The sequence below is a fragment of the Segatella baroniae B14 genome (assembly GCF_022024235.1).
Lineage (GTDB): Bacteria > Bacteroidota > Bacteroidia > Bacteroidales > Bacteroidaceae > Prevotella > Prevotella bryantii.
This window is the reverse complement of sequence record NZ_CP091799.1, coordinates 775344-1680000: the sequence shown is the minus strand read 5'-3', so window position 1 is coordinate 1680000 and position 904657 is coordinate 775344. Positions and strand designations below refer to the sequence as shown.

General features: G+C 38.9%; 736 protein-coding genes, 9 tRNA genes, 1 other RNA gene, 12 pseudogenes and 2 riboswitches (2 of these 760 only partly in view). Of the genes and pseudogenes, 363 read left to right on the top strand and 395 right to left on the bottom strand.

Going from position 1 to position 904657, the window contains the following annotated elements; all coding sequences use genetic code 11:
- The 5 genes from rpmF to L6469_RS07005 form a co-directional block, all read left to right on the top strand.
- Nucleotides 1-15: the 3' end of a 50S ribosomal protein L32 gene (gene rpmF, locus L6469_RS07025; protein ID WP_006282030.1), read on the top strand. Its footprint begins 171 nt before the window's first position; only the last 15 of its 186 coding nucleotides appear in the window; the start codon falls outside the window, past its left edge; it ends in the stop codon at nucleotides 13-15.
- Entirely contained in the window at nucleotides 15-1037 is a 1023-nt protein-coding gene (locus L6469_RS07020) for a beta-ketoacyl-ACP synthase III (protein WP_006282029.1), read from the top strand. Before rpmF ends, L6469_RS07020 begins: the two co-directional genes overlap by 1 nt.
- Nucleotides 1038-1127: 90 nt before the next feature.
- Nucleotides 1128-2009, top strand: coding sequence for a GTPase Era (gene era, locus L6469_RS07015; RefSeq protein ID WP_006282028.1), 882 nt, complete (start codon nucleotides 1128-1130; stop codon nucleotides 2007-2009).
- Nucleotides 2010-2226: 217 nt separating this feature from the next.
- Entirely contained in the window at nucleotides 2227-3540 is a 1314-nt protein-coding gene (gene der, locus L6469_RS07010) for a ribosome biogenesis GTPase Der (RefSeq protein WP_006282027.1), read from the top strand.
- Nucleotides 3540-3941 (top strand): hypothetical protein, encoded by a 402-nt coding sequence (locus L6469_RS07005; RefSeq protein ID WP_027453624.1) that lies wholly within the window; start codon nucleotides 3540-3542, stop codon nucleotides 3939-3941. Before der ends, L6469_RS07005 begins: the two co-directional genes overlap by 1 nt.
- A gap of 55 nt (nucleotides 3942-3996) precedes the next feature.
- Here the strand turns inward: L6469_RS07005 and L6469_RS07000 are convergent, their stop codons facing one another.
- Together L6469_RS07000 and L6469_RS06995 are read right to left on the bottom strand one after the other, a co-directional pair.
- A complete protein-coding gene (locus tag L6469_RS07000; protein WP_074550274.1) occupies nucleotides 3997-4767 on the bottom strand; it encodes an ABC transporter ATP-binding protein in 771 nt (256 codons plus the stop codon).
- 2 nt (nucleotides 4768-4769) lie between these two features.
- On the bottom strand, nucleotides 4770-5528 hold the full coding sequence (locus tag L6469_RS06995) for an MlaE family ABC transporter permease (protein ID WP_006283557.1): 759 nt from the start codon (nucleotides 5526-5528) through the stop codon (nucleotides 4770-4772).
- A 134-nt stretch (nucleotides 5529-5662) separates the two neighbouring features.
- Between L6469_RS06995 and lptB the strand changes: the two genes are divergently transcribed.
- The 15 genes from lptB (at nucleotide 5663) to asnS (ending at nucleotide 25522) form a co-directional block, all read left to right on the top strand.
- Entirely contained in the window at nucleotides 5663-6451 is a 789-nt protein-coding gene (gene lptB, locus L6469_RS06990; protein WP_006283556.1) for an LPS export ABC transporter ATP-binding protein, read from the top strand.
- Nucleotides 6452-6586: 135 nt separating this feature from the next.
- Nucleotides 6587-7942, top strand: coding sequence for a trigger factor (gene tig, locus L6469_RS06985; protein ID WP_006283555.1), 1356 nt, complete (start codon nucleotides 6587-6589; stop codon nucleotides 7940-7942).
- Between the two features lie 137 nt (nucleotides 7943-8079).
- Nucleotides 8080-8748 (top strand): ATP-dependent Clp endopeptidase proteolytic subunit ClpP, encoded by a 669-nt coding sequence (gene clpP, locus L6469_RS06980; protein ID WP_006283554.1) that lies wholly within the window; start codon nucleotides 8080-8082, stop codon nucleotides 8746-8748.
- Between the two features lie 8 nt (nucleotides 8749-8756).
- Nucleotides 8757-9995, top strand: a complete 1239-nt coding sequence (gene clpX / locus L6469_RS06975; protein ID WP_027453620.1) for an ATP-dependent Clp protease ATP-binding subunit ClpX — start codon at nucleotides 8757-8759, stop codon at nucleotides 9993-9995.
- A gap of 85 nt (nucleotides 9996-10080) precedes the next feature.
- Nucleotides 10081-12261 (top strand): DNA helicase RecQ, encoded by a 2181-nt coding sequence (gene recQ / locus L6469_RS06970; protein WP_027453619.1) that lies wholly within the window; start codon nucleotides 10081-10083, stop codon nucleotides 12259-12261.
- 167 nt (nucleotides 12262-12428) lie between these two features.
- Complete coding sequence (gene guaB, locus L6469_RS06965; RefSeq protein ID WP_027453618.1) at nucleotides 12429-13913, top strand: IMP dehydrogenase; 1485 nt, start codon at nucleotides 12429-12431, stop codon at nucleotides 13911-13913.
- A gap of 24 nt (nucleotides 13914-13937) precedes the next feature.
- Nucleotides 13938-15368 (top strand): peptidylprolyl isomerase, encoded by a 1431-nt coding sequence (locus L6469_RS06960; RefSeq protein WP_006283551.1) that lies wholly within the window; start codon nucleotides 13938-13940, stop codon nucleotides 15366-15368.
- An 11-nt stretch (nucleotides 15369-15379) separates the two neighbouring features.
- A complete protein-coding gene (locus tag L6469_RS06955) occupies nucleotides 15380-16840 on the top strand; it encodes a peptidylprolyl isomerase (protein WP_006283550.1) in 1461 nt (486 codons plus the stop codon).
- A 47-nt stretch (nucleotides 16841-16887) separates the two neighbouring features.
- On the top strand, nucleotides 16888-18522 hold the full coding sequence (locus L6469_RS06950; RefSeq protein ID WP_006283549.1) for an OstA-like protein: 1635 nt from the start codon (nucleotides 16888-16890) through the stop codon (nucleotides 18520-18522).
- Nucleotides 18522-20444: a DNA mismatch repair endonuclease MutL gene (gene mutL / locus L6469_RS06945; RefSeq protein WP_006283548.1), complete on the top strand. Its 1923-nt coding sequence runs from the start codon at nucleotides 18522-18524 to the stop codon at nucleotides 20442-20444. Before L6469_RS06950 ends, mutL begins: the two co-directional genes overlap by 1 nt.
- Nucleotides 20445-20571: 127 nt before the next feature.
- Nucleotides 20572-20646 (top strand) — tRNA-Val (locus tag L6469_RS06940).
- Between the two features lie 402 nt (nucleotides 20647-21048).
- Nucleotides 21049-21123, top strand: a tRNA-Val gene (locus tag L6469_RS06935).
- A gap of 172 nt (nucleotides 21124-21295) precedes the next feature.
- Entirely contained in the window at nucleotides 21296-22642 is a 1347-nt protein-coding gene (purB, locus tag L6469_RS06930) for an adenylosuccinate lyase (RefSeq protein ID WP_006283547.1), read from the top strand.
- A 71-nt stretch (nucleotides 22643-22713) separates the two neighbouring features.
- Complete coding sequence (locus L6469_RS06925; RefSeq protein ID WP_027453614.1) at nucleotides 22714-24114, top strand: pseudouridine synthase; 1401 nt, start codon at nucleotides 22714-22716, stop codon at nucleotides 24112-24114.
- Nucleotides 24115-24130: 16 nt separating this feature from the next.
- Nucleotides 24131-25522 carry an asparagine--tRNA ligase gene (gene asnS, locus L6469_RS06920; protein WP_027453613.1) on the top strand — a complete coding sequence of 464 codons (1392 nt, stop codon included), beginning with the start codon at nucleotides 24131-24133 and terminating at the stop codon, nucleotides 25520-25522.
- 53 nt (nucleotides 25523-25575) lie between these two features.
- Here the strand turns inward: asnS and L6469_RS06915 are convergent, their stop codons facing one another.
- The gene (locus L6469_RS06915; RefSeq protein ID WP_083350946.1) at nucleotides 25576-26619 is read right to left on the bottom strand and encodes an esterase-like activity of phytase family protein; all 1044 of its coding nucleotides are present in this window, start codon (nucleotides 26617-26619) and stop codon (nucleotides 25576-25578) included.
- A 155-nt stretch (nucleotides 26620-26774) separates the two neighbouring features.
- On the opposite strand from L6469_RS06915, the gene trpS reads away from it, so the two are divergent.
- Both trpS and L6469_RS06905 read left to right on the top strand, forming a co-directional pair.
- Entirely contained in the window at nucleotides 26775-27863 is a 1089-nt protein-coding gene (gene trpS, locus L6469_RS06910) for a tryptophan--tRNA ligase (protein ID WP_006283427.1), read from the top strand.
- 141 nt (nucleotides 27864-28004) lie between these two features.
- Nucleotides 28005-29300, top strand: coding sequence for an MATE family efflux transporter (locus L6469_RS06905; protein WP_006283426.1), 1296 nt, complete (start codon nucleotides 28005-28007; stop codon nucleotides 29298-29300).
- Here the strand turns inward: L6469_RS06905 and L6469_RS06900 are convergent.
- From L6469_RS06900 to L6469_RS06890, 3 genes are read right to left on the bottom strand one after another with little or no spacing between them, the layout of a single operon-like run.
- Nucleotides 29281-30153: a S1 RNA-binding domain-containing protein gene (locus L6469_RS06900; RefSeq protein ID WP_027453610.1), complete on the bottom strand. Its 873-nt coding sequence runs from the start codon at nucleotides 30151-30153 to the stop codon at nucleotides 29281-29283. The two genes, L6469_RS06905 and L6469_RS06900, sit on opposite strands and share 20 nt — an antisense overlap.
- A 10-nt stretch (nucleotides 30154-30163) precedes the next feature.
- Nucleotides 30164-30892 carry an ABC transporter ATP-binding protein gene (locus L6469_RS06895; RefSeq protein ID WP_006283424.1) on the bottom strand — a complete coding sequence of 243 codons (729 nt, stop codon included), beginning with the start codon at nucleotides 30890-30892 and terminating at the stop codon, nucleotides 30164-30166.
- A gap of 7 nt (nucleotides 30893-30899) precedes the next feature.
- Nucleotides 30900-33029 (bottom strand): cation:proton antiporter, encoded by a 2130-nt coding sequence (locus tag L6469_RS06890; protein ID WP_006283423.1) that lies wholly within the window; start codon nucleotides 33027-33029, stop codon nucleotides 30900-30902.
- A gap of 212 nt (nucleotides 33030-33241) precedes the next feature.
- On the opposite strand from L6469_RS06890, the gene L6469_RS06885 reads away from it, so the two are divergent.
- From L6469_RS06885 to L6469_RS06870, 4 genes are all read left to right on the top strand, one after another.
- Entirely contained in the window at nucleotides 33242-34255 is a 1014-nt protein-coding gene (locus tag L6469_RS06885) for an aspartate-semialdehyde dehydrogenase (protein WP_006283422.1), read from the top strand.
- Between the two features lie 126 nt (nucleotides 34256-34381).
- Nucleotides 34382-35179: a polyphosphate polymerase domain-containing protein gene (locus tag L6469_RS06880; protein ID WP_006283421.1), complete on the top strand. Its 798-nt coding sequence runs from the start codon at nucleotides 34382-34384 to the stop codon at nucleotides 35177-35179.
- 30 nt (nucleotides 35180-35209) lie between these two features.
- A complete protein-coding gene (locus tag L6469_RS06875; protein WP_036858144.1) occupies nucleotides 35210-35884 on the top strand; it encodes a DUF4956 domain-containing protein in 675 nt (224 codons plus the stop codon).
- A gap of 7 nt (nucleotides 35885-35891) precedes the next feature.
- On the top strand, nucleotides 35892-36629 hold the full coding sequence (locus L6469_RS06870) for a DUF2490 domain-containing protein (RefSeq protein ID WP_039871130.1): 738 nt from the start codon (nucleotides 35892-35894) through the stop codon (nucleotides 36627-36629).
- A 104-nt stretch (nucleotides 36630-36733) separates the two neighbouring features.
- Here the strand turns inward: L6469_RS06870 and L6469_RS06865 are convergent, their stop codons facing one another.
- Both L6469_RS06865 and ilvA read right to left on the bottom strand, forming a co-directional pair.
- Nucleotides 36734-37108, bottom strand: a complete 375-nt coding sequence (locus L6469_RS06865; RefSeq protein WP_006283417.1) for a RidA family protein — start codon at nucleotides 37106-37108, stop codon at nucleotides 36734-36736.
- A gap of 29 nt (nucleotides 37109-37137) precedes the next feature.
- Complete coding sequence (gene ilvA, locus L6469_RS06860; RefSeq protein ID WP_006283416.1) at nucleotides 37138-38349, bottom strand: threonine ammonia-lyase; 1212 nt, start codon at nucleotides 38347-38349, stop codon at nucleotides 37138-37140.
- 231 nt (nucleotides 38350-38580) lie between these two features.
- On the opposite strand from ilvA, the gene fucO reads away from it, so the two are divergent.
- A complete protein-coding gene (gene fucO, locus L6469_RS06855; RefSeq protein ID WP_006283415.1) occupies nucleotides 38581-39735 on the top strand; it encodes a lactaldehyde reductase in 1155 nt (384 codons plus the stop codon).
- Nucleotides 39736-39804: 69 nt separating this feature from the next.
- Here fucO and L6469_RS06850 read toward each other — a convergent pair whose 3' ends face one another.
- The 3 genes from L6469_RS06850 to L6469_RS06840 all read right to left on the bottom strand — a co-directional run bounded on the left by L6469_RS06850 (nucleotide 39805) and on the right by L6469_RS06840 (nucleotide 43712).
- Nucleotides 39805-40548, bottom strand: coding sequence for a LytR/AlgR family response regulator transcription factor (locus L6469_RS06850; protein WP_006283414.1), 744 nt, complete (start codon nucleotides 40546-40548; stop codon nucleotides 39805-39807).
- Nucleotides 40549-40575: 27 nt separating this feature from the next.
- Entirely contained in the window at nucleotides 40576-41850 is a 1275-nt protein-coding gene (locus L6469_RS06845) for a sensor histidine kinase (protein ID WP_006283413.1), read from the bottom strand.
- 83 nt (nucleotides 41851-41933) lie between these two features.
- The gene (locus L6469_RS06840) at nucleotides 41934-43712 is read right to left on the bottom strand and encodes a carbohydrate-binding domain-containing protein (protein ID WP_006283412.1); all 1779 of its coding nucleotides are present in this window, start codon (nucleotides 43710-43712) and stop codon (nucleotides 41934-41936) included.
- Nucleotides 43713-43842: 130 nt separating this feature from the next.
- On the opposite strand from L6469_RS06840, the gene L6469_RS06835 reads away from it, so the two are divergent.
- The gene (locus L6469_RS06835) at nucleotides 43843-44412 is read left to right on the top strand and encodes a GNAT family N-acetyltransferase (RefSeq protein ID WP_006283411.1); all 570 of its coding nucleotides are present in this window, start codon (nucleotides 43843-43845) and stop codon (nucleotides 44410-44412) included.
- Between the two features lie 77 nt (nucleotides 44413-44489).
- On the opposite strand, the gene L6469_RS06830 is transcribed toward L6469_RS06835, so the two are convergent.
- Complete coding sequence (locus L6469_RS06830) at nucleotides 44490-44753, bottom strand: hypothetical protein (protein WP_039870048.1); 264 nt, start codon at nucleotides 44751-44753, stop codon at nucleotides 44490-44492.
- A 94-nt stretch (nucleotides 44754-44847) separates the two neighbouring features.
- On the opposite strand from L6469_RS06830, the gene L6469_RS06825 reads away from it, so the two are divergent.
- Nucleotides 44848-44929 (top strand) — tRNA-Leu (locus tag L6469_RS06825).
- A 331-nt stretch (nucleotides 44930-45260) separates the two neighbouring features.
- On the opposite strand, the gene L6469_RS06820 is transcribed toward L6469_RS06825, so the two are convergent.
- Nucleotides 45261-48308: a sensor histidine kinase gene (locus L6469_RS06820; RefSeq protein WP_074802846.1), complete on the bottom strand. Its 3048-nt coding sequence runs from the start codon at nucleotides 48306-48308 to the stop codon at nucleotides 45261-45263.
- Nucleotides 48309-48679: 371 nt separating this feature from the next.
- On the opposite strand from L6469_RS06820, the gene L6469_RS06815 reads away from it, so the two are divergent.
- Entirely contained in the window at nucleotides 48680-49345 is a 666-nt protein-coding gene (locus tag L6469_RS06815; protein WP_006281931.1) for a B3/4 domain-containing protein, read from the top strand.
- 75 nt (nucleotides 49346-49420) lie between these two features.
- Here L6469_RS06815 and L6469_RS06810 read toward each other — a convergent pair whose 3' ends face one another.
- Complete coding sequence (locus tag L6469_RS06810) at nucleotides 49421-52159, bottom strand: DNA gyrase/topoisomerase IV subunit A (RefSeq protein ID WP_006281930.1); 2739 nt, start codon at nucleotides 52157-52159, stop codon at nucleotides 49421-49423.
- A gap of 205 nt (nucleotides 52160-52364) precedes the next feature.
- Here L6469_RS06810 and L6469_RS06805 point away from each other — a divergent pair, with 205 nt between their 5' ends.
- The 14 genes from L6469_RS06805 (at nucleotide 52365) to bcp (ending at nucleotide 69270) form a co-directional block, all read left to right on the top strand.
- Entirely contained in the window at nucleotides 52365-53924 is a 1560-nt protein-coding gene (locus tag L6469_RS06805; RefSeq protein WP_006283348.1) for a glycine--tRNA ligase, read from the top strand.
- On the top strand, nucleotides 53905-54567 hold the full coding sequence (locus tag L6469_RS06800; protein ID WP_006283347.1) for an FKBP-type peptidyl-prolyl cis-trans isomerase: 663 nt from the start codon (nucleotides 53905-53907) through the stop codon (nucleotides 54565-54567). The genes L6469_RS06805 and L6469_RS06800 overlap by 20 nt, the downstream gene beginning before the upstream one ends.
- Nucleotides 54568-54716: 149 nt before the next feature.
- The gene (locus L6469_RS06795) at nucleotides 54717-56108 is read left to right on the top strand and encodes an MATE family efflux transporter (RefSeq protein ID WP_006283346.1); all 1392 of its coding nucleotides are present in this window, start codon (nucleotides 54717-54719) and stop codon (nucleotides 56106-56108) included.
- Nucleotides 56109-56511: 403 nt separating this feature from the next.
- A complete protein-coding gene (locus L6469_RS06790) occupies nucleotides 56512-56994 on the top strand; it encodes a DUF3836 domain-containing protein (RefSeq protein WP_006283345.1) in 483 nt (160 codons plus the stop codon).
- Between the two features lie 21 nt (nucleotides 56995-57015).
- Complete coding sequence (locus L6469_RS06785; protein ID WP_006283344.1) at nucleotides 57016-57381, top strand: GntR family transcriptional regulator; 366 nt, start codon at nucleotides 57016-57018, stop codon at nucleotides 57379-57381.
- Between the two features lie 24 nt (nucleotides 57382-57405).
- Nucleotides 57406-58224, top strand: coding sequence for an ATP-binding cassette domain-containing protein (locus L6469_RS06780; RefSeq protein WP_006283343.1), 819 nt, complete (start codon nucleotides 57406-57408; stop codon nucleotides 58222-58224).
- 140 nt (nucleotides 58225-58364) lie between these two features.
- On the top strand, nucleotides 58365-59195 hold the full coding sequence (locus tag L6469_RS06775) for a hypothetical protein (protein WP_006283342.1): 831 nt from the start codon (nucleotides 58365-58367) through the stop codon (nucleotides 59193-59195).
- Between the two features lie 101 nt (nucleotides 59196-59296).
- Nucleotides 59297-62125 carry a M16 family metallopeptidase gene (locus L6469_RS06770; protein ID WP_006283341.1) on the top strand — a complete coding sequence of 943 codons (2829 nt, stop codon included), beginning with the start codon at nucleotides 59297-59299 and terminating at the stop codon, nucleotides 62123-62125.
- A gap of 135 nt (nucleotides 62126-62260) precedes the next feature.
- Nucleotides 62261-62445: riboswitch (cobalamin riboswitch) on the top strand.
- Between the two features lie 17 nt (nucleotides 62446-62462).
- Nucleotides 62463-64454, top strand: coding sequence for a TonB-dependent receptor (locus L6469_RS06765; protein ID WP_006283340.1), 1992 nt, complete (start codon nucleotides 62463-62465; stop codon nucleotides 64452-64454).
- Nucleotides 64455-64475: 21 nt separating this feature from the next.
- A complete protein-coding gene (locus L6469_RS06760; protein WP_006283339.1) occupies nucleotides 64476-65555 on the top strand; it encodes a hypothetical protein in 1080 nt (359 codons plus the stop codon).
- 80 nt (nucleotides 65556-65635) lie between these two features.
- Nucleotides 65636-66766 carry an ABC transporter substrate-binding protein gene (locus tag L6469_RS06755; protein WP_006283338.1) on the top strand — a complete coding sequence of 377 codons (1131 nt, stop codon included), beginning with the start codon at nucleotides 65636-65638 and terminating at the stop codon, nucleotides 66764-66766.
- Nucleotides 66767-66779: 13 nt separating this feature from the next.
- Nucleotides 66780-67796, top strand: coding sequence for an iron ABC transporter permease (locus L6469_RS06750; RefSeq protein WP_006283337.1), 1017 nt, complete (start codon nucleotides 66780-66782; stop codon nucleotides 67794-67796).
- Between the two features lie 101 nt (nucleotides 67797-67897).
- On the top strand, nucleotides 67898-68806 hold the full coding sequence (locus L6469_RS06745; RefSeq protein WP_006283336.1) for a patatin-like phospholipase family protein: 909 nt from the start codon (nucleotides 67898-67900) through the stop codon (nucleotides 68804-68806).
- A 14-nt stretch (nucleotides 68807-68820) separates the two neighbouring features.
- Nucleotides 68821-69270 carry a thioredoxin-dependent thiol peroxidase gene (gene bcp / locus L6469_RS06740; RefSeq protein WP_006283335.1) on the top strand — a complete coding sequence of 150 codons (450 nt, stop codon included), beginning with the start codon at nucleotides 68821-68823 and terminating at the stop codon, nucleotides 69268-69270.
- Between the two features lie 35 nt (nucleotides 69271-69305).
- On the opposite strand, the gene L6469_RS06735 is transcribed toward bcp, so the two are convergent.
- The 3 genes from L6469_RS06735 to L6469_RS06725 are packed head-to-tail and all read right to left on the bottom strand — an operon-like array spanning nucleotide 69306 to nucleotide 71959.
- Entirely contained in the window at nucleotides 69306-69974 is a 669-nt protein-coding gene (locus tag L6469_RS06735; protein ID WP_006283334.1) for a hypothetical protein, read from the bottom strand.
- 30 nt (nucleotides 69975-70004) lie between these two features.
- Nucleotides 70005-70811 (bottom strand): DNA alkylation repair protein, encoded by an 807-nt coding sequence (locus L6469_RS06730; RefSeq protein WP_006283333.1) that lies wholly within the window; start codon nucleotides 70809-70811, stop codon nucleotides 70005-70007.
- A gap of 44 nt (nucleotides 70812-70855) precedes the next feature.
- The gene (locus tag L6469_RS06725; RefSeq protein WP_006283332.1) at nucleotides 70856-71959 is read right to left on the bottom strand and encodes a cation diffusion facilitator family transporter; all 1104 of its coding nucleotides are present in this window, start codon (nucleotides 71957-71959) and stop codon (nucleotides 70856-70858) included.
- A 313-nt stretch (nucleotides 71960-72272) separates the two neighbouring features.
- Between L6469_RS06725 and L6469_RS06720 the strand changes: the two genes are divergently transcribed.
- Complete coding sequence (locus L6469_RS06720; RefSeq protein WP_006283331.1) at nucleotides 72273-72749, top strand: glutathione peroxidase; 477 nt, start codon at nucleotides 72273-72275, stop codon at nucleotides 72747-72749.
- A 118-nt stretch (nucleotides 72750-72867) separates the two neighbouring features.
- Here L6469_RS06720 and rbr read toward each other — a convergent pair whose 3' ends face one another.
- From rbr to L6469_RS06705, 3 genes and pseudogenes are all read right to left on the bottom strand, one after another.
- Nucleotides 72868-73410 (bottom strand): rubrerythrin, encoded by a 543-nt coding sequence (gene rbr, locus L6469_RS06715; protein WP_006283330.1) that lies wholly within the window; start codon nucleotides 73408-73410, stop codon nucleotides 72868-72870.
- A gap of 751 nt (nucleotides 73411-74161) precedes the next feature.
- A pseudogene (locus tag L6469_RS06710) lies at nucleotides 74162-74290 on the bottom strand (helix-turn-helix domain-containing protein); the annotation flags it as partial.
- Nucleotides 74291-74592: 302 nt separating this feature from the next.
- Nucleotides 74593-74787 carry a hypothetical protein gene (locus L6469_RS06705; protein WP_143067109.1) on the bottom strand — a complete coding sequence of 65 codons (195 nt, stop codon included), beginning with the start codon at nucleotides 74785-74787 and terminating at the stop codon, nucleotides 74593-74595.
- Nucleotides 74788-74939: 152 nt separating this feature from the next.
- Here L6469_RS06705 and L6469_RS06700 point away from each other — a divergent pair, with 152 nt between their 5' ends.
- The 12 genes and pseudogenes from L6469_RS06700 to L6469_RS06645 all read left to right on the top strand — a co-directional run bounded on the left by L6469_RS06700 (nucleotide 74940) and on the right by L6469_RS06645 (nucleotide 88844).
- Nucleotides 74940-75197, top strand: a complete 258-nt coding sequence (locus tag L6469_RS06700; RefSeq protein WP_006283329.1) for a helix-turn-helix domain-containing protein — start codon at nucleotides 74940-74942, stop codon at nucleotides 75195-75197.
- A gap of 26 nt (nucleotides 75198-75223) precedes the next feature.
- A complete protein-coding gene (locus L6469_RS06695) occupies nucleotides 75224-76363 on the top strand; it encodes a DNA cytosine methyltransferase (protein WP_039871078.1) in 1140 nt (379 codons plus the stop codon).
- On the top strand, nucleotides 76356-77504 hold the full coding sequence (locus tag L6469_RS06690; protein ID WP_006283327.1) for a DNA cytosine methyltransferase: 1149 nt from the start codon (nucleotides 76356-76358) through the stop codon (nucleotides 77502-77504). The genes L6469_RS06695 and L6469_RS06690 overlap by 8 nt, the downstream gene beginning before the upstream one ends.
- Before the next feature lies 1 nt (nucleotide 77505).
- On the top strand, nucleotides 77506-79611 hold the full coding sequence (locus tag L6469_RS06685) for an McrB family protein (RefSeq protein ID WP_006283326.1): 2106 nt from the start codon (nucleotides 77506-77508) through the stop codon (nucleotides 79609-79611).
- An 18-nt stretch (nucleotides 79612-79629) separates the two neighbouring features.
- Complete coding sequence (locus L6469_RS06680; protein ID WP_006283325.1) at nucleotides 79630-82071, top strand: DUF2357 domain-containing protein; 2442 nt, start codon at nucleotides 79630-79632, stop codon at nucleotides 82069-82071.
- 17 nt (nucleotides 82072-82088) lie between these two features.
- A complete protein-coding gene (locus tag L6469_RS06675) occupies nucleotides 82089-85628 on the top strand; it encodes a hypothetical protein (RefSeq protein ID WP_006283324.1) in 3540 nt (1179 codons plus the stop codon).
- Nucleotides 85629-85768: 140 nt separating this feature from the next.
- Nucleotides 85769-86896 (top strand): Fic family protein, encoded by a 1128-nt coding sequence (locus tag L6469_RS06670; RefSeq protein ID WP_074802848.1) that lies wholly within the window; start codon nucleotides 85769-85771, stop codon nucleotides 86894-86896.
- Nucleotides 86897-86909: 13 nt separating this feature from the next.
- Nucleotides 86910-87167: pseudogene (locus L6469_RS06665) on the top strand (cell filamentation protein Fic); the annotation flags it as partial.
- Nucleotides 87168-87760: 593 nt separating this feature from the next.
- Nucleotides 87761-87868, top strand: a pseudogene (locus tag L6469_RS06660) (transcriptional regulator); the annotation flags it as partial.
- A 57-nt stretch (nucleotides 87869-87925) separates the two neighbouring features.
- Nucleotides 87926-88144: a DUF3791 domain-containing protein gene (locus tag L6469_RS06655; RefSeq protein ID WP_039870867.1), complete on the top strand. Its 219-nt coding sequence runs from the start codon at nucleotides 87926-87928 to the stop codon at nucleotides 88142-88144.
- Nucleotides 88141-88611, top strand: coding sequence for a DUF3990 domain-containing protein (locus L6469_RS06650; RefSeq protein ID WP_006283044.1), 471 nt, complete (start codon nucleotides 88141-88143; stop codon nucleotides 88609-88611). Before L6469_RS06655 ends, L6469_RS06650 begins: the two co-directional genes overlap by 4 nt.
- Entirely contained in the window at nucleotides 88608-88844 is a 237-nt protein-coding gene (locus L6469_RS06645; RefSeq protein WP_039870870.1) for a hypothetical protein, read from the top strand. Before L6469_RS06650 ends, L6469_RS06645 begins: the two co-directional genes overlap by 4 nt.
- 440 nt (nucleotides 88845-89284) lie before the next feature.
- Here the strand turns inward: L6469_RS06645 and L6469_RS06640 are convergent, their stop codons facing one another.
- The 15 genes from L6469_RS06640 to rhaB all read right to left on the bottom strand — a co-directional run bounded on the left by L6469_RS06640 (nucleotide 89285) and on the right by rhaB (nucleotide 109354).
- Nucleotides 89285-89578: a helix-turn-helix domain-containing protein gene (locus L6469_RS06640; RefSeq protein ID WP_006283045.1), complete on the bottom strand. Its 294-nt coding sequence runs from the start codon at nucleotides 89576-89578 to the stop codon at nucleotides 89285-89287.
- A gap of 75 nt (nucleotides 89579-89653) precedes the next feature.
- Entirely contained in the window at nucleotides 89654-90601 is a 948-nt protein-coding gene (locus L6469_RS06635; RefSeq protein ID WP_006283046.1) for a hypothetical protein, read from the bottom strand.
- A 5-nt stretch (nucleotides 90602-90606) separates the two neighbouring features.
- The gene (locus tag L6469_RS06630; protein ID WP_006283047.1) at nucleotides 90607-94401 is read right to left on the bottom strand and encodes a sacsin N-terminal ATP-binding-like domain-containing protein; all 3795 of its coding nucleotides are present in this window, start codon (nucleotides 94399-94401) and stop codon (nucleotides 90607-90609) included.
- Between the two features lie 6 nt (nucleotides 94402-94407).
- Entirely contained in the window at nucleotides 94408-96081 is a 1674-nt protein-coding gene (locus L6469_RS06625) for an RNA-directed DNA polymerase (protein WP_006283048.1), read from the bottom strand.
- A gap of 117 nt (nucleotides 96082-96198) precedes the next feature.
- A complete protein-coding gene (locus L6469_RS06620; protein WP_006283049.1) occupies nucleotides 96199-96531 on the bottom strand; it encodes a phage integrase SAM-like domain-containing protein in 333 nt (110 codons plus the stop codon).
- Nucleotides 96532-96760: 229 nt separating this feature from the next.
- On the bottom strand, nucleotides 96761-97324 hold the full coding sequence (locus L6469_RS06615; RefSeq protein ID WP_006283050.1) for a helix-turn-helix domain-containing protein: 564 nt from the start codon (nucleotides 97322-97324) through the stop codon (nucleotides 96761-96763).
- Nucleotides 97325-97523: 199 nt separating this feature from the next.
- Nucleotides 97524-99425: a molecular chaperone DnaK gene (gene dnaK / locus L6469_RS06610; RefSeq protein WP_006283051.1), complete on the bottom strand. Its 1902-nt coding sequence runs from the start codon at nucleotides 99423-99425 to the stop codon at nucleotides 97524-97526.
- A 189-nt stretch (nucleotides 99426-99614) separates the two neighbouring features.
- The gene (recA, locus tag L6469_RS06605; RefSeq protein ID WP_006283052.1) at nucleotides 99615-100634 is read right to left on the bottom strand and encodes a recombinase RecA; all 1020 of its coding nucleotides are present in this window, start codon (nucleotides 100632-100634) and stop codon (nucleotides 99615-99617) included.
- Nucleotides 100635-100697: 63 nt separating this feature from the next.
- Nucleotides 100698-101936: a saccharopine dehydrogenase family protein gene (locus L6469_RS06600; RefSeq protein WP_006283053.1), complete on the bottom strand. Its 1239-nt coding sequence runs from the start codon at nucleotides 101934-101936 to the stop codon at nucleotides 100698-100700.
- A 53-nt stretch (nucleotides 101937-101989) separates the two neighbouring features.
- The gene (locus tag L6469_RS06595) at nucleotides 101990-102610 is read right to left on the bottom strand and encodes a DUF6621 family protein (RefSeq protein ID WP_006283055.1); all 621 of its coding nucleotides are present in this window, start codon (nucleotides 102608-102610) and stop codon (nucleotides 101990-101992) included.
- 253 nt (nucleotides 102611-102863) lie between these two features.
- Nucleotides 102864-104294 (bottom strand): arabinose isomerase, encoded by a 1431-nt coding sequence (locus L6469_RS06590; RefSeq protein ID WP_006283056.1) that lies wholly within the window; start codon nucleotides 104292-104294, stop codon nucleotides 102864-102866.
- 35 nt (nucleotides 104295-104329) lie between these two features.
- Nucleotides 104330-105151, bottom strand: a complete 822-nt coding sequence (rhaD, locus tag L6469_RS06585) for a rhamnulose-1-phosphate aldolase (protein WP_006283057.1) — start codon at nucleotides 105149-105151, stop codon at nucleotides 104330-104332.
- Between the two features lie 58 nt (nucleotides 105152-105209).
- Nucleotides 105210-106556 carry an MFS transporter gene (locus L6469_RS06580; RefSeq protein WP_006283058.1) on the bottom strand — a complete coding sequence of 449 codons (1347 nt, stop codon included), beginning with the start codon at nucleotides 106554-106556 and terminating at the stop codon, nucleotides 105210-105212.
- Between the two features lie 2 nt (nucleotides 106557-106558).
- Nucleotides 106559-107815: an L-rhamnose isomerase gene (locus tag L6469_RS06575; protein ID WP_006283059.1), complete on the bottom strand. Its 1257-nt coding sequence runs from the start codon at nucleotides 107813-107815 to the stop codon at nucleotides 106559-106561.
- Nucleotides 107816-107878: 63 nt separating this feature from the next.
- Nucleotides 107879-109354, bottom strand: coding sequence for a rhamnulokinase (gene rhaB, locus L6469_RS06570; protein ID WP_006283060.1), 1476 nt, complete (start codon nucleotides 109352-109354; stop codon nucleotides 107879-107881).
- A gap of 147 nt (nucleotides 109355-109501) precedes the next feature.
- Between rhaB and nhaD the strand changes: the two genes are divergently transcribed.
- On the top strand, nucleotides 109502-110857 hold the full coding sequence (nhaD, locus tag L6469_RS06565; protein ID WP_006283061.1) for a sodium:proton antiporter NhaD: 1356 nt from the start codon (nucleotides 109502-109504) through the stop codon (nucleotides 110855-110857).
- Nucleotides 110858-110960: 103 nt separating this feature from the next.
- On the opposite strand, the gene L6469_RS06560 is transcribed toward nhaD, so the two are convergent.
- The 4 genes from L6469_RS06560 to L6469_RS06545 all read right to left on the bottom strand — a co-directional run bounded on the left by L6469_RS06560 (nucleotide 110961) and on the right by L6469_RS06545 (nucleotide 115318).
- The gene (locus tag L6469_RS06560) at nucleotides 110961-111833 is read right to left on the bottom strand and encodes a helix-turn-helix domain-containing protein (RefSeq protein ID WP_006281922.1); all 873 of its coding nucleotides are present in this window, start codon (nucleotides 111831-111833) and stop codon (nucleotides 110961-110963) included.
- A 125-nt stretch (nucleotides 111834-111958) separates the two neighbouring features.
- Complete coding sequence (gene cysK / locus L6469_RS06555; protein WP_006281921.1) at nucleotides 111959-112906, bottom strand: cysteine synthase A; 948 nt, start codon at nucleotides 112904-112906, stop codon at nucleotides 111959-111961.
- Nucleotides 112907-112948: 42 nt separating this feature from the next.
- On the bottom strand, nucleotides 112949-114235 hold the full coding sequence (locus L6469_RS06550) for an O-acetylhomoserine aminocarboxypropyltransferase/cysteine synthase family protein (protein ID WP_006281920.1): 1287 nt from the start codon (nucleotides 114233-114235) through the stop codon (nucleotides 112949-112951).
- 168 nt (nucleotides 114236-114403) lie between these two features.
- Entirely contained in the window at nucleotides 114404-115318 is a 915-nt protein-coding gene (locus tag L6469_RS06545; protein ID WP_074802853.1) for a DMT family transporter, read from the bottom strand.
- 153 nt (nucleotides 115319-115471) lie between these two features.
- On the opposite strand from L6469_RS06545, the gene L6469_RS06540 reads away from it, so the two are divergent.
- Both L6469_RS06540 and L6469_RS06535 read left to right on the top strand, forming a co-directional pair.
- Nucleotides 115472-116290, top strand: coding sequence for an AAA family ATPase (locus L6469_RS06540; RefSeq protein ID WP_074802854.1), 819 nt, complete (start codon nucleotides 115472-115474; stop codon nucleotides 116288-116290).
- A 15-nt stretch (nucleotides 116291-116305) separates the two neighbouring features.
- Nucleotides 116306-117304, top strand: a complete 999-nt coding sequence (locus L6469_RS06535; protein WP_006283041.1) for a DUF4435 domain-containing protein — start codon at nucleotides 116306-116308, stop codon at nucleotides 117302-117304.
- A gap of 59 nt (nucleotides 117305-117363) precedes the next feature.
- Here the strand turns inward: L6469_RS06535 and L6469_RS06530 are convergent, their stop codons facing one another.
- From L6469_RS06530 to L6469_RS06510, 5 genes are all read right to left on the bottom strand, one after another.
- Complete coding sequence (locus L6469_RS06530; protein ID WP_006283040.1) at nucleotides 117364-118326, bottom strand: type I phosphomannose isomerase catalytic subunit; 963 nt, start codon at nucleotides 118324-118326, stop codon at nucleotides 117364-117366.
- 25 nt (nucleotides 118327-118351) lie between these two features.
- Complete coding sequence (locus L6469_RS06525; protein ID WP_006283039.1) at nucleotides 118352-119812, bottom strand: TrkH family potassium uptake protein; 1461 nt, start codon at nucleotides 119810-119812, stop codon at nucleotides 118352-118354.
- Nucleotides 119809-121152 carry a Trk system potassium transporter TrkA gene (trkA, locus tag L6469_RS06520; protein WP_006283038.1) on the bottom strand — a complete coding sequence of 448 codons (1344 nt, stop codon included), beginning with the start codon at nucleotides 121150-121152 and terminating at the stop codon, nucleotides 119809-119811. Before trkA ends, L6469_RS06525 begins: the two co-directional genes overlap by 4 nt.
- Nucleotides 121149-123053, bottom strand: coding sequence for a 1-deoxy-D-xylulose-5-phosphate synthase (gene dxs / locus L6469_RS06515; protein WP_006283037.1), 1905 nt, complete (start codon nucleotides 123051-123053; stop codon nucleotides 121149-121151). Before dxs ends, trkA begins: the two co-directional genes overlap by 4 nt.
- Nucleotides 123054-123201: 148 nt before the next feature.
- Nucleotides 123202-123597 (bottom strand): FMN-binding protein, encoded by a 396-nt coding sequence (locus L6469_RS06510; RefSeq protein WP_006283036.1) that lies wholly within the window; start codon nucleotides 123595-123597, stop codon nucleotides 123202-123204.
- Nucleotides 123598-123869: 272 nt separating this feature from the next.
- On the opposite strand from L6469_RS06510, the gene L6469_RS06505 reads away from it, so the two are divergent.
- Nucleotides 123870-124727 (top strand): metallophosphoesterase, encoded by an 858-nt coding sequence (locus tag L6469_RS06505; RefSeq protein ID WP_223918682.1) that lies wholly within the window; start codon nucleotides 123870-123872, stop codon nucleotides 124725-124727.
- 51 nt (nucleotides 124728-124778) lie between these two features.
- Nucleotides 124779-125720 (top strand): YitT family protein, encoded by a 942-nt coding sequence (locus tag L6469_RS06500; protein WP_006283034.1) that lies wholly within the window; start codon nucleotides 124779-124781, stop codon nucleotides 125718-125720.
- 37 nt (nucleotides 125721-125757) lie between these two features.
- On the opposite strand, the gene L6469_RS06495 is transcribed toward L6469_RS06500, so the two are convergent.
- Nucleotides 125758-126657 (bottom strand): diaminopimelate dehydrogenase, encoded by a 900-nt coding sequence (locus tag L6469_RS06495; protein WP_006283033.1) that lies wholly within the window; start codon nucleotides 126655-126657, stop codon nucleotides 125758-125760.
- Between the two features lie 220 nt (nucleotides 126658-126877).
- On the opposite strand from L6469_RS06495, the gene ruvA reads away from it, so the two are divergent.
- Together ruvA and sprA are read left to right on the top strand one after the other, a co-directional pair.
- A complete protein-coding gene (gene ruvA / locus L6469_RS06490) occupies nucleotides 126878-127495 on the top strand; it encodes a Holliday junction branch migration protein RuvA (protein ID WP_006283032.1) in 618 nt (205 codons plus the stop codon).
- Between the two features lie 18 nt (nucleotides 127496-127513).
- Nucleotides 127514-135157, top strand: coding sequence for a cell surface protein SprA (gene sprA / locus L6469_RS06485; RefSeq protein ID WP_074802857.1), 7644 nt, complete (start codon nucleotides 127514-127516; stop codon nucleotides 135155-135157).
- Between the two features lie 59 nt (nucleotides 135158-135216).
- Here sprA and L6469_RS06480 read toward each other — a convergent pair whose 3' ends face one another.
- Nucleotides 135217-136875, bottom strand: a complete 1659-nt coding sequence (locus tag L6469_RS06480; protein ID WP_006283030.1) for a hypothetical protein — start codon at nucleotides 136873-136875, stop codon at nucleotides 135217-135219.
- A gap of 147 nt (nucleotides 136876-137022) precedes the next feature.
- Here L6469_RS06480 and L6469_RS06475 point away from each other — a divergent pair, with 147 nt between their 5' ends.
- Nucleotides 137023-137517 (top strand): S-ribosylhomocysteine lyase, encoded by a 495-nt coding sequence (locus L6469_RS06475; RefSeq protein WP_006283029.1) that lies wholly within the window; start codon nucleotides 137023-137025, stop codon nucleotides 137515-137517.
- A 95-nt stretch (nucleotides 137518-137612) separates the two neighbouring features.
- Here the strand turns inward: L6469_RS06475 and nadB are convergent, their stop codons facing one another.
- Nucleotides 137613-139202 carry an L-aspartate oxidase gene (gene nadB / locus L6469_RS06470; protein ID WP_006283028.1) on the bottom strand — a complete coding sequence of 530 codons (1590 nt, stop codon included), beginning with the start codon at nucleotides 139200-139202 and terminating at the stop codon, nucleotides 137613-137615.
- Between the two features lie 154 nt (nucleotides 139203-139356).
- On the opposite strand from nadB, the gene L6469_RS06465 reads away from it, so the two are divergent.
- From L6469_RS06465 to L6469_RS06455, 3 genes are read left to right on the top strand one after another with little or no spacing between them, the layout of a single operon-like run.
- A complete protein-coding gene (locus L6469_RS06465; RefSeq protein ID WP_006283027.1) occupies nucleotides 139357-139767 on the top strand; it encodes a hypothetical protein in 411 nt (136 codons plus the stop codon).
- A complete protein-coding gene (dacB, locus tag L6469_RS06460; protein ID WP_006283026.1) occupies nucleotides 139764-141044 on the top strand; it encodes a D-alanyl-D-alanine carboxypeptidase/D-alanyl-D-alanine-endopeptidase in 1281 nt (426 codons plus the stop codon). Before L6469_RS06465 ends, dacB begins: the two co-directional genes overlap by 4 nt.
- Nucleotides 141045-141070: 26 nt before the next feature.
- Nucleotides 141071-142186, top strand: coding sequence for a mechanosensitive ion channel family protein (locus L6469_RS06455; protein WP_006283025.1), 1116 nt, complete (start codon nucleotides 141071-141073; stop codon nucleotides 142184-142186).
- 21 nt (nucleotides 142187-142207) lie between these two features.
- On the opposite strand, the gene L6469_RS06450 is transcribed toward L6469_RS06455, so the two are convergent.
- From L6469_RS06450 to L6469_RS06430, 5 genes are all read right to left on the bottom strand, one after another.
- Nucleotides 142208-142711, bottom strand: a complete 504-nt coding sequence (locus tag L6469_RS06450; protein ID WP_006283024.1) for a hypothetical protein — start codon at nucleotides 142709-142711, stop codon at nucleotides 142208-142210.
- A gap of 53 nt (nucleotides 142712-142764) precedes the next feature.
- Nucleotides 142765-143169 carry a hypothetical protein gene (locus tag L6469_RS06445; protein ID WP_006283023.1) on the bottom strand — a complete coding sequence of 135 codons (405 nt, stop codon included), beginning with the start codon at nucleotides 143167-143169 and terminating at the stop codon, nucleotides 142765-142767.
- 211 nt (nucleotides 143170-143380) lie between these two features.
- Nucleotides 143381-145105 carry an acyl-CoA dehydrogenase family protein gene (locus L6469_RS06440; RefSeq protein ID WP_074549670.1) on the bottom strand — a complete coding sequence of 575 codons (1725 nt, stop codon included), beginning with the start codon at nucleotides 145103-145105 and terminating at the stop codon, nucleotides 143381-143383.
- 3 nt (nucleotides 145106-145108) lie between these two features.
- Entirely contained in the window at nucleotides 145109-146131 is a 1023-nt protein-coding gene (locus L6469_RS06435; protein WP_006283021.1) for an electron transfer flavoprotein subunit alpha/FixB family protein, read from the bottom strand.
- 3 nt (nucleotides 146132-146134) lie between these two features.
- Nucleotides 146135-147004 carry an electron transfer flavoprotein subunit beta/FixA family protein gene (locus L6469_RS06430; protein WP_006283020.1) on the bottom strand — a complete coding sequence of 290 codons (870 nt, stop codon included), beginning with the start codon at nucleotides 147002-147004 and terminating at the stop codon, nucleotides 146135-146137.
- A 258-nt stretch (nucleotides 147005-147262) separates the two neighbouring features.
- Here L6469_RS06430 and L6469_RS06425 point away from each other — a divergent pair, with 258 nt between their 5' ends.
- Genes L6469_RS06425 through cls form a run of 5 tightly spaced genes read left to right on the top strand, consistent with a single transcriptional unit; the run spans nucleotide 147263 to nucleotide 153244 of the window.
- Nucleotides 147263-148870, top strand: coding sequence for a GDSL-type esterase/lipase family protein (locus L6469_RS06425; protein ID WP_006283019.1), 1608 nt, complete (start codon nucleotides 147263-147265; stop codon nucleotides 148868-148870).
- A 27-nt stretch (nucleotides 148871-148897) separates the two neighbouring features.
- Nucleotides 148898-150874: a DNA primase gene (gene dnaG / locus L6469_RS06420; RefSeq protein WP_006283018.1), complete on the top strand. Its 1977-nt coding sequence runs from the start codon at nucleotides 148898-148900 to the stop codon at nucleotides 150872-150874.
- 10 nt (nucleotides 150875-150884) lie between these two features.
- On the top strand, nucleotides 150885-151217 hold the full coding sequence (locus L6469_RS06415) for a 6-pyruvoyl trahydropterin synthase family protein (protein WP_006283017.1): 333 nt from the start codon (nucleotides 150885-150887) through the stop codon (nucleotides 151215-151217).
- Nucleotides 151204-151794 (top strand): 7-carboxy-7-deazaguanine synthase QueE, encoded by a 591-nt coding sequence (locus tag L6469_RS06410; RefSeq protein WP_006283016.1) that lies wholly within the window; start codon nucleotides 151204-151206, stop codon nucleotides 151792-151794. Before L6469_RS06415 ends, L6469_RS06410 begins: the two co-directional genes overlap by 14 nt.
- Before the next feature lie 25 nt (nucleotides 151795-151819).
- On the top strand, nucleotides 151820-153244 hold the full coding sequence (gene cls / locus L6469_RS06405) for a cardiolipin synthase (protein ID WP_006283015.1): 1425 nt from the start codon (nucleotides 151820-151822) through the stop codon (nucleotides 153242-153244).
- Here cls and rsmD read toward each other — a convergent pair.
- The 3 genes from rsmD to L6469_RS06390 all read right to left on the bottom strand — a co-directional run bounded on the left by rsmD (nucleotide 153228) and on the right by L6469_RS06390 (nucleotide 155177).
- Nucleotides 153228-153824, bottom strand: a complete 597-nt coding sequence (gene rsmD / locus L6469_RS06400; protein ID WP_006283014.1) for a 16S rRNA (guanine(966)-N(2))-methyltransferase RsmD — start codon at nucleotides 153822-153824, stop codon at nucleotides 153228-153230. The genes cls and rsmD overlap by 17 nt on opposite strands.
- A gap of 71 nt (nucleotides 153825-153895) precedes the next feature.
- On the bottom strand, nucleotides 153896-154714 hold the full coding sequence (locus L6469_RS06395; protein WP_006283013.1) for a DUF3822 family protein: 819 nt from the start codon (nucleotides 154712-154714) through the stop codon (nucleotides 153896-153898).
- On the bottom strand, nucleotides 154695-155177 hold the full coding sequence (locus tag L6469_RS06390; protein WP_006283012.1) for a hypothetical protein: 483 nt from the start codon (nucleotides 155175-155177) through the stop codon (nucleotides 154695-154697). The genes L6469_RS06395 and L6469_RS06390 overlap by 20 nt, the downstream gene beginning before the upstream one ends.
- 38 nt (nucleotides 155178-155215) lie before the next feature.
- Here L6469_RS06390 and L6469_RS06385 point away from each other — a divergent pair, with 38 nt between their 5' ends.
- The 3 genes from L6469_RS06385 to L6469_RS06375 all read left to right on the top strand — a co-directional run bounded on the left by L6469_RS06385 (nucleotide 155216) and on the right by L6469_RS06375 (nucleotide 158492).
- On the top strand, nucleotides 155216-156667 hold the full coding sequence (locus tag L6469_RS06385; protein WP_006283011.1) for an ATP-dependent DNA helicase: 1452 nt from the start codon (nucleotides 155216-155218) through the stop codon (nucleotides 156665-156667).
- Nucleotides 156668-156732: 65 nt separating this feature from the next.
- The gene (locus tag L6469_RS06380) at nucleotides 156733-157830 is read left to right on the top strand and encodes a metallophosphoesterase (RefSeq protein ID WP_006283010.1); all 1098 of its coding nucleotides are present in this window, start codon (nucleotides 156733-156735) and stop codon (nucleotides 157828-157830) included.
- Complete coding sequence (locus L6469_RS06375) at nucleotides 157827-158492, top strand: SprT-like domain-containing protein (RefSeq protein ID WP_027453042.1); 666 nt, start codon at nucleotides 157827-157829, stop codon at nucleotides 158490-158492. The genes L6469_RS06380 and L6469_RS06375 overlap by 4 nt, the downstream gene beginning before the upstream one ends.
- 102 nt (nucleotides 158493-158594) lie before the next feature.
- Here the strand turns inward: L6469_RS06375 and alaS are convergent, their stop codons facing one another.
- On the bottom strand, nucleotides 158595-161261 hold the full coding sequence (alaS, locus tag L6469_RS06370) for an alanine--tRNA ligase (protein WP_006281199.1): 2667 nt from the start codon (nucleotides 161259-161261) through the stop codon (nucleotides 158595-158597).
- A gap of 130 nt (nucleotides 161262-161391) precedes the next feature.
- On the opposite strand from alaS, the gene L6469_RS06365 reads away from it, so the two are divergent.
- Nucleotides 161392-161739, top strand: a complete 348-nt coding sequence (locus L6469_RS06365) for a MerR family transcriptional regulator (RefSeq protein ID WP_027453040.1) — start codon at nucleotides 161392-161394, stop codon at nucleotides 161737-161739.
- A gap of 75 nt (nucleotides 161740-161814) precedes the next feature.
- Here the strand turns inward: L6469_RS06365 and L6469_RS06360 are convergent, their stop codons facing one another.
- The 10 genes from L6469_RS06360 to L6469_RS06315 all read right to left on the bottom strand — a co-directional run bounded on the left by L6469_RS06360 (nucleotide 161815) and on the right by L6469_RS06315 (nucleotide 176905).
- Nucleotides 161815-163026, bottom strand: a complete 1212-nt coding sequence (locus tag L6469_RS06360) for a polysaccharide lyase family 1 protein (protein WP_006281201.1) — start codon at nucleotides 163024-163026, stop codon at nucleotides 161815-161817.
- Between the two features lie 237 nt (nucleotides 163027-163263).
- Nucleotides 163264-164184: a hypothetical protein gene (locus L6469_RS06355; RefSeq protein WP_006281202.1), complete on the bottom strand. Its 921-nt coding sequence runs from the start codon at nucleotides 164182-164184 to the stop codon at nucleotides 163264-163266.
- A 77-nt stretch (nucleotides 164185-164261) separates the two neighbouring features.
- Nucleotides 164262-166109: a RagB/SusD family nutrient uptake outer membrane protein gene (locus tag L6469_RS06350; protein ID WP_006281203.1), complete on the bottom strand. Its 1848-nt coding sequence runs from the start codon at nucleotides 166107-166109 to the stop codon at nucleotides 164262-164264.
- A gap of 20 nt (nucleotides 166110-166129) precedes the next feature.
- Entirely contained in the window at nucleotides 166130-169423 is a 3294-nt protein-coding gene (locus L6469_RS06345; RefSeq protein WP_050787887.1) for a SusC/RagA family TonB-linked outer membrane protein, read from the bottom strand.
- Between the two features lie 345 nt (nucleotides 169424-169768).
- Nucleotides 169769-170746, bottom strand: a complete 978-nt coding sequence (locus tag L6469_RS06340) for a pectinesterase family protein (protein WP_006281205.1) — start codon at nucleotides 170744-170746, stop codon at nucleotides 169769-169771.
- 29 nt (nucleotides 170747-170775) lie between these two features.
- Entirely contained in the window at nucleotides 170776-173052 is a 2277-nt protein-coding gene (locus L6469_RS06335) for a RelA/SpoT family protein (RefSeq protein WP_237851062.1), read from the bottom strand.
- Nucleotides 173053-173092: 40 nt separating this feature from the next.
- Nucleotides 173093-174442, bottom strand: a complete 1350-nt coding sequence (locus tag L6469_RS06330; RefSeq protein ID WP_006281207.1) for a lytic transglycosylase domain-containing protein — start codon at nucleotides 174440-174442, stop codon at nucleotides 173093-173095.
- Between the two features lie 36 nt (nucleotides 174443-174478).
- Nucleotides 174479-175189 (bottom strand): DUF5683 domain-containing protein, encoded by a 711-nt coding sequence (locus tag L6469_RS06325; protein WP_006281208.1) that lies wholly within the window; start codon nucleotides 175187-175189, stop codon nucleotides 174479-174481.
- A gap of 4 nt (nucleotides 175190-175193) precedes the next feature.
- The gene (locus tag L6469_RS06320; RefSeq protein ID WP_006281209.1) at nucleotides 175194-176105 is read right to left on the bottom strand and encodes a ParB/RepB/Spo0J family partition protein; all 912 of its coding nucleotides are present in this window, start codon (nucleotides 176103-176105) and stop codon (nucleotides 175194-175196) included.
- A 26-nt stretch (nucleotides 176106-176131) separates the two neighbouring features.
- A complete protein-coding gene (locus L6469_RS06315) occupies nucleotides 176132-176905 on the bottom strand; it encodes a ParA family protein (protein WP_006281210.1) in 774 nt (257 codons plus the stop codon).
- Between the two features lie 122 nt (nucleotides 176906-177027).
- On the opposite strand from L6469_RS06315, the gene surE reads away from it, so the two are divergent.
- Nucleotides 177028-177795 (top strand): 5'/3'-nucleotidase SurE, encoded by a 768-nt coding sequence (gene surE, locus L6469_RS06310; RefSeq protein ID WP_006281211.1) that lies wholly within the window; start codon nucleotides 177028-177030, stop codon nucleotides 177793-177795.
- Between the two features lies 1 nt (nucleotide 177796).
- The gene (gene lpxB / locus L6469_RS06305; RefSeq protein WP_006281212.1) at nucleotides 177797-178960 is read left to right on the top strand and encodes a lipid-A-disaccharide synthase; all 1164 of its coding nucleotides are present in this window, start codon (nucleotides 177797-177799) and stop codon (nucleotides 178958-178960) included.
- Between the two features lie 56 nt (nucleotides 178961-179016).
- Here the strand turns inward: lpxB and L6469_RS06300 are convergent, their stop codons facing one another.
- Genes L6469_RS06300 through rsfS form a run of 3 tightly spaced genes read right to left on the bottom strand, consistent with a single transcriptional unit; the run spans nucleotide 179017 to nucleotide 182367 of the window.
- Nucleotides 179017-179880, bottom strand: a complete 864-nt coding sequence (locus L6469_RS06300) for a phosphatidate cytidylyltransferase (RefSeq protein ID WP_006281213.1) — start codon at nucleotides 179878-179880, stop codon at nucleotides 179017-179019.
- A gap of 15 nt (nucleotides 179881-179895) precedes the next feature.
- Nucleotides 179896-181983: an ATP-dependent zinc metalloprotease FtsH gene (gene ftsH / locus L6469_RS06295; protein WP_006281214.1), complete on the bottom strand. Its 2088-nt coding sequence runs from the start codon at nucleotides 181981-181983 to the stop codon at nucleotides 179896-179898.
- Nucleotides 181984-181995: 12 nt separating this feature from the next.
- Nucleotides 181996-182367 (bottom strand): ribosome silencing factor, encoded by a 372-nt coding sequence (rsfS, locus tag L6469_RS06290; RefSeq protein WP_006281215.1) that lies wholly within the window; start codon nucleotides 182365-182367, stop codon nucleotides 181996-181998.
- Nucleotides 182368-182586: 219 nt separating this feature from the next.
- Between rsfS and L6469_RS06285 the strand changes: the two genes are divergently transcribed.
- The 3 genes from L6469_RS06285 (at nucleotide 182587) to L6469_RS06275 (ending at nucleotide 183801) form a co-directional block, all read left to right on the top strand.
- A tRNA-Gln gene (locus L6469_RS06285) sits at nucleotides 182587-182657 on the top strand.
- 94 nt (nucleotides 182658-182751) lie between these two features.
- Nucleotides 182752-182822, top strand: a tRNA-Gln gene (locus L6469_RS06280).
- A gap of 124 nt (nucleotides 182823-182946) precedes the next feature.
- Complete coding sequence (locus L6469_RS06275) at nucleotides 182947-183801, top strand: DnaJ domain-containing protein (protein WP_006281216.1); 855 nt, start codon at nucleotides 182947-182949, stop codon at nucleotides 183799-183801.
- 87 nt (nucleotides 183802-183888) lie between these two features.
- Here L6469_RS06275 and L6469_RS06270 read toward each other — a convergent pair whose 3' ends face one another.
- The 4 genes from L6469_RS06270 to L6469_RS06255 all read right to left on the bottom strand — a co-directional run bounded on the left by L6469_RS06270 (nucleotide 183889) and on the right by L6469_RS06255 (nucleotide 189587).
- Nucleotides 183889-185742, bottom strand: a complete 1854-nt coding sequence (locus L6469_RS06270) for a DUF349 domain-containing protein (RefSeq protein WP_006281217.1) — start codon at nucleotides 185740-185742, stop codon at nucleotides 183889-183891.
- 167 nt (nucleotides 185743-185909) lie between these two features.
- Entirely contained in the window at nucleotides 185910-186836 is a 927-nt protein-coding gene (locus tag L6469_RS06265; protein WP_006281218.1) for a magnesium transporter CorA family protein, read from the bottom strand.
- Between the two features lie 290 nt (nucleotides 186837-187126).
- Nucleotides 187127-188584, bottom strand: a complete 1458-nt coding sequence (locus L6469_RS06260) for an aminoacyl-histidine dipeptidase (RefSeq protein WP_006281219.1) — start codon at nucleotides 188582-188584, stop codon at nucleotides 187127-187129.
- Between the two features lie 13 nt (nucleotides 188585-188597).
- Entirely contained in the window at nucleotides 188598-189587 is a 990-nt protein-coding gene (locus L6469_RS06255; protein ID WP_006281220.1) for a lysylphosphatidylglycerol synthase transmembrane domain-containing protein, read from the bottom strand.
- Nucleotides 189588-189773: 186 nt separating this feature from the next.
- Here L6469_RS06255 and L6469_RS06250 point away from each other — a divergent pair, with 186 nt between their 5' ends.
- On the top strand, nucleotides 189774-190646 hold the full coding sequence (locus tag L6469_RS06250; RefSeq protein WP_006281221.1) for an RNA polymerase sigma factor RpoD/SigA: 873 nt from the start codon (nucleotides 189774-189776) through the stop codon (nucleotides 190644-190646).
- A 77-nt stretch (nucleotides 190647-190723) separates the two neighbouring features.
- Here the strand turns inward: L6469_RS06250 and feoB are convergent, their stop codons facing one another.
- The 5 genes from feoB to L6469_RS06225 form a co-directional block, all read right to left on the bottom strand.
- Nucleotides 190724-193198, bottom strand: a complete 2475-nt coding sequence (feoB, locus tag L6469_RS06245) for a ferrous iron transport protein B (RefSeq protein WP_006281222.1) — start codon at nucleotides 193196-193198, stop codon at nucleotides 190724-190726.
- A gap of 176 nt (nucleotides 193199-193374) precedes the next feature.
- Complete coding sequence (locus tag L6469_RS06240; protein ID WP_006281223.1) at nucleotides 193375-194097, bottom strand: ABC transporter ATP-binding protein; 723 nt, start codon at nucleotides 194095-194097, stop codon at nucleotides 193375-193377.
- 11 nt (nucleotides 194098-194108) lie between these two features.
- A complete protein-coding gene (secA, locus tag L6469_RS06235; protein ID WP_006281224.1) occupies nucleotides 194109-197468 on the bottom strand; it encodes a preprotein translocase subunit SecA in 3360 nt (1119 codons plus the stop codon).
- 120 nt (nucleotides 197469-197588) lie between these two features.
- Nucleotides 197589-197939, bottom strand: coding sequence for a hypothetical protein (locus tag L6469_RS06230; protein ID WP_223918683.1), 351 nt, complete (start codon nucleotides 197937-197939; stop codon nucleotides 197589-197591).
- Complete coding sequence (locus L6469_RS06225) at nucleotides 197936-199150, bottom strand: DUF4105 domain-containing protein (protein ID WP_074802860.1); 1215 nt, start codon at nucleotides 199148-199150, stop codon at nucleotides 197936-197938. The genes L6469_RS06230 and L6469_RS06225 overlap by 4 nt, the downstream gene beginning before the upstream one ends.
- 93 nt (nucleotides 199151-199243) lie before the next feature.
- On the opposite strand from L6469_RS06225, the gene L6469_RS06220 reads away from it, so the two are divergent.
- The 19 genes from L6469_RS06220 (at nucleotide 199244) to L6469_RS06130 (ending at nucleotide 231188) form a co-directional block, all read left to right on the top strand.
- Nucleotides 199244-200554, top strand: a complete 1311-nt coding sequence (locus L6469_RS06220; protein ID WP_006283560.1) for a hypothetical protein — start codon at nucleotides 199244-199246, stop codon at nucleotides 200552-200554.
- 26 nt (nucleotides 200555-200580) lie between these two features.
- The gene (locus L6469_RS06215) at nucleotides 200581-201237 is read left to right on the top strand and encodes an LPS export ABC transporter periplasmic protein LptC (RefSeq protein ID WP_006283561.1); all 657 of its coding nucleotides are present in this window, start codon (nucleotides 200581-200583) and stop codon (nucleotides 201235-201237) included.
- A gap of 48 nt (nucleotides 201238-201285) precedes the next feature.
- Nucleotides 201286-202515 (top strand): hemolysin family protein, encoded by a 1230-nt coding sequence (locus tag L6469_RS06210; protein ID WP_398360235.1) that lies wholly within the window; start codon nucleotides 201286-201288, stop codon nucleotides 202513-202515.
- Between the two features lie 97 nt (nucleotides 202516-202612).
- Nucleotides 202613-204757, top strand: a complete 2145-nt coding sequence (locus L6469_RS06205) for a peptidylprolyl isomerase (protein ID WP_006283563.1) — start codon at nucleotides 202613-202615, stop codon at nucleotides 204755-204757.
- A 95-nt stretch (nucleotides 204758-204852) separates the two neighbouring features.
- Nucleotides 204853-205665 (top strand): 16S rRNA (adenine(1518)-N(6)/adenine(1519)-N(6))-dimethyltransferase RsmA, encoded by an 813-nt coding sequence (rsmA, locus tag L6469_RS06200; RefSeq protein WP_006283564.1) that lies wholly within the window; start codon nucleotides 204853-204855, stop codon nucleotides 205663-205665.
- Nucleotides 205665-206159 carry a GAF domain-containing protein gene (locus tag L6469_RS06195; protein ID WP_006283565.1) on the top strand — a complete coding sequence of 165 codons (495 nt, stop codon included), beginning with the start codon at nucleotides 205665-205667 and terminating at the stop codon, nucleotides 206157-206159. The genes rsmA and L6469_RS06195 overlap by 1 nt, the downstream gene beginning before the upstream one ends.
- A gap of 36 nt (nucleotides 206160-206195) precedes the next feature.
- Entirely contained in the window at nucleotides 206196-206756 is a 561-nt protein-coding gene (frr, locus tag L6469_RS06190; RefSeq protein ID WP_006283566.1) for a ribosome recycling factor, read from the top strand.
- Between the two features lie 12 nt (nucleotides 206757-206768).
- Nucleotides 206769-207701: a ribosome small subunit-dependent GTPase A gene (gene rsgA, locus L6469_RS06185; protein WP_006283567.1), complete on the top strand. Its 933-nt coding sequence runs from the start codon at nucleotides 206769-206771 to the stop codon at nucleotides 207699-207701.
- Between the two features lie 737 nt (nucleotides 207702-208438).
- Complete coding sequence (locus tag L6469_RS06180; RefSeq protein ID WP_027453022.1) at nucleotides 208439-211597, top strand: SusC/RagA family TonB-linked outer membrane protein; 3159 nt, start codon at nucleotides 208439-208441, stop codon at nucleotides 211595-211597.
- Between the two features lie 19 nt (nucleotides 211598-211616).
- On the top strand, nucleotides 211617-213311 hold the full coding sequence (locus L6469_RS06175; RefSeq protein ID WP_006283569.1) for a RagB/SusD family nutrient uptake outer membrane protein: 1695 nt from the start codon (nucleotides 211617-211619) through the stop codon (nucleotides 213309-213311).
- 46 nt (nucleotides 213312-213357) lie between these two features.
- On the top strand, nucleotides 213358-215220 hold the full coding sequence (locus L6469_RS06170) for a hypothetical protein (protein WP_039871202.1): 1863 nt from the start codon (nucleotides 213358-213360) through the stop codon (nucleotides 215218-215220).
- Between the two features lie 21 nt (nucleotides 215221-215241).
- The gene (locus L6469_RS06165) at nucleotides 215242-217389 is read left to right on the top strand and encodes a hypothetical protein (protein ID WP_223918684.1); all 2148 of its coding nucleotides are present in this window, start codon (nucleotides 215242-215244) and stop codon (nucleotides 217387-217389) included.
- Between the two features lie 19 nt (nucleotides 217390-217408).
- Nucleotides 217409-219151, top strand: a complete 1743-nt coding sequence (locus L6469_RS06160; RefSeq protein WP_223918685.1) for a cellulase family glycosylhydrolase — start codon at nucleotides 217409-217411, stop codon at nucleotides 219149-219151.
- 138 nt (nucleotides 219152-219289) lie between these two features.
- Nucleotides 219290-219946 carry a GIN domain-containing protein gene (locus tag L6469_RS06155; protein ID WP_039870311.1) on the top strand — a complete coding sequence of 219 codons (657 nt, stop codon included), beginning with the start codon at nucleotides 219290-219292 and terminating at the stop codon, nucleotides 219944-219946.
- A 110-nt stretch (nucleotides 219947-220056) separates the two neighbouring features.
- Complete coding sequence (locus tag L6469_RS06150) at nucleotides 220057-224157, top strand: two-component regulator propeller domain-containing protein (protein ID WP_006282249.1); 4101 nt, start codon at nucleotides 220057-220059, stop codon at nucleotides 224155-224157.
- A gap of 87 nt (nucleotides 224158-224244) precedes the next feature.
- A complete protein-coding gene (locus L6469_RS06145; RefSeq protein WP_039870313.1) occupies nucleotides 224245-227148 on the top strand; it encodes a TIM-barrel domain-containing protein in 2904 nt (967 codons plus the stop codon).
- 169 nt (nucleotides 227149-227317) lie between these two features.
- Entirely contained in the window at nucleotides 227318-229756 is a 2439-nt protein-coding gene (locus tag L6469_RS06140) for a glycoside hydrolase family 2 TIM barrel-domain containing protein (protein WP_006282251.1), read from the top strand.
- Between the two features lie 126 nt (nucleotides 229757-229882).
- A complete protein-coding gene (locus tag L6469_RS06135) occupies nucleotides 229883-230512 on the top strand; it encodes a deoxynucleoside kinase (RefSeq protein WP_006282252.1) in 630 nt (209 codons plus the stop codon).
- Nucleotides 230513-230555: 43 nt separating this feature from the next.
- Complete coding sequence (locus L6469_RS06130; RefSeq protein WP_006282253.1) at nucleotides 230556-231188, top strand: deoxynucleoside kinase; 633 nt, start codon at nucleotides 230556-230558, stop codon at nucleotides 231186-231188.
- Nucleotides 231189-231265: 77 nt separating this feature from the next.
- Here L6469_RS06130 and L6469_RS06125 read toward each other — a convergent pair whose 3' ends face one another.
- The gene (locus L6469_RS06125) at nucleotides 231266-232135 is read right to left on the bottom strand and encodes an aldose 1-epimerase family protein (protein WP_006282254.1); all 870 of its coding nucleotides are present in this window, start codon (nucleotides 232133-232135) and stop codon (nucleotides 231266-231268) included.
- A 251-nt stretch (nucleotides 232136-232386) separates the two neighbouring features.
- On the opposite strand from L6469_RS06125, the gene L6469_RS06120 reads away from it, so the two are divergent.
- The gene (locus tag L6469_RS06120) at nucleotides 232387-233256 is read left to right on the top strand and encodes a DMT family transporter (RefSeq protein WP_006282255.1); all 870 of its coding nucleotides are present in this window, start codon (nucleotides 232387-232389) and stop codon (nucleotides 233254-233256) included.
- Between the two features lie 9 nt (nucleotides 233257-233265).
- Here the strand turns inward: L6469_RS06120 and mnmA are convergent, their stop codons facing one another.
- On the bottom strand, nucleotides 233266-234348 hold the full coding sequence (gene mnmA / locus L6469_RS06115; RefSeq protein WP_039870326.1) for a tRNA 2-thiouridine(34) synthase MnmA: 1083 nt from the start codon (nucleotides 234346-234348) through the stop codon (nucleotides 233266-233268).
- 511 nt (nucleotides 234349-234859) lie between these two features.
- On the opposite strand from mnmA, the gene L6469_RS06110 reads away from it, so the two are divergent.
- Nucleotides 234860-235219 (top strand): hypothetical protein, encoded by a 360-nt coding sequence (locus L6469_RS06110; RefSeq protein ID WP_143067110.1) that lies wholly within the window; start codon nucleotides 234860-234862, stop codon nucleotides 235217-235219.
- Here L6469_RS06110 and L6469_RS06105 read toward each other — a convergent pair.
- Nucleotides 235197-236483, bottom strand: a complete 1287-nt coding sequence (locus tag L6469_RS06105) for a M18 family aminopeptidase (protein ID WP_006282258.1) — start codon at nucleotides 236481-236483, stop codon at nucleotides 235197-235199. The two genes, L6469_RS06110 and L6469_RS06105, sit on opposite strands and share 23 nt — an antisense overlap.
- A gap of 323 nt (nucleotides 236484-236806) precedes the next feature.
- Here L6469_RS06105 and L6469_RS06100 point away from each other — a divergent pair, with 323 nt between their 5' ends.
- Nucleotides 236807-238129, top strand: coding sequence for a hypothetical protein (locus L6469_RS06100; RefSeq protein ID WP_143067111.1), 1323 nt, complete (start codon nucleotides 236807-236809; stop codon nucleotides 238127-238129).
- Between the two features lie 271 nt (nucleotides 238130-238400).
- On the opposite strand, the gene L6469_RS06095 is transcribed toward L6469_RS06100, so the two are convergent.
- The gene (locus L6469_RS06095) at nucleotides 238401-238601 is read right to left on the bottom strand and encodes a hypothetical protein (protein WP_143067112.1); all 201 of its coding nucleotides are present in this window, start codon (nucleotides 238599-238601) and stop codon (nucleotides 238401-238403) included.
- Nucleotides 238602-238631: 30 nt separating this feature from the next.
- On the opposite strand from L6469_RS06095, the gene L6469_RS06090 reads away from it, so the two are divergent.
- The 4 genes from L6469_RS06090 to L6469_RS06075 all read left to right on the top strand — a co-directional run bounded on the left by L6469_RS06090 (nucleotide 238632) and on the right by L6469_RS06075 (nucleotide 242705).
- The gene (locus tag L6469_RS06090) at nucleotides 238632-239264 is read left to right on the top strand and encodes a BT4734/BF3469 family protein (RefSeq protein WP_050787923.1); all 633 of its coding nucleotides are present in this window, start codon (nucleotides 238632-238634) and stop codon (nucleotides 239262-239264) included.
- A gap of 29 nt (nucleotides 239265-239293) precedes the next feature.
- Entirely contained in the window at nucleotides 239294-241726 is a 2433-nt protein-coding gene (locus L6469_RS06085) for a DUF3987 domain-containing protein (protein WP_006282261.1), read from the top strand.
- Nucleotides 241727-241728: 2 nt separating this feature from the next.
- Complete coding sequence (locus L6469_RS06080) at nucleotides 241729-241974, top strand: DUF4248 domain-containing protein (protein ID WP_006282262.1); 246 nt, start codon at nucleotides 241729-241731, stop codon at nucleotides 241972-241974.
- A gap of 182 nt (nucleotides 241975-242156) precedes the next feature.
- Complete coding sequence (locus L6469_RS06075) at nucleotides 242157-242705, top strand: hypothetical protein (protein ID WP_006282263.1); 549 nt, start codon at nucleotides 242157-242159, stop codon at nucleotides 242703-242705.
- A gap of 1113 nt (nucleotides 242706-243818) precedes the next feature.
- On the opposite strand, the gene L6469_RS06070 is transcribed toward L6469_RS06075, so the two are convergent.
- The gene (locus tag L6469_RS06070) at nucleotides 243819-245930 is read right to left on the bottom strand and encodes a Tex family protein (protein ID WP_006282264.1); all 2112 of its coding nucleotides are present in this window, start codon (nucleotides 245928-245930) and stop codon (nucleotides 243819-243821) included.
- 1004 nt (nucleotides 245931-246934) lie between these two features.
- Between L6469_RS06070 and L6469_RS06065 the strand changes: the two genes are divergently transcribed.
- Both L6469_RS06065 and L6469_RS06060 read left to right on the top strand, forming a co-directional pair.
- Entirely contained in the window at nucleotides 246935-251626 is a 4692-nt protein-coding gene (locus L6469_RS06065; RefSeq protein WP_006282265.1) for a RecQ family ATP-dependent DNA helicase, read from the top strand.
- Between the two features lie 291 nt (nucleotides 251627-251917).
- The gene (locus L6469_RS06060) at nucleotides 251918-252118 is read left to right on the top strand and encodes a hypothetical protein (RefSeq protein ID WP_006282266.1); all 201 of its coding nucleotides are present in this window, start codon (nucleotides 251918-251920) and stop codon (nucleotides 252116-252118) included.
- A gap of 76 nt (nucleotides 252119-252194) precedes the next feature.
- Here L6469_RS06060 and L6469_RS06055 read toward each other — a convergent pair whose 3' ends face one another.
- The 4 genes from L6469_RS06055 to lysS are packed head-to-tail and all read right to left on the bottom strand — an operon-like array spanning nucleotide 252195 to nucleotide 257057.
- On the bottom strand, nucleotides 252195-252929 hold the full coding sequence (locus tag L6469_RS06055; protein ID WP_006282267.1) for an HAD family hydrolase: 735 nt from the start codon (nucleotides 252927-252929) through the stop codon (nucleotides 252195-252197).
- Entirely contained in the window at nucleotides 252929-254287 is a 1359-nt protein-coding gene (locus tag L6469_RS06050; RefSeq protein WP_006282268.1) for a glucose-6-phosphate isomerase, read from the bottom strand. Before L6469_RS06050 ends, L6469_RS06055 begins: the two co-directional genes overlap by 1 nt.
- Before the next feature lie 16 nt (nucleotides 254288-254303).
- Nucleotides 254304-255302 (bottom strand): NAD(P)H-dependent glycerol-3-phosphate dehydrogenase, encoded by a 999-nt coding sequence (locus L6469_RS06045; protein WP_006282269.1) that lies wholly within the window; start codon nucleotides 255300-255302, stop codon nucleotides 254304-254306.
- Nucleotides 255303-255326: 24 nt separating this feature from the next.
- The gene (gene lysS / locus L6469_RS06040; RefSeq protein ID WP_006282270.1) at nucleotides 255327-257057 is read right to left on the bottom strand and encodes a lysine--tRNA ligase; all 1731 of its coding nucleotides are present in this window, start codon (nucleotides 257055-257057) and stop codon (nucleotides 255327-255329) included.
- A 218-nt stretch (nucleotides 257058-257275) separates the two neighbouring features.
- Between lysS and L6469_RS06035 the strand changes: the two genes are divergently transcribed.
- From L6469_RS06035 to L6469_RS05995, 9 genes are all read left to right on the top strand, one after another.
- Nucleotides 257276-259306 carry a M13 family metallopeptidase gene (locus L6469_RS06035; protein WP_006282271.1) on the top strand — a complete coding sequence of 677 codons (2031 nt, stop codon included), beginning with the start codon at nucleotides 257276-257278 and terminating at the stop codon, nucleotides 259304-259306.
- Between the two features lie 149 nt (nucleotides 259307-259455).
- A complete protein-coding gene (locus L6469_RS06030) occupies nucleotides 259456-259944 on the top strand; it encodes a low molecular weight protein-tyrosine-phosphatase (protein ID WP_006282272.1) in 489 nt (162 codons plus the stop codon).
- A gap of 115 nt (nucleotides 259945-260059) precedes the next feature.
- On the top strand, nucleotides 260060-260743 hold the full coding sequence (locus L6469_RS06025; protein ID WP_039870338.1) for a hypothetical protein: 684 nt from the start codon (nucleotides 260060-260062) through the stop codon (nucleotides 260741-260743).
- Nucleotides 260744-260795: 52 nt separating this feature from the next.
- Complete coding sequence (locus tag L6469_RS06020) at nucleotides 260796-261215, top strand: PaaI family thioesterase (RefSeq protein WP_006282274.1); 420 nt, start codon at nucleotides 260796-260798, stop codon at nucleotides 261213-261215.
- 10 nt (nucleotides 261216-261225) lie between these two features.
- Complete coding sequence (locus L6469_RS06015; protein WP_006282275.1) at nucleotides 261226-262311, top strand: isochorismate synthase; 1086 nt, start codon at nucleotides 261226-261228, stop codon at nucleotides 262309-262311.
- 17 nt (nucleotides 262312-262328) lie between these two features.
- Nucleotides 262329-264017 (top strand): 2-succinyl-5-enolpyruvyl-6-hydroxy-3-cyclohexene-1-carboxylic-acid synthase, encoded by a 1689-nt coding sequence (gene menD, locus L6469_RS06010; RefSeq protein WP_006282276.1) that lies wholly within the window; start codon nucleotides 262329-262331, stop codon nucleotides 264015-264017.
- Between the two features lie 64 nt (nucleotides 264018-264081).
- A complete protein-coding gene (gene menB / locus L6469_RS06005; protein ID WP_006282277.1) occupies nucleotides 264082-264903 on the top strand; it encodes a 1,4-dihydroxy-2-naphthoyl-CoA synthase in 822 nt (273 codons plus the stop codon).
- 25 nt (nucleotides 264904-264928) lie between these two features.
- Nucleotides 264929-265975, top strand: coding sequence for an o-succinylbenzoate synthase (locus L6469_RS06000; protein ID WP_006282278.1), 1047 nt, complete (start codon nucleotides 264929-264931; stop codon nucleotides 265973-265975).
- Nucleotides 265976-266005: 30 nt separating this feature from the next.
- Nucleotides 266006-266998 (top strand): AMP-binding protein, encoded by a 993-nt coding sequence (locus L6469_RS05995; RefSeq protein ID WP_039870323.1) that lies wholly within the window; start codon nucleotides 266006-266008, stop codon nucleotides 266996-266998.
- A 924-nt stretch (nucleotides 266999-267922) separates the two neighbouring features.
- On the opposite strand, the gene aroB is transcribed toward L6469_RS05995, so the two are convergent.
- The gene (gene aroB / locus L6469_RS05990) at nucleotides 267923-268969 is read right to left on the bottom strand and encodes a 3-dehydroquinate synthase (RefSeq protein WP_006282280.1); all 1047 of its coding nucleotides are present in this window, start codon (nucleotides 268967-268969) and stop codon (nucleotides 267923-267925) included.
- Between the two features lie 225 nt (nucleotides 268970-269194).
- Between aroB and L6469_RS05985 the strand changes: the two genes are divergently transcribed.
- On the top strand, nucleotides 269195-272164 hold the full coding sequence (locus L6469_RS05985; RefSeq protein WP_074802877.1) for a TonB-dependent receptor: 2970 nt from the start codon (nucleotides 269195-269197) through the stop codon (nucleotides 272162-272164).
- Between the two features lie 116 nt (nucleotides 272165-272280).
- Here L6469_RS05985 and L6469_RS05980 read toward each other — a convergent pair whose 3' ends face one another.
- From L6469_RS05980 to L6469_RS05970, 3 genes are read right to left on the bottom strand one after another with little or no spacing between them, the layout of a single operon-like run.
- The gene (locus L6469_RS05980; protein ID WP_006281751.1) at nucleotides 272281-272700 is read right to left on the bottom strand and encodes an RNA-binding S4 domain-containing protein; all 420 of its coding nucleotides are present in this window, start codon (nucleotides 272698-272700) and stop codon (nucleotides 272281-272283) included.
- A 15-nt stretch (nucleotides 272701-272715) separates the two neighbouring features.
- The gene (gene pth / locus L6469_RS05975) at nucleotides 272716-273288 is read right to left on the bottom strand and encodes an aminoacyl-tRNA hydrolase (RefSeq protein WP_006281752.1); all 573 of its coding nucleotides are present in this window, start codon (nucleotides 273286-273288) and stop codon (nucleotides 272716-272718) included.
- Between the two features lie 15 nt (nucleotides 273289-273303).
- Nucleotides 273304-273897 carry a 50S ribosomal protein L25/general stress protein Ctc gene (locus tag L6469_RS05970; RefSeq protein WP_006281753.1) on the bottom strand — a complete coding sequence of 198 codons (594 nt, stop codon included), beginning with the start codon at nucleotides 273895-273897 and terminating at the stop codon, nucleotides 273304-273306.
- 228 nt (nucleotides 273898-274125) lie between these two features.
- On the opposite strand from L6469_RS05970, the gene nusB reads away from it, so the two are divergent.
- The 7 genes from nusB to L6469_RS05935 are packed head-to-tail and all read left to right on the top strand — an operon-like array spanning nucleotide 274126 to nucleotide 279426.
- Nucleotides 274126-275163: a transcription antitermination factor NusB gene (nusB, locus tag L6469_RS05965; RefSeq protein ID WP_074802880.1), complete on the top strand. Its 1038-nt coding sequence runs from the start codon at nucleotides 274126-274128 to the stop codon at nucleotides 275161-275163.
- 42 nt (nucleotides 275164-275205) lie between these two features.
- Entirely contained in the window at nucleotides 275206-275526 is a 321-nt protein-coding gene (gene yajC / locus L6469_RS05960; protein WP_027452993.1) for a preprotein translocase subunit YajC, read from the top strand.
- Complete coding sequence (locus tag L6469_RS05955; RefSeq protein ID WP_006281756.1) at nucleotides 275519-276496, top strand: CdaR family protein; 978 nt, start codon at nucleotides 275519-275521, stop codon at nucleotides 276494-276496. The genes yajC and L6469_RS05955 overlap by 8 nt, the downstream gene beginning before the upstream one ends.
- Nucleotides 276493-277095: a dephospho-CoA kinase gene (gene coaE / locus L6469_RS05950; protein ID WP_006281757.1), complete on the top strand. Its 603-nt coding sequence runs from the start codon at nucleotides 276493-276495 to the stop codon at nucleotides 277093-277095. The genes L6469_RS05955 and coaE overlap by 4 nt, the downstream gene beginning before the upstream one ends.
- 22 nt (nucleotides 277096-277117) lie before the next feature.
- A complete protein-coding gene (locus tag L6469_RS05945; protein ID WP_006281758.1) occupies nucleotides 277118-277567 on the top strand; it encodes a DUF5606 domain-containing protein in 450 nt (149 codons plus the stop codon).
- A 3-nt stretch (nucleotides 277568-277570) separates the two neighbouring features.
- Entirely contained in the window at nucleotides 277571-278437 is an 867-nt protein-coding gene (locus tag L6469_RS05940) for a DMT family transporter (RefSeq protein WP_006281759.1), read from the top strand.
- A gap of 20 nt (nucleotides 278438-278457) precedes the next feature.
- Nucleotides 278458-279426, top strand: a complete 969-nt coding sequence (locus tag L6469_RS05935) for a calcium/sodium antiporter (RefSeq protein ID WP_006281760.1) — start codon at nucleotides 278458-278460, stop codon at nucleotides 279424-279426.
- Nucleotides 279427-279570: 144 nt separating this feature from the next.
- Here the strand turns inward: L6469_RS05935 and L6469_RS05930 are convergent, their stop codons facing one another.
- Nucleotides 279571-280620 (bottom strand): TlpA disulfide reductase family protein, encoded by a 1050-nt coding sequence (locus L6469_RS05930; RefSeq protein ID WP_006281761.1) that lies wholly within the window; start codon nucleotides 280618-280620, stop codon nucleotides 279571-279573.
- A 220-nt stretch (nucleotides 280621-280840) separates the two neighbouring features.
- Here L6469_RS05930 and L6469_RS05925 point away from each other — a divergent pair, with 220 nt between their 5' ends.
- The gene (locus L6469_RS05925; RefSeq protein WP_027452989.1) at nucleotides 280841-281530 is read left to right on the top strand and encodes a queuosine precursor transporter; all 690 of its coding nucleotides are present in this window, start codon (nucleotides 280841-280843) and stop codon (nucleotides 281528-281530) included.
- A gap of 5 nt (nucleotides 281531-281535) precedes the next feature.
- The gene (gene queF, locus L6469_RS05920) at nucleotides 281536-282015 is read left to right on the top strand and encodes a preQ(1) synthase (RefSeq protein WP_006281763.1); all 480 of its coding nucleotides are present in this window, start codon (nucleotides 281536-281538) and stop codon (nucleotides 282013-282015) included.
- Between the two features lie 70 nt (nucleotides 282016-282085).
- Here queF and L6469_RS05915 read toward each other — a convergent pair whose 3' ends face one another.
- Complete coding sequence (locus tag L6469_RS05915; RefSeq protein ID WP_006281764.1) at nucleotides 282086-282919, bottom strand: hypothetical protein; 834 nt, start codon at nucleotides 282917-282919, stop codon at nucleotides 282086-282088.
- Between the two features lie 166 nt (nucleotides 282920-283085).
- Here L6469_RS05915 and L6469_RS05910 point away from each other — a divergent pair, with 166 nt between their 5' ends.
- From L6469_RS05910 to L6469_RS05900, 3 genes are all read left to right on the top strand, one after another.
- Nucleotides 283086-284864, top strand: a complete 1779-nt coding sequence (locus L6469_RS05910; protein WP_006281765.1) for an oxaloacetate decarboxylase — start codon at nucleotides 283086-283088, stop codon at nucleotides 284862-284864.
- Nucleotides 284864-285403, top strand: coding sequence for an HD domain-containing protein (locus L6469_RS05905; RefSeq protein WP_006281766.1), 540 nt, complete (start codon nucleotides 284864-284866; stop codon nucleotides 285401-285403). Before L6469_RS05910 ends, L6469_RS05905 begins: the two co-directional genes overlap by 1 nt.
- An 85-nt stretch (nucleotides 285404-285488) precedes the next feature.
- Nucleotides 285489-288260 (top strand): putative LPS assembly protein LptD, encoded by a 2772-nt coding sequence (locus L6469_RS05900; protein ID WP_006281767.1) that lies wholly within the window; start codon nucleotides 285489-285491, stop codon nucleotides 288258-288260.
- A gap of 44 nt (nucleotides 288261-288304) precedes the next feature.
- On the opposite strand, the gene L6469_RS05895 is transcribed toward L6469_RS05900, so the two are convergent.
- The gene (locus tag L6469_RS05895) at nucleotides 288305-290554 is read right to left on the bottom strand and encodes a cation:proton antiporter (protein WP_006281768.1); all 2250 of its coding nucleotides are present in this window, start codon (nucleotides 290552-290554) and stop codon (nucleotides 288305-288307) included.
- Nucleotides 290555-290690: 136 nt separating this feature from the next.
- Entirely contained in the window at nucleotides 290691-291914 is a 1224-nt protein-coding gene (gene pepT, locus L6469_RS05890) for a peptidase T (protein WP_006281769.1), read from the bottom strand.
- Nucleotides 291915-292062: 148 nt separating this feature from the next.
- Here pepT and L6469_RS05885 point away from each other — a divergent pair, with 148 nt between their 5' ends.
- From L6469_RS05885 to L6469_RS05860, 6 genes are all read left to right on the top strand, one after another.
- Nucleotides 292063-292884 (top strand): ion transporter, encoded by an 822-nt coding sequence (locus L6469_RS05885; RefSeq protein WP_006281770.1) that lies wholly within the window; start codon nucleotides 292063-292065, stop codon nucleotides 292882-292884.
- Nucleotides 292885-293047: 163 nt separating this feature from the next.
- Nucleotides 293048-293212, top strand: coding sequence for a hypothetical protein (locus L6469_RS05880; RefSeq protein WP_155815416.1), 165 nt, complete (start codon nucleotides 293048-293050; stop codon nucleotides 293210-293212).
- A 178-nt stretch (nucleotides 293213-293390) separates the two neighbouring features.
- The gene (locus L6469_RS05875) at nucleotides 293391-294977 is read left to right on the top strand and encodes a tetratricopeptide repeat protein (protein ID WP_006281771.1); all 1587 of its coding nucleotides are present in this window, start codon (nucleotides 293391-293393) and stop codon (nucleotides 294975-294977) included.
- Between the two features lie 130 nt (nucleotides 294978-295107).
- Nucleotides 295108-298392 (top strand): hypothetical protein, encoded by a 3285-nt coding sequence (locus L6469_RS05870; RefSeq protein WP_074802887.1) that lies wholly within the window; start codon nucleotides 295108-295110, stop codon nucleotides 298390-298392.
- Nucleotides 298393-298652: 260 nt separating this feature from the next.
- Nucleotides 298653-298916 carry a hypothetical protein gene (locus tag L6469_RS05865; RefSeq protein WP_143067113.1) on the top strand — a complete coding sequence of 88 codons (264 nt, stop codon included), beginning with the start codon at nucleotides 298653-298655 and terminating at the stop codon, nucleotides 298914-298916.
- An 11-nt stretch (nucleotides 298917-298927) separates the two neighbouring features.
- Entirely contained in the window at nucleotides 298928-301165 is a 2238-nt protein-coding gene (locus tag L6469_RS05860; RefSeq protein WP_006281774.1) for a TonB-dependent receptor domain-containing protein, read from the top strand.
- Between the two features lie 302 nt (nucleotides 301166-301467).
- Here L6469_RS05860 and L6469_RS05855 read toward each other — a convergent pair.
- From L6469_RS05855 to L6469_RS05845, 3 genes are all read right to left on the bottom strand, one after another.
- Nucleotides 301468-301542: transfer RNA gene (locus L6469_RS05855), tRNA-Val, on the bottom strand.
- Nucleotides 301543-301685: 143 nt separating this feature from the next.
- Nucleotides 301686-302168 (bottom strand): DUF4251 domain-containing protein, encoded by a 483-nt coding sequence (locus L6469_RS05850; RefSeq protein ID WP_006281775.1) that lies wholly within the window; start codon nucleotides 302166-302168, stop codon nucleotides 301686-301688.
- 527 nt (nucleotides 302169-302695) lie between these two features.
- Nucleotides 302696-302769, bottom strand: a tRNA-Arg gene (locus tag L6469_RS05845).
- A 239-nt stretch (nucleotides 302770-303008) separates the two neighbouring features.
- On the opposite strand from L6469_RS05845, the gene asnA reads away from it, so the two are divergent.
- Nucleotides 303009-304046: an aspartate--ammonia ligase gene (asnA, locus tag L6469_RS05840; RefSeq protein ID WP_006281776.1), complete on the top strand. Its 1038-nt coding sequence runs from the start codon at nucleotides 303009-303011 to the stop codon at nucleotides 304044-304046.
- Between the two features lie 74 nt (nucleotides 304047-304120).
- Here the strand turns inward: asnA and L6469_RS05835 are convergent, their stop codons facing one another.
- The gene (locus tag L6469_RS05835; RefSeq protein ID WP_006281777.1) at nucleotides 304121-305965 is read right to left on the bottom strand and encodes a DNA polymerase III subunit gamma/tau; all 1845 of its coding nucleotides are present in this window, start codon (nucleotides 305963-305965) and stop codon (nucleotides 304121-304123) included.
- A 67-nt stretch (nucleotides 305966-306032) separates the two neighbouring features.
- On the opposite strand from L6469_RS05835, the gene L6469_RS05830 reads away from it, so the two are divergent.
- The 9 genes from L6469_RS05830 to mfd all read left to right on the top strand — a co-directional run bounded on the left by L6469_RS05830 (nucleotide 306033) and on the right by mfd (nucleotide 316202).
- Nucleotides 306033-306392 carry an FtsB family cell division protein gene (locus tag L6469_RS05830; RefSeq protein ID WP_006281778.1) on the top strand — a complete coding sequence of 120 codons (360 nt, stop codon included), beginning with the start codon at nucleotides 306033-306035 and terminating at the stop codon, nucleotides 306390-306392.
- On the top strand, nucleotides 306376-306786 hold the full coding sequence (locus L6469_RS05825; RefSeq protein WP_027452975.1) for a hypothetical protein: 411 nt from the start codon (nucleotides 306376-306378) through the stop codon (nucleotides 306784-306786). Before L6469_RS05830 ends, L6469_RS05825 begins: the two co-directional genes overlap by 17 nt.
- 109 nt (nucleotides 306787-306895) lie before the next feature.
- Entirely contained in the window at nucleotides 306896-307714 is an 819-nt protein-coding gene (locus L6469_RS05820) for a DUF4369 domain-containing protein (RefSeq protein WP_006281780.1), read from the top strand.
- A 19-nt stretch (nucleotides 307715-307733) separates the two neighbouring features.
- Nucleotides 307734-309065, top strand: a complete 1332-nt coding sequence (locus tag L6469_RS05815) for a dihydroorotase (protein ID WP_006281781.1) — start codon at nucleotides 307734-307736, stop codon at nucleotides 309063-309065.
- Nucleotides 309066-309086: 21 nt separating this feature from the next.
- Nucleotides 309087-309899 carry a vitamin B12 dependent-methionine synthase activation domain-containing protein gene (locus L6469_RS05810; RefSeq protein ID WP_006281782.1) on the top strand — a complete coding sequence of 271 codons (813 nt, stop codon included), beginning with the start codon at nucleotides 309087-309089 and terminating at the stop codon, nucleotides 309897-309899.
- A gap of 45 nt (nucleotides 309900-309944) precedes the next feature.
- The gene (locus L6469_RS05805; protein WP_039869854.1) at nucleotides 309945-311138 is read left to right on the top strand and encodes a metallophosphoesterase; all 1194 of its coding nucleotides are present in this window, start codon (nucleotides 309945-309947) and stop codon (nucleotides 311136-311138) included.
- A gap of 36 nt (nucleotides 311139-311174) precedes the next feature.
- A complete protein-coding gene (locus L6469_RS05800) occupies nucleotides 311175-311933 on the top strand; it encodes a lysophospholipid acyltransferase family protein (RefSeq protein WP_027452971.1) in 759 nt (252 codons plus the stop codon).
- Between the two features lie 67 nt (nucleotides 311934-312000).
- A complete protein-coding gene (locus L6469_RS05795; protein WP_006281785.1) occupies nucleotides 312001-312747 on the top strand; it encodes a polyprenol monophosphomannose synthase in 747 nt (248 codons plus the stop codon).
- A gap of 2 nt (nucleotides 312748-312749) precedes the next feature.
- Nucleotides 312750-316202, top strand: coding sequence for a transcription-repair coupling factor (gene mfd / locus L6469_RS05790; protein ID WP_006281786.1), 3453 nt, complete (start codon nucleotides 312750-312752; stop codon nucleotides 316200-316202).
- Between the two features lie 85 nt (nucleotides 316203-316287).
- Here mfd and L6469_RS05785 read toward each other — a convergent pair whose 3' ends face one another.
- Nucleotides 316288-316842, bottom strand: a complete 555-nt coding sequence (locus L6469_RS05785; protein WP_006281787.1) for a glutathione peroxidase — start codon at nucleotides 316840-316842, stop codon at nucleotides 316288-316290.
- 235 nt (nucleotides 316843-317077) lie between these two features.
- Here L6469_RS05785 and L6469_RS05780 point away from each other — a divergent pair, with 235 nt between their 5' ends.
- Together L6469_RS05780 and L6469_RS05775 are read left to right on the top strand one after the other, a co-directional pair.
- Nucleotides 317078-317662: a hypothetical protein gene (locus L6469_RS05780; protein WP_006281788.1), complete on the top strand. Its 585-nt coding sequence runs from the start codon at nucleotides 317078-317080 to the stop codon at nucleotides 317660-317662.
- 136 nt (nucleotides 317663-317798) lie between these two features.
- Nucleotides 317799-318398 carry a hypothetical protein gene (locus tag L6469_RS05775; RefSeq protein WP_006281789.1) on the top strand — a complete coding sequence of 200 codons (600 nt, stop codon included), beginning with the start codon at nucleotides 317799-317801 and terminating at the stop codon, nucleotides 318396-318398.
- Nucleotides 318399-318671: 273 nt separating this feature from the next.
- Here L6469_RS05775 and L6469_RS05770 read toward each other — a convergent pair whose 3' ends face one another.
- The 5 genes from L6469_RS05770 to L6469_RS05750 form a co-directional block, all read right to left on the bottom strand.
- A complete protein-coding gene (locus tag L6469_RS05770) occupies nucleotides 318672-319574 on the bottom strand; it encodes a DNA/RNA non-specific endonuclease (protein ID WP_039869858.1) in 903 nt (300 codons plus the stop codon).
- 130 nt (nucleotides 319575-319704) lie between these two features.
- Complete coding sequence (locus L6469_RS05765) at nucleotides 319705-319956, bottom strand: type B 50S ribosomal protein L31 (protein ID WP_006281791.1); 252 nt, start codon at nucleotides 319954-319956, stop codon at nucleotides 319705-319707.
- A gap of 109 nt (nucleotides 319957-320065) precedes the next feature.
- Nucleotides 320066-321382 (bottom strand): hypothetical protein, encoded by a 1317-nt coding sequence (locus tag L6469_RS05760; protein ID WP_006281792.1) that lies wholly within the window; start codon nucleotides 321380-321382, stop codon nucleotides 320066-320068.
- 26 nt (nucleotides 321383-321408) lie between these two features.
- Nucleotides 321409-322263 carry a DUF5689 domain-containing protein gene (locus tag L6469_RS05755; protein WP_006281793.1) on the bottom strand — a complete coding sequence of 285 codons (855 nt, stop codon included), beginning with the start codon at nucleotides 322261-322263 and terminating at the stop codon, nucleotides 321409-321411.
- Between the two features lie 11 nt (nucleotides 322264-322274).
- A complete protein-coding gene (locus L6469_RS05750; RefSeq protein WP_006281794.1) occupies nucleotides 322275-324824 on the bottom strand; it encodes a TonB-dependent receptor in 2550 nt (849 codons plus the stop codon).
- Nucleotides 324825-325024: 200 nt separating this feature from the next.
- Between L6469_RS05750 and L6469_RS05745 the strand changes: the two genes are divergently transcribed.
- From L6469_RS05745 to udk, 3 genes are read left to right on the top strand one after another with little or no spacing between them, the layout of a single operon-like run.
- Nucleotides 325025-326059 (top strand): endonuclease/exonuclease/phosphatase family protein, encoded by a 1035-nt coding sequence (locus L6469_RS05745; protein ID WP_006281795.1) that lies wholly within the window; start codon nucleotides 325025-325027, stop codon nucleotides 326057-326059.
- A gap of 11 nt (nucleotides 326060-326070) precedes the next feature.
- Nucleotides 326071-326652 (top strand): uracil-DNA glycosylase family protein, encoded by a 582-nt coding sequence (locus tag L6469_RS05740; RefSeq protein ID WP_027452961.1) that lies wholly within the window; start codon nucleotides 326071-326073, stop codon nucleotides 326650-326652.
- Between the two features lie 27 nt (nucleotides 326653-326679).
- Nucleotides 326680-327306, top strand: a complete 627-nt coding sequence (gene udk, locus L6469_RS05735; RefSeq protein ID WP_006281797.1) for a uridine kinase — start codon at nucleotides 326680-326682, stop codon at nucleotides 327304-327306.
- 71 nt (nucleotides 327307-327377) lie between these two features.
- Here udk and L6469_RS05730 read toward each other — a convergent pair whose 3' ends face one another.
- A complete protein-coding gene (locus L6469_RS05730) occupies nucleotides 327378-328058 on the bottom strand; it encodes an HdeD family acid-resistance protein (protein ID WP_006281798.1) in 681 nt (226 codons plus the stop codon).
- Between the two features lie 54 nt (nucleotides 328059-328112).
- Here L6469_RS05730 and L6469_RS05725 point away from each other — a divergent pair, with 54 nt between their 5' ends.
- Nucleotides 328113-328628, top strand: a complete 516-nt coding sequence (locus L6469_RS05725; RefSeq protein ID WP_006281799.1) for a histidine phosphatase family protein — start codon at nucleotides 328113-328115, stop codon at nucleotides 328626-328628.
- A 92-nt stretch (nucleotides 328629-328720) separates the two neighbouring features.
- On the opposite strand, the gene L6469_RS05720 is transcribed toward L6469_RS05725, so the two are convergent.
- Nucleotides 328721-329641, bottom strand: a complete 921-nt coding sequence (locus L6469_RS05720; protein WP_006281800.1) for a hypothetical protein — start codon at nucleotides 329639-329641, stop codon at nucleotides 328721-328723.
- A gap of 175 nt (nucleotides 329642-329816) precedes the next feature.
- On the opposite strand from L6469_RS05720, the gene L6469_RS05715 reads away from it, so the two are divergent.
- A complete protein-coding gene (locus tag L6469_RS05715; protein WP_006281801.1) occupies nucleotides 329817-331397 on the top strand; it encodes a capsule assembly Wzi family protein in 1581 nt (526 codons plus the stop codon).
- Nucleotides 331398-331399: 2 nt separating this feature from the next.
- Nucleotides 331400-331858 carry a lipocalin-like domain-containing protein gene (locus L6469_RS05710; protein WP_306432713.1) on the top strand — a complete coding sequence of 153 codons (459 nt, stop codon included), beginning with the start codon at nucleotides 331400-331402 and terminating at the stop codon, nucleotides 331856-331858.
- Between the two features lie 6 nt (nucleotides 331859-331864).
- Here the strand turns inward: L6469_RS05710 and L6469_RS05705 are convergent, their stop codons facing one another.
- From L6469_RS05705 to L6469_RS05685, 5 genes are all read right to left on the bottom strand, one after another.
- Nucleotides 331865-332440: a sugar transferase gene (locus tag L6469_RS05705; RefSeq protein ID WP_039869888.1), complete on the bottom strand. Its 576-nt coding sequence runs from the start codon at nucleotides 332438-332440 to the stop codon at nucleotides 331865-331867.
- Complete coding sequence (locus L6469_RS05700; RefSeq protein WP_006281804.1) at nucleotides 332437-333543, bottom strand: MraY family glycosyltransferase; 1107 nt, start codon at nucleotides 333541-333543, stop codon at nucleotides 332437-332439. The genes L6469_RS05705 and L6469_RS05700 overlap by 4 nt, the downstream gene beginning before the upstream one ends.
- Before the next feature lie 195 nt (nucleotides 333544-333738).
- Entirely contained in the window at nucleotides 333739-334521 is a 783-nt protein-coding gene (locus tag L6469_RS05695) for a glycosyltransferase family 2 protein (protein WP_006281805.1), read from the bottom strand.
- A gap of 12 nt (nucleotides 334522-334533) precedes the next feature.
- Entirely contained in the window at nucleotides 334534-335430 is an 897-nt protein-coding gene (locus L6469_RS05690) for a glycosyltransferase family 2 protein (protein ID WP_162091547.1), read from the bottom strand.
- Nucleotides 335431-335440: 10 nt separating this feature from the next.
- Nucleotides 335441-336562, bottom strand: coding sequence for a glycosyltransferase (locus L6469_RS05685; protein ID WP_006281807.1), 1122 nt, complete (start codon nucleotides 336560-336562; stop codon nucleotides 335441-335443).
- Nucleotides 336563-336876: 314 nt separating this feature from the next.
- On the opposite strand from L6469_RS05685, the gene L6469_RS05680 reads away from it, so the two are divergent.
- Together L6469_RS05680 and L6469_RS05675 are read left to right on the top strand one after the other, a co-directional pair.
- Nucleotides 336877-337938 carry a chain-length determining protein gene (locus L6469_RS05680; RefSeq protein ID WP_006281808.1) on the top strand — a complete coding sequence of 354 codons (1062 nt, stop codon included), beginning with the start codon at nucleotides 336877-336879 and terminating at the stop codon, nucleotides 337936-337938.
- A gap of 2 nt (nucleotides 337939-337940) precedes the next feature.
- The gene (locus tag L6469_RS05675; protein ID WP_006281809.1) at nucleotides 337941-339086 is read left to right on the top strand and encodes an EpsG family protein; all 1146 of its coding nucleotides are present in this window, start codon (nucleotides 337941-337943) and stop codon (nucleotides 339084-339086) included.
- A 9-nt stretch (nucleotides 339087-339095) separates the two neighbouring features.
- Here the strand turns inward: L6469_RS05675 and L6469_RS05670 are convergent, their stop codons facing one another.
- The 6 genes from L6469_RS05670 to L6469_RS05645 form a co-directional block, all read right to left on the bottom strand.
- Nucleotides 339096-340160 (bottom strand): glycosyltransferase family 4 protein, encoded by a 1065-nt coding sequence (locus L6469_RS05670; RefSeq protein WP_006281810.1) that lies wholly within the window; start codon nucleotides 340158-340160, stop codon nucleotides 339096-339098.
- 10 nt (nucleotides 340161-340170) lie between these two features.
- Entirely contained in the window at nucleotides 340171-341448 is a 1278-nt protein-coding gene (locus tag L6469_RS05665; protein WP_006281811.1) for a glycosyltransferase, read from the bottom strand.
- Entirely contained in the window at nucleotides 341448-342767 is a 1320-nt protein-coding gene (locus L6469_RS05660; RefSeq protein ID WP_223918686.1) for a lipopolysaccharide biosynthesis protein, read from the bottom strand. The genes L6469_RS05665 and L6469_RS05660 overlap by 1 nt, the downstream gene beginning before the upstream one ends.
- Nucleotides 342768-342794: 27 nt before the next feature.
- A complete protein-coding gene (locus tag L6469_RS05655; RefSeq protein WP_006281813.1) occupies nucleotides 342795-345398 on the bottom strand; it encodes a polysaccharide biosynthesis/export family protein in 2604 nt (867 codons plus the stop codon).
- A 195-nt stretch (nucleotides 345399-345593) separates the two neighbouring features.
- Nucleotides 345594-345812 carry a hypothetical protein gene (locus L6469_RS05650; protein ID WP_039869863.1) on the bottom strand — a complete coding sequence of 73 codons (219 nt, stop codon included), beginning with the start codon at nucleotides 345810-345812 and terminating at the stop codon, nucleotides 345594-345596.
- A gap of 706 nt (nucleotides 345813-346518) precedes the next feature.
- Nucleotides 346519-347925, bottom strand: a complete 1407-nt coding sequence (locus L6469_RS05645) for an aminopeptidase C (RefSeq protein WP_006281814.1) — start codon at nucleotides 347923-347925, stop codon at nucleotides 346519-346521.
- 424 nt (nucleotides 347926-348349) lie between these two features.
- Between L6469_RS05645 and L6469_RS05640 the strand changes: the two genes are divergently transcribed.
- The 3 genes from L6469_RS05640 (at nucleotide 348350) to ssrA (ending at nucleotide 350321) form a co-directional block, all read left to right on the top strand.
- Nucleotides 348350-349120: a ParA family protein gene (locus tag L6469_RS05640; protein WP_006281815.1), complete on the top strand. Its 771-nt coding sequence runs from the start codon at nucleotides 348350-348352 to the stop codon at nucleotides 349118-349120.
- Nucleotides 349121-349146: 26 nt separating this feature from the next.
- Nucleotides 349147-349608: a hypothetical protein gene (locus L6469_RS05635; protein WP_006281816.1), complete on the top strand. Its 462-nt coding sequence runs from the start codon at nucleotides 349147-349149 to the stop codon at nucleotides 349606-349608.
- 314 nt (nucleotides 349609-349922) lie between these two features.
- Nucleotides 349923-350321, top strand: a transfer-messenger RNA (tmRNA) gene (gene ssrA, locus L6469_RS05630).
- Between the two features lie 85 nt (nucleotides 350322-350406).
- Here the strand turns inward: ssrA and glf are convergent.
- Nucleotides 350407-351588, bottom strand: a complete 1182-nt coding sequence (gene glf / locus L6469_RS05625) for a UDP-galactopyranose mutase (protein WP_006281817.1) — start codon at nucleotides 351586-351588, stop codon at nucleotides 350407-350409.
- A 90-nt stretch (nucleotides 351589-351678) separates the two neighbouring features.
- On the opposite strand from glf, the gene L6469_RS05620 reads away from it, so the two are divergent.
- On the top strand, nucleotides 351679-352260 hold the full coding sequence (locus L6469_RS05620) for a manganese efflux pump MntP family protein (protein ID WP_027452942.1): 582 nt from the start codon (nucleotides 351679-351681) through the stop codon (nucleotides 352258-352260).
- A gap of 125 nt (nucleotides 352261-352385) precedes the next feature.
- A complete protein-coding gene (locus L6469_RS05615; protein ID WP_006281819.1) occupies nucleotides 352386-353759 on the top strand; it encodes a TrpB-like pyridoxal phosphate-dependent enzyme in 1374 nt (457 codons plus the stop codon).
- Between the two features lie 80 nt (nucleotides 353760-353839).
- Here L6469_RS05615 and L6469_RS05610 read toward each other — a convergent pair whose 3' ends face one another.
- Nucleotides 353840-355552, bottom strand: a complete 1713-nt coding sequence (locus L6469_RS05610; protein ID WP_074802892.1) for a pectate lyase — start codon at nucleotides 355550-355552, stop codon at nucleotides 353840-353842.
- Nucleotides 355553-355588: 36 nt separating this feature from the next.
- Entirely contained in the window at nucleotides 355589-358942 is a 3354-nt protein-coding gene (locus tag L6469_RS05605) for a pectinesterase family protein (RefSeq protein WP_006281821.1), read from the bottom strand.
- A gap of 1250 nt (nucleotides 358943-360192) precedes the next feature.
- Between L6469_RS05605 and L6469_RS05600 the strand changes: the two genes are divergently transcribed.
- The 3 genes from L6469_RS05600 (at nucleotide 360193) to L6469_RS05595 (ending at nucleotide 361387) form a co-directional block, all read left to right on the top strand.
- Nucleotides 360193-360474 (top strand): hypothetical protein, encoded by a 282-nt coding sequence (locus L6469_RS05600; protein WP_050787907.1) that lies wholly within the window; start codon nucleotides 360193-360195, stop codon nucleotides 360472-360474.
- A gap of 143 nt (nucleotides 360475-360617) precedes the next feature.
- On the top strand, nucleotides 360618-360746 hold the full coding sequence (locus L6469_RS14705; protein WP_256207981.1) for a hypothetical protein: 129 nt from the start codon (nucleotides 360618-360620) through the stop codon (nucleotides 360744-360746).
- A 17-nt stretch (nucleotides 360747-360763) separates the two neighbouring features.
- A complete protein-coding gene (locus tag L6469_RS05595; protein WP_006281823.1) occupies nucleotides 360764-361387 on the top strand; it encodes a hypothetical protein in 624 nt (207 codons plus the stop codon).
- Nucleotides 361388-361795: 408 nt separating this feature from the next.
- Here the strand turns inward: L6469_RS05595 and L6469_RS05590 are convergent, their stop codons facing one another.
- Nucleotides 361796-363229 (bottom strand): Na+/H+ antiporter NhaC family protein, encoded by a 1434-nt coding sequence (locus tag L6469_RS05590; protein WP_006281824.1) that lies wholly within the window; start codon nucleotides 363227-363229, stop codon nucleotides 361796-361798.
- Between the two features lie 226 nt (nucleotides 363230-363455).
- Between L6469_RS05590 and L6469_RS05585 the strand changes: the two genes are divergently transcribed.
- Nucleotides 363456-364898: a sodium:solute symporter gene (locus tag L6469_RS05585; protein ID WP_039869866.1), complete on the top strand. Its 1443-nt coding sequence runs from the start codon at nucleotides 363456-363458 to the stop codon at nucleotides 364896-364898.
- Nucleotides 364899-364957: 59 nt separating this feature from the next.
- On the opposite strand, the gene L6469_RS05580 is transcribed toward L6469_RS05585, so the two are convergent.
- The 9 genes from L6469_RS05580 to rlmN all read right to left on the bottom strand — a co-directional run bounded on the left by L6469_RS05580 (nucleotide 364958) and on the right by rlmN (nucleotide 371584).
- Nucleotides 364958-365033 (bottom strand) — tRNA-His (locus L6469_RS05580).
- A 61-nt stretch (nucleotides 365034-365094) separates the two neighbouring features.
- Nucleotides 365095-365170 (bottom strand) — tRNA-His (locus L6469_RS05575).
- 97 nt (nucleotides 365171-365267) lie between these two features.
- A complete protein-coding gene (secG, locus tag L6469_RS05570) occupies nucleotides 365268-365663 on the bottom strand; it encodes a preprotein translocase subunit SecG (RefSeq protein ID WP_027452937.1) in 396 nt (131 codons plus the stop codon).
- A 2-nt stretch (nucleotides 365664-365665) separates the two neighbouring features.
- Nucleotides 365666-366529, bottom strand: a complete 864-nt coding sequence (locus L6469_RS05565) for a hypothetical protein (RefSeq protein WP_006281828.1) — start codon at nucleotides 366527-366529, stop codon at nucleotides 365666-365668.
- Nucleotides 366529-367062, bottom strand: coding sequence for an LptE family protein (locus tag L6469_RS05560; RefSeq protein WP_027452935.1), 534 nt, complete (start codon nucleotides 367060-367062; stop codon nucleotides 366529-366531). Before L6469_RS05560 ends, L6469_RS05565 begins: the two co-directional genes overlap by 1 nt.
- Nucleotides 367040-368326 (bottom strand): sigma-54 interaction domain-containing protein, encoded by a 1287-nt coding sequence (locus L6469_RS05555; protein WP_006281830.1) that lies wholly within the window; start codon nucleotides 368324-368326, stop codon nucleotides 367040-367042. The genes L6469_RS05560 and L6469_RS05555 overlap by 23 nt, the downstream gene beginning before the upstream one ends.
- 72 nt (nucleotides 368327-368398) lie before the next feature.
- Nucleotides 368399-369727, bottom strand: coding sequence for a PdxA family protein (locus L6469_RS05550; RefSeq protein WP_006281831.1), 1329 nt, complete (start codon nucleotides 369725-369727; stop codon nucleotides 368399-368401).
- Nucleotides 369714-370535: a DUF4837 family protein gene (locus tag L6469_RS05545; RefSeq protein WP_039869869.1), complete on the bottom strand. Its 822-nt coding sequence runs from the start codon at nucleotides 370533-370535 to the stop codon at nucleotides 369714-369716. Before L6469_RS05545 ends, L6469_RS05550 begins: the two co-directional genes overlap by 14 nt.
- Nucleotides 370535-371584 carry a 23S rRNA (adenine(2503)-C(2))-methyltransferase RlmN gene (gene rlmN / locus L6469_RS05540; protein WP_006281833.1) on the bottom strand — a complete coding sequence of 350 codons (1050 nt, stop codon included), beginning with the start codon at nucleotides 371582-371584 and terminating at the stop codon, nucleotides 370535-370537. Before rlmN ends, L6469_RS05545 begins: the two co-directional genes overlap by 1 nt.
- A gap of 69 nt (nucleotides 371585-371653) precedes the next feature.
- Here rlmN and L6469_RS05535 point away from each other — a divergent pair.
- The 4 genes and pseudogenes from L6469_RS05535 to L6469_RS05520 form a co-directional block, all read left to right on the top strand.
- A pseudogene (locus L6469_RS05535) lies at nucleotides 371654-373015 on the top strand (glycosyltransferase family 2 protein); the annotation flags it as partial.
- Between the two features lie 137 nt (nucleotides 373016-373152).
- Nucleotides 373153-374142, top strand: a complete 990-nt coding sequence (locus tag L6469_RS05530; RefSeq protein WP_006282587.1) for an IS30 family transposase — start codon at nucleotides 373153-373155, stop codon at nucleotides 374140-374142.
- Between the two features lies 1 nt (nucleotide 374143).
- Nucleotides 374144-376528: a DUF4922 domain-containing protein gene (locus tag L6469_RS05525; RefSeq protein ID WP_237851059.1), complete on the top strand. Its 2385-nt coding sequence runs from the start codon at nucleotides 374144-374146 to the stop codon at nucleotides 376526-376528.
- Nucleotides 376529-376548: 20 nt separating this feature from the next.
- Nucleotides 376549-377865 (top strand): MFS transporter, encoded by a 1317-nt coding sequence (locus L6469_RS05520; RefSeq protein ID WP_006281835.1) that lies wholly within the window; start codon nucleotides 376549-376551, stop codon nucleotides 377863-377865.
- A 93-nt stretch (nucleotides 377866-377958) separates the two neighbouring features.
- Here L6469_RS05520 and L6469_RS05515 read toward each other — a convergent pair whose 3' ends face one another.
- The 3 genes from L6469_RS05515 to L6469_RS05505 form a co-directional block, all read right to left on the bottom strand.
- The gene (locus L6469_RS05515; RefSeq protein ID WP_027452932.1) at nucleotides 377959-378843 is read right to left on the bottom strand and encodes a carbon-nitrogen hydrolase; all 885 of its coding nucleotides are present in this window, start codon (nucleotides 378841-378843) and stop codon (nucleotides 377959-377961) included.
- A 17-nt stretch (nucleotides 378844-378860) separates the two neighbouring features.
- A complete protein-coding gene (locus L6469_RS05510; RefSeq protein ID WP_006281837.1) occupies nucleotides 378861-379955 on the bottom strand; it encodes an agmatine deiminase family protein in 1095 nt (364 codons plus the stop codon).
- Nucleotides 379956-380445: 490 nt separating this feature from the next.
- Complete coding sequence (locus L6469_RS05505; protein ID WP_039869872.1) at nucleotides 380446-380973, bottom strand: DKNYY domain-containing protein; 528 nt, start codon at nucleotides 380971-380973, stop codon at nucleotides 380446-380448.
- Between the two features lie 299 nt (nucleotides 380974-381272).
- Between L6469_RS05505 and L6469_RS05500 the strand changes: the two genes are divergently transcribed.
- From L6469_RS05500 to L6469_RS05485, 4 genes are all read left to right on the top strand, one after another.
- Complete coding sequence (locus L6469_RS05500) at nucleotides 381273-382214, top strand: DNA/RNA non-specific endonuclease (RefSeq protein WP_006281839.1); 942 nt, start codon at nucleotides 381273-381275, stop codon at nucleotides 382212-382214.
- 69 nt (nucleotides 382215-382283) lie between these two features.
- A complete protein-coding gene (locus L6469_RS05495) occupies nucleotides 382284-383096 on the top strand; it encodes a Nif3-like dinuclear metal center hexameric protein (RefSeq protein ID WP_006281840.1) in 813 nt (270 codons plus the stop codon).
- Nucleotides 383097-383152: 56 nt separating this feature from the next.
- On the top strand, nucleotides 383153-383986 hold the full coding sequence (locus L6469_RS05490; protein ID WP_006281841.1) for a zinc ribbon domain-containing protein: 834 nt from the start codon (nucleotides 383153-383155) through the stop codon (nucleotides 383984-383986).
- 15 nt (nucleotides 383987-384001) lie between these two features.
- On the top strand, nucleotides 384002-384466 hold the full coding sequence (locus L6469_RS05485; protein ID WP_027452927.1) for a MaoC family dehydratase: 465 nt from the start codon (nucleotides 384002-384004) through the stop codon (nucleotides 384464-384466).
- 371 nt (nucleotides 384467-384837) lie between these two features.
- On the opposite strand, the gene L6469_RS05480 is transcribed toward L6469_RS05485, so the two are convergent.
- Nucleotides 384838-386181 (bottom strand): MATE family efflux transporter, encoded by a 1344-nt coding sequence (locus L6469_RS05480; RefSeq protein WP_051214612.1) that lies wholly within the window; start codon nucleotides 386179-386181, stop codon nucleotides 384838-384840.
- Between the two features lie 281 nt (nucleotides 386182-386462).
- Here L6469_RS05480 and L6469_RS05475 point away from each other — a divergent pair, with 281 nt between their 5' ends.
- Nucleotides 386463-387308, top strand: a complete 846-nt coding sequence (locus tag L6469_RS05475; protein ID WP_027452926.1) for a patatin family protein — start codon at nucleotides 386463-386465, stop codon at nucleotides 387306-387308.
- A gap of 1155 nt (nucleotides 387309-388463) precedes the next feature.
- On the opposite strand, the gene L6469_RS05470 is transcribed toward L6469_RS05475, so the two are convergent.
- Nucleotides 388464-388913 carry a type I restriction enzyme HsdR N-terminal domain-containing protein gene (locus L6469_RS05470; RefSeq protein ID WP_039871099.1) on the bottom strand — a complete coding sequence of 150 codons (450 nt, stop codon included), beginning with the start codon at nucleotides 388911-388913 and terminating at the stop codon, nucleotides 388464-388466.
- Nucleotides 388914-388974: 61 nt separating this feature from the next.
- On the opposite strand from L6469_RS05470, the gene holA reads away from it, so the two are divergent.
- The 4 genes from holA to L6469_RS05450 all read left to right on the top strand — a co-directional run bounded on the left by holA (nucleotide 388975) and on the right by L6469_RS05450 (nucleotide 393137).
- Nucleotides 388975-390006 carry a DNA polymerase III subunit delta gene (holA, locus tag L6469_RS05465; protein WP_006283352.1) on the top strand — a complete coding sequence of 344 codons (1032 nt, stop codon included), beginning with the start codon at nucleotides 388975-388977 and terminating at the stop codon, nucleotides 390004-390006.
- A gap of 960 nt (nucleotides 390007-390966) precedes the next feature.
- Nucleotides 390967-391425 (top strand): helix-turn-helix domain-containing protein, encoded by a 459-nt coding sequence (locus L6469_RS05460; protein WP_006283353.1) that lies wholly within the window; start codon nucleotides 390967-390969, stop codon nucleotides 391423-391425.
- A 39-nt stretch (nucleotides 391426-391464) separates the two neighbouring features.
- The gene (locus L6469_RS05455; protein WP_006283354.1) at nucleotides 391465-392241 is read left to right on the top strand and encodes a dihydroorotate dehydrogenase electron transfer subunit; all 777 of its coding nucleotides are present in this window, start codon (nucleotides 391465-391467) and stop codon (nucleotides 392239-392241) included.
- Entirely contained in the window at nucleotides 392229-393137 is a 909-nt protein-coding gene (locus tag L6469_RS05450) for a dihydroorotate dehydrogenase (protein ID WP_006283355.1), read from the top strand. The genes L6469_RS05455 and L6469_RS05450 overlap by 13 nt, the downstream gene beginning before the upstream one ends.
- 755 nt (nucleotides 393138-393892) lie before the next feature.
- Here L6469_RS05450 and aroC read toward each other — a convergent pair.
- Entirely contained in the window at nucleotides 393893-394993 is a 1101-nt protein-coding gene (gene aroC / locus L6469_RS05445; RefSeq protein WP_006283356.1) for a chorismate synthase, read from the bottom strand.
- 70 nt (nucleotides 394994-395063) lie between these two features.
- The gene (locus L6469_RS05440) at nucleotides 395064-395654 is read right to left on the bottom strand and encodes an FKBP-type peptidyl-prolyl cis-trans isomerase (protein ID WP_006283357.1); all 591 of its coding nucleotides are present in this window, start codon (nucleotides 395652-395654) and stop codon (nucleotides 395064-395066) included.
- 389 nt (nucleotides 395655-396043) lie between these two features.
- Here L6469_RS05440 and L6469_RS05435 point away from each other — a divergent pair, with 389 nt between their 5' ends.
- The 3 genes from L6469_RS05435 to L6469_RS05425 all read left to right on the top strand — a co-directional run bounded on the left by L6469_RS05435 (nucleotide 396044) and on the right by L6469_RS05425 (nucleotide 397626).
- Nucleotides 396044-396412 carry a hypothetical protein gene (locus L6469_RS05435; RefSeq protein WP_039871114.1) on the top strand — a complete coding sequence of 123 codons (369 nt, stop codon included), beginning with the start codon at nucleotides 396044-396046 and terminating at the stop codon, nucleotides 396410-396412.
- 250 nt (nucleotides 396413-396662) lie between these two features.
- Nucleotides 396663-397157, top strand: coding sequence for a flavodoxin FldA (fldA, locus tag L6469_RS05430; RefSeq protein WP_006283359.1), 495 nt, complete (start codon nucleotides 396663-396665; stop codon nucleotides 397155-397157).
- A 97-nt stretch (nucleotides 397158-397254) separates the two neighbouring features.
- On the top strand, nucleotides 397255-397626 hold the full coding sequence (locus tag L6469_RS05425; protein WP_006283360.1) for a DUF2023 family protein: 372 nt from the start codon (nucleotides 397255-397257) through the stop codon (nucleotides 397624-397626).
- A gap of 265 nt (nucleotides 397627-397891) precedes the next feature.
- On the opposite strand, the gene L6469_RS05420 is transcribed toward L6469_RS05425, so the two are convergent.
- The 3 genes from L6469_RS05420 to L6469_RS05410 all read right to left on the bottom strand — a co-directional run bounded on the left by L6469_RS05420 (nucleotide 397892) and on the right by L6469_RS05410 (nucleotide 400582).
- Nucleotides 397892-398701, bottom strand: a complete 810-nt coding sequence (locus L6469_RS05420) for a nitroreductase family protein (protein ID WP_006283361.1) — start codon at nucleotides 398699-398701, stop codon at nucleotides 397892-397894.
- 148 nt (nucleotides 398702-398849) lie between these two features.
- Nucleotides 398850-399866, bottom strand: coding sequence for a GGGtGRT protein (locus L6469_RS05415; protein WP_006283362.1), 1017 nt, complete (start codon nucleotides 399864-399866; stop codon nucleotides 398850-398852).
- A gap of 14 nt (nucleotides 399867-399880) precedes the next feature.
- The gene (locus tag L6469_RS05410; protein WP_027452918.1) at nucleotides 399881-400582 is read right to left on the bottom strand and encodes an iron-sulfur cluster assembly scaffold protein; all 702 of its coding nucleotides are present in this window, start codon (nucleotides 400580-400582) and stop codon (nucleotides 399881-399883) included.
- Between the two features lie 894 nt (nucleotides 400583-401476).
- Between L6469_RS05410 and L6469_RS05405 the strand changes: the two genes are divergently transcribed.
- The gene (locus tag L6469_RS05405) at nucleotides 401477-402346 is read left to right on the top strand and encodes a M48 family metallopeptidase (protein WP_006283364.1); all 870 of its coding nucleotides are present in this window, start codon (nucleotides 401477-401479) and stop codon (nucleotides 402344-402346) included.
- 100 nt (nucleotides 402347-402446) lie between these two features.
- On the opposite strand, the gene L6469_RS05400 is transcribed toward L6469_RS05405, so the two are convergent.
- Complete coding sequence (locus L6469_RS05400; RefSeq protein ID WP_006283365.1) at nucleotides 402447-403400, bottom strand: SPFH domain-containing protein; 954 nt, start codon at nucleotides 403398-403400, stop codon at nucleotides 402447-402449.
- Nucleotides 403401-403435: 35 nt separating this feature from the next.
- Nucleotides 403436-403894, bottom strand: a complete 459-nt coding sequence (locus L6469_RS05395) for an NfeD family protein (protein ID WP_006283366.1) — start codon at nucleotides 403892-403894, stop codon at nucleotides 403436-403438.
- A gap of 135 nt (nucleotides 403895-404029) precedes the next feature.
- On the opposite strand from L6469_RS05395, the gene L6469_RS05390 reads away from it, so the two are divergent.
- The 3 genes from L6469_RS05390 (at nucleotide 404030) to L6469_RS05380 (ending at nucleotide 407301) form a co-directional block, all read left to right on the top strand.
- On the top strand, nucleotides 404030-405121 hold the full coding sequence (locus tag L6469_RS05390; RefSeq protein ID WP_027452916.1) for a UDP-N-acetyl glucosamine 2-epimerase: 1092 nt from the start codon (nucleotides 404030-404032) through the stop codon (nucleotides 405119-405121).
- A 92-nt stretch (nucleotides 405122-405213) separates the two neighbouring features.
- A complete protein-coding gene (locus L6469_RS05385) occupies nucleotides 405214-406599 on the top strand; it encodes an MATE family efflux transporter (RefSeq protein WP_050787960.1) in 1386 nt (461 codons plus the stop codon).
- Nucleotides 406600-406728: 129 nt separating this feature from the next.
- Nucleotides 406729-407301 carry a helix-turn-helix transcriptional regulator gene (locus tag L6469_RS05380; RefSeq protein ID WP_006283369.1) on the top strand — a complete coding sequence of 191 codons (573 nt, stop codon included), beginning with the start codon at nucleotides 406729-406731 and terminating at the stop codon, nucleotides 407299-407301.
- A 98-nt stretch (nucleotides 407302-407399) separates the two neighbouring features.
- Here the strand turns inward: L6469_RS05380 and L6469_RS05375 are convergent, their stop codons facing one another.
- Entirely contained in the window at nucleotides 407400-409067 is a 1668-nt protein-coding gene (locus tag L6469_RS05375; RefSeq protein ID WP_006283370.1) for a formate--tetrahydrofolate ligase, read from the bottom strand.
- 351 nt (nucleotides 409068-409418) lie between these two features.
- Here L6469_RS05375 and L6469_RS05370 point away from each other — a divergent pair, with 351 nt between their 5' ends.
- On the top strand, nucleotides 409419-411926 hold the full coding sequence (locus L6469_RS05370) for a zinc-dependent metalloprotease (RefSeq protein WP_006283371.1): 2508 nt from the start codon (nucleotides 409419-409421) through the stop codon (nucleotides 411924-411926).
- A gap of 161 nt (nucleotides 411927-412087) precedes the next feature.
- Nucleotides 412088-412297: a heavy-metal-associated domain-containing protein gene (locus L6469_RS05365; RefSeq protein WP_006283372.1), complete on the top strand. Its 210-nt coding sequence runs from the start codon at nucleotides 412088-412090 to the stop codon at nucleotides 412295-412297.
- 78 nt (nucleotides 412298-412375) lie between these two features.
- Here the strand turns inward: L6469_RS05365 and L6469_RS05360 are convergent, their stop codons facing one another.
- On the bottom strand, nucleotides 412376-413161 hold the full coding sequence (locus tag L6469_RS05360; protein ID WP_039871103.1) for a hypothetical protein: 786 nt from the start codon (nucleotides 413159-413161) through the stop codon (nucleotides 412376-412378).
- A gap of 208 nt (nucleotides 413162-413369) precedes the next feature.
- On the opposite strand from L6469_RS05360, the gene L6469_RS05355 reads away from it, so the two are divergent.
- The 10 genes and pseudogenes from L6469_RS05355 (at nucleotide 413370) to cobC (ending at nucleotide 424942) form a co-directional block, all read left to right on the top strand.
- Nucleotides 413370-413963 carry a hypothetical protein gene (locus tag L6469_RS05355; protein WP_027452910.1) on the top strand — a complete coding sequence of 198 codons (594 nt, stop codon included), beginning with the start codon at nucleotides 413370-413372 and terminating at the stop codon, nucleotides 413961-413963.
- A gap of 417 nt (nucleotides 413964-414380) precedes the next feature.
- Nucleotides 414381-415211, top strand: a complete 831-nt coding sequence (locus L6469_RS05350) for a prephenate dehydratase (RefSeq protein WP_027452909.1) — start codon at nucleotides 414381-414383, stop codon at nucleotides 415209-415211.
- Nucleotides 415212-415222: 11 nt separating this feature from the next.
- On the top strand, nucleotides 415223-416392 hold the full coding sequence (locus L6469_RS05345; protein ID WP_006283375.1) for a pyridoxal phosphate-dependent aminotransferase: 1170 nt from the start codon (nucleotides 415223-415225) through the stop codon (nucleotides 416390-416392).
- Between the two features lie 56 nt (nucleotides 416393-416448).
- Nucleotides 416449-417516, top strand: coding sequence for a bifunctional 3-deoxy-7-phosphoheptulonate synthase/chorismate mutase type II (locus L6469_RS05340; protein WP_006283376.1), 1068 nt, complete (start codon nucleotides 416449-416451; stop codon nucleotides 417514-417516).
- Between the two features lie 4 nt (nucleotides 417517-417520).
- A complete protein-coding gene (locus L6469_RS05335; protein WP_006283377.1) occupies nucleotides 417521-418309 on the top strand; it encodes a prephenate dehydrogenase in 789 nt (262 codons plus the stop codon).
- Nucleotides 418310-418516: 207 nt separating this feature from the next.
- The gene (locus L6469_RS05330; RefSeq protein ID WP_006283378.1) at nucleotides 418517-419110 is read left to right on the top strand and encodes a hypothetical protein; all 594 of its coding nucleotides are present in this window, start codon (nucleotides 418517-418519) and stop codon (nucleotides 419108-419110) included.
- Nucleotides 419111-419359: 249 nt separating this feature from the next.
- Complete coding sequence (gene ffh, locus L6469_RS05325; protein ID WP_006283379.1) at nucleotides 419360-420709, top strand: signal recognition particle protein; 1350 nt, start codon at nucleotides 419360-419362, stop codon at nucleotides 420707-420709.
- Between the two features lie 59 nt (nucleotides 420710-420768).
- Nucleotides 420769-421646, top strand: a pseudogene (gene folD / locus L6469_RS05320) (bifunctional methylenetetrahydrofolate dehydrogenase/methenyltetrahydrofolate cyclohydrolase FolD).
- Between the two features lie 221 nt (nucleotides 421647-421867).
- Entirely contained in the window at nucleotides 421868-424363 is a 2496-nt protein-coding gene (locus L6469_RS05315; RefSeq protein ID WP_039871105.1) for an alpha-L-arabinofuranosidase C-terminal domain-containing protein, read from the top strand.
- Nucleotides 424364-424942, top strand: a complete 579-nt coding sequence (gene cobC / locus L6469_RS05310; RefSeq protein WP_006283382.1) for an alpha-ribazole phosphatase family protein — start codon at nucleotides 424364-424366, stop codon at nucleotides 424940-424942. It begins immediately after the preceding gene.
- Nucleotides 424943-424963: 21 nt separating this feature from the next.
- Here cobC and cobS read toward each other — a convergent pair whose 3' ends face one another.
- Genes cobS through cobU form a run of 3 tightly spaced genes read right to left on the bottom strand, consistent with a single transcriptional unit; the run spans nucleotide 424964 to nucleotide 427467 of the window.
- The gene (cobS, locus tag L6469_RS05305) at nucleotides 424964-425782 is read right to left on the bottom strand and encodes an adenosylcobinamide-GDP ribazoletransferase (RefSeq protein WP_006283383.1); all 819 of its coding nucleotides are present in this window, start codon (nucleotides 425780-425782) and stop codon (nucleotides 424964-424966) included.
- A gap of 44 nt (nucleotides 425783-425826) precedes the next feature.
- Nucleotides 425827-426927 (bottom strand): nicotinate-nucleotide--dimethylbenzimidazole phosphoribosyltransferase, encoded by a 1101-nt coding sequence (locus L6469_RS05300; RefSeq protein ID WP_006283384.1) that lies wholly within the window; start codon nucleotides 426925-426927, stop codon nucleotides 425827-425829.
- Nucleotides 426928-426936: 9 nt separating this feature from the next.
- A complete protein-coding gene (gene cobU / locus L6469_RS05295) occupies nucleotides 426937-427467 on the bottom strand; it encodes a bifunctional adenosylcobinamide kinase/adenosylcobinamide-phosphate guanylyltransferase (protein WP_027452904.1) in 531 nt (176 codons plus the stop codon).
- 205 nt (nucleotides 427468-427672) lie between these two features.
- On the opposite strand from cobU, the gene L6469_RS05290 reads away from it, so the two are divergent.
- The 6 genes from L6469_RS05290 (at nucleotide 427673) to ilvC (ending at nucleotide 435275) form a co-directional block, all read left to right on the top strand.
- Nucleotides 427673-428809 carry an OmpA family protein gene (locus L6469_RS05290; protein ID WP_006283386.1) on the top strand — a complete coding sequence of 379 codons (1137 nt, stop codon included), beginning with the start codon at nucleotides 427673-427675 and terminating at the stop codon, nucleotides 428807-428809.
- Between the two features lie 324 nt (nucleotides 428810-429133).
- Nucleotides 429134-430936, top strand: a complete 1803-nt coding sequence (gene ilvD / locus L6469_RS05285) for a dihydroxy-acid dehydratase (RefSeq protein WP_006283387.1) — start codon at nucleotides 429134-429136, stop codon at nucleotides 430934-430936.
- 89 nt (nucleotides 430937-431025) lie between these two features.
- Nucleotides 431026-432741: a biosynthetic-type acetolactate synthase large subunit gene (gene ilvB / locus L6469_RS05280; RefSeq protein WP_006283388.1), complete on the top strand. Its 1716-nt coding sequence runs from the start codon at nucleotides 431026-431028 to the stop codon at nucleotides 432739-432741.
- A 23-nt stretch (nucleotides 432742-432764) separates the two neighbouring features.
- Nucleotides 432765-433316 (top strand): acetolactate synthase small subunit, encoded by a 552-nt coding sequence (gene ilvN / locus L6469_RS05275; RefSeq protein ID WP_027452901.1) that lies wholly within the window; start codon nucleotides 432765-432767, stop codon nucleotides 433314-433316.
- Between the two features lie 36 nt (nucleotides 433317-433352).
- The gene (locus L6469_RS05270; RefSeq protein ID WP_006283390.1) at nucleotides 433353-434126 is read left to right on the top strand and encodes an acyl-[acyl-carrier-protein] thioesterase; all 774 of its coding nucleotides are present in this window, start codon (nucleotides 433353-433355) and stop codon (nucleotides 434124-434126) included.
- 108 nt (nucleotides 434127-434234) lie between these two features.
- The gene (gene ilvC / locus L6469_RS05265; protein ID WP_006283391.1) at nucleotides 434235-435275 is read left to right on the top strand and encodes a ketol-acid reductoisomerase; all 1041 of its coding nucleotides are present in this window, start codon (nucleotides 434235-434237) and stop codon (nucleotides 435273-435275) included.
- Between the two features lie 102 nt (nucleotides 435276-435377).
- On the opposite strand, the gene L6469_RS05260 is transcribed toward ilvC, so the two are convergent.
- From L6469_RS05260 to L6469_RS05245, 4 genes are all read right to left on the bottom strand, one after another.
- Nucleotides 435378-437270, bottom strand: coding sequence for an ATP-dependent DNA helicase RecQ (locus tag L6469_RS05260; protein WP_006283392.1), 1893 nt, complete (start codon nucleotides 437268-437270; stop codon nucleotides 435378-435380).
- A gap of 8 nt (nucleotides 437271-437278) precedes the next feature.
- Entirely contained in the window at nucleotides 437279-439000 is a 1722-nt protein-coding gene (recJ, locus tag L6469_RS05255; protein WP_006283393.1) for a single-stranded-DNA-specific exonuclease RecJ, read from the bottom strand.
- A gap of 122 nt (nucleotides 439001-439122) precedes the next feature.
- A complete protein-coding gene (locus L6469_RS05250) occupies nucleotides 439123-440331 on the bottom strand; it encodes an aminopeptidase C (protein ID WP_027452899.1) in 1209 nt (402 codons plus the stop codon).
- Nucleotides 440332-440423: 92 nt separating this feature from the next.
- Nucleotides 440424-441824, bottom strand: a complete 1401-nt coding sequence (locus L6469_RS05245; protein ID WP_039871108.1) for an aminopeptidase P family protein — start codon at nucleotides 441822-441824, stop codon at nucleotides 440424-440426.
- A gap of 118 nt (nucleotides 441825-441942) precedes the next feature.
- Here L6469_RS05245 and L6469_RS05240 point away from each other — a divergent pair, with 118 nt between their 5' ends.
- Nucleotides 441943-442788 (top strand): patatin family protein, encoded by an 846-nt coding sequence (locus L6469_RS05240; protein WP_006283396.1) that lies wholly within the window; start codon nucleotides 441943-441945, stop codon nucleotides 442786-442788.
- 151 nt (nucleotides 442789-442939) lie between these two features.
- Here L6469_RS05240 and msrA read toward each other — a convergent pair whose 3' ends face one another.
- From msrA to L6469_RS05220, 4 genes are all read right to left on the bottom strand, one after another.
- The gene (gene msrA / locus L6469_RS05235) at nucleotides 442940-443446 is read right to left on the bottom strand and encodes a peptide-methionine (S)-S-oxide reductase MsrA (protein WP_006283397.1); all 507 of its coding nucleotides are present in this window, start codon (nucleotides 443444-443446) and stop codon (nucleotides 442940-442942) included.
- A 174-nt stretch (nucleotides 443447-443620) separates the two neighbouring features.
- Nucleotides 443621-444304: a tRNA (guanosine(37)-N1)-methyltransferase TrmD gene (trmD, locus tag L6469_RS05230; protein ID WP_006283398.1), complete on the bottom strand. Its 684-nt coding sequence runs from the start codon at nucleotides 444302-444304 to the stop codon at nucleotides 443621-443623.
- Nucleotides 444305-444402: 98 nt separating this feature from the next.
- Nucleotides 444403-446520, bottom strand: a complete 2118-nt coding sequence (ligA, locus tag L6469_RS05225) for an NAD-dependent DNA ligase LigA (protein ID WP_006283399.1) — start codon at nucleotides 446518-446520, stop codon at nucleotides 444403-444405.
- 107 nt (nucleotides 446521-446627) lie between these two features.
- Nucleotides 446628-446990 (bottom strand): hypothetical protein, encoded by a 363-nt coding sequence (locus L6469_RS05220; RefSeq protein WP_006283400.1) that lies wholly within the window; start codon nucleotides 446988-446990, stop codon nucleotides 446628-446630.
- A gap of 210 nt (nucleotides 446991-447200) precedes the next feature.
- On the opposite strand from L6469_RS05220, the gene coaW reads away from it, so the two are divergent.
- Complete coding sequence (coaW, locus tag L6469_RS05215) at nucleotides 447201-448046, top strand: type II pantothenate kinase (protein WP_006283401.1); 846 nt, start codon at nucleotides 447201-447203, stop codon at nucleotides 448044-448046.
- A 703-nt stretch (nucleotides 448047-448749) separates the two neighbouring features.
- Here coaW and L6469_RS05210 read toward each other — a convergent pair.
- Nucleotides 448750-450210, bottom strand: a complete 1461-nt coding sequence (locus L6469_RS05210; protein ID WP_006283402.1) for an SLC13 family permease — start codon at nucleotides 450208-450210, stop codon at nucleotides 448750-448752.
- A gap of 180 nt (nucleotides 450211-450390) precedes the next feature.
- Here L6469_RS05210 and L6469_RS05205 point away from each other — a divergent pair, with 180 nt between their 5' ends.
- Nucleotides 450391-450888 (top strand): cob(I)yrinic acid a,c-diamide adenosyltransferase, encoded by a 498-nt coding sequence (locus L6469_RS05205; protein ID WP_006283403.1) that lies wholly within the window; start codon nucleotides 450391-450393, stop codon nucleotides 450886-450888.
- 93 nt (nucleotides 450889-450981) lie between these two features.
- Here L6469_RS05205 and pheS read toward each other — a convergent pair whose 3' ends face one another.
- Complete coding sequence (gene pheS, locus L6469_RS05200; RefSeq protein ID WP_006283404.1) at nucleotides 450982-452022, bottom strand: phenylalanine--tRNA ligase subunit alpha; 1041 nt, start codon at nucleotides 452020-452022, stop codon at nucleotides 450982-450984.
- 147 nt (nucleotides 452023-452169) lie between these two features.
- Between pheS and L6469_RS05195 the strand changes: the two genes are divergently transcribed.
- The 3 genes from L6469_RS05195 to L6469_RS05185 are packed head-to-tail and all read left to right on the top strand — an operon-like array spanning nucleotide 452170 to nucleotide 454869.
- Nucleotides 452170-453024, top strand: a complete 855-nt coding sequence (locus L6469_RS05195) for a DUF4348 domain-containing protein (RefSeq protein WP_006283405.1) — start codon at nucleotides 452170-452172, stop codon at nucleotides 453022-453024.
- Nucleotides 453025-453055: 31 nt separating this feature from the next.
- The gene (gene murB, locus L6469_RS05190) at nucleotides 453056-454084 is read left to right on the top strand and encodes a UDP-N-acetylmuramate dehydrogenase (RefSeq protein WP_006283406.1); all 1029 of its coding nucleotides are present in this window, start codon (nucleotides 453056-453058) and stop codon (nucleotides 454082-454084) included.
- Nucleotides 454084-454869 carry an MBL fold metallo-hydrolase gene (locus L6469_RS05185; RefSeq protein WP_006283407.1) on the top strand — a complete coding sequence of 262 codons (786 nt, stop codon included), beginning with the start codon at nucleotides 454084-454086 and terminating at the stop codon, nucleotides 454867-454869. Before murB ends, L6469_RS05185 begins: the two co-directional genes overlap by 1 nt.
- 260 nt (nucleotides 454870-455129) lie before the next feature.
- Here the strand turns inward: L6469_RS05185 and L6469_RS05180 are convergent, their stop codons facing one another.
- Genes L6469_RS05180 through L6469_RS05170 form a run of 3 tightly spaced genes read right to left on the bottom strand, consistent with a single transcriptional unit; the run spans nucleotide 455130 to nucleotide 455964 of the window.
- Nucleotides 455130-455378 (bottom strand): hypothetical protein, encoded by a 249-nt coding sequence (locus L6469_RS05180; RefSeq protein WP_027452892.1) that lies wholly within the window; start codon nucleotides 455376-455378, stop codon nucleotides 455130-455132.
- Complete coding sequence (locus L6469_RS05175) at nucleotides 455368-455733, bottom strand: hypothetical protein (protein WP_027452891.1); 366 nt, start codon at nucleotides 455731-455733, stop codon at nucleotides 455368-455370. Before L6469_RS05175 ends, L6469_RS05180 begins: the two co-directional genes overlap by 11 nt.
- Before the next feature lie 18 nt (nucleotides 455734-455751).
- The gene (locus tag L6469_RS05170) at nucleotides 455752-455964 is read right to left on the bottom strand and encodes a YtxH domain-containing protein (RefSeq protein WP_006281743.1); all 213 of its coding nucleotides are present in this window, start codon (nucleotides 455962-455964) and stop codon (nucleotides 455752-455754) included.
- Nucleotides 455965-456191: 227 nt separating this feature from the next.
- On the opposite strand from L6469_RS05170, the gene L6469_RS05165 reads away from it, so the two are divergent.
- The 16 genes and pseudogenes from L6469_RS05165 (at nucleotide 456192) to L6469_RS05090 (ending at nucleotide 477054) form a co-directional block, all read left to right on the top strand.
- On the top strand, nucleotides 456192-456680 hold the full coding sequence (locus L6469_RS05165; protein ID WP_006281742.1) for an SPOR domain-containing protein: 489 nt from the start codon (nucleotides 456192-456194) through the stop codon (nucleotides 456678-456680).
- Nucleotides 456681-456709: 29 nt separating this feature from the next.
- A complete protein-coding gene (gene ruvX / locus L6469_RS05160; protein WP_006281741.1) occupies nucleotides 456710-457129 on the top strand; it encodes a Holliday junction resolvase RuvX in 420 nt (139 codons plus the stop codon).
- A gap of 51 nt (nucleotides 457130-457180) precedes the next feature.
- Nucleotides 457181-457738, top strand: a complete 558-nt coding sequence (gene def / locus L6469_RS05155; RefSeq protein ID WP_006281740.1) for a peptide deformylase — start codon at nucleotides 457181-457183, stop codon at nucleotides 457736-457738.
- Between the two features lie 62 nt (nucleotides 457739-457800).
- Nucleotides 457801-459801, top strand: coding sequence for a tetratricopeptide repeat protein (locus tag L6469_RS05150; RefSeq protein WP_006281739.1), 2001 nt, complete (start codon nucleotides 457801-457803; stop codon nucleotides 459799-459801).
- Between the two features lie 237 nt (nucleotides 459802-460038).
- Entirely contained in the window at nucleotides 460039-462003 is a 1965-nt protein-coding gene (gene thrS, locus L6469_RS05145) for a threonine--tRNA ligase (protein WP_006281738.1), read from the top strand.
- Nucleotides 462004-462137: 134 nt separating this feature from the next.
- Entirely contained in the window at nucleotides 462138-462764 is a 627-nt protein-coding gene (gene infC, locus L6469_RS05140; protein ID WP_006281737.1) for a translation initiation factor IF-3, read from the top strand.
- Between the two features lie 135 nt (nucleotides 462765-462899).
- The gene (rpmI, locus tag L6469_RS05135; RefSeq protein ID WP_039869836.1) at nucleotides 462900-463097 is read left to right on the top strand and encodes a 50S ribosomal protein L35; all 198 of its coding nucleotides are present in this window, start codon (nucleotides 462900-462902) and stop codon (nucleotides 463095-463097) included.
- Between the two features lie 38 nt (nucleotides 463098-463135).
- Nucleotides 463136-463480 carry a 50S ribosomal protein L20 gene (gene rplT / locus L6469_RS05130; RefSeq protein WP_006281736.1) on the top strand — a complete coding sequence of 115 codons (345 nt, stop codon included), beginning with the start codon at nucleotides 463136-463138 and terminating at the stop codon, nucleotides 463478-463480.
- 113 nt (nucleotides 463481-463593) lie between these two features.
- Complete coding sequence (locus L6469_RS05125) at nucleotides 463594-465573, top strand: ABC-F family ATP-binding cassette domain-containing protein (RefSeq protein WP_074803073.1); 1980 nt, start codon at nucleotides 463594-463596, stop codon at nucleotides 465571-465573.
- Between the two features lie 26 nt (nucleotides 465574-465599).
- Nucleotides 465600-467633, top strand: coding sequence for a M13 family metallopeptidase (locus L6469_RS05120; protein WP_039870934.1), 2034 nt, complete (start codon nucleotides 465600-465602; stop codon nucleotides 467631-467633).
- A gap of 121 nt (nucleotides 467634-467754) precedes the next feature.
- Nucleotides 467755-468672, top strand: coding sequence for a homoserine O-acetyltransferase MetA (metA, locus tag L6469_RS05115; protein WP_006283126.1), 918 nt, complete (start codon nucleotides 467755-467757; stop codon nucleotides 468670-468672).
- 21 nt (nucleotides 468673-468693) lie between these two features.
- A pseudogene (locus tag L6469_RS05110) lies at nucleotides 468694-470540 on the top strand (peptidase U32 family protein).
- The gene (locus tag L6469_RS05105; protein WP_039870963.1) at nucleotides 470527-471444 is read left to right on the top strand and encodes a hypothetical protein; all 918 of its coding nucleotides are present in this window, start codon (nucleotides 470527-470529) and stop codon (nucleotides 471442-471444) included. The pseudogene L6469_RS05110 and the gene L6469_RS05105 overlap by 14 nt, the downstream one beginning before the upstream one ends.
- 398 nt (nucleotides 471445-471842) lie before the next feature.
- Nucleotides 471843-474146 carry an aconitate hydratase gene (locus L6469_RS05100; RefSeq protein ID WP_006283130.1) on the top strand — a complete coding sequence of 768 codons (2304 nt, stop codon included), beginning with the start codon at nucleotides 471843-471845 and terminating at the stop codon, nucleotides 474144-474146.
- Between the two features lie 3 nt (nucleotides 474147-474149).
- Nucleotides 474150-475496 (top strand): citrate/2-methylcitrate synthase, encoded by a 1347-nt coding sequence (locus L6469_RS05095; RefSeq protein ID WP_006283131.1) that lies wholly within the window; start codon nucleotides 474150-474152, stop codon nucleotides 475494-475496.
- A gap of 124 nt (nucleotides 475497-475620) precedes the next feature.
- Nucleotides 475621-477054, top strand: coding sequence for a sulfatase-like hydrolase/transferase (locus L6469_RS05090; protein WP_006283132.1), 1434 nt, complete (start codon nucleotides 475621-475623; stop codon nucleotides 477052-477054).
- 271 nt (nucleotides 477055-477325) lie between these two features.
- Here the strand turns inward: L6469_RS05090 and hemW are convergent, their stop codons facing one another.
- Entirely contained in the window at nucleotides 477326-478486 is a 1161-nt protein-coding gene (hemW, locus tag L6469_RS05085) for a radical SAM family heme chaperone HemW (protein WP_006283134.1), read from the bottom strand.
- Between the two features lie 172 nt (nucleotides 478487-478658).
- Between hemW and L6469_RS05080 the strand changes: the two genes are divergently transcribed.
- The 8 genes from L6469_RS05080 (at nucleotide 478659) to L6469_RS05045 (ending at nucleotide 487866) form a co-directional block, all read left to right on the top strand.
- A complete protein-coding gene (locus L6469_RS05080; RefSeq protein ID WP_006283135.1) occupies nucleotides 478659-480818 on the top strand; it encodes an elongation factor G in 2160 nt (719 codons plus the stop codon).
- Nucleotides 480819-480974: 156 nt separating this feature from the next.
- Entirely contained in the window at nucleotides 480975-482498 is a 1524-nt protein-coding gene (locus tag L6469_RS05075) for a sensor histidine kinase (RefSeq protein WP_006283136.1), read from the top strand.
- A 28-nt stretch (nucleotides 482499-482526) separates the two neighbouring features.
- Nucleotides 482527-483225 (top strand): response regulator transcription factor, encoded by a 699-nt coding sequence (locus L6469_RS05070; protein WP_006283137.1) that lies wholly within the window; start codon nucleotides 482527-482529, stop codon nucleotides 483223-483225.
- A 346-nt stretch (nucleotides 483226-483571) separates the two neighbouring features.
- On the top strand, nucleotides 483572-483913 hold the full coding sequence (gene rpsF / locus L6469_RS05065; protein ID WP_006283138.1) for a 30S ribosomal protein S6: 342 nt from the start codon (nucleotides 483572-483574) through the stop codon (nucleotides 483911-483913).
- A gap of 2 nt (nucleotides 483914-483915) precedes the next feature.
- On the top strand, nucleotides 483916-484188 hold the full coding sequence (gene rpsR / locus L6469_RS05060; protein ID WP_006283139.1) for a 30S ribosomal protein S18: 273 nt from the start codon (nucleotides 483916-483918) through the stop codon (nucleotides 484186-484188).
- Nucleotides 484189-484208: 20 nt separating this feature from the next.
- The gene (rplI, locus tag L6469_RS05055) at nucleotides 484209-484700 is read left to right on the top strand and encodes a 50S ribosomal protein L9 (protein ID WP_006283140.1); all 492 of its coding nucleotides are present in this window, start codon (nucleotides 484209-484211) and stop codon (nucleotides 484698-484700) included.
- Between the two features lie 138 nt (nucleotides 484701-484838).
- A complete protein-coding gene (gene fabD / locus L6469_RS05050; RefSeq protein WP_006283141.1) occupies nucleotides 484839-485726 on the top strand; it encodes an ACP S-malonyltransferase in 888 nt (295 codons plus the stop codon).
- Nucleotides 485719-487866 carry an alpha-amylase family glycosyl hydrolase gene (locus L6469_RS05045; RefSeq protein WP_143031295.1) on the top strand — a complete coding sequence of 716 codons (2148 nt, stop codon included), beginning with the start codon at nucleotides 485719-485721 and terminating at the stop codon, nucleotides 487864-487866. Before fabD ends, L6469_RS05045 begins: the two co-directional genes overlap by 8 nt.
- Nucleotides 487867-487923: 57 nt before the next feature.
- Here the strand turns inward: L6469_RS05045 and L6469_RS05040 are convergent, their stop codons facing one another.
- Both L6469_RS05040 and L6469_RS05035 read right to left on the bottom strand, forming a co-directional pair.
- On the bottom strand, nucleotides 487924-489495 hold the full coding sequence (locus tag L6469_RS05040) for an Rne/Rng family ribonuclease (protein ID WP_006283143.1): 1572 nt from the start codon (nucleotides 489493-489495) through the stop codon (nucleotides 487924-487926).
- Nucleotides 489496-489739: 244 nt separating this feature from the next.
- A complete protein-coding gene (locus tag L6469_RS05035; RefSeq protein ID WP_006283144.1) occupies nucleotides 489740-490024 on the bottom strand; it encodes an HU family DNA-binding protein in 285 nt (94 codons plus the stop codon).
- Nucleotides 490025-490258: 234 nt separating this feature from the next.
- On the opposite strand from L6469_RS05035, the gene pyk reads away from it, so the two are divergent.
- Both pyk and L6469_RS05025 read left to right on the top strand, forming a co-directional pair.
- Nucleotides 490259-491707 carry a pyruvate kinase gene (gene pyk / locus L6469_RS05030; RefSeq protein WP_006283145.1) on the top strand — a complete coding sequence of 483 codons (1449 nt, stop codon included), beginning with the start codon at nucleotides 490259-490261 and terminating at the stop codon, nucleotides 491705-491707.
- A 167-nt stretch (nucleotides 491708-491874) separates the two neighbouring features.
- Nucleotides 491875-492462 carry a hypothetical protein gene (locus L6469_RS05025; protein WP_039870940.1) on the top strand — a complete coding sequence of 196 codons (588 nt, stop codon included), beginning with the start codon at nucleotides 491875-491877 and terminating at the stop codon, nucleotides 492460-492462.
- A gap of 180 nt (nucleotides 492463-492642) precedes the next feature.
- Here L6469_RS05025 and rpiB read toward each other — a convergent pair whose 3' ends face one another.
- From rpiB to L6469_RS04945, 16 genes are all read right to left on the bottom strand, one after another.
- Nucleotides 492643-493083, bottom strand: a complete 441-nt coding sequence (rpiB, locus tag L6469_RS05020) for a ribose 5-phosphate isomerase B (protein WP_006283147.1) — start codon at nucleotides 493081-493083, stop codon at nucleotides 492643-492645.
- 60 nt (nucleotides 493084-493143) lie between these two features.
- Nucleotides 493144-495165 carry a transketolase family protein gene (locus tag L6469_RS05015; protein WP_027452877.1) on the bottom strand — a complete coding sequence of 674 codons (2022 nt, stop codon included), beginning with the start codon at nucleotides 495163-495165 and terminating at the stop codon, nucleotides 493144-493146.
- Between the two features lie 52 nt (nucleotides 495166-495217).
- On the bottom strand, nucleotides 495218-496789 hold the full coding sequence (locus L6469_RS05010) for an alpha-N-arabinofuranosidase (RefSeq protein WP_006283149.1): 1572 nt from the start codon (nucleotides 496787-496789) through the stop codon (nucleotides 495218-495220).
- Between the two features lie 59 nt (nucleotides 496790-496848).
- Nucleotides 496849-498447, bottom strand: a complete 1599-nt coding sequence (locus tag L6469_RS05005) for a xylulokinase (protein WP_006283150.1) — start codon at nucleotides 498445-498447, stop codon at nucleotides 496849-496851.
- Between the two features lie 77 nt (nucleotides 498448-498524).
- Nucleotides 498525-500069 (bottom strand): L-arabinose isomerase, encoded by a 1545-nt coding sequence (gene araA / locus L6469_RS05000; protein WP_006283151.1) that lies wholly within the window; start codon nucleotides 500067-500069, stop codon nucleotides 498525-498527.
- 32 nt (nucleotides 500070-500101) lie between these two features.
- Entirely contained in the window at nucleotides 500102-500806 is a 705-nt protein-coding gene (locus L6469_RS04995) for an L-ribulose-5-phosphate 4-epimerase (protein ID WP_006283152.1), read from the bottom strand.
- A 6-nt stretch (nucleotides 500807-500812) separates the two neighbouring features.
- The gene (locus tag L6469_RS04990; protein WP_006283153.1) at nucleotides 500813-501490 is read right to left on the bottom strand and encodes an NUDIX hydrolase; all 678 of its coding nucleotides are present in this window, start codon (nucleotides 501488-501490) and stop codon (nucleotides 500813-500815) included.
- A gap of 81 nt (nucleotides 501491-501571) precedes the next feature.
- Entirely contained in the window at nucleotides 501572-503536 is a 1965-nt protein-coding gene (locus L6469_RS04985) for a sodium:solute symporter family transporter (protein WP_006283154.1), read from the bottom strand.
- A gap of 17 nt (nucleotides 503537-503553) precedes the next feature.
- Nucleotides 503554-504711 carry an aldose epimerase family protein gene (locus L6469_RS04980; protein WP_371262730.1) on the bottom strand — a complete coding sequence of 386 codons (1158 nt, stop codon included), beginning with the start codon at nucleotides 504709-504711 and terminating at the stop codon, nucleotides 503554-503556.
- 214 nt (nucleotides 504712-504925) lie between these two features.
- Complete coding sequence (gene galK / locus L6469_RS04975) at nucleotides 504926-506086, bottom strand: galactokinase (protein WP_006283156.1); 1161 nt, start codon at nucleotides 506084-506086, stop codon at nucleotides 504926-504928.
- Between the two features lie 45 nt (nucleotides 506087-506131).
- Nucleotides 506132-507457 (bottom strand): MFS transporter, encoded by a 1326-nt coding sequence (locus L6469_RS04970; protein ID WP_006283157.1) that lies wholly within the window; start codon nucleotides 507455-507457, stop codon nucleotides 506132-506134.
- 109 nt (nucleotides 507458-507566) lie between these two features.
- Nucleotides 507567-508655, bottom strand: a complete 1089-nt coding sequence (locus L6469_RS04965) for an aldose epimerase family protein (RefSeq protein WP_006283158.1) — start codon at nucleotides 508653-508655, stop codon at nucleotides 507567-507569.
- Between the two features lie 164 nt (nucleotides 508656-508819).
- Nucleotides 508820-510115 carry a bifunctional folylpolyglutamate synthase/dihydrofolate synthase gene (locus L6469_RS04960; protein WP_006283159.1) on the bottom strand — a complete coding sequence of 432 codons (1296 nt, stop codon included), beginning with the start codon at nucleotides 510113-510115 and terminating at the stop codon, nucleotides 508820-508822.
- A 57-nt stretch (nucleotides 510116-510172) separates the two neighbouring features.
- On the bottom strand, nucleotides 510173-511321 hold the full coding sequence (dnaJ, locus tag L6469_RS04955; RefSeq protein ID WP_006283160.1) for a molecular chaperone DnaJ: 1149 nt from the start codon (nucleotides 511319-511321) through the stop codon (nucleotides 510173-510175).
- Between the two features lie 30 nt (nucleotides 511322-511351).
- Nucleotides 511352-511969 (bottom strand): nucleotide exchange factor GrpE, encoded by a 618-nt coding sequence (locus L6469_RS04950; protein WP_371262731.1) that lies wholly within the window; start codon nucleotides 511967-511969, stop codon nucleotides 511352-511354.
- 43 nt (nucleotides 511970-512012) lie between these two features.
- Nucleotides 512013-513629: an ABC-F family ATP-binding cassette domain-containing protein gene (locus tag L6469_RS04945; RefSeq protein ID WP_006283162.1), complete on the bottom strand. Its 1617-nt coding sequence runs from the start codon at nucleotides 513627-513629 to the stop codon at nucleotides 512013-512015.
- A 72-nt stretch (nucleotides 513630-513701) separates the two neighbouring features.
- Here L6469_RS04945 and L6469_RS04940 point away from each other — a divergent pair, with 72 nt between their 5' ends.
- Nucleotides 513702-514598, top strand: coding sequence for an RluA family pseudouridine synthase (locus L6469_RS04940; RefSeq protein ID WP_006283163.1), 897 nt, complete (start codon nucleotides 513702-513704; stop codon nucleotides 514596-514598).
- 1023 nt (nucleotides 514599-515621) lie between these two features.
- Here the strand turns inward: L6469_RS04940 and L6469_RS04935 are convergent.
- The 4 genes from L6469_RS04935 to thrA all read right to left on the bottom strand — a co-directional run bounded on the left by L6469_RS04935 (nucleotide 515622) and on the right by thrA (nucleotide 523756).
- The gene (locus L6469_RS04935) at nucleotides 515622-518570 is read right to left on the bottom strand and encodes a two-component regulator propeller domain-containing protein (protein WP_039870948.1); all 2949 of its coding nucleotides are present in this window, start codon (nucleotides 518568-518570) and stop codon (nucleotides 515622-515624) included.
- 142 nt (nucleotides 518571-518712) lie between these two features.
- Nucleotides 518713-520029, bottom strand: a complete 1317-nt coding sequence (thrC, locus tag L6469_RS04930) for a threonine synthase (protein WP_006283166.1) — start codon at nucleotides 520027-520029, stop codon at nucleotides 518713-518715.
- A gap of 4 nt (nucleotides 520030-520033) precedes the next feature.
- A complete protein-coding gene (locus L6469_RS04925; RefSeq protein ID WP_006283167.1) occupies nucleotides 520034-521308 on the bottom strand; it encodes a cofactor-independent phosphoglycerate mutase in 1275 nt (424 codons plus the stop codon).
- Nucleotides 521309-521320: 12 nt separating this feature from the next.
- Nucleotides 521321-523756: a bifunctional aspartate kinase/homoserine dehydrogenase I gene (gene thrA, locus L6469_RS04920; RefSeq protein WP_027452871.1), complete on the bottom strand. Its 2436-nt coding sequence runs from the start codon at nucleotides 523754-523756 to the stop codon at nucleotides 521321-521323.
- Nucleotides 523757-524257: 501 nt separating this feature from the next.
- Between thrA and L6469_RS04915 the strand changes: the two genes are divergently transcribed.
- The 4 genes from L6469_RS04915 (at nucleotide 524258) to L6469_RS04900 (ending at nucleotide 530018) form a co-directional block, all read left to right on the top strand.
- Entirely contained in the window at nucleotides 524258-525838 is a 1581-nt protein-coding gene (locus L6469_RS04915) for an NAD(P)/FAD-dependent oxidoreductase (RefSeq protein ID WP_006283169.1), read from the top strand.
- 171 nt (nucleotides 525839-526009) lie between these two features.
- Nucleotides 526010-526630 (top strand): AAA family ATPase, encoded by a 621-nt coding sequence (locus L6469_RS04910; protein WP_027452870.1) that lies wholly within the window; start codon nucleotides 526010-526012, stop codon nucleotides 526628-526630.
- Nucleotides 526631-526774: 144 nt separating this feature from the next.
- On the top strand, nucleotides 526775-529243 hold the full coding sequence (gene pheT / locus L6469_RS04905) for a phenylalanine--tRNA ligase subunit beta (protein WP_027452869.1): 2469 nt from the start codon (nucleotides 526775-526777) through the stop codon (nucleotides 529241-529243).
- 37 nt (nucleotides 529244-529280) lie between these two features.
- Nucleotides 529281-530018, top strand: a complete 738-nt coding sequence (locus L6469_RS04900; RefSeq protein ID WP_027452868.1) for a YebC/PmpR family DNA-binding transcriptional regulator — start codon at nucleotides 529281-529283, stop codon at nucleotides 530016-530018.
- A 91-nt stretch (nucleotides 530019-530109) separates the two neighbouring features.
- Here L6469_RS04900 and L6469_RS04895 read toward each other — a convergent pair whose 3' ends face one another.
- Nucleotides 530110-530712, bottom strand: coding sequence for a Crp/Fnr family transcriptional regulator (locus tag L6469_RS04895; protein ID WP_006283175.1), 603 nt, complete (start codon nucleotides 530710-530712; stop codon nucleotides 530110-530112).
- A 55-nt stretch (nucleotides 530713-530767) separates the two neighbouring features.
- A complete protein-coding gene (lepA, locus tag L6469_RS04890) occupies nucleotides 530768-532564 on the bottom strand; it encodes a translation elongation factor 4 (RefSeq protein ID WP_006283176.1) in 1797 nt (598 codons plus the stop codon).
- A gap of 100 nt (nucleotides 532565-532664) precedes the next feature.
- Here lepA and L6469_RS04885 point away from each other — a divergent pair, with 100 nt between their 5' ends.
- Nucleotides 532665-533084, top strand: a complete 420-nt coding sequence (locus L6469_RS04885) for a hypothetical protein (RefSeq protein ID WP_050787950.1) — start codon at nucleotides 532665-532667, stop codon at nucleotides 533082-533084.
- Nucleotides 533085-533143: 59 nt separating this feature from the next.
- Here the strand turns inward: L6469_RS04885 and L6469_RS04880 are convergent, their stop codons facing one another.
- The 10 genes from L6469_RS04880 to L6469_RS04835 form a co-directional block, all read right to left on the bottom strand.
- Nucleotides 533144-534814 carry an AMP-binding protein gene (locus L6469_RS04880; protein WP_006283178.1) on the bottom strand — a complete coding sequence of 557 codons (1671 nt, stop codon included), beginning with the start codon at nucleotides 534812-534814 and terminating at the stop codon, nucleotides 533144-533146.
- Nucleotides 534815-534860: 46 nt separating this feature from the next.
- Nucleotides 534861-536528 (bottom strand): AMP-binding protein, encoded by a 1668-nt coding sequence (locus L6469_RS04875; protein ID WP_039870953.1) that lies wholly within the window; start codon nucleotides 536526-536528, stop codon nucleotides 534861-534863.
- A 156-nt stretch (nucleotides 536529-536684) separates the two neighbouring features.
- Nucleotides 536685-537938, bottom strand: a complete 1254-nt coding sequence (locus L6469_RS04870; RefSeq protein ID WP_006283180.1) for an ABC transporter permease — start codon at nucleotides 537936-537938, stop codon at nucleotides 536685-536687.
- Between the two features lie 22 nt (nucleotides 537939-537960).
- On the bottom strand, nucleotides 537961-539163 hold the full coding sequence (locus L6469_RS04865; protein WP_006283181.1) for a pyridoxal phosphate-dependent aminotransferase: 1203 nt from the start codon (nucleotides 539161-539163) through the stop codon (nucleotides 537961-537963).
- A 140-nt stretch (nucleotides 539164-539303) separates the two neighbouring features.
- Nucleotides 539304-539978, bottom strand: a complete 675-nt coding sequence (locus L6469_RS04860; RefSeq protein WP_006283182.1) for a YggS family pyridoxal phosphate-dependent enzyme — start codon at nucleotides 539976-539978, stop codon at nucleotides 539304-539306.
- An 8-nt stretch (nucleotides 539979-539986) separates the two neighbouring features.
- Complete coding sequence (locus L6469_RS04855) at nucleotides 539987-540505, bottom strand: DUF4494 domain-containing protein (protein ID WP_006283183.1); 519 nt, start codon at nucleotides 540503-540505, stop codon at nucleotides 539987-539989.
- 14 nt (nucleotides 540506-540519) lie between these two features.
- Complete coding sequence (locus L6469_RS04850; RefSeq protein WP_006283184.1) at nucleotides 540520-542250, bottom strand: M6 family metalloprotease domain-containing protein; 1731 nt, start codon at nucleotides 542248-542250, stop codon at nucleotides 540520-540522.
- Nucleotides 542251-542266: 16 nt separating this feature from the next.
- Entirely contained in the window at nucleotides 542267-543079 is an 813-nt protein-coding gene (locus L6469_RS04845) for an EFR1 family ferrodoxin (RefSeq protein WP_006283185.1), read from the bottom strand.
- Between the two features lie 442 nt (nucleotides 543080-543521).
- Nucleotides 543522-543905, bottom strand: coding sequence for a DUF1573 domain-containing protein (locus tag L6469_RS04840; protein WP_006283186.1), 384 nt, complete (start codon nucleotides 543903-543905; stop codon nucleotides 543522-543524).
- A gap of 147 nt (nucleotides 543906-544052) precedes the next feature.
- Nucleotides 544053-545180 (bottom strand): glycoside hydrolase family 88 protein, encoded by a 1128-nt coding sequence (locus L6469_RS04835; RefSeq protein ID WP_006283187.1) that lies wholly within the window; start codon nucleotides 545178-545180, stop codon nucleotides 544053-544055.
- Nucleotides 545181-545418: 238 nt separating this feature from the next.
- Here L6469_RS04835 and aspS point away from each other — a divergent pair, with 238 nt between their 5' ends.
- From aspS to L6469_RS04800, 7 genes are all read left to right on the top strand, one after another.
- Nucleotides 545419-547179, top strand: coding sequence for an aspartate--tRNA ligase (gene aspS, locus L6469_RS04830; protein WP_006283188.1), 1761 nt, complete (start codon nucleotides 545419-545421; stop codon nucleotides 547177-547179).
- A gap of 158 nt (nucleotides 547180-547337) precedes the next feature.
- Nucleotides 547338-547607, top strand: coding sequence for a winged helix-turn-helix domain-containing protein (locus tag L6469_RS04825; protein ID WP_006283189.1), 270 nt, complete (start codon nucleotides 547338-547340; stop codon nucleotides 547605-547607).
- Nucleotides 547608-547672: 65 nt separating this feature from the next.
- The gene (locus L6469_RS04820) at nucleotides 547673-548014 is read left to right on the top strand and encodes a hypothetical protein (protein WP_006283190.1); all 342 of its coding nucleotides are present in this window, start codon (nucleotides 547673-547675) and stop codon (nucleotides 548012-548014) included.
- 131 nt (nucleotides 548015-548145) lie between these two features.
- Entirely contained in the window at nucleotides 548146-549360 is a 1215-nt protein-coding gene (locus tag L6469_RS04815; RefSeq protein ID WP_223918687.1) for an ISL3 family transposase, read from the top strand.
- A 696-nt stretch (nucleotides 549361-550056) separates the two neighbouring features.
- Nucleotides 550057-550974: a DMT family transporter gene (locus L6469_RS04810; RefSeq protein ID WP_006283191.1), complete on the top strand. Its 918-nt coding sequence runs from the start codon at nucleotides 550057-550059 to the stop codon at nucleotides 550972-550974.
- Between the two features lie 19 nt (nucleotides 550975-550993).
- A complete protein-coding gene (locus L6469_RS04805; RefSeq protein WP_006283192.1) occupies nucleotides 550994-552484 on the top strand; it encodes an ABC transporter substrate-binding protein/permease in 1491 nt (496 codons plus the stop codon).
- Nucleotides 552485-552491: 7 nt separating this feature from the next.
- Complete coding sequence (locus tag L6469_RS04800; protein WP_173651918.1) at nucleotides 552492-553217, top strand: amino acid ABC transporter ATP-binding protein; 726 nt, start codon at nucleotides 552492-552494, stop codon at nucleotides 553215-553217.
- Nucleotides 553218-553401: 184 nt separating this feature from the next.
- On the opposite strand, the gene rpsA is transcribed toward L6469_RS04800, so the two are convergent.
- The gene (rpsA, locus tag L6469_RS04795) at nucleotides 553402-555183 is read right to left on the bottom strand and encodes a 30S ribosomal protein S1 (RefSeq protein WP_006283194.1); all 1782 of its coding nucleotides are present in this window, start codon (nucleotides 555181-555183) and stop codon (nucleotides 553402-553404) included.
- A gap of 155 nt (nucleotides 555184-555338) precedes the next feature.
- On the opposite strand from rpsA, the gene L6469_RS04790 reads away from it, so the two are divergent.
- Nucleotides 555339-555710, top strand: a complete 372-nt coding sequence (locus L6469_RS04790; RefSeq protein ID WP_143067163.1) for a cupin domain-containing protein — start codon at nucleotides 555339-555341, stop codon at nucleotides 555708-555710.
- Between the two features lie 46 nt (nucleotides 555711-555756).
- Here L6469_RS04790 and L6469_RS04785 read toward each other — a convergent pair whose 3' ends face one another.
- From L6469_RS04785 to dnaN, 6 genes are read right to left on the bottom strand one after another with little or no spacing between them, the layout of a single operon-like run.
- Entirely contained in the window at nucleotides 555757-557430 is a 1674-nt protein-coding gene (locus L6469_RS04785) for a tetratricopeptide repeat protein (protein ID WP_006283196.1), read from the bottom strand.
- A 15-nt stretch (nucleotides 557431-557445) separates the two neighbouring features.
- On the bottom strand, nucleotides 557446-559119 hold the full coding sequence (recN, locus tag L6469_RS04780; RefSeq protein WP_006283197.1) for a DNA repair protein RecN: 1674 nt from the start codon (nucleotides 559117-559119) through the stop codon (nucleotides 557446-557448).
- 1 nt (nucleotide 559120) lies between these two features.
- Nucleotides 559121-560026 (bottom strand): DUF4835 family protein, encoded by a 906-nt coding sequence (locus tag L6469_RS04775; protein ID WP_027452850.1) that lies wholly within the window; start codon nucleotides 560024-560026, stop codon nucleotides 559121-559123.
- 4 nt (nucleotides 560027-560030) lie between these two features.
- Nucleotides 560031-561230, bottom strand: coding sequence for a bifunctional phosphopantothenoylcysteine decarboxylase/phosphopantothenate--cysteine ligase CoaBC (gene coaBC / locus L6469_RS04770; RefSeq protein ID WP_006283199.1), 1200 nt, complete (start codon nucleotides 561228-561230; stop codon nucleotides 560031-560033).
- A gap of 5 nt (nucleotides 561231-561235) precedes the next feature.
- Nucleotides 561236-562075: a 3'-5' exonuclease gene (locus L6469_RS04765; protein ID WP_006283200.1), complete on the bottom strand. Its 840-nt coding sequence runs from the start codon at nucleotides 562073-562075 to the stop codon at nucleotides 561236-561238.
- Nucleotides 562076-562095: 20 nt separating this feature from the next.
- Entirely contained in the window at nucleotides 562096-563220 is a 1125-nt protein-coding gene (gene dnaN, locus L6469_RS04760; protein ID WP_006283201.1) for a DNA polymerase III subunit beta, read from the bottom strand.
- 158 nt (nucleotides 563221-563378) lie between these two features.
- Between dnaN and L6469_RS04755 the strand changes: the two genes are divergently transcribed.
- Nucleotides 563379-563774 (top strand): DUF3127 domain-containing protein, encoded by a 396-nt coding sequence (locus L6469_RS04755; RefSeq protein WP_006283202.1) that lies wholly within the window; start codon nucleotides 563379-563381, stop codon nucleotides 563772-563774.
- Nucleotides 563775-563853: 79 nt separating this feature from the next.
- On the opposite strand, the gene hisC is transcribed toward L6469_RS04755, so the two are convergent.
- Genes hisC through hisG form a run of 3 tightly spaced genes read right to left on the bottom strand, consistent with a single transcriptional unit; the run spans nucleotide 563854 to nucleotide 567058 of the window.
- Entirely contained in the window at nucleotides 563854-564891 is a 1038-nt protein-coding gene (gene hisC, locus L6469_RS04750; RefSeq protein WP_006283203.1) for a histidinol-phosphate transaminase, read from the bottom strand.
- A 4-nt stretch (nucleotides 564892-564895) separates the two neighbouring features.
- Nucleotides 564896-566182 carry a histidinol dehydrogenase gene (hisD, locus tag L6469_RS04745; RefSeq protein ID WP_027452846.1) on the bottom strand — a complete coding sequence of 429 codons (1287 nt, stop codon included), beginning with the start codon at nucleotides 566180-566182 and terminating at the stop codon, nucleotides 564896-564898.
- A 24-nt stretch (nucleotides 566183-566206) separates the two neighbouring features.
- Complete coding sequence (gene hisG, locus L6469_RS04740; RefSeq protein WP_006283205.1) at nucleotides 566207-567058, bottom strand: ATP phosphoribosyltransferase; 852 nt, start codon at nucleotides 567056-567058, stop codon at nucleotides 566207-566209.
- Between the two features lie 162 nt (nucleotides 567059-567220).
- On the opposite strand from hisG, the gene L6469_RS04735 reads away from it, so the two are divergent.
- Nucleotides 567221-568387, top strand: a complete 1167-nt coding sequence (locus tag L6469_RS04735) for a transglycosylase SLT domain-containing protein (RefSeq protein WP_006283206.1) — start codon at nucleotides 567221-567223, stop codon at nucleotides 568385-568387.
- A gap of 22 nt (nucleotides 568388-568409) precedes the next feature.
- On the opposite strand, the gene L6469_RS04730 is transcribed toward L6469_RS04735, so the two are convergent.
- From L6469_RS04730 to L6469_RS04710, 5 genes are all read right to left on the bottom strand, one after another.
- Nucleotides 568410-569036: a hypothetical protein gene (locus L6469_RS04730; protein ID WP_223918688.1), complete on the bottom strand. Its 627-nt coding sequence runs from the start codon at nucleotides 569034-569036 to the stop codon at nucleotides 568410-568412.
- A gap of 79 nt (nucleotides 569037-569115) precedes the next feature.
- Nucleotides 569116-571269, bottom strand: coding sequence for a YgiQ family radical SAM protein (locus L6469_RS04725; RefSeq protein WP_006283208.1), 2154 nt, complete (start codon nucleotides 571267-571269; stop codon nucleotides 569116-569118).
- A gap of 96 nt (nucleotides 571270-571365) precedes the next feature.
- On the bottom strand, nucleotides 571366-571704 hold the full coding sequence (locus tag L6469_RS04720; protein ID WP_006283209.1) for a hypothetical protein: 339 nt from the start codon (nucleotides 571702-571704) through the stop codon (nucleotides 571366-571368).
- 22 nt (nucleotides 571705-571726) lie between these two features.
- Nucleotides 571727-574855, bottom strand: a complete 3129-nt coding sequence (locus L6469_RS04715) for a 1-acyl-sn-glycerol-3-phosphate acyltransferase (protein ID WP_006283210.1) — start codon at nucleotides 574853-574855, stop codon at nucleotides 571727-571729.
- Nucleotides 574855-575130 carry a hypothetical protein gene (locus L6469_RS04710; RefSeq protein WP_006283211.1) on the bottom strand — a complete coding sequence of 92 codons (276 nt, stop codon included), beginning with the start codon at nucleotides 575128-575130 and terminating at the stop codon, nucleotides 574855-574857. Before L6469_RS04710 ends, L6469_RS04715 begins: the two co-directional genes overlap by 1 nt.
- A 355-nt stretch (nucleotides 575131-575485) precedes the next feature.
- On the opposite strand from L6469_RS04710, the gene L6469_RS04705 reads away from it, so the two are divergent.
- Complete coding sequence (locus L6469_RS04705) at nucleotides 575486-576385, top strand: glycoside hydrolase family 25 protein (RefSeq protein ID WP_006283212.1); 900 nt, start codon at nucleotides 575486-575488, stop codon at nucleotides 576383-576385.
- On the opposite strand, the gene L6469_RS04700 is transcribed toward L6469_RS04705, so the two are convergent.
- From L6469_RS04700 to L6469_RS04685, 4 genes are read right to left on the bottom strand one after another with little or no spacing between them, the layout of a single operon-like run.
- On the bottom strand, nucleotides 576382-576945 hold the full coding sequence (locus L6469_RS04700) for a Maf-like protein (RefSeq protein ID WP_006283213.1): 564 nt from the start codon (nucleotides 576943-576945) through the stop codon (nucleotides 576382-576384). The genes L6469_RS04705 and L6469_RS04700 overlap by 4 nt on opposite strands.
- 5 nt (nucleotides 576946-576950) lie before the next feature.
- A complete protein-coding gene (locus tag L6469_RS04695; protein WP_006283214.1) occupies nucleotides 576951-578465 on the bottom strand; it encodes a DUF5687 family protein in 1515 nt (504 codons plus the stop codon).
- Nucleotides 578466-578474: 9 nt separating this feature from the next.
- Nucleotides 578475-579083, bottom strand: coding sequence for a LolA-like putative outer membrane lipoprotein chaperone (locus L6469_RS04690; protein ID WP_027452841.1), 609 nt, complete (start codon nucleotides 579081-579083; stop codon nucleotides 578475-578477).
- A gap of 33 nt (nucleotides 579084-579116) precedes the next feature.
- Nucleotides 579117-581672, bottom strand: coding sequence for an FtsK/SpoIIIE family DNA translocase (locus L6469_RS04685; RefSeq protein WP_039870960.1), 2556 nt, complete (start codon nucleotides 581670-581672; stop codon nucleotides 579117-579119).
- Between the two features lie 170 nt (nucleotides 581673-581842).
- Between L6469_RS04685 and L6469_RS04680 the strand changes: the two genes are divergently transcribed.
- Genes L6469_RS04680 through L6469_RS04670 form a run of 3 tightly spaced genes read left to right on the top strand, consistent with a single transcriptional unit; the run spans nucleotide 581843 to nucleotide 584465 of the window.
- Nucleotides 581843-582532 (top strand): 3'-5' exonuclease, encoded by a 690-nt coding sequence (locus tag L6469_RS04680; RefSeq protein ID WP_006283218.1) that lies wholly within the window; start codon nucleotides 581843-581845, stop codon nucleotides 582530-582532.
- Nucleotides 582519-583706: a class I SAM-dependent rRNA methyltransferase gene (locus L6469_RS04675; protein ID WP_006283219.1), complete on the top strand. Its 1188-nt coding sequence runs from the start codon at nucleotides 582519-582521 to the stop codon at nucleotides 583704-583706. Before L6469_RS04680 ends, L6469_RS04675 begins: the two co-directional genes overlap by 14 nt.
- 15 nt (nucleotides 583707-583721) lie before the next feature.
- Entirely contained in the window at nucleotides 583722-584465 is a 744-nt protein-coding gene (locus tag L6469_RS04670; RefSeq protein ID WP_006283220.1) for a peptidylprolyl isomerase, read from the top strand.
- Between the two features lie 156 nt (nucleotides 584466-584621).
- On the opposite strand, the gene tilS is transcribed toward L6469_RS04670, so the two are convergent.
- Together tilS and kdsB are read right to left on the bottom strand one after the other, a co-directional pair.
- The gene (tilS, locus tag L6469_RS04665) at nucleotides 584622-585980 is read right to left on the bottom strand and encodes a tRNA lysidine(34) synthetase TilS (RefSeq protein ID WP_006283221.1); all 1359 of its coding nucleotides are present in this window, start codon (nucleotides 585978-585980) and stop codon (nucleotides 584622-584624) included.
- Nucleotides 585977-586720 (bottom strand): 3-deoxy-manno-octulosonate cytidylyltransferase, encoded by a 744-nt coding sequence (kdsB, locus tag L6469_RS04660; RefSeq protein ID WP_006283222.1) that lies wholly within the window; start codon nucleotides 586718-586720, stop codon nucleotides 585977-585979. Before kdsB ends, tilS begins: the two co-directional genes overlap by 4 nt.
- Before the next feature lie 133 nt (nucleotides 586721-586853).
- Between kdsB and L6469_RS04655 the strand changes: the two genes are divergently transcribed.
- From L6469_RS04655 to L6469_RS04635, 5 genes are all read left to right on the top strand, one after another.
- Complete coding sequence (locus L6469_RS04655; protein ID WP_027452836.1) at nucleotides 586854-587978, top strand: phosphatidylinositol-4-phosphate 5-kinase; 1125 nt, start codon at nucleotides 586854-586856, stop codon at nucleotides 587976-587978.
- Nucleotides 587979-588020: 42 nt separating this feature from the next.
- Complete coding sequence (locus L6469_RS04650) at nucleotides 588021-588464, top strand: YhcH/YjgK/YiaL family protein (RefSeq protein ID WP_006283224.1); 444 nt, start codon at nucleotides 588021-588023, stop codon at nucleotides 588462-588464.
- A gap of 56 nt (nucleotides 588465-588520) precedes the next feature.
- On the top strand, nucleotides 588521-590572 hold the full coding sequence (locus L6469_RS04645; protein WP_006283225.1) for an alpha amylase C-terminal domain-containing protein: 2052 nt from the start codon (nucleotides 588521-588523) through the stop codon (nucleotides 590570-590572).
- A 9-nt stretch (nucleotides 590573-590581) separates the two neighbouring features.
- A complete protein-coding gene (locus tag L6469_RS04640; RefSeq protein ID WP_006283226.1) occupies nucleotides 590582-591724 on the top strand; it encodes a DUF6057 family protein in 1143 nt (380 codons plus the stop codon).
- 282 nt (nucleotides 591725-592006) lie between these two features.
- Nucleotides 592007-592555: a porin family protein gene (locus L6469_RS04635; RefSeq protein WP_006283227.1), complete on the top strand. Its 549-nt coding sequence runs from the start codon at nucleotides 592007-592009 to the stop codon at nucleotides 592553-592555.
- Nucleotides 592556-593041: 486 nt separating this feature from the next.
- On the opposite strand, the gene L6469_RS04630 is transcribed toward L6469_RS04635, so the two are convergent.
- From L6469_RS04630 to L6469_RS04610, 5 genes and pseudogenes are all read right to left on the bottom strand, one after another.
- A complete protein-coding gene (locus tag L6469_RS04630; RefSeq protein ID WP_006283228.1) occupies nucleotides 593042-594526 on the bottom strand; it encodes an ATP-binding cassette domain-containing protein in 1485 nt (494 codons plus the stop codon).
- A gap of 169 nt (nucleotides 594527-594695) precedes the next feature.
- Nucleotides 594696-595273: pseudogene (gene ruvC / locus L6469_RS04625) on the bottom strand (crossover junction endodeoxyribonuclease RuvC); the annotation flags it as partial.
- A gap of 5 nt (nucleotides 595274-595278) precedes the next feature.
- Complete coding sequence (locus L6469_RS04620; protein WP_006283230.1) at nucleotides 595279-595923, bottom strand: MBL fold metallo-hydrolase; 645 nt, start codon at nucleotides 595921-595923, stop codon at nucleotides 595279-595281.
- Nucleotides 595924-595935: 12 nt separating this feature from the next.
- Nucleotides 595936-596562: a 16S rRNA (guanine(527)-N(7))-methyltransferase RsmG gene (rsmG, locus tag L6469_RS04615; RefSeq protein WP_027452832.1), complete on the bottom strand. Its 627-nt coding sequence runs from the start codon at nucleotides 596560-596562 to the stop codon at nucleotides 595936-595938.
- 33 nt (nucleotides 596563-596595) lie between these two features.
- Nucleotides 596596-597414 (bottom strand): RsiV family protein, encoded by an 819-nt coding sequence (locus tag L6469_RS04610; protein WP_074803110.1) that lies wholly within the window; start codon nucleotides 597412-597414, stop codon nucleotides 596596-596598.
- A gap of 90 nt (nucleotides 597415-597504) precedes the next feature.
- On the opposite strand from L6469_RS04610, the gene L6469_RS04605 reads away from it, so the two are divergent.
- The 3 genes from L6469_RS04605 (at nucleotide 597505) to L6469_RS04595 (ending at nucleotide 600217) form a co-directional block, all read left to right on the top strand.
- A complete protein-coding gene (locus tag L6469_RS04605) occupies nucleotides 597505-598158 on the top strand; it encodes an HAD family hydrolase (RefSeq protein WP_006281115.1) in 654 nt (217 codons plus the stop codon).
- A 64-nt stretch (nucleotides 598159-598222) separates the two neighbouring features.
- A complete protein-coding gene (panB, locus tag L6469_RS04600; protein ID WP_006281114.1) occupies nucleotides 598223-599041 on the top strand; it encodes a 3-methyl-2-oxobutanoate hydroxymethyltransferase in 819 nt (272 codons plus the stop codon).
- 3 nt (nucleotides 599042-599044) lie between these two features.
- Entirely contained in the window at nucleotides 599045-600217 is a 1173-nt protein-coding gene (locus tag L6469_RS04595) for an MFS transporter (protein ID WP_006281112.1), read from the top strand.
- 43 nt (nucleotides 600218-600260) lie between these two features.
- Here the strand turns inward: L6469_RS04595 and L6469_RS04590 are convergent, their stop codons facing one another.
- From L6469_RS04590 to uxuA, 4 genes are all read right to left on the bottom strand, one after another.
- Entirely contained in the window at nucleotides 600261-600839 is a 579-nt protein-coding gene (locus L6469_RS04590) for a YhcH/YjgK/YiaL family protein (RefSeq protein ID WP_223918741.1), read from the bottom strand.
- Between the two features lie 241 nt (nucleotides 600840-601080).
- Nucleotides 601081-602562 (bottom strand): tagaturonate reductase, encoded by a 1482-nt coding sequence (locus L6469_RS04585; protein ID WP_006281110.1) that lies wholly within the window; start codon nucleotides 602560-602562, stop codon nucleotides 601081-601083.
- 215 nt (nucleotides 602563-602777) lie between these two features.
- Nucleotides 602778-603590 carry an SDR family oxidoreductase gene (locus tag L6469_RS04580; protein ID WP_006281109.1) on the bottom strand — a complete coding sequence of 271 codons (813 nt, stop codon included), beginning with the start codon at nucleotides 603588-603590 and terminating at the stop codon, nucleotides 602778-602780.
- Between the two features lie 49 nt (nucleotides 603591-603639).
- Nucleotides 603640-604905: a mannonate dehydratase gene (gene uxuA / locus L6469_RS04575; protein WP_027452825.1), complete on the bottom strand. Its 1266-nt coding sequence runs from the start codon at nucleotides 604903-604905 to the stop codon at nucleotides 603640-603642.
- A 186-nt stretch (nucleotides 604906-605091) separates the two neighbouring features.
- Here uxuA and L6469_RS04570 point away from each other — a divergent pair, with 186 nt between their 5' ends.
- Nucleotides 605092-605568: a hypothetical protein gene (locus L6469_RS04570; RefSeq protein ID WP_006281106.1), complete on the top strand. Its 477-nt coding sequence runs from the start codon at nucleotides 605092-605094 to the stop codon at nucleotides 605566-605568.
- A 124-nt stretch (nucleotides 605569-605692) separates the two neighbouring features.
- On the opposite strand, the gene L6469_RS04565 is transcribed toward L6469_RS04570, so the two are convergent.
- The 8 genes and pseudogenes from L6469_RS04565 to L6469_RS04530 form a co-directional block, all read right to left on the bottom strand.
- Nucleotides 605693-606199, bottom strand: coding sequence for an NUDIX hydrolase (locus L6469_RS04565; RefSeq protein ID WP_006281105.1), 507 nt, complete (start codon nucleotides 606197-606199; stop codon nucleotides 605693-605695).
- A gap of 34 nt (nucleotides 606200-606233) precedes the next feature.
- Nucleotides 606234-607079: a 4-(cytidine 5'-diphospho)-2-C-methyl-D-erythritol kinase gene (ispE, locus tag L6469_RS04560; RefSeq protein WP_006281104.1), complete on the bottom strand. Its 846-nt coding sequence runs from the start codon at nucleotides 607077-607079 to the stop codon at nucleotides 606234-606236.
- A 213-nt stretch (nucleotides 607080-607292) separates the two neighbouring features.
- Entirely contained in the window at nucleotides 607293-608468 is a 1176-nt protein-coding gene (locus L6469_RS04555; RefSeq protein WP_006281103.1) for an FprA family A-type flavoprotein, read from the bottom strand.
- A 137-nt stretch (nucleotides 608469-608605) separates the two neighbouring features.
- Nucleotides 608606-609298 carry a DUF554 domain-containing protein gene (locus tag L6469_RS04550; RefSeq protein ID WP_006281102.1) on the bottom strand — a complete coding sequence of 231 codons (693 nt, stop codon included), beginning with the start codon at nucleotides 609296-609298 and terminating at the stop codon, nucleotides 608606-608608.
- 127 nt (nucleotides 609299-609425) lie between these two features.
- Nucleotides 609426-610889, bottom strand: a complete 1464-nt coding sequence (locus L6469_RS04545; RefSeq protein ID WP_039869209.1) for a DUF3843 family protein — start codon at nucleotides 610887-610889, stop codon at nucleotides 609426-609428.
- A gap of 232 nt (nucleotides 610890-611121) precedes the next feature.
- Nucleotides 611122-613144: pseudogene (gene htpG, locus L6469_RS04540) on the bottom strand (molecular chaperone HtpG).
- 267 nt (nucleotides 613145-613411) lie between these two features.
- The gene (locus tag L6469_RS04535; protein WP_006281099.1) at nucleotides 613412-613789 is read right to left on the bottom strand and encodes a hypothetical protein; all 378 of its coding nucleotides are present in this window, start codon (nucleotides 613787-613789) and stop codon (nucleotides 613412-613414) included.
- An 87-nt stretch (nucleotides 613790-613876) separates the two neighbouring features.
- The gene (locus tag L6469_RS04530; RefSeq protein WP_006281097.1) at nucleotides 613877-615334 is read right to left on the bottom strand and encodes an aminoacyl-histidine dipeptidase; all 1458 of its coding nucleotides are present in this window, start codon (nucleotides 615332-615334) and stop codon (nucleotides 613877-613879) included.
- A gap of 89 nt (nucleotides 615335-615423) precedes the next feature.
- Here L6469_RS04530 and L6469_RS04525 point away from each other — a divergent pair, with 89 nt between their 5' ends.
- The 4 genes from L6469_RS04525 (at nucleotide 615424) to L6469_RS04510 (ending at nucleotide 617744) form a co-directional block, all read left to right on the top strand.
- Nucleotides 615424-615642, top strand: coding sequence for a hypothetical protein (locus tag L6469_RS04525; RefSeq protein WP_027452820.1), 219 nt, complete (start codon nucleotides 615424-615426; stop codon nucleotides 615640-615642).
- A gap of 18 nt (nucleotides 615643-615660) precedes the next feature.
- The gene (locus L6469_RS04520) at nucleotides 615661-616251 is read left to right on the top strand and encodes an OmpH family outer membrane protein (RefSeq protein ID WP_006281096.1); all 591 of its coding nucleotides are present in this window, start codon (nucleotides 615661-615663) and stop codon (nucleotides 616249-616251) included.
- Between the two features lie 82 nt (nucleotides 616252-616333).
- On the top strand, nucleotides 616334-616990 hold the full coding sequence (gene nth / locus L6469_RS04515) for an endonuclease III (RefSeq protein ID WP_039869204.1): 657 nt from the start codon (nucleotides 616334-616336) through the stop codon (nucleotides 616988-616990).
- A gap of 40 nt (nucleotides 616991-617030) precedes the next feature.
- On the top strand, nucleotides 617031-617744 hold the full coding sequence (locus L6469_RS04510) for a DUF2461 domain-containing protein (RefSeq protein ID WP_006281094.1): 714 nt from the start codon (nucleotides 617031-617033) through the stop codon (nucleotides 617742-617744).
- Between the two features lie 119 nt (nucleotides 617745-617863).
- Here the strand turns inward: L6469_RS04510 and L6469_RS04505 are convergent, their stop codons facing one another.
- Nucleotides 617864-618919 carry a glycoside hydrolase family 43 protein gene (locus tag L6469_RS04505; protein WP_143067162.1) on the bottom strand — a complete coding sequence of 352 codons (1056 nt, stop codon included), beginning with the start codon at nucleotides 618917-618919 and terminating at the stop codon, nucleotides 617864-617866.
- Nucleotides 618920-619940: 1021 nt separating this feature from the next.
- Here L6469_RS04505 and L6469_RS04500 point away from each other — a divergent pair.
- The 3 genes from L6469_RS04500 to L6469_RS04490 all read left to right on the top strand — a co-directional run bounded on the left by L6469_RS04500 (nucleotide 619941) and on the right by L6469_RS04490 (nucleotide 625239).
- The gene (locus L6469_RS04500) at nucleotides 619941-620981 is read left to right on the top strand and encodes a hypothetical protein (RefSeq protein WP_006281092.1); all 1041 of its coding nucleotides are present in this window, start codon (nucleotides 619941-619943) and stop codon (nucleotides 620979-620981) included.
- A complete protein-coding gene (locus tag L6469_RS04495) occupies nucleotides 620956-623079 on the top strand; it encodes a hypothetical protein (protein WP_039869201.1) in 2124 nt (707 codons plus the stop codon). The genes L6469_RS04500 and L6469_RS04495 overlap by 26 nt, the downstream gene beginning before the upstream one ends.
- A gap of 69 nt (nucleotides 623080-623148) precedes the next feature.
- Nucleotides 623149-625239 (top strand): beta-galactosidase, encoded by a 2091-nt coding sequence (locus tag L6469_RS04490; RefSeq protein ID WP_006281089.1) that lies wholly within the window; start codon nucleotides 623149-623151, stop codon nucleotides 625237-625239.
- 38 nt (nucleotides 625240-625277) lie between these two features.
- Here L6469_RS04490 and L6469_RS04485 read toward each other — a convergent pair whose 3' ends face one another.
- Complete coding sequence (locus tag L6469_RS04485; protein WP_006281088.1) at nucleotides 625278-626360, bottom strand: hydroxymethylpyrimidine/phosphomethylpyrimidine kinase; 1083 nt, start codon at nucleotides 626358-626360, stop codon at nucleotides 625278-625280.
- Nucleotides 626361-626553: 193 nt separating this feature from the next.
- Here L6469_RS04485 and pdxS point away from each other — a divergent pair, with 193 nt between their 5' ends.
- From pdxS to L6469_RS04470, 3 genes are all read left to right on the top strand, one after another.
- On the top strand, nucleotides 626554-627426 hold the full coding sequence (gene pdxS, locus L6469_RS04480; RefSeq protein WP_006281087.1) for a pyridoxal 5'-phosphate synthase lyase subunit PdxS: 873 nt from the start codon (nucleotides 626554-626556) through the stop codon (nucleotides 627424-627426).
- A 40-nt stretch (nucleotides 627427-627466) separates the two neighbouring features.
- Entirely contained in the window at nucleotides 627467-628045 is a 579-nt protein-coding gene (gene pdxT, locus L6469_RS04475) for a pyridoxal 5'-phosphate synthase glutaminase subunit PdxT (protein ID WP_006281086.1), read from the top strand.
- Between the two features lie 74 nt (nucleotides 628046-628119).
- A complete protein-coding gene (locus L6469_RS04470; RefSeq protein WP_006281085.1) occupies nucleotides 628120-629889 on the top strand; it encodes a beta-ketoacyl synthase N-terminal-like domain-containing protein in 1770 nt (589 codons plus the stop codon).
- Here the strand turns inward: L6469_RS04470 and L6469_RS04465 are convergent.
- Both L6469_RS04465 and L6469_RS04460 read right to left on the bottom strand, forming a co-directional pair.
- Nucleotides 629867-631204: a class I adenylate-forming enzyme family protein gene (locus L6469_RS04465; protein ID WP_006281084.1), complete on the bottom strand. Its 1338-nt coding sequence runs from the start codon at nucleotides 631202-631204 to the stop codon at nucleotides 629867-629869. The genes L6469_RS04470 and L6469_RS04465 overlap by 23 nt on opposite strands.
- A gap of 94 nt (nucleotides 631205-631298) precedes the next feature.
- Nucleotides 631299-631526, bottom strand: a complete 228-nt coding sequence (locus tag L6469_RS04460; RefSeq protein WP_006281083.1) for a phosphopantetheine-binding protein — start codon at nucleotides 631524-631526, stop codon at nucleotides 631299-631301.
- Nucleotides 631527-631657: 131 nt separating this feature from the next.
- Here L6469_RS04460 and L6469_RS04455 point away from each other — a divergent pair, with 131 nt between their 5' ends.
- Nucleotides 631658-631912, top strand: a complete 255-nt coding sequence (locus L6469_RS04455; protein ID WP_027452809.1) for a hypothetical protein — start codon at nucleotides 631658-631660, stop codon at nucleotides 631910-631912.
- Nucleotides 631913-632462: 550 nt separating this feature from the next.
- On the opposite strand, the gene L6469_RS04450 is transcribed toward L6469_RS04455, so the two are convergent.
- From L6469_RS04450 to L6469_RS04435, 4 genes are all read right to left on the bottom strand, one after another.
- Nucleotides 632463-634583, bottom strand: coding sequence for a M3 family metallopeptidase (locus L6469_RS04450; protein WP_027452808.1), 2121 nt, complete (start codon nucleotides 634581-634583; stop codon nucleotides 632463-632465).
- A gap of 188 nt (nucleotides 634584-634771) precedes the next feature.
- Nucleotides 634772-635515, bottom strand: coding sequence for a tRNA1(Val) (adenine(37)-N6)-methyltransferase (locus L6469_RS04445; protein WP_006281080.1), 744 nt, complete (start codon nucleotides 635513-635515; stop codon nucleotides 634772-634774).
- Between the two features lie 45 nt (nucleotides 635516-635560).
- Nucleotides 635561-636136: a TlpA family protein disulfide reductase gene (locus L6469_RS04440; RefSeq protein ID WP_006281079.1), complete on the bottom strand. Its 576-nt coding sequence runs from the start codon at nucleotides 636134-636136 to the stop codon at nucleotides 635561-635563.
- A 62-nt stretch (nucleotides 636137-636198) separates the two neighbouring features.
- Nucleotides 636199-637002 carry an AraC family transcriptional regulator gene (locus L6469_RS04435; protein WP_006281078.1) on the bottom strand — a complete coding sequence of 268 codons (804 nt, stop codon included), beginning with the start codon at nucleotides 637000-637002 and terminating at the stop codon, nucleotides 636199-636201.
- A 91-nt stretch (nucleotides 637003-637093) separates the two neighbouring features.
- On the opposite strand from L6469_RS04435, the gene L6469_RS04430 reads away from it, so the two are divergent.
- The 4 genes from L6469_RS04430 to L6469_RS04415 all read left to right on the top strand — a co-directional run bounded on the left by L6469_RS04430 (nucleotide 637094) and on the right by L6469_RS04415 (nucleotide 641945).
- A complete protein-coding gene (locus L6469_RS04430) occupies nucleotides 637094-637924 on the top strand; it encodes an alpha/beta hydrolase family protein (protein ID WP_206535957.1) in 831 nt (276 codons plus the stop codon).
- A 73-nt stretch (nucleotides 637925-637997) separates the two neighbouring features.
- Nucleotides 637998-638489 carry a phenolic acid decarboxylase gene (locus tag L6469_RS04425; protein WP_006281076.1) on the top strand — a complete coding sequence of 164 codons (492 nt, stop codon included), beginning with the start codon at nucleotides 637998-638000 and terminating at the stop codon, nucleotides 638487-638489.
- 201 nt (nucleotides 638490-638690) lie between these two features.
- Complete coding sequence (locus L6469_RS04420) at nucleotides 638691-640496, top strand: hypothetical protein (protein ID WP_006281075.1); 1806 nt, start codon at nucleotides 638691-638693, stop codon at nucleotides 640494-640496.
- A gap of 153 nt (nucleotides 640497-640649) precedes the next feature.
- Nucleotides 640650-641945 (top strand): NCS2 family permease, encoded by a 1296-nt coding sequence (locus tag L6469_RS04415; RefSeq protein ID WP_074803122.1) that lies wholly within the window; start codon nucleotides 640650-640652, stop codon nucleotides 641943-641945.
- A 115-nt stretch (nucleotides 641946-642060) separates the two neighbouring features.
- Here the strand turns inward: L6469_RS04415 and L6469_RS04410 are convergent, their stop codons facing one another.
- From L6469_RS04410 to L6469_RS04295, 24 genes are all read right to left on the bottom strand, one after another.
- Nucleotides 642061-642747, bottom strand: coding sequence for a nitroreductase family protein (locus L6469_RS04410; RefSeq protein ID WP_006282651.1), 687 nt, complete (start codon nucleotides 642745-642747; stop codon nucleotides 642061-642063).
- A 145-nt stretch (nucleotides 642748-642892) separates the two neighbouring features.
- Complete coding sequence (locus L6469_RS04405) at nucleotides 642893-643036, bottom strand: hypothetical protein (protein WP_155815428.1); 144 nt, start codon at nucleotides 643034-643036, stop codon at nucleotides 642893-642895.
- 518 nt (nucleotides 643037-643554) lie between these two features.
- Nucleotides 643555-644070 (bottom strand): hypothetical protein, encoded by a 516-nt coding sequence (locus L6469_RS04400; RefSeq protein ID WP_006282650.1) that lies wholly within the window; start codon nucleotides 644068-644070, stop codon nucleotides 643555-643557.
- Nucleotides 644071-644088: 18 nt separating this feature from the next.
- Complete coding sequence (locus L6469_RS04395; RefSeq protein ID WP_006282649.1) at nucleotides 644089-644658, bottom strand: DapH/DapD/GlmU-related protein; 570 nt, start codon at nucleotides 644656-644658, stop codon at nucleotides 644089-644091.
- A 1-nt stretch (nucleotide 644659) separates the two neighbouring features.
- The gene (locus L6469_RS04390) at nucleotides 644660-645202 is read right to left on the bottom strand and encodes a beta-class carbonic anhydrase (RefSeq protein WP_006282648.1); all 543 of its coding nucleotides are present in this window, start codon (nucleotides 645200-645202) and stop codon (nucleotides 644660-644662) included.
- A 27-nt stretch (nucleotides 645203-645229) separates the two neighbouring features.
- Nucleotides 645230-645859, bottom strand: a complete 630-nt coding sequence (locus L6469_RS04385) for a YqiA/YcfP family alpha/beta fold hydrolase (protein ID WP_006282647.1) — start codon at nucleotides 645857-645859, stop codon at nucleotides 645230-645232.
- Nucleotides 645856-646059, bottom strand: a complete 204-nt coding sequence (locus L6469_RS04380) for a hypothetical protein (protein ID WP_006282646.1) — start codon at nucleotides 646057-646059, stop codon at nucleotides 645856-645858. The genes L6469_RS04385 and L6469_RS04380 overlap by 4 nt, the downstream gene beginning before the upstream one ends.
- A 17-nt stretch (nucleotides 646060-646076) precedes the next feature.
- A complete protein-coding gene (locus L6469_RS04375; protein ID WP_006282645.1) occupies nucleotides 646077-646394 on the bottom strand; it encodes a thioredoxin family protein in 318 nt (105 codons plus the stop codon).
- Complete coding sequence (locus L6469_RS04370) at nucleotides 646391-646843, bottom strand: hypothetical protein (RefSeq protein ID WP_050787932.1); 453 nt, start codon at nucleotides 646841-646843, stop codon at nucleotides 646391-646393. The genes L6469_RS04375 and L6469_RS04370 overlap by 4 nt, the downstream gene beginning before the upstream one ends.
- 373 nt (nucleotides 646844-647216) lie before the next feature.
- Nucleotides 647217-647885, bottom strand: coding sequence for a GNA1162 family protein (locus L6469_RS04365; protein ID WP_006282644.1), 669 nt, complete (start codon nucleotides 647883-647885; stop codon nucleotides 647217-647219).
- Nucleotides 647882-648235: a DUF4810 domain-containing protein gene (locus L6469_RS04360; protein ID WP_006282643.1), complete on the bottom strand. Its 354-nt coding sequence runs from the start codon at nucleotides 648233-648235 to the stop codon at nucleotides 647882-647884. The genes L6469_RS04365 and L6469_RS04360 overlap by 4 nt, the downstream gene beginning before the upstream one ends.
- 2 nt (nucleotides 648236-648237) lie before the next feature.
- Nucleotides 648238-648576, bottom strand: a complete 339-nt coding sequence (locus L6469_RS04355; RefSeq protein ID WP_006282642.1) for a hypothetical protein — start codon at nucleotides 648574-648576, stop codon at nucleotides 648238-648240.
- Nucleotides 648573-649502, bottom strand: coding sequence for a CsgG/HfaB family protein (locus L6469_RS04350; RefSeq protein WP_006282641.1), 930 nt, complete (start codon nucleotides 649500-649502; stop codon nucleotides 648573-648575). The genes L6469_RS04355 and L6469_RS04350 overlap by 4 nt, the downstream gene beginning before the upstream one ends.
- 2 nt (nucleotides 649503-649504) lie before the next feature.
- A complete protein-coding gene (locus tag L6469_RS04345) occupies nucleotides 649505-649843 on the bottom strand; it encodes a hypothetical protein (RefSeq protein ID WP_006282640.1) in 339 nt (112 codons plus the stop codon).
- 194 nt (nucleotides 649844-650037) lie between these two features.
- Nucleotides 650038-650850, bottom strand: a complete 813-nt coding sequence (locus L6469_RS04340) for a hypothetical protein (protein WP_039870570.1) — start codon at nucleotides 650848-650850, stop codon at nucleotides 650038-650040.
- Between the two features lie 29 nt (nucleotides 650851-650879).
- Nucleotides 650880-651230, bottom strand: coding sequence for a DUF4177 domain-containing protein (locus L6469_RS04335; RefSeq protein WP_039870568.1), 351 nt, complete (start codon nucleotides 651228-651230; stop codon nucleotides 650880-650882).
- Between the two features lie 52 nt (nucleotides 651231-651282).
- Entirely contained in the window at nucleotides 651283-651666 is a 384-nt protein-coding gene (locus L6469_RS04330; RefSeq protein WP_006282638.1) for a hypothetical protein, read from the bottom strand.
- 237 nt (nucleotides 651667-651903) lie between these two features.
- The gene (locus L6469_RS04325; protein ID WP_006282637.1) at nucleotides 651904-658299 is read right to left on the bottom strand and encodes a DEAD/DEAH box helicase; all 6396 of its coding nucleotides are present in this window, start codon (nucleotides 658297-658299) and stop codon (nucleotides 651904-651906) included.
- 15 nt (nucleotides 658300-658314) lie between these two features.
- A complete protein-coding gene (locus L6469_RS04320) occupies nucleotides 658315-661296 on the bottom strand; it encodes a hypothetical protein (protein ID WP_039870566.1) in 2982 nt (993 codons plus the stop codon).
- The gene (locus tag L6469_RS04315) at nucleotides 661293-662069 is read right to left on the bottom strand and encodes an HNH endonuclease (RefSeq protein WP_006282635.1); all 777 of its coding nucleotides are present in this window, start codon (nucleotides 662067-662069) and stop codon (nucleotides 661293-661295) included. The genes L6469_RS04320 and L6469_RS04315 overlap by 4 nt, the downstream gene beginning before the upstream one ends.
- A gap of 63 nt (nucleotides 662070-662132) precedes the next feature.
- Nucleotides 662133-666773 (bottom strand): Eco57I restriction-modification methylase domain-containing protein, encoded by a 4641-nt coding sequence (locus L6469_RS04310; protein WP_006282634.1) that lies wholly within the window; start codon nucleotides 666771-666773, stop codon nucleotides 662133-662135.
- Between the two features lie 35 nt (nucleotides 666774-666808).
- A complete protein-coding gene (locus tag L6469_RS04305) occupies nucleotides 666809-667969 on the bottom strand; it encodes a hypothetical protein (protein WP_006282633.1) in 1161 nt (386 codons plus the stop codon).
- 30 nt (nucleotides 667970-667999) lie between these two features.
- Nucleotides 668000-669031, bottom strand: coding sequence for a helix-turn-helix transcriptional regulator (locus L6469_RS04300; protein WP_006282632.1), 1032 nt, complete (start codon nucleotides 669029-669031; stop codon nucleotides 668000-668002).
- Between the two features lie 20 nt (nucleotides 669032-669051).
- Entirely contained in the window at nucleotides 669052-669285 is a 234-nt protein-coding gene (locus L6469_RS04295) for a helix-turn-helix transcriptional regulator (protein WP_039870610.1), read from the bottom strand.
- Nucleotides 669286-669579: 294 nt separating this feature from the next.
- On the opposite strand from L6469_RS04295, the gene L6469_RS04290 reads away from it, so the two are divergent.
- Nucleotides 669580-669816, top strand: a complete 237-nt coding sequence (locus L6469_RS04290; RefSeq protein ID WP_143067161.1) for a hypothetical protein — start codon at nucleotides 669580-669582, stop codon at nucleotides 669814-669816.
- Between the two features lie 34 nt (nucleotides 669817-669850).
- A complete protein-coding gene (locus tag L6469_RS04285) occupies nucleotides 669851-670432 on the top strand; it encodes a hypothetical protein (RefSeq protein ID WP_039870559.1) in 582 nt (193 codons plus the stop codon).
- Between the two features lie 161 nt (nucleotides 670433-670593).
- Here L6469_RS04285 and L6469_RS04280 read toward each other — a convergent pair whose 3' ends face one another.
- The 9 genes from L6469_RS04280 to L6469_RS04245 all read right to left on the bottom strand — a co-directional run bounded on the left by L6469_RS04280 (nucleotide 670594) and on the right by L6469_RS04245 (nucleotide 676204).
- On the bottom strand, nucleotides 670594-670929 hold the full coding sequence (locus L6469_RS04280; RefSeq protein ID WP_006282630.1) for a helix-turn-helix domain-containing protein: 336 nt from the start codon (nucleotides 670927-670929) through the stop codon (nucleotides 670594-670596).
- A 111-nt stretch (nucleotides 670930-671040) separates the two neighbouring features.
- The gene (locus tag L6469_RS04275) at nucleotides 671041-671274 is read right to left on the bottom strand and encodes a hypothetical protein (protein WP_039870557.1); all 234 of its coding nucleotides are present in this window, start codon (nucleotides 671272-671274) and stop codon (nucleotides 671041-671043) included.
- A 127-nt stretch (nucleotides 671275-671401) separates the two neighbouring features.
- Complete coding sequence (locus L6469_RS04270) at nucleotides 671402-671959, bottom strand: flavodoxin (protein ID WP_006282629.1); 558 nt, start codon at nucleotides 671957-671959, stop codon at nucleotides 671402-671404.
- A 12-nt stretch (nucleotides 671960-671971) separates the two neighbouring features.
- Complete coding sequence (locus L6469_RS04265; protein WP_006282628.1) at nucleotides 671972-672535, bottom strand: flavin reductase family protein; 564 nt, start codon at nucleotides 672533-672535, stop codon at nucleotides 671972-671974.
- A 74-nt stretch (nucleotides 672536-672609) separates the two neighbouring features.
- Complete coding sequence (locus L6469_RS04260; RefSeq protein WP_039870555.1) at nucleotides 672610-673728, bottom strand: cupin domain-containing carboxymuconolactone decarboxylase family protein; 1119 nt, start codon at nucleotides 673726-673728, stop codon at nucleotides 672610-672612.
- A 69-nt stretch (nucleotides 673729-673797) separates the two neighbouring features.
- Nucleotides 673798-674166: a putative quinol monooxygenase gene (locus L6469_RS04255; protein ID WP_006282626.1), complete on the bottom strand. Its 369-nt coding sequence runs from the start codon at nucleotides 674164-674166 to the stop codon at nucleotides 673798-673800.
- 23 nt (nucleotides 674167-674189) lie between these two features.
- Complete coding sequence (locus L6469_RS14795; protein WP_039870553.1) at nucleotides 674190-674399, bottom strand: amidohydrolase family protein; 210 nt, start codon at nucleotides 674397-674399, stop codon at nucleotides 674190-674192.
- Between the two features lie 342 nt (nucleotides 674400-674741).
- The gene (locus L6469_RS04250; RefSeq protein WP_006282625.1) at nucleotides 674742-675587 is read right to left on the bottom strand and encodes an aldo/keto reductase; all 846 of its coding nucleotides are present in this window, start codon (nucleotides 675585-675587) and stop codon (nucleotides 674742-674744) included.
- A gap of 11 nt (nucleotides 675588-675598) precedes the next feature.
- Complete coding sequence (locus L6469_RS04245; RefSeq protein ID WP_006282624.1) at nucleotides 675599-676204, bottom strand: flavodoxin; 606 nt, start codon at nucleotides 676202-676204, stop codon at nucleotides 675599-675601.
- 497 nt (nucleotides 676205-676701) lie between these two features.
- Here L6469_RS04245 and L6469_RS04240 point away from each other — a divergent pair, with 497 nt between their 5' ends.
- A complete protein-coding gene (locus tag L6469_RS04240; protein WP_223918690.1) occupies nucleotides 676702-677157 on the top strand; it encodes a helix-turn-helix domain-containing protein in 456 nt (151 codons plus the stop codon).
- A 58-nt stretch (nucleotides 677158-677215) separates the two neighbouring features.
- On the opposite strand, the pseudogene L6469_RS14790 reads toward L6469_RS04240, so the two are convergent.
- From L6469_RS14790 to L6469_RS04225, 4 genes and pseudogenes are all read right to left on the bottom strand, one after another.
- Nucleotides 677216-677296, bottom strand: a pseudogene (locus L6469_RS14790) (AraC family transcriptional regulator); the annotation flags it as partial.
- Nucleotides 677297-677556: 260 nt separating this feature from the next.
- A complete protein-coding gene (locus L6469_RS04235) occupies nucleotides 677557-677964 on the bottom strand; it encodes a hypothetical protein (RefSeq protein WP_006282622.1) in 408 nt (135 codons plus the stop codon).
- Nucleotides 677965-677999: 35 nt separating this feature from the next.
- On the bottom strand, nucleotides 678000-679250 hold the full coding sequence (locus tag L6469_RS04230; RefSeq protein ID WP_006282621.1) for a type II toxin-antitoxin system HipA family toxin: 1251 nt from the start codon (nucleotides 679248-679250) through the stop codon (nucleotides 678000-678002).
- Nucleotides 679247-679546, bottom strand: a complete 300-nt coding sequence (locus tag L6469_RS04225) for a helix-turn-helix domain-containing protein (RefSeq protein ID WP_006282620.1) — start codon at nucleotides 679544-679546, stop codon at nucleotides 679247-679249. Before L6469_RS04225 ends, L6469_RS04230 begins: the two co-directional genes overlap by 4 nt.
- Nucleotides 679547-679817: 271 nt before the next feature.
- Here L6469_RS04225 and L6469_RS04220 point away from each other — a divergent pair, with 271 nt between their 5' ends.
- Complete coding sequence (locus L6469_RS04220; RefSeq protein WP_006282618.1) at nucleotides 679818-680018, top strand: helix-turn-helix transcriptional regulator; 201 nt, start codon at nucleotides 679818-679820, stop codon at nucleotides 680016-680018.
- 483 nt (nucleotides 680019-680501) lie between these two features.
- Nucleotides 680502-681383, top strand: a complete 882-nt coding sequence (locus L6469_RS04215; RefSeq protein WP_006282617.1) for a hypothetical protein — start codon at nucleotides 680502-680504, stop codon at nucleotides 681381-681383.
- 146 nt (nucleotides 681384-681529) lie between these two features.
- Here L6469_RS04215 and L6469_RS04210 read toward each other — a convergent pair whose 3' ends face one another.
- The 9 genes and pseudogenes from L6469_RS04210 to L6469_RS04175 all read right to left on the bottom strand — a co-directional run bounded on the left by L6469_RS04210 (nucleotide 681530) and on the right by L6469_RS04175 (nucleotide 688319).
- Nucleotides 681530-682807, bottom strand: coding sequence for an ATP-binding protein (locus tag L6469_RS04210; protein ID WP_006282616.1), 1278 nt, complete (start codon nucleotides 682805-682807; stop codon nucleotides 681530-681532).
- Between the two features lie 110 nt (nucleotides 682808-682917).
- Nucleotides 682918-683181: an EamA family transporter gene (locus L6469_RS04205; protein ID WP_006282615.1), complete on the bottom strand. Its 264-nt coding sequence runs from the start codon at nucleotides 683179-683181 to the stop codon at nucleotides 682918-682920.
- A gap of 108 nt (nucleotides 683182-683289) precedes the next feature.
- Nucleotides 683290-684171: a sialate O-acetylesterase gene (locus tag L6469_RS04200; protein ID WP_039870550.1), complete on the bottom strand. Its 882-nt coding sequence runs from the start codon at nucleotides 684169-684171 to the stop codon at nucleotides 683290-683292.
- 12 nt (nucleotides 684172-684183) lie between these two features.
- Nucleotides 684184-685533, bottom strand: a complete 1350-nt coding sequence (locus L6469_RS04195) for a hypothetical protein (RefSeq protein ID WP_074803105.1) — start codon at nucleotides 685531-685533, stop codon at nucleotides 684184-684186.
- 24 nt (nucleotides 685534-685557) lie between these two features.
- Nucleotides 685558-686499 (bottom strand): alpha/beta hydrolase-fold protein, encoded by a 942-nt coding sequence (locus tag L6469_RS04190; protein ID WP_074803119.1) that lies wholly within the window; start codon nucleotides 686497-686499, stop codon nucleotides 685558-685560.
- A 117-nt stretch (nucleotides 686500-686616) separates the two neighbouring features.
- A pseudogene (locus L6469_RS14785) lies at nucleotides 686617-686712 on the bottom strand (IS30 family transposase); the annotation flags it as partial.
- Nucleotides 686687-686881: a helix-turn-helix domain-containing protein gene (locus tag L6469_RS04185; protein ID WP_223918742.1), complete on the bottom strand. Its 195-nt coding sequence runs from the start codon at nucleotides 686879-686881 to the stop codon at nucleotides 686687-686689. The pseudogene L6469_RS14785 and the gene L6469_RS04185, both read right to left, overlap by 26 nt.
- 190 nt (nucleotides 686882-687071) lie before the next feature.
- Complete coding sequence (locus L6469_RS04180) at nucleotides 687072-687326, bottom strand: hypothetical protein (protein WP_039870545.1); 255 nt, start codon at nucleotides 687324-687326, stop codon at nucleotides 687072-687074.
- Nucleotides 687327-687380: 54 nt separating this feature from the next.
- Nucleotides 687381-688319 carry a helix-turn-helix domain-containing protein gene (locus L6469_RS04175; protein WP_039870543.1) on the bottom strand — a complete coding sequence of 313 codons (939 nt, stop codon included), beginning with the start codon at nucleotides 688317-688319 and terminating at the stop codon, nucleotides 687381-687383.
- A gap of 128 nt (nucleotides 688320-688447) precedes the next feature.
- Between L6469_RS04175 and L6469_RS04170 the strand changes: the two genes are divergently transcribed.
- Genes L6469_RS04170 through L6469_RS04150 form a run of 5 tightly spaced genes read left to right on the top strand, consistent with a single transcriptional unit; the run spans nucleotide 688448 to nucleotide 694273 of the window.
- On the top strand, nucleotides 688448-689722 hold the full coding sequence (locus L6469_RS04170) for a TolC family protein (RefSeq protein ID WP_039870600.1): 1275 nt from the start codon (nucleotides 688448-688450) through the stop codon (nucleotides 689720-689722).
- Between the two features lie 4 nt (nucleotides 689723-689726).
- Nucleotides 689727-690626 carry an HlyD family secretion protein gene (locus tag L6469_RS04165; protein WP_006282609.1) on the top strand — a complete coding sequence of 300 codons (900 nt, stop codon included), beginning with the start codon at nucleotides 689727-689729 and terminating at the stop codon, nucleotides 690624-690626.
- Between the two features lie 16 nt (nucleotides 690627-690642).
- A complete protein-coding gene (locus L6469_RS04160; RefSeq protein WP_006282608.1) occupies nucleotides 690643-692103 on the top strand; it encodes an ATP-binding cassette domain-containing protein in 1461 nt (486 codons plus the stop codon).
- Between the two features lie 26 nt (nucleotides 692104-692129).
- Nucleotides 692130-693230, top strand: a complete 1101-nt coding sequence (locus L6469_RS04155) for an ABC transporter permease (RefSeq protein ID WP_006282607.1) — start codon at nucleotides 692130-692132, stop codon at nucleotides 693228-693230.
- Between the two features lie 5 nt (nucleotides 693231-693235).
- Entirely contained in the window at nucleotides 693236-694273 is a 1038-nt protein-coding gene (locus tag L6469_RS04150; RefSeq protein WP_006282606.1) for an ABC transporter permease, read from the top strand.
- Between the two features lie 242 nt (nucleotides 694274-694515).
- On the opposite strand, the gene L6469_RS04145 is transcribed toward L6469_RS04150, so the two are convergent.
- From L6469_RS04145 to L6469_RS04135, 3 genes are all read right to left on the bottom strand, one after another.
- A complete protein-coding gene (locus L6469_RS04145; protein WP_006282605.1) occupies nucleotides 694516-695382 on the bottom strand; it encodes an MBL fold metallo-hydrolase in 867 nt (288 codons plus the stop codon).
- A 24-nt stretch (nucleotides 695383-695406) separates the two neighbouring features.
- On the bottom strand, nucleotides 695407-695994 hold the full coding sequence (locus L6469_RS04140; protein WP_006282604.1) for a sugar O-acetyltransferase: 588 nt from the start codon (nucleotides 695992-695994) through the stop codon (nucleotides 695407-695409).
- A gap of 142 nt (nucleotides 695995-696136) precedes the next feature.
- A complete protein-coding gene (locus L6469_RS04135; protein ID WP_039870540.1) occupies nucleotides 696137-696439 on the bottom strand; it encodes an acyl-ACP thioesterase domain-containing protein in 303 nt (100 codons plus the stop codon).
- Nucleotides 696440-697021: 582 nt separating this feature from the next.
- Here L6469_RS04135 and L6469_RS04130 point away from each other — a divergent pair.
- From L6469_RS04130 to L6469_RS04120, 4 genes are all read left to right on the top strand, one after another.
- Nucleotides 697022-697558 carry a helix-turn-helix domain-containing protein gene (locus L6469_RS04130; protein ID WP_039870536.1) on the top strand — a complete coding sequence of 179 codons (537 nt, stop codon included), beginning with the start codon at nucleotides 697022-697024 and terminating at the stop codon, nucleotides 697556-697558.
- Between the two features lie 143 nt (nucleotides 697559-697701).
- Nucleotides 697702-697794, top strand: coding sequence for an IS3 family transposase (locus L6469_RS14780; protein ID WP_074803116.1), 93 nt, complete (start codon nucleotides 697702-697704; stop codon nucleotides 697792-697794).
- Between the two features lie 60 nt (nucleotides 697795-697854).
- Complete coding sequence (locus tag L6469_RS04125; protein ID WP_143067158.1) at nucleotides 697855-699168, top strand: hypothetical protein; 1314 nt, start codon at nucleotides 697855-697857, stop codon at nucleotides 699166-699168.
- A gap of 26 nt (nucleotides 699169-699194) precedes the next feature.
- Nucleotides 699195-700010 carry a hypothetical protein gene (locus L6469_RS04120; protein WP_006282601.1) on the top strand — a complete coding sequence of 272 codons (816 nt, stop codon included), beginning with the start codon at nucleotides 699195-699197 and terminating at the stop codon, nucleotides 700008-700010.
- 360 nt (nucleotides 700011-700370) lie between these two features.
- On the opposite strand, the gene L6469_RS04115 is transcribed toward L6469_RS04120, so the two are convergent.
- The 4 genes and pseudogenes from L6469_RS04115 to L6469_RS04100 form a co-directional block, all read right to left on the bottom strand.
- Nucleotides 700371-700709 carry a hypothetical protein gene (locus L6469_RS04115; RefSeq protein WP_039870530.1) on the bottom strand — a complete coding sequence of 113 codons (339 nt, stop codon included), beginning with the start codon at nucleotides 700707-700709 and terminating at the stop codon, nucleotides 700371-700373.
- 76 nt (nucleotides 700710-700785) lie between these two features.
- Nucleotides 700786-701348: pseudogene (locus L6469_RS04110) on the bottom strand (recombinase family protein).
- Between the two features lie 140 nt (nucleotides 701349-701488).
- Nucleotides 701489-702817, bottom strand: coding sequence for an McrC family protein (locus L6469_RS04105; protein WP_006282600.1), 1329 nt, complete (start codon nucleotides 702815-702817; stop codon nucleotides 701489-701491).
- The gene (locus L6469_RS04100; protein WP_006282599.1) at nucleotides 702807-704801 is read right to left on the bottom strand and encodes an McrB family protein; all 1995 of its coding nucleotides are present in this window, start codon (nucleotides 704799-704801) and stop codon (nucleotides 702807-702809) included. The genes L6469_RS04105 and L6469_RS04100 overlap by 11 nt, the downstream gene beginning before the upstream one ends.
- Nucleotides 704802-705795: 994 nt before the next feature.
- Between L6469_RS04100 and L6469_RS04095 the strand changes: the two genes are divergently transcribed.
- The 3 genes from L6469_RS04095 (at nucleotide 705796) to L6469_RS04085 (ending at nucleotide 709467) form a co-directional block, all read left to right on the top strand.
- On the top strand, nucleotides 705796-706383 hold the full coding sequence (locus tag L6469_RS04095; protein WP_039870528.1) for a hypothetical protein: 588 nt from the start codon (nucleotides 705796-705798) through the stop codon (nucleotides 706381-706383).
- Nucleotides 706384-706440: 57 nt separating this feature from the next.
- Nucleotides 706441-706821 (top strand): hypothetical protein, encoded by a 381-nt coding sequence (locus L6469_RS04090; protein WP_006282598.1) that lies wholly within the window; start codon nucleotides 706441-706443, stop codon nucleotides 706819-706821.
- Between the two features lie 1383 nt (nucleotides 706822-708204).
- A complete protein-coding gene (locus L6469_RS04085) occupies nucleotides 708205-709467 on the top strand; it encodes an ATP-binding protein (protein WP_006282597.1) in 1263 nt (420 codons plus the stop codon).
- Between the two features lie 88 nt (nucleotides 709468-709555).
- Here the strand turns inward: L6469_RS04085 and L6469_RS04080 are convergent, their stop codons facing one another.
- Entirely contained in the window at nucleotides 709556-710770 is a 1215-nt protein-coding gene (locus L6469_RS04080; RefSeq protein ID WP_237851129.1) for an ISL3 family transposase, read from the bottom strand.
- Between the two features lie 180 nt (nucleotides 710771-710950).
- On the opposite strand from L6469_RS04080, the gene L6469_RS04075 reads away from it, so the two are divergent.
- From L6469_RS04075 to L6469_RS04045, 7 genes are all read left to right on the top strand, one after another.
- The gene (locus L6469_RS04075) at nucleotides 710951-711205 is read left to right on the top strand and encodes a helix-turn-helix transcriptional regulator (RefSeq protein WP_006282595.1); all 255 of its coding nucleotides are present in this window, start codon (nucleotides 710951-710953) and stop codon (nucleotides 711203-711205) included.
- A 120-nt stretch (nucleotides 711206-711325) separates the two neighbouring features.
- The gene (locus L6469_RS04070; protein ID WP_223918691.1) at nucleotides 711326-713689 is read left to right on the top strand and encodes an Hsp70 family protein; all 2364 of its coding nucleotides are present in this window, start codon (nucleotides 711326-711328) and stop codon (nucleotides 713687-713689) included.
- Nucleotides 713637-714866 carry a 3'-5' exonuclease gene (locus tag L6469_RS04065; protein ID WP_039870521.1) on the top strand — a complete coding sequence of 410 codons (1230 nt, stop codon included), beginning with the start codon at nucleotides 713637-713639 and terminating at the stop codon, nucleotides 714864-714866. Before L6469_RS04070 ends, L6469_RS04065 begins: the two co-directional genes overlap by 53 nt.
- An 11-nt stretch (nucleotides 714867-714877) precedes the next feature.
- Nucleotides 714878-716044, top strand: coding sequence for a 3'-5' exonuclease (locus L6469_RS04060; protein ID WP_039870519.1), 1167 nt, complete (start codon nucleotides 714878-714880; stop codon nucleotides 716042-716044).
- 2 nt (nucleotides 716045-716046) lie between these two features.
- A complete protein-coding gene (locus L6469_RS04055) occupies nucleotides 716047-717564 on the top strand; it encodes a hypothetical protein (protein ID WP_074803416.1) in 1518 nt (505 codons plus the stop codon).
- 5 nt (nucleotides 717565-717569) lie between these two features.
- Nucleotides 717570-717947 carry a hypothetical protein gene (locus L6469_RS04050; RefSeq protein ID WP_223918692.1) on the top strand — a complete coding sequence of 126 codons (378 nt, stop codon included), beginning with the start codon at nucleotides 717570-717572 and terminating at the stop codon, nucleotides 717945-717947.
- A gap of 28 nt (nucleotides 717948-717975) precedes the next feature.
- Nucleotides 717976-718269 (top strand): hypothetical protein, encoded by a 294-nt coding sequence (locus L6469_RS04045; RefSeq protein WP_006282589.1) that lies wholly within the window; start codon nucleotides 717976-717978, stop codon nucleotides 718267-718269.
- Here L6469_RS04045 and L6469_RS04040 read toward each other — a convergent pair.
- The gene (locus tag L6469_RS04040; protein ID WP_006282588.1) at nucleotides 718266-719312 is read right to left on the bottom strand and encodes a transposase; all 1047 of its coding nucleotides are present in this window, start codon (nucleotides 719310-719312) and stop codon (nucleotides 718266-718268) included. The two genes, L6469_RS04045 and L6469_RS04040, sit on opposite strands and share 4 nt — an antisense overlap.
- Complete coding sequence (locus tag L6469_RS04035) at nucleotides 719278-719694, bottom strand: hypothetical protein (protein WP_039870514.1); 417 nt, start codon at nucleotides 719692-719694, stop codon at nucleotides 719278-719280. The genes L6469_RS04040 and L6469_RS04035 overlap by 35 nt, the downstream gene beginning before the upstream one ends.
- Before the next feature lie 581 nt (nucleotides 719695-720275).
- Between L6469_RS04035 and L6469_RS04030 the strand changes: the two genes are divergently transcribed.
- From L6469_RS04030 to L6469_RS04010, 5 genes and pseudogenes are all read left to right on the top strand, one after another.
- Nucleotides 720276-721265 carry an IS30 family transposase gene (locus L6469_RS04030; RefSeq protein ID WP_006282587.1) on the top strand — a complete coding sequence of 330 codons (990 nt, stop codon included), beginning with the start codon at nucleotides 720276-720278 and terminating at the stop codon, nucleotides 721263-721265.
- A 339-nt stretch (nucleotides 721266-721604) separates the two neighbouring features.
- Nucleotides 721605-722201 (top strand): type IV toxin-antitoxin system AbiEi family antitoxin domain-containing protein, encoded by a 597-nt coding sequence (locus tag L6469_RS04025; RefSeq protein ID WP_223918744.1) that lies wholly within the window; start codon nucleotides 721605-721607, stop codon nucleotides 722199-722201.
- Nucleotides 722198-722401 (top strand): annotated as a pseudogene (locus tag L6469_RS04020) (nucleotidyl transferase AbiEii/AbiGii toxin family protein); the annotation flags it as partial. The gene L6469_RS04025 and the pseudogene L6469_RS04020, both read left to right, overlap by 4 nt.
- A 56-nt stretch (nucleotides 722402-722457) precedes the next feature.
- Nucleotides 722458-723243: a hypothetical protein gene (locus tag L6469_RS04015; protein WP_039870508.1), complete on the top strand. Its 786-nt coding sequence runs from the start codon at nucleotides 722458-722460 to the stop codon at nucleotides 723241-723243.
- A 17-nt stretch (nucleotides 723244-723260) separates the two neighbouring features.
- The gene (locus tag L6469_RS04010; protein WP_024989259.1) at nucleotides 723261-723926 is read left to right on the top strand and encodes a hypothetical protein; all 666 of its coding nucleotides are present in this window, start codon (nucleotides 723261-723263) and stop codon (nucleotides 723924-723926) included.
- A 25-nt stretch (nucleotides 723927-723951) separates the two neighbouring features.
- On the opposite strand, the gene L6469_RS04005 is transcribed toward L6469_RS04010, so the two are convergent.
- The 8 genes from L6469_RS04005 to L6469_RS03970 all read right to left on the bottom strand — a co-directional run bounded on the left by L6469_RS04005 (nucleotide 723952) and on the right by L6469_RS03970 (nucleotide 734526).
- Nucleotides 723952-724719 carry an LEM-3-like GIY-YIG domain-containing protein gene (locus L6469_RS04005; protein WP_006282582.1) on the bottom strand — a complete coding sequence of 256 codons (768 nt, stop codon included), beginning with the start codon at nucleotides 724717-724719 and terminating at the stop codon, nucleotides 723952-723954.
- Between the two features lie 694 nt (nucleotides 724720-725413).
- Entirely contained in the window at nucleotides 725414-727975 is a 2562-nt protein-coding gene (locus tag L6469_RS04000) for a DUF262 domain-containing protein (protein ID WP_006282581.1), read from the bottom strand.
- Between the two features lie 5 nt (nucleotides 727976-727980).
- Nucleotides 727981-729900, bottom strand: coding sequence for a DUF262 domain-containing protein (locus L6469_RS03995; protein WP_006282580.1), 1920 nt, complete (start codon nucleotides 729898-729900; stop codon nucleotides 727981-727983).
- A 137-nt stretch (nucleotides 729901-730037) separates the two neighbouring features.
- Nucleotides 730038-730901: a putative phage abortive infection protein gene (locus L6469_RS03990; protein WP_006282579.1), complete on the bottom strand. Its 864-nt coding sequence runs from the start codon at nucleotides 730899-730901 to the stop codon at nucleotides 730038-730040.
- Between the two features lie 22 nt (nucleotides 730902-730923).
- A complete protein-coding gene (locus L6469_RS03985; protein ID WP_006282578.1) occupies nucleotides 730924-731844 on the bottom strand; it encodes a nucleotidyl transferase AbiEii/AbiGii toxin family protein in 921 nt (306 codons plus the stop codon).
- On the bottom strand, nucleotides 731837-732601 hold the full coding sequence (locus L6469_RS03980) for a type IV toxin-antitoxin system AbiEi family antitoxin (protein WP_006282577.1): 765 nt from the start codon (nucleotides 732599-732601) through the stop codon (nucleotides 731837-731839). The genes L6469_RS03985 and L6469_RS03980 overlap by 8 nt, the downstream gene beginning before the upstream one ends.
- A gap of 234 nt (nucleotides 732602-732835) precedes the next feature.
- On the bottom strand, nucleotides 732836-733888 hold the full coding sequence (locus tag L6469_RS03975; RefSeq protein ID WP_223918693.1) for a tyrosine-type recombinase/integrase: 1053 nt from the start codon (nucleotides 733886-733888) through the stop codon (nucleotides 732836-732838).
- A gap of 32 nt (nucleotides 733889-733920) precedes the next feature.
- Nucleotides 733921-734526, bottom strand: coding sequence for a hypothetical protein (locus L6469_RS03970; RefSeq protein WP_006282575.1), 606 nt, complete (start codon nucleotides 734524-734526; stop codon nucleotides 733921-733923).
- A 1455-nt stretch (nucleotides 734527-735981) separates the two neighbouring features.
- Between L6469_RS03970 and L6469_RS03965 the strand changes: the two genes are divergently transcribed.
- From L6469_RS03965 to L6469_RS03940, 6 genes are all read left to right on the top strand, one after another.
- On the top strand, nucleotides 735982-736332 hold the full coding sequence (locus L6469_RS03965; protein ID WP_039870501.1) for a hypothetical protein: 351 nt from the start codon (nucleotides 735982-735984) through the stop codon (nucleotides 736330-736332).
- A 19-nt stretch (nucleotides 736333-736351) separates the two neighbouring features.
- Nucleotides 736352-736939 carry a hypothetical protein gene (locus L6469_RS03960; protein ID WP_039870498.1) on the top strand — a complete coding sequence of 196 codons (588 nt, stop codon included), beginning with the start codon at nucleotides 736352-736354 and terminating at the stop codon, nucleotides 736937-736939.
- 60 nt (nucleotides 736940-736999) lie between these two features.
- Nucleotides 737000-737407, top strand: a complete 408-nt coding sequence (locus tag L6469_RS03955) for a hypothetical protein (protein WP_006282573.1) — start codon at nucleotides 737000-737002, stop codon at nucleotides 737405-737407.
- A 165-nt stretch (nucleotides 737408-737572) separates the two neighbouring features.
- Nucleotides 737573-738331: a ParA family protein gene (locus L6469_RS03950; RefSeq protein ID WP_006282572.1), complete on the top strand. Its 759-nt coding sequence runs from the start codon at nucleotides 737573-737575 to the stop codon at nucleotides 738329-738331.
- A 2-nt stretch (nucleotides 738332-738333) separates the two neighbouring features.
- Nucleotides 738334-738672, top strand: coding sequence for a hypothetical protein (locus L6469_RS03945; RefSeq protein WP_006282571.1), 339 nt, complete (start codon nucleotides 738334-738336; stop codon nucleotides 738670-738672).
- A 93-nt stretch (nucleotides 738673-738765) separates the two neighbouring features.
- Nucleotides 738766-739269, top strand: a complete 504-nt coding sequence (locus L6469_RS03940) for a hypothetical protein (RefSeq protein WP_006282570.1) — start codon at nucleotides 738766-738768, stop codon at nucleotides 739267-739269.
- 1243 nt (nucleotides 739270-740512) lie between these two features.
- Here L6469_RS03940 and L6469_RS03935 read toward each other — a convergent pair.
- The 9 genes from L6469_RS03935 to L6469_RS03895 all read right to left on the bottom strand — a co-directional run bounded on the left by L6469_RS03935 (nucleotide 740513) and on the right by L6469_RS03895 (nucleotide 747869).
- Nucleotides 740513-741526 carry a nucleotidyl transferase AbiEii/AbiGii toxin family protein gene (locus L6469_RS03935; protein WP_006282569.1) on the bottom strand — a complete coding sequence of 338 codons (1014 nt, stop codon included), beginning with the start codon at nucleotides 741524-741526 and terminating at the stop codon, nucleotides 740513-740515.
- Entirely contained in the window at nucleotides 741523-742113 is a 591-nt protein-coding gene (locus L6469_RS03930; protein ID WP_006282568.1) for a DUF6088 family protein, read from the bottom strand. Before L6469_RS03930 ends, L6469_RS03935 begins: the two co-directional genes overlap by 4 nt.
- Before the next feature lie 257 nt (nucleotides 742114-742370).
- Nucleotides 742371-743666, bottom strand: a complete 1296-nt coding sequence (locus tag L6469_RS03925; RefSeq protein WP_006282567.1) for a Y-family DNA polymerase — start codon at nucleotides 743664-743666, stop codon at nucleotides 742371-742373.
- A gap of 12 nt (nucleotides 743667-743678) precedes the next feature.
- Nucleotides 743679-744113 (bottom strand): LexA family protein, encoded by a 435-nt coding sequence (locus L6469_RS03920; protein WP_006282566.1) that lies wholly within the window; start codon nucleotides 744111-744113, stop codon nucleotides 743679-743681.
- Nucleotides 744114-744159: 46 nt separating this feature from the next.
- Nucleotides 744160-744591 (bottom strand): hypothetical protein, encoded by a 432-nt coding sequence (locus L6469_RS03915; protein WP_039870492.1) that lies wholly within the window; start codon nucleotides 744589-744591, stop codon nucleotides 744160-744162.
- A gap of 65 nt (nucleotides 744592-744656) precedes the next feature.
- Complete coding sequence (locus L6469_RS03910; protein ID WP_143067208.1) at nucleotides 744657-745181, bottom strand: hypothetical protein; 525 nt, start codon at nucleotides 745179-745181, stop codon at nucleotides 744657-744659.
- A 67-nt stretch (nucleotides 745182-745248) separates the two neighbouring features.
- The gene (locus tag L6469_RS03905; RefSeq protein ID WP_177181314.1) at nucleotides 745249-746427 is read right to left on the bottom strand and encodes a leucine-rich repeat domain-containing protein; all 1179 of its coding nucleotides are present in this window, start codon (nucleotides 746425-746427) and stop codon (nucleotides 745249-745251) included.
- A gap of 118 nt (nucleotides 746428-746545) precedes the next feature.
- Nucleotides 746546-747232, bottom strand: coding sequence for a nitroreductase family protein (locus tag L6469_RS03900; RefSeq protein ID WP_006282563.1), 687 nt, complete (start codon nucleotides 747230-747232; stop codon nucleotides 746546-746548).
- A 16-nt stretch (nucleotides 747233-747248) separates the two neighbouring features.
- A complete protein-coding gene (locus L6469_RS03895; RefSeq protein WP_006282562.1) occupies nucleotides 747249-747869 on the bottom strand; it encodes a recombinase family protein in 621 nt (206 codons plus the stop codon).
- Nucleotides 747870-748168: 299 nt separating this feature from the next.
- On the opposite strand from L6469_RS03895, the gene L6469_RS03890 reads away from it, so the two are divergent.
- The 7 genes from L6469_RS03890 to L6469_RS03860 all read left to right on the top strand — a co-directional run bounded on the left by L6469_RS03890 (nucleotide 748169) and on the right by L6469_RS03860 (nucleotide 754997).
- Nucleotides 748169-749251, top strand: a complete 1083-nt coding sequence (locus tag L6469_RS03890) for a hypothetical protein (RefSeq protein ID WP_039870489.1) — start codon at nucleotides 748169-748171, stop codon at nucleotides 749249-749251.
- 44 nt (nucleotides 749252-749295) lie between these two features.
- On the top strand, nucleotides 749296-749742 hold the full coding sequence (locus tag L6469_RS03885) for a hypothetical protein (protein WP_006282560.1): 447 nt from the start codon (nucleotides 749296-749298) through the stop codon (nucleotides 749740-749742).
- 26 nt (nucleotides 749743-749768) lie between these two features.
- Nucleotides 749769-750131 (top strand): hypothetical protein, encoded by a 363-nt coding sequence (locus tag L6469_RS03880; protein ID WP_039870487.1) that lies wholly within the window; start codon nucleotides 749769-749771, stop codon nucleotides 750129-750131.
- 69 nt (nucleotides 750132-750200) lie between these two features.
- Nucleotides 750201-750698, top strand: coding sequence for a hypothetical protein (locus L6469_RS03875; RefSeq protein ID WP_143067206.1), 498 nt, complete (start codon nucleotides 750201-750203; stop codon nucleotides 750696-750698).
- A gap of 144 nt (nucleotides 750699-750842) precedes the next feature.
- Complete coding sequence (locus L6469_RS03870) at nucleotides 750843-751655, top strand: hypothetical protein (RefSeq protein WP_237851124.1); 813 nt, start codon at nucleotides 750843-750845, stop codon at nucleotides 751653-751655.
- Nucleotides 751656-751900: 245 nt separating this feature from the next.
- Entirely contained in the window at nucleotides 751901-753361 is a 1461-nt protein-coding gene (gene mobV, locus L6469_RS03865) for a MobV family relaxase (protein WP_006282557.1), read from the top strand.
- A gap of 130 nt (nucleotides 753362-753491) precedes the next feature.
- On the top strand, nucleotides 753492-754997 hold the full coding sequence (locus tag L6469_RS03860; protein ID WP_006282556.1) for an OmpA family protein: 1506 nt from the start codon (nucleotides 753492-753494) through the stop codon (nucleotides 754995-754997).
- 126 nt (nucleotides 754998-755123) lie between these two features.
- On the opposite strand, the gene L6469_RS03855 is transcribed toward L6469_RS03860, so the two are convergent.
- From L6469_RS03855 to L6469_RS03785, 15 genes are all read right to left on the bottom strand, one after another.
- The gene (locus L6469_RS03855; protein ID WP_006282555.1) at nucleotides 755124-756671 is read right to left on the bottom strand and encodes a zincin-like metallopeptidase domain-containing protein; all 1548 of its coding nucleotides are present in this window, start codon (nucleotides 756669-756671) and stop codon (nucleotides 755124-755126) included.
- Complete coding sequence (locus L6469_RS03850; RefSeq protein ID WP_006282554.1) at nucleotides 756668-757300, bottom strand: hypothetical protein; 633 nt, start codon at nucleotides 757298-757300, stop codon at nucleotides 756668-756670. Before L6469_RS03850 ends, L6469_RS03855 begins: the two co-directional genes overlap by 4 nt.
- Nucleotides 757301-757348: 48 nt before the next feature.
- Nucleotides 757349-758917: a glucosaminidase domain-containing protein gene (locus L6469_RS03845; RefSeq protein ID WP_050787933.1), complete on the bottom strand. Its 1569-nt coding sequence runs from the start codon at nucleotides 758915-758917 to the stop codon at nucleotides 757349-757351.
- Nucleotides 758918-758987: 70 nt separating this feature from the next.
- Nucleotides 758988-761462: an ArdC-like ssDNA-binding domain-containing protein gene (locus tag L6469_RS03840; protein ID WP_074803316.1), complete on the bottom strand. Its 2475-nt coding sequence runs from the start codon at nucleotides 761460-761462 to the stop codon at nucleotides 758988-758990.
- Nucleotides 761463-761489: 27 nt separating this feature from the next.
- Entirely contained in the window at nucleotides 761490-762923 is a 1434-nt protein-coding gene (locus L6469_RS03835; RefSeq protein ID WP_074803314.1) for a hypothetical protein, read from the bottom strand.
- Between the two features lie 13 nt (nucleotides 762924-762936).
- Nucleotides 762937-763218, bottom strand: coding sequence for a hypothetical protein (locus tag L6469_RS03830; RefSeq protein WP_039870140.1), 282 nt, complete (start codon nucleotides 763216-763218; stop codon nucleotides 762937-762939).
- A 23-nt stretch (nucleotides 763219-763241) separates the two neighbouring features.
- Complete coding sequence (locus L6469_RS03825; protein ID WP_006281999.1) at nucleotides 763242-764069, bottom strand: M23 family metallopeptidase; 828 nt, start codon at nucleotides 764067-764069, stop codon at nucleotides 763242-763244.
- Between the two features lie 29 nt (nucleotides 764070-764098).
- Entirely contained in the window at nucleotides 764099-764806 is a 708-nt protein-coding gene (locus L6469_RS03820; RefSeq protein WP_006281998.1) for a hypothetical protein, read from the bottom strand.
- 25 nt (nucleotides 764807-764831) lie between these two features.
- The gene (locus L6469_RS03815) at nucleotides 764832-765419 is read right to left on the bottom strand and encodes a hypothetical protein (protein WP_223918768.1); all 588 of its coding nucleotides are present in this window, start codon (nucleotides 765417-765419) and stop codon (nucleotides 764832-764834) included.
- A 120-nt stretch (nucleotides 765420-765539) separates the two neighbouring features.
- Nucleotides 765540-766250 (bottom strand): hypothetical protein, encoded by a 711-nt coding sequence (locus L6469_RS03810; RefSeq protein WP_006281996.1) that lies wholly within the window; start codon nucleotides 766248-766250, stop codon nucleotides 765540-765542.
- Nucleotides 766231-766719, bottom strand: coding sequence for a PH domain-containing protein (locus tag L6469_RS03805; RefSeq protein WP_006281995.1), 489 nt, complete (start codon nucleotides 766717-766719; stop codon nucleotides 766231-766233). The genes L6469_RS03810 and L6469_RS03805 overlap by 20 nt, the downstream gene beginning before the upstream one ends.
- Nucleotides 766720-766722: 3 nt before the next feature.
- Nucleotides 766723-768330 carry a toprim domain-containing protein gene (locus tag L6469_RS03800; RefSeq protein ID WP_006281994.1) on the bottom strand — a complete coding sequence of 536 codons (1608 nt, stop codon included), beginning with the start codon at nucleotides 768328-768330 and terminating at the stop codon, nucleotides 766723-766725.
- Nucleotides 768331-768350: 20 nt separating this feature from the next.
- Nucleotides 768351-769982: a hypothetical protein gene (locus tag L6469_RS03795; protein ID WP_039870128.1), complete on the bottom strand. Its 1632-nt coding sequence runs from the start codon at nucleotides 769980-769982 to the stop codon at nucleotides 768351-768353.
- Nucleotides 769983-770016: 34 nt separating this feature from the next.
- On the bottom strand, nucleotides 770017-770289 hold the full coding sequence (locus L6469_RS03790) for a hypothetical protein (protein WP_143067204.1): 273 nt from the start codon (nucleotides 770287-770289) through the stop codon (nucleotides 770017-770019).
- Nucleotides 770261-771016 (bottom strand): DUF4099 domain-containing protein, encoded by a 756-nt coding sequence (locus L6469_RS03785; RefSeq protein ID WP_039870124.1) that lies wholly within the window; start codon nucleotides 771014-771016, stop codon nucleotides 770261-770263. Before L6469_RS03785 ends, L6469_RS03790 begins: the two co-directional genes overlap by 29 nt.
- Nucleotides 771017-771233: 217 nt before the next feature.
- On the opposite strand from L6469_RS03785, the gene L6469_RS03780 reads away from it, so the two are divergent.
- The 3 genes from L6469_RS03780 to L6469_RS03770 all read left to right on the top strand — a co-directional run bounded on the left by L6469_RS03780 (nucleotide 771234) and on the right by L6469_RS03770 (nucleotide 773292).
- On the top strand, nucleotides 771234-771839 hold the full coding sequence (locus L6469_RS03780) for a M23 family metallopeptidase (protein ID WP_006281991.1): 606 nt from the start codon (nucleotides 771234-771236) through the stop codon (nucleotides 771837-771839).
- A 237-nt stretch (nucleotides 771840-772076) separates the two neighbouring features.
- Nucleotides 772077-772799 (top strand): hypothetical protein, encoded by a 723-nt coding sequence (locus L6469_RS03775; RefSeq protein WP_006281990.1) that lies wholly within the window; start codon nucleotides 772077-772079, stop codon nucleotides 772797-772799.
- Nucleotides 772800-772896: 97 nt separating this feature from the next.
- Entirely contained in the window at nucleotides 772897-773292 is a 396-nt protein-coding gene (locus tag L6469_RS03770; protein ID WP_039870121.1) for a hypothetical protein, read from the top strand.
- Nucleotides 773293-773341: 49 nt separating this feature from the next.
- Here the strand turns inward: L6469_RS03770 and L6469_RS03765 are convergent, their stop codons facing one another.
- Nucleotides 773342-773701, bottom strand: a complete 360-nt coding sequence (locus tag L6469_RS03765; RefSeq protein ID WP_006281989.1) for a hypothetical protein — start codon at nucleotides 773699-773701, stop codon at nucleotides 773342-773344.
- 317 nt (nucleotides 773702-774018) lie between these two features.
- Between L6469_RS03765 and L6469_RS03760 the strand changes: the two genes are divergently transcribed.
- Nucleotides 774019-774291, top strand: coding sequence for a hypothetical protein (locus tag L6469_RS03760; protein WP_039870116.1), 273 nt, complete (start codon nucleotides 774019-774021; stop codon nucleotides 774289-774291).
- A gap of 46 nt (nucleotides 774292-774337) precedes the next feature.
- On the opposite strand, the gene L6469_RS03755 is transcribed toward L6469_RS03760, so the two are convergent.
- Nucleotides 774338-776761, bottom strand: a complete 2424-nt coding sequence (locus tag L6469_RS03755) for an MBG domain-containing protein (protein ID WP_039870114.1) — start codon at nucleotides 776759-776761, stop codon at nucleotides 774338-774340.
- A gap of 663 nt (nucleotides 776762-777424) precedes the next feature.
- Nucleotides 777425-777772, bottom strand: coding sequence for a DEAD/DEAH box helicase family protein (locus L6469_RS03750; RefSeq protein WP_223918766.1), 348 nt, complete (start codon nucleotides 777770-777772; stop codon nucleotides 777425-777427).
- 267 nt (nucleotides 777773-778039) lie between these two features.
- Between L6469_RS03750 and L6469_RS03745 the strand changes: the two genes are divergently transcribed.
- The 9 genes from L6469_RS03745 (at nucleotide 778040) to L6469_RS03705 (ending at nucleotide 805315) form a co-directional block, all read left to right on the top strand.
- Entirely contained in the window at nucleotides 778040-778267 is a 228-nt protein-coding gene (locus tag L6469_RS03745; protein WP_006281986.1) for a helix-turn-helix transcriptional regulator, read from the top strand.
- 109 nt (nucleotides 778268-778376) lie between these two features.
- Nucleotides 778377-781175, top strand: coding sequence for a helicase-related protein (locus L6469_RS03740; RefSeq protein WP_039870109.1), 2799 nt, complete (start codon nucleotides 778377-778379; stop codon nucleotides 781173-781175).
- Between the two features lie 5 nt (nucleotides 781176-781180).
- A complete protein-coding gene (locus L6469_RS03735; protein WP_006281983.1) occupies nucleotides 781181-786133 on the top strand; it encodes an Eco57I restriction-modification methylase domain-containing protein in 4953 nt (1650 codons plus the stop codon).
- A gap of 11 nt (nucleotides 786134-786144) precedes the next feature.
- The gene (locus L6469_RS03730; RefSeq protein ID WP_074803307.1) at nucleotides 786145-793317 is read left to right on the top strand and encodes a sacsin N-terminal ATP-binding-like domain-containing protein; all 7173 of its coding nucleotides are present in this window, start codon (nucleotides 786145-786147) and stop codon (nucleotides 793315-793317) included.
- A complete protein-coding gene (locus L6469_RS03725) occupies nucleotides 793271-795385 on the top strand; it encodes an AAA domain-containing protein (protein ID WP_223918765.1) in 2115 nt (704 codons plus the stop codon). Before L6469_RS03730 ends, L6469_RS03725 begins: the two co-directional genes overlap by 47 nt.
- 3 nt (nucleotides 795386-795388) lie before the next feature.
- Nucleotides 795389-801520, top strand: a complete 6132-nt coding sequence (locus tag L6469_RS03720; protein WP_074803304.1) for a DEAD/DEAH box helicase — start codon at nucleotides 795389-795391, stop codon at nucleotides 801518-801520.
- A gap of 3 nt (nucleotides 801521-801523) precedes the next feature.
- Nucleotides 801524-803620 (top strand): 3'-5' exonuclease, encoded by a 2097-nt coding sequence (locus L6469_RS03715; protein WP_074803301.1) that lies wholly within the window; start codon nucleotides 801524-801526, stop codon nucleotides 803618-803620.
- Nucleotides 803621-803675: 55 nt separating this feature from the next.
- The gene (locus L6469_RS03710; RefSeq protein ID WP_074803298.1) at nucleotides 803676-804623 is read left to right on the top strand and encodes a helix-turn-helix transcriptional regulator; all 948 of its coding nucleotides are present in this window, start codon (nucleotides 803676-803678) and stop codon (nucleotides 804621-804623) included.
- Between the two features lie 89 nt (nucleotides 804624-804712).
- Nucleotides 804713-805315 (top strand): hypothetical protein, encoded by a 603-nt coding sequence (locus tag L6469_RS03705; RefSeq protein ID WP_039869177.1) that lies wholly within the window; start codon nucleotides 804713-804715, stop codon nucleotides 805313-805315.
- Between the two features lie 5 nt (nucleotides 805316-805320).
- Here L6469_RS03705 and L6469_RS03700 read toward each other — a convergent pair whose 3' ends face one another.
- From L6469_RS03700 to L6469_RS03540, 33 genes are all read right to left on the bottom strand, one after another.
- Entirely contained in the window at nucleotides 805321-805857 is a 537-nt protein-coding gene (locus L6469_RS03700; protein WP_039869174.1) for a hypothetical protein, read from the bottom strand.
- Nucleotides 805847-806377, bottom strand: coding sequence for a glycoside hydrolase family protein (locus tag L6469_RS03695; protein WP_006281071.1), 531 nt, complete (start codon nucleotides 806375-806377; stop codon nucleotides 805847-805849). Before L6469_RS03695 ends, L6469_RS03700 begins: the two co-directional genes overlap by 11 nt.
- Nucleotides 806378-806399: 22 nt before the next feature.
- Nucleotides 806400-807029 (bottom strand): DUF4134 family protein, encoded by a 630-nt coding sequence (locus L6469_RS03690; RefSeq protein WP_074803295.1) that lies wholly within the window; start codon nucleotides 807027-807029, stop codon nucleotides 806400-806402.
- A gap of 26 nt (nucleotides 807030-807055) precedes the next feature.
- Nucleotides 807056-809248 carry a type IV secretory system conjugative DNA transfer family protein gene (locus tag L6469_RS03685; protein WP_006283063.1) on the bottom strand — a complete coding sequence of 731 codons (2193 nt, stop codon included), beginning with the start codon at nucleotides 809246-809248 and terminating at the stop codon, nucleotides 807056-807058.
- Nucleotide 809249: 1 nt separating this feature from the next.
- Entirely contained in the window at nucleotides 809250-809897 is a 648-nt protein-coding gene (locus L6469_RS03680; protein WP_039870880.1) for a hypothetical protein, read from the bottom strand.
- Nucleotides 809898-809903: 6 nt separating this feature from the next.
- Entirely contained in the window at nucleotides 809904-810416 is a 513-nt protein-coding gene (locus L6469_RS03675) for a hypothetical protein (RefSeq protein WP_006283065.1), read from the bottom strand.
- A gap of 3 nt (nucleotides 810417-810419) precedes the next feature.
- Nucleotides 810420-811271, bottom strand: a complete 852-nt coding sequence (gene traN, locus L6469_RS03670; RefSeq protein WP_006283066.1) for a conjugative transposon protein TraN — start codon at nucleotides 811269-811271, stop codon at nucleotides 810420-810422.
- A 12-nt stretch (nucleotides 811272-811283) separates the two neighbouring features.
- Nucleotides 811284-812498, bottom strand: coding sequence for a conjugative transposon protein TraM (gene traM / locus L6469_RS03665; protein ID WP_006283067.1), 1215 nt, complete (start codon nucleotides 812496-812498; stop codon nucleotides 811284-811286).
- Complete coding sequence (locus L6469_RS03660; protein ID WP_006283068.1) at nucleotides 812491-812874, bottom strand: hypothetical protein; 384 nt, start codon at nucleotides 812872-812874, stop codon at nucleotides 812491-812493. Before L6469_RS03660 ends, traM begins: the two co-directional genes overlap by 8 nt.
- A gap of 11 nt (nucleotides 812875-812885) precedes the next feature.
- Nucleotides 812886-813500 carry a conjugative transposon protein TraK gene (traK, locus tag L6469_RS03655; protein WP_006283069.1) on the bottom strand — a complete coding sequence of 205 codons (615 nt, stop codon included), beginning with the start codon at nucleotides 813498-813500 and terminating at the stop codon, nucleotides 812886-812888.
- Between the two features lie 17 nt (nucleotides 813501-813517).
- Nucleotides 813518-814648, bottom strand: a complete 1131-nt coding sequence (locus L6469_RS03650) for a hypothetical protein (RefSeq protein ID WP_006283070.1) — start codon at nucleotides 814646-814648, stop codon at nucleotides 813518-813520.
- A 16-nt stretch (nucleotides 814649-814664) separates the two neighbouring features.
- On the bottom strand, nucleotides 814665-815414 hold the full coding sequence (locus L6469_RS03645) for a DUF5045 domain-containing protein (protein WP_006283071.1): 750 nt from the start codon (nucleotides 815412-815414) through the stop codon (nucleotides 814665-814667).
- 41 nt (nucleotides 815415-815455) lie between these two features.
- On the bottom strand, nucleotides 815456-816190 hold the full coding sequence (locus L6469_RS03640) for a hypothetical protein (protein ID WP_006283072.1): 735 nt from the start codon (nucleotides 816188-816190) through the stop codon (nucleotides 815456-815458).
- The gene (locus L6469_RS03635; protein ID WP_006283073.1) at nucleotides 816180-818735 is read right to left on the bottom strand and encodes a hypothetical protein; all 2556 of its coding nucleotides are present in this window, start codon (nucleotides 818733-818735) and stop codon (nucleotides 816180-816182) included. Before L6469_RS03635 ends, L6469_RS03640 begins: the two co-directional genes overlap by 11 nt.
- A 43-nt stretch (nucleotides 818736-818778) precedes the next feature.
- Nucleotides 818779-821337 carry a TraG family conjugative transposon ATPase gene (locus L6469_RS03630; protein ID WP_006283074.1) on the bottom strand — a complete coding sequence of 853 codons (2559 nt, stop codon included), beginning with the start codon at nucleotides 821335-821337 and terminating at the stop codon, nucleotides 818779-818781.
- Between the two features lie 106 nt (nucleotides 821338-821443).
- Nucleotides 821444-821746 (bottom strand): DUF4133 domain-containing protein, encoded by a 303-nt coding sequence (locus L6469_RS03625; protein WP_006283075.1) that lies wholly within the window; start codon nucleotides 821744-821746, stop codon nucleotides 821444-821446.
- 27 nt (nucleotides 821747-821773) lie between these two features.
- A complete protein-coding gene (locus L6469_RS03620) occupies nucleotides 821774-822133 on the bottom strand; it encodes a DUF4134 domain-containing protein (protein ID WP_074803292.1) in 360 nt (119 codons plus the stop codon).
- Nucleotides 822134-822201: 68 nt separating this feature from the next.
- Nucleotides 822202-822537 carry a DUF4134 domain-containing protein gene (locus L6469_RS03615; protein ID WP_006283077.1) on the bottom strand — a complete coding sequence of 112 codons (336 nt, stop codon included), beginning with the start codon at nucleotides 822535-822537 and terminating at the stop codon, nucleotides 822202-822204.
- Between the two features lie 29 nt (nucleotides 822538-822566).
- Nucleotides 822567-823046, bottom strand: coding sequence for a hypothetical protein (locus L6469_RS03610; RefSeq protein WP_143067202.1), 480 nt, complete (start codon nucleotides 823044-823046; stop codon nucleotides 822567-822569).
- A 252-nt stretch (nucleotides 823047-823298) separates the two neighbouring features.
- On the bottom strand, nucleotides 823299-824192 hold the full coding sequence (locus tag L6469_RS03605; RefSeq protein WP_006283078.1) for a toprim domain-containing protein: 894 nt from the start codon (nucleotides 824190-824192) through the stop codon (nucleotides 823299-823301).
- Between the two features lie 114 nt (nucleotides 824193-824306).
- Nucleotides 824307-825374, bottom strand: coding sequence for an AAA family ATPase (locus L6469_RS03600; protein ID WP_006283079.1), 1068 nt, complete (start codon nucleotides 825372-825374; stop codon nucleotides 824307-824309).
- Nucleotides 825371-825820 carry a helix-turn-helix domain-containing protein gene (locus L6469_RS03595; RefSeq protein ID WP_006283080.1) on the bottom strand — a complete coding sequence of 150 codons (450 nt, stop codon included), beginning with the start codon at nucleotides 825818-825820 and terminating at the stop codon, nucleotides 825371-825373. Before L6469_RS03595 ends, L6469_RS03600 begins: the two co-directional genes overlap by 4 nt.
- A gap of 372 nt (nucleotides 825821-826192) precedes the next feature.
- On the bottom strand, nucleotides 826193-826960 hold the full coding sequence (locus tag L6469_RS03590) for a hypothetical protein (RefSeq protein ID WP_006283081.1): 768 nt from the start codon (nucleotides 826958-826960) through the stop codon (nucleotides 826193-826195).
- 279 nt (nucleotides 826961-827239) lie between these two features.
- Nucleotides 827240-828295, bottom strand: coding sequence for a hypothetical protein (locus tag L6469_RS03585; protein ID WP_006283082.1), 1056 nt, complete (start codon nucleotides 828293-828295; stop codon nucleotides 827240-827242).
- Nucleotides 828296-828298: 3 nt separating this feature from the next.
- Nucleotides 828299-829516, bottom strand: coding sequence for a site-specific integrase (locus tag L6469_RS03580; protein ID WP_006283083.1), 1218 nt, complete (start codon nucleotides 829514-829516; stop codon nucleotides 828299-828301).
- Nucleotides 829517-829749: 233 nt separating this feature from the next.
- Nucleotides 829750-831114 (bottom strand): tRNA uridine-5-carboxymethylaminomethyl(34) synthesis GTPase MnmE, encoded by a 1365-nt coding sequence (gene mnmE, locus L6469_RS03575; protein ID WP_006283084.1) that lies wholly within the window; start codon nucleotides 831112-831114, stop codon nucleotides 829750-829752.
- 21 nt (nucleotides 831115-831135) lie between these two features.
- Nucleotides 831136-832008 (bottom strand): nucleoside phosphorylase, encoded by an 873-nt coding sequence (locus tag L6469_RS03570; protein ID WP_006283085.1) that lies wholly within the window; start codon nucleotides 832006-832008, stop codon nucleotides 831136-831138.
- A 135-nt stretch (nucleotides 832009-832143) separates the two neighbouring features.
- Nucleotides 832144-832512 carry a DMT family protein gene (locus tag L6469_RS03565; RefSeq protein ID WP_006283086.1) on the bottom strand — a complete coding sequence of 123 codons (369 nt, stop codon included), beginning with the start codon at nucleotides 832510-832512 and terminating at the stop codon, nucleotides 832144-832146.
- A gap of 12 nt (nucleotides 832513-832524) precedes the next feature.
- Complete coding sequence (locus L6469_RS03560) at nucleotides 832525-834873, bottom strand: bifunctional dihydroorotate dehydrogenase B NAD binding subunit/NADPH-dependent glutamate synthase (protein ID WP_006283087.1); 2349 nt, start codon at nucleotides 834871-834873, stop codon at nucleotides 832525-832527.
- A gap of 152 nt (nucleotides 834874-835025) precedes the next feature.
- Nucleotides 835026-836318: a serine--tRNA ligase gene (gene serS / locus L6469_RS03555; protein WP_006283088.1), complete on the bottom strand. Its 1293-nt coding sequence runs from the start codon at nucleotides 836316-836318 to the stop codon at nucleotides 835026-835028.
- A 249-nt stretch (nucleotides 836319-836567) separates the two neighbouring features.
- On the bottom strand, nucleotides 836568-836855 hold the full coding sequence (rpmA, locus tag L6469_RS03550) for a 50S ribosomal protein L27 (RefSeq protein ID WP_006283089.1): 288 nt from the start codon (nucleotides 836853-836855) through the stop codon (nucleotides 836568-836570).
- A gap of 17 nt (nucleotides 836856-836872) precedes the next feature.
- Nucleotides 836873-837190, bottom strand: a complete 318-nt coding sequence (gene rplU, locus L6469_RS03545) for a 50S ribosomal protein L21 (RefSeq protein ID WP_006283090.1) — start codon at nucleotides 837188-837190, stop codon at nucleotides 836873-836875.
- Nucleotides 837191-837778: 588 nt separating this feature from the next.
- The gene (locus L6469_RS03540) at nucleotides 837779-840073 is read right to left on the bottom strand and encodes an NADP-dependent malic enzyme (RefSeq protein ID WP_006283091.1); all 2295 of its coding nucleotides are present in this window, start codon (nucleotides 840071-840073) and stop codon (nucleotides 837779-837781) included.
- A gap of 159 nt (nucleotides 840074-840232) precedes the next feature.
- Between L6469_RS03540 and L6469_RS03535 the strand changes: the two genes are divergently transcribed.
- The 3 genes from L6469_RS03535 to L6469_RS03525 all read left to right on the top strand — a co-directional run bounded on the left by L6469_RS03535 (nucleotide 840233) and on the right by L6469_RS03525 (nucleotide 844764).
- On the top strand, nucleotides 840233-840892 hold the full coding sequence (locus tag L6469_RS03535) for a TetR/AcrR family transcriptional regulator (RefSeq protein ID WP_083382196.1): 660 nt from the start codon (nucleotides 840233-840235) through the stop codon (nucleotides 840890-840892).
- A gap of 574 nt (nucleotides 840893-841466) precedes the next feature.
- The gene (xpt, locus tag L6469_RS03530; RefSeq protein ID WP_027452739.1) at nucleotides 841467-842033 is read left to right on the top strand and encodes a xanthine phosphoribosyltransferase; all 567 of its coding nucleotides are present in this window, start codon (nucleotides 841467-841469) and stop codon (nucleotides 842031-842033) included.
- A gap of 205 nt (nucleotides 842034-842238) precedes the next feature.
- The gene (locus tag L6469_RS03525; protein ID WP_074803387.1) at nucleotides 842239-844764 is read left to right on the top strand and encodes a glycosyl hydrolase 115 family protein; all 2526 of its coding nucleotides are present in this window, start codon (nucleotides 842239-842241) and stop codon (nucleotides 844762-844764) included.
- 364 nt (nucleotides 844765-845128) lie between these two features.
- Here the strand turns inward: L6469_RS03525 and tnpC (L6469_RS03520) are convergent, their stop codons facing one another.
- From tnpC (L6469_RS03520) to L6469_RS03495, 6 genes are all read right to left on the bottom strand, one after another.
- Nucleotides 845129-846937 carry an IS66 family transposase gene (tnpC, locus tag L6469_RS03520; protein WP_006282801.1) on the bottom strand — a complete coding sequence of 603 codons (1809 nt, stop codon included), beginning with the start codon at nucleotides 846935-846937 and terminating at the stop codon, nucleotides 845129-845131.
- Nucleotides 846938-847066: 129 nt separating this feature from the next.
- Nucleotides 847067-847402, bottom strand: coding sequence for an IS66 family insertion sequence element accessory protein TnpB (gene tnpB, locus L6469_RS03515; protein ID WP_039869440.1), 336 nt, complete (start codon nucleotides 847400-847402; stop codon nucleotides 847067-847069).
- Entirely contained in the window at nucleotides 847396-847791 is a 396-nt protein-coding gene (locus tag L6469_RS03510) for a hypothetical protein (protein WP_006281293.1), read from the bottom strand. The genes tnpB (L6469_RS03515) and L6469_RS03510 overlap by 7 nt, the downstream gene beginning before the upstream one ends.
- Nucleotides 847792-847974: 183 nt before the next feature.
- Entirely contained in the window at nucleotides 847975-849783 is a 1809-nt protein-coding gene (gene tnpC, locus L6469_RS03505) for an IS66 family transposase (protein ID WP_006282801.1), read from the bottom strand.
- A 129-nt stretch (nucleotides 849784-849912) separates the two neighbouring features.
- Entirely contained in the window at nucleotides 849913-850248 is a 336-nt protein-coding gene (tnpB, locus tag L6469_RS03500; RefSeq protein ID WP_039869440.1) for an IS66 family insertion sequence element accessory protein TnpB, read from the bottom strand.
- A complete protein-coding gene (locus L6469_RS03495) occupies nucleotides 850242-850637 on the bottom strand; it encodes a hypothetical protein (RefSeq protein WP_006281293.1) in 396 nt (131 codons plus the stop codon). The genes tnpB (L6469_RS03500) and L6469_RS03495 overlap by 7 nt, the downstream gene beginning before the upstream one ends.
- A gap of 399 nt (nucleotides 850638-851036) precedes the next feature.
- On the opposite strand from L6469_RS03495, the gene L6469_RS03490 reads away from it, so the two are divergent.
- Nucleotides 851037-851474: an Hsp20/alpha crystallin family protein gene (locus L6469_RS03490; protein ID WP_006281345.1), complete on the top strand. Its 438-nt coding sequence runs from the start codon at nucleotides 851037-851039 to the stop codon at nucleotides 851472-851474.
- Between the two features lie 91 nt (nucleotides 851475-851565).
- Here L6469_RS03490 and metE read toward each other — a convergent pair whose 3' ends face one another.
- On the bottom strand, nucleotides 851566-853869 hold the full coding sequence (gene metE / locus L6469_RS03485) for a 5-methyltetrahydropteroyltriglutamate--homocysteine S-methyltransferase (RefSeq protein WP_177181306.1): 2304 nt from the start codon (nucleotides 853867-853869) through the stop codon (nucleotides 851566-851568).
- Between the two features lie 230 nt (nucleotides 853870-854099).
- On the opposite strand from metE, the gene L6469_RS03480 reads away from it, so the two are divergent.
- From L6469_RS03480 to L6469_RS03465, 4 genes are all read left to right on the top strand, one after another.
- Entirely contained in the window at nucleotides 854100-854576 is a 477-nt protein-coding gene (locus L6469_RS03480; RefSeq protein ID WP_027453468.1) for an Lrp/AsnC family transcriptional regulator, read from the top strand.
- A 143-nt stretch (nucleotides 854577-854719) separates the two neighbouring features.
- Nucleotides 854720-855754, top strand: coding sequence for a threonine aldolase family protein (locus L6469_RS03475; protein WP_006281348.1), 1035 nt, complete (start codon nucleotides 854720-854722; stop codon nucleotides 855752-855754).
- A 21-nt stretch (nucleotides 855755-855775) separates the two neighbouring features.
- Nucleotides 855776-856288, top strand: a complete 513-nt coding sequence (locus L6469_RS03470) for a DUF255 domain-containing protein (RefSeq protein WP_006281349.1) — start codon at nucleotides 855776-855778, stop codon at nucleotides 856286-856288.
- Between the two features lie 457 nt (nucleotides 856289-856745).
- Nucleotides 856746-857705, top strand: a complete 960-nt coding sequence (locus L6469_RS03465) for a transporter (protein ID WP_039869443.1) — start codon at nucleotides 856746-856748, stop codon at nucleotides 857703-857705.
- A gap of 90 nt (nucleotides 857706-857795) precedes the next feature.
- Here the strand turns inward: L6469_RS03465 and L6469_RS03460 are convergent, their stop codons facing one another.
- The 3 genes from L6469_RS03460 to L6469_RS03450 all read right to left on the bottom strand — a co-directional run bounded on the left by L6469_RS03460 (nucleotide 857796) and on the right by L6469_RS03450 (nucleotide 863172).
- Nucleotides 857796-859028 (bottom strand): DUF4374 domain-containing protein, encoded by a 1233-nt coding sequence (locus L6469_RS03460; RefSeq protein WP_006281351.1) that lies wholly within the window; start codon nucleotides 859026-859028, stop codon nucleotides 857796-857798.
- Between the two features lie 40 nt (nucleotides 859029-859068).
- Complete coding sequence (locus tag L6469_RS03455) at nucleotides 859069-861291, bottom strand: TonB-dependent receptor plug domain-containing protein (RefSeq protein ID WP_143067154.1); 2223 nt, start codon at nucleotides 861289-861291, stop codon at nucleotides 859069-859071.
- Nucleotides 861292-861489: 198 nt separating this feature from the next.
- Complete coding sequence (locus tag L6469_RS03450; protein ID WP_006281353.1) at nucleotides 861490-863172, bottom strand: glycoside hydrolase family 9 protein; 1683 nt, start codon at nucleotides 863170-863172, stop codon at nucleotides 861490-861492.
- Nucleotides 863173-863601: 429 nt separating this feature from the next.
- Here L6469_RS03450 and L6469_RS03445 point away from each other — a divergent pair, with 429 nt between their 5' ends.
- A complete protein-coding gene (locus L6469_RS03445) occupies nucleotides 863602-864939 on the top strand; it encodes an OmpP1/FadL family transporter (protein ID WP_039869467.1) in 1338 nt (445 codons plus the stop codon).
- 160 nt (nucleotides 864940-865099) lie between these two features.
- Here L6469_RS03445 and L6469_RS03440 read toward each other — a convergent pair whose 3' ends face one another.
- From L6469_RS03440 to L6469_RS03430, 3 genes are read right to left on the bottom strand one after another with little or no spacing between them, the layout of a single operon-like run.
- Nucleotides 865100-866008, bottom strand: a complete 909-nt coding sequence (locus tag L6469_RS03440) for an AraC family transcriptional regulator (protein ID WP_006281355.1) — start codon at nucleotides 866006-866008, stop codon at nucleotides 865100-865102.
- A 38-nt stretch (nucleotides 866009-866046) separates the two neighbouring features.
- On the bottom strand, nucleotides 866047-867312 hold the full coding sequence (locus L6469_RS03435) for a DUF2264 domain-containing protein (RefSeq protein WP_039869445.1): 1266 nt from the start codon (nucleotides 867310-867312) through the stop codon (nucleotides 866047-866049).
- 37 nt (nucleotides 867313-867349) lie between these two features.
- The gene (locus L6469_RS03430) at nucleotides 867350-867982 is read right to left on the bottom strand and encodes a hypothetical protein (RefSeq protein WP_039869447.1); all 633 of its coding nucleotides are present in this window, start codon (nucleotides 867980-867982) and stop codon (nucleotides 867350-867352) included.
- Between the two features lie 282 nt (nucleotides 867983-868264).
- On the opposite strand from L6469_RS03430, the gene L6469_RS03425 reads away from it, so the two are divergent.
- The 4 genes from L6469_RS03425 to L6469_RS03410 all read left to right on the top strand — a co-directional run bounded on the left by L6469_RS03425 (nucleotide 868265) and on the right by L6469_RS03410 (nucleotide 877863).
- Complete coding sequence (locus tag L6469_RS03425; RefSeq protein ID WP_006281357.1) at nucleotides 868265-869137, top strand: RNA polymerase sigma factor RpoD/SigA; 873 nt, start codon at nucleotides 868265-868267, stop codon at nucleotides 869135-869137.
- A 127-nt stretch (nucleotides 869138-869264) separates the two neighbouring features.
- On the top strand, nucleotides 869265-871517 hold the full coding sequence (locus L6469_RS03420; RefSeq protein WP_006281358.1) for a DUF5686 family protein: 2253 nt from the start codon (nucleotides 869265-869267) through the stop codon (nucleotides 871515-871517).
- A 106-nt stretch (nucleotides 871518-871623) separates the two neighbouring features.
- Nucleotides 871624-874971: a UvrD-helicase domain-containing protein gene (locus L6469_RS03415; RefSeq protein WP_006281359.1), complete on the top strand. Its 3348-nt coding sequence runs from the start codon at nucleotides 871624-871626 to the stop codon at nucleotides 874969-874971.
- A 24-nt stretch (nucleotides 874972-874995) separates the two neighbouring features.
- Entirely contained in the window at nucleotides 874996-877863 is a 2868-nt protein-coding gene (locus L6469_RS03410) for a PD-(D/E)XK nuclease family protein (protein WP_006281360.1), read from the top strand.
- Nucleotides 877864-878229: 366 nt separating this feature from the next.
- Here the strand turns inward: L6469_RS03410 and L6469_RS03405 are convergent, their stop codons facing one another.
- The 3 genes from L6469_RS03405 to L6469_RS03390 form a co-directional block, all read right to left on the bottom strand.
- Nucleotides 878230-879237, bottom strand: coding sequence for a patatin-like phospholipase family protein (locus L6469_RS03405; protein WP_006281361.1), 1008 nt, complete (start codon nucleotides 879235-879237; stop codon nucleotides 878230-878232).
- A 258-nt stretch (nucleotides 879238-879495) separates the two neighbouring features.
- Nucleotides 879496-880440 carry an MBL fold metallo-hydrolase gene (locus L6469_RS14775; RefSeq protein WP_006281362.1) on the bottom strand — a complete coding sequence of 315 codons (945 nt, stop codon included), beginning with the start codon at nucleotides 880438-880440 and terminating at the stop codon, nucleotides 879496-879498.
- Between the two features lie 170 nt (nucleotides 880441-880610).
- On the bottom strand, nucleotides 880611-880874 hold the full coding sequence (locus L6469_RS03390; protein ID WP_006281363.1) for a GlsB/YeaQ/YmgE family stress response membrane protein: 264 nt from the start codon (nucleotides 880872-880874) through the stop codon (nucleotides 880611-880613).
- A 244-nt stretch (nucleotides 880875-881118) separates the two neighbouring features.
- Here L6469_RS03390 and L6469_RS03385 point away from each other — a divergent pair, with 244 nt between their 5' ends.
- The 3 genes from L6469_RS03385 (at nucleotide 881119) to L6469_RS03375 (ending at nucleotide 884408) form a co-directional block, all read left to right on the top strand.
- Nucleotides 881119-881484 carry a translation initiation factor gene (locus L6469_RS03385; RefSeq protein WP_039869471.1) on the top strand — a complete coding sequence of 122 codons (366 nt, stop codon included), beginning with the start codon at nucleotides 881119-881121 and terminating at the stop codon, nucleotides 881482-881484.
- Nucleotides 881485-881528: 44 nt separating this feature from the next.
- Nucleotides 881529-881789 (top strand): hypothetical protein, encoded by a 261-nt coding sequence (locus tag L6469_RS03380; protein WP_006281365.1) that lies wholly within the window; start codon nucleotides 881529-881531, stop codon nucleotides 881787-881789.
- 177 nt (nucleotides 881790-881966) lie between these two features.
- Entirely contained in the window at nucleotides 881967-884408 is a 2442-nt protein-coding gene (locus tag L6469_RS03375; RefSeq protein ID WP_006281366.1) for a GH36-type glycosyl hydrolase domain-containing protein, read from the top strand.
- Between the two features lie 51 nt (nucleotides 884409-884459).
- On the opposite strand, the gene L6469_RS03370 is transcribed toward L6469_RS03375, so the two are convergent.
- Both L6469_RS03370 and L6469_RS03365 read right to left on the bottom strand, forming a co-directional pair.
- Entirely contained in the window at nucleotides 884460-884978 is a 519-nt protein-coding gene (locus tag L6469_RS03370) for a KdsC family phosphatase (RefSeq protein WP_006281367.1), read from the bottom strand.
- Between the two features lies 1 nt (nucleotide 884979).
- Nucleotides 884980-885765 (bottom strand): Rossmann-like and DUF2520 domain-containing protein, encoded by a 786-nt coding sequence (locus L6469_RS03365; protein WP_006281368.1) that lies wholly within the window; start codon nucleotides 885763-885765, stop codon nucleotides 884980-884982.
- 90 nt (nucleotides 885766-885855) lie between these two features.
- Between L6469_RS03365 and L6469_RS03360 the strand changes: the two genes are divergently transcribed.
- Nucleotides 885856-886833, top strand: a complete 978-nt coding sequence (locus L6469_RS03360) for a GNAT family N-acetyltransferase (RefSeq protein ID WP_006281369.1) — start codon at nucleotides 885856-885858, stop codon at nucleotides 886831-886833.
- Between the two features lie 93 nt (nucleotides 886834-886926).
- On the opposite strand, the gene ndk is transcribed toward L6469_RS03360, so the two are convergent.
- The 3 genes from ndk to L6469_RS03345 form a co-directional block, all read right to left on the bottom strand.
- Nucleotides 886927-887391, bottom strand: coding sequence for a nucleoside-diphosphate kinase (ndk, locus tag L6469_RS03355; protein WP_027453489.1), 465 nt, complete (start codon nucleotides 887389-887391; stop codon nucleotides 886927-886929).
- A gap of 78 nt (nucleotides 887392-887469) precedes the next feature.
- Entirely contained in the window at nucleotides 887470-888513 is a 1044-nt protein-coding gene (locus tag L6469_RS03350; protein ID WP_006281371.1) for a lysylphosphatidylglycerol synthase transmembrane domain-containing protein, read from the bottom strand.
- Nucleotides 888514-888524: 11 nt separating this feature from the next.
- On the bottom strand, nucleotides 888525-889505 hold the full coding sequence (locus L6469_RS03345) for a CDP-alcohol phosphatidyltransferase family protein (protein ID WP_006281372.1): 981 nt from the start codon (nucleotides 889503-889505) through the stop codon (nucleotides 888525-888527).
- 357 nt (nucleotides 889506-889862) lie between these two features.
- Here L6469_RS03345 and L6469_RS03340 point away from each other — a divergent pair, with 357 nt between their 5' ends.
- From L6469_RS03340 to L6469_RS03330, 3 genes are all read left to right on the top strand, one after another.
- Nucleotides 889863-890900: a pyridoxal phosphate-dependent aminotransferase gene (locus L6469_RS03340; RefSeq protein WP_006281373.1), complete on the top strand. Its 1038-nt coding sequence runs from the start codon at nucleotides 889863-889865 to the stop codon at nucleotides 890898-890900.
- Nucleotides 890901-890941: 41 nt separating this feature from the next.
- On the top strand, nucleotides 890942-891676 hold the full coding sequence (locus tag L6469_RS03335) for a sugar phosphate nucleotidyltransferase (protein WP_006281374.1): 735 nt from the start codon (nucleotides 890942-890944) through the stop codon (nucleotides 891674-891676).
- 434 nt (nucleotides 891677-892110) lie between these two features.
- Nucleotides 892111-893859 carry a glycoside hydrolase 43 family protein gene (locus L6469_RS03330; protein WP_039869453.1) on the top strand — a complete coding sequence of 583 codons (1749 nt, stop codon included), beginning with the start codon at nucleotides 892111-892113 and terminating at the stop codon, nucleotides 893857-893859.
- Between the two features lie 81 nt (nucleotides 893860-893940).
- Here the strand turns inward: L6469_RS03330 and L6469_RS03325 are convergent, their stop codons facing one another.
- Nucleotides 893941-894492 carry a hypothetical protein gene (locus tag L6469_RS03325; protein WP_006281376.1) on the bottom strand — a complete coding sequence of 184 codons (552 nt, stop codon included), beginning with the start codon at nucleotides 894490-894492 and terminating at the stop codon, nucleotides 893941-893943.
- Nucleotides 894491-894597, bottom strand: a riboswitch (SAM-I-IV-variant riboswitch). It overlaps the preceding gene by 2 nt.
- A gap of 427 nt (nucleotides 894598-895024) precedes the next feature.
- Here L6469_RS03325 and L6469_RS14740 point away from each other — a divergent pair.
- From L6469_RS14740 to L6469_RS03310, 3 genes are read left to right on the top strand one after another with little or no spacing between them, the layout of a single operon-like run.
- The gene (locus L6469_RS14740; protein ID WP_306432714.1) at nucleotides 895025-895933 is read left to right on the top strand and encodes an NUDIX hydrolase; all 909 of its coding nucleotides are present in this window, start codon (nucleotides 895025-895027) and stop codon (nucleotides 895931-895933) included.
- Nucleotides 895934-895977: 44 nt separating this feature from the next.
- Complete coding sequence (locus tag L6469_RS03315) at nucleotides 895978-896541, top strand: flavin reductase family protein (RefSeq protein ID WP_039869476.1); 564 nt, start codon at nucleotides 895978-895980, stop codon at nucleotides 896539-896541.
- A complete protein-coding gene (locus L6469_RS03310; protein WP_006281379.1) occupies nucleotides 896542-897084 on the top strand; it encodes a hypothetical protein in 543 nt (180 codons plus the stop codon).
- Nucleotides 897085-897138: 54 nt separating this feature from the next.
- Here L6469_RS03310 and cbiB read toward each other — a convergent pair whose 3' ends face one another.
- Nucleotides 897139-898104, bottom strand: coding sequence for an adenosylcobinamide-phosphate synthase CbiB (gene cbiB, locus L6469_RS03305; protein ID WP_039869480.1), 966 nt, complete (start codon nucleotides 898102-898104; stop codon nucleotides 897139-897141).
- 11 nt (nucleotides 898105-898115) lie between these two features.
- Nucleotides 898116-899135: an aminotransferase class I/II-fold pyridoxal phosphate-dependent enzyme gene (locus L6469_RS03300; protein ID WP_006281381.1), complete on the bottom strand. Its 1020-nt coding sequence runs from the start codon at nucleotides 899133-899135 to the stop codon at nucleotides 898116-898118.
- A gap of 156 nt (nucleotides 899136-899291) precedes the next feature.
- On the opposite strand from L6469_RS03300, the gene L6469_RS03295 reads away from it, so the two are divergent.
- Complete coding sequence (locus L6469_RS03295) at nucleotides 899292-900542, top strand: dicarboxylate/amino acid:cation symporter (protein WP_006281382.1); 1251 nt, start codon at nucleotides 899292-899294, stop codon at nucleotides 900540-900542.
- Nucleotides 900543-900553: 11 nt separating this feature from the next.
- Nucleotides 900554-901060, top strand: coding sequence for a DUF4186 domain-containing protein (locus tag L6469_RS03290; RefSeq protein ID WP_006281383.1), 507 nt, complete (start codon nucleotides 900554-900556; stop codon nucleotides 901058-901060).
- Here the strand turns inward: L6469_RS03290 and L6469_RS03285 are convergent.
- The 5 genes from L6469_RS03285 to L6469_RS03265 form a co-directional block, all read right to left on the bottom strand.
- Nucleotides 900997-901374 carry a MarR family winged helix-turn-helix transcriptional regulator gene (locus L6469_RS03285; RefSeq protein ID WP_074803095.1) on the bottom strand — a complete coding sequence of 126 codons (378 nt, stop codon included), beginning with the start codon at nucleotides 901372-901374 and terminating at the stop codon, nucleotides 900997-900999. The two genes, L6469_RS03290 and L6469_RS03285, sit on opposite strands and share 64 nt — an antisense overlap.
- Nucleotides 901367-901753: a C-GCAxxG-C-C family protein gene (locus L6469_RS03280; RefSeq protein ID WP_006281384.1), complete on the bottom strand. Its 387-nt coding sequence runs from the start codon at nucleotides 901751-901753 to the stop codon at nucleotides 901367-901369. Before L6469_RS03280 ends, L6469_RS03285 begins: the two co-directional genes overlap by 8 nt.
- Before the next feature lie 62 nt (nucleotides 901754-901815).
- The gene (locus L6469_RS03275) at nucleotides 901816-902397 is read right to left on the bottom strand and encodes a 4Fe-4S binding protein (RefSeq protein WP_223918694.1); all 582 of its coding nucleotides are present in this window, start codon (nucleotides 902395-902397) and stop codon (nucleotides 901816-901818) included.
- Nucleotides 902394-902594, bottom strand: coding sequence for a 4Fe-4S binding protein (locus L6469_RS03270; protein ID WP_074549238.1), 201 nt, complete (start codon nucleotides 902592-902594; stop codon nucleotides 902394-902396). Before L6469_RS03270 ends, L6469_RS03275 begins: the two co-directional genes overlap by 4 nt.
- A gap of 144 nt (nucleotides 902595-902738) precedes the next feature.
- Complete coding sequence (locus L6469_RS03265; RefSeq protein WP_006281386.1) at nucleotides 902739-903545, bottom strand: helix-turn-helix domain-containing protein; 807 nt, start codon at nucleotides 903543-903545, stop codon at nucleotides 902739-902741.
- A gap of 176 nt (nucleotides 903546-903721) precedes the next feature.
- On the opposite strand from L6469_RS03265, the gene L6469_RS03260 reads away from it, so the two are divergent.
- Nucleotides 903722-904657 carry the 5' portion of a TolC family protein gene (locus L6469_RS03260; protein WP_006281387.1) on the top strand. It continues 372 nt past the right edge of the window, so only the first 936 of its 1308 coding nucleotides appear in the window; its start codon is at nucleotides 903722-903724; its stop codon lies beyond the right edge, outside the window.

Genomic DNA, 904657 nt, shown 5'->3' with positions numbered 1-904657 from the left:
GAAGCTGCTGAATAATGCCGCAGAAAATTAACGCTATCATCACTGGTGTAGCTGGTTATGTTCCAGACTATGTTCTCAATAATGAGGAATTGTCTAGAATGGTTGACACCAATGATGAGTGGATTACAACACGTACAGGTATTAAGGAGCGCCGTATCCTCACAGAAGAGGGACTCGGCACTTCTTATATGGCACGTAAGGCAGCTAAGCTTCTGATGAAGAAGACTGCCTCTGATCCCGATAGCATTGATGCGGTCATGGTAGCTACCACTACTCCTGATTATGTACATCCGTCTACAGCTTCAATTGTATTAGGAAAGTTAGGACTAAAGAATGCTTTTGCATTTGATTTCTCTGCCGCTTGCTGTGGTTTCCTTTATGCTTTGGATGTAGCTTGTAGCATGATTCAGAGTGGTCGTTACAAAAAGATAATCGTTATAGGTGCTGATAAAATGTCATCTATTACGGATTATCAAGATCGCGCAACTTGTCCACTTTTCGGTGACGGTGCTGGTGCTGTAATGGTTGAAGGAACAGAAGAAGAGAACATTGGTCTCATCGATTCTGAACTTCGAACAGATGGTAAAGGTCTTCCTTTCTTGCATATAAAGGCAGGTGGGTCGGTTTGTCCTCCATCAAGATTTACTGTAGATCATCGTCTGCATTATACATATCAGGAAGGTCGTATGGTTTTCCGTTATGCTGTAACTGCTATGGGTGATGATTGCGCAAAGGTTATGGAGCGTAATAACCTTACTGTTGACGATATAGCTCATGTTGTCCCTCATCAGGCTAACTTACGTATTATCGAAGCTCTTGCTAAGCGTTTAAATATGCCGATGGAGAAAGTCATGGTTAATATCCAAAATTATGGTAATACCAGTGCGGCTTGTATGCCTTTGGTTCTTTGGGATAAAGAAAAGGAACTTAAGAAAGGTGATAATATGATATTCACTGCATTTGGTGCTGGTTTCGTTAATGGTGCTGCTTATATCAAGTGGGCTTACGATGGTGCTGATGTAGCTGGTTCGAAATAAACAAAGAAAGATATCAACAAGAAAACGCATTCTTCTTATTTTTCGATAAGGGATGCGTTTTTTTGTTCATTACTAATAATCCAATAGAATATGCATAAGGCAGGTTTTGTTAATATAGTAGGTAATCCGAATGTTGGTAAAAGTACATTAATGAACCAACTTGTCGGTGAGCGTATTAGTATTGCTACATTTAAGGCTCAAACTACGCGTCATCGCATTATGGGTATTGTCAATGATGATGATTGTCAGATCGTTTTTTCTGATACTCCAGGTGTTTTGAAACCAAACTACAAAATGCAGGAGATGATGTTGGCTTTTTCAGAGTCGGCTCTTGCTGATGCTGATGTTTTACTCTATGTTACTGATGTTATAGAAAGTCCAGAGAAGAATCAGGATTTTCTTGACAAGGTGAAGAAAATGACAATTCCTGTATTGCTTGTTATCAATAAAATAGATGAAAGTAATCAGAAGCTATTGGGCGATATTGTAGAAAAATGGCATGGTTTGCTTCCAAATGCAGAGATTCTACCTATTTCAGCAAAAAATAAATTCGGTGTTGATATGCTGATGAAGCGTATCAAAGAACTTCTTCCTGATTCTCCTCCTTATTTTGATAAGGATCAATTGACCGACAAGCCTGCTAAGTTCTTTGTTAGCGAGATTATACGAGAAAAGATACTTCTTTACTATGATAAAGAAATTCCTTATTCTGTAGAAGTTGTTGTCGAGAGATTTAAGGAAGACGAAAAGCGTATTCATATCAATGCGGTAATTTATGTGGAGCGTGATTCGCAAAAAGGTATCATTATAGGTCATCAGGGTGTTGCTCTTAAGAAAGTAAGTAGTGAAGCTCGTAAGACACTTGAGAAATTTTTCGATAAAAGAGTATTCTTGGAAACTTTTGTAAAGGTTGATAAGGATTGGCGTAATTCACAACGTGAACTTGATAGTTTCGGTTATAATCCGGAATAATAATCATATAGTTTTCTCTTTTGCTTAGTTGGAGAGTGAAAGAGAATATATTTGTTTATCCAGCATTCTGTCCTGAATGGTATTGAGGACAAACCCTCTCGCAAGAGAGAGCCGGGAAAGAAGGTCACATCTCGGCAAACAGAGTATTAACTAGGGTGCGGTGACCTCTCCCTAACTCTCCAATCTTTATGGAGAGATAAGCTCTTTGTAAATAGCAATGGCAAATTTAGTTGCAATTGTTGGTCGTCCTAATGTAGGAAAATCAACGCTTTTCAATCGTTTTACTCAGTCTCGTCGTGCTATCGTAAGTGATACTGCAGGTACCACACGCGACCGCCAGTATGGCAAGGTTTCATGGAATGGTAAAGACTTTTCGGTTGTAGATACCGGAGGTTGGGTTGTAAAATCTGATGATATTTTTGAAGATGCTATTCGTAGACAGGTGTTAGTAGCTACAGAAGAGGCAGATTTGGTTCTTTTCTTAGTAGATACAGAAACAGGTGTAACCGATTGGGATGTTGATGTAGCCAAGATTCTTCGTCGTGCAAAACTTCCTATTATTCTTGTTGCCAACAAGGTAGACAATAGTGGTGAATACTATGAGGCAGCAGAATTTTATAAGTTGGGTTTGGGAGACCCTGTTTGTATCAGTGCTGCTACTGGTGGTGGTACAGGTGATCTTCTGGATATGATTTTGGAGAAAATGCCTAATAGTCCAGAAGAAACCATAGAGGAGGATATACCTCGTTTTGCAGTAGTTGGTCGTCCTAATGCAGGAAAAAGCAGTATTATCAATGCGTTTATCGGTGAAGATCGTAATATCGTTACTGAAATCGCAGGTACTACCCGTGATAGTATATACACGAAATATGATAAGTTTGGTTTTGACTTTTATTTAGTTGATACAGCAGGTATACGTCGTAAGAACAAAGTAACAGAGGATTTGGAATTCTACTCTGTAATGCGTTCTATTCGTGCTATTGAAAACAGTGATGTATGTATCTTGATGCTTGATGCAACTCGTGGTATTGAAGCACAGGATATGAATATCTTCCAGTTAATTCAAAGAAACAATAAGTCTCTTGTCGTTGTAGTTAATAAGTGGGATTTGGTAGAGGAAAAATCGCAGAAGGTAATAGATACCTTTGAAAATGCTATCCGTAAGCGTATGGCACCATTTGTGGATTTCCCAATAATCTTTGCTTCTGCTCTGACTAAGCAACGTATCTTCAGAGTCTTAGAAACTGCAAAGGATGTGTATCAGAATCGTAAGATTCATATCGGTACATCTAAATTAAATGAGGTGATGCTGCCTATTATCGAGGCTACTCCTCCTCAGAGTATCAAGGGTAAGTACATTAAGATTAAATATTGTACTCAGTTGCCTAATACACAGATTCCTTCTTTCGTATTCTATGCTAACTTACCTCAGTATGTGAAGGAGAATTATCGTAGATTCCTGGAGAATAAGATACGTGAAAACTGGAATCTTCATGGATGTCCTATCAATATTTTCATTCGTCAGAAATAATGAAAAAACTGTTGATGTTTATTATTTTGCTTCTGTCCTTATGCGCTGTTTCCTGTTCTCATGAAAAGGAAGAGGACATGGGACAGTTAGCAGCAATTGCGGCCAAAGGTTATTATGATGAACTTCTTCAAGGAAAGTATGAAGAGTTTGTAGATGCTACTTATCGTCGAGATAGTATTCCTGCGGTGTATCGTGAGCAGTTAATAGCAAATGCTAAAATGTACATAGGACAGCAGAATGTTGAGCATCAGGGTATCAAAGAGGTAACAATAGCTAATGCTAAGGCAGATACTGCTAGACGCACAGCTCAAGTTTTTTTGGTTTTGAATTATGGTGATAAATCAAATGAACAAATAGTTGTTCCAATGATACAATACCAAGGAATTTGGAAAATGAGATAAAAAAAATCGTCTTGGGATTAATCCTAAGACGATTTTTTTTGTATCAGTTGATAGCTTATAATTTTTCACCTTTCATCTCTGCTTGTTTTACTTTTCGGAATAAGTCTGAAGCAAAAACAAGTGCATTCAGTTTCTCATTTGTAGATTCCATGACTTCATCTTTTGTTCCTTGCCATTCTTTATGACCTTTGTAAATGAAGTTGATATTATCTCCAATTCCCATAACTGAATTCATATCATGGGTATTAATAATCGTGGTAATATTAAATTCTTTTGTGATGCTTGACAGAAGTTCGTCTATAACTAGTGATGTTTTTGGGTCTAATCCAGAGTTTGGTTCATCACAGAATAAATATTTAGGATTGAGTACGATAGCGCGAGCGATAGCAACACGTTTCTGCATACCACCAGAAATTTCTCCAGGGAATTTTTTCTGAGCATCAATCAGATTAACACGATCTAAGCAGTCTTGCGCTCTTTTAACCCGTTCGTTATAATTCATGGATGAAAACATGTCAAGAGGAAAGCGTACGTTTTCGAGTACAGTCATAGAGTCGAAAAGAGCAGCACTCTGAAAGATCATTCCCATTTCTCGTCTCATGGCTACCTTTTCTTTTTTACTCATTTGAACAAAGTCTCTTCCGTCATATAATATTTCACCCTGAGTAGGTGTAAGAAGGCCTACCAAATTTTTCATCAGAACCGTTTTTCCGGAACCACTCTGACCAATGATTAAATTTGTTTTACCGGTTTCAAAAACGGTATTGATATCCTCGAGAACTGTTTTTTCGCCAAAGGATTTGGTTAAATGTTTTACTTCTATCATTGTTAAGAGAGCATTTGGGTTAAAAATACATCAGAAAATAGGATCAATACGCTGGAATTAACCACAGCAGTAGTACTCGCTTTACCAACCTCGACAGATCCTCCTTCTACAGTATATCCGAAATAAGAAGAAACGCTGGAAATGATGAATGCAAAGAACAGACTCTTGATAATGCTCATCCAAATGAACCATTGATTAAAAGAGTGCTGGATACCTAACGTTAAATCTTCTGGGGAAAGAATTTGTCCGATATATGCAGTACCATATGCACCAACGATACCCATGGCAGAACTGAAAATAACCAAAAAAGGCATAATGGTAACCAATGCTGCAATTTTCGGTAGAATAAGATAACTTGCAGAATTGACTCCCATAATGTCTAATGCGTCAATTTGCTGAGTTACTCGCATAGTTCCCAATTCAGAGGCAATATTAGAACCTACTTTACCAGAAAGAATCAGGCACATGATAGAAGAACTAAATTCCAATAGCATGATTTCTCGTGTGGTATAGCCGGCTACCCATCGTGGCATCCATGGACTCTGAATATTCAGTTTCATCTGGATGCAGATAACAGCACCAATAAAAAACGAAATTAGTAAAACGATACCAATGGAATCAACTCCAAGTTGAGTCATTTCCTTGATATATTGTTTGCTATACATTCGTAAACGTTCGGGGCGAGAAAATACTTTACCCATTAATTGGATATAGGTACCTAATACGGTAAGGTATTTATGTAATAACTTTGTGATGAACATACTTTTTTGCTGTTAATTGTAATTGCAAAAGTAACCAAATTCCACAAAAAAACTGCAATATTCCAAATAGTTTTAGAATTTATCAGTGATATTAGACTGATTTTTAGTATTTTTGCACCTAAATTATTCTAAATATGGACAATCAAGAACAGATGGTGCTTCGCACAGAGGGCCTGGTTAAGACTTATGGAAAACGTACTGTAGCTAATGGCGTATCTATTGAGGTGAAGCAAGGTGAAATTGTAGGCTTGCTTGGCCCTAATGGAGCAGGCAAGACGACTTCTTTCTATATGACAACAGGACTTGTGGTTCCTAATGATGGCCATGTCTATCTTAACAATCAGGAGATAACTGACTATCCGGTTTATAAGCGTGCAAGAGCTGGTATAGGTTATTTGCCACAGGAAGCTAGTGTGTTCCGTAAAATGAGCGTTGAAGACAATATCATGTCTGTATTGGAAATGACAAAATTGTCGCATGCTCAGCAGTTGGATAAATTAGAGAGTTTGCTTCAAGAGTTTCGCCTTAATAAAGTTAGGAAAAATAAGGGAGACCAATTGTCTGGAGGTGAACGTCGTCGTACGGAAATAGCTCGTTGTTTGGCTATAGATCCAAAATTTATCATGCTTGATGAACCTTTTGCAGGTGTGGACCCGATTGCTGTGGAGGATATTCAACATATAGTGTGGCGCTTGAAATATCGTAATATCGGTATTTTGATAACTGACCATAATGTGCAGGAAACGCTATCTATAACGGATAGAGCATATCTTCTTTTTGAAGGTAGAATCCTTTTTCACGGAACACCTGAAGAACTAGCAGAAAATCCGATTGTACGTAAAAATTATCTTAGTGATAACTTTGTATATCGTAAGTTTAAGCCGAATGAGGAAGATGAACTAGCTGAAGAAGCTGAAGGATAACGTAAAGAAGATATACTTTTATGGTTAAAAAATCCAATTTTTCTCCATTATATTAGGTATTTACGTTAATTATGAGTAATTTTGCAAGTCGTTTCTGAGAATAAAAATAATATTAAATAAATAAAATTTATCAAGATGAAAATTTCATTCGAGAATCCTGACAAAGTAAATGGTCTTTTGACTCTTACAGTAGAAGAGGCTGATTACAAGGAAAACGTCGAGAAGACATTAAAGAGCTATCGCAAAAAAGCTAACATTCCTGGTTTCCGTCCTGGTCAGGTACCAATGAGCTTGGTTAAACGTCAGTTTGGTGCATCTGTTAAAATGGATGAGATCAACAAGTTTGTTGGTGAGCAAATCTATAAGTATGTACAGGATAATAAGATTCAGATGTTGGGTGAACCTCTTCCTTCAGAGAAGCAGGAACGTCAGGATCTTGAAAACGAAAGTACATTCACTTTTGTATTTGATATCGCAGTAGCTCCAGAATTTAAGGTTTCTCTTACAGGTCGCGATAAGGTTGATTATTATACAATCACAGTTGATGATAAATTGATCGATCAGCAGGTAGAGATGTTTACTTCACGTATGGGTAGCTATGAAAAGGCTGAGTCTTACGAGGATAATGACATCTTGAAGGGTGATCTCCGTGAGTTGGATGAGAATGGCAATACAAAGGAAGAAGGTATCACAGTAGAAGCAGCTTCTGTAATGCCAAGCTATATCAAAGTAGAGGAGCAGAAGAACCTTTTCAATGGTGCTAAGGTAGGTGATATTATTACATTCAACCCAAAGAAGGCTTATCCTGAAAACGATGCAGAGATCGCTTCATTGTTGAAGATTGATCGTGAGGCTGCAAAGGAAGCAAATGCTGATTTCAGCTTCCAGGTAACCGAAATCTCTCGTTTCAAGAAGCATGCAGTAGACCAGGAACTTTTCGACCAGACTTTTGGCGAGGGTGAGGTTAAAGATGAAAAGGCATTCCGTGAGAAGATTGCTGAAGGCTTGAAGGAGCAGTTGCAGGCAGATCAGGACTTCAAGTTCATCCAGGATGTTCGCGCTCATTGTGAAAAGAAGGTTGGTAAACTTGAATTCCCAGATGCTCTATTGAAGAGAATCATGTTGAATTCTAACCAGGATAAGGGTGAGAAGTTCGTAGAGGATAACTACGAGAACAGTATTAAGGAGTTGAAATGGCATTTGATTAAGGAGCAGTTGGTTGCAGCTCAGAACATCAAGATTGATGATGCTGATATTAAGGAAACTGCAATGGAAGCAGCTCGTGCTCAATTCGCTCAGTATGGTATGACTAATATTCCAGAGGAGTATTTGGAGAACTACGCTAACGAAATCTTGAAGCAGAAGAACAGTGCTGATGCACTCGTTGATCGTTCAATTGATCGTAAGCTCTCAGCTGTTCTTAAAACTGTTGTTAAGTTGAATCAGAAGGAAGTTTCTGTTGAAGACTTCAACAAGATGATGAGTGAATAATAATCAAGTTTTTTAGAAAAAACTTCTTTTATATAAAGAGGTTATCGATTTTTTTTATTATCTTTGTTTCTACGAAAAAGATATAAGAAGGTCGATAGCCTCTTTTTCTTGTTTATTACGAAAGGATAATTAAACATATGAACAAAGATTTTAGAAATTATGCTACTAAGCATTTGGGAATGAACGGTATGGTTCTCGATGATGTAGTGAGAGCTCAGGCTCAATATTTAAATCCATACATTTTGGAAGAACGTCAGCTGAATGTTACTCAGATGGATGTGTTCTCTCGTCTGATGATGGATAGAATTATCTTCTTAGGTACTGAAATCGATGATTATACAGCCAATACTCTGCAGGCACAGTTGCTTTATCTAGATTCGGTAGATAGTGGTAAGGATATCTCTATTTATATCAATAGTCCTGGTGGTAGTGTTACTGCTGGTCTTGGTATTTATGATACCATGCAGTTTATATCTAGTGATGTAGCAACGATTTGTACAGGTATGGCTGCTTCAATGGCTGCAGTTTTGTTGGTGTCTGGCCAAGAAGGAAAACGTTCAGCTTTGACTCATAGCCGTGTTATGATTCATCAGCCTTTAGGTGGTGTGCAGGGCCAGGCTTCAGATATTGAAATCGAAGCAAAAGAAATTCAGAAATTTAAGAAGGAACTTTATACGATTATTTCTAACCACTCTCATACTCCTTATGAAAAAGTATGGCAAGATAGTGACCGTAACTATTGGATGAATGCAGAGGAGGCTAAGGAATATGGTATGATTGATACAGTTCTCACGCGCAAGAAGTAATAATAAAAATGCCAAAAAAAGTTTGTAGCTTCTGTGGAAGAAGTGAAAATGAAGTAAAATTATTGATAACCGGTTTGAACGGATATATCTGTGAAAATTGTGCAGAGCAGGCTTATGATATCGTTCAAACAAGTGGCTTGTCTCCCAAAAAAGAACAGCATGCTTCAGATAATCCTCTTAAATTGAAAAAGGTACCAAAGCCTAAAGAAATTAAGAAATATCTTGATCAGTATGTTATTGGGCAGGATGAGGCAAAGCGAACCTTGGCCGTGGCTGTTTATAATCATTATAAGCGTTTACAACAGCCTGTTGCTGATGATGGAGTAGAAATCGAGAAGAGTAATATCATTATGGTTGGTAGTACTGGTACTGGTAAAACATTACTAGCCCGTACAATTGCTAAGTTGCTCGATGTTCCTTTCACAATTGTAGATGCTACTGTATTTACAGAAGCAGGATATGTAGGAGAGGATGTAGAAAGTATCCTTAGCCGTTTACTTCAGGTTTCTAATTATGATGTAGCCGCAGCAGAAAGAGGTATCGTCTTTATTGATGAAATTGATAAGATTGCACGCAAGAGTGACAATCCATCGATTACTCGTGATGTAAGTGGTGAAGGTGTTCAGCAAGGATTGTTAAAACTCTTGGAAGGTACTATGGTTAACGTGCCACCTCAGGGAGGTCGTAAACATCCAGATCAAGAGTATATCCATGTAGATACGCGTAATATCCTCTTTGTTTGTGGTGGCGCATTTGATGGTATCGAACAAAAAATAGCACAGCGTATGAATACGCATGTCGTGGGTTACAATTCCGTTCAAAATGTACGAAAGATTGATAAGAGTGACTTGATGAAATATGTACTCCCTCAAGACTTGAAGCATTTTGGATTGATTCCTGAAATTATCGGACGTCTTCCAGTTCTGACATACCTTAATCCTTTGGATCGTGAAGCTTTGCGCAGAATCTTGGTTGAACCTAAAAATTCAATCATTAAGCAATATGAAAAGTTGTTTGAAATGGATGGTATCAAGTTGACATTCGATGAAGACGTTTTTGATTATATCGTTGATAAGGCTGTAGAATACAAGCTTGGTGCACGAGGACTCCGTTCTATCGTTGAGTCTATTATGATTGATGCCATGTTTGAAATTCCGTCTAAGCGATTGAAAGCATTTGCAGTTACTCTTGATTACGCTAAAGAGCAACTTGAAAAGTCTCACTTGGAATTACAACAAGGAGCATAACTATCAGTTGGACCTTCGGGTCCAATTGATTCAACAATGAAAAACAACTCAGTTTAAAAGTGAATAAAGGAGCTACTTTATAATTATGACGAAAGAAGTTAATCTTATAGATGCACTAAAGCGCTACTTTGGCTTTGATAAATTTAAAGGCGATCAGGAGGCTATTATCCGTAATGTTCTTGATGGCAACGATACGTTTGTATTGATGCCGACAGGAGGCGGTAAGAGTTTGTGCTATCAGCTACCTTCTTTAATTATGCCTGGTACGGCAATAGTTATTTCTCCATTAATAGCTTTGATGAAAAATCAGGTTGATGTTATTAATGGTATGAGTGAAGGTGATGGCGTGGCTCATTATTTGAACTCTTCATTAAATAAGTCGGCTGTAGAACAGGTGAAATCGGATATTCGTGCTGGTAAGACTAAATTGTTGTATGTAGCTCCAGAATCTTTAACGAAGGAGGATAATGTAGAATTCCTTAAAACGGTAAAGATTTCTTTCTATGCTGTAGATGAGGCTCATTGTATATCGGAATGGGGACATGATTTCCGTCCTGAATATAGAAGAATTCGCCCGATAATCAGTCAGATAGGTAATGCGCCTGTTATAGCTTTGACCGCCACTGCAACGGATAAAGTTCGTACGGATATCAAGCGAAGCTTGGGGATAGCAGATGCTCATGAGTTTAAAAGCTCGTTTAATCGTCCTAACTTGTACTATGAAGTACGTCCTAAAACTAAGGATGTAGATAAGCAGATTATTATGTTTATTAAACAGCATCCTGGTAAAAGTGGTATTATTTATTGTTTAGCCAGAAAAAAAGTTGAAGAGCTTGCAGAAATTTTAAAGGCTAATGATATTAAAGCAGCTGCTTATCATGCAGGATTAGATTCTTCAACGCGTTCGAAGACCCAAGATGATTTCCTTATGGAAAATATCGATGTCATCGTTGCGACTATAGCCTTTGGTATGGGTATAGACAAGCCTGACGTGCGTTTTGTTATCCATTATGATATACCTAAGAGTCTGGAAGGGTACTATCAGGAAACAGGTAGAGCAGGTCGTGATGGTGGAGAAGGTAAATGTATAGCCTTCTATGCGAAAAAAGATCTGAAGAAACTAGAAAAATTCATGGAGGGTAAGCCTGTCGCTGAACAGGATATCGGTAGACAATTACTTCAAGAAACTGCAGCTTATGCAGAATCTTCAGTATGTCGTCGAAAAATGCTCCTTCATTATTTTGGTGAGGAATACGAGCAGGATAATTGTGGCAATTGTGATAATTGTAAGCATCCAAAGACAAAAATAGATGGCAAGGATGCTTTGTTGATTATTTTAAAAGCTGTAGCTGCTGTAAAAGAAAATTTCCGTCAAGAATATATTGTTGACTTTGTTAAGGGTAGAGGAACTGACGATATTGTATCGCATAAGCATGATCAGCTAGATGAGTTTGGTGCAGGTGCAGATATGGATAATAAATTGTGGAATCCAGTAATTCGTCAGGCGCTTTTGGCAGGTTATCTCCGTAAGGATGTTGAGAATTATGGCTTGTTAAAATTAACTGCTTCCGGTAAACGGTATATCAAGAGTCAAGAGCCTTTCATGATCGTTATGGATAATGAGTTTACAGATGATTATGTAGATGATTCAAATGAGGCGGGTGGAACAAGTGCTCTTGATCCAGAGTTGTTCTCTATTTTGAAGGATTTACGAAAGAAAACAGCTCATAAACACCAATTGCCACCATATGTGATCTTCCAAGATGTTTCTTTGGAACAGATGGCAACTATGTATCCTGTTACTCAGGAAGAGCTGACGAACGTACAAGGTGTTGGTATAGGAAAAGCAAAGCGATACGGAAAAGAGTTTTTGAAAGTCATAAAGGAATATTGCGAAGAAAAACAAATCGTTCCACCTGAAGAACTTCGTGTTCGAACAGTAGCGAAAAAATCGATGCTGAAAGTTAGTATCATCCAGTCTATAGACCGTAAAATGGCATTGGATGATCTGGCAGATGCCAAAGGACTCGATTTTAGTGATCTGCTAGATGAAATAGAAGCCATTGTATATAGTGGCACTAAACTTAACATAGATTATTTTATTGAGGATGTTGTCGATGATGATAAAGTAGATGACATTTATGATTATTTCATGGAAAGTGAAACGGATGATCTCAATGAAGCCTTAGATGAATTAGGAGATGATTACAGTGAAGACGAAATTCGGTTGGTAAGAATTAAATTTCTGTCGGAAAATGCGAATTAAAGTTGCAGTGATAACGTTATATAAAGAAGCCCTGTTTGCAAAAACGCAAACAGGGCTTCTCTATATGGACGTTAAATAGCATTAATTCAAAACGAAAATCATAAAATAGCCCTTTATATATGGAAAATTATTACTATATTTGCACGCAATAAATTTCTAAGTTATATATGTCATCATTTGTTGCAGATAAAATTGTAATGGACGGACTTACTTACGATGACGTCCTTTTGATCCCTGCTTATTCAGAGGTTTTGCCTAAAGAGGTACAGTTAAAAACCAAGTTTACACGTCACATTGATTTGAATATTCCGTTCGTGACAGCAGCTATGGATACGGTCACAGAAGCATCTATGGCTATTGCTATTGCGCGTGAAGGAGGTATTGGTGTAATACACAAAAATATGACAATCGAGGAACAGGCTCGACAGGTCGCAATTGTGAAACGTGCAGAAAATGGTATGATTTACGATCCTGTTACAATTCAGCGTGGACGTACCGTTAAAGATGCTTTGGATATGATGGCCGAGTACCATATCGGTGGAATCCCAGTTGTAGATGAGGATAATCATTTAGTAGGAATTGTTACGAATCGTGACCTCCGCTTTGAACGTCGTATGGATCGTAAGATTGATGACGTCATGACGAAAGAAAATTTGGTTACAACGCATCAGCAGACAGACTTGCTGGCAGCAGCTCAGATTCTTCAGGAGAATAAAATCGAAAAACTTCCTGTTGTTGATGCAGAAAACCATTTGGTAGGTTTGATTACTTATAAAGATATCACTAAGGCTAAAAATAAGCCAATGGCTTGCAAGGACGAGAAGGGTCGTTTGCGTGTAGCAGCTGGTGTAGGTGTAACAGCAGATACTCTTGATCGTGCTAAGGCCTTGGTAGAAGCTGGTGTTGATGCAATCGTAATCGATACTGCTCATGGCCATTCTAAGGGTGTCGTAGAAAAGCTTAAGCAAGTTAAGGCTACTTTCCCTAATGTAGATGTTATTGTTGGTAATGTTGCTACAGGTGCAGCTGCGAAATATTTGGTAGATAATGGTGCTGATGCTGTGAAGGTAGGTATTGGTCCTGGTTCAATCTGTACAACTCGTGTTGTAGCAGGTGTTGGTGTTCCACAGTTGAGTGCTATTTATGATGTGTATTCTGCGTTGAAAGATACAGATGTACCTTTGATAGCTGATGGTGGCCTTCGTTACTCAGGTGATGTTGTTAAGGCGCTTGCTGCTGGTGGTAGTAGTGTTATGATAGGTTCTTTGGTTGCAGGTACAGAAGAAAGTCCAGGTGAAACCATTATTTTCAATGGTCGTAAATTCAAGAGCTATCGTGGTATGGGTTCTTTGGAAGCTATGGAACAAAAGAATGGTTCTCGTGACCGCTATTTCCAGAATGATATCAGTGATGCCAAGAAGCTAGTTCCAGAGGGTATTGCCGGTCGTGTGCCTTACAAAGGAACCGTTCAGGAAGTTATTTATCAGTTAGTAGGTGGACTTCGTTCAGGTATGGGTTATTGTGGTGCTGGCGATATTGCTAACTTGCACAATGCACAGTTTACTCGCATTACCAATGCTGGTGTTTTGGAAAGTCATCCACATGATATTTCAATAACAAGCGAGGCACCAAACTACAGCCGCCCTGAATAAGGAAATGTAATTTAAAAAATACTAATGAAAATATATGCGTTGTTAACAGCCATGCTCCTCAACGGGGGCATGGTTTTTGGTCAAACTGACCCTGTTATAATGAAAATAGCAGGTAGACCTGTGAGCAGGTCTGAGTTTGAGTATTCTTATAACAAAAATAATTCTGCCAGTGTTATTGATAAAAAAAGTATCGTAGATTATGTAGATCTTTTTATCAATTACAAACTAAAGGTGAAGGCAGCTGAAGATGCGCATCTGGATACGTTAACTTCTTTTCAAAAGGAATTTGAAAGTTATCGTGATCAACAAGTGCGTCCGTCTTTTATTACAGAAGCTGAAGTTGAGGCTGAAGCGCATAAGATATACGAAAGTGAAAGACAACGTATAGATAATAATGGCGGTATGATTCGTCCGTCTCACATTTTATTGCTGTTAAAGCAAAATGCACCAGCTAAAGCAGCGGAAATTGTGAAAAATCGAATCGATTCCATTTATAATGCTCTTAAAAAGGGAGCTAATTTCCAAGAGTTAGCAAAAAAATATTCTGATGACAAAGGGTCTGCTGTGCAAGGCGGTTTGCTACCTTGGATCGTAAAAGGTCAAACATACAAGGAATTTGAAGATGTTGCTTATTCAATGAAGAAAGGTGAAATGAGCAAACCTTTTTCTTCACCAGCAGGATATCATATTATCTTGATGACAGATAAGGGAAAATTCTTTTCATATGATTCTCTCAAGAATAACATCTATCGATTTATAGAGCAGCGAGGTATACGAGAGCAAATTATAGATCGTAATCTCGATTCAATAGTCAAGACTTTACCAGAAGGAGCTACGAGAGAAACTGTTCTTGATGAAAGAGCTTCTGATATGTCTGAAAAGGACTCTAATTTGAAATATCTTATTCAAGAATACCATGATGGTCTTCTTCTTTATGAAATTAGTAATCGTAAAATTTGGGAAAAGGCTGCAAAAGATGAGGTAGGCTTAGAAAATTATTTCAAAAGGCATAAAAAATCCTATGCTTGGGATGAACCTCGATTTAAAGGTATTGCCTATCATGTAAAAGATGCTGCAGATGTAAGTGCAGTGAAAAAAAGTGTCAAGGGAAAACCATTTCAAGAGTGGGCTTCTATTTTACGCAAGACATTCAATAATGATTCCACTATACGTATCCGTGTAGAAAAAGGAATATTCAAGAAAGGTGATAATGCCGTAGTTGATAAAATGGTGTTTCATGTAGACACTGCACAGATTAAGCAAATAAAAGACTATCCTATAGATGCAATATTTGGTAAGAAGTTGAAAAAAGGACCAGAGACATATGAAGATGTAAAATCTAAGGTCATTTCAGATTACCAAGATGAGTTAGAAAAGGTATGGATAGAGGCTTTGCGGAAGAAATATCCAGTAGAAGTGTATCAAGATATATTGGCTACTGTCAATAAACACTAATTTATTATAGTATGAAGACTGTAAACAAATTATTTTGTGGGTTCAGTGGACTGCTTTTGATGGCTGTAATTACAGTAAATGCAGGAAGACCGTATTTTCGAGTTGCTCAAACCGTGAATGATTCGTTGGAGCATAAGAACTTTAATGCTGATTCTGCGAAAAATAGTCCTGAAATAAAGGAAAATAGTATCATTGATGAAGTGATTTGGGTAGTAGGTGATGAGCCTATATTAAAATCGGATGTTGAAATGATGCGAATGCAGGGCGAAGCTGAGGGTGTAAAGTTTCAGGGTGATCCTGATTGTTCTATTCCTGAACAACTTGCGATTCAGAAATTGTTTCTTCATCAGGCAGCAATTGATAGTATTGAGGTTACTGAGTCAGAAGTATCACAAGGTATAGATGATCAGATTAATTATTGGATACAATTGATTGGTTCTCGCGAAAAATTGGAAGAGTATCGTAAAATGACGATTACTCAAATCCGTCAGCAAATGCATGATGATTTCAAAAATCAGCAGTTGATTAGAAAGGAGCGTGAAGAACTTGTTAAGGATATAAAGGTGACTCCAGCTCAGGTCAGGGCTTATTTTAAAAATTTGCCAGAGGATAGTATTCCTTTTGTTCCGACAGAGGTTGAAGTTCAGGTTATAACGAGGCAACCAAAAATATCTAAGGATGAAACCGAGCGTATCAAAGAACAGTTACGTGACTTTACAAAGCGTGTAAACGATGGAGAAACTTCGTTCTCAACACTAGCTCGATTATATTCAGAAGATCCGGGATCTGCTCGTCAGGGAGGTGAATTAGGCTATATTGGTAGAGGTATGCTTGATCCAGCTTTTGCGAATGTAGCATTTAATTTAACAGATCCGAAGAAAATTTCTAAGATAGTTGAAACAGAGTTTGGTTTTCATATTATTCAATTGATAGACAAACGTGGTGACAAGATTAATTGTCGTCATATTTTGCTCAAGCCTACCGTATCAGAAGAAGCACTTCAGTCAGCGTCGCTTCGTCTTGATTCTATCGCAGATGATATTCGTGCGAATAAGTTCTCATTTGAGTCTGCAGCTTCATATCTATCAGACGATAAAGATACTAAAAGCAATTTTGGCTTGATGGCCAATAGTTCAGAAACAGGACGTACATCACGTTTTCAAATGAAGGATTTGCCTTCTGAGATTGCTAGAGTTGTAGATACTTTGAAAGTCGGACAGATTTCATCAGCATTTACTATGGTTAATGCTAAAGGTAAGAAGCAGGCTTGTATAGTTAAATTGAAATCTAGAATTGATGGTCATAGAGCAACAATAACTGAAGATTTTCAGGTTATGCAGAATCTAGTTACAAAGAAAGAGAAAGAAAATGCAATTCATGACTGGGTGGTCAATAAAATAAAAAAGACATATGTTAAGATGAATGATCGCTACAAGGATTGTAAATTTGAATATGAAGGTTGGGTTAAATGATAAATAATCATTTGAAAAAGCAAAATATTAGCGGGCATGGAATCAGTATGTTACTGATTTTATGCCTGTTTGGGCTCTGTGTGTCATCGGCATTTGGAGCACGTAAAAAGCGTAAGATAGTAGGTGATAATCGTATTTATCTGATCCATGCGGATAATTTAAGATTTGATCAGTATAGTGTAAATCCTGATGCTCAAATCCTGACAGGACACGTGTCATTTCGACATCAGAATTCTCATCTTACCTGTGATAGCGCCTATTTTTATCAGGCAACAAATTCTGTAAAGGCTTTTGGGCATGTGCATTTCAGACAAGGAGATACGTTGTCTTTGAAATGTGATTATGCCGATTATGATGGACAAGTTCAGTTTATGCGTGCACGTCATAATGTAGTATTACATCATCGTAAGCAAGTCTTAAATACGGATAGCCTTGATTACGATCGTCTTTATAATTATGTCAATTTCTCAGAAGGTGGAACTTTATCTGATGGAAAAAACAAACTTGTTGCAGATTGGGGACGCTATTATGTTGATACGAGAGAGGCTGAATTCTATTATAATGTCCATCTAAAAAATGGTCGGGATTACATTACAACAGATACGATGTTTTATGATACACGTAATTCTGTTGCTCATGTTGTTGGCCCTTCGAAAATTACGTCTAAAGGTAGTGTGGTAAATACAAGTAATGGTTATTATAATACCAAAACTGATCGTGCCAGATTATATGGGCGTTCTACTATGGTAGATAAGGATAAATCTATTACAGGTGATAGCTTGTTCTATGTTAAAGATAAAGACAGTGAAGGCTTTGGTAACGTTATCTATGTGGATAAACGCAATAAGAACTCTCTTCATTGCGGTTATTTGCGTTATAATGAAAAAACAGGATATGGATTTGCTACACGTAGACCGGTTGCTATAGATTACTCTCAAAAAGATACATTGTGGATGCATTCTGATACGATGAAAATCTATACATTTAATATAAATACAGATTCTGTTTATCGAAAGGTTCATTGTTTTCCAAAAGTTCGCGCCTTCCGTCAGGATGTTCAGGCGGTATGCGATTCTATGGTCTTTAATTCTCAGGATTCATGTATGACTATGTATAAGGATCCGATTGTATGGAATGCAGGAAGACAGTTGCTTGGAGAAAAAATACAATTGTTTATGAATGATTCCACGTTACGCTATGCGCATGTCATCGGACAAGCGTTGTCCGTAGAATCATTAGGGGATAGCATACATTATAATCAGGTAGCTTCACGAGAGATGGAGGCTTTTTTTGTTAATGGTAAAGCTCAGAAAGGAGTTTCCTTCGGAAATGTGCAAATTGTATATTATCCAATAAATGATAAAGATAGTTCTATGATTGGCTTGAACTATACAGAAACCGATACAGCGAAGATGTTTATGGATGAACATCAGCAGCTTGTAAGAATATGGATGCCGAAAGCCACAGGAACACTTTATCCAATGAGTCAAATACCTCCAGTTAAATATAAGTTGCCATCATTTGCATGGTTTGATAATATTCGTCCAAAAGATAAAAATGATATTTTTGAGTGGCGAGGTAAACGTGAAGATCAAAAATTAAAGAATGTAAGTCGTCATACTGCACCATTACAACGTATAGGTAAAAAAGACGAGAAAAAAGGTGAAGAAGTAAAAATATAATGAGCGATATCATACAGTTATTACCCGATTCTGTTGCTAATCAGATAGCGGCGGGTGAGGTTATTCAAAGACCTGCTTCTGTAATCAAGGAGTTGGTGGAGAATTCTGTCGACGCTGGAGCCAAATCGATTCAGGTTCTTGTAGTTGATGCTGGTCGTACATCTATTCAAGTGATAGATGATGGAAAGGGTATGTCTGATACAGATGCACGTCTTTCATTTGAGCGACATGCAACATCCAAAATCAAAAAGGCTGATGACCTTTTTGCACTTCATACTATGGGATTTCGTGGAGAGGCATTAGCTTCCATAGCTGCTGTTGCGCAGATAGAGCTTAAAACGCGTCAGGCTTCTGAAGATATAGGTACTCAACTTTCTATTTCTGGATCAAAGTTTATAGGACAGGAGCCTTGCTCTTGCCCTATAGGTAGTAATTTTAAAATAGAAAACTTATTTTTTAATGTACCAGCTAGAAGAAAATTTCTAAAGTCGAATACTACCGAACTGAACAATATACTTACGGCTTTTGAGCGTATAGTATTAGTTAATCCTAATATACATTTCAGTTTATATAGCAATGGGACAGAAATGTTCAATTTACAACCTGGAAGTATTAGACATCGTATTTTAGATATATTCGGAAAGCGTTTAAACCAGGATTTGCTCCCTGTAAATGTAGAGACAAGCTTAGGTAAAATATCAGGATTCGTTGGTAAACCAGAATCTGCTCGTAAAAAGGGTGCACACCAATATTTTTTTGTTAATGGTCGCTATATGAAACATCCTTATTTTAATAAGGCAGTTATGAGCGCTTTTGATCGGTTAGTACCATTAGGAGAACAGGTTCCTTATTTTATATATTTTGATGTAGATCCACATAATATAGATGTTAATATCCATCCGACCAAGACTGAAATAAAATTTGAAAATGAACAGGCTATATGGCAGATTTTGTCAGCAGCCGTAAAGGAGGCAGTTGGACTTTTTAACAATGTTCCTACTATAGATTTTGATACTGAAGGAAAGCCAGAAATACCTGTTTTTGGAGAGAGTGGCAATCAATTGTCAGCTCCAAGGGTAAACTATAATCCGTCTTATAATCCATTTGAATCTTCTAGCGAAGATTTGGTGAGTCAGGATGGAGAACAACAGATAGGACAAACGTTTGCGTCAAAAATAGATTCAAATTATGCAGCTATAACTCAAGGAGAAATTTTTGAATCAAAGCAGGCTCGTGTACCGGAAGAGTGGGGGAAACTGTATGAAGGATTAAAATCCAAAACAGTTTCACAAGAAGGAGATATCTTTGAGAGTAGACAAAATACTGTTGTGGAAAGTAAGGAGCATTTAGTAGAAGATAAATCCCCTTTACATTATCAATACAAAGCAAAGTACATCATGACAGCAGTAAAGTCAGGTTTGATGATAATTGACCAGCATCGTGCGCATGTACGTATTTTGTATGAACAGTATCAAAAACAGTTGATTGAGCACACATTTCAGTCACAGAAAGTCTTATTTCCTGAAACAGTACGCTTTACACCATCTCAACAAGTAGTATTACAAGACATCTTTTCTGATATGGTAGATATGGGCTTTGAACTCACAGATTTAGGAGGTGGAAGCTATGCTGTTAATGCAATACCTATGGGACTTGATGGAATAAATCCTATAACGTTGGTAGAAGATATTGTACATTCGGCAATCGATATGGGTAAATCGATGAAAGAAGAAATGCGACAGTCTTTATCATTAAGTTTAGCCAGAAATGCTGCAATTCCTCAAGGTCAAATTTTGTCTAATGAAGAAATGGAAGCAATCGTGAACGGTCTTTTTGCTTGTTCAAATCCAAATTATGCTCCGGATGGTAAGAGTATCCTCTGTATACTAACACAACAGGAAATAGATCATCTTTTCGGGTAAAAGGTTCTTCTTGGAAGCGATTACAGTGGGCTTTATGACCAATTTTAAGAAAAATCAAAAATATTCAGTAAAAAATTTGGTGGTTTAATTTTTTTGCCTTACCTTTGCACTCGCTTTTAAGAAGTACGGGCGTTTAGCTCAGTTGGTTTAGAGCATCTGCCTTACAAGCAGAGGGTCGGCGGTTCGAATCCGTCAACGCCCACTAGGGGTGTTCCCTGTAGTCTTTCGGGACTGCAGGGATTTTTTTTGTTTGTATTTTTGAAAAAATATTATTTATTATTGGTGTCTGCTAAAACTTTGTTATCACGATAATACTATTCTGTTGCTGATTATATTTATAAAGGTAAGGTCTATAACACGTTTAGTCTATGGAGTAAAATGCTTCCATTATATGGTTTATCTCGTTATTAGGTACAATGGTTCGTCAACTCAAGTGTGAGAAGTCTAGAGAAGACTTACTTTATCAATTTTTGTCTTTTTTGGGATACTAATACATATTTAGATTGTTGACATATTGTTTAATCTTAAAATATGTAAAAAATACCGAGAAGATTTGGTGGTTTAATATTTTTGTCTTACCTTTGCACTCGCTTTTAAGAAGTACGGGCGTTTAGCTCAGTTGGTTTAGAGCATCTGCCTTACAAGCAGAGGGTCGGCGGTTCGAATCCGTCAACGCCCACAAAAGGTCTTGATATTTTCAGGACCTTTTTTTGTTTTGAATAGAAGTCAAGATTGAAAACATTAATTTAAAGTCCTATAAAGTTCGCGCTTTTATGATATTTTATCTTATAAAAGTGTGGTTTTCCAATAATAATTATTATTTTTGCCTTCGAATTTAATACGAGTAAGTCATGACATTAGATGCATTAACCGCAGTTTCTCCAATAGATGGACGTTATAGGGGTAAAACAGAAACACTAGCAAATTATTTTTCCGAGTATGCACTCATACGTTATCGTGTGCGTGTAGAAATTGAGTATTTTATAACTTTATGTGAATTGCCATTACCTCAATTGGCAAGTTTTGATCATTCTCTTTTTGATAAGCTCCGTGCTATATATAAATCTTTCGATGAGAAAGATGCTCAGCGAGTAAAAGATATAGAGAAGACAACAAATCATGATGTAAAAGCTGTTGAGTATTTTATCAAAGAAGAATTTGATAAAATTGGTAATCTTGATCAGTATAAAGAGTTTATCCATTTCGGTCTTACTTCACAGGATATTAATAATACAAGTGTTCCTCTCTCAATAAAGGAGGCCTTGGAAGACGTATTCTATCCACAAGTACAAGAGTTGATCGATCTTTTGGCTTCTTACGCAGAGGAATGGAAAGACGTACCAATGTTGGCTAAAACACATGGTCAGCCAGCTTCACCAACCCGCTTAGGCAAAGAAATCGAAGTCTTTGTATATCGTCTTACACAACAGTTAAAATCTTTAAAGGCTTGTCCTTTTACAGCCAAGTTTGGTGGTGCAACAGGTAATTTCAATGCGCATCACGTAGCCTATCCTTCATATGACTGGAAAGCCTTTGGTAATAAGTTTGTAAGTGAGAAATTAGGATTGGAGCGTGAACAGTGGACTACTCAAATTAGCAATTATGATGCTTTAGGAGCAATATTTGATGCCATTCGTAGAATTAATACTATCATTATCGACTTGGATCGTGATTTTTGGATGTATATTTCTATGGAATATTTCAAGCAGAAAATTAAAGCGGGAGAAGTAGGATCAAGTGCGATGCCACATAAGGTGAATCCAATTGATTATGAGAATAGTGAAGGAAACATGGGTATTGCTAATGCTATTCTTCAGTTCTTAGCGCAGAAATTACCAGTAAGTCGTTTACAGCGCGACTTAACAGATTCTACAGTACTTCGTAATGTAGGTGTGCCTATTGGACATAGTGTTATTGCTATTCAAAGTACATTGAAAGGACTTCGTAAATTAATTTTGAACAAAGAAAAATTAGAAGAAGACCTAGATAATACATGGGCAGTCGTAGCAGAAGCTATTCAGACAATACTTCGTAGAGAGGCTTATCCTCATCCTTATGAAGCGTTAAAAGCGCTTACCCGTACCAATGCAACAATGACAGAAGAAACTATTCATAAGTTTATTCAGGAACTTCAGGTAAGTGATGCTGTTAAGGCAGAGTTAATGGCTATTACTCCACATAACTACACAGGAATGTAATTTATAATTATTATATAAGAGTTATTTAATCAATTTTTTAGAACACGCCGTGAGGCCTAAAAAGAAAGAAAATGGATTTAGATTTAGACAAAACACAGGATCAGTCTGCAGAGCAGAACGAGTCTAGCCGTGAGGGTTACAAGCAAGCAGGCTCTTATAGGAGCACAGGTCGTCCTATGCGTCCTCGTATTCATAGTCAGCGTGCCTATAGCACTGATAATAATGGATACAGTAGCAATAATGTAAATAGCGCGAGTGATGGTGGTTTCCGTCCGGAAGGCTTTGGAGCAAATCTTCAGGGCGCAGGAGAAGGTACATCTCAGCGTGGTGGATACCAGAGCCGTGGAGGCTATGGTAATAACCGTGGAGGCTATAGTAATAATCGCGGTGGTGGCTATAATAACAACCGTGGCGGTGGTTACAACAATCGTGGTGGCAATAGCTATCGTCCTCGTTACAATAATGAGGAAGAGGGTGGCTACCAAAGTCGTGTCGGTTACAATAATGACCGTGGAGGATACAATAATCGTGGAGGATATAACAACCGTGGTGGTGGCTATAACAACAACCGTGGCGGAGGCTATAACAACAATCGCGGCGGTGGTTATAACAACAATCGTGGTGGTTTCGGAAATAACCGTGGTGGCTATGGCAATCAAGGCGGATTTCGTCAGCATACTCCAGGATTTGATCCAAATGCAAAGTATAGCTTGAAAAAGCGTATTGAATATAAGGAGGAAAATTTCGATCCAAACGAGCCAATTCGTTTGAACAAGTATCTTGCCAATGCTGGTGTATGTTCTCGTCGTGAGGCTGATGAATTTATCCAGGCTGGTGTGATTACTGTAAATGGTGAAGTTGTAACCGAATTGGGTACAAAAGTTATGCGTACTGATGAGGTTAAATTCCATGATCAGAATGTTTCTTTGGAGAAGAAAGTTTATGTTCTTCTTAACAAACCAAAGGACTATGTTACAACAAGTGATGATCCACAGCAGCGTAAAACAGTTATGGATCTTGTAAAGGATGCATGTCCTGAACGTATTTATCCTGTAGGTCGTCTTGACCGTAATACAACAGGTGTTCTTCTTCTTACAAATGATGGTGATTTGGCAAGTAAATTGACTCATCCAAAATTCTTGAAGAAGAAAGTTTATCATGTATACTTGGACAAGCCAGTAGCAGCTCATGATTTACAGCAGATAGCTGATGGTATTACGCTTGAAGATGGTGAAATCCATGCAGATGCTATTGAATATGCAGATGAGCATGATAAGAAGCAGGTTGGCATCGAGATTCACAGCGGTAAGAATCGTATCGTTCGTCGTATCTTTGAAGCTTTAGGCTATCGTGTAACAAAACTTGATCGTGTTCAGTTTGCTGGATTGACCAAGAAGAATCTTCGTCGTGGCGATTGGCGCTTCCTTTCTGAGAAGGAAGTAGACATGCTTCGTATGGGTGCATTCGAGTAAAAAACACAAACGAGATATGAAAAGAACAAAAGTCGTCGATGCTCTGCAAAGCACCGATTTTGGAAATGAAATTTTAGTAAAAGGATGGGTTCGTTCCCATCGTAGTAGTAAAGCCGTTGATTTCATTGCGTTGAATGACGGCTCTACCATAAAGAATATTCAGATCGTTGTAGACCCTTCTACCATCGAAGCTGATAAGCTTAAAAGTATTACTACAGGAGCTTGTATTGGAGTCGTAGGAACCCTCGTTGAAAGTCAGGGTGCCGGTCAGACTTCAGAGGTTCAGTCTAAGGAAATTGAGATTTATGGTCTCTGTCCTAATGACTATCCAATGCAGAAAAAGGGTCAGAGCTTTGAGTATATGCGTCAGTATGCACATATGCGTTTACGTACCAACACATTTGGTGCAGTGATGCGTATTCGCCATAACATGGCAATAGCTGTGCATAAGTATTTTCATGAACATGGTTTTTACTATTTCCATACTCCTCTAATCACAGCTTCAGATGCAGAGGGTGCAGGTGAGATGTTTCAGGTAACAACACTTGATCTCGACCGCGTAGCTAAGGAGGGTAAGGTAGAATATAGTAAGGACTTCTTTGGTAAGAAAACTAACCTTACTGTATCTGGTCAGTTGGAAGGTGAACTTGGTGCAACTGCTCTTGGTGCAATCTACACCTTCGGTCCAACATTCCGTGCAGAGAATAGCAATACTCCTCGTCACTTAGCAGAGTTTTGGATGATAGAGCCAGAAGTTGCCTTTATGGATAAGGATGAATTGATGGATCTTGAAGAAGATTTCATCAAGTATTGTGTTCGATGGGCACTTGACAATTGTAAGGATGATCTTGAGTTCTTGAATAAGATGATTGATAAGAATCTTCTTAATACTCTTGAGAATGTCATTAAGGAAGATTTTGTCCGTTTGCCTTACACTGAGGGTATTGAGATCCTCAAGAAAGCAGCAGAAGATGGTCATAAGTTCGAATTCCCAATCACAGGCTGGGGAATGGATCTTGCTTCAGAGCATGAGCGTTTCCTCGTTGAAGAGCATTTCAAGAAGCCTGTTATTATGACAGATTATCCTACAGAGATTAAAGCTTTCTATATGAAAAAGAATCCTGACGGTAAGACCATGCAGGGTACTGATGTTCTCTTCCCACGTATTGGTGAGATAATTGGTGGTTCTGTTCGTGAGGAAAGTTTGGATAAGTTGATGGAGGAGATTGATCGTCGTGGTATGGGTGAGCAACTTTACGAATGGTATCTTGATACTCGTAAATATGGTTCATGTCCTCATGCTGGATTCGGACTTGGTTTCGAACGTCTTATTCTATTTGTGACAGGTATGCAGAATATCCGTGATGTAATACCTTTCCCACGTACACCAAAGAATGCAGAATTCTAATTTGTAAATATAAAAAAATCCGTTGTAATCTTGCAACGGATTTTTTTTATGTTTTAGAAGACTATGGTTCTAAAATAATCTTTCAAAACTCCTTTATATTGATTTTGGCTATCTGCACATAAAATGATAACATGTCTTCCATCTTTTGTTTTTGGGCCTTCGCACATTCCTTCGTAGTTAGCAAGATTGAAGTTGCCTAAACTAAGACTTGTTTTCCAGGAAGTAATAAACTGTTTGCCATGAAATCCTGGTTTTATGCGATAAATCTTATTATTAACCCAACTACCAAGTTTGAGTTTAGTTACATAGAATTCCCTTTCTAGCACAAGCAATGTACCATCACCTAAAGAAAGTAATTCAGATACGCCATAAGCATGTTCGTTGACAGGTCGAGAATCTTTTTTTAAAGGTTCATCCATAAGATACTCATATTCGGCAACTTCTTGTAAGCTATCATTTAATTCTTTAAGTCTAAGAGAAGTAAACGGGTCGCCTTTCAATGAAGCCTCATTGATGGTAAAGAGATGTTGTCTAAATGGGTCATAGCATAGACTTTCGATAATACGATTATGCTCACCACGTTTTTGATAATCAGCTATAGGTTTAGTCAAAACAGTTTTGTTATTCAACGTTATTTCCTGAATGGTTGATCCCTCTTCATTACCAATGTATAAATGATTGTTATGAGGATTATATGCTATGGCCTCTTCGTCCATATTGATTCCACCTAAATCTTGCCAACCTTTATTCTTAATATCGAGGATATCACCATCTTTGCCAAATTTAATCTTAAAGATGTAATATCCTTCAGAATCCGTTTTATCTGAAACGACAGCATATTCATCCCCTTTTATGTGAGTTATACCACTATAATTACCTGCAGGTACATCTTCGAAAGTCTTTTGTTCATGAATAATTACAGTCTGAGAAATATCTGCATCGACAGAATCAGTACCCCATTTCAAAATGTTGAGCGTATTCTTATTTTCGTAAACATTGATTTGTGGAAGAGAAACTGATATAGTCTTTTCTTTGTGCGATTGAGCTATAGCTACTTCAGAACATAATACTAAAATACAAATGCTAAAAAATCTCATAATACCTATTGTTTATTAGATTGCAAAGGTAGTAAAAATACAGAGAAAAAAGATAAGCCTGAGATAATTTTAAAAAAAGTTCTATTTCTTTTGTAATCCGCTTAAATTGTCGTAATTTTGCACATAAGTAAAAAAGATAGATTCAAAATATACAAATGGGAAAAATTATATTGACAGGTGATCGTCCTACAGGCAAATTACACTTAGGACATTATGTAGGGTCACTTCGCCGTCGTGTACAGTTGCAGAATGAGGGTGATTATGATAAGATGTTTGTCTTCATGGCCGATGTGCAGGCTTTAACAGATAATGCTGATAATCCAGAGAAAATTCGTCAGAACATTATCGAAGTAGCTCTTGATTACCTTTCTGCGGGTTTAGATCCTGCTAAATGTACCCTTTACATTCAGAGTCAGATACCAGAGTTGGCTGAATTAACAACATACTTGATGAACTTGATAACAGTATCTCGTGTACAGAGAAATCCAACTGTTAAGACAGAAATCAAGATGCGTAATTTTGAAGCTAATATTCCATTAGGATTCTTTTGTTATCCTGTTAGTCAGGCAGCTGATATTGCCGCGTTCAAAGCAACAACAGTTCCTGCTGGTGAGGATCAAGAGCCAATGTTGGAGGTAACACGTGAACTGGTACGTCGTTTCAATCAAACTTATGCAGATGTATTAGTAGAGCCTAATATTCTCCTTCCAGAGAACGCAACAGCGCGTAGATTGCCTGGTACAGATGGTAAGGAGAAAATGAGTAAGAGTTTGGGTAATTGTATCTATCTTAGTGATGATAAGGATACTGTATGGAGTAAAGTAAAGAGTATGTATACAGATCCTACCCATGTTAATGTTTCCGATCCTGGTCATGTAGAGGGTAATGCAGTGTTTACATACCTTGATGCTTTTTCTACAGACGAAGATTTTGCCGAGTTCTGGCCAGAGTTCCAAAATCTTGATGAGTTAAAAGCAGCTTATACAGCAGGTGGTATTGGTGATATGAAATGTAAGAAATTACTGAATAATGTTATCAATAAGATGCTCGATCCAATTCGTGCTCGTCGCCGTGAATATGAGCAGGATATACCTGAAATCTATAATATTTTGAAGAAGGGTAGCATTGCAGCTCGTGAAGTAGCAGCTCAGACTATGGATGAGGTGAAGAAAGCTATGCAGATTGATTATTTCAATGATGAAGAGCTAATTCGTCAGCAAGCGGAGAAATTTAAAGCAAAATAATTTTTAATGTAATAATATAGAAATGAAATAAAAGCGGATTTTTAATAGTCCGCTTTTATTATGTTGTTAAGTGACTTTCCGCTTTCCGCATGATGTTATCATCAAGGAGAGTATATATTTGGTAAAGTGAATGTTTAATATATGAATGCAAGAATTTCGCAGATATTGCGTTTGGCCATTCCTTCCATTATTTCTAATATAACAGTACCTTTATTAGGGCTTGTTGATGTCGGCATTGTCGGACATATAGGAGATGCCAAATACATTGGAGCTATAGCTGTGGGTACGATGTTGTTTAATGTAATTTATTGGATATTTGGTTTCTTGAGAATGGGAACGGGAGGTATGACTTCTCAAGCCTATGGTCATAGAGACTTTAAAGAAGTAATTCGTCTTTTGATTCGTACTCTTACAATTGGTTTGGTCATAGGGTTCTTGTTTATTATTCTTCAGATTCCTCTCATACAATTTGGTCTATGGGTAATGAAGCCAGATATAGGCATGTTGTCTCTATGCTGGAAATACTGTTTGATATGTATCTGGGGAGCTCCCGCTGTTTTAGCGATGTATGGGTTGACAGGCTGGTATGTCGGTATGCAAAATACTCGCGTACCCATGATGGCTTCTATAGGCCAAAATATATTGAATATTATTTCTAGTCTTATATTTGTCTTTGTTTTTCATATGGACATTTCCGGAGTAGCTATAGGTACGATAATAGCTCAGTGGGGTGGGTTATTGTTTTCCTTACTTCTTTTACACCATTCTTACAAGCGGCTGTATAAGTATTTTAGCTGGTCAGGTCTCTTTGATTATCATGCTTTATATCATTTTTTTATAGTAAACAGAGATATATTTATACGTACACTATTTTTAGTCTCAGTATTTCTGTCTTTTACTTCGATAGGATCTCGTCAGGGAGCGATAATATTGGCTATAAATACATTACTGATGGAGTTTTTTACCATTTTTTCATATTTTACCGACGGTTTAGCTTATGCCGGCGAAGCATTATGTGGAAAGTATTATGGGGCACGAAACAGAGAAGCTTTTCGCGAGGTTGTTCACCATTTATTTTATCTAGGTTTTATCGTAGCAATATTCTTTACAGTCATCTATAGTTTTGCCGGTGAATCCTTTTTATCGTTTTTAACCACAGACACTCATGTTATTTGTGTTTCAAAGTCATATATAGGTTGGACCTGTCTTATCCCAATAGTAGGTGTTTCCGCTTTTCTTTTAGATGGAATATTTGTGGGTATTACTAACACAAAAGGATTGCTACTATCATCAGTAATAGCAGCAATCCTTTTCTTTATCGTTTATTTACTTTTACGAAGCCAATTGCACAACCATGCCTTATGGCTTGCATTCCTCCTTTATCTAGCAGCTAGAGGAATAGTAGAGTTTATACTCTTTATTCGACAACCAGTTTGATACTCCTTGGATTAACGGTAATGAGTCTTTTCTTGTACAGATCTCCTACGGCCCTTTTATAAACCTTTTTGCTCACATGGAAGCGTTCATAGATGTCATCAGCTTCACTCTTGTCGCCTAAGTCGCATTCTCCGTCGTGTTCCTTGAGATATTGTAGTAATTCTTCTGAGAAATTTTGAGTACCTCTTACGCCAGTTTGTTGTAGAGTAACATCAATTTTTCCATCAGGTCTAACTTGGTCGATATAACCTACAAGTTTATCACCAGTATGAACATACTGGAATATCTGATCTTGATAGATAAGTCCCTGGTAGCGATTGTCGATAATCACTTTAAAACCGAGGTCTGTTTTTTGCCAAACAATAAGATCAACTTTTTGTCCATGTTTATAGTGGGCAGGTTTGGTATCGAAATATTTCTCTATTTTGGCAGAGGCAACAATACGATAACTTTCTTCGTCGATATGAATATGTACGATATAGCTTTCACCGATTTCCATTTTCTTTTTCATTTCTCTAAAAGGACAGAAAACATCTTTCATTAGTCCCCAGTTGAGAAAGGCTCCAAATTTGTTAATCCAGCTAACTTCAAGGAAGGCGAATTCATCAATTTTAGCGATAGGCTCTTCTGTTGTTGCAATCAGACGTTCATCCTGATCTAGATAGATAAAAGCTGTAACATCATCTCCAATCTTTACATTAGCAGGAACATATTTCTGCGGCATGAGGATTTCTCCTTCTTCACCACCGTCAAGAAAGATTCCAAAAGTTTCTATTGTACCATCTTTTTCTGTACGTTGAGCAAGTTTTACCATCTTCAACGTATTATAGTCACCTAATTTTATTTTCTCCATAATGTTTATTTTAAATGGTTTCATCTGTTATTTTGCCAGAAAAGATATTTTCAGATCCGTCTCTGGTTACAGTGGTGGCAGTATCTGTTGCTATAATCTGTCCATCTTTCAAGTGGATCGTACGGTCAGTTAACTTAGCTAACCCTTCGTCGTGTGTAACGATTACAAAAGTCTGACCGAACTTATCTCTCAGATCAAAAAAAAGTTGATGGAGTTCCTCTTTATTTTTGGTATCCAAACTTCCTGATGGTTCGTCAGCCAAGATAACAGCTGGCTGGTTAACGAGAGCTCGTGCTACAGCAATACGTTGTTTTTCTCCACCAGAAAGTTCTGCAGGTTTATGGCTAGAACGATCAGCCAATCCCATAAAGTCGAGTAATTCTTCAGCTCTTTTTTTAGCATCCTTTTTGCTGGCACCTGCGATATAAGCGGGAATCATAATATTTTCCAAGGCCGTAAATTCAGGCAGGAGCTGATGAAATTGGAATACAAAACCGAGATGTTTGTTACGGAAATCACTCAATTTATTGGTTGAAAGAGTTCCTACATTGATATCATCAATGATAATCTCCCCACTATCGGGTTTATCTAGTGTACCAATAATCTGCAGCAAAGTAGTTTTACCTGCTCCAGAAGGACCAACAATACTGACAACCTCACCTTTATTAATGTGAAGGTCAATACCTTTTAGTACTTGTAGGGAACCAAACTTTTTGGTAACTCCTTTTATATCTATCATATTAATTTTAATGTTTTAAAATGTTTTTTTTATAAAGCCACTTACGCAGTATTTCGTAAGCACTGTTTTCTTCTTGGTGTTGTGGTGTAGCAAAAGTCATTTCCTCTGCTCCTACTTCGTACTGATCTGGGAATATAATCATCAAGTTAGTACCGGAGAAGAATTTTGTAATTTCTTCAGGAAGTCTATCTTGTGCTTTCTTATAAGAGATAGTACCTTTTCTAGCTGTAATAACAACAAATAGATGATCTTCATGAATTGTTCCAGCTAGTTTGGGCAATTCGTTCCAATGTTCCATTTGTGTATAGTCAGCTCGGATATTTGTGTGCTTATTTTGCACATACTCATTGATAAGCGACAGTGTGTCGGGTCTTCCATGAAATTGTATTCTGCAATCCAAGCTACTAGACATTCTAACCAGTCTTTCTATCCATCGGTAGAAACCATGTTCATATTGTGCTCTCGATGGTACGGCCACCTGAATTCGTCTTATCGTATTCAGAGGCTGTAGAATTCTTGCCATGATAATTTGTCGGTTTAAGCCATTGAAGAGACTCTGGTGAAATTCTCCCCAAAATCTAGGAGAAGTATTCATATGACTGTGCATGCCAATAATAATTTCACTGGCCTGATATTCATTGAAAGCATGTTTTATACCATTAGCGATATTAGCAGCTATACGTACTTGTGTTTGCATTTTAACATCTGCAGCAGCTGCAAGCCGTGTAATTTGTTCCAGCAAATGCTGTCCTTGTTCTTGGTTGCGTCTCATGTTGGCATCGTCATAGACCACAGTCATACCGATTAAGCCGCGGTTCAGTTTAGTATTTCTCATGAGCATACCTAGATGAATCAGATTGTTAGCATATTCTGGATATTTAACGGGTATAAGTATCTTTTCATCATCTGCATTCTTATTCTCATCTGGCAGTTCTTTATCGCGAAGAACGATTTGTTGTGCAGCTCGGTCTGTTATGATAGAAGATATGATACAGGTTATCAGAATCATGATGACAACACCGTTCAGCATATTTTCGTTTACGAGGTATATTCCTGGTGCGAGCTGTAGTTTCATACCAACCATAACCATAGCAATAGCACCAGCAGCGTGTGCAGACGTAAGACCAAACATCATATGTCCAGAACTTAGTGGAAGTTTGCAGATGAAAGCTGCAATATATGAAGCTAGAGCTTTACCGAGTGTTCCAAAGAATGTGATGCAGAAGATCACCCAAAGAATATATCCACCTTGGAAAAGCAACCGTGCATTGATAAGCATGCCCACACCGATGAGGAAATAAGGAATAAACAATGCATTACCAATAAATTCTATACGGTTCATCAGGGGTGATACGTGTGGAATATATCGGTTGAGGATTAAACCAGCCAAAAAGGCACCAAAAATGCCTTCCACTCCAACAACTTCAGATAAAGCTGCGCACATAAACAATATAGCCATAACAAAGGCAAACTGCATGACAGCATCGCTATATCTTCTCAGAAACCATCGTGTCAATCTTGGTACAATATACACCATAGACACACAATATAAAACAAACTTCAATGTGAACAGAGTCCAAAAGGCAGGACCAGAATCATTACTGAAAGAAGCAACGATAGCCGCTAAAATAATCAGGGAGAGCATCAGAGAAATCATACTCGATGCTACACTCAGTGTTACGCTTGGTTTGCGTTGAAGCCCATATCTTAGAACGATGGGATAACTCACCAGAGTATTAGAGGACATGATGCATCCCAGCAAAACAGCTCCAGCAGTAGTATATCCAAGTAAATCAGCACCTACTATATACGATAATCCGAATGGAATACAGAAAGTAAGAGCAGCAAAAGCTAATGCCCTTTTCTTATTTCTTCTGAGCGATTCTATATCCATTTCTAGAGAAGCAAGAAACATGATATAGTAGAGACCAACTTTACCGAAAAGCTCAAAAGATTGGTCTCTAACCAAAATATCAAATCCATATTCACCAAGGAGAACACCAGCCAATACCATTCCGATAAGGTGAGGTATTCTCAACTTACCCATAATAATAGGAGAGAAGAGAATGATACTCATCACTGCAAAGAAAATCAGTGTAGGATTCGTAATCGGAAAGAGATGGGTAAAATCCAACATATTATAGTCTTGTTTTGTTTGCAAAGATACGAAAAAGATAAGATACGCAACTTGGGTATTGTCTTTTTTTTGAATTATAATACAAATTGTAAACTATAATTAGAAAAAAGTGTGAATTTATTGTTTTTATTGCTATAAATATTGTACTTTTGCACACGAAAAAATATGTTTTAGCAAACAAATTATTAGTTAACAACTTAATAAAGACGATTATGAAAGTAGCAATTGTTGGAGCAAGTGGTGCTGTAGGACAGGAATTCCTGCGTATTCTAGCTGAAAGAAATTTCCCATTGGATGATTTGGTGTTGTTTGGTTCAGAGCGTAGTGCTGGCCGAAAATACACATTCAAAGGTAAAGAATATGAGGTTAAACTTTTGCAGCATAACGATGACTTCAAAGATGTCGACATTGCGTTCACATCTGCTGGTGGTGGCACTTCAGAAGAATTTGCTGAGACCATTACCAAGTATGGTGCTGTCATGATCGACAATTCAAGTCAGTTCCGTATGGATAAGGATGTACCTTTGGTTGTGCCAGAGATTAATCCAGAGGATGCACTTGTTCGTCCACGTGGTATTATTGCTAATCCTAACTGTACTACCATCATGATGGTAGTTGTGCTCAATCCTATCGAGAAACTGAGTCATATTAAGAAAATCCACGTATCTTCTTATCAGAGTGCTTCTGGTGCTGGTGCCGTTGCTATGGCAGAATTGCAGCAGCAGTACAAGGAAATTATTGAGACAGGTGAGGCTAAGACCATCAAGAAGTTCCCTCATCAGTTGGCATACAATGTTATTCCTCAGATTGATAAGATGACTGAAACCGACTATACCAAGGAAGAGATGAAGATGTTTAACGAAACTCGAAAGATTATGCACAGTGATGTTCGTACTTCTGCCACTTGTGTTCGTGTATCTTCACTTCGTTCTCACTCTGAGAGTGTTTGGTTCGAAACGGAAAAGCCTGTGTCTGTAGCTGATATTCGTAAGGCTCTCGAAGCTGCTCCTGGTGTAACTCTTGTTGACGATCCTCAGAACTATGTTTACCCTATGCCTCTTGAAAGTGCTGGTAAGGATGATGTATATGTAGGTCGTGTACGTAAGGATTTGGCAGATGACAATGGCAACACACTTTGGTTGACTGGTGACCAGATTCGTAAGGGTGCAGCTTTGAATGCTGTTCAGATTGCAGAGTACCTTATCAAAGTGGGTAATGTAAAATAAAGATAAACTTTTTTTTCTCTAAAGTCAGTGATATGTTGATAATTTTCAGCGTTTCACTGACTTTTTTTTGTATGTAGTCCCCATATATATATTTTTGCAATATCGTAAAAGGACTGTTTTAACTCTATGAAAAGTATATTGCAAAATTTCCAATCAATTAGCCTTGATGAAATGAGTGGTGTAAAGCTGCTCAATAGGACGGATACAAAATTTGTTACATCGTTGAATCAGCTTCGTAAACTGCTATCGATGGCAGAACATGATTATCGTGTTCAGGAAATAAATGGTCAGCGTATTGCCCACTATTATTCCACGTATTTTGATACTCCTACTAATGATATGTATATGCGCCATCAGAACGGTCATCAGAATCGTCAGAAATTGCGTATACGTAGTTATGTGGATTCTCATTTAAATTTTCTAGAAGTAAAGACCAAAAACAATCATGGCAGAACGAAAAAAAAGCGTATCCCTATTGTTCAGTTCGATCCTTTACATCCTAATTATCAACTTCGTTTTGGTACAAAGAATAATCCTAATGCTGTTGCTGAAAATGACTTTTTAGAACATACGCTTTTATATGATTTGGATAGTTTAACCGAGAAATTGGAAAATCGGTTTGAACGTGTTACCCTTGTCAATCGGAATATGACAGAGCGCTTAACCATAGATACTAATTTATATCTTCATAATTTGGAAACAGATGAGGAGAAGTCATTAGATCAGTTAGTTATCATCGAATTAAAACGTGATGGCCTGATACCGTCTCCTATTATACCTTTGCTTCGCGAATTACGTATTATGCCGATAGGATTTAGTAAATATACCATGGGACAGGCATTGACCAATTCTAACTTGAAGCATAATCGACTGAAGCCCCGTATTCATCAAATAGAAAAACTCATTGGTGCGCAGTTACTTTAAATCTTTAATATTAATCTAAAACTATATAATATGAATTTCTTAGAAAATACATTTTCAGGACAATTTCCTGCCATGCTGATACGCTTTATTATATTATTATTTGTAACTTGTTTTATAGTTGATCGTCTCTATTATAAGAAGAGTCAGCGGCGAGATTATTATTTCTCATTTGTGCTGATGAGTGTTGCTATATTCTTTTTGGTTTTTTTCATGATCTTCGTACTTGAAGATTTGAAAGCCAAAACAAGTATTGGTATAGGAATAGGGCTCTTTGGTATTTTTAGTATTATGCGATATCGAACAGATGCAATGCCAGTACGCGAAATGACGTATATGTTTGTTATTATCGCACTATCAGTAGTGAATGCTATTGCTAATTCTGTTTCGATAGTAGAACTGCTTGTTACCAATGTCATCGTTATCTTATGCATTTGGGTTTGTGAGAAGCGACTAAAGCAGGTGCCTACCAAACTGATACAGTATGATCGTATCGAATTGATTCAGCCAGAACATCGTCAGGAGTTAAAGGATGATCTTCAGAAACGATTGGGTTTGGATATTGTCCGTATCGATGTTGGTAGTGTAGATTTTCTCCGAGATATGGTAATGCTTAAGGTATATTATCAGGGTGACAGAAGTGATGAAACGCTCAATAATACATTGAAGCTAAAAAATAATGATTTAACCAATTTCAGTAATAACTGATTTACATATGAAAAAGAAATTGTGTCTATTGATGGTCTTATTGCCGGTCGTTAGTTTTGCTCAAAAGCAGAGCAGTGATTTTGGTATCTGGACGTCTATTGGTGCTGAGAAAAAACTCAATAAGAAGTGGAGTGTAGGTGTAGAGACAGAGATGAGAACTCGTGACAATACCAGTACCATAGACCGCTGGAGTTTCGGTGTAAATGGAGAATATAAAGCTACCAAGCGACTGAAATTTGGAGCAGGATACGAATTGCTCTATGATCATAACGAAAAATACACTTATAAGACTAATGGTGATCTCAATAAATATGCCAATTATTGGGGACTCCGTCATCGTCTTCACTTTGATGTTACAGGTAATCTCAATTTTGGCAAGTGGAATTTAGCTCTTCGTGAGCGTTGGCAGTACACTTATCGTCCAGAGAAGACGATAGCACAACGCTACGATTTTGATGATGAAGATTACGATGGTAAGGCCAAAACTTATAGTGGAAAAGGTAAAAATCAGTTACGAAGCCGTTTACAACTCAAATATAAGACGAATATCAATCTTTATCCTTATGTTAGTGCAGAGATGTATAATGCATGGAATATAGAGAAAATGAGATATACGTTAGGTGTAGATTGGGATATAACCAAGCATCATGAAGTTGGAACGTACTATCGTTTTCAGCGCACCTATGGTTCCGATGAAGAATCAGATAATAATGTATTTGGTGTAAGCTATTATTACAAATTTTAGTATGTGGGCAAACTCCGTTTGTCCTACTAATATAACTTAGAAAAAGGAATCACTCTACCAAAGAGCGATTCCATTTCTTTTTTATGTAAGATTTTTGACCTTTTTTATTTGGCGGCCAAAACCTCAACTTCTACGAGTGCACCTTTTGGTAATTCTTTTACAGCTACAGCACTTCTTGCAGGATAAGGCTCTGTAAAAAACTTGGCATAAACCTCATTCATAGCAGCAAAATCGCTCATATCAGCCAAATAAACAGTCGTCTTGATAACATGACTTAGGTCTGTGCCTGCTTCTTTCAGAATATTTTGTGCATTAGTGATAGCCTGCGTGGTCTGTTCCGTAATACCTCCTTCTACGAAGTTTCCCGTAGCAGGATTGATTGGAATTTGACCAGAAGCAAAAACAAATCCGTTAACTTCAATAGCCTGGCTATATGGGCCGATAGCAGCAGGAGCATTGTTGGTGTGAATAGCTTTCATAATTTTTGATTTTTAATTCTATATTTTTTTTATCCATTTAGATTGGTATCTAGAATTGTGAATTTCTTATCGATTAAGGCCTGTCGAATAGCAGCTATGTGTTCTTCGTTTTTAGTTTCCATAGAAATTCTCAGAATACAAGCATTGACATTCTTTCGATTGGAAGAGCGATCGTGATGTACGCCGATAACATTAGCTCCTAGATTTGCTATAACCCGACATACTTCCAAAAGTTCTCCTGGTTTATCATCCAATTCCAAGTCTAACGTGTAGAGTCGTCCTGTTTTAGCCAAACCACGATCAATGACTCGATTCAGAATAGTTACATCGATATTTCCACCACTGACTATGCAGACCGTCTTCTTGCCCTTTACAGGCAGTTTATTAAACATCACTGCTGCAACACTTGTAGCACCAGCACCTTCAGCTACCATTTTCTCGCTTTCGATAAGTTGTAGAATAGCTGCACAGATTTCATCTTCTGTAACGGTTACAATATCATCTACATATTGTGAACATGTTTCAAAAGTCAGTTTACCGGGCTCTTTTACAGCTATGCCGTCAGCGATAGTTGATACAGAAGGCAGACTTTCTATCTTATGGTCACGAATACTGTTCACCATGCTTGGAGCACCGGCAGCCTGTACGCCATACACTTTGATATTAGGATTCAGATTCTTGATGGCAAAAGCCACGCCACTGATGAGACCACCGCCTCCAACTGGCACTACCACCGCCTCGACATCTGGAAGCTGGTCCAACAGTTCCAGTCCAATGGTGCCTTGTCCAGCTATGACATTTTCATCGTCAAATGGATGTACAAAGGTATATCCTTTTTCATCTTTCAATTGTAATGCACGTGCATAAGCGTCATCATACACGCCAGGAACGAGGCATACTTCAGCTCCCAGCTTTTTGGTAGCTTCAACTTTACTAATAGGAGCACCTTCTGGCAAGCAAATTAAACTCTTAACTCCCATAGCTGTGGCACCAAGAGCTACTCCTTGCGCATGATTACCAGCAGAGCAGGCGATAACCCCTTTTGCTTTTTCCTCTTCAGAGAGTTGTGAAATCTTATAATAAGCCCCTCTCAATTTGAAAGAACCTGTTTTTTGCAAGCATTCAGGTTTGAGGTAGACATCCACGTTAGGATTAATTTTCCTAGCGTGTACCAATTCCGTTTTTCTTAATACCTTACTGAGCACATATCGTGCTTTGTAGAAATTATCTAATTGTAACATGTATATATGATATTTTCAGGTGCAAAATCTAGTTTTGCAAATGTAGTGATTTTATCCTATATCCATCCTTAAATAGGAAGAGATTTTGATTTTTAACTTTAAATTTTGATATGGTTGTTGTATTTGTCCTAAAGTTGTTCTATATTTGTTGTCACGAATCTAATAACATGTCTTTTTAAGACATTATAAACTTGACAATATTTTTTCTAACTTAAAAACTCATTAATAATTATGGTGAACAGATTTATTCTGAACGAAGTTTCTTATTTTGGTCCTGGTGCGCGCAAGGAGATTCCTGGTGTTGTAGCTCGTTTGGGTTATAAAAAGGCCTTGGTAGTTACCGATAAGGGACTTATGAAATTTGGTGTAGCAAAGATGGTTCTTGACGTCCTCGATGATGCTAAGATACCTTATGAAATATATGATGAAGTAAAGCCTAATCCAACAGTTACCAATGTCAAAAATGGTGTTGAGGCTTTAAAGAATGCACAGGCTGATTTTATTGTAGCTATTGGTGGTGGTTCTTCTATGGATACAGCCAAGGGTATTGGTATCGTATGCACAAACCCAGAGTTTTCTGATATTGTATCTCTCGAAGGTGTAGCAGATACTAAGAAGAAGAGTGTGCCTATCATCGCACTTCCTACAACAGCGGGAACTGCTGCAGAGACCACAATAAACTATGTTATCATTGATGAAGAGAAGCAGAAGAAGATGGTCTGTGTAGACCCTAATGATATTCCAGCAGTTGCTATTGTCGATGCAGAGTTGATGTACTCTTTACCTGCCAGTCTTACTGCAGCTACTGGTATGGATGCTATGACACATGCTATCGAAGGTCTTATTACTAAGGCCGCTTGGGAAATGAGTGATATGTTTGAGCTTAAGGCTATTAATATGATTCATCGTTATCTGCCTGTAGCTGTTGAAGATCCAAAGAATGCCGAAGCACGTGATGGTATGGCCGTTGCTCAATATATAGCAGGTATGGCTTTCTCTAATGTCGGTTTGGGTGTAGATCATGGTATGGCTCATCCTATGAGTGCTTTGCATGATGTACCTCATGGAGTAGCATGTGCTATTTTGTTACCTACAGTTATGCGTTTCAATGCTCCAGCAGCACTCGACAAGTATGTTGATATCGCTAAAGCGCTTGATGTATACAAAGAAGGCATGACTAAAGAGGAAGCAGCAGAAGCAGCTTGCAATGAAATCCGCGATATGAGTATTCGCGTCGGTATTCCTCAGCATCTGTCTGAGTTGGGTATTACTGAAAATGATATTGATGCATTAGCAGATCAGGCTATTGCAGATGTCTGCACACCAGGTAATCCACGTGAAGTAACTCGTGATGATATTGTTGCTCTCTATCATAAGATTTTGTAATATAGATAGTATATATAATTTAAGGAAAAATGAAAGGGAACTGCTCGTGAGAGTTGTTCCCTTTTTCAATCATTTACCTAAGAATTTCGTATTGAGATATTTGTTAAAGCTTTCTCTATATAAGTCGCCTATAGGAATGTAAAGATCTTCTCCCATGATAACGCGGCTCTTATTTACTTCTTGTATTTTTTTGAGATTGATGATATATGAGCGATGTATTCGCATAAAGAATTTTGGCAGATGCTCTTCCAGGCGCTTCATGCTTAACAGTACGATAATAGGTTTAGATTGTGAGTCGAGATGTATTTTCAGATATTCGCTCATGCCTTCAATATATCGGATATTATCTATCTCGATACGAATAACTTTATGTTCAGTTTTTAGGAAGAGTGCATTGTCATCGTCTGTCTGTGATACTTCACTTTCCTCCTGGGTCAATGCTTCTGCTTGATGTTCCAAATCGTATTGCTTTTTAATCTTATTGGCAGCCCGTTTAAGGTCGTCCAGTCCGAACGGTTTAAGCAGATAGTCAGTTGCGTTTACTTTATAGCTTTCTATAGCATATTCGCTATAAGCAGTAGTGAAAACAATGATAGGAGGAGCTGATAGGCTCTTGACAAAATCCATACCGTTAAGATCGGGCATGTTGATATCGCAGAATATAGCATCAACGTTTTCTTCGTCGATAATTACTTTAGCCTCATGGGCACTTTGGCATTCTCCGATTAATTCAAAGAATGGAATTTTTTGGATATATGTAGCCAGTTGCTTCAGTGCCAGAGGCTCGTCATCTATTGCTAAAACCTTAATCATATTGCTTAAGAATTAGATAATTACTTGTTAAACTTTATCCTTAATGAAAGGATCTTTACTTAGCGGAATCTCCAAATATACTTCGTAAGATTCTTCCTTATCATGAATTGTCATGATATAGTCTTGTCCATATATTAAGTCAAGTCGCTTTCTTACATTTACCAGTCCTACGCCACCATGCTCTTCTGTGCTCTCTTTATGCTTGCTGTTTTTGCAGTTAAAGATAAATCGGTCAGTATTGGTGTATAATTGTACATCGATAAACGAATCCTTTTGATAACTTACTCCATGCTTAAAAGCATTCTCTACAAATGTTATCAGCATTAATGGAGGAACACCATAATCAGGTATGTTCTTCTCAATATTCAGCGTTATTTTCACTTTGTTCGTATAGCGTAGTTTCATGAGCGTAATATAGTTCTCAAGAAACTGTATTTCCCGTTGCAGCGGAATGATAGGTTTATTTCCTTCATAAAGGATATAACGCATCATCTTAGAGAGTTCCACAATGGTAGTCTTGGCCTCTTCTGGGTCTATATCAACCAGTGCATGAATATTATTGAGAGTATTCATGAAGAAGTGGGGATTAATTTGATATTTCAGATATTCCAACTGTTGCTGCAGATTCTGCTTTTCGAGCAATTGAAGTTCTGCTTCATCCTTGTTTGATTTAAAGAACAACATTACACCTAAATTCATGCCCAAAAGCAGAAATAGAATGAGGACCGCGAAGAAATCATGCTGGGCAAGAAAAAAAGGCGGTTTTATCTTTCGTCTTGGTCTATGAAAGTCTTTTCTGTCATGCTTTCTATGATTTTCATCTCTTGGTTCGAAATCCTTATCATGGTCTAGAAAACCATCTCTTCCAAATTTTTCAAAACGTCTTTCATCTTCTAGTAACCTATCAGGAATCTCTTTACCTTCTCTTTTTATGTATTGTATCATTTCTTTATGTTCTCTGAGATGGTGGCGAGCAAAGTTATCCATACCAGGCTTAGCTATATATTGGAAAGCTAAAAATGCTCCAATAAGGCAGAATGTGGAACAAAGATAAATCCAGATTTTATGTTTATATACCAGTAAAGGGGCGAGAATGAAATTATGTATCAAGAAAGCAACCAAATATACCGTATATATTTTCCATACTCCTAAAATATCATCCCAGTCAAAGCTGATATAAGGATTATTTTGTGTCCTGCTATACATATTAAGAATAGGGGCACTGTAAAGTATAAGCCACAATACCAAGTATATGATATGTTCCTTACCATTAAAATTTTTGATGCGTATAATTTTATTCATAGGCTTTCGATTAAAGTTATAACGTATTTTTTTTCAAATAATTGTGGAGGAGGATGGCTATTATTTCCATCCTCCTAATACTTTTACCATCCTCCAAAACGTCCGCTCATACCCCCTCCTATGCTGGAGCTACTGGTGTAAGAGGCAGTTAATGTAGATATCAGACTAGTGCCATTGTAGAGTGAGTAGCTGCTGCCTGAGGTCATGCCTGGAGCAGATAACATAAATGTAGCTGATGAATAATCGCGAGCCATTTCAAAATTCAACAGAGTAGAGTCTCCACTTTTCAGACTAACGGAGCTTCCACTACTGATTTTTCCACTATAGGTAACGATAGGTTGACTATTGCTTGTGCTACTTGGTGAGTTGATGGTACCTCCAATGCCAACAACGATGCCACCTGTAATATGGAGAACTTTATTTGATTCTGAATTCACGTCGATTCCTGTTTCTGGGCTGGAGGTACCATAGGCTATTGTCGTACCACCACTGATATACATATTACCATTACTATCCAGGCCATCATTGTTCAGTCCAAAAGAGAAGATCTCTCCGCCACTGATATACATATCGCTCGAAGAGTTGATACCGTCATCGTAAGCGTAAACCTTTGTTGTGCCACCAGAAATATAGAGTTTACTCTTTGTTTCGATACCTTCAGAGCCACTTCCACCATTGGCGCGTACATATACAGTTCCTCCACTGATGGTTAGGTTGCCATCAGCCTTGATACCTTTAGCCTTACTGTCGTCACTACCATATTTATAAGTACTGCCAGTAGTTATCACTTTGATGGTACCTCCGCTCACATTCACTTCCTGATCTGCACTGAGTCCTTTGCCACCAGAGCCAGTACTCTTCAAATTCAGTTCACCGCCGGTCATAGTAAAGAGAGAGTCTGACTTCAAAGCGGCACATCCACTTACTTCGTTGTCTTCGTATGCTCCAGTACCAGTAGTAATGGCCGTGGTACGTCCACCTTCAATTAGTGTGTAGCCATCTGATGATAGAGCTTTACTGGCAGCAGCACTTGTTTCTACATTAATGACACCACCTTTTATTATCAAGCCATCATTACCCTTGATACCGTTTCCGGCAGTTGACTTAACATAGATATTCGTGTTTGGACGGAAGAATACATAATCGTCAGAAACAATACCTGCTTTACTATTGGCATACACAGATATAGTACCAGAACCACTAAAAAGTAATTCTCCTTCACTGAAAATAGTAGCTTTCTGGTCTTCTGTACTGCTCGTATAGCTAGTACCATCAGTAAAAGTATTGGTTGTTCCATCTTTAGCAACGATATAGCATCGTTTGCCCACTTGGATATTCAGAGCGGGTCCTTCGTTGTTGGTAATGTTGACACCATCAAGCTCAAGTTCAAATTTCTTGTTATCATCGCCCGATGCCATTTTGAACGAACCATCAGTAGTTGTTCCGCTTAATACGTATTTTATATTTTTGGCAGTAGATGTTACAGTTACATCAGCGCCATTGATAGCCACACTGACTCCATCAACGCTCCCCGAACAGCTAGCAGAAGTTCCATTGTAGGTAATCGTGATCGTATTGGTAGGAGTATAGTTTTCTACATAATCTTCATAATAAGTATCTGATTCAGATGCAGGAATGTTTTCCTCTTCTTCCAAAGCAGTCTTGTTGATCTCTATGGTATAGGTAGAGAGATCATCCATACCGGTTAGTGAAGTTCCTGCAGAGCTGGAACTTCCATTACTAGTGCTTCCCGTAGAGTTTGATGAAGAATAATCGCTATAATTCCAATCCAAACCTGACGTACATGAACAAAGTGTGATGAATCCAATAAGAATAGATGCCTTGTAGTGTCTCTTTTTCATAAGCGTTATATCTTTTTAAATAATTCTTTCGGCAAAAGTAGTCTTTAATATAGTAGGAGACAAATTCATTCAGTTAACCGGCATTTTTCTTCAGTAAACTTTTTATCTTTGCATTTAAAATAAAGAGTTTATGAATATACAACAAGCTTGCAAAGAACAGGCGCCTGAGATAGCGTCGCTTATCATGGAGGCCATGAATTATGAGTGCTGTCAGAATTTTGCAGGTCCCCACCATTCTTTACGTGATTTTTATCTATGTATGGTAAATCTAGTAGGTAGAGAAGACAGTCAGTATAGTTATCTGAATACAGAAGTTGCTACTGATGATAATGGTATGGTTGTCGGTATCTGTGTTACGTATGATGGAGGAGACTTATACAGTCTTCGACAAGCATTTATTGATGAGGCAAAGTTGCGCTTTGGTATGGATTATTCCGATATGGATCCTGAAACTCAAAGTGGCGAACTCTATGTTGATAGTTTGTGTGTTCATGCAGAATATCGAGGGCAGGGTATAGCAACAGCATTATTACGTTCTGCTATTCATAAGGCTGCTGAATACCATATTCAAGCTGTTGGTCTTCTTGTTGATCAAGGAAATCCTAAAGCTGAACAATTATATAAAAAGGTGGGATTTCGATATGTTAATGATACCGAGTGGGGTGGGCACCCCATGAAGCATTTAGTGTATACGTTATAAAATTACAGCCATAAAGTGACGAAGCAGAACGATATAATTCGTTCTGCTTCGTCACTTTATGGCTGAATAATAGTAGCTTATTTCTTTTTCTTTTTGACATCTTTTACCATTTCCAGTTTTTCCAGATAAATAGGACGCCATTTATCTATCATATCTTGAAGGGCCTTGGAACGTATGCTGAGGCTAGTATATTCCTCTGTATCTGTCTGATGATCCTTCTTAAGTTCAAGAAGTCGAGAGATCATAAATTTCTGCTGATTTTGAGCAGCTTCCAGCTGTTCTCCTAGTTTTTGGAGTTGTTCCATGAACTCGATAACTTTCTCTGTATAGTCTTTTTCCATATATTCTTTTTGATAAGATTTTGCAAAGATAAGAAAAAAAATGGCAAAATAGTTGGTTATTTATTTTTTTATTATTATCTTTGCACTCGCAAAAGCGCTTGTGGCGGAATTGGTAGACGCGCTAGACTTAGGATCTAGTGGTTAGTGCCGTGTAGGTTCGAGTCCTATCAGGCGCACATTGTAGAATCGACAACTATCTCAAGTTTAGATGGTTGTCGATTTTTTGTTTAGAATATGAAAATACAAAGTGAGATTTTATGGAATCAGAGCGCATGAAGCGTGAAGATGATAATTCTTTTTTCCCTTTTAAAAATACGAACATTTTTTCTTTGTATTTATCGTATTTGCAATAGATTTATTTTATTATCAATTTTTTAGAGCATTGGTCTATTTCGCAAAGTATTAGCTATTCTGTTTAATTATCAATAGCTATGCTTTTGTTAAGAGCAAAACTAAATATCAACAATTTAAAACGATAATATAGTCTCTAAAGTGAATTTTCTTAGCTTAATGCCAAATAGGCAAGCTAAAAGTAAAAGTAGAGCCGTGCCCTTCTACACTCGTTACGCTGATAGTGCCACCGTGTTGATTAATGTATCTCTTTGCCGTATAAAGCCCTATTCCGATACCACCAACGATTTCCTTATCGTGACTTTCTGCTTGATAATACGGATTAAATAGGTGGGGTATAGCTTCTTCCTTAATACCATATCCGGTATCTTGTACAGAAGTAATTAGTTGATCCACCTCTCGATGTACACTAACCGTTATTGTACCTTTAGGAGTATACTTGATAGCATTGCTTAACAAATTGTCCATTACAGATGTGATAGCACTACGATTCAGGTTTACATTTGGTAAATTATCTTCATATTTCGAAATAATGCGTAATTCAGGGTTGTTATTTTTCAGTCGATATTTGTTGGTAATAATCTCGGTAATGGCAATAAGACTTTGTGGACTCATATTCATGGGTTCATCGCTACGCATATATTGTCGTATCTGTTTAATGAGATTCATTAAACGCTCCACGTTATCAGAAATCATCTTGAGTTGCTTTTGTTCCTTTACAGACATATTCCTTGCAGATTTAAGTTCTTCCAGAGGCGCATTGATTAGTGTTAATGGAGTATAGAGTTCATGTGTAATGCCTGTAAAGAATCTCACACGATCTTTGTTGGTGTTGATTTCTGCCAATTGAGCGATTTTATTCTTGTTATATTTATTATATTCCCTGACTGCATATGCCAATAGCCCGAAAGCTAAGAGCATATATATTGTTTTTGACCACCAACTCCAATACCAGTGGGCTTTCATGTGTACATTTACAGATGTTACTACGGCCATGTCCCATGACTGACTCTTGGCCTTGGCTCTTACCTTGATAACATAGTCGCCTGGGGGTAAGTTCTCTATTGTAATATCCGCATGTCCAGGTGTATCTTCCCATTTGTTGGTCATACCTTCTATATAATATTGGTATACCACATTGTTAATTTGCGCGATGTTTTCGAGCATGAATCGTACGGTAATCGTATTATGGCCTGCATCGATAGTATATTTACCGTTTTCGTCAGGCACAAATTCATCAATGGACATGATATGTAGAGGAGAAAGTTTTTGTGGGGTAAGGGCTTCGCTGGCATTAAAATATACAGCGCCTTTTGATGATCCGAAGTAAACCAAACCATTGGCTGTAGCTTCAGCTACACCCGTGTGGAAAACCCCAAAAGAAGAACCATTACGGTAGTCGTACTCTTCTAATTTTCCCCCATATCGATTCATGAAGAGGATAGAGCTTGGTGTCGTAAGCCAAATGTGCCCCGTCTTGTCCATGGTCACAGATTTATAATTGAGTTCTCTTTCTTTATCTTCTGAAGTATAGTGCTTCATCTTCTTCAAATTGCGTATGTTATCGAAGCAGAAGAGGCCGTTTGAGGTTGCTATCCACAGGTATCCATCTCGGTCATAGTAGAACTGGTTGACATCACTGGCCAAACCTGTAGCCAAGTCTTTCTTGAATATGAGTTTGTGCTGTTTGTCGAATATAAGCAGCCCATATCCCCATGTTCCTACCCATAGCTTATCATCTTTGTCTATGAAGACTGTTTTCATGGCTATAGGTGGACAATGTTTATAGATAAAATTGAGATTTTTACTTTTGTTATCTTTCACGTAATAAAGTCCTGTTGAGGTAGAAACATACATACCTCCGTATTTATCAGGTTGAAAGTCGCGTATCTGCCCTTGTTCTAATCCCTCTGGCTGTGATAACCATGTTTTATTGTTGGTATTATATCTTAATACACCATTCTGAAGAGTACCTAGCCACATGATTCCATCTTTACTGCGTTTTATGGCAATAATACGTTCTTGTGGCGATTTTACATGTGGTAATATGCTGATGGTTTCTACTAGATGGTTATCTTGGTCGATTCGGCCGAATAAATCTTGCATACCTGCCCAGACATCATATTTACCAGCCCACAGGCTGTAGACTCCAGCTAGATTTATGTTGGCGAATGGTTGTAGTAAATGGAATGGTGTACTGTTGTACATGATAATATCGATACCATATTCACGTCCTGCCATCCAGAGGTTTCCGTATTTATCTTGTAATGCCAATTTCGGTATAGGAAGTTGGCCACCAAACAGGCTGCTTATCTTATAAAAATACAGGTCATCTTTTGTTGGAATACTATTCCTCTTGAGGTCTACATAGCCAAGTCCATCATTTGTACAAGCTACAAGAGATTTGTCGGTAGTTTCTGATATATAGCGTATGTAGTTATCTTCTGAATTTTGATGATTTGCATTAACCGTATACGTTTTGGCATCGCCGGTTTTTAAATTGAGCAGAGTTAGTCCTTTAGAAGTAACCAACCAACATCGACCTTTGTGATCGAAGAATATTTGAGAAATACTGATATTGTCCAGATAATGTCTTTCCTTTTTAGTCCTAGGATTGTAGACATTAAGTCCTGTTTGGTGATGACCGATGTAGATACATCCGCGAGAATCTACGTTTATACATGAAACTAGATTAATCGGGTGCTGGGGCTTGTTTTTGTTAAGAATACCAAATTTTTTTGTGGAATAGTCGAACCAACTGATCAGACCGTTTTTGCTTAAGATCCATGTTTTGCCATTTCTGTCGCATTTTACATCCATAATATGCTTATCTGGCAAACCGTCCTTTTCTGTATATGATTCGAAATCTCTTGTCTTAAAATTGTAATATGTTAAACCATTGGCTTGTGTACCCATCATCATGAGATTATACTTTTTGTTATAGCATAATTTCATAATCTGATTGTTGGCGATATTACTATTTTGTTGTCTATAATTTATGATGTGTCCACCTGCAATACGGTTTACGCCCGTATAGGTGGCAACCCATGCAAGGCCTTCTCCATCGAATGTAATATCCATAACAATATCGCTTGTCAATCCATTCTCTGAACCTATATGGAAATTAAATTTTTCGGTGTCATCATCTGCGAAAATGGTAAGTGAGGATAATAAAACGAAAAGTGTAGTTATTATTCTATTCATTGTGTTGTATAAAATTCAAAGTTAACTAAGCAAAGATATATTTTTTTTATTGATCTTGGGCAGTCTTTTCTTTTTTTTATTCTTACGACGTTATTTTGACGGATAATCGTCTTATATATGACAGAAATTTGTTTTTGTTGTTAGGAATATAGCTGTCGTAAGTATGTTGTCAGATGTATAAAGGACAAATTGAGAATATGAGAATAAATGTAACAATCGTGTGTAGCATTAAGAATAAAACGCTTTTGAGAGGTATGTGTTCATTAGTCGGCCCATGTTTTAATTTTTTTACTCAGATGACGGAAAAATATTCTCTTGTGACAATTTTCTGAGCCTATTTTTATATATTTGTGCCTAAAAGAACGAATTTTATGAATATTATAGTTAGTGAAGAAATCAAATCGGTATGTCCGAACTTTGTGGGAGCGTGTGTAGAAGCTCAAGTAGTGAATAGTCCGTTTTGTCAAGATTTGTGGAGTGATATTCGTCAGCAGGCTAATATTTTTAAGGCATCTCTAACTACGGAGAGTCTTAAAGAAATTCCAAGCATTGCAGCTACACGAAAGGTATACAAAGCTTGTGGTAAAGATCCCTCGCGTTATCGTCCGGCAGCAGAAGCGCTTGTCCGAAGAATGATTCAAGGAAAAGACTTATATCAGATCGATACTTTGGTAGATATGTTAAATCTGGCAAGTATTGTTTTTGGTAATAGTATAGGTGGTTTTGATGCTGATTATTTTGTGGGCGATACACTTACGCTTGGTATAGGCAGGGCTGGTGAACCTTATGAAGGTATCGGACGAGGTATGATTAATATCGAGGGTTTGCCAGTGTATCGTGATGCTGAGGGAGGCGTAGGTACGCCAACTTCTGATCATGAGCGTACACGTATCAGACTTTCTACCACACATCTTGTCGTTCTAGTCAATGGCTATGATGGGGATACGGAGCATGTACGACAGAATGCTGAGTATATTCTTCAACTCATCAATATGTATGCGTATGGTAAGGGAGGAAAATATTTTCTTTATAAATAATGTAGATACTTTAAAGAATAAATCCTCACGAATCAGGAAGATTGTGAGGATTTATTCTTTAAAGTATCTACGATTTTATTGTTCGTCATCTTCAGGGAAAAGACTAAGCTGACCGGTTATCTCGTCTATTACCTGTTGCTGGCTTTTTCCTGCATCCGGATCAAGGTTTTCTACTACCTCTTCTTTCTCGTTATCAGTGTCTTCTTCTGTTTCTGGTTCCGGGAATCGGGTAGGCTCCAATTCTTCAATCTTGTCGATTTTATAAATAGAGATACGTTTACCTTTAGCTTTGAAGCTCTTTTGGCCTATATACTGCTCTGCGTCTATTATCTCAGCAGGACGAATAGCATCTACACCACCATAGGTAATCTGGATTCTCGGAAATGCAACATCAGTAAGAAGGACAAGTTTACTATTGATGTTATCACCCATCAAGTTTTGATGTTTTTTGCTGGCATCCATGGTGAATCGTTTCACATAAGGATAGCCCTCATTGTCGGCATCATAAAGAACTGCTGTCCATATCTTGTGTTCATCCCATTTCTCGAGTTTCAAGATATTATCCTCGTAATGGTTATTGACATCAAAGTTGGTAACGTAGAATTCACCATTATCAAGAACTACTAAGATTTGGTCCTTATCATTAAACTCACCCAGGAATCGTCCATGCTCATCATAGTTAAGGCGTTTCACGTCTGGGTCGAACCAAACTTTTCGTCCTCCTAATGTGCTGTGTCCGTGACTCTTTAGGCCTATACGATGAATAGAGCCCTTAGTAAGAAGGTTACCTTTGGCAGCACGTCCCTTGATAATTATCTCTGCAAAATCTTTTTCGATAAAGATATTTTGTTTTTTCTTCTTAGGATCCGGGTCGAGGGTAATCTTAATCACTTCAGCTTCACCATTAGGATTAGCAGTAAAGTAATTTACTCTACTGCCAGGTTTTCCTTGAGTTATATCATATAATTTGTCGCGGGTCATGCTAGTTACATTGAAGCGTTTGATATAGTACCAACCTAGCTTGCCATCGCGATATACACAGTTGTAAATGGTGCGCTTGTCGTTCTTCTTGAATACCTGCACATGCAGAATGTTCTTGCCTACAAATATTTTGTCGGCTACTTTAATCACTTTAAATTTACCGTCCTTGTAGAAAATAATGATATCATCAAGATCAGAACAGTTACAAACGAATTCGTCTTTCTTGAGTCCTGTACCGACAAATCCCTCTTGGCGATTGATATACAACTTTTGGTTAGCTTCTACCACTTTGGTAACCTCGATATTCTCGAAGTTTCGTATTTCGGTAAGACGTTCGTGGCCCTCTCCATATTTGTTTCTGAGATATTCAAACCAGTTGATAGTAACCCCAACCATATTGGCGAGGTCTTTCTCTATTTCAGCGATTTCGGCCTTAATCTTAGCAATCAGCTCGTCTGCTTTATCCTTATTATATTTTAGGATACGTTGCATCTTAATTTCGAGGAGACGTACGATATCCTCACGAGTAACCTCGCGGATGAAAGAAGGTTTGAAAGGCTCCAATTTGCTATCGATGAAAGCAACAACTTCGTCTTGATTTTTTGCCTGCTCAAATTTACGCTCTTTGTAAATACGTTCCTCGATGAAAATACGTTCTAGGCTATTGAAGAACAACTGTTCTTCGAGTTCATGCTTACGGATAAGTAATTCCTGACGCAGAAGTCCCATTGTGCGGTCGGCAGAATGGCGAAGAACATCGCTTACAGTCAAAAAGCAAGGTTTCTGGTCTTCGATGACACAACAGTTAGGAGAAATATTAATTTCGCAGTCTGTAAATGCATAGAGAGCATCCATGGTCTTGTCAGAAGAAACACCAGGAGCAAGATGAATCAGAATTTCTGCTTGTGCAGAGGTATTGTCCTCAATTTTGCGCGCTTTGATTTTTCCCTTTTCTACAGCCTTGGTAATCGATTCGATCAATGTCGATGTGTTCTTACTGAATGGTATTTCGCGAACAGCAAGTGTTTTATTGTCCACTTTCTCAATCTTGGCACGTACCTTAAGTACGCCACCACGCTGTCCGTCATTATATTTGCTGACATCAATAGAACCACCAGTAGGGAAATCAGGGTAGAGATGGAAGTCTTCACCTTTGAGATAAGCGATAGCTGCATTACAGATTTCTATGAAATTGTGAGGTAGAACCTTGGAAGATAGACCTACAGCAATACCCTCTGCACCTTGAGCTAAGAGCAATGGGAATTTTACAGGGAGCGTGATAGGCTCCTTGTTACGTCCATCGTATGAGAACTGCCATTCGGTAGTTTTCGGATTAAAAACGGTTTCAAGTGCAAATTTAGACAATCTGGCTTCGATATATCGTGGAGCGGCAGCACGGTCGCCCGTTAAGATGTTACCCCAGTTACCTTGAGTATCAATCAATAGATTTTTTTGTCCTAACTGTACGAGTGCATCGCCAATACTAGCATCACCATGAGGGTGAAACTGCATGGTATGTCCGACAACATTAGCTACTTTGTTATAGCGTCCGTCGTCCATACGTTTCATAGAGTGTAATATTCGTCGTTGTACTGGCTTGAGACCATCTTCAATATGGGGAACGGCACGTTCCAAAATAACATACGAAGCATAGTCGAGGAACCAGTTCTTGTACATACCTGACAAGTGGTGTACAGCGGATGCGTCAAAACGATCAGCTGGTTTATAATCAGAATGGCTGTCTTCTGACCATGTTTCATCCTGATCGCCTTCTTCTATGACATCGTCGTCTTTTACCTCGTCGTCGTTGTTTATAATGTTATCGTCGTCCATAGGATTTTTAATTACGTAATTTTCATGCAAAGATAAAAAAAAAAAACGAAATGTGCAAAAAACGGTTTGTTCTGATTCTTATGGTTTTACTAGATATTCGTTAATGTTAGCTAAAGAACGTGTTTCTTGCCGTTTTTATAAAAAAAGTTGTATCTTTGCAGCTAAATTTAGAAAAAATAGGAAACAATCAAAATTTAAGATAAAAATGGCAGAAGATGTTTTCAAGAAGATTGTAAGTCATTGTAAGGAATATGGCTTTGTCTTTCCAAGTTCAGAAATTTATGATGGCCTTGCAGCCGTTTATGATTACGGTCAGAATGGTGTAGAGCTCAAAAATAATATTAAACAGTACTGGTGGCAGAGTATGGTGTTGCTCCACGAGAATATCGTTGGTCTTGACGCTAGTATCTTTATGCACCCTACAACATGGAAGGCATCTGGTCATGTTGATGCATTTAACGATCCATTGATTGATAACCGTGATTCAAAAAAACGTTATCGTGCAGATAATCTGATAGAGGACCAGATTGGCAAGTATGAAGAGAAAATTGCTAAAGAGGTAGCTAAGGCTGCTAAGCGTTTCGGCGATAAGTTTGATGAGGCTCAGTTCCGTGCTACTAATCCTCGTGTGCTTGAGAATCAAAAGAAGCGTGACGAGTTGCATGCTCGTTATACTGAGGCTATGCAAGGACCAGATCTCGCTGCTTTAAAGCAGATTATCCTCGACGAGGGTATTGTTGATCCAATTTCTGGTACCAAGAACTGGACCGATGTCCGTCAGTTCAATTTGATGTTCTCTACAGAGATGGGTTCTTTAAGCGATGCAACAAACAAGATTTACTTGCGTCCTGAAACAGCACAGGGTATCTTTGTTAACTACCTGAACGTACAGAAAACAGGTCGTATGAAGTTGCCATTTGGTATCTGTCAGATAGGTAAAGCTTTCCGTAATGAGATTGTTGCTCGTCAATTTGTATTCCGTATGCGTGAATTCGAGCAGATGGAAATGCAGTTCTTCTGTCAGCCAGGAACAGAGATGAAATGGTTTGAATACTGGAAGAAGGCTCGTTTGGCATGGCATAAGGCTCTAGGTATGGGTGATGAGAATTATCGTTATCACGATCATGAAAAATTGGCCCACTACGCAAATGCTGCTACCGATATCGAATTCCACTTGCCATTCGGTTTCAAGGAGGTTGAGGGTATTCACTCTCGTACAGACTTCGATTTGAGTCAGCATGAGAAATTCTCAGGTCGTGGTATCAAGTACTTTGATCCTGAACGTAACGAAAGCTATGTACCTTATGATGTAGAAACATCTATTGGTGTAGACCGTATGTTCTTGAGCGTAATGTGTCATTCATATACAGAAGAAACTCTTGAAAATGGTGAGACTCGTGTTGTTTTGAAGTTGCCTGAGGCATTAGCACCAGTGAAGTGTGCTGTCTTCCCATTGGATAAGAAAGATGGTCTGCCAGAGTTGGCTCATGAAATCGTAGACAATTTGAAGTTCCACTTTAATACACATTATGGTGATCCTAAAGATTCTATCGGTAAGCGTTACCGTCGTCAGGATGCAGTTGGTACACCATTCTGTGTAACTGTAGACCACGAAACTCCAAAGGATCATAAGGTTACATTGCGCTTCCGTGATACTATGGAACAGGAGCGTGTAGATATTGACCAGCTTCGTTCTATCATAGAGGATCGCGTAAGTATCACCTCTTTACTTAAGAAGGTTGCCAATGAAATTAAAAACTATTAAATTATTCGTCATGCTGATGGTGTCGGTACTTGTACTGGCATCATGTAGCGAGGCTGATGGTACTGTAGAGGAGTTCCAGAACTGGAAGGCCACTAACGATAGCTATTTTGCTAGCAAATATGCTGCAGTAAAAGATAGCATCGATAAAGGTGATACAAGTTGGAAGATTATCCATACATATGCATTTGCTGAATCTGTGCGAAATGATGTAACGGATAATATTCTTGTTAAGGTGCTTCAAGAAGGTACAGGTAGTGGATGTCCTATGTCTACAGATTCTGTATTGGTAGACTATAGAGGTTATCTGTTGAAATCAACCAGTTATACTTCGCCATACGATGCTGAGTTAGGTTACATTTTTGATCAGAGTTGGTCTGGTGCTTATGATAAAAGTACTATGCGACCTTCTTCTTTTACGGTCAATGGTGTTATAGAAGGCTTTTCTACAGCTTTGCAATATATGCATATCGGTGATCGATGGAAAGTATATATACCTTACAATTTAGGCTACGGTAGTACTGCAACAGACGAAATTCCAGCTTATTCGGTTTTGGTATTTGATATTACCTTGGATGGCTATTCTCGTCCAGGTACAGCTCTTCCTATAGTTTATGTCAAGCAAAACCGATTGCTAAACGAATGATTTTTGGAATAAACTATTGTTACTGAGGGGATTCTCTATAAGGGGAATCCTCTTTTTTTTTATGATTTCTGTAAAATGGGTACATAAAACTGCAATTGATATTTTGTTATCCTGCATATTTGCTGTAACTTTGCAGCACTTTTTAGGGTATGAGCAAAATCAGTAATACAGAGCACTTAATGGCAGCTATCCGTAATGGTCTGCCTATGACGAATGGCGAGAAACTTAATTTGATAGTAGGATTAAGTATCCCTTCTATGTTGGCACAGGTAACTACGGTTATGATGTTTTTTATCGACGCTTCAATGGTAGGTCATTTGGGTGCCGAAGCTTCAGCTAGTATCGGTTTGATAGAATCTACAACTTGGCTGATGGGAGGTATTTTAGGAGCGGTTTCATCTGGATTTTCTGTGCAAGTGGCCCATTTTATTGGAGCCAATGACTTTGTTCGTGCTCGTCAAGTATTTCGTCATGCTCTGATTTGTGGCTTGTCTTTTAGTCTACTCATGAGTTTGGTGGGTATAGCCGTTCACAATCCTCTTCCGTATTGGCTAGGAGGTGGTGCAGACATAGCTACATTATCATCGAGTTATTTTTTGATTTATGCGTTTACACTTCCTTTTGTACTCTTGTTTCATTTAACCAGTGCAATATTGAAAGCTTCGGGCAACATGAAAACACCAAGTTTTCTGAGTGGCCTGATGTGTGTTTTTGATGTTTGCTTTAATTACCTCTTTATTTACATGCTCAATATGGGTGTTATAGGGGCTGCATTAGGTACGATGTCGGCATATATCGTTACGTCGCTTCCTATGTTATACATGGCAGCATGGAAAAATAAGATGTTAGCCTTGCATCAAGATCATGAACCTTTCCGATGGATAACTAGTTATTTACAGATAGCTGCCAAGATTAGTGTACCAATGGCAGCCCAGAATATACTGATGAGTGGTGCTCAGATTGTAAGTACACTCATTGTAGCTCCTTTGGGTAATGTTGCTATAGCTGCCAATTCTTTTGCTATTACGGCAGAAAGTCTTTGTTATATGCCGGGGTATGGTATCGGTGAAGCAGCCTCTACACTGGTAGGGCAGACACGCGGTGCTAATAGAATGGATTTGTGCATGAATTTTGCCCATATGACCGTAGGTTTGGGTATGATAGTAATGGCTTTTATGGGAGTTGTGATGTATATCTTTGCGCCCGAAATGATGGCACTCCTTACGCCAGTTGAGCAGATTCAAAATTTGGGCGTTTCTGTTTTACGAATAGAGGCTTTTGCTGAACCATTCTTTGCTGCTAGCATAGTGGTATATAGTATTAGCGTAGGAGCAGGAGATGCTATCAAGCCTGCTTTGATTAATCTTTGCAGTATGTGGATGGTAAGACTTACGTTGGCCTATACCCTTGCACAGAGCATGGGGTTAAAGGGGGTATGGATTGCTATGGCAATAGAATTAACTTGCCGCGGATTAGCCTTTTTAGCATTGCTTTATCGGGGAAGTTGGCTCAAAAGTTTTAAAGTACCTGCCACTGCTTAAACAGGCTTGTTACTATATTGTTGAGGGCACGATATGTTTTCATTACTGATATGAATGCATGTCGTGCCCTCATTATTTTTAGGTGAATCGTATTCGTTTTCATAAGCTGTTATGGTAGATGATAGTGTACTACTGTAATAGTACAAATCAGTTAATTTATAGTTAAATTTGTTTGGATTTATGCCATGAAAGGTTTCTAAATGTTAAAATATAACGAAAAATTATCGTTTTTTGCTCTAAACTATTGCAGCTTATTGAAATCTATTCTATATTTGCAGTGTTCTACAATGGTAGTACACTACTACTGGAGAGCAAAAGAGTTAGTAATCAATAATAAAAATTTAATTCAAACTAATAACACCCCTGACTCATAAAACGGTCAGCCACTTAAAAATCAAAAGTTATGGAAGCAATTATTACAGCAGCAACAGTAGCAACAATGTTTTTCAATTTGGTAAACAGTTCAGAGCCTAATGGCTTTTGTTATAATGTAGCAATGGATCAAGACCATGTTACCATGGTAAATGTTTTTGATGTATCAGAAAATATCCTTGAGCATAAGTTGCAGTATGAATATGCTTATGATGATCAAGATAGATTAGTTAAAAAGACAGCTAAGATTTACAAGGCAGGTAAGTGGGAAACTTCTTATGTACTTGATTTTAGCTACGATATAGCAGGTTACAGTGTAACTCGTCGCCGTTGGGATGCTAAGCACAATAGCTTGGCGCAGGCTGATGAATTAATGACCTACGAAACACTTGCTAACGGTATGATGGCAGTGGATACCTATAAATGGGACGAAAAAAATAATGATTTTGCGAGAGTAGATGGTTTCCTCATGATGAATCCAGGTAGCGATGTACTCTATGCTTTGTTAAAATAGACATGATAATAAAATAAAAATATGATTTTCAACAATGGCAAACCTATATATGTTCAGATGGCAGAAAGGCTTTGTGATGAGATAGTATCGGGAATCTATGGACCTAATTCGCGTATTCCCAGTGTAAGGGAATACGCCGTGACATTAGAGGTGAATACCAATACGGCGGTCAAAGCATACGATTTGCTGGCACGAGAAAATATTATATATAACAAGCGTGGACTCGGCTATTTTGTTAGTGAGCAAGCCAAGGAAGCTATTATTACCGCTCGTAAAAAGAATTTCCTTGAAGGAACACTGCCTGAACTTTTTAGACAGATGAAACTTCTGAACATCGATATTCGAGATATCGAAGATGAGTGGATCAAAAGAAAAAATGATTTCTAAAAAAAATTAATTCGGAATAAAACTATGATTGAAGTTAAAAATATCAATTTCACTTACCCAGGATCTCGTCATCAGGTATATGGTAATTTAAGTGTAAATTTTGACGAAAATAAGATTTATGGCCTTCTAGGCAAGAATGGTATGGGAAAAAGTACTTTGCTTTACTTGATAGCCGGTTTGCTTCGTCCGAAGTCTGGAGAAGTGCTTGTTGATGGAATTAAATCATCAGATCGCAATCCCGTTACTCTTCAGGACATATTTATTGTACCAGAAGAATATGATATGCCTAAAATCAGTTTGAAGCAGTTTATCAAGATGAATGAAGCTTTCTATCCTAACTTTAGTCGGGAGCTCTTGAAGAAATGTCTCATTGATTTTGAGTTGCCTGAAGAGCCTAATTTGAAAGAACTATCTATGGGTCAGAAGAAAAAAGTATATATGAGTTTTGCCCTTGCGGCAGGAACACGTTATTTGCTTATGGATGAGCCTACCAACGGGTTGGATATACCATCAAAGAGTCTTTTCCGCAAAGTAGTTGCCCAAAATATGACGGAAGACAGCACTCTTATTATCTCAACTCATCAGGTACATGATATCGAGAGTTTGCTTGATCATATTGTTATACTTGATAATTCCCAGATTCTGGTAGACTCATCCGTAGCAGATATAACAGACAAGTACTGTTTTCGTTATCGCAACCCACAGGATATGGAGGGAGTGCTCTATGCCGAACCTTCGTTACAAGGCAATGCTGCTATTACTTTGCGAGAAGCTGATGAAGATGAAACTACGATTAATCTGGAACTCTTCTTCAATGCTGCAACGAAAGGTATGTTGAAATAGTCAATAAAAAAGAAGACCATGCAATCATTTAATTTCAAACCTTTGGTTTGTCCTATCGTATTTTCACCCGTTTGCAAATCGTCAACAATCGCTGGGTGAACTGGTAATAACTAAAATGTTTAATTTACGCTATACTTATTATGAAAACATTTGATTTCAATCGATTTGTTAAACTCCTGAAATGGACGTTCTATTATAATTTACCCGTTTTGACTAAGATAGCTTCTTTCTTTTTTGTTATCTTTCTTGTAGACTTCTTTTTAGAAGTTATACCTTTTCTACCATTTCAATCTGATAGTCTTCAAAACGAGTTGAGCAATAAAGCAGATTTTGTAATCGGTTGCTTTTTTACTTTTATGATATTTATGCAATCATCAATTTTGAATAATGTGCGCAACAAGCAGCAGACTATTGATTTTTTGACCTTGCCAGCTAGTAATTTCGAGAAGTTTATCTCTCGAATTATGTTTGTGACGCTCTATTATACGGGAGCTTTTGTCGTAGGTCTAATTGCGGCTGACGTGTTACAATGGCTCTTTTCACTTCTGTTTTTCCCATTCGATCAAACAGGTTTTGTGATAACACATATACAGTTCTTTTCGAATACTACGATAGGAAATAGTTTTATTGAGAGTACAGATCTGTTATCATGGTTATTAGGCTTCACGTTGTTCTTGGGCGTCATTTATATTCATTCCGTCTATATCCTTGGTGGAACCTTCTTTCGCAAGCAGGCTTGGGTGTTAACCTCCATTACCATGTTTTTCCTCACAATCTTTATAGCTAGTGTTTTGGATAAATCTGATTTCAATATAAATTTGGCAGATATGAGTTCGTCAGGTTTAGAGATAATCGTTTCTATTTTTGATGTTATTATTGTAGGGTTGATAGCCTTTAATTATTGGTTAGCCTATCGCTTTTTTACCCATATACAGGTCATCAATAATAAATGGTTTAATTTAGTGTGGTAATTTATTTTTTACATATTTGTTAAATTTTGACAAGATATCACTTTTTGGATTATAAAAAGTGATATCTTTGTATATTATTCTATATCAATTAATATAATTCGATGAAATTAAGAAGTTTTTTTGTAGTTGTAGCTTTATTATCTTCCACAACTATTGTTAAGGCTCAGCAACTTTCACCAATTCCTGCAGACAAAGATGTACGAGTTGGTAAGTTGAGTAATGGACTAACTTATTATATTCGTCATAATGAGTATCCTAAAAACGTAGCTAATTTTTATATCGCTCAGCGAGTAGGATCTATTCAAGAAAATGATGATCAGCGAGGTTTGGCTCATTTCTTGGAGCACATGGCCTTCAATGGTAGTAAGCATTTTCCAGGGAATGGTATTATCGACTTTACCCGTAGTTTAGGAGTCGAATTTGGTAGTAATCTGAATGCTTATACCTCTATTGATCAAACCGTATACCGTATCTGCGATGTTCCAACCAATCGTCAGTCAGCTCTCGATTCATGTCTGTTGGTTTTGAGAGATTGGAGTGGTAACCTTACACTGGATGCCAAGGAAATAGATAAGGAGCGTGGAGTGGTTCATCAGGAATGGCAGATGGGTGCCAGTGCAGGACAGCGATTTTATGAGAATTATCTTCCTCAGTTATATCCAGGCAGTAAGTATGGCAATCGTCTGCCAATTGGCTTGATGAGTATTGTCGATAACTTTAAGCCAAAGGTACTCCGTCAGTATTATAGAAAGTGGTATCGTCCAGATAACCAAGCTATTATAGTTGTCGGTAATATTGATGTTGATCATGTTGAGGCCGAAATCAAGGCTCTTTGGGCCGATGCTAAAGTTCCTACTCATGCAGCACAGGTAGTAGACGAGCAGGTACCTGATAACAACAAGCCGATTTATGTTACCTTTAAGGATAAAGAGCAGGCTTATACCGTTATTCAGATGATGCATAAGCATGACGTTTATCCTGATTCACTGAAGAGCAATATGATGTATATGATAAATGGTTATATCAAATCGATTATGACCAATATGCTTAATGCTCGTTATCAGGAAATGGCTCAAGACTCTTTATGTCCATTCGTAGGAGCATCAGTATCTGATGGTAATTATATCATTAGCAAGACCAAGGATGCTTTTTCAGGTGGTGTTGTTCCTAAAGATGGCCAGGTTAAAGAAGCGATAAAGGCTCTTGTCCGTGAGATGGAGCGTGCCCGTCAGTTTGGTTTCACAGAGACAGAGTTGGCCCGTGTTAAGAGCAGCATTATCAGTGCAGCAGAGAGTATGTATGCTAATCGTGAGATGACTCCAAATACTACTTTTTATAATCAATATGTAAGTAACTATCTGGAGAATGAGCCAATGCCTTCTATTGAAGACCAGTATCGACTCACCAGTAGCATTATTCCACAGCTTACTGTAGAGATGATTAATGATATGGCAAAACAGCTTATCGTAGATACGGATACTAATCTTGTCGTTATAGCACAGGAGCAGGAAAAGGAAGGCAAAACAGATTATATTACTGTAGATCTGCTGAAGAATGCCATCAAGGAGGCTCGTTCAGAGAAGCTTACAGCATGGGTAGACCATGTAAAGCAAGAACCATTGATTGCAGAACTTCCAGCCAAAGGTGAAATAGTAAAGGAGACAGAAAACAAGAAATTAGGCTTTAAGAAGTGGACTCTCTCTAATGGTGTAACGGTTATCCTGAAGAAGACCGATTTCCAAAATGAACAGGTTAAAATGAATGCTATTGCCAAGGGCGGTACCAATCGCTACGGTGAGAAAGATTTCATAAATAATCGTCTTTTTAATCAGGTTATCGGCTATTCTGGTATCGGTAATTTTACCAGCACAGAGTTGAGCAAAGTACTCGCTGGTAAGCGTGCCAATGCAGACCTTGGTATGTCGCTCTATAATACTACAGTTTCGGGTAGCTCTACGCCTAAAGATATGGAAACCATGATGCAGATGGCTTACCTTTATTTTACTAAGATTAAGAAAGACGAAAAGTCATTCAAGATGATGATGAATGCTGTGGAGATGGAGTTGAAGAATAAGAATCTGAAGCCAGAAGAAGTATATGACGATTCTGTTTCTGTAACTCGTTTTGTTCACAACCCTCGATTTGCTCCATTGGAGTTGAAAGATTTGACAAAGGTTGATTACGATCGTATCCTTGAAATGGCTAAAGAGATAACAGCAGATGCTAGTAAGTTTACGTTCTACTTTACCGGTAATTTTGATGAAGAAAAACTTCGTGAGTATGTGAAACAGTATGTAGCATCTCTGCCAGCAAATAAGAATACTAAAGCTAATTCTGATACAGACCCACGTACTCTTGCTGTAGGTTTGGTAAAGAATCATTTTGAGCGTAAGATGGATACTCCTAAAGCACAATTGACAGCTTTTTGGACTTCAAAGCCGTTGGCATATACTCTTGAGAATGATATTCTTGTCGATGCGCTTGGTAAAGTGCTTGATATGGCGTTACTTCGTTCGATCCGTGAGGAGAGTAGTGCGGCATACTCTGTTGGTGCTCAGGGCTTTGTAGATAGCGATATCAATAATAAAGCTACTTATACACTCTATGCTGGATGTCCGATGGATCCTGCTAAGGCCCAGTTGGCTTACGATTTAATGATGAAGGGCGTGAACGAAGCAACAGTAAAGATAGATGCTGCAGATGTTCAGAAGGCTAAAGAGTTTATGCTTAAGCAGTTTGATGAGAATGCACGTAACAATAATTATTGGTTAGATGTACTTTACAACTACAATCGTTGGGGAGTAGACAGCTATACCAATTATAAGGATATTGTGAAGTCACTTACCCCAGAGAAACTGTCAGCATTCCTTAAGAATGTTATTCTTTCATCTGGTAACAAGATAGAAGTGATGATGACTCCAGCTCAATAAGCAAATATTATTACTGAACTGAAGTTCATTTTTACAAAAAAAATATAAGCCTTCAGGCAGCCTGTGTATACAGGTTCCTGAGGGCTTTCTTTATGTTTTTTTGTATAGGTTAACTGATTTTCAAAAAAAATGAGTACATTTGCATCCGCAATAGGTTCATCCGCCATTGATTAAAAAGGGAATCAGGTGAAACTCCTGAACAGTCCCGCTGCTGTAAGCGGTTGTTGTCTAAAATGCATCATGCCACTGAACTTTGTTTGGGAAGGCGCATTTTGGAAAGCCGTAAAGTCAGAAGACCTGCCATTGCGTAAATATTATTTTCAGTTCTCGAGGAAGAATGAGAAAACAAATAGGTATTATCATAGGGGTGTTGGCTTTTGCCCAAACGACCCTGGCACAGAAAGACTCTATATTATTGGATAATGTAGAGGTAGTAGCTTCTATGCTTCATCGTAACATATCTTCAGCTACAAATATCCAGACTATTCAGAAAGCTGATCTTATCGATTTAGGTATCGATAATGTGGCTGATGCCGTTAAGCGATTTGCTGGTGTCAGTGTACGCGATTATGGTGGTATTGGTGGTATGAAGACGGTTTCTATTCATAATTTAGGCACCCATCATGTTGCCATAAGTTATGACGGCGTAACCTTGAGTAATACACAGGCTGGACAAATTGATATCGGTCGGTATGATACTGATAATCTATCGAGTATTTCCCTGTCGTTAGGTGATGAAGATCAACTTATGTTGGCAGCTCGCCAATATGTATCAGCTGGAGTTTTAGCCCTAAAATCAGAACGCCCACATTTTGAAGCTAATCGTACTAATCATCTCAAAGTTAATCTTACGGCAGGATCATTTGGATATTTATCGCCATCCTTCCGATATAGTCATCGGGTGGGAGAGCGTACCAGTGTATCTTTTCAGGGAAAGATGATGCGTGCCGATGGACAGTATCCGTATACCTTAACTAATGGCAGACTGAAGACGCGTGAGCATCGCTATAATAGTGATATTCAGAGTTGGCAGGGAGAAGTAAATCTGTATCATACTTTTGCCAATGCCAGCGAACTTGATGTAAAAGCATATTGGTATTATTCGCAAAGAGGATTACCAGGAGCTGTTATTCTGTATGCCAATCCTTCAGAAGAACGAATGTGGGATGAAGATTTCTTCGTACAGTCTGTTTATCGTGCGCATCTTAATCAACGATTACAGTTGGAAGCTCGGTTGAAATACACCCATTCCTGGAATAAATATCGTGATGTAGGGTCTGAATACCCTTCAGGAGAACAGGTTGATATAGACCGACAGGATGAATATTATGGTTCGGCCACCTTAGGCTGGAATATTGCCAAAGGGCTGGATATGAGCATAGCCGAAGATCTCAGCTATAATAAGTTGAAGAATAATGTGTATGTCAATACAAATTATGATGTACCTCTTCCAACCCGCCTTACTTCGATTTCGGCTTTAGCCATGAAGTGGCGTATTAATCGTCTTAAAATAAATGGCAGTTTGGGGTATACTTATGCTCACGAAATGGTGGAAGCAGGCAATAAACCGGCAGACAAAACACGTTTCACGCCAAGTATCGCTCTGAATTATCGTTTGTTAGCCCATATACCGCTATTCTTCAGAGCCATGTGGAAGAATACGTTCCGTGTGCCGACCTTCAACGATCTTTATTATCGAAGGCTGGGTAATGTAAACCTACGTCCGGAGATAGCTCATCAGTACAGTACCGGATTAACCTGGGAAACCCATTATCGGGCGTTGCGCTATTTATCGTTTACCGTAGATGGTTATTATCATGATGTACGCGATAAGATAGTAGCTTTCCCAAGTACCTATGTATGGCGAATGGCCAATTATGGGAAGGTAGATATCTGGGGGGTTGATATGACGATGGGAGCACAGGTGGATATAGCCAGTCGATGGAATGCGAAGTTCTCAGCAGCAGCCACTTGGCAGCAGGCTTTGGATAAGACGAATACCACTTCTCAGACTTATAATAGTATGTTGCCTTATACCCCTAAGTGGAGTGGTAATGGTTCCATAGTACTCTCTACGCCGTGGCTCAATATCGGCTATAGTGTTATTATGCAAGGCAGTCGCTATTCTTCCGCCCAAAATAAGTTAGAGTATCGTATGAATGCTTTTTGGGAGCATAGCCTTACACTCAATCGTGAGTTTCAACTGAAGTCTTTCCGACTGAATCTTCAGGCCAAGGTAACCAATCTTACCGACCAGCAGTATGAAATTATACAGTATTATCCGATGCCTGGAAGACAGTTTACTTTTTCAGGAACATTCTATTTTTAAAAAATAATATTAACAATGAAAATGAAGAAAATCTATGCAGCTCTTTTCTTGATGCCTGCAGTTTTAGGCCTTGTATCTTGTAGTGATGATGAGTGGAATTCCTTAGGAGAAGGTAAAGTAGAACTGACTACAAGTCATCGTGCATTCATCCTCAATGAAGGTTCAATGAACCAAAACAATTCTAGTATCACTTATTTTGACTGGTCTGCAACTGGTGATTCTGCCGCAGTAGACTTGTATGCTACTCAGAATGGTCAGAAGTTGGGTGATACTGGTAATGATATAGAGGTAGTCGACAATAATCGAGTTGTAGTAGCTATTAATGTGAGCAACTATGTCGCTTTGCTCGATGGTTATGGTATAGAAAAGTCTCGTATCAGCTTTGAAAAGTATAAGAATTTGGGTCAAGTACGTAATGTCGCTGTAGAAGGCGATACCGTATATGCCGTTTCTTATGGTGGTTATATCAGCCGAATTAGTATGAAGGGTAACAAACTGGAGTATGTAGATTCTTTGAAGGTTGGCGACCGTCCTGAAGATGTTGTTAAGAATAATGGCAAACTCTATGTAACCCTACAAGGAGCAGATTATAAAGATAATCGTGTAGCTATAGTTAGTAACTTCAAGACCATCAACTATGCTGAGGTGATGCAAGATCCTGCTCGTTTGTATGCTGATGGTGACAAGATTTATGTTACAGGTTTTGGAGCTTATTATGATAACCCATGGGGTGTACTTGATACCAAGACTAATACATACACACAGATTGGTAATGCTTCGTCTATTACTTTGGGCAATGGTGTAATTTATGCTGCTAATAGTGCAACAGATTGGAAAACGTATGCTGTCTCAACCACACTCTTCACCTATACTATAGCAGACGGCAAGGAAAATACTTCTTATTTCCAAAATGTACCAGCAGCCATCAACTCAAATACCGTATATAGTGTAAGCTATAATAAGTATAATCAGCATGTATACTTCATCACATCAGACTACGTGAATGATGGAATCGTTTATGAATTTGATGAGAAAGGTGCATTTGTTCGTCAGTTCTCTGCCGGTGGTGTCAATTCACATGGCATCTGTTTCTTGAATTAATCTATTCTGTCGAAAGAATTTATTCAATATATTGTCATTTGACAAACTAACAAGTTAACATTTTAACAAGATATTCCTCGATGAAACAGATTTGGAATATACTATTGTTAGCTGTCGTATTGCTTTGTTCTTGTGGTGGTAAGAATACTGCCCCCCAAGAACAGGGCGATACGATTTCGCTTCAATATGCCCGTCATCTTACACTTGTTAAGTATGACGGATATACATTAGCTAATTTAACTGATCCATGGCGTCAAGGCAAGTTGCTTCATCAGTATGCGTTGGTGCCCCAAGGCAAAAAGGGAGATGCACTGGTATCCACTCTAGAAGCTAAGAAATATACAGTAGTGCGAACACCGGTAAAACGAAGCATTGTCTTTACGACCACCCATTGTTCGCTTCTTACCGATCTTGGCGCTCAGCAGGCTATTACGGGGGTGTGTGATTTGAAATACATCAATATACCTTGGATACAAAAAGCAGTAAAAGCAAGAAGGTTGGCAGATTGTGGTGATGGAATGAACGCTGATGTTGAGAAGATTATCGATGCCAAGCCACAAGTCTTACTCTTATCGCCTTTCGAAAATAGTGGTGGATATGGCAAGTTAGAGGAAATTCATATCCCCCTTATAGAGTGTGCTGAATATATGGAAACCTCGTCATTGGGTAGAGCCGAATGGATGAAATTTTATGGTTTACTTTATGGTAAGGAGAAAGAAGCAAATGCTTTATTTACAGCTATAGTACATGAATATCAACGGCTAAAGGCCTTGGCTATGTCTACCAAAAAACGTCCGGTAGTTATTACAGAGCGCAAGACTGGATCTGTATGGTATGTACCAGGTGGTGGTAGTACTACAGCAGCTACTATTAAGGATGCCGGTGGACAGTATGCCTTTGCCGACAATAAAAGTCAAGGATCATTGAGTTTGTCATTTGAGAAAGTACTTGATAAGGCAGGTCAGGCTGATATCTGGTTTTTCAAGTATAATGACCATCCAGCCAATATGCAGGAGCTATTGGCAGAATACCATGGCTATAGTCAGTTGAAAGCTTTTCAGAACAGACAAGTTTTTGGTGCCAATTGTACGGTAGTACCATTTTTTGAGGAATCAGGTTTTCATCCAGAGTATGTATTACGTGATATGATTATTATTCTCCATCCGGAATTAAAAATTGGTACTTTGAAATACTATCATCGTCTGAAATAAGTTATTTACATATATGAGCAGACGAAGTATCATCGCATTAAGTTTATTAGTAGCAGGCATTATAGTTCTGTTTTGGGTCAATTTGTTAGTGGGCAGTGTAGATATCCCTGTTCGCGATATGTTCGCCATTCTTACAGGCAATGGTGGAGTGAAAGATTCATGGCGTTTCATCGTCATGGAGTCCCGTTTGCCCCAAGCGATGACAGCTCTTCTTAGTGGAGCAGCATTGGCCGTTAGCGGTTTGCTGCTTCAGACAGCTTTTCACAATCCTCTAGCAGGTCCTGATGTCTTTGGCATTAACAGTGGAGCCGGTTTGGGTGTAGCTTTGGTGATGCTTGCTTTTGGTGGAAGTATTGCTGTAGCTACCGTTTCTATTTCTGGTTTTATGGCTGTTATACTGGCAGCCTTAGCCGGTGCGATGGTAGTTACAGCTATCATCTTTGTTTGTTCTTCTATCGTCAAAGATCATGTACTGCTTCTCATCATCGGTATTATGATAGGCTATTTGGCCAGTTCGGTTGTATCCCTTCTTAATTTTTTTGCTACAGAAGAAGGAGTTAAATCGTATATGGTATGGGGTATGGGTAATTTTGGAGGTGTATCTATGTCTCAGATGCCATACTTTGCCCTGACGGTTATATTAGGTTTAGCTTTGAGTATTGTGCTTGTAAAGCCCCTTAATATTCTCTTGTTAGGTGAGAACTACGCACGTAACCTAGGCATCAACATCCGTTTTGTTCGTAATCTACTCCTACTCGATACAGGTTTACTTACAGCTGTAGTAACCGCTTTTTGTGGACCAATCGCCTTTATAGGTCTGGCTGTTCCTAATATAGCCCGAATGCTTTTGGTAACCGACAATCATCGTATACTCATTCCTGGGACCATGCTGGCAGGATCAGCCATCGCTTTGCTCTGCAATGCCCTCTGCTGTCTTCCTGGTGAAATGAGTATTATTCCGCTCAATGCTGTTACTCCAATCATGGGTGCCCCTGTTATCGTGTATGTCATTTTTAAGGCTAGACGATAATTTTTACTTGTCTTTTATTTTTGTGTTAAGAAAATGCAGTATATTTGTACGGTAATATGTATTCGGAGTAGCGAATAATAAGATATTAATAACTGCGACAAATGGGAGTATTGCATAATTTTCTCAAGCATATTTTTCTTACTCCACCACGTAGCAAGAATGTAGCTTTGGTTCTTGGTGGAGGAGGAGCACGAGGTTTCGCTCATATCGGTGCTATAGAGGCCCTTTTAGAGCGAGGATATACGATACATGCCGTATCGGGAACATCCATGGGTGCGCTAGTAGGAGGTTTTTTCGCGGCTGGTAAACTGCAAGAACTTAAATCTATCATTTTGGATATGAGCAAGACTGAAATGATGTCACTCATGGACGTATCGTTGGGACTTGACCATGTCTTTTCAGGTGAAAAACTGATGAATCTCTTTGATGAAATAATAGGCGTAGCGCGCATTGAATATCTTCCCATCAAGTTTTGTTGTTCGGCATCCGATCTGGTAACAGGTAAAGAATATGTATTTCGTGAAGGTATGCTTAAGACAGCTATTCGAGCCAGCATCTCTATCCCCTGCATTTTCAAGCCTGTTACTTTAGGCGACAAGATACTAGTAGATGGTAGTGTGCATAATACCCTGCCTCTTAATCGGGTGGAGCGAACTAAAGATGATATTCTAGTGGCTGTTAATGTGTCAGCCTCTGAAGAAGAACCATTTTCGCTTTATGCGCATAAAGATCCGAAATCGCAAGGAGATATTAAGAAGATTGTGAAACGTATCTTTCCATTTCTTAAGATTAACTATTCTGACAATACGTTTAATATAGCTTGGAGAGTCTCTCGCATGTCAATAGCTAATAATACTCAGATGGCTATGCAACTTACACCTCCTGATATTTGCGTAGAGATGGCGATGGATAAATATAGCATGTTTGATTACGATAAAACTCATCAGATTATAGAGTATGGTTATCAGGAAATGAACCGTATGCTTGATCAGTATGAAATGCATATATAAAAGAATATAAGACTATGGAAATTGGACAGAAATTACCTGAATTCCTGGGAATAGATCAGGATGGAAAAGAGTGGAAAACCAGTGATTTGGCTGGAAAGAAAATCGTACTTTACTTCTATCCCAAAGACTCAACCCCGGGATGTACCAATGAGGCTTGTAACTTACGTGATAACTATGAGCGATTTCTAGCTTTAGGTTATGTCGTACTTGGTGTAAGCATTCAAGATGCTAAGTCGCATAAGAAATTTATTGAAAAATATAACCTGCCATTCTCATTGCTTTGCGATACCGAAAAGAAATTGGTAGAAGAGATGGGGGTATGGGGCGAAAAGAAAATGGCTGGTCGTACTTATATGGGAACCTTCCGTACCACTTTTATTGCTGATGAAGAAGGTACTATCATTCAGATATTCGGCCCTAAGCAGATTAAGGTAAAGGAGCATGCTGAGCAAATCTTGAAGTAAACAGAAAATCTTCCTGTGAGGTGTTTTCTGTCATTTTACCCCATGAGTTTCTCAAGCTGCTTCTCGCTAGCATCGGGTAACAACTGATGTAGATGCTCCTTGATTCGTTCATACGATTCTTCTGGCGAACAGTCGCATTCACAGGCACTCTTGCCAAAGAGATCTTCGGGTGTATTGAGTAATGCCCATCCCCATCCATATTCGCGATTGTGTTTGTCAAGAGGATATACAAAGTCTTCGGTAACAATATAAGTAGCCATCTGCAAACGGGTAATGTAACTGTCAAATCGAGATCGCATCTTAGGCCCAGTAAACCCACAAGCAGCACGTAATTCTCGAGTTATCATACTACCCGAATTCTTGAGTACATCAAGTATAGCGCTTTCTATGGACTCGTAATCAGGCCTAGGGTTCTTACTTCTTCGATAATTACAGAAATCTGGCCACCATTCACGGCTGATAAAACCAGCTTTCTTATTGAAGAATTTACCATATACGCATGGGCTATCTGTAACAATCTGTCCTTTCCACTTCCACAGCGGCCAATCCCATCCACCTTCAGGAAAGGTGATGTATCGACAGTCTTCGTCAACGATGTCTTCGGCAGAAAAACCATCGATACCACTATCGAGCAATGGCAGAAATCCGATTTGCTGTATCAGTTCCATCATCTGTGGAGCGTTATGTATTTTAGGAAAATTCATATCTTATTCCTTTCTTATCTTAGTGTAAAGTTACTTTTTCATCCATTTTTGACGTTCCGATTCATCCATTTTCTCGATGGCATAGCGAAGAGTCGTGCGAGGCATGGTGTGGGCATGCAATTCTAGAAAAGAACGAAGCAAGTCTATGCTTACGCGCTTGCCCATTTCACGAAGCATCCAGCCTACTGCCTTGTGCATCAAATCGTGTGGATGATGCAGGTGTATTTCGGCATAGCGTAGACACCATGAAGGATCGCCCTTAGCGCTTGTCTTCCAACTACAGACGATGCTCATACGCTGGCGCCAAAGATTATCGCTATATGCTAGATGGTCTACGATGGCTTGTTTGCCGGCTAAGGTTGTAAGTTTGTCAGAAGAACAGGATTTGCCATCAATCTCTTCTTGTGTAAGATGGGTCGGCAGTAACAGCCAGGAACCCAGTATTTTTGGTGCAGATAGGTCTACCAAATCCCAGTTGTTAGCTTGATGGGCATACTGTAGATATGTCTTTACGATGGCATCACGCTTAGCCATGGCTACTTCATCATAGACAAGTCGTTTGGTAGAGAGCCGTTCAAATTGAGCTACCATGATGAGTAGTCCACAAAGCCGTACTTCGTGCCAGGGTGAAAGTAGCAGTTTGTGGATTTCCTGAAGCTGAAAATCAGGATCAGCTTGTTTTACTATAGCGCGTGTCTGTGGTACTTTCAGCCCAAGAAATCGGTCACCTTCACCATATTCTCCCGGACCGGTTTTGAAGAAACGCATGAGCAGTTCTCGCTGACTGTCATTCTGCTGAAGCGTTAAGACATGTATAATTTCCTTGGCTGTATGCATCGTTTTTGTAACTTAATTTTAAATTGCGATGTTTCTCGTATTGCTTAATCACTGAAATTTTGATCGAGAATAATATGGAAATGATAGTCTCGATAGTCGTTCTGAAGTGAGGCTATAAACTGATCACGAAGCGCCTCGGCATCTTTAACCTTGTATTCGGGCATTATATCGAAGGTAATAGTCTTGGTATCAAAGTCGACGAAGAAACCATGAGCAGAGTAGATACCATCAGTATTAAATGCACGTTTCATAATATCGTTCTGCATGCGGGCAACTTTAGTTTCTCCAGTGTTTACTGCATAGATACCCACGGTAGCGATGATGCCAAATTTCTCGTGTAAGCGTTCTGCGATGCTTCGTTCTAAAAAGTGAATTTCAGAGGCTGTAGTTGTATCGAGTACATTTACGTGGAGCGATCCGATGGTAGTATCGGGCCCATAAGTGTGTAGTATTAAGTCAAACACCCCATGTACACCTTTGAAAGTCATGACTTCGTCTTTTATCTCTTGGATATATTCGTTAGAGATACGACTACCGAGGAGCTCGTTGATAGGTGATTTGAGCATATCTATGCCACTCTTGATAATAATGATAGAGATAAGTGTGCCTAAGTAACCATCGATAGAAACATTCCAGAGCAACATAATAATAGCAGAAATAAGAGTAGAGAGTGTGATAATGGCATCGAATAGGGCATCGCTTCCACTTGCAATAAGAGAATCACTCTTTAGCATCTTGCCTTTACTCTTAACATATCGGCCTAATATAAGTTTCACCACAATAGATACAATAATGATAATGAGCGTAAAGTTGGTATAGTTGGGTACTGTGGGATGAAAAATCTTTTTAGTTGACTCTACGAGTGAACTGAAACCGGCAACAAGCACAATTATCGAAATGATGATAGCAGAAAAATATTCCACTCGACCATGTCCGAAGGGGTGCATACGATCAGCTGGGCGCTCCGAGAGTTTTGTGCCGATAATTGTGATAGCAGAAGAGAGGGCATCGCTAAAATTGTTGACAGCATCCATGATGATGGCAATGGAGCTGGCAAAGATACCAACTACAGCTTTAAAGGCTGCAAGAAACATATTGGCAATAATGCCAACAATACTGGTGCGAATAATTTCCTGGTTTCTGTCCATGATTTGAATATATTTTTATCGTATATGGTTTGTTTTATCTGCAAAGATAAGTAAAATTAAGTATCTGTAGTTGAAAAGCTGTGTTTTATTATTCTTCATGCGATATTTATAGCTATAATTACACAAGTGCATGATTTAACTTATCGTTGACGATGTATTGTTAATAAATCTTTCGAATTTCTATCATCGTTTACGATATTAGTTAATGAATTATAAACTGTATTTGTTATCGCTTGCGATATTAATAATAGTTTTTATATTTGCAACGTAAATACGAACAAATATTGAAAAAACAAGAAAAAAAATATATCTTATGGGTTCAATTTATGATTATAAGGCATTGACCAGCAATGGTAAGGAATACGATTTCAAGGAGTTAGAAGGTAAGGTTATTCTTATCGTTAATACAGCCAGCAAGTGTGGATTCACACCACAGTTTGAGGGATTGGAAGCTCTTAACCAAAAATATAAGGATAGAGGTTTGGTGATTATCGGTTTTCCATGCAATCAGTTTGGTCATCAGGATCCAGGAAGTGATGCCGAAATCAGTGGCTTTTGCAAGTTGAATTATGGAGTGTCTTTCCAGATGATGAAGAAAGTGGATGTAAATGGCGAAAATGCCCATCCTATTTTCAAGTATTTGAAAAAGCAAGCAGGTGGATTTATAACAAGTGCAATCAAATGGAACTTTACCAAATTCTTGATTTCGCGTGATGGTAAGAAAATAGAGCGTTATTCACCTATTACCAAGCCGGAAAAATTAGAAAAGGATATCGAGGCATTGTTATAACTATTTACTGTATTATTATATGAAATGATGGGGGAACAGTCATTTAGGCTGTTCCCCCTTTTTAATTTTTAACGTATCCTCTTTTTGTTCCTATTATCAGACCGTGTAATAGGATAGATTAATAATTTTCTGCAGAAATTTCAAAATAGCTTTTAGGATGGTTACATGTAGGACAAACTTCTGGAGCCTTTTTTCCAATAACGATATGTCCACAGTTGCGACATTTCCAGATACGGTCATCATCACGTGAGAAGACGATGCCCTCTTCGATATTCTGGAGTAGTTTTTTGTAGCGTTCCTCGTGATGCTTTTCAATGGCAGCAACTAAACGGAATTTGGAAGCAATTTCAGTGAAACCTTCCTCTTCAGCTTCTTTTGCCATGCGATCATACATATCAGTCCACTCATAGTTTTCCCCTTCAGCAGCAGCTTTCAGGTTACTCATAGTGTCTCGAATAGCACCACCCTCTAGATATTTAAACCACAACTTAGCATGTTCTTTTTCATTCGTAGCGGTTTCTTCGAAAATGGCAGCAATCTGCTCATAGCCATCTTTCTTAGCCTTGCTGGCAAAGTAAGTGTACTTATTTCGTGCTTGGCTCTCTCCTGCAAAAGCTTCTAGCAGGTTTTTTTCTGTTTTTGTACCTTTTAGTTCTTTCATCTTGTTTCTAAATTAATGTGTTGTGATATAAAATGGATTAATTAGCAGGTTCCCAGCGATTTTACCTGCATTCAGAGGAGTTCCTGCTTTTTTCATAGTTTCTAAAACGATGTCTTTTGATGCCATTGATAATTATTTTTAGGTGTTAGACTTAATTATTATACTTTCTGGTAGAAGATATACCTCTTATGAATAGATAGAGTATATTTCAGTTTTGTATATTGCAAATATAAGATTAATTGTTATTTTTTGCAAGGAAAAAAGAAGAATTTGTACCTATGTGTATGGTTTTCGTGTATTTAATTAGAATTTTATTGACAAGAACCCTCTTGAGGTTTGCGTATTTGAAATAGTCAGAATAGAAGGCCTCAAATACACGAATTATGAAGTGTTTTTGTATCTGTCTGAATACCAGTGTGTTACGATTTTCTCGCTTCGTTGGTTTAATAAATGGGCGCCAAAACCCCAGGTCCTAAGGGTCGAAAGCTAAGACTTTATCCGCTAAACTCTATGACCTTATCGCATCAACCCTAAGGTTTCGACCCCTAGGACCTGTGGTTTTGGCGGGAGAGAGAATCGAGGGGAAGAAAAAAGACCAAACAGGCAGATCAAAAGTTGAATATTTTGAGCTAGATGACGATTTTAGATGGTACTGTTTTTTTGATATATTATTTGACATTATAATGCATACATGATAGCCATGATTTTTGTTATTTACTTATCAGACTTATTTCACTTCCTCGAAAACGACTTTAACTGACCTGTCACCACGTTCAATCTTACTGAACATCGGGGTATCTATTTCCAATAGTGCAGCCAAATGGCATTGCATTATGCCATTCTCATCTCTTAGTTCCTTAATCTTATTTCCGAATAACATATTCATATCTATTTTAAGTCCTTCAGCAAGTTACCGGCAAATTACCAGCAAATTAAAATATAATTCGTAATGTGTTATATAACAGCGGTTTAGCGAAAATGATAATGCCTTTTCCATTGCTTCTAGCAAATTACCAGCAAGTTACCGGCAAGTTAAATCTATGCCCAACTCGCTATATCCCCCGAACACCGCCTTTCCACTATATTTCACATTGCTTTCACAAGTCGCTTTACTTGCGTAGCTTGTACCATGGCTTGGTCACTAGCTTGTACCCTAGCTTGTTCCTTTGCTTGTTCCCAACCTCAATATGTAATGGTAGAACATACCAAATCACTAGTGAACTCCACTTTTCCTCTCGTCAGTTTCTCCCATATAAGCATCTTGTCTATGCCATAGCCAGCATTTTCACCCAGTTTGGCATAGCGGAAGAACTTGATTAGGTTTAGCTTTCGAGGAATGGAATGTATCTGTGTACGCAACTCTGACAGTGGGAACATGAATCTGTCAGGATTCTGCAACTCAATACTGTCTAAACTTAATTGCTGCTTAGTTGTTAATTGCAGAGACGGAAAAATGCCATGTGAGAAGTACAAATGGTGATGATTCGGCTACAAATTCGTTATAAAAGCGTAAAAAGAAAGCCTCAATTATGATCATTAAAAAAAATGTTAATACCTTTGCATTGAACTTAAATAAAATTACAATGGACGATTTGAACCGATTAAAGGTTGTGCTGGTAGAACAAAAGAAAACTGGTAAATGGCTTGCAGAGCAACTTGACGTTAGCGTTACAACCATAAGCCGATGGTGCTCAAATGCATCACAGCCAGACCTTCAAACATTAAACAAGATAGCAAAAGTTCTTAATGTTAATGTTAAGGACTTGCTGACAGATAATGAAAAGTGATTATAACAGAATGATTTTTGTTTGAAATGAGAATAGTTTCTTTGTTTGCAAACATAGGTGTAGCTGAAGCATGCTTTCAAGAACTCGATGACGTCAATGTCGTCGTGGCAAATGAATGGTTGACAAAGCGTGCGAAATTATATCAATCCATATATCCCGAATCAACAATGATTTGTGGAGATATAACTGATGAGAATATATACCAACAAATCTTACAGGCTTGCAGGAGGGAAAGAGTTGATACTATCATGGCAACTCCACCATGTCAAGGAATGAGTACAGCAGGACAAAAGATAAAGTTTGACGAGCGTAATACTCTTGTCATGCATGCTATCAGATTGATTCATGATCTCAACCCAAGATATGTGGTTATTGAAAATGTAACTGATTTTATCATTACTCCAATAATGTATCATGGGGTTGAAACCATGCTTCCTGATGTAGTTCATCAAGAACTTGATGCGGATTACGACATTGACATTCATACTATTGACACTGATGACTATGGTGTTCCGCAAACTCGTGATCGAATGATAATACTTATGACAAGACATGGACAAAGACGCAAATGGACTTTACCTCCTGTAGAACAGCATAAAGTAACGATGGAAGAAGCCATTGGTGATTTGCCGTCTATAGATCCCTTTGTAAAAGACATACCTTATGAGGAATTCATTCAACGATTTCCACTGTATGAGGAGCGCAGACAACAAGCCTTGGCAATATCACCATGGAATATTCCTCCTGTCCATGTGTGGAGACAAGTTCGCGCTATGATGTACACACCAACAGGTCAAACAGCGTTTGACAATGAACCTGAATATAGGCCAGTGAAGTTGGATGGTACTTTTGTTCGTGGTTATAAAAACACATATAAACGACAAAACTGGAAAACTCCAGCATACACCGTCACAATGGATAATCGTAAAATTTCATCCCAAAACAATGTTCATCCAGGGCGACTAATTGGACAAGACGAAAATGGACGAGATATTTACTCTGATCCAAGAACATTAACTCTTTATGAATTGATGAGAGTTATGAGTTTGCCTGAAGATTGGAATGTGCCAGCAAATACTGACGAAGCATTCTTAAGAAGAATCATTGGTGAAGGTATTCCACCATTGTTTATGAAAAAATTATTTCAGAATTTAGTAAATGGATAATACAAATAAACTCATAGGATTGTCATTGTTTTCAAATGTCGGTGTTGCTGAAGCTGGCATAGAAAAGAATAATCAGGTTTCCATAGTGTTAGCAAATGAACTTGATCATAAACGTTGCGAATTCTACAAATGTGTTCATCCAAACACAAAAGTGATAGAAGGCGATATTACAAAGGACGAAATTAGAGATACAATAGTGGAAGAAGCTAAATCACTAAATGTCAATTTCGTTCTTGCAACACCTCCTTGTCAAGGTATGAGTGAGGCGGGAAATCGTATAGAGTTTGATGAACGTAATGAGTTGATTTTTTACGCAGTTGATGTTATTAAACGATTAGAGCCAAGGTTCGCGATCATCGAGAATGTGCCTACAATCTTGAAAACCAAGATTAAGTACAAGGGAGAGGTCGTTATGATTCCTGAGTACCTTCATCGTGAATTGGATGATAAGTACAATTTTAATCATCAATCATTGATTAAGGCCATGGATTGCGGTGTCCCACAAATGAGGGAAAGAAACATTTTTCTTCTTGTTAGAAATGATCAAAATGTGTCATGGGAATTTCCCAAGCAGCTGCCTGTCGTAAATCTTGAAGAAGCAATTGGCCATTTACCAAGTCTTGACCCACAATTGCGTGAAGGAATGGAGGTTACTTTGGAGAAATTCCCTGATTTTGAAAAGAAAAAAGCGGAAGGTCTAAAGATTTCAAAGTGGCACCGACCTCCAGTACATTCGTGGAAACAAGTGGAATGGATGATGCATACCCCAACTGGCAAATCTGCTATATATAATGAGGTATATTATCCTCAAAAAGAGGATGGAACACCAGTCGTAGCTCATCACAATCACTATAGACGTATGTATTGGGATAAACCTGCAAGAACAATGACAATGAACAATGGAGTCATATCATCGCTTGCATGCGTTCATCCTGGACGCCCCTATATTTCTAATGGAGAAGAATTATACTCTGATCCTCGAGTTCTATCAATCTATGAATTATTGATAGTTTCTTCTTTACCATTAGACTGGAACATACCAGATTGGGCAAGCGAGTCATTCATTAGAAAAGTTATTGGTGAAGGTATCCCTTCTGCGATGATTACAGTTATTATCAAAGAATTATTGAAACAATTATAATATGGCACTTATTATCCCAAAGTGTAATGCAGAATCTGAGACTCTAGACCTTACACTAAAAGTATATTATGATGCCCAAGACTGGGTGACAAACGCAGAATTAATAGACAGATTATCTATGTCTTTAATTAATGCAGGTATAGAAACACAAAAGAAGGAACCTCAGAGTTACACAAAAAAAACTCAGGTTCTCTCTTACTATGGTTTCATTGAATGGGAAGATCCTGACAACACTCAATCCAGACGAAGAATTACTGCTACAGGTCGAAAATTCTATGAACTTAGAAAAAACAATGACATACATGCGGTACAAGCATTATTAGTAGACGTTCTAAAGAACAATACATTTGGGAGAAATGTATTGGGATGTGATTCTGATTCTGATTTGGAGGCTCCCAATATCTTTGTTAAAAGTACCATGATACTTGGTCACTTGACAAACAAAGAATTTGCCTATATTGTAGGAAACATGGAACTTGAGCATAAAGAATTTGCTGATGTTTTGTTTGAAGTTTTGATTAAGAGAAAACGTGACATTCAGGTCGTACCTTCAGATGCTGCAAACAAATGGGCAGACCCTAAACCAATTTTAGCATTGGCAGATTGGGGGATGTTTACAATTAAGAAGCAGGGGGCTTCAAAATATTACTATTTGCATAGAGATGTTATTGAGACCCTTGGTGATGAGTTAGTATTGCTAAGGACAATGAATACAGAGCCTAAAAGACAAAGTAAAAAACATATTTTTTCTTCATCACAGAAGGAAGCATCTGAGAGAATTTCAAATTTCTCAAACTATATAACTGCAATAAAATCTAAACCATTCTTGCTTCTTGCAGGTATTTCGGGTACAGGTAAGAGCCGCATAGTTCGTGAATTTGCCTTTAAATCGTGCCCAAAGTATTTGCAAGATAAGGACGGTACAACTCCAGGTAATTACTGCATGATAGAGGTGAAACCGAATTGGCATGACTCAACAGAATTGTTGGGATATTACAGCCGATTAGGAAAAGCAGCTTATCAGTTCACTAAGTTCGTCAAGTTCTTGGTGAAGGCAAAGATGTTCCCAACTGTTCCATTCTTTGTTTGTCTTGATGAAATGAATCTTGCACCAGTGGAACAGTACTTTGCAGAGATTCTGAGCATATTGGAAACTCGCAAGCATCCAAAGAATGACAAAACTGGCGAGGTCGATATGACTACGGTTAAAACAGAGCCAATAATCGATGCACAGTATTTCCGTGAATTATCAGAAATGCCCCACACAAAGAATGCCCAAACGGGAGAGCCATTCAGCAGTAATCTGACAGATAGGGACATCTACCTTAAACTCTTTGATATTGAAACTGAAAGTGATATTGACGAAGAGGTAGGTAAACGTACAGACCTGACAACCGAAGGACTAACCCTTCCAGACAATGTCGTAATCATTGGTACAGTCAATATGGATGATACTACACATCAGTTCTCACGTAAAGTGATTGACCGCGCTATGACTATAGAAATGAATGGAGGCAATCTGCGCAATATGTTCGGTGGTAGCAAGAACTTAGAGTACCTGTCTGACGAGGAACAACAAAAATGGCAGAATGCGTTCACTCGTCGATATGTAACGGCTGACGAGGTTCTGGATGCACATTCAGATTTCGCAGAAGAATTAGAAGAAAAACTTCCTGCAAAGTTAGAGGAAATCAACAAGACCTTGAAAGGAACTCCTTTTGAGGTAAGTTATCGCGTGCTAAACGAGCTGACAATTATGGTTGGTGTGATGCTCGATGAAGGTATGGATTTAGATGATGCCATCGCTCAATCTGTAAATAACATCCTGTTGATGAAGATTTTGCCACGCATTGAGGGCGATGCAGAAATGTTTGCATTGTCAAGAGAATATAAAAATAAAGTTGGGATTTCTTATGATAACCGTTTGGAATGGCTGAAAGAATTGGCTCCAGACATCAAGGAAACAGCAATTGACCCAACATCAGATAATGGTGATGTAGAAGAAACTGCAGATAAGGACAAAGAACATCATCAGACAGCCGAAGAGAAGATACAAGAAATGATTGACCGACTGAATAATCAGGAGTTCACTCGTTTCTGGCCATAATCGTATAGATAAGGATATATGCAGACAGAGGTTTTAAGATTCATTCATCCCGACTATGAGGTGATTGTCCGCACGCAAGACATTAGCTATTCGTGGGAACGATTCAAGGGACGCATCAGATATTCAAGGAATATTAATCCTGATATTGATGCGCCAGAGGCATATTGTCGTTACACCTCAAAAGATGAATGTGAACTTTGCCTATACAGTCCCATAACAGGGAAGAAAACTGATGAGGAAGAGGAAACAAGACTTGATGCAGGCAAGGTGTGGGATAAACTGTGGCCTGTCATCTTTGAAACCTGCAAATATCAAGTCCGTTTACTATTCCATGGTGTAGACAAAGACTCCGTACCAGAAATCAGACATGTACGAAAAGACGTAGAGGAAAGTTTCTTTGTTGATGAAGAGTTGAATGGAAGAGAAGAAAAATCCCTCACGGGAGAGTTAGACTTCTTGAATGAACCAGGAGTGTTCAAACTAGATTTCTCCTATCAGAAGAATGGCGTCCGTAAAGACAGTTATGTAACGTTTGATGTGGTATCACCCAAACTCGATACAAAAAACGATTACAAGTCGCTGTTGCGGGAGGTTAACGAGGAGTACGAAAACGTCATCTATCGCTATCTGAGCATCACTCTTCAGCAATTCAGTCGAGGACGGATCAATACCGTTGCTACATGGATGGCTGCATTCCAAAGCGTTGTGGATAATTATGTGAAGAACGTAAAACGTGTGATTCAGAATCCACATTCACAGATTGTGAACTTCCACACATCACGAAAAGCAGAACAGATTAAGTTCTGGACTCCTGCCATGGAAGAACGCTATGGCGAAGTGGAGAGGGAAGGGAAACTGGAAGAGTATTACTTTGGCTATAATGAAGTGCGTTCTACTCACGACACGATGGAGAACCGTTTCGTGAAATATACTCTTCAAAGCATTGGACGACGACTTTCTTCTGTAATAACCACTGTACTCAACTCCTCACAAGAAGAACTTTCAGAACGTCATCGCAAGATGTGGACAGACTATCAAGATTCTTTGAGAAGACTGTCAAAACACCCATTCTTCAAGACTGTAGGCCGTTTCGATGGAATGAAACAAGAAAGCCTTGTTCTGCAAAGCCGATTGGGTTATCAACAGATATATAAAGATTGGCTCAAACTGAAACGAGGAATTGACTTGTATAATGGAGCTGCGAACATTGGCACCCTACAGATATGGGAGATCTACGAGCTTTGGTGTTTTATCAAAATGAAGAAGCTTGTGGCTGATGCTATGGGCATTGATCATAATAAGCCTTCGCATGAACAACTGATAACAGAGCCAAAAGGAACGCTACTCAATCCATTTACAAATTCTTCGTTGGAACATATTGTAGAATATCGTTATCCAGAAGCAGAGCATGATGATACGGAAGAACGCAAGGCACAACTTGCTGCACATGAGGGTGACGTGGTTACTCTTCATTACCAGCATACGTTTAACCGCACAAGTGGTAAAGATGAGTATGGCATGGGCATCAATACTGCAACAACAGAGCAACGTCCAGACATTGTACTTAATATTCGCAAGGCATCTGGCGAAGTTGTCTTGACCTATCTGTATGATGCGAAGTATCGTGTCATCAACGACAAGAAGCTTGACAAAGACTTTGAGGAACAAGATATAGTCGAAATGGCAGATTTGCCAGGAGGAGATTATCCGCCAACTGATGCAATCAATCAGATGCACCGTTACCGTGATGCTATTTATTATAGTAAAGAGCATGAACCATATCGCTCTAAGGAAATAATTGGTGGCTACATTCTTTTCCCTGGTCGTGGTAGCGACGAATACGTCAAAAAACGTTACTATAGTGCGAGTGTAGAGAGTGTGAATATCGGAGCATTCCCTTTGCTGCCAAATAGTGACTCCTTACTGAGAGCGCATTTGGATGATATTTTGATGAAATATACGGCTGCAGATACTCATGTAGCTAAAGCTAAGCCACAACGCACATTGGCATACGTCACTGAAGAAGAAAAGGCAGGAATGTTGCCGGATGATTTGGTGATGGTCGCTGTTGCTGGCAGTGAAGAGAAGCGTCAGTGGACATTTGACAATCTTTGGTACAATATACCTTTGGATAAGATTGCGGATTCTCCATGGAATCAAGCGAAGTACCTGCTCTTGTTTGTTAAGGGTGAGAAATTCGTGGGCAATCTCTGTAAGATTGTCCGCACGAAACATGATGTATGGACAAAGGAAAAGTTAGTAGAAGAAAACTATCCTGATGCTCCCAATCATTCAGCCTACTTCATGATTCGAATAAGAAAGCCAAGTGATACAGATGCTGACTTGCAAAAGTTGCAATTTAACATCAAAGATATCCCTAATACGTATTGGGGCAGTAAACGCATGGCATTCATGCTGGTCAAGTTGAATAGTCTGGAGAATGTTGTTGATAGAGTTTGATTTTTTAGAAAAGTAATATGTTACAGCCATTATTACCAGTTAAACTAAATAAGGACGATGCGCCATATCAGACAGTGGAAGAACTGGCTGAAGTATTAAGACATGCTATTGATAATGGGGACATAAGAAATGTTGCCTTAACTGGTCCTTATGGCTCAGGAAAAAGTTCTATTATACTAACCTTGAAGGATGAATATGGTGAGTCAGAAGGATTTCATTATCTTCCTATCTCCTTGGCAACACTACAAGCAGACGAGGAAGAAGGCGATAATGACAATGATAATAAAAAAGACAAACAAGATGAGAAGTGGACAGAAACACTAAATAGAAAAATTGAGTACAGCATTCTCCAGCAGTTAATATATAGAGAAAAGGCTGAAACTGTTCCTAATTCAAGATTTAAAAGAATTGTTCATATAGAAAAAGATGATTTACAATATTACTCTATATGTGGAGTTCTTTTCATTCTATCATTTCTTGTTGTCTTTTTACCTAATAGCATCAATGTTTTTTATGACATTTTTCACTTAGTGTACCATAAAACATTGATTACTTTTTTCGCATCTCTTTATTTATTATGGGCTATATATCAGATTATAAAATATACCATAAAATCATATGCGAATTCTAAACTTAACAAGCTAAATCTTAAGGATGGTGATATTGAAATGAAAGAGGAAAACTCTATATTCAATAAGCACCTAGATGAAATTTTATACTTCTTTCAAGTAACACAATATAATGTTGTTGTTATAGAAGATTTGGATCGATTTGAAACAGAAAAAATCTATTTGAAATTGAGGGAATTGAGCCAACTGGTAAACGAATCAAAAATCGTTGGCCGTCATATTGTATTCCTTTATGCGATAAAAGATGATGTTTTTGTAGATGAAGCCAGAACGAAATTCTTCGATTATATCTCGACTGTTATTCCTGTTATTAATCCATCCAACTCAAAAGCCAAACTAAAGGAGGCTTTAAAAGACAGAGGATTCGATGATAACGAAATACCGGATGAGGATTTGTCTGAGATGGCATTCTTCATCCAAGATATGCGTATTTTGAAAAACATTGCTAATGAGTATAGCCAATACCGTTGTAAGTTGTATAATCCGGATAAAAACAATCTAAGTAGGACAAAACTACTTGCCATGATTGTTTACAAGAACTATTTTCCAAAAGACTTTGCCCAGCTGCATAAACGAGATGGGTTGGTGTACTCTTGCCTTGTTTCTAAAAACAAATTTATTGATGAAGCTCAAAAAACGCTTGATGTCAAGAAAGTAAAGTTGGAGGAGAAGAAGAAACTTGTTGACGAGAACAATCATCTAAAAGAGACTGATTTGCGCTATCTATTTTTGCTAGAATTACGTGAAAGCGTACATGGATTAATGCAAACAATAACGATAAACAATCAAGATTACACTCTGAAGCAAATAGCACAAAATAGAAACTTATTTAATGGTTTATATAATCTGACATCTATAAATTACCAGTATAATGCCCCTTTTTATGGGCGACAAAATCAATCTGCACAAATTAATGTAAATGCTATCAATAACAAAATGAAATTTGAAAGCAGATTGAGAGCAATTAAAACGACAGAAAAGACTATTATAAAAGAAGAAAAAGAACTTAAAAAAGAAGAACTCCAAATACAATCTCTGAAACTGAATGTACTTATAAAAAAGTATAATTTAGGGAACACCGAACTATACAGGAATCTGCATCTTTCACCATTGATGGATGTTTTTATTCGTCGTGGATATATTGATGAAGATTATTATGACTACATTTCATATTTTTATCCTGGAATGGTTTCTTTAGCTGATAGGGATCTCTTATTATCCATGAAGCGAGAAATTAAGCAAGCATATACCTATCATATTGACAAGATTGATAATTTCGTAAAGGAATTAAAAGACTATATGTTTGAAAGTGATGCCATTCTGAACAATGACCTACTTGACTATGCTGCAAGAAAAAAGGGTAGTTCATTATTTTTGCAAATGATGAGAAGAATAGAAAAGGAGGATGCACCATTGGATTTCTTGGCGCAGTATTATCTATTAGGTAAAAGACAGAAGGAAGTATTCACAGAGTTCGTAAATTGGAACAATGAATTATCATGGCATATGATAATGAGCCATGTTAACGATAAAGAACAATCATTACTTCAAGAGGCATGGCTAAAGTATAGTGATGAAACTACTTTGGAACAAGAAACATGGTTGAATAATAATTATGCTTTCTTGGCAAGTCGAGTTGACGTTATTGGCATGGACCAATGTAGAAAACTTGTTGATAATAGTATGTTCACAGAGCTGAATGACGAGAACAGCAATCTTTTGGATTATGTAGTAGAACAATGGCATTATGATATTAATGTGGACAACTTGTGTCTAATAATAAATCACCTAAAGAACGAATCTACAGTATCATCTGAGAACTTGAATTTAACAAAAGTCACAGAAACGAATAATGAAGAATTTGAAAACTGTGTAAAAGATAATTTCGTTAAAGTCTTTGGTTGCTTATCTTCAACATCAAAGGACGAATCAAATGAAAGTATTATTTACATTCTGAATTCAGAAGGTGTCGATGCTGACAAAAAATTACCATATTTAAATGGTCAAAAAGAAGTCCTTTCTTCTTTTGAAGGGGTTAATGAGACATCTTGGGAAATCGCCATCAAATCATTCGTTATACAACCAACTTGGAGTAATGTTGATGCATATTATAGCAAGAAAGGTTCACTGACTGATGATTTGATAAAATTCGTGGAACATTATCATCAAGAATTGGAAGAAAAATGTCAAGATGAAGTTGCTTCAAAACAAATTCTATTTGAAGGACTTCTATGCTCTAATGTCTTGAGCATAGAGTCTTTCCGCTCTGTTTGTATAGCTTTTGATTTGCAGTTCAATAATCATAAGGCATTGGCTAAGCTTGAACGAGAAAGACTAGAGATACTTCTTGAAAATGATAAAATCACTTTTTCAAAAGCAAACACTTCAATTTTGAAGAATACCGATATCTATTCTGAATACTTGATACATTATTCTCAAGAATTCATAGATACTTTGGATGCTTCATATCAATTAGATGAAGATACTGTATTCACGCTGATCAATAGTGATAGATTTACGACACAAGAAAAACGACGAATCATAGATGTGACGAATGAAGACATTCTATTATCGTCTTCTCTTGCTGATAAGGTTATTGAACTTTTGTTGGATTCAAATGATATAAGTCTTGACGAGCACATCTTAATAGGATTGCTTGAATCTTCATCAATTCATCGCAATAAATTATTACTTGTTTGTCAAATGCTAAAAGAAAATCAATATTCTATGAAAGATATTTCATCGTTACTAGCAACCTTGGGAGGCAAGTATGTCGAGATAGCTGAGCGTAGGAAACATCCTGTGATAGATAATAATGAAGATAATGTTGCATTGTTAAATCAATTGAAAAATCTTCATTTTATCTCTACAACATCTCCAGAAGATGATGGCATACGAATATATCCACCAACTAAACAAAATCAATAAAGATGAAGAATTTGCAAGATACAGACAACATCCCGATGCTTCAATCTCCGTTCGGGCAGCTAAGGGAGCTTGATGTTGATGGCAAGAAATTACGAAAATCATATAATAGGTGCTAACAATGATTTAATAATAAACAACATATGAGCGACGAACAGAAATATTCGATTCTTGGCTTGAATGAATACATACGCCAAGGTGAACCACAGAAGCGTGAGCGTAGCGAAGCTTGGAGGGTTGCTATTGGGCTTCAACAGGTTGATAGACTTCAGACTTCTGAATATCTGCTTGATACTGCCAAACGGCATATCGAGGGTGATATCAGTATCAATGAAGCAAAGCAACTTATCGACTCATACTACAAGTCTGCATCTGGACGAAAGGTTGTTGAGAATGACCGAACGGAAGAGGCAGACAAGGTGGCTGCACGTATCACGGAGTTGATAGAGGAAAAAACGTTCTCATTTACTCCTGCTCAGTTGATTTCTATACATCGCCGTTTGTTTGATGGTATTTACAAGTTGGCAGGGCGCATTCGTGACTATAATATTACGAAGAACGAGTGGGTACTTGGTGGCAAGACTGTGTATTATGCAAGTGCAGATACTATCAGCGACACTTTGAATTATGATATGGGGCAGGAACGCGAGTTCAGTTATGCTAACATGAATATTGACGATGCTATTCGTCATCTTACCCGTTTCTGTGCTAATCTATGGCAAGTTCATGCGTTTTGCGAAGGCAACACACGAACGACTGCCGTATTTATGATCAAGTACTTACGTACATTGGGCTTCAATGTGGTCAATGATGTCTTTGCTGAAAACTCGTGGTATTTCCGAAATGCGCTCGTTCGTGCCAACTATAGTGATTTGACAAATGGCATCACAGAAACAACAGAGTACTTGGAGAGGTTCTTTCGTAATATGTTACTTGGAGAGGAACATGACCTTAGGAATAGGATTATGCACGTTGATTGGAACAAAGTTGAGAACGAAACCATATCCCAAAGTGCAAATCATGAAGTTCAAAGTGCAAAAGCTGGCGAAGAACTACCTCCAAAGTGCAAAAATTGCACTTTGGAAGAAGTCGCTCTACTTCGCATAGTGCAAAAGAATCCATCTGTTACCCAAAAAGAGATTGCTGCTGAAATTGGAAAATCTGAGCGAACTGTCAAATCAATTACCATCGCGCTACAAGAGAAGAACATTCTACGTAGAGTGAATGGTAAAAGAAATGGCTATTGGGAAATCGTTGAAGATTCAATTTAATAAAAGTCATATAATGGAAGAACATAACAATCCAATTATAATATACCAAAGCGAGGATGGTAATACTCGCATTGAGGTAAAACTTGAAAATGAAACTGTTTGGCTTACTCAACAGCAATTGTGCGATTTGTATCAGACATCTTGCACAAACGTAGTGGAGCATATACAACATATTTATGAAGATGGGGAACTGGAAGAATCAGCAACCTGTCGGAAATTCCGACAGGTTCGTCAGGAAGGTTCCAGGATGGTCGAAAGAGAGTTGTCATACTCGTTATGTAGGTAGTGGTTATAGTGGTCATTGGGAAGTACTTGACAAAGAATAAAACCACCGTCGCGATTTGCGATAATAAAAAAGAGGTGCAGATTTGAAGTGAACCCAGAAAGTTTTTTGTCTAACTTTCGGGGTTCACTTCATTTTACGCCATCCTTTTCTGAAGTCTTTCCCGAAATCTTTTCCAAAACGACCTTTGTGAATAAAAAAGGATCAGCAATAATCAATTCTGGGATAATTCTCTGACGTTCTTATTTTTCTTTTACGCCATCTTTTACGCCACCTTTTGGATCATTTGCCTTTTAAGGAGCGTATTACTCATGTTACTGCTATTACTCATATTGATAAAATCTGAGCTATAAGTCTATAAAACATGAATTATAGCCCAACATATTACTCGTATTGACAAGTAATCCCTCTCTCTCATCAAATATCTGTCAATGTTGATGTTTTATCTCGCGCTTTTCTCTCATATATGTTCAATCTTAATGTAAAATCAACCGTTTTATATTGAAAAAGGTTAAATCTTTCTTTTATCTCATTTTTTCTTGTAAATTTGCCATCAATAATTGAACAATTTATGGCAAATCATTTCTCGGTGGTGTCACAACAAGTCCCAGCCTTCGGTGGCACAGTTGAATGAGATTGCTAACGTCCTAAATGTGGACGTCCGTACTTTGATGAATTCTAATTTGTAGTTAAATATGGCTATAACATACAAATTCTCAGGGCACAGCAAGTTAAATAAATGATATATGGATAAAAAGACATTGGAATTTGTGACATATTGCATCGGAAAACTTTCCGTACTGCTTCAACTGCCACAGAAAGAAATATACAAACGGCTGAAGACATCGGGCATATTGTATGACTATATCGTACCCTCATACGATGTACTGCACACATTCAGTTCCCGGTATCTGATGGAGGATCTAACCGAGTATATGAGGGAGAAAGGAGTGCTGCCGGCATGAGACTTTACCATTCATCAAACATGAGCGTTGAGCATCCTGACACAGAGCATTCACGCCTATATTTAGACTTCGGACGTGGATTCTATTTAACTTCGTTGTACGAACAGGCTGTGAAGTATGCCCAGCGTTTCAAAAGAAGGGGTCAGCCTGCTTGGCTTAATACCTATGAATTTACTTGCGACGAAACGCTTTGGAACATAAAACGTTTTGAAAGCTATGACAAAGAATGGCTTGACTTTGTTGCTGGGTGCCGTGAAGGACAGGACACAGGAAACTATGACATGATAATTGGCGGCATCGCAAACGACAGAGTCATTATCACACTCGACAGGTATTTCTCTGGCGAGATTTCCCAAGAAGAGGCTCTTGGATTGCTAAGATTTGAAAAGCCTAATATCCAATACTGTATACGTACAGACAGAATGTTGCAGGAGTGTCTAACATTTATAGGGAGTGAACAATTATGAGTGACGAAAGCAAACTGATATTGAGAAGTTCCCAATGTGCCAGAATCATTGTCTGCATAAGCGAGATGTTCGATGTGCCACTTGACGAGGCTACTGACATCTTCTATAGTTCGGAGACTGCAAGTATGATAGAGGATGGCATTGCTGATTTACATTGCCGTAGTGACAGGTATCTGGCTGGAGAAGTTTGGCGAGAATACCAAGAAAGTAAAAAAGAGACAGACGAAGATTAATCTATGAATGTAAGATATATTTAAGGAATCGCCACTATCAAGCGCCACCTTGCCAAAATGCCACATATTCGTTATGTAGGTAGTGGTTATAGCGGACATTGGGAAGTACTTGATAAAGAATAAAAACACCGTTGCGATTTGCGATAATAAAAAAGAGGTGCAGATTCATTGTCTGCACCTCTTTAATATATAATTAATCTATTTTTATTTCACCTCCTCAAAAACGACTTTAACTGACTATCAATGCGTTAGCACCGGATGTTGCACACATGTCGCAAAAACGGAAACAACCATTGATAATCAATATGTTACAAAATCACTACAAAGTGACAGATTTCTCCCCAAACAACCAAAAGAAAACACAGAAAAAATCACAAATCTGATGATTTTTCTTGATTCGGATGGGTTGTACATGGAAGAGGAAGATGCCTGCTCCATGATCACATTGCCCTTATTTTCTCCTGCGCGATGATAATCGCATCGTTGCAGAGGTCACGCTCCTGCTCATCCTCTACAGCATCAATAAACTTATCTGCCAGCCACAAGGTCAGCATCTTCTTTTCATCCTGATGCAGATATTCTGCAAGCTTGAGGACTTGCTCACGCTTTGCTCTTCTGTCACCACGCTCAATCTTACTGAACATCGGTGTGTCAATCTCTAAGAATGCTGCCAACTGTCGTTGCAATAAACCTTGCTCATCTCTGAGTTCCTTAATTTTATTACCAAATAACATATTATATCAATTTTTGCGTTCTTAGCATATTACTGGCAAGTTAGACTAGGCTTAACTTTGGATAAACCAATATCTTTACCAATTTGCCAATCTTTCAAAAGGGTTTGATTCTTTACTCGCTTTTATAGTTGAGAGTTCATTTTCAGCCTCATGCAATTGATTTTTTGTCACTTCCAATTCTTGCACTTTTAAATTAACGCAATCTTGTAGGCTTGATATTTTATTATGAAGAGAAGATATTTCTTTTTGAGCGAGAGCCATTTCTTCTTCTTTTTTCTCAATAGTCAAGTTGGCAACTTCTAATGCTTTTTCTTTTTCTTTAAGCGTCTTAGTTGTTTCTTTCAAAATTGATTTCAATGATTTTAGCTCATTAGAAAGATTACTCATTTCATCAGACTTTTCTGCAAGTTTTTTGTTCAGACTCTCAATTCTTTTATCTCTACGATCTAATTTTGAAGTCGTACTTGACAACTCTTTTCTTAATTGTCCTATTTGTGATGAAGATGATTTTAGCTCATTAGAAAGATTACTCATTTCATCAGACTTTTCTGCAAGTTTTTTGTTCAGACTCTCAATTCTTTTATTTCTACGATCTAATATTGAAGTCGTACTTGACAACTCTTTTCTTAATTGTCCTATTTGTGATGAAGATGATTTTAGCTCATTAGAAAGATTACTTATTTCATCAGACTTTTCTGCAAGTTTTTTGTTCAGACTCTCAATACTTTTATCTCTACGATCTAATATTGAAGTCGTACTTGACAACTCTTTCCTCAATTGTCCTATTTGTGAAGAAGATGATTTTAGTTCTTTGTCTAATTTGCTGATTCTGTTTTCTCTTGAACTTGCTTCCTGCTTCATCTTGTTGATTCTTCTTTGTTTTCTCATTGCAGTAATAGTCAGTGCAGCAAGAAGAATTAGAGCAGCCAATCCTATGCAAATAATAAGACCATAAGAGACGCGTATTTTCCCACTTACAATGAGACGGGAAAGCGTATCGATATTAACTAATAGTATATGCATAATTCTTATTCAAATAAGTGACCTTTAAACAAATAAATATCTTGAGTTGGACTATCTATACCAAAAACCCTAACAATGAGGTAAGATTTGCCCCGTTCTTTATCACATTCTTTTATCATCGACCACTCATTACTACTGATGGGCATGTTTTCTATATATCCTACACTAGTTGTGGTGGATTTAACTTCGATAAGCATTTGATGTCCGGTTTCTGTTTCAAACGAAATGTCGCATTCGCTATTGTAATTTGATTTGCAATAGTATGTTTTACCATTTACGACTACTTCCTTTTCATAGTCATCTTTGGTAGATATAGAAGGACAAACAGGTCTGTAACCCATAGCGACCAATTTCTCATAAACAATTATTTCACCTTTAAAGCCTGTTATCAAATTGCGTTCTTGAGCAGACTCATCAGGATGATAATCCAATGACACCTTAAGGTTTCCACTTACAGGTATTAGTTCATCTTCAATCAAAGACACGTCATATCCTTTATCTTTTAGATTTTGCTTAATGCCATCGATGTTTTCATAAAACATAATGAACAATTCACGCTCTTTTCCCTTTATCCCTAAGTATCTACATAGTGGTTCTAATAGTGGTTCTATATTTGCAGGTCGTAAATTGCCTATATAGTAGAATTCATTTTTATTACCAAATGTACGCTTCTCTATGACATCATCTGAATTGCCATAAGTCAACAGTATTTTGTCACAATGATAGAAATGGGTCTCATCTATCAAATTATTCAACCTTGATTTATTCTCGACATATTCAAGTTTTTCTCCATTTTCGCCAGTAGCAATTAAAGCCAACGGTGGTACTTTCCCTTTTAGAATCTGCTTAAGCTCTTCGCTCTCTTTCTTATCTTCAAATTCTGCTTTTATACTTTGGGGAGTAATAATTTTAACACCCATTAAAGCCAGCAATTCGACAACTTTATCCTTGTTAGATGGGTTGCCAATATAAACACGATTCTTAGACCCAAATCCATCCAAAGTTATATGGCTCAAAGTCGTTGGAGCGACGAACTCATTGTCTTTAGACAAAATAAGATTATTAGAGGCCCATTCAACAACTTTATATCTATTATTTGTTGACAGAGCATCTAGTTCGATGAGTCTTTGATACAATTTTGTTATTCGTTCTTTGTTTTGTTCTACATTTTCAGAATCATGTGACACCTGTGTTAGAATTGTAAAGCAGTCATCAATCCTAATTGTATTGCGTAGGCACAATAAGTTATTCCAACTTTCGTGGATGTCACCTTCAACAGCAATCACAGGCAAATATGAGCCTGCCAGATTTCTTATTTCCTCAGTATTGAGAAACAAATCATTTGGTTTTAACAAACAACCATTTGAAGAAGGAAAGCATTGAATGTTCTTAAAAGCCCATTCAATGAAATTCTCTTTATCTAAATCTCCAAACGTTCTTGAAGCATCCCAAGAACCAGCAGAGCCTTTAACTTCATCTGTTTGTGGAATGTATTCTTTTGTAAGAATAGAACTCCAAATCAACTTTTGAAATGAATGAGAGCACTCATTAGTAAGGATAAAGGGTGCATAGTAGATTAGGAAACTGCTAAATGAATAATAGAAATGCGTTCCCCAAGAACCAACATTATATTCCTTTTCAAATTTTGATTTAAGATCACTCAACAATGAATAATTCTTTGTATCTTTAAGCCTTACTTGACTTATTACTAATGAGCTATGAACTCCCATCTTCTTGAAAAATAGATTCCACTCTGTGGCATCCTCATTTTGGCTATAATCCTCAGATACATAAATATCTCCATCATACACTTTTTCTATATCAACATCAGGCTTATAAAAAGAACCTAAATAAAGGCTATTTGCTTCGGCTAATGTATTGTTCTTAGTTAAGAATTTGAGATTTGAAAAATAAGAGTCACCTATTTCTTCAAATATATTTATGTTTCTATTAATCTCGAACAAATAACGAATGACTTCAATAGAATTATCTTTTGTTACATATCCACTTTTGCAAATTACGTTCTTGATAAACGTCACATCTGACAAAGACTCTACACCTAATTTTGAAAGCCAATCAATAATTGCATTGTTTGATTCAATTAAATCATAAACATTCTGATTTAAAAGTTTAGCATCTTCAGCTAACTCGTTTTGCTCTTTATATGTCGAAGGGAAAAATAAATCACCGGGAATACATAATGAGGCCTTATCATCCAAAATAAATTGTGTAGACTGCAATATTGATACAAATTCTTCCTGTTCGGTTTTATTCTGCATATAATAGCCAAAAAGGAATTCAATAAGTTTAGCATTTAATTCTGGCGAAATATTCTCAAATGCCCGTTTGTCATCAAACAATTTTTTTAATTTCTGTTTGTCAAAGATAAAAACGCCATAGTCATTAAGGATTCTACTACCCTTCCAAATATTAGCAATTTGATTATTGTCTTCAAATGAACGTGAATATGTTCTATTAATGTGATTGACAAGGGCCTCTACTGAGATTGCATCAGAAATGCCCATCCTATCCATGAAAGCATCGGCTGCCAAGACTTTCTGACAAGAATCTTTCATACATGGAATAAATGCAATCTGACTAATTGCCTTTTCCATTTCATCTGCGTATATCTCTTCCAAAGAATTTCCTTTCCCATATGTTTTTTCCGGTAAAACTTCCCAGTAATTCTTGTAAGCAGTGGAAATCTCTTTCATCCATGTGAGATACTCGGAAGGAATTTTAGAAAAGATTAGTTTGTTCCATTCGGAATCTTTATGCAACTGTTGACGTCCTGCATCTGTGATGAAGTTCGCATTAACAAGAAAAGGGAATCCCTCTGAGCCAAAGCAAAATGAAGTAGGAAGATATGTATATACTACTGCTTGTTCTAAACGCTTGAGTTTTCCTTTTTCATCCAATGCCACAGCAAAAGACAAGTCGAAAGTATCGACATTCTTCAATTTGTCAGGCGTGTTTATATCAGCGTTTATCGTTTCCTTCAATTCAGGTGGTACCTGGACGTTTTTATTTGTATGAATCAGCCATCTACTTTCTTCCTTGCCATTAGTGGATAATACTACTTGGTTGTTCTGTTTCTGTTTTTCAATCCAGCACTTTGTCTTTCCATTACTTTCAAATGTCATACGAATATTATCACTCATTAAAAAGAGTAAAAACTGACTACTTGAAAGTAACTTCAAAATCTTTTGTTCTAACGAGTCGGTTCCATTTATCTTTATATATGTGGCAACATTATATTCATAGTTGCTTAACAAAATAGGTGGAGTGGTTTCAATTGGTATTATCTGCCAGGGCATCAAATATTTCTTATCTCTATCTCGTGTGCCAAAATCGTTATCATTCCAATGTTCATTCCAATAGTTATCCCAATGTGACTTATCGAATTTGAAACAATAACCACCAGACTGAACCGTGACATTTGTAGAGCACATAAAAACTGACTTAAAGCCAATCCCTTTATAGCCAATCTTTTTGACATCTTTCATTTTGTTGCCGTTTCCAACATCACAAAGGCCTTCTATATCACGTTCTGTAAACGCTTCACCATTATGAAGAAAAATGAAGTAACCATCCTTAATAATCATCTTGACATCAAGGATTTCCGATTCCTCATTGTGTGCATCGACAGCATTCTGCAACAACTCAAACACAAAACGTTCTTCTTCTGTGTAGATTCCAGAAGAAAGCAGGATTAGACTATTTGCTTGACTGGTTGCTTGATCAGGATGATTATAATTGCAACGCTTCTTTTGTAAATTCGATATGAAGTTAGATTTCATTTTACTTTAATATGCTATTTCATTATAAGCTCTTGTTTCCCTAAATGTAATCACTGGTGTCACCTTCTTCAAGGTTTCTTTGTCCACTATGGATGCAATTGGCATATTCTGGATAAACTCGGTCTTTATCCATTCATTATTCCATAGCGGCTCATCAAGATTCCCCATTACCAATTTACAGAGACGAAGTGAATATGGTGATGTTCCATTCTTCTTGTCTTGTGTATAGGTCATGTTCTGAAGCCAAAGTTGATTGTAGTCAGAGTTGGGCAGATTACAGAGTTTATTATAGACGAGATTTATAATGGATTGTTTTTCTTTCATGTCTTTAAGCGAATCTATCAGGCGGCTAATGATGCGAAGAGCATAGTGTGCACACCCCACATTTTCAAGGGCAATCTGAATGCAGATGGCAGACATCGCACGGATACTACCTCCTGGAATAAAATTTACTTCCTGATTTTTCTTGTCATCTGCTTTAATTAGATGACCATCTTCGTTTAACTCAACATCGCCCCACACAATACCTTCCGTTTTCTTTTTCTCATCATGTGGATGAAGCCATTCTTCTATTCGTTTGTCAATGTCAGACAGCATTATCTTTACAGATCCGCTATCGGGATATTGACGGGCAAACATTAAGATATAGAGTAAATGCTTCTCGTAGCTATCGAAGTCAACACCTTTCTTATTGAATATGGGTGTATTGTAGATGTAGGCAAGTTTGTCAGACTTAACAGCATCTGTCACTATGCTTTCGCTAATCTTTGTCTTCTGACTGTTCATGCGAAAATTCAGCCGTTCTAAAACCTGTTGAAGGGTGTAGGAGATGTCCTCAAGCACATCTTTATTGCTACAGAAGATACGGTAGTCATCACGATAGCGGATAATCTCGTAATCCGGAAAAGACTTGTATTGCTCCTCGTATTCCTTTGCCTTCTCTAGCAATGCTTCGTGCAATAAAAGGTCAGAGTAGCCAAGGACGATCTCACCTACAAAGTCAAATATGGCGCTACCTTGTGGAATACCAATGTTGCGACCTTGTTGGAATGCTCTTAGGTAGCTTTGGATGTTTTTTGCAATTAAACTGTCACCATCTTTTTCGTATGAAGTTCCTTTGAGCATAAATGCCCAATCGAATGTCTGAGGGTTGACAGATCCATAGCAGTTAGTGATATCCGTTACAAACATGTAGCGATATTCCAAAGAAAGTTCAATGGAACGTTGCTCCATGCTATTCCACCAATTGTTGATAGTCGTTGCCTTATGGAACGGCTCTTTCTCATTAGGGATGACAGGAATAGCACAAGATGTAATATGAGGGACATTGAACTTCTCAAATAAATCTTTTATTACTTGCCAGTTGTTTTCGCAACAAACCTCGCGCACAAGGAAGTAGTAGAGGAAAGGATTGGCGAGGATAATAGGACGAACGGCATAGCGTCCATCCTTGTTGAGCAGTATGTCAAGATTCACATCAGAGAGAGACTCTGGAGAAATGCCTTTTTGCAGACACTCCTCATAGGGAGTGATTCCGACTTTCTCGCGGACATACTTCAGAACTTCATCAAATGTAAAGTATTCCGGTAGTTCAAACCCATGATATTGTTCAGATTTCATGAAGAAGTCCATCGCTTCCTCATGATTCAAGGTTAATATATTTTTAGCGGCTTTGCTCATATAGGTATCATTAGCAATTATTCATTTGTAGAATTGTCAGATTTTGACCATAAAGATAGTCATAAAATTCGCAACACAAACAACATCACCTAAGATTCTTCGCTTTTTAGCTACATTTTAACAGTTGAGAGCGATTTGCAGATCCTTGTAGTCTTCGATGAGATTTAGGTCGATGCGACCAAATAGAAGCGGCTTTCCACCTGTATATAACTTCAGAAGTGCAAGTTCACGATTCCAATTGACTTGAATGGACTTGGAACTGTTCTTGTGTCGTTTCTCCTTCAGTTCTGCGAAATACTGAATGAAGTCGCACTTTGACCTTTCGTTTTGTGCAGCTTGCTCTGCCTCCGTATCTGTGTACAAAGTCTGATTGTCGTATTTGTGCTGACGGAAGTCACGTACTTTGTCGGCAAAGATGCAAGCCTCTTGGTCTTTTTGTGAGCGACACATGATGACTCCGTTTGTGTCACGCTTTGGCCGGTAGTATGCCTTGCCATCAGACAAATATTCTTGTCGAAGATAGGAGTGGTGATAAAACGACCGAGTGGCTCATGCTTACGCAGCGGTTTATCCTTGCCTGGCTCAAAGACTGGAAAACTTTCAATGAGCAATGACCACTGCTCTTTGTATTCGGATTTGCGGAGTATTACCTTGAATACCGTGCGCTTCATTGGAGTCTTCATAATTTGATAGATTTATAGAGTTTGTCGATTTCTGATTTTGGAGCGTAAACATAGTTACCTATCTGACGGGTAGGGATGGAGAACTTGCGGATATGCGCCCATACGGATGAATCATGAATTCTGAACTTCTTCGAGATTTCTCCGATGGTATAGCAATTCTCCGGTTCCATATTATAGGTCTTAGGAATGGGCTTCTGAGCTGCTTTCCTTACCTTTTTTCTTCTTGGATAACGCTGTTCAAGGTCGGCACGGTTCAACCTTAGTTGTTTTGTGCCAAGGTTGACAGCTGGAATCTTGCCTTTACGAATCTCGCGATACAATGTGTCTCGTTCAACGCAATAAACTGCAACGGCCTCCTGAACAGAAAGGAGCTCTCTGATGTCTGGAATTTCCTTAGCCAGCTGTTCATACTTTGCTTCTTTTGCCTCTCTATCCTTCTTTCTCTTGTAGGCAACATCTGAGCATTGTTTAGAACAATACACAGAGTCGATGGTGCGGATTTGGAATACTGCACCACAGATAGGACATTTCCTTCGAATCTCGTATTTTGCCTGAGCCATAAATGTTATATATAATAAGGTGTTACTACTATGTGTTGAACATCACCGACCAAAGTGTCGCGTTAACGATTTGGTGCAAATTTACAGTAAAAAGCCGAAAATCGGCAGAAAACTACAAAGTTTAACTAAAAGCAAAATCCCGTATAACTACTTGAGTTATACGGGATTTCTATAATTGCTTGTTATTTGTTTATCAAACTTACTTCACTTCCTCGAAGTCTGCGTCCTGAATATCATCAGCCTTAGGACCCTGCTGAGCATTCTGACCAGCATCAGCACCTGGCTGAGGACCAGCCTGACCACCTTGATACATCTGCTGGCTTGCACCCTGCATAACAGTGTTCAAGTTGTTGATAGCTGTATCGATAGCGTTTACATCACCACTCTTATGAGCTTCCTTCAATTTAGCGAGTGCATCCTCGATACCTGGCTTCTGATCAGCAGGAATCTTGTCACCATTATCTTTAAGGAAGTTCTCTGTAGTGAAGATCATAGAGTCAGCCTGATTCATCTTGTCAATCTTCTCACGCTCTTTCTTATCGTTCTCTGCATTCTGCTCTGCTTCTGCCTTCATACGCTTGATTTCCTCTTCGCTCAAGCCAGATGAAGCTTCGATACGGATGCTCTGCTCCTTACCTGTAGCTTTATCTTTAGCACTTACATTGAGAATACCGTTAGCATCGATATCGAATGTAACCTCAATCTGAGGAACACCACGACGAGCTGGAGCAATACCTGTAAGGTTGAACTGACCGATACTCTTGTTCTGAGAAGCCATAGGACGTTCACCCTGAAGTACGTGGATAGTTACCTCTGTCTGGTTGTCAGCTGCTGTAGAGAATACTTCACTCTTCTTGCAAGGAATGGTTGTGTTAGACTCAATAAGCTTGGTCATTACACCACCCATAGTTTCAATACCAAGAGTCAATGGAGTAACATCGAGCAATACGATATCGCCTACGCCACCTTCTTTATTCAAGATAGCACCCTGAATAGAAGCACCTACTGCTACAACCTCATCTGGGTTAACACCCTTAGAAGGCTCTTTACCGAAGTAATTCTTAACCAATGTCTGTACAGCTGGAATACGAGAGCTACCACCTACGAGGATAACCTCATCGATATCTGATGTCTGCAATTTAGCATCGCGCATAGCGTTCTGGCAAGGTACCAAACAAGCCTGGATAAGTTCGTGTGCCAACTGCTCGAACTGTGAACGAGTCAAAGTCTTAACCAAGTGCTTAGGTACACCACCTGCAGCTGTGATATATGGCAAGTTAATCTCTGTAGAAGTAGAAGAACTTAACTCAATCTTTGCTTTCTCTGCTGCTTCCTTCAAACGCTGCATAGCCATTGGGTCAAGACGAAGGTCTATGCCCTCATCTGCCTTGAAGCCGTCTGCCAACCAGTCGATGATAACACGGTCGAAGTCATCACCACCAAGATGAGTATCACCGTTTGTAGAAAGTACTTCGAATACACCACCACCGAATTCGAGGATAGAAATATCGAATGTACCACCACCAAGGTCGAATACTGCAATCTTCATATCTTTGTTAGCCTTGTCTACACCATAAGCAAGAGCTGCTGCTGTTGGCTCGTTAACGATACGACGAACGTTAAGACCTGCAATCTGACCTGCTTCTTTGGTTGCCTGACGCTGAGAATCTGAGAAGTAAGCTGGTACTGTGATAACGGCATCAGTAACTTCTTGACCAAGATAGTCTTCTGCTGTCTTCTTCATTTTCTGAAGAATCATAGCTGAGATTTCCTGTGGAGTATATTTGCGGTCATCGATCTGTACGCGTGGGTAGCCACCCTCATTGATAACAGGATAAGGCATAGAAGCAGCCTCTTTCTCAACCAAATTGAAAGGTTCACCCATGAAACGCTTAATAGAGTAAACAGTCTTTGTTGGGTTTGTAATAGCCTGACGCTTTGCAGGATCACCTACCTTACGCTCACCGCCTTCTACGAAGCCGATAACTGAAGGTGTAGTACGCTTACCCTCACTGTTTGCAATTACTACTGGTTCGTTTCCTTCAAATACAGAAACACAACTGTTAGTAGTTCCTAAGTCGATTCCAATAATCTTTCCCATAATTGTATATTTTTATTTTTTTGTTATTTTCTTAATTTAATGATTGTGCTTCAATTGCACACTCTCTATCTAACAAAGGTTGTGCCAAACTAATGGATATTTAAAAAAAAGGGGGGAAATATAAAAAAAGGATGTGACAACATGTCACATCCTCGTCTATTCTTAATTGTCAGTTATGCCAATTTTGTATTATTCTGGCTTGTTTGCCATATTTTGCTTGATAAGTGTCTCAAGCTCTTCGCACAATTCTGGGTTATCTTTAAGCAATTTTTTGGTTGCATCACGGCCCTGTGCAAGTTTTGAACCATTGTAGCTGAACCAGCTACCACTTTTTTGGATAACGCCATACTCAACACCCATGTCTACGATTTCGCCAATCTTGCTAATACCTTCACCGAAGGTGATTTCAAACTCGGCTTTGCGGAATGGTGGTGCTACCTTATTCTTGATAACTTTAACGCGTACCTGATTACCGATAACTTGATCGCCATCCTTAATAGAGGAAACACGACGAATATCCAAACGTACTGATGCGTAGAACTTCAATGCATTACCACCTGTGGTAGTTTCAGGATTGCCAAACATAATACCAATCTTTTCACGTAATTGGTTGATGAAGATACAAGTGGTGTTGGTTTTGCTGATTGTAGAAGTGAGTTTACGGAGAGCCTGACTCATGAGACGAGCTTGAAGACCAACTCTGTTGTCACCCATATCGCCTTCAATTTCTGCCTTAGGAGTAAGTGCTGCAACAGAGTCTACTACCAAAATATCAATAGCAGAAGAGCTAATCAACTGATCAGCAATCTGAAGTGCTTGCTCACCATTATCTGGCTGTGAAATTAACAGATTATCAACGTCTACACCAAGTTTAGCGGCATAGAAGCGGTCGAAAGCATGCTCTGCATCGATAAAAGCGGCAATACCTCCATTTTTTTGAGCTTCTGCAATGGCATGAATAGCCAATGTTGTCTTACCTGATGATTCAGGACCATAAATCTCGATGATGCGGCCTTTAGGATAGCCACCTACTCCAAGGGCTGCATCTAGGGCGATACTTCCTGATGAAATCACTTCGATGTCTTCAATCTTTTCATCGCCCATTTTCATGATAGATCCCTTACCGAAATCTTTTTCTATTTTTGCCATGGCAGCTTGGAGGGCTTTTAATTTGCCCTCTTTAGCTGATGTTTCTTCTTCTTTTGCCATTTTTTTTGTAGTGCTAAATAATTTTTGCTGTGTTCGTTCCTTTGAGTATAGTACTGCTGGAGATTAGAGTTCCAAGTCACCATCGAAAACCTCATGCCAAGGTAGCCCTTGCTCGTTGAGTACTTGCAAGAATGGATCTGGATCGAAGTCTTCAACATTCCATACGCCTGGTTTCTTCCAAATGCCTTTCAAGAACATCATTGCTCCTGCCATGGCTGGAACACCAGTGGTATAGCTTACACCCTGCATGCCTGTTTCTGCAAATGCATCTTGATGCTTGCAGTTATTATATATATAATAGGTGTGCTCTTTTCCGTCTTTGATACCACGGATACGGCAGCCGATGCTGGTTTCGCCATCGTAGTTTTCGCCAAGATCCTGTGGATTAGGTAATACGGCTTTAAGAAATTGTAGAGGAACGATGTTTACTTTTACTGTTTTGGTTGGGTCGTCTGCTAGTGGAGCTTCGTATGTTACCTCATCGATACGGCTCATACCCAAATTCTGGATGCAATCAAGATAAGTAAGATACTGTTTGCCGAATGTCATCCAGAAACGTGCCTGCTTAATGGTAGGATAGTTCTTAACTAGACTCTCCAGTTCTTCATGATGCATTAAGTAACTGTCGCGTGCACCAATATTAGGGTAGGTGAGGTCTTTGTGAATCTCCAGTGGTTCTGTTTCTATCCATTTGCCATCCTTATAGTAAAGTCCCTTTTGGGTAATCTCACGGATATTAATTTCTGGGTTGAAGTTTGTAGCGAATGCCTTATGATGGTTACCAGCATTACAATCTACGATATCGAGATACTGAATTTCATCGAAGTGATGCTTTGCAGCATAAGCAGTATATGCTTGAGAAACACCTGGGTCAAAGCCACAACCCAAAATTGCGGTAAGACCAGCTTTTTCAAATTTATCCTTGTATGCCCATTGCCAGCTGTATTCGAAATGGGCTTCGTCTTTAGGCTCATAGTTTGCAGTATCAAGATAATTGCAACCGCATGCTAGACAAGCATCCATGATGGTAAGGTCCTGATAAGGCAATGCCAAGTTAATTACTAAGTCTGGCTGGTAGCTGCTGAAGAGTGCTTTCAACTGTTCTACGTCGTCAGCATCGACCTCTGCAGTCTTGATATCCACGTTGTAACCTTTATCATGAATAGACTTTACCAAACGATCACATTTTTCTACATGATGGCTGGCAATCATAAACTCGGTAAAGACGTCAGTGTTCTGAACAATCTTGAATGCTGCAACGGTAGCAACGCCACCTGCTCCAATCATTAAAACTCTTCCCATTTTTATATGTTTATTTTTATTGTTTGCTAATATTTTAAATTGTTTATTCTCTTTTAGTAATTATTGCCTGGAATTTCGTCGGCTTTGATGCCTAAGGCATTTAATAGACTGTAACCAAGTATCTCTTGACGAAAATTTCCTCCAGCCATGGGCTGCATAGCAAATACAGTTATTCGCTGATTATTGTCCACAGGACGTAGCACTTGTCGTATGATATCATAAGTGTCTCCCTGTTCGCCGTTAGGGATAATCATGATTCGTTTAACTTCTTCGTGTTCTACTATCGTCTTGATTAGATCGCAGATATATTCATCTTTGCTTACGATATTTTCCACGCTAAAAGCATTGATGAGAAATTCGCCAAACTGAGGATCTTCAAAAGCTTGACCATTGAGTTCTTTTTCATAGTCAGATGGCACATAATTATCCAACTTGTTTTTGTCTTTTTCGTGAATAAGTATAACTTGGGTTTCGTGCTTGGTGCCATCTTGGCGTAAGCCACCGTCTAAAGCGATATTTACAATCCATTGACTTAAATCAGCAGGAGGTATTCTTCTGCCAATCATACGCTCAAACTGTACGGATAGCTGAAAAGCGACATAGTCGATATAGTCAGCATCGGCTATGATAATATTCTCGCTAAGTTTAATGTTGTTTGTCTGCTCTGCGTTCATAGTGCAAAGATAATAGTTTTTTTGCAAGAATGGTTACAAAAAAAAGTGATTTTTTGGGATTTGTATTTGTTGACTTAGGATAATCTGACTCTTTGTCAAAATAAATCACTTGAAAAAATGAAGGATGAGCAGAGCGTGGAAGGTGATATCGAAATGATGTTATATGTACAGGAATGTATATATAGAGTGGTATACAAAAAACGGATGCAAGGCTGAACCTGCATCCGTTTTTGAGTATATCAAGTATCTTTGATTATCGTGTGATGATATCAACTGGTACGTTGAAAATTTTGGCAACTTTCAGAATAGTATCGATATGACGACCTACAGCTGCTGCCATGTGATGAGTAGGGCCTGCCTCGCTCCAACGGTTCACAAATTCACGTGCACCACAAGTGAATCGGGTACGCATGTTTGTATCACCGAATGTGAAGATAGGACCATCCTCGTTTACACCTTCTGCTACAACAAATTTAAAGTGTCCATCCTTATCCTGAGTGATACCAAGATAAGTAACATCTCCTACAGGTGGATAGAACTGTGTAAGATAGCCACCTCCTGTCTTGCCATGGAATACAGGAACAATCTTCATAGTAGGTTTCTTAGCCTGAGAAATGTCAGCATCGCCAGAACCTGAATGACCGATGATACAGATGTCCTTATCGAAGTCGATAGAGTACATTTCAGAGAGCTGACCTGTACCTGAAATGGTTTTCAAAATACTCATAGCCATAGCTACTTTGATATCACCTTCTACGGCACAAGCTGTACCCTGCTTTATAAGCATAGAGAATGCTGGAATCAGCATTGAGTCGAGCTTACCAGCTATACCTTGAGAGAAGCCATCATAGTGAGATGCTACGAGACCTAAGTGCTCATCTTTAACCCACTGTTCGAATGCTACTACATATTTTGCCATATCCCATACCTTCTCAATGGTACCACCACCTTCAATATCGAAGGTATCTAAGATATCCTGAGCCTTGGTACGGATAGCTTCTTCGTCGGTAATATTGTCTGCAATAGCCCACATCTTTTCCCAGTCGAACTGCTTCGTGTAGAGCCACATGCGATGGTAAAGATTAGTCTCATCGATATAAAGATCCATCATGCCTGGGTATGGACGGCCGATCTGAGCGATATTGGTATCACGAAAACGACGACGAACTTGAGCCGCTTTGCACCAATCTTCAATTTCTGCCTGAACGATAGGATCTCCACCTTCTACAACGCCTGTGATTACAGCATGACGTTTACCAGCACGCTCTAAATCGGCAACCATTTCACCGACAGCACCACAAGCATATAGTTCACCCAGCCAAGTTGGAGTATCTGTATTTGCATAATCTGGTGCCTTCTTCTTCTGTACGTTAACGAGTACTACAGGTACATCAAGATCGCGAATAGCTGGCAACATATTATATGATGTAGCATAGGTAAGCAACTGAAGTATTACCAAGTCAACATCTGCAGCACGGAATTTATCACCTGCAGCCATAGACTGTTCCTTGGTTGTAACCATACCACCATCGATAATATCTACAGTATCAGGCAGAGTCTTTTTGAAAGCTTCATACTGAGCTTCAAACTCTGGTACAAGCTGTGGAAACTGTGGGAGGTAAGCACCTAAAGCAATAGAGAATACACCTACACGTGCTTTGGTTTCTACTAATGGTTTATTCATACTTTTCAAAATTAAGATGATTTACGAATTCTAAATTAGCAAGGACGCTTCTTTGGCAAGTTGAAGACATCTTGTACCTCCTTCATAGCTTCTGCGGTCATACCATCAGGCTCAGAACCCATGTTGCGAGCGCACATATAGATGTTTGCAGATTTGCAGAGTACGTCGGTCTGGTCGAATGCATCCATGATGTCCTGACCAACAGCTACAGTACCATGTTTTTCCCAAAGTACTACATCGTGCTCTTTAATCTTTTCGAGGGTAGCATTAGCCAATTCAACACTTGAAGGCAGACCGTAAGGTACGATACCAATGCCTAAAGGAGCAAATGCCAGTGTCTCTGGAATCATAGACCAAAGTACACGAGTCATTTCGTCGCCCTGAAGGAATCTCTTAATGTGGCTCATAGCAACGAGCTCAATAGGATGTGTATGAAGAGTTGCTTTATAGCAGCTACCTGTTTCAAGAAGGTAGTTTTGAAGAGCCAAGTGTGTTGGTAGTTCTGAAGTAGGAGCTACAGGACAATCTGCGATAATCTCGTAGCTAGCACAATCGTCACAGATGCGAACGATAGAACCATTCTGCATAGGATTACGAGCCAAATCGCGCATACGTTTGCCTGTACCTTTGCAATAGAAATATTTGCCTTTGAGTTGTGGTAATACAAGACCAATCTGTTTAACTGGTGCTATAGCTGGTAAAGCTTTACATTCATCGTCCATGAATTCTGTAACATTAACAGTGATATTTCCACCGTTACGCTCTGCCCAACCTTTTTCCCAAAGGTATCCTGCTACTTCTGCAACTTGATCGATAACGGCTTTCAGACCGTCTCTTCCATCTAAAATACTTTTCATCTTTATTTAAAGTTTTACTTTCTTTTTATTTTTTATTTATGATTTTCTTTTGTTCTGTTTAGACATTATCGCCATAACGTTCCTTGGTAATGGCATCGAGAGTTTTGCCCTGTGTCTTTGGAGAGCCGATAACACCTACAACCAGTGAAATGAGCAGTAAAGCAATCATGCAGTAAGCTGCAATTTGAAAACCTTCGCCGTTTTCACCATAGATATAAGTAAATACTAATCCCCAGATTGCAGAGAGACCGCGAACGATAAAGAACATCAACCCCTGAGCTCCAGCTCTAAACTTGGCTGGGAATAACTCTGTGCCCCATAGGGCATAGAAAATCTGTACTGACATACCTCCCTCGATACCCCAAAGGATAGCAAAAGCCCAAAGTCCTGTAGGACCGTTTACTCCGATGGTAACAATGATAAGCCATGCACTAATAGCGAATAAGAGGCCAAGTATGTATATAATCTTGTGACTGCTATTGTCGATAAACTTTGAAACACCAAGTGTAGTAAGTACGATGATTGCCCACTGAATGCAGTTCATCCAGTTAGCCTGCTCATTGGTCACTCCACCGGCGGTCTCGTAGATGTGAGGCTGGAAGAAGCCCATTACTGAAGCTACAAGGTTCCAGGTGAGATAGATACAAGCTAAGAAAACTACTGTACGAACTGCAATTTTGTTGGAGAATAATACCCCGATTGCGTGGAGTAACCCAGTATCTTCACCCTTGGCTTTTGCAGCTTCTTTACTAGCTTTCCATTCGCTACTTTCTTCAAGTTTACGTTGCATATTCCAAGCAATAAATGCTACTATGAAGAGTGAGAAAAATACAATACGAGAACTAAATACGTTAATAGCATCAGTGTTCAGATTACTTCCACCGATAGCCAGTGCCAGTGCTTCTACAGAGTTGAACAAGTATCCACCTGGTGCAAAGAACATACCAAACAAGAGGATAATCATAGGTCCAATTCCCCATGACATTTGTGAGATACAGATATTTCGACCACGATTGTTAACCTCTGAACTTTCAGAGATATAGGTCCAAGATGCAGGTACTCCAATACCTACAGAAATGCCTGTAAAAAGGAAACCACATAGTAGCATTGGAAAATTAACAGAAAACATGACCAATAATACACCTAGCATATATACTAGAAGATTGTACGTATAGATGAATTTGCGGCCATATTTGTCAGCTAGGAAACCACCGATGATTGCTCCTATAGCTGCACCAAGACAATTGGCACTAATAAAGTTTAACCATCCAAGATGAACTTCTGTTAGGCCAAGATATTTCTGCCAAAGGGTAAGTCCACTTGCTCCTGCTACAATTGCACCTGCATCCAGGTAATTATTAAGAGACACAGCGATCGTGCTCTTCAGACTGCTTTTTGCTGCCATAGTTATGCTCTTTTATTGATTATTTCTGATTGATATTTATCGATGTCAAGAATAAACTCGTGACCTACTGGTACGTTGTTTCGCATACAGAATTCATCGTATACGGCTTGCCAAGGCATAGCTTTCTGTTCCTCCAAAAGTGCTAGAACTTTGTAACCTTCTCCTGCAATTTCGTATTCTGAAATCTTTTTGCTAGGTTCTAAAAGGGCACGAAGCATACACTTCTGTGCTGCACGAGAACCTATTACATAGGCGCCTATGCGATTGATAGAGCCATCGAAAAAGTCGAGACCATAGTGTACACGGTCAAGTGCATCTGCACGAACAATTTCAGAGAATAAGTCCTGAGTGGCATCATCCATAATAGTAACATGGTCAGAGTCCCAACGTACGGGACGAGATACATGTAACATCAGTTCTGGGAGGAAGTTGAGTAGGGCACTTACTTTATCTGCTGGCATCTCTGTAGGATGATAATGACCTGTGTCGATGGTCTGCATCATTTGGTGAGAAGCTGCATAGGCAGTATAGAAATCGTGGGAACCGACAGTGAATGACTCTAAGCCTATACCGAATACTTTTCCTTCGATAGTGTCCTTCATCATTGGTTTCTTTTCTGCGTAAATCTCATCGAGAGATTCTTTAAGCAGTTTACGATATTGATAGTGATTTACGCTTACGTCTTTACATCCATCGTGTACCCATAGATTCATGATACAAGGATCATTTTGGGCTTCACCTATGGCATTCGAAATGTCACGACAGCGCTTAGTATGCTCTATCCAAAAATCACGTATACTCTTGTCGGGATTAGCTAATGATAAATTGCCTGATTTTGGATGAGAGAAAGAGGTTGAGTTAAAATCGAGTTTTGTATTGTACTCTTTACCCCAGTCTATCCAAGACTGAAAATATTCTATGGTTACTTCATCGCGATCAACGATTTTGCCTTTAAAATCACCATAGATTTCATGTAGGTTTAATCGATGAGTACCAGGAATTAATGATTTCGCTTTTAAAATATCCTGTCGAAGTTCGTCAATGTTACGTGCTGCACCTGGCTGATTACCAGTAGACTGGATACCTCCAGAAAGAGCTCCTGCCTGTACTTCAAAGCCTTTTACATCGTCAGCCTGCCAACAATGCATTGACAGATGAAAGTCTTGTAATTTTTTGAGAACATCTTCGGTGTCTACACCAATTTCAGCATAGCGGTCTTTCGCAATCTCGTATGCTTTAGAAATATATTCTGCTTTCATTTTGCTTTTGGGTTAAGATTGAAAGCTGGATACGTTTATTACGTATCCAGGAGGTTTATAGGTTTATTTTGTAATCTCAAGATATTTGTGATATGCCTGATTCCAAACTTCTTGATCTTGAGGCATAAATTCTTTTAATTCCAAAGAGAATGCAATAAAACGACGCATTTCCCAAATATCTTTAACATCGCCTGCAGCTTTAGCCTGAAGCATGATGTTTCCAATAGCGGTACCTTCTTGAGGACCTGCCAGAACTTTTACACCTAGAGAGTTGGCTGTAAACTGATTGAGGTATTGATTGAGTGAGCCACCACCTATAATGTGTAAGGTGTTGATATCGAAATCTGCAAATTCTTTCAGCCAGCTAAAGATTTGACGATAGCGGAGGGCTAAAGACTCAAAGATGCATCGGGTGATAGCAGCATATCCTACAGGTACAGGCTCGTTGTGCTCCTTACAATAGGTTTGAATAGCTTCTACCATAGAGTTTGGATTTGCAAAAATCTTATCATCAGGATTAATAAGACTCTTGAAAGGCTCAGCTTGCATAGCTTCACTTAAAATCTGTTGGTGCCCCATACCTGAAACTTCAGGCCATTCCTTGCGACATCGTTCGTATATCCACATACCACAGATATTTTTAAGGAATCGTGTAGTACCCTCGATACCGCCTTCGTTGGTAAAGTTCTTGTCGAAACTGTTTTCGTTGATAATAGGCTCTTTCGACTCGATACCCATCAAGCTCCATGTACCAGAACTGAGATATGCAAACTTCTCATCCTTAGCAGGAACTGCTGCTACTGCACTTGCTGTATCATGACCGGCAACAGCAATAACTGGTATTGCACCAAGGCCTGTCATCTTCTGTATTTCTTCGGTGAGAACACCAATTTGCTCACCTGGATTAATCATTGGACCAAACTGTTCTCTTTTCAGGCCTAAGCTTTTAATCAAGTCTTCATCCAAGTCTTTGGTATTTGGATTAAGAATCTGAGAAGTGGATGCTACAGTATATTCGCAAACAGCATTTCCAGTAAGCATATAGCTTAAAGCATCAGGGATAAACAGTATCTTTTCGGCATTTTCCAATGCTGTATTTCCAGCTTGGCGCATCGCATATAACTGGAACAGTGAATTGAAATTCATAAATTGAATGCCAGTCTTGTCATAAACCTGCTCTTTGCTAATTTCTTGATCGAAATATTTTTCCATCACACCGAATGTATGAGGGTCGCGATAAGCTAATGGATTACGAAGGATAGCTCCATCTTTGCCGATATATACGAAATCGCATCCCCAAGTATCAATACCGATGCTTTTGATCGGAATGTTACGTTGGTGTACAATTTTTAATCCGTTGATAATCTCGTTATAAAGGGCATAAATATCCCAATAGAAGTGACCGCCAGTTTCTATAAGGTTATTATTAAAACGTGTCAGTTCTTCTAAATTAAATTTGCTACCTTCAAGTGTACCAATGATAGTTCTACCACTAGTAGCTCCAAGGTCTACTGCAAAAAAATATTCTTTGTTACTCATTTTAGGTCAGATAGTTTTCTTTAATGTTGCAAAATTATAATGAAAATTGCGTCTGAAACACGATTATTTGATTTTAAATCTAAAAGTTTTGAGATTTATTGTTACCTTTGCATGAATTATAAAACAAATCTATAAATTATTTTTGATATGTCAACTTTAACCATTTTAATTGTGGTCGTATTTGTAGCAGGTTATCTTTGTATTGCTCTTGAGAGTGTTACAAAAGTTAACAAGGCTGCCATTGCTTTACTTATGTTTGTGGCTTGTTGGACTCTTTTCATGGTAGATCCAGGTAGCTATATTTCTGGAGTTGCTGATAATTTAATTCCACAAGCGGTAAGTGATATTATAGAGAAGCATTTAGGTAGTACTTCTACTACATTATTCTTCTTGATGGGGGCTATGACTATTGTCGAAATAGTCGATCAAAATGGGGGCTTCGACTGGGTACGTGAAGTTATGGTAACAAAGAGTAAGCGTAAACTTCTGTGGCGTATTACAGTTTTGACTTTTATCCTTTCTGCTATCTTGGATAATCTGACAACGAGTATCGTAATGGTTATGATTTTACGTAAATTGGTAGAAAATCGTAAGGATCGTATTATATTTGCTTCAATGGTAATCATAGCTGCCAATAGTGGTGGTGCATTCTCTCCAATCGGAGATGTAACAACTATTATGTTATGGAATAAGGGACTAGTTACTGCAGCAGGTGTAATTAAGGAGGTAATATTCCCTTCTATCGTTTCTGCTGTCATTCCAGCTTTGATTCTTCAGTCTCAATTAAAAGGTGAACTAGAAGCCCCTAATAATGTCATGTATGAGTCAGATGCACAGACTCAGGTGCTTGAGTTCTCGGGTACTCAGCGTAAAGTTATATTCTTACTCGGTGTTGGTGGTTTAATGTTTGTTCCTGTTTTTAAGACGCTTACTCATCTACCTCCATTTGTTGGTATTTTGCTAGTATTAGGTTTACTTTGGACTGTTACAGAGATTTTCTATCGTAATTTGCATCGTCATAATGATCAGATTTCTTTCCAAAAGCGTGTAAGTAATTTATTGTCTCGTGTTGATATGACTACCATCTTATTTTTCTTAGGTATTTTGATGGCAGTATCTTGTTTGGAACAGATTGGTGCATTAACTTTGTTGGGTCAAAGTCTTAATATTGCATTTGAAGGTAACCATTATGCTGTAACAGGTATTATAGGTGTACTTTCAAGTATTGTTGATAATGTACCATTAGTTGCCGGCTGTATGGGTATGTATCCTGTTCAGCCTACTGGTGATATGGCTGTTGATGGTATCTTCTGGCAGTTGCTTGGTTACTGTGCAGGTGTGGGTGGTAGTATGCTGATTATTGGTAGTGCTGCGGGTGTCGTTGTGATGGGCCTTGAAAAAATCAGTTTTGGCTGGTATATGAAGCATATCAGTTGGATAGCTTTTGTGGGTTATATCGCAGGTATTATCAGTTATTGGTTGCTTCGTACCTTTATTTTCTAAAGAAAGATTATTTGTGGGTTAATTCCATATTTAATATAATAGACGTAAAAAGGTTGCCTTCTCAATTAAGAAGGCAACCTTTTTACGTCTATTATATAATTAGTTAATACTTCATCTTCGACCGGTATTCGCTAGGCTTAAGATTTGTTTTAATTTTAAACTTAGAAGAGAAGTAATCGGGCGATTCAAAATTGAGGCGATAAGCTATTTCCTTGATACTCAGGTTTGTCGTAGATAATAACTCCTTTGCTCTTTGCAGTTTTAGATCCTGTTGGTAGAGTGAAGGTGAAATACCTGTAAACTCTTTGAATAGCTTTCTGAAGTTACTGTAACTAACACCCATTTCCTCAGCAATTTGCTGAATAGTTAAGTCGTCTTCTAAAGCTTCTCTGATTCGAAGTCTAGCCTGATTAATCATATCCACATGATTACGATTTTTATTAAGGATAATGTTTCTTTCCAAAGAATACATTAAACCTATAATATGGTTTACGATACCTGCTAGTGTCTGTTGTGAGTAAGCAGCTTCTTCCTGAGCTGTTTTGTATGCCTCTTCGTATAGGTGGATAATATCACTACTATATCCGATGTGATAGATGGGTTTCTCAGGTGATAAGAATTTTTCTTTCACTCGATCGTCTATATTCTTACCCTTGAATCCTATCCAATAACTTTTCCATCCTTTAGTAGGATGATAGGTATGCCATTCCCCTGGAAATAGAAGAAAAATGTCACCTGCGCGGATTATTGTTTCAGGAATATGTGAAGATTGAAATATACCTTCCCCTTCGGCGATATAAAGAAGTTGGTATTCATTGAGTTCTCTTCCCTTACTGATGTCGAAATAGTAGCCGTCAGCATGTCCTTTTGTTGGGTATGCGTCTTTTGGAGTGATGTCCTCGAAACCGGTGGTACTCACAGTAAGACCCCATAAGGCGTCTCTTGTGTTTGCAACAAGATATTTGCTTATTTGCATGTCAGACGATTTTTAGCTAAACTTTTGTATTTATTTGTATAATAAAGATGGTACAAAGATAAAAAAAAAAACGGACTTTCTGATTAAAGCCCGTTTAATTTATGATTAATTTTTAAATGATTTGCTTAAAGAGGATATTCTTCAAATGCAAAGAGTACAGTTGAGAGATAGCGTTCACCTGTATCAGGAAGAAGAGCGACGATCTTTTTACCTGCGTTTTCTGGGCGTTTAGCTACTTCGATAGCACCGTAAGCTGCTGCACCAGAAGAAATACCCACCAATAGACCTTCTGTCTGTGCCAACTGTCTTCCTGCGAGAATAGCTGCATCATTGTCTATATCGAGAACTTCGTCAACATATTCACCGCTATACGTTTTTGGAACGAATCCTGCACCTATACCTTGAATCTTGTGAGGACCACTTTTACCACCATTCAGTACTGGAGAAGTTGCTGGTTCTACAGCAATGACTTTGATATTTGGATTCTTTTCCTTCAAGTATTTTGCAATACCAGAAATTGTTCCACCGGTACCAACACCTGCTACAAAGATATCAATTTCGCCATCTGTGTCAGCCCAAATTTCAGGACCTGTAGTAGCATAGTGCTTAGCAGGGTTAGCTGGGTTAACAAATTGGCCTAGGATGATACTTCCTGGGATCGAATCTCTCAATTCTTCAGCAGCCTTGATAGCTCCAGGCATACCGTCACTACCTTTAGTGAGTCTTACCTCTGCACCATAGGCCTTTACCAAATTTCTGCGTTCGATGCTCATAGTTTCTGGCATAGTAAGAATGAGGTGATAGCCTTTCACTGCAGATACAAGAGCCAAACCTACACCGGTATTACCGCTAGTCGGTTCGATAATCGTTGCTCCTGGTTTCAGTAAGCCTTTTTGTTCGGCATCCTCAATCATAGCGAAGGCAATACGATCTTTAACACTTCCACCAGGGTTGAAAGATTCTACCTTTGCGATGATAGGTGTTGTTACTCCTTTTAGTGATGAATATTTGCTCAGTTCTACAAGTGGAGTATTACCGACCAAGTCGGTTATTTGCTTATATATCTTTGCCATAGTTGTAACTATTATAATTTTTTCTCTATTATTTATGTTGAATTATTGAATAGCCTTGAAAGCCTGATCGAGATCTTCTATGAGGTCTTCGTAATGTTCGGTACCGATACTCAAACGGATTGTTCCGTCAAAGATACCCTGTTCATTTGCTTCTTCCTCGCTAAGCTCAGAGTGAGTTGTGCTCTTTGGATGAACAATAAGAGATTTCACATCAGCAACGTTAGCAAGATTAGAGAAGATTTTAAGACTATCAATGAAATCCCATGCCTTTTGTTGACCACCTTCGATTTCGAATGTAAAGATTGAACCTGCACCTTCTGGGAAGTAGCGGTTGTACAAGTCATGATTTGGATGACTTTCCAATGAAGGGTGATTAATTTTCTTAACTAATGGTTGAGATTGTAGATATTCGATAATCTTCTTGGTGTTGAAGATATGGCGTTCTACACGAAGAGATAGTGTCTCAAGGCCTTGAAGTAATACCCATGCATTAAATGGAGAAATACTTGCACCTTCATCACGGAGCAATAATGCGCGAACACGTGTTGCGAATGGAGCAGGAAGTTCACCGAATTTTAAGCCATAGTATGAAGCGTCAGGCTGTGTAAAACCTGGGAATTTGTCATTCTGGAACCAATCGAATTTACCACCATCTACGATAACACCACCGAGAGATGTACCATGACCACCTATAAACTTAGTAGCAGAGTGTACAACGATATCAGCTCCGTGTTCCAATGGTCTAATTAAAAAAGGTGTACCAAAGGTGTTATCGATAACAACAGGAATTCCGTTCTTGTGAGCGATTTCTGCAGTTCGCTCGATGTCTGAGATATTTGAGTTTGGATTACCTAATGTCTCAATGAATACTAATTTGGTATTTGGCTTGATAGCAGCTTCTAACTCATCATAGTTATCTGGGTCTACGAAAGTTGTTTCGATACCATATCTAGTTAATGTGTGCTTGAGAAGATTATATGTACCACCATAAATAGTCTTAGTTGCTACTACATGGTCACCAGCGAATGCCAGGTTGGTAATTGCATAGGTTACGGCTGCTGCTCCAGAAGCTACAGCTAAAGCTCCAACACCACCTTCTAGAGCAGCTACTCGCTCTTCGAAGACACCTTGTGTTGTGTTTGTTAGACGACCATAAATATTACCTGCATCTTTCAGATGGAAACGGTCTGAAGCATGCTGAGCACTATGAAAAACATAAGAGGTAGTTTGGTAGATTGGCACTGCACGTGAGTCAGTTGTTGGATCTGCCTGTTCCTGGCCTACGTGAAGTTGAAGTGTCTCGAAGTGAAGTTTCTTTTCGTTGCTCATAATCTAGTCCTTTCTTTTATTTTTTTATTCTTTAATTTCTAGTTTTATTTTACGATTGCAAAGATAAGGCAAAAAATAGAGTAGGACAATAGCACAAAAAAGGCATTCTATATACCATATTTGTGGTATTTGGTATAAAATGCCTTATTTCATAGGGATTATTGAGCGTTATTCTGCTTTTTCGATGTCTTTTTTCGACTTAGATTTGATGACTAGCCATACTCCAGAAAATACGAGGATGATTGCTAATCCTTGGAAAATAGTGAACAATCCAAGTCCCATGCAGATGCTTACAGCTACAGAGACAATTGGTTGGATATAGTTGTATATACTTACGACAGTAGGACGTAGAACACGCTGTCCTATCATTGTTAGTATATAACCGATAAAGGTACCGAAAAATACCACATAGCCAGCTTCAAGCCAAGTTTGTAGTGGAGTAGTACTCCATTCTATTTGTGATACATGGTTTGCTGTAAATGGTAATAATAGGAATGAAGCCCATAGGAACATCCATTTATTAATGGTAAATACCGAGTATCTTTTTATAATAGGGCTGAATAGCGCTAGGTACAATGCAAATGACAGTTGGGCTGCAAGACATAATAAGTCACCTCTGGTGTCACCTACTTTAGTATTGATAGCGGTTGCACTAGAAGTGATGAGAATAAGAGCACCACTACATCCTAGAATTACTCCTACTGTTTTTTTCCAAGTTATTGGCTCTTTAAGAATGAAAAACGAGAGTATCATGGCAAAGATAGGCATGGATGTAGTCATGATGCTGGCATTCATAGGTGAGGTGATGCTTAAGCCGATCGTGTAGCAACACTGATTGCAAACTAAACCGAATATAGCTGCACCAGCAAACATAAGTTTGTCTTTCCAAGGTACATTTTCTTTTGGCGCAAAAATGGAAGCTATCCAAAATAGAATACATCCGCCTAAAACTCTGAATGATACCATGTCTATACCATCTAGACCATGGGTCATTGCATCTTTGGCTAATGGTGCCATGAGTCCCCAGAAGACTTCTGCACCAAACATACTTAAATGAGCAGTTAACGCTTTATTGTTTGTCATCTAAATGTTATTTATCTTTTTTACCTTAAAATCTGCTGCAAAGGTACTAAAAAGATGGGCTATAGCGGAATAATGTTTGCATTTTTTCAGAGAAATACATTTTGCAAGTCAGAAAAAATGTGTATGTTTGCATGAGAACAAAACAAAGAGACTATGCTAAAGTACGCTGATTACATACAGCAAATTGAGATTGATTCGCTCTGGAGTGGAACGAAGCATATTTTGTGGAACCTTGATCGACAGGTAAATATTCTGAGTGGAGTAAATGGTGTCGGTAAGAGTACTATTTTGACTAAGGTTATCAAGGGCTTAAGTTATGGAGGTGAGTTTCCTAGTCATATGCTTAAGGGTGTTCATCTTAAAGTGAGTCCTGTTGATGCAAAATGGATTCGTTATGATGTGATTCGCTCGTTTGATCGTCCCTTATTAAATTTGGAAACTATTAGTAAGATAGATCTGTCTATGGCGACGGAGATGGATTGGCAGATTTTTCAGTTACAGCGTAAGTATCTGGATTATCAAGTAAATATCGGTAATCGTATCATTCAAGTATTACAGAGTGGACAACCGGATGCTGCAGAACAAGCTCAGGCTTTAAGTGCACCGAAAAAGCTTTTCCAGGATATGATAGATGATTTGTTTAAAGAAACCGGCAAGAAAATTGTTCGTACAGAGAATGAAATAAAATTCTCTCAACTCGGTGAACTCTTGGAACCTTATCAGTTATCTAGTGGTGAAAAGCAGATGTTAGCTATTTTGTTAACTGTTTTGGTTGAAGATAATAATCCATACGTGCTTTTTATGGATGAGCCAGAGGTAAGCCTTCATTTTGAGTGGCAGAAACGTTTGATTGAGTTGGTTATGAAGTTGAATCCGAATGTGCAGTTAATCATGACTACACATAGTCCGGCTGTTGTCATGAACGGATGGGCAGACAAGGTGACAGAAGTAACTGATATTACAATTAATTAGGTGGAGGTTCTGCGTATGGGCAGTCGGTTAGTGGATAATATTACTTCAAAGTATATAGAGGCAGCTAATCAGTTGACTTCCAAGTCAGCTCGTCGGAGAATTGTTGCCTATGTAGAAAGTTATGATGATGTATATTTCTGGCGGACTATTCTTAGTCAGTTTGAAGATGAAACTCGATATTTTGAAGTGATGCTTCCTACTCGAGATAATACGCTTGAGCGAGGCAAAAAAGCAGCGATTACAAATATGAAAAAGGGATTAGGTAAAGATATGATAGCTTGTGTTGATGCAGACTATGATTATCTGAAATCGGGATATACCCAGTCTTCTCGCGAAATGCTAGATAGTCCCTATATTTTTCATACTTATGTTTATGCGATAGAAAATTTTCAGTGCTATGCTCCATCACTTCATAATGTGTGTGTGGCAGTAACGCTTAACGATTCACTGGATTTTGATTTTGTCGATTATTTTTCTCGTTTTTCCAAAATTATCTATCCGTTGTTTGTATGGAATATTTCGTTGGCTTGTAGCTCTTATTTTAATGCATTTACGATGTCAGACTTTAATAGTGTAATAGAGATGAGGCATCTGCATAACAAGAATCCATGGAGTCTTTTAGATCGTTTGGAGGAGAAAGTCCGTGCTCGTGTACATGTCTTAGAACAAAATTATCCGGATGTGGCAGGACAGTGGAAGTTAACGGAAGAGCGTTTACGTAATTTGGGAGTTTCACCCGAAAATACATATCTTTATATACAAGGTCATCATTTATTTGATAAGTTTACTTCTCCATTATTAAATAAAATATGTAGTCATTTGGTGGAGCAGCGTTTACGAGAAATTGATGAGCAGAGCATACACAGTGCACAGAAGGAGACAGAGATGACGTGTTATGAGAATAGTGTGCTGCCGATAAAGGCCATGTTGAAAAAAAACTTAGGCTTTGTTTTTGCTCCTCAATATAAACAAATTGTTAATGATTTGGCAAAATATATAGAAGAAACCTCTTGATAAAATAAAAAGTCGACTGGTCAATGGACCAATCGACTTTTTGTTGCATCTTATTATAATTAGATATAAGTTTCAAGAAATTTAATTGTTCCGCTAACAGTAATCGTTTCTGTTGTAGCAGGGTAGAGAATTGATTCTCCTTCACGCAGAGTTACCTCATTGCCTTCGTTATCCTTTAGGATACCTTCACCCTTAATGCCTATAAGAATAACAAAACTGTCAAGTTCAGAATAATCAAGAGTCATCGGCTCATCCAAATCATATACAGAGGTAGTGAAGAATGGACAGTTTACCATATTTACGCCTTTATTTTTCTCCGGTGTATATTCAGTTCGGTAGTTGCTCTCTACATGATAATCGATACATTCTGCAGCTTGTTGGGTGTGAAGTTGACGATAGTTGCCATTTTTGTCTTTACGTTTGAAGTCATAGATACGATAGGTAACATCACTAGTCTGCTGTATTTCTGCTAAGAAGCATCCTGCACCAATACTGTGAATGCGTCCTGCAGGCAAAAAGAAACAGTCTCCTTCCTTCACTTGATACTCAGCGATAGCATCTGTAATCGTGTCGTTATCTACCATTTCCTTATATTCCTCTGGAGTAATCTTATTTTTCAGACCACTTCTCAGTTTTGCGTCAGGTTCACCATCCATAATGTACCACATCTCTGTTTTTCCACGTTCCTTGCCTTGGCGCTTTGCGATTTCGTCAGAAGGATGAACTTGAATGGATAGCTGTTGACGAGCATCGATAAATTTAATTAAAAGTGGAAATTCATTGCCAAAGCGAGCATAATTTTCTTTGCCCAATAATTTGTCTTTTAATTGGGCAACAACATCGTTGAGTTTTACTCCTTGATATTCCCCAGCAGAAACGATAGATTCGTTATCCTTGACACCTGAAATTTCCCAACTTTCACCAACGTCTTTTTGATTACAGTCAAGGTGTTTGAAGGGAATGATTTTGTCACCACCCCAAAGGGTTGATTTCAAAAGGGGAGAAAATTTTAATGGTTTCATTTCGTATATTTTATTTAGGTTTTTTTTAGCGACCTCTCCAGAATTGTGGTGTGAAAATAACCAATACGGTGAATATTTCTAGACGTCCTACAAGCATCATGAGTGAGCATATCCATTTTGCAAAGTCTGGTAGGCTGCTCCAACTCATGGTTGGTCCAATAGGCATTCCAAGCGAAGGTCCCACATTGCCAATAGCACTCAATGTAATAGTTGTGGAGTTCACATAGTCGATACCCGCAGCTGTCATTACAAAGGATGATATCATGAAAAGAATAATATAAGTTGCCAGATAGGCTAATAACGTTACGCGTTTTTGATTGGGAACATTTGTTCCATCAACTTTTAGTGGTAGTACGGCATTAGGATGGAGTATCTGCTTGAGTTCGTTGCGGATAATCTTGAGTATCATGACACCACGAATGCTCTTGAAACCACCGGCAGTACTTCCGGAAGATCCACCTAAGAACATACATACGGCTAGAGCTATCCAGGTAACATGCGGCCATGTACCTGCATTATCGTTGAATAGACCTGTTGTTGTTATAAATGACACCACTTGGAAAAGTCCACAACGTATAGCATATTCAAGATGATAATGATTTCTAATAATCAGTTCTACCGCAATGAATGTTGAAAAAAACAGGATGGAGAATAAATATAGTCTGAATTCTGAATTTTTCCATAGTTCCTTGAATCTCAACTTAGAAAGAGAAAAGTAGAGTAAGGTAAAGTTTGTTCCTGATAAGAACGTGAATATGATACAGACGTACTCTATAGTCTTAGAATTGAAAAATTCAATACTGGTGTCATGAGTAGCAAAACCACCGGTAGCTGTTGTTGTCATGGCGTAATTGATACTGTCGAAAACATTCATTCCGCCGATGTAATAGCCTAATGTGCATCCGATGGTCAAGATAATGTAGACTAACCAAATCCATTTAGCACTGGTAGATAGTCGAGGATGCAATTTTGATTTAATCGGTCCCGTAGCTTCTGCAGCAAAGATTCTTACGTTTCCTCCCACAAGTGAAGGGAGTAAGGCTATGGTGAAGAAAACAATACCTAAACCTCCTATCCATTGACTTAGCGACCGCCAGAATAGCAGACCATGTGGCAGTATCTCTACGGAGTCAATGATGGTTGCTCCTGTTGTAGTAAATCCAGACATCGTCTCGAAATAAGCATCTGTAAAATTAGCAATGTAACCACTAATCATAAATGGTAGGGTGCCAAAAAGACTAAAAACAACCCAAGTAAGAGCCACAACCAGATAAGCTTCTCTTCTTGATAAGTTGTTGGATGCTTCTTTTCTGCCTAAAATCTTTAGGATAAATCCTGCTAATACTGTAGTAATCGTAGAAACAACAAAAGCAAGAGAGTCGTCTTCACGATAGCAAAAGGATAAGATCGTGCAGTAGAACATTAAGGTTGCTTCTAGAAAAAGCAACTGTCCTATGACCTTATATATAATTTTCCAGTTGATCATGAAATGAAATATTTTTCGATCTTCTTCATATTGATATTATGACAAAATACCATGACAGAGTCTCCTGGCATAATCTGTGTATTACCCGAAACAAGCATACCCTCACCTTGGCGTACTAGGCCACCGATAGTAACGCCTATCGGCATTCCTAAATCTTTAACAGGGTGTTTGGTTACTTTAGCGCCTTCCTGAACGATAAACTCGGCCACATCGGCATTTGCAGAGTCTAAAAATCTTACATTCATAACGTCTGCATCTAACATCATCTGGTAGATGCGGCTTGCAGCGATAGTTTTACGGTTGATAATGGTACCGATATCTAGATTTTCTGCCATGGCTACATAGTCCGTATTTTCTACCATAGCAACCGTTTTTCGCACACCAAGACGTTTAGCAGTAAGACATGCTAAGATATTGGTCTCAGCATTACCTGTTAGTGCCACAAAGGCTTGAGTATTTTTGATACCTTCTTCGATAAGAAGAGGAACATCTCGACCATCTCCATTGATTACCAGTACATTGTCGTCAAGAATATTGTTGAGTTCCTGACATCTTTGATTGTCGATTTCAATGATTTTTACCCCCATATAGTTTGGCATCGTCTTGATGGCTCTTACAGCAGTTTGGCCAGCTCCCATCACCATGACATTCTTCACATCAGCATAGTGTTCTTTGCCAACGATAGTACGGATATAAGGAATATAATTCTTGGTAGTCATGAAGTAAGCCATATCGAAGAGCTTTAGTTCATCATTACCGCCAGGAATAATAGTTTCACCTTGTCGTTTGATAGCAACAATATGGAAAGGATCATTTGGACCACAGATGTTTTTGAGTGGCTCGTTCAGAATCTCACATTCTTCACGAAGTTTGATGACAAGCATTACCAGGGCACCATCGTGTACATCCCATCGTTGGCGTACCCAGCTCATTTTCAGACCATTGTTGATATCTATAGCCGCAAGCATTTCTGGATAAATCAGAGAACTTACACCTAAATTATCAAAGAAAGCCTGTAGTTTTGGATCAGTAAATTCAGGGTTGTCAATCTTTGCAACCGTTTTTTTGGCTCCGAGAGCCTTTGCCATGATACAGCAGTTTAAGTTCAGTGCTTCGTCAGGTGTCACACCGATGTATAAGTCTGCATGTTCTACACCAGCTTCTTTCATGGCTTCGATAGAGCTTGGATTGGCCTCCATGGTCAGTAAGTCATATTCATCATTGATATGACTTAATCTATCCAAGTCCTCGTCCATCAATGTAATATCCTCATTGTTGCGGGATAATAGTTTTGCGAGGTGTATACCGATGGCATAAGCGCCAGCTATAATAATTTTCATTGTATAATTGCTTGCTTAATGCTTGTATTGTCTAATCCGACCAGTTCGCGTAGTTCATCTATCGTTCCATGTTCTACGAAATGGTCTGTTGGTAAACCCATTCTGATGATTTCAGGAGTGAAATGATGATCATCCATCCATTCCAATATAGCACTTCCCATGCCTCCATCTCTTACACCGTCTTCAATGGTGATGATACGTTTAAATTTTTTACCGATTTCTGTTAGCAGATTATTATCGAGTGGTTTCACGAATCGGATGTCATAATGAGCTACAGAAATATTTTTGGTTTCTTCGTCAGATTCAATTTCCTGAATCACTTTTTCCACATCGTTTCCGATAGGGCCTAAAGTAATAACGGCCACATCATTACCATCGTGGATGATTCGACCTGTACCTATCTTGATTTCCTCTAGAGGACATTTCCAGTCAAGGTGTTCACTGTTCCCTCTAGGATATCTGATAACAAAGGTGCCTTGGTTAGGTAGTTGAGCTGTGTACATCAGTCTGCGCAGTTCATGCTCATCCATAGGTGAAGCAATGGTAATATTAGGTACGGAGCGAAGCGCAGCAATATCGAATATACCATGATGGGTAGGACCGTCTTGACCTACTAACCCGGCGCGATCTAAACAAAGTACTACAGGGAGTTTCAGTATAGCGAGATCATGAATGACATTATCATATGCTCGTTGGCTAAATGCACTATAGATATTGCAGAAAGGTTGCAAACCATCTTTGGCCATACCTCCAGAGAAGGTTACAGCATGTCCCTCTGCAATGCCGACATCGAACACGCGATCAGGCATTTCTTTTTGCATGATATTCATAGAGCATCCTGTAGGCATAGCCGGTGTTACACCGACAATCTTTGCATTCTTTTGAGCAAGTTCCAATAAGGTTTCACCAAAAACTATCTGATATTTAGGAGGGGTATTCGAATCATCTTCTAGAATTCGTTTCCCTGTCTTAGGATCAAATTTTCCAGGAGCATGCCATATTGTAGCCGATTTCTCGGCAGGTTTATATCCTTTACCCTTAACAGTATGAAGATGGAGGAGCTTTGGCCCTTTCATATCTTTGATTTGCTGAAGTACTCTTACCACCTCTTCGATGTTATGGCCGTCAAAAGGTCCAAAGTATCGGATATTCATGCCTTCAAAGATATTTTGTTGATGAGCAAGTGCACTCTTTAGAGCATTGTTGAGTCTTATAATTCCTTTACGTCTGTCTTCATTTAAATATCCTTTGGCATGTAACCATTGGCTGGCTTTAAAGCGTAAGCGATTATAGGTTTCATTGGTATCTAGATTAAGCAGATATTTTTCCATACCTCCCACGGCACGGTCAATACTCATATCATTATCATTCAAAATGATGAGCATGTCGTTAGGAGTAGAAGACGCATTGTTAAGACCTTCAAAAGCCAGTCCTCCGCTCATAGAGCCATCACCGATGACAGCAACAACATGACGATTAGATTTACCTGTCTGTTTTGCTGCCACGGCCATACCAAGAGCTGCTGATATGGAGTTGGATGCGTGGCCACAAGTAAATGTATCATATTCGCTTTCAAAGGGTGTAGGGAATGGACAAATTCCATGAAGCTGTCTGTTGGTCTTGAATTTTTCTCGTCTTCCTGTAAGGATTTTATGGCCATAAGCCTGATGACCGACATCCCATACAATGCGATCTTCAGGAGTATTGAATACATAATGTAAGGCAACAGTTATCTCAACAACTCCAAGAGAAGATGCAAAATGTCCGGGGTTAACAGACACTTCTTCGATAATATCTTCACGGAGTTCCTGACAAACCTGAGGAAGCTGTTCTATTGTCAGCTTGCGAAGGTCTGAAGGATATTTGATCTGATTTAAAAGCCTATATTTGTTCTTATCCATTAAATGTTTCTACGTATAACGTTGCAAAGATACTTCAAAAAGAGGAGAGTGCAAAATAAATTTAAAGTAAATAGCAGAAAGTGAATAGAAACAAAAAGGGATTTCCATGTGGAAATCCCTTTCATAAATATAATAGTAGTGATGGAAATTATTTATTTTTCTGATAATATTCCAAGCCTAATTGTACATTTTTCTTAAGTGATTTACTTGTAAAAGTTGCACCAGAAACACCATCTACTTCCATTTTGGCAGCTTTCTTAACAGTTTTACCTTCATAATTGGCTAATAGTTTCTTTGCCATAGCCATATATTTTGGAGTCTCTTGATTTTTAAGAGCTTCAATTTTTATTACTTTATTTTTCTCAATATAGATTTTCAGAGGAGTAGCTCCGCGGAATCCACGTACCTTTTTACCTAGTAATTGTGTATTAACAATAGTTGTTTTACCTTCTTTGGTCATGATGCCGTCTGTAGGCATAGCACTTACAAAAATAGTAGCCATAGCAACTACGCAAGCGGCAGTCAAAGCTTTGATTTTTTTCATAAATTGTATTCCTTAAATAATTTGTGGGTGCAAATATACTTGCTTTTTCTAAACTTTTGTATTAGAGACGTTTTAAAATTGCAAAAGTTTAACGTAGTACGATGAGTTTTACTAGAAAATTGCTATATTTGCTATTGCCTAAATAGAATTACATGAAGATAAAACTGCGTCATAATACATTTATGCGTCTCATTGTTGGAAGTTTTTTATTAATAGGCTTTCCTGGGATGTGCTTTTTGTTAGTTTGGTTGATATGGGGAGTTGGCATAGCAATGATGTCAGTATTATTTCTGCTACTATTGGTTGTCTATGGTTTTATTTTTGGGTGGCGAAGGATAGTAGTGAGAAGGGCCGAATGCTTTTCGCCATTACTACCAAAAGTTTTTGATGGATATCGGGTACTTCAGTTGTCTGATATTCATATTGGAACTTTTCTTCAAAATCAGAAATTTATTCATCGTTTGGTAGACTGTGTAAATGCGCAGAAACCGGATATAATAGTTTTTACGGGTGATTTAGTGAATGTATCTGCTAATGAGGTTATTCCTTTCATGAAGACATTGAACAAAATGCATGCTACTGATGGCATTTTTTCGGTTATGGGAAATCATGATTATTGCGAGTATGGTGAGGATAAGAGTGTTGGGAATATTATTCGTAACCAGAATATTCTGCAGTATATGGAAGAAAAAATAGGTTGGAAATTACTTAATAATCAGAATGTGACAATTTCTCGGGGTGAGGGTCAAAGAAAGTCTGCTATTTATTTAATAGGTGTAGAGAATATTTCACGTCCTCCTTTTCCTAATTATGGCGATTTGAAACGTGCAATGGAAGGATTGGAAAAAGGAACATTCAAAATTTTATTGAGCCATGATCCTAGCCATTGGCGTCGTGGTGTGTTGCATCAAACAGATATTGCTCTAACGCTGAGTGGACATACTCATGCAGGTCAGGTAAAAATTGGTAAGTTTTCACCAGCAAAATGGGCATATAATGAGTGGGGAGGTAAATATACTGAAGGTGGTAGTATGCTTTATGTTTCATTGGGAATAGGGGGAACCGTTCCGTTTCGTTTTGGTGCTTGGCCTGAGATAAATGTAATAACTTTGCGAAGAAAAGAGAGTTAATTTTTGTCTATTTGCATGTTTTTTGTAATTTTGCATAACAAAAATTATGCAATGGAAGCGAGAAGAAAAGAAAGTATCTATCGTGCTATTCGTGATTATTTGATAATTACGATAGCTATGTTGATTGGAGTAGTTGGTCTTAACCTTTTTTTACTGCCTAATCATATTCCGATGGGGGGCATCATGGGTGTTGCTTCTATTATTTATTGGGGAACTGGTATTCCAGTACAGAATACGTATTTTATACTAAATGCCATTTTGATTGTGATGGCCTTGAAGGTTTTAGGATGGCGTTTTTGTGCCAAAACAATCTATGGTGTTGTCATATTTACTGTAGGCTCCTCAATATTTCAGTCGCTCATGGATCCTCAACTTCATCTGTTAGCCGATCAAAAATTTATGGCTTGTCTGGTAGGCGGAGTATTTATGGGTATCAGTGTTGGTCTTGGTCTTTCTGCTGGTGGTAGCACTGGTGGTTCGGATGTGATAGCCGCAATGGTTCATAAATATCGTGATGTGTCTTTAGGCCATATCATTCTTTTTTGCGATTTGACCATAATCACATCCAGTTATGTGGTGTTGAGAGATTGGGAGAAGGTACTTTATGGTTATGTCCTATTATTTATCATCTCTTATTGTGTTGACCATATTGTCAACTCTTTGCGGCAGAGTGTACAGTTTTTTATCATTTCTGATAAGTATCAAGAAATAGGTGAGGCAATTAATAAAATTGCAGATCGTGGTTGTTCTACATTGAATGGTAATGGCTTTTGGTCAAAGAAGGATATTAAGGTCATTTTCTGTATTGCTAAGCGGAGTGAGTCGAGATTTATCTTTGATTTGATAGATGAGATAGATCCGAATGCTTTTGTAGCTCAAAGCGCAGTTATAGGTGTGTATGGTCAGGGATTTGATCGGGTAAAAGGTCGTAAGAAGATCAGTCTTGATGAAATCAATGAGAAATTAAATAAAAATCCGCAGACTTCAAAGTGAAGCCTGCGGATTTTTATTTAATAAGGTAAGATTTCGCTTATACCAATGTAGCAACGATTTCTTCACGAGAGCCTGGGAGTAAGTCGATTACAGGAATCTCAGGCATAGTATAGCAACCTGGCTGCAAACGAGTAGTTGCACGAGCTACGCATACAAGAACTTGTGCAGTAAGTGCAGGGTTGTTGATACTCATATTGAATTCGAAACGTTGGTTCTGTGTTTTACCGCTGACACCCTTACGAATGAGGTTTACACCGTGACCCATATCGCGAACATCGTCAACGCTTTCTACAGCGAATACGTGGGTCTCATCATGTGCAAAATAAGGGTCTGCCTTGATAGCAGCTGTTACATCCTCTAGTTTAGCACCCTCTTCCAGTTCAACATATACCATACGGCGGTGGATACCCTCGCCCAATGGAATTGTTACAGAGAGAGCATTCTTAACACCTTCCTTACTGCGAACGCATACAGAGTGACCCATAGACATACCTGGACCAAAGTTGGTATAGCTTAGTCCCTTTGGTGCTAGTGCTTCAAGGAGAACACGTACTACAGAGTCTGATCCTGGATCCCAACCGGCAGCAATAACACTTACAGTGTTAGTTTTCTTGTTGTTCTCCATTTGCTTAGTGCGGTAGTCTAGAATAGAAGTGTGGATATCGAAACTGTCAACAGTATTAATACCTAATTCTACGATTTTAGCAGCTTGTTCTGGGCAAGAACGTGTAGGGAGGGCCAAAATAGCTACATCTACATTGTCCAATTTTGTAATATCATCTACTACAGGGTAAGCAGCCAATTCCGCTGGTTTATCTTTGTCACCTTGACGACGAACAACACCTGCGATTTCGAAATCCTTAGCGGCTTCAAGTGCTTCAATACTGTAGTGTCCGATATTGCCGTAACCTACAACGGCAGCTCTGATTTTTTTCATATAAAAAACGTTGTTTTAGTTTGACTTATCTATTTCTTTGGCAACAAAAGTAATGATTAATTATCAAATAGCGTTAAATAGAAGCCTTTTTTTTCTAAAAATATTAAACAACTTACAGATTGTTAGTATATACTGTGTATTTGTGAATACTTGTAATATCATGCAATATACTTCACCTTTAATCGTTATACTATGTAGACGCGCGAAAATATTTGCAAATATGATTGAATATATCAAAGGAGAATTAACAGAACTGACTCCTGCTTTGGCTGTTGTAGAAGCCGCCGGTGTCGGTTATGCTTTAAATATATCATTGAATACGTACTCGGCTATTCAAGGTAAAAAAGATGTGAAATTATATGTTCACGAGGCTTTAGTAGCGGGGGGGCGTGATGATTCTTTCACTTTATATGGTTTCTTTACAAAACAAGAACGTGAGTTGTATCGTTTACTGATTACAGTATCTGGCGTTGGAGCAAATACAGCTCGTATGATTTTATCTTCACTCTCACCGGTAGAGCTTTGTACGGTTATTTCTTCAGGTAATGATAAGATGCTGAAGAGTGTTAAGGGTATTGGTCTTAAGACGGCTCAGCGTATTATCGTTGATTTGAAAGATAAAATTATCAGTTTGGGTATAGCTACCGAATTACCTTCTAATGCAGGTCATGCAACTGCGATAATCAATAATGACGTCAAAGATGAAGCGGTTGCTGCTTTGACGATGTTAGGTTTTTCGCCAGCGCCTAGTGCTAAGGTGGTTACTGCAATCTTGACAGATAGCCCAGATATGCCGGTAGAGCAGGTGGTTAAGCTAGCGCTTAAGCAAATCAAGTAGTTTTGGTGTTGTATAGGCATGGATAAACTGAAGCTTAGTAGACTTCTGAGTATTGTATTACTGATGGTGGCAGCTATTAGTTATACGATAGCTATGCCTATACTCCAGAATAATAGGCAAAGAAATAAGCAACAACAGAAAGAAGACGAGAAAAAGAAAGTTATTGGTGTAAAAGCCCAGCCGATATTGGTTTATGAGGATTCGATTCCTGATTCTCTGTTGCATCCGCGTTGGCAGATTCAGCGAATCCAGCCGATAACAACAGCCGATTTGTCTCAGAATGCAACAGATTTGCGTCGTCCTGATAATCTGAAATATGAGGTGGTCTATAATGATACGATTAATCGTTATATTATAGGTAATAAAATAGGAAATACATGGATAACAACTCCGATAGTGATGACTCCTGAAGAGTATCTCAAGTGGAGTGAGACAGAAGCTCGTCTTCGCTTCTACCGTTCAAAGAATGACGAGATTTTCCAACGTAAAGGTAAGGATAAGTTCGATTTCAGTGATATGCACTTCGATTTGGGGCCAGCTGAGAAAATTTTTGGTCCTGGGGGAGTCCGTGTCCGTACGCAAGGTACTGCCGAATTGAAAATGGGTGCAACCATCAAGGATGTGGATAACCCTTCACTTCCTGTTAACAATCGTCATACTACCCAGATTGATTTTGATGAGAAAATTAATTTGAGTGTCAATGGTAAGATTGGTGATAAGGTTAATATGAACTTGAATTACAACACCGATGCTACGTTCGACTTCGACGCACAGAATATGAAGTTGAAATATGATGGTAAGGAGGATGAAATCATCAAACTTGTAGAAGCGGGTAATGTTAGTTTCCCGTCTAATTCTTCGCTGATTTCCAGTGCCAGCAGTCTTTTCGGTTTGCGTACAGATATGCAGTTTGGTAAATTAAAACTGCAGATGGTTGGATCACAGAAAAAATCGAATAATAAAAGTGTTAGTTCAAAAGGTGGTGTGCAGACTACTCCGTTCGAGATAGATGCAGCTAACTATGAAGAAAATCGCCATTTCTTCTTATCTCACTATTTCAGAGGCATTTACAATCAAGCAATGTCACGCCTCCCAAATATTTCTACGGGAATCAATATTACTAAAATTGAAATTTGGGTAACCAATAAGACAGGTACTACTTCCAATACGCGTAATATTGTCGCTTTGACGGGTTTGGGTGATAGACCTTTGTCTGCAGATTCTTCAAGTTGGAGTTTGCCTTCCAATACCGCAAATGATGAGTATGCTACTTTGAGTACAATGAGTGGTGTACGTGATATCGGACAAGCTACTTCCACTTTGGAGGGAATGAATATGGTAAGTGGCGTTGATTTTGAGAAACTGGAAAGTGCTCGCCTATTGTCATCCTCAGAATATAGCTATAATCCTTATTTAGGATTTGTTTCTTTGAAATCCGGATTGCAGACCGACCAAGTTCTGGCTGTAGCTTATTCATTTACTTATGGAGGACAGACTTATCAGGTAGGTGAGTTTGCCAGTGAGAAGACTAACGCCGGTGATGCTCTTTTGGTAAAATCATTGAAAAATTCTACTAATTCTCCTTCACAGAGAAACTGGAAATTGATGATGAAGAATGTATATTATCTAGCTTCTTCTGTCGAAAAGAGTAATTTTAAGTTGAATATTAAGTATCAGAGCGATACTACCGGTGTCTATTTGAGTTATATTCCAGAATCGCAAGTGAAGGATTATACCTTAATCAAGGCCGTAGGTGCTGATCGCTTGGATAATAACAATAAGGTACGCAGTAATGGTGCTTTCGACTATATTGAGGGTTATACTGTAAGTAATGGTCGTGTATTTTTGCCTCGAGTAGAACCTTTTGGTGATGACATGAAGGCATTCTTGATAAGTAAGGGTGTTTCAGCAGATGTTGCAGAAAAGTATAATTTCAGTGATTTGTATGATGCTACTAAGACGATAGCCATGCAGAATGCAGAGAAGGATAAGTACATTCTTACGGGTTCTTTCCGTGGTACCTCTGCAAATGTCATCTCGTTGGGAGCAGTAAATGTTCCACAGGGAAGTGTGATAGTTACTGCTGGTGGTGTTACTCTTACAGAGGGTTCTGACTATAGTATCGATTATAGTGCAGGTGAAGTTACTATTCTTAATCAAAGTATTATAGATGCTGGTACCAATGTGAATGTATCCTTTGCCAGTAATACCGATTATGGTCAAATTCGGAAAACGATGTTTGGCTTAAACTGGGAATATGATTTCTCTAAGAGTCTTCAAATGAGCGGTACTATTCAGCATTTATCTGAACAGGCACTTACTTCTAAGGTTACTATGGGCTCAGAGCCGCTCAACAATACTTTATGGGGTATAAATATTAATTGGAACAAGGAAAGTCAGTGGCTTACTGATATGTTGAATAAGATACCATTCTTGCATGTTACCCAGCCTTCAAAGATTTCGTTTACGGGTGAGTTTGCTCAACTTATTGCTGGTCAGGTAAGTGGTACTCAAGATAATGCATCTTATATTGATGACTTCGAGAATTCAACCAATGGTATAGATTTAAATTCACCAGTAGCCTGGATGTTGTCTAGTACTCCTTATGACAACGGAAATCATGGTTGGGGTTACAGTGATAAAACCTCTTTGAGCAGTGGGTATAAGCGTAGTCAAATAGCTTGGTATAATATTGATAACCTGTTTACACGTACCAGTAGTTCGCTCACACCTTCTCATATCAAGAGTGATCTTGATCAGTTGAGCAATCCATATTGTCGTGCCTGGTATGTTAACGAACTCTTCCCAAATAAGGAAGTTAGTTCGTATAATGGTGAATCTACGACGCTTAACTTGTTTAATATTGCTTATTACCCACAAGAGCGTGGACCATATAATTTTAGTACCTTATTAAATCAGGATGGTACATTGGCAGATGATCCAAAGAGTCATTGGGGTGGTTTCATGCGTAAACTGAATACTACGGACTTTGAATCTGCTAATATTGAGTATATCGAGTTTTGGATGATGGACCCATTTATCGGTCATGAGAATGATTTGAGTTATGGGGGTAATCTATATTTTAATTTAGGTGAAATTAGTGAGGATGTGCTCAAGGATGGACAGAAATTCTACGAGAGTGGTATGTCTGTAGATGGTACAGGTTCTTATGAAACTACCCAGTGGGGTAAGATACCAAAGAATGCTACCATTACTTATTCTTTTGCTACTTCCTCAGGAAGTCGTGCAAAGCAGGATGTGGGCTTTAATGGTTTAACGAATGAAGAAGAACGAGAAACTTTTGCAGATTACCTCAATACTGTCAAGGGGGTAGTTAGTGACTCTGTTTTCCAAAATGTCATCTATCCAGACCCTGCTAATGACCATTATCACTATTTCCGAGGTTCTGACTATGATCAGCAGCGTACCTCCATTCTTGATCGTTATAAGCGTATCAATAATCCAGAGGGCAATTCACCTGATAGTGATAATGATACCGAGAGTTACAGTACATCATACAAGACTACTCCTGATGTTGAGGATATTAATCAGGATTATACCCTGAATGAGAACGACCGCTATTATGAGTACAAGGTGCCACTCGACCCTACAAAAATGTCTGTCAGCAGTAATCAGTATATTGTCGATACGCATACGGTGTCAAGTCGATTGCGCAATGGTGACAGAGATAGTGTAACTTGGTATAAGTTCCGTATTCCTCTTTCTTCAGGATATACTCAGGTGGGCAGTATCTCAGACTTCTCAAATATTCGCTTTATGCGAGTTTATTTGTCAGATTTCGAAAAACCTATCATTTTACGTTTGGCTAACTTCTATCTTATGCGTGGCGACTGGCGTTCTTATGAGCAGCCATTAAGTAGCTCTTCATCAGGTATTATGAATGTGAGTTCAGTCAGTATCGAAGAGAATAATACCAAGGAGCCGGTTAACTATATTCTCCCACCCGGTATTAGCCGTAGTACCGACCCAACGCAGAGTCAGCTAACCCAAGAGGATGAGCGCTCACTTCAGTTAGAGGCAAATAATTTTGCTTCAGGAGAAGCACACGCTGTTTATAAGAATACCAATCTCGACTTGCGTGAATACAAACGTATTCAGATGTTTACGCATGCTAATGCCTTTGAGAATAATACTACCAATTTGAAAGATAAGGAAATGTCTGTCTTCATTCGTTTTGGAAGTGATTATCGTAACAACTATTATGAATACGAGATACCATTAGATTTGACAGAGGCGCGTCAGTACAGTCGTTACTCTTTAGCTGATTGTCAGGCTGTGTGGCCCGAAAATAATATGATGAATATTACGCTTTCGCTCTTTACTCAGTTGAAGAACAATCGAAATATTAAGAAGGCACAAGGTACCGCCTCATATACAGTAGAGTATAGTGAGTATGATACTGATTATCCGAATAATCGTGTCAGTATCAAGGGTAATCCAAGTTTGGGTGAGATCAAGACCATCATGATAGGTGTGCGTAATAATTCAAGTACAGTAAAGAGTGGTGAGGTTTGGGTTAACGAACTTCGTGTACTTGATTATACAAATGACGGAGGTTGGGCTGCTAATGGTAAACTCGATGTTCAGTTATCAGATTTAGGAAGTGTTAATGCTCGTGGAACTTATATTTCTGATGGCTTTGGTGGTCTTGAAGATGGCGTTGCTTCGCGAAGTACAGCTTCAGATGCGTCTTACTCGTTCACAACAAGTTTGCAGTTGGGTAAGTTCTTTCCTGATAAAGCAAAGATCTCTATACCTTTTTATTATAGTGTTACCAAAGAAACCTCAACGCCACGTTATAATCCGTTGGATACGGATATGAAACTGGAGGATGCACTTGATGCCTTAGCTGATGAGGCTGCAAAGGATAGTCTTCGTGATATTGCCATCACTAAAACCACCAATACCAACTTTGCTATTTCTAATGCCCGTATTGGTATTAGCACGAAGCGTCATCCGATGCCGTATGATCCAGCTAACTTTACGTTCTCGTATGCACATTCTCACTCACGTACATCAGGTGAGACAACGGTTTATCAGACTACAGATAACTGGAAAGGTAGTGTGAATTATAACTGGAGTCCAGTTTATAAAGCTTGGGAGCCTTTCAAAAAGCTCAAAAATAAGAGTAAGTGGCTTGATATATTTCGACGTTTTGGTCTCAACTGGTTGCCTCAAAATGTAGCTTTCAATACGGATATGACTCGTATTTATGACGAGTTACAAGAGCGCGATTTAGATGCAACAGAGAATGCCCAGTTACCTTTGCAGTATAGCTCAGATTTCCGATGGAACCGTGAGTTCTCTTTGCGTTGGGATCTCACTAAAAACCTGCACATGAATTTCCAGAGTGCTACGGATGCAGAAATTCAAGAACCAGACCGTCCTGTTAACAAAGACCTTTATCCAGATGATTATGAGGTGTGGCGTGATTCGGTATGGCAAAGTATCAAGCGTATGGGTACTCCTATTACGTATCAGCAGAATTTTAAGTTGCAGTATCAAGTTCCATTAAATTTGATTCCTGTATTTGACTGGTTGAATGCGGATGGTTCATATACCTCTAATTACAATTGGGAGCGTGGTACTCAGAGCGATAGTGTGTGGTCGGGTAATAAGATAACAACGAATCGTACCTATACAATAAACTCTACCATGAATATGGTGAAGTTGTATAACCATATACCATTCTTGAAAAAGGCGAACGAGCGTTTTGAAAAGAATGTCAGTACGGCAAGTTTACGTCAGAAAGAGGAACAGAAAAAGAAAGAGCGTGAAAAGAGAAAAGCGGAAGAAAAGAAATTGAAAGAAGAGGAGGTTAAGGTACGTCAGGAAGCCATTGCTGCCGGTAAAGATGGTGATGAAGCTGTGAAAAAGCTCCTAGCCGATCGTAAACTTAAAGAGCAGAAGAAAGCCCTTCCTCAGAATCGAAGAAGTTTCGAAAAAGAAATAACTCTTCTTCCTGATACTGTTATCAGTCTGCAGCATGGCAAGAATTCTAATCGTCTTATGGTGACAGCTCGTACTGTGGACGGTAAAGTTTTCCCATTGAAATTTAAAAAAGATGGTAAGAACAAGATTATCATTAAGAATAAGGTAGACTCAGCTCAGAAGGTAAAAGTTATCGTAACGCCTAAGACTCCGCTCGACGATGAGAAATGGTATAAGTTTGCTCAAAGTGCTGCGCGTGTTATGATGATGGTTCGCAATGTCAATGTAAGTTATCGTAATCAGTATTCGCTTACGTTGCCAGGTTTTATGCCTTATGTCGGTAACTTCTTGGGCCAGACGAAAGGTTCTGGCGTTTATTCTCCTGGACTCGATTTTGCTTTCGGTCTCGTAGATGATAGTTATATAACTAAAGCTCGAGATCATGGTTGGCTATTAAGTGATACCACGATGGCAACCCCAGCAACATCTAGTTCTTCTGAAGATTTACAGATTCGCATGACACTCGAACCGATTAAGAACTTGAAGATAGATTTGTCAGCTACTCGTACTCAGACGCGTTCAAGAAGTATGGAGTATGTTTATTCGAGTACACCTACCACAGAAAGCGGAACTTTCTCCATGACCACGATTTCGCTGAAAAGTGCCTTCGAGGGTATTGGTGATGCCAATAACGGTTTCTATAGCAAGAGTTTTGAGAAATTCTGTAATTCATTGGAATCATTCCAAAAGATGGTAGAAGCTCAGTATACGGGTTCTCAATACCCTGCAGGTTCAACTTTGGCAGGTAAGGAATTCAGTGCAACGGAGACACCTGTAGATAAATATAGTGCTGATGTCATGATACCTGCATTCTTGAAGACTTATGCTAATGGTGGAGGTTCTTTGAATATTTTCCCAACCTTGGCAAAACTATTACCTAACTGGTCCATGCGATATAGTGGATTAGGTAAGTTACCTTGGTTCAGAGATCATTTCAAGAGCGTCAATATTAATCATGCCTATAGAAGTGTTTATACAGTGGGTAGTTATAATAGCTATAGCAATTATCAGGAGTACATGAATGGCTGGGGGTTTGTTATCAACAGTTCTACAGGCGATCCTTCTCCTAAGAGTATGTATGATATCTCTACAGTAAGTATTAGTGAATCGTTCTCACCATTACTGGGTGTGGATATGACGTTCAACAATAACCTCACGGCTAAGGTGGAGTATCGTTCTACTCGTGTATTGAGTTTAAGTATGACCAGTGTTCAGTTGAATCAGGCTAGTAGTAAAGACTGGGTAGTTGGTATGGGCTATAAGATTAACGACTTTAATCTTTTTGGTGGTAGTCGTAAGATAAAAAGTCGTAGCAAGTCTGGTAATAATACTACGAACTCGAATAGCAGCAAGAGTACATCTGGCAATACCACCAAGGGACAGGCTAATCGTAACTTGAATCTTCGTTTGGATGTAAGCTATCGTAATCAGGCATCTATCACACGTGATATTCGTACAGTTACCAGTACGGCAAGCAGTGGTAATACGGCCTTTAAACTTAGTTTTAGTGCCGACTATACTTTAAGTCGATTACTTACGATGAGTTTCTATTATGATCGCCAAACGAATAATCCATTGCTCACCAGTAGCAGTTATCCTACTACTACACAAGACTTTGGATTAAGTATCAAGTTTAGTTTAACACGCTAACATTAATAAGGGGCGCTATCTCACAATGAGGTAGCGCCCCTTAATTAAATATATGTCTATCAGAATCGATATTGTATGCCTGCCAGAAAAGCATTGTAATGGCTTGAAAAAATATCGTGCCATTGTGTAAGTAGTTCCCACTTTTTTTGAAATACCTTGTGAATCTCAAGATTACCATAGGCACAGGTATTGTCATTATTACGTTGAGGTGCGTTCTTTGTGAAGAAGAACGTCTGTATTGCCAGTTTCCAGTTAGAAGGTAAATATAAAGCAGGATTCACTTGGAATACGCCGTAATTATTTCCGTTGGCACCATGGTAATAATGTGCTCCCGTATTGATGGAAGCGATGTTCTTTCGCCAAGTGACAGAAACATCCGCGGAAGCATAATCCGTATCTTTCCATCTGAAATAGTTGGTATTCATGTTAAACACGAAAGGATGCGAACTATATGAATAACCCAATTTGAAGAAGTTGATGCCCGTATCTGACCATTCAGGCAGAGGTAGTCCTGTCAATGCAGCCTGTTTGCGAGTGTAAGTTTCGCCAATGAAATCAGATATTATGGTATATTTATGATAATATGCCAACTGAAGTTGATTTTTCTGGTCGAAATGGTATACTGCACTGGCAATAAAGTGATTGTATCCCTTGTTTTCACTAGTTAAACCCAAGTATCGGTGGGCGTTGTAATGAGTATCTACAAATCGGTCACCCAAGCAAAAATCAAATTTGCCAAGCTTATAGTCCAGCTGAATATAATAGTTATAATAGAAAGTATTTAGGCAAGCATTACCGTCACCGGTAATGGGTTCTAAGTGATTTTCGAAGAGAAAATCAGCCTCAAAACCGAGCATCATCCATAGATTCGGAATTAGGATAGGGGTGTTGAGTTCGATTACGGCTACAGGGCAGTTATAATGGTAGCGACTGGTCTCTCTACTATACATATTCTGTGCTATCAGAAGCAGATTGGTACCCTTTTCATTGAAATCATGACTATAATCAATTTCAAATACATAATTACCATTCTGATATCTTTCTGGTTCTATAGGGGGTGTTGCATGTTGGTTGCTCACCGAGCCATTGAGAGCAGTAGTGAGAATATCACCGTTTCTTAATTGAGAATTTAGGTGAATACCAGCATATGTCTTGCGTTGCGTAATGTGATTAAAATCCTGATAGCCATAACTAGCATTAGCAAAAATATTCGTATTTTGAGTGCCTATCTTAGTTGTAATCGAAGGAGAAAAATAAGAATGTTGTCCCCCTTGTACTTCTACAGAACCTTCTACTCCCTTGTTATACTTGACAGGAACCAAGTCGATAACATGCTTAAAGCCTGATGTACCTTTGGCCACACCAGGATGATCACAAATTCTTATCTCTTTAAAGTCAGAGGCTTTTGTACGTGTAAGAAAAAGTCTTTGATCTACAGTCATCGGGATATTATTGATGCGAAGTTCGTAGTTGGATAAGGCACCGTCTGCCTGATACACCTGCAGATTATCCTCGAATCCAGAAGAGATTAATTCGGGAAACATTAAAAGTACGTCAAGTAGACTCTCTTCGTCATGAAGTTTGAGCTCTTGAGGATAGATAACTGTACGGTCACCTAGAAAGGTAATAGCAGGTTGACGGCTCTCTGCAGCAATGCTTGTTGTTGGCATAGAGAACAAACAAAGCATAGCCAAAGCCACTAATTTTTTTCTCATCATATCAAATAAATAGATGTTTATTTTACTGCAAAGTTACAAATAAATATTTGATGTCCCTTGAAAAAAATACTGATATTTATCAAAGTTATTAAAACATTGCATCATGTGATTATTTTTATTACCTTTGCACTGTAAATAATAAGAATTATGGAAGTAATACAAAGTTTTACGATTGATCATACCTGCTTGAAGCCTGGTATTTATGTGTCACGAGTAGATCGAAATTTCACTACTTTCGACCTGCGCATAACAGAACCAAATAAGGAACCAGCTGTGGCTCCAGCGGCTATTCATAGCATCGAACACTTGATGGCAACTTGGTTTCGCAATTCAAGAGTGAAAGATGATGTGGTATATGTTGGTCCGATGGGTTGTCTCACGGGTATGTATATCATTATGACAGGAACTTATTCTGTATATGATATGCGTGAACTGACCATAGAGTGTCTGGAGTGGATTCTCACCCAGACAGAGGTGCCTGCTACAACTCCTGATACTTGTGGTAATTATTTGTTGCACGATTTACCTATGTGCAAGTGGGAGTGTGCCCGATACCTCGATCGCCTAAAGAATGATTTTCACTGTGAATATAATAAGTTGAAAGTCACTCTTGAAGATGGTAAGACTTTTGCAGACGCTTAGCTCAAGTGCTCTTATAAGAGTGTAAGGTAAAACAAAGAATTAACGGCTGACTTACGCAAAGGTAAGCCAGCCGTTAAAATATGTAAGTTTCTCAATTATTTTTTGTCGTATGCGTGAGCAGGGTAGTCTACAGTATAATGCAAACCTCGGCTCTCCTTTCGTTCGATAGCCATGCGGGTAATAAGGTAACCTGTATTAATCATGTTACGAAGCTCACAAAGTTCTTTGCTTACTTTGACACGCTTAAATAGGTTCTCGGTCTCTTCATAAAGCAAGTCGAGACGATCCCAAGCACGTTTCAGTCGGAGGTCACTACGTACGATGCCGACGTAGTTACTCATAATCTGTCCTACCTCTTTTATACTTTGGGTAATCAGAACCTTTTCCTCATTAGTCAATGTACCCTCGTCATTCCATTCAGGTACCTTCTCATTAAAGTCGTAGTCATTTACGTGCTCGATACTATGTTTAGCAGCAGCATCTGCATACACTACAGCTTCGATGAGAGAATTACTTGCCAATCGGTTTCCACCATGTAGACCTGTACAAGAACATTCGCCCAGAGCATAGAGACCGTTGATACTTGAACATCCGTTCAAGTCTACCTTGATACCACCACACATGTAATGTGCAGCAGGGCGAACAGGAATCATTTCCTTGGTAATGTCTATACCGATGCTAAGACATTTGGTATAGATATTTGGGAAGTGATGTTTGGTCATTTCTGGATCTTTATGAGTAACATCCAAGCAAACGTGATCGAGACCGTGAATCTTCATCTCCTTATCAATGGCACGAGCTACGATATCGCGTGGAGCCAAACTCAATCGCTTATCATATTTTTCCATGAAAGTTTCGCCATTAGGTAGCTTCAGAATACCACCATAGCCACGCATAGCTTCTGTGATAAGGAAGGCTGGGTGGGTTTCGCCAGGATGATATAATGAAGTAGGGTGGAACTGTACGAACTCCATATCCTTCACGGTACCCTTAGCGCGATATACCATAGCTTCACCATCGCCTGTGGCAATTACAGGATTGGTTGTGGTCTGATATACAGCACCACATCCACCGGTACACATCACTGTTACCTTACTTAGGTATGTGTCAACTTTCTCGGTCTCAGGATTGAGAACGTAAGCACCGTAACAATTGATATAAGGAGTGCGACGAGTAACCCGCGCTCCCAAATGGTGTTGCGTAATAATTTCTACGGCGAAATGGTTTTCCTTGATTTCAATGTCAGGGTTAGTACGGACAGCTTCCATGAGGGCTCTCTGTATTTCGGCACCTGTATCATCTGCATGATGTAGGATGCGGAACTCAGAGTGTCCACCTTCGCGATGGAGGTCATAGCGGCCGTCCTGCATTTTGTCGAAGTTAGTTCCCCAGTCTACGAGTTCCTTAATTTGTGAAGGAGCTTTTTCTACAACCTGTTTTACTGCTTCTTTGTCGCTGATGAAGTCACCAGCTACCATTGTGTCGTGGATATGTTTCTCAAAATTGTCGACCTCAAGGTTGGTCACTGAAGCTACACCGCCTTGTGCAAAGGAAGTATTCGCTTCTTCCAATGAGGTTTTACATATCATACATATTTTGCCTTTATGTGCTTTCGCAACCTTTAAGGCATAACTCATTCCGGCAATACCTGAGCCGATAATGAGGAAATCATATTTATAAACCATGATTAAATTATAATGGTTGTTTGTTAAACTAGTTGCAAAAGTACGAATTTATCAGCAGAAAGCACACACGAAAAGTATTTTTTTTGTAATTTTGCAAATGGATGTGTCGGTTTGCTAAAAAATTGACACCAATGCATATAATGATTTCTTAACTGTGGATAGACTATTTCATCAGCGATTTACCATAGCTGCCAAAAGTGGCATAACTGTATTTGTTTTGTTGGCTTTTTGGTTTTTTTGGCAGAAACAGGCTCTTGTCGGTTTGTTTCTGATGATTATAGTTGTGGGTATGATAGAGCGTGTTCTCCATACGACATATACCTTTAAGCGGGTAAAGCCGATTGATCGTGATGAAGAAACCGAGTTTCTTATCGTTGATAAGGGGCGATTTTCAAGAAATGTGAACATCCCGGTTCCTGAAATTAAAAAAGTATGTATCCTTCCGACAGCATTTCGTCTTTCTCACTTTATTCTTATTGAGTATGGTGAGGGTAATATGGCGAGTTTTCAGCCGGAAGATGATCAGGCTTTCTTAGCCGAACTTCAGAAGAGAAAAAAGAAATGAAAGAATTGAAAAGATTGAGTAAGAAAGGATTCTGGGTATTATGCTTACTTTGTATTTTTAATTGTCAGGTTTGGGCGCAGACCGAAGAGGTGATTGACGATGACGATACGCTTGTTGCAGATACTCTCTTTACAGATACTCTTGCCGTAGATAGCATCCGTTTACCTTGGCCAGAATCTGTTCAGCGACAATTAGATCATTTACTACAGCATAGTATGTTTGATACGTCACAGTTGGGTCTTATGGTATGGGATCTTACTGCGGACAGTTGTATCTATAAGCATAATGAGCGTCAGCTCCTTCGTCCGGCGAGTACGATGAAGGTAATTACTGCTATTGCAGCTATCGATCGTCTGGGAGGCTCGTTCCAGTTTAAGACACAATTGAAATATACCGGTACTATTGATAATCATTGTCTTAATGGCGATCTATATTGTGTAGGTGGTATGGATCCCCGATTTAATAATGATGATATGAAAGCGATGGTGTCGAGTCTTCGAGAGATGGGTATAGATACTATTCGTGGCCATATTTATGCTGATGTATCGCTTAAAGATAGTAATAAATTTGGTGAAGGTTGGTGTTGGGATGATGATAATCCTGTACTTACCCCTCTATTACTTGGACGCAAAGATCAGTTTATGGATCGATTTATGAGTAAGATTCATGAGGATAGTATCGTTTGTTCTTACTATACCTATAGTAATAAGACTTGTCCATCAGAAGCTTATACCATTTCTACTCGTAGCCACTCTATCGATCAGATATTAATGCGTATGCTTAAGGAAAGCGATAATCTTTATGCTGAGTGTCTTTTTTACCAGATGGCAGCCAGTACAGGTAATAGACCAGCTTCTGCTAAGAGCGCTCGTTGGGTAGAAAAGAAATTAGTACAGAAAGTAGGTCTGGATCCGTCTCGCTATAAGTTTGCTGATGGTAGTGGACTTTCTTTATACAATTATGTGTCGGCAGAACTAGAAATAAAGCTCTTGCGTTATGCCTTCAATAATAATAACATCTATCTGCATTTACATCCGGCTTTGCCAATAGCAGGTGTAGATGGTACTTTGAAGAAACGTATGCATGGCAGTTTTACTCATGGTAATGTATATGCTAAGACGGGTACGGTTACGGGTATCAGTAGTTTGGCCGGTTATTGTAAGGCCGCTAATGGGCACAACCTGTGTTTTGCCATTATTAATCAGGGTGTAATGCATGGTAAAAACGGCCGTAACTTCCAAGATAAGGTTTGTACTTTGTTGTGCCAACCACAGTAATGATAAGATAAACAGTCAAACATCGTATGGAGGATATAAAAGTATTTGTAGAACAACTTATCAATTTGACGGGTATCAATGGTATTGCTGTTCCGATAATTCGGCACGGTGTCATGATACTATTTGCAGTTTTATTGTCGTGGGTGGCTGGCTTGTTGTGTCGTCGGCTGTTAGTGCCATTGTTCAAAAAGATTATCGCACATACAGAGGTGAAATGGGATGATATCATTTTTAGTGATAAGGTACTTCTCAGTGCTTGCCACATTGTGCCTGCCATCGTGATTTGGGTATTGTTGCCTCTTGTCTTTTATCAGTATCCTTTTGTCCGGGAATTATTAAAACGTGCCACTGCTATCTATATTACGGTTATGAGTACCCGTACTTTGGTGGTTTTTATTGATGGTTTTAACCGTTTGGATGACCAGCCTAATCGTAAGAGTATTCAACAATACATGCGTAGCTTTTGCGGTGTTCTCAAAATTGCGATGTATTTTGTAGCGACTGTTGTCGTTGTTGCTATCGTATTGGGAAAAAATCCGATGACTCTTTTTGCAGGATTGGGTGCTACTAGTGCTATCCTCATGTTGATTTTCAAAGATACCATTACCGGTTTGGCTTCAGGTGTTCGCTTAAATAGTAATGATATGGTACATCGTGGTGATTGGATTACCGTGCCAGGTACACCTGCCAATGGTATTGTTAAGGATATTACCTTGACCACGGTTAAGGTTCAGAATTTTGATAATACCATAGTAACGATTAGTCCTACAACCTTAGTTACCGGTTCTTTCCAAAACTGGATAGGTATGCAACAGAGTCCGGGTCGTCGTGTACAACGAAAGTTTTATCTCGATTGTCATTCTATCAAGCGAGTTAATGAGGGGAAGGATACAAACTTTGGTCAGTATCGGGCAGCAATCAAAAAATACTTAGAAACCCATAAAGCTGTTAATGCCAATATGCTTATTATGGTTCGCCAAATGGAAGGTACCCAAAGTGGTATTCCTATTGAAGTGTATTTCTTCTTGAAATACAAGGAGTGGAAAGTATATGAAGAGCATTTGGCTAGTATTATGGAACATATCTATGCTCTTGCTGCAGATTTCGACGTAAAACTTTATGAGCAGTATCCAGAGCAATAGCACCTTGTGACGAGTAGATGCTTATGGCTTTATTTTTTGGTAAGCTAATCGTTCATCGCCATTTTCCAGATAGATAATACCGCAATAAGTAAAGCCATGCTTCTGTAGATTATGTTGCATGATGGTATTATTGCGATGAGTATCAATACGTATATTTGAATCAATTTGGAAGCAGAAATCCATGGTGCTTTGGAAGATACCGTGAGCATTGGGTACACCTGCAATACGGTGAATGACATGATAGGGGAGAGACTCCTCAAGCCATTTTCCATTGTTGATAACAGCATATGTTGGGTCAGGGGAAGGTAATAGAGCGAAATAGCCTACGATTCGAAAAGCTTCTTCTATCACGTATCCACCTCCTAAGGCAATGTCATGTCGGATAATATCAGCTGAAGGGTAACCATCACTCCATTGATGTAAATTTCCAGATGAGCGCATAATTTTCTTTGCTTCATCCATAACGAGGAGTATATTGTGGATATCTTGCTCGTTTGCTAGTCTAATATTATATTTCGTTTTCATGTTGTATTTTCTATACGACTTAGCTTTATTAGAATGTCGCCCGATAGTATGATTTATTCTACCGTGTTATATTCTTCTACAGATGTAACGATATTTACAGTACTGTCACCATGGTTGATTGGCATAAAGCCTACACGTACTATTTGTCCGAAATCAGCATTGCCTTTTACCTTGATATGCTTGCTTTTCCAATAGAGTGTAGTATCTTGTCGTGATGGATAGCTAATAAGTTGTAGATTATTCTTATCTGACCCTTCACCTATAATAAAGATATTTGAACTGTCTTGTACTGTTGAATCTTTGACTGTAGACTTGCTTATTTTTTGGTGTATTTGAGCAGGCTCAAAAACGGATGCTGCTACGGTATCGCCATCATTTTGACTTGGAGCCATTTTGCATCCTATAGCAAATGTACTTGCAACTATGATAGCTATAATAGGCAATATTGCTTTTTTCATTGTTTATTGATTCTTTGTTAATAATATGAATCGCAAATTCATAATTCAAAACAAAGGTAGATAAATTTATTCAAAATAAATCATCTGTTTCTGATAAAAATAGTTATTAAGTGATGTAATACCGTTCGTGCGTAGCGTTTCTTATAAAAAATAATCGGCGAACCCAGTTGTTTGGATTCGCCGATAGTTTGATATATGAAATAACTCTCAATTATTCTGCAGTTTCCTCATCTTCTGCTACGAAACTCTTAAGATCTTCAGCATTGAAATTCTGGATGTAGGCAGCTGAACCGATAACCTCTTCCTCGGCCATGCGAACGAAGACGTTAGCACTCTTCTTGAAAAGTTCTGGAGCCTTGCTAGCGTCAGCAATAATAAGCAAAGACTCTACGATGTCGGCTGTCATGTTATAAAGTCGACGACCCAAGAAGTCATGTTCATCCTGATTTTCATCAGCCTTAACTTTCTGAATGGCAGCTTCGTATGCTTCAACCAACTTTGCCACACGAGCCTGTAATGGTTTCATGCAGTCGCAAACCTCTTCCTGAAGCATCTCTTTGATGATATTGAGATAAGTACCATTAGTGATATAGCGGATTGCTGCAACAACTTGGAGCTGTGTAGTACCCTCATAGATAGAGAAAATACGAGCATCGCGAAGTAAGCGCTGACTCTTATACTCCATAATGAAACCTGAACCACCATGTACTGATACGGCATCGTATGCATTCTGGTTAGCATACTCAGAGTTTGTACCTTTAGCCAGTGGAGTGAAGGCATCAGCCAAACGGCTATACAACTTCATTTCCTTACGTTCTTCTGGAGTCAACTTACGCTCACGAGAGATATCCTCCAAAGCTTTATAGATATCAACATAGCGTGCTGTCATATAGAGAAGAGAACGACCTGCGTCGAGTTTTGCTTTCATACGAGAGAGCATATCGTAAACTGCAGGGAAAGTGATAATCTTCTTACCAAACTGCTGGCGCTCTTTAGCATAAGCGAGAGCTTCATTATAAGCCTCCTGTTCTACACCAACACTCTGGGCAGCGATACCCAAACGTGCACCATTCATCAATGCCATGACGTATTTTATCAAACCGAGTTTACGATCACCACATAGTTCAGCCTTGGCATTCTTATAAGTAAGCTCACAAGTAGGTGAACCATGTATACCCAGCTTGTGCTCAATGTGTCGAACATCTACACCACCATCACGCTTGTCGTATATGAACATAGACAAACCACGACCATCGTGTGTACCTTCCTCAGAACGAGCCAATACCAAGTGAATGTCAGAGTCACCATTGGTAATAAAACGTTTTACACCATTCAGACGCCATGTACCGTCCTCATCCTGTGTAGCTTTCAGCATGACACGCTGTAAATCAGAACCAGCATCTGGCTCTGTTAAGTCCATAGACATCGTTTCACCCTCAGCGATACGTGGAATGTACTTCTGACGCTGTTCCTCTGTACCAAATTCATAAAGAGTATCGATACAGCTTTGGAGTGACCATACATTTTGGAAACCAGCATCGGCAGCTGAAATAATTTCAGATGCCATAGAGAATACTACATTAGGAAGGTTCAAGCCATTGTAGCGGCGAGGCATAGAGATACCCCAAAGACCGGCCTTACGAGTAGCTTCGAGGTTTTCGAAAGTTTTGCTGGCATAAATCATTCGACCGTTTTCGAGATGTGGACCTTCGAGGTCTACGCTCTCAGAATTTGGTTCGATGATATTAGCTGCAACGTCACCTGTAATATCAAGTAAGCGCTTGTAGTTTTCGATAGCATCCTCGTAGTTAACTGGAGCATCTGCATATTTATCTTTGTCTGCGTAGTTGCGCTCTTTCAGTTCAACAATACGCTTCATCAGAGGGTGGTTCAGATGGAACTCAATCTCTGGATGATCTGTATAATAGTTTGCCATTTTTTACTTAGAATTCTGTTTGTAATACTTAATGAGCTTAGGGAGAACTTCCTCGCAAGTGCCATTGATAACATAGTCGGCAATCTTGTTGATAGGAGCATCTGGATCGCTGTTAACAGAGATGATAATACCTGCATCCTGCATACCGGCGATATGCTGAATCTGACCAGAGATACCACAAGCGATATAAACTTTAGGATGTACAGTTACACCTGTCTGACCAATCTGTCGATCATGGTCTACCCAACCAGCATCTACAGCAGCACGACTTGCACCTACTTCGCCATGAAGTTCTTTAGCGAGTTCGAAGAGAAGATCGAAACCTTCCTTGCTACCTACACCATAACCACCAGCAACTACGATAGGAGCACCCTTCAGATTGTTCTTGGCTGCTTCTACATGACGGTCGATAACTTTCACAACAAAGTCAGCCTCTGGTACATATTTAGCAACATCAGGGTAAACGACTTCGCCTTTAGCCTGGCCATCGTAGATAGCCTTCTGCATAACGCCAGAGCGTACTGTAGCCATTTGTGGACGGTGGTCTGGGTTAACAATAGTAGCTACGATATTACCACCGAAAGCAGGACGAATCTGATATAACAGATTATCATAGTGCTTACCACTCTTCTTATCATCGTATTCACCGATTTCCAACTGTGTACAGTCGGCAGTCAAACCTGAAGTCAATGAAGAAGATACGCGTGGACCAAGGTCACGACCGATAACGGTAGCACCCATCAAAGCAATCTGTGGATTTTCTTCCTTGAACAGATTAACGAGAATATCAGTATGAGGAGCTGATGTATAAGGGAAAAGACCCTCAGCATCGAAAACAAACAATTTATCTACACCGTAAGGCAGTATCTGATCTTCTACCTTACCCTTGATGCCAGTACCGGCAACGATAGCGTGAAGTTCTACACCAAGATTATTGGCCAACTTACGACCTTTGGTGAGAAGTTCCTGAGAAACTTCCTGAATGGTAGTTTCTTCAACTTCGCAATATACAAAAACGTTATTCATAAATTAGCCAATAATTTTTTCGTCTAACAATTCTTTCATCAGGCTGTTGATATCTTCATCACTTCCTGTAAGGGTCTTGCTTTCCTTAGCCTGGAACACAATGTTCTTAACGGCTTTTACCTTAGTAGGTGAACCTGATAAACCACACTGTGCCTCGTCACCATTTACATCGGCTACACTCCACTGATTGAGTGTAAGATAAGGACGTGTCTCGTAAAGGTCAGTCCAAGGTTCGTCACCTTTGCGTTCCATAGGGCAAGTAGCATACTTATACTTCATGACGAGCTTGGCATTGCATGGACGAGCAGGAGCAGCTGAGCCATTAACAGTAATTACAACAGGAAGAGGAGCGACAACAGTCTCAACACCACCATCAATGTGACGACGGATAGTAGCTTTCCCATCCTCGATTTTTACGACTTCTTCTGCGTATGTTACCTGGTTTAAACCCAGTTTCTGAGCAACCTGTGGACCAACCTGAGCTGTATCACCATCGATAGCCTGACGACCACCAATTACGATATCTACATGGCCAATTTTTTGGATAGCTGTTGCCAAAGCGTAAGAGGTAGCTAAGGTGTCAGCACCAGCAAACTTACGGTCGGTAAGTAACCAGCCTGTATCTGCGCCTCTGTAAAGGCCTTGACGAATAATTTCACCGGCACGTGGAGGCCCCATGGTAAGTACTCCTACGGTAGAACCTGGATTTTGGTCCTTGATACGAAGGGCCTGCTCCAAAGCATTTAAGTCTTCTGGATTGAAGATTGCAGGTAAGGCAGCACGGTTGACGGTGCCTTCGGCAGTCATGGCATCTTTACCCACATTTCTTGTGTCTGGTACCTGCTTAGCAAGTACTACAATATTCAACTTCATATATAAAAGTGTTTTATAAGATCAATCGGTTTTATTAAAAATACCTCGCAAAAGTACATTATTTTCTATTATTGTACAAATAAATTTGCTTTAAAATGCACATCGTGCTATTTTATGTGCACATTTTTTTCTAAATGTGCAGTATAGATTTTATCATTTCATTGCTTTTTGTTATCTTTGCACCTAATTATAATAAGCCTATAAAAAATAATAAATACCTATTAAAAGATGAAGCGACTTTTTACATCTATAACTCTAATGTCAGCTATTGCAGCTGGAGCTATGGCTCAAACTGGATTTGATAATTTACCTGACCCTGTTGAAGATGTCAACAAGGTGGTTGATAATACTCCGGACAGTATCGCTAAGGCATTGATGTCTCGTCCGGCTCCTGGTTCTACCCGTAAAGGTAACCAACCTGTTTTGTTCCTAGTGGGCAACAGTACGATGCGTAATGGTACCCTTGGTAATGGTAATAACGGTCAATGGGGTTGGGGCTTTTTTGCCAGCCAGTATTTTAATGCCAACAAAATTTCGGTGGAGAATCAGGCTCTCGGTGGTATGAGTACTCGTACTTTCTACCGTAAGTTATGGCCTGCTATCGAACAAGCTTTGAAGCCAGGTGACTGGGTAATTATCTCTATCGGACATAATGATAATGGCCCTTATGACTCTGGTCGTGCACGTGCAGTTATTCCGGGGACAGGAAATGATAGCTTGCATGTAAAGATTAAGGAAACCGGTGAGGAAGAAACGGTATATTCTTATGGTGGATATCTTAGAAGATATATAGCGGAGTGTCGCGCTAAAGGTGCGCATCCTATTTTGATGTCGCTTACTCCTCGTGATGCTTTTGATGAAAAGACGGGAAAGATTATACGTAAGCCGCAGACAGGTTGGGCTGCTGTAGTGGCTGCTGAAGAAGGAGTGCCTTTTGTAGATTTGAATGAAATAAGTGGTCAAAAACTTGACTCTTACAGTAAATGGAAAGAGCAGTACCATTTCTATCAGGATCATATCCATAGTAGTGCATGGGGGGCTCAGATGAATGCACGCTCTGCGGCAGAGGGTATTGCCGCGAGCCGTAATCCTGATTTGAAACCTTTACAGGATATGATGATTAATGTGGCTCTTCCTACATGGCCCGTAAATCGTGAGAAGGGTAAACCGGTAGTTTGGATTACTGGTGACTCTACTGTAAAGAATGCTGATAAGGATAAAAATGGTATGTGGGGATGGGGTTCTCAAGCTAACACCATTTTCAATGAAAAGAAAATTACCATCTATAATGCAGCTATGGCCGGAAGAAGCAGTAGAAGCTATATCCGTGAAGGCCGTTGGGAAAAGGTGTATAACAGTTTGCAGCCAGGCGACTTTGTGCTGATTGAGTTCGGTCACAATGACATTTGTCCTATTAATGACAAGAAAGAGCGTGGTGTAATCGCTTCTGCAGATGATACTTGTCATGTGTACAAGATGGAGAAAGATGGCCGTTATGAACTGGTATACAGTTTTGGATGGTATTTGAAAAAAATGATCGATGATGCCCGTGAAAAGGGGGCTACACCTATACTGGTATCATTGACACCTCGTAACGAATGGCCTAATGGTAAGATTGAGCGTAGAAACGACAGTTATGGCAAATGGTATCGTGAGGTCGTAAAGGCAACGGGTGTAGAGTTCCTTGATTTACATAATATTTCAGGTGACTGGCTCGATAAGCATTGCGGAAGTAAGGATAAAGCCATGAAGTATTTTAATCATGACCATACCCATACCAGTCTGAAGGGTGCTCAGATGAATGCCCAAAGCATAGCCAGAGGGTTGAAACAAATCAAGAGCAAACTGGCTGATTATTTGAAATAAAAACAAAATATAGACCATATATATTATATGATAGATAGATCGACAGTACAAAAGATTATGGATGCCACCAACATCGTGGAGGTGGTATCCGAATTCGTGTCATTACGAAAGTCAGGAGCTAACTATAAAGGGCTCTGTCCTTTCCATGATGACACCACACCGTCGTTCTATGTCTCTCCGGCTAGAGGAATCTGTCATTGTTTTACGTGTGGAAAGGGTGGCAATGCTGTCAATTTCCTCATGGAACATGAGCAGATGACTTATCCGGAATCTTTGCGCTGGCTGGCTCGAAAATATCATATCGAGATACAGGAACGCGAACTAAGCGAAGAAGAAAAAAGGCAGGAAAATGAACGAGAAAGTATGTTCATTGTCAACGAATGGGCAGCTAAGTATTTCCAGAATATCCTGCATCATGATGTCGATGGGCTGGCTGTGGGGATGCAATATTTCCGTAGTCGTGGCTTTCGTGATGACATCATTCAGAAGTTTCAGTTGGGATTTGACCTTCCTGAGCGTAATAAGTTGCCAGAAACTGCTATTCAAGAAGGCTATCAGAGGGAATTCCTTATCAAGACCGGTCTTTGCTATGAACGAGATCATGGTGAACTAGTAGATCGATTTGCTGGTCGTGCCATGTTTCCTTGGATAGGTGTCAGTGGTAAGGTTGTGGCTTTTGGTGGACGTGTGCTCGATTCGCGTACCAAGGGTGTAAATCAGAAATATGTTAACTCACCTGATAGTGAGATTTATCATAAGGAACGCGAACTATACGGTATCTATCAGGCTAAACGTGCCATAGCCAAAGAAGACCGTGTTTACATGGTAGAAGGTTATACAGACGTTATTTCCATGCATCAGAGTGGTATCGAAAATGTTGTGGCTAACTCGGGTACAGCATTGAGTAAATATCAGATACATTTACTACATCGATTTACCTCTAACATCGTCTTGCTCTATGATGGTGATGCTGCCGGTATCCATGCAGCTCTTCGTGGTACCGATATGCTTTTGGCTGAAGGTATGAATGTAAAGGTGCTCTTGTTACCTGACGGGAATGACCCGGATAGTTTTGCCCGCAGTCATACGGCAGAAGAATTTCGCCAATATGTAGAAGAGCATCAGATGGACTTTATTGAGTTTAAGACTGATGTGCTGCTGAAAGGAGTAACCGACCCCATTAAGCGATCAGAGGCTATCAATTCGATTGTCTTTAGTGTATCTGTCATAACCGATCAGATTATTCGAGCTACTTATATTCATGACTGCTCTGTGCGACTCGGTATTGCTGAGGCTACATTGATTAGTACGATGAATCGTTTTATCCGAGAAGGGCAAGATGAGAAGATCAAGGAAGAGCAACGACAGATTAATCAGCAAAGCCAGGAAACAGTGGAACTTCATTCTGCCGAGACGCAGAAAACGGCTATGGATACTGTGCTTGGGTTCAATCAGTCAACATCTTCACAAGCCTCACATGTCGAGACGATGCTTGTGCAGATGTTGGTAAGATATGGTGACCGGGTAATTACGATTATTGCACCAGACCGATCGGAGATTAGCTTGCCTTTAGCTCAATATGTGGGACTGGATTTGGGAAGTGACCAACTTCGTTTTCATGATGATCGTTATAATCAGATACTCAATGAGGCTTTACAGCATGTTGGGGAAGAAAACTTCAAATCAGAATCTTATTTTCTGCAGCATCCTGATCTGAAGATCAGTGGTCTGGCGGCCAAACTCTGTGTAGATAAGGTACAAATCTCTAAGAGTCTGAAACCGGAACCAACTGAGGAGCAAATAAGAAATAATGTACTTCGACTAGTATTGAACTTTCGTTGTGAATTTATGGAGAATCGTTTAAAGAATCTGAAAAATCAGATTAACCAACTCTCGATCAGCGATCCGGATGATAAACTATTAGAAGTAATGAAGGAATATAAGGAAGTGCAAGACATCCGTAATGTGCTTGCCAAAAAATTGGGAAATGAAATAATACAATAAGGAAGACAATATGTATTATATAGAAAAAAGTTTAGAGGTGTCGGCAAGTCACCATTTAAATCTCTCTTATGAGAGCAAGTGTAGTAATGTGCATGGCCATAACTGGCACATAAAAGTATATTGTAAGTCGAAAACCCTGAATAAAGATGGCATGGTAGAAGATTTCGGTGCGATTAAGCAGCGAATTCATGGTGTCTTGGATCATGCTGATTTAAATGAGGTTCTTCCGTTCAACCCTACAGCCGAGAATATAGCGCGATGGATAACCGAGCAGATTCCTACTTGCTATAAAGCAACTGTTCAGGAAAGCGATAACAATATTGCTACTTATGAAGAAGATTAACGAGATATTTTATTCTCTTCAGGGAGAGGGACGCCATACTGGTAGAGCTGCTATCTTTATTCGGTTCAGTGGATGTAATCTGAAGTGCTCGTTCTGTGATACCGATTTCAAGGACTATCAGGAAATGAGCGATGAGGATATATTATATAAGGTGGAAGAACTCCGTAAGGATAAAATAAAGGATGCGGGACAGCCTAAGCCTATGATAATTCTCACTGGTGGCGAACCTACGATGCAGGTAGATGGTGCTTTTATAGATATGTTCCATGCTGCTGGTTATTTTGTGGCAATGGAGTCGAATGGAACGAAGGAACCACCAAAGCAATTAGACTGGTTGACTGTTTCGCCAAAAGAGCATGTGAAGGTAGCTCAATGTGATGAGCTGAAGTGTATCTTTGATGGAGAGCATCAAGTAGATACATTTGGTATTAAAGCTTATTACTATTATCTTCAGCCATGCGATACAGGAGATGCTCAAAAAAATCAGGAGATTCTTTCTGCTTGTGTAGCCTATATTGAGCAGCATCCGAAATGGCGTTTGAGCTTGCAGACTCATAAACTCATTGGATTTAAATAAGAAGAAAATTAAACCTATACCTGACATGATCTATATACATTGGATATTTCTGCTAGTCTATTTTATCATTATCATTGGAACCATGATGGCGGTATTGATGGACAATAGACAACCTGCCAAAACCATGGCATGGCTCCTTGTTTTATGGTTCCTACCGGTGGTCGGAATTATCCTGTATATCTTCTTTGGGCAGAATACCCGAAAGGAAAAAATGATAAGTCAGCGTAGTCTCGATCAACTGACAAAACGGTCGATGCTGGAATTTGCAGAACAGGAAAATCTGCATATTCCAGATAATTATCGCCCATTGATGCGCCTATTTACCAATCAGAATTGGGCATTTCCTTTTAAAGATAATATGGTGGATGTGATGACGAATGGTTATGATTTCGTGTTTGCATTGTTACGCGAAATTGGTAAGGCTCGTCATCATATCCATATCGATACCTATATTATAGAGAATGATCCTGTAGGAAATCTTATTGCTGATGCGCTCATTGATAAAGCTCGGCAAGGGGTAGAGGTGCGTTTGATTTATGATGATGTGGGTTGCTGGAAAGTAAATAACCAATTTTTCGATCGTATGCGTGATGCAGGTATTGATGTGCATGCTTTTATGCCCGTTAAGTTTCCTGCTTTCACGAGCAAAGTAAATTATCGAAATCATCGTAAGCTCTATATATTTGATGGCCAGGTAGGGTTCATCGGGGGAATGAACATTGCTTTGCGATATGTAAAAGGAACTAAAAAAGGTGGTTGGCGTGATACACAACTTCGTATAGAGGGTGGAGGGGTATACGCTCTACAGCGTGCTTTTTTGGTGGATTGGTATTTTGTAGATCGTAGTTTGGTTACAGGTCGTAATTACTATCCTCCTGTTAATCCGGCTATCAAAAATAATTGTTTAGTGCAGATTGTAACCAGCAGTCCTATATCACCATTTCCTGATATTATGCAAGGTTATGTGCGCATTCTTTTGCAGGCGCGACAGTATGTGTACATGGAGACTCCATATTTTATACCCAATGAGCCTGTGCTCTTTGCAATGCGAACTGCTGCGTTGGGAGGAGTGGATGTACGCCTAATGTTGCCCATGCATACCGATTCAAAACTGATAGAGTGGGCAAGTCGTTCGTTTGTAAAAGAAACTTTGGAAGCTGGTGTGAAAGTGTATCTATATCAGGATGCCTTTAATCATAGTAAGCTGTTGGTAAGTGATGATACTATTTCTACTTGTGGTAGTACGAATATAGATGTGAGAAGTTTTGAGCACAATTTTGAATCCAATGCTTTCTTTTATGATAAGGGCATGGCTTTAAAACTGAAAAATGTGTATCTGGAAGATGAAGCCCATAGTTTAATACTGGCCGATGCTATAGATCTAGAAAAGCGTCCGTTCCTGTATAAACTATGGGAGAGTTTGGTAAGACTGCTTAGTCCTCTACTTTAGTACCTTCTACCTTTACAGTATCAGATACAGTATTTGTTTCATTGTTTTTTGCTTTGAAAAGGGTAAAGTTAACGCTACCATAATGTCTGTGTTCCAGGAAACAAGGATGATCTGAGAAATCATAATCTTTACCATGTTCGAAAACAAAAATACCCTCATCACTTAGTATACCCTGATTTAATACCAAGTTAGGTATAGTAGCTAATTCCTTCAAAGCATAAGGAGGGTCAGCAAATATGAAATCAAACTGCTGACGGCATTTCTTGATAAAGCGGAATACGTCTCCACGAATCAGTAAATCCTGATCACAGTTTATCTTCTTAAAGCATTGGCTGATAAAGTTAGCGTGGTCACGGTCAGCCTCTACGCTCACTACTTGCTTACAGCCACGAGAAACAAGTTCCAAAGAGATACTTCCGGTGCCGGCGAAAAGATCGAGCGCCATTGTATCTTCTAAATCCATATAGCCTTGTAGTACATTAAAAATATTCTCCTTGGCAAAATCTGTCGTAGGACGTGCCTTAAAACTGTGAGGGACATCAAAATGTCTTCCTTTATATTTACCTGTAATAATACGCATGATACTTGTTCATTAAAAAGATGATACTTACTGCTTCTTAATATATTAGTTACTGCTTCTTAATATGATAGTTACTGTTTCTTAATATATAAAGTAAGAAGATCAAATGGCATCTTAATTTGTGTAATTGGTGCACGATTAAATTCGGCAACGGGGTTGATAGAGAAAGTACGTTTAATATATTTACGCATGAGGTTAAGAAATTCCTCTTTTTCCTGCATCTCGCCAACAATATACATTTCATCTTGCATAGGGTCAAGTCCCAACTGTTTCCAAACAAAAAGGATAAAGTAGAGCGCATCTTTACTGTATTTTACTTCGAAGGTGTTGATAAATTTAAATCGGTTTTTATCGAAGTTCATAACTTCCATCTTTCCATCGTGAAAATAGCAGAAAAGTTTATTGTGTATACCTGAGAAACTGCGAGCATACAAAAAGTTCCATACCGGTTTGCAAGTCGGAATATATCGGATATTCTCGAAGTGATCTTCGAGGACTAGTTTCAAATCTTTATTGATGGAGTAGACAGCTACAGCGTTCAGTTCTGGAAGTACATGGTGAAGTATCACATCATTATTTCTGTTTAAGAAGGTATAATGATATGTTTTTTCTATCTCATCCTCGTTGAACTCTTCTATAGGTACCATCAATACGGGTGTGTCGATGTCGACAAGAATTTTGGTAAACCCCGAAGTGAGCAGCGAATCTTCTTTGAAAGCTTCACGTAGGTTAGCAGCCATGGATATACCACTTCTTACGGCATAAGGTTGGAAGCGTACTTGTGCTTCTTCACTTTTGTCGATAGCCGAAAAGGAAAGTCGATGACGGCTGATACGGATAGTGAGTCGTCCTGTATTATTCATTGTTGCTTTATTCCCAGTTTCCTGCATTATTATTATCTGTTGTGAGGTCTCCTATTTTTAATCCGGGGAAATTACCCGAATTGTTGGCCTTTTCTATTAAATTATTGATACTGTTCTCATCCAGTCCATCAAGATAATCGCGAAAAGAGGCGCTACATTCCATGAGAGGTATCTGTCTGCCTGATTTTCCAATTTCTGTTGTTGCCTGTAAACTGAACTTCTTATGGTCAGAGAAAGGAATATACTGCAGAGAGTCGGCTAGAAGCCCTTCCTGAATGAGTTTACCGAAATCACCAGTATAAGCCCGATACTTCAGACGATATTTTTGTTCAGCAGTACGTATCTTGATAAGTCGTTTTTTTACCGCTAATTCTCTTTCTGTTCTTTTTTTGTCAAAGCGTATAGGTGAATTGATACTGTTGAAACAGAGTAAAGTTAAAATAACGACACAAGCAAACAATAGATAATTATTGTTTATTTTCAAGTTCATAGCCAAATTATTTGTACTTTTGCAAAGTTAATAAAAAAATGATAACAGACGAACTAAAATATCAGATATTACAAGAATTTGGCTTCTCGCCCACGGTAGATCAGGAGCATGCACTCGAAACTTTTGCATCTTTTTTAACTGATCGTGATGAGCATGTTGTCATGATTCTTCGGGGAAGTGCAGGTACGGGTAAATCACATTTAGCAGGTTCTATCGTGCGAACGATGAAGCGTTTTCGTCAGAAGATCATGCTTCTGGCGCCTACGGGTAGAGCTGCTAAAGTATTGTCGCTTAATAGTGGTCATCCGGCTTATACGATACATCGTCGTATTTACAGAGAGAAGAGTTATACGGGTATTGGTGGTGAATTTAATCTTAACCGCAATATGTATCAGGATACCCTTTTCATGGTAGATGAGGCTTCTATGATTAATAGTGGTATGTCTCTAGGTAATGGGCTGTTTGGGTCTGGCAATCTGCTTGATGACCTCATTCATTTTGTCTATCAAGGTAAAAATGACAAGATGATACTTATCGGAGATAGTGCACAGTTGCCTCCAGTTGGAGAGGATGAGGCACCGGCCCTTCGGGGAGATGTGCTTCGTATGTATGGACTGAAGGTGTACGAGTGTGATTTGAATGAGGTGCTCCGACAGAGTAGCGCTTCAGGTATTTTATATAATGCTACGGTTATCCGACAGATGATAGTTTATGGAGAGCCGACAGAACTGCCTAAAATCAGTTTTCAAGGATTTGCTGATATCAAGATGGTACCTGGTAGTGAACTCATAGAGCAGTTGGCTACTAGCTATTCTGATGTAGGAATAGATGAGACGATGGTGATTACTCGTAGCAATAAGCGCGCTAATATTTATAATCAAGGTATCCGTAACAGCGTTCTTGACCGGGAAGACGAACTGACGCCTGGTGATATGCTGATGATAGTAAAAAACAACTATTACTGGATAGAGCGGGAAAAAAAGGAAAACCCAAATGCTCCAATGACTTTTATTGCCAATGGTGATCGTGCGGAAGTCGTACGTGTTAGGCATATTATTGAACTGTATGGTTTTCGATTTGCCGAAGTGCTACTTCGGTTTCCTGATTATGAGAACTATGAATTGGAAACGATGATCATCCTGGATAGTCTGTCGACCGAGTCACCTTCACTGACCCAGGAACAGAACGAGAAGCTTTTTGAACAGATTATGGAAGACTATCAAGAGATACCTCTTAAGAAAGACAGACTCGGTAAAATTCGTGAAGATAAGTTTTTCAATGCGTTACAGGTGAAATTTGCCTATGCCATTACCTGCCACAAGGCACAGGGTGGGCAATGGAGCCATATCTATGTAGATCAGGGATATATGACCGATGAAATGCTTACTCCAGACTATATACATTGGTTGTACACAGCTTTTACCCGTGCATCGGAAAAGCTATATTTGGTAAATTGGCCGAAGCAGCAAACTGATGGTGAAATTCGGTAAAACTGGTAGTTTTTATCAATAAATGTATACTTCATATTCCATGAGAATATTGTAATTTTGCAGCTATGAATACAATATGGGCTTTTACATTTTTTGTCCTACCTATCATAGGACTTGCTTATTCGCTGTGGCATGTGTGGAATATTCTGCCACTATCACCAGTTGTTAAAACCATTATAGCTGTTATTTTAGCTTTGTGTTTTGTAGTGATGATAACCAACTTCACCGTAGGTTTGGATCGTTATCCTATGATGGTATCCGAGGTGTTGTATGAGGTGGGTAATTCTTCTATTTTTGTCATGCTTTATGCAGTGATGCTTTTCCTTGTCCTTGATTTAGGAAGACTTATGCATATTGTTCCCCGAGAATGGCTTTATCAAAGTACAAAAGGTAGTATTGCAGTCTTCGTGTTTATGACTTCACTCTTTACCTATGCTTATTGGAATTATCTGCAAAAGGAACGTCAGCCGATCGTTTTGCAGACAGCGAAGGCCATAGAACGTCCTTTGAAAATCGTGATGATGACCGATTTACATCTTGGTTATCATAATCGTAAGGCAGAGATTCGGAAATGGATTGAACTGATTAATGCAGAACATCCAGATTTAGTCTTAATAGGTGGTGATATCATCGATGGCAGTATACGTGCTATTGAAGAGCAGAATATGGCTGAAGATTTTAGAAGAATTAAAGCTCCGATTTACGCTTGCTTGGGTAATCACGAGTATTATAGTGGTGAACCACGGGCTCAGAAGTTTTATCATGAGGCAGGTATTCATCTCTTGAAAGATGAAGTGGCCGAAGTGATGGGTGTCAATATTATCGGCCGTGATGATCGTACGAATAAGAAACGTGCCTCTGTAGCTGATTTGTATAAACAGGTAAAAGACAAAAATAAATATACCATTCTGCTAGATCATCAACCCTATCATTTGGAGGAGGCAGAGAAAAGTGGAATTGATTTCCAGTTGAGCGGCCATACTCACTATGGTCAGGTGTGGCCGATATCATGGATAGAGGACGCCATGTATGAAAAAGCTTATGGGCCGTTAACCAAAGGGAAAACTCAATACTTTGTAAGTAGCGGTATCGGTATATGGGGTGCCAAATTCCGTATTGGTACTCATTCTGAATATTTAGTAGCAACATTAACAAAGCGATGATAGTAAGTGTAAGCTGGCTCGAAAGTCAGTTTCTACAATTTAATACTGCCTATTTTGGCGGAGGTCTTCCTCTACCTATATTAGGATTGTGTCGAAGTCGTACTCGTCTCGGCTATTTCTCGTGTAAACGGGCACGTAGATTATTGGGAACTAAACTTTATGATTTCACGATTAAGTTGACTACCTATTACGATATGACAGAGCGACAAGCCCAGAATGTACTATTACATGAAATGATTCATTATAGTATCGCTTATACAGGATTAAAAGATACTGCTCCACATGGAATAGTGTTTAAGGGCATGGCGGAAAAACTGAACCGTAAGTATGGTTGGGAAATAAAGGCTATGACAACTACGAAAGGATGGAAACTTTCTAGTAAAGCAGAACAGAAAGTTCTGCGTAAGCGAAGTTCTTCTTATTTGGTATTAGCTTTGGAGATGGAGGATGGCAAGCACTATCTAAGTGTGGTCAATCCGAAATTTTCTACTATAATCGACCGCCAGATTCGTGGTGTTCGTCAAATTCAAAACTATGGTTGGTATTCTAGTAGAGATGCTTATTTTGATAGTTTTCCGCAGGTAAGAAGTCTACGAGGCAGATCGGTAACAGTTGATCTGTTTGAAGAAAAACTGGGAGAAATGCAGCAAGTCTTTCTCTAAAAGAACTTTATTTTGACTAGATCATGGATTATTAATAAAGGAAAAGCCGAGTTCCTCGCGGAGCCCGGCTTTTGCTGATTTAGTGAGATATATAATTACTTATTACAAGTTTGCTAATTCGATAATCTTGTCGACAGCAGCATGGATACCTTCTACATCCTTGCCACCAGCCTGTGCATAGTGAGGCTGGCCACCACCGCCACCCTTGATGAGCTTAGCGGCTTCACGAATCATCTTACCTGCATTTAGGTCATGATTCTTAACCATATCGTCGCTGAACATAACGCTCAACATCGGTTTATCATTAGAGGTACTACCAATAACAGCTACCAAGTTTTCAGGAATAGCCTCGCGAATTTTGAATACCAAGTCTTTAGCAGCATTAGGTTCAAGAGGCAAAACAGCCTTTACAACCTTCACACCATTAATTTCCTGAGCCTTGCTAACCAAATCATTCTTAGTACGCTCTACCATCTGAGCCTGGAATTTTTCTACTTCCTTCTTCATGGCATCATGCTCATCGATGTACTTCTGAATAACAGCATGCAAATCTTTGGCATTATTGAAGAGAGACTTTACATCAGACAAAGTATCCTGTAAGGTATATAAAGTTTCTTCACAAGCCTTACCAGTGAGAGCCTCAATACGGCGTACACCAGCAGCGACACTGCTTTCAGAGATAATCTTGAAGAAGCCGATGCGTCCTGTGCTCTGAGCGTGAATACCACCACAGAATTCAGCAGAAGGTCCGAAGCGAACAACGCGAACCTTATCGCCATATTTCTCACCGAAGAGTGCAATAGCACCAAGTTCCTTAGCTTCCTCAATAGGTGTGTCACGATGCTCATCCAAAGGCAGATCCTGACGGATCATTGCGTTGACGATACGCTCTACTTGACGAATTTCTTCATCTGTTACCTTCTGGAAGTGTGAGAAGTCGAAACGTAAAACTTTATCATCTACGTAAGAACCCTTTTGCTCAACATGATCACCCAATACCTGCTTCAATGCATAGTCGAGAAGGTGAGTAGCAGTATGGTTAGCTGCAGAACCATTGCGCTTGTCAAGGTCTACACAAGCCATGAATTCAGCGTTTAAGTCTTCAGGTAATTTCTTTACGATATGAATACTCTGGTTGTTTTCGCGCTTAGTATCGGTAACAGTTACGGTTTCATTTTCAGAAACGAGAGTACCGCAGTCACCTACCTGACCACCCATTTCGCCGTAGAAAGGAGTGTGGTCAAGAACCAGTTCATAGAATGTATTTTTCTTCTGAGTAACCTGACGGTAACGGAGAATGTGGCATGGATATTCAGAATAGTCATAACCTACAAATTCCTGTTCACCTTCCTTGATTACCTGCCAGTCGCCATTTTCTACAGCAGCAGCATTGCGGGCACGAGCCTTCTGCTTAGCCATTTCTTCGTTGAAGCCTTTTTCATCAACGGTGTAACCATTCTCTGTACAGATAAGTTCTGTCAAGTCGAGAGGGAAACCGTAGGTATCGAAAAGACGGAAAGCAGAAGCACCATCGAGTTCAGTTTTGCCATTAGCTTTCAATGTTTCCATATCGCCATTGAGAAGATTGATACCTTTCTCCAAAGTACGAAGGAAAGAATCTTCCTCTTCTTTCATGACACGACCAATAAGTTCCTGCTGTGCTTTTAACTCTGGATATGCACCACCCATCTCGGCTACGAGAGTAGGGAGTAACTTAAACATGAATGCTTCCTTTTGGTCGAGGAATGTATAGTAATAACGTACTGCACGGCGGAGAATACGACGGATTACATATCCTGCTTTGGCATTGCTAGGCAACTGACCATCTGCAATGGCAAAAGCTACCGCACGGAGGTGATCGGCTACGACACGAATAGCGATATCTACTTTTTGTTCTTCATTGATGCCTTCACCATTATCGCCCTCTGGGAATGTGTGATTATATTTCTTGCCAGAGATACGCTCAATCTCATCGATGATAGGAGTGAAAATATCAGTATCGTAATTAGAATTCTTACCTTGCATAAGACGAACAAGGCGTTCAAAGCCCATACCAGTATCAATAACCTGCATCTTTAGTGGTTCCAGGGTACCGTCAGCTTTGCGGTTGTATTGCATAAATACGTTGTTCCAAATCTCGATAACCTTTGGATGATCTTTGTTAACGAGTTCTTCACCAGGAACTTTAGCCTTTTCTTCTTCAGAACGGAAGTCGATATGGATCTCTGTACATGGACCGCAAGGACCTTGGTCGCCCATCTCCCAGAAATTATCATGCTTGTTACCATTGACGATATGGTTTTTAGGGAAGTGCTTCTCCCAGAATTTTGCAGCTTCGTCATCACGTTCGAGATTCTCAGCTTCGTCACCTTCGAATACGGTTACGTAAAGGTCTTTAGGATCAAGCTTGAGTACATCAACAAGATACTCGTATGCCATATCGATTGCACCTTCTTTGAAGTAGTCACCAAAGCTCCAGTTACCTAACATCTCAAACATGGTGTGGTGGCTCAACGCAGAATCACGACCTACTTCTTCGAGGTCATTGTGCTTACCACTAACGCGCAAACATTTCTGTGTGTCAGCACGACGGCGTGGTTCTGGTTCCTTAGTACCAAGGATGATATCTTTCCACTGGTTCATACCAGCATTAGTAAACATCAGCGTAGGGTCGTCCTTCACAACAATAGGAGCAGACGGTACGATAACGTGTCCTTTTGACTCGAAATATTTTAAATATGAGTCACGGATTTCATTAGCTGTCATCATATTATATCTTGTTTTAATCTTTTTGCATTAAAAATCGCTTGCAAAGATACAAAAAAGATAAGAGACAAAAGGGTGGGGATAAAAGATTTTTCTTATCTTTGCAATTAAAAGTTATTAATTGTGAATGACCATGGCATTGAACCAAAATAAAAACGTCAAATTATATTATTCGATTAAGGAAGTTGCTCAAATGCTGGATGTGAATGAATCGACTCTTCGCTTCTGGGAAAAGGAATTTCCTCATCTCAAGCCGAAAACTTCTGGCAGTGGTGTTCGCCAATATATGGAGAAGGATATTGAACAAATTAAGGTTATTCGTAGTTTGATTAAGGTGAGGGGCTTGAAAATAGCTGCTGCTCGAAAATATCTTAATGAAAATCGTAAAGGTGCAGATAAAAGTGCGCAGATACTTGAAACGCTGATTTCTGTGCGTGATCAACTGATGGAGTTGAAACAGAAAATTGATAGTTTGGTATAGTCAATAGCTGAATATACAACAAAAAAGGATTGCTTAATACGGGCAATCCTTTTTTGTTGTAATAGTGTATAATTGTTACTTTTGAATATATTTCTTACCGTTTTTAATAACTAAACCGCGGTAGTTACTATTGACTCTCTGACCTGCTTGGTTATAGATTGCATGATCTTCATTTGTCAAAGATGTTTCTACAGCAATGGTTTCGATGCCTGTCGTATATGCTTCGCCTTCATTAATGGTTAAGGTTGCACCTGCGCCATTTTCCTCGTTGCCTACTACAGATTCAACTAAACTCGCATCATATACACTCATAGAGTAATCAGTTGATGGAATCCAATAGTCTTCACTTCCTGATTTTGCTTGAATTTCTTCGTTTACGCCCAAGTTGTCTTTAGTCGTGATATTATAATCGGTATATGAACCACTGGTAGCATAATTCTTCCATGGAGTCTTTTTTGCTTTAGCTGAAGTAAAAGCATTACCTTCAGCGTAGATATTACTTTTATAGCCGTAGCCAATACAATAGCTAACCACAGAAGAAGAGAAAAGGCAGTTGGCAATGTGTACTTTGCCGAAGCGTACACGTGGACAGCGTTCGTGGCATCCTTCGTCCCACCAACAGTTTTTAAAGGTAACCCGAAGTTTATCTGTATCTTCATTAGCATTCTTATCGCTGTTACCAATCAGGTTACAGTTACGATGGTCGTCAGAGCCACCTGAACCATTAGCCAAAGGCTCTATCAAATAGCGGAAACGTGTCCAAGATATACATACTTTATCTGCACCATTAACCACATCAAGATTACCGTCTACACCATCTTGAATGTCGCAATGGTCTATCCATACATTAGTGGCACCATCTACGGTAATATTGTCATTACCATCGATATCGTAAGCTCCTGCACTCTTAAATGTAAGATTGCGAAGGATGATATTGTCACCTTTTATAGTAAGAATACCCGTTTTGCTCTTATCAGTTCTGTTCGTATTCACAAGAGCAGAACCTGGAAGTCCATAAATAGTCTTGTTGCTTGTATTGAGAGAATATGATCCGCTAAAACTGATTTCCCCTTTTACGTAAATTGTCTTGTTTGTGGTAACTTTACAAGCATTTACAAATTCAGTATAATTTGTTACTGTTATAGGATTTTCATCATTGCTACCGGTTACACTAGCACCCCATCCTAAAGGCTTTCCGTCGTCATATGCATTTGATATGGTTTGCGCTTGAATATGCAAGGCACTAAAAAGAAGTGCCATAGCAGATAAAAGTAGTTTGTTCATCATCTAATTATTGTTTTCTATTTTTTTATCCTTGGTTGCAAAGTTACATGATTTTGTTGGGTTTTATATGATAAGAAAAGTTAAAAATAAATAGAGCCGAGTGATATTCGTTTTTTGTATTGATAGAGAAACTTCATGTAGGCTTGTGATAGGTATAAAAACAACGGCCTCTATTCCTGGTAGGAAGAGAAACCGTTGTGTAAATTGGTTATTAAGAGATTTAATTCGTCTATTCTAAATTTACTTCAAGATAGACTTCTTACCATTCTTAATGACTACACCCTTGAAGTCCTTAGAAACCTTTTGACCAGCAAGATTGTATGTTGGAGCATCTTTAGCAGCTGCTTCACCCTTTACAGTAGAGATGCCAGTTGCTTCATCTGCAGAGAGTTCAACGTCAAAGATAGCTGCTGCTTTATTATCAGCAATACCATAAATAACGACTTGGAGAGTTGCTTCGTATGTAGAAGTAGGAATGTCAGCAGGAACAGCGATTGTGTACTGTGTATATCCGTTGTCGTTAGATCCGACTTTAGTCGCATCTTCACGTGAAGGCCGAGCACCAACAATAGTACCTTCTACACCATCTTCTACAACGTATGTATCAGGAGCCCCGGTAATTGCTTGATTGTTCTCGGCAGTAATCAACCATGGAGTGGCAAAGTCACCATCGTCGCTTGAGCCTGTAATACGAGCATTGATACGAACAGCATCTGTACCGAAACGTGCAGCCTTAAACTTAATAGTTTTAAGGGTCAAATACTTGGTCGTGTTTGTTTCTTCAACAGTGAAATTAACGAAGGCTTCTCCTGCGGTAGCATCCTCTAAGGTCTTTTTTGGAGCATCTGTACCATTAACCAAATTCGGAGTCCATTTATAAAGGCCTCTGTCATTGTCTATATAATTAAGAGAATTGCCTGCATTATCTTTGTGTGTTTTTTGTACGGTTAAACTTGCAGATGTAGCCTTAATACCGCTAGAAGCAGTAGCTGCACTAGCTTTGATTGTTGTACTTCCTGTTACTGTTCCAGTGATGTCAAGACCTTCTGCAGTCGTATTTTTTCCGTCTGTAGTTGTTGCATAGCAATTCCACTTGATTGTTTGGGCTGATGCTGCCAAACTAAGGAATAAAGCTCCGAAAATAAGTAAACTTTTCTTCATAATTTTTGTGTTTTAACAGGTTAATAATTTATTTATTTGCCGCCACACATCAGTGGTGGCGGCATTTTTTTTGGTTTTTAATCGGCTTTGTAACCAGGGTTCTGATCCTCGTTAGTTAAAGCGTCATTCAAATTGATTTCACCTACAGGGAATGGACGATACCATTTGTATTGGCCATCAGAACCAACAAAGTTATTTTTATCCAAACCATTGTATTCAACATTGTAGTTGATCAATCTCTTCGTACGACGGAGGTCAATCCAGCGATAGAACTCACCACAAAGTTCACGTGCACGTTCATCTAAGATAACATCCACAGGATCTAGATTGGTTACGTAAGGCACATTGTCTATACCACTACCAGTGTTGATAGAATTAGTAGTACCATCAGAATAGTGACGTTTGTAAGAGGCAAAACTACTGAGAGTTTCAGCACCAGATCGTGCACGTACCACATTGACATATTCAAGAGCCTTAGACTCATTGCCAGCCATGTAGTAAGCTTCTGCACCAAGAAGATAAGTTTCAGTTAAGTGAGCCAAAACAATATCGTGGAATGATACTTTACTTGTTCCGTGACGTGTAGCTGTGTAGTCATCAAATTTTCGAACGCAAAGAGAAGTTCCTGTGGTCGTGCGGCTAGTCTTATAACTTTGTGTACCTGTTTTATAAGTGATCTTGCCAGTTCTCTTGTTAACTGTAGCAGAAATAAAGACGCAAGGATCAGAAGAACTATATACCTTAGCCTGTGCATGGGTAGCATCCGAGTTGACATAGTTTTGAAGAGCAGTCTCGCTCAAGTCAGAGTACCATGCAGGATAGTAGCCATAAATGGTATCATTTGCAGCATTGTTAGTATAGTACTTTTTATATTCCATTCTCTGTTCAACCATGAATGTACCTTCAAAGCGTTCGTCACCAGGCTCAAAGAGATAGAGCAGACGTTCACTTGCAGGATAAATACTATTGGTATATTTGGTTAAACCTTTACCACCATTACCACTATCATCATTGTAGTAATTACTGAAGTAAGCATCCTGACGGTTACCATCGGTTGTTTCATCTTGACCTGTAATGCCACGTGTATACTTGATAGCGAAGAGGATATCATTATTGTCTTCATTAGCTAAGTTCCACATGTTGCTAAAAGTCATTATTGGCTTCTGCCCGTTGATAGCCTTATCTGCATAGGCTGCTGCTTTCTCAAAGTAGCTCTTGTTGGTAACTTTTACATTAGAACCATCAGCATCAGCCGTTGTACCACAGTCCCAACCCCATGCTAAGTATGTTTTAGCCAAAAGGTTGTAAACGAAGCGCATTGAAACTTTGCCTGTGTGATCATCTGTAGGGAGAATATTGTTTTTCTCAACTTCTTCAAGTATCCCCGTAATATACTGATAAGTAGAATCTATGCTTGCACGAGGAAAGCTGGTTTGAATACTAGCGATATATTTGTCAGAAATAGGGACACCACCAAACTGTTGAGACAACAAATAGTAATAGAAAGCTTTAAGCGCCTTAGCTTCTTCCAATCGCTTAGCTACATTTGTACCAGCAGCATTCGAATAATTAAGAACGGTGTTACATTGCTGGATACCATCATAGCAATGGCTGTAGAAACTTTGGCAATCACTATTCTCATCACTTAGGTCTTTGTAAAGGGACAGAGCTGTAGAAGCGTAGCCCGAACGGCCTTCTGTGTAAAGGTCTGTACCACTTAAGAATAGATTTTGGTCGCCATCAAAGATAGCACGAAGCTTGTAATAAGGGGCTGTTGCCAAATTCTCAAAACCATCGGCAGTAGAGAAGTATTTGTCAGCATCAATATTTGATTTGTTCTCTGCGTCAAGAAAATCTTTGCCACAACTTGTCAGCATCAAACCTCCTGCTATCGCGAGAACAGGTAATAATATATTCTTTTTCATGATTCTTTATCTCAATTAGATTAGAATTTAACACTTGCACCAAACTGGTAAGTAACAGTACTAGGGCCACCTGTTGACAAACTAGAACTTGCCCACTCTGGATCAAAGCCTTTATAATCTGAACCCCATACGAATGGGTTTGTGATATTGACATAGAGGCGTAAAGAGCGGATAACCTTAGACTTTTGGAGTACACTCTTAGGGAAAGTATAACCTAAGGAAATGTTTTTAACTTTCCAATAGCTGGCATCGACAATCTGATATGGTGTACCACTACTATTCGCTGTCTTCATACTGCTCATAGAAGATGTACCACTTTTCGCATTGCTACCCATTAAATATGTACCAGCTCCTGCATTAGTATCACTTTGATTAGTAGGGAATGGGAAACTACCATAGTGAGTTGTCTCTTGGTAAACTTCGTTGATACGATTGCCATCTTCATCGAAATCACAGCTTAGCAAAGTTCCTGCAGGGATGTAATAGTCAATGTTGATGTGCTGCATACCACGGTCACCATAGTTACAATACTGATTATAGAATGGAGAGTAAACCTGATAGTTCTGCTTGGTGTATATAGAGAACGAGAAATCCCAGTTCTTATAGCTTAACGTAGAACTAATGCTACCTGTCCATGAAGGATTACTCTTGCCGACAATCGTCTTATCTTTAGAGCTGATAGCACCATCACCATTCAAATCATCAATGATTGGCATACCTTCACCCCAGCCATAGCAAGCATAGTAGTAATCGCGGCTAACTACGCTTTGTCCCGGTGTAAAGCCTTTGTCTATAGCTATCTGAGTGTTAGGCACAGTCATCGTCTTATCGCTAACGATGCCACTCCATCTATAGTTATACAAGGCATTGATTGATTCTCCTACAAAGAAACTGTTCTCTATATCATTCTCTTTTCCTCCATTCACCTCTAGAATCTTATTCTTGTTGGTTGAGAAATTAAATGATGTTGTCCAGTTCCAGTCCTTATTCTGAATATTAACGGTTGTCAAAGAAGCCTCGAAACCGGTATTTCGAACTTTACCACGGTTATCAATTACGGTTGCACCACCAGCTTCGTAAACCAACTGACGGCTCATCAACAAATCTTTAGATGTACGGTTATAGAAATCTAAGGTTCCTGATATTCTACCATTAAGAAAACCAAAGTCTAAACCAACATCAAATTCAGAGGTCTTTTCCCATGTCAAGTTTTTGTTGACAATAGCACTAGGATAATATACATTGTTACCTGTACCATCAGAGAATCCATAGAATGCAGAACCACCAGAAGCAACAACGTAGGTAGGGTAATTAGTACCTTGTGTATAATTGTTACCTGTTACACCATAACTTAAACGGAATTTCAAGTTATGCAACCAATTTTTGGTATTTTTCATCCAAGGCTCTTCTGAAATTCGCCAGCCAAAAGCAGCTGAAGGGAAAGTTCCCCAACGATGACCGTCTGCAAAGCGTGAAGAACCATCAGTACGGATAGTACCTGTGAAAAGGTATCTGTCTTTGTAACTATAGTTTAAACGAGCTGCAAATGACTGCATGGTCCATTCTGTATAGCCTGAAGTTGGAAGAACTACCGTTTCACTAGTGGCAGAGCCGAGGTTATACCAAAGTTCTTGTGCAGGAACTTTGTATACATTTGCGTCGTAAGTCTCTTGTGTAAACTTACTTGCACTGTATAGTCCCATTACACCGATTTTATGATCACCCCATGTATGGTTGTAGTCTATTTGATTATCCCATGTCCACTGGAATTTGTTCGTATTCTCGGCGTATGCGTGGTTTTCTGTAGTTTCAGAAGTGCCTCTAACAGTAGAAGGAACACCTTCATATTTTCCATTGCGAGAGTGTGTGTAGCTTGGTGAGAATGTGGTCTTAAATGTAAGATCCTTGATCGGGTGAATTTGCAAGTAGAGGTTAGCCAGAACCTGATAAGTCTTGGTATTATAATTTGTATTCTCTAAGTCAAGCAATGGGTTGGCTGTAGAAGTAAACTGGTCACCACTTGTACCTAAGGCTGCAGCCATACCTGGGTTTACGATGATATCACCATTATCGTCGTAGGCTCTACACAATGTATTTAAACGGAAAGCCTGGCTGATAGCGTTGTCTGCAATCGTGTTGTTGTTCGTGTAGGCACCATTGAAATTAATACCAGCACTCAACCAATTATTAAGTTTTGAGTCAATAGCACCCTTTAGATTAAAACGTTCCATTTCATCCTTTTGGTAGATACCCTTTTCATTCTGGTAACCTCCACCAAAGTGATAACTTACATTTCCACTAGCACCACTAACAGATAGGAAGTGATTCTGCTGAGCACCAGTACGGAGGAATAGATCTCTCCAGTTGGTTTCTTGGCCATTAGCGATAACACTCTTTACATATGACTCATCCATTGTTTGTCCGGTCAAGAAAGCTGTCTTATAATTACCGTCTGTGATGCTCCAATAATTTTGTGCGCCATAAGTACCTAAGGTAGTACCACCTTTTTCTGTCATGGCATTTTCATATCTAAGCATACGATATTGAGCAAATTCAGAACCAGACATGAAATCAGGCATACGTGTGGTCTTGGTTATACCGTAGTATCCTTCATAACTTATAGTTGGCTTCAGATTCTTAGCACCTTCGCTTTGGGCACCCTTAGTTGTTACGATAACAACACCGTTAGTAGCACGTGATCCATAAATAGCTGTGGAAGAAGCATCTTTCAAAATATCAATACGCTCAATATCTTGAGGATTTAAAAAGTCGATGTTATCTGTAATGATACCGTCTACAACATAAAGAGGAGTTTTGTTACTACCTAAAGTTGACTTTCCACGAATCTCGATATCAAAACCTCCACCGGCACGGCTACTATTTTGGGTGATGTTTACACCAGGAGTTGCTCCTTGAAGGTTTTCGATAATTGAAGTGGCACCTTTAGCATTCAATTTCTCTGTACCAACAGATGAAATGGAACCTGTAAGGTCGCTTTTTTTCATGGTACCATAACCAACCACAACGACTTCATTTAAAGTCTCATTGTCTTCTTTTAATGTAAAAACAAAATTGGTCTGATTTCCTACTGTTACGGTTTGGTTTTTATAACCCACGTAACTTACGGTAATTTTGCTGGAAGGCTTTGCATTAGGAATGGAAAAGTTACCATCAATATCAGTAATGGCGGCAGGTTTACCGTCCATATTGATAGTTACACCAATCATTGGTTCGCCCTGTGCATCCTTGACAGTACCCTTAAGTGTGCTCTGTGCATAAGAAGCAACGCTTGCAATACTTAAACATAAAGCCATAGAGGCTCTTCTTTTGTTAAGATACATAAACGTTTGTTTTAGTTATTCTTGTTATTAAATTATTATAGTTCTGATTTCAAAGGTTTACTAGGATTTTTTTGATTGTCCTATATTGGATTAGATTATTTTTGTTAAGCAAATGTACCTATAATATTTATAATAAGGGATAATTTTCATTTTAAATTTATATATTTTAACACATTCGATTCTTTTTTCTTTAGATAAATGCTATAAAACATATAAATAACTTTGATTTTTGATTTTTTTGAGTGGTTAAGTGTATAAAAAACATTAAATGGACTATTCTAATGAGAATAATCCATTTAATGTTTTTATATCATATAATTATTTACATGGAATCCACTTGGTATCTTGATGGAATACGTTTTCTAATGTGATAGCAGTAGCTTGTTTTTTGGTCAGTTGGCGAGACCATGTAGCTCTTGCTTTTGGATTTGCTCCTTCACCAAAATTGTTATATTCCTGATAGCGTGCTGTTGTTTCATTGGCTTTGTTGCTCCAATTATTCCAGCCAACAGGACGAATATGCTTACCTAATTCGCAATTCATAAATAGAGTGTATGCATAAGGTCTCCATGGTCTTCCCAAATAAACTTGGTCTACTCCTTCTGCAGCTATGAGCTTGCAGTGGTTAAAGATGTAGCCATAAGCCTGATCGGCTGGGGTAGAGGCTGCTGTAACATAACTATTAATCTTGCTTTTAATCGTACAGTTCTCGAACCATGCTGTGCTAGGACCAAAGATAAAGTCTGTAGTACCTTCTATATAGCAGTCTTTAAAATAAAGTCTAGTTCCTGCAACACCAGTATAAATAGTATCTTGGTGACCGAGGAAACGACAATTGGTAAATACTAAATAATCACCTTCTGTATGGAGAGAAACGGCTTGACCTAGTCGGGCTGAGTTATTCTCAATCGTTATATTCTTTAATGTAATGTGACTGCCTTCTATTTTGAGAGTATAGGTACGGAAAGTTCCCATTGGTTTACCTGTATCTAAACGCTTAATATTAGCATGGTCATCATAAGTAATAATCGTGTTTTCGGCATCTTCACCACAAATTTCGATATTTGTGAGCCATGAAGGAATAATTAGTTTTTCCTTGTATGTGCCTTTTTTAACATAAATTACTTTGTGATAATCCATGAATGCGCGACATACTTCGATAGCATCATCAATATTTCGGAATTCGCATGTTCCGTCTCTTGACACAAATAGTGTGTCGGGATTGTCATACTTGTTTGCTGCATGTAGCTGTAGGGTCGCTAAAGTAGCAACCATTAGTAGAAGTATTTTTTTCATTTGTTTGTATAGGTAAATTAGATAATTTTTTATTCTATCTGCTGCACTTCTTGAATACCATTAATTTTCTTCAAGTTATCTATGAGTATATTGACATCTTTACGGTCGTGCACACGAAGTTCTATCTTACCATCGAAAATACCTTGGTCGCTATTGATGTTTAATTGATGAATGTTTACACCGAATCGGTTGCTGATAACCTGAGCAACATCTAATACCATACCGGTACGGTCGATACCCTTAATTTCGATAGTGGCATCAAAGAAGAGAATGCGATGCATGTCCCACTTAGCATCTATGATTCGCGGACCATAGCTGGCTTTGAGTTTTGCAGCTATGTGGCATGAGCGTTTGTGAATTTCAATGTGGTTGCGATTGTCAATATATCCAAGAATGTCGTCTCCAGGAATAGCATGACAGCAGCTAGGGGTGATAAATTGCTCAATATTATCTTCGTTTATATATATTGGTTTCTTTTTATTGAAATTCTTTCCAACAGTGAATTGTTCCTTCTTGCGGACTATTGTATCGGTATTATTTTTTGTCTTAAGGAAAGGTACAAATTTCCTCCAGCCTTTAGAGTTGTTTCCTTCGTTTTGTGGTTTTCCCTTTAAAATCTTACTATCTTCTTGACCGAGAATGATGGTATGATTCCCTAAAGCCAGGAAGAATGCTTCAGGCTTTTGTATTTCGTGTAAATCGAGAAGCGTGTCGAGAATAGAACTACTTAATTCTAAGTTTTCTTTTTTTATCCAGTCATTAAGAACCTGTTCTCCTTTTTTCTCGATTTCTTTGTTTTCGTGACGAAGAATAGATGCAATCTTGGTACGTGCTTTAGCTGTTGTTACAAAGTTAATCCATGAAGGTTGTACGTGCTGGCTGTTACTTGTGAGAATTTCAACTTGATCACCGCTATTCAATTTATGACTTAATGGTACCAACTTATGGTTTACCTTAGCTCCAATACAGTGACTTCCTAAGTCTGTGTGAATCGAGAAGGCAAAATCGAGTGCTGTACAACCTGCAGGCATTGTTTTGATTTCACCTTTTGGAGTAAATACAAATATTTCAGAAGCAAAAAGGTTGAGTTTGATAGAGTCGAGAAAATCCATAGCATCAGGCTGTGGATTATCGAGTATTTCGCGAATCGTATGGAGCCAGTCGTTTAACTCGCTCTCGTCTTCAGAATATTCTTCTCCCTCTTTATATTTCCAGTGAGCAGCCAAACCTTGCTCTGCCACTTCATCCATGCGGTCACTTCGTATCTGTACTTCTATCCATCGACCCTGTTTGCTCATTAAGGTACAATGTAGAGCTTGATAGCCGTTGGCTTTTGGATGGTTAAGCCAATCGCGAAGGCGGTCGGGATGGCTCTTATAAATCTTAGTTAGGGCTACATATATGTTGAAACATTCGTTTATTTCTTCAGTTCTTTTATTAGGCTCGAAGATTACACGAACTGCTAAAATGTCATATATTTCGTCGAAACTGATATGCTTGTTTTGCATCTTATTCCAAATGGAATAAGGACTCTTGACGCGCTCTTTGATGGAGTATTTTATACCCATTTGGTCGAGTTCGGTGCGGATAGGGTCTGTGAAACACTTAAACAGAAAATCACGTTGTTTTTCGGTGTCAGCTAGCTTCTTTTCGATATTGGCATATTCTTGGGGATGGTCGTATCGGAAGCTTAGGTCTTCCAATTCTGTCTTAATCTTGTTGAGACCAAGTCGATTAGCCAAAGGGGCATAAATATAAAGCGTTTCACCTACAATCTTATATTGCTTGTTAGCGGGTTGAGATTCCAGAGTGCGCATATTGTGAAGACGATCACAGATTTTGATTAAAATCACACGAATGTCACTACTCATAGTAAGCAGTAACTTCTTGAAATTCTCAGCCTGAGCAGAAGCTTTATCTCCAAAAATACCACCGCTGATTTTAGTAAGTCCATCTACAATCATGGCTATTTTAGGACCAAAGATATTTTCCATATCCTCTACGGTGTAATCTGTATCCTCAACAACATCGTGAAGAAGAGCTGCCGAGATACTTGTAGAGCCTAATCCCATTTCTTCACAAGCAATTTGGGCAACAGCGATAGGATGCATAATATAAGGCTCCCCAGAAAGTCTTCTGACTCCCTTATGTGCTTGACGTGCAAAATTGAAAGCTTTTGTTATTACTTCTACTTTCTTACGGTGACGAGATGCTAGATAATTGTTTAATAATCGTTGAAAGGCATCGTTGATCATCTTATCATCAGCAGCTTCTCTTTCTTGTTCTGATAATTTCTGCTCATCCATATCTTGGTCCCTCCTGTAATGCTTCTTGGTTAGTTAGATATTATTTTACTCTTATTTTCTTTCCTGCTCGAATGCTATTACCGCTTATTCCATTTAGTTTTTTCAATTTTTTGACGGTAGTTCCATTACGTTCTGCTATTTCGGAAAGGGTATCACCATTTTTGATAGTTACATTTTTGCTTCTATTCTTCTTGCTCTTTTTTTCAGATTTTCTAGAAGAACGATGCGACATTCTTTTATTTGATGAATAATGATTTCTAGTTCGATTTGTAGTGGCTTCTTCTTTGTCCTTTATATCTACTATATCGCGTTTGAGGAAAAGTTCATCTGCTTTATATGCAAAGATAGAGTCCTGTTTGTCGATAAATGTTCCAATAAGATTGCTTGGTAGTCGAATAGACATAGGCTCAGAATAGCCATTAATAACATCTTTTCGATATTGTGGATTAAGTGAGCGTAATTGATCTTCATCGATACCGAGAACATTTGAAATCTGCTCGAAATGTACATTTTGATTTACGACTACGGTATCTGTCTTGACAGGTAAATCTGTTAACATTGGACAGATGTTATGGTCGCAGTAATAGTTCATGATATAGTTGGCAGCAATGAATGCAGGAACATAACCTCTTGTTTCTTTAGGTAAATATGGGTAAATGCTCCAATAATCAGCTTTTCCACTGCGGTGGATGGCCTTGTTGATTTTGTCAGGTCCACAGTTATAGGCAGCAATAACTAGATTCCAATCATCAAAGATTTTATAGAGATCACTCAGATAATGAGCTGCAGCATACGAAGCTTTAACAGGGTCACGTCGTTCATCAATCAGAGAGTTAATTTCCAAGCCATATCGTTTACCTGTCCCTATCATGAATTGCCATAAGCCAGTTGCTCCAACTCTTGACACAGCATTAGGATTAAGAGCTGATTCGATTACAGGAAGATATTTTAATTCCAAAGGTAGATTGTATGCTTCGAGAGCTTCTTCGAAAATAGGAATGTAGAAGTTGGATGCTCCTAACATATAGCTTACGCTTTTACGTAGATCGTTACTATATTTATCGATGAATTTCTGTACTACGTTGTTATATGGCATCTCAATAATGGTTGGCATTTTTTTCAACCTATCGATAAATACTTCTTGCGGAAATGATGGGTTATAGTTTTTCATTTGACAAGATGTATCTGGCTTTAAATAGGTCTTTACATTATAAACGTGTATAAGGCTATCCAAAGCTAAATCCATGCCCTCTGGCAGGTCTATATCTTCTTCGTCACCGTTTTGATTAGTAACGGTAATGTATTGTTTATTTTGATTTTCGGTCTGAGCATACATCACGCAGCTACTACCTACTAAAAGGATGACCATAAATAAAGCTAATCTTTTCATTCTTATTTCTCTTCTTCTTATTTTAAATATTAATGTTTAAAAATTAAGTGAACATGAAAATCCAAATCCAGAACTTTGAAATGGATTTCTGTATAATGAGTTGTTAATAACAGTAGGCTGAATGTGTAAACTAAGATCTTTAGAGATATCAAAGTCAGATAAAGAAGCGTCTACGTATGCATCAATAATAGATAAAGCATAGACTCCTATAAGTACGAATGTGCTCATATCTCTCCATCTACGATAACGATCTTTTCGTTTACGAAACAATTCTTGATATTGCGTTTTGTTGTTGTCGTCTATAGTTACACCAAGATGCAAAAATTGATTATAGCTTTCTGTATTAGGATCAGAATCCATAATATCCATGTAAGCTTTACTATAATCATCGTACATTTGGCCATTCCATGACATGGCATATATACAGCCAACTACGCCACCATAAAATATGGGTAATTTCCAATATTTACGGTTATATATTTGTCCTGCACCTGGCAAAACGATAGAAAGCCAAAGTGCGCGTTTTACATCTGGCTTCCAAGTATTCCAATCACGTTTGTTTTTGGATTTTTTTTCTAGATTTTGCAATTCAAGACTATCCTTATGGGTTAGGATAGAATTTGCAGGAATCATAGCAGTATCTTCCAGGATAGGATCTACTGATTCTACCTTGATATCTTGAGCATTTCCTACAAACGGGAAAAGACACAGAGATACGAATGCAATGATATGTGATAATTTCTTCACAGAATTAATTCTCTTTGAGTTTGTCAAAAACGTTCATCAGACGTTCCAAGTCATCTTCACTTTCAAATGGTATGCTAATTTTACCTTTTCCTTTAGCATTACAGGTCATATTGACTTTTGCATTTAAAAAGCTTGATAATCTTTTCTTTAGCATTATGAATTCTTCAGGCAACTGAGTCTTGCTGACAATCTTTTTTTTGCCACTTTCTATATCTTCACCGCTTTTTAGCTGCTGAACGAGTTCCTCAACCTTGCGTACAGAGTAACCGTTTTTTTGGATTTCTTTAAACAGTTTAATCTGAAGAGATGGACTCTCTAAAGCCAAAAGAGCACGAGCATGTCCCATGTCGATTTCTTTTTTCTGTAGCGCCATCTGTACCTGTGCAGGAAGTTTCAGTAAACGCAGATAATTTGCAATAGCTGCTCGGCTTTTGCCAACACGCTCTGCAACTTTCTCTTGGGTCATATTGCTATTCTCCAATAGGTGCTCGTATGCTAGTGCTATCTCGATAGAGTTTAAATCTTCACGCTGAATGTTCTCTACAAGTGCCATTTCCATTACACCTTCATCGCTAATCGTGCGAATGTAAGCTGGAATGGCCTTTAGACCAGCAAGCTGTGAAGCTCTCCAACGGCGTTCTCCTGCAATAATTTGAAAGCGGTTTTCTGCTACTTGGCGTAATGTAATCGGTTGGATAATTCCAATGGCTTTAATACTATCAGCTAATTCGATCAATGCATCCTGGTCAAATTCGCGTCGAGGTTGGTTAGGGTTATTCTCGATTTGTTCGATTGGAATTTCATTAATCGTAGAACTACCTTGAGTTCTTACGTTTTCGGTAGAAATTAGGGCATCAAGTCCCCTTCCTAAAGCATTATTTTTAGCTGTCGTATTATATTTCTTATGAACTGCCATTATTTTAAAAGAAAATTGAGATTGAATTATTTCCAATTAGAATTTTTGTTGATGATTTCTTTAGCCAGTGCAAGATGGTTTTTGCTACCAGTAGAATCTGCGTCGTATAAAATAACAGGAAGACCATGACTTGGACTTTCACTGAGCTTTACATTACGCTGAATGACACTCTTAAATACTAATTCTTGGAAATGGCGTTTTACCTCATCATAAATTTGATTAGCCAAACGAAGTCGACTATCGTACATGGTTAGCAGAAATCCTTCTATTTCTAATTTCGGATTCAACTTGCTCTTAATGATTTTGATGGTATTGAGCAATTTACTGATACCCTCGAGTGCAAAGTATTCGCACTGTACCGGAATGATGACGGAGTCAGCTGCTGTCAGACAGTTTACGGTAATCAAACCTAATGATGGTGAACAATCAATTAGTATATAGTCGTATTCATCGCGGATAGGGGCGAGTAATTTACGAATAACTTTTTCGCGGTCTTCAATATTAAGCATTTCAATTTCTGCACCAACAAGAGCAATATGACTTGGAATGATATCAAGTCCGTCTATATCGGTAGTATAAATGGCTTCGTGAACATCTGCATGGTCAATAATACATTCGTAAAGCGAACAGTCTACTTCTTTGATGTCGACACCTAGTCCACTAGAGGCATTTGCCTGAGGATCTGCATCAACAACAAGTACTGTCTTCTCTAATGTAGCTAGAGAAGCTGCTAAGTTAATCGTCGTAGTTGTTTTACCTACACCACCTTTTTGGTTAGCTAATGCTATAATTTTTCCCATTGATATAAGCTTTTGGTCCTGTTCGTAACAGGCTATTTGATGGCAAAGATACATATTTTAAACGAGAAAGGCTACGTTTAAACCATTTTTTAGTATTTTTGCACCGAAAAGATATTAAATTTATGAATAATCGACCTTTTATCTTAATTTCAAATGATGATGGTTATCATGCCAATGGTATAAAGACTCTTGTAAAAATTCTGTCGCCTATTGCTGATTTGTTAGTATGTGCTCCGGAAGCAGCTCGCTCTGGTTTTTCATGTGGTTTCTCAGCAACGGATTATTTGCGATTGAAGCGTCGTCATAATATGGGCGATATTGAGGTTTGGTCATGTACAGGAACACCGGTAGATTGCGTAAAAATTGCCCTTAGTGAGTTATGTAAGGACCGTTTGCCTGATCTCATTATTGGTGGTATCAATCATGGAGATAACTCGTCAACTAATAATCATTATTCAGGAACAATGGGTATAGCTAAAGAGGGATGTATGAAATATATACCTTCTATTGCTTTCTCAAGTTGTAACTATAATGAGAGTGCAGACTTAATGCCTTTGTCAGAATATATTATCAAAATTATTAATAAGGTTTTGAAGGAAGGTTTGCCAAAAGGTACATGCTTGAATGTAAATTTCCCATCGAATCCTCCTTTTAAGGGCGTGAAAGCTTGTCGTATGACTTGGGGGCGTTGGGTTAATGAAATTCAGAAAAATCATCATCCTCGTGGTTATGACTATTATTGGGTAGTAGGTGAGTATGTTAATGATGAACCAGAAGCTCAAGATTCTGATCAGTGGGCTGTGAACCATGGTTATGTCGCTATCACACCGACAAAAATAGATGTAACTGACTACGAATTTAAAGAACAGTTGGACAAGTGGAACTTATAATATGAAATATTATATCATTGTAGGTGAAGCAAGTGGCGACCTTCATGCATCACGCTTAATGCATTCATTGAAAGAATTTGATTCGCAAGCTGAATTCAGATTTTTTGGAGGTGACAAAATGTCATATGAAGGGGGGTATCGGGTAAAACATTATCGTGAACTTGCTTATATGGGATTTATACCTGTTTTGCTGCATCTGAAAACCATATTCAAAAATATGAGTATGTGTAAGAAGGATATTGTGGCTTGGAAACCAGATGTCGTTATCTTGGTAGATTATCCCGGTTTTAATCTGAATATTGCCAAGTTTGTACATAAAAACACTAAGATTCCTGTTTATTATTATATTTCACCTAAAATATGGGCCTGGAAAGAGTGGCGTATTCGCAGCATCAAACGCGATGTTAAGGAGATGTTTTCGATATTGCCTTTTGAAGTTCCTTTTTATGAAAAAAAATATAAGTATCCGATACATTATGTAGGTAATCCTACTGCTGAAGAAGTGGCTTATTTTCGAAATAATTATCATGATACATTCAAGATGTTTTGTGATAAATATAATTTGGATGCAACAAAACCTATAATTGCTTTATTGGCAGGTAGTAGATTGCAGGAAATCAAGGATAACTTGCCTGCAATGATAGAAGCTGCGGATCATTTTGAAGATTATCAGTTGGTTTTGGCAGGTGCTCCTTCTGTAGACGATAAGTATTATGAGTCTTTTCTGAAAGATTCAAGGGTAAAGTTGATAAAAAACCAAACTTATGCTTTGTTATCACATGCCAAGGCAGCTCTAGTTACGAGTGGTACTGCTACTTTGGAAACAGCTTTGTTTGATGTTCCGCAAGTTGTTTGTTATGAAACACCGGTCCCAAAAATAATTCGTTTTGCTTTTAATCACATCATTAAAGTGAAATATATATCTTTGGTGAATTTGATAGCTGACAGTGAAATTGTACAAGAACTTTTGGCTGATCGTTTTTCCGTAGATGATATCATCATGGAGTTGCGAAAAATCCTTCCTGGTCGTCCTGAAAGAGAAGTAATGTTGAAAGAGTATGAAGAAATTCATCGCAGGTTGGGTAATTCGGTTGCTCCTGAAAATGCAGCACGTATTATGACAGAGTTGTTGATGGGTAGTAATAACTCGAATATTCCTCAATAAGAAAAGGGTTGTCATTTTCCTGATGACAACCCTTTTCTTATTGAGGAATAATATTTTTAGAAAAGCTGTAGGGTATATAAATATACTACTGCAGCTGGAATAGCCATAAGAGAAGAATCGAATCGGTCTAACATTCCACCATGTCCAGGAAGAATATTACCGCTATCTTTAATACCTAAGGTCCGTTTAAATAAACTTTCTACTAAATCACCCCAAGTACCAAAGAAAACTACAATCAGCCCTAATCCCATCCATTCTAAAATATTTAGTGAATGCTGTAATTCTCCAAAGTTAGCATAATAGCCCAATATTCCTGCAGCTATCAGGACAAATATACCGCCACCTATGCTGCCTTCCCAACTTTTAGCAGGACTTATTCGTGGAAAGAGTTTGTGCTTGCCAAAAAGTGAACCACTACAGTATGCACCTGTGTCGTTAATCCAAAGGAAGACAAAGATAGATAGTGGGAGTAATGTGTCGAAATGTACGCTGCCATCCTCATTTGTTTCGAATGCCACAATGTTAATCATAGCAAACGGAAGAGCTATATACATTTGTGATAGCATGGTGTAAGCCCAGTCATTAATGGCATCTTGGTTCTTGAAATACAATTCACTGATAAATAGATAAATGATAGTCAATAAATAGGGTACAAAGACAATAAAGTTATTGACCAAGCCAATTCTCCAACCTGCTACGGCTAAAAAGAAGTAAACACCTGCTATTGTAGAGATAAATTGGTTAGTTGTTACACCATGTTTAGCATTTATCAGACCTGTAAATTCCCAAATTGTCATTCCTGTTATCAGTGCAAACAGTAAAATCATGGCTTGTGGATCTAAAAATCCACAAACCATAATGGCTACATAGAATACACCAGTGATAGCTCTTATAATGAGGTTCTTCTGTTTATCACTCATTGCTTTCTATTTTTATTACTCTTTATTAGCTTTATGTTCTTCAGTTTGATCTTCTGAACTTTGTTCGTTAGCAGACTGATTTTTTGTATTTTTTTCATGCTCTTCTATCGCTTTCTGAACTTCTGGAAGTTGTTTTACAGCATCATCAACTTCGGGAGTTTCGTCTGCCATGATTTCTTGAGAACGGCTCAACCAAGGACGCTTTCCAAAGATGGCTTCTACATCTTCTGCCATAATGACTTCACGCTTGATAAGAAGTTCTGCCAACTGGTTATGTCCCTCTTTGTGCTCTGTCAGTATCTGCTTAGCACGCTGGTATTGCTCGTTAACCATTTTCATAACTTCTTCATCAATAATCTTGGCTGTCGTTTCAGAGTATGGTTTCTGAAATTGATATTCATTATTGTTATAATAACAAATATTTGGTAGCTTGTCGCTCATTCCGGCATAGGCAATCATACCATAAGCACTTTTGGTAGCGCGTTCCAAATCATTCATGGCGCCTGTAGAAATATGACCTGTGAATAACTCTTCCGCTGCACGACCACCCATAAGAGAGCACATTTCATCGAGCATTTGCTCTTTTGTGGTAATTTGACGTTCCTCAGGAAGATACCATGCGGCTCCAAGGGCTTGTCCACGTGGTACAATACTAACCTTTATCAATGGATTAGCATATTGGCAGAACCATGATATTGTTGCATGTCCAGCTTCATGAAGTGCAATGGTTCGTTTTTCTTCTGCTGTCATAACTTTCGTCTTTTTCTCAAGACCTCCAATGATACGATCTACAGCATCAAGAAAGTCTTGCTTGCCAACAAATTTATGGTCATGACGAGCTGCTATGAGGGCGGCTTCATTGCATACGTTAGCAATATCAGCTCCAGAGAAACCTGGTGTTTGGCGTGACAATAAGTCTATATCGACAGATTTATCAACTTTAATTGGTTTTAAATGTACATTGAATATTGCTTTACGCTCATTCAAGTCAGGAAGATCCACGTGAATTTCTCTGTCAAAGCGACCAGCGCGTAGCAGTGCCTTGTCAAGCATATCAACACGGTTTGTTGCTGCAAGAATAATGACACCACTATTTGTACCGAAACCATCCATTTCAGTGAGTAGGGCATTCAATGTATTTTCACGTTCATCATTTCCACCCATAGCTGGATTTTTGCTACGTGCGCGACCGACAGCATCAATTTCATCTATGAAAATGATGCAAGGTGCTTTCTCCTTAGCTTGACGGAATAGGTCTCTTACTCGACTAGCGCCAACACCTACAAACATTTCTACAAAGTCAGAACCACTCATAGAGAAGAATGGAACTCCAGCCTCGCCAGCTACGGCTTTAGCTAAAAGAGTTTTACCAGTTCCTGGAGGTCCTACTAAAAGTGCGCCTTTTGGAATTTTACCACCTAAATCCGTATATTTTTTTGGATTCTTGAGAAACTCAACAATTTCTTCGACTTCCTGTTTGGCACCTTCTTGTCCGGCTACATCTTTGAATGTGATGCCAAGGTCATTACCCTTTTCATACATTTTGGCTTTACTCTTACCTACGTTGAATACGCCGCCAGGACCGCCATTTCCGCTTCCGCCTCCCATTCTTCTTGCAAACCACCATATAAAGATGATAAAGAATATTAGTGGAGAGAAATTGAATAAGAAAGTCCAAATGTCGTTTCCTTTTTCATTTTTATAGGCAAAATCATGTAGCTTGCCAGCTTTCTGTTGTGTAGAAAGATATTTCTCTAGTTCATCAACTGAACCAAATTCGACACTGACGTATGGGTTTGTGCCAACTTGTTTGGCACTCATATTAAATACATCTCGAATATTTTTAGGATTGACAAACATTTTTAGAGTATTATCTTCCTTATTGATAATGACTCTACTTGCATATCCTTTTTCGATATATTGCTTAAATCGAGTATAGCCAGCTTCTTGAGTTGCACTGCCTCCGAGTGCGTTTCCGCCACCGGTCATGAATAAAGCAATGAGAGCAACTAAGATAATGCCATAGATCCAATTCATGTTGAATCTTGGCATTTTCGGCTGATTGTCGTTGTTTCCGTTGTTGTTCAGACTGTTATTGTCCATAAATTCAATTTTTTAATAGATATCTGGTATTCTTGTTAATTTGGCATCTTCCCAAAGGTCCTCCAGATTATAGAACTCCCGCGTTTCTGGCAAAAAGATGTGGACGAGTATATCCGCAAAATCGATGGCTACCCATTGATTGGTACCGAGCCCTACGACGTTAATTGGCTTCTCGTTATTCTTATTGCGAGCAAATTCACCTACAGATTCTGTAATTGCCTCTACTTGTGAAGGAGAATTACCCTGACAGATTACGAAGTACTGAGCGATGCTTCCGTCAATATGAGATAAATCTGCAATAACTATGCCAGATCCTTTTTTTTCTTGGATACCTTCTACAATCGTGTTCACTAACTGTTGGGTAGATTCTTTTACTGTGTTCATTAAAAATTATTTCTTTTTAATTATAAATTACATTTTGTTGATAACGATGGCAAAGTTAGTGCAATTCGGGTGAAATACAAAATATATAAGGTACAAAAACCTGTGTAAATCGAGATAATTACATATTTTTTAGAAAAAAGCACAAAAATGTTTTGGTAGTTTCAAAAAATGTTGTACCTTTGCAAACGCAATTAAGGAAAGCTAAATTGCTCTTGAAATTGGGATATGGTGTAATGGTAACACTACAGATTCTGGTCCTGTCATTTCTGGTTCGAGTCCGGATATCCCAACTGTTTGATTCTATATGTGTCAAATTTTCATAATAGAATACTAAAAGGGCTTATTTTCCGATTGTACGGAAGCCTTTTAAAAGGTAAATTTAATTGGGATATGGTGTAATGGTAACACTACAGATTCTGGTCCTGTCATTTCTGGTTCGAGTCCGGATATCCCAACATTTAGATGCAATTCGATATTCGAGTTGCATTTTTTTGTTTTTGTCTTTTTGGCATAAGATTTGCATATACTATTGACATGACAAATGGACAATTTTAAGTATTAATCAATAGATTAGATTTTATGGCAATTGGAAAATGGATAGGTGGTTTGCTAGGTTTTGCTTCTGGTGGTGTACTAGGAGCTTTGGCAGGCTTTGCCTTAGGTTCACTCTTTGATAGTGGTATTGATGCTGTTAATTCAGGTCAGCATTCCTCTTTTGATGGAGATCGCCAGGGAAGAGGGTATGGAGGTGATCATGGGCAAAGTCAGCGTTTCAGATCAAATTCATATCAACGTCAATATAATAGTTTTTATAATGAGGAACGTAATTCTTTTCTCTTTTCTTTGCTAGTTTTAGCTTCTTATATTATTAAGGCTGATGGCAAGGTAATGCATTCTGAAATGGAGTTTGTTCGAAAATTTTTGCGTTCCAATTTTGGAGAATCTGCCGTTGTTCAGGGGCAGGAGATTCTTTATAAACTCTTCGAAAAACAAAAGGAAATAGGTTGGGAAGAGTATCGAACGGTTATTCAAGATTCAGGTCGGCAAATTGCTTCATCGATGCCTTATGAACAGCGATTGCAATTACTTCATTTCTTAGCAATGATAGCTCAAGCAGATGGGATAGTTCATCTTAGCGAAGTGAGTTCACTTAAAGAAGTAGCGCAAGCTATGGAGATTCCTGTTTCCGAAATAGATGCTATGTTAAATTTGCGTGACGCAAGTTCTAATCTAGATGCAGCTTATAAAGTGATGGGTGTAAGTCCTTCGGCAACCGATGCAGAGGTAAAAGCTGCATATCGCAAACAAGCTCTACAAAATCATCCTGATAGGGTTGCTTCTTTGGGTGAGGATATACGTAAAGCAGCTGAAAAGAAATTTCAGGAAATTAATGCAGCTAAAGAAACAATATGGAAGGCTAGGGGATTGTCATAATTGCAACATGAATAGTTACTATATAAAATAAAGATGGGATGTGCATAAAATTGTACATCCCATCTTTATTTTATAGATCTTTATTACTTATTTTTGTTTGTTTTGGGCATCGATAGCTTTGATTTTAGCCTTAACAAGATCCATCTCATCTTTTAATTTCTGAATTTTGCGATTCATTTCATCAATTAGACTGTTACCTTTTTTGCTAGACACATTCAAGAAACCTAAGTTATTTTCGTAGGTGTTTATTTCCTGTTTGAGTCCTTCGTAGCGGCGCATTAGTCGTCCGCGTTCGTTATCTAATGTGTTTAGACCGCGTTCAGCAGCATTTTGAATTTTATCCTTAAAGTTATCGAGACGGCGTTTAGCAATTGACACATGTAAATCTTTATATAGTTTATCCAAAATGTCATGATATGCTTTGTAAATTTTATCCTTCTCTTTGAAAGGTACGTGGCCAACGGTATTGTACTCTTCTACAAGCTTTTGTACAGTATCTTGAATATCTTCATCGGTTTTTTCGCTTAGAGCTTTTAACTTGGCGATTATTTTTTTCTTTTTGTTCAAGTTTTCATGCTCTTCGTTATGTACATCAGCATTTGCAGCTTTACGAGCTTCGAAGAAATGATTACAAGCTGTTGTAAATTCTTCCCATAGTTGATCGCCCAATTTCTTAGGAACGACACCGATATTTTTCCATTCTTTTTGAAGTTCAACCAATTTCTGAGAAGTCTTTTTCCATTCTTTACTGTCAGTTAGAGCCTTTGCTTGTTCTACCAAAGCCTTCTTTTTTTCAGTATTAACAGAATATGTTTCTTTGAGTTCTTTGAAGTATTCTGCTTTTTTAGTAAAGAATTGGTCACAGGCAGCACGGAAACGTTCGAAGATTTTTACATTCATCTTCTGAGGTGCAAAACCGATAGTTTTCCATTCTGTCTGGATATTTTTAATTTCCTCTGTTTGTTTTTCCCATTCTGATGCTTTTTTGTACTCGGCGTTAGCGATAGCCTCTGTTTTTTCGCAGAGAGCAGTCTTTTTTATCAAGTTATCTTCTTCTTTAGCTCTGAGATCCTCGAAATGCTGTTGATGCTTTTTATTGATTACTGTAGACGCTTGTTTGAAGCGAGTCCATATTTCATCGCGCAAATCTTTAGCAACAGGACCTGTTTCACGAAATTCTTGATGAAGTTCTTGTAATTGATGGAATGCGCTGATAATGTCCTCTTCGTTAGCTAAAGCTTCTGCTTTGACACAAATAGCTGTTTTGATTTCAAGATTTTTTTTGAAATCATACTCTCTGGACTCTCTGTTTAAGTTGAGTAAATCATAGAATTGTTCAACATAAAGCTGATAGTTGCGCCAAAGCTCATTATTTTTTTCAGCGGGAACAGCTTTGATTTCTTTCCAATCTTGCTGTAATTTTTTGAAGTCATTATATGATTTGTTGGCTTCATCAGGTGATGTAGCCATAGCTTTAATTTTCTCAATGATTTCAAGCTTTTTTTGGTAATTGGCCTCTTTTTCAGCTTCGATTTGTTCGTGAATCTTAGCTCGCTTCTCTTTGATAATCTGCATTTCAGCCTTGAAAATCTCCTCATCTTCATCTGGAAGAATCTGGTAATTCTCAGGTGCACCACCATTTTCAAGATAAGCTTTCATATCAGCATCTCTTTCGGCTATATGAAGTTTATAGAACGAAGTCTTAAGATAATCTATTTCATCTTTTTTAGGATTTTCATCACTATGGGCAATTTCTTTTACTCTTGCGAGTATCTCCTTTTTGTCCTTGTAACTTTTATGAGTTGCCTTTTGGGAATTTTCGCTGCAAGTATCTTTGTCGGAAACTTTTTCAGCAGTATCGACTTGAGTGGTTGTCTCTTGGACAGCCTTCTCTTCTTCATTAATGCCCTGAGTAAGAGCGTTTTCTTGAGAGTCCATCATTTCACTATTTTTAGTTTATGATTCGGTTTTCCAACATGGTAGTAAGCAATGTTAGGTTAACAACCGGTTTATACTTCACTACCTTTTATAATTTTATAATTAAGTTGCAAACTTAAATAAATTTATTGTAAATACCTAATTTTAGAGGTTTTTTTTACGAATTAAACTTAAAGTAGTCGTTTAAATCTCAAAATAAACCATGTAACACCAGACACGAGGATAGAAATTACCAGTGCGATAATAAACCCAAAATTGTTATGCTCCATTCCATTTTCCAGATTCATACCAAATAGACTAGCTATAAGTGTCGGGAACATCATGATAATACTAATGGATGTTAAGGTACGCATGGTGGTGTTCATATTGTTATTGATGATGCTGGAGTAGGTATCCATAGTTGACTCGAGAATATCAGAGTAGATACTTGTTGTTTCTCTTGCCTGTGTCATCTCAATATTTACATCTTCGATCAAGTCTGCATCTAATTCATCTACTTGTAATTTAAATTTCAGCTTAGACAAAAGATTTTCATTACCTCGGATAGAAGTGATGAAATAGGTAAGTGAGTCCTGAAGTCTGCTCAAGCCAATAAGACTTTCATTATTGACATCATGATCTAAATTACGTTTTGATTTATCAATAAGTGAATTTATTTGCTTCAAGCGTTTTAGATACCAAACTGCAGATGATAGAAATAATCTGAATATCATATCGACATAGTCTGTAAATCCTTCGCCTCGTTTTTGCTGATAGCTTACAAAGTCTATCATCATATTGGTTTCATAGAAGCATACCGTAATTGTGATATCATGTTTGTGTATGATACCAAGAGGAACCGTTGTGTATGGAGTACGAGAGCGAATTTCCTTAACATATGGGATACGGAGAATAATTAGCATCCATCCGTCATCATATTCATAACGGGCACGCTCATCAGTATCGCTTATGTCGGAAAGGAAATAGTCAGGAATGTGATATTCGTCTTCAAGCATTCGCTGATCTTCTTCGGTTGGACAAGTGACTTGTATCCAGCAATTAGGTTCCCACTCCTTGAGGGGACTTAATTTTTTATTAATATTCCAAAATGTTTTCATTGTGCTAATCTCCAGCATTAAAAAAGGAATGGGGATTAGCATTAAGCTGAATCCTCACGCCTATAATGTGAATGTTTCCGCGTGATAATCGTCCATATTGGTTACTAAAACTTTGATTTCGCGTGCAAAAGTACGAAATATATTTGAAAAAATAGTGAATTAATTGTGTTTTTTTAGAGGCTATCAATAAATAAAGTTCTTCGGTAGACTAGTATTTTTACTATCACTGAAGAACTTTATTTATTGATAAGTATCTGGTTTATAAAGGATAAACCGATATTAAACTTCTATTAAGCGTTAGGAATTTCAGCAAGAACTTCTTTGATTAATTCCCAGAACAATGCTACGCTCGAGATGAGGCATCTTTCGTTTGTAGTGTGAGGGCTTCGAATAGTAGGGCCCATAGAAACAATGTCAAGTCCAGGGTATTTGTCAAGTATTACAGAACATTCCAGTCCTGCGTGGTCTACTTTGATTACTGGTTCTTCATTATTTTGTTTCTTATACAGTTTCTTTAGCAAGTTCAAAATCTCGCTATCGGTATTTGGATCCCAACCACCATAGCTGCCACTTAATGTAACCTTCATTCCTGCCATGCTAAAACAACTTTCAAGTGATGTCGCGATATAATCTTTCATGCTTTCAGATGATGAACGAGCTAGAATCTTGAAAGCCGCTTTACCATCTGCGATATTGACAATGGCAAGGTTAGATGAAGTCTCTACGACCTCTGGAATTGCAGGAATCATTCGTACTACCCCATTAGGGCATGCATAAATGGCATCAATCAGATTGTCTTGTATTTCGACAGGAGTGATGTTCGCAGGACATTCTACATCCTCGGCATAAAACTCAATAGAATTTTCTATACCTTGGTATTCGTGTTCAAATCTATTTTTCCACTCCTCAACTAATTCTATTAATTTGTTAGTTTTATCAGCAGGAAGAGTAAGGACAGTTTCTGCTTTAAAAGGAATCGCATTTCGCATATTGCCTCCATTCCATGTTGCAAGTCTTGCCTGGCACTCACTGATTGCTTCACGTACAAAGCGTACCATTAGTTTGTTGGCATTAGCTCTTCCTTCGTTAATTTCAAGACCAGAATGTCCTCCCTTCAAACCTTTTATGGTGAGTTTGATAGCCTTGTCACCTTCGTTAGTAGTAACCTCCTTATATCCCAATTCAGCTGTTACATCGATGCCACCAGCACTACCAATTACGAAATTACCCCAAGTCTCTGAGTCTAGATTGAGTAAAATGTGGCCTTTTAGTTCTCCTGTTGGTAAATCATTGGCACCAAACATACCAGTCTCTTCATCAGCGGTTATTAATGCTTCTATAGGGCCATGCTGTAATTCTTTACTCTCCATAATAGCCATTATAATAGCGACACCGAGGCCATCATCAGCGCCTAAAGTTGTATCTTTTGCTTTAACCCAATCGCCATCAATATAAGTTTGAATAGGATCTGTTTCAAAGTTATGTTTGCTTGTTGGAGCCTTCTGAGGAACCATATCCATGTGAGCTTGAAGAATAATTCCCTTCTTGTTTTCCATACCAGGAGTAGCTGGTTTATACATATAAATATTATTGCCAGCATCTTTATAGGCTTCTATGCCAATATTTTTGGCAAAATCAAGTAAAAACTGCTGAACTTTTTCCATATGTCCTGATGGACGAGGAATTTGAGTCAGTGCATCAAAATTACGCCAGATTTCCTCTGGTTTTAAATTTTTAATCTCGCTCATAAACTTCTATGAATTAATTTATAGTTTTGATGAATGATAAATGGAGCCAACTGTATATGCCCAATACTGCGACGAGTAATGTTTGAACGCTATGTACAATGAGTACAAAATAAAGAGCATCTGTAGCTTGAATACCATATAATATTAGCATAGTCTTGACAGCAAAATGCCAAGGGCCAGCCCCATTAGGCGTAGGAACGATAACAGCAATACTTCCAACTATAAAGGTAACCATTGCGCACGAAATACTCAAGTGTGAAGTAGCTTCAAAACAAAAAAAAGTAAGGTAATAGTGCAGAAAATAACTGCCCCATATGGCCAAACTATAAAAAATAAAAAGTGGTACATTTCTAACACTTTTGAGTGATGTTATGCCTTGCCATATTCCGTTAAAAGTATTTTTTACTTTATTATAAATTGAGAGACGGCTGACTAGATAAAGTCCCATGATAATAACAGCTAATCCACAGATGGCTGTGACAATGTATCCTGTAGTAGTGAATTTGTTAAAAACACTGTCCATACTGGTTCCTGTTTTGTTAAAAAAAGTTTTGAAAACAGAAATCTCAGCAATGATTGTAATTGCTGTTAATAACATGACTATGAGAGAGTCGACACCTCGTTCGGTAACAACAGTTCCTATCGCTTTAGAGAAAGAAACATTATCTTTTTTCTTAAGAACGCCACAGCGAGCAAATTCTCCTATTCTAGGTATAATTAGACTTACAGCATAAGATAAGAAAATGGAATCAATACAAACCGAAGTGCGCGGTTGCTCATTGACAGGTTCCAGTGTTTGTTTCCATCGCCATCCTCGAAACATTTGGGCAAGAATTCCAAAAGGGAAAGAAAGTAGCATCCACGTCCAATTCATTTCATGGAAAAGTACTTGTTCCACCTTTTTAAAGTCAAAATCGCAGTACATCCAGTACAATATCGCTCCTCCTAATAGAAGAGATAATGCAACTTTGAAAATATTGTTAGCTATATTTCTTGTATTCATGATTAATAGATGCAAAGGTATAGAAAAAAAATTATCTACTCCTATCTTTTTTATTCTTTTTTGAGTGTGTATCGCCAATATCTCATAAAAAAAGTGTATCTTTGCACACCGTTTGCGCTATATAGGAAATTGTACGCATAGACAAATAGTACGTAGAATTCAATTATGAAATAAGGTAAAAAGGTAATGAGACAGCTTAAAATCAGTAAGAGTATCACTAACCGTTCTAGTGAGGCTTTGGATAAGTATCTAGCGGAGATTAGTCATGAACCAATGATTAATATCGATCAAGAGATAGAACTTGCCCAGGCTATTCGTAAAGGTGGACGTGCCGGTGAGCGAGCAAAGGATAAACTTGTTAAGGCTAATCTTCGCTTCGTAGTTTCTGTAGCTAAGCAGTATCAGCATCAGGGTTTGTCATTGACAGACTTGATAGATGAAGGTAATATAGGATTGGTTAAGGCAGCCGAGAAATTTGATGAAACTCGTGGTTTCAAGTTCATCTCGTATGCAGTTTGGTGGATTCGTCAAAGTATCCTTCAGGCTATAGCTGAGCAAAGTCGTATCGTTCGACTTCCATTGAATCAAGTTGGAGCTTTGTCTAAGATTAACGCTACTATCAGTAAGTTTGAGCAAGATAATCAACGTCGTCCTAGTATTCAGGAAATTTCACGTCTTACTGGTATTGAAGAGGAAAAGATTGAGCAGAGTATTAAGGCAGATAATCATCATACCAGTATAGATGCTCCTTTCCAGGATGGTGAAGAGAATAGTATGGTGGATATTATGGCAAGTGGTGAGGATACACGTACTGACCGTCAGGTTGATCACGATAGTATGGCTCAGGAATTACATTCTGTTCTCAAAAACGTTTTGAAGGATCGTGAAATTAAAATACTTTGCGAATGCTATGGTATTGGCTGTCATGAAAAAGGATTAGAAGAAATTGGTGATAGAATGGGACTTACCCGTGAGCGCGTTCGTCAAATCCGCGAAAAAAGTATCCTTAAACTTAGAGAAGCAGGTTGCTCTAAGGTGCTAATGAAGTATCTTGGTTAATAGTTGAATACTCATAAAACCTAAAGAGGCACATCTAAAAAGTTAGATGTGCCTCTTTGAGTTTATGATGCCTTATATTATATGAAAAGCATTCCGATTTGAAAGAATAGGGCAGAAATAATCCAGGCGAGACCTGTGGTATAACCTGCAGTGAAAAGCGCCCATTTCCATGAACCCGTTTCTGCTTTTATAGCCGCAATAGTAGCAAGACATGGGAAATAAAGCAATACAAATATCAGATAGCTATAGGCCGTAAGTGATGCTACTGATTCTGCTATTTCTGGAGAAGTTCCACTATTTTTAATATCGTTGACAATATGTTGATGTAACTTACTATATTTTTCGGAATCTCCACTATAACTGTCATCGTCAGCGAAACTATCGTCGTCAGAATAGAGAACTCCCATGGTGCTTGCAACGATTTCTTTAGCACCGACACCAGCTACAAGTCCAACATCTAATTTCCAATTGAAATTTTGTGGTGAGAAAATCGGTTCTATTGCGTGACCAATCTGTCCGATATAGCTTTGTTCTTCCTGTTGCATTCTGCTAAGTTTGTCTTGGTGTGGAAAATACTCTAGGCACCATACAATGATACTCGCAACGAGAATGATACCACCCATTTTTTTTAGATATTGTTTACCTTTCTCCCAGGTATGTCTTCCAATAGCCTTCCATGTAGGGAAGCGATATGGTGGAAGTTCCATTACAAACGGAGTATCTTCTCCTTTCACAACAAACTTAGTAAATAATTTACTCATGATAATCGCCAGTACGATGCCAATGGCATAAAGTGAAGCCATGACTAATGAGCGATACTGAATGGCAAAGAATGTACCAATGATCATAATGTAGATAGGAAGGCGTGCAGAGCAACTCATCATTGGTAATATAAGCATTGTCACGAGTCGTGATCGTCTGCTTTCTATTGTTCTGGTAGCCATTATTGCAGGTACATTACATCCGAATCCCATAATAAGAGGAATAAATGACTTGCCGTGCAGGCCCATCTTATGCATAAGTCGGTCCATCATAAAGGCTGCACGGGCCATATAGCCTGAATCTTCCATAAACGAGATAAAGAAGTATAGAATGAGGATTTGTGGCAGGAATACGATAACAGCTCCCACACCTCCAATAATTCCATCAACTAGCAACGCTTTTATCGGTCCTTCTGCCATGTTGGCAGATATCGTTTCGCCCAACCAAGCTACACCTGCATCAATCCAGTCCATTGGATATTGACCAAGCACGAAGGTAGCCTCAAACATGAGCCATATTAAAAAGAGGAATATCGGAAAACCTAAATATTTGTGAGTGATGATAGCATCAAGAAGATGAGTCATCTGATAGGTATCTTTTTTCTTTCCAGTCTCATACGCAGCTTCAGAAAGAGCACCATGTATGAATCCATATTTCGCATCCATGATAGCTGTTTCGCTGTCATCTCCGGTTTCCTCTTTCACTCGTTCTGCAGCTTCGTTTCTGTGAGTTAGAATTTCCTCGGCATCTGGAAGTTGTGATATGTATTGTTCTACTTCACGGTCTTTTTCTAGGAGTTTAATGGCCAGATATCGAGTAGAGTAACGATGTCTTAGATTGTCTTCTGCCTTGAGATGTTCCTGTATGTCTGCGATACCATTTTCAATTTCGTGACCATGATTAATATGGATATGTCGGTAGTGAGGATCAACACCTTCTTGCATCTCGTATGTCTTAATGACTTCGTGAAAAAGTTCTTCTACACCCATGCCTGAATGAAAGGAAGTTGGTACCATTGGTATCCCAAATAATTCTCCGAGTTTATCTGCATTTACGATATCTCCGCGTTTTTCAACTTCATCATACATGTTTAGTGCGCATACCATACGGATGTGCATATCGATGAGTTGTGTCGTAAGGTACAGGTTTCTTTCAAGATTTGAAGTATCAATGACATTGATAACGATATCTGGAGTCTTTTCTACAAGCTGCTTACGAACATAAAGTTCTTCAGGACTGTAGGCTGATAAGGAATAGGTTCCCGGTAAATCAACTAAATTGAAGGTATATCCTTCAAATTCTGCATGTGCAGTTTTGGCATCGACTGTAACACCGGAATAGTTGCCTACTCGTTCATGTGAACCTGAAGCATAATTAAACAGTGACGTCTTTCCACAGTTTGGATTTCCAACAAGGGCCACATTGATAATACGGTGACGTTTATCAGCTTCTTCAGCCATGAATTGATGTTCAGCCTGTAGTGGCTTCTCATCAGCATCATTAATATTATCCTCAATGCAACTTAGTTTTTCTTCTACGTCAGTTGCTCTTAAATTTTTAGCTTCTTCTAAAGATACTATTTCTATTAAGTCGGCTTCACTATGACGTAGTGAAACCTCATAACCCATAATTTTATATTTTACAGGATCTTTTAAAGGGGCATTAAGTAGAACTTCGATTTCTTTTCCTTTAATAAATCCCATCTCGATGATCCTTTTTCGGAAACCGCCATGTCCTAATACCTTAACGATAACGCCTTTTTCTCCTGTTTTTAGTGCTGAAAGTTTCATTTTATTCTGTTTATTTTTTGCAAAGATACAAGAAATAAATGGCAACCGAGTTGCCAAATTTGCCTGTTTTTGCAAAATACCTAAATCTTATTAGCTGTTAGTGAATAATAATAAAATTATGTAAGAATACTCGTAATTCTGATACCTACAAATGATGATGTGTACCAATTGATTAGCTATTCTTGTACCTTAAAATAAGAGGTTAATACTTCTTTAGCAGTTTCATCTGTATTATCAAAATCCTTGATGATAACGCCATGCTCCAAGAGTACAATTCGGTTACAGATATCAGTAGTATGCTGCAGATTATGACTAGATACTAAAATGGTTGCATTTGTTCTGTAGCAATAATTCTTGAGCATCACTTTTAATAAGTTTTGACTTGATGGATCGAGATAATTGAATGGCTCATCCAAAATCAGAATTTTAGGCAGGTTGAGCATGGCAGATAGAATTCCGATTTTTTGTTTATTGCCAGCAGAAAATTCACGGATGAGTTTGTTGGTTCCAAATATTTCTTCATTAGTGAATTTATCTTTGTATTCCTGTAAAAAGTCGGGCAGTATATATTTATGATTGCCTAGTTTACAGATAAATTCAAAAAGCTCTTCGGTAGTTAAAAAATCGATAAGAAATCCTTCGTCAATATAGGCTCCTATCCAATTTTTCCATTCCTCAGAAGTTGCAGGATTTATGGCATGATTTGACTCAGCAATATAACTGATATTGCCTTCATCTGCTGACAGTAAATCTAACATCAGACGAAATAATGTAGTCTTGCCTGCGCCATTATTTCCCACTAATCCTACGATTTGACCTTGTGGTATAGAAAATTCGGGGATATTGACAACTGTCTTATCCCCGAATTTCTTAATGAGATGATTTATGGTTATATTCATCTTCTTATTTTTTACTCTGCGATATTGCTACCGTGGCAATTTTTGAACTTCTTTCCGCTTCCACAAGGGCAGAGATCATTTGGACGTGGAGTCTTTTCTGCACGATAAGGAGTATGATTTATTTCATTAGCACCTTCTCGTGTGTCTTGGCTCATGGCAGCTTGCTGAGCTTCACGATTCAAGCGTTCCTGTTCCTCCTCAATATTTACTTTCTGCTCATTGTATCGCTGACTGTGTTCTTCTGGTGTAGCTTCCTGAACTTGATCAGCAGGCTGCATCTCAGGAATTTGGCCACGCATCAGAATAGTAGCAATTCGTGTATTCATTTCATCAATCATGGCATCCCATACCTTAACACTTTCGAGTTTAAAGATCAACAACGGATCTTTTTGTTCGTAAGATGCATTTTGTACAGAGTGTCTGAGTTCATCAAGTTTACGTAAGTTATCTTTCCACTCTTCATCGATAATATGAAGCATGATAACTTTTTCAAACTGTTTCACCACGCTCTTTGCTTCAGTGTCATAGGCTGTTTTTAGATGACATGGAATTTGGTACATACGTTTGCCATCTGTGATAGGCACCATGATTCTTTCATACAGTTGGCCTTGGTTTTCATAAACTTGTTTAATGATAGGCCAAGCTACGCTCTGAATACGGTCTGTCTTGCGTTTGAAATCAGCCATAGCAGCCTGGAACGCACGTTCGCAAAGGTCGTTCTTGCTGGTATTTTCAAATTCATTCTGATCAAATGGTATTTCCATTGAGAGAACCTTGTAGAACTCTTCTTTAGCACCAATGAAATCATTGTTAGTAACAATATTGAGTACACGGTCCCAAATGACGTTAGTAATATCCATACCAATACGTTCACCCATCAAAGCGTGGCGACGCTTCTCATAGATGATGGTACGCTGCTTATTCATAACGTCATCATATTCGAGCAGATGCTTGCGAATACCGAAGTTATTTTCTTCTACCTTCTTCTGTGCACGCTCTATACTCTTGCTAATCATAGGACTCTCGATACGTTCACCATCTTCAAAACCAAGGCGGTCCATCACTTTAGCAATACGATCACTTGCAAACAGACGCATAAGTTTATCTTCGAGAGATACATAGAATACAGAAGAACCTGGGTCACCCTGACGACCTGCACGACCACGAAGCTGTCGGTCGACACGACGACTTTCATGACGTTCTGTACCAATAATTGCCAAACCACCTGCAGCTTTCACTTCAGGGGTAAGTTTAATATCGGTACCACGACCAGCCATATTGGTAGCAATTGTTACTACACCCTTACCGTTAATGCAACGACCTGCTTCTGCTACAATCTGAGCCTCCTTTTGATGGAGTTTAGCATTCAATACGTTGTGAGGAATGTTTCTCATCTTCAACATCTTGCTCAACAACTCACTGATTTCTACAGAAGTTGTACCGACGAGAACTGGTCTTCCTGCATTTCGCATTAACTCTACTTCATCGATAACTGCTTTATACTTTTCGCGTTGTGTTTTGTAAACGCGGTCATCGAGGTCATGTCTGAGGATAGGGCGGTTTGTTGGAATTTCAACTACATCCAGTTTATAGATATCCCAGAATTCACCGGCTTCTGTACTAGCTGTACCGGTCATACCTGAGAGCTTATGATACATACGGAAGTAGTTCTGTAATGTAATTGAAGCGAAAGTTTGGGTAGCAGCTTCTACCTTTACATGCTCTTTAGCCTCAATAGCCTGATGTAAACCATCGCTCCAGCGACGACCTTCCATGATACGTCCGGTTTGCTCGTCTACGATTTTGATTTCGCCATCCATCACGACATATTCATCATTGTTGGTGAACATGGTATAAGCCTTGAGTAACTGCTGCAAGGTATGGACACGTTCACTCTGAATAGCGTAGTGATTCAGTAAATCGTCTTTTTTATCTAAACGCTCTTGGTCAGAAAGAGTCTTATTTGCTTCCAAATCAGAAAGTTCTGATGTAATATCAGGCAATACGAATAATTCTTTGTCGTTTACCTGTTTTGCCAACCACTCTGTACCTTTATCGGTAAGGTCAGCACTATTCATCTTTTCATCTACAACGAAATACAGAGGTTCGATGGCTTTCGGCATCTCACGATTGTTATTAGCCATGTAGTATTCTTCCGTTTTGAGCATTCCTGCCTTGATTCCTTCCTCTGAAAGATATTTAATCAAAGGCTTGTTCTTTGGCAGTGCTTTGTACGAACGGTAAAGACTCAGGAATCCTTCTTCTAAGAGTTTCTGATTGTTATTCTTGGCACCTTCAGCAATCTTCTGTTTTGCTTCTGCCAAAAGCTCTGTTGCCTGCTTACGCTGTACTTCGTAAAGTCTTTCTACTAATGGCTGATATTCTTCAAACATCTGAACATCGCCCTTTGGTACAGGACCAGAAATAATAAGTGGAGTACGCGCATCGTCAATCAATACTGAGTCAACCTCGTCGACAATGGCATAATTATGTTCTCTCTGTACCAGATCATCAGGGCTGATTGCCATGTTGTCACGAAGGTAGTCGAAACCAAACTCGTTGTTAGTACCGAATGTGATATCTGCCTGGTAGGCTTTACGACGTTCAGGTGAGTTAGGACGATGTTTATCAATGCAGTCTACAGAAAGACCATTGAATTCATAAAGAGGGCCCATCCATTCTGAGTCACGCTTTGCCAAATAGTCGTTAACGGTTACCATGTGCACACCATTGCCGGTTAGCGCATTCAGGAATACTGCTGTTGTAGCCACGAGGGTCTTACCTTCACCAGTTGCCATTTCGGCTATCTTACCCTGATGTAGTACCACACCACCGAAGAGCTGTACATCATAGTGAACCATTTCCCATTTTATCTTGTTGCCACCGGCAGTCCAAGTATTGTGGTAAATAGCTTTATCACCATCGATAGTTACAAAGTCTTTAGCTGGGTCGCTTGCTAGTTCACGGTCGAAATCTGTGGCTGTTACTACAGTCTCTTCATTCTCTGTGAAACGGCGTGCTGTATCTTTAACAATGCTGAATGCTACAGGTAAAACTTCATTGAGAGCATCCTCATATTTCTGTAATTCTTCTTCATGAAGTTTGTCAATCTGATTAAAGATAACTTCACGTTCATCAATAGGAGTATCTTCAATCTTAGCACGAAGTTCTGCTATTTGGTCGCGCTGCTCTTTACCAGCGTCTTGTACGTATTTTTGTATTTCTTTGGTCTTGGCACGTAATTCATCGTTGCTTAATTTCTGAATATCAGCGTATGCAGCTTTGACCTTTTCTACGATAGGTTGAATGGTTTTCATGTCTCGGCTTGACTTGTTGCCAAAGAGAGAGACGAGGAATTTATTAAAATTCATTTTATGTTATGTTTTATTTTTGTTCGTGATGATTAAATTGATTGCAAAAATACAAAAAAATATTGTATTCTTGGCTTGATTACCTATTTAAAAGCAAACATATTCCATTTGTGTTTGCTTTTATGCAGTAGGTCCACGAATAAAAATAGTATAGAAGTATCCTTTTTCACATTTTGCGTAGGAAGGAATTTCTATTTTTGCCGAAACTGAAACAAGTCTTGGCGAAGTGATATCGGTAAATATGCATGCATTACTGAAGGTCGTTTGTTTGATATGTTCCTCTTCAGATGCTTCTTTGATTGCTTTGATAACTGACAAAATGTCTTGTTCCAAAGCTTTGGCTTCTGGTTGTAGTAATGCTTCCTGAAAAGACATATCAGCCATCGCAAGTTTTAGCGCAGATTCGTATTTCTGTGCTTCCACTCCTGTTGCTGCTAAAACTACCAGCAGTACTGTGATATATCTATTCATCGGTTATATTTTAAATTAAATATAATTCTGAATAGCAAAGATAATGCCAAAATAATAATTCCTGGCTGGTAAGTTTGTATAAATGCGCCGATAAGCATCAATACAAGGCATATTCCGTAAAATATAGAATATCGAATAGCCCATTTACTCCATGCTCTTTTTTGTAATGATTTGATAACGGACCACCCAAATGCTAAAACAAGTGGATTGAACATCAATATCTGTAAATTACATTGTACCGTTGGATGTTTAGAGAAAAGCATGGCAAACAATACAATTCCTACAATTCCTGTGGCGAAATAGAAAAAAATATCCAGGGCCCATATTTTTTTACCAGTACGGTATTCATATAGGGAAATTATTACGGTGAAGATAAATAGTAGGGCGAAACAAACGGTTGGCGTTAGTATGTAGCCCGAATTTTCAGTTTTATCTTGTTTGGATATTAGCCAGGATGTAGATTCTACCAGGGGCATTTTCTGATTTTGTAGAGAATCAAAATGGCCTGTTAATTGTATGTGATTCCAGTCGTTGGATAGATTTTCCGGGAGAAATTGATATTCTGATTGTGAAATGTCAAAATCTGCAGAAACGCCAAGCAGTAAATCTTCACCAAACTGAGTCCATGGTGAGGATGCATTCCATTTATGAATCTCTTTACGATAAGTAGAAGGTATGTATGCCATACCTTTTACGTCTTCCTGTCTGTTAATGTGATCAAGTATGATATCCCTTGCCTTAGTAGTACAATTGTTGAAAAAAAAGTTATATCGGTAAGTGATATTTTCAGGTCTGCTATTTTCTTGTATAGCCTGTAATATTTCCCATTTTTCTTTACGAGACAACTGTAGTTTCTGTTGTTTTATCCATCTTCCTTCGTGTTGATACTGCCAAATGAAATCTGACATATCTTGTATCCCCATGGTATAGTCTGTCTGTCCCAGAATAAATCGTAAGATAAAGTTTGGCTGAGAAAACGAGAACATTCCATAGTTGATGGCGAGGTCTTGTTGGCGCGCTTTGTCGTGGATACGAAGAGCTGTGTGTCCGAACATGGAATAACTTTCCTGTCCTGGTCCACATGTTAGCAGACAGATGTCTACGGAATCCATAGAGCCCAAATCATAGTCACTCTGAGCATTTACATGTGTTGTTACCGATAATGTAAATACCAGTAAAAAGGTTCTTAAAATATATTTAAAAAGTTTCACGATGCAAAAATAACTTATATTTCTGACTTAACGTGCACAAATCTCGTTTTTTTTCAATACTTTTGCAACTTGATATTTCGAAACCTATTAAATATGAAAAAAATAGCAGTTGCTGCTCTTTTTGCAGTGATGACAATGTCTGGTTATGCCCAGAGTGGTACAAACTCACCTTATAGTCAATACGGATTAGGTGTGCTTAGTGAACAATCTAATGGCTTCAATCGTGGTATGAACGGTTTAGCCCTCGGATTTCGTGAGCACAATCAAGTGAATTATCTCAATCCGGCTTCTTATTCAGCCATAGACTCTCTGTCTTTTATTTTTGACATGGGTGTTTCTGGTCAAATCACTAATTTTAAAGAGGGTAATACTAAGGTAAATGCCAATAATGCAGATTTTGAGTATGCTGTGGGTGGCTTTCGTGTAGCTCGTCATGTCGGAATGGCTTTTGGTATTGTTCCTTTTACTAATATAGGTTATAATTATGCTAGTACCAATAATTTAGTTACGTCCTCAGCTCCAACATCTTCTGCTGCAACTACATATACCAATACGCTGTCTGGTGACGGTGGTGTACATGAAGTGTTTTTAGGCGCAGGATGGCAACCTTTGAAAGGCTTTTCTTTTGGTGCTAATATTGGATATATATGGGGTAGTCTTAATCGGTCAGTTGTTACATCATATTCTGATGCTTATGTTAAGTCACTTGCGCGTTATTATACTGCAGATGTTCGTAGTGTTCACTTCAATGTAGGTGTGCAATATACACAGCATCTGAATAAAAATGATGAGATGACATTAGGTCTTACCTATTCTTTAGGTAATAAGATGACAGGTGATGCGGTTATGCAGGATATTTCTACAGATCCTCAGAGTAGTCAGTCTGATACTACTTCTTATTCTATAGGTGATGCTTATCGTATTCCTCATATGTTTGGAGTTGGTATCATGTACAATCATGCTAACCAGTTGAAAGTGGGTGCTGATTATTCATTCCAGAAGTGGTCAGGTATCTTATATCCAACTTATGTTAGTAGTAACGGGCAGCGTGATTACGTTCTGCGTGATGGCGTATACCAGAATCGCCATAAGTTTACATTAGGTGGCGAGTATTGTTATGGTGAATACGATCGTCGTTTCCTTCGCCGTGTGAAGTATCGTTTGGGTGTTAGTTATGCAACACCTTATTATAAGATAAATGGTCAGGATGGTCCTAAGGAGTATTCTGTAAGTGCAGGTTTTGGTATTCCTATTATCAACAGTATCAATAATCGCTCTATTTTGAATATTAGTGGCCAGTTTGTTCGTACAGAAGCTACAGGCATGATTAAGGAAAATACTTTCCGTATCAATATAGGCTTGACATTTAATGAGCGTTGGTTTGCTAAGTGGAAAGTAGAATAATTGTTCTTAAAAACCATATATAAGGAATGAGAAAAATTGTTCTGGGATTATTTACTTTGGTTTTATTTGCCATGACAGCCTGTCAGGAGCAAGTGGAACATACGGCTCCGGCTATATTGCCAAGCGATTCTGCTGCGATGATGAGCTCTTATGGGGTTAATACTCTTATTTCCGATTCAGGAGTTATCAAGTATCGTATTGTCACAGAGGAATGGATTGTGAATACTAATCTTCATCCTTCTCGTTGGATATTCAACAAAGGATTGTTCCTGGAGCAATTTGATGAGAAATTTCATGTGAATTCGTATATTCAAGCCGATTCGGCCATGTATTATGATCAAGATAAGTTGTGGCATTTGCGTGGTCGAGTTAAAATCTTGACCAAGGATGGATTGAGGTTTGCTAGTGAAGAGTTATACTGGGATGAGATGAAGCATGAAATCTATTCTTATACTTTTTCACGTTTAGTTACGCCAGAACGCACCCTGCAGGGTACCTATTTTAGAAGTGACGAACGTATGACCAAATATACTGTGAGCAATTCTCGTGGCTCTTTCGAAAGAGGAGACATGGAAAACAGTGGTACAGACTCTGTACGCAGTGCGCCAGATACAGTCAAAGAGCGTATTCGCCCTCAAGCATTGCCACAGCGTAAAAATGAATCTATACCTTTAACACGTTAAATGACAGACCCGATAGACATACCAATTATAATAGGTATATTATTAACTATGATATTGTCTGCATTCTTTAGTGGAATGGAGATAGCCTTTGTTTCGTCCAACCGAATGTTGGTCGAGATGGATAAAGAGAAGAATGGTTTTTCGCAAAAGATGCTTTCTATGTTTTATAAGCATCCTAATGGTTTTGTGTCAACCATGCTTGTTGGTAATAATATTGTCCTCGTATTATATGGTATCTTTTTTGCTCAAATATTTGATCAAACGTTATTTAGGTCTTTTACGCCAGAGACAAAAGTACTCTTAGATACAGTTTTTTCTACTTTGGTTATTTTGTTTACGGGCGAATTCGTACCCAAGACTTTGTTCAAAAGTAATCCTAATCGTCTGCTTACCGTGTTTGCCCCATTGGCCTATTTGTTTTATATCGTCTTGTGGCCACTCAGTAAATTTTCAACATTAATCAGTAAATGCCTTTTGCGTATATTGGGTATAAGGGTAGACGAGGGATATGATGAAGAAGAATTTTCGAAAGTCGATTTAGATTATCTGGTTCAATCAAGTATCGAGCATGCAAAAAGTGAGAGCGATATCGAAGATGAAGTAAAAATATTTCAGAATGCTCTTGAGTTTACTGACTGTAAAGTAAGAGATTGCATGGTTCCCCGTACAGAAGTGAATGCAGTGGTAGATACCTGTAGTCTAGACGACTTGCGTCAGAAATTTATAGAGAGTGGAAATAGTAAAATAATAGTTTATCATGATGATATAGATCATATTATAGGCTATATTCATTCTTCTGAATTGTTTCGTAACCCAGAGAATTGGGTAGATCATGTACGTACGATGCCATTTGTTCCTGAGACCATGGCAGCACAGAAACTGTTACATACTTTCTTGCAAAATAAGAAAACTCTGGGTGTTGTCGTTGATGAATTTGGAGGAACAAGCGGTATCGTTTCTCTGGAAGATATTGTTGAAGAAATTTTTGGAGACATTGAGGATGAGCACGATACATCTAACTTGATTGCTAAGAAGTTAAATGACCATGAATTCTTGTTATCTGCTCGTATGGAGATAGATAAAGTAAATGAAATGTTTAACTTAGATTTGCCCGAAAGTGACGATTATATGACGGTAGGTGGATTGATACTTGCAGTGTATAAAAGTTTCCCTAAGGTAAACGATGTCGTACGTGTAGGTCAGTACGAATTTAAAATCCTTAAGAATACCATGACAAAGATAGAGTTAGTGCGCTTGAATGTGGCCGTAAAAAACTAATTTTTAGTGTTTTAATGCACTAGTTTGATAAACTTTTAGTATTTTTGTAGCCGTTTAGTATGAAAAAACAAATAAAAATATAGAAAAACAACAAAAAATGGCAGCTTTAGGAACAATTAGAAAGAGAGGCGTCATTCTGATATGCATTATCGGTTTTGGCCTTTTTGCCTTCATCGCTGAAGAAGCTTTCCGTTCTTGTGAGTCTAGCAAGAATGACCAGCGCCAGCAGGTAGGTGAAGTGCTCGGTGAAAAAATTAGTGTTACTGATTTTCAGAAACTCGTTGACGAGTACACTGAGGTTATCAAAATGCAGCAGGGAACTGATAATCTTCCTGAGGAGCAGATGAATCAGGTGAAAGACATGGTATGGAATACATACGTACAGTCTAAGCTCGTAGAGAATGAGGCAAAAGAATTAGGTCTTACTGTTACTGATGGTGAGTTGCAAAACATTCTGAACGAGGGTACTAACCCAATGCTTTTGCAGACTCCATTTGTTAATCAGCAGACAGGTCGTTTCGATGCTAGTTCTTTGAAGAAATTCTTGGCAGATTATAAGTCTAATCAGAGTGCTCAGAATCCTCAGATGGCAGAGCAGTATCAGAAGATTTATAACTATTGGACATTTATAGAGAAGACACTTCGCCAGCAGACTCTTGCTCAGAAGTATCAGAATCTTTTGGCTCACTGCTTCATCTCTAATCCTGTAGAAGCTAAGATGGCTTTCAAGGAGGAAAATGAAGAGAGTTCTATTCAGTTGGCTTCTTTCCCTTACAGCGACATTCAGGATGCTAAGATAAAGGTAGAAGAGAGTGATATGAAGGCTAAGTATGAGGAGCTGAAAGCTCGCTTTAAGCAGGCTATTGAAAGTCGTGATGTAAAATATATCGATGTTCAGGTTAAGGCTTCATCTTCAGATCGTTTAGCTCTTCAGAAGCAATTCGCTGATTTCCAGAAGAAACTTGCTGCTGCTGAAGATCCTACAGAGATTCTTCATAAGAGTGGTACTTCAGTTAACTATCTTGGTATTCCTGTTGCGAAAGATGCTTTCCCTACCGATATTGCAGCTCAGCTCGATTCAATGGCTGTAGGTTCTACATCAGCAGTTAAAGCTAATGCTCAGGACAACACTTTGAATATTATTAAGCTTATTGCAAAGCAGGAGTTACCAGATTCTATCCAGTTCCGTACTATCCAGGTTTCAGGTGCTACTCCAGAAGCTGCTCACAAGACAGCAGACTCTATTTATACAGCACTTCAGGGTGGTGCAGAATTTGAAGCTTTGGCAAAGAAATATGGTCAGACAGGTGAAAAAACTTGGATGACAACCAAGCAGTATCAGTTTGCTCCAAGTATGGATAAGGATACGAAGACATATATTTCAGCTTTGAATAATGCAGCTGTAAACAGCTATGAGAATATTGCTCTTGGTCAGGGTAACGTTATCCTTCAGGTTGTTGATAAGAAAGGTATGATTAATAAGTATACTGCAGCAGTTATCAAGAAGACCATTGATTTCTCTCAGGATACTTATCGTGCAGCATATAACAAGATTTCTAGTTTCGTATCAGCAAACCAGAATGGTGAAGATTTGTTGAAGAATGCAGCTAAGAACGGTTATACAGTACAGGAAGCTAATGATATGACAACTTCACTTCATTATGTAGCTAATATCCATTCTACACGCGATGCTTTGAAGTGGGTATTTGATGCAGATGAAAAGGAAGAATCTCCACTTTACGAGTGTGGTGACAATGATCATCTCCTTGTCATGGTACTTAACAAGATTCATCGTGCCGGCTATCGTGATTTGAGCGATCCTCAGGTTCGTGAAATGGTTAAGGCTGAAGTTATCAAGGATAAGAAGGCAGAGCAGATTATAGCTAAGGTTAAGGGTGTGAAGAGCATTGCAGCAGCTAAAGCTAAGGGTGCTAAGGTAGCTCCTGTTAATCAGGTAACATTTGCAGCTCCAGTATTCATTGCTTCTGTAGGTGCAAGCGAACCAGCTCTTTCTGGTGCAGTCTCAGCTACTGCTAAGGGTAAATTCGTTAGCCATCCAGTAAAGGGTAATGCTGGTGTTTACCTCTTCCAGGTAACCAACAAGACAAACCGTCCTGTTAAGTTTGATGAGAAGGCTATGGAGCAGAAGCTTCGTCAGCGTGCTATGCAGTATGCTGGTAACTTTATGAACGAGCTTTATCTCAATGCTAAAGTTGTAGATAATCGTTATTTGTTCTTCTAATAGATTAGAACATTATACTAGATACACAAAAAATCCCTCGATGTGGTAAGCATCGGGGGATTTTTTTGTACCTTTGCAAAAACAAAAAGAAATGTATGAAGCTAGTCAAGCCTAAAAAAAATCTCGGTCAGCACTTTTTGACTGATCTTAATATTGCTAAGGCGATTGCAGACACCGTAGATGCCTGTCCTGATATTCCTGTTCTCGAGGTAGGTCCTGGAATGGGTGTACTTACTCAGTATCTTAAGACCAAAGACCGAAAGGTGCGTGTTGTTGAAATTGACTCTGAATCAGTAGCCTTCCTTCATGAGAATTTCTCATTTATGAGTGAGGATATTTTGGGAGAAGACTTCCTGCGTATGGACTTAAATAAGGTATTTGATGGTCAGCCTTTTGTACTTACCGGAAATTATCCTTATGATATCTCATCTCAGATCTTCTTTAAGATGCTCGATAATAAAGAACTCATACCGTGCTGTACAGGTATGATTCAGCGAGAGGTAGCTCTGCGCATAGCTTCTCAGCCGGGTAATAAAGCTTATGGTATTCTCTCTGTATTGATACAGGCATGGTATAATGTGGAATATCTTTTCACGGTCGATGAAAATGTGTTCAATCCGCCACCAAAGGTCAAGAGCGCTGTTATTCGTATGACACGTAATGATGTCATGGACTTGGGGTGTGATGAGAAACTTTTCAAGCGTTTGGTTAAGACCGTGTTCAATCAGCGTCGTAAGATGCTTCGTGTGAGCATAAAGCAGATGTTTCCTGGAGTAAAGGCCAGTGAGGAATTTATGACAGGAGAGCTTATGACCAAGCGCCCTGAACAATTGTCAATTCAGCAATTTATAGAACTAACTAATCTGACTGAAGCAGAATTAATCAAAGTCGGACTTATACAGAAATAATGGAAACAAAATTAGAGAAATACAACCTCATGTTGAAGCAGGCTGCTGCTCTGATTGAAGGCGAAAGAGAGTTGTTGCCTATATTGTGTAATGTTAGTGCACTAATGGCACAGACATTTCAAGAAACATATTTTTGGGCAGGATTTTATCTTGTGAAGGGAGAGGAACTGCTTCTTGGTCCATTTCAAGGAACAGTAGCATGTGTACACATCAAGAAAGGCAAAGGTGTCTGTGGAACAGCTTGGGCTAAAGCAGAGACTATTATTGTGCCTGATGTAGAAGAATTCCCAGGTCATATCGCTTGTAGCAGCCTTTCTAGAAGTGAAATCGTTGTGCCTATTAAGGTAGACGGTAATGTAGTAGCTGTAATTGATATAGACAGTAAAGAACTGGAGTCTTTTGATCAAGAAGACCAGGCTGGGCTAGAGCAATTAGCAGATCTGCTGGCTGCTCAAATTAAAAAAGCAGAATTTTCTTGCTTATTTACAAATTAATCTATATTTTTGTATAATAGAAATTTTTAAAAAATTATGATAGACGTAAAACAGACATTAAAGGATGCTGAGAGCAAGATGCAGAAGGCATCTAACTTCTTGGCAGAAGAGTTGGCACGTGTTCGCGCAGGTCGTGCTAATGTAGCCATTCTTGACGGTGTAAGAGTAGAATCTTATGGACAGATGGTTCCTCTTAATCAAGTAGCTAACGTTCAGGTATCTGATGCCCGTACCATCACTATTCGTCCTTGGGATCGCAAGCAGATTCGTGATATCGAGAAAGGTATTATTGATTCTGAAGTTGGTGTAACACCAGAAAACAATGGCGAAATGGTTATTTTGCGCCTTCCACAGCCTACTGAGGAGCGTCGTAAAGAGCTTGTTAAGCAGTGTAACAAGATTGGTGAGCAGACCAAAGTACAGATTCGCAATATCCGTGCTGACATCAAAGACAAACTAAAGAAGGCTGTAAAAGATGGTCTTTCTGAGGATTTGGAAAAGGATGCAGAAACAGATTTGCAGAAGACTCATGATAAGTTTATCAAGGATGTTGATGCAATCCTCGCTGACAAACAGAAAGAAATCATGACAGTGTAATCTTTCAGCGTAGTGAAAGGACTTGTTATCAAAAATACCGGTAGTTGGTATACGGTAAAGGCTGACAACGGCAAGATTATCGAAAGTAAGATAAAAGGTAATTTCCGATTGAAAGGTATTCGTTCTACCAATCCCGTTGCTGTAGGCGATAGGGTTGAGTTGATTACTAATCAAGAGGGTACAGCCTTTATTTCTGCTATAGAAGACCGTAAGAATTATATTATTCGTAAGGCTTCTAACCTGTCTAAGCAAAGTCATATTTTGGCAGCTAATCTAGATCAGGCCTTTCTGATAGTTACCATCAGTCATCCGCAGACTTCTACAACATTTATTGATCGCTTTCTTGCAGGTGCTGAGGCTTATCGTATACCTGTAGTTTTGGTATTCAATAAGCATGATGTACTCGATGAAGATGAGATCCGCTATGAGGGCATGATGATTAATCTATATGAAACGATAGGTTATCAATGCAAGGTTATTTGTGCAAAAACGGGTGAAGGAGTCGACGAGTTGCGCCAAATGCTGCAAGGCAAAATAACATTGTTTAGTGGTAATAGTGGGGTAGGAAAGTCTACGCTTATTAATCAACTGTTGCCTGATGCCCATCTGAGAACATCAGAAATTAGTGAAGCTCACGATGCAGGAATGCATACTACAACCTTTAGTGAGATGCTCGAATTTCCTGGAGGTGGGTATGTCATTGATACACCGGGTATCAAGGGGTTTGGAACTTTCGATATCGAAAAAGAAGAACTTACAAGTTATTTCAAAGAAATATTCGAATTTTCGAAAGATTGTAAATTCTCAAATTGCACCCATACTCATGAACCTGGTTGTGCTGTGATCAGGGCAGTAGAAGATCATTACATATCTGCTAGCCGGTATCAATCTTATCTCTCGATGTTGGAAGATAAAGACGAGAATAAATATAGAGAAGCTTTTTAAGGCTTCTCTTTTTGTTTTTGTGATTGGTTGTCTTCTGCAACATTCGGTACAGTTGTTTACCGAATAATATTTGGGATATAAGTAAAATATCTCAAATGAGATGACTTGTTTATTAGGTCATTTAGAATTTGGTAAAAAGCTAATCGATTCTTTGTCGTAATTTATATTATTTGTTTGATAAATGGCAGCGCTTCGTTTTTATGGAGTAAAGGGTATGTTTTTGTTCTGTAAAGAGTATACTTATGCTCACTAAAGAGTATACTTATGTTTAGTAAAGAGTATACTTATGCTCAGTAACTAATCAAAGAAAATGAAGAGATGTTTTTTTCCAAAGTTTTTTTTGGGCTGGCACTTCGCCTTCGTACACATCCATGGGCTTCTTGTTACCAATGTTCATGTGCGGCCGGACGTTGTTGTTGAAGTCAATCATTGAACCTATTTCGCATTCCGTTATGGAAGATGCTCACATACATACTGCGGGTTTATTAACCTTGAATATGGTCAAATACAGTTGATTTAGTAAAATATGCGATAAAAGAAGGTGAAAAAGGCATATAACTTAACATACTTACCCTTATTTTGAAACATTTTATACCTTTTGTATAGGTTTTGTTTTCGTAATTTTGTCTTGTAAAACCGTAAACAATCTCTATAATAATCTCCTAACCGCTATACGGGAAGAAAAGACGAATTGACAAAGAGATACCATGAACGATAATTTTTAATAACTAAATTCTATGAAAAAAGCAATGCTAATTTTGATGGCAATGATATGGTCGTTTGCCTCAAGTCTTAGCGCTAAGACTGTTACCGGATCAGTCGTGTCTGCTTCGGACCACGAACCACTGATTGGAGCAACGGTTAAAGTGCAAGGAACGCAAGCCGGTACTGTCACCGATCTTGATGGTAATTTTTCTATTGAAGCTAATGATGGACAAACACTTATTGTCAGTTATATTGGCTTTGTCACTCGACACGTCAAAGTAACAGGCAATCATTTACGCATCGTTTTAGAGGATGAAGCCAACTCACTCGAAGGTGTGGTTGTTATTGGCTACGGTGTTCAGAAAAAGAAACTGGTTACTGGTGCCAATATTGATATCAAGGGTGATGACATCGCCAAGTTAAACACCTCTAATCCTCTCCAGGCACTTCAAGGTCAGACTCCAGGTATGAGTATTATTTCGCAATCTGGTCAACCTGGAAGTGGATTAAAGGTAAATATCCGTGGTATGGGTACTATAGGTAACTCTGATCCATTATATATCGTTGATGGTATTCGAGGTGATATCGCCAGCTTGAATCCTTCCGATATCGAGAGTATCGATGTGCTTAAAGATGCTGCATCTGCAGCTATTTATGGTGCACAGTCTGCTAATGGTGTAGTGCTGATTACGACCAAAAGTGGTAAGGAAGGGCGTGCTGTCGTTAGCTTTGACGGTTATGTAGGATGGCAGAATAAGGCTCGTTCTATCGATATGCTTAATGCTCAAGAATATAAGGAGATTATGGACGAACAGGCTATCAACTCTGGAAAGAATCCATATGACTGGAGTAGTCTGGTAGACACCTATAATGATGATGGTAGTCTAAAACAATATGGAATATACGATACTGCTGGCAATCTTATCGATACAGACTGGGTGGACCAGATGTTTAAGAGCAATGCCAAAACAGAATCTTATAATGTTGGTGTAACGGGTGGTGTAGCCAATTCTGGAACCTATGCCGTATCTTTAGGCTATATGGACCAGGAAGGTATTGTAGGCGGTAAAGATGTAAGTAATTATGAGCGTTACAATTTCCGTGTTAACTCAGATTGGTTAGTAAAAAAATATCTCAGAGTAGGCGAGCAGATAAGTTATATTTATACCAAGACAAAGGGTATTATGGTGGGCAATGCCTATAATAATTCATTGAGAGCTGCATTTAACACCTCACCATTTACTCCAGTTTACAGTGATAATACTTACTATGATTCACCTTATAATGCGACAGACAAGAGTGCATGGATTAATTCTGATGGTAACCCTTATGGTTTGATGATGACCAATACTAATAATCAGACCAATGCCTCTCGCCTTACAGCTAATGCCTATGCCGAATTGGAATTGATTAAAAACTTGAAATTCCGCACTACCTTGGGTTATGAGAACTATACCTCTAATTATCGTAGTTTTACTCCTCTTTATCATTTCAGTATTTACAGTTTTAATGATACCAAAACGAGTGTAAGTCAGAATTCAAGCACGAACCAGCAGATTACTTGGACTAATACCTTAACCTATGACTGGAAATTAGGCGAGCACAGTTTTAATGCCCTTTTAGGTATGGAGAGCTGGCGTTTTGAAGGAGTCGGAGTTGGAGCAGGAAATGCTTATTTGAAGAGTGGTTTTGAAGATTGGACCCATGCTTATGTAAGCAATGGTACAGCTACCAATGCTGATGATGGTTTGAGTGCCAGTGGTTCTCCTTCCGTTAACCAGCGTACACTGTCTTATTTCGGTCGTCTTGGTTGGAACTATAAAGAGACTTACATGGTTAATGCTACTCTTCGTGCCGATTCTTCTTCACGTTTTGCCAAGGGGCATCGCACGGGTTGGTTCCCATCTATCAGTGCCGGTTGGATTTTATCAAACGAGAAATTCTGGAAACCGATATCTTCTGTAGTCGATTACTTTAAATTCCGTGCTAGTTGGGGTCAGGTAGGTAACCAGAATATCGGTGAACTGATGTGGGTATCTCCGATTACTACCTCTGATGCCTATTATAATTTTGGCACAACCTTAGGCGCCGAAGGGCAATCTGCATATTATGGTGCCTACGAAAGCCGTCTGGCCAACCCAGAGATTAAGTGGGAAACCTCAGAACAGTGGGATTTGGGTTTTGATGCACAGCTTCTCAAGGGTAAGTTGAATGTTAATTTTGACTGGTATAACAAGACCACCAAAGACTGGCTTGTTATGGCTCCGATACTCGCCACAGCAGGTACTGGTGCTCCTTATATAAATGGAGGTGATGTAAAGAATACTGGTGTAGAACTCGGTTTGAGCTGGAATGATAATATTGGTAAAGATTTTCATTATTATGTAAATGTAAATGGTGCTTATAACCATAACGAAGTCGGTAATATTCCGACAGCAGACGGTATTATCCATGGTACAGATGGTAATGGACAACTCTATGATAATTCGACAGAATTCTATCGTGCAGAAAACGGACATGCTATCGGTTATTTCTGGGGTTATAAGACAGCTGGAATATTTCAGAATCAGCAGGATATCGATGATTGGATTGCTGCGGGAAATGGTGTTCTCCAAGGTTCATCAGTAGCGCCAGGTGATGTGAAATATTATGATGTAAACCATGATGGTAAGATCAATGATGAAGATAAGGTAGACTTGGGTAATGGTATGCCAGACTTTACTTATGGTTTTTCTTTAGGCTTTGACTGGAAGGGTCTCGATTTCTCCATTCAAGCTAATGGTATGGTAGGAAACGATATCGTACAGAGCTATCGTAATGTTGGTAATAAGACCTCGAATTATACTTCTGCCATTTTGCAGCGCTGGACAGGTGAGGGTACATCCAATAAGTATCCACGTGTAACCGAGAGCAATATTAACTGGCAATTCTCAGACCTCTTTATTCAGGATGGCAGTTTCCTGAGAATCAGCACTATTACGCTGGGCTATGATTTTGCAAAGCTGCTTCATCAGAAGTGGTTCTCTCAGGCTCGTCTCTACTTCCAAGTTCAGAATGCAGTTACCTTTACCAAGTATGACGGTATGGACCCTGAAATCGGATATGGCGTAAACAGCTGGGCATCAGGTGTAGACTTGGGTTATTATCCACGTCCACGTACTTGCCTTGTCGGTGTAAATCTTAAGTTCTAATATTAATGGAGGAAACCAAATGAAAACAAATCATATTATAATAGCTGCAATGGGATTTCTGTCTTTAGGCAGTCTCACTTCGTGCAGTGACAGTTGGCTGGATGTGGATTCCAAAACAGAGTCAAATTCTGGCAACTATTATAAATCGCAGGAAGATGGTCTACGCGCTCTATATGCTTGCTATGATGGCTGGCAGCGTACTGTAAGTGACGGACCAACATTTACTCTATATCAGTTAACAGAAACCATGAGTGATGAGTGTTTTGGCGGAACAGGAAACAACGATGGTCGTAATACGCAGATTATCGATCGTTTTGACATGAACCAGTCACCATCGTATACGAATATGCACAATCAGTTATGGACTTCTTATTATACAGCTATATTCCGCTGTAATGAGCTGATTGATAAGTCAGAAGGTATAACATGGACTGATGAAAAACTCAGAGATCAATATTTAGGTGAGGCTTACGCTCTTCGTGCCTTTTGTTATTTCGATTTGCTGCGTATTTGGGAGAATATACCACTTGTCATACATGCCACTAGTGAAAACGTGCCTCAGGCTACACCCGATTCGGTTTATGCTCAATGTATCAGCGATCTGAAGCAGGCTATCAGTATGATTCCTGCCAATGCATATCCAAAGTCTGAAGCTGCTACTAACGATGGTCATGTTACCAAATATGCGGCAGAGGCCATATTGGCACGTTTATATTTGTTCTATGATGGTTATTACAACAATAATCAGGGGGGTAGTGTAGTCGGCATGCTTACCAAGCAGGAGGCTCTTGCTGCTTGTGAGGATATTATTAACAGCGGTGAGTTTGCTTTGATACCTCGATTCAAGGATTTGTGGCCAGCTTCTAGTGATACCAAGAATTACGAAGGTAATTGGGTTAATACAGCAAGTACATACGCAGGTAATGGCAATGCTGAGACTGTACTCTCTATGAAATTCAATTATACAGCCGATTATAATGGTAATAATGACGGTAACCGTTTTATCGTAATGAGTGGCCTGCGTACCGGAAGTTGTGTATATGAGCGATACGGTCAGGGATGGGGAGCTATGACCGTGAATACCAAACTTGCTTCTGCTTATGGTCCAGGCGATTCGCGCCGACAGGCTTCTATCATAGACTGTGCGTCATTAGATGGCTATGAAGACAACTATATCAGCGACCAGCGTGAATACACAGGTTATGCGATCAAGAAGTATACACCGCTGAGTAAGTATCAGAATGGAAACCTTACGCACTATACAGATGGAGATGCTGCCGGTGATTTCCAGATTTCTCAGTATCAAGATTGGGTACTCGTGCGTTATGCTGATGTACTGCTGATGGCTGCAGAATTGGGCAGTACTAATGCCGAGACTTATTTTGACGAAGTACGTAAACGTGCCTATACAGACGATGAAGGTAATCTGAGCAGCAATTACATCGATCTCTCTGCTACTCGAGAAAATATCTGGAATGAACGAAAGAAAGAATTCGCTTTTGAGGGTATCCGATATTGGGATGAACTGCGCCAGGGACTTGAAACAGCAGCAAGTCAGATAGCAGAAAGCAATACGACTGTGCTCAGCGGTGGTGTAAAGGACAATATTGTTATCACTACCCAGAATGTCATTAAGAAGCGTGGCTTCTGTCAGATACCACTTGAGCAGATTACACTCAGTAATAATGTGCTGAAGCAAAATCAAGGTTGGTAATCATGACATCACGTAATAATCAAATACGATTTTAGAATCTAAGACAATGAAAATAACGAAATATATATATTCGCTCCTGGCCGTTGTCATGATGGCTTTCATGACAGGGTGTTCACCAGATGAATACGCATTGGGCGAAAAAGATTTATCATCAGATGATTTGGTTGAAGGTATTGCCTATACCATCACACACGATAGTAATAACCCGAACATTATCTATCTGAAGAGTTTGTTACCAAGTAACTATGCGGTTACCTTTGATACTCCTCAGGGACGATTCCAGGCTAATTCGGCTACGTTGAAGATTCCTTTTAATGGTGAGTATCAGGCTCGTATCGGTGTCACTACCCGTGGAGGTTTCCTTTGGGGGCCTTACGCCGATTTCACAGTGGAAGACTTTTGCTCTGAGTTTGTAGACGATCCGCTGTGGACTTATATCAGTGGTGGAGTAGGTAAGTCGAAGACGTGGAAACTCGATATAGATGCCAATGCTCTTACCAGACATTCTGATCTTTGGGCAGGTCCGTTAGGTTTTTGGGGTGTAGATGATGATTGGAGCACTTGTTTCCTTGGTCAGACTGCAAGTGCCGGTGACCACTGGAACTGGACTCCTGATATAGCTGGTAACGGATGGGTTATGACAGCCATGGATTATGGTTATATGACCTTCGATCTTATTGGTGGTGCTCATGTCACAGTGCATAATAACGAGACTGGCGAAGAGTGGAGAGGTACCTATATGCTCGACACCGACAATCATACCATCACTTTGTCAGATGCAGAACTTCTTCACAACTCCGGTCATGATGGTGTTGTTACCAACTGGAGCAAAAGTCTGAAGCTGATGGGCTTGGATGATGACCGTCTGCAGATAGCTGCACTTCGTGATAATTCATCAGAAGGACCATGTCTGCTTTGTTACAATTTCTGTTCTCAGGATTACTGGGATAACTGGAAACCTGTTGTTGACGAGACACCAGTAACTCCTACTTTAATGGAAGGCTGGAGAAGTTTGATACAGAATCCTACCAATCGCGAGATAACCTTTAAGTTGGCAGAGGATGGCGATGAAGATGGTTTTGCCTTCGGCTATTGCAATCTGGATGGTAGTGTGAAAGACGCAACTCTTTCTGCAAACGATGGTATAGAAGATGCAACTTTAGTACTTTATTATGGTGGTACAGATGCTACCAATACTTATACCTACACGGCTCCTGATGGTAGTGCCATAACGGGTACTTACACTTTGGATGATAATGGTATCTTTACATTCAGCAATGGATTGGGCAATACAAGTCTTGGTGCTAACTATAATATGAGTACCAATGCTGATAATACACTACGTATCATGTCTGTAACCAAAGACGACTATACGGGGTCGCTCAAGAGCGTATGGTTAGGTAAGCAGTGTATTGATGACCAGGGTAACCTCTTCCAATATCAGGGCTATCACTGGAAAGCTCAGACTGCAGGAGCAACCGTGAAGAAATATAAGGGTGTCTTAAACTATTTCAGTACAGGTTTTGCCGTTACTTTGAGCAGTTCTGATGTCTTTATTACGGGAGATGGCGACTACACCTTCACCATCAATGGTGCAAACAGTGAGCCTTATGGTATTTATCTGGATATTGCCAAGCTCTATGCAGATAATAACAATTGCGATGTTATAATCAAGAGCATCAAGGTAGATGGTAATGAGATCTCATTTGATGATGCCACTATCGACCGTGGTACAGCCGACGGAGACCATTCTACAGTTCGTCGTTATATCGTTAATCCATGGGGTAAAACCGCCGATGAAGCATCGAAGTTTAGCTTTACAAGCAGTATCGAGGTAACAGTACATGTAACTTATGATACCGGTGAAAATAAGATGGAACCTACTGAGGCTGGTGCTAAACGTAATTAATAATAACTTTAATATTCTGACATGATGAAATTTAGATATATAGCAGGTGGACTGCTTCTGGCAGGATGTACAATCACACTATCGGGTTGTAGTGATGATGATGAGTACAGTGCAGCCACGGGTAATATTATTACTACGATAGAAACAGGTGATGCTGTAGTCACAGCTGTTTCTGCAGAGTTAAAGGGAAAGGTGTTGGATCTTTCCAAGCAAAACTCTGATGCATATAGTGTAGGTGTGGTATATGGTGAAAATCCTGATCCTACTACAGCTGGCACCAAAACAGCTGGCAGTATTGATTCTACGGGTACAGTTACCACTCAGTTGAAGGGGCTTACTAAAGGTCATACCTACTATTATTCTACCTATGCCACATTGCAAGGCATAGTGACTAAGTATGGTGAGGTGAAGAGTTTTGTGGCGACAGATGCCAAGATAGCGACCATTGGTGCTACAGATATTACTGCGACCAAGGCTACACTCGGTGCTCAGACCCAGGGACTTGACGGTATCATGATAGAAGGCGAGAGTGAGATGAACTATGGTTTTAAGATTTCTACAGATAAGGCTCATCTAAGCGATGGATATGATTATCCTATCGTAGCCTCTTCTAATCATGTCAGTAAGTCTGTACAGGGTTTGTTGCCAGGCACAACCTATTATTATACATCCTACTTCCAGTTGGGCGATGGTTACGTATATGGCGATACACTGAGCTTTACCACAGCTCAACAAGAGATGCCTTATGTAGATTTAGGGTTATCTGTACTTTGGGCGCAGTATAACTTAGGTGCTGAGGCAGAAGAAGAGTCAGGTGTACACCTTGGTTATGGCGATTTAACTGGCAGCAATGTCAGTACCTATCTTACAGACTATTCTGTAGCCACTGATATAGCAGGAACAGACCAGGACATTCTGCATCAGATAGATATTGATGGAGATGCACTCATGCAGAGTGCACTTCCTACCCAAGAACAGATGGCAGAACTCGTATCAGGAACCACTCAGAAGGAAGAAACGGTAAATGGTGTTAACGGTGTTCGTTTCACGTCAAAGTCTAACGGCAACAGTATCTTTATCCCTTATGGTGGTTATCGTGACGGACAGTCTATAGTAGGAGAGGGTGCTCAGGGCTTGTTATGGTCGGGCTCTATTTATGCTCCTGCTACTGATTACAGTCAGACTCTTAACATTACCAATGGGGCAGCATCAACAGGAGTTTCCAAGCGTTCTTTGGGCTTGGCTATCCGTTCAGTCCGCAGGTCTCCAGAGTTATCGGTCGATAATAGCAAACTGGTTATTGGCGATTTGGAGAATAATGGCAGAATTCGTGTCGAAATCTATAATCAGTATGGTAGTACCGCTAATCATCCAGGTATTACTCCTTCTATGATTAAGTTTTCTAAGAACATGGCTATTACTTTCACCATCAAGGGTCTTCATGATAACTATAAGAATGGTACTAATGATGGTCATAGCAATATTGCGGGTTTGGAATACGCTTCAGCAAGCTGGAGCCCAAGCCGTTGGAGTAGCTTGACGGGTGACAAGTATGATGCAAATGTTACAGGTGATGGAACTTATACCGTATGGATGGAAACGAGTTCTGCTGCAGAAGGAGCTGCTGTATTCTGTGTAGACATCAATAATCTGGCAAACGACGTGGCAGATGTTTCTAAGGTGAGTGTTGAGATTAATAGCATTAAGTTTGATATAGATCCACTTTATGTTATGGACTATTCGAATACGGTATTTATTAACAAGGATGGTGATAACACTAATGGTCGTATTGAAATATACAACGAATATGGTTCAACAAAGAGTGCCGGTGTAAATGCTTCTTCACTGTCTTTTGAAGGCAATATGATAGTAAACTTTACGATTACAGGTATTGATGGTAATCTCAAGTCAAATGCTTCAAACGCATATCGTACAGAACTTTCTTATGCAGCAGCAAGCTGGAGCCCTTCTTACTGGGGTGGCTCTGAGTTTGGACGTGCTATCGTTACAGGCGATGGAACCTACGAAGTGTTTGCTACACTCAATGCGCATGCAGAAGGAGCAGTGGTATGGACCATCGAACTCTATGATCTCTGGAAAGATCTCATCGATCCAACTCAGGTTAGTGTTAAGATTAATAGCGTTACTTGCCCAGGTATAAGCAAGTAGCGATGAAAGAAAGGGAAGTATGATGAAAAAAAGATTATCTATAGTATCTATGCTAGTCATGGTTTTTACCATGATTAGCTTGGTATCATGTTCAAAAGAAGAGACGATAAGTGGCGGAGGTATTTCGACTTCGTTTCAAGTGTCTAAGTCTGCTCTGCAATTTTCAAAAACAGGTGGAGAGACGTATCTATATGTTGAATCGCCTACGCAGCCAGTCGTATTATCCGATCAGAGTTGGCTTGTGGTTTCGCAGGATTTATCTAATTCTGCCCGTGTGTATAAGTATAAGGTTGCTGCTGCTACCAATACTGATACAAATGATCGCACAGCATCTATCAGTGTATCATCAGGTAGTGAACAGGTTACAGTTCCTGTCAACCAAGTATCTACCGAGGGGTTAATTATCGAGACAGCCAGTTTTGAAGTTTCTGCTGATGGCGGATCTATCACGGTTAAACTCAAGGCCAATGGAGAATATGATGTAACTACACCTTCGTGGATAGCTCAGGCTGATAATTCTACGCGTGCCAATATGCAGGATTATGAAGAGGTATTTACGATAGAGGCTAATATATCACCTTTGGCGCGTACAGGCCAGATATCATTTACAAGAGGTGATATCGTCGAGTCTGTTACTGTAAACCAGGCTGCAGGGCAGGTAGAGGCCAATATGGACCGCACAGCCAAAGAGTTGGCCAAGGCCATGTATCCAGGATGGAATCTTGGTAATACCATGGAAGCTGGTGATATGGCCAATAATTTCACCAATGCAGGTGGATTAGGGGCTGAAACGGCATGGCAGTCTACCCAGACTACGAAAGCCTTAATCGATTTTGTTAAAGCTCAAGGGTTTAAGAGTGTTCGTATTCCTACCTCTTGGGTAATGGGTCATATTACTGATGCTGAAAATATGACGATAGATCCCGCATGGCTTGCCCGTGTCAAGGAAATTGTAGATTATTGTATCTCTGATGGTCTTTATGTATTTATCAATGATCACTGGGATGGTGGCTGGATCGAGGTAGAGGGTTTCAGTAAGACAAGTAGTTCTTATGAAGCTGTTGATGAGACGATTATTGCAGATAAAGTGAATAAGCTCAAGAAGTTGTGGACCAATATTGCCACATATTTTAAAGATTATAATGAGTATCTCATGTTTGCCGGTCTTAACGAACCTTTCCAGGAATATAGCTTGTTTAGTACTCGTCATAGTGAGCTGACTCCAATTTTGGAGCGTTATAATCAGGCCTTTGTAGATGCTGTCCGTGCTACGGGTGGAAATAATGCCAAGCGTGTACTTATCGTTCAAGGACCTTCTACTAATATCAGTTCTACCGTAAACTATTTTAATTTGCCAACGGATACAGAGAATGGTAAACTAATGGTAGAGGTACATTATTATGAACCATGGGATTTTTGTGGTAGTAATGCTACTAAAGACTGGAATGCCGATGCTTCAGTGAAGACGTCTTTTGAGAGTTTGAAGACGAAGTTTGTAAATCATGATATTCCAGTAGTTATCGGTGAATACGGTGCTAACTGGCAGGAAAATACCGAAAGTCATAATGATGCAATTCGTCGTTTCTTTAAGTCTGTAGTAGAGAATGCTGGTAATTGTGGTATCGTTCCGTTTGCATGGGATATTAATGTAGTCAGTTACCCTAATATGTCTATTATTAACCGTACCGGATTGTCTGTGTGGAATACGCCTGCAATGACTGGTATTACAGAGGGTGTTGCTGCAGCTCAGTGGCCCTATTAATCGGGAAGATATCAGGTAGAAATATTCCGACGATTCAAGTATAGGATAAATTAGAAAAAGCTGTGAGAGGGTATACTACTTTTTCACAGCTTTCGTTATGTATATAATAGTTTTTGCTATGTAACGTTCCTCAAGAATATGAAGATGTACAATGTATATAAATTTCTTCTAAGTAGTGTTATTTTTTGGGTGGCTTTATCGTGCAGTCACCCTAATCGCCCCGTATTAAAGTCTGATTATCAGCCTTCTTCCACAGATACGATTGTTACTCATCAGACTTGTCCGGTGGAAGCCTTTCATGGGGTATCAGTCAGTCATGTATCGACAGTAGATATAGAGGTTGGTCCGGCATGCGATGTACAAGTAGAAGGAATTCAGTCGGTGGTTAATCAGAATAGTAGTCAGGTAACCGATGGTGTACTACATATAGGCTATCTGCAGCAGAACGATAAACAGCATAGACAGATGCACGTCAGAATCAAGGCTCCTGCATTGGATGAAATTTGTGTATGTGATGCAGGACAAGTGTTGGTGCATGGCAAACCTCTCGTTGGTAAATCACTTCGAGTAAACCTGTCTGGTGTGAATGTAGCCCATTTGAATGCCTGTATGCAAATGCACGAGATCGTTGGTGATGTTAACGATGTCATGTTTACCAATTTACATGTAGATTGTCATCGGCTATTTTTATCAGCAAAGCGCGCAGAACATATTCAGTTGAGAGGGAAAACTCACTTTTATCATTTCGATGGTGATCATAAGCGAGTTGACACCCAACAGTTGCATCAATCCTAACTACCATGGTTTAAAATTGTATAGTTTTATTTTTTAGTTTAATATATTTATTTTATTTTTGTAGAGAAAAATATTTTCATCGCATCTTGAAGAAGTAACCAGGAATAACCATGAATAAACGTTTAAGAATTTTTCTTATTATAGTATGGATGATTTTGCAGAATATGCCAGTATGCGCTCTTTTGCAGGATATGCAGTTTCATACCTTGGAAAGTCGTGATGGATTGAGTAATTCTCAGGTTAATGATATATTGAAAGATCACAATGGCTTTATGTGGTTTGCCACTCAGTCTGGTTTAGACCGTTATGACGGTTTTCGATTTAAGAACTTCTTTTTTGACAGCAACGACAAAAGTTCTCTTCCTAATAACTTTGTAGACGGTATTCAGCAAGATGCAGAAGATAATTTATGGGTGCATACCTCTATGGGATATTGTATCTATGATTACCTGACAGAGACCTTTGATGTTCATATCGATGTTTGGATGCAGAAGCATGGTATGAAGAAGGATTATCCTGACAAAGTATATATCGACAGTCAGAAGAATATGTGGTTTTCTATCTATGGCAAGGGGGTATATTTCTATCATGCCAAGACGGGTAAACATGTTTATTTCTCCCAGGGAGGTTCTGGCGTAAGAGTGATACCCAAAGGAGAAATAACCAGTATGCAAGATGTGAACGGCAGACTGATAGCCGTTTATAAGGACGGAACATTGATGTCTATTGATGGTTTGCTTGGGCGAGTCAAGTGGATTAAGCGTTATCCAAGTTTGCATCTCAAGAATCATGCGGGATATAAATTAATCGTAGACAAGCATAGCAATTATTGGGTAATAGCAGACGATATCACCTTTGTCTATAGTGCCCAGGATAAAAAGTGGTATGAAGGATGCAATACATACCTGATATCAAAAGGCATCAAGATAGGCCGTGAGAATATTTTAGTGCACGATGTACAAGAAGATGATTATGGACGTACCTGGATTGCAACAGACCATCAAGGCTTATTTGTTATCGACTGGAAAACATCTACCTTCTCTAATTATACTTATCAGAGAAACCAGCAGGGTTGTGTGCCTGATAACACATTACATAAGATTTATATAGATAATTTAGGTTCTGTATGGTTGGGAGCCTATAAGAATGGTGTCGGTTTTTATTCACCACATTCATCCTTATTCTCTACAATTTATTTAGGTGATATCTGCACGATATGTGAGGATAAAAATGGAGTGTTATGGTGTGGAACCAATGATAAGGGTATTGTGGCTTACAATCGAGTAACGGGTACAGTTCAGAATTTTTCTTCTTCGATTACCGGTTTGGGTTCTGAAGTAATCGTCAGTTCTTTGATGGCTTCAGACGGTTCTATGTATTTTGGCACTTATAATGGTGGTATGGTGAGATATAGCCATGGACAGTGGAAAGTATTTCGTTCACGGAAGGGGAGTGGTGGATTATCAAACGATAATGTGTGGTGTTTAGAAGAAGACCAGCGCGGAAATGTTATTATCGGAACATTGGGTGGAGGTGTGCAGGTGTATAACCCGAAGACAGACCGGTTTACTACTTATAATACCGACAATAGTGAACTTCCATCAAACTATGTTTTTGATCTTTGCCTCATGCAAAATGGGCAGATACTTATAGGCCATTCCCTTCATTATTCGATATTTAACGTAGCCAAAGGTAAGTTTACGAATATCAAGAGTACATCAGATGGTCGTTCATTCTTGAGTCCCTCTGTTACGAGTATTATCGAGGATAGTCGTGGTATGATATGGATGGCAACTCCGTCGGGCGTTACGATGTATCATCCTCTTCATAATCAGCTCGAAGTAGTCAATGGAAAGAGTAATCATCATGGTACAGGTTGTTCGGTTATAGAAGATTTACAGCATCGTGTCTGGGTGGTCTATGATCATCAGATTACTTGTGTTACCCCATCAGCAGGTCGTCATGGTTATGAATTATCCAGCATATCGTATAGCTCGTTAGATGGTTTACAGACCCGACAGTTTAATGAGCGCTCGGTACTGATTACTCGTAAGGGAGAGATTGTTGTGGGTGGCCAGGATGGTATCAATATCATTCAACCAAAGAGAATCAGTTCTAAAAAAAGTAACCCTAAGGTTATCTTTAGCGGACTTATTCTTTTGGGGCATCCGTTGTCGGTTGGTGAAAAATTTAATGGGCGTGTTGTCTTGAGCGAAATACTTGATAAGTCGCGTAAGGTAGAGTTGCAGAGCAATGAGAGCGACTTTACTATTCTCTTGGCATCCAACGAAGTGACTTTGCCATCGCGTAGCCGATTCTTATATCGTCTGAATAAGGGGGCAGAGGAATGGTTGATGACACCAGAAGATAAGCCAAGTATTACCTTTACGAACCTATCTTACGGGCACTATATCCTTGAGATAAAGGTGGTCAATGCTGATGGTACCATCAGCGATAACGTGAGCCAACTGGAGATTGTAGTAGAGCCTCCGTTCTATCTTTCTATCTGGGCTATTCTGTGTTATGTCGTCTTGTTGATTTTAGGATTCCTCTATTATCGTAATCATGAACGAAGCGTACAACAGGCTGCCTTTAGAGAACGTCGTTTAGAGGAAAATGCACTCAAGGATAAGCAGTTGAACGAGCTGAAACTTAATTTCTTTACCAATATCAGCCATGAACTTCGTACTCCGTTGACTCTGATAATATCGCCATTGGCTTCTATGATCAAGAAGGAGGAAGATGAAGACAAGCGCTATAAGCTAAAGTTGATTCATCGTAATGCTGAGCGACTGCTTACCTTGGTGAATCAGATATTAGACTTCCGTAAGTTGGATAAGAATAAGGAAACATTAAATTTGCTCAGTGGCGATATCGTTTCGTTTATTAAGAATATCTGCGATTCATTCGACTCTTTGGGCAATGACAGTATCCAGTTGTCTTTTTACTCTGCCGAACCGCAGCTTGTCATGGAATTTGATTCCGATAAGATTAATAAATCTATCAATAATTTATTGAGTAACGCTTATAAATTTACCCCTGACGGAGGTCTTGTATCAGTTCAGCTTCATGTTATGAAGCGTAGCGATGGCGAACAGGATACTCTAGAAATTCGTGTATCCGACACCGGTAAAGGTATCAGCGACGAGGATAAAAATAAGATATTCAATAGTTTCTATCAAGTGAATGGAACAGAGATGAAACCTACCGGTGGAAGTGGTATCGGTCTGAATATAACCAAGCGCTACGTTGAGATGCACGATGGTACTATTCATGTAGAAGATAATCCGGTAGGTGGTTCTATCTTTGTCATCCAGTTGCCTGTACGCTTGCCCGAAGACATGTCAGACAGTTTGCAAGATACGATGATATCGAGTGTGGCAGAGCCTGTGGAACATATCAAGGTAGAAACTCCTCAGGTGCAGTTATCCCATAAGCCCGTAGTATTACTTGTTGATGACAGTGACGATTTCCGGGAATTTATGCGTGAGGAATTGTCAGATCATTATGAAGTCGTAGAGGCTGAGAATGGTAAGGTAGCTTTGGAAAAGATAGCAGAGCATAGACCGCATATTATCCTCAGTGATGTCATGATGCCTGTTATGGACGGTAATGAGTTCTGTCGACTGTTGAAGGGTAATCCTGCAACCGCTAATATCCCCGTTATTATGTTGACAGCCCGACTCACGATGCTACAGAAAATAGAAGGCTTGGAGCATGGTGCAGATGATTATATCACCAAACCATTCAGCATGGATTTGCTCAGACTCCGTATGGCTAATCTCATGACGTGGGCCAGTCGTCAGAATCATCATACTAAGGGAAATGGCGATATGGAGGCGATAGGAGCAGATGCGATATCGACACCTTGTATCTCTGAATCAGATCGTAAGCTTCTGACCAAAGTAGACCGATATATTCATGACCATCTGGATGATCCGGATTTATCCGTAGAAGTATTGAGTCAGGAAGTGGCGATGTCTCGTGTACAGTTGTATAAGCGAATGGTACCTCTTACGGGTAGCACGCCTTCAGAATACATTAGAGCCAAACGATTGGAAGCTGCAGAAAAACTCTTGTTAAAGGGAGAACTTACCGTTAGCGAAATAGCATATCATACAGGGTTTAATAATCCACGATATTTTTCGAAATATTTTGCCGAAGCCTACGGACAGACTCCTTCACAGTACAAGAAACACCGCGGAAATTAACATTTCATACCTTTATTGGAAACATATTATCATACTATAAATTACAATTAGTAGTACCTTTGTACCGCTAATATTTTAATGAAAACAATGAAAATAACCCGAACAATCTTATCTACCATTTTATCTATGAGTGCATCAGCTGCCTTGGCTGCAGGCTACACTCAGAATGGTAATTTTATCACAGTACAATTACAGCATCATGTAGACCGTGGCCCCTCTTTCGTTCGTCTTCAGGTTGTAAGCGACCATATTATCAGGGTAGAGTCTACAGCAGAACAAGCATTTCCACAGAAGAATAGTCTGATGATTGTTCCTCAGCGTCCGTTTACCCATTATCAGGTATCAGAAGAGAATGGTATCGTTATGGTGAAAACAGATAAAGTACTTGCCAGGTTGGACGAAGCTACCGGTAGGGTTTCTTTCTACAGTGCTGATGGAACGAAACAGTATCTTGCAGAAGATGCTAAGCAGGGTAAGACCTTTACTCCTTTTACAGTACCGGAGCGTGAGATAGGTGTGGGTAAACTGACTGAAGCGCAGCGGAATGGATGGACGTGGCAGGCTGTCTTCGATAGTCCTAAAGATGAGGCCTTCTATGGTTTAGGTCAGCATCAGAGTGAAGAACTCAATATGAAAGGCAAGAACGAAGACCTATTTCAGTATAATACCAAGATTAGTGTTCCGTTTGTAGTGAGCAATAAGAATTACGGTATACTTTGGGATAGTTACAGTTATTGCCGTTTTGGTAATCCGAATGATTATCTGCAGCTTCATCGTGCCTTTACGCTATATAATAAAGACGGAGTAAAGGGTAGTCTTACGGGTACCTATACCGATAGCGAAGGTAAGACGCTGGTACGACAGGAAGACAGTATCTATTTTGAAAATTCAGAGACGATAGGCCATCTTCCTCAAGGTTTCAAACTGAAAGGGGCTCATGTTACCTATGAAGGCTACTTAGAATCGCCGGTCGATAACTTATACCGCTTTATCCTTTACTATGCGGGTTATATGAAGGTATATATTGATGGTAAGGAAGTGGTAGCAGAGCGTTGGCGTACAGCCTGGAACCCTAACTCTTTCAAGTTTGAGGCTCCATTAAAGCAGGGTAAACGTTCCAAGATACTCATCGATTGGTATCCTGACGGTGATGTGTCTTATTGTGGACTTCGTGCTGCTGTGCCTCAGAGCGAAGAGGAACAGAGCAAACTGCGTATTTGGAGTGAGATGAGTCGTGATATGGATTATTACTTTATTGCCGGTGATAATCTCGACCAAGTCATCTCTGGATATCGTACCCTTACGGGCAAAGCCCAAGTCTATCCTAAGTGGGCTTTAGGCTACTGGCAGAGTCGTGAGCGGTATAAGACATCGGGCGAAATGGAGGATGTATTGAGTGAATTCCGCAAGCGCCATATCCCGATAGACAATATCGTACAAGACTGGAATTATTGGAAACTTGACAGTTGGGGGTCTCATGAGTTTGAGAAAAGTCGCTATCCTCATCCTCAGGCGATGCTCGATAGTATTCATGCCATGCACGGCCGTTTTATGATCAGTGTATGGCCTAAGTTCTATTGTTCTACCAAAAACTATCAAGAGCTCGATGCTCATGGTTGGATATATCATCAGGCTGTAAAAGACAGCATCTATGACTGGCTCGGCTTTATGGGTTCTTTCTATGATGCCTATGCACCGGGTGCGCGTAAGATGTTCTGGCGCCAGATGGATGAAAATCTTTACACGAAATATCATTATGGTGTAGACTCCTGGTGGATGGATGCCTCAGAGCCAAATGTGCGCGACTGTACTCCGATGTGGTATCGCAAGGCTCTTAGCGGCCCTACTTATCTGGGTTCTTCTACAGAATATTTTAATGCATATAGTATCGTTAATGCCGATGCCATCTATCATGGACAGCGTAGTGTTAAGCCTGATACCCGTGTATTTCTGCTTACCCGAAGTGGTTTTGCTGGTCTTCAGCGTTATAGTACAGCTTCGTGGAGTGGAGATATCGCCTGCCGATGGGAGGATATGCGTGCTCAGATGACGGCCGGACTTAACTACTGTCTTGCCGGTCTGCCGATTTGGGGTATGGACCAGGGCGGTTTTACACCAGAAGACCGTTATGGGGCAGTGTGGTACTCCGGTCAGAAGGATGATAGCAAGAATGCAGACCTGAAAGAGTGGCGTGAACTGCAGACCCGCTGGAGCCAGTTTGGTGCCTTTGTACCTTTGTATCGTGCCCACGGACAAGTGCTCTATCGTGAACCTTGGAACATAGCGCCCGACAATCATCCTGCTTACAAGTCTATCGTATACTATGACCGTTTGCGTTATCGCCTGATGCCATATATCTACAGTCTCAATGGAGCCATCCATTTCAAAGATTATACGATGATGCGTGCCTTGGTTATGGATTATGGTCAGGATACTCAGGTACTGGATATCAAAGACCAGTGGATGTTTGGTCCAGCCCTGATGGCATGCCCAGTCAGTCAGTATGGTGCTCGTAGTCGCCAGGTATATCTGCCAAAGCAAAACGGCTGGTATGATCTTTATACCAACACGTATTATGATGGTGGACAGACGATTACAGCCGATGCTCCATACGAGCGTATCCCTGTCTTTGTACCGGCAGGTGCCATTTTGCCATACGGTCCACAGATGGAATGGTCTGACCAGAAGAAGGCTTCAGAGATTACCCTCTATGTCTATGCCGGTAAAAACGGTCAGTTTACCCTCTATGAAGATGAAGGTACCAACTATAACTATGAGAAGGGCAAGTATGCCACTATCGATTTCAGCTACGATGATGCAGCCAAGCAGCTTACGATAAGTAACCGCAAGGGCGATTTCTACGGTATGTTGAAGAATCGTACCTTTAAGATAGTATACTGTGTGCCAGGCCAGAAAGTCGCTTTCAACTTGGATAAAGCCATCGGTAAGGTCGTTAAGTATACAGGCAAAACAGTAACGGTCAAGTTATAATATCCTTTTTCCTATGACCGAATGATCAGTCTTGTTACCAGGCTACGGCTCTTATTACCACAGTCTGGTAACAGCATTACCACATACTGGTAACAACATTACCACATACTGGTAACAAGATTACCACAGGCAGGTAACAAGCATTACCACACCGAAAAAACAGGCAAGTATGAAGAAAGCATTCTTATCTATCATCATGTCCCTGGTCGTATCTTCAGAGTTACAGGCACGGACATGCCAGCTGTTTGATAACGACTGGCTTTTTGTTTTGGGCGATTCAGTCCAGATGTCGCAAACCGGTTATCACGATGGCTATTGGCGTAAACTCGCCTTGCCACACGACTGGGCGATAGAAGGCGATTTCCATGCCGAAAACAAGTCGGGTGCCAGTGGCGGAGCCTTACCGGGTGGAGTGGGATGGTATCGTAAGCATTTCAGTATACCGGCGGTAGGCACGCAGCGATATTTTCTAGAGTTTGACGGTGTCTATATGAATTCCACCGTATGGATAAATGGTCATCAGATGGGAACCCGTCCGTATGGTTACAGCTCTTTCGAATACGATATCACACCTTATCTCAATAGGGGTGGCGATAATGTAGTGGCTGTGCGTGTAGACAACAGCGACCAGCCCAATAGCCGATGGTACAGCGGTTGTGGCATCTACCGCCATGTATGGCTTAGGTCCACTTCCTCTTTGCATATTTCACATTGGGGGGTGCATGTGCAGACCACGCCCAAGGGAGAGGTCGTCGTAGATGTCAGCGTAGCAGACGAAGCCCGTGAAGGAGTACGTCCGGTTATCCGCCATGTCATCTATGATGCTTCGGGTAAAGTCGTGGCTCTACAAGAGCAGAAAGCCACTACCCAGAAGTTAAGAGTGAAGCATCCACATCTCTGGTCTATAGACCATCCATACCTCTATCAGGTAAAATCACAACTTATCGTAGGCAGGCAAGTGATAGACGAGGTGACCACACAGACAGGCTTCCGCGATAGCAAGTTTGATGCCAAGACCGGCTACTGGCTTAACGGCAAGAACATCAAGATCAATGGTGTCTGCCTGCATCATGATTTAGGATGTCTGGGAGCAGCCCTAAATGAAGACGCCCTGCATCGTGAATTGCAGAAGATGAAGCGTATGGGAGCCAATGCCATACGATGCAGTCATAATCCCCCTTCGCCAGAACTCTTAGCCATGTGCGACAGTATGGGACTACTGGTAGCAGATGAGAGTTTTGATATGTGGCGTCGCAAGAAGACCAAGAACGATTATGCCCGTTTCTTTGATGACTGGCATGAGCGAGATTTGGCAGATATGGTGAAGCGCGACCGTAATCACCCTTGTATTATCATGTGGAGTATCGGCAATGAAGTACTCGAACAGTGGTCGTCGGCCGATGCCGATACACTCACCTTGGAGCAAGCTAATCTTATACTCAATGCCGGTCACGACCAGTCGCTTCTGGCCAATGGCAAAGAGATGACCCCCAATGCCCTCCTTACGCAGCATTTAGCGAATATCGTACGCCGACTGGATACTACACGGCCGATAACAGCAGGATGTAATGAGCCGGCGCCCAATAACCACCTCTTTAAGAGCGGAGCCCTCGATATTATCGGTTTCAATTACCACCATCAATGGATCAAAGATGTACCTAAGCATTTTCCGGGAAAGCCCTTCCTCTTGAGTGAGAGTGTCAGTGCATTGCAGTCGCGCGATTATTACATGATGCCGTCCGACAGTATCTATCAGGCACCGGTAGAGTGGTGGCTGCCTTATACCGACCCCTCGTTTATGTGCAGTGCATACGATAACATGCATGCATCGTGGAGCTCTACCCATGAGCAGACTTGGGATATCGTGAAGCATACCCCTTATGTATCCGGACAGTTTATATGGACCGGTTTCGACTATATCGGCGAACCTACTCCGTATGGTTTTCCTGCCCGCAGCAGTTATTTCGGCATCGTAGACCTGGCAGGTTTCCCGAAGGATGTATATTATATGTATCAGAGTGAGTGGACCGACAAGCCTGTGCTCCATCTGTTTCCTTATTGGAACTGGATAGAAGGTCAGACGATAGATATGTGGTGCTATTACAATCAGGCCGATGAGGTAGAACTCTTTGTGAATGGTAAAAGCCAGGGTATAAGAAGCAAGGCCGAACACGAATATCATGCGATGTGGCGAGTAGTGTACGAACCTGGCGAAGTGAAGGTAGTAGCCCGAAAGAATGGTAAAGTGATAGGTCAGGAGACACATAACACTCCGGGCTTGCCAAGTGAGATAAGACTCAAGGTAGATTATGACGGCCGAAAGGAGAACGCACGCGCCACTGGCGATGTAAAGCATCTCGTATATGTTGAGGCTGATATCACCGACGCCCAGGGCACGGTGGTAACTAATGCAGACCGTCTCATCTATTTCGAGGCACAAGGAGCAGAAATCGTAGGAGTAGACAATGGTCAGCAAACCTCTATGGAGCGATTTAAAGACACCAAGCGAACCACCTTTCATGGCAAATGTATCGTGGTGTTGCAACCTAAGTCAGCCCAATTCTGCCTTCAGGCTAAAGCCGTAGGACTAAAGGGAACCCGTTTATGACAGGTTCCTTTTTTTTTGACGATGTCCCCATAAGTATAAATCCATATTTTATTAATAAATAATTTATTTGTCAGAACCGAAAAAAATAGCTACCTTCGCAACCGAAAATTAAAAGCAATCTTAAAAGTGCATATCGTAATTGCAGGAAATATCGGCAGTGGCAAGACGACACTGACCAAACTTCTGGCTCAACATTATGGTTGGACGCCACGTTTCGAATCAGTCGAAAACAATCCTTATCTCTCAGATTATTATAAGGATATTCCCCGTTGGTCTTTCAATATGGAGATATTCTTTTTGAAGCAACGTTTCCGTGATCTTTTGGCTATCAACCGTTCCGACAAGACCATTGTCCAAGACCGCAGTATCTATGAAGGCGTGCATGTCTTTGCAACGACCAACAAGGAAATGGGGCACATGAGTGATCGTGATTTTGAAACGTATATCGGTCTTTTTGAATCGATGATGATGATTGCTAAACAACCCGACCTGATGATTTATCTTCGTGCTTCTGTACCTCATCTGGTTGCTAATATCGAGAAGCGCGGCCGAGACTATGAGCAGGCTATGCCTTTAGAATACCTCCAGAATCTTAATGATCGCTATGAGGATTTTGTATTCCATAAATATAAGGGTGATGCACTTATCGTAGATGTAGACCACATCGACTTCCTCAAAAACAAAAAAGATTTGGGTGATATCATCGACAAAATAGATGCTCGCCTCTTTGGCTTATTTAATAATAATAGGAAATAAGATTTTCAACATTAAATAGAAAAAAAACAACAAGATATCCATCATGCATATAGCTATAGCTGGAAATATCGGTAGTGGCAAAACTACCCTGACTAAGATGCTCGCCAAGCGTTTCGGCTGGCAGCCACATTTCGAACCAGTTGCCAATAATCCTTATCTCGATGATTTTTATGGTGATATGAATCGTTGGTCATTCAACCTTCAGATCTATTTTCTCAATCAGCGATTTAAGGATGTGGTAGAGATTTCAAAGTCTAAGGATACCATTATCCAAGACCGAACCATCTTTGAGGATGCCTGCATATTTGCACCTAATCTTCACGATATGGGTATGATGAGCGATCGTGACTTTGCCAACTATAGTGATCTCTTCGACTTAATGATATCATTGGTTAATCTGCCCGATCTCATGATTTATATTCGTAGTAGTATTCCTACCTTAATAGGTCATATCGAGAAGCGTGGGCGCGACTTCGAGCAGAGCATGCGTATCGATTACCTGAAGGGTCTTAACGACAGATATGAAAATTGGATTAAGGGTTATAAGGGAAAACTGCTTATCATAGATGGTGATAACATAGATTTCGAAAGTAACCCGAAAGATTTTAATACCATAGCAGACAGTATAGACAGTGAGCTCTATGGTCTCTTCCCAATGAGTGAGGAAGAAAAATAAAGGAAAAAATATAAGAGGTCATATCTTTTTTTTGATATGACCTCCTTTTTTTCTATATACTATCTTGATGCTCAAGCTTATTCACCGATAGTGATGGTATATTCACTCATGAAACTTGCGCCTGGAAGCAACTGATTCATCAGATATTTATCTTTGAATTCGCCATCATACTCAGCCCAGTCGTGAATACCATACCAAGGCTCGATGCAAATGAATGGAGCATGCTTGCCTGTAGGGCTCCAAAGACCTACTGCTGGTGTCTTGATGTCGAGCGTTACAGCTGGCTTGTCGTTTTCGTCAAGAAGTTCGATATGGTTCAGCTGACTGTGATCAAAGATAACAGCATCGTCGGCAAAACTATCTTCGGTAAATTCCCAAATGCCATCTTTAGTTTCTACATCGTGATAGCCTGGAGTGATACAACCACCTACATTGCCATACAGACGCTTAGGGGTAGCATCGTTAAAGCGCAACTTACCCTTTAATTCTTCACCCTTCTTGGCACCAGGTACGAGGAATGCAGGGTGACCACCAATCTGGAAATAGATAGTCTTGCTGTCAGTATTTTCTACATGCCATACGACGTGTATCTTGTTAGCTTCCAGACGATAGCTGATAGCCAGGTTAAAGTGATATGGATAATCTTTGAAAGTCTCTTCGTTATCATGGAGAGCGTAAGTTACGCGATCAGCGCCTTGAGCTACTAAGGTAAAGTCGGTATCGCGGGCAAAACCATGACGACCTAAGTTAAACTCCTTACCATTAATGCGATAAGTGTCTTTCCATAGACCACACACGATAGGGAAAAGGATAGGAGAGTGACGATTCCAATACTTCTCATCGCCATCCCAAAGATATTCTTTGCCATTAGCATCTTTGATACTCTGCAGTTCTGCTCCATGAGGAGCAACGGTAACAGTCAGTTTGTCGTTTTTAATTTGTTCCATAGTTGTTTTATAAAAGTATAAAGCAAATGTACGACTTTTTTCTGAGACGAGGGGCTCAAAAAATGATTATTTTGTCGGGCCACTATCATTATGTCGAAAAGAATTTATACTTTTGCATGTCCTATTAAGAATGAGAACGGCTTCTTAGCAAGAAACAGCTTTTTAGCATGAAACAGCTTCTTGAAGAGATGGGATAACTTTTTTAAGAGAGAACAACTCCTTTTTTAAGGAGAGAGAATAACTTTTATAATATGAATTCTACAGTAAAAGGTTTTATAGCAGGCATTCTGGCAGCCATATTTTATGGAACCAATCCGTTGGGAACACTTCCTTTGTACGAATCCGGTATAAATTCGGGTAGTGTCTTGTTTTATCGTTATGGTTTTGCCTCTATCCTTTTTGCCTTATGGATGTTCATGAGCAAGGAGAACTTTGCTATCAAGCGGGGATATGCTATCAAGCTGGCAGTACTTGGTGTTATGTTTGCCTTTTCCTCTATCGCCCTCTATTTGAGTTTTCTCTATATGGATGCCGGAGTGGCTTCCACGATACTCTTCTCTTATCCCATTATGACGGCAGTGCTCATGGTGCTCTTTTATCACGAGCGCCTATCGTGGGCTACAATGCTCTCTATCACGCTTGCCGTCAGCGGTATAGCCTTGCTTTATCGGGGTGGCAACGGCGTAACGCTGAGTGCTGCAGGCATGACGCTGGTCTTACTCTCGTCGCTCTTGTATGCGATATACATCGTATCAGTTAATCAGCTCAAGATCAGTCTGTCGCCATTAAAGTTTACCTTTTATGTCGTCTTGTTCGGGTGGTTATCCGTTATCGCCTTTATGTTATTGGGAGGCTATCCGTTGCAACTGCTACATGGTCCTTTGCAGTGGGCATGTGGCATCCAGTTGGGCTTATTGCCTACCGTGTTGAGCCTATTCTTTATGACCATTGCCATCAAGAACATCGGCAGTACACCGTCGGCCATCATGGGAGCATTAGAGCCCGTTACAGCAGTCGTTATCAGTGTATCGCTCTTTCACGAGGCTTTCACCCTTCGCCTTGCTATCGGTATCGTTTTGATACTCTCTGCCGTAATCCTGGTTATCCTCAGAAAAAGTTGAGGCTATAGATTATAGCGTGATTTCGCCAGAACCATAGCAGCGATGATGTTGCTCATCATATATCACGCAGAATTGGCCTGGAGCCACACCGTGTATCTTCTCGTCACTATGAATGGTGAAAGTACCATCACCGTTTACCTCTACCGAAGCAGGGTGATATTCCGGAGTATGGCGAATCTTGAAGGTTACCCGTGCAGGTAACTCCGTGATACCCTCTGTGAGGAAGTCGAAATCGTGTATCTTGAAGTCCTGTTTGTAAGCCGTCTCAGGGTCGTAGCCATGACTTACGTAGAGTATATTTTTCTCGATATCCTTCTTCACCACAAACCACGGACCACCGCCTAAGCCAAGTCCCTTACGCTGCCCGATGGTATGAAACCATAAGCCCTTGTGCTCACCTATCTTCTTACCCGTTTCGAACTCGATAACGTTACCTTTCTTTTCGCCCAGATATCGGCGCACATACTCATTATAGTCGATATTGCCCAAGAAGCAGATACCCTGACTATCCTTACGCTTAGCATTGATAAGATGCTCACGCTCAGCGATTTCTCGTATCTCGTCCTTGATATGATGTCCGATAGGGAAAATTGCTTTCTTGAGTTGCCATTGGTATATCTGTGCCAGGAAGTCGGTCTGGTCTTTTACCGGGTCAGGACTAGTAACGAGCCACTTCTTACCGTCGATTATCTCGGTCTGGGCATAGTGGCCCGTAGCGATAAGATCATAGTCGTGCCCCATCTTCTCATCGAAGGCACCAAACTTGATGAGTCTGTTGCACATCACGTCAGGATTAGGGGTAAAGCCCGATTTGACTTTATCCATCGTATATTTGGTAACCTGATTCCAGTATTCTTTGTGGCAGTCGATAACTTGCAGTTTACACCCGAAGCGAGCAGCCACGGCAGTAGCCATTTCCAAGTCTTCTTCCGAACTACAGTCCCATTCCTCCTGTTCCTCCGGACCTATCTTAATATAAAAGCAGTCAGGATGCAGCCCATGGCTTGCGAATTCGTAAACTACAACTGAACTATCGACACCACCAGAGAGCAGTACCGCTATCTTTTTATCTTTTAATTCCTCGTAATTAATCATATATGGCTGCAAAGATACAAAGATTTTTGGGTATGGTGCTTCATAATTTATATTTATTTACTATCTTTGACCCATGGTTAATATATCTTAGGCTAATGGCTAAACTATTTTAGGCCAAAGTCTTCATTCATTTTGGCAAATGGCTTAATAGTCTTTGACCAAGCTTGAGAATATACAGAGGGCAAAAGAGGATACTAATGAGACCTATAAAAGGTAGTCTGAGAGCTTTTATGAAATAGCCTAATGGATTACAAAATATCTAAGCCTATAATACTTCTATGAACTAATCCGCTGGCTTCTATAATAATCCAACGAATCTCATGAAAAAAAAGTCTAATGTTTTATATATAAAAAAGCGAAAAAAATGAATACTTCTACGAACGAAACGACAGCTAACAACAAGTACAACCGCCTGTTTCAAGGCATAGCCTTACTTATCTTTCTCTGGATGTTTGTGTCTTACCTTTACGACCACACCACCGACGAAGTACCCGCCGGAGCCATCCTGATGCGGGAATATTATCATCCGGCACCAGCCTATATGCTCTGGGTGTTTGCAGGTGTCGGCACGTTAACCTCAGTCTTGCTGCTCAGCTTAGCCCGCCATCCGCAGCCCCACTTACACATCGGTTTGCTATCCTATGACAAGATGAACGCAGAACAGAAGCGAATAACGGCCGATTCACTTTACGTGATTAATTATCTTATCGTGTTCCTCTTCGCTTCTGTCAGTCTGCTTATGGTACCACAAGTATTACCTCAGTGGATATCGTTAATCATCTTGATAGCCTTTATTATCGCTATACTCTTTTATTCCGCATATCTCTCTATCCGCGTACACAAGGCTAGTGTGCAAAAAACTGTGTGAAAGCCTTCACCGTATAGATATGGTCGGCCACGCTCCCCGTTTCCCGACAACTGTGCATGGCCAGTATCGCATTACCCATATCCACACCTCTCAGCGGTATAGACGATGCCAGAATATTGCCCAGCGTACTGCCGCCCGGCACATCAGAATGGTTTACGAATCGCTGGCATGGCACACCCGCCTCGTCGCAAATCTGAGCAAAGACTGCAGCCGACACGGCATCGCTCGCATACTTCTGGGCTGCATTAAACTTGATAACCGGTCCGCCGCCCAGTACAGGGTGGTTGGTAGGGTCGTACTTCTCGCTATAGTTAGGGTGCCAGGCATGCGCATTGTCGGCAGAAACCATGAAAGCACGCTCCACGGCCTGATAGAAAGCCTCCTCAGTACCACTCTGCGCCATAGCGATACGCTTGAGCATCATCGCCAGGAAAGGACTTGCAGCCCCCTGTTTGGTCTGCGACCCCGTCTCCTCATTATCGAAGATAGCCAGCACTTTGGTCGTATCAGTCGTATCGGTATTGATCATAGCCTCAAGCCCCGCATAACACATCGACAAGTCGTCGAGTCTGCCCGATGATATCAGTTCATCGTGTGCACCGAAAGTACAGGCAGGGGTAGCATCAGCCAGATAGAGATCGAAGTCGAGTATATCCTGCGCCACGATACCCAGTTCGCTGCAGATAACCTGGAGCAGCATATTCCCCCGTTCCAGTTCATCGGTAACGATACCCAGAATAGGCAACATATCCTTCTGCCGGCTCAGTTTTACGCCATCGTTCACCTGTCGGTTAAAGTGTATGGCGAGATTACTGATTTGCAGCAGCGGTCGCTTCACATGGAGCAGCAGCGTCTTTGGGCTGAACGCATCATCACCCTTGACGATGACCCTACCGGCGATAGTCAGCGGACGGTCGAACCAGGTAGCCATAATCGGCCCTCCATACACCTCCGTATTCAGTTTCACGATACCGCCCTCGCAGAGCATCTCGGCATTCGGTTTAATACGGAAAGTAGGCGAATCGCAATGCGCACAAATCATACGAAAGCCCGCATCAGCCATCGTTTTACGTCCGATATGAAACGCATAAACCGAAGAATCGTTTTTAGTAACAAAGAGTTTATCGCCCGGCTTAACCTCACCGATAGCCTCACACGGATTGATACGGCGATAACCCGCCTTTTCGAGCGAAGAAGCGATGTTGCTTGCCGCCAGAAAGTTAACTGGCGAAGCATCTAAAAAGTGTAATAATCTTGTAATCATAGTGCAAAGGTACACAATTATGTTTTTAAAGCTTCATATCAGCCGCACTATATGTATATACATGATGTTCTTATAGTCTAATATTACAGCTTAATATATTACTATTTCTACATATTAAGGGAAAAATAAACATTTGTAATATTTCTAATTATCAGCTAATTATGTTTTGTTTTTAACATTTGGTGTTTTGTTTTTAACATTATCTTTTTTAACAGATGTGGGTAGATTAATTTTTCAATAATACTATTGTTCGATTGATTTATTTTTGGTACCTTTGCTATGTTATAAAAAAAATTAAAAAAACAAAAGAAAAATTTATAATTTTGAATAACTTTGTTCGAAAAAGCCCAGAACTTAATATTATGTTCGAGCCTATTTCTATCAATGAGGAAAAAATAGCTAAGTTTATTTCAAGTGGTTGTGTAGATGAAGATAAGAAACTTGAGCCCTTTTCAGGCATATGTCGTGATGATTATGAAATGTCACAAATGAATAGTAAGTTTATTTCAAGTGCTTGTGTCGATGAAGATAAGATACTTGAGCTCGTTTTATGTGATTTTAGCGATGATTATGAAATGTCGCAAATGGATAGCCGATTAAAAGAGGAAGTAATCTCGCTGGAAGAGAAGTATGATGAGATGGTTAAGCAATCAAAAGATTTTACTCATGAATTTGCTACTCCTGACAATGAATATTTTGTAGACGCCATTGAAGAATTACGCAAACGGGAAAAATCGTTTTATGACCACTATAAAATAATTATAACGAAAAATCTTCAGCTAAGAATAGACCAAATCAATGATCTGGTTGGAAAAATACCTCGTGAAGTTAATGCCTTTTCTTATAATATATATGATACCTATGAGGATGATTCCTTTAGGTTCGATACACGTAGTCCTGGGCGTAATGCAATACTTCATGAATTGTCGAAGTATTACTATGTATTAAAAAAAAGCATAAAACTATGCGTATGTGTATTAGAGGATGAAGCGGCTATAAGAGCAAATAATAGTTTGAGTTTAAAGTTATTTCATATGCAGCGTGAAATATTTATTCAAGAAACAAAGAGCTACTTAGATGCTATCAATCTTGGCGGCACCATATTTTCTGTAGAATATAATCCTGCTATAGCATTCAGACAGCAATTCGATGATGAAATGGAGTGGGCATCTAACGCATATCACCGATTTACGAAGGATCAAATAAGAGGTCTAGTCTTAAGAGATGAAAAATTAAAAAGGGAACCTCATCTTGAGATTACAGGCGATTTGCGTAAGCTCTTTCCAAATAGCGATCAGAAAGCGCAAAAATGTCATGAAATCATTCTGGGTTTTGATAAGGTCTTGCCTGCTAAATGTAAGTATAATAAGGTGCCATCTAAATACTACATTTGGCTTATGCATTTATTGGGCCTTAATAATAATCAAACTCTTTTTGTTAATTATTTTAATACGACCTATACAAGTAATCCTAAGCATAAATTTAAAACTGTAACCAATAAAGCGGTAAACGAATATAAAAATAATAAATACTTTGACAAAGATATTGATGATGATCCTGAATATAAAGAATTTAAGCAAAAATTGACTAGTCTTTTTTATGTTATTGACCCATCAAAAACACAGCAAGTACCACATTCTGCTTGATTCTTTTCATTTTTGGGTTTGAAAATAGACCTTCCTGCTTGATTTTATATGTTGAATTCAAGCTTTACTTGATAGAAATGTACCTTCTTGAGAAAGTTGGTACATTTTTTTTGTCAAGTAACTACCCGGCCTTGTCAAGTAACATCGATTTACTTGATTTTTGATAGACTTGCTTGATTGTTACTTGATAATTTAGGATGATACTTGTCAAGTAAATCGGATATGGTAGTCAAGTAACTACTTTTTTTGTCAAGTAACTTATTTTTTCACGTCAAGCAACACCGATTTCTGTCAAGTAAATGCCACTTTTTGTAGTCAAGTAAATCTTCTCCTTATATCCCTGATAATCAGTACTTTTGTGTTCGAATGGTAACAGAGTATCGTTCGTCGTACCCATGCTTACCCGCGGTGCAGATGTCTCATTCTGACAATGAAGCTTGAGAACTTGAGCTCTGCATCCAAACCGCTTCACAGACGATAAATTATTTATAAAAAAAAGTATATGATGAATATACAATTTTATAAAGCACCCGCACAGACGGTGCGGAGTGCTAAGGTGATGGATATAGCAGAGGTGTACAGCTATATTACCCTTAACGAAAAAGCTATGGCCTGTACGCAGGCTTTGCGAGAAATTATCGCTAACGTGAAGCGGGGCACAGCTACGGATAAAGATGTGCGCCAGTATAAAGCCAGCCATTTCGACTTTGTTACCTTTTCGGGTACATTCAGTTATCGCAGCGACGACTGTCTGATGGAGCATAGCGGTCTGCTTTGTCTCGATTTCGACCATGTAGGCTGTAGTGAGGTGGGCAAACAGAGTTATGGACATGCCGATAGCTTGGCGTTGCAAAAGCTAAAGCAGCAACTGATAATCGACAGGCATTTTACTACCTGGCTGCTCTTTACATCGCCAAGTGGAGAAGGACTCAAGTGGGTTATCGAGATAAGTCTCGCTATGTGCGACCATAAGACTTGGTTTAAATCGGTGCAAAAATATGTGCGTGATACCTATCAGCTCGAAGTAGACGACAAGTGTATCAATGTATCGCGTGCCTGCTTTCTTCCACACGATAGCCTCTGTTATGTGAATCCTACTATTTTTACTAATCATCCGGACATTTGTCCTTTTTAATTTTTATGAAAATGAAAACACAAAATAATATGACAGAAAATTTTCCAAATGCGAATATGGAAACCTATCAGACAAGTGCTTTGGATAGTCGGACAACTGCTTCGAATACTCAATCAACTGAATTGGATAATCAAGCAAGTGTTTCGAACAATCAAATAACTGATTTGAATAGTCAAGCAAGAGCTTCGAATACTCAATCAACTGCTTCGAGTAGTCAAGCAAGTGATTTGAGTAGTCAAGCAAGAGCTTCGAATAGTCGGACAAGTAATTTGAATACTCAATCAAATGCTTCGAGTAGTCAAGCAAGTGATTTGAGTAGTCAAGCAAGAGCTTCGAATACTCAATCAACTGCTTTGGATAGTCAATCAACTGAATTGGATACTCAATCAACTGATTTAAATAAATCAATAAAAGAAATGAATCAGATAAATATAAATTTTTCAGCTGAGGCTTTCGACCCAATATATTGGGCTAATAAAGCCGATGAGGTAAGTAAATCGATTAAGCCACGTTCTTCGGTAAATTCGTTCTCAAAATCTACGGCTGCTTATAACTGTGATGAGGCAGACAGACAGGCTGAAATACAAGAAGTGGCCCGACAGCTCGTTGACCGGGGAATCGATATCACCGCCGGTTATAATAACTGGCTCAACCTGGGGTTTGCCCTGGCCGATGGTCTGGGTGAAGACGGTCGGGAAATCTTTCATCAACTCAGTCAGCTTAATGACGAATACGACACCGCCGAGTGCGACAGGCAGTATACCCACTGCCTGCATGGGCGTGGCCAGGGGATAACCGTCAAGACCTTCTTCCAGATGGCTAAAGAGGCTGGCATCGACCTGAGCCAAGTGGCGCGAGAACAGATGAAAACACATCAGGTTAATGCCATTAGCGCCAATGTGCCAAGTGCCAAAAGAATAGAAAAAGTAGAAAAAAGTACTATTTTAGGTACTTTAGAAGAGCAAGTGCCACGTGGCACAATGGCGCAAGTGGCGCAAACTCATGCGAAGACTCCTACCGGTTTAACCTTCTCAGACAAGTTGAAGCGTGACGATTTAGACGATATCACCCGCGCCATTTACGACCTGCATCATGACGAACCCGAGAAATGCGATGCCATGATATTAGGTGCGCTTAATGTAATCAGTGGATTGATGGGTGGTGCCAACGGCACGCCCGAACATCGTAGTGGAGTATATGGCATTTACGACGGTCACCGCGTCTATGCACCGCTCTATAATATTATCTATTCGGGCGCCGGTAACGGCAAGGGTAATCTGATGTTTAACAAGGAACTGGCCTATCAGGTGAAAAAGGAGATGCGCAGTGCGTATGATGCCGAAAAAAGTAAGTATGACCAGGCGATGGCTGAATGGGAGAGCAAGAGTAAGAAAGACCGTGGCGATGCTCCCCGCGAACCGGTGTATAGAGATCCGTTCGTTCCGGGCAACAGCAGTTCTTCGGCTGTGTATCGTGCTCTGGATGCCAACGGCGGTTGGGGCCTGATGTTCGAAACCGAGGCCGATACCGTATCGAGTATGATAGACAGTGATTATGGTAACTATTCCGACCTGATGCGAAAGGCTCATCATCACGAGACATTGTCTATGAATCGTGTAACCGAAAAGGTGCATATCGATATCGACGAACCGAGACTAAGCATCTTTCTTACCTGCACGCCAGGACAGTTGCCATCGCTCTTCCCTTCGTTTGAGAACGGTTTAGGCTCCCGTTTCCTCTTCTATAATCTGCCCGATGAAGAGGTAAGTTTTCACGATGTGTTTGCCCTGCGCGAATCGCCGTTAGAGGATACCTATAAGCAGTTGGGCGATACGCTTCTGCCTTTATACCATGCACTGCAGAGCCGGGCAGACCATCCTATCCAGTTTATGCTAAGTGCTGCTCAGCAGAGAGATTTCCTTCGCACCTATCAGGACATGCTTGTAGAGCAGTATGGCATGCAGGGCAAGGGTATTCGCGCTTTCGTATTTCGTATTGCGCTGGAGAGTTTCCGCTATGCCATGATTCTCACCACGCTTCGTCGATTATCAGAGTGGGCAGCCAGTTTTGGCTCTTCTACCGACCATGAAATTTTCCGTGACGATGAGAATGCGCTGATATGCGATGATCGCGATTTTCGCACGGTCAAGACTATCGTGGAATGTCTTGTCAACCATACGGCCCGAGTATATGCCGTCATGGCCAAGGAGGATGACAATCCGTTTGCACTGCATGGCAAGAAGTTATCGGCTGACGAACGGCGATTATACAAGGCACTGCCTGAAGGAGATTTTCCTACAGCAGATGTACTCAAGAGTGCTGACCGTTTACAGATATCTCGTCGTACAGCCCAGCGTATGCTGAGCAAATTCTGCAATGTATACCGTATCATTGATCCCGTTAAGCGAGGCGTCTATAACAAGCCGGCAGTGAGCGATAACGATAATACTAACGATGACTAACTATGATGGATATGAACCGTAAACATGATACTAATTTCGCCGTAAGAGCATACGGCAAGAGTGAGCTGGCACTGCTCTATTTTCCCGCTGCCAGCAGTGGACACACCGCCCTGAACCATCTCATGGCCTGGATTACCCGCTGTAAGGAGCTCCGGTCGAAACTCGAGGCTGGCGGATATGTAAAGACGGCCAAGTATTTTACACCTAAAGAGGTGGCGATGATCACGGATTACTTAGGCGAACCGTAACGCTTCTCGCTATAAGCTCCGCTATCGGTTAGCATCGTATGGTTTCGTATGTCTGTACTCTGCCGATGTCGTATCTTTGCCTATGTAAATCAGAGTGGTTTATACGATGCGGCTGGCGCCCCGAAGACAGGCTTCCTGGCAACAGCTTAATCGATAATGTTTTATCTATAAATACATAAGTGATGATAAAGTATATTCTTAAGCAAAACAAGAACAAGAAGAGTTCAGCATTCGGTAAGTACTATGCTTATCCGGTAGTAGAGGAGACCATGGACCTGGCAGCTCTGGCCAAGCATATGGAGCAGCACAACAGTGGTTTTTCAGAGGCGATGTGCCTGGGTGTGCTCAAGTCTATGGTGAAGTGTATCAAGGAGCAGATATTGGCTGGCAAGAATGTGAAAATCGACGATTTGGCCATTTTCTCATGTGGCATCAAGAATCGTGAGGGTTCAGCTAAGGAGGAGGATTTCTCTGCTGCCAACAATATCGCTAATGTTAAGCTCAGAGCGCGTGCCACGGGCGATCTTCGCAATTCGAGTCTTACGCTCGATGCCACCGTTCGCCGGGCAAGTCTGGTAGTGGGCAGTCTGGCTGCAGGTGGCGCGCAGAGTGGCAATACGCATGCGGGCGGCTCAACTGCTGGTGGTTCAACTGCTGGTGGTAATGCGGGTGGTTCAACTGGCGGCTCAACTGGCGGAAGCTCTTCAAACGACGATGGTAAGGAATTCTGATCTGCGCTTCGAAATCAATCCATGCTTCGAAAGCATCTGATAACAAATTCGTCAGAAAGTGATTTAATCGGTGCTTCGAAATTATTAGAAAGTAGATTTTATCTGCCATTCGAATGAGGAAGAAGCAAGTAAGTCTGAAAGCGAATTAATCAGAAAGCGAATTCGTCTGCATTTCGAATCAGTCAGCTAGCAAAATTTTCTGCCATGCGATTTAAAAAGAAGCGAGTTAGGCTGAAGACAAAATCAGCATTTCGCATTCATCTGATCACATATTCGTCTGCCATGCGAATGAAGAAATCATGCGAATGAAGAGACTATAGGCCTTGAGAAGCCAATCTAATAATAAAGCCATGAGAGAGCGGGGGAGTAGTAAAATACTCAAGCCGTAAAAATGAGAAGCCATGAAAAAGGGAAGAAGCAATCTTTTAATGATATAGATTGCTTCTTTTTTGTTTATCACAAACGTATATCCATCTATGTGGCTTCTTTATTTTTGGTTTTGTTTGTCTGATATGTTTTTGTCAGTTATGTTTTGTTTATCAGTTATGGTTTTGTCTGTTATGGTTTATTTATCTGATATCAGATACCCTCGACCTTAGGCGAGCAGACAATATCGCACTTTTCGCACTAACGTACTAGTGTAGGTTGACGGTTACTATCGGGCGTGCAGAGAAGTTACAACATAGGTTTTTAAGTCATTGTAAAATGATAGAGTGTTTTCGTTTGTAGAACGAATTATATTCTAAAAAATATGAGTCATTAAGAGCCCCAGCAGCTCGTTTGGAATTGTTATTTCGTGTTTTTTGGTTTATGATAGTTTTGGGTTTTATAGGTAATCTTTTAAGCAATAATTTTTTCTGTACAGTGTGTCTTAGCTATGAATACAGTTTCCTGTGCTAATACTTCAGAAGCATTTTCCATTCTCAAACTCTTGAGCATCTAGCTCTTTGCCATCTATTATTGATTTTGATTTTATCTGATTACTTAGATGGAATATGAATAGTAATTTACCATGTATTTTATGTGTAATTTAATATATAGTTATCCAACTATTGTCCCGATATATCCTATAATATACAGTTAGAGCCCTATTATTCAGGGCTCTAATTTTCTTTATAATCCTTTCATGGTGAGGCTGATGCGATGTCTGCGCAAGTCTACTTCGAGCACTTTTACGCGTACATGCTGATGCAACTTTACCACCTCGGCAGGGTCTGAGATATACTTATCGGCCAGTTGACTGATGTGAACCAGTCCGTCCTGGTGTACACCGACGTCGACGAAAGCACCAAAATTGGTAATGTTGGTCACGATACCAGGCAGTTCCATGCCCGGGATAAGGTCTTCCGGGGTATGCACATTCTTATCAAATTCGAATACCTCTATCTTATCACGTGGGTCGAGTCCCGGTTTTTCCAGCTCCTTCATGATATCCTGCAGGGTAGGCATACCCACGCTGTCAGTAACATATCGCCTGATATCAATCTTCTTGCGCAAGTCGGCATTCTTCATCAGGTCGATAACCTTGCAGCCGCAGTCTTTGGCCATCTGCTCTACCACCTTGTAACTCTCCGGATGCACAGCCGAGTTATCGAGCGGGTTCTTGGCCTCAGGTATACGGAGGAATCCGGCACACTGCTCATAAGCCGACGGACCGAGGCGAGGCACCTTCTTCAGTTGGGCACGAGAGGTAAAGGCACCATTCTCCTTACGATAATTCACGATATTCTGGGCTAACGCAGGACCGAGACCGCTGACATACGTAAGCAGGTGCTTGCTGGCTGTATTCAGGTTGACACCTACCGAGTTTACACAGAGCTCCACGGTCGTGTCGAGCGATTTCTTGAGCGCACTCTGGTCTACATCGTGCTGATACTGTCCCACACCGATACTCTTAGGGTCAATCTTCACCAGTTCGGCCAGCGGGTCCATCAGTCGTCGGGCGATACTCACGGCACCACGCACCGTAACATCCTGGTCGGGAAACTCCTCACGGGCAGTCTCCGAGGCAGAATACACCGAAGCACCATCCTCAGACACCACAAAGATCTGCACCTCGTGGTCGAAATGCAGTCCATGTATAAAGTCAGACGCCTCGCGCGAATACGTACCGTTACCGATAGCGATAGCCTCGAGCTTATAGTCGTTGACAAGCTTGACGAGCTGTCGTTCGGCCGTGTCGCGCTGGTTGGCGATATGAGCCACCTCATGATGGAGCAGATTGCCCTGAGCATCGATACATACTATCTTGCAGCCCGTACGGATACCCGGGTCTACACCCAGCACACGCTTTTGACCCAGCGGAGCGGCAAGAAGCAGCTGTCGAAGGTTCTCCGTAAACACATGGATAGCTTCCTCGTCGGCCTTCTCTTTGCTCAGACCGGCAAATTCAGTCTCCATCGAAGGCTTGATGAGTCGCTTAAAGGCATCGTCGATAGCCTCGTTAATATACTTATTATATTGATAGTTTCGCTTGATACGATTGGTACATTCTTCATCATCGGCAGCGATAGTAACGCGCAGAATACCTTCGTTTTCACCTCGGCGCATAGCGAGCAGTCGATGAGAGGTACAGCGTTTCAGCGGTTCGCTCCAGTCGAAGTAATCGCTATACTTCTGGGCTTTCTCGTCGTCCTTCATCTTGGCGACAACCTTAGACGTAATCGTCGCTTCACGTCGATAAACAGAGCGCACATTCTGTCGAACCCGTTCGTCTTCGCTAACCATTTCGGCGATGATATCCTCAGCCCCCTTAATAGCATCGTCTACGCTCTTTACGTCGCCCTTGACAAATCGCTGGGCAGACCCTTCCACGTCTCTTACCTGATTAAGCATAATCATCATAGCGAGCGGTTCAAGTCCCAGTTCTCGGGCAATCTGGGCACGCGTTCTGCGCTTAGGCTTGTAAGGGAGATAGATATCTTCGAGCTCACTCGATTCCCAAGTAGCATCAATACGCTTCTTCAGTTCATCGGTAAGTTTACCCTGATCGTCTATCGATTTCAGAATCGTCTCCTTGCGCTTAGCCAGCTCCTTCAGTTTGGCGAGCATTTCGGCGATGTGAGCTATCTGCACCTCGTCCATATTCCCCGTGCGCTCCTTGCGGTATCGGGAAATAAACGGTATGGTGCAACCTTCGTCGAGCAGTGCGATAGTATTATCTACGCCCTGAGCGGCTAATCCCAGTTCGCGGGCGATTTTGTCTGTAAATAGATTTTTTTCCATCGTGTATTTATACTTGCTGATTATTCCATAAATGAGATTTGTTTCTCATGTAGAATTTATATTCCCCTTGTAGAATTACTTTCCCACGCAGAGTCTGCTTTTCCACGCAGAAATTATCTTTCCACGCAGAATTTACTTTCCCACGTAAAATTTATTTTCCCTCGCAGAATTTATTTTTCCACGCAGAGTCTGCTTTCCCTCGTAGAGTCTGCTTTTCCACGCAGAATTTACTTTCCCACGTAAAATTTATTTTCCCTCGCAGAATTTATCTTTCCACGCAGAGTCTGCTTTCCCTCGCAGAGTTTGCTTTTCCACGCAGAATTTATCATTCCACGCTGAATTTATTTTCCCACGTAAAATTTATTTTCCCTCGCAGAGTCTATCTTTCCACGCTGAATCTATTTTCCCACGTGCCAACGGTAATCCACGAAAAGCATTAATCGGTACAAGGCTAATTTTCGAAAATATTTCGAAAGTAAGTGAACGTTCAAATGCCTGATAATAAGCACTTATAGGCTTCTACTTATGTCGTGCCTTGTTGTTCGACTAGAGAATTTTTCGTTTTAAAGAATAATCCCATTAGGATAGCAAGAATTTTTTTGTTCTCTACATATTTCAATTCGGCAGTAAAGTTACACATTTTTTTCACGAAAATCGTGCAGAATGTGTAGGATTTTTGTCACTTCCGTTGATTATTCGTACAGAACTTTCCACATAAAAGTGTCACACTTAGCCGTTCTCTGCAGCTTTCCGCCATGTTGTTTCAGCCATTTGCGCGAATACTCTAAGACAAAATTGTCCTTTCTGCGAACATGTTCGTAGCCTAAAGTTCCTTTTTTACTAAAAAATCGTTATCTTTGCACTCATATATAATAATGTATAGCATGAAAAGCTTTCATGGATGGTGAACATGATGAAATAGCGCTATTTGACAATCAGAGCGTCTGTAGAGATGTGATGATATCGTTTTCTTAGAACGTAATTAACAAAGAAACAAAACAAGGATGATAGTATTCATTGATACTGAAGTTAACCCGCAAACGAAGAAGGTGGCAGATTACGGAGCAGCAAGGGAGGATGGAGCCGTGTTGCACACCAGTTCCAAGGCCGATTTTGATGTCTTTGTGTCAGAATGTGATGCAGTATGCGGACATAATATTATTGGGCACGACTTGAAATACACCTCGTTGAGGGGCAATCCCATTATCATTGATACTTTGTTTCTTTCCCCGTTGCTCTTTCCTAAGCGGCCTTACCATCATTTGGTGAAAGATGATAAGCTGCAAGTAGATGAGCTGAACAATCCGGTGAACGACTCCATGAAAGCTCGTGATTTGCTGAATGATGAAATCAATGCGTGGAATCAATTGTCATCAGACAGAAAAGAGCTATACTATCGACTTCTCCACGAGACGAATGAGTTTGAAGGATTCTTCAAATACATTGGATATAGTTCGCCTTCAAGAAACTCTTTTTGGAACAGACTCTTGAAAGTACATACAGACTTGACAGGTCTGATTCTCAGAGAGTATGAGGGAAAGGTTTGTAGCCATGCAGATTTCGACATGTTGGTGAAGCAGTACCCAATAGAACTGGCTTACAGCTTGGCAGTGATTGGTGCAGATGATATCTTTTCTATCACGCCAGCCTGGGTGCTACGCAACTATCCGCAAGTAATCAACGTGATGAATCTATTGTGTAATACTTCTTGTGGAGATTGCGCCTATTGCCGTCAGCGCCTGGATGCCCATCAGGGATTGAAGGAATTCTTCGGATATGACAACTTCCGTACCTTCGATGGTGTTCCTATGCAACAGCAGGCTGTAGAGGCTGCTATCCGTGGCGAATCGATTCTGACGATATTCCCTACAGGCGGTGGTAAGAGTCTGACGTTCCAACTGCCGGCATTGATGGCTGGACGAAATACTCACGGCCTGACAGTGGTGATATCACCATTACAGTCTTTGATGAAAGACCAGGTAGATAACCTTGCTGCACGAGGCATCAGCGAGGCTGTCACCATCAACGGACTCTTAGACCCTATCGAACGGGCAACAGCCATACAGCAAGTTGCAGAAGGAACCGCCAACCTGCTTTACATCGCGCCGGAGATGCTGCGCAGCAAGACCATCGAGCGACTGCTATTAAGTAGAGATGTAGTACGATTCGTGATAGACGAAGCCCACTGCTTCTCTGCCTGGGGGCACGATTTCCGGGTGGACTACCTGTATATCGGAGATTTCATCCGGCAGTTACAAGAAAAGAAACATCAGATTCAGCCTATCGCCATTTCGTGTTTTACCGCAACAGCCAAACAAAAGGTTGTCAGCGATATTTGTGACTACTTTAGGGCGAAACTTAGTGTAGAGCTGAAGGTATTTGCAGCCAATGCAGAAAGAAAAAACCTGCGCTATTCCGTACTTCACGCTGATACTGCAGATGAGAAATATAACCTGCTGCGCTCGTTGATTTTGGGGCATAACTGTCCTACGATAGTCTATGTATCCCGAACCCGCAGCACCCGAGATTTGGCAGAACATCTGGAACGAGACGGCATAAGGGCATTGCCCTACAACGGCAAGATGGAGGCGGCAGACAAAGTTAAGAACCAGAATGCCTTCATGAGTGGTGAGGTAGAAGTGATTGTTGCCACTTCTGCTTTCGGAATGGGGGTTGACAAGAAAGACGTAGGTTTGGTGGTTCACTATAATATCAGTGACTCGCTGGAAAACTATGTGCAGGAAGCTGGGCGCGCTGGGCGTGATCCGAATATGGAGGCAGAATGCTATGTGCTCTATGCCGATAGCGACCTCGATAAGCACTTCATCTTGCTGAACCAGACCAAGCTCAGTATCAGCGAGATTCAGCAGGTATGGAAAGCTATCAAGGCGATTACGGCCAAAAGAGACCATGTGAGTTGTTCGCCGTTGGAGATAGCCCGACAAGCCGGATGGGGCGATGAGATCGAAGATATTGAAACACGTGTCAAAGCAGCCATTGCCGCACTGGAGAATGCTGGGTTCATACAGCGAGGTAGCAATTCGCCCCATGTGTTTGCAACGGGAATAGCCGTTAAGAACATGGATGAGGCCCGCCGAAAGCTGACGGTCTCTACACTCTTTGACGAGCAGTCTCGCGAGGATGCAACACGAATTATCAAGTCGCTTATCAGTGCTCGTGCCACCGATGAAGGTAGAGGAGAAGAAGCTGAAAGTCGCGTGGACTATCTGGCAGACATCCTTGGCATGAGCAAGGAGTCTGTTATCAGAAACATTAATCTGATGCGTCAGGAAGGTTTGCTGGCCGACACCCGTGATATGCAGGCTTGGGTGTCGAAGAGTACATCCATTCGTAATCTTGACATCATTCTGAAGTTGGAGCAGTTTCTTCTGCAATGTTTCAAAACTGAAGCGCAAAGGATTAATTATAAGGAACTGAACGAAGAGGCACAAAAGGCAGGACTCACATATTCAACTGTCAAACGTCTGCGGATGTTGCTCCATTTTCTGTCGTTAAAGGGGTATATCCATAAACAAGAACATGGATTCAGCGATAGTGTGTGTGTGCGATTGCAATCTACAATGGAAGTCACGATGGCTCGTTTTGAAAAGCGTAGAGACATCAGCCGTTTCATCGTCGAGATTCTAAGCAAATGTCGTGATACGAGCAAAGACCAATCGCTGGTAAACTTCTCTGAAGTAGAATTGTTGCAACAGTTTGTGGCTCGCCAACAGCAGGAGATGTTTGCTGATAAGGAAAAGCCAACCATACCCGATATTGAGGAAGCACTTTTGTATCTTACTAAGACTGATCTGATGAAGATAGAGGGCGGCTTTATTGTTATTTATAACACCATGCAGATTGGTCGACTGGTAGACCGTCGTGCCCGCTATGGTAAAGAGCAATACAGACTGCTGGACGAATTCTACAAACAACGCATTCGTCAGATTCATATCGTGGGTGAATATGCCAACCTGATGGTGCGTGACTATCAGGCTGCACTACGCTTTGTCAACGATTACTTCACAATGGATTTCCGCAAGTTTATCAATCTGTATTTCAAGGAAGATAGACGAGGGCAGATTGACCTGAACATCACGCCAGCCAAATATAACCAATTGTTTGGCCAACTATCTAATCGACAGAGTGAAATTATTGATGACAAACTATCGAAATATATAGTAGTAGCAGCAGGACCTGGCAGCGGCAAAACAAGAGTCTTGGTGCACAAGTTGGCTTCTCTTCTCTTATTGGAGGATGTGAAGCACGAACAGTTGCTGATGCTTACATTCTCACGGGCAGCTGCAACCGAATTCAAGAAACGACTCATAGCTTTGGTGGGCAATGCGGCACATTTCGTGGATATCAAGACGTTTCATTCATATAGCTTCGATTTGATTGGTAAGCAGGGTAATCTGGACGAAGCTAAGGATGTTGTCCGTCTGGCTGCGGAGATGATAGAACGAGGCGAGGTGGAAGCATCCAAGATTGCCAAGAGCGTGCTGGTTATCGACGAAGCCCAGGATATGGGAGAAGATGATTTCCGATTGGTTCGGTCATTGATGAAACAGAATGAGGATATGCGCGTGATAGCAGTTGGCGACGATGACCAAAATATCTATGCCTTCCGTGGTTCTGATTCGCGGTACATGCAGTCGCTTGTCGAACTAGAAGGCACTAAATTGTACGAGATGACAGAAAACTATCGTTCCGACAAGGCCATCGTCGATTGCGCCAACCGTTTTGTGCAGCGCATTCCAGACCGTATGAAACGCACTCCAATCCTGTCTGCTACAGGCAACGAGGGAAAGGTGATAGCATTAAAGGCTCTTCTCGAAGCAGAGATAGAAGTGCATGGCACCACAGCTATTCTGACACGTACCAATGAAGAGACCATGCAGGTGGCTTACGAACTGCAGAAGCGTGGCTTGCGCGCCACCGTTGCCCAGTCGATGGGTGGGTTCCGCTTTGGCAACTTAGCTGAAGTACGTTACTTTCTCAAGCAAATAGGTAAGGATGATATAACCATCCCCAAGGAAAAGTGGAAAGAGGCTAAACGCCGTACACTTGATATGTATAAAGGCAGTAGCTGTCTAAGCGTCATGAAGCGTTTCTTTGTTGATTTTGAAGAGACCCATAGTTCACTATATAGAAGCGATTTGTGTGAGTATATCTTTGAATCGAACATCGAGGACTTTATCGCTGCTGACGAGAAGTCTATCTTTGTTAGCACCATCCATAAGGCCAAAGGTAGGGAGTTTGATACGGTGTATCTGCTGTCGCCAGTACCCGATGGCAGGGATGTGAGCGATATGCGTTCTTATTATGTAGGACTCACACGTGCCAAACATAATCTCTATCTTGTCACAACATCCCTCGCTAATTCATCCTCTATTTGCGTGGCACTCAATATGCATGATGTATGGCTAGACTTCTTCAAAGGGCATAAAGAGATGGTTTTGCATCTAAGGAGTGGTGACGGTCTGCAATACAAAGACGGTTACCTGCTGAATGCGAAGGGTAGCAATATCATCGCCCTATCTGCATCAGGTAAGGATAAGTTGAAGGCATGGACAGATAAAGGTTATGACGTGACAAGTGCTAAAGTAAGCTATACCTTGGCCTGGAAACCACAGGGTGCCTATATCGAATATGCGGTGTGTTTGGCGAATTTGGTGCTGTCGAAAAAGGGATGAAATATCGTGTGTTGTCGGGGGGAATAATGCGCTCCAATGCTGGTATGTTCTGTAGTTCGATGAGAGCAGCGTATCTATTAAAATGTACTTGAAATTTTATGGCTGTAAATTTTATGGCTGTAAAATTTCGCTGTAAATGATGATAATCGTGTGTAGTGTGTATTTCGGAAAAGCGGAGAATTTGCAATATAAAGGACCCTTTTTTCGTGAAAACATCGGTACAATGCACGCTGGTTCGGGAATTATTCGTATTTTTGTATAGCCTGCTTAGGCAGGAGGATATATCCGTTATTGACGAATAGTAAAAAATCAAATAAAGATGGCAAAAAGGAATATGATAACGGTAAAGGATGTGAATATCCGGACAATGACGGTCAACGGTATCGACATTTTAACCTCTTCGAATTCGAGGGGTTTAAGAGTCAGGCAGGTCTGAATGCTTTCACCCTCTCACCATCACAGTGGATTGTGCTGTGCGTTGGAAGGGGATGAAATAAAAGTATTTTGGCAATCAAAAAAAAAGTGCAAAGTTGCTGTTATGCATACCTTGCACCTCTTGATATAGTATTTATTTTCCTGCTGCAGCCATAAGCTTGCTCCAGTGCAGGGATAGTTCGGATATCTTTTGGAAAAGAATGTTGGCACCCTCACGTAGAAGTACCTCGTCGGCCAGCGGACCACTGTTGATGGCTATCGTGAAGATATCAGCAGCTACACCCGCACGTACACCGAGTGGAGCATTCTCTACTACGATACCTTCCCACGGTTTTAGGTTGCCCGCCTTCGCCAGTCCCATCTGGTAAGGGTCGGGATACGGTTTGCCCCGTTGCACATCATAAGCCGTAACGATATGGTCTTCATCCAGAAATTCGCCAAAGTTATCGAGCAGTCGCTTGATAAGCGGACGCTGACCACTGCCCGTGACAATGCCGATCGTAAGTCCGGAAGCCTTAATCTGGCGCATCAGGTCGTATACACCGTCAAAGATAGGCGCTGTAGGCATCTCATGGAAATAGCGTGTTTTCAGGTCGTACATCTCCTGCGCCTTCTCCATGCTAATCTCCTGATGCTTCTGCTGTTTTACCATGTAGCGTATCGTATCGACACCACGCGCACCCTCGGTGGCATAGGCATCGTCGGCCGTCATGTGGATACCATAGTCGGTCATCGATTTCTGCCAGGCTACGGCATGATTAGGCATGCTGTTATAGAGCACACCGTCCATATCAAAAAGAACGGCCTTGGGGGTAAATGCCTCAAAGCCGTGTCTTTCTATGTATGTTTTAATTTCTTTTTCAAACATTATTTTTCTTGTGCTAAACGCTCCTGAATCGCTTTGCTGTCAGCCTCGTAACCAGGTTTGTTGAGGAGTGCGAACATATTCTTCTTGTAAGCTTCTACACCAGGCTGGTTGAAGGCGTTAACCTCGAGCAACTGACCGCTGATACCACAAGCCTTTTCGAAGAAATAGATAAGCTGACCCAGATAATACTCGTTGAGTTCAGGCATGCTGATACGGATGTTAGGTACGCCACCATCGACATGAGCCAAGCGAGTACCGAGTTCGGCCATCTTGTTAACTTCGTCTACACGCTTGCCTTCGAGGAAGTTCAAGCCATCGAGATTTTCATCATCGTGAGGGAAGAGAAGTTTCTTGTTAGGCTGCTCTACAGAGATTACCGTCTCGAAGATAGAGCGTTCGCCCTGCTGAATCCACTGACCCATAGAGTGTAGGTCGGTCGTAAAATCGCAAGCTGCAGGGAAGATACCTTTATTATCCTTACCTTCGCTTTCGCCGAAGAGCTGTTTCCACCATTCAGCCATGAAGTGTAACTTAGGCTGGAAGTTAGCTACAATCTCTATCTTCTTGCCAGCTTCAGCATAGAGACCATTACGTACGGCAGCATACAGTGCAGAGATATTCTGCTCGAAAGGTACATCTACAGCGGTAGCTTTCTCCATATCGGCAGCACCCTTAACAAGTGCCTTGATATCAAAGCCTGCCACAGCGATAGGGAGCAGACCTACAGGAGTAAGTACAGAGAATCGACCACCTACATTATCAGGAATAACGAAGGTCTTGTAGCCTTCTTTATCGGCAGCTGCACGAGCAGCACCCTTAGTAGCATCGGTAACAGCCACGATAACCTCTTTAGCTGCTTCCTTGCCTATCTGGTCTTCACACTGCTTCTTAAGCAGACGGAATGTTAATGCGGTCTCGGTAGTAGTACCAGATTTAGAGATATTGATAACACCAAACTTCTTGTCCTTGAGGTAATCGGTAAGTTCAGCGAGATAATCCTCACCGATGTTATTACCAGCAAACACGATAGTAGGATTTTTCTTATCATTAACTAACCAGGCAAATGAGTTGCCCAAGGCCTCGATAACGGCACGTGCACCGAGGTAGCTACCACCGATACCGGCCACAACGACTACCTCGCACTTTTCGCGAAGCACCTTAGCAGTAGCTTCTACCTCATCGAGGAATGCTTCTGTTGTCTCTGATGGAAGGTGAATCCATCCGAGGAAATCGTTACCAGGGCAGGTGCCGTTTTCTAGAGCTTCCTGTGCTGCTTTTACCTTTGACTCATAAGCCTTAACTGCGCCTTCACTGAGGAATTGTGCAGCCTTTGTAATGTCTAAGTTGATATTTTGCATATTATTTACGGTTTTATCAGCGGAACGAGTCCGTTAGAAGTTTTATCTCTATTTGTGGGTTTATACGTTCGTATAATATATTGTATACGGCGTCAAGTATGGGCATATTAACGTGCATGTGCCGATTAATCTCCTTCATGCACTTGGTGCCGAAGTATCCCTCTGCTATCATTTCCATCTCTATCTGCGCACTTTTCACGGAGTATCCTTTGCCTATCATGGTACCAAAGGTACGGTTACGGCTAAAGTTACTATAGCCCGTTACGAGCAGGTCGCCCAGATATACGCTATCGTAGATGTTGCGCTCTTTAAGGTCGTATACCGTATTGAGGAATCGGTTCATTTCCTGTACGGCGTTACTGATGAGCACAGCCTGGAAGTTGTCGCCATATTTCAGACCATTACAGATACCGGCTGCTATGGCGTATACATTCTTCAATACAGAGGAATACTCGATACCTACCACGTCTGCCGATGTCTTCGTCTTGATATATTCGCTGGCCAATACACGGGTGAAGGCTTTGGCCTTCTCTAGGTCCTGACATCCCACGGTGAGGTAAGAGAGTCGTTCAAGAGCTACTTCCTCAGCGTGAGACGGACCGCCTATGCAGGCTATATTATCATAAGGTATATCGTAAACCTGATGAAAATACTCGGAGCATACCAAGTTTTCATCTGGCACGATACCTTTGATGGCCGTCACGATAAACTTGTCTTGCAGGCGAGTTTTAAGACGGCGCAGATGATTCTTCAGATAAGGCGAAGGAGTAACGAATACTAAGGTATCATAGGCCTCGGCTATCGTGTTGATATCAGAAGAGAAGTATATCTCGTCTATATTAAAGCGTGCACCCAACAGATAAGCTGGGTTATGGCCCAGACGCTTAAAGTCTTCTATACGGTCGTCACGACGCATATACCAACCGATATGGTGAGTATGCCCCACTATTATCTTGGCTATGGCGGTTGCCCAACTGCCACCTCCGATAATCGCTATTTTTCCTACGTCAAACACTACTACTGATTTTAGTTTGTAGCTTTATTTTGCTGCTTGGTCTATCCATTTCTGGATATCATCAACACTAGGTTTGTCGTAACCCAGTTTATATTTCTTGTTGATTTCGCCTATCTTCTGCTGCAGACCCTGAGCTTTTTCGTCCTTAATATCACTGATAAGGTTGAAACCTGCCTTACGCAATACGTAAACCCAGTTTTCTGAAACACCGAGCTCAGCCCATTCCTTAATAGAACTCTGAGGTATCTTAGCCTCTGGCTTCATCTGTGGGAAGAGCATTACTTCCTGAATGTACTCCTTACCTGTCATGAGCATCGTCAAGCGGTCGATACCGATACCGATACCTGATGTAGGAGGCATACCATACTGTAAAGCACGGAGGAAGTCCTGGTCGATGATCATTGCTTCGTCGTCACCCTTGTCAGCAAGCTTCATCTGCTCGATGAAACGCTCTTCCTGGTCGATAGGGTCGTTCAGCTCAGAGTAAGCATTAGCACACTCCTTACCATTGATCATAAGCTCGAAACGCTCGGTAAGACCTGGCTTAGAACGATGCATCTTCGTAAGAGGAGACATCTCTACAGGGTAGTCTGTGATGAATGTAGGCTGAATGAAGGTGCCCTCGCAGAACTCACCGAAGAGCTCGTCGATAAGTTTACCCTTACCGAAGGTCTCATCTACTTCCATGCCCTTAGACAGGCAGAACTCACGAATCTCTTCTTCGGTCTTGCCATTGCAGTCGAAACCGGTCTTCTCCTGAATAGCTTCGAGGATAGGAAGACGGCGGAAAGGTGCCTTATAGCTGATAACCTTACCGTCAGGATACTCTACTTCTGGTTTGCCGTTGACAGCCACACAGATAGTTTCGAGCAACTTCTCGGTGAAGCTCATCATCCAGTTATAGTCTTTGTATGGCACATAAAGCTCCATACAAGTAAATTCAGGGTTGTGGTTCTTGTCCATACCCTCATTTCTGAAGTTTTTACCGATTTCGTATACACCATCGAAACCGCCTACGATAAGACGCTTCAGATAAAGCTCGGTAGCGATACGCATGTACATATCGATGTTGAGCGCATTAAAATGAGTGATGAATGGACGGGCACTGGCACCACCGGCGATAGACTGCAGGATAGGGGTCTCAACCTCTGTGTAGCCCTGAGCATCGAAGAAGGCACGCATGGTGCGAAGTACAACAGCACGCTTGAGGAAAGTGTCCTTTACACCATCGTTAACCACGAGGTCTACATAACGCTGGCGTGCGCGCATCTCTGGGTCGTCAAATTTGTCATATGCGACACCATCTTTATATTTTACGATTGGGAGTGGCTTTAAGCTCTTGGAAAGGAGCGTAATCTCCTGAGCATGTACCGAAATCTCACCAGTCTGAGTCTTGAAAACGAAACCCTTGATACCAATGAAGTCACCAATATCGAGTAGTTTCTTGAAAACCTTATTATATAAGTCTTTATCCTCACCCGGACAAATGTCATCACGGGTAACGTATACCTGGATTCTACCCTCAGAATCCTGAAGCTCTACGAAACTGGCCTTACCCATTACACGGCGAGACATCATACGACCAGCGATAATTACTTCGCGCTTCTCGTCTTCCTTGAATTCATCACGAATTTCAGTACTATGTGCATTAACTGGGAATTCTGCTGCAGGATAAGGGTTGATGCCCATATCACGCAACTCCTGTAGGCTTTGGCGACGGCCAATTTCCTGTTCACTTAACTCTAAAATGTTCATATCTAATTTTCGAAAATTTTCAAATACACCGCAAAGGTAATAAATTAAATCGAAAGCCGTATCCTTTTATCTTAATTTTATGATATATGTCAATCAAAAGAGATTCTCACTTTTTTGAACAATTATTTTGTATTTATTGAAAATATATATACCTTTGTGTCTTGAATTTATCAAGAGAGAACCAAAACATCAACTTATTTATAGTTAATCACAACAATATGAAAAAAAATTTTTTAGGCGTTGCTTTTGTCTTTGCCGCTTTGGCTGCAAATGCACAGACAACATTGAAACCAGCTGTAGATAAGGCCAATATGGACTTGTCGGTTAAGGCTGGTGATGACTTTTATCGCTATTCTGTAGGTGGATGGCTTAAATCTCATCCACTTGACGCTGTGCACCCGGAGAATGGTGCTTTCATGGATTTGGAAGAACAGAACAATGATCGTATTCGCGACTTGGTCAAGGAGTATGCTGCCAAAAAGATGGAGAAGGGTACTGTAGGTCAGAAGATCGGTGCTTTGTATCGTCTCTATATGGACAGTGTGGCTCGTAACAAAATGGGCTATGAGCCTATTGTTCCGGCGCTGAATAAGGTGAAGGCTATCAAGAACCGTAAGCAGTATCTGCAGACTACTTATGAGTTGGCTGCTAAGGGATATGGTGGCTTAATGTTTAGTTATTATCTTGGTCAGGATTCTGAAAACTCTTCTAAATATATATTCGGTGTAACGCAGGGGGGTATCAGTCTTGAACCTGAATATTATACTCAGCCTAACGAGCAGCAGAAGGCTGTCGTGGCAGCGCAAAAAAGTTTGGTAAAAGACTTCTTCAAGATGGTAGGCAATGACGAGGCTACTGCTGAGAAGAAGATGCAGGCTGTATGGGCTATCGAGAGTCAGATCGCTAAGGTAAGTTATGACCAGAATAAGGTGCGCGACCCTAAGGCCAATATCCACAAGATGTCTTATGCACAGTTGCAGAAAGAGTTTGCCGGTATAGACTGGAAGGCTATCGGCCAGGCTTATGGTTATCCTGCTGATATCGATACCGTCGATGTAGGTCAGCCTGAACCTATACACGAAGTGGAGAAAATCTTGGCTAAGGCCGACTTGTTCTCACTGAAGGCTTATCTGGAGTCTCGTGTCATCCGTTCTTCTGCTGGTGTCTTGTCTGATGCTTTCAATGACCGTAGCTTCGAGTTCCTTAAAACAGTCTATGGTGTAAAGCAACAGCAGCCTCGCTGGAAGCGTGGTGTAGCCTTTATACAGGGTTTGATGGGAGAGTCTATCGGAAAACTTTATGTAGCTAAATACTTCCCAGAGAGCAGTAAGCAGCGCGCATTGGAGTTGGTTAAGAATCTTCAGAAGGCTTTTGCTCAGCGTATCGAGGAAAACACCTGGATGACTGCTGCTACAAAGGTTAAGGCGCTCGAAAAGCTCAATAGCATGATCATTAATATCGGCTATCCTGATAAGTGGCAGAATATGGACGAATATGTGCAGATCGATGAGAGTAAGAGCATCCGTGCCAACTATGATGAGGTGATTCCGGCCTTGCGTAAGCGTGAGTTGGAGAAGCACTGGCATAAGGATGTAGATAAGCACGAAATGGCTTGTGACCCTCAGGTGGTTAATGCTTTCTATGACCCATCACGTAACAGTATCAACTTCCCTGCTGCTATCTTACAGGCTCCATTCTTTGATGCTGATGCAGAAGATGCTGCTAACTATGGTGGTATCGGTTCTGTTATCGGTCATGAGATGAGTCATGGTTTTGATGATCAGGGTTGTCAGTATGATAAGGATGGTAATCTGGCCAACTGGTGGACCGAAGAGGATAAGAAGAATTATGATGGTCGTACTCAGGTTCTCGTAGACTGGTTTAGTGCACAGGAGGCTCTTCCTGGTCTGAAGGTTGATGGTAAGAAGACGCTTGGTGAAAATATCGGTGACAACGGTGGTATCAATGTAGCTTATCGTGCTTATATGAACACCTTGAAGAATACACCTGCACAGGATATTGATGGTTTCACACCAGCACAGCGCTTCTTCTTGTCATATGGTCGTGTATGGGCCAGCAATATCGCTCCTCAGTTTGTAGCTTATATTGTTAATAGTGATGTACACTCACCTAACGAGCAGCGTGTTAATGCAGCTCTGCCTATGATCGATGCATGGTATGATGCATTCGGTATCAAGGCCGGTGATAAACTGTATGTGCCAAAAGAAAAGCGTGCACATATTTGGTAAGAGAGAAAAATAATAAAGTATATGATGGTCCCATTGCAGAGTATTTTCTGGAGTGGGGCTTTTTTGTGTTCATCAGAAAATTAGTATCTTTGCATCTGTTTCATGAAAAGTGTTCGTTTTCAGGTTTGATCATTTAATATAACAGAAAGATGAAAAAAGGTAAGATAACTGTATTATTTATATGTCTGGGCAATATCTGTCGTTCTCCTGCAGCCAATGCGGTGTTGCAGAAAATGGTAGACGACGCCGGACTGACCGATCGTTTCTTGATAGACTCTGCAGCTGTAGGTCCTTGGCATATAGGCGATTTGCCGGATAAGCGTATGCGTCAGGCCGGTGCTCAGCGCGGATGGGATATTTCGCATATCGCCCGCCAGTTTGATGCCTCATCAGATTTTGACCGTTTCGATTATATCGTCGTCATGGATGAGGAAAACTATAAGAATATTACCCGTCAGGCTCATCATGAGAAAGAGCGTAACCAGGTAATACGTATGGCTGATTATTTCGAGCATCACCCTACTTACAGCACTGTGCCTGATCCTTATTATGGCGGAATGGCAGATTTTGAACTTGCCCTCGACCTCATAGAAGACGGTTGCCAGGGCCTGTTGAAACAGCTCTTTACAGGAAAATGAAGTTCGTGAATACTGGACCTTACAACACCATGAAGGTACAGGTCTGTTTTTTTAGTCTTAAAATTTGGTAGATTCAGTGGAATTTCCTAATTTTGGCCAAAAAGGAGGTAACGCCATGGAAAAAATAACTCAAGAAAACTTTGAAGATCGCTATACAGATCCAATAGAAAGACAAGAAATAGATAAATTTGTATGTAAAGAGATGGATCGCCAGATTCATCGCTACATTAAGGGTATGCGTGGTACTAAACGGGCTATGGAGCGCTTTATCGAGCAACTGAATAGCTTGAAGACCATACCGGAGCGTGAAAAGTCAATAGCCCGCTATATAGACTTCAACCGTAAGGCCATAAGTGGGCTCGATTTTCGGGTCGTGTTGGCACGAGCTATCGCTAATTATTGCGATACTTATCGGTATATGGTAGATTTTATCAAGAATACACGTAAAGTAGCATTTTATCTCAATCGCATTAAGCATACGTATATCCAGTTTCATCAACTTTTCGAGGAAAACGGAAAATTCGGACTTAAAGACCATGAAGGTAAGGTGCTCATACCTGCCGAATATGACTTCTTGCGTACCTGCTATGTCTATGTAGACGACTTGTCGCTTATGCCTGTTATTGTGGAAAAAGGCGGAAAATTAGGTTTGGTTTTGCCCGATGGTAAAAACTCTGTAGTGGCAGATTTCGTTTACGATGATATAGAACTACGTGACGAATATCCCTATTTTGAAGCTACGATAAACAAGAAAGTTGTAGGATATCTTGATAACAAAGGCAATCTGATACACGAATAATTTTTTCATGTTCTTGTTTTTTGTTATCTTTGCATAAAAGAAGACATTTGCAATGAATATAGAAAAACAAAAAGAGATAGTAAACAGTACTCCGGGGTTGTCTCGTACCCTCGGTATGGAGTTTATTTCGACTCCTGAACCTGATACTGTTATGGCCAAAATGGAGGTAAACGACAGTAATAAGCAGCCTTTTGGCTTTTTAAGTGGTGGTGCTTCGCTCGCTTTGGCAGAGAATGTCGCAGGTATCGGAAGTTTGGCCCTCTGTCCTGGTAAAATATCTGTGGGCATTCATGTGGCTGGTAGTCATGTTAAAGCCGTAACTTATGGTGGTACCGTTACAGCTTTGGCTCGTTTGCAGCATAAAGGCAGAACACTGCATGAGTGGCAGGTAGAAATACGTGACGAAGAGGGTGATCTTATCTCTACCGTGCATGTAACTAATTATGTGTTAACTCCAAGACATGATAAATAAAGGGTAGGCGATGGCTCAATACGCGTTATATCGTTTACCCCACCAAGACAGTTATACCTATCTTGCTCAGACGCAGGGTACGCCTCTTATCATCCCTTCTGTTGAAGCTCTCGATGGAAGGGAGGGTTTCGTTTTTGCTCCTTTTTCTCCTTCGGAAGAATGTCCTATTCTGTTGATGCAGCCAGATGTCGTCAAGGTGATGAGGCTGCCAGCTGCAGCGGACTCTTCTTGTCATCATGCAGAGACTGCTGTATGTCGGACTGCTGATAGCACTATGCCCTCTTGGGATAGTGATGCTGAATGGGAAGATTATGCGAAAGACTTTGCCTGTTTTCATCATGAGTTAACTGAGGGGCATTTTGACAAAATCGTCCTGGCTCGAAAAAGTAAGGTGGTTGGCGAGCATGCTGATGCTGAACAGATGTTTATGGAAGCATGTCATCGTTATCCCCATCTGTTTGTGGCACTCGTCAGTATGGAGCAGTCGGGTACCTGGCTCATGGCTACACCAGAGATATTGCTCAAGGGTGGTAAACAGGAATGGAAAACGATGGCTCTTGCTGGTACGATGGCGGCTCAAAGTATGTCGCAATCGAAAGAGGCGGCAGATGATACCCCTATAGACTATTGGTCGGCCAAGAATATCGAAGAGCAGCAGATCGTGACTTCGTATATAGAGCATATACTGCGTCCTTGCAGTGATGACTTTCAAATGAAAGGTCCGTATACAGTGCATGCCAACAATCTGGTGCATCTTCGTACAGATTTTCATTTCCATCTGTCGCCCAATCATTCTTTCGGAAGTGTGCTCAGTCAGTTGTTTCCTACACCAGCCGTGTGTGGTATGCCGAAAGAAAAAGCCCAGCAGTTTATCCTTGCTCACGAACATACGCCTAGAAAATATTATAGCGGCTTTGTCGGTCCGCTACATCCCGAAGGACATACGCATCTCTATGTAACCCTTCGCTGTATGCAGATTAGTGATGGCGCTTGCGAACTCTATGCAGGAGGGGGATTACTGAAAGAGAGTTCGGATATGAAGGAATTTGAAGAGACCAAACAAAAGATGCAGACCATGTTTGCACTCTTACGATAAAAGATATAGTAAGAAATATGTATAGTAGTAAAGTAAGTGTTAATATATTAACTTCGTTGCTGATTAAAGCAGGTGTCGAGCATGCTGTGGTTTGTCCTGGCAGCAGAAATTCGCCTATTGTACACAATCTGAACGAATGTGACGAGATACAGTGTTATCCGGTTACCGATGAGCGAAGTGCTGGCTTTTTTGCTATGGGTATTTGTCAGCAGGTACAGCAGCCTGTAGTGCTCTGTGTTACATCGGGTACCGCCTTGCTGAATACTTGTCCGGCAGTAGCCGAAGCTTATTATCAGCATCTGCCTCTTATCGTAATCAGTGCTGACAGACCGGCTATGTGGATAGATCAGCTTGACGGACAGACTTTACCACAGCCAGATGCGTTGGGTAAGTTGGTGAAGAAGGTGGTAAATCTGCCGGAACCCCACACCGATGATGAACACTGGTATTGTAATCGACTCATCAACGAGGCTTTGCAAGCGTGTCGTCTTCGTGAGGGTGGACCTGTACATATCAATGTGCCTTTATCAGAACCGCTCTATGAATATACCGTGGAGCAGTTGCCCGATGAGCATATTATCAATAGTATTTTTGCACAGGGAAATCAGACTGCTTTAACAGAATGGGCTAATCACTTTACTACGGCGAACCGTCCGATGGTCGTTATCGGTCAGCTACCTAAGGAAGCCTTACAGGGAATAGATCTACAGCTTCTAAGTAAGTCTGTCGTGATTCTGAAAGAGTCGTTGAGTCCTGGTCGTATTGCCAATAGCCACTTTGAAAAAGTGCTGGCTATGGTGGGAGAACAAGAGGAGTTACGCCCCGATAAGGTCATTTACGTGGGCGACTGCCTGGTTAGTAAGCGTCTGAAAAAGTTCTTGCGTTCTACTAAGAATGCCGAAATATGGACCGCTAATGCAGAGGGTGCAATACACGATACCTTTATGCATCTTGATGGCGTTATCGAGGCTACTGCTGCAGAAGTGCTCGGTGAATTGGTTCATGCTTTTGAGAAGCTCGGTACAATAGAGAGTAGCGAGTCGTCATCGCCATCGGCTATAGAGAGAAAGAATTATCACGAGATGTGGCATCATGCCCTGCAACTCGCATCATCGTGCACACTTAACTATCAACCAAGATATTCTTCAACAGCCACTGTGAAATATCTGCACGAACAGCTTGAAGATATGATGTACGATTATAAGTTGCAATATGGCAATAGTTCTGCCATTCGTCTGGCTAATATCTATGCAGACGACTATGTATATTGCAATAGAGGGGTGAATGGTATCGAGGGGTCGCTCTCTACCGCAGCAGGTATGTCGGCAGCTACTGACGATATCGTATTCTGTGTATTGGGCGATTTGAGTTTCTTCTATGATCAGAATGCGCTGTGGAATCAGAATCTGAAAGGTAATCTGCGTGTAATCATACTCAATAATCACTGTGGTGGTATCTTCGGCAAGTTTGATGGCTTGCGTAAGAGCGCAGCTCGTGACCGTATGGTGATGGGATACCATCATAGCGAAGCCAAGGGTATCTGTACCCAGAACGACTGTGGCTATCTGAAAGCTACCAATATGGAAGAGATGCAGCTCGGCATCGTACAGCTGCTCACCATGCAGACGAATCGCCCCGTAGTACTCGAAGTCTTTACGCAGGAAGATACAGATGTAGAAGCGCTCAAAGCGTATTTTAGCTTATAATTCCAACGGAGACTACAGATAATAACATATATCTTTAATCAGAAATATAATAAAAAAATATACAATGAGAGAATGGAAAAAAATAGAGGGATTCGACTTTAAGGAAATCCTCTTTGAAGAGTACAATCACATTGCAAAAATTACGATCAATCGTCCTCGTTATCGTAATGCTTTCACACCTCTGACAGTGAAAGAGATGAGCGATGCCTTCTTGTATTGTCGTGAGTGTCTTGATATTCGGGTAGTGCTGCTAACCGGTGCTGGTGACAAGGCTTTCTGCTCAGGTGGAGATATGCATGTAAAGGGCCGTGGCGGTTATGTAGGCGGCGATGGTGTGCCTCGTCTGAATGTACTTGATGTACAGATGCAGATTAGACGTTTGCCAAAGCCTGTTATCGCTATGGTTAACGGTTATGCTATCGGTGGAGGTCATGTGCTCCACGTGGTTTGCGACCTGACTATTGCAAGCGAGAATGCTATCTTTGGCCAGACGGGTCCTAAGGTAGGTAGTTTTGATGCCGGTTTGGGAGCTTCTTATCTGGCTCGCTTAGTAGGACAGAAAAAGGCTCGCGAGATATGGTATCTATGCAAGCAATACTCGGCAAAAGAAGCTGAGCAGATGGGTATGGTGAATAAAGTAGTACCATTTGACAAACTTGAGGATGAATGTGTAGAGTGGGCTGAAACCATGATGGAGCGCTCACCGTTGGCTCTCCGTATGATGAAAGCTGGCTTTAATGCTGAACTTGATGGTCAGGCTGGTATCCAAGAATTGGCAGGTGATGCTACCTTATTATATTATACCATGGATGAGGCTCAAGAGGGTGGACGTGCATTCCTGGAGAAACGTAAACCAGACTTTGATAAATATCCTAAATTCCCATAAATATTAATTATTCGTTTTCGAGAATATGGGAAAATTTCATATTGATATAACCGATAGGGTGCTCCATTTCAAGCATCCTGCCGGTACTTCTCGTGGCGTCTATACTACTCGCCATAGTTATTTTCTTACCCTTACATCTGATAGCAAACCGGGGGTAAAGGGTATAGGTGAATGTGCGACATTACCCGATTTGAGTTGCGATACACTGGGGTCGGATTATGCCTATGCGCGTACACTCCGTTCTCTTTGTGACCTTTTTTGCGCTACGGGGCAGATTAATTATGATATGTGGCGTCCTTATCCAAGTATGCTCTTCGGTTTAGAAACAGCATTGGCTCAGTGGAATGCGAATGGTTCAAGCCAACTCTTTGATACTCCTTTTGGAAGAGGTGAAGAGGGTATTACAATAAATGGTTTGGTGTGGATGGGCAGTTTTGATGAAATGTATGCCCGTTTACAAGAAAAACTAGATAAAGGCTTTCGATGTGTTAAGTTGAAAATCGGTGCTATTGATTTTGATCAGGAACTCGATTTGATAAAGCATATTCGTGCGTGTTTCAGCAAGGAGCAAGTGGAACTGCGTGTCGATGCTAATGGCGGTTTTACCCCTGAAAATGCGATGAGTCGTCTGCATGCACTTGCTAAATATGATATTCATAGTATAGAACAGCCGATAAAACAACATCAATGGCGTAAAATGGCTCAGATTTGTGCAGCCAGTCCTATCCCTGTAGCTCTTGACGAGGAGTTGATAGGTGTCAATATGCCGGGGATGAAGGCTGAAATGCTTGATACGATCCGTCCACAGTATATTATTCTGAAACCAAGTTTGCATGGAGCTATGTTTGGCAGTGAAGAATGGATTCGTTTGGCCACAGAACGGGGCATCGGCAGTTGGATAACGAGTGCTCTTGAAAGTAATATTGGCTTGAACGCCATAGCACATTTTTGTGCTAAGACGTATGGTCCAGCTGTTACTATGCCACAGGGATTAGGTACGGGACAACTATTTACTGATAATATAGATATGCCACTGCACATAGAAGGAGATCAGTTGTGGTATCGTGAATAAAAAGCATCGGGATTTATCCGAAATATAGCAATGACGTTAGAAGATTTTTTGAAAGAGTGGTATGCTCCCGAGGATGTGCTCTTGGTACATACTTCGGGTTCGACGGGAAAACCTAAACCCATGTATGTGGAAAAGCAAAAAATGCTGAATTCTGCTCGTATCACTTGTAACTTTCTAGGACTTCAAAAGGGGGATAGAGCACTATTGTGTATGCCGCTTGACTATATAGCCGGAAAAATGGTTGTGGTACGAAGTATTGAACGTAAACTGCAACTGATTTCGGTTCGTCCCAGTGGGCATCCTTTAGCTTCGCTTTCTGAAGAAGACCAGGAAAAACCTATTGATTTTGCAGCAATGGTACCGATGCAAGTGTATAACTCCTTGCAAGTAGATGAGGAAAGAGCTAAACTTCGTGAAATACGTCATCTGATTATCGGAGGTGGAGCTATTGATGAGGCTTTACAAGCAGAATTGTCCGATTTCCCGAATGCTGTATGGAGTACCTATGGTATGACCGAAACACTGTCGCATGTAGCCCTACGAAGACTAAATGGGTCGGAAGCAAGTGATTGGTATCGTCCGTTTGAGTCTGTACATGTACGTACGAATGCTGATGGATGTCTGGTGATAGATGCGCCACAAGTGCATGCTGGTGAGTTGGAAACACATGATCGGGTGGAATTGAGGACGTGTGATGGTCATACTGAATTCAGAATATTGGGACGAATAGATAATGTCATCGATTCGGGAGGCATAAAAATTCAGATAGAAGAGGTGGAAAGTAAGTTAGCTCCACATCTTGTTCAGCCTTATATCATCACAAAGAAGACTGACGGGAAATTTGGAGAGATTGTGGTGCTCTTGACGGAAGATACGGATATAGAGCATGTAAAGACCGTATGCGAAGCCGTTTTGCCTAAATATTGGCAGCCTCGCCTTTATAGGCATATCCATAAAGTGCCATTGACAGAAACGGGAAAGCCTGCTAGAGGTGAAGCACTTCGTTTCGTGAAAGGCTTATGATCCATATATTTGGTGTTAATAGCATTTTTCTTATGGTAAAACTCCGTCGTAGTAACGAAACCATGATTTATTATCAAATAGTCTACAGGATAAGCAAAAATTACCATGAGAATGTACAGTGTATAGTAAATATGTGTGATAATATGTACTTGTACATGCTGCATGGTTCACAAATGACTATGTAAGGAACAACAAGGGCAAAGTATATATATAATAGATCCTGAAGCTAGAAGCGGCTACATCTGGTTAAATTATCAATAATTGGTATATATAGGTTACTTAAACAATACCAGAGACTAACAACAGTTAACCAGGGACAACAGCAGCCACAAACAAATATAAGATCCTGAAACGAATAACAATACCAGAGACGAACAAAGCGAGCCCCGGCAAATAATTATACCTGTACATGGTAATAAGTAAGATATAACAAAAAAGCCCGTACAACAGTACGAGCGAAAAAGTATATATAATAAAAAATATGTACTATATTATAATATTTCGTCATCGGTATGAACTTTATACCAGGCGACCAAAATAGCAAGTATATATAGCCAAATAGGTGTATCAACACAAGAACCAATGAATATAAAAAAGATAACCCAAATAAATAGTACTATTGTCATGATATCATTATTTATTAGTTATTGCAATAATGCAAATATACAAATTTAATTAGAAAAGAAGTTAGTACTAACAAAAAATTTGGAGGACCACGGGATAAAATTGTATGTACATAGGTGGCAGCACCTAATATAACATAACACCAAGAACAGGTCTTAAAGCGAGAATCTAGTGTATATTCGGTTGAAGTTCTCCTTTATAACATGCAAAAAGGAAGTTAAGAACTAAACTTGTTTGGTTAAAAGCAAGATAAAAAAGTTCTTAACTCCCTTAGTATGATGAAATCAAAATATTGCAATATTAGCCTTCTCTAAAAAAATCAAGACATTCTTTGATTTCTTCAGTGGTAGCAGTTTGGTTAATCTTAATATCCCCAATATTACCAAGAAGAGTGAAATTAATAGTTCCTGCAGTGTTCTTCTTATCATGAGTCATTAATTCGATAAGTTCATCATAATCATCACACGTAATATTTATAGAACCGAAATTATCTTGGATAAAGGAAACCGTTTGACGCATCTTATCTGTAGGGAACCCAGTCTTCATGCAGCTCATATAGAGTTCACAGATCAAACCATAAGCGACAGCATATCCATGCAGTATAGGTGTACGCTTCATGCAGAAGCTTTCGAAAGCATGTCCGAACGTATGTCCTAAGTTGAGAGCCTTGCGAATGCCCTTTTCATGCGGATCTTGTTTTACTATATGCTCTTTTACATTGACAGATTCAGCAACCATACGCTGCAAAGTGTCTAACTCTGGGTGTTGCAGATCAAAATTGACCAGATCTGCCCACATCTTATTGGTACTGATAAGACCATGTTTCAGCATCTCTGCATAGCCAGAACAAATATTTTCCTGATCTAAAGTCTTGAGAAATGTTGTATTAAGAATAACGAATTTAGAATCATTAAATACACCAATTTCATTCTTGAGACCATTAAAGTTGATACCAGTCTTGCCACCGACCGAAGCATCTACCATGGCCAGCAGAGTAGTAGGTATATTGATAAAGTCTATGCCTCGTTTGAATGTGGATGCTGCGAAACCACCTAAGTCAGTAACCATACCTCCACCAAGATTAATCATGCAAGAGTGACGAGTTGCACCTTGTTGGCCTAATGCTTCCCAAACGCTCATCACAGATTCAATGGTTTTGTGATTATCAGAAGCTGGAATAGTAATCAGTTTTGCTTTCTTCAGGCTGAAGAATTTATTGATTACAGGCCAGCATAGTTCTTCTGTTGTCTTATCAGTTAAGACAAAGATTTTATCGTGCTCGCATTCAGAAATAGCTGCAGCAAGCTCTTCTTTTAAATTCTTCGATATGATTACCCTCTGTTCCATATTACTAACGTATTTAAGATTTTTGCGAATATCAGTTTGTTATTGTTATTTCGCTCTTTGTGCAAATATACTTGAAAAGCTGCAATTTTCAAAGATTTTTGACATAAAATCTATCAAATCGCTAATTTTTTACTTTCCTTTTAAACCTATTCTGTTTTTTTGCGTCTTATAATTGTGTAGTGTAGCACATAGCAATAAGAAACTAAAGATTTATTATTAATAACAATGAAAAAGCATCTACTCGTGTTATTGATGCTGATAGTATCAACAACAACCTTTGCTCAAACTAGACTGATCTCAGGTGAGATTTTTGACAAATCAACGCAGGACCCTATTATGCAGGCTACTGTGCAATTATTGAAGAAAGATAGTACCTTTATTATAGGAGCCATATCCAATGAGGATGGTCTCTTTACCATTACTGCCCCTGATAATGGTGATTATCTCCTTAAAATTTCTAGTATCGGTTATAAGTCACTTGTTCGTAAAATTAAGGTGGTAGACGATAAAAACTTATCCATGGGAAAAATTCCTATGACGGGTGATTCGCATATGCTTAAAGGCGTTACGGTAACGGGGCAGGCTGCTAAAGTGGTACTCAAGGAGGATACTTTTGTTTATAATTCTTCGGCGTATCGTACTCCTGAAGGTTCTACGGTAGAAGAATTGGTGAAACGTCTTCCTGGTGCAGAGGTAAGCGATGATGGTACCATCACCATTAATGGTAAAACGGTAAAAAAGATATTGGTAGATGGTAAGGAATTTATGACAGGTGATACAAAGACTGCCCTTAAGAATCTGCCAACTTCTATCGTTGATAAAATTAAGGCTTATGATGAAAAAAGTGATTTAGCCCGTATCACAGGTATTGATGATGGCGAAGAATCTACGGTGCTCGACTTCGGTATGAAGAAGGGTATGAACAAGGGTATGATATCAAATATAGATTTGTCTCTGGGTACAGACAGTCGTTATTCTGAAAAATTAATGGCAGGTATTTTCCAGGATAATAATCGGTTCATGCTTTTCGGAAGTGCCAATAATGTAAATGATATGGGCTTCCCTGGTGGTGGAGGCCGTGGTCGTTTTGGTAGTGGTCGAGATGGTTTGACAGCAACCAAGATGATAGGTGCGAACTATAATTATGAACTGAAAAATAAGTTGAAGCTTGATGCCAGTTTAAGATGGAACCACTCTGATGGCGATGCTTATACAAAGTCTGCTATTGAAAATTTCGTAGGTTCTTCTGCTTATGAGAATAAAATTGCTCAGAATTACACGCGTAGTAATAGCTGGAATGGTAATATGCGATTGGAGTGGAAACCAGACTCGATGACTAATATCATGTTCCGACCATCGTTTAGTTGGTCTACAAGTGATAGTAGAAGTCATTCTTTCTCAGCTGCTTTTCTTTCTAATCCATACCTTAAGGTAGCTGATCCTCTTTCTACTGAGAGCATTATTAGTCTGGCTAAGGATAGTGCTATCGTTAATACACAAGAGGATAACTCTATCTCTTACTCTAAGACTAATAATGTTAAGGGAATGCTGCAGTACAACCGTAAACTTAATAGCATGGGGCGTAACTTTACGTTGCGTGCAGATGCAAGTTATGGCAAGACTGACAGTGAAAGCCTTTCTACAAATGCTACTCATTTATATTTGGTACAGGCAGCAGACGGTTTAGATTCTACCTACCAGACCAATCGATATAATGTAACACCTTCCAAAAATTATAGTTATTCGCTCCAAGCTACTTATAGCGAGCCATTATGGCGTGCCACATTCTTACAGTTTAGTTATAAGTTTACTTATAATCTTAGCAAGAGTGATCGTTCTACCTATGATTTTAGTAATTTGGGCGAAAATTTCTTTGCCGATATAACTCCAGCGTATCGTGGATGGGATAGTTACTTGTCTAAGTTGGCTAATCCTTATACCAGTTACTTGGATGACGAGTTAAGTCGTTCTGCTGAGTATAAGAACTATATTCACGAGATTAATGTGATGATGCGTTTGATCCGTCAGAAATATCAACTCAATTTTGGTGTGATGGTTCAGCCTCAATCTACTAAGTTTACTCAAGATTATCAAGGAGTACATGTAGATACGGTACGTACAGTTACTAATTTCTCACCAACTTTTGATTTCCGTTATCGTTTCTCTAAGGTAAGTAACCTGCGCATTAATTATCGTGGAACTACCTCACAACCAAGCATGACCGACCTGCTCGATATTACTGATGATAGTAATCCTCTTAATATCACAAAAGGTAATCCTGGTTTGAAGCCATCATTCACCAATAAATTCCGTCTGTTCTATAATAATTATATTCAGGCACATCAGCGTGCAATAATGGCTAATGTGAACTTTAGTACCACCCGTAACAGTATAAGCAGTAAGGTAACTTATGATGCACTCACTGGAGGTAGAACAACTCAGCCTGAGAATATTAATGGTAACTGGGATGCAAATGGTGTGTTTATGTTTAACACAGCCATAGACTCTACTGGTTTCTGGAATGTGAATACATTTACGAATGTAGGCTATAATAATTATGTAGGCTATTTGACCTTGGATCAGACCAGTGATTCTCAAAAGAATACTACACGTACACTTACACTCAATGAGCGTTTAGCGGGAAGTTATCGTAATGAATGGCTCGAAATAGAGCTTGATGGTTCTGTTAGGTATACCCATGCACGTAACAAGCTGCAGAGTAGTAGTGATCTCGATACTTGGCAGTTTGCTTATGGAGCTACTGTAAACATTACCTTGCCTTGGGGAATGAGTCTTTCTACAGATCTTCATGAGAATAGTCGTAGAGGTTATGATGATGCTTCTATGAATACGAACGAATTGGTTTGGAATGCACAGTTAGCCCAGAGTTTCCTCAAGGGTAAACCTTTATCGGTGACATTGCAGTTCTATGATATTTTAAAACAGCAAAGTAATTTAAGTCGTACGATTAATGCTACTCGCAGATCGGATGTAGAATATAATAGTATCAATAGTTATGCGATGCTCCATGTCATCTACAGAATGAATCTTTTTGGTTCTAAAGAAGCAAGAAATGCCATGAATAGAGGTGATAGACCAGATAGACCAGATTTTGGTGATAAAAACTTCCAAGGTGGTCGCCCACGTGGTAACTTTGGTGGAAATGGTGGCGGCGGTTTCGGCGGTCCGAGATAAAGTCTGATGCAATAATAAAGCGTTTATTATATATTTAAATTTTAGTAAGGTATGTAAAAAGGGGGAAATAATCAATATGATATTTCCCCCTTAATGATATGATGCTACATTGAGAATTAGTCTTCATCGTCATCTTCATCGTCATCCCAACCAAACATGACAGGGTCGACAAAGGCATCGATAGCACGACGGTCTTTTTTGGTTGGACGTCCTGTACCTCTGGCACGGTCAATAAAACCGCTGATTCGACTCATTTCAAGTAATTCATACTGTTTTGGATCAGTAACGTTCTCATATACATTGATGAGCAGTTTGGCACCTACACGCTTTTCAATACAATCTAAAACACGAAAAGAATAGGTAATAGGTGGTTTCTTTACATGAATAATTTCACCACGTTTAATCATGTGACTTGGTTTTACATTGCTTCCATTAATGGTAACACGACTATTTTTACAAGCATCGGCAGCAATAGATCGCGTCTTGAAGATGCGAGCTGCCCATAGCCATTTGTCTATTCTTGCTGTATCTGCCATAACTGAATATATTAATTACTTCTTTCCAAGTTTGTTGAATTGGTTCATTGTGTTGTCAATACCACTGAGAACGAAACTCTTGATGATTTCGCCACCAAGGTCAATAGCTGGCTGTAGCAGCTTCATATCATCCTCACTGTAATGTCCAAGCACCCAGTCTACTTGTCTGCCACGTGGATAGTCGTTGCCGATACCCATACGTAAGCGTGCATAGTTTTGACCGATAAGCTGTTGAATATGTCCCAGTCCGTTATGCCCACCATTGCTGCCACTAGCTTTTAAGCGGAAAGCACCTAGAGGGAGAGCTACATCGTCACTGATAACGAGTAGATGGCTTTGGTCTATATTCTCTTTGTTAAGCCAGTAGCGAACGGCATTACCACTAAGGTTCATAAATGTTGTAGGCTTCAGAAGAAAGACTTTGCGTCCTTTAATAGAAGTTTCAGCAACAAACCCATATCGCTTATCCTCAAAAACAATATTGGACGCTTTTGCAAAAGCGTCCAATACCATGAAACCTGTATTATGGCGGGTATCCTCATATTCGCTACCAGGATTACCCAAACCACAAATTAAATATTTGTCCATTCAGAACAGTTCGAATTATTCTTCAGTCTGAGCAGCCTGTGCAGCAGCACGAGTCATCTTGATAGAGCAAACTACAACTTCCTTAGGAGTAGCGAGCTCAAGACCCTCGAATGAAAGTTCACCTACCTTAATGCTCTTACCAATCTTCAAAGCAGTAACGTCGATATCGAGGTGCTCTGGAATCTGCTGGTATGGAGCAGTAACGTTGATCTTACGGATAGAAAGGTTCATACGACCACCATCGCGTACACCCTGTGCAAGACCGTTCAACTTAACTGGGATACCAATTGTAATAGGCTTCTGATCGTTAACCTCGTAGAAGTCTACGTGCAATGGAGCGTCTGTTGTAGGGTGGAACTGAATCTCCTTCATGATAGCTGTGTGGCTCTCACCGTCGATAATCAAGTTGATTACATATACGTGAGGAGTGTAGATAATCTTACGGAGTTCCTTAAAAGATACAGCGAAAGAGAAAGCTACTGGAGCACCATTCTCATCTTTCTTCTCACCATACAAGTTACAAGGAACGAAACCTTCCTTACGCAATGCCTTAGAAGCTTTCTTACCAAGGTTCTCACGCTTCTGACCTGTTACATCAATTTCTTTCATAATGTGTTACTCTAAATTAAGTTTAATAATACCGCCTTAATTCGCCATCACACGGATAAGCTCAAAAAAGCTGTGCAAAGGTATACATTTTTTGTGATTCTAACAAATATTCTGGATAAAAACTATAATTTACTGCTTGTTTTCTTGCATATATAGGATAAATACATTACTTTTGCATCGTAATATTACACATTAACAATAAAAAAGTAATCCAAAAATTATTAGAGAATGATTAATAGGGAACTTATAAGAATTAAGATAGTCCAGTTAACCTACGCATACTATCAAAACGGCAACAATAATATGGATAACGCCGAGAAAGAACTGCTTTTCAGTCTTTCTAAGTCATATGATTTGTATAACAATCTCCTCTCTCTTATCGTAGCCATTACTAAAGAAGCTCGTCATCGTGTAGATGTAAATACTGCCCGTGCTCAGCGTGAGGGTACACCTGCACCTTCTGCAAAATTCGCTTACAATAAATTTGCTGTTCAGCTTGAAGAAAACAAGATGCTGAATGAATTTATTGAAAACAAAAAGCAGAATTGGGATGAAGATATAGAATTCGTTCGTCGACTACTCAGTCAAATTGAGCAGAGCGAAGATTATATTACATATATGAATGCCGGTGATTCAGATTACGATACCGATCGTGAATTGTGGCGTAGACTTTATAAACTCTTTATTCAGCGTAATGATGAGCTGGATGGTATTCTTGAAGAGAAAAGCTTATATTGGAATGATGATAAGGAAATCGTTGATACTTTTGTCATCAAAACTATTAAGCGCTTTGAACAGGCTAATAAGGCTGATCAGGAATTGCTTCCAGAATATAAGGATGAAGAGGATCTTGATTTCGCTCGTAAGCTCTTCCGTTCTACCATTCTCAATGCCGACCAATATCAGCGTTATATGAGTGATGCTAGTCGTAACTGGGATTTTAGTCGTCTGGCTTACATGGATGTTGTGATTATGCAGATTGCTATAGCAGAACTTTGTACATTCCCTAATATACCTGCATCAGTTACAATCAACGAGTATGTAAATCTTGCTAAATTATATAGTACTCCTCATAGTGGAAGTTATGTAAACGGTATGCTTGATGGTATAGCTCGTTTCTTGAATGATGAAGGAATCATTGCTAAGCCAATGCCAGAGCGCTCACAGCGTCCTCGACAGGATCATCCTCAGCGCCCACAGCGTCAGCAGCGTCCACAACAGCAGCGTAGTCCTCGTCCTACATTCCGTAGACGTCGTGAGTATTAATTTTTGGAAATAGACAATAAAAAATTTAACGATAATACATATATGATGAACATGATTTTAGCAGCTCAGGCTGCAGCTGGTGGTAATAACTACAGCTTCCTTATTATGATGATAGCTGTATTTGCATTGATGTGGTTCTTTTTTATCCGTCCACAGCAGAAACAGCAGAAGAAAATTCGTCAGTTCCAGAATTCTCTTCAAGAAGGTACAAAAGTTGTCATTGGTGGTGGTATCTATGGTACCGTGAAACATATTGATGATTCTAGTAATAAAGTAAGCGTAGAAATTGCTCGTGGCGTTGTAGTGGAAGTAGAGCGTTCTTACGTTTTTGCTGATGCTCGTCAGCAACAGCCTAATGCTTAAACGAATATTACATATTTTCAGAAACTTTCTATTCGGAACAGCCAATAGAGAGTTTCTGATTTTTTTGTTCTTTCTTGCATTGAGTGGAGCCTTTTGGCTAACGATTTCACTTAATGACACCTATGAACAGGATATTGCTGTGCCCGTACGCTTAGTGGGTGTTCCTCGCCAGGTTGTGATAACGGATGATTTGCCGGATACTATAAAGGTGACAGTACGTGATAAGGGTTTTACGATGCTGACTTATTTGTATGGTAATGAGATTCGTCCTATTCAGTTCAAGTATTCTAGCTATGCGAATGAGCAGACCATGAAGGGTGTCGTTCCTGTGGCAGATTTGCAAAAGGCACTTTATGCGCAACTGTATAACTCGAGTAAGATTGTTGCAATTAAGACAGATGGATTAGAATTCGGATTCAATTATGGTCAACATAAGAGAGTGCCAATCCGTTTGAATGGTGATATCAAGTTTAATCGTTCGTTTTATTTGGCGCATAGTAGATTCTGGCCGGAATATGTCACGGTGTATGGTTCGAAAAAGCAACTTGACAGTATCCAGTATGTTACTACACAGTATCTTAAGATGTCTAATCTTGAAGATACAGTATATCAGATTGTGAACTTGAAAAAGATTAGGGGTGTCAAGATTAAGCCAATGCAGGTAAAAGTAGGACTTTACCCTGATATCATGACAGAAGAGTCTATGGAGGTCAAGATAGAAGCGATTAATATGCCGGCAGGTAAAATGCTTCGCACATTTCCTTCTAAAGTCAAGGTCAGTTTCGTAGTAGGGGCTAGTCAATATAGAAATATACATCCAGAAGACTTTAAAGTTGTCGCTGATTACAACGATTTTGGAAATACCCCTTCTGATAAGTGTACTATTTATATTAAAAAGGCTCCGAAGTATATTAGACATTTGCGTCTGTCAATTGATCAAGTGGATTATCTAATAGAAGAAAACGGATGAAAATAGCTATAACGGGTGGCATTGGTTCGGGCAAATCTGTGATCTGTCAGCGATTAGCCAAAAGAGGTATACAGGTATACGATTGCGATTCTGCTGCCAAGCGGTTGATGCGTACTGATAATCTTTTGCAAAAGCAACTGTGTGAATTAGTAGGTGACGACTGCTATAAGGATGGAGTGTTGCAGAAGAAAATCTTAGCTCAATTTCTTTTGGAGAGTGAAGCTAATAAACAGGCTATAAACGAAATCGTACATCCTGCAGTAGCTCGTGATTTTGAAAATAGTGGATATGATTGGATAGAAAGTGCTATTCTTTTCGAATCTCAGTTTCAGAAGCGTACTCATATAGATAAGGTTGTATGTGTAGTTGCACCTATAGACCTCAGGATAAAGCGCATTATGGTTCGTGATAACATCTCACGAGAGAAAGCGCAGGCATGGATTGATACACAGATACCTCAGGAAGAGGTAAAACAAAGAAGTAATTATGTACTTGTATCTGGGCAAGAGGATATAGAACAGCAGATAGATGCCATGCTGGATAAGATGAAGGCAGATGGTGTATGCTATTCCAAGGGTCCGGAGCAACAAATAGAATAAACATAAAAATAAAGTAATAGAAATGGAAACAATTTTAGCAATTGCAGGTAAACCAGGTCTTTATAAACTGGTAAGTCGTGGTAAGATGAATCTTATCGTTGAAGCTATCGACGCTACACATAAGCGTATGCCAGCTTTCGCGTCTGATCGTGTAACAAGTCTCGCAGACATCGCTATGTATACAGACGAGGAAGATATCGCATTATGGCAGGTCTTCGAGAATGCATGTAAGAAAGAGGGTGGTAAGCCAGCTTCTATCAACTATAAAAAGGTAAGCAGCAAGGAACTTCGCGACTATTTCGCAGAAGTATTGCCAAACTTTGATCAGGATCGCGTTCACGATAGTGATATTAAGAAATTCTTGCAGTGGTACAATATTCTCGTTAACAATGGCATTACAAATTTTAAGGAGATAATGGCTCCTACAGAGGGTGACAATGTTGACGATCGTCTTGAGAACAGTGCTGAATAAGTCGTGCCTAAACTGAGACATCATTTACTGGCAGCCCTTGTTGTTTTTATTTGGGGAGTTACCTTTGTAAATAGCAAGGTGCTGTTGCAGCATGGATTGGAAGCGCATGAGATTTTTACTCTTCGCTTCCTTTTTGCTTATATTTGCATTTGGTTTATTTCGCCACGTCGTATTTGGGCTGATACTTGGAAAGAAGAGTTACAATTCTTCTTGTTGGGTATAACGGGTGGTTCTTTGTATTTTGTTACAGAGAATTTGGCAGTCAAGATAGATTATGTTAATAATGTATCTTTTATCGTCTGTACGGCTCCTTTGCTCACAACTATTCTAGCCATTTTGTTTCTCAAGGATGTGCATGCCACTCGTCCATTAATATCTGGATCAGTTATTGCTACATTAGGAGTGGCTTTGGTTGTTTTTAATGGGCATTTTATTTTGAAACTGCATCCGCTTGGTGATTTGCTGGCGTTTTTAGCAGCATTATGTTGGGCGATATACAGTATTCAGTTACGGAGCATTGGCAGAAAATATGGGGCCATATTTATTACACGCAAAGTGTTTTTCTATGGTTTGTTAACCATACTTCCCATGTTTATATTTCAACCTTGGTCGTTCTCTTTACGGGTACTTCTACAGCCTGTTGTATGGGGAAATTTACTTTTTTTAGGTGTGGTGGCAAGTTTCAGTTGTTTTCTGCTCTGGAGTTGGGTAAGTAAAAAATTGGGAGCCTTGGTAGCAAGTAATTATATTTATCTGAATCCGGTAAGTACAGTTGTAGCTTCTGCCTTAGTACTTGATGAGCCGATGACCTGGTTAGCATATTTAGGATCAGCGTTGATTCTTATAGGTGTTTATTTTTCTAATAAGTAATAATAAAAGATAGCGTATCTATGAATACCTTATTATTAAGTTTTGCCACTAGCATGACATGGCTTAATGTCATATTGCTGATTGCAGGAGTTGTAATCGTTCTTAAAGGTGCAGACTGGCTTACGGATGGAGCTGTTGGTATAGCTGAAAAAATGGGTATACCTCAGTTGGTGATTGGTCTAACGATTGTGGCTATGGGAACCTCTATGCCGGAATTGTGCGTCAGTTTGGTATCAGCACTCAAAAATACACCAGATCTTGCCGTTGGTAATGTGGTTGGTTCTAATACATTTAACACACTTTTAATAGTAGGTTGTGCAGCAATGGTGGCTCCGATAACCGTGCTTCATTCTACGGTGAAGAAGGATATCCCATTTACATTTATTGCTTCTATGTTTCTGTTTATTATGTGCGTAGATGGAAAAATATCTCGTTTGGATGCAGCTATTTTGCTCATCTTTTTCATTCTCTTTATGGTATTAACCTTGCGTACAGCAAAACAGACACCATCAGATGTTGAATTATCAGGCAAAAAGCCAATAGCTACAGGTAAGGCGATACTTTTACTAATTATTGGTATGGCAGGGTTAGTGTTGGGTAGTAATGTATTTGTAGACAATGCTTCTTTTGTTGCAGCTCAACTTGGTGTAAGCGATGCTATAATTGGTTTAACCATTGTAGCTGGAGGAACCTCAATGCCTGAACTTGCTACAAGTATTGTTTCAGCTCGTAAGGGTGACAGTGGTATTGCCATTGGTAATGTGTTGGGTAGTAATGTATTTAATATTCTAATGATATTGGGTGTTACTGGCGTTATTTCACCGATGACGATTCAAGGTATTACCACACTTGACCTTTCTATGCTCATTATCAGCATGACCATGTTTTGGTTGTTCTCGTTTACAAAGTATCGGGTAGAGCGATGGGAGGGGCTTGTTCTTTCACTTACTTATATAGGATATTTGAGCTATCTGATCATTAACTTATAATTTATCTTTCTGTTTGAAGATAAGTCAATAATAAAGGGAGAAATTGAAATGTCATTTTCAGTTTCTCCCTATATTATTGGTAGTATTCAGAATATGATTTGTCTTTTGAATAGTGCAATAAAGTAGCAACAAATATATCTGTTATTATTTTCCAAAGGTTTCGTCCATGAAAGTGTAGAATGCTGGATCTTCGCCAACTATAGTCTTAACAATCTTTCCGTCAGGTCCCACGAGAATTTTGGTAGGGAAGCCTTGGATAGCATAATCACGGAGCACTTTGTTATCACTACTTCTTGGGTTATATACATGTAGCCAGTTGAGATTGTATTTCTCTACAGCAGCTTTCCACTTATCTTCCTTATCATTGCAGTCGATACCTAAGATTTCGAATTTGCCTTTGTATTTTTCGTAATATTCCTTCATTTTTGGCATACCCTTAATACACCAGATGCACCATGACCCCCAAAAGTCGAGAAGAACATATTTGCCACGTAGGTTAGAAAGTGATAAAGGTTTGCCATTGATATCGTTTAAAGTGAAATCAGGAGCAATAACTCCTGCAGCTTGTGCCTTTGCAGCAGCAGCTTCCGCTTCCTGTTGTGCTTTAATGCGCATCTTGTTTTGTGCAATGAGAGCTGTATAGTATTCTTTCATACGACCATTTTTTACTCGGTCTGAAAGCATAGTTACAGCATTGTCCATTTCCTCTGGAGTTAATAAATTAGGAATGATGGCAGCACTTGCTTCATAATCAGGATGCAACTTGATAAAGTTCTTAATTGCATCGGAATACTTCTGATTGTCCTCTGTTTTCATGGCTTCTTCCATCATCAAGTCAGCCTCATGATACTGACTGTAAAACTTAGAACCATTTACATCAAAACGGCTGGCGATGTCTCCTTTAAGTTCCATTTTCTCATTAGGAACAGCAATCATCGTGAAAGCATTTCTGTTTTCGCCGCGAAGAGCACCACTATTTGCAAACATGATGTCTGTTGGCTTTTGGAGGTTAAGAGTAAACGCAAATTTGTTATTCTTTACCAAAACGGTATCGATAGGCTTGTTTTGATTGTTGAGGATGATGATAGTATCACCCATACCTTTCATTTCACCCTTAATTTGGAGTTTCCCAGATTGTGCATTTACTGCTTGAGCAGAAAGCAATAGAGTTAAGCCGAATAAAATCTTTTTCATCTTATTTCTTCTTTATATTTGTGTTTCTGTTTAAAATATTGTTCCCTTCTAAATACTTAGAAATGTTCGCATTTTATTTAAATTATCTTGCAAAGATACAAGATTTTTAGTAAAGTACTACTTGTTTTGAAAAAAATGTGTAATTTTGCAGTCCAATTTAAACACGACTAGTGGATAGAATTTATCGAGTGCTTGGTCAACCTCGTAAAAAACAAGAACAATGGAACAAAAACGTAAAATGGTGAGTGTACTATTTATGCTTTTCAGTATACTCTTTTGTGTATGTTTGATAACAGCAAACGTACTCGAAACAAAGCAAATTCAAGTAGGTGCTATTAGTTTGACAGGAGGACTGATAGTTTTCCCTGTTTCGTACATTATTAATGATTGCGTATGTGAAGTTTGGGGGTATCGTAAGGCTCGTCTTCTTATATGGGTGGGTTTTCTTATGAACTTTTTCTTTGTCTCATTGGGTGCCCTGTGTGACTGGATTCCTGGCGCTTCATATTGGACTAATGATGCAGGTTTTCATGCTATATTCGGGTTGGCACCTCGCATTGCAGCAGCTTCGTTTATAGCTTTTTTGGTAGGTAGTTTCGTTAATGCGTATGTCATGAGTCGTATGAAGATACGCGATGGTGGACGTCATTTTTCAAGTCGTGCTATTTGGAGTACAGTATTGGGCGAAAGTGCAGACAGCTTGATATTTTTCCCGTTAGCATTGAGCGGAATAGTACCTACAGTAGAATTATTTAAACTTATGATCTGGCAGGTATTGCTTAAGACTGTTTACGAAATTATCGTATTGCCAATTACCATATGTGTGGTAAAAGCATTAAAAGATCATGAGGGTGAAGATGTCTATGATGAAGGCATTTCATACAACGTTTTGAAAATATTTAATTTATAAGCATTATGTCAAATAATCCTCAGAATCGTAAGGATGAAGGTCTGAAATCTTTAGGTGCGAAGACTCAGTATAGTCTTGATTATGCACCAGAAGTGCTTGAGACATTCCAAAATAAGCATCCGATGAATGACTATTGGGTGCAATTTAACTGTCCGGAGTTCACATCACTCTGTCCTATTACAGGTCAGCCTGATTTTGCGGAAATTCGTATTAGCTATATTCCTGCAGAAAAGATGGTTGAAAGTAAGAGTTTGAAACTCTATCTTTTTAGTTTCCGTAATCATGGTGATTTCCACGAAGACTGTGTTAACATCATCATGAAGGACTTAATCAAGTTGATGGAACCTAAGTATATAGAGGTAACTGGATATTTTACCCCTCGTGGTGGTATTAGTATTTATCCTTTTGCCAATTATGGATTACCAGGTACCAAATATGAAAAAATGGCAGAATTTCGCTTTATGAATCATAATATGAGCAAATGATTTTTTGCCATAAAAAAATGGAAATAGTTCTTTTGCTATTTCCATTTTTTATGTTTAAGTGTAAATATATTTATTGTAATTCCTGTTTTTGTCTTTCAGCTTGTTTGTTAACAGCAGCCTTAGCTTTCTCGTTTACGGTTTTAGCATCTTTACGATGGTATGAGAAAATCTCTTTATTCTTGGTAGAACGAATTGCAAGAGAATCATCATGTAAATATACGAACTCAAACGTGTCTCTCTTTTCTTTTTCGTTGTAAACAATGTTGTTGTATTCAACTCGGCCTTGTACCAAAATAAGCTTTCCATTGTAGGCATGCCACTCGGTATAGTGAGGTACTTCTGGATATTTTACAGGACTTTCTTCGTCATTACTACCATAAATTCGTCCGATAGCCTGAGCTTTGCTTTGGCGTGAAAGAGTAAATCCATATTCACGAGGTACAAGATAAGTCTCTTTAATAGAGTCTGGCATATTCTCAAACATCTCACGAATTTGTTTTCTGCTTATACCGCTGATATCCTTAAATACAGGTTTGACAGCGTGTGTCCATGTACCTTTAACTTGGTCAAGGTCGATAACCATGCGGGCAGAGTTCTTGCTGTCAGCTTGAGGAATAACACATATCCAGTCGCCAATACTAGGTGTACCAAATACTTGATGATTATTCATAGCCCAAACTATACGATATTTTATAGGATCTCCACCTTGGTTTGGTAGCAGTACGACAGCAGAGTCGTTAGTTCCCTCACATGCCAATCCATAGATGGCAGAGTCTCCCTTTGCATTTTGAGACATACTGATAGCCATTTTGTCATTACGAGGAACTCTTCTCTTCTTATTTTTGCACGAAGGTAGTAGGAAAAAAACCGCTAGAAGTACTATTAATAGTGTTTTAATTTTCATAACTTCTCTTTTTGCCCGCAAAGATAATGCAATATTTGTAAAAAATGAAGCTAACAATCGGATATTTGGAAATTTTTATCTAATTTTGCACGATGTGATGCTCAAAGGCATCTCTATTTAGGAAATAACTTTACTTTAGCAAAAAAAGAAATATAACACATATAAAATGGCAAAGAAAATTCAGTTCAGTCTCGTTTACAGAGATATGTGGCAGAGTTCTGGTAAATTCCAGCCTCGCAAAGACCAATTAGAGCGTATTGCTCCTGTTATCATTGAAATGGGATGTTTTGCCCGTGTCGAGACTAATGGTGGAGCATTTGAGCAAGTTAATCTTTTGGCTGGTGAAAATCCAAATGAAGCTGTTCGTGCATTCTGTAAGCCTTTTAATGAGGCCGGCATAAAGACACATATGTTGGATCGTGGTCTGAACGCATTGCGTATGTATCCTGTTCCAGACGATGTTCGTGCTTTGATGTACAAAGTAAAACATGCTCAGGGTACAAATATTACTCGTATTTTCGATGGTTTAAATGATGTTCGTAACATTATTCCATCTATCAAGTGGGCTAAAGAGGCAGGAATGACTCCACAGGCTACACTCTGTATTACAAATTCTCCAATCCATACCCTAGAATATTATTCTCATATTGCAGATCAGCTTATTGAAGCAGGTGCAGAAGAAATTTGTTTGAAGGATATGGCTGGTATTGGTCAGCCTGCTCTCTTGGGTAAGCTTACAAAGGCTATCAAAGACAAGTATCCTGAAATCATTATCGAGTATCATGGTCACTCAGGTCCAGGTCTTTCTATGGCTTCTATCCTTGAAGTATGTAAGAATGGTGCTGATGTTATAGATACTGCTATCGAGCCATTATCATGGGGTAAGGTTCATCCAGATGTTATCTCTGTTCAGAGCATGTTGAAAAATGCAGGCTTTGATGTACCAGAAATCAACATGGATGCTTACATGAGAGCTCGTGCTCTTACTCAAGAATTCATCGACGATTGGTTGGGTTACTTCATTAATCCTGGTAATAAGTTGATGTCTTCATTGTTGCTTACTTGTGGTCTTCCTGGTGGTATGATGGGTTCAATGATGGCCGATCTTACAGGTATGCGTACAACTATAAATAATGTACGTAAAAAGAAAGGTGAAGAAGAACTCTCTATGGATGCACTTTTGGTAAAACTCTTCGAGGAAGTAGCTTATGTTTGGCCACGTGTAGGTTATCCTCCATTGGTAACTCCGTTCTCTCAGTATGTTAAGAATATAGCACTTTTCAACCTTCTTACTTTGGAACAGGGTAAAGGTCGTTATGTTATGATGGACGATTCTGTTTGGGGTATGATTCTTGGTAAGAGTGGTAAGGTTCCTGGTGAAATTGCTCCAGAAATCAAGGAACTCGCTAAAGAAAAGGGTTATGAGTTTACAGATGTAGATCCACATACATTGCTCCCTAATGCACTTGATGATTTCAAGAAGGAAATGGACGAGAATGGTTGGGATTATGGTCAGGACAACGAGGAACTTTGGGAACTCGCAATGCATCCAGAGCAGTATCGTAACTATAAGAGTGGCCAGGCTAAGAAGAATATGCTTGCAGATCTCCAAAAGGCTAAAGATGCTAAACTGGGCGCTAAGGTAAGTGTAGAAGAAGCAACAGCTTTCAAGCATGCCGTAGCTGATCCTATCGTAGCACCTGTTAAAGGTCAGATCTTCTGGGAATTCCAGGGTGATGCAGAGGCAGCACCTGCAGTAGAACCATTCATCGGTAAGGAGTATAAGGAAGGTGAAGCTTTCTGTTATATCTTGACCTCATGGGGTGAGTTTGAAACAATTCCTGCTGCTATGGGTGGTAAGCTCGTAGAAATCAATGCTAAGCAAGGTGCAAAGATCCGCAAGGGTGATGTAATTGCTTACATACAGCGTGACAACGCAGAATAATGGATTATCAGAAAATAATCGATAAATATTATCCGGATGATAACGCTTTACGTTACATCCTACTAACGCACAGCACACTTGTTATGAAGCGTGCTGTGCGTATTTGTGATGCTCATCCAGAGTTACACATGGATCGTAACTTCATTATGGAGGCTGCAATGCTTCATGATATCGGTATTTGCCGATGTGATGCAGCTGGCATTCAGTGCTTAGGTACAGAACCTTATATTTGCCATGGCAGAATAGGGGCAGAGATGTTACGACAAGAGGGATTCCCTCGCCATGCCCGTGTCTGTGAGCGTCATACGGGAGCTGGATTGTCCAAAGAAGATATTATCAGTCAAAATTTACCTTTACCTCACGAAGATTTCCTTCCTGAAACTTTAGAGGAGCAGGTGATTTGTTATGCTGATAAGTTTTATAGCAAAACTCATCCTGAGCGTGAAAAAAGCGTAGAACAGGCAGAAAGGAGTTTAGCTAAATTTGGTGATGAAGGCTTAAACCGTTTTAAGCAATGGGAAAAAATGTTTGAAAATTAAGCATAATCCCTACTTTTTACTAAATTTGCAATTCATGAGAAGGCATTCATTCATAGCGCTATTTTTATGTGTCGTGGTTCTAGTTATGGCTGGGACCTCGCAACAATTTTGGAAACGCAAGAAAAAAAATCTGTCTCCGCAGGAATCTGCAGAGCCTGTAGATAGCGTTGTGCATGACTCTTTGGGTAATGTGGCTGTTGATACCACAAAAATGGATTCGTTACAGAAGGCTATCGTCCGTTATAATAAAGCGATAGATGACTCCATTCGCCTTGACTCTATTAATCGAGCAAAGGCATCTGGTATTGATGCTCCTGTTAATTACGAGGCCCAAGACTCTTTGGTTTATGATGCTGCATCACAGACAGCTCATCTTTATGGTTCTTCTAAAGTAGGTTATCAAAGCTACAATTTGACATCCGATCGTATAAAAATGAGTATGGGCAGTGATCTGGTACATGCTGTAGGTACTCCTGATTCAACTGCAGAAGGTGGCGTCAAAGGAAAACCTGTATTTAAGATGGGGTCAGATCAGTATGATACGGATACGATAGCATTTAACTTTAAATCAAAGAAGGCATATATTGATAATGTATATACCGAGCAGCAGGATGGTTTCCTTCGAGGCGAAAAGTCTAAAAGAGACTCTACGGGTTTGATTTATCTCCAACATGGTAAATATACCACATGTGATAAAGATGATCCTGATTTCTATATTGCACTTTCACGAGCTCGTGTTCGTCCGGGTAAAGATGTTGTATTCGGTCCTGCTTACCTTGTAGTGGCAGATGTTCCTCTACCTTTTGCTATTCCTTACGGATTTTTCCCTTTTACCAAAAGTTATTCTTCTGGTTTTATCATGCCGACCTATGGTGATGAGAGTGATCGAGGATTTTATCTACGTGATGGTGGATACTATTTTGCCATTAATGATAAATGGGATTTGAAGTTGTTAGGTGAAATCTATACCAAGGGTAGTTGGGGAGTCAGTGCAGCCAGCAATTATCAGAAGCGTTATCGTTATTCTGGTAGTTTCCTTTTTAGTTATCAGGATACGAAGTCTGGAGAAAAAGGTATGCCTGATTTTTCAGAAACAACGAGTTTTAAGGTACAGTGGAGTCATCGCCAGGATTCTAAGGCAAATCCATATAGTAGTTTTTCTGCCAGTGTTAACTTTGCCACACAGAGTTATGAGCGCAACAACCTCTCTAGTTTGTACAATCCGCAGACTATGACCCAGAGTACTCGTACTTCCTCTGTAAGTTGGAGTACTAGTTTTTCTAGTTTGGGAATGACTTTAAGTTCTACGGCCAACTTATCTCAAAATATGCGAGATTCGTCGTTGTCTGTTACTTTACCCGATTTGAATATCAATGTTTCGCGTTTCTATCCATTCCGTCGTAAGGCTAAGGTAGGTGAGGAGCGTTGGTATGAGAAAATAGGTTTTACTTATAAGGGTCAGCTCAAAAATTCGATTGATACCAAGGAAGACCAATTCTTTAAATCTAATTTGATAAAGGATTGGCAAAATGGTATGAAGCATGATATTGGGGCTTCTGCAAGTTTTACAGCTTTGAAGTATATTAATATCAACCCAAGTTTCTCTTTCTCAGATCGTATGCAGACTAGCAAGATTACTCGTAGCTGGGATACTGCTAATCAGGAAGAACTGAGAGATACCACTTATGGTTTTTATAATATCTATGATTGGAGTTTAAGTGTTTCCGCTTCTACCAAGCTCTATGGTTTCTATATTCCAAGTCGCAAACTTTTTGGAGACAAGATACAGGCTATACGCCATGTCCTTTCTCCAACAGTTAGTTTTAGCTATGCACCTAATTTTGGTTCTTCACAGTATGGATATTATGACACTTATTTGAAGACCGATGCGAATGGTAATGTTTCTATAGTGCAGTATTCTCCTTATAATACAGGTGTTTGGAGCGTGCCAAGTAATAGTAAGACTGGTAGTATCAATGTTACACTTGGCAACAACATAGAGATGAAGGTGAAGTCTGATAAAGATTCTACTGGTTATAAGAAGTTAAGTATTATCGATGACCTGTCTTTGAGTATGGGTTATAATATGGCAGCTAAGGTTCGTCCATGGTCAGATTTAAGTGTCAACTTGCGATTGAAGTGGTGGAAGAATTATACATTCAATATGAATGCTGTTTTTGCTACTTATGCTTACGAGCTTGATGCTAATGGAAATCCTTATATTGGTACACATACTGAGTATAGCAAGGGCCGTTTTGGTCGTTTCCAAGGTATGAGCCAGAATATCTCCTATACATTGAACCCTGAAAAGATTAAGAAATTCTTTGGTGGTAGTGATGATGAGGAGGAAGACAAGCCTAAAAAGGACGATGAAGGCATTGATACAGATATAGAGACGAATGTAGACAAAACAATGGTTGACGCTCAGCATGGAGCTAAAAAGAGTTCTACTGTAGCAGAGACCGATGATGATGGCTATATGGCGTTTTCTATGCCGTGGAGTCTTACTTTCAGTTATGGTATTACTCTTCGTGAAAATACAGCAGGTACCTTTAATAAGGAGTCAATGCGTTATCCATATAAGGTAAGTCAGACGCTGAACTTCAGTGGAAACATTCGTATCAGTGAGGGATGGAATATCAGCTTCTCTTCTGGTTATGATTTTGATTATCATAAGATTAGTATGACGACAGCCAGTCTTCAGCGCGATCTACACTGTTTCAATATGAGTTGTTCTGTAGTGCTTGCTCCTTATACGAGTTATAACTTTAGTTTCCGTTGTAATGCCGCAACACTTACAGATGCTTTGAAATACGATAAGCGTAGTGGATATAGCAACGCAGTGCAGTGGTATTAATAGTATAGATAACAACATTCGTTAGATATAAATAAAGGCTTTGATTAATCAATCAAAGCCTTTAATTTTTCTTCTTCACCGACAACCCAAATAATATCGCCAATTTCAATTTTTCGATTAGGGTCTATCATAGTTAAGTTTTCCTGACCTTCTTCAGCTCCAACAACCATACAGTGGTATTTGTCACGAATGCCACTTTCCTTAAGCGTCTTGCCAGCCAGTGGACTGTTTTCTTTAATTATGAGTTGGCGTAATTTCATCTCGCGTTTTTCAATCTCAGGATCTTCAGGTATCAGTTCGTTTTCAATAGCTTCTCCAAATCGATGTAATTGTTCGTCATTACCAATTACTTGAAGAGTATCGCATGGAAAAATCACGGTATTGCCATTGGGTATATTCATTCTTAATCCTCCGCGGAGAATACTACTTAAGTGTACTCCAAACCTGTTTCTGAATTTTAAGTCCTTCAAAGAGCGTCCAACCCATGTAGATGCTTCGGGCACGTCAAACATACCGATATGGATATCACGATCGAGTAGGTGGCCCTCAAATAATGGTTTGCGTTTACCATGAACCTGTGCCTCGATATCTCGGCTTCGTAAGTTACGGATAAATATTCGTTCTATGCGAATACTTTGGCGTTTGAGTTGTTTCGACATAATCATCGATATGATGACACCAACACCAATGGTTACAATTAAAGCTCCACCAATATGTGTCATTTTGCCGAAGATATAGAAAACGAAACCTAATGCCATTGCAATCCTGAATACTATGGTAAAGATAAGAGGCAGACGATAGAACCTATTTTCTGTCCATAAGGCTTTAAACTCCTCGCTATGATTCTTTTTAATCATCATAGCTCGTAATGCAGGTGATATTAAGAGAACGGTAAGTATGGCGCAGAGTATGCTTCCAGGCCAGTAAGTGAGCACCCTTCGCATGGCTGAGAGAGCAAAGTAATTCATGGCAAAGATACCCGCAATAGAAAGGATTAAGCATATAATCGTATTGCGTGTCATCGAAATGAGCAACTTCTTCCAGTTGCTTTTTTCTCTTGTGGTATTTGTGTGACTTCTGGTAGCATTATGGTTCAGACTGCGGACCCATCGTTTAGGCAGCCTCTTTGCCAGCGCATTGTAGCATGGTTCTGCAGCTCGTATCATGTATGGTGTAGCAAAAGTAGTAATAACACTGACGGCTACAACTACCGGATAAAGAAACTTACTGATTACACCAAGAGAAAGACCAAGAGAAGCGATAATGAAAGCAAATTCACCGATTTGAGCCATCGAAAAACCACATCGCATAGCAGTCTTCAACGGTTGACCACCGAGCATGAAACCCATGGAACCCATTATGGCTTGTCCAGCGAGTATTGCTAAAACTAAAAGCATTATAGGTATAGCATAATCGACAAGTATATGCACATCTACCAACATGCCGACAGATACGAAGAAGATAGCACCAAAAAGATTTTTTACGGGTTCTACTACTTTAATAATTTTATCAGCCTCGATAGTTTCTGCAAGAATACTGCCCATCACAAAAGAACCAAAAGCACTACTGAACCCCACGCTTGTCGATATGATCGCCATTAAACAGCAAAGTCCGAGTGAAACGATAAGCAGTGTTTCATTATTCATGATTTTACGCGTCTTGCGCAAAAATAAAGGAATTAAGTAAATGCCAATGAGAAACCATAATATTAAGAAGAATGCTATTTTGAGTATACTTCCTACCATCTGTCCACCATCAGGATTTTGTCCACTAGCAATAGCAGACAACATAACCATCATCACGATGGCAAGTATGTCTTCCAGAATAAGTACACTCATTACAAGTCCTGCAAATGATTGTTGCCTCAATCCTAAGTCACTGTAGGCTTTGTATATAATGGTCGTAGAACTCATAGCCATCATACCACCGAGAAATATACAGTCCATCTGTCGCCATCCGAAAGAATAGCCTACCCCCACACCAAGAGTCATCATGCAGAATACGATGGTAAGGGCAGAAATGACAGGCGACATACCCATCTTTAATATCTTTTTAAAAGAGAAGTCAAGTCCTAAAGAGAACAAGAGGAAGAGCACCCCAATATCAGCCCATATCTGGATATCTTCTTTATCAATAACCGACATGAGATAGGGCATCTGTGGCGATACGAGGAAGCCTGCAACGATATATCCCAAGACTAATGGCTGCTTAAGTTTCTTAAACAGAAGGGTAACTATGCCTGCGGCTGATAGAATAAGAGTGAGATCTTGTATTAGAGGTGGTATGCCTACCATAATATTTAGGTTGTGATATTATGAATAAATAACTTAAGACGTCGTTTAGTGAGAAGCTCTCGGCAGGTGTTATTACCTGCCGAGGCATGTATAAGTATGTAGCCTACTGTATCAGCAGTAGAATATGATGACGAAATTAATCGTTGAAGGCTGCTGTTATTTCACAGATCTTCACAATAGTTTGTACAGCTTTCTCCATAACCTGAACACTGACAAACTCATATGGGCCATGGTAATTTACACCACCAGCGAAAATGTTAGGACAAGGTAGTCCCTTGAAACTGAGTTGTGCACCATCAGTACCACCACGAATCGGAGCGACACGAGGAGGAACGCCAGTTTCCTGCATAGCCTTGAGAACGATGTCAATGACATGCATGTTTGGTTCGATTTTCTCCTTCATATTGTAGTACTGGTCATGAAGTTCTACAGTACATGTACCCTGACCATATTTTTCATTGAGCTTTTCAGCGCAATTAGCAATATACTTTTTACGATCTTCGAATTTGTCACGATCGTGATCGCGTATAATGTAACTCAGCTGAGCCTCTTCGATAGACCCTTCCAAATGGAGAAGATGATAAAAACCTTCATAGCCTTCAGTACACTCTGGCGTTTGGTCTGCAGGAATCATATTCTGAAATTCTACAGCCAAGCGGTTTGCGTTAATCATCTTGTCTTTAGCATAACCTGGGTGTACGCTTACGCCCTTAATGTGTATCTTAGCGCTTGCTGCATTAAAATTTTCATACTCTAAATCGCCAAGGTCGCCACCATCCATAGTGTATGCCCATTCGCAACCGAATTTTTCAACATCAAAATGATGAGCACCCATACCGATTTCCTCGTCAGGGTTAAATCCTACACGGATATCACCATGTTTTATTTCGTCGTGATCTCGCAGGTAACACATTGCCTGCATAATTTCTGCAATACCTGCTTTGTCATCAGCACCAAGAAGGGTAGTACCATCAGTCACGATGAGGTCCTCACCGATGTGCTCTTTAAGTTCAGGGAATTTTGCAGTAGAAGAAATGATACCTGGAGAAAGCTCAATGTCATTTCCGTCATAGTTTTTCACGATACGTGCCTTGATGTCCTTACCGCTACAATCAGGGCTAGTGTCATAATGAGAGATAAAACCTATTGTAGGAATATTTTTCTTGGTGTTTGCTTTAAGTGTGGCGTAGATGTAACCCATCTCGTCCATCTCTACATCAGAGAATTTCTCGTCCTCTAATTCTTTTTTCAAGTACTTGGCGAACTCCAGTTGTTTCGCCGTGCTCGGGACACAGTCCGAATCTTCACTCGATTGAGTGTCGAATTTTGTGTAATTAATAAATCTTTCTGTTATTTCCATTTCTTATTTGAATAGAATTTTCTTACTTGCAAAAATAGCAAATTATTTTTTAATAGACAAAAATTATACCAGCCATTATTGTAGTTTATCTGACATGATTATCCTTAATTCTTGTTTTTTTTGTTATTTTTGTATCAAACAAAAAAATATGTCTATGAAAAAGCCAGTTTGGATGGATAAAGAGAATTTATATCATATTATTTTTGGTACAGATACAAAATGTGGAAAAATATATGATGTTGTTTTAATGATTTTAATAACTATCAGTATTCTTGTTACTTTTATAGAGAGTGTACCAAGTTTGGCTTTTGTGTTCAAGACCGTGCTCGAAATACTTGAAGCACTCATGACTGTCGCCTTCACATTCGATTATGTAGCTCGTTTATATTGTGCTCGTAACCCCAAACAGTATGCTTTCAGTTTCTTTGGTATCATAGATTTTCTATCTACGATACCACCTTATCTTGTACTACTCTTTCCGTCGGCACGTTATATGATATTGCTTCGTACGTTCCGCTTTATTCGTGTTTTTCGTGTTTTCAAGCTCTTTACGTTTATCAATGAGGGTTATCTATTGATGTCTTCTTTGCGTAGGAGTATGAATAAGATATTGGTTTATTTTATATTTGTTGTTATTTTGGTTATCTGTCTTGGCACCTTAATGTATATGGTCGAAGGCAATCGGCCAGGTACACAGTTTACGGATTTGGGTACATCAGTATATTATGCTATTGTAACGATGACGACAGTGGGGTATGGAGATATTACACCGGTAACACCTTTAGGAAGACTCTTTTCAGCTTTTGTCATGCTTCTTGGCTATACGATTATCGCAATACCTACAGGAATTGTTACGGCTACTTTTGTCGATGAAACAAATCGTAAAGTGGAAAAAGGAAAGTGTCCTCGATGTGGAGGTAAAGTAGGGAAGAAAGATCGCTATTGTTCTCATTGTGGGGAGAAACTCTAATATTTCTTGATTTACCAAGATTATGTGTTACCATTTTGATGCTTATAATGCGTTTCGATTTTTGTAATTCACTGATATACATTTCCCAAGAAGATCTCCTGCCCGCAATGTGATTCTCTTTGACTATAACGTAGGAATTGCAACAATATATTTTAATACGAGTTTGAAGAACGTGAGGGTCGAACTATATGAGGACGGCGTGCTTGTCGATGTGGTAGAGCAGGAAAACGTGAATGTAGGTGAAATTCTCAATCTTATCTATGATAATGAGCATTCGAGCAAGTCTTTGAGAGTGTATTCGGGCAATACTCTGGTATATTCAGAATAATCCTTGTTATAGATTAAAATATAATGTGTTTGAGTGACGTTCTTTTTATAAGAATTGTTACTAATGAGCTCGGTTTTACCGAGCTTTTTTTGCTATTTGTGACATCTGAGGCTGATTTTCTTACAGAATGATATCTTTTGTATGAAAAAATATTATCTTTGCAGAAAATATTTAGTCCATGAATCGATTATCACTATTCTTGAAGTCAACTATTGTTAGTTTAATACTCTTTTCTTTTTTATCTTGTGGGAATTCAGAGAGCGAGAAGTGTTCTGAGGTCGAGCGTTATCTTGACAAGCAGGAAAACGATTCTGCCATCAACCTATTCAAGACCATAAATTACTCGGAACTGTACGATGACGACTCCAAGAATACCTATGCCCTTCTCAGAACGAGAGTGGACTACCTGGAGGGATACGAACAGGAGTCGGATACGATTATAAATCAGTGTCTCAAGCATTTCATCAGCAAGAATGACAACAAGAAGATCGCCGAATGTTATTATTATCTCGCAGTCTATAATTATGACCAAGGGCAAGTTAAGAAGGCTTTTTGGAGCATCTGTAAAGCGGATTATCATGCGGAGCAGACGAATGATATAGCATTGAAGCATAAAGTCACCGAGATACTTCTTGACTGGTACAATACTGCGGAGGAATACAGTTCAGCTCTGTCATATGGTAAGAAGAATCTTTACTTGTCCACCCTGGCGGGAGATAAGAACTGGTTGGCATATGCCTATTCCATGATGGCAACGACATACCATGGTTTGGGGCAGATGAAGAAATCGGAAGAGTTCCTCAACAAAAGTTTGGAGTATCTCAATTCGGTGCCTCGTAAGGAGCAAGCACAGTTTTATGTCTCTTTGGGTTCGGCTATCATCGACAGCGATCCTGCCAAAGCGAGGGTTTATTTTTCCAAGGCTATCAAGGCTAACAAGGACGCTTCGGCCTACTCGGGTCTCGCTATTCTGGAATATCAGGACGGGCACTTGGACGCTTCTGAGGAGTATCTGAGGAAAGCTTTGGATACAGACGACAAGTCTACCAGGATGTTCGTATATAGCAACATGTTGTCGATGTATTCTTCCAAGTGTGATTATAAGAAGGCTCTGGAATGTTCGATGAACATCAACAAACTGCAGGCTGAGAGGTACAAGGAACAGAAGGACGAGAGTCTCACCCTGGTGCAGAAGCAATTTACAAGCGAGATTGAACACCAGCGTTTTAAGCAGAGGTTGTCTGAGGGATTCTTCTTCGTCCTTATCTTTATATTGCTAGTGATAGCCATATATATCTACTTGCATTTCAAGAATGAGCGTTGGAAGAAAAATTCCCTTGAGAACCTGGTCATGCTGAATGTATATAAGGAAAAGCTCAACAAACTGAAGGAGAAAGGCAGCCAGTCGGAGACTCCAGTTCTAGAGGAAAAGAAAATTCAGGAGAAGATCAACACCATTCAGAAGCGACAGTCGAAGATTCTCTATAATGGGCAGATACTATACCAAGATATCCTCGATGGTAAGAATACTCTCACATGGAATAAGAGAGACTATGAAAATTTCATGGAATACTATAAGGTGGTTGACTTACCGTTTGTCACTCAGTTGCAGACGGAGTATGATCATCTTTCCCCTAGGTATCAGTTCTTCCTGGTGATGAAAAATATGGGTAAGTCTGAGGAGGAAATACAGGATATCATGGTCATAAGCAGTGGAACCATCAGAACTATTAAATCTCGTGTAAAGACCTGTAAAATAGAGTAATATGGAGTGTTTCAATTTTTGAAACATTTCATATTGCGAATTGAAGCGGAGCCGTAACGCTCTTTTTTCCTTTTTAGATAGATTTTGAACTACCTTTGCTGTATAAATTTGAATATTTAAAATTTTTGTTATGAATGTAGTTCAAAAAATCAAAGAATTTAGGGTTCAGGAAATGGATTCCTCCCATGTGGAGAAGCAATACATCCTGTCTTACAATGACAGGAATTTTGCGATAAACCACAACACCAAGCTTTTGATCGACATCGTGCAAGACTCAGAGGGGCCGGACGAGTTGGTAGAGAACTTCTGTGAAGTACTCCATCGTGACTTGTCCTTTGATGAGCTTGAACTCAAGCTATCCGAAAAGTTTGAAGCCATCCTTTCCGACAGCAAAAAGGAGCCACAAATACGTCCTTTTCTTTTCAAGAAAGAGATTATCGACAAGATAAGGGTTGCAAAGATTGGTCGTTCGCTCAAGTCGTTGTTCGCTTTCAAGTTTTATTATGTTGTACTGGCAATCAATTTTGCCCTACTCACGGCATTCTTATTCTCCACGGGAGGAGAATACCTGACGCTTGAAAAGGTGAACCTCACGACGCTGGTGGTGGTATATGTTGCAATCTTACTATCCACGCTCTTTCATGAGTTCGGTCATGCCTCCGCTTGTTGTTACTACAACCTCCCTCCAGGAGCTATTGGCATCTGCGTGTACTTGAATATGTTGGTATTCTATGCAGACGTGTCCAACGTCTGGCATCTGTCCCGTGGCAAGCGTATCGTAGTCAACCTTGGTGGCGTCTATTTTCAGATGCTTCTCCTTATACCTATCTATATAGTCTATAACATTACTCGAAACGATCTTCTCGCATATATCCTGCTCTCGTTTAACTTGAATTTCATATTGGTGCTCAACCCGCTCTTCAAGTTCGATGGCTATTGGATACTTTCTGATTTGTTGGGAGTTCCTAACCTGCGCAAAAAAGGTATCGAGTACCTTATGTATTGTATCAAGCGCCTTTTTGGGAAAAGTGGTGGTGAGAAGCCTGCCTTCATGTATTATTCCAAGTCTACCCGCTACGTCTCGATCGTGTATTCTATCGTCTCGATATTGTTCATCGGGTTTGTATTGTTTTTCTGGATGCCAATGTTCACCTGGCATTTCGTTCAAAACATACCTCACTGGTATCAGCAGGTACTCTCCAGTATTTCCTCAGATGAGGTCAACTGGGAGTTTGTTTCATATCTCATTCCACAATTGATTTTCATGGCATGTATAGCCATTACATATTTTTCCATCTTTAAAATGTTCATAGCACAACTTATAGCAAATATCAAGTATATCAGTTCCAAGAAAATTATGGCAGCTGTAGCTATGCTCTTTGTCGTGGTTCCCGATGCAGATGCACAGCAACAAGGTGATTCCTTAAGACTACATATGGAGGATAGCACCTTTACCCTCAGCGCCGTTGAGATTAAGGCGGACAAAATCATCAAGAAGAACGATGGCATGACGATAATTCCCCAGAAAGGACAGTTGAAGCTATCTACTGATGGCTATGATGTCATTTATGGCATAATGATTCCTGGTCTTGACGTGGATCGTCGAAGTGGAAGTGTTACCAGGCTTGGACAGAAGGTAGCTATCTACATTAATGGCGAGAAGGCCAATGATGCAGAGCTAAGAAATATCAAGCCTAGTTCCATCGTGCGCATAGACTATATCGACATCCCTTCGGGCAAGTTTATCAACGACCCTGTCTCTTTGAACATCATCACCCGTACAAGCACTAGTGGTGCTTACTATGCTTTTGATGATACGCAGTATATAGGCTATATGAGGAATACCTTTAATGCCACAGCGCAATGGAACCTCGAACATTCTAAAATAAGCCTGTTCGCCGGCAATGATCTTTCTAACTTTGGCAATGCTGGTTCACATGAGTGGGAGAACTATGCTTTCCCTGGCCGTAGCATTCTGCGTTCCACGGATATTCTTGGTAATCGTTATAAGAATAATAACCAGTATCTTCAGCTCAATGTCACGAAGTCTGCAAGAACTTATAATCTGGGTGTCAAGGTATCAATGGTGCGTAACGAAGATCCTTTTCAGGTGATTTCAGGAAAGGTTACTGTTGACGATTCTGGGGATAAGACATCGCGAATCCTGAGCGATGGCAGCTCTTCACGTAGCTTTTATCCCGAGGTCAACGCTTTTGGCAATTTTATCTTAGGTCGAGGCCAGATGCTGTCGGTGAATGTGGATTTCTCTTATGGCAACAACCGTTACGGTGGCGACATCCAGGAAGAAGACTATCGTTTCCTTTCCAATGTCAAAGAGGATATCTGGCAGTGGAAAAACTTCGTCAGCTATAGTAAAATGGTTAAGACTCAGAAATTTAGCCTACTGATGACAAACAATTACACGAGGAGTAACGCCCGCTATACGGGAAGCATCGACCTTGGTCAGCGCTTCTATTCGAACGAGGGAATACTCCAGGCGGGCTATATGAATAATTTCAGCAAGAGTCTCATACTGAACCTCCAGGCCGGATCGTCATGGCTCTTGTATCGTTTAGAGGGGGCTGTTAAGACCAGCAAGCTGCTGCCAAGGGCAAGCGTCACACTACGATACACTCCGTTCAAGAGTCACGTTTTCACTCTCAACGCCAACGTGGGCAACAGTTTCCCTACCTTGAACACCTTTAATCAGGTTAGCCTTGGCAGGAATCCTTTCCTCCAGCATCGGGGAAATGCAGAGCAGAATATCACACGCATCTACAATGTCGGCCTCGCCTATAATGTGTTCTTGAAGAATTTCAATTACCAGTTGATGCTCATCAACAACACTTATATGCATCTGGCGGTTCCACGATTCGTTGTCGAAGACAATGTCATGGTCTCTACATATACCTCTGATGCTGACCTTCATCAGTATCTCGCCGTATTCTTTGGTACTTGGAACATTACCAGTGCTCTCGCACTGAAATCGGAGCTTGCTTATATCCACAATGATTTCAATGGCTATCTTGACAAGAACAAGGATACATGGAGGGTGAGACTCGATGTCACATATACATATAAGAACATGATGCTCAATGTCTATGGAAAGATGAAGGAGAATCGTCTCGAGAATACGGGAATCGAAGAAAAGGATTTCTTTAGATGGGGTATCAATGCTAAATATAATATAGGACGATGGCTCCTGGAGGTTGGAGGCAACAACCTGTTTTCTCCACGTAATTACCTAAAGTCGACCTATTCCGACATCTATTATGGTTACACTCGCTCCACATTCGACAAGATGGAGCAAGCAAATGCTTACCTGAAAGTTGCTTGGCGATTGAATGTCGGAAAAAAGGTGAATCCAGAAGGTAACAACTCTAGCAGAATTTATCCAAGTTCCATCATGAAATAAGTCTAAAAGATATGAGATTATCTCGCGCGGATCAACGGTATTATCGTTGGAAGACTTGAATAATAATTTTGTATTTTTATTTGGATTTTCCTAATATTCTGGTTGTTTTGTTGCTGTCTTTCTTAGATTTTGTTATCTTTGCAGCAAAATGTTTGGAGAGATGTGTTTATTGAAGCGAATTAGGACCGTATTTATAATTATTTCTGTTATTTCCTGTTTTTTGGGCTTGTGGCGGAAGTCAAGACGTGAAGTTGCAGGCAGTGGAAAATCTACTTGATAACAATAATACTGATTCTGCAAGTCTTGTACTCAATGAGATAAACTATTCTGACCTGGATGGTGCCGGTGAAAAGAACAAGTTCGCCTTGCTGCGTATCCGACTCAACAGCCAGAAAGGCGGAGCCCTTGAATCGGATTCCATCATTCGGCAGTGCCTGAAATATTCCCTACTTTTGCTGCGTCAACGAACGAGAAACGACAAGTCTCTCCGATGGCGACATTCGATATTCCTATTTGAACTATAAAATTTTAAAAAGTGAAAAATATTTTTCTATTACTTGTACTTACTTTATGCATTGCTTCGGGGTTTGCACAAAACGAAGTTCGTTTCTCAGGTTTTATTCTTGATGCAAATGATAATCAACCCGTTGAATTTGTAAATATCAATTTATTACGTCAAGATTCTACTTATTTAGGTAGTGCTATTACCGATTCTTTAGGACATTTCTCTATTTCATTTCAAGGCGATTTAAACAATAACTATATGCTTAATTTTTCGCATTTGACTTACGAGAAGAAAAGCATTTTGTCTACACCTGCTGATAATATTCGAGTACAATTGAATCCAAGCGGATATAATCTTTCTGAAGTTCAGGTGAAAGGAATACGGACAAAGGCGATAAATCGCTTAAATATGGAATATCTTGTAAGTGAAAATTTAAAGAAACAATGCGACCTTACATCTGAAATACTGGAAAAAATACCAACTTTGTTTGTTGATTGCAATAGTAATGTATATGTAAAAGGCAACAGTAATGTATTGCTACTTAAAGATGGCGTAAAAATTTCTCATAAAAGCATGTTGGATCTAATTCCATCAGGATCAGTACAGAAGGTAATAGTTAGTTATCATATACCAAGTAAATATGCTAATGAGAATTATTCAGCAGCAATAAACATCATTACTAAAAGAACTGACGGCTTGACTCTTTTGATAAGTCCAAAGGCTTCTGTTGATAATAGTTGGTATGATACAAAGGCTAATCTAAATCTTGAAAAGGGTAAAAATTCTGTTATGTTTGGATATCGCATGCATTACAGAGATCTTATAGCCCATACAACAAACACAAAATTTGATTTGTCTGAAGCAACAAAAACATTTGCTGAAATTAAATCTAATCCTTATAGCTGGAAAGATAACGAACTATTTGCTGGTTATACCTATAATCCTTCCTCAAAGGTTCAGTTTGGTGCAGAGGGCTATTTAAGTTTGTTCCGTGAAAATGCCAAAAAGGAATATGAGTTAGATCATAGAAAATACAATGGCTATCATGAGCGTTTTAACACGCAGAACTACAAGGCTTTTGTATCATATAAAGATTCTGTCAGACAAGCTCTAGTTGAGGTTAGTTACAATAATGAAAATATAAAAGATGAAGATGAATATTTTCTTTCACAGATACAAACATTTCAAAATACCTTGAAGGATAGTTATAGATTTAATGCTGAATATAATACTAAGATAGCTTCAAAAGCAGAATTAAACTCAGGTTTCAAATATGAGCATGTTAGTAATCGTGGTAGTTATGTAAATTCCGAAAAGTTGTTTAGTGGTGGATATCATGGAAATACATATTCCCTTTATGCCGAATGTAATTACATAGCAAATAACCACATAACAATAAACGGTGGATTAAATATGTATAGCTACCAGAGAAAATTTGATGAGGGACAAGAAGTAAAGAACTTTAATATATTCCCGAAGTTTATGTTGTCTTATGCATGGAATATTCATCATAATATTACTTTTGCATATTCTTCACACATTAAAGAGCCTACTTTATGGTCACTCTTGCCTTTTGTAAAGGAAGAAACACCAGGAATTTATTCAAAGGGAACACCTGATTTAAAACCAGTTAGAACCGATAAAATATCATGTGAGTATAGTTTCTCTAAGGGAAATCTTTATGTGTCGCTTACTCCTTACTATAAGCAAATAAAGAACAAAATTGTTTCTATGGAAGAAAACTATCTGGATGGTTCTCTTGTATATAATGACAACCTGAAGAAATATCAGGAATGGGGAACAGAATTGTCTTTTTCTGATAATCTGTTCAGTTGGTGGATAGTAAACGCTAATGTTTGTGGTTATAGACAATACATCTCTGAAAATAGCTATTATAACAAATGTTTAAACACGATTGATTGGCAATTAGTAAGTTATTGGAGCTTGGCAAAAAAATGGGCTATTACATTACAATATATACATAATGGCAAGCAGTTAAGCTATAATGGATATATTAAACCGTCAAATACGAATTTGGCTCAGTTGACTTATAAAGTCAATAAGCGGATGAAACTATATCTTATTTATGTCTATCCATTTGGTAAGATGGATGATGAAAGATATATCTGTTCTGATAAAAAGACGATTACGACATATCAAAAAATAGATGTGCAAAAGGTTCTTTTGTCATTTACATATAATTTCAATAAAGGAAAGAAATCTAATAAAAAAGATATCTATATAAATGTAGACAAAAAATATGAATAATGATAATAGATAGATTTCTTATAAATTAAATTTCGAAACAAGCTGTGGAAGGGTTGATTTTCAGAGTTTATTAAACTCTGTTACTCTTCCGTGCATCTGAGCTATGAACAGCGTAAGGTAAGAGGAGTAGAGTATGATAGCGAATTTGTCTTCTTATCTGGATGTAGACCCATTAAAAGAAAGCCTAAGTATATTGAATTAGATTGCAAGATATTGCTGTCGCTAGAGAACGGGGCTATTCTTTTAGTGGAGTTCTAGTAAAATAAAAAGGACCTTGAATAATTATTCAAAGTCCTTTCTTGTGGGCGTTGACGGATTCGAACCGCCGACCCTCTGCTTGTAAGGCAGATGCTCTAAACCAACTGAGCTAAACGCCCTTACTTCTTAAAAGCGAGTGCAAAGATAGAGCTTTTATTCGAAACCGCCAAACTTTTATCCAATTATTTTTAGTTTTTTCGTCAAAAAAGTGTTTTTTCTTGAAAAAATAGGGCTTATGAGCTCAAAAGGGGATATGTTAGGACTATTTTTTAAAAGTCCCGGTAAATCGTATAGACTCACGTTGGCGTGATAAGACTTGGATATCGGCAGAACCATTATCGAATATTTCCACTTGATATTGGTAAATATCCTCTTCATTCTGTGCGGTCAAGTCGATTCGGGTCAAATCTTTTTTGATTCGCTTAGTTTGATATTGTGATATACGGGCTTTAAAATTTAATCCTTTACCACCACCATACGGTAAACTGTAGGCTCGCCCAAAATAGGGAAGGTAAGAAATCAGACTGTCGTTACGAACGGTGATCTCGTAGCCATAATCTAAGTGTTGAGCTGGAAAGCGGGAAGGATATACGTGATCAACTTCCACGGTGAATTTATGTTCGTTGAGAGCCGCTTGTATCAGTTGGGCATCTTGTTCGAATCGCTCAACCTTTGTTGATGACTTTTGTGATACGCATCCACAACAAAGTGTGGCTGCCATGAGAATAACTGTTAACTTCTTCATACTGATGTCTTTAGAAATCGGTACAAAGATAATTATTAATTAAATACTTTACAAAAAGTATCATGAGATTTGCATTTTTTTCAGGAACTTTAAATCTGAGGGTAAATATGAGGCTTATGGCTAATATGTAATGACTTATTAATTAGGAAGTTGTGCTGTTTTTTATGCTTGTAGTATTCGATGCTATGGTTACGTGATCATTCAATGCATACTTACGAGTGATTAATAGCATAGATATGAAGGATTAATAGCATACTTACGAGTGATTAATAGCATACTTTTATCTTTGGGGATTTAGTTGATGGTCACCTCGAACAATTGATAGATTTTGAAGAGCATGAAGATACATTAATGCAATTAATAGCCTTACTTGATATCATTTTGAATAATCAGGCAGAATATGCTACTGATATTGACTCAAAAATAGAGATTAACGACATTTATTTCTGTTTATGATATTGTTAGAAATAAGATAGCCGGATAAAAGTTGATAATCAGAAAATAGAAGGATGCGATATGTAATAAGGTGACTCCGATGGGATTCAAACCCATGACCTTCAGAACCGGAATCTGACGCTCTATTCAGCTAAGCTACGGAGCCATATTGGATAGCTATCAAGTGATAACTTTTGCAAAAGTACAACAAATATTTGAATTGTCCAAAAATAATTGTTTTTTTCATAAAATAATGCAATTATTCGAATTATATAATACAAATAGTAACATAATAACTTATTTCTAATACGTTTTGCTAAAAAATCTTCCGTTTTGCTTGCAAATTAATAATAAAGTACTATCTTTGCATCGCAAATAAAAGAAATTTAGATTAAAAATCAAAATATGAGTAATCTGATTAAACCACAGGGATATAGAGCGCTCCTCGATATGCGCCAAACGGAACAAGGTATTAAATTGATTAAAGAATTCTTTCAGCAGAATCTTTCTACCGAGCTTCGTCTTCGTCGTGTTACTGCTCCACTTTTTGTGTTAAAAGGTTTGGGCATTAATGATGACCTGAATGGAGTGGAGCGCCCTGTTACATTTCCAATAAAAGATTTGGGTGATGCAAAAGCAGAGGTGGTTCATTCTCTTGCTAAGTGGAAGCGCTTGACATTGGCAGAATATGGTATTGAACCAGGTTATGGTATTTATACTGATATGAATGCTATCCGTGCGGATGAGGAACTTGATAATCTACATTCTCTCTATGTAGACCAGTGGGACTGGGAAGCTGTAATTAATGCTCCTCAGCGTAATATTACTTTCCTTGAGAGTGTGGTTCGACGTATTTATGGCGCTATTCGTCGTACGGAATATCTTACCTGTGAAACTTATCCACAGATTAAGCCTTTCTTGCCAGACGATATTCATTTCATACATAGTGAAGATTTGTTGCAGATGTATCCTGATCTTACTCCAAAAGAGCGTGAGGATGCTATTTGTAAAAAATACGGTGCTGTATTTATCGAAGGTATCGGTGCTAAATTAAGCAATGGCGAAAAGCACGACGGTCGTGCAGCAGACTATGATGATTGGAGCACGGTAGCAGAGAATGGTAAGGCAGGCTTGAATGGTGATATTTTGATTTGGTATCCTGTTTTGGGTCATAGCTTCGAGTTGAGCTCTATGGGTATTCGTGTAGATAAGGAGAGTTTGCTTCGTCAGCTGAAGTTAGAAGGTCAGGAAGAACGTGAAAAGTTATATTTCCATCAGCAGCTTCTCAAGGACAAGTTGCCATTGAGTATCGGTGGTGGTATTGGCCAGAGTCGTCTGTGCATGGTTCTTTTGCATAAAGCTCATATTGGCGAAATTCAGGCAAGTATTTGGCCGGAAGAAATGCGCCAGGAATGTGAAGAAATGGGTATGAAATTGATTTGATTTATTTTCGAAGAGGGGAGGAAAATAAAACGGGGAAGTCCATCAGTTTGGATTTCCCCGTTTACTATTTGATATTATGCTAAGTCAAGATTAAGACTCTTGCGGAGTCGCTCTATAGCCGGGCGTTCTCGACATATTTTCTCGAATACTTCCCGTTTGGTAAGAATCTTACCCGCCTCTTCGGCTTTCGCCAGTCTGATGGTAAAACTGACATCAGCATTATGAAGCAATTGTATCATTGTAGCCTTGATGCGATTCTTAACTTCCTCAATCTGATCTATAAGAAAAGCATTATCGACAACGAGTTCGATATTCGGAAAATCGACAATTTTAGGTATCATATTCTTCATACGGGCTGCAATACCCATGTATTGCGGATATAGAATCATACGATTACACATAATCATCCAGTCGCGCTCAACATCTTCCTGTGTAAATACATTCTGCTCACCTTTTTCCTGACTTTGTTTGAGCTCTTCTGCTGCTTTTATTTCTTGTGCAACAATAGAATTCTGTTGTTCAGGCTTCTGTTGAAGATTTTTCCATGAATTAATAAAGTGAGCCGCTATAGATGGATTAACAGAACCATTGGCAAGTGAATTTTGTGGTTCAGCTTGCTGGCCGGCATGAGCTGATGCAGGCGACTTGATTGTAGCTGTAACAGCAATAGGAGAAGTACGCTCTTGATGACGAGAAGCAGTAATAGGTCTTTGCTCAGCCCCCGCCACCTGTGGAGCAGGTTTAGGCTGAGAACTCATGATATGTTTAAACAGGGATTTTAATCTATGGGGCATACGCCCCGCACTGGGTATATCCTTGTCTTCTGGTTGAGTAATCTGTGCGATCTGAATCAGAGTGAGTTCTACTAATAATCGTTTGCTGGAACTTTCCCGATAATGAATGTCGCATTGATTCATCAAGTCGAGCGCTTTATATAAGAAAGGTAAAGGACAGCGTTTAGCTTGTTCCTTAAACTTTACTTTCTGTTGCTCACTAGTTTCAAGGAGTGGCAGGGTAACCTCGTCCTTGGCCATCATCACATTACGTATATGCTGAGCCAATCCACTGATAAGATGACTGCCATCAAATCCCTTTTCAAGAATAGAATTAAGCAAAAGCATCGCATCGCTTACCTTATTCTCAAGCGCCAAGTCTGTCAGTTTGAAATAATTATTACTGTCGAGAACGTTCAGGTCGGCAATCACTTTTTCGTAGGTAATATTACCTTGACTATAACTGGCTACTTGGTCGAATATAGACAGAGCATCGCGCATTCCGCCGTCAGCTTTTTCTGCAATCACTTCGAGAGCAGCATCTTCATAGGTAATACCTTCCTTATCAGCAATCTGTTTGAGGTGAGCGATGGTATTAGGTACCGTCATTCGCTCGAAGTCATATATTTGACAGCGAGAAAGAATAGTAGGCAGAATCTTATGCTTCTCTGTAGTTGCAAGGACAAAGATAACATGAGCAGGCGGTTCCTCCAAAGTCTTGAGGAAAGCGTTGAACGCTGCCGTAGAAAGCATATGAACCTCATCGATGATAAACACCTTATATTTACCCACCTGAGGTGGAATGCGGGTTTGTTCCATCAGAGTCTTGATGTTTTCTACCGAATTGTTGCTGGCAGCATCAAGCTCAAAGATATTGTATGAGCGCCCCTCATTAAAAGCCTTGCAACTCTCACATTCGTTACAAGCTTCACCATCTTCTCTCGGATTTTCGCAATTTATGACTTTGGCAAAGATACGGGCACATGTCGTTTTCCCGACACCTCGCGGACCGCAGAACAAATAAGCATGCGCTAATTTCTTGCTCTTTACGGCATTTTTCAGAGTCGTGGTGAGTGCGCTCTGACCCACAACTGAGGCAAATGTCATCGGGCGATATTTACGTGCCGATACAATATATTCTTCCATTTTTTTTCAGATTGATGATGCAAAGATACAAAAAAGTATTATCTTTGCAAACAATAATAATGGAATAATGGCCAATCGCCTTAACAATATCTTAGCATTTGTCGCTCATTATAAGTATTTTATAACGATCGTCATCGGTGTTCTTATCGTAGGTTTTCTCGATGAGAATAGTATTCGTGCAATTATAAAAAACAAAGTACGTATAAGCGAATTACAAGATATGATAGATCGTTATAATCAAGAATATGAACACGATTCCAAGAAATTGAACGATATGAAGACCGACCCGAAAGCGATAGAACGAGTAGCTCGAGAAGACTACTTTATGAAAGCTGACGATGAGGATATCTTTGTGTTGAGTGATGACCAGCCTAAGGAAAAATCTTTAGAAGAACAAGAGCAAGAACAAAATGAAGCAGCTGAGTAAATTGCAAAGTGCCCTATTTCTTTTTGGAGGTGTACTCATGGTTATAGGTGCAGGTCTCTTTGCATTTCAGATTAGACAAGACATAGCATCATGGATATTTCTGTGTGGTACAGTCTTTTTTACGTTGATGCAGATGATGCAAACTTATGAGGGTACCAGTATGGTGATGAAGCGTCTCAAGCGAATTCAGGGTATCGCCGATTTGTTTTTTATCATTTCTGGCATCTCGATGGTAGATACAGCCAATCACTTTTTCGTAGATCTTTTTGATAATTATCAGAGTTATATCGCATATTGTTATAATAAATGGGTCGTATTTCTTCTGATAGCAGCCATACTCGAAGTGTATACGACACATCGTATGAGCTCTGAATTGAAAAAAGAGGAGGCTTGATTTTGCGAAAAAAAACTAAAATGATACCTAATAAATTAAATAGCATAAAATAATTTTTGTAGTCAAAAAATCTACCGTACCTTTGTCTACAAACGATGAAAAAACGCTTATGAATAAAATTTTATACGCATTTCTCTCTGTATTGACCTTGGCATCATGTGCTAACTCATATAACATCACGGGTTCTTCTAATGTTTCTACTTTAGATGGACGTATGCTTTACCTTAAGATACTTAAGGATACATCATTTGTTAATATAGATTCTTGTGATGTTGTACATGGACAGTTTCATTTTGCTGGCAATGTGGATTCGGCGAAAATGGCCAATATTTTCATGGATAATGAAAACATTCTTCCACTCGTATTGGAAGATGGTGATATCACTGTAAAAATAGATGATGCTCAGCAGATTGCTAGTGGTACACCGTTGAATGATAAATTGTATAAGTTCTTTCATAAATACAATCAACTTAAAAATCAGGAGGCTGAGTTAGTTCATCAGCATGATCAGGCTATTATGAATGGTAGAAATATGGCTGCTGTTAATCAGAGACTTAATCAGGAGGCATTACGTATTTCAGAGCAAGAGGATAAACTGATTACTAACTTCGTAACGAGTAACTTTGATAATGTTCTTGGTCCAGGTGTATTCCTTCTTGTAACAATAGGATATGAATATCCACAACTTACTCCGTGGATTGAAGATATCATGAGTAAGGCTACTGATAAGTTTAAGAATGATACGTATGTAAAAGATTACTATCAAAAGGCTCAGGAAAATCAGGAAATTATGAATGGTATGAGAGATCCTATGCCACAGGCAGGTGCTGTTCAACAACCGCTGGCGCCTGTACCGACAGAAGGTATCACGCCAAACGAACTGGCTCAACCTTCTCAGCAGGCTCCTGAAGCTCAAGCTGTACAATAACCTAATTAATCTCGCAAAGATGACAATATTAATTAAGAATGGTAATATAGTCAATGAAGGTCGCTCTTTTCGGGGCGACCTTATAGTTAATAATGACCGTATCGAAGATATTTTCGAAGGCAACTGTGCACCCCGTGGTAACTATGATGATATTATAGATGCAACGGGGTGTGTCGTTTTGCCAGGAGTTATCGATGAACATGTGCATTTTCGTGAGCCTGGTTTAACCCAAAAGGCTGATATCGAAAGTGAGAGTAGAGCTGCTGCTTATGGTGGAGTTACTTCTTTTTTTGATATGCCTAATACAAATCCTCAGACGACTTCGCTCGAAGCTCTTGATGATAAATTCGCACACGGTAAGCAGAAAAGTCATGTAAATTATAGTTTCTTCTTTGGGGCAACGAATAGTAATGTAGAACTGTTGAAACAGTTGGATATACATCGTGTTCCTGGTGTGAAACTTTTTATGGGTGCCAGCACGGGTAATATGCTCGTGGACAAGATGGAGGCCTTGAAAGCCGTTTTTGAAGAATCGGCACGATTGGGACTTCCCGTCATGACGCATTGTGAAGACTCTCAGTTGATTAGCCGAAATATGGCAGAAATAGTAGCCAAGTATGGCGAGGATCCTGATGTGAAATATCATCCGGTGATCCGTGATGAAGAAGTCTGCAGTAAGAGCAGCGAATTGGCTGTTCAGCTGGCCCGTGAAAGTGGTGCTCATCTCCATATCGCACATCTTTCTACTGCAAAAGAATTAGCTCTGCTTGATCATAAGAATATTACAGGTGAAGCTGTTATTGCTCATCTTGTATTTAGTGATGAGGATTATGCTACCAAGAAAGCTCTCGTGAAGTGTAATCCTGCAGTAAAATCGAAAGCGGACAGAGATGCACTTCGACACGCTTTAATGGATGGTACGATTTATACCATTGGTACTGACCATGCTCCTCATCAGCTTCAGGATAAGCAGGGTGGATGTATCAAAGCAGCTTCGGGTATGCCGATGATTCAATTCTCATTGGTCTCTATGCTTGAACTTGTAGATGCGGGTATCCTAAGTCTGGAGAAAATGGTAGAATTGATGGCTCATCATCCTGCATCTCTATTCCAGATGAAAGATCGTGGTTATCTGCGTAAAGGTTATAAGGCTGATATTACGATAGTAAAACCAAACTGTCCATGGACAGTAACTAAGGACGTGATACAAAGCAAGTGTAAGTGGAGTCCTTTAGAGGGCAAAACCTTTAATTGGCAAGTACAGCAGACATTTTGTAATGGGCATCTGGTTTATAATCAGGGTAAGTTTGATGCTGATTATCGAGCAGAAGAAATCGAATTCAGAAAGTAAAGTTTAAAGAGATATCCTATTTTGAAATTAGAATATAACATATCGGATATTGTTCCTTATATCAACTGGATTTATTTTTTTCATGCCTGGAATTTGACGGGTAAACCTCAGGCTGAAAAGGATAAATTGCAGGCTGATGCTGAACGAATTTTAGCTTCTTGGGAGGGGCATTATCATACGTATGCCCTTTTCGAATTATTGCCGGCTAATAGTGATGGTGATGATTTGATCGTAGGAGGGGAGAGGATTCCTATGTTAAGACAGCAGCGTCCGCAACGTAAGGGAGAACCCAATCTCTGTTTGGCAGACTTTGTATATCCCTTGTCCATGGGCAAGAAAGATGTAGTAGGCTTATTCTGTACAACGGTATCTCTGGAACTGCAAAAGGGTAATGATGATGATGCTTATCTCAAGATGATGCATCAGGTACTCTGTGACCGTTTGGCTGAGGGTACAGCTGAGAAAATGCATGAAGAGGTAAGGCGTCATTATTGGGGGTATGCACCTGATGAACAGTTGACGATGCAACAGACACATAATGAAGAATATCAGGGTATTCGTCCGGCTATTGGATATCCTTCACTGCCAGATACAAGCGTAAACTTTATACTGGATAAACTGTTGGATATGAAGCAAGTTGGAATCCGGTTGACAGAGAATGGCATGATGACCCCGCATGCTAGCGTTAGCGGGTTTATGTTTGCACATCCCTTATCGCGATATTTTGATTTAGGAAAAATCGGAGAAGATCAACTCCGAGATTATGCGCATCGTAGAGGCCTGCCTGTAGAATTGGTACGAAAGTTTCTTCAGGCAAGTCTTCTGAAGCGTTAAGATAGTCAGTTATTCTTGTAATCTATAATTTAAAAATAAATAGTAGTGATAGCTAAAATATTTATACCGATACTTCTAATGATAGTCTTCTCAGACTTATATTATGATATGCATTATTTGCGTTATCGCAAAGGTATGTCTGGATGGAAAAGATTATTGTGGTGGATGCCCGGTATTCTGATGATAGCTTATACGATAGGGTTAGCGAGCATTAAAGCTTTTGCTCCTCAAGATGTGCGTTGGCTCAATGTTTATCTTTTTCTTGTTGGAATATTACTTGTGCCAAAGTTTGTTATGGCTGTTTGCTCATTCTTGGGTTGGCAACATTGTAAGTTCCACCATACCCAAAAGAATCGTGGTAATCTGATAGGACCTGTTCTGGCCGTTGTGGCAGCAGGAGCATTTCTATATGGCTTAACAATAGGACCTCGTCGCTTGGAGGTAAAACATATCGATTTATACTTTGAACAATTACCAGCATCGTTTGAAGGGTATAAGATTGTTCATTTCAGCGATTCTCACGTGGGCACTTTTAATCACAATATGGATAACTGTTTGCGTAGAGATATTGACAGTATTAAAGCTCAACATGCAGACCTTATAGTATTTACTGGTGACTTGCAGAATGTAGCACCAGAAGAAATTACATATCACTCTGATTGGTATAAAGAATTAACCAATGGGGGACATACAAAGGTGATGAGCATAATGGGAAACCATGATTATAGTGACTATATGCGAGGTCCTCGTAAAGAGATGGATGCTCGTGTACAGAAACATGAAGCTTTGCAGAGAAGTTTGGGGTGGGATCTGTTGCTCAATGAACATCGTATCATTAAGCGAGGAAAAGATTCCTTGTTTATTGCAGGTGAAGAGTGGGAAGCAAAAGAAGCAGATGATACTACCAATTATGTGAATCGAGTAAAGACTTATGCTGGAATTCCACAACAGGCTTTTGTGATAACCCTTCAGCATAATCCTCTCTATTGGGAAGACCATTTGGTTCATGGACAGGGTATACCAGTACCGCAGCTTACCCTTAGTGGGCATACGCATGCCGGTCAAATCAGTCTTTTCGGAATGCGTCCAACGATGCTATCTTATAAGGAAGATTATGGTTTGCATCAGTTAGAAGGTAAATATCTTTATGTGACAGCAGGATTAGGAGGACTTGTACCTATTCGTTTAGGAACGACTCCTGAAATCGCAGTAATCACATTGCATCGATTGAAAAAGTAGTATAACGAATTTATAATAATCAGTAGTTCCTTAATGATGAAATATTTATATCGGCTTTATCAGTTATTCATTTTTCTACCCATTTTTCTTGTCCTCTGTATCTTGACATCTCTGTCTACGTGTATCGGATGTTGGTTGGGTGATGGACATTTTTGGGGATATTATCCAGGAAAAATTTGGTCTTGGCTTGTGGTAAAATTACTGTTTATCCCGGTAAAAGTGGAAGGAAGAGAGCATCTTGTTGAAAATCAAAGTTACGTTTTTGTAGCCAATCATCAAGGTGCATTTGACATATTCCTGATTTATGGTTTTTTGAATCGAAACTTCAAGTGGATGATGAAAAAAGCTATTCGTAAAATACCATTGGTCGGTGTGGCTTGTGAGTATGCTCATCATATCTTTTTGGACAAGAGTGGTCCAAAGAAAATCAGAAAATCGTATGAGCAGGCAGAGTCAGTTCTGAAAGAAGGCATGTCGCTGGTGGTATTCCCTGAAGGGGCAAGAACATTTACAGGACACATGGGTGTATTTCGAAGAGGAGCCTTTATGCTGGCTGATGAACTTCAGCTTCCAGTGTGCCCACTGACTATTAATGGCAGTTTCAATATTAAGCCCCGAATGAAAGATCTCTTTTGGGTTTTCTGGCATCCGATGAAGCTGACAATACATGAACCCATAGAACCTATAGGAAAGGGAGCTGATAATATAAAAAACCAGATGGATAAGAGTTATGAGGTTATTATGTCAGCACTTGAACCTAAATATCAAGGATTTGTTGAAAATCCCGATCAATAATTGAGGGAAAATACTTATCTTTGCATTCAACGAAATATATAGGTTATATTAATTATATAGAGAAAAAATGGAAAGCGATAGTATCGTAATTATACCAACTTATAATGAGAAAGAAAATATAGAAAAAATTATTCGGGCTGTTTTTGGTCTGAATAAGCCTTTCCATATCTTGGTTATAGATGATGGCAGTCCTGACGGAACAGCACAGATTGTACATCATTTGATGAAAACGGAATTTTCCGACAGATTATTTATCATTGAGAGAAGTGGTAAGTTAGGTTTGGGTACAGCTTATATTACTGGTTTTAAGTGGGCTTTAGAGCGGAAATATGAATATGTTTTCGAGATGGATGCCGATTTTAGCCATGATCCTCATGACTTGCCAAGACTGTATGCTGCATGCCATGATGACGGTAATGATGTAGCTGTCGGCTCTCGTTATGTCAGTGGTGTTAATGTTGTCAACTGGCCTATCGGGCGTGTGTTGATGAGCTATTTTGCTAGTCGATACGTACAAATAGTAACAGGATTTAAGGTGCATGATACTACCGCAGGATTTGTATGTTATAAGCGCAGAGTATTGCAGACTATACCTTTAGACCTCGTTCGCTTTAAGGGTTATGCATTCCAAATAGAAATGAAATTTACATCCTACAAGATTGGCTTCAAGATTAAGGAAGTACCTGTTATCTTTGTTAATCGTCGAGAAGGTACCAGCAAGATGAGTGGAGGTATTTTTGGAGAGGCTTTCTTTGGAGTAATGCGTTTGCGTCTTGACGGATGGTTCCGTAAATATCCAAAAATTAAAGAATAATTTTGTCAATACAAGAATTACAAAAACTTTATGGCAGACTGCCCCAGGCGTCTGCCTTAGTTGATTTATTTAAGAAGAAGTCGATCAAGTCACTTTTTCTAGAGGGCCTTGTTGCTTCTTCTGTTCCGCTTCTTTTTTCATCAATTGCGTCAAGACTGAAGCGTACGGTGGTGTTCGTACTTGATGATAATGATGAGGCTGGTTATTTCTATCACGATCTTACTCAGATTATGGGGCAGGAGCAGGTGTTGTTCTTTCCTTCAAGTTATCGTCGTGCTGTCAAATATGGACAACGTGATAGCGGTAATGAAATTTTGCGAACGGAAGTTCTCGCCAAGTTAAGTGCTTCTTCTGCTGATGCTTTGTTTGTCGTTTCATACCCAGAGGCAATAGCAGAGCTGGTCGTTTCTAAAAAGCGGTTGGATGATCATATTATAAAACTTAAAGCAGGGCAGACGTGTGTATTGTCTGAGCTTGAGCAGCAATTGAGATCATTCGGATTTGAGGAAAATGATTATGTATATGAGCCTGGCCAGTTCGCTGTGCGAGGCAGTATTATAGATGTCTATTCATATAGTTGCGAGTATCCATTTCGTATAGACTTCTTTGGTAATGAAATAGATACCATACGTACTTTCGAGGTGGAAGATCAGTTGTCTAAAGACAGAAAAACTGAAATCGAAATTGTACCGGAACTAGCTCAATCGCAAACGGAAAAAGTCTCGTTTCTCAAATTCCTTCCAGAGGATAGTATTCTGGTTATGAAAAATCTATCGTATGTGCATGATACAATAGATAATACTTATCAAGAAGGTTTTTCTTCTCAGGCCATGACAGAGCGTATGGAGGGGGCAACAGAACAAGAACAAGCCCAAATCATACGTGATATGCAAAAGGATAATAATCTGGTCACGGCTAGTACTTTCCTGAGAGATGTCGTAGCGTTTCAGCGTGTAGAATTCGGGCCCAATGCAGCAGAGGTAATGAGGCGTCAGGATGCTGATGCTCAAGAAGTATCTTCTAGAGCAACTCTACAGTTTCATACTACACCCCAACTTTTGACCCATAAAAACTTTGACCTGCTTGTTCAAAATTTGGAAGACTATATTCTTAAGGGATATCATATCTATATTCTCGCTGATAGTGCCAAACAGACGCAGCGTTTGAAGGATATTTTCGCAGATATGGATAATCCTCGAGCTAAGAGTATTGTCTTTGAACCGGTTGATAAGACGATACATTCGGGGTTCGCTGATGACGATCTTAAGATGTGTTTCTTTACTGACCATCAGATTTTCGATCGCTTCCATAAATATAACCTTAGGAGTGATGCTGCTCGTGCCGGTAAAATGGCCCTAACGATGAAGGAACTACAGGAAATGGAGCCAGGTGACTTTATCGTGCATGTCGATTTGGGTATAGGTAAGTTTGGCGGTCTCGTTCGTGTTCCGGTAGGTAATAGCTATCAGGAGATGATTCGTATTATCTACAAGAATAATGATAAAGTAGATGTCTCTATTCATAGTCTATACAAAATAAGCAAGTATCGAAGTAGTGAAACGGGTGAGCCGCCACGTCTTTCAACCCTCGGAACTGGTGCTTGGGATAGGATGAAGGAGAAGGCAAAGAAGAAGATCAAGGATATTGCCCGAGACCTTATCAAACTCTATGCTAAGCGTAAACGTGAAAAAGGCTTTGCTTATTCTAAGGATGGCTATATGCAACATGAGTTGGAGGCGAGTTTCCTTTATGAGGATACGCCAGACCAGTCTAAGGCCACGCAAGAAGTAAAGGCTGATATGGAAAAGGATCGTCCGATGGACAGACTTGTCTGTGGCGATGTCGGTTTTGGCAAGACTGAAGTTGCTATGCGAGCAGCTTTCAAGGCTGCGTGCGATGGTAAGCAGGTAGCTGTGTTGGTTCCTACTACGGTATTGGCTTATCAGCATTATCAGTCGTTTAAAAAGCGTTTGGAAGGTTTTCCGGTTACCATTGAGTATCTTTCAAGAGCACGGTCTACGAAAGCTACCAAGGCTGTTCTGGAAAATCTGGAGTCGGGTAAGGTTGATATTATCATCGGTACTCATAAACTGATAGGTAAGAATGTTAAGTGGCACGATTTAGGACTGTTAATTATCGATGAAGAACAGAAGTTTGGTGTATCAACAAAAGAAAAACTTCGTAAGATCAAAACGAATGTTGATACGTTGACGATGTCGGCGACTCCAATACCTCGTACGTTGCAGTTCTCATTGATGGGGGCTCGCGATATGAGCATCATGCGCACTCCACCACCAAACCGATATCCTATTCATACCGAATTGACGACTTATGGTCATGAGGTTATAGCAGATGCTATCAATTTCGAAATGAGTAGAAATGGACAGGTCTATTTCGTCAATAATCGTATCAGCAATTTGCAGGAAATAGCCAATCTTATCCATAAATATGTGCCCGATGCTCGAATAGCAATAGGTCATGGACAAATGAAACCCGATGAACTGGAGGAAATCTTGATGGGTTTCATGAATTATGATTATGATGTTTTGCTTTCAACCACTATCGTGGCTAACGGTATCGATATTTCCAATGCCAATACGATTATCATTAATGAGGCTCATCATTTCGGTTTATCTGATTTGCATCAGATGAGAGGTCGTGTAGGTAGAAGTAACCGAAAAGCTTTCTGTTATCTGCTCGCCCCACCTAAGAGTGTACTGAGTGTAGATGCTCGTCGTCGATTGGAGGCACTGGAAACATTCTCTGAATTAGGTAGTGGTTTCAATTTAGCTATGCAAGATCTTGATATCCGTGGTGCAGGTAATTTGTTAGGTTCTGAGCAAAGCGGATTTATGGCTGATTTAGGTTATGAAACTTATCAGAAGATTTTGAACCAGGCTATTACAGAGTTGAAGAATGATGAATTTCAGGACCTGTATTCTGATGAGATAGCAGGTGGCAATGATAAGATATCGGGAGATGATTTCGTAGACGACTGTGCATTGGAAAGTGATCTGGAAATGTATTTCCCTGATAATTATGTTCCAGGAAGTAGTGAACGTATGCTCTTGTATCGTGAACTGGATAGGATAGAGGATGATCTGGCTTTGGAAGAATATAAGAAGCGCTTAATAGACCGTTTCGGTCCTGTTCCTCATGAAGGTGAAGAGCTCATGCAAGTGGTACGTTTGCGTAGACTTGGTAAGCACTTAGGATGCGAGAAGATTATCCTAAAACAGGGTATGATGCAATTACAGTTTGTTTCGAATACGCAAAGTGCTTACTACAAGAGTATGAGTTTTGATCGAGTACTCAATTATGTAGCTTCTAATCCAAGAAAGTGTCACTTCAAGGAGATAAAAGGTAAGCGCATGATGATGATTGATAAGGTAAATAGCATAGGTCAAGCCACAGGATTGTTGGAAAGTATTGATCAAGCGGATGCGAAAAAGTAACTCTGCTTCAAAAGTCAGATATGAAAATCGCCGAATAGATAATTAGCATTCTATTCGGCGATTCATTTTTTATTGTATCTGATACTTATGCAGTAAGCAGTTCTTCTATCTGTTTTGCGATATTGTCAATACTTTCTGTAGGTTCGAATCGAGCGACAACCTGACCTTTCTTATTGGTGAGGAACTTGGTGAAATTCCATTTGATAGAAGGATTCTCTTTATAATTAGGGTCAGATTCAGTCAGCATCTTGTCGAGAATAGGGTAGATAGGATGACTTTCGTCCCAACCTGCAAAACCCTTGGTTTCTGTAAGAAACTTATAAAGCGGAGCTGCATCATTGCCATTCACTTTAATCTTCTTGAAACGAGGAAATTCTGTACCGTAAGTCAATTTGCAGAATTTGTGAATACTTTCGTCTGTACCAGGAGCTTGCTGTCCAAATTGGTTACATGGAAAATCAAGGATTTCAAAACCTTGAGCATGGTATTTCTCATAAAGCTTTTCGAGTTCTTCGTACTGAGGTGTAAAACCGCATTTTGTTGCTGTGTTGACGATTAAAAGCACTTCATTAGCGTACTCTTTGAGTGATACATCTTTACCTTTTCTGTCTTTTACAGAGAATTCGTAAACTGTTCTCATTTTCTTGTATAAAATATATTTAGATTCGATTTGAGTAAATGTAATTGCAAAGATAGCATTATTTTCTGATTAGCGATAACAAAAGTACAGAAATTACAAAAAAAATGGATCGTAGGGAATTCCCTATTCTCGTATCGTAAATTCCTTTTCAAGAATGGGGATTTTCTTTTTACCAATCGGTTTATTTATGTACCTTTGTGTTATAAAAATGAATCATAAATAAAGGGATGAAATTATGAAAAAGTTTACTTCTATATTCAGTATTGCACTGGTTATGTTAAGTGCATTGGCATTCACTTCTTGTGATAGAATGGAGGATATGGCTATGTCTGACACATTGCAGGGTATTTGGGGTGGAACCCTTCAAAGTACCTATTATGATGACTTGGGCTATCCTGTAGGTAATGATCAATATCTTACGATTTTCCGGTTCGATCGTCAGACAGCAACGAAGGGCACAGGAGTAGAAATTGACGTAATCGGTAATCGACGGGGGTATGGTCGATTTGATTGGGAAGTTCGCAATCAGACAGCCTACCTTTATTACGAAGATGGAACAAGAGCGATAATCTATGATTATACTCTGGATGATTATCATTTCGAAGGTTATATCGATGATGGTACCCATAGAGATATCTATTTCAACTTGAGTTTCATGTCTGACAGAGATTTTAATTCTTATTATGACGACTATTATGATACCTATTATAATTGGGCAAAGTCAAATCGTACAAGAGCTGGTTCAGAAGAAGGTGTTCTAATGAAAAAGGGAAAACTCTTTTTTGATAAGGATTCACTTAATGCGCTGAAAAGCAAGTAATTACGAATTTTAGCTGGGGGTATTCCTATTACAAATAGGGATTTTCCCCAAAGTGGTAGGGAAATTTCCCCCATATAGGTGGAAACTTTGTCGTATCTTTGCTCTCGTTAAAAGAAACATTTAGTAAGCATTAGTTATGAAACAGTTGAAATCATATCGAGTATGGATTGTTTTAGGGCTGTTGGCACTAACAATAGTAGGCTGTGATAATTATACTAATGAATGGTATCCAAGAAATCATCATGGGTATTATGATGACTATGTCTCTGATGATATGTTAGCGATGGCTGAATATATTGAAGGTCAGTGGTCGAGTACATTAATTGCTAAATATACAGAGGGTGGTATCGCTTATGCTGATAGCTTCTATGTAGATTATACTTTTCAGCGTAGCAAGAATCAGGCTTCGGGTATAGGTACTGAGTATACTTTTACTTTAGCAGAGGAGCCTTATAAAACGCGTAAGTTTACATGGTATATTAACCAAGATGGTCATGTTTATATAGACTTTGCAGATCATGTCAGCATGGTGATATATTATGATGACTTCAGGTTGGATAGAAGTCGGTTCTGGGGAACGATGACTGCTATCAAAGGGGTACAAGAGTATGATGAGTTTGATTTAACCTATCAGAGTGCTCATGCTAAGAGTAATCGTCTGGGAAATGGACGTAGCTATGGTGGAAAAGCCAATACTGTAATGGTAAAGGGTGTCGCCATGAGCAAAACGAAATAAAAATATTAGGGGTCAAAAAACGAGATATATTATTGCAGAAACGTGTTAAGTTAGAGATGTAAAGCGAGTATTACTGCATGCCTTTTGTGTAAAATTGGCACAAGTATAAATAGAAAAGAATGCTCGTAAGGGCATAAAATTCAAGAAGTAGTAATGACAATTTAAGGAATTAATTTTTAAAGTAGTATTTATTCAAGTTAGAGAGTAAAAAAAAGGGCAGCCGTGAGGTTGCCCTTTTTTCTTCGTATGGTGTCTTGAGTCGATATATACTTATCAGTTAAGTTTCCAGGCTCTTAGAATATTCTCTACAGCAAGAGATTCTACATGTTCTTCTGTGTCATCAGGCAAGTTACAGAAGAAGTCTATGCCGGTTTTTTCTTCCAGAGTATCGATATTTACGACATGGCTTGCAAGAGTTCCCTGCTTAGATGCTGAAACAGTTTGGTCGAACCAAAAGCCAATAGCTTTATAGCCAGAAGAGTTCTTCATCAATACAGCAGAAAAATAATATCTTGGCACAAGAAGCCCTTTGCTTGTCGTCGTGAATATATCTGTTGACTTGTCAATAGTACCACCTTTGCAAACATATAACGTATCAGAATGACTGGAATTAACTGTAATCCATGAACGAATTAAGCTTTCCATATCATTCCAGATACCAGCGTTGAACGAGTGAGCTTGTGGCTGCATGTTGGTAAGATAGAAGGTTTGGTAGTTGGAATTTGCTGAATTCAAACGATCAGCAGAGGGACAAAGATGGCCATGGTCATACTTAATATCCCCAAACGGATCGTTATCAACGCTATATTGATAGCTACTGTTCATGTCAGGATCGGATGGATACTGTGGGCTACCATAATAGCGTGTGGTACGTGAGAGTCGGTTACTCCAATACATTTTATAGCAAGACCATCGGTTGGATTTCTTTTCGGTGTCCCATTCTATGGAGTAGTTGAGAGAATCGCCATCAAGGTGGCTGATGATAATGCTATTACCTCCTTTTACCTTCGGAAACTCTAAATCGCCAATATATTTCATGCTTGCTGTTGGTATGTTGGCATTTACATTAGAAGCGGAAGGCCCAGATGTAGATGTTGAATTATCGTCATTACTACTGCCGCAAGCAACCAGAGCTAATACGCCCATGGCTAAAAATAAAGATTTAATTGTGTGCATAAGTGAAGTTTAGTTATATAGAATTACCTATTGAAATTTCGTTTAAAACGATAAAGGGTACGACCGACCGCATATGCAACTACGCTCGAACGTACCCTCTTGACTTAATATATACTTATAAAGGATATATTTACTTCTTCAGCTTACCGTAACGGTTCATGAAGCGGTCAACACGACCTGCTGTATCAACAAGCTTGCTCTTACCTGTATAGAATGGGTGAGAAGAGCTTGAGATTTCGATCTTAACCACTGGGTAAGTTTCGCCTTCAAATTCTACAGTGTCATTAGTCTTGCATGTAGAACATGTAAGGAACATATCGCCGTTGGACATATCCTTGAATACGACGGGACGATAGTCTGCTGGATGAATACCTTTTTTCATTTTAATCTAAAATATTTATTTATTAATAATAATGTCACTATACGTAACGAGTTGCAAAATTACGAAGAATTTTGCAACTCGCCAAATATTTTAGGAATTATTTTCCTTTTTAGTTTGCGTAATAGATTGTAATAGTCTGTACGCGAAGTTGTGTTCCTGCATTTTCACTAGCATTAGTGTAAACGGCTGTGTTGCCATTGAATGTAACTGTTGCGGTGGTGTTACCTACATAATCAGTTCCACTGTTTGAATCGCAAGTAAATACGACTTTAGCGATAGTAGACTTTCCTGTAATGGTAATGGTATTGTTAGCGTATACGCGAACACCTTTTGTCTTGTCGTAGTAAGTTGGAGCATTACTGTTTGTTCCTTTATCGAAAGTAACAGTTGCTTCGTCAGGCATAGTGATAGTACTACTTATTACACTTCCGTTTGTCAAACCAAGAGTGCTTAAGTCGATAGTAGTGCTAGTTGTGCCTGCTGTTACAGCATTGTTGATTAAGTTAACTGTTGTACCAGAAATAGTAATGTTTTCTCCAGTAGTTGTTTCGTCAGAGCCTGAAGTTGTACCTTCACCTTCAATAGAGATCAACTTGCTACCCTGAGCCATTTCCTTAGTAGAGTTATACTCTGTCAGTTTACCACAAACCACTACAGTCTGACCAACTTTCAACTGGTCTGCTGATGTAAACTTGTCACCATTCAAGTAGTAACCACGGTAAATCTCAAAATCGTTAGTAGAAGTACCATCGTCTGAGATATAGTAGGTAGCATTACCATAGCTTCCTGTATCGATGCTGCCAACTTTAGCCACAATACCCTTTACGTAAACTTCCTTATTAGAATCGTAGCTATTATTTTCGTAGAGTTTGAGAACGGCTGCTACATTATAAGGGTCTGTCTCTGTTCCTGTACCTGTAGGTTCTGCTGTTGATGTACCACTATTAGAAGCAGTCTTACCGTTTAAGTATACGATATGGCTCTTGTTTTTGACAAATTCTTTTGTACCATTGTAAATAGTAACGTTACCTGCAACTACTACAGAATCTCCAATTGCAATATCACTTTCAGAAGTGAATTTTTCACCGCCAAGGCCAAGACCGCGATAAACATAGAATGTAGTTGAGGCCTCTTCATCTTTAATATAATAGGTGATATTACCATAAGACTCATTAAAAGTACCTACTTGAGATACGATACCCTTTACATAGTAAGTAGCGTTTGCATCGAATTCATTATCCATTAAGCTATCGAGAGCGACAACATTGAATGGATCTTCTGCAGTACCAGAACCCTTAGGTGCTACTTTAATCTCAGTATTTTCGCTGTCAGTTGGCAATGTATAAGGAGCTGGTACATCTTCACAACTAGTGAGAGAAAGTACGCTAACAGCTAATGCTATTGCTGAATAAACTAATTTTTTCATATTTGATTTCTTTTTTTTCTAATCTGTTATTTAATATCATTTAGGTCGCGAGCAAGAATCTGCCAAGTTGAGTTGTAAATGGTGAAGATACCAGTTACATCACATGTTCCAGATTTGATGATATCGTTCGCAAAGTCTGCATAAGTACTGGTGCGTAAACACAAATTACTAGAGTTGTATCCTGTAAACGCACGGTTAGCACAGTTTGATGTCAGTGATACACTACCATCGTTTGGAGCATAAACATTCTTTCCGTTAGCATCCTTGAAAGTAACGCCCTTGATCGTCATCAGCTTTCCTGCATTGTCGAAAATATAGGATGCATCAGATAGCTTTGAAACATCAAAATCTTCTTTCAGACTGTTCAGTTTGGTAGTATCAGGTTCACCTACAAGCTTGTAGTGCTTTTCCCAAGTATAGCGGTCCATGCGACCTACGCCTTTGGCGCCAGTGCTCGTATTGGTATAAATACCACCAACTTCAGCCTGACCACCATAGCCACCGATAATTAAATCTTTTAAGTCGATGATGACTTCCTGGCCTTCAGGTAAGTAGCCATAGAGACCACTAGCTGAAACACATACGAGAAGAGCGCCAGTTTCGTCCTGGATAGAAATCTCCTGATAGATATTACCACCACGGTCATTACCCGTTACAATACCTTTGATTTGCATATCTTCAGAAATCGTGGTATATGAATTACCGGTAATCTTATTCTTATATTTGGCTTTCAGTTGAGCAATTGTAACCAGATTAGTTGTCTCAATGCTATTATCGCCATAAGGTGATTCATCCAAGGTTGGGTCTGCATAGCTGCTTCCCATACACGAAGCAAAGATAACCCCTGCGAGCGCCAATGCTAAATATTTTAATTTTTTCATTGTTGTCTTTTTTAGAATCTATAAGATATCTGGAACATACCATTAGTACCCCATGCATAGAACTTCTTAGGGTTCTTAGAGAAGCTGTAAACGCGAGCTTTGGTAGTATTGGTAGTAGTATTAATGGTGTAGTCGCTTCGGCTCTGTACATAACCACCTGTTACAAGGTGAGTATTGTTCAGGATGTTGCTGACCATCAGATTAAAGTTCAATGAACCCTTCTTCAGGCGGATACTCTTGCCGATACTTCCGTCAACCATCCAGCCACCATGACCTCTATACTGTTCTGGTATTATGTAGTTACCATCATTATCGACATACCCCATCTTAGACATCGTGCCACCATAAAGCATATTTGGCGCATAAGACAAGTAGATGGCATCATACCAGTTGGCATTAAGGTCGATATACCAGCCATTCTGGTGGAAGCTCAAACCTGCGCTACCCATAGTAAGAGGAGTACCGTTATCGCGATAACCCTTGTTGTATACAGTCTCAGTAACGTATTTACCCTCGATAGAGTTTAAGTAGATGCCATTGGCATTATTGATATACTTAGCCTCGCTTATAGTACCTAATCCCTTCAAATCAAGGAATGAAGTTAGTTTTACTTTCAAACCGAGTTCTACACCATAATATTCTTTCTCGATACCAGTCATAGAAAGATATGAGAATGAATTAATATCATCGTAGTAGAAATTCTGCCATTCAGTTACGTGGTCAAGACGGTTGTAATAGCCATTAATATTAGCCTGCAACCAACTGCCCTTATACTGATAACTAAATTCGCTGCTGAATACATGCTCGTCTTTCAAGTTGTTTACGAAGTCATTATTCATTTCAGGAGCAGCGAAAGCGGTGTTTGCTGTAGGAGCGTTCCACTCGTAGCCTATGCCCAAAGCAAGAACGTGGCCTTTACCTGCATCATAAGTGATACGACCTTTACCGCCGCCTTCCCAGAAGCGAGCTACACCACTTTTACCGTATGAGTTATCGGCAAACATACCGTTACGCATCGCACCGTTGCGCTGCATGGTTTGGAAACTTGTTTTACCAGAAACCATCAACTGTACTCGACCTACATTAGAAGTATAACTGCTCCAAAGAGTTGCTTTGTTGTTGTAGATTCTGTAATCGTAACCGAAAACATCACCTTCCTGTACTAAAGCGCCTTTACGGTCAGCACCCATAGTGTTCAAGTCGTATTGATATTGATCGCTTAGAGCAGAGTAGTTACCTAACGCATAGCTGTTTACATTGTGGAATGACGTTGCACCGAGAAGATCGTCCATTGTTTTGTAATGGCGATCATTGTTGGTCTGTCCGATAATACCCAAATTCCATACAGAGTGCTTGGTATCATGTTTGGTCAGAGTAGATGCCAAGGTCATATTGAAGGCATCATTATGTTTTGCCTCCACATAATACAAAGCATCCTGACCAGTAGCAGCTGCAGACTGGTTAGCATAGTATAATTTATCCCAGTTGATTTGACGATTAGCCTTTGACAACGTAAAGAAGTTGTACGCAGAAAGCCACTGGTTATAATCATTGCCGATATTGTTGCCTCCCCATACATCATAATAACTAGAAGGAAGAGCTTTCCAATAGTCAGGCTGTGGATTTTCACTATTATTGTAATTCAAGCGTGTACCCTTATACATGCTATATTTACCAAAGAGACTTGTTACCAGTTTGGTATTGTTGTCAATGTTCCAGTCCCAAGTAAGAATAGCAGAAGGAGCGAAATCGTTGATAACGCGAGAATTACGTTTATGTCCGTTCTGATAGCCCCAGTAAGGGTTGTACTGATTGTCATTAGCGAGCCAATACATTTCGTCAGTAGAAGCACCCTGTGAAGCGCGCTCGGTAGGATTACCCCAAGTAGAGAAAGAAAGGCTATGACCATTCTTCCACATTTTCTGAACTCCAAAGAAATAAGAAAGTGAGTTGTAGAACGTACCCTCGACATAGCCCTGTTTAGCCCAGCGATAGGTTACACCTCCGGCAAAAGCCCAACCTCTAGGGTTGAAACCAGAAGCATAAGTATACATGCCACGCGCCGTATAGTTGCGATTAGCAGCAGCAATCGAAACAAAGTGACCTTCTTGCATAGCACCCGCACGGAAGTCATAATTATTACTTCCAGCTAGACTGTTAAGACCAAAATTGTTGCTTTCAAATGGAAGAGCAAATTCTACATTGCGAGTGAAGCGATTTAAACCACCCACATTAGAGAATCTGAATTGTCCTGATTCCATGTCGTTCAATGGAGCACCGTTCGCATAAACCTGATTGTACTTCTGGTTTAAAGCACGATAGCGATAACGCATAGGAGAAAACAAATAACCAGCCTGAGATGCGAATAGATTAGTGCTGGAATTTAGAATGGTCACGTTTTGTGACATATTCTCGTCCTCTCCCAATTGTGCTTCGGTGAAAGTGAATGCCTGCTCATCTAGACCCTGGGCTTGCTTTTGCTCTGTATTATTAGTGTTTTGAGCAAGCGCAATAGGGGTGTAGCAGAGAGCCATCACAGCAATCTTTACCTTGTTTTGCATATTCTAAATTTAATAAAAATTATACTTTTCTGTGCAAAGTAACGAAATATATTTTAAAAAAGGAAGTGTTTTTAGTTAAATTTTTCAGTTGTTTTGGCTTTTATATCAAATTAAATCACGATATTTGCAGAATACTTTCATCATATGTAAGTTAAGGAAGTTAGTAAGGTTAAAATTTTGGATAAACATTTTTAGCATTAATGAAAAAGAATATTCTTTTGTTGGCAGCTTGGTTTATGGCCTGCCTCACTGTATCTGCTCAGAAATCGTTTGTAGGTTATGCTATCGGTTTCTATAATCAAGAAAACTTGTTTGATACTTGTCATGATGAAGGCAAGAATGACTATGAGTATTTACCTGCCAAGGGCTGGAATGGTCTTAAATATTCGAATAAATTGAAGAATATGGCTCAGGTACTTTCTGAAATGGGAACAGATGTAATTCCTGTAGGATGTGCTGCGATTGGTCTTGCTGAAGTAGAAAACGATAATGTGCTTAAAGATTTAGTAGCTCAGCCAGCTTTGGCAAAGCGTGGTTTCAACTTTGTGCATATTGAGGGACCAGATCGTCGAGGTATCGATTGTGCCTTATTGTATAATCCTCAGTTATTTCAAGTAAGAAATGTAAAATTAGTTCCTTATGTTCAGGAATTAAAAAAAGACAGTGCTTTTTACACCCGTGGCTTCCTTACTGTAAGTGGAACTTTGGCGAATGAGCATGTTACGATTATTGTATGTCATTTACCAAGTCGTTTCAGTGCCAGTTTCTATCGTGAGAGTGGTGCACGCCAGATAAAAGTTGTTAAAGACTCTTTGCTTCGTGAAGATCCTACCTGCAAGGTTATCGTGATGGGCGATATGAATGATGATCCTGAAGATGCGAGCATGTATAAAGAGTTGGCTGCTAAGGAAAATATTAATAAGGTAAAGGCTGACGAGATGTTCAATCCTTGGTATAATGTACATCAGTCTGGCACTGGTACATTAAGTTATCAAGGTGCCTGGAACCTTTTCGATCAGATTATTCTGAGCCCAACTTTGATCAATCAGAACGGTAGCAAGGATTATTCTACACTAAAATATTGGAAGAATCAGATTTTCCGTCGTGATTATATGTTCCAGACAGAAGGAAAGTATAAAGGTTCGCCAAAGCGTACTACAGCAGGTGGTGTTTGGCTTAATGGTTATAGCGATCACCTCCCAACAGTAGTCTATCTTTTGAAGGAGAAGAAGTAATGTCTACAGAAATGCCGATAGAGACCCATCCCTTTGAACCGTGGCTACCTAAGAATGCTCGGTTATTGATGTTGGGTACATTCCCACCTTCACCCAAGCGGTGGTGTATGGATTGGTATTATCCCAACTTCATGAATGATATGTGGCGAATCTTCGGCATTTGTTTTTTTGACGACAAACAGCATTTTATCGTTCCAGGTGAAAAGCGTTTTGCGCTCGAAAAAATAAAAACGTTCCTTGAAGAGAAGCGAGTTGCTATTTTTGATACAGCTCTTCGTATTCGTCGTACTAAAGGAACCGCATCCGATAAAGATTTGGAAATTGTTGAGCCAGCTGATTTAGACAGCATGCTTCGCGCTTTACCCGATTGTAGAGGTGTATTGACAGCAGGTCAGCTGGCAACCCAAATATTTACAGAACATTATGGTATAACAGCTGCCAAGAAAATGAAAATGGGCAGTTATGTTGAATTTCAGTTTGAAGGTAGGTCTCTGCGTTTGTATCGCATGCCAAGCAGTAGTAGGGCTTATCCGATGGCAACCGAGAAAAAGGCAGAATATTATCAGCGTATGTTTGATGATCTGCTGAAGTAACACAAAAAAATAATCAATAAATAGAGAATGGAAGATAATGTAACTATTATTGGAATTGCAGGTGGAACTGGTAGTGGCAAGACTACTGTCGTGAAAAAGATAGTAGAGGCTTTGCCTCCACATTATGTAGCAGTAGTTCCACTTGATTCGTATTACAATGATACGACACATATGACAGAAGAGGAGCGTCACGCTATTAATTTTGATCATCCAGATGCCTTCGACTGGAAGTTATTGACCAAGCAAATCAATGAACTCCGTCTTGGACATGCGATAGAGCAGCCTACATATTCATATTTGCAGTGTAATCGTCTTCCTGAAACTATCCATGTAGAGCCAAAGCCAGTTATTATTATAGAAGGTATTATGACTCTTTTGAATAAGAAATTACGTGAAATCATGGATCTCAAGATATTTGTAGATTGCGATCCTGATGAACGCCTTATTCGTAATATTCAGCGAGATACGATAGATCGTGGCCGCACTGTTAGTATGGTTGTAGAACGCTATTTACAGGTGCTCAAACCGATGCATGAACAGTTTATTGAGCCAACCAAGCGCTATGCCGATTTGATAATCCCTCAGGGAGGTGAGAATAGTAAAGGTATAGGTATACTATGTAAATATATCGAAGGACTGGTTCCTGCAATATAAAAAAGAAGAGCGCCCTCAATACAAGAGGGCGCTCTTTGTAATGGTGAGTTGGTATAACGTTAATTCTATATCTACTCGAAATCTTTTTCTGATAGTTCTTCGTTGGTCTTCTGCTCACGGTTAGAATTTGTATGGGTATCTTCAGCAGAAGATGTCGTGGTTGGTGTTGCATGCTGATTAGCTAAAGTTCTCTTTATCTGATGTATTTTGATGGCGTTGATACATTCGATAACCCCATAAAGCAGCATACTCCATCCGATGATTACCAATGGAGTCTCTGCAGATTCCAGCGGATTAACCATAATAAAGATGCCTATTAGAAGAATGATGCTAGGTATAATCCACCAGAAAAGACCGATTTGAGCGAACTTATTGGCAGAAGCAAGGTTGGCAAACATGTTAATGGCACCTAAGATGAGAATAGATGCTAGAATGTACATCAGTCCGATAATAAATGTACTAGGCATAACCGTGAGAATACCACCTAACACGAGACTGCCGATGCCTACTATAGGAAAGGTAGGTTTTCTGTTGATGATCAATTTGCCATTGCTGTCGAATACCTGTATATCTTCATCTTGATGTTTGATAGCGCTGTAATAAGAAACGACCGAAATCAAACCGGAGATGAGGAAGATAATACCGATAGCTATCATGAGCCAGTGCATCATTTCTTGGCGATATTGAATAAGCAGAATACCCACGATAATAGCACAAATACTTCGAAAATATGAACTTTGTAATGCTTTCATAGAAAATATATTTTTCTGCAAAGATAATAAATTATTTAAGATATTAAACGAATTATGACAACATTATATCTAGTAAGGCATGGTGAGACTTATGACAATGCCAACCATGTTATGCAAGGGCAAACCCCAGGCGAACTTAATGAAAATGGAATAGCTCAGGCTGAATCTGTGAGCCATCAGATGGCAGACAAGGAAATCGATGTATTTGTCTCTAGTGACTTACATCGCTCTGTGCAAACGTGTGAAATCATAGCAGCTCCTCACCATGCTCAGGTAGAGCAGATACCACTATTGCGTGAGCGAGATTGGGGAAGTTTCACGGGTAAGTACATTCCTAATTTGCAAAATGTCAAACCAGAGGAATGGCCAGAGGATATAGAAAGTATACCCCGTCTGAAATCTCGAGCTACCAATTTTCTGACCTATATTAAAACAACTTATCCTGATAAAGTCGTGTTAGCTGTAGGCCATGGCATTATCAACAAAGCTATTCAAAGCGTCTACTACAAAAAGCCGATGAATGAAATTAAACCGATGACCAATGCAGAAGTACGTATTCTCATTTTATAGCATTGGCTTATTAATCAAGAAGACACCTTGCTGAATTTAATCTGCAAGATGTCTTCTTCAATTATCCTATTTCGTCTTTTTAACCTTATATCTTATCTGTGTCCGCCGCCCAAGCTTGATCTCTCAGTGTGACCCTTGCTTGAACTTTCGCTAGAAGAGCGACTACTACCGATATTGCTGTTAACTCTACTTCCTCCGAATGAACCGCTTCTTACCGTAGAACCGCCAAAGGAGCGATTTGCATTAGAACGATTTTCATTAGAGCGGTTACTAAAGTTTCCGTAATTACGGTTAGTATTGCGCTCGATACCTCTAGTAACAGTAGACCTTGTGCTACTTTCACGATTGCCAAATCGTCCATTTCTGTTATCTAAAGACGGATTACTCCGATTATTATTGTTCGTTAATCCTCCGAACGAACGGTTTGCATTACTTCTACTATTACGATTCGTACTGATATGGTCACGTGTATCAAAGTGTTGTCCACGTCCGTATTTACCATTATTCCATCCATCTCTCATGCCAACATGGGTGATTCTGTCGTGATGTCTCCAGGTACGGTTAGCATACCAAGAACGTCCTCCATTATGTCGCCAACTGTGTCCACCGCGATAAGCGACATAGACTCTTGGACGACCAAAGTAGAAGTAGTTACGATGTGGATATCGTGCGTAAATTCTGAAGTGCCAATAACCGCCATCCCAATAAATAGGGCGATAGAAGTATAGGCAATTGAGGAAAGCGCGATACTGCCAGTCGAGTAATACATATTGCAAATCTAAATTTCGCTGATTCCAATATACACCAAAAAGATTGTCGTAGCTATCGATGCTCATCAGATAATCCAGATTGATTTCATAGGCAGCTTCGTACTGCTCATCAGTCAGATTAAGTTCATATGCCATCTTATCAGTTAAGAATAATGCTTCGTCACGTGCCTGATTGTAACTCATGGCGCTAGCAGAAACTGTTATGGTCAACAGTGCTATCAAGGCTATAATCATCTTTTTCATATTCGTGAGATTTAATTGTTTCTATTATTTTATCCTGATGCAAAGATATGCAGTCTGTTTAGTATTATGGGGGGAATATCCCTAAATCGATAAGGGAAAATCCCTATGTCTTTAAAATAATAACGAGACAATAACGTTATATATTATAAAATTGGTTGTTGTAAAAAAGTTAAAAATGAAAATAGGATACGCTATCCTTATTGCAAGTATTAGTAGCCCGTTTCCGTTATATGCTCAATATGCTTGGCAGGAGGGGACTGATAGAGAAGCATTACAGTTAAATCAGAACATTACTTATAAGCTCGAGATGCAGAGCTCCTTTTCAAATCACGAAACACCATTATGGCTAAATGCTAATAAATATGGACTAAGCTCATTAGATAAATATAATGGCTATTTACGTGGAAGCCTTACTCGGCCACTTCAGACAGATTCAGCTCGACGATGGGGTATAGGATATGGGGTCGATGTGGCAGTACCCATACATTATACCAGTAAATTTGTTCTTCAGCAGGCTTATGTTGAGGCTCGTTGGCTTCATGGTACACTTACAGTTGGTGCCAAAGAGTATCCTATGGAGTTGAAGAATAATAGTCTGAGCAGTGGATCGCAGACATTAGGTATTAATGCTCGCCCAGTGCCACAAGTAAGGTTAGCCCTGCCTGAGTATTGGACAATTCCAGCTTTAGGTCGATGGCTTCATATCAAGGGACATATCGCTTATGGTAAATTCACGGATAGCAATTGGCAGCAAGAATTTTCTACAAGTTCTTATCATTATGCTACAGGAGCCTATTATCATAGTAAAGCAGGTTATTTGAAAATAGGCAGTCCTGAGCGTTTTTGTCCTTGGTCATTTGAAATAGGATTAGAAATGGCTGCCCAGTTTGGTGGAAATTGTTATAATGCTAATAATTCGTACAGTTCAGCACCTGTAACAGCTCCTCATGGGTTAAGAGATTTTTGGCATGCTTTTGTGCCGGGGGGGCAGGATGCCGCAGATGGAGAGTATGGTAATGTAGAAGGTAATCAGCTAGGCAGTTGGGTAGCTCGTTTGATGTACGATTCTGATTCTTGGATGTGGTCTTTATATGCCGATCATTTTTTTGAAGATCATTCCCAGATGTTTCTTCTTGATTATGATGGATATGGTGATGGTCCAGACTATATGGAAAAGCAGCATTCACGCTTCTATCTTTATAAGCTCAAAGATATGATGCTGGGTACCGAACTTCAATTTAAATTTGGAACTTGGCTTCGAGGACTTGTTTTCGAATATATTTATACCAAATATCAGAGTGGACCATATAATCATGATCGAACCTATAACATAGCAGATCATTTAGCAGGTCAAGACGATTATTACAATCACAGTTTCTATTCCGGATGGCAACATTGGGGGCAAGTAATGGGCAATCCTTTGTATCGATCACCACTTTATAATACAGACGGGAGTATTCGTGTAGAGAACAATCGTTTTTGGGCTTTACATTTGGGAATCAATGGTAAGCCAAGTGAGCGATTAGATTATCGCTTATTAGCAACATTTCAAGAAGGTTTTGGTACTTATAGTGACCCATATACCCGTAAACGTCATAATGTGAGCACTATGCTTGAAGCTACCTATCATTTCAATCATAATTGGCATTTAAAGGGAGCCTATGGTATGGATTTTGGCAGTATTTTAGGTGAAAATACAGGCTTTCAGTTAACGGTATCTAAAACAGGAGTTTTACATTTTAAAAAGCGTCAGTAATCGTGAAACGTATAAAATATAATTTGACCGGATTTTTATTTCTAATGATGAGTGCAGTCATCTGCTCCTCATGCACATTAGAAACGAGTGATAATGGTGATTTAGATGGTTTTTGGCATTTAGAAGCAATAGATACTCTTGCCACAGGTGGGCATTACGATTTAAGCGACCAAAAACTGTTTTGGGGCGTGGAGCATAAGCTCATTGCGCTTCAAGGAAGTGATTTCAGTTTTTATTTTCGATTTACATATACCGGCGATAGTTTGAAACTCTCTTCACCTTATATCAATCATTGGCACCAGGATATGGAGGATGGTGGTGATATACCTGTTGATGATCCTGAGATACTACGCCCTTATGGTATTCAGAATTTAGAAGAGAACTTTGCTGTAGAGGCTCTAAGTGGTTCTAAAATGATATTACGCTCAAAAGAATTGAAACTATATTTTACTAATTTCTAGTTATCGCTAGAATTTTTTTCCACTAATGATATTGGTAAAAGTCTTGAGCAATATCTTGCAATCGAACCACCAGCAGTGATGTTCCAGGTAGTACAAATCTAGCTCCAGTCTTCTAAGCATTTTCTCTATGGTATCTGTATATCCATTATATAAAGTAGCATAAGAAGTTACTCCTGGTCGTATCTTGTACAATTGAGTATATCGGGCATCTCTTTCTATGATTTGATTAATATAGTATTTTCGTTCCGGTCTAGGTCCGATAAAAGCCATGTCACCTTTTATGACATTCCACAGTTGAGGAAGTTCATCCAAATGGTGATTTCTCAGGAATTTGCCCACATGAGTTAGGCGTGGATCGCCTTCGATATCCAGTAATTGAGGTTCTCCATGTTCTTCTGCATCCATTCGCATACTTCTAAATTTATAAATCATGAAAGGTTCACCATGTAAACCAATTCTTTCTTGGCTATAGATTACGGGAAGCCCGTCCTCCATACGAATGGCAAGAGCAATAACAGCAAGTAGGGGTGAAAATAATACGAGGCATATTATGGCCAAAATGCAATCTATAGCACGTTTCATATAGCGCATTCCTCCTTCAATTTATGCTGATAAACAGCTCCAATGATCAAATGTAGCCCCGTATAAAGAGCAATATCTGTTAAAAAGACGTATGTAAACCCGATAATAGGGAATAGAAGCATGTTAATAGCGATAAAAGCTAAGGCAAGGCCAAGAATAGTGATGAGAGCCTGGTGCATCGTCAACCCAAGATTCATTAATCTGTGATGAATATGGTTCTTATCAGCATCAAAGATTGGCCGATGATAGCGAAGTCGGTATATAATAATACGAGCGACGTCAAAAGTAGGTATCAACAATAGGGAAACGGCTATATTCATGCGTGTTGGTTCAAAGGCCATTACCAATCGATTGTCCATAGAGAGTTTAACAAAGAGGAAACTTAGGATAAACCCTAAAGTTAAACTGCCACTATCCCCCATAAAAATTTTCCGATTGTTTTTGCTTTTGCCAAACAAATTAAAGTACAAGTAAGGAACTAATACCCCCATAAGACCAGCTATCAGAATACAATATACAGCGAGTCCCTCTTCCATGAAGGTTAGCAAGAATCCGCCCAAAGCAATTTCTGAAAGACCAGCACATAATCCGTCGATACCATCAATAAGGTTCATGGAATTACAGATGAAAACAATGATAAAGATGGTTAGAGGCACCCCCACCCAATAGGAAATCTCATGGATACCAAAGAGACCATACAGATTATTGATATATAAGCCAGCCAGTGGTAATAGGCTTGCCGAAATGATTTGCACGACGAATTTGATATTTGCACTCAATCCTATGAGATCGTCCACGATACCTACAGAATAAATCAAAAGTAGACCGATTAAAAAGTAAATCGACCAAAGACTAATCTGAATCGTACCTTTTCCAAACTGACTGTTAAAAACAAACAGAGCAATAATGAATGATAAAAGCATACTAGGCATAAAGGAAATGCCTCCCAAGCGAGGTACTAAGTTCTTGTGTACCTTGCGAGAATCTGGTATATCGTATAAGTTTTTGTCTTTACAATAGTTTAGTATTTCAGGTATTGCGATGAATCCGCATATGGCGCTTAGTAGAAAAGCTCCAAGTATCAATAATATTGTTAAGGTCATACAAGTATTTGTCTATTACTTTGTATATACAACTGATAAATTAAGGATATATTGTGCCTATCATTTTATTTTTTACGTAGTAATATTATGGAGTTTCCCACTTAAAGGTTATTCTCTTTCACATTTGATAAATAAAATCCTTTAAGTGGGAAAAACTCATCTTGCATTAATTTGGAGTATTACTTGAGTATTAATCTATGCTTTTTTATATCTTAGCTTTTGTCCAAAGTCAGGTAAAACGATATTGAGTATTTTTTTAGTTATCTGAATACCTACTAGTGAAAGATAATATAAATATGCCTGAATCCTGTTTCCACCATTTTTTAATACGATATTGATATAGTCATCTTTCTTTTGTATTATTGATTTGGATGTAAAACCTCCAGCAACAAAAACAGCCATATCGTATTCTATTCTATGGAACTTCGCACCAAGTCGATCTGCTCTCATCAGAAATTCCAAGTCCATTGGCCATCTAATATCTTCATCATAGACACCAAATTTCTTGTACCCTTCACGTGTTACGAACATACCTTGATGAGCCACATGTCTTAGTAATGGCATCTTAGGGAAGGTCTTAGACGGAATTTCTCTACAACGAAATCCTGTTTCTGCGTCTTCCATAAGAATATTACCTTGGTATATATCTGATTCTCCATCGAATTCATCAGCGATTTTCTGTAGGGCACCTGGCAAAAAGAAATCATCCGAATTGATAATGCCTATTACATCGCCTGTAGCCTTAGCTATGCCTTTGTTAAATGCTTGACTTATATTTTTGTCTTTACCTGATTCAATAATAGCAATCTTGTCTCGATATTTATTCACGATATATAGAGTCCGGTCTGATGATAATCCATCAATAATAATATATTCAAGATTAGGATAATCTTGATTTAAAACACTTTGAATCGTGCGCTCAACAGTTTTCTCACTATTGTATGTAGGTGTAATTATGCTGATTTTAATGTTTGACATATTATAATGGAATTAATATATATTTAATAATGTAGCAATTTTGAATAGTCTCCATACTGATTTTTCTGATGGCTCTAAACGTGAGTCTTGAATCAGTTTGCATCGCTTTACGATACTCTGTTTAGCATCAATAAATTTCTTCAATATGTCTTTGTTCTCATTGCACATCATCTGGTTGTATCCATTCCAAATCTCTTGAGCTCTACGATATCTAGAGTGTTCTGAATATACAAATCTATGGTATCTACGTTTCCATTCGTGCATTTCACCTTGACCTTGCCCGATGGTATTGCTTGAATGTTGACGATAGAGAATGTATGAATTTGGATCAAATACTATCTTTGCACCTACAGCTAGTGCAACACTATATATCCAAACATCGTGCATGGGAATGTAACTAGGTGTGTACAGATTTATTATATCTCTTAATTTCTTATTAAATACCATGGTGCACCCAGGAATAAACTCATATACTAATGATTCTCCAAATGTAAGTTTTGGATTAATGATCGGTCCAGGAATGGGATTTAAATTCTCATCAGTGAGTTGGGTCCTGCTGAAATAAAGTGCAGGTATATCATCATATGGTTTGATAGCTTCTACGCCTGTTGATACTTTTTCGGGTTTCCAATAGTCGTCTTCATCAGCAAATGCATAGTAATCAGCATCGTGAGAATCTTTTACTAGCTGCATGAAACTGTGTGCTGGCTTTAGATTTTTGCCTTGATACCATGTAAGTTGATCTTTACTCTGGTATTCATCGAGTATCTTAGGAGTGTTATCTGTAGAACCATCATCGCGTACCAGCAGATCTATTTCTACATTTTCTTGGGCAAGGAGAGAGTCGATCATCTCTTTAATATAACGTTCTCCGTTGTATGATGATAGCAATATATTTACTTTATTCATTTTTGATATTTTATAGTTCTGCAAATATTTTCTGAGCGACTTTGACAGATTCAGCATCAGTAAAATGATCGCAGATGCGCTTATGGCTGGCTTCTGCATATTGATTTAATAATTCTGGAGTAGTAAGAATCTTGTCGATTGCTTCTGCATAAGCTTTGGTGTCGTAAAGAGCAACCTCTTCTCCTGTAACGCCTTTTAGGTTTACCCAATTTACTCCAGAACCTTCAATATGAAAGGTTACAGGGACACATTTACAATACATAGCCTCTGCTAGAGCTACACCAAAAGCTTCCTGCTTGGTGATGCTAGCAAATCCAAAGATATCAGCAGCATGATAGTAACAGCGAAGATCGTTGCAGCTTACCTTCCCAAGAAACTCGATACGCTTATTATTGGCTGCAAGTTGTTTCAGTTTGTTGGTTTCAGGACCGCGTCCAGCGATTAAGATTTTAACATTGCTTTTAATGTATTTTTCTGCAGCTATTAGCTGATCTATGCCTTTATATGGTATGTGTCTACCAACGAATAGTATCAGTTTACTACCTTTATATTTTTGTTTTATATCTTCTATTCTCTCTTTATCACCTTTGCGAAGATCGAAGTCACTCACGATCATTCCATTTTGTAGTACCTTAACTTTATCACGATATTTAAAAATAGGACTCGAAGGGTCTATATAATTTGGACTTGTAGCAAGAATCAAATCTGATTTTCGTAATGCTTCATTTTCTATTGGTTTAATCATTTTGTATAACCATCCCTTGGTTAGAATATCTGAATGCCAAAGTAATATCTTCTTACAATCATTTGGCAATACTCTATTTGCGATAGGATATACAAATGGATTAGGGCAATGTATAATAGCAATCTCTGGTGAATATAGTTGTACTACATTCTGTAGTTCTTTCCAGTAGGAGAAACATATATCTTGAGATGCAATATTTAGAGTAGGTGAGATTCGATATACTTTAGTACCATTTACCTCATTTATGCAAGTTCTGCCATTTTTAGCAAAACAGATGACAACATGATTATAATCCATTAAGCCTTCAACTAGATATTTTGCAACGGTTTCTATACCGCCCTCATCAGGATAATAATATTTAGATATATGAATAATTGTCTTCTTCATTGTGCGTATTTTTTTAAATAACGTATAATATTTAATAATATTACCGAGTCCTCTTTAAAAAGTAACACTTGTGATTATTATTTAATATTCCCAAAACAAAGTTGTTTTTCATGCAATTTTGATATCATCTGCAATGGATTTATTTTCTCAGTCAGTTCATATTGTTGTATTGTGGATTTCACAAAGTTGGCATTAAGATCCATATATAACAAATAATGTCACATTTAAAATGGGCAGATATTTATAAAATAAAGAAGAAAAAATATCGTTAAATTCTAAAATAAATATTAACTTTGTAACAAATACAACAAAAAATGGATGTAAATAGACAATCACACGAAATAGACATTGTTGGATCAATTAAGAAAGTATTGGAGGAAAAGAAACTTCTTGCAGTTGTGCTTGGAGTCTCTGCAGTCTTAGGTGTTTGTATAGCATTGAGTACCCAGAAATCATATACTACTTCTGTGGTATTGGCACCTGAGGTTTCGGCAAGTGGAACTATGTCTGAAAGTTTGAGTGATATGGCTTCAAGTTTTGGTATTGATTTAAATACAAAGGGCTCAATGGATGCTATTTATCCGGAGATATATCCAGACATCTTTGCATCAAACGATTTTATTATTAGTCTTTTTGATGTAAAGGTAACTACTAAGGAAGAAGGTAAGACTAAGACTTATTACGAGCATCTTAAATCAGATGGTAAAGTGCCTTTCTGGTCATACCCTGGTATCTTCATTCGCAATTTTTTAAAGAAAAAAGAAGCAGGAAAAGGTGGAAAGATTAATCCATTTATGCTTTCTGAAGATGATGAAGGTATATGCAATGGAGTGAGAAATAGCATTGGATGTCTAGTAGATAAAAAAACAAGTGTTATTACTATATCAATGACAGATATGGATCCAATGGTAGCTGCAATCATGGCTGATACTCTTCAAAGCAGACTGCAATCTTACATCACAGAATATAAAACAAAGAAAGTAAGGAACGATCTTAAGTATTATGAAAAACTATATGCTGAGAGTAAAGCTGATTATGTTAAAGCTCAACGTTTATACGCTTCTTTTTCTGATGCTGATCAGGATGCTGTTCTTCAGACTTTCCAGAGTAAACGAGATGAGTTGGAAAATGAGATGCAGTTGAAATACAATATTTATAATGGCATTGTTGCTAAGCTTCAGAATGCTAAGGCCAAGGTTCAAGAACAGACACCAGCATTTACGATTATTCAGCGACCTACAGTTCCTAACAGAGCTTCCAGTACGCCGAGATCAGTTATGGTAATTATGACCATGATGTTTGGCTTTATAGCCGATTCTCTTTGGGTACTTTTTATCCGTGATTTCGTTAAAAACCGTAAAACAAATAATGCGTAGGCATGGCTTATAGCATACCTTATATAGTATTAGTGCTATCCCTTGGTTGTGCAGGAGTAGTCTTTGACAATACAAAAGATGAAATACTTAAAAAGCGACTTTATATTGGGTCGCTTTTGGTAGTTTTTATATTCTTTGGTTTTAGAGGATATATTTTGAGCGACTGGGTCAGTTATTATCCATATTTCTTTGATTGCTCTTGGGATAATATTTCCAACTATGAGTTTGGAAGTTCGAAATATTGGGAACCAGGGTATACGCTTCTAAATCTTATAGTTAAGGGATTGTGGGAAAATTGGCATTTTTTTGTATTTGTTAGTTCATTAATCAATTTTGGACTTTTATATAATTTTCTTCGCAAAAGGACAGAGAATATGCCGATTATTCTTATGTTGGTTATTGTGTTTGAAGGTTTAATGATATTTACTAATCTGATGCGTAATGCTATTGCAATTTTGGTGTTTTTAAATGCATTAGATTATCTAGTAAAGCGTAAGCCTTTAGAATACTACGCTCTTTGCCTAGTAGCTCTCTCTTTTCATACATCTGCACTGGCTTATTTTCCATTGTATTTCTTTTTCCATCTGCGTCCAAACAAGTGGATTTATTTGTGTATTTTCATTATTTGTAATCTGATATTCCTTAGTCGTATTCCGATTTTTTTGACTTTAGTAAAGATGGTTGGGGTTAGTGAAATTTTTGCTGATAGAATTGAAATATATACAGAGTATCTAACTAGTAGTACACCTCTGTCTATTGGATATTTAGAACGTTTGCTTACGGGTACATTGATATTCTGCTATTATGATAAGTTAAAGGAAGTTCGCAATGAGGGTGGAATATTCATTAATGCCATGATAGCATACTTTGTGCTATTTTTCATCTTTAATGAATTTGAAGTTTTGAGTAAGCGTTTTGCTACTTTGTTCGTATTTGGATATTGGATTGTTTGGTATGATTTGATTAAATGCTTTAGTATCGATAATAATCGTAGACTATTCAAGATATTCATAGTTTTGTATTGCTCATTGCGTATGGCGGGTACATGCCATTTCCCAGACTATGATTATGAAAATATACTTTTTGGGGCACAAGAATATCAAGAACGATTGTATTTTCACAACCGAACCTTTGAGGAGCAAATCTAGATATTATAGTTATACTAGAGACTCGTAAATTTTATAATGTTCATTAGCGCATTTTTGCCAAGTAAATAGATTTACCCTTGAGCAGCCCTTCGATATAAGTTGCTGGCGGAGATTGTCATCTTCTGTCAGCAATTTTATTTTTGCGGTCATGTCGTCTATATCCTTTGGATTAAAATACAAGCCTGCATCACCGGCTATCTCTGGAAAACAACTGGTATCTGATAAACATACAGGACAACGAGTTTCCCAAGCCTCAAGAATTGGCATACCAAAACCTTCGTATATGCTAGGATAGATGAAGAATAAAGCCTCTGCATACAGCTGTTTCATTAGTTCTTCTGATGCAGAAACATGTATTACCTTATCTTCTATTTTCAATTCTTTGAATTTAGCTAGTTCTGTGGTAGTAAATGGCATAGAAGTGCATATGAGTCTGAGGTTAGGATGTGACTTGCTTAGAATGGCAAAAGCTTTGATAAAACGATGGAAATTTTTATATTCTGCTCTTAATCCAACATATAGTATATATGGATTATTGGTAATATCTTTGATGTGCTTTGGTTTATCATGTATTTTCTCTATACCATGATATATTACGTGCACTTTTTTTTCATCTACAAAAGGAAATAAAGTGAGTAAATCTTTTTTGGTATTATTGCTTACTGCGATTATTGCATCTGCTCTTCGTAAAGATTGATTTTGTAATTCTACTATATCCGGACGGGGACTATATGTAGACATGTTGGCATCATGATAAGTAATCACTAATGGCTTGTTGCCAAGTGAATTGCCATAGTATGTGCCAAAGTTAGTTTGATGAAACACATCAAACTTCTGTCTCGAGAGTATGTGACTTGTGTAAGGGCGATTGATATGCTCCAACAATCTAGCCTGACCTCTGAAATATTTGGGAAAGTAGCGGAACAGATGCATTGCTCTTACATACTCATTGCATGCTAATAGGGTAGTGGTATCCCAACTTCCTTGAGGTAATGAGTTTATCATCATGGCAAAATACTTAGATGCACCGCCATAAACATCATAAAATAATTGATGGTCGAATAATATCTTCATTTTTTAGTTTTTAAGTGAAAGGACAATCCCATATACAATGATAGTCAAGATTGCTACTACGCTGACCTTTTTTTTGGGCTGGTACGCCGCCAACAATTGTGTAGGGTTCAACATCACGGTTGACCACGGATCCTGCGCATACTATAGCACCTTTGCCAATTGTAATGTTTTGGAGAATTGTGGCATTTGCACCTATCCATACATAGTCTTCGATGATTATGGGATGATCTATCTCACGGAATGTGTGTGAATCTTTATCGTGACTTCCTGTGAATATTGACACCCCATGTGATATCGAGACATTATTGCCTATCGTGATGAATCCCCGTGCATCAAGTGTACATCCTCTATTAATATGTGTGTAATCACCAATCTTAAGTCTGCTAGGTGCCATAAAATATGACTTGAGATTAATAAATGAGTTCTTTCCAATCTTCATTCTGCAGAGCTTAAGTATAGTCTTGCGTATTGCCCAAAATGGAATCATTGGTAATATTTCGTTGACAATAAATTCAAAGAGAAATGCTCTAATCCACTTTTTTACATCAGCTGTGAATTTATTGTCAAGAATTGGATTAATGCAACTTGTTCTCAAAAAAAACAGAAAAGCAGGTAGAGAAAATTTTCCATTACTTGTGATTTTATAATTGTACCAATATGATTTAAATCTGTGTGCAGAAGCACCTTCTGCATCATAGACTTGGAGAAAAGTATCTGCCTTTAGGAATCTATAGCCGGCAGTATAAATGCTGAATATCATATTCCAATCCAGTGAGTATTCCAGATCTTTTTTTCTACTAAGATCAAATAGAAATTGCTTTTGTACGCTTGTTCTTGTAAGTGAGGCTCCATGGCGATAAATAGGATATTTACGGAGTAGGCTAGTATCATCAGGAGCAATTATTTTTGTTTCAACAACACCTGAACGAGATATGCAGTTGGTGTAGATGACATCAGCTTGATTGGGATCTACAGCCGTAATCGTATCTTCGAGTGAAGTGTTAAAAGCAAAATTGTCACCAGAATTAAGTATATTAATCCATGTTCCTGTAGCGTGGCTGATACCTTTGTTCATGGCATCATAGATACCACCGTCTTTCTCTGAGCACCAGAAAGCTATACGGTCTGCATATTCTGCTATGATATCTTTGGTTCCATCTGTGCTTCCACCATCAATGACTATATATTCCTTCTCCTCCCAGGTTTGCGAGAAGTAGCTTTCTATTGTATTTCTGATGTTTGCAGCATCGTTGTATACAACTGTGATAACACTTATTTTATCTTTCATTATTGATTCCAAATTCCTTTAGCTTTGTTTCTGATTAAAAGGTGACATTGATAGAGATGGATTACAGCCATACTTGCATAGCATAGTGTCATACATAAAATAATGCCTTCTGAGCCTGCTTGATTACCTAATGCGAGTAGTATGAGTATATATCCTGCTGTAAACACAATTGATGTGATCATTTGAACTTTTATTTTATTCAATCCGTTGATGAGATAGGTTACACTATTATTTAGATTAAAACAGCTGATGTACACGAGTACGCAGGCTGATATTGTGAAAGGCACGATTACTTTTTCTCCTACCCAAAGATTGTAAAATAGTGAACTTCCTGCCAGCATGATGATTCCTGCTATTACACTAAAAGCCCAGAAGAGCAGTGCTTTGTGAAATGTTTTCTTGATCCATTGGAAATCTTCTTTGATATAGGCATCAGTATAAGCGTTCCACATTGGTGAAATTATGACCGTGTAACCGATAGCCAATAGATTAAAATACTTGTAGGCGATATTATACGTAGTTACTGCGGTAGGACCACAGAATTGAGTAATAAAAAGGTTTGAACTGCCATAGATGACCAGGCAACTTGTTATCTGTATCACAAAAAATCCTAGACCTTTGCCCACAATATTCTTTAATAGCTTTGCATCAAAAGCGTGGATGGATGGTTTAAGATCCTTGTATTTTTTAAAAATAGGGAATGCTGCTATCAGATAAATACAAACCGGTGATATCGTTAATGCTAGCACGATATACATCAAGTTTCCTGTAGTTGTTTTGGTTAGGATATAAGTGATAATAAGACCAAAGACGCTTCCTGAGACAGATAGAAGATCATTGATGGCATATTTTTGAAGAGCGATAAAAACAAAACCGATATTTTTTAAGACAAAATTTGCCAGTGTAAACGACAGAGCGATAATCATTATGTTTCTCAATTCTGTGTTACTTAGGGTATTCGAATTAAAAACCTTATTGAAATCTAATAGGCATAGAGGCAATACGCTGATGATGCCAATGATAATTGCAATGAGTGTTAACACACATAGCGTAGTACTCAGATAAGCTTTTCCTAAAGCATAGTTCCCCTTAGATATAGCTTGGGTTAAATAATTACGCATACCGTTGCCCAGTCCGACATCAAAAAATGTAAACCAGTAGAGTATAGAGGTTATCGTCATCCAAATACCATATACTTCGTTGTTCAGATATCCTATGGTTATAGGTACGATGAGTAAAGAAGTGAGTAAGCCGATTATTTTTAATATACCAGAAAACAAGATGTTGTTTCTCAACATCTTGTTTCTCTGATTTTTCATATGTAATATACTACTTATCGTATTCATTTATTTACTCAAATTAGCAATAGTTGCTATCATAGTAGCGATACTTGCTACACTAGTTCCCATGGTTGCCATTTCGGCAATAGAGGCCTTCTTTTTTAGTTTACTTGGTACTACAATCTCGCAGCCTGGTTGAACCTTGGCTCCCTGGCTGATCTTGGCTACCATACCATTCATATAGATGATGTAAGCATTACTCTTGCGGGCCTTCTGTGAGAATCCACCGGCTGCATTAATATAGTATTTGGCACTTTTGCCTTTCATATAGGCTACTGTGTTCGGATAGAGTACTGCACCGTTTACTTTGACGGTAGCATTATATTTAGGTACATATAAGCGGTCACCTTCACGTAATACCATGTTGGCATCACTGTTAGGGTCGGCGATAGCTTTGTCTAATTCGATACCAACACTGTAGTACTCTGGTATGTTGAATTTTGAAAGCATCGTCTGGTTATTCTGTTGTCCCAACTGTGATACAGATGAGGCATTGTTGCTGCTTGCTGCAAGCTCCATTAACTCTTGTTGCTGTTGCTCTCGTACCATTTCCCATGCAGCTTGCATACGTTTCTTTTCTGCTTCGTTAGTCTTTCGTTCCAAGCGGGCTCCCTTGATGTAGGCTAGTTTGGTAGCACCACCGGCAGCATGAAGTAGGTCGGTCAATCGTGCATTGCGCTTGGTTAGTCCATAAGTTCCGGCAAACGAAACCTCACCACTGATCTCTACGTTTTGTTGCTCGCTATAACCAGGGTTGGCATGGATGTATACTTCATCAAATGGCATGAGGGTGAATCCTGGTGTGCCATCGATGACGAAACCGTCTTTCAGACTCATCTGATAGCTTTGCCCGATAATACTGTCTGGAGCTATAGCTTTCGGATCGTTCACACGTCTACTTACGGTTACCTTTACCGTCGACGCCTTGTCTGTTAATCCACCAGCTTGGAGTACGAAGTCTTCAATCGTTTCGTTATCGGCATACTTATAGATACCAGGATATTGTACTTCTCCTCTTATCGTAATCGTACGTTCAGATGCTCTGTCTCTTTGTGTAGGGATGAAGAGCACATCATTTTCTTTGAGTGGTATATCGGCTGTTTTGCCCGACATAATGCCCGCAACGTCTACAGATATGACTTCAAGTGTTCTGTCACTCTTCATGCGATGCATGACGGCATGATCGGTGAAAGCATCTTCTGTAGTTCCTTCTGCGTGTTCGATGAGGCTACGTACGCTATTTATCTGCTGACTTATATTGTATTTGCCCGGGCGGAATACGGCTCCTTTTACCTCTACGGTATTCTCATAGCGAGGTAGTATAGAGTCTACGCTTACAGAGTCGCCATCAGCTACACGGAAACTGCTAAAGTCAAATTCTTCGACATTGAAAACGGCATATTCTCTGCCGGTCTTGCGATTAACACGAACACTCTTTTTGTAGGCATCACCTGTGAAACTTCCAGCGTATTTGAGCAGGCTCTGAATACTCTCGTTCTTCTTCATCTCGTAGAACATTGGTCGTTTTACTTTACCGGTAATGTTAACCAGGCAGTCATAAGGACCTACTACAATTACATCGTTATCTGTAAGTCGAACGTTTCCTGTTAGTTTGCCATTTAAGATGTAGTCATAAATGTCGACTACACTTACTAATTTATTGTGGCGATATACCTTAATATTACGGAGAGTACCAAGGTCATTAGTTCCTCCAGCCATATAAAGCGCATGAAATACGGTCGCAAATGCTGATAGGGTATAGGTTCCTGGAACTTTCACTTCACCCATTACGTTGATCATAATGGTTTTCGTCTGACCTACGGTAAGGCGAATTTTACTATTGCGGTAACGGCTTCCTAAAGTATTTCTTAATCGATTGTTAGCTTGGCTTACGGTTAAGCCAGAAATGTTGACTGGTCCGAAACCTTCGATGGTTACTGTTCCATCAGGTGAAACGGTATCTTGAATGGTCTTTTGTGAAACGCCATAGATTTCTATGATAACAGCATCGCCTGGCCCTAAACGATAGTTTTGAGGGGTAGCGATATTCATATTTGATTCAAAGGTCAATTCATTGTTATTGAAAATATCTCGGCCGAATACTTTTTTCTTTTCAGCCTTCTCCTTGGCAAGTAAGCGTTGGAGCATCTCGGTAGAGTCTGGAATCATCTCAAACATTTCTTTTTGCATGTCAAGATAATCCTGATCGTTTTCATCGAAAGAATGCTTACGTGTGGATAAAATCTCATGCGTATCGTTTATACGGTAAGAACTGCTACTATTCGTTTTAGCTACTTGTTTTTGATAGTCTTCGCGAGTCTTACCGTTGTTTACTCTTAATTTATCTGATGTGTTTTCTGTATTGTTACTAATGTTACCAAGGCCAGATTCTTTTTGCTCGCGTTGATATTTTTTTCGTACACGCCTTATCTGATTGATATCTACACCATTTTGCATTAATTTCGTTACAATTTGGGTATTAGAAGTGCCTTTTGCGTGTTCTTTTACTACAAATTGCATAACCTGGTTGTCTGTCATGCTACCAGATTGTGCCCATAGAGTTGTTGAGCCAAGAAGGGATATCAAGGCGCAAATAATATATTTTTTCATACTAACTTTATTCTTTCGGTTATGCTTATTTTCTATATAACCGTGTTTATTGCTCTTTATTGTGTTTGTAGAGAAAAGCTATAAACAAAAATAGGTATCTTATCTTCTTTCTTTTGGGTTCAGTATAAAAAATGTGTTTTTTAGTGGTTTCGGTTGTTAGGCACATATAATGTGCTCTATATGCAAGTATATATGTTACCAGCCTCTTCCCCAACCATTGTTATTGCCAAAGTTGTTGTCGTTATTCTGATTTTCTGAAGTGTTTTCAATTACAGGCATGTCTTGCTGAGGTTCATTATTGTCGCCATTAAAACTAGACACGGTTGTATTTACTGAAGCTGCCAACAGTACTGCGTTGCCAAGTTCAGCACTTACGATTTCTGTTTTTGGTGCTGTATATATTTTTTTTGTCATTTAATTAGTTGAATTTTTATATTTTGCTTGTTTTCATAGACTTAATATTGCAAATATACGCTTTTTTTATTCTATTCAGCCATTCAGATGCCCTAATATAATATTAATTAACATTTTAATATACTTTATTATACTTTTGTATGGTTGTGATGTACATATATGTATTCAGTATGATTGGTTATTGACTAAGTAAAAAACATGGTATATTTTTAATAAATTTGAATTTAGTTGACATTATGCGTCTTGAGGTTTGCGTATTTGGATTCGGTATGCTAAATGGTCTCAAATACGCAAATTATGTGGCGTTTTTGTATATGCTTGAATATCAGCGTGTTACGCATTTAACGTTCCGTAAGTTTAAAAAAGGGGCGACAAAACCATAGTTCCTAGGGGGCGAAAGCTTAGGGTTGATGCGATAAGGTCATAGAGTTTAGCGAACAAAGTCTTAGGTTTCGACCCCTAGGACCTGTGGTTTTGTCGGGAGAGAAAATCGAGGGGTGGAAAAAAGACCAAACAGGCTGATCAAAAGCTAAAGATTTTGAGCTAGATGACGATTTTTGTAGGCTATGTTTTTTGGATATATTATTTGACATTCTGTCCGCTTTGGACTTGGAAAGTGTAAAATGAGTGGTTTTAGCCTAAAAAAGCGTATCAAAGCAACGTGCTTTGATACGCCTTATATAGGTATACTGTTTTCTGAAGTTTTTTAGTTGTCTTCACTGAAAAGAGGATCGTCAGGGGTAACCATAGTTGGTTTTTGTTCATAGTCCTTTAAAAGCTTTTCTGAAACAAACTTTTTGTTGACTACTAGTCTGAACATATATTCATCAAACCATTTATCGGTCATGATGAAGCAACCTCCAAATCCGTTGTCGCTTCCCCAACTGTTTTCAACCTTCCATTTCTTAGGATTGCCATTCTCGTCGAGGTCTACAGCTGTAAGTGTCATGGCATGGGTACTACCGCTATCAAAAGTTTCGATTCTTTGTGCTTTGTTCATTCCAAAAGAAGTACCAAACAGTGTTCCGTAGTCATAATTGTTGATATCTAAGTAGCCACGTTTGCGGTCAAGCTGTTTACCTACATCGTAAGAAGAATACATCTTTCGTCCTGCTTTGATACTTGCAATAGCCATCTCTTTGATGTCCTTCATAGGCAAATTTAGATATTTCCAGTTGTGTCCATCGTATGTGTGACGATCGTATTCTACCTCGTATGTTTTATAATAAGGTCTACGAGGGTCGTTCATGACCATGATGAATGTATCGTTAATCTTTCCACCTACAGTAAACTCATAGAAAGACTTTGGAGTATATTTCTTGGCTGGAGCAATAGCTTTGCCGTTTTTGTCTGTAAATGTATATGTGAATTCTTTAACAGGCTCGCCCAATGTGAGGCTTAAAATATGGTATACTTCGCCAAGCATTTCTGCTTTTCTGCTTTGAATAGCTTTTTTGTTTTTACCTTTGGCAACCATATCGCGAAGTTCAAGTCCAAATTCACGAAGTTTGGATGATATAATTCTTGCCATGCGAGAGGTGTTTTCTGAAGAATAGGTTTCTGGCATGACACTCATAGGTACTAAACCATATTTTTCTGCCAAATCAGCTACACCGCAGAATGTACCTCCGTCACTGATAGGGTTCTGGAAGAAAAATCTTACCATTTTATCATCAATTGGCTTTTTCGCATAGTCGATAGTGCCCTGAAGCATCAGGTTAGCTTTTTCTAACTGATCATAAAAGAATAAGTATGCCTGTGAATATTCTACAGTCATTTTTTGATTTTGTGCTAATGCAAAGTTAGAACGCAATACATTGAGACCTGAAAACATCCAACATCTTCCAGAACTCTTTTGATCGTGGATGCTCTGTTTTGGGGTTTCATTACTGAAATAAGTGTCTACTGTGCCTGCGTTAGCGTGATTTTTAGCTAAATTGTCGATAGAGTTAGAAGCAATGGCATTGAAAAGTGCTTTGTTAGTAGCATTGCTGTTTTGTTTTTTCTCCATCTGTTGAATCATTTGATATGTGATTCCTCCCTCTTTGTTTTGTGCCGAAATGGTTCCGGCTGTAGCTAGTAACAGTGTAGCTACGAATACTTTTTTGTTCATTTATTATTTAAGTGTTGATTTCGCATACAAAAATACGAAAAAAGTTTGGTTCGACCAATATCTGTTATGGTCTTATCTGTAATTCTTTTATATTCTTATATTCTATAATGTGTATTTCTTGGCTTGTTATTTTATTTGGTGATTCTGTTATTTTATGAAATATAAGCGATACTATTGTTGTTTATTTATGAATAATTATATTATTAATCTATAAATAATATATCGATATCATAATAAATAATAACTTGATTAAGCTAAGAATAACCTATAGATAAAAATAGAAATGCTAAATATATAAATGGTAAAATGATTTACTAATTAATCTTAAAATGATGAATAATATTATAGATGTATAAGATATTATTTGTATCTTTGTAGATGTAATTGAATATAGCCCTAACGGCATCACGGTAAGCCGGTAAAAGTGACTAGAAAAGTACAAACTAGAATCATAGCATTTGCAAATCATAAAGGTGGAGTAGGTAAGACTACTTGTGTGGCTGGTGTAGGTCAAGGTCTTGCAAAATTGGGAAATAAAGTTTTGCTAATAGACTTGGATACTCAGGCAAATTTGACGAGTTTCTTCTTTGATCCTAACGATGAAACGGAGCGATTGACTATCGCTGACGTACTTATTCGCCAAGAAAAAATCAAGCCTTATCATGTTAAGGAAAATCTGGATTTAGTTCCATCTTCTTTGGATATGGCTTTGGCAGAGAGTACTTTGATAAGTAGAATTTCGCGAGAGTTGATATTGACTCATGCACTTGAAGACATTAAAGACGATTATGATTATATTCTTCTTGATTGTCCTCCTGCTTTGAATATTGTTACAACCAATGCTTTTATCGCATCAACAGATACGTATGTGCCATTGACTGCTGAGGCTCTTCCGTTGCGTGGTATGATGATGCTGAATGATTATCTTGAAGGACTTCGCGTTAACGGTTTTGATATTAAGATTACGGGTATCATTATCAATCGTTTTAATACTCGTAAGAATCTGAATAAAGCGGTAGAACAGTCTATCAAAAATGAATATGGTGATGTGGTATTCAAAACCATTATCCGTGAAAATGTATCTTTGGCAGAGGTTCCTTTGGCTGGTGGTGATATTCAGGAATATGCACCAAGCTCTAATGGAGCTCACGATTTCGATGCGTTAACAGAAGAAATTTATCAGCGTACTAAGTAATATTCATCATTAAAAAATAGAAAATCATGAAAAAAGATATGTCTAAGCTCGTAATGGGCATTATTAATAAACCTTTAGAGGAAAATGAAGAGGTGGAGAATGTACAGCCTGTAGCTGAGCAGAAAGAAAGTAATCCTGTAACTCGAGTAGAACCTAAAGCGGAAAAACCTTCAACTCAGGAAACGGTAAAACCTACTCCTATCAAAAGATCAGCTCCGCTGAATGCTGATGATGCTATTTCCAGAGCAGAAGAATGGGAGCATTTCCGTACAGAATGTATGAACTATTCAAAATCTCCTCGTAAGGGTGTGTCTCTTTGGATTGATGATGATATTGCAGATTTGCTTAATGAATTGAAGAATGCAGAACATAGCAAGGTGTTCCTTCGCCATATGGTGAATGCTATGTGTAGTGTCTTTATCCAGAATCATAAAGAAGAAATTAAAAAAGCAATCTTGGCTAATAAGAAGAAAAATCCATTCCTCTAAATTAAGAAAGGGAATAATAGGCTGAAATCGCTCTAAATAACTGCCTCAAAATTCGCAAATTCTGAATAGTCATGTAACTCGGTCTTAAATTCGCGAATTTTGAGCTCGTTATTTGAGTTAATTCTATGAGCGAATTAGGTATACATATATTGTTTATGAAGTGATTTGTAAGGATAAGTTTATGGTAGGAACAAAAAATAAAGTGTATTTTATTTTGTTGTTTCATTCATTTAGCTTATCTTTGCATTAGAATTTTGCATGGAATTTAGCTTTTTCTTGTGAAAAAAGTTGATTTTCAGCAAAGTATACATCTCGGGGTTGACTGGATTTGACAGCGGGATGAAATGGTACGTAAGCACGTGGAGTCTCGTTGGCTACCTCCTTAATCGAAGTGAACATCAATTTAATTGGCGAAAATAATTACGCTCTCGCTGCCTAATCGAAGTACAGTAGATTACTGGCTTTATTCCGTCACAAGGTGATGGAACGAGACATCGCTCAACGGATGTTGTTCCGAATCTTGTTGGTTCAGCGGTGCAGGAAATCGGAAATAGTTCTGGTAGGCCTTGATGCTAGGATGAAATTTTAGAGGATAAGGGTATGGTTGGTGGTTCAGGTCTTGCCATATCACGAAAATGAAGGCTGAAATAAACGTGTAGAAAGCGTATGGTTTCCCTGTTTGGACGAGGGTTCGAATCCCTCCAGCTCCACTGAAACGCATAGTTTTAATATTATGAGAGTCTCTAAGTTTTTGATAAGCTTAGAGACTCTTTATTTATTTTGTAGTTCGAATTACTTTTAAATGTCCATTTGGAGAACTTTTTCGATGATAGGGGCCATATCGTAATAACGGTATTCTGCTAGTCTACCTCCGAAAATTACATTTTCTTCTGCTTCTGCCAATGCACGGTATTGTTCTGCTAACTCATTGTTATGAGTATCATTAACAGGATAGTATGGTTCCATACCATCTTTCCACTCCGTAGAATATTCACGGCTAATAACAGTCTTATTGTTTTCGTATACTTGTTGCCCAAAACATTCGAAATGCTTATGCTCTATAATGCGGGTGTATGGTACATCAGCCTCAGTATAGTTGATAACGGCATTACCTTGGTAGTTGGCTGTATCTAAAGTCTCGGTCTCAAAACGTACCGTGCGGAAGTTGAGCTTGCCTAATTTAAAGCCGAAGTATTCATCGAGCTGACCTGTATAGACGATTTTTTCTGCTTCTAAAGTTTGGCCAGCATGGAGTGGGTCGTTAAATTCCCAAGTACCGGCAGCATTACGATGGCAGTTTAATTCAAAAAAGTCGACTTGAGTTATCGTTTGAGATCCCAAGAGTAGACCTTCTATCAGTTTATTATAGCCACCAATAGGAATACCCTGATAGGTATCATTAAAATAGTTGTTGTCGAAAACCAATCTTACAGGAAGGCGCTTAATGATAAAAGCTGGCAAGTCGGTACACTTACGCCCCCATTGTTTCTCGGTATAGCCTTTAATCAGTTTTTCATAAATATCTTTTCCTATCAAAGTGAGCGCTTGTTCCTCCAGATTACGAGGTTCGCTTATCCCTTCAGCTTTCATTTTGGCAACAGCTTCAGCCTTTTGCTCGTCAAGTTTAGCTTGCGCCTCTTCCGGTGTTTTAACACCCCACATCTGGTAGAAGGTGTTCATATTAAAAGGAAGATTATAGAGTTCTCCTTTGTAGTTAGCTACAGGGGAGTTAGTATATCGATTAAACTCAACAATAGAGTTGACAAATGACCATACATCTTTGTTGCTGGTGTGAAAGATGTGTGCTCCATAAGTATGTACATGTATACCATTCATGTTGGTGCAATATACATTGCCACCCAAATGTTCACGCTTATCGATAACCAGGCATTTTTTGCCAGCCTGATGGGCGCGATATGCAAATGTTGCGCCAAAGAGTCCACTTCCTACAATTAGATAGTCGTATTTTTGATTTTCCATGTATCTAAACTAAAAATTCTTTATTTGCTACAAAAGTACAAAATTAATTTGTAATTTTGTCTACTCATAAAGAATTGTTACAAAGACATGATGAATTTTCTAGATATTCTCTTGCTGTCTATAGCATTGGCTATGGACTGTTTTACAGTGAGTATAATAAGTGGTGTGATATTGAAAGAAAAGCGTTGGGGGGTAATTACTCGAATGAGTTTCTTTTTTGGTTTATTTCAGGCTGCTATGCCATTTATCGGGTGGCTTGGTACCAAACATTTTGCCCAGTATATCGAGGCTTTCGACCATTGGATAGCTTTTGGTCTTCTTGCTTTCCTTGGTATTCGTATGATAAAGGAGTCTTTCGAAGATGATGAAGATAAGCACTTTAATCCTACTAAAATCAAAACGCAATTGGTGTTAGCTGTTGCAACTAGTATCGATGCGCTGGCCGTAGGCATCTCTTTTGCCTGTACAGGATATACCTCTATTGGTGAACTCTGTTTTCCATTATGGGCGATAGGCATAGTAAGTTTTTTGTTTGGCGTTATAGGTAATCTTTTGGGTATCCGTTTTGGTTCGTCTATTCGTAAGCGACTTAAACCAGATTTATTTGGAGGAATCATTCTTATTATCATCGGTGTAAAAATATTATTAAGTCATCTTTTGGGTTATCATTAAAATAGCAAGAAAAGTTCTATTTGTTAACCAAAATGGTAAAAATAGTGCGATATTCATTATTGAATGCCGCATTATTTTGTTATATTTGCAAGCTATAATAACAAAATTCCTAAAAACTTGATACGATGAGACAAAAAAAATTTATTCTCCAAGAGAAAGACCTTCCTAAGCAGTGGTATAATATTCAAGCAGAAATGCCTAATAAACCACTTCCTCCTTTAAATCCGAAGACCAAGGAACCACTTTCTGCAGAAGATCTGGCACATATATTTAATTTGGAATGCTCCAAGCAGGAACTTGATACCGAACATGCATGGATAGATATTCCTGAAGAAGTGCTCGAGAAATATACTTATTATCGTTCTACACCTTTGGTACGTGCCTATGGGCTTGAAGAGGCTTTAGGTACACCTGCTCATATTTACTTTAAGAACGAGAGTGTTAACCCGTTAGGTTCTCATAAACTTAATTCTGCTATTCCACAGTGTTATTACTGTAAGCAGGAAGGTGATACCAATGTTACAACTGAGACAGGTGCAGGTCAGTGGGGAGCAGCTTTAAGTTATGCAGCTAAACTCTACGGACTGGAAGCTGCTGTTTATCAAGTTAAGATTACGATGCAGCAGAAGCCTTATCGCTCTATGATCATGCATACCTTTGGTGCAACAGTAGAAGGTAGTCCTTCTATGAGTACACGTGCTGGTAAAGATATTATTACCAAAGATCCGTTGTATCCAGGATCTTTAGGTACAGCTATTTCTGAGGCTGTAGAATTGGCAACGACGACACCTGGCTGTAAATATACTTTGGGAAGTGTGCTTAATCATGTGGCTTTACATCAGAGTATTATCGGTCTTGAGGCTGAGAAGCAGATGGAGATGGCTGGTGAATATCCTGATAAGGTAATAGCTTGCTTCGGTGGAGGTTCAAACTTTGGTGGATTAGCTTTCCCATTTATGCGTCATGTATTCGATGGTACACATAAAAATGTAGAGTTTATTGCCGCAGAACCAGAGAGCTGTCCTAAACTTACTCGTGGCAAGTTTGAGTACGACTTTGGTGATGAGGCTGGTTATACACCATTATTGCCGATGTATACTTTGGGTCATGACTTTAAGCCTTCTAATATTCATGCAGGTGGTCTGCGTTATCATGGTGCCGGTATGATTATCAGCCAATTGCTCAAGGATGGTTATCTTCATGGTGTTGATATTCCACAGTTAGAGAGTTTTAAAGCTGGTATGCTCTTTGCTCAGACTGAAGGTATTATTCCTGCTCCAGAGAGTTGTCATGCTATCGCTGCAACTGTGCGTGAGGCTTTGAAATGTAAGGAAACGGGTGAAGAAAAGGTTCTTCTCTTCTGTCTGAGTGGTCATGGTCTTATCGATATGCCTTCATATATGAGCTATATTAATGGTGACTTACAAGATTATCAGATATCTGATGAGGAAATCAATAAGTATCTTGCTGGTGTTCCACATATAGAACCAAAGATTTAAAGATTACTCCTTATATGCGAAAAAGCCGCTGGTCGATAAATGTCGACCAGCGGCTTTTTCTGTATATAAGGGCTATGGTATCAGTTGACCACAAACTTTTTCTGATGGCGGATATAAATGCCTTTTGGCAGTTGGCTATCATCTTTGCCCATAGCGATACCTCCAAGCGTATAGATATAGTCATCTTCTTGGTATGAAGTATCATACAAGGTCTTGATACCTTGTATGGCGGTAACTTCTCCCGTGATGCCAGTTTCTGCTTCTTGCTGGTTTTGCAGCAGCTGTCCGTTTGCCAGTTGAGCAGCGGTGATATCAGCCACGATATCGTTAGCATAGTTTTCGATGTTGGTATAGCCATTATCTGCTATTGTTGCAGCATCATTTTTAGCAGGATCAGTACCATTCTTACTTTCCCAAGCGTCAGGCATACCATCACCATCGGTATCAACAGGAGGTTCTGTTTGGACTAACGTAGGCCATGCAGACCAGTCTTCGGCAGCTTGAGCTGGTTTGATATCATCTTGCGTATTGATATATCCCGGATTTAATCCACTACCAGTATATGTGGCTTTCTTGTCGCGTGTATCGTTAACAATGAGATCATCTACTTCATCACGATGCAAGCAAGCACCAGCATAGGAGAGAACCTTCTCATAAGCATCGTATGCTGTCTCTGTTGTAACAGGATAGTATGCGATAGGCAAATGCAGTTTCATGGTATCGCGTGTGGTCTGTGTAAAGGTATTATCAACCTTACTATTCGTAATCTGATTATAGATACCATAGGTCCAGTTATCTCGGGTAACATCGTCGTACGAAGCATTTACATTGCCGCGGACATAGAATTTACCCCATACATGCCACATTTTATCCCAGTCATTAGCTTCGCTTGTGCCATGCTTGGTATAATCTGTAGTACGAATGCCGATGCCCGCGATGCGTTTCTGAATGTTAGTAGAGCGCAATGCCGTTCCCGGTCCTGGTTTATAGTAATTGTTGACGATATTCACATTCATACCTTCGCCGCCATAACATCCTTCACCTGCCCAGTTGTAGAATACGTTATTTCTAAGATCCATACGTTCATCCAATTGTGTACTTGGGCGAGGGCCAAGGCGTGGCACACGACTCGTGTGGTGAGCCATCAGGTTATGGTGATAAGTGGCACCGCTGCCTCCCCAGTTTCCACCATAGCCGTGAGCTCCCTTGCTGTGCCCAGAATTAACCAGACTCTGAGCAGCTAAGCACCATTGCACAGTGAGGTTTTTGGAACCATATACAGACAGGCATTCGTCTATACTCCAGCTTACAGAGCAGTGGTCTATGATAACATTACTGTTGTCCATACCACCCAGACCGTCACCTTCATGATAAGCAACAAACTTATTACCCAGTCTGAATCGAATAAAACGAATAATATTATTGCTTTTTACTTGTACGGGATAGTCTGCTATACAGATACCCTCTCCCGGAGCAGTCTGTCCTAAAATAGTAGTGTTGGTATTGAACTTTAGTTCGGCAGCAAGATGGATGGTTCCTGATACATCGAAAACAATGATGCGAGGACCACTTTGAGCATTGGCCCATCTTAGTGAGCCTACTAAAGAAGTCTTACCATTATCCTCAAGAGTAGTGACATGATAAACCTTAGTACTGGCAGATCTACCTCCCGTGGTATACATACCAAATCCCTCGGCTCCTGGAAAAGCAGGAAGCGTAGCTGATTGTGCAAAAGCATTTGTACTCAAAACGCATAATGCTCCCAATGTTATAGCTTGCAGGTTGATTTTCATTTCAATTAGTACAAATATTAATAGTTTATTTCTATCTTATTTAACGATAATTTTTGCGATTTTCTTATTTCCATTTTCCATTTTTTTCACAACTACGTTTACTCCTTTTCGATAAGAAGTCTGTTGTGTACCATCAATAGAATAAAGCGAAGTTCCAGTTATGTTTGCTTCGTTTTCAGTGTTGAGAGTCTTGATACTCGTTGTCGTACTAGCAATAGTTGCGTCGCCAAGTCCTCCCATTTCGTTAGCTGCTCTTACTGCCCATACGTTGTCTGAAGAGGCTCCCGTAATATCGTATTCAGGAAGAGTGGTAAAGGCAACGACATTGCCATCTTTTTCAATAGCCCAAAGAAGTGCGTAGTCACTATTATCCCAAGTTAACTTATTATCCTTGATGATAACGTTAGTAGGTGCCGATGCTTGTTCTGTTGCAGCAGTAGGGTCCCATTCGTCATCACCACCCATTACTGTTTCTATGGTATAAGTAGCAGCCTCTTCAGCTGTAAGGATAGGATTGTTGGTATGGGTGTCGGCAAAAACAGTCTTACGATTGGATAAATCGATGACAGTGCCTGTTGCAGTTGTAGAGTTATATTCAGCGAAGCGTGCAGGATAGCCACCGCTCATTTCGTTCCAACCGATGGCAGAAGGTTGAGCAATCATCTTGGTATTAATCCATAGAGCAATTGGCGTACCACTTCCCCAAGGGCGTCCCAAAGTGTAATTACCGTCAACATCATCAGTTTCACCTTTGATAATACACTGGCTTAAAATCCAACCATATTTTTTAGGTTGCGATGGTACAGCAATATAGCCGCCTGCAACATTTTGGAAAGTAACACCATTGAAGAAAGCATCGCCTTTACCACAGATATAGTCTGTGCGTCCCCGGATAATACCATCTTCGAAGTAGTAGCGTCCGCCTGCATTACAAGTCCATGTATCCTGATAGCCATAAAGGGTTACGTTCTTGTAGATGGTCTTATCGCCCTTTTCTTGTATGGCAAGGTTTCGTCCTGTAGCATCGTCAGTGCCATTTCTAAAGGTAATATCCTCAAGATAGGTATTATTGCCGGTGATTTGTAGAAGATCGCATTTGCCGATACCTTCGATAGGGCAGGCTGGCCCATATTGACCAGTTACGAGCTCGTACGGAACATCGTTTTTGATGATAGTCTTGGTCATATCCTCGCCAATAATAGAAACATTGTTGGCAGAGAGAACGGTGGTTACACTGTTGTAGGTCTTTCCATCAGAGCCAGTAACCTGTGCAGAGGTGCTTACTGGTATAACATAAGTACCTTTTTTTACGAAAATACGAAAACGTGTAGCCTTATCTTCTCTGTTGGTAGCAGCAGCGATGGCTTCTCTGAAGGTTCCATCATCAGGAATGATAAAGTCGTAAAGCTTCTTGCTGATAGCAGGTTTTGTCTTGGTGGTAAACTTGATTGTAATCGTTTCTGTAATGGTATTGTCAGTAAGGTCGCTGACACTACCAGCAGCTAAATTAAATTGGTAGGTTGTCGTGTAGTTGAGGCCTTTATAGGCAAAAGTTATGGTATTACCTGATACTGTTCCTTCGAGTTCCTGACCGTTGAGAGTAGCTTGTGCCTGTTCGGTAAGTTTTATTTTTTCATCAAAGGTAAGTACAATCTTGCCGTTAGCAGAAGCATTGGTTGCGCTTTCGGCAGGAACACTGTTTACAAGTTTTGGAGCAATACCATCGTTTACTAATTTCTCCGTTCCTAATATGTAGATGGCACCAATCGCATTACCATCATTATTGGATTCAGTTCCATCAATAGCAGAAGTCTTATCAGCTATCCAGCGGATATAAATTTCACTTTTGTTGTTAGCTTCTTCTGGAAGGTTAAAGGTTGCATCTGTCCAGCTTTTCACGCTAGGCATAGTGATAGCGCCCAGTTTGTTCCAGTTTACTTGATCCAGAGAATATTCTACAAGATAAGTTTGGTAAGCATTATAGTTGTAAGCCATGGCACTCTTTACTTGAATATTGGTGTAGTTGGCTGCGTTAAACTTTATCTGCCAGTAATAGGTGCCAAGAGCGGCATTATTCATCCAGTTTACACATGCAGGTCTGCCCTCATATCCGCCATTAACAGCACTCTTGTCGAGCCATCCGTATGTGTTGCCGTCAGCATCTCTTAAAACAAGTTGGTCTGCATCATTATCTGCAGAAGCAAAATCTGCTTTTCGTCCGTTATTGCCAGTTTTATACATATCCCATGCTACAATGTAATCTTTGGCAGAGTAGTGAGCCGTAATAGCTTGGTCGGCATTCATTACGAACTTAATATCAGCGCTACTTTCGCCATTACTCCAGTTGGTAAAGATAAGAATCTCATTACTCGATGCGGTGAGGGTTACTTCTGTACCTTCTTCGTACATCTTCTTATTGTCGACAATAACAGGTGCAATATCGGGTTGTACCATGTAATCGGCAGCTCCTCCTTCTACGGTGTAGTCAAGCGAGTAGGTATTGATCTTTTCAAAGTTCGCAGTTAGCTTTTCTGCGGTATTAAGAGTATATTTTATTTCGTTATTAGTAGCGATTACTTGTCCGTTGGCATCAGTCCAGTTGACAAACTTGTATCCGAAATTTCGGCTAGCCGTAAGATTCACTGTTGTTCCTGCTTCAAACTCATTTCCGTTGGGATAAACCTTGATGGTACCAGCCTCGGCAGGAGATACTTCTGTATTAAGGGTATACATGGTTACAGCTTCTGTGGTTCCGTTTACAGTGCCTTCTATTTTAACGTCATTGAACCCAATTTGTTTGGTATTACCTAGTCCATATACGTAAATAACGAGTTTAAAGCTAGTAGAGGTTGCCAGTGATGCCGGTACATTGATAGTAAAACTGGTACGATAGTTAGGATCAGAGCTAGTCTTATCCTCAGCAGTAGCTTTGTTGCGAGCAGGAATCAATCCCGTTGCAAGCGTTTCTTCTATTCCTTCACCATTGATAACTTTGACATCAAATTTACCTCCGTCAGTACCAAATCGACGTACATTGGCGCTTACTAAGGTTGGGGTGAAGGTGAGTCCTTTTGTTGGTTTAATACTCCATTCCAACGTGGCCGCTTCACTAGCATCATTAGTACCACTAACAGGTTGGAAACGTGTATAGCTGATGTTGTCATAACTACTCCCATCGGCATCTGCGATATCATCGCCATGTGAGAAAGCAGCTAAAGATACCACACCTTCTGGAGTTACTGTAGCTGCATCTGTCGTGTTGCCTGTGAAAGCCCACTGAATGGTAGCAGTTTCGTTCTGGTAGGTCTTACCGGTATTGTCTGCGTATATCATTGATGACATCAGCAGCAATAAAGTCATAAGACCTGTCTTTTGAAGAAGTTTAATCATTTGTTTTTGTTTTTAGTTTATTATTGATTAGGTAAATTATCATCATTCGTGAATTCTATTTTATATCGCATTGTTGGTCAATTCTTGTTGCAAATGTACAATATATATATAAAGGAGAAGGGGATTTTTTTTCATATCATGGGTAAAAATTGAGATAACACCTCATTTTTGGCTGGTTCTCTCATCTTGTTTAATTTTTTTGATTTCGCCTATTATAATCAAGTATAATATATATTTATCGTTTCTATATATTGTGACGTATCTACAATTGTTAACAGTGCTCGACCACAATGTTAAAAGAGTGAGATAACCCCCAAAATAAAGGCTGAAAAAGTTGCATTTAACTTGAAGAATGACTATATTTACAACGTGAATCAAAAGATCACAGGCGCTAATCACTATAGGTTAGCAAGTGAGCTCATAGAGCTTCGAAGAGGTTCTAATGGGTGAAGTAAAAAGAAATAGTTTGGCGTTAAGCCATAACTTTCTGAATAAGAAAAAAGTTCAGAAGATGAAAGGAAAAAGAGACAAGGCGCGAAGATAAATTTCGCGCCTCTTTTTTTTGTTTATATTTTAGTTGAGTAATTAGTGATCCTTCACGCTTATAGATTTCTTTAAACATGCTACTGTCGAGCATAATAGACAGGTACTGATCGGATACGGTTGTATGGCCGGCATCCTCTTGTAAATCATGTATGCTGTAACTACCGGGACTATAAATAGCCAGGCCGATAAATTAAATTTACTTTCTAATGAATGTTAAAAATGTACTTTCTGCAGAAATTTTCTTCGATTTTCTTGGCAATTTCATTTTGACACTTTATTTTTGCGATATAATAGTAAAAGATCTTGGAGTATGGAATACCTGTAGACTATTTTGCTATATGCCTTGTACATGTTGCATATCCTTCCGATTCGTGGCGTTTGACTTTTCGGTTGGTCTATCGCAATTCCAATTTTTTCTTCCCCATAGTACCTTTTTGCCTTTATACTGGATATTACCAAAATATCCTTTATAAGTTTAATTTCTTATTAACGTAAATGTTTTATAAGTATCCATTTAATAGTTAACTAAAATTATAAACCGATGAAGAACAAAGCCATTTTATCTATACTGCTATTTGTCTTTACATATACTAAGGCAGAGGGACAGACGATTGTTTAAACCATAATGGAAACGTAATAACCACTTTTAGCAATTTTGAAAGGGCAGGTAGTCTTCCAAGAGGATATTTTAAAGGATTTTGATCATGGAAAGAGTTAACAAATTAGTTAATGACATATTAAAGAAATGGAATCCATTAGAGGTTCCATCCGAAATAGCTGAGGATGAGTACTCTTTATATGTTACATTTATAATGAAATACTCCCAAAATATAAATAGTATCTATTTATGCCTAAAAAAAATATTGACTGATTATATGGATATGGAAATTTCGAATCTCGAGGACGATGCAGAATTGAAACAAATTGCCAGAAGCATATATGAGGCGGTCTTGAGCGATGATGCATTTAAACAGACTATAGAATAGATGCTTTGTACCAGACTTTTATGAGGAGATGGCAGCTTTCGATATAATACAAAGAGCTTCATGGTTAATTTACAAAATATCGTATGTTATGAAACATCAAGTTTACTTTTTGTCATTTGTTGTTATCTGTTTGCTGATGTATCATGGCAAATGTATCAGGAGGTTGGAATTATCGCGCACCTGGAGGCCGCGGGGTAGTTACAGGACCGACTATCATTGGTTTCATCACTGGTGTATGGGGAAGATATAATCATAAATTCAGAATTAAATAATAAACCAATAAGTTTCTATGAAAAAAATATTGTATTTTTTTATTGTCTTCGTATTGATTGTAGTATGTGCCAAAGGACAGAATACAGAAAATCTCAATACCCTTCGTGATAGTTTAGCCAAAATGGTCCTTTGGGGGACTCTGCGTAACGACACGACAATGCTCGAAAGAGCATTGAAACTTTCAGACTTCTTACTTAGTATTGATACTACGAACATCGGTAAGAGGCATTGTTATCATCACCGTTCCATGATTTTCTTTTCTTTGGGACACATGGATGAGGCTATGGCCAACGCTGAACATGCAGTTTTGACCCTTCAAGCAAATAATCCGTTACGGCTTATCTTTATGTCGGCAAAATACTTAAGGGAACATAATAAAGACTCGGCTGCTTATTACATTGAAAAGACAATTGCTGTTTGTGACAGTTCATTGAATGAAGAGTATAACGAAGATATGGCTATTAATAAGATTAAGGCAATTTATCTGCGCGATGGAGAGAAGAAAGCAAAGATTTATTTGTCAGAACTATTAAGGACACATCCAAGCCCATTGCTAAAAGTATTTAAGGAAGACTGGGATGAATGGGTTCGCATGAATAATGAGGAATTAAAACTGATGAATATTATGATCTTGAGATAGAAATGGTATGTTGGAAAGCAAACTTAGTATTCTATTATTGTGTTAAAAATTAAGGTGCGTATCATATATATTTATCGTTTATATATATTGTGACGTATCTACAACTGTTAACAGTGCTCGACCACAATGTTAAAAGAGTGAGATAACCCCAAAATAAAGGCAGAAAAAGTTGCATTTAACTTGCAGAATGACTATATTTACAACGTGAATCAAAAGATCACAGGCGCTAATCACTATAGGTTAGCAAGTGAGCTCATAGAGCTTCGAAAAGGTTCTAATGGGTGAAGTAAAAAGAATTAGTTTGGTGTTAAGCCATAACTTTCTGAATAAGAAAAAAGTTCAGAAGATGAAAGGAAAAAGAGACAAGGCGCGAAAATAAATTTCGCGCCTCTTTTTTTTGTTTATATTTTAGTTGAGTAATTCGTGATGTTTAATTTTATAACCGATGGCAGCAATAGTAATCGACATAATCGGACATAAAATATTAAAAATGCAATATGGAAGATAGATAAGCGTAGATACATTGAGTACCGTGGCTTGCGTCATGCCACATGTATTCCATGGTATGAGTACAGATGTAACAGTACACGAATCTTCTATACTTCTACTGAGTAATCGTGACTCATATCCTTCACGCTTATAGATTTCTTTAAACATGCTACTGTCGAGCATAATAGACAGGTACTGATCGGATACGGTTGTATTAAAGAATAAACCGGAGAGAACCGTTGAACTCACTAAGCCAAATCGGGTCTTGGTAAGCGGAATAATCAAACTGACAATATTCATGAGAATACCACTCGCCTTAAGAGCTCCTCCGAAACAGATAGCGCAAAGGATAAGCCATATTGTGCTCAGCATACCTTTCATACCCCGTGTTGCCAGTAGGTCATTTACAGGTGCATTACCTGTATCAACACTTGTACTACCAAATCCGCTCAGCATGACACCTTTAAAGAGAGTTTCTACAGAAGTGTCGTTTGAGCCAACGATTTCAGCCAGAATATGTGGCTGAAAGAGAATGGCGAAGATAGCAGCAAGAAGTGAAGACGCAAAGAGTACTATAATGGCCGGCATCCTCTTGTAAATCATGTATGCTGTAACTACCGGGACTATAAATAGCCAGGCCGATAAATTAAATTTACTTTCTAATGCAGATGTATAGACAGAGATGCTGATAGCTTTTTCTGGTTCAATGAAAAAACCGGCAATGAGATAGACCATCATGGCAATGCAGATAGAAGGCACTGTTGTTATCACCATATAGCGGATGTGCTCAAAAAGGGGAGTACCTACCATAGATGAAGCAACAACTGTTGTATCTGAAAGAGGTGACATTTTATCGCCAAAATAAGCTCCAGAGAGTATGGCCCCAGCTATCCATCCTTCGTTGAAGCCCTCAGCCTTGCCAATGCCCATGAGAGCTATGCCTATGGTGGCTACAGTGGTCCAGGAACTACCCGTCATTACGCTTACTATTCCGCTGATAATGCAAGAAGAAATCAGAAAAATATGTGGATTGATAATCTGCATGCCATAGTAGATAAACGTTGGTACAACGCCGCTTACCGTCCAAGTGCCTGACAGAATACCAATCAGTAAGAGTATAACTATTGTCGTGCCTATGCTTCCAACAGAAGTATTGATTTCCTTCTCGATATTCTTCCAAGGCACTTTAAAGTAGAAAACGGCAATAAGTGCACAGACGCCTGTAGCAAGAATAAGTGCCATTTGGCTACCACCATCTAAAGCTTCTGTACCATAGATTTGGATAACAATGGCTAATAATGCTATCAGAAAGATAACTGGAGTAAGCGAGAGTATAATTCTTTGTTTAGTCATTTGTTTATGTGTTGTTTGAAAGTTTATTGTATCCTAATCTTTGTACGAAATCAAGTTGGCTTCTTTCCAATCAATACTATTATCCTTAGCCTTAATACTATCTTTCGTGTATATTTTGTGTAAAAAATGAATTATGTTTTTGACAAAGGTAAGTGAAATTGCCAAAATAAGCAAGCCATTTTGAAAAAAAATGCTTATTTTTGTATGCAAAAAACGAATAAAACTCATGTTAATCATTAGTACAGTCCTAGCATATTTTGCCATTCTTTTGCTAATTAGCCGTTTTACAGCTCGCTTATCCAATAATGATATCTTTTTCCGTGGTAATCGTCAGTCACCATGGTATATGGTAGCTTTTGGCATGATAGGTGCCAGTATATCAGGTATTACCTTTGTGTCTGTACCGGGTATGGTATTGGCAAGCAATATGACTTATATTCAAATGTGCTTAGGTTTTATTTTAGGTTATTTTGCGGTTGCTTTTTTATTACTTCCGATATACTATCGATTAAATCTTACGACAATATACTCGTATTTGAAAGAAAGATTGGGGACTCGTTCTTATAAGACAGGTGCATCATTCTTTCTATTAAGTAAGATGACAGGTGCAGCAGCTCGTTTCTATGTCGTTTGTATTATTCTACAACGGTATGTATTCGATGCTATAGGGGTGCCTTTTCCTTTTACGGTTGTGGTGATGGTGGTATTGATATGGTTTTATACGCGAAGAGGGGGGATTAAAACTTTAGTATGGACTGATACCTTCCAGACAACTTGTATGTTTGCCGCACTTATATTAATAATCTTTCAAGTAATATCTTCACTTCATCTTACTGCAGGCGAAGCTGTATCGGTAATTGCAGCAGATGCACACAGTCAAATATTCGAGATGAGCGATTGGGTATCGAGACAGAATTTTTGGAAGCAGTTTTTAAGTGGTATCTTTGTGGTTATAGTAATGACAGGACTTGATCAGGATATGATGCAAAAAAATCTAACCTGTAAGAGTCTTCGTGATGCTCAAAAAGATATGTGTACCTATGGTTTTGCCTTTGTACCTGCCAATCTACTTTTTCTTTCGTTAGGTGTGTTATTGATGATGTTGGCTCGCCAAAATGGTATTGCTTTGCCAGAAGTGGGTGATGAGTTGTTGCCGATGTTTGCAGCTACAGGTAAGTTGGGTTCTATTGTTGTGGTACTCTTTACAATAGGTGTAGTAGCAGCGTCTTTCTCGTCAGCAGATTCTGCATTGACGGCATTGACAACTAGTTTCTGTGTTGATATCTGCGACAAAGGAAAAAGTGAGCGATTACGTAAGCGTGTGCATATAGGCATGTCATTATTATTTATGCTCTTTATTCTGGCATTTAAAGTACTCAATTCTACAAGTGTAATAGATGCCATCTATATTCTTTGTTCGTATACCTATGGACCTCTTTTGGGTCTTTTTGCCTTTAGTCTTTTTACCAAGCGTCAGGTGAATAATAAGTTGGTGCCTTATATCTGTATTGTGTCTCCTTTGCTGTGTTTTTCCCTCGATATTATCATTAGTCACTTCTATGGCTATACCTTTGGTTATGAACTCCTGATGCTTAATGGCGCCCTTACATTCATAGGATTATGGTTGTCGGGGAGCAAGTATAACAGACCGTGTAAGAATCAAGTTTAAATATAGTAAGGAGATAAAAAAAATCCTGTAAATCGATGATTTACAGGATTGTCACCTTAGGGTGGAGGGTGGGACTCGAACCCACGACATTCAGAACCACAATCTGACGCTCTAACCAACTGAACTACATCCACCATGTTGGTTGTTTGCTTAAAAAAACTTGCAACTCATTATCGTTGCAAAGCTAAAATCTGAAGGGTGGAAGGTGGGACTCGAACCCACGACATTCAGAACCACAATCTGACGCTCTAACCAACTGAACTACGTCCACCATTTTATTTTAATAGCTTATTTCTTTTAAGCGAGTGCAAAGATAGAGAATTTTTTTGGAATGACCAAAAGAATTCTCTATTTTTTTATTTTTATTTTCTATTTAGCAGGTGTAGCTGGAGCTACAGGAGCTGTTTTTGTACCGGTTGCAGCTGGAGCTGATTTCTGAGCGCCGGCAGCAGGAGTACTCTGGCTAGCACCAGGGAAACCTGGAGTAGCAGTATTTGTAGTTGTAGACTCTCTTTCAAGAACACTTTGTTCTGCAGTAGAGGTAGGAGCTACATATGTGCAGAGAACGCTGATAACAACCATTGCCACAGCGAGGCCCCAAGTGAGTTTTTCAATGACATCAGTGGTCTTGCGAACACCCATGATAGAATTTTGTGAAGAGAAGTTAGATGAAAGACCACCTCCCTTAGATTCCTGGATCAAGACAACAATTACCATGAAGATAGATACCAGGACAACTAAACTGATTAAAAGTGTGTAAACCATTTTTATTTTTTGTTTTTATTGTTTATTATCAATTTTTCTAAAAATCGCATTTGATCTGCAAAGTAAGCATTTTTTTTTGGATAATTCAAATTTAATCGCTGAATTATTTCTAACGCCTTTTCATATCTACCTTGTTTTATATAGATACGTGCCAATGTTTCTGTGAAGTAGCCTTCATTACCTTCTTCTTGTGAGTTTTTTTCTTCATCTTGGAGTGTTGTTGCGCTAGATGTAACTTTATCAGCTTGTGGCTTACTGTCAGAATTATTTGTCAATGAATATTCCTGTAGAGGTTCTGGTTGCGGCAATTCATCATCCATGTGGAGTTTGAATCCGCCATCTTCTAGGAAATTATCGATTAAAGAGGTTGTACGATCGGCTTTCTGACTTTCGATGACAGTTGACGCTTCTTCTGTATCTTCATCCTCTTCATCCATAGCTAGTTCTGTATCCATTTCCATCAGATATGACACATAGTCAACAGCAGCATCTGCAGGCGTTGGCTTACGCTTGTGCCTTTTTTCCTCATCATTTTCCGAAGGGATAGAGTCGAGGAATGTATCGATAAGAGCTACTGTGCGGCTTTCTTTTTCCTCTGGTGCCACCTGCTTAGCAGGTTTTGATTCTTGTCGAAGTTGATAGTGAGCAGCTTCTATCATCTTAAAAATGACTTTTCGGTCTGTAATATAGATAGCTGCACGTCTGAGTTCTTCGTCAAAACTAGAATCATGGAGCACATACAGATTTTGAAGCATTAAAAGACGAGCTGTCTGATAATAGGGGTGCAGGGCAAGGAGACTACGCAAATCGTAAAGCGTCTCTTTGTCCATTTCTTCAGGATGGTTGATCAGTCTTGTTAACTCCATTACCAGTTGGCTACAGTTGCATTAAATATTTGGTCTACGAGGTCATTTACCATTTGAGTAACCAGTTCTTCTTGTACAGCAGTGAGACTCTGTGTAGTTTCATAGCTCTGTGTAGCAGTAAACTGTTTTTCAAAATCCTCGTTGTGATTTTTATTATTAGTAAATCTTACATTAACAGTCATAGATAATTCTGTTTGGGCAGAATAACCTTCTGCTGATACAGCTTTATTACGCTGTGTGTAAGATGTAATTTCACCCTCAATCTTCAAGTCGCCATTGCGTTTAACTTGTTCCAAGCGCGTATGATCTGCGAACTTATCTTTAAGAGCATTGTTAAATAGTGGTCCCATTGGTCCCCATACGTAACTAGCTCGAATAGGAAATTCTGCAATTGTTATGGTCTTGGTCTTGGTGTAATCGATGCTGGAACCATTAAATTTATATGACACGCTACATGCTGTAAGAATGAGTAGTGTCAATGAAATCAGCAAGGCTGAAAATTTACCTTTTTTATTTGTTTGAATCCAAGCCATATTGTTTAATTCTTCTATAAAGGGTTCTGTCGGAAATGCCCAATTCTTGAGCAGCTTTTTTACGATTACCACCATTACGTTCAAGAGCTTTGACAACCATTTGTCTCCCGAGGTCGTTCAGATTGAGACTCTCTGGCTCATTGATTTCCTCTGCAATAACTTCTTCTGGTTGTGTGTGTGGTGTTTCCACTTGATATATAGGTGTAGAAGATGTATGAACTTTTGCAGGATGCATAGGAGCATTTGGAATAGAAACGGAGGTTGATGGCTCCTCATAAGGGATATTCTGAAAGCCTGCAGCACCAGCTAATCCACGAGCTTCGTCGAGTTGTTTACGAAGACTATTCATGTCGCGACGAAGATCGCTAACATTTCCACGTAGTTCGTACAATATCTTATATAGAATTTCACGTTCGTTTTCATACGAATGTTTTTCGTCTGTATATCCAATAGTAGCGAGTTGTGTACTCGATGGATCGCGTGGAATATACTTGAGCAAGCCTTCCAGGTCAATTTCACGTTTCTCACTTAAGACAGACATCTGCTCTGTAATGTTTTTTAATTGACGAACATTTCCTGGCCATTTATATTGTAACATTACTTGCTTGGCTTCTTCTGTCAATGTGATTTTAGGCAGATGATATTTCTCAGCCATCTGCATAGCAAATAGTCTGAATAATAAGATAATGTCATTGCCACGATCACGAAGAGCAGGCATTTGGATAGGTATCGTATTTAGACGGTAAAATAAGTCTTCACGAAATCTACCTTCACTAATAGCTTTGCGCATATTGACATTGGTAGCGGCTACAATACGTACATCTGTTTTACGTATTTCCTGTCCACCTACACGGATATATTCTCCTGTTTCGAGTACACGGAGCAATCTAGCCTGGGTAGCCATTGGTAATTCACCAACTTCATCAAGGAAAATAGTACCCTTATTAGCTATTCCGAAGTAACCTTCGCTTTCACCAATGGCTCCTGTAAAGGCACCTTTTTCGTGACCAAAAAGTTCACTATCTATAGTGCCTTCTGGGATAGAACCACAGTTGATGGCAAAGTACTTCTCTCGTTTTCTTGGCGAATTGTCGTGAATGACACGAGGAATAATTTCCTTACCTACACCACTTTCGCCAATAATAAGTACAGACAAATCTGTCGGCGCTACTTGTAAAGCTACGTCGAGTGCATGATTTAATCCGTCGCTGTTACCGACGATATTATAGCGTTGTTTTATTCTCTGAAGTTCTGTTGTATTCATTTAGCTGACAAAATTACGCATTTTATTTGGAATATCTGCAATTTTGGCAGAATATTTAGTTGTATGCGAGGTTTATTCCTTAGAGGTGTCCTGTGTAGACTGCTGCAGTGGAGCTTGTTGGTTTTGCTGCTGAACCACAGGCTGGTTCTGCTGCTGTACCTGAGGTTTGTTAGCCTCTTGAGCCTGCTGTGGTCTATTGTCCTGGTTTTTATTATCTTTAGAACGGTTATTGCTACCGTTTATATTTTTAGGACCATTGTTTTCTGGGCGCTTACTTTCTTTATTAGGAGTAAATGGTGCACCAGAATGTTTCTTAGGAATAGAAAAACGAACTTTTTCTCCTTCGTCATGACGCTCATGATAAAGTTTCTTCAATGGATTTTCGTAAGGTTCGTCATAGCGTGCACGATTACGGAAAGCATCAATAGCTGTATAGATAGCGTGGCGGAATGAAGATGGGTTTTCTGCATTTTTCCCTGCATATTCAAAATCTACAGTTTGGTCACTTGCTGTTCGTACAAGTTGTAAACCTGTAGTAAGTACTACACCGTATTCAGGAGCTATAGCCTTGAAAGGTGCGATACCTTGATCATGATACATGGCCAAAATACCATCGAATTCATCAAAATAACCCTCTCCGAAGAATTCTGCAGCAGGATATGGACCGAAAGCCTGAATACCATTGTCTGCCAATTCCTGAATGGCTGGAAGTATCATTTGGTCTTCTTCTGGACCAAATGTTCCATTCTCTGGATTATATGGATTGAGTGAAAGTACGGCAATGCGTGGATTAGATATGTTGAAATCTCGTCGAATAACTTCTTTGAAATGGCTGACACGAGCTATGATAATATCTTTACTAATTGCCTTAGTAACATCTTTTAAGGCGATACATGGAGTTGCAAAAGCTAAACGTAGGCGGTCATTAATCAGAATATCCATAGTATTCTGACTATTACCAAGGCAGGTCTCAATGTATTTAGTTTGACCAGGGAACTGGTAGTTTTGAATGTTAATGTTGCTATTGTTAACAGGTGCAGTTACAAGGACATCAAACAATCCTTCACGATAATCACTAATCGCTCTATCGAGTGCCATAATTGCAGCTGTACCAGACTCTTCTGTAGGTTGTCCTACGTCTACCTTAATGTCATCTTCTACAGCTGTTAGCAAATTGATTCGACCTTCTTGAGCCTCGTTAGCCTGTTGGATAATCGAGAACTGAACCTTCAAGTCGAGCATCTTACGATAGTAAGTTGCCACTTTAGGTGAGCCATAAATAATAGGTGTGCAGATTTCGAGCATACCTGGCTCTTCGAAGGTTTTAAAAATGAGCTCATATCCGATACCATTGGTATCGCCGTGGGTAATAGCCACACGTATTTTTTTATTTTCTTCCATAATTGATGGTATATAATACAGCTTCAAGCTGTTGTATTAGGTTTCTTTTTTTCATGCTTGGCGCATATACGAATGTAAGGATGGTCAGGTCTCGCTGTTTGCCATCTTTGATTTGGCGCATACGATAAGGACCTCCCATTGCATCTCCTTTCATTTCCCATAGTCCACTATTTTTACATGGTGTGATGCGCTTCATATACATATCATCAGTTTCTCCTTTTAAGTAGTTGGCTAGCATTTTGTCGATATTTCCTCTGCAGATAACTACATTCTTCATACCTGCAGCAGAATTATTGGATAGCCAAAGGAAATCTTTCTTTTTCATACTGCTGTTCATGTCAACAGGCAGTAGAATATTAATCCCGAAGGTTTGCTTGACCAAACGTTCCATTTTGGGATTATGATAAGTTTGCAGTCGTTTAGCTTCGCAATACAGTTCAAATCGTTTGAGATCCTTTCTTAACTGGAGTGAATCTCCAGCAGAAGCGTGGATTACTATTTGCGGCTGTGCATAGAGATTTCGCTGAATGCGATATGTACCTTTTGCCTGATGGATAACAATGGAATGTGCCATTTTTGTGCCATCCTGTAAGCGGTTTTGCTTGAGAGAAGATACATCAAACTGGGGTTCAGACTGTGGTAAATCAGGAGTGTCTACAGAAAGAATGTGCCGTAGAGAATCGCGAGAATCATTTACGACAAGAACCTCGTAGGGTTTGCCTCCACTAACCTGTCTACTATCGTCAGTGCAACTTGAAAGCAAAAATGACAGGCTGATGATAATCAGAGTTCTCCATCGCAAGTGCATTATTCTTGATCGTGTCTGATTTTACCAATTTTCTTACTTGTGCTCAAAAGACCGCAAGCAGCAAAGATATCTTGTCCACGACTAGCACGAATCGTTGTATGTATGCCATGATTGGTGAGGTAATCGCGGAAGTTTTCCATTGTTTTCTCGTCAGCCCCATGTAAAGCTACTTCAGGTATCTGATGGAATCGGATAAGATTGATACGACAATCTAGTCCTTTGAGTAACTTAATGATTTCTCGTGCGTGAGTTGTACTATCGTTAACACCTCCAAATACGATATATTCAAAAGTGAGTCTTCGCTGGTGTGAGAAGTCATAATTGCGAAGCAGATCAACAACTTCCTCGATACTCATACCTCGCTGGGCTGGCATTAGTTCTGCACGTTGCTCAGGAATAGGTGAATGCATGCTAATTGCTACATGGCATTGACTTTCTTCGAGAAAACGTTTCAGTTTATTTCTTACGCCAACAGAGCTAACAGTAATGCGTTTAGGACTCCAAGCCCATCCATAGGAAGCTGTCAAAATATCTGTAGCCCGAAGCACATTATCAAGGTTGTCCATTGGTTCACCTTGCCCCATGAATACAATGTTTGTGAGCTTGTCTACTTCTGGCAGTGAGTATATTTGATTGAGAATATCTGCAGCAGATAAACTACCTTCAAAGCCTTGTTTTCCGGTTTGGCAGAACAAACAGTTCATCTTGCAGCCCACTTGTGAAGAAACACATAGGGTAGCTCTGTCTTCATCAGGAATAAATACCGTCTCCACAAATTTGCCGTTTGCTGTAGGGAAAAGATATTTTATTGTACCATCGACAGAATGCTGAGCGTCGATAGCCTCCGCACATCCGATAGTATACTGCTCTTCCAACTTCTGTCGGTTAGCTTTGGAGAGGTTAGTCATCTCGTCTATAGACTTGACATGGTACTCGTATAGCCATTTAGCTATTTGGCCACCCGTAAAGGCTGGCATGCCTAAGCTTTTGGCTACATCCTTGAGCTCGTCAAGAGTAAGACCGAGGAGAGATTTTTTTTCTAAATTCATATTGCAAAGGTACGATTTTTCACTGAAAATATGCTATCTTTGTCACATATTTTAATATAGAAATCAAAAATGAGAGAAAAGATAGATGTTTTCTTGCCTCAATTAGGCAATGAAACGATGCACTCTATTGTGACTTCACTCGATGAAGATAAGACGGTACAACATGTTTTTTTGTTGGATCAGGAAATACGATCTACTGCTGTTATTAAACAGATAGATAGCCAGTCTGATGCTGATTATATATTACTCTGTACTAAGCCTACACGTATAGAACTTGGACAGTTTGCGTTAGAGCGAATGTTACGTGTTATGCATGAAACGCATGCTCAGATGGTTTATGCGGATCATTACACCATGGAAAATGGCAAGCGTGAAAAGCATCCGGTAATTGATTATCAGCTGGGAAGTTTACGTGATGATTTTGACTTTGGTAGTTTATGGTTGATTGATGCACGTTCTTTTCACGAGTATGTAGATCAGTTAAGCGAGCAGCATGCTTATCTATATGCAGCCCTATATGATCTTCGACTTTTCTTAAGTCGTAAGGGCGAACTTTTCCATATCAACGAGTATTTGTACACAGAAGATGAACATGACTTGCGTAAGAGCGGCGAAAAGCAGTTTGATTATGTAAATCCTCGCAATCGTGAAGTGCAGATTGAAATGGAAAAAGTCTGTACGTGTCATCTTAAACAGATAGGCGCATTGGTGGATGTTTCCAATTATGAAGAGCCAGACTTTAAAGAGCAGGAGTTTACTTTTGAAGCCAGTGTTGTTATTCCTGTATACAACCGCGAAAAGACAGTAGCAGATGCTGTACAATCGGCTTTAAATCAGAAAACTTCATTCCCATATAATGTCATCGTTGTTAATAATCATTCTACAGATAAAACAGGGGAGATTTTAGCTGATTTACAGAAGAATACCGATAAGTTGGTTGTTATTGTACCTGATCGTTTGGATCTAGGTATAGGTGGCTGCTGGAATGAAGCTATAAACGATGTCCGATGTGGTAAATTTGCCGTTCAATTGGATAGTGACGATTTATATTCTTCACCAAAAACTTTACAGAAGATCGTGGATGCTTTCTATAAGCAGAATGCAGCCATGATTATTGGAAGTTATCGTATGTGCGATTTCGATTTGAACACCCTTCCTCCAGGTATGATTGATCATCGAGAATGGACGAATGATAATGGCTGTAACAATGCGCTTCGTATTAATGGATTAGGAGCGCCACGTGCCTTTTTTACTCCATTAGTAAGACAAATAAGATTTCCTAATACCAGTTATGGCGAAGATTATGCTTTAGGACTCGCTTTCAGTCGTCGTTATCGTATAGGTCGTATTTATGACGAACTATATCTGTGTCGTCGATGGGGTGGAAATAGTGATGCTGCATTGAGTATAGACAAGATTAACTTGAATTCAAATTGATAATGCAACAAATGTGTCAAAGAAGTAAGTGAGCAAGGAGCATGAAAAAAGGGACAAAAGTTCCACAAGATCTTTCGTCCCCAGCATTAAATGCTTACCTTTGCAGACAAACTTCCACATAAGTTGCAAATATGACAAAGCATCTAACTGCGCAGCAAAGGTACGAAATATCTTTCAGACTGCAAAAAAAAGAACGTTCAACAGACATAGCCAGGGCTCTTGGTGTGCACCGCAGCACCATTAGCCGAGAAATTAGGCGCAACAAGGCACCCCATGGCAGGTATAATGCGGAAAAGGCCCAGTGGCTGTCAGACAGGAGAATGAGCGCAAGAAAGCACTATACCGTCCTTACGGACGAAATAAAGGTTTACATTGACCATAAGCTCACACAGGAACAGTGGTCTCCCGAGCAGATATCCGGAAGACGGCGTGCACTGGGATTACCGCCCATCTCACACGAAACCATCTACAGATATGTGTGGGAGGAGAAGCACAAATGGGGGAAGCCTCTCTATAAGCATCTGCGCCACAGGGGCAGGCGCTATAACAAGCGCGGTTCATCGTATAAGTCAAGGGGAATACCTGGACGTGTCGGGATAGAGCAAAGACCTGCGGTCGTTGATGAGAAAGGAAGGTTCGGAGATCTGGAGATCGACACCATTGTGGGGAAGAACAGGCGGAGCGTCATCATGACAATCAATGATAGGGAGTCCGGGTTCCTAATCATGAGAAAGCTTCCTTCAAAAGAGGCAGAGCCTCTGGCGGAGGCAGCCATTGCCGCACTTAAGCCGATAAGAAAGGGATTGCATACCATGACCGCAGATAATGGTACAGAGTTCTCCAGGCACCAGCAGATTGCTAGAGCACTGAAAATAGACATCTTCTTTGCAAGACCATACCACTCATGGGAAAGAGGTGCTAATGAAAACACTAACGGTCTAGTCAGGCAATATTTCCTTAAAGGGAGTGATTTTACAAAGATAACAGATAAAGACATCAATATGGTACAGGACAGAATCAACAACAGACCTAGAAAGAGATTGAATTACAAAACGCCTGTCGAGTTTATCAGACAAAAATACGGAGAGAATAAAACAATTATAAAGTTGTTGCGTTATTAATGTGAATCCTGCTAATGTTAATAATCTCTATAAAGACCGTTTACGTACCATGGAAGTAAGTGCGCGTCAAGCCATGAATGCGGGTTTGGCCGATATTGCTCCTGATGATGCATTGGTACGTTTCTTTAACAGACAACTTGAGGTTTGGGATGATGTGAGGAAACGTTTTTCAGATTTGAAAAATGTTCAAGTAAAATCTTTCGACAATTCTATTATAAAACTTCAGTTTAATCCAGCACGTATAGTCTCTACTGGTGCAAAAATTGATGCTAAAACGCTAGCCAATCGTGCTTGTTTCCTATGTGATGCAAATCGTCCAAAGGTGCAAATGTCGAAGAAAATAGATCATAAGTTTCAGTTACTTATTAATCCTTTCCCGATACTGAACACCCATTTTACGATACCAGCTTATCGTCATCAGATGCAAGCGATTTTGCCAAACTATTCTGAGATGCATCGTTTGTTGACAGCAACAGAGCGACTGATGGTGTTCTATAATGGTCCTAAGTGTGGAGCCAGTGCGCCTGATCATCTGCATTTCCAGGCAGGTACAAATGGGGTGTTGCCTCTACAGGAAGAGTGGAGACGAATATGCAGAAGTAAGACTAACTTGTATGAATTAGATGATTGTAATTATTTGGCCCGTATAGATGATTATATTGTGCCAATATTTGCTATTGTTAGTACACAAGAGGAAAAAGATAGAAAACTCTTTACTCTTTTATATGAAGCTTTGCCTATTCGTGAGGGTGAGACTGAACCTATGATGAATATTATCGCTTGGAGAAAAGGTGATAAATATATTTCTGTAGTCATTCCAAGAGAAAAACATCGTCCTAATTGCTATATGCAAGAAGAAAATGAACGAGTTATGGTAAGTCCTGGAGCTCTAGACATGGGTGGACTCATCATCACGCCACGTGAAGAGGATTTTCAAAAACTCACGGTAGAACGTGCGGAAGCAATTTTGAAAGAATGTGGTATATCGCAAGAAAAGATGGAGCAGATTTGTAGTAAGTTAAAAGTCGATGCGAATGACGATGAACTGAAATTAGACATGCAACCAAATGTAAAGGTTGGCATTGTTTCTGCGCAGAAAATACATTTTGTACTCAATAAACCTTATCTTGCTAAAGGTAAAGAAGTTATAGGAGAGCAAACGGTAGAATTTTCAGAAGGTGCCATTCTTTGGAATGGAACACTCTATACGCAGCTCGGTTTTCATCCAATAGAAGATGATGCCAGTTTCTCTCTTGATGATGTTACGATAGGAGTAAATTTCCATTGGGAGCGCAAGGAAACACAGACATTCCTAGGAACACTTCGATTTGTGGTCGATTCAGATCAGGTTTGTGCTATTAATGAATTGCCGGTAGAAAAATATTTGGAGAGTGTCATCAGTAGTGAGATGAGTGCTACATCGAGTCTAGAATTGCTAAAAGCTCATGCCGTTATCTCACGAAGTTGGCTTTTTGCTCAAATGGAGCGTAGACGTTCTCATGCAGAAACAGGAAATAATTTCTTCTCATTTGTGAAGAAAGACGACGAATTGATACGTTGGTATGATCGTGATGATCATACAATTTTTGATGTGTGTGCTGATGACCACTGCCAGCGTTATCAAGGTATTACCAAAGAAACATCGCCACATGTAGCTGAGGCTATTAAAGCCACATTAGGACAGATATTAATGGATAATGGGGAAATATGTGATGCCCGATTCAGTAAATGTTGTGGTGGTATATCTGAGGAATATCAATACTGTTGGGAGAATATTAAGAAACCTTATCTTGTAGCTGTTCGTGATGAGAAATCTGCTGTTAAAAAGAAACTTCAGAGTATTCCCGACCTGACAGTAGAGAAAAATGCAGAAGAGTGGATACGTACAAGTCCGGCTGCATTTTGTAATACTACTGATAAAAATGTGTTGGAGCAAGTGCTTAATGATTATGATCAAGAAACTCCTGATTTCTATCGATGGAAAGTAAAACTGAGCCAATCAGAGATTCAACACCTTTTGTCTGAAAAACTGAAATTAGATTTGGGCGATATCGTAGATCTTATTCCTTTGGAACGAGGTAAGAGTGGTCGTATATCCCGATTGAAAATAGTTGGAACAAATCACACTTTTATTATCGGAAAAGAACTTGAGATACGAAGAGCTCTCAGCGAAAGCCATTTATACAGTTCTGCTTTTGTTGTAGATAAATATGATATAAATGAAGAGGGTGTACCACAGCGTTTTGAACTGACAGGAGCAGGCTGGGGCCATGGAGTAGGACTTTGCCAAATTGGTGCAGCTGTAATGGGTGAGAATGGATATGCATATCAAGATATCCTGCTTCATTATTATCAGGGAGCTACTATAAAAAAGATTTATAAGTAGAAATCAAATACATGAGATACATGAGTAATAAAAAAAGAAATCCTTGGAGTTGGATACCAACTCTCTATTTTGCAGAAGGACTACCTAACGTTTTGGTAATGGTAGTTGCGGTAACAATGTATATGCAACTAGGTATGAGTGATACCGAAATAGCATTATATACAAGTTGGCTTAATTTACCTTGGATTATCAAGCCCTTATGGAGTCCTTTTGTAGACTTGTATAAAACAAAACGTTGGTGGGTTATTACCATGCAACTGTTGATTGGTGCTTCTTTAGCGGGAGTAGGCTTTACACTTAATGCGCCTTTTTGGTTTCAAGGTACTATGACCTGCTTCTTTCTGATGGCCTTTTCGAGTGCCACTCATGATATTGCAGCAGATGGCTATTATATGCTTGAACTTGATGAGCACGGACAGTCATTCTTCGTAGGAATACGTAATACATTCTACCGCATAGCAGTAATATTTGGCCAAGGTGTATTAGTTGCTGCTGCAGGTATTTTGCAGGTATATTTTAGAAATCGAATAGCCTTTACATGGAGTTTGATATTCTATGCGCTAACAGGTATCTTTTTGGCATTGTGGTTCTATCATGGTTTGATTCTTCCACGGCCAAAAGCGGACAATCGCAATAATACGAATTCAACTGCTGTAATACGGGGTATGAAGGATATGATAGTATCATTCTTTTCTAAATTTCCTTTAAAGGTATTTGTGTTTTCTATACTATTTATTATGTTCTATCGTTTTCCAGAAGCTTTGTTAGGCAAGATGACAACAACTTTTCTTCAGCGTTCCGCTTCTGAAGGAGGATTAGGATTATCACCAATGGAATTTGGTATTGCTAATGGTACAATCGGCTTAATAGGTTTATTGGCAGGAGGTATTGTTGGTGGCTATTTGGCATCTCGTGATGGACTGAAAAAATGGTTATGGCCATTTGTGATTGCGCTAACCCTTCCTGATCTTGTCTATGTGTATATGAGCTATGCTCTTCCTTCTAATCTTTGGCTTATTAGCAGTTGCTTGTTTGTTGAGCAGTTTGGTTATGGATTAGGGTTTACAGCATTAACATTGTTTATGCTCTATTTTGCTCAAGGTGAATATAAAACGTCACATTACGCTATTTGTACAGGACTTTCATATTTAGGTCTTATGCTGCCAGGAATGATTTCCGGTTGGTTGAAGGATACTATAGGATATCGTCATTTCTTTATACTCGTTATGGTATTCTGTTTGATAACCTTTATAGTAACAGCTTTTGTTCAGATAGATGCTAATTTTGGCAAAAAGGAAGATGCTATAGATGAATCAGGGAATTACGAAGAAGAATAGATTCTAAATCATATCGTAACGATTAAATGCGGCATTTATGAGGAATGTTAATACTCTCATGAATGCCGCATTAAATATATTAGATCTTGTATCTTAGTCGATAAATCGCTTAGTTATGTCGCCATAGTTTTCTATGCGACGATCGCGGAGGAAAGGCCACCAGCGTCTTACTTCTTCACAATGGTCAAGATCGATGTCGATGATAACGCTTTCTTCTTCTTCCTTACTTGCTTGGTAGTGGAGTTCGCCTTGAGGACCAGCTATGAAACTACTACCCCAGAACTGAATGCCGCCAGTCTGATTACTAGGGTCTGGTTCAAATCCTACGCGATTAACAGCTATTACAGGGAGTCCGTTTGCGACAGCATGACCCCTCATAACGCTTGTCCATGCCATTCGCTGGCGTTCCTGTTCTTCTTTTGTGTCATAGAGTGCATAGCCGATAGCGGTAGGGTAGATTAATATTTCAGCTCCTTGAAGAGCCATTAAACGGGCTGCTTCAGGATACCACTGATCCCAACAAACAAGAATTCCTAATTTGCCCAAACTGGTCTGTATAGGTTTGAAACCTAAATCTCCTGGTGTAAAATAGAATTTTTCGTAATATGCAGGGTCATCCGGAATATGCATCTTGCGATATTTCCCGGCTATCGTACCATCTTTTTCAATAACAACGGCTGTATTATGGTATAATCCTGCTGCGCGTTTCTCGAATAGGGAGGTAACGATAACGACACCAAACTGACGAGCCAATTCTCCATAGAAATTGGTTGAAGGGCCAGGTATTGGCTCAGCCAAATCAAAATTGTTAACGTCTTCTACCTGGCAAAAATATAAGCTATTGTGTAGCTCTTGCAAAATAATAAGCTGTGCACCGCGTTTTGCCAAATCTTCTATACCTTCGGCAAGTCGCAACATGTTAGTCTTACGATCTTCAACATTATGTTGTTGTAGAAATCCTACTCTTATTTCTCTCATTGTTTTATGGTTTACATTTATTTTTTCAGAAGTATTCCTTGTGGATATTGCATAGTAAGACAATGTATGCTTCCATGTTGACGGATGATAGTTCTGCTGTCTATACCAATGATCTTGCGTGTAGGGAATACATCTTGGATTATTTTGATAGCTTTTTGATCTTTTTCAGGCTGATTATACGTTGGTACTATAACAGCACCATTTAAAATGAGAAAGTTTGCGTATGTAGCAGGCAATCGTTCGCCTTCATCGTAAATGGCATCAGGGAACGGAAGGGCTATCATTTTATATTTTGATTCGCTTTGGAGAGAGTAGTGAGTGTCTACCCATCGGCGAATTTGGTCTTCTAATGCTTTAAAATCTGCATAATGTTCATCGTCTTTGTTAGGTGTACCTACATATAATAAGGTGTGGTCTGGGCAGATTCGTACTATTGTATCAATATGTCCATCAGTATCATCACCAATAAGGTTACCATGGTCGAACCAAACGACACGGTCGACTCCTAAGCGTTCTTTGAGCTGTTGCTCAATCTGTATCTGGGTAAGAGGCTGATTGCGATGTGGAGCCATTAGGCATTGACTGGTAGTGAAAACTGTGCCTTCACCATCGCTTTCAATACTTCCACCTTCAAGTACAAAGTCATCATTTTCTTCAATACATGCAGATAGTGCAAAATTCTTATTGCTACTTTCTCGTTGATATACAAAGAGTTGCTTGGTAATTTGGTTATCTTTTTCCCATTCGAACTTTTCGCCCCATCCATTGAAACGAAAGTCGAGTACTGTTAGTGCTCGTGTTAGAGGATTGATAGTTGTAATGCCACCATGATCTCGAGCCCAAGTATCATTACTATCTATTAAATAGAAAAGTATTTTTTCTATTTGCTCGTCTGCAAGATTATTTTTAAGTAGCTGCCAAACATGGTCAGGTTCTGGTGTTGCAACGATAAGATACTCATATTTTGTTATGGTATCAGCCAGTTGCAGATAGGTTTGGGTAATATCATCTAGATATGGAGCCCAGTCAGTTTGAACGTGTGGCCATGTCAATTGGATAGCATCCTGTGGATACCATTCGGCAGGCAAAATATATGTTTTCTTTATCTTCATATTGCAAAGATAAGGTAAAAAGTGGATAGTGCAAAATGAATTTTCGCTATTTTGCCGTGTGCGAACACAAAAGCGCTTGATTTAAATCAAGAATGAACCGTTTTTGGTTAATTTTATGCTGAAAAACATTGTTGTGTACGCAAACAGTAGTATCTTTGCAGTGCAATTAGAAAATATATAGATTTATTAGTTTTTAGGTTATTGATTGTTTAGGTTGTTTTTAAAAAGAAATTATTAGTTAGATTTATAGATTGTAAAATTAGGTATTGCTTAAGGTAAATAAAGATTGCAGGGATATTGCTTAAAGTTGCCGATATATATATTAAGTATTGTATTAAGTTAGATTAGGTTATTAGATATAAAGGTTATTAAGATTAGTATTAGGTTTATTATTTGTTGTTTTTGAAAAAGAGGTTCGGCTTTTGCCGTATACCTCTTTCGGTTGGCGGGGATGAAGATCTACCGCTTTTTTGTTATTATAATCATCTGTTTATTCAATCTTTTTTCCTCTGTAATAAACATCAAAGCTATCTTCAGCATAGCCATTACCCTTATATTTAAAGGATGTAGCCATGGCTCCTTTTATTTTTTCACCATAATAGAACACATTGAAAGCATCCTTAGCATAGCCACCACCCAGTTCCTTAAACGAACCTGGTACTGCATCTATCTTCTTATCACCATAATAGACGTTGAACTTGGTTTTGTAATAACCGCGAATGGAAGAAAGCGGTTCGTTTATACCTTTACGATTACGCCAGCTGGTGGATTCCTTCAGTCGGAAAGAAGCTGGATCAACATTCTCAAGCACGCGCCCATCCATATATACATTATACATATCCTTGGCATAGCCACAACCTAAATCTCGGAAGGTATGAGCATCGGCATATTTCAATAATTCACGATCGAAATAGACACGATCGTGATCTATCTCATAACGCTGGGCATTAGTAAGCTGGGTGATTCCCATCATTGCTACCAATAGAATCGATTTGCGTAAAAATATTGACTGTTTCATCTTCTTATAGTTTTATTTGGTTAATGATGCAAAGGTAATACGAATTGATAAGAATAAAATAAGATTTACCTATTTTGTAGGGGGAAATCCCTAATTTATTTTTACTATTTTTCACAGGAATTTCTTCCGTTGGTCCTTTCTCAGTTTATGGCTCCCTCTATGTATTTCTTTTTTCGTCCGTGTAAGCGATCCGTGTCCGTTCGGTATTTAGCCTTAGCATGTATTTTTAGGTGGCTATGCTTTTTTTGTTTCTGTAAGCCTAATCCGTTTTCATCAGAAATTATTACCTTTGCATTCGTATGAAAAGGAAAAATATACCATGTATCGCTGTTTTGCTACTTGCGGGATTAACAAGTAGTTGTAAATGGCAAAATCAAAAGTCTGGAGAATTACTTTCAGATGTAGAAAGAACAGCGAATAAGATAGAGAATGCTCAGAAAGCGATAGATTATTTGGTGAACGATAAGGATTTGTCGGATGATAGGAATAATTCATCGAGTAATAGGGAAAATTTTCAAGTTGAGTCGGATGGAGAATCGAACTCTTCAAGCTCGACTAAGTATGCTAATTATCTTCCTGCTAGACTAACTGACAGACCTGAGCAAATTCTTTGCCGGTATGCCTATACCGTATCTTATAATCAGGAATTAAAAATTCCAAATTGGGTGGCTTGGCATCTGACCAAAGCACACACGAATGGTCCTTATAAGCGTAAGGGTATCGCTTTTACGGCTGACGAAGAGGTGGAAGGTACAGTGGTCACTACGTATGATTATGCACGAAGTGGCTATGATAGGGGGCACATGTGCCCTTCTGGGGATAATAAATGGAGTAAACGGGCTCAAGAAGAATGTTTCTTGATGAGTAATATGTGTCCGCAGGTGCATGGACTTAACAGTGGAGACTGGAACGAGATAGAGGGACAGTGCAGAGCATGGGCAAAAAAATACGGCGATGTCTATATCGTGAGTGGCCCTATATTAATAGGTAAGAACCATAAAATGATAGGTAAAGCGAAGGTTACGGTGCCAGAGGCTTTTTTCAAAGTGGTGCTCTGTTTGGTGGGTAGACCTAAGGCGATAGGTTTTGTGTATCGTAATATCGAGGGAAATCGCCCTAAGAAGAGTTACGTAAATAGTGTGGATCAAATCGAGCGGATTACTAAAATCGATTTTTTTGCTTCCTTGCCAGATAAGTTAGAAAACCAAATTGAACAAGAAGCTAATTTAGAAGATTGGTAAAAAAGCATAAAATATTTTCGCTATTCGCAAAAAATGATTATCTTTGCATTCTAAAATAAAAATTTTAGCGTGAAAATATTAAAGGTGATCAATGCCCTTGAACAGTTCGCGCCTCTGCCCTTGCAGGAAAGCTATGATAATGCAGGCTTGCAATGTGGATTAACAGAGGCGGAAGTCTCAGGGGCTTTATTGTGTCTTGACGTGACGGAATGTGTCGTTGATGAGGCTATAGCAAAGGGGTGTAACCTAATTGTAAGTCATCATCCTCTTATTTTCCATAAGCTTCGTCGTATTACTGGTGAGGATTATGTACAGCGTACTGTCATGAAAGCTATAAAGAATGATATTGCTATCGTAAGCATGCATACGAATATGGATAGTGCTTTTGGTGGTGTCAATTTCAAAATAGCTGAAAAGATGGGACTTGAAAATATTCAGTTCCTAGGCAAAACTCAACATCTCGATGAATGCTTTTCTGATGAAGAAAGTCAGTTGGTTGGTGGCGAGGGGATTATAGGAGAATTTTCTACCCCCCTAGCTGCAGACGATTTGGTTTTGATGCTTCGTAAACAGTTTGAAGTAGAATGTGTACAGTGCAATCAGCTTCTTCGGCGAGAAATAAAAAAAGTTGCTTTATGCGGTGGAGCTGGTAGCTTTATGCTCGATACGGCTATTGCAGCAGGGGCAGATGCTTTTATCACTGGTGAAATGCATTATCATGAATACTTTGGACATGATCAGGAAATTCAGATCTGCGTAATCGGTCACTATCAGAGTGAACAGTATACTAGGGAGATCTTTAAGCAGATTATCGAAGAAAAATGTCCTGGTGTAAGATGTGTATTATCTGAGATTAATACCAATCCGATTATCTATCTTTAATAAATAGTTATAAAAGAAAATAATAAAGATAATAGAATTACATAAATTATATCATTATGGCAAAGAAAGATCCAACAGATTTGACAGTTGAAGAGAAATTGAAAACCCTCTTCCTGCTTCAGACTACTTTGAGTCAGATAGACGAAAAGCGTGCTTTAAGAGGTGAACTTCCATTGGAAGTAAAAGACTTGGAAGACGAAATCGAAGGTCTTCATACTCATGAAGAGAAAATCGGAAGAGAAATTGAAGATTTCCGTCGTGCCGTTATTCAGAAGAAAGGCGAAATAGAGGATGCTGAAGCAAGTGTTGAGCGTTATAAAATGCAGCTTGATACTGTTGCTAATAACCGAGAATATGATACTCTTACAAAGGAAATCGAATTCCAAACTTTGGAAATAGAACTTTGTAATAAGAAAATTAAAGAGGCTCAGTTTAAGGTAGAAGATAAAACTGCAGAGTTAGAGAAAACTCGTCGTAAAATTGAGGATCGTACTTCTGCTCTCGAGAGCAAACAGGCTGAGCTTGATGACATTATGCAGGAAACTCGTGAGGAAGAAGAGCTCTTAAAAGAGAAGGCTGCAGAATTAGAAAAGAAGATAGAACCAAGATTGTTGACTAGTTTCAAGCGTATTCGTAAGGGTGCTCGTAATGGTTTGGGTATCGTGTATGTACAGCGTGATGCATGTGGTGGTTGCTTCAATAAGATTCCACCTCAGCGCCAGCTAGATATTAAGATGCATAAGAAAATCATTGTTTGTGAGTACTGTGGTCGTATTCTTATTGATCCTGAATTGGCAGGTGTAAAGGTAGCAGCTCCAGGTTTGGAAGAAAAGCCTAAGCGTAAGCGTGTTATTCGTAAGAAAAAAGCTGACGACGAAGAGGCAGAATAATTATATAATGTAACCATGGGAAAATTAATTGTAAATAGCTATGATGAGTTTGCCTCTTATTTAGGCAAGGAACTCGGTACGTCAGAGTGGTTGAAGGTAGATCAAGAGCGTATTAATGCTTTTGCTGATGCAACACTCGATCATCAATGGATTCATGTTGATGTTGATCGTGCTAAGGTGGAGAGTCCTTATAAGAGTACTATAGCTCATGGATATCTTACTTTGTCATTACTTCCTTATTTCTGGAATCAGATTATCGAAGTTAATAACCTCACAATGATGGTAAATTATGGTATGGATAAGATGCGTTTCGGTATCCCTGTGCCAGTAGGAAGTAAGTTGCGCCTTGTGACTAAGTTGGCAAGTATAGAGAATCTTCGTGGTATCTGTAAGGCTACCATAGACTTCCAGATGGAAGTGGAGGGTCAAAGAAAACCAGCATTAAAGGGTGAGGCTACTTTCCTCTATTATTTTAAATAAATGAGTGTTCTAAGATATTCTAAAACAAGAGTGACTTAGATAAAAATAGTTAAGGTTCCTTTGCTAATGCATAGGAACCTTAATTGCTTCTTTTAAGATGTTGTGAACATTTTGAATTTACAAATTGAGCAGCCACAATGCTGCTGTAACAAGAATAAATACGAATAGAATTTTTTGTTTTTTCATGTGAAGTTTTCTGGTTTATGCTAATCGCAAATATAATTTGTATTTCTCGGTTACAAAATTAGTCAAAATGTTACAGAGTTGCAAGTATTTATAACGAAAATCTATCTTTGTTTATTAAAAAAAATATTTTTAGGCGATTTTGCTTTTATTTTCATACAAGACACCTCTTTATTTAAAGAAAGTTCTTAGCATAGTGATTGATGCCATTTGGATATATATGTGCAGCCAACTAAAATGCTGGTTAGACACCATGAAATAGGATAGCATAACATAAGATGTCCAAACCCTGGCCATATTGGACATATGAAGGTTATCCATGTTAAACGGAGCAAGCATGTTCCTATGATTGTAAGCAAGGCTGGTGTGAGTGAATATCCAAATCCTCTCATAGATGATGCAGGTATGTCATAACATGCAGCTATCGATTGGAATATTAAAACATAGTCCATTCGTAATTTGGCATATTTTATCACGTTTCCATCTGTCGTGAATAGATTCAATACTGAATCTGCAAATGTAATGAAGAGCATGTTGGCGATAAAGCATACTAAAGCTCCATTTATAAAGCATATCCAAAATATGTGTTTGCATCTATCGTACTTTGCTGCTCCGTAGTTCTGTCCTGTAAAAGTAACAGCAGCTCCGCTAAAAGCTAACATCAGGTAATAACAATAACTGTCAAATGTCTGAGATATAGATGCTCCAGCTATTGCTGCAGAACCGTAACTATTAATAGCAGTTTGGACAAATACGTTGCTGAATGAGAATACCATTCCTTGTAAACCTGCTGGTATACCTATCTTTAGAATGTGTTTTAATTCCGTTGTATAGATTTTTGGCTGGCTGGGATGTAATCGAAAAGCTCCGTTCTCATGGAGTAAAAGCCATATTATTGCTGCAGCGCTAAAAGCATTGGCAATGCCGGTAGCAATGGCAACGCCAGCTACATTCATCTTAAACACGATTACTAAAATAAGGTTGAGAATTGTATTCAAGACGCCTGCTGCTAATAGAATGTAGAGAGGCCGTCGGGTATCGCCCTTGCTCCTTAAAATGGCAGCTCCAAAATTGTATGTCATGAAGAATGGTGCACTAAGAAAATAAATTCTAAGATAGGTCGTTGCTGCATGAATAATATTTCTTGGTGTACCCATAGCCTTTAGTATTGGATCAGATAATAGTAAACCGAGGGCAAGAAGAATGGTACCACTGATAAGTGCTAGACTATATGTGGTACTTATTGCGTGTTTTATTTTGGTATCGTCATGTTGTCCTATATGATTAGCTAATATGACATTAGCTCCTATAGATATACCTATAAATAGATTTATCATCAGATTGATGATAAATGTATTAGCTCCAACGGCAGCTAAAGCTTCGCTGTTAGCAAATCGTCCAACGACAGCAACGTCTACTGTATTGAATAGTTGTTGTAGAATGCTGCTTGCTGCAAATGGAATTGCAAACTTAATAATTTTTCCCAATAAAGGGCCGTGTAGCATATCGATTTGATTAGCTTTCTGATTCATATTTTGAGATTAGTTGTTCAGGATGTATGACCATTTTACTTATAATAGTAAATTTTAATTGTAATCATCCCTTATTGCTTGTCTGTATATTGTTAATAATCTTATTTGGCTGCAAAGTTACATCTTTTAGGTGGATTACCTTTTGAACGAAAAGTAATTGCCTTATTATATGGTAGTAGGCTTGATGTATGTCAATTTGTTTATCTCTATAAAAAATAAAAAGCGCTCTTGCATTTCCATTTTTATATGTACCTTTGTAATTTCTCATGAAAATTAAAAATATGAAGAAAGGACTTGTATTAGAAGGAGGTGCGCTTCGTGGATTATTTTCTGCAGGTGTCATGGATGTCTTGATGGAGCAGAAAATAGAGTTTGATGGTGTTGTTGGTGTTTCAGCTGGAGCCTGTTTTGGCTGTAATATTATATCACGTCAACCTGGGCGTGTGATACGGTATAACAAAAAACTAGCTCATGATTGGAGATATGCTTCTCTTCGATCTTGGTTTCTAACTGGTGATTATTTTGGTGGCGAATTTGACTACCATTATATGCCAGAATATATTGATGTTTTTGATGTGAAAACTTTCCAGGAAAATAAAACGGAATTTTGGATAGTTTGCACGGATGTAGAAACTGGTGAACCTGTTTATCAAAAGATAGATAAAGTTGATTATGAAAGTCTAGAATATATTCGTGCTTCGGCATCTATGCCCTTGGCTTCGAAGATTGTGAATATCAATAATCGAAAATTTCTCGATGGGGGAGTTGCTGATTCGATACCATTACGTTTTTTTCAGCAAAAGGGTTTTCAACAGAATGTGGTGGTACTTACCCAACCTGAAGGGTTTATTAAACAGAAAAATAAGTTAATGCCACTGATGAAGATAGTGCTCCGTAAATATCCAAGATTTATTGATGCGATGGCTCGGCGTCATGAAATGTATAATTTTGAGTTAGATTATCTTGCTGTAGAAGAGAAAAAAGGTAATATTTTAGTGATGAGACCGGCAAATAAATTGGCCATTGGACATATATCGCATGATCCAGAAGAAATGCAGATAACGTATGAGCTGGGTAGAAGAGTGGCAGAAAATCGATTAGATGATATTATTAGCTTTATGGTATAATATGTTAAGAGAATAGTTGGACTATTCTCTTTTTTTAGTTTATGCTTTTTCATAGAACCAACTAAAACTTTGTCATTAGAATTATTAATTAATTTATACCTGCTAAAACTTTTTATTGTCAAAGATACAACTTTTAATTGCTGATTATATGCGATATCTAGTTGTCTTTTTCAAATGTAATCCTCCAATTACTTTAATTATTCTTTGTATTTTATCGGCATTCTACTAAAAAGCTGCCATATAAGCAAGATGGATAACTAAAATAACTTTTTGTGACTGAAAATTATAGCTATTTATGACAAATCAATAAATCATAATATAATGAATTGATAAATAGTTTTTTGGGGGTGATTGTATTTCGATTCTTGTAATACCATAATAATAGCTAGAGTTGGTCTTAAATCTTGCTTCTTGTTTATTCGTGAGTTTAAAAATATTGAAATTAATAAATGATAAATATATATAACTATAAATCATCAATAGTTATATTTATATATTGTTAAATGTAAAATCTATCTGTTGTAGTGTTTATTAATGATGTATTTAAATATAGAACAATCATTAATAATATATTCATAAGCGATTAATAGATAATGCATTAAGATATTAATGTTTTTATTATTAGTATATTAATGAGAAATATTCTTTTTATAAATCAACTTATTGTATAATGTATAATCTATAAATAGTGAGTGATATATGGATTTTGAAATAAATCTATTAGTAATTAATGTTTAAAATAGTGTAGGATAATCATTTTCTTTGTTTTGGTATTGTTACCGCATCTTTTCTCCTGGTTTTGTTAGTGTATTATTAATGGAGGAGGGTTTCCTTAGTGGTTTTATTCTAGAAGCTGTAAATAATGCTTTCAGAGAGGTTGTTTTAATAAAATGTTAGCAGAGTATGTTTCTCTATTATTTATAGTCTGTAATGGCTTTAAAATGCTCTTTGTTGCTAAAAGAAGTGCTCTTTGTAGTATCATAAATCTTAGCTTACGAGTATTAAATGGCTAGAGTTAATACTTTACGTCTATATTATATTCGTTTTTTGGAGGGATGCTTTCAATTCTTGTTTCACTTTCTTTATTCTACAGAAATAGTATTAGTTAATTGAAAACTTTAATTCTTTCTTTTAAATTCATTCCTGTATATAATGTTAAATATTTTCATATTTTGGGATCTCTTTTAGAAATATATATTTTTGGTTTTTATAATCTATTTTGCAAATATAGTGTTGAATGCCATTTGATACAATTAAATAATCAACATGTAATAGCATATTGTATACAGTAATTTGATCAAATACCTTTTGTGTAATTTTTATGTGTGGTGCTTTATATTCGATAATCATTTGAGGATGTAAGTTCTTGTCATACAGTACACTGTCTGCTCTTACGTTTTTGTCACCTATTTTAAGATTAACCTCATTAGCCATAAGAGATTGTGGATAATTCAGTTTTTCAATTAGATAATGTATAAAATGTTGCCTTACCCATTCTTCAGGAGTAATGGAAACATATTTTTTTCGTAGAATATCAAAAATGGTAGGCTTCTCTATAGTGCCTGATAATTTTGTTTTAAATGGGGGAAGGTTTAATGAAATCATTTTGCTAACTTTGCATTTGTTCATGCAAAGATAGTAATTTTATCTTTCTTAAATCAAGGTTATGGTAGAAAAGAAATCTGAAGTGAGTTATGGATCTCTTATGAAGGATCTAAAGGCTCGGAATTTCTCGCCAATATATATATTAGAAGGTGATGAAAGTTTTTATATTGATAAAATTTCAAATTACATTGTAGATAACGTTCTGCAGCCCGATCAAAGAGATTTTAATCAGACAATAGTTTTCGGTTCTGATGTTACTGCAGCTCAAATTGTAGATATTGCATCGAGATATCCTATAATGGCTGAATATCAGGTTGTTATCGTGAAAGAATCGCAAAATCTAAAAAATTTGGATATTTTAGAGAAATATTTCCAAAAACCAGCTAAAAGTACGATTTTGGTATTTTGTCACAAGAACGGTACTATAGATAAAAGGAAAAAAGTCTATGCGATAGCTCAGGCTAATGGTGGTGTAATTTTTGAAAGTAAAAAGTTGCGTGATAGGGAGCTTCCTGGTTTTATAGAAACTTATTTAAAAGAACGAAAAGCTACCATTGAAGCTAAGGCTTCGATGATGATTGTTGATCACGTGGGTGCAGATTTGAGTCGATTAACCTCAGAGTTGGATAAGGTCCTAATCTCTCTTCCTGAAAATGATAGACGAGTAACACCTGAAATTGTAGAAAAGGAAATTGGAGTTAGTAAAGATTTTAATGGATTTGAATTGAGAAATGCAATAATCAATAGAGATGTTTTTAAAGTAAATCAGATAGTAAAATACTTTGACAGTAACCCAAAGGCTGGTTCTATGTACTCTTTTCTCCCTTTGCTCTTTTCTTATTTCGAAAATTTGATGGTAGCATACTATGCTCCACAAAAACAAGATCCTGATGCTCTTGCAAATTTCTTGGATTTGAGAAATGGATGGGCAGCTCGTGATTATATTACAGGAATGAAGAACTATTCTGGTATGAAAGTAATGCAGATTGTAGATAAGATGAGAGAGGTCGACGCAAAGAGTAAAGGTATTAAAAATCCAAATACAGATGCGGGAGAATTAATGAAAGAATTGGTCTTTTTTATTCTTCATTAATCTGTGAGATAAATGGGAATTTCATATTAATTATTGGATATGTTTTTTTTGATGGTAGCTTTCTCTTTCCAAGAATAGTTTTAGAAGTTTTCTAGTTCTAGGCTCTATTTAACATGTGTTAGCAGTTAAATAGAGCCTTTTTTATATTAATATAGGTGTTTTCTTTTAAATAATAGAATATTTTTGGGGCAAATTAGCTTTGTTTAAAGCTAGATTGCGTTCTTTTTAGATGTTTAAAATCTGCAATAAAGTGTTGATATATAGTAAGTTATGTTGTTTTTGGCGTGCTAAAATTCTCGTATTTTTTAGAATTGTATAGTACTGTGGTGAATTTTAGAAAAAAAAGGATTTTCATTATTTTTAGTTCGATTTGATTTACTGTTAACAATTTATTACATTTAATTTCTTGAATCTTTATTTGTGTGATTTATATAAATAAAATCGATTTTACTTGTTTATAGGTATGATTTATAAAACTAAAGAAGATATTTAATTTGTTGATTAAAATTATAAAATATAAAACCTTAATAATTCAAAATTTAAACCTATAATTATACAATTTGAATAATATTCATATAAGTATCAGAAAATCAGATACTTACATGTGCAGCTTTTTTCTTTTTACTTATGTAAATCATATTTTTTAGGGGTAAATCATCAATATGTCTACATATTGGTTATTCTTCTTATAATATAACTGAGGAATAGTCAGTATTTTATGTTTTTTTTCTAAATATTTGCTTTGCAGGGTATTACATACCTGTATTTACATTTATAAATCTAAAAGATCGAAATACACTTTGCTAATTATGTTATTTATGAATTTAAAGATTATAAATCTTAATTTATAATTCAAAATATTTAATTTACATATTGTATATTTCGAAAAAATATTTTATCTTTGTAAAATCTTTAAGCGAGAAGTATTTTTCGCCATTAATACAAAAAACTACTGTAATTATGAAAGATCGAATCAAGCAATTGATGGAAAGTCAGCATATGACTCAACAGAGTTTTGCAGCTTATATAGATATCTCTGCAGCATCACTAAGTAATATTTTTGGTGGTCGTACAAAGCCAACCCTTAATACAGTTGAAGCTATTCAGAAAAAGTTCCCTACCATTAATTTGGCATGGCTTATGTTTGGTCAGGGAGAAATGTTTCAAAATGAAGCTTCAGAGGTAGCTCCTACCCTTATTGAGCAAAACGGTGATCAAGTAGATAATGAAGTAAGCGATGATTCTGGTTTACTATCTTCCATGCAATTTGACACACCTGATACACATTGTGTACAAAATACACCCAAAATACATAATCATATTGTGGTAAAAGATGTTGACAAACCTAAACGAAGAGTTGCTACGATTACTGTATTTTATGATGATGGAACATTCGATACGTTTGTACCTAAAAAATAATTTTTGTATCTTTGCATAAACATATTGCAAAGAGCAAAAATGAAAAAGTTTATTTTAGACCTTCAAGTAATCTCGGTAGAAGCTTTGAGTGATAAACATGTACTTATCAAGTTAACAGATTTAAAGCCTTTACCAGAGATTATTCCTGGACAATTTCTAGAGGTGCGAATAGATCATTCGCCTGCGACGTTCCTTCGTCGTCCAATTTCAATTAATTTCGTAGATCGTGACAATAACCAATTATGGCTTTTGGTAGCTATTGTTGGTGATGGTACTCGACAGTTGGCAAAGTTGAAAGCCGGTGATACCCTCAATTGTGTAATGCCATTAGGTAATGGCTTCACTCTTCCTATAGAAACAGGCAAAAAGTTTTTGCTTGTTGGTGGTGGTGTAGGTGTTGCTCCTTTACTATATTTTGGTAAGGTAATTAGAGATATGGGGTGTGAACCAGTTTTCCTTCTTGGAGCACGTTCTGCCAAAGATTTGCTTGAGCTTGAATTGTTCAAGCAATATGGACGTGTATATGTAACTACAGAGGATGGAAGTTTGGGTGAGAAAGGTTTTGTTACTAATCACAGTATTCTTGAGAATGAGTCTTTTGATCAGATTTCTACTTGTGGTCCTGGTCCAATGATGGTTAGTGTAGCTCGTTTCGCTAATAAAGCTGGCATTGAGTGTGAGGCTTCTTTAGAAAATAAAATGGCTTGTGGTGTAGGTGCTTGTTTATGTTGTGTTGAAAATACAACAGAAGGAAATCTTCGTGTTTGTCAAGATGGACCTGTATTTAATATAAAGAAATTACTATGGCAGCTTTAAATGTAAAAATAAATGACTTAAAACTTAAAAACCCTGTAATGACAGCATCTGGTACCTTTGGTTATGGGCTTGAATATGCTGATTTTGTGCCTTTAGAAGAAATAGGTGGTATTATAGTTAAAGGTACCACTTTGCTTCCTCGTCAAGGTAACGACTATCCTCGTATGGCAGAAACAGCTCAGGGTATGCTTAATTGTGTGGGGTTACAGAATAAAGGTGTAGATTACTTCATTAATCATATTTATCCTCAAATTAAGGATATAGACACAAATATGATCGTCAATGTAAGTGGTAGTTCTCCAGAAAATTATGCAGCGTGTGCTGAAAAATTAGACGCACTTGATGGTATACCAGCTATAGAAGTTAATATTAGTTGTCCTAATGTAAAGAATGGTGGAATGGCTTTTGGTACAAGTGTAAGAGGTGCTTCAAGTATTGTTAAAGCTGTTCGCGAAGTGTATCATAAAACTATGATAGTGAAGCTTTCTCCTAATGTTACTGATATTGCTGAGATTGCACGTGCATGTGAATCTGAAGGTGCTGATAGTGTTTCTCTTATTAATACATTGATGGGCATGGCTGTGGATATAGAGAAGCGTAAGCCTCTTCTCAGTATTCGCACTGGTGGATTAAGTGGACCAGCTGTTAAGCCTGTAGCACTTAGAATGGTTTATGATGTAGCTCATGCTGTTAAAATCCCTGTTGTTGGTTTAGGTGGTATTTGCACAGCTCAGGATGCTATTGAATTTTTGATGTGTGGTGCAACTGCTATTGAAGTTGGAACTGCTAATTTCCTGGATCCAGCAGTAACTAAGAAAATCAAAGATGGTATAAGTGATTGGCTTGATGCACATGGATGTAAATCAGTTGAGGAGATTATTGGGGCTATTGACTAATACAGTTCATAAAACATAGTGTAAAGTCACTCGACTCTTTGGAAACAAGAGTTGAGTGACTTTTTAAGTTCGAAAATTTTCTTACTGGGCTGATATGTAGATTTTTATAGCAATTATATTAGATGTTGGTATTTATATGATACACAAATCTATAAATACAAATATTAATGAATGTAGTAATAAACTGATTAATTAATCCTAAATAGATAAATTGTGATTATATCCTATTCTTAAAGTATAATAGAGTAGGGTTTTATGGGCTATTATGTAGGTACTATTTAGTTTATAGAATCTGTTAATGACGTAAATATTGAACAAAGCATAAGTAGAATGCTCTCTGTATTTTTTTAAAGATATAGATTTTTGATTGGTCTATTATAAATGAAATGGTATTTCATTTTGGAAACTTTTTTAAGAAGATAAAGTTCTAGAAGAACAGTATATAAACTGGATACAAGTTAAGGGGATATAACCAAATAGTAGAAGATTTGTGGTGTGTATACGTTTTCTCTATACAGTTTTTATAAGTACAAATATGCATATTATATTATAAGCGCTTTATTAGAATAAGAAGGCCATAAAAATTTGAGGGTAACTTAAAAGCTACCCTCAACCAACACAAAAACTAAACTAGACTTAACTACTAAATAAAGAGGCTTTCACAAGTACCTTCATTTATTATATAGTGCAAAGGTACAAAAAATCTCAATACGAACTACTATAATTCGTATAAATTTTCTTGTACTCTTATTTTTTTAGATTTTTGTAGTCTTATTCAGTAAATAATTATCAAGAATGACCATAGCGGCCATAGCTTCCACGATAGGGACAGCTCTAGGGAGTACACATGGATCATGTCTACCTCTTACATCCAATGATGTTGCTTCTCCGTGGATATCTACCGTATTTTGAGGATGAAGTAGAGTTGCAACAGGTTTAAATGCCACTCTAAAATAGATATCTTGTCCGTTACTTATTCCTCCTTGTATGCCTCCACTGTTATTGGTGCAAGTCGTAACTTTATCAGCAAGGTTCTTGAGTACAATATTTTTTCGAGGAATAAATTCATCGTTAACTTCACTTCCCCGGGCAGAAGCTCCATCAAATCCGTTGCCGTATTCGAATCCTTTTACAGCATTAATTCCAAGCATTGCAGCTCCTAACTGAGCGTGAAGTTTACCAAATTCAGGTTCACCAAGACCAACAGGACAGCCTTTGATAACGCAAGTTATAGTTCCGCCAATAGTATCGCCTTCTTTTTTGATTTGAGCGATGAGGTCTTCCATATCCTTGGCTTTTTCCTGGTCTGGGCATCTTACAATATTATCTTCTATAGTAGATAAGTCGTATTTGTGGTAATCTTTATCCAGAGCGATTGTACCCACTTGTGAGGTATAGGCTTGAATAGAAATATTTAATTGCTTTAGAGCGAGTTTAGCTAAAGCACCTCCTACACATCTTGCAATGGTAATTCGTGCAGAAGAGCGGCCACCGCCACGGTGGTCTCTTATACCATATTTATTATAATAGGTGAAATCTGCATGAGAGGGTCTAAAGACTTCGCGCATATTATCATAGTCTTTAGAGTGTTGATTAGTATTACGCACTTCGAAAGCAATGGGGGTACCTGTTGATTTACCCTCAAATATGCCACTTAAAAATTCGACTTGGTCGGGTTCTTTTCTGTCTGTCGTAATTTTGCTTTGTCCTGGTTTTCGTCTTTTCAGTTCATTCTGAATAAACTCTAAATCGATGTCTATGCCGGCAGGGAAGCCGTCAACTATACCACCTACAGCAGTACCATGACTTTCGCCAAATGAAGTCAGAGTGAAAATATTTCCAAAAGTATTCCTCATGATCTTTACCTCTTATAATATACGATATAAAAAGCAGAGCTATATTGGCTCTGCTTGTCTTTTTTAGTAATTATTTGCCACAATCGCAGCTACCATCGCCACAGTTGCAGCCACCGTCACCGCAATTTCCGTCGCAATTGCCGCCACAACCACTACAGCCACCTTCGCCACTCATCATTGAAGCCCACTTAGCCATTTCTTCTACGGTTGCTTCATGAGTTTCTACAACTTCGCCTTTGAAGCTAAGTTGTTTGCCAGCCAAAGGATGGTTCATGTCAATCTTTACTTTCTCGTCAGTGATGTTGAGAACACGACCATAAAAAATTTTACCGTCGCCACTGCGTAATGGAAGTACAGCGTCTACTTTGACATTCTCATCATCGAACTTACCATCACGAGAGAAAATTTCTTTCTCCAGTTCGAGCACATAGTTCTCGTCTCTCTCACCGTAAGCCTCTGTTGGACTAAGAGTGAATTCAAACTTGTCGCCTGTATTCAAGTCAAGTACCTGTTTTTCGAATGCCTCGAGAGCTATGCCCATACCTGTGATGAAATTGAAGTTCTTGTCTTCAGTAGTCTTCTCTACCAGTTCTTGTTTGCCGTTTGTAGTATCATACAAGGTGTAAGATATGGCAAAGAATTTGTTCTTCTTTTCGTTCATTTTAACTTTATATAATGTTATTGGGTGCAAAGGTACTAATAAAAAGTGGATTTCTGAAGTCTTCAGCTCGAATTGTGATAGAATGATTATGATTTTGCTATCTGTATCTTACAATCTATTACATAATTTGCGTTCAAATTTCAAAATGAAACTTAAAAGTTTGATTTAGGTCAAGAAAAACGGCTGTTTGCGATAACAGAGTAACGATTTGTTTGTTGGCTAAGATATAATTGCTATCTTTGCATTGTCAAAAGGAAAAAGATTACATCGAAAGATGTTTCCTATAACTAGGAGAAATCTATTTTTTAAGACAATTAGGATAATAATTTTAGGTTTAACAAAAGTGAAGCTTGGTTACTTCACGAAAAAGATTGAAAGGTAAAAAGATTATGAAAAAGATGATTTTATTAGCAGTAGCTTTGTTCAGTATGACAGCAACTTTTGCAGCAGATGAAAATACAACAGCTGCAACAGCAGTAGAAGCTTACAACTTGACCAATGTCAATATGGAGAGTCTTTCTAAAGCTCTTTCATTGAACATTCATCAGGAAGATGCCATCAAGGATATTCACAAGAATTTTAGTGCAGATCTTATGGATGCAGCAGCAGCTTCTAATAATTCAGATCGTAAGGAAATCATTGACAAGGCTATCAAGAATGATTTGAAGTACGTTCGTTCAGTTCTTACAGATTCTCAGTATCGTAAGTATCTTGTTCTTTTAAACACCACCCTTAACAACCGTGGTATCAACAAGTAACAGTTAAGATATTATTTCTATTCGCTATAAAAAGTCGTGAATCTGTTCATCAGGTTTGCGGCTTTTTTGTATGTGGATAGTATTATCACTATTCATTGGTATCTGCTTACTTAATTATAAGTATTTTTTATCGCAAACCTTTTCTTGTAAAACCATAATTTTTAGGTATTGCATGTTATTTAAAAAGCCTTTATCTTTGCAACTGTAAATCATAAGTTATTTCATTCATTTAAAATTTATCGAAAACCAAATGAAAAAGACAGTTGTAATATATGGTTCCACAACAGGAACATTGCAAGCTATCGCTGAGAATATTGCAGAGAAGCTAGGTGTAGAAGCTATTGATGTAGCTAATCTTGACTCGCAGGTTATTGCGGATCATGATAATCTTTTATTAGGTACTTCTACTTGGGGTGCAGGTGAACTGCAGGATGACTGGTATGATGGTGTGAACACTTTAAAAGATACTGGTTTAGCTGGAAAAACGGTTGCACTCTTTGGTACAGGCGATAGCGAGAGTTATCCAGATACTTTTAATGGAGCATTGAAAGAACTTTATGATGCAGTACAGGCTGCTGGTGCAAATGTTCTTGAAGGTGTATCTGCAGACGATTATACGTTTGATGATTCTGAAGCAGTGGTAGATGGAAAGTTTGTTGGTCTTGCACTTGATGATGTAAATGAAAGTGACAAAACGGAAGAGCGTATAGAATCTTGGCTTCAGGCAATTAAACCTAGTTTATAAATTTGAAGCAATAAAAGTGAATTTCTAATAGAAAGAATTCTCATCCATTTTTATATATACTATTTTTATATCTCTCACATCTTAAAGTTAGAATAGCATGCCACAGACAACCTTGATGCCAACCGATATGAAAGTTTTGATGAATCATATTTACGAATATCAAAAAGGAGTTCGTAGGATGGTACTCTTCACTTTCAATCAAAAATATGAAACATTTGCAGTAAAGCGTTTGCAAAGTCTTCATATTGATTATCTTATTCAGCCAGTAGGTAATGATCGGTTAAATCTGTATTTTGGCCGTCAAGAGTGTCTGGATGCTATTCGACTTATCGTGACAAAGCCTCTAAGTAAACTTACTCCTGAAGAAGATTTTATATTAGGTGCGATGTTGGGATATGACATTTGTGTGCAATGTGAGCGCTATTGTCAGCGTAAAGAAAAATGCCGCGAGTGCAAAAATGCACAATAACTGTATAGAAACGAGAATGTGATAAACTTTCAAATCTTGTTCGCTAAAATAAAATTCATAATGTTTTTGTATAATAAAGTAGAAGGAATGTCGTGAGACACTCCTTTTATTGTTTGTACACCCAGTAATATTTTGTGACTATATGTGTTTTACTTTATTTTCATGTAAACAAAAAAGCAGTCTCCATTTTTAGGATAACTGCTTTTTATTTGATCTTAAAACACTTAAATATATGCAATTGATATATCCTATGGGGTATTTCGATTTATCTTTCTGTATAATTGGTATATCTGAAAGCTGGTATACCAAGAGCCATTACAGCTTGGATATGATCAGTTACACCCATAATTTCTTCAAGTTTCTTCTGGTCACCATTGGTATATGCATTAAGTACATAGCCTAGATAAACTTGACTGATGCCTAATGCCTGAGCCATTAGTGAACTATTCTGATAAGCCAATTGGCAGTCTCGTATACCCATATCATGGTTACTTGTGAATACGAGGATTGCAGAACATCCGCGTAGAATTGTATCTCTGCCTCTTGTAGCCGATTTAACTAGACCTTCGAGCATGGCTGCATTATAGTAACCTTCGTTTGCGTTGTTTTCAGCTTTCATTTTAGCAGCCATTTCTAGGAAGGTATCCATAACATACTGCTTTACTTGGAGCAGTTGATCTGCATCTTTGAGCAAGGTAATTTTTACCTGTCGGTTGTTAACAGCAGTAGGGGCATAGTAGCCAGCTTCTATAATCTGTTCGAAAGCACTGTCTTGAATTGTTCTGTCTGTGAACGTTCGGTTAGATCTTCGAGCATGCAGCAAATTCATTAACTGCTCAGGTGTTGGCATATCCTTATAATCTATCTTATGTACCTTTTCATAAGGAATATTGCTATGCTCAATAGAGTGGGTAGGACATACGTCTACACAGTGGCCACAATCGATACAACGCTCTGGTTTGAAAACACGTATGGGAGTCTTCTTTTCGCGTTGCATGAAAATATGAGGAGGACAAACTTGAGTACACTTGCCACACATGATACAAGTGTCCGTATTGATATTAATTTCTGCCATTGTTTTTCCTAAATACTGTTCTTGATTTGTTTCGGGGTGCAAAGATACAATATTATTTGCACATTTGCAAAGAAAGTGGGCAAAAAAATCCCTGACTATCCGAAGAAAGCCAGGGAATATATATTGAACTAAATAATAATCTACCAGATTACTTCTTGTTCAAAGCCAAGTCTACAGCTACAGCGATAGAAACAGTAGCACCCACCATAGGGTTGTTACCGATACCCAAGAAGCCCATCATCTCTACGTGAGCAGGAACTGATGATGAACCTGCGAACTGAGCATCAGAGTGCATACGACCCATAGTATCAGTCATACCATAAGAAGCAGGACCTGCAGCCATGTTATCTGGGTGAAGAGTACGACCTGTACCACCACCTGAAGCTACAGAGAAGTATGGCTTACCAGCCTGAATACGCTCCTTCTTGTAAGTACCAGCTACTGGATGCTGGAAACGAGTAGGGTTAGTAGAGTTACCAGTGATAGATACATCAACGTTCTCTTTCCAAAGGATAGCAACACCCTCACGAACATCATCTGCACCATAGCAACGTACCTTTAGGCGGCTAGGATCTGTACCATAAGCCTTTTCCTGTACGATGTTAAGTTCAGACTTGAAATAATCGAACTTAGTCTGTACATAGGTAAAGCCATTAATACGGCTGATAATCTGAGCAGCATCTTTACCAAGACCGTTCAAGATAACGCGAAGTGGGTTCTTACGAACTTTGTTTGCCATTTCTGCGATTTTGATAGCACCCTCAGCTGCAGCAAAACTCTCATGACCAGCCAAGAATGCGAAACACTCAGTCTCATCACGGAGCAAACGAGCTGCCAAGTTACCATGGCCGATACCTACCTTGCGGTCGTCAGCTACAGAACCTGGGATACAGAAGCTCTGCAAACCGATACCGATGTATTCTGCAGCTTCAGCAGCAGACTTAGCACCTTTCTTGATAGCGATAGCAGCACCACATACATATGCCCATTTAGCGTTCTCAAAACAAATACGCTGTGTATCTTCACACATCTGATATGGATCGATACCAGCTTTTTCACAAATCTCGTTGGCTTCTTCAATACTGTTGATGCCGTTCTCCTTCAGAGCTGCAAGAACTTGGTTAATACGACGTTCCTGACTCTCAAAACTTACTTCTCTAATCATAATATCGTATTTCCTTATTCTTTACGTGGATCAATAACTTTAGCAACACCCTGTTCCTTCTTGGTACGACCGTATGTGCCAGTGAACTTCTTAACAGCCTCATTAGCATCCATTCCGTTCTTGATAGCTTCCATCATCTTGCCGAGGTGTACATACTCGTAACCACAGATTTCGTTATTCTCATCGAGGAAGTTCTTGGTGATGTAACCTTCAGTCAACTCGAGGTAACGAGAACCTTTAGCTACAGTACCGTATGTTGTACCTGTCTGGCTGCGAAGACCCTTACCAAGATCCTCAAGACCAGCACCGATTGCCAAACCGCCCTCAGAGAAAGCACTCTGTGTACGACCGTAAACAATCTGAAGGAACAACTCGCGCATAGCTGTGTTAATAGCATCGCAAACCAAGTCTGTATTCAAAGCTTCGAGGATAGTCTTGCCAGGAAGAATCTCAGAAGCCATAGCAGCTGAGTGAGTCATACCTGTACAACCAGTTGTCTCTACGAGGCACTCCTGAATTACACCATCCTTAACGTTAAGAGACAATTTGCAAGTACCCTGCTGTGGAGCACACCAGCCGATACCATGAGTATAGCCAGAAATGTCCTTAATCTCTTTAGCCTGAATCCATTTACCCTCTTCAGGGATTGGAGCTGGACCATGATTTGCGCCTTTAGCAACGCTACACATGTTCTTAATTTCAGTTGAATAAATCATGTTACTAAAATTAAATTTTAAATGTTTATTTATAATAAATAGTATTTCTTAATTCTCGCTTTCGCTCGAAAATAATTTCTTGTTCTCTTGGGGACTTCCCTAAGGCTTATAAGTTAGCCACGTGCAAAATTACCTTTTTTTCGTGGATTGGGCAAGAAAATCGATAGAAAACATGCTATTTGGATTAAATCCAGATAATGAATGATGTCTACTTGATTTTATCGTATTTTACTTCTTAAGTGATTGCTAAATATAGGGAGGTGGTAATGTCTGGGTATGTTTCTAACTGCTTTTAAGTCTGTAGGTGGATATACAAATATAATAAAAAGCAAGAATATTGCTATCTTTTAACCTCTTTATCTAGGGAAAATAAACGTTACCTATTAGTATATATTCTTTCTCGAATACGCTTTTTTGCAAGTGATTTGTTAGAGCATAGTTTTTGGGTGTAAAGGGGGAGAGTTGTTCTAATCTAAATTGAAGTTTAATGAATAAGATTTTATACTTTTAGGTGTCATTTGATGACATATTAGAATTTTGAATTTATAAATATGTTATAACTTGTTGAATATCTGTGTGTTGTGTTTGTACTATAATAAGCGTATTCCACTCAAGGTTTACAATTCCTGAATAAATCATGATTCTTATAGCATGTTTTTGTAATTATAATAATCTTATGGCTATTCTGCTAGAAGTAGACCATATTCAATTTGTCTTGTCTCGACGTCTCTATTTTGAAAAAACAGTGCTTTTAAAGTTCGCTTTATTTGTAAAATGCTTATCTTTGCATAATATTAGAAGTGACTGATATTCTATTCCCTAAAAGTGAATATTTGTACTTCGTTAGATTATAATATGAGGTAATATAAAAAGGTTTTAAGAACACCAAAAAATATGAAGAAAATTAAGTTATTTGTAATTACAGTTTTAACAGCACTTACTTTTGTGTCTTGTGGGACAACTTCAACTGTTCCTTTGACTGGACGTCAACATCGAATTTCTGTATCTGATGAGTATATTTTGTCTCTTTCTAATCAGGAATATAAGCAATATATGGCAAAGGCAAAAAAGTCTACCGATGTAGCTAATACAGCTCTTGTTCAGCGAGTTGGTAAGAATTTGGCCAATGCGGTAGTTAGTTATCTCAAGAGTAATGGATATGCCAATGAAGTGAATAATTTTGCATGGGAGTTTAATCTTGTTGCAGACAAAAGTGCTAATGCATTCTGTATGCCTGGTGGTAAAATCGTAGTTTATGAAGGTTTGTTACCTTATACACAGAATGAGACAAGTTTGGCAATCGTTCTTGGTCACGAAATCGCTCATGCAGTAGCTAAGCATAGTGCAGAGCAAATAACCAAACAGAAAAATCAGCAAATGGGTACTTCAATTGTGGGTAATATTCTGAATCAAACTATTGGTGGTAATGTTGGTAATATTGCTGCGGGTGTAGCTGGTCAGTATTTCTCTTTTAAAAATCTGAAATATAGTCGAGAAAATGAGCTTGAAGCCGACAATATGGGCCTCATTTTTGCGGCTATGGCTGGTTATGATCCAGAGCAAGCTATTCCTTTTTGGAAACGTATGAGTTCGGCAGGCGGTAATACGAATGAACTTTTGAGTGATCACCCAAGTGATGCAACTCGTATCAGTGCTCTTCAGAAGGCTATGCCTACAGCATTGAAGTATTATAAGCCAAGAACAACAACTTCTAAGAAAACGACTGAAAGGGCTGTCAAAAAGTCTGCCAATAAAAGGAAGTAAATATTTTTAGGTTAATATAGTTAATCCCTGTTTCTTTCAAAAGATGAAAGCAACAGGGATTTTTTTTGATATTAAGTTATGTATCTGTATTATCTGTGAATTAACTATTTTTGAAGAGCTCTTTAATTCCGCCTATGCTACCCATAAGATTGCTGGCTTCATAAGGTAGGAATACGGTCTTTGTCTTGTCACCATCAGCCACATCCTGCAACATTTGGATATATTTTTGGGCAAGCAGATAGTTAGCTGGATTAGTGCTTTTTCCTACCGCCTCTGTAATTCTGTTGATGGCTACAGCTTCAGCTTCAGCTTTGCGTATACGAGCCTGAGCCTGTCCTTCTGCGCGAAGAATAGCCTGCTGCTTATCAGCTTCGGCCTGATTGATACGAGCAGCTTTTTCACCTTCAGACTTTAGAATCTGGCTTTGTTTTTCACCCTCGCTGGTAAGAATGGCTGCACGTTTGTTACGTTCAGCTTGCATCTGCTTCTCCATAGCGTTTAACACGCTCTCTGGTGGAATAATATCCTGAAGCTCTACACGGTTCACTTTAATACCCCATTTGTTAGTAGCATCATCGAGCACACCACGAAGTTTACTATTAATAGTATCACGGCTCGTCAGCGTTTGGTCGAGTTCCATTTCACCGATAATATTACGAAGTGTAGTCTGTGTAAGCTTTTCGATAGCGTTTGGTAGATTACTTATTTCGTAAACAGCCTTAAATGGATCTACAATCTGAAAATAGAGCAGAGCGTTAATTTGCATCTGAATGTTATCCTTAGTAATAACATTTTGACGGTCGAAATCGTACACCTGTTCACGTAAATCTATGGTGTCGGTGTAAGAATAGCGACCACGATTGATGGTAACAATTTCTTTGGCGCGATCTACGAACGGAATAATGATGTTGATACCCGGTTTAAGGGTTGCAAAATACTTGCCGAGGCGCTCGATAATTTTAGTCTCTGATTGCGGTATAATGACTACTGCCATTTTGACGAAAATGAGCACTAATACCACAATTGCAACAAGCACATAAGTAGCTATGTCCATAATCTTGAAATTTTAAAAAGTTTATAATTTGTATACTATATATTCTTAATTTTTCTAACGGTCATTATAATTGATTCGCGTTCCACGATTTCTACTTTTTCGCCTAAGGCAATGTCTGCGTCGTCGATAGATTTTGATTTCCATTGGTCTCCATCTACCTGTATGTAGCCATAGCCGTTAGCAGGAATAGTCTCGACTACTTTACCTATTTTTCCTATCAGTGCGTCGGCATTACTGTTACGTATATCTGCTCCTTTGTGTATGAGGTCAACCAATTTTGGGCGGATAAGCCAAATGCTCAGAACAGACATGACTGCCCATACCATAATTTGTACCCAAAGAGGCAGATGTGCTAAAGCTGGACAAACGGTTAGCAATGCACCGACAGCAAAGCATGTAATATAAAAATCGCCCGAACAAAGTTCAAGAATTAGGCATACGGCTGTGATAATCAGCCAAAAAAGCCATAGATTATTGGAAATATATTCGATCATACAGGGTTATAATTAGGGTTTATTATTAGTTGTATATCTATTCTTAGGTGTAAAGATATAAAAAAAATGATAAAGTTGAAAATTTTTCGTGCTTTTTTCGAAAAAAGTGGTACTTTTGCATTAAATAGTATTAAGATGAAAATAGCAATTATTGCGGGCGCACGCCCTAATTTTATCAAGGTAGCTCCAATATTAAGAGCCGTACAAAACTGCAAGAATGAGCGTTTGAATGTAAAACTTGTGTATACAGGTTCAGCAGACGATAAAACATTAGAAGATTCGCTTTTTGATGATTTGCAGATAGCTCGTCCGGATGTGTTTCTTGGAGTAGATTGTGAGAATCTGAACGAACTTACAGGTAAAGTCATGTCGGCATTTGAGCAGTATCTTCATGAATTTCCTACTGATGCTGTCATTGTTGTAGACGATTTGGCTTCTACTATGGCCGTTTCTATAGTTACAAAGAAAAGAGGTATATTATTAGCTCATATAGCAGCGGGTACCCGTAGCTTTGATATAACTATGCCTAAAGAGATTAACCGCTTAGTTATTGATGGTCTAAGTGATATTCTCTTTACTGCTGGCCTTAGCAATAACTCTATAGCTAATAAAGAGGGTGCGGAGTTGAGTAAGGTTTATATGGTGGGTAACATTCTTATTGATAATATCCGCTTTTTGCAAGCCTTTATGCATCGTTCTCAGTTGATGGAGGATATGCAGTTGCAGGATAAGCAGTATCTTGTATTTACGTTGAATCGCAAGGCTATTATCGAGAATCACGAGAAATTGTTTGCTATGCTTGAAGCTGTTGTCAATAATGCTGGCCATCTGCCGGTTATAGCTCCATTGCGTGATTTAGCAAAAGAGATAGTTGAATCTATTGCTGCAGAAAAGCAATTAGATATGTCACATTTTCATATTGTAGAGCCTCAGGGGTATCTCGACTTCAGTTATCTTACAGCTCATGCAAAGGGCATTATTACCGATAGTGGCAATGTGGCAGAGGAAGCTACTTTTAACCAAGTGCCTTGTATTACGCTTAATGATTATACAGAGCACATTGAAACTGTTAAGGTTGGTACTAATGTCCTTGTGGGTGAGGATGCAAATCTACTGGCTTCTTCTTTGAAAGATATTTTGGCAGACCGTTGGAAAAAGGCTGATATCCCTGAGCGTTGGGATGGACGAACAGCAGAACGTATTTTGCAGATTTTACTTGATGCGTAGCTGCATCTTAAAAGGTTACTAGCCCGTTGAATTACATTTGATAAAACATGAATTTGAAAACGATAAATATTGCGAATTAATTTTAGATAGTGCTGCAAGAAACTGATAAATATAAATTTTTGACTGAGGCTCCAGTAAATGGCGTAATTCTTAAAATGGCCATTCCTACTATTATGTCGATGCTTGTTACGAGCCTTTATAATATGGTGGATACCTATTTCGTGGGGCGGCTGGATACGCAGTCTACTGCAGCTGTTGGTATTGTTTTCTCGTTCATGTTTTTTATCCAATCGTTTGGTTTTTTCTTTGGTCATGGATCTGGCAATTATATTTCTCGAGAATTAGGAGCTAAGCATCATGCCAAAGCCGAGAAAATGGCGAGTATTGGTTTCTTTTCGTCTTTTCTTTTTGGTTGTATCATTCTTTTTTATGGTGAAATATTACTCAAGCCTTTGAGTTTGCTGTTAGGAAGCACACCAACGATTTTACCATATACTGAGCGCTATTTGTGGATTATTCTTCTCGGAACGCCATTTTTAACATCATCGCTTACTCTAAACTGTCAAATGCGGCTTCAGGGTTATGCTAATAAAAGTATGCAGGGAATGGTGTTGGGTGCTCTACTTAACTGTATACTCGATCCTCTTTTTATCTTCACATTTAATATGGGTTTATCTGGAGCAGCCATAGCAACGGTTGTCGGCCAAATTGTAAGTTTTGGTATCCTGCTAGCTATGACTCGCCAGGATGGAATAATAGGTATACGATGGTCAAATTTTAAGCCTACATGGATAGCGATGAAGGAAATATTCTATGGTGGCAGTCCTTCTTTGTCGCGACAAGGGCTAGGGTGTTTTGCCACAGTAGCGCTTAATTATACTGCAGGAATATATGGCGATGCTGCCATAGCTGCTATGAGTATAGTTAATCGTATTACCATGTTTGTCATGTCTATTGTGGTAGGTTTAGGACAAGGTTTTCAGCCTGTATGTGGATTCTGTTATGGTGCAAGGCTTTTCGACCGATTAAAGCAGGCCTATTGGTTTGTTGTTAAGGTGGGTACCATATTTTTGATAGTTATGGGATTGATAGGCATCTATTATAGTCATGAAATAGTGAGTTTGTTTCGTGATGATGCTGCTGTTGTCGCTATAGGAGCTCCAGCTCTGGTATGGCAGCTTGTTGCTTATCCGCTTAATGCGCTTTCTATGGCAAGTAATATGATGACTCAAACATGTCGTAAACCATGGCGTGCAAATATTCTAGCTGCAGCACGTAAAGGCCTTTTCTTTGTTCCACTTATCCTTATACTTCCTTATTTCTTTGGGTTAAAAGGAGTTGAGATGTGTCAGGCCTGGAGTGATATACTTGCTTTTATTCTTACTGTTCCTGTTATGATTTATACTTTCAAGCAATTGGATAGCGAGTTTAAAGAGGAAAACGGTGATATTCATTATAGTAATGAAGTTTTAGAATAATAATAATAAAGTTAGTACGTTTAATATTAAAGCCTTTTGGTGAAGAATTTGATTTAAACATTAGAAAAATAGATAGTATTAGACATCTACTATTTAAATAATTATTGTATAAAAAAGGAGATCTTTATTATGGAAACAACCTTGTATATCAAAAATATGGTCTGTCCGCGTTGTAAAATGGCAGTAGATCAAGTGTTACGTGATATGCAACTTCATCCTAAATCAGTTGATTTAGGTGAAGTACACATCGAAGAGGAACTATCTGAAGAAACTCTCATCGATTTGCAAAAACGTTTGGAGAGTATTGGTTTTGAACTGCTAAATGATAAGAAAAAGCAGACTATTAATCATATTAAGTCAGCTATTATTCAATTAGTACATTATAAGTATAATAATTCCACATTAAATTTAAGTGACTTTGTAGCACGTGAATGTCATAGTGATTATAGTGCCCTTAGTAAATTATTTAGTGAAGTAGTAGGTATTACTATCGAGCGTTATTACATCGAGCAGAGAGTTGAACGTGTAAAGGAACTAATAAAATATGATGAACTTTCCCTCACAGAAATCGCTCTTCTGTTGAAATATTCTAGTGTAGCCTATCTGAGTACTCAGTTTAAAAGTGTGACAGGAATGACGCCTTCACAATTTAAAGCTTTGAAAGTGAATAAGCGTATAGATTTGGATAAAATAGGAGAATGAACAAAAAGCAAAATATGTTTTTTGTATTATCATATTGTAACTAAAAAAGCTGCCAGAACTATATTCTGGCAGCTTTTTGTTTATGGTTTATTCTCGCATTAAGATAATCCCTCTATGATACCATTAACTACATCAATTTTTTCAGCCTGTGGATGTTTTGGCAATCCTGGCATACGCATGATGGTACCAGCAATTGCTACAATCATTTCCGCACCTGCATTAATGACAAGATCTCTGATGGTTATACTGAAATTTTTAGGCATACCATATGCTTTGGCGTCTTCTGAGAAGGAGTATTGTGTCTTGGCAATACATACAGGGAACTTATCATATCCAAGAGCTTTAATACGTTCCAACTGGCGCTTGGCTGCAGGTTTCAGTATGATTCCGTCAGCACCATAAATCTTTTTGGCTACCTTGGTAATTTTATTTTCGATACTGTCTTCGTCACCATACATCAGAGCGAGAGGGGAAGAAGGAGCCTTCTCTATGGTATCAACTACCAATTGGGCTAGCTCTTCGGCACCCTTACCACCATCAGTAAAAGCCGTGTTAACAGCGCAGCCTACACCAATCTCGCGGCAGTGCTCACGAACCATTTCGATTTCTTCTTTTGTGTCAGATGCAAAATAGTTATAGCAGATTACTAAATTTTGGCCAAACTTACGCATGTTCTCCACGTGCTTGTCCATGTTAGCAAATCCACGCTTTAGGCCTTCCATATTTGGCTCTTTGATATTTTTAATATCAACACCACCATGCATCTTTAGTGTTTGTGCAGAAACCACCATAACGGTAAGTTTTGGTTGAAGACGAGCTTTACGGCACTTAATGTCAAAGAACTTTTCTGCTCCCAAGTCAGCTCCGAATCCGGCTTCCGTGATACAATAATCGCCTAAGGTCATAGCTAATTTGGTAGCTAGTACAGAGTTACATCCATGAGCGATATTAGCAAATGGACCACCATGAATAAAAGCTGGCGTATTTTCAGTGGTTTGTACTAGATTAGGGTGAATGGCATCGTGCAGCAGAGCTACGATGGCACCACCTGCATTCATATCCTTAACAGTAAAAGGTTCTCCTTCGAGAGTGATTCCAAGAAGGATGTTGTCAATGCGTCTGCGAAGATCTTCCTCACTGGTAGCAAGACAGAAAATGGCCATAATCTCTGATGCTGGTGTAATATCGAAACCTGTTTTCTGGGTAATGCCATCTGTTGCACCACCAAGACCGGTAACAACACCTCTCAAGTTACGGTCATTAACATCAAGTACGCGTTTCCATAAAATTTCACGCATACCAAAACCTTCATCGCGATGCTGATAGATATAATTGTCGAGCAAGGCAGCAATCATATTGTTGGCCGATGTGATAGCGTGAAAGTCGCCTGTAAAGTGGAGATTGATTTTCTCCATAGGTAATACTTGAGCATATCCACCACCAGCTGCACCACCTTTCATTCCAAAGCAAGGACCAAGTGATGGTTCGCGAAGTGCTAAAATGGCCTTCTTACCGATGCGTTGCATACCAAGAGCCAAACCAACGCTTACCGTAGTTTTTCCTGCACCTGCCTTGGTTGGAGTCATTGCGGTTACTAAAATTAAGTTTGAGCGCTTAACCTTTTCCTCGTCGATAAGTGTGTAAGGTACTTTTGTGATGTACTTACCATAAGGCTCAAGATGTTCGGTTGGAATACCTAGTTGCTCTGCAATAGAAACAATAGGTTCCATGTGGGCTTCATGAGCAATTTCAAAATCTGTCTTCATTCAAAAACAAATAGTTATGTTGGTTTTTTATTCTTTTTTCATTTGCAAAGGTACGTATATTCTAAATAATATGAAAATAATTAGACTAGAATAGCTAAATAAAGTTGTGAAAAGAATCTCTTATGGATTCTGTATATGAATAAGAATGTGCATGAAAACTAATTTATTGGATTTTTATGGAAAAAAATAGTTATAATTCTCTACAAAATTAAAAAATATTAATAATAAATTCTAATAATTAATATTAAATGTTTAACAATTGCAAATTTTCGGAGGAATTATTGTAAATTAGCGTTTTATTCTAAATATTAGAAAAATCATAGAACTTTTAATACATTTACAAAGAATTAAATGAAAAAACAAGCTTTAGCATTGGTGGCGTTGATGCTTGTAGAAGGTAGTGCCCTTCAGGCCTCTCCTCTATATAAAAACGTTTTAGCAAAAGACTCTATACAGGCAGAGCAGAAAGCCGATAAGTCTGAAAATAAAAAAGAAGCTAAAAAAGCTGACGCCAAGAAAACAGAGAAAAAGATTAGTGAGTATCAGAAACTTATCAAGAAGGGGGGAAGTAAGCAAGAAGGTCTGTTTACTGTTCGACATATTGAGAATAAATGGTATTACGAAATTCCAAATGAGAAGTTGGGTAAGTTACTTTTGGCCGTTACTCGTTTTACCGCTGTGCCAAGTGGTTTTCAGTATAATGTTGGTGAGGAGGTTAATGAGAATGTCATCTACTTTGAAAAGCGTGACGATAAGACCATTTGGCTTCGTTCTTATACCCACGATCGTATAGCTGATGCTCAAGATAAGATTTCTATGTCAGTAGAAAAAGCTACGATAGATCCTATTATAGCTAAATTTAATATTATTCAGGATGATAAGAAAGGTGCGAAGAAGCATGGTTATCTTATCGATGTCACAGCTTTTTATACTGAAGATAATCAAGTAACTTCATTTAGTGTAAACGATCGAAAGGTCATGAAATTAGGGGCTCAGAAAAAAGATATTACTTATATTGATACCCTCAAGTCTTTTCCTATTAATATAGAGGCAAGTACACTTCGTACTTATGCTTGTGAGCCGGGTAAGACAGCTGCTTCTAAGGTTGGTGCTATAACTTTGAGTCTGAATACCAGTATAGTAGAACTTCCTGAAAATCCGATGCAACCTCGTTTGGAGGATGAACGTGTAGGATATTTCGTTAAGAAGTTCACAAAGTTCTCTGATTATGATATGCTTAAGCATGATGCTATTGTAAGTCGCTATCGTTTGGAGCCTAAGGATGAGAAAGCATATCTTGCTGGTAAACTTGTAGAGCCAAAGAAGCAGATAGTATATTATATTGACCCTGCTACTCCAAAGAAATGGGTACCTTATCTTATGGCAGGTATCAATGATTGGAACAAAGCTTTTGAAGCGGCTGGTTTCAAGAATGCTATTGTTGCTAAAGAGTGGCCTAATGATAAGAATATGAGCGTGGATGATGCTCGCTACTGTGTGCTACGTTATTTGCCATCTGAGATTTCTAATGCTTATGGTCCTCGTATTGTAGACCCTCGTTCTGGTGAAATTATTGAAAGCCATATCTGTTGGTATCATAATGTAACCGACTTACTTCGTCGTTGGTATATGGTGCAATGTGGTCCGCTAGATAAACATGCTCAAACGATGGAATTCGACGAGGAACTTATGGGGCAGCTTATTCGTTTCGTATCTTCTCATGAGGTAGGTCATACTCTTGGTCTTCGTCATAATATGATAGCTTCAAGTGCTACTCCTGTTGAGAAGCTTCGTGATAAGAAGTGGGTAGAAGAGCATGGTCACACATCAAGTATCATGGATTATGCTCGTTTTAACTATGTAGCTCAACCTGAAGATGGTATTAGCACCAAGGGACTTTTCCCACGTATCAATGATTACGATAAATGGGCTATTAAATGGGGCTATCAGTGGCGTCCTGAATATAAGGATTCATATAGCGAAAAAAAAGCTTTGCGTGCAGAAGTAACTAAGGTTCTTGCATCTAATCCTCGTTTACGTTATATGGGAGATGAAGGAAGAGGGGTGGATCCTCGCTCTCAGACAGAAGACCTAGGCGATAACTCAATGAAGGCTAGTGATTATGGTATCAGGAACTTGAAGCGTGTGATGGCTAATCTGGAAAAGTGGACTGCTCAGCCTGATGGTCAGACAGAATACTTGCAGGAGATGTACAACGCAGTGAAGAGTCAGTACTCTCGTTACACCATGCATGTTCAGAAAAATATCGCGGGTAAGTATGCTGCCAATTGGCCGGCAGAAAAGAATCTTGATTATGTATCTAAGGCTACTCAGAAAGAAGTTCTTAGCTGGTTGAAACGTAATGTACTCACAGTACCACACTGGTTGTATCCTGAACGTATTTTAGATAAGGTAAAACAGGAACCAACTGAAGATATTAACAACCGTAATAGTGCTTTGGTACGGTATCTAATACAGCCAAACTTGCTTAATAATCTGAAGAAAGAAGGCAAGTATCCTATTGACGAATGGCTCAACGATGTATTCAGTATTGTGTGGACACCTATGAGTGCTAAAAATGAATGGCAGAATAGCTTTACACGTTCTTATCAGCGAGCATATATTCGTAGTCTGAAGAATACTCTTATAGGTATAGATGATGCTAAAGCTGGTGTTCAGGCTGGAACCAAAGATTCTGATGTATATCTTTACATTTTGCAGCATGTAGATAAACTTGAAACCTACCTAAATAATCAAGCTAAAAATACGGCAGCAGGTTCTATTGCTCAGTTGCACTATCAGAATTTGCTTCTGCAGGTAAAACAGATGAAGGCTAGCTATAACAAGATTGATAAATAGTTGTAAGATTATAATATGATAAGGGATGTCTCCATGGTGAGATTTCCCTTATTTCTTTTTCTTGATAAAATCTTATAACATTCATCCATAATATTATAAGGTATACTTGTAAGAAATCGTGTATCTTTGCAGTAAAAATAACTTTTAAAAGTGATAAGATAATGATTAAGACATTTACTGTTAATGGTATGAAGTGTGTACATTGTAAGGCTAATGTTGAAAATGCTTTGAAAGGCCTTAATGGTGTAAGTAATGCTGTAGTAAGCTTAGAAAATAAAAATGTAGAGGTAGAGTATGATGAGAATATTATTATTAACGAAGCCTTGAAAGCGGCTGTAGATGCAGCTGGGCACTTCGAAATGATACTGTAACTCTTATATATAACAAAAGAAGGCATATTCGAGTATGGGATATGCCTTCTTTTGTTATATATAAGAGTTCTTTTTATTTTAAGGGGTAGGGTAGTCGTACTGTTTATAATATTGTGATTTTTGATCATGATACCAGACTCCCTCCACGTTTACCCCTATCGAGAAAGTCTTATTCTTATTAGTATATCGAATGCCAGTACCAAGCACGTTGGCACCTGGTACTCCCATGCCATAACTCCATGGTGAGCTGAAGGCATAACCTATACCGTATACTGGGAATCCTCCCATGCCATAACCTGGATAAAATCCTAGTAAACCATAGGGACCATAATTACTATAATAATATTTGTTATAGTTATTGCTTACGCTCAGTTGTCCATATATGTAAGCCTCCCAATGATCATCAATTTTATAGCCTAACATTCCGTGTAAACCTACATCATAATAATTATCACTTCCCCAGTTTGTATGGTTCATGTATCCTCCAAAACTGGTCCATATTTTTCCATCACGCGTGATAGGAGCTACATAATTGAGATCTATATTTTGAGAGAATCCACCACTATGAGGTACGTTTTTGCCGAATGTGGCAAATGCAGAGGCTCCCAGTGAAACATTGAGACCTTGATGCAGTCCGTAACTATAATCTTCGATAAAACTTGGTGGAGTGATAAGAGAGTCCAATGAAGTGAGGTGAGGCATACTGTTGCCTATTATTTTTGTTTGGTCGTCAATAGGTACGGGCACCGTATCCGCTACCATCTTGCGCCACATTTTTTTTTGAGTTTCCAAATCGATGTGCTGGGCATGGATATTTGACAACTCACTTATTAAAAGTAATATAGCGATAACAATCTTTTCCATATTATAAATTTCAAGTGTGATGCAAAGATAAAAATAAAAGCGAAATGCCATACTTTTATTCGCAAAAGTTAAACTTTTTATTTCAAAATTGTGTTAAGGAGTGCCAATCAAAGGTAATTCTTTAAAGCTATTGTATGTTTTTTCGAAGACTTTTAATTATCTTTGCCAAATAACTTAGTAAAAAATTGGAGAATATAATTAACTGTATATGAAAAAGAATATTTGTGCTATTATGGCTATTATGCTAATACTAGCTATACCTGTATCAGCTCAGAATGCTAATACCACCAAGAAGCAGTCGTTTATTGAAAGAGCTTCTAGTCTTTTCAAAAAAAATAAAAAGCGATTTAATAAGCAGGTAAAACAGATGAAGGATGATATTGGTTTAGATGGTAAAAGCTATAATCAAGATAAGGATATTAAGGTGAATGGTGAATATTATATGCCTATTTATGATGTCAACTTGTTTAAGGGAAGTGAAGCTCAAGAGATGCGCAATCTATGTGAGCAAGTTTTCCGTACTCGATATCCAGAAGCAGTACTGATGAGCAGTGCACTACCACAGACAGATTGGATTATAGATAATGTAAAGAAAGACGGTATAATTGTAGGATATCGTGAAACAATGTACTGTTATGTCCTAGGTCAGGATGGTGGTGATGGCTATATTAATATGAAATTTACATTTCAGCGCTACAAAGATGTAGGTAAAAGCTATACTAATGTAAAAGGTGTGTGGCCAATGCTCTCTAGAATCAATATCATCCCAAAGTCGGCTTTTGGTGAACTAAAGGACAATTAATACTGTTCAAACAGTTTCTCTTAAATGTACATCTGTATTCGTTTCTATAACCAGATTGGAAAATTTGAGAGAGCTGGAAAAAGCAAAACAGAAGGTGAAATGCATAAAATTTTGTCATTTTAGAGATAGATAAAGAAAAATATAAGCAAAATCTAAATTTTTATTTCAATTTGTTTGCGAGAACAAAATAAAAGTTATACTTTTGCAATCGTAAATAATAATTAAAGAAATTAAGAACTATGGTTAAATCATACGCATCTTTTTATTACTTTTATTTTTACTTTGCAGGGAGTGGCAAAGCGGGAAGTTGCGTGTAAATTTCAACTTATGGTTTCATAAATAAGAAAATATACAAAACGGTCCCGCTTACAAGAGAGTGGGGCCGTTTTTGTTAATATGTTAATTGGTGAAAAGATAATGAAGAGAATCGCTATACAGGGAGAAATCGGATCGTTCCACGATATTGCGTCGCACGAGTACTTTAAGGGTGAACAGGTTCAACTGATTTGTTGTAACACCTTTGAAGATGTATTCGAGAGTATTAAGAAAGATCCTACAGTCGTCGGCCTTTGTGCCATAGAGAATACCATAGCGGGTTCTATCCTACACAACTATGACTTGCTCAGACAGAGTGGATGTATGGTCGTAGGGGAGCATAAATTACACATAGAACACTCTATCTGTTGTCTACCAGATGATGACTGGGATGATCTTAAAGAAGTTCATTCACATCCTGTGGCTTTAGCGCAATGTAGTAACTTTCTTAGCAAGCATCCTGGTTTGAAAGCTGTACAGGGAGAAGATACAGCAGGTAGTGCGGCATATATTTATAATCACCAAATGCATGGATGGGCAGCTATTTGCTCTCATTATGCTGCAGATCTATATGGCATGAAAGTGTTAGAGGATGATATACATGACAATAAACATAATTTTACAAGATTCCTCGTTGTATCATCAGTACAAAAAGCAGATTTTCTGCGTTCGCTTGAGACGGTGAACAAGGCAAGTCTTGTTTTTACTTTGCCTGATCAACCTGCATCGCTCAGCAAAGTTCTCACGATATTGAGTTTTTATGATATTAATCTTACCAAGATTCAAAGTCTGCCAATAATAGGGCATGAGTGGGAATATATGTTTTATGTTGATTTGTCGTTTGAAAATCTTACCAGATATCGGCAGAGCATAGATGCAATTACCCCCCTCGTAAGAGATATAAAAGTATTAGGAGAATATCAAGAAGCATAAAAAATACCATTATGAATATACAACCTGCTAATAGAGTAAACGAAATACAAGAATATTACTTCAGTAGAAAACTTAAAGAAGTAGCTCAACTGAATGCAAAAGGTGAGAACATTATCAGTCTGGCTATCGGTAGTCCGGATATGCCACCTTCACAACAGACTATAGATAAATTATGTGAAGTGGCTCAAGATAAGTCTGCCCATGGGTATCAGCCTACTGTGGGGATACCCGAATTGCGCCAAGCTATGGCAAATTTCTACAAGAAGTGGTATGATGTAGATCTCGATTGGCAGGGAGAAATTCAGCCGCTTATTGGTAGCAAAGAGGGTATACTGCATGTTACCTTGGCTTTTTGTAATCCTGGTGACGAAGTGTTGATACCAGATCCTGGTTATCCTACATATACTGCTGTAAACAAAATATTAGGTACGAAAATCGTGAACTATACTTTGCGCGAGGATAATGGATGGCAACCAGATTTTGATGAACTTGAAAAAATGGATCTGAGTAAAGTAAAACTGATGTGGACCAACTATCCGAATATGCCTACTGGTGGTGATGCACAGATGGAAACCTATGAAAAATTGGTAGCTTTTGCTCAAAAGCACAATATTGTAGTGGTAAACGATAATCCATACTCGCTTATATTAAATGAACATCCGATGAGTATATTACAGGTGCCTGGAGCTAAAGAGTGTTGTATCGAATTTAACTCAATGAGTAAAAGTCACAATATGCCAGGGTGGCGTGTTGCGATGATTTCGAGCAATAAGCTGTTTATCTCTTGGATACTCAAGGTAAAGAGTAATATTGACAATGGTAGTTTCAGAGGTATTCAGTTGGCTGCAGCAGAAGCTTTCAATACTAATGATGAAACATGGCATCGTGAATATAATATTAACAATTATCGTCGTCGTCGTGATATTGCAGAAAAAATCATGTTAACATTGGGATGTACCTTCGACCCTAAACAAGTAGGTATGTTCCTCTGGGGTAAAATACCAGAAAAATATGCAGATGTGGAAGAGCTTACTGAACGTGTGCTCCACGAAGCAAAAGTATTTATTACTCCTGGGTTCATTTTTGGTAACAACGGCAAACGGTATATACGAATCAGCCTTTGTGCCAAAGATGATAAAATGAGAGAGGCTCTAGAACGTATAAAACAAATAGAGTGGTAAAATAGATTAAAACGTGAATCAACAATACGAATAACAACAACTAAAAATACAAGATTATGGAACTGGAATTGGAACCATTAAATTTGCCTTCTGATAATGGAGGTCGTCCTATTGTTATCGCTGGCCCTTGTTCAGCAGAAACAGAAGAACAAGTAATGAATACAGCTAAGCAATTAGCAGCAAAAGGCTGTCATATGTTTCGTGCAGGAGTATGGAAACCACGTACAAAACCAGGTGGTTTTGAAGGTAATGGCGAGGCTGCTCTGCCATGGATGAAACGAGTAAAAGAGGAAACAGGTATGCTTACTGCAACAGAGGTGGCAACTCCTGAACATGTAGAACTAGCTCTTAAATATGATATCGATGTTCTTTGGGTTGGTGCACGTACAACAGCTAATCCATTTGCTATGCAGGCATTGGCAGATAGCTTGAAAGGTTTTGATGGTCCTATATTAGTAAAAAATCCTGTTAATCCTGATCTTGAACTTTGGATAGGTGCATTAGAGCGTATCAATCAGGCAGGTGTAAAGCGCCTAGGTGCAATACACCGTGGCTTCTCATCGTATGATAAGAAAATCTATCGTAATTTGCCTATGTGGCAGATTCCTATTGAGTTACATCGTCGCATACCAGAGCTTCCTATTATTTGTGACCCAAGTCATATCGGTGGTCGACGTGATCTAATTGCACCTCTTTGTCAGCAGGCTATGGATTTAGGCTTTGATGGCCTTATTGTGGAAAGTCACTGTAATCCAGATGAGGCTTGGAGTGATGCTAAGCAACAAGTATCTCCAGATATACTTGATTATATTCTGAGTCTTCTTGTTGTACGTGATGTTCATAATACTACAGAGGATATCCGACAGTTGAGAAGTCAGATAGATGATCTTGATAATAATTTGATGGATTTATTAGCTAAGCGATTCCGTGTATGTCGTGAGATCGGCACATTTAAGAAAGAGCACAATATGACAGTGCTTCAGACTGGCCGTTACAACGAAATTTTGGAGAAGCGTGGTGCTCAGGCAAGTCTTTGTGGCATGGATCCAGAGTTTGCAGCACATGTATTCGAACTTATCCATGAGGAGAGTGTTCGTCAACAGTTGCAGATTGTAAACGAATAAGCAAATGAAAATATTAATATTGGGAGCAGGTAAGATGGGGTCTTTCTTTATCGACCTGCTCAGTTTTGACCATGAAGTAGCTGTATACGAAAAAGATGCTAAGCGTCTGCGTTTTACCTATAACTGTTATCGCTTTCAGGCATTGGACGAGATTAAAGAGTTTAAACCAGAACTCGTTATCAATGCTGTTACAGTGAAATATACTCTTTCTGCTTTTAAAGAAGTATTACCTTATCTTCCAGACGATTGTATCATCAGTGATATTGCCTCTGTAAAGACAGGTCTTAAAGCCTTTTATGAGGAAAGTGGTCATCCTTATGTTTCTACTCACCCGATGTTTGGTCCTACCTTTGCTAATCTGAATCAGTTGAGTGAAGAAAATGCCATTATTATCAGTGAGGGCGATTATATGGGGCGTATCTTTTTTAAAGATCTGTACCAAAGACTTGATTTGAATATATATGAATATACTTTTAAGGAACATGATGAGACTGTGGCTTACTCACTGAGTATCCCATTTGTTAGTACCTTTGTCTTTGCTGCAGTGATGAAGCATCAAGATGCACCTGGTACAACCTTTAAGCGCCATATGCGTATCGCTAAAGGTGTTCTTAATGAAGATGACTTTCTTCTTCAGGAAATCTTGTTTAATCCATATACTAATGGACAGGTAGATCAGATACGTGAGGAATTATCAGAATTGAGTGATATTATCAAAAATAAAGATGCTAAACGTATGAAGCAATATCTGACTAAAATCAGAAACCATGTAAAAGAGGACATAGCCGATTAAGGTTATGTCTTTTTTATATATGACTTTTCTCCTCTTTATTTTGATAATTTTTACCTAAAAGCTATTAACAATGCCCAAATCATTTGTGAAAAGCAAAATAGTGTTATATCTTTGTCTAATAAAAAAGTACTAACACTGTTAAAATCAAAAGTAGTAGTGAGAAAACGTCACACCATTATTATAATACCAATTTTTAAAAGTATATTTATGGTACTTTTTATGCTGACAAGCATGGTTGTTAAAGCTCAGCAAGTAGATTCTATGGCACAAAAGCAAAAAGAGCGTATTTATTGTGTTATAAGTGCTGAAGGTAAAGTACCAATGAGAGATGTCGTAATCCATACCAATACTGAGCATTGGGCTATGACCGATTATACCGGACGCTTTATGATGAAATATGATTGGGATTCGGCGACTGTGTCTAAACCAGGATTCGTAGAATTCAAAATTTATGCTAAATCCATACAGGATACGATAGTTATGATTCCGAACGCTCGTCATATAAGTGAAGTCGAGGTGTGGGGAAAGGATATGCAACAGCAAAATCTTGATAGACTGAGTAAAAGTGCTCGTGATGCTGCTAAGGATGCGGCAAAACCTGGCGGAATACAAGTAGATATGCTTGGTTGGATGGATAGGCGAGGAAAACGGGATGCTAAACATCTAAAGAAGGCCGCAGAGGTGATAGATAGTCTGAACTCTAAGCAAGATATAGAGGAGGATCCGATAATTAGAGCATATATTAAGACGACTGGAAAAAAATATAAGGGGAAAGAAAATACTACAGAAGGTTCTAAATAAATAATTGGTGATTTTAAGGCTTTATAGGATTTGATTTTTTGGCAAAAATTAATATAAGAATACACGAGAGTTGTCTATCTAATTCTTTTTAGTTGAGTTTATAGGAATTTTTATATAGTTTGTATGTTTAAAAAAACTTAATTAGTTCTTAATATCACCTATTATTATTACTTTTGCACTTGAATTGGAGGGACCTTTTACAAAATTTAAATCTGATTTATAGATATTACTGTAGATTAATAAAAAAATATGTTTGAAAATCTTAGTGACAGACTTGAACGCAGCTTTAAGATTCTTAAAGGTGAGGGCAAGATTACCGAAATAAATGTAGCTGAAACAATGAAGGATATTCGTCGCGCTCTGCTTGATGCCGACGTGAACTTCAAAGTAGCAAAGGACTTTACTAATCGTGTAAAAGAGAAAGCTCTAGGCCAAAATGTTCTGACAGCTGTCAGTCCTGGTCAGATGTTGGTTAAGCTTGTACACGATGAATTGGCAGAGCTCATGGGTGGTGAGTCTGTACCTATGAAACTTGAAGGTCGTCCTGCTATTATTCTGATGAGTGGTTTGCAGGGAAGTGGTAAAACGACATTCAGTGGTAAATTGGCTAATCTGCTTAAGGCAAAGCAGCATAAGAATCCTTTGCTCGTTGCTTGTGACGTATATCGTCCTGCTGCTATTGATCAGTTGAAGGTTGTTGGTGAGTCTGTTGGTGTGCCTGTTTATTGTGAACCAGAGAATAAAGATGTTCTTTCTATTGCAGACCATGCTTTGCAGGAAGCTAAGGCTAAGAGTCACGATGTCGTTATCATTGATACTGCCGGTCGTTTGGCTATTGATGAACAGATGATGACAGAGATTTCTAATCTGAAAAATCATGTTCATCCAGATGAAACCCTTTTTGTTGTAGACTCAATGACTGGTCAGGACGCTGTCAATACTGCGAAAGAATTTAATGAGCGTCTTGATTTTGATGGTGTTGTACTGACTAAACTTGATGGTGATACCCGTGGTGGTGCAGCTTTATCTATTAGAACAGTCGTTGATAAGCCAATCAAATTTATTGGTACGGGTGAGAAGATGGAAGCACTTGATGTGTTCCATCCGTCACGTATGGCAGACCGTATCCTGGGTATGGGTGACGTAGTCTCTCTTGTAGAGCGTGCTCAGGAACAGTTTGATGAAGAAGAAGCAAAGAAATTACAGAAAAAGATTCAGAAGAATCAGTTTGATTTCAACGATTTCTTGAATCAGATAGAACAGATAAAGAAAATGGGTAACCTGAAAGATCTGGCAAGTATGATACCAGGTGTAGGTAAGGCTATTCGTGATGTGGAAATAGATGATAATGCATTCAAGGGTATTGAAGCTATTATCAAGAGTATGACCCCTGAAGAACGTTCTCATCCAGAAATACTGAATTCAAGCCGTCGCAAACGTATTGCAAAGGGTTCTGGTACAGATATTCAAGAAGTAAACCGACTTATCAAGCAGTTTGATCAGACTCGCAAAATGATGAAGATGGTTACTGGTAACAAGATGGCTAGCATGATGGCACGTATGAAGGGAATGAATATTCCTGGTATGCCCAAATTTTAACCATTTGGTAAAAACAGACAAACGTACAAAACCAAAAACTAAAGAAGTATACTAAAATAATGGAGCTAATCGATGGTAAGGCAACTGCTGCAGCTATCAAAGCTGAAATAGCAGAAGAGGTAAAGAAAATAGTTGCAAATGGTGGTAAGCAGCCTCATTTGGCAGCTGTATTGGTAGGGCATGATGGTGGTTCAGAAACCTATGTCAGAAATAAGGTTATCGCTTGCGAACAATGTGGCTTTAAAAGTACATTGATACGCTATGAAGCTGATGTAACAGAAGATGAATTATTGGCTTGTGTAGATAAACTTAATAAAGATGAGGATATCGATGGATTTATTGTCCAGTTGCCATTGCCAAGGCATATTGATGAGCAGAAGATTATTATGGCAATCGACTATCGTAAGGATGTTGATGGTTTTCATCCAATTAATGTTGGTCGTATGGCTATCGGTCTTCCTTGTTTCATCTCTGCGACTCCATTAGGTATTATAACTCTATTGCAGCACTACCATATTGAAACCTCAGGAAAAAAATGTGTAGTGCTTGGTAGAAGTAATATAGTAGGTAAGCCTATGGCTCAGTTGATGATGCAAAAGCAATTTGGTGATGCTACAGTAACTGTGTGTCACTCGCACTCTGCAAATTTGAAGAAAGAGTGCCAAGAAGCTGATATTATCATTGCTGCGATCGGTAAGCCTAATTTCGTAACTGCTGATATGGTTAAAGATGGTGCAGTTATCATTGATGTTGGTACTACTCGTGTACCTGATGCAACTCGTAAGAGTGGTTTTCGTCTCAATGGTGATGTTAAATTCGACGAAGTAGCACCAAAGTGTTCTTTCATAACTCCTGTTCCGGGGGGGTAGGTCCAATGACAATATGCTCACTTATGAAGAATACATTGGCTGCAGGAAAAAAAGAATTTTATAAGTAAAGATTACAGTAATACTTGACTTTTTTATAACTCTCTAATTTGTTTGGGCTTCTTTGCAGGGATGCAAGGAAGCCCTTTTTATTAAATTTCATTTTTGTTTGATAAGTAATACAGCATTATTGATAGAATTTGTACTTTATAAGATATTTCTTTTGCCGTTTGTCAGAAAATGAGTAATTTCGCCCTATATTCATTTATAAATCTGATAATTATCATCTTTTATGAAAAAAATAGGGTTGGTTTCCTTTGCCTTAGCGATTGCTATGCAGTCGCATGCACTTAGTGTGAAGCCTGCATATACGGTAATGGGAAATGATACGACAGTACAGATATTTTTATATTCGCCAGATAGTCGGCAAGGACTTCATGCTGCTTATATGGGTGATGATGAATGTTGGCATGAGATTGGTAAGCTGCTAGATAGCGACTATGGACCTTGGGGATCTGACAAAAAAATGTTTCATCCTTTTGTAACAAAAGCAAACGATGGAACATGGAGAGCTTTGTGGGGCGTAAATGATAAAGCTCCTGCGTTTGCTGTGGCTTATAGTGAAGATCTTCTAATATGGCGTCCACAAGATTATCCGGTGTTGCGTGAAAAAGGTGTGTCTGAACCTGTTGCGTACGAAATGCAAGATGGTACGTGGGATGTGTATGTTAAGACCAGAGAAGGTAAAAGATATCTGCATGGTGATCAGCAGATGCGTCATTTTGAGGAAGATTCATTGATGGTTACGGCAGATGATATCTTGTGGGATAGAGATACCGCTACGGTTAATGGTAAGTGTTATCAGGGAAATGAGTTTGATATACCTTTGCTTCATCTTAATTATTTGGCTTCTGAATTACAGGCCCGTGATATGCAAAATGAGGCTGATACAAAAGCTCTTCCTCTTGTCTTTATGAATAATGTAGGAAAACCTGTCACATCTCCTGTATTTGCTACTTTAGATGTAGATTTTAATCATACTAAACAAATATCAGATCGTCTTTATGGCATCTTTTTTGAAGATATTAGTTATGGCGCTGATGGAGGACTTTGGGCTGAAATGATACAGAATGGTGATTTCGAATATAATAAAGATGATCGAAAGAAAGTATGGAATGCAACCACGGCATGGAAGCCAGAGCTCAAAATCGATACTAAACAGCCATTGAGCCGTAATAATCCTCATTATGCAGTTTTGTCAAAGGCTCCAGTTTATAATTATGGTTGGGATGGTATAGAAATCAAAAGAGGAGCTCAATATACGATATCTTTTTATGCCAGAAATATTGATGCTAATAGTAAGCGTGAGAAACTCAGAATAGCCTTGTTAAATGGGAATCACGAAGTTATCACTGACGCAAAGTTCAAAGTTGAAAATCATCAGTGGTCTTATTATCAAGCTATTTTTAATATAGAGGATAAGCCCAAGAAAAATATTAGTCTTGATAAAGTATTTTTGGCTATTATCCCAGATGAAAAGGCTAAGGGTGAAATTGCTATTGATATGGTTTCTCTTGTGCCTCAGGATACTTACAAAGGACACGGATTGCGTAAAGATTTGGCAGAAACAATAGCCGAACTACAACCTAAATTCGTACGTTTCCCAGGTGGATGTATGCTTCATGGTGATGGCTTAGGTAATATCTATCATTGGAAGGAAAGTATAGGAAAATATCAAGATCGTAAACCGGCTCCTAATATTTGGCGTTACCATCAGACGAAGCGAATGGGTTTTTATGAGTATTTTCAGTGGTGTGAAGATATGGGAGCTGAACCACTTCCAGTCTTGGCTGCAGGAGTGCCTTGTCAGAATTCACAGGCAAATGAGGACGGCTTGGCTGGTCAACAGAATGGTATCCCTATGAGTCAAATGCCTGCTTATGTGCAAGACGTGCTTGACTTGATAGAGTGGGCGAATGGTGATGCTAACACTTCGAACTGGGCTAAAATGAGAGCAGAAGCTGGTCATCCTGCTCCTTTTAACTTGAAAATGATAGGTATTGGTAATGAGGACTTGATTTCTACTGTTTTTGAGGAACGCTATCTCATGATCAGTAGAGCCGTAAAAGCAAAGTATCCTGATATGGAAGTTATAGGAACAGTAGGTCCTTTTCATTATCCATCTAGTGATTATATCGAAGGCTGGAAAATTGCTAAGCGCGAAAAGTTTAAAGATAGCAAGGGCAATGTTGCCAATCTCTTTAGTGCGGTAGATGAACATTATTATGAGCAACCATCGTGGTTCTTAAATCATCAGAATTATTATGACGATTATGATCGTAAGGCTTCTAAAGTATATTTAGGTGAATATGCTAGTCGTGGAAAAGATGAAAGGGATAATGCTTTAGCAGAAGCTTTGCATCTTACAAATATTGAGCGAAATGGAGATGTCGTGGAAATGGCTAGTTATGCTCCTATGCTATGTAAAGTGGGACACAGTAACTGGCAACCTGATATGATATATTTCACAAATAGGGATGTTAAGACAACTTTGAACTATCAAGTACAGAAAGATTTTAGTACACATAGTGGAGATATTTATGTTGAATCTAAGCTTAATATTGATGAGGCTTTGAAAAAGTATGTTGGTATAAGTGTAGTTAAGAATTCTAAATCAAACAAGACTTGGCTTAGAGTGGTGAATATTCTGTCACAGCCTTTGAATCTAAAGATAGGTGAAAAGACTATTATGGTAAACGCAAGAGATTGGAAAGTTATTGAATTATAAATGAAAATAGTTCTTGTTAGACACACAAGTGTAGGTGTTCGGAAAGGAACTTGCTATGGGTGGAGTGATGTGCCTTTAGCAGAATCTTTTCCGGAAGAAGCACAACGAACGTATGAAACTCTTAGAGCCCTTGTTGGAAAGGATGAAAACGCTTCAACTTTGAATAATTGTTTTGATGCTGTTTATTGTTCTCCTTTATTACGTGCTCGGAAGTTGGCTGCTCATTGTGGCTTTATATATCCGAAATTTGATGATCGGCTAAAGGAATTTAATATGGGAGATTGGGAAATGAAGAGCTATGACCATTTATGGATTAGCGATCCTTATTTCAAATTATGGTCTGAAGATTATCTTCATTTACCTACTCCTCATGGTGAATCGTTTCCTGAATTTTATAAGCGAGTAACTTGCTTTCTTTCAGAATTAACCAAGTATGGTTATGAGCGTGTTATTGTATTTGCACATGGTGGAGTCTTGTTATGTGCAGGTATATACGCAGGATTATTTGATGTGGAACATGCTTACGGATCTGATGGGCATTTGGTAGATTATGGGGGTATAGAGGTTATTCAAATTTAAGTGAGCGTCTTCTGTAATAGATTATGTTGTAACGATGTTATAATATATTGTGCCTGCAAAAGCGATGTAGAAAGTAAGCTCACAGAGGAGAAAAATTGCACCACAACAGTCACCTGTATAACCTCCTATTTTCTTGTTCATCAGTGTATAAAGAAGAAACATGGTTATACAAGGTGCAAAGATAATCCAATTTATATGAGCAAAGCCTGTACTATATAAGAGTGGTATCATAGGTAATACCCCTTGGACAAATAGACTAATTCCTGATTTTAAGCTTAATTTGCGGTAGACCACACCATTTTTTGCTGTTTCGGCATTTCGGGTATATGGTAGAAATTGAATAATTTGAGCAGCTATCATTTTCGAAAAAGCATCACCACCTATTATTGCAAATATACAAGTCTTCATTTCTGTTATGCTACAGATTGTAGATATTGTCTGGAAAAATATTAATTCGTATAAGATGAGCCCTATAACTCCATAAGTGCCAATGTGGCTATCTTTCATGATGGATAATATTTTTTCACGTGAAGTACCTCCGCCAAATCCATCGCAAAAGTCTGCTAATCCATCTTCGTGTAATGCTCCAGTTAGGAGTATTCGAACGAGCATGGCTAAAAGGATAGATAGAGATAAAGGAAGTATCAAGTGACATAGATATAGTGTTCCTGCCATTGCTATTCCTGTTAGCCATCCTACTAATGGCCAATGTTCAACAACGGTTTCGTATGCCTCACGTGTAGGTTGGTATATTCTCCAAAAAGGTAATCTTGTAAAAAAGATAAAAGCTGCATAGATTCGATCCTTTATCTTAATCTTTTTATCTATTGGTATTTGCATTTTTACGTAATCAGATAGAATAATTTTGGGTAACAGTATGTAAATTAAAAATATTTGGTGATTTTTGCATTTTCGAAATTGTTCATTTCATTTATCATACGACATGCGGAGTCAACTATAGGAAAAGCGCATAAGGCCCCTGTACCTTCGCCTAATCGTAGACCAAGTTGCAATAATGGTTGAGCATGTAGTAAGTTGAGCATTTTCTGATGGCCTGATTCGTCGCCACAATGCCCAAAGATTGCATAGTGAAGAACATTTGGATATAGTTTGCTTGCACCGAGTATGCAAGCCGTCATGATAAAGCCGTCAATTAAAATCGTAACGTGTCTCTCTGCTGCTCGCAACATTGCACCTATAGCTGCTGCCATTTCAAATCCAGAAAAATAATAAAGAATTTGTTCTGTTTGTTTAAAAGTGTAATTTGGACATTTGCCTTGAGGTGTATTGCTCAGTGTTTCTGCAATATCTGGGAATTTGGTCAGGAATTTTTGTACACTTTTAGTTAATACCTTTAATTTATGTTGAATGCCAGCACTGTTTAGGCCTGAGCCCGCACCAATGCAGATATCGAGTGGCATATTTCCAAAAAGACTCATCCATATACTGGAAGGGGAAGTGTTCCCTATACCCATTTCTCCTATACTAATAATGGTGCTTCCTTTTGCTATACATTGATCGACGAGCTGACAACCTCTTTCTATACATTCATTCCATTGCTGTAGAGTCATTGCTTCTTGTTGTAAAAAGTTGGCTGTACCATGAGCTATTTTATAATTAATGATAGTATGAAAATCGGATAGGTCGTAATCAACTCCCATATCTACAATTTTGAGCTCAAAATTGTGTTGCCTGCACATAACATCAACGAATCCGCCTCCACGAGTGAAATTTATCATTTGTTGCCAAGTTACTTCTCGTGGCGAAGCGGATACTCCTTCACGCTCTATGCCGTGATCAGCTCCTAAAAGAAGATGACAAGGATAGTGGAGAGAAGGGGATAAAGTCTGTTGGATAAGACAGAGCTTAAGTGCTATGTTCTCTAGAATACCTAAAGATCCTTTGGGCTTATTTAGGTTATCTATTTTTTCAAGTGCTTCTTGACGAATAGTTTGGTCTGGTTCTAAAATATGAAAGTGCTGCATAAAAATATCTTATTCTTTAATTTTGACAGGGATGCCGGAAACCATTAATATTACTTCGTTGGCTTTTGCTGCTACATATTGATTCATCCATCCCTGTAAGTCGGTAAATCGACGCTGTACAGAACTATTGCTAACTCCACCACTTCCAATTTCATTAGTTACAAATATAAAAGTAGCATCTTGTTGAGTAAAGTGATCGAATTCATCTTTGAGGTTTTGAAGTACTTCGTTAATAGATGGTTGATTCATTTCTTTTTTAGTGCTGTCGAAGAAAAAATTAGTACACCATAAAGTGATACAGTCAATAACACACACTTTATTATGTATATGATGTTTGGATAGATATTTTTCTTCTTCGATATTAATCCAGTTTCGACCTCTTCTTTGTTGATGTCGAATGACACGCTGACGAAACTCTTCGTCCCAAATATGAGCGGTGGCTATATAAATAGGATTAGGAGACAATGATAAAGCTAATTTTTCTGCAAAACTGCTTTTACCAGATCTTTGTCCTCCTGTTATTAATATAATTTTTTTCATCAGATACCAAAAATACAAAAAAAATACAAAAAAAGAGCCATTTTGCATTTAAAAAGCAAGAAAAATACACTATTTTCACTTTTCTTAAAGGAAAATTCATTTTTCTTCATAAAAAATTTGCTTGTTTCGAAAAATTTTTATTCCTTTGCAATGCTTTTAAGAGATAAGTAAAATTAAAAATCAATTTTATAAACTACAAGAGAGTATGAAGAAATTAGGATTACTGCTTGCAGCTGCTACGATGGCAGTTTCAGCATCAGCTCAGACTGTAACTGAAAGCAAGACATTTGACAATTTTTATGTAGGTATTAATGGCGGTGTTGCAACAAAGGCAACAGGTCACTCTTGGTTGAAAAACTTAAACCCTAATGCTGGTCTTCGCATCGGTCGTTGGTTTACTCCAGTATTTGGTTTGGCTGCTGAGAGCAATGCTTATTTTTCAAACAAGCCAGGTGTTTCTCGTGGTACTGTAGTTCGCGGTTTGAATACAAGCTTGCTTGGTACTGTAAACTTGAGTAACTGGTTTGGTGGTTATAAAGGTGAGCCACGTGTATTTGAGGTTATCCCTGTAGCAGGTTTGGGCTGGTTCCATCAGTTTGGTACTGAAAGCGCTGGTAAAAATCACAATGCATTGACTTCTAAAGCAGGTATCGACTTCGCATTCAATTTAGGTTCTTCAAAGGCATGGCAGATTTATGTTGAGCCATCTATGACTTGGTATTTGAATGGCGAGAATGGTGGTCAGGGTATTGAGTATAACCTCAATAAGAGTTTCTTCCAGCTTAATGCAGGTATTGTTTATAAGTTCAAGAACTCAAATGGTACTCATAACTTCACAATCGCTCAGCTTCGTGATCAGAACGAAATTGATGGCTTGAATAATCAGATCAATAGCCTTCGTTCAGATTTGAACGATAAGGATGCTCAGCTTTCTGCTAAAGATAAGAAGATCGCTGATCTTCAAAATGCTCTTGATGAGTGCCAGAAGAAGCCTAAGAAGGCTGCTACTGCAACAAATCTTCAGCCAACAGTTCTCTTCCGTCAGGGTAAGAGTTCTATTGACAAAGCTCAGTATGCTCCAATTGAGTTGATCGCTTCTTACATGAAGAATCACCCAGAGGCAAATGTAGAGATTAAGGGTTATGCTTCTCCAGAAGGTAATGCTGAGTTCAATCAGAAACTTTCTCAGGCACGTGCTGAAGCTGTTAAGAATGCTTTAGTTAAGAAGTACAAAATTTCTGCAGATCGTTTGAAGGCTACTGGTTGTGGTGTAACTGATAAGCTCTTTGAGCAGGTAGAGTTCAACCGCGTTGCTACTTTTAACGATACAACAAAGGATTAATCTTTAATTAAAAGATTTAAATATAATCCCAAGCCTTTATAAGGCTTGGGATTTTTTTTGTTTAAAATCGTGTCTTATGACTTTTTTGTTTTGTTAGCAGGTATACAATAATCATTATCTGTGTGTTTTAATCTGTAGTAGTTTAGATGTTTTTGAAAAGCTTGTGATATTAAAATACTTATAATCTAATTATTATTTATTGAATTTAGTAACAAATTTGCTTTAAAACGGTAAAGTTTATTAGAAAATTGTTGGTTATTACTGATTTTATGTTTACCTTTGCAGAATAATGAGAGACGAAATAGAAAATATATAATAACAGATATGAAACATCAGTTAAGAAGTGCTGTCTGTACTCAAGGCAGAAGAATGGCTGGTGCCCGTGCTTTGTGGGTAGCAGCTGGTATGAAACACGAGCAGATGGGAAAACCAATTATAGCAATTGTAAATTCATTTACTCAATTTGTTCCGGGACATACACATCTTCATGAAATCGGCCAAATTGTAAAGCAGGAGATTGAGGCTATGGGATGTTATGCCGCAGAGTTTAATACTATTGCAATTGACGATGGTATAGCTATGGGGCATGATGGTATGCTTTATTCTCTACCAAGTCGTGACTTGATAGCAGACTCTGTTGAGTATATGGTAAATGCTCACAAGGCTGATGCTATGATTTGTATCTCAAATTGTGATAAAGTGACACCTGGAATGCTTATGGCTTCAATGCGATTGAATATCCCTACTATTTTCTGTTCAGGTGGTCCTATGGAAGCAGGTCGTTGGAAAGGTCAGAATGCAGATTTGATTACTGCCATGATTAACGGTGGTGATACTTCAGTTAGTGATGAGGATTTGGAGAAAATTGAAAATAGTGCTTGCCCAGGTTGTGGTAGTTGTTCCGGTATGTTTACAGCTAATTCTATGAACTCTCTGACAGAGGCCATTGGGCTTTCACTCCCTGGTAATGGAACTATTTTAGCAACTCATGAGAATCGTATTCGTCTCTTTAAGGATGCTGCTCGTCAAATAGTGAAGAATGCATATGCTTATTATGAAGATGGTGATGAAAGTGTATTACCAAAAAATATTGCAACCCGTGATGCTTTCTTGAATGCTATGACATTAGATATTGCTATGGGTGGTAGTACAAATACTATACTTCATTTGTTGGCTGTTGCACAAGAAGCGGGTGCGGAGTTTAAGATGGAAGATATTGATAAGTTGAGTCGTGCAGTACCTTGTCTTTGTATGTTGTCTCCTAACACTCAGAAGTATTCTGTACAAGAATGTAATCGTGCTGGAGGAATTTTGGGTATTTTGAATGAATTGAATAGAGGTGGTTTAATTCGTGGAAATGTAAATCGAGTAGATAGATTAACATTGGATGAAGCCATCAGTAAGTATGATATTACAGGTAATACTGTAAATGACGAGGCAAATAGAATTTACCATAGTGCTCCTGGGCGTCGTTTTTCTACTAAGATGGGTAGCCAGAACGAACAGTGGGAGAGTTTGGATACAGATCGTGAGAATGGTTGTATTCGTGATTTACAGCATGCATACACTAAAGATGGGGGGCTAGCCGTGCTTTTTGGCAATATTGCACAGAAGGGTTGTGTTGTAAAAACTGCTGGTGTAGCACCTGAATTGTGGCATTTTGAGGGTCCTGCTGTGTGCTTTGATTCTCAGGAAGATGCGTGTGAGGGCATACTTGGTGGTAAGGTAAAATCAGGAGATTGTGTGGTTATTACACATGAAGGACCTAAGGGTGGTCCTGGTATGCAAGAGATGCTTTATCCAACATCTTATATTAAAAGCCGTCATTTGGGTAAAGAATGTGCTCTTATCACTGATGGTCGTTTTTCTGGTGGAACTTCTGGATTGAGTATCGGTCACATCTCTCCAGAAGCTGCTTCAGGTGGAAATGTAGGTAAAATTAAAGATGGTGACATTATTGTTATTGATATTCCAAGTCGTTCAATTAATGTTAAGTTGAGTGATGAGGAACTTGCAGCTCGTCCACAGCAGCCTTTAAAACGTGATCGAGTCGTCAGCAAAGCCTTGAAAGCATATGCTCAGAGTGTAGCATCCGCAGATTTGGGTGGTGTTAGAATTATAGATTAAAGAAGTTAAACTTTTATTTAAATATAGGGTGCCGTAAAATAAAATAATTTTGTTTGTACGGCACTTTTGAATAGAAAGCATTCATAAATATGGCTAAAGAATTGATAACAGGAGCTGAAGCTTTGATGCGCTCCCTAAAAAACGAAGGTGTAAAGACCATCTTTGGTTATCCCGGTGGAGCTATCATGCCAGTCTTTGATGCTCTTTATACTTACACGCGAGGTGAAACTAAACTGTTCGACCATGTATTGGTCCGTCATGAGCAAGCTGCAGCTCATGCAGCTCAAGGTTATGCTCGAGTCAGTGGTGAAGTAGGTGTATGTGTTGTTACTAGTGGACCAGGCGCTACGAATACCTTGACGGGTATTGCTGATGCTATGATGGATTCAACTCCATTAGTTGTTATTGCAGGTCAGGTTGGTGTTGGTGCTTTGGGTACTGATGCATTTCAAGAAGTAGACTTGGTGGGTGTGGCACAGCCTGTGTGTAAGTGGGCTTATCAAATTCGTAGACCAGAGGATGTAGCGTGGGCAGTTAGTCGTGCTTTTTATATTGCGCGTTCAGGTCGTCCTGGGCCTGTTGTTCTTGACTTCCCTAAGAATTCACAAGTTCATACCTGTGAATGGATTCCTGTAAAGGTTGAACATGTTCGCAGTTATGTACCTTATCCACAACTTAACCCGGAAAGAATTAAGGAGGCTGCAGATTTAATTAATCAAGCAAAGAAGCCTTTTGCTTTGGTTGGTCAAGGTGTTGAATTGGGAAATGCTCAAAATGAGTTAATTGAATTTCTTGAAAAGGCAGATATCCCTGCAGGACGTACGTTGCTTGGACTTTCTGCACTTCCTAGTAATCATCCTTTAAATAAGGGTATGTTAGGAATGCATGGAGCTTATGCTACCAATATGCAAACTCAGGAATGTGATGTGCTTATCGCTATTGGCATGCGTTTCAGCGATCGTGTAACAGGTTTGCCTTCTACATATGCGAGGCAAGCAAAAATTATTCATTTAGATATTGATAGCGCTGAACTGAACAAAAATATTAAGGCAGATGTACCTGTTTTGGGCGATTGTAAGCAAAGTTTACCAGCTATTACACGTCTTCTAAATAAAAATGAGCATAAGGAATGGATAGAGTCTTTTCAGAAGTATGCTGATTTGGAAAATGAAAAAGTTATTCAGCCTGATATTCATCCTACAGAGGGACCTTTGTTAATGGGAGAGGTCGTAAACGAAGTAGCAGAGCAAACTTATGGTGAAGCAGTATTGGTAAACGACGTTGGTCAAAACCAGATGATTTCTAGCCGTTATTTCAAGTATCATAAAAAGCGCTCTATTGTAACGAGTGGTGGTTTCGGTACTATGGGTTTTGGTCTTCCTGCAGCAGTTGGTGCTTGTTTTGGGGCTCCTGACCGTACAATATGCTGTTTTATGGGTGATGGTGGCTTTCAAATGAGTATTCAGGAATTAGGTACAATTATGGAGCAGCAGGTACCTTTGAAGATGATTATCCTGAATAATAATTATCTTGGTAATGTACGTCAGTGGCAAGATTTGATGTTTAATGGACGTCATTCTTTTACACATATGATGAATCCTCAGTATGATAAGATTGCCTGTGCTTATGGTATTTCTTATGATATTGTTATTGAGCGTAAGGATCTTAAAGCTAAGATTGCTAAGATGCTTAGCACTGATGGCCCATATATTTTGGAATGTGCTATTAAGGAGAATGAGGATATAGTGCCAATGACATTGCCTGGAAAGAGTGTCAACGAAATGCTGTTGGAACTCGATTACTAATTGTTAAAATGAAGATTACAGAAATGGATAAGAAATTATATACATTGCTGGTTTATTCAGAGAATATCGCAGGTATCCTTAATCAGATCACTGCAGTATTTACTCGTAGACAAGTAAATATTGAGAGTTTAAATGTATCAGCGAGTAGTATCAAAAATATTCATAAATACACGATAACGGCTTGGAGTGATGAAGAGCAGATAAAGAAGATAACTAAGGCTATTGAAAAAAAAATAGATGTGGTGAAGGCTCAGTATTATACAGATGATGAACTATTTATCTATGAAGTAGCCCTCTTTAAGATTGCGACTCCTACATTGTTGGCTAATCCTGAAATTAGTAGAGCAATTCGTCATCTTGATGCACGTATGTTAGAAGTCAACCCAACATACACTACAGTTTTGATGGGTGGTGTAACAGAAGATATTGCTACATTGTTTAAAAAGTTGAATGAGGCAAACTGTATTTTGCAGTATACTAGAACAGGTAAGATAGCTGTTACTAGAAGTAAAGAAGAAACCATCACTGATTTTCTTGATGAACAGCAAAATATTGAGGCAGGATCGTCTGATTAATAAAATATATAGATAATAAATAACGAGGGAGAAATTATGAGTGAATTATTGCCAAAAGTTGGTAAATACAAATTTATGGCAGAGCCATTCCATTGTGATTTTTCAAAGAAGCTTTTTATGGGGCATTTGGGAAATGCAATGTTGAATGCTGCAGATTTTCACAGTAATGATCGTGGATATGGTATGTTATACCTTAATACGATTCAGAAAACATGGGTGTTGAGTAGGCTTGCGATAGAAATGGAAGAAATGCCTGAAGCTTATGATCCGTTTTTTGTTGAAACATGGGTGGAAAGTGCAATGAAGTTTTTCACAAGTCGTAATTTCAAGGTTACAGGTGAGGGTGGACATGTATACGGATATGGTCGAAGTGTATGGGCCATGATAGATACAGAAACCCGACAGCCTGCTGATATTTTATCCATTGAGGATGGTAAAATCTTGAATTATGTAGAAACCGAGTTGCATGATCCGATTAAGGCTTGTTCAAGAGTAAAGATGAGCAAAGACGTAGAACTCGTTCGTGTCATCGATACTAATTATAGTGATGTCGATATTAATGGTCATATTAATTCAGTAAAGTACATTGAGCATGTATTAGATCTTTTTGATGTCGATTTTTACAAACAGTATCGATTGAAAAGATTTGAGATTGCATATGTGGCAGAATCTCATCAAGGTGATAAATTATGTTTCTATCGTGAGCAAGTAGGTGATAATGAATACAATATACGCATAAATAAACGTAGTTCAAATGAGCAAAACGAAGTTGAAGTTGTAAGAAGTAGCGTTAAATTTGTAAAAGATTGAAAGAAAATTTTGTAGTTTAATTATAATTTATTATCTTTGCAATCGATTTTAGATTTAAGACAAATAAATAAACCGCGATATAAATAAATCGCATAAAAATTAATTAATATGGCACAAATGAATTTTGGTGGTGTTGTCGAGACTGTTGTCACCAGCAAAGAGTTTTCTTTGGAGAAAGCACATGAGGTTTTGAAAAATGAAACTATTGCCGTAATCGGTTATGGTATTCAGGGTCCTGGTCAGGCATGTAACCTGCGTGATAACGGTTTTAATGTCATTGTGGGCCAGCGCGAAGGTAAAACTTACGACAAAGCTGTAGCTGATGGTTGGGTACCAGGTAAGACTTTGTTCTCTATCGATGAGGCTGTTGAGAAGGGTACTATTATTTGTATGTTGCTTTCAGATGCAGGTCAGATTGCAGTTTGGCCTCAAATTAAAGATAAATTGGCAGGTAAGACTTTGTACTATTCACACGGTTTTGCAATTAACTGGGCTGATCGTACAGGTGTTGTTCCTGGTAAAGATACTGACGTAATCATGGTTGCTCCTAAGGGTTCTGGAACTTCACTTCGTACAATGTTTCAGGAAGGTCGTGGATTGAACTGTTCTTATGCTGTTTATCAGGATGCTTCTGGTAAAGCAGAGGAAAAGACTATAGCCTTTGGTATTGGTATTGGTGCTGGTTATATGTTCAAAACTACATTCCAGAAAGAAGCTACTTCTGACCTTACTGGTGAGCGTGGTTCTCTGATGGGTGCTATAGAGGGTCTTCTCGAAGCTCAGTATGAGGTACTTCGTGAGCATGGTCATTCTCCATCAGAAGCTTTCAATGAAACAGTAGAAGAGCTTACTCAAAGCCTTGGCCCATTATTCGGTGAAAAGGGTATGGACTGGATGTATGCTAACTGCTCTACAACAGCTCAGCGTGGTGCTCTTGATTGGCGTCCACGTTTCAAGGAAGCTATTAAGCCTGTAATGGAATGGTTGTATCTGAGTGTACAGAATGGTACTGAGGCTCAGATTTCAATCGATAAGAATTCTGAACCAGATTATCGTGAAAAGTTGAATGCGGAGTTGAAGGAAATGCATGACATGGAAATGTGGCGTGCTGCTGAAACTGTTCGTCAACTTCGTCCTGAAAATAACTAATTTTTTTCTCGTACATAATGTTGAAACCGGGAGTGGCCATTGTGAAATGGTCGCTCTTTTTTTATGTCTTTTCTGAAAAGCATTCTATAGATAAATTGCTATTTATGCTATTCTGATTTCTGAATACTCAATAAAAACCTGATTTTCTAGAATGAGCGATTCTAATGCTTCATCAAATATCTTTTCTGGAAGATTTAAAGTTTTAAGCTCAGTAATTAAATGAGTCTCTTTGTCACTTAAGTATTGTAGAATGTCTTTTTTAGCCTGTTCTATGTCTTTCTGTGATGTTTGTGTATGGTGGGTTAGGCATACATCGCATTGTTCACAATCATGATTATTATCTTCACCGAAGTATAAAAGAAGTTGTCGGCTTCTGCAGACGTAATCATTTTCAGCATAGTTGATCATAGCTTCAATTCGTTTGACAAACTGTTCCTTTCTATTTTCATATACTGATGATGGTATCTTAATATTTATGCCATCTTCCCTGTCTCGTAGATAGGTAATGTATGGCATCTTTCTTCTTGGAATAAAGTTGATGATATGTCTTGCACTAAGATTTTTTAGTATCAGATAAATGTTTTCTAAAGGAATATTCGTTTTTTGTGCTATAAGAAATTCGTCTATATAGACGTAATCAGTAAAAAGTCCTCCATAATCACGAAGTAATTCTGTTATGATGAGTTCTTCGTTTGCGGAAAGTGAATTCAGCTGATACAAATCATTTCTCCCTAATATAAAGCGCAAGCGTGCCTTGCTGTCAGGATTATCTTCATAATGAATATATCCACATCGATCCAGGATATGTAGTGAACTGTTTACTGGTATAGGAAAGAATTTATATGTATAACTAAACTTATCAATATGAAATTCGAAAGTATTTCCATATCCACTTCCTACACCAATTTGGTAAAAGTAAGCGAGATGTTCGTATATGTTTCTAATATAATCTTTCTCTGGGAAAGTATCGATAACACGTTTGTGAAGTTTAAGTTTGTCATTATCATTGTACAATAGTACAGCATAAGCTTTTTGTCCGTCTCTTCCACCACGGCCTGCCTCTTGGAAATATGCTTCTAAGGAGTCGGGACAGTCGATGTGTACAACGATGCGTACATCAGGTTTGTCGATACCCATACCAAAGGCATTTGTGGCAACAATGATTCTTTTTTCATTATTTTGCCAAGCCTTTTGTCGTTCATCTTTGATGATTGGGTCTAACCCCGCGTGATAGAAAGTAGAGCTTATTCCGCTATCATTGAGCATAGAGGCAATCTCTTTGCATCGTTTTCGACTTCTAACATATACAATGCCACATCCTGGTACTGAAGATAGTATATGAATAAGTTCTCCATATTTATCAGCAGTCTTTCGTACCACATAAGCCAAATTTTTGCGTTCAAAGCTCATGCGGAAAACATTTTTATGCTTGAAATCAAGTTTTTCTTGGATATCATCAATTACTTCTGGAGTTGCCGTAGCTGTAAGGGCCAGGATTGGCACGCCTGGTTTCATTTTTCTGATGTCGGCAATTTTTAGGTATGACGGACGAAAGTCATATCCCCATTGGCTGATACAGTGTGCTTCATCTACGGTGATAAAGCTCACTTTAATATGTTTAAGTTTTGTTTGGAATAGTTCAGTAGATAAACGTTCTGGCGAAACATATAAAAATTTCGTTCTTCCGAAAATGCAATTTTCGAGTATTTGAATGATTTCAGAATGGTTTTTGCCCGAATAAATAGCATCAGCCAAAATACCTTTGTCCTTTAAATGGGCCACCTGATCTTTCATTAGTGCGATGAGTGGTGTTATTACAATGCAGACACCATCTTTTGCAAGTGCAGGAACTTGAAAGGTGATAGATTTTCCACCACCAGTAGGCATAAGTCCAAGAGTATCCTGACTTTTGCCGATAGATTCAATGATTTCTCTTTGAATACCGCGAAAGTCAGGATACCCCCAGTATTGATGAAGTATCTTTAGATAATCCATGTATGTATTTAATATTCTGTAGGACGAATATCTTCTATCTGCAACTGAACTTGATTCTTTTTGAATACGTTGTCTTCTATAGTATACGCTATGTCGAAACTGCGTTTGCTTTTGATGTATCGTGCACTTGCACTCTGTCCAAAGGCTATACCATTGACCACGTTGCTTGATTTCGAATCGACTAATTCTAATTTGATATGTTCCTGTTGCCTGCCAACTACTTTGCTTGTGCCATAGTCATAGACACCTATGGTGCAGAACAAAGGTTTTGGATTTCCAGGACCAAAAGGTGCAAATTTTTTCAAGTCAGTATGCAACTTTTTAGTAATATCCTTAAAATCGAGCACAGCATCGATATCAAGTGTTGCTTCGATTTGTTCAGGTTCGATATGGCTTTCGACATATTCCTGGAATCGTTTTCTGAATTCCTTTACATCTTCCCATTTCATAGTAAGACCTGCAGCATAAGTATGTCCGCCAAAGTTGATAAGGAGATCGCGGCAACTTTTAATTGCAGAATAGATGTCAAAACCTGTGACACTTCGAGCAGAACCTGTTGCGAATTCACCAAATTTAGTGATAACTACGGTAGGTCGGAAATAGATTTCTGTCAGTCGAGATGCTACAATACCGATGACACCTTTTTTCCAGTTTTCATCATAGAGTACAATACTCGACTGATGTTTTTGGCTTTCCAATCTTCCTACGATTTGGTTGGCTTCTTCCGTCATCTGCTTGTCAATATCTTTGCGCTGTTCGTTATATTCGTTGATATGTTTTGCCATTTGGATGGCAGAGGAGAAATCCTTTTCAACTAGCAAGTCTACGCTTTCCTTACCATTCTCCATACGTCCAGATGCATTAATTCTTGGACCTATTTTAAAGATTATATCGCTCATCGTGATATTTCTTCCATTTAGGCCACAGATATCGATAATTGCTTTCAGGCCGACGCTTGGATTCTGATTTAGTTGTTTGAGTCCATGGAAGGCAAGTATACGATTTTCATCAACTACAGGAACGATGTCTGCTGCAATTGCCACAGCACAAAAGTCGAGGAGAGGAATTAACTGCGAGAATGGGATACCATTATTTTTAGCCCAGCCTTGCATAAATTTAAAGCCGACACCACATCCGCACAAGTGTTTGAAAGGAAAACTATCGTCTGTTCTTTTGGGATTGAGAATGGCCACAGCTTCAGGCATCACATCGTCAGGAACGTGATGGTCACAAATGATAAAGTCTATGCCAAGACTTTTCGCATAGGCTATCTCTTCAATAGCTTTGATTCCACAATCAAGTATAATAATCAGTTTAACACCGTTTTCGTATGCATAGTCTATTCCTTGTTTGCTCACACCATATCCCTCGTTATAGCGGTCGGGTATATAGTATTCTATATTGGAATAGAATTGCTGTAGAAATTTGTACACCAGTGCTACTGCTGTGCATCCGTCCACATCGTAGTCGCCATATACCAAGATTCTTTCTTTTCTACCCATAGCATCGTTCAGTCGATCTACGGCCACATCCATATCCTTCATAAGGAAAGGGTTGATGAGGTCGCCCAATTGTGGGCGAAAAAATCTTTTGGCGGCACTTTCTGTGGATATGCCACGTCGTATAAGCAATTGCGCTAGGATAGTGCTCATGTTGAGCTTTTCTCCTAAGGCTTTAGCTGCTTCGTCTTGTTCTGATGTAGGTGTCGTGTATTTCCATTTAAAATGCATTTTAAATTATTTTTATTTCTGCCCGTAAAGTTACAAAAAAAAAGCGTAAAACAATATTGTTTTACGCTTTTTTGTATCTTGTAAACTATTCCGCTTAGCGGATAGGTTTGACTTGTACTTATTTAGATGCCAAGTTTCTTACGAAGGTTCTTAGGTACTGCATTTTTATTTACCATGAAATCCATGGTCTTGTAAGCAACATATTTTTTGGTCATGTACCATGTGCCATTATACTTACCATACTTACCCCATGAGTTCTTTACCATGTAGTATTCCTTACCATTTTGGTCTTTAGCGATACCATAGATATGCATACCATGGTCGTCTGTTGTTTCCCAGTTATCATATGCTTCCTGACGCATTTCCTGAGTAGGAGTGATTTCTGGAGCATTTACACCTAGAGAATCAAATTTTTCTTTCTTTTCATCCTTAGACATTTTGAACCAATGGTCAGCATCGGTACCTGCCATAGAGCGAACCTTCTTTACATCGAAGGCAATGCCAAGACCCTGACGGGTGAATCCATCCTCAGTTACGTCGCCACCCCATGCTACAGTATAACCATTTTTGATAGCGTTATCAATGATAGCGCAAAGATCGTCCATTGGTACGTTGTAGCTCATTGGCCAACGCCAGTTATCTTGTACTTCTACTGCAAACTGGCTCCAAAATGGGTGATGAGTAAAGCTAGTGAATGACACATAATCGTTCCAATCAAGACCCAAACTTGCTGCGAAAGACTGTGGGGTATATGTCTTACCCTGATATGTGAATTTCTCTGGGCAGTTGCCGATATAAGAATTAAGGATGCCCTGGAGACCATTCTTCCATGCTGGAGATAGTTTCTTCTTATTACTCTTAGCAATAGCCTCAACATAAGGTGTAAGTACAGAGAAGAATTCACCGAAGTTTGCTAAAGAGTCACCTGTAAGTGTACCTGGAGCAGGCATAGCAGATTCAGGTACGATACCATAGTGCTGAATGCAATACAATGGGTCGTAAGCGCTTCCTCCTTCAGAGAAAGATACATCACCATGCATACGAACAGCCATTACAGCACGATCCATGTAGGTTTTGTTAGCAACAAACATCTCTGAGAGATCGTAAGTCTTACCAGTTTTTTTCAAAATCTCGCTCTCAAAGAAACTTAAAGTTGAGTAAGCCCAGCACGTACCGCTACGATTCTGATCTTTTACACTTGTGATAGGGTTCTCTTTAATTACTGTGAATACAGGAGCATTCTTGTTAACCTTAGTTGTGTCCTTGTCAGACTTAGCATTTGCACTCAATGCAAGTCCTGCAAGAGCTGCCAAAACTAAAACTTTTCTCATAATTTTAAATTGCGTCGTGTTAAGAAATAAAAATATACTTATGTATCTCTCTTCGACTGTTTTTTGTGTTATTGTTATTATTTAAATTCTCTTTAATTGTTGGCCATGAAGTTTTCCACGTCTTTTGGATGATATGGAATGCGGTCTTTACCTATAAAGCGACATCCGTCTTTAGTGATGAGTACATCGTCTTCAATGCGAATACCTCCAAAGTCTTTATAGGTTTCGAGCTTATCGAAGTTTATAAACTCTTTACAGTGGCCTGATGCCTTCCATTCGTCAATGAGGGCTGGGATGAAATAGATACCTGGTTCATCAGTTACGACAAAACCTTCTTCGAGTTTTCTTCCCATACGTAGACAATTTGTACCAAATTGCTCAAGGTTAGGGCGGGTTTCTTCGTCAAAACCTACATTAATTTGGTCAAAATTCTCCATGTCATGTACGTCCATACCCATCATGTGTCCAAGTCCATGAGGAAGAAACATTGCATGGGCACCTGCAGCTACCGCTTCTTCAGTATCGCCCTTCATCAGACCTAGCTCTTTGAGTTTGTCTGTCATATGCTTACAAACAGCGAAATGTACATCCCAATACTTTACGCCTGGTTTTGCCAATTTAAGTGTCAAGTCGTGACAACTTTCCACGATAGAGTAAATTTCCAGCTGTCGCTGAGAGAATTTACCATTAACAGGAAAGGTTCGTGTGTTATCAGAGCAATAATGGTTTATGGTTTCAGCTCCGGCGTCGCATAGTGCGAGACGACCACTTTCCAAAATGTTCATGGAAGGATTTCCATGCATAATTTCGCCGTGTTGAGAGAATATGGTAGGGAAACTAACCATAGCACCATAACTATTAGCAACTCCGTCTACTTGTCCACCTACAAATTTTTCAGTTACACCTGGTTTGGTAAGACGCATTGCGGTGGTATGCATTTTATAGCCGATAACAGCAGCTCTTTCTAGTTCTTCAATTTCTTCAGTAGTTTTACTAGAACGCATCTTTACGATAGCCTGAATCAGGTTCATTGATGCTTCTTCTTTCTGCTGATTAGGGTGAATACCCATCAAATCGAAAATTTGCAATTTGATATCGTAGCGGTAAGGAGGCAAATAATGTATCTTGCGCTTAGCAGCCATAGCTGTATTGCAGATAGTCTTTAAAGTCTTCATAGGAGCAGTATTGGCTACACCTACTTGCTCTGCCATATCGTGTACACTATCTACTTTGCCGTACCATACGATATCTTCAATTTCGATATCATCCCCGACAAGTGTTTCTATATTGTTGTCGATATCAATGACGCCTACTAATCCATCCCGTTTCTGTCCGAAATAGTACAGAAATGAAGAGTCCTGACGGAACGGATAGTAACTATTATTAGGAAAGTTACAAGGCGATTCGTTGTTACCAAAAAGAATAATTACGCCGCTTCCAACTAGTTTTTTAAGTTCTTCGCGACGTTCTATATAAGTTTGCTTATTAAACATATTCGTTATAAAGTCATAAACTTTTGGCAAAGGTAAAACTTTTTTTGGTAAAAATATAGTAACTTTGCAATAAAATGGGATATTTACTTTAAAATTATCAATATTTAGCAGTTTACTGATGAAATTAAACTTAAACACAGGACTTGTACTGGAAGGAGGAGGCATGCGAGGAGTATTTACAAGTGGTGTACTTGATGCCTTTATGAAGCATGAACTGTATTTTCGTTATGTTTGTGCCGTTTCTGCTGGTGCCTGTAATGGTATGAGCTACATCAGTCGTCAGCCTCGTCGTGCTCGCATATCTAATATCGACTATCTTGATCGTTATAAATATATAGGTATACGTCATTTGGTTACTCAGGGATGCATTTTTGACAGAGAATTGCTTTATGATAAGTTTCCAAATCAGCTTTTGCCGTTTGACTTTGATACTTATTTTAAATATGCACATCGTTTTGAATGTGTAACGACTAATTGTAAGACAGGAAGACCTATGTATCTTCAGGAACTGAGTGATCGACAGCGTGCATTGGATATAGTTCGTGCTTCGAGTAGTTTGCCCTATGTTAGTAAGATTGTAAATGTTGATGGCATTCCGATGCTCGATGGAGGTATTGCTGACAGTATACCTGTAGAGCGTGCTATTGCAATGGGCCATCCTAATAATGTGGTGGTGCTCACTCGAAATAAGGGGTGGAGAGATGAAAGCAAAGATCGTAAAGTTCCTTATTTTATTTATAAAAATTATCCTCGTCTTAGACTGGCTTTAAGTAAACGACATGTTTCATACAATGCGCAGATAAACTTAATTGATGAATTGGAAGAGAAAGGGCAGATAAAGTGTATTCGACCAATTCGTCCGTTAGAAGTAGGAAGAATAGAGAAAGATGTCAATAAATTGGAACGTCTATATGAGGAAGGATTTGAATTGGGTGAAAAATTTTGTATAGAAAATGGATATTAGACGGGATTTTTAATGTCTTTTGTTTACATCATTTTATGGTTCATTTCACACTTACGTATAATGGCTGAGAAAAAATCTCAGCCATTATACGTATATCTTGTGTTAGAATTTTATGTATTCCTTCACTCTTTGTTACCCAATGGTGTTTGGCTTATTTTTTCTTGGCATTTCGTGCAAATGCAAATAATTCCAATGGAAGGTGGCAGTAACCATCAGGGTGCTTATCTAAGTAATTCTGATGATATTCATCTGCAGCATAATAATTCTTCAAGGGTTCTACTTCTACTACGATAGGCTTGTCATAAAGAGCCTGTTGCTCAGTCATAACTTTATCGATAATAGGTTTTTGACTTTCTTCTGTATAATAGATTCCTGTACGGTAACGTGTACCTTCGTCTTCACCTTGTTTGTTGAGGCTGGTTGGGTCTATTGCCTTAAAAAACATATTGAGTAAGAATTCTAAGTCGAGCTTGGTCTCGTCATATGCGATACGTACAGTTTCTGCATAACCTGTAGTGTCTGTGTATACTTCTTTATATATTGGGTTAGGTGTATTACCATTAGCAAATCCTGTTTCTGTTTCCAGTACACCTTCGATTTGTTTAAAGAAGTGACTTACTCCCCAAAAGCAACCGCCTGCAAGATATAAATTCTTCATATTTTTGTGTTAGTTGTTAAATATTCTCTCTTTGTATTTATACGGCAAAGATACATATGTTTTTTGAATTGTACAAATATACAAATAGAATTATTTAGTCTGTTTGGGGAAGCATATAAAAAAGTGGAAGAAACTATTCGAAGTATCTTCCACTATGTATCTTATTCGGGAGTCTTATTTTTTCTTTTTAAGCAAATCAGGTCGGAGTGCTTTGGTTCTAGATAAAGCCTGATCCATTTCCCATTGCTTAATTTTAGCCTCGTTACCACTTAAGAGAATATCAGGTACTTTCCATCCCTTATATTCTCTTGGACGGGTATAAATAGGAGCTGCAAGCAAATCATCCTGAAAGCAATCGCTTAGTGCACTCTGCTCATCACTGATAGCTCCAGGAATAAGACGAACAATAGCGTCAGCCATAACAGCTGCGGCTAGTTCGCCACCAGTGAGTACAAAATCACCGATAGAAACCTCTTTTGTAATAAGGTGATCGCGTACACGCTGGTCTATTCCTTTGTAATGTCCACAAAGAATTATAAGGTTGCCTTTCAGTGACAGATCGTTGGCCATTTTCTGATCGAATTTTTCTCCATCAGGGCTGGTAAAGATAACTTCATCGTAATCTCTTTCTGCTTTCAGGGCAGAAATACAGCGATCGATAGGTTCACATTGCATGACCATACCTGCAAAACCACCGTATGGATAATCGTCTACACGCTTCCACTTGTCAAGAGTGTAATCGCGAAGATTATGCAAATGTATTTCGGCCAAACCTTTTTTCTGAGCTCTTGCCATGATTGACTCCTCGAAGAAACCTGTGAGCATATCTGGCAATATCGTGATAATATCTATTCTCATGTTTTTGTATACCTATTCTGATTTGTTCTTTTAACAAAACTAATTTTGTGCAAAGATACAAATTTTATTATGAAATATGATCTAAATATAGCATAACCTTATCCGAATTGCTCAATAAACTGGTCTTCTGAGATAATCGGGATGTTCAGTTGATGGGCTTTTTGGTTTTTACCACTAGTCGATGTTACATCATTATTGATAAGATAGGAAGTGCTTTTGCTTACGCTTCCTGTAACTTTTCCTCCTTGGCTCTCAATATACGCTTTGAGTTCGTTACGGTTCTTATAGTGATGTACATCACCGGTTATTACGAAGGTAAGTCCTTCGCATTTCTGTCCCAACGGGTTATTATCGTCTTGTGATAAGTGGAGTAGCCCTAATAAATTGCGGTATTCATTCTGATTTTCTTCATCACTAAACCATTTCACCACAGATGCACTTTTCTCTGGTCCTAAACCGTCTATTCCTGCAAAAATAGCAATACGTGTATCGATGCTGAGTGGAGTAAACGTATTTGCATCTGTAGTACCTTCTGTAGTATTCGATAGAAGATTTTCTTGCTCATTCTGTGCAAAGAGGTCGAGTTCGTAGTTATCCTCCTTTTCTGTAACAATAGGCTTGTTAATGTTCGGATTACCGCTAGCTATAGCTGCCAGTTTTTCAAGTGGATAGCTTTTGAGCAGGCGATTACATACATCTTTGCCGACTAAAGGAATGCAGAGCGCATAAAGTAACTTGTGTGCTTCAGCATTTCGACTCTTCTCAATAGCTTTGTGAATGTTATTGGCACTTTTTTTACCAAAGCCTTCTAGAGTTGCTATCTGATTGAGGTGAGCTGAAAGTCTGAAGATATCAGCATATTCCTTTATCCATCCCATGTTTATGAATCGAGAAAGAGTTTGTTCACTGATACCATCAATGTCGAGACCATCTTTCGAAACAAAACGTGCGAATTTTTTCAACTGTTTCGCTGGACATTTGGGATTGGAACAGTGCAGAGTCCGTGTTCCGCTGGCGATACTTGTGACAATTTGTGTCTGTGAATGACAGACAGGACAAGTTTCAGGAATATGTAGTTCACCTACTTTCTGTTGTACTTGAATAACCTTAGGAATAATCTTATTAGCTTTGATAACAGATAGTACACTATCTTTGTCACCAATGCCTAAGCGCTCACATTCGCTGATATTACAAAGGCTAGCTCGTTGTACAGTTGTCCCTTCCAACTCTACAGGTTCAAATACTGCTACAGGGGATATTGTGCTTGCTGCGCAACTCCATTCGATGTGGTCGAGCTTAGAAGTTGCGCTTTCATCCTTCCATTTGAAGGCATATCCTGCTCGTGTTGCATGATGGCCAGTGATGCTTCCTGTTTGAGAATATTCGTAATCTTCGTAGGCGATAACCAATCCATCTACAGGGAAAGGATTCTTATTCTTGGTAACTTCTTCAGTCCATCGATCAATAACCTTTTGAATGTTGTCTTGGTTTGGAGTAAGTATACATTCGTGTTTTACGGTTTTCATACCATTATCCTCAAGGAATGCCATACGTTTTCCCCAACTATTGATATTCTCATCAGTATAGACCAAAGTGAAAGGTATCCACTGAAGGTGACGTGATTTTACTTCATCAATATCTTTCAGTGTGAGCGATCCTGATGCTAGATTTCTAGGATTGGCATAGTCTTCGCCACTTTCAATAAGAAATTGATTAAAGTCGGCATATGAAATAACGCACTCGCCTCTGACTACAATATGGCCTTTATTTTTAATCTTTTGGGGAATACCTTGGATAGCTGGTGCCAAGTGGGTAATATTCGTACCGAAATGACCATCTCCTCGTGTAACTACTTTTGTAAGTTTCCCTTTGTCGTAAGTAGCGACCAGTGTTAGTCCATCAAGTTTCCATGAAATCCAGATGGGCTTTCCATCTGCCCATTTTGTAAGATCTTCTGTTTTTTTTGTTTTGGCTAATGATAAAGCGGCAAATTCATGCTCCTCCTTTTGGCCTGTTATGCTGTCGGCGGATACATGATGAATAGGGGACTCTTCAAGTATAACTCCTGTTTCCTGTTCTAAAACTTTGAGTCTGTCAAAAAGAGCATCCCATTCGTAGTCGGTCATTATTTCTGCCTGACCGTTATAATAAGCGTCTGCAGCTCTATTCAATAGATCCACAGCCTTTCTCATTTCTAATATTTTGTCTTCAGCCATATTCGGTTTTATTTTTCAATGCAAAGATAAATAAAAAAAACGGGAATCCCTAATTTTAGGAATCCCCGTCTTTCTATTATTTCTCTCTCTAGAGTGAATTAAAAGAATCACTTCTTTAATCCACGATTTTTCAATGTTGTATTGAGAATAACCTCATACTGTTTATATTGGTCGGGTGTGAGGATATAACTCATGTTTGTGAGATTGTTGTGAATAGCTTGAGCTACCAATTCCTTTTTTTCTTCATTAGGAGCAACTGCAGCATTCATCATTTCTGCATCGAAAGTTTTGGCAATGTCATTGATACATTCCAATTGGTCGGTAGATAAATCCAAAGCTTCACCAATCTTACGTGTATTGAAATTAACCATAAAGGTTTTGGTCTCATTCATGACACTTGCTTCTTCGTTACCTGCAAATGTTGCAGTAACAGTTAGAATTGTAATTAGTGTTAAAATAACCTTTTTCATCTTTTTACCTTTCCTTTCTTCAATAGGAATTTGAATTCTTATCGTCTAATTATTTATCCTAATATCTCTTAAATACGATGCAAATGTATACATATAAATGATAATGAGCAAGTTTTTTCTGCTTTTTGTGTGCGTAAACAGTATGTTTTTTGACCTATATCAATGTCGTTCCATTTTCTTTTTATACCTTTGCAACATCAAATAAAAAAAATGGAAAAGATAGTAATTGGTATCGACGTAGGCATTAGTACTACTAAAATAGTAGGAGTAGACCATAAAGGAAATATTATTGCTCCTATTCGAATTAAGGCAACTGATCCTATCACTTCTCTATATGGTGCTTTTGGTAAATATCTTCATGATAATCAGATTACGCTTTCCCAGGTAGAAAAGGTGATGTTGACAGGTGTTGGAGCTGCTTATATTAATGAACCAATATATGGTTTACCTACCGGAAAAGCCGAAGAGTTTGTTTCTGATGGTCTTGGTGCTCGTTATGAAGCTAAACTTGATCGGATGATTGTAGTTAGCATGGGAACTGGTACTTCTATCGTAAAGTGTGACGGTGACGAGATTAAGCATGTTGGTGGTATTGGTATTGGAGGTGGTACTTTGGCGGGCTTGAGTCGTATTATGCTGAAAACTGATGATATAAAAACGCTGATAAACCTGGCTAACGAAGGCGATATTTCTAAAATAAATTTGCTGATTAAGGATATCAGTGCCAGTCCACTTCCTGGATTACCGATGGATGCCACGGCTTCTCTTTTTAGTGCAGCTAAAGCAAATGCCAGTAGAGAAGATATTGCCAAGGGGTTAATTCATATGGTGCTTCAGGCTATCGGTTCAGCTACTATTTTGTCTTCTTTGGGCAGTGGTATTAAAGATTTCGTATTGATAGGCAATATGACTTTGCTACCTCAGTGCAGAGATGTTTATCCAGCGATGGAAAAAATGTATCACGTACATTTCCGAATACCTAAATATTCTGAGTTTTGTACGGCAATAGGGGCAGCTCTGAGTTATACCCAAAAAAAGCAGTATCAAAATATTTGATGATTTGATAAAAAGTATAAAGGTCACTTTTAGTAGTGGCCTTTTTTCATAGTAGAGTTTTGATATTTTTTCCTTAATAGAACTACTTACTTAGATAAAGGCTTTTTGTGTGCACTGTATTCTGTCACTACGATAATTGGCGAACTGTTGCTGATTTCTACAGTCCGTACAGAGTTGTATGTCAAATAATTTATCAAAAAACAGCGCTTTCAAAAATCGTCATCTAGCTCAAAATCTTTAGCTTTTGATCAGCCTGTTTGGACTTTTTTCTTCCCCTCGATTTTCTCTCCCGCCAAAACCACAGGTCCTAGGGGTCGAAACCTAAGACTTTGTTCGCTAAACTCTATGACCTTATCGCATCAACCCTAAGCTTTCGACCCCTAGGAGCTGGGGTTTTGGCGCCCATTTATTAAACCACCGAAGTGTAAAATTTGTAACGCGCTGATATTCAGGCAGATACAAAAATGCTTCAAAATTCGCGTATTTGAGGTGGTCTTACTTCGAAATTCCAAATACGCAAATTATAAGACGGCTTGTGTCAATTAAATTCAAATATGTATTATATTTGTTATGGTTTTAGTTTGTAAAGTACTGAGGTTCGCTAAATAACGATTGAGGGGTGGCATATTATCATGATGAAATGAAATATGTCACCCCTTATTGAGATTTTACCTTTTATGTATTCACGATATGTTTATTTATCTTATAGAATTCCTAATTTACAGAACGAGATGAGAGTAATATATCCTATAACAAGACAAACTATACCTGTTATAAGACCAGCTTTAAGCATATCATTCTGCTTAATTAAACCAGTACTGTAAGCAATAGCATTAGGTGGTGTACTAATAGGAAGACACATCGCTGTAGAAGCTGCTATAGCTATGCCGATAAGTACAGTAGCAGTTCCACCGATAGGATTTAGACTGTTACCCATACCTTGACATACAACAGTAAGGATAGGGATGAGTAAAGCAGCGGTTGCAGTATTTGAAATAAAATTGCTAAGGGTGTAGCATACCAAACCACTGACTATGAGGATAAGCAGCGGGTTGAGGTTTGCAAATGGAATACTCTTGACTGCATTTTCCGCCAGTCCAGTACCGTTCATTGCTAATCCCAAAGCAAATCCACCGGCTACCATCCAAATTACTCCCCAATCGATATCTCTCAAATCTTCAGAATTAATTACTCCAGTGAAAGCAAATATGGCGATGGGTAACATCGCGACGGTGTTAGCATTGATGCCGAAGAGAGATTTTCCTGCAATCCACAGAAATATGGTAAGTCCAAATGTGAACGCAACTACATAAGTTCGCCAGTTCCACTGAATGTTTCCTTCTATATTGAGTTCTATGTTTTTCTGTGAGAATGGAAATAGTTTTTTAACGATAAACCAAGCAATTATCAGCATGATAAGCACCATAGGTACCATGATCATCATCCATTGGCCGAAACCTATTGTCATGCCAAGACTTTCCAACGTTTTATAGGCAAATGCATTAGGTGGTGTTCCGATGGGGGTTCCCATACCACCAAGATTTGCACCGATAGGAATTGCCATAGTCAGAGCTATGCGTCCTTTGCCATTGGCTGGTAACGAGCGAAAAACAGGGGTGAGAAAAGTAAGCATCATTGCTGCTGTTGCGGTATTACTGATAAACATAGAAAAAATGCCAGTAATAAGGATAAATCCTAAAAGTACATTTTCACTTTTCTTTCCGAATGGCTTGATTAAATTTTTGGCTAGGAGAACGTCGAGTCCAGATTTAGTGGCTGCGATAGCTAAGATAAAACCACCCAAGAAAAGAATAATAGTAGGATCTGCAAAGCATGCCATGATACCTTGATAATCAAGTAATTTTCCTGTTTCTCCTTCGCTTCCTTGCAGAAAATTGAATGCAGAGTCGGATACACAAAATAGTAATACAAAGATAATCGTAACAGAAGTAGCCCATGCTGGAATTGCTTCTGTAAGCCATAGAAGTACAGCCATGGTGAAAATAGCGATAACGCGCTGTTGAACTATTGTCAAGCCTTCAATGCCGAAACTGTCAATAGGAAGATTCCATACGATAACGGTTAATAAGGCCGTAACAAGAAACATAATTCCTTTTCGCTTGTTAAAATCTCCGGTCAATACTTTTTTAATAGGGTTTGCCATAAGCTTTATGTTTTAAATGGTAATTTATTGCATTGTATTGTGTCTATTTTGTCAAAACTCCGGCTAAGATACAATGATTTTATAAATAATTTGACGTCTTAAATATTAAAAAAATAAAATTAGAAATATCTATCGTATTTATTTCTGATTTTATTATCTTTGCTCCTAAAACTAGGTTTTATGAAAATATATACAAAAACAGGTGATCAGGGGCAAACATCTTTAACTCAAGGCTTACGAGTGGATAAGGATGATGTACGTATAGAGGCAAATGGAGAATTGGATGAACTGAATGCTATAATAGGTATTGTGAAAAGTTTGATGCAAGATGATTATATTCATGTGAAAAAGCTAGATCGTATTCAGCAGTGTTTGATGTATGTGATGAGTTGTGTGGCATCAGATGAGCGAATGAGGCAGAAAAAAGATGTGGATATGCTAATAGAAGTGAATTCAGGTATGGAAAAAGAAATTGACCTTATTGCTGGAGAAAAAAACTTTGGATTCGTGCTTCCTGGGCAGAATCGTTTGTCTGCTTTTGTACATCTAGCTCGTGCCAAAACTCGAACGGGGGAACGTCGACTTTGGACGGTTAATCGTTTATATCCAGTAATGCCTGAAATTATGCAATTTATGAATCGTCTTTCTGATTATTTTTATGCTCTATCTCTATTATAATAGGATATAATAGTAAAAACGAAAAATACAAAGAGGCTACATTGTAAAAGTGTAGCCTCTTTGTATTTTTAAAAATCAATTGTTATTTACTGATTAGTTAGCAGATTCAAATTCATTCAAGAACTCCGTGTCGTTCTCCGAGAAGAGACGAAGGTCGCTAACTTTATACTTTAAGTTTGTGATACGCTCAACTCCCATACCGAATGCGTAACCGGTATAAACCTTAGAGTCAATGCCTGCAGCCTCGAGTACATTAGGGTCTACCATACCACAACCAAGAATTTCTACCCAACCTGTATGTTTACAGAAAGAACATCCTTTGCCTCCACAGATGTCACAACTGATATCCATTTCTGCACTAGGCTCTGTAAATGGGAAATAACTTGGACGAAGACGTATTTTTGTTTCAGGACCAAACATTTCACGTGCAAATGTAAGTAAAACTTGCTTTAAGTCTTCAAAACTAACATTTTTGTCAACGTATAGACCTTCTACTTGATGGAAGAAGCAGTGAGCGCGAGCAGAAATGGCTTCGTTACGATATACGCGACCTGGGCATAAAATGCGGAATGGAGGTTTATGTGTCTCCATGAAATGACTCTGATCACCAGATGTGTGACTACGAAGCAATACATTCTTGGTTACATCGTTAGGATTGCTCTGCTCGATGAAAAAGGTGTCCTGCATGTCGCGTGCAGGATGGTCTGCAGCAAAATTAAGTTTGGTAAATACGTGCAAGTCATCATCAATTTCAGGACCATCGGCTAGCACAAACCCCATACGGCTGAAAATTTCAATAATTTGATTCTTTACCAAAGTCAAAGGATGACGAGAACCAAGGCTAATAGGATAGGCTGTACGTGTCAGGTCTATATCTTCGCTTGTTACGTCAGCTTCAGCTTGAGCTTCTCTCAATTCATTAATTTTATTGAGAGCTGTTTGCTTCAGTTCATTAATTTTGATACCAACTGCTTTCTTTTGGTCAGCTGCCACATTGCGGAAGTCTGCCATAAGAGCGTTGATTTCACCTTTCTTACTGAGATACTTTAGTCGCAGTTGCTCAATTTCTTCAGCGTTCTGCGCATGTAAGTTGTTCACTTCTTGGAGAAGTGCTTCAATCTTTTCTAGCAACATATATTGTAAAAACGTTTTTATTCTTTTTCGAAAATCGATTGCAAATATACAAATTATTTTAGACATAATGATAGTGAATAAAAAATTATTTGTATTTTTGCCGGTGATTTGAGGGAATGACACAAAAGTCAGTTACATTTTAGATATATGAAGAAAGCTTTTTTAACAAGCATGTCATTAATTGTGCTGTGCATATGCTTTACTGCGACAGGATGTTCTGAGAAGAAACCATCTTCTATAGATTCGACAAGCATTGACTCTATCGTTGCTGCAGATACGGTAAAAACGGATTCTGCAGAGAATTTGATAGCAGAAACTCCTATGCCTAAAGCAGCGGACGAACTTTTTGATGACTTTATCTTCAATTTTTCTGCAAATAAAAAGTTGCAGCATGAACGTATTCATTTTCCTCTGCCGGTATATAGAAATGGAAAAGTCGAAAAGTCGATTGCTAAAACCGAGTGGAAAATGGAGCATTTCTTTATGCGTCAAGGGTATTATACGCTGATTTTTGATAATCGCAAACAAATGAATTTGGTGAAAGATACTACTATTGATCATGTAATCATAGAAAAGGTATTTTTTAAAATTAAAACTGTTAAGCAATATTTGTTTAATCGAATTAATGGCCGATGGATGATGACTAGTATTAATCTGAAACCTATGTTCGAAAATAATAATGCTAGTTTCCTCAAGTTCTATCAGCATTTTGCAGTGGATACAGCTTTCCAGTCTCGTCATTTAGCATCTACTATAAAATTTACAGGCCCAGATCCTGATGATGATTTTAGTACAATGACTGGAGATATTGATGCCGAAACATGGCCAGCTTTTGCACCTAAGTTGCCTGCTGGAATGATATATAATATAGTTTATGGTCAGAAGTATGCCGAAAGTACGCAAAAAATATTTGTGATTAGAGGTATTGCTAATGGTATGGAGACGGAATTGACTTTTCGTCGCATAAAAGGTAAATGGCAACTTGTACAACTTACAACCTAATTTTGGCTTTTTTGACTCAATTTTTATTAAAATGAAAGACTTAAAAAACTTCAACTTGTTGCCATATAATACATTTGGCATTGAAGCATATTGTAAACGTTTCGTGGAGTTTGATACGGTAGAGGAATTATCTGTATTTGTCAAAACGCTTACCCAAGAAGATTCTCCCTTACTTTTACTTGGAGGTGGCAGTAATTTGCTTCTTACAGGTGATTATCCAGGTACTGTTCTTCATAGTGCCATTAAGGGTATTGGTGTCGTAAAAACAGACGCTAAGTGTGGTGATGTATTTGTGCGCTGTGGAAGTGGTGAAGTCTTTGATGATGTCGTGGCATACTGTGTAGAGCATGGGTATTATGGCATGGAAAACTTGAGCCTAATACCAGGTGAAGTTGGTGCTAGTGCTGTACAGAATATAGGTGCTTATGGTGCAGAAGCTAAAGATGTTATTCAGATGGTAGAGGCCATTGAAATTGATACAGGAAAAAAAGTTTGTTTTTCCAATGCTGATTGTAAATATAGTTACCGGCAAAGTAAATTTAAGAATGAGTGGCGAGATAAATATGTTATTACTTATGTTACTTATCGTCTTAGTCTGACTTTTCAGCCTAATATAGATTATGGAAACATTCGTGAAAGGTTAGGTGGATATACTGAAAAAGTTACAGCGTCTATTCTTCGCAATGCGATAATTGATATTCGTCGAGCTAAATTGCCTGATCCAAAAGTTCAGGGCAATGGTGGTAGCTTCTTCATGAATCCAATTATAGAAGAGGAGCAATTTAAGAAGCTAAAGGCAAAATTTCCAGATTTAAAATATTATGAAGTTGCATCACCTGACAAATTGAGTTATAAGATTCCTGCAGGATGGATGATCGAACAATGTGGATGGAAAGGTAAAAATGTAGGTCCTGCAGGTGTACATGATAAGCAGGCTTTGGTATTGGTAAATCTTGGAGGTGCTAAAGGGAAAGATATTATCCACCTTTGTGAAATGATACAAAGGGATGTAAAAACAAAGTTCGGTGTAGATATTTATCCTGAAGTCAATATTAAATAATGAGTAAGTCTCTTCATATTACATTATTAGGAACAGGAACATCTCAGGGTGTTCCTGTTTTGGGTTGTGAGTGTGATGTTTGTCGCTCTCAAGATCCACGTGATCATCGTTTAAGGTGCGCAGCATTAATAGAGGATGAGCATACTAGAATTTTAATTGATGCAGGTCCGGACATTCGCCAGCAATTATTACAAGTCCCATTTCGCAAAATAGATGCAGTTTTAGTTACTCACGCTCACTATGATCATGTGGGGGGAATGGATGATTTGCGTCCATATTGTAAGGCTTTTGGTGATATAAATATTTTTGGAAATGAGACAGCAATAGTTAGTTTGCGTCAAATGTTGCCTTATTGTTTTCCTAAAGATGCTTCTTTGCTTTATCCTGGAGTTCCTAAGCTTAAACTTCATAGCATTAAACCTCATGAAAAGCTTAGTTTTGGAGAAATAGAAATCACTCCGATTAGTGTGATGCATGATAAATTGCCGATATTAGGTTATCGGTTTGGGAAGTTTGCTTATATTACAGATATGAAGTCTATGGATAATGAAGAATATACTTATCTGAGTGGTGTAAAGGTGCTAGTTGTTAATGCTTTGCGTTTTGATAAGCCCCATCATAGTCATCAGTTGGTAGACGATGCTATAGCTTTAGCTCAAAAAATTAATGCACAAAAGGTATACCTTATTCATGTTACTCATGATATTGGTATTCATTGTGAGGCAAACAAGAAACTTCCTGAGGGTATATGTTTTGCCTATGATGGGATGTGTATAGATGTATAATTTGCTGAATTACAAAAAAAAGATGTAATTTTTTTATCTTTTTTTTGTGTTTCATATAGAAAATTATTACCTTTGCACTAATAAAATGAAATACAAACGTTTAATGTTATATATAGGTTATAAATCGAATTAAGGTTTTAAGGTAAAGTTGATTAGCGAATCATTTTAAAAATTTAACGTCCAAATTTCCCTCTGAGAAGAGTGAAATTTGGATTTCTTATATAAAGAGGTCTTGTCGTTTGAATAACGACAAGACCTCTTTATGGTCTGAACTTTCGATAAAGTTTCCATCCTAAGATAGCTCCATCTAAAAGAGAAGCTCCTGTACTTAATAAACTTCCTAACTTTTTTGAAGGTTTGGCTTGCTTGTCGAAAAGAGGAGCTTTATGGAAAAGTTTGCCCCAAAGTTTTTCAATTTTTTGGTTATCTTTCAGAATTTCATTCCGAAGTAGTTCTTTTTTTAGCTTGATATCGTTGAGATCATTATAATCCATCATGTTACAATTCATTGTTATTGTTCTCAAGTAGAATTCCAGCCAAGAAGTGGACCAGAGGCTTTTCTATCCAACGTTGACGAAAAAGGACAACGAGTAATAGAAAGAAGAGATAAATCGCACCTATAATAGCAAAAGCTCCAGCCATTCCGGTATGTGGAGCAATAGCGAATGCTGCTGCGAAACTGATATATATAAGGGAAATCAGAAGTAAAAGAATGATAGATACAGCGATCGCTGTTGCTGTAAGTAATCGTACAATTTTATCTACTACATCGAGCATCACATATTCTTTTTGGAGCCCGATGTAGTGTTTTAGTACCTCTACCAGTTGTCCGATAGTTTCTATATTCTGATCGTTACTAAACATAGATAAGATTAAGAGTGATTATTCTGCAGTTGCAGAATCTTTGATATCGTCTACTAAGTCTGCGACCTCTTTACTGCTTAATTTAATATCATGTTTTTTGAGGAAGTCATCAACTGTGTCTGTAATTTTTTTGCGGGTGTCTTCTCCCTTTTCTGGGGCACATAATAAGCCTAAAGCTGCGCCTGCAATTGCACCACCTAAAAAAGCACCAATGTAACCTAATGTTTTCATAATCTCTAATTTTAAGTTAATATTTACTTGATAGAATTTATCTGAAAGCAAATATACTAAAAAAACTCTAGTGATAATAGGTTTTAGTATCATTTTTTGTTAAATTACGTGCTTTAATTTGATTTAACAAAGTTTTTGCCGTGTGTCAGCAAAGAATATGAATAAAAAATTGTACCTTCGCAAAAATTAATAATCAGAGAATATTTAACTAACAAAAAATTAGCAAAATGAAGAAATATTTGGTATTGTGCGCAGGTCTTTGTGCTTTTATGGCTTTTACAAGTTGTAAATCAAGCGAAAGTGCTTATAAAAAAGCTTATGAAAAAGCTAAGGCTCAAGAAGCCGCTCAGACCAATGAGCCAATCGCAACTGCAGCTCCTGTTGTAACTCCTCTTGAAAACAAGCAGGTTAGTGAAACAACAGTTATGGATAATGCTGATAATGCAACTGTACGTTCTGAAGATGTTACAGTAGTAAGCGGTTCTGGTCTCAAGAATTTTAGCGTGGTTGTAGGTTCTTATTCATTAAAAGCAAATGCAGAAGGTATGCAGCGTACTTTGAAAAATGCTGGATATGATGCACAGATAGCTTATAATAGTGCTCGTAATATGTATCGTGTTGTTGCCACTACTTTTGCGGATAAAGCTGCTGCTGTTTCAAGCCGCAATCAGCTTCGTAGTAAGTATGCAGATGCATGGTTGCTCTTTAAGAAATAATTTATTACTCTCTGATTCGATCTCGGTTTATGGGTAGAATTTTGAGTATTGACTACGGAAAAAAAAGAACTGGACTGGCTGTGACAGACCCGATGCAGATTATCGCAAATGGTCTTACTACAGTCAGTACAGTAGATTTATGGGATTTCCTGCAGAATTATTGTAAAAAGGAAGGAGTAGAGCGTATCATTATGGGTAAGCCTACTCAACCTAACGGTTTGCCAAGTGAAAACATGGGGCGCGTTGAAAATTTTTATAATCGATGGCATAAAGCACATCCGGAGATCCCTATTGAATATTATGATGAGCGTTTTACTTCAGTAATTGCTCATCGTGCCATGATAGATGGTGGCGTTAAGAAAAAGGTAAGAAGAGAAAATAAAGGTTTGGTCGATGAAGTGTCGGCAACTATTATTTTGGAAGACTGGATGTCTTCACATCGTTATTAAAACGTTTTCAAGGTATACACTTTTATAATAAAATCTATACAGATTTAAAATATGATTTTACCAATTTATGTTTATGGTCAGCCTGTTTTACGCAAGGTGGCTTCGGATATTACTCCAGATTATCCAGAACTTAAACAACTTATCCAGGATATGTTTCAAACATTGGATAATAGTAATGGAGTGGGTTTGGCAGCCCCTCAGATAGGTAAGGCTATTCGTCTTGTTGTAATTGATCTGGATATTCTTAAAGATGAATTTCCTGAATATGAAGGCTTCCGTAAGGTTTTCATTAATGCGCATATCTTGGAATACGATGATACTCAAGAATCTCGTATGGAGGAAGGGTGTCTTTCTATTCCTGGCTTGTCCGAGAATGTAGTGCGTCCTACTCGTATTCATGTTAAATATATGGATGAAAATTTTGTAGAGCATGATGAATGGGTGGAAGGCTATAAAGCTCGTGTTATGCAGCATGAATTCGATCATTTGGAAGGTATTATGTATGTAGATAAAGTGAATGCTCTTCGTAAGAATATGATAGGAGGTAAACTTAAAAATATTATGAAGGGAAAATTCCGCTGTTCTTATCGTACTAAGGTACCAAGATAAGATAATCCTTCACCTCTTCAAAGGGTCTGAGAAGCTTATAATCAGTATAAAAAAATCTGAATATGCGAAAATTTTTGTCTTTGATTGCTGCTGCCTTTATGACCCTGGCAGTTCATGCACAATATAATATTGATAGAATACAAGTGGCAGGTCGCATAGCTCTCGATTATAAGGACTATGTACTTGCCATTCAACATTTTAATATTTGTGTTAGCTATAAGCCTTATCTTTATGAACCTTGGTATTACCGTGGAGTAGCTAAGTTTTATCTTGATGACTTTTCTGGTGCAGAAATGGATGAAACTGAAGCAATAAAATTAAATCCGTATATTTCGGATATATGGAATCTTAGAGCGTTGAGTCGTATTAAGCAGGATAAATTTCAAGAGGCTATATCAGATTATGATCAGGCCTTGAAAAGAGATCCAAATAATCGTGGATATATTTTTAATAAAGCGTATTGTGCAGTTAAGTTAAAGGATTATTCTTCGGCTCATCGCCAGCTGGATTCAATAGTGGCAAGGTGGCCTCAAATGGCTGATGCGTATAGTCTTCAGACTGAAGTATATCTTACGGAAAATGATACGGCTACAGCTGCAAAATGGTTAGATAAAACGTTAGAAATAGATCCGTATAATGGTGATGCTTGGGCTATACGTGGAAGATTGCATCTTTCCAGAAAGAGTTATAAAGTGGCTTTTGAAGCATTTAGTAATGCTATTCATTATGAACCAAAGGTCGTAAATAACTATGTTTATAGAGCCATGGCTAGTGTGAATCTGAATAAGTTACGTCAGGCTATGGAGGATTATGATAAGGCTGTAGAAATGGACCCTAATAATTTTATAGCTCATTATAATCGTGGATTATTGAGATTAACGTTAGGTGATGATAATCGTGCGATTAAGGATTTTGATTTCGTGTTGAGGCTTGAGCCTAATAATATTCAAGCTCTTTATAATCGTGCTTTATTAAATGATAAAACAGGAAATCTTAAAGCTGCTATTCGTGATTATAGCCGTGTTATCCAAAAATTTCCTAATTTCTGGAATGGTTTGTTGGCTAGAGCAAATTGCTATAGAAGACTTGGTATGAGGAATCAAGCAGAACTTGATGAATTTAGAGTCTTCAAAGCGCAGATGAATAAGCATTTAGGTGTACAACAACGATGGAGCAGGGCGAAACTGAACCAGGTTCGTCGTATGAGTGATATAGATGTCGATAAGTATGATCAGTTAGTAATAGCTGATGATGATATCGTAACAAAGACAACAGAATATAAGAATTCTTATCGTGGTGAAGTGCAGAATAGAGAAGTTGCTGCAGAATTTTTGCCAATGTTCCAACTTTCTTATTTAAAATATAAGAACGGAATAAAATCATTCGAGTTGGTGGATGGAGATTTGGAACTTTATAATAATCATCAAAAGCCGTTGAAACGTATTTATTTAGTGTGTACACCTCAAGCAATGGATGCCGAACAGACTTCTTCATTTATGAAGACTGTAATGCAGTTGAATGAGAAAATTTCAAATACGAGGGATGCCAAAATCGCAAGCAGCTTCTTGCTGCAAAGAGCAGTGGCTCAAGCTACTATACATAATTATGAAGAGGCAATAAGCGATTTGGATGATTATATACGAATGGATAGTACAAATGTCTTGGCATTTATGCAACGAGCCAGTTCGTTAGCAGAATTGGATGCTTATAATAGAAGTCAGGGCAGGAATAGCAGTATGTATACTACTCGTATAAATGATGACCTTCGACAGGCTATTCATCTGCGAAAGAATAACGCTTATTTGCTTTATAATATGGGGTGTGCTTATGCAGCAATAAAAGATTTTAATAAAGCAATTTTGTATTTCAGTCAGGCTATTGGTGTTAATCCAAATTTGGCTGAGGCTTATTATAATAGAGGTTTAGCCAAGTTGAGATGTAATGATGTTGGATCGGCTGTCAAAGATTTAAGTCGGGCAGGCGAACTTGGCCTTTATGATGCTTATAGTTTGATAAAGTCGGCTTCAAAAGAAAAAAAGGTGAGTACGAACAAGGCAAAATAGGATAGATATTGTCTATTACGTTAGCTGGTATGATATAATAGGGGATGAATCTTTGTATTCATCTCCTTTTTTATTGGTTTTCTGAGGAATACTTGTATTTTAATAGAATCTAAATTGCTATATATTCAAATAAAAAATGAAGAATTTTGATTATATTTAAAATTCTTCATTTTTTATTTGGATATTGTGTATATTCTTTCTACTTTTGTGCTTGATTAAAAGAAATACTAATTTGTTATGGTAAAAATCACTTTTCCAGATGGTTCTGTTCGTGAATACGAAGAGGGCGTAACTGGGTTACAAATCGCCGAGAGCATTTCACCGGCTCTCGCTCGCAACGTTGTATCTTGCGGTGTAAATGGTGAGGTTGTTGAACTGAATCGTCCAATCACTAAGGACGCTGCAGTAGAACTTTATAAGTTCGAAGATGAGCAGGGAAAGCATACCTTCTGGCATACTTCTGCGCACTTGTTGGCTGAGGCTCTTCAAGAGCTCTATCCGGGTATCCAGTTTGGTTTTGGACCAGCTATAGAAAATGGATTTTTTTATGATGTTATGCCTCCAAAGGGTGTAACTATCTCTGAAAATGATTTTCCAAAGATTGAAGCTAAAATGAAGGAACTTGCCAAGAAGGATGAGGCAGTTGTTCGTAAGGAAATAGCAAAGGCTGATGCTTTGAAAGAATTTAAGGCTGACGGTCAAGATTATAAGTGCGAACATATAGATCTCGACTTGGCAGATGGCTCAATTACTACATATACACAAGGTAACTTTACAGATCTTTGTAAGGGACCACACTTAGTATCTACAGGCGATATCAAAGCTGTTAAGATTACAAGTGTAGCCGGTGCATTCTGGCGTGGAGATGCAAAACGTGAGCAGATGACTCGTATTTATGGTATCTCTTTTCCAAAGAAGAAAATGCTGGATGAATATCTAGTGATGCTTGAGGAAGCTAAGAAACGCGATCATCGTAAGATCGGTAAGGAAATGGAACTCTTTATGTTCTCTGAGCGAGTAGGTAAAGGTCTTCCTATTTGGTTGCCAAAGGGTACTCAGTTACGCCTCCGTCTTCAGGAGTTGCTTCGTCGAGTATTGAAGCCTTATAATTATCAGGAAGTAATTACTCCAGGTATTGGTAGTAAAAATTTGTATATTACTTCTGGTCACTGGGCTCACTATGGAAAGGATGCATTTCAGCCAATACATACTCCAGAAGAGGATGAGGAGTATATGTTAAAGCCAATGAACTGTCCTCATCATTGTGAAATTTATGCTCGTAAACCTCGTTCTTACAAAGATCTTCCTCTTCGTATTGCAGAATTCGGAACGGTATTCCGTTATGAAAAGAGTGGCGAGCTTCATGGCTTGACTCGTGTTCGTACATTTACTCAGGATGATGCTCATATCTTTGTTCGTCCAGATCAGGTAAAAGCTGAGTTTGAAAATAATATTGATATTATCCAGAAGGTATTCTCTATTTTTGGCTTTAATGATTATGAAGCGCAGATTTCATTGCGTGATCCTAAAGATACTGAAAAGTATATAGGCTCTGATGAAATTTGGGAAGAAAGTCAAAATGCTATTCGTGAGGCTTGTAAGGAAAAGGGTCTTAAAGCTGTTGAAGAAGAAGGTGAAGCTGCTTTCTATGGTCCTAAGCTTGACTTTATGGTTAAAGATGCTATAGGTAGAAGATGGCAGTTGGGTACTATTCAGGTAGATTATAATTTGCCAGAGCGTTTCAAATTGGAATATACTGACGTAGATAATACCAAGAAGACTCCAGTTATGATTCACCGTGCTCCATTCGGTAGTCTAGAGCGCTTTACTGCTGTTCTTATCGAACATACAGCAGGTCGTTTCCCATTGTGGTTAATACCTGACCAGGTAGCTATCCTTCCTATTTCAGAGAAATATAATGATTATGCTAAAAAAGTAAAGGCATATTTGGATAAGCACGATGTACGTGGTTATATTGACGATAGAAATGAGAAGGTAGGTCGTAAGATTCGCGATAATGAGTTAAAACGTGTTCCTTATATGGTAATTGTCGGTGAAAAGGAAGCAGAAGGTGGTCTCGTTTCTATGCGTAAGCAAGGTGGTGGCGATCAAGCTTCTATGACTATGGAAGAATTTGCTAAGCGCATTAATGAAGAGGTAGCTGAGCAGCTCAAAGTAGTTGACAATGAATCAAATGATTAAAAGGTAAGGTATTATTTATGAATATTTCAAATAATACAGAAATATAATGTAAAAAGGTCAGGAATTATTTTGTTAGTTCCTGACTTTTTTGTAAATTTGCACCCGATTATTAAAAAACGACTTTATAAAAGTTAATGCAGAAGAACGACAAAAATAATTTGAAGAACCAGTATCGCGTGAATGAACAGATTCATATCCGTGAGGTTCGTGTAGTTAGTGACGAGGGCTCAGAGGTGATGCCTACCCGTAAAGCTTTGGATCTTGCACGTCAGCAGGGTGTTGACTTGGTCGAGATTTCTCCAAACGCCCAGCCACCAGTTTGCCGTCTTATAGACTATTCTAAGTTCCTTTACCAGCAGAAGAAACGTCAGAAAGAGATGAAACAGAAGCAGGTTAAGGTTGAGGTTAAGGAAATTCGTTTTGGACCTCAGACAGACGAGCATGATTATCAGTTCAAGTTGAAACATGCTCAAGAATTCTTGGAAGAAGGAAATAAAGTACGTGCATATGTATTCTTCCGTGGACGTTCTATTTTGTTTAAAGAACAAGGTGAAGTCCTTTTATTACGCTTCGCTAATGATTTGGAAGAGTTTGGTAAAGTTGAGCAGATGCCTAAGTTGGAAGGAAAGAAGATGTTCCTTTATATGGCCCCTAAAAAGGTAGGACAGGCAAAAAAGAGCCAACAGCGTGTGGATCGTGAAAAGCGTGAAGCTGAGGCTAAGGCTGCTGCAAAGGCTGGAAAGATCGAAAGCGTAGAATAAATGGTCGGGGTAATACTTGATGTAGTACTACTTTGAAAAGGTCTGCAGAAATTTCATAAGACTTAAAAAAAGTGCGTAACGCCCTGGTATATGCGTTGCCACTTGTTATTAATAAATAATTTAAAATAAACAAAAATGCCAAAAGTAAAGACTAATTCCGGCGCAAAGAAGAGATTCCGTTTCACCGGTACCGGTAAAATTAAGCGTCATCACGCTTATCACAGTCACATTCTGACTAAGAAGACAAAGAAACAGAAGAGAAATCTGGTTCACCAGACTCTCGTAGATCATGCAAACGTAAAGCAGGTACGCGATCTGCTCTGCCTTCGCTAATTAAAACTTTTTAGTCAAAACAATTAAAGGAAAAAATTATGCCAAGATCAGTAAATCACGTCGCTTCACGTGCTAAAAGAAAGAATATTTTAAAGCTTACAAAAGGCTACTATGGAGCAAGAAAGAACGTTTGGACTGTAGCTAAAAATACCTGGGAGAAAGGTTTGACATACGCTTATCGCGATCGTCGCAATAAGAAGCGTAATTTCCGTGCCCTTTGGATTCAGCGTATTAACGCAGCAGCTCGTCTTGAGAATATGAGCTATAGCCAGTTGATGGGTGCTCTTCATAAAGCAGGTATCGAGATTAACCGTAAGGTTCTTGCTGACCTCGCTATGAATAATCCAGAAGCTTTCAAGGCAATCGTAGAAAAGGTAAAGTAATTATTTACACCTAAATATAAACGCACTTCTCACAAGGAAGTGCGTTTTTTTGTATATGCTAAGTATTTTTTCACTATAATTTTGTATCTTTGCAACTAAAAAATTAGCTTTTAATGATATCAGTAGAAGGGTTAACAGTAGAGTTTGCTGCCAAACCATTGTTTGAAAATGTAAATTATGTCATTAATCCTCATGATCGTATAGCGCTCGTGGGAAAAAATGGAGCAGGAAAAAGTACAATGCTCAAGCTCTTATGTGGATTGCAAAAACCTTCATCAGGAACTGTATCCATACCAAATGAGTGCAAGATAGGTTATCTTCCTCAGGTCATGAAACTTCAAGATAATACTAGTGTTCGCGAAGAAACCCGAAAGGCTTTTTCTGAAAGTGTAATGTTGAAGGCCAAATTAGATAAAATGCAGCGGGAATTGGCAGAGCGAACAGACTATGAAAGTGAAGGTTACACAAAATTAGTTGATAATTTTACGCAAGAGCATGAACGCTATATTATGCTTGGAGGCGAAAATTATGAGGCTGAAATGGAGCGTACATTATCTGGACTTGGCTTTAGCAGAGCAGACTTGGAACGTCCAACTAAGGAATTTTCAGGTGGTTGGCGTATGCGAATAGAGCTAGCAAAAATTCTTCTTAAAAAACCAGATGTGTTACTTTTGGATGAGCCAACGAATCATCTTGATATCGAAAGTATTCAGTGGTTGGAGCAATTCTTAGCAACAAGTTCAAGTGCTGTCGTATTAGTTAGTCATGACCGTGCTTTTATTAATAATGTAACTAATCGTACTATAGAGATAACTTGTAGGCATATAGAAGATTATCGAGTTAAGTATGATGAGTATTTGGTTCTTCGTAAAGAGCGTCGTGAGCAGCAATTGCGTGCTTATCAAAATCAGCAAAAAGAAATAGCTGATATAGAAGCCTTTATCAATCGTTTTCGTTATCAGGCATCAAAAGCAGTTCAGGTGCAACAGCGTATCAGACAATTGGAAAAGATAGTTCCTATAGAGGTTGATGAAGTTGATAATTCTGTTATGCATCTTAAATTTCCTCCATGTCTTCGCTCTGGTGATTATCCTGTGATTTGTCAAGATGTTCGTAAAGACTATGATAAGAATGTTTTTGCAGATGTCAATCTAACTATCAAAAGAGGTGAAAAAGTTGCTTTTGTAGGAAAGAATGGTGAAGGTAAATCTACTCTTGTCAAGTGTATTATGGGGCAAATTCCATTTGAAGGAACCCTTAAAATAGGGCATAATGTTCAAATTGGCTATTTCGCTCAGAATCAGGCCCAAATGCTAGATGAATCCTTGACTATTTATGAAACTATAGATCAGGTTGCAACTGGTGATATTCGTTTGATGATAAACGATTTGCTAGGTGCATTTATGTTTGGCGGAGAAATATCAGAGAAAAAGGTTGGCGTTCTAAGTGGTGGTGAACGTAGTAGACTAGCTATGATTAAACTATTATTAGAGCCTGTTAATTTATTGATTCTCGATGAGCCGACCAATCACTTGGATATACCTAGTAAGGAAGTTCTAAAAGAAGCGATTAAGTCTTTTGATGGTACTGCGATTATTGTTAGTCATGACCGTGAATTCTTGGATGGGCTTGTTAGTAAAGTCTACGAGTTTGGTAATGGTAGAGTGAAAGAACACTTGGGCGGTATCTATGACTGGTTGAGTAGTTTACAAGTGACATCAGCTGTGAATGCTTTTAAATCGGATGTTCCAACTGTAGAAGATCGATTAGCTATGAGCAGCAGTAATACTATAAAACAGTCTGCGTCTTCAGAGAAAATAACTAATCCTGCAAAAGAAGCTTCGAGGTTGAGTTATGCAGAGCATAAAGAACTTCAAAAAAAGATTAGAAAAGCAGAAAAGGCAGTAAAGGAGAGTGAGAATAAAATTGCAGAAATGGAGAAGCGAATCAAAGAGTTGGATGAAATGCTCATGAGTCCGGAGAATGCAACGAATATGAGTATTATTAATGAGTATGCAGAAATTAAAGAACGATTGGATGCAGAAAATGATAATTGGTTTATTCTCAGTGAGAAACTCGCCGAATTGCAATAATATAGTAACTTAATAAATTATAAAAAATGAACATGAAACAGATCCTTCCGATAATGTTGATGTGTGCTTTGCCTATGGCTTCTCAGGCACAACATAAATCGGGTCTTGTTGAAAAGAATTTCAACAAAAGTGTACGTCCTCAGGATGATTTCTATGAGTTTGCTACTGGTGGTTGGCAGAAAAATAATCCGTTGCCTGCAGCCTTTAGTAGATTTGGTAGTTTTGATCAATTACAAGAAGATAACAATAAACGTATTAATAGTATCCTTAGTGAACTTCTAAAAAAGAAATACAAAAAGGGTTCTATAGAGCAGAAACTTGGTGATTATTATAAGCTTGCTTTGGACGTAGACCGTCGAAATCGTGAGGGTATTGCCCCAGTGAAGCCTATTTTAACGGAGTTGGTTGCTGCAAAGACAAAAGAGGATTTGAGAAAAATTCAGCTCAAATATTATGTGGATGGTTTAGGAGATCAATATGAAGGATTCTTTGATGCTGATCAGAAAAATGTTACGGAAAATATCCTTAATCTGTATCAGGGTGGACTTACTTTAGGTCAGAAGGACTATTACTTGAATAATGACTCTGCTACGGTTGCTATTCGTGAAGCTTATAAGGATTATATCGTCAAGATGTTTAAGCTTTATGGTTTTAGTGAGGCTGAGTCTCAAATCTACGCTGGTAATATTTTCCGCCAGGAAACTTTAGTAGCTTTGATCTCTAAGAGTATGACAGAACTTCGTGATCCACAAGCTAACTACAATAAGATGACTTTAGCTGAGTTTAAAGCGAATTATCCAAATATTCCTTTAGAAGCAGAACTTAATGCTCAAGGTATTAAAAGTGAGTATTTCCAACAATTAATTGTAGGTCAGCCTTCATTCTTTACAGGTTTAGATAAGCTAATTTCTTTGCAGAGTGCAGATGAAGTTCGTTCATTAATGTTATGGGATGTTATTTGTCATTCAACAGGTTTACTTACCGATAAAATTAGAGAAGCTTCTTTTGACTTCTTCGGTAAGACGATGAGTGGTCGTAAGGAAGATTATCCTCTGTGGAAGAGAGCTACATCTCAGGTTGAAGGAAAGTTGGGTGAGGTTTTAGGTCGTCTTTATGCTGAACGATACTTCCCTGAATCTTCAAAGAAAAAGATGGAAGAATTAGTTAAAAACTTGCAGATCAGTCTAGGTCAACGTATTGATGCACAAACATGGATGAGTGATTCAACAAAGGCTAATGCACACAAGAAGCTTGATAAATTCTATGTAAAGATTGGCTATCCAAATAAATGGACAGATTTCAGCAGTTTATCTATCGATCCAGAAAAAAGTTTTTATGAAAATGAAGCAGCTTGCCGTAAATTCATGTTGGAAGATATGATTAGACGTAAGGTTGGTAAGCCTGTAGACCGTGATGAATGGGGTATGACTCCACAGACGGTTAATGCTTATTATAACCCTACTACCAATGAAATTTGTTTCCCAGCTGGTATTTTACAGTATCCTTTTTTTGATGTAAAAGCAGATGAAGCGTTTAACTATGGTGCAATTGGTGTTGTAATTGGCCATGAGATGACACACGGATTTGATGATCAGGGCCGTCAGTATGATGCCGATGGAAATCTAAAAGACTGGTGGACAGCTTCTGATGGTAAGAACTTTGAGAAAAGAGCTAAGCTCTATGCAGATTTCTTTGATAATATAGAAGTATTGCCAGGTCTTCATGCAAATGGCAAGTTTACACTTGGAGAGAATTTAGCTGATCATGGTGGTCTTCAAGTTGCCTATAATGCATTTAAAAATGCAACAGCAAAGAAAAAACTTGGTGAAAAAAATGGTCTTACTCCAGAACAAAGATTCTTTGTTGCTTATGCTGGTGTATGGGGGCAAAATATAACAGACCAGGAAATACGCAACCGTGTAAAAAGAGATCCTCATTCATTGGGTAAATGGCGTGTAGATGGAGCTCTTCCACATGTTAAAGCTTGGTACGAAGCCTTTGGTGTTAAGAAAGGTGATAAGATGTTTATTCCAGAAAATGAGCGTCTTGAATTGTGGTAAATTGTATTTAAATTGAATATAAAAGTAAGGATGTCAATCTTTTGGCATCCTTTTTTTTATTTATCGATAAAAAAGTATATCTTTGCATTTGGATTAGTTTTTTAAGAAAGGAATTTTTAGAATGCCATTAAATTTACCAGATAAATTACCTGCAATAGAGATTCTGAAGAAAGAGAATATTTTTGTGATGGACGAAACGCGAGCACAAAATCAGCAAATTCGTCCATTAAGAATAGTTATTCTTAACTTAATGCCGTTGAAAATAACTACAGAAACGGATTTAATAAGACTTCTTTCTAATACGCCTCTTCAGTTAGAGATCTTTTTTATGAAGTTGAAAAGTCATACTTCTAAAAATACACCTGTAAAGCATATGAAGATGTTTTATAAGGATTCGTCTGAACTTATGAAGCAGAAATTTGATGGCATGATTGTTACTGGAGCTCCTGTAGAAACAATACCTTATGAGAATGTTGATTATTGGAGTGAAATTAACAAAATATTTGATTGGGCTCGTACTCATGTAGAAAGTACACTTTATTTATGTTGGGGTGCTATGGCTGCATTGTTTCATTTCTATGGAATTCCCAAATATAGTTTAAAGTCGAAAAAATTTGGAGTTTTCAAAACTTATCCGTGTGATCCTCAAGCTCAGATATTCCGTGGATTTGATGATTATTTCTATATGCCTCATAGTCGTCATACAGAAGTGCGTCGAGAGGATATTAGTCAAGTGAATGATCTGGAGATCTTAGCAGAATCACCTGATGCTGGAGTCAGCATCGTTTCCTCACGTAATGGTCGTGAATTCTATATTCTTGGCCATATGGAATATGCACCGAATACATTGGATCTGGAATATAAACGTGATAAGGGGAAACGTTCAGATGTGAATTTACCACAAAATTATTATCGTGCTGATAACCCAGAAAATGGTGTAGAGGTGCTATGGCGATCAGCTGCAAATCTTTTTTATAGCAATTGGATAGACTATTATGTTTATCAAGAAACTCCTTATGATATAAACGATATCAAATAAACTTTTAACAACATTATGCTTATGCGAAGCCTAGAGTTATTAGCTCCGGCAAAAAATTTAGAATGTGGTATTGCTGCCATAGACCATGGTGCAGATGCAGTATATATAGGTGCTGAACATTTTGGCGCGCGTCAGGCTGCGGGAAATAGTGTGGATGATATTGCACAATTATGTAGCTATGCTCATCAGTTTGGCGCAAAAATATATGTGACTGTAAATACTATAATCTATGAGCAGGAGCTGAACGATACTCAAAGATTAATAGACCAACTGGCTCAAATTCACGTAGATGGTATACTCATACAGGATATGGGACTGATTGATATCTGTAATCGTGCAGGAGTTGAGATTCATGCAAGTACACAATGTGATACAAGAACTGCAGAAAAAGTAAATTGGCTATATTCTTTGGGATTTAAGCGAGTAGTGTTAGCGAGAGAATTGTCTGCAGAAGAAATTAATAAGATTCACAAAAATAATCCGGATGTTGAACTTGAAGTTTTTTTCATGGAGCTTTGTGTGTAAGCTATTCTGGAGTATGTTATGCTTCTCAACATTGTTTTAAACGTTCTGCTAATCGAGGTGAATGTGCTCAATTCTGTAGATTGAAATTTGATTTAAAAGATTCTGACGGTAAGGTTATCGAACGTCAGCGCCATCTCTTGTCTCTAAAAGATATGTGTCAGATAGATAATTTGGAGACGTTGGCAGAGGCTGGTGCTTGCTCTTTTAAGATTGAAGGTCGGTTAAAAGATGTTACTTATGTCAAGAATGTAGTTTCTGCTTATAGTCAGAGATTAGATCAAATAGTGAAAAAGCACCCAGATCGATATTGTAGAGCTTCGGAAGGAACTATTGAATATCGTTTTGAGCCAAACCTAAAGAAAACGTTTAATAGGGGGTTTACAGATTATTTTATTAATGGTAGAAAACCAAATATTGCCAGTTTTGATACGCCTAAGGCCTTAGGGGAATATGTAGGTAGAGTGAAGGAGTTAAGACATACTAGCTTTAATGTTGCAGGAACAGCTACTTTCGCAAATGGAGATGGGTTATGTTTTATAAATGATGAACATGAACTGGAAGGCTTTCGTGTGAATAGAGCTGTTGGTAATAGATTGTATCCTTTACGTATGCCAAATCATCTACGTCCGGGGCTTGCGCTCTATCGGAATAATGATATGGCATTTGAAAAACAACTTGCAGGGAATACTGCTGTAAGGAAGTTGGCTGTTAATATGTATTTTTCATTGACGGATGAAGGCTTTTCATTAACTGTTATTTCTGGTCGTAAGAAGGGACAGGCATCTGTTGTATTTGCCCATCAACTGGCAAAAAAGCCACAGCGTGATAATATTATTAAACAGTTATCAAAATTAGGTAATACGCCGTACATTTGTGATGAAATCAAAATCGAAGAGGATGCGGATCGATATTTTTTACCCTCAAGTATTCTTAGTGATTTGAGACGAGAAGCGATTGATAATCTTTTGGTTGAACGAGCGGTTAAAGATACGGTCACTGATAATCTACAAGAAAACAAAAAGTTTTGTAATCTAGTTTGGCAGCCTGAGTATAAGGATTATCCTTATCTTTATAATATTAGTAATCATGTTGCCAAGTTATTTTATGAAAATCAGGGTATGTCGCAGATTGGTAATGCTTTTGAATTGGATGCTTATCAGAACAATCCTTTGATTATGCAATGTCGCCATTGTATCAGATATTCTTTAGGCTATTGTGTAAAACGAGGTGGTGAAGTTCCATCTTGGCATGAGCCTTTACGGCTGGAATTATCTGATGGACGCAGATTCAGATTAGAATTTAAATGTTCGGAATGTCAAATGAATGTATATGCAGAGAACTAGAATCTATATTTTACTATTGCTTTTCATAGCAGCTTTTTCTTTGAGTAGTTGCTATAAGAGTCGCCATCATCATCATTTAAAGGAAAAGCCTTTTGTTGAATTGAGCGAAAAACAACAGGACTCTATAGATTTTAGAACAATTCATCATTATACGAACAATTATAACTTTGTGGTCAAAGCTGACAGTATGGAGTTGATGAGACAGTTGCCAGAAGAAAAACTTAGCAACATGTTAACAGATTCTTTTACAGTCAAGAAATATGATCATCTAGTAGTTTCCGATATTCGTATTGTACCAACTGACAGTGTAGATTCTGTTTGGATTCAATTAGGAACCGAAACATCAATGTTCGGATGGATACATGAAAGCAGTATGTTACATAAAGTCGTGCCTGATGATCCTATCTCTCAGTTTATATCTCTGTTTTCTGATATCCATTTGCTGATATTTTTAATAGTTATCGTATTAATAGGGGTGGTTTACTTATTTAGAAGAATTGTCAATAGTGATGCAAAAATCATACATTTTAATGATATTGATAGTTATTATCCTACAGCATTAGTATTGATAGTGGCATCTTCTGCAGCTTTCTATGCTAGTATCCAGATGTTTACCCCAGATACCTGGCAAGAATTTTATTTTCATCCAACTCTGAATCCTTTTGCAGTTCCAGGTATACTGTCTATCTTTTTAAGTTCAGTTTGGCTTATGTTGATTGTAGGGATTGCGTGTATTGATGAGGTTTCAAGAAAGCTACCTATTGGAGATGGTATGCTATATCTATTTGGTCTTCTTGCAGTATGTGCAGTGGATTATATAGTATTTAGTGTTAGTACTCTATATTTTGTTGGCTATATTCTTCTAATATGGTATTTTTATTATTCAATATCCATAAAAATATAAAACAGACTAGATTCAAAAAGTAAGTATTTCATAACTATCTTTCTTTTATAGCGTAGTTACAATGTTTTTACCTTATAATACCTATGCTTTGGGCTATCAAAAGCTATAAAATCAAATGTATAGATAATACGAATAACTGCTGTATGTGGATCTGTACGTACCGTGGTATGAGAGATTGGAAAAATCGAGTAGGAAGAAAATAACTTCATTTTCTTCCTACTCGATTTTTTATAGATGTAAGTAATGTATATTCTGTTGAGTAATTTGTGCTAAATATTCAAGAAATAACATTTTTCATTTCATTTTGCTAAATAATTTAGTCTTTATTCTTTCAAATTGAAAATATATTTGTATATTTGCAACCAATTAATAAATAAACTAATAGGTGAACAACGATTATGATTTTGGATATTGATATGTTGAGAAGCTTTTATGCTTCCTATTCGGAAACGGTAAAGGCTGCCAAGAATGTGATGAAGAGACCAATGACCTATGCAGAAAAGGTTCTTTATGCTCATATTTATGATTTTGAAGATTTGAAGCCTTTTAAGCGTGGTGAATCTTATGTCAATTTTCGTCCTAATCGTGTGGCTATGCAAGATGCAACTGCTCAAATGGCTTTGCTTCAGTTTATGAATGCTGGTAAAGACAAAGTTGCCGTTCCTGCAAGTGTTCACTGCGACCACTTAATTCGTGCTGATGTAGGTGCAGACAAAGATCTCCCTTTAGCATGTCAAACAAACAAAGAGGTATACGATTTTCTAAAGTCAGTATCTCAAAAGTATCATATCGGTTTTTGGGCTCCTGGTGCAGGTATCATTCATCAGGTAATATTGGAAAATTATGCTTTCCCTGGTGGTATGATGGTTGGTACAGATTCTCATACACCTAATGCAGGTGGTTTAGGTATGGTTGCTGTTGGTGTTGGTGGTGCTGATGCTGTAGATGTGCTTACTGGACAGCCTTGGGAACTTAAAATGCCTCGTTTAATAGGTGTACATCTTACAGGTCATCTTTCTGGATGGGCAAGTCCAAAAGATGTAATTTTAAAAATTTTGGGTATTCTTACAGTTAAGGGTGGTACTAATGCTATTCTTGAATATTATGGTGATGGATTGAAGGATCTTTCTACTACAGGTAAGGCTAGCATTTGTAATATGGGAGCAGAGCTTGGAGCAACCTGCTCTTTGTTTCCTTTTGACGAGAATGCTGATGAATATTTACGTAAAACAGGACGTGAAGAAATTGCTATACTTGCTCAGCAGAATGCAGCAGAGTTACGTGCAGATGATGAAGTTTATGAACATCCAGAGTTATTCTATGATCAAATTGTAGAAATCGATTTGAGTAAAATTGAACCTCATCTCAATGGTCCTTTTACTCCAGATGCAGCTACACCAATTAGTCATATGAAGGCCAAGGGACCTGCTAATGATTATCCAATGACAGTGGAAGTAGGTCTTATTGGTAGCTGTACGAATTCAAGTTACCAAGATTTGGCTCGAGCAGCTTCTATAGCTCGACAAGCTTATGAGAAGAATATTCCTGTAAAAGGTCAATTAATCATTAACCCTGGATCTGAACAGATACGATATACTGCAGAAAGGGATGGAATTCTTGATGATTTCAAACGTATAGGTGCGCTTATTATGACTAATGCATGTGGTCCATGTATTGGTCAGTGGAAGCGTCATACAGATGATAATACTCGTAAGAATGCTATTGTTACATCTTTTAATCGTAACTTTAGACGTCGTGCTGATCAGAATCCTAATACTTATGCTTTTATTGGTGGTCCTGAAATGACAACCGCTTTAGCTATTGCTGGTCGTTTGGACTTTAATCCTGCTACAGATACACTGTTGGATAGAGATGGTAATCCTGTATTGCTGGATGAACCCCAAGGTTTTGCATTCCCGCCTAAAGGATTTGAATGTGCTTCTGATGAAAATGTAAAGGGTGTTGAAGCTTTAGAAAAATATTCTCTCTTTATAGCTCCTTCTGAAGGTCATAAAGATATTGATGTGGTAATTTCTCCTGATAGTAATCGCTTACAGCGGTTAGTTCCATTTGAGCCTTGGGATGGCAATGATTTTGAGAATATGCCAGTGTTAATCAAAACAAAAGGAAAGTGTACTACTGACCATATTTCAATGGCAGGTCCTTGGTTGAAGTTTAGAGGGCATCTTCAGAATATTTCAGATAATTTGCTGATGGGTGCTGTAAATGCTTTCAATGGAGAAAATAATAAGGTTAAAAATCAGTTGAATGGTAATTACGAAGAGGTTTCTTCTTCAGCAAAGGCTTATAAAGCCCAGCATGTATCTTCAATTGTTGTGGCAGAAGATAACTATGGTGAAGGTTCAAGTCGTGAGCATGCAGCAATGGAACCAAGATTCCTTAATGTAAAGGTGGTCTTGGCAAAAAGCTTTGCAAGAATCCATGAAACAAACCTTAAAAAACAAGGTATGTTGGCGTTGACATTTGTTAACAAAAATGATTATGATAAGGTTCAGGAAGATGATAGAGTCTCTGTGACCGGTTTGAATAATATTGCCCCTGGTCGTAATATTCAAATTACATTGAAGCATAAAGATGGAAGTGTAGAACAGTTTGATGCTGCTCATACTTACAATGATACCCAAATAGAATGGTTTAAGGCTGGATCGGCTTTGAATTATGCAAAAATGAAAGGAATTTAAATAATGAAGAAAGAATATCTAATCTATAAATTATCTGATGAAGTAAAGAATTCTTGCAAAATTGATACCGAACTCTTTTCTAAGTATGGTGTAAAGCGAGGTCTTCGTAATGACGACGGAAGTGGTGTACTTGTGGGTTTGACGAATATAGGTAATGTTGTTGGTTATAATCGTGCTGAAGATGGAAAGTTAACACCATGTCCTGGAAAACTCTATTATCGTGGCTATGAGCTTGATGATTTAGTAGCTCCACTGCTCAAAGAAAAAAGATTTGGTTTTGAGGAGATTGCATATCTTTTGCTTTCAGGAAAACTTCCTGACAAAGAGGAATTGTCGGCTTTTAGTGAACTTCTCAACGATAATATGCCTTTGGATCATCGTACAATCGTGCATATCATAGATTTGGAAGGCAATAATATCATGAATATTTTGGCGCGATGTGTCTTGGAAATGTATACTTTTGACCCAAATCCAGATGATATTAGTAGAGATAATTTGATGCGTCAGAGTATTGAGTTGATTGCAAAATTTCCAACGATAGTTGCATATGCGTATAATATCTATCGCCATGGTGTGCAGGGTAGAAGTTTGCACATTCGTCACCCTCGTGAGAATTTGAGTATTGCAGAAAATTTCCTTTTTATGCTGAAGCATAATCATTATACAGAACTCGATGCACGTATGCTTGATTTGCTTTTGATTATTCAGGCCGAGCATGGCGGTGGTAATAACTCTACTTTCACCGTTCGTGTTACAAGTAGTACTCGAACTGATACATATTCAAGTATTGCTGCAGGTATTGGTTCTTTAAAGGGACCTTTACATGGAGGAGCTAACATTAAGGTAATTAATATGTTTCATCACTTAAAAGAGCAGATCAAGGATTGGACTAACTTAGATGAAATAGATACCTATTTAAATCGTATGCTTAATAAAGAAGCTTATGATAAAACTGGCTTGATTTATGGAATTGGTCATGCCGTGTATACAATGAGCGACCCTCGTGCTGTTGAACTTAAGAAATTGGCTGGCGAACTTGCTAAAGAAAAGGGGAGAGTGGAGGAATACGAATTTTTGAAGCTTATAGAGCAAGAGGGTATTAAATGTTTGACAAAATTCCGTCAGGGTAATAAGCCTGTTTGTGCAAATTTGGATTTCTATAGTGGTTTCATATATGAAATGATCGGTCTTCCTCAAGAAATTTATACTCCAATTTTTGCAATGGCTCGTATTGTAGGCTGGACAGCGCATCGTATCGAGGAACTGAATTTTGCTGGTAGAAGAATTATTCGTCCTGCATATAAGAACGTTCTTGACGAAAAAGAATATATTCCAATTTCCAAACGATAATTATACTTGTCAAGTAATTATAGTATATTAATAAAAAGTTAGAAGTAAATCGATATGGTATTTATCTTCTAACTTTTTTGCGTTTTGTGAGAAATAAAGTATCTTTGTAAAAAAAATAAAAACTATGAATACTAAACTTTATTTTGGTAGCTTGATTGTTACATTGCTAATACCTTCAGAATCCAAAGCACAGATAAGTAAGGCAACTCCAGATCATCCAAACATAATCTTTATTTTGGCTGATGATATGGGCTATGGTGATTTACATTGCTATGGTAATCAATATATTAAGACACCCAACATAGATCGATTAGCTGAAAGTGGTACACGCTTTGAACAAGCTTATGCTGGTAGTGGAATCTCTTCTCCATCAAGATGTTCTTTGATGACTGGGAAAAATACAGGAAATACGAGGATTCGTGATAATCAATGTCCTGTAGGTGGAAAAATAGGAATAAAAATTAATCCTAAGGGAGATACTACTTATATTCATCGTGCTAATTTATTACCTGAGGATACAACAATAGCAACCGTTCTTCAAACTGCTGGATATCGTACATGCTTGGTTAATAAATGGCATTTAGATGGTTATGATCCGATGGCTGCTCCAAACCATAGAGGATTTGATGAGTTTTACGGATGGACAATTAGTACACCGCATAGCAACGGCCCGTATTATTATTATCCATATTATCGTTTCCATGGAGACTCTTTGATAAACATTAAAGAAAATGAACATGATGCCCATGTACGTCATAATACAGAGATCTCTACTGATGATGCAATTGCTTTTATACATCGAGAAAAAGATCATCCTTTTTTCTTGTATTTAGCTTATGATGCACCTCATGAGCCTTATCATATTGATGATACTTCATGGTATGATGAAAAAGGTGAATGGAGTATGAATACAAAACGATATGCAGCTTTGGTAAGCCACATGGATTATAATATTGGTCGTGTCTTGGGTACTTTAGATGCTTTAGGGCTTAGGGAAAATACTCTAGTTATTTTTGCAAGTGATAATGGTGCTGCTGTTATGGCTCCAATCCAGGATTTGAATAGTGGCGCTGGTTTAAAGGGACATAAGGGACAACTTTATGAGGGAGGTATAAAGGTTCCTGTAATCGTTAATCAACCAGGTAAAGTACCTGTTCAAAAGTTGAATAATATTATTTATTTCCCTGATTTTATGCCTACTTTTGCAAAAATTACAGGATGTACGAAGAGTTTGCCTAAAAATATTAATGGTATGGATATTTCTCCATTATTTTATGGTGAGCAGATGGATACAGATAATCGTTATTTATATTGGGAATTTCCAGGTAAACAGCGTGCAATACGTTTTGGTAAATGGAAGGCTGAAAGTATAGGAAAAAATAAGCCTTTAGAGCTTTATAATATTGAAGACGATAAGTATGAGACTACCAATTTAGCAGATAAATATCCTAAATTATTAAAGCAATTGGACAAGCAAATGAAAAAGATGAGAACTCCTTCTGAATATTGGCCTATTGAAGGAGAAAAAGGGTATAAAAATCTGTCTCTAAAGAATTAATAAACAAAAAGGTCTATTTCAAGAAACCTGATATTGAATTTACATGCAATATCAGGTTTCTTGATTTGATTATTTTAATTTTCGGGTGACAATATATTTGATTAAGAATAGTAAGATAGTAATAATAATGATGACGATAAACTCTATAATTGTTTTAAGCAAAGAACTCTGAATGGTGAGGATATCATCCAAAATATTCATGGTGATGATTGCTAATACTATAATAGAGATATTCCATATTCCAAAATTTTTTCTTTCAGATGCTTTCATATTATTTTATATTTGATATAAATATCAAATCGCTCATGATTGAGTCGCTGATATATAGTCCTTTTCTAGTAAGAGACAATTTATTATCTTCGATTTTCATTTCATGAAGATTAATGTACTTTTGAGCTTCTTGAGTAAGATATAAGAACAGTTCTTCTCCATATTCATCCTTCAATTTTGTAAGATTAATGCCCTCGCGAGTTCTAAGTGCTGTTGTTATTAAGTCATTATACCTTGTGGTAGCATCTAAATACTCACTCTCTGAAGGAAGTTTGTTGTCGTGAATGGATTGGATGTACTGATGGATGTTATCGACATTCCAACTTCTGTAATCTTTGCTGTATGAATGGGCAGCTGCTCCTATACCAATATAAGGAATAGCATTCCAATAAGAAGAATTATGTTGACTTCTAAATCCAGGGCGTGCAAAGTTACTGATTTCATAATGTTCATAGCCGGCTTGTGTTAATAAGTCTATGAGTTTCTTATACATCGCAAGACTTGTTTCTTCATCAATCTCTTCTATTTCACCCTTTTCTAACATGCGATATAGTGGTGTACCTTCTTCATACATAAGACTATAAGCTGATATATGCTTGGGTTCGAGTGAAACAGCTGTTTTAATATCTTCCTCCCATTCTGTAAGTGTCTCACCTGGAAAGCCAAACATTAAGTCTATGCTTATATTGTCAAAACCTGCGGACTTTAGTCTGTCAACTGCAAGTTTTACTTCATTAGCATTGTGGCGTCGATGAAGAAATTTCAGTCTTGCAGGGTCGAAAGTTTGTGCACCCATACTAACACGATTTACTCCTAGATAAGCAATAAAATTTGCAAAATCTTCAGTGATATCATCGGGATTACATTCAAAAGTTATTTCGCAATTCTTCCTGATGATAGATCCATTACAATTCCAAATACTGTTTATAGAAGAAAAAATCTGCTGTAATTGCTCTTTTGATAATTGTGAAGGTGTTCCACCTCCGAAATAAATTGTCGAAATTTCAATAGGGCGTTTATCTATATTCTGCTTTCTAAGTTCCATTTCTCGACAAATTGCATCAGTGTATTTTTGTTTCAATTGTGAAAGTGTAGTACTATAAAATCCACAGTAAATACATCGACTAGCGCAAAATGGAATGTGTATATAAAGACCTGTCATTTTGCAAAAATACTAATAAGTATCAAAAAAATGACTTTTTTTCTGAATTTCTTTTGGATTCTAATAAAAAAATACTATCTTAGTCGAGTATTAATAAAAAGCATCTGCATCTGCAGAAATACCTTGAAAAGTACAGAAAACACTTAAATATTCAACTTTAAATCTATAAGTTATGAGGGTATATCAAACTAACGAGATTAAAAATATTGCGCTTGTTGGCGCTTCGGGTAGTGGCAAGACGACTCTTGCCGAAAGTCTTATGTATGAAGCTGGCTTGATTAAGCGTCGTGGTTCCATTGATGCAAAAAATACAGCTAGTGATTATTTCCCAGTAGAGTTAGAGTATGGATATTCTGTATTCCCTACCGTTTTTCATGCTGAGTGGAATCATAAAAAATTAAATTTTATTGATTGTCCGGGTTCTGATGATTTTGTAAGTGGAGCTATAACATCACTGAATGTTACAGATTTGGCAGCGGTTGTAATTAATGGCCAGTATGGTCCAGAAGTGGGAACACAGAATGCCTTTCGATATACTGATAAATTAAAAAAGCCAGTTATTTTTTTAGTGAATCAGTTGGATTCTGAAAAATGCGATTTTGAAAATGTGCTGGCTCAAATGAAAGAAATATATGGTCAGAAATGTGTTCAGATTCAATATCCTTTGAATCCAGGGCCTGATTATAATAGTTTCATTGATGTTTTAGTTATGAAAAAGTATACATGGCTTCCTGAAGGTGGAAAACCTGTTATTGAAGATATCCCAGAGGAAGAAATGGAAAAAGCAATGGAACTTCATAGGGCTCTTGTCGAAGCGGCTGCCGAAAACGACGAGGGATTAATGGAAAAATTCTTCGAAGAGGAGTCTCTTACGGAGGATGAACTTAGAACAGGAATCCGTGAGGGATTGATAACTAGAAGTATATTTCCTGTTTTTTGTGTTTGTGCAGGTAAAGATATGGGGGTGCAACGCTTAATGGAATTCTTAGGTAATGTTGTGCCTTTTGTTAGTGATATGCCTAAAATATACAATACTAGGGGAGAAGAAGTTGCTCATGATAGCAATGGGCCTGAAAGTTTGTATTTCTTTAAGACTAGCATGGAGCCGCATATTGGTGAAGTTAGTTATTTTAAGGTTATGAGTGGAAGGGTTAAGCCTGGTGATGACTTGACAAATGCAGATCGTGGTAGCAAGGAGCGTATGGGACAAATATATGCTTGTGCAGGTGCTATACGTATTCCTGTCGATGAAATGTACGCTGGTGATATTGGATGTACGGTAAAGTTGAAAGATGTAAAGACAGGTAATGCCCTTAATGGTAAAGACTGCGATTGGAAATATAATTTCATTAAATATCCGAATTCAAAATATGCGCGATCTATAAAGTCTAAGAACCCTCAGGATATGGAAAAAATGATGGCAGCAATATTAAAGATGCGTCAAGAGGATCCAACTTGGGTTGTTGAAAATAGTAAGGAACTGAGACAGACGATTGTTCATGGTCAAGGTGAGTTTCATTTACGTACCTTGAAATGGCGTTTGGAAAATAATGAGAAAATTATGGTGGAATATGGTGTTCCACGTATTCCTTATCGTGAGACTATTACAAAGTCTGCAAAAGCGGAGTATCGCCATAAAAAGCAGAGTGGAGGTGCTGGTCAGTTTGGTGAAGTTCATTTAATCGTTGAGCCGTATGCTGAGGGTATGCCAGACCCTGTAAGTTATAGGTTTGATGGACAGGAGTTTAAAATAAATATCAAGAATAAGCAAGAGATTGATTTAGACTGGGGTGGAAAACTAGTATTTATCAATAGTGTTGTTGGTGGTGCGATAGATGCACGTTTCATGCCTGCTATTTTGAAAGGTGTAATGGACTGTATGGAGCGTGGTCCGCTGACAGGAAGCTATGCGCGAGATGTTCGAGTTGTAGTCTATGATGGTAAGATGCATCCTGTTGATAGTAATGAACTTTCATTTATGTTGGCTGCCCGTCATGCATTCACTGATGCATTTAAGAATGCAGGTCCTAAAATACTTGAGCCAATATATGATATTGAAGTCTTTACCCCAGAAGATATAGTAGGTGATGTCATGAGCGATTTGCAAGGTCGTCGTGGAATGATAATGGGTATGGATAGTGAAGCCGGATATCAGAAGTTACAAGCGAAAGTACCTTTGGCTGAGCTTGATGATTATAGCATAGCTTTAAGTTCTATTACAGGAGGTCGTGCTTCATTTACGACAAAATTTGCAAGTTATGAATTGGTTCCTAATGATGTTCAGCAAAAATTAATTGCTGCATATGAGGCGGAAGAAAAAAGCGTTGAATAATCTATGAAATATTAAAAGAGCATTCTGAAAAGAATGCTCTTTTTGTTAGTTGTATATTTGTAATTAAAAAATTGACAAGGTGTTAAATTGTTTAAAATGACCGGAAATAATTAACGCTATTATGTTAATTTATTAAGTATTTGCTATCTTTGCAATATGAAGAAGAAAACAATTTGGACTATTGCTCTGATTATGGGGTTCTCGTTTTTAGCATTGCTCTATCTTCAGTTGAACTATATCTCAGCCATGGCTAATATGAAGAAGGAGCAGTTTGATGAGTCTGTTAATCGTGCTCTTTATCAGGCTTCTCGTAATTTAGAGCTGAACGAGACACTTCGATATTTGGAAAAAGATATAAGTCAGACTACTCGTAGTCGTAAAGATACGGTAGGTGGATCGGATGCACATAATTATAATGTTGGTGCTAATGGTAATGTCTATTCGTCTTTTGAATTGAAGACATTAACCAGTAAACCTTCGAATATGCCAAAAGCTATGATTTTACATAGTGATAAAAATACTTTGTCAGAGGCAAAAAAGTCTTTGCAGGAGGCTGTTAAAAATCGCTATGTGTATCAGAAGGCATTATTAGATGAGGTGGTTTATTCTATTTTGTATTCAGCTTCAGATAAACCTCTAAAAGATAGAATCAATTTTAAACTGCTTGATCAGGATCTTAAAGCAGAATTGATGAATAACGGTATTAATATACCTTATCACTTTACAGTTTGTACTCAAGATGGTCGTGAGGTTTATAGATGTCCAGATTATACAGATGAAGGTGAGCAGTATACATATACACAGTTGTTGTATCGTAATGATCCTCAGTCTAAAATGGGAATTGTAAAAATTCATTTTCCAGACATGAGTGGCTATATATTCTCGTCTGTTCGATTTATGATTCCAAGTATCATTTTTACCTTGGTATTGCTTGTAACTTTCATCTTTACCATTGTTGTGATATTCCGAAGCAAGCGATACAGCGAGTTGAAAAATGACTTTATCAATAATATGACGCATGAGTTAAAAACCCCTATAGCAAGTATCTCTCTGGCAGCTCAGATGTTAAATGATAAGTCTGTTCCTAAAAGCGAAATGATGGTAGCTCATCTTGGTGGAATCGTAAATGATGAGAGTAAACGTTTGCGCTTCTTGGTTGAGAAAGTTTTGCAGATGTCCATGTATGATCGCAAAAAGGCTGTACTCAAGAAAAAAGAAGTAGACCTCAATGAAATGGTCGAAACAATTGGACACTCGTTCAGCTTGCGAGTTGAACATACAGGAGGTAAGGTTTATATAGATATAGAAGCTATTGAGTCGACAATCTATGTAGATGAGATGCACTTCCAAAATGTTATATTTAACTTGTTGGATAATGCTGTTAAATATAGGAAACCGGATCAGCCTCTTGATGTCTATCTTAAAACATGGAATGAAGGGGATAAAGTTTGCGTTTCAGTTAAAGATACTGGATTAGGAATAAAGAAAGATAGTTTAAAGAAAATATTTGAAAAATTTTATCGTGTTCATACCGGTAATGTGCATGATGTAAAAGGTTTTGGTCTTGGACTTGCTTATGTGAAAAAAATGGTTGATTTGCATAATGGTGAAATTCATGTAGACAGTGAGTTTGGAAAAGGAACAACTTTTACAATAAAAATAGATTACGTAAGAAATTAAAGGAAATATTAATTAAATAAGAATGACTATGGACGAAAATTTAAAAATTCTGCTTTGCGAAGATGATGAAAATCTCGGAATGCTGTTAAGAGAGTATTTGCAGGCTAAGGGCTATGCTGCAACACTTTGTCCTGACGGGGAAATTGGCTATAAAGAATTTATGAAAAGTAAATTTGATATATGCGTTCTCGATGTCATGATGCCTAAAAAGGATGGATTTACCTTAGCTCAGGAAATTAGACAGGCGAATGCTGAGATTCCAATTATATTTTTGACAGCTAAGACTCTGAAAGAGGATATTTTGGAAGGGTTCAAAATTGGTGCTGATGATTATATCACTAAACCTTTTTCTATGGAAGAGCTTGTATTCCGTATTGAGGCTATATTAAGACGTGTACATGGAAAGAAAAATAAGGAATCAACACTTTATCATATTGGACGTTTCACGTTTGATACACAAAAGCAATTGTTGGTGATTGGTGATAAACAGACAAAATTAACAACAAAGGAAAATGAATTGTTGGGTTTGTTGTGCTCACATGCAAATGAAATTCTTCAGCGTGATTTTGCCTTAAAGACCATTTGGATAGATGATAATTATTTCAATGCCCGTAGTATGGATGTTTATATTACCAAATTACGTAAACATCTTAAGGATGATGACCAAATTGAAATTATCAATATTCATGGTAAAGGTTATAAACTTATTGTTCCTGAGCAAGAATAATCAATGTTTATAATATAAGCAAGACTTCTTGTGATGATATATATATCCTGCTATTCCAGCGAAAACAAAAAATAATCCGCTGAATAGCAGGATATTATTATTTATCTGGAAGATAGTGTAAACACAAAAGATGAGAACACCCAAAATAGTCATCGGTATATTGAATATATATATAACTTTTGAAAGTACTTTCTTAAACAATTTTTTATTTAATTTCATATGAAAAACTAATTTTGCTCACAAAAGTACAAAAAATATTTGTGTATCTCATGGAAAAGTTGTACTTTTGCACCGCATTTATTAAAAATGCAATACAAATTAATTAATTTAATAATTTTTAGGTAGTATGAATCAATACGAAACCGTTTTCATTTTAACTCCCGTTTTGTCTGATGAACAGATGAAGGAAGCGGTCGCTAAATTCAAGAAGGTCCTCACCGATAACGGTGCTGAAATTCTGAATGAAGAGGCTTGGGGTCTTAAGAAGATGGCTTATGCTATTCAGAAGAAATCTACTGGCTTCTATTGCTTGGTAGAGTTCAAGGGCGAGCCAACTTTGGTTAATAAACTCGAAACAGCTTATCGTCGTGACGAGAAAGTTATTCGTTACATTACAGTTAAACTCGACAAGTATGCTGCACAGTATGCTGAGAAGAGAAGAAAGAAATTAGGTAATAAGGAGGCTTAATCATGGCAGATCAGAAAAAATCAGAAATCCGTTATTTGACTGCTCCTTCTATCGACACAAAGAAGAAGAAGTATTGCCGTTTTAAGAAGAGCGGTATTAAGTATATCGACTATAAGGATCCTGAGTTCTTGAAGAAGTTCTTGAATGAGCAGGGTAAGATTCTTCCTCGTCGTATCACAGGTACATCTTTGAAGTATCAGCGTCGTGTAGCACAGGCTGTTAAGCGTGCTCGTCAGATTGCTTTGCTTCCTTATGTAACCGATTTGATGAAATAATTTAAAAAGGAAGGTAACGCATGGAAATTATTCTTAAAGAAGATATTATCGGTCTTGGATACAAGAACGATATCGTAAATGTAAAGAATGGTTATGGCCGTAACTATCTTATCCCACAGGGTAAGGGTGTGATTGCTTCTCCTTCAGCTAAGAAAATTTTGGCTGAGAACTTGAAGCAGCAGGCTAAGAAACTTGCAGCTATTAAGGCAGAAGCTGAGAAGAAGGGTGAAGCTTTAAATGGTGTGGCTCTTACTATTGCCGCTAAGGTAGCAGCTACTGGTGTAACTTATGGTTCTATTACTGTAGCTCAGGTAGCTGAAGAACTTGCTAAGAAAGGTATCGAAGTTGATCGTAAGATTATCACTATGAAAGATATCAAGAAGGTAGGTGAGTATGAGGCAACTATTCACTTCCACAAGGAAGTAGAAGTTAAGGTTCCTGTAACTGTTGTAGCTGAAAATGCTCCAGTTGAGGAAGCAAAGGCAGAGGCTAAAGCTGAAGTTGCTGAATAATTAAAATCTCAGTAATATTAACTATTGCACTGTAAAGCAAATCAATATAAGATCCCGATCACTTTTGACAAGTGTTTCGGGATTTTTTTGTATCTTTGCATGTAAATACTATTAATAACAAATTAATTAAATATAAAAATGAAAGCATTTGTATTTCCTGGTCAGGGCTCTCAGTTTGTAGGTATGGGTAAGGACCTGTATGATAATAATCCATTAGCAAAAGAGTTGTTTGATAAGGCTAATGAAATTTTAGGCTTTAAGATCACTGATATTATGTTTGCTGGTACTGATGAGCAATTGAAGGAAACAAAAGTAACTCAGCCTGCAGTTTTTCTGCATAGTGTTATTTCAGCTCTGTGTTTGGGTGATGATTTTAACCCTGATATGACTGCGGGTCATTCCCTTGGTGAATTCTCTGCTTTGGTTGCGGCTGGTGCTTTGAGTTTCGAAGATGGCCTTAAGTTGGTTGCAGCTCGTGCTAATGCAATGCAGAAGGCATGTGAAGCAAATCCAGGTACTATGGCAGCAATTATCGGTTTAGCTGATGATGTAGTAGAAAAAGTCTGTTCAGAAGTTTCTGCAGATGGTAACATTGTAGTTGCTGCTAACTATAACTGTCCTGGACAGTTGGTAATTTCAGGTAATGTAGATGCTATTAATGCTGCATGTGAGAAGTTGAAAGAAGCAGGTGCGAAGCGTGCTCTTCCTCTTCCTGTTAGTGGCGCTTTCCATTCTCCATTGATGCAGCTCGCTAAAGATGAGTTGGAGGCCGCAATTGAGAAGACTACCTTTAATGCTCCAAAATGTCCGGTTTATCAGAATGTTGATGCACAGCCTCATACTGATGCTGATGAAATTAAGAATAATTTGATTGCTCAGTTAACAGGTTCTGTACGTTGGACTTCAAGTGTTCAAAATATGATTGCTGCAGGAGCAGATGAATTTGTTGAATGTGGTCCAGGTCGTGCTCTTCGTGGTATGATTGGTCGTATTGATAGAAATGTAAATGCCCATGGCATTGACTAAGAAAATATTAATTTATCAGGTATTACCTAGACTCTTCGGCAATCGTAATGTTACTCATCAAGAGAACGGCTCGATTGCCGAAAATTCTTCTGGTAAATTTAATACCTTTGATCAGTCTATTCTCAAACGTATCCATCAATTGGGATTTACGCATGTGTGGTTTACGGGTGTTATTCGTCATGCTACTCAGACTGATTATTCTGCTTTTGGTATTCCTCGCTGCCATTCTGCTGTTGTTAAAGGTAAAGCCGGTTCTCCATATTCTATAACAGATTATTATGATGTAGATCCTGACTTGGCAGAAAATGTCGTTTGTCGTATGGAGGAGTGGGAGGCCTTGATAGCTCGTACTCATGAAGAAGGGATGAAAGTCATTATTGATTTTGTTCCAAATCATGTATCCCGTCAGTATCATTCAATATCTAAACCTTATGGTATAAAAGATTTAGGAGAAGATGATAATGTAGAAAAAGGTTTTGATCCACAGAATAATTTCTATTATTGCGTTGGACAAAAGTTTGATCCTCAATTTGATTTATTGCAAAATGAAGAATCTCCATACATAGAATATCCTGCTAAAGTAACAGGTAATGACAGATTTGATGCTCATCCTGGAATCAATGATTGGTATGAAGCCGTAAAATTAAATTATGGTGTTGATTATTTAGCAGGTCGTCAATGTCATTTTGATCCGATACCCGATACTTGGTATAAGATGAAAGATATCTTGCTTTTTTGGGCAGGAAAGGGGGTAGATGGTTTCAGGTGTGATATGGCTGAGATGGTGCCTGTAGAATTTTGGAAGTTTGCAACAGAAGCAGTTAAACTCCGATATCCAGATTTAATTTTCATCGGTGAAGTTTATGATCCTAATCAGTATAGGAACTATATAGCTTCAGGATTTGATTATCTTTATGATAAAGTGGGAATGTATGATTGTCTGCGTGGAATCATTCGGTCAGAGCGTCCAGCGTCTTCTATTACTTATGAATGGCAGCGTACTGATGATATTCATGATCACATGTTATATTTTCTAGAGAATCATGATGAACAACGTATAGCTAGTGATTTTTTCTGTGGAAATGCCTGGAAAGCTATTCCTGCTATTATTGTTTTAGCATTAATGCGTTCTAATCCTTTTATGTTATATAGTGGGCAGGAATTTGGTGAACGCGGTATGGATAAAGAAGGCTTTAGTGGTTTGGATGGGCGTACTACAATATTTGATTATTGGAGTCCAGATACATTGAGTAGAGCGTATTCTGATAGGCGAAAATTGACAGATGACGAGCGTGCACTAGCCATAACCTATAAGAAGATTCTTACGATAGCAAATGGTGAAAAGGCTATTAGAGAGGGAGAATTCTTTGATCTTATGTATGTAAATCCAGCATCATGGCAGTTTAATCCGCGTGAACAGTTTGCTTTTATAAGAAAAAAAGATGATGAGGTAATTCTTATAATCTCTAATTTCTCTGGTAATCATGTCACGGCAAATGTGATTATTCCTACACATGCTTTCGAATTTTTGCATCTTCCGGAAAAGACAGTTGCGGCAACAGATTTGCTAACGGGGGATACTCAGTTGGTGAATTTAAAAAAAGACACTGTGTTTCCATCTGAAATAGAACCTTTTAGTGGTAAAATTTTCAAATTCAGTGTAAAAATGAATGATAATGAATATTTGTTCAATGAGCATAACAAGGATGAATTTCCACCGGCTCATACTGCTGAGCATTTATTGAATCAGTTGATGGTGCGAATGTTTGGTTGTGAGCGAAGTCATAATGCGCATATAGAGCGTAAAAAGAGTAAGATTAGCTATATTCTTGATCATAAGCCATCTAGGCAGGAAGAAAAAGAAATTGAGCGCACCATGAAGCAACTTATTGAAGACGACTTAGATGTTACTTATGAATTGAAGAGTCGTTATGATCTACCTGAAGGTATTCAGTTGGATAGTCTTCCTAGTAATGCGCCAGATATGGTTCGTTTAGTACGAATAGGAGATTATGACGTGTGTCCATGTATAGGAAAACATGTTCGTTCTACAGGTCAAATTGGAAAATTTGTGATGTTAGGTACGAATTGGGATGAGAAGACACATGTTTTTAGAATTCGTTTTAAAATAGTTCCATAGTATTTTTATTTATATTACAAAAAGAGGGTATGTTCAAAATGGCATACCCTCTTTTTGTTATTTTGTTTCTTGCTCTTCTTTCATGTCAAGAAATTCTTTTTTATCATCATAGAATTCGTATTGTAAAAATGACATCTTTTGCGATGGAACAATATGTACTCCAAACCCATATTTAAACTGCCATTTTCTTTTTAAAGATATAAATCCTTTGTTGATAAAGGCAGCTACATAAGGATTGACGTATAAATAGAATTTTTTTACACCGATCTTGTTGACTAGTCTATCAATTTTCCTTTCAAGAGTATCTGTAAACAGTATGCTAGATTTAATTTTTCCTGTTCCAAAACAACTTGGGCAAGTTTCTTCTACATTAACATCTATGGCTGGTCTTACTCGTTGTCGAGTTATCTGCATAAGACCAAATTTGCTCAATGGAAGAATATTATGCTTTGCTCTGTCTTTTTGCATATTTTTACACATTCTTTCATATAGTAATTGTCGGTCTTCTGCTAAGTTCATGTCAATGAAGTCCACTACGATAATTCCTCCCATATCTCGTAGTCTTAGTTGTCGTGCAAGTTCATCTGCTGCTCCTAAATTTACATCGAGAGCATTAGCTTCTTGCCCTTTTTCGCGGGTTCTATTTCCGCTATTGACATCAACAACATGTAGCGCTTCAGTGTGCTCTATGATGAGATAAGCACCATGTTTATAATTGACGGTCTTGCCAAAACTTGATTTTATCTGTTTGGTAATATTAAAATTATCAAAAATAGGGACTTTGCCAGAATAAAGCTTAACAATGTTAGTTTTCTCTGGTGCAATGAGAGATACGTAATTCTTGACTTCATTCATTACGTTCTCATCATTAACATAGATGTTCTCGTAAGTTGGATTAAACAAATCTCGCAACATAGCAACAGCTCTACCTGTTTCTTCGTAAATCAGTTGCGGACGTTTTTGGGTTTTCTGAACTTTACTAATGGCATCTTCCCAACGTTTTACCAAAATTTTCATTTCAGCATCAAGTTCAGCTACACGTTTACCTTCTGCTACAGTTCTTACGATAACTCCACAGTTGTTTGGTTTGATGCTATGGATAAGTTGTTTTAGTCTTGCTCTCTCTTCTCCTTTTTTGATTTTAGAAGAAACTGACACTTTATCACCGAAAGGGATTAAAACCAAATATCTTCCAGCAAATGATAATTCGCCAGTAAGTCTTGGTCCTTTTGTAGATATTGGTTCTTTTACAATTTGTACAAGAACATCTTGTCCAGCTTTAAGTACATTTTGTATACTTCCTTCTTTATCAAGGTCAGGTTGAGTTGTAGCTTTAGCAAAAGGGTACAATTTCCTATTGTCGCTTTCTACCTGTTTAACGTACTTTTGGTAAGAGTTGAATTGACTTCCTAGGTCTAGATAGTGAAGAAAAGCATCGCGTTCATATCCTACATCAACAAAGCAGGCATTTAGGCCAGGCATTAATTTCTTTACCTTAGCTACATAAATGTTACCCACAGAAAAAGAAGCCTGTCTAGATTCGTTTTGGTATTCAACCAATTGCTTATCTTCTAATAAAGCAATAGATATCTCTTTTTGTTGGGCGTCAATTACGAGTTCGCTAGTCATTTCTTTACTTAATAAAACTTAGTAGGTTTGTTTTTAAAGAAAAAGGGCGTGCCAAAAACCATAAGATTGCTTTGACACGCCCCTCAGTCCGAATAGACTGACGAGCAATTACTTGCTCTTATGTCTGTTCTTTCTTAATCTTTTTTTACGCTTGTGAGTTGCCATCTTGTGGCCCTTCTTTTTCTTTCCGTTTGGCATAATTTTAATGTTTTAAAATATTATAATTTAAATTCCTTTATTTTATTCAGCATGATTTTTTCATATCGTCGATGAAATTCTTGGCCGGTTTAAAGCTTGGAAGATCGTGAGCAGCAATTGTAATTGTTGTATTTTTTGAGATATTACGTGCTGTTTTCTCAGCTCTGTGCTTGATTACAAAGCTTCCGAACCCACGGAGATAGACATTTTCTTTTCTCTCAAGCAGGCTAAGTTTAACGCAATCCATGAATGATTCTACAACTGCACTAACTTCTTTCTTAGACATTCCGGTCTGCTCTGATACTTCAGCGATGATATCTGCTTTAGTCATTTCTGTTTATCTTCTTATTTAATTATTTATTGTTTCAAATCGGTTTGCAAAGATAATAGTTTTTATCGAAATAACAAAAGTCTAATCGGGTTTTTTAAAAAAAATCTTTCTAACTAGTTGAAAATCTTTGTTTTAAATCTAATTATACAATATACTATAATAAATTCATATATTAATTAGCTCAATTTACAAGATAAATTTGTAACTTTGCAAACATAACGGAAAACTAGTGTAATGAAACAAACAAAGATTGTAGCTTCCATCAGCGATTTAAGATGTGAACAGGATTTTATTCGTAAGTTATTCCTGGCTGGTATGAATGTTGTAAGAATTAATACAGCTCATGCTACTCCAGAGGGAATTAAAAAGGTTGTCGATAATGTGCGAGCTGTTTCTGCCCATTTGGCTATTATGATTGATACAAAAGGTCCAGAAGTTCGAACAACTGGTACAGCTGCACCTATTCCATATAAAGCGGGTGATGTTGTAAAAATATTTGGACGGCCAAATATGGATACAACTCATGATATTATAAATGTATCTTATATCAATATTACGCAAGATGTAAAAGTGGGCGATCATTTACTTTTCGATGATGGCGCAATTGATATGCTTGTAATTGAAAATTCAGGTCCTATGCTTGTTGCCCAAGTTCAGAATGATGGTATTTTGGGTTCCCATAAGAGTGTAAATATTCCTGGAGAACATATTGAATTGCCAGCTTTGACAGAGAAGGATATAAGGAACATCAATTTGGCTATTGATCTTGATGTTGATTTCATTGCTCATAGTTTTGTTCGTAATGCGGCTGATATTAAGGCTGTACAGGATATTTTGGATGCTCGTAATAGTGATATTAAGATTATTTCTAAAATTGAAAATCAAGAGGGTGTTGATAATATCGAAGAGATTATTGATGCATGCTATGGTATAATGGTTGCCCGTGGTGATTTGGGTATTGAGGTTCCTATCGAAAAGATTCCTGGTGTTCAAAGACGTATTATTCGTAGTTGTATTCGTAAGCGTAAACCTGTTATTGTTGCTACACAGATGCTTCATACAATGATCGAAAATCCTCGTCCAACACGTGCTGAGGTTACAGATATAGCAAATGCTATTTTCTATCGTACTGATGCTTTGATGCTTAGTGGTGAAACGGCTAGTGGTAAATATCCTGTAGAGGCCGTAGAAACTATGGCACGTATAGCTGAGCAAGCTGAGAGTGATAAGTTAAGAGAAAATGACATAGATCCGATGGGAGAGGGCGATATTGATCAGAAGTTATTTTTGGCTCAATGTGCAATCGAATCTACCAATTGTATTGGTGTTAAAGGTATTATTACAGATAGTGAAACCGGTGAGACTGCACGAGATTTAGCTGCGTTCCGTGGTAAAACTCCAATTCTTGCAATCTGTTATAAAGAAAAGACTCAGAGATGGCTTAATTTGTCTTATGGAGTATCTGCAATTTATCAAAGAGATAAGATGGATACGGAAGCTATGTTCTTTGCTGCTGTAAGAATGTTGCGTCAGAAAGGATATGTTGCAAATGATGATAAAATTGCTTATTTGAGTGGTAGCTTCGGAGAAGGTGGAGGTACTACCTTTGTCGAAATTAATAAAGTTAAGACAGTATTTGATAAGAGTTATAAGTTTAACTTGCCATCTGTAAATAGAGAATAACTCTATTTATAATAGAAAAGATATTAAGGCTCTGGATAAAAAAAATGTCCAGAGTCTTTTTTTATTAATTATTTTTTCATACTTTTACCCCCAAAGTAAATATCTTTAATTTTGGGGCCTTTTGGGGCGATATGTATAAATATTGACATCAAACAAAATAATAATTTATGAAAAAAGAACGTTTTAAGGCTAAAGCGTTCGGGATGGTAATCATATTTGCTGTCCTGTTGCTCGGTGGTATTATGTACTCTTGTTTTTTAAAAGGTAGTGATAATTCCTTTAGGATAATTTATAGTGATATATTGAATCTTACGGATTTACCTAGTATGTGGACGGAACCTGAATTATACAGGAGTAATCTGCCCAAAATTTATTCAAAAACTCAACCGGGAGATCCTATGCCGTTTACAAGAATAGTATATGGCAAGGGTTTAACGGTCAAATCTATGGGACATGGATTTGAATATTCTGCGACAGAAGAGCATGCTTTTGCTCTACGTATAGAATCTTATTTGGATTTATATTTTTATGCTGATTTTAGAGATAAAGGAGATGCTGAAGATTTCTATCAGGATATTTTAGATTATGGTATGATAGAGGATCCTTATGGGGCAAGATTCGTGACAGAGAGAAAATTACAGAGTGGTGTGACAAAAGTTCCTTCAGAAGAATTTGCAGATTATCAGCGAACAATTTGTGTAACTGCTCCAAAAGAATTAATTAAAGGTTGGTATACGGTTAGTTTCGAGATTTGATTAGTTTATTGTTTTATAAATTAACAATTTGTGTTTATCAAGTAATATGAGCACTTCAATATTGAGTTTCAAAATGATATTGTAATGTACCTGTACATAATGATATGTTGTTTTATATAAAAAAAGAATATTCAAATTTCTTGAATATTCTTTTTTTATATTGAAATAGAAAGTTGCTAATTATTTTATGGCAATCTTACTAACTCTTCTTTCGTGGCGGCCACCTTCAAAAGAAGCTGTGAAGAATTCGTCCATAATAGCCTCAGCTGTCTTGTTATCAATGAAGCGTCCTGGTAGTACCAAAACATTAGCATCGTTGTGCTGACGAATAAGCTGTGCGATTTCTTTGTTCCAAACAAGTCCAGCGCGTACACCCTGGTGCTTGTTCAGTGTAATAGCCATACCTTCACCGCTACCACAAATACCAATGCCTGGATAAACTTCTCCACTCTCTATGCCTTCTGCAAGAGCATGGCCAAAGTCAGGATAATCAACACTTTGATCACTATAAGTTCCGTAATCCTTTACAGGGTATCCTTTTTTCTCAAGATACTGTAACACGAATTCCTTTAATGGATAACCAGCGTGATCGCTAGCAACTCCTACTGTCTTGACTTCCATATGTATTGCATTTTTAAAGGGGTGTCCGCATGAAGTGGACGCCCCTTTGGTTAATAAAAATTATTTTTCAGCTAAGAATGCCTTAACCTGATTATAGACATTCTCTGCAGTGAATCCCAATTTTTCATCGAGCACAGTATATGGAGCAGAGAAACCAAAGCTCTCCATACCAAATACTTTTCCATTAGCACCTACAAGGCCTTCAAGAGTTACAGGAAGACCTGCTGTCATACCAAAGATTTTTGCATTTTTAGGTAAAACGCTCTCTTGATATTCCTTAGACTGATTGCGGAACAAACCTTCAGATGGAGCACTGACGATACGTACTTTGATGCCATCTTTACGGAGTAACTCAGTACCAGCTTCAAGTGTAGAAACTTCTGATCCTGAAGCTACGAGAATAACATCACAATTCTCATCGCTACCAGCTACTACATAAGCACCCTTACGTGCATTCTGATAATCGTTACCTTCTGGTAACTTAGCAATATTCTGTCGAGAGAAAATCAAAGCAGTAGGAGTGTCTGTATTCTCCATAGCCATTTGCCAGCAAACAGTTGTCTCATCAGCATCAGCAGGACGGAATACTCGTACGCTATCTTGACCCTTGTGATTCTTTAATTTCTCCATCAAACGAATCTGAGCTTCCTGTTCAACCGGTTCATGGGTAGGTCCATCTTCACCAACGCGGAATGCATCGTGAGTCCAAATAAATTTAACTGGAGTACCCATCAAAGCAGCCACACGAACAGCTGGTTTCATATAATCAGAGAATACAAAGAAAGTACCCATTGCAGCAATAACACCACCATGGAGCATCATACCGATACACATATCAGCCATGGTCAACTCGCTAACACCTGCCTGGAAGAAAGCACCACTGAAATCACCCTTTTTCAGGCTATGGGTCTCTTTCAAGAAACCATCAGTCTTGTCAGAGTTACTTAGGTCTGCAGATGCACAGATCATATTAGGAACTTGTTTTGCCAGCTCGCTCAAACATGCAGATGATGCAGCTCGGGTAGCAGATCCAGCCTTCTGCTGAACTTTGCTCCAATCTATTTGTGGAGCTTTACCACTGAACCATACATCCATCTTAGCTTTCAATTCTGGGTTTGCTTTAGCCCATTCTGCTTCTGCAGCTTTGCGCTCAGCAACAATTTTCTTCAATTCTTCAGAACGCTTAGCGTAAAGTTCCTTAACGTCATCAAAAATAACGAATGGATTAGTTGGATCACCACCTAGATTTTTAATGGTGTTGATATATGCATCACCGCCAAGAGGTGCACCATGAGTCTTTACATTGTGTTCGTAGCTTGAACCATCTGCTTTGAGGGCACCTTTACCCATAACAGTTTTACCGATGATAAGGGTTGGACGTTCGCTTTCAGCGATTGCTGCGTCAAGTGCTTTGCGAATCTGCTCAACATCATTACCATTAATAGTAATAACATTCCAGTTCCATGCCTTGTATTTTGCAGCTGTATCTTCTGCCATAACATCTTTGGTTTCGGTAGAAAGCTGAATATCGTTAGAATCATAGAACATCACGAAGTTATCGAGGCCTAAAGTACCAGCTAAGCGACCTACACCCTGTGAAATTTCCTCTTCAACAGCACCATCACTGATGTAGCAGAAAATGTTATGCTGCATCATGGTCTTACCAAGGCGAGCCTCAAGGAATTTCTCTGCTACTGCAGCACCTGCAGCCATAGCATGTCCTTGTCCTAATGGACCTGATGAATTCTCGATACCACGGTTTACGTCTAATTCTGGATGACCAGGACATGGAGAACCCCACTGACGGAACTGAGCAATCTCATCAAGTGTAAATTTACCTTGTAGTGCTAAAGCAGAATACAGCATAGGACTCATGTGACCTGGATCTAGGAAGAAACGGTCGCGACCTGTCCAAGAAGGATCAGTTGGGTCGAATACTAAGTATTCAGAGAAGAGAACATTGATAAAGTCAGCACCTCCCATTGCACCTCCAGGGTGACCAGAGTTAGCTTTCTCTACCATAGAAGCAGCCAAAATACGGATATTGTCAGCTGCATGATTCATAACTTTAATTTCGTTCATTTTTAATTTAAGGATTTATGCAAATATGCTTTATGAGCGTATTGCAAATATACTAATTTATATTTAATACTACAATTGATTTAGATGGAATTTTTGCTGTAATGGTATTTTTCTTAGCTTTAATACTTTTGAATGCTACAGGTTTTACCACTTCAGGGTGTTCAAAGTCATTATAGTCTTGAATATTCTTAGAAGTAAGAATTTCTCCTGTTATATTTTTTGCAGCAGCTCCATCCAAGTTAATTTCTACTGTTTGATTCTTTTCAAGATTAGTATTGGCCAGAGAAATGATAATACCACCATCTGTCTTTTTTGCAGCAGAAATAGAAATAGCAGGTATTTTACCATCTACCATTTTGTGCATTTTTCCACCTTTTACATCCATAGAATCACACTTTACATCCATAGGGAGATAAGTGGCTTCTTGGAAACCTTTATACATACGGAAAACGTGATAGGTTGGTGTTAATACCATATGACCTGTTCCTTTTGTATCAGTAAGAATCATACTCTGTAAAACATTTACGACCTGTGCAATGTTAGCCATTCTTATACGATCTGTGTGACGCTGGAAAACGTTTAAAGACAATGCTGCAACCATAGCATCTCGCATAGAATTTTGTTGATAGAGGTGACCTCTAATTGTACCTGGTTCTTCGTCCCACCATGTTCCCCATTCATCAACAAGAAGTCCTATCTTTTTATTAGGATCTTTCTGATCCATGATGGTTTCATGCTTTTTGATGACATCTTCTATTTGTAGACATTTACCTATAGTGGTGTAATAGTCTTGATCATCAAATTTGAGTGCAGAACCTTTATGATCACTCCAGTCTTTTACTGTATAATAGTGCAGTGATATACCATTCATATGGTTTCCAATCTGGTTCATAAGAACTTTTGTCCAGTTGTAATCGTAATCGCTAGCTCCAGAGGCAATTTTATAGAGATTGTGTCCATCATAATTGCGACAATAGGTAGAGTAACGGCGATATAGATCGGCATAATATTCTGGACGCATGGATCCACCACATCCCCAACTTTCGTTACCGACACCTAGGAATTTTACATTCCATGATTTTTCTCGTCCATTCTTTCGACGGAGATTAGCCATAGGAGTATCACCATCACTAGTCATATATTCTACCCATTTTGCTAGTTCCTCTACGGTACCGCTACCTACATTACCACTAATGTATGGTTCTGTACCTAAGAGTTCGCAAAGGTTTAAAAATTCATGTGTTCCGAAAGAATTATCTTCTATAGTTCCACCCCAGTTATTGTTCTGCATTTTAGGGCGTTGCTCTCGTGGTCCAATACCGTCAGTCCAGTGATATTCATCCGCAAAGCATCCACCAGGCCAGCGAAGAACAGGTACCTTTAAATCTTTAAGGGCTTTAAGAACGTCAGTGCGATAGCCTTGGGTGTTAGGAATTTGAGAATTAGTACCGACCCATAAACCTCCATAGATACAAGAGCCTAAGTGCTCTGCAAACTGTCCATAGATTTCTTTGTAGATCTTATTTGTACCTTTGTTTACATGAATCGTAGCCGTTGCATCTTGAGCTATAGTTGGAATAGTAGTAATAGCAGTAACTGCTAAAATTGTTAGAGTCTTTTTCATTATAATAGGTTATTTTCAAGTAACCTTATAGCGTTTTGGGTACGCTATAAGGTTTTTATTTATTTTGCAACTTTGTATTCTACAGCAGCTTTTTCAATAGCTAATCCTTTTTTATATTGTTCGATATATGCATTGAAACCTTCAACATCTTCTTTGGTTGGTTTAATTTCAATACCAGTATTGCCTGCAAATACTTTTGTTTCAAGGTAATCAGATAATTCCTGATTTGAACTCTTATTTATTAGATAAGAAGCGAGTAGGGCAATACCCCAAGCTCCACCTTCTCCAGCTGTTTCCATAACAGAGATAGGGGAATTTAAGGCAGCTGCTAAGAAGCGTTGGCCAACACCTTTTGTGGTAAAATAGCCGCCGTGCCCAGTTATTCTATCAACATTGATTTTTTCTTCTTTGAAGAGAATGTCGTTTCCTATTTTTAGAACGCCGATAGCGGCATAGAGCTGAGTACGCATAAAATTTGCAAGGTCGAATTTATCATTTGCTGCGCGGACAAACAAAGGACGACCATCTGCTAGTCCTGTTACAGGTTCACCTGATACGTAGTTATATGAAATTAACCCACCACAGTCAGCTTGGCCTTCTAGTGCGGCATTAAACAGCTTGGTGTATATTTCGTTCATATTAACAGGGAATCCCATGAGCTCTTGATATTGTTTAAAGATATTGACCCATGCATTAATTTCAGATGTACAGTTGTTACAATGTACCATAGCGACAGGACTTCCATCTGGAGTTGTTACAATATCTATCATCTCGTAAGGTTTAGACAAATTCTTTTCCAATACAATCATTGAGAAAGAAGATGTTCCTGCAGATACATTACCTGTACGTTGTTTGACAGAGTTGGTTGCAACCATACCCGTACCAGCATCTCCTTCTGGTGGGCAAACAGGAATTCCTGCTTGTAGATTACCAGAGATATCTAGTTTCTTTGCACCTTCAGCAGTTAGTATACCTGCATTTTCACCTGCATTTAAAACGGTCGGGAGAATATCTGACAATTTCCAACTAAATCCTTTAGGCGTGATAAGTTTATCGAACTCTTCAACCATTTTGGCATCGTAGTTCTTAGTCTTAGGGTCAATAGGAAGCATACCAGAAGCGTCGCCTATACCTAAGACTTTTTGTCCTGTAACTTGCCAGTGAATATATCCTGCAAGAGTGGTGATATAGTTGATATCTTTTACATGTTCCTCACCATTTAAAATAGCTTGATAGAGGTGAGAAATACTCCACCGAAGAGGAATATTAAAATTAAACAATTTTGAAAGTTCTGCGGCAGCTTGACTTGTATTTGTATTTCTCCATGTACGGAAAGGTACTAGTATTTCTTCTTTAGCATTAAATGCCATATAGCCGTGCATCATAGCACTGAAACCGATTGCGCCTAATTTCTTGATTTCTACACCATATTTTGTGTTGACATCAGAACGAAGGTTAGCATAGCAATCTTGTAGACCATTCCATATGGTATCAATACTATAGGTCCAAAGGCCATCTACTAGCTGATTTTCCCAGGTATGGCTACCTTGAGCAATTGGGGTATTATCTTCATCGATCAGAATAGCCTTGATGCGAGTAGATCCAAACTCAATACCCAAAATGGCTTTTCCTGATTCGATAGTTGATTTAGCGTCCATATTATATAAGGTATATGAATAGTTTATAATGATTTAATAGATATCTCTCATTACTGAGAGATATCTATCATATATATTTAACGAAGAGCTTTATTCAGCATGTAATACATCTCGTTCCAACGTAGTTCTTTGCGGAACTGTTCATAGTCGGTATCCTTATTAATGATACATGCTTCCATGTCAGCAATTTCAGCAAAATCACGCCAATATTCATCTGTTAGTGAGAAGCTAAAACATGAGTGATGTGTACCGCCGGCATTCATCCAGCATCCAACACCAACCTCGAAACTTGGTTCTGGAATCCAAAGAGCACTTGCTACAGGAAGTTTTGGAAGTGGCTTACTCTTAATCAAGTTAACATCATTGGCAATGAGTCTAAATCGGTTACCCATATCTACTACAGTCGCAGTAATACCGTGACCCTGTTTTGTTGTAAATACAAGACGAGCTGTTTGTGTATGGCGGTATCCGATAGCTAGATGGTGAACTTCAAGACGTGGCTTCTCCTCAGAAATATCTGGGCAAACTTCAAGCATGTGAGATTCCAAAACAGATGAGTTTTCACCATCAAAATTTAAGGTATAATCTTCTAGGAATGATGTTCCACCTTCGAGTCCTTGGCTCATAAACCATGTTGTGCGATATAAACATGCATCCTTCCAGTCTCCCTCAGCACCAAAACCATAGCCATCATGCATCAAACGCTGTGATGCTAAACCAGGAATTTGATCGAATCCTTTGCCTGTCTCTTCTACATTGTAGTCGCCGAGGTCATCAAAGTTTGTGGTGAAACCTTTGGCTCCGTATGCTTCGAGTACAGCACGGAGAGTAAGTTCTGCTTTGGCAGCATTCCAAATTTTCTTGTAGCCTTCAGAAGCGGTATCTTTAAGTTCGTCAGCAACTACATATTCCTTGAAATATACGTCATGAACTAATGCTGTTACATCTTCATCTTTGATCTTATCAAAGAAAGGCATAACGCTTGAGAACGGACAGTAATCTACATGATATCCCAATACTTGTTCGAAAGCAACTTTATCACCATCTGTAACTGCAACATTGTTCATCTGGTCGCCAAAACGAAGTATTAAACAGTCTTGGGCATCAGCGACACCAGCACAGACACGCTCCCAAACTGCAATGTGGTTCACAGTCTTCTCGTCTTTCCAGTAACCGATGACAGTTTTGCGAGGCTTACGTAGGCGTGATAGAATATGAGCAAATTCACGATCTCCATGTGCACTCTGATTCAAATTCATGAAATCCATGTCCATAGTGTCGTACGGAATGGTCTTATTATATTGTGTATGAAGATGAAGTAGAGGTTTACGAAGAATTTGCATACCTTTAATCCACATCTTAGCAGGAGAGAATGTATGCATCCAACAGATAACACCAACGCATTTTTCATCCACGTTAGCGCGACTCATAATGTCTGCAACTTCTTTTGAACTATTTGCTGTGCCTTTATATACAACTTTGATTGGAAGAATACCAGTGCTGTTAAGTCCTTCTACCATTTCTTTAGAGTGACTGTCGACCTGTACAACAGCATCGCCTCCGTAAAGAAGCTGAGCACCTGTTACAAACCAAACTTCGAAATTCTCAAATGCTTTAATCATTTTTTTTGTTTTAAGTATTGTTGATTGTTTAATTATTTTTGTTTTTTAATTTGACCATAATAGGCATTTGGTCCATGTTTACGGCTGAAATGTTTTTCTACCAATAATGGATTCATTGTTGTTTTTGGGTTCACCATAAATGAAATAGAAGCCATTTTTGCTACCTGTTCTGTAACAACAGCATGATATACAGCTTCATCTGCATCTTTACCCCATGTAAAAGGACCATGATTCTTTACCAAAACCGCTGGAGTATGAACAGGGTTGATATTGTCTTTCTTGAATTTGTTAACTATAACAACACCGGTGTTATATTCATATTCATCCATCATGTCCTTTGTCATATCGTCAGTACAAGGTATGCAATCGTGGAAATAGTCTGCATGAGTTGTACCAATGTTAGGAAGGGCTATACCAGCTTGAGCCCAAGCGGTAGCATACGTAGAATGTGTATGTACAACACCTCCTATCTCTGGGAAGTTGCGATATAAAACCAAGTGGGTAGGCGTATCAGAAGAAGGATTTAAATCACCTTCAACGACATTTCCCGTTTTAAGGTCTACAACGACCATATCAGAAGCTTTCATTTTATCGTAACTTACGCCTGAAGGCTTAATAACAACTAATCCTTTTTCGCGATCAATGCCTGATACATTTCCCCAAGTAAAGATAACTAAGTTATGTTTTACCAGGTCAAGATTGGCTTTAAAAACTTTTTCTTTTAATTCTTCTAGCATGATGATTTATAGTTTAAAGTTAGGGTCGTCCTCATATACTCTTTTATTAAAGCGGTACAAGGCGGCACCTCGCTTTGATGTAATTTTATCTATTAATTCGGTCTTCTCTATGAAGTCGATTTCTTTTATTTTCTTTCTGAAATTGCGCTTATCTATCTCTTTCCCTAAAACGGCTTCATATACATGTTGGAGTTGCGTTAGAGTAAAGAGTTCTGGAAGAAGATTAAAACTCAAAGGTTCTGTATTGATTCTGCGTCTGCAGAGCTTCAGAGCATCTCTTACCATTTCTTTATGGTCAGAATATAAGGAAGGCATATCTTGTATACTTACCCATTCCAAACCATGTTGTTCTCGCAAGTCATCGTCATAGTCTTTTACATTAATTAGAGCGCAATATGCAATAGAGATAACTCGCTCTCCTGGGTCGCGATCGATTTTGCCGTAGGCCCCGACTTGTTTCATATAGAGTTTTTTTAGTCCTGTAAGTGAAAAGAGCACTCGGTTTGCTGCTTCATCCAAACTTTCATTAGGTCCAACAAAACCTCCATAGAGTGACCATTCTCCTCTTCCTGGGTCCATAAGTCTTTTTCCAATCAGAACTTTAAGCTTGTCTTCTTCAAATCCGAAAACAATACAGTCTACGCTGACTAGGACTTTGGCGTGCTCGCTATAATAGTTTGTCATTTTTTTTGTTTTATGTTTAACATGATTATATAATTCTAGAGCGCCACTGTCGTGTGCGCTCTAGAACAGAATAGATGTAGATTACCAGAGTAAAGCATAAAGTAGGAATGTGATAGCTACAATGCCGATAGTTCCATAAGTATAACTACGTGAAGTAGCAAATAAGCTCAGATTAACATCCAATGCCTTTACATCTTTAACTTTGTCTTTAGCATTACTGTTAAGCCATATTGCACATTGGCCAACTAATACACCAAAGAAGAAGAATGCCTGGAAACCAATGTCATTGAGATAAGCGAGGAGGTTGTTGTTTGGATCTGCATTAGGATTAAGAGCTCCACCGATTGTTACAATTGCTGCAGCGATAATCATTAGCAAACCAATGCCACCGAGAACTTTTGCCCACATTTTCATCTTTGCTTGATCATCTTCGCTTGGAAGTTCTACACTGACATACTTATTATCAAAGTATGATACAAGGAAGAAGAAGGTAACCAAAATCATGAAAACATAACCCGCGCGAAGTTGAAATGCTACTTGAGGAAGGGTAACTTTAAAGAGAACACCCATAGGGATTGTTAACACGGCTGTCCAAATAGCGGCTTTAGATGAAGCACGTTTCCAAAGTAGACCAAGTCCAAATACGGTGATAATACCAGGATAGATGAAACCGGAATATTCCTGAATATATTGGAAGGCTTGATCTAATCCTCCAAGAAGTGGTTTTACAGCAACGGCTGCAATAACGAGTGCACAAATAGAAACTGTACGACCTACGTTTACGAGAGTCTTATCACTTGCTTCTTTATTGATATATTTTTTGTAAATATCCATAGTGAATAGGGTAGATGTCGAGTTAAACATAGAAGCAAGAGAAGATATGATAGCAGCTGCTAATGCGGCAAAGCTAAGACCCTTAATACCTGTTGGAGTAAAGTTTCTAATCAACCATGGGTAAGCGTCATCAGAAACATTAACTTTTCCATGTAGACTCATGGCTGTAAATGCATCAGGGTTACCCTTAAGGATATAGTATGCGCATATACCAGGTATAACTACAATGAATGGAATCAGAATTTTGAGAAATCCTGCAAAAACCAAGCCTTTCTTAGCCTCTTCGATATTCTTAGCAGCAAGTCCTTTCTGAATAATGTACTGATTGAATCCCCAGTAACCTAAGTTAGTCAACCACACACCACCGACTACTGCTGCGATACCAGGTACATTCGCAAATGCTGAGCCGTTATGGCTTTCTTGAATTATAAGATGGAAGTGTGTATCATTGATGTGTGTACCTGTTGTAAGATCATGGTACATTTGTGAGAATGCGCTCAAAGTATCTGTACCAAGAGCAATACCCATTTCCTTTAATGCTATATATGCGGTAATGAGACCACCACCAACGAGGAATGTTACCTGCATAACGTCTGTCCATGCAACGGATGCAAGACCTCCATAGATAGAATAGACTCCAGCGATGATAAAGAGAAATAGAATAATGATCATACGAACGGAAATAGTCATGCCCATGACTTCTACAGAAATTCCCTGAAGACCTAAAATCTGTTCTATTGCTAATGCTCCTAACCATGCAACAGAGGTGAGATTCACGAAAACATAGAGGAATAGCCAAAGAATAGAGAATGCTAAACCTACGCCGTCATTATAACGTTCACGAAGGAATTGAGGAATGGTAAAGATCTTTCGATCTAACATTACTGGTAATAGAAATTTTCCGATTACTACCAATGTTACGGCTGCCATTACCTCGTATGCTGCAATTGCAATACCATCAGCATAGCCAGTTCCAGACATGCCAATAAACTGTTCTGCAGAAATATTTGCGGCAATAAGTGATGCACCAACGGCCCACCAAGTTAAAGTGTTACCTGCAAGAAAGTAATCGTTTGCAGTTTTTTCTTTTCCGTCTTTGTTGCGGCTTAAAAATAATCCTAAGCCTACAAGAAGACATAAGTAGATGACCAAGATTATAAAATCAATCGGTTTAAATCCAGATGAAGCTAATGCTTCTGAAATGTTATTCATTTGTTTTTTCTTTTAGGTTATTTATTGACAGAGAATTTATAGATTAAGTGTGACTCATATTTTTGACCAGGTTTTAAGAATGGATTTGAAATTTCCCATCCTGGTGTTTTGTTAACAATCTTGGTAGGAGAATCAGGATACTTTTGACTTTCAAAGCATACACTTACGTGTTTTGGATATTTAATACCTTTCTTGCAAGTAATTCCTGTTCCTTGGAAGTTGCCGGTGTATACTTGAATACCTGGTTCATTTGTGAATACTTCTAGCTTAATACCAGTAATAGGAGAGTATAAGCTGGCTGCAACTTCTTTTAAGTTGCCTTTGCCATTCTTAAATGTATTCAAACACCAGTTATGATCGTATCCTGTAGCATTTTTTATCTGATCGTAGGTGGTGTCCACTATTGTTTCGCTAATGGCGTGTGCCTTACGGAAATCCATAGGGGTACCTGTTACATCCTTGATTTCACCTGTTGGGATATATAGGCTATCTGAAGGGGTAAATTTATCTGCATTAATGTACATCACTTGGTTTGTGCCTTCTTTAGAAGGATCACCATTAAGATTGAAGTAGTTGTGATTTGTCATATTAATCACAGTTTCTTTGTCGGTAGTTGCTTTAAAAGTGATGTCAAGGGAGTTATTATTTCTGACAATATAAGTGGCTGTTGCTTTTACAGTTCCTGGGAAACCATTATCTCCATCTGGTGATGTAATAGCAAATGTAACTGAAGAATCAGTTTTCTCAACGATGTCATATACTTTATTGATCCAGCCAGTGTTTCCTCCGCCATGAAGACAATTTCCATTATCATTCGGGCGTAATTTATATTCTTTGCCTGATACAATAATTTTTGCATCTTTGATACGGTTTGCATATCTACCGACCGAACTTCCATAATCTGATGGAGAGTTTAGTGTGTCTGCGAATTGATGTATATTGTCATAACAACAAACAACATCTGTTGGATCACCATTTTTGTCAGGGACGGTGATGCTAACAACTCGTCCACCATAATTGGTAAGACAAACTTCCATGCCGCTGTGATTGGCTAATTGAATAAGTTGTGTACGTTTACCGTTAATGGTTGAATCGAAATCTTCGGGATTAAGGCCAGATGCAGTTATGCTTCCTGGTCTGGTACCAGTACATGACAACAATACTAATGAGGTCATTCCGATACCCATGATTTTTTTATTCAAGTTTTTCATATTCCTTAATGGGTTATTAGGTGTTATTATAAATTATGGGTGTAAAATTAGCACTTTTGTGGCTAAGTTGTATCTGTTCTAGTCTATTATTTTATTTACGAAGTGTCTTTTTAACACTTTTAAGCAAAAAAGCCCGCAATCAAATAGACTGCAGGCTTTGTATGTTTAGATATATGATTTAGCAAACTTTGTGTGAACCTTCGGAGATGATAACATCGATGACAGCTGGCTCGTGTCCATATTTCTCGTTGAATCGTTTCTTCGCATCAGCAATGAAAGTATCATAGATATCATCTTTAACGAGATTGATGGTACAACCACCAAATCCTCCACCCATGATACGGCTTCCTGTTACACCATTTTCTTTTGCAATATCATTTAAGAAGTCTAGTTCTTCACAACTAACTTCATACTCTTTGCTAAGTCCATAATGTGTTTCAAACATTTTTTGTCCTACTGTTTCGTAATCACCCTTTTCAAGAGCATCACATACAGCTAAAACACGGTCTTTTTCGCCTAGAACGAAGTGTGCTCTTGTGTAATCCTCTTCACCTACTTCTTGACGAACTTCCTCAAGTTGTTCCCAAGTACAGTCACGAAGGGTTTCAAATTTAGCTTCAGGATGTTTAGCTGCTATATGTTTTACTACATTTTCGCAACTGTTACGTCGATCATTATATGGAGAACCTTTTAGTTCGTGTTTTACTTTAGAGTCAAGTAAAACAAGTTTATAGCCTTGAGGATTGAAAGGATAATATGCATATTCTCTGCTTCTACAATCCAAGCGGATTAATTTGCCTTCTTGACCAAATACACTTGCAAACTGATCCATGATACCGCAGTTTACACCAATATATTTATGCTCTGTAGCCTGACCGGCAAGTGCTAAGTCCCATTTAGAGATTTTACCGCCAGCGAAAAGGTCACTTAATGCAAAAGCGAAACAACTCTCTAATGCTGCTGACGAACTCATACCAGCTCCGAGAGGTACATCACCATAAAAGGCAGCGTTAAATCCTTTAACATCAACGCCTAACTTCTTCATTTCCTGTACAATACCATAAATATATCGTGCCCATGTAGCTTTTGGACCTTCAGGATCATTTACTTTAAATTCTACTCGATCTTTCAAATCTATAGAATAGAGCATTACTGTATCTGTATCATTTGGTCTGACCTCAGCCATGATACCTTTATCTACTGCGCCAGGAAATACGAAACCACCATTATAATCGGTGTGTTCACCAATAAGGTTGATACGACCTGGACTCATATAAATGTTACCAGTTTTTCCGTCAAAGTGTTTGATGAAACGACTTCTTACAATTTCTATATCCATAGTTTTTAGGTTAAATTTGTATTTTTATTTTCTTATTGACTAGTTTTAATCTACAGGAATATTTTTATTTACATTTTTGCAACCAACAAGTGCATAGTAGAACATATAAGCTACTGCTGCAAGATATACGAAGTAACTTGGCATGTATCCAATTTTATCAGCAAAGAAATTCTGAATTACTGGGATAACACCACCACCAACAACCATCATCATGAAGATGCCAGATGCTTGTGCTGTGTATTTTCCAAGTCCTTCAGTAGCTAGATTAAAAATTGAGGCCCACATAACAGAAGTGCAAAGACCTACCAAGACCAAAAGAAGTGCGCTCATAGGTACCATGACGAAGTTGAGTTCACTTTTCATGATATCGAAGATAGGCATATTTACAGTAATTGATTTTGGAGTAAAAATTGCAGCAAGAATAAGAACCATAGCTGTAGCAGTAGTGCAAAGCATCAATGTGCGAGAAGAAACTTTACCTGCGATGAAACCTGCAATAAAACGTCCAATAAGCATGAGTAGCCAATACATTGCAGCAACAGCTCCTCCAATTGTGGCTGCATTAGTTACTGATTCGGGATTTACCCAAGCACCATTTACAGTTTGATCACTGAGATAAAAGTTAAGGCCACCTGGTATACCAACTTCAACTCCCACGTAAACGAAAATTGCAATAACACCCAAAGTACAGTGGCGGAAACTCCATGGTGAGTGTTCGAATTTTGTTTCGGCTGTAACTTTACCCATTTCTGGATCTTGAATAGGTATAAAGAGAAGGATAATGAATGCACATGCAAAAACAGTCATGGCTATATACATTACAAGGTTAACATCTGCCATTTTGGTGGCTGATGTTACAGTTCCAATAAGTGCACCAACAAGCATAGGTGTCATGGTTCCTGATAATGAGTTTAGAGTACCGCCAATCAGGTTCAATTGGTTTCCACGGTTACCGCCACCACCAAGTAAGTTAAGCATTGGATTTACAACTGTATTGAGAATGCATACAGAAAAACCAGATACAAAGGCTCCAAAAAGGTAAATACAAAAGCCTGGAATACCAGAACTAAGTCCTGAGCAGAATTGGATAAGAACACCAATGAATCCTACGGCTATACCAATAAGTGCAGAACGCTTGTAGCCTAGATTTGTAAGCATTTTACCAGCAGGTATACCCATAAAGAGATAAGCAAAAAAGTTCATGAAGTTGCCCATGATACCTAATACGTTGCTACCTCCAATTTCAGGTTGATTTTTCCAAATGACGCCAATAGGAGCACCGAGATTGGTTACAAAGGATATCATTGCATAAAGGAAGAACATTGTTATGATGGCAATGATACTTCCGTTCTTTTGTTGTGAGTTTGACATTATAATTAATTTTATTTTTATTATTGGTAGTAATTAGGTCTTCTACAAGACAATGTTAACCCCTCTCCATTTATATTAATGGTGGGGGGCTATCATGGTTTTAGGATATTTATTCTACAACACCAAATTTATAGATTGTTTTTTGTTTGTATCTTTCACCAGGTTTAAGTACTACAGATGGGAAATATGGTCTATTTGGAGTATCTGGGAAATGTTGAGCTTCAAGGCAAACAGCAGATCGGCGTGGGAAGGTTGCACCATGTTGCCCTTTAATGCCTGCCAAGAAATTACCAGTGTAGAGCTGCAAGCCTGGTTCTGTAGTATATACTTCCATGGTTCTTCCACTTCCTGGATCTGTAATTCTAGCTGCGAAACTTAATTCGCCTTCTTCTTTTTTGTTAAGCACATAGTTGTGGTCGAAACCGCTGCCGTTTTTTATTTGCTCATTATCAGCATTAATGTCTACACCAAAGGCTTTTGGTGTACGGAAATCGAATGGTGTTCCTTCTACTTTTCTAATTTCTCCAGTAGGAATGCTTGTGTTGTCAATTGGAAGATAAAAATCCGCATTAATTTCACAAAGCTGATTATCAATAGTAGGTGTAGGATTAGCGATTCCTTGAAGTGAGAAGAAACCATGATTGGTTAAGTTGATGATGGTCTTCTTGTTAGTTGTTGCTAAATACTCGATAATGAGTTCGTCATTGTCTGTGAATGTGTATTCTACTGTGATTTTAACTTCACCAGTAAAACCTTCTTCTCCATATGCACTTACAAGGTTAAGAGCTACACTTTGTTCACCCATAGGATGTGCATCCCATACACGTACATTATAACCTTTGTTACCTCCATGAAGATGATTAGGGCCATCATTAGTTGCAAGCTGATATTCTTTGCCATTTAATGTGAATTTTCCCTTACATATACGATTACCGAAGCGGCCGATAAGTCTTGAAAGATAACCTTCTGGTGAATTTACGACATCTTGTATGTTGTCGTGACCTTGAATAACATTAGCTAGATTACCATTTCTATCAGGGACCATAATTGCAACGATGGCACCGCCGAAGTTTGTAACTGCAACAGCATGGCCTTTGCTGTTTTTCAAGATATAAAGATCTGTTTTTTTGCCATGAATAGTGGTCTGGAAGTCTTGGTACTTCAGACCACAGATTGTTTCATTTTCTGTAATGCTCATAATATTTATAAGTTTTTAGTCGCTATAATTAAGTTTGTTAGACTCTATTAAATTGATTGTTTCTTGCAAAGTAACGAAAAAATAGTGGTTCTTCCAAATTTTTAGTGATAAAAAATGAATACCAATTGATTCAAAGTTTTAAAAAGAATCAATTGGTATTCACCTTATTTTTTCTGTTGTAAGTAACAGAGTAAGTCAGCAACTACGTAGCTACTACCGCCTATGAAAATGAAATCTTCGTTATCAGCATCTTCTAGGACTGAGTTATATGCTTGTACTACACTAGGGTAGCATTTACCTGATAAATGGTGAGTTTTGGCTATCTTTGCTAACTTTTCTACAGGAATAGCTCGGTGTGAGCTGCATTGAGTCCAATAGTAAATAGCTTCTTGAGGTAGCATTTCCATGACGGTGTCAACGTCTTTGTCGTCTACCATGCCAAATACAATACGTTTGACTTTGTTTTTTTGGTTCTTAATTTGTGTGCTAAGATATTGCCATCCTCCAGGATTATGTCCTGTGTCACAAATAGTTAATGGCTTTTTTTGGAGTTCTTGCCATCTACCCATGAGTCCTGTATTTTTACAGACTTTAGCAAATCCACTATTAATAGCTGATTTGTTCTTTATAAGGCCTTGATCTTCTAAAATATGAATTGCGTTGAGAATGGTGTTTGTATTCTTGATCTGATATGCTCCTGATAGTTCACTATGAATACTCCCGTAGTCCTTGGTGATATAGTCTATCCCCCCATTTATAGGAAAATTATAATCATCAAATTGTATGTTATCTTCTGAAAATATGATAGGTGCATTCTTTTCTTTTGCTATATTTTCAAATACAGTTTTTGTTTCAGGAATGCTTTCTCCGATGACTACAGGTGTGGATTTTTTTATAATTCCAGCTTTTTCTGTAGCGATTTGAGCTAGAGTGTTCCCTAAAAATTGCGTATGGTCTTTGCTGATATTTGTAATAATACTCAATATAGGGGTAATAATATTAGTACAATCTAGTCTGCCGCCTAAGCCTACTTCAATAACAGCTATATCAACTTTTTGATCGGCAAAGTATTTGAATGCCATAGCTGTTGTCAATTCGAAAAAAGAAGGATGTAATGGTTCAAAGAAATTAGAATGTTCTGCAACAAAGTTTATTACATAGTCTTCGGATATACATTGACCATTAATACGAATTCTCTCCCTAAAATCTATAAGATGTGGAGATGTATATAATCCTACTCGATATCCTTGTTCTTGAAGAATTGATGCTAGAGTATGAGAACATGAACCTTTTCCATTTGTTCCTGCTATATGGATTGTCTTAAAGTTTTGATGTGGATGTCCAAAGTGTTCATCTAAAAGATGAGTGTTAGATAATCCTTCTTTATAGGCACCGGCTCCAATTTTTTCGAAGACAGGGGTACTATTAAATAGGTATTCTACGGTTTCAAGATAGTTCATAGTGTTTTTATAATAAACCCACGAACCTTTTATGATTCGTGGGTTCCTATTAATCAATTAATTGAAATAATTTCTGAATTTTTGGAAGATAGTCTGTTTGGTAGAATGATCTCCCTTAAAATTTTCGCTATCGCGAAGATCTTCAATAGCTTTACGTTCTTCTTTTGTTAATGTCTTTGGAACGAATACACTTATATTCACAACTAAATCACCAGTTCCATTCCCGTAGCCTTGTACAGCAGGTAGACCTTTTCCTCTAAGGCGTAGAGTCTTGCCTGGTTGAGTACCAGGTTCTATATTTATGGTAACAGTTTTGTTGTCAATAGTTGGAATTTTAGCTTCGCCTCCTAGTGCTGCAGTTGGAAAATCTAATAACAAATTGTAAATGACATCATTTCCATCACGTACAAATACATCGTTTGGTTCTTCCTCGATGAATACTTGGATATTTCCAGGTACGCCATTATGTTTTCCTGCATTACCTTTACCAGGAACATTGACTACCATGCCTTGTGACACGCCTGCAGGAATCTTGATTTCGACAACTTCTTCACCTTTTACGACTCCTTCTCCGTGACAGGCAGAGCATTTATGAGTAATAACGGTTCCTTCTCCATGACAAGTAGGGCATTCTGCTTGTGTTTGCATCATTCCCAACATTGTACGAACAGTCTTTACAGTAACACCACTACCATGACAAGTTGGACATGTCTCTGGTTGAGATCCTCCTTCAGCACCTGTACCGTGACAATGTTCACAAGTAATATCTTTACGAAGTTTGAATTTTTTGGTTACACCTGTTTGAATCTCACTTAATGATAGTTTTACTTTTAATCTGAGATCAGAACCGCGGAATCGTGCTTGGGTATGACCTTGGCTTCTGCCTCCAAAGCCACCAAAGCCACCACCACCGAAAATATCGCCAAACATAGAGAAGATATCCGACATATCCATGCCAGCACCTCCAAAGCCACCAGCCTGCGGACCATCAAATCCGAACTGATCATATTGACGACGTTTTTCTTCATCTTGAAGTACGCCATAAGCTTCTGCTGCTTCTTTGAATTTTTCTTCAGCTTCAGCATTTCCTGGATTACGATCAGGATGATACTTGATGGCTATTTTTCTATAGGCTTTCTTGATTTCATCTTGCGAAGCATTTCTGTCAACACCTAATACTTCGTAGTAATCTCTTTTCTGTGCCATTTATTCTTTAGAATATTTTTTTCTTGAAAATTACTGACCAACTGCAACTTTGGCATGACGAATCACTTTATCATTCAGAGTATAACCTGCTTCTACACAGTCTATAATCTTACCTTTTTTATCATCACCCATACCTGGTACCATAGCTATTGCTTCGTGGTATTCAGTGTTGAAATCTTGGTCTGTAGTCTCGATTTTCTTAACACCCATACCTTCTAAAGTTTTGTTGAACTTTTTGTATATAAGTTCAAATCCTTCTTTAATAGCTTTGGCATCTTCGTTTTTATCAGCGATAGCACGTTCAAAATCATCAAGAATTGGAAGAATAGCAGAAATAGTCTTTTCGCCACCGTTAAGGATTAATTCAGCCTTTTCTTTCAGTGTGCGTTTACGATAATTATCAAATTCTGCAACAGAGCGCAAATATTTATCTTTGAGTTCAGCTATTTCAGCTTGTGCTACTTCCAGAGGATCCTTTTCTTCAGTATTGTCAGTTGTTTCCTCATTTTTATTAGAGTCTTCTGCCTTTTTGTCAGTATTATCCTCTTTGTCAGTTTCAGGATTCTGCTGCTGGGCTTCATCCTTTATTTCTTCCTCAGGCTTATTGTTGCCGTCTTCGACTTTAATTTTCTTTTCTTTTGCCATAATTATAATTTCTTTTGTATATTATGAAGCAAATAGTATGCCAATATTAATTATTGTACATTTGAGTTTTTAGAGCTTTAATATCCTCATCATAGATATACTCATCGTAACTCATCATTTTGTCGATAGTACCATTTGGAGTTAATTCAATTATACGATTAGCCACAGTCTCAATAAATTCGTGGTCATGAGAACTGAAAAGAACATTACCTTTAAATGATACCAAGTTGTTATTGAAAGCTTGTATACTTTCCAAGTCAAGGTGGTTAGTAGGAGTATCGAGGATAAGACAGTTCGCATTTTGAAGTTGCATACGTGCAATCATACATCTCATCTTTTCACCTCCGGAAAGAACATTTACTTTCTTCTCAACTTCTTCTTGACGGAATAACATTCTTCCTAGGTATGCTTTCATAGCAACTTCGTTTCCTGGGCCATATTGACTGAGCCATTCTACCAAGTTTTTGTCGCTATCAAAGAATTTTGTATTGTCGACAGGAAGATAAGCTGTTGTAATAGTTACACCCCATTTGTATTCACCTGCATCTGCTTTTCGATTACCGTTGATAATTTCAAAAAGTGCAGTCATAGCTTTAGGATTATGGCTGAGGAATACTATCTTTTGATCCTTTTCAACAGTAAAGTTTACATGATCAAAGAGAACCGTTCCGTCTTCATCTACTGCTTTCAGATTGTCTACCTGTAGAATTTGGTTACCTGGTTCGCGATCCATTTGGAATATGATTCCTGGATATTTACGGCTTGAAGGCTTGATTTCTTCGATATTAAGTTTAGACAACATTTTTTTACGAGATGTTGTCTGACGACTTTTGGCAACATTGGCAGAGAAACGGCGGATAAACTCTTCTAGCTGCTTTTTCTTTTCTTCAGCTTTCAACTTCTGATTTTGTGCCTGACGTAAGGCTAACTGACTACTTTCATACCAGAAACTGTAGTTACCTGCAAATAATGTAACTTTACCGAAGTCGATGTCGACAGTCTGTGTACTTACAGCATCAAGAAAGTGACGGTCGTGACTTACTACCAATACGGTCTGTTCTATATTTCCAAGATAGTCTTCTAGCCATTCTACTGTATCAAGGTCAAGGTCGTTAGTAGGCTCATCTAGCAAAAGATTCTCAGGGTTACCAAAAAGAGCTTTAGCAAGAATAACACGAACTTTCTGGTTGTTGCTGAGATCAGACATCTGCATGTTATGATATTTTTCTTCGACACCAAGATTTTGGAGCATTTGAGCAGCATCACTTTCTGCTTCCCATCCATTCATCTCTGCAAATTTTTCTTCAAGCTCTGCAGCACGTGTTCCATCTTCTTCTGTCATTTCAGCTTTTGAATAAAGCTCCTCTCTTTCCTTCATGTTCTTCCATAAAGGTTCGTGACCCATCAAAACGGTATCGAGTACGCGATATGCATCATATTTAAAGTGATCCTGTTCCAATACAGACAAGCGTTCTCCAGGTCCGAGCTCTATAGTACCTTTGTTTGGCTCTAATTCTCCACTTATAGCGCGAAGTAAAGTTGATTTTCCGGCACCGTTTGCACCGATTACGCCATAGATGTTGCCATGTGTAAATTTTAGATTTACATCTTTGTAAAGAACTCTTTTTCCAAACTGGATTGCAAGATTTGTAACTGTTATCATTTTATTGTTTTTACCTTATTATATAATAATTGGGTGCAAAGATACTATTTTTTTTTGTAACTTTGCACCGAAATGAAGAATTATACACAATATGGTCGTTCTAACGACTATGCACATTACACGGTTGATAAGCCTGCTTTACTTTTGGAATGGCTTCTTGAGAATGTAAAAGGGGAGAGTAAAAGTAAAATTAAGGCAACACTACAAAATCATGGCATTCGCGTGGGATCAAAGGTAATAACCAAATTTGATTACCCGCTTAAACCTGGTATGAAAATCCATATCAGTAAAAATAAGCGTAATAATGCTTTTAAGAGTAAGTGGATGAAAATTGTCTATGAAGATCAATACTTGGTAGTTATTGAGAAAAATGCTGGTATCTTGTCGATGGCGGCTGGACATTCTTCACTGAATTGTAAGACTGTACTTGACCAGTATTTTAATGAAACTCGTCAGCATTGCCAAGCTCATGTAGTTCATAGGCTCGATCGAGATACAAGTGGCTTGATGATTTATGCGAAAGACAAAAAAACAGAGTTGTCACTTGAGGAAGATTGGCATAATACTGTATATGATCGTCGCTATGTAGCAGTGGTTTCTGGTGAAATGCGAGAGGATGAAGGTACGGTGGCAAATTGGCTGAAAGATAATAGGGCTTATATTACTTTCTCTAGTCCAGTTGATAATGGTGGTAAATATGCTGTCACTCATTTTCGTGTGTTAGATAGAACTCCAAATCATAGTTTAGTTGAATTTAAGTTGGAAACGGGACGAAAAAATCAAATTCGTGTACATACGGCAGATATGGGACATCCTGTTTGTGGTGATATAAAATATGGCAATGGTGACAATCCACTTGGTAGATTGTGCCTTCATGCTTATGTTTTATGTTTTGTGCATCCTGTAACTCATAAACGATTAGAGTTTGAAACCCCAATTCCTGGTAATTTCCGTCATCTGTTCAAATAGTAGCATGATGGACAAAAATGATAATTATCCTTTTTTATTATGAATAATTTTTCTTTTTATATAGTAGCTTTACTTGTCGTTGTTGTTGGCTTTTTGATTGTTAAGAAAGTTACAACATGTCTTTTTAAAACGATAATTGGAATTATAGCTTTTGCTGTTATTCTTGCAATTTATTATTTATATTTTGCTTAAGTTTGTCAGTTGTATTTGAATTTTGATGCATAAGTCGTCTCATGGTTTGATTATTTATGATGGACATGCTATAATATCTCCAAAACGAAAGTTCTATTTTTTGCTATATTTGATTGAAAATCAGTATATTGCTTCGCTGATTTGATAAATGCATGGTAGAAATATAGTGTTTTTGACTTAAAAACATCGTGTTTATGCAGTGAAGTCATAGTGTTTATCTGCTCAGCTGTATGTTTTTACTCATCACCAGTTATGTTTTTGCTGGAAGTGAGGGTAGGGGGTTATTACAAAATATCAAATGGATAGGATAAAATTTGAAATTTTCAAGTGATGTGACGATTCCTGTTGGCTACATTTCTTGATAGTTTATTTTACAGATAATCTAACAGACTGTAAAGAAAATCTGCAGTAGTTCGACTATTATTGTTGTGACAAAATTCAGTGCTTTGATAACATTCTTATGCTCTATTATGAAATACTTATATTGCTTGATAATTTAGGTAATGTATATAAAATGAAAAGGATGCTTGCCCATATAGGTCCGCATCCTTTTCAATTTTACTTCCTAAACTTATGTTCAGGAAAAAATTTTCTTAGAGGTAATTTGTGTTAATTAAGAAATTTAAGCGAATTTTGAAACATTCCTAAAATCACTTTCGGGAAATGCTTCAAGTAGAATTATATGTAAAACTTCAATCTATTTTTGTTTTCTATTTCAAAATTAATAAAAATCTTTTTATATTACAAATTTTGTACGCTTTTTTTTAAAAAAAAACGGAATTTTTGGATAATTTTTTCGAAAAATAGACAAATAATAATGACCTTTTATTCTTAGTTAGATTCTTTTCCTGTTTCATTTTGATCGGATGATTTCTTTTCTTGTTTTTCATCACGATATTTACTAGGAGTTATTCCGATTTTATTTTTAAAAATTCTAGTAAAATATACAGGATCATTGAATCCGCATCGATATGCGACTTCTGCAATTGTGCAATTATCTCCTTCTAGATACATACATGCTTTTTTTAGTCTAAAATCACTGATAAATTCCTTAGGGCTAAGGCCAGTAAGACTCTTTACCTGGTTATAATAGCTGGTACGGCTAAGATGACTTTGTAGTACCATATCTTCTATTTTAAGACCACTTTCAGAGTAATGCTGTTCAAGCCAGTCAAGTTGAGCTTTGACAAAATCGTAATCTTCTGTATGTTGAAAAGCAATTTCGTCAGGGCCAATTTTGAGTATATGCATTTTTGCTAAATTCTCTTTTACCATTTTCTTACGCCACCAGAAAAAGACGAAGATGGCGGATAGTGTTAGGATAATATATATCCAAATGGCAATAGAAGATGCTAAAAAATAAGGTGGCACTATTACTGTTATAACTTTTTCATCATATTGTTCTTTAGAAGCAAATGGTAATACTGCGCGTACTCGGAATTTATAAGTACCAACTGGAATGTCACTAAAGCTTACCATTCTATCTTCTGGAGCATTATGCCATTCTTTATCATGCCCTTCTAGTTTGTAGAGATAATGTACACGATGTTGTAACTGATAATTTAAAGAAGCAAATCTAAATGAAAAAACGCTTGTTCGAGATGGCAGTTCGACTACACCGCTATCAGGTATATAGTAATCATAGGTATTTGTTAATCGAGGAGATTGGAGCTTATCGTTGATATAGAAATCTGTGATAGCTAATTTCAATTGACTACCAGAAGGGGTACCCAATTTATTACAATCTACCAAATAGTAACCGTTAAGAGTTCCAAATATCATTTTACCATTAGGCAAAGTGATAGCTCCCCCTTCACTACAAGTTACTTCACCAACACCATCTGATATGGAATAAGTGGTCAAGAAGTCTTTTTCAGGATTGTAGCTGCAAATATTTTGATCGCTTGAGAACCAAACATCACCAGAATGGCTAAAGGTAATGCTATGAATCTCATTACTAGGTAGTCCATTTTTTTCGGACAAAACCTCAAAGCGATAAAATGCGGAATCCGGTACATATTTAGCTTTAGCCAAACCTCCACCATTTGTAGCAATCCACATATTATTGTTCTTGTCTCGAGCAATTTCGATAATATCATCAGAGAAGAGCTGGCCATTTATGTCTGGTGTCTCAGGGAGTGGGGCTGCTATATATTTGCCATGTGCTTTATGAAATACGAGAATACCTTCAGAGGTTCCTGCCCATATTTCTCCATTTCCTGCCATACAAACAGTTCTAGCCTTTTCATAGGTATTTGATAGACCCGTTATAGGCAGAAACTTTCCGTTTTTATAAGCCTTGATACCTTGTCCATATGAGGCAATCCAAATTACACCATCTTGATCTTCAACAGTTGTATATGTTTTGTCTGTAAGAATAGGTTTATTATTTCCTAAGATGAAGAGACCTTTGTCTTTATTTGAAATCCAAATTCGTCCCTTACGATCTTGCATCATACCATAAATTCTCCCTCCGAGTGATTGTATGAGTTTTTTAGTACCGTCTGCCATAACCTGGTAGATATTACCTTTTTTGTTGCCAACAAGTAGGCGATTTCCTACTTTGTCCCAAAGTATAGCTCGGGTTTCATTTATTGCATATTCATTATTTCCAGGGAAAAGATAGTAGCGGTGTATACGTCGATGTATGAGTTCAAGTCGTTCTAAACCCCTACGGATGGTACTAATCCATAATACACCTTCAGGTACTACGTTATAGGTAGAAACTGTATTGGAAAGGTCCCAAGAATTTGCTGGGTTATTGTGGAAATAGTTGATTTGATCTAGGTTCCTATCATAATATCCAAAGCCACCGTGATTCATTTTAATCCACATAGTGTTACCAAATTCAAAGATTTTGGCACCTTTAACATCAGTTTCTGGCGCAGGAACATCTTGATTGAAATTTTTGATGATGCCACTTTGAAAATTATAATTCGAAATACCAGGATCAGTAGTGGTAAACCATAGTAATCCATGCTTGTCTACATATAATGAAGTGATATTTAGTTTAGTATGCATATCGTATTCTTTCATAAGCTTTTGTGGTTTATGAATGTCGAATTGCAATACTTGTCCTTTCTTTGTGCCAATAAACATATTTCCTTGATGAAATAACATGGTACTGATGTTATTATCCTTGATGTTGTTTGGTCTGGATAAAGTATGTGTTTTTAAATCTAGCAAAAACAAACCTTTATCAGAACTAAACCATAATTTGCCATTGTTATCAGTAACCATGTTGGTAATGTCAAGATGAGCAATTTTGTATAATTCATTACAAAGTTTGCCATCAAGCATAGAAAAACGGTAAATACCTTTTCCTCGGATAAATGCATAGTAAGAGCCATCTTGTCCCATTAGTGTTAGTTCATGAGTACATTTTAAATTGGCTCCATCTTGTTTATTGAGAAATGCAGACTGAATGCAATCTGTTTTTCTGTTCAGAACAAACAATCGATGATCATACATTAGCATCCATATGTTACCTTCTAGGTCTGGAGAAAGTGTTAAAATTCTGTTGTGTAAATGCGGAATGCAACTATTCTTGCCTGTGGTATAGTTAGTGAAATTAAACCCATCATAGCGTGTTAGACCACTCCATGTACCAATCCAAATATATCCATAAGAATCTTGTACAATGTCAGATATGGCATTGCTAGGAAGCCCTTCAGCAGTTGAATAGTGCGTATGTGTTGCTTGATATTCCAGACTGAATGTTTTAAGGCTTATGACTGAGAATATGACGACGGCCCATAGGCGAATACTTAATCTAATCATCTGCTATATATTCTACTTTTCACTTGTTTTTGTTGGTCGAATTTATTTTTGCAAATATACAAAATAAACCCGATAGCGCAAAATGTTATCGGGTTTATCGTTTGTAAGAAAGTTATATTATTTCTAAAATAGTGAGTAGAAATTATGCTTTCATTAAGAATGATTTGAATGCGTTAAAATCATTAGGCATATTAATGCTTTGCTTTTTACCTTTCATGAATTCTGCTAAGCGTGTAGGAATGTCGATGTCTTGATTGATAATATCATCAACTTTTTCTTTAAATTTAGCTGGGTGTGCAGTTTCAAGGAATATACCAACTTCTCCAGGTTCCAAGTTTTCTTTAAGAGCCCTGTAGCCACAAGCCCCATGAGGATCAAGTATATATTTAGTTTCGTTGTAGCATTGGTTCATTGTTTCTTTAATCTGTTCGTCAGTATATGTCGCGCCACTAATCAAGCTTGTAATATCTTTGTGGCTACCTTCGAATAAATCATAAATTCGAGCAAAATTTGAAGGGTCACCAACATCCATGGCATTGGCAAGAGTCTGTACAGATGGCTTTGGATTATATTCACCTGTTTTCAAATACTTATAGAAAATATCATTGGCATTATTGGCAGCTATAAATCGTTTAATAGGTAGCCCCATTTTATAACCAAATAGTCCTGCACAAATATTTCCAAAATTGCCGGAAGGAACGCAAACTACTAAGTTTGATTTATTGTTTCTTTCTAAAATATTAGCTTTTTTAAGCTGTGCATAAGCATAAAAATAATAGAAAGCCTGTGGCAAGAATCTAGCTACATTAATGCTGTTAGCAGAAGTCAGTTTCATGTGTTTATTCAATTCTTTATCCATGAAGGCTTTTTTTACCAATGCTTGACAATCATCAAACACACCGTCAACTTCGAGAGCTGTGATATTCTGTCCGAGTGTAGTGAACTGACTTTCTTGAATTTTGCTTACTTTTCCTTTAGGATAAAGTACATATACATGTATACCGTCTACACCAAGAAAGCCATTAGCAACAGCACTTCCTGTATCTCCAGAAGTCGCAACAAGTACGTTGATGTCTTTTGCGCCTTCCTGTTTTACAAAATATTGTAAGAGACGAGCCATAAATCTTGCGCCTACATCTTTAAATGCTAGTGTAGGGCCGTGGAAAAGTTCCAAAGAATAAATATTATCTTCTACTTTTACGGCAGGAACATCAAATGCTAGTGTGTCATAAACGATTTTCTTCAGAGCTTCAGGTTCAACATCTTCACCGAAAAAAGCATTTGCAACCTTATAAGCTATTTCTTGGAATGATAAATCCTCAATGTGGTCGTAAAATTCCTTTGGTAATTTATTAATAATTTCTGGCATATACAGACCTTTGTCTGGTGCCAGTCCTTTTACTACAGCCTCATGGAGGGTAGCAGTTTCTGCATTTTTGTTGGTGCTATAATATTTCATATGTTTAGTATTTCATAAATGTGTCCATAAATTGTTGTAATTCTATTAAGCCATATTCTCCGGTTGTACAGCTAACTTCGTCATACTGTTGTACCGTATCGGCTTGTATTCCTTTGTACCAAATAAGAAATGGTACAGGTTCTTTTACATGAGTTCGTATTTCGACGGGTGTAGGATGGTCTGGAAGAACAGCGATGCATACGGGTTCATTCCAGGTCATTATTTCATTATAAATAGGTTCAATAACTCTATGATCAAGATATTGTATGGCATTAATTTTTAATTCGAGATCGCCATCATGCCCAGCTTCGTCCGTAGCTTCAAGGTGAAGATATACAAAATCCTGTTTTTTGAGAGCATCTATTGCAGCTTTTGTTTTACCTTCATAGTTGGTGTCTGCCAAGCCGGTTGCTCCTGGAACTTTAATAATATCTAGTCCAGCATAATGTCCTATTCCACGTATAAGATCGACTGCGCTGATAACGCTACCTGATTTTATGGTAGGGTACATTTGCATTAAAGTCTTCATGCTTGGTCGATATCCGCCACTCCAAGGCCAAATAGAGTTAGCTTGTCGTTTTCCTGATGCTGCCTTATTCTTATTATATGGATGTTCTGACAGTAATTGTTGACTTTTTAATATCAAGTCATTTATAAGATCGGCAGTTTCTTTACCTGATAGACGAACTTCTCCTGTAGGTTTTCCATCTAATCCTATAATAGGCTCATGTACATCCTCCCATCCTGGCTCGCTTTTTACAAGAAGAGGTTTCCATTCTTCATTCGGGTGATCGTGTGGAGGAGCACATACGATGTGCTTACTTGCGTATTTTATAATGAGAAGGTGACGATATTGTATACCTGTGATAAATTTCACATGTTCATTCCCAAGTTTTTCATTTAAGTATTTCATGAGAATGTCTCCATCTTCTGTAGACAAGTTACCTCCATTGTGTGTTATAATTTTCCCGTCTTCCAAATAAATGACGTTACAACGGATAGCCATATCTTCTGGAGCCATTTCATAACCGATAGAAGCAGCTTCCAAAGGACCTCTTCCTTCGTATACCTTATTTAAATCGTAGCCCATGATAGCCGTGTTTGCTACCTCAGAACCTGGCATAAAACCTTCAGGGACAGTAATTAATCTTCCCGTTTTTCCTTCTTTAGCAAGGAGATTCATATATGGAGTTTTTGCATATTGAAGTAAAGTCTTACCACCAAGTTTTTCTACAGGGTGATCAGACATTCCATCACCTAAAATAATAATATGTTTCATTTGGTAATCCTTTTATATATTGGCTATTGACATGATATTTGCGAATACACCAGCAGCAGTTACGCTAGCTCCTGCTCCGTAGCCTTGAATTAGCATAGGGAATTCTTTGTAGCGTTCTGTGGTCAACATTACAATATTGTTTGAACCTTCTAAATCATAGAAAGGATGTCGCATGTCTATTTCTTGTAAACCTACACTGGTTTTGCCTCCTTCAAAAGTAGCGACGAATCTCCAACGCTTCTTTTCAGCCTCAAGTTTCTTTCTTTTGACCTCGAATTCTGCATCTAATTCAGGAAGGCGCTTCCAAAAGTTTTCGACATTTCCCTCAAAATATTCTTTTGGAATAAATAGATTTTTTTCGACATCTTCTTGTTCCACTTTGTATCCAGCTTCGCGACTCAGTATAACGAGTTTGCGAACTACGTCTGTGCCGCTCAGGTCAACTCGTGGATCAGGCTCTGCATATCCTTCTTCTTTGGCTAAGCGAACAGTTTCAGAGAAAGGACAATCAGAAGATATTTTATTGAAAATATAGTTTAATGTTCCGCTTAAAACTGCCTGAATCTTAAGTATTTTGTCACCAGAGTTACGTAAGTCGTTTATAGTGCCAATAATAGGAAGCCCAGCTCCTACATTTGTTTCAAATCTGAATTTCACGCCTCTAGATAGAGCTGTGTTTTTTAATCGAATATAGCTAGTGTAATCACTAGATGCTGCAATTTTATTTGCTGCTACTACAGACACATTGTGATCTAAGAGGCTTTGATAAAGAGCGGCCACGTCTTTAGATGCTGTGCAATCTACAAATACCGAATTGAAAATATTCATGGCGATAATGTGGTCTCGAAGTTTTTCCGGTGAACTCGTTTCACTCTTTTTGAGTTCTGCCTTAAAGTTATCCAAATTTAGACCATCTCTATTGTAAATTGCATTATGTGATGAAGCAATACCTACAACATTCAATTTTAGACGACTTCGCTCTTTTAGTTCCTCGTATTGTTTTTTTATCTGTTCTATTAGTTTTCCTCCTACTGTACCAACGCCACAGATAAATAGGTTGAGTACTTTGTAATCTGAAAGGAAAAAACTATCATGGAGAACGTTCAAGCTTTTGCGTAGAACGTCGGACTTGACAACAAATGAAATATTCGTTTCAGATGCACCTTGGGCACAAGCAATAACACTAATACCACTCCTGCCTAGGGTGCCAAAGAGTTTACCTGCAATACCTGCTGTGTGTTTCATTTTTTCGCCGACAATAGCTACAGTAGCAAGGCCTTTTTCTGCGTGCATAGGGAACATGGCGCCATCTTCTATTTCTGCAGCAAATTCATGGTCAAGAACTGCTACTGCAGCATCAGCATCTTCTTCTTTTACGCCTACAGAAGTAGAATTCTCAGAAGAAGCTTGGCTCACTAGGAATACAGATATTCCTTCTTTGGTGAGAGCTGTAAATATTCGTCTATTGACACCTATGACACCAACCATAGACAAACCGGTAACAGTGATTAATGCTACACCATTTATAGAAGATATACCTTTTATCAGTTTATCATCTTCTTGGATATGATTTAAAATAATGGTTCCTGGATTATCTGGGTTGAATGTGTTCTTTATTCTGATAGGAATATTTTTCACACATACAGGATATATCGTTGGGGGATATACGACTTTAGCTCCAAAGTTGCAAAGCTCCATTGCTTCTATATAACTGAGCTCAGGAATTGTATATGCGTTTTTTATGATGCGTGGGTCAGCTGTCATGAAGCCGTCTACATCTGTCCATATTTCAAGAACTTCAGCATCAAGAGCTGCTGCAATAATAGCTGCAGTGTAGTCACTGCCACCTCTTCCTAAATTGGTGATTTCATCAGTATCTCTGTCTCGTGAAATAAATCCTGGAACGAGTGATATACGTGGAAGATCTTCAAATGTATCTTTTACTAACTTGTTCGTCAGTTCGCTATCTAACATGTTTTTGTGATTCTTCCATTCCGTTTTGATGAAATTACGAGAATCAAACCATTTAGCACCTTTGATTAGACTGGCTACGATGTTACTAGAAAGACGTTCTCCATAGCTGACAATGGCATTCTGTGTTTTAGGGCTTAAATCGTGTATCAGATAAACACCATAATAGATACTCTTCAATTGTTCAAAGAGCTGATCAACTGTGTTAAACAGATTTTCGCGTTTTTTGGTATCAGTAATAATGGTGTCGATCATCTTATGATGACGGTCTACCATGGCATCAAATTGATCTTTCCAACGATCGTTGTGTTTTAGTGCTAATTGTGATGTAGAAAGCAATTGGTCAGTAATTCCACCAAGTGCACTAACAACAACTACTACTGATTGCTTTTTCGCTTCAGCTTCTACAATATTCTTTAAACTCAGAATACTGTCTACGGATCCAACTGAGGTTCCGCCAAATTTTAATACTTTCATACTTTTTTAGATTAACGGCCCCGAAACGGACGGGGGGATAATTTTTGTAAATGAGTGAAATAGAATAAAGAGAACCAACGCTCAAAGGCGCCTACCTAACAACAGAGGCGAAATTGATTACTGGGTTTCTCTCTCTTCGAATTTCGATGCAAACAATAGTTTGCTAACTCTGTACGTTTGCAAAAGTACTAATTTTATAAGGTTATACCAAGAAAAATATAAAAAATTGTAAGTAAAACTTTTGAAAAAGCAGATTATTGTAATCATAAAGGTCGAATATATCTTTTTTTTAATAGCTAAAAAAAAGAGTTGCTATCTATCACAGACAACAACCCTTCAGGTGAATAAATAACCTCATATTAATCACTGACCGCAAAGTTATCTATATTTTTTGAGAAGTCCAAACTTCTTTTAAATTTATTTTAAATAGACCGCTTTCTTATGTAGAAAGTGCTGTATTTTGAAAAAAAATGAGTAAGTTTGCGTTTAAAATAAAGTAATATGATTGAAGAATATCAAATTAGAGTGTTGCCTCAGGTTGCAGCTAATGAGGAAAATATTAAGTTATATATCTCTAAAGAGAAGGGATTAGATGTTCGTACTCTGAATCAGGTACGAATTCTTAAAAGAAGTATAGATGCACGTCAGCGTCAAATCTTTGTAAATCTTTCTTTGCGCGTATATATCAATGAGTATCCTCAAGACGATGCTTATGAGCATACAGAATACCCTAATGTTGAGTCGTCGTCACCGGTTATAGTTGTAGGTGAGGGGCCTGGTGGCCTTTTTGCGGCACTTCGTTTGATAGAGTTGGGCTTCCGGCCAATTGTTTTGGAAAGAGGCAAGGATGTACGCAGAAGAAAAGTGGACTTGGCCAAGATAACTAAAACACAGAAAGTTGATGAGGAAAGCAATTATTGTTTTGGAGAAGGCGGAGCCGGCGCTTATTCTGATGGTAAATTGTATACTCGAAGTAAAAAGCGAGGTAATGTAGTAAAAATACTCAATGTCTTTTGTCAGCATGGTGCCTCTACTTCAATATTGTCTGATGCTCATCCTCATATTGGTACAGATAAATTACCTCGTGTAATAGAAAATATGAGAAACACAATCTTGAAGTGTGGTGGTGAAGTTCATTTTGAAACTAAAATGGTGAGACTGATTTTAGAACAGAATGGCGCAGAAAAATCAGTCGTAGGTGTAGAAGCCTTGGATTTAGTTACTCAAGCAGAAAAGATATTTCGTGGCCCTGTTATTTTAGCCACGGGCCATTCTGCTCGAGATGTTTATCGCTATTTGAGTGAAGCAAAAATAGAAATAGAAGCAAAAGGAATTGCTGTTGGTGTAAGGTTAGAACATCCTTCTCTTTTAATCGATCAGATACAATATCATAATAAAAATGGTAGAGGTAAATATCTCCCTGCTGCAGAGTATTCATTTGTAACGCAGGTAGAGGGGCGTGGAGTATATAGCTTTTGTATGTGTCCTGGTGGTTTTGTTATTCCTGCAGCTACTGGACCTCAGCAGTTAGTAACCAATGGTATGAGCCCTGCAAATCGAGGAACTGCATGGTCTAATTCTGGTATGGTGGTTGAAATGCATCCAGAAGATGTGGAGGGAGATGATCCTTTATGTTTAATGCGGTTCCAAGAAAAACTAGAAAAAGACTGTTGGCTACAGGGTAATATGAAGCAGACGGCTCCAGCTCAACGTATGGCAGATTTTGTTAATGGTCGATTGTCATATGATTTGCCAAAATCTAGTTATGCACCAGGGCTTATTTCAAGTCCTCTCCATTTTTGGATGCCTGAATTCGTGGTGAAACGTTTGCAAGAGGGTTTTAAAACTTTCGGAAAACATGCCCATGGATTTCTTACAAATGAGGCCGTAATGATTGCGACAGAAACAAGGACATCTTCTCCTGTCAGAATTTTAAGAGACCGTGAAACTTTAGAACACGTTCGGATTAAAGGACTATTCCCTTGTGGTGAAGGAGCTGGATATGCTGGTGGAATCGTAAGTGCTGGCGTGGATGGAGAACGATGCGCTGAGGCTTGCTCTGCTTATTTAAAAGCGTTATAATCATTAAATATTCTAGTGTAAATGAGGCTCTTTTGTTATAGAAAAACAAAAGAGCCTCATTTTTTGATTTATAAATTATGTGCGATTTTGAAGAAAAAATATATATTAGTACTCTAACTTCCAATATTTTTTACTATATTTACAGCAGTTAACCAATAAAGATACAATGTCATGAATAAAAACGAAAAATTTGTTATAACGATTAATAGAGAGTTTGGCTCAGGTGGCCATGCTATAGGTGAAGAGCTTGCTAGGCAATTAGGTGTTAGATTTATAGACAAACAAATCGTTGAAGCTGTTGCTAATAAATTTAATATAACACCGGAAGAGGCTAGTATTATCGAAAACCGACGTCCTTCGTGGTGGGAAGATTTTGCTCAGTTTTATTCAAACTTCATGAGTATGAATGAATATTTTGTAGATGCTCAAAATATAACTTCTCGTCAGCTATTTTTGGCCCAAAAAGCGGCTATTCGTGAAATTGCTTATCAAGAATCGTGTGTAATTGTCGGAAGGTGCGGATTTGATATTTTCAGAGATGAATCAAATAGTCTGAAATTGTTTATTCATGCACCAAAAGATGTAAGAATTAAGCGGATTATGGAGCGATATAACGTAAATGAAATCAAAGCAAAGGAATTGATAGCTGATAATGATTATACGCGTGAACTGTTTACGAAAACGTTTACAGGATGTAATTGGTATGATGCACGAAATTATGACTTGGCTTTAGATGTGAAAAATTTTGGGGTTCAGGGAGCTGTTGAATTCCTCTTGAACTTTATAGGGTAGCATTTTTTAGAAGAAAATTAATAGATAGATTTATTGTAGGCATAGCTTTAAGCTATGCCTACAATTTCTTAGGTATTTTTTGTATATGTCCCAAAAAAATAGTATTTTTGCAAAGTTTTTGAGTATACAATAAAAATCATTATAATGAAAGTTTCTTATAAATGGCTTAAAGATTATGTCGATTTCGACTTAACCCCACAGGAGACTGCGGACGCGCTGACTTCTACAGGCTTGGAAGTTGACTCACTTGAAGAAGTTCAGTCTATTAAGGGTGGTCTTCAGGGCCTCTTTGTTGGTAAAGTTTTAACTTGTGAAAATCATCCTAATTCAGATCATTTGCATATTACAACTGTAGATCTTGGTAAGGGTGAGCCACAGCAGATAGTGTGTGGCGCTCCAAATGTAGCTGCAGGTCAGAAGGTAATTGTTGCTGACCTTGGATGTGTCTTGTATGATGGAGAAGAAAGCTTTACAATCAAAAAGGGACGTCTTCGTGGTGTAGATAGTTTCGGTATGATTTGTGCAGAAGATGAGATCGGTGTAGGTACATCTCATGATGGAATCATCGTTTTGCCAGAAGATGCAGTTGTAGGTACTCCTGCTGCAGAATATTATCACTTAGAGAGTGACTGGATTATAGAAATAGATATTACCGCTAATCGTGCAGATGCGTTATCTCATTATGGTGTTGCCCGTGATCTTTATGCATGGTTGAAACAGAACGGCTATAAAACTTCTTTGCATCGTCCTGATTGTTCTGCATTTCAGGTTGACAATCAAAATATGCCAATAGATGTCGAGATTGAAAATACGGAGGCATGTAAGCGTTATGCATGTTTAAGCATAGCTGATTGTGAAGTAAAAGAAAGTCCAGATTGGTTAAAAAATAAGCTTTCTGTTATTGGACTGCGACCAATCAACAATATAGTTGATATTACTAATTACGTTATGATGGCTTATGGTCAGCCTATGCATTGCTTTGATGCAGATATGGTCAAAGGTCATAAAATTATTGTTCGTACTCAGCCAGAAGGCACAGAATTTGTTACTCTTGATGGTGAAAAACATATCCTTGGTGAAAGAGATTTGAGCATTTGCAATGCCGAAGAACCTATGTGTATTGCTGGTGTATTTGGTGGCAAGGGTAGTGGTACTTATGAAACAACCAAGAATGTTGTATTAGAGTCTGCATATTTCCACCCAACATGGATTCGTAAGAGTGCCCGTCGTCATGGTTTAAGTACAGATGCTAGTTATCGTTTTGAGCGTGGTATTGATCCTAATGGAGTAATATATGCTTTAAAACAAGCAGCAATTTTGATTAAAGAATTAGCTGGTGGTAAAGTGAGCATGAATATTAAGGATGTATATCCTGAACCGATTGCTGATTTCTCAGTTGATTTGGAATACGATTACGTAGATAAACTTATAGGTAAGGCTATAGGGCATGATACAATTAAGAATATTGTAACTAGCCTAGAAATGAAGATCGTAGAGGAAAGAGATAATGGTCTTAGACTAGATGTCCCTGCTTATCGTGTTGATGTTCAGCGACCATGTGATGTAGTTGAAGATATCTTGCGTATTTATGGTTATAATAATGTTGAAATAGGAACAACATTAAATAGTACATTAACGATTCAGGGGGAAGAAGACCATAAGGCTAAATTAACTAATTTGGTAAGTGAACAGTTAGTTGGATGTGGCTTTAATGAGATTTTAAATAATTCTTTGAGTAAATCTTCTTATTACTCAGATTTAAATATGAATGTCTATACTCAAGATAGCACTGTTAAGGTCATGAATCCATTAAGTTCAGATTTAGGTGTTATGCGTCAGACAATGTTATTCGGAGGTCTGGAGAGTATCGTTCGTAATGTGAATCGTAAACGCCCTAATTTAAAATTTTTTGAGGTAGGAAATACATATATCTATAATAAGGATAAATGGACTGAAGATAGTCCAATTAGCGCTTACGTTCAAGAGAGTCATATAGCTTTGTGGTTGACTGGTAAGCGTGTTCAGGGTAGTTGGGCTCATGCTGATGAAGATTCAACAATCTACGAGATGAAAGCATATGTAGAGAATATTTTCGCTCGTGTTGGTTTGTCTGCAGGTGCTGTCGTTATTAAGGCTAGTGATAATGATATTTTCTCAAAAGGTTTACGTTATGAGAATAGAGGTGGACGTATCCTTGCTGAAGTCGGTGTTTTGAGCTTGAAGATTAAAAAGTTATTTGGCTTACAGAGTGACGTTTATTATGCTGATATTAATTGGGATGCAGTTATGAAGGCTATTCGCAAGAATAAAATTGTGTTCAAGGAAATCAGCAAGTATCCTGCAGTTAGCCGTGACTTGGCTTTGTTAGTAGACAAAAATGTACAATTTTTGGATATAGAAAATATAGCGAAGCAGTGTGAAAAGAAATTATTGAAGTCAGTTGAACTCTTCGATGTGTATGAGGGTAAAAACTTACCTGTGGGTAAGAAGAGCTATGCTGTTAATTTCATACTTCAGGATGATAATAAGACTTTGAATGATAAAGCAATTGATGCTATCATGAAGAAGTTGATTACTCAGTTAACTGGTAAATTGAATGCAGAGTTACGTTAAAATATTGATATACAATAATTTTTAAAATATAATTCCAATGGGAAGAGCATTTGAATATCGTAAAGCGACTAAGTTGAAAAGATGGGGTCATATGGCCCGTACGTTCACGAAATTGGGTAAGGAGATTGCTATTGCTGTTAAGGCTGGTGGTCCAGAACCAGAAAACAATCCTCGTCTCCGTGCTATCATTGCTACTTGTAAGCGTGAAAATATGCCTAAAGACAATATTGTTCGTGCTATCAAAAATGCAATGGGTAAGGATACCAGCGATTACAAGGAAGTTCCATATGAAGGTTATGGCCCTCACGGTATCGCTGTATTTGTTGATACATTGACTGATAATACAACTCGTACAGTTGCTGATGTACGTTCTGTCTTTAATAAGTTTAATGGTAACCTTGGTACACAAGGTTCATTGAGTTTCCTCTTTGATCATAAGTGTGTATTCACTTTTAAGAAGAAGGACGATTTGGATATGGATGAGTTGATTCTTGAGTTGATTGACCTTGGTGTTGATGATGAATTCGATGAGGATGAAGAAGCTCAGGAAATCACGATTTATGGTGAGCCTACAAGTTTTGGTGGCATTCAGAAATATCTCGAAGAGAATGGTTTTGAGATTACTAGTGCTGAATTTACTCGCATTCCTACAGATTTGAAGGATGTTACAGACGAACAGCGTGAGACTATCGATAAGATGGTTGAGAAGCTTGAAGAGTTTGATGATGTACAGAATGTATATACAAATATGAAGCCTGTAGAAGAAGCTGAATAATTAGTTTTCTTTTATAGTAATAAAAAAATGGATGCTAATCAAATGTGATTAGCATCCATTTTTTATTTTGCATTATAGTTACTTTTTTGAATTATTCATCATCTAGTAGTGAAGCTGCTCTAACTCGACTAAGTGTTTCTGGAGTCATTTGTAAATAATTGGCAATATATACTAAAGGGGCACGTAATATTACTTGAGGACTAAGTTTGCACATTTTTTTATATCGATTTTGTGCACTCTCGAATCTTACAAGATCAGCATGTACTTGACTTATGATGAGGCTTTCTTCCAATATTTTTCGATAGAGCATCTGAATATTTGTGTTATGTATAGCCTCTTCTTCTAATCGCTTTTTAGGTAAGCCATACATAAGAGTTGGTTCTAAAGCTTCAACTTGAAGTCGGGTAGGTTCTTCTTTAAAAAGGCTTTCTATACACATAACAATGGTATGATCTTCACCTAAGTGTTCTGTCACTTCTTTTCCATTTTTAAAGTAGAATTGTCGAATGAGTCCTTTTTCTATGTAATATATACTATCACATAAATCACCTTCTTTAAGTATCATATCGCCTTTAGCGAATTTCATAGGAACTAAGATACTTTCTAAGGTATCTAGTTCCTCATGTGTCATTGTACTGTATTTTCTAGCAAGTTCACGAGCGATGTCGCGAGTTGTAGTGGCAATTTCTTTCATTTTTAATCCTCCTTTATGTTAAGGTATATTTTGTCAATCTTGAGTATTAGAAAAACTAGTCGTCAAGTTTCAATACTGCTAGGAATGCCTTCTGTGGAACTTCAACATTTCCAATTTGTTTCATTCTTTTCTTGCCTTTTTTCTGTTTTTCAAGCAACTTACGTTTACGGCTGACGTCACCTCCATAACATTTTGCTGTTACATCTTTACGGACCTGTTTCACAGTTTCACGAGCAACAATTTTGGCACCAATGGCGGCTTGAATAGCAATATCAAACTGCTGTCTTGGTATCAAATCTTTCAATTTTTCACACATTCTTCGACCAAGGGTTGTTGCATTGTCTGTGTGTGTAAGTGTAGATAGTGCATCGACAGGTTCTCCATTCAAAAGAATATCCAATTTTGCTAGTTTGGATGGTCTGAAACTATCAATATGATAGTCAAATGAAGCATATCCCTTACTAATGCTTTTTAGTTTGTCGTAAAAATCAATAACGATTTCTCCTAAAGGAATTAGAAACGTCAGTTCTACACGGTTACCTGTTGTATAAGTTTGATTAATCAATTCACCTCGTTTGTCTAGGCATAATTTCATAATCGGTCCAATGAAATCTGCTTTTGTAATGATGCTAGCACGTATATATGGTTCTTCAATATGATCAATCATGGTTGGGTCTGGTAGTCCAGAAGGGTTATGTACTTCTTTTGCATTACCTTGTTTATCATATACCATATATGATACGTTAGGTACTGTTGTTATGACGTCCATATTAAATTCTCTATCCAAACGTTCTTGGATAATTTCCATATGGAGCAACCCCAAAAAGCCACATCTAAATCCAAATCCAAGAGCAACAGAACTTTCAGGTGAGAATGTTAGAGAAGCATCATTGAGTTGAAGTTTTTCCAATGAAGCCCTTAAATTCTCATAATCAGAAGGGTCAATAGGGTATACTCCAGCAAACACCATAGGTTTAACTTCTTGGAATCCTTCGATAGCTTTTTCACATGGATTGGTGACTTGAGTAATGGTATCACCTACTTTTACTTCGCGTGCATTCTTGATACCGCTAATAATATAGCCTACTTCACCACATGATAGCTCTTTACGTGGTATCATGTCCATCTTTAATACGCCTATTTCATCTGCATCATAGTCCATGCCTGTATTAAAGAATTTAACATGATCACCAGAATGAAGTGTTCCATTTACTATCTTAAAGTAGGCAATAATACCTCTAAAAGAATTATAGACAGAATCGAATATTAATGCCTGAAGAGGAGCGTTTGGATTTCCAGTTGGGCTAGGTATTCGGGTTACTACAGCTTCAAGAATTTCATCTATTCCTTCTCCAGTCTTTCCTGAACAACGAAGTACATCTTCTGGCGCACAACCTAACAAGTCAACAATTTCGTCTTCTACTTCATCAGGCATAGCTGATGGCATATCTATTTTATTCATGACAGGGATAATTTCTAAGTCATGTTCGATAGCCATATATAGATTTGAAATGGTTTGAGCTTGTACACCTTGTGAAGCATCTACTACGAGAATCGCTCCTTCGCAAGCCGCAATACTACGGGAAACCTCATAAGAAAAGTCTACGTGTCCCGGAGTATCGATAAGATTAAGAATATAGGTTTGTCCATCGTTAGCCTTATATTCCATTTGAATGGCATGACTTTTAATTGTTATGCCTCTTTCTTTCTCCAAGTCCATATCGTCAAGCATTTGACCTTCTGTAATCTGGATAGTCTTCGTCTTCTCTAAAAGACGATCGGCTATGGTTGATTTACCATGGTCAATGTGAGCGATAATGCAAAAGTTTCTTATTTGATTGATATTCTCCATTAATAAATATTGCCTATTTTAATGCAAAGATAGCAAAAAGATTTTACTTAAATAATGAGTCTTACAAATTTTTCTTATTTTTGCAGTATAAAATGAAGCTATGATCAGGAAATATTTATTTTTATTTACAGTTTTAGTAGCTTTTCCATCCTTGTTCTTTCTTTTTGTTGGGTGTAGGAAGAGTATTGAGGATAGGGCAGTGGAAGAGGCTGCTTTATATACTAAGAGATTTTGTCCTACTCCTTATCGAGAAGATTCTCGTATGGATAGTGTAACATTTGATAAAGAAACTCACACTTATACTTATTATTATACTTTTAGAAATAAGTTAGATGATAAGGTTATGCTAGGTAAGAATCATAAAGGCATAAGAGAAGCGTTGCGTAAAAATTTAATGAATGATACTGGAGTTAAAATTTATAAGGATTATGGATTTAAGTTTCGTTATTTAGCTCGCTCACTTCGTAATGGTGATATCATTCTTGATGAGACGTTTACAAAGCGTCAATACGTTATTTGATTCTGCATAGAAAAAGGATATAGTTAAACTTAACTATATCCTTTTTTATGTTTAAATAATTATTTTTGATACAGATAACGTTTTATACTGCGCTTTGGTGTCTTTTCAAATTCTTCATCATGGATGCGAATTTCAGAAACTTTACTGTAATTTGGCATCATTGAATTGAGCTGAATTCTGTCTTCCTCCATAATGTTTTTGATATCTTCGGAGGTAAAGTTCATGGCTTTGGCTTCATCAAAGTCGGGGTGAACTAAGCCTATCAATTTTTCTCCTTCCTGAATGACAACACTTTCGTTTACTAGAGCAAGTGAATTGAGTTTATCTTCTATTTCTTCAGGATATATATTTTGGCCGTTAGAACCTAAAAGCATATTTTTGCTACGTCCACGAATAAAGACATTACCATCACCATCCATAGTACCTAAGTCTCCTGTATGATACCACCCATCTTTATCTATAACTTGTGCAGTAGCTTCTTCATTTTTATAGTAGCCAAGCATGACATTTGGGCCTTTTGTTAAAATCTCCCCAGCAATATTTTCAGGATCCTTACTGTCTATTTTAACCTTCATGTGAAGAGCTGCTCGTCCGCAACTACCTTTTACGAAAGTAGAGTAGTCGGCATAACAAATAATAGGTGCGCATTCTGTTGCGCCATATCCTACGGTATAATTAAACTTGATTTGCTTGAGGAAACTTTCTATTTCTTGATTAAAGGCTGCTCCACCAAGAATGATTTCATAAAATCGTCCACCAAAAGCTTTTGTAACCTGTTCGCAAATTTTTTCCTTTACTTTTCCACTAATTACAGGCATGTGGAGCAACATACGCATTTTATTATTCTGTATCTTAGGAAATACCTTTTTGCGGATAATTTTCTCGATAATCATTGGTACTGCAATAATTATCTTAGGCTGGATGCTTCCAAAAGCTTCTGCAATAATTGCAGGACTAGGTATTCGAGTGAGGTAATAAATATGGCAGCCTTTTATGAATTCAAAAATAAATTCGAAAGCCATACCATACATGTGAGCCATAGGTAATATACTAATAACAGGGTCACCTTGCTTGAGTTGTTTACCTAGTACGGATTCTGCAAAATCAGCATTGCTCCAAAGTGCTCTGTAAGGAATCATAACTCCCTTTGAAAATCCGGTAGTACCGCTTGTATAGTTAATTAAAGCTAGCTCATCAGGATTTTGTTCTTTATAATAGTTAATATGCTCTTTGCGGAAATATTTTGGGTATTTATGTCCAAATATTTCGTTCAGGTGTTCACGTGCATATGTTAGTTTATCAGTTCGTGATATCACTAACGAGTAGTCTGGAATATATATGATACCTTCTAGGCCAGGCATTTTGGTTGCATCAATCTGCGTGGCTACAACATCACCAACAAAAAGCAGTTTTGCGTCGCTATGATTAACGATATTGTGAATTTGTTCTGGTGTAAATTCGTGGAGAATTGGTACTGCTATTGCGCCATATGTTAATGTTGCCAAAAATGCTGCTCCCCAACTTGCGCTATTTCGCCCACAGAGAGCTATTTTATCACCCTTTTGCACACCACTATTTTCAAACATGATGTGTAATTTCTCTATTTTTCTCGCTACGTCGTGATATTGTAGTGTTACGCCTTTATAATCTGTTAAAGCATCCATATCCCAATGGTCTATGATACTCTTTTCTATCATGGCGTTAAAACTTGGAATGTTTATATTTTCCATATATTTTTATCTCTTTTGTTCACTATGTTGGTGATACGATAGGGAATTATAGTGTATCTTGATATAAATATCGTTTTATACTCTTTTTAGGAGTCTTCTGAAATTCTTCACCATGAAGGCGTATATTTGATATTTTACAGAAAGGAGGCAACATTTTGTTCAATTGTTGTCTGTTTTCTTCCATAATGTTTATTAGGTCATCATCTGTGAATCCCATAAGTTTTGCTTCTTCCATATCTGGGTGAACTAAACCTACTAGCTGATCATCTTTTTGAAGAATGATACTTTCATTTACCATAGCCATAGAGTTAAGTTTATTTTCGATTTCTTCTGGATAAATATTTTGGCCATTTGAGCCAAGAAGCATATTTTTGATTCTTCCACGAATAAATACATGGCCATCTTCGTTCATAGTGGCTAAATCACCAGAATGATACCATCCATCTTTGTCAAGAGCTGCTTTTGTAGCTTCTTGATTTTTATAATAGCCTTGCATCACGTTTAATCCTCTTGTGAGAAGTTCTCCTGGTATGTTTGTTGGGTCTTCACTATTAATTTTAACCTCCATATGGTCTACTGGTCTACCACAGCTACCTGAAACAAAATCATGCCAATCGCTGAATGTAATTAGTGGCGCGGTCTCTGTTGTACCATAACCTACTGTTATAGGGTAGTGGATGCTCTTAAGGAATTGTTCAATTTCAGGATTTAGACTTGCTCCACCTACAATGATTTCATAGGCATTACCTCCAAATTCTTCTTTAACAAGTTCCAGTATTTTTTCGTTAATTTTCTTTTTCACCACAGGCATGTTCATTAGCAGTCGCATGCGATTGGTCTGTATTTTAGGGAAAATCTTTTTTCTGACAATTTTGTCCACTATAAGCGGTACAGAGATGATGATGGCTGGATGGATAGCTTGGAAGGCTTCATGGATGACTGTAGGACTAGGGAGTCGTGTGAGAAAGTATATATGATTTCCAGCTATAAACTCAAATAAAAATTCGAATGCCAAGCCAAACATATGAGCCATTGGAAGTATAGACAAAACATTGCAATTTTTAGGAAGATGAGTTCCTACATGGTTCATCAAATAATCTATGTTACTCCAAAGGGTGCGATAAGGTAACATTACGCCCTTTGAAAAACCTGTTGTACCACTAGTGTAGTTGATTAATGCTAATTCTTCAGCTTCATCGACATGATAATGCACGTGTTCAGCACGAAAATATTTTGGGTATTTCTCACCAAACATAGCATTTAGATGTTCTCGAGCATAGTTCAGGCTCTCTGAACGTGATTTAATGATAGAAAAATCTGGCAAATAGATAACACCTTGTAGATTAGGCATTTCTTCTGGATCAATTTGCGTAGCTACAACATCGCCAACATAGAGAAGTTTCGCTTCACTATGATTTACTATATTATGAATTTGCTCTGCTTTGAATTCATGTTGAATAGGAACGACAACAGCTCCATAAGTAATTGTAGAAAGATACAATACTGCCCAATTTGCACTATTTCTTCCGCATAACGCAATTTTGTCACCTTTTTGAATACCGATATTCTCAAAAATGATATGCGTCTTTTCTATTTTGCGGGCAACATCGTGAAATTGAAGTGTTTTACCTTTGAAGTCTGTCAAGGCATCTCTGTTCCAATTATCTTTAATGCTTTTTTCAATTAATGAATTAAAGCTAGGTATATGTTCCATTGCACAAAAAAATATTTTGTGTGCAAAGGTAATCCTTCTTTGGCACATTTCCAAAAAATATGTGCAATTTTTTTTCTAAATCGGAAAAAAAGCCGATTTTAGGAGAAAAATCGAAAAGTGTAAATAGTATTCTTATACTGCGGAATAGTAAAAAGTCTATTCGTAATGCATACTTTTAGCAGGGTTAATCTTGCTGATTACATAGCTTGGAGCTATAAGGATGAAGGTGCATATTAGCATAGTTGCTATATTGATAAGTACGATATATAGCCAATTAAACTCTACTGGAACAGTACTTACATAGTATGTTTGAGGATCTAATTTGATTAGGCTTGTGTATTGCTGTAGCACAATGAGTCCCAAACCAATGATATTACCTATCAGTAAGCCTCTTCCTATAATAAAAACAGACATCCATAAAAATGTATGGCGAATGGTCTTGTTTCTTGCGCCGAGTGCTTTTAGTATACCTATCATATTGGTACGTTCTAAAATGATGATAAGTAGTCCTGATATCATTGTTATTCCGGCTACAGCTAGCATGAGACCAAGAATAACCCAAACATTTAAATCCATCAATCCCAACCAAGCAAATATTTGAGGATTTATTTCCTTGATAGTGGAGCTAGAATATGTTTCTCCATAATGGTCAACGGTTTTGTTTACTTTACCAATAATACGATTGGCAACAATTGGTAATTGTTCGAAATTCTCAACTTGTAATTCTGCACCGCTAACTTGGTCATCTTCCCAACCATTTAATTTTCTTGCTGTGTATAGGTCACAGAAACACATTATCTGATCGTATTTCTTAAGGTTAGTTTCGTAGATGCCACAGATTGTAAAGCGACGTGCTCTAACACCATTATTATCAATAAAATATGCAAAAATCTTTTGATTGGATTTGAGATTCAATTTATCTGCCATAGTTTTAGACACTAAAATCTTGTTATGGCTCGCTTTATCGTCAAAGTGGGGGATAGTACCCTCTATCATACTATTAGCAATAAATGTTGAATCCCATTCAGGTCCTACACCTTTAAAGTTTACTCCTAGAAAGTCATTATTAGTTTTGAGTAATCCTTGCTTGTAAGCAAATCTTTGTACATGCTTGATTCCACTGATGTGTTTAAGAACATTCATCATAGAATCATTCATCGCTACAGGATACTGTTCCGTACCCTGGCTTTGCAAACTAAGAAAATTACCAACTTGTATATGACTACCAAATCCTATAACTTTATCGCGTATTGTATGTTTAAATCCGAGGACAACACAAACTGAAATAATCATTACTGCCAAACCAATAGCAACACCTGCTGTTGCAATGTGAATAGCAGGTCGTGATACTTTACGTTTGTCACCTTTATCAAGGAATATTTTTCTCGCTAAAAATAATGATAAGTTCATTTCTATTGTTGTCCTCTATAATTTATTCATTTACTCGGCCTGGATACGCTTCCAAAGCCTTGCCTAAAATAAATAAGGCACGTTGTAAATCTTTCTTTTTGAGTACGTAGGCCATACGAACCTGATTAAAACCAGCGCCAGGTGTAGTGTAAAAACCTGCTGCAGGTGCCATCATAATTGTTTCTCCTTCATAGCTAAATTTCTCTAAACACCAGCGGCAGAATTTTTCAGCATCGTCTACAGGAAGTTTAGCTACTGTATAAAATGCGCCCATAGGAATTGGAGAGTAAACTCCCGGAATTCTGTTTAGACCATCAATCAGGCATTTTCTGCGTTCTACATATTCATCATAGACTTCACGATAGTATTCTTCGGGAGCATTAAGTGATGCTTCTGCTACTATCTGACCTATTAAAGGTGGAGATAAGCGTGCCTGGCAGAATTTCATGACAGCCTGTTTGACTTCTGGATTTTTGGTAATTAAAGCGCCTACTCGAATACCACATTCAGAGTAGCGTTTTGATACAGAGTCAATAAGTATTGCATTATTCTCAATACCTTCTAAATGCATACAAGAAATATATGGCGATCCTGTATAGATATATTCGCGATAAACCTCATCGGAAAATAGATATAAATCATATTTTTTTACCAAATCTCTTATTTGGTTCATTTCGCGTCGGGTATAGAGATAACCTGTAGGATTGTTTGGATTACATATCATGATAGCGCGAGTGCGCTCATTAATCAATTCTTCAAATTTCTCAACTTTTGGTAATGCAAACCCCTCATCAATGCTTGTTGCAATGGTGCGAATTTTAGCTCCTGCAGAAATGGCAAATGCCATATAGTTAGCATAAGCAGGTTCTGGTACAATGATTTCGTCTCCAGGATTAAGACAACTCATGAAGGCAAAAAGCACAGCCTCACTACCCCCTGAAGTGATGATAATATCATCAGGTGCTACATTGATATTGAATTTCTTATAGTAGTTTACCAATTTCTTTCGATAGCTAAGATAGCCTTGAGATGGTGAATACTCTAATACTTTGCGGTCAATGTTCTTAAGAGCATCAAGGCCACATTGTGGAGTAGGCAGGTCTGGCTGTCCGATATTTAAATGATAAACTTTTATACCGCGTTCTTTAGCAGCGTTTGCCAATGGTGCCAATTTTCTGATAGGCGATTCTGGCATTTCTATTCCGCGTACTGATATTTCTGGCATATCTTTTTTCGGTTATTTTTAATTATCAGTTGGCAAAGGTATTAAAAAAAAAAAATACAGTCGAATAAAATCAAGTTTTTCTCATTATAAAAACAAAAAGAGTAGCTCTGAAGCTACTCTTTGATATTAATATGCATATTTTAGTAAATTCTTGGTCCAAATATGAACGTGCCAACACGAACCATGGTGGATTGGTGCTTAATGGCTAGTTGGTAATCATTACTCATACCCCAACTTCGTTCACAGAAATGATTATCATTAGTAAAATACTTTTGCTTTATTTCATCAAAGAATTTAGCTGCGATATCAAATTCCTTTTCAATAAGCTGAGTATCATCTGTATTACTTGCCATCATCATGAGTCCGCAGATCTGTACGTGTTCCAGTTCTTTCCATGTTCCTTCGGCTAGTAGGTTTCGACAGTCATCTAGGGTGAGTCCGTATTTGGTTTCTTCTTCTGCTATATGTAGCTCCAAAAGCACGTTGATGATCCTGTCATGTTTGGCAGCTTGCTTGTTGATCTCTTTTAATAATTTAAAAGAATCTACGGCTTCTATCATGGATATATAGGGCGCAATATATTTTACTTTGTTTGTTTGTAAGTGTCCTATAAAGTGCCATTCTATATCTTTTGGAAGGCTTTCTACTTTCTTGGCTAATTCTTGTTCGTGACTTTCACCGAAGATGCGTTGTCCTTCTTGATAGGCTGCTTCGATATATTCATTAGGATGATATTTACTGATAGCAACGAGGCGCACGTCCTGAGGCAGGTTGTCAAGCACCTCGTGCAAATTCTTTGCTACGTCTGTTTGCATATTTTATTTTATTCTGCTACTTGTTCAGTAGTATTGTTTTGTTCAAATTCTGGTACATCGTTCACTTCTTCTTTTTTCTTAGGAGCATGATGTTCAAACACATCCATAATCTGTGTTTCCTGAATGCTTGATGTAATGTAGTCAATCATTGTACCCCCCATAACCTCATCAATATTCTTGATGGCTCCATTGACAGAATTAGCCTGAACTAGATAAGTTACAGTTGATTTCTTTTCTTTTTCTGTTTTCTCGTCGATGGTGATAAACTGTAGCTTGGCTTTGTACCATTTATCGTCAGCATCAGCATCGCTAAAAAATATTTCGCCATAAGTTGCATGCTTTATATCTGTGATGTCCATTTCGCCACTGATATATACAGACATCTCATCTATAATGCTGCTTTCTGCTTCGGTAAAGCTCAGAGCGTCAACTACATATTGTTCTGTAACTTTCTTCTGCATACCGTCTTCCATCATTTTCTCATAACGGATCTTGGTTTCAAACCATGTGGATGTTCTTGTTCTCATCTTGTTATTTCTGTTTATTTTATAATAATCTTTTGTCTGTTAAGAATATAAATTCCTGGTTTTAACTTGATATCTCCATATTTACCTAGGTATCTTCCATCAATTGTGTAGATTTTATTGTCTACTACATTATTTTCGATAATATCATAGTTTACTTGATCTATTCCGGTAGAGATATTTTCTTTTAAGTAGTTAAATGTGAGAGTGCCATTAGCGTTCTCTGTTATCTTATACATGGGATTGCTGATAACCACTCCGTCGTTTAGTGCTATACTGCTTATTTGAGTAACTTTATTTGTGCCAGGAAAAGGATCACCAGCCATACTTATATAGTAATTCGTTTGGTCTTTAGCGTAAAATGATATGAGTTCGCCGTCTGCTGGTAATATGGTTAATCTTGGTTTGTATCCTCTATTAGGAAAATCAAAGATATTTACAGTGTCTTCATAATCTACTAAATATACAAGCATACCATGTCCTGGCATATTCGTATATAAACCTGTTTTTTGTATATTTTGGATGATAGCATATTGTTTGGCATTCTCATCTTGTTGTATCTTGTAGGCCTCTGTATTTGGTTGTAGGGTTATGATTGAGGTGTCGTTCTTGAGGTAAGAGATATTTTGCCATCCCATAACTTCTTTTTCCCAGGGTGTGTATGGGGTAGGAGAGTATCCTGTACCATTATGATTGTATTCACCACCATCCATCAGGTCCCAATACTCTAGTCCTGGCTTACTTTCACTTTCTGAATACATATCTGGTAATCCAAGAGCATGTGAAAACTCATGAACGAAAATACCTAGGCCATTTATGCAGTAGGTAGGTACATTTGGAAAATGCTCTCTAAATCCAGGATAAAAATTCAATTCATTGCTTAGGCCATACAATTTGATATTTTTATTATCGCATGTTAGATTACTTGTCGTTGTAATTTTGGGATAGATGTCGTTCTTATTGTTAGAGTTACTTTGAGAATATCCTGCACATATCAAAAAAACAAGATCCACGTCGCCATCATTATTGGAATCATATTGTGAAAAGTCAATTTGATTGTCTACTTGTTGGCAGGCTTCTTTTAGTAGAGTGCTTTCTTCAGAATTGCTATAATAGCTTATGCTACTAGATACTGTAATGGGACCAATAACGTCGAATTCTGGTGAGTATTGCCCGTTACTAACATTTTCGAAATAGCCTTTGACACTAGTACTATTTTTTGTATTCCAGTTGCCAAAGTCTGTTAGTTGATTTGTGCTGTTTAAATATTCATCGAAAGCTTCTAGGGGCTGGTTTATACGGAATACTGTATCTTGGAAGTTTACGAGTATGACAAGGGCTTTTGGACATCCTAAATGTGGAAAATATTTGATGTTAGAAATGCCATTTCCTATATTCGATTTAGCCAAAACTGATGATAGATTTGGCTTATTGAAGGATACTTGCTTTTGTTTCGCAATAAGTTCCTTTTCCTTGCTATTTCTGTCTTCAGAATTATGAGCTAACAGAGTTGAGGCAGAAATATTTCCTAGTTCATCTATTTCTGCTATATAGTAACTATCTTTTTGTTGGCATACTATAACTCCATCTAGAGTAGTAGTCCAGTGAAAATGCTCATCTCCATGACCTTGAATAATCAGAATTGTACCATCTTTCTGCATTACTTTCACAGGTGTCGGATTAACTTTAGCTGCAGAGACTTGAATTGTTGTTAGTATGCTTAATAGTAAAAATATAATTTTTCCCATTTTATTGAGATTTAGTCTATTTGAAGAAATATTGTCCTTTGTTCTGTGTCATTTTTCCCCAATCTATTGCGTGTTTAGGACAGTGATGAAAACATGCAAAACAGGTTAGGCATTGTTGATTGTGTTTCCAAGTAGGAGTTTTTCCATGTCCACCTTCGATATTGTGAACTGGACAAGCATTAGTGCAAATGCCACATCTGATGCATTTGTTTACATCCACTTTGAAATATTTATCAGTTACCAAAACATGTTTGAAAATGCCTCCAAGTACTTTGGAATATAGCCATGGAGTGGGACCTTTTACTAATGAAAAATGCCCTTTTTGTCGCTTTATGATAGCTTCTGCTATGGATTGAAGCTGTAGTTTGGCATTATTATATTTTTTTTGCTGATTTTCAGTAGTATCAATGTTCATTCCTGGTAATCCTATATATGATTCTGGCATGATGATATTAAAGGCGGCATCAACTTCCTGGATATATAATGCATTGAGGGATGAATTGTGCTTGATATCTTTGTGGAGATAATTAAGCGTTTGACCGATTTCATCCCCAGCAGTCAGTAGAACGAAACAGTAGGGCTTAATTCCTTTTTTGCTATTTCTATCAGAGATATCAATAGTGAGTCGTGCTATGAATTGATCTATGATTTTTGGAGTTCTCCATCCATGAACAGGAAAAATAAAACCAATTGATTCATCTTCGCTTAAGGGATATGTACAGTCGCCCTGAAGAGCATCTGTAATATTAATGAGACGTTCTCTGGTCTTAGCAGCAAGTTGGATAGCTACCCATCGACTATTGCCTGTAGCAGAAAAGTAAAAAATCATATTTGTAGGATGTTTTGTATGCAAAGGTAATTATAAAAAATGAGAAAATGTCATAATAGAATGTGATATATGGTTGTGGTGAACAAAAAAAAATCTAATTATTTTGTTTTATACGAAAATATAATTATCTTTGCGATTGAATAAATTAAAAAAGAAATAATGGATACTTTATTCTACTATTAAGTTGGAATTTAGTAAAATCTGTGTGATTAGCACTTTTCTTGATTTTTTAAGTCTTTGATTTTAGTAGAAATATTCAATTGCTGAATAGGTCTTTAGTGAGATTGAAGACTATGGACTATGAGATACAAACAAATTTTCTTTTTATACTTGAGTTAATTTTATACGAAAGGCATGACGAGCTGTGAAGCTGGCCATGCCTGTTTGTTTATTTATAATCTTTTATGGTATAGTAGAAAATACTTGTTATATAATCTTTTGATTACTTTTTCTCTGTCATATTTCCTTCAATATACAAACGAGTCATTTCTACCTTTCCATTAGTTCTAACGGTAATGGTCTTCTTAAAATGGCCAGGAAATTTCCCTTTACCATTATAAGTTACGCTGATTGTACCTTTTTGTCCTGGCATTATAGGCTGTTTTGTGTAGTTAGGTACAGTACATCCGCAACTAGCTATGGCTTGGTTTATAACTAAAGGTTTGTCACCTATATTTGTGAAAGTGAAAGTCGCCTTTTGTACAGGGTTTGACTCTTCAAAGTTTCCGAAATTATTCGTTAACTTGTCAAATTTGATTTCAGCTTGTGCATATGTTGATAAAATACTTACCATCATCATCAACATTGCTAAAAATATCTTCTTCATTTTATTCATTGATATAATTAATTTCAAAATTTTGACGCAAAAATACAGAGTAAGTTTAGTATAACGATAAAAATTTGCAATGTTTAACTAATAAATGATTATAAAAAAAGGTCAGATGACAATCTGACCTTTTATAAATAATTATTTTTATTTACTTGATATCAATAACTTGTAATATTCAGTTGCACCAAGTAAAAAGCATCCTGTGCCATAGTCCTCAAAATCAGGTACCTTTGTATAGGATAGAGGTTGACCTGCAGAAGGGTCTTTGCCTGTGCCTTGAACCCATCCTAAAAAGCCATCTGTGTGAACGCAGTCTTTTTCGAGTGCATTCCAAGCTTTATCTGCTGCCGGGCGATAGAGTTTTGCTTTTAGAAAACCTTTTTGGATGCCCCAACTCATGCCATAAAGAAAGAGAGCTGTACCTGTAAGTTCTTTGCCTCCAAAAGTAGTTGGGCTGACAAGACTTACATTCCAAAATCCATCTTCACGTTGACATTTTAAAATTCCAGTGCTCATAGCTACGAAATCTTTTTTTAATTCTTTATAATATGGGTCTTTTGGATCAAGTTCTTTCATTACTCTGACTAATGCTGCATAAACCCATCCGTCACCACGACTCCAGTAACAATCATTACCGTCAGCTTCTTTATAAGGGGGAACATAGTCAGCATCTCGATACCATAGCCCTGTCTTAGTGTTGAAAAGACCATCTCCACATTCGTTTCGACTCCATCTGTATGCTTTCATAGCATAGTCCATGTATTTGCGGTCTCCAGTTACTTTGTACATCTTGGCATATAGAGGCATAGCCATCTGGATAGCGTCAATCCATGTCCAATAATTAAGTCTTCCTGAAGCTATCTGCAAATCCATGTTTTTAATCATATTCTCAATCATGAATTTGTTTTTCTTGCCCGTCTGGACATAGCGATCTATATATGTTTGTCCACAACATTGATCGTCAGCATCCGTAGTTTTTACGCCGTTTCTTGGACCCCATTTGTGAAAATTAGCCCATGTATCGGTATAGTCTATATATTTCTGGTTGCTATCGATGCTGTAGAGGTCCATAAGACCTTCATAATATACCGCACGAGTCCATAAATTACTTGGACGAATTTTTTTAACAAAAGTAGGAGTTGTAGGGTCGGCGTATTTTGCCATAAAGTAAGCGTTTGCTTTCTGAGCTGTAGCAAGAACTTCTTGAGCATTCTGTGCAAAAGAAGAGGTCGCTACTAATGCTAGAAGGCCTAAAATAAATGTCTTTTTCATTATCTTTTTATCAGGTTTTTGAGATATTGTAATTATGGTTATGGCAAACTTACTACTTTTTTCTCAAAATCCAAAGTCTGATGGCAAAAATTATAGAAGTAAGCAGAAATCAAAGAATATTGCAGAGTAGTCAATAGTATAAGCTCTATATTTCTATGATTTTAATCATTATATTTTTTGTGTTTCAATATTTTTGCTGTAACTTTGCATTTCAAAGAATATTATAATAATACTAAATATGTATAGATCAAATACGTGTGGAGAGTTGCGACTCTCTGATGCCGGTAAAAATGTAACTTTAGCTGGCTGGGTACAACGTTCACGTAAGATGGGTGGTATGACATTTATCGACCTGCGTGATCGCTATGGTATTACACAACTTGTATTTAATGAAGCTGACGACAAAGCTCTTTGTGAGGAGGCTAATAAATTGGGTCGTGAGTTTTGTATCCAAGTCAAGGGTATCGTTAGTGAGCGTCAGAGTAAAAATAACAAGATTTCTACAGGTGATATTGAGATTATCGCCAAGGAACTTCAAGTATTGTCACCATCTCTCACTCCTCCTTTTACTATTGAAGATGAAACTGATGGCGGCGATGACCTTCGAATGAAATATCGTTATCTTGATATACGTCGTAATGCCGTTCGTAAGAATTTGGAACTTCGTCATCGTATGACTATCCTTATTCGTAATTTCCTTGATAGTAAGCAGTTCATGGAGATTGAGACACCTGTTCTTATCGGTTCTACTCCAGAGGGTGCACGCGACTTTGTCGTTCCATCTCGTATGAATCCAGGACAGTTCTATGCATTACCACAGAGTCCGCAGACTTTGAAGCAGTTGCTGATGGTAGCTGGTATCGATCGCTATTTCCAGATTGCGAAGTGCTTCCGTGATGAGGACCTTCGTGCTGATCGTCAGCCTGAGTTTACTCAGATAGACTGTGAGATGAGTTTTGTAGATCAGGATGATGTTATTAACCTCTTTGAAGATATGGCTCGTCATCTTTTCAAAGAAATTCGTGGCGTCGATATACCAAAGATGCAGCAGATGACTTGGCAAGAGGCTATGAAGAAATATGGTAGTGATAAACCTGATCTTCGTTTTGGTATGGAGTTCGTAGAACTCATGGATGTACTGAAGCTTGGTAAATTTGGTGTATTTGATGAGGCTGCTTATATTGGTGGTATATGTGTACCTGGTTGTGCTAATTATACTCGCAAGCAACTTGATCAGCTTACAGACTTTGTAAAAAGTCAGCAGGTAGGTGCTAAAGGGCTTGTGTATATTAAGTATAATGAAGACGGTTCTGTAAAGAGTTCTATTGATAAGTTCTATACGACAGATGATCTTGCTAAGGTAAAAGAAGCGATGGGTGCTAATAATGGTGACCTTGTATTGATTTTGTCTGGTGATAAACCAAATAAGACTCGTACACAGCTTTGCTCACTTCGTCTAGAAATGGGTAATCGTTTAGGCTTAATGGATAAAAATGTTTTCAAGTGTTTGTGGATTGTTGACTTCCCTCTCTTTGAGTGGAGTGATGAGGAACAACGCCTGATGGCAACACATCATCCTTTTACAATGCCTAATCCTGATGATATTCCATTGCTTGATGAGCATCCTGAACAGGTGAGAGCTAAGGCATATGATTTTGTATGTAATGGTATTGAAGTCGGTGGTGGTAGTTTGCGAATCCATGATACTAAGTTGCAAGAAAAAATGTTTGAGGTACTTGGTTTTACACCAGAACGTGCTGAAGCTCAATTTGGTTTCTTGATGAATGCTTTCAAGTATGGAGCTCCACCACATGCAGGCCTTGCCTTCGGACTTGATCGTTTTGTAAGTATTCTTGCAGGTCTTGATAGCATCCGTGATTGCATCGCATTCCCTAAAAATAATTCAGGACGTGATGTAATGCTTGATGCTCCATCTGCATTGGATATGAAACAACTTGATGAATTGCAGATTAAGGTTGACTTACATCAAGAAAAGTAACATATAACTTGACAAAATGCCCTTTTTAGGCTAATTCTTGTTGCAGATTGCTTTTTATTTGTTATTTTTGCGGTAGATTTTTTTTATTAGTGAGATATCCTTGATGCTTATGCATCAGTATGAAGGAATACTCTAAAATTTAAATTATTTACTAAAATATGGCAGAAAAGAAATCAACTAAGACAGCTGTAACCAAAGCAGCTCCAAAGAAAACAGCAAAGAAAACAACATTGATTCTCAATGCAGAAAATGTAGGTTTTAAAGCTGGTGATGTTTATCAGGCACTTGCTGCAGCTGAGAATCCATTGGCAGTAGCAGATATCGCTAAGGCAGCTAATATTAGCAAAGAAGAGGCTTTACTAGGTATTGGTTGGCTTTTTAAAGAAGGAAAAATTAAAGACGAAGATAATAAGATTGTTCTCGCCTAAATTTTAAAGAACGATAAGAAAGCCGTGAGCATAATGTAGCTTGCGGCTTTTTTAATTATTTATATATGCACGAATACGATAGAGAAATATTTAAGGTACTTTCTGAGGCAGGAGAGCAGGGATTAAAGACAGAGAAAATAGCACACCATGTTTTTAATGCTTGTAATTCTATTTTTAATCCAGTTGATTATTCTTCACTTCATGTGTATGTGACGCATTTTTTGATTTCTCACTCACGTAGTGTTGATTCTATTATCGAAAAAACTGATAGGGGAGTCTATCGTATTAATAATATGGTGAAAGAAAGTCAGCAACTTATGTTCGATTTCACTGATGAAACACCTCCTAAGACAGATGTACAAGACGAAAAAAATGATGAAGCAGATTTTTCTTTAAGTTTGTTTTAGTTTTTACTTTTTCTGATTTCTACTTTTGTAATATATATATGGTTCATCAGACAAATGACGTGATGTTAAATTGAATTGAAAAGAAATAGCTGGAAAATTCATATCTTTGTAGCGACCAAACTATAAATGACATGATAAATTCCAGCTTCCTGTTTTTCGCATTCGGCATCAATGGATTCCAATGCAACAGTTTCAGCCACAAAGATAGCCAAATAGTTTTGAATATCCAAAAGCGAATGGACAAAATGCGCTGTCCATGTTGTAAGAGTCGTCATATTATTCGTAATGGTTATGTATGGCGCGACTTCAAGACTGTCCCGATAGGTCATATTCCAGTAGTCCTTCATACAAAGATTCAACGTATAAAGTGCAAGGATTGCGGTTGTGACATGCAGGAGGAGATCCACTTTGCTCATGGTAAGCGCACCTATACTGCTCGTTTGGAGAACCTTGTAGTGGACCTGCTTGATATTGCAACCATCAAATCGGTGGCAGAATACCTCCATCTGACATGGGATACTGTAAAGGACATTCATAAACGTCGTCTGAAATCCAGGTATGGTAATCCGAACATACGGAATGTAAAGAGCATAGGAATAGATGAGTTCGCAGTACGTAAAGGACATGTATACAAGACTATTGTCGTGGATTTGGAGACAGGCAGGATTATATATGTGGGAGACGGTAAGGGTGTAGATGCCCTGAAAGGTTTCTGGCGCAAGGTAGACCATTATGGGGTTGTCATTGAGCATATAGCTACAGATTTATCAAAGGCCTTCATTGCTTCTGTGATGGAACATGCACCGCTTGCCGTACATGTGTTTGACCATTTCCATGTTGTAAAGCTCATGAATGATGCGATAGACAAACTTAGAAGCAGGATGTACCATGAGGAGAAGGATCTCAATAGACGGAAGGTCATAAAGGGTATGAGATGGCTGTTGCTCTGTAATGGTAAGGACATCTATGATGACAAACACAAGGAGAGACTTGAGAATGCCCTAGCCATGAACAAACCTCTTGCACAGGCGTACTATTTAAAGGAGAGCATGAGGGAAATATGGATGCAAGTCACTAAAACTCATGCAGAATCTTTCCTAGACGAATGGATCAGACAAGCCAGGAGTACTAAAGTATCACTGATAGAAAAGGTGGCAAATACTATTGCTGCATATCGATCCGGCATCCTAGCATGGTACGACTGTCACATATCTACTGCTAAAGTCGAAGGTATCAATAATAAGATCAAAGTACTCAAAAGAAATGCATACGGATTCAGGGATGATAAGTACTTTGAACTTAGACTCTATGCCTTACACGACAGACGCATCACGTCATTTGTCTGATGAACCATATATATCATTAAGCTGCTATTTGTATATGAGTTCATCTAGGAAAAATAATGTAGTTTTTTCGGAATGAGATATTCTAAATAGTACTATTTGTAGATGAATTTTATAAATGGTATGTTTGTGGGACTTAAAGACTAAGTTCATGAAGAGAATACATCATATCTTTTATGGTTTAATTTGGTAATTTTATAGAATTATAGGCATTATATTGCTTATTATGTAATGTTGATAAAATATAACTACTTGATTTCTAGTCTTTTATATATGTGCTGAAACTTTCATATTCTTTAGCCATTTGGTTTGTATTTAGTAAAACGTAAATCTAATGGATGCTTTTGTAAAAAATATTATTTTTCAGTAGACTATTTATAATATTCCTTTTTGATTAACTCAATTTGAATTTTGTGAACTTTAATTTAATTCTACTCTTGTAAATGATAATTTTTTGTCTAGTTTGGAGTGCCCTTTTATGAATATATATTCATAAAAGACGCTATTTAAGATTATTATTAAGTAGGCAGAAATAGAAAAATTGTAAAATTTGGCTTATATATATTTATAAATCACGTTTTTAAGATATTTATGCATCGAAAAAGTGTATAAATTTGTATCTTTGCAAAAAAATATGGTATTATTGTTCTCAAAAAATGCAAAAATATTATTTTTGGATGTTTTTATAATTTATAAAGTATGAGTATTTTTCAAAAGCCTATATGGGCAGCTATTTTTGCCTTCATTGCTGCTTTTTTATGGGGATGGGCCTATCCACTTATAAAGTTGGGTTTTGCAGAATTTGGTATTACCTCAGATATGACAGGAAGTAAGATGCTTTTTGCAGGTATACGATTTTGTCTATCTGGTATTATCATTTTAAGTATAGCAAAGTTGACTCATCGCCCGTTTTTATGGAAAATAAAAGCCAGCCGATTTGGCGCTTTTCTTTTTCTGATGTTCTTTGCTTTGCTTAATACCACGCTTCATTATGCTGCTTTTTATATTGGCTTGTCGCATAGTCAGGGAGCTCGTGCTGCAATTCTTAATTCGTTGAGTGTATTTACGGTCGTTATATTGGCTTGCGTATTCTTCAAGAGCGATAAGATGACTTTTCGTAAAATATTGGGTTGTATTATTGGATTTTTAGGTATTTTAGCTCTGAATCTAGGGGGAAAAGAAAGTGGAAATTTTACGTGGTTAGGTGATGGTATGATTATTATGAACGCACTATGTGGAGCTTTTGCTGGATTGATGACGCGTGGCGTAAATAAAATTGTAGATGTATTCATCGGCACTGGTTATAGTTTAGGTATAGGAGGTGCTTTACTTATTATCCCGGGGCTGCTAATGGGAGGTAGTTTACCTCAAATAACAGCTTGGGGAGTAATTATTCTTTTGTTGTTGATAAGTATATCTACAATTGGGTTTACTTTATATAATAAATTGCTTACCTGTAATCCTGTAGGTAAAATAGCTATTTGGAATTCCCTTATACCTATTGTTGGAGCTGTGACCTCATGCTTATGTTTGGGTGAGACTTTCCATTGGAAATATGCTGTAGCTGCTAGTCTCGCTACGGCTGGTATCTATATTATTAATAAAGGTAAGAAGTAATTATTTAGATAAATATCGTATGAGAAAGTATATTAGTGTTTTATATGTACTCTTAGTGGTTTTACTACTTTGTGCTTGTGGTAACTCACAGCAAAAGAATATAAAGTCGCCTTCAGATTTGTCTGGAGCACATATTGGAGTACAATTGGGTACTACCAGTGATGTTAGACTTTCTAAGTTGGAGAAGAATAATCAGCAAACAAAGGTAGAACGCTATACAAAGTGTGCAGATGCAATACAAGCGTTGCTTCAGGGAAAGATAGATTGTGTGGTAGATGATGAACAGCCTGCTCGTGCTTTTGTCCGAAAGAATGAAAATCTTGAAGTCCTTCCTCAGTCTTTTTCACATGATGCTTATGCCTTCTGTGTATCCAAAAATAGAATGGTTTTGAAACAAAGAATAGATGAAGCTTTGGTTAAGTTGAAGAATAGCGGACTGCTTGATACAATTATTCATCGACATATTTATGATAATATACCTGTGGCCTATCAGAAGAGAGATATAGGTCGCCCAAATGGTCATTTAGTAGTATCAACAAATGCGACTTTTCCTCCATATGAATATTATGATGATGGGGTTATTGTTGGTATTGACATCGATGTGATGCAAGCAATTGCCGATATCTTGGGAATGAGTATTGAGTTTGAAGATGTCAATTTCGACGCCGTTATAACAAGTGTGCAGACTGGAAAGGCAGATGTTGGAGCGGCTGGCTTAACAGTTACGCCTGACCGACTTAAGAATGTACTTTTCAGTTCGCCTTATACTTCTTGTAGGCAGGTTATCGTTGTAAAAAATAATGAAACAACTGTTGGCTCGATGTCTTTTATGGATAAATTTAATATGGATTTCTTAGTAGAGCATCGATACTTATATCTATTACATGGCTTAGGCAATACGATATTAATTACTGTCTTTGCGATTATTATATCTTTGATATTAGGGTCTTTAATAGCGATTGTACGTACTTCTCATGATAGAAATGGTAATATGAAATTTCTAAATACGTTATGCCGTGTCTATCTTACCATAGTGAGAGGTACTCCGACAATGGTACAGCTTTTGATTATTTATTATGTAATTTTTGCTTCTGCAGATGTAAGTAAAGTGGTCGTTGCTATTGTTGCATTTGGTCTAAATTCTGCTGCTTATTTAGCAGAGGTTATTCGATCTGGAATTATGTCAATAGATCGAGGTCAGATGGAGGCGGGTAGATCTTTGGGTATGTCTTATGCACAAACCATGCGCTTTGTTATTTTACCGCAGGCTTATAAGAATGTTTTACCTGCCATAGGTAATGAATTGATAACCTTGTTAAAGGAGACTTCTATCAGTGGTTATATAGGGTTGGTAGATCTGACCAAGGGATCAGATATAATACGAAGTATTACTTATGATGCAATGTTGCCGCTAGGTGTGGTAGCTTTGATTTATCTCGTATTGGTAATGTCATTAGAGGCTGGTGTAAGTAGAATTGAAAAAAAATTACGCAAAAATGAAAGAAGCTAATAATATATTGCTCGAAACAGAGCACATTAAAAAGGTTTTTGGTGAGCATGAAGTCCTTAAAGATATTAATTTATCTATTAGTAAAGGGAATGTCATTGCTATAATTGGTCCTTCTGGATGTGGAAAAAGTACATTCCTTCGTATGCTTAATCTGTTAGAACGTCCTTCTTCTGGTAGAGTTCTCTTGGAGGGAGTAGATATTACGTCACCTGAAATAGATATCAATAAGATGAGAGAACGAATTGGTATGGTTTTTCAGCAATTTAATCTATTTCCTAATATGACTATACGACAAAATATTATGTTGGCTCCTGTACAGTTAAAAAAAATGTCTATAGAGGAAGCTTCTCAAAAAGCTGACGAATTGCTTCTGCGTATTGGTTTAGCTGACAAAGCGGATGCTTATCCGGATGTTCTTAGTGGTGGACAGAAACAGCGTATAGCTATTGTTAGAGCTTTGGCTATGAATCCGGATATCATGCTTTTTGATGAACCAACATCTGCGCTTGATCCTGAAATGGTAGGAGAGGTTTTAGCTTTGATGAGACAATTAGCAGAATCGGGTATGACAATGGTTGTTGTAACTCATGAAATGTCGTTTGCTAAAAATATTGCTAATCGAATCTTGTTTTTTAGTGATGGATATATTACAGAGGAAGGATCTCCTACAGAGATCTTTGAAAATCCTAAGTCTGCTCGACTTCAGGATTTTCTGAATAAAGTAAATTTATAAGATGGATTAACTTGTTTTTCTTAATTAGTGTATGAATAAGGCAGTCTCTTTATTTTTCTGAGATTGCCTTATTTTTGTTTTTGGGGATATTATTTAATCCGAGGGAAGAAAAAATAGATATAAAAAAAGGTTGAGTTCAAAATGAACTCAACCTTTATTGTGTTATTTTGGAATAGCAATCAAATTACTTATTGTTCTTTTCCATTTCAGCTTTCAACTTAGCCAATGCATCGATATCACCGAGTGAAGTACCTGCAGCAACATTGTTGATAGCAGCAGCATCATTCTTGTGAGAAGGAGCATTGTTACGACGAGCTGGCTTAGCGAATTCTTCCTTACCCTCTTCGAAAGTACGGCTGTGTGAAAGGATGATACGCTTTGTCTCTTTAACAAACTCGATTACCTTGAATTCGAGCTCTTCACCGAGCTGAGCCTGTGAACCATCCTGCTTCTGAAGATGCTTTGGAGTAGCGAAGCCTTCACCACCTTCGTTCAAAGTGATAACAGCACCCTTATCCATCATCTCAGAAATCTTACCTGTGTGTACAGAACCTGGAGTATAGATTGCTTCATAAGCATCCCAAGGATTATCCTCAAGCTGCTTGTGACCGAGGCTCAAACGACGATTCTCTTTGTCGATGTCAAGAACAATTACATCGATTTCTGCACCTACCTGTGTGAATTCTGAAGGATGCTTAACTTTCTTAGTCCAAGAGAGGTCACTGATGTGGATCAAACCATCTACACCTTCTTCGAGCTCTACGAAGATACCAAAGTTAGTGAAGTTACGTACCTTAGCATTGTGCTTGCTACCTACAGGATATTTAGCTTCGATAGCCTCCCATGGATCTTCCTTAAGCTGCTTAATACCAAGGCTCATCTTACGCTCGTCACGGTCAAGTGTCAAGATAACAGCTTCTACTTCGTCACCTACCTTCATGAATTCCTGAGCTGAACGCAAGTGCTGGCTCCAAGACATTTCAGATACGTGGATAAGACCCTCAACTCCTGGCTGAATTTCAACGAATGCACCGTAGTCTGCCATAACAACAACCTTACCTTTAACGTGATCACCAACCTTAAGATTAGCATCAAGAGCATCCCATGGATGTGGGGTAAGCTGCTTGAGACCAAGAGCAATACGCTTCTTTTCTTCATCGAAGTCAAGGATAACAACCTTAATCTTCTGGTCGAGAGCTACAACCTCATGTGGATCGCTTACGCGGCCCCAAGAGAGGTCTGTGATATGGATAAGTCCGTCAACACCACCAAGGTCAACGAATACACCATAAGATGTGATATTCTTAACGGTACCTTCAAGGATTTGACCCTTTTCGAGCTTACCAATAATTTCCTTACGCTGTGCTTCCAACTCAGCTTCGATAAGAGCCTTGTGAGAAACAACTACATTACGGAACTCCTGGTTGATCTTAACAACCTTGAACTCCATAGTCTTACCTACAAATACATCGTAGTCACGGATTGGATGAACGTCGATTTGTGAACCTGGCAAGAATGCTTCGATACCAAATACATCAACAATCATACCACCCTTAGTGCGGCATTTGATGTAACCCTGGATAATCTCTTCATTCTCAAGAGCTTCATTAATCTTGTCCCAGCTCTTAGCAAGACGTGCCTTCTTATGAGAAAGTACGAGCTGACCTTTCTTGTCTTCTTGATCTTCAACGTAAACTTCTACTTTGTCGCCAATCTTGAGCTCAGGATTGTAACGGAACTCAGAAGCTGGAATGATACCATCGCTCTTGTAACCGATATTTACAATTACTTCTTTCTTGTCCAAAGCGATTACTGTACCCTCAACTACTTCATGCTCCTGAATCTTGTTAAGAGTTTCATCATAAGCCTTTTCGAGATCGGCTTTGCTTACGTTTGCTACAGATCCATTTTCAAACTCGTCCCAATTGAAATCTGCTAATGGCTGTACGTTCTTTAAATCTGACATAAAAATAAAAATTAATAATTAATAAAGTTAGACTTTATGTTTAGTCGGAGTCACTCATCGACTCCTACAGTTCAAAATCGGGTGCAAAATTACTATTTTTTTCTTGTTTTACCTAATTTTAGCGATAATTTTTTGATTTCCAGTCGAATAAATGTTTGAAATCACTTATTTTTGTAAGTGATATGAATAGGGAAATTTTATTTAGAAGCCTTTATGCCGTGGAGGGAACTATAACTTCTCATGGTTGTGGAATGAAACGTGTTTTGTTGTCAAATGAGGAAAGTGAGTCTGATTTAACGCAAATAGCCTTTACCACATTGAAGAAAGGGGAATTTGTCGAAACGCATGTTCATGCTACAATGGAAGAGTGTTTTCTTATACGTTCTGGTAGAATTAAATTGGTTGTAGGCAGTGATATAATCGTTTGTTTTCCAGGTGATTTTATACGTATACCTAGAGAAAAAAGTCATAGTTTGGAAGCCTTGGAAGAAAGCGCTTTCTTAACGATAGGGTGTGCGGTAGAATAATTAATTAAGGTCAGCAGAATAATTTGCTGACCTTAATTAATACTTATTATTTAAATTTCTTGATGTAACCATCTGCTCTTTTGTCACCTAACTGTTTTGCTTTCTCTAGGTTTGTAATACCTTCTGTCGTATTATTTGTTTGGCATAAAGCCAAACCGAGCAATAAATAGCCATCAGCATATTCCGGTGCTAATTCAATACAACGACGTGCAGATTTTATAGCTTCTTCTTCGCGGTGAACTCGTATGTCTAAACTAGCGAGTTCTGCGAAATAAGTTGGTTCGTTTGGGTTAAGGATAATTGCATGGCTAATATCTTGTAATGCCTGTTGCCATTGTCTAATCTGCATTTCACATTTGTATCTTGTATAGTAGAATTCATGGTTTGCGCGAAATAGCATTAAAGTGTCGTATTCATTGTAATCTTTAAGAGCTTCGCGATATTTACCCATTTCATCAAGTGCTTTTCCGCGTGCATATATATAAGGTGCAACCATCTGAGCATTCTGTACCGTATATGGGCGAGTGTATACATTAACAGCACTGTCTAATAAAGCAAATATTTCATTTTTCGGAGCATTTAGCATTCGTTTACTTTGAGCAGCTTCATAAAAAAGTTCACCACTCCTCATGTCACTTTTAGTTAATGCAATAAAAGATTCATATGCCTTTTGATATTTTTGTTGGCTAAAGATGATTTGCGCCATTAGGTGCTGGTATACAGGAAGGGCTTGAATCTTATAAGCTGTTTCCGCCTCTTCGTAGGCTTTATCAAGAGTCCACAACTGATACTTTTCCGGAGAGTATATCGCTGTTTTGTAGATCATGGAAGAATAATTATAATGGGCTTCATCTTTTTTGCTTGATTTTTGTATCCCTGTTTGTAGAATCTTATCTGCTTCTGCATATTTGTTTTTAAGCATTAGATATTCAGCTTGTTCTTTATAGCCTTCTGATGATGTAGGAAATTTAGATATATATTCCTCTATATATTTTACAACATTATTTTCATTTCCCTTGTTTTTTGCCATGATAAGAGTGAACATGGCATCATCTTCAGTGTCTGGTAATTTTGTACGGATTTCTGTTTGTTTTAAGGCTGGGTCTAGACTAGAAATGCCATTTACTTTTAGGCTGTTTGTAAAACGTGCATCGATAGCATGTACATCGCTGTCGGTGTTGCTGTGGACTAAAAGACCTAATACTTTACCATCTGCAGTTACAAACGGACAAGAAATAGCATTTTCAGGAGCATTACTATTCATAATGTAGTAGTTGAACGTAGAATTAAATTTTTCTACTTTATCAACTTTTACTTCCTGGCATGCTGGTGTGTTAACTGCATATGGAACGAGCCATGCTTTTGTTCCAGCTTTGATATCAGCAGCTAGTGGGGCAGAAGATGTAAGTCCTTTAACTTTAATCTTGGCAACATTATATAATTCGTTAGCGCCAATGATATAGTCGACTTCAAGTTCTTTTCCGCGTGCATCATGTATTTTTGCGGTCGTAGCTCCAATGAATGGAGAAAAACTTGTGATGCCGGTACCTTCTCCATCAATGAATACTCCATGGTCATTAGCAAGGATGCTGCCATCAGATTTGAAGGTAGTAATTGTAAAAACGGCATTTGCAACCTTTTTGACAGGTCCTGGCTGAGCTTTGACTTCTGTCGAAGCCAATAGTAATAGGGATATAAAGGTTATTAAAACTTTCTTCATGTTTTATAATTGATTTTATTTTTTATTCAAAACAGGGCGTAATAACTCTTGAGCATTATTTATAGCAGCCTGAGAAATGTCGCTACCACTAAGCATCTGAGCAATTTCACGTACTCGTTCATCATTGTTTAATAAGTGCATATGACTTACAGTTCCTTCTGGGGTTTCCTCTTTAGATACTTTATAGTGTGTACTACCCATAGCTGCAATTTGAGGTAAGTGTGTAATGCTAATAACCTGTCGATTATTATTGCCCATTTCCTGCATGATGACAGCCATTTTTTCTGCAATCTTTCCACTGACACCTGTGTCTATTTCATCGAAAATAATGGTAGGGAGTTTAACAGTGCCACTTATCATGGCTTTAAGTGATAACATGACACGAGCTATTTCACCACCACTTGCTACTTGGGTGACAGGCTGCATTGGTGTACTCTTGTTGGCACTGAAGAGAAAATTAATTTTATCAACACCATCAATGCTAAGATCTTTTTTTAATATTTCAACTTGAAATCTTACATTAGGAATACCTAGAGGTATTAATCTATTGCTCATTTCTTGTTCGACCTTTTTGGCTGCAATTAAACGCTTTTTGGTAAGGACTGCTGCTTTATTACGGCAAATCTGTTCTTGTTTATAGGTCTTTTCTTCAAGTTCTTTGAGCACGTCATCACTATTATCTATATTCTCAATTTGCTCTTTAAGCCGTTCTTGTATTTCAAGTAATTCGTCTATACTATTAACATGAAATTTTTGTTGTAGGGTATAGATACTGTCGAGTTTCGTATTTATTTCAACTTGATGTTGCGGGTCAAACTCGAAATTATCCATTTTGCTACTTATTTCTTGAGCAATATCCTTTAGTTCGATATAGCTACTATCTAGGCGTTGTACTAACTCTATGCCCTCTTCGTAAACATTTTCGATGTTATGAAGGTGTTGTGCCGCTAGTTTAAGATTCTCTATGATACCTCCCTCATCGCCCATAAGTAATTGGTCTGAAGAATATAAAGCACTTTTAATATCCTCTGCATGAGCTAATTGCTCACTTTCCTTTTCTAATTTTTCTTGATCGCCGGATTGCATCTTAACTTCACTTATTTCTTTCAGTTGAAAACGCAAAAAATCCTCGTTTCGTTTATTTTCTTCAATTTGTGCTCTAGTATCTTCTGTTTCTTTAACTAGTTCATGATATTTGTTAAATTCTTTTTTATATTCGTTTAATTCCTGTTCTGTCATACCGATAATATCGATGACATTCAACTGGAAATCTTCTTTTTGAAGAAGTAAGTTCTGGTGCTGGGAGTGTATATCAACTAATGTTTCACCTAACTCACGCATCAATGTAAGTTGGACGGGGGTATCATTGATAAATGCGCGGCTTTTACCAGAAATAGTAAGTTCGCGACGGATAATCGTATCTTCCATATCCATCTCTATTTCATGGTTGGTAAAGAAACTTTCCATGTTGTATCTTGATAAGTCAAAATGAGCTTCGATAATACATTTGTCTCGTCCTTGTTTAATCGATTTACTGTCAGCTCGGTTGCCTAATAATAGACCGATAGCGCCAAGAATGATACTTTTACCTGCACCAGTTTCACCTGTGATGACAGAAAAGCCAGAGTTAAACTGAATATTAAGTTCATCTATAAGAGTGAAATTACGGATGTATAATTGTTTTAACATATTATTCTTTGATTTTTTGCCATGCGTTATTTTGAGAGGGATTGATATTGAAGAGAATATCGTACACCGATTCTTTTTCTTTCTGAGTAGCTTTACCTTTGTACATGCTTGCGATTTCATCTCTTTTGTAATCAGTCCATATTTGTGGAAGCATGCTCATAGGTTTATTATCTTTAGCTTGTTTTAATTCAGTTTCTATTCCATTAGTAATCTCCTTAAGTGCTTTTTCTGGACTATCTGCCATTTGATCTAAGCCTTTTCTATAGTAGGTATATTGAAATTTTCGGAATGGTGAAAAGCCATTGTCGAGATAATCATTGATGATTGCAAATCTATTACGATCATCTTTAAAAGATTCCCACCCAGCCCATGTAAAGGTTTGGCAATTATTGGCCAAGTTCATGCATTTTTGTAAAATGTCTTCACCTCCGTTAGGGGCAAAAGTGTCTAAATTAAGTCCTATTATAAGATAAGCATAGTATGCACATAAAGCTACTAGTTGATTGTCTCTATTTTCTTCATTATATTCAAGCTGATCAAATTGCGCAAATTCGAAATCGAAATTCGGATCAGTGTTGTTGTAAATGGTAGTAGTATAAGTACTATTAAAAACAGGTCGGTTTGCCTGAATAATTGCTTTACATTTGAATGTATTACTCGTTTTGTCGTATTGTGTAATAGTAATGTTGAGATTACAATTTATACGCTCATTCTCGCGAAACTGCAGATTGGTCCATTGCCGATCGTTAATAAATCGGGTTAGAGTTTCCTGAAGATTATCAAAAACGGATGCATCTGTTCCTTCTATTTGAGCATGGTTAATGGTAATCTTCATGTTAAGTTCTTGTGCTTGAATCGAAAAAATGCCACAGAGTAGGGCAATTATTAGGGTACCGATCTTTTTCATATTATTACATGATTTTTTCAAGATAATCAACGATATCCTTAGCAACTTCTGTTTTCGGCTTTTTAGGATATTCTTTGATTTCCTCTCTTGAAATAATCGTTATCTGATTGTCATCCGTACGGAATGTTGTTCCTGCATTGCGTAATGAGTTGAGAACGATAAAATCTGCATTCTTTTTTTCTAGCTTTTTCTTGGCATTTATTTGTTCATTGTTAGTTTCAAGAGCAAAAGCAACAATTTTTTGATTTTTTTTAGCCTTTCCTAAAGCTGATGCAATGTCATGGGTTGGTTTGAGAGATAGTGTCAGATTATCTTTTTCTCTCTTGATTTTTTTATCAGCAATTGTCTCAGGTCGGAAATCTGCTACAGCAGCGCAAAGGATAGCAACATCGCTCGTTGGAAATGCTCGAAGTGATTGTTCATGCATCTCGTCACAACTCTCTATATCAATGCGGTTTATAGAATCACTGCATAATCTGTTTACTGGGCCTGTAATCAGTGTAACATGAGCACCTCTTTTGGCACATTCTTCTGCTAGAGCAAATCCCATTTTACCGCTACTGTAATTACCAATGAATCGTACAGGGTCTATCTTTTCGTACGTAGGACCTGCTGTTATCATAATGTTACGTCCGTTAAGGGGTGAATTGGCATAGTACTGTTTGTCGAAATAATTATCTATAATTTCAACAATCTTATCTGGTTCTTCCATACGCCCTTTTCCCTCAAGGCCACTTGCTAAGAAACCACTTTCTGGCTGTATGATATGATTGCCATATCGTTCAAGTGTTGTTAGGTTTTCTTGTGTTGAAGGGTGTTTAAACATATCTAGATCCATAGCTGGTGCTATAAAAACAGGCGCTTTCATGGATAAATATGTCGTAATTAGCATATTGTCTGCTATACCATTAGCCATTTTCCCAAGTGAGCTTGCAGTACAAGGTGCAATAATCATGGCATCAGCCCAAAGGCCTAAATCGACATGACTATTCCAAGTTCCATCGCGTTGTGAGAAAAATTCACTGATAACAGGTTTATGAGTAAGGGCAGAAAGAGTAATTGGAGTAATAAACTCCTTTCCTGAGGGGGTGATGACAACTTGAACTTCAGCACCCTTTTTGATAAGACCACGGATAATATAGCAGGCTTTGTATGCTGCTATACTACCCGTGATACCTAGGACTATATGTTTTCCTTTTAACATTCTGATTAAAAACTTTTTCCTTTGTTAAATTCTTGTAATCGGATTCTAGTTAATACTTGCTTGGTGTTGAGTGTGAAATCACTGCTTAACATCCAGCTATAATATCCAGGATCTCTATGAAGAACTTCTGCTACAGGTATGTCTTTATATTTACCAAAATTGAAGGTTTCTACTCGAAGCGTTTTGCCATTAGCATCAACAACATCTTTCCAAATTATTTTTCCAGCAAAATCTACATTATCGTTTTGTTTTGAGAATTCATGGAGTACATCCATATTGTTTGGAAGTTTCCTTTCTTCTTCCTCTTGCTTGTCAGGATCATACATATCGAGTTCCCCCTGCAATACGCGATAGGTTGCTTCTGTATCCTGATCTGCACGATGTGCCTCAAAGTCGTCTTCCATTTTATGGCCTGTATAGAACTTATAAGCTGCGGCTAGATTTCTTTTTTCCATTTTGTGGAAAATAGTTTGGGCGTCAATAAGTCTACACTTTGAAAAGTCAAAGTCTATTCCTGCTCTAAGAAACTCTTCACATAATAGCGGTATATCAAAACGATTAGAATTGAATCCAGCAAAATCGCATCCTTTGAAAATATCGGCAAGCTTTGTCCCTATTTCCTTAAAGGTCGGAGCATTTTTAACTTGCTCGTTTGTGATACCTGTTAAATCTGATACAAAAGCGGGTATAGGTTTTTCTGGATTTACAAGTTCATCACCACGTTTCTCTTCGCCATTAGGCATGACCTTTATATATGAGATTTGGATGATTCGATCATTGACCATGTCAAGACCCGTTGTTTCCAAATCAAAAATAATTAAAGGCTTTGTGAGATTTAATTTCATGTTTACTTATAGATTCTATATTAATCGTTAAGAAGCATTGGCATAATCAGCATGAGAACATCTTCGTTTTCTGGCTGAGTTGCTGGTACGATAATGCCGGCGCGGCTTGGATCAGCTAATTGAAGTACGACCTCTTCACTATCGATATTATTAAGTATTTCTAATAAAGAACTTCCTTTGAAGCCAATGCTCATAGGCTTATTGGTGTATTCGCAAGTAAGGTGTTCCTTAGCAGCTGTAGCGAAGTCTAAATCTTGTGAACTAACTTCTAACTTGCCCATTTCAAGGTGGAAGCGAACCAATTGACTACTTTCACTGGCAAAAGGAAGAACTCGGCGAATAGCGCTTAATAAACTTTTACGATCTATGGTAACATGATTAGGATTATCCTTTGGAATTACACTGTTATAGTTAGGGTAGCGTCCTTCAATAAGTCTACAGTTCAATGTCCCGTCAGTAAAGATAATTTCTGCATTTCTATCGTTAAATTTGATAGTTACATCACCATCATCTTTTGAGAGTACATTTTTAAGTAATGTAGCTGGCTTCTTAGGGAGGACAAATGAAGCAGGGATATCATTTTTGATAGTGAAGTTTTGGTTGCGAACCAATTTATGTCCATCGCTAGCTACAATAGATAGTGAATCTGGAGTTAAGTCAAAATAGATACCATTCATTACAGGGCGTAGCTCGTCGTTGGCTGTTGCAAATAAACTACGGTTAATATTATCAACTAGAATACTTGCTTCTGCTGTTATTTCAGTTGCGCCATCCTCTATATGCTGAACAGGTGGAAATTCTTCTGCGTTCTGTGCTGTAAAATTATACAAACCATTCTGATACAAAATCTTAATTGCAAAAGACTCTAGGTCTATATCAAAATTAAGAGGTTGTTCAGGAAGTTCTCTTACTGCGTCAAGTATAACATGATTAGGTATGCAAAAATCGCCAGTTCCTTCAACGTTTTCGATGGCTATAGTGGTTTGCATAACATTTTCACGATCACTAGCAGTGATAGTAAGCTGGTTGTCAGTAATGTGGAAGAGAAAGCTATCAAGAATAGCTAGCGAATTTTTGCTATTAATTACTTTTGATAGCGTGTTGAGTCGACTGCTTAAAGCAGTGCTAGATACTGTAAATTTCATATATTTCTTATTTTATTATTATTTTCCGTGTAGTTTTTTCATTTTACAAAAATACAAAAATTATTGTAAGCGAGGAAAAAACATCGCTAAATGTTTTTGTTTTTAATTCTATTTTAGTAATTTCGCAAATTGAAAAGAAATTATAAATCAAATTATAAATGGAATTACAAGGAAAAGTTATCGCCGTGCTTCCTGAGCGCAGTGGAGTTTCTGCCCGTGGAGAATGGAAATCACAGTCATTTGTCATTGAAACACATGAGCAGTACCCTAAGAAATTGGTCTTTGATGTTTTTGGTGCTGAACGTTTAGCTCAGTTCAATATTCAGAGTGGTGAAGAAATTTCGGTTAGTTTTGATATTGATGCTCATGAGTATAATGGAAGATGGTTTAATAACGTACGTGCTTGGAATGTAGTTCATATTGATCCAGCTGCAGCTCAAGCTGCTTCAATGGGTGCTCAGCCACAAGCAGCACCAGTAGGTGGTGCTCAAGCTCCATTTCCACCGGCTCCAGCTTCTTCAGAGAGTGGAAGTGCTGATGATCTCCCATTTTAAATAGTGGTGAAAAAAATAAAATCCAGTAAAATTAAATATTTTACTGGATTTATTTTGTAAAAGGAGCTCAATGCGAGTTTTACTTTAAATCTCTTAAAGCTGCGAGTAGCTCCTGATTTTCTGATTTGGATCCAATTGTAATTCGTAAGCAATTGCCACAAAGTTGAACTCTTGTTCTATTTCTAACAATAATACCTTTTTCTACTAAATAGTCGTAAATGGCTTGAGCATCTGTAACCTTGACCAAAAAGAAGTTAGAATCTGTTGGATAGATCTTTTCTGTAATAGTCAAATCTTTAAATGCATTCATTACACGTGAACGCTCAAGAAGTAATATCTTAACCCATTTTTCTACAGCAACAGGATCCTTGAGAGATTCGATGGCTTGCTTTTGTGTTAAAAGATTTATGTTATATGGGTATTTCACCTTATTAAATAAACTGATAATTTCTTGAGAAGCGAAAGCCATGCCTAGTCGAATAGCAGCACATCCCCAAGCTTTACTCATCGTGTTGAGTACAATCATGTTAGGGTGTTTGGCTAATTCTTCACGAAGTGGTTTTTCGGATGAAAAATCACTATAGGCCTCATCAATGATGACAATACCTTCGAACTTATTGAGCACTTCTTCAATAGCATTGCGATTAATTAAATTACCTGTAGGGTTATTTGGACTACATATCCAAATAATTTTTGTATTCTGATCGCATGCTGATAAAAGCTTTTCAGAGGTAATCTGAAAATTCTCATCTAAAAGTACAGGACGGTATTCTATATCGTTGACATCGGCACATACTTTATACATGCCATATGTTGGTTCAATAGCGACAACGTTGTCTATTCCTGGTCTGCAAAATATACGATAGGGGAGGTCTATAGCTTCGTCAGATCCGTTTCCGAGAAAAATATTTGCAATAGGTACACGCTTTATTTTGCTTAGTAGCGTTTTAACCTCTTCTTGAAGAGGATCTGGATATCTGTTAAAAGGTGCATTATATGGATTTTCGTTAGCATCAAGAAAAACATGCGCTACATGACCATTATACTCATTTCTTGCTGATGAGTATGGTGCTAGATTCCATATGTTTTCTCTGCAGAGTTCTTGTAATTTTTTCATGATTCTACTTCTTGAGTGATTGAATACGTACACGCATTGCATTTGCGTGAGCTTCTAATTGTTCGCCTTCAGCCATACATACTACGGCTTTACCAATACTTCTGATTCCATCTTCTGTAAGATGTTGGAAAGTAACCTTGCGGTTGTAGGTGTCTAAATTTACACCACTATAGGCAAGTGCATACTGGTGAGTAGGCAACGTGTGGTTAGTACCACTTGCATAGTCTCCTGCACTTTCGCATGCATATTTTCCCATGAACACGCTGCCGGCATTGATGACCTTATTAGCTAGCTCTTCGTAATTATCTGTTGCCAAAATTAAGTGCTCTGGTGCATATGTATTACTCAAGTCGATTGCTTCTTGTGAATCGTGAACTAATACTAATTGTGAGTTTTCCAGCGTTTTGGCAGCAATTTCACATCGAGGCAATTGGGCTAATTGTACATTAACCTCATCTTTTACCTTATTCAGCATGTCTTCAGAAGTTGTAATTAGGATGACTTGTGAATCAATGCCATGTTCTGCTTGTGAAAGCAAGTCTGCTGCAACAAAAGTAGGATTGCTATTTTCGTCAGCTATGACGCATACTTCAGATGGCCCCGCAGGCATATCAATAGCAACTTCGTGCAATGAAACTTGTTGCTTCGCTGCCATAACATATTGATTGCCAGGTCCAAAAATTTTGTATACTTTAGGAATACTTTCGGTACCATATGCCATGGCTCCAATAGCTTGTACGCCACCACATTTGAAAATTTTATTAACTCCAGCGATTTTAGCGGCAACTAATATTGCAGGATTTAACTTGCCTTCGCTGTTAGGAGGCGAGCATAGAACAATATCTTTGCATCCTGCAATTTTTGCAGGAGTGGCTAGCATCAAAACAGTTGAGAATAAAGGTGCAGTACCTCCCGGGATATAAAGACCTACCTTTTCGATAGGAACACTTTTTTGCCAGCAGGTGACCCCTTTTACTGTTTCAATCTTGCTTCCGGTAAATTTTTGGGCTTCATGAAATGCTGCGATGTTATGATGGGCAAGCTCTATAGAATGTCGAAGTTCTGATGATACGAGCTGTTCAGCCTCCTTGATCTCTTCTTCTGTAACAGCAAGATGGTCAAGATGGGCATGGTCGAACTTCTCTTCGTAACGCTTTACGGCTGCATCGCCATGGTTTTTTACATCGCCAAGCACTGCCTCTACAGTTGTATTTAACTGAGAAAGGTCTAAGTGAGGGCGTTTCACGATTTCCTTCCAATCTTCCTTTGCAGGATACTTAATAATGTTCATTTTTTCTTTTTTATATTGCTAGTGTTACAATATCATCTTTTCAATAGGGCTTACTAATATGCCCTGAGCACCGAGTTCTTTGAGTCGGTTAATGATTTCCCAAAAACGTTTTTCATCTAAAACGGTATGGATTGAGCACCAGTTGGTGTCAGCTAATGGGATAATAGTTGGACTTTTGATACCCGGTAGTACTTCTGTGATGGCTTCAATTTTGTCTTTAGGTGCATTCATCATGACATACTTCTTGTCGAGTGCAGAGCGTACAGCTTCGAAACGGAATAACATTTCGTTAAGAATTTGATGTTTCTCATCATCCATTTTCCAATTGCCAATGAGAACGGCTTCGCTTTTCATGACGGTTTCAACCTCAGCAAGGTTGTTGCTGACAAGAGTACTGCCACTACTTACAATATCGAAGATACCATCAGCTAAGCCAATTCCTGGGCTAATTTCTACGCTTCCTGTGATGACATGAATGTCGGCATTAATGCCGTTTTTATTCATGTAATTCTTGAGAATGTTAGGATAAGAAGTTGCAATTTTTTTGCCATTGAACCATTCTACACCGTTATATTTTATTTCTTTAGGGATGGCTAGTGACAAGCGACATTTGCTAAACCCTAGACGTTCAATAACTTGAGCATTTTCATGTCGCTCAACAAACTCATTCTCGCCAACAATACCGATATCAGCTACACCACTAGCTACACTCTGAGGTATATCATCATCACGAAGGTAAAGTACCTCTAGAGGGAAATTAGATGATTGTACGAGAAGTGTACGCTTAGAGGCGCTCACTTTAATGTCTGCTTCTTTAAGCAGATTCATGGTGTCTTCAAAAAGACGACCTTTTGACTGAACAGCTATTCGTAACATAAGTATTATTTAAAAAAACACTGCAAAAGTACACTTTTTGACTCGAATTACCAAGAAAAGTACTACTTTTGTAGTCGAAATCAAATAATCAAGGAAATTTAAAGTACTAAAAAATTGGAATTTGTTCGAATTTGCATTTTATTTCTTTTAATTGCTTTCTTTTTGACAGGATGTAGCCCAAAGAAACAACAAGTTGAAACTCCTTGGGGTACAACACTCAATGAGGATTCTATTTCTGAAGACACAGGCTATAATCTAGATGATATCGTTTCAAATGGAGAAATGATTATGTTGACGGTTTCGGGACCTGAAACTTATTATGATTATCACGGCCATGGCATGGGGCTTCATTATATGCTTTGTGAAAAATTTGCACAAAGCTTAGGGGTATCATTACGAGTAGAGCAGTGTAGGGATGTAAAGGATATGATTCAGAAACTAAAGCAGGGGAAGGGGGATATTATCGCTTATCCTCTTTCTCTTCAAGAGCAAAAAGGTTTGCTGGCTTGTGGTATGCAAGTAGATTCTGCTAAGACATCATGGGTAGTTGCTCCGGATAATAAGCAACTAGCTGATACTTTAAATCACTGGTTTAAACCTCAGATGATTGATGAGATGCGTAAAGAGGAAAATTATCTTCTTAGTGTTAAAAGTATAAAGCGTCATGTGTATTCTCCATTTCTTAATAGTAGTAAAGGTATTATTTCGAAATACGACCGTTATTTTCAGACTTTCGCCCCAATGGCTAGAATGGATTGGAAACTAATGGCAGCTCAGTGTTATCAAGAGAGTTGTTTTGATCCTCAAGCTAGATCTTGGGCAGGGGCATGTGGATTAATGCAGATTATGCCTGCAACGGCAGAACATTTAGGATTGCCAAAAGATCGTATATTTGATCCAGAAATGAATATAGCGGGTGCTGCAAGATATATTAATGAACTTTTGTTACACTTTAAAGACGTAGATCCAAGTCAAAGAATTTGGTTTGCTATTGCTAGCTATAATGGTGGTAGTAGACATATTCGAGATGCAATGGCATTAACTCGCAAATATGGCAGAAATCCTAATAATTTTGTTGAGGTTGCAGAGTATATTCTGAAATTACAATCACCAGCATTTTATCACGATCCTGTAGTTAAATATGGCTATATGCGTGGAAGTGAAACCTATGATTATGTAAATAGAATTCGTCAGCGATGGATGCTGTATCGTGGCGGAAAAACTGATATGGGATTTTCTGGAGGAGGAAGTGGTATTAATGGTATGACTATTAGTCCAGTTCCTAGTGTACCTCAGAGAGCTAAACATAAATATCGTTTTCATGTGTAATCATGAAAACGATATTTATGTTTTATATAAAAAATCTTATATAACTACGATCATCAAAACTTTTGTTTCCTGGCATTAACCCTTTTGTTGCAATAAATGTTCGGATATTTTGTGGATCATTTTTTAATTGCTGCTCCAATAGGCTTTCACTTTCTTTTAGCGTGTTCTTTAAAAATGGATAGCCGTCGCTAGCAAGTACGATTTGATGTGAATTTACAGTTGATACTATTTTAATGTTATTCTCACAAATAGGAAAGCCATCAATAACGGAATAGTGCTTGTTTTGTCCTTCTAACATTGCTTGGATAAGATCTGGTTCAATAACTTCCCTTGCTTTTTGTGGTGTTAATCCACTTTTTATCAATTGAACACGTTTTTGGGCAATCCGATTTTCGTAAAGCTTATCGTTGTTGTATAATTGATTGTCCACTAGACATTGGCAATCACCAATCATCCAAATCTCTTTGCGATGGTTATTATAAATAATAGCGCTGGCTGTAGCTCTTTCTTCGGGATGTAAAGTCAATTTTTTGATATCCAATTGATTGTGAAAATATTGGCTTGCTATAAAGTCAGTAATTTCCTTACAGAATTCTGGGCATGAAATATTGGCTGGTATTTTTTGAAGACATTGACTAATCAATATCATACAATACCGGCCATTTTTCATATTTGGGTTCAATCTATTGGGAGTCTTGCTAGTGCTACCGTCTATGACAGCAACGAAATCATCGGTTACGACGATTCCGTCCTCGCACGTTTCCTGATTCTGTTTTCCTATGATCGCCTTTTCTATAATCTGAATGGCCATTGTTCTCGCGTTTATGGTTAGAAGAATCAAAATTAGGATTAAAACTCTTCTTTTGTTTATTCTTGAAATATCCAGAAACTCCTGGATTGTCATAGGTGCTTCCTATAGGACGGTCATCATAAATCGTTTTCTTGCTTCTACGCTCATTAAATCGTGCTTCAGCTTTCTGCATACGTGCATTCTGTTGGTTTGCTTTTCTTCCTTTTTTATCGTATTCCTTTGATTTCCCATTTTTATAGTTTGGTTTATCATACAGTTTGTCTATTAAGTCTGCTCTTCCAATACGATGTAATTCACGCTCTATATTGCGACGTTCTTCGGGTTTATACCAGAAGAAAAACATGCGTTGGGCTAATTTCTCCTTAGGAGTTTTAGCACTGAATACTGGCTCAAGTGTATATGGATCATATCCTGTATACCACATCTCTGTACTGATAGACATAGGGGTAGGGGTAAAGTCTTGAACCTGTTCTAGATGAAAATCTAGATTTTTGGTAGTTACGGCTAGTTCCGCCATTGTTTCTTCTGTACAACCAGGGTGGCTAGAGATAAAATAAGGAATAATCTGCTGTTTGAGTCCTTCTTCTTTATTTATCTTGTCGAAAATACGTTTAAATTGATAAAACTGGTTGAATGAAGGCTTTCGCATTAACTTTAATACATTATCATCAGTATTTTCTGGTGCTACTTTAAGTCGCCCACTGACGTGATGTGTGATAAGTTCTCTTGTATACTGTTCTGCAGCTTTATTGCTCTTTTCGTCTTTACCTCTGTGGAGCAGTAAGTCGTATCTTACACCACTACCAATGAAACTCTTCTTAATTTCAGGTAGACTGTCTACGGCATGATATATTTCTAGAAGTTTACTATGGTCTGTTATCAAGTTTGGACATACTTGTGGGTTAATGCATGAAGGGCGTTTGCAATGTTCGCAGGCCTTTCTGTTTTTTCCATGCATGCCATACATATTGGCAGATGGTCCACCGAGATCAGATAGATATCCTTTAAAATCTGGATATTGAACCACTTTTTTAACTTCTTTAAGAATGCTTTCCTTGCTTCTACATACTACAAATTTTCCCTGATGGGCAGAAATGGTACAGAAAGCGCAACCACCAAAGCATCCTTGATGCATATTGACTGAGAATTTAATCATCTCAAAAGCAGGTATCGTTTTGCCCTTATATTTTGGATGTGGAAGTCTTGTGTATGGTAAGTCGAATGTAGCATCAAGTTCTTCTGTTGTTAAAGTCGGATAGGGTGGATTAACCACAACATATTTATTATCAACAGCTTGAAGAAGTCTTTGCGCATGAATTTTATTGGATTCTTCTTCTATATGTCGGTAATTTTCTGCTTCAGCTTTTTTGTTTTTAAGGCATTCTTCGTGTGAGTGTAAGACGATATCTTTTTCTGTTATACCTCCAGGAACCTCATCCTGCCGACAAGTAAAAACAGTTTGAGGAATATTATTGATCTCTTTCATTGGCATATTAGCCTCGCGATCTTGAGCAAATTGAATGATTGATTTTGCTCCCATTCCATATAGAATAAGATCTGCTCCACTATCAACAAGAATACTTTTTCTTAAGCGATCTTGCCAGTAGTCATAGTGTGTCAATCTTCTCATGCTAGCTTCAATGCCGCCGAGTACTACTGGTACATCTGGATATAGTTTTTTTAAGATTTGTGTATATACAATTGTCGGATATTCTGGACGCATATCGTGACGACCATCTGGACTATATTCATCTTGTGAACGTAGTCTGCGGTTAGCTGTATATTTATTGACCATAGAGTCCATAACACCTGGTGAAACGGCAAAGAATAGACGTGGCTTGCCTAATTTCTTAAAGTCTCTAAAATCGCCATGCCAATCAGGCTGTGGGACGATAGCTACTTTATAGCCGGCAGCTTCGAGAGAACGACCAATTACGGCATTACCAAATGAAGGATGATCAACATAAGCATCACCTGAAAAGATAATGATGTCTAGTTCTTCCCATCCTCTTAGTTGGCATTCCTTTTTGGTAGTTGGTAGAAAATCCGTCAGTTGATATGATTTTATCATAATGTTGTGAACAATCTATTTTTTTTCTTAAAAATCCTATTGAACGACAAAGGTACACAAATCTTTTTAATTTGTGTACCTTTTACTATTGGTTTTTTAATCATTTATGGTTTCGGAGATTTCGTCCTGTGATTCCTTCTGATGATCTTTCCAGTTTACATATAACAGAACTAAGTTGTGTAGGCCTATTGCTTTCATATTATTGTTGTAAATTACATCAAGGCATAAATCAAGTAAATCTTTATCTCCTTGTCCTACTTCACTTTCAAGCAGTGAACGAATATTGAATTTCAATTTATCTAGAACATCTTCGTCGATGACCCCGTTACTGTCTACAAGATTGCGTAGTAATTGATATCTGTCGATTGTCTTTAAATGTAGGTCGCTGACTTCCAAAAAACGTGTTCCTGATTGGTTGGCCTGAATTTTATACATAGTTATTGATTTTAAAGTTATTTTATTTAATAATATAATTTAATATACCTCGCATGATTGCATTCCGAGTTTTTTCGTTTGAAATGCATTCAAAAGGAAATCCCATTGTAAATGATCGATAGTCACTTCCTTGATAACCAACGGCAGCTCCGAGCCCATTGCCGTACTGCATCGCAAGAATGGCATTCTCTAGAGGTTGGATAACATCTGGATGTGTGGCTGCGTAATGATCTTCATTGAGATAATGATAATAGGATGCTGTAAGTCCAAGACCTTGAATATTTCCATCTGGTTGTATACTATCTTGTGGTGTATAAGCAACTTTTAGTACATCTTGTAGGAATTTACGTTCATCCTTTGCTTGCATATCACTTGCAATGTAACTTCCACTTACTAAGATTCCACCTCCTGTCTGAGTATAAGCAGACAAGGCTTTCTGTATGGATGGAGTAAAAGTCTTGTAATATTCAGGTGTATATCCATCATTACGTTCCAATCCTAAGATCAGGTCAATGGCTTGATATTTATTAAGTTGAACTTTTCCACTTGTAATAGCTTTACTAGAACAACTTGCTATATTGTAAAGTCCAGAAGAGGCAATAGCTTGAGCATGTTCTACGGTATAGTTAAAAGTGTTACCAGCTATGAATTTCCCTGCAAGCTCGTTACCACAATAACCTAAACCTGTATTGTCTTCACAGCCCATCTTTGCACGATTGAAAATTAATTGTTTGCCGCTCCATCCAGCTGTAAGTCCATAGCTAACGCCTGGGTCTTTATCCATATCAAATCCTTGTGCACTGTCATTATCAATAACTTGTGGTGAGGCTAAGCGGTTGAAACCGTTAACAATGAGTACCGTTTTCTTAGAATTAGGTACGTACATGGCTGATAGTGTTTCTGATGGAAAACTTTCACCACCAGCATTACAAGCTGTTACTTTAAAATTATAAACTATATTGGGTTGTAACTGAATTTTGTATGAAGGATTATTCACATTTTTACCGTTATCAAAACCGAGTTTGCCGATAGCTGTGTAGACGTTATAAGATTTTGCTAATGCCGTCTTTTCTTGGGAATCGTTTTGTGGAATCCAACTTAATGTTGCGATTCCTTTTGAGTCGATGTCTACACTGAAATGAGTAGGGCTTAGAGGGGTTACTATATAGTTCTTACCATGGTTCGTGGATATGTAACGTAAGATGGTCTTGTAAATGGATCGAGCTAGCGTGAAGCGAACCATAGGATCTTGAGCCAATCTCATATCGGGAAAATTTTGGTGTGAAACAGTTTCTATTATAGCAGAAGGTATTTCTGGTAATCTAGTCTCACTATAGTTACGGTCCCATACATATCTTTTTGCCCAATTATGATATTTTGCATTCATATCTGTATAGACATTATCACGCAAGGCTGTTGCAAAATCTTTTGCTGTCATTCTACTGATGCCACTGTTATATGTTTGGTCGTTAAAATCAGTTGTACAAATTGCTAATGTACCGATAAGTCCTTTTCCGTCTTTAGCATAACCTGCATCACTATGTACAGCAAGAGATAGTTCTATAGGAACATGAAGTCCCTCCTTAGATGGCATATATACGCTACCTCCGCCGAGCCAGTTACTCATCAAGGAACGAACATTAATGTCGTCTCCATAATCGTTTAGTCCATTCTTTGTACTATAATATTTATAGGGAACACCAGCCCATTGAGCATAGTAGCGGGCACCTTCAAGAGAGCGTGGAAGACCACTCGTTTGGCCTCCTCTCGCAATATTTCCCATACCTCCTCCAAATCTGACAGCATCACTTGTGATGAAACCTTTTTTTGAAGCATGGTTAGTTGCAACAACTCTATTGTCAGCATTGCATCCTTGGTCAAAATAAAATGTTCCAAGGTAAACCCATGTACCGCCTCCCATGCGTTGATTAACGGTAAATTCTGTAGCTTGCCCTTGGTGATATACTATATATTTTGCATCTGGAACGCTTTTGGGCAAAGATTTGTAACTAACGTAAACTGCATAGTTTCCACTTTTAGGAATATTAGGTTGGTATGTTATTGAACTATATTTTTTCCTTTTAGTCGCTTTTATTTGCCTTAAACTACCAGCAGTAAATGGATTTTCACCATCAATATATGTGCCTGCATGCATTCTAAAACCGATGCTATCACATTGTTTCCAACTTTTGCTACTATTGTTTTCTACATAAAATGGGGCTTTTGCATCATCATTGTCAATGATGATTTCATGTGTTTGCCAGTCCCGTTCTCTAGGTGTAAAAACAGTTGCACCTGCATTCTCAAGCATTGGAATGAGGTATGGTACAACTATCGTTTGTGTGAAGAGATCTTCTGTGGTACAAAAGAGGTTTGGCCTTTGCCAAACCCATTTTTGCTTATCAACATCATAATATCTACCATGACTAGCCCATAAAGCAATATGTCGATTTAAAAGGCCTTGAGTAATACTATTGGGTCTAGAAGAATTGAATACCCATGGATCATCAGTATATTCAATATCTCCCCATGCACGTGTGTTGCCGTCAAGATATTGGGCTTGAGTTGAAAGTGGAAATAATAAAAAAGCGAATAAAGACATTAAACCAATAGTAAAATTTTTAGGATTTTTTCCTTTTATGTCTTTATAGTACAATTTGATTTCTTTCATTTGTTCATCTACGTTGCCATTAGGTAGAATAGCTTTTGTACATTTTATTTGTTTCTTCTCATAATCACATCCATATAGAAGGATGGGAATATTGGCTCCTTGGGCAATATAATAGAAACCCTTTTTCCAATCAGGATTTAACGAGCGGGTACCTTCTGGAGTAATACACAGAATAAAATTATCAGCTTGTTTCGCCGTTTCTGCCATGGCATCAGTCATACGCATATGTTTACTGCGAAAAACAGGAATACCTCCCATTTTTCTGAAAACAGAGCCAAGTGGCCAGAAAAACCACTCTTTTTTCATAAGAAAATTCGTTTTCCACCCCTCTGCTTTGGCATATAATTGTCCTATTATAAAGTCCCAATTGCTTGTATGGGGGGCTAAACATACAATAAATTTCTTGGGATGGTCTATCGTAACATCTTTAGTCCATCCCAATACTCGGTATAATATCCATCTACAGATTTTCTGTAACATTAGCCAACACTTGTGAATTGATCAATAAGTTCTCCAACCTGTTTGTTAAAGTCTTCAATTAATTGTTTGAAATAGTCTTTCTGTTTCATCCCAGGTTCTGGATGAGATATTCTGCTAATATAATCAGCATGGAAAAGTAAAATGGAAGAAAGAAAAGTGTCTATTTCTTTATCTGTTCTTTTTTGCTCTCCATATAAAGATTCTGCTACACAATCTGCAAAAAGTACAGTGCAGATATTGTTAATGCTTTTTTTTAAGTTTCTTTTATTTGACATAACGTTGGTATTTATGGTTATTGATGATTCAAAGATAAAAAAAAATATTTAAAGTTCAAGTAAGATTCAAAAAAAAAAGCTTGATTTTTCTAATTTAATTTTTTTTGTCTGTTTTTTAAAATAAAAACTGTAAATTTGCAAGAAAAGAATAATTGGTAGTCCTCTAAATGTAATTATCATGTTATTATGTTTGCGGATGCTAACGATAAAATAAGACAAGTGAGATACAACACTTTTGGCCGAAATTGTGGCTTCTTCAATAGTCAATACTAACGGATTTCACGTTAAGTGATTGATAATAAATAGTTAATATGCATAAATATTTTCCAGTTATTTGGAAAGCAGAAAAGAAGTTATGACGAATAAGAAGACATCGTATAGAAAATCGATTAAAAAGGCTTCTAGTACAAGAAGAGGACCTCGTCATGGTGCTTCTAAAAAGCATCATTCTTATTTGCCTTCTTTTTTCTTAAAGTACCCTCGTTGGGCATGGTGGTTTGGAGGCTTCTTGGTACTTGTTGTTTATGTATGGGTATTTTATTATTTTTTTGTAGGTCCTACTGGATTCAGATGGCGTGCTCTATATGGGGATGTTGCTTATCCAGAAGGGTATGAAATAAGGGGCATTGATATTTCACACTATCAAGGAATTATTGATTGGGATCATCTTAGAAATGCGATGATTGAAGGAACACCACTTCGCTTCATTATTATTAAAAGTACTGAGGGAAGTACCCGTCTTGATCCTAATTTCGGCCAGAATTTTTATAATGCACGTGATTATGGTTTCATACGAGGTGCGTATCATTTTTGGAGTAACAAGAGTAGTGCTCGTTCGCAAGCTTACTTTTTTTTGGATAAAGTACATTTAACTGCTGGTGATTTACCTCCTGTTTTGGATGTAGAGCACAGGCCAAAAGATAAAAGTGTAGAAGAGTTCCAAACGGATATTTTAACTTGGTTGCACATTGTAGAAGACAAATACCATGTTAAGCCTATTATATATACAAATTATAAGTTCAAAGAACAATATCTTAGTGCACCTGTTTTTGATGATTATCCTTATTGGATAGCTCATTATTATGTAGATAAAGTAGAGTATAAGGGAGAGTGGAAGTTTTGGCAACATACCGATGCCGGTAAGTTGCCAGGTATAAAAGGCTATGTTGATTTCAATATATACAATGGGAGTTTTTATGATCTTCGTCAGCTATGTATACAAAATAAGTCTGATGGAGACGATTATGAATATTAGAAATTTTGTAATTCCTTGTATACTTTGTATATTGGTAATCCCATGACGTTATAATAGTCTCCTTCTAATTTTGTACACCCTATATAGCCAATCCATTCTTGAATACCATAAGCTCCAGCTTTATCGAATGGTTTGTATTTGTCTATATAATAATTAATTTCTCTGTCTGTCAGTTCCTTGAAAGTTACGAATGTGTTGACATGAAAATGTACTTGTTTTTCTTTTGATGTTATACATACTCCTGTCGTAACTTGATGTGTTTTTCCACTTATTTTATGTAGCATTGCGGCTGCTTCTTTAGCATCAGAAGGTTTTCCTAGAATACTTCCATCGCATATTACAACAGTATCTGCTGTAATTACGATTTCGTTTGATTGTAAATCTTCTAAATATGCTGATGCTTTTACCCTTGAAAGATATTCTGGTACTACTTCAGCTTCGATGTCTGAAGGAAAGTTCTCTTGAATCTCTTGTTTGAGTCTGACTTCAAAATTAAAATCCAATCCTTCTAATAATTCTTTTCTACGTGGAGAGCCGCTTGCTAAAATAATTTTTCTCATTTTTATTATATTTGTTCTCTTGATTTTCTGAATCCTTCTATGTTTTCGTATTTTCTCTTCATCATTCTATTATAAATAATGTTGAGCCATAGGCGATGGGTTGTAATAAACAATAATCCGATAATGGTTATAACAATCCATGCTATTTTTTCGCCAAACAGGAAAATAGTTACTCCTAAAATTGTTGCAGGAGTAAGTATTGTAAATAGCTCTACTAATATTTGGTAGTAATTGGTCTCTAGACTATGATTACTTGTTAATTTGCAGTTTAAGGGTATGGTATTCTTGTTATAAACTGCTAACTGAAATGTAATAAAATACTGGAAGCCAATTGTAAAGATGTAACAGCTTATTAGCATTTCAATTGACCATTTTCCCATAAATACGGGTACGAGCATGAAAACTGTTGGTATTAATAATAGTGTAGAGTAAAAGTAATATTTTGCTCGAAGAAGAGTTAATATGCTTTCTTTCCTAATTAATAAAGTGTCAATGTAATTACCTTCATAACACATCATTTTTGTTAGAATAATGCTACCTATTATAATATAATTGTATAGACACCAGTATATTGCTGCATAAATACTAGAATAGATATCTGTAAAAGTGCATATAAGGCTCATCATAAAGGCTGCAAGCATTGCGAAAATACAACCTTTACGGATATTTTTATTGCGTTGAATGCTAATAATTTCCATATTCAAAAATACACCTACAGAATCTTGGGGTATGATTTTATTTAACGATTTCCCATGGAAGTTGTATTCTTTTTTCTTACGTGAAATTTCTTTCATAACGTAAAATAGTTGTAGCTTCCGATTTATTTGTATGAGTAGGATAAGTAGAGTTGTGGGAAATAGCCAGTAAAACCACTTATCTTCAAAAAGTCCAATTCCAAACGAGGAGTAAAAAAGGAAAAGGTTATTTAAATCAATTACCCCCGTATAGTAAGCTGGCATTGTAAATACCAGGAATATACTAATAGGCAAAAACCACCAAATTATAGAATCATTAACAAGGGTACGGACAATTAAATAAAATTGGCTATTGATTAGGATGCCCAGTAGGTATAATAATAGCACTAATCCTCCATTGATAAGTTGACCGCTAAAAAACATGGTCATTATTACAAATGGTAATACTAAAATAAACCAAATGAAATTTCCTGCATTATATAGACTTCTAAAGACGAATGTATCTATACAAATGCTTTTTTTAATAGGTAATAGTAAGTATGGCTTAATTATCTGTGATGGAGTTTGCTGCATTATAAACCTAAAAGAAAAGTCTATTACCATTATTATAGGAAATATAGTGCAGATAAGGGTTAGCGCTTTAATTCCTTCTGTTATTACGGCAAATGCTAGCATGATAGAAGCAGCCAAAAGGTAGATTATAAAAAAAATAGATAAAGCATATACGATAATTTTAGAAGCCTTATTGCGTCCGTGCATAAGGCTTCTTTTTTCTGATAATATTCTATGCTTTCTAAGTTCTTTTAATAATTCGATAGTGGTCATATTATATGTTTATCTTAGGTCTATGACCTCAGCAGAAGGAAAATCTTTACTATTAAAAGAGAATATTTGATCTGGCTGGTTCTTTGGCTGAAAATTTGTAATTGAAATAGTTGTCCAGTCTTTATTCTGACGCATCTTTATCGCACTTGGTGAATAGCTAGATTTATTCACTGTAATATACATTTCTGAAATCGAATTTTTTGAGGTATTTGATATTAAGTGAAGAATGTAATTCTGCCCTTTTGTTGTTACTCCCAATTTGAATCCCGATTTCCAAATATTAATAAAAGTATATGGATTCATTGACATTCGCTGAGCCTGTGTTGGAGTTGTTACATTGACCTCGTTTGTACTTTTTAAATAACTCCATTGAGTTTTTCCATTATACCATACTATTGCCTTATTTGTTTTGGCATTAAATTTGGTTCCTTTAATTGCTATTGTTCCTGAAATTGTGCCAATTTTTTTTGAAAAAACTGTAAAGTTGGCTTTTGCGCCTCCAGGACGACCAATAACCTGACTAGTTTTTTCTATTACTTTTTTAGCTAAAGCTGCGTTTTGTGCATTACATCCTAAAGAGAGTAGGGCTGTTACTATTATCAAAAAGATTTTTTTCATAGTCTTCTTTTTTATAATTAGTTTTGTTATATCTTAAATACCTCGCATTGCTGCTAATATATTATTTAATTGGTTCTCGTCAGCAACAAGAACCTCTCTAGGTTTAGAGCCTTGAGCAGGACCAACAATTCCTGCAGCTTCCATCTGATCCATGAGTCTTCCCGCACGATTGTATCCGATGCTAAATCGGCGTTGGATCATACTTGTAGATCCTTGTTGACTTAATAATATGGCATGAGCTGCTTCTTCAAAATAAGGATCTAAACTCTTTGCGTCTACGCTACCAGCGGTTGCTCCATTTCCTTCGGGTTGATCCGGTTCTGGAAGTATCATTGGTTCTATAGGACCAGGTTGATTGTTAATGAACTGGTTTATTTGTTCAACCTCAGGAGTATCAACAAATGCACATTGTACTCGTACCGGTTCGTTACCGTTCAGATATAACATATCACCTCGACCTATCAATTGCTGAGCACCAGGTTTATCCAAAATAGTTTTACTATCTATAGCAGCACTTACCTTAAAGGAGATACGTCCAGGGAAGTTAGCCTTAATATTACCCGTGATTATTGTTGTAGTAGGACGCTGTGTTGCAATTACCATATGAATACCTACAGCACGTGCAAGTTGGGCTATTCTTGCGATAGGCAACTCAATTTCTTTTCCTGCTGTCATAATCAAATCTCCAAACTCGTCTATAATCACAACAATATAAGGCATGAAGTCATGTCCTTTGCGTGGATCAAGTTTGTGGTTAACGTATTTGCTATTGTATTCTTTTATATTACGAGCACCTGCAAGTTTGAGCATGTCATATCTCTGGTCCATCAGTTTGCACAGACTGTTAAGCGTTCGTACAACTTTGGTCACGTCTGTGATGATAGGTTCGTCATTTTCATCTACCACAGCCATGAAATGATTGGCAATTGGGGTATATATACTGAACTCAACTTTTTTAGGGTCTATAAGAACAAATTTGAGCTCGTTTGGATGTTTCTTGTAGAGTAGGGAAGTAATGATTGCATTTAAGCCAACTGATTTACCTTGACCGGTAGCTCCTGCGACAAGAAGATGAGGAACTTTGGCCAAATCAAACATAAACACTTCATTGGTAATAGTTTTGCCCAGTGCAACAGGAAGTTCCATCTTGGTCTCTTGGAATTTTCTAGAATTCAAAATACTTTCCATACTAACAATGTTAGCCTTTGCATTTGGAACTTCTATACCGATAGTACCTTTTCCTGGAATAGGGGCAATAATTCGTATACCTAAAGCAGCTAGACTTAAGGCGATATCGTTTTCCAAATTTTTAATTTTTGAAATTCGAACACCTTCTGCTGGCTGTATTTCATAAAGTGTAATAGTAGGACCTACTGTTGCTCTAATTGTTCTAATTTGCACACCGAAGCTATTTAAAACTTCGATGATTCTGTTTTTGTTTGCTATTTGTTCTTGTTCGTCAATGTATGGTTTCCCATCATTCTCGTATTTTTTCAATAGGTTGAGTGTTGGGAACTTATATCTTTTACCATTTTCTCTTTCTCTTGGATTGATAGGGGTGTTAATAGCAGTGTCATTAACAGTATTTCCTGAAGCCTTTTCATCGCCTTGAGCAATCTGAATTTCCATTCCTGCTTTTGCTGCAAGTGCTGCAGCTTCAGCATCAGCTATTGCAGCTTGAGCTCTAGCTTTTCGTTGTTCATCTATTATAGATATAGATTGCTCCTTTGCTTCATCGATATTCTGCTTGTTACTAGTCTCGTTTTCGTCGAGAACTGTATTTGCTTCGTTTTGAGGAGTTAAATCCAAAATTTGTGAAGTATTAGAATCTGTATCAGTATATTCTTGGTTTTCAACTATGTTCGAGTCTTCATTTTCGTCTTTTGCGACTTCTTCATAGTGCAAGTCAATATCATCCTGCTCATTACTTCCATGATTTGTAATGGTGAATTTTACTTTATTGGTTATGTAACCCACAGGATTTAACATTTTCCTTACAAAAATAATAGTCTCTGATGTGAAATAAGTAAGAAATGCAAATGCAGAAACAAATAATATTCCTGTTAATCCAGGAGGACCAACTAAATTTTCTAGTTGCTGAACGCAGAAAAGGCCATGATTACCACCAGGGTTATAAAAAGAGTCACCCATGATAGGTGAAAGGATTTTGGAAAATGTAATGCTACTCCAAATCATGACGATGATAATGCTAAAGAACCATTTCCATAAATTTGGCTTATAGATATCCATTAAATACAAAGCCACGACAATCATTAATATAGGTATACAAAAAGCGGGTAAGCCAAAATTAAGAGAAATAAGAATATATGAGAGAATAGCTCCCATACTACCACAATAATTAGAAAATATTTTATTATTATTAGCCCATTCTCCTGGATGCATATTTTCCAAGATACTCTGATCTGCTTGTCCTGTGCTAAGATAGTTAACCATTGCAGTTATCATATATAATGCAATGACAATTAATAGTATTCCTAAAAAGAAATTGATTTTTTCGTTATGTGGTATACCAACAGCTTCTGTTAGAGTCTTAGGTTTACTGCTGGACTTTTTTTTTGAATTTGCCATGTCTATTATAAATCTTTTTCTGTATGTGTATTTTTATATGTCCATTTCATTAGCATGCTATAGTAGATGTTTCATGAAAAAGGCTATGCAAGTAATGTTTTGCAAAATTAGAGAAAATATGGGAAAATGGCGCAAGAATTCCTTATTTTTTGCTAAATTTGCAAATTGTAATGAAGAAAAAGATATTTAACAAGTTTGATAAGCATGCCATAAATGAACTGCCAAGGGTACTTTTCCCTGGCCGTATCGTCACGATTCTGACTCCAGGTGAGACAGAAAAAGCGGTTAATTATCTGCTTGATAGTGATATTTTGGGATTTGATACCGAAACTCGTCCTGTTTTTCGTAGGGGAAAGCAAAATAAGGTTTCACTATTACAAGTTTGTAATCGTGAAATCTGTTTTCTGTTTCGTTTGAATCGAACGGGGCTGACTCCTGCAATCATTAGGTTGTTGGAAGATACTCGTGTTACTAAAATAGGTCTGTCTTGGCATGATGATTTGTTGGGATTACATAAACTTGGAGATTTTGAAGCCGGTAGTTTTGTTGAATTGCAAAATTTAGCTCCTAAAATTGGTATAGAGGACAAAAGCCTTCAAAAAATATATGCAAACTTATTTCATCAAAAAATTAGTAAGAGTCAACGGTTAACTAATTGGGAAGCTGACGTTTTGAAGGATAGTCAAAAATTATACGCAGCGACAGATGCTTGGACGTGTATTCAAATTTATGATGAATTGCAACGTCTCATCTCTACTAGAGAATATGAATTAGAAAAAGTTACAGAATTGGTTCCAGAGGAAAAAACGATAGTAACAGAAACTCATACAGAAGAATATATACAGAATGGCAAATTATAAAAAAGTTTATTTGAAAAAAGGCAAGGAGGATTCTTTAAAACGTTTTCACCCTTGGATTTTTAGTGGTGCGATTCATCATATGGATGATGGTATTGAAGAAGGTGATATCGTAAAGGTTATTACTGCGCAAGGAGATTTTATAGCTGTTGGCCATTATCAGATAGGAAGTATCTCTGTGCGAGTTTTAAGTTTTGAGGATATTATAATTAATGAAGCTTTCTGGAAAGAACGTCTTGAGATTGCATTAAAAATGCGTATATCTCTTGGTATTGCAGATAATCCGGATAACAATACATATCGCTTAGTTCATGGTGAAGGTGATAATTTGCCAGGATTGGTTATTGACTGTTATGGCAAAACAGCAGTTATGCAGGCTCATAGCGTAGGTATGCATGTTAATAGATTGGATATTTGCAATGCTTTAGTTGCTGCAATGGGAAATCGTATTCAGAATGTTTACTATAAAAGTGAAACAACTTTGCCTTTTAAAGCGGACCTTGGTCAAGAAAACGATTTTATTTATGGAGGTGATGCGTCAAATGTTGCGGTAGAAAATGGCTTGAAATTTCATATAGATTGGCTGAAAGGACAGAAAACAGGTTTCTTTGTGGATCAACGTGAAAACCGTTCTTTACTTGAGCAGTATTCAAAAGGTAAAAGTGTTCTGAATATGTTCTGTTATACGGGTGGCTTTTCTGTATATTCTATGCGTGGCGGAGCTAAATTAGTTCATAGTGTGGATAGTAGTGCCAAAGCAATCGATCTCACTAATGCCAATATTGCTTTGAATTTTCCAAATGATAGTCGTCATGCAGCATTTTGTGAAGATGCTTTTAAATATTTGGATGAAAATGATGACAAATATGATTTGATTGTATTGGATCCTCCTGCATTTGCTAAGCATCGTAGTGCGCTTAGAAATGCATTGAAGGGATATACCCGTCTTAATTATAAAGGCTTGCAGCGTATTAAGCATGGAGGCATTCTTTTTACTTTCAGTTGTAGTCAAGCGGTAAATAAGGATCAGTTCCGTGCTGCAGTCTTTACGGCAGCAGCTCAGGCTAAACGACGTGTTCGAATTTTGCATCAGTTGCATCAGCCGGCCGATCATCCAATCAATATCTATCATCCGGAGGGTGAATATCTGAAGGGACTTGTTTTATATGTTGAATAAGCTAATGTCGTTTTTATGGCAACCAAAGTAAAAATTAAAACAACTAAAGGTGAAATTATAGTTCGCCTATACGATGAAACACCTAAGCATCGTGATAATTTTATCAAACTTGTTAATGAGGGCTACTTCGATGGAACGTTGTTTCATCGTGTAATTAAGGATTTTATGATTCAGGGTGGTGATCCGGAAAGTAAAAATGCACCATTAAATAAAATGCTTGGAACGGGTGGCCCAGGCTATACTATTCCTGCTGAATTTGTTTATCCGAAATTCTTTCATAAGCGGGGTGCCCTTAGTGCAGCTCGTTTAGGAGATGAGGTTAATCCTGAAAAAGCAAGTAGTGGTAGTCAATTCTATATAGTTTGGGGAAAAGTATACAAGGCTTCAGAACTTAAGCAGCTTCAAAAACAGATGGAGATGCAACAGGAGCAGAATATCTTTGATCAATTAGCTCGAGAACATCGTGAAGAAATTCTGGAATTTAGACGTAATCGTGATCGTGTAGGTTTGCAAAATCTTCAGAATCAGCTTATTGATGAAACAAAACAGAAAAGTCGTGAGAAGGGTAAACCTGTGTTTACACAAGAGCAAATAGATGCTTATACGACTTTGGGTGGTACTCCTTTCTTAGATAATCAATATACTGTATTTGGAGAGGTAGAAGAAGGTCTTGATATTGTGGAAGAAATTCAAAGTTGCGAAACGCTTAGAGGAGACCGTCCTAAAGAGAATATTAGTATGACCGTAGAAGTTATTTAAGATAATTTTATAGTGTAAGCTATCACTAAACTCCGTATTGCAAGATACTTCTAAAATGTTGGAGACATTTTCAAAATTTCAGGAAGACAATATGGGGGGTGATAGCTTATATTTTTGTACCCGCTAGAGATGGCTTACACTGCTCTTCTTGTTTTTTTATATTATTTCTACTTTTAGAATATTCGTTGTTTTACTATCTATTTTGAATCTATCGTCGGTTCTAATTCCTACTACCCAGATAATATTACCTTTTGCGTCTTCAATAACCAATTGTTGTTGTTTTTCAAATAAATTTTTTTTGAGATCTGTTAATAGGTCACTAATGAGTTTGGTTCCTTTCATGCCAAAAGGTTGAAATCTGTCACCTAATTTAGCTAGACGTATGGTAATAGGCATTTTGACCTTATCGGCATCTAATGTTGCAATCTGAGTGGTTTTGCTAGGTTGAAATCCTTTATAGATAGGTATATTATTAATGATAACTTTTGACGTTTCATCAAAAACATATGTACCTGGTTCTGGTATTTTTATTGTTTTATCTAATATTTCGGTTCTCCTTTTTATAATAAGGTTTTCTCTATCAATTAATAATTCATATGAATTGCTTTTCCAGACTTTACCACTTTTTCCGTGTAAATTCTTATATATTTGTTCAATTTGTGAGCCAGAAAAGTCATAGTTCGATAGTATGTAATAAAGAAGATATTCAGGACTACTAAAATTTTCTATACTTTCTGTTCTTATTTTTTGGTATCCAGAATGAAGTCCAAAATCTTCATTTTCACTAAAAATAGAATGTTGGGTCAAATATTTTTTTATCGCATCATTTATGATACAATTTGCTTCTGTTAAATGTTGTGCTGTTGAGTATATATTATCGACTACACCTGCATTAAGTTGTTTCAACATAGGCATGATATCTAGCCGTATTTTGTTTCTTTGGACATCATTGATAAGGTTTGTACTATCTGTTACGTAGTTTTGTCTATTTTCTTGCAGATAATATTCGATATCCTTTCTTTTAATGCTTAAAAGAGGTCTGATAATATGTCCATTTTGGGGAAGAATACCACGCATACCTTGGATGCCTGTTCCACGAATCAAGTTGATCAAAATGGTTTCTACACAATCTTCTTGGTGATGAGCTATGCATATACCTTCTGCTTGAATATCTTTTCTAAGATTTTCGAAATATGAATAACGTAAATCTCGAGCAGCCATCTCTATACTAATTTTATGAAGATGGGCATATTCTTTAGTCTCAAAATGAATACGATGAAGTGGAATTTGGAGTGCGTGACATAAGTTTACGCAAAATTCTTCATCTCTGTAACTCTCATCTCCTCGTAGGCGAAAATTACAATGAGCTGCTTCTATTTGGTAATGTAATTTTTTTAACAGAAGTAATAAACATACAGAATCAGCACCTCCCGATAAGGCTACAATATATTTTTTATCCTTATCGAGTAGGTGATGTTCGTTGATAAAATATTTTACTTTTTCTTCTATTTTCATTTTTGTAATTTAAGGAACTCTTCTGCTCGTACTAAATCGTCCGGAGTATCGATTCCTACCGTTTCAATTTCTGTTATTCCTACTTTAATTTTATAGCCATTTTGTAGCCATCTTAGCTGTTCCAAACTCTCTGCAATCTCTAAACTGCTTTGAGGTAATTTGGTGATTTCTTGAAGTATATCTTTTCTGTAAGCATATATACCTAAATGCTTGATATAGTTGTAACTATTAATCCATTCATTTGTTTGTTTACCGCGGATATATGGAATGATACTTCTAGAGAAATACATTGCAAAATTTTGGTTATCCAAAACAATTTTTGGGCTGTTAGGATTAGTTACCGCATCCATGGTGGTAAAAGGTTTTCCAAGTGTGGCTATTTGAGTGTTGGGGTCTTTAAAACATTCACATAATGATAAAATTTGTTCTTTCTGAATGAATGGCTCGTCGCCCTGAATATTTACAACAACATCCCAGTCTCCGCCGATTTTCTCGATTGCTTCTTCGATGCGATCAGTTCCACTTTTATGATTATTTTTAGTCATGACAACTTTTCCGCCAAAATTCTTGACGCAATCGTAAATTCTTTGGTCGTCAGTGGCTACGTAAACATTGTCTAATAGCTTGTTCACTTGCTCGTAAACGCGTTGTATTACAGGTTTTCCACCTAAGATGGCAAGAGGTTTGCCAGGAAATCTACTACTTGCATAACGTGCTGGAATAATTCCTATAAATTTCATAAAGCCTTTTCTTTTATTTTATAACTGTTGCAAAAGTAAGAAAATATTTTCGGTATTAATTAAAATATCTAAATGTATTTTGTTTTTACAAGGAAATTATATACCTTTGAACGTCAAATCTAATTTTTTTTGAATGAATTTATATAGACATACAATATTTTCTGTTTTAATATCACTTGGCTTTCCTTCATTTATGCATGCTCAGAAGATTACGTTAGGGTCGTGCACCACACATGATGGTGGTCAATATAAAGGTGAGATGGTAAGCGGTAAGCCAAATGGGAAAGGAAATACTCTCTTTAAGAATGGTGATACCTTTGAAGGAGAGTATTTTAAGGGTAAACGTCAGGGCTATGGAGTTTACACTTTTGCTGATGGAGAAAAATATGAAGGGCAATGGTTTCAAGATCAACAGCATGGCAAAGGTACTTATTATTTTAGTAACAATAATAAATATGTAGGGTTGTGGTTCCGTGATTATCAGCAAGGGCATGGCGTTATGTATTATTATAATGGTGATAAGTACGATGGAGAGTGGTACCAAGATCAGCGTCAAGGAGAAGGTGTTTATACATTTGCTACCGGTGCATATTATAAGGGACATTGGAAAAATGATATGAAAAACGGTAAAGGGTTCTTTGATTGGGGAGATGGTACGACATACAATGGAGATTGGTCTAATAATCAGCGCTCTGGCAAAGGTACAAACCGTTATAGTGATGGTGATGTTTATACAGGACAATGGTTAGATGATATTCAAAATGGTCGTGGAATTTATAAATTTAAAAATGGTGACCGTTATGAAGGAGATTATTGTCAAGGCGAGCGTACTGGAGAAGGTATATTTACTTATGCAAATGGTGATAAGTACACCGGCCATTTTCATGAAGGACAAAAGCAAGGGCAAGGTACTTTTATTTGGGAAAATGGGGATATTTATATCGGTGAATGGAAAAATGATTTACAAAATGGTCATGGTAAGCTAACTAAGAAAAGTGGTGATATTTTCGAAGGAAGTTTTAAAAATGGGCATGTAGAAGGTGAAGTTATTATCCATTATTCCGATGGCTCAAAATTTAAGGGAGCTTATCGTCAGGGTAAACGTCATGGTGCAGCTATTGAAGAGACAAAAAATGGTTTACGTTGGGAAGGATCATATAAAAATGATGTTCGTGATGGTAAATTTGTTGAAAAAGATCGTAATGGACAAATTACGGGAAGTGGTGTTTATGAAGACGGAAAGCGAATTGATGATTGAAACATTTTTATTACATAACAATTTAAAAACAAACTAAAGAAAATGGTAGTAGATACTTTAGACAATTTGGAAAAATACGTATCTTTGAATCCACTATTCAAGGATGTTGTAAAGTTTATCAAAGAAAATGACTTGAACAAGCTTGAAGATGGCAAGCATTACATTCAGGACAAAGATCTCTTTGTTAATATTACTACTGCTCATGGTAAAACAGAGGAAGATGCTACATTTGAGACACATAAGAATATGTTGGATATCCAGATTCCTCTTGATAATAATGAAACCTATGGTTATTTACCATTAGCTGATCTTCCTGAAGCTGAATATAATGCAGAAAAAGATGTTACTAAATATCCTGGTGTAAAAAGTGAAACTTTAGTAAATTGTAAACCAGGTGAATTTGCAATTTTTTGGCCACAGGATGGTCATAAACCATGTATTGGTACTGGTGACATTCATAAGGCTATATTCAAAGTAAGAGTTTAATATATTAGAGAGGGCACAGAAATTTGTGCCTTCTCTTTTCTAATAATAATCGTATCATGGTAGCTAAAAAAACAACTGGGGCAAAAGAAAAAGTTCAAAAGGTTCAGCATATAGGACTTGTGAAAAATGATTCTTATTTGGAACCGTATGAGGAAGCTATTCGTGGTCGACATGACCATGCGCTATGGAAAATCGCTCAACTTACTCAGAATGGTAAGATGAAGTTGAGCGATTTTGCCAATGGATATACTTATTATGGTTTACATAAAACGGCTAATGGTTGGGTATTTCGTGAATGGGCACCTCATGCTACCAAATTATATCTAGTAGGTGATTTTAATAATTGGCAGGAAACAGATCAATATGAAGCTAAATGCATAGATGAATTAGGTAATTGGGAATTAATCCTGCCAGAAGAAAGCATGCACAATGGTGATTTTTATAAGATGCATGTCTATTGGGATGGTGGGTTCGGAGAACGAATACCTGCGTGGGCAAATCGCGTCGTTCAGGATGCACAATCTAAAATATTTTCAGCACAGGTTTGGTGTGTGAAACCTTATGAATGGAAAAAGAAAGCGTTCCGCCCAAAGAAAGATCCGTTGTTGATTTATGAATGCCATATCGGCATGTCACAGGATGCAGAAAAAGTTGGGTCTTATACTGAATTCAAAGAGAATGTATTGCCTCGTGTCATTAAGGATGGATATAATTGTATACAGATTATGGCTATACAAGAGCATCCTTATTATGGTAGCTTTGGTTATCATGTTAGTAGTTTTTTTGCAGCTTCCAGCCGTTTTGGTACACCTGAAGAATTAAAAGATTTAATAGATACAGCACATCAGCATGGTATTGCTGTGATTATGGATATAGTTCATTCACATGCTGTAAAAAATGAAGTTGAAGGTCTTGGAAATCTGGCTGGTGATCCTAATCAGTATTTCTATCCAGGCGATCGACATGAACACCCGGCATGGGATAGTCTTTGTTTTGATTATGGTAAAGATGATGTAATTCATTTCTTGTTAAGTAATTGCAAATATTGGCTAGAAGAATTTCATTTTGATGGGTTCCGTTTTGATGGTGTTACTTCCATGATATATTATAGTCATGGGTTAGGTGAAGATTTTAATAATTATGGAGACTATTTTAATGGTCATCAGGATGATAATGCTATTTGTTACCTTACATTAGCTAATGTATTAATCCATGAAATAAATCCTTATGCCATCACCATTGCAGAAGAGGTAAGTGGTATGCCAGGTTTGGCTGCGAAATTTTCAGATGGGGGATATGGGTTTGATTATCGTATGGCAATGAATATTCCTGATTTTTGGATTAAGACAATCAAAGAACAGAAAGATGAGAATTGGAAACCAAGTACGATATTTTATGAATTGAAGAATAGACGTTCTGATGAGCGTACAATATCATATTGTGAAAGCCATGATCAAGCCCTGGTTGGTGATAAAACGATAATTTTCAGACTTGTTGATGCTGATATGTATTGGCATTTTAAGAAAGGAGATGAAAATGTTGTTTCAAGTCGTGGTATAGCTCTTCATAAGATGATTCGTCTGATAACGTTGGCTGAGCTGAATGGAGGCTATCTTAATTTTATGGGTAATGAATTTGGACATCCAGAATGGATAGATTTTCCGAGAGAAGGAAACGGATGGAGTCATAAATATGCTCGCCGCCAATGGAATTTGGTTGATAATCATGACTTGTGCTATCATTATTTAGGAGATTTTGATCATGATATGCTACAAGTTATTAAGTCTGAGAAAAAGTTTAAAGATACTAAAATACAAGAAATCTGGCATAATGATGGAGATCAGGTGTTAGCATTTACAAGAGGAGAATTACTTTTTGTATTTAATTTTTCACCAACAAAGAGCTTTACTGATTATGGTCTACTTGTACCGCAAGGATCTTATAGTATTATACTCGATACTGACGCTAAAGTATATGGAGGTAATGGATTAAATGATGATACGATGTTACATCAAACGATATATGACGGTGTATATGTAGAACAGCATAAAGAATGGTTAAAACTCTATTTGCCAGCACGTACAGCATTGGTTTTGAAAAAGAATTAATAAAATAATATGAATACTAATATGAAAAGCACACTCACCGTTAGGGTGATGTGTGCTTTGTTCTTTATCGTTTTTACTTTTTGCTATCTGTTTTTCTATCAAGATAGTGTATTAGCTATGGCTCAACATGTTTTGAGTAATGGGCAGACAGTTTATAATCGTACGATAGGTGCACTTATTATAACATTTGTGCTTTATTTACTTCATTTAGGAGTATATGCTATAACGGGCTTAGCCAAACGTACATTTGCTCTTAATTTTTTCCCTTCTTTATTGATATTGACGGTTTTAACAGATGTTAGTCCGCATATTGATGAAGGGTTTTCGTTTGGTGGCTGGTGGATAGCTATTCCTCTACTTCTTCTCCTGTTTTTAGGTTTAGTATATGTAGCACGACAGTTTTTGCCTTGGGAACCTGAAATCCAGTATAATGGATTTTGGAGTAAGATGATGTGGATGAATTTGATGGAACTTGTCGTCATGTTTTTCTTGGTTTGTTCTTTTAGCAATACTAACGATGTGTTTCATTATCGTATGGATATGGAGCAGTATATGATTCAAGGTCAATATCGTGATGCTCTTCAAGTTGGCAGGAAATCCGCAGCAACTGATAGTAGTCTTACGATGCTGCGTATTACATCTTTATCTCGTACGGGGCAATTAGGCAATCGCCTCTTTGAATACCCATTGGTAGGAGGGAGTAGTGCTCTTTTCCCTGATAGTGTAACCACTAAAGCTATGGTATATCCAGAGGATAGCATAAGATATTTTATGGGTATAAAATTTAAGCAGAAAATGTCTCCTATGCATTATTTGAAATTTTTGGAGAAGCATCATTTAATGAAAGAACCTGCGCGTGATTACTTGCTATGTGGATATTTGCTTGACAAAAAATTAGATTTATTTGTTTCTTCGCTTCTTAAATATTATAGGGTGGATAGTGTCCTTCCTAAGCATTATAAGGAAGCTTTAATACTTTATACTCATCGCCGTGCTAATCCTAAAATTGTATATCATAGTAGTGTCATGGATGCTGATTATCAGGATTATCAAACAATGGAGCATCAATATCAAGATTTGACCGTAAGACAAAATATGCTTCGAGATACGTATGGCAATACGTATTGGTATTATTATCAATATCATAAATAGTTAGTTTATTTTATCATAGTTATGTAAAGCCTTATAAAAGAGTGAAAACTGTTTTATGAGGCTTTATACGTTGATGCTATAAGTTGCATTGTTGCTGACAGTTGTATAGATTTTCTGCGAAATTCCGAACAATTATGGAGAAAAATGTAACAATAAAAAACACTCAAAATATTTGTAGATATTGAAAAAGCCTATACCTTTGCAACTCATTAGAGTTATAAAAAAAGACTAGGCCCTTAAAATGGGTAAAATAAAATTAACTGTATAAACAAGAAAACAATTATGAAAAAGAAATTTATGGTAGCAGCACTTATGTGCTCTTCTGTTGTAGCTTTTGCACAGCATGCTGTTGGTTCTTTTAACCTTCAGCCTAAGGTCGGTATCAATGTTTCTACTATTACTAATGGTGGTAGCTTGACAGAAAATAAAGTTGGTTTCGTAGGAGGTTTAGAAGGAGAATATCAAGTAAATAACTTGCTTTCTTTGTCAGCTGCTGCTATCTATTCTCAGCAGGGTTACAAATTTGATCATAAGATAGATTTCGTAGATGATAAGGTTGGTATTAATTATATTAATGTACCTATTATGGCGAATTTCTATGTAGTTGAGGGCTTAGCTTTGAAAGCTGGTGTTCAACCTGGTTTTGTTGTTAGTGATGATACAGAGATTGCAGAATCGTTTGATTTCTCAGTACCAGTAGGTATTTCTTACGAATATGCAAACTTTCAGCTTGATGCTCGTTATAATATTGGCTGTACAAAGGTTTTTAAAGGAACAGATGAAAAAAATAGTGTGTTTCAAGTAACATTGGGTTATAAGTTTGATCTTTAAACTTAGAGAGTTGATTTATATAGCTATGCGTCTTTTCCATATGGAAAAGACGCTTTTTTGATTTTGCGGTTTTGAACGTTCTTGTGGTATTGATTAAATATGTTAGTACTTTTTGTGCTTATTGTAGATTTGGGTTCATTACCTTTTATACTTTTTGTAAGTAAATAGTTATATCTGTATGAAAAAACTTTTCAAATTCTTGTAAGTTATAAAAATATTTTTTATCTTTGTCCATTGATAATGAGATAATTGCATATTTAGCAATCTCTGCTAAATAATTATATATATTAAGACTTCATGTAAATTTAAAATTATAATGTTTCATTATGGGAAAGTTCTGTGAAAGTGATTTTATAGACTTTCATTCTAAGGCGGTAATGCCTTTGCATTTATCGACTTAATGTTATCGAATAAAAAAATGGAGAGTCTGGGAAAGTGATTTTCCAGACTCTTACTTTTTAGTATCTGTTGTTGCAGATGTGTCTATTAAATATGTCTTTTCAAGAATATGCTATGATCGATGCAGTTAGGTAATTCTTCTTTATAATGAGTTACCATAATCATGGTTTTATTTTTGCGTTTACAAAATGTTTCAATAACATCCTTTACCAGACGTCGGTTTATATTGTCAAGTCCATGTAGAGGTTCATCAAGAATTAATAATTCTGGGTCTTTGACGAATGCACGAGCTAATAGAACTAGTCTTTGTTCTCCACTTGATAGTTTTAAGAAAGATGTGTCTTCTAGTCCTTCCAATCCAAAAACATTTAGCCAAAATTTACATATTTCATACTGATTTTCTCGCGGCTTTACGTATAGTCCTACAGAATCCATAAGTCCACTAGCAACAATTCTAATGGCGGGCATATCACGTTGATATGCCCGATGAAGCTCTGGACTCACATAGCCAATATGTTTCTTGATATCCCAAATGGTTTCACCACTTCCTCTTGGGTTTCCGAACAATGCGATGTCGCAAGCATAACTCTGTGGATTGTCTGCACATACTAATGATAGTAGTGTTGATTTTCCAGCACCGTTTTGTCCACTAAGTGCCCAGTTCTCACCATTCTTTACAGTCCAATCAAGATCTTTTAAAATGGTTCGTTTTCCATAGCGAATACAAACCTTGTTCATTTTCACCACTTCTTCACTATGATATTCTTTTTCCTTATATGGTAGTTGAAGTATTGCTTGGATTTTCTCTTGAGATAAGACTTGTGTAGGGAAAGGAGGCCTGCTGTCCATGTATTCTTCACGAGTCTTCTTGGGTAAAACAATTTTATCTTTTACTTCTATGATATGGGTGATGAATTCTGGTATATCATCGCTTTTGCTAAGCACTAATATAATTTGTATTTTTTTATGAGAAGTAATTGTCTTTAGCAGTTCTTTTAACTGTTCACGAGTATCCGAATCAAGGCCAATAAAAGGGTTGTCAAGAATTAGTACGCGAGGTTCTGCAAAAAGAGTAGTAGCTAGTTTGAATTTACGTAATTCTCCAGATGACAATAAAATAATATATTTATCAAGTAAGTGCTCCATATGGAAAAGTTCGTAAATATCCCGCTGTAGTTTTCTTCTTTCTGGTGTGTCTTCGCCAGCTTGGAGAAAAGCCTTTTCCAGTTCCTTTCCTACTATAGGTGTACTTTCATCGATTTCCATCTGATTCCAACGTTGCTGAAGATAGTAACTACGGTCATTGTCACAACCGTAGCTATCTTTAAAAGCCACATATTTGATATTTTCGCTTATAAGCTTTTTCTTGCTAGGTGAGAAATCGTATATTGGTTCTTGTTTCAGTAAAGGGTGAACCCCCGTAATGATACTAACAAGCATCGTTTTTCCACTACCATTTTTTCCAACAATGGCTATTTGCTCACCGTCAAGTGTTTCAATGTTTACAGGGGTATCGAGGCGCCAAGCGGGCATTCGGGTTACTCCGTTTTCAATCTTAATAATCTTTTGCATCTCTTTTAATTTTCTTATATCTCTCTTATTACTTATAATACAACTCTTTTTACTTGATGCTGGAACGTCTATTTAGTGCTAGAAGTGTCATCTGCTTATTGTTCGTATTTGTGGACTTTCTTGGTATGTTAAGTGAAGTCGATTTAGGTGTGTCGCTTATTTTCGTTTTTTTGATGCGTGAACTGTTTTTTAATGCAAAATCTTTCCAACTTCCATAGTGTTTTGCATTACTTTCAGGAGTACTCGACTGTAAAAAGTGGCAATAAGCAGCACCTAAAGCATCTGTAGCATCCATAAATTTAGGCATGTCATCTTGACTGATATGGAGTAGGCGTTGGAGCATGGAAGCTACTTGTTCTTTTGAAGCTTGCCCCTGCCCAGTGATAGCTTGCTTAATTTTCAGAGGAGCATATTCGTGAATTGGAACGTCATGGTGTATGGCTGCTGCAATTGCAACCCTTGAGCTCTTCCTAATTTCAGCATAGACTGAATATTTTTCTCAAAGAAGGGAGCTTCAATAGCCATTTCGTCAGGGAGATACTCATCTATAATGCCTGTTACTCGGTCAAAAATTTTACCTAGCCGTAAGTACGGGTCACTTTCTCTACGCATGTCAATGACTCCCATTACCATCATAGAGGCATGATTGCCAACTACTTTGATAAGGCCATAACCCATTACGTTGGTACCTGGATCGATACCTAAAATAATTTTTTCTGTATTTGTTTTTTTTCGATTTACTACCATATTGTTTATCTGTCCATATATGGATTGCCGCCAACCTCATTACCGATAGTCGTCTCTGTACCATGGCCAGGCAGAATTCTAGTATTATCTGGCAGTTGAGCTAATAGTCTCAAACTGTTGATCATAGCAAACATACTTCCACCTTTAAAATCAGTTCTACCAATGCTATGATTAAATAGCGTGTCGCCAGTAAAAGCTATATGTTCTTCGTCATCGATAAAAGTGACGCTACCACGGCTATGGCCAGGAGTTGCAATAATTCTTAGGTGATGAGTACCAAAGTTGATGGTTTCATTTTCTTCAAAAAAATGGTCAACAGGTGGAAATTGATTATTCAACTCTATGCCAAACATCTCTATACCTTGTTTCTTTAAGTCAACAATGTATTCCTCATCGCCTGCAGAACATTCTGGTTTCAGGCCATATTGTTCGAAAATGGTATCATTCCCCATATTGTGGTCTAAGTGTCCATGGGTACAAATGAGATGTTTGGGTATAAGTTGATTATTATTGATATAATCAACAATAGCCTGTCGTTCTTCCGGATAATATGCACCACAGTCAACGATGATGCATTCCTTAGTTTCATCACTTGCTACATAGCAATTTTCATTAAGCATATTGCAAGCAAATCTTTGTATTTTTAGCATAGCTTTTCTTTTTTAGGCAGGAACGTAAATAAGTTTTTTGTCTTCCTTAAACCATTCTTCTTCGAACAGACTGTCTAAAGATGTAACGTCTGCAGACTTACAGTATGGTTTTAGTTCTTCTGTAAGATCGCCACCTTTTAATACAATGACACCATTAGGTAGAGCATTATGCTGTTCTTTGGCAAAATTCTTTTTAATAATCTTCATCAAGTCGGGTAGAGGCATAACAGCTCTACTTACAACAAAGTCATATTTTCCTTTTTCCTCTTCTCCTCTCAGGTGTACAGCATCTACATTTTTAAGCCCTATTGCATTTGCAACTTCTGTTGCTACTCGAATTTTCTTTCCTGTACCATCTATAAGACGGAATTTTACTTCAGGGAAGAGTATTGCTAAAGGAATACCCGGAAATCCACCTCCTGTACCAAAGTCTAGTACTTTCGTGCCAGATTTGAAATTAATGTATTTGGCTATTGCTAAACTATGTAGCACATGATGCTCATAAAGGTTGTCGATATCTTTACGTGATATCACATTGATTTTACTATTCCAGTCACGATAAAGTTCATCCAACTGTTCCAACTGACTCTTCTGAGTGTCAGTTAGTTTTGGAAAATATTTTGTTATAATTTCTATCATTGTTCTATATGTATTTGTTATTTTATTCTTGTTCTATTTTCTTGTTATGCTTTTAAGATCATCCTGATCTATTTTTATCCGAATTTGTCCCATTTCTTGTGGAGCTATTTCACCTGTCTGATATATAAATTCGATTTGTTTTTCGCCTATAATATAATTATCTGGTGCATATACATCTCCATTTGCAAATATCATTTTTTGATGAAGTTCATTAATATCTTTTACTTTAATATATTTGCATAAGGACTTGGTAATCAAATCTTTTAATCTGTTGTTATAGCCGGGCACAAAGAGGTCGGATAGATGATACATATTACCATTACGGCTATCAAAGTTTCTTATAAGAGTTAGGTGTGTAACTTCATTACTTCCCAGTTGAACTTCAATGTCGGCTATATAGTTTAGTACATATTTGGCTTTACTTTGTACCTGTGTTATGATATGATATTTTGCCTGATACATATTCGCATGTTTCATATCATGTCTATACATTGTAGAGAAATTTGAGCGATAATCTTGAAGGTATCTGTCTACAAATATTCTCAATTTTTGTATAGGGGTTAGTCGGTGAGATGTTTCTCTCAAATAATCGGGAGATAGAATACCACATCGCATCAGTTTGTTATTAATTTTGTCAGCATACCCCCCCTTTGCCATCAACATGTCTATATGGATATTGCAACAGGGTGTTTGTTTCTGTTGTTCTGGTAACAGGGCTAAAGTAGTATCTACGATAACATTTTCAAAAGAGATGTCGGTAGCATCGTAAATATTTCTTTTGCTCTTACATGCTCCTAAAATAAGCCATGCAATAGTCCAAATTAACCAAGATGTGCAAATCTTCCGCTTCATTTATACCAAATTTAGTGCAAAGATACAACTTTTTTCAGTAACTTTGCAATCGATTTATAAATAATAAGGTAAAAGTAAACTTAGGATAAGATGAATAAATATCAAGCCGCATTATTTGATTTGGATGGGGTAGTATTTGACACAGAACCTCAATATACTATATTTTGGCGTAGTATGTGTGAAAAATATCGTCCGGATATACCTGAATTGTGGAATAAATTTAAGGGACAAACTCTTGTTCAAATTTTTGATCAGTACTTTGGGGGCATGTCTCAAATTCAGGCTGAGATTGTAGAAGCACTTAATGCGTATGAGAAAGGTATGAAGTACCAATATGTAACCGGCTTCGAAGAGTTTATAACTGATTTAAGAGCAAATGGTCTGAAAACAGCTGTTGTAACAAGTAGCAATCAAGAGAAAATGAGAAATGTATATCGTTCTCATCCTGAATTTCAACAACTGTTTGATCGTATTCTTACCAGTGAAGATTTTTCTGCGAGTAAACCAGATCCTGATTGTTATTTAAAAGGTGCGGCTGTATTTGGCCTTCGTCCTGATCAGTGTATTGGTTTCGAAGATAGCTTCAATGGACTAAAAGCTGTACGTGCTGCACATATGCCAGTTATAGGTTTGGCAACCACTAATTCCCAAGAGGCAATTCAGTCATACTGTGATGCTGTCTTAGATGATTACCAAGGTATTAACTTGCAAAAAATAATTGCAAGCATTACTCCAATTCAATAATTTAGCGTACCTTTGCACGAGGTTTCGTAAAAATGGAACAAGTAAAATTTTATAAACATTTAAAATGGGATATTTAACAACTGATAAAAAGAAAATCACCGCAAAGACTTTCTTGGAGATGAAAGAGGCCGGTGAGAAAATTACGATGTTAACCGCCTATGACTATACTACGGCTGGAATCATTGATGCTGCTGGTATAGACAGTATTTTAATTGGAGATTCAGCCTCTAACGTGATGGCTGGTAATGCGGATACGATTCCTATAACCGTAGATCAGATGATATATCATGCACGCTCGGTAGCTCGCGCTTGTAACCATTGTTTAGTATTATGCGATATGCCTTTCGGCAGTTATCAGATAAGTCGTGAAGATGGTGTACGCAATGCTATTCGCATGATGAAAGAAAGTGGAGTAGATGCTCTTAAAATGGAAGGTGGTATAGAAATAGCTGATACAGTTAAAGCTATTGTTGATGCTGGAATTCCTGTGATGGGTCATCTAGGATTAACTCCACAGAGTATACATAAATTTGGTGGTTATGGCCTTCGTGCTAAGGAAGAAGCTGAGGCTGCTAAATTGTTGGCAGATGCTAAAGCTCTAGACGAGGCTGGTGTTTTTGGCATCACTCTTGAAAAAGTTCCTGCGAAATTGGCTGCAGAGGTAACTCGTAGTGTTAAGGCTGCAACAATTGGTATAGGTGCAGGAAATGGCACGGATGGTCAGGTACTTGTGTATGCCGATGCACTTGGAATGACTCAAGGCTTCAAACCAAAATTCCTTCGTCATTTTGCAAATGTAAATCAGGAAATGACAAAAGGTGTACAAGATTATATTAAGTGTGTTAAGGATGTTTCCTTCCCTAACGAGAACGAAAGTTATTAATATATGGATACACAGAATACGCCGATTCATATTAACCTTTGGCACAACGATTTCTGGAAGCTTACTCTAGCAAATCTTTTACTTTCTGTAAGTGTTTATATGCTTATGGTAGGTATTCCTTTTAACATGATTGCCAATGATTATTCTCGTTGGCAGGTCGGTATGGTCATGGGTGTTTTTGGAATCGGCATATTCCTTTTCGGTGGGTTCATGTCTCGATGGGTTCAGGTGCATCGCCGAAATAGAGTTTGTCAGCTGGCCATTTTAGGAGTTATTATATCTATTGCAGGGTTGTATTACCAAGACACGACACCAGCTAATCGATTGGATTATTATATATATTTGGGATTGCGTCTATTTATGGGCGCTTGTTATGGACTTGCCACAATGGTTATGACTAGTACACTGATTATAGATATTTGTGAGTCTTTTCAGCGTACAGAGGCTAATCATGCTACGGCTTGGTTCTCTCGTATGGCAATGTCTATCGGTCCTGTAGTTGGGTTTGCGATACTTCATAAGTTAGATTATAATACTCTGCTTGTTGTGGCTATTGGATGTGCAGTAGCTTCTTTGTTTCTTATGAGTCTGGTTAAGTTCCCATTCAAAGCACCAGGTGAGAATCTGAGTATATTCTCTTTGGACCGTTTCTTTCTGCCTAATGCAATACCTTTGTTTTTAGTTACTATGCTGGTTACTGCAACAATGGGGCTCATGTTTTCTACAATAACGACTACTTCTTTTTATGGTATGCTTATGGTAGGATTTCTTTTGGCTTTATTGGCAGAGCGATTTGTTTTTGTTAATGCAGAGCTTAAAAGTGAAGCTATTAGTGGATTGATAGCCATTTCATCAGCGTTTTTATTGCTCTTATTTCATCCGGATTCTATGGCATATCGCATAGCTCCTGTTTTGACGGGCTTTGGCCTTGGTATTATTGGTTCTCGCTTTTTGTTGTTCTTTATAAAATTAAGCAAACATTGTCAAAGGGGAAGTAGTCAAAGTATGTTTTTTCTAGCTTGGGAGTTTGGAATTGCTTTAGGTCTTTTTGGAGGATATTCCATATTGTCTTCAACGAGACTCATTTTGTCAGTGGGTGTAAGTTTTGCTGTAATAACACTGATAATATATAATTTCATATTGCATCCTTGGTATATGAAAAATAAAAATCGCTAATGTTTTTCCCATTAGCGATTTTTATTTTTTTTCTTTGAAGAACCTATTCTTTGTAATCCACTTTAATAACGATTACACGAATGTTTTGATCTTGCGTGTCATTCATGACTTTGGCAATGTGCCAGTCTCCTGGGAAGAATATGAAAAATTTGTCAGGGGTACTGTCAAAGAATAATGCTTTTTCCTTATCGTATTTATAGTGTATTACATCTTTTTTCTCATCGTATGGCTTGATGGGTGAACTTGATTGGTGTTCGATGATACCAAATCGTTCAGTTCCTTTGACAGCAAACTGGAAATCGATACGTTTACGATGACTTTCACTCTGTCTTTTTTCTAGTGCTCCATTCTCACTGTCTTCCACACTTGCAACAAGTGATGTTCCCTCGATAGGATGTTTTCCTTTACTGATAGCATAAAGGTTTGTATTTTTTAGCCAATTGAAGAGAGCTTTCCATTGATCCGGATTCTTCTTATATTGCTGATAAAATTCTACAGCATTTACGCTCATGTGTGGATCGGCTCTGAAATAGCCATTGCGCCAAGCACCTGATTTCATCCATGTTTCGGCTTCTTTTAGGAGTTTAGCATTATGTTGAGCTGTATATATACCATTTTGCATTTTTTTGATCATGCAGCAAGGTTTTGTTTCATCCTTACCTGTATGATTGTTCATTTTACAATTTTGTGCATGAATGCTCATACAAATGCCGAGAAAGAGTGTGAACAAAAAATTCTTTTTCATATGTATTTTATAAAAGGTGATACATCTAAAGATAATTGTAATAGTGTAAAAAAAGGAGCGAACATTTATAGATGTCCGCTCCTGTATATAAGTATATGAAATTAGTCGAAATATTCGATTAGAGGATAGTCTTAACAGCCTCAAGCATACCCTTTTCCTGAATCAAGTCAAGGTCTTTCTTTACGAGTTCTGTCAAGCCAGGAACGGTCTTATTCAAATCTTCCTTCCAAACATAGTCGAATGCAAGAACACCCTCAGCTACCTTCTGTGTATCGCCTGTAGCCCAAAGTTCAGTTAACTTATCCATAATCTTTTGATCATCGTTAGGTACGATAGGAGCACCATCAGCACGCTTGCCACCCTTATAGTAGGTGATGATAGCAGCGAGACCGAATACCAAGCCCTGTGGAAGCTCACCCTTACGTTCCAAGTAAATCTTAACACCTGGAAGGTCACGAGTTTCAAACTTAGGGAAAGAGTTAAGCATGATAGAAGTTACCTGGTGATCAACGAATGGGTTTTCGAAACGCTCCAATACATCAGAAGCGAACTTCTGAAGTTCTTCCATTGGAAGGTCAAGAGTTTGCATCAATTCGTCAAACTGTACCTTGTGAATGTACTTACCAAGTACTTCGTGCTCGCAAGCGTCGCGTACGATATCTACACCGCTCAAGTATGATACAGGAGAAAGAACAGTGTGAGGACCATTCAACAAAGTAACCTTACGCTCATGGTATGGTTTCTCGTTATCTGTGATGAGAACGTGCAAGCCAGCTTTGTCAGCAGGGAATTCTTCCTTCAACTGCTCTACTGTCATATTCTCAGCCTTCTCGATTACCCAAAGGTGGAAGCTTTCAGCCTTAACAACCAAGTTATCTTTGTAACCGATCTTTTCCTGGATTTCTTTGATGGTATCACGTGGGAAACCTGGAACGATACGGTCTACCAATGTTGCGCAAACGTAGCAGTAGTTAGTAAACCATGCTTTGAAGCCTTCGTAATCTGCACCCATATCGCCCTTCCAAAGCTCGATATACTTGTTAATGCAATCCTTCAAGTGGTGACCATTCAAGAAAATCAACTCACATGGCATGATAATCATACCCTTAGTTGCATCGCCATTGAATGTCTTATAACGGTGGAAAAGAAGCTGAACCAATTTACCTGGGTAGCTAGAAGCTGGAGCGTCAGTGAATTTACAAGAATCATCGAAAGCAATACCTGCTTCAGTTGTGTTACTGATGATGAAACGCATCTCTGGCTGCTCAGCAAGTGCCAAGAAAGCCTGATTCTGTGTATATGGATTAAGACAGCGGCTGATAACATCAATACGAGTCAGAGTGTTAACTGGTTGACCGTTCTCTTTACCCTGAAGGTTTACGTGATACAAACCATCCTGGCCGTTAACCCAATCTACCATACCTCTTTCGATAGGCTGTACGACTACTACTGAAGAGTTAAAATTAGTTTTTTGGTTCATGTTGTAGATAATCCAATCTACAAATGCACGCAAGAAATTACCTTCACCAAACTGGATAATTCTCTCAGGCATTACGCTCTTAGGAGCAGTACGCTTGTTCAAAGATTTTAATTCTGACATAGTTTGTTTTTTATCAATTATATGATTTAGATTTCTGTCTACAAAGATATATATAATCCACGAATTAAAACAAAAAAAAGACGTAAAACTATCCGTAAACCTTTGCGTAAACTCTATGGAAGTGATATAAAAATCCCTGATGAATTATTCAAATTCATCAGGGATAATTTGGAAAAGGCCGGTCTAGGTCTTTTTATATCTTGTTTGTATTAGAATTACATAGCAAAACTATTGAATCCGCCATCAACAACAGCTACTGTACCTGTTACGAATGCTGCTGCATCGCTCATCAAATACTGAATTGTTCCACAGAGTTCTTCTGGCTTACCCATACGACCAAATGGAGTCTGACGAATTACATCTTGGCCACGCTGTGTGTAGGTTCCGTCTGGATTAGTAAGAAGAGCACGGTTTTGTTCTGTTATGAAGAAACCTGGAGCGATGGCATTAACGCGAATCTTTTCGCCAAATTTTTGTGCACACTCATGTGCCATATAGGCTGTAAAGTTGCTGATACCAGCTTTTGCAGCGGCATAGCCACAAACGCGAGTCATAGGGCGGAATGCTGCCATGCTAGAGAAGTTGATAATGCTTCCTTTTCCTTGCTTAACCATAGGTTTTAGGAATACCTGAGTTGGGATAACTGTACCGGTAAGGTTAAGGTTGAGTACTTGCTGAAATTGGTCTGTGTCAAGGTCAAAGAAGGTTTGGTCAGGACTGATAACAGCTCCAGCCATATTGCCACCTGCTGCGTTAAGTAGAGTGTCAACCTTACCAAAGTCGTTTATGATATCTTCGCAGTTCTTTTCCACTGTAGCCAGGTTCATGACATCTGTCTTATAAAATTTGGCTACGCCGCCATTTTTCAGAATATCATTTACGATTTCATTACCCACTTCTTCTTTGCGTCCAAGAATGGCAATTTTAGCACCCTGTTCAGCCAAGTATTTAGCAATAGTACGGCCTAAAACGCCAGTACCACCGGTGATGACTACTACATAATCTTTAATGTCAAATAAGTTTTTCATTTTGTTATTTTCTTATGATTGTTTTTTTATTCGCGTTTTGAATAAGGTATCAGTCGAAGAAGCCTGGCTGCTGGTATTTTATTCCTAGTTCGCGGTCAACTGTGGCTATGATACCTTGTACTTGCCCCATGGCAAACATACGGCCCAAGAAAGAGTAGCCTGCATTGTAGCCTTTGGTCTCATCGCCCAACATAGTCATACCATGGTCAACACGCATTGGTAAACGAGCAATGTTTGGGTTATCTTTGCGTTTTTGTTCTTCTTGTTCAAAAATACGAGTTAGCTCAATAATATCAGCTCTACCGCCTAAGTGACTTGCTTCTGTAAAATCACCGTTTTCAAAAACATGGCAACTGCGAAGATGTACAAACCAACTTCTGTCAGCATATTTTTTTGCTAATTCTACTACGTTGTTGTGTGCACCTGCTGAAAGACTTCCTGCACAGAATGTCAAGCCATTGTGTTTGTTTGGTACAGCGTCGAGGAACCACTTAATGTCTTCGTCACAGGTTACGATGCGTGGCAAACCTAAAATTTGGAATGGAGGATCATCAGGATGAACGCACATGTATATATCACACTCTTCGCAAACAGGCATGATGGCATTTAAGAAATACTTCATGTTTTCACGCAATTGTGCCTGATCTATACCATGATAGAGTGCTAATAGCTCACGGAATAATTCTACAGGGTGTTCATCGCCTTCTTTGAAATTTCCGCTTACGAATCCCTGAGTCTTTATTACAATATTTTCTACAAGAGCATGGTCTTTTTCTGGGTTCATGGTCGCTTTTAGTTCTTCGACTTCAGCAAGTATATCACGACCATTAGGTTTTCCATCAGGGCCAATTACCTTAAAGTTTGCCCAGTCTTCCTTTGCTCCTTCACGTTTTAAGATATAGATATCAAAGTAAGCAAACTGAGGAATGCTGAAAAAAAGATTGCTTGAGCCATTAGGGTTCTCGTGGAGTAGGTCTGTACGAGCCCAGTCTAGTACTGGCATAAAGTTGTAACAAATAGTATGAATACCTTCTGCTGCAAGATTTCGCATACTTTCTTTATATACCTCAATCTGTTGGTCTCGGTCTTTACCTGCATATTTGATAGTTTCAGTTACAGGTAACGATTCAACCACACTCCATCTCATGCCGTAAGACTCAATATATGACTTTAGATCGTGAATTTTTTCACGAGTCCAAACCTCACCAAGAGGTACATCGTGTAAGGCAGTGACAATACCTTCTACACCAATTTCTTTGAGCATGGCAAGAGTAATTTTATCATTCTTGCCAAACCATCTCCAAGTTCTTTCCATAATTTGTTTTTAGACTGTTTTATTATTTTTTGCAAAGGTACATATTTTTAGTGTACTTTCACCCTATAAAATGTAACATATTCTTTTGATTTTGTTCAAAAATCCTTTTTAAATGAAAAAAAATATGTATCTTTGCCTATAGGATGAATAATATATATATATCAACTTTTTATCGACCACATAAAAATGGAAATTATAAAAATTTGCAAAAATGACTGTCAGAAATTATTAAAGGCCGCCAGAATGGGTAATTTTGATGGGGTAACTCTTTCTCGTACTGAAATGTTTGTAGGAGCTGTTTGTATGCTTATTTTTGCTTTTGCTTATTTGGCAATTACGCAGTTACTGATAGCATATTTTAGAGAGGCTGTTACACTTTGGCTATTTTTAGCTGTTATTTTGGTAGTTTTATCTATAATAGGCTTTTTTAGTTTGTTTGCTATGCGTCTGAGTACGTTAGGCTATAAGAGTCGAAGTATTTTTTGGCTGTTGGCATTCAATGCCTTTTTGATTTATTATGGTTGTATAGAAGACAGATTAATACCTCATATCTTATTTGCTATAGGTATTTTCAGTTTTGTTACTTCTCTATTGTATCTCTTTGCTGTATGTATGCTTAGTTGGCCTAATCTAATGAATAAGGGGATGAGGCATATTGATTAATATCATTTTGCGATAGATATTTATTCGTTATATTCCCTCTTATCATTTTATTTATATATGTGATAAGAGGGAATTTTGTTTTGCTTATACATCAATAGGAATTATCAACTTTCTTGGCTGATCTTTATTTCTCGGTGAAAAATTTTTTGTATTCACTTTCAAAGTTAGGGGTGAAAACATTTTTACCGATATTTTCAAGTATTTCCTGTTTGCTCCAGAAACGTCCACCATCCAGTTCAGAAGAACTTGGATTTATCATACCATCGTATATGCATTTGTGTACATATACTAATTCTTTTTCTTGTGAACTCTCAAATACATAGTGACCCAAGTCTTGTGGTTCAAAATCTGTGATCCCCAATTCTTCCTTCACTTCACGATGTAAAGCCTGTTCTACATTTTCTCCGAGATCGATATGGCCACCGCAAGCTGTATCCCATTTTCCTGGTTGAATGTCTTTCCATTCTGGACGTTTTTGCAAGAACAATTCACCGTTCTTATTAAAAAGGTGTAAATGAACCACGGGGTGTAGTATTTTACTGCCATCATGAGCCTTACCTCGAGATATGGCACCTAATATATTTCCTTGTTCGTCAACTTCCGGAAAGAGTTCTTCGTTATTATCTCTCATTTATATTTTTTTATCAGTAGATTATTTGTAAGTATTAAAGTTGTAGTAGTTGGTGATATACAGCTCCAAATTCGCGTTTAATATTTTTTTCGCCTGGATTTTCTTTGAAGATACCAAATATTGTACTACCGCTGCCACTCATCTGTGCATAGATAGCCCCCATTTCGTATAGTTTCTCCTTGATGGCTTTAAGTTCAGGATACTGTAAGAAAGCGGATTTTTCAAAATCATTACTTAGTTCAGCTTTCCAAGTTTCGATAGGCTGTTTGACTATCTCTTTACAGCATTTAGCTGGAATATGGGGCGTAATGGCGCGATAAGCATCACGAGTGCTCACATTAACATCAGGCTTTACCAGTACCAAATAGTACCCATTCAAATTATCCTGAGGTCGACCTACGGGTTCAAGTATTTCCCCCTTTCCTGTAGCATAAGCTGTTTCTGCTGTTATAAAGAAAGCACAATCAGCTCCTAGTTGTGCAGCATATCGTTCCATTTCGCTGTTGCCGATATTTAGACGAAATCGTTCATCGAGTAGTCTGATCATGTAAGCACAATCGCTGCTGCCACCTCCTAAACCAGCCTGTGATGGTATATTCTTATAAAGGTGGGCATGTACACGAGGCATTTGGAAATCTTGAGCTAGAAGGTTGTAGGCTTTTACCACCAGATTGTCTTCTTCATTACATGCTATAGCATTTCCTGTAATTTTCAGATCACAGTCTAGTTGTGATGGGAATTTTTCATCCATTGTTTTTATTTCGAGTGCGTCGTATACAGGGATAGGGTAGAAAACGGTTTGCAGGTCGTGGTAACCATCAGCGCGCTCACTAACTATATTTAGTCCAAGATTAATCTTGGCGCAAGGAAATTTGATCATTTTCTTTCAGTTTTAAGTTCTTGTACAAAGGTACTAAATGCTTTCGATATATAAACAATAAATTCTTGTTTTTTTATTTTATAGTGTATTAAGGTAAGTTTCTTATATTTTTGTAAACTAGAGTGTTACCAGTTATAACCTAAAGTTTTAAATGAATAATCCCCGAGTCGTATTCATTTCACTCGGGGATTATTTTTTATTATTTTATATTTTTTATTCTGCTAAGATAGCATCTGCTAGTTTCTCCATATTTTCTATATCAGTCTGATGCATACGGCTCTTGATTGTAACCACTGGTTCTAGAAGTGTGATATTCTTCATAGGAGCAATGAGTGCTTTCATAGCCTTGCCGGCGCTAGGTGCCCATGTTCCGTTTTCGAGAAGAGCAATGCGTCGATTTTGATAAGCCTTCATTGCCAGTTTATGTAAGAAGAAATGCATAGGAGGAAATACGTCAGCATCGTACGATGATGCACAACAAAGTAATGTGCCATAGCGGAAAGCATCCTCGATAGCCTCAGCCATATCTTCGCGGGCAAGGTCAGCGATAGAAACTTTTGGGCATCCTTTTTCTAATAGGATATCGCGCATTTTTTCTGCAGCTTTCTTGGTTCCTCCATGGATTGATGCGTAAGCGATGAAAACGCCTGGTGTTTCAACTTCGTAATGTGCCCAAATATGGTATAAGCGTAATGCTTCTTTCATTTTTTCTCCTTCAAGAACAGGACCATGGAGTGGTGCTATGGCTTTCACACCAGGCAGATTTGCAACTTTATCGAGTACTTTACTGACTTGTACACCATATTTTCCACAAATATTAAAATAATAGCGACGTGCTTCACATGCCCAATCGTCAGCATCGGCATCATATACTCCGAATTTACCAAAACCATCAGCCGAGAAGAGTATTTGTTCCTCTTGAACATAAGTCATAATGACTTCAGGCCAGTGAATGAAAGGAGCTGCGATAAACTGTAAAGTATGGTTGCCCAAAGATAGTGTATCATTTTCTTTAACAATGATAGTGCGGTTCGTAAAATCTATATCCTCATTATATTGTCCAAGAAATTTTGATGCAGCTAATGAGCACACTATTTTGATCTCTGGGTATTTTTCGATTAAAGCCTTAATACCAGCAGAGTGGTCAGGCTCCATGTGGTGTACGATAAGATACTCTGGTTTTTGTCCATCAAGAGCAGATTCTACTTTCTGAAGCCACTCTTCCTCACATCTGTGATCAATTGTGTCTAGGATGGTTGGGTGCTTATCTATTATAACGTATGAGTTATAGCACATGCCTTCAGGTAAAGAATATTGGCTCTCGAAGAGATCGAGTTCTGGGTCATCACACCCTACGTATTTAATATTTTCAGTGATTTTTGTTATCATTTTATGATGTTGTTTGATACTTTTATATACTATATTATATGTTTGCAAAGATAATTATTTTTGTGGATATCACAAGAGTTAGCCACATGTTTTATTTTCTATTTTCTTTTTTCATTGATGTGTCTTCTGTTTGGTTTTTAAAACTTTAGCACGAGTTTGATAAGAAACCATATAATCGGTACGAGCAGGGCTGGAAGCAGATTCAGTGTCTTGCAGTCTTTTAGATGCAGAAGTGATAAACCGCTTCCTGTAATGAGAAGACCTCCTATGATGAGTAGCTCTGCCATTAAGGCTTCACTAATAGCTTGGCTTGAAATCATGGCGATTAAGTAAAACATACCTTGCCAGCAGAATAGTACTGGAGCTGCCAGTATCATGCCAAAACCGTAGGTTGAAGCAAAAACGGTAGATGAAACCAAATCTAATGTTGAATTGGTAAAAAGAAAGGTATTGTCGCCCTTTAAGGCGCTGATAATCGGGCCAAGCATGGAGAGTGGTCCGATGCAATATAGCAGAATGGCTAATGATAATCCTTCTCCTAAATTCTTGTCATCTTTTTGGGAGTGTTTATTTACGGCTCGTTTAAATCGTCCGTCTATGTCAAAATGTGTGCCGAATAGACCACCAACAGCGAGCGATACGATAAAAAGAACGGGATATTGACTTTTGGGGAAATTGGTTATTGTGGCATTGAGTCCAATAGCCAAACTTGCCAATCCTAAACCGTCATAAAGCACGGTTTTGTACTTATCTTTGATACCACGGTGGAGTAGAGATCCGATGATGCTACCTGCGATAATGCATACTGTGTTGGTAATTGTTCCTATCATATCGTTTCGTGTCTCGTTTATTTGTTTTTTATAAAAATATCTGTAAGATGTACCTTGTTATTAATGATGAAGGTATAATCTTACAGATATATTTTTTATATGATGAAGAGTTATGTCTTCCTTTTATTTAATAAGCATTACCTCGAAGAGCCCTCATGACAAAGTCAAAATTCTCCTGTAACAGTTGGGTATGGTCTATACCGTCGGCTTGATTCGTGCCAAAAGTGGCATCTGGTAACATGTTATGTTTCACCAGATATTTAACCATCGTGTCTGGCATATTAAAAGTATCAACCAATGCATTTGCTTTAGCATATTCCTCGTCATACATTGTATTACGATTATCCTTAATGCTTTTTGCTACACCAAGAGCGATACCTTGAGGCTCTTTTTCATCACCAACAAATACAGTGATGTTTTCCTTGGTCTTCATTTGTGGTGCATTAAACATATCGTTAGCCATCTTCTCATCTAAGCCCAATTCCTTGATAGTGAATTCTTTGTGGGCATCTTTATTCTCAAAATAAAATAAACCAGTATCCTCGGAAATTTCTTTTAAGTGTTTATAGTTTGGCACACGATCGTTTTTCTTTTTCTCTTCCACCTTCTTCATTTCCTCAAAAGCCTCATCGCCAGTTTCTGAGGTCGTAAAGAATCCGTTCAAGAACCAGTCGCCCTTATAGTTGACCAAAGAACAAAGTGCATAACCTTTCAGCTTATCTGGATCAGGATCGTTCAGATTGTGACGAGTTACGATAAGCTTCTCACCAGTAGCAGCTTCTAATTCTACATCTTTGTCAGTAACATTGAGAATCTTATAATAGGTGAGAGGGCGATATTCCTGTTCTTCGATATCTTTAGCTTCCTGTTCTTTGCCGTTTGCACGTAATACTAAGCCCAAAAATTCTTGAGGTGATAAAGCCAATGGTGAAACTTTATTTTCATAAGTTAGTGCGCACTCTGCAACATATACAGACATCGGTCCAAGTTGTTGCTTGAAAGCGTTAACACATTGCCCCATAGCAGCTTCGTTCTCTGCAGTATGTGTAAGATAACTATTAAAGAAGAGCCATTTTAGCATATCGCGCTGCATGAAGAAATCGTTAGCATACTCTGCGTTAGCAATGAGATTCTTTAAATCCTCATTGACAGGTACTTTTTCGAACTCTTCGTTGAGAATGTCCCAAGCTGCTTGAGCAAGCCCCACAATATTCAAGTCCATTGGATAAGGTATTGCGTTAGGTCGCATATTATGGACGGTAAGCCAGATAATAAGCATACAGTCTTGTATATGTGGCTCATCCTGGTAATATTTATCTTCTTCATAATGATAGAATGGGACAAACTTGCCATAATTTTCCTTGTGCCAATTGGTAAAACTTCGCCACAATCCAAAGTCTGATACTACATCTTCGAAATATTGTGTGATATTGATAGCACATTCTTTTAGTTCAAGAGGAGAAAACTCACGTAAACGTAGTTTCTCATATCTGTGTAAAATCTTATTTCCCACTGTCGCATAATACGAATCCGAAGAGCATTTCATGCCTCTAGGGTGTCCGGCAGCGATTTCATTGTATGTGATTATCATAGTGTGTAATTTTTTAACGTGACACAAAAGTAGTAAATAAATTTGAAACGACCTAAATTCTTATCGTAAAAAATATGTGAAATGATTAAATATAGATTACGTTTGATGTGTAATGGTAGTGTAAATAAAAAAGCTGACCTCCATATTGGGGCCAGCCTCATTTTTACTTATATGATTTTGCTCTCTAATTAACTAAAAGGTTTAGATTTTATATTAGAATAATACAATACTATTACTTAATTAAATCTACAGAACGTTTCAAGAAGGCATCGAGAGATGCGCCTTTAAGCATACCATTTTGCAACAGCGCCAGGTCAATAAGCTGATGTACGATATTATTGTCCTTGGCATAAGAAGCGATGATATCCTTACGTTTAGCACGCTCGTCGCTAATAGCTTTCTCTGTATTCTTTACATCTTCTTTCTCAGAATCAGTGATCTCTTCTGGCTTTTTGCCATTCTGAGCCTGGTGCAATGCTGCAAGACGAGCTTCCTGTCCCTTAATCTCACTTAAGATAGGTTTCAGTGCTTCAGCAGTATTGGTATTCGTATCTGAAAGTACCTTCTTAATAAGTGAGTGATCAGCATTCAGTACCAAAGTGTAAGAATCAGGCATCTGACCATAGAAGTTCATTCCTGGTTGGAACTGACTCATAGCCTTCATACGGCGCATGTATTCACTCTCGGTAATGAGCACTGGCTGAGCATCCTCACCTAAAGCCTGAACCTCAACATTAAACATAGTTTGGTCTATCTGAGGCATTTGTGTACTGAAGACATCTGATAGATTATCGCTCTCATCTTTGCTCAAATCTACTTTCTTTACTTCATCTTTTACAATAAGACGATCAATGATGTCTGCGTCTACACGAGTGAAATGGCTCTTCTCAAACTTCTGTTCGAGCATATTGATCATAGGGGTATCAAGCTGTCCGTCAAGTAGTAATACGCTGTATCCCTTCTTCTTTGCAGCTTCAATATAGCTATACTGCTCATCCTTATTATTTGCATAAAGATATACCAGGTCGCCATTTTTATCCGTCTGGTTGTCCTTGATAAGAGTCTTATATTCCTCAAAGGTAAAGTATTTACCTTCTACATCTTTCAGAAGAGCAAAGTCTTTAGCGCGATTGTAGAAATCCTCTTGTGAGAGCATACCATAATTGATGAAAATCTTCAGGTTATCCCATTTTTCTTCGTAATCCTTACGATCGTTTTTGAAGATTTCATTCAGACGGTCGGCTACCTTCTTGGTGATATAAGTACTGATCTTCTTTACGTTACCATCGCTCTGTAGGTAACTACGGCTTACATTCAAAGGAATGTCTGGGCTGTCGATTACACCATGAAGAAGAGTAAGGAATTCTGGTACGATACCTTCTACCTGTCTTGTTGCGTTGCATATCGATACCATTTTTGATGGTAGGGAAGTAGAGAATACCCGTCAGTTCAAATGGATAGTCTACGTTCAGATGAATCCAGAAAAGAGGTTCATCCTGCATAGGGAAGAGATCACGATAGAACTTCTTGTAGTCTTCATCTTTCAGAGTAGATGGAGCCTTTGTCCAGAGAGGTTCGATATTATTGATGATGTTATCTTCTTCAGTTTCTACCTGCTTACCATCTTTCCATTCTGTCTTTTTGCCCAAAGCTACAGGTACTGCCATAAATTTACAGTACTTGTTAAGCAACTGCTCAATTTTATTTTTGTCAAGATATTCTTTGCAGTCGTCGCTGACGTGAAGTACGATTTCGCTACCACGATCCGTTTTGTCAGCATCGCTGATTTCGAATTCAGGATTACCATCGCAAGTCCATTTTACAGCCTTGCTGCCTTCCTTATAACTCTTGGTAATGATGTCTACGCGAGAGCTTACCATGAATGAGCTATAGAAACCTAGACCAAAGTGGCCGATGATAGCATTGGCATTATCTTTATATTTATCGAGGAAATCTGTAACACCAGAGAAAGCAATCTGATTAATGTATTTGTCGATTTCTTCTTCTGTCATACCGATACCACGGTCTTTGATTGTGATAGTACCTGCTTTCTCGTCTACCTCAACGTGTACAGTAAGGTCACCTAACTCACCTTTGAAGTCACCTGTTTGAGCCAGTGTCTTCAACTTCTGTGTTGCATCGACAGCATTACTTACCATCTCACGAAGGAAAATCTCGTGATCGGAATAAAGAAATTTTTTAATGACAGGGAAGATATTCTCTGTTGTTACACCAATATTACCTTTTTGTGCCATATTATTTTTGACTATTTAGTATTCTTAATTATCTATTTCTTTTCGCTCAGATATGATATTCATGTCTGATTCACGCCCTTTGTATTGCAAATAGCGTGCCATAACGGGATAATGAAGAATAATACTGCCAAAAATAAAGCGTAAGACTGACATGATACTGACAAAACACTGACAGAAATGTCAAAAAGTATACAGCAGGTTTGTTTGCTCGAATAAGCGAAAAACCTACTGATTTTGTATTTTAAAGTTGTTGTTGGGGAGTGGGTATTAGTTTTGTTTTACAGCGAGTAGATGTTCTAATGTTTTATCAAAATAGAAGGTATTTTGATAATGTATCGTATCGCCCTTTTCTGTTGTGTAGTCGTATTTGGCCCTTATATATAATAAGGTAGAAGTAGCTTTGGCATTGGTATCATATTTGATTTCTTTTTTAAAAAGATCTATTGGCGTTTTTCGTAATACCTGAATGAGCGAATCTGATACATATCTAGTAGAGTCGATATTGGTAAATCGTAAATTACGATAGTCATCAGTCGTCATATTTTCGCTCATGAAATCTTTAGCCATAGATTTAGCCTTATAGCTATCGCCACAAGAGGATAGGGTGAGGAGCGTTGTCACGGCAAATAAAAGAACTTTTCTCATGATGTATTATTCGTATTTATTTATGTTATTATATAAATATATCCTCCTTGTAAAGGATGCAAACAAGGAGGATATCAAGTGTGTATATTACGCTGGAATATTTTTCAATACATCAAGCAGATGATCCCATACCATTTGTACAGTTGGAATGAGCAATTTTTCGTCTGGTGTATGAACAAATCGAAGGGTAGGACCGAAACTTACCATATCCATGCCAGGATATTTTTCAGAGAAGAGACCGCATTCCAAACCTGCGTGTATACCTACAACCTTAGGTTCCTTACCGAAACGCTTTTTATAGCATTCTACAGTAATCTTAGTCAGTTTGCTGTCTGCATTCATCTTCCATGCAGGATATCCATCGCTTTGTTTAACCTCAGCACCAGCTAATTCGAAACAAGCTTTCACACTGTTGCTCATATTTTTGAGGTTACTCATTACATTACTGCGTTGAGAGCTTACGATTTCTATTTTATTTTCTTCGCTTTGTACACTGGCAATGTTACTAGATGTTTCTACCATCCAAGCCAACGCTTCGTCCTGACACATAGCGAGAACGCCATTGTCTACAGCTTGTAGAGCGCGTACAAAGTTAACAGACACCTGCTCAGGAATAACCTGCTGTACATCAGTAGAGCCCATATACCACTCCATATTTCCGTCGGTTACGTGGAACTCATCTTCTACCTCAGTGCAGAATACATTCCAGTCTGCACGTACAGTTTCTTTTTCAGTAGCAGGTACAGCAAAGATAATTTTACCATCACGTGGAATAGCGTTGTGCATTTTTCCACTATTAAACTGAGCTAAGCGTACAGGCATCTTGTCGTGTTCCAAATAGAGGAATCGAGTCAAAATCTTGATAGCGTTAGCACGTTTTTTATTGATATCATCACCAGAGTGACCACCAATAAGTCCCTTGATGCTTGCTTCCATAAAGAAGTAATCTGCAGGAGCATCTTCACGGGTAAAGTTAAATGTAGCAGCAGTATTGATACCACCGGCACAAGAAACGAAGATAATACCCTCGTCTTCACTATCAAGATTGATAAGATATTTGCCCGACATAAAACCAGGTTTCATGCCGAAAGCACCTGTAAGACCAGTTTCCTCGTCACGTGTGAAGACACATTCGATAGGACCATGTTCGATGTCTTCGCTGTCGAGAATAGCGAGCTCGATGGCACAGCCGATACCATCGTCAGCACCAAGAGTAGTACCCTTAGCGGTAAGCCACTCGCCATCTTCAATATAAGTTTGAATAGGGTCTGTATGAAAGTTGAAATCTACATCAACAAGTTTGTCGCAAACCATATCCATGTGGCTCTGTAAGATCGTAACAGGTTTGTTTTCATATCCAGGAGTAGCAGCTTTTTTGATGAGTACATTACCCGTCTCGTCTACTTTATATTCAAGATGATGTTCTTTAGCAAAAGTTTCAAGATACGCAATCATTTTCTCCTCATGCTTAGAAGGACGAGGAATCTCGTTAATTTTAGCAAACTGCTCGAAAACACGAGCAGGTTTTAATTCATTTTTATTCATTTAATTATGTTATTTTATTTTGTACTTTTATCCAAAAATTGTATCTTTGTCACGAAATTGCCACTAATGGTAATGCAAAAGTAATAAAAATGATAAAAACTCTGCTCATAAGCGTGTTAATAATTGCTATATGTATGGCATTATTATGCATTAAGTTGTTTTTTAACAAGAAAGTTAAATCACAACATATCCATGATAGTGAATATTTACGCAGTCAAGGTATTCATTGTGTCATGGATCAGGATCGCGAAGCCCGTAGAAGTGGAAAACCGTTCTCGTATGTAGCAGCGCCTAAAAGTAAAGATTAAGAAAAACAACATATTAAAATGAAGAAAAACCTTTTTAAGAATGTCGCATTTGCAGCAATTGCTGGACTTGCACTTACTGCTTGTAATAAGCAGCAGCCACAGGTTGAGGATAAGACCCAAGCTCCTGCAGCTGCATCACAATTGAAAATCGCGTATGTAGAGGTAGACTCTATCATGACTCAGTATACTTTTGCTAAGGAATATTCAAGTCTTCTAGAGAAGAAGAGTGTTAATATTCAGAAGACGATTGCTCAGAAGGGTCAGGCTCTTCAGGCTGCAGCAGCTAACTTCCAGCAGAAGATTCAGCAGAATGCTTATACTCGTGAACAGGCTGAGGCTATTCAGGCTGGTTTACAGAAGCAGCAGGCTGATCTCCAGGGTTTACAGCAGCGTTTGGGTAATGAATTCCAGGCTGAAACTGAAAAGTATAATAAGGCTCTTCACGATTCTATCGCAAATTATCTTAAGGTATATAATAAGGATAAGAAATATAGTCTTATCTTCAGTAAGCAAGGTGATAATTTGCTTTATGCAGACAAGGCTTATGATGTAACCGCAGAGGTTGTTGCAGGCCTTAATAAAGCCTACAAGGGTAGCGCTAAGAAGTAAAATTGTACTTTCATATATTTTAATATGATATGAATGAGGGATACCACTATATTTAGGGTATCCCTTTTCTTATATAAAGAATATGACCAGACAGGAAAGATATACGTTTTTGCTTGATTATTTTGAGCAGCGACAGCCTGAGGTTACTACCGAACTGAATTTCGGTAGTGCTTTTCAGCTTATTGTGGCTACCTTGTTAAGTGCACAGTGTACTGATGAGCGTATTAATAAGGTAACGCCGGCCTTATTTGCTAAATATCCTGATGCGCATGCTATGGCTCAAGCTACCGAGGAGGATCTGCTGGAATATATCCGTTCGGTAAGTTATCCTAATAGCAAAGCGAAACATTTAGTTGCTATGGCTAAAATGATTGAAAATGATTTTCGTGGAGAGATTCCCGACAATACAGCCGATCTTGTCAAGTTGCCAGGAGTAGGGCGCAAAACAGCTAATGTGCTACAGGCTGTATGGTTTAATAAACCGACGCTGGCTGTTGATACACATGTATATCGTGTCAGTCATCGTTTGGGATTGGTGCCTAAAACTGCTAATACTCCTCTTAAGGTAGAGGAATACCTCATGAAGCATATTCCTGAGGAAAAGATTACTCGTGCACATCATTGGCTTCTTCTTCATGGTCGATATGTCTGCAATAGTGCCCGTCCGAAATGCGAGAAGTGCGATTTCGAGAGTTTTTGTCCCAAGCTACTCGAGGGTAGTAAAGTGGCTAAGGGATAGTTTGTGAGTCAATGATGTAACTTGAATGAATAAGGTAATCATGGATACAAAAAGAATATATAAGTTTTTGAGTAATATAGCCACTCATAATAATCGAGAGTGGATGCAAGAGCATAAGGCTGAGTTTCAGTATTGTAAGGAGGAATTTGAAAAAGGTGTAGCGGAGTTAATTGGCAAAATATCAGAGTTTGATCCAGAGATTGCACATCTTACGCCTAAAGATTGTATTTACCGTTTTAATCGTGACATCCGTTTTAGTCAGGATAAGAGTCCGTATAAGCGTCATTTTGGTGCTTATATCTGTGCTCATGGTAAGAAGTCTTTGCGTGGAGGGTATTATATCCATCTGCAGCCTGGCCGTAGCTTTGTTAGTATTGGGTGCTATTGGTTACCTACCAACATTCTTACCAGTTGTCGTAATGAGATTATGGGTAATATTGACGAATGGCTAAAAGCTGTCAATAATGGAGAGTTTATCCATACGTTTGGTTATCCGGGCGAGGGAGTATTTGTTGATGATGGTGAACTTTCAGATAAGGGATTTGGGCTTCATCTCCTCAAAACAGCGCCTCGTGATTTTCCAAAGGATTATGAGTATCTTGATTATTTGAGAATGAAAGACTATGCGGTATGGCATCGTGTAGAAGATAGTTTTTTCAGTAAGGACAATTGGATACAAGAAGCTATCAAGATTTTCAAGGTTGGGAAGCCAATGATGGATTTTACAAATTCTGTTATTGATGATTATGAATAACAGAGTATATTTGAATTCTGAATTAAGTATCAAAAAAATGGGGATATTTCCTAAAGAGATATCCCCATTTTTGTATGCTTACAGTTCTTATAAATTAGTATGGTTCTGTAAGAACAATGCTATTTTTTCCAATATTTTTCGAGTTTTTTAGCCTCTTTTTTGGTGATATGGCATACAGCTCCATGCTTCTGCTCCGAGAAGTTGGTGCGTTTCATTATTCCTTTATCGAAAAGTCCTAAGTCTTTGAAATCTTTAAAGTTAGAAGTCTCTGCGAAACCAAAGTTGTGAGGATTCCTTCGATAGCAGTCATACATCAGCAACCATTTGTTTTGACCGATAAGTTTGTAGATATGAGGTGCCTCGCATCCCCCTTTTTCAAAGTCACAGTAGTCATCGATGTATGTCCATGGACCTGTAATGTGCTTACTTGTAGCCTGCTTGATACCAGCAGTTCCATCGTGCGAACAGTACATCAGGTGATAGGTACTGTCTTCTGGTGTGTATGAAATATCACCATCGATAGCCTCTTTATCTGCTTTAGGGTAGGTGAAAAGTATCTCGGGTTTAGTTTCTATTTGGTTGAAGTCTTCGTTGACATAACTGTAGTAGAGTTTACACATCTTTGTTCCATGGCGCATGGTATAGTAAATCATGAGTCGATTGTGCTCATAGTCCCAAGTTGTCTCTGGTGCCCATACACAGCCCAAATCTTCGTATTCTTTACCGAACTTTGTAAAGTCGATGTTTGCTCTTGTCCAGTGTATTAAATCTGCACTTCGCATCAATACAAGTCCCTTATTGTTTCCCCAACCATATTCTTTTCCTGGGCGTTCCCATTCCGTATCGCGATAGCCCATTTTTTGTGCGTAGATATGTAGGTCGGTCATGGCAAGATAAAAGTAGCCGTTAGGTGCGCGGAAAATATGTGGGTCACGAATTCCTTTCTGTACGGCGATACTGTCTCCGGCGATAACTGGCTTATCATCGTTAAGTGCGGTGTAGGTATAACCATCAAAACTAATGGCCATGTGCAGGCCATGGTCGGCATCTTTGTGGTATACCATAAGATATGCTCCCATATCTTTTTCTTGGTATTGTTTAGCCTGAACGTTTGTTGACTGCAACCCCAAAGATAATATTAAAGCGGTTAGTAGAAGAGATCTAAATTGTTTCATAATTTGTTATATAACTGTTATTTGATTATTATTGGTTATCTGCGAGCAAATTTACAAAAAAAATATTAAATGTGATATTTACACTTCAAAATATGCTATAGAAATTTTATAATGAGAGTAGGTTGTCGGGGTTGAATTTTGTTGACAAGAACCCTCCTGAGATTTGCGTATTTGAAATTGCCAGAAAGAATGCTTCAAATACGCGAATTTTGAAGGATTTTTGTATCTAATTGAATATCAGTGTGTTATGCGTTTTGTGTTTCGATGGCTAAAAAAATGGGCGCCAAAACCATAGCTCCTAGGGGTCGAAAGCTTAGGGTTGACGCGATAAGATCATAGAGTTTAGCGAACAAAGTCTTAGGTTTCGACCCCCAGGAGCTTGGGTTTTGGCGGGAGAGAAAATCGAGGGGTGAAAAAAAGACCAAACAGGCAGAGCAAAAGTTGAATATTTTGAGCTAGAATACGATTTTTGGTCATCTTGTTTTTTTGATATTTTATTTGACATACTACTCATTACGGTCAAATATCATCTATTATGGCTCATGAAATAAATAAGGTTTACCCGACATTTCGAGTGATTGATTTATAATCAAGCAAAGAGGTTAATGACGAATGAGAAAAGTTAAATTTGACGTTTAAGAAAACCAACAGCATTAAATAAATTCCAATTTACCGAATAGAATAAGCGAGGCCATATGGCTTCGCTTATTCTGTATTTAATGTAGAATTGTGCTCGCATTCGCCATCAAGATACAGATTTGGGTGACATTGATTGCGGAAGAGACGGAAACATCACCTCCAGAACCAACGCTTTTTGATTGAGGGGGCTTACTTTTTCAAAAATAAGTCCGCAATACCTGTTTATCGGCACTGCGGACACATATTTTGTCGCTTTTCAACTTTTAGCGGACAGCAATAATTATGTGATGGATTTGTAAAATGCAAATAACTCCTACTAAATTGTAGTTTTTTTTCTGTTTTTTTGCATCCTATATATTTTTTTTGTTCCTTTGCATAGCTGATGAATTTTTGTATTAACATGAACAAGCATTTGGTATTTTATACTATAAAATCGCTTTTGCAGATCAGATGTTTTTTTCTGGTTCTGTTGTCTCTTTTCGTAGGAATGTTTTTCCTTGCTGGTTGCTCGTATCAATCTCGTAAGGCTTATGGCATTCGTTCGGCTTATTATTGGAGTACATCTTGGACCAATATACCTAAAAGTTATACTTTTACGAATCATCTTAATCGATTATATGTTAGATACTTTGATGTAGTGTTGGATGAAAGCCGTGTTCCGGTTCCGAATGCAACATTTTCCTTTAACTCATCTCATGAATTTGTTGATAAAGAAAATGCAAAATCAGATATTTCTCGTGTGAGCGACAGTTTAGAAATAGTACCTGTTATTTTTATTGTCAACGAAGTGATGAGAAAACCACAACCACAGTTGGCACAACAAATACTAGATCGCGTACTTCAGATGAATGCCACTAATGACATACACCGTGTGCACGAACTTCAGATAGACTGCGATTGGACTAATAGTACGCGTCAGCATTTCTTTTCCATGTTACAGCAGTTGCATACTTTAGCCTCAAAGCATCATATTACTTTATCTGCCACTATACGTCTGCATCAGTTGATGCAGAGTGCGCCTCCTGTTGATCGTGGTGTGTTAATGGTCTATAATACGGGTGATTTTACTCGACGTTCATGTGAACATCCTATACTTGATATGCGAGATATCAATCCTTATCTTGACTATTTAAGCGATTATAGTCTACCGCTTACGGCAGCATATCCGCTTTTTGCCTATCGTATAGCTTTCAGAGGTAATCACTATTTAGGTATTCTGCATGCTGATGATGATCTGCCTTTATTGCCTGGTGATACTGTGATTACTCGCAAGTCAACAGCAGAAGAAGTGCTCCAGGTGCAAAAGAAACTTATGGCTATACGTCCAGATATCAACGATGAAGTAATCGTATTCGACTTGAGTAAAAATCATTTATCCTACTATAAATCAAAAGATTATGAGAAAGTTTATCATCTGCATTAGTTTGATGCTGTCACAGGCAATCGGTACATGGGGGTGTGGTCCAATCGGACCTGTACATAATTATTATATGATGGATGTTTTTGGTCATGGGGGACAGGAAGCATTCTATGAACGTTTGCAGCAGTACTGGCGTAATTATACCGGAAAACAAGCTGAAGATTATTTTGACCCACAGTTGACTACCATTTATAAGTCGGCAGTTCGTAAGAATGATCGAGCGATGGCTGAGTATATCCGACTCACAAAGAATTATCGTTCGGTGTGTGATGCTATGAAGGAGCGATGGAATTATCCGACAAAGGCAGAATTGCTGAAAATGAAGAGGCAGATGGCTGAAATAAAACGCAAGGCTCTTGCCTATACTCACGGGTCATGTCTGCCACAATATACCTTGCTGCTTATGCGTAGCAATATGTATTATGCAGAGGATGTTAAAAATTTGACTGTATGGAAGAGTAGGGCTTCTAAATTGCCTGCCGGTGTTTATCGGGATATGTGCCGTAATATCTATGCTCGAGCCCTTTATAAAACAGGAAATCGTAAAGGTGCTGCAGCTATTTATGCTCAACAGGGTGACTATGAAAGTTTGCGCTGGTGTGTGCAAAACTACTGGAAACTTGATGGTATGAAGAAGATATATGCAGAAGATCCTAATTCGCCTACACTTGATTTCTTGGTGCAGAATTTTGTCAACTCTGTCCAGGAAAATTATGACAATTATTGGGAGGGCGAAATACAATCTTACAAGCCGCATGCTGATGCATTTGTACGATTTGCCAATCAAGTGATACGCGAAAATAAAAGCAAGGTTCCGGCTTTGTGGCAAGAGGCTATTGCCATGATACATTATTTACAGGGTAAGCCTCAGCTTGCTTTGCAGGAAAGTGAGAGGGCTATGCAGATGAAAGGTACACAGATGATGCTCGATAATGCCCGTTGTATACATCTGCTGGCTTATTCTCGCTGTATGAATAGGGATGCAAAGTACAGTGATGTGGTAACGCAAGAACTGGCATATCTTGACAGTAAGATTAAGGACAATGATGATGATAGCTATTTTTGTCGTGTTCGCCATCGTATACTTTATCAGAATATCGTGGAGCATTATCGTAAGGCTGGTGATCAGTATGGAGCTCTTGCTACGCTTGGTATTGTCCTTCAACCTAAACCTTCTGTCGAATCATTTTATTCTAATTACGAATATGAAGATAAGGTAGATTCGCTCTCAGCTGACCAGACACTGGCTTATGTTGATTATATCAAACAGCATAATGCTCATATGAAACAAGGGAAAGACGATGCACTTACTCGATATATTATGCAGTGGTATGTGGGTAAAGGGAGTGTAGACCATTATATTGATGCTAACTATTTTGCTGATAGAATCGGTACGAAGTATTTGCGAGAAGGACGTTTTGCTGAGGCTTTGAAGTTTCTTGAGAAGGTTCCTTTAAGCTATGTGGCTCGTCAAGGATTAGCTTACTATATGGCTCGTCGTAGCTATAATCGTGACCGATGGATTGTTGGTCGACAAGTAGTAAAAGAGCGTGCTCCATGGTCAGAAGAAGAGTATGTAGAGTCTAGTCTTAAAAGTAATCAGAAAGTGGATTTCTGTAAAGAAATGCTTCAGCTGGAGTCTCAGTATCGTTTGGCTAAGAAAGAAACTCGGGCTGATATTGCTTATCAGTTGGCAAGCCGATATTATCAGGCTTCATGTTATGGTGACTGTTGGTATCTTACCCATTATGGATGGTCGTGTATCGACAGTGCTCGCAGCTATGAGAAAGATTTTGCACAAACTGCACTCACATATCTTGTTGAAGCACGCCGGATTTATGCATCGCCAGAAGTGGTGAATGCAAACCATCAGGCTATGCGCCATCAGATAGCAACTCTTTATGCAGAAGCTTTTGTGCGTATGGAGATAGAAAGCAGAGTGTTCCATTTTTATGATGAAAACATACATGTGATAGCTGAATATCCTGCTGTGAAACCTTATTATACGCAGTTATTGGCACTTACACAACAATATCGTGACGATACAGAGCAGTATATTACAAGGTGTGATATTCTGAAGCGTTTTGCAACCCGACAATGAGTTTGGGTTGCCATATCCACGATTTAGTAGTTGGGTCTTTGACATCTGATAATCTAATGATAAATAACAATGAGAAAATTATTTTTTTCGATTTATTTCCTTTTTGCGGCTTCTTTAGGTTGGAGCCAAAATGCTGTAGTATCCTGGGATTCGCTCAGTCTCTCGATGAATCATCATCGGGTGTTGCCAGTCATGGGTGAAGTGCATTATTCACGTATTCCTGCAAGTGAATGGCGAAATGAACTGTTGAAGATGAAGGAAGGCGGAGTGACGTTTGTTGCAACATACGTTTTTTGGAATCATGTAGAAGAGCAGAAGGGAATCTTCGACTGGAGTGGTCAGCGTAATCTGCGACATTTTATAGAAATCTGTAAGGAACTGCAACTTCCTGTTATCGTACGCCTTGGTCCTTTCTGCCATGGAGAGGTTCGTAATGGTGGAATACCAGACTGGGTATTTCAGGAGGGGTGTCGACTTCGTTCTGAAGAACCTAAGTTCTTGAGTCTTGTCGAAAATCTCTATCGACAAATTTTTACTCAGATACAAGGTTTGCAGTGGAAGGATGGCGGACCAGTTATCGCAGCTCAGTTTGATAATGAATATCGGGGTAATGGAAGTTATCTTATGGCATTGAAGCGAATAGCTCAAAAGATTGGTTTCGATTTGCCTTTCTATACTCGTACCGGATGGCCTGCCCTTCGTACACCAGTTCCTTATGGTGAAATGCTTCCGCTGTATGGAGATTACGCCGATGGTTTTTGGGATAAAGATATAAAAGAAGGTGCTGGCGATTACTGGAAAGCTTTTTCGTTTCGTTCTACCCGTACTAGTACGGCGATAGGTACTGATCTGCTGGGTAAACAGAAAGAACAGCGTAATGAACAGGCTTATCCGTATTTTACTTGTGAATTGGGTGGTGGTATGGTTACAAGCTATCATAAGCGCGTGTATATGTATCCTATGGATGCGTATGCTATGGCTGTAGTGAAGTTGGGAAGTGGTAGTAATCTGCTGGGATATTATATGTATCATGGTGGAACAAATCCTGAAGGTAAACTTACTGCCCTTAACGAGACACAGCGTACTCTTGGAACAGCAAATAATGATTTGCCCGTAGTAACCTATGATTTTCAGGCTCCGCTCAATGAGTTTGGGCAGCGTAATCAGGTGTATTTTAAGTTGCGTCCATTACATATTTTTGCTAAATCCTTTGGCGAGTTATTGGCACCTATGACAGAGACTATCATTGATGGTAGTGCTGCTCTTAAGAAGGGCGATGACAGTAAGTTGCGATGGAGTTATCGAAGTAAGAACAAGCAGGCTTTTGTGTTTTGGAATAACTATGAACGATTTGCTCATCTTAGTGCCAAGAAAAATATTCAGTTTGAGGTTGAGGGCATAAAATTTCCGAGTAGCCCAATAACGATTCCTGCTGGTACTGCAGGAATCTTTCCTGTTCGTGTCGAGGGGTTGAAGTATGCTACAGCTCAGTTACTCGATAAGAAAGATGGAAAACTTTATCTTATGGCGATACCAGGAGTAGATACCGAAATAGCCTTGGATAATGGAAAGGTGCTCAAGCATGTAAAGGCAAAAGGATTAAAGAAACCTGTTTATAAGAATATCTATCTACTCGATGAATCTACTGCAGAGTGTTATCTGTTGGATGGTAATACACAGGATAAGCGTTTTTCTATGTTGGTGAATGATAATGTAACTGTTCGTAAAATTAAAGAAGCCAAAGAGTTGCGTACTATCATTAAAGGAAAAGCTAAAGTCGCAGAAGCTCCTTCAGAAGAAGATTGGAATCGGGCTGCCGTATATACTATTACTATCCCGAAAGTATTAAGCAACCCAAGCCAATGCACTACAGCTGATACAGAATTGAAGTCTAAAAAAATGGCTCATGAGCGAATGTTACTTGAAATCGATTATCGTGGTGATTGTGCTCGTCTTTATGCTCATGGAAAACTTATTGAAGATAACTTTTATAATGGCCAGCCTATGCAGTATGACATAGCTCGGTTACCAGAACATATAGAAGACTTAGAACTTCGTATCCTTCCTAAGCAGAATGGTGCTCCGATATATTTTCCGAAGGAGGCCGACAGTCGTGAAGGTGAAAGTGTCAATAGCGTTGTACTGAAGAAAATCTGGTAAGCGCACGTGAAAAAATCAGTATTCATCACGATTTAAGGTCACACCTGTTTCCTGAATTCAGAAGGCGGTGTACCATATATTTGGATAAAAGCCTTGGTAAACTGGCTTTGTGTCTTAAATCCCAAATCATAGGATATCTCTTGTACGGAGCGAAATGTAGTTTGCAACATCTGTTTAGCTTCCTGCATGAGATATTCTGTGATAATCAATTTAGGCGACTTTTCTACCACTTTATTCGTAATAGATCCGAGATATCGTGTGCCGATGTTCATTTTATTCGCATAAAAGCTCACCTCGTGGTGTTCCTTAAAGTTGTCGGCCAGAATATCCATAAATACATTGTATAAGTCAACAGGTCTTACTGTTATTTTTTCGTCAGAGGTTACATTGTATACCACTTGGGTATGCATGTATTTATGTGCGATATGAACCGCACTGCTGAGGCTGTCTCCAAGCGCTAAACGAGTGGCTATGGCTGCAGACATGGCAGCTCCTACACCATGCCTCTGCCATCCCGCCATGTTAAGAGAAGTATAAAACTGTTTGAATCCATCGTAATAGAGTAAAGCTGTTACACTATTATCTTTAACATGTCCTCCACGTAACATGATACCCTTGGCTCCCATAGCACTGAATTTACGGGCAGCTTTTACCATAGCATCAGATGTTTTGATACTCATATCAAGAACCTTTTCAGCTTCGTCACATTTAATGATGAGCAATTTGGCTTTTGGTATAAGAAATGTTTTCCAGGCATGAATGGCCTCCATAGACATGAGATACTCGCCCTTAGATGACAATATACCGGGAACGATGATAAGATTATCGCAGTGTTCTACCTCCTTGCTCAATTCGATAATCGTCTCCACATCACGTATCATACCCATTTTGATCGCTTTCGGGTGCTGGGTGCTGATGATACTCTGTACCTGTCGGAGTACTACATGAAAGGGAAGGTCGAATATTCGCTTGATGTGTTTATCGTCTTGTATGGTGATAGAGGTTATAGCTGTGAGTGCATGTCCCCCCATGGCAGATATCGTCTTGATATCCTGCTGTATACCCGTTCCACCTGTGTTGTCAGAACCGGTAATGGTTAATATAGGAGTTAATGTATTCATGAAAGCAAAGGTACATTTTTTTTTAATAGAATAAGAATAGAGTTCCGAAAATGATAAATGAAATTCATATAATCACAAACGATTTGCTGGAATCGGACTAATGTTATTGAGTATAGGAACGTTTTTTTTGACAATTCAGTTTTTGTTCTCACCTTTGCAGTCGGAACGTAAAAATAATAACAGATATAAAAAAATGGAAGATAGAACAACTTTGAATCGCAATCTCGCCCAAATGTTAAAGGGCGGAGTAATTATGGACGTAACCACTCCTGAACAGGCTAAGATCGCGGAAGCAGCAGGTGCTTGTGCTGTTATGGCGCTCGAACGCATTCCTGCTGATATCCGTGCAGCTGGTGGTGTTTCACGTATGAGCGATCCTAAGATGATTAAAGGTATACAGGAGGCTGTTACGATTCCTGTTATGGCTAAGTGTCGTATAGGCCACTTCGTTGAGGCTCAGATTCTCGAGGCTATTGAGATCGATTATATTGACGAGAGTGAAGTTCTCTCTCCAGCAGATGATGTATATCATATCGACAAGCGCAAGTTTAAAGTGCCTTTCGTTTGTGGTGCCAAGGATTTGGGCGAAGCATTAAGACGTATCAATGAGGGTGCTACAATGATTCGTACTAAGGGTGAACCGGGTACTGGTGATGTCATTCAGGCTGTACGCCACATGCGTATGATGCAGAGTGAAATACGTCGACTCACCTCGCTTAGCGAAGATGAGCTCTATGAAGCAGCTAAACAATTGCGTGTGCCTTATGAGTTGGTAGCGTATGTTCATGAGAACGGTAAACTTCCTGTAGTCAATTTTGCTGCAGGTGGTGTGGCTACTCCTGCTGACGCTGCACTCATGATGCAACTTGGTGCAGAGGGTGTATTCGTAGGTAGTGGTATCTTTAAGAGCGGTAATCCTGTAAAGCGTGCTCAGGCTATCGTGAAAGCTGTAACCAATTATCAGAATCCTGCTATCATCGCTGAACTCAGTGAGGATTTAGGTGAGGCTATGGTCGGTATCAATGAGAGTGAAATCGAATTGCTCATGGCTGAAAGAGGAAAGTAACAACAATACAAAATCTAAGTATACTATAAAGCTTAAGATCATGAAGATTGGCGTTTTAGCTTTACAGGGAGCATTTGCTGAACATCAGCAGATGCTCCATCGTTTGGGAGTTGAGTCAGTTCAGATACGTAATTTGGCTGATTGGAACGAGGCTTTGAGTGATGCCCAGCAGCCGATAGTAGGTCTTATTATTCCTGGTGGTGAGAGTACTGCTATGATGAGAATAATGAAAGATGAGTTATTGTGGCAGCCTTTGCAGGATGCTATTGCCAAAGGGCTTCCTGTATTTGGAACCTGTGCAGGATTGATTTTGCTCGATCATACACATCTCAATACAATGAATATTGACGCTCGTCGCAATGCTTACGGTCGACAGTTGGGCAGTTTCCGTGTGGAGAGTGATGTTAAGGGTATCGGTAGTGTTCCAATGACGTTTATTCGTGCTCCTTATATTGAAGAAATAGGTGAGAATGTAGATGTTTTAGCTCAAGTAGATGGCCACATCGTAGCAGCCCGACAGGGAAATCAACTTGTTACAGCCTTTCATCCTGAGCTTGATGAAGATACACATATTCACCAGTATTTTCTTTCTCTTTGCACGCAAGCCAAGGCTGTGTAGTCTTAAGATTTCTATTCCGTTTAAGCGAGTAATCACTCAAAAATGATTACCTTTGCAGACGTTTAAACGTTAAGATGATGATAGAAATCATAGCAGATAATATCATTTCTCCTTTGGGTATTTCCTCAAAGGAGAACTATGAAAATGTAAAGGCGGGTGTCACTGGTCTGCAGAAGTATGAACATAAGTTTAATCTTGATTTTGCATTTACTGCATCGTTGATGCCCGAAAAGTTTTGGGAAGATAGCTCATCTTTTTTAGGACTTAGCAGATTTGAGAAGATGGCTGTTCGTTCTGTTCAGGGTGCTATACGTGAAATACCTGATGGGACAGATTTTGATATTACCTCTAGTCGTACATTATTCATCTTAAGTTCTACTAAAGGTAATATAGAATTACTTCCTGATGTTGAACGTGTTAGCTTGGTTAATAGTGCTCATGTAATAGCCCAGAAGTTAGGTATTACATCTACTCCTCAGGTAGTGTGCAATGCTTGCATTTCGGGTGTGCATGCTCTACTTGTGGCAAAGCGCTTCATAGCGTGTGATGCGTATGATTATGTTATTGTCTGTGGATGTGATGTACAGTCATCTTTTACTATTTCAGGTTTTCAGTCGCTTAAAGCCTTATCAGCTTCTCCGTGTCGTCCTTTTGACATAGATCGAAACGGATTAAATTTGGGAGAGGCTGCTGCTACTGTGATTCTTCATAAGGCCGATTGGCATCCGGATCATTGGTATCTTGCTTCGGGAGTAGTACGTAATGATGCTTACCATCAGACGGCACCTTCGCCTAAGGCTACTGGTTTGGCTATGGCTATTCATCGTACGATGGAGGATTATCCTGCAGAAATACTTGCATGTGTTAATACACATGGTACATCAACATTGTTTAATGATGAAATGGAGGCTGTAGCTTTATCTCACGAAGGACTTGCTGATATCCCTGCTAATTCACTTAAAGCTTATTATGGTCATACGATGGGTGCTACAGGCGTGCTCGATATCATTATTACTCGTATGGCTGTAGATGATCATACCGTATTGGCCACCAAAGGATTTGATGAACTTGGTGTCAGTAGACGTGTGAATATTGTGACTCAGAATACGACTACAGATAAGCAGGCTTTTCTGAAGACAATTGCGGGCTTTGGTGGTTGTAATGCGGCAATATTAGTAGCTAAAGGAGCTGTTATTAAACCTGAAAGCTCATCTGTTAAACGATCGTTTACTGTTAAGCATCGGTTGAGTATCCGAAATCAGCATATTGAGTTGGATGGACAAGACTATACTATTGCTCTTGAGGATGCCAACGAGCCATTGTCTGAAATGGGTATTTCCTTTCTAAAACAAGTATATAAATCTGAAATAGGCAATTATCCTCGTTTTTACAAAATGGATAATCTAAGTAAACTAGGGTTTGTTGCATCTGAGCTTCTTCTTCATGCTGTCCGGAAGGATTCTTCTGTAGAGGTTACTTCTGCTTCGTCTTTTGCCGGACAGAGTGGAGAAGATACAGCCATTCTATTATATAGCAAGTATGGATCTATCTCTACTGACCAAAGTTATGCGCTTTCCATGCAAGATATTCCTAGTCCACATCTTTTTACGTATACTTTGCCGAATATGGTAACCGGAGAAATTGCTATTCGCCAGGGGTATCATGGTGAAACTTCTTTCTGTTTGCTTCATGATAATCAAGATGTTACTGCATTATTGCGTGAAGCGCAAAGCATGCTCTCAAGTGATGCTCCAATAACAAAAGCTATTGTAGGTAGTATAGACTATCTTTCGGATAACAATTTTGAAGCGCAACTCTGCTTTATCGATAGTATTTGCGATTGAGCTTACCGTTAAAGGTACGCTCTATCTTATCTACCTTTTCATAGTATATAGGTACTTTATACGATTCTAGTTTGCTGGCAATAAAACGGGCTATTGATTTTTTATCGATTTCGTCTTTCTCGCTGACAATCAAGAGTTTGGTTACGACCCCGATAACTGGATGTTCGGCAGCAATACAGATACACTCCTTGATATCGGGTAGCGACAGTGCAACGTCCTCTACTTCAGTAGGTGCAACTTTGTAACCACCTATATTAATGACATCGTCTTGTCTTCCTAACATATGTAGACGCCCTTCGCTGTCTATTTCTCCATTGTCAGAAGTATAGATGGTACCATTGTTCAAAACGAGTCGTGTCATCTCTTCATCGCCAACATATCCCAACATCAGTGTGTCTCCCTGACAGGCTATTCTACCTTCTGCAGTAATGAAGAAGTGAGAATGTTTCATCGCTTTTCCCAGACAGTTAGCTTTACTTTCCGGGGTGTTGAAGTTATAGGTAGCGATAATGCCCGTTTCTGTAGAAGCATAAGTATTATAGAGACGTGAAGTAGGAAGTGTTTTGCGAAGTAAATCAAGATCTTTTTGTGAGATAGCTGAAGCTCCCGTCTCGATAAAATCTATTTTGTGGGCATAAGTATGCAGGCGATTGCTACTGAATGTCAGCAAGATACGAATATTGGTTGGAACGAGGAAAGTGGCCATCTTACTGCAAGGATAGTCAAGAGCTGTGTAGAAAGCGTTTAGGTCTTTCATTCCTTGAAGCAGATAGAGGGTAGCACCACACATTAGTGTAGGATACACTTTAGAAAGACTGCCGATATGGTTGAGTGGTCCGCTGATAATAAAGACTAGATCTTTGTTGAATCCTTGAGCCTCTTTTAGATTATCTGCATTTGCAAGTATTGCGCGATGACTAATCATAATACCCTTAGATTTTCCTGTTGTGCCCGTAGTAAAAAGAATATCGGCCACTTCTTTTGGGAATATCATGTGCTCCACTTGCTTTTGAATGGTCGAAAAAGTCTCTTCGGTAGCATCCTTCTCAAGAGGAACAGCAATGTTTCCACTGAGATGAATAGCAAAATAGGTTACCAGAAAATCGATGGTCTGACTACTTCTAAAAACAATCGCACGATGAGATGACAGCGAAGCTTGTTGATGCTTATTTGTAGCAAAGCGCTGACATATTTCTGCTGCGCGTTTTTTTATCTTATCGTATAGTTGCTCATAAGTTACCTTTTGTCTATCACATATTATAGCAATCTTTTGAGGTTGTTTTTCAGCGAAAAGTTTAATATAGTCTTCTATCATGAATTCAATTATTCGGACCGAGCAATAATAAGTAATCTTGTAATTTTGATCTTGAAAAAACTTGTATCAATCTTGTATTCAACACATAACAAGATTATTGTTGTAATTTGTTCTCAACCATTTTGGTGAGATTCTCTAAGTTTTTGAAGTTTTTGGGTGTCACATCCTCTGATTCCAAGCAGATGTGATATTCCTCAGAGAGCAGCATCAGTATAGTGGTGATGCCCAGTGAGTCGAGCTCACTGAAGAGAAATTCAGAATCTAAATCAACGAGTGGGAGAGCTTCTTCGAGCAATTCACGTATTCTTTCTTTTTTTTCCATTGTTCATTGTTTTATGGGAACGCAAAGATAACTATTTTGAGTAACATTAGCAAAAAAGTGGCTATAGTTTTCTTGTTATTGGCAATTTTTAGCTAACTTTGTTAACCGTACTAATAAAATCAATTTAAATTATGGAAAACAATAACAACGAACAGTCAGTGACTATTACTCCAGAAATGGCAAAAGTTGGTGAAGAACTTTTTAACGAATTCATCAAGAAATTTAATGAGAATAAGTATCAGCCTCTTGAGGGTTTAGCCGTATTGTCTCTCGTTAGTGCGAATCTTTGTGCTAATATAGATAAAGCTCTCAATATGCCTGCAGGTACTACAGCTAAGGCTTTTCAAAGTACAGACCTTACTTTGGGTGTAGCTGAGCAGAATTAATTTTTACTAACATGATGTTGTAAAAAAATGGAGCATCTCGTATTTTCGCTAAAATACGAAATGCTCCAAAGTCATTTTTTACGTTTTACCAAATCAATAATTTGTTTTTTACTAATCTATTAACTTTTTGAAGTTATCGTTGATTCCCATCAATCTTATTACCTTAAAAAAACTAATCCTATGAAGATCTAAGTGTTTTCAATATTCGTATTTATATAATTCTTATATGGAAAATGCAAAACTATCATCCCTTTGATAGCATGTCTATCATCTTTGATTGACATTGCAAATATAGAAATAACTCCCTGATAATGCAAAATATTTAAGTAAAGTTGATAGTTTTATCAGCTAACTGGTTAATTTTAAGATTTTAAACTTTTAAAATTAACATTTTTAAGAATTAGGAATGTTGTTCTTTAACAGTTTTAAAAGTATGCTGTAGAGTAACCAAAAAAATACTCTGCCAAAGTTTGACAGAGTATTTATAGATGTAAGCCCGTTTGATAACAAAGGCTTATAGGTTGTTTTTATATGATCTAATAAATCATTCTTACATACCTCTAGCTTTGAGAAGCGCAGAAGCATCAGGAGCCTTTAAACCTGTGAGGTCTGAGAAAGCCTTCATCAAGTCTACAGTGTAACCTTTACTTAAGATCTTATCGCGCATGGCCTGACCAGTAGCAGGCTTCAGTGCACCATTTTTCTCAAAGAAATTAGCAATGTTAACAGCTAAGACCTCAGTCCAGAGATAGCTGTAGTAACCTGCAGCATAACCGCCACCCCAAACATGATTGAAGTAAGAAGTAGAGTATCTTGGTGGAACTTGACTATCTAGCAATCCAATTTCTTTCAGCGCTTTTGCTTCGAAAGCATTTGCTTCGCTAGCTAAAGGTACATCCTTTGAAGGTAATACATGCCAAGCCATATCAAGACATGTTGCTGCCAAATTCTCACCGAGAGCATAGGCTGCCTGATAATTGATAGAGCTTAGCATTTTTTCCTTTAAGTCAGCAGGCATAGCCTGACCTGTTGTAGCATGCTTTGCATAGTGGTCGAATACCTCAGAAATAGGAGCAAAGCTTTCATTAAATTGTGATGGCATTTCCACGAAATCGCGAGGTACGGCAGTACCGCTTAGCGTATTATATTTACAGTTGCTCAGAATGCCATGTAGTGCATGACCAAACTCATGGAACATTGTACATACTTCATCCCAGCTGGCCAGTGAAGGCTGTCCCTCTGGTGCTTTGGCCATATTACATACATTATATATAAGAGGTAACTGATGGCGATACGTACTTTGTTTTGCGAAAGAACTCATCCATGCACCACCGCGTTTGGTAGGGCGACGGAAATAGTCTACATAGAAGAGGGCGATAGTTTTGCCATTCTTGTCGCTTACCTCGAACACCTTCATGTCAGGGTGATAGGTAGGAATGTCTGTACGAGGCTTAAAGTTCAAGCCATATACTCGATGAGCTGCATAGAATACACCATTAACCAGTACACTGTCGACATTGAAATATGGTTTTACATCATCTTCAGAGAGATTATATTTCTCCTTCTTCATCTTAGCAGAATAGTAGAATCTATCGTAAGGCTGAAGCTTAAAGTCGGCGCCCATAGACTTTTGAGCATATTTTTCTATTTCTGCAGTTTCTGCATCAGCTATAGGTTTGTAAGAAGCGATAAGATTCTTTAAGAAAGCATACACATTATTCGTGTTTTTCGCCATTGTCTTATCGAGCGAATAAGAAGCATAGTCTTTGTAGCCCATGAGTTCACCCTTCATAGCGCGAAGTTTTGCCATCTCACTAACGATAGGGAAGGTATTGAATGATCGGGTACCGTCTGCACGATGTACTGAAGCCTCGTATACGCGACGGCGGAGTTCACGATTGTCAAGCGAAGCCAAGATAGGTTGTTGTGTAGTATTGACAATAACAATACAGTAAGGAGTTTTGCTACCACGGCTCTCTGCGTCTTTTTTACACTGAGCGATATCTGCATCACTTAGGCCAGCGAGTTCCTCTTTAGAATTCACCCATACCACGCTACTGTTTGTGGCCTCAGGTAACAGGTTACCCCAGTCTTGCTGCAGTTCAGAGATACGGTTGTTAATCGTTTCCATACGCTTTTTCTTATCGGCAGCAAGGTTGGCGCCAGAGCGTACAAAACTCTTGTAAGTCTCTTCAAGAAGTCGTTTGTCTTCGCCTTTCAGTTTCTTATATTCGTGGTCGTAAACATATTTTACACGTTCCCAGAGCTTTTGGTTAAACGAAAGTTCGTTTTCCAAAGCGGTAAGTTCAGGCATAATCGCCTTTTCGGTTTCAGCGATTTCCTTTGTTTTGTCAGAACTGGTAAGGCAGAAGAAGATGCTAGAAACACGGTCAAGCAGATTACCACTTTCTTCATAAGCGAGAATAGTGTTAGCAAAGGTAGGTTTTGCTTTGTTCTCTACAATGCGCTTTACGGCAGCACGCTGCTGTGCGATACCCGCCTGTAGTGCAGGAAGATAGTGTTCGTACTTAATTTTGTTGAAATCAGGTGCACCAAAAGGGAGTGTGCTTGGGTGCATTAATGGGTTGTCATTTGTGTTTGTTGCCATAGCTAACATCGTGCTAGATGCCAAACAGGCTGTTAGAAACGTCTTTTTAAGTTTAGCGTTCATGATGAATTAATAATGTTGTTTTGATAATTTGATAATGTTGTACATTGTTATAATTTGATGCAAAGATAGCGAAATAATCTAATATTTTGAAATGATTTCTGTATATTTGCACAAATATAATATCATTTTGACAAGATTGTGATATAGATACTTATTTAGAATTATAGAGTAAGATTAAATGTTGATTTTTATCGATCCAAGTGAAAATCTTTCATCAACTGTAAATACCAAGTAGATCGTTGGCGTTCTTCGTTCAGCATGCAGCATACATGCTCTTGCGGTGCTCTTTCTCTTCCTTTTCGGTGTACTAGAACAAATCGTTTAGCCTCCTTTTCGGGTACTGTCTTAATCTTGTATATATCCTGAAGAGAGAAGCCTACGATGGTACATTCAGCCGAAAAATCCTCTAGTACCTCTTTTGGAATACATACAGAGAAAAATCCCCCAGGCTTGAGGAGCTGATAAGCCCCCTTGATAAGTATTGAAAAAGGCAGACTTGAACTGTGACGTGCTCTTGTCTTGCTTAGATTGTTACATTCCAAGCTTTTATCAAAGTAGGGTGGATTACATACTACACTGTCATAGATGGGCATTGTATCTTTCACCTCTTTTATATAATCCTGAAATGCAATGTGCTCCAATTTGATACGGTCGGCAAAGGGCGAAGCAAAAAAGTTGTCTTTTGCATCGAGTACTGCATTCTCGTCTATTTCTATAGCTTGAATCTGAGCATTGGGAAAACGTTGAGCGAGCATCAGTGATAGAACACCTGTGCCAGTTCCGATATCAAGAATGTTGTTACCACCAGCAGATAGTGTTCCTAAAAGATCACTGTCAGTACCCACACGCATGGCTGCATGATTCTGGGTAATGGTAAACTGCTTATATCGAAAGATATGATTTTCTTCTGTATGTCTGTTTTCTTTGCTCATGTACGTATAATTTAGGTAAAATCAGAATATTTACAGGTATCAATGCTATTCGTTCATTTTAGACTTCAACTCCTCAAGTTTTTGAGCCAATTTATCAATGCTTACTGTAGCAAATTCCACTTTGTTGTCTGGGGTTAAAATATAATAGGTTGGAAGCCAACTGATATGATAATCTTTAGATACCTGTGATTCTTTCCATTTCTTGAGTTCGCAGAGTTCTACAATATTTCCCCCTTTAAAGGTTTCAGAATAGCATTTCTGCCATGCTGCAGAGTTTGTATCAAATGAAATGCCATAGAAGTGAGGAGTGCGATAAGTATTAACAATTTCGTTCATCTTTGGTAAGTCTCGTCGGCAGTCAGGACACCATGAAGCCCAAAACTCGATAACCTTATAAGTTTTTGTATCTTGATATAGATTATATTTCTTTCCTTGATAATCTGGCAGAGAGAAGTTAGGAGCTTTTTCGCCCGGTTTAAGCAGATTTTGGGCATAGAGTGCATCGATGTCAGTAGAGTCTATTACTGCAGCAGGGGTATTCTTCTGAGCTGTAGCTGGCATAGTCATCGCCGCAATCAGCAGAGCCATGGAAATCATTTTTTTCATATATCTTGTATTCATAGATTAATATTCTTAGATTTATTATGTACTGCAAAGGTAGTAATAATTTAGTAAATTCAGTTCTATTTTCGCTTAAAGAGTTCGGTAGGCGTCATTCCCATGATTTGTTTGAATGTGCGGTTGAAATTTGCAGCACAACTGAATCCCGTTTCTAAAGCTATCTCGTTGATGTTGAGTCCGCCATCGGCCATCAATTCTATTGCATGGGTGATGCGCTGATAATTCAGATAGTTGTTATAGCGTATGCCGATGTCATGAAAGAGTCGGCTAAGTGTACGTATTGACATATGGGCTGCTCGTGCAACATCCTCCAGCCGTATATCTTCGTGAAGATGTTCATTTATATAGCTAAGTGCTGGTTCTATTCTAGTATCCCGTGTTGCTATAATACCTTTCAGTGGTCTTTCATAGGCCTTACAGGCTAGAGGCATCTGCCTGAAGAACGACAGGGCAAATGTATATGTATCTTTATCAGTAGAATCGTTGAGTTTAGTCTTCATGCTTGATATATAATGCATATTTTCAGATGCCCATCGGTTAGTATTGAAAATGGCAAATTTTTTTCGTTGATCGTTTTGGTGAAATTTAAGGGGTACATAATAAATTATAAGCGATATCGCTTTATTGTTACTTGACAAGGAATGACTTTTCCCAGCCGGTATCCAGCAGATATGGCATTCTGGTACAAAATATATCTTGTCTTCTACAGTAATATGTAGGGTTCCCTGTAGAGTGAATATTATTTGATATTGCTCATGGATATGTTTTTCTAGATCCATTCCTTCTCTGCCTGTGTACTTGATAAGTATTTCTTCTGATGAAGCCTCACTTACTTTCTTAAGATATTTTTTTTGCTCTTCGTTCATTGGCATAAAATGCTAAATAGTTGTCTTAATATGCAAATATGGTGCAAAGATAATGTTTTAATTTTGCATCAAGAAACATAAAATGATAAAGATGATGAATAAAAAGACATTGTTAGCTATCGCTATAGTATGTTTGGGCTACGTTTTCCCTATGCAAGCCCAGAAAATAGAGAATTTTACTTTACAGGGTTCCAAGGGCAAATTAGCTGCAACATTGCAGGCTCCGAAGCTAAAGAGCGGGGAGAAAGTGCGTTTGGTTGTTATTTGTCATGGCTTTGGATCAGATAAGGAACGTCCTTTGCTCAAGGCTATCGCCGACAGCTTGCAGAGTAAAGGTATTGCTAGTATCCGCTTTGATTTTAATGGTTGTGGCAAGAGTGAGGGTAAGTTTCAAGACATGACAGTTCTTAACGAGATAGAGGATGCTAAGGATGTAGTCGCTTATGCTTTAACGTTGCCTTGGGTGAGTGATATCAGTATGGTTGGCCATTCGCAAGGAGGAGTGGTCACTTCGATGGTAGCCGGACAGCTTAAAGGTTCCATTCGTAGTATAGCTTTGTGTGCTCCGGCCGCAGTACTTCGCGACGATGCCCTTCGTGGAAGTACACAGGGAAGTATTTACGACCCTCATCATATTCCCGAATATGTAGACAGTCCAAGAGGTTTACGTATTGGTCGTGATTACTTTATGACAGCCCAAACATTGCCGATTTACGAGACCGCAAGACAGTATACTGGGCCGGTACTCTTAGTGCATGGCACATGGGATGTGATAGTACCTTACACCTATAGCGAGCACTATCATGAGGTATACCAGAATAGTGAACTCCGATTGTTGGCCGGTGTAGATCATAGCTTTACAGGTGAGTCTGCTTGTAGAAAGGCAGCCGGAATGGTCGCAAAGTTTATTCAGGAACATTAAGTACCTCTAAACATTTCAAGTAATCTCTAAATAAATAATAGAAATAAATTCAATTCAATTAAATGATTTAAGTATGGAAAAATTTATAGGAATGCATTTTATTTATACCTATGCTAATGGCTGGGAGTATGAGTTTTATGTAAAGAACGAATCTACGGTAGACTATCGCATACATAGTGGTATGGTAGGTGGCCGATGGGTACGAGATCAGAAAGCTGATATTGTTAAGCTTACAGATGATGTTTATAAGGTATCATGGACAGAGCCAACCGGTACTGATGTTAGTTTGAATTTCATGTTGAAGGAAAATAAAGTACATGGTGTAATCTTTTTCCCAAAATGGGTACACGACCATCCTGAGATTACTATATGTTTCCAGAATGATTATATAGCAAAGATGGAAGAGAGCCGTCTTAAATATGACACTTATCCAAAGTATGTAGTGCCGGAGTTTGCCGAAATAACATATGCCAAGAATGAGGGAGTCAATAATGAGAAAGTTATTGCTATGGCGCCTTATCCTGAAATGGCAGATGATATCCGTTCAGGCAAGCTCACATTTTAGCTAAAGACTACGGTTATATGGGGGCTTCTTTGCTTTTTGCACGTGTTTGGTTGACAATATTTTGGAGTTTATAGATATTATTTCTTAAAATCACATCTCATCTCTATTTTTGCATAAAATTAAAATGTCCGTGATTGACATCGTTATTGATTTGTCTATTTGATATTACGGCATGTTTTATGATTGAAAATAAAAAAGTAGATGAAAAATAATGTGATAATAGCAGCTATGCTGCTATGTGCCAGTGTAAATTTGGCTCAGAATTCCAATCAGAGTAAAGGTCATAAGAATATGGGGGCGGCAGTAAATATGCCCGTTCCCTTTACGGTGAATGTTGCAGATTCATTGATGATTAACGATCTACATCTTGATGCGAAACAAGCGAAAAAAGTGAAGAAGCTCAATAAAAAATATGCTAGCATCATCGATGGCACTGGTCTGAAATCTACTAGTAGCAAACCTTCTGGTGATGGTCCTGATGGTGCTTCTCATGGTATAGGTGGTCCTGGTGGCGGCCAACCAGGAGGTTTCGGCGGAGGTATGTCTGGTGGCATGGACAGTCCTGGTAGTGGTTTTGGAAGAGGAGGCATGGGTGGTCCTGGCGGCGGTCGTGGTCAGGGCGGTCCTCAAGGTGGTCCTCAAGGATGGCCTGGGAAGAGCACCTCAACTTCATCGCTTGATCTTGATGCTAAGCAAACTAAATATGAGAAGAAACTCAAGAAGATTCTTACAGAAGAGCAGTATTCGGGCTATCTCAAGATAAAACCTCGTTTCTATGCCCAGCGAAGCATTCGCGAATTTCTTCTCGGCAATCCATCTATGATGGAGCGTAATGATCAGAAACCTCCACAGAATGGGCATCAGATATCAGGTGCACATGGAGGTCCTCATGGTTGGCCTGGTGGTGGAAGTCGCGAGTCTGTAGGTAGTAAGAGTGAAACGGGGTATAGCCAGTCAGAGGGAACGGCTACCAAGAATGGTACATTGACCTCTACCAAAGTTGATGAGAATGCCGTTCAAGTTACAGGTGGAACACTCCAGTTAGTTCAAGCTAATATCAAGAAGATTTCTGGTGACAGCAAAGATTCGGATGGTAGCAGCTTCTATGGCACTAATTCTGCTGTATATGTTAGTGGTAGTGGTAGTATTATTAATATGGATGGAGGATCTGTCACCACCGATGCCATAGGTTCCAATGCTCTATTTGCCTATAATGGCGGAACGCTAAATGTCTCTAATGTAAGTGTCCACAATACCAAGAGTCTTTCACGTGGTATCCATGCTACGGGAGGCGGAATTATTAACGCCCGTAATTTGAATATAGTCACAGAGGGACGTAATTCTTCTGTGGTAGCCACCGATCGTGGTGGTGGAACAATATCGGTTTATGGAGGAAGTTATAGCTGTACGGGGGAAGATTGTGCCGTGCTATATTCAACGGGCCATATAACAGCGAACCAAATATCCGGAGAGTCTCGTCAAGGTGAAATCTGTGTTATCGAGGGTGACAACAGTGTAACTATCAATAACTCCGATATGACATCGGGTGATAGTCGATGGGGAATGATGATATTGCAAAGTGGTTCAGGTGATTCGGAAGGGTATAATGGTAAGATTACGGTAAACCATTCTCGTTTGAAACTAACCGATAGTAAGGCACCGCTGTGTGAAGTTCCAACTAATATTACAGGCACACTTATCCTCAACGATGCTGATCTGCATGTACCAAGTAAGATTTTAATGCGTGTAGAGTATTATAATCGATGGCACACCAAAGGTGGTACAGGAAATCTTATCCTGTCTACCGATTCTTGTAAAGTATATGAAGGGACAGTGGTAAAAGATAACTACGGACATGTGAATGTAACTGTTCGTAAGGGAGTAACTTGGTTGTTGACGGCAGATACCACAATCGATAAACTTACAGTAGAGCAGGGAGGTAAAGTTTTTACAAATGGTTACAGCTTGAAATATTTAGTCTCTGATATTCAGGGAGATATTAATTAATGTCTATTCGATAGAAATGTTTGTGGAAAATTATGCTGAAAAATTTTCTTAATCGAAATATTTAGAGTACTTTTGCACGAGAAAATTTTCCTAGTGATAGGAATTCCAAGAAGAAAGATTCTAAATATTAAGAATATGTTTCTACATAAAAGTATGATAGCGTCATTATTCGGATTTGATTCCAAGCAACATCGGTTGCAAACAGAAATTTTAGCTGGTCTCACTACATTTCTTACTATGGTATATGTTCTTGCTGTTATACCATCGTTATTTAAACCGTTGGCTACTCAAGGTATGGATAATCCAGCAATTTTTACGGTCACAGCACTTACATCTGCCTTGGGTACTTTTATCATGGCGTTAGCGAAACGTCCTTTTGCTCAGGCTCCAGGTATTGGTTGTGCCTCTTTCTTTGTCTTTACGGTTTGTCTCAGCTTAGGTTACGATTGGCGTTTTGCATTGACAGGAGTATTAGTAGAGGGTATAATTTTTATACTTATTTCGTTAACAGGTATCCGCCAAAAGATAGTTGACGCTATTCCGAGAGTGCTTAGGCAAGCTATTAGTGTGGGAATAGGATTTTTTATAGCTTTCCTTGGCCTTAAGAATGCTGGTATTGTCGTGCCAAGCGATGCAACTTTAATATGTTTGGGCGACATAACTCATGGACAGGCTCTATTGGCCATTATAGGCATAATAATTATGGAGGTTCTTTTGATGAAAAACGTAACAGGAGGTATACTTATTAGTATTATTATTACTACCATAATAGGTATACCAATGGGGGTTACTCATATCCATGATTTCTTCTGCACTCCTCCTTCGATAGCTCCTATTGCCATGCACTTTGATTTCTCTAAACTGATGTCTGTCGATATGATAATTCTTGTGTTTACATTGCTTTTCATGGATCTTTTTGATACGCTTGGAACTCTTGTAGGAGTGTGTGAAAATGCAGGTATGGTAAACAAAGATGGCTCTATTCCCAAACTTGAAACGATGCTTACAGCTGATGCCGTCGCTACTACTCTTGGTGCTTGTTTAGGTTCTAGTACGACAACAACCTTTGTAGAGAGTGCTTCTGGTGTTGGTGCGGGCGGACGTACTGGAGTTACATCACTTGTTGTATCCATTTGTTTTCTTTTATCGCTGTTTCTCTCACCATTCTTCCTCTCCATTCCTTCAGCAGCAACAGCTCCTGTGTTAGTTATAGTAGGATATATGATGATGAAAACAATGGTACATATTGATTTAAATGATAAATTCAATGCCTTTCCTGCTTTTATCACCATAATTGTAATGCCACTTACATTTAGTATCAGCAATGGTATTCTTATGGGTTTTATCAGTTATGTGAGCATCCGAGTTATTTATGGAAAGTATCGCGAAATAAGTCCGATGATGTATGTCCTTGCCGTTATTTTTATCCTAAAATTTATCTTGTTATAAATCTATTATTGCATGCCTCGTTCATGCCAATAAGCTATATAGGTTGTGTCTATCCAACTTTTATCAGCAAGGTCACCCACTTCGTGGTTACCTTGCTGATAAAAAAAGATATTTTTTATACCCATTCAAAATTTTCTTTTCCTGCTCCAATCTCAAAATGAAGTTTGGCAATGCCTAAATCTATCTTGGTATAACCTATCAAAGAAAAGTTTTTTTCTGCTTTAACCCTGTGAATGTTGTTATCGTTAGTTCCAAGATATTCGAAGTGGAACTTCTGCTGATTGACGGCTGTAGGAGCGAGTAGGGCGGCTGCCACTCCATCCTGGAACCATTTAGGTGTGATGTTGCTAATATTGCTCACTTGTTTGGCAGTCTTACGCTTCATGTTTTTCCCTGGTTCTTTACCATATCCAAGGGCAATCATACAACAGAGTTTTTCATTTTTATCAACGGAGTAGGCTTCCTTAACTTTGTTATAGGTCAGACCTACCCAACAAGTGTTGAGTCCAAGAGTCTGGGCAAGCAGAACTAACTGCTCTCCGTAATAGCCTATACGTTCTGCAAGGTCATCAGCTTTCATTCCTATCATGGCGAAGTAGTTAGTCACTCCGCTGAATGTGCCGTAAGCCATCTTTCCCTTAAATGCCTTTGGCTCGTTGATGACGAGCTGAATGTGAAGATTCCCCAACTTGTTACATTCTTCAACTTTTGATTGTAGCATGTGGATGATGTCCTGTGGAATGGGCTTATCTATGTATTTTCTCACGCTATGGCGTGCCTCTATTGCTTCTAATAAGTTCATAGTTCTTTGTATTTATTATCGTTTAAGAATTAGCGAGTTTTTACATGCGTATATGTGCAATGGCAGCTAATGGCACGTGATATTTATTCAACACTTTTGTGTCGAATAATTGTATAGTTCATGCATCATAACCATCTGGAATCGGCTAGAGTTGGTAATAGCATATTCCGGCACCCGGTGCAGCAACGATGTGAAGTTTACTGTCACGCAGATGGAAATCCAAATCATCAAGAATCCTTTTCTGATAGCTTCTCCAGACTCCGTTAAAATGAAGTATACTTTTCGTCATACTTTAAATTTTTAAAAAGCATCCTATTTTTGTATGTAGAATATTCACATTATTGTAGAATCAACCATTTCCAGCATGGAATAATCTCAAGTACTCCATACTCATTTTCAATGATCCTTTCTTTATCGTAGAATTAAAGCCTTCAGTAACCATGTTCCTATGAACAATTTCGTAGCTTTCAATCTCCTTATGTGGTTCTTAAGGAGATTTATTGAGTAGAATTTTGTCTACATTAATAATAAAATGCCATATTATATTTTGACACAAAAGTATAAAATTCTATTGAAAAGAGCAAGGATTTTAGGTGATTATTATCATTTCTCATTATTTTATTTTCGTCGAAATAACTTTAATACAATACATCGTTTTCTCGAACTACCTGAAAGGATTACCGAGTGTCTAGACTGTTGGCGCACCACGTTGCTCAAATGGTTGGCAGTGATTGCTAACTTGCAATTATTTTGTTCATCATCATTGAGATTTCTTTTTTCTGACTCTTTGATCTGCTAAATTGGAATTTACTTTTTGTATCCTAGCTCTTTATCTCTTATCTCTTTACGCCTAAGCCTTTCTGCATGAGCTTCCGCTTTTAGTCGTTTGTTCTCTTCTCGGCGTTTTTCAGCATCTGCTTTCTCGGTAGCAATCCTATTATGGAAATTAGACTGCCATTCCAAATACTCATATATGGTTTGTGCGCCATGCCTATTCCCCGTGTCAAGCGGCACATAGGGGTTTGAAGATAAAACGAAAGCCCAGTTTCCAATCGAATAGTCATTGTCCAATTGGCGGTTAATAATTTCCCTATAAACAAATTTTGTATCTGTTGTAGAACCAATCCTTATTCCCGCAGAAAACCAATATTCTTCGAGAATAACCAACCCCCGGAAGAGATATATCAAATCTTCATTATTCAGTATCTTCCAGTCTTCAGACAAAAAAAGTCTTTCAGTCAGAGAATGTTCAATCAAATAATCTTTCTTCGGAAGATTTCCGATTTTCCCAATTTCTATTAATATGTCAAAATAAGCATTCATAAATTCCGATTTATGTGATTACACTTCAATCTTTTTGATGACCTTGGCTGGCACACCACCAACTATAGTATTCGGCTCTACGTCCTTAGTTACTACAGCACCTGCAGCTACTACGGCTCCATCACCGATGGTGACACCTGCAAGAACTGTTGCATTGGCTCCAATCCATACATTCTTGCCAATGTGGATGGGGGCATAACTCATGCATTGACGCTTGGCGGGGTCAAGGTCGTGGTTTATGGTTGCAAGCACGACATTATGTCCAATGAGTGCACCTTCATCAATGTTGATACCACCCTGATCCTGGAACTTACACCCCATGTTGATGAATACTCGTTCACCAATGACGGTATTTTTTCCGCAATCGGTGTGAAAAGGAGGGAATAAGCCGACAGTCTTAGGCACTTCACGACCCCAGAGTTGTTCCAATAAATCGTGAAGCTGCTCTGGTGTATGATAACTGCCGTTAATTTCAGCTGTTATTTTCAGTGCCTCTTGCGACAACTGATGAAACATCATGTGGACTTCGCCACCACCAACGACGGGCTTGCCCGATGCCATATAATCTCTAAATTCTTGTATAGTCATATTATCGTATTTCTTCAAGTTCTCCAGTTTCAGAGTCAATAATAAAGCCACGCACCACAATGTCCTTCGGAACAAGTGGATGGTTTTTGATGGTATCTACAGTCTTTTTCACAGATGTAGGAGTGTCCTTGAATCCTTCCAGCCAGTGATGTAGGTCGATTCCACATTTCTGTATGGTTTCGATAGTTTCGTCTGTTACACCACGGCGGGTCATTTCATGGTGGAAATGGTCAAAGCTCATATGACAGGCTCCGCAATGCGAGTGTGCCACCACCATGATTTCCTTTACCCCCAACTCATAGATGGCTACAATAAGGCTGCGCATGGCAGAGTCGAAAGCAGATATGACCAAACCTCCAGCGTTCTTGATAATCTTGGCATCACCATTCTTCAAGCCGAGGGCAGCAGGAAGCAGTTCGGTTAGTCTAGTATCCATACATGAGAGTACTGCAAGTTTCTTATCTGGGTACTTGTCAGTAATATACTTCTCGTAGCCCTTTTTCTCTACAAAAATTTTGTTGTAGTCAATAATCTGGTCAATCATATATGTTCTGGATTTTTGATTATTTGTCTATTTCAGTAAATCTTGCGAAAATTCGTCTTTAGAAAGCGGGTATTTCATCAGCATCTTTTCGATTAAGGGGACATACCATGTGCATACTTCATCTGCCGTAGGAGTGTGAGCACCAGGAAAGTGGAATGAATGGTTGTAATGCTCCAAAAACAATGGCTCGAAGTGAGCCAGTGTGTCCTGTTCACCGAACAATCCCCATACTTTGTCTTTGTAGTAGGGGTTGCAATAGCGGAATTGAACGGTTTCCAACTCTGCAAACTCCTGTATCAGGGATTCATCGATAACAAATTGCTGGTTGCCGTCCTTGCGTGGTGCCTTGTATTCATGTTTTCCGATACGTTCTTTCAGAAATTTAGTCATCTGGAAGTGTGGGTTGCCAAGCAGAGCAGGGATGCCAACTATGGGTGCCAACATCTGGGCATAAAAAGATCCGCAGCTGTTGCCTACCAGCAGGTCGGGATGTTCCCTGTCACAGATGTCTCGGATTTGTTCCATCGCTATCTGTGGATGTATTGGCAAGTCGGGAGTTAGCACCTCAACACGCCCTTCGAATGCCTCTCTCAGTGCTACTGCAGGTACGCATTGACCGCTGGCAAAGAATCCGTGCAGGAATAATATCTTTTTCATTTCTCTTCTGTGAATTTATAAACTATCAAAGTTGGAATGATGACCAATAATAGCAATACCGTTTCTGCCCATGCATACGAGCCGAAGTAGTCAACCAAGGTCTGGAATTTCACGACTCCATCCACAAGGAAGACCAGGAAAGCAAACCAGCAAAGCATAAAGATGCTTGCATGCTTGATTTTTCGCTTTTTCAGTTTCATTTGGCATTATTATTATGTTATACCTGTTGATATTTTTTGATTCTTATTTCCAGTTCTGCCAGATTGATGAATCCAGATGTGCGATACACCTCTTTGCCTTCCATGAAAAGTAGAACCGTTGGTCCAGAATAAACCAGAAAACGCCCAGCAATCAATGGTTCCTCGGTGATATCCGTATAAATGGAGCAAAGGGTAGGGAAGTGAGTAACTATTGACTCGACTTTGTCGAGCATGACGTTGCAGACACCGCAATCAGGTGCCTTGATGTAAAAGAGACAAATACGATGGTCTGCCAATGCTTGTTCTATATCGTATATATTAGTCAAATGCCTCATATGCTTGCTGTCAATTTTAAATTGGTCTTTATTTTCCGTCGCTCCTTCATCGCCTCGGTAGATGTATCGTGCGTCTCAATGAGTAAAGGACTCTTATGATATTTCACAATCGAAACCATGGCAGAGTGATGTCGTTTTTTGAACTCAATACATTGCTCAATCAAGTCTGCATTGGCCGACTTTGCTGTAGGGGCTTTGTCGAAGTTCTGGATGTATGCAGCATTTGTCAGGAACACAATGTCAGAGCCATCTGGCAGTTCTTGCATTACCTTAACCATGAGCGTAAGCATCATGCGGAACTCTGTTGTGTGAAGGTCGGCTATAACATCCTTCATGACGATGTCTCCGTTTCTTTCTATCACTACAGCTGCAGCTCCAGCCCGTTCCTTGTGACCATAGTCACACGAACCTCCAATCCATGCATAGTATATATTTGCCTTTTGTGTCATTGTTCCTTCATCCACTGAATGTTGGCTTCATAGGTGACGTCCCCTTCAGCCAAAAAAATATAACCAACTTTTGCCATCGTTTAATTGGCAGTTTTTCGCATACATGTATGCGGATACACGCATGTATTCAGCAACAAAGATATGAAATTTTCTCCGGATTATTATCAAACTCTTTCTGAAATTGTCATTAAAGTGATTTGTAGCAATGAAACCAACTTTACGTAGTAATTGGTTGAAAACTAGTTTGTTTATGTCCTCGATAAGGCAATTTATAGTGATAAGGCGCAGAGAACGAGTAAACACCATCAGGAGAACTTTCTCTTGGTGGTGTTTATTCATGCGCAAATGTACGTACGCCCACAAGTACACGTATCTATTTAACAGTTGCTTTAACTTTAGGTTTTCCGGCAGGTGATTTTTTATCGACCTCATACATTTTAGAATATTTTCCAGCAGGTAAGTCAGAGAGAACAAAAGCATTGCATTTACGTCCTGCAACAACTTTATCCGTGGCAGCCGTGTTGATGGCAGTTGCGATTAATCCCACGAGTGCTCCAAATCCACTTCCACCATGAATACTTGTATCTACAGAGATATCACCTTCTCGCTGATATAGTGTCTGTCCGGTCTTTGTTGATCGAAGAATATATTCTACGTTAACATGCAAACTGCCTCCGATATTATTTCTGCGCCAGTCTTTGATGATGGTGAACATCGCCGCATCCGCACCTAGTACTTTCTGAAACATGGAAATGTCTTTATCCAAGAACATTTCTGCATCATAAGCACTTTCTTGTTGATACATTTCCATCGTCAAATAAGGCGAATAGACATAATAGCCTTTTTCACACAGAGGAAGGTATAATGTCGTGTAGAAGAAATCCTTTGCCTCCGCATGGGTTGTCTGATTGATCGGTGGCATGATAGCAATGCTCATCGGTTTTTCTTCATACATGGCAGGATATTGTTCTCCCATAGTTTTGGGAGTAGAGCATGAAGCTAACGTTATAGCAACAAGTGCGAATAATATGATCTTTTTCATTTTTCAAGTTGTTTAATGATGCGTGAAATATATTTCTCAGACTCTGGATATAGCGAAATCTCTTTCTTCAAGAAATCAATACCTTCCTGCTTTTTTCCAGTCTTGTAGAGTAGATATCCATATTCTGCATACATACCGGGAGGTACTACGCCACGAACACCTTTCTGCTTGTCTGTTATTTTTTTGTATTGCTCAAGAACTTTCATTTTTAGTTCTTCAGTAGGCTTTTTATTATATTCGTATGATACATCTGCGTAGTCATACCAGGAGTACAAAGTTTGGGTCGTCGTACATGATGTACCAGACAGAGCCATAATCGCGATAACGCCAATATAGATAATTCTTTTCATAGTTATGGTAGCATAATTTGTTTAACATCTTGGGTGGAAACAAAAATCTTCTTTTGATACAGCGTTTTACCATCACATGTAACCTTCAGGTTTCTGCTACCTGTAGCAACGCTATACTGTGTTCCCTTATAGCTGGCTTTCTTGGCTTTGACAACTTTAGCAGTAAAAGGAGCTGCATCATCAACAGACACCTGTACTTCTTTTCCTCCATAAACTTTCTGGCCTACAAACAGCAAATAGGCTACATCTTCTTTACCACCTTGTTGAGTGACGGGAAGGTGTGCTCTACAGCCTGCCATCAATAGTGCAAGACCAAAAATAAATAGTAGACTCTTTTTCATTTTATTTGTTCTATGATATAGTTAGACATGTTATTAGAATCGATGGTTTCGGAAGAAGTTACTTCAACAAATGAGTATTCAGTCTCGGGAGTATCACCGCCAGTCATGGTAACTTTTGCTGTGCCTACATTCTTGCCGGGAAGCGTAATCATGATTCCTGTTTGAGGATTTTTTACCTTCTTTCCTTGTGTTTTAATATTGAAAACCATTCCGGTTTTGATCCCCTGACTCTTTCCACCTGCTATCAGAACAGCATCGTTATCATAAGATAGGAAATACGTCTTCCATGGACTATTCGTACATTTATTAATAATATTCTCTACGAGCTGGTTGATAGCTTCAGAAATAGCTTTGTCACTCAGCGTAGCATCATAGCTGGCTTGCCCTCCAATTCCCATGGATGTCTTCGTAGTCAGTTCTGCCGAACCTTTCGCTTCATCAGAATAGATGATAAGTCCTGTGGAAACATCAACAAGTCGAATCGCTACAGCAGCTTCTACAGTCTGGGTCTTCTGAGAAGTAAAAACGCCGTTCTTTCCGGTATTCTTACGACCGTACTCCGTGATAGAACCGATAATCATGTAGTCAGCGCCAATTGTAGATGAACCACCACCACTTTTTTGGCATTCCTCTAGAAGAGTGGTTAAATCACTACGTTCAAGCAAAAGGAACTTGCCTGAAGCAGCAAGTTTCGCCGAAAGAATGTCTAGTGCCTGTTTCCCCATAGGATCATTCTCCTTGTCATAGAAGATCCCCTTCGCATACTGGGTTTCGTTAGAGAATCTACCAATGGCAACTTTTCTTTTGAGTACCATACCATCGTCTTTGACCGTTTTTACTGTTGGTTCAACGATTTCCGTTTTTCTCTGAGCTGATGCACCATAGCTGATGGTAAGCATCAATACAAACATCATTAGTTTTTTCATATTTAATAATCTGAACAATTATTGTCATAGCCGCAGTCGTAACCATCATAGCTATTATTGTCATAGCCGCAGTTGTAATCATCATAGCTACTATTGTCGTACCCGCAGTCGTAATCATCATAGCTACTATTGTCGTACTCGCAGTCGCACTCGCAATCATCTTGGTAGTCATATTCATTCTGACGGCTGACATCATTATGATTCATACGACAGTCATCGTAACCATCCTCATAAGCACGATGATAACTGTCATTAAAAATGTTCGACTGATTGTTTTGGCTCTGTTTTTTGTTTTTTCTATTGTTCAACAAAGCTCCGAATAAAAAATGAAGTAGTCCCATATACCAAATTTTAATTATTGATACTGCAAAAGTAAAATGTATGAGTGCAGTCTATCTGCACAGATATATTTATTTTGAAAATAATAGGAAACTAATCATATTACAAAAAAGGATGGCAAGGTATTAACCCTACCATCCTTATTGAATATGTTCGCTCCGTGAAAAATTTATGTATGAACGACTTGACTTTCTGATTATTTGGTCTTTTGGCGTTTCAAGTATTCTTGGAATTCCGTGCCTATATAGGCCTGTTCCTTGATCAAGTCAAAAACCATATTGTCTGAAAAATCCAGACGGAGATTTGCTGCATTCGGATATTTGGCATTAGAACTCCAGAAGGTGAAGTCGTATTTCTCTTCTGGATATAATGTCTTGTCGATACTTCCATCGTCCTCAGCCATAAAATGCCCCCTTCGGTCATAGTAGTTCACATGATATCTCACTCCCGAAATGCAATAGTCCAGATTGTTGACAACCCTTCCTTCTCCATTAGCCTCACCGTTATAACTTGTTTCCCAAGACCAGTTGACAATCTTCACCTTGGTAGCCAGTTCCGCACGAACTTCTTCAAATTTGTCCCACATCATGCTCCTGACTTGCTCGATACGCTTTGTCAATGTCTGATCGTTGGGCAGCCTCTTGTTAAAAGCCCCAGTGACCTTTCCAAACCATTCCAAATCCTTATCCATCTCAATGAGACCTCTGGAGTCATAGATGTAGTACTGCTTATCCTTGTTCTTCGTAATGAACAAGGTAACACTGTCCTGCTTGAAGGTTCCCTCGCTATTGGTATAGTTATTATAGCAACGAACAGTGAAAGAGTCGTTCTTTTCGGTAACATCAGAAGCCTCGATGTCCACATTGTCAGACTTTGCTTCAATGCCTAATGCGTCATAATCGGGATAAAAATCATGGGGCTTTCCATAGGTAGAGTCGGATAATGAAGCAAAGAAATCCCGTGATAGTTCTATCGCCTCGTCTTTATGTGAACAAGACGATAGAATCATCAACGAGATGATGAGAACCGAAGCTATCTTTATTTCTTCTTTGGTTTAGCGTTATTCTCATTTTTTCCGTCGCTCTGTCTCTTGAAGACAAAGTTCACCACGCTTGTTCTAGTATTGTCACGGATGCCTGTAACGTAGTCTGGGCTACCGAAGTTCGGAAATTCTGTAGCTGTCTCAGTATATGTGCTGACCAGTTCCCAGCCTTCTTTGCCCATCTTATTGAGCATGGCTGTTTGATCGCCATAGACAAGTGCGCCATACTCTGCCAGTTCTTCAGCTGGCATTCCGGCTACTTTCACTACTTTGTACTCCCAAGGATTGTTATTGCTACAGGATGCTAAGAGTGCAACCATGAAGCACATAATCAGATACTTTTTCATTTTTCAGAAGATTTAATGCTATATGTATTTTCTTTTACGGATATTATGAAAATTAATTTCTACAGTCGATGGTTATTGTTCCACCGCTATTATGAAAGACATCGTTGACCTTTCTGTTTCCGCTGTAATGGCTCTTTAAGGCCGATTCTATGCTTGAATAGGTAATGGAAGAAGCATAAGTCTTCTTCTTAACAATGATGAGCCTGCCTATTGGCGTTACGGTAAAATTTCCATCACTGGTATCTTTGGCTTTGCTACCAAATGCATCATAACGTTCATATACTGTGTCCAGCATATCAATGAAATAGTCGCATGTTACAAATAAAGAGTGATAGGTCGAGTCAATCTCATCTTCATCTTTGCTACATGATGTCGTGATGGCAAGTGTCATGATGGCCATCATAAAAAGATAGAAATATTTTTTTGAGGTTTTCATATGTAAATGTTTTAGTTAAAATTCAATCATCGTGTTCCATACAACAATCATGATATATTTTGATTTTATTTTTGACATGGCAAAGGTAAATATCAAAAGTGCAGTCTATCTTCACAGATAAGATAAAGTGTGTTTTTCTTCTTATTTTTTTGAGCAGACATCAAAAAAGGAGCAACTCATTTTGAAATGAGTTGCTCCTTACAGTGTTAGCTATTCTGTTCTATTTAAAGGTTGTTTTTAACAATCCTCTAATGTTACATCAAATTTGATTTCCTGATTTCTGTACAAGTTAATCTCAGTATCATGTGTGATAGTTGAAATCTCGTATCGATGGAATTGACCGGGTGCATTATATATAGACCAACCGTTCATCAGACCACCGTCAGGATATATACAAAGGCGCTTTCCAGCGCATTCAAAGGACAAAACACGCCAGTGAGTCAAACTATTCTTTGGTTGTGAGCAGATAGGTAATATCGTTCCCTCTATGTGGTCTTCATAATCCAAATCCTCGTTCCACTGATGAGCAAGGCTTTCCAACCAACGATCTCTACCAATTCTACCATCTTCTTTAGTATATGAAGAAGGTATATTGGCCGTTACGCTATTCCATTTTCCACTGTCAGTATCATATCTCTCTAATTTGAATTCCAGAGAGAAAGGATTACCAATCTCCTTTACATAATAGCCCACAGTTTGGAGAGTCAGTACGATAGACATGATACTTTTCATGTGCTCATCTTGATAGCAGACCTTAACAGATTCTTTTGAATGTGTTTTGCAGTGGGAAATAAAACCGTTAATTAGATTTTCGGCTTTACTCCTAATCAACTGACCTAATTCTGAAGTTTTAATGTTTGTAGGATCACCATCTGTAAGTTTGAAAATCTTGGTGGTATTTTCCTCGACAGATATGTCTATGAAATCTGCTGTTGCTGCTATATTATTTGTTCGGATATAATATATTGTTCCATTTCCCCATTTGTCATTAAGCGTAATATGATTAGGGTTATTGGTGAAATATAGCCTTCCGTCAATATAAGCAAGTGGGTACAAGCCCTTGTCGATATAAGGATTCTTTATATGCAGAACTTCGTTGGCCCATCCTTTGATGGAACGCACCATGTCACGAATTGGTTCTGTCATGTGATGGTCAGAACATTCTGCCACACAGAACGAAGTCAATTGTCCGTGAGGTGCAAAATGATTAAGGAACTGTCCTCTCCAACAGTGGTCTGTTCCATCATACTCCCATTGGTCATAGTCATCATCCACAAATAAGATAGTTTCATTCTGAGAGGTGATGAATGCTCGTTGCATTTTGGCAAGCGAGGTTTCAGTGACAGTATCTCCAAACACAGCCTTAATAGGATCAGGCAAGACTTTGCGTGCAGCACGTTCTTCCTCAATCCATGCTTTGGCAGCTTGAATATCAATGTTATTGACATAATGGAGCGTAAACTTGTCAATTAAAGCTTCCTTATTCCCAGATTTTTCTGCTGCTTCCAAGATGGAACGTGACCGTTCTATCACTGATTTCAGCATATCCATTGCTGCCAACTGATTCGAGTAGCCAGAACCACCTGGGTTGGCATCAAATATACAAATATGTCCATTAGGCGTAATGGTAAAATCAAGGTCTGTACGCTCAACATTTAGTTCTTCTGCCAATCCTCTTGCAAACAGCAGTCCGAGAGTTATCAGCAGATTTTCTTCTTCACTGCGACCATTAATCCAGTCTTTCTTAAAATGACGGATTCTTATCTCCGTATAGTCGGTTTGGATGGTATCTCCAAGAACTACGTTACGCTTGATAAATTCCCTGCTGTTACAGCCCATACAATAGTTAGGCTTGTTTCCTTTCTTGATGAGAGAGAAGTGGAAATTTTCTTTATCATCGTCTTTCGACGGTATGTTGTTCATCTCTAACGGCAATTTGTCTGGGTCTTTTGAAGCGGCAGCAGGCCAGCTCTCCAGTACAGTCTTGCCACATTTGGTACAATGACAGTAACCAAACCCTGTGCCTTCATTGTAGTACAGAATCTGGCCATTACCACTTTCACGACTACTGCGAGAGTCAAACAAGTGAGGCTCTATCCTGTCTTGTTTCCACTCGTCAGCACCGATCAATTGAGCACTTACACGAGTATATACATTATTATCCAATATACGGCTTGCTGATTCATTCATGTCAGGAATGAACTCTGCAGGTTGAAGCAAGTCAAGTTCTGTATTAGCACTAACGCGCCATTTTTCCAAGTTCTCCAATTCATCTTTGGTATCTATTACAACCTGCTCCCTATTAAAGTAGAGTTTCTTGAAGGTAACTTCAGGTTTAAAGAAGTTAGTGTACCTGATACCACGGACAATACGTACCATACCGTCACGAGCTATTGGATTACCAGGTGCATACTGAGATAGGGCAGTACGCAACGGGTAGGAAGGATTGGACACTGTTAGTAATGAATATGTGTTCTGTGATGCGGAATTGATGTCAAACTCTATCACATTTACAGGCATGTTGGCATTTGGGGTAAAACGATGTGTTGCCCAATAAGAAAGTAGACGAGCAGCCAATGGTTCAATGAACTTCATTTCAAAGAAAGCCTGTTGCTTTGGGCTCTTTGCTTTTCTATAGGGTTCTGCATAGTCTTGAATGCGCAACTCTAATTCTGCATAGCAATTCTCGTTCATCTCACGAGCCTTAGCAACTACACTTTGTGGGGTGTGACTACTGAAAATAGTTCCACTTAATAGAATCCGAAGTTTTCTTCTTAACTTATCATCCAAAGCTTCACTACACTTGTTGTTGAAATACTCATATGGGGTGTCAGTTTCGTCGCCAAGCCCATCAAGAGGGCTAATAGGAGAGTGATCGACTTTTCTTTTTATCTTAAAGTGATTACTATCACCGTCTGGCACAATCTCATAATTCGTGTAATAGCTAATGACCTGTTCATTAACACTTCCTCCAGCCATTCCAAATACGCCAAACTCCCTTATAAGGAAAGAATTAATGTGTCTCTGAATGACCTGTGCGCTATTCAAGTCTACAGTCGGTGTATTTGTAGTCCGGAGAATGACATTCTCCATCGGGTTTAGCAGGGTTCTGATACCTACGGCATCTGAGCCACAAAGAGTAACACAAGCACTACGCACCTGTCCGCGTCGGCCACTTCGTCCTGCTCTCTGTTTATAGTTGGATGGCATAGGTGGAACTGATGTCATCATAACTAATTCGAGGTCTCCAAGGTCAACACCCATTTCCATGGTGGTAGAACATGCTAGGATATTGATGCAGTGGTCTTTGAAGTCCTCCTGCACTTGTCGGCTCACCATCTTATCAACCTGGGCGGTGTGCTCCGCTTGTATGAACAAATCAGGGAACTGGTGAATTTGGAGCAAACGGTCTGCATACGTACCGTTTGTTCCCCAAAGCTTATTGTCCCATAATATCTTCCTGTTATTCTGAGCCCATGATTCTATTTCCTCATCCGTTGGGTTCGGATTGCTGCTGTGATTGTGATATGGGAATGGAGTCCACTTCTCATGATACTTTTCATCTAGCGATACAGGCTCACCAGCAATGATATAGGGAGAATACTTATGGAAAGTAATGTCAACAGGACGTAGCCATTCTACATGATGGGTATCGCTACCAGTATTGGCATCACACAAATATACATCATCGTAAAGCTTGAAGCCAAGCTTTGCAAGATTTAGACGGTAGGGAGTAAAATGAACATCATTGATGATTTCATCTTTGTCCTTCACTTGCTGCCTGACCTCTGCATCATAATGTAATCCATGCTCCAGAAGCTCATATTTCAGGGTCAACTCGTTCCACATACAATCAATGACATCCTGTATATCTTGTTTGTAACTGCTGATAGCATTTGCTACCGTGATATGCTTGTCATTAGCCACAAGTTTTGCCACCAATCGAATGATACGGTTTCTATTTGCACTCTTATCCTTGATAACAGGCTTATGAACAGGACGACGCATCTCCTTCTTTGTCGCAAATCTAACACACTGGAAGATGTCAACTTCGTCTTTCTCATCCATAGTCAAGAATACACACTCACTCTGTCGTGCCGTGTAATCGAGGAACAACTGCATAAGGGAGAACCAGTCTTTCTTGGTAATCTGGTTTTCTGGAGCCAACTTTCCATTGAATACCTCGACCGCATCAGGTAGTTTCTGAGTTAATGCTGGCTGCAAATCGGCATAGTATGACGTGAATAATCCCATCGTTTCAGGGCTGGTTCCTGACAAGCTTCGGTGGGACAGATAATCGACCATGATGGAAAGAATATACTTTCTCTTTAGCTCTGGTCTGATGTTTCCTTCATCATCGAGTTCCGGGCTTAATTCGGAACGCTCTGCAAATTGCTGGCAGAACGTATCAGCCAGACGGTCTTGTAATAGCAAATCCAAAATATCCTGCCACGTCAGATAGTTGTTGGGCTTCAGTTCTGCCAATAGTTTGTCAATGGCAGCCTGGTCATCACCCTCCAGAATGTCGAGGTTCTTTACAGCCGCCTTATGCTCTGGGCTTGTTCTGTGAGTCGAATCGTAGATGCCCTCAAAATACTTGGTGGCTTCTTCCTTGGTCATGCTGCCAGCAGTTGCCATGCGGCACAACTCATGGAAGATGGTTCCGTACACCCACAGGCGTTCCTCTTCCAGATTCTGCTTGATTGTAGAACGAGCTGCCATTTGTCGGCTATCGACAAAGCTGATGTACTGTTGCCCTTTGTGCAAGAATATCTTCTTATCATCCTTTGGCTTACCTTCGGTCATTAAGTCGAGGGTAGAAGGAGCAATGAGCCTTGAAACGAAGTCGGGAGCAACCCTAAACTTCTGAAGTTTTTTTGTATCCTCTTCATCCGACTGTATCTGGTCAGGATTATCTTCATCCTGTTTTGACTGTTTGGTAAGTTTGGTTCCACAATAAGGACATTGGCACTGAGTGTTGGCTATGACATGCCATCCGTGACCTACACGATTATTTGCCGTAACGTTCAGCATCCTATTACCTTTTATGATATACGGAGCATTGTTGTCGAACTCTGTATCAGTACTGTTTGATGTGCCGAAAACATAATAGGTCTTTCCTGTATTTTCAGTTTCGTCAAGGTCAAACATGTCACTATCATCCATTGTAATCGGCTGATAAGCGATGCCATCATCCACCTTTAATTCTTCTGCTATAGCAACATATTCACCACAATGCTTGCAGCGACTCATTTCAAGCAAAGGTGCAGCATCGGGTTTATCATCCGGCATGCTCTCCATATATATTTTGAAGCTACCGTCTTCCTTGTAGTGAGGGTCTGCTATATCGACATATAAACCGTGGTTTGGCACACGATAGAAGTAGTGAACCTTCACACGTAAGTCTTCCAGTCCTTCATCTTCCGCAGTTTGGCACATCGCATCCAGTCGGTCAAGTTTTTCCTCAATAGTATTTCCGTCAGGAATCAACTCATCAAGCCGTAGATACCCGTCTTTGTTTTCATTCATCAGGCGAAGCCAATACTCTTTGTCAGCTTCAGGCAATGTGGCCAATCCCTTACGTTTACCATCCACATAGCGTACCTGGTTCACCTGTAATCCTGTTATGTCAGCGATGAAGTGCCTCAGTTCCTCTTTGGCTTGTTCATCACCACTCTTACCAATGGTGGCAGATGACGTAGCAAACCGAACATCGTTAGTAGTCACGCCGTATGCCATCAGCACACGTCTGATAAGCATGGCAATCTCAGCTGCTCCAGCACCAGTATAGGTGTGTGTCTCATCAAGAGCAATCCAGCGGAGTGTCTTCTTGTCTTCCTTGATAAGGTTTCTGTCTTTTTCTCTTAACAGAATATATTCCAACATGGTAGGATTAGTCAGCAAAATATTAGCAGGATGCTGACGCAATTCCTCTCTGGTAGCTATTATATGAGGAAATTTAGTCTCAATGATATTGCCATCCTTATCACGGATAATACCCTTGATAGCATCAATTTTCCTCATGACCTTCTTATAGTTGGAGTCCTTTTTTGATGGTATACCCTGAGGCATATCACCATTATAGACAGCGAATTTCAGTTTTGTGCCTGCCAGCAGTTTCTCCATACGGGTCTTTTGGTCTTCCATCAAGGCATTGAGAGGGTAGAGGAATATTGCCTGAACCTCTTCATAAACGTAGTTGTCTATCAAGTCCTGAACAAGAGGAAGCATAAAGCATTCTGTTTTACCGGAACCTGTGCCTGTTGTTACCACAATACTCATATTTTTTCCGTCAGGCGTTTTCTCCTTCAACAATGTTTTCCAACATTGATACTGATGTTCATATGGGAGGTACGACACTCCTGGTGGGAGTGTCTTCTTCCACAATGTTCCGAGCATTTCTTCTGCTTCATGAGCGTGTTCTGGATATACAGTTTCATAGTTGTTCATACATTGTACCAAAGGCATTGCATCTTTTGGGGCGAACACCTCTGGTATAAGTTTTGTCAACTGATTGATATAACCCTTCTGGCTTTCGTTTCTTGCTTCACCACACCACAGGGTCGACAGTGTTTTTTCTACTGCCGTCTTGTTCTTTCTGTATAGTTCTGCAAATCTAAACTTCTGCTTCATATATAGTGGTACTTGTTATTCTGTTATAATTACTACTTTATTCATCTCTATAAATTTAAATCTACACTCATCGTATAGTTTTAGGAAATCTCTTTCCTCGGTATTGCCAAGTGCATCAGCATCGTCCTTTATGAGTTTTAGAGCTTTATCAGCAATATCATCTACTTTTGGATAGGCGTTGAAGTTCCAATAGCTTTTCAGAAAGTTCTTCAGGTGCATCTGTTCCTGTTTATCTGTACATTTAGGGGTTCTGCCAAAAAAATCAGTAACTTTTGTTTTCACCATGTCACGCTCCTCATCCGACGAGAAACATGAAGCAATTTCTGATTTCCAGAGTTCTCTTGGGAGTAACATCCAGTCAAAGTGGAATTGCATGGCAAAACGATAAAGGTTTGCTATGTCAACATCATTAAGCTGATAGTCTCTTTTCTTTAAGAGAGGTAGAAATATATCCTTAATCTGGTTCCTTCCTGCAATGACCTTGATTAAAGGAGTAAACAGGAAGAAATATGCCTTGTGCTCAGCTACAGTTTCGAAACAATCCAAAGGAGCAATTTCTTCACTTTGAGTGTTATCGTCATCCCAGTCATCATCGCCCCAGTCATCATCGTCATTCGTAATGATAGTAGGGCAGCAGTAATGACGAGGCGAATCATCATCCTTCAAGCTCTGAAAAACTATTCCAGGTTCCTTCAGTTCACTTGGATTCTCTACAGGATAAGGATTGTCCTTGTAGTTCCAGGCATATAGGTTGGAAGGGCAATCTTCTGCTTTAGTGACATATATCTTCAGGTATTTAAGAGGAATATCCTTTGTGAGTTTCTTAGCCGAATACTCTGCAAAATAATTACTCATTGCGACACCTGTCTGATTGAAAGTGGGGAAGTTGTAGTACACAGAGCTTCTTTGTTTTATCTGATACTCCTTTACACCGTTCTCCGAGAAGTCACGAATGGAGAATTGCTCACAATTAATGAGAGGAATATGAATATCTTCATCCATATCGTAATAGCTGATAACCTTGCTCTCTGCATCGGTACTACGCTTCTGTGATAGCTCTTTTACGATGACAGGGCGATAGACATCAACCAAAATCTTAGCTTCCTTGGAACCGATCTCTAACTGCTTGGTGTCCGGCTCTTTTTCATCCAGAAGCTTATGGAAATCATCTTGTATATCCTCAACACCCTTCAAGGCTGTACAAATGCGCTGATGCTCAAAGTCACGCCAAATTGGAGGTTGTTCAGCATTCTCTGGTGCAAAAGGAACATAATAGACTTGTGGCTTGAAAACAACGCCCTTAACGGTCACGCGCAGACGTATGGCTCCCTGCTGTGGTTCTTCCTTGTTCCAGTCCACGTAACGGCCATTCTTCAGCCATTCCAAATCGTAGTCTGTTACAGGTTCACTTTCTTTTGTCTGGCCTGATGGATAGTGACGAACCTCTAAACCATTTCTGCCAAATAGTACTGGCATTTGTGGGTCTTCCTGGTACTCGTCTTCATCATATTCAGCATCAATGTATTTATAGAGGACATACAAGTTTTCCCTATACTTGATTGTCTTCAAGTATTTCTTAGTTACAACCTGATAAAGACCATTGCGATTGAAGAAAGGTGGCTCAACCTCTTTATCATTACTGTCTGCAATGATTACCTTATCATTGATGGGACACCAACAGTAGTCTTCACTTGTATCTTCACCATTACGGTAGTGAGCATAGACTACGGGCAAGTCACTATACTCCTCGGTCAAATGGTAGGCCGATGAGAAGATGACAACTGTGGGACGTTGTGAGTTGCGACGGTCAGAGAAAACGGTTGATTTCTTTGGCAGAGCATAGACCTGAATGTATTCTTTAACCTCCAACACTTGTACAACACGACTCTGGTCATCATATTTCATCACAATCTCCACCTTGTCAAACCTGTTGACAGGGACATTCACGTAGATGTTCTCGTCTGCTTTGTTGACCGATAGGAATCCTGTAGTTTCACTACCTGTATTATCATACTTGAACAGAGGTTCATCTCCTTTCCCTTCCTTCTGTATGTACTGGTTTCCATTCTTGAAGCGAAGGTAGAAATAGATGCGTCCTATATTCTCAGGATGCTCAATGCCCCATTCAGGTTGGCGAAGTCTGTCAAAGCCGATATATTGCTTCTTGCCACCACCTATCACTTCAGGCTTCAGCTTAACCTTCAGATGGCGGGTCATCTGGTTTCGACTGGCAGAATAACTGATGATCCATTCAAAATCAAACTTGTATTTCTTGGCCAATTTGTCGGCTTCCTCTATTCGACGTATCAACTGAGGAATATATGTATTCTCATTCCTGATGTCCGACTTGGCAAAAGGCAAGTTGCGATGACCTTGATCGTCTTTCTCCAGAATACACTTTAGATATTCATACAGACTGTGCTGACGCGCTATTGATTCTTGGAATGCAACAGCACGATTCCTGTCTTTCAGGTCTTCCAAGTCAATATCTTCGCCATGGAACAACTTACAGAGTAGAAAAAGAAGCTTGTCGTTTTCGTCACGTTTCAACTCTGCCTGTACTGCCAATCCTCCTAACACTTGCAGTGACTCCAGCCAGCGATAGGATGTCTTGTCTGGATTCTTCGAGGCATTATAGACATAGGTATTCTTGTCTATCTTTGCCAATTCATAGATTTTCTCTAATTCTTTGCTGGAAAGCGCAAGAATCTTATTCTCGTCAGTGGTGTCGGCTCCCTTATAGAAGCGTTTGTACCACTCGGCGAGATATATCACTACTATAACGGCAAATTCCTCCGTCAGCAGGTGGTCATGTTTTCCTGCATGGGAGGAGATACTATTATTGATGGCTGATTCAAGGGCGTAGAACTCTTCAAGAGATAGTCGGAGTTCCCAGACATAGGGTCTGCCTCGCAGTATACCCTGTCGTAGTTGTTCTACCCTATGAACCAGGCATTGTAGCAATTGTATGTCTTCTTGCGTTTTCAGCATATTCATTCGTTATATTTTATACCTTTGTAATGGTCTTTAAGTTCCTTCAGCGACATGCATTTTCCTTGACCTTCTACTCTGTGAATCATAGAATGACAGTTTGAGCACAAGGGAATAAGGTCTTTGGTAGGGTCAACCTTGTGAACTCCTTCGTAGGTATGGTGAGGATTCACGTGGTGTATTTCAATATAGCCTTCTCCGATGTCACCGTATGCTTTACCAAAGTCGAAACCGCAACAAATGCAGTGAATATGACCGCCCCATAGATGCTTATAGTATTCTATGCACTTGCGTCTCAACTCTGGATTGCGTTCCTTCTTGGTGAGGTTGTACTGATGTTCCAATCCCTCAGAATCGGGAGCATAGTCTGCATCGTTATGTTCGATTGTTGATTCAGATTTATCATCAACAGGAGAGTGATTTGTTGCATCCTCTCCGGGCACCAGAATGGGTGAACTTTCATTATGCAATGATTTCACAAACAACCTATACCACTTCAAAACTTCCGTGTAACGAGGCTCCTCTTGCTTATCGATGTTCTTCAGCACAGTATGAGCTTTAATCTTCTTGCGTAAGGACTCTATCTCATTCTCGTCCTGAATGTCGTAGATAGACGCATACCTCGTGCCAAAATATTCGTTGAGCGTAGGTGGCAGCACATCTTCAGCCGTCTCAATAAACACCTTGACTTCCTGAGCATCGTCCTCGAACTTTCCCATCATGAAATGATGGAAAAACTCATGAAGATCATCCCTCGTATAGTCTGTTCTATGTGTCATCTTTGCATAGTTAATATTATAATGACTTTATATGATGTAAGATTAGATAATCCATATATGGCGTTATTCCATAGGATTAATAAGAGATTCAATATAAGAAATTTCTTCTTGACTCAAATTATACTTGTTATATAAATCCTTATCATTCCATGTGCGAGAAAAATCTTGCATGGGAACAAATTGGAACACACCTCTTGGACAGTCTTGAGTTTTCTTTTTTATAGAAACCATGTATCTAAAAAATCTCGTTTTCATGTATGAAATTATGTTTTTACACTCTAATTCCGAGAAATTATGCTCTGTAGGACTATATCCAATGCATAAATAAGTAAATGAGCAAACGCTATTTGGTTCTCCATAGAATGGAGTGCCTATAACAATAGGATCATTCCCTGAGCCACCGGCCTTGGGCATGAACACTTTATGTAATGATATAGATTCTTTATTTCTTGGAACACACGAAATGTTTGTCCAACCATATCCATTCGAATCTAATTGTTTATTTACGTAACATTTTATATTATTTTCTTCACTGGGGAAGGGGCTGTAATCACTCCAGTTTGTCCCTAAATACTGATCGTTATCAAAAAAGTGTAATGGGCCAACTAAATTTGAAAAGTTATTAGTATCAAGTTTTCCACCTTCCTTGAAATTCACCTTATCAATTATTTCAGATGCTCTTACATCTCTAATAACAATACCAAATGGATTGTTTAGAGAAATGTCTTTTGAAGAAACAATTCCTTTTTGATGCAACTCATAACGACAATCGCCTTTATAGTTAGGCTCATATAGAAAATAATTCACGCCACCCTTTATTTCAACACCAGGAAAGACTTCTGAACCATCAAGATAATCTACAATTTTCACAAAATTGGCTGATGATAACATAGAATCAACCCATTTAGGATCTATTCCTATACCCATTTTATTCATCCATCTACTTGGAGAAATCATAGAAAGATGGTTGGGTGCAAGTTGCCTTGCGGCCTCAATAAACTGCGGATAAATTGCTGTTGCTTGGGCCCCATGACCAATTGTCATCATCTGATAAGGTGGATTACCTATTATTGCTTTAAATTTCATATTATTAATATCTTCGTTTGCTGTTTTTGGAATAGAATTGTATACATGCCAGAAGTCAACACCACGTACTATATCTTTACGGAATAATTCAGGCTTTGCACGAAGGACAGTTATCATGTCGCAATCAACTTTGGACATTCCATTTAACTGGAAAGTATTCCCTTGCTTAGTAATACCTTCGCTATCACGTTTTAATATTCCTGCAGTTATCAGGTCGTTAACTTCTACGCTTTGGCTATAACACTTTACATTCATGCGAATATCATTTTGGAATCCTGCAAGTGTTCGCTTGGTAATACTTACTGCCATTTTAGTGCGGCAGACTACAAAAATGTTATCTTGTAATACATCCTTCCATATCTCCAAATCATTTCCTGCTTGACGATAATATCCTTCGGAATCAGTACTCTTACCACGTTCTCCTGTTAACTCAATCTCACGGAAGGCTTTTTCTTTTGAAGTTTTGAATAACGAGTAAGCCATATAGAGGGGATATAGACCTGTTTTTGAGTTAATTTCCAGAATACGAGCATTGTAGTCACCAAAGATGTCTTGTGTAACCTTATTCGTGAAAACGATTTTTCCATTTTCATCAATTTTCATTCCAACAGGTCTGGCCATCTTTATATTCTCACCATACTCATTTTCTTCCGTATATTCAGCATCGAATTCCTCATTGAAGAAGCACCAGCCGCCCAAACAGTCGCTCATATGACGATTAACGACCTTCCATGGAGTCAATACGGTCTCTTTGTCTGGATTATGGAAGTATGAGAAAATTGTGGCAATCTTTGCAATACGGTCTTCGGTATTAAGATTGTCTGCTTCCTTCACCATCTGACGAATACGCTTAGCAGCACCTGTAAAAATGCTACGATCGAAACAACCCTTCAGGATATTGAACGTTTCTTTGGTGAAACCCTTCGGCATGAACTCGTCCCATGAAGCCTGGTCAACGATTTCGTCACTGGCAAAGTTGTCAATAGTGATTTCCTCGCCATCTTCATCGTTGATTTCCGCTCCATAAACCAACAGAGGAATACGGATGGCTACGCCACGGAGAACAGACATACGAGCACGCTTTTCTTTATTCTCTTGGTCTCGCTTCTTCTTCGCTTCATCGGTATTCTTCTCTGGATCAGTCCATTCTTTCCAAAGAACAGGTTTTGAAAAGTCTGTCCATTGGCCTTCAATGAAACGACTATTGGAAACAAATAGATAAGGGTATTGTTGAGTTGGATAACACATCTTATCATCCCATCCTTCTGTGTCAGTCATCGGACAACCATTATCATCACTCTCTGCTGACATAACAGGCTGAACAGGAATCTCGTTCTTGGCGGAAAGGAAGTAGATGTATTTAATCATCTCTGCATTCTTAGCATCGCCAATGCCTGTTTTATTAATATTTATCTTCTCTGGTTTCCATCCGGCAGGCATTGAACCTAATAGGTCGTGAACATCACCCAAAGCCTTCTCCTGCTCTGGAGTAAGGTTGAGCAACTGATCTGTATTGTAAATAGAGTTATCAGCATAACCGCTACGAACAGCACGCTCTATATATACATTAGACAATTTCTGGAAGATGTCAGAAGCAGAGAATTTTTTCCCCATTTCCCCCTCATCCATAGAGAGGACAGGACACAGTTTGATGAAAGCTTGAAGATGTTCTTCCTCTTCCTTCTGCTTGCGTTTCATCTGCTTCTTTCCGGCACCTTGCGCATCAACAGCCATCTTTGCCGTTTCTGCTACAGCTGTCAGAGCGCGATCAGGAGCAAAGTCAAATACATAGCAATCCGATTTCTGACGACCATTCAGTACAGCATGTGTCTGAACACGGAAAATTGTCTGCATGTAATTGGCAGCAGGGGTATTCTCAGAACCCTTCATGCACAAAACAGCAGTCCATTCAGGGACAGACACACCTGTTGTAAGCTTACCACATGAAAGTGTGATGGTACGCTCCTTGGCTGTTACCGCTTTCTTTTTCTTAGCACGTTCACGGTCTGGATCTGTGCTTGGGTCATAGCCGCGTATATTATCTTCAACTTCGGCCAAGGCACTACCATCCTTATCTTCAATGTTGCCATCACCAGCGGCATTGATGATATGGAAGCCTAACTTGCCTCCTTCACCAAATACCTTATCTTCTTTAAGAATCTCCTCTAATGCAGCAGCTTCTTTCACACCAGGCAGTAGCCAAAGGGTGTGACGGAATTTATCGCGAAATTCCTTGTCTGAGAAGGGGTATTGGCTCGTAGCGGATTTTGTGCGTAGTTTCTCAACAAATCTGCGCACGGCTCCTTCGTGAATGAACTTATCGACCTTGATTTCTGCCATCTGAGCCTTCAATTCTTCACGCTTCAGGGCATTTTGTTCGTTATCGATTCTTTTTTGTATGTCCGTCTTGTCCTTTTCCGTCCACACACGGAAGAACTCATGGAACTTGAATGTTTCATTGTTCTCAATGGCTTCGTCACGCACCATTTTTGGCAGAGTGAAAGTGAGAATTTGCATACGGGGAAGTTCTGCATATGGGTTAGGATCACCGAAATGCTTATCATCCCATTCCTGCTTGGCACGTTGCTCCATCACATAGTCCCATGTATATATCTCACCTTCATCGTACTTATCGAGCAGATTGAATGGAGTACCTGAAAGTGACAGGATGCGAGTTTTCTCTTTCTTCAGTTTTTCCATCACTCGAATACCGGCAGCGGCTTCAATACCCTCATGAGCTTCGTCAACCATCACGAAGTCCCAATCATACTCCATAATGGCTTTCTTTAACGGGTCAAAATGTTTTTCTTTACCACCCACATATCGGGACAGACGCAGATATTGCATGGAAACGAAGAACACTAAACGTTTATTTCCGGCATCAACCTGTTTGGTCAACTGATAGAAATCACCACCTGTAGTGTCGTCATCACTCATTCGAGTAGCATACACGTATTCCGGCATCTTACCAAAGATTTTCTTAAAGTCTTCATGCCAACCTTTATCGACTACAGGGCGATGAGTGATGATGAGTGTTGACTTGTAGTCCATTTCTTTAGCCACTTCAAGTCCGCTTAAGGTTTTGCCAAATCGCATTTTAGCGTTCCAAAGGAAAGCCTTACCCTTATCCTTCTTGAAGTGTGTTACCGTCTTTTGAATGGCTTTATTTTGCTCTGGACGGAACTTTATAGTTTCGTATCCGGCAGCTTTGCCATTTTTAATCTTGTTGATGGCCTCTTGTATGTCAGCCAAGAAACAATGAAACCAGATGTCTGCATCTTCTGCTTTGGTAGGGAATAACTCACTCTTGAACTTATTAAGCGTAGTAGAAGGGATGCCCATCTTATGCAGTGTGCGATAGACATCATCAGCCTTGTAGCACTTGGTGGACAGATTGTAGGTTGTACATTCTATAAATTCCAATTGATAATTTTTGCCCTGCATGTAAGAGCGTTTATCAAGAATGTCGCGGACAGCCTTAAAAAGTACTTGTTTATTAGGGTTGTCGGCAATGGCATTGTCCACAAATACCTCGCCGATTTTTAGAAGGTTGGCGTGCTTTCTGTCGTTAATTGAAAGAACGTATAGAAGCCTTGATTGGGTGATTGTATATTTCATGTTTATATTGTGTGGAAATAGTTTATCTCAGATTCTTATTCTTCTTCACCATCAGTCCTATTTTGACTCAGAAGTAAAGACTGAAATCTCAATTTCTGCCAAGGGTGAGATTTGGGATCTTCACCAGGCTTAAACTGATAATCTTTAGGTTTCTTGGTCTTGCTCCAGTCTCGAATGAGGCAGTGAACTCCTATATGACCTGTGATTGTACCATCTTTGCAACCTTTACATTCTCGCTTCTTTATCTCACCAAAGAGGCCGGTTTCGTATTGCTTGTCGCAAGAGTCAGGCACAACCATTTTAATACCGTCCATTTGCCAGATATTCCATGAAATGATTCTTGCAATACCTATGACTGAAGACCTCTTTAATTCTTCATTGGGAAACTTTGCCTTATAATGCTCAATAAAAGTATATAGTAAAGCTTCACGAGCCAACAGGAGATTGTCACCCTGCCATTCGTAGCCGTATGTGTGCATACATGCCTTACGTGCCCATTGAAGCCACTCGCTAGACGTTTCCGTGTTTTCACTTACAACACGAAGTTTGCGGTCAAGTAACCCTATACGGTTATGTAGAGGAATAGATTCTCCTGTAGTGGTATCATAACGACTTGCTAAGTAAGGAGCTTCACCACAAGTTATTTCCATGCGATTCTCTGTTACATACTTTTTCCAAGTCTTTTGCTTGTCACCTTCAGGAAATTCTATTTTCCCATCTGTAGCAACCCATGAATGTGTGCCGTCGGCGTTGATGATTTCATGATTGAAAACATCCTTGCGACCAAACCATGCTTCATCTATAAGATTATTTTGCGCATTACATACCCATGATGGAGTAAACACTTCTGCCTTATCTTTGGTGCGATCAGTCTGAAGACGTTTATCTTTAAAAACACGAGGCATAATGATTCGACCATTCTGCCCAATAATGTTTTCGGGTAATATTTGGTCATCATAACGAAAGCCGATTTTGTCTTCATCATTTTCCCTTTGGGCTTCGTAATCGCTGGTAGCCCAGAAAATATTTACGACTTTCGTACTATCATTATCTTCTTTACGCGCATGGGCAGACATCGTATGGTCTATCAGCAATTTTTTGAGCACATCGGGCTCGTAATCCCAGATGTCTTGTTCTGAAATATCTACATCGCTAATGTGCTCAAATATGCGATATTTTTTGTTGTCTTTAGCCATTTTATCTAAGTTACGGGTGCAAATGTACTGTCATTCAGTGCAGTCATTCTTCCCAGATAAATAAATTTTTAATGTTTCTGATATTTTTTCTTCAATCTGCTCTCTTAACCATTGTGGTTCAAGCACTTCGACCTGTGGTCCATATGAAAAGAGGAGTGATTCAAGTTCCTTGTTTGGGCGTACTGTTATCTGAAGAATCTGCTTTTCTTCATCAATGACTTCCTGGGATGGATGAATTGGTTTAGAAACAATGTAAGGAAAACGAGCTTTGTCAAATTTCAATATAACTTTTTCAGCTATTGGATGCTCTTTGGGAACTGTTACGCCAACAATATCCTTGAAATAAGCTGCAAAATTGATTTCCGTGTTTGGAATAAAAGATACATTGGCACGGGAGAATTTAATGATGCGGTCGAGGGCTTTATTAGAAAGTCGAGTTCCTTTATCTGTTTCTTCTAGCCCAAGAAGAAACCAACGGTTGTTAAACTGCTTGAGATGATAGGGATGAACTATGGTATTATGTTCCACACCGTAATAGGAACGGTACAGAATCCGAAGAGGTTGATGATGTATGGCAGAATCTATCAGCTCGCCAAGGAAATTCAGGCCTCTCAACTGCTCATTTTGTTCGAAAGATACGATATGCTCCCGATTAGTCTTGATGCCAAAACGAAATTCGAGGTTCGATATCACTTCCTCCAGCCATGCATTTCTCGAACCATCGCGGAAACGTGCAAGCATCTCAATTGTTGAACGCAAAGTGGTTACTTCCTCCGTTGAAAGCTCATTATTGAAGATAGAAAAATTTTTGTCTTCATAACGATAATAGCACTTCTTACCATCGTAAGGCACAGCCTCGATAGGTGCATTATAAGTTACGCGGTCGCGCATATACTTGATGTCATCACGTATCTGACGGACGCTGACTTCAGAACCGTACATGTCATAAAGGACTTCATTGACTGCATCTACGAGATCCTGTATCTCATATTTGCGTTTGAAGTCGCTAAAGCAACGGTCGAGAATCTGATAACGCAAAAGGGCGTTTTTATTTGTTGACATAGAGGAACATTTTCTTGAGGTTATTCTTTTTGTATTTTAATATTACTTGATTCATCCATTCTAACTAAGTCTCCGATATCACACTTCAGTACCTTGGCTATTTCTATAAGATTTTCCAAAGTAGGCTGTGAGGTGTTTGTTACCCACTTGGAGACAGTCGTCGGATCCTTGCCAAGCGATTTTGCTAGTTCCTTATTGGAAATCATTCGCTCAGCCATCATTACTTTGATTCGATTAAGTGGCTTATTTCCCATAGTCATTTAATTTGTTATCAACTGCAAATATAGTAATATTTTTTGTATTAAGGTCAATTTGTGTTCGTATTTTTCTTGCAATATTGACAGAAAAAATGGCGAACTTGCCATTTTTTAGGTGAAAAATAATATCTATTGCAACATAGACAATAATAATAATCAGATGGTTGCAAGAGAACGGATAATATTGTAACGTTCAATATTTTTCCTCTTCAGTGAAGATTGACTGCACAGATGCATTCTATCTTTGCCGATGAAATTCAAAAAGTGCCACATCTAAATTACGCTTAATGTATGAAGCATTTGACAAAAGAGGAATTAATGGAAGAAAACTATTATACGTCAGAAGATAAGTATTGGATGAAAGGTGGAAATACAGGCACTTTACCTGATCGTATATCTCCATCCAAAGTAAACGTGCTGAATCATAACGAATTATTCGTTTTTGAAGCAATATCCAAATGTTTCTGGAAAGTACTGATAGCCATAATACAATGGCCAATCTGTAGTATGCCAGTTGAAAGCTTTTAACTAACGTAAAATAAAATATAAACCTAATAAAAACATGAAATTATTACAATACCTAGAAAGTAACAGTTCTACTTTCCATTTACGAACAAAAGAGGAAATAGATCAATTGTTTAATGAGTTGTCTGTATATAACACACCTATTGACAAGAAATTAGACTTTTATATTAGAGTATCTATACAGAAGGTAAAGCTTCAGCTGTATTATGAATTGAAACTTGATAAATATCGGCAATCAGTTAACTCTACAGAAGAAGTTATTTGTTGTGAGTCCACCTCTAATCTAGCAGTTAAAGAAGAAAAGAAAATAACAACTAGTACGAAAATAATCAGAAAGAAAAAGGCTAGAAAGAAAACAACCAGTACGAAAACGGCCAGGAAGAAGAAAACATCCTTAGAAGAGGAGGATGAAAGACGTGCCTATAAAACCAAAGAACAATTAATAGCTGAAAATAGAGCTAGGATTGCAAAATTCCATCCAGATTCTGATTTAGATAAAATTTGCAATACTTTATACCAATCCAGGAAGAAAATTGAATATGAAAAGGAGATGGAAGAGAAAAACAAAAGTCATAGGGTATTTATCATTTCTATTCCTATGGGTGGCTTGAATAGGTAGGCGAAAATTCGCTTTTATCATTTCCAGGATTATGCCGGATGAATCCATAACAATGCAGTCATTACTGACTGTCGGGATCTCTGCCAGTGGCCGTCAGCCCAAAGCTATCATTGCCATCAATCAGAAAGTAACCTGTCTATCTTATTCATGATTCCTGTATTTTATTTTTGAGTCTTGTAGGCTCTGGTCTTACCTTTGTTTTTACGGATTTGAGTCAGCTCTTCCATGGTGGAATACTTCGGCTCAGCAAAGATGCTTTTTACTTCTGATGTATAGTCCATAGACATTGCGAGGCAGATAAGGTTCTTAAGGGAAATGAGCCCTTTCTGCTCAAATCTGATGATGTTACTTAACGCCACCCCAGACTTCTCTGCCACCTGTTCACGTGTCAGATTCTTCTCGATACGACGTTTACGGAAGTCATCTGCCAAAGCCTTGGCGATGTCGTCTGCATTGTCAAGTGTGTAGTTGTTTAATAGTGATAATATATTATCCATAAATCATTTAAACTTATACTTGTTGCTAATATGTTATCAGTTGCAAAGTTACTAATTATTCTTGTAATTCATTCATTTTTATGCGAAAAAAGAAATGTGTGATAGCTGTTTTTAACTGAATTTACAACACCAAGCAAGTCCCTGATAATAACCACGGTCAAGGTTTCTGACTCTTGCTTCAATATCAATTACTCCTTCGTCTATTAAGGCGCAGAGAACGAGTAAACACCATCTGATGATGGTGAACATCGCCGCATCCGCACCTAGTACTTTCTGAAACATGGAAATGTCTTTATCCAAGAACATTTCTGCATCATAAGCACTTTCTTGTTGATACATTTCCATCGTCAAATAAGGCGAATAGACATAATAGTGAAGGTATGTTAGATTAAGAATAATGGCAGCAATAGGGAACCCTTTGCTGCCATACCTGGTGTCTTTATAAACTTACACCTATCTATGATAAAAGTTGCTACTTGTTATTCTCCACCCACTTTTTTAAGTCATCTTTCGTTGAGTGGTTCATTAATTTGCCTTCTTTCCAGTTAATGTTAGGATAAGTAGCTTTTAGGTCTTCGCATGCTTTCTTGATGCTGCTACCGCCAGAGGTAGCGAAGGGGATGACGATCTTGCCCTGAAAGTTGTATGCCTCCATAAAGGTATTGATAATCGTTGGGCAGGTGTACCACCAGATAGGAAAACCTACATAGACAACATCATAGTCCTTCATATTCTGAAGTTTTGAAGTGATGGCAGGACGCGATTTCCTGTCTTGCATCTCCACGCTACTACGGCTCTGCTTGTTACGCCAATCGAGATCTGCATCCGTGTAGGGCTGTTCAGGTTTAATCTCATGTAGGTCGGCACCTGCTACCTCTGCCAGTTGCTGGGCAACGCCTTTGGTTGTGCCCGATGCTGAGAAATAGGCAACCAATACTTTCTGTTTCATATTCTGATTCGTTTTCTTTTGTGAGCAGGCACTTAGACTTATTGTCATCAGTGCCGTAAGTATCAAAACTAACTTTTTCATAATAATGCTTTATTACAAAGTTGCTCCATACGCTTTACCCATCTTCACACAATCGCCTATGATGTCGCCAGTACGTAGATATTTGTAGGTTGGCATCTCAAAGAGTACTGGTTTTAGTTTCGCATAGTCGGGTTTATTTTTCTCGTCAAGCATGTCTTCCTCGACGTAAGTGTTGAGGATAGTGCAGATATAGTTCTTGAAACCATCAATTTCGTAAGTGTCGATAACCTCACATTCCATCACCAATGGAGATTGTTCGATAATGGGCATGCCAGCCTCACCCAGATTGTAAGGGAAGATGGCCGACTTGTCAGTCTTAGCTCCACTCACAGTCCCAGTGTAGTCGGCAGCGGCCAGAAATGCCTCGTCGATGATGTTAACGGACAGTTTATCCTGTTCTTCGATGGCCTTCACGCTGTGGTGTGACGAATGTATACTTAGCAGCAGTTTCGAGTGGCTGACAATGCCGATATGTGCCACCAACAGCCAGTTTACGTCACCCTCTTTTCCAATAGTTCCTACAACTGTGGCTGGTGTGGGATAGAGTGCCAGTTTTTGTCCGATATTCTTTTTCATTGCTTTTTGTTTTTTAAAAGTTTTTATTTATTCTTGCTTGCTGCCACCCTGACGGGTTCCTCGCTCATCATTTTTTATTTGGCTGCCTCCAGGCTACGGATGCAATTCAGTGCATTAAGCGTACGAGGATAGCCGATGAAAGGAAGATTGGAGGAGATGACGGCAATGAGCATATCCTTGTCGTTGCCTACGTGGTAGTTGCCGGCAATATGTCCCTTTAGCTGAGGTTCGCACCCGCCTTGAGCGGCAAGGAAGCAAAACGTTATCAGCTCGCGCATCTTCAGATTAAGCCCCGTGCGGGTATAGTAGTCGCCAAAGCAGTTATCAGCAAGCCATCTGTTGATGTGTCGGCTATCCTCCGGCCCCGACTTCCAAAAGTCGAGCATCCCGTCGCCGAAGCAACTGACTTGCGCCTGAGTACCAGCCTCACGACGGGTTTCCATCGTGGTGGTCTGCTGAGAAGCTAGGGGAAGAGTGATGCCACGAGCGGACAGAATCTCATTGGTAGCCGTCAGGAACGGGTGGATGCGTCCCATGCCCAAGTAGGCCGTAGCCTGATATACAATTTCTTTCACTTCAACTGGTGTCACGCCCTTGTCTAATGCCGCAGGAAGCAGTTCGCGGTATTTGTCAATGCCCTGACAGCCTAAGAGTGTTGCTATATAGCAGATATAGCGTGTACGGTCGTCAAGCTGTTTTTTCACCTGTTCCACCACCTCATTGTATGCAAAGGCTTCAAAACGCCCGATGTATTCGGCATCACTCACACTGAGTAACGCACTGCTGGCGGGCAGCTTGTCGTATTCAGCATCGGTGACAGGCTCCAGCCATTCATTAGAAGCGCCTTCTTCCACCTTCGTCATATACGTCAGGTGTTGCATCCAGGAGTCCTTGGCAGCGCCGTGCCAGTGTTTTGCTTCGGCAGGTATGGCTACAACTACGCCAGGGTGTAGTGCTACAGGCTCCTTTCCCTCTTCTACATACCAGCCGTGACCAGCTACGCAGACCAAAACCTGCACCGACTTGTGGTGGATATGCCAGTTGTTGCGGCATCGTGGTTCGAAGGTGACGTTTACGGGTCCGCCATTGTCGGCATCGAGCGGAGCCAGATAACTGTTACCGATGAAATACTTAGCGTAAGCCGTGTTCAGTTCGCCTTTCGGCCATACATTAAAATTCACATTCTCTTTCATCTTTTCTTGTGCATTTATGTTAACCACTGCTAATAGCAGTGCTAGGATGGTTGTGATAATCCTCATATATTATCTTTGTTTTTTGAATATCTGTTTCATCGTCTCCGGGTCGAGTGGCTTCATTGTGGGCAGTTTTAGGTCTTTCACCATGTGGAGTGTTCCCTGCTTGTATTTTTGGAAGTGGTCGGTCTTCAGATGGCTCTGATAGGCTTCCTCAGAGGCATAGATTTCCAGGATGTGAATCAGGCATGAGTCCTCGGTACTCTGCATCGGGAACAGACAGACGACACCAGGCTCTCGTTCCACACTTAGACGATCCACCTCGTTGGCAAATTCGAGATATTCCTTGAGGTACTGCGGATAGACTTCGATTTCAGCCAGGCGGACTATCATAATCTCGTTTCCTTGTGCTACTGCTGTGATTGGGAGTATAAGCATTGCTATTGCTATTATAAATTGTTTCATGATCTTATAGGTGTGAGGTCTTTTTTGTCATTTAAATACTTCTTCATCCTTACAAGACTCTGCGTGAGTATTTGTGGAGCGACGTAGGGATAGTCGGAGCCATAGAGCAGATGGTCGGGCGTGGTGATGGTGAGCAGTAGGCGGATAACCTCGGGAGAGTGTGCTCCTGCGCCCCAGGCCCAGGTTCCTAATGTTATTTTACTCATATCTTTTTATTGTTTTAGATTTGATGGTGCAAAAGTACAGCGATTTCGTTATTCATAGCCTTACTGATTTACTGATATATCAACCTATTTTACAGATTTTGCATATTCTTCTTTTTTATGTCGGTAAAAAATATGTAATTTTGATCTTGAAATGGAGAAAATATTAAAAGTTAACCACGTCAACGACTATGCCCGATACATCCACAAGCGAGGCCCTGTTGATGACACCAGAACAGCGACAAAGCATCGTTATTTCCCAGATAGAACAGGTGCTGGAACTCGTAGCCCGCTATATGGAGTAATCTGCCAGCACCCACTAATACTGATACTTGTTTCATGGTCTTATCCGTAGTTTTTGATGAGGTTCTTCACAAACTGAGGGTTGCCAAAAGGTGTTGTGCCTGCATCGTGCTGGTTTATCTTGGCTATTTGAGCCATATCGTCATCACTCAGCGAGAAATCGAAGATGCCGATATTCTGCGCCATGCGCTCCTTATGGCTTGACTTGGGAATAGCCACGATGCCACGCTGGGTGAGCCATCGGAGGGCTACCTGAGCAGCTGTCTTGTTGTATTTGGCACCGATAGAAGCCAGTAATTCACTCTTTACGATGCTGTCAGTGTCTTGTCCACCGAGTGGATACCAAGCCATCATCTTGGTACCAAACTCGCCGTGAATCGGCTCGATTCCAGTCTGTTGAGAGAGCGTGTTGCATTCCAACTGGTTCACCATTGGCTTCACGTCCACATAGTGGGCAAAGTCGAAGAAGCGGCCAGCCTGGAAGTTGCTGACGCCAATGGCGCGGACCTTTCCTGCACGATAAGCCTTCTCCATAGCCCGCCATGTGCCGAAAACGTCACCGTAAGCCTGATGAATGAGCAGCAGGTCGATGTATTCCGTCTGCAACTTGCGCAGGCTCTCGTCGATGCTCTTGGCTGCCTTTTCCTCACCAGCATTGGATATCCATACCTTTGTCACAAGGAAAAGATCTTCGCGCTTGATACCACTCTTGCGCCAGGCATTGCCAACGCCTTCTTCATTCTGGTAGGCCTGTGCCGTATCAATCAACCGATAGCCCACACTCAACGCATCACTCACACAGCGTTCACACTCGTCAGGGCTTACCAAAAATACGCCGTAGCCTAGTGTCGGCATCTGAACACCATTGTATAGTTTTATGTATTCCATATTATTCGTTCTTAAAATCCTAAACCATTCAGCCACTTCTCAACCTTTTTCTTCTCTGTGCGCACCTCGTGACCGTAGACGCTGAAGCCCTTGGTGACATTTGCAGCAGGGAAGGCATCCTTTACATCCTCCACACAGTTGGCAAGTCCACTGCCTTCATGGGTGGTGAAAGGGATGACAGTCTTTCCCTTCAGGTCGTTTGCATGCTTCTTGAAGAAGGTGAACATCACCTGCGGATAGGTGCCCCACCATACGGGACCACCGATAAACACGGTATCGTACTTTGACAAGTCAATGTCGCCCTCATAATCGGGCAGCTCACCGTTCTTTGCTTCTTCCTGCGCCAGTTTGATGAGCGGGTTGTAGGCCATGCCGTCATACTTGTGGGTAACGATTTCAAACTGCTCTGCACCGGTCAATTCCGTGATATAATCGGCCACAATCTTCGTGTTGCCCACCTCAATGTTTCCTACTGAGTAGTTGTCTCCCGCATGTGAAAAGAACACTACTAAAGCCTTTCCGTCCTTTGCCATAACTTTCTCCTGTTTAGTGTCACCACTGCAAGCCGTGGAAACCAGCAATGCTATGGTGGCAATGATAATACTCTTGATATTCATAATGATTTTAGGTTTCACGATGCAAAGGTAAGAGGTTATTTAGATACTTTAGTTTCACAAATTGCCTCATGATTTTCACTTTTTGCCTAAATCGGTCTTTTATATACAAAATAATGTGTAATTTCGCAGCCATGAAGGCAGATTTTCAATATTCCACAGACTTCTACGGGATGAATGTCCTTGAGTTAAGCCACACCTGTATGCACCTGATTTGCTTAGCAGGGGAGGGGAGTTTTGTGTTCAACGAGCATTGCTACCACATTGTGAAAAACGACCTGGTAGTGATACCGATGCCTAACAAGGTAAAGAACTTGGCGGCACATGATGACTTGCAGGTAGAATGGTTTGCTGCTGATTACAAGTTCCTGCAAAACCTGCTACCATCGAACAATTACAGCATTGGTGGCAGTATCTCACTGAACCAAGACCCCGTCATCAACCTCTCAGATGAACAAGCACAGCATCTGCTGGAGGATTTTCATCGCCTGCGTGACCGCATGGACGACAGCCATTTGCAGTTCTATAGTGAACTGATGGGTAGTCTCTGCCTGACGATGATGTACGACATCTTCGAGGCCCATGCCCAACGTGATGCAACAGACACCCATACCGACCGCACAGCCTACATCGTAAAACAACTGATGGCTCTGCTTGCTACTGGCATCAGCCGAACAGAACGTGATGTGAGCTATTATGCCGAGCGGCTAAACGTGTCGCCAAAGTATCTCTCTGCCACCATCAAACGCGTGACAGGACATAGTGTAACCTCATACATTGACCGTTATACTATCCCCATCTTAAAAGACTATCTGAATGATGAACGCCTGTCCCTCACTCAGATAGCAGAACTTATGAATTTCACGACTCTTTCCTACTTCAGTCGCTATTGCACAAAGCATCTTGGCCAGTCGCCCAGCGAGTACCGTTTAAGTCTTCAGCCAACGTTCGAGTAGTTCTTTATTTATGAATTATTATCGGACACATCCCATCCATTCTATTATATCCAAGAGTTCATATTTGTTGCTGCTTGCGATAACTACTCGGGCTCATACCCATGTGCTGAGAGAAGACGTGTATGAAGTGTGAAAGATCATAATGGGATTGACTATACCGACTTGAATAATAATATCTAGATTAGATGATATAATATAATACATTATGACATAACGTCTTTTCGCATTTCTGCGTGCAGAAGTTTTTTGATGCTGTGATGGCAAAATATACTATTAAGAGTATAAATTCAGAATCAATGTCTTTTAATTCTGGTAATACTGGGTTCCAAACACAGGGGTAGGGTTCGTCCTTGCTGAACGTGATTCCACTTTTGTAAGGTATGACACTGTTGCTAGTTATTATTGAATCAACCACTTCCAGCATGGAATAACTTCAATTACTCCATATTCGTCTTCAATGACCTTTTCTTCATCGTAGGTAATGATTACTCTTCGTTTACATGACAATACTTTAGGTAACTTTTGCAAGGCTTCCACCTCTCGTTTCTCAGTTGTATCTGATCTATCAATAGAATAAGAAACCTGTATGTCAATATAGCTGCTAGTTGTAGGAATGGTAATCTTACCTCCAACGCTTGATAGAATTTTGGTTACTCTGGAGTAGGATAGTGGCTGTTTTACGCTCTCAGCCATCTTTGCCTTTTTGTTCGACTTGAGAAATGCTCGCTTGAATGTATTATCCCACTGGATATCAACGAGTTTCTCTTTGTTCGCTACATGTTTTAATTCTGCTGCAAAGTTGCACATTTTTCACGAAAAACGTGCAGAATGCGCTATCTTTTTTATAATTCATCCCAACGAATGGAATATGATTCTAATAGTTTGAGGGGTATTTGCAGTTCGATAGCGGTTTTGCGCCAGTCTTTGATGGCTGAGCGAACCTCTTCTATAATCTCTGATGCTTCTTGACGTTCAAGCATGTAGCTCTCGCTTGCAGAGAGCAGAGCATTGATGTCCGACTCTTCAGTGTATGAGTCTATGAGCAAGCATTGATATGACTTGGCTCCTGGATTGATGTCGTATGCAGGAGAGAGCGTCCAGCCTTTCGGGGTGAGCAGGAAACCGTGATTACGGAAGTGGTCATCGGTGTTGCCAAACATAATGTTGAATGCCACTCTGCGATAGAGTTCGCGGAGATTTTGCCGTACATCGGTACATCCACGAAGGATGAAATCAACAATGTCAAGATAGCCGTTACCTGTGCTGCTGCCAGCACCATCGTCCAAGCCAAGTAATGACATTGCAGAAGCAAAATGTATGCGACGTCCTTCTGCTGTTCTATCGAAGCGTTCAGAAAGCAGCAGGTCACGGTCTTTTGAAATCTTGATGGTGCGTGTTTTTGCCACGTTGATGCCAGCTTTGGCTGCAAGCTGATGCGAGAAGTGCTCAATAAGCTCAGTATTCTCCAAATCTTTTTTTGAAGGGAACTTTGCTACGTACAGTTTCCCGTCTGTATCAACCACGTTGGCCTTAGGACGGGCACCGCCAAGAGAGGTTCCTGGGTCAATCAACTGGTCGAGCCAGCGTTGTTCCGGCAATTCATTACGCTCCTCTGCCAATTCTATCTCATGGCAAGCATCGCACAGGGCACGAAGACTCTCAATAGGGGGAACAAGGTATTTTGCACTTGCATTAATATAGTCACTACCATCTTCCTCTTTGTAACGTATGCCGCCCATACGGGTGAAGTCTTCGATACCAATAAGGTAGTCGTAATTGGTGAGCATACGTTTCGGTCTGCCTTCCTGTTGGGCAGTCAGTCGCTCTCTGCGGTCAAGCAGTAAACGCCCCCAGCGATCAGGGAATGAATCTTTGGCAAAGCCGAATACATTATCATAACCACGAGGATGCTGCAACGAAGGAACATTCAGCAGGTCACCGCTCAGCAGGATGCCGCCATGTCGTTTCAACCACTGGCGCGAATACTCAAAGACAAAATGATCCTTGCCGCGAATATGTTCGTAGCCTAATGTTCCAATCTCTTCGGGAGAGGTTAGGAAATCAAAATCTGCGTAAACTATAATTCTCTTCATCGTCTCAGTAATTCTGCATCCTGAAGTTGTCTGCCAAGAGCGTCGTCGGCAGCCAACAGAGTGATATCCTTTTCCAAATTAAGTGCAAAGAGTACACGCGCATAGATACCCATGGAAACCGTTGGGTCGCCATGTTCCACCTTTGATACAGTCAGTCTTGTCACCGTCGCCCTGTCTGCAATGTCCTGCATAGACAAGTGTCTGCGCTTGCGGGCCAACATGATTTGCTCGCCCATAATCTTCAGGTTCTGGCTCAATGCCCTTGGCATCGTTTTACCAAATGTATTTTTACCCATAATTGTATCTTATTGAGCGCAAAGATAAATAAAAATGTTTAATATAATAAACATTTTAAGGGATATTTGTGCTTTAACGCATGTTTTTGGTTCTTTTGTCGTGAAAACAGTACTCCATCAGTCAATCTGGTGGGACTATTTGCTGTTCTTGCTTTCAAAATTTGTCAAAAGACCAATATCTTTGTCTGTACGCTCATACTTTTAGCAAAACTTGATATTTTCTGCTAAAAAAAGTTATCTTTGTACTCAGTATTATGTAATAACGTATAACATGGAAGGTAAAGATCTAAACCGACTGAAAGTGGTACTTGCGGAGAAGAAGCGCACCAACAAGTGGTTGGCCGAGCAAATTGGTGTTGACCAAGCCACGGTATCCAAATGGTGTACCAACAGCGCACAACCCAATTTGGAGAATCTGATGGAGGTTGCCAAATGTCTTGAAGTTAACGTCAATGAACTTCTGCGCATGTAGTGAGGGAGTAGGAAGGGAGTAGCGCAGGCGTAGGATAGGCGGAGCGTAATCCAAGCTTATACCTTCGGAGATGGTTCGAAGAAAGTTCGGAGATGACACATTAGAGATTGAAGAGGCATGAAGATAAATGATGTAAAATGAAATTGATATACGATGCAGAATAGTTTTATAACGAATAAAGACAAGTTGCTGTCAGATATTATCAACGGCATCCTTCCAAAGAGTCAGTCTTTGGAACGGATTAAATGCGTTATACGAAATATGGACAAAGAGAATAAATTGATACTGTATAAAGATGAAGAAGGCTGGGTGAGTGTGAATACTCGCTTAAGGAATTGAGCGAAGAGGGAACTCGAAAGAAATTCTTACAAGTTCGTCAAGAGGGCAAACGACAAGTGCGTCGAAACCCGTGAAGCGGTTGAAAAATCTTAATGACGATTCGGATAGTGGCGACCTAATCAAGTGTTAAAACAAATTTTGAATATGATAGACAAGAACGAGATTACCCGTCAGTTGCAAGACTGGATTGATCAGATGGAGAGAAGCGGTAAGCACGTGAACCTGGATGATATTAACTGCCATCTGGGTGAAATCATGCATGCACAGAACGCTGCTCCAAAGCCGGATTTCAACGGATTCTCATCTGAGCAGATGCACCAGATGCTTAACAGACCGTTAGAAGTGGGGTGCCCAGTACGACTCCGTCGATTAACAGAGGAACAGATGGAGCGGATTCCCGTCATGCGACAGACTCTGCACCTGATGAATGAGTTGAGCGAAAAGGAATTGAAACTCACGGCACAAGGGTATATACCTCCGAAGATAGTTGCCGAACTCTATGAATTAGGAAGCCATAGTTGGAACTCTGACTGGTATAAACAGAAGAGCGAACCGAAGACAGAAGAAGTGCAGGTACTCAGGGTCGTGTTGAAGGAGTGCGGACTCATCAAGACTCGTATTGGTAAGTTGTCGCTAACAGCCAAGGGTAAACAATTACTTGTTGACCATAATGAATTGATGAGAACAATAATTCTGTTCCTATTCAGGGATTACAACACAGGCTGGCTTGATCTGTATGAAGACAACGAAGCGGGTAATTTGGGACGATTGTATTCCTTATGGCTCCTACATCACTATGGCGCGGAATGGCGCGACACAGGGTTCTATTCTGTTGAGTATAGTAAAGCTTTCCCAATGCTAAATGCTGGTCATGGGTATGAATATAGAGTATTCAACCGTCTGTTCCGTTTTATTGGTTTCTGCGAGATAAACGAAAGCGATGAATTCAAGGGGAAGAACTGGGGAAAAGAAGTTCGTAAGATGGAAATACTCGATCAGATGTTTTCCTTTGATGAGCCTATATAAACCCACTACTTTCCCACGCAACAAACTCATCCTTTATATACATTCCTTCGTCGGTAAAGGCCACCATTCCTCTGCCTCGCAAAGCATATGTTCGTCCTTGCTGAACGTGATTCCACTTTTGTAAGGTATGACACTGTTGCTAGTTATTATTGAATCAACCATTTCCAGCATGGAATAACTTCAATTACTCCATATTCGTCTTCAATGGTCTTTTCTTCATCGTAGGTAATGATTACTCTTCGTTTACATGACAATACTTTAGGTAACTTTTGCAAGGCTTCCACCTCTCGTTTCTGAGTCGTATCTGATCCTTCAATAGAATAAGAAACCTGTATGGCAAGTTCATCGTCAGGGATATAGAAGTCAATTTCCACATTCTGTTTATAGAAGAATACACGCTCATTATCATTGTCATTTCCATATTTACGGAAAAGAGAAAGAGCAACAAGGTTCTCCAGCAAAGTCGTTGTTGGGTCCACTAAGAGAAGACTCAATAAGCCGTTGTCAATAAAGTAGTATTTGCTATTTGTTTCACGTTCAGCAAAGGCTGCACTGATATTGTGTAATCTGAGCAAAAGCCATGCATCCTCGCAGTATTCAATATAGCTGCTTGTTGTAGGAATGGTAATCTTACCTCCAACGCTTGATAGAATTTTGGTCACTCTGGAGTAGGATAGTGGCTGTTTTACGCTCTCAGCCATCTTTTTTATCATCAAGCGTAGAAGGTTAGGGTTACTTATTTTATTTCTTGCACAAATGTCACCCAAATAAATTTTCTGATACACAGAACTTAGGTAGCTTCTTTTTACTGGAAGATGTACGCTCTCAGGTAATCCGCCCCAATTCATGTATTCTGCATATTCACGAAGAAATAGGGATTTTCCTGTTGTGCTCATCAGTGTTTCCACGTCATAAGGAATGTTGCGTGAGCGAAGGAATTCCTTGAAACTGAAAGGATATACTTCTATTGGTATATAACGTCCGCCAAGAGTAGTCATTATCTCTTTAGATAGCATCTTGGCATTTGAACCCGTAATCCAAATCGTTTTTTTGTTATCAGCCATACGACGTGCAAACTTCTCCCACCCACTAATGTTGTGAATTTCGTCCAGGAATAGCATTGGATTATCCTTGCCAGTCATCTCTATGTGACATTCTAAAATGGCATTAAAATCTTCATGGGTAAAGCCAACCAATCGCTCATCCTCAAAGCTTAGATAGAGCATTTCGTCCCAACTATGTCCCTCACGAAGTAATTGCTGCATTTTTTCGTATAGCACAAAAGATTTTCCTGCTCTGCGTACCCCTACGAAAACGTAGCAATTAAAGCCTTCTGTAACAATATCTCTATGAACAATTTTGTAGCTTTCAATCTCCTTACGATTATCAAGGAGAATTTGCTTGAGTAGAGTTTTGTCTATCATAATATTAAAATATCATTTTATACTTTAACGCAAAAGTATAAAATACTATTTAAAAGAGCAAGAGTTTTTGTTCTTTTTTACTATTTTTCCTTATTTTATTGTTGTCGAAGTTAGTTTTTGATTGTTTTGGTGATGCTTGATACGGCAAACAATGCGCCCAGCGAAGCCAACGTCTTCAGATCTCCTCTCTTGACGCTGAACGACTTACGCTCCACAATGAGCATCACGGCCAGCATCAGGACTGCCATCGAGAAACGATAGAAGAGGACGGATGCCGTGTTGACGCCCTCCTCATAGAGCGGCAAGGCACCGAATGGATTTGTGCCGTAGCAGACAGCCGCCAGAATTCCGCAGATGATTTCTTTATGTTTCATTGTATTTTGCCTTTACTATCTCGTTTTTTATTTGCCCCAGTCTCTTTTCAAAATCATCTTGCATGATTTGAATGTTAGACATTATCCATCTGTTCGACAAATTGGAATTTATCGAATACCTCCAGTGACCTCAGTAAGCCGCTTGTAAATGCGCCGGCCTAAAAACTCTGCGCCCTTGCTGTCAAAATGTAATCGGTCACGTTGGATGGTTGCATCCTCGATGTCAACCACGTGGAAATTCGGATCTTCTTTTGCAAGGCGATGCAAGGACTTCACAACCAGTTCGCTACGGTCGCGGCTTTTCAGCGAATAGGTTCCGCAGATGAATGGCAAACTAGCATATCGTTCGTCACCTGTCTTTCGGACTAGATAGTCGCGCACGTAGGCCACAACGGCTTTCAGATTGTCATAGTAATGTTCGGCCATCTTCTTGTCGCTTTCGCCTTGATGCCAAAGGAATGCCTTCACCTCATAGCCTTCCTCCAAGTGCGACAACTCATTGTCGATGCAGGCTCCGATATTCTCTGTAAAGGCTTTCAGCAACGACTTCCCGCCTTTGTCAGCAGCATCAGTCGAGGCAAGAAATTCGGGTGAAGCACTCCAGTACATCCCACTTGTACTGATGCAGGCTGTATCAATGGCCGTACCACCAAGCGACTCTTTAATGACATAGAAGTTACGTTTGATGTGCTGGTCTATAAGATAATAGACCACCGCATCATATCCCCACCGATTTATATTGTCGGGCTTGGCCACCCGAGGCCAGAAGCGTTCGAAACGACCACCGCCTGAAATAGTGTCACTTCCGTATGACCACCAGCAATGGCGATAGCCATGCTGCTTGATGTATTCAGGCAGTTCTTCGTTATTCACCCGTCCATCGGTATTTGACTGCCCAGCAATGATGATAACAGGCACCGGTTTTCTCTTGGCAGATATTCCCGCATAGATAAATAGCGACAAGAGTATTATGACTGTCTTTGTTCTCATATGAATTCCGATTTATCTATCAATTAGCGTATATTCATTCTTGGCTTCCTCATCAGTCGCTTCAGGTTCCTTTATCCAGCCACCACGATAATCAGCAATGGGCGCTATCTGCAGTGGATGACGGTCAGTAATCTCGTAAGTCAGCCCCTGCTGATGCAGCTCGTCGAGGAACGTATCAAGATATACATCGGTTGCAAAACGCTGCATGAAACTGATGCTGAAAACACCTGCGGCTGCACTTACTTCCACTACAATCATATAGGCAGAGTCGGTCTCTGTGCGCATCTCCCTGATATATTGTTCGGCAGCACCAAGACCAGCCTTCCCTACATAGCTGAACATGCATGAACCGTACTGCTGGCTCAGTGGGTTTGTTGGAGCAAAGGCCTGATAGCGGGCTTGAAGCGTGGGCAGTTGTTCCACCCTTTCCATCCGGTCTTGGGTCTGCCAGAAATAGTCTTGCAGGTTGTCTGGATAAGTCTGCTCGGCTATCATCTTGCGGAAAGCTGCTATCTGAGTATCAAAGTCCGCCTGTTGCATATCTTGCCCCAGTGGCAGGAACAGTCCGCCTACTTGTGAATGGTGTGCCGCAGTGGTTCCGAGTGTCTTTCTCAAATCAACTGCTACTGTAACGGTTGGTGCCAGAGGTGCACTCTCTGGATGCAGACGGGCGATGGCTCTTGCCAGAAGCAGGGTTAGGAAAGAAGTAGGCGTGGCACCGCATGCCCGCACACGCTTCATCATCTGTTCCTCAGAGATACGTATCTGCACCACTTCCTTCTTATCAGCAAGGGGTACGATGGCATCGGTGGCCAGATTGATAACCTTAGGACGTTCAGGCAGCTGCTGCGGGTGGATGCTCGTTGGTCTTGGCAGTGTGGCAGGATCAGTCCATTCTGCCTCGTCGATGATGTCACCTGCCACCCAGACTCCTGCAGGGTCTAACTCACTATCGTAGCGTCGCCGGCAGTATTCATAGAGCAATGTCTTAAGGATGCGATAGGCGGCAGTCCCGTCGATGAGCGCATGAAAAAAATCCAATGCCATGCAATCGTCCCACCATGAAAAAGCCATCAGATGTTCGTTGGCTTCTTCACTGCACAAGCATACGGGCTGACGACTGTCCGTGACTTTCCAAGGCCGTGGATTATCGTGATAGACATAGTGCTCGCTGCCATCAGCATCGCGTACTATACCGAGTTTGACGCACAGGTAGGGGTATCTCGTCCGTGTTGCTGCAACTGCTTCTTCGAGCAGATGCCCATCCACACCATCCTTCATCTGCAGAATGATGCGCACAGTCATAGGGTACTCGTCATCGGCCCTATTTAAGTAAAAACGCTCAATATATAATCTTTTCATCTGTCGGTTTGGATTTGTCAAAGTCTATTTACTCTGTTTGAACAGCCAGTCGCGAACTGCGGCAATCTTATATCCATAGTCGAAGGATGCCATGTGCTCCATGCCCTTGCCCGATTCGGGGAGTACGCTTCCTGCCTCCCAACGGATGAAGTTGATATTGCCGTCACGGGCAATCAGTTTTTCTGCCAACTTCTCTTGTTCCGCAGACGGTAATTTTGCACTCCAAGATGCAGAGTCAACCCTTGCATTATTCTCCTTCAGCACCTTCGCCAGGTCTTGCATGCCGCCGGAAGCTTTTTGGTCGCCACCAGCCACGATGTAGAAGAAATGCTTCTTGCCAAAGTCCTGCATCTTCGAGGTGTCCCACTGGCTGCTGACAAAGAGAGAAGCCGCAAAGAGATCGGGATGCGTAATGTTGAAGTAGAACGACATCATGCCGCCCATCGACTGACCGGTGGTATAAAGTCGGTTAGTATCAACGTTGTATTCCTTGCAAACCTTTTCAAGCAGACGTATGGTCATCTCCACTTCGTCGGTGGTGCTCCAGTCGTCTTGCACGGCCCAGTCGGTATATTGCGGCACCAGAACAAAGGAGGGATGCTTCTGCTGATCCCTGTCGGAAGCGAACTCCAGGGCGCCATACCCTTGTGTGAGCGGAGCTGTCACCTCCTTACCGGCGGTGCTGGCATCGCCCATGAAGAGCACCAGCGGATAGCTCTTCGTCCCGTCATAGCCTTCTGGAACAAGCAGGTTGTACTCCATCGTCTTACCCGTATGTTCATCGTTGAAGGTCAATTGTTTAAACTTCTTCAACGTCTCATTCTTCAGAGCCACAAACGTGCTGTCTGAATCTTTGTTGATTTCCATGTGACCACCCTGACGGGGACCACGCTCGCCGCCCTTCTTCTGGGCGCAGGCTGTCAGGCACATCAGGCCCGCCACGAGTATAAACGCTATCTTTCTCATTGTCATTTAATATTTTATGTAATCTGATTCAATTATTTATTCACGAATTCAACATGCAAGTGCAAATTTAGTTTATATTCTTCATAAAGCACTTTTTTGGTGTTGAAAAGTTGAGTTTTGCTCTTGGCTTATGCGTTCAAACGTTGTTGATTTTGGTATGTACTGTCTGATTAATCCATTTATATTCTCAATAGCTCTCTTCTGCCATGAAGATAAATGCTTTCATGAGAGATAAATATCTCATATTTAGCAAGATGTCCTGAAATCTGCTCTGGAGACCATTGCTCTTACGCTTCAATTTGCGTGAAATGGTACTTGGACTCACTTTTATTGCAGTTGCAATCTGCTTTTTATTCATTCCGTTTTGGAGTAAGATAAAAATTGTGTACCTTTATGTGTGGCTCATTTGATTTTGCAAAAGTAATAAAAAACATTATATAGGTTTAGTTTAGGTTATGGATATTTAATATGGGAATAAACTAACCCATGCTCTGTACTATCAAATCGATCTGTCCGTCTTTCTCTTTTGGACGGCACAAGTTGACTACTATAATTAATTCTGTTGTCATTTTCTATTGCTTGTGTGCCCTGAAATAGAGCATGGCTCCTTCCACATGGAAGTTGGGTATTTTATAATAGGGTTCCAATCGCTGACGCACGTCTATTGCTATGACTAGAGTAGCCGGCTTCGCGAGCATGGTGTAATGTCCCATAGCAGTCTCTCCGGCCATCAAACTTTCTTCGGGCTTTGTGGCGATGGATATTTTGTCTTTATCCTTACAAAGTTTCTTTAATAGTAGAGTAGGTTCCTTTATTGAAATCTTCATTTATGCCTTTTCCGACGCAAGCGAGTCACATTTACTTTTCAATACAAAAGTTACTCAACTGATAGATTTATACTCGCCGGGAGTCATGCCGGTGAGGCGACGGAAGTATTTTGAGAAGAATGAGGGGTTGGCAAAATGCATCTCATCGGCAATTTGCGCTGCCGGCTTGTCCGTGTGGCGCAGTTCTATTTTGATGCGTGTGATGAGGGCACGGTCAATCCAGTCTTTGGCAGTGGTACCGCTGGCTTGGCGGATGATGGTGCTCAGGTAGCGCTCAGTTAGGCACATGCGGTCGGCGTAGTATCCTATCTGATGATGTTCGGCACAGTGTTGGGTAACTAGTTGGAGGAATCGGTCGAAGATGGACTGCTCGCGTGAACGACTGCTGGCCAGCTGGTCAGTCTGCCGATGGAATAGCTGGTTGTAGTGATGCATCTGGGCAGCTACGAGGGCTGTGACGGTGGGACGATGATAGTCGTCGGAGGCATGAACCGTTTGCCAGATGGCATCCATAATATGTATAGCTGTAGTGATATCTTCTTCACCGGCAGGTATCTGGAAGTCGCGCACCTGTCCGTTGAAGGCCGACGGCATCTGTCCCTGTGCAAAGGGCATGGGGAAGTTAGAAAAAAGTCCCATTCCGAAGATGCGGAGGTCAGGCGACAGACGCTTGGGATGGATGATGGTTCCAGGACCGATATAGGCGAGTGTACCGCTCGTAAGGTGGCGGTCTTGCAGGTTGATGGTAATTTCAGCCTCGCCGTTCATGATGATGCCCAAACGGTGATCATTGATGGTAAAAGGTGGCTTTTGGCGCATCAGCAGACTGAACACCGTGCTGTCGCCGTGGACCATTGCCAGTTCGCTATTCATGAATACATGCTCTCGGATCTGCGAGAGGTGTGGTGTGAGGATGTCACGTATTCGTGTGGCATCCATCAGTTGCGGTTGTCTGTTCATAATACGTCCTTTTTTGTTGGCAAAGATAATCATTTCCCGAGAAACAATGCTCTGTTTATGTATAAATCGAACAAAAAGAACATTTGCCCATTCTTACAGATAACACCACGATGAAAAAAACATCGTACTTTTGCATCCGGAATTCAATGACAAAAGATGATATGAAGAAATTGTTTTTAGCTTTGACGATGTTGCCCATGCTGGCATTGGGGCAGACGCTGGAAGAGTGTCAGCAGGCAGCAGAGAAGAATTATCCGCTGATACAGCAGTATGGACTCATCGAGAAGACCACACAGCTGACTGTTGCCAATATCCAGAAGGGTTGGCTGCCGCAGGTGTCGGCATCCGCACAAACCACGTATCAGAGTGATGTGACGGCTTGGCCTAACGAGATGAAAACGATGATGAGCGGTATGGGCATCGACATGAAGGGGCTGACGAAGGATCAGTACCGTGTGGGCATCGATGTGCAGCAGACCATCTATGACGGAGGCGTCATCAGCAGTCAGAAACGCATAGCCCGTGAACAGGGCAAGGTGCAGGCAGCACAGAATGAAGTCAATATTTATAATGTTCGCAGGCGCGTGAACGAGATGTTTTTCGGGCTGTTGCTGATTGACGAACAGATCAAGTTGAACACCGACTTGCAGACACTGTTGGCAGGCAACGAACGCAAACTGGAGTCGATGACCAAACGGGGCACAGCTGCCGAGAGCGACTTGCAGAATGTGAAGGCAGAGCGTCTTAACGCGATACAGAAAGCCACCGAACTAGCATCGCAGAAGCAGATGTTACAGCGCATGCTGAGTACATTCTGCGGCATAGAGATAAATAACATACAAAAACCGCAAGTGAAGGCAGAAGGCGGAGGGCTGACAGCAGAAAACCGTCGTCCGGAACTGAAGGCGCTGGATGCACAGATAGGCGTGCTGAATGCTCAGGAGAAAGCACTCAACGCAGCGCTGATGCCGAAGGTAGGCGTGTTTGCTCAGGGCTTCTACGGTTATCCGGGCCTGAATATGTTTGAGGATATGATGCGCCACAAATGGAGCTTGAACGGCATCATCGGTGCACGGGTAACGTGGAACATCGGTGCCCTCTATACTCGCAAGAACGACAAGGCAAAACTGCAATTGCAGCGTGATATGACAGAAAACAGCCGGGAGGTATTCCTCTTCAATAACAACCTGGAACAGATTCAGCAGCACGAGAATATTGCACGCTATCAGAAGCTGATGGCTCAAGACGGAGAGATTATATCGCTGCGACAGGCTGTGAGAAAAGCGGCAGAGTCGAAGCTGGCACACGGCATCATCGATGCGAACGACCTGGTGCGCGAAATTAATCAGGAGCATGCTGCCTGTGTGCAACAGTCAGTACACGAGATTGAAATGCTGAAAGAGATATATGACAATAAATATACGACAAATAATTAGGCATATGAAAAAGATATATTTACTGGCAGGTGTGGTGCTGATGATGTCTGCCTGCGGAAACAACGAGAAAGACTACGATGCTACGGGTATATTCGAGGCTACCGAAACGACTGTGTTTGCCGAACAGAGTGGGGCACTGCTGTCGTTCGATGTGAACGAGGGTGACATGATTGAGGCAGCTCGTCAGGTGGGGCTCATTGACACCACACAGACGTGGCTGGAGATTCAGCAGATGGATGCTACGAAGGCGGTTTATCAGAGTCAGAAGCCCGATATGGAACGCCAGATAGCTGCCACACGCCAGCAGTTGGCTAAGGCTCAGCAAGACGAGCAGCGCTACCGCGAACTGGTTGCTGACGGGGCTGCCCCCTCGAAGATGCTCGACGACGCTACGAGCCAGGTAAAAGTGTTGCAGAAGCAGTTGGATGCGCAGATATCATCGTTGAACACCAGCACACAGGCCCTCGACAAGCAGACAGCAGCTACCGATGTGCAGAAAGCGCAGTTGCAAGATATGCTCCGCCAGTGTCACATCATGACTCCCACCAAGGGAACCATTCTCGAGAAATATGTGGAGCGAGGTGAGTTCGTGAGTGTTGGAAAACCATTATTTAAGATAGCCGATACCGAGTCAATGAAACTGCGTGCCTATGTTACTTCTGCTCAGTTGCAGAATCTCAAGATTGGACAGAAGGTAAAGGTATTTGCTAACTATGGTGACGGGCAGCGCAAGGAGTATGCAGGTACGATCAGCTGGATATCGTCTCGTTCGGAGTTTACACCCAAGACTATTCTCACAGACGATGAGCGTGCCGATCTGGTGTATGCCGTCAAGGTAGCTATCAAAAATGATGGATTTGTGAAGATTGGTATGTATGGGGAAGTGAAATTAAGTGAAAAGTGAATAATTTGCTACTGCTATGGATGCTATTGTTGTTAATAACGTGTCGAAGTCGTACGGACGGGTGCAGGCACTCAGCGATGTGTCGTTTGCTGTTGGCAAGGGTGAGGTCTTCGGACTGATTGGCCCAGATGGTGCAGGAAAGACATCGATGTTTCGCGTCCTCTCTTCGCTGTTGCTGCCCGATGCAGGTACGGCGACAGTAGATGGCTACGATGTGGTGAAACAGATGCGCGAGGTGCGCTGCCGAGTGGGGTATATGCCGGGCAAGTTCTCGCTCTACCAAGACCTCACCATCGAGGAGAACCTGAACTTCTTTGCCACCCTTTTCGGCACTACCATTGATGAACGTTATGACAGTATCAAGGCCATCTACTCGCAGATAGAGCGCTTCAAAGACCGTAAGGCAGGGGCCCTCTCTGGTGGTATGAAGCAGAAACTAGCGCTCTCGTGTGCGTTGGTACACCAGCCCAGCGTCCTCTTTCTTGACGAGCCTACTACAGGTGTTGATCCCGTGAGCCGTAAGGAGCTGTGGGAGATGTTGCTGACGTTGAAGGAAAGTGGAATTACCATCGTGGCATCAACGCCTTATCTCGATGAGGTGCGTTGTTGCGAGCGCGTAGCTTTTCTGGACCAAGGAAAGGTGCGTGGCATTGGTACTCCTGATGATATCCTCACCCAGTTTGCCAGTATCTTTAACCCGCCAGACATTGAACACGAGAAAGACACAGAAGTAAAAGACGATAACGTCATCGAGGTGGAACATTTGGTAAAAGCTTTTGGCTCATTCCATGCCGTTGACGACATCTCGTTCAGCGTTAAGCGAGGCGAGATATTCGGATTCCTGGGAGCCAACGGTGCTGGCAAGACGACGGCGATGCACATGCTGACAGGACTGAACCAACCCACCAGTGGAACGGGTAGGGTGGTAGGTTTCGACATCCGCACGGAGTATGAGCAGATTAAGCGCCACATAGGCTATATGTCACAAAGGTTCTCGCTTTATGAAGACCTCACCGTTGCCGAGAATATCCGTCTCTTTGCCGGCATCTATGGCATGAAGGACGATGAGATTCGTCGCAAGACCGATGAACTCATGGAACGCCTGAAGTTCACGGAGCACAAGAACGACCTCGTTGGCTCGCTGCCATTGGGTTGGAAACAGAAGCTGGCCTTCTCCGTCTCTATCTTCCACGAGCCGGGCGTGGTGTTCCTCGATGAACCCACTGGTGGTGTCGATCCCGCCACACGCCGCCAGTTCTGGGAACTCATCTACGACGCTGCCCGTCGCGGCATCACCGTCTTCGTGACTACCCACTATATGGACGAGGCAGAATATTGCGACCGCATCTCTATCATGGTGGACGGCAAAATCAGCGCACTCGGCACACCCGATGAACTGAAACAGCGTTTCCATCAACCCGATATGGACCATGTGTTTACCTATCTGGCCCGTCAGGCCACCCGTAGTGACAGTTGAGTGTTTAGAATTTAGTATTTAGAGAAATGAAACAGTTTATAGCATTTGTAATCAAGGAAACCAAGCATATTCTGCGCGATAAGCGTACGATGCTGATACTCTTCGGCATGCCTGTGGTGATGATGCTGCTCTTCGGCTTTGCCATCACCACTGATGTGAAGAATGTGCGCACGGTGGTGGTCACGTCAGAGATGTCGCCCCGTACGCAGCAGGCCGTAGAACGACTGGCACAATCGGAATACTTCATTATCACGCAGACGGTGAACACCCCACAGGAGGCCGAACGGCTCATCCGCAGTCAGAAGGCTGATATGAGCCTCACCCCCAGCCCCTCTCCAAAGGGCGAGGGGAGTAGTAACCTTCAGTGGCAAATCATGGTTGACGGTAGCGACCCCAATATGGCTCAGCAATGGACCACATACGCCCAAAGCATACTGTCTCAGCCAATTGACGGCAAACACTATTCACTCCCATCGCCCTTTGGAGAGGGGCTGGGGGTGAGGCTCCTCTATAATCCCCAGATGCGTTCTGCCTATAACTTCGTGCCTGCCATCATGGGCATGTTGTTGATGCTCATCTGTGCCATGATGACCTCGATTTCGATTGTTCGTGAGAAAGAGAAAGGTACGATGGAGGTGCTGTTGGTGTCACCTGTACGCCCCTTAATGGTGATTATCGCTAAGGCAGTGCCTTATCTAGTACTGGCCTTCGGCATCCTTATCACCATCTTGTTGATGGCACGTTTCGTGTTGGGTGTACCGCTGGCTGGTTCGCTGTTCTGGATTCTGGCTGTGAGCACCCTCTATATCCTGCTAGCGCTCTCGTTAGGACTGCTCATTTCCAACGTGGCACAGACACAACTCGTGGCACTGTTGCTGTCGGCTATGGTACTGTTGATGCCTGTGGTGATGCTGTCGGGCATGCTGTTTCCGGTAGAGTCGATGCCAACGATTCTGCAATGGATATCAGCTATCGTGCCGCCTCGCTATTATATCGAGGCCATGCGCAAGCTGATGATTATGGGCGTGGGCATTGGCGAAGTGGTTCACGAGGTGGCTGTACTGGCAGGTATGACGGTGGTGCTGCTCGCCATTGCGCTGAAGAAGTTTAATGTAAGATTGGAGTAACTGATATGACACTTAAATATCTCATACAAAAGGAGTTCCTGCAGATACGTCGTGATGCGTTTCTGCCCAAACTCATTATCATGTTCCCTATCGTGATCATGTGCGTGATGCCGTGGGTGATGCAGATGGAAGTGAAGAATATCGTGGTAGACGTGGTTGACATAGACCGCACTGTGGAGTCACAGCGATTAGTACAGCAGATTGCTGCCTCCAACTACTTTATTTTCGGTGGACAGAAAAATACCTATGCTGAGGCCATGAAAGATATCGAAAAGGGTAGGGCCGATGTTATTCTCGAGATTCGTAATGGCAAGTATCTCATCGCTGCCAATGCCGTCAACGGCACCAAGGGGTCGATGGGCTCGGCCTATCTATCGCAGATAGTCCGTGCGCCAGACTCAACGTTCTCAGCTGCTTCCGTGCTTACCCTCTACAATAAGTTTCAGAACTACAAACTCTTCATGATTCCCGCCCTTTTTGCCATTGTGATGATGCTGATGACGGGCTTCCTGCCCACACTTAATATCGTCGGCGAGAAAGAGGCTGGCACCATCGAACAGATCAACGTCACACCCGTCTCCAAGTGGTCGTTCATCCTCGCCAAACTCATCCCTTACTGGCTCATCGCGCTGTTTGTCATCACCGTGTGCTTGCTACTGGTGTGGCTCGTCTATGGCATCACCCCAGCTGGTCCCGTGTGGCTCATCTACGTGCTTGCCATGCTGCTGGCGCTATTCTTCTCTTCTTTCGGACTCATCGTGTCCAACTACTCCGACACCATGCAGCAGGCCATGTTCGTGATGTGGTTCTTTGTGGTGAGCATCATGTTGCTGTCGGGACTTTTCACCCCTACGCGATCCATGCCCCAGTGGGCGTATCTTACCACCTATATCAACCCCATGCACTACTTCATTGATGCAATCCGCACCGTCTTTATTCGTGGTGGAGGCCTGCACGAAACTGCCCACCAGGTCTTAGCCCTTGCGGGCATCAGCACACTGATGGGATGTTGGGCGGTGCAGAGCTATAAAAAGAATTCATAAGGTTGATGCTGCAGATCTTTGTGACAATAGTTTATTTAATATGTTGATGTTTTGACATGTGTGAATATCCACAGATCGTTAGTGTGTTCTATATTTGAGAATTATAAATTCGGCAGTAAACTAAAATTACCGCCGAATTTATTTTTTTAGAATTGTTATTATTCCATCTTAACGATAGCCTCAATCATTTTCTTCGAAGACATCTTGGCATAGTTCTGTTAATGTCCTGGCGGCTGAATTATTCATCTAGCTTCGTTTATTGTACCTGCAAAAAATGGCTGAAGCTGTTTGCCCATCACGCCCTTCATTACCTCAAATACATTATCACCTGTGCAATGGCTTGTATAGAACCGTGTCGTTGGATATTGTTCTTTCAGTCTTTCTGCCAGTTCCTGTAGTTCTTCTTCCGATTGACTTTGTCGACTTCCGTCACGACTCGGCCGTTCAATCGAGCTTGACGGCTCTCGTTGCTCCGGAAGTTCCTGACCATCGAGTAAGTGAAAACCACCTACTACAAAATTTACAGGATAAGGGCAAGCAGCAAGAATATTCTCCAGTCCACTATGAGCGCAGCCTGTAAATAGCAGACCATCGACATACAAGGCCAACTCATGACGAAAATCGTCGTGAATATAATCTCCATTGACATCCTGCACATAGAGGTTTTGATTCCCCTTGGGCATTGGATGATTCTGAGGGATATGGGCAATCACATGGATATCTTCTTCTATCTCACAGGTTTGGTCTATCAAGATAAGTCTGTTTTCGTCTATCTCCGGCCACTCCGTGGTAATGCTATGCAGATTACCTCGTTTGGAAAAGAACATTCCGCTCATAGCATCAGGTGAGACAATGACTTGAGCCTGTCGATTATGCTCCAAGAAATATCGTAAGCCTCCTGCATGATCACTATGTCCGTGAGAAATGAAAACATAATCCACATCACTAAGATTTACACCCAGCAACTCTGCATTTTGGATAAACACATCACTTGCTCCAGTATCAAGCAAAATCTTGTGCCGCTCTGTTTCCAACAGGATAGAAAGCCCATGCTCTGTGGATAGACGGCTATCGCTGCTTCGATTATCTGATAATACAGTCCACTTCATTTGCTGAACGAAATTCTGTTTATACTAAACAATAAAACCGACTTTGTCCTTATCTGTAATTTCTCTTATGACACGACAGGGATTACCTGCTGCCAGTACTCCTGACGGGATATCATGTGATACGACGCTTCCAGCGCCGATGACACTATCGTCACCTATGGTAACGCCACTAAGAATAGTGCTACCACCGCCTATCCAAACTCGGTTGCCTACGGTAATAGGTTCGGGAATCAAGGCGCCTGCTATACGCTCTGCGGAATCGAGTGAATGGTTGGCAGAATACATACTTACGTTAGGTCCCAGCAACGTGTTATTACCTATCGTTATCTGACCGCAATCCAAGAGTGTGCATCCGAAATTGATATATACATCACTCCCGATGGTGATGTTCTTGCCAAACTCACATGTAAAGTTCGGCTCTATCCAAACTCGTTCACCTATTTTTTTGAAGAGCCTTCGCATGATGTCCTGACGACGTTCGGTTTCTTCGTCCTCGGTACGGTTAAACTCTTTAAACAACTTTTTTGCTTTAACTCTCAGGTCGAACAAATCTGCATCAAAATCATTGTATATCTGATGCTCCTGCATCTTATCCCATTCTGTCATATTCATTAAATTAACTATTTGTTGTATTCTTTATTATAGGTTATAAACGTTTTTTGATTCTATTCATCCGGTTGCTGACCGTCGTGGGCTTTCCAGGCACATTCGGTTATCTCATGATGTTTATTATCTTCATAATCGAATTACTGTGTCATTTATTGAACTCAATGATAGCACTCACTTCACTATTGCGGAATCCGAACATGGGCTTCATGCCATAGACGGAGGTTGTCACCGTCAACTCTTCTTTGTAGTCAGGCACACGGATAATCTCAACCTGTCGTGTTGCCAAGAGCTGCGCCATATTTTGCTGCAAGAAGTAGTCCTTGACCTCCGGCTCGCTGTCAATCCACATCTCTGAGCAGTCCTGCATCATCTGGAGAGCGGAGTAGAGTTTCAGCTTTCCTTCGCTGTCGCAGGTGCTTGTCGTTACCTTATATTTTAAGCTGTACATATAGATTATATGCAGATAAATTGGAATTTACTTGTTTTTGGATGATGTATATCTGGGGGCAAAGGTAATCATTTTTTTTGCATTTCTGAAAGCAAAACGGCGTTTTTGCCAGAGGACGCTGCGTTTTGGCTACGAATGAAACCATGCCAAAGCACAAACAAGTTTGACTTTGGTCATTTGGCTTAACGAAAATATTCTTATTCCGACTTCCTCATTGATGACTTTTCCGGGCGAAGCGAGTCACACTTACTTTTTCCGTCGCAAAGTTAGTGCAAGCCGTATTCTGCAAGTACCAGGTGCCTTATTCCCTGAATTTTTTCAAAAACTTTTTGCCGTCTACAGGGCATCCAATAAAAACTTTTCCTGGCCCAAGGGTGAAATAATTCGGTAAATCCTTGCATTCCCATACTTCCCTTGCCAACTCTTAAAGCAACGTTAAGAAGTTTTTTATGGTTCATAAAATAGTGCGAATCAACTATGATGAAATTTTTTGTCCCTCGAAGAAAAAGTGTTACTTCGGGGGACAGATGGGGGACAAAACTGAAGTGAACCCAGAAAGTTGGACAAAACTGAAAGGTTCAAATGAAAAAAGAATTTAGTTTAGAAGAAAAGATATCCGCAATTGGGTTGGTATTCCAAGGCGAATCTGCCCGTTCAGTGTCTCGTAAACTCCACTTAGGTCATCATACTCTATATGAGTGGATAGAAAGTTACAAACTCCTTGGCATTGAAGGTCTAAAATTCAAGCGGAAGAAGAAAAAGGGGCTCTCATATGAAGATAAATGTAAAATAGTTCGTGAATATCAGGAAAGTGAATTAACTTTGTTCCAGCTTTCAGCCAAATATCAATTGTCAAGCTCGTTAATTGGCAATTGGGTTAAATTGGTTGAGCAAAATGGATTTGAAGCACTGGAATCTCGGCGATCCAGGTATTTCCAAACAGGTGAGCATATGGTTAAACGGCTACCTAAAGAAGAGTACGAAAAGGAGAATGAGCGTCTTCGCAAGGAGAACGAACGCTTAAGACTAGAGAATCTCCTGCTAAAAAAAGTGAGAGCCTTAGTCGAGGAAAGAGAAGCTCGAAACAGAGCGATTGGGAATGGGCCATCGAAGAACTAAGGCGTAATGAGCATGCAGATTTAGCTGTCCTGCTGGAGCTCAAGAAGATGGCGCGTAGTACATTCTCTTTGGTCTTATGAAATCGGAACTGCTGTATTCTGGGAAGTACACATCAGCAGACACCTTCATCAAAGACCTGATAGATTATATACTATAATAACGAGAGAATAAAACTGAGGCTTAATGGCATGTCGCCCATACAATACAGGAAGATGCTTACAGCTTCGATTGTTTAACTGTCCAAACTTTGGGGTTCACTTCAGTAAAAGTCCCCGTGTGATGATATAAGAGAAGATATGAAAGAACTGTATTTTTTTGATGAGACATTCTACTGGCTCCGCTCCGGCAGGCGGGCCACGGTGATAGAGGCTGAATGTGAACTGACGCAGAGCGTGCGGCCAGATGAACTGCGGGCGGCGGTGGTGAGCGCCCTGAGGGTATACCGCAACTTTAGGGCACGCCCCGTCATCGTGGACCGCCGGTTCCTCGTGGAGGACTCCGAGGCGGAGCAGGTCGCAGTGGTAAGTGAAGCCGACGGACTGCCCCGGCACCTTGGCACTAAGGAGACCGGGGGCCTGATGCTCTATGTCAGTTACAGCGAGCGTCGCTTCACGCTCCATGTGTTCCACGGACTGGCCGACATGCGGTCCATCTGCGGCTTCCTCGGGACCGTGCTGAGGTTCTATTGTCAGGTGGGCGGCGACAGTCTGCCTGCTGCCGACAGCATGGACACCTTCCCCTGCCACGAGCACATCCTCGGGGGAGGCACACCGGGAGCGCCTGAGGGTAAGTTCGTCCCCCAGGAGCACGACATCTTCCATCTGCCCGAAAGGCTGTTCAGCACGAGGACCACGCGGCAGCACATCATTGACATCGACGTGCCACTGGCCCCGCTGCTGGCCTTCGCCCGCGAGAGCGGCAGTTCGGTGGTGCCGGCCTTGAATGCCGTCATAGGCCGGGCCATCCGCCAGCGCTACGACGTGGGGCAGAAGGAGATAGTGTGCTACACGCCCAAGGACCTGCGCCCAGTGTTCCGTTTCGAGACCAGCGGCAATGGCGCCATTCCCTTCTCGCTCCCCTATACGGCAGAGACCGACCGCCTGTCGGCAGGCGAGAGGGCCAGGCGGCTGCGCGAGGAGATGATGGTGCAGACCCGTCCGGAGAACCTCTACGCCACAGTGGCCCAGTTGCGGGCAGACTTCGACCAGATATTCGCCGCGCCGCTGCCCGTGACAAAGGTGTCGTCTATGGTCGTCAAGAGCGGCAGGCAGAAAGACTCCGCCTTCTGCACCTACGGCATATCCTACGCAGGGCATCTCAGTTTCTCCGACTATCAAGGCGAAGCAAGGTGCGGCGATGCCATCGCCCGGCAGGTGCAGGCCGTGGGTGTCAGTGCCGGCTCCTATTCCTATCCGCTATGGATCATAGCCTGCGAGTATAAGGGCATCCTCCGCATGAGGCTCGTGCAGTCGTTTGAGAGCGACCGCCTGGCCAACGTCATCCACCAGGAACTCGCCGCCCTCTTCCCCGGCACGGCCTACACCGACCGCGGACATCACGACTTCGACTCGTTCCCCTTAGGCAGCGTTCCCCGTAAAGACAATAAGTAAGTATAAGCATTTAAACAAAAACATTCATGAGAAAGATGATGAATTGGGTGCTCGCCGCCTTCTTCATTTGCGGCGCAAGTGCATTCACATCGTGCAGTAATAACGATGACAATCCGGTAGTTGATAACAGCCTCGCCGAAAAGATTGTCGGCAAGTGGATTCATGCCGACACCGACGGGGAAGCGGTCACGACTGACATGAAGTCGGTCTATACCTTCACGAAGGATGGCGGCTCCGCGCTGAAGGGCTTCTACAGCATGTCGAAGACGGAGAGCGGCGTGTGGGCCTACAGGCAGGAGACCGACGTGACCATCAGCGGCAACACCATCACAATGACATCGCGCCTGGCCGACGGACAGCAGTCGGTGGTAGAACTGACCGCTGTCACCGTCAGCGGCGACGACCTGCGCTTCACCGCTAAGACCACGCTCTCGAAGGACGGACAGGTGACAGCCACCTACGGCCCGCGCCAGGAGCGCTTCACCCGTGCCGAGGCCGACTACACTGAGGCCGTTGTGGGCCTCTGGGAGATCACCTTCACCAGCGACAATCCCGAGTATGAATCTTCTGTGCCTTACCGCGAACTGTACCGCAACGACGGCACTGCCAGTTTCTACGACCTCATCGACGGCCAGTGGGTGGAGGAGGAGACAACCTACAACGAATACTTCGCCGACGGCCCCCTGTTCTGCTTCCGCTGGCAAAAGTCGGGACAGGAAGGGCGGCACGAGAACTGGGAAATCGTCTCCTGCACGGGCAGCGAGATGGTCAATAAGGCCTTCCACCGACGCGCCGACGGCTCCACTTACACCATCACCGCGCACTTGAAGAAAGTGGAATAACAAAATAAAAAAGTTGAGAAGCGTTATGGATATGTTCAAGGCCCTGTCGGATTAGCCGTAGTAGCATTAATTGTCATTGTAGGTGGAGGTATCTATCTTATATTACGTCCATTGGTTTTATGGTATTTCAAAATATACTCGATAGAGTCTGAATTACAAGAGAATAATGCTTTATTAAGGGGTATTCTTGATGAATTGGCCAAAAAGAATGTACAAACGCCATCTTCTAACCAACCAAAAGAAGACTATAGTAAGTATATGCCAAGGTAAAAAGGAAATGGTCAAATGTAAGGTTGAAAAATATACGTTTTTCTATATTATTGCTTTAGTTTACTCCGCTTTATATATAAGTGGAGTAAACTAAACAATATTAATGAATATGTCTTTTCCCTTTAATGCAACATCAACCTTGTCTTTTTCTGCTGTCACAACCATATATTCATGCTGAATATTTAAGAATATTTCAATGAAAGAATATTTGATTATTGGATGCTTCAGTAGATTTGCAAGAACAAGACTATGTCCTGTTTCCTTGAAACGACCTCGACAAGCGGCTTCAATAACATTCAGATGAAATGGTCTCATTGACAAATGTCTTGAGGTTATCTCATCAACATGCTTTGATAAGAGTATTCCTTCTTTATAATATTTAAGCCTACATTGAAAAAGCCGATTTGAGAGTCTTAATGCTTCTTCCATAATTATATGCTTTGATCTTTTACCAAAAAAAGATGTTTTAATTTTTCATGCTCTAATCTTCAATGTCTTGACTTGTTTACTTTGTGTCTCTTTTCTTGATAGGTCCGGAGTGATTGCCTCTGTTGAGCTTGATTCCGTGCTTGTTGAGAATGCGGAAAACGGAACTTCTACTTCTAAATCCGCTGGCTCTCCAGATTTCATCTATCGGATGTCCTGCAACATAGAGGTTCACAACAGTCTTCTCTCTATCGAGCTTCTGCATCTTGCTGGCAGAAACAGGAGGCAGAGATACAATCATCTTCTCCTGCAGCTTGATTACATGCTCTGCAGATTTCCTGAGAGCAAGTACTTCGTCGGGCAGGGAACCCATCTTACCAATACGTCTGATGGCTTGGTTTCCGGAAACAGGATGTTGCTGGAGTCAATCCGGTCGTGGATGCTGATGATGCGAATGACCTTGACCCGGCAGAATTCCAGGAATATTGCCAGTTCACGACTGCCACGCAAGGCGTTGGAAAATTTCGGAATCACCAGTTCATCGCCTCTTTGCAATGCTGCCATGAGTTGTTTCCACAGCGGTCTGTGGCGTTCGTTATCATCACTTTCCTCGATGATTCTTACACAACCGAACTCGTTCATCCTTCTATTAATGTTTAACTTCTGATGCAAAGGTATGAATTGATTGTGCAGTCTATCTGCACAATCAAAAGAATATGCAAAAGTGATAGAAAAAAGCAGAAAGAACTGTTTCTTCCTGCTTTAATATGTTATTTGACCAATTATAATTGTCTTAATGTATCTACAAAGAATGCTTCTTTTGCTTTCATCTTTTCACAGAAGTCTGCATAAGAAGTGGAGGTATGACAAATCTCAACACCTAATATATATAGTGATGCAGATGAGTTTTTCAATCGTGATTTTGGAATTTTCTGCAGTCTTTCAGTCAAAGGAGCTATAAAAACTCCTTTTGAGGCCTGTAAGTTATTGATGTATGTAATTAACTGATGAAGGTCATTGCGATTAACTTTTGAAACTTTTTCATAACTTTCAAGCTTCTTGTATTTTGCATCGAGAACAATATCTTCTTTATAGAAATCTGGATAACGGATTCCACTATGATCTTCAAACAAATAGATGCCATCTTTATGTTTCTTGTTTTCAGGATGCTTGAAGCCCTCTTTTTGTAGAATGGTATTCAGATACTCTTCCCAAAGCCAGGCTCCATCAAACAGAATACCACAAATTTCCTCATCAGTTTCTCCGTACTTTACTTCTTCCATTCTTAGAATTTGTAAGCAAAGGCATTGCAGGGGCTGGTATTCCGTATAGTAAGGATGACTCTTATGTCTAAGGTTCTTACCAATAATTGCACCACGCTCATTTTTGTTATATGAAGGAGTTAGTGAAATTATGGATTTTACATTGTCTATAGTTTCCTGATCTAAACCTAATACGGATTGACCATATCTCTTTGACTTCATAAACTCAATTGTATGACGGATTAACTCTGTCATGTCATTGTCATAGGTATATTCACGAGTGGAGTATGCTACATTTCCTGCAAACGGAATGTTTTGGGCAATATGGCGTCCACAGTCAATAGTACCTTTTAATTTTGAGTCGTTATGTTTGAAGTTATGATACTCTCTGTATATGCCCTGGCGCATTGCGTTCCTTAGCAAGTGAGGGAACATAAACATAATAAAGTCAAATACATCCTCTTTTTCGTTATTATGATTAAGGTCAAAGAGATTGAATGAAAAGACTTTTTGAAGCATGTAATGTAAGAGATAATCATCACGTCCTTCGTCAAAACGGGATTTAATTTTTATCTGCAGGTTTCCTACACCGATAAACCCCATCACATTTCCTGTGGTAATACGTACCTTTTCAGGGTCACTTGTATTTAGAATGGTCATAACAGAAGCTTCACCGACTTTGTCGTCAGAATCCTCTATACTATAGGGGAATATTAGCAGATTCTCATTTTCATGACATAATTGAGCTATTGTCTTGTCGGCAATAGGGAATAAAGCTGAGACATCTTTACGAAGAAATGTCCCAGCTTTCACCTGTCCAATATTGTTGTCTGTTAAGTTAATTCTCATCAACCAATTCGTTATCATTAATTTTTGAGTTGCTTTCTTTGGTATCGAAGTAAGCACTTCTCAACTTTTCCATGATTTCGTCTGATTTGCGGAAACCACGGCTATATTCTCTAAGCAGTGGTTCGATATTCATATCCCATAACTTTTCAAAGTTTCCACCATTATCACCCAACTTCAAGAAGTATGATGGTCCAACTTGATAGGCTGGGCCAAGCCCTTCAATCTTGGATATCTCATTATTCAATCTTGCCATTACACTCTTTGCCTTAGTAGCACATTCGAGTGTGTCGAGCATAGATTGTGTGTCTTCAGGCTTTATTTCCTTCCATGTGAATCTGCGACGCATAGCAAAGTCCATGCTCTCGATACTACGGTCTATATCATTCATTGTACCAAGAATGAATACGTTTTCCGGAATATAAAATCCTTCTGCAAATACATCTGTTTCAGGGACAAGGTTCTGATATTGAGTCTTTACTCGAATATCGTTCTTGCCTCTATAACCAGGGTCAATGGCATAGAATAATTCACCAAATATTTTTGAAGCCTCTCCACGATTGATTTCATCAATGATGAAAACAAAATCTTTTTTGACTACGTTACTTGCTGTTAATGTTGAAATGTTCTTTTGTTTGTACACTTCTTTAAGTACAGCCCAGTAAGCTGAAGCATGACAACCTCCGATAGCATCCCTTACAGCATCGCTAATGTTTGAAATATTGTTCAAAGACTCTGTTGTAGTAAATACTTTTGCAAGTTTTGCCAATCTGTCAAAAGAAACGGTATAAGTACGATTACTACTAGTTCCAGAAGTTTTCAGTTCTATGTTATTAAAGTCTGTAACCTTAACCACCTCCATGGATTTTCCGTTTGTTTTGAGCTTAAATTCATTCAAATCACCATTATTAATTTTATCAATAACTGTATTATATTTATCATTCAGTGATTTTTCTTCCGATAACTCAGTGAGAGTTTTTTTGCTGTCCTCCAAATTCTTGATAGCTTTTTTGCAAAACTCTTTAAAAATGCCATCTTTACGCTCAAATCCCATCTGTCCATCAGACATCATAATAGGTCGGAGCCCTTCTACAAAATCTGTATAGTCATAAGAAGGATGAAACTGCACAAAGCACATTTCGTTCTTACCGCATCCCATTTCTCTTGCTATGGTCTGAGCCATAAAGGTCTTACCGGTACCAGGAGCACCAGTCAGAACTAAGTTCTTGCTCTCTTTAAGCAAGTCAATATATTTTTGATCGTTGTCTATTTTTGTATCAACAAGTTTACTTTCAATGACTTTATTGTCTGTACCTGTGTTTTTTAATAATTCTCTATGATACCACAATACCGTTTGAGCAGTAAGTGGCATACTTTGAATACATCCATTTTTCTTTAATTCATTATTGATTGAGAAAATCAATTCCTCCTCTTTCTCAATCTCTGGAATAACATATTGTTTCAGTAACTCGTAAAAATGAACAAGTTTATGGCCTGTCTTTTGTGACTTAATCTCTAGAAGCTCACATAAATTCTTATAGACGTCATCTTTATAAAAAGTATATTTCTGAGGATTATGTAATGTCAAGAAACAGCTTATCAGGCGTTCATCGCACATTGCTCTTGTCATTTTACTGAACCTTGCTTTAATCTTATCATCCCATAATGTTTTACAACTATTTGTGAATTTTTCAATTCTTTCCTGTAAAAGGATATTTTCGTCAAATAGTGCTTTAAAGAGTTTACGGTACTCTTCTGGCTCATATTTCGCAAAACTTCTAATTGCGGTAATCTGCGAGCTATAGCATAGATTTTTTAGTACAAGAGACTTAATCTCTTTAGAAAAATCTACAGCATTAGGGTCTGGGTGTCCATTTTGTTTGGACACCAATTCCCATTTATATAATTCTTCTAAGTTAGAATCGCCATTTAGTCCATATTGGATTTGGTGATTCTTGAATAATGTGACTATATCTTTTAAATTCATTTCGTATCTTCTATTGTTACATCAAATTTTATATCCTGGTTCCTACATATGTCTATTTCTGTATCGTAGGTGATTGTGGATAGATCGTACATCTTTCGCTCGCCTGGATTGTTGTAAGATAAACCTTTCCCACGCAGAATCTACTTTCCGACGCAGAAGTTACTATCTGTAAATATAAGTGGCTGATAATCAGTGCAAACGCCTTTGTTTTAGGGTGCCTAAAGTGACTCCGAGGGACGGTGGGGGGACGTAAAATAGGCAAAAATCTGCAAATATGACTGCCGTCAAAAAATGAAAATGCAAACATCTGCAAAATCGATTTTCCAGTTCTTTGCACGTTTACACTTTTTAACGCAGAATTTTGCACATTCTTGCAATCGCTGAGAAGCGAGCAGCGAATGAATCTGTTGCGTTCTTTAGTGATGCTCATTGTCATTTATAACCCTTTTTATAGTAACGCAATTGGTGACCTTTTATTGCTCCATATAAGACGAATACGTTTTTGTCCCTGGGGGACAAATTCGAGTAGTGATTTGTCCCTCGTCAGCCTTCCGTCGTATTCGAGTTTGTCCCTTATAAAGTAATGCTGGTTTCGTAGCCGGAAGATAAAAGGTTTAGTTTAGGTTATGGATATTTAATATGGGGATAAACTAAACCGTTGCTTGTCCAAGTAAACCGAGTTCCCCTTCTCTCTCTTTTGGACGGCAAAAGATAATTATATCCTCAGAAACCTTCGTGCGCGTATGCGTATATATACAAGGTCTGCCGTTTCTGCTTTCGTGAGTTGATGAATTTAGGTTGCAAAGGTAACTGTTGTTCCTTCATCTACCCAAGGTGATCCAATGGTATGACTCTAAATCTCCACACCATACGGGTTGTATTTGGAGCCATAACCTTGTGCTGATGGTCACAACACCTTGTGAAGCAACATAATTTCTAATCACTCCCGAAAGTAGAGAAATCTACAGTAGGGAAATAAAAAAACATCGAGATTATGGCAAATCAAGCAACAACCACCTACAAGGTGACAGGCTCACGCAAAGCAGTGAACGACCTGTGGAGCATACTCCAAAAGATGGAGGTGAACAGTAAGAACATCTGGCTTTACCAGTTGGCAGAGCATTATGGCATCGACTACGAGACAAAGCAAATCAGTGTTCGTGGTCACATCTATTGGGCAGAGTATGAGGAAGACCCAGCCAATGACTACTATCTGCTATCCTTTGAAACAGAAACAGCATGGGATGCTTGCAACGAGTTATTCGAGGAGATTAACCATCTGCTATGGGATGAACTCTCTATCTCATACAGAGTCTGTGAATGTGGCTGTGAGGTCTATTATGTGCATGATGAAGGCGACTTCTTCCCTGAAGAGTGTGCCGTCAGCAGTTATGGAGCACCATTCGACGAAGCCTGTGAAGATGTCTATTCTACCGTAGAAAATGCCATCAAGGAATGGTGCAGCAAAACCGGTATGGAACAGGGAGAGCGTACTAATGAGCAGATGATGGACTTCATTAATGAGTACGAATACGAGGACACTGAGGTTTACTTCTACATCCGTAAGTTTACATTTGAATAATTCACAAGTGAGGGCATTTGTTGTCATAGCTTTTGCCTTCACATAAACACAATCAATATGAAACGTATAATTCCAATCGCCATTATTTCTCTTTTGATGGCAAGTACTATCGCTATGAGTTCCTGCAGCAACGAAGATCTGCAGGAACTGGTTGAGAATAATGAAACTCCAGTTACAGTATGGACGGAGCCATTCCACGTTAATGGAGCCTCTGTCGTTGATGTTAAGAGCTACATGGTATCAGCTATACCTGGACTCTCATTGACAGAGAATGCAACCAAGGCCAACATCCAACTGGTATATTCCAAGCCAGGAACGTCTGAAGGCATCCTTTATAGTTTCTCTCCAGTAGATGGTGGCTTGTACTCTGTGATAGATACGGAGCCTTCTACCATGATGAATGCGGTTCTGGAGAGACTGCATAATAGCTATACATAGGTTCCTGTATCATCAGAAGGGCTGTATATGTTCACGAATGCTGACCACACGATGGTCATTAGCGTCGCGAAGCTGTCTGATTCGTATTTCAACGTGAGCTATGACTTCGTGAGCTTGTAATCAGCAAAAAGAGTAGGAGAGTAGCCTGTTTACAAGGGCGGGGTACTTCCTTATTTTTTTTACGCACGCGCGACGTGGACGCCCGATGATTACACCATAGTCATGGGCAAATTATGGATCGTCCACTTTCCTCCTCCTTTTAATGCTTCGCCCCACACCAAGGATTGCGCCTGTTTTGACAACTGAGAGTCTTCGCATTCATGTCAGCAGAGCATGACGTGAGAGCGAAGACCCTCTTGCCAAAAGGAGCAAACAAGGACCAACTGTCTGGACTACCGTCAGGATTGGTGTCAAGCCACTGATGCAGCCAGCAGTTCATTCAGTCCATCCTTTTGATGTTTGCTCTGGCAGATGCAATCCTTTCCCGCCCAATTTCTTACAAGCAGCGATGCTGAGAGTTCTTTCTATCAAACTTACGCCCACGCCAGCTCAAGAATGGAATGACTGTTTGCCAAAGTAACTTCCCCTGCATGGTCAGCACAAGGCATGACTATGCAGAGAAAGACACTTCAGCAAAGGACTCGAACATGAAACGCTTTCTGTGAAAGCCATTCATCTGATAGTTCGAGACTGGCAGTGATCCCGTTCTTGGCTTACCCAGCCCTTTCTATCTTTTGAAAGCAAATGAATTTGAGTAGTCGCTTTTGAGGTTGCAAAAGCAATAAGGGAAAGAAGGGATGAGATAATTACCTCGTTCCCTGTTGTGCCAGTATCCGTTTTTTCAAGCACCAGGAATCAGATCAGCGGTCACGTCTGTAATCGCTTTCACCGAACCATCCGAAGATTCCCTTCAAATAGGTTTCAAAACCAATGCCACCACGAAGATGACAACGAGTGCGGTTAAATCATCCATATCTTAATAGCAGCAATGATATGACATCTACTGCTATACAAAATTACTCATTTTTGCGAGAATACCAAGTTAATATGAGGGATTATGGGGCTTGTATACGTTAAAATATCTGTTATTTTAGCGACTTTCTTACTTTGAGTCTTTATATAATTCTTGTGGACCAAGATTGGTTCTTGATTTTGAGAAAACGAAACTAAGTTCCACTAGATTAGGGATTTTTTGTTTAATTAGAAACAGAAGGCAAGTAAAATTGAAAATAAATGTAAACCCTTACTATATTTTGACTGCATTTATGTTAAAAAAGCGCCTAAATATAAAGAATATCGGTTGAAAATTTGTATGGATGAAGAGAAAAATATATTTTTGTAATCGTTAAAAACGTGTATTTACACAAAATAGACGAGTAAAGTATGGATATAAGTAGAGATAAGTACTTGAATCAACTTATTCACAGTTGTGGTAATGGTTTGATAAAGGTGATAACAGGCATGCGCAGATGTGGTAAATCATATCTGCTATTTACCCTTTTCAAGAACTACTTGCTTGGGCAAGGGGTAAAGGAAGATCATATTATTGGAGTGAATCTTGAAAATCGTCTGAATAAAAGTTTGCGAGATCCTGATGCTTTACTACAATATATCGATAAACGTCTATCAACAGATGGACAATATTATGTGATGTTAGATGAGGTACAGATGGTCAGCGAGTTTGAGGATGTTTTGAACTCATTTTTAAGCATCAGCAACGTAGACGTGTTTGTGACAGGTTCTAATGCTAAATTCTTATCGAAGGATGTTATTACAGAATTTCGTGGTCGTGGCGATGAAATACATGTACGTCCATTGACTTTTAAAGAAGTGGCAGATTTTCGTGGTAATTATTCACAAGAATTGATTCGTGAATATATGCTATATGGGGGGTTGCCTCAGGTTGTACTTGAAAAAGATATTAACAAGAAGGTTAACTACTTAGAGCAACAAATGGAACATACCTATTTGCGTGATATCAAAGAACGTTATGATGTGCGTCAAGATAGTGATCTTGCAGAACTGGTAGATATCATGGCATCATGTGTTGGTGGATTAACCAATCCTCCAAAGATTGCAGATACCTTCAAGAGTGTAAAGCAGAGTAGTATTTCAGTGGATACTATACGTCTCTACCTTGAATATATGGAAGATGCGTTCGTACTTGAACGTGCCACACGCTATGATATAAAGGGACGCAAATACATAGACTCTCCTTATAAGTATTATTTTGAAGACCTAGGTTTAAGAAATGCTCGTCTTGGTTTTAGACAGGTTGAGCCTACACACATGATGGAAAATATGCTTTACAATGAACTACGTGCTGTTGGCATGAAAGTAGACGTTGGCCAAGTATATACTGAGGTTAAGGACGTTGATGGTACTCGAAAGAGAAAAACTTTGGAGGTGGATTTTGTTTGCAACCGTGGGTATGAGCGAGTATATATACAATCTGCTTATGCGATGGAAACTCAAGAAAAACGTGATCAAGAACTTGCGTCTCTGCGTAAGCTTCGCGATGGATTCCGTCGTATTGTTATAGTAAATGGATTACAGCCTACTTACATGAATGAGGAGGGTGTATACATTGTAAATCTTATGGATTTTCTTCGAGAACCAGAGAGGTTCGTGGAATGGGGAATGTGATACTTAGTCTAGTTCTCCATCTTATTTCTGGATTTTGATGTTCGGAAATGTGAACAAGTGAATATTTTAAATTGATAATTATGGTTCATCAGACAAATGACGTGATGCGTCTGTCGTGTAAGGCATAGAGTCTAAGTTCAAAGTACTTATCATCCCTGAGTCCGTATGCATTTCTTTTGAGTACTTTGATCTTATTATTGATACCTTCGACTTTAGCAGTAGATATGTGACAGTCGTACCATGCTAGGATGCCGGATCGATATGCTGCAATAGTATTTGCCACCTTTTCTATCAGTGATACTTTAGTACTCCTGGCTTGTCTGATCCATTCGTCTAGGAAAGATTCTGCATGAGTTTTAGTGACTTGCATCCATATTTCCCTCATGCTCTCCTTTAAATAGTACGCCTGTGCAAGAGGTTTGTTCATGGCTAGGGCATTCTCAAGTCTCTCCTTGTGTTTGTCATCATAGATGTCCTTACCATTACAGAGCAACAGCCATCTCATACCCTTTATGACCTTCCGTCTATTGAGATCCTTCTCCTCATGGTACATCCTGCTTCTAAGTTTGTCTATCGCATCATTCATGAGCTTTACAACATGGAAATGGTCAAACACATGTACGGCAAGCGGTGCATGTTCCATCACAGAAGCAATGAAGGCCTTTGATAAATCTGTAGCTATATGCTCAATGACAACCCCATAATGGTCTACCTTGCGCCAGAAACCTTTCAGGGCATCTACACCCTTACCGTCTCCCACATATATAATCCTGCCTGTCTCCAAATCCACGACAATAGTCTTGTATACATGTCCTTTACGTACTGCGAACTCATCTATTCCTATGCTCTTTACATTCCGTATGTTCGGATTACCATACCTGGATTTCAGACGACGTTTATGAATGTCCTTTACAGTATCCCATGTCAGATGGAGGTATTCTGCCACCGATTTGATGGTTGCAATATCAAGCAGGTCCACTACAAGGTTCTCCAAACGAGCAGTATAGGTGCGCTTACCATGAGCAAAGTGGATCTCCTCCTGCATGTCACAACCGCAATCCTTGCACTTTATACGTTGAATCTTTGTATGAAGGACTACTGGAATATGACCTATCGGGACAGTCTTGAAGTCGCGCCATACATAACCATTACGAATAATATGACGACTCTTACAACATGGACAGCGCATTTTGTCCATTCGCTTTTGGATATTCAAAACTATTTGGCTATCTTTGTGGCTGAAACTGTTGCATTGGAATCCATTGATGCCGAATGCGAAAAACAGGAAGCTGGAATTTATCATGTCATTTATAGTTTGGTCGCTACAAAGATATGAATTTTCCAGCTATTTCTTTTCAATTCAATTTAACATCACGTCATTTGTCTGATGAACCAAAAAAAACATGATTTGGCATATATTCTAAAGGCGAAGTATTATAAATTGAAATATTTTCATTATATTTGAGGCATAAAAACCTAAAATATGGAAGATATTAATCGCATCAAATTGGTGCTTGTCGAGAAAAAGCGTACCAGTAAGTGGTTGTCAGAGCAGTTGGGGGTAACACCATCAACTGTTTCAAAATGGTGTACTAATTCGTCACAGCCTGATCTCAGCAACCTTTTGAAGATGGCAGATTTGTTGGAAGTTGATATTAAAGAACTTCTAGTAAGCGAATACAAGAAGAGCTATCTTCTCCCCCAAGAAGGGAAAAAAGAGATTTCACAAGGCTTGTGAAAGCATAACTAATAAGCAAATAGAATATTTGTTGTAAATTTACGCAAATAATTCACAGATATAAATAAAACTGTTATGAATAACTCCAATATTTTATCCATTCATTCAATGCTTCCAACGATGGCTGAGACCCAGTTGGTCAAAGGAAGAACTTATGTTGGCATTGATTTTGGAACATCGACTACAGTTGTTTCTATAGCCACCAAAGAAGATGGCAAGAACTCTATTAAGACGTTGCCTATCCAGATGACACAGGTCTTAGAAGACGGGACAATCTTTCAAAGTGAAAAATTACCAAGTGTAATAGCTTGGTATAATGGCCGTTTGTTAGTAGGAGAAGGTGCTTCTAATTTGAAATATTCCCTAACAAAGGGTAAGAACATCTGGTTCTCCTTTAAGATGGAAATCGGTGAAGACCTTGGAGCGAAATATTACGAAAGCGAGGTTGGAAGCATGGAAGGCATTAACATAAGAAATCCCAAAGACTGTGTAAGGGTATTCTTCATGTATCTAAACATGCTAATAAAAAGGTATTGTAAAGACAATGGATTATCTGAGAATATCGATTATGCGGTAAGTATTCCAGCTTCTTTTGAGGCAAACCAGCGAAAAGAACTAATGGAGGCATTGGAAACTAACGGAATGACAGTAACAAAACAGTCTCTTATTGACGAGCCAAATGCTGCTTTCATTAGTTATGTTCATGACAGTGAAGAGTCGGATAAGCCATTACTTATTAGTCCTCATTACAATTCTAAAGTCCTTGTTTTCGACTTTGGTGGTGGTACATGTGATATCTCGATACTAGAAATAGGAAAGTCTGTCAATGGATTATACTCAAAGAACGTTGCGATTTCAAAGTTCACTAAATTGGGAGGCGATGACGTTGACAGATTTTTAACCTATAAATATCTGTTACCACGGTTCTTTGAGCATAACAACGTAAAAGCAGAAGATTTTAGAACTAAGGAAAGGCAATTTATAGCCACTCAGTTATATAAGGTAGCAGAAAGGCTCAAAATACTGATATGTAAGAAAATTGCTACACAGGTGTATAAGCTGGAGATTCCCAAACACCTCAAGACTCGTGATGACAAGGAAGAAATATCTGTGGATATCAACATAGAGACACGTAAGGGCGTTTTGTCACAATCCTCTTTTTATCTTTCAAATAAGGAGTTCTGCGAAGCAATGTCTGTCTTCGTAAAGAATTCCAAATTAGCCACCACTATAAGCGGTCAAGAGGACTACAATAACATTTTCATGCCAATTGATAGTGCTATCAGAAAGGCTAATGTTAAGAAATCAGAGATTGATTATATACTTTTAATTGGCGGCAGTGCTCAAAATCCATTTATTCAGGAGGCTATTAAAGACTATTTTGACGATGCTGAGATTCTTGTCCCCCAGGATCTACAGACACATGTTTCAAAAGGAGCTGCCATACATTCGCTATTAATGAACGGTATGAACAAATGCATCATACAGCCTATTACTAGTGAGCCTATTTTCGTTATTACTAAAGACACGACAAACAAAGTACTTATTCCTGCAGGAACAACAATTCCTAGTGACACAGTTGTTGTTGATGACTTAATGCCAACAAAAGAGAAACAAGAGGCTATTGAGCTCCCTATTTGTGTTGGTAGTGAGAACAAAATGCTATTCAACCTTAAAATCACAAGAGATGGTGGATTCCCGACATCTGCCCAAGTTTCGCTAGCTGTAGAAATTACAGCAGATAAGCTACTCTTAGCCAAAGCATCTTGTATGGGGGTAAATTGTATGGTTGAACCCCAGAACCCATTTGCAAATAAAGAATTAACAACTGAGGAGAGGATCGTGTTGAGAGCGGAAAGGGAAGCAAATATTGAAACAGAGAAAAATGGAGGTGTCCCAACCAAGAATGCTCTCGTAAAATTAAGGAAAGCATATGAAGATGCCGGAAACGACTTCCGAGCTGCAGAAACGTTAGAGCAGCAAAACGAAATATATCCGAATCCTAGCGATTACAATCTGATTGGTGTTTATTACCACAATTCAGGAAATAGACATAAAGCCGTTGAGTTCTTTGAAAGGGCCATAGAACATAATCCTAACGACTATTGGCCTAATTTCAATATTGGCAACACACTTTTATTCCAAGACCCCAAACGTGCAAGAAAACATCTTGAAAAAGCATACGAGATAAATCCATCAGAACCTTGCGTAAATATTCTTCTTGGAAGGATAGACAAACAGGAAGGGAAAGCAGAAGATGCTAAATTAAAGTTACAAGTCGCATTTGACGCCTATGAGAGAAGATGGAAGACCAACTCATTAAACCGTGCTGATTATGGCTGGTTCGCTTCTGTAGCCGAAGAACTTGGCATGCGTGACAAAGCCTTTGAAATAAGATCTGCGAAACCAAAGATTGAGCAGACTGCTTATTATGATGCAGATAATCTTACACAAACAAGGACAAAAGCATTACAAAAGAGTTAATTTACGAAAAAAAATAACTATGGGTTGGCTTGTTCCTGAAAACATGTGGGATCCGACTACTCGGAATGTCATAGAATATGGCTTATCAGATACGACTATCTGCATTTCTGGCAATATGGATTGCGGAAAGTCGTTCACTCTAATGTGTCTAATAAGAAAGATTCTAAGATTAAATAATATTTCAAGGATTCTTGTGCTTGTTTATAGGAATGTTGAGGTAGAAAAATTTAGAAAAGCTTTTTCTGAGATTGGTATAAGGACTAAAGTGTTAACATATTGGCAATTCCGCAAAGCCCCCAACCATTATGATTACATTTTATGCGATGATGTTCAACTAATAAGTCAGAAATTGCTTTCTGAAATAAGAAAAATGACAACTCACATTATTGTCACTATTAATCCATATCTCAAACTTTTTGAATATGCCCCACAAACTAAAGAGCCACTTTTGACGATAGAACAAATCCGAGAAACTTTGCATCCTAAAGAATTTGATTTAATATATAATCACAATTATGATGGGTATATTATTGGATTGTCCGAACTGATATTAAATAAAAAAATGACCAAACCCATAATGAATTCCATGAATTCACGTCAACGTCAGCAAGTTCGCATTTATGAAGGTTCTTGTGTTGATGAAGAAGTTCAATTTATTATAAAGGAGTCGGAAAAATGTCTTAGATGTGGATCTACGTCTGCTATTTTATTGGCGACAAATCGAGACATGTTAAACTTTGCACAGGCTTTAATTAAACAAGAAGGTAAGGATCCTTGGAATGAAGTTTTGAATAAATGGGGGAGAATTGACTATAACAATCTTAATCAATATTTGATATCTAACGATATTAATTATCAATGCTTAGGAAGTAGCTATGGTCGACTGTCAGACCTTGAAAACAAGATTAACATTATGACATATCATGGTTCAATGGGGTTTAAATACGACAACGTATTTTTACCGTATCTCAATTCAAGTCTATATATCAGTCCGAGCGATGAAGCTAGCAAGAATGTCTTTGTCTTGGCAATGACAAGAGCCCTTCGTAACCTATATCTTGTATTTAGTGGTTCTATGCATCCATACTTACTACTAATAAAAGATAAATGTGTGAGACTACATTGTATTGATTCTATAAATAGTAACATGAATAATGATAATATTTTTGCAATTTAAACTATAATATTATGGCATGGTTAGTACCGGAAAATATGCTGGATGATCAGCAGCGTCAATTTGTCGAGAATGTAGACATTGACAGACAAAATGTTTGGATTAAGGGATTTCCTGGTTCAGGCAAGTCAGTTTTATTAGCATACACAATGAAAAAGATTAAACGTAGAGACCCAAATGCTAAAGTTGCAGTTGTTGTCTTTACGCATTCTCTCATTGCCATGTTTAAAGCCGCTTTTGCAGAAATGGGCATTGCCGCCAATATCATGACATATTATGACTTCATGAGAGGGGGAAGTTCTTATGATTATGTACTAAGTGACGAGATACAGGATATGACGGGGCGTGTATTAGCTTCTATGAATAGCAGAGCTAAACATGTTATCGTGGCTGGCGATGAAAACCAGTCAATTTACGATAGTGACCCAAAGTTCAGAGAGCCAACTGTTACTCCAACGCAAATAACGGCACTCTTAAATTCTCGTGACTTCGAACTTGGAATAATTCATAGACTATCAAGTTCCATCATTGCTGCCGTACAAAAGTTTCTACCCAATATGAATATCTTCACTGCAAAGAGAAACATGAATAAGCGTACGACTCAAATCAGACTATGTACTGCTACATCAATGAGTGATGAGGTTAAGTATGTTATGCGTGAAGCTCAAAAAGCTGTTGGCGTTGGTGATACAGCTGCCATCTTAATTCCTTCGCACGGAAGTATTATTAGTTTTGTTCAGACAGCATTATCCGTATTGGGTAAGCCTCGCTGGAATGCACAATTAAACAATTATGGCAAAGTGAATTACAATGCACTAAATCAATATCTGGCATCACAAGATGTAAAGATGCAATATGTAGGAAACGGGTATGGTTCATTCACAGAAACTAGCGGAAAAATCTGCTTGATGACATACCACAGCTCAAAAGGTCTTGACTTTGATAATGTTTTTCTGCCAGGCCTTAATCAGTCCTTGTATATAAACAGTAGTGAAATACTAAGTAGGACGCTTTTTATGGTGGCGATGACGAGAAGTCGCAAAAACCTTTATCTTACGCATAGCGGGACAAGGTCTGCTTATCTTTCCAACTTTGCAGGGGAATGTATTGAAATAAATATTCATGATGCATTGAATGGACAAACCATAAATGCGGGTACTAACAATATATTTGGAATTTAATTATGAATTATTTGATACTATTAAGAAGAGCCGATTTTATTGATTTGTATAAATATGGCTTTTTAAACGTGAACAAGGAAAAAATTGTTCCTTTTGATTGTTCTATTCCAGAAATTGAATCAAAACCAGAATTGTATGATTCAATATTCGCGGAAGTTAACTCTTTCGACAGTTCATTTGCATATCTTATATTGCATTATGAGAAGAAAGACAGTTTAAGTAACCCTGCAACGATATCAATTGAGGAGGTTCAACACATATTCCCTCTTGATTTAGAAGCTAAGAAGGAATTTGAATCATCTTTCGACGAACATATCCGCATAGATAACCCCATATGGGATAATGCTGTCAGCCTTATTCAGAAACGGCAAATGTTTGACAGTTCAATGCAGGGCACCAGAAATATCTTTAACATTTTCAAATTGGAAGGATTGCAGTTCTGCAAATCAATCATTGATGACATATCCGTAGAAGAGATGCTATCTGATGTTTATGATAATATTCGTCCCAACGGAAATAAGCCTATTTGGACTTACTTAATGCGATATGAGCGACATTCTTTCTATCCCAAAGACACACTTGGCTTTTACATGGATGTAGTTCATGTTATATGCAATTTTATGGCAAAGCGTGAGGTGGATGATTATGAAGTTGAGGGTACAGCAATCTATAAAATCCTTGATTCCTATAATGGTTTAAATTTGAAATCTAATGATATTAATGATCGCTTAAGACTAGATGAGCGAGCTTCTGGTTTTCTTCAGAAGATTTCGGAATTTGTGCCAGATGTAGATTTCATAAGTGTAGCCATCAATTATTTAGTCATGAGAGAACGCTTCTCGGATGACTTTACTTATGATCAAGAGTTTGTTGAGCGTTGCAAGGCATCATTTGGTCAATCCTTCACACTTGCTTCATATATGTTGGGTATAGCATTAACTCACGATAAAACGTACTCGTGCTTATATGAGAATCTTCCTCTTCCAATTTATAAATCTCAAACAGAAATGCAGAGAATCAAAATGCAAAAGGAGTATGAAAAAGAGAAAGCTAAGCGTGAAATGCAACGTATGGAAGATGATCGTGAACGCGAAAAAATGATGAGGAGCGAATTCTCTCGCGGTCAGGGAAAAAAGAAAAAGAAATCATCATATAACCCTTATGGCAAATCCTCTTACCCTTATGATGGTTCATCTGGTAGTTATGGATACGGGAAACGATACGAAGGATCCTATTCACCTTTTCAGGGGCAGGAGCAATCTCCGTATAAACCTCCCTTTCATGAAGATGTGCCAAACATTGTTCAAGAACCTACTCCGTCTACTAAGGGCGGGAAGAAAATAAAGGTGGAATCTCCTTCACTATTTGGTACTGATGAAAACAGGGTTCTCATTACTGTACAAAAATATACGTCATCAGGGAAGCCCTCAAAAGCAAAAGACGCTATAAGAGATGTAACAGAAGAGCAATTTGAGTTACTTAAAAATTCTAAAGATGATTGGAGAATAGTAAAAAAATAAAATATATGGCAATGGAATTAACATATCAGCAAAAAATCGCTATGATGCGAATTTTATTGGACATCATACATGCCGATGGCATTATCGATGCAAGAGAAACTTTCTTCTTTGAACAATTGAAAAAGGAGTTTGGGCTTACTGCAAAAGACCATAAGGTAGTAAAAGCTAAAAACTCTCTTATCGCCCTCTCTCAGGTTAGGTTGCTTACAGAAGAACAAAAGAAGTATTTTGCTGCTCTCATGAGCAAAATGATTATTGTCGATGAGGATATTAACACAAATGAGACAGCTATATATGATATTGTAGCAGACTTTTGCGGCATAAATGTTTCATTTGAAGATGCTGTTAGTCCCAACGATATGGAAAATTGTTCAAAGTCATAGTGAGTTGAGCTAATTTAAGCAATAAGACATGGACTATCCACTCATTACAGAATACGTCGAGGCCATTAATGCTGCTGAAGACAATCTCGACCAGCTGAAGAATCTTCGTCCTGTTTTGCATGAATATGGACTACCGGTAATGACCAGTGGCAATTTTGCTGTAGTGTTCAAAATGAAAGATGAGCAGACGGGAAAGTTCCATGCTTTGAAGTGTTTCCTTAAAGAACAGGAGGGACGTGCAGAAGCATATTGCCTAATTAGTGAGGAGTTGTCCCATGTGAATAGTGATTTTCTGGGTCACCTGCATAACCGCGTGGATTAACCGAAAATCTTGACCAGTCTGAAGATGAAGAATTTCTTGTCAATAACACCTCTTAACTGAGCCCTGAAGTCCTTAATCTTAGCATTCAGCGATTCTGTAGAAGCATTGGTTGACCTGTTCACAAAATAGTTGAGTATTTCGTCCTCCCTGTCGTACATGGCTGCGGCAATGTCGTTGAAGGCTTTATTATCAAACTCGCCTACTTTGGCGTACCACTTCTTGATGCTCTTACGTCCGGCTTCCTTGTCGTACTTCTGGGCAAAGATCATCCTCAGAGAGTATGTCAGGCTGTACGCCATCTCTATATCAGGATACAGCTCAAAGAGTATCTCCGCACGCTCCCTTTGGCTTGGAGTCCACTTCTCAGGTGACACCATCAGCAGGTATTTACTGCGCATGAGCAGCTCTGCCTTTGTCTCGTTGTTCTTCAGCCTCTCAGGATGGTATGTGGCATTGCTACGGATTGGCTTGCCTTCTGCATCTACAAGCGGCTTTCCGCTCTTGATCAGGTCTTTTATCATAGCCCTGAAGTCATCTCTGGCATTAGCGACCTCCGTCATTACCTCACGGCGATGCCCAATGCGTATTTCCTGTAATGCCTCCAGACAGAACTGCTGGTGATGGAAACGGTCAAGGGTAATCATCGCCTTGGGGAAGCAGGCACTGACAATCTGGTGCATGCTGTCGGAGAAGTCAAGCGTCACCTCTTCAATCTGCAGGTGTACTACTTCCGGTATCTTCTTCAGGATGCTTGTAACTTCCTTTGCCTTGGTTCCCTTCACAATGGCCACGAGGCATCCCTTTCGCCCATGAGCCTCCTTGTTGGACAGGATGGTATAGACCTCACCTGTGGACAGACATGTCTCATCTATGCTCAGATGAGTGCCCATATTCTTCGGGATTATCACCCAGTTCTCTGCATGGTCTGCGTCTTTCCAGATCTTGAAACCACTGATTGTCTCCTTGTATGAGCGCTCGAAGTTATCACCGTTGATGTGATAGTCTTTCTCAAACGAACGGGCCGTTATAGGGAGCGTCTCCAAACGCTTCTTTAAAAAAATCCGTCAGTTCCTTCGAACAGCGGGTCGACTCCTGGATAAAATCAAACTCTGACATGACATTGTGATTGTCGGAGTCAAACCAGCGACGGCAGCGCACATGCAGCAGCACCTCCTGACCGCGTATAGGAAAGTCATGGAAGGTCTTGGCTGGCGTAAAGCCGTTAGGGTGCAAATCTTCACGATTGTCAGGTGTTAACTCATTCTCGTCAAGATACAGATGGATAACGTTCACAGGACTCTCATCTGACTCCGTATCTTGTGTGGCTGTCTTTTCCTTGGGCTTCACCTCAACATTGGTCAGTTCAAACCCCAACATATGTGTTGGCAACAAACATTTGGCAAGTATTTCGTATTGTGGGTTCATTGTGATATCTCGTTTCTTATAAGAACGAAAAACATCACGCTTTTAGTGTACGCTCACACGTGGTTATACAGGTGCCCCCTTAAAGTGTTAAAATGACGAAAGTCCCTCAAAATGAGAGACTTTCTAATAGTTGTTCTGAATTGTTCTGAGTTGTTTTAGTCATTCTACTTTCCCACGCAGAATCTACTTTCCGACGCAGAATGTAAAATCTGCAAATATAAGTAGCTGATAATCAACTCAAACGCCTTTGTTTTGGGGTGTCTAAAGTGATTCCGAGGGACGGTGGGGGGACGCAAAATAGGCAAAAATCTGCAAATATGACTGCCGTCAAAATAAGAAAATGCAAACATCTGCAAAATCGATTTTCCATTTCTTTGCACGTTTACACTTTTTAACGCAGACTTTTGCACATTCTTGCATTAAGGTTTAGTTTACTTGAATTCAAATTGATAATGCAACAAATGTGTCAAAGAAGTAAGTGAGCAAGGAGCATGAAAAAAGGGACAAAAGTTCCACAAGATCTTTCGTCCCCAGCATTAAATGCTTACCTTTGCAGACAAACTTCCACATAAGTTGCAAATATGACAAAGCATCTAACTGCGCAGCAAAGGTACGAAATATCTTTCAGACTGCAAAAAAAAGAACGTTCAACAGACATAGCCAGGGCTCTTGGTGTGCACCGCAGCACCATTAGCCGAGAAATTAGGCGCAACAAGGCACCCCATGGCAGGTATAATGCGGAAAAGGCCCAGTGGCTGTCAGACAGGAGAATGAGCGCAAGAAAGCACTATACCGTCCTTACGGACGAAATAAAGGTTTACATTGACCATAAGCTCACACAGGAACAGTGGTCTCCCGAGCAGATATCCGGAAGACGGCGTGCACTGGGATTACCGCCCATCTCACACGAAACCATCTACAGATATGTGTGGGAGGAGAAGCACAAATGGGGGAAGCCTCTCTATAAGCATCTGCGCCACAGGGGCAGGCGCTATAACAAGCGCGGTTCATCGTATAAGTCAAGGGGAATACCTGGACGTGTCGGGATAGAGCAAAGACCTGCGGTCGTTGATGAGAAAGGAAGGTTCGGAGATCTGGAGATCGACACCATTGTGGGGAAGAACAGGCGGAGCGTCATCATGACAATCAATGATAGGGAGTCCGGGTTCCTAATCATGAGAAAGCTTCCTTCAAAAGAGGCAGAGCCTCTGGCGGAGGCAGCCATTGCCGCACTTAAGCCGATAAGAAAGGGATTGCATACCATGACCGCAGATAATGGTACAGAGTTCTCCAGGCACCAGCAGATTGCTAGAGCACTGAAAATAGACATCTTCTTTGCAAGACCATACCACTCATGGGAAAGAGGTGCTAATGAAAACACTAACGGTCTAGTCAGGCAATATTTCCTTAAAGGGAGTGATTTTACAAAGATAACAGATAAAGACATCAATATGGTACAGGACAGAATCAACAACAGACCTAGAAAGAGATTGAATTACAAAACGCCTGTCGAGTTTATCAGACAAAAATACGGAGAGAATAAAACAATTATAAAGTTGTTGCGTTATTAATGTGAATCCTGCTTAGGTTATAGATATTTAATATGGGTATAAACTAAAGCAAAGGGTTGCGCTATCAAACAGAATAATTGGCTTCTCTTTTCTTTTGGACGGCAATCATATCTCATATTTAGAGTTATATGCGTGTATTTTGCTTCCAAATTCGATAAAATTGTGAATTTGGAAATAAATTTCTATAAAACAGAGTGATTTTAGGCAGAAATAGTTCAAAGCTAATATTTATTTTATTATATTTGCACCAAAATTACTCAGTGTTCAAATAAGACCATAGCTAGTGTTTATAGAGGCTATTACGTTATTATTCCCGTTCAATATTTGTTGCGTGGATCTGTGCCAGCAACCTATTATATTGATCAGTTAATGTCGTATCTGCAAAAGCCTTACTATGTATGTATGCTTAGTGCTGCAGAGCTACTTGGTACAGCTCATCAGCGTCCCCAGCAATTCTCTGTAATGACGACTTTTCCTAAGCGTCGGGTCGTCTCTACTCGTAATGTAACCATTGATTGGTATTATCGGGATGGATTGCCAGAGGAAGCCCTGATTACAAAGAATACTGAAACGGGAACTATCCGTATATCAAATCCTCTTTTAACAGCCGCAGACCTTGTGCAGTATCAGCAACATGAGGGTGGATTGTCGCGAGTCGCCACCATACTTGAAGAGCTTTCAGAGCAGATTGACATTAATAAGCAGTTTGCGCCACTTGCAACTTATGTGAAAAAGGTTGTATGGCAACGTGGCTATATACTTGAAAATGTCGTTGAGGAAAAGAACTTGGCAGATGACTTGTATGAACAGCTTCGTGCATCTTTGGGTTATCTCAAATATCAACCTTTAAGTACATCGACAGAAGACAATCCATCAAATAGAGATATCCGATGGAAGATAAACATAAACGTAGAAATAGAAACAGACGATATATGATTAATAGAACAGCGATACAGCAATGGAGCGAACATGCTCCGTGGATAGATAATGCCCAGATTGAGCAAGACCTGATTATATGCCGTGCCTTGGTTTCCATCTTTAGTGATGAGTTCCTTGCATCGCAGTTGGCATTCCGAGGTGGAACAGCTTTGCATAAGCTCTATCTTTCACCCCAGCCACGTTATAGCGAAGAAATAGCTAATATAAAAGAGAGAAAAGTAAGCAAAGATTTACACCTTATATATTTGAGATTATGAATAATAGATTTTTCTTAATAGCCATATTGATATATTTATCTGTGCAAGTTTTGGGACAGGATGTTGTTCCACGTCAGGCTCCTATAGATAATATGTCATCTTTTGAGGATTCGATAAATAATGACAAAGGTGACAATTCTGAATTCACAAAGATTCCAATTATTATTGATTCTACTGAAGGATGGGAGTGGATTGACAAGGAGGAAAGTGAGGATGTATTTGAAGCATACCCATTACGAATGTCCTACAACAAATATAAGTCACATCCACAATATCGTGTAATTGGTGAAGAAGTTTATAATGAAAAAGGGCAACTGGTTAGAGTTGTTGACATATTTGATTTTAATCGACGTCCAATATCCCAAAGAGTAACAGACGAGCTTTTGCGGCAAACATATATTAATGATTATAAGACTAACAAGTACAACTTCAAAAAGGAAAATCAAATTGCGCAGAATTACGTTAAGAAAGAGTTGAAACTCATAACGTCATCCCGTTTTTATTGGAGTAAGGAGGGAGTAAGTTATCTTCAACAACTGAATTTGGATCATACACATGATTTTGATATTCTCTTAAAAATCGAACGATTGAATGACACTTCTTTCAAATTGATATATGGAGATGTTAAGGGTAATTCGGTGAGCACATGGAAGGTAGCCTATTTACCAAATGGACAATATAAATCAAAAATTATAGCTACTCGTTTGCCCTTAGAGAAAATAAAAGTTCGAATAAGGGTGTATGAACTCAAGAATGGAAAGTTGACAATACACGAAGATTAACAATTAGCTTCCTTTATATGAATAACACAGAGCAACTCCGACAGCTAATGACTCTCGATGCCAACATGAATACATCTGACATCGAAGAGCGTTTTGAAAAAATAGCAAAGATGTTGTTTGAAAGTTTTGCTATCCAAAAGGGTGAGAAGAAGTATCTTTTCAAGGAGATTGAGTTTTACTTTTACAACAAGAATCATCGTGATATTATCACTCATCCACGAGTGTCCAAACCATTATATTGGTACGTTAATGATTTCGGAGGAATAGACCTTAACTTTTCAAGTAGTATTGAGTCTACAAACAAATTTGATGATAAAGGGAAGATAGTTCAGAAGTTTGTGCTAGATGATAGTGCATACTTTGGCGGTATTCTTATTCGTCAGTTGATAGAAAAGAAAAGTGGCAAAGTTCTGAAAGGTCCATTAGCTTGTGCTGAGTTATTCAGAAGTTACGATGCTACGGGGAGTAATATGAAAGATGACTTACCGATACTAGTGGAATGTGATAATGGGAATGCAGAAAACATAATTACAAAATCTCGTGTTAATATTCTGAGATCAAATCAAATTGCAGAAAAGAAAGTAGACAATATTCTTTATGCGTATTCAAAATACCCAGAAAAGGAGAAACTGTACAAAGATTTTTGTGATTTTATAGAGAAACCTTATGGTTATTTGCGATAAACATCTTCACGATGATATTGCCCAATCATGATCTAATATACCTCACGGCTCCTCCACTTCCAAAAGGATAATCTGAAATATCTTTGTTTAAGTATGGCGAATCTTCTATGAGTTTACCTTCAAAGACACAACGTTCTTTATCAAACGTCGTACCATCTTCTGCAACAGTTGTCCAATGCCAGGAATTGACCTCTATGACGCTACGGACAACTCCTTTATAAACCCCCAGCACATACTTAACCTCGTGAGGTGCATTTTTACTAATCTTCCAATACTTTCGGGTAGCTTCATAAATGTCAAGCCTGCGATATACCCCATTCGCTTTTGCCTGATTGAAACTTCTATTTAGACTAACTAATAGCAATGTCTCACCATGATTTATGTTTATTTTCGAACAATTGTATATGGCATTTATCTCATCAACGTCTTTAATACCTTCATCCCATTGATGATGACCTGCAACAATATTTGTCAATTGATTTATCTTGTTAAACTTGCTGTAGGTTAATAAATCGATGAGCGTAGATTCCACAATATATGCAACATCTTCTGTTAAGTTATGTCGTAAGATATAGAGGTTGACTTGTTTCCCTTCTTGCAGAATACTCCGGATTTTATCAAGTTTAAGGCTTTCGTCTTCTTCGTTCAGAGCATCTTTTGCGTGCTGAAATACTCTGTTTCCTTTTCCTTTGCCGATATAGAAAATCTTATTGTCTCTTGGATCAACTAAAGCGTAAACATAATATGCGAGAGCTTCAATGGTCCGTTGGTCGAAGGTATTGATAACGCTCATAATATCTCGTTTTTAGTAACTTACTTTCCCACGCAGAATCTACTTTCCCACGCAAAATCTACTTTCCGACGCAGAATGTAAAATCTGCAAATATAAGTAGCTGATAATCAGTATAAACACCTTTGTTTTAGGGTAACTAAAGTGACTCCGAGGGACGGTGGGGGGACGTAAAATAGGCAAAAATCTGCAAATATGACTGCCTTCAAAAAAAGAAAATGCAAACATCTGCAAAATCGATTTTCCAGTTCTTTGCACGTTTACACTTTTTAACGCAGATTTTTGCACATTCTTGCAATCGCTGAGAAGCGAGCAGCGAACGAATCTGTTGTGTTCTTTAGTGATGCTCATTGTCATTTCTAATCATTTTTTGTGGTAAGGAATTTATAGAAGGCTTCGTTGTCGAAAATAAAGGTTTAGTTTGGATTATGGATATATAATATGGGAATAAACTAAACTCTTTTACTATATATGGTTGGTATATTTTTCTTGAGTAATAGCATGTGGAGTAGAGAATACACGATATCTATCATTTGATAAAAACAAGATAATAGTTTGAGATAATGCTTCGTTGATTTTGGGCGACCATTATCTCAAACTCAATCATACATATTCTTTTTCTTTTGAAGGTAAAGACTTTTCAAGAAGCGAATCTACGAATTGCTTAATGAGTATACTCAGTTGATTTTTCAGAAAATCAAAGTTCTAATAATCTTTTGATTATTTCTTTTAATTTTTTGAAAACTGAGTTTTCAGAAGATGACGTCCATTCGTACGAATTATCGACTTCGCTTCTCGTGAATTTGAGTTCATTAAAGATTTCTAATAAATCATCTGGATAATCTGTCCGCTTTTCATTATCAAAAGCAAATGATACCCAGAATGTTTCAAGACTCCAGTCACTTTCTTTTATTGAGGATTGAATATCAATATGATACTTGTTTCGTTTATACGTGTATCCAGAGAGTCGGATAAATGGTGTAATGTCTCCTGTTTTTTGCTCCATGTAATTAAGCTCAAACAATGGAGAAAACTCCATTAAGTTGTTCTCTAATTTATTCAACCAGAGATGATATGTATAGAGTTCCACATGATATGAATTTCGGAACCAGTATCTTAGAATTAGCAGCTGGTCTTCATCAAAAGCCATAAAGCCTTTCTCGGAGATCTCATACAATTCGGGCGTAGTTATTAACAAATCACGCCATTGTGATCCTGTCTTAACATCTTCACATTGATTTTCAAAGGAACCAGTAATATCATTCATGTCTGAGACTTTATCAAAAGCTGATTTGACATAGTTCTGGCTTTCGATCAACTCTTCTCTCGTTTCATTGATTCTCAAAAGTCGTTTCCAACTATGGTCACGTTTGACATTCTTTGCAACTGTCTCTGTAGAAAGGAGATTGAACCTGTCGTTAGATGCTTCCATGAGATAGTCACCTTGAACAAGTATGGCACGTTCGAAACAATAGTTTTTATCATTGTACCTGATACCATTAGCGTCAAGGTCAAACATATAAGAGGCTATCTGAGCATATCGTTTGAAGAGATGTAATTTGTCTTTTTCTTCTTGTTCAGACCATCTCAGTTCGTGATTCTGCTGATAGTCATCACAAATGCCAGAGAATTGAAGTATGAATCCGATTTGTCCATTAAAATATGGATGTTTCTCTGTATTCTCAATGCTTTGTTTCCATATTGGTCGGTCAATGAGTTGTGCCTTGATACATTCTTCTGCACATTGATGTGTGGCAAAACCAGTAATTGAATGATTCTTAAGATGGTTGATGATGTCGTTAGCATAAGGCAAGAGCGTATTAACCGATCTGATGCCACGTGCCATATCATCATTACCGTCTATAATTGAGTTGTCTGGATGTGATATGTTATGAATAACTCTCATCCACTCATCAATACCATCACCATTGCATTGATTCAGAACTAAGAACCTTATGTATGCATAAAACTGAATACGTTCATTTCGAGTAAGGTTATTTTCAATAACCTTCTTGAAAATATCATCTTCATCAAAATAGAACTTATAGTCCTCGGATACATAGTGTTTAATGCCGTTTTTCCCATTATACAATGCGTCAAGAGAATCTACCAATGACAAAACAGCATCCAGTGAAAGAGCCTTTGTGCCTTCGTATTTGTTGAATGTTAGGCTTTTGTAATCCGAATCCGAACTCATTAGCACATTCAGCGTTTCGTCAGAAGTAGCTTTTGGTGCCAACTCAACCTTTGATGCATAATGGCACGTAAGAATGACACGGATAAAATTCTCAATATATGAATCAAGGTTCTGAGCCTTGCCGTTTTTACAATATTGCCAGAACAAAGTCGTCCACTTTGTGTCTATATTGTATGAGAAGTATTTATATAAATCGACCTCGGTCTCTGTCGATGAATAATTTATCTTGTACTTCTTGTTCTTCAAAGATGCATCATTGTTGAGTAAAACTTTGATGTATTGCTCAAATTTGGCTTTGAAATTCTCAAATTTTGATAGAGGTTTACCTCTTGAATTCATTTTAATATACAAATCATCTGTCAACTTGTACTCTTTCAAATCCATGAATATAAACGTAATGATAGGATTGTCTTCATCCATCAGACCGGCAAAGTATTCCTTCTTTCCATCGAATTTCTGATAGATGGCATCCAACATTACAAGCATTGATTGTACTGTCGGGTCATTATTCCATATACGATAGTACCAATGCTCATTCTTCAGGGTAGCTGATAAAGAGGGCACGTCATGACCTTGCTTATCCTTTATCGTGATAAGATTGAACATGTCAACATTAGCCTTCATAAGTGCATCACAGAAATCAATGCTACTTTGGCGTGTCTCATAGGTAAACTGAGATTTGTCTCCATCTAAAAGCTTATCCCTGAACATTGATTTCAGTTCAATGTTATCTGATATCTGATATAAGAACCAGTGAAGGAGAAACAATGTTGTTAATCTCTGCTGGCCATCAAGAGGAATGAAATGCACTCGTTCATCTTCGTCATCCCCTTTCTGAAGTGTGCCATAAACAAAATCCAAATCTCTATTCGGTCTATTCTCCTTTAGGTAAGTATATAAGGCATCAAGAAAGTCAGTTCTAACTTCTTTCGTATCATCATTTGTCCTTCCCTGTGCATAATCACGTTGGATAATGGGGATAACTAGTTTGAAGTTCTTCTGCGAGAAGATTTTGAAGAACGATAGACGTTCACCTCTATACTCTGTCATATTCTGTGCCATAACTTCTAAGCTTTAGTGAAAGGGATAATAAGTGATTTAATACTGTCAAGATAATCATCTGCATCTGATTCTTGCCAGGACATTAGACTATTACTCTTTCGTGAGTAATATTTCAAAAAGAGATTCTTTGTGGCAATAGGGACAAATATACCCATCTTATCATTGGATATAATCCGCTTACGCTTAACAGGGAAGTAGGCATTCCCATAGCTGCGATTGGTTTCTTGGTCAAGCAACGCTAAATTGGCGATACTGTCCTTATCAGTAATTTTATCCTCTTGGAAATATGCCTGAACCTTCTTGAAAGCTTCATCAAATTCAGAGTCATTAATCTTGTCTTCTGTCATGGACAAGCCATTGATAGTTTCAATAACATCAAGCTCAGACCGAAGTGAGAGAAGTTTGGCTTTTTCTTGAATATCTGAACTTTCATCAGTCTGCGCAATCTGCAACTTCAAGTTTTCTATATATTCATCAATAGCTTTTTTTGAAGAACTCCCTACAAAGTATTCAAACATGTCAGTGATCCAAAGTCTTCTCTGATTCTCGTCAGTAATTAGCTTGTCCGTTTGTGAACAGACGTGTTCAATATCCCATTTTTCAACTTTGTATTTGTTAAACGGGAATCGCAAATCTGATTTTTTGTCTTGGAGAACAGTAAGGATGTTAAACAATAGTAGTATCTTCCTGACGTTCCCCTTACTGTCATTAAATGATAAGTCATCAAGGTTTATACCGGCAATCTTTTCTGAAATTTCGTTCTTTATGAATACGTCTAGGAATTGTTTCTTGTTCATGGAAGTGGACGCATTCATGAGCTTCTTGATGTCAGATTTGTATTCAATTAAGAAACCAATGTAATGGTAGAGGGTTCTGTCCTCAAACCATTCCTCGAAACTTTGGAAAACTTCCTTGACTCCATCCCATATCTTGTCTATGCGAGCCTGGTCATTGCGATAATGCTCCTTATCTGTCTGAAGCATTTCAAAATCTTTATTGAACTCATTAAATGTATGGTAGAACTCTGAGTCCTTTGTCCTGTTTTTCATCAGGTCAAAGATAAACTCGATACGGTTCTCGTAGATGAAAGGGTTGTCAGTCCTGTACAGGAAATACCAGAATGAATCATCCTGTAACTTTTGCTCTATACGGTTCCACTCGGTAGCAATCTGCAACTGCTTCATTGTAACATCTGTATCTACAAAATTTCCCCGACGAAGCAAAAGTGCCTTTATCAGTTCGGCATTGGTCAAAGGAATCTTTCCAATGTTTAGACGAGTAAAGATGTCTATTGAGGTGGCAGATTCCTCATCCATGACTTCATACCATATAACCCGAATATTATTCTCATTATCAATATTTGTGTCTAAATCGATAGATTGTTCTAATAATGCGCGAGCAATTTTCAACTTGTCGTCAGGATTACTTTCAAACCATGATGTAACAGCATCATGTACTAATTTCATATAGTAAAAATCAATAAACTCGTCAGCTTGTGCTGTACTTGTATTGATATTCTGGAGATAGTTTTGCGAATCATATTCAAGTCGGGTCTCATACTTGATGCTATAAAACTTGAACTGGGGATATAGAATTTGGCATACCTGTTCAACGCTCTTCAGAATGATGTAAAGTGTAGTAAGACGTTGCTGTCCGTCGATTACTTCATATCCGACTGTTGTCACAGTCTGCCCACCATCAGTATCTGTCCATGTCCTTTTCTTGACAACAATAGGTTGCAGACAATAGAATTCTCCTGCCTTTAACTGCTTATTATCAATCCGTTTACAGAACTCCTTAAAGTCATTGAGCATCTGCTTGACCTGGCCATCAGACCATCTATAACCACGTTGATAGTCTGGTATGTAGAAGTTGAATCCTGATAGGGAACGGATGCTTCTTAATTCTATATTATTTGTTGCCATATTATTTGTTGTTTTTCTTTTTTTTACAAAATAGTTCCAACTTAAAGTGTTGCTCGTGCCTGAAAATTAGTCGTTTATAAATATATGAATAAACGGAGAAAGTTATACATGTTCTTTCTTTTAGAGATTACCAACTTTTAAATTTGGTGTATATATGCTCCACCATGATAAAGTATATAGTCTTCATGCTGCCTTGCAAGCATGGATTCTCTAATGTTGTTGAAAATTGCATATTTTTCAATTAAATGCTTAAATTTAAAGGCGCCATTGTCATCAATGGTGAGTGCATTATAAAATAGTAATAACAATTCATAATCTGATAGTTGTGCACGAACAATGCATGAATAGCTATATCGCTCTGTGTCATCTATTAGTTGTGATTCATCAATGTATTTGAAAATTCTATATAGATGGCGGAAATAGCTATCAAAAATAGAAATCTCACTGACACGACGGTATGCTTGGATATCATTTTCTGCTTGAATTAGTCCTTTTATACCCATTATTTGCTGTTCATTACCATATTGGAATTTTGTGATCTTTTTATTGTAGAATACGTCAAATACGTATTTCCCTCTAGATTCAGGATTCGGGTCTGCACCGTCTTGTGGAATATAGTCAAGACTATATACTATGCCTTGTTGCAAGGAAAGCATATTAAAAAGTGTGTTTTCGAATCGCTGTATTTTCATTGTCTTTGTTTGGGCAACAAATTCTTCTCTTTGTGCCGCGAGTTCATCATTTGTTTGTGCCAATTCCTTCCGTTGAAGGCCAAGTTCTTCATGTTGCATAATTAGTGTGACAATAAGTCCAGCAAAAGCTAATCCGGAAAATAATGCATTTACTGCTCCAAACATGTCTCCAAAAGTTCCTCGCTCTTCCTTGTCCCAGTTCGTTGTAAATAGTAAAAATGAAAGAGCCCAAATGATGATTGTTATGATTGATACACAAATCGCAATAGTTCTATAATTGCTTTTTGTTTCTTTGTTGTTGTTTGCCATATTCAAAGTGAATTAATAATAATTATTTCCATAATATTCTGTTTAATTTCTCTGCTTCTATTTTCAACTTCTCAGGATTCTGTTCAGCCAGTTTCTGGAGATTGAGAAGTTTCCATTTGACAGATGGATAGTCTTTGAAATGTGCAAACTCATAGTTGTCCCATTCTGGGGCACCATATTCAAAGCTGACCAGGAAGTGGCGGTCTGCATCTGTTATGATGTTTTTAACGTCAGATATTAGTTTGGTACGAGTTTCTTCAAATTCTTCGTATGAAAATGGAGTATCGGTCATACCAACAAATTGATTGGCAAGAGCCTCATGCTGATCAATAAGAGTCGGAGCAAACGATTCATGAATGGGACGGTCACTGCCAAGTAAACAGAAAATGAGACCTTCACGGCAATCCTTCAGCGGAATTGTCATGTACTTTACATCGAATAGGTCTCGTGGATGTTGACGTGAGAGTGCAGCTGCAACCTTACCTCCATAGAGTAGTGAAATAGGAACAATGTCAGCGATACAATATACTTGGAACTCATCCTGAGCCTTTTCGCATAATGGAAGATGCATTAACTCACCACCTACGATACCTCGTTTTGTTTGGTTAACCTCAACCTTGACTTGTTTGCCTCGATATTCGCATAGCAATTTACAAGTATCATAGTTTGGAATGATGTGCATACCAGGGAATGCTTTACGTGCTTTCTCGCTAATCGATTTCAGATGGAAGTTAATGTCATCAATACTTTTCTTACGGTCTGCTAAGGGAATATAAGTGAGATCAATGTCAACTGAATACCTAGGCAGATTCCTTAGGAACAGATTGATTGCCGTTCCTCCGTGTACAGCAAAAACCTTTTCCTCCATAACCAAAGGTAAAAGCCGCAACAGAAGGTCAACCTTCTGAGCATAAACACTTGATTGTATATCTTGTTTATTCATATTCTGCTAATTCTCTTGGAATTGTTATTTTGTATTTTGAGACATAGACACCACCTTTGCACAATTGTATTTTAGAAGTGCCAAGGTTTATTCGGCCAACATCAATAGCTTGATACCAAGGATAATTAGCCTTTTCTGCCATATAAAGAAACATTCTTTTGACAGTCATGTTATTCGTCGTTTCAAGCAATTGCTGAACTTTGGCTGGGCGAAGTGCTGTTAATTGCTCCATGATGTAATATAAATCCATGAAGCTATATCTATTTGGGGCCAATAGAAGACATTCCATGAAAGCAAGTTCAGGTGAAGATGCTTGTACGGTATAATTATTTTGCTTTATTGCTTGTTTCTGGATTAGGCCGAAAGCCGATGTCGTAAAAAACTCTATTGTCATATCAAACAAATCACTTTTTGCCCATTGAGGAGTTCTTGGCTCATTGCTAGCAACCATAAGTTGAGGTTTCCCCATTGGTACAAAATGGTAATAACCAGAAAGTTCAAGAGCAGAGTGGGCTGCTACACGATACTGTTTACCAGTTTGCTCCTGGCAACTTGCTAAAGCCGCCAATGCTGATAGAGAATCTCCGCTACGATACATCACCCCCTTAGACAAGGATGTCAGCCAGCCAGATTTACGGTACTGCTTCATCAACTGATCAGAATACCCCTGCTTCTTTAGTCCCTCGGAAAATAGTATTCCTCCAGGGAGTATATTCATTAGTAATGAGTTGATTTTGCTCTTCGTTTCTATAGCCATATTTTATAATACGTTGAATATTTCAACCGCAAAGATATAATTTTTTTAGGATATAACCAAACATTTGGTTGAAAATAATGCGTTTTTCTATAGTTTTACTTTAGTTTTATGCAAAAAAAACTTGTTGGAATTGGCATTATCAGCAGGTCAAACATAAAAAACGTCTGAACTAATTGGTATATAGATTCGGCAATATGGCTTGTTATTGCCGAATCTATAATGATTATTAGGTTGCTATTCCATTTTCACTATAGCTTCAATCATTTTCTTCGAAGACATCTTGGCATAGTTCTGTGTGCTTGACACCTGCTTGTGTCCGAGAAGTGCAGCGATGGTATAAATGTCTACCCCTTTGTCTAACAACTGCATAGCAAAAGTGTGCCGGAAGCAATGGAAGGTGATGTGCTTGCGGATTCTAGCCTTGCTGACCCATCTGGGGATATGTATTGTAAGGATGCTTTCTGTTATCATGGGGAATATCTTTCCTTCAGATTTCGGATCCCCTAATACCCTTATGGCAGGAAGAGACAAAGGCAATTGAATCAATGTTCTCGTTTTTTTGATACGGAACCTGATATATGCTTTTCGTCCACGGTCATGATGTATGTTCTCCCATCTGAGAGCAAGGATGTCACTCCTTCTTAATCCTGTATAGATGGAAAACATGCCAGCCCTATACACATCTGGATTATCATCATATGGTGTACTTGCCAACTGCTTGATTTCTGCACTCGATAAGTATTCCTTTGGAATGTCATGGTTCCATTTTATCTTTTCTATGCATGTGGTGTAGTCTTCAGAAAGAATATTGTCCCTATAGGCAAAATGGACAATGCTAAGGAATGCATTAAAATATGCACTTGCAGAGTTCTTGGATAGCTTTTTCTTGGTGTGCTGCAACCCCTTGGCACGAAGCAGGTAAAGACGGAACCGCTCGCAGAGACTGGCATTGATGTCCCTAAACTTGCATTGTCCCTTGCAAAATCTCTCAAAATGAAGTCGGCTGCTTTGATATTTTGCACCATGACAATCACCATTCAATCTGAAATACTCTAAAAAGTCCTCGTCAAGCCTGGCCTTAGCCAAGAAACTGTAGTCGTGACGAACCAGCTGCAGATACCTTTCACATCTAATTGTTTCTGCAATCTCCTCTACGGATCTATTGTGCTTGAACTGATGGCTATTCTCCGGATTGGTGTATATTTCCAAATTCAAGCATTCGTATCTTATGCTATTGCCCTTTATGTCATGAATAGCAGGATTAAACTCCAGGTAGATGGATTTCATTTTACCCTGTGAAATATTTCTGTACTTTAGAATCACTCGTGACATAATTTACCTCCTTTCTTCACGACGGACAGTATATCTGCCTTATTATAACCCTGGCTTTTATTCAGTCTTTTCACTCTTATCTTATGTAGGGCGGCAAGAGCAAAGATGACTTCCTCATCAATATCGAAGAGTGCGCAGGCTTCTTCAATGATAAGCCAACGCTTCAGTGCTATAGATTCACGTTTCCATGCTTCTTCACAGGCTGACTTGCAGAAACGACGATACATACCAACATAGTATGAAGGAATAGAATTACGTGTCGCAAACTTAAGTAACCAGCATCTGCTCATGCCCGTGTAGCGCATCAGCTCTTTCAAAGAGTAACTGGCATAACCGATAGGGGAGGTTGGTGTAATTGGAAGAGCCGAGAACCATCTGACGAACTTTATCCATGCTATTACATAGTTCCCATCGTTGTTCTTTTTTGCATCAATGATGCCGTTTGCAATGAGTTTGTTAATGTACTGGCGACTGAATCCAGAGAGATGAGCCGCTTCTCTTACAGAAAGCATCTCATGAGAGATTCTTGCTTTCCATTCTGCGTCCAAACTATCGTATGGATCGTAGAAGTGTTTCTTGTTGTTGTATATCATATTATCAAAACCTGCTTTAGTGCAGGCATGATAATATAATGAAATTAGTGCAATGCAAACATCTACAAAAATCTGCAAATATCAGGTGACAACTACCCTCAAAATGAGTATCGGATATTTGCAGATTTTTACCCCCATTTTTCGTACTTTCTACCGTAGAATGTGATAATTTTTATTTGCAGATTTTTGCAAACAGCTGATAATTAGACAGTTACCGTATTTGTTAAAATACTCTAATAAAACATTATAACTATCTAATAATCAACGAGTTACAACCTATTTTCCCACGCAGAATGTTTATTTTCCGACGCAGAATATTTAATTCATGCGTGTAACAAACTGATAATCATTAAATTGCATTTCTTATATCAGACAGTGTTTTGCCTTCGGGTGACCAAATGAGGACTTTATTTGGATTCCCATTGGCAAATATACAAATTTAATTGCAAATAATCAAGAGTCCAAAATTTGTAACGTGGTAATTTTTCATTCCAAATGGTTGATTTCATTTGTCAATGGTTGTTTGTTTAACAATTCAATAAAAACGACCTTTTCAAAAGTCGATAAATCATCGATTTTTGCCTTCAAAAGAAGGGTAAAATGAGGTCTAAAACCATAGGAATTACCCCTCACGAAGTGTTGGTGAAAATGTTTATGAACTGTAGTCAAATCATCGTTGGTTATAACTCGTTGATATTGGCGTCATAACCATCTTTATCCTCTTATTTTTATATGTTTAGTATGGTCAATGTATATTTAAAATGGGATTGACCATACCGACTTGAAGAGACATATATAAATTAGATGATATGATTCATTATGATATAACGTCTTTTCGCATTTCTGCACGCAGAAGTAAGTGGTCAAAATTATCTCTTTTCAAGGCAAAATTGCTTTCTTATATTCCATGATTTTAACCTATACTATTTCCCTTTTCCCAGTATGTTTGTTTAGTCAAGTTTTGAGTCTTGTCATTCATGTCAGCAAAGCGTGATCAGAGTGCCAAGACACTTTTGCCTAAAGATGCAACTAGGACCAACTGTTCACTTCCATGCCTGCTTCGGTGTCAATGCCACTGATCTAGACATATTGCTTACAGTCCGTCCTTTCTTGTTGCAAAGCAGACATACTTTCTCCCAACCCTATCTTCTTTTGAAAGCATTATAGATAGTCCATTATAGTCAGCTGTAATGGACTGGTTGTTCGTGTGCTATGGCAATAGAGCTTACGTATCTACTTCATTGGATTGATAAAATTCTGTTGCAAAGGTACATGATTATTCTTGCGACCATGCAAGAACAAGCCTTCGGTTCATTAAGAAATCTCCACACCTTCGGGTAGTATTTCTTAATGACTTCTTGCATTGCTTGAACAATCACCTTTGTGAGTCAACATAATTTTTAATCAATCCCAGAAGTAGAAGAATCTACAGAAGGGAAATAAAAAAAGAACGACATGACAACAATTGAATCCATTTTGACCAGACTGACCAAAGCGGTTAGCGGTACAGACAAGGAACTTTACACAGAGGAAGAACTGATAAAGTTCGCTACTTTCTATCTTGACAAGTGGGACGAAAATACAAGTGAGGACGTGATTGCAGAGTCTTTCACAGACTATTGGTGGGACACGGACAGGACCTGCAGACGTTGCTCAGAGTGTGGCAGACTGATGCGTGAAGGCTATTGCGTAGATATGGGAGCAGCATACTACTGCAGTGATGATTGTCTTCATGCCGAGTACACTGAAGAAGAATGGTCAAAAGAGTGTGAGGACAATGACCAGAGTTATTATACTGAATGGTAAACTTAAAAATATTAGTAATATGTCAAATCCTGCAACAACGAATTATAAGGTGACAGGCTCTCGCAAAGCCGTGAGCAACCTTTGGGCTACCCTTCAGGGTATGAACGTCAATTCAAAAAATGTTTGGCTTTACCAGTTGGCTGAGCATTACGGTATCGACTACGAAGCAAAGCAAATCAGTGTTCGTGGTCACATCTATTGGGCAGAATATGAGGAAGACCCAGCCAAAGACAGTTATCTTCTTTCATTTGATACAGAGACATCATGGGACGCCTGCAATGAATTATTTGAAGAGATTAACCATGCTCTTGGTGACGACCTTTCTATCTCATACAGAGTGTGTGAATGTGGTTGTGATGTCTTCTATGTCCATGATGAAGGTTCATTCTTCCCCGAGGAGTGTTGCGTAAGTTCTTCAGGAGAGCCATTCGATGATGTTTGTGAAGACGTTTACAATACCATAGAGGATGCAATCCTGGAATGGACGTCAAAGACAGGCATAGAGCAGGGAGAACGAACTAACGAAGAAATGGTGGATTTCATCAACGGGTATGAGTACGAGAATGATGATACCTATTACTACATCCATCCATTTACATTTGAATAACCAAACAAGTGAGGGCACGTGGTCAATGCGGCTCGTGCCTTCACGCAAAACAAATCAGATATGGAAACTTTATCAAAAGAACATGTAAGACAAGTGGTCAACACAATATGGATGCAACTGGTCGTTACGACAGCACCTGATGTAATCGGCAGTTGGGGCATATCCAGACTTTCAGCCAAACAGATTGTTCGGAACATCAATGGTTATGATTTTACAATGGCAGCCCTCATACTGAATGTTGATGGTTTTCTTTTTCAAGGCAATGTTTACGTAGCGCTTGATGAAGGCTGCGACTACTATCGTATCTATTTCGAGAAAGACGGCAAACTTGAAGAGAAACGAGTAGATATAGCTTTTGATGAACTTGGCGGTGTTCTTGACTCTCTCATTGAGTCTGGAGGAATGAGCAAGCAGGAATATGACGCCAAAGTAACAGAGAAATATCACATGAAAACTGTCATTCTATAGCAGATTCTTTACTATGGACTTTAGAGTTGCTTTACTATAAAGATTCCATTGCTCATGCAAGAGAACAAGCCTTTATCTTTGCACACGTTTTTACACGTTTATATGTGTACATGTTTACCTATGGACGTGTAAACGTAGTTACAAACATTAAAAACATAAATAGTTATGTTGCAGAAAATTATTACATTGGCGAACTTCAAGGGTGGGATAGGAAAGAGTACTTCGACCGCCTCGATTGGAGCATGTTTAGCCATGAAAGGCTACAAGGTCCTGTTGGTTGACCTTGATGGACAGAGTAATCTGACGCTTTACTATGTTCAGAATGCCGACAACCTTGAAACAAGCATCTTTGACACCCTGATTCATGATGCTTCTTTACCAATAATCAATGTCAAGCCGAACCTTGACATCGTTCCTTCATCCTTGGAAATGGCAAGCGCAGAAATTGCCATGACCAATATGCTTGCACGTGAATTGCTGCTTACCCGAGCACTGACCAGTGTCAAATCTCATTACGATTTCATTCTGATAGATTGCCCTCCATCTCTTGGGATAGTCACAACCAATGCTTTCCTTGCTGCTGACGAGATTCTTGTTCCGATGACTCCGGAACTATTGCCGCTGAAAGGCATGAAGATGCTTGATTCATTCGTTTCATCACTTCAGGTGATAAAGCCATCGGTCAAACTGAACGGCGTATTCATCACGAGATACAATCACCGCAAGTTGAACAAGGTTGTTGCCGAGGCTTTGAAAAACCGATATGCGGACATAACTTTTCATACTATCATCCGAGAGAATATATCCCTAGCAGAGTCTGCCGGAAGTGGTAAGAGCATATTTGAATATGAGCCGAACTCAAACGGAGCCAAGGATTATCTTGAACTCACCAATGAATTAATAAACCACCTGAATATCGTATAACCATGGCAAAAAAGAATATGGATGCTTTGCTCAGTAATATCATGGGTGAAGATATAGTCAGACCAGAATCTGTTCCGTCAAGTTCAGAAATCGTAAATGCGGAAAGAGCTGTTGCTTCACAGGTTCCTGACAGGCAAAATGGTTCTGATGAACCTTGGAAGCACTTCTCGTTCATCTGCTCTGTGGAACTTGTAGAAAAGGTACAAGCCATCGCTCATAAGGAGGGTTTTACAATTCGTGCATTGATGGAATACATGATGCGCCAGGGGATTGCTACTTATGAGTCAAAGAATGGTAAAGTGCGTAAAATCAAGCATAAAGGCGTGACAGATGTCATGTAAACATTAAAACATGTATATATGTACACATGAATACTTGTAAACAAGTGTACGTTAAAACATGTATCTATTGTCAAACTTAATAATATTCAATCAATGAAAAAGTTTAATTATCTTGCCATCCTTTTGTTTCTGATGGCAGTTCCAGTGTTTTTCAGTTCTTGTGGTGATGACGACGACCTTATTCCTGAAGAAAAGCAGGAACAAGTTATGAAAGAATGGGTAGAACCGTTCCATGTAAGAAACGCAACAGTTGAAGAAGTCAAGGCTTATATGGATTCTTCGATGACGGATTACCAGCTTTCGGCAGAGACCTCCGGTTCAGACCACATTCAACTGGCTTATTCTGCCAGCAATGGAAATGTGGGAATCCTGTATAGTTTCTCCGCGCTCAGTGGTCAGCTCTATTCTGTCATAGACACGGAACTGTGCATAAACAGTTCTGTCATCATAGACTATCTTTCGGAACATTATACGTTTGTCAGTTCTGATAAGACAACACTTCAGTATTGCTTTACAACACCAGACAAGTCCCTGGTAGTAACCACGGTCAAAATTTCAGACTCTTGCTTCAATATCAACTACTCCTTCGTCTATTAAGGCGCAGGAAACGAAAAAACACCACCAAGAGAGTTCTCTTGATGGTGTTTTTTTCATGCGCTGATGTACTCACGTCCACAAGTAAACGTTGATACAAGTATTAACGTAAACGTGTGGACGTGTATCAATATAAACGTAACTACATGTATAAATGTGTACGTGTAAACACGAATACAATGATACATGAGTTTCGAGAGAGTAGGGTGTAAGATAGAAGCCGACCTTATCTGCTTCAAACTTACACCTTTAAGGATATAATCATTCCTCCCGAGTAAGTGAACCTTACATGATCACATTCTATGGAGTTATGTCTTCTCTTTAAGTTAAAATGCTTCGCCCCACACCAAGCAGTATGCCTGTTTAGACAATTTGAGAGTCTTGATATTCATGTCAGCGTAGCGTGACGTGAGAGTCAAGACACTCTTGCCTAAAGGAGCAAACCGGACCAACTCGCCGCCATCAAGTCAGGATCGGTGTCAGAGCCACTGATGCTGCCGTTCTGTCTTCAAGTCCGTCCTTTACGTTTGCTCTGGCAGACATATTGCACCCTCCCTTTTTTGCGCATACGTAGGAGTATGCTTGTCATTATAGAGCTACATAGCTGTCAATTCATATTTATAATCGTTGCCCTCGCCAGACAAAGCATGAAAAGGCAGTTTGCCATAGAGACTTTCCTTTCTTGGTCAGCAAAGCATGACTAATACAGGAAATACACTCTGTCAAAGGACTCGAACGGAAAGATCTTCATACATGAAATCATGATACTGAAGGAAACTATACGCTTCCGTCAGTATTTTGCTTTCTGTTTTGTCTGAAGGTCATTCTGTTTATGTTCGAGTCTGGCTGCTTTATCATTATTTTGTCTCCCGCCCTTATAATGGAAAAAAGAAAGGCCTATCACTTTGGATAGACCTATTTATAAAAGAGGGAAAGGAATGTACCTTGTTCTGTAAGCTCCAACGAATCAATTATTGAGTCAGAGTTTATCGGTCACGTCTATAATCGTTCTTTGTCCAACCGCCCCAAAGACCTTTGAGGATGCCAGACAAAACATAGAAGACGCCGACTACGATAAGTACAGAAATGAGATCCTCCATACAAGCTTATACTTTTAATGCAAATACTATTATTTCTATATGCAAATATAATGATTTTTTCTGAAATATCAAAATTTAAATAGTTAATAATCAGAGCAAAATATGGTGTTTTTTATTGCCTTTTTGTTTATGGTCAAGTCCTAGTGTTATTGCTTTGACCATGATAATTCCCTGAATTTCTGTTGTAATTCTTTGAGCTTCTCTATTAAGAAGTCATATTCTGGAGCATCTTTATAAATAAATCCATATTTCATCTGTTCGTAGTCATTACGCAGAATTGAATCTATTTCTGTAGGTGGCACAAAGCTTATGGTCTGTGGATTATGAGTAGCATAATCTAATCCACTCCATGCTGTGAATGTCTTTCGATGTGTAACTATCTCATTATACATATCGGGGTTATTCATTGCATCGGATGCAAAGGTCTTATCCATCATCTTTACGATGTCATACATGTGTCGTGTGAGTCGTTCAAGATGAGTACATCCACCAGGTCTTGTGAATTCTTCGTGTAATAAGAAGATTTTTTCCAAGAATGTCCTGCCAGGCAATACAGTTGGAATATCCACCATTGGCATAACGAAATCCTCATTGGGGTATGCGTCCTCTATCATTGAACGCATAGCAATCTTTTCAAATGGTTCTATTAAAGAACGACAGCTTATTTCTATCTTTACTCTTTCTGGAATATAGTTTATTGTTTGGCTGAGAACAGAGTTGTATTCAACAAACAAAACTACTGGATCGAGATCACTTATGGGTGTTTCCGGGACGATAATTTTACATTCGTCAAGTATACCATATTCTTTAAGCTTTGATTCAATATCATTTGCCAATGTGTTACAAATGAACTTCTTTGATTCTTTGCGTAGTTTCGTGCGTTGAGACTTGTTTAATACTTCATCAAATCCCAAGAATTTGCGGTCAATTGCGAGGTCAATGTCTTCCGAAAAGCGTTCTATTAAATTCCACCCTTTACTAAGACTTGTGCCTCCTTTGAAGACTAACGCATCAGAGTATGGTAATGAAAATATGCTTTTCAAAACCATACTTACCCAATAGTCTTTCTCGACAGCATTTTCTACAATACCTTTTTCATCTGCTATGTTTGTGAGGATAGTCTTACGTTCCTCAGCGGAGAGTTTCGTCCAAGGTGTCATATTTTGAGTTTTTTTCTGATCCAACCAGGGGCTATATTGTAATCATACATGATAGCCTCTTTGTCTTCACATCTGTTTATGGTTTCTTTTATTATACTAAGTTGATTTTCTGTCAGATTGGCCTCGCCTATTTCTTTCATGGCACCAACTACAAGAGGGAATATATCTGTTTTGTAGGCAAAGTTTCTTGGTGCACTTCGTTTGAAAACAATAGTTCTATTGCCAATCTTGATTTCTCGTGCAGAAGCGTCCGTAAGGTATACAGCATTCATTGTAACCTGAGTAGAAAGTCCAAGCTTATTCAGAGCAGTAAGACCAGATGGGATAATACGAGCCTTGTCCTTCTGTGCAATAGCAGCTGCAATCTCATCAATGTTTGGTTTTAAGATTCCGAAACGATTTCGTTGAGGATATAGATAAATACCTTGTGATATACGTATTAGCATACCATCTTTTTCCAAACGCGACAAAGCACGAGTAACCAATCCGTCATTATTCAAGTCGGCGAAATCACGAACCATATACAAGGAATTCTCTCCTTGCGATACAATTCGTTCTCTAATTTGCTTTGTTAATACGTTCGACATGATGTTGTAGTGTATAATTGCGATGCAAAGATACACATTATTTCATGATTTTACAAGAAAAGTCCGAAAAACTTTAAGAATTTCGGACAAAATAACATATAAGAATATGAAAGATGACATTTACATTCAACTTAAATTGCCATTTATCAAGTGTTAAAACTGTCATATACGTCCTCAGATTTGGATGGCTCTTGTTATTTGATTGTATTTCTCTTTATATGTTGTTATCTGTATCATTATTTTTTTTCTTTTACCCTTTATTTTAATCGAATAATGTCACTCCAGCGAGTCGTTGGATTCTTGCTCTTGAAATCATGTTTGATGGCGTTTGCAAAGACGTTAGCCTTTCCCTTGCCATCTTTTTGAGTGTATTGCTGACTGCCAAGTACAATGGTCTCAGTTCCATTGACTTTGTTGATGCGGTCAATAACGGCGTCCAATCGTTTCATCTTCTCAAACTGTTCTGCATTGAAATCGAACAAATCCGGTTGGAATGGATTGCTCGGACCGATCCCCATGACAATAACACCAGCTTTCTTGTAGTGATAGCCTTTACGATAGAGTTTCTGAAGAACCTCATTGGCTGTCTTTACGATAGTTATTGTAGAACTGGAGGGTGTGAGAAGTTGCATTTCCTGAAAGTTCCAGTATTGAGGCAGGTCTTCACGGAAAGCATTGGTGTTTAGGAATACGCCTACAATGGACGCAACTGTACCTTGCTGACGCAGTTTCTCTGCACATCTGGCAGCATAGTTCGATACGTGAGTACGTAGTCCATCAAGGTCTGTTATCATACCGTTGAAAGAACGACTAGTACAGATGGATTTCTTCTTAGCCATCTCTTCATTGGGCACACAGTCTTCGCCGTTCAGTTCTCTCCAGGTACGTTCTATAACGATATTCTTGAATGTGGTTCGTACCCAACTCTGACTGTGTTCGGCAAAGTCATAGGCAGTCTTCACACCAAGAGATTCAAGTCGTGCTGCATAACGTCGGCCAATGCCCCACACTTCATCGATAGGGTAGAGCTTCAAAGCCTTGATGCGTTTTTCGTCTGAATCAATCATGCAGCAATGACGGTAACCCTGGTATTTCTTGGCGAAGTGACTGGCCATCTTGGCGAGGGTCTTGTTTGGTGCAAGCCCGATACTGACAGGCATTCCTACGTTCTGTTTAATTATCTTATGAAGGTTTTCGCCCCATGATTTTAAATCAAGATGTTCCATGCCGTCGAGATAAACAAAGCACTCGTCGATACTGTAACGGAAATATGCAGGTGCCTCCTTACGGATAATTGATACCACACGACCTGTCAGTTCACCATATAGCTCATAGTTAGATGAGAAAACTGCTATCTTTTGATTTGGAAACTGTTCTGCCAGTTGGAAATAAGGTGTGCCGGCTTTGATACCCATCTTCTTGGCTTCATTTGAACGTGCCACAACACAACCGTCATTGTTCGAGAGAACAACGACAGGCTTGTCCTTCAGGTCTGGTCGAAAGACACGCTCGCATGAGACGTAACAGTTATCGCAGTCAATGATGCCGTACATGAGTCAAAACCTTTATTTCCAGCGTTTGATAGTCCAAATCACCACACCCCATACTTCGAAGCGATCATCTGGATCGATGCGTATAGGCTTGAAGTCCTTATTGGCAGGGAGTAATTCTATATAGCCGTCTTTACGATGTTGTAAATCAAGGTACTTGATGGTGAACTCATCATTGATATAGCCAACGACAATATCCCCATGCTGAGCTTCTACGGAACGGTCAATGACAGCAATATCACCATCATTAATGCCTGCTTCAATCATCGAGTTGCCTTCCACTCTGCCATAGAATGTTGCTTCAGGATTACGAATAAGATCACGATTGAAATCCAGCGTCTCATGGCTGTAATCATCAGCTGGAGAAGGAAAACCAGCTTTTATGCCAGGAGCGAGCTGAAGTTTCAGTTTTTGTTCAAAATCACCTTGTATAATTTGAATATTAGCCATTATCTATTTGTCTATTCTATAAATTGGAATTAACCTTATTACAATATTATTCTTTTTGATATAGACATTTCCCTTTTCTGTAATGATTGGGAGATAGTCTCTTTATACTGTCAAAAGCTAACCTGTAGTCTTGGACACACCATTCCCATGCTTCTTGCATTACGTAGTTTTTATCGTAAAGTATCCATATCAACTTGTCCCATTCGTAATTAGAAGCCTTTGGCACCTTTGTTACAAAACTGCCTTTTTTCCCGCTTGGACGATTTCCTTTTACTTGGTATCTTATATTTTTAAAAACAAAATCTGCACCTTTGCTTACGGCTGTTTTATCCTTCATATATTCAGAATATTCGCTTTCTTTCATTCCAACTAACATTGCAGCATCATATTCGGAAATGGCACTTGTAATTGATGGTGCAACCCCGAAGCTTTCTTGCCATTGCAAAGCAATATCTATAAGTTTATTTCTTAAAGTCATATCACACTCAGATAAATTGGAATTTCTTTGTAGATTTTATTTATTCTCCACAACATATACATCTATTATCTATATTTAGGATTTCCTTTATAATCCCATGGGTATGCTGTATATCCCTTGTGTTCGATCCAGAGTTCCCTTGGAATGCAGTACCTGAATTTTTGTCTTTCAGATATATTATACCGTGTAACTGCAATAGGCTCAATTGCTTTTGCCCTTGGACAATATTCTAGCGCAGGAACAGCCCCCTTTTCTCCTAAAGCATCAAACTGGAATAGCAAGGCTCTGGTCTTTAATGGTCCATTGCAAAATTTACCATTGCACTCGATGGAGCGGATGAGTATTCCTCCGTATGACTTTTCATTACTCTTGAATGCAAGATCAACACCATAGTCATGGTTGAACCACTCTCCAGCCTCAGTCATACGCTTGTACGTTATATGCGCTGTGTCAGTTAAGTTATAATAAAACTCTATCTCGACCATGTGATATAATTTTTTTCCTTTTCTGATGACAAAATTGTTGAGCAAATTCTTAGCTATTCCCTTGAAAATGCTTTCAATTTTGGTAGGATCTGTCTCTGTTAACACAAGACTATTTCTTAAACATTCCAATTCTGTCATATAATAATCAAATCAACTTAATCAATTATTATATTTATTGTATTGGCACAAGTTTGCCAAATGCTTTCCAACTAATATCCTTCTTATACTTTTTAACAACGGGAACATGCACGGTAACTTGTTCCAGAGGGACATCATCAAAAGCACCATCTATCGCTGGTGGCATCTCCGAATAACAGTATATATCCGTGAGGCTATTACATGAACAGAAAGAACCGTAACCAATTTTAGTCACTCCCTCAGGAACAACGATTTCAATAAGCGATGAACATCCTTGGAATACACAGTTGTTTAATGCAGTCAAATTTCTTGGTAGCTCTACTTTTTTCAAACTTGTACATTCCCTGAAGGCAGAGCGTTCAATTTTGTATATACTTTCTGGGAACTCAATGCTAGTGAGAGCTTCACATTTCGCGAATGCTGCTTCTGGAATCACCTTTAACGATTTAGGGAACTTAACACTTTCAAGAGAAGTGCAATCAGAAAAAGCATAAGAAGCTAATGCTTTAAGACTATTCGGTAAAACAATAGATTTTAATGCTTCACAATGAAGGAAAGCCCCCTTTCCTATAGATTGGAGTCCCTCATTAAAGTTTATAGTCTTCAAACTTACACAGTTATAGAATACCTCTTCTCCTATCTCTGAAATAGTCGAAGGTATCGTTATGGATGAAAGTTGCTGACAATTGTGAAATACGCCTGACTCGATACGAGCAACACTACTAGGAATAACAATCGATTTGAGCTTAACACAATTATAGAAGGCGCGATAACCTAGTGTGGAAAGTCCCTCAGGTAAGACTATACTCTCCAACTCAATACATTCTTTAAAAGCATTGCTGCCAATTTCTTTTACACTAGAGGGTATTGTTATATTTTTTAATCCATGGCAAAATGCAAATCCATTAATTCTGGTTACACCTTCTGGTATAATTACCTTCTCGAGCTTTTCGTTTTGGTTACCTACTTCGTCACCGAGAGCAACAATCTTATATGTCACTCCGTTATAATCTATAGACGAAGGAATTATGAGTTCTGTATCGTTCTCACGGCCATACCACCTTTCAAAAATAGCCGTATGGGTATTTTCGTCAATATCATAAAAATATCGACCACCTATCTCTAATTGTACAACATTTATGAAATTTCCATCATCGTCCATACTACGATATTCAGAGCGTCTTATCTCTGTTTGCTGCGCGTACAATTGCATTATTGATAACGCAATCGTTAGAACTGTAAAAACCTTTTTCATCATTTTGCTCAAATTGTTTGATTATATGAAAAATAATGAGGACAGATAAATTTCGATTTATCTGCTTAACACCTTTCTATACCCAATCAAAGTTGACTTCTCCAGCACCAATCTCAAAGTGGTATCTGGCAATCCCTAAATCCATCTTGGTATAACCAATCATGGAAAAACCCTTCTTTGCTCTTATTTGATGGCGATTGTTTTTCACTCCAACGTGTTCAAACGAAAATTTCTGTTGGTTTACGGCTGTAGGAGCAAGCAATGCTGCTTCAACGCCTTTCTTAAACCATGATGGAGTGATGTCACTAGCATTGCTCACTTGCTCGACGGTCTTGATTTTATGGCTGACACCTTGTGTCTCACCATAACCGATGGAAATGTAGCAAGCAATTTTCTCGTCTTCGCCAAGCTCATACGTTCCTGCCACCTTCGAGTAGGAAAGACCTACCCAGCAGGTGTTCAATCCAAGAGTCTGAGCCAGCAACACCAGATGCTCACCATAATAGCCAATGCGTTCATCAAGATCTTCAGCTTTCTTTCCTGCCATGACAATATAGTTGTTGGCATTACGGAACTTCCCATATTTGGCCATTGTCCCTTGGAATGCCTTTGGCTCATTAAGGATTAACTGCATGTGCAAGTTGCCTTCACGGTTCAGAAGAACAATCTGCTCTTCCAGAACCTTGACAACATCCTCTGTCAAAGGCTCGTTTTTGTATGCCCTTACACTATGCCGGGCTTCAATAGCTTCTTGTAGTGTCATTGTTTGTCTTCTTTGATTATCGGGTTCTTTCGCTTCTCTTTTTAATCGGTCCGGAATGAGGCCCACGATTAAGTGTTATTCCGTGTTTGTTAAGTATGCGGAATATGGAACTGCGTGAACGAAATCCGCTGATATGCCAGATGTCATCGATAGAATGACCTCCGTTATACATATTCACAATCGTCATCTCCCGTTCCTGACGGCTTTTGCTGGAAGGAGACTTTGTTTTTACCTGTCTCAGTCTGATAACATGTGAAGATGCTTTCCTAAGAATGGAAATTTCGCTCGGTAAAGCACCAAACAAGTTTAACATAGCTTCGGAAGAAAGGGGAGGAAATACCTCATCCTTGGAATCTACTTTGTCGCGGATGCTGATGATGCGGATAACCTTGATACGGCATAACTCCAGAAAGACAGATAGTTCACGAACTCCACGAAGGGCGTTACTGAATTTGCTAAGTACAAGCACATCTCCACGCTCCAGGGTCATGAGCAGTTGTCTCCAGTCTGGACGAAGTCTTTCATTTGCCGTTTTCTCTTCAATGATACGAACGCATCCGTATTCCTTCATCCACTGAATGTCGGCTTCATAGGTGTCGTACCCTTCAGCCAAAAAAATATAACCAACTTTTGCCATCGTTTAATTGTCAGTTTTTCGTATACGTGCATGCGGACGCACGCATGTTTTCAGCGACAAAGATACGAAATTTTCTCTGGATAATTATCATACTCGATAAACATTAAGCAAAATTTGAAGAATTGTACTCGTTTTCGTTATATTTTTCGAGTATGATTTATACTTTTTATTGATGTATGATACATAATTAAACTTAAACTCAATACAAACAGGTTTCAAAGTCAAAATAAATGCTTACCTTTGTGGCGTTTATCATTCGTATAACATCGTAAATAGTATATTCTTAATCAGAAACAGAAATGAATAATTCACTGGATAATTGTATGGATAAAGTATATAATATTATACTTGTATGGTTAAATTATCATACTCGTATAATGAAGAGATTTATAGTAGCAATCCTTTCTGTATTTTTAATGGTGTCATGTAGTGATAGCAAATATGATTTTGATTTCAAATCAACCAGTCAGGCTTTGGACTGTTACCAGTCATTCTGTGATGAAACGAAAGGGAAAGAGATTGCTCATTCTGAAGATGTTGTTTCAGTACTTAAGGAATGGAAAGAGGTACGTGATACCGTGCTGTCTTTTTTGCAGAAAGATTCAGCCTATTATGCACATTCATGGATTCTATCCAGATATTCTTCCATAGATGACTCCATCAGATCCCGTCTTTTGAATATGGTACTTGAAAAGAATTTTTCGTTGAAGGATGTTGCTGTCATAAAACGTGGTTCATCAGTATATTCGAAAGACGTGGATGTGACTGCTTCGGTAGCCGGGATTCTTCCTTTCTTTTCGAGGCTCGATTCTATACCTCTTTATCATGCAGACAAGAACAAAGTCCTGTCAAGATACAGGGATTTTCTGCAAAGTGCAAAGAAAAAAGGTTGTGGTAATGCAGGGGAATTGAAGGACTTCGTCAGAGAGGAAGACAGAATCTTCCGTACATTCCTCTACAATCTCGCCGAAATGAGTGGCGAAAATCTTTCCGACATCACTAAAGGTACAGAAGAAATATGCAATAGCATCTTCAAAAGCGCTTCTCAGGGAAAGATTGATAGCAAAACAACTTTGCTTATTATGTCCTGTCGCTCAAATCGAAGGATTCTTTTGAATGCAGAAACATGTATTGAGAGTTTGCGCAAACACAGGAAACTTTCATTATCCCAAAAGAAGGCTTATTACTGGATGGCAATCCAGCCATTTGTTTCCATAGACCAATTGGGATGGGCTGCTCTTTCGGATGAACAGTTCTGTCGAATCTGTGAAGCTGCAGACGAGATACATCGTCTTGACCGAAACAGTCATGTATCGAAAGACTTGGAAAATGTTTCTCATATGGTAAATCTGATTCTGAAACTGTATCTGACTTCATACTGATACTCAAACAAACATCTATCGTATTAACTTTAATAGACTACAATATGTTCGACAAGCAAATTGAAGATTTTATTGAGCTTGCAGCCGACCTCATGCCAGGAGTATTTGCTGATACCAGTCTTGGCAATTGTGAGGTCCATGACTACTATGCTGTCATAGAGTTCAAACTTGGAAAAGCACTTTCAAAGGACGATGTCCTGGATATGCTGGAGGATAATATGGAGATGACTGTCATGTATGTCCATCACCGTTCTGTTAATACGGATATGGGTGTCAGCCTGTGCGCTTATTCCGATCATTCTTTTGATGATAAGTTTGCTGTTCATGCCCTCACGGATGCTGATGGTCTTATCCATAGGATTACGGCAACCCTATTCTTCTCTGTAGAAGTAATGATGAATCATCTCGTTGAAGACCTCGAACAGCATACAGGCACAGGAACATTCGAGTTTTCAATGTCCAAAGACGAGGTGATGACGGCTTTCTGTTAGTTCAGCTTTGATGTACAATACGGTTTATGGAAACCATATTTCTTGCCAGGTTAGCAGAGACAATTAACGAGCATCGCACCTGGATCAGAGCCGAACTCTCTGAGGAACTAGTTCCGTATTTCATCCCACATGCTGGAAATGAAAAGGTCATCTATGGCAGGTCGATGAAGCTTGAATCCTATCGATGCATGGATGGTTATTCCAAAGGACAGAAGTGGACAATCCATGAGTATGTTCTAGACAAAAGTGTACGTAAACTGAGAGCTTTCGACACACAGTTCGCTTTCAACTTCGCACGGCGAAGATTGTCATTGAAACAGATAGAGCAACTGATAGAGGAGTCTACCTTATGTCTGGTACACCTTCATCTCGACCCTTATAGTTTCTGAAAGAGACTTGGTGGTAATAAACATTATTACTTTCATTATACGATAATTCAACACTAATTTGAAGATATTATGATTCTTGCAATTCTTAATCTGCTTTTCGTAAGCGTTTTACTGTGGGTACCGCTTTTCTTCTATCAGAGAAAGTCAAGGAGAATGGTACTGTTCTGTCAGCGTATGGCACGTAGTGAATATCAACGCAGACGGTACGGCTATATGCTGCTGGCTTTTGTGCTTATGTTCCATGCCACCTGCCCTGAACTTTACGGAGGGCACCCTGGAGTATATGCATCCACAGCTCTTGCCGTATTTCTGGTATCGCCTAAATGGACAGCTTGTCTTCTTGAAGGTTTACGTAAAAGTTCTGTGGCAATGGCTATTCTTGGTTTTGTTGCAGTGGCTAACGTATTTGCTACAGGAATGTACACGCTCGCTGTTACTCTGGGTTATATTCTTTTGGCAGCAGTCTTCTATCCGACTAAGGAGATGAAAGAATATGTCTTTGATGAACCACAGTATGGCAGCTACGAAGAGCTGGAGAAAGAAACGGTTAAACATTATTTTGCCTGACATGCGTGAATACGTACGGAACAAATGTTTAATCGCCCTGATGGATTTGTCCTGTCAGGGCATATTCCTCATTAATTACAAATGAAAATTGAAATCAATGACAAAATTATCAATGCATGTAAGCTTAACCGTCCGGTGCTTGATTTGCTCTGCCCTAAAAGAAGTGGCAGATATACCAAGCTGGAAGCTTACATAGACCTGCTGGACAGAATCGCTTCCCAGAAAAATGACGATGTCCATACCGGAGAAGTGGTTAGTGTCGTACCAGGCGAGTTTGCTGTAACCATCACAGAACTCTCAGTGAAATGGAACTGGCATCGTGCCACTGTCCGCAGTTTCCTTGATTCACTTGAAGAGATTGGTGAAATCAAGAAGATAATTCAGAAGCATTGTTATAAAGTGTCCATGGTAAACCATGTGCGAATGTTCATTCCAATAGACACTCCCGAAGATATGCTTGACTATTGCAGGATTCTCTATGTGCACCTCTCCATGCGTCTTCGCAGCATGAATGAGCTTGTCCCGTTCGCAGAGCAATATTGCCGCCTCTCGGCAGAGTCGGAAGGTGTGAACCGCAGGTACTGGTGTGACGAAGCTTATATCATCCGCTTTGTTCATGCACTCATCATTTCTTCTTTTAAGGCAACAAGACAATCAGGTGAAGTCTCACTTGATTCCAGTTTTGAATCATTGATGCTTGACACACTTCGTGGTGACCAGCCATGGACGGTTGGCAAATGGATTCAGGCTGCCAGCCTGCTTGACATTGCTCTTGATGAAAAGCGCCGTCCTTCGCTGGATATGGATATGCATCATGTGTTCTCTGAAGATGATCTTTCTTTGCTGGGCAAACTTTACGACTATTACCTGTCAGTGCAGTCTCGTTGTAACAAGCCGCAGTCTCTTGCAGCGGAGTCTGTTGGTTCGTCCGAACAGAAAGACGATACTCGCAAATGATAACCGATTATTTCGGACCCTGTCAGATGTTTCTTCATTTTTTTTGCTTGGGCAAGTCTGAACGTGGTGGTTAATAAACCATACGCAAGGGCTTGCCCTTTTCAGTGCAGCGCTTGCGCAGTGTCCACTTGAAAGAAGGGAAGGGGAGCCTAATCCCCCACTTCGGCAACGAAGATGGGCTTGTTGTCCACTGAGGCAGCAAGCTGGGACAGGTGTTGGAGTGAACAATAACAAAATCAAAGATTATGGGAAAGACAGCAAAACAGGTGATAGACTTTCGTCCTTCGAAGGGAATCACCACATCTACCAGTAATGAGATACAGCGTAAGCGGTCTGAAAAGGCGAGGGCTTACGCCGAGAGCATTGGCAACTATGATGCTACTCGTGAGCATCTGAACTTTGAAGTTGTGAAAGGAGGGAAAATACAACCTGTTGACAAAACAAGAAGTATTCCTTTAAGAATCAAGGAAAACCTGAAGGCACGTGGCATCATTGACCCGAATGTGGGGCTCGATGAACCAAAGTACCGTACGGTGGTAAACTTCATTCTTGGCGGTTCCCGTGAACGGATGCATGAAATTGCATTCGGCAGTCAAACGGTTAATCTGACGAAGGGAGCTGACAATTCGCATATCCAGCGAACAAAGGATATTGAGAACTGGGCAAAGGATATGTATAATTTCTTCGCCAGAAGATATGGTGAAGAGAATATCGTATCGTTCGTTGTCCACCTCGATGAGACCAATCCGCACGGACATCTCACACTTCTTCCGATAGACGAAAGAAATAAATTCGCCTACAAAAAGATGTTTGCAGGGAAAGACAAGTATGACTATATTGCCATCAATCATGCCATTCATGATGACCTTGCAGTAGTCAATGCCCGATGGGGACTTCATCGTGGCAGCGATATTACCGAAACGGGAGCACGGCACCGGACAACAGAAGAGTATCGCCGCCAGTTAAATGATGAGTGTGTCTCCATGGAGGAACAGCTGGCTAAGGACAGAAAGACGTTGGAAGAACTCCGTAGGGAAATTCGTATGGCTGAAATACGGACCAAAGGTCTCTCTACAATGGTGGATAATCTTCTCAAACAGAAGAAGGATATTGAAGACCAGCTTGACAAGTGCTTCAGGTCGGTAGCAGACGGACAGATCAGTCCCGAAGACATGGATGCAAAAGTTCGCAGTCTACGCTCTGTGCTTGACAGGATTGAGGAAAAACTTGCAGACAAGACCGTCAAGCTTGTACAGGCAAAAGATAAGCTTACTCAGTTGCAGACTGATATGAGTGAGGTCAAACAGCGGAGAGACCAGCTGGATGCAGAAGCTAATGCATTGGCAGATACGATTACAAAGAATCGTATGGCAGGAGTGTCTGATGCTATGTACAATGTGCTGATGGAAGAGTTCAAACATGTAATGGCTAATGCGGACGATGACACCATCGAACATTTTGATGGGTCTCTGATGATGGACTTCGCCAGAAGGGGGAATGCCATAGCCCAATGCGCAGTTATGCTGGTAGGTGGCTATCTAGATCAAGCAACAGAATTTGCCGAAAGTCATGGAGGTGGCGGAGGAGGCAGTGACATGAAGTGGGGGAGAGATCCAGATGAGGATGATCGTCGCTGGGCTCGTCGTTGTGTCCGCATGGCTAACCAGATGATGAAGCCATCTGCAACCAAAAAGGTCAAGCGATGACAATATCTGCTTTTTATGTTCATTCTCGTGGTTATTCTTATTGTCAGGAATAACCGCGAGTTTGATTCGTTATGTAAAATCATACTCGGATATAAATAAGTGTTAAGTAGATGTGGAGAACTTATAAATAATGGAATATGATAGGAAAAAACATCGTTTCTTTGTGCCTGCATTTGAAAATCAACAACAGATATTAGTAAGAAACATGTTTTATAAAACTACATTTATTTTTGTGCTGTCTTTGGCATCAGTTGTCCAGACACACGCATCCATATCAAAGAGCGACAGTCTCTTTGATATGGAGGAATCTGGGGAGGCGTCTCTTTTGACTCCTCTCAGACCTGCTTATCTTTCATCTGTTACTTTAGGGGGAGATTGGCGCTCAAACTGGTTCCTGAATATTCAGGGTGGAACATCTGCTTTCGTCGGCTCTCCTTTGGGATGTGCAGACTTGTTTGACCGGACAAGACCTGTCATTCAGGTGAATGTCGGCAAATGGTTTACACCTGCTATCGGTGGACGTATCGCTTGGCAGGGAATGGAATTCAAAGACTGTCAGCTGGAGACCAGAAAATACAGATATGTTCATGCGGATTTTTTATATAACCTGACACATGATTTCTGTCTGAATGACCAGGGATTATCCAGATGGGATGTCATTCCTTTTGTTGGAGTCGGTATGATTCATAATAAGGATTTTCAATCCAATGGTAACTATGGCAAAATGTGCGGTGATACTCACCCCTTTGCATTCTCTTACGGCATACAAGGACGTTGCCGAATGACAAACCGCCTTTACCTGACTGCCGAGTTTAGCGGCATGACCACCTTCAGGAGCTTTGATGCTGCAGGTGCATCAAACCGTTTTGGAGACAATATGCTTAATCTGAGTGCTGGTCTTTCTCTCACCTTAGGAAAGCCAGGATGGAAGCGTGTTATCGATGCAAGACCATACATAAATCAGAACGACAGACTCATGGAATACTGCAACAGATTGAAAGACCGTCATGTTGAAGATGTCCGCATCATTGCGGAGTATCACAAGATCCTGGAGATAGAAGGATTGCTCGATATATATGGAGATTCCGTTGAACAAAAAGGGATGATAGCCTCCAAACGACTGTTTCCGAAGAATAACTATTCTGGACTCAATTCGCTGCGTGCCCGTATGAATGACAAGGGATTGAACGGAAGGTCGGAGAACACACAGAACTCAATGAAGAAAAGTGGCTATAATCAAGATGAGAGAACTGAGAATGCTATCGATGGGTACAAGCATGATTGTCTGGTCAGTATGAATGACAGTAATGGTTGTATTGGTGCTCCCGTCTATTTCTTCTTCAAGATTGGCACTGATGAACTGACAGAACCTAGTCAGCTGCTCAATATTGAGGGAATTGCTGGAATTGCAGTGAAATATGGTCTTAAAATGAAAATCAGTGGGGCAGCAGATTCTGCTACAGGTACTGAAGCTATCAACTGCGAATTGAGTACCAAACGTGCTGAATTCATCAAAAGGCTAATGATTGAGCGTGGAGTTGATTCCAGAAACATTACTATTCATCCCATCGGCGGTATTGACAGTTTTTCTCCTGTTACCGCTAATCGTAACAGTTGTGTGATACTTTCTTTTTGAAAGACTCATCCCATGTAAAACAAGAAAGGGTGCTGCTCTCTGAGCGGTGCCCTTTGTTTTTCCCATAACAAAAGCAGAGTATTATCAGTAATGGTAATCCTCTGCAATCCTTTGATAGTTTCAAAACTATCTTCCTCGATGATAATGAACATCTTCTTCCTCCTCTTGTTCCTGTTGTTGTGGAACATCTTTGGCGGCATGTATGTCCTGTGTGTTGTCTGTTACAACTTCAGTGGCATATCCAGATGGTTCTTCTGAACGCACCTCAAAGTAGCCAGGTGATTCGAACCTGACAGACACGGTCTCTACGGCTAGAAAAGGGGATTCTCCTTTGTCTGTAATGGCATTCTCATTTTTCTCGCCAAAAGCGGGGTAGAGGTTGAGCTCTTTATCCTTGCCTTCTTCTACTTCCGGGATGAACCCTTCGGGAAAATGATGGTCAAGAAAGGTGTCAATCAGTTCCAGTTCACGGTCGCTGATACCAGAAGTATCACCATTCAGAATATAGGGGAGTGCCCACTTTGGTATATCATAGGAGCCATAACTGATACTTTCTTTTTGCGTCTCATCCTGACTGACTTCTACACCATCGTCCAACTGAAGCTGAACCTTGTCGATATACTGATTGATCATGCTCGATGCCCTCTTGACATCCTGAAGAACGTTCTTGATATAAGATGGTTCTTCCTTCAGAGAATCAAGCCAGTTTTTCAGATAGGGTACGCTGTCTTCCTTGATGACTTTACTCATGCCATAACGCTGGGAAGTCAGAGCTGCTGTCAATTCTGCAACCAATTCTTCACGTGCATATTCCTTTGAACCAAAGGATGTTGGTTGTAGTCTGTTCAAGTGTTGTTCTGCACCTGTAGAGTGTGCCATCTCATGTGCAAGATTGGCATAGAAAGACTCTCCGCTCTTGAACTGTTTCTTCTCAGGGATGACAATTTCTGCCTTGCTGATGGAATAGTAGGCATCGTCCCCGTAAGTCGGTTTGATAGGACAAATCCATTCATTATGCGTAATCATGTGGTCGATGGCAGGGAAAATAAACTGCTCACCTTCCTGGACTTCTGGAACTTTCTGTTGTGTGTTCTGTTCTAACAATTTCTGGTAGAGTTCTGGGCGTGCTTCACAGATGTTTGTCTGTGCTACGTTGAATACATTATAGACCTGGAGCTTAGGATAGACATTGTATCGGGCTCTTTCCTCCTCGCTAAGTTTCTTGTAGTCATCGTACTTGATTCGTTCCTTCGTCTCAGAATCAACGCAAGTAAATGTCGTAATGAAGACTGGAAAGCTCTTTTCGCCCTTGTTGACTGCTACGCGTGGTAGGGTTTTGCCCTCAGAATCTCGGGTTTGCGTTCTTTCTCCTTGCTTGTCCTTTGTGAAGTTTAGACCGGTAACACGGTCAAAGGTGCACCATACGGGAAGCTCATAGCCATGTTTCTCAGCCTGCATCATCAGCATAAGTGAGTTCATGCCATTGTACTCACGTCCGCTGAGATTTTTAGGCAAGGCAACAAAGGCTCCCTTGGTGAACCATGGTTTTTTCCAGTCGCTCTGAATGGTCTCCAGCTTTTCAATCATAAGCTCTGCAAACTTGTCAAGCGCACGGTCTTCTGCTGAATGACCATCAACGTTGTAATGTTTGTTTTCTTTTGTCATAGGCTTCATGCATTAGTTCCATGTTGCGTCTTGTCCCACTGTGTAAGTTCCTTGACACGGCAGCCCAGACTGATGTTGTTGTTATACACGGTCAGGTTCAAATCTCCCTTGACATCGACTCCAACAGATGGCGCAAGCCAATCCGAACCGATAGCATTGAACTGGACGAAACGTACCCAGATAAAGGCATATTTCGCGTCTTCATTCTCTGTTGCAGATGTGATACGTTCAGAACTGTAAGCAAAGAAAATCTTGAAAGGTTTGCCTTTCTTGTCTTTCTTTATTTCGATGGTTTTCTTGCCAAGTGTGCCGCGAAACTCCATATCTCCGGTGATACTGTCCTTGTTTCCAGCATTGAAAGAGTTGATGCCGGTGGCAGAGATGTTAAGCCATATGTTATCCTCTTTTTTGTGAAAGGTGAGTACACCTGTGACCTCAATACGACTGCCAATAGTAAGCATGGAAAGATCTTCGTCACCATCTTTGGCTACGCTGATTTCAATGACCTTGTCATTTCCTGTATTGTCAGGAATGATCACTTTGATTCCGAAAGCAGAGAAAGGATTGCCTTCTCTGTTGGTACGCTTTATCGCTGTTCGGGAAAGTGTACCGCAAACTGTTACAATACATTTAATCATAATATTCTTTTTTTATAATTGTTAGTCTGGGGGCTGTTCTTTTATTGGCTATCTTCGCTGAAGGGTTTCACTCTGAGTCTCCTGCTGATCACGTGCCAGTTCATAGTTTTGGGACATTTGCTGACTGATACCGATATTGCTGATGATGCCGGCTATTCGCTGTCGTTTTACGTCATCACTCAACGTGCTATCATTGAGGGCAGCAGCTATTTTCTGCATTTCAGCGTTGCTGAGACGGTGTTTTATGGACTGGTTGCCATTTGCCATTTCAAGAGAAGCATTTCCTGATTCATCCAGCAAGAGAACACACGATTTCATGGCTGGTACCAGTTGTGTTAGGTTTATTCTTTTGCTGATTGCAGCCTCTGTTACGGCCGACATTTTTTCTTCCTGGCTTTTGTTGTCAATCTGCAGGGCAAGTACCATCAGTGAAGAAAACATTCCCATGGCCATCTCCATGACGGGGTCGCCATCTATGCCAAGACCAGTGCCACTATCCTCTGAAGAAAGTAGTTTCTTCATCCATCCCTCTGGAGACAAATCTTCCTGACGTTGCTGGCCAATGGCAGCACCATTTTCAACCGTTACGGGATTATCTACCTTGTATTTCGCAAGAAGGTCCTTACCATTACTGAGTAGTTGTTGAGACAATCCACCTTTCTGACAGATTTCTGCAATATATGCCGCGGGGTCGATATTGCGTCGTGTACCGTCTTCGCCTATAGTCTTGACTTCGAAATGCAGATGTGGGCCAGTTGATCTTGTTCCGGTATTTCCCGAGACACCAATCTTCTGACCTGCATGGACGGTATCGCCGACTTTTACATCAATAGTGGACATGTGCATATAGGTTGTCTGATACCTGGTTCCATCCTGACGGTTATACTCGATGGTAACGGTTTTTCCGCCACCATTATTGGTGTTGTGGTTTACTCCCACAATTTTGCCGTTATTCTCTGTCGCCAGTAACGGTTCATTCTTGCAGTGGATGTCAATACCTGCATGAAACTGAGTTCTGTTCTGATCCATTGGGTCACGACGGTTCCCAAAAGGTGAAGTGACGAGCAGGAACTCCGAACGTTGTAATGGAAGGGAATAGAGACCATTGGATTCTGGCTTCGCATTCAGCCCTTGTGTCTGGACCGACAGGACTTTTGCAGAGTTATCACTGTTACGGTAGTCTGCTGAGCCAATCTTCTTGCCTTCCTTTTGCGCCTGTTCTATGACCATTTTGTCATACTTCTGTAGATTGGCACTTTCAATGATGCCACATATCGTATTCACGTAGGTTTTGGAACTTGCATAACCTCCTGCCTTGATGCCTGTAGCCCATCCTCGATAGTCGTCAGGAGCAAGCTTTGCACAGTACTTCCGATAACGGTCACTCATGAGTACCTTAGAGTGGTCTTCATAGCTCTGGCCGACATTGTCATACTTCTTAAACTTCTCGTTAGGCTTGTCATCGTTGGCAAGGATATACGCTCCATTAAACTCTCCCTTTACGCCAAAATGGTTGTTGGCTGTTCTGGAAAGCATACTTTTTCCGTCTGCTGACTCAATGATACCCTGAGCCAGCGTTACAGATGCTGGTATGCCATATTTGCGCATCTGCAACATAGCATACTCAGCATACTGGTTGATATAATCTTCTCTGGATTTGGTCACTGTATTCTGTATTTTTTAATTGTTAACGATGGAATCCTTGGCTTTCCTCATGTCTGACTCCCTGTTTCTGGTCGGTTTGCTCCTGTTGTGATGCAATTCCCGGACTGACCAGCTCACTGATACTTCTTCTTGTGGTCTGACGTGGTGCTTCCAGCTGGTCACAGATTGCCACACGCTCTCCAGCACGGATGAGCTTGGGAAGATAGATGTCAAGTGCGTGGTAGGGAAAACCTGCCATCGCAAGGGGCTTGCCCTTATCATCCATATTCTTTGTGCTCTTGGTCAGTGTGATGCCAAGAATCTTCGAAGATTTCTCCGCATCTTCCTTATATGTCTCGTAACAATCACCGCAACGAAAAAGCAGAAGAGCATCGGGATGTTTCTTTTTAAGGTCAAGAAACTGACGGAGCATAGGGGAGAGCGTTGCAGTCTTGGCTTCCTCCTCAGATGCCTCTTTATCGGCTTTTTTCTGCTGTTTTTCTTTCTCCTCTGCTGATTCCTTCTGTTCTGCTTCCTGTCTGTCGTTATCTTCCTGGAATGCAGCTTGCTGAGTTTGTTCCCTGGACTCTGTCTGAGCCTCCTGCTCGTTCTTGTCAGTGCCCAGACCAACTGATTCGGTTTTGCCTTGACGGAGTACATCTGCAAAGAGTGTGGCTGCAAGATGGGTCTTGAAATCGCGCATGTCATCAGCAAGCCATAGTCGCTGCCATTGTTCCTGACTGACTTCACGGGGAGGTATCTTCTCCATGCCGGCAATCTTAGCGATGCAGAGAAGTCGGCTTGGTTTGTTCTCCTGTTCTTTGGTCTTGAAAATGTTTACTCGCTCTATTCTGCTGAGTTCTTCCGCAGTAGCGTCACTTTTGAAAAGTTCAACTTTCAGAGCAGAATTGTCTTTGAACTGATTATAATACTTCTGTGCCATGTCGAAGCGTACCTGCTCGGACTTTTCATCATTACCTTCTCGTATGGTATTGAAGAAGAGACTGACATCATTCTTGTCAGGATATATAGCAATGGAAGTCTCGTTCTGAGGCTTCATATACATCACCCATTTCCCTGCATCATCTTTGAGCATAAGAATCTTCTCAAAGTCGATGCTGCCAGAACGCTTGATGGCTTCACTGACATCAATCTGTGCCAATTCCTTCAGATTCCAGTTGATGAGTCGGGAAACACAGACTTCCTTATCTTCGAAGCGGCTATCATCTGGATGATAACCATGGATGCCATCGGGATTGAAGAACTTTACGGTATCAAATCCTTCTTTTTTAAGGGCAGACTCTATACGGGTCTTGTTCATGCCTGGCACTTCATTATCTACAGTAAGTGAGGCTCCGGCAGGCAGGATGACATCTGCGGTCTTTCCTGCTTTGTCACGTACTATCACCATCTCTTTTGTGTCCCTGTTCGGAATATTCCTGATTTCGTCGGCTATATAATAGTGTTTGTTCACGCTTTCATGAAGTGCGTCAATACGCTGGTCGGTCAGCGAAGGTTTCTTCTCAATCTTCTCGCCTTTTTCCATCCTTTCCAACATATCCACCGCTTGGTTGACATCTGTCTCTATACTGTCTATCAAACAGGGATTCTCTTTGAGTTCACGCTCCCAGTAATCTACCATCTTCATGCTTTCAGGTGAAAGTTTTGCCTGAATACCCATACTGAGCAGTCGGACTCCTGTGGCAAGTTCGTTGACAAGCGCATTCTGTCTGGTAGCATCGTCAGTAGTCATCTTGCCACCCTGTGCCATGATACCTTCACGGTTCAGACGCTGCGGATGCCCTGTTGCACTGATAAGTTGGGCAACCACATCACGAGCACGGTCATCTGGGCTGTCATAGTTTTCCTCAGAGGGGATGGAAACATAATCCTCTCGTTTGTGGTAAAAGGCAATACCATTGTCTGACATGCGTACATCCACCATGTTCTCACGTGCCTTCAAAAGCATGTCGTTGACTGTTATAGCTGCGAGGTTGCTGTTTGCCACACCTCGGTCTTCAGCGCTTCCGTGTTCTGATACAACACTGGCATAGGCTTCTTTTGCTACAAATGGTAGGGTAGTCTGATCAATGTTGAAGAGAATGCGCATCTCACGGCTGCGGACACCCTTGTACTGCTCCTGCTGTTCGGCAGTCAGCTTCAGATAATCTGTACGTGAAATTTTATCTTCGGGATTCTCTTTGTTGACATACTCATTCCAGCTATACCAGATGAAAGGTACGCCTTTTTCGCTTCCCTTAACACTTTCTCCTCGTTTCTTGGCTTCACTAAACAGGGTGTACAGGTTGGTTTTGTAGCCGTTCTGGTCGCTGTGAAGCGCCAATATGAGGGAATTGAAGGGTGATACGGTCGCCCCCTTGGGATAGAACTGTGGCGCAGTCTTGGAAGATGGATTCAACCATACACCACCATTTTGTCTGGCACTTTTCAGTGCGTTGATGAGCAGTTCGACCTGGCGTTCTGCTGCATTCTTTTCATGCTGATTCTTTTCTGTCATAAGCGTATATTTAGATTTGTACCTGTTTTACCTTTGTGCCAATGGACGTACAATACTCTGCTGCCTTTCCTCGTAATTCTCACGGGTAGTCTGTTGTACTTCACTGTCTCTATAGTTCTGTTGAGCCGTTAGTTTCATCTGATCATTTTTCTTCAGAATGGCATTGGCCAATGTATTCAGAGGCAAAGCTCCCTGATTGCAGGCATCAACGATAATAGGGGAGAGCGTAATGGTACATGGAACCTTGTCGATGGTGGCAATCAAACAGTTTCCTCTTAGTTCCGGGTCCTGTATGCGTGGGTTCAGTGGCTGGTCACTATACTGCATATAGTTCGTTTTTGTAACACCAGCGGAAGTTTCCTTTCTGTCTTCCAGAATCTCATGACCGCCTTTGTTAATCAGATTGGCTCCTCCCATGCTGATAAGCACCATCTTCAGAAGGGGATTCCTGACAAACAAACCTGCTACGATGCTCGCTATAGGAATAAGATTGTCTTTGACTTTCATTCGTGTCTTGCCAGTCAGCATACCTACAAGCAGTTCCGGCATCATAGCAAGGATGTAGCCAAGATTATGACTGACATCAGACATCCCTTTCAGTCCGAAAGAATTGAGCAAGCCGCTCCATCCGTCAGCATTGTTTTGGCTGGATTGCGTTGTTGTCTGATGCTGTCCTTCCTCTGGTTCTGTTGGATTATTGTTTTCGGAGCCTTTGACAGATGCTTCCTTCTGTGTAACCGGTTCAGAAACTGGCTGTTTGGGATGCTCATAGCATTTAGCTTTATCCGTTTTTTTAGCCTGTTCTGCCTTGTATTGTTCTCTGTATTTAGGGTCAATAATCAGGGGGATATCGTCCTTCTTTGAACGACCAGACTTGTCCAGAACTGCATTGGCAGCCAGGTCTATTCCCACGAATCGGGCAGCGCCAGACCAGCTTCCTCCTATGCCACCCATCGTAAGATAGTCTGCAGCAGCACCAAGGGCATAGCCAGTTCCCTTTTCAAGGCGCGAAGGATTGTACTTTTTCTCTGCCTGTTCTGAAATGTGGTTTTCAAGCGGAGATTTGTTCATTGCCTGCGGAAGGTAGAAGATGGTATTTGAGGCAGCTTTCTTCAGGATGTATTCAATAGATGAGCGGGGTATTTCATCCTTAATCATCTTGTCAATCATCCTTTTCTCCATATCGGGAGTAACCGTAATCTTCTGTTTCCTGAGTTCTTCCTTAACCAACAGGATATAGTCCTCTGTATGCTTTGAGTTCCATTTTCCCGTATAACGTAGCGAGTCAAGGCTGGCGGCCTGTGCTGCCATACCTCCATCGGGACCTGCTGCACCAGCCATGATGTATGACAGACTGCTCGTATGCCTGCCAATCTCTTCCAACTGTTTATGGCGAAGGTCTTTCATCACCTTGTCCATGATAGGAATGACCTTCTTGTTGAATATATCGTTACTGTTCATTTTTGTCTGTCTGTTATAGATTCATCTGACTCAGTATCTGTTCTCGTGTCTGCTCGATGGCATGATGATATACTTCCATCTGCTTGGGAAAATATTCTTCGAGCCATTCATCCTTGTCGATGTTGTCGTTGATGAATCGGATGGCGATCTGTCGGTCTATCTCGATGGCATCTTCTCCGTTCTCACTGTTGTTGAACCAGGCTTTAGTCCACCACCGCAGTCCTGAACGGTCAGGATAGACACTCACGATACGTTTGATGTCAAAGCTCTGTATGTCAATCTCCAGATTTGCCAGCGGATCCACGAGGTTGGCTGATGTTATGGCTGCATCGTATACTTTTTTTTTTCGAGTGCACTGAGGGAACTCAGATAGACATGGTGACGGAGTGCCATATAATTGAGAAAGTCTCCAATCAACAGGTTCTGTACCTTCTCAGCAATACCGACACTATGGACACCGAGCCCAAGCGGATTGGCCATGCTGGGCAGTTCTTCAAAGAAGTACCCTTTGCTGGTACTCAGTGCAAAGATATTGCGAAGAGCAAGTTCGGTGTGTTCGGGTACCATATAGAGTCCTTTGTACAGATCGTGAAGATAATCGGGAATATATCTGATCATCAGCTCTTCGATCTCCTTTCGATCTTTGTCATAAGCAGTATGTACATCCATGTCAATAGTAACAAACTCAGGTATACCTACCTTGCCCTGTTGTTCCATGCTTTTGAGATTGCCGTAAAGCATAGTAAGGAACGTTATCGGATCGAGTTCTTCTCCACGGAACCTGACTTCCATATGAAGCAACTGGTCACTGACTGCCACTGCCTGTCCAGCACGGACCTGCTTTCCATAAGTAACGAATACATTGCTCAGATGGGCATAGGTCACTTCATAGTCATCATAGCGGATAATCTGATAAACACCATGTACACTGTCATTGCCCAATCCTGTCACTATACCGCTGGCAACCGCTGATAGCAGATAGTGGCTGGCTTTAAAGTCTATACCATGATGAAAGAACGGTTCATGGGTTAGGGGATGAATCTGCTTGCCGTATGCAAGGGTCACGGTGACATCTTTGTCTCGCTCCTCAAAGGGCATACAGTAGCCGCTTTCTGACTGGAGCATCATATCTTGGGTATATTTCATGCTTTATTCTTTATGTAATCGGTTGAGTATTATCTGAATCTGTGGATGTGTTCGCGTTCTTCTTCAGGCTGTGGAACAAGGGGGAAATCAGACTTTTGAGTATGAGACTCAGCTTTGGCAGACAAGGGTTCTGACGGTTGCTTGTGACCGCTAAGAACCTGTGCCATATCTGCATTGTTTCCTATCATCATCATTCCGAGAACGGCTCCTGCAATCTTACCGAGCCATCCGAAGCGACCGAAGACGAGCAGAGCAGAAACAACCAGTCCGGCAAGACTAAGTCCCGATACATTGCCGCTTCCGAGGTTTCTGAAGAAATTACCTATCATATCACCTCCATTGCCGGAGAAGATACCTCTGAGGAAGTTTGACATGCCACTCCACTTGCTGTCAACACTGGTCAAAGCATCATTCATCGTGTTTACGGCTCCTCCTACGGATTCCGTCAGCCCTGTAACGGAACTGACTGCACCATCCATCTTCTGACTAATGCCATTGATGGTGCCTTCTCCTACGACTGCATCACCGACAATTCTCGCAACACTTTTGTCGGTGGTGAGCTTTTCCCAACCGACATAGGCGGCAGCCCCTCCTGCGGCTACCGTCTTGGCAGATGTACCTAATCCTTTCAACGTCCGCTGTGGATGAACGATGGCACTACCGGCTGACTCTACGGCTGCTTTGCTGCCTCTGAGTCCCCATTTGCCGAATGATTTCAATACTGTACTCCAGCCCATATTTTTCTGGTTTAATTATTTCTTTCTAAAATCTTGCAGAACGCTTCCAGCGTGTCATGCATTTCTTTATTATCTCTTGCTTGTCTGCCTTGTCCCTGGATCCGTCTTCTATCTCGTACCATACATCGGCCATGCTTGTGTATTTGACGGCTTTGGAAAGACGTAACAGTTTCCTGTTCATGTCTTTCAGTTTCGGTCTGATGCCGAATACAATTTCCATTCTCTGTTTTTCAGTCATCTTGATATCTGATATACAGACCTGTCTGATGTCATTGACAATGTCAACGCTGTTCATGATGATTTCACGATAGATTCTATTCCGGTTAGCTGACAGAGCTACCGCAACGGCATTGCCGGGATGGGCACTCAGCTGTTTTTGGAAATTCCCTATATTGTCAGCCATCCTGCTGATTTCATGAAAGAATCCGTATGTCTGTGCAGCGTAGGTGATAATGGAATGAAAGGAATCCAGATAGTCATTGAACTCCTTCTGAAGATCCGTCGTGGCGCTCACTTCTTCTTTTATCCACACATGTCCTGTGGTTTCAAGAAGCATGGCGGCCTCTTGCTGCTTGTATTCTTTCTTTGCCTTGTCTGTATAAAGCATAATCATACCGGCAAGAGCAGGATCATTGCCTTGTGCTGTTACAGTGTCTCCCAGTTCTTTGAAGGGAATCAGGAAGAGTAGGGAAAAGAAGATAACTTTCAGAGTGTGATGCATAGTTTCCTGTATTTATGGTCTGACCATCCTTCCGCACCTAACCCATCGTTCATGTGCCTGCGAAGCAATCTCTCCATGACTTCTGTCAAGCATTCCTGCCGTAACAGAGTTCCAGACATCAGTCATCGTATAATATCGGATGCATAGCTGAAGCTGACTGAGTTTTTTGCTGAAAGCAGCAAGTCTGTCATTCAGTTCCCAAAGGGTCTTGCTGCGCTCTGCACCTGTCAGCATGTTCTCCTTTCCTCCTTTGGCAATGGCATCCTTCAATAGCGTATAGACACTGACAAGTTCCGTGGCTGTCTCCAGGTAGAGATTGTTCATCGACAAGGTCGCCACAATGCCCTGTGGATGGCTGCTGATGGCTTTTCTCAGATTGATAAGACCCAAAAATATCCGTACACCGTCGTCATAGAGATGAGAACAGGCATTCAGAGAAGATGCATATCCACTGACATTCTTGATATAGGAATTGTACTTCTTCTCCCACGAATGAATCATGGTGAACTCTGCAGCTATGGTGTTCTGCAGTAATGCGGTCTTCTCCTGATGGTCAATCTCCGTACTGACTTGATGGTTGATGAGTTCATTGCCTTCCGCAAGGGCAACATACTCTAATGGGTTGCTCGATGCTATCTGTGCATGGATATGGCTGGCACCAGACAATAGTATAACACAGACAATTCCGTATATCTTATTCATATTACCTGTTCGTGACTTCATATATGTGTTTTATCTGACGGTTCCATTCTACTCGTTCTCGGATAATGCTGACTACATCAAGGTTTTCTTTGACACCTAAAATGTCGAGTCGGGGACTGGTTCTGTCACCGCTGTAGATGCTGACCGTCTTCAGTCCGAAAAGCTGTTCAGCAAGGCTGCGGTTGACTTCGTAATCAACAACACGGTATAGCTCAATATAGTCATTTTTGCGTCTGAAAACGCCATGTTCAATGATTAACTGTTCACTTGAAACGATATATTTCAATGTGTTGAGATACAAGCATCTATATAATAGTACTAAACCAATGATACAAGCACAGACAATGAAAGGGAAACGAATGGGTGTTCCTTCCCAACCTGCTGCCAGCAACAGTAACAGGGTAATGATAAAAAGCATTCCCTGACTGATGAAATACTGTGCCCAATGGGGACGCAGTGTGATGGTTCTGAATCGTTTGATACTATCCATTGGCTATCTTCTGAAATGTCTTTTTTCTTCCTGGTCGTTGACTTCTTCTTCCATCTCCATATTGCCCTGTTCATCCATCAAAGTGGTATAGTCTACATCATGCAGAAACTTCTTTTCTTCCTTCTCGTCAGGTGTGTCATCCGTGACAGTTGTCTGCTGCTCTTTTGGTTTTTCCGTGATTATTTCCTTCTCTGCAATTCTGGCAGTTCGGTCATTTTCTTCACGAATATGTTCTTCCTTGATGTTGAGTTCCTTGCACAGTTCATCTTTGAAGGTCTTATAGCTGTCACTGCATACTTTAAGTGCCTCGCCCTTGTCTTCTGGTGCAACAAGTCTGGAAGCACAGAGTTCCATGGCTTCTTCCTTGGCATCAACATAGGTATTAAAGAGTTTTTGCAATGGCTCAGGAAGCAGGGAAATACGTTCATAGTCGAAGATGGACAAATGAAGGATTCCTTTGATGGATGGGAGAGCATCGTCCTGACGGAAGGAGTCAACATAGTCTTTGAGACTTTCTGGTACATTGGCATCGTAAAGAGGATGTTGTCTGGTCCTGATCCTGTCAAGAAGCTCATCGTTGAAATCCTTGAATCCTTGTGATGGTTCTTCGCGGATGATGTGCTTCTCCGGTACATTCTCGCGTATTGCCAATGCCTTGAACTGCTCTGCGAACCTATTACCTGCTTCATCCATATCAAAACAGAGGTGGAAACAGGCAGCTTTGGCTGTATGCATCAGTCCTTCGAGCTGTCGGGTAGAAGGATTGCCTCCCGTGCTTGCATAGATGGCTGTCTTCAGCACTTTCTTTTCCTTATAGCTGAGCTTACTGTCCTTTCCTGTCAGCATCTGATAGAATGCCATGGCATCATATGCACTTTCGAAAATGAAGACCCTTTGGGCATCCTTTAATGATGTGTGCTCTGGACTGGCTATCCACATGCCTTCACTGGCATTGGAACCTCGTGCCATGCCTTTGTACGATTTGCCATCCTTGCCTTTTCTGCCTCTTTCCTCAAAGCCAACGACCTTGTTTGGACTGCCTGGAATAGTCATTGGAAAGGCAAGATTTCTCAATACATTGCCTGATTTTGTTTCCCTTGATGCAAGGACAAACGCATGACGGAAAGCATATTGGGTACTGAGATCCAGTCCTCGCTGCTGGAAATACGGAAAGAAAGGTTTCTGTGACTCTCTGTCATCACCTTTGAACTGATGCAGTTTGTATTCTTCTATACGGAATGGCTCCAAAGGTGGCAAAGTTGTTACCGTCCTGCTGTTTCGCTCTTCTATAGGAATATTCAGAAGACGGCAGCATACGAGATTTACAAGGCGGTCTTTGTCCATCCCTGCCTGATAGTCTGCAAACATCTCTGGGTGTTCCTTGATGAAAGAGATAATGTTGTAGTTCCTTACAATTGGAGGATGAAAACAACATTGACCATTGCCGCAGACAATGAATTTATCATTATGGATGCGGTGACCGGTGCTGTCCAGGCGTATATATGTGGGATAGCGCAGACCATCACGCCTATTCAGTGTGTAGCCTGCTTCCACCAGCACATCCTGTATGCTGAGTCGTGCCTTGTAATCATCGTATGTGAGTTGTGACATAGTTGTTCTGTTATTCGTTATTATCGGGAATGACCGAGTCCTACGCCGTGTTCTCCGGCATTCAGACCTGCTTCAAAGGCTCGTGCTGCTATATCATGAGGGGAATCAACACCAGGTTTCATGTAAACGGTGTGGGGACGGCCTTCAAATTGTTCCTCAAAGATGACCGGTCCACAATGGTGATGACCATGGGTGAGTTCTCCCATAACAGCAAGTCCTGCAAGAAGGGCGCCTCCGATTTTGGCTCCGACATTGGCTTCCATTCCGGGAACGGTCTTCATATCGACTTCATTGAAGATATGAGAGAAAAGCTTCATGCGGTGGTAGTCATCGATAGCCATAAACTTGTCGTACTGCTTCTGCGTGATGTCATGGCTGATACTATCGCCATTGATAATAGCGGTCATGCGGTATTTGACTTCACTTTTCTTGTCTTTTTCCAGCTCGCCCTGCTCGTTGCGGACAGGCTCAACTTTGATGTCATCCACATTTACCTCTCGTCCGTGTACCCCTTCTCTGTACCACCCCTTGCTCTCGTTGAGCTCATAGAGGCTGTTTCCATCTACATGGGCTATACTCTTGTCCTCTTTCTCTGCCTGTAATGGCAACTGCTGTCCGTCCATTGCCACAATGGTATCATCCTGCATTGAAAGAGGATGGTTAAGCTCGGCTTCGACTTCGGGTCTGAGCTTGATGCTGATCTGCTGCTTACTGTTCAGCATGTCCATGGTTATCTTGTCTTCGAAGTCGTTACGGATGATAACATTCAGTGTGTCAATCCTTGAACGCAGTGGTATTTCCTTCAGTGAATTGCTGGTAAAAGCCTTTAGTTCTTCGTCTGTGATATCATAGACAAAATCCTGTCGGGTGGCAGCAGACTGGACAGTGAGTGTTTTCTTTTCTGGGTCAACAACAAGACCGTGACTCTGCAGGCATTCCCTCCATTTCTCATCTGAGAAATAGACTTCGCTGGTAACGAGCTCTTTGTAAGGTTTGGCATCTTCCCGGGGTCTGGGAGGTATCTGCACAGGTGTTATGACAGTTTTCAGGTCGTCGAGTACATCTCTCCGTGGAGCAGGAACGTCTTGTGTATTTCCTTTATAGTAAAAACCATAACCTCCGCTCTGTAACTCTCCTGGTTTCATGCGGTAGTCAGGACGTTCAGGAACCATGGGCGCACCTTGCATGAACAGGGCCCCACCGACTCTTCGCATATGCCATCCAGCCTGTTGTCGTGGTGTCCATCCAAGAAATGCCCGATGCGGGACCCCCCACATCATAGCTCTTTCCATTGGCATTCGTCCATACTCACCGACACCAATACGGTAGCCGTGGAGTCCCATAGCTACTCGTCCGTTGGCATTGCGTGCATGAACAAAATTCTTCGGTATGTAGAAGTCTTTCTCAACAAGCTCTGCAAATGTGTTGTAGGCAGTCTTGTTGGCATAGTTGGAACCCCAGTTACAAAGAGCTTTCATCTGCTGTGGGGTAATATTGTATGTTATCAGCGGTGAGTCGTGTCCTTGAACGGCAAGTTTCCAGACATCACCTTCACGGATGATATGTCCTTGCATTCCGTTGCGTCTCAGCAAATCTTGTAGTTCCCAGGAGAGATCTCCTCGCAGAGGTAATGAGTTTGATCTTATTGACATGGTCGTTGTCGTTTTAATGATTGTACAGTATGCGTTAGTTGTCCATGTTCTCCATCATGAGCTGATGCTTCATTTCAAGAAACTCGTAAGCGGAATCTTCATTGAGTTCCAGCTGTCGCTCAATGCAATATTCCACATATTCATCCACGTACTGTGGCTCGAACTCCTGAATACCCTCCAGATAGGAGATATTCACGTTGTCCAACACTGCGTTCTGGGCAGCAGCTGCTGCATAGTCTTTCTTTTCCATCTTGATTTGTGCTTTAATAGATTTGAGTTTAACGGTGCATGCCCATGGCTCTTGCACCTGCTTTCTTCTGTTCCTCCCAGATGGCTTCAGTATAGTCATCTTCACGAATATACTCCAGATTGCCGTTTTCGTCCTGCATCCAGCAGCCGAAAGCACCGAAATTGTACTCCTCAAACCCTTTTTTGTTGCGTTCCTTCCAAGCTTGCTCGTCACCATCATTGATGCGAAGGCCGCACTTGCTGGTCAGATCTACTCCAACTGTCACAACATCCTTATCATCAAGCACGAAAGTAACCGTATCTCCTTTTTCTAAAGCCGATGCTTCTGTCTCGCTGAAATGCTGATTTGTATAAAGGGTATTCATATTCTGACGGATAATGCTTGCAGGAGCAGAGAGAACCTGTTTGGTACCTTCGTCAATCTGCACATAGCTCAGCACTTTCTGGCCTTCTTTATCTCCAAGCTCTGCAAGAATTGCCTTACCATCCGTCAGACGGGCCTGCTGCTGGGCATCAAACATGCTGAGGTCTGCTTCACGAAGTTCAGGGAAAAAGAGGACGCCGATGCTTTGGTCTTCATTGGTGAAAAATCCGAATCGGGCTCTTGCCTTGATACTGTCGCCTTCTTCATTTGTGAATAGAACTGGCAGGACAGGTGAGCGGCGTCCGGCAGAGAGGTCTGCTAGGACATGGGTCGGCAGGTCTTCTATCATTTCTCGGGTTAGCCCGAATTGTGCAAGTGTGTTGTATGGCCACTCGCTGTCGTTAAAAAACTTTCTGTTCATTGTCGAATTGATTATGTACGTAAAAACAGTGCAAATCTAATCCTTATTTACCCTGCTGACAGATGTTTTATTTTTAACCCTTCTAAAATTGACAACATTTAATATACGAGTATGATTTTACATGAGAAATCAAACTCGCATACTAATTTATGTTATAGGCTTAGATGTTTGTCTGTAGATTCTGCCTGTCAGTCGATATTGTCTATACATTTGTGGCATGAAAACTTCAATAATACTTATGTTTGGGCTTTTGTCCCTGTCTCCACTCTGTTGTCAGGCTCAATTCTATACACTCGGACCTGTGTCGCAAAACAGGTCATTGCATATAGTAAATCCTCCAGAGCAGTTATCGCTTGCTCCAAAGGATTCTCTTGATATGTCAGATAGTGTAGGGGAGAGCTGCCAGATTTCACTGATACCACTTGTTTCTTTCCCTTTAAAACAGATTAAGGTCGTAAGCAAGTTCGGAATGAGATACCATCCTGTTTTTCATAATAAGATGATGCATAACGGCGTTGATCTGGCTGCCAACTACGAAGTGGTGTATTCCATGTTTCCGGGACGTGTTGTGCAGGTGGGTAATGACAAGCGGTCTGGTAACTTTGTAATTGTCAAAACGGATTGCTATACAGTCAGTTACTGCCACTTGTCGAAAGTGTTTGTCCGTCAGGGTGATTTCGTGGAAGCAGGAACGCCTATCTGCCGTAGTGGTAACACGGGAACATCTACAGGTCCTCATCTGCATCTAACAACAAAAAAGGATGGCAAGGCAATTAACCCTGCTATCCTTTTGGAGTATATCGTACAAGTGATGGCTATGTAGGTTGCTGAATGTTTGCAATACATACGTAACACAATCACGATTTTGTAAAATAATGTATTGAAGCATTGTTAAAACCGTAATAATCAGTCGTAATTAGTAGAAAAATATGTAAATTTGTAGGCGGATAGAGTGAGAGTACCTTGTCACTCCATAAGTTCCATATCATCAGAACTATACTCGATGAGGAATAATTGAACTGGAAATAATTGAATAACACCTCATTTAATTTTTTGTTATATGCGCATTATTATTCTTGCAACACTTTTAGCCATAGCGACTTCTGTTAAGTCCCAGACTCTTATCAAGGAAGAATCTGATTCTACATTATTGTCTGAATATAATGATGGACGGTTGTGGGCGTATCGACAGATTGATGACATTGTTGTTGGTATGACAAATTATCAAGAAAAGGATGATTACGGAAAATACTATCAAATAGCCATATTTATCAAAAATCTCGGTGATAATTCCATTACATTCAATCCAGAGAATGTAGCCTCTTTGCTATATACAAATCAGGGTGATTCTTTGGATATGCAAGTATATACCTACGAGGAGTATATGAAAAAAGTGAAGAATGCACAAGCCTGGTCAATGGCGTTGCTCGGCTTTTCTGCTGGGTTGAATGCAGGTATGGCTGGTTACCAGACAACTTATACTACTTCATATATGCCAAATGGAATGGCATATACACAAGCTCATACAACATATAACTATGCAGCAGCATCTGCTGCTAATATGGCAGCAACGACACAAATGATGACACTCAGCAAGATGATGGCAGATGATAAGAAAACCATCTCAAAGGGCTATCTGAAAATCAATACAATTCATCCTGATGAGGGTATCATAGGCTATATGAATATCAAGCGCAAAAAAGGCAGCAGAATGACAGTCAACATTCCTGTAGAAGGCAAAGTTTTTTCTTTTGATTGGGATTTAAGGAAGAAGAGCAACTAAGGTTATTGCCAGAGACATGAGCATAGATAAGAAAGGTTAATCTCATTCGTTAAGGGAAAAGAATAAATATAATGCATGGTTAAGTAAAGTATTAAATATGAATAGTGTTAAGTACGTCTTACTGAAAGGAAATGAAAATTTTCTCGACCACCCAAAGAGTATTGCTTTATTTGGTAAACTCTATTGGCGAAAGTCTACAAAGAAGCTAAATGTCGGTGATATTGTATATCTTTTCATGTCTGGTAAAGGACATTATCAAATAAGATACAAATTAGAAGTGACCAATACAAGCGTGTCTCGACCAGACGAAAAATGCTGGATAGCTCCATTTTCCCCAGATAATGATTGTTTTGAATTAACCCCCGTTGCAGCAATGTATAAGGGTAAAGAGCTTGGCTATGACGAATTGGAGGAGATAGGAATAAGCCGCTATACTCAGTATTCAGAACTTAATAAAGAACAAGTGGCCTTTATAGATAAATACTTCCAGTAATCAGTCAAAATCAAGCTCTTCAATAAATATTGTAAAAGGGGATAAATACTTAGTTTATAAGTCTTTTTTGTATGTTATATCTTTCCAATGTAGTGAAATCAGATATAGATTCTGGACTCACCATCAAAGACTTATAGTGAAGACAACCATTATATCCCTTCGAAGACTTCAAACCCTTTATGGATTGCTCAATGAGCGCTGAACGAATTGCCGTTGCAGCTTGATCTGATTCGTCAAACAATATGAGTGTACTCTTGTTTTTATCTGCCATGTCCTGCAAACGAATCTTTTCATACAGTATCGGGTCAATCCCATAAATGGCTTTGTGAACTGTCATTAATAGAACCTTCTTACGTCTGTAACTCACTTGCGGATATGCTTCTTCCAACTCTGGGAAGCGGGAGAGCATAGCTTCAAGTGTAGCCTTTTTCAGTTGTTTGGTGTCCTCGAGATGCTTTCTGAAAAGGTCAAAGAATCTGCGGACATTTTTTCTGAGAACTGGTTCACTTTCATTAATTTTCCTCTGAAGAAATTCATTATTACCATTGTCATCAAGCGTTTTAACCAGACTTGAAAGACCATTAAATATGTTCCTTACAGCATTAAAGGAATATTGTAAATTCTTTACGTTATAACCTTTATGTTCCTGTTCTCCAATATGGTAACATATTCCAATATTGTATGTACCTTTGTACCATCACTATCATATTAGTGGCTATAATAAAGATGGAGATAACATATATCAATGGTTTCATAAGTGAAGCATGTTTGAGAGGCTTGAAAGATTTCGAGCAAGTGAGGGATGCCATTATTGTGGCGAAATGTGAGGGATTTCCATACAGAGGAAGGCCAAAGGATATGGCAAGGGATGTTCTTGTTCATGTCCTCAAAGTTGTCCGTTCTGAAACAGGATTATTCCCTGTCATTATTGAGAGCTTCGGTGGTACGGATTCCAAAGGTGATTACACGACAAAAGTAGTTTTCCAAGCCGTTGGATAACTGTAGAGGGGTGTGTCACGTGACACACCCCTATCATTCTCTATTGTTAAAGTCTTACCTTGACTCTCAAATCCTCAAGATTGATAATATAGGTTTCGTTATTTGGCAACTCCACATCAACTTCAGAAGATTGAAGTTTCTGGCTTTTTACTAGTTTGCCATCAATGGTGTATACCTTTAAAACTTCATTAGGTCTTGCATTTTCTACTTTGATACCAAATGATGTGCCAAGTATTTTAGCAGATGATACTTTTGTAGAAGAAATGCCATCAGCAGAAGATTCATACACGACATTCAATGTAGTTGACGTATTGATATTAGGTGTTGTGAATCTATTGTTATCATTAAGTTTTCCTGTTATATCTTCATCATTGAATGATACTGAATGGATTTTCCAACCATCAGTTGCTTCAATAGTAAATGCATATACACTTCCTTTAGTAACTTGGGTTCTAATTAAACCTTTTTCACCCTGGATGATAGTTAAAGTTGGATCTGCAATAGTGTTTCCGACTATATTGATTGCATTGGTCACCCTTGGAGTACCATAATAGTTGTTATTACCATTTTGAGAGGCTCTCAATAGAATTTGGCCTGCAGCAATACAATCAATGTATGTTTTTGAACCGACTTTGTACAAAGAAGCTGAATTATTAGAATCCATTGTATACTCAACAGGAAGACCAGAAGAAGCCACAGCGGTTAGCTCAACTTGGGAACCAACTTGAACATTTGACAAATCTTGATTCCATTCAATAGTTTGTTCAGACTTGTTAACGGTCAATAATCCAGAGATATAAAAGAACTTATAATTAGTCGCATCACCACCAGATACATTTATTGGATAAGTACCCACATTGGATGTTGATATTGCAGAACTTTTTGCAGTTGGCTTTATAGAAAGACTATTTTCGCTATCATTACCCACAAAGCCTTCATATTCAACAGTAAATGATGGATTCTCTTCACCATAGATTCTTTCAAAGTTTCCAACCTTTGCAACCAACGGTCTCTTAATTATAGAAAAAACGCCGGGGGCATAAACAATATTGTAGTTGTTAGAACTAGCATCCTTTGCAATAATCTCATAAGTTCCCACATTGCTTGTTTGATTGGCAGTAGTTGAAAGTGTTGGCTGAACTTGCAATGCAGTGGATGCATTGTCACCATTTACAAAACCAGTACAAACATATGTGAAAGATGGATTCTCCTCATAATAAATTTTGCTTACATCCTTTGCTTTAATGGTAAGTTGAGCCGGAGTTATTGACAATGTTCCATTCGTTACTCCAGAGATCTCATAATTTCTAGGAGTACCTGTAGTCATTTCAATGGGGTAAGAACCAACAGCACTTGTTACCGTTGCTGTTGTCTTAAAGTTTGGAGAAGCAGACCAAGCTGGAATAGTTTCATCATTTTTCAGTCCAGAATAATTTAGGGTGAAGGCTGGATTTTCAGAACCATATACCTTTGTAGCATTATTTACTGATACTTCCAAGGCTGCCTTGGTAATAGTCAATGTACCAGTTTCATACTTTAGGGTATAGTTCTGTGCAACGCCACCACTAAGAGATATGGGGTAGGTTCCTACATTACTTGTTGGTGTCGCGGTAGTTGTTACAGTTGGTTTCGTTGTGATAACACTTTCATTATCACCATTTATAAAGCCACTATATGTTATGTTAAATGCTGGGTTATTGTCACCATAAGCCCTTGACGCATCATTAACTTTTGCCGTAAGTTCTACACTCTTAATAGTGTATCTATATGCAACTTCTGTAGAGAATGTCTCTTGACCGTTTGTAAAAGTTACTGGGATATATTCGATATATGTTCCTACATCCTTTTTTAATGTCGGCATAGATAATGTAGCGGTATAACCTGATACATTATTTCTCCAAGTAGTAGTAGGAGCATTCCCTGTATATGAAAAGGTGTTGTTATCGAACGAAATCATTTCATATACAGCACCATTGTTTATTCTAGCAGAAGGGGATGAGTAACTACTAATATCTGGAACATATGTATAACTTGTTGCAGTCCAATTAGAAGGCGGATTTTTTCCTAGATAAATCATAGTTCTTAGCACATTGCATCCAGAGAATGATGTTGAAGACATTGTCTCAACAGATGCTGGAATTACCATGGAAACAAGTTTTGAACAATACCCAAAAGAATACTCCCCAATTTTTTTAAGAGTCTCTGGAAGCGTGATTTTTGATGCTGCAGAACTATAACCAGCACGAGAAAAGCCGAATACCTGATCTCCAATTTGAGTAACTGTATAAGACAATCCGTTATATGTGATAGTTGAAGGTATGGTGTATGAATATGCTCTGTAATTATCTCCGTGCCAAGCAGACACATCATCACTAGTTACATATGCTTCTACACCAGATAAAATGTAGTACAAGTCACCGACTTTAACTCCATCTGCACAAACGCTTAATGGCAAGATAGCCGCTAGCATTACAAACATTAGTCTTCTTTTCATATTCTTGAATATTTAATAGTTATTATCTATATCTATGTAAAAACTATCGCTACTATATACACCCTTTAATCCTTGCAATATCTGATTGATACGCACAACCGCTGTATACATCTCTATATAGCTCAACGGCTAAAGGAAGTTTTGCTTGCCAAGGTATAATGAAGTGATGTATACGGAAGGTGATGTCTGATATTACCAGTTCTTCATTCAGTAAAGAATTGTCATTGACCCAAATAAAATGCCCGTTTTGGATAAATCTTCTTTGCTCTCCTATAGGCAATTCATTAAGAGAATCTGCTACGAAAGGCTCGTGAGCGTATGATATTTTGTGGCATAAAATGGAGATTGGCTTGTACATGCAACTTCGTCTTTATTTAGAACGATAAGTATAATCTCACCATCTATATTGTAGAATTGTGGATTCATTACGGCAAAGCTGATTTCGCCCACTATGCGTTGTAAAGGTACTCAAAAAATTTCAATTGTCGCTACTTTTAGTGTTACATAGGTGTGTTTTTAGATAAAATTTGCTTAAATTATGTACGAAACAATGATTTTATGCCATCTTCTCAATAAAATGTGTACATTTGCAAGGTAATGTATAGGAGCCATATTATTGGAAAGTCATTTAAAATGGAATTAAATAGTTTGATAGCATAAGCGTTGAAATGAGCCATTATTAACTACCTTGATTATGACTTCAGGGTTATTTTCAATTACCATTTTGTCAATAGGAGAAATCTGGCTATTCCCCCCATTGATAAAACGGTCTATTTCTCTATTCATGCTATCTACCAACTTGTTTTGGACACATAAGATTATAATGCGATCAAACTCTTTGGGATAGAATTCACAAGTCAGTTTGCCAATAGTGTACGACTTTCCACCACCTGTGGCAATGTCGCAGATGTGAAGACCCGGCGTAGCATATTTCTTGAAGATTCCTTCAACGTGCTCACTTAGTTGTTCTTTGTATGTAATAGACATTATTATTCTATTTTACGTGCAAAAATAATAACGTGTAGTCTCAAATCATGGTACAAGTTTGAAAATATTTTTATTATTATCTAATATTGTTTGTTTCGCGATCATGAGGATTGCTTGGCTCTTAATACTCCCAAAAAATATGAGAAATCACGAATAATTGCAAAAAACGCAATAAAAACGATAACTTTTGATAGTTTTTTATGTATTTTGACATGGAATTCGGACAATTTTATTATTTTTGCGTGTTGAATAACTAAATATGTGAATATGGAACGCAAGATTAATCGCATCAAAGTGATGCTTGCAGAAAAGGGGAAAACCAATAAGTGGTTATCCGAACAAGTAGGCAAAGATCCTGCGACAGTCAGTAAGTGGTGTACAAATGTGGCACAACCTACATTAGAGACAATGATGCAGATTGCAAAGGTACTTGAAGTGGACTTGAATGACCTTGTTCGCTTTGAAGCTTTGCCAGAAATAGACAAAAAGGAGTAAGATAATACAGAACCATGGATTTATTCTGATGAATATGTGTTCTTCTCCCTTGTTACATTTCATAAATGTCGTATTCAAGCAATCTTGGATATGAATTAAATATTGGTATATGGCAGTAAACTATTCTCCTGGTCAACGTATAACCGTTCGTGGTGAAGATTTCTTGATAACACGAGTCGAGCGTAATCATAATGGCGCTCACTTGCTTTATGCAAAGGGTATAAGTGAATTGGTACGAAATCATAGTTTTATCTTCGATACTGATTTGGATGATAATATAGAGATTGTCTGTCCTTCCAATGCTACATTGGTGAGCGACAATGACCCTCGCTGGCGTAAAACACGTCTTTTGATTGAAACTGCTCTTCGTAGCAATGCCTATTTCTCGAATAAGATTACCATCGCACAAAATGGTGCCTTTGATGTGGCAGAGTATCAGATGACTCCTACATTGAAAGCGTTTGAGTTGCCACGTCCTCGTTTGCTTATCGCAGATGGTGTTGGTCTTGGAAAGACAATAGAAGTCGGTATCTTCCTGTCTGAGATGATACGTCGTGGTCGTGGCAAACGAATTTTGGTATGCGCTCTTAAGAGTATTCTCGCTCAGTTCCAAGAGGAAATATGGAACCGCTTTGCTATTCCACTCGTACGACTTGATAGTGTAGGTGTCGCTAAGATTCAAAACGAAATACCTCTCAACAAGAATCCATTCGACTATTACGATAAGACCATCATCTCCATCGATACGTTAAAGAACAATGGTCGTTTCCGTGCCTGGTTGGAGAAAACTCATTGGGACATCATAGTCATTGATGAGTGTCACAAGGTTGCCAATGAAGACAGCCTTCGTGGAGATCTTGCCCAGTTCCTCGCCCAGAAGTGTGATTCTATGATTCTTACTTCTGCTACTCCACATAATGGTTCTGCAGAATCGTTTGCCAATCTCATGCGAATGTTGGAACCTATTTCTATTCCTCGCAATGGAGAATATACTAAGGAAGACGTGATGCCATATTATGTCCGACGTTTTAAGAATGACATCTCAGATGCTCGCATCCGTAGTCAATTCCAAGAACGTAAGGTTATACCTATCGACGTAAACCTGACACCACAGGAAGAAGAAATCCTTAGTATGCAGCATGCAAAGTTTATCAATCTGAGCAACAGCAGTACTAACGATCCACTCTTTGCTCTTACCGTCTTTAAGAGTTTCCTTTCATCACCAAAGGCTGCACTTCTTACTTTGGAAGAACGTCAGAAAAAGGATGATAGCAGCGATTTGGAGAGCCTCATTACAGATGTTCGCACACTTGTTGACTTCAGTCAGGACTCACGTTATGATGCTCTCAAACTGAAATTACAAGAGATTTGGAAACAAAACAAACAGGAGCGTATCGTCATCTTCACCGAGCGTATTGCTACAATGAAATACCTCGAAGAGCGCATAACTAAAGAGTTTAATCTCAATAGTGACCAAGTGAAGCGTTTCGATGGTTCGCTTTCCGATACTGAGCAGGAAGATATGGTGAACGATTTTGCCAAAGAAGATAGCAAAATTCGTGTGTTTATATCAAGTGATTCAGGTTCACAGGGCGTAAACCTTCACTACTTCTGTCACATCATGTTCAACTATGACATACCTTGGAGTCTCATCACTCTTGAACAGCGTAATGGACGTATTGATCGTTATGGACAGAAGCAGACACCTGTTATCTATTATCTTGTGGCCAAAAGTAATCGCCAGGATCTGAAAACGGACTTCCGTATCATTGATAAACTGCGTGATAAAGAGCAGGAAGTCCACGATACTCTTGGCGATGCCATGAGTGTTATGGAATTGTACAATGTGCAAAAAGAGGAAAAGGCTATCGGTGATATGCTTCAAGGCAAGACTGACACAGACGTGCTCGAACCAGAGCCCCAACGTCGTCGCCGTCCAATGGGATTTAAGAAAGATGTTGCCAAGACTCCTGCAACGGAACGTCTGTCTGATAAGATTTTCGAGCAACGCTTCTCACTATATGAAGATGACCTCAGTTTCTATAAGGATCTTTTCGATGAGCTGGAGGCAATCGGTAGTGTCAATCATGGTGACATCGTAATGCATAGGAACGATGCGACTGTTCCTTTTGTTGAAGTAAAGTGCAACGAAGAACTTCGTGAGGTACTTTATGACATTCCACGTGAGGCGTTCCCTAAGGATAATATCTTCCGTATGGCTACCGATAAGGCTTGGCTTAACAAATCTATTGCCGATTCACGCAAGAGTATTGATAGTGAATGGAGCAAATTCCTTCCACTTTATGATTTGCATCCAATCGTGCAGTATCTACTGACCAAGTTCACAGCCTCACTACCAAAGACCCAAGCTATGGCTGTCCGTTACAACGAACTGCCACAGGGCATGAGCTATTATCTTTTCTATGGCAGTCATGGTAATGGATTGGGGCAGAACCTTGTGAGTAAGTTCTTCGTAGTGCCACTCAATGCGGATGGTCAACTCAAGGAGATGCCAATGTCTTTCCATGATTTTACTACGAAATACAGCATAAGTTCTAAATTTATGTCTGGCGCATCTGCTGATGATATAGCCATCTTACAACAGAACCTCCAACAAGCAATTGAAATGGGACTGGTTAATTACATGTACGATGCCCAGAACAAGGTTAGCGATGCAATGGAGAAACAACTGAAAGAGTATAAGCAGAAGTTAGCTGTTTGGGCTGATACTGCCAATTCTCTCTTCCCTGATGAAGATATTGCCATTACTCGTACCAATCAGTATAAAAAAGAGAAAGAAGAGATTCAGAAGATTACTGACCAGTCAAGTCAGTTCTATCAGGACCTCTTCTCGCTCGATAATGCAGACCCATACATGCGACTTCTCGCAGTATTCCATAATCTTTGATTCCTATGGCAGACAATATAACATATCGTTTTATACAGAATGTCGGAGACTATTTCCCCTCAGGTTACTTCTCTGACGATTTCATCAATAAGGTACAGAACTGTGCAGGACGCAGTTCTGACGAAATGAAGGAATTGTGTACTCCTTATGTTCAGATACGCGGTGAGTATGAGGAGTTCAAGAACTTCATCATCAACAGTCATGCCCGTAAGGAAGATGAAATAAAGCATACACACGACTGGCACACCACATTACTTCGTAAGCTTGGCTACAATACTGATCATGCTTACGAGGAGCCTTATGTAGTTAAGGAGGGTACTAACGATTCTCCTTCTGAGATTATCCCAGTCCGCCATATCATTCGTAGTGGCAATCAGGTCTCTATGCTTATCATGGAGATGCAGAACCTAATCACCATCAATGATGTGGAGCCAGATGGACTTTTTAAGCAGCAGTATGAGGGTGATACAACTTCTAATCACCAGCGTTACAATGCGGGGCAGTGGCGTCAGGTCATTCCTGCAAAGTACCTTGACCGTGAGCGTTATCACTTCTCTCCGGCTGTTATAAACAAGGCCATCACTCAGATATTCCTTATGCCTGAGGAACGTCGTCCACACTATATCTTGATGCTTGCAGGTAACGTAGTCTTCTTGTTTGATCATGACAAGTGGGCTCGTGGCTCATACCTGCAGTTCTCACTCGACGACCTTTATTTCCAGGCACAGATTAAGGCTTATCGTTTACATTATGCTCTTTTCCACCTTCTATGCTGTAAAGAGACTCTTGCTGCAGATGGGCAGACTGTTCTCATGGACAGTCTCATCGAAGAAAGTTACAAGAATGCCTACGAGGTGACGAAAGACCTGAAGGAAGGTGTAATCTTTGCTGTAGAGACATTGGCCAATGAGGCTTTGTATTATTGGAAACAGAATAACAACATACCTGTCAGCGACTATACGGATGATACTTTCGAGGCAGAGGTGAAGGACGACTGTCTTACCATCATTTATCGTCTGCTTTTCCTCTTCTATGCTGAGAGTCGTGAAGAATTGGAAATACTTCCCGTTGGTGACGAGGTGTATAAGTTAGGTTATTCTCTGGAGTCGCTTCGTGACCTGGAGATGATGCGTCTGAACTCGCAGGCAAGTCGTGAAGGCTATTTCTTCGACGATAGCATACACCATTTGTTCTCGCTTCTTTCCAATGGACATCATGCTACCGATACCACTAACAATAAGAGTTTCCGAGTTCGTCCTATCGACTCACCGCTTTTCAACGATAAAAACCTTCATCATCTTGCCAATGTCAGAATTCGTAATATCAAGTGGCAGGAGATTATCAAGGCTCTTTCGCTCTCAAAGAAGAAAAACTATTGTGGCCGTATCAGCTATGCTAATCTGGGAGTGAACCAATTGGGTAGTGTTTATGAGAGCCTGCTTGCATTCCGTGGCTTCTATGCCGAGGAAGACTATATCGAGGTTCATAAGGCAAATGATCCTTCTGATGGCACTTTCCTCGTACCTTATAGCCGTATGAGTGACTTTGATATCAGTGAGGTATTGACCGACAACGAAACTGGAGCCCCAATCATTCTGCCCCAAGGAACCTTCGTCTATCGCTTGAATGGTCGTGACCGCCAGAAGTCTGCCAGTTACTACACGCCTGAAGTCTTGACACGCAGTACGGTAAAGTACACATTAAAATCTATCATTGATGATGTTGCTGCTAATAAGCGTAAGGCAACAGAGTTACTTGATTTGAAGATATTGGAGCCTGCAATGGGTGCTGCTGCATTCCAGAATGAGGTCATAAACCAACTGGCAGAGGCATATTTATTCCATCAGCAGCGCCAACAGCGTGAGAATGGCCTTAATAATTGGCGCATACAGCCAGACCACTATCGCGACGAGCTTCAAAAGGTGAAGGCTTACATCGCTACACATAATGTGTATGGTGTGGACTTGAATCCAACTGCTATCGAGTTGGGCAAATTGTCGCTTTGGCTGAATGTTATCCATAAGGATATGGAAACACCATTCTTTGCCAACCGTATCTGTGTGGGTAATGCTGTTATTGGCGCATGGCTGAAGGTGTATAGCAAGAACGAGTTCTATGGCATTTCTGAGCGTTACGGTGCGAAACTGAAGCCTAACAAGTGGTGGGAGAAGGCTCCACATAAGGTAAAGTTCTTCTCAAATCGTGTGAACCGTTCCATTAATGATGTCTATCACTTCCTGCTGCCCGATGCCAATATGCTTGGTGTACGCAGTATTAAGGAGCAGAAGCAGGCAAACACTGTTGCTGAGAAGCGTATGGCTGCCATACTCAAAAACTGGATAGAACCTATCGGTGCGTATGAGTTCCAAACACTTCAACGTCTGTCAGCTAAGATAGATATTCTCTTGAAGGATTATTACACCGATCAGATTTCTATCGAGAAATATACAAATAACCGCCGTGAAATATGGGATGGAATTGATCATTCTGGCTCAGATTCGCTCTTCAAAGAAGAGGAACAGGCAGAGAGCTATGCTCGTAAGCAGCAGCTTTTCGATACACGTTATGGACATAACAATGCTTATCGCAAGTTAAAACTGGCGATGGATTACTGGTGCTCTTTGTGGTTCTGGGAGTACAAGGATGCTGATAGTCTTCCTACCCGTGAGGAATATTGGGCAGATATAGAGGCACTGCTTGATGTAGATAACGACAAACTTGATAATCGTACCCGTCAAGCCTTGGAGCGTGCAGATAAGGTATGTGAAGAAGAACCTGAGTTCAGTCGCATTTCTGAGGATGAAGCTCAGATTGTTGCCAAAACACAGGAAGAGATGCTCACCGAAGCTCAGGGCAAAACTTCATTGTTCTCCGATGAGGATCCTCTGCGCCTAAAGATAGTCTGTCGATTGTCAGAGCGTTACCGTTTCTTCCACCCGATGCTGGAGTTCATCGAAGTGTTCTGGCTTCGTGATGGATTTGATATTATCTGCGGTAATCCCCCTTGGCTAAAAATGGAGGTTGATATTCAAGGTATAATGTCCGAGAAATATCCTGAGGTTGCTATTCGTAATATTAAAGCTGCTGATATTAAGCTTAAATATAAAGATAAGTTCTTCGAGGAATGTCCGGCTTTGGCTGATTTATACAATACAGAAGAGACAAGCACAACATGTACGATTGAATTCATGAATGCATATTGCTCTTATCCTATTCTGGTGAATCAGAAGAACAATTTATACAAATGTGTATTGGCAAATGGATTCGCCTTATTGAACGAGGGCGGTTTCATGGGGATGTTGCATCCCGATGGTATCTATGATGATCCAAATGCACAGACACTCCGTGAAGAGGTTTATCGTCGTTTGAAGTTTCATTTCCAATATCAAAATGAATTGACACTATTTGCCGAAGTTGATCATCATACTAAATATGGTTGTCATATTTATAGTGGTTCAAATACATCGGTGTCGTTTGATTCTATTCACAATTTATTCCACCCGAATACAATTGACGGATGCTACGCTCATGACGGACATGGCTTGTGTGGAGGAATAAAAGATGCTAATGGTAACTGGAGTACAGAGTCTCACAAGAGTCGAATTGTTCATTTCACGGAGAAGGAACTGCGTGTCCTTGCTGCGACATTTGAAGGGAATGAGGATCTTTGGCCAACTACAAAACTAGTCAGTGTTCATTCTTCCGAAATCATCAATGTACTCAGCAAGTTTACAACAGTAAGTACAAAAGCTGGAGATTTCGAGTATCTTATTGGAGATGGCCTTCGTGAGAATACAGCAGTTGAGAAGGGTGTTATGGAAAGAAATACCAGATACCCCAATATGGAGAACTATGAAATGATATATAGTGGACCTCATTTCTTTGTAAGTAATCCATATTATAAAAATCCAAGGGCTGTATGTAAGCTGAATTCTGATTATGACCCCATATCATTGTCTGACTTGGATGCAGACTATACTCCTCGCTCCAATTACAAGCCTCTTTTACCAACCAAAGTGTATGTTTCAATGGTAAACGGCTTTCAAATAGGACAGGATTCCGAGGGCAAACCACTTTATGATAATTGGATTGATTATTACAAATTGGTGTTTAGTGCTATGGTAGGGCCTTCATCAGAGAGGACACTTGCGGGGTCTATTATTCCTCCCAAGACATCTCATGTACATGCTGTCATTTCAATTGCATTTAAAGACAAGGAGCATTTGACGGAATTAACGGGAATGTGTGCTTCCTTACCTTATGACTTTTATATGAAAGCCATTGGATCAAGCAGTATTATCCCTTCGCGACTTGCCTCCTTCCCCCTCGGCATCTCCGACAAGTTCAAGCCGGCGCTCTTCTCTCGAACTCTTCTCCTCAACTGTCTTACCAAGCATTATGCAGACCTTTGGGAAGAGATGTGGAAAAAAGAGTATAAGCAAGAATCTTGGAGCATTGAGGATAACCGTCTCAAATCATTTGCTTTATTGACAGAGCAGTGGCAATGGGGCACACCATTGCGTAATTACTTTGAGCGTCGCCAAGCATTGGTAGAGATAGATGTGATAGCAGCAATGGCTCTTGGATTAAGCCTACAGGACTTGGAGATGATTTATACCATCCAGTTCCCCGTGCTCCAGCAGAACGAGAACGACACCTGGTATGATGCTGAAGGTAAGATTGTCTTCACTTGTTCAAAGGGTCTAACTGGAGTAGGTCTCGACCGCAAACGCAATGCTAAGACCAGTATGCTCGGCTGGGAAGATATTCGTGGTGAACAGATAGACGAAAATACCTATGCAGGTACATCGCCTACTCATACCCACACCATTGACCCTGCCAAGAGCGAACTCTACGGAGGTCAGCAACAAACCTTCGTAGCACCATACACCCGCTGCGACCGCATAGCCGACTACCGCACCGCCTGGGCACATTTCGAAAAGATATTTAACGAATAACAGAAGCAACTATGGCAAAATATAATAGTAAACATGACCTGTTAAAGGCAACTGATGAAGACGTCAAGAAGTTTTTCTACGATGCCAAGTTCATGGGTATATTTGATTATTATATCCCGAATGAGCTGAAAGACAAGTTTTGTGGCAAAATTACAAACATAACAATTGATGGCGAAAACAACGGTCTCTGTCCTCAGTCATTATATGTTCCACAAAAGTATAATGATTATGTCAAAGAAGGACATTGCGCATTTACATGTTTTGTCATGTTGCCTTTATTAAGGAGTGACAAACACGCGTATAAACTTCAAATTGTTCGCATAAAGAATGTTGTTGTGAAAGAAGTTAAATCCTTTGATAAAACAGAGGAGTCTTTTTTCAAACGCAATCTCCGTTTGCGCAACAATCAGTTTATAGGTCTGTTTACAGAGAATAAAGATGGAAGTTTCACCATTCGAGATATTAGACGCTCAGATTTTTCAAAATTGATACTTCAAAATGGAAAAGACCAACAGCCTATAGTATATCATCCCAAGACAAAGAAACCTGAAGACGGGAAATACTATGAGTTTTCGTGGGTTCTTAATGGAGCTAATAAGGAAGAATACATTTATTACTTCAAAGTAGATGAGTCCAAGCCAATTAAGGAAATCTCAGCATTTGAGCTCATTAAACGTCTCAAAGATGATATTATGGGATACCCGGCTGGTGCTGGCCAAAAGATAGTCAAGATGCTCGATACTCTTAAAAATCAGTTGACTGCAAGCGGAAAGGAAATCTTCATTTATGAGTTACTACAGAATGCTAATGACTATCCATATAAAGCAAATAATACTATTGAAAAAGTAAATGTGGAGTTTCATATCACCCGCGATTCTCTTGTATTTATGCATTCCGGAGCTGTCTTTAATGAGCGTAACATTGCAGCTATTTGTAGTATAAACGACAAGGAAAAAACTGATAATAAAGAAACTATTGGATATAAAGGAATTGGGTTTAAAACCGTTTTCCTTGACAATAATTACGTATATTTGCAAACAGGTGATTTCTCCTTCCGCTTTGACAGGGAGGAATCAAGGGATATTGTGGATACCCCATGGCAGATCCTGCCAATCTGGACTAACTATAATGAGCTGACTCCATCTGAAAAATATGTCTTTACAAACGCGGATAAGCAATTCCGAGTTAAGTTTTCGCTGCGTCCGACAAATATAGAGACGCTTCGTGGTTCTGGACAAAATTATGTACAAATGTTCAAAGATGTGTTTAAGAATGAGAGAGTGATTCTCTTTATTCCTAATCTTTCATCTGTTAAAGTATTTTTTAACGAGTCCGATGAACCTTTAGTTTGCAATTGCGATAATGAACATTGGCAGGTAAATCATTTTAGTGATGATGTATCACCCGAGATAACAAAATCGATCAACTTAGACATTGATAAACAAGAAGATGTTGGTGCACTAAAGATTCCGACCAAATATTATGACTTCACAAAGACGAAAGTGTCTTTTGCTTGCGAAATAGATGGCGTACAATTGAAAGAGGTCGAAGATACTCTTGTATATTGTTACCTACCTACCAAGGCAAAATGGGGCTTTAAGTTTTTGATGAATACAGATATGATACCTACAGGGCCTCGAGATGATGTGGTTATTGATTTTGAAGATCAAATCAATATAAATGCTGAAATCTCGGAAATCGCAGGAAAGAAGTTCTTTGATTGGATTAAATGCTTGTGTGACATGAAAAAATACAAGCTTAATTCAATCTTTAACCTAATACCTGTATTTGACACTTGTATAAAAGAACACGGGAAATATAAGGGACTTATAGAGAGGTTCAAGATTGGCTTTGATTCCAAAATAAAAGATGAAACTCTTATTCCTATTGCTACAGATGAATACGCCAAGGTTTGTGATACAATCTTAGATGAAACTAGTCTGATGTCAGCAGGGATTATGTCTGATGCTGATTTTATTAAGTTTACCGGTTTTACTTCCTCCTTACCAATGATGATACTCAGAAGTGACAGGGAATTCAAATCGTTTTTGCGGAGGTATTTAAAACAATTAGAGTGTGAAAAGAATATTTGGGATTTTGATGATTTGAAAGAGATTTGTTCAAATCAACATTTTCAAGAATGGATCGCTAATCAAGATAATAACAATAAATTCCTTGCGTTTCTTCTTAAGAAAGATAAACTTAAAGACTTTCTTGATGAAAAAATTTTTATCGCGGAAGGGAGTGGAAAGTTACATGCTGCCAATGAACTTTTTTACAATATCGATTTATATCTTCATGATATACAACCTTTTGCTGATAAATTCAACTATTTATCTTTGGCAACCAGAACATTCTTTAAGGATAATGCATCATGGGATGAAGCAATAAAAGGCGCATTTGCTGAATTCAACTGTTCTAGTTTTGTCAACGAAGTCCTCCTTTCTAAGGATAACATAGAAGCAACAAAGAACAAACTGAAAATTAAGTCCACATCTGTTCATTTCTACAATTTTATGGCTACATATGTGGGATTTAGTACAAGTTATCTCAACTTGCCATTTATTGACGAAAATGACACAGTAATTGATAACTTTAAGGACAAGTTTGTGTTCCTACCTGCGCCTAATGGACATGAAGTGTGTTCATCTCAATGGCTTAATTCAATTAGTATATCATTCTTATCAGATAAGTATTCTGAGACGACAAGAAAGTATTTTAGCAGTCATTTTGGTGTTAAAACATTTTCTGATTCAGTGATAATTAATGAAATCGTTTTGTCAGATGACTATATTGATGTACTTGTAAGCGCAATTAACAATGAAATTACCGTCAATATGAATTTTATTGAGTATTTATTTACTCATAAAGATGATATTCAAGGAATAGAAATTGGTACTGGTGAAGAAAAGACAATTAACTACAAACGCTTCACAGATTATGGCTTATTCTTTATAAATGGAAACAAAGAACAGAAGTATCTTAAATCTTCTGATGAGAGTGCTTTTGTAGCTATTAAGAAGGAGTATTTAGATTATGGATGGTTTGATAAGAGCTGGGCTTACTCGATATCAAATCAATATAGTTCTCAGAAGAATCAAATAGAATTGAAGGAGTTCGATGCTTTCCTTAAGAAATTTTTTGGTCTTTCCGACATGAATGATGTTAGATTTAAAAATTTAGCAAAGAACCATGTTGAAGAAATAAGCAAGACAATAGGAGCAGACGATAAGTTAAACTTGTCATTTTGGACTTTTCTATCTAAATTCCAATGGACAGATAACAGCAAAGACATCGAGGTTTTCAAATCCCTTCCAGTAATGGATATTGATGGTAATTTTATAACTGGTATTACTAATTATACAAATCTGTATTATTATGAAAATGAATTATCTGAAATATGCAATAGTAATTGGATGACCAGTGGCCTTATTACGATTTTATCACCACAATATGATTCAATTAGCAATGTATCAGCTCTGTTTAATCTATTTGGTTTCAAAATATATGAGCCACAAAAATTTGCAGCCTTTTTTGAGGATGTAATTGTGAATCAAGACATTCCGGAATCAATTCCGTTGAAAGTATCTTCTACAAGTTATAATGTAACCTTAGACACGGAAGAGAAATGTATGAACTTCCATTTGTTTATGTCTAAAAAATATACTTTATTGAATGACATAGACAAAGCATTGCTGAAGGGGACTCCCGTTTATGTATATGGCAGACAGAAGAAACGTAGGTTGGAAATTGGACGCGGTTTGTATATTCTTTCAGATGATAAGTTCGGTGTTTTGGAACAATGTTCTGCCTGTCTATTGCCAGAGATAGATGCATTAGATTCTTCATACGTCAATGAAGATAGTCTTCCATACTGGAAAGATGTTATGGGATGCGTGACAATAGATGACGAGATTCTATGTCAGTGGATAGAACAAAACTCAGAAGTTATCAGTCAAACACTTCAACTTACCAATCAAAATATTTCCTTCTGGACCTGGTTGTTTGATTCAGGAATTAGTTCACAATCCAAAATCGGAAGATTAAAAAGCCTCCCGATAATAATATTTACAGCAAGAGATGCTAACAATAAGGAAGAGAATCTGAGTTTTGCTTCTTTGAGCAAAGCGGAGGTATATATGTCCAATTCCTTCATGGGGCAAGCTCAAATAGAAGATTTTGCAAGGAAACATGGAAAGACGAACTTTGTCAGTTCATTATATATTAGAAAAACGGACAGTATTGAAAATTGGAGGCGTTTCTTCAAAAACCTTGGTGTGAAGGATGATGTTAAAGATGTCATCTATAGTATTATAATGAATGACCTGCCAACTTTACAAGACAGAAGATTCCCATGGGTTTTGGTTGATCAATATAGTAAGGAGCTGGCAGAAGAAGAGAAATTTAAAGAGATGGCACCAAAGTTGATACAACTTCAGGTTGAAACAACAACTGCCGGGGTCTTTGTACCAATAGAGAAAGCCCTTAGAATAACAGTAGATAACTATTCTACAAAGGAGCCATTCAAAATGGTCAAATTGGATGGAGAAATTTCTCGAGACTATTATGAAGACGAAAACGTAAAGAATCTCATAAACAAGATTGCAGAAGAAGCAAAAACAAAGAAGATTGCAGAACTACAACAATGGCTGGATGCAAAGGTTGATAAATACCTTCTTCTTCAAGACTCTGTTTCAACAGATGATTTCAAAGAGATACATTTTGCATTCATTAAAGAACTATTAAACCATACAGATTATGGAATCTCAAAAATACGCAATATCAAGCTATTTGACAGAAATAACAAATTATATGGTTCTGAAGATCTCTATTTAGGTTCAAAATATGAGTGTAAATGTGACTTCGAGAGATTTGGTATTGTGAAAAATTATGTAAGCGATGAGTATTTAAAATACGGTAAAGCCAAAGACTGTACATATCTTTTACGTACTTTAATTGGATGTCAAGATAGGTTTAAGGAGGTTGATATTAACTCTCTAACATCTAGAGAGTTCTCAATATACTTCTGGTGCAAATACGTTGGTTCAAAAGACATAACAATTATTTCCGCCATAAATGCGTTGATTAAGGAAGGGAAGTTTAATAATATTGCTTGTATTCCGTCTGAAAGTGAAAAAATGAAGAAAGCTTGTGAATTATATTCTTCAAGCTTGGCTGATTACATGAAGTACATCCCCAATTATCAAGAAAAGATAATAGACAAAAAGATGCAGTTTACAGAGCCTTTAATTGAGCTATGTAAACAGTGCTTGGAATCTCTAACCATCAGTGATATTATCGCATTCCTTATAAACTCTAAACCCAAAAACAGAAATCGCACAAATGTGTTGCAGTGGCTGATAGATGATAAATCAGAAGACAAAAACACATGGTTGACAACTTATATAACTCATGAAAAGGCTTTATGGCTTAATGGCCAAGGAGGACCTACTCATGTAGCACAGCTTTTGGCTATTGACCCAGGCAATTGTAGTCAGGCTTACATATTTAGGTCATCACCAAGAGTTATTGATTTGTCATACTTCCCCCAAGGACATGAGATTGAAGTATGCAATTTGTTGAGCATACCTATTTTCTCGGATGAAGATTTAGTTCCCAAACCCGTAACGACTCCCGATAGCAGCCAAACTTTAAAGGTGTCAAAAGAGATTATTAGACGTTTACTCTTGGTTATAGCATATCGTTATGGTTATGAATGGAATGACGTATTTAGCAAAATGAAACAAAAGGTGCTGGATGCGAAATACATGCTGTGTGAATCTATTAGTTATGGCTATGAGGATTTGTCAATCGATAATGAGGATTTCTATTTTGACAGTAACAATAAAGTATTCTATTATGTAGATAGTTGGCAGGACAAGAAGGTTTATGAGTCTTTTGTTAGCAAATTATGTCTGTATTTGGACATGGATCTTGATTATCGCGAATGTAAAGGAAAACTGGATGAGAACTTTAAAGACAAAAAGGTTGCCAACTATCTTAATCAAAACTGCAAATACCTTTATCAAGACGAGGAGTTTGTTTCTGTAATTAAGCAATATTGGAATGATATTGTTCCTTTCCTTGACATTAAGGTAGTGGAAGAGCCAGAAATTGATGACGATGAAGTTGTTGAAGAGATTAAGCAAGAGAAGTATTACGACGAAGAATTGAAAGTAGAGCAGCAGGAAGAACAACAAGAGGTCTCTGAACAACAAGAAGAGCAAAGTTCAGAAGATTCTCAAACAGATTCAACTCAAAAAAATAGTCAATCGGCAGATTCTTCAAAGACAACATCTTCTAATAATGCAAACAGTACCTCACATTCTGAACAGCCAACTGAATCAACTTCAGAAAACGATGAGTCACAAAAGACAGCTGAAGAACAGAAAACCGCCACAGACAGTAAAGCTACAGAGAGAAAAGAATCAACTGAAAATAAACAATCAGAGAGCAAGAAAAGTGAGAGCAAGGATTCAGGTTCAAATTCTTCTCGTCAGAGCAGTTCTTCTTCGCAACGGCAGAGGACATCAAATTATGAGCCGAAAACACCTACAGAAGAAGAGATTAGAAGGTTTAAAAATCAGTCATCGACTAAGACCTTCCCTACTGAAGACATGCAGGATAATGAATATGAAGCTCTGAATAAGATCTTGGGAGAAGGTCTATCTCCAGAAGATATTGTAACGGAGAACTATCTTGCGCAATTAAGATTCTGGAATAGTCTCAAGGAAAACGACATGGCTCCTGCTGATATTACATTGGAGGACTTTGTGCGTGACAATAAGGACGGCGACTATGAATTAACAAATGGCAAATACGTTCATAGATGCAGTGCTAGAGGTGGCATATTACACATATCACCTTCCATTTGGAACATGGTTACTGACGACAGATGCATCATTTGTGTATTTGTTGGTGCTAAGGTCAATGAGTTTTTCTATATTCACAACAAGAAAGAACTTCTTGATTGGATAGCTGAAGATGCTATTGTGATAAAACTTACGGGTTCAGAAAAGGTGGAAGCAGTAAACAGACTGTATTCTGAAATATTAATGGATAAAGGAACTGCTTATACTTTGATTCGTGTAGCGTACAATGAATCGTATAATTCTTTATTCTCGGATATTGAGAGTAATGATTTTAACCAAAAAGACATTAATGACGACGATTATGGAGACTAAAAAGATACAAAACTATCAGTATTTCTTTGGTGACCAAGTAAGAGAAATAGAACTGGAGCAAAGGACTTTGGTTAAGTCGCCAATAAATCAGCTCGTTAAAAAAGAAGAGTTGACTTTTGGTTATGTTGACCATGTAGATGTAGCAAGAGGACATGTGGTGTTCAAGTTCCCTAAAAACAGGGCTCCACGTCTAAAGATGCTGCGCTCTCTGACTATCATTTCTAAAAATGCTTGGGCTGAACTTGGACGATCAACTTCTTCATGGCAAATTCCTTTTCTTGATTTCATGAAGAACACCCAATATCATTCTCCAAATTCGGATGTGTTACCCTTATATTACACCAAAAGAGGAAATTCGGATTATGACTATGTTGGATGTTCGTCTATCAGTCTCTCGTTGTTTGACCTGTTTAAAAGGAAATGTGATGAGGGGAAGTCGCTGACGGTGCTATTCTTCATGCCATTCCCTCCTGTAAATTACCTTAATAACCTAAGTAACTATATGGAGATGTTTCCTTCTCCAGAGTTGCTTATTGAACCCAGAATAGAATACAAAGACTGGCATCCAGAGGAGCTATCATTCGATGAAAACCATCCGAACGCTATTGCTGAAACTATTGCTGAGACATTGCATAACGAGCATTGTTGTGTTGTACAAGGCCCTCCAGGAGTAGGAAAAAGCTATACTATTGCCACCATAATAACAAAATATTTGGATGCTGGAAAAACGGTTTGCGCTACGACGATGGCAAACAAAGGCCTTATAGAACTGGTTAAACAAGAACCACTGGAAGCGTACGTTAAGCAGAATCGTGTGTCAAAAACAAACTTGTCTGCTGATGAGAGAAGTGCAGTACCAGGGCTTAAGCCAGCTACAAGTACGTTAGCAGTACCTGCTGGTGAACTACTTTGTTCAACCAATTATGTTTTATCTTATGCATTCGACAAGAAACGAATTGCAGAAAATGGAACGCCAACATATGATCTTGTTGTCATAGAAGAAGCATCACAGGCATTTCTTACTGCAATAATAGCATTTAAGTCTTTGGCTAAAGACTGTCTGATTGTTGGTGATCCCATGCAGCTACCTCCTATTATTGCAAGTCCACAAAAGAACATCTATAAAACTTGGAATGCTAATACTCAAGTGGAAGGGTTACAGACATTCGCCCTTGGAACGGATGTAAAAGCATATAGAATAGTAACTACCTTCCGTCTGCCAGATGCCACTGCAAACCTTACCGCATTTTTCTATGGGAATCGGTTCTGGTCTGTACAAAAGGATAAAGTTGATTTCAGTGAATGTTCAAGCACCTATTTCCCTAAAGATGGTGGCATTCTTTATTACTACACGAAGGATTATACTAATGGAGTCGTTTCCAATACATGCATTGATGTTATTAGCAATATTATTGGCCAAATAGAGCGTTATTATCCAGAACGCTCTTTGGCGATAATATCTCCTTTTAAGGAATCTGTTCGCCAATTACAAAAGAGATTTTTGACTGATACGGCAATTGAAGACTTAACAGTTGAAACAATTGACAGAATTCAAGGTATGACGGTAGATTATGCCATTCTGTATCTTCCTGGGCGACACATCGGTTTTGCATTGGAAGAACGAAGATTTAACGTGGCCACAAGTCGTTCGAGAAGTACTACGCTCATCATCACTGACGTTCCATTAACGAGCCTACCTGTCTTGTCACCACATGTATTGGCATTTCTTAATAATAGTTATCATATAGGAGAGAGTTCTTCAGGAATGTCACAGTCGGATATGTCATTTATGGAAGAAATCTTAAGTAAAAATGATATAAAAGCCCTTTATCCAGGCATGGAGTCAATAGTTGAGCAGTTATTAGACAATAATATTCCATTCAACCATGAAGGAGATGTAGATCTCATGGACAAGGATGGTGTTGTGATTGCCACTGCAGGAATGTTGCTAAAAGAATACAATGTCGCTATAGATCCTGTTGACGAGGACTCAAAGAATATCTTCGAACGAGCAGGATATAAAGTGATTTCTTCAAATGAATTTAGTATTGAACTTCTAAAAAGATAAAATATGTTACCACTCCAACAAGCACGCGAAGTTCGTGACTCAGTTATTGAGTATATAAAAGCAACATTCCGATTCAAAGAAAAGGATGTGAGCGATGCGTTCTATCGCTTTATTGAGGATAAAGATAATGGATTATTCAAAGGACCATACGTTTCTTTGAAGACTCCGTTCGTGTCTGCTACTGCGGAGGAGAGTGCTAATATCCCATTAGATATAGCACCATCATTCCCTCCTTATAAGCATCAGTTACAGGCATTTCATCAGTTGTCTATGAAGAATGGACATAAGCCAGAGCCTACACTTCTGACTACAGGAACAGGTTCTGGAAAGACAGAGTGTTTCCTTTATCCAATACTTGACTATTGTTACCATTGCAATCAGTACGAGCGTCAGACTGGTGTAAAGGTTATCATTATGTACCCAATGAATGCCTTGGCAAGTGATCAAGCAAAGCGTTTGGCTGAAACAATCTGGAATGATCCGAGGCTGAAGGGAAAGGTAACAGCAGGCTTGTTCGTTGGCGAGGGAGTTGATGCAAAAGAATATCCTCGTGATATGGGTGAAGACCATATTATTGAGAATCGTGATGCTATCCTTGATACAGTGCCAGACATTTTGCTTACCAACTTCAAAATGCTGGACTATGGATTGATGCGTCAGCGATTTATGTCATTGTGGAAAGGCAATATTGATACTGACCAAAAGGCATTGCGTTTCATCGTGCTTGATGAGCTTCATACATACGATGGAGCCCAAGGAACAGATGTTGCCAATCTTATTCGTCGTCTGAAGCTAAAGTTGAACTTGCCAAAGGAATCTCTTTGCCCTATTGGAACTTCAGCCACTATTGGCAGTGGTCAAGATAGTAAGACGCGACTTTGCGAATACGCTACAAATGTATTTGGTGAACAGTTTGAGGAAAAGAATGTCATTGAAGAACATCGTATTCCTGTAGATGAATATATTGATGCAGTTGCGATGGGTATTCCTGACGGTAAACTCATCAAAGAATGCATATTCGGCAATAATGATACAGTAGAAACATATATCAAGCGATTGTGTAAATACTGGCTGAAAAAGAGTGACGCTACACCTGTAGAAGCTGGTCAGATTCTTAGGCGCATGGGAATCGTTCGCGATTTGCTTAACGCCTTAAAGGATGGCATTCTGACACTTGATGAACTTCAATATAAATTGGAAGACAATTCTGAGTTCAGACGATTAAGACAACAATATACGGAAAAAACATGCAGCATCGCCATCGAAAACCTCATGGCATTGATTGCATACTCTAAGCGACCTCTTACCGGCACTAAGACTGTCCCCATGTTGTATCTTCAGGTTCAACTTTGGCAGAGAGAACTAAGTGGTATTTTACGCTATGTACAGAAAGAACCTGAATTTACATGGAGAGGGAGCATAAAGTCTGATGAAGACCGTGTGGCATTGCCAATGTACTTCTGTCGTGATTGTGGAGCAAGTGGTTGGATTAGCAGAAGACTTGCTACGGATGATAAGTTCTGTAGCGATGTTCGTACTATCAACATGGCGTTTGCATCGAAAGAGAAGGACGTGGTTCTTCTCAATACAGAAATGAAACGTCATGAGGCGGTAGATGATTACATAAGCGAGAATGCAACTAATGTCACTCTTCATGTAAAGATGAAAGATCTATCAGAAGCGAGTGTAAGCGATAGTGACACAATACGTCTGCGTGTTTGCAGTAAATCTTCTTCAAACAGGAACGGTAATCAAAAGTTCATGCGTACTTGTCCTGAATGTAATGGCGGAGATACAATATGCCAGATTGGTGGCCGCACATCTACACTATCAAGTGTCGCCATCAGTCAGGTCTTGTCTAGTGACTTTGATAACGCAAATGCCGATGAAAGAAAGATTCTGGTATTTACTAATAGTGTACAGGACGCAGCACATCAGGCAGGATTCTATGAAGCACGTACTTACCGTTTCCTGTTCCGTCAGTCAATGCAGAAATATATCAATACGCTTTCTACACCAATCAATCTGGTTGAGTTGCAGAAGGGATTCAAAGAATATTGGCATGAACAACTGACGGATGAGGAATACTTTAATAGATTCCTTCCTGCGGATTTGGCAAAGAGTATAGACTTGCGTAAGAACTATCGTGTTGCAGGTGAAGGCAGTGATTTCATGGATAATTTCAAGAAGGAGTTTGAGTTGCGAGTAGATTGGGAGATTCTCAGCGAATTTGCCCTTACTGCCCAGCTTGGTCGCACTCTGGAAAAGACTGGTGCATCAGCATCTTTCTTCAAACAAGAACTGTTGTCAGAAGTTCATGCTAAGATGACGGACTGGTTGAAGGATAATGCTATGGAGCATATCGGTGAGAACGAATCTACTTTCATACATTTCATTTATGGTGTTCTTCAGCGTATGCGAACTCATGGGGCAGTTGATCATCCATACCTTGAAAAGTATAGAAAAGAAAATCTGAATCAGTGGGCTCTGAACTGGCAATGGGATGGTCGTCATTTCTTGAACAAATCTTTAGGTGGCAGTATGCAATTTCCAAAACTTGTAGGTACTGTCCATACAGGAAAGAACCATGAAATGCTTGATATGGCAGTAATGCGTGGTGATAGTAAGCAGACATGGTATAGCAATTACTTCATAGAGGTATTTGAAGATCCTTGGATTGGAAAGAACTCTGCTCTTTTCAATGACTTTATGCGCAAACTTCTTGATACTATGGTTGAAGTAGGATTGCTCAACCGAGAGAAACAAGGTGGTGGTAATTATGCTATCAGACCTGAAAATATATGGATAAGCAATAAGGTGAAGCACATCCAGTGTGATACCTGTCAGTCTCGTTTGTGTGTTGCCGTACAAGATAATCTTGCCGAAGGAACCCATTGTCTTGACTATAAGTGTAAGGGTACATATTCGGAAGAAACGAAGCCTGAACTAAATTATTATCAGCAGGTTTACAATCGAAATCTTTCTCCTCGTGTTCATGCTCACGAGCATACGGGTTTGTTGGAGCGTTATGACAGAGAAGAACTTGAAAAGGACTTTAAACGGCATCCGCATAGTAATTCAACTAATGTTCTATGTGCTACTTCCACTTTGGAAATGGGTATTGATATTGGTGATCTGAACGTAATGGGTAATACAAATATCCCTCCAAAGCCAAGCAATTTCCTTCAGAGAGTTGGTCGTGCTGGTCGTAAGGAAGGTTCCGCTTTAGTATTGAACTATGCCCATGCTGGCGAACCTCATGATATGTATTATTACACGTATCCAGAGGAAATGATGCAAGGAGAAGTAAATACGCCCGGATGTTTCCTTGAAGCAAAGGACATTCTTAGACGTCACTTTCTAGCATATTGCATAGACACATGGACTTCATCTGATGTTCAGAATACACTTCCAAGCAATATCCGAGACCTTCATCTGCTGAATGATAACATTTTCAATGATGAAGCATTTATTCTGAACCGAATTGTTGCATTCATTAAAAATAACAAGGTTTCATTACGGTCTGCATTCTGCGATCAGTATGAGGATAAAACCCAGCCAGCACTTGGCAAGTTGTTTGAGACACTTGATGACGGTACGTTCTACAACAGGCTTATCAATGAGTTTGCTTTGCTCACCGATCGTTTGCATCATCTTGGCAAAGAACTTGAAGAATATGACAATCAAAAGAAGAGAATACAGCCAAATGACCCTGCTATTAAACAGATTGAAGAACTTATCAAAGCAACAAAAAAGCAGTATGGCCAGATAATGAGTGAAAGCATGATTGAGTATATGACAAATGTTGGACTCTTACCAAATTATGCTTTCCCTGAGACTGGAGTTAAATTGCAAGCAAATGTCTATGCCTCTCATGCAAAAGAAGATAAGGAGGGTAATGTGGCAGAACCGAAGACATTTGAGTTGACTCGTCCTGCTTCCCAAGGAATCAAAGAGCTTGCACCAGGTAATAACTTTTATACACAAAAATTCAAGCTCAATGTAAGTGGATTGAATACTTTTGATTGGAAGGACTCTTTGACAGTTATGAAGTTCTGCTCAAAATGCGACTGTGTAGCTTTAAAGGGGGATTCAGGATTTGAGGATGCTGCTTGTCCAAAATGTAATGATCCGTCATGGGGAGTCAATCGTCATCCTATATTGAAGTTTACTGGTGCAAGAAGTGTTATGCATAGCAATGACGCAGCTCTTGATGACTCCAGTGAAGATCGAGATTCTGAAAACTACATCATAAAGCGACATTATATGTTCCGTCATACGGGAGCAACAACCTCTTATGCAATCAGAGGAGTTGGTTTCGGTATCGAATTCTGCAATAATATGGAGCTATATGAGGTAAATTATGGTATGCAGATGCAGTCTGGTAGTAAAGTAGAGGTTGATAATGATACTACAGTACCGCAGAATGGATTTGTTACATGTCGATATTGTGGAAAGTCAACACCAATCCTGAGTGGGGCAACACTAGAAGATCAACATTATAAGTTCTGTACTCATAAGGATGTTGCATTTGCCGATGACAGGGATGAACATGTATTCGAGCGCCTATACCTCTATCGGCATATGCAGACGGAGGCAATAAAAATTTTGTTGCCAATACAAATTATGGATGCAAAGGCTGCTGTTGAAATGTTCAAGGCTGGTATAGAACTGGGTATGAAAGCTTACTATAAGTCTTCTCCTGAACATATTCGTATAGACTCTTACACAGAAATGAACCTTGGCACTATGCAAAAGGATCATTATCTTGTTATGTACGATACCATTCCTGGAGGTACAGGCTATCTTTCGAAACTATATAATACAGAGGAGTTTACTATTCTTCTAAGGATGGCATACGACAAGATACATGACTGCCAGTGTCAGTGGGAGGGCAAAGACGGATGCTACCATTGTATTCTTACTTATGGAAATCAGTATAAGCGTGATGCCTTCAGCAGAGAGGCAGCAGAAGCCTTGTTTGAAAAGCTTGTCAGTCATGCCAATTCATGGGAGACACTTTCAGGTTCTGTTGGCACTATTTCCCAAACTGGTGTTGCCGAAGACAGCGAACTTGAACTGAAATTTGTAAGCGCACTGAAGACAATTTGTCGAAATAATAATTGGATATTTGAAAAGGTTCCTGATGCTGATAGTTACCGATATGATATGCATATCCTTGATGGTAACACAGACATCCGTTATTATGTTATTCCTCAGTTTGCATTAGGAGGACACTATGGCGTGAGGAACTACACTGTAGCAGATTTTCAAATTATATGTATGTCTGCAACAATCAATGGAGTAGCCATTCATAACATAGAGAATCTGCCAATGTGGGCAATATTCCTTGACGGTTACGCTTTTCATGCACAGGCTCCAAATATGAGGTTCTATGGTGACAAGGAGAAACGGGATGGTATTCGCGATTCCTTAACCCACTATCTCTATTCCTGGACGCTCACATGGGACGATATACTTCTGTTTGAAAACGAAAAGGAAGATTCTCTTGATTTGAATTCTGTGACTCGTTTGATTGAATTACTGAAGAACCCACAGCCTGGTAATCTGAAGGAAACTGCTTTTGGTTGTATTGCAAATGCGGAGAATTTTATGGGCTTTGGTGGTTCATTGTATCAAGGTGAAATAACAATAGATGATAGTTGTTATGATACCCTGAACGATGATTCAACCGATGAGGAGGTTGCGATTGCCTTGGATGGGGCAATACAATATGATTGGCACCTACAGCAACTTCAATTTAATATTGATAAGGAAGAATGGGTGGGATTCTGGCGTAGGTATAATCTTTTACAGTTCTTCTCAAACAAGCCTGCGGTAACCGACGCACCTCCAACTATTGACATTGATAGAGACGAAGTAAAGATGTACTATCCTGGTTTGGAAGATATTGTTGACATATTGCTTGACAATAATATACAATTCGGTCTTGAAGGAGATGTTGACCTAACAGATTCGGATGGAATCGTTCTCGCTTCAGCAGGAATGCTTATCAGAAATTCAAAAGTTGCCATCGATCCTACTGATGATAACTCAAAGGCAATATTTGAATCAGCTGGTTATACTATCATTTATTCAGACAACTTTGATATTAACGAAATTAAAAACAAATAATATATGAGACTGTTTCTTTCTGATACATGCTACGAGCCACTTTTTGCTCTTCCTAAGAAGATACAGACTAAAGTGGTAAACTTCCAGAAAAAGTTCCGTGAGTGTACTAGTGCCAATGGAATGCATCTGGAACCAATTGCTCAGTTCAATGACGATTCAATGCGTACAGCTCGTATTGATGACAACTACCGCGCCGTCATTGGACTTGTTGATGACAATGCTTATCTACTTTATGTAGGAACTCATGAAAAAGCCTACAACTGGGGTATCCGCAAGAAACTTGTATGGAATGACCACACTCAGGCTTGCCAGTTGGTTACAATACATCAAACAACTGAGACTGTAGTCAATACAGAATCTGCGGTTACAGATGAATCATCTCCATTCTGTAATATTAATGAAGAAAAATGGCTTAAAATTGGTGTCCCAGAAGATTTGGTCAATCAGGTTAAGCTTATTAAGTCTTTGGATGATTTGGAACCACTCGAAGAGTATCTTCCTACAGATGCATTTGAGAATATCTATAATCTTCTTGACGGAGAGGATATTGATGATATTATTGCTGAAATAGAGGAAGGACAAGCAAAAGAAAATGAAGATCAGTTGCTCAGCAATAACAATAAGCGTCGTTTTGTTGAACTTACCGACGATGACGCATTGCAGCGTATTTTGGATAATGATATGGATAAATGGCAGCTGTTCCTTCATCCTTCGCAACAAAAACTTGTTGATGCAGATTATAAAGGTACAATGAAGGTTAGTGGTGGCGCAGGTACAGGTAAAACCGTAGCTGCTCTTCATCGTTTAAAGCATCTTAGTGCGAACCCGGATGCCAAGATTCTCTTCACAACATACACAAGAACTCTCAAAGAAAATCTGGAGGACTTGGTAAAGAAGATGGATATTAACCCTTCTCGTTGTACTTTGAGCAATATTGATCAGGTTCTGATAGAAACAGCACGTCAGTATAATGTTAAGGATGGCTATAAGATACTTGATTATTCAGGTGATGAGGAATCTCTAAAACTCTGGCGCGAGGTGCTTGAAACAGAGGTGACTGAATTTGATGAACAGTTCCTTTATGACGAGTACATCGATGTTATTGTGTATTTCGGCAATGCAGATGTTAAGTCATACATGATGCAGCAACGTGTAGGCAGAACAAAAGCGTTAAGTCGAAAACAGCGCATAGAAATATGGAAACTTGTAGAAAAGTATGTTTCACTTAAGCAAGAGCGTAAAGTAGTTGATCGTCTTGAATTGTTTAATGAGACAACCAAGTATTTAAATGATAACAATGTGCGTCCATATACCAATGTGATTGCTGATGAGTTCCAGGACTTCTCGAATCCTGAACTTAAATTCCTTCGTGCTCTTGTCGCAGAGGGAAGAAATGACTTGTTCCTGACCGGTGATCCTATGCAGCGTATTTACAGTGGTCGCAAGATAAACTTTAGTGCAGCTGGTATCAATGTGCGTGGTGTCCGTAGTAAGCGATTGAAGATTAACTATCGTACAACTGAACCTATCAAGAAAGTAGCTGTTGGAGTTATTAAAGGCCAAACTTACGATGATATGGATGGAGGTACAGAATCTATTAAAGGTTATGTTTCTCTCATCCATGGAGGAGAAAAGCCTGTTTACAAGATTGTCGGTAATGCATCTGAAGAAGTCAATCAGATTATTGAATGGATAGTAGAGTGCAAGCAGAATAATATTGCATTGAAAGACATTTGTGTAGCCGCTCCAAGTATGGGAATGATGAAAGAAATCCAGACTCGCTTTCATACCGACGGCACTCCTTACAGAGTTCTGAAAGGTACAGTCAAGTCAGGGGTTCAGGATGGAATTTCTCTTTGCACGTTGCACTCCTTGAAAGGCTTAGAATTCAAGGTAGTTATACTTATGGATATAAATGAGCGTAATATACCTTCAATAGCAACGGATTCATATCCGTTCTCTGGTATGGATGCCTTGGATAAAAAAGAATTCCTTTCTGCAAAACGTTCTTTGCTCTATGTAGCAATCACACGTGCTAGACAACTAGTATTTATTGTTGGATATGGAGAAGCAACAGGGTTGTTGACTCCTAATAGTTAATTTTTCATCTGTTGTTTCTTGCAAAGATGATACCACATGATTTAATAAAAGTTATATGACTGTACCATCATTATTCAAGGAATATATATGGCTCGTGAATACAATAAAACGAGCACATAGAATTACTTTTGCTGAAATACAAGAAAAATGGCTTGACACTGAAATGAGTGGGGGAGTAGAGCTTGCACGTTCTACTTTCAACCGTCATAAGGATGCCATTCAGGATATATTCGGTATCTATATCGAATGCGACCGTAAGGGTGGCTATAAGTATTATATTGGTAATGAGAATGTCCTGCATGAAGAATCAGTTCAGAACTGGATTGTTTCAACGATGTCGGTAAATGATATTATATCTGAAAGCAAGTGTCTTCACGATCGCATTCTTCTTCAGCAGATTCCTTGTGACGATTATCTTCAGATTTGTATCAAAGCAATGAAGAAGAAGGTCCGTTTGGCTGTTAAATATCGCAGATATGAATCAGACAAAATCACCGAGGCAGACTTCGAGCCATATTGCTTGAAGCTGTTTAATCAACGTTGGTATATACTGGCTCACTTCCATCGTGATGCTACACCTGAGAAGGAGGAACGTGACTACTTTGCGATTTATTCTTTTGACCGCATACAGGAAATGTCTTTGACAGATGTGAAATTTGACATTCGGGATGATTTTGATGCACAAGACTTTTTTAGTGAGTGTTTTGGTGTTTTTGCTAGTGATGAAACTTCAGCAGAACGTATCATCCTCCGTGCATATGGCAAGCAGCGTTACTATTTGCGAGATCTTCCTTTGCATCATAGTCAAAGGGCTATCGGACAAGGAGAAAACTATACTGATTTTGAATACTATGTTCGACCTACAAGCGATTTCTGTGGTCATATTCTTAGTTTGGCCAATAATCTGAAGGTAATTTATCCTCAGTCGTTGGCAGATAAAATCAGTCAGCTAGCTATTGATACACTGAAAATGTATAACATAGATGTAAAGGATAAAGTATAATTTTTATCATATTATCAAAATTTAGGAGGTTGTCCCATGATTTGGAATAACCTCCTTCTATTTTTGTACCTGTATTAAAATTGTAGAGTATGATAAATGCTAAAGGCCAGGTTAATCAGAAGTATAGAGGATCATTGTACTCTAACTTGCTGGTAGGATGCGTATTAAGCGAGCGCATAGATAAAGATCCGCTCATGAATCCGAAGATGGTTGTTAAAGAAGCCCCTTTTGTGCCTCGAGCATTGATCCGACAACAACGGACTTTCATAATGAGATGGAATCCGGAAATTAGTAGCCATAAACTTGTTGATTTTGAACATGCAATGGAAGACTTCTATACAGAAGGATTCTATTATGACTGGAGTATCTTTGATTATAAGAAAGTCCATATTGGAGACCGTTTCTTTATGTTGAAGGTCGGTAATGGCAATACGGGTATTGTCATGTCTGGTATCATCATTAGTTTGCCATATAGAGATAAGGACTGGAGCGGGAAGGGTAGGGCTACGTGGTATGTCCGAATGTTGCCCGATTGTATGATCCATCCAAACAAATCTAAAATGGTATCAATACAAGCGTTGAACTCAGCTCTGCCTGGTGTGAATTGGAATGAGGGGCATTCCGGTGTGTTGTTAAATAAAGAGCAGGCAAACAAATTCAACGAAATCTGGTATAACTACACTTTCTGCTGAAACAGTTATCTGTGAAAACCAACAGATTGTACTTCTTGTTGCTCCAACAATGTGTTACTCATTGCAAATGAGAGAACAATTCCACCACCCAAGGCATGGAACGCAGCTTTTGCCGAAGTACCTGTATCTACAACACCATCAACAATTATTGGTGTAAAGCCATCGGGAAGAGGTTTGGTTTGTTGAAATCCCATTTGCTCCTCAGTCAATGGCGTGCCGAGTTTCTTCATTAGATAGTTCGACTCTCTTGTTTTCCCAATAAGAATGTTGGCGATGGAGGAGTGGCTATATTCTGCTATAGCTTTGGCAAGAAACAAGGTCTCTTTTGCCGTTCCATGATGGTTGGGTATGGGCACAATGATAGAATCTAGCGGCACAAGTGCTGCCATTTTTCGTGCGGCATACTGAATGGCAGCTTTATCTGCATGTTTCAGATCATGGGAAATGATGTTGTTGATGCCATCGTAATATTTGCCTGTCGATAGAAAGGTAATTCCTTCCACTTCTATACAGATATAATCATCTTTTACGTTATCGTTCATATAGTAATTCAAATTCTGCATATCTGCGTCTCTCGATGGATGCCACTTTCTTACCTTTCCAGTGGCAAAAATCTATATAGTCCTTTTTGAAATCACGTATTCCTGCTTCAATCTTCTTCAGCAATTTACTCTTTGAGTATTTTCCCTTTCGGCCTAAGATACGATAGGGGCCTACATTGTAGGCAAGAGCAGCAAGCAGCAGAGAGTCCTTACCATAGCACCTGAACAAGTCACATAGTTTAGATAGGTCTTTGCGTAAAAGCTTGTCAGCCTCTCTGTGGGACATGTTGGATGAATATTGTTCTCCAGGTCTTAATTTGTGGCCATATCCTACATAGGGAAAGTCCTTTTTCCGATGCATTCCTTCATAGTACTTGATACAGCAAACAGCACGCTCGAATGGAGATATGCTGAAAATCGAATAGTACTTGGACGGCTCGGAATAACGAACTGTAGAAATAGTTCTAGCTATTGAAGATATGCTTGAAAGCATAAATGCTAACAGGCTGATAATAGACATTCTAATCATCTTTGTTTTTGTTTTAATTATGTGGAAGATTACCACTTAGACTTATAAGTGCATTAAATGTACCGTAATCAATTTCTCTGTTCCAATAGAGCTTTTGGATATAATCCAAAGTATTTCCGTATGATCCTGGTGAACCATTACCATTCTTGGCGTAAATATCTAGAAGATAGTTTGCTGTTTCCATCTTGGTTCCACTAGGGAAGTGCACCCAATGATCATCGGCGAATGATGGAATTTCGGTGATAATTCCACTTTGAGAAATACCTCCTTTGTCAGATGCAAGAAACCCATCAGAGGAACTTGACGTTCCACTTGTCGATGAACTTGTGTTTTCTCCTGTCGAATAAGATTCATAACCAAAGAAATGTGGTAAAGCCAAAGCCATAGATACAAAACACAAACAACTACCTAGGGTAATTGAAATGCGTTTTGTTATTTGTTGCGGTGCTGTCTGCATAGCCATGTAGGTACTTAGTGCTCCTACAATAGCTATGATAGCAGCAATAGCAAAACAGAGTCCTTGAACGTAAGGGGTGTAGGAAAAGATGCCATCAGATGCATCTGATAGGGCTGATGCCCCCGTCTGTGCTACACTTGGCAAGGTGACAAAGCCTATAAACAGGATAAGCAAATACTTTCTCATGATGTCTTTTCTTTTGATGGTTATACTTAATTTTTCACCTTAAACATGAGGATGGTTTTAATCATCTCTTTCACATCTTTGTTGACACTCACGAAATTCTGATATAGAATACGTTCGCGTGCATCGTCAGACGGAAATGAATAAAACTTAGGAAGCGGATATTTTTTGTAGTCAGATTCTTCCTGCTGAATCTTCTTCATGTCAAAATCTGTCTTGCAATAGAATTTTGATGTCTGGAACTCAGCTGATTCTTGGATATTCATGGAACCATTATGCCCTGTCTTCGTCTTGATGAAGTCACGTGCTGACTGACCGCATATCCAACCTGTAGGCATATCGGAAATCTTGGATGCCGGCACAAGGCTGTCCATGTTCTCATTGAGGTTAATGGATGTCTTGTCACGGTCTATCGTAACACCCTTTTTTAGTTGTACGACTTTGCCGAAGATGTCGTTGGAAAGCCATTCTAGTGTTTCTTTTGCTCGTGCAGAACCCGATACTACATTACCTACAGTGGTTATGATTTTCTGCATACCCGTCTTTCCATAGTCAGCTTCGAGCTGTGGTAATTCCTGAAATCCTAAGGCCACCGATACTTTGTTGCTACGGGCAGTACCTATCAATCGGTCAATTTTATGGAAATACAGGGTTGGCAGCTCGTCAACAATAATGCTGACTGGGATATTCTTTCCTTGTCCAGTGTTGACACGAGTAACAAGTCTGTTTAGAATAAGTGCATTCAAAGCACCAATAATACTTTCCATTTCTGGATCGTTCGCAATCAGGAGGTATGATGGATTCTTGGGATCAGATACCTTCAGGTCAAAATCATCACCATCCTTATGGAATATCCAATAGGATTCCTTGGTGGCAAGACGGGATGTATAGACTCGTAGTGTGCCAATCATACCTTCCAGCTGTTCCATTGCCTTATTTTTTAATGCTGTCTGGAAAGGACCTAACAGAGGTGCTACTTCATCATCCGTCTCTAAAACTTCAAAAATGGTCTGATAGCTCTCATTGAGGAAAGAAAGAATATGGGGCATATCAGAATATTTACCGAGCCAATAGGCAGGTTGTACCTCATTGCCGTTATTGTCAAAGACTCTGCCTGTTAACTTCATTCGTCCTGTCTTGGGCTCCTTTACCTTCTGAGCTATAAGTTTGTTGCCATTGGCGTCGTATGGCTCTTTTTCCCAATTGCAGAAAAAGTAGATACATGCAGCAAGGAAGTTGACTGCAGAGGTTTGGAAGAACTGGTCACTGCCGCCGCCACCTTCTTTCTTTCCTTTTTGCAAGGATTCTAGCAAGGTTTCTGCCGTTTCTGAAGCAGCTGCAAGGTTTGGAATATACTTCTGTTGGATAGGGTTTACGCGACGACTGTATTCAACATCTACGAAATTGATGATGTTGAACTTGAAATTCCTACCTGCTTTCTGATTTTCCGATTGGTTAACTTTGTAGTGGTAATAGAGTTTTTGAGCAAGGGTAGGGAACTTGTAGTCATACACCACCATAGCAAAGCCTTTTTTGCTATGCTGACGAATGAATGGTTCTATGATGGAGAAAGTCTTACCTGAACCTGGAGTACCCACAACCCAAGTACCTCGGAAGGGATTGATGATATTGACCCATCCTTTTCTGAATTTACCCTTGTAATAATAGCGCATAGGTATATTGACACTGTATTGGTTTTCTATGAGCTCCTGGCATTGCTCGAACGATTCATTTTCAAAATTGAAACGGTCTTTCAGAAGTCCTTCTTTCAGAAATTTACTGATGTTGTCAAGAGCTACGTGAATCAGGATGGTTCCCGTTACCGATGCAGCCATGTATAACCAATGATTCAGCGTTATGGTATAAAAGCGAACATCTATCATTTTGCCGAATAGCCAAACGGACGCAATTGTAACAAAGAAGCCTCCGACCAAAGGGTATAACACCTGTCTTCTGGCATCAAATTCCAGATGCTTCTTGTTACGTGTTCCGATACAGGTGATAAGAATCAGCACAAGAGTAGCAACCTTGCTCCAAATTATATTCCCGTCGCTATATATGAACCAGCGCTTCATGCGATTGTGTAAATCCACAACGACACCGCCCCAGTAATCAAGCAGTTCTGGGTTGATTGCATATTCAAAGAACTCAACTACAAGTGATATGTAGATGAGCGTCCTGAATATCTTATATGATGTTTGCAGTTCTTTACTCTCTTCCATTCTATTTGTTGATAGTTATGATAGGACGAATTTTATGAAATTGTTCTTTGGGCGTTTCCTGAATGGCGCCGCTATTCATTGAGTATAACCAGGCTTTATAAATTTCCTGTCCCTGAACCTCCGTGCTCGACCAATACCAGCATCCGTCAGCATCTTCAGAAAGAGGTTCTCCACCACACATCATTATGCAGGGATTAATGACATGTTTTGCGGCATAGAGCAATCTGAGTTGTGCTACAGAAGGGATATAGGCACTTTGACCATATTCCCACAAATCATAAACTGTCTGTGCAGCAGGGGAGACACCTGAGACAAACATTGCATACGTATTTTTATTGCCATCATAAGCCGTTACATCAGTTGTCGTGCTCTGTTTAATTCCTATACTGTCTGAGAACTGGACCGAATGAACATCATGCAGATATACTGCATAGCCGAGCTCACTTGATGAATTGGACGGATTGACGTAAAAAACAACGGCTATTGCTGTTCCTCCATGGGTTTTATAGTCTTCTGTACTGACAATTTTTCCTGTGGTCAGAAGAATATGGCCGGGCTTGGTAGAAATGTCAGGAAAGTCTCGATGCTCGTCGCAGGAGACGAAGAACATGGCAAACACTGTTGTTAGAATAAAGTATAATGCTTTCATTTTTTATCATTTTATAGTTGGTATTTTGAACCCAAGTACAATGCCCGTACGGAACAGATCCTCACGATTAGGAACCATCAAATCACATTTCGCCTGCCAGAAGAGCTCCCATCCTTTGCGTAGGGCATAGTTATGCTCATAGCCAATATGAATGCCACCAAGGAACTTATCTGTATTACTACCGGCACTTGCTCCTATCCGGACAGCTCCATAATTGTTACGACTACGCCATACACAGGGTTTGTAAGCAGCACCAACTCCCCACGTGCGGTAATTGTGCCAGAACGATTTTGGACATACATGACCGCATGATTCACACTCGTCCCATTTGATGTAGCCATTCAGAAATACCTCCCATGCATTATGATAGTTGGTTTCGTGTTCCCACGACAATGTGACATCAAGACCTCTTTCATACAGTGCTCCCATTCCCAGATTGATTCTGGTTCCATTACGCTGGGCATGGCTATTGGCAGAAAAACAAATCGCAGTAATAAGTATAAACAGATATTTCTTCATGATTTACTCCTCCTTTAATAGACTTGTGTAGAATGAATCTGCAGATAACACATCCTCATAATCAATGCTGAGTTGTATATTACGGCCACTTATCTGTTTCTCTGCTATCTCGATGGTAAGCACCTTGTCATTAGGGAAGGTCATCTTCTTTAGGACAATGATATTTCGGTAACCATGACGGAAAGATCTGTTTTGCTCCAAAATCAGTGACGGTGTGAGTTCAATCATTTGGGCATTTGTTGCCTTGGTCAGTTTCTTATCTGAGAGTTTGACCCGGATTTCATCGATGTCGAAACGGATATTTGTCTTGTTCTCGATGCTGTAATCGATAAAGAAGTAATCTCCAACGGCATAGATATTGTTCAGTCGCATAACCATCCTGTGCTGCTTTGTGCTTACATTACGTATTTTGGCGGATGAACACCATATCTTTCTGGCATACATTGTCATATCTTCGGTACTCATGCTAACCGCAGGATTATGGTAAGCAATTTTCTCATCTGGCAGAATCTGCTTATCCGTTACCGCTTCCTGGAGTCGGGTAGTATAGATGAGGGCATATTGGGTGCGATAACGTTCCGTTACGATTGTAATGATGGCAAGTACATCGCCATCAGCATTCGTTTCTGCACCTTCTTTAGGTTTCAGACGTATCGTATTGTTTATAGGCTGGTCCCCCACGACCTTGTCCGTACTGATGTCCACAAAACGGATTGGCTCAGTTGCCGTGATGATGGTCGTTACCTGTTCATTAACCGTAAGCTGCTCCATTTCTTCGTAAGTCTGCTGCGCCTTTGAGGGCAGAACAGAAAGAGCACAAAGCAGAAATGCACTGAATGTTTTGAATGTCTTCATATTGAATACTGTTTAATCTTGTTTCTTTTCTTTGCCATTGATGAGATACACAAATGTTCCATACTTCAACTTTGCTGAATTTTTGCGTATTGATTTGCTGACAGCATTGCTCGTCTTTTGAACGGCATTGGTTATTGCTTGGTTTCCCCATTGGACAAGCGCATTTCCTGGGGTCGTTGAACTTTGCGTTAGCGATGAAGTGTTGTTCATGGCTCCCGAAGCAACATCTTTGGTGGTCTCACGGAAATTGCTGCCTGGGACATACAATCCTTCGAGACCGTCAGTATCATAAAGGGAAAGGCTTACTTTGATAAGCTCATCATTGACAAGTATGCTCTTGATGCTTCCCTTAACTCGCTGACTGCTAAATCCAGACATCGTTGCGTATAGATAACTACCTTTTGGTATCGTAGTTTGATTGATCTCTATATCATCAAGCAGACGGAGACGAATTCGACTGCCATCGACAGCTTTGACATCTTCATCAATAATAGCCTTGATGAGCTTCGCCTCAGGTTCGTTTACTGCAATCGTATTGAAATAGTCAGATGTAACCTTGACCTTCTTCACAACTTCCTGCGGCTTTTCTTCATTAGACAATCCTCTTACTGCATTTTCGTTGATATTGACTTTGCCCTCGGCTTTATTAGCTTGGTTGGTTTGTGATTCATCAACATGGTCGGAGAATTTTTCTGTCACTTCGTTAGGATGCTGCTGTGTGGACTGTTTTCCATGTAAACGTGCCTGCTCCAGAGCCTTGTTAAGCTCTTCCATCGCTTCACGTTCTCTCTGATGTTGTTGGGCAAGCCTTTCTTCTTCGGTGTTACCCTTTGACAACTCATGGTTAGCCATAGCTTCGCCTTTTTCCTTGCTTTCCTGAAGTTGAGCGAGCATTTCAAGGTCACTGTCCGTATACTTTGATTCATATTCTTCCTTTTGTGTTTCCTCGTTGCGGTCAATGTTTTCCATAGCGGAATAGTCATCAATCTTGCCATAAGACTTGACCATGCTTTCATATTTCCCACCGATACCGTCCCCTCTCATCTTCGCTTCCGGTAATTCGGGATTCAAGTATTCTGTGGTTGTAAGATTCTTATCAGGTATCTCGGCCTTTTCCGTATGAAAGAGGTCTATGACAAAGTAGCCCACAAAAAGAGAAGGGAAGTAAATAAATAGTGGCAGTATATACTTGCCCTGTTTGAAATTGATATTCTTGAACTTATTCATTGTCATACTGATTGATTTCTTTTGATACTTTTTTTTGTGCAGATACTGCAATGTCCCGAGGTCGGTTGTGTCTCTTTCTAAGAACATTCTCCTGTCGGTCAATGGCTCTTTCATGGCTGCAGTTGTAGCTGCTTACCCAGATGAGTCTGTAAATGTTCATCGAAAAGCAGAACAGAACAAAGCCGAACACGATAACCAAGAATGCTTTCGTATGCAGATTGGCATAGTTTTGAACTCGTGCTGCAAACTTGTCAAGACGAGTCAGACGAGCGAACTTCATTCCTGCGTTCACTTCTTTCATATAGCGCTCCTTATATTTTGGGTCGTCCTTGTCTGGCATCTTTTCCCCAAACAACATTTTCTTGAAACTTCTCATATTTACATAGATTAGTAATTCATCTTGGTTTTCTGCTCAATATCCTTATTGAGAAGGGTTCTCCAGTTGGTGATGAGTAGTCCATGAGGATTGTTGTCTGTACGAGGAACACGCTTCAAATGACCTGCAGTGACCAATTCTCTCGTCAGGATTGAAGTGCGTCGCTCAATACGCTGACGGCCATAGTAGGTGAACTCCATCTTATCCTTGTCAAACTTGATACTGTCACAGAAAATGCTGAATACAGCGCTTGTGCCCATAATATTGGAATAGAATCCTTTTTCCTTCAGTGTGTTGAACTGAGCAAGTCCCGTTTCATCAACTAGGTACATCGCTTTATCCATCGTGTATTTAATGTACTTGTCATCAGGTGCAAGTGTGAAGAAGAAATGATGGAACATCTCGATGTGGGATTTTGCCTCTACGTCAAGTGTTTCTTCCATCGTACTTCTTTGTACAAGAATAGGTACGTTGCCATCCAGCACATAAACCTTTTGCTGAGCATCTGTTACCATCATTCGGGCTGTCCAGATGCTTGATATACTAATGATAATGCATCCGACCAGGAAGAGTGAACAGATGATGAGTACCAGTTTGATTTTGTTTTCAAGATTCTTTATAACCATAATTCTAATTTTTGATTTTACATTACTTTGCCAATAACACCCTGAGCAGACATCTTCGCCTGTTGTGCCACTCCTTCACCGAAGTTTCGGGTTGAGAAGGCTGTGTCTCCTTCTGGAATCATCCATGCTGCAAGGTCTGGAACAAGGTTCAGACACTTTAGGGCAACGATACTTGCTGCCATGAGGTAGCCAGCTGAGAAGAATGAATTCTGCAGGTATGCAGCCATAGTCTGTTCACTTTGAGTGATTGCCGTCAGGTTTTCTACCTGAATACTGAGGACAACATCAAAGAGCAGCAGTACATAGAACCCGACGAAGTACAACATTGCTCCGTAAAAGTGTACTGTGAGATAGCGTGTAAGCCATTTAGCCCATGATGATTCCCATTTCGGTAACAGAGAGAATGCCCATTGAATAGGACCGAATATCGTCAACATGCCCAATAGTATCTGTTGGCAGTATATGGTAGCCCACCATCCAATGCGGAACACAATAAGAGCTATAAGCATAACCAGCTTATCAATGCCGATTACAGCTCCTGCGGTGAGTGATGTAAACCAGAGCTTGCTTGCATCTTTTTCCATGTTAGTTACTTCGTCAACGCCAGCCTGCTCCATGGTGCTTTCCACAAGATTCGGATCTGTAGTACCTGTTCTTGCTACATCTGCCTGGGCTTGCAATCCTGTGTAAATCGTATCTCGTGCATAGATGAGCTGTTGCGCCTCCTCAAACTTATCCTCAATGATAGATGCTTCTGCTTCATAGAGATCATGGGTATAAGAGCCTATGCAGTTCGGAATATAACTCAGAAAGTCTAGGAAACACCATGAACTACCGCTTTTGGTCATACCTGTATCTGCAGGTGGGTACCACCAGCAAAGGATAACACTGATGAATAGTGGCTTGAACAGTTTCATGACATCAAGCGGTTCATGCTTCACCATCATCTTATAGGCCATATTCCCTGCCACGATTATTGAAAACAACGCTGCTAAAGCCATGCACATTTGTAGAATCCACCAGAATGGGCCTTGTGAACCTGTATAGGTTGCATCACACAGAAACTCATTGGTCTGAAAAATCACATCATCAATCTCTTCTTCAAGGAGGTTGATGCCAAAGTCTGATAGTATATTTGAATCTGCCATAATTATTTATTTCTTTTCAATGATTGTTTTTGTTACTGTTTCCCGAACTAGTGGCGTTCCAGCCATTTTCTCTCCATCTGTTATAGGCTTCTGTAGCATGAGTACCTCGCCGGTCCGGGATATAACAGGTAGCTGCCAATAGGTCAGCAGTTTTTGCTTTATTGTTAAGCCTGACAATATAAGCAATCAATAAGTCATTTTGCTTGCTTATATCTTTATAGATTGCAAGGTATTGTTTCTTTCGTTCAGAGTTGGGCATATAACCTTCCTGTGTTGCCTTGACTGCACATTGGAACATGTTGTAATACTGCGTCCATCTTTCTTTGTCGGCATAATTACCTCCTGCACTGATTATGCGATTGATGTTCTTTTCAAAGGCATTCATCTTGCTCGTTATTTTGTCCTTTTCAGCAAGCCAGGCTATGTCCACTTGTCTATCTGCAACATTCAACGCTTCTACTTCTGCACGCTGGACAAGTGAACTTTTGATTGAGTCAGCAGATTCTACTTGTTGGTAAGCGGAAATACCTGCAAGTGTTCGAAAAGACATCTTGTTTTTGGCAGAAGCGCTTTTCTGATAATTGCGATGAAACGTATCATAGTAAAGGGTAGGTGTCAGTCCTCCAGCTCCAATCTCCATGACTGTTATCTGATTCATTTTAGCCTCGTCATGGGTGTATGTCACATACGATTGGGCGTGTGCAAAGACAGAAAGAAGAATGCTTAAAGTAGAACTTATACAATATATTTTAATTGATTGTACCATAAATATATACCTTTATATATTAAACTATTTGTTTGGTATTTTTAATAATCAAGTTTACCTGCCAATCTCCATCTACCGAAAGCATCCTGTAGCATTTCCTCTTTGGTCTTGGCTCTGTACACTTGCCTTTTCCAGTACCCTGTGCGAACCTGAATATATCGCCACGTATCAAAGTAGGCTTTATTCAAATGACGTTGGATATTGTCAAGGGAAGAATTGATGTTCGAGATGACAACCAAAAGATCGGAAGTCGTGCAGGCAGCTGCTCCCGTTGCATAAAGAACCAGGTCGCTTACTGACTTGTACAGATTATCACACTCCTCTGTTATCCGTTGTATGGCATGTACATTGATGGTGATAATCAGTGTATCTGTACTGACAACTTTTCCACGTGAAAGACATTTCTTATGATATGCTTCAAGCATATCCTTGTATTCGCCGATTCTTGTGCTGACAGTTTCATAAGTATGATAGACATTGAGGCTCGTCCGTAAGGACTGATACAGAATATCGATTATATCAAACGCTCTCGTGTATTTGTCCAGTTCCTTATTTATGTCCCTGTAATCGGTGTTCGCCTTTGAACTGTAGTCATGAAGGAGCTTATTGCTTGCTTCTAGCGTACTTCGTACAAGCAGGAGACTGCGTTGTTCCTTGTGGTCATTGATATAGGCCTCTATCGATGTAACATCCATACTGAACTGCGCTTTGACAGACAGAGGCATGAACATCAGAATACAGAGTAATCCCAATGTTATTCTATGATTAGTCTTCATCATCATATTTACCGTTATAGCCGTCAGAATGACTTGTTTTCGCTGCATTGCGAAGCCATCTCCGTCGACTTTGTTCTATGATATTCTGTTTACGTCCCTGTTCGTCATTGATATATGGCGCTATAGCTTTCAGTATATCGATGATAGAATGTTTGTAATTCATCATCTTCTCCAAAGAGACGAGATCTGCATAAATCTTTGTCAGTCGAGAATCTACCTCTCTGGCTATTTCCAGACGGTCGCTCGACCATAGAAGATGATAGGTATCTTGGGTGTCATCCTTTTCTGCTGGTTCACTCCGTGCATATTGAGTAGAAACATCACAGTTCGGAAAGGAACGTTGTGTATCAGCTATGTGTGCATTGACTTGATCTGCCTTTTGCTGGTCGCTCATATTCGGGTCGAGCTGCATTACTTCGACAACCTGGGAATCTTCGTACTCTGTGGTCAGTTCCCATTGGATCTGTACAATAGCACGATGAATTTTGATACCCAGTAAATACTTTGGTTTTCGAGCTATGGAAATATTGGCCTTGAAAGTGATAGTGCCATTGATATTCGGCATAGTGGCAGTTCGGGTATAGGTGTTGCCACTCCATGAACCTGAACTGTTCCATGAGAGCTTGTAGGCATTTCTTAAATCCTGCATGATGGCAGGTATTCTGTAATAATCATCAGTTGGTACATCTTCATCTTCCATCGCCTCCTTTTTTATCTGCAGATATTCTGCCTTCTGACTCTGTAATTCTTTGAGTTCAGCTTTTAGGAGCATAATCTGATCTCTGTTTTGATTGTACTGCCGACGATAGGCAGATGCTTCGGCGATTCCAGCAGATGAAATCTTTTTGAGGAGTGCTGCGTTTTCCCGTTCAAGTTTGTCAATTTTGAACTGAGTTTGAGTAATACGTCTCTCTACATCATTGATCTTCTGATCTATTTCAGAGGTATTTGAAGTGGGTTCACTGACAGATGTGGACATCACGCACTGTTTTGTATGGTCAGAAACAGAACCTCCACAAGAAGAACATTTGTATTGGGTGATACCTTCTCCAAGTTTGGCACCATCATGGCAGGTTACACTGATAGTTACAGTTTCAACTCCCTGAAGTTTGCGCGCATCAGTCGTCTGATAATAGTGTTTAGTATCAGAACCAAGATAATATGTATATCCTTCTTCGTTGTCATTATATTCAGCAAGTCTTGCATTCATGCCGGATTTGAAGGCATCAAGGCTCATACTGTATGAATCAAAAACATCTTCATAGACTTCCTCATAGTGATTCCATGATTTGGTTACATGAATCTCATAGGCGTAAGCCTTGGCATATTGACCGCTTTTGCTCTTACTGAGAATGTAGGCACTTGAAAAATAGTTTATAGAGTAATAGAATCCATCATTAGAATTGTTCAGTTGCTGTACACGGCTGCGACTCCATCCTGCATGACTCTCGGAATTCTGCAATGCAGTTTCTCGTTCTGCAGAAGATGGATAAAAGTCAGGATCCTTTGTGCTGATTCTGTACCAATGACTGCCATTCAGAATAGAATTGTCATCCGTTGGCGGCATATAATCACATAGTGATACACTTCCCCTGTCTTGGCGGTAGATATACCATCTTTGCGTATAATACTGTCCCATGCCTTCACGAGCATAATCTGTTGCCCAAGTAGTAATGTTGTAATTTGAGAGGTTGAAGAGTCGACCGACAGCATCTTGTCCGCCAACTATATCCAAAAAGGTTCTGCCAAAGTTACCCTGAACTTGGTTTACTAGGTTGCTATAGTTATCAACGATGTTTATAGCTGCTTCCATTTTTCCTTTGAACAAGTCGCTGAACTCGCTGGACTGGAGCAGGGTAGCGGCAAGGTTGCCTGCCCCCGCACTGGCAAGATTAATGCCCATGGTATAAAGGTTATCAAGGTCTGCTTTCAGATTTTCTTTCGTGAAGTGGCTTGGTATTTCTGTAAAATTGTCTATCACTCTTTTCCAATCCACACCACCAAGCTCTGAGAGTTTGAGAATGGCTTTGAGTTCTTCATTGATTTCAAGAAAAGCAATATCACGGAAAGAAAGGGAAGAATTGGTTACAACCGATTCAAACTGATAGCACAGCATCTTTGTTTCGTCACAAACCTTGTACAGGTAAGTCCCCCAGTAGAGAGCATTTTGCGGATTTTTCAGCATCATACCTGCAACGGTCCATATCTTTGGCATAATCTTGGCTGAAACCATGTGATAGATACGACGGTAGTAATAGTTCTCCGTGCTGCTTGTCCATAATCCCATATCGGTTAGTGCTTTTCTGTCAAGGAACTTACTTGCAAAAATACCTGCTGTGGCAACCTCTGCCGCTTGATAGTAATCGTGAATCTTGCCTAACTGCTCATTGTAGTACATCTCTGCGGCTGCTTCTGCATTATAGGCTCCTGCCATGGCAGCTACCGTTTTAGGGTCAAAATTAACAGAATAGTATTGTGCCCTGACTGGAAGGCTTCCAGCCAGGGTCAGTACAACGAATGATATTATGGCAAAATAACGATTCACAAGCAATATCTTAGATTTTTGCTGCTCTTTGTGAGAGTTTTATTTAACTGTTTTGGCGTGTTTTCAAATTCAACACGCGTCCGGCTTTATTTACCTTTTGAGCAAAAGGCAGCGACTTGCTGATTTCTGAGAGTTCCCAGTCTCGGCAATATGCTTCAATAGCCTGCTGATGACTGCATTTTAGCTCTGCTTTATAGAGTTTCAATGCTTCTTTTTCGGCACGCTCCGTTGTATATGTCATATAGCACTCATGAGGCTCCTCAACTCCATATACGCCACTTGTAGTGCCTCGGCGGATAAATACTTCACGGAAGAAACTTCGTCCTTCCTTGTTTTCAAGACGGTTAATCGTAAATATCTTCTTGCAGTCGACATCAGTCAATCCAAGTATGGCTTTGATTTCATCAAACCGTTCTTTGAACTTGCTTTGATCAAGCAGCATCACAACATCCGAGTTGTTGATGATTGCCTCTTTGACAATAGGACTTCCGATGATGTCCTGTATTTCTTGGGTTACAACACCCACAGATGCCCAAAACTTACGTGCTGTTTTGTACAGATACTTGATGTATTCTGCCATCATTGGTGATGCAATTGCTTTCCAAGCCTCTTCAATGACTAATACTTTGCGGTTCTTCTTGATACGCATCTTCTGGATGAAAACGTCCATAATGATAAGTGTAACAAGAGGGAATAGGAGAGGGTCGTCCTTGATGGAGTCAATCTCAAATACTATGAATGTCTCATCGAACAACTTAGTATCTAGATTCTCATTCAGTGTCAGTTCATGACTTCCTCCCTTATAGAAGTCCTTCAAAAGGTAATTGTAAGCAGCAAGGTCGATTCCGCTGAGATTGTTTTCTTTAATAATCTGTGGAATACGGATGACACTATACTCATAGAAGGTGTTGAAAGAAAGATTGTCAACCCGATGTGTTACGAAAAAGGCATCAAAGTATTCTGTAATAACCTGTTCTATCAAACGGTCTTCCGTTTTCGTGACAGTACCTTGTGTTCCCTTCCAAATGAGCATAATCAGGTTCTTCAGAAATCCAATCTTCTCAATATTCAGTTCTTCACGTCTGATGGCGAAAGGATTCATCGTAATCGGGTGTTCTTCCGTATAGCTGATATACTTGCCGCCAACATACTCACAGAGACCTTCATAGGAGTTACCGGTATCGACCATGACCACATCTGTATTCTGCTCCCACATCTGACGGACTACGCTATTCATGTGGAAGGACTTACCCGAACCAGAAGGACCCAGGCAGAAGAAATTTGAATTGTCTGTCAGCTTGTTGGCCCCCTCCTTACCGCTGATGTCAATGGCAACAGGTACACCCTGACGGTCGGTGTAGTAAATCTTTAACGGAGTATCTTCATTGTGCTGTATTTTCTCCTTATACATGAGACATGAAGCTGCATCTGAAAGTGTCAGAAAACGGTCATAATCAGGATTCATACCATAGCAGTTGCCTGGAAAGGAATTTACAAACAACTCCAATTGGTTGTATGCCCGTTTACTGATGTGGATGCCCATTTTTCCGAAAGCATTCTCCAAATGGTTGGTACACTTCTGAATATCGGCGTCTGGCTTTACACACACAATAATGTTGTAATGTGCGTAAAGAAGCTGTTTGTTCTCACGTGCGATGATATCCTGTACTTTCTTGATATCTTCAACGGCAATGAGATTGCTTGGGTTGGGCATACTTGCATGGCGGTTCTTCTTTTTGTCAAGCAGCCCCAACTCTCGTTTCTGATTAGGCAGGAAGAATATCTGATTGTACACAACAGAGTCTACACCAGGAATGCTGTCCACGAGTGATAGCAGGTCTACAGGCATGCTGATGTTATTGACTTCAATGTTGGTGTACGGTCTGATGACTGAAGGTAGATTGGTGACATCCACATCAATAAGACTATAAATTTTACAGCGACGATCTCCCATGCTGATACTTTCATCATCAACCTTGAAATTGGTCATTGATACTGTTTTGTCGGCAAAGTTCATGGAGAAAAAGCGATCAACATAAACTCTGGCTTCATACTTGCCAAGAAAACGTACTTCAACTCCACTATCTTTCATCTGGTCATAAGCTTTGTGGATCTTAACAAGGAAGTCACGCCATTTCTTGCTGTCAAATGACATCAGACGGCTTTTTTTGTTTTCCTGCGTGATAATGAGATAGGTTTCACTGTCAGTGTACATGCGTCCAGTGAAATATCTGAAGTATGCTTCACTTAGGAACTCGTGGTTGTTACCGGATTCGTCACGGAATGGCTTTCTGACGAAGACATCTTGCTTGTGGATGGCATATCCTTCTCCCAACGTTTGTGCCAAAGCGCTCATCATCTGGGTAAAACCATAATAGCTGTCAATGTCAGCACTGTATTTCTGAACGGGGTTCTCTATCTTCATAATGGCAGAGTATTCGCCTGTCTTCGTATAGAGCACTCCGACACCATCGCAATCTTCCACGGAAAAATAAATATCTTGGAATATCTTCTTGCGCTTACCCCCAGTGCCAAAGGCATAGACAGAAATCGCCATGCCGACAAGAATAGCAACAAATATGATGATTACGTATAGAAACATTCTAAAGGATTAAAAGGCAGGCTCACCTCCTACGACAGGAAATGAGCCCACCGAAGTTCAACACTTATTGATTTACTCTGATATACATGACTCTTACGGTTAATGGTTACATTTTCCTTGAATAGGCATAGATAAACACTCCGTGGTCATTCTTCTTGGTATGCAGTCCCTTCTTCTGCTTCAAAAATATCAGAATGCCCCCAAGCAGGAGGGAGGCCACCAAGGTTATGAGACCTGCTATAAAGCCTATCATGCAGTAGAACAGAATGAAACCAATGATTGCTCCACCTACAGCTCCGGCTGCCCAATAGATATAACGTCCTTGAATCCCCATGAATTCAAGAGGTTTCTGCAACCCCTTGAATAATGGATAATCCATGTAACTTTCGTCGTGATTTTCTTTTGCCATATCAATGATGCCTGTAATGCACTGACTTTAGAGACCGAAGAACAGAGGAAGAGCCTGAGCTGCTGCCACAAGGAAGATACAAGCACCGACAATCATCATGATTGACTTCTTGACATCCTGCTCCTCATTGTTCATCTTGATGTACACAGAGATAGCACCCACTACAGCCACAACGCCGGCAATAGCGTAACACAACTTCACCACAAACGGGATATACTTGGCGATTTCCTCTGTGACGGTGGATAGTGCACTGGTACCTGCGGTGTAATCACCAGCAGCATTCTGGGCAAGGCAGACGGCTGTGCCGCATACCATCATGAGAGCAAAGGCTTTGAGTCGCTGCGACTTGACTGCACCTTTGATGTAATTTTTGATTTTCTTGAACATTGTCTTTTTACATTTTTGATTAATTTATATATCCTCGTCTGGCCAGTTGAAGAATCTTTAGGTTTCGGCTAAATCTGATAGCCATAAAAAGCAGGGAAAACAATACTTGCACCGATGATGAAGAGACATGCGCCAATAAGCATCATAATCGATTTGGTAACATCACCTTCACCTGTTGTCATCTTAAAGTAAATCTGTAAAGCTCCGATGATGGCAACAATGGATGATACTGCATATACAAGATAGAGTACATAGAGCATCATTGTCACAACATAATCATGTGCCTGAGCAAGAGCTGAAGCACCCCATGTGTAGTCCACGCCGCCGCATTTTGCTGCTGCAGGGTGGGCTACAAGGGCAGTCAAAGCTAAACACAATAATCCTTTTACATTATGAACATTCATCTTAAAGCTGACACCTTATATCGTTTCTATTATATTTTGTCGTATTTTATTCTGATGGCAGGATGGCTTGGTGTACACTTTTTGAGCATTTCGCGGAAGTCAACTTCGGTGATACCTCCAGTACTCTCTGCATCCACATCCTCGAAGCCAAGTTCAGCTCTACGCATCTTTTCTTTCGAAGAAATACCGTCTGGATGCTCTGGATCATAGATGACGACTTCAGGCTCAATTTGCTTTCCATCCTCCTGAGATTTCGCATCATCACTATCTTCTGAATCTAAAAGCATGGACTCATGATGAGTTTCATCCGTAGTATCATCAGCAACTTCATGCTGCTGCTCTTCTTCCTCGATGACAGTAGGTTCTTCTTCTGTTACAGGAATTTCAATGTTATCTTCATCTGTCTCAGGTTTGTTCTTGAAGCCATACATGTCCTCCCAGATTTTCATTCCATACCAACAGAACAGAATGACTGTTGAAATGATGACGAATATGAAATATGCACTCATTTGTTGTTTCTTTGAATTACGTTGTTCTGATTGAGAATTTCGACGCAAAGAAACATCCATTTTTACACATGAGAATGGAAGTCTTAGAATAAGGCCCTTTTGTTAACAGTATTTCAAATTCGAGTATGATTTTACATTAAGAATCAAACTCGCTGTGCTTTATGGAGCCTATAAAAAAAAGGAGAATTCCTGAAAGAAATCTCCTTAGTTAAGTGTACAGTTCAATGCTGCATTATACGCACAGAACAAGCATTAGGTATGTTTGGCAAGATAATCATTCACATCATTATATCCTTTGTAACGATGGCTCTCATCGATGGTTGATAGAGAATAGTATTCCTTTATAGCAGATGTGGTTTTGCATCCAGCTTCATCATTGTCAAGAAAACAATGGATTGCTTCGTAGTGTGAGAGGATATCTAGCGCTCTTCTCAAACAAGCAACTGTATTGAGTACAATGATATCACATTGAGCTGCAATGTCTGCAAACACATTATCCGCATACTTTTCTCTTATGGTCAGATAGGAAAGAAAATCCATGAAACCTTCAAAGATACAGCATTCTTTCATCAGATTGTCTTTCTCGTAAGGGAAAAAAGTGATGTCCTTATGTCCTATGCATCCTTTGAAGTATTGGTTGCGGATTTCGTAACCACCATTGCGATTACGGAACGCTATGGCATAATAGTTTTTGCCTCTGAGTGTGTAATGAACCTCGCAACAATAAACCATGGCGATATTCAAGTCAACCTTGCGTCTGATAATATAAGATTGCAGTGCTATCTCCGTCAATGGATTATAATCGACATTTCTGAACTCTGATTCCTGCTGATGCTTGGCAGGTGCATGTCTGGTACGGACAAGATTGTTTACCAACGTAGGTGCATCGCTGGCAATCATTCTGAGAACAGTCGAAGTATCGTTGGAGTTGTACAGCTTTTTACAGAGGTCGATGAGATCGCCTCCTTCTCCTGCACCATAGTCATACCAGTCATTACGGACTTTGTCAATCTTGAAGGAAGGGGTGTTCTCATTACGATAGGGAGAGCAATACCAGTATTTGTTTCCTTTTCGATGATGGTAGTGGATGCCTTTCTTTTCCAGGAAATCCACAATGTCAATCTGTTTGGCTTCTGATATATTCATAGATTTTTATTATGGGCTTTTATCGGTACTTTCTGTATGTCTATATATAAATATACACCATACTATACTATACCGATTTGAGCCGGTTAAAAGAATAGAAAATTATTTTTCGGATTATATATCAGCTTGATCATCATTATAAATGTAATTCTTACCATCCTTAATGATGAGTTTCCGCTTTATCAGTTCCTTCATGACACTGACCATAGTACATCTGCCTCGGGCATATCCATACTGGGTATAGCCTTTGGTCAGTGTTTCAAGCATCTCGGAATAGCCAATTGGTTTGTTTTCACCGATTGCCAACTTGATAGCATCACGATGCTGTTCATCTTCCCACTGAACAAAGCTTACCTTGCTTGTCCTGGATGGAGCATCGTAGTTGTTGATCAGTTCCGGAAGCCCTTCCTGATTGATGTAAAATGCAAATGGCTGAAACTCCTTGTCCCTGATGTGCATAACCCTGACTTCACTCATGTTGGGCTGCTCTCTGCATTTTGTAATCTGCAAGACCGTTTCAGCCTTATTGTTTAGCTCTGTACCAATATGACCTCTTGTATTGTCATCGCCTTTATTAAGGTGAAGTACAGTCTGTAAGTGCAGATTGTAATAGCTTGACCAGCGCATAAGATCATTCATGACGTCCAATGCTTCAGATGAATTGTTGATGTCCTTGACAAGATCTCGGACACCATCAATGATCAGAAGACCAATCTCGGAGTCCTCACTCAGACAATGGGAGATGATGTCACGTCGTTGCTCAGGAGTAAACTCTCGGAGAACAAGGAACTCTATACGGGAGCAGTCCTGGTCAAGAGGAAGTCCTGCTAGTTTCATGATGCGCTGCAATACCTTATGGCAGTGGTATCTGCCTTGTTCTGTATCTACATAAAGTATCTTCTGCTTATCTGGTGGTAGCGTAACTTCATAGTTCAGTATAGGTTTTCCAGACAGTGCTGCTGATACCTCTGCTGTGAGGTTATAGGTTTTCTTGCTTTTAGGTTTTCCGACTGTGGCGCTGAAATTGCCGATAGTACCGATAATGGAACCTTTACATTTGATGACGACAGGTGGAAAGTCATATTTATCCGTGACTTTGAGTCGAATGACGTCAATAATCTGCTTGAAAACCGATTCATCTATCTTCTGGTCACCTAATCTACATAGAATATTTTTGCTCATTTCTTTAGTTTGGAATTGATTCGTTCTTTTCTAAGTTCTTCTGCTCTCTCATGGGCGAGGCTTTCTAACCGCTCATTACTGGGAATCTCATTGTTCATCATCCACTGATTCAGGTCCACCTTGGCGAGATACATAAGTTTGCCAGAAGGTTTGTACTTGGTGATTTCATTCTTACTTGTAAGTCGATAAAGGTGACTTAGTGAAACGCCAAGATACTTGGCTGCTTCTTCTGGAGTGAACATGTCCTTGCAGACATATATGTTCTTTTCTAGGTCTTTAAAATGTTTCATCAAGTCATTGAGCGAATTAAATTTCTCCAGATAATGCTGGACGGCAGATACTTTTTCTGTAAGTTCCTGTATCTGCTCTTTATCTTTAAGGAACTCTATGGCACGTTCCATACGGTTTACCATGTCATAGATTTCATAGTCAGATGTCAAAGCCATTAGTGTGAGTGTTTTTAGCGTTATATGTAAGTTTTTCAAGATTCTGAATACGTAGCTTCAGCTCGTCGGCTGGCCCCAACTTTCTTAGGAATAATTCAAGCTGGGAAACACGTTGCGCAAGCGACAAGGGTGGGGAAGATGCATGTTCTGTTACCAGCTGCATCAATTGTCTGTTAGTGCCGGGAACGGCAGGTCTTACATTTTTTTGCATAGGATTGTTTTTTATTGGTTAGACTTAAAGAAAATGCTCCTCGTAAGGGGCATGTAACCGGTTACGGGGAGCAAAAATAAAGGACAAAAACTTTACTTCCAAAGCTAAAACTTGACAGTAAAGTCCACTGTCAAGCCTATTATCAAGTTATTGCTTGACAGTTACTTTTTGGAATTTACTGAAGAAATTAATTTGTAGATTTCTTCAAGTCGCTTAAACATCTTCTGATTAAGTGACGTTGCCTGCTTGTTGTTTATCTGGTAAAGGGCAACGGACAGATCATGTGCACAAACATAAGTGACACCATCGCTCTTTACAAACATCTTATGTTTTTCGATAACCTTCTGCCAAGATCTTGAAATAACAGACGTCTTTCTCAGACCATCAAAAAAAAGGGAAACCAAGCGAATGTTCTTGCACGTAACAGGAGAGGAAAGAGTACAATCAAAAAGATGTCTGACTGTCTCTTTTGTAAGTTCTGTAGTGAACAGATGGCACGAGTTGATACATTCAGTAATCTTCTCCAGCAGTTCATCAGACATTGCAGCCTCAAAGTCTGTCGCACGAACCTGACATGCAGGTTCTGAACATGAAACGAAGGGATGTGCCGAAGCAACGTTCTCTCCGCGGTCGAGCTCGTTGAAGATGAGCGCAAGCTGCTCATTGGACGTGAAGCCATCACGAAAGTGATTCTCCACAATTGGACGGTTGTCCAATAGCAAGTCCCTCATGGTGCCGAGATTCATGTTGTGTTCGTTCTTGCTGTGGGCATCCGTTGCATCGTGGAACTGGTGGCTGAGAAGGAAACTGTTTGCAAACCTGTAATAGTCTCTTCCCCGTTTAATAACTTCCTCCTGATAGAGGGTGATACACTCGCGGCATAGACGGAATAGGCCATCTACACCGACACATGGTTCAACATGCTCCACACGTGAACCGCCTCTCTCAACACAAAAAGAGAGAGGATGATGAAATGTCTTTCTTCATCGTGTAATTGTTTAATGTTATTGTAAAAACAGGAGTTTAACTCCCTTGTCTATTAGGTTTTATTTGCTTTTTGCGCTTTGGGGACGCGAAATTAACCCAAAGTAGCTCCAAAGTATGGGACAAGTCACAATTGTTTTCCGATTTGATACAAAAAAGTCCGTCAGTATGGGCATTTTCCACACTGACGGAACTATTATTCAGCTATTTCTAAATTATAGTTTTTATCGATTAAATTGTTTAGCCAGAATTAGCAAACAAGGGTCGTACTGCTCTATGTCTGGATGGTCTCTTTTTAATGCTATCATACCTGTTTTAAGACTTCCTTTATTCGGCTTTCTGCCATTAACAACGAAACAATTTTGAGCCTTAACCCAAAGTTCATGGTTCTGTTTTCCGAATGCAAAGTAAACGAAGTATGTCAGCGAACGTTGGTCTTTGATCCAAGCAACAGGCTTAATTTCAGAAATGCAATCTTTCTCTGTATGGATGCCAAATATCCGCTGAAACTGATTAAACATTGTTTTCCTGTCAATATATCCATAGGTGACAAGTGCCAGAAACAGTTCTTCTATCCTTGACTCACATCGTGGTTTATTGAAAAACGCATCTTCCTTAACTGCACTCAAAGGAGCATAATCTACTTCAGGATAAAGTTCTATTATCTTCTTACATTGACGCTCAAAGTTGTCGGGAATGGGTAAATTGCCGATTCTGTCAAGTTTCCACTGTCGCTCGAATGTTACCCATTGCTCTCGCCATCTGATCTTTAGAGCCTGACCAACTCCCCAGGCAATTGCTTTCAGTTCCAAGAGTGTCGTGCCTTTGGATGGAAGGTAGTTGGATTTAAGATAGCCCGCATTCACAGCTCGTCTTAACAGTTCAACTCCCTTGTCGTTTGACAACGCATCTTCAAGGTCTCCATAAGGACTTTGCTTGTATATCTTATAATATATGGAGGATGTAGAATACAGTTTATCTATTGAGCCAGCAAAAGAAGAAAGCAGTTTGAAGGTTCTCTGTTTCCATATTAGTTTACCTTTCTTCAATGATTCTTTCAGAAGATTGATGGAAAACATCTTACTGACAAATTTAACGACAGGAAGACACGAATTGTTCTTCATGAAGTCAAGAATTTCATCAATCCATCCAGGGATAACACCAAGGTCAAGTGCAATCGAGATGTTGTCCATATCCTGTTCAAGTTCTATCCAGTAAGCAACTTGCTTGTTCATCAGATTGATTTTTGCAAGTGCAATTACAACTTCTTGTCTGTTCATGGTTCAATTCCTTTTAGTATGTTTCGCTGAGACTTTGATATTTTCTCCTGTCTTTACTCCATCAAGTTCGGGGAAAAGCATGATTGCTGCTCGCTTTTTCTCATCAAGAACACGCGCATAAATCTGTGTAGTTGCAATTTCCCTGTGACCGAGCATTTTGGAAACTGTATAGATGTCTGCTCCAAAGTTCAGCATAAGTACGGCAAAAGTATGACGGCTGCAGTGGTATGTTATGTCTTTATTGATAGACGCTGCCAGCATCCATCGACGCAATTCAAGAGAAAGGAGGGCTCCATTTAGAAATCCCTTGAAGACTGGTGTATCAGGTTCTTCCTGTGGTGTACCAAGATACTTGACTGCTTGCTCAGGGATGTCAAGATACTCCTGACCACCAGTTTTTTTCTGTTTCCAAACGATTCGTGTAAATCCATCGAATTTTTGTACTTCGCCCCAAGTCAGTCTTTCAATGTCTGACTTTCTGAGTCCGGTGAAGCAAGAGAACAAGAAAGCGTTCTTCAGAACAGGATATCTGCATGGGGTTGCATCGAGCTTTACTACTTCTTCCCAGCTGAGATGCTCTCGAGCTACTTCATCCTGCTTGAAACCCTTTACACCACGTAGCGGATTTACCACAATGATGTGTTCTTCAAAGGCAGCATTGAGGCATGCTTTTAGTTTGTTGAAATAAGAATGCTTGGAGTTAAGCGATAATCCGTTGAATACGCTGACCTTCTCACGGTCTTTACGTTTGCAAGAGTCCTTTTCAACATTGTCGAGGAAATCCTTGAAGCCTTTGACCCATTCTGGTGTAATCTCACTGAAGGTCGTTGATTCGTCGCAATAGGCTTCGAGATAGCGGAGACAGCTTCTCCAGTTACCCCAAGTCCCCTGACTGTCGGTTCGGAAACGCTCCTTACACATTTTCCTATAATAAGGAAGAAAGTATGTGTTTGTCTTGTACTGCTGAAGAACTTCGTAAGAGCCTTTCTGAATTTCAATCAGTCGCTCAGAACGGATAGTTTCTGCCTTGGTCATTGTCTGACGGTTCTGTTCCTTGATGGCACGAGAACTGCCTGGCAAAAGATAAAGTTTCAGAAACTCACGGCTTCTTTTGCCGTTGTGCCTAATGTCAAGATACAAACTTGAAGTGCCATCTGAAAGCACTTTCTCACGGATGGTAACGGTCTCCTTTCGACCATTAGATTCAGTCTTTTCTGTCATAGCTGAAAATTTTTAAAACATTCTGATTTTGTCACCTGGGTGACCAAATTGTGGTCACTCGGACCCCTCGGGTGACCACTGGGTGACAAAATTATGCTTTAAAAATGATTATCAAGAACAAAAAAGACCAAATATTAAAAAATCTTAAAAATTGGCAATCATCAGCAATTATGGGCTTTATACGCTGATTTTTGTCTTTTTTTTGATTTATAAATGGTTGTTTTTTAATTTCTTTATTTCCCCACGCAGAAATGCTTAAATATATTTCCTAAAACTTCGTGAGTTGTAATCTGACCTCCTGTTATATCAGCAAGCTCTTGCAAACATATACGAAGATCTTCAGCTAAAAGATCACCACTTAGGCTCATTTTCATACCCTCTATGACTCGCTCAATACTTTCTTTTGCCCTTATTAAAGCTTCATAATGACGGGCACTGGTAACAATAATGCTATCTTCATCAATTTCTGGAATATCAGATGCTTCATAAAGTTTTTGTTCCAATTCTGTAATACCTATACCTTCTTTGGCACTAATTTGTAATTCTGCAAATGGTCTAAAGTCATAGAAGTTATAGCTAGATTGTGGCTTAATATCCATCTTATTGCTCAAGATAATTACTTGTTTCTCTTTTGTACGATTTTGGATATCTAATACTTCTTCTTTAGATGGTTGATTGTCTAAAATCCACAAAACAATAGTTGCTTCTTCAAGCTTTTGATATGCCCGCTTTATTCCGATTTGTTCTACTTTATCTTCTGTCTGTCGAATACCAGCTGTATCAATAAAACGGAAATTAACTCCATGAATATCAATGGTATCTTCTATAACATCTCGTGTTGTTCCATCTATATCACTGACGATTGCCTTTTCCTCGTGGAGAAGCTGGTTGAGTAGAGTACTTTTGCCTACATTGGTCTTTCCTATGATAGCCACAGGTATGCCGTTCTTAAGTGCTCTTCCTGTTTCAAATGAATGGGCTAGGGTGGTAATACGTTTATCTATTTTTTCTGCCAATGCTTGTAATTCACTGCGATCTGCAAATTCCAATTCTTCATGATCACTGAAGTCTAGTTCTAATTCTAACAGACTTGTTAACTTAAGAAGTTGTTCGCGAAGTGTACTTAACTCGCTGCTAAAGTGACCTTTAAGTTGGCTAAGTGCAAGCTTATGTGTAGCCTTATTAGTAGCTGCTATTAAATCTGCAACAGCCTCAGCTTGGCTTAAATCCATCTTACCATTAAGGTATGCACGCTGGGTGTATTCACCTGGACCAGCTTGACGGCATCCTTTTTCAATAAGTGCTTGTATTATATTCTTAACGATATATATACTGCCATGACAATTGATTTCTATGCTGTTTTCTCCAGTATAACTATGAGGGGCATGAAATACAGAAATTAGAACATCATCTATTGTATTTCCTTCTTTGTCGATAATATTACCATAATGCACAGAATTTGCTTTAACTTCTGTCAATGACTTGCGACCCTGAAATATCTGGTCCGTTATGGCGATACTGTCATCGCCACTGACTCTAATAATAGCAATTGCGCCACCTGCTTTAGTGGCAAGGGCGCAAATAGATTGATTTGTCATGTTTTTTTTATCTCTAAATAATTAGATTCTCACTAGTACTTTTTCTATCAAACCGTCTATAGTATTCTTATAACTAGAATTAGCTTCACCTGCCAATCGATTAGCAATAACCATACATACTGTAGTAGCTTTATGTCCCATCAATTTAGCAAGACCTGCAACTGCAGATGATTCCATTTCAAAATTACAAATACGAAGATTCTGATACTCAAAGTTTTCAATTTTTTGGTTCAAAGTAGGATCTGCCAGAGGTAGACGTAATTCTCGACCTTGTGGTCCAAAGAAACCACCACAAGCGATAGTTACACCACGAACCATATCATCGCCAGCTATGCGATCTACCAACTCTTTATCTGCTACAGATACATAAGGATTGCCAATTTGTGGATTCCAAGAAACTTGCTTCTTGAATTCTTTTTCGAAATCTAAATCGCAAGCCTCATTTCGTCCAGCATAAAAATTAAGCAGTCCATCAAAACCTATACTCTTTACACTTGCAACATAGGTTCCGATAGGGGTATTAGGTTGTAAACCACCACATGTACCGATACGTACAATCGTTAATTCACGATGTTCTGGGTTTTCTGTTCGAGTCTTAAAATCTATATTCGCTAATGCATCCAATTCATTTAAAACAATATCGATATTATCACATCCTATGCCTGTGCTTTGCACAGTAATACGCTTGCCATTATAAGTTCCCGTAACAGTTTTGAATTCACGATTTTCTACTTCATCTTCAATTGAGTCAAAGTGAGAAGCAACTAAAGCAACTCGGCCAGGATCTCCTACAAGAATAACCTTATCAGCTAAGTGCTCTGGTTTAAGGTGTAAGTGAAAGACACTTCCATCTTCATTTATAATTAATTCTGATTCTGCAAAATATTTGCTCATAGTTCTTAGTTTTGCTTATTAATAATTTTCTTCTCTTGGATTTAATTCAGTAATAATGTCTTAAATCTAAAATACAAAGTTACATTTTTTCTAGTAATAGAACAAAAGTTTTGACTTTTTTTACCATTCCATGTTCTACTTCATAAAAACGAAATAAACAGCAGCTAGTAAACATGCAAATGCTGCAAAATGATTCCAATGCAAACTCTGTCCTTGGAAAAGAATATTAGCAATAATTGCAAAAACTATTAATGAGATTACTTCCTGAATAACTTTAAGTTGTACCAATGTAAAAGGTCCACCATTATCTATAAAACCTATACGATTTGCGGGTACTTGACAACAATATTCAAAAAAAGCAATACCCCAACTAAATGCGATAACAGCTAACAGAGGCCAGTTGTTACTGACCCCTGTTTCTTGTAATTTTAAATGTCCATACCAAGCTAATGTCATGAATGTATTACTTAGTAGGAGTAATAATACTGTATAAAATGCGTTCATTTCAAATTTTAATTAAACATCAGCCTGAAGCTTCTTATCCATGTTGGCTGCTGCCTTACGTCCATCACCCATGGCGAGAATTACAGTTGCACCACCACGAACAATATCACCTCCTGCAAAGAGATCGCTACGTGATGATTGCATTTCGTCATTTACGGCAATTGTATTTTTGCGGCCTAGCTCCAGACCAGGAATACTATTAGGTACCAGTGGATTAGGTGAAACACCTATAGCCACAATTACCTGATCACATTCCATAGTAACTGTCTCACCTGTAGGAACAGGACTACGACGTCCAGATTCATCCGGTTCGCCTAGTTCCATCACTTCAAGAACTGCAGCTTTTACTGCACCATTCTCATCTACAAGATATTCTTTTGGATTGTGAAGGGTCATAAAGTTGATACCTTCTTCTTTTGCATGTTTTACTTCCTCAAGACGGGCTGGCATTTCTTGTTCAGAGCGGCGATATACGATAGCGACCTCTGCACCTAAGCGTTTAGCTGTTCTACATGAGTCCATCGCAGTATTACCACCGCCAACAACGATTACCTTTTTACCCAAATTAATAGGGGTATCTGTTGTTGGGTCTGCTGCGTCCATCAAGTTTACACGAGTAAGATACTCGTTGGAAGACATAATATTTAAGGCATTTTCGCCAGGTATATTCATAAAGCGAGGCAAGCCTGCACCTGATGCTACAAAAATACCCTTAAATCCTTTTTCTTCTAACTCCTCTACTGAAATAGTTTTACCGACTATACAGTCTGTAATAAAATGAACTCCCATTTTACGAAGGTTCTCTATTTCTACATCAACAATACGATTTGGTAATCTGAACTCTGGTATACCATATTTCAGCACGCCTCCAATTTCATGAAGTGCTTCGAATACAAATACATCATAGCCTTTCTTTACCATATCACCAGCAAAACTTAACCCCGCAGGGCCAGAACCAACAACTGCAACCTTAATGCCATTAGGAGTGGCCATTTGTGGTAATGCAACCTGTCCGCTCTGTCGCTCATAATCAGCAGCAAATCGTTCCAAATAGCCAATAGCAACAGCTTTACCACCCATTTTAATGTGAATACATTTACTTTCACATTGCTTTTCTTGTGGACAAACTCGTCCACAAACGGCAGGGAGGGCTGATGTATTTTTCAAGACTTTAGCAGCTGCAAGAAACTGGCCACGCTCTATATTCTTAACAAATGAAGGAATGTTGATATTTACAGGACAACCTTCTACGCATGAAGGTTTACCGCAATCTAAACAGCGTTTTGCCTCAAGTAGTGCCTGTTCTTTTGTTAATCCTATATTAACTTCTTCCAAACGTGTAGTTGCACGATACACAGGATCGAGTTCTTGCATAATTGCACGGTCAATAGCAGAGCGTTCTTTAGGTTTCATAGAAGCACGTAATTCCTTTCGCCATACAGAGTTACGATCAGTAAGTTCTTCTACAGTTTCATTTGTAGGCTCTACGTCCATCGCAATATCTGTTTTTTCGACAACCAAGTTATTATCGACTTGATTAATATGGTCCTGATAGTGCTCCATCTCTTCACGCTCTACAGCTTTGAATGTACCCATTCGCTTGAACATTTCGTCCCAATCAACAAGGGCACCATCAAATTCTGGTCCATCTATGCAGACAAATTTGGTTTTACCACCTATTGTCAGACGGCAAGCTCCACACATACCGGTACCATCCACCATAATAGTGTTAAGCGATACATCAGTAGGTAGATTATATTTTTGAGTAAGAAGACAGCAGAATTTCATCATGATAGGAGGCCCTATGGCAAATACTTTGTCGATGTGCTCCTGCTTTATAAACTTTTCTATACCAACAGTAACCACTCCTTTTTCGCCAGCGCTACCATCATCTGTCATAATGAGAGTTTCATCAGAATTTGCGCGTACATCATCTTCCATAATAATAAGATCTTTATTACGACCCGCAAGAACGGAGAGTACACGGTTACCTGCAGCTTTTAGGGCTTTTATAATAGGAAGCATTGGTGCAACACCAACACCACCACCTGCACAAATAACTGTTCCGAAATTTTCAATATGAGTTGGATTTCCAAGAGGTCCAACAATATCAGCTACGTTATCACCCTCGCTGAGGTTACAAAGTTTAGTAGATGACAGTCCCACCTCTTGTACAACGAGAGTAATTGTACCTTTCTCGACATCAGCATCAGCAATAGTCAAAGGCATGCGTTCACTTTTTTTATCTACACGTACAATTACAAAGTTGCCGGCTTTTCGACTCTTTGCAATCAAAGGAGCCTCTATTTCAAATTTAAAGACTCTTTCAGAGAACTGCTGTTTACTTACGATCTTGTTCATTCTTTTAGTTTTACTGGTATTATAAATGTTATATTTGTTTCTTGTATAAAATTGAGGAGTTAGTTAGATAGAAAAATAGATCTTATGAGAGAGTTGATAACAAAATAGAGTAGAGGTAAGGTTTAACCTCTACTCTATATCTATTTTAGTTTTTAATCGAAATTCTTATCGTCAAGCATTTCGAAGCCACAGTAAGGTACAAGTACCTTAGGTACACGAATACCCTCTGGAGTCTGATTGTTTTCAATGATAGAAGCTACTATACGTGGAAGAGCTAAAGCAGATCCATTCAAAGTATGAACAAGCTCTGTCTTTTTAGTTTCACTTCTGCGGAATCGACACTTCAAGCGGTTAGCCTGGTAGCTTTCAAAATTAGACACTGAAGAAACTTCAAGCCATCTTTTCTGAGCTGCGCTCCAAACCTCAAAGTCATAACAGATAGCAGATGTAAAACTCATATCACCACCGCAAAGACGAAGAATATGGTATGGCAATTCGAGTTTCTTTAATAAGCCTTCTACGTGATCCATCATCTCTTTCAAACTTTCATATGAATGCTCAGGAGTATCAAGACGAACGATTTCCACTTTGTCAAATTGGTGAAGACGATTCAAACCACGTACATCTTTACCATAGGAGCCTGCCTCACGACGGAAGCACGCTGAATAAGCACAACGCTTTATAGGAAGGTCCTTTTCATCAAGAATAACATCGCGGAAAATGTTAGTAACAGGTACCTCTGCAGTAGGGATAAGATAAAGATTGTCAAGATTTGCGTGATACATTTGACCTTCTTTGTCAGGAAGCTGACCTGTACCATAACCAGAAGCTTCATTAACGACATAAGGAGGTTGAACTTCTAGATATCCACTTTTACGAGCCTCATCTAGGAAGAAAGCTTCCAGCGCACGTTGGAAACGAGCCATTTTACCAAGATATATTGGGAAGCCAGCACCGGTAATTTTAACACCAAGGTCAAAATCAACCAAATTATATTTTTTCAGAAGATCCCAGTGGCAAAGAGCATCTTCTGGAAGTTCTGGCTTAAGTCCACCTTCTTTAACTACTACATTATCAGCAGCATCTTTACCTTCTGGTACATCATCATTTGGTACATTAGGGATAGATAACAGTGTTTCTGTCATATTCTTTTCGGCCTTGTCCATTTCGGCCTTAAGTTCTGCATCTGTTACCTTAAGAGCAGCTACTTGTTCCTTTATGGCATTAGCTTCGTCTTTTTTGCCTTCTTTCATCAATCCACCAATCTGCTTGGCCAACTGATTTTGCTGGGCCTTATTATTGTCGAGCTTCTGTTGAGCTTCGCGACGTGCTTTGTCAAATTCCAAAACTTTTTCGATAGCCTCTCGTGCACCTTCAAAGTGTTTTTTCTCAAGGCCCTTGATCACCTTTTCAGTATTTTCGCTGATCAGTTTAAGTGTAAGCATATTCTATACTTTTTCTTTAAAATTTTATTTTATATTTAATCGCAAAAATACAAAAAACATAGGGAATAGCCAAAAATTTGTTTAGAAAAATAGTTGGCAAAAAGAATAAAGATCAAGAACAGGGTAGAAAATATAAAAATTGATAAGTGAATTATACAATTTCAGTAAGGTGGAAATAATGCAAACGAAGAAAGCCAACTCCATAGAGTTGGCTTCTATTGTTTGTTTGGAATAAGATATTATCTTTAATTAAGCTTCAGCCTTTGTTTTAGCTGCGTAAGCTTCTGGTGAAAGAACAGATACTGTACTCTTGTTCTTCTTGCCTTTGTGGAAGTATACCAATCCATCTGCAAGAGCGTAAAGAGTATCGTCTTTACCCTGAGCAACATTCTCACCTGCATAGTGCTTATTACCACGCTGACGAACGATAATGTTACCAGCGATGATGCTCTGACCACCCCAGATCTTAACGCCTAAACGTTTTGAATGAGACTCACGACCGTTCTTAGAACTACCAACACCTTTTTTATGTGCCATCTTGAAATCCTCCTAATTTAAGCGATTACTGATTTAACTGTTACTTCAGTGAACTGTGCACGATGACCATTGCGAACGCGATAGTCCTTACGACGCTTCATCTTGAAAACGATGACCTTGTCACCCTTAACAAGTGGGTTCACTACTTCTACTACTACTTTTGCACCATCTACAGTTGGAGCACCTACTGTGACATTGCCTTCTTTGTCTACAAGAAGAACTTTGTCAAACTCAACAGTTTTGCCAGCTTCTGCATCTTTGATGCGGTGCACGAAAAGCTTTTTGCCTTCCTCAGCCTTGAACTGCTGACCGTTAATTTCTACGATTGCGTACATTATTTTATAATATAAACGGTTTTCTCTGCCAGGCGGTCGACTTTTGCCTACACTTATTTGAGCCCGAACAGACTAAATCGGCTGCAAAATTACGAATATATTTTTAATTAATAAAGAATGAATTAACAGAAAAATGTTTTTTTAAGAAATATTATAGATTGTCGCCTATGTTTGATAAAAAAAAGCGATGACCTTCGCAGGCAACCGCTCCAAATCTTCAATAGGTATTAGTTTTTCTTAAGGTAAAAAGATTGTTTTCAGGATAACGGTAGCAAATTTAAATCTTTTTTTATAGTTTGCAAACATCTTCCAAGTTTTTTTTTAAGATAATATGATTGTGTACGTTAACATTAACATCTTTTAAAAAGAAATAAATGCAATCGTTTTAACTTTAGTATTTTTTGGACCTAAAATAACCTTTCTTTAGTGTTTTTTAAAAATATTGATTTTATACGGAATAAATGTTACTTGATTAAAGTTTACTATATTATATAGTTCTTGCTATATATAAATAAGTCCTTCAGACAGAAAGAGTCTGAAGGACTTATACCTTATTTAAATGCTAATAATTAGTTTTTACTAATATGATTAGTCATCATTGTATTTTTTTACTTTTTCTACATATGCATCAATACATGCTATAGCCGTAACATTTACCACATCAGCTACACTACTTTCAAAATCAGTAAAGTGAATAGGTTTGTTCAATCCCATCTGAATAGGACCAATGATTTCAGAATCAGGGCTCAAACCTTGAAGGAATTTATATGCACTATTAGCACTACTTAAATTTGGGAATACTAAAGTATTGACATCCTTACCTTTAAGGCGAGTAAATGGATATTTATCATCACGTAATTGCTTGTTTAGAGCAAAATTAACTTGCATTTCACCATCTATCGCAAGGTCTGGATACTTTTCTTGCATATAGGCAACTGCATCATGTACTTTAACTGGACTACCACCTAAGTCTGTACCAAAGTTACTATAACTTAACATAGCAATGACAGGCTCTTCATTAAAGAAACGTACAGTATGCGCACTAAGTTTGGCTATATCAATAAGTACATTTTGGTCAGGGTGACGATTAATTAGAGTATCAGAGATAAAATAAACGCCCTTAGGAGAGTTAACAATATGCATTGTACCGAATGTATTATATTCTTTACGAATACCAATAACTTCCTTAGCTACTTTAATAGTATTACTATATCGGGTATACAAACCTGTAATGAAAGCATCTGCATCACCATTTTCTACCATTGACATACCAAAGTAGTTACGCTCATACATCTTATCGTAAGCTTCCTCAAAAGTAAATCCTTCGCGTGCGCGTTTTTCTGCTAAATGCTTTGCATAAGTAGCGCGACGTCCTTGCTCTTGGTCTGCACGCATATCGATAATCTGAATTTCGCTCAAATCAAGCTTTAGACGGTGGGCCAAACGATTAAGGCGATCTGGATTACCGAGCAAAATAGGGGTGCAGAAACCTTCCGTCTTTGCCTGAACAGCAGCTTTCATCATTGTAGGGTGACCACCTTCTGCAAAAACAACACGCTGTGGATGAAGACGAGCTGTTTCATGAATCTTTCGTGTCAACTTGGTTTCTTGTCCCAAGAGTTGGCGTAATCTATCTTTATATGCATTCCAGTCAGTAATCGAAACACGAGCGACGCCACTATCCATGGCCGCCTTAGCTACTGCTGCACTTACTTCAGTAATAAGTCGTGGATCAACTGGTTTTGGAATAAAATATTTAGGGCCAAATGTTAAATCTGTTACATGATATACAGAATTTACGATATCTGGAACAGGCTGTTTTGCTAAGTCCGCAATAGCACGAACCGCAGCAAGTTTCATTTCTTCATTGATAGCTTTTGCATGAACATCAAGAGCACCGCGGAAGATATATGGGAAACCAATAACATTGTTTATTTGGTTAGGGTAATCGCTACGTCCTGTACTCATTAGTACGTCAGGACGGCTTTCCATAGCTTCTTCATAGCTTATCTCAGGAACAGGATTAGCCAAAGCAAAAACTATAGGAGTGTCTGCCATAGAGCGGACCATGTCCTGTGTCAAGACATTACCTTTGCTTAAACCTAAAAATACATCAGCACCCTTAATAGCCTCTTCAAGAGTATGAACATCACGACGATCTGTAGCAAAGTACTTTTTCTGTTCATTTAAACCCTCACGATCACTAGTGATAACACCCTTAGAATCGAGCATTAATATGTTTTTACGCTGGGCTCCAAGAGCACAATACAATTTTGTACAACTAATTGCTGCTGCGCCGGCACCATTAACAACGATTTTTACATCCTCAATTTTTTTACCAGCTACTTCAAGTGCATTAATCAACCCAGCAGACGAAATAATAGCAGTGCCATGCTGATCATCATGCATAACAGGGATGTCAAGCGTCTTTTTTAGTCTTTCTTCAATATAGAAACATTCAGGAGCCTTAATATCTTCAAGGTTAATTCCGCCAAAAGTTGGAGCAATCTTTTCAACAGCTTCGCAGAACTTTTCTGGATCTTTTTCATCAACCTCGATATCAAAGACGTCTACACCACCATAAATTTTAAAGAGCAATCCTTTGCCTTCCATGACTGGTTTACCACTCATAGCACCGATATCACCAAGGCCTAATACTGCAGTACCATTACTTATAACAGCAACGAGATTACCTTTGTCGGTATATTTGTAGACATCATTAGGATTTGACTGGATTTCCAGACATGGAAATGCCACGCCAGGCGAATACGCTAGACTTAAATCAGTCTGTGTACGATAAGCTTTAGTAGGCTTTACTTCGATTTTTCCAGGGCGCCCATTCTCATGATAGGCGAGCGCTGCCTCCTTTGTAATCTTTACCATAAATTGTCGTTTGGTTTAGAAGTTTTTAGAAGGTGTTTGTGCAACACATGCATTTTTACCTTAATTATTGTAGTCTGTTTACAAAGTTAATAAAAAACAATAGAAAAGTAACGCATTTTTCATTTTTTTTGTAACTTTGCAACGTAAACGTTTACTTTTATGACACGAGCAGTTAAGATTCAGAGAATTAAAGGTATGTCTAAATACCGCATTGAGTTGCGTGGTAAAATACTTGATGTGGCTATTGAGGAATTTTTAGTTAATGGTATTAAGACCGTTAAAATGGATGATATCGCTAGTAAAATGGGTATCTCTAAACGTACTATGTATGAACTATTTACTGATAAAAAGACTTTAGTCTACCAGGCATGTGTCAAGCGAACTGAGGAATTTAATATCAAAATGAAGGAGTATGCTAGCCAGCCAGGACATAGTGTAATGGATATTTTACTAGAATATTTCCGCGAAAAGATGACTGACAATCGTAAAATTAGTTCAGAGTTTTATAGTAATTTGCACGATAAATTTCCTGAAGTCATAGAATATTATAGGGAGGTGCATGAAAAAGATCAACTTCAGACAAGAGAGTTTATCACTCGAGGAATAGAGGATGGATACTTCAGAAATGATATTGATTATGATGTGCTTACACATTTAATAAATATAACTATGCTCAATGTCATGAATCAAAAATTATATCATTCCTTGAGTATTAATTCCATAATTCGTAATTATTTGGTTGTCATTATTCAAGGATTCTGTACGTCCAAAGGATTCGATGAGATGAATAAAATTGTTTCTAAGTTAGATGAATTGTAATTTGATCTAATTCCCCATATTATATCTTTTTACTGTGTAAACAACATTATTATTGTTTTTAAAGTGGATTCATGAGTTAATAGTTTTGACTATTTTCTGTCTGTAATGGGTCTGCTGTCAAATAATTTATCAAAAAACAGCGTTTTCAAAAATCGTCATCTAGCTCAAAATATTCAACTTTTGATCAGCCTGTTTGGTCTTTTTTCTTCCCCTAGATTTTCTCTCCCGCCAAAACCACAGGTCCTAGGGGTCGAAAGCTAAGACTTTGTTCGCTAAACTCTATGACCTTATCGTATCAAACCTAAGCTTTCGACCCCTAGGACCTGTGGTTTTGGCGCCCATTTCTTGAACCGAAGAAACGCTAAATGTGTAACGTGTTGATATTCAGATAGATACGAAAATTCTTCAAAATTCGCGTATTTGAGGCATTCTTACATCGCAATTTCAAATACGCAAACCTCATGAGGGTTCTTGTCCGTAAAATTCAAAAATGCGGTTTAATGCACTTGATAAACTTGAGATAATTAAAATATTTTTTGTACATTTGCATGCATCAAATATTAAAATGCGAGAAATGGACATATTAAAAGAGCGTATACTGAAGGATGGCAAGTGCCTTCCTGGAGGTATCTTAAAAGTAGACAGTTTCGTTAATCATCAGATGGATCCTAATTTACTCAAAAAAGAAGCCATCGAGTTTATTCGACTATTTTCGGATACTAAAATTACTAAAATTCTTACAATTGAAGCTAGTGGCATAGCACCATCTATTATCGTAGGTTTACTACTAGATTTACCTGTTGTATTCGCAAAGAAAAAGACTCCTTCTACAATGGATAATATGTATCGCACAAAAATACATTCGTTTACGAAGCAACGTGATTATAATGTTGTAATTGCCAAAGAATATTTATCTCCCGACGATAGGGTTCTTTTTATAGATGATTTCTTAGCTTATGGAAATGCTGCTAAAGGTATTGCAGATATATGTCAGCAGGCAGGGGCAGAATTAGTGGGCATGGGCTTTATCATAGAAAAAGCTTTTCAACACGGTAGAGAAGTTCTTGAAAATATGGGCATTCGTGTAGAAAGTCTAGCTATAGTTGATTCTCTTGATAATTGTGAAATAAAACTTAGATAATGTTTATATTTTCTAGGTAAAATTTTAAAAACTATCGGTGGCACTCATTATTTGAGTGCCTTTTTTTATCTAATGTAACAATAGATAAACTATTTGAAAATATTCGCAAAAAATAATCAAAGAGTTATTATTACCTTTGCATTCGCAATACAATTGCGATTTTACTCATAATATAAGTCTAAAAACTTAAATAATCAACTTAATAATGAAAAGACTATTTATTTCTGTATTTTGTATGTTTTCAGCTACAATATCATTTTCAGCTGAAAAATTTATTTCATATGCGCCTAGCGTAGAATCGTTTGCCCTTGCACAAAATGGGCAAGTTGTCAATTTGCTATGTGACTCTCTAGAAGATGAAGGTATACAAATGGCCATCAATAATTTACAAAATGACTTTCAATCAGTTACTGGTAATAAACCCACATTGCAGTCGACCGCTACATGTAGTTCGTGCATAATCATTGGTAGCTTAAAGTCCAGTTTTATAAAGAAACTAATGGCTACTGGCAAAATCAATAAGAAATCATTAGTCGGCAAACATGAGAAATATATTATTCAGCTGGTAGATAATCCTATGAAGGGGGTAAAAAAAGCTCTAATTATAGCGGGTAGTGATAAAAGAGGCACTATATATGGTGTATATGAATTATCTAAACAGATAGGCGTATCACCTTGGTATTGGTGGTTAGATGTGCCAGCTGAAAAACATAAGAATATTTATTTTAAAAAAGGAATTTATACAGATGGTGAACCTGCTGTAGCATATCGTGGTATATTCATTAATGATGAGCATCCATGTTTTGCACAGTGGAGTAATGAGAAATTTGGCGGTCAAAATCACAAGTGTTATTCACATATATTTGAGCTTTTACTTCGCCTTAAAGCCAATTATATGTGGCCAGCTATGTGGGGAAATGCGTTTTATGATGATGATCCTGAAAATGGTGTATTAGCAAATAAGATGGGAATCATAATGGGCACATCACACCATGAACCTATGGCATGTGCACAACAAGACTGGAAAAGAAGAAAAGGTCATGGTGAATGGAACTATATGAAAAACGGAAAAGAATTACGTGAGTTTTGGCGAGGAGGTATAGAGCGTGCCAAAAATTGGGAAACGATGGTTACTATAGGTATGCGCGGGGATGGCGACGAAGAAATGGATGGTACTGGAAACATAAAACTCATGCAGAATATCATCGACGATCAACGTAAAATTATAGCTGATGTAACAGGAAAAAAAGCAGAAAAAACTCCACAAGTTTGGGCCTTGTATAAAGAGGTCATGGATTATTACGACAAAGGTATGCGTGTACCTGATGACGTTATTATGATGTTATGTGATGATAACTGGGGAAATGTCAGACGTGTACCTACCGGAAAGGATCTTAATCATAAAGGAGGATGGGGATTATATTATCATGTAGATTATGTGGGAGCGCCTCGCAATACTAAATGGCTCAATGTTACACCTACTCAAAATATGCAAGAGCAATTGTCGCTTGCCTTCAATCATGGTATTCAGAAAATGTGGATACTAAATGTAGGTGATCTCAAACCTATGGAATATCCTATAAGCTATTTTCTTGACATGGCATGGAATCCTGATAGATTTTCTTGTACAGATGTAATTGAACATACCCAAAATTTCTGTGCCCAGCAATTGGGAGTTAAATATGCAAAACAAGCAGCAGATTTGCTTAATAAAATTGGTTGGCTAAATGGTAGAGTCACTCCAGAGATGCTTGATGCTAATACATATAATGTAGAAACTGGTGAATGGAAAGAAGTAGTAGGAGAGTATATGACTCTAGAAGCAGAAGCTTTGAGACTATATAACGAGTTGCCGAGTAATCTTCATGATACCTATAAACAGATTATTCTTTTTCCTATCCAAGCTATGGCTAATCTTTATCAGATGTACTATGCTGTAGCAATGAATCATTATCTGGCAAAACTCGGTGATATCTCTTGTGAAAATTGGGCTAAAAAAGCTGAAGAAGCATTTCTTCGAGATTCATTACTATGTGCAAGTTACAATCATGAGATTGCAGGAGGTAAATGGAACCATATGATGGATCAAAAACACATAGGCTATACTTCGTGGAATGATGCGTTCCCTAAAAACAAATTGCCAGAACTCATGCATTTATCTGCTCCTCAGAATGGTGGATATATTTTTGATGATAAAACGGCATATATATCAATAGAGGCCGCTCATTATTATAGTAAATCTGATGCCAATAATGCTCAATGGAAAGAACTTCCTTTCATAGGAAGAACCCTAAGCGGTATGGCTGTTCAACCATATACAGAATCGACAAATAATGCGTCTTTAACCTACAGATTTCGTCTAAATCCTATGGAAGATGGAGCAAATACATTTAAAATTCATGTTATAGTGAAATCTACATTGGATTATTTGAATAAAGGAGGAATGGAATATGAAGTAGCGCTTGATGGATGCAATGTTAAAACCGTTAATTTTAATGGAGATTTGAACGAAAAACCTGAGAATATATACAATAAATATTATCCAACAATCGCAAGGAGAGTCGTTGAAAATGTCATTGAATTGCCCGTTGAAACCGGTAAAGCGGGAGAATGGCATACTTTGACAATACATCCTAAAGATGCTGGTATTGTCTTTGAAAAAATAATCATAGATGCAGGGGGGTACAAGCCTTCATACTTATTTATGAAAGAATCAGCAAAACATAAATAAGAGCTATTAAATGATTTTTAGGTTATCTTGCAGAGAAATTTCAATATTTTCTCTGCAAGATAACCTAAAATGCCTTTTGGCTATTTATCATAATAATTATGTACATATTCGGAAAACATCAAGATAAGGTCGCATGCTTCTGAATTTTGAATTTTTCGAGGACGACCACGTTTCTTTTGAGGCACAGGAAGGCCTGTTATAGTTACTGGCTCAATTTTATTCTTGATATGCTCATTGGCATATCGATCAAAAAGATAAAAAGGCAGTAAGCGTCCAATTTCGACCTAACAATATAAAAATATAGGCTGAACCGCGATTCTAAAGCGATTCAGCCTATTTAGTATTTTTTGTTTTTTTTGCTTTTTTATGATTCCTGACAGAGTTTTGAAGGTGTCATCTGGTCCCATTCAATTCCAACACCATTTGTCTTTGCTATGATATCAAAGAAGCGTTCGAAGTATCTTAATGGTGATATATTGTTCTTCTTACATGTTTCGACTAAGGTCATATAGAGACACAGATTCTCTACACCGCTCTCACTTCCGAGTATCGGTGCATTCTTTCTGTTCACAGTTAATGGCCTGATGCAGCGTTCAGCTTCCAGGTTATCGATTTCGTAATTACCATCTTCACGGAAGGTGAAGAACTTCTTCCAACCGTTACTCAGGTAATTGAGTGCTTTCGTCATCAATTCGCCCTTGATAGAGTCATCCTTCTGAAGTTCACACATTCTTGAATATATCTTAACGATGCATTCAGTAGTTTCAGAATCGTTTCTTCTTTTCTTGATTTCCGCAGGTGAGAGATTCTGTTTTCTATAGGTTTCCTCTCTGCCGTAAAGCCATCCAAACCAGTCCAGGAAGTCCTTTGCTCGATAGTCTTTACCTCGCTCATATGCATAGAAGAACTTTGACCTGGCGTGTGCAATACAATACAAATGAGTAATATCATTATCCTCCCGATCAAAGAAGTTATAACCACAATAAGAATCTGTCTGTATTGAGTTGATATTTGAAGAACCGATGAAGTTCTTGATAACATCCTGGCCTCTACTTCCATTATCGTAGAAGAAGTATACAACCTTGGTTTCCTTATTGACGACACACCAGATGTATTTCTTAAGAACCTTGTTGTAGATCCTGACTCTGCACCAGGTTTCATCACAATGGATATTGGCTCCATCCTGAAGTAGATTATTCTTAAGATATGGAAGAACCAGTTTGAGATATTCTGCGCCTATACCAATATAATTTGTAAGTGTCTGGCGGCATATGCTGAATTTATCTTCCATCATGCGGATGATCTCTCGGTAAAGAGGAGTATCCATTTGGTATTTGTTCATTGTCAGACGAGAAAGGAACCTGCTTGTTACATGGGTGTGTGGCACAACACTCAGTTTCTTGTAATCCTCTTCGATTTCCTCATTACCAGGAAGGGTAAAATGAACTGTGATCGGATCTTGTCCAGGAAGTTTGTAGACTATGTAATGTACTTTGTGTTCAACAATGTAGCTGACCTGATCATAGATACTGCGAGTAAACCTACGGATTATCTTGGCACCATCAGGTATTTTGGTTTCATCACATTTATAATCAATAACCATGTCAGCACCCATAGTATTATATTTCATGCCAACCTTGCATTGATTGTCTACTTCCTTCTGGTCTTCCTTGCTTGGCTCTTCATCGGAAGTTGCTGAGGGTAGGGAAGCAGCAGTTCCATCAAAGTCATCCTTTGCTTCCTGACGACTGACAGTAGTAGTATTGCCTCCTCTGTTATTCCAGACTTTCTTTCCATACAGATTTGCCTTGTCAACCATTGACTGATTGATCAGATTCTTTATCTGGTTCTGAAGGGATTGTATCTGTTTCTGGTTTCCTTCAAGTTGAGTCATCAGGCGATTGATGGTATCGTGAAGTGTTGATTTCTCCTTATCGCTCTTCTCAAGCATAGCAGCAACACGATCAAGTCTATCCTGTATCTTCTTCTGATTCTCCAATGACTCCTGGAGCATCTGACGATACTGCTCAACATCACGCTCAAGGATGCTGATATACTTGTCTTTATCAGCTGAACTCATAGAAGCATGGGCAGATTTTACGACAGGATTATCCTCTCGTGAATTGATATATTCCATAAAGAATTTTCTTTTTTTGAATTCTTTTTCTTCCATGCTTTTACTTGCTTTTGTACTTACAAAGGTACAAAAAAAATCGCAAAAACACGAACAAAATAACACTTAAATAACTGATATTCAATAAATTAAATTCAAATGTATAAGCACTGATTACTGAAGTTCAGATCATAATCTCAGTACCGAAATAACAGGATTTTCAAGCAAAGTCAGGAGATCTTTCCATTCTATACTGTATACGGTTTTCTGATCTTTGAATTCAACTTTCATAAACCTGTAATCTTTATTATAGAATGTTTTCTCGTTCATATAATAAGCCTGTTTATCATAATAGATAAGTCGTACGCGTCTACGATTTCTGGACATAAAGATGAATACATCACCTTCATGAGGAATGACATGGCATTCGTCAGTCACAAACTCTAACAATCGGTAAAATCCCCAGCTCATATTTACATAACCTGGCACGTAATAGAAGTGTTTAAACTCAGATAAATCTAACATGGATCCTCCAATCTATCTATGATATCCTTGACATCAGAATAACAATTACTTTTTATGCTTACAACTGTACCATTTTCCAACTGTATAACAGCTGATACTTTAGCTTTCATTTTTGGGGAATTTCCAGCCAATTGGTCGCATGCTTCTGAATTTTGAATTTTTCGAGGACGACCACGTTTCTTTTGAGGCACAGGAAGGCCTGTTATAGTTACTGGCTCAATTTTATTCTTGATATGCTCATTGGCATATCGATCAAAAAGATAAAAAGGCACTCCGCGACTAACACAGAACTCTATAAGCGGAATATTATTTGGAGCACCTTCCATTTGATACAGAAACCATAATCGTTCCAGTTCTGCATCTGAAATTGTTCTTTCGTCTGTTTGCATAATCGTTTTATTTATTGACCATGCAAAGTTAAAAAGGGTCGTTTTTTACCACAAGGGTCGAAATTGGACGCTTACAATACATCGGTAAGCGTCCAATTTCGACCTAACAATATAAAAATATAGGCTGAACCGCGATTCTAAAGCGATTCAGCCTATTTAGTATTTTTTGTTTTTTTTGCTTTTTTATGATTCCTGACAGAGTTTTGAAGGTGTCATCTGGTCCCATTCAATTCCAACACCATTTGTCTTTGCTATGATATCAAAGAAGCGTTCGAAGTATCTTAATGGTGATATATTGTTCTTCTTACATGTTTCGACTAAGGTCATATAGAGACACAGATTCTCTACACCGCTCTCACTTCCGAGTATCGGTGCATTCTTTCTGTTCACAGTTAATGGCCTGATGCAGCGTTCAGCTTCCAGGTTATCGATTTCGTAATTACCATCTTCACGGAAGGTGAAGAACTTCTTCCAACCGTTACTCAGGTAATTGAGTGCTTTCGTCATCAATTCGCCCTTGATAGAGTCATCCTTCTGAAGTTCACACATTCTTGAATATATCTTAACGATGCATTCAGTAGTTTCAGAATCGTTTCTTCTTTTCTTGATTTCCGCAGGTGAGAGATTCTGTTTTCTATAGGTTTCCTCTCTGCCGTAAAGCCATCCAAACCAGTCCAGGAAGTCCTTTGCTCGATAGTCTTTACCTCGCTCATATGCATAGAAGAACTTTGACCTGGCGTGTGCAATACAATACAAATGAGTAATATCATTATCCTCCCGATCAAAGAAGTTATAACCACAATAAGAATCTGTCTGTATTGAGTTGATATTTGAAGAACCGATGAAGTTCTTGATAACATCCTGGCCTCTACTTCCATTATCGTAGAAGAAGTATACAACCTTGGTTTCCTTATTGACGACACACCAGATGTATTTCTTAAGAACCTTGTTGTAGATCCTGACTCTGCACCAGGTTTCATCACAATGGATATTGGCTCCATCCTGAAGTAGATTATTCTTAAGATATGGAAGAACCAGTTTGAGATATTCTGCGCCTATACCAATATAATTTGTAAGTGTCTGGCGGCATATGCTGAATTTATCTTCCATCATGCGGATGATCTCTCGGTAAAGAGGAGTATCCATTTGGTATTTGTTCATTGTCAGACGAGAAAGGAACCTGCTTGTTACATGGGTGTGTGGCACAACACTCAGTTTCTTGTAATCCTCTTCGATTTCCTCATTACCAGGAAGGGTAAAATGAACTGTGATCGGATCTTGTCCAGGAAGTTTGTAGACTATGTAATGTACTTTGTGTTCAACAATGTAGCTGACCTGATCATAGATACTGCGAGTAAACCTACGGATTATCTTGGCACCATCAGGTATTTTGGTTTCATCACATTTATAATCAATAACCATGTCAGCACCCATAGTATTATATTTCATGCCAACCTTGCATTGATTGTCTACTTCCTTCTGGTCTTCCTTGCTTGGCTCTTCATCGGAAGTTGCTGAGGGTAGGGAAGCAGCAGTTCCATCAAAGTCATCCTTTGCTTCCTGACGACTGACAGTAGTAGTATTGCCTCCTCTGTTATTCCAGACTTTCTTTCCATACAGATTTGCCTTGTCAACCATTGACTGATTGATCAGATTCTTTATCTGGTTCTGAAGGGATTGTATCTGTTTCTGGTTTCCTTCAAGTTGAGTCATCAGGCGATTGATGGTATCGTGAAGTGTTGATTTCTCCTTATCGCTCTTCTCAAGCATAGCAGCAACACGATCAAGTCTATCCTGTATCTTCTTCTGATTCTCCAATGACTCCTGGAGCATCTGACGATACTGCTCAACATCACGCTCAAGGATGCTGATATACTTGTCTTTATCAGCTGAACTCATAGAAGCATGGGCAGATTTTACGACAGGATTATCCTCTCGTGAATTGATATATTCCATAAAGAATTTTCTTTTTTTGAATTCTTTTTCTTCCATGCTTTTACTTGCTTTTGTACTTACAAAGGTACAAAAAAAATCGCAAAAACACGAACAAAATAACACTTAAATAACTGATATTCAATAAATTAAATTCAAATGTATAAGCACTGATTACTGAAGTTCAGATCATAATCTCAGTACCGAAATAACAGGATTTTCAAGCAAAGTCAGGAGATCTTTCCATTCTATACTGTATACGGTTTTCTGATCTTTGAATTCAACTTTCATAAACCTGTAATCTTTATTATAGAATGTTTTCTCGTTCATATAATAAGCCTGTTTATCATAATAGATAAGTCGTACGCGTCTACGATTTCTGGACATAAAGATGAATACATCACCTTCATGAGGAATGACATGGCATTCGTCAGTCACAAACTCTAACAATCGGTAAAATCCCCAGCTCATATTTACATAACCTGGCACGTAATAGAAGTGTTTAAACTCAGATAAATCTAACATGGATCCTCCAATCTATCTATGATATCCTTGACATCAGAATAACAATTACTTTTTATGCTTACAACTGTACCATTTTCCAACTGTATAACAGCTGATACTTTAGCTTTCATTTTTGGGGAATTTCCAGCCAATTGGTCGCATGCTTCTGAATTTTGAATTTTTCGAGGACGACCACGTTTCTTTTGAGGCACAGGAAGGCCTGTTATAGTTACTGGCTCAATTTTATTCTTGATATGCTCATTGGCATATCGATCAAAAAGATAAAAAGGCACTCCGCGACTAACACAGAACTCTATAAGCGGAATATTATTTGGAGCACCTTCCATTTGATACAGAAACCATAATCGTTCCAGTTCTGCATCTGAAATTGTTCTTTCGTCTGTTTGCATAATCGTTTTATTTATTGACCATGCAAAGTTAAAAAGGGTCGTTTTTTACCACAAGGGTCGAAATTGGACGCTTACACAAAAAGGCACTCCACGACTAACTATTATATTAGAACATAATCGGCATTATGATAAATAGGTGTTATTATATAACAAATATAGATATACAAAAGTCCTCTATCATTATAAAGTTATTTATCTACACATATAAAACTGCTATTTTGGCAGAAAAGTTTAAAATAATTATACTTTGATGTCAAATCGGCATAATACTACTCGGTGGCATATTCATTGCATAATATCAAGTGAAACGAAAGCTAGATTTAAGGCAGATGAGCCTGAAATTAAGTAATAGTTTCAATAGATAAATAAAGGATAAAAAAATAATTGGAGGTATTAATTATGTTGTTAGCTCGTAGAAACAATGAACAGAATTGGTTAAACAATTGGTTTGATGACAGTTTCTTTGATACCGACTTAATGCCACGCATCAACGCTACTGCACCAGCTGTTAATGTAAGAGAAAATGAAAAATCTTATATTATGGATATCGCTGCTCCTGGTTTGAAGAAAGAGTTTGTTCGCATGGATTTAGATAACGATGGAAATTTGAATATCGCTATTGAGAACAAATTGGAACATAAACAGGAAAACAAGAAAGAACATTATATTCGTCGTGAATTCTCGTATTCAAATTATCAACAGGCTTATACCCTACCAGAAGATGTTGATAAAGATAAAATTTCTGCAAAGGTAGAAAATGGTGTTCTTGAAATACTATTGCCAAAGCTTAATCCTAAAGATGAGCCCCGTAGCACGAAGAAAATAGAAGTTGCATAAGTGTAAATAACTAAAATTGTAGATTTAAAGCAATGAAAATGCCTGAAAGATAGCATATTATTTAAGAATATGCTTCTTTCAGGATTTTTTGTTAAATAGCTCTTGCTTCCTTTGCTGCCTGTACCATATTCAATAATGCAGCTTTAGTTTCTTTCCAACCTCGTGTTTTAAGTCCACAGTCTGGATTTACCCATAACCTTTCGGCAGGTATTAATTTTGAGGCTTTATGAAGCAGTACAACCATTTCATCGACTGCAGGAACACGTGCAGAATGAATATCATAAACACCTGGTCCTATCTCGTTAGGATATTTAAATTCTCGGAAGACATCGAGTAAATCCATCTGTGAGCGCGAACATTCGATAGTAATAACATCTGCATCCATTCGTGCTATGTGTTTAATAATATCATTAAATTCAGAATAGCACATGTGAGTATGTATTTGAGTTTCGTCCTTTACTCCTGCTGCTGACAATCTGAAGCAGTCTACTGCCCATTTCAAATAATTATCCCAATCTTTGCGGCGAAGCGGTAATCCTTCACGTATAGCAGGTTCGTCTATTTGGATAACACTGATACCATTTTTCTCTAAATCAAGAACTTCATCACGTATTGCCAATGCAATTTGCTTGCAAGTATCCTCGAGTGGTTGATCATTGCGTACAAAACTCCACTCGAGTATTGTAACTGGACCGGTCAGCATTCCCTTCATCGGTTTATTACTAATACTCTGTGCATATTTTGTCCATTTAACAGTCATAGCATGAGGTCTCTTCACATCACCATATATTATAGGAGGTTTCACGCATCTGCTTCCATAACTTTGTACCCAGCCCTTCTGTGTGAAAGTGAAGCCATCTAATTGTTCACCGAAATATTCAACCATATCATTTCGCTCAAATTCTCCATGAACAAGCACATCGAGGCCTATTTCTTCTTGCCACTTAACACACTTACGTGTTTCTTCCTCCAAAAGACGTGTATACTCCTCGTTTGTTAAATGTCCTTTACGATAAGCTGCACGCCAAGATCTTACCTCTGAAGTTTGAGGAAAAGATCCTATAGTAGTTGTTGGGTATTGTGGCAAGTGTAAATGTCTACGCTGAACTATACTTCGTTGAGCATATTCACTTTTTCGATTAAAGTCAGAAGACTGTATCGCAGCAATACGACTTTTTACAGCATCATCGTGGATTTCTTCAGATTGACGCTTGCTTCGCATATCATTTTCGTTGGCGACAAAAGCCTTAATACATGAATCAACGATTTGACCTGTAGTACGTGTTTTCAATAATGTTAATTCGTCTATTTTTTGTCGTGCAAAAGCCATGTATCGTTTGATACTTTTCGGTAAGACTTGCTCATTATGTTCAACTTCAAGATCGTATGGTACATGAAGTAGCGAACAACTTGTACTTAATATAACACGATTATGTCCTAAAGTACATATTGCCTCATGCGCCTGTTCGTGGACAGTTTCAAGATTACTTTTCCAAATATTGCGTCCATCTATAAGACCAAGTGAGAGTATCTTATCTTTTGGTAAACGCTTAACTATGTTCAACTGCTCTGGAGCTCTTACAATATCTACATGAATTGCTTGAACAGGAAGACTAATAGCCAAAGATTCATTATCCCCAAGACTACCAAAATAAGAGGTTAAAATAATATTTGGTTTAACCTTATCACTCAAATAGTTATAAGCTTCAGTATATGCGTTCTTAGTACGTTCATCTAAATCAGTAACCAGACATGGTTCGTCTATTTGAATCCACTGAGCTCCTCTAATCTTCAACTGTTCTAGCAATTCTGCATAAACAGGAAGCAACTTAGGTAAGAGATCAAGTCTATTAAAATGTTCTTCTTTCTCTTTGCCTAAAAGAAGATAGCTAACGGGGCCAATAAGCACAGGCTTGGTCAATATACCTAGCGATTTAGCTTCCATAAATTCATCGACGATTTTTGTATCGAAGCAAGTGAATAGCATATCGTGAGTAAATTCTGGCACTATATAATGATAGTTCGTATCAAACCATTTAGTCATCTCCATAGCTATAACATCCTGTCCATCTTTTTGATACCCACGAGCCATTGCAAAATATAATTTTAGCTTATCCTGACATAAAGAATCATAACGTTCAGGTATAGCCCCAAGCATAAAGCTCATGTCCAACATCTGGTCGTACAAAGAAAAGTCATTGCTTGGAATTAGATCTATACCTGCCTGCTGCATTAGTTTCCAATTCTCCGCACGAAGATTTTTTGCAACTTCGAGTAACTCTTCTTTTGTGGAATTTCCTTTCCAATAGCTTTCTAGTGCTCGCTTCAGTTCGCGATCCTTACCTATGCGTGGATAGCCCAACACATTAGTCTTTACAATGTTCTTGTTTGTCATCTTTCTTATTAATACGATAATTTTGTTCTATGTTTATTTCTTTGACAAAAGTAGAAAAAAAATATTAGCAAGACAAAATTTCTTGAATATTCGGAAAAATATACTAACTTTGTAGCAAATAATATGTTTTAGCAGAATAAAATTCTGCGTATATGAGCAATATAGGAATATTCAAGTAGGATTTGAATAACTTATAGAAAACAATTAAATCAATTTAATCGAAAAATTATATGGAAAGTAATTACACATTAGATGATGTTGATATCAAGATATTGAGAATTCTTCAACAAAATTCTGATTTGACCGTCAAAGAATTGGCAGCTCGGGTTCACCTTTCACCATCACCAACCTTTGAAAGGCAAAAGCGTTTGGAGCGTGAGGGATATATACAACGATATATGGCTGTCGTAGATCCGCAGAAAGTTGGCAACGGAATACTTGTGTTATGTAATATCAGGCTTAAACAACACACTCAGAAACTTATTCAAGAATTTATGGATGCAGTACAATCTATACCAGAAATAACAGAATGTTTTAATACAAGTGGTGATTACGACTTTTTAATAAAAGTATATTCACGCGATATGAAAGCATATCAGCAATTTATGCTTAACACTTTGGGAACTATAGAATGTGTGGGTAGCCTACACAGTATCTTTGTTATCGATGAAACCAAAAATACAAGAGGTGTGACTATACCTAAATAAATAGCTTTTTTTGAAATAATATACTTTTAATTTTGCCTTCTTACAGCGAAATTTAAGCCTAAATGTAAATTTAAGCTCGATTTTAATTAGTCTTCCATAAAAAATTACTACATTTGAAGCAAACAAAATAGGCTAAGGTAAAAATGATATCGTTTGAAAGTGATTATGACAATGGCGTGCAGCCAGAAATATTGAAGAGATTTGTTGAAACCAATAGTGAAAAAACATCCGGATATGGATTTGATGCATTTTGCACGAGTGCTAAAGAAAAAATAAAAAAGGCTTGTGGACTAGAACAAGCTGAGATTTTTTTCCTAATTGGTGGAACACAGACTAATGCAACTGTTATAGACGGACTTTGTGCAGGATATGAGGGTGTAATTGCAGCTCAAACTGCTCATATTAGTGTACATGAATCAGGTGCAGTAGAAGCTTCTGGCCACAAGGTGCTTAACATTCCAAGTAACGGAAGTAAACTTCAGGCAGAAGAAATAGACCATTACATGAAGAACTTCTTAGCAGATGAAACTTACGAGCACATGGTACAGCCTAGAATGGTTTATATCACAATGCCTACTGAATTAGGTGACATCTATACTCGACAGGAGTTAGCAGATATATATGAAGTGTGTCGCAAACATCATCTCTACTTGTATATAGACGGAGCACGATTAGGCTATGGACTTATGTCTCAAAAATGCGATTTTGATTTGCCTTATTTAGCTTCTCACTGTGATGTATTCTATATTGGTGGAACCAAGGTTGGTGCAATGTTTGGTGAAGCTGTGGTATTTACTAATATGCGTGCACCACGTTACTTCTTTACTCATGTTAAACGTCATGGTGCTTTATTAGCCAAAGGAAGAATGCTTGGTATTCAGTTTGATACACTGTTTACAAATAATCTTTATTTCAATATTTCAAAACATGCAATTAACTGTGCCGAGGAACTAAAGGAAGTGTTTGCCCGACATGGCATTAAGATGGGGGTAGACTCCCCTACCAACCAGCAATTTGTTATATTAACTAAATCACAGAAAGAGCACTTGATGAAGCATATTGCTTTTGAAATTTGGGAACCGATTGATGACAAGCATCTTTTGTGTCGATTTGTAACAAGTTGGGCAACTACAAAAGAAGATATAGAAGGCCTAGATAAAGCTTTGGCACAATTATAAAAAACAAGTAAAAAAAACAAGATGACTATTCGCAAAATTATCGTAACAAGTATAGTAGTTCTTTTAGGAACCTTTGTTTATGCACAGACCCCACTGAAAAAGGTCTATGATGAGACTATCAATCCAATAGAACAAATCGATCAGGCTCTTTCTAAAGCAAAGGGCAAACATAAATATATAATATGTCAAGTAGGTGGTAACTGGTGCCCTTGGTGTCTTCGCTTTGCAGATTTTATCACAAAAGACCAAGATATAGCCCAGCTTATTGCCAATAACTTTGAGTATATTCATGTCAATTATAATCCTCGAAAGTCTGCTGGTGCAGAAAAAAATGCACAAGCAGAGGCTATGCTCAAACGTTTGGGTAATCCGAGCAGATTTGGTTATCCGGTATTTGTGGTATTAAATTCTAAAGGGGATGTACTTCATATTCAAGATTCAAGTTTTCTTGAAGAAGGACAGGGATATAGCAAAGATAAGGTTATCAGATTCTTCAAGAACTGGACACCTCAAGCTGTAGAAAGCGGGAAGTAAACAACTCCCGCTTCCCCCCTACCAACCACAGAAAAACACATTATTATAGAACACAACATTAAACATCATGACTATATTCCACCACACATCTAATTATCAAATCAGATCCGCAGTTGCGGCCAATCAGTTTTATACAAGTAATGCCCAAGAGTTAGAACAGCCAATGCTATTCTTTCGCAAGATGTAAACACTTTTTTACAGATACTTAATTGGGGATTGGATGGGATGGTTGGAAAGATGCTGAGCTATATACGTATCAGGCTATCGCATTTTAATTATTTTCATCTATGTTAGTTCTGATTCTGCCATAAGTAATTGATGTAGCTGATATCGATTTTGAAAAAATATGGGCAATGTTGAGTAATTTCATTATATAAAATGAAAGAAACATAAATAAGACCATACTTTTTACTAAAAAACTAGTAACTTTGCAATCATACAAAAAGATTGTAAATTCATGAATATTATCCAAATTTTCAAAAAGTGGTCCCTGCTATGCGCAATAGCTGTAGGTATGTCGATATATTGCCTATTCTACTATACTCCAATACTCGTCCCCGTAGGAGAGATTTGTGGCCCAGCATTGCAAGGACTTATGCCATGGATACTCTTCACTATTCTTTATGTTACATTCTGTAAAATTGAAGTGAAAGAAATGCGGCCTCGTACATGGCATTTTATTCTTCAGGGATTACGGACGTTAATTTCAGGTCTGTTGGTATTGATTATCATGTATACTAGTAATCCAGAAGCGAAATTAATATGGGAAGGATGCTTCTTGTGTGTCATTTGTCCGACAGCAGCAGCTGCCGCTGTTATTACAGAAAAACTAGGTGGAAATATTACATCTCTTACCATTTACACAATTATAGCCAACTGTGTAACCAGTATTATTATTCCACTCTTCTTTCCTTTAGTAGAGCCATCTGCCAACGTTCCTTTTCTTACTATGTCAAGCATGATTCTAAAGCGTGTATTCATAGTATTAATAGCTCCACTAGCCTTAGCCTTCCTCACTCGAAAGTTTGCAAATCCATTAGCTATTTGGGTACGTAAAACCAAGAATTTAGGCTATTATCTTTGGTGCTTCAATCTCACCATTGTCAGTGGTGTAACGATGCATAATATTCTCGCTTCTACCGTTTCTTGCTTCACGTTGTTAGCATTGCTGATTTCGCCACTATTCATCTCTGTAATTCAATTTGCAATAGGAAAGGCAGTAGGTAAGCCATATGGTGATAATATTACAGCAGGTCAAGCTTTAGGTCAGAAAAATACAGTAGTCGGTATATGGCTTACTATTACTTTTCTGAACCCACTTGCAGCCATAGCCGCAGGTGGCTATTTAGTTTGGCAAAATATCATTAATGCTTTGCAAATAAGGTACAAAGAGAAATATGGTTATTTAAAGTGGTAATTACACTTTAAGATAAAAATTTAGCCCTCGATATGTCTTTTACATACCGAGGGCTTTGTTTGCTGCATCTTTTGAAGCAATTTTATAAATTTAATCAAGTTTGAAGAGTCCTCCTACAAATGTTGCTGCTATTTTAGCACCTTTTACAGCCTGACCTGTTGTAATATCCGTACGATACACATAGAGTCCTTCTGATGTACCTATCGGAGCATAGACATAATTGCCTTCTTGGAAAGCAACGAATCGGCGACCACCACTACCATTGTGTATAGGTATTTCTACAATATCCTGTGAAGTCTTGTTTACAAGATCGATTATACAACACTTTAGATCGGCGTCACTCCATGCACTAGCATCCAGGCGTGTAGTTACTTCTGCATAAACCTTACCGTTACCTAAATAAAGCCAATGTGCAACTTTCTGTCCAGTTAATGCCTGATAATCAAAACTATAATTTGGATCAAATTTAGTTTCTCCAGAATTAATTTTTAAAAAGCCTGAGTTTTTAGTAGACTGTGAAAAGCCATTAGCTAGTGACGAATTAGACATCGCATAAATATCGCCATTTTCATCCTTTTGGAGTCCATTGAAAGCATTCCATGAGCCTATATTGCCAAAACGAGGGTCCTTAATAAGAGCCTTAAACTGACAATCAGGATAGCTATATACTGCTACGTAAGCTGTATCTACAGCTGGTGTTGCAAAGGTGGTAGTACTCATTGGAACATAACTTACATACAGATTACCACCTGCGTAAACCATGCCCGTTACAGAAGGCCATTCTTCTTCATCCATTGGCGCTACAGGTGTTGTTGTTATTTTATTTTTAAGAGCTAATGACTTAATATCAACGCTGTAAAAAGTTAGATTTTGATTTTTTCCTGCAGATGTAGGCAATTCAAGTGCTGCCATCGTATTATTATCAACCTGACAAAATCCAATCGGAGTATTATTGAATTGGAAATTACTTACTTCCTGAATGTATCCTTCTGTATCGCGTTGTATACCTACAGCCTCTGTTACACCTAAACCACCAATCGAAAAGATGGTTTGTTCTGCTTGTTGATAATCACGATAACCATTCTGCTCGAGACCTTTCCCGATAGCATCGATAGTACCATTCATCAAATCTGAAGTGGTTACTGCATAGTATGTAGTAGTGCCACTATTGGTGATACCAAGTGCCATAACATAAGGTTCATTAGCAACTTCTGTGCTGCCCATATCGTCATCGCAAGAAGCAAGAAACGTTAAACTTGCTAAGAGTGAAGATACTAAGACAATAGATTGTATTTTATTTTTGATAATTGTCTGAAAATTCATATTTATTTGTATTCTTTTAAATGTTAAATTGGCTATATAATTACATCTTAGAGAGGAATAGGCGGAATTTAATATTAAATGCACGACCTGGCTTCTGCAGGCGATAGTTATCATAGAGTTTCTCATCCGTAAGATTTGTGCACTCAAGAGATACACTATATTTACCCTCATTCATCAAATAGGTAAGCGATGCATTATGTGAGAACTGTGTAGGAATATATTTCTTACTTGTAGGACGTCCCAAGCCAGGAAAACTTAGATAATATTTATAGATATAATCACAATTATAGCCCAATGTCAAAGTATTACCTTTAGCTAGTATATTGTGAAAATTCCATGATGCATCACCATTCATAAAGAAATATGGTATATTAGGCATCCGCTGACCATAAGTTACATTCTCTGATACACCTGTATCTACATACGAATTGTCTACAGTCTCTGTCTTCTGTCTGTCCTTAATATCCTGATAAGTAAGATTAAAACCTACATTTAAATTATTGCGCCAACTATACTGTAAACTTGCTTCTAAACCATTAGTTATAGCTTTACCTATATTCTCATAAGAAGTAGTTGGATCACTAGTAAGACTTACACCTTTCAGAATGAAGTCTTTTGTATTGCGATAGATGTAGCTTACTTCAGTCATAAGGTGATGTTCATCAATCTGCTGATCAAAGCGTAAACCAATGTTCAGATTTCTAGAAATCTCCGGACGAAGATCAGGATTAGCTTTTTGAATAAATCCATCACCAAATATTTCAACTGCTTCAGGCATACGATAAGCTTGCTCGAAGCTAGCTTTCAACTGCAATGAAGGTAATATAAAATAGGTAGCAGCAGTTCCATAGCCGATCTTACTTTTGTTATTTTTCACTTGTTCATAATGCTCAGTTTCGAGGAACTGATCCATAAGTTTATGAGTAGATGTGTGTAAGAAATAAGCCTTTCCGAAAACATTGACATTCCATCGATCATATCGTAGTTGATAACCTAGCCCTGAAATATTCTTTGTGAGATACTGAGAGATATTATTCATTGCATAGTCAGGATATTCTTTATCATCTTGCTTATGTCGCATACTACTGAATACATGATTAAAAGTAATGCTCTGATGATCATCAATCACATAATTAAGATTAGCATTAACTTGCCACTGACGCTCATGGATTGTAGCGTTAGTTAGATATCCTTCACCACGACTATTGCTAGCAATTGATTCTCCACGCCAATTATAAGTTACAGCAGCTGTATCTACATTGTTAGTATTAACTATACTGTATGTTGTATAAAGAGACAGATCGAGACCTGGTATGAAGAGGTTAGTTTTATGATAGCGGATACTAGGAATGAAAGAAATACTCTTGGTTGTAGGTTTACCATATACAGCATCCATTGTAGCACCAGTCTGAATATTTTTATCATTTGCAGACAAGATGGCGCCAACAAGAAAATAATCCGCCCACGACTTACCTATTATACCCGACTCTACTTTTAAACCACCAGACTGATATTGATCATGGAAACGTTTTACCCATTCATCCCCTAATTGCTCACCTGTATTTAAGTCGACAATAGGAGCATATACTTTAAAATTATTCTTAGAGTAATTATAAAATGCATTCGTACGAATAGTAAATCCTGTGTTTGTGTTGGTATAAGCACCATTTAAACTTACTTTATGTGTACCAAATGAACCTATAGAATAAGTTGCATCAAGGTAATTTGCATTCTTTCGAGTTACAATATTCACAGCTCCTCCAAGTGCATCACCTCCTAAATAGACTGGTAATACTCCTTTGAATACCTCTATATGTTCTGCGATATTCGCAGATAAGTTGGCAAGATTAAAACTGCTACCGAAGTTATCCATAGGTATTCCATCAAGGAAAAATTTTACTTGATTGCCACTAAAACCATTCATAGAGAAAGTATAGTTACTTCCTACTCCTCCATCTTCTCGCACGCGAATACTACTTACTGTATTCAGAACTTTATCAAGAGGTTTAATTGTAGTATATTGTTTTGATAGATCTACTACAGATACTGCATAAGCTTGCTCTTGCAATTTCCTAGCTTTTGACTTAGCTATGACAACAACATTATCAAGATTCTGCTCAGAAAAATAGCCCTTACTACTATCTTTCGATGCAGTTATATCTTCACTATTTAGTTTAGTAGAAGGTGATACTGTCTTTGCTGCAACCATCTGCGATGACAGCATCATTAATCCAATCGTTAATACCTTATTATTTTTTACCATATACCTATTATTTATATCAATACTTCAACTTTTCAGTTCTTTATCGAAAGCGATGCAAAGATACCATGATGCTTAAGAATTCACAATACTAAGAAATAGGTAAAATATAGTATAATTTAAACAAAGATATTGTTATTTTAGATATTTCATCATAATAAGTAAGTATTCGTTGGTGATGTTGGCATACTAATGAATTGTCTACTCTAAACTTGCCAGCCATGAAGCAAGTGCTACTAAAGAAGCCTGCCAGTTAATTGCGATTTCATTAGAAGCATAAGACTCTGTAACATCGAGATATGATAATGCAGGTTCCTTACTTGGATAAAGAATGTTTATCTTATCCAAATCTTTTTTATCCTGTTGCCCTGGATTTGGTCCACCTACCAACAGGCCAGGAAATGGTTTTGCTATAGCATCTGCTGCCGATAAACGATGATGAGGATGCATGACAGGTTTGATGCCCATGGCTGTTACAAAGCAATAGCCTGTGGGATTATGACCTAAGATGTATTGCATATTTGCGCGAGCGATAGCTTTATAATCATTAGACTCCTTGCGCTGTTTACTGCGGCGTATTTTCAAAGATTTAATCCTACTACGTTTGCTCTGTTTTTGAGTTGAACGACGATGCCTACGATGAGGCAACGATGAAGCTGCTACAGATTTACTTTTGTCTATTGTTTGAACTTTATCCACTAATCGATGTTCCTGGCGTGACGATTTGCGGCTCTCGCGTTTATCAATATGATACTTATCTGCCATCAATAAAATATAACCTTGTGTGCACGCATTAGCAAGACTTCCCCAGTAGAAATCTTGAGGACGAGTACCGAAACTTGCTCCTATCGATGATTTCATTGATAAGCGCGCAAGATGTTTGGCAAAATGATGTAATCTGATGATAGCTTTATCGTGTAGTATACCATGTCCATGAACAATAGCCTCCAACGAACCTAAAGTAGCAACAGAAGCCCATGAAGGCACATTCATTTGAAATGGTTGATTACGAATAGCTTCAAAATAATAAGTATACTTATGCGTCATTAAAAAAAGTTCAATTGATGCCCAAAAGCATTCATCACTAGCATTATTGTCACCATAACTACCTGTAGTAATAGCAGGCTTAAATGTATTATTTATTTTGTTTTGGTCATAATAGGCATATGGATGTTTTTTAGCCCACTTATATGCTTTTTCAGCAGCAACTAAAGCCTGGGTAGAAAATTCCGGATAATCAAGATTTCCTTTAAAAATACGGGCTGCTTGCGCCATAATTGCGGCGAAGTCATATGTTGCAGTTACACTTTTTTGTACAACATAGCGCTGTTGTTTACATTCAGATGGCATAATAAACTCTTCAAAATGTGGAGTAGTCAATTTATGATATACTCCTCCATCTTCTGGATCTTGCATGGTAAGCATCCATTTCAGGCTAAACATAACTTCATCCAGTATATCTGCTGTTCTATTACTACTTTCTGGAATATTTGATCCATGCTGTTTAAAGTAATCGGGTATTTGCTCATACGCCAGAAGCATTAATCCACAGGAATAGGCACAGTTTACAACATACTTATTATAATCACCTGCATCATACCACCCTAAAGGCGAGGATATCACAGTACCAGCTGGTCTATCAAGGGATGCTGCCGAAGGATGAATAAGCACATGGGTATCTTTGTGACTTAGAGGTCTGGCGTATTCTCCAGCATACTGTGTTTCGATGGGTACACCCGAACGAATAAGATAAAAGGCCTTAAGGGATGCCTCGGCTATATCCTTGAATGTTGGTTGAGATACAGCTGTTTGCGATGAAGCTTGCAATGAATAACCAAAAAAGCAAACGATTCCAAATAAGATTGTTGCAAATAGTTTTTTCATGTTATCAATTAATGCTAGATTATATCTTTCCAAGATAAATGATGCGCTGATGATCTGAATGATCACCAAACCATGTTACAAAGTTAACAAAAAAACATATACTTCCAAATATATATGATATAAAAGCGTAAAAGCCAACTTAATTATACAAATCAATCACTGTTATTTTATTCTGCAAACCTACGTTATAAAACTTTTATTACTTCATTTTTATTCCATATAATCAAGAGTTTTTATCTATATTTCCACAAAGTTTTAGTATATGGGAAAACCATAGAAAAACGCTTTCATATTACATTTTTTTGTCCATGTCTTTTTATATTTTTGCAAACGTTTTTTATCTTAAATATTGAATCGTATACAGAAATACTACGTTTTAATAAGCAATAAATTTACCAATAAACAAAAATGAATGCATTACCAAAACAAGTGAAAAGATTGAAAGTGTGCGGAATGATCGCTATGATGGCGTGTTGTAGCGAAGCTATGGCTGGTGGATTAATGAGTAATACGAACTACCATATCGCGTTTGACCGAATGATGGCTCGTGGTGCTTCTTTTGAAGTCGATGCAGCCTATAGTAACCCTGCTGGCTTAGTATGGGGGCACGAAGGATGGCAACTCTCATTTAATTGGCAGATACCTACTCAGAATCGTGATATAGAGTCAACATTTCCACTTTATACAGAAGAAAACCAGACCAAAACTTTCCATGGTAAGGCTTCTGCTCCTTTTGTCCCTGGTCTTTTTGCTTCTTATCATAAGGATAATTGGGCTATCTCAGCTATGTTGGGTATCGTAGGTAGTGGTGGCTATGTACGTTATAATGAGGGCTTGCCGATGTTTATAGCTCCTCTTATGGCTGGGATCTACGCCAATTCTTCAGGCTCTATTACCCCTGAAATGTATGATATCGATGCACAAGTTAAGGGTAAACAGTATATATATGGAGCACAAGTAAGTTTTGCACATAAGATAGGCGATTATTTTTCTGCTTCTGTAGGTTTTCGTGTCAGCTATTATCAAGGATACTATCGTGGGCACGTCAAAGCTACACTTAAAGATGCCATTATTAAAGGACTTGCTTCTCAGGGAATTAACAGGACTGCAGAATTGATTAACTATCAGCTAGACTGCGACCAGAGTGGATGGGGAGTCAATCCAATATTAGGTGCTAATTATCATAATGGTCCACTCACATTGACAGCCAAGTATGAATTCCGTACCAAACTGAATATTCCTAACAGTACTTCCGTAAATAGTGATCCTGACGGCTTACTGTCTGCATTTAAAGATGGCAACAAGATTCGTTATGATATACCTGCACTACTAAGCATTGCTGCTGGGTATGAGTTTACTCCTAAACTTCGTGCCACACTCGAATATCATTGGTTTGACGATAAACATGCAAAGATGTCTAATAATCGCCAAGAGGCGCTAAAGAGAGGAACAAATGAGTTTTTGGCAGGTGTCGAGTATGATATTAATAAAACATGGACTGTAAGCGTTGGCGGACAACGTACAGACTATGGACTATCTGATGATTACCAAACTAATACATCGTTTGCATGTGATAGCTACTCAATTGGTGCAGGTGTAGCGGTCAACGTTAATGAACATGTACGCATCAATGCTGGATATTTTACAACTCTCTATAGTGATTATGAGAAGCAAGTAGATAATTATTACGATACTAAATTGTCGGGAACAGAAACTCTTAAACGCACGAATGGGGTTATTGGCTTTGGTATCGATTACAAATTTTAATTATTAAAGTGAGATCTCTTAAAAAAATACATATATTTAGCAATACATAAACATACCATACTGCATTTAAAAAGATCTCTCTAAGCTAAAGAGCAGCACACAGCTTCATTTTATACAGAACCTTCTGAAGCGAGTGCTGCTCATTTATTATTGTCGGAGCTTATCGCTTGTTCTCATTCCGTAATTCTCCAGGAGTTTTACCAAAGTATTTATGCACATAGTTTGCAAAGAAAGAAATATTAGCAAATCCCATTTTATTACAGATTTCTTTCATTGATAAGGTGGTATTACAGAGGTTAAAACGAATATCCTCTTTTGTATATTGCCTGATCCATTCAGTTGCAGTTCTATTACTATATTTACTACATAGCATCGATAAATATTTTGGAGTAATCGATAATTCTGCTGCATAGCGCGATACTGGACCATATTTGACAGAACTTGACGATAGTCGATCGATAAAACGATCAAAAAGTATCTTGCCATGTGAATGGTCAGCCTTGGTATCACTCAGATAATCATCCATAACACTACACATATCTAACAATAATCCTTTGATAATTGCTCGCATAGCCTCTACCCGATTTGTCCCCTTGGCATATTTTGCCTTAAATCGAATAAGCTCATAATAGCACAAATACTGTTGGCGAAAAGATTCTGTCAGCTGCATAATATGCATCTTCTGATCGTAAACAAAGAGATTCCATTGGCCTATTTTGCTGCCTAATAGAGAGTGAATGATATCTGACGATAAACAGATAGCTTTACCTTTAAAGTCATCACTCATATCATAGTCCTTAAGCGTAGAACCAGGAGGAGCAAGTACCACCTCACCCGCGTGTAAATGTTGACTTTGTCCATTAAAGTCAAAGCTACAATTACCCTGCGATACTAACACTACACAATATGCATTCAGATGAAGATTATGAAGATGCTTCTCCTTAACGATACTATCCACAAGAGCTATTTCGCCATCATGATACGATACAAACTTAAGTTCTTGACTTAACCGGGCCAAGTCAAGTTCGTATATTTTGTTAGAGATATTTAAGCTCTTATTGGTTTTCATTATTCACTGTTTAAAGAGAATCACCTTCATTCATCATTTTAATATCTATCTTTAGTCTTGATATCATCAGACCATCGATGATCCTTAGGGAAAGCCAGACCACCCCAAGCCTTAACTTGAGTCCAAGGCTGAGCAGCATCTGTCCAGAATGGAGCATCTGCAGGCAAACCTAACGGCATAAAGCTTAAACTTGTCATATACAGACTACCATTATTGGTATACCAGTCTGCTGTACCAGGTTGATTTCCACAGAATCCAATAGTAAGGAAGCCACCAGTATTATAATTATTCTGTTCATCAAACATGCGATGCATTACCTTAGAAAGAGCTGCACGAACTTGTCCATTACTTAAATCTTTTGGCAGAGTCTGATACCATGCCATGAGAGCTAATGGCTGCAAAGCAGCAAGACGATATGGTGTAGAACGACCGATAACAGGAAAGGTACCTTCTGGCGAAATGAATCGCTCAAGGATAATAGAAAACTTCTGTGCCCGTTTCAGTTCGCGTTCCCAATATTTCTTATAATCTATGCGATTATGAGCCTTAGCTTCATCCATAGCTTTTAAAGTTTCAAGATACATCGGATGGAATACATAGCTACTATAGTAATCGAAAGCAAAGTCTGGTCCATCTGCATACCAGCCATCTCCCACGTACCACTCCTCCACTTTTCTCACAGCAGAGTTAACACGATATGTGTCATAGGGTGCACCAACTTTAGCAAGAAAACTTTCGATGGTTGAAGAGAATAACACCCAGTTTGTATATGGTGGATCTATAGCTCTTACACCTAAGAAATTGTTGATATATCTTTTCTTGGTCTGTTCATCAAGCGGAGTCCAAAACGTATCAAAACCTCTGAGGAAACTTTCAGCGATGTATGCTGCATCTACCATAAGTTGTCCCTCACCTTTCCATAATAGACAGTCTGGCGAATTAGGATCAACTGCGTTTTTATAGCTTTCTAAAGCCCACTCTCTCAGCTGTTTCCGTTGTTTGCTTTCAAGCGTGTTATCATCTGGCAAACTCAACCAAGGTGTAATACCTGCCATCAAACGTCCAAAACATTCCATATAGGCCACCTTTTTATTTCGTCCATCCCATGTAGGTGAAACTTCGAGTTGCATATTCTTTTGCAATTCACCTTTTGCCATGTTTTCAAGTACAGGCTTGGCCATCTTATAGGCTTGACTGCACCAATACTCACGATCGGTAGTATGTTTGTTACTTCTTTTTGCTAGCATGCTAAAAGGAACAAACATCAACAAAAGTAACACTAAAACTGATACGTTTTTTTTCATTGTGTAATTAGGTTTAGATATTATAGTTTATATAGAATTATCGTTTATCCTCATAAGTATACCCTGGATAATCAGATTTTTTAAAGAGAAAAATACTGTTATCATGAATATTTGGATGAAAATGACTAATATGTATAGTCGCCCAAATAAATGCCACTTTAACCTTGACCGACATCGGGTAAAGAGTCTTTTTATCAAGCAACACTTTGGCATGCTTTATAGAACTAGAAGCTCCTTTTTTAAGGTTGAGTGAGATTAAAAGCCCCCCCTTAGCATCAGCAATGCTATAATCGTAATCATGCTCATTAAAAGTAAACTTACTAGCATATTTACTTTTTTTATTAGCATTATATATCTCTATGACTTTGCGCTTAAGATCTACCTTATAATAGTTTACACCATCTCGATAACCTACATATTTGGGCTCTATATATTTTTGCATTTTACCTTTCGTCCAAATCGTGCCATTAGCCTTATAGAGACCTGCAATATTCAACTTATAAGACAACGAGCAACCTTGCGGATTTGTAAACTGATGATACGTCTGAAAAAAGAGTTTTTTAGCCTGACGCTCATTAGGAGTTTCCTGGCAAAAACTAGTTAACGTAAAACACAAAAATAATAGAGACAGAACTGTTCTATCCCAAAAGGTTATTTTCAATCGATTCATGAATGCAAAATTACGAATAATTGTCGAATAACCAAAAATCAATAAACAAAATTAAATTCACAAAGATGAAGTAATAACAATAAAAGCGCGATAGTAAGGGTTTGAAATATGGATTATCATGTATTTTAGCTCTTAAAATGTTATTTTTTACTAAAAATTTATTTATTATATATTAATGTATAATTTAAATTAATATCTTTGTACGTTTTTCATAATGAAAAGAAGGTTAGACGTTTGAATTTAGGTAAAAAAGATAGATTTAGGAGGTAATTTTAGTTTGGTATGAGGCAATTAAAGATACAAAAAAGCATTACTAATCGTTCAAGTGAAAGTCTGGATAAATATCTCGGCGAAATTAGTCGTGCACCAATGATTAGTATTGAAGAAGAAATCGATTTAGCACAACAGATTAAACGTGGTGGTCGCGAAGGTGAACGTGCAAAATCAAAATTGGTTACAGCAAATTTGCGATTTGTAGTATCTGTAGCTAAACAGTATCAGCATCAAGGACTTACACTTACTGACCTAATCGATGAAGGTAATATTGGCTTGATTAAAGCTGCAGAAAAATTTGATGAAACACGAGGATTCAAATTTATTTCTTACGCAGTATGGTGGATTCGCCAAGCTATCTTACAAGCTATTGCCGAGCAGAGCCGCATTGTTCGTCTTCCACTTAATCAGGTTGGTTCTTTAAGCAAGGTTAATCAAGAAATTAATAAGTTTGAGCAAAAGTATCAGCGAGTACCAACTATTCAAGAGTTATCACAGCGCACTGATATCGATGAAGAAAAGATAGCACAAAGCATGATGGCTAGTGGCAAACATGTAAGTATTGATGCACCTTTCCAGGAAGGTGAAGATAACTCCATGGTGGATATTATGGCCAGTGGCGAAGACAGTCGTACAGACAAAGAGGTTGACCATGAGAGTATGTCATATGATTTAAATCAGGTGCTCGAAACAGTGCTCAATGAGCGTGAGATTACTATTATTCGCGATTGTTTTGGTATTGGCTGCCCTGAAAAAGGACTTGAAGAAATTGGTGATTTGCTTGGTCTCACTCGTGAACGTGTAAGACAGATTCGTGAAAAGAGCATTACTAAATTGCGTGAATCAGGCAAGATTGGTGTATTGATGAAATATTTAGGTTAAACGATATAATTAATAGTCAAGATTGAAAAAGTAATACGCAATATTTAGCTTGTTAAAAGATATAAATTTGAAAATCCGTGGTTTTCGTTTGGAGTCCACGGATTTTTTTTATAACTTTGACTTCGTTATGAACACGAAGAAGTATCTATACATCCTTATCTTTTTACTGTTTGGCATTTTATCTGCCATAGCAGAAGATCGTGATGACTCTGATATAAAGATACTTCGTCGTATATGGAGTTATCGCTCCTCAATAGACACCTCGCTCATCAAAGCAGATACTACCTATAGTTACAATCGATTCTATATTCGTACCCAGCGTCGAAATATACTTCTCTTAGCCATTCCATCAATGTACGAAGTGGCTCACGGCAAACGTCGTGAATTCATGTTTGAGAACTATAATCGTGTTATCTTTAACGATCTTGATAACTACAAGCAGCAGACGCAAGTCTTTCTAAATACCATTCCGCACCGTCGACACACAATGTCTACGTTGAGCCAGTACATGACTCCAAAGATTTATGACGTCTATATGTTTGCCAATGAGCGTCTACTTTCGCCTTTTAATCGTGGTAACCGTCAGTATTACCGTTATTATGTAGGGCATATGGTTGGCAATGTTATAGATATTGAGTTCCGGCCAAAGACGCATAATACGCAATTAGTCTCGGGCCATTGCATTGTACATCCAGAAACAGGAAGAGTTGAATTTGTAGAGTTTGATGCAGAATTTGATATGATCAATTTTCATCTTTCACTCACGATGTCTTCTGAAGATATGAAGAGTATTCTCCCAACCCAATGTCGACTTAATGGCAGTTTTAAACTCTTGGGAAATCGTGTATCGTGTTCGCTTTATACTTCTTACGGACTAAAGAAGACATTACCAGACAGTATCAATAATGTGGAATCTACAGAATTAATGAACATAGTTCGTCCTTTTCCTCTTACTCACGCACAGACTATTGTTTACGACAAATATTACAGCCGAGAATTAGCCAAAATGTGGAAAAAAAAACATGGCAATTCTCCTTATATCGCCCCTACTCCAATAGCATCCACAAATTATACAGACACCACTCATATTGATACCATAAAGTTCAAAACCACTCATCCCAGTACTCATTTTTCGGATTCTTCTTATGTCAGCCATCCTAAATCACCATTGATGGTAGTAGGTGCTTCTGGGACAATCCACGAATCTGTCGATACAGTAGTGACGACAACCATTGTGAAGACAACTACCCCTTTTTATCATGTCGTCGATGATGTAGCCGACCATCTATGGAATCGTATCAGAGGGCATTTTGGCAGTAAGAAACAGGGTGAAATACGACTTAATCCACTTTTTAATCCACTTTATTTCGGCTACAATTCTCGTCGGGGATTAACCTATAAGTTTAAGGCACGAGGCACTTATAGATTTTCTGAAAATTCAGATATCAGCCTTGAGCTAAAAGCCGGTTATAGCTTTAAACAGCAATTAATCTATTATTCTATCCCTGCAACGATATTCTTTAACCATCGCAAGAACGCTTATATTCGTCTGCAACTAGCCAATGGTAACCGTATCAACAATTCACTTGTCGTAGATGCTTTAAAACAGGAAAAAAGAGATTCTATTAATTGGGATAAGATGAATCTTGATTATTTCAAGGATTTCTATTGGCGTACATATTTCAATTATGACTTTTCTACCCGACTAGGTATGCAGTTGGGAGTTATCTGCCACAAACGTTCAGCTGTCGATAAATCTGGCTATAATGCCCTAGGACAATCTGGCCGATTCAAGTCCGTTGCCCCTAATGCTAAACTCATCTATCGCCCAACTGGTTATAGTGGTCCTGCCATAGCTCTCTGTTATGAGCGAGGTATTAAAGGACTAATCGGTGCAAATCTTGAATACGAGCGTTTTGAAAGCGATATACAATATGTTTATCGCATGGCTGGTCGTAAATCATGGAGTTTTCGTACAGGTGGTGGATTTTACACCGACCGCAGTAAAGAGTGGTATTTCCTCGACTATGAGAATTTCTATGATGAAAATATCATCGGTGGATGGAACGATAAGTGGACTGGCAGTTTCGAGTTGCTTAATTCTCACTGGTATAATTCTTCCAAATATTACATTCGTGCAAATGCTGCCTATGAATCGCCATTACTGTTCTTGTACTGGGTACCGATATTGGGCCATTACGTAGAGCGTGAGTCGCTCTATGCTAGTCTGCTTCACGTTAGTAAATTAAAAGCTTACGGTGAAATCGGTTATTCTTTCAAAACACGCGTAATGACTCTTGCAGCTTTCATGGCTTTTGCTAATAAGCACGTCGATGGATTGGGGGTTAAGTTTGCTTTCGAACTTTTCAGAAGTTGGTAATGCTCATACTATAGCTTCATAATTTATAATGCAAGATCAGCATATACGATTTAGTCATAACCTAATATTACCTGATAAAAGAAATAAAAGATATACAAAATATACAATGATAAATCATCCAAAACCATTAACGGTATACAAAGCATCAGCAGGTTCGGGAAAAACATTTACCTTGACCAAGGAATACATCAAATTGGTTATCAAGGATCCTACTTGTTACCGCAATATTCTTGCTGTTACCTTTACTAATAAGGCCACAGAAGAGATGAAAATGCGAATTTTAAGCACTCTCTATGGCATTTGGAAACAACTTCCCGATTCAGTCGACTATTTGAAGCAAATTACGAAAGAAATCGATGTTTCGCCCGAACTTGCTTCAGCACAAGCAGGCAAAGCACTTTCGTTATTGGTTCATAATTATAATTACTTTCGTGTAGAAACCATCGATACATTCTTTCAGAGTGTATTACGTAATTTGGCTCGTGAGCTTGATTTAACAGCAAATCTGCGTATTGAGCTCAATGATTATCAAGTAGAAGATATGGCTGTCGACGAACTCATCGAGAATCTAAACACGACTTCTCGACTTCTACTTTGGATTATGGAGTATATACGCGAAAATATCAATGATGACAAAAGTTGGAATGTTATCGGCAAAATTAAGAGTTTTGGCATCCAGATTTTCAAAGAGTACTATAAGCAGCATAGCAAACAGCTCAACGCTACCTTGTCAGAACCTAACTTCTTCAAGACTTTTACAGACAGTATGAAGGATGTTATTAATAATGCTGATGATAAAGTAAAAATGATAGTATCGACTTTTGAGGATATACTGCAAGCGTACCACCTCGACATAACCGACTTTTCATACGGAGCTTCGGGTGTCTGTAGTTATTTTGTAAAACTCAAAAAAGGGATTTACGATGAAAGTTTGCTCACATCACGCGTGCTTAAAGGTATGGAAGACCCTAAGGCTTGGGTCAAAAAGTCTGGTCAAAATCGAGATTTAGCGCAAACAGCTGTCAATGAAGAATTATTCCAACTTCTCAAATTTGCGGAAGAAAAACGTCCCACCATCTGGCGAATGGCACAGAGTGCAAAACTCACCATGCGACATATCAATCAGCTGCGCTTGCTCAATAGCATCGAAGATAAAGTACGCGAGATGAATCAAGAAGCTAATCGGTTCTTGCTGAGTGATACGCAGACATTACTCCATTCACTTATTCAGAATAGTGACTCACCATTTATCTTTGAGAAAATTGGTACTCAATTAGAACATATCATGATTGATGAATTCCAAGATACCTCTACTATCCAATGGCAAAACTTTAAGGTGTTATTAGAGGAAACTATGAGTCATGGTAAGGAAAACCTGATTGTAGGTGATGTAAAGCAAAGTATTTATCGATGGCGAGATGGCGACTGGCGACTACTTAATGAAATACAAAACCAATTTGATAACAATGAACAGCAGTTGCAGATACAGCCACTGATGTACAATTACCGTTCTAATCGTAACATTGTCGAATTTAACAATCTGTTCTTCAGAGTAGCAGCCGATTACGAATATAATCAGCTCAAAAATGAAAATCCATTGGAAGCAGAACAGATGAAGTTAGCCTATGCCGATGTAGAACAGCGGGTACCTGAGGGAAAACCTGCAGCAGGAAAAGTAGAGATACATTTACTTGCAGACGAAGACTGGTCTGTCCGTACTCTAGAACTTACTGCACAGACTATCAATAATTTACACGACCAGGGTGTTCCATACAACAAGATAGCAATACTAACGCGAACTAATGGTAATATTCAAAGTATTGCCGATGAATTCATGAAAAATTATCCATCAATCCCATTGGTCAGCGATGAAGCCTTTCGTTTAGATGCATCTATGGCTGTCAATGTCATTATGGATGCCTTACATTTGCTTACTCACCCCAACGATATTCTTACTCGTGCTAATCTGGTGAAATCATATCGTAAGATTGTCGATGCAGAAGGCGTTACCGACACGCAATTATTCGTCATTCCATCGATAGATGATCGACAAGAACGAGAAAATGCTCTTATTGCACACATGAATCAATTTCTGCCATCAGAATTTGTGGAAACTAGCGATGAATTGGTTAGAATGCCGCTATTTGATCTTGTAGAGCGCTTGTTCGCACTCTTTGCCCTCCATAAACTGAGCGATCAAAGCGCCTATATCTGCGCCTTCTACGACACCCTTAATCACTTCATTACAGATTACACTACAGATATCGATGCTTTCGTAACAGAATGGGATAATAGACTACATCTCAAGACGATACAGAGTGATGAAATCAATGGCGTTCGCATACTTTCTATCCATAAAAGTAAAGGCTTGGAATTTGATCATGTTATTATCCCGTACTGCGACTGGCGTTTAGAGAAAGTAGGTACTAACATCTGGTGCGAACCTCAAGAAGAACCGTTTAATAGACTACCGTTGGTGCCTGTAGATTTCAGCAAAAAAGAGATGATGGGAACTATCTATGAACACGACTATCTGCACGAACACCTCCAAAATGTGGTTGACAATATGAATTTGCTTTATGTAGCCTTCACACGTGCTTCGCGTAATCTCTTTATTATCGGCCGACAAGGAAATGAGAGTATGCGTTCTGCGGTTATTCAAGAGGCTATGTATGATGACTGCTGGACACATGCCAAAGTGCCAGTCTTTATCGAAGGCTTACCTGATAAGTCTATTGATAAGAAGAAAGTGAAGAAGACTGATTCTGCAGAAGAACCAATTGATATTCTCTTTGAATATGGAGAACTCGATATCGCATCTGAAGAAAAACAGGAGAAACAATCTGACAACGTATTCAAGCAGCATATTGAGCCTGAATCACTTCAGATAACTAACTATGTAAATAAGGTTGAATTTAAACAAAGTAATAAAAGTCGCGATTTCATCGGGGGTGAAGACGATGACGAATTCATCCGTCAGCGTAATTATATTCAAATGGGTAATGTGCTTCATAATCTATTTAGTACTATACATACTGCCGATGATATAGAATCAGCTCTGCAACAACTCGAACTCGATGGTGTAATCTACGATAAAAATATCACTAAAGAAAAAATAGAAAAGATGTTGCGTAAGCGATTGGAAACTAAAGAAGTATCCGATTGGTTCTCCCCTCGTTGGACGCTTTTTAATGAGTGCTCTATCCTCTATGTAGAAGACGAGAAGGATGAAGAAGGTAACATAACGAGTAAAGTACAGGAACGGCGACCTGACCGCGTAATGACAGATGGTAATGAAATGATTGTGGTCGACTTCAAATTTGGCCGTTACAAAGAGGAATACGATAAGCAAGTACGCGAGTACATGTCGCTACTTCAAAGCATGGGATATCCCCAAGTTAAAGGCTACCTCTGGTTTGTCTATAAGAATGAAATTAAGGAGGTTACCTTATAATATCTATAAATACATCATAGCAAAATGAAAACATTTTTACAATATATAGCGCAAGATATTATCTCGAAATATGGCACTAATCTCTCCAGAATAGCTGTTGTATTCCCTAATAAGCGTGCAAGTCTGTTTCTCAATGAAGAACTTGCACGGTTGGCTGATAAGCCACTTTGGAGTCCTTCTTACATTACTATTAGTGATTTGTTTCGCCGTCATAGCAAACTACAGGCAGGAGATCCGATAAAACTCATTTGCGATCTTCACAAAGTATTCTGCAGCTGTACTGGTAGTAGTGAATCTCTCGATGAATTTTATGGTTGGGGGCAGTTGCTAATCGCTGATTTTGATGATATCGACAAAAATATGGCCGATGCAGATAAAGTATTCGCCAATCTGAAGGATATTCATGAACTCGATGACGTTACATATCTTACTGACGAACAGAAAGAAATGCTGCAGAAATTTTTCAGTAACTTCTCCGAGGAACATAATACCAAGCTGAAGGAACGTTTTCTTAGTCTGTGGAGCCACTTCGACGATATCTATCATCAGTTTAATACACGACTTATAGAACAGGGTATTGCTTATGAGGGTGCACTTTACCGTAAGGTTGTAGAAGATGCCGATATTGAATTTAATTTCGACACTTATCTTTTCGTCGGCTTCAACATGATGCAGAAAGTAGAGTTGAGTTTATGTGATCGCTTGCAGAAACAAGGAAAAGCAAAATTTTATTGGGATTACGATGATTATTATATGCAAACAGAGGCTGGCACTTACATTCGCCAATATCTCGCCCATTATCCGAATGAACTCGATAATACAAACAGCAATATCTATCATAATTTTACCAGACCCAAACAGGTTACATATATCAGTGCTGCCACAGAGAATATTCAGGCACGCTATGTAAGCGAATGGCTCAAGGCGAATAATCGTATAGAAGCAGGACGTCGAACTGCTGTCGTTATGGCCGACGAAGCATTGCTCAATACTGTTATTCACAGCTTACCTGAAGAAGTAACCAAAGTAAATGTTACAACAGGGTATCCTCTGGCACAAACTCCAGTAAGTTCATTTGTCGAAACTCTTATCCAGTTGCAGACCATAGGTCATCCGAAGGATACAGACCGATTCCGCCTACATCAGGTTAATGCAATCTTGCGTCATCCATACGCTCGTTATATTAGCGATAACTGCAAAGAGGTATACGACAACATTAATATTGTATCAAAGCGCTACTATCCTAGTATGAAAGATCTTGCCGGAGAAGACGAAAATCTAGCTCTACTCTTCAGTGACCTTTCTGCTGAGACTCAGTATCTGCACACAAAACGACTTGTTACCTGGCTTTGTGATGTGTTACAGTGTACCGGTCATCATGCCAAGGACGATAAAGATGCACTCTTCCAGGAATCACTTTTCCGCATGTACACCTTACTCAACCGTCTAGTAGGATTGATGGATACTGGAGATCTCGAAATAGATATCCAAACCTTTACCCGATTGCTTACACAGCTTATACAAAGTACGACCATCCCATTCCATGGAGAGCCTGCAGTGGGCATACAGGTTATGGGCGTACTCGAAACGCGAAATCTTGATTTCGATCATGTACTTATTTTATCATGCAACGAAGGCAATCTTCCTAAAGGTGTAAACGATTCATCATTCATACCATATTCCATTCGCAAGGCTTATGGACTTACTACTGTAGATAATAAAGTAGCCATATATGCCTACTATTTTCACAGTTTACTCCAGCGAGCAGGAGATGTAACACTCATATATAATAACTCTACCGAAGATGGTCATACTGGCGAAATGAGCCGCTTTATGCTACAAATGTTGGTAGAGAGTCCCTTCCTGATAAAGCAGAAAAGTTTGCGAGCAGGACAGATTCCGATCTCTACCCATCGTGAGGCTATACCTAAAGATGAAATTGTACTTAACAAGTTACAGCAAATCAATACGTTATCCCCATCTGCCATTAATCAGTACCTATTTTGTCAGCTTCGCTTCTACTATCGCTATATAGCAGGTATAAGTGAGCCTGATGAAAACGATGAAGATCAAATAGATAACCGTATTTTTGGTAACATTTTCCACCATGCATCCGAACTATTCTATAACCAGTTTGGTAAAGGTGCCGTTATACAACAAGGCGATATTGATGAATATCTCAAACGCCCAGAGTTATTAGGCAAACTTGTAGATGAAGCGTTCAGAGAGGATCTCTTTAACATCAAGGATCCGCATGGTTATCTGCCAGAGTACAATGGCTTACAGATTATCAATAGAGAAGTAATACTCAATTATATACTACAGTTATTGCGGCTCGACCGCGAACTAACACCATTCACCATACTTGGTACAGAAATAGGTGTCTATATGGATACTCAGATAAAGATTTCTACCGGTCAGCGTAGTTTGCGAATAGGCGGACTTATCGACCGTCTCGACAGTATCAATACGATGCCTGAAGGCGAGCGTATCAGAGTTGTTGATTATAAGACAGGTGTTTTGCCATCGCGCAAAGTATCATCCATAGACGACATTTTCGGCACTGAGTTTATACATCAGATGCACTCTGATTACTATCTTCAAAGTTTCCTCTATTCGTATATAATACGCCATAACCTGAAATACAATGCTGACAATCTGCCAGTAAGTCCCGCTCTTTTATTCATTCAGCATACTGGTGGTAAAGACTATGATCCTACCCTTATGATAGGCAAGGAAAAAGTAATAGATATTGATACTTATGCCGATGAATATAGTAAGAAATTACACGAAGTACTCACTGATATCTTTGAACCTGTCCTCAGTTTTGAGCCGACAGAACATAAAGACCGTTGCACCCTCTGTCCATATAATAAGTTATGTGGTAAATAAAAGGACTTAAGTTTATCCTAAGCCCTAGAGCAAAAGTACTACAGTATAATATATCTACTTGAATATCAATATGTTATATGTTTTTATATTTTCGATTTGAAAAGGCTTGGCATAAGTATGGTTTTTATGAGTTAAAAACATAGTGTTTAGGTAGTAAAAACATAGTGTTAGTTAGCTATAATCTATGTGTTTACCCTTCATCGGCTATGTTTTTTTGATATTTTATTTAACAATCTGCCCTTTTTGGGCTATAAAAATTAGCAGCAGTTCAACGATTATCATTGCGGCAGAATTCTGTGCATTGGTACTATTTACCCAGCTGCAGTCCTTGGGGCTGAGAATCCCCGAGGACTGCAGCACATGTTATCATTTTCCTTTCATTACTTTCTTTTTCAGTTTCTTAAGCTCACTAAGTGCTGCTTCACCAGCTTCAACCCCTCGCTGAATCATCATGTCGATTTTACCAGGTACAAAACTAGTCGCTTCAAAGCCCTTCAAGTCAGGATTGATATATATATCACAGTTAGCGCGGTTCTCATTATATTTAACGATATCTGGACGTGCTCTAAGCCATTGATATACTCGCCCTGTTAGAGTCTTACGAGCCTTAATTTCCCTCTTTACGCGCTCATGTTTATTTTGAGTAAGATCAATAGCAATGATTACATCTGCCCCCATCGCCCTACATACATCTACGGGTAGATTATTAAGAACTCCACCATCTACCAAAGTCGAATCACCCATCTTCACGGGTTTAAAAGCTCCAGGAATAGCCATCGACGCACGCATAGCCGTAGATAGTTTGCCACTCCCGATTACTACTTCTGACATTGTCTTCATATCGACAGCTACGCATCTGAACGGGATAGGCAACGCATCAAAGTTGATAGAATCGTGCAGATTTGTTATAGAGTCGATTAGTTCTACCACCTTATCACCACGAGAAGCACCAAAGCCTCTATCACCTACTTCGTCCTTATTTTTCTTACCCACAGGATACCCAAAGAAATAGGTTATTCCGCTTACCTTCTTTAAGGGCTTGCTTTTATAATCCATCTCACGATCATAGAGAAGTGATTTCCATTGCTGTGAACGGAAGAGCTTCTCGATGTCAGCTGCATGATAACCACAAGCATAGAGCCCACCCACAATAGACCCGATACTAGTACCTGAAATGAAATCGATAGGAATGCCACTCTTCTCAATAGCCTGAAGTACCCCCGTATGAGCAGCACCTTTAGCTCCACCTCCACCTAAAACGAGACCAACTTTAAGGCGATGCTTATAAGCATTCAGGGGTGTTTTTGCTACAGCTGAAAATAATACAGACTGCAATAATAGAACGACGGCTAAATAGTAAATGATTTTTTTCATTGATTTGTGCTGGTAAAAAGCATACTACAAAAGTAAACAAATTCTAAGTAGAAAATAGATAAAGGCTATCTAAAATGCTTTGAGATATAGCTAAAATATAAATCTCAGTGAGATTTTTACAAACCCCACTGCGATTTATCACTTTTTCAATGTAACGATAAACTATTAATAGCAGATTTTAAATGCGTATTAATTAGTTATTGTATCTTAATTATTAAGTCCTTAGTTTAAGGAAGTTAATACTAATAAATTAAAGAGTTACGAAGCTCGATTAAACTTATCTTTAGGCTGTTTACATCGAGGACACTTCCAATCATCTGGTAAATCTTCAAAAGCTACACCATCATGTTCTGCAGGATCATAAATATAACCACACACAGAACATACAAACTTGTCTGACGTTTCTTTCTTTGAGAAATCTACTTCTGGCCAAATAGTAGGAACAGGATTATTCAAATCCATTACACGCTTGGCTTCTAGATTTTCATATCCCTGTGGAGAATGGGTACCGCAATATACCGTAGGATGATTATTGATAAATTCACGAATACGATTTTGAGTTATACGGGCAGCTTCCTTGTCATCGTATACAATAGAGAGCTTGTCTGCATAGAGAGCTTCGTCAATATAAGTAATATCACCCTGAAGCATATAAAACAAACCATCATTTTCCACGATAATGATACTATTACCTTTAGTATGACCTGTAGCCTTAATGAGATAGATACCATCGGCGATTTTTTGCGACTCAGGGAAATTATAATATGCACCATCTGTAAAACTAACAGGTACAAGATTATCGAGGCCTTTTAGTTCATCTGCATCTATCTCGTTTGCATTCACATATACCTTAGCATTAGGAAATGAACGCAATTCACCTGAATGATCAGCATGTCGATGTGTCAGCAAAACCTTTGTTACCTGTTCTGGCTGATAACCAAGAGCCTTAAAAGCTTCCATATAAGAACAGATATCCTTACCCGTGTATATGTTCGTATTTTCATCGGGCGACTCTTCTGGGGTACCGGCCGGAATACCGGTATCTACTAATATAACCTCACTACCCGTATCTATCAAATAGTTTTGAAGACTTCCACGATAGCGAACATTCTTGTCAAACTTTTCCATACCTTCTTCACCACCGAATGCAAAAGGCTGAGTACAGAAACCTTCTTTCCTAAATTTTACAGCTTTAATTTCCATAATACGATTTAATAATAAATGATTTTGCGAATATAATTGTACTGTCCGAAAGTCAACTTTTTTATCGACTTACGCAACTACACAGTTTTATTTTAACTTACGACTTTTTCCTTCGTATTTTTTATATTGATAGATCCACTAATCTATCAATCATTATGATATAATCCGTCTTAATCAAAGAGTTTTTTCCAGATCCACAATACAGCTACAGCACCAACCACACAAAATACGAAATTGGTAAAGTAGCCTTTGCCAAACAAATCGATATTCAGTAAATGACTGATAAAAGTACCAGCATAACTACCTATGATGCCTACAAAAAGATTCATACAACATCCTTTGCCTTCACCGCTCATAATCCGGTTGGCAATGTAGCCAATAAAGATACCTGTCAGTATTGGCCACGCTGTAAATTCAATGATGTGATCTAACATATTCTGAATTCTTTTCTTGCAAATATAAGTAAATTTCCTATATGTTATTCTTTTTTATATAAGAAAATGCACACTCAAGTGTTTTTATCTCTTGATTACTTTGGTAAATCAGCGTTTTTTGTAACTTTGCACCTGTTTGATTAAAACATAAGCTATGACAGGGACTGATTGGAAAAGCGCATTAGCTGCACTGGGTGGAGCTAGCGATAACGAGAAAGAGGACACTTCTATTAATAATAATGGTATTAATGTAGATACGGAAAAAAAAAATAAGAAAGACGTTAATCGAAAAAAACGAGTTGGCGTGGTCTACTCTACTAATCCTGATTTCGGCTATGCTGAAGAAGAGAAGGAAAAAACAGATACTCTACCAAATAATCAACAAAAGCTGCGTCTGAATATGGAACGTACAGGTAGAGGAGGCAAAACTGTGACGCTGATAAAGGGATTTGTAGGATCTGATGACGATATTCTCGCTCTTTGTAAACTGCTGAAACAAAAATGTGGCGTTGGCGGAAGTGTAAAAGATGGAGAAATTATAATTCAGGGAGATCATCGTACGCGACTGATACAACTACTGAAGAATGAAGGTTATACACAAGCTAAATAACTTAACTTACGAAATTCACTTTTTACAATCATATACATTCAATAATGAAATCATTGTTTTTACGACTTAAGGCATGGCTACAAGGACTATCTTTCCGCACAGGAGCATTCATTCTTCTGATGGCCATTCCCTTTTATATTTTATCGTTTGCTCAAACGCTAATTCCTTCTGAATATCTGTCCGTTAAGGACAAAGGCATTCTCTTTACTGTATTTTTCGGTTTAGCTAAAACATGCCAATACGGTGGTCTTACCATTCTTGGCACAGAAGGATACAAAAAGGTAAAAAGCTGGTTAACACACTAAAAATCACGACACAAGATTATTATACCGACTATAGACTTAGGACTGATACTATTTTTTGATATTCCACTACTATTTTTTCAAGAATATAAATTCGTAGGCCTAATCACTTTGTATTTTCAATTATTATACTTATATTTGTTGAAATAATATAACTAATACTATTAGTCCTAAATCTATATGGAAAATAAACGTTATGGTCATTTCGATGATGACAATCGTGAATATGTAATCACAGACCCCAAAACTCCTTGGCCATGGATTAACTATCTTGGCAACGATGATTTTTTCTCACTAATATCTAATACAGCTGGTGGCTACTCTTTTTATAAAGATGCTAAGTTCCGTCGCATTACACGCTATCGCTATAACGATGTACCGATGGATAATAACGGGCGCTACTTCTACATTAAGGATGGCGATACTATATGGAATCCTGGCTGGAAACCATGCAAGACTCCTCTTGACAGTTATGAGTGTCGACATGGCATGAACTATACTCGCATTATAGGTAGCAAGAATGGAATAGAGGCTAACGTTCTCTTCTTTGTACCTTTACACACCTGGGCTGAGGTACAAAAGATGACCATAACTAACAAGAATAATACGACGAAGAGCCTAAAACTCTTCTCGTTTGAGGAGTGGTGTCTTTGGAATGCTTCTACAGATATGGAAAATTTCCAGCGTAACTTCTCTACTGGAGAAGTGGAAATCGAGGGAAGTACAATCTATCATAAGACGGAATATCGAGAACGAAGAAACCATTTTGCTTTTTATCATGTCAACGTTCCTATTCAGGGCTTTGATACTGATCGCGAGAGTTTTGTAGGGCTATACAATGAATACGCTGAACCTCAAGCGGTTATAGATGGAAAACCTATGAATAGCTTTGCCCATGGCTGGAGTCCTATCGCTAGTCATTATATCGAGATTACCTTACAACCTGGCGAAAGCCAGGATCTCATTTTCATCCTTGGCTATGTAGAAAACGAGCAGGATAAAAAATGGGCTGGATATCAGACTATTAATAAGGAAAAAGCACACGAATTGATAGCATTGTATGATACAACAGAAAAGGTGGATACAGCCTTTGCTGATCTTAAACGCTACTGGGATAAACTACTCAATATCTATCGTGTTGAGTCGGGCAATGAGAAACTTGATCGTATGGTTAATATTTGGAATCAGTATCAGTGCATGATCACCTTCTGTATGAGCCGATCTGCCTCGTTCTTTGAGAGTGGTATCGGGCGCGGTATGGGTTTCCGAGATTCTAATCAAGATCTTGTTGGCTTCGTACATCAGATACCTGAGCGTGCCCGTCAACGTATCATCGACATCGCCAGTACCCAGTTTCCAGATGGTGGATGTTATCATCAGTATCAGCCGCTCACCAAGCGAGGCAATAATGATATCGGTGGCGGATTCAACGACGACCCGTGCTGGCTCATCTTTGGTACCGTGGCTTATATTAAGGAGACTGGTGATTTCAGTATACTCGACGAGCAAGTACCTTTTGATAACACACCTGGCACAGAGGTAAGTCTTTTTGAGCACTTACGCATATCACTCCATCATGTTATCAATCATCTTGGACCTCACAAGCTACCACTTATCGGCCGTGCTGATTGGAATGACTGTCTTAATCTCAACTGTTTCTCATATGATCCTAATGAAAGTTTCCAAACTACAGAAAATAAAAATGAAGGTAGTCAAGCAGAAAGTGTGATGATAGCTGGACTCTTTGTGGTTACTGGTCGCGATTATGTGGAACTTTGCAAGGCGATAGGTAAAAGCGATGAAGCTGAGCGTATGCAGATAGCTGTAGACAAGATGGTGCAAGCCATAAAAAAATATGGATGGGATGGCGAATGGTTCCTCCGTGCCTACGATTTTTATGGCAATAAGATAGGTAGTAATGAGAATGAAGAAGGTAAAATATTTATCGAGAGTCAGGGCTGGTGTACAATGGCTGGAATCGGAATCGAAGATGGACTTTGCGATAAGGCTTTAGACGCTGTAAAAGAGTACATGGAGTGCGAACATGGTATAGTACTCAATCATCCTGCCTTTACTACTTATCATGTAGAAATGGGCGAAATATCATCTTATCCAGAAGGCTACAAAGAGAATGCTGGTATTTTCTGTCACAATAATCCATGGATCATTATTGGTGAAACCGTAGATGGACGTGGCGATGATGCCTGGAGTCATTACACCAAGATATTACCATCTTACGTAGAAGAAAAATATCAGACTCTACATAAAGTAGAACCATATGTTAACTGCCAGATGGTTGCCGGAAAAGATGCATTTCGTCCAGGCGAAGGTAAAAATTCATGGCTTACTGGTACAGCTGCATGGATGTGGTATACTATTAGTCAATTTATATTAGGTATTAAACCCGACTATAACGGTTTACTTATCGATCCTTGTCTCCCTAAAACAGCTAAAGAATATACCGTATACCGTAAGTTCCGCGAAGCAGAATATACCATTCACATCAGTAATATGGATGGCAATAACAAGGGGGTTAAGCAGATTTCTGTAGATGGAAAGGCGATAAAAGGTAATCTAGTGCCTTATGCAGCAGGCAAACATACCATAGAAGTGTACATGTAATAATATGAATTCCCAAGATAAGGAATACTAAACCCTATCTTGGGAATTCGTTTACCAACCGAAAGCTTTGGCACCATTCATCCATTTATGCTGAGCACGCAACACTTGCTCGATAATATCCCTGCCAATACCCTCTCCACCATTCTTATTACTCACATAATGAGCTATAGACTTAATGTCGGCACAAGCATCAGCCGGACAACAGGCACATCCACACCGGCTCATTATCTCATAGTCGGGAACATCATCGCCAACATAAATAATCTCTTCATCCTTCAAATCATTCTTTTCGAGAAATTCATTGTAGGTTTTAATTTTCACGGCACAGCCCATATAGATATCTTCTACACCTAAACGAGAATAACGTAATCTGATAGCTTCTGTTTTTCCACCTGTAAGAATAGCTATACGCAACCCCATCTTTACAGCCAACTGAATGGCATAACCATCTTGAATATTGACCGTTCTGAGAGGTTCTCCATCTGCCGATAACGTAATCGTCTGCCGAGAAAGTACACCATCAACATCAAAGATAATAGCTTTAATTTGGGATAAATCATAATTTATCATATCATTCACCCTTTCTTCTTAATTCCGTACGATGTATACTAACGCTCATGCGATCGTATAAGTCTTTCATAAGTGGATTATCCTTGAGAAGTAGCGATTGTGATCTGATTACATTCTCATCATAACGCAGGGCGGGACCTGTTTGGGCGTCAGCTGGAGACAGATGATGTACTTTTTGTGCAGTCTCGTCAATCAATGGTAGCATGACGTCAAACGGGATACCATGGGCTTGCAACACTTCAGACGAAAGTTCATAACAATGATTTACAAAATTACAAGCAAATACAGCACCAAGATGTAGATATTTACGATCTTCAGACGACAGTTGATAGCATCGATCTGAAAATGTATGTACAAATTCTTCAAGTAGCTGAAGTGTATAATCGTCATTACCCTCGATAAAGCACGGTATCACAGAGAAATCTACTTCTTTCTGTTTCGAAAATGATTGCATAGGATAAAGTACACCATAGTGAAGCGCCATACCTTGAAACAAATTCATTGGCATACTACCAGCAGTATGTACAAACACCTTGTTTTCACGCCCAGCACATACCTTAGGAATCAATTCTGCCAGTACACTGTCTTTTACAGACAATATATAGAGGTCTGCATCAGCCCTAACCGACGTAATATCAGTAGTAGGCGCACCACCCGCCAATGTAGCTAAAGCTTGAGCCGATTCCATGGTTCTGCTATATACCTGAATAATATCATGACCTGACTGCAATAAAGCTTTGGCAAGATTTGTTGCGAGATTTCCCGCACCGATAAAAATAACTTTCATAAATTAATATTTCATTCTTTGTACCACAAAGATAATAATTCTTCATCATAAATATGAGTGCACTTCACTTATTTTTTGTATTTTTGCATTATGAAAGGTGTAACCATTAAAATATTTACAAAAGCTAAAGATTTGCCCCATTTATCCAGCCGCAAATTTTTTCATAGCAAAGAACTCTTCGATATCACAGCGCAGAGTCCAGGCTGTTCACCTTACATGTTCGTCGCTTATAATGAGCAAAGCGAAATCATTGCCCATCTGTTAGCCACCCTTCGCCATAGAGGTTCATTACTTCCACCTTATATATATACCCATGTACGTGTATATGGTAAGGGGGAATATGCAGCGGGAGTTAATCAGGAAGAATTATTCGATCTATTTGTTAAGGCTATAAATCGTAAGTTCAGATGGCATCTATGTTTTTACATGGAATTTTCGGATATTCACCCTAAAATGTTTGGCTATGGAGTGTTCCGTCGCAATGGCTATTTTCCGATACCATGGCAAGAAGTACACAATTCACTCCACAGTCATACACCAGAAGAGCGACTTACCAACAAGCAGATAAAGCGTATTAGGCGCCTGGAGCAAGTGGGCGTATCGACTTACGAAGCAAAAACCCCCGAGGACCTGGACAATTTCTATCAGATGCTCAAAAGTTTTAGCGCTACACGACTTCGCCGATATATACCACCTAAGGAGCAGTTTTTACAACTTCGAAAAAACGAGAATGCTCGCATCTTGATTACAAAAATACACGATAAGATTATCGGCGGATGTGCGCTTGTATTTAGCGAGAACAATGCCTTTTTATGGTATCTAGCTTCCAAGAAAAGACGTTTCTTACTCTATCATCCTAACTTTATGACAGTATGGGGCGCTATCAAGTATGCGCAAGCTAGTAAATGTGATCATATCTATTTTATGGATGTGGGGTTACCATTCCGCAAAAATCATTTTCGCAGTTTTATCCTTAGTTTTGGAGGTAAACCTGTAGCTAAATACCGCTGGTTTAAGTTTTGGTGGGCATGGCTCAACCGACTATTCTCGTGGCTTTATCGCGAATAACAGTCATAAACAGCATAAAAATAGGGCGTACCCTACGAGAAAAGGTACGCCCTATACTTATTATTATGTATGATAGCAACTACACTTTAGTAATTACACCTCGTCACCCGCATATAAGAACGGCATCATCGGTGTAGAATACTCAAAGAATTCATCATCCTTAAAGAATCTCTTCAATTCTATCTTCGCATTTTCTACACTATCGCTAGCATGCACAATATTTTCTTGACCAGAGATTGAGAAATCGCCACGAATAGTACCAGCTGCAGCCTTACGACCATTGGTGGCACCCGTGATAGAGCGAACTACTTCAACAGCATCAAGTCCTTCGAATGCACATACGATAACCGGGCTTGCCATCATAGCATCTTTTAACATCTGGAAGAAAGGTTTGCCTGCAAGATGAGCATAGTGCTCACTAAGTTGCTCGTCTGTGAGCTGAGCCATTTTCAAACCAATCAAATGCAAGCCTTTACGTTCGAATCTTGTTAACACTTCACCTATCAATCCACGCATTACACATGAAGGCTTCAAGATAACCAATGTTTTTTCCATTATGAATATAATTTATTAAGGATTATTGTAATCTGCTGACAAAGATACAAATATTTAAATTAATCTCCAAATAATAATTGTTTAATCATTGTTTCCAACTTTCATCAGCATGATACCAATAAATATCCAGATAATCTCTCGCACACGGCAGATGATACTGACAAAGATACCCAAGGCCGCTGATAACCCCATGGTGGCTATCGAAATAACAAAGCCTCCCTCTTGCACGCCCAACTGCATTGGAAGAAAGCCTATTAGATTAGCCAACAATGTGGTAAACGATAGTATCAAGATGGAATGCATAAAGGTAAGAAATAGTCCACTAAAACCTCCACCACAATCGATGCCGAAAAGGAGTAACATAAACATGATCTCTAGGCTTTGCACAATACGTGATAGATATTCCAGTGACAAACTGCTATAGAAGGCTTTCTTTTCCTGAGCATGCAAGGCTGCTATCTGATGATCTATATGCTGTAGAGTATCAGCATGGTTAGCTTGGAATCGCAAACTCCAATTTTTTAAGCCAGGAATCTTACCGATTAATCTAATTAATTTTACGACTAAACCGTTACGATAACCCTTACTGAAGAAATAAAAAGCAATACTACAAAATACAGCAATAATGGCCAGTACAGCTGCTGTAGGTACATTCATCGGCATATCACCAATAACGACCAACCCAAGATAAAAGAAAATAGAGGTAAACCAGAGCCAGAAATGAGCAAAAATATGCATCATCGCGTACAGAATAACGGATGAGGTTGCATGTTCTTTGCTCATATTGCGCGTTAACTCTACGATGCGATAAGGCTCACCGCCAAGACCACCAACTGGTGTAGCATAGTTAAGCGCATATCCAGTAATGGTCAGTTTGAAAACTCTTAAGAAACTAACATGTTCATCTTCACTCTTATTACCCTGAATAATACAATACCATGCCCATGCATTAATGCCGTAGATGACAACCCAAATACCAATAATTGGAATAAGCCAATAACCGGCTCTTTTGAGATGCCCCCATAGCTCCACGAAACTTACATCAAAGGTAAAGAGCATAATGACTACTGCTGCTATACCGAGGATAAAAAAGAAATTATTGAGCCCTTGTTTTGTTAACTTCATAACCGATGGCTTTACAAGTTCTGAGCTATCTTCTTACAGAAAGCCTCATGACGATGATTAATATAATAGGTAAGCAAAGACATACCGATAATCTCAAACAGAAAGTTGGCTACAGGGATATCAAGTAGACAGAAGATAAAGAACATTCCTGAACGGAAATTAAAGGTAAGCAACCCATTCCACTTCATGATAGCCAATGAGTTACGATGAATTTCTTCACGCACTTCTGCAGGTATCTTATCTACCGATCCATACTTATCCTTAAGCTTACCCATCAGCTTCTGAAACTCAGGAGTAGCCTTCTCTTGCTTCTTCGTGTAACCTACATATGATTTTAGAAAATACTTCCAAATAAGGTTGCCCTTCCACGGAGTCTCGTCATAGAGCTTTTGCTGCTGTGCAGAATTATCAAGCTCACTACCCTTTTCACCCTTTAAGAAGAAAAGATGTATCTGAATATAGTAGTCTGCCAATCTCTGCTGACCGCCCATACCAAGAAATCCAGAAATAAGAGCGAGCACGAATACTACACCCGTTGCGATATACGTATTATCCATCGTATTATCGATATCTAACCACGAAAACTCTATATCATGATAGTTATAGAATCGATATACCAAGCCAAGATAAATAGGCACAAACCATACGAATCCAGCAGCCCCATCCAGGATACGTCCCATTTGACTCTTCTTGCCTGTCATACGAGCCAGCTGACCATCGGTACAGTCGTATATATCAGCCCAAATAAGTAGGAAAATGGCGATAAGATTATACACCAAACCCTCCATACCCTCATAATAATAACATCCATGTGCATAAAAATAGGTACTAGCCGCACCAATGATCATCGACATGATCGTTACCATATTCGGGTGAACACCCAACTTCGCAAAACCTACAGCACAATAATAACTAAGAGGTCGTACAAAATGATAATCAAGCCAGTCTTCAGTCTCAGAAGACTTTAGTGTTGATTGTACTTTTTCGTTCATTTTTATCAATTTTTTGTTTTGTAAGGCAAAATTACGGATATTAGCTGAAAGATACCCCTTATAATTGTTAATATTTGTTTATTGTAACTAACTATCCAAGCGAAAAACAAGATATCTTTTCACAAAATGGTCTATTTTTCATCAATAATAGTCATTTTTCCCCGTCTATACTAATAATTTACACCTCACCAAGCAGTTTTAGCATAAAAATAACCCTTCATTTAATATATTTTTAGTAATTTTGCCGTGCTTGTACGAGAAGATAAGTCTGTAATATGTGCATACTAATAATCGACAAGTAACCATCGGGCCATATAAGCCAAAACATGAGTGATAACAAAAATATAAGATATAAATATGAATTTTCTTGATAGAAACGAATTTAATTTCAAACCTTCTCAGAAGGTAATCGATGCTATTAAGAGTTTTGACCCTGAGACTCTTTGTTTTTACACCCGTATTTACGACGAAGGTAAGAAAAGTGTAGTATCAGTACGGTTGAGTGAAATCTATGGTGTACCAGAAGAGCAGGTACTACTAGGTTATGGTGGTGAAGATATACTGAAAAACACCGTACACTACTACTTGTCTAAGGGCGACAACAATACCATTATGATACCACAATTCTCATGGTGGTATTATAACCGTATCGCTGGCGAATGCGGCGGAACTTTCGAGATGTACCCACTCTATGAGACAGGTGACACCTTTGCATATGATGTCGATGAAGTTATCGCATACGCTAACCGCATCCACCCACGCATGGTTTTGTTAGCTTCTCCTAACAACCCTACAGGTAACTCTCTCACATCAGAAGAAATCGGTCGCATTGCCGATAATGTACCTTCAGACACCATGATCTTGGTAGACGAAGCATACGCCTCTTTCATCACTTCTGATGTAGACTATATTGCTCCACTGGTTAACAAACACCACAATCTTATCATTTCGCGTACATTATCTAAGTTTTACGGTCTTCCTGGGCTTCGCATGGGCTTCGGATTCATCGGTAAAGGCAATGAAGACTTCTTAAACTATGCCAATAAGTACTTAGGCTATAACCGCTTTAGCGAGGCTGTAGCTTTAGCTGCTCTCGAGAGTGACGAGCACTATCGTAATGTAGCCAATGATATGGAATGGGATCGACAACTTTTCAAGAGCGAACTCGGCAATCTTCCAGGTTTTAAGGTATATAAGAGTGTAGCCAACTTTATTCTTGTGAAATACCCTGTTGCTATTAAGGAGAAATTACAAGAAGAACTGAAGGCTCAAAACTACAAGATAAAATTCATGACTGATAAAGGTCTCGAAGACTGCCTTCGCATTACTCTTGGCCGTCGCGAACAGATTCAGGTAGTGGTAGACACCATTAAACGTATTGCTACTGCTCTATAAGATGTACAACAATAGCAGAATAAAGTCATAACACGATCGATATGAAAGCAGTAATATTAGCAGCTGGCACAGCATCGCGTCTACGCCCACTTACAGAGCACACCCCAAAGTGTCTGCTCCAAATTGGTGAGCGGTGCCTATTGCAACGAAGCATGGATGCCCTTATCCAGAATGGCATCGACCAATTTGTCATCGTAACCGGCTATCTCCATGAGATGATCGAGAACTTTGTAGCTCAGCAGTATGGCAACAGCATCAGTGTGAAGTATATTCACAACGAAGTATACAGCAGCACCAATAATATCTACTCACTATGGCTGGCTCGCCCAGAAGCTGAAAATCAGGATTTTCTCTTACTCGATAGCGATTTGCTCTACGATGCCAATATCGTGAAAGAAGTACTTGCCTGCGATGCCGACAATGTACTCACCCTTATCAAGCACGAATTGGGAGAAGAAGAGATGAAGGTAGTCATCGACGAGAAAGGTGTAATCCGAGAGATTAGTAAGACCTGTAACGTAGCCGATGCTGCAGGTGAAAGTCTTGGTATAGAGAAAATCGGTAAAGCCTACTCTATAGCCCTTTACCACGAACTTGAAGTCATGATGAATCAGGAACATCTTGAAAACAAATTCTACGAATTAGCTTTTGAACGACTTATTCCACAAGGTCATAGCTATCGTGTAATCGACGTAACCCGCTATTTTTCATGCGAATTAGACACAGTAGAAGACTTTAATAATGCCAAAGACAAAATACCGGCAGAATTATACTAATCATCATTAGAGTCTATATCTTGGGGTTCGGGTAAAATTATTATTCACCGTATTCATGAAAAATGCCCCCACCTTATTATAATATAAAAGAGGATGAGTCTAAATTTTTTAGGCACATTCTCTTTTTTTATTCTTACGCCCTCCCCCGATAGTAAATTTATTCTTTCTGTTAATCATATTTCATTTTTTGAAATTTCAAGCAAATTGTTCTATTATGTCTTTAACAGAATAACAAGTCCATATATATCTTTCGAAGATAAAAGTCACAACATATATAAAGAGTAAAGATTGTCATATTATGAGGAAATATTATCACTTGTAGTTTAGATAAGAACAATAATAAACGATAAACGACTCTGTTTCGGACATTTTTAGTAAATTTGCTTTTGAATTCTAACAAACAAATCAATCATTTTACACAATAATATTATAATATGAAACGAATTACTTATATGGTTGTGGCTATGACCAGTTTTCTGCTTAATACCACACCCATGAAAGCTCAGTCACCATCAAATACTTGGAATCCGAATTTACCAGGTGGTAAATATCGAAATCCGATCATCGATGCTGACTATAGCGACCCCGATGTTTGTCGTGTAGGCAACGACTATTATATGACTTCTTCTTCATTTGCTAATTTCCCGGGGTTACAGATTTTACACTCCACCGACCTCGTCAACTGGGAACTAATAGGTTCAGCCTTCAAGGATGGCTACCCTGTGTTACCAGAGTATCAAGGTACCGACCTCGACTGGCATAAGAAGATACAGCATGGCAACTATGTATGGGCCCCATCCATACGTTATCACGATGGCTGGTTTTACATCTACTGTGGCGATCCTGACCAGGGACTTTTCATGACAAAGACTAGAAATCCGCGTGAAACATGGTCTGAGCCTGTATGGGTAATGAAAGGTAAAGGTCTTATCGACTGCTGTCCACTTTGGGATGAAGATGGCAAAGCCTATCTCAGTCACGGATGTGCAGGTTCACGAGCAGGAGTAAAGTCAGTACTCTTCGTAGCCCCTATGTCTCCAGACGGTACCAAAGTTATCGGTCCGTCTCAAATTGTATACGACGGTCACGAAGATCAACCTACCATCGAGGGAACAAAGTTTTATAAGCGTAACGGCTATTACTACATTTTCTCACCAGCTGGAGGTGTAAAATATGGTTGGCAAGTAGAACTCCGCTCCAAGAATCCCTATGGCCCATACGAAGAATATGTTGGTTTGGCACAGGGCAAATCTAAGATTAATGGTCCACACCAGGGGGCATGGGTAGACACTCAGAATGGTGAAGACTGGTTTTTGCATTTTCAGGATAAGCACGCTTACGGGCGCGTAGTACACCTACAGCCAGCACGATGGAAAAACGACTGGCTTGTTATCGGTGAGGACAAAGATGGAGACGGCTGTGGCGACCCTGTACAAACTTGGAAGAAACCTAATCTGCCATCAAGTGGTAATTTTCAGCCAGCCGAAGATGACGATTTTAACTCTACTACATTAGGTTTGCAGTGGCAGTTTGAAGGCCCTTACAGTCAATATTGGTACTTCTGCGATGCAGCAAAAAGCAAACTTCGCCTCTATGGCGTACAAGCACCTGACAACTATAAAAACTTATCAGACCTTCAAAATGCTTTGATGCAGAAATTACCAACAGAGAACTTTACAGCTACTGCTAAACTAAAGTTTATTCCAAATCCATCATACAAGCAGAAGGGCGAAGAAGCTGGCTTTATGATTAAAGGTCTAGACTATGCTGCCCTGAAATTTGTATCTACAGAGAATGGGTGCGTACTGCGATACGTAACCTGCCTTGGAGCACAAAAAGGCAAAGCCGAAAAGACAATAGCCGAAATACCGGTAAAGATGGTAAAGCAAGCCAAGCCATACACTCAAAAATATGCAGTAGACGACATACCACAGCCTAGAATGGGCACAGTAGATGTATATGTTAGAGCAGAAGTAAAGAGTAGTGGCATTGGCAATAACATTAAGAGTCATGCACAATTCTACTACAGTCTTGATGGCAAAAAATACAGCAAAATGGGTACACCATTCGAAGTAAAAGAAGGCAAATGGGTAGGCGCTAAAATCGGATTTTTCAATATGCGTCCAGAGACTAAGAATGATGCAGCCTTCTTAGACATAGATTGGATCAGATTTACAAAATAAGTCCTCCCCATCACTACAAAAAAGCTATACATAAAGATAAAAAAACATTGAGAGCTGAGATACATTCTCAGCTCTCAATGTTTACACACTTAAACCCAATAGCGGGTGAAGAGCCGTACGGACAAACCCTAAAGGAATGTTGCCATTTCGTAATATTCTGTCAGGCAATAGTATTAATTTCACTGATAAATCGCGAATAGACTCTTCGAGAGAATGCAATTGATATAAATGTTCAAGATACTCAAATGATAATTCATCGGCCACGGTACGGCTTTCCTCACTATCATACTTCTCATGAAGCGAGGCCAGTTGTCGAGACAAAATATGCTTTCTCTCCAAGTAATCAGGATAAGCATCGCGGATATAATCCTCTTCGAGTATAATTTTCTGACAATTGAGATATATCTGCCTAAGCAGATCATGAGCAGTTTCGACACCGTATTTATCGAGATAACTATAGGTATCTGAAGCTGAATACTCTAAGTCACGTCTCAGTCTTACACCTTTAAAAGGTACAGTCATCTGTACTTCGATAGAAGATGCTGAAATGTAATTAATTTTACCTATTAATTCTATCCCGTCAAAATTTACTCTGACCGTTTTACCGATACTTAAAATAGTTTTTGCACTCATAACGTTTCTTTTTTAGTTAAAACACTCACATCATATATCCCACCGTGGCTACGCTATAGTAAGCTCGGTTGGTGGCAACACACGTTGCATCTCTTGATATTTATTTCCGACTACAAAGATAAGCTATTCTTCCCTATTCCGAAATACCATTTATTAGCCATTTTTTATGGCATATAATAGGTATCTAAACCGACGTAACACACATAAAACTATGGAAAAAGGAAACATGAAAGACTATTATGCATATTATCATTAGTATTTTGATAGCTACTTTCGCGGCTCTAGATACCACCAGGTGCATGGAGCCCCCTTATATCTAAATACATTAAAAAGATAAGCAAATCGCTGTATATAAACTAAGCGAAGTAAAAAACAGATTACTACCAACACCCGAAAAATAAGAAAGTTTAATATTTTATAAATAATGAATGTTGGTCGGATAAGAAATTATTCGAAGAAAAATTTATACCTTTGTGCCACATATCAGACAAACTGCCTTGATAGAGAAATTAACATGTTAGACACCATAAAAATGACCAACAAAATAGAACCACACCAAGTTTTCAATGACGACATTCCTTACGAAGTGAGGATGAGATATATAATCGAGTCCTATCGTAAAGACATAAAAAGGCTGGAGCAACTCACCAAGTATACAAAAGGGCTAGAAGAAGAAAATGTAATGCTGCAGAAGGAACTTGATACTGTCCATGAATGGAACGAAACATATCATGAAAAGATGGCTATTATTAATCAGCAGCAATCTGAAATCAACAGGCTGAAAGGTTTGATAGTCAGAACTTTCCCCAAAAGAGTATTACAAAAACGCCTCTTAAAGCAGAAAATCAGAGATTTAGAGATATATTCGGCTTATCTAAAAAAAATGCTGCATGATAACGACATCGAATATAAGGAAAAAATGCCTAACTCCAATCGCAATGTTGAAAAAATCATAGCCGACGAGATAAACGAATTTGCAATAAGGGGGCCTAAAGAGAATTACTTTGTGTACGATTATCCTCGACCTGCATTAACAGCAGACTGTATTGTTATCACAAAAGAAGCTAAGCCCAGGGTGCTACTGATACAACGTGGTAGAGATCCCTATAAGGGGTGTTGGGCTTTCCCTGGCGGATTTTTAAATATGGATGAGACTATTGAGCAATGTGCTATCAGAGAACTGGAGGAAGAGACAGGTCTAAAAGTGGCAGCAGCTGAGCAAATTGGTACATACTCTAAGGTAGATCGTGATCCAAGAGGACGTACTATAACGGTGGCCTATCTGGCTATTATCGATGCACCTATAGACGTGAAAGGTCAAGACGATGCTGCCAAGGCACAGTGGTTCTCGATTACAGAGTTGCCACGTCTCGCTTTCGATCACGCAGACATCATAAGAGACGCTTTTGCATGCTATATTTGCAAAGTCGGCCACAAGTAAAAATGATATATTGTATCAACAAAATAACAAAAATATTACATATTATGAAAAGTTTTAAATCTACTGCGTGGATGCTACCACAACCAGTGCTTGTTATAGGCACCTACGATAAAGAAGGTAAAGCTAATGCGATGAATGCTGCTTGGGGTGGCCAGTGGGATCTGAAGGATATTATGATATCACTGGGTTCTCACCAGACAACAGATAATCTAGCTACAAACGCAGAGTTTACGGTGACATTTGCCACTGCCGACACTATGGCGACAGCTGACTATGTTGGCATCGTAAGTGGCCGAAAAACACCCGATAAAATGGCGAAAACAAGCTGGACTATAGAGAAGGCTCCTCACGTGAACGCTCCGCTCTTTAAAGATTTTCCTATGACACTGGAGTGTCGTGTTAAGCAGAAAATCGATGAAAGCGAGACTGGCTATTTCTTGATTGGTGAAATCGTTAATATCCTCTGTGATGAGCAGTATCTGGCAGAAGACGGCAAACCTGATGTAGAGAAGATGAATTTAATTACTCTCGACCCTGTACACCATAACTATATTCAGCTAGGCAAGGCTGTGGGTAAGGCTTTTGCTATAGGCAAAGATGTTATTTGAATGAATAAAACTGACAGTTACACACTCATCAATATAGATGAGCTACGACAGACGCGTAGTGAATGTAATGCACACAAGTTATATCAGCGGGTAAAAGCAGGAAGCGATTTTCTTGCATTTACCCGTATCTATGCGTTCAACTCTGATGAGTTAGTGACGAGAAATGCCCTGTGGATACTGACAAAAGCTCGTAAGAAAGAACTGGCCGTGCTACATGAACTACTCTCCACGCTTATAGATCAGGCCATGCGGACGAAAAACTTATCTGTTAGGCGATTGACACTTTATATAATAGAGCGACAAAAGATGGAAGTAGACGACTTACGCACCGACTTCCTTGACTTCTGTCTCGACCAAATGATACGTATAGAGGAGCCGCCTGCCATCCAAGCCGTCTGTATGAAACTGGCTTACCGTATGTGTAGGTTCTACCCCGAACTGTCAGCCGAACTGAAGCGTACCCTCGAAACGATGGAAATCGACTATTACAAGCCCGCCGTAAAATGCGTAAGAAATAGAATATTGAGCGGAAAATTAAAATAGCACAGTAACACAAGCATTTCTCGCAGTTCGAGCAGTAATACTCTTGAACTTATACTAAAAGTGATAAATAAATAATGTAAGAATAAAGACTGAAATGATTGTAATAAGTTCTACTCTAAAACATACTTTTATACTGGTGTGCATATCTTTTAGGGTAAGAACCCGTGGATTATTCCCTATAAAGGGTTTGTAACAATCCTCGCCAAAATATGAGTGAGTGCCCCCAAATCGACAACTCAATATGCCAGCCAAAGCTGCTTCTGGCCATCCACTATTGGGCGAAAGATGATTGTTGCCATAATGGCAGACAAATTTAGCCAACTGGCTAAGCGTATATGAAGTATTTAGATGATTAACCTTATAATATATGTAACCACAGATGACTATTAGCAATGCTGTAATACGAGCAGGTATATAATTGGCAATATCATCTATATGAGCTGCCCAGCAACCATAATTCTTAAACCTATCTGTGCGATAAGCGATCATACTATCCATAGTGTTAATCATTTTATAGGTAAGCATTCCGGGCAATCCTAAGGCTAAATACCATAATAATGGAGCTATAATCCCATCACTTAGATTCTCTGCCAATGTTTCTAGCGCAGCTGTACACACCTCTTGACGGGATAACATCTTGGTATCTCGACCTACTATTCTGGCTACTTGCTTTCTTCCTTTGTCGAGGCTTTCATCTAAAGCCTCAAATACGAGTTTTACCTCTTTACGTAATGTATGACCAGCTAGACTGAAAAATACAAAAACGGTTGATATAAGTATATATATTTTTTCATCATCAGTAAGCCAAAGCTTCACCCCCCATGCTAAAACAAATATCAAGACTATACTCGTAACGGCAAAACATGCACCTTTTGTCTTCTTATACTTGCCATGATTGGTATGATGTTCCCAGAACGAGATCCATCGGCCCATATAGACTACAGGATGTGGCAAATATATAGGATCACCTAAAAGTAAATCAAGTAACCACCCCAATAGAAGAGGTATTAAAAATGTCATTATTGTATGGTCTAAAAGCATGTTCTATTTATATATTGTATTAGGGCTTGTATAAGTAAATTATTTTCTTCTGGCAACTGAATAGCTATACGAAAATGGGCTTCACTGAGGGCGGCAAAGTTAGAAGCATCACGGATAAGTATACCGTAATGAGTCATCAAGAACTGCTTTAAATCTGCAGCGTTGCCTCTAGTAAGCTTACACAGAATAATATGAGTATCTGTGGGATAAACCTGCAGTCCATCGATGGTAGATAATAATCGGTATACCCGCTGAGCTTCATCCATATATGTCGAGATATTTATCTGATATTCTTGAGCATGATGAAGTAAATAACGACCGGCATCTTGTGCTAGCTGATTAACAGACCATGGTATCCGATAAGCTTTCACTTTATTGAGCAATGATTCTTCTGCAGTAATATACCCTATTCTCAGACCGGGCACAGCGTACTCTTTAGTCATGGAATGCAGCATGATAACATGTGGAAATAACGAGGCTTCCTGAACTGTAAGTAAGGGTTGACGCGTAAAAAAAGCATAACTGGCATCAATGATGATGGTCTGCTGTTGATGCTTGTAAATAAAATCTAGCAAAATACTCTTAGGGATAACTTGCCCCGTCGGATTATTCGGATTACATAGCCATAAGATGTCTGCATCTGAAGGCATCTGGTCTAATTCTGTTATCATGGTTATACGATGGCGATGCATTCTGCAGGCATCAGCATATTCAGAAAATGTAGGCGTAAAGACAACAGAGTGAGCTTCAGCAAAGGTTTGTGCTAACAGATAGATTGCTTCTGTCGCTCCATTTGTGGCCATCACTTCGTAAGATTCTAGCCCTAAATGCAAAGCTATCTCTTTCTCTAAAGTTATAGGTGCAGCTTCTGGATAATGGCTTACCTTATATAGTTGGGAGCTAAGATAGCTAAAAAGGTCTATATGCGAAAAATGCCCATAAACATTAGAGCTAAAATTTATCTTCACTTCATTATATCGATATACATCATCACCATGTCCATTAATCATTGTCTTACTTTTTTAATTACAAAGGTACTGTTTTTTGTCCTATCCTTACCACACCTATGGTATTTTTTAAGCAATCAGAAAAAAAAATCTGATTACATCATAAAAAGTTAGTATCTTTGTAAAATACGAAAACATGGATATATAATCTTAATCATTATGACAGAAAAGATAACGGTAAAAAAGGATAATTCAGAAAGAGCTATAAAAAGTAATAAAAGACAAATTATTATTTGGGTAAGCGCTTTAATTATTGGAGCTTTACTGGGCTTGCTTCAGCTACATTGGCTGAATGAGTTGATGACATTTATAGCTACTGTTTTTACACGACTATTCCAGTTGATAGCTGTGCCGACTATTGTTTTAGCAGTAATCACAACTCTTGCAACTTTTGGTACGCATAGAGAAACGGGCAGGATATTTAAGCATGCTGTCGTATATACCCTGCTTACAACGATTATGGCAGCTACCGTGGGACTATTACTGTATCTAATCGTAAAACCAGGTAATCTTCCTGCAGATCTTGCTAATATAGAAGCAACAGAAATTCCGAAGATGATGGGCAATGAGAGTTACCATGATCATATCATTGGCGCTATACCTAATAATATTGTAAAACCCTTTCTCGAAGGTAATGTTCTCTCATTGTTACTCTTAGCTTTTGCTGTTGGCTTCGGATTAGCCAAGTTACCAGAGTCTGAAAATAAGTCTATATTGGTAAAAGGTATAGAGGGTTTACAATCCCTACTTTTTCTGCTCATCAAAGCTCTTATCTGGGCTTTACCTATAGGCATTGTCGCTTTTTCTGCCCAGTTATCAGCACAGGTGTCTGCTGGTGTCGCCGCAGAGTCCTTGGGAAAATACGTTACTATTATCCTTGCAGGTAATATGATACAATTTTTTATTGTGCTTCCGCTCTTCTTATTAGCCAAAGGTATCAATCCTGTAAAACACCTCAACAGAATGATGCCTGCAGTACTCATGGCTTTATTTACCAAGAGTTCAGCAGCCACACTTCCTGTAACCATTGAAACCGCAGAAAACAAAGCTCATATCTCCAAGCAGGTAGCAAGATTTGTACTACCCATTTGTACCACCATTAATATGAATGGTTGTGCCGCATTTATTCTTGTTACCTCACTTTTTGTTATGCAGAATGGTGGTATCCATCTATCTATCATACAAATGATAGTATGGCTTTTTATAGCTGTTATTTCTGCAGTAGGTAATGCAGGTGTACCTATGGGGTGCTTCTTTCTAACACTGTCACTGATGTCTGGACTAAATGTACCTGTCAATATCATAGGGATCATTCTGCCAATCTACACGATTATTGATATGATAGAAACTGCAGAAAATGTGTGGAGCGACAGTTGTGTAGCTGCTATGACAGAAAAGGACAATGGATAAATATTAATACTATGACGAGAAGAAAAAATAGTAATACGGGCGAACAGGAACTCGATTTGTTCGCATCGTCTGATTTTGAGGATGAACAAGCAAGCCATAAAGAGGCTGAAGCACTCAAAACCTCTCCCATTATATCGTCTGATGTGAATGAGGATTTTAATCGTCTCTTTGACCGTTTGGCCCAATCCACTTTTCGCAGTCGATTCTACTTAAACAACAAAGATAAAGCCTATATCCAGGCGAAGGGGCTGAATACGATTCGCCAGCATGCAGCCGATTTTATCGCCAAAAGACTTGCTCCTGCTTATATTCCTAATGATGGCAAGCAGACGCCTATGCGACACGTACATCCTGTATTTCAGGCACAGCACGCCACAGGATGTTGCTGCCGGGGGTGTCTAGAAAAATGGCATCATATACCTAAAGGTAGGCTTCTCACCCCAGCAGAACAGGCTTATATTGTAGCTGTCATCATGGAGTGGATTAAGCGAAAAAGTGGTTCTGGTAGCTCTACATGATCACAGTCAATCTGAGCCAGCATCTCTTCGCCACTCTTAGAAATACTGAATTTCATACACCGCAGATCTTCTTTGCAGGCGTGGCGCACTATGAGTTTACGCTTTTCTAAAGAAGCTATTACTTTAGAGGCATTAGATGGGGTTAACCCCATCTCTGTAGCTATTTCGCTCGAGGATATATTGATCTTTTCAGACACGATGATAAGCAGCATGACCTCATTGAAATTGAGGCCAAACTGCTTTTGTAAGGTCTGTTCGAAAGAAGCTATCGTGCGATAGATACTTCGAATATAACTTAAGCATTCTTTATTCATTTTCTATTTCTTGCTCTAAGAATTCTGCTGCATCAGCTACACAATCGTTACATGGTCTGAGCACCTTCTTGGTCTCTATACCCTTCAGTACTTTACAAATCGTGCTACTATTGCGTTTCTGAAACTTCTCCATGATTATACGCATAGCCTTCATTGCCTTGACCTTATCCTTATGGTGAAGTCCCAAGACAACTCCGGCACCTATCAATGAGCCGCACGTACCTTCCATACATCCCATACCAACGCCAAATGCATTGGTCACATTCTTCATCATCTCTTCGTCTATGCCAGCAATATCGCAATAAGTGCAAGCTATAGCTTGAGCACAATTAAAGCCTTTCATCTTGCGTTCGACAGCATCTTTTACTTTTGATTCCATTTGCTAAGTATCTTATTTATTGGATATTAATGTTTATCTATTCAAGTATTTGTAATATGGCATTACTTCTTTTTATTTTTGACTTTACAAATCATCTGTGTCATATTTCCCATCGGACAGAATGTGCACCAGGTACGTGGGCGAAATACGATAGTAAGAAATACACCTACTATCAGCGAAGTAAGCATAATACCATACAGTCCGAAGGCAAACTGAGCCACCCACGGCTCTACGCTTACAGGATAAGCCCAATGCCAAGGCACATCGAATGTCCAAAGCAGAAGTAAAGTTTCGTGCAGACTATCGGTGCCCCGAGCCACAGCAACAGTCAACATTACCATTTCAATGAAAAAGAACATAAACCATACGAGGAAGGCATTTCTAAACCATACAGACGAAATCCATCGGGGCGCCCGTATTCTTGTAGTAAGTCCGAGTGTATTTCCAAGAAGCATAAACAGTTGTCCCCGTCCACAATACTTATTACACCACGCTTTATTACCACCAATAATGGCTACCAGCAACGGTATAATCATACAGATTAAGCCAAGCCAGGCAAACACAATATTAAAAAACCCTAAGGTAAAATATGCAGCCGATACGACCCACATATAATCATACCATTTCTTCTCTTTTTTCATCATACTCTCCATTTAGTTGTAATGGCACCAGCAGGACAATGCTTTTCACATTTGCCACAACCGACACATAATTGTTCATTCACTTCGGAATTACATCCCCGATCAATTGATACTGCTCCCTTAGGACAAACCGTCAAGCAGACGCCACAGGCTACGCAATGACTGAGGTCTACTATTGCTACTTTTTTACTAATACCCATATTAACATCTCTATATTATACATATATATTATCTAAAATATCTTGCATATTATTTTCCACTGGAAAACATCTGCAAAAATAATATTAATAATTGAAATAAACAAGTTTCCAATGGAAAATATTTATATACTCTACTTATTTTTTTTATTTAAGCCGATATTGTTGAGGAGATATCCCTACATGGGTACGAAAATAGCGTGTAAGTGCACTCTGATCTGAAAAATGATATTCATCGGCTATTTGCTTCAGACTATTTTGAGAAGTACGCATCTTCAGTTTCAAATGCAAAATAATGTATTCATCTATAATCTGCTTAGGCGTAAGCCCTGTTTTATTCTTAACAATAATACCCAGATATTTTCGAGTAATATTCATGCGATCTGCGTAATAGTTTACCTCGTGCCCCTTATGATATTCGTCTTCCAAGAGTTGCATAAAACGGGTAAAGAGTTCCTCTGTACGCTGTGTACTCTTACCCATACTTTTACTTCGAATATTTGATTGTAAATAATCATAAAAACCAAGGAAAAATGCCTGGAGATGTAATGTTACTATACTATCAGTCATCTGATAATGCTCTACTCTAAAATAGAAAGCAAAGATACGAAACATACTGTTTACCACTTCGTCGATGAGTTCTCGATAATCACAGCGTCGATCGGCTTTAAGTTGTTCGTATATTGCATGCTCGATATGTAAACTCGCAGAACGCAGTATATCTGAACTATAACGTATCGCCTCGGCCGAGAAATTATCAGATACTTGTTCCCATTTTACCACATCTCCTGGAAAAAAGATGAGTACATCACGCTCTTGCAGTTGCCAATGATCAAAATTGATTCGTACAGAGGCTTTACCAGTGTGTGAGTAGATGATGGCTCCATAATCGATTGCGTGTACATCGTGGTCTATCGATGTATGGTCTATGGTTGTATATATGGTTTCGTTCATAACTATAAATTACGTTTTATAGAGAGTTATTTAGGTAGTTTAATGTAGTAACTAAAGTATTATTATAGAGCTACAAAAGTACGACATTATTCTCAAATTGTCAAATTCTGTCGAAATTTTATTTCCCTATCTCCTAAGAAAACTCAGTACTTTTGCACACGAATTAAAAAGATGGTATGAATAAAAAATTAATTTCTACGATGGCATTAACTTTCGCCATTATCTTATCAGCAAATGCTCAGACTCGCAAGATGAGTATGAATGAGCTGTTTGAATTGATAGGGCAAAACAACAAAAGTATTAAGGCAAGCAGATCTGCAGCAGCAGCTGCCATAGAAGGTATTAAGGCTGCCAAAAGTGAGCGACTTCCTGATGTCAATGTACAGCTCAGTGCTAGCTATATTGGTAACGCTATTATGATGGATCGCGACTTCTCTGACTGGCAAAACTTGGATTCGCCTCACTGGGGTAATCAGTTTGTCGTAGATGCTCAACAGACTATTTATACTGGTGGCGCTATTACTGCTGGTATCAAACTGGCTGAGCTTGGAGCCAATCAGGCAGATATTAGGGTAACGCAAAATGTACAAGACCAGCGTTTTATCGCGTTGAGCCAATATCTTGAACTTGAGAAGATTACTCATCGTGAGAGAGTGCTCGAAAGTAATATTAATCTTACCCAAAAACTTATCGACAATATTAAGGAGAAGCAGCGACAGGGAGTAGCGCTCAAAAATGATATTACTCGATATGAGCTGCAGATGGAAAATCTGAAACTGAATCGCACCAAACTGCAGAATAACAGAAAAATACTAAATCATCAACTCTGCAATACGATAGGTATATCAACTGATGAAGAAATAGTACCTACAGATGATATAGCTGGAGTTATTTTTAACAAAGAGGGAGAAGAGCACTGGCAAACGGCCGCACTAGGAGTAAATCCTCAATTGGCGATGGCTGGCGTAAACGAGCAGATGGCTAAGCAACGAGTAAAATTGGCCAAGAGCGATATGCTACCTAAGGTGGCCGTAGTAGCTCAGAATAATTTTAATGGACCGATCACTTTTGAGCTGCCTCCTATTGACAAAAATCTGAATATCTGGTATGTT

What these genes read in the sequence shown, in the direction of transcription:
- L6469_RS07020 (WP_006282029.1), top strand. Translation starts at nt 15, where the DNA reads ATGCCGCAGAAAATTAACGCTATCATCACTGGTGTAGCTGGTTATGTT.
- era (WP_006282028.1), top strand. Translation starts at nt 1,128, where the DNA reads ATGCATAAGGCAGGTTTTGTTAATATAGTAGGTAATCCGAATGTTGGT.
- der (WP_006282027.1), top strand. Translation starts at nt 2,227, where the DNA reads ATGGCAAATTTAGTTGCAATTGTTGGTCGTCCTAATGTAGGAAAATCA.
- L6469_RS07005 (WP_027453624.1), top strand. Translation starts at nt 3,540, where the DNA reads ATGAAAAAACTGTTGATGTTTATTATTTTGCTTCTGTCCTTATGCGCT.
- L6469_RS07000 (WP_074550274.1), bottom strand. Translation starts at nt 4,767, where the DNA reads ATGATAGAAGTAAAACATTTAACCAAATCCTTTGGCGAAAAAACAGTT.
- L6469_RS06995 (WP_006283557.1), bottom strand. Translation starts at nt 5,528, where the DNA reads ATGTTCATCACAAAGTTATTACATAAATACCTTACCGTATTAGGTACC.
- lptB (WP_006283556.1), top strand. Translation starts at nt 5,663, where the DNA reads ATGGACAATCAAGAACAGATGGTGCTTCGCACAGAGGGCCTGGTTAAG.
- tig (WP_006283555.1), top strand. Translation starts at nt 6,587, where the DNA reads ATGAAAATTTCATTCGAGAATCCTGACAAAGTAAATGGTCTTTTGACT.
- clpP (WP_006283554.1), top strand. Translation starts at nt 8,080, where the DNA reads ATGAACAAAGATTTTAGAAATTATGCTACTAAGCATTTGGGAATGAAC.
- clpX (WP_027453620.1), top strand. Translation starts at nt 8,757, where the DNA reads ATGCCAAAAAAAGTTTGTAGCTTCTGTGGAAGAAGTGAAAATGAAGTA.
- recQ (WP_027453619.1), top strand. Translation starts at nt 10,081, where the DNA reads ATGACGAAAGAAGTTAATCTTATAGATGCACTAAAGCGCTACTTTGGC.
- guaB (WP_027453618.1), top strand. Translation starts at nt 12,429, where the DNA reads ATGTCATCATTTGTTGCAGATAAAATTGTAATGGACGGACTTACTTAC.
- L6469_RS06960 (WP_006283551.1), top strand. Translation starts at nt 13,938, where the DNA reads ATGAAAATATATGCGTTGTTAACAGCCATGCTCCTCAACGGGGGCATG.
- L6469_RS06955 (WP_006283550.1), top strand. Translation starts at nt 15,380, where the DNA reads ATGAAGACTGTAAACAAATTATTTTGTGGGTTCAGTGGACTGCTTTTG.
- L6469_RS06950 (WP_006283549.1), top strand. Translation starts at nt 16,888, where the DNA reads ATGTTACTGATTTTATGCCTGTTTGGGCTCTGTGTGTCATCGGCATTT.
- mutL (WP_006283548.1), top strand. Translation starts at nt 18,522, where the DNA reads ATGAGCGATATCATACAGTTATTACCCGATTCTGTTGCTAATCAGATA.
- purB (WP_006283547.1), top strand. Translation starts at nt 21,296, where the DNA reads ATGACATTAGATGCATTAACCGCAGTTTCTCCAATAGATGGACGTTAT.
- L6469_RS06925 (WP_027453614.1), top strand. Translation starts at nt 22,714, where the DNA reads ATGGATTTAGATTTAGACAAAACACAGGATCAGTCTGCAGAGCAGAAC.
- asnS (WP_027453613.1), top strand. Translation starts at nt 24,131, where the DNA reads ATGAAAAGAACAAAAGTCGTCGATGCTCTGCAAAGCACCGATTTTGGA.
- L6469_RS06915 (WP_083350946.1), bottom strand. Translation starts at nt 26,619, where the DNA reads ATGAGATTTTTTAGCATTTGTATTTTAGTATTATGTTCTGAAGTAGCT.
- trpS (WP_006283427.1), top strand. Translation starts at nt 26,775, where the DNA reads ATGGGAAAAATTATATTGACAGGTGATCGTCCTACAGGCAAATTACAC.
- L6469_RS06905 (WP_006283426.1), top strand. Translation starts at nt 28,005, where the DNA reads ATGAATGCAAGAATTTCGCAGATATTGCGTTTGGCCATTCCTTCCATT.
- L6469_RS06900 (WP_027453610.1), bottom strand. Translation starts at nt 30,153, where the DNA reads ATGGAGAAAATAAAATTAGGTGACTATAATACGTTGAAGATGGTAAAA.
- L6469_RS06895 (WP_006283424.1), bottom strand. Translation starts at nt 30,892, where the DNA reads ATGATAGATATAAAAGGAGTTACCAAAAAGTTTGGTTCCCTACAAGTA.
- L6469_RS06890 (WP_006283423.1), bottom strand. Translation starts at nt 33,029, where the DNA reads ATGTTGGATTTTACCCATCTCTTTCCGATTACGAATCCTACACTGATT.
- L6469_RS06885 (WP_006283422.1), top strand. Translation starts at nt 33,242, where the DNA reads ATGAAAGTAGCAATTGTTGGAGCAAGTGGTGCTGTAGGACAGGAATTC.
- L6469_RS06880 (WP_006283421.1), top strand. Translation starts at nt 34,382, where the DNA reads ATGAAAAGTATATTGCAAAATTTCCAATCAATTAGCCTTGATGAAATG.
- L6469_RS06875 (WP_036858144.1), top strand. Translation starts at nt 35,210, where the DNA reads ATGAATTTCTTAGAAAATACATTTTCAGGACAATTTCCTGCCATGCTG.
- L6469_RS06870 (WP_039871130.1), top strand. Translation starts at nt 35,892, where the DNA reads ATGAAAAAGAAATTGTGTCTATTGATGGTCTTATTGCCGGTCGTTAGT.
- L6469_RS06865 (WP_006283417.1), bottom strand. Translation starts at nt 37,108, where the DNA reads ATGAAAGCTATTCACACCAACAATGCTCCTGCTGCTATCGGCCCATAT.
- ilvA (WP_006283416.1), bottom strand. Translation starts at nt 38,349, where the DNA reads ATGTTACAATTAGATAATTTCTACAAAGCACGATATGTGCTCAGTAAG.
- fucO (WP_006283415.1), top strand. Translation starts at nt 38,581, where the DNA reads ATGGTGAACAGATTTATTCTGAACGAAGTTTCTTATTTTGGTCCTGGT.
- L6469_RS06850 (WP_006283414.1), bottom strand. Translation starts at nt 40,548, where the DNA reads ATGATTAAGGTTTTAGCAATAGATGACGAGCCTCTGGCACTGAAGCAA.
- L6469_RS06845 (WP_006283413.1), bottom strand. Translation starts at nt 41,850, where the DNA reads ATGAATAAAATTATACGCATCAAAAATTTTAATGGTAAGGAACATATC.
- L6469_RS06840 (WP_006283412.1), bottom strand. Translation starts at nt 43,712, where the DNA reads ATGAAAAAGAGACACTACAAGGCATCTATTCTTATTGGATTCATCACA.
- L6469_RS06835 (WP_006283411.1), top strand. Translation starts at nt 43,843, where the DNA reads ATGAATATACAACAAGCTTGCAAAGAACAGGCGCCTGAGATAGCGTCG.
- L6469_RS06830 (WP_039870048.1), bottom strand. Translation starts at nt 44,753, where the DNA reads ATGGAAAAAGACTATACAGAGAAAGTTATCGAGTTCATGGAACAACTC.
- L6469_RS06820 (WP_074802846.1), bottom strand. Translation starts at nt 48,308, where the DNA reads ATGAATAGAATAATAACTACACTTTTCGTTTTATTATCCTCACTTACC.
- L6469_RS06815 (WP_006281931.1), top strand. Translation starts at nt 48,680, where the DNA reads ATGAATATTATAGTTAGTGAAGAAATCAAATCGGTATGTCCGAACTTT.
- L6469_RS06810 (WP_006281930.1), bottom strand. Translation starts at nt 52,159, where the DNA reads ATGGACGACGATAACATTATAAACAACGACGACGAGGTAAAAGACGAC.
- L6469_RS06805 (WP_006283348.1), top strand. Translation starts at nt 52,365, where the DNA reads ATGGCAGAAGATGTTTTCAAGAAGATTGTAAGTCATTGTAAGGAATAT.
- L6469_RS06800 (WP_006283347.1), top strand. Translation starts at nt 53,905, where the DNA reads ATGAAATTAAAAACTATTAAATTATTCGTCATGCTGATGGTGTCGGTA.
- L6469_RS06795 (WP_006283346.1), top strand. Translation starts at nt 54,717, where the DNA reads ATGAGCAAAATCAGTAATACAGAGCACTTAATGGCAGCTATCCGTAAT.
- L6469_RS06790 (WP_006283345.1), top strand. Translation starts at nt 56,512, where the DNA reads ATGGAAGCAATTATTACAGCAGCAACAGTAGCAACAATGTTTTTCAAT.
- L6469_RS06785 (WP_006283344.1), top strand. Translation starts at nt 57,016, where the DNA reads ATGATTTTCAACAATGGCAAACCTATATATGTTCAGATGGCAGAAAGG.
- L6469_RS06780 (WP_006283343.1), top strand. Translation starts at nt 57,406, where the DNA reads ATGATTGAAGTTAAAAATATCAATTTCACTTACCCAGGATCTCGTCAT.
- L6469_RS06775 (WP_006283342.1), top strand. Translation starts at nt 58,365, where the DNA reads ATGAAAACATTTGATTTCAATCGATTTGTTAAACTCCTGAAATGGACG.
- L6469_RS06770 (WP_006283341.1), top strand. Translation starts at nt 59,297, where the DNA reads ATGAAATTAAGAAGTTTTTTTGTAGTTGTAGCTTTATTATCTTCCACA.
- L6469_RS06765 (WP_006283340.1), top strand. Translation starts at nt 62,463, where the DNA reads ATGAGAAAACAAATAGGTATTATCATAGGGGTGTTGGCTTTTGCCCAA.
- L6469_RS06760 (WP_006283339.1), top strand. Translation starts at nt 64,476, where the DNA reads ATGAAGAAAATCTATGCAGCTCTTTTCTTGATGCCTGCAGTTTTAGGC.
- L6469_RS06755 (WP_006283338.1), top strand. Translation starts at nt 65,636, where the DNA reads ATGAAACAGATTTGGAATATACTATTGTTAGCTGTCGTATTGCTTTGT.
- L6469_RS06750 (WP_006283337.1), top strand. Translation starts at nt 66,780, where the DNA reads ATGAGCAGACGAAGTATCATCGCATTAAGTTTATTAGTAGCAGGCATT.
- L6469_RS06745 (WP_006283336.1), top strand. Translation starts at nt 67,898, where the DNA reads ATGGGAGTATTGCATAATTTTCTCAAGCATATTTTTCTTACTCCACCA.
- bcp (WP_006283335.1), top strand. Translation starts at nt 68,821, where the DNA reads ATGGAAATTGGACAGAAATTACCTGAATTCCTGGGAATAGATCAGGAT.
- L6469_RS06735 (WP_006283334.1), bottom strand. Translation starts at nt 69,974, where the DNA reads ATGAATTTTCCTAAAATACATAACGCTCCACAGATGATGGAACTGATA.
- L6469_RS06730 (WP_006283333.1), bottom strand. Translation starts at nt 70,811, where the DNA reads ATGCATACAGCCAAGGAAATTATACATGTCTTAACGCTTCAGCAGAAT.
- L6469_RS06725 (WP_006283332.1), bottom strand. Translation starts at nt 71,959, where the DNA reads ATGGACAGAAACCAGGAAATTATTCGCACCAGTATTGTTGGCATTATT.
- L6469_RS06720 (WP_006283331.1), top strand. Translation starts at nt 72,273, where the DNA reads ATGGGTTCAATTTATGATTATAAGGCATTGACCAGCAATGGTAAGGAA.
- rbr (WP_006283330.1), bottom strand. Translation starts at nt 73,410, where the DNA reads ATGAAAGAACTAAAAGGTACAAAAACAGAAAAAAACCTGCTAGAAGCT.
- L6469_RS06705 (WP_143067109.1), bottom strand. Translation starts at nt 74,787, where the DNA reads ATGTTCCCACTGTCAGAGTTGCGTACACAGATACATTCCATTCCTCGA.
- L6469_RS06700 (WP_006283329.1), top strand. Translation starts at nt 74,940, where the DNA reads ATGATCATTAAAAAAAATGTTAATACCTTTGCATTGAACTTAAATAAA.
- L6469_RS06695 (WP_039871078.1), top strand. Translation starts at nt 75,224, where the DNA reads ATGAGAATAGTTTCTTTGTTTGCAAACATAGGTGTAGCTGAAGCATGC.
- L6469_RS06690 (WP_006283327.1), top strand. Translation starts at nt 76,356, where the DNA reads ATGGATAATACAAATAAACTCATAGGATTGTCATTGTTTTCAAATGTC.
- L6469_RS06685 (WP_006283326.1), top strand. Translation starts at nt 77,506, where the DNA reads ATGGCACTTATTATCCCAAAGTGTAATGCAGAATCTGAGACTCTAGAC.
- L6469_RS06680 (WP_006283325.1), top strand. Translation starts at nt 79,630, where the DNA reads ATGCAGACAGAGGTTTTAAGATTCATTCATCCCGACTATGAGGTGATT.
- L6469_RS06675 (WP_006283324.1), top strand. Translation starts at nt 82,089, where the DNA reads ATGTTACAGCCATTATTACCAGTTAAACTAAATAAGGACGATGCGCCA.
- L6469_RS06670 (WP_074802848.1), top strand. Translation starts at nt 85,769, where the DNA reads ATGAGCGACGAACAGAAATATTCGATTCTTGGCTTGAATGAATACATA.
- L6469_RS06655 (WP_039870867.1), top strand. Translation starts at nt 87,926, where the DNA reads ATGGATAAAAAGACATTGGAATTTGTGACATATTGCATCGGAAAACTT.
- L6469_RS06650 (WP_006283044.1), top strand. Translation starts at nt 88,141, where the DNA reads ATGAGACTTTACCATTCATCAAACATGAGCGTTGAGCATCCTGACACA.
- L6469_RS06645 (WP_039870870.1), top strand. Translation starts at nt 88,608, where the DNA reads ATGAGTGACGAAAGCAAACTGATATTGAGAAGTTCCCAATGTGCCAGA.
- L6469_RS06640 (WP_006283045.1), bottom strand. Translation starts at nt 89,578, where the DNA reads ATGTTATTTGGTAATAAAATTAAGGAACTCAGAGATGAGCAAGGTTTA.
- L6469_RS06635 (WP_006283046.1), bottom strand. Translation starts at nt 90,601, where the DNA reads ATGCATATACTATTAGTTAATATCGATACGCTTTCCCGTCTCATTGTA.
- L6469_RS06630 (WP_006283047.1), bottom strand. Translation starts at nt 94,401, where the DNA reads ATGAAATCTAACTTCATATCGAATTTACAAAAGAAGCGTTGCAATTAT.
- L6469_RS06625 (WP_006283048.1), bottom strand. Translation starts at nt 96,081, where the DNA reads ATGAGCAAAGCCGCTAAAAATATATTAACCTTGAATCATGAGGAAGCG.
- L6469_RS06620 (WP_006283049.1), bottom strand. Translation starts at nt 96,531, where the DNA reads ATGTGTCGCTCACAAAAAGACCAAGAGGCTTGCATCTTTGCCGACAAA.
- L6469_RS06615 (WP_006283050.1), bottom strand. Translation starts at nt 97,324, where the DNA reads ATGGCTCAGGCAAAATACGAGATTCGAAGGAAATGTCCTATCTGTGGT.
- dnaK (WP_006283051.1), bottom strand. Translation starts at nt 99,425, where the DNA reads ATGGGAAAGATTATTGGAATCGACTTAGGAACTACTAACAGTTGTGTT.
- recA (WP_006283052.1), bottom strand. Translation starts at nt 100,634, where the DNA reads ATGGCAAAAGAAGAAGAAACATCAGCTAAAGAGGGCAAATTAAAAGCC.
- L6469_RS06600 (WP_006283053.1), bottom strand. Translation starts at nt 101,936, where the DNA reads ATGGGAAGAGTTTTAATGATTGGAGCAGGTGGCGTTGCTACCGTTGCA.
- L6469_RS06595 (WP_006283055.1), bottom strand. Translation starts at nt 102,610, where the DNA reads ATGAACGCAGAGCAGACAAACAACATTAAACTTAGCGAGAATATTATC.
- L6469_RS06590 (WP_006283056.1), bottom strand. Translation starts at nt 104,294, where the DNA reads ATGAATAAACCATTAGTAGAAACCAAAGCACGTGTAGGTGTATTCTCT.
- rhaD (WP_006283057.1), bottom strand. Translation starts at nt 105,151, where the DNA reads ATGAAAAGTATTTTAGATGGAAGAGACGGTCTGAAAGCCGTTATCGAT.
- L6469_RS06580 (WP_006283058.1), bottom strand. Translation starts at nt 106,556, where the DNA reads ATGGCAGCAAAAAGCAGTCTGAAGAGCACGATCGCTGTGTCTCTTAAT.
- L6469_RS06575 (WP_006283059.1), bottom strand. Translation starts at nt 107,815, where the DNA reads ATGAAAGCAGAATATATTTCTAAAGCATACGAGATTGCGAAAGACCGC.
- rhaB (WP_006283060.1), bottom strand. Translation starts at nt 109,354, where the DNA reads ATGAGTAACAAAGAATATTTTTTTGCAGTAGACCTTGGAGCTACTAGT.
- nhaD (WP_006283061.1), top strand. Translation starts at nt 109,502, where the DNA reads ATGTCAACTTTAACCATTTTAATTGTGGTCGTATTTGTAGCAGGTTAT.
- L6469_RS06560 (WP_006281922.1), bottom strand. Translation starts at nt 111,833, where the DNA reads ATGCAAATAAGCAAATATCTTGTTGCAAACACAAGAGACGCCTTATGG.
- cysK (WP_006281921.1), bottom strand. Translation starts at nt 112,906, where the DNA reads ATGGCAAAGATATATAAGCAAATAACCGACTTGGTCGGTAATACTCCA.
- L6469_RS06550 (WP_006281920.1), bottom strand. Translation starts at nt 114,235, where the DNA reads ATGAGCAACGAAAAGAAACTTCACTTCGAGACACTTCAACTTCACGTA.
- L6469_RS06545 (WP_074802853.1), bottom strand. Translation starts at nt 115,318, where the DNA reads ATGACAAACAATAAAGCGTTAACTGCTCATTTAAGTATGTTTGGTGCA.
- L6469_RS06540 (WP_074802854.1), top strand. Translation starts at nt 115,472, where the DNA reads ATGCTAAAGTACGCTGATTACATACAGCAAATTGAGATTGATTCGCTC.
- L6469_RS06535 (WP_006283041.1), top strand. Translation starts at nt 116,306, where the DNA reads ATGGGCAGTCGGTTAGTGGATAATATTACTTCAAAGTATATAGAGGCA.
- L6469_RS06530 (WP_006283040.1), bottom strand. Translation starts at nt 118,326, where the DNA reads ATGAAACCATTAAAATTTTCTCCCCTTTTGAAATCAACCCTTTGGGGT.
- L6469_RS06525 (WP_006283039.1), bottom strand. Translation starts at nt 119,812, where the DNA reads ATGATCAACTGGAAAATTATATATAAGGTCATAGGACAGTTGCTTTTT.
- trkA (WP_006283038.1), bottom strand. Translation starts at nt 121,152, where the DNA reads ATGAAAATTATTATAGCTGGCGCTTATGCCATCGGTATACACCTCGCA.
- dxs (WP_006283037.1), bottom strand. Translation starts at nt 123,053, where the DNA reads ATGGATAAGAACAAATATAGGCTTTTAAATCAGATCAAATATCCTTCA.
- L6469_RS06510 (WP_006283036.1), bottom strand. Translation starts at nt 123,597, where the DNA reads ATGAAAAAAATCAAAGCTTTGACTGCCGCTTGCGTAGTTGCTATGGCT.
- L6469_RS06505 (WP_223918682.1), top strand. Translation starts at nt 123,870, where the DNA reads ATGATGTCAGTATTATTTCTGCTACTATTGGTTGTCTATGGTTTTATT.
- L6469_RS06500 (WP_006283034.1), top strand. Translation starts at nt 124,779, where the DNA reads ATGGAAGCGAGAAGAAAAGAAAGTATCTATCGTGCTATTCGTGATTAT.
- L6469_RS06495 (WP_006283033.1), bottom strand. Translation starts at nt 126,657, where the DNA reads ATGAAAAAAATCAGAGCTGCCGTTGTAGGTTACGGCAATATCGGACAC.
- ruvA (WP_006283032.1), top strand. Translation starts at nt 126,878, where the DNA reads ATGATTGAATATATCAAAGGAGAATTAACAGAACTGACTCCTGCTTTG.
- sprA (WP_074802857.1), top strand. Translation starts at nt 127,514, where the DNA reads ATGGATAAACTGAAGCTTAGTAGACTTCTGAGTATTGTATTACTGATG.
- L6469_RS06480 (WP_006283030.1), bottom strand. Translation starts at nt 136,875, where the DNA reads ATGATGAGAAAAAAATTAGTGGCTTTGGCTATGCTTTGTTTGTTCTCT.
- L6469_RS06475 (WP_006283029.1), top strand. Translation starts at nt 137,023, where the DNA reads ATGGAAGTAATACAAAGTTTTACGATTGATCATACCTGCTTGAAGCCT.
- nadB (WP_006283028.1), bottom strand. Translation starts at nt 139,202, where the DNA reads ATGGTTTATAAATATGATTTCCTCATTATCGGCTCAGGTATTGCCGGA.
- dacB (WP_006283026.1), top strand. Translation starts at nt 139,764, where the DNA reads ATGAAAGAATTGAAAAGATTGAGTAAGAAAGGATTCTGGGTATTATGC.
- L6469_RS06455 (WP_006283025.1), top strand. Translation starts at nt 141,071, where the DNA reads ATGGAGGATATAAAAGTATTTGTAGAACAACTTATCAATTTGACGGGT.
- L6469_RS06450 (WP_006283024.1), bottom strand. Translation starts at nt 142,711, where the DNA reads ATGAAAACGAAATATAATATTAGACTAGCAAACGAGCAAGATATCCAC.
- L6469_RS06445 (WP_006283023.1), bottom strand. Translation starts at nt 143,169, where the DNA reads ATGAAAAAAGCAATATTGCCTATTATAGCTATCATAGTTGCAAGTACA.
- L6469_RS06440 (WP_074549670.1), bottom strand. Translation starts at nt 145,105, where the DNA reads ATGGCAAACTATTATACAGATCATCCAGAGATTGAGTTCCATCTGAAC.
- L6469_RS06435 (WP_006283021.1), bottom strand. Translation starts at nt 146,131, where the DNA reads ATGAATAACGTTTTTGTATATTGCGAAGTTGAAGAAACTACCATTCAG.
- L6469_RS06430 (WP_006283020.1), bottom strand. Translation starts at nt 147,004, where the DNA reads ATGAAGTTGAATATTGTAGTACTTGCTAAGCAGGTACCAGACACAAGA.
- L6469_RS06425 (WP_006283019.1), top strand. Translation starts at nt 147,263, where the DNA reads ATGTCAGCTATTGCAGCTGGAGCTATGGCTCAAACTGGATTTGATAAT.
- dnaG (WP_006283018.1), top strand. Translation starts at nt 148,898, where the DNA reads ATGATAGATAGATCGACAGTACAAAAGATTATGGATGCCACCAACATC.
- L6469_RS06415 (WP_006283017.1), top strand. Translation starts at nt 150,885, where the DNA reads ATGTATTATATAGAAAAAAGTTTAGAGGTGTCGGCAAGTCACCATTTA.
- L6469_RS06410 (WP_006283016.1), top strand. Translation starts at nt 151,204, where the DNA reads ATGAAGAAGATTAACGAGATATTTTATTCTCTTCAGGGAGAGGGACGC.
- cls (WP_006283015.1), top strand. Translation starts at nt 151,820, where the DNA reads ATGATCTATATACATTGGATATTTCTGCTAGTCTATTTTATCATTATC.
- rsmD (WP_006283014.1), bottom strand. Translation starts at nt 153,824, where the DNA reads ATGCGTATTATTACAGGTAAATATAAAGGAAGACATTTTGATGTCCCT.
- L6469_RS06395 (WP_006283013.1), bottom strand. Translation starts at nt 154,714, where the DNA reads ATGCAGGAAACTGGGAATAAAGCAACAATGAATAATACAGGACGACTC.
- L6469_RS06390 (WP_006283012.1), bottom strand. Translation starts at nt 155,177, where the DNA reads ATGAACTTGAAAATAAACAATAATTATCTATTGTTTGCTTGTGTCGTT.
- L6469_RS06385 (WP_006283011.1), top strand. Translation starts at nt 155,216, where the DNA reads ATGATAACAGACGAACTAAAATATCAGATATTACAAGAATTTGGCTTC.
- L6469_RS06380 (WP_006283010.1), top strand. Translation starts at nt 156,733, where the DNA reads ATGAATACAATATGGGCTTTTACATTTTTTGTCCTACCTATCATAGGA.
- L6469_RS06375 (WP_027453042.1), top strand. Translation starts at nt 157,827, where the DNA reads ATGATAGTAAGTGTAAGCTGGCTCGAAAGTCAGTTTCTACAATTTAAT.
- alaS (WP_006281199.1), bottom strand. Translation starts at nt 161,261, where the DNA reads ATGATGACAGCTAATGAAATCCGTGACTCATATTTAAAATATTTCGAG.
- L6469_RS06365 (WP_027453040.1), top strand. Translation starts at nt 161,392, where the DNA reads ATGGCATTGAACCAAAATAAAAACGTCAAATTATATTATTCGATTAAG.
- L6469_RS06360 (WP_006281201.1), bottom strand. Translation starts at nt 163,026, where the DNA reads ATGATGAACAAACTACTTTTATCTGCTATGGCACTTCTTTTTAGTGCC.
- L6469_RS06355 (WP_006281202.1), bottom strand. Translation starts at nt 164,184, where the DNA reads ATGAAGAAAAGTTTACTTATTTTCGGAGCTTTATTCCTTAGTTTGGCA.
- L6469_RS06350 (WP_006281203.1), bottom strand. Translation starts at nt 166,109, where the DNA reads ATGAAAAAGAATATATTATTACCTGTTCTCGCGATAGCAGGAGGTTTG.
- L6469_RS06345 (WP_050787887.1), bottom strand. Translation starts at nt 169,423, where the DNA reads ATGGCTTTATGTTTAAGTATTGCAAGCGTTGCTTCTTATGCACAGAGC.
- L6469_RS06340 (WP_006281205.1), bottom strand. Translation starts at nt 170,746, where the DNA reads ATGAAAAAAATACTTCTACTAATGGTTGCTACTTTAGCGACCCTACAG.
- L6469_RS06335 (WP_237851062.1), bottom strand. Translation starts at nt 173,052, where the DNA reads ATGGATGAGCAGAAATTATCAGAACAAGAAAGAGAAGCTGCTGATGAT.
- L6469_RS06330 (WP_006281207.1), bottom strand. Translation starts at nt 174,442, where the DNA reads ATGAAAAGATTAGCTTTATTTATGGTCATCCTTTTAGTAGGTAGTAGC.
- L6469_RS06320 (WP_006281209.1), bottom strand. Translation starts at nt 176,105, where the DNA reads ATGGCAGTTCATAAGAAATATAATACGACAGCTAAAAATAATGCTTTA.
- L6469_RS06315 (WP_006281210.1), bottom strand. Translation starts at nt 176,905, where the DNA reads ATGGGAAAAATTATAGCATTAGCTAACCAAAAAGGTGGTGTAGGTAAA.
- surE (WP_006281211.1), top strand. Translation starts at nt 177,028, where the DNA reads ATGAATAATCGACCTTTTATCTTAATTTCAAATGATGATGGTTATCAT.
- lpxB (WP_006281212.1), top strand. Translation starts at nt 177,797, where the DNA reads ATGAAATATTATATCATTGTAGGTGAAGCAAGTGGCGACCTTCATGCA.
- L6469_RS06300 (WP_006281213.1), bottom strand. Translation starts at nt 179,880, where the DNA reads ATGAGTGATAAACAGAAGAACCTCATTATAAGAGCTATCACTGGTGTA.
- ftsH (WP_006281214.1), bottom strand. Translation starts at nt 181,983, where the DNA reads ATGGACAATAACAGTCTGAACAACAACGGAAACAACGACAATCAGCCG.
- rsfS (WP_006281215.1), bottom strand. Translation starts at nt 182,367, where the DNA reads ATGAACACAGTAAAAGAATCTACCCAACAGTTAGTGAACACGATTGTA.
- L6469_RS06275 (WP_006281216.1), top strand. Translation starts at nt 182,947, where the DNA reads ATGGCAATTGGAAAATGGATAGGTGGTTTGCTAGGTTTTGCTTCTGGT.
- L6469_RS06270 (WP_006281217.1), bottom strand. Translation starts at nt 185,742, where the DNA reads ATGATGGACTCTCAAGAAAACGCTCTTACTCAGGGCATTAATGAAGAA.
- L6469_RS06265 (WP_006281218.1), bottom strand. Translation starts at nt 186,836, where the DNA reads ATGAAAACATTTTGGAATATTAATAAAAAATTAAGTCCCCTCAAGGAG.
- L6469_RS06260 (WP_006281219.1), bottom strand. Translation starts at nt 188,584, where the DNA reads ATGAGCGAGATTAAAAATTTAAAACCAGAGGAAATCTGGCGTAATTTT.
- L6469_RS06255 (WP_006281220.1), bottom strand. Translation starts at nt 189,587, where the DNA reads ATGAATACAAGAAATATAGCTAACAATATTTTCAAAGTTGCATTATCT.
- L6469_RS06250 (WP_006281221.1), top strand. Translation starts at nt 189,774, where the DNA reads ATGAGACAGCTTAAAATCAGTAAGAGTATCACTAACCGTTCTAGTGAG.
- feoB (WP_006281222.1), bottom strand. Translation starts at nt 193,198, where the DNA reads ATGAAACTTTCAGCACTAAAAACAGGAGAAAAAGGCGTTATCGTTAAG.
- L6469_RS06240 (WP_006281223.1), bottom strand. Translation starts at nt 194,097, where the DNA reads ATGAATATAACCATAAATCATCTCATTAAGAAATTCGGGGATAAGACA.
- secA (WP_006281224.1), bottom strand. Translation starts at nt 197,468, where the DNA reads ATGAATTTTAATAAATTCCTCGTCTCTCTCTTTGGCAACAAGTCAAGC.
- L6469_RS06230 (WP_223918683.1), bottom strand. Translation starts at nt 197,939, where the DNA reads ATGAATAGATATATCACAGTACTGCTGGTAGTTTTAGCAGCAACAGGA.
- L6469_RS06220 (WP_006283560.1), top strand. Translation starts at nt 199,244, where the DNA reads ATGAAAAAAATAGCAGTTGCTGCTCTTTTTGCAGTGATGACAATGTCT.
- L6469_RS06215 (WP_006283561.1), top strand. Translation starts at nt 200,581, where the DNA reads ATGAGAAAAATTGTTCTGGGATTATTTACTTTGGTTTTATTTGCCATG.
- L6469_RS06210 (WP_398360235.1), top strand. Translation starts at nt 201,286, where the DNA reads ATGATATTGTCTGCATTCTTTAGTGGAATGGAGATAGCCTTTGTTTCG.
- L6469_RS06205 (WP_006283563.1), top strand. Translation starts at nt 202,613, where the DNA reads ATGGCAGCTTTAGGAACAATTAGAAAGAGAGGCGTCATTCTGATATGC.
- rsmA (WP_006283564.1), top strand. Translation starts at nt 204,853, where the DNA reads ATGAAGCTAGTCAAGCCTAAAAAAAATCTCGGTCAGCACTTTTTGACT.
- L6469_RS06195 (WP_006283565.1), top strand. Translation starts at nt 205,665, where the DNA reads ATGGAAACAAAATTAGAGAAATACAACCTCATGTTGAAGCAGGCTGCT.
- frr (WP_006283566.1), top strand. Translation starts at nt 206,196, where the DNA reads ATGATAGACGTAAAACAGACATTAAAGGATGCTGAGAGCAAGATGCAG.
- L6469_RS06180 (WP_027453022.1), top strand. Translation starts at nt 208,439, where the DNA reads ATGAAAAAAGCAATGCTAATTTTGATGGCAATGATATGGTCGTTTGCC.
- L6469_RS06175 (WP_006283569.1), top strand. Translation starts at nt 211,617, where the DNA reads ATGAAAACAAATCATATTATAATAGCTGCAATGGGATTTCTGTCTTTA.
- L6469_RS06170 (WP_039871202.1), top strand. Translation starts at nt 213,358, where the DNA reads ATGAAAATAACGAAATATATATATTCGCTCCTGGCCGTTGTCATGATG.
- L6469_RS06165 (WP_223918684.1), top strand. Translation starts at nt 215,242, where the DNA reads ATGATGAAATTTAGATATATAGCAGGTGGACTGCTTCTGGCAGGATGT.
- L6469_RS06160 (WP_223918685.1), top strand. Translation starts at nt 217,409, where the DNA reads ATGATGAAAAAAAGATTATCTATAGTATCTATGCTAGTCATGGTTTTT.
- L6469_RS06155 (WP_039870311.1), top strand. Translation starts at nt 219,290, where the DNA reads ATGAAGATGTACAATGTATATAAATTTCTTCTAAGTAGTGTTATTTTT.
- L6469_RS06150 (WP_006282249.1), top strand. Translation starts at nt 220,057, where the DNA reads ATGAATAAACGTTTAAGAATTTTTCTTATTATAGTATGGATGATTTTG.
- L6469_RS06145 (WP_039870313.1), top strand. Translation starts at nt 224,245, where the DNA reads ATGAAAATAACCCGAACAATCTTATCTACCATTTTATCTATGAGTGCA.
- L6469_RS06140 (WP_006282251.1), top strand. Translation starts at nt 227,318, where the DNA reads ATGAAGAAAGCATTCTTATCTATCATCATGTCCCTGGTCGTATCTTCA.
- L6469_RS06130 (WP_006282253.1), top strand. Translation starts at nt 230,556, where the DNA reads ATGCATATAGCTATAGCTGGAAATATCGGTAGTGGCAAAACTACCCTG.
- L6469_RS06125 (WP_006282254.1), bottom strand. Translation starts at nt 232,135, where the DNA reads ATGGAACAAATTAAAAACGACAAACTGACTGTTACCGTTGCTCCTCAT.
- L6469_RS06120 (WP_006282255.1), top strand. Translation starts at nt 232,387, where the DNA reads ATGAATTCTACAGTAAAAGGTTTTATAGCAGGCATTCTGGCAGCCATA.
- L6469_RS06110 (WP_143067110.1), top strand. Translation starts at nt 234,860, where the DNA reads ATGCGGGAATATTATCATCCGGCACCAGCCTATATGCTCTGGGTGTTT.
- L6469_RS06105 (WP_006282258.1), bottom strand. Translation starts at nt 236,483, where the DNA reads ATGATTACAAGATTATTACACTTTTTAGATGCTTCGCCAGTTAACTTT.
- L6469_RS06090 (WP_050787923.1), top strand. Translation starts at nt 238,632, where the DNA reads ATGATGAATATACAATTTTATAAAGCACCCGCACAGACGGTGCGGAGT.
- L6469_RS06085 (WP_006282261.1), top strand. Translation starts at nt 239,294, where the DNA reads ATGACAGAAAATTTTCCAAATGCGAATATGGAAACCTATCAGACAAGT.
- L6469_RS06080 (WP_006282262.1), top strand. Translation starts at nt 241,729, where the DNA reads ATGATGGATATGAACCGTAAACATGATACTAATTTCGCCGTAAGAGCA.
- L6469_RS06075 (WP_006282263.1), top strand. Translation starts at nt 242,157, where the DNA reads ATGATAAAGTATATTCTTAAGCAAAACAAGAACAAGAAGAGTTCAGCA.
- L6469_RS06070 (WP_006282264.1), bottom strand. Translation starts at nt 245,930, where the DNA reads ATGGAAAAAAATCTATTTACAGACAAAATCGCCCGCGAACTGGGATTA.
- L6469_RS06065 (WP_006282265.1), top strand. Translation starts at nt 246,935, where the DNA reads ATGATAGTATTCATTGATACTGAAGTTAACCCGCAAACGAAGAAGGTG.
- L6469_RS06055 (WP_006282267.1), bottom strand. Translation starts at nt 252,929, where the DNA reads ATGTTTGAAAAAGAAATTAAAACATACATAGAAAGACACGGCTTTGAG.
- L6469_RS06050 (WP_006282268.1), bottom strand. Translation starts at nt 254,287, where the DNA reads ATGCAAAATATCAACTTAGACATTACAAAGGCTGCACAATTCCTCAGT.
- lysS (WP_006282270.1), bottom strand. Translation starts at nt 257,057, where the DNA reads ATGAACATTTTAGAGTTAAGTGAACAGGAAATTGGCCGTCGCCAAAGC.
- L6469_RS06035 (WP_006282271.1), top strand. Translation starts at nt 257,276, where the DNA reads ATGAAAAAAAATTTTTTAGGCGTTGCTTTTGTCTTTGCCGCTTTGGCT.
- L6469_RS06030 (WP_006282272.1), top strand. Translation starts at nt 259,456, where the DNA reads ATGAAAAAAGGTAAGATAACTGTATTATTTATATGTCTGGGCAATATC.
- L6469_RS06025 (WP_039870338.1), top strand. Translation starts at nt 260,060, where the DNA reads ATGGAAAAAATAACTCAAGAAAACTTTGAAGATCGCTATACAGATCCA.
- L6469_RS06020 (WP_006282274.1), top strand. Translation starts at nt 260,796, where the DNA reads ATGAATATAGAAAAACAAAAAGAGATAGTAAACAGTACTCCGGGGTTG.
- L6469_RS06015 (WP_006282275.1), top strand. Translation starts at nt 261,226, where the DNA reads ATGGCTCAATACGCGTTATATCGTTTACCCCACCAAGACAGTTATACC.
- menD (WP_006282276.1), top strand. Translation starts at nt 262,329, where the DNA reads ATGTATAGTAGTAAAGTAAGTGTTAATATATTAACTTCGTTGCTGATT.
- menB (WP_006282277.1), top strand. Translation starts at nt 264,082, where the DNA reads ATGAGAGAATGGAAAAAAATAGAGGGATTCGACTTTAAGGAAATCCTC.
- L6469_RS06000 (WP_006282278.1), top strand. Translation starts at nt 264,929, where the DNA reads ATGGGAAAATTTCATATTGATATAACCGATAGGGTGCTCCATTTCAAG.
- L6469_RS05995 (WP_039870323.1), top strand. Translation starts at nt 266,006, where the DNA reads ATGACGTTAGAAGATTTTTTGAAAGAGTGGTATGCTCCCGAGGATGTG.
- aroB (WP_006282280.1), bottom strand. Translation starts at nt 268,969, where the DNA reads ATGGAACAGAGGGTAATCATATCGAAGAATTTAAAAGAAGAGCTTGCT.
- L6469_RS05985 (WP_074802877.1), top strand. Translation starts at nt 269,195, where the DNA reads ATGAAAAAGCATCTACTCGTGTTATTGATGCTGATAGTATCAACAACA.
- L6469_RS05980 (WP_006281751.1), bottom strand. Translation starts at nt 272,700, where the DNA reads ATGGCAGATACAGCAAGAATAGACAAATGGCTATGGGCAGCTCGCATC.
- pth (WP_006281752.1), bottom strand. Translation starts at nt 273,288, where the DNA reads ATGGACAAATATTTAATTTGTGGTTTGGGTAATCCTGGTAGCGAATAT.
- L6469_RS05970 (WP_006281753.1), bottom strand. Translation starts at nt 273,897, where the DNA reads ATGAAAGAAATTGATGTAACAGGTCAGAAGCGTGAGAACCTTGGTAAG.
- nusB (WP_074802880.1), top strand. Translation starts at nt 274,126, where the DNA reads ATGATTAATAGGGAACTTATAAGAATTAAGATAGTCCAGTTAACCTAC.
- yajC (WP_027452993.1), top strand. Translation starts at nt 275,206, where the DNA reads ATGATGAACATGATTTTAGCAGCTCAGGCTGCAGCTGGTGGTAATAAC.
- L6469_RS05955 (WP_006281756.1), top strand. Translation starts at nt 275,519, where the DNA reads ATGCTTAAACGAATATTACATATTTTCAGAAACTTTCTATTCGGAACA.
- coaE (WP_006281757.1), top strand. Translation starts at nt 276,493, where the DNA reads ATGAAAATAGCTATAACGGGTGGCATTGGTTCGGGCAAATCTGTGATC.
- L6469_RS05945 (WP_006281758.1), top strand. Translation starts at nt 277,118, where the DNA reads ATGGAAACAATTTTAGCAATTGCAGGTAAACCAGGTCTTTATAAACTG.
- L6469_RS05935 (WP_006281760.1), top strand. Translation starts at nt 278,458, where the DNA reads ATGAATACCTTATTATTAAGTTTTGCCACTAGCATGACATGGCTTAAT.
- L6469_RS05930 (WP_006281761.1), bottom strand. Translation starts at nt 280,620, where the DNA reads ATGAAAAAGATTTTATTCGGCTTAACTCTATTGCTTTCTGCTCAAGCA.
- L6469_RS05925 (WP_027452989.1), top strand. Translation starts at nt 280,841, where the DNA reads ATGGAACAAAAACGTAAAATGGTGAGTGTACTATTTATGCTTTTCAGT.
- queF (WP_006281763.1), top strand. Translation starts at nt 281,536, where the DNA reads ATGTCAAATAATCCTCAGAATCGTAAGGATGAAGGTCTGAAATCTTTA.
- L6469_RS05915 (WP_006281764.1), bottom strand. Translation starts at nt 282,919, where the DNA reads ATGAAAATTAAAACACTATTAATAGTACTTCTAGCGGTTTTTTTCCTA.
- L6469_RS05910 (WP_006281765.1), top strand. Translation starts at nt 283,086, where the DNA reads ATGGCAAAGAAAATTCAGTTCAGTCTCGTTTACAGAGATATGTGGCAG.
- L6469_RS05905 (WP_006281766.1), top strand. Translation starts at nt 284,864, where the DNA reads ATGGATTATCAGAAAATAATCGATAAATATTATCCGGATGATAACGCT.
- L6469_RS05900 (WP_006281767.1), top strand. Translation starts at nt 285,489, where the DNA reads ATGGCTGGGACCTCGCAACAATTTTGGAAACGCAAGAAAAAAAATCTG.
- L6469_RS05895 (WP_006281768.1), bottom strand. Translation starts at nt 290,554, where the DNA reads ATGGTAGGCATACCACCTCTAATACAAGATCTCACTCTTATTCTATCA.
- pepT (WP_006281769.1), bottom strand. Translation starts at nt 291,914, where the DNA reads ATGGAAATAACAGAAAGATTTATTAATTACACAAAATTCGACACTCAA.
- L6469_RS05885 (WP_006281770.1), top strand. Translation starts at nt 292,063, where the DNA reads ATGTCTATGAAAAAGCCAGTTTGGATGGATAAAGAGAATTTATATCAT.
- L6469_RS05875 (WP_006281771.1), top strand. Translation starts at nt 293,391, where the DNA reads ATGAATCGATTATCACTATTCTTGAAGTCAACTATTGTTAGTTTAATA.
- L6469_RS05870 (WP_074802887.1), top strand. Translation starts at nt 295,108, where the DNA reads ATGAATGTAGTTCAAAAAATCAAAGAATTTAGGGTTCAGGAAATGGAT.
- L6469_RS05850 (WP_006281775.1), bottom strand. Translation starts at nt 302,168, where the DNA reads ATGAAGAAGTTAACAGTTATTCTCATGGCAGCCACACTTTGTTGTGGA.
- asnA (WP_006281776.1), top strand. Translation starts at nt 303,009, where the DNA reads ATGAGTAATCTGATTAAACCACAGGGATATAGAGCGCTCCTCGATATG.
- L6469_RS05835 (WP_006281777.1), bottom strand. Translation starts at nt 305,965, where the DNA reads ATGGAAGAATATATTGTATCGGCACGTAAATATCGCCCGATGACATTT.
- L6469_RS05830 (WP_006281778.1), top strand. Translation starts at nt 306,033, where the DNA reads ATGGCCAATCGCCTTAACAATATCTTAGCATTTGTCGCTCATTATAAG.
- L6469_RS05825 (WP_027452975.1), top strand. Translation starts at nt 306,376, where the DNA reads ATGAAGCAGCTGAGTAAATTGCAAAGTGCCCTATTTCTTTTTGGAGGT.
- L6469_RS05820 (WP_006281780.1), top strand. Translation starts at nt 306,896, where the DNA reads ATGAATAAAATTTTATACGCATTTCTCTCTGTATTGACCTTGGCATCA.
- L6469_RS05815 (WP_006281781.1), top strand. Translation starts at nt 307,734, where the DNA reads ATGACAATATTAATTAAGAATGGTAATATAGTCAATGAAGGTCGCTCT.
- L6469_RS05800 (WP_027452971.1), top strand. Translation starts at nt 311,175, where the DNA reads ATGAAATATTTATATCGGCTTTATCAGTTATTCATTTTTCTACCCATT.
- L6469_RS05795 (WP_006281785.1), top strand. Translation starts at nt 312,001, where the DNA reads ATGGAAAGCGATAGTATCGTAATTATACCAACTTATAATGAGAAAGAA.
- L6469_RS05785 (WP_006281787.1), bottom strand. Translation starts at nt 316,842, where the DNA reads ATGAGAACAGTTTACGAATTCTCTGTAAAAGACAGAAAAGGTAAAGAT.
- L6469_RS05780 (WP_006281788.1), top strand. Translation starts at nt 317,078, where the DNA reads ATGAAAAAGTTTACTTCTATATTCAGTATTGCACTGGTTATGTTAAGT.
- L6469_RS05775 (WP_006281789.1), top strand. Translation starts at nt 317,799, where the DNA reads ATGAAACAGTTGAAATCATATCGAGTATGGATTGTTTTAGGGCTGTTG.
- L6469_RS05770 (WP_039869858.1), bottom strand. Translation starts at nt 319,574, where the DNA reads ATGCACACAATTAAATCTTTATTTTTAGCCATGGGCGTATTAGCTCTG.
- L6469_RS05765 (WP_006281791.1), bottom strand. Translation starts at nt 319,956, where the DNA reads ATGAAAAAAGGTATTCATCCAGCAGACTATCGTCCCGTCGTATTCAAG.
- L6469_RS05760 (WP_006281792.1), bottom strand. Translation starts at nt 321,382, where the DNA reads ATGAAAAAATTAGTTTATTCAGCAATAGCATTAGCTGTTAGCGTACTT.
- L6469_RS05755 (WP_006281793.1), bottom strand. Translation starts at nt 322,263, where the DNA reads ATGAAAAAATTAAAATATTTAGCATTGGCGCTCGCAGGGGTTATCTTT.
- L6469_RS05750 (WP_006281794.1), bottom strand. Translation starts at nt 324,824, where the DNA reads ATGCAAAACAAGGTAAAGATTGCTGTGATGGCTCTCTGCTACACCCCT.
- L6469_RS05745 (WP_006281795.1), top strand. Translation starts at nt 325,025, where the DNA reads ATGAAAAAGAATATTCTTTTGTTGGCAGCTTGGTTTATGGCCTGCCTC.
- L6469_RS05740 (WP_027452961.1), top strand. Translation starts at nt 326,071, where the DNA reads ATGCCGATAGAGACCCATCCCTTTGAACCGTGGCTACCTAAGAATGCT.
- udk (WP_006281797.1), top strand. Translation starts at nt 326,680, where the DNA reads ATGGAAGATAATGTAACTATTATTGGAATTGCAGGTGGAACTGGTAGT.
- L6469_RS05730 (WP_006281798.1), bottom strand. Translation starts at nt 328,058, where the DNA reads ATGAAAGCATTACAAAGTTCATATTTTCGAAGTATTTGTGCTATTATC.
- L6469_RS05725 (WP_006281799.1), top strand. Translation starts at nt 328,113, where the DNA reads ATGACAACATTATATCTAGTAAGGCATGGTGAGACTTATGACAATGCC.
- L6469_RS05720 (WP_006281800.1), bottom strand. Translation starts at nt 329,641, where the DNA reads ATGAAAAAGATGATTATAGCCTTGATAGCACTGTTGACCATAACAGTT.
- L6469_RS05715 (WP_006281801.1), top strand. Translation starts at nt 329,817, where the DNA reads ATGAAAATAGGATACGCTATCCTTATTGCAAGTATTAGTAGCCCGTTT.
- L6469_RS05705 (WP_039869888.1), bottom strand. Translation starts at nt 332,440, where the DNA reads ATGAAACGTGCTATAGATTGCATTTTGGCCATAATATGCCTCGTATTA.
- L6469_RS05700 (WP_006281804.1), bottom strand. Translation starts at nt 333,543, where the DNA reads ATGACCTTAACAATATTATTGATACTTGGAGCTTTTCTACTAAGCGCC.
- L6469_RS05695 (WP_006281805.1), bottom strand. Translation starts at nt 334,521, where the DNA reads ATGTCAAACATTAAAATCAGCATAATTACACCTACATACAATAGTGAG.
- L6469_RS05690 (WP_162091547.1), bottom strand. Translation starts at nt 335,430, where the DNA reads ATGAATAAAGTAAATATATTGCTATCATCATACAACGGAGAACGTTAT.
- L6469_RS05685 (WP_006281807.1), bottom strand. Translation starts at nt 336,562, where the DNA reads ATGAAGAAGACAATTATTCATATATCTAAATATTATTATCCTGATGAG.
- L6469_RS05680 (WP_006281808.1), top strand. Translation starts at nt 336,877, where the DNA reads ATGGATGTAAATAGACAATCACACGAAATAGACATTGTTGGATCAATT.
- L6469_RS05675 (WP_006281809.1), top strand. Translation starts at nt 337,941, where the DNA reads ATGGCTTATAGCATACCTTATATAGTATTAGTGCTATCCCTTGGTTGT.
- L6469_RS05670 (WP_006281810.1), bottom strand. Translation starts at nt 340,160, where the DNA reads ATGAAGATATTATTCGACCATCAATTATTTTATGATGTTTATGGCGGT.
- L6469_RS05665 (WP_006281811.1), bottom strand. Translation starts at nt 341,448, where the DNA reads ATGAAAGATAAAATAAGTGTTATCACAGTTGTATACAACGATGCTGCA.
- L6469_RS05660 (WP_223918686.1), bottom strand. Translation starts at nt 342,767, where the DNA reads ATGAAAAATCAGAGAAACAAGATGTTGAGAAACAACATCTTGTTTTCT.
- L6469_RS05655 (WP_006281813.1), bottom strand. Translation starts at nt 345,398, where the DNA reads ATGAAAAAATATATTATTTGCGCCTTGATATCCCTTCTTGGCTCAACA.
- L6469_RS05650 (WP_039869863.1), bottom strand. Translation starts at nt 345,812, where the DNA reads ATGACAAAAAAAATATATACAGCACCAAAAACAGAAATCGTAAGTGCT.
- L6469_RS05645 (WP_006281814.1), bottom strand. Translation starts at nt 347,925, where the DNA reads ATGAACAAAAAAGTATTCGTAGCTACACTGTTACTAGCTACAGCCGGA.
- L6469_RS05635 (WP_006281816.1), top strand. Translation starts at nt 349,147, where the DNA reads ATGAAAAAAGATATGTCTAAGCTCGTAATGGGCATTATTAATAAACCT.
- glf (WP_006281817.1), bottom strand. Translation starts at nt 351,588, where the DNA reads ATGGAAAATCAAAAATACGACTATCTAATTGTAGGAAGTGGACTCTTT.
- L6469_RS05620 (WP_027452942.1), top strand. Translation starts at nt 351,679, where the DNA reads ATGAATTTTCTAGATATTCTCTTGCTGTCTATAGCATTGGCTATGGAC.
- L6469_RS05615 (WP_006281819.1), top strand. Translation starts at nt 352,386, where the DNA reads ATGAGACAAAAAAAATTTATTCTCCAAGAGAAAGACCTTCCTAAGCAG.
- L6469_RS05610 (WP_074802892.1), bottom strand. Translation starts at nt 355,552, where the DNA reads ATGAAAATCAACCTGCAAGCTATAACATTGGGAGCATTATGCGTTTTG.
- L6469_RS05605 (WP_006281821.1), bottom strand. Translation starts at nt 358,942, where the DNA reads ATGATTAAACTTCTTCAAAAGACAGGTCTTATGACTTTATTGCTGCTG.
- L6469_RS05600 (WP_050787907.1), top strand. Translation starts at nt 360,193, where the DNA reads ATGGAAAGAGTTAACAAATTAGTTAATGACATATTAAAGAAATGGAAT.
- L6469_RS14705 (WP_256207981.1), top strand. Translation starts at nt 360,618, where the DNA reads ATGGCAAATGTATCAGGAGGTTGGAATTATCGCGCACCTGGAGGCCGC.
- L6469_RS05595 (WP_006281823.1), top strand. Translation starts at nt 360,764, where the DNA reads ATGAAAAAAATATTGTATTTTTTTATTGTCTTCGTATTGATTGTAGTA.
- L6469_RS05590 (WP_006281824.1), bottom strand. Translation starts at nt 363,229, where the DNA reads ATGACTAAACAAAGAATTATACTCTCGCTTACTCCAGTTATCTTTCTG.
- L6469_RS05585 (WP_039869866.1), top strand. Translation starts at nt 363,456, where the DNA reads ATGTTAATCATTAGTACAGTCCTAGCATATTTTGCCATTCTTTTGCTA.
- secG (WP_027452937.1), bottom strand. Translation starts at nt 365,663, where the DNA reads ATGGTTTACACACTTTTAATCAGTTTAGTTGTCCTGGTATCTATCTTC.
- L6469_RS05565 (WP_006281828.1), bottom strand. Translation starts at nt 366,529, where the DNA reads ATGGAGTTAACAAGACTGATCAACCATCCTGAAGAAATGGACAAAGAG.
- L6469_RS05560 (WP_027452935.1), bottom strand. Translation starts at nt 367,062, where the DNA reads ATGGCTTGGATTCAAACAAATAAAAAAGGTAAATTTTCAGCCTTGCTG.
- L6469_RS05555 (WP_006281830.1), bottom strand. Translation starts at nt 368,326, where the DNA reads ATGAATACAACAGAACTTCAGAGAATAAAACAACGCTATAATATCGTC.
- L6469_RS05550 (WP_006281831.1), bottom strand. Translation starts at nt 369,727, where the DNA reads ATGGAAGAAAATAAAAAAATACGTGTGGCTATTACCCACGGCGATACC.
- L6469_RS05545 (WP_039869869.1), bottom strand. Translation starts at nt 370,535, where the DNA reads ATGCACTTGCGATGGAGAACTCTGATTATCATCAGCCTGTCATTTTTG.
- rlmN (WP_006281833.1), bottom strand. Translation starts at nt 371,584, where the DNA reads ATGAATTTAGAAAAAAAATCTCTCCTCGGTCTTACTCTTGACGAGCTC.
- L6469_RS05530 (WP_006282587.1), top strand. Translation starts at nt 373,153, where the DNA reads ATGACAAAGCATCTAACTGCGCAGCAAAGGTACGAAATATCTTTCAGA.
- L6469_RS05520 (WP_006281835.1), top strand. Translation starts at nt 376,549, where the DNA reads ATGAGTAATAAAAAAAGAAATCCTTGGAGTTGGATACCAACTCTCTAT.
- L6469_RS05515 (WP_027452932.1), bottom strand. Translation starts at nt 378,843, where the DNA reads ATGAGAGAAATAAGAGTAGGATTTCTACAACAACATAATGTTGAAGAT.
- L6469_RS05510 (WP_006281837.1), bottom strand. Translation starts at nt 379,955, where the DNA reads ATGAAGATAAAGAAAACATATATTTTGCCTGCCGAATGGTATCCACAG.
- L6469_RS05505 (WP_039869872.1), bottom strand. Translation starts at nt 380,973, where the DNA reads ATGAAACAGTCAATATTTTTACGCAAATCGATTCTATTGGTAGCAATG.
- L6469_RS05500 (WP_006281839.1), top strand. Translation starts at nt 381,273, where the DNA reads ATGAAAAGGAAAAATATACCATGTATCGCTGTTTTGCTACTTGCGGGA.
- L6469_RS05490 (WP_006281841.1), top strand. Translation starts at nt 383,153, where the DNA reads ATGGCAAAGAAAGATCCAACAGATTTGACAGTTGAAGAGAAATTGAAA.
- L6469_RS05485 (WP_027452927.1), top strand. Translation starts at nt 384,002, where the DNA reads ATGGGAAAATTAATTGTAAATAGCTATGATGAGTTTGCCTCTTATTTA.
- L6469_RS05480 (WP_051214612.1), bottom strand. Translation starts at nt 386,181, where the DNA reads ATGAATCAGAAAGCTAATCAAATCGATATGCTACACGGCCCTTTATTG.
- L6469_RS05475 (WP_027452926.1), top strand. Translation starts at nt 386,463, where the DNA reads ATGAAGAAAGGACTTGTATTAGAAGGAGGTGCGCTTCGTGGATTATTT.
- L6469_RS05470 (WP_039871099.1), bottom strand. Translation starts at nt 388,913, where the DNA reads ATGATTTCATTAAACCTTCCCCCATTTAAAACAAAATTATCAGGCACT.
- holA (WP_006283352.1), top strand. Translation starts at nt 388,975, where the DNA reads ATGGTAGAAAAGAAATCTGAAGTGAGTTATGGATCTCTTATGAAGGAT.
- L6469_RS05460 (WP_006283353.1), top strand. Translation starts at nt 390,967, where the DNA reads ATGAAAGATCGAATCAAGCAATTGATGGAAAGTCAGCATATGACTCAA.
- L6469_RS05455 (WP_006283354.1), top strand. Translation starts at nt 391,465, where the DNA reads ATGAAAAAGTTTATTTTAGACCTTCAAGTAATCTCGGTAGAAGCTTTG.
- L6469_RS05450 (WP_006283355.1), top strand. Translation starts at nt 392,229, where the DNA reads ATGGCAGCTTTAAATGTAAAAATAAATGACTTAAAACTTAAAAACCCT.
- aroC (WP_006283356.1), bottom strand. Translation starts at nt 394,993, where the DNA reads ATGAGGAATACTTTTGGAAATATTTTCACTCTGACTTCATTTGGCGAA.
- L6469_RS05440 (WP_006283357.1), bottom strand. Translation starts at nt 395,654, where the DNA reads ATGAACGAAAAGAAGAACAAATTCTTTGCCATATCTTACACCTTGTAT.
- L6469_RS05435 (WP_039871114.1), top strand. Translation starts at nt 396,044, where the DNA reads ATGAAAAAGATGATTTTATTAGCAGTAGCTTTGTTCAGTATGACAGCA.
- fldA (WP_006283359.1), top strand. Translation starts at nt 396,663, where the DNA reads ATGAAAAAGACAGTTGTAATATATGGTTCCACAACAGGAACATTGCAA.
- L6469_RS05425 (WP_006283360.1), top strand. Translation starts at nt 397,255, where the DNA reads ATGCCACAGACAACCTTGATGCCAACCGATATGAAAGTTTTGATGAAT.
- L6469_RS05420 (WP_006283361.1), bottom strand. Translation starts at nt 398,701, where the DNA reads ATGGCAGAAATTAATATCAATACGGACACTTGTATCATGTGTGGCAAG.
- L6469_RS05415 (WP_006283362.1), bottom strand. Translation starts at nt 399,866, where the DNA reads ATGATTAGAGAAGTAAGTTTTGAGAGTCAGGAACGTCGTATTAACCAA.
- L6469_RS05410 (WP_027452918.1), bottom strand. Translation starts at nt 400,582, where the DNA reads ATGATTTATTCAACTGAAATTAAGAACATGTGTAGCGTTGCTAAAGGC.
- L6469_RS05405 (WP_006283364.1), top strand. Translation starts at nt 401,477, where the DNA reads ATGAAGAAAATTAAGTTATTTGTAATTACAGTTTTAACAGCACTTACT.
- L6469_RS05400 (WP_006283365.1), bottom strand. Translation starts at nt 403,400, where the DNA reads ATGGACATAGCTACTTATGTGCTTGTTGCAATTGTGGTATTAGTGCTC.
- L6469_RS05395 (WP_006283366.1), bottom strand. Translation starts at nt 403,894, where the DNA reads ATGATCGAATATATTTCCAATAATCTATGGCTTTTTTGGCTGATTATC.
- L6469_RS05390 (WP_027452916.1), top strand. Translation starts at nt 404,030, where the DNA reads ATGAAAATAGCAATTATTGCGGGCGCACGCCCTAATTTTATCAAGGTA.
- L6469_RS05380 (WP_006283369.1), top strand. Translation starts at nt 406,729, where the DNA reads ATGGAAACAACCTTGTATATCAAAAATATGGTCTGTCCGCGTTGTAAA.
- L6469_RS05375 (WP_006283370.1), bottom strand. Translation starts at nt 409,067, where the DNA reads ATGAAGACAGATTTTGAAATTGCTCATGAAGCCCACATGGAACCTATT.
- L6469_RS05370 (WP_006283371.1), top strand. Translation starts at nt 409,419, where the DNA reads ATGAAAAAACAAGCTTTAGCATTGGTGGCGTTGATGCTTGTAGAAGGT.
- L6469_RS05365 (WP_006283372.1), top strand. Translation starts at nt 412,088, where the DNA reads ATGATTAAGACATTTACTGTTAATGGTATGAAGTGTGTACATTGTAAG.
- L6469_RS05360 (WP_039871103.1), bottom strand. Translation starts at nt 413,161, where the DNA reads ATGGAAAAGATTGTTATCGCTATATTACTTTTAATAAGTGAGTTGTCA.
- L6469_RS05355 (WP_027452910.1), top strand. Translation starts at nt 413,370, where the DNA reads ATGAAAAAGAATATTTGTGCTATTATGGCTATTATGCTAATACTAGCT.
- L6469_RS05350 (WP_027452909.1), top strand. Translation starts at nt 414,381, where the DNA reads ATGAAGAGAATCGCTATACAGGGAGAAATCGGATCGTTCCACGATATT.
- L6469_RS05345 (WP_006283375.1), top strand. Translation starts at nt 415,223, where the DNA reads ATGAATATACAACCTGCTAATAGAGTAAACGAAATACAAGAATATTAC.
- L6469_RS05340 (WP_006283376.1), top strand. Translation starts at nt 416,449, where the DNA reads ATGGAACTGGAATTGGAACCATTAAATTTGCCTTCTGATAATGGAGGT.
- L6469_RS05335 (WP_006283377.1), top strand. Translation starts at nt 417,521, where the DNA reads ATGAAAATATTAATATTGGGAGCAGGTAAGATGGGGTCTTTCTTTATC.
- L6469_RS05330 (WP_006283378.1), top strand. Translation starts at nt 418,517, where the DNA reads ATGGTACTTTTTATGCTGACAAGCATGGTTGTTAAAGCTCAGCAAGTA.
- ffh (WP_006283379.1), top strand. Translation starts at nt 419,360, where the DNA reads ATGTTTGAAAATCTTAGTGACAGACTTGAACGCAGCTTTAAGATTCTT.
- L6469_RS05315 (WP_039871105.1), top strand. Translation starts at nt 421,868, where the DNA reads ATGAAAAAAATAGGGTTGGTTTCCTTTGCCTTAGCGATTGCTATGCAG.
- cobC (WP_006283382.1), top strand. Translation starts at nt 424,364, where the DNA reads ATGAAAATAGTTCTTGTTAGACACACAAGTGTAGGTGTTCGGAAAGGA.
- cobS (WP_006283383.1), bottom strand. Translation starts at nt 425,782, where the DNA reads ATGCAAATACCAATAGATAAAAAGATTAAGATAAAGGATCGAATCTAT.
- L6469_RS05300 (WP_006283384.1), bottom strand. Translation starts at nt 426,927, where the DNA reads ATGCAGCACTTTCATATTTTAGAACCAGACCAAACTATTCGTCAAGAA.
- cobU (WP_027452904.1), bottom strand. Translation starts at nt 427,467, where the DNA reads ATGAAAAAAATTATATTAATAACAGGAGGACAAAGATCTGGTAAAAGC.
- L6469_RS05290 (WP_006283386.1), top strand. Translation starts at nt 427,673, where the DNA reads ATGAAGAAATTAGGATTACTGCTTGCAGCTGCTACGATGGCAGTTTCA.
- ilvD (WP_006283387.1), top strand. Translation starts at nt 429,134, where the DNA reads ATGAAACATCAGTTAAGAAGTGCTGTCTGTACTCAAGGCAGAAGAATG.
- ilvB (WP_006283388.1), top strand. Translation starts at nt 431,026, where the DNA reads ATGGCTAAAGAATTGATAACAGGAGCTGAAGCTTTGATGCGCTCCCTA.
- ilvN (WP_027452901.1), top strand. Translation starts at nt 432,765, where the DNA reads ATGGATAAGAAATTATATACATTGCTGGTTTATTCAGAGAATATCGCA.
- L6469_RS05270 (WP_006283390.1), top strand. Translation starts at nt 433,353, where the DNA reads ATGAGTGAATTATTGCCAAAAGTTGGTAAATACAAATTTATGGCAGAG.
- ilvC (WP_006283391.1), top strand. Translation starts at nt 434,235, where the DNA reads ATGGCACAAATGAATTTTGGTGGTGTTGTCGAGACTGTTGTCACCAGC.
- L6469_RS05260 (WP_006283392.1), bottom strand. Translation starts at nt 437,270, where the DNA reads ATGGATTATCTAAAGATACTTCATCAATACTGGGGGTATCCTGACTTT.
- recJ (WP_006283393.1), bottom strand. Translation starts at nt 439,000, where the DNA reads ATGCATTTTAAATGGAAATACACGACACCTACATCAGAACAAGACGAA.
- L6469_RS05250 (WP_027452899.1), bottom strand. Translation starts at nt 440,331, where the DNA reads ATGAGAAAAGTTTTAGTTTTGGCAGCTCTTGCAGGACTTGCATTGAGT.
- L6469_RS05245 (WP_039871108.1), bottom strand. Translation starts at nt 441,824, where the DNA reads ATGTTTAATAAGCAAACTTATATAGAACGTCGCGAAGAACTTAAAAAA.
- L6469_RS05240 (WP_006283396.1), top strand. Translation starts at nt 441,943, where the DNA reads ATGAAATTAAACTTAAACACAGGACTTGTACTGGAAGGAGGAGGCATG.
- msrA (WP_006283397.1), bottom strand. Translation starts at nt 443,446, where the DNA reads ATGAAGAATTTATATCTTGCAGGCGGTTGCTTTTGGGGAGTAAGTCAC.
- trmD (WP_006283398.1), bottom strand. Translation starts at nt 444,304, where the DNA reads ATGAGAATAGATATTATCACGATATTGCCAGATATGCTCACAGGTTTC.
- ligA (WP_006283399.1), bottom strand. Translation starts at nt 446,520, where the DNA reads ATGGCTGAAGACAAAATATTAGAAATGAGAAAGGCTGTGGATCTATTG.
- L6469_RS05220 (WP_006283400.1), bottom strand. Translation starts at nt 446,990, where the DNA reads ATGAAAAAGGTTATTTTAACACTAATTACAATTCTAACTGTTACTGCA.
- coaW (WP_006283401.1), top strand. Translation starts at nt 447,201, where the DNA reads ATGGAAAAGATAGTAATTGGTATCGACGTAGGCATTAGTACTACTAAA.
- L6469_RS05210 (WP_006283402.1), bottom strand. Translation starts at nt 450,210, where the DNA reads ATGGCAAACCCTATTAAAAAAGTATTGACCGGAGATTTTAACAAGCGA.
- L6469_RS05205 (WP_006283403.1), top strand. Translation starts at nt 450,391, where the DNA reads ATGAAAATATATACAAAAACAGGTGATCAGGGGCAAACATCTTTAACT.
- pheS (WP_006283404.1), bottom strand. Translation starts at nt 452,022, where the DNA reads ATGTTGCTAGAAAAGATTGAAGCACTTCTCCAAGAAGTGAACAACTTA.
- L6469_RS05195 (WP_006283405.1), top strand. Translation starts at nt 452,170, where the DNA reads ATGAAGAAAGCTTTTTTAACAAGCATGTCATTAATTGTGCTGTGCATA.
- murB (WP_006283406.1), top strand. Translation starts at nt 453,056, where the DNA reads ATGAAAGACTTAAAAAACTTCAACTTGTTGCCATATAATACATTTGGC.
- L6469_RS05185 (WP_006283407.1), top strand. Translation starts at nt 454,084, where the DNA reads ATGAGTAAGTCTCTTCATATTACATTATTAGGAACAGGAACATCTCAG.
- L6469_RS05180 (WP_027452892.1), bottom strand. Translation starts at nt 455,378, where the DNA reads ATGAATTGTAACATGATGGATTATAATGATCTCAACGATATCAAGCTA.
- L6469_RS05175 (WP_027452891.1), bottom strand. Translation starts at nt 455,733, where the DNA reads ATGTTTAGTAACGATCAGAATATAGAAACTATCGGACAACTGGTAGAG.
- L6469_RS05170 (WP_006281743.1), bottom strand. Translation starts at nt 455,964, where the DNA reads ATGAAAACATTAGGTTACATTGGTGCTTTTTTAGGTGGTGCAATTGCA.
- L6469_RS05165 (WP_006281742.1), top strand. Translation starts at nt 456,192, where the DNA reads ATGAAGAAATATTTGGTATTGTGCGCAGGTCTTTGTGCTTTTATGGCT.
- ruvX (WP_006281741.1), top strand. Translation starts at nt 456,710, where the DNA reads ATGGGTAGAATTTTGAGTATTGACTACGGAAAAAAAAGAACTGGACTG.
- def (WP_006281740.1), top strand. Translation starts at nt 457,181, where the DNA reads ATGATTTTACCAATTTATGTTTATGGTCAGCCTGTTTTACGCAAGGTG.
- L6469_RS05150 (WP_006281739.1), top strand. Translation starts at nt 457,801, where the DNA reads ATGCGAAAATTTTTGTCTTTGATTGCTGCTGCCTTTATGACCCTGGCA.
- thrS (WP_006281738.1), top strand. Translation starts at nt 460,039, where the DNA reads ATGGTAAAAATCACTTTTCCAGATGGTTCTGTTCGTGAATACGAAGAG.
- infC (WP_006281737.1), top strand. Translation starts at nt 462,138, where the DNA reads ATGCAGAAGAACGACAAAAATAATTTGAAGAACCAGTATCGCGTGAAT.
- rpmI (WP_039869836.1), top strand. Translation starts at nt 462,900, where the DNA reads ATGCCAAAAGTAAAGACTAATTCCGGCGCAAAGAAGAGATTCCGTTTC.
- rplT (WP_006281736.1), top strand. Translation starts at nt 463,136, where the DNA reads ATGCCAAGATCAGTAAATCACGTCGCTTCACGTGCTAAAAGAAAGAAT.
- L6469_RS05125 (WP_074803073.1), top strand. Translation starts at nt 463,594, where the DNA reads ATGATATCAGTAGAAGGGTTAACAGTAGAGTTTGCTGCCAAACCATTG.
- L6469_RS05120 (WP_039870934.1), top strand. Translation starts at nt 465,600, where the DNA reads ATGAACATGAAACAGATCCTTCCGATAATGTTGATGTGTGCTTTGCCT.
- metA (WP_006283126.1), top strand. Translation starts at nt 467,755, where the DNA reads ATGCCATTAAATTTACCAGATAAATTACCTGCAATAGAGATTCTGAAG.
- L6469_RS05105 (WP_039870963.1), top strand. Translation starts at nt 470,527, where the DNA reads ATGCAGAGAACTAGAATCTATATTTTACTATTGCTTTTCATAGCAGCT.
- L6469_RS05100 (WP_006283130.1), top strand. Translation starts at nt 471,843, where the DNA reads ATGATTTTGGATATTGATATGTTGAGAAGCTTTTATGCTTCCTATTCG.
- L6469_RS05095 (WP_006283131.1), top strand. Translation starts at nt 474,150, where the DNA reads ATGAAGAAAGAATATCTAATCTATAAATTATCTGATGAAGTAAAGAAT.
- L6469_RS05090 (WP_006283132.1), top strand. Translation starts at nt 475,621, where the DNA reads ATGAATACTAAACTTTATTTTGGTAGCTTGATTGTTACATTGCTAATA.
- hemW (WP_006283134.1), bottom strand. Translation starts at nt 478,486, where the DNA reads ATGACAGGTCTTTATATACACATTCCATTTTGCGCTAGTCGATGTATT.
- L6469_RS05080 (WP_006283135.1), top strand. Translation starts at nt 478,659, where the DNA reads ATGAGGGTATATCAAACTAACGAGATTAAAAATATTGCGCTTGTTGGC.
- L6469_RS05075 (WP_006283136.1), top strand. Translation starts at nt 480,975, where the DNA reads ATGAAGAAGAAAACAATTTGGACTATTGCTCTGATTATGGGGTTCTCG.
- L6469_RS05070 (WP_006283137.1), top strand. Translation starts at nt 482,527, where the DNA reads ATGGACGAAAATTTAAAAATTCTGCTTTGCGAAGATGATGAAAATCTC.
- rpsF (WP_006283138.1), top strand. Translation starts at nt 483,572, where the DNA reads ATGAATCAATACGAAACCGTTTTCATTTTAACTCCCGTTTTGTCTGAT.
- rpsR (WP_006283139.1), top strand. Translation starts at nt 483,916, where the DNA reads ATGGCAGATCAGAAAAAATCAGAAATCCGTTATTTGACTGCTCCTTCT.
- rplI (WP_006283140.1), top strand. Translation starts at nt 484,209, where the DNA reads ATGGAAATTATTCTTAAAGAAGATATTATCGGTCTTGGATACAAGAAC.
- fabD (WP_006283141.1), top strand. Translation starts at nt 484,839, where the DNA reads ATGAAAGCATTTGTATTTCCTGGTCAGGGCTCTCAGTTTGTAGGTATG.
- L6469_RS05040 (WP_006283143.1), bottom strand. Translation starts at nt 489,495, where the DNA reads ATGACTAGCGAACTCGTAATTGACGCCCAACAAAAAGAGATATCTATT.
- L6469_RS05035 (WP_006283144.1), bottom strand. Translation starts at nt 490,024, where the DNA reads ATGACTAAAGCAGATATCATCGCTGAAGTATCAGAGCAGACCGGAATG.
- pyk (WP_006283145.1), top strand. Translation starts at nt 490,259, where the DNA reads ATGAAACAAACAAAGATTGTAGCTTCCATCAGCGATTTAAGATGTGAA.
- L6469_RS05025 (WP_039870940.1), top strand. Translation starts at nt 491,875, where the DNA reads ATGAAAAAAGAACGTTTTAAGGCTAAAGCGTTCGGGATGGTAATCATA.
- rpiB (WP_006283147.1), bottom strand. Translation starts at nt 493,083, where the DNA reads ATGGAAGTCAAGACAGTAGGAGTTGCTAGCGATCACGCTGGTTATCCA.
- L6469_RS05015 (WP_027452877.1), bottom strand. Translation starts at nt 495,165, where the DNA reads ATGAACGAAATTAAAGTTATGAATCATGCAGCTGACAATATCCGTATT.
- L6469_RS05010 (WP_006283149.1), bottom strand. Translation starts at nt 496,789, where the DNA reads ATGAAAAAGACTCTAACAATTTTAGCAGTTACTGCTATTACTACTATT.
- L6469_RS05005 (WP_006283150.1), bottom strand. Translation starts at nt 498,447, where the DNA reads ATGGACGCTAAATCAACTATCGAATCAGGAAAAGCCATTTTGGGTATT.
- araA (WP_006283151.1), bottom strand. Translation starts at nt 500,069, where the DNA reads ATGATTAAAGCATTTGAGAATTTCGAAGTTTGGTTTGTAACAGGTGCT.
- L6469_RS04995 (WP_006283152.1), bottom strand. Translation starts at nt 500,806, where the DNA reads ATGCTAGAAGAATTAAAAGAAAAAGTTTTTAAAGCCAATCTTGACCTG.
- L6469_RS04990 (WP_006283153.1), bottom strand. Translation starts at nt 501,490, where the DNA reads ATGACAAACTATTATAGCGAGCACGCCAAAGTCCTAGTCAGCGTAGAC.
- L6469_RS04985 (WP_006283154.1), bottom strand. Translation starts at nt 503,536, where the DNA reads ATGAATAACATTTCAGAAGCATTAGCTTCATCTGGATTTAAACCGATT.
- L6469_RS04980 (WP_371262730.1), bottom strand. Translation starts at nt 504,711, where the DNA reads ATGACCTCATTAGTATTGTTGTCATGTACTGGTACCAGACCAGGAAGC.
- galK (WP_006283156.1), bottom strand. Translation starts at nt 506,086, where the DNA reads ATGGATATAGAAATTGTAAGAAGTCGTTTCATCAAACACTTTGACGGA.
- L6469_RS04970 (WP_006283157.1), bottom strand. Translation starts at nt 507,457, where the DNA reads ATGTCAAACTCACAACAAAAGAACGGAAGTATCATTGCCATCATAACA.
- L6469_RS04965 (WP_006283158.1), bottom strand. Translation starts at nt 508,655, where the DNA reads ATGAGCATTACAGAAAATGAAACAATCTGTGGTCTGAAGTACCAAGAC.
- L6469_RS04960 (WP_006283159.1), bottom strand. Translation starts at nt 510,115, where the DNA reads ATGAACTATCTTGAAACCGTAGAATACCTATTTAATAGTACCCCTGTC.
- dnaJ (WP_006283160.1), bottom strand. Translation starts at nt 511,321, where the DNA reads ATGGCACAGAAAAGAGATTACTACGAAGTATTAGGTGTTGACAGAAAT.
- L6469_RS04945 (WP_006283162.1), bottom strand. Translation starts at nt 513,629, where the DNA reads ATGATAACAGTTACAAATCTTGCAATCCAGTTTGGAAAAAGAGTTCTT.
- L6469_RS04940 (WP_006283163.1), top strand. Translation starts at nt 513,702, where the DNA reads ATGAAGAATTATACACAATATGGTCGTTCTAACGACTATGCACATTAC.
- L6469_RS04935 (WP_039870948.1), bottom strand. Translation starts at nt 518,570, where the DNA reads ATGATTAGATTAAGTATTCGCCTATGGGCCGTCGTCATATTCTCAGTC.
- thrC (WP_006283166.1), bottom strand. Translation starts at nt 520,029, where the DNA reads ATGAAATATTATAGCACCAACAAAAATGCAGAAACTGCTACCCTCCAT.
- L6469_RS04925 (WP_006283167.1), bottom strand. Translation starts at nt 521,308, where the DNA reads ATGAAACATATTATTATTTTAGGTGATGGAATGTCTGATCACCCTGTA.
- thrA (WP_027452871.1), bottom strand. Translation starts at nt 523,756, where the DNA reads ATGAAAGTATTAAAATTTGGCGGAACCTCAGTTGGATCCGTAGACAGT.
- L6469_RS04915 (WP_006283169.1), top strand. Translation starts at nt 524,258, where the DNA reads ATGATTGAAGAATATCAAATTAGAGTGTTGCCTCAGGTTGCAGCTAAT.
- L6469_RS04910 (WP_027452870.1), top strand. Translation starts at nt 526,010, where the DNA reads ATGAATAAAAACGAAAAATTTGTTATAACGATTAATAGAGAGTTTGGC.
- pheT (WP_027452869.1), top strand. Translation starts at nt 526,775, where the DNA reads ATGAAAGTTTCTTATAAATGGCTTAAAGATTATGTCGATTTCGACTTA.
- L6469_RS04900 (WP_027452868.1), top strand. Translation starts at nt 529,281, where the DNA reads ATGGGAAGAGCATTTGAATATCGTAAAGCGACTAAGTTGAAAAGATGG.
- L6469_RS04895 (WP_006283175.1), bottom strand. Translation starts at nt 530,712, where the DNA reads ATGAAAGAAATTGCCACTACAACTCGCGACATCGCTCGTGAACTTGCT.
- lepA (WP_006283176.1), bottom strand. Translation starts at nt 532,564, where the DNA reads ATGGAGAATATCAATCAAATAAGAAACTTTTGCATTATCGCTCACATT.
- L6469_RS04885 (WP_050787950.1), top strand. Translation starts at nt 532,665, where the DNA reads ATGATCAGGAAATATTTATTTTTATTTACAGTTTTAGTAGCTTTTCCA.
- L6469_RS04880 (WP_006283178.1), bottom strand. Translation starts at nt 534,814, where the DNA reads ATGGAAAATATAAACATTCCAAGTTTTAACGCCATGATAGAAAAGAGT.
- L6469_RS04875 (WP_039870953.1), bottom strand. Translation starts at nt 536,528, where the DNA reads ATGGAACATATACCTAGCTTTAATTCATTAATTGAAAAAAGCATTAAA.
- L6469_RS04870 (WP_006283180.1), bottom strand. Translation starts at nt 537,938, where the DNA reads ATGAACTTATCATTATTTTTAGCGAGAAAAATATTCCTTGATAAAGGT.
- L6469_RS04865 (WP_006283181.1), bottom strand. Translation starts at nt 539,163, where the DNA reads ATGCCAGAAATATCAGTACGCGGAATAGAAATGCCAGAATCGCCTATC.
- L6469_RS04860 (WP_006283182.1), bottom strand. Translation starts at nt 539,978, where the DNA reads ATGCAAACAGACGTAGCAAAGAATTTGCACGAGGTGCTTGACAACCTG.
- L6469_RS04855 (WP_006283183.1), bottom strand. Translation starts at nt 540,505, where the DNA reads ATGAGAACAAGAACATCCACATGGTTTGAAACCAAGATCCGTTATGAG.
- L6469_RS04850 (WP_006283184.1), bottom strand. Translation starts at nt 542,250, where the DNA reads ATGGGAAAAATTATATTTTTACTATTAAGCATACTAACAACAATTCAA.
- L6469_RS04845 (WP_006283185.1), bottom strand. Translation starts at nt 543,079, where the DNA reads ATGATTTTTTACTTTTCTGCTACAGGCAATAGTCGATGGGTAGCTATC.
- L6469_RS04840 (WP_006283186.1), bottom strand. Translation starts at nt 543,905, where the DNA reads ATGAAGAAGATATTTTTAGCAATGTTGATGATGATGGTAAGTATTTTA.
- L6469_RS04835 (WP_006283187.1), bottom strand. Translation starts at nt 545,180, where the DNA reads ATGAAAAAGACATTTATTTTAGGCCTTCTAGCATTAGTAGCGACCTCT.
- aspS (WP_006283188.1), top strand. Translation starts at nt 545,419, where the DNA reads ATGTATAGATCAAATACGTGTGGAGAGTTGCGACTCTCTGATGCCGGT.
- L6469_RS04825 (WP_006283189.1), top strand. Translation starts at nt 547,338, where the DNA reads ATGGCAGAAAAGAAATCAACTAAGACAGCTGTAACCAAAGCAGCTCCA.
- L6469_RS04820 (WP_006283190.1), top strand. Translation starts at nt 547,673, where the DNA reads ATGCACGAATACGATAGAGAAATATTTAAGGTACTTTCTGAGGCAGGA.
- L6469_RS04815 (WP_223918687.1), top strand. Translation starts at nt 548,146, where the DNA reads ATGATAAATTCCAGCTTCCTGTTTTTCGCATTCGGCATCAATGGATTC.
- L6469_RS04810 (WP_006283191.1), top strand. Translation starts at nt 550,057, where the DNA reads ATGAGTATTTTTCAAAAGCCTATATGGGCAGCTATTTTTGCCTTCATT.
- L6469_RS04805 (WP_006283192.1), top strand. Translation starts at nt 550,994, where the DNA reads ATGAGAAAGTATATTAGTGTTTTATATGTACTCTTAGTGGTTTTACTA.
- rpsA (WP_006283194.1), bottom strand. Translation starts at nt 555,183, where the DNA reads ATGTCAGATTTAAAGAACGTACAGCCATTAGCAGATTTCAATTGGGAC.
- L6469_RS04785 (WP_006283196.1), bottom strand. Translation starts at nt 557,430, where the DNA reads ATGAAGAAAGTTTTAATAACCTTTATATCCCTATTACTATTGGCTTCG.
- recN (WP_006283197.1), bottom strand. Translation starts at nt 559,119, where the DNA reads ATGTTAAAACAATTATACATCCGTAATTTCACTCTTATAGATGAACTT.
- L6469_RS04775 (WP_027452850.1), bottom strand. Translation starts at nt 560,026, where the DNA reads ATGAAAAAGATCGGTACCCTAATAATTGCCCTACTCTGTGGCATTTTT.
- coaBC (WP_006283199.1), bottom strand. Translation starts at nt 561,230, where the DNA reads ATGTTAAAAGGAAAACATATAGTCCTAGGTATCACGGGTAGTATAGCA.
- L6469_RS04765 (WP_006283200.1), bottom strand. Translation starts at nt 562,075, where the DNA reads ATGAAATTAAATCTCACAAAGCCTTTAATTATTTTTGATTTGGAAACA.
- dnaN (WP_006283201.1), bottom strand. Translation starts at nt 563,220, where the DNA reads ATGAAATTTACAGTATCTAGCACTGCTTTAAGCAGTCGACTCAACACG.
- L6469_RS04755 (WP_006283202.1), top strand. Translation starts at nt 563,379, where the DNA reads ATGGAATTACAAGGAAAAGTTATCGCCGTGCTTCCTGAGCGCAGTGGA.
- hisC (WP_006283203.1), bottom strand. Translation starts at nt 564,891, where the DNA reads ATGAAAAAATTACAAGAACTCTGCAGAGAAAACATATGGAATCTAGCA.
- hisD (WP_027452846.1), bottom strand. Translation starts at nt 566,182, where the DNA reads ATGAACATTATTAAGTATCCTGCAAAGGAAGATTGGAAGGAAATCGTG.
- hisG (WP_006283205.1), bottom strand. Translation starts at nt 567,058, where the DNA reads ATGTTACGAATAGCTGTTCAGTCAAAAGGTCGTCTTTTTGAAGACACC.
- L6469_RS04730 (WP_223918688.1), bottom strand. Translation starts at nt 569,036, where the DNA reads ATGATATTGATTAGTCAATGTCTTCAAAAAATACCAGCCAATATTTCA.
- L6469_RS04725 (WP_006283208.1), bottom strand. Translation starts at nt 571,269, where the DNA reads ATGATAAAATCATATCAACTGACGGATTTTCTACCAACTACCAAAAAG.
- L6469_RS04720 (WP_006283209.1), bottom strand. Translation starts at nt 571,704, where the DNA reads ATGTATAAAATTCAGGCCAACCAATCAGGAACACGTTTTTTGGAAGTC.
- L6469_RS04715 (WP_006283210.1), bottom strand. Translation starts at nt 574,855, where the DNA reads ATGTTACAGAAAATCTGTAGATGGATATTATACCGAGTATTGGGATGG.
- L6469_RS04710 (WP_006283211.1), bottom strand. Translation starts at nt 575,130, where the DNA reads ATGTCAAATAAAAGAAACTTAAAAAAAAGCATTAACAATATCTGCACT.
- L6469_RS04705 (WP_006283212.1), top strand. Translation starts at nt 575,486, where the DNA reads ATGACGAATAAGAAGACATCGTATAGAAAATCGATTAAAAAGGCTTCT.
- L6469_RS04700 (WP_006283213.1), bottom strand. Translation starts at nt 576,945, where the DNA reads ATGAGAAAAATTATTTTAGCAAGCGGCTCTCCACGTAGAAAAGAATTA.
- L6469_RS04695 (WP_006283214.1), bottom strand. Translation starts at nt 578,465, where the DNA reads ATGACCACTATCGAATTATTAAAAGAACTTAGAAAGCATAGAATATTA.
- L6469_RS04690 (WP_027452841.1), bottom strand. Translation starts at nt 579,083, where the DNA reads ATGAAAAAAATCTTTTTGATAATAGTAACAGCCCTACTCTCTTTAGGA.
- L6469_RS04685 (WP_039870960.1), bottom strand. Translation starts at nt 581,672, where the DNA reads ATGGCAAATTCAAAAAAAAAGTCCAGCAGTAAACCTAAGACTCTAACA.
- L6469_RS04680 (WP_006283218.1), top strand. Translation starts at nt 581,843, where the DNA reads ATGAAGAAAAAGATATTTAACAAGTTTGATAAGCATGCCATAAATGAA.
- L6469_RS04675 (WP_006283219.1), top strand. Translation starts at nt 582,519, where the DNA reads ATGGCAAATTATAAAAAAGTTTATTTGAAAAAAGGCAAGGAGGATTCT.
- L6469_RS04670 (WP_006283220.1), top strand. Translation starts at nt 583,722, where the DNA reads ATGGCAACCAAAGTAAAAATTAAAACAACTAAAGGTGAAATTATAGTT.
- tilS (WP_006283221.1), bottom strand. Translation starts at nt 585,980, where the DNA reads ATGAAAATAGAAGAAAAAGTAAAATATTTTATCAACGAACATCACCTA.
- kdsB (WP_006283222.1), bottom strand. Translation starts at nt 586,720, where the DNA reads ATGAAATTTATAGGAATTATTCCAGCACGTTATGCAAGTAGTAGATTT.
- L6469_RS04655 (WP_027452836.1), top strand. Translation starts at nt 586,854, where the DNA reads ATGAATTTATATAGACATACAATATTTTCTGTTTTAATATCACTTGGC.
- L6469_RS04650 (WP_006283224.1), top strand. Translation starts at nt 588,021, where the DNA reads ATGGTAGTAGATACTTTAGACAATTTGGAAAAATACGTATCTTTGAAT.
- L6469_RS04645 (WP_006283225.1), top strand. Translation starts at nt 588,521, where the DNA reads ATGGTAGCTAAAAAAACAACTGGGGCAAAAGAAAAAGTTCAAAAGGTT.
- L6469_RS04640 (WP_006283226.1), top strand. Translation starts at nt 590,582, where the DNA reads ATGAATACTAATATGAAAAGCACACTCACCGTTAGGGTGATGTGTGCT.
- L6469_RS04635 (WP_006283227.1), top strand. Translation starts at nt 592,007, where the DNA reads ATGAAAAAGAAATTTATGGTAGCAGCACTTATGTGCTCTTCTGTTGTA.
- L6469_RS04630 (WP_006283228.1), bottom strand. Translation starts at nt 594,526, where the DNA reads ATGCAAAAGATTATTAAGATTGAAAACGGAGTAACCCGAATGCCCGCT.
- L6469_RS04620 (WP_006283230.1), bottom strand. Translation starts at nt 595,923, where the DNA reads ATGCTAAAAATACAAAGATTTGCTTGCAATATGCTTAATGAAAATTGC.
- rsmG (WP_027452832.1), bottom strand. Translation starts at nt 596,562, where the DNA reads ATGATAGAAATTATAACAAAATATTTTCCAAAACTAACTGACACTCAG.
- L6469_RS04610 (WP_074803110.1), bottom strand. Translation starts at nt 597,414, where the DNA reads ATGAAGCGGAAGATTTGCACATCTTGGTTAATTTGGACTATTGCATGG.
- L6469_RS04605 (WP_006281115.1), top strand. Translation starts at nt 597,505, where the DNA reads ATGAATAAATATCAAGCCGCATTATTTGATTTGGATGGGGTAGTATTT.
- panB (WP_006281114.1), top strand. Translation starts at nt 598,223, where the DNA reads ATGGGATATTTAACAACTGATAAAAAGAAAATCACCGCAAAGACTTTC.
- L6469_RS04595 (WP_006281112.1), top strand. Translation starts at nt 599,045, where the DNA reads ATGGATACACAGAATACGCCGATTCATATTAACCTTTGGCACAACGAT.
- L6469_RS04590 (WP_223918741.1), bottom strand. Translation starts at nt 600,839, where the DNA reads ATGCAAAATGGTATATATACAGCTCAACATAATGCTAAACTCCTAAAA.
- L6469_RS04585 (WP_006281110.1), bottom strand. Translation starts at nt 602,562, where the DNA reads ATGTCAGAATTAAAATCTTTGAACAAGCGTACTGCTCCTAAGAGCGTA.
- L6469_RS04580 (WP_006281109.1), bottom strand. Translation starts at nt 603,590, where the DNA reads ATGAAAAACTTATTTGACATTAAAGATTATGTAGTAGTCATCACCGGT.
- uxuA (WP_027452825.1), bottom strand. Translation starts at nt 604,905, where the DNA reads ATGGAAAGAACTTGGAGATGGTTTGGCAAGAATGATAAAATTACTCTT.
- L6469_RS04570 (WP_006281106.1), top strand. Translation starts at nt 605,092, where the DNA reads ATGGAAATTATAAAAATTTGCAAAAATGACTGTCAGAAATTATTAAAG.
- L6469_RS04565 (WP_006281105.1), bottom strand. Translation starts at nt 606,199, where the DNA reads ATGAGAGATAATAACGAAGAACTCTTTCCGGAAGTTGACGAACAAGGA.
- ispE (WP_006281104.1), bottom strand. Translation starts at nt 607,079, where the DNA reads ATGATCAAATTTCCTTGCGCCAAGATTAATCTTGGACTAAATATAGTT.
- L6469_RS04555 (WP_006281103.1), bottom strand. Translation starts at nt 608,468, where the DNA reads ATGATAACAAAAATCACTGAAAATATTAAATACGTAGGGTGTGATGAC.
- L6469_RS04550 (WP_006281102.1), bottom strand. Translation starts at nt 609,298, where the DNA reads ATGATAGGAACAATTACCAACACAGTATGCATTATCGCAGGTAGCATC.
- L6469_RS04545 (WP_039869209.1), bottom strand. Translation starts at nt 610,889, where the DNA reads ATGATAATCACATACAATGAAATCGCTGCCGGACACCCTAGAGGCATG.
- L6469_RS04535 (WP_006281099.1), bottom strand. Translation starts at nt 613,789, where the DNA reads ATGAGAAAAGTTCTTTTATTTGCCGTGACAACGCTCCTCACCCTATCC.
- L6469_RS04530 (WP_006281097.1), bottom strand. Translation starts at nt 615,334, where the DNA reads ATGAATAAAAATGAATTAAAACCTGCTCGTGTTTTCGAGCAGTTTGCT.
- L6469_RS04525 (WP_027452820.1), top strand. Translation starts at nt 615,424, where the DNA reads ATGATAAAAACTCTGCTCATAAGCGTGTTAATAATTGCTATATGTATG.
- L6469_RS04520 (WP_006281096.1), top strand. Translation starts at nt 615,661, where the DNA reads ATGAAGAAAAACCTTTTTAAGAATGTCGCATTTGCAGCAATTGCTGGA.
- nth (WP_039869204.1), top strand. Translation starts at nt 616,334, where the DNA reads ATGACCAGACAGGAAAGATATACGTTTTTGCTTGATTATTTTGAGCAG.
- L6469_RS04510 (WP_006281094.1), top strand. Translation starts at nt 617,031, where the DNA reads ATGGATACAAAAAGAATATATAAGTTTTTGAGTAATATAGCCACTCAT.
- L6469_RS04505 (WP_143067162.1), bottom strand. Translation starts at nt 618,919, where the DNA reads ATGAAACAATTTAGATCTCTTCTACTAACCGCTTTAATATTATCTTTG.
- L6469_RS04500 (WP_006281092.1), top strand. Translation starts at nt 619,941, where the DNA reads ATGAATTTTTGTATTAACATGAACAAGCATTTGGTATTTTATACTATA.
- L6469_RS04495 (WP_039869201.1), top strand. Translation starts at nt 620,956, where the DNA reads ATGAGAAAGTTTATCATCTGCATTAGTTTGATGCTGTCACAGGCAATC.
- L6469_RS04490 (WP_006281089.1), top strand. Translation starts at nt 623,149, where the DNA reads ATGAGAAAATTATTTTTTTCGATTTATTTCCTTTTTGCGGCTTCTTTA.
- L6469_RS04485 (WP_006281088.1), bottom strand. Translation starts at nt 626,360, where the DNA reads ATGAATACATTAACTCCTATATTAACCATTACCGGTTCTGACAACACA.
- pdxS (WP_006281087.1), top strand. Translation starts at nt 626,554, where the DNA reads ATGGAAGATAGAACAACTTTGAATCGCAATCTCGCCCAAATGTTAAAG.
- pdxT (WP_006281086.1), top strand. Translation starts at nt 627,467, where the DNA reads ATGAAGATTGGCGTTTTAGCTTTACAGGGAGCATTTGCTGAACATCAG.
- L6469_RS04470 (WP_006281085.1), top strand. Translation starts at nt 628,120, where the DNA reads ATGATGATAGAAATCATAGCAGATAATATCATTTCTCCTTTGGGTATT.
- L6469_RS04465 (WP_006281084.1), bottom strand. Translation starts at nt 631,204, where the DNA reads ATGATAGAAGACTATATTAAACTTTTCGCTGAAAAACAACCTCAAAAG.
- L6469_RS04460 (WP_006281083.1), bottom strand. Translation starts at nt 631,526, where the DNA reads ATGGAAAAAAAAGAAAGAATACGTGAATTGCTCGAAGAAGCTCTCCCA.
- L6469_RS04455 (WP_027452809.1), top strand. Translation starts at nt 631,658, where the DNA reads ATGGAAAACAATAACAACGAACAGTCAGTGACTATTACTCCAGAAATG.
- L6469_RS04450 (WP_027452808.1), bottom strand. Translation starts at nt 634,583, where the DNA reads ATGAACGCTAAACTTAAAAAGACGTTTCTAACAGCCTGTTTGGCATCT.
- L6469_RS04445 (WP_006281080.1), bottom strand. Translation starts at nt 635,515, where the DNA reads ATGAGCAAAGAAAACAGACATACAGAAGAAAATCATATCTTTCGATAT.
- L6469_RS04440 (WP_006281079.1), bottom strand. Translation starts at nt 636,136, where the DNA reads ATGAATACAAGATATATGAAAAAAATGATTTCCATGGCTCTGCTGATT.
- L6469_RS04435 (WP_006281078.1), bottom strand. Translation starts at nt 637,002, where the DNA reads ATGAACGAAGAGCAAAAAAAATATCTTAAGAAAGTAAGTGAGGCTTCA.
- L6469_RS04430 (WP_206535957.1), top strand. Translation starts at nt 637,094, where the DNA reads ATGATGAATAAAAAGACATTGTTAGCTATCGCTATAGTATGTTTGGGC.
- L6469_RS04425 (WP_006281076.1), top strand. Translation starts at nt 637,998, where the DNA reads ATGGAAAAATTTATAGGAATGCATTTTATTTATACCTATGCTAATGGC.
- L6469_RS04420 (WP_006281075.1), top strand. Translation starts at nt 638,691, where the DNA reads ATGAAAAATAATGTGATAATAGCAGCTATGCTGCTATGTGCCAGTGTA.
- L6469_RS04415 (WP_074803122.1), top strand. Translation starts at nt 640,650, where the DNA reads ATGATAGCGTCATTATTCGGATTTGATTCCAAGCAACATCGGTTGCAA.
- L6469_RS04410 (WP_006282651.1), bottom strand. Translation starts at nt 642,747, where the DNA reads ATGAACTTATTAGAAGCAATAGAGGCACGCCATAGCGTGAGAAAATAC.
- L6469_RS04405 (WP_155815428.1), bottom strand. Translation starts at nt 643,036, where the DNA reads ATGACGAAAAGTATACTTCATTTTAACGGAGTCTGGAGAAGCTATCAG.
- L6469_RS04400 (WP_006282650.1), bottom strand. Translation starts at nt 644,070, where the DNA reads ATGAATGCTTATTTTGACATATTAATAGAAATTGGGAAAATCGGAAAT.
- L6469_RS04395 (WP_006282649.1), bottom strand. Translation starts at nt 644,658, where the DNA reads ATGACTATACAAGAATTTAGAGATTATATGGCATCGGGCAAGCCCGTC.
- L6469_RS04390 (WP_006282648.1), bottom strand. Translation starts at nt 645,202, where the DNA reads ATGATTGACCAGATTATTGACTACAACAAAATTTTTGTAGAGAAAAAG.
- L6469_RS04385 (WP_006282647.1), bottom strand. Translation starts at nt 645,859, where the DNA reads ATGAAAAAGATATTATTCCTGCACGGATTCTTTGCCAGCGGTCAATGC.
- L6469_RS04380 (WP_006282646.1), bottom strand. Translation starts at nt 646,059, where the DNA reads ATGAAACTGAAAAAGCGAAAAATCAAGCATGCAAGCATCTTTATGCTT.
- L6469_RS04375 (WP_006282645.1), bottom strand. Translation starts at nt 646,394, where the DNA reads ATGAGGCATTTGACTAATATATACGATATAGAACAAGCATTGGCAGAC.
- L6469_RS04370 (WP_050787932.1), bottom strand. Translation starts at nt 646,843, where the DNA reads ATGACACAAAAGGCAAATATATACTATGCATGGATTGGAGGTTCGTGT.
- L6469_RS04365 (WP_006282644.1), bottom strand. Translation starts at nt 647,885, where the DNA reads ATGAAAAAGATCATATTATTCGCACTTGTTGCTATAACGTTAGCTTCA.
- L6469_RS04360 (WP_006282643.1), bottom strand. Translation starts at nt 648,235, where the DNA reads ATGAAAAGAATTATCTATATTGGCGTTATCGCGATTATGGCTCTGTCT.
- L6469_RS04355 (WP_006282642.1), bottom strand. Translation starts at nt 648,576, where the DNA reads ATGAAAAAGAGTCTACTATTTATTTTTGGTCTTGCACTATTGATGGCA.
- L6469_RS04350 (WP_006282641.1), bottom strand. Translation starts at nt 649,502, where the DNA reads ATGAAAAAACTAATGATGTTTGTATTGATGCTTACCATCAGCTATGGT.
- L6469_RS04345 (WP_006282640.1), bottom strand. Translation starts at nt 649,843, where the DNA reads ATGGGACTACTTCATTTTTTATTCGGAGCTTTGTTGAACAATAGAAAA.
- L6469_RS04340 (WP_039870570.1), bottom strand. Translation starts at nt 650,850, where the DNA reads ATGATTCTATCGTCTTGTTCACATAAAGACGAGGCGATAGAACTATCA.
- L6469_RS04335 (WP_039870568.1), bottom strand. Translation starts at nt 651,230, where the DNA reads ATGAAAAAGTATCTGATTATGTGCTTCATGGTTGCACTCTTAGCATCC.
- L6469_RS04330 (WP_006282638.1), bottom strand. Translation starts at nt 651,666, where the DNA reads ATGAAAACCTCAAAAAAATATTTCTATCTTTTTATGATGGCCATCATG.
- L6469_RS04325 (WP_006282637.1), bottom strand. Translation starts at nt 658,299, where the DNA reads ATGAAGCAGAAGTTTAGATTTGCAGAACTATACAGAAAGAACAAGACG.
- L6469_RS04320 (WP_039870566.1), bottom strand. Translation starts at nt 661,296, where the DNA reads ATGAATATGCTGAAAACGCAAGAAGACATACAATTGCTACAATGCCTG.
- L6469_RS04315 (WP_006282635.1), bottom strand. Translation starts at nt 662,069, where the DNA reads ATGACACATAGAACAGACTATACGAGGGATGATCTTCATGAGTTTTTC.
- L6469_RS04310 (WP_006282634.1), bottom strand. Translation starts at nt 666,773, where the DNA reads ATGAAATATACAATCACCCAATCAAGGCTTCTATACGTTCTTTCAATT.
- L6469_RS04305 (WP_006282633.1), bottom strand. Translation starts at nt 667,969, where the DNA reads ATGGCTAAAGACAACAAAAAATATCGCATATTTGAGCACATTAGCGAT.
- L6469_RS04300 (WP_006282632.1), bottom strand. Translation starts at nt 669,031, where the DNA reads ATGTCAACAAATAAAAACGCCCTTTTGCGTTATCAGATTCTCGACCGT.
- L6469_RS04295 (WP_039870610.1), bottom strand. Translation starts at nt 669,285, where the DNA reads ATGGGAAATAAGCCACTTAATCGAATCAAAGTAATGATGGCTGAGCGA.
- L6469_RS04290 (WP_143067161.1), top strand. Translation starts at nt 669,580, where the DNA reads ATGAAGCATTTGACAAAAGAGGAATTAATGGAAGAAAACTATTATACG.
- L6469_RS04285 (WP_039870559.1), top strand. Translation starts at nt 669,851, where the DNA reads ATGAAATTATTACAATACCTAGAAAGTAACAGTTCTACTTTCCATTTA.
- L6469_RS04280 (WP_006282630.1), bottom strand. Translation starts at nt 670,929, where the DNA reads ATGGATAATATATTATCACTATTAAACAACTACACACTTGACAATGCA.
- L6469_RS04275 (WP_039870557.1), bottom strand. Translation starts at nt 671,274, where the DNA reads ATGGAAATGTATCAACAAGAAAGTGCTTATGATGCAGAAATGTTCTTG.
- L6469_RS04270 (WP_006282629.1), bottom strand. Translation starts at nt 671,959, where the DNA reads ATGAAAAAGTTAGTTTTGATACTTACGGCACTGATGACAATAAGTCTA.
- L6469_RS04265 (WP_006282628.1), bottom strand. Translation starts at nt 672,535, where the DNA reads ATGAAAAAGAATATCGGACAAAAACTGGCACTCTATCCCACACCAGCC.
- L6469_RS04260 (WP_039870555.1), bottom strand. Translation starts at nt 673,728, where the DNA reads ATGAAAGAGAATGTGAATTTTAATGTATGGCCGAAAGGCGAACTGAAC.
- L6469_RS04255 (WP_006282626.1), bottom strand. Translation starts at nt 674,166, where the DNA reads ATGCTTATACTCCCAATCACAGCAGTAGCACAAGGAAACGAGATTATG.
- L6469_RS14795 (WP_039870553.1), bottom strand. Translation starts at nt 674,399, where the DNA reads ATGAGTAAAATAACATTAGGAACCTGGGCCTGGGGCGCAGGAGCACAC.
- L6469_RS04250 (WP_006282625.1), bottom strand. Translation starts at nt 675,587, where the DNA reads ATGGAATACATAAAACTATACAATGGTGTTCAGATGCCGACACTAGGC.
- L6469_RS04245 (WP_006282624.1), bottom strand. Translation starts at nt 676,204, where the DNA reads ATGAATATCAAGAGTATTATCATTGCCACCATAGCATTGCTGGTTTCC.
- L6469_RS04240 (WP_223918690.1), top strand. Translation starts at nt 676,702, where the DNA reads ATGGACGACAGCCATTTGCAGTTCTATAGTGAACTGATGGGTAGTCTC.
- L6469_RS04235 (WP_006282622.1), bottom strand. Translation starts at nt 677,964, where the DNA reads ATGTGCAACTTTGCAGCAGAATTAAAACATGTAGCGAACAAAGAGAAA.
- L6469_RS04230 (WP_006282621.1), bottom strand. Translation starts at nt 679,250, where the DNA reads ATGAAGAGAATTATAGTTTACGCAGATTTTGATTTCCTAACCTCTCCC.
- L6469_RS04225 (WP_006282620.1), bottom strand. Translation starts at nt 679,546, where the DNA reads ATGGGTAAAAATACATTTGGTAAAACGATGCCAAGGGCATTGAGCCAG.
- L6469_RS04220 (WP_006282618.1), top strand. Translation starts at nt 679,818, where the DNA reads ATGGAAGGTAAAGATCTAAACCGACTGAAAGTGGTACTTGCGGAGAAG.
- L6469_RS04215 (WP_006282617.1), top strand. Translation starts at nt 680,502, where the DNA reads ATGATAGACAAGAACGAGATTACCCGTCAGTTGCAAGACTGGATTGAT.
- L6469_RS04210 (WP_006282616.1), bottom strand. Translation starts at nt 682,807, where the DNA reads ATGATAGACAAAACTCTACTCAAGCAAATTCTCCTTGATAATCGTAAG.
- L6469_RS04205 (WP_006282615.1), bottom strand. Translation starts at nt 683,181, where the DNA reads ATGAAACATAAAGAAATCATCTGCGGAATTCTGGCGGCTGTCTGCTAC.
- L6469_RS04200 (WP_039870550.1), bottom strand. Translation starts at nt 684,171, where the DNA reads ATGAGAACAAAGACAGTCATAATACTCTTGTCGCTATTTATCTATGCG.
- L6469_RS04195 (WP_074803105.1), bottom strand. Translation starts at nt 685,533, where the DNA reads ATGAAAAGATTATATATTGAGCGTTTTTACTTAAATAGGGCCGATGAC.
- L6469_RS04190 (WP_074803119.1), bottom strand. Translation starts at nt 686,499, where the DNA reads ATGAGAAAGATAGCGTTTATACTCGTGGCGGGCCTGATGTGCCTGACA.
- L6469_RS04180 (WP_039870545.1), bottom strand. Translation starts at nt 687,326, where the DNA reads ATGAAGATTTCAATAAAGGAACCTACTCTACTATTAAAGAAACTTTGT.
- L6469_RS04175 (WP_039870543.1), bottom strand. Translation starts at nt 688,319, where the DNA reads ATGATTATCTTTGCCAACAAAAAAGGACGTATTATGAACAGACAACCG.
- L6469_RS04170 (WP_039870600.1), top strand. Translation starts at nt 688,448, where the DNA reads ATGAAGAAATTGTTTTTAGCTTTGACGATGTTGCCCATGCTGGCATTG.
- L6469_RS04165 (WP_006282609.1), top strand. Translation starts at nt 689,727, where the DNA reads ATGAAAAAGATATATTTACTGGCAGGTGTGGTGCTGATGATGTCTGCC.
- L6469_RS04160 (WP_006282608.1), top strand. Translation starts at nt 690,643, where the DNA reads ATGGATGCTATTGTTGTTAATAACGTGTCGAAGTCGTACGGACGGGTG.
- L6469_RS04155 (WP_006282607.1), top strand. Translation starts at nt 692,130, where the DNA reads ATGAAACAGTTTATAGCATTTGTAATCAAGGAAACCAAGCATATTCTG.
- L6469_RS04150 (WP_006282606.1), top strand. Translation starts at nt 693,236, where the DNA reads ATGACACTTAAATATCTCATACAAAAGGAGTTCCTGCAGATACGTCGT.
- L6469_RS04145 (WP_006282605.1), bottom strand. Translation starts at nt 695,382, where the DNA reads ATGAAGTGGACTGTATTATCAGATAATCGAAGCAGCGATAGCCGTCTA.
- L6469_RS04140 (WP_006282604.1), bottom strand. Translation starts at nt 695,994, where the DNA reads ATGAATATGACAGAATGGGATAAGATGCAGGAGCATCAGATATACAAT.
- L6469_RS04135 (WP_039870540.1), bottom strand. Translation starts at nt 696,439, where the DNA reads ATGTACAGCTTAAAATATAAGGTAACGACAAGCACCTGCGACAGCGAA.
- L6469_RS04130 (WP_039870536.1), top strand. Translation starts at nt 697,022, where the DNA reads ATGAAAAAAGAATTTAGTTTAGAAGAAAAGATATCCGCAATTGGGTTG.
- L6469_RS04125 (WP_143067158.1), top strand. Translation starts at nt 697,855, where the DNA reads ATGAAAGAACTGTATTTTTTTGATGAGACATTCTACTGGCTCCGCTCC.
- L6469_RS04120 (WP_006282601.1), top strand. Translation starts at nt 699,195, where the DNA reads ATGAGAAAGATGATGAATTGGGTGCTCGCCGCCTTCTTCATTTGCGGC.
- L6469_RS04115 (WP_039870530.1), bottom strand. Translation starts at nt 700,709, where the DNA reads ATGGAAGAAGCATTAAGACTCTCAAATCGGCTTTTTCAATGTAGGCTT.
- L6469_RS04105 (WP_006282600.1), bottom strand. Translation starts at nt 702,817, where the DNA reads ATGAGAATTAACTTAACAGACAACAATATTGGACAGGTGAAAGCTGGG.
- L6469_RS04100 (WP_006282599.1), bottom strand. Translation starts at nt 704,801, where the DNA reads ATGAATTTAAAAGATATAGTCACATTATTCAAGAATCACCAAATCCAA.
- L6469_RS04095 (WP_039870528.1), top strand. Translation starts at nt 705,796, where the DNA reads ATGGCAAATCAAGCAACAACCACCTACAAGGTGACAGGCTCACGCAAA.
- L6469_RS04090 (WP_006282598.1), top strand. Translation starts at nt 706,441, where the DNA reads ATGAAACGTATAATTCCAATCGCCATTATTTCTCTTTTGATGGCAAGT.
- L6469_RS04085 (WP_006282597.1), top strand. Translation starts at nt 708,205, where the DNA reads ATGGATATAAGTAGAGATAAGTACTTGAATCAACTTATTCACAGTTGT.
- L6469_RS04080 (WP_237851129.1), bottom strand. Translation starts at nt 710,770, where the DNA reads ATGATAAATTCCAGCTTCCTGTTTTTCGCATTCGGCATCAATGGATTC.
- L6469_RS04075 (WP_006282595.1), top strand. Translation starts at nt 710,951, where the DNA reads ATGGAAGATATTAATCGCATCAAATTGGTGCTTGTCGAGAAAAAGCGT.
- L6469_RS04070 (WP_223918691.1), top strand. Translation starts at nt 711,326, where the DNA reads ATGGCTGAGACCCAGTTGGTCAAAGGAAGAACTTATGTTGGCATTGAT.
- L6469_RS04065 (WP_039870521.1), top strand. Translation starts at nt 713,637, where the DNA reads ATGATGCAGATAATCTTACACAAACAAGGACAAAAGCATTACAAAAGA.
- L6469_RS04060 (WP_039870519.1), top strand. Translation starts at nt 714,878, where the DNA reads ATGGCATGGTTAGTACCGGAAAATATGCTGGATGATCAGCAGCGTCAA.
- L6469_RS04055 (WP_074803416.1), top strand. Translation starts at nt 716,047, where the DNA reads ATGAATTATTTGATACTATTAAGAAGAGCCGATTTTATTGATTTGTAT.
- L6469_RS04050 (WP_223918692.1), top strand. Translation starts at nt 717,570, where the DNA reads ATGGCAATGGAATTAACATATCAGCAAAAAATCGCTATGATGCGAATT.
- L6469_RS04045 (WP_006282589.1), top strand. Translation starts at nt 717,976, where the DNA reads ATGGACTATCCACTCATTACAGAATACGTCGAGGCCATTAATGCTGCT.
- L6469_RS04035 (WP_039870514.1), bottom strand. Translation starts at nt 719,694, where the DNA reads ATGAACCCACAATACGAAATACTTGCCAAATGTTTGTTGCCAACACAT.
- L6469_RS04030 (WP_006282587.1), top strand. Translation starts at nt 720,276, where the DNA reads ATGACAAAGCATCTAACTGCGCAGCAAAGGTACGAAATATCTTTCAGA.
- L6469_RS04015 (WP_039870508.1), top strand. Translation starts at nt 722,458, where the DNA reads ATGAATAATAGATTTTTCTTAATAGCCATATTGATATATTTATCTGTG.
- L6469_RS04010 (WP_024989259.1), top strand. Translation starts at nt 723,261, where the DNA reads ATGAATAACACAGAGCAACTCCGACAGCTAATGACTCTCGATGCCAAC.
- L6469_RS04005 (WP_006282582.1), bottom strand. Translation starts at nt 724,719, where the DNA reads ATGAGCGTTATCAATACCTTCGACCAACGGACCATTGAAGCTCTCGCA.
- L6469_RS04000 (WP_006282581.1), bottom strand. Translation starts at nt 727,975, where the DNA reads ATGGCACAGAATATGACAGAGTATAGAGGTGAACGTCTATCGTTCTTC.
- L6469_RS03995 (WP_006282580.1), bottom strand. Translation starts at nt 729,900, where the DNA reads ATGGCAACAAATAATATAGAATTAAGAAGCATCCGTTCCCTATCAGGA.
- L6469_RS03990 (WP_006282579.1), bottom strand. Translation starts at nt 730,901, where the DNA reads ATGGCAAACAACAACAAAGAAACAAAAAGCAATTATAGAACTATTGCG.
- L6469_RS03985 (WP_006282578.1), bottom strand. Translation starts at nt 731,844, where the DNA reads ATGAATAAACAAGATATACAATCAAGTGTTTATGCTCAGAAGGTTGAC.
- L6469_RS03980 (WP_006282577.1), bottom strand. Translation starts at nt 732,601, where the DNA reads ATGGCTATAGAAACGAAGAGCAAAATCAACTCATTACTAATGAATATA.
- L6469_RS03975 (WP_223918693.1), bottom strand. Translation starts at nt 733,888, where the DNA reads ATGAAATCCATCTACCTGGAGTTTAATCCTGCTATTCATGACATAAAG.
- L6469_RS03970 (WP_006282575.1), bottom strand. Translation starts at nt 734,526, where the DNA reads ATGATATACAACAACAAGAAACACTTCTACGATCCATACGATAGTTTG.
- L6469_RS03965 (WP_039870501.1), top strand. Translation starts at nt 735,982, where the DNA reads ATGACAACAATTGAATCCATTTTGACCAGACTGACCAAAGCGGTTAGC.
- L6469_RS03960 (WP_039870498.1), top strand. Translation starts at nt 736,352, where the DNA reads ATGTCAAATCCTGCAACAACGAATTATAAGGTGACAGGCTCTCGCAAA.
- L6469_RS03955 (WP_006282573.1), top strand. Translation starts at nt 737,000, where the DNA reads ATGGAAACTTTATCAAAAGAACATGTAAGACAAGTGGTCAACACAATA.
- L6469_RS03950 (WP_006282572.1), top strand. Translation starts at nt 737,573, where the DNA reads ATGTTGCAGAAAATTATTACATTGGCGAACTTCAAGGGTGGGATAGGA.
- L6469_RS03945 (WP_006282571.1), top strand. Translation starts at nt 738,334, where the DNA reads ATGGCAAAAAAGAATATGGATGCTTTGCTCAGTAATATCATGGGTGAA.
- L6469_RS03940 (WP_006282570.1), top strand. Translation starts at nt 738,766, where the DNA reads ATGAAAAAGTTTAATTATCTTGCCATCCTTTTGTTTCTGATGGCAGTT.
- L6469_RS03935 (WP_006282569.1), bottom strand. Translation starts at nt 741,526, where the DNA reads ATGACACCTTGGACGAAACTCTCCGCTGAGGAACGTAAGACTATCCTC.
- L6469_RS03930 (WP_006282568.1), bottom strand. Translation starts at nt 742,113, where the DNA reads ATGTCGAACGTATTAACAAAGCAAATTAGAGAACGAATTGTATCGCAA.
- L6469_RS03925 (WP_006282567.1), bottom strand. Translation starts at nt 743,666, where the DNA reads ATGTACGGCATCATTGACTGCGATAACTGTTACGTCTCATGCGAGCGT.
- L6469_RS03920 (WP_006282566.1), bottom strand. Translation starts at nt 744,113, where the DNA reads ATGGCTAATATTCAAATTATACAAGGTGATTTTGAACAAAAACTGAAA.
- L6469_RS03915 (WP_039870492.1), bottom strand. Translation starts at nt 744,591, where the DNA reads ATGACTTTAAGAAATAAACTTATAGATATTGCTTTGCAATGGCAAGAA.
- L6469_RS03905 (WP_177181314.1), bottom strand. Translation starts at nt 746,427, where the DNA reads ATGCAATTGTACGCGCAGCAAACAGAGATAAGACGCTCTGAATATCGT.
- L6469_RS03900 (WP_006282563.1), bottom strand. Translation starts at nt 747,232, where the DNA reads ATGACACTACAAGAAGCTATTGAAGCCCGGCATAGTGTAAGGGCATAC.
- L6469_RS03895 (WP_006282562.1), bottom strand. Translation starts at nt 747,869, where the DNA reads ATGGCAAAAGTTGGTTATATTTTTTTGGCTGAAGGGTACGACACCTAT.
- L6469_RS03890 (WP_039870489.1), top strand. Translation starts at nt 748,169, where the DNA reads ATGAATAATTCACTGGATAATTGTATGGATAAAGTATATAATATTATA.
- L6469_RS03885 (WP_006282560.1), top strand. Translation starts at nt 749,296, where the DNA reads ATGTTCGACAAGCAAATTGAAGATTTTATTGAGCTTGCAGCCGACCTC.
- L6469_RS03880 (WP_039870487.1), top strand. Translation starts at nt 749,769, where the DNA reads ATGGAAACCATATTTCTTGCCAGGTTAGCAGAGACAATTAACGAGCAT.
- L6469_RS03875 (WP_143067206.1), top strand. Translation starts at nt 750,201, where the DNA reads ATGATTCTTGCAATTCTTAATCTGCTTTTCGTAAGCGTTTTACTGTGG.
- mobV (WP_006282557.1), top strand. Translation starts at nt 751,901, where the DNA reads ATGGGAAAGACAGCAAAACAGGTGATAGACTTTCGTCCTTCGAAGGGA.
- L6469_RS03860 (WP_006282556.1), top strand. Translation starts at nt 753,492, where the DNA reads ATGGAATATGATAGGAAAAAACATCGTTTCTTTGTGCCTGCATTTGAA.
- L6469_RS03855 (WP_006282555.1), bottom strand. Translation starts at nt 756,671, where the DNA reads ATGAAGCCTATGACAAAAGAAAACAAACATTACAACGTTGATGGTCAT.
- L6469_RS03850 (WP_006282554.1), bottom strand. Translation starts at nt 757,300, where the DNA reads ATGATTAAATGTATTGTAACAGTTTGCGGTACACTTTCCCGAACAGCG.
- L6469_RS03845 (WP_050787933.1), bottom strand. Translation starts at nt 758,917, where the DNA reads ATGTTGCAGATGCGCAAATATGGCATACCAGCATCTGTAACGCTGGCT.
- L6469_RS03840 (WP_074803316.1), bottom strand. Translation starts at nt 761,462, where the DNA reads ATGACAGAAAAGAATCAGCATGAAAAGAATGCAGCAGAACGCCAGGTC.
- L6469_RS03835 (WP_074803314.1), bottom strand. Translation starts at nt 762,923, where the DNA reads ATGAACAGTAACGATATATTCAACAAGAAGGTCATTCCTATCATGGAC.
- L6469_RS03825 (WP_006281999.1), bottom strand. Translation starts at nt 764,069, where the DNA reads ATGAAATATACCCAAGATATGATGCTCCAGTCAGAAAGCGGCTACTGT.
- L6469_RS03820 (WP_006281998.1), bottom strand. Translation starts at nt 764,806, where the DNA reads ATGGGCTGGAGTACAGTATTGAAATCATTCGGCAAATGGGGACTCAGA.
- L6469_RS03815 (WP_223918768.1), bottom strand. Translation starts at nt 765,419, where the DNA reads ATGATTATGCTTTATACAGACAAGGCAAAGAAAGAATACAAGCAGCAA.
- L6469_RS03810 (WP_006281996.1), bottom strand. Translation starts at nt 766,250, where the DNA reads ATGAAGTCACGAACAGGTAATATGAATAAGATATACGGAATTGTCTGT.
- L6469_RS03805 (WP_006281995.1), bottom strand. Translation starts at nt 766,719, where the DNA reads ATGGATAGTATCAAACGATTCAGAACCATCACACTGCGTCCCCATTGG.
- L6469_RS03800 (WP_006281994.1), bottom strand. Translation starts at nt 768,330, where the DNA reads ATGTCACAACTCACATACGATGATTACAAGGCACGACTCAGCATACAG.
- L6469_RS03795 (WP_039870128.1), bottom strand. Translation starts at nt 769,982, where the DNA reads ATGTCAATAAGATCAAACTCATTACCTCTGCGAGGAGATCTCTCCTGG.
- L6469_RS03785 (WP_039870124.1), bottom strand. Translation starts at nt 771,016, where the DNA reads ATGAACAGAAAGTTTTTTAACGACAGCGAGTGGCCATACAACACACTT.
- L6469_RS03780 (WP_006281991.1), top strand. Translation starts at nt 771,234, where the DNA reads ATGAAAACTTCAATAATACTTATGTTTGGGCTTTTGTCCCTGTCTCCA.
- L6469_RS03775 (WP_006281990.1), top strand. Translation starts at nt 772,077, where the DNA reads ATGCGCATTATTATTCTTGCAACACTTTTAGCCATAGCGACTTCTGTT.
- L6469_RS03770 (WP_039870121.1), top strand. Translation starts at nt 772,897, where the DNA reads ATGAATAGTGTTAAGTACGTCTTACTGAAAGGAAATGAAAATTTTCTC.
- L6469_RS03765 (WP_006281989.1), bottom strand. Translation starts at nt 773,701, where the DNA reads ATGCTCTCCCGCTTCCCAGAGTTGGAAGAAGCATATCCGCAAGTGAGT.
- L6469_RS03760 (WP_039870116.1), top strand. Translation starts at nt 774,019, where the DNA reads ATGGAGATAACATATATCAATGGTTTCATAAGTGAAGCATGTTTGAGA.
- L6469_RS03755 (WP_039870114.1), bottom strand. Translation starts at nt 776,761, where the DNA reads ATGCTAGCGGCTATCTTGCCATTAAGCGTTTGTGCAGATGGAGTTAAA.
- L6469_RS03750 (WP_223918766.1), bottom strand. Translation starts at nt 777,772, where the DNA reads ATGTCTATTACATACAAAGAACAACTAAGTGAGCACGTTGAAGGAATC.
- L6469_RS03745 (WP_006281986.1), top strand. Translation starts at nt 778,040, where the DNA reads ATGGAACGCAAGATTAATCGCATCAAAGTGATGCTTGCAGAAAAGGGG.
- L6469_RS03740 (WP_039870109.1), top strand. Translation starts at nt 778,377, where the DNA reads ATGGCAGTAAACTATTCTCCTGGTCAACGTATAACCGTTCGTGGTGAA.
- L6469_RS03735 (WP_006281983.1), top strand. Translation starts at nt 781,181, where the DNA reads ATGGCAGACAATATAACATATCGTTTTATACAGAATGTCGGAGACTAT.
- L6469_RS03730 (WP_074803307.1), top strand. Translation starts at nt 786,145, where the DNA reads ATGGCAAAATATAATAGTAAACATGACCTGTTAAAGGCAACTGATGAA.
- L6469_RS03725 (WP_223918765.1), top strand. Translation starts at nt 793,271, where the DNA reads ATGATTTTAACCAAAAAGACATTAATGACGACGATTATGGAGACTAAA.
- L6469_RS03720 (WP_074803304.1), top strand. Translation starts at nt 795,389, where the DNA reads ATGTTACCACTCCAACAAGCACGCGAAGTTCGTGACTCAGTTATTGAG.
- L6469_RS03715 (WP_074803301.1), top strand. Translation starts at nt 801,524, where the DNA reads ATGAGACTGTTTCTTTCTGATACATGCTACGAGCCACTTTTTGCTCTT.
- L6469_RS03710 (WP_074803298.1), top strand. Translation starts at nt 803,676, where the DNA reads ATGACTGTACCATCATTATTCAAGGAATATATATGGCTCGTGAATACA.
- L6469_RS03705 (WP_039869177.1), top strand. Translation starts at nt 804,713, where the DNA reads ATGATAAATGCTAAAGGCCAGGTTAATCAGAAGTATAGAGGATCATTG.
- L6469_RS03700 (WP_039869174.1), bottom strand. Translation starts at nt 805,857, where the DNA reads ATGAACGATAACGTAAAAGATGATTATATCTGTATAGAAGTGGAAGGA.
- L6469_RS03695 (WP_006281071.1), bottom strand. Translation starts at nt 806,377, where the DNA reads ATGTCTATTATCAGCCTGTTAGCATTTATGCTTTCAAGCATATCTTCA.
- L6469_RS03690 (WP_074803295.1), bottom strand. Translation starts at nt 807,029, where the DNA reads ATGAGAAAGTATTTGCTTATCCTGTTTATAGGCTTTGTCACCTTGCCA.
- L6469_RS03685 (WP_006283063.1), bottom strand. Translation starts at nt 809,248, where the DNA reads ATGGAAGAGAGTAAAGAACTGCAAACATCATATAAGATATTCAGGACG.
- L6469_RS03680 (WP_039870880.1), bottom strand. Translation starts at nt 809,897, where the DNA reads ATGAAAGCATTATACTTTATTCTAACAACAGTGTTTGCCATGTTCTTC.
- L6469_RS03675 (WP_006283065.1), bottom strand. Translation starts at nt 810,416, where the DNA reads ATGAAGAAATATCTGTTTATACTTATTACTGCGATTTGTTTTTCTGCC.
- traN (WP_006283066.1), bottom strand. Translation starts at nt 811,271, where the DNA reads ATGAAGACATTCAAAACATTCAGTGCATTTCTGCTTTGTGCTCTTTCT.
- traM (WP_006283067.1), bottom strand. Translation starts at nt 812,498, where the DNA reads ATGAATAAGTTCAAGAATATCAATTTCAAACAGGGCAAGTATATACTG.
- L6469_RS03660 (WP_006283068.1), bottom strand. Translation starts at nt 812,874, where the DNA reads ATGAGAAGTTTCAAGAAAATGTTGTTTGGGGAAAAGATGCCAGACAAG.
- traK (WP_006283069.1), bottom strand. Translation starts at nt 813,500, where the DNA reads ATGGTTATAAAGAATCTTGAAAACAAAATCAAACTGGTACTCATCATC.
- L6469_RS03650 (WP_006283070.1), bottom strand. Translation starts at nt 814,648, where the DNA reads ATGGCAGATTCAAATATACTATCAGACTTTGGCATCAACCTCCTTGAA.
- L6469_RS03645 (WP_006283071.1), bottom strand. Translation starts at nt 815,414, where the DNA reads ATGGTACAATCAATTAAAATATATTGTATAAGTTCTACTTTAAGCATT.
- L6469_RS03640 (WP_006283072.1), bottom strand. Translation starts at nt 816,190, where the DNA reads ATGAAGACTAATCATAGAATAACATTGGGATTACTCTGTATTCTGATG.
- L6469_RS03630 (WP_006283074.1), bottom strand. Translation starts at nt 821,337, where the DNA reads ATGTTTCTATACGTAATCATCATATTTGTTGCTATTCTTGTCGGCATG.
- L6469_RS03625 (WP_006283075.1), bottom strand. Translation starts at nt 821,746, where the DNA reads ATGGCAAAAGAAAATCACGACGAAAGTTACATGGATTATCCATTATTC.
- L6469_RS03620 (WP_074803292.1), bottom strand. Translation starts at nt 822,133, where the DNA reads ATGTTCAAGAAAATCAAAAATTACATCAAAGGTGCAGTCAAGTCGCAG.
- L6469_RS03615 (WP_006283077.1), bottom strand. Translation starts at nt 822,537, where the DNA reads ATGAATGTTCATAATGTAAAAGGATTATTGTGTTTAGCTTTGACTGCC.
- L6469_RS03610 (WP_143067202.1), bottom strand. Translation starts at nt 823,046, where the DNA reads ATGAGTGCATATTTCATATTCGTCATCATTTCAACAGTCATTCTGTTC.
- L6469_RS03605 (WP_006283078.1), bottom strand. Translation starts at nt 824,192, where the DNA reads ATGAATATATCAGAAGCCAAACAGATTGACATTGTGGATTTCCTGGAA.
- L6469_RS03600 (WP_006283079.1), bottom strand. Translation starts at nt 825,374, where the DNA reads ATGAGCAAAAATATTCTATGTAGATTAGGTGACCAGAAGATAGATGAA.
- L6469_RS03595 (WP_006283080.1), bottom strand. Translation starts at nt 825,820, where the DNA reads ATGGCTTTGACATCTGACTATGAAATCTATGACATGGTAAACCGTATG.
- L6469_RS03585 (WP_006283082.1), bottom strand. Translation starts at nt 828,295, where the DNA reads ATGAACAGACAAGAAGTTGTAATTGCACTTGCAAAAATCAATCTGATG.
- L6469_RS03580 (WP_006283083.1), bottom strand. Translation starts at nt 829,516, where the DNA reads ATGACAGAAAAGACTGAATCTAATGGTCGAAAGGAGACCGTTACCATC.
- mnmE (WP_006283084.1), bottom strand. Translation starts at nt 831,114, where the DNA reads ATGACAAATCAATCTATTTGCGCCCTTGCCACTAAAGCAGGTGGCGCA.
- L6469_RS03570 (WP_006283085.1), bottom strand. Translation starts at nt 832,008, where the DNA reads ATGAGCAAATATTTTGCAGAATCAGAATTAATTATAAATGAAGATGGA.
- L6469_RS03565 (WP_006283086.1), bottom strand. Translation starts at nt 832,512, where the DNA reads ATGAACGCATTTTATACAGTATTATTACTCCTACTAAGTAATACATTC.
- L6469_RS03560 (WP_006283087.1), bottom strand. Translation starts at nt 834,873, where the DNA reads ATGAACAAGATCGTAAGTAAACAGCAGTTCTCTGAAAGAGTCTTTAAA.
- serS (WP_006283088.1), bottom strand. Translation starts at nt 836,318, where the DNA reads ATGCTTACACTTAAACTGATCAGCGAAAATACTGAAAAGGTGATCAAG.
- rpmA (WP_006283089.1), bottom strand. Translation starts at nt 836,855, where the DNA reads ATGGCACATAAAAAAGGTGTTGGTAGTTCTAAGAACGGTCGTGAGTCT.
- rplU (WP_006283090.1), bottom strand. Translation starts at nt 837,190, where the DNA reads ATGTACGCAATCGTAGAAATTAACGGTCAGCAGTTCAAGGCTGAGGAA.
- L6469_RS03540 (WP_006283091.1), bottom strand. Translation starts at nt 840,073, where the DNA reads ATGGTAAAGATTACAAAGGAGGCAGCGCTCGCCTATCATGAGAATGGG.
- L6469_RS03535 (WP_083382196.1), top strand. Translation starts at nt 840,233, where the DNA reads ATGACACGAGCAGTTAAGATTCAGAGAATTAAAGGTATGTCTAAATAC.
- xpt (WP_027452739.1), top strand. Translation starts at nt 841,467, where the DNA reads ATGGACATATTAAAAGAGCGTATACTGAAGGATGGCAAGTGCCTTCCT.
- L6469_RS03525 (WP_074803387.1), top strand. Translation starts at nt 842,239, where the DNA reads ATGAAAAGACTATTTATTTCTGTATTTTGTATGTTTTCAGCTACAATA.
- tnpC (WP_006282801.1), bottom strand. Translation starts at nt 846,937, where the DNA reads ATGGAAGAAAAAGAATTCAAAAAAAGAAAATTCTTTATGGAATATATC.
- tnpB (WP_039869440.1), bottom strand. Translation starts at nt 847,402, where the DNA reads ATGTTAGATTTATCTGAGTTTAAACACTTCTATTACGTGCCAGGTTAT.
- L6469_RS03510 (WP_006281293.1), bottom strand. Translation starts at nt 847,791, where the DNA reads ATGCAAACAGACGAAAGAACAATTTCAGATGCAGAACTGGAACGATTA.
- tnpC (WP_006282801.1), bottom strand. Translation starts at nt 849,783, where the DNA reads ATGGAAGAAAAAGAATTCAAAAAAAGAAAATTCTTTATGGAATATATC.
- tnpB (WP_039869440.1), bottom strand. Translation starts at nt 850,248, where the DNA reads ATGTTAGATTTATCTGAGTTTAAACACTTCTATTACGTGCCAGGTTAT.
- L6469_RS03495 (WP_006281293.1), bottom strand. Translation starts at nt 850,637, where the DNA reads ATGCAAACAGACGAAAGAACAATTTCAGATGCAGAACTGGAACGATTA.
- L6469_RS03490 (WP_006281345.1), top strand. Translation starts at nt 851,037, where the DNA reads ATGTTGTTAGCTCGTAGAAACAATGAACAGAATTGGTTAAACAATTGG.
- metE (WP_177181306.1), bottom strand. Translation starts at nt 853,869, where the DNA reads ATGACAAACAAGAACATTGTAAAGACTAATGTGTTGGGCTATCCACGC.
- L6469_RS03480 (WP_027453468.1), top strand. Translation starts at nt 854,100, where the DNA reads ATGGAAAGTAATTACACATTAGATGATGTTGATATCAAGATATTGAGA.
- L6469_RS03475 (WP_006281348.1), top strand. Translation starts at nt 854,720, where the DNA reads ATGATATCGTTTGAAAGTGATTATGACAATGGCGTGCAGCCAGAAATA.
- L6469_RS03470 (WP_006281349.1), top strand. Translation starts at nt 855,776, where the DNA reads ATGACTATTCGCAAAATTATCGTAACAAGTATAGTAGTTCTTTTAGGA.
- L6469_RS03465 (WP_039869443.1), top strand. Translation starts at nt 856,746, where the DNA reads ATGAATATTATCCAAATTTTCAAAAAGTGGTCCCTGCTATGCGCAATA.
- L6469_RS03460 (WP_006281351.1), bottom strand. Translation starts at nt 859,028, where the DNA reads ATGAATTTTCAGACAATTATCAAAAATAAAATACAATCTATTGTCTTA.
- L6469_RS03455 (WP_143067154.1), bottom strand. Translation starts at nt 861,291, where the DNA reads ATGGTAAAAAATAATAAGGTATTAACGATTGGATTAATGATGCTGTCA.
- L6469_RS03450 (WP_006281353.1), bottom strand. Translation starts at nt 863,172, where the DNA reads ATGAAAAAACTATTTGCAACAATCTTATTTGGAATCGTTTGCTTTTTT.
- L6469_RS03440 (WP_006281355.1), bottom strand. Translation starts at nt 866,008, where the DNA reads ATGAAAACCAATAAGAGCTTAAATATCTCTAACAAAATATACGAACTT.
- L6469_RS03435 (WP_039869445.1), bottom strand. Translation starts at nt 867,312, where the DNA reads ATGAAAAAAAACGTATCAGTTTTAGTGTTACTTTTGTTGATGTTTGTT.
- L6469_RS03430 (WP_039869447.1), bottom strand. Translation starts at nt 867,982, where the DNA reads ATGAATCGATTGAAAATAACCTTTTGGGATAGAACAGTTCTGTCTCTA.
- L6469_RS03425 (WP_006281357.1), top strand. Translation starts at nt 868,265, where the DNA reads ATGAGGCAATTAAAGATACAAAAAAGCATTACTAATCGTTCAAGTGAA.
- L6469_RS03420 (WP_006281358.1), top strand. Translation starts at nt 869,265, where the DNA reads ATGAACACGAAGAAGTATCTATACATCCTTATCTTTTTACTGTTTGGC.
- L6469_RS03415 (WP_006281359.1), top strand. Translation starts at nt 871,624, where the DNA reads ATGATAAATCATCCAAAACCATTAACGGTATACAAAGCATCAGCAGGT.
- L6469_RS03410 (WP_006281360.1), top strand. Translation starts at nt 874,996, where the DNA reads ATGAAAACATTTTTACAATATATAGCGCAAGATATTATCTCGAAATAT.
- L6469_RS03405 (WP_006281361.1), bottom strand. Translation starts at nt 879,237, where the DNA reads ATGAAAAAAATCATTTACTATTTAGCCGTCGTTCTATTATTGCAGTCT.
- L6469_RS14775 (WP_006281362.1), bottom strand. Translation starts at nt 880,440, where the DNA reads ATGGAAATTAAAGCTGTAAAATTTAGGAAAGAAGGTTTCTGTACTCAG.
- L6469_RS03390 (WP_006281363.1), bottom strand. Translation starts at nt 880,874, where the DNA reads ATGTTAGATCACATCATTGAATTTACAGCGTGGCCAATACTGACAGGT.
- L6469_RS03380 (WP_006281365.1), top strand. Translation starts at nt 881,529, where the DNA reads ATGAAATCATTGTTTTTACGACTTAAGGCATGGCTACAAGGACTATCT.
- L6469_RS03375 (WP_006281366.1), top strand. Translation starts at nt 881,967, where the DNA reads ATGGAAAATAAACGTTATGGTCATTTCGATGATGACAATCGTGAATAT.
- L6469_RS03370 (WP_006281367.1), bottom strand. Translation starts at nt 884,978, where the DNA reads ATGATAAATTATGATTTATCCCAAATTAAAGCTATTATCTTTGATGTT.
- L6469_RS03365 (WP_006281368.1), bottom strand. Translation starts at nt 885,765, where the DNA reads ATGAAAGTTATTTTTATCGGTGCGGGAAATCTCGCAACAAATCTTGCC.
- L6469_RS03360 (WP_006281369.1), top strand. Translation starts at nt 885,856, where the DNA reads ATGAAAGGTGTAACCATTAAAATATTTACAAAAGCTAAAGATTTGCCC.
- L6469_RS03350 (WP_006281371.1), bottom strand. Translation starts at nt 888,513, where the DNA reads ATGAAGTTAACAAAACAAGGGCTCAATAATTTCTTTTTTATCCTCGGT.
- L6469_RS03345 (WP_006281372.1), bottom strand. Translation starts at nt 889,505, where the DNA reads ATGAACGAAAAAGTACAATCAACACTAAAGTCTTCTGAGACTGAAGAC.
- L6469_RS03340 (WP_006281373.1), top strand. Translation starts at nt 889,863, where the DNA reads ATGAATTTTCTTGATAGAAACGAATTTAATTTCAAACCTTCTCAGAAG.
- L6469_RS03335 (WP_006281374.1), top strand. Translation starts at nt 890,942, where the DNA reads ATGAAAGCAGTAATATTAGCAGCTGGCACAGCATCGCGTCTACGCCCA.
- L6469_RS03330 (WP_039869453.1), top strand. Translation starts at nt 892,111, where the DNA reads ATGAAACGAATTACTTATATGGTTGTGGCTATGACCAGTTTTCTGCTT.
- L6469_RS03325 (WP_006281376.1), bottom strand. Translation starts at nt 894,492, where the DNA reads ATGAGTGCAAAAACTATTTTAAGTATCGGTAAAACGGTCAGAGTAAAT.
- L6469_RS14740 (WP_306432714.1), top strand. Translation starts at nt 895,025, where the DNA reads ATGACCAACAAAATAGAACCACACCAAGTTTTCAATGACGACATTCCT.
- L6469_RS03315 (WP_039869476.1), top strand. Translation starts at nt 895,978, where the DNA reads ATGAAAAGTTTTAAATCTACTGCGTGGATGCTACCACAACCAGTGCTT.
- L6469_RS03310 (WP_006281379.1), top strand. Translation starts at nt 896,542, where the DNA reads ATGAATAAAACTGACAGTTACACACTCATCAATATAGATGAGCTACGA.
- cbiB (WP_039869480.1), bottom strand. Translation starts at nt 898,104, where the DNA reads ATGACATTTTTAATACCTCTTCTATTGGGGTGGTTACTTGATTTACTT.
- L6469_RS03300 (WP_006281381.1), bottom strand. Translation starts at nt 899,135, where the DNA reads ATGATTAATGGACATGGTGATGATGTATATCGATATAATGAAGTGAAG.
- L6469_RS03295 (WP_006281382.1), top strand. Translation starts at nt 899,292, where the DNA reads ATGACAGAAAAGATAACGGTAAAAAAGGATAATTCAGAAAGAGCTATA.
- L6469_RS03290 (WP_006281383.1), top strand. Translation starts at nt 900,554, where the DNA reads ATGACGAGAAGAAAAAATAGTAATACGGGCGAACAGGAACTCGATTTG.
- L6469_RS03285 (WP_074803095.1), bottom strand. Translation starts at nt 901,374, where the DNA reads ATGAATAAAGAATGCTTAAGTTATATTCGAAGTATCTATCGCACGATA.
- L6469_RS03280 (WP_006281384.1), bottom strand. Translation starts at nt 901,753, where the DNA reads ATGGAATCAAAAGTAAAAGATGCTGTCGAACGCAAGATGAAAGGCTTT.
- L6469_RS03275 (WP_223918694.1), bottom strand. Translation starts at nt 902,397, where the DNA reads ATGATGAAAAAAGAGAAGAAATGGTATGATTATATGTGGGTCGTATCG.
- L6469_RS03270 (WP_074549238.1), bottom strand. Translation starts at nt 902,594, where the DNA reads ATGGGTATTAGTAAAAAAGTAGCAATAGTAGACCTCAGTCATTGCGTA.
- L6469_RS03265 (WP_006281386.1), bottom strand. Translation starts at nt 903,545, where the DNA reads ATGAACGAAACCATATATACAACCATAGACCATACATCGATAGACCAC.